Here is a 922,746-nt window from a genome sequence, read left to right on the forward strand (position 1 = left end):
TAGCGGTTATCCTGTTAGATCATTTTCTAGAATATAAAGCAAGTGAGCCTGTTTCTTATTCTCAGGCTGTCGAAACGGTCTTAACGTTTAACTATGAGGGAGAATCCGAGAAAGAAGCGAAGAGCACGAAAGAAAGCATGGCGTACGGAAACGTAACGGTTTATGTTGATGATCAAGATACTGACCTTTTCCCAGTAATGGAGGAAACACTTGATAAAGCGAAATCTTTAAACGAGCAACTATTAGGTGAAATAAAGGAAAGAAACGTCGATCTCCTCCTGTTTAGTGATCAAGAAGAATTTGAAAGAATGAGTGATCTAGAAAATGTGAGTGGCTACTATCAAAACTTTGGGATGCTCATAGGTGTACGAGTCGATGATAAACAGGGAATCTTAGAGCGGAACGAAGGGGCGGCTTATTTCTTTGAACAGGCAATTCTTCACGAATACACGCATTATGCATTTGATAGAAAAGTAGAAATGGCTGGACACGGGCTTCATTCTTATCCCTTATGGTTTCAAGAAGGGGTGGCAGATTACATAGCAAACGACGGGACAACAGTAGAACCATGGAACTTTGACCTCGTCCCGTTCGACCAACTCTGCACGCACGAACAGTGGCGGGATGCAAGGAAGCGAAAGATGACAGACGTATATAGGCAGAGCTACTTCGCCGTTACACATGTGATTGAAGAGAACGGTGAAGACGTGATTAAAGAGATTATTAAAGCGACGAGTGAGTCAGGTGATTTTGAAAGTAGTTTCATAGACGTAACAGGGTTAACGTATGAAGAGTTAGTTGAGGAGGTAGGGGAGCTTGAGAGGTGATTCTCAGCGAAACCCACTAAGTAAAGGAGCACTTACTAGTTGCTAGTAAGTGCTCCTTTTTTCGATATTAATTATACTGATGTTCTTTTCGATTGCTCTCCTCATGACGAATTGTAGCCTGTGCAGCTGCAAGTCTTGCGGAAGGAACGCGGAAAGGTGAGCAGCTTACATAATCGAGTCCGAGCTCGAAGCAGAAAGAAATCGATTCTTTCTCACCGCCATGCTCTCCACAAATGCCTGTTTTCAAGGTTGATTTCGTTTGTCTGCCGAGCTTCACGCCACTTTCGACTAGTTTACCAACACCATCTTGATCGAGTGAGACGAATGGATTTTTCGGTAGAACGTCGTTTTCCACATAATGTTGGAGAAACTTGCCTTCAGCGTCATCACGACTAAATCCATACGTTGTTTGAGTGAGATCGTTCGTTCCAAAAGAGAAGAAGTCTGCTTCTTCGGCAACCTGGTCAGCTGTTAGGGCAGCACGAGGCGTTTCGATCATCGTTCCGATCAGGTAGTCGAAATCTTGACCTGTTTCTTCTTGAAGTCTATTCCCTATGTTGAGCACAAGTTGACGCATTTCTTTTAGTTCGTTCACATGGCTGACGAGTGGAATCATGATTTCGGGTTTCACACTTATTCCTTTTTTCATTACGTTCGACATTGCATTAAAGATCGCTATCACTTGCATTTCATAGATTTCAGGGTGAATCATTCCTAAACGACAGCCGCGGTGTCCTAGCATCGGATTTGATTCTTCTAATACTTTTACTTTTCGTAGAAGATTTTGCTTCTCTTTTAGCTCGGCTGAGTCTGGATCTGTTAGTTGAAGCTTTGTCACCGCAACGAGAAGTTCATCTTTGTCTGGTAAAAACTCATGTAGAGGTGGGTCTAATAAACGTACCGTGATCGGATGACCCTGCATCGTTTCAAAGATTCCCTCGAAATCCTCTTGCTGCATAGGAAGGAGTTTATCAAGCGCAGCCTTCCGTTCTTCAGTCGTTTCAGAAAGAATCATATCGCGTACTGTAGGAATACGCGACGCATCCATAAACATGTGCTCTGTACGACAAAGGCCGATTCCTTTTGCGCCGAAATCGAGTGCTTTCTTTGCATCGACTGGGTTATCCGCATTGGCTCTTACGTGCATCGTTGCTTCTTCATCTGCCCAGCGAAGCAGCATGAGGAAGTCGTCGGATAGCTCAGGTTCGATCATCGGAATGTCACCGAGGAAGATGTGACCTGTTGAACCATCGATCGTAATCGTATCCCCTTCATGAACCGTCGTTGCTCCTACCATGAATTGTTTTGCCTCTAGGTTGATTTTCAATGAATCACATCCACAGATACACGCTTTACCCATCCCTCTCGCGACAACCGCCGCATGACTTGTCATGCCTCCGCGGCTCGTAACGGTCGCCTGGGATGCCACGATGCCATGAATATCATCAGGTGTTGTTTCAGGACGAACGAGGATAACTTTTTCTTTATTCTTTGCTCGTACCTCAGCTTCATCCGCATCAAAGACAACGGTACCTGTCGCTGCACCTGGGGAAGCTGGTAAGCCTGTCGTTAACACACTGCTCTTATGGTCAGGGTCGAGTCTGTGATGCAGAAGCTGACTGAGCTGATCAGGATCGACGCGTAGGAGGGCCGTTCGCTCATCCATAATCTTTTCTTTTACCATCTCAACCGCGATTCGAATCGCTGCCTGAGCCGTTCGTTTCCCTGTGCGTGTTTGGAGGATAAACAGTTTTCCGTTTTCCACCGTAAATTCGATGTCCTGCATATCTTTGTAATGGTTTTCTAATAGATTACAAGTCTCGACAAATTGTTGAAACACATCAGGCATTTCATTTTGTAGGGTGGAAATCGGTTGAGGCGTACGAATACCTGCAACGACGTCCTCGCCTTGCGCGTTGATTAAGTATTCTCCGTAAAGCTTCGACTCACCGGTAGATGGGTTGCGTGTGAACGCAACTCCTGTACCCGAATCTTCTCCCATATTTCCAAATACCATACTTTGAACATTAACAGCTGTCCCAAGATGACCTGGAATATCGTGAAGGCGACGATACAGAATGGCACGCTGATTGTTCCAAGAATCAAATACCGCATCAATTGTAAGGAAAAGCTGTTCCTTTGGATCTTGAGGGAAAGGCTGCTTCGCTTCTTTACGGATGATGGATTTATATTCTTCAATGATGACTTTCCAATCTTCGGCTGATAGTTCTGTATCAGATTCGTAGCCTTTACTTTCCCTGTAGTCTTCTAAATGGTGTTCAAAATGGTAGTGAGCGACATCGAGCACAACACTGCTGAACATTTGAATAAAGCGACGGTACGAATCATATGCGAAACGAGGGTTGTTCGTTAGTTCAGCCATACCTTTTACAGTATCATCGTTCATTCCAAGGTTAAGAACGGTGTCCATCATGCCTGGCATGGAATGAACGGCTCCTGAACGTACAGAGACAAGAAGCGGGTTGATCGGATTTCCAAATTGTTTGTCCGTTTTGTTTTCAAGTTTCGTAAGGGCTTCTAATACTTGAGCTTTGACTTCAGATGAGAGGGCCTTTCCTGCATCGTAATAGTCTTTACAAGCATCTGTCGTAATCGTAAAACCAAACGGAACGGGTAACCCGATGCGGGTCATTTCCGCTAAGTTTGCTCCTTTACCACCAAGAAGTTCCTTGCCGCCGTTTTTCGAATGATCAAATAGGAATACAAATTTGTTGTCCATTTATATCAAACTCTCCCTTTTTTGAATGATGGATAAGATAATATCAGCTGTCTCTTCAATCGCTTTATTCGAAACATCGATCACAGGACATCCGATTCGTTTCATAATGTTTTCAGCGCTGGTCATTTCATCAAAAATTCGTTCGAGTGATGCATAATTGGCTGAGTTCGTTAATCCGAGACTCTTCAATCGTTCTTTTCGAATTTCATATAGCTTCTCAGGTGAAATCATGAGTCCAATGCATTTTTTCCTCGGTACGTTAAAAAGTTCTTCTGGAGGTGGGACTTCTGGAATGAGCGGGATATTCGCTACTTTATATTGCTTGTTGGCTAAATACATCGAGAGAGGAGTCTTCGATGTTCGAGATACCCCAACGAGAACGATGTCTGCGTTCTTGAGTCCCCAGACTTCCTGCCCGTCATCGTATTTCACCGCAAACTCAATCGCTTCCACCCGTTTAAAATAGTTCTCATCTAGCTTTCGCATTTGACCTGGTTGACGTTGAGGCTGCATATTAAATTTCTGGGTGAATGCGTCCAAGAGTGGCTGCATTAAATCAACCGCAATCACGTCTTCCGCTTCGGCACTTTCGTCTAAATAGTGCTTTAAGTCTTCTAAAACGATGGTGTACGCAATGATCGAATGATTGTACTTCGCAACAGTAATGACATTGTTAATATCCTGTTTGTCTTCTACATAAGAAAAGTGCTTAATATAGACTTCCTGCCCGAAAAACTGTGTGGCCACAGCCTTTACTAGAATTTCAGCTGTTTCTCCGACTGAATCTGATACGACATATACGGTCTCTTTATTCGTCACGATCAAACTCCTTCTCTTTTAAAATTCAGCGCCTTGGGTGCTATGTAGCGACAAAATACGTTAAAATTCAACAATATAACACACTATTCGTTTTTGTTCGTTAAATGTGATGTACTAATTAATTTATAGTATAACATTATTGGTGGTTTTGTGTACCTAAAAAGTAGGGATGGATGATAAGGCTACCCTTTCTAGTCATGTTAAAGATGCTGTTTCAAACCATCCGATTGAGAGTGCATCAATTAGCTCTCTCAACGCTCACCACCAAATTCGAAAAATCTCTTGGATCGTCTGATGAACAAGGGAATTATGGGATTCAAGTCGAATCAGGTGAGAATAGGAATATTGTATTTTAATCAGTAAGAGTGGTTATATACCTGTTGAAAATCAAAGCATTACATTAGAAGTAATCGAAGAAAAATTCCTTGAAACAATTCTGCAGATTCCAAGTGAGTATAAAGGAAGAACGGGCGGGGTTATAAAAGGACATGTATATTATAAGGCATATAATGGAGGAATGATTCCTAGGGCTCTCATATAGTAAGAGAATTTTTCAATGCGAGGTCTGGAGAACCGCTATATGAAGCAGAAACCAGCCAAGCCGGTTATGCAAAGATAAAAGTGTACACGAAAAGTGGTTATAGAGAATTGAACAAGGTGCCATTAAACCGGTCAATACGATTGAATAGTTCAACACAATGAAAAAATCGATGGAAGGGAAAGGGATCTACCTTCCATTTTTTACTAAGAAGGGACTGGATTTAGTGTTTCTAAGAAAAGCGATTAAGATAGAGAAGAGTGCTTTTAGAAAAACAGTCCTACAAACAACAAATTTTACACTATGGATCTTCATTCTTTCCATCCTGTTTCTTCTTGGAAATCTTCTCTTGAAAGTAAGTACATACGGTATAGAGACGGGGATGAGAAGTACAGCTCTTACATTTGACATGTTATCAAAACCTCTCTTTTCACCATTGATATGGTCGTCTGAACCCAAGAGCAATGTCCTTCATTTTGTCGTGAACTTTAGTGTGTATTACTTCTTGTTCACTTTAGGATTTTGGATGAAACAGTATTTTAAAGTGGTTGGAACAGTTTTATTGTTGGTCTTTTTTATCGCTACGGGTATTTGGTATTATGTATATATTGTAAGCAACTCTGTGATTTGATTTTGTGATTAGTCATAGTTATTAAGATATTTTCATATTCGGTCAACAGCAAGCCCAACATAACAATAAAAAGAGCATCAAATAAAAATTTGATGCTCAATTATCTATGCATTCTCACTTTTTATGCTCTAAAACTGAACTACTTAGTTCGTTATCCTATCCTTTCTTCATCTTCCTTATCTGCCGCACAATCTCTTCGTAATCCTCATCGGTAAGCTCTGGGTACTCATCAATTTTGTTATGAACATAGGTGAGTTCCGGTGGGAGCACCTTCTTCCGTTTTGTAATCATCGAGGCAACAGTACCTGTCACGATACCGATCAATGATATCCCAACAAGCATATAGAAAATCGCGATGATTCTACCAATACCTGTGACAGGGTAGAGATCTCCGTAGCCAACAGTCGTAGTCGTCACGATGACCCACCAGAGTGCATCTCCATAGTGCTCGAATTCTGGTTCTAACCACACCATCGGCAAGGAGGCGATGAACATGGATGCGATGAGAAGGATGATGTATCTGTCTACGTTTAATCGGCTGAATACTTCATTCAAGGACGACTTCCGTTTCTTAATGATCGCAAGTAAGCGCAAAACACGAAAGAGCCGGATCAATCGTGCGGACTGAAAGATTTCGCCGAGTGGGATGATCGCAATTAATTCTAGTACATTGGTTTTGACGAATTCTACCTTATTATTACTCACCACAAAACGTGTAACATAATCGATCACTAAGATTCCCCAGATGAACCAGTCTAAGCTGTAGTTTGTATCGACGATGATGGAATAGACCACTAGGGAAGCAAGTGTGACTTCATAAATGATATGTAATCTTCCGGCGGTGTTTGAAGTGATGAATCGGTTGAAAAAATCTTTCAGAGAAATCACCCCACATGTCGTTATATTAGTTGATCGGGAACTTTTTTAGGTGAGGCATTCTTATTTGTAAGCTTAGACCGTGCTGGCTTAGCCACCGAAGAAAAAGTCCAAGATATTCCCGGCTTTTGATGCGTCTTTCGAATAAAATTCAGAGTACCCACAGTTTTTGCAGTAGACTACTTTGAACTTATTGTTCTGGACATCAAGGAATTTGGCTACTCCTGCACCGGTCATCGCCACTTCTTTTTGCCCAGCATCTGTGCTTCCGCATTTGAGACAGCCTTTTTGACTCATTGCTAACAGCTCCTCTTAAGTGAATATTCATTGTTAAGCAGCTTATCGTATGAATAACTGTACTTAACTTCTATATGTATTCTAACATGTAGAGATCATAATCTACTTGTCTACCCTTTTACTTTCTACATTGATTGGTTTATAATTGAAGTGTTGCAAAATGCATAAGGGTTAGAATCTACTTAGGATTTGAAGAATTGAACCGACTTATTTTGCAACATTTTTTTATAACACTATTGAAAACGGTTACAGATAGACGGTGAGTGTTTGTTTCATAAGCAGGAGAGGGGATGAACTGGTGTTAGAACATAAATATGAACATTTGAAAGCGATTTTACGTGACATGAAGAGTGTAGTCGTCGCGTTTTCTGGCGGCGTCGATAGTACGTTCCTATTAAAAGTAGCGATCGATGAACTCGGAAAAGAGAACGTTCTTGCGGTGACGGCCGATTCAGAGACGTATCCGAGCAGTGAGTTAGAAGAAGCGAAGGAGCTTGCGGTGCTGATCGGTGCTCATCATCAAGTAATCGAAACGTCTGAACTTGCGATTCCTGGGTATACCCAAAACGACGAAAATCGGTGCTATTTCTGTAAGAACGGCTTGTTTGAAGAAGTGATGCCGATTATGAAAGAAAAGGGATTCGAGAATGTTGTTTACGGGCTGATTGCTGATGATATGAGTGAATACCGTCCAGGAGCTCGTGCTGCGAAAGAGCATAGCGTTCGTGGTCCCCTTCAAGAAGCTGAATTTTATAAAGAAGATATTCGTACACTTTCCAAAGCATTGAATCTCCCGACGTGGGAGAAGCCATCGTTCGCGTGTCTATCTTCTCGAATCGCGTATGGTGAAGAGATTACGCAGGAGAAATTGACGAAGGTCGATAAGTCAGAAGCTTATGTGAAGAGTCTTGGTATTCGACAAGTTCGTGTTCGAACACATGGAGATATGGCGCGGATTGAAGTTGAGCCGAAGGATATGCAGATGGTAATGGATAATCACCGCAGCATCTCAAAGAAACTGCAGTCGTTCGGATATAAATATGTGACGATCGATCTTGATGGATACAAGAGTGGAAGCATGAACAAGGTTCTAGAAGTTGAACATTCTACAATTTGAAGAAGAGGTGGTTCACTATGAGAGAGAAGAACGTAGATGACGTTCTAAAGCGTGTGAAGGAAGGGAGTCTTGAGGTTGATGAAGCGAAGGACCTTCTTTCGAAGTTTGAAGATATCGGGTTTGCGAAGGTCGACCATCAGAGAGAAGAGCGAACAGGGTTTCCTGAAGTCGTGTATGGAGAGGGAAAGACTCCTGAACAGATGATTGACATCCTATCTTCACTTAAGCGACATACTAATCGCGTTCTAGCGACAAGGATTTCGCCTGAGAAGGCATTGCTTGTTATGAATGAAGTTGATGATCTTACATACAACGATGCTGCACGAACGCTGTACTGGAAGCATCCAGAGGAGCCTGAAGTTCTGTATGGTGGGTACATCGCTGTTGTTTGTGGAGGTACATCGGATCTGCCAGTTGCTGAAGAAGCAGCTGTGACTGTAGAAGCGTTCGGAGCATCGGTGAAACGAATTTATGATGTTGGTGTGGCAGGCATCCATCGCCTTTTTCATCACCTAGATGAGATCGAGAACGCAACTGTTGCGATTACGGTTGCTGGGATGGAAGGCGCACTTACGAGTGTGGTTGGAGGCTTGATAAGTAATCCGATCGTAGCTGTGCCGACAAGCATTGGATACGGTGCGAACTTCCAGGGGCTGTCTTCACTACTCTCCATGCTTAACGCTTGTTCACCTGGAATCAGCGTGATGAACATTGATAATGGCTTTGGAGCAGGGTACTATGCGACATTAATTCATAAAAATCATCGTGATACGATAATCGAATAGGTGGGGAAGAAGATGAAAACATTATACCTTGATTGCTTTTCTGGCATTAGCGGAGATATGACGATCGGAGCGCTTCTCGATCTAGGCGCAGATCTCTCCGTTCTTGAGCGTGACATTGCGAAGCTCGACATCGAGTCAGAATATAAATTAGAAACGTATAAAGTAGTTAAGCAGGGTGTTTCTGCGACGAAGTTTGATGTGTTGCTTACGCATGAGGAGGTTGATCACCACCATCACCATGGTCATGATCACCATCATCATCGCCATTACACAGACATCGTCGAGATGATTAAGAATGCTGAACTGAATGAGAACGTGACGACGATGGCGCTCTCGGTTTTTGAGAAGATTGGACGTGCTGAAGCGAAAATACATAACATGCCGTTTGAAAAGGTCCATTTCCATGAAGTAGGGGCTGTCGACTCGATCGTTGATATCGTTGGGGCGTGTATTCTGATCGATTCGTTAGATGTGACAACGATCGTCTCATCTCCTGTTCCAGTAGGAAACGGACGTATTCTCATCGCGCACGGTGTGTATCCAGTTCCTGCACCTGCAACGTTAGAGTTGTTAAAAGGTATGCCCATTGAAAAGACGGATATTAGAGGTGAACTCACAACGCCTACAGGTGGTGGACTCTTAGCAGCACTTGCGACGGGTTTTGGACCGATGCCTTCATTTGTTGTTGAGTCGGTTGGATACGGTGCGGGGACGAAAGATTTCCCCAATCATCCTAACGTCCTTCGAGCTGTATTAGGAAGATAGTGAAGAAAGGAGGTCGGTTTTAATGTCGCAGCACTTTTCGCATGCGGAAGAACATATCGATGGTGAAATGTTGAAAGTCGAAGTGAACCTTGATGACATGCCTGGTGAATGGCTTGGGTATGTGATGGAGAAATTGTTTGATTGCGGAGCGAACGATGTCTTTTATTCATCGATCTATATGAAGAAAAACCGTCCTGCTATATTGCTTCAGTTATTATGCGACAGCGAGAGGCTGGATGAGATCAAACGTGTGCTTTTCACCGAGACGACGACGTTTGGAATCCGCTACTATCCCATTTCTGTTCATCGCTTGGAGCGAACATTCCATCGTATAGATACGAAATGGGGGTCTGTTACGATCAAGCGCGGTGTTCATAGAGCAGAGGTCGTCGAAAATGCACCTGAATACGAGGATTGTAAAGAGATTGCGGAGAAGTTTGGGGTGCCGATCAAAGAGGTATATCGCGTCGTGTGGGAGAAACTCCGTGACAATGAATAGGAATTTAAACCAGAAGGTGAAACGATATGATTAAAGCATTAGTAATTGCCCCCTATGAGGGGCTAATCGAAATCATGCGGGAGATTGATGTAGACGTTGATGATTTCGAGATACATACCGAGCTCGGTAACTTGTATGAAGGTGTAGAGGTTGCAAAACAGTATGAGAAGCGTGGTTTCGACATGATCATTAGCCGTGGAGGAACTGCGTCTTTAGTTCAGGAAGTTGTGTCGATTCCTGTTATCGATATACAAGTTTCAGGGTATGACATTCTCAGGCTTTTGACCCTCGTGAAGGGCTTTTCTGGAAAAGCTGCCATCGTAGGTTTCCCGAATATCTCCCAAGGTGCATCGACCATTTGTAATTTACTAGATCTTGATATCAATACGCTTACGATCGAAAAAGACCATGAAGTTGAGGATCGGCTGAAGAGCTTAAAGGAAGAGGGCTATGAAGTCGTAATCGGTGACGTGGTAACGGTGGAAGCTGCGAAGCAGCTCGGCATGAACGGTGTTTTGATTACGTCGGGTAAAGAAGCCGTGATGGAGGCATTAGATGAAGCAAGACGAGTGTTTGGACTTTTTTCTAGACTGTATAAAGAGGTGTCGCTCTATCAGTCGATCATCGATTCTGATGAACGCTTGATCGGTGTGATGGATAAGGAAGGGAAACTTATCTGTTCGAATCATTGCTTCAAAAAGGAATTTTCTCAAGAGAAGGTCGAGAACTCATCTGATATCACGGATATCGTTAAGAAGACAACGTCTGAGGTAGAGCAAAATAAGATTGTGACGCTTAACAATCAGATCTGGCATCTGTCGACGAGCTATTCGGACGAGCGGGTGATTTTGTATGTGGAGAAAGCCTTTCCTAACCAAACGGATGAAGTCACTGACGAGCGAAAGCAGTATGCGATAGAAGTGGTGACCGCTGTGCCTCACCTTCTATTAACTGGTAAAAGCAATCAGATGCAGGACGTAATCAAACAGGTTGAGAAATATAGTCGAATGGACGAGCCGCTTTGGGTCATTGGTGAAACCGGTAATGGTAAAGATTCAGTCGCTCAGTCAATCTATTTAAAAAGTAAACGAAACAACGAACCTTTCATCACGGTCAATTGTGAATTGCTGAAGGAAGGTCAGCTCATAGAATTAATCGATGATCATTTCTTCACGAACCATGCAGAGGGAATCGTCTATCTGAAGCGAATCGATCGATTAGATCTTCAATCACAGAAAGAACTATACCACTATCTCAGAACGGAAACAGGTAAGATGCCAAGATTCGTCGTGTCTTCAAAAGAAGAGCTTAGAATCGATGAGCATGATGCGACAATCGATCATGATTTGTTCACGGTACTAGCACGATTGATCATCTATATTCCGCCTTTGAGAGAACGTGTACAGGACATCGAGAATTTGATACCCGTATTTATATCTGAATTTCATTCGAAATATGGAAAGCAAATCGTCGGAGTCAGACCAGATGCGATGAACGAACTAAAAGAATACGATTGGCCGCGTAACGTCGATCAGCTGAAGCAAGTAATCGAGCAACTAGTTCTTCATTCAAATTCGTATTATATTGAGAAAGAAGCGGTTCAGACCTTGATCGAGCTATTAAAACAGCGACCGAGAGTGGACGAAGGTGCGAGTAGTTCGATTGAAATCAATGGTTCCTTAAAAGATATCGAGAAGAAAATCATCCAAAAAGTTCTGGAGGAAGAGGACATGAATCAATCCAGGGCTGCGAAACGTCTTGGAATTAACCGATCGACGCTATGGCGCAAGCTTAAATAAAAGCTTGCGTCTATATTTTTGTAAAGAAAAAGTAAAACACAGTGAAAAATGCGGTAAGTGTTACAATTTGCAACATTTTATAGTTTGACAAACCCTTAAAGTGAAAATAATTCGCTTAATTTTGAAATTTATACGGAGAATGTATTGTTAAATGCAACGCTTTCATTTACTATAATAAATGTAAGCGTTTTAATATGTTTGAAAATAAAACACGTTCGGTTTTCGGCTATGTAGAAAAGTCTCTTCATACCGCTTTTCAAATGAGCCAATGAAATGAATTGCAACACTATAGTGGAAAGGGGGGAGAAGCGGGTTTGAAATTAGCAGTAATCGCAGATGATCTAACAGGCGCAAACGATACTGGCGTACAATTTGCGAAGCAGGGATTAGATACAACGGTATTGTTTCCAGATACGATGTTGCAGAAAGCGCACCTTGATGGCGATGTGATCGTATTGAATTCAAACAGCCGAGCATTACCTGCAAGTAACGCGCGAAAGATCGTTGCGGATTTATCAAAACAATTGCATGAGTTAGGCATTACTTCAGTATTGAAGAAAATTGATTCAACAATGAGAGGAAACATCGGTTCAGAAATAGATGCGGTGATGGACGTGTATGATTTTGCAACTGCATTCGTCGTTCCAGCTTTTCCGAAAAGTGGTCGCATGACACTTGAAGGGATTCACTATGTAGATGGTGTTCCGCTCGATGAGACGGAAACGGCGAATGACCCTACTTGTCCCGTGAAGAAAAGCTACTTGCCAGGACTATTGGAAGAGCAGAGTAAAAGAAAAGTAGAACTGATCTCAATTAGAGATGTTCGAGAAGGAAGCATCCATCTTGCCTCAAAAATGAAAGCGTTATCGAAACAGGGTTCTTCAACACTAGTCGTCGTAGATGCTGAAACGGATGATGAATTACATACAATCGTGGAAGCGGCAAAGCTACTTGAAGACGATGTTTTGTGGGTCGGATCTGCAGGAATTGCGTATCACCTTTGTAACTCGATTCAAGAACGAGCGAGAGCAGAAGAAGCGTATGAAACAACCCTTCCCATTTTGATGGTTGCAGGTAGTATCAGTGCCATCACTCATAAACAGGTGGAAGCACTGAAGAAGAAAACAACCATTCAAGAAATCATTATCTCACCCGATGAGTTTTTATGTGAAAACACACGAGAGAAAGAGATCGCTCGTGCTGTTGAACTTGGTAAGAGGTACTTGGATCAAGGAGATGTCATCGTTTCAACAAAACGAGATCTTGAAGCGATTAACAAGGTTAGAGAGATGCAGAAGTCGCTTGAGATCACGAACATCGATGTTGGGAACAGGATTGCGGATGCTCTTGGGGTGATCGCAGGTCGATTGATTGACAGTAAACGTATTCAGGGCGCTGTCTTAACCGGTGGCGATATCGCTGGTGCAACGTGCAAAGTACTGAATGGTAAAGGAATCCGTATTATTGGTGAAGTGGAAGATGGCCTCCCTTACGGAGAGTTGTTCGGTGGTCAGTATGATCGGTTGCCACTTGCGACGAAGGCAGGGTCTTTCGGTAGTGAGCAAGCGCTTGTGAAGGCGCTCGAAACGTTAAGAGCAGTGAATCAACGATCATTTGAAAAGGTTCAAAAATAAATTATATTGGGGGAAACAAGATGAAGAACGTAAAGAAAAAAGTATTTGGTGCTTTTGCTGCACTAAGTCTAGGTGCACTTGTTGCATGCGGTGGAGCGGATCAGGAAGCAAGTTCAAATGGTGAAGCAGCTTCAGGTGAAACAAAAACACTACAAGTCGGCATTACGCTAGCTGAGGATTCTCACTACTACAAAGGTCTTGAGCATTTCGGAGAACTAGTAGAGGAGAAGTCAGACGGTGAACTTGCAATTGAAATTTTCCCTAACGGCTCGTTAGGTGGCGAACGTGACATGGTTGAAAGTCTACAGGTTGGATCTCTTGATATGGTCTTATCTTCTACTGGACCACTAGGTGGATTCGCGCCAGAGATCAATGTAGTTGATCTTCCATTCCTATTTGAAAGTCGTGAACATGCTTATAAAGTACTTGATGGTGAAATTGGGCAAGAACTACTGACGAACTTAGAAGATCAAAGCCTAAAAGGTCTTGCTTGGTGGGAAAATGGATTCCGTCACGTGACGAACAGCGAGCGTGCGATCGAGAAGCCTGAAGACTTGAAAGGGTTGAAAATCCGTACGATGGAAAACAACGTGCACCAAGATTCCTTTAAAGCACTAGGTGCAGACCCAACTCCTATGTCATTTACTGAACTCTTTACTGCATTACAGCAAGGTGTTGTTGATGGACAAGAAAATCCTGTTCCAATCATCTCTACTTCTCGATTCTATGAAGTTCAAGATCATCTAACTCTAACAGGTCACTTCTATTCTCCGGCAGCTTTATTAGTAAGCTCTCAAGTGTTTGATGGTTTGACAGAAGATCAACAACAAGCACTTCAAGAAGCAGCGGTTGAAGGTGCGGAGTATGAGCGTGAACTTGTGGCTGAAATGGAAGAAGAAATGATTTCTGGATTAAAAGACGAAGGCATGAATGTTGTTGAAGAAGTGGACAAGAAGGCGTTCCAAAAAGCAACTGAATCTGTATACGACGAGTATGCTGATCAAGTTGGAGAAGATCTAATTAAAAAAATCCAGGATGCTGTAAACGAATAAGACGTATTAGACTTATGATGTGGGGATGACCTCCCCCCATCATATTGTTGTATGGGGGAGGTTTAAGGTACATATGAATTCCATCATTGAGACAATCGATCGATTTAATAAAGTACTAGGGGTAGTCCTTGCACTTCTCATCATGGTCATGTCCGCTGTTATTTTCTATCAAGTGTTTTCGAGATTCGTTCTAGAAGATTCGCTCAGGTGGTCAGAGGAGTTGGCAAGATACATCATGGTATGGAGCGTCTTCATAGGTTCAGCGCTTGCGATTAGAAAGCGTGATTTGATTTCGGTTGATGCGATTAAAGAACTGATGTCCGCCCGTGCTAGAAACATCTTGAATATCGCTGTCTATCTTGTGAGTATCGGTTTTCTAGCGATACTCGTAAACTATGGATTTGTATTAGTAGGAAATATAGCGGGTCAACTTTCTCCTGCTATGAATATCTCGATGGCATGGGCGTATTCTGCCATCCCAGTCGGCTCGGCCTTAATGATCATTAACTGCGTGGCCGTTATATTAGAAGTTATTCTGGACTTAAAGGGGGGCAACGAACAATGACAACCGTATTATTAACAACGATGTTAGTTCTGTTCCTCTTTACGGTTCCGATTGCTCTTGCGATCGGGTTAGCTTCTGCGATCGCGATCTGGTTGACGAGTGATCTTCCGATGCTCGTGATTGTACAGCGGATCTTCACCTCGCTCGATTCCTTTCCGTTAATGGCGATTCCGTTCTTTATCCTTGCAGGTGCTTTGATGGAGACTGGAGGAATCTCGAAGCGTCTCGTTCACTTCGCAAATACGCTCGCTGGTTCGATGACGGGTGGTTTAGCTGGCGTAACGGTCATAACTTCGATGTTTTTCGCTGCGATTTCTGGATCTAGTCCAGCGACGGTGGCAGCGATCGGTTCCATTATGATTCCGGCCATGGTAGCAAGGCACTATGATGTGAACTTCGCTTCGGCTGTACAAGCGGTATCGGGTGCGCTCGGCGTTATTATTCCACCGAGTATTCCGATGATCCTTTATGGCGTTGTCGTAGGTGTATCGATCGGAGACTTGTTTATCGCAGGGATCATTCCTGGTCTCTTGATAGGGTTTTCTCTGATCTTAACCGCGTTTGTTTTCTCGAAAAGACGAGGATATAAGGGAACAGACCATTTTACATGGCAAGAGCGTTTCACTGCTTTTAAGGATGCGATCTTCGCACTGTTGATGCCAACAATCATCCTTGGTGGTATTTACGGAGGAATCTTCACACCAACGGAAGCAGCAGTTGTTGCTGTAGCTTACGCATTGATCATCGGTGTATTTGTTTATAAGGAAATCAAACTGAAAGATCTGATCCCAGTGTTTGTGAAATCAGGGTTAACAACGTCGGTTATCATGTTGATCATCGGTACTGCAGGTCTTCTAGGATGGTTGTTGACGAAGGAACGGATTCCGCAAACGGTCGCTCAGTCCTTTATGAGCTTTTCGGATAACCCACTTGTGTTCTTGTTAATCGTTAACATTTTTCTATTGATCGTTGGGATGTTCTTTGAAACATCTGCATCGGTTATTATTCTGGCACCGATCCTCGCGCCGATTGCAATCCAGCTTGGCGTTGATCCGGTTCATTTCGGAATGATCATGGTCGTTAACCTTGCGATTGGAATGGTGACACCGCCACTTGGAGTCAACCTGTTCGTTGCGATGCAGATTTCAAAGATTCGATTAGAAACGTTATCAAAAGCGGTCCTACCGTTTTTATTCATCTTGATCGTTGATGTGTTACTCATCAGTTATATACCAGAGATCTCACTATTCCTAGTGGATCTGTTAGATAAGTAGTGAGAATAAGGGAGGACATTATCTATGGCTAAACCAATTATTGCGATTACGATGGGCGATCCCTCTGGCGTAGGACCTGAAATCATTGTAAAATCATTTCAGGACAAAGCGATTCACGAGAAATGTGACCTATTTGTAATCGGAGATGAAAAGATGCTAACGAGGGCAATCGACGTAACGGGTGTAGATCTTCATGTAAGAAGCATATCCTCTCCAGATGAAGCTTCATTCACTCATGGTACGATCGATGTGATCGATCTTGATCTTGTCGAAGAAGATTTACCCTGGGGAGAAGTCTCTTCAGAAGCTGGGAATGCAGCGTTTCGGTACTTAGAAAAAGCGATCTCGTATGCGAATGAGAAAAGCATTCAAGGAATCTGTACCGCGCCATTGAATAAAGAAGCGCTTCATAAGGCTGGCCACATTTATCCTGGTCATACCGAAATTCTAGCAGAACTCACGAATACGAAAGACTTTGCGATGATGCTTTCTGCACCAGGGTTACGCGTGATCCACGTAACGACACATATCGGTCTTATCGATGCAGTGAATAAGATCAACGTTGATCGCCAATATACGGTGATCAAACTTGCGCACGAAACGCTCCAAAAGGCAGGGATCGAGAACCCGAAGATTGCCGTTTGTGGCATTAATCCTCATGCAGGAGAAAACGGACTTTTCGGCAACGGAGAAGAAGAGGAAAAGATCATTCCTGCTGTTGAAAAAGCACGTGCTGAAGGGATCGATGTTGTCGGACCACTACCAGCAGACACGCTGTTCTTCAGAGCGAAGCGTGGTGACTTCGATATTGTCGTCGCACAGTACCATGATCAAGGGCATGGTCCGATCAAGGTGCTAGGTCTTGAGTCTGGCGTGAACATTACGGTTGGACTCCCAACAATTCGAACGAGCGTTGACCATGGAACAGCCTTCGATATCGCAGGAAAGAACATCGCCGACGAGAAGTCGTTGAAAGAAGCGATTCGTATGGCATATGAATTAGCACCGACGAAGGTAGTTAAATAAAGAACGCAACGATAGCAAGAGACACGTCTGTCTCTTGCTATGCTCGTTACAATAAGGAGTGGATTTAAAATGGCATTTCCAAAAGTTGCGAAGATCAGGCAAACGTTTGACGTTAAAAGCATTCCAGACGTTTCAAAAGTCATCGAGGATCAGTTTTCAACGATCGAAGCAAATCAGAAAATAAAGCCAGGAATGGAAATTGCGATTACCGTCGGAAGTCGTGGCATCGCCAACATAGCGACACTTGTAAAAGGAATTGCGGATGAAGTAAAGAAGCGAGGGGCGACACCTTTTATCATCCCAGCGATGGGAAGTCACGGCGGAGCTACAGCTGAAGGTCAGGTAGAAGTGTTAGACGGACTCGGGGTGACGGAGGCGTCGACAGGCTGTGAAATTCGGTCTTCGATGGACGTTGTTGAAATAGGAAAAACTTCTGTTGGGATTCCCGTCTATATCGATCAGCATGCCCATCAGGCGGATGGAATTATCGTCATGAACCGGGTGAAGCCTCATACCGATTTTAAGAAAGATATTGAAAGTGGCGTACTTAAGATGGCTTCGATTGGAATGGGGAAACACAAGCAGGCGCTCGCCCTACATACACACGGTATCAAAGGTATACGTGACATGATGCCTGAAGTAGGTCAAGTTGCAATTCAAAATTCGAATACACTTTATGGAGTAGCAATCGTTGAGAATGCTCATGAAGATACGGCGATCATAGAAGTCATGGAACCTGAGAATATTCTTGAAGAGGAAAGAAAGCTTCTGACAAGGGCGTTCGAGTTCATACCCAGCTTACCTGTAGATGACATCGACATCCTCGTCGTCGATGAAATCGGTAAAAACTATAGCGGGACGGGAATGGATACGAATATCATCGGTCGCATACGTGTGCTTGGTGTGGAAGAACCCGAACTTCCTCGTGTGAAATATTTGATCGCATCGAACTTAAGTGAAGCGAGCCACGGAAACGCGCTTGGAATCGGGCTTGCTGACTTAACGACGAAAAGGCTTTATGAGAAGATTGATATGAAAGCGATGAATGAGAACGTCATAACGAGTACGTTCCTTGATCGAGCAAAAATTCCGATAGTGCTTGAAAACGATCAAGAGGCATTAAAAGCTGCTCTTCGGGCGACGTGGGGAGTAGAAGATGAAGAAGCGAGAATCGTTCGAATTCCGAACACGCTCCATATTGGTGAGATGTTTGTATCAGAGGTGATCTACCACGAGTTGAAAGATCTTAATCATATTGAAGTTGTGGATGAACCACGTGAAATGGTGTTTGATGAAAACGGATATTTTGTATAGGATGTAAAGGAACAGTTGTAGGTAGAGTTGCCTGGTACAGGGCATCTACCTTTTTCTATTGAACTTGAAGAAAAGAGGGGACTTATGGTCAGTAGCTTAACTTCGGTATTATTAGTTGGACTTATCCTTGGTATTAAACATGCGATCGAACCGGACCATGTGATCGCGGTTTCGACCGTTGCTAGCAATACAAAAAAATGGTGGCGTTCTTCTTTTGCCGGTATCTTTTGGGGAATCGGTCATACGGCTACACTCTTTATCGTCGGTATAATGGTAATTGCTTTGAAAGGCACGATTCCTGAGGGCTGGTCACTTTGGATGGAGGTAATCGTCGGTGTGATGCTCGTTTACCTTGGGTTTAAGAGTATGATCGTCGCGAGAAAAGAGAAGGTAGGTCAAGTAAACGATAAACGATCTCCGTACTTGAAGTCTGTTGTGATCGGGAGTATCCATGGATTAGCGGGAAGCGGTGCGCTCGTTCTTCTTACGATTTCTTCCGTCGATCACATATGGGAAGGTGCTCTGTATATACTTGTATTCGGGCTCGGGACCGTGATCGGAATGCTCTTTTTCACGACGGTTCTTGCGATTCCATTTTTGTTAAGTAAATCGAAAAGCTTCCATTATAACCTGACGCGGTTCGCCGGTCTTGTGAGCGTCCTGTTTGGGGTTTATTACATGTATAGCGTGTGGTAGAGCTAGTACAAAAAAGCATCTGTTCGACAGGTGCTTTTTCTATGCGCGTACCATTGTTTAATCACGACTCTCTGGCATCCACAGCGCCATCTGAAGAGTCAGCGCAGCTCTAAATTCCCTGGGGTCGTAGCCAGTATCTTTCGTAATTTTATTCAATCGATACACGAGCGTATTACGATGGATGAACATAGCCTCAGATGTTTGTTGAATGTTAAGGTTGTTTTCAAAAAAGGTTGTTAACGTACTTGCATACTTTGCAACTGTGTTGGTGACGATTCTTTCTCGAAACCGAACGGCTTCTGCTGAATTTGTTTGATGAAGAAGCGCCTGGGGCTCGACATCTGCAAAGAAAATGAGTTGTTGATCGATGACAATTTCGAGTGCAAGCTTACAGTCCTGATAGGCTTGGCTAAAGTCATTAAACGTATTTATCACATTACTGACAGCAACACGGTATTGAAGAGAGAGGCGGTTCAGTTCTGAGGAGATATAGTTGAGAAGTTTTTTTGATCGATCTTCTCTGGTTCCACACAGGCCAATAAATAACGTGTTCACATTGATGAATCCAATAAGTGCATCGTTATGCGAGATGGACCGTTCTATTCTTTGAATCAGCTCATGGTTCGGGATAGAGCGATTGCTTATTTGAACGATTAGAATTGTGTAGGGAGAAGGTAGTTTCAGTTCTATTAATTCCATACCGCGCTCAATCTGCTCGTATGAAGGAACTGACCTCAAGAGTTCCTCGATAATCATCTCTTTTGTTCGCTGCTTCCACTCTAGTTGCCGCGCGATAAATTCTTGCTTGATCATAAGTTCCGTCGTCATTTTTACTAGACCACCAACATCGTTCATCTCATCAGGATTACCAGTTATACCGATGACACCAACAACTTGATTTTGAAATGAGATCGGGAGGTTGAGCCCGGGGTGGGTTCCACGCCATTTACCGTCATCGTTCTTGTAAACAGCTAAAGGCTCTTTTGTCTTCAGCACTTCGAGGGCACCTTCGTGGATCTGATCCATTCTTTCTGCATCTCCTGAACCGATAATGACGCCTTTTTCATTCATGATATTCACGTTACGGTTCAGGCGAAGCGAGGTCTCGGTGACAATCGTTTTCGCTATTTCTCTCGTTAACATGTGATGGTGGGCCCCCTTTTAGTTAATATTGACAAACTATTTAGATAAATCTGCATCTTTTTTATACATTATAGCCAACGCATTCATTCGTCAAGGAACGTATAATTGGTTGTAAGATGAAAGCGTTTTCTGGGAGGTGCAGGCATGAAAATTGTTATTGCTCCTGACTCCTTTAAAGGGAGTTTATCAGCCGTTGAATCGGCAGAAGCAATTGAGAGGGGAGTGAAAAAGGCACTTCCCGAAAGCGACACGACGTTGGTTCCGATTGCGGATGGCGGAGAAGGAACGTTAGAGACGTTGGTCGTTGCTACGGGCGGATTTACAAGAAGCGTTTCAGTGATGGGACCACTCGGTGATGAAGTTGAAGCTATGTACGGCATTCTTGGTGACGGTGAAACGTGTGTGATTGAGATGGCGAGTGCTTCAGGCATCGGACTCGTGCCGAAGGGGGATTTAAATCCTTTTCTTACGACGACGTACGGTACAGGAGAACTGATTGCTGAAGCACTAGATGAAGGGTATCGAAAATTCATTCTGGCGATTGGGGGCTCTGCGACGAACGATGGCGGAGCAGGAATGCTACAGGCTTTGGGGGTTCGTCTTTTAAACGAAAGTGGAGGACCAGTTGGTATGGGAGGCGGTAGTCTTACGAATATACGAAGTATCGATCTAACAGGATTCGATCAGAGGATTTCAAGCAGCACGTTTCTCATCGCTTCAGATGTTGAAAATCCACTGATCGGTCCGTCTGGCGCTTCATATGTATTCGGTCCTCAAAAAGGTGCGAGTCCTGAAGGTGTGAAGGTGTTAGATCGGCACTTGGAACACTGGGCTGATGTAGTAGAGCATACAACAGGCGTTTCCCTTCATGACAAGCGAGGGGCAGGTGCTGCTGGAGGGATCGGTGGTGCGTTTCAGGCGTTCTTTCCTTCAAAAATGGAACGAGGGATCGATGTAGTGATCAGATATACAAATTTAGAGGGAAAACTTGTCGGGGCTGATCTTGTCGTCACAGGTGAAGGACGAGTCGATTCACAAACCGCTTCTGGAAAAACACCGATGGGGGTCGCGCAAGCAGCCAATGACCTTGGAATTCCGACAGTTGTAATGGCGGGTTCTGTGGGAGACGGCATCAATGCTCTTTACCCTTATGGCGTAATAGGTGTACATAGTATGTTGAACCGGCCGATGACGTTAGAAGTAGCGATGAAGGAAGCGTCAGCGTTATTAGAAAGTAGTACAGAACAAGTCGTGCGATCTTTTTTCCATAGTCACGTTCATAACAAACAAGGAGGTCTTGTTTTATGAGAATTAAGCAGACGATTGAAAAAGTACCTGGTGGTTTGATGGTTGTCCCATTGATGTTTGGTGCCCTTATCAACACGATTGACCAGATGCATCTTCCTTTTATTATGAATGCATTAAAAGCGCTTGGCGTTTCCCCAACTGAGGAAGGATTCTACGAAATGCTTCGTATCGGTGGCTTCTCAGAAGCACTGTTTAAAAACGGTGCGCTTGTGTTGATCGCGTTATTCCTATTCTCGGCAGGTAGTCAGATGAATTTACGGATCGGTGGAGCAGCTCTGAAAAAAGGTGTGTTATTAACAACGACGAAATACTTAACAGGACTATCCGTTGGTTTATTATTCGGTTATTTCTTCGATCCGATGTCAGGGTTATTCGGGCTATCGACACTTGCGATTATTGCAGGGATGACGAACGGAAATGGTGGTATGTACGCAGCATTAACAAGTCAGTATGGTAACCGTTCTGATGTTGGTGCGGTCGCGATTCTTTCTTTGAATGATGGCCCTTTTCTAACGCTCCTCGCGCTAGGGTTATTAGGATCTAGTTTCCCGATCATCGCATTTATCGCAGTTCTGTTACCAATTGCGATCGGAATGCTTTTTGGAAACCTCGATAGTGAGATTAGAGAGTTCCTAAAGCCAGGTGAGATTCTACCCGTACCATTCTTTGCGTTCGCCCTAGGAGCAGGAATGAACCTTGCTAACTTCTTTAATCCAGAAGTCGTAGCTGCAGGTCTAACAATCGGTGTTCTTACGACTGTTCTAACAGGAGGAACAGGAATCCTAGTTTTCAAATTGTTTAAAGAAAAAAGCTACATCGCACCGATTTCTGAAGCTTCAACAGCTGGAAACGCAGCAGCTACACCAGCGGCTATTGCGGCAGCTGCATCAGTTTCAGCTGGATCAGGTATGATGTCAGCAGGAGAAGCGGCGTCATTTCAGAGCATCGCAGCTGTGGCTACAGCACAAATTTCCATCGCAACCCTTACGACAGCGATACTATGTCCAATCGCCGTGATTCTAGTGGACCGTTATCAACGTAATAAAGGAATCGATGGAACAGTTGAACAAACTGAACAGAGAAGAGCTAATGAAAGTAAAGCAGTAGAATCTGCTTAGTTCTCGCTGACTGAGATTTTCCTATTGAACAAAGGGTGAAAAACGAAACAATAGAGAATTGCACTTGAAAGAGAGGGATTCAACTTGGAAACAACATTACTGTATGGGAAAGAAAATCTGTCCATTCAATTACCAGAAGATGCATTCGTAGTCGAACCAAAAAACCTCCAGCAACTGAAGGATGAAAAGAATGGTATCAAAGAAGCACTCAACAATCCCATCGGCACACCTCCTCTCAAAGAGAAGGTAGATGAGTCCGATACAGTCGCGATTGTGATCAGCGATATTACGCGACCTACGCCGAATCACATTCTTGTACCGCTCTTGATTGAAGAGCTCAGTCACGTACCGCTCGAAAACTTCGTGATCATTAATGGGACTGGAACACACCGCGATCAGACTCGAGAAGAGTTCATCGGGATGCTAGGGGAGTGGGTCGTGGATAACATCCGGATCGTGAATAACCAGTGTCACGACAAAGAGACGCTTGTGAACCTTGGTGAAAGTAAGTTTGGGTGCGATGTTTATTTGAACAAAGAGTATGTGAACGCGGACTTTAAGATCGTGACAGGGTTCATCGAGCCTCACTTCTTTGCAGGGTTTTCAGGTGGGCCGAAGGGAATTATGCCTGGAATCGCTGGAATCGAAACGATCATGACGTTTCATAATGCGCGGATGATAGGTGATCCACTCGCGACATGGGGCAACATGACTAATAATCCCGTACAAGATATGACGAGAGAAATCAATGCCATGTGTAAGGCGGATTTCATGCTGAACGTGACGCTCAACAAAGAGAAAGAGATTACGGAAGTTTTCGCTGGTGAGCTGTACGAAGCACATGACCGGGGCTGTGCGTATGCGAAAGAGCATGCGATGGTGAAATGCGACGAGCGGTTTGATGTCGTGATCACGTCGAATTCTGGTTATCCACTCGATCAAAACTTGTATCAGGCGGTTAAAGGAATGAGTGCGGCGCACAAGATCGTGAAAAAGGGTGGCGCTATTCTCGTCGCTTCAGAATGTTCAGATGGACTTCCAGGTCACGGAAATTTCGCGAAAATTTTTGAGATGGCCAATAGTCCTGAGGAATTACTTGAGATGATCAACAATCCGGAATTCAAGATGTTCGATCAGTGGCAGGTACAGAAACAAGCAGTCATCCAGACGTGGGCGGACGTTCATGTGTATTCTCTGCTTAGTGATGAAGAAGTTACAGGCGCAATGTTGAAACCGATGGCAAGCATTGAAGGTACGATAGAGAAACTAAAAGAGGTAATGGGGGAAGATCTCACGGTTGCCGTACTGCCGTTAGGACCGTTAACGATCCCATATGTTGAAGAATGACTCCCTGTTGGGAGCATTCTTTTTTTATGTGTCTATTTGACCGTGTCATTTTATCTATTTGTACTTAAAAGTAATCCTTACGAACTACTTTTCTAAATAATCTAAATATTTTAACAAAAGGTGTTGTGATTGTTAGAATAGTGTGATTATAATACTTGTAGGACGACCGACGTAGGAGGTTGTTCCAATTTACAAAAAGTGGTGATTTTGATGAAATTGGCAACCAGATCGTTATATCTTCAGGCCAGAGACATGATTTTTGATTTAATCAATGACAATTTAGAACCGATGGACAAGATCCCTTCCGAGCAAAAGCTATCGAAAGAGTTGGGAGTTAGTCGAAATACAATTCGTGAAGCAATTCGAACATTAGAACAAGAAGGCTTCTTATTCAGTAGACAAGGTGTCGGAACGTTCGTGATCGGATCGAAAAACAGCTTGAAAACAAACATTTCAACGCTAGAGAGTTCGACGAACATCATCAAAGCACACGGCTACAACCCAGGAACGGTGAACGTTCATTCGTCCGTTCAATCCGTTTCACCTGAAATGAAGAAGACTCTCTCATTAAACGAAGATGAAGAAAAGATTTTCTACATCGAACGTGTACGTACGGCGAACAACGATCCTGTCGTCTATGTAGAAGATTATGTGCCATACCGATTAGGGATGGAAAATGAATACCAAGAGATTTATTACGAATCTCTCCTCGACTTCTTAGAGAATTTTGACCTCAACGTATCCTTCTCAGTTTGTTCCATCAAAGCAGTCATCAGTGACGACAAAATCGCATCCAAGCTTGAACTAAAAGAACAATGCGCACTTCTCCTTCTAAAGCAAACACACTATTCCAATACTGGACAACCTGTCTTATATTCCGACAGTTACTATTTAAGCGACAATTTCGAATTCAATGCCATTAGAAAAAGAGGATAAAGGGGGGTTACATAGTCCATCGATGTCTGTCAGGAAGGGTCATTTACTAAAAGGGAGGAAAATGAAATGAGTAAAGTAGTACAAGCTGTTTCAACTAGCCGAAAAATGAAAGGGCTTACAACGGTCGATATCGTGTTGATGGCAATCCTCGCCATCGTAAACGGAGTTGCCATGACGTACCTTGCCATGTTAAATCAGCTTCTTACTGCACTAGGTGGACCGGTTCTCACATCGATCACGTTAGGTCTTTATAGTATCTCTGGTGTTCTTGCAGCGTATATCATTCGAAAGCCTGGAGCAGCCTTCTTCACGCTAACACTCGCTGGAGTTGTTCAGATCATCTCAGGAAATCCGAACGGACTGATTTCCATGACGGCAGCGATGACGGACGGACTTGGTGTTGAGCTAGGGTTCATGATGTTTCGCTACAAGCGTTGGGACTGGATCAGTACTGGTGTTGCTGGACTTCTTGCTGTACCGCTTTGGTTCATCATCGCTGCTTTCTGGTTCGGTTATTACAAGTGGGGCATGACGATTCTACTCATCGCATTCGCCGTTCGTTGTCTAAGTGGCGTAATCCTCTCAGGCTGGTTGAGTAAAATGATCGGTGACTTGCTAGTTCGTACGGATATCTTGAAAGGGTTCAGTATTCATAAACAGCAGAAGAAGAAGGGAGTAGATGTGGATGAAACCCATCATTCAGCTTAAAGACGTAACTTACATTTATGAAGATGAGACTGAGCCAGTCTTAAAAGACTGCTCTCTTGAAATCAATGAAGGTGAGTTCGTCTTGATCGTAGGGCCGAGTGGTTGCGGTAAGAGTACACTCTGTCAGACGTTCAATGGGATTATTCCGAACGTAATGGAAGGGAGAATCGGTGGAGAGATCAACGTGGATCAGAAGAACGTACTCGAACTCGATTTGAAAGATTTATCTACGAGTATGGGACTTGTTTTCCAAGACCCTGACGCTCAGCTTTGTAACATCTATGTAGAAGATGAAGTTGCGTTTGCTCCCGAGAACTTGAAGGTCGATCCTGTTGAAATCCGGGGTCGAATCCAGGATTGCCTCGATAAAGTAGGGATGACCGGATTTGAAAATCGTAAAGTGTTCGAGCTATCTGGTGGGCAAAAGCAAAAAGTTGGTATCGCTTCGGTTCTCGCGATGGAGCCACAAATCTTAGTGCTCGATAATGCGACGGCAAACCTTGATCCGCAGGCGACAAAAGATATTTTCGATCTCCTTCAGGTGCTACATAAGGAGTTCGGTCATACGATCATCGTTGTCGAAAACAAGATCGATGACATCATGCATCTCGTCGATCGAGTCGTTGTGATGGAAGATGGGACGATCATTCAATCTGGTACGCCGCAGGAAGTGTTGGAATCGTCGATCGATCAACTAACCGACATGGGTGTATGGGTGCCAGAGATATCTGAACTCGCGATTCAACTGAAAGACAGAGGAATGACGTTCAATCGCTTCCCGATTTCTGTTGAGGATGCCGCTCAAGAGCTTGAAGGAAGATGGAGGTCTGAAGCCCCAATCCTCCCTTCAAACGATGTAACGCAATTGCAGCCCGAGGCTCTCAAGGTGAAGGACCTCGATTACTATTATCCTAACGGTACCCAAGCTTTGAAGGATGTAAACTTCTCAATCAAAAAAGGAGACTTTGTGACAATCCTCGGGACGAATGGCTCCGGTAAGACAACGCTCGTGAAGCATTTGATGGGCATCATCCGTCCGCCGAAAGGCAAGGTTTTCTTGAAAGGAAACGATACGTTCAAGCGTGATCTTCTCTCGATGACAGATGATATTGGATACGTGTTCCAGAATCCTGAACATCAATTCGTGGCGGACAATGTGTTTGAGGAAGCGATCTATAGCTTAAAGGTAAAACACGGCATCGAGAGCGATGATGAACTACCAGATGAGATTAAAGAGCAAGGTGTACGAGCGCTCATGGACGTGAATCTTCTCGACCAAAAAGACAAGCATCCATTCATGCTGAGTGGTGGTGAAAAGAGACGACTAAGTGTCATTGCGTCCCTTATTCTAGGTCAGGATATCGTCATCCTTGATGAGCCGACCACTGGTCAAGATTATGCAAGTGCGACGAAGCTATTAGAGCTTTGTAAAGATCTCCAAGCACAAGGCAAGACGGTGATCATGATCACGCACGACATTCGCCTCGTGTGTAAGTGGGCCGATTCAGCACTTGTCATGCACCAAGGTGAACTGATCTATGACGGCGATGTGAAACGACTGTTCATGAATGAGGATGTGTTGACGAAAGCGTCACTGATCGAACCACCGATCTCACTTCTCGCAAAGCGATTAGTTCCATCTTTAAGAGATGAAGCAGTGATCACGATTGAAGACTTTCTACAAACCGAAGAGAGGGTGAAACAAGTCCTATGAGCTTAGCATTCCAATTCTATGAGAAGAAGTCGTTCATGCACTCTCTTGATCCCGTGACGAAGCTCGTGTGGATGGTGTGTATCTCGATCCTCGTATTTATTTACGAGACGGCCATTCCTCAGCTTCTATTATTCGCAGCGATTCTCACGGTCGCGCTGATCTTTGCAAAATTAAGTCTTGGGTTCGTGTTTCGAGGAATTTGGATCATGCTGTTGTTCAGTATTGGCTTCTTCGTTTTACAGGTGATCCTTGTTCCGGGTGAAACACTGCTTTATAACCTGGGGCCCATCGCGATTTATGCCGAGTCGCTTGATTTCGCGCTAGCGATTACGATTCGCATTCTAACCATTTTCACAACATCACTCATCTTCGTTGCAACGAGTGATCCCCGGGATATCGTAATCTCTTTAACACAAAAGATGAAGGTTCCTTATCGCTATGCGTATTCGATCTTCGTTGCTTTACGCTTCGTACCGACGCTTGAACAAGAAGCGAAAGTCATCGAAGCGGCACAAACGATTCGAGGCGTAGGAAAGCAAAAAGGGTTGAAGAACAAAGCTGAGAACTTGAAGCGGTTTACGCTACCCCTTCTAATGGGAGCAATCCGAAGAGTTCGGACGACCGCGAACACGATGGAAGCGAAAGGATACGGAGCTTACCAGGACCGGACGTATATCCGGACGATCAACTACAACGTGAAAGGCATCACATTCGGCGTTGCCTGGTGCGCCCTCACGGTTACCTTACTATCCATGAAATTACTATGAAGGGGGAGATCTATGGATGGATGATAATGAGATGAAGTTTGAAGTCGCATACATGCCAAAAGAAGTGAAGGAAGATGTTCCTCAAGTATGTGTCCTCGTCGATGTGCTAAGAGCAACGACGGCGATGATAACCATGCTTGACCAGGGATGTTCAGAGATCATGTTAACAGATGATGAAAAACGAACAGTAAATGAAGTCGGAGTCGATCAGGACACGCTCATCTGTGCAGAAGATGTATACGGCAATGTGTCTGAGCATGCACAGTTCAGTCCGTCGCTGATCTCGATCAATTCGATGGATTTAAAGGATAAGCGGGTCATTCTAAAAACAACGAATGGCACGCTTGCCGGATTCACGCTTTGGAATTCTGGTAACCAGCATGTACTTGTCGGTTCACTCAGAAATGCAAAAGCGGTGATGGATAAGGCCGTTAAGATGGCGGACGAGCTTGGAGTAGGGGTCATCATCGTCTGTGCTGGTCGTGAGAACGGTCAGATCGCGGCACTTGATGATGCCTACACAGCAGGGATCTTACTAGAGTATGGAAAGCGAGCAGCGGAAACGTTGAACCGCGTCCCACTCGTGAAGGATTCTGGCAAAATCAGCAGTCATCTTTTAGAAAGGTATCCAGGCACTGTCGAAGCATTCGAGGATTCTGGTAGTGGTGAAACGATGAGACGAATCGGATGCAAAGAAGATATCAAACTATGTTCCGTAGAAAACTTATCAGACTTAGCCCCTGTTCTTGAGTTCACTGGAAACAGCTCTATTGTAGTTAAAAATTTAAAAGAGGTGGTTTACAAATGACAAATTGGAAATCAAACGCATCGAAACCGGTAATGGACGAAGGCCTACAATATCACATCCGTTGTAAAGAAGGCGACGTTGAGAAGTACGTGTTGCTACCAGGTGACCCTGATCGTGTCGATATGATCGGTGATGAATGGACCGAATCTCGTAAAATCGCAAACTATCGTGAGCACCGTACGTTCAGTGGAAAAGTTGGTGAAGTCGGGATAACAGCGTGTTCAACAGGAGCTGGTGGTGGATCGACGGCAAGTGCATTTGAAGAACTAGCCGCTTTAGGTGGCGATACGTTCTTACGAGTTGGTACAACTGCAGCGATTCAGGAACACATCGATCCAGGCGATATCATCATTTCTTCAGGTGCCGTTCGACACGATGGAACGAGCCAGTTCTACGTAGACGATCGCTACCCGGCAAGCGCACATTATGAAGCGACTTCAGCTCTCGTAGAAGCTGCAGAGCGACTCGGTTATACATACCACGTAGGTGTTTCGTGTTCAACGGCATCCTGGTATTGCGGACAAGGACGAACAGGGTTGAATGGTTATGAACAATCCTTCTTCAAAGATAAAGTAGCGGATCTAAACAAGGCTGGCGTCATGAACTTTGAAATGGAAGCAGCGACGATCTTCACGCTTGCTGGATTATACGGCTTACGAGCTGGATCTGTTTGTACGGTTGTTGCGAATCGAATTCGTGATGAATTCTCGTACGGTGGTGTTGAGAAGAGTATCCGTGTTGCGAATTTAGCTGTTCAAATTTTAGCTGAATGGGATCAACTGAAAAAGGAACGTAAGAAGGACTACTGGTTCCCGTCTATGACAGAAGGCACAACAGTAAAAGGTTAAGGAGGAATACGATTATGATCGAAGTCGATACAACCAAAGGGATGTTCATCAACGGTGAATGGGTGACATCAGAATCAAAGCTTGAAGTATTTAATCCTGCGACAAGAGAAAAGATTACTGAGATTCCTTCAGGCGGGTCGAAGGAAGCGAAGCTCGCGATCGCGTCCGCTGAAGAAGCGTTCGAACCATGGGCAGAGTTAACGGCAAGGGAACGATCGACTTACCTTTATAAAGCGTATCACCTTATGCTCGAGCGAAAGGAAAAGTTAGCACGACTCCTAACTGAAGAGCAGGGGAAGCCGCTTAAGGAAGCGCGCGGAGAAATTGAGTTTGCGGCAAGCTTCCTCCTCTGGTACGCAGAAGAAGCGAACCGTGTGTACGGTGAGATGATTCCATCTTCGAAGAAAAACAAACGTCTCTGGGTCGTACCAAAAGCGATCGGTGTGGTGGCAGCGATCACGCCGTGGAATTTCCCAGCTGGCATGATCACGAGAAAAGTCGGTCCAGCTCTTGCTGCTGGGTGTACGGTCGTGTTGAAACCAGCGGAACAAACGCCGCTTACAGCGATTGAAATCGTGAAGATCTTTGAAGAAGTTGGCTTGCCGAAGGGTGTATTAAACATCGTTGTTGGTGATGCAGCTGAGATTGGAAAAGAGATCATGGATAGTTCATCAGTAAGACTCGTCACGTTCACGGGATCGACTGAAGTTGGAAAGCTTTTGATGGAAAATAGTGCTCAGACGGTGAAAAAGCTTGCGCTTGAGCTCGGTGGTCATGCACCGCTCATCGTGTTTGAAGATGCAGATCTCGATCTCGCTGTCGATCAAGCGATCGCAAGTAAATATCGAAACTGCGGTCAGACGTGTATTTGTACGAACAGACTCTACGTGCATTCGAGCGTACGCGATGTGTTCGTCGAGAAGCTCGAAAAGAAAGTACGCGAACTACAGGTCGGAGATGGAAGCGATGAATCTGTTGATGTAGGACCACTCATCGATAACAGTGGCCTCGATAAAGTGAAATATCAAGTGGAAGACGCGTTATTGAAAGGTGCGATGCTTCTGACTGGCGGTAAGCAGTGGGAAGGTCCAGGCGGGTATTTCTTTGAACCTACCATTCTATCGAACGTAACGAACGACATGAAGATCATGTCAGAAGAAACGTTCGGACCAGTCGTTCCAATCCAGACGTTCGACCGCGATGAAGATGCAGTGGCAGCTGCGAATGATACCGACTATGGTCTCGCTTCATTCCTTTTCACAAACAGCTTGAACAGAGCGATCAAGGTGATGGAGAAGCTCGATTACGGCATCATCGGGATCAACGATGTGTTCCCTGGTACAGCAGAAGCGCCGTTCGGTGGAATTAAGGAATCCGGTCTAGGAAAAGAGGGTGGCCATGAAGGAATCAAAGAATATCTTGAGATGAAGTACGTGTCAGTCGCCCTTTCAGACAAGCTGTAAAAAGGAGAATGCATGATGAGATATCCACAGATGGTAAAAGTGAAACAGCGTTTTCCTTCAGAGAAAATCGAAAACATCGCGCAACATCTGACTGAGGAGCTTAAGAATAAGCTCCCAGCTGTTCAGAGCGGCGATAAGATCGCGATTACTGTAGGGAGTCGTGGGATCTCCAATCGCGTCAGCATTGTCAAAACGGTCGTCGATTATTTGAAAGGTCATGACGCAAAACCTTTTATCATCGGTGCGATGGGTAGTCATGGCGGTGGGACGCCTGAAGGGCAGATGGATGTGCTTGAAAGCCTCGGATTTACAGAGGAGGCGATTGGGTGTCCCGTCCGCACTTCTTCAACAGTTGTTGAGGTAGGAACAACAGAAAGTGGATTCACTCTTTATTGTGATGAGTCAGCATGGAAATCTGATGGCATCATCGTGCTGAATCGGGTGAAGTTACATACCGCATTCCGCGGTCCGAATGAGAGCGGGTTATTGAAGATGATCACGGTTGGTCTTGGAAAAGCAATGGGTGCGAATCAGCTGCACCGGCAGGGACCACCGAACATGTCGAAGACGGTTCAAGAAGTCGGAATCGGCATGATCGACACCGGAAAAATACTTGCTGGAATCGCGATCGTTGAGAACAGCTATGATGAAACCGCGCATCTCGAGGTGATTCGGTCAGAGTCGATTCTTGAACGAGAGCGGGAGCTCCTGCTTCGTTCGAGAGAGTACTTCCCTATGATCCCAGTCGATCACTTAGATGTGTTGGTTATAAAAAAGATGGGCAAGAATTTCAGCGGAACAGGAATGGATACGAACGTTCTCGGTAGGACCAAGATCTTTGGGGTGCCGGAGCCCGCGACGCCTTCGTTTAAACGGATCGGGGTTCTTGATCTCGATGATTCCTCACACGGAAACGCGACAGGAATTGGACTAGCAGATCTCACAACAGAGCGGTTGTTTCAAAAGGTCGATCGGCAGAAAACGTATTTGAACTGTTTGACGAGTACGTACGTTCAGCGAGCGATGATTCCGATGGTACTCGATACGGATCAAGAGCTTGTGAAGACGGCGATTGATAGTTTGGCAGTTGACGATCCATCATCGTTACGTGTTGCCATCATTGAAAACACGCTCGATCTTGAAACGCTGTACCTTTCACAGAATGTGATAGAGGAAGCAGGAGAGAAAATAGACATTGTATCAGACCCAGAACCGATCCCTTTTACAAAGGACGGAGAGCTTAACTATTTCAAAGAAAGCGCAGGTGGAGACAATTGACGAAGTCACAAACTTCTTACGGAGATGCTGGATTCAGTGAATTTATTCGAATGGCGTTCAGTCGTCATCTTGGCCATGACAAGGAAGATTATAACAAGCCGGTGATCGGGATTTGTAATACGTTCAGTGAGATCAACCGCTGTCATAGTCATGTGAAGCCGATGGTGGAAGCGATCAAACGTGGTGTCATCATGGAAGGTGGTACGCCGCTCGAGTTTCCGACGATCTCAGTCGGTGAGATGTTCACGAGTCCGACGACGATGCTGTACCGTAATCTCGTTGCGATGGATACAGAGGAGATGATCACAGCGCAACCGATCGACGGAACCGTTATGATCGGTGGTTGTGACAAGATGGCTCCAGCACAGCTCATGGGTGCTGCGAGTGCTGACAAACCTGCGCTTCTCTTTACAGGTGGACCGATGAACAACGGCCACTATAAAGGAAGAACATTAGGCGCATGCTCTGATTGCCGTTTCTTCTGGCAGGAATACAAAGCAGGCACTGTCGATGAAGAAGAAATCGGCGAGATCAATGAGCGTCTTGCACCAACGGCAGGTCACTGTATGGTGATGGGCTCTGCGAGTACGATCGCAGCGTGTGCGGAAGCGATGGGGATGATGCTTCCTGGAGGAGCTGCAACACCGGCAACTGAAAATGAGCGGATGCGTCTCGCCCAGGAAACAGGTCGTGCGATCGTTCGCCTAGTAAAAGCGGGGATCAAACCATCTGACATCATGACGAAGGAAGCGTTCCATAATGCGATCAAAACGCTGATGGCTGTTGGCGGATCGACGAACGCGGTGATCCACTTGATCGCGATCGCAAGACGACTAGGTATCGAAATTACGCTCGCTGACTTTGAAGCACATAGCAGAACGACACCGTTTCTTGCGAACATGAGACCAGCAGGGAAGTACCAGATGCAAGATCTGTACTATGCGGGCGGCATTCCTGCCGTGTTGAAAGAGCTCGCACCGATTCTTCATACAGACGAACTAACGGGTACTGGGAAAACGCTCGGTGAGAACTTAGCGAATGTTGAGATCGACGAGGTGTACCGTGACATTATCCGCCCGCTCGATGATCCACTACATAAAGAAGGTGGCATTGCGGTATTGAAGGGGAATCTAGCGCCAAACGGGGCGATCATCAAGCCGAAAGCTGCAACAGAGGAGCTTCTGAAGCATAAAGGAAAAGCGGTTGTCTTTACCTCGCTTGACGATATGGCTGAGCGCATAAATGACCCAGATCTTGATGTGACGCCTGAAAGTGTACTTGTGCTGCAAAACGCAGGACCTGTCGGAGCACCAGGAATGCCAGAAGCAGGCATGATTCCGATTCCGGACAAACTTCTAAAACAGGGTGTTCGAGATATGGTGCGCTTATCTGATTGTCGTATGAGTGGCACAGCGTTCGGAACCGTTCTCTTACACGTTGCGCCTGAAGCTGCTGTTGGAGGACCGATCGGTTTGATCGAAGACGGCGATTGGATCGAACTTGATGTTGATACTAGAAAGCTAGAGTTACTCGTTTCGGAAGAAGAGCTTGCGGAAAGAAAGAGTCGCTGGACGCCACCTGTGTTTGAAAATTACAACCGTGGCTATCCGCTTCTATACCGTCGTAGTGTGCTGCAAGCTGATGAAGGGTGCGATTTCGATTTCATGCTTCCGGTGCCAGACATTAAGAACCAAGAGGAGAAAAAGGAATCCGTGTCAGGAGCTAGCTCTAGATGAAGGAAATTCTACTAGCTCTTTTAGCCGGCGTGTTGATCGGTATCATCTTCAAAGTGATTCGCCTTCCGATCCCTGCCCCACCTGTTCTTGCAGGTGTGGTGGCGATCTTCGGGGTATGGCTTGGCGCTTATGGATTAACCTTTTTGATGGAGAAATTAACGAATTAAGGGGGAAGATCGAGTGAAAGTTGGATTAATCGGAGGAACAGGCTTTTATGACTTATTTGGGTCGCTTGAAGACATCGTGGTGGCAACACCTTATGGAGATGTGACGCTGTTCAAAGGCGAGCACGGGGATAAAGAAGTTTATTTTCTTCCAAGACATGGTACGACGCACGGCGTATTAGCACCTGACGTGAACTATCGAGCGAATATGATAGCATTGAAAATGGTAGGTGTCGAACGAGTTCTGGCTGTTTCAGCTGTGGGATCGGTCAACCCAGACATTCAGGTTGGAGCGGTTTCTCTGCTCGATCAATTCGTCGATATGACGAAAAGAAGGCAGCAAACGTACGGCGAATTTTCAGCCGATATGACGGAGCCATTCTGTAATGAGATGAAAGCTTCGATCCAGGGTGCTGCGAGAACGCTCGGGTTGTGTATGCATGAAGACGTTACGCTTGTCGGGGTAGACGGACCGATCTATGAAACGCGTCATGAACTGCAGCTTTTCCGTTCATGGGGCATGGATGTTGTCGGCATGACGAATACGACGGAAGCGGCGCTCGCACGGGAGCTCGGTCTTTGCTTTTCTGTTATCACACTTTCGACTGATATGGCGACTGGATTTGCCGAGAAGCCTCCGAATCTCGAAACGCACCGAAAAGTGGCAGAAGAAAACAAAGGGAAGATGAAGGATCTTGTGTTGCAAACACTGAGTGACCTTGAACGAAATCAGGATTGTGAGTGTACTGTGCCATATCAAAACGCGAGGTTGGCAATTAAATAAAAGGAGGTTCTTCATAAATGAAGATCGGAATCATAGGTGGAACTGGATTTTATAATCTACTCGATGGTATGCAAGAGAAAACGGTTAGTACAGAGTATGGAGATGTAACAGTTTTTCAATCGGTCTATGAAGGAAAAGAAGTGACGTTCCTCCCGAGGCATGGGAAGCATCATGATACGCTCGCGCCGTTCGTGAACTACCGTGCGAACATGCTGGCGTTAAAAGAGTTAGGAATCGAGCGCGTTCTCGCATTCTCAGCAGTAGGTGCGATCAATCCTGATATTGGCGTCGGAAGCTTATCGCTCCTCGATCAATTCGTTGATTTCACAACGCGTCCGAAAACGTACGGCAAGTTCTCCGTCGATATTACAGAGCCGTTTTGTCCAGAGCTACAGAGTGCGTACCGAAAATCGGCCGTTGCGATCGATGAGCCCCTTCGTGAAGACACAAAGCTCATCTGTGTCGATGGTCCGAGGTATGAGACGAAAGCAGAAATTCAGCTCTACGGGGCATGGGGGATGGATGTTGTTGGGATGACGAACGCGACAGAAGCATCGCTCGCACGAGAGCTTGGCATCTGCTATGCGGTCGTGACCCTCGCGACGAACATGGCACCAGGCGTCACCGAGACAAAACCATCGTTAAAAGCGCACAAAGCGGTTAGTGAAAGCAAGCGTGAGAAAGTGAAAGAATTGATGCTAGAAGCGATCAAAGCTGCAGGTGTAAGAGAAAGCTGTTCATGTCCTGAAGCGTACGAGCGTGCTACGGTCGCGAATTCGTAATCGATGCCTCATAAAACACTTATCAAACAGCCGTTCATCGTCTCGAATATTCTTTCGTTCGGAAACCAAAAAGGGTCCGTGTTCATCGAAGGAAATCGAATCACCCACATGATAAGAGAGCATGATACGTGTTTGCTAGAAGAGCTGAGTCACCTAGCTGATGACGTCATCGAAGCTGAGAACGACATCCTCATTCCAGGAATGGTAAATAGTCATTACCATTCCTATACGAATGTATTGAAAGGAACAGTGAACAAACTCCCACTTGAGCTCTGGACACTCTATACAGTAGCGTACGGACACGCGCTTGAAGAGGAAGATGTGTACCTTTCCGCATTAGTAGGGTGTATCGAAATGATGAAGGCTGGTGTCACGAGCTGTGTTGATCATTTTCCTCATATCGGGAAGTCGGAAGCGGCTCTCTCGGCATATGAAGAATCAGGTATGAGGGTTGCGTTTGCACCGATGATGCATGATGTCCCGGATGAGGAATTCTTTGAAGTGTATCTACCAGATTCGCTCAGGAGCAAGTCAAAAGGTGCATCACCAGCTGAGATGAAGCGCTTTTATCGATCACTTCTATCAACCTATCATAAACGAGATGGAAGAATGGAGATTCAACTCGGTCCAAATGCACCTCAACGGTGTTCACCTGAGATGCTCGATGTTTGTAGGGATTTAAGCGAAACGGAAGGACTTCGCGTTCATACGCATCTATTGGAAACAAAGGCGCAACGTTTACAGGGGGACCTTACATTTGAGGATGGCGTTATCGGCCACCTTGATCGAGCGGGTTTAATCAATGAGCAACTATCCGTCGCGCATGCGGTGTGGTTAACTCCTTCAGAAATCGAGCTTTTACAAGATAGTGGTGTCACGTCCGTTCATAATCCAGCTAGTAATCTCGTACTTGGAAGTGGTATCGCTCCGATTCATGCACTTAAAAAAGGTGAGGTGGCGCTTGGAACGGATGGTTCGAACTGCGGGACGAATCAGAATCTGTTCGAAGCGATGCGATTGACTGCATTGATCCATCGTGTGAATCAAGACTATAGCTTCTGGCTCGGTGCGGAAGATGTGTTCCGGATGGGGACGACGTCAGGTGCACGAGTGCTAGGTAAAGAAAATGAGCTTGGGAGAATCGTAGAAAACGATCTAGCGGATCTCGTGTTACTAAATGAAAAGACAAGCTTGTTGTCTCCACTTAACGATTCGATCTCACAGCTTGTTTATCAAGAGAATGGTTCATCCGTGAAATCGGTCATGGTCAATGGGCGATGGACGGTGAAAGAAGGGAAGCTCCTCACAATCGATGAAGAGAAGGTTCTTAGAAAAGTGAGCGAACGACGCGAGGCAATGATGAATCGGTGTCGGGAACCGTTAGTTCGCGCAAATCAATTGAGACCCTATTTCGAAGAGGTCATATCAAATTACAATTTCCAGTGAGAGGGGTTCACATATGAATGAGATGCTGATGAAGAAGGAACTCGCTTATATTTCTCATAAAGTCTATGGACGCGGATTAACGCAGGCAACAGGCGGAAATATCAGTGTACGCGTACCAGAGCGAGATGCGATTTTGATCAAGCGGTCTGGTGTGAGTCTTGAAGAAGTTACTGCTGAAGATGCGCTATTGATTTCGATGGATGGCGAGGTGATCGAAGGATTCGGCACGCCTTCGAAAGAGTTTCGGTTTCACCTTGGTATCTATCAAACACGCCCCGATGTAAATGCTGTCGTTCACTGCCATCCAAACTATTCGATTGGATACGCCTGCTTGGAGAGGGAGCTACCATTACCTACAGTAACGGCAAGGAAAATTCTCGAACATGTTCCTGTAGCGGGGACGGCCCCATCTGGCTCACTAGAGTTAGCTGAGAACGTGACGCGTGTATTCGAGACGTATCCCGCAATCAAAGCTTGTCTAATGGAAGAACACGGCATCTGTGCCGTTGGAGATTCACTTGAAAAAGCGTATAACATCGCGACGCTTGTAGAAGATACCGCAAAGCAATCGTTCATCTTCGAACAGTTGAAAGCGATGCGACCTGCAGCCGTTACAAATTTTTAAAAAAGGGTGAGCGATATGCAACGAATAGAAGAGTTAGTTCGATCGTTTCAAGAACAAGAGCTCCTTTTACCAGTCTGGTTCGAAAATGAAAAACTTCACTTCATCGATCAGAAGAAGCTTCCGTTCGAATCGGATGTGTCTTCCACCAAGGACGTGAACGAGCTCGCGTTAGCGGTCAAGAATATGACCATTCGTGGCTCTGGAGCGATCGGAACGTGCGGGGCGTGGGGAATCTATCTTGCGGCGCTACAATCGAATGGTGATCTCAAGACGATCTTGAATGCAGGAACGCTGTTGAAACAAACGCGTCCAACGGCTGTGAACTTGATGAAAACCGTTGATGAAATGCTTTCTGTCGCGAAGGAAGAGGGGGAAGATCTCATCGACCGGGTCGAGCAGAAAACCGTTGAGATTCTCGAAAGACAGTTAGCTTTTGAGCACGAGCTAGGGCGCAATGGTGCTGAGATGATCGAGGATGGCGACGCGATTCTGACGCACTGTCATTCAGGTGCACTTGCAGGTTCAGGCTATGGTGGGAGAGCATTGTCTGTCATTCGAAAAGCTCATGAACAAGGGAAGAGTATTCATGTGTATACATGCGAAACGCGCCCTTATTTACAGGGAGCGAGAATCACTGCATATGAACTGAAGAAATTCGGAATCCCTCATACGCTCATCACGGATAATATGTCTGGCTATTTGATGAGTCAAGGGAAAGTACAGAAGGTTGTGGTGGGATCTGATCGCGTTGCAGGGAACGGTGACTTAGCGAATAAAATCGGAACGTACATGCATGCACTAGCTGCAAAAGCAAACGGTGTTCCATTTTATACAGCGACTTCAAGCCATACGATCGATCATGATGTAGAAGCTGGTCGCGATATCGAAGTCGAGTTTCGCGACGCTTCAGAAGTCACTTCGTTCCAAAATCGACCGATTGCGCCAGAAGGCACACACGCACTATACCCATCTTTCGATATTACGCCGAACGACCTGATCGCAGGCATCATTACGGAAAAAGGCGTTATGGTCGCTCCTTATACATCCACGCTACAAAACCTGCGGGCAACTGCCGGATCTCGAGTCTAGTCACACGCCCAAACCCCCCACCATCCCAATACATAGACTATTGTGTAGGAATGACAGAGGGGGGCTTTTGTTGTATAACGCGTATGGAAGACCCGTGTATCATACTGGTCATAGCGGTTATTACCCTGGCGGTGTGTATCATCATGGTCACGGCACTTATGTACCTGGTTATGGTTATCACCATGGTCAAGGCACGTATGCACCGGGTTACGGCTACCATCATGGTCAAGGTGGGTATGCTCCTGGATACGGGTATCATCACGGGCACAGTGGCTACTATCCGGGATATGGTTATCATCATGGACATGGAACGGTGTATCGATAGGGAAGTAGGAATCATGGGGAGTGCTCATGGTTCTTTTTTGTTGTGGGTTAATGAAGGGGGAGGGGGAATTTTTCGGTTTCGCTGATATATTTTCGATATCGCTGATAAAATTGATTTTTCGCTGATAAACAGTGTGAAATCGCCGATATATCTCATTTTTCGCCGATATAATGAAAATATCGCTGATATCCGTTCCTAAGAGTCCTACGTCCCCCCTACTATATGGGTTTCACATGAAAAGGAACTCAACTGAAAAGGGGTCAAACGTCACAACCTTGTCAAACTTCTTTCCCGAGAGTCCTGCTATACTTAGGATAGAAGTCATGATTAGGAAAGAGGGAATGTTATGAGTACAGAAGCACAGTCCAAACTATTAGTTTCATTAAGTATTGTACAGGTGGTTCTCGCTACCTCCATTCTCTTCCTACCGGTGATGTACCTGATGTACCCTGAACAGGAGAGTCTGTTGCTTGGAAGCTTGATCATATTCGGCGCATTGAATATGCTAGCTGGCTTATCAAATAGAATTAAAGGAGAGAACCGCTCAGGTTTGTTCTTTTCGATCGCAGGCGTCGTAATTCTAGCAACAGGTGCAAGTCTATTACTCTTTTAAAAGATGCTCATATATGTGGAACTTCTTGATTTTACAAGAAGTTCCTTTTTTTATGATGGTAAACAAGATGAAAATGATATGATGGTTAGGTGAATGTCTGGCGACTATTTTATGAAGGAGTCTATTGGATGAAAGCTTTACAAATCATATCAAGTATCAGTTTCATACTGCTAACTCTACTGAAGTTTAATGTCTTTATGATTAATGTAGATAATAACATCGTCCATTATCTATTCAATGCTAGCGTAATGTTAATGATCTTTAGCGTTATTTTTCCACTTGTCTCTTATGCGAAGTTGAAGAATGCGAATGTTGAGGAAGAAAGGGTCCTGAATCAGATTCTTAAGAAAATCGACCCAACTAGCACGACGCGCATCTTTGTTTCAACGAAAACGTTAAAGAATAACGCCGCAGCACTTTATCGAAAGAACAACATGGTGATTGTGGTTGGAGAAAAGCTTTTACACACTTTAGACGAAAAGCAGCTGACATTTCTGATCGCGCATGAATACTTCCATATAAAAAAGAATCATCTTATGAAAAATGTGTTCTCGTTTATCTTCGTATTGTCAGGGGTTCCGATTGCTTTGTTGATCACAACGCCAATCATTGGCGCAGCAGTGCCAATTGTACCTCTACTAATTTTTGCAGTGGTTATCTATATCTCGTTTTTCATCCTGCATTTTGTCTTTTCAAGACGGCGAGAATTTCAGGCAGATCAGTTCGCACGATCGTTTGTTGAACCAACTGATGCGAGGGAAACGCTAACGAAATTAAAAGAAAATAAGCTGGTGGATGAGAAAAGTTTTAGTTTACTTGCTACACATCCTTCGATTGAAAAGAGAATAAGCAACGTGAATTAATTCGACAGGTACCAGGTACCTGTCGAATTTTTGTGTCAAAAGGTTTTGACACATCGTTGGGATTATATTACAGTAAGACTGTAAAGAGTATTTGACATATGTGTGGGGTGATGAATGTGGAAAACAATATTAAAGTGCTCCGCCAGAAACGGAAGCTATCACAGAAAGATCTCGCAACTGCTTGTGCTGTTTCACGTCAAACGATCAATGCGATTGAGAACAATAAGTATGATCCGACGCTACATCTTGCGTTTGAATTGGCTTCTGTTCTTGAAACCCCGTTAGAGGAGTTATTTAACTACAATAGGAGTGAATGAGATGCAGTTATTGGTTCAAGGAGTAGTGGTTGTTATCTGGATTTTCTTAGCAGGATTTCTAACTGGCAAACATGACTATCCATTCGGTAAAAATGATGATGAACGAAAGCGTGAAATCAAGAAGCGTTCGATCACACAGAGCTGGTTAACGGTTTTGCTGTTCTTGATGATTAACTTTCTTTATGGGTTCTTTAATCTACGTGAGGGAGTAGCGGAGTTAAGCAACACGAGCTTGGAGCTATTCTACATAGGGATCGCGATTTTATCGTACATAATGTTTTATGGGATTAATTCGAAGAAGATGAGTGCGTGGGTAGTGAGTAATAGAATAGGCATCTAAACTTAATGGACGGATGCAGCGAACAAGGTAGGTTACGTAAATGGAGTTTGCGAAGCTTAATTATGAGTATTTCGAGCGGAAGAGGAAGAAAAGAATGACAGCTATTTTGTTAATCATCTTTCTCCCATTTGTTGTTTCTATGTTTTTTTTGCATAATTTTTGGTGGTTCGTCGTGTTTATTGTAAGCATGCAGTTATTTTTTTTGTTTCTTGGTTTAGTTGCAATCTTTCTTAGAAGACAAAATCTATATACAAACGTATCTCCTTTAAAGCTTCTTTTCTCTCGGATCGTCTGTATCTGTATGGCAATCGGAGTGCTGTCTTTTGGAGGACCTTTGTCCATAAATCTCCTTAAGGATGCACCAATGCACTATCGTGGGAATTACCTACCGATTATCGGTAAAGCACGTCTCGAAACTAGGAATGTCCGCGGTGGAAAATCGCAAAGCCTTGAAATCAATGATACAAAATATATTAGTTTTTACATATTGGATGAAAAGTATAATGGTAGATTCATAGAAGTTCATTACTTGCCACATTCGAAATATGTGGTTGATATTTGGACCAGAAATTAGAGGCCATGCATGAATAAGTAATCCGTTGAAAGAGGCTTAACCTGATTAAGCTTCTTTTTATTTTGGAATGAATGTTTGCTGCTACTCCATCTCCTCTATTAAGTAGTGATTTGAAAGTTCCCGTCACACTACCAACAACCTTCTTGATCAGGTTGGATAAAAAAACAAATATTCCAAATAATTGAAACTATTTCATCCTAACATACGTAAATAAGATAAGAAGAAAAATACGAAGATGTGAAAGGGAGATACAAACATGGAGATCTACATTCTAGTATTATTTACAGGAGCTTTTCTTTATGTAGCTAAAAAAGTAGGAGAAAAGGACAACCAGCATATAGAACACTAAAAGTAGAATTGACCATGCTATTCAAACTTCATTAAGCTCTGGTCGTAGTTTATATAAAAAGGGCTTTATTCAACAATACCTTATCAATCAAAACGTATCCTACTTTCGGATCTATTCTCTTATACAGAAGACTAGCAGACCAAAGTAGGTATTAGGAGGATTAAGTTATGAAAAGGAAATGCCCAGAATGTGGTGGAGAAGAATTTGATAAAGGGACAGACCATATGCCTATAAGACCGATGAACAAAAAGTTTTCAATGAAAGCGTTACAAAAGGTTTATACTTTTTGTTTGGGGTGTGGTGAGATCGTTTCTACAAAAGTTGAGAAGCCCACTAAACTTAATAACTAAATTACTTTTATCCAATGAGGTTGAGATAGTAATAAGATTAAGAGCAGTGGGTTTAAAAGGGTCCTGAGGCATTAAAGAAAGGTTGTTGTACGTTTTGTCCATGTTCTATTCTTCACCAGTAACTGTAGTGTTAGCTATAGCGTATATCCTTATCTATGTATTGGATAAATTGCTTTTGAAAAACAAGCTTGCTGATATCGGGGTTGGCAAGAGTTTTGATCATATGACTAAGGGAGAATGGTATCGGCTTTTTACTGCTCCTTTTTTCCATATAAATCTCTTTCATTTGATGGGGAATGCTTTTGGCATTTATTTTGTAGGATTCGTGCTGGAACATAAAATTGGAAGTGGTTTGTTTTTACTTATATACATGGTTGGGAACCTATGCGTTTCGTTATTGTTTTCTAGCTATTCTTCATTTACTAGCGGAAAAGGTGCTTCACCAGGTATATTTGCGCTAATCGGTTGTTTTCTTTATCTATTTACACAAACACCTGATTTATTTAATTTCCAATTTGGAAATTGGACTACAAATTATATATTTTTCTATGCTGTTTTAGGGAATTTCATAGGTGTACAGGGGGCTATTTCTCATGTGCTAGGCTTTATATTTGGCATGGTTATGAGTTTTTTTCTATTATAAGGTGGTTTATACGGGGTTAGAAAAAGTATACTCTCTATATTGTTTAAGGCAGTTTTTTGAGAGACTTGAATACGAGATAACTTGGTAACAAAATACCCTTTGTGGTGATGTTCATCGTTTTCATTGGAGGTTAGTATTAGTGGTGAAGCAAGGTTTAGGAATATCTATGGTCATATTAGGGGCGATTGTCATGATTATAAACATATCTTTTCTTAAAACGAATGACTATTATGATATTATACGTGGACTATCCTTTATCATGTTTATGGTAGGAATATTTCTGATTCCTAGTTACTCAAAGTCAAAAAACAACATATGATTTAAGCTTTTGGGATAGTGAGTATCATTCTTTTTTGTTGGTTTAATAATCAATTTGGATAATAATTTATTTTGTGTAGCGTTTTTTAGTTCGTGTTCAAGAAGAGAAAAAGATTCCTTAATTTAAGTATAGACTCAACCTGAATTCAGGGCAAAATTCCCCAAAGCATTTTGTACTCAGTAATCATTTCTTATTATACTTTTTATTTAAGTAGAATACCTGCAAATAAGTCGACAAGGTAATAGCGATAAATAGTGGTACCTTGCTTGAAGGGCCGATGTCCAAGAATTGATCAAACAACATCATTATTAAGTAAACGACAATAGGCACGCCTATTATTTTTAAAACTGTGATTACAGTCATCGTATCACTCCTATATAGGGATCTGACCCTTAAGGTAAGAAACCCAAACTTGATGTGATTCCTAATTTGACCTCTTATTTACTTGCAAATCAAATGATCACGATTGCGAGTTTTTCTTATAAGGGAGCTTATCAACAGAATAAGCCTCCCTTTTTGATATGCAATTATTTCTTCATTTCATACTCTCTCCTAAGGCATGATAGCTAGATCGTTTCGAAACTCTCTTCTTCGTAAACAGCATAAGTAACGGCACAATGAGAATGAGCAAGCTCACGACGCCTCCCCAGCCGAAGTTATCCCAGAGAATCCCTACTCCTGAACTGCCAGCTGCTACGCCTGCATAATAACTAATGAGATAAAAACTTGAAGCACTGCTCTTATGGTGCTCTGCTGTGCTTGCAACAGACGCAGACGCCATGGAGTGAGCGATGAAAAAGCCTGCGCAAATCGCACTAAGCCCGATTAGGACGAATGTGAAAGTGTTAAATAGCGTGAGGGTAGTACCTCCTGCAAGAATAAATAAACCGGCAATCATCGTACGGCGAAGACCAATCCCGGAAGAAATTCTCCCTGCAATGGGAGGAGAGACAACACCCAGAATGTAAGCGAAATAAGTGAATGAAATCCATTTTAACGATAGAGAAAAGGGCTCTTGCTCTAAATAGAAGGGCAAGTATGTCCAAACCCCTGTGAAAATGACTTGAATGAGGAACCCGAGCGTAAATAGCGAAAGCAGTCTTGCGTCCGTCAAATGTAGAAGCATTCCTCTAATGTCTTTCACAATATTCCCATTTCCTGGCTTGAAGAAGCGAGAAGCGGGAAGGAGGCTGAAGAAAAGAATGACAGCTACGATTGCAAATGATGCTAGGACAAGGAAACTTACCTCCCAGCTGTACAAATCCGTCAGATACCCGGTAGCAACTCGTCCCCCAAGCCCTCCCATCGCGTTACTTGCAATGAAGATACTCGTGGCAACTCCAACACTTGAGGGATCCACTTCATCCGCAAGATATCCCATGGCCGCTGCTGGAATGCCCGCCAGAAAAAAGCCTTGGATGCAACGAATCACAATCAGTAATAGAAAAGACTCTGCAAACGGCATAACGAGCAAGGTCATGACGACCAATACTAATGAGATCTTCATGATAGCCGTTCTTCCATACCGATCTGAGATAAATCCTAGAACGAGAAGTCCTGGAATCATTGACATAACAGGCGTTGACATCAGTAAGCTAGACGTCGTCGCTGTGAGGTTGAATTCATTCGCAAAAACGGGAAGCAAAGGTTGAAACGCATATAGTGCTGAAAAAATAAGTAATGCCCCGAAGCCAAGACTAATAGCCGCTCGCCAAAAACCTGAATCTCTCACTATATATGGGGTGTTGGCAACTTGTTGTTTGTTCATCCTATCAGCACCTTTTTGCCTACTTTTAGATTTACTTTATTAATAAAATGGTAGCAACTGTCATTATAACGATTGAGGTTCTATTCAGCCAGGATTCTGATTTTTCTATTAACGATTGCGGGACGGCCGTTATTTTGAAATAATTGGTATCGTGGAGGGAGCGTTGTTGAGAAATGTAGTTCGCCAAGCAATCTACTTCGTAGTGACTCTCTTTATCTTTCTTTTTCTTTGGAGAGTCGTAGGTTGGTTATGGGAATTGTATGTACCATTTAACTATAAAACAGATTTTATTGGCTTACTCTTTGTCTTACCAGTGATGGTTGGGTGCTCTTTTTTGCTTGCGAGCCTTATGGTGAGGGTGTTCAGTGATAAAGGGTGACTTTTGCTACTTACTGTTTTCAAGAGTTCCAAACTAGTAGATTCTTAGAAGGGAAGAATGACTTTGGTAGAGACGATACGTGAAAGACTTAATGAGGTTTATCCTATTGAAGTAACCAATGTTGAAGCCGTCACAAATGAGATGTACCGGTGTAAGGCTGAAGAAGAAACGTATTATGCTAGAATTACGAACTACAAGACGTTAGATGAGCAGGCCGAAGAGGTTCGCTATACTGAATTTTTACGAAATGAAGGGCTCGGCACATCGCCAGCGATCGCTTCTTTGAACGGGAACGTTGTGGAAAAGATCTCGCTCCCGGAGAAGGACGTGCTAACCGTCCTCTATGAAGCAGCGCCTGGACGACACCTGCCTCGAAGTGAATGGAATGCAGATGTATTAAAAGAGGTAGGGCGGGAGATTGGTAAATTGCATCGCGCTTCTAAGAAGTTTGAAAAGACTCATCCTATTCAGCACATCAACGACTGGCATGAAAGCGGAGAGTATGACTTTCTCACATACATTCCTGAAGAGGAACAAGCGATTCGAGCGATTGCTGAGGAGGTTCATTCGACGATAAGGAACTTACCGAAAACGGATGGAAATTATGGGCTGCTTCACGGCGATCTCTGGTTAGAAAACATCCTTGTTGATGATGATCGGAGGATGACGATGATCGATTTCCAAGATTGTGAGAAACATTTTTATATTTTCGATTTAGCCGTTCCGATTTATAGTGCGATCGAGTATTCATTTCCAGGCGGTGGCAACATCGTGGACTATGGTCGTGAGGTTACTAAAGCAATTATCGAAGGGTACGAAGAGGAAAATGACCTATCAGCAGAAATGGTTGAGAAACTCCCGTTATTCATCAAGCTAAAAGAACTCTTTGAATACAGCTTAATGCACATGTACTGGGATAAAGAGAAGCTTACTGAAGAACAGATGAGAATTATGAATCATTTTAGAATGAGGATAGAACGAAATCATTCAATGATTGAGGAAAAATGGTTAACACGAACGTAAATGACACGGAAGATGCAACAAATACGTAATAGAAGAGAGAACCCGATTAAACGATAGGAAGGGAGTACCTAGATGAAATTGCGATCGAACCGATTAGGAAGTGTGTTAACGAAGTTTCTATGGGCTGATATCGTACTTACCTCAATTCTAATGATAAATGTTTTCATAGCGCAAGTGGTGGGTGTTGGTGACTCTTTCATCAATTATGATGCTGTTGTCGCACTTGTTTTAGGCGTGAATGTACTGATCTATACAATCATTTATCTCGTCTGGCTTCACAAAGTACATAATGATTTGCGAGAAATGGATTCCTCGTATCCGATAACACCAGGTGGTGCGCTCGCGCGAGTGATGGTCCCGTTTTACAATCTATATGGGCTTTGGAATGTGTATGCAACGATGGCAACTCATTTTAAGGAGAGCGCATCATCACATGAAGCAGGGAAAAAGCTCGCGATCTACACGCCGATCTATTATTTTCTTTATTTGATTACAGGATTCATGAACTCATACATAAGCTTTCAGTCAGACTATGATCCATTTAGTTTCATTTGGCTTCTTACTTATATAGGGGATGCTGCGCTAGTGATTTCTTATATCCTAATCATTAAAGTCGTGACTACTGGTTTGATGAATTTATCGGAACAGTATATGAAAAGTGACAATGAAGATCAAGCTAGTTCTTCATTTTGAACCAACGATACTCATTGAAGAATAATCAAATGACGTAGAAGAGCTTGAAGCGGCACAAATGCCCTGCAAGCTCTTTTTTTTATTTAAATCATCGCGGGTTATATGGGTTTATTTGTAATTATAAGTATTATACTAATCTAAATGACATATATATGTTGCAAAAAGACATTCTTATTATATAATGGAAAAAGAAGGTTATTCATTTACAAATTGTGGGGTGGAGAAATGAGTATCGAAATGAAGCGTCTTTCGAAATCGTTCAAGAAAGGCGAGCTTGCACTATCAAAGGTTGATTTTACGATGCAAAGAGGCGAGGTTGTTGGATTGGTTGGTCCGAACGGGGCGGGGAAGACGACGCTGATGAAAATACTGTCTGGGATTATTGTGAAGTACGACGGTGAGTTAAGTATGGGTGATCAAGCTAAGGTTGGGAGTTTAATAGAGAAACCGAAGTTCTTTCCGAATAGGAGTGGGTTGTACAACATCAACTACTTTAGCGCACTGTATGGAGCGAGTAACAAGCAGATGGATGACATCATCGAGTCGCTTGGAATGGCTTCTTATTTGAAAAAGAAGGTGAAGCATTATTCGCTTGGGATGAAGCAGCGGCTTGGTATTGCGCTTGCACTCATTTCGAACCCGGACTATCTTATTCTAGATGAACCGACGAACGGCATGGATCCTGATGGGATACGGAATATACTTCAGTATGTAAGGGAGCTTGTTAAGGAACGAAACATTGGCGTGCTGATTTCTAGTCACATTCTAGAAGATGTGGAGAACATTAGTGACCGCGTGTATGTGATCAAAGATGGGGCATTCGTGAATCAGTATAGTCGTGACCGTGAGCATGAACAGGTAATCAGCCTTGCTTTTTCAGAGGATGAGGTCCATAAAGCGTTCAGCATGCTTGGTAATGAAGAGAGCATCAAAAAACAGCAGAATGTGATTTCCTTCATCTACGATGGAGACATGAAGCCGATTTTGCAGCACTTAGGTCAAGAGGAGATCTACCCAACAGATGTGAAGTCAAAGAGAGCAACGTTAGAAGACTTTTACTTTGAACAGATGAGAGGAGAAGCGAAATGAATTTTGGCAAATATCTCACACTGGAGCTTAAACGAAACGTCCTAAGTCTACCTTTATTTCTAGCGATTGGTCTTTCGCTTATGTTAGGTGGCGGCATCGTCTATTCGATTTATCAGATGGATGGGCCCTTTCGTCCGGAAAATGTAACTGGGTTGTACTCCATGATCGCGACAGTTGCACTAGGGGTCTACTGTGCAAAGCTCGTTATCATAGACCTTCATTACGGAACAATCTACTTGCTGTTCACGTCAGCACGAGACAGACTAAAGTTCCTTGTATCAAGAGTAATCGTCACCTCGGCCGTATCGGTCATGTTTGGAATCGGTTGTGGTGCTCTTCTTTACGTAAATTATTTTCTTAACGACCAGGCGTTTTCATGGGGAGATGTTGGCTCAGCGGTTTTCCATTATGTACTGTTTGGGGTGTTCTTCACACTTTTCTTTCTCGTGATTTCGATGTTCTACCAGAAGACGATGAACCTTTTCGTTCTTTCGGTCGTGACGATTCTTGTGTTACCAGGCATCCTCGGGATTGTTTTACAGGTCGATGCAGTACCAGCATTCATAAAAGACTTCGTAACCTATCTTCCGTTATATAGCTTGCCGAACGATCTACCGTTTCTAGCTATGGAGAGTCTCGATATAGTTGTCGTCACACTCGTCAGCCTCGGCTTTTTCGCATTTGCGTATTATCGGTTACCAAAAACAGACTACTAACAGGAGGGAAAGTAATGAAACTTTTTTCAAAGCGAAAAGTGTTGGATGAGCGCATAGCTGGGCTTCAAAACGGCATTTTTCGAGAACTTTATTCAATCACCGTTGGGCTTTGTGGGCTGTCGATCTTTCATGAACAGTTCTTTGGGGATTCAAGTTTGGAGAATCTCTGGCTTGAGCTCTTGATCATCATTGGGGGAGGAGTTTATTATCTCGTACGCTCGTCGATGCTTGGGATTTTCACAGATGAGGTCGAGATGCATGATCGTTCGAGTAAGTGGAAGATGAGTACGAAGAATATTGTGATCAGCGTGCTCGTAGGACTGGGAGGTTCGTTATCGATTGCGACGATCAATTCGCTGCGATTCGGTGAAACGCGAGGAGAGACGATCGAGTTCTTCTTCATGATTTTCTTTACATGCATCATCTTTTATATTCCTTTCTTATTTGCAATTCTCGTCCTTCCTTACGCATTTGCGAAGTACCGAAGCGATAAGGTGAATAAGAACGAGTTGGGGGAGATGGACGATGATGATGAACAGGATGTGCGGTGATCGACGTTGAAGAATAAAAAACTAAAGATGGCGCGAGTAGAGCACGACCTATCGCAGCAGGAGCTTGCGAAAAAGGTTGGTGTGTCGAGGCAAACGATTGGCTTGATCGAACTCGGGAAATATAATCCAACACTTCAACTATGTTTAGCGATTTGTAAGGCTCTTGGAAAGACGCTCGATGAGTTGTTTTGGGAGGAGTAGTTTTGAGATGAGCATGGTGTTTGTAATGAACAATCTGGTTCGTACCAAGCAGAAAGACGCAGAGGCTTTAGGATCCTCTGCGTTTTTTTATTTATTGAACTGTTCTTCAACTAACGCCTCTACCTTTACATGTAGTTATATAAATCTTGTTAAATAATCGCCAAATATTTTGTTCATAACTTTTGGTGTGTTTTCTATATAAACATTCATTTGTTCAATGTTTGATTCGACCTTATCAGCGTTTCGTTCATCTGTTGGGAAATCAGATATTCCTTTAATGATAATACATTCAACATCATTCTTCTTACAGATATAAGCAATTGCACCTGCTTCAGTATCGGCGATTGTGATGTCGTTTTCTTTAAGTTCTAAATAGTCCTTCCACATAACGACTGCTTTATCAGCGGTACCAATTGTTCCAGTATAAAAATCATTTCCATATTTCGATAAATCAATATCGACTATGAAGGATTGTTTTATAAGAGGCTCGGTTTCTTTTACGGTGCAATCATATTGAACGGCTTTATCCGGTACAAAAATATCCAAATTACCGAAAGTATCATCTATCCCTGCACATGTTCCAGCAACGATTACTTTCGTTAAATGGAAGTTAGAAATCATATATTGATTACCACCGACACCATTTACTTTTCTTACACCTGTACTATAAAAAACTAACTCGGTTCCATTCATTGTTCTTATGAAATATTCCCCATAAGGATAACCGAAACGTTCATGATCTTTTATGTCGAAATATTCCAATGTCGCTTCAAATTCCCACTTCGTTGCTATACTTATTCCTATCATCGACTTATCCCCTAGAATTATGATTTGTCACGATTGATTGTCTATACATGGTCTACATTTATATTTTATCGTTATCAACATTTCGTCATTAATATGGAAATATCCTTTTTTACTAACCTGCCTCACTACGTCGGGAATCCTCGTTCTTTCTTGTTCTTAGCTTTCAAAAACGTTTCTACTATTAACCGATCAAAGATTTATAGTCAAGTAATATATATATAAAAGGTAAAATGGCGAACGGTGCCGAATTTATTAGGTAATAGATCACGATTTTTAGAAAAGGTAGGGAATTAAGGAAAGCATAACTCGTGCAGTGAAGGGGGAATGGAATGGATATGAACGGGCTTTCTCGTGCTATTCTAGATAAACTTTCATACGGTGTTTTAGCAATCGACAATGACTATCGAATCACGTTACTTAACAAAGCGGGAGCAGATTTACTCGAACTATCACCAGACGAAGTGTTGGGGGAAAACATGTATGAGGTTTTCGAAGGCGCTCCTGAGGAGGTTCGGCACGTAGAAAGGACTGTTAAGACGCATAAAGAATATTTCGTTGATGTGATGCCCTATCATTACGGAAAATACGAAAAGTACCTCTCCATTCAAACGAGACTTCTCCGAGAAAGTGATACAGTGGTTGGTGCGTTTGTTGAGTTCACGGACGTTAGTAATCTTTATAAGAAACAGCTGCAGCTCGTGAGTCGAGTCGAAAGCTTGTCAGTGAACGTTATTCCTCTCAGTGAAGGCGTTGCGGTGCTCCCCCTCCAATCCACGATGGACGAATTTGAATTTAATCACATCATTGATAAAGGTGTTGAAAGAGTTTCGGAGCTCAGGGTCAATGAGCTGATTATCGACCTTTCCGCCATCGGGAATATTGACCCAGTTCTGCTCGCAAATATTCAAAAGCTCGTGAACACCATCTCGATTATTGGAACGAACGTGATGATCACGGGTATTCGTCCTTCAGTAGCAATAGAATGGACAAAATCAAATGAAGGGAACATTCAAGCACGATTTTATTCGAACCTTGGAGTGGCACTAAAAGATGTGTTCTACACATAAAGAATTGGGTTACTGACTTTGATAGTAGTCAGGCTGATTACGAATGAACACGTAGGATTAACCTGCTGAAAGTGAGCTTATCATTAATTGGGGTAGGCTTTTTTATATGTCATACATACTTTGTTTAAAGGGATTAACGGAGGGTTACAAATGGATACGTTAAAGCGCGTTATCAATGCATTTAAGTTGGATGTGTTAGAAATAGAAAATGTTCCTGAGTCGTTTAGTTCCACTGTCTATAACGTGAAACTTCGCGATCACCGTCTTGTGTATATTAAGATTCCATATTCAAAAGTAAAACGAGATCGAGAATTACAAGTGCTCAAACGCTTAGACGGACATCTTCCTGTTCCGAAAGTGTTAGACTACTGGGAAGGTGATGAAGAAGTCACTGGTGCATTTCTGTTATCTGTGATAGATGGTGTTCCTATATCTGAAAAGGTAGATTCAGCTTTAGCGTTTGATATTGGCGTTCACCATGCCAAGCTACATAGCATCGTTCCTGAAGAATCTGATTATGGACGGGCTGTTTCGAATGAGTATGATCGTTGGACGGAGTTTATTAAACAGCAGTTCTACTCCTTTGCAGAAGATGTGAAGAAAGTGATCGAGAGAAATTTATTTGAACAGTCACTTACTCATTTCCATGATCTTCAACAGTTACTTCCACCTCCAGAGGGACCACGATTCATCCATATGGATTTTCGATCAGGCAATATTTTAGTGAATGACAATCGAGTAGCTGGTATTATCGATTTCGAAAGTGTTCGGATCGGTGCAACAGAGATCGACTTCACGAAAATTAACCGAGACATTTTCAGGAAATACCCTGGAACAATGGAAGCATTCGTAGAAGGTTACCGATCGATTCGGCCACTGATTGATCTCCAAAACGTGCTACCGTTTTATACCTTCATCGACGCCTTTAATTCGATTGGTTGGTGTAAAAGAAGAGGCATGATGGAAAAGAACCGTGCGTTTGTAGAGCAAAATTATAATGATTTAAAAAGAATACTTCGGTCTTAGTCAGGTATTCTTGTAAAAAGCTACACGTTAAGCCACCTCTTTGTTAGAGAAGGAGGTGGCTTTTTCTCATGGATTTCACTGTTAATAAGAGTCATTTCTTTCACTCTGTTTGTCCATTGAGTTAGTTTTTGTCGAGCGGTATTTTACGAAGTACGGCAGGGCAAGAAGCATCCCGATTGCATAAAGGATCGCCACGACGATCGTAGTTGAAGTAGAGAGTGTAGAGGTTGCAGTAACGAACATACCTAATAGACCGATCGGAACAACACTAAGGATCGCAACTAGAATTCTAGAACCGAACGTCACCTGATTTACTGTCCCACACTCTTCGCAAACAATCGGGCGATAAGCAAAAAACATAGCCTTTTGAACTGCTTCCCATGAGAATGTGTTGTGGCAAACATGGCATTGTGGAATGGTGTCTCACTCCTTTTATGTAGTATTTTTCCATCTTAACAAATGTTGCTTCGATTCACATTAGTTTCATATCTAGTTGTTTAATCTGTTAAACTGTGGATGGATAGCGTTTGTAGGGAATGGTATGAATACATAATAGATTTGCCGTAAAAGGAGTTTGGACTTTTGAGAAGATTGCACCCAGTTAATGTGGGTTTATTTAGTGTTTTTCTAATGAGTTTAGCGGTAATGATGCTAATCGTATACAACGATTACGACAGTTACTTCGCAATGGTTACTGTGATCAGTTGCTTGGTGTACTTTTTTCTATATGTAGGCTATGTCGCTATCCTTTCATTTTTTAAAGCGATTCGAATGGATAGAAAGGAAAAGAAGGCGAGAATACTTAGGTTCCTCGCTTGGTTTGTGGCCTTAAGTGCAATCAATATCGCCATGTCACTTGTTACTTCCGAAGACATCCGTCCACTTGATTTCTTCGTACCATTTGGAATGGCGACTGGCATTGCTTTCTTTGATGTGACGTTTTTCAAGAAGAGAAGGTATTCGTGAGTGACAAAAGAATTATTACAAGACGTAACTCCTAATCTCGGAGTGCGTTTTTTTTAGTACGTGCTTCTTAGAATGCAAACTAACAAAAGGAGAACATCTATGAAATTAAAAGGAATAATCTACGTCCTGTTAGGAGCTGGCAGCTTCGGGTTCACGCCAGTCTTTGTGAAGACGGGGTTTGGGTATGGGTATTCGTTAGGACAAATCAATATTGCTCAAATGGTGCTCGCCTTCATCTTGTTGGCTGGTCTTAGCTTGGTACTAGGTTTGAAGTTAAAAAACATATCGAAGCGTGACTACATCAAAATTATGATCACTGGTACCGCGATGGGGTTAACGAGTATCTTCTATTACGGCGCGATGCTGTATTTGAGCGCTTCGCTTGCGATCATCATGCTTTTTCAATTTGTGTGGATCGGGATGATCTATGAGTGGGTCTTCAGCAAGGTTAAACCAACTAAAGTAAACTTCCTCTCCCTCCTCGTGACGTTAACTGGGGTCATATTCGCATCGAACATCATCGCTGGGGATGCATCAGCATTGCATCCAATCGGATTACTTCTCGGATTTCTAGCTGGTGCTTCGTATGCAGGGTTTATCTTCTTTAGCGGACAAGTTGCGACGGACTCGAATCCAATCGTCCGCAGTATGCTGATGGTGGCAGGTTCAATGGTTCTCGTATTAATCGTGTTTGTTCAAGACATTCCTTCTGTTGGAATTACTGACGGTCGTTTGTGGTTGTTGGGTACGGGGCTTGCGCTTGTCGGAGGCGTGATACCGACGTTGTTCTTTGCGAAAGGTGCCCCGCTCATTACAGGAAGGCTCGCGAATGTGCTAAGTTCAATCGAGCTACCAGTCGCCATCATTTCTGCGATGATCGTGCTATCGGAATCCGTTTCGCTCCTCCAATGGATGGGAGTGCTGTTGATCGTTGTGGCGATTATGATTAATGAGCTTGGTGATGTGATGAGAGGGAAAGCAGATATCAATCGTGGATGAGGATGTAGCATGAACGTTTTGGCAGAGATGTTACTATCACTTGGACTCGTGCTCGCTCCAGTAGTGGGGTTTTTCTATCCTTATTGGGTAAGCAGGAAAGGTGAACTATTGAGCGAAAAGAGACTTTACGGGCGCGCTTGGAATCGGAATTTTATTATTAGTGTTCGTGTTTTAGCGAGATTGATGAGCTTAAAATAGATTTGGGGGAGAGTATGAAGAAGAAAATAGCTATAATGCTTGGGGCATTGGGTTTCATCACAGTATTTTCATTTTATATGGATGGTTCTGAAGCGTTATACGGAAATGACAAGAATTCAATCGTTCAGGTGATTCAGTCGGTCGAAGGCTATGAAGATAAGAACATTGAACTGCTTGGAGTAAAAGATTTTGATGATGTTAGGCTTGCAGGATTTCTATCGGATGAACGACCTTCTTATATCAAATTCCATAAAAATGAGCAGGGGAATTACGTATGGAATCATGTTGAACGTAGGGGAGAAGACTCCCTTAGTATGTTCTTACCTTTAGTAGGAAGCTCAAAAAAGATTATGTTTATCACAAATTCGAAAAATGACGTTGCTGGAATGACTGTAGACATAAACGGAAAAACAATTGAACAAGGATTTCCTTCTCATCAGCCTTCTGTTACCTGGGTCGATCTACCAATAACGAACAGTTATGTTTTTCAGAACTATACTTATTTTGATCAGGCGGGTAATGAGATAAAGCAAGTAAAGTAATTGCTAACATTTCAAAGGGGAGAGAGCCTGTTGATTAGAGAAATGACGACAGAAGATCTACCAGTATTGGTCGGTATTTATAAAGAAACATTTCTAGCGAGTCATAAGGGCTTTTTACCTCGTGCATTGCTAGAGACGGTGACAGATCAAACAGTCCTTGATCGATTCCATCGAATTTTCGGAAGTGAGGTTCGACGCCCTTTTTGCTTTGTGAAAGAGATTGATAACAGTGCTATTGGTTTTGTGCTTGGTACGTTTGCATTGAATCCTCCGAAAGGCTACAAGGGTGAAATCAAGATGTTGTATGTGTTACCGGAGTATCAACAGTCTGGAGTAGGAAAGCAGCTTCTACAAAAAGCTGTTCAGCATTTCATAAACCATAACGTAGAGACGATGTTTATCGGAACATTCAAGGATAATACAGTAGGTAGAGGGTTTTACGAACGGTTAGATGGAGAGGTCATTAGTGAGCAAACGGACGTCATCCATGGTCATCCACTCGTCACAGTAAACTATGGCTGGTCTTCCATTGGTACCATTTTTGATGAACCATTTTATGACAATTAACCTGTAGAGCACGTGATAATCTGTTAAACTATGGAAGAAGACGGAGGTGGTAGTGGTGAGTAAGCTAGAGGCAAGGTTACGAGAGTTAGATTGTGAGACGGAGCGAGTTGATCTGGACGTTCTTCTTCAGGAGATGTTAAGTCAAATTGGTTCGACGGACCCTGTGCTGCGGGATGAGCTGATTTACCAGACGTTTTGTAATTTGGTGTTGGAAGACCATCTTAGTGAAGAACAGTTGGTCAATACGTTAACAACATGTCTTGATGAGGACCATCTTTTCTTAAAGATTGGGCAGGAAAAAGGGGATGCGGTTTTCACTCGCTCATTTTCTGTTTTGATCGTTGCTTTAATTTTACATAAAGACCGTGAGTCATCACTTCTATCACGTGAACGGGTTGAGAATGCGACTGAAGCGATCCTCCGTTATTTGCAAGAAGAGAGTGATATTAGAGGTTTTGTGAAGGGGAAAGGCTGGGCGCATAGTATTGCACATGGTGCAGATGCGCTTGATGAAGCGATTCGTCATGAAGCATTTCCAGTAGAGCGGATTGATTCCTGTCTGAATACAATTGCAGGCTGTCTTTTCAAAAAAGGTCTATACGTTGATGATGAAGACGAGCGGTTGTTGATGGCGATCGAGGCACTTCTTTCACGAGGATTAAAAGACGATGTTCTCGCAACGTGGGTAGACCGACTAGAGGATGAGCTATCATCATCTTTCGATCAAGAGGGCTTTAGCGTTGCATTTCTACATACGAAAGGGAACGTGCTAGGGTTCTTGAAGAGCTGTTATTTCAGGCTGAAGTTCAATCATGATGCAGAGGAAACCATGGCTGCAATTGAGGACGTGCTAGAGAAATGGACGAAAAAGTTCTATAGCTGAAAGTGGTGAATGACTTGAAGAAGCGAAAAGAGAAAGGGTTCTTGAAAGACTTTGCAGAATATACGTTCTTTGAGGTCCTCGCAAATATCATCATGCTGATCCCGAGAATGATCATTCGCTTATTTAATACCGTGTAAAGGAGATCAGGATGATTACGTTTGTGAAGAGTGATGGACCATCGGACGTGGAGAAGGATATTTTCAATACGAACCCAGCTTATAATGTGATCGCATTTGATAAAGAGAAGCTAGACGAGTCAGATCTTATGCAGCAATACAGAGAAGTGGAAGCGTTTAATACTGAGCGTTACTTCATTAAAAAGAATGATAGCACGATCGGAATAATAGAGTATGGCATGGAAAGTCCTCGTTCTGGGAAACCGTGGCTGAGCTTACTGCTGATCGATGGAAGGGACCAGGGGCGTGGGTATGCTAAGAAAGTTTTCGCCATGTATGAAAACATGATGAAAGAAAAGAATGCAGACATCATTCAAATTGCCGTACATGCTGAAAATACTCACGGGCTACGGTTTTGGCGATCACTTGGATTTGAAATCTATGATGAGCGTGTGTACGAAGGAAAGCAGTATTATAGTTTGGATAAGAAGTTAGCGGGGTTGTAAGGATGCAGAGTGAGGCAGTTAGAAATGGGATGAATAAGTATCTATCTACCTTTTTGATTTGGTTTTCAGGACATTTTGTTGTAGATCTCTTTAATGGTAATCCCTTTACTTGGTGGGAGTATTTTTTTATAGCTTTATTAACAATGCTTTTCCACATGTTTTTTTCCTGGGCGTGGAAATCGAAGGAGTATAAGAAGAGAGAACAGTAAATTGTTTAGGGAGGGGGTCTGACCCCAATGCTTATTTATTTACTTGTCGTGATCCTCATCTACCTATTCATAAGTGAGATCTACATGAAACGAAAACTAGGTATTAAAAGTCAAAATAGATGGATCTTCCATGAAGAAAGATATAAAGTATCGATCGCAATCGATGTTTTACTTCTTATTATATTTATCTTTCTAACCTTTGAATTTTTGCTTGAGCGACCGCATTACTCAACGATTGTGAAATTAAGTCCATCGTTCATCATGATGTTTCTTACTTCCATTAATAGAGGAATCGAAGAATATCTTCAAGATCGTTCGAGTAAAACGTACTACCATGATTGGTTAGCTGCGTTTATGATGGTACTCACATTTGGAATTATGTATTTTGGGGAAGAAGGATACTTTTAGGCGGCTTATCCAGGTTTGGTAAGCTGTTTTTTACTAGATTAGGATCATGAAGGTAGAGGTGAAGATATGCCGTACAACATAAGAGAAATGACAATGTCAGATTGGGACGACGTGAAAGAAATCTATCGATTAGGAATCGAGACAGGAAATGCTACGTTTGAGTATAACGTACCTACATATGAAAGCTTCACCGCTAACGTGGTTCCACAATGTACGTTAGTAGCAACTGACGAAAGTGGCTTACAAGGCTTTTGCAAGCTAAACAAATCGTCAAACCGATACGTGTATCGAGGAGTTGGAGAAGTAAGCGTCTATGTCCACCCCCGTGAGAAAGGTAAGGGACTAGGGGATGAGCTACTAAAAACGCTTATCCAACGCTCAGAGAACGCTAGCTTTTGGACACTCACTGCTGGGATCTTTCATGAAAATAGTGCAAGCATCCATCTTCATAAAAAGCATGGGTTTAAGGAAGTAGGCGTGCGTGAAAAGGTCGGTCACATGCAAGATGGACGATGGAGAGATGTGATTCTGTTTGAAAGAAGAAGTGAAGTAGTCGGCGTTTAGGGTGGTGTATTATGAACGAAACAGCTTTCTTGAGAAACAACTATCGTTGAAGGAGATGAGGGAATGCTTAGGTTGCAAAAAGTGAAGGCCAGCGAAGAGAAACTATTACATAATGTCATGCAATATTATTTTTATGAGTTTAGTAAGTATATCCCTGAAATAAGGTTAGAACAGAATGGAGCATACAAGCCATTTGAATTAGAAAAGTATTGGAGTGACAGTAACTTTCATGCTTATTTTATTAAGGTAGAAGATGAATTGATTGGGTTCGCGCTTGTGGAAAGTGCACATGAATCAAGTCCTAATACGATTCAAGAATTCTTTATCATGGCTAAGCATAGTGGCAAGGGTTATGGAAAGCAAATTGCTACTAGACTATTCACAATGTTTCCAGGTGATTGGGAAATTACTCAAATAGAAAAAAACAAACCTGCTCAACTTTTTTGGCGAAGTTTGATTAACGAAATAACTAATGGTGAATTCACAGAGAGGGTTGAAGGGGGAAAATATCTTCAATTGTTTAATACTGAAGCATTTGATGAACAGTAAATAGAATAATCTTATTTGATGTAACGGACTTTCCACCTTAGTTTGTCATATCGGTGAGGAGGGGTAAATTGTTCTACTTGAAAATAGGGATAAATATACTTATTCCTTTCATTATTATCTTTTTAGTTTTTTCAACTTTTATGGGGTATATTGCTGAGTCTATTAGGGATTATTACAACTTCAAATGGTTGGCATTAATAGTGATGTTTGCAGGGTATATTCTTCAATTCTTTAAAAAGACAATTGGTTTGATTGTTGTCGGGTTCAGTATCTATTTATGGTTTTTGTTTTAGTTTGCAGTTGGAATTGAAATGCAAGAAGTGGGAGCTTTTCTATAATCAGATAAGCTTTCATTTCTATTAAGCAAAGGGTAATTAACGATGAAGACTAAAAGGAGGTTATTGATGGTAAAAACAAACCTTCGAAGAATCCTATTTCCTTTAGGTGTTTGGATAACTGCAATTGGAATTGCTTTCAATGAAAGCTTCATTAAAGAGATCCCAGATTATCTATCAGTTCTGTCCATACCTCTTTTGATTAGTGGATTAGTTTTGATTGTCGCTTCTAATTTCTTTAGAAAAAAACAGACATAGTCCCCAATCTCCTAATTCGGGAGCGTTTCTATTAAAGGCATAAAAAAACTATTTGTTAAATTAATAGGCAGATGGGCAGTTTCATTGAATGACTCTGTTTAAGATTTGAGGTGAAAGATGAACAATCACTGGAATGAATGGATCTATAAGTTATGGGCTCCTTTCTACGATAAGTTTTTTAACACTGGGAAATTCCTGAACGCACGGAAAGAGATTTTTAGTAAAACCCATTTTGTGAAAAACCAAAGGATACTAGTTGTGGGAGTAGGAACTGGGGCAGAACTAGAGCAGATCGATCACACAGAACTTAATATCACTGCGATCGATTATTCTGATGATATGCTAAAGAGAGCAAAAGCAAAATTTAATGGTTCATCGATACAATTCTTAAAGATGGATGCTCAGCAAATGAGTTTTCGAGATTGTGATTTTGATGTTGTGATAGGAAGTCTTGTGTTATCAGTTGTTCCAGATGCAGACACGTGTCTAAAAGAGATGGCGAGAGTCTTAAAACCAAATGGAGAATTGATCATTTTTGATAAGTTCAAACCAAAAGACAAAGGACTATCCCCGTTCAAAAAAGCTATTAGGCCGTTCATAAAACGACTAGGTACAGACATAGGAATTGACTTTGAGAAATTGCATGATAACCATAAAGAAACGTTATTCGTTAAAGAAGACAATCCCGCGATGTTAAATGGGATGTACAGAAAAATTATTCTTAACAAAGTGAGTAAGTATTAAGCGACTTTATAATGAATTCCAGTGTCAGTATAATCTAAAAATTGTTTAGGGTGATCAACGTGTCTATTAAAGGTTTGAATCATTTTTTGTTCTCAGTTTCTAACTTGGAACATTCGATTGAGTTTTATAAGAATGTATTTGATGCTGAATTGTTAGTAAAAGGTAGAACGACAGCATACTTCGACCTCAATGGAATGTGGCTTGCTCTCAATGAAGAGAAGGGCATTCCTCGTGAAGAAATAAAACAATCCTATACACATATTGCTTTTTCAATTGAGGAAGACGATTTTGAGAAAATGTACAAGAAACTAGTTGAGCTTGATGTAACGATCTTACCAGGTCGTCCAAGGGATAAGAAGGACAAGAAATCTATTTATTTTACTGACCCTGATGGTCATAAATTTGAATTCCACACTGGAACTTTACAGGACAGGTTAGATTACTATAAAAATGAAAAACCACACATGGAATTTTACGACTGAGGTACTCGCTGGATGTGAAGAAATAGGAAGGAAGAACGTGGTGAAAGAAATAGTCTTTGTTACTACTAATAAAGGTAAAATTGCTTCTGCCGAGAAGGATTTACATAATATAAGGATTCTACCTATTGAAGCAGACTTAATTGAACCAAGAAGTGACGATATAAAAGAGATTGCAAAACACAAGGTTTTACAAGCATATGAAATTGTACAACGTCCATGCATCGCACTAGACTCTGGTTTCTTCATATTTCAATTAAACGGATTTCCAAAAGCCTATGTTAATCACATGTTAGAGACAATTGGTATACAGGGTGTCATAAAATTGCTAAGCGGAGAGGAGAACCGAAAAAGTGAGTTTAGGTCTTGTTTAGCTTACTACGATGGAGAAGTTATGAAGTTCTTTGAAAGTAAAGCTCCAGGAGAGATTTCAACTGAAATAAAAGGCAAAGATAATGAAAGAAAATGGTCAGATCTATGGTACATATTTATACCGGAACATTTCGAGAAAACATTAGCTGAATTTAGTGAAGATGATTTCATGCAGTATCACACTATAAAAGAAGACTCTTGCATGAAAAAGTTTGGAGAATGGTATAACACATACAATTGATAAATTAACTTGAAGAGGAAAATAAAATGAGGATACTTATTTTAGGCGCAACAGGGTTTCTAGGTTCAACTGTCATACAATTGGCATCAGAGAACAAGAATATAAGTGTGTTTGGTACTTCCCGCTTCCCACATGAAAACTCTACTATTATTCAGGTGGATGTTACAACCAAAGAATCTATTAGGAAAGCAATTAAAGAAAGTAATCCAGAAGTTGTCGTCTGGTCGCTTATGAGTTTTGAAGAAGAAATCCACTTAATCAATGTAGGACTTAAGAATGTACTATCAGAATTAACGAACGATACAAAACTTATTTTTCTATCAACTGATGGCGTTTTTGTTGAGGGTAAGGGAGAGTATTCGGAAAATGATCCAATTGGTATGCTTCCTAATGAAGCCCCCTTAGCTGAGTATGTGAATGGTAAATCTATTGGAGAGAACTTAATCCGGCAAAATCACTCCAATCATATAATCCTTCGAACTGGTCCCTTATACGGGGGTAATCTGAATCAATCTATTGAAAAACGCACTTTAAACATGATTGAGAGAATCAAAGAAAATAAGCAGATCTATGCATGGGAAGATGTGTATAGAACGTTTGTTAATGTAACTGATTTATCGTGTTCGATTCTTGAGTTGCCTGAGATGAAGTATAATGGGACATTACATGTTGGTCCACAGGATAAAGTAAGCTACTATTCGTTTTTTAAAAATCGTTTAACGGAACTTGGATGGGATACTAGCCTTCTAAGTCCAAGTAAGGTATCAAAAGAAGAATTCCCTTATCTATCGATCGATACGTCGTTACATACGAATAAGGCTCGACAATTGCTAAGAACTAAGTTTCGATCAGTTTAAGGAAATGGCTTTATCACTCTTACTACATCAAGTGCTTAGTCCTATCGTTAATTTATTTGGCATACAACTATTTAAGAGAAGAGTAATTGTTTTGGGAGGTTATCCGTAATTAGGATAACCTCCTGTTTTTATGTAACAAGATTTATTTTTCTTTATTAAACATGTGGAATATTGTTTGAATTAATTTCATTGATACCCGATGAGGACATTTCACCTGTTTGTCCACACCTTTACGCACCTTAATCATAAAATAGTACAACCCTGATAGTTAGTATGGAGGTGTGAAAAAGTGAAATCTTGCTCAACGTTTTGCATTTGTAAAATCTTTAACAAATTACAAACAGGAGAGAATGTGAGTGTCCTTCCTAAGTATTCTGGTACAGCTGTTCCACTCACGTTTCTTTCTTATGATGAAACTACTGGCTGTGTAACGGTGAATGATCTAGAAGGTAGAACAATTAAATTTAGCTGCAGTGATGTGGCGGGTCTAATATCTGGTCATGTGCCTCCACCTGTAACGGCTAGATTCCTCTATGTAGCAAACTTTAGAGAGGACACGGTAGATATATACGATATTATAGATCCTACATCTCCAGCACACGTAGGAGAATTTAATGCTGGCAATTTGGATGGACCTACCGGATTGGCGATTACAGGAACCACTCTTTATGTGACAAATTATAATACTAGCACGATAGAAATTTACGATGTAACTAACCCTACATCTCCGGTGCATGTGGGACAGGTTACCGGAAATCTAGCTTCTCCTATTGCATTGGCTATAACAGGAACCATTCTTTATGTAGCAAACCAAAGTGATAACACCGTAGAAATTTATACTATTACTAATCCTACATCTCCGGTACATGTAGGTCAATTTAATGGTGGGAACTTAAGTGCTCCTACTGGATTGGTTATAACAGGAACCACTCTTTATGTATCGAATTTTAGTGATGACACGGTAGAAATTTATAATATCACTAATCCTAGCGCTCCTGTACATGCTGGACAATTTAATGCAGGGAATTTGAGAAATCCTGCAGGAATGGCTATAACAGGCGCCATTCTTTACGTATCAAATTTTGGTGACAACACGGTAGAAATTTATGATAGTACTAATGCTAGCGCTCCTGTCCACGTAGGACAATTTAATGGTGGGAACTTAGTAAACCCTGCACCATTGGCGATTACAGGAACTACACTTTACGTAGGAAATTTTAATGATGATAATGTAGAGATCTATGATATCACCAACCCTATAAATCCGGTACATGTAGGAGAGTTTAATGGCGTGAATTTAGGTGGGCCATTTGGGCTGGCGATAATTTCGGTGTTCGGTTAAAAGATGTGGTAGTAGAGAGGTAGAAAAATAGTGTGGCTACCTAAAGAATAACCAAAAAATTAGTAACTAGAATTGATTGACTAATCTTATAATATCATTCGGGAGCTTATCTTTAATTGTGATAAGCTCTCGTTTTCATGTAATAAAAATTTAGTCTTCTTTTTTTTAGCAAGTGAATCATCGTTTGTAATAATCTCCTTGGAACCTGTTGAGGTGAATTTCACCAGTTTGTCCACACCTTTCCACTTCCTAATCATAAACTAGTACAACCCTAATAGTTAGTATGGAGGTGTGAAAAAGTGAAATCTTGCTCAACGTATTGCATGTGTAAGGTTTTTAACAAATTACAAACAGGTGAGAATGTGAGTGTTCTTCCCAAGTATTCTGGTACAGCTGTTCCACTCACGTTTCGCTCTTACGATGAAACCACTGGCTGTGTAACGGTGAATGATCTTGAAGGTAGAACGATTAAATTTAGCTGCAGTGATGTGGCGGGTCTAATCTCTGGTCATGTGCCTCCGCCAGTAACGGCTAAATTCCTTTATGTATCAAATTTTAATGATAACACTGTAGATGTATTTGATATTATTAATTCTACTTCTCCGGTTCATGTAGGAGAATTTAATGGGGGTAATTTGAGTAATCCTACCGGAATGGCGATTACAGGGACTACTCTTTATGTAGCAAACTATAGTGATAGCACGATAGAAATTTACGATGTTACTAACCCTGCATCTCCTGTACGTGTGGGACAGTTTGATGGAAATCTAAGTTTTCCTATGGCAATGGCTCTAACAGGCACCACTTTATATGTATCAAATCTAGGCGATAACACGGTTGATATCTATAATACTACCAATCCTGCTGCTCCAGTACATGTAGGACAATTTAATGGTGGAAATATTAATTTCTCTTATGGATTGGCAGTATCAGGCAGCACTTTATATGTATCAAACTTAGGCGATAACACGGTAGAAATTTATAACATTATGAACCCTACAGCTCCGATACATGTAGGCCAGTTTGGTGCAGGGGATTTGAATGGTCCTGTCGGATTGGCAGTATCAGGCAGCACTCTTTATGTAGCAAATGCTTTCGACAATAGTATAGAAATCTATAATACTGATAATCCTGTTGCTCCTGTACACGTAGGACAATTCAATGGAGGAGATTTAGTCGTTCCAGTACCATTAGCAATTACAGATACTACACTTTACGTAGGAAATCTCGGTGATAACACGGTAGAGATTTATGATATTACCGATCCTGTATCTCCTGTACGTGTGGGAGAGTTTAATGGCGGAAATATAAACGGTTCTTTTGGATTGGCAATTTTTCCGTAGTTTGGTTATGAATATGTGTTGGTACCTGAAAGGGGAGCTTATCAATAAAGAGATAAGCTCCTTTTATAAATTCCGCAATTTTCCAAAAATAACTTTTGTATAAGAGAACAGCGTGTATAATTACTAGTAGAACAATAGATTAAGATTCTTATAAAGAACCAGGGAGGTTATACATATGAAAACGGTGTTGGTGTTTATTACTGATGGTTTTGCGGATTGGGAAGCGAGTTATGTGACTCCAGAATTAAACAAGGCAGGAACAGGGTATCATGTTAAGACAATTGCGATCGACAACGAGCCTAAACGATCCATGGGTGGGTTAACTGTTCTTCCTGATTATAGCTTACAAGAGTTTCCTTCTGCTTTGGATTTAGCAATGTTAATTATTCCAGGTGGAACTGGATGGCGAGAAGAAAAAAACCATCAGGCTAAGAAGGTTGTGGACTATTGCTTAGGTAAAAACATCCCAGTAGCAGCTATTTGCGATGCAACTACCTTCTTGGGAGAGAATGGATTTCTAGATGAACATAAACATACTGGAAATACATTGGCTTATTTACAAGAAGGAGCACCTCATTATCGAGGTGAGGAACATTACCTCAACGAACAATCTGTTAGTGATGGCTGCCTAATCACAGCTAATGGTAGTGCAACGCTAGAATTTTCGAGAGATATCTTACGTAAATTGAATGTCTTAGAAGGCAAAGAACTAAACGAATGGTATGACATATTTAAAAACGGTTATATTAAAAGTTAGTTTTTGGGATGAGAGGAGCTTATCTTATAGGTGATGAGCTTCTTTTCTAGGGAATTCCTTTTGAAAGAAGAAGTGAGGGGTTATGAATCTTCCATCTCATTATTGTAAATAACAGGAGTTTTACATTTCCAATCATTCCATAGTGAATCATTTGTCGCTAGTTCAGCCATGAAGTGACCTACATTAATTCTGCTAGTTTTACCAGCATTAAAGAGTGGGCTTCTAACCGGAGATTCACACAGGTCATATGCACTTTCTTTTTCCTCATTGATTAATGTATCTGGTCGAACTGCAACCCATTCGATCTGTTCGTCTTGACCAACCGTAAGCAAGTAGTTTGCAGCTTTGACATTATCGCGGTGTGGTGGAAGCAAAAGTTTCAGTGATGAAAGGATTATTTTTTCTCCTAGAGAATTTTTCTCTCTGTTAACAGAATTCGTATAACCTGTTGTACTCATAAGGATGAGCTTCACCTTTCTCGACTCATTCTCTTTAATCTTTTCACTGATTCTTTTTATCGCGTCATAGACTAAAAGATGCGGTTTCAGAAACATGCCTTTGAATGAAACATTGTGACCCAAACAGGAGATCACGACATGACAATCACGGACAAGATCACTTAACTCAGAATTCCCTAAATCGTTGATATTTCCCTTCACGATCTCAACTAGTGGGTTTTCTTGTAGATCGTTAGAAAGCACTGCGGTTTCTCTGATAAGGATACGCGTGCGTGTTTGTCTTTTGATTAATTGCCTGACAACATGTGCACCTGTAGCACCGCTTGCCCCAATAACTAACACCCTCATAAGCGATCACCAACCCTTATTCCATTCAAATTTGGCGTTGCCCATCATTATAGGTATTATGTTCGTCATTCTTTATTTATGAATTCCTTGAAAGATAGCAAAATCCTTTTTACATATACAGCTCTCTCTTTTTTCCGTTAGAATTGAAGGACGAAAGCAGAAATGTTTTTGTATTTGTAAAAGCTTTATAGTATCAGGGGTGTAGAGATGTTTAATCAGAAGAAGAGGAGAAAAGGTTTTTCGATCATCGTTAATTTCATTTGCGCCCTTTTGATTATTGGCGCTATCCAAATGACCTTTGACGAAAGCTATCAGAATAATCATTTGGGTGGAATTTTCATTTTAGGCGCATATGTTGTTCTTAGTCTAAAACATATGATGAAAGATCTATGGAATGGTAATAAGAAAAGTGCTGGTCTTAATATTCTATTTGGAATACTTGCATTAGGAATAATTGTATGGTGGGCATTTAAACATTTTCTTTCTATATAAAAGATAGGATCGGGAGACATAAATATGAGGAAGCTTTATTTTCCTCCACCAACGGCAGGATTGGAGTTTAACTGAGACAATCTTAATTAAGGAGGAATTTTATGCTTTGGCTTATGTTAATCATTATATTTTTGCCTTTTATAGCTAGGAGAATAGAAAGGCATTTTCAAAGAATAAAAAAGGAAAAAAAGGAAATGAAGGATATCTTCAGTGATTGAGAGGATATTGATACCTAAGTAATTCACTTCCTTTCGATAAAGAAGCACTTCAAAAATTGTATTAATTTGTAAAAGATAACGAAAAAGATCGGTGATGCGCGTGCATCATCGATCTTTTTTATTGTTTAGGTCTTAAGTCTCTAATCGACGTGTGTTTTTTCAACATCTATTGGCGAGTGGATTGCTTTGTTAATGAAGGTTTAGAGGGCTTTAATAGCTTTAAGAATTGTTAAAGTTGAGTGGAGTTTTCAGGCTAAGACTATTCGCTTATTTACCAAAAAACGCAATAAAAGTAATTTACAACACGTACTCTGTTTGCCTATACTTAATTTTGTAAATCGAAACGGTTTCGATTTGTAGGAAAACCAGAAAGAGGTGAACATGTTGAAAACAAAATATGAGTTACTTTGCTCGTTGAAGGTCATCGAGTTTGAAATTGCAGAACTTGCTCGTTATTCGAAAGAGTTTGATGGGTGCTATGAGCTGTTGCGTAAGAAGTTGGACGATCTATGCAGCTTCATAAAAAGTGAGGAAAACAGCTGGAAGTGGGATCAGTGGGGAGCACTTCAAGAAATTCAGGAGCTGTCAGAACGGTTACGGGAAACATCTGTTAGTGCTCTTTGCGATGTAGAGAAGTACCAATCTGTGAGGGCAGAACAATACGGGATTTCCTCTAGCCAATACATAACTTCCCTTGCAAGGTCAGTGAAAGAAGAATATCGCTACTTAGGCATACATAAAGCATCAACCGTACTGTTTATAGGCTCAGGAGCGTTTCCGACGACAGCTCTTACGATTGCGAAAGAAACTGGGGCACGAGTGATCTGCCTCGACATTGATCGTGAAGCAATCGATTTGTCGATACAGGTTGCGAGAGCATCTGGACTTGAGAAACAGCTGTCCTTTTTGCATGGTGAGATTCAGAATTACAAAGAATTTGAGAACATCACACATGTGCTGGTTGCATCACTTGTGAAAAACAAGCTCGAAGTCATCGATGCATTGCAGGACAAGGTGACAGAAGAAACAAAAGTTATCGTTCGGTTTGGGAACGGTTTGAAATCGATCTTCAACTATCCAATCGGTGAAACGATAACGGGTTGGGAGCAAACGTACATGGAACCTGGAAACAATGACACGATTTACGAAACGCTCGTTCTTGAAAAACAGAGCAAGGCGTTAGCGTAAAGGCGGTGAATCAATGAACAAAAAGCATACATTAATCGTTGGAGCAGGTCCTGCAGCGATTCAAACAGCAGTTGCTGTCGCGAATACCTGGAAGGGTGACGTATCGATTGCAAATCGTAATGGTTCCTATTCAGAAAAGGTACACCAGACGCTCGAGAGGAACGGAAATACCATAACTGCGCTTGCCAGGGAGTGGCCATCTCTATCTGGCACAGTGAACATCTCTCGCTTTTATCGAAGATTGGAATCTGTAGAAGATCGATTTGAAACGATCATTCTGTGTGTCCCGAACTACAGTTACGGTGAAGTAATCAAATCCTTGAACATAACTAATCTTAAACGAGTTAAAACGATACTTTTATTGTCAGCGGGGATAGGTTCCAATCAACTCGTATCAGAGTTAGTTAATCTTTCATCTCAGAGAATCGAAGTGATCTCTCTTTCCAATTACTTTGCAGCAACGAAATTTTCACAAGGAGAACTCTTTAGTGCCTACACAAAAGCAGTTAAGAAAAGGGTGTATCTTGCATCGAATATAAAAGGATCAGATATGACAGCTATCAGGCAGCTTTTAGAAGGTGCAGGTATTGATGCCGTTGTAAAAGAGAAACCGATCAATGCTGAGTGCCGGAACATCACGACGTATGTGCATCCACCGTTTTTCATAAATGACTTTTCACTGAATGAAATTCTCTCAGAGAAACGCTCGTTGAAATCGCTGTACAAGCTCTATCCTGAAGGACCAATCACACCGGAGAGCATCAGAACGATGGTTTGGCTCTGGAAGGAAATTTCCACACTCGTTGAGGAATTGGGTGGAGAGCCGATCAACTTACTTCAGTTTCTGAACGATGACAACTACCCGGTTCATGAGGAATCCATCTCTCGCTCAGATATTGATCACTTTCCGTATTTTGAACCAGCCGAACAGGAGTATCTCCTGTACATTCGCTATGCTTCAATCTTAATCGATCCATTTTCTATACCAGATGAGAACGGAAGCTATTTTGATTTTTCGAAAGTACCGTATCCGCAAATATCTGAACGTGAAAGCGGAGAGTGGGTACTACCGAGGATCCCATTTGAAGATTATCAGCACTTGAAAAGTATATCTCGACTTGGCATGGAAAAGGGAGTACATATGCCTCTGACAGTTGAGCTTATTCATCTGTTCGAGGAGAAAGTGTTGGAATGGCAGTTAGAAAAAGGCAGGGGAATAAAGGGGCTCGACTTAACCGAAACGGGTGAGAGGAAGGTAAATACATGAAGAATGGCGTCATACTTGCAATCCTATCTTCCTTGATCTTCAGTTTGATGAATGCGCTCGTAAAAGCGGTCGGGGATACGGTTCCATCATCAGAAATTGTGTTCTTTCGGAGTGTAATCGGGACGATATTAATCTACTACTTTATGAAACGGTACAGCGTCCCTTTTTCAAGAAAAGGAATACCGATGCTGATGCTTCGAGGGGTGTTCGGTGCATTGTACCTATTAGCGTATTTCTACACCATCTCGAAAATACCGCTTGCAGATGCGAGTATACTTGCGCATCTTTCTCCGTTCTTTGCGGTTTTCTTTTCGTTTTTGATATTGGGTGAACGAGTTTCGAAGCGAGTTCTCGTGGTCGTGCCACTCGTTGTGCTCGGAGTAATCCTTTTGGTGAAACCCGGTGCGTATGAGTCGTATTCTGTTTTCGCACTTGTCGGTGTAGTGAGTGCCATGTTTGCGGGGGCTGCTGCAACGAGTATTCGCTACTTAAGCAGGACACACCACTCATTTGAAATTGTGTTCTACTTTCTTGCAACAGGCACGCTAGTAGCGATTCCTCTGATGTGGAACGACTTTGTCATCCCAACGCTCGCTGATTTCGTTATTTTGGTAGCAATCGGCGTCGTGTCACTGCTCGGACAGGTCTTTCTTACAAGAGCGTTCACGCATGAAAGCGTGGTTGTCGTGGAGGTTGCGCGTTATATCGGCATCGTGTTTAACGCACTTTGGGGATTTCTTTTTTGGGCAGAAATACCGGATGTGTTCACCCTATCCGGCGGAGTTTTGATCATCACAGCGTGCATTTTACTTTCACGGAAAAAACATAAGTTGTCTAGCAGGAAACTAGTTGCGGTAGGAAAACAAAGTTAAAAGGAGAGAACGTTAAAAATGAAAAAAATAATGACTATGGGGCTTGTCCTCGGATTGTTCGTAAGTTTGATAACAGCTTGTTCATCCAGTGAAACATCGGGATCACCTTCGTCTTCTGAAAAAGACACCAAGGAGGTAACGTTTTTATCTAATTTTCCAAGTGAAACGCTCGATCCTCACTTAAATTACACCCCGGTTCGCGCTGGTGTAGCTGAGACGCTCGTTAAAATCAATGAAGATATGGAGCTTGAACCATGGCTTGCAGAAGAGTGGGGCAGTGAGGATGATGGGAAAACGTGGACGTTCACGATTCGCGATGATGTGACCTTTCACAATGGCAAACAGGTAGACGCAGCTATGGTGAAGCAATCGTTAGAGCGGAACATCGAAGTAAGTGAAGCGATGAAAGCTGCTTTGAAGGTAGAATCCATTGAAGCGGAGGGACAACGTCTTACGTTAATTCTAGAAGAAGCTTTGCCGGAGCTACCATCTGAACTTGTGCATCCAAATACAGCGATCGTTGATAGTGAAGAAGAGGCGATCGGACAGCAGCCTGTTGGCACTGGTCCATTTAAAGTTGTCTCATTTTCTCCTGGAAGTAAGGTTGAGTTAGAACGAAACGAAGACTACTGGGATGGGAAACCGAAGCTTGATCGTGCGACTTTCACTTTTAATGAAGACGCTAATGCACGTACGCTAGCACTTCAATCTGGCGATGCTGATATCGTTTATCGTCCTGCCATTGAGAGTGTACAGCAATTGAAAGAAGACGATACGCTTCGAACAGATGTGGTTCCCGGCGTTCGAACACAGATGCTTCTCTATAATTTCAACAGCGTTTTAGCAGATCAGGATATCAGAAAGGCGTTTGATCTATTGATGGATCGCAATGACGTAATCGACAGCACGCTAGCTGGTTATGCAACGGCTGCGGGTGGTCCGTTCTCAAACGAATACCCGTTTGCTTTGATCGAAGAGAAAGATGGTGGGCTCGATCAGGCGAAACAACATCTTCAGGCAGCTGGTGTAGAGATGAAGGATGGGAAGGCGCTGCTGGATGGCGAGGAGTTATCGCTTACTCTATTAACCTATTCGTATCGTCCAGAGCTCCCGTTGATGGCACAAATTCTTCAATCAAATGCAAAGAAGCTTGGCATTTCGATTGAGATTCAACAGGTGGAAAACATCGATGAAGAAATGGCGAAGAGTGAAGATTGGGATCTCGCAACGTACAGTCTATTAACAGCCCCAAGAGGCGATGCGAGCTATTTCTTAAATTCAGCCTACAAAAAGGGTGGTTCGTTACATAGCGCCGGACGAGTAAACGATGAGGAATTGACGAGAATAATAGAGAATTTGAACGCTACAGTTGAGAACGAGGAAAGACAAAAGTTAGCGATGGCAGCGAATGAGGTAATTAACGAAAAAGTTCTTCATTCCTTTATCGCACATCCAAGTAATGTCGTGGCTTATAAGGATTCTGTAAAAAACTGGGTCACAAGTAAAAGTGAATTCTATGTCTTAACGAAAGACCTCGATGTACAACTAAAATGAAGAATGTAGGGAGTCGGTTTCTGGAGTTTGTTTTATTCTTACTCGTTCTTTCTTTTATTAGTTTTGCTTTTATTAAACTAGCGCCTGGAGACCCGGTGATGGGGATGTTAAAGGCAGACGAAGTGGTTGTAACCGAAGAACAGGTCGATAAGCTTCGTGAAGAGCTCGGTTTCGATAAGCCAATCTATCTTCAATATATAAATTGGATGCTAGCATTTTTTCAATTTGATCTCGGTTATTCGTATATGACGAAACAACCGGTCATCGAGGAGCTTTTCTCGAGGTTGCCATCGACACTGACGTTAACGGCTACTTCTCTTGTCGTTATGATCGTGGTGGCATTTCCGCTCGGTAGTCTTGCAGCGATCTATCGGAATAGTTGGATCGATCATGTTAGTCGGCTGTTTGCACTGCTTGGGGCTTCGATCCCAAGCTTCTGGTTAGGGTTGCTACTGATTCACCTTGTTGCAGTTCAGTTAGATTTACTTCCCTCTATGGGAATGGGGACGTGGAAACACCTTCTCCTTCCATCCGTCACACTCGGACTTGCAATGGCAGCCGTGTATGTAAGAATCCTCCGCTCTAGTTTACTAGATAGCTTTGGACAAGATTTCATTCGTGCAGCGAAAGCAAGAGGACTATCACGAAAGAGGGTCTTTTTTCATCATGCATTTCGTCATAGCCTGCTCCCAGTCCTGACGATCTTTGGCGTTAGTCTCGGTAGTCTGCTAGGCGGGACGGTGATCATCGAAGTACTGTTTGCTTATCCTGGAATCGGAAAGCTTGTAGTCGATGCGATTTTGAAAAGAGATTATCCGATTATCCAGGGTTATATCTTCATTATGGGGATCCTGGTCACGGTAATTAATCTAGGTGTGGATGCTTCGTATCATCTCGTTCATCCAGAGCTTAAAAGGGGGAAGAGGAGATGAAGGGAATTGGAACGGGAAGGTTATTACTAGTCCTTACCGTCATTGTTTTGGTAGCTTTATTATTCCTTGCACCGTACATCACTCCGCACGACCCCCTTGAAGCGGATCCTGGAAATCGGTTGCAACCGATGAACGGTGAACATCTCCTTGGTACAGATCATCTCGGTCGTGATTTATTATCAAGAATACTAGAAGGCGCTCAGGCTACGGTTGGAATTAGTACTCTTATTATGTTGATCGTACTGGTGATTGGCATTCCAATCGGCATACTGTCCGGTCTTTTAGGAGGGATAATCGATCGGATTTTCATGCGGATAACGGACGCATTCATGGCGTTTCCAGATTTTATTGTCGCAATCGTGTTGAGCGGTCTTCTAGGCCCTGGGATGATGAATCTCATGATCGCCATTGCTACGGTAAAGTGGACAAGTTACGCAAGGCTCGTTCGAAGTACAGTCATTAGCGAAAAACAGAAGAACTATATACTCGTCGCAGAGCTGAACGGGGCGTCTACCCTTCGCGTTATGAGCAAACACATCTGGCCGCATATTATAGGACATGTGTTAGTCCTCTCTACGCTCGACATCGGAAAAGTCATCCTTATGATTGCTTCTCTTTCTTATATCGGGCTTGGAGCGCAACCACCTGCACCCGAATGGGGTGCCATGTTGAACGATGGGAGAGCTTACTTCCATCTTGCGCCTCATCTTATGGTTGTCCCTGGACTTGCGATCGTGTTCGTTGTCCTGGTATCAAATTTAGTAGGAGATCGAATGAGAGATTACTACGATGTAAGGTCGGGTGAATGATCATGTTGAAAATTAGTGAGTTAACGATTGCCACCACGAATGAAACCCTCGTAAAAGATGTCACGTTGTCCGTTGCTTCCGGAGAATGGGTAGCGCTTGTTGGAGAAAGTGGTAGCGGGAAGAGTCTTACTGCGTTAACGATCGGTGGCTTGTTATCGGGTCAAGTAAAGGTTGAAAGTGGGAGCATTACTTTCGGAGATCGCGATCTTATTTCAATGAAGAGAAAGGAGCTTTCCCGTTTACTGGGCAAAGAAATCTCGTACGTATTTCAAGACTACAACAGCGCTTTTACACCGTTTCTTTCAGTTGGAAAACAAATAGATGAGGTTCTTCGTACGCATACAAAATGGTCACGTCATGAAAGGCTGGGTATCGCGCTGAACGCGTTAAAAGATGTGAAGCTACAAGAGTCTGTTTATAGGAGCTACCCCTGTCAATTAAGCGGCGGACAACTGCAGCGAGTTGCAATCGCAACGTCGATGATGCTATCGCCTTCTCTATTAATTGCGGATGAACCGACGACGGCACTTGATTCCATAACTGCACATCACGTGCTCGAGCTTCTTTCAAAACTCGCGAATGAAGCGAATTGCGGGGTCCTATTCATTACGCATGACCTGCGACATGTCAAAAAATACGCTACACGAATCGCAGTTATGAAAGATGGACAGATCGTAGAAACCGGTACGAAGGAGAAAATTTTCACAAATCCACAGCACCCTTATACAAAAAGTCTTCTGAAAGCTATCCCGAAGCTTAACGATCATCGTACCCGTCTCATCGGGTTGGAAAAGGAGGTCTCATGGTGAGGAGGCAGGACGCCAATTTACTTACAGTGAAGCATGTAACGAAAACTTACCATTCTGATTTGCGGGCCCTCGAAGATATTTGCTTCTCCATAAAACTGGGCGAGTGTGTTGGCTTAATAGGAGAGAGCGGAAGTGGAAAGAGCACGCTCGTCCGGTGCTTATTACAGGTGGAACAGATCGATTGCGGAGAAGTGCTGTTTCAATCGCACTCCCTTCATAACTTAAAAGGGAAACGGTTGCGAACCGCCCGTCGGAACATGCAGGCTGTTTTTCAGCATCCAGACGCATCTTTGAATCCGAGGATGAAGGTCATCGATTCGCTCATGGAGCCATATGATATCGAGGAATCTATCACTTTTAGCCGCAGTGGGAAAATGAAGCGGAGAAAGCGGGCGATCGAATTACTAGAAATGGTCAACCTGCCGACAAAGGTGCTAGATTCCTATCCACATGAACTCAGTGGCGGGATGAAGCAACGCGTGAATATTGCCCGAGCGATCAGCACCAATCCAGCACTTCTTTTACTCGATGAACCGACGGCAAGTCTTGATGTTTCTGTGCAAGCATCGATTTTGAATCTATTAAAAGACCTTCAGGAGGAATGTGGCTTTTCGTATTTATTTATTTCTCATGACCTTTCAGCGGTGAACTTCATGAGCGATTCTGTGATGGTGATGAAGGAAGGAGAAATCGTGGACGCTTTTGAGGCCTCGAACCTTTTTGGCCCAGATAGAGACGCCTATACGAAAGAATTACTTGAGGTTTATGAAATGTAAGAAGGATTTAGAGGCCGCTGATGTATCCAACAGCAGCCTTTTTCCGAAATATATAACTCGATAATAGTATGGATTGTACAGTATTAATTTGGAATGAGCTTTAGTCGAATGTTTCAATCGTTATCCTTAACGATTTGAAGTTTTTGAGGGCTAGATTTCGTTACGCGTTCTATGATCCCTCTCGCTTCAAGATCGAGTTTGACACTTGTCACGTACCAACTTGGGGATCCATCTAGGGTTCCTTTTAATCGATGGGAACATTCTGTAGTTAGGTTTTTAAAGGTAATTACGTTGTTTTCACTAATGATATCCAGAATTGTTTTCTTTACCAGATTATACTTTTCTTTATTTATTGAAGGCATCTCCTTGGAATCTGGATGCAATAATTGTACCCGATCTTCCATTGAACATATCCCCCTTTACACGTAATAATGTTATCTACTCTTCATATTACTAAATCTAACCTTATTTTTCATCTGATACATTGTGTTTATTGTATCGATGGAGACTGCTCTCATGCTTTCACTCTTCCCTATAAACGAAAACCTAGAGGGTTATCTCTCCTGATTTTTCTTGTGTCGTATACGTTCATCCTAAACCGTTTCCACTGATTCCAGCACAAAGGGAGCTTACCTTAATGAGGTAAGCTCCCTTATGTGTATGGTTGAACCTTAAAGCAATGGAATAAAAATGAGAATAAGCAAGTCGAACAAAATGTGGGAGAGAAGCGGAACCCAGAAATTGTTTCTTTTCTCATAGATCCATCCCCACACGATTCCGCCGACAAGGGCGGCAACGATAAGAAGGGGGGCACCTGAATAGAGGTGTGCGACAGCATAGAGTAACGTCGCGAGGATGATTGTGTCCCCTTTTTTGTAATATTTGAACTGTTGCTGTACATAGCCTCTCCAGTAAATTTCCTCACCAGGGATCACGATGAGCACAAGACTGAGGAAGTGCCATGCTTTAACAGGTTGAACAATATCATAAAAGTCTTCCATATTAGCAAAAATGGATGGAGCCAGCCATTGGATGAGCTGAATCCCGACATAGCTTAATCCATAAAGAAGCAACGCACTAATAATGATATAGGCTGTATCTTTCATCGTAATTTTCTTAAACACGAGCGTACCCGTTGTGATGCTTATAAAGATTAGTATTGAAAGAGTAACGGTAAATACGGGCCAAAACATTATTGGAAAAAAGACGAAGCTTATAAAAAGAAGTGCATGAGCTAGAAAGAGCGAGCTATATAGTATCGTTTTTTGAATATGTCATCATCCTAACTGATTTGACCTCAACGTATGATTACCCAGATTGCGTTCGGACTATGTATGAAAGAGCACATCGCAGCACATTGAACTGTTTATGTGAAACGAAGTTGCATCTTATTCGTAAATACTAGTATAAGGGGGATGATTGTGTGAAGAGATATGGATTATTTATCGGAAGTTTTATCGTCGTTTATATTCTACTTCAGTGGGCCTCAGGATTCTTATTAACCGTGAGTTACACGCCAGATTTATCATCTGATGGGACTCCTTGGCTTCAAGAGGTGAGCTTTGGTCAAAACAGCCTTTCTTTTGTGGTGGTGCTAATAAGCGCTACGATTGCTTATATCTTATCAAGAACGTATCGATCCAGGCATAGAAGAACGTAATGGTTTAAGAAGACTTTGGGAATGATGAGCGTAACGAATGAAAGAGGTGCTCATCATGGAAGATGTTCTAAAGGATACCGTGAAGGTCATTTTTCGTATTGTAACGATTCTTCCTTTCATGCTTGCGATTGGAATTTATATGGGAAAGCGTTCGATTGGTGAGCTTCCGGTTTTTGATTTTCTTGTGGTACTCGTTTTCGGAGCGGTCGTAGGAGCGGATATCGCAGATCCAAAGATCGACCACATCCATACGGTTGTTGCGATGATTGTGATTGCACTTTTACAAAAACTGATTATCAAAATAAAGCTTAACAATCCAACGTTAGGGAAGCTCTTCACCTTCGAACCGACCGTTGTGATGTATCAAGGGAAGTTTCTTAAGAAGAACTTGAAGCAGATCCAATATTCGATCGATAACATTCTTCAGATGCTGAGGGAAAAAGGTGTGTTTCATACGCAGGATGTCGAGCTTGCGATTGTGGAGGCAAATGGAAGACTGAGTGTGAAGGTATACCCTGGGAAAGAGGGAATCCTTCGTGAAGACATGTCGATCTTCAAGTCAGGGAACGATTTCGAGATCCCTGTTATTCTTGACGGTAAAGTTCAGAATGACTTGCTGCAGCGCATGAATAAAACCGAATCCTGGCTGATGGATCAGCTCAACGGTGATCCCGTTAGTGAGCTTTTTTATGTTGGGTTGAATAGCAAGGGAGAACTAATCATTTCACCTAAGGATCAAACGACGAAAGGGGTCCCGCCGATTGAGCATTAAGGAATAAATTCAATTTCTCCTTCATTGGACATACCTTGTGGGCAAGTTCATACACTAAATGTGGTGCTATAGTTCTAAGTATCACGTAATAAAAGGATTTCCTCTAAGTCCTAGCGAATGAAAAGACGCAGGAATTTATTGAAAGAAACAAGGAGGAAAATCCATGATCGCAAAGCTCGGACAGGTAATGGTTTATGTGAAGGATCAAGATCAAGCAGTTACCTTTTGGACTGAGAAAATGGGGTTTGAAGTCATCGCTGAAGAAAATGCCGGAATGAGATGGATTGAGGTAGCACCGTCTATGTCAGCTGAAACAAGCATCGTCCTTCACAACAAGGACATCATCGCGAAGATGCAGCCAGACATGAATCTCGATACGCCTTCACTCATGTTCTTTACGAAAGAGCTAGATCATTTGCATGAGGATCTCTCTTTAAAAGGTGTGAAGGTGGGAAAGATTGTGCAGATGGGCACGAATAGGGTCTTCAACTTTGCGGATTTTGAAGAGAATTATTTTGCGGTGGGGGAGAGAATAGAATAGGTTTAGTATCATTTTGAGTTTGATTTCACTGTAAATCAGACTCGTTTTTTTTATTTTTTGCGTGAGAAAATAGCTTCTTCCTTTTTATACCTTTTTATGACAGACTAAGTATTAGTGATTCTAAATAAAGCAGTAACAATTCAAGTTACGGAATGAACAGAAATGTTTTACTGTTATTAGAAAGGTAGTATGTAATGTTTCGCAAAGTGTTTCAAGTATCTCAACTTGCTTTCTTACGCTTTTTGACAAGGCTAATGTTGAAGAAAAAGATTTATAAAGAACCTACAAACATCATGAAAAACTTCCAAATGCGCTTTGTTAATAAGGGGTACTTGAATGAGGACTTAACAAAAGGTGCAGAGTCTGCACCCTATTCGATCATTCAAGAATTGGTACATTCGTTTGTATCACTGCGTCAATTCAGGAATGAAGAGGACTTTTATATTCAAGTTGCAAAGAACTGGGTAAACGATTTATACAGCAGCAATCACAAGATCTCATTATTGTTTCTTATCTTGTATGTAGCACTGATCGGTACTGTTTTCTTAAATCAGTATGTTGAAGTAATATCGGGTGGATTATGGCTTATTGGGATATTCCTTTCACCTATAATTGGTTTTATTATTGCCTTGGGAGGAAAAGGGTGGAAAAGGTTGGGCCTTGTATTCACTCACTTATTCCTTTTAACGTATTCCATAATTGTTATTGTTTAGTTTGAAGAAGGTACCATCGAAGGGAGGGGCACTAAAAATAGTGATCTCTCTCTTTTTATTTGGGGATTGTCTGTTAGTTATATATAGTAGGGATTCTGAGACGTTATTTCATAGGGTAAATATATAAGGTTTGGACTTTTCTTCGCTTCATACGTATACAAAGTAATAAAAAATATTACTGCTGTTCTCCTTGTCAAAAGCATGTGAATCAGACCACCTTGTATTCGTATAAAGACGCGAAGAAGAGGGTTAAGCAACTCTTAGAAAATCAGCCTTACGGAAAAGCAGTTTCTGATACCATTCAAGCGCTACAGGTAGCGATCATCACGACCGTCATTGCGGCAATACTGCGACTACCACAACAACGTTTACGAGTAATTGATGAATTCTATGTTGGAAGTGGTTAGAGCCTTTCAACTAAGATAACGATTGTCTTTTACAAACGGATTTTGAAGAGAGCTTTTTTGCGGTAGGGGAGAGAATGGAATAGGTTCATATACTATGTAAAAGAAGCGAATTTAAACCTTCAAGTCAGTCATCAAATAGGGGACTGATCTTTTTTTATCTTCCTGATAACCCGAAAGTGTTTTTTAATAATCCTTCCATACATGAATAGTAACGTTAATTCACTCTTCCTTTCATACGAAGATTGACATCCAAAAGTTTCCATTATATAATTTGGTTGGTTGACCAAATAATTGAGGTGGAACGATGAGTAAGGAAGATAAAAGAGAACGACTAATTGATGCAGCCTACAAGGTATTTGCGAAGAAGGGATTTAACAACGCATCGATTAAAGATATTGCGCATGAAGCCGACATCACTTCTGGACTTGTCCATTACTATTTCAAAAATAAAGAAGACCTCCTGATTTCAGTTCAAGAAAAAGTTCAACAGCGTTACCATAAGAAGTACGGTGAAAAGGATGTGCAGAATCTCACGCCATCAGAGACATTACAAGAAATCAAATCACGTGCCAAAACCGATCCTGACTGGTATCGCTGGAGATATGAATTATACTCACTTGGACTTAAGAATGAGGTCATGGGGGAAAAAGTTGCTGAGATCCTCAAGAATGGAAGAGAGAGTTTGTCAGTTCCTATCAAGCAACTAACAAACGGATCTGGACATGAGGACCAGTTAGCAGCAATACTTCTGGCATGTTTCGATGGTTTAGCACTTCAAAAAATTGTTGATGAAAACTTTGATAGTGATGGGGCTTATGACCTTTTAATAAAACTAGTTGAAATCTATTTTGATAAATAGGTTTCTCTTTTTCTATAAAATTGGTCACTCAACCAATTATAAGGAGGAAAGAGATGAAAAGGTTAATGCTAGTTTCAGGTTCTATCATAGTCTTGCTCGCCATGTTGTTCATTCCCTATGTTACTCAGGCGCAACAAGACCAAAGTTATCAGCTCGAAACGTATATGGGAGATGCTTTGGAAACCTATAAGATCCCTGGTGCATCTTTAGGTGTCATACAAAATGGGGAAGTCGTATTTAAACAATCATTTGGTGAACAAAGTGATGGGTCTCCGGTTAAAGAAAATACGTTATTCTCTCTAGGTTCCTTGAGCAAGCCTTTAACAAGCCTAGGTATTCTTACACTCGTTGAAAAAGGAAAAATCGAGTTAGATGCTCCAATCGATACATATCTCTCGTTTGATTACGGTCAATCCAACAATGAGGATAGAATAACGATTAGACAGCTACTGTCACATACAAGCGGGATTAGTTCTTTTGCTGGGATGACAGTAGCTGATCAAAATCTAAGAGGAAGAAATGCAATATCTGAAGCTGTTGAAGAACTGGACCCAGTGACCCTTGAAGCTACACCTGGAGAGGTTCACCAATATAGTGCTGCAAATTACTTGTTACTTGGAAAAATAATTGAAGAAGTAACAAGTCTCTCATTTGCTGAATATATGCAAAGGGAAGTGTTTGCGAGTTTGGGAATGGATCATACGGTGGCTATGTACAAATCTGCTAAACAGTTAGAGTATCAACCTGGTTTTCAATCCTGGTTTGGGCAACCGGTCAGAAGTGATGTTTGGTTCGATGATAGTGGTGCACCCTATGGATATATGGCTTCTACCCTGGACGATATGATCGTGTTTTTGAAAGCGCTACAAAGTGGTGGTCTGCTTTTATCTGAACCCAATGCTAGCTTGTACCTAGCACCAGAAGTGCATCGGAAAGACGATTTATACTATGGTTTAGGGTGGAGGGTCAATGACAATGAAAGTGATCGATTCGTATTCCATGGCGGAGAAACACCTGATTCACGTGCAGAGTTGTTTTTCCATCAAACTGAAGATTATGCCTTCGTATTACTGACAAATAAGAATAACTTTTCAGAAGTCATGCACACAATTCATATCAAAGATGGTATTCGATCAATCATCGAAAACCAAGAAATGACGCCTTTACCAAAATCAAATTACCAAATGCAATGGCTTACGTTATTGGCGACAGTTGTGACTGGAATTCTAGTAATGTTGAATATGGCAAGGTTATATCGAAAAAATATCTTACGAAACAAGGTATGGTTTGTCGTATCTATTTTTTCAATTGTGCTCGCAGCTGTTCTGATTCCACTTTTCGTCAGTATATTCCAAGTGCCATGGCACTTTATCCAAGCTTATGCTCCTGAGACTGCTTTTCTTATAACACTATTAGTTGGAGTTATAGCGACAAACGGGATAGGAACGTTCGTGTTACTGAAGTGGAAAAAGAAAAGTAGTAGGTTAACGGAAGCAGTGGTTAATGAGGAAAGATATTCTGAATAATCACCCTATGAAAGATAAGTCATTATGTGAATTTTCTACACCTGTAATTGGCAAAAAGGGAATGTGAGTTCTTTTCTCACATTCCCTTTTTGATTAACTCTACTTTACCTGTTGAAATATTTTGATTATTATGTATAATTCGTTTCAATAGTTATTCTAGTGCATGGTGAATATAAGAAATTACAACTAAGATTAGAGCAGAAAATCATGTAGTAGCTTACTCATCATAAAGTCTTGTGACAAGGAAGTGTAGCCGATGAAAACCTTAGAAACAATCAGTAATTTAGCAGGAAAATATTTCGCGATCTGGGTGATTGGAGTAGCGATTATTGCTTACATCATGCCTGCGCCATTCTTAGGACTAGGAAGTTACATAACGATCCTGTTAGGCGTCGTCATGTTTGGCATGGGACTTACATTGAAGCCGGTTGACTTTAAATTGGTTCTCAGAAAACCAGTTCCAGTCATCATTGGGGTAGCCGCTCAGTTTATTATCATGCCTTTATTTGCACTGCTTCTTGCGATTGTGTTTCAGTTACCAGCTGAATTAGCTGCTGGTTTAGTCTTACTTGGCTCTGTTCCTGGTGGGACATCATCAAACGTAATGGTTTATTTAGCGAAAGGGAACCTTGCTCTTTCAGTTGCGATGACGTCATTGTCGACTATGCTAGCACCTATCGTAACACCTCTTATTTTATTAGCTTTAGCAGGGCAGTGGCTGCCAGTCGATCCATTGGCGATGTTCCTGTCGATTGTGCAAGTTATCATCGTACCGATCACGCTAGGTGTCCTTATTAGAAAAATCTTTCCGACTACTGTGGATAAAAGTGCTGCAGCTATCCCGCTCATTTCAGTACTTGCAATCATTGTTATCGTATCAGCAGTCGTTTCTCTGAATGTTGAAAGTATCACGACATCCGGTGTGCTGATCTTTTCAGCCGTTATGCTTCATAATCTTTTTGGATTAACGCTCGGGTATTTAACAGCATTCATGATGAGGTTAGATGAAAGTAAACGACGTGCGATTTCGATTGAAGTCGGGATGCAAAACTCCGGACTAGGTGTCGCATTAGCAACTGCTCACTTCGGCCCGTTAGCTGCATTACCTAATGTCATTGCAGCAGTTTGGCATAATATTTCAGGTCCGATTCTCGCAACGATCTGGTCTAAAAAACCAGTTGAAAAAGAAGAAAAGGATACGACCACTCCAGTGAAGACCAAACTCCAAAGAACCGGAAACTAATTTGATAGAGTTACCTTTTTATTATGCAATCTTAAGGGGGTCAGAATGTTAAAAAAGTGGATAAAGGTTATCCTACGAGCTGTTCCGTTAGGAATTGGTGTCGCTACGATCAGTATGGTTATTCGAGGGTCGATGGAAATGAGTAACCCAATTACATTTTTATCGATAGGAATGATCTGTTTAGCCGTTTTGCATTTTGACGAAAAGGAAACGTAATGGGGGCAGTGAAAAATGATAGGGTCTAAACCTTAAGTCTTAGCTTAGAGTAGTAGAAGCTATAATTGCTTGGAATGGCATTGCCGTTCCAAGCTTTTTTGGGGGATATTGCTCTTGGTAAACACTATTCTTCGTATCTATTCCTTTTAAACGAATCCTTTTGATATACTACCTATACTTAGGAATGACACGAAGTAGGTGAAATAGATGAATCGACGGCAGCAAAAATTGTTGCTTATTTTACTAGAAAGCAAAGGAACACAGCTTGTCAGCAAACTCGCTGATACCCTTTCTTGTTCAGAAAAAACGGTTAGAAACGATCTAGGAACAATCAAAGAGTATGTCGAAAGTGAAACGAACGGTAAACTTGTTAGGAAACCAGGACTAGGTGTGTATATTGAGGTTGAGGAGTATGAACGAACCCGACTTTATCAAACTTTCTCGTCCGTAGATACAAAGAAAGAAGAAGTAATCGAACGCGGGCGTAGAGTCGAAATTGCATATGAACTGCTGATGACAAAGAATCCGTTCTCCATTCAAAGCCTTTCTGAGAGGTATTATGTGAATCGTTCTGTGATACGAAAAGACCTTGAAGACATTCGACTTTGGCTTCTGGACTATGGATTGGATCTTCACTCAAAACAAAAAGTGGGTCTCCGTATTGAAGGGAATGAGATGGAAAGAAGGAAGGCACTCTCAAACCTAAGTGAGTTTGTGAGTGATGAGACACTCGTGCATTCATTTTTGAAAAAGCAATTTTCACCTTATGAAATTAGCCTCGTCGAGAATGAGTTAAGAACGCTACAAGATGAGCGTGTGATCTCTTACACAGATGAAGCGCATGAAAATCTTCTTCTGCACACCCTTTTTACAATCAAGCGAGTAAAGCAGAGACAGGGAATCACGCTTCAAGATAAGGACTTTGAGAGAGTGACATCAACGAATGAATATCAATGGGCGAAGGCGATGTTAAAAAAACTCGAGATTGTGTTTGTCGTGCATTTTCCTGAAGAGGAAATTGCGTATCTGGCGCTCCATTTTATTGGTGCGAAACGTCGTGATAGTAGAGAAACTGAGCTAGAAATCGATCAGTTCGCAAGAGAGCTTGTTGTAAGGATGTCAGAGCTGACCTCCCTTTCGTTTTACGATGATGAGGCTTTACTTGAAGGTCTCCGTGTTCATTTGTATGCTGCGCTAAATAGGATTACATATGGGCTCTCAGTCTCTAATCCTATGCTGCATGAAATTAAGCAGATGTACCCTTATCTTTTCGATCTACTTATCGGGCTCTCTTCAGAGTTTCATGAGAAACACGACATAAAGGTTCCAGAAGATGAGATAGCTTATTTAACCCTGCATTTCGAAGCCGCTGTCGAACGTCTTCATTCCAATCGAGGCAAACGAAAGAGAGCCGTCATCGTTTGTCATCTTGGAGTGGGCATGTCACAGCTACTTCGTACGAAGCTTGAGCGAAAGTTCGCATCGCTCACAATTCTTGATTGTATTTCTCGGGGAGACCTTTCTTCTTTCTTGAAGATGGAGGATGTAGACCTGGTGATCTCAACCGTGCCTCTTGAGGCTGAAGGAGTACCGACGATCGTCATCTCGCCGCTACTTAATATCGAGGAAGAAAGTAAGCTCGAAGCATTCATTACGAAGCTCGATCAGTCAGGTCGGAGTGATATTTTCACTTTGTATGTAAAACCAGACTTTGTTTCAATCTATAATGAACCTGTTCATCGGTTTAAGGTCATTGAAGAGCTGTCGAACGTGCTCTATCATAGTGACAAGGTGAAGAAGGAATATGCTGCACATGCGTTGGAACGAGAACGTGCATCTTCGACGAGCATCGGGTCAGGCATCGCGATACCTCATGGTGACCCAGCATTGATCAAAGAGTCTGCGATAGCCGTTGCGGTCATGAAAGAACCGATTGAATGGGAACGAGAAAACGTAAGTCTCGTCTTTTTGCTAGCGGTGAAAAATGATAAAAGTGAGGATACGAGAGCACTGTTTAAGGAAATTTCGTCACTCAGCGAAAACCCGCATTTATTGAGGGAGATCGTCAGTCAGAAGAGTCCTCAAGCTGTTACTGAAATACTCAAAGGAAAAGATACGCAATAAACGTTCAATTTTCCGGAGTCTCCGGTAAACATTCTTTCTTTTTCCCCTCTATCTGTAAGATAAGATATGTGTAAGCGATATCAAAAAAGAGGGGGAAAGCACATGAAGTTGTTAGCGATTACATCCTGTCCGAACGGAATTGCCCATACGTATATGGCAGCAGAGAACTTGCAAAAAGCTGCAGAAAAAATGGGTGTCGAGATGAAAGTGGAAACGCAAGGGTCGATTGGCGTGGAAAATGAATTCACAGAGAAAGACATTCAAGAAGCTGATGGAATTATCATTGCAGCTGATAAAACGGTTTTGAAAGATCGGTTCAACGGCAAAAAAGTTCTTAGTGTCGGTGTGCAGGAAGGGATTCGAAATCCTGAAGGCTTGATCAAAAAGCATCAGAATGGTGAAGTCAATGAGTACCGTAGTAGCGGCACTGAAGCGGCAAACAGCGATAAGAAAGAGAAAGAAAATCCGATCTACCGCCATCTCATGAACGGTGTTTCGTATATGATTCCGTTTATTGTTGTTGGGGGATTGCTGATCGCGATTGCTCTCACAATCGGTGGAGAGCCAACAGAGAATGGCCTCGTGATTCCTGAAGATTCCTTTTGGAAAACGATTGAACAGCTTGGCGGTGCGTCCTTTACGTTTATGATTCCTATTCTAGCTGGATTTATTGCTTACAGCATCGCAGATCGACCTGGTCTCGCTCCAGGTGTCATCGGTGGGTACATTGCGGCTAATGGTAGCTTCTATGGAAGTGAAGCAGGAGCTGGATTCATCGGCGGTATAATCGCTGGTTTCTTAGCAGGATACGTAGCGCTTGCGATTAAGAAGGTAAAGGTTCCAAAATCTGTGCAGCCGATTATGCCGATCATCATCATTCCGGTTATCGGATCACTTATTGTTGGATTAGCTTTCGTCTTTATTATCGGTGCTCCAGTAGCGCAGGTATTTGAAACATTAACAAACTGGCTTGCGGGCATGCAGGGAACAAGTTCCATTCTCCTTGCGGTTATCCTTGGCGCGATGATCTCATTCGATATGGGAGGCCCTGTAAATAAGGTCGCGTTCCTATTCGGAGCCGCGATGATCGGCGAAGGAAACTACGAAATCATGGGTCCGATTGCAGCAGCAATCTGTATCCCACCTATTGGGATGGGACTTGCAACATTCCTTAAGAAACGAAAATATCAGGAAGCTGAGATTGAAACGGGTAAAGCATCATTTACGATGGGATTATTCGGAATCACTGAAGGTGCGATTCCATTCGCTGCTCAAGATCCACTCCGCGTTATTCCAAGTATCATGGCAGGCTCGATCACTGGTTCTGTAATCGCTATGATAGGAAACGTTGGCGACAGAGTTGCTCATGGTGGGCCGATCGTAGCAGTACTAGGTGCGATCGATAACGTTCTCATGTTCTTTGTAGCTGTCATAGCGGGTGCACTTGTAACAGCGCTTCTCGTTAATACGTTGAAGAAAGACGTGGCTAAAATGGAGTTTGCAGGTACAGGTGTACAGGTAGAAGCTGCGTCAGCAGAAGAGGAAATATCAACAGAACAGGAAACCCCAATAGTTTCGAAAGTAACAGAGGTTACGAAACTGACAGATATTACGAACGAAAACTTGATTAAGATTGATTTGGACGGATCAAAGAGAGACGACGTAATCGATGAAATGATCGCTATGCTCGAAAAGGAAAACGTGCTCGAATCAAAAGAAAGCTTTAAGGACGCAATCATTGCGAGAGAAAATGAGAGCTCGACTGGAATCGGCATGAATATTGCGATTCCTCATGGGAAATCGACTGCTGTACGTGAACCTCGCGTCGTGATCGGCATCAAGCGCGATGGCATCGATTGGAACAGCCTCGATGGTACAGAAGCGAGACTAATCTTTATGATCGCCGTTCCGAGAGAGAGCGAAGGAGATGCTCACTTGAAGATTCTCCAGATGCTTTCAAGAAAGTTAATGGACGACAACTACAGAGAACAGTTGCTAGAAGTGAAGTCTAAAGAAGAAGCATATGAGCTCTTAAAGGAAATCCAATAATAAAAGGTGCAACTTAAATGAAGTGGAGTCATCATACAAATGATGGCTCCACTTTTTTGTTCTTCTTGATGCATTTAAATGAGTAGGGTCTTCCAGAAATTGGTTTTAAAGGAAAATAATAAAGAAACCGGTTTCTGTACTACGATAAAATTTTATGAAAAATTGCACATATTTCCTTGAAATCGGATACATTGTGTGGTTTAATCGTAACTAACAAGCCGTTGAGGTTCTTTTTTTTAGACCATTTACGAAACCGGTTTCGTAAAGTGTTTTTGTCTTATTGGGCAGAATAGGGTCAGATGGCTAACTTTTTTTTGGAGGGGATTATGTATGAGAGGCAGAAAAAATGTTATCGCTATGTTGCTGCTCAGCACAACATTGTTGCTTGCTGCATGTAGTGGGGGAGACGAAAGTTCATCTGAGGATGGAAAGGTAACCTTGAATTTTTGGACATTTGGTGCAACAAACTATAAATCTCTAGCAGAAGAATATGAAAAAGAAAATCCTAACGTTGAAATTAACGTAAAGACTTCTGAGCTAGGCGATCACCACAACAGTTTATTCACGTCGATTTCTGCAGGGACAGGTGCTCCTGATCTTGCGATGATCGAAGTAGATCAGCTAGATCGTTATCGTGAAGCGCAAGACCGCTTTGTTAACTTGTATGACCTTGGCGCAGAGGAAATCCAGGGTGACTACTTAGACTGGAAGTGGAACATGGCTGAGAATACAGACGGAGATTTCTTATTCGGTCTTCCAACAGATATCGGTCCTAAAGCAATGTATTACCACACTGGCGTTTTTGAAAATGCAAACTTACCAACAGACCCAGATAAAGTAAGTGAAATGATTTCATCACCAGAACAATTCGCTGATGCGGCTCAGCAAGTACTTGATGAAACAGGAAAGCCGATGGTCGATAGCATGGAAATGGCCTACCGAGCGAACATGGATGCTTTGGAGAAAAGTTATTTCAACCAAGATGGTGAATTGATCATCGACCAAGAAGGAAATGAAGTAAAAGATGCGTACGACTATGCAGTTTCTCTTTACGAACAAGATTATGTAGGAAGTTATGAAATGTGGACGCCTGAATGGGCAACTGCACTGAACAAAGGAGACTTCGCAGTAGAGATGGCTCCAGCATGGTTGAAGGGCTACATGACTGAAAACGCTCCTGAAGGAAAAGGTAACTGGAAAGTGACAACGCTACCAAGTGAGTTTGCTGGAAACTGGGGAGGATCTTATGTCGCGATCCCAGCAGAAACAGAGCATAGTGAAGAAGCATATAAGTTCTCGAAATGGCTCGTTTCTCCTGAAAATCAGTTGAAGTCATTTGAAGAAAGCGGTCTTTTCCCATCTGCTCCATCCGTCTATGAAATGGACGAATTCGTTAACAACACAGACGAATATTTCGGTGGTCAAAACACAGCAGCTTATTTCGCTGAAGCAGCAAAAGAAATCCCAGCTGTTTACAAAGGACCAAAATACGTAACGGTAAATAACGAAGTGCTGACGGCTCTACGAAACGTTCAAGAAGGTGCAGATCCTGAAAAAGAATGGAAAGAAGCTGTTAAGCGTATAGAAGGCTTAGTCAAACGATAAGTAGGTTGATAAAGAGCTGGCGGGGGAAAACTCTTCCGGCTCTTATCTTTTGGGGAGGTTAAAACGTTGGAGAATGTGTCGAAGCAATCAACGAAGGCATCGAAGTTGTCTGAAAAGAAAAAAGACATGATTTCAGGCTATCTCTATGTTGCGCCATTCTTTATAGTGTTTGGGATCATCGGTCTATATCCCGCAGTATTCAGTATTGTGCTTGCGTTTCAGGAATGGAATGGACTTGGACCAATGGAGTTTGTTGGACTTAGTAATTTTACAGTTGTTCTAGAAGACCCGTTATTTTGGAAGTCACTTTATAACACGATCATCATCGGTTTGATGGGGACGGCCCCACAGTTAATCGTAGGAATTATACTAGCTTATTTCCTTAATCTCGCTGTAATCCGTTTCACCAACTTCTTCCGAGTGACCATCTTCATGCCGTACATTACGTCGATGGTTGCCGTTGCGCTTGTGTTCGGAGTTTTCTTCAGTAGTAACGAAACGGCACTCGCAAACTACGTGATCGGCTTGTTCGGATTTGATCCGGTCAGCTGGAAGACATCTGAATGGGGAGCAAAGGTCGCGATTGCCCTCATGGTATTCTGGCGTTGGGTCGGATATAACACGATCATCTATCTTGCTGGTTTACAAAGTATTCCTAAGCACCTGTATGAAGCGGCAACCATCGATGGAGCGAACAAAGTGCAGCAGTTCTTGCACATCACGATTCCTCTATTGAAGCCATTCATTATTTTGACCGTGTTTATGTCTACGGTCGGAGCACTTCAATTGTTCGCAGAACCAACAGTATTCTTAGGTTCGTCTGCGTTTAGTCGTGATGAAGCGATGACAGTGGTGATGTACCTGTACCGTGATGCCTTTAACCTTGGCTCATTTGGAACAGCATCTGCTACAGCTGTCCTATTACTCATCATCATCATTGGGGCTGCAGCAATTAATACATGGTTAACGTCAGGTATTGGCAGTAAGAAGAAGAGAGGGGTGTAATGCATGAAACAGAAAAATAAATCTCAAACAAAAGCTGGAACGTTACCGATCTATCTAATATTAACGTTCACTTCCATCTTCTCTCTCTTCCCGTTTTACTGGATGTTTGTTATGGCGACGCAGCCGAGTGCTGCCTATAACTCGATACCACCTACACTCTTACCGGGTGGAAAGCTCGTTGAGAACTTTCAAAAAGTGCTCGATACGATACCATTCTTCCAGGCGATGTGGAACACGATTCTATTATGTACTGTCGTGACAATCGCCGTGTTGATGATCAGTTCTCTAGCTGGATTCGCGTTCGCAAAATTCCAGTTCCCAGGGAAGAACTTCTTATTTATTCTTATCCTATTAACAATGGTCATTCCACCTCAATTGGGTCTGATTCCACAGTATTACTTGGTTTCTCAGTTGGGCTGGCTTGATTCCTTATTAGGGGCTGGGGTTCTGTTCTTACTGAACCCGCTCGGTATTTTCCTAATGCGTCAATATATCAGTGAATCTGTTCCTGATGAATTGATGGAAGCAGCAAAGCTTGATGGCTGTTCGAACTTCAGAATTTATTGGAGTATTGTGCTTCCGATCATCAAGCCTGCATTTGCGACGCTAGGAATCATTGTGTTCACGCTCGTATGGGGAGAATTCCTATGGCAATTCACGGTTCTACGTGATCCATCATCTTACACGCTGCAGGTTGCACTTGCATCTTTAAACAATGCGTTCCGAGTTGACTTCGGAATGTTGCTTTCAGGCGTGTTCTGGGCTACGGTTCCGTTGATCATCATCTTCCTTATTTTCAACAAATGGTTTATTTCCAGTATTACTGAAGGATCGATCAAATAATCGACTGTCCCCCCACCTTGTTTTGATACAATGAGTGTAATAGGTAGCGGTTTTGCTTTAAGGAGATGAAATACATGAACTTAACGATTCGAGATATCGCTAAAATGGCTGGAGTATCTCCAGCGACTGTATCAAAGATCATGAACAATTACGGGGGGATCAGTGAAGCCACTCGTCAAAAAGTATATAAAATTATTGAAGATACGAAATACCAGCCTACATTTTCAGCTAAATCACTTGCAACGAAGAAATCGAACTTGATCGGATTGATTTACGCAGGGAAAATCAACGTCGATTTCAAACACCCTTTCTTCAATGAAGTGGTGAACGCATTTAAGAAATCAGTAGGAGCGCTCGGTTATGACCTCCTTCTGTTTTCGAACGAAAAGTTTTATCAAGGTGAAAGCAAATACCTTGAACGATGCAAGCATTTTCACGTGGACGGATGCTTGATCGTTGCTGGTGATGAGATCGAAGAGGCTGTACATGAGATTGCAGAAAGCAATATTCCATGTATCGGCATCGATTTGAAGTTAGAAGGACCACATTCAAGTTACATCATGACAGACAATGCCAAGATCGGCATGAAGGTCGTAGAGAATTTGTATTTAAATAAAGTAAAAAAGGTCGCATACATCGGTGGAAAGAAGAACTCGCTCATTTCTAGTATCCGAAACGAAGGGTTCATGGATGCGATGAAACAGTTCGGCCTTCCACTTAATGAGAAGTGGATTCACTACGGAGATTTCTTTGAAGAAAGCGGCTATGAAGCGATGAAAGCGATTCTTCAGGAAGACGAGTGGCCGGAAGCGGTGTTTGCAGCTTCTGATATGATGGCGCTCGGTGCTCTTAAGGCGATGAAGGAACGAGGCGTCAGTGTTCCAGAGGATATTCAGTTGATCGGTTGTGATGACATCGAATCCTGTCGCTATAGTGATCCACCTCTTACGACCGTGAAACAGGACAAACATAAGCTAGGAAAACTCGCAGCCTACATGCTTGATGATTTGATACAAGGAAACGATGACATTCATCCAGTGAAAGTGGATCCTGAACTCGTTATTCGTTCATCTAGTATCGAAAGGTAAACGTTTTCCTGGTATCGATTACAGGAGGGTACCAACATGACTACAACGATTCAATTTCCAGACACGCTCAAATGGGGAGCAGCAACAGCTTCTTACCAGATTGAAGGCGCTGCAAATGAAGATGGCAGATCCCCTTCCATTTGGGATACATTTTCCCATGCGCCAGGAAACGTAAAGAATGGCGATCACGGAGATGAAGCATGCAATAGCTATCATTTATATAAAGAAGACGTGCAGCACCTGAAGAAACTTGGAGTAAATGTGTATCGTTTCTCGATTGCTTGGCCTCGCGTCATGCCAGAGGGAAGAGGAGAGCTAAATAGGAAGGGCGTCGCGTATTACCATAATGTAATTGATGAACTGATCGAGAACGGAATTGAACCGATGATCACCCTTTACCACTGGGATCTTCCACAAGTGCTTCAAGATGAAGGTGGCTGGGAAAACCGTAAGACGATCGACGCATTCAACGAATACGCGGTTGCGATGTTCAATGAATTTGGTGGCAAGGTTAGTAAGTGGATCACGATTAATGAACCATGGTGTGCGTCGTTCCTATCAAATTACTTAGGCATTCACGCTCCAGGGAAAACAGACTTACAAGCTGGAATCGATGTTGCTCATCATCTTCTTCTCGCTCACGGGAAAGCCGTGCAATCGTTTCGCGAAATCGTACCGAACGGTGAAATCGGATATGCACCTAATTCAGGGTGGCTAGAGCCATTCAGTTCTGAAGAAGAAGATATCGAGGCGTGTCGCCGTGGCATGATGTGGCAAAAGGAATGGTTCATGGATCCTGTGTTCAAAGGGTCTTACCCTGAAGAAATGATCTCGCTTTTCGAGAAACATAACGCGTCTCTTAAACTAGAGGATGGCGATCTTGAGCTGATTTCACAGCCGATCGATTTCATGGGCATCAATTATTACACGGGAAGCCTAGGACGATACAAAGAAGGCGCTGGTCTTTTTGAATTAGAAGAGATTCCGTTAGATTATCGTAAGACAGATATTGGCTGGCCGATTTATGCAGACGGTTTTTATAACGTCCTTACAGATCTTCACAAAACGTATGGCGACGTTCCGATTTATATCACAGAGAACGGTGCTTGCTACAACCATGAAGTAGAGGATGGACGCGTCCGTGACCAGGAGCGAATCGATTACTTGAAGCAGCATCTGACAGCGTTGCATCGTGCGATGAAATCTGGCGTCCCAATCAAAGGGTATATCTTATGGTCTCTTTTAGATAACTTCGAATGGGCGGAAGGATACGAAAAGCGATTCGGTATCATTCATGTTAATTACCGCACGTTTGAGCGAACGCCTAAGGATAGCTACTATTGGTATCGACAAACGATCCAGAACAAATGGTTTGAAATTTAATACGTATGAAAAGCGTGTGATCCGATCACACGCTTTTTTCTATGATTTCTTCTGTTTTTTGGTGTGACGAAAGGAAAGAAGTATAATGAAGATGACTAATAGGTGTCGATCCTATAATGGACAAGGAGTGGTTGTCGTATGAAAAACGTTACGAAAATGAAGGTAGATCAATCAGCGAAAGACTTATTCGAAGCATTTGTTGATCCTACAAAAATCGGTCATTTCTGGTTTTCGTCTAGTTCAGAGCGGTGGGAAGATGGTAAGACGGTGACACTACGGTACGACGAGTATAATGCAGAGGTTGATATAAAGGTTAAAGAAATTGAGAACAACCAACGAATCGTCTACGAATGGGGCGGGCGAACGGTGACGATAACCTTCGAAGAAGCAGATCGCCTTAGTACGATCGTGGCAGTCGAAGAAGATGGATTTGATGAAGAGAGTGATAACCTCATCGCTGAACTGATCGATAACAAAGAAGGCTGGGTATATATGTTGAGCTGTTTAAAGGGATACATGGAGTATGGTGCTAATTTGAGAGCGGCATTGGTGAAGTAGACTGTCCTATAAAAAGAGAATAGAACAACAAAACCAAAAGCGCAATTCTAATAAATGATTTGCGCTTTTGGTCGCTCGTATAACTTCATATAAAATAGGAGAATCTATTGGTTGTCCATTTGCTCCGTTCCCCACTTGTGCATCTGTTCAAGGATCGGCATTACCGTTTTCCCTTTTTCCGTTATGGAGTATTCCACCTTTGGTGGGATCGTGTTGTACTGTTTACGATCGATGAATTCGTCATCCTCTAATTCTTTTAGTTGCTGACTCAATACTTTGTGGGTAATACCTGGTAATAATCTGCGTAACTCGTTGTATCGATGGTTGCCGTCCACTCCGAGATGCCAGAGGATGACTGTCTTCCATTTCCCGCCGATTTTCTTTAATGTGTATTCGATCGAACATTTCAGTTTTCCATCTTGATCAAGTGGTGTTTCCATATGTTATTCAGTCCTTTACTTACCTTAAGGTTAGTGACTCACAAAAAAGTGCGTTCTTCTCATGTATTAACACTCATTATATAATGTGTTCTGTAATCAAAACAATTACGATTTTAAGGAGGAATTACTATTATGGTAACATATCCAAGAAACTTTTCTCATATTGGACTCTCAGTCCCAAATCTTGATGAAGCTGTTAAATTTTATACAGAAGTCTTCGGTTGGTACGTGATGATGGAACCATCTGATGTTGAAAATGATGACACTCCTATCGGGCAAATGTGCCGCGACGTTTTCGGTAACGACTGGGAGAAATTCCGCATCGCTCACCTTTCAACTGGAGATAAAATTGGTATCGAGTTGTTTGAGTTCCCAGAAAATGAACAGCCAGAAAACAACTTTGAATACTGGAAAACGGGTATCTTCCACTTCTGTATCCAGGATCCTGACATTGAAGGAATGGTTGAAAAAATCAAGGAACATGGTGGAAAGCAGCGGATGCCGATCCGCGAATACTATCCTGGTGAGAAACCATTCAAGATGGTCTACGTAGAAGATCCATTTGGTAATATCTTTGAAATTTATACGCATAGCTATGAGCTAACGTATTCAGAAGGTGCTTACTAGGAAGTAACATTAAACTAAACAGCGTTAGAGGAGCTTACTTTTAAGTGAGCTCCTTTTTTATTTGGATAAAATGATCCCCCTAATAACCTCGTTTAATATGATAAGCTAGGGCAGGAGGTAAAAAAATGAAATCAAAACCAATTTATGTTGAGCTACCAGTTCAAGCAAATATGGATGAGCTTTGGGAAGCCACTCAGACTCCTGAACATCATGAGCAATGGGACCTGCGGTTTTCATCGATCTATTATCTGCCTAAGGAAGAGGACGAACCTCAACGCTTTACATACAGAACGAACATTGGATTCGGATATGGGATTGAAGGCTTTGGAGAAAGTATCGGCTCACATAACGGAAAAGACGGCTCAAAAACCTCATCTCTTCGCTTTGGAACAGACCAGAAAGCCTCATTGATTAAAGAGGGAAGAGGGTACTGGAAATATAACCCTCAGCACAACGATACCATAACATTTTTGACACAGTACGATTATCAGGTGAACTTCGGAGCAATCGGTTTGTTGATAGATAAACTCATCTTCCGTCCGATGATCGGGTGGGCGACTGCGTTAAGTTTCGATGTTTTAAAACGCTGGCTTGAAAAAGGCGAAAAACCTTCATCTCAATACATACGCTTTTTCACTTCGTGGATTATATCGATCTTATTCTTCATCGTCTGGTTTACACACGGACTGATTCCGAAAATAATCTATCAACACCCTGAAGAACTTGCGATGACAGAGAAACTCGTTGGAGCAGGATCGGTTGAAACGGTCGTTTTTGCGATAGGGATTGGTGAAATTCTATTTAGCTTTTTCTGGCTATTACCTATACAAAAGCGCTGGCTTTACCTGCTTCAGTTGTTTGCTTTTCCGGTATTAACTGTAGGGGCGATTGTAGCGGATCCAGCCGTACTCACGCATCCGTTCAGTCCGTTAACGTTCAACTTGTCCTTATTTGTATTATCTATCATTGGATTACTCGTCAGCCGAGATACACCAACAGCATCGTCATGCAAGCGAAAGCGATAAGGAGTTTATGCTAGTGATTTATGAAAATGTACTTGGAGAACAATTCAAAACACTTCATCCTGCCCTGCAAAAACGGTATTCCATCAAACCTGGACAATCGTTTCGAGCAAGTGGGGTCATGGATGAAATAAAAGGTGGGCCATTTTGGCTTTACCCGTTATTTTATTTTGGCGTATCTTTCAAACTCTTCTTCCCTGAACATGGAAAACAGGTTCCTTTTACAATACTGAACAAGGCTAAGACGGGGAGTAATGGCGAGATGCAGATTCACTGGGAGCGCGCATTTTATTTTCCGAAAAAAACGAGATACTTTAATGCACTTATGAGCGAGTCGAGCAGTCAAAACATCATTAAGGATTATCTAGGAGAGCCTTCCGTCTTTTACTCGGACCTTTCCTTTCAAATCGAGTCTTCGAACACCTTAACCATTACGTCTAAGAAACAACGGCTGCTGCTCGGAAAATTGGAAATCCCATTGCCTAGACTTTTTCAAGGTCTCGCAACAGTAAAAGAAACGTATCATGAAGACAGTGACTCCTTTACGATCTCTGTTTCAGTGAGAAACCCTTTGATCGGAACGGTATTTTCGTATAAGGGAGCGTTCAAGGAAGATGCTTAAGAAGGATACGATTCCAGTCAGTCATATTCGAGGCAATGTACGAGTTGGAGAAAACGCAGTTGAGGAAAAGCTCGATCGAACACGCAACGTGAGTGGGCTAGTGGATTCGATGGATCTCTACGAAACAGAGTTTCATAGAGAAAATATTGCATCAGGTATTCTCGATTTCTATGAAAACACGGACCGTTACAGACTATTTTCTCGAGTCAAGTGGTTATCATGGTTTCTCCCTTTTGCGGCTGTTTATAAATGCATCAGTCGAATCACTCGTCAAATCAATTTGCCGCTTAGAAAGAAAGAATACGAGATGACAGGAGAGGTCCTCCCGATTCAAGAGGAGGTAGACGGTCGTGCGTCACCACGTGCTTGGATTCGGAAAATAGGTAGTGAAACGGTTTTTGTTGCGCTTTATTCACATCACAATCATAACGGTAGGACCTACATGAATATCGCCTTACCTCTTCCATTTTCAGCAATGACAGGTATTCTTACCCTTAGCGAACAGAATAATAGGGGATTAAGGCTAACAAGCAAACGTGAAAAGGGAGAGAGGGACCATTCAGGTACATACCTTGCGATTAGAGATAAGCTGATCTCACTCCCACTTGAAGAGCAGTTTGATGTTCATGAAGAAGCTGACGGAACGTTATCTGCTACGCACCGGATGTGGATTTTCTCAATTCCGTTCTTAGTGATTGATTATCGAATTACAAAAAAGGAATAACCGAAAAAACACACCTGTTGAAGGTGTGTTTTTTTGAAGTGAGTCGACTGAACAATTACGATTCATTCAAGAGTTGGCTATAATCACTATCTGTAATAATTTCTGTTGTGTTTTTGTCAGACCAATTCTCCACTGATATGTCTGGTGTGTTCTCTATGTAACTTTTCATAATAGGATAGCCTAATTTGTATATGGACCATACTGGGATGTCCTTCGCTGGATTCCCATATAGAAATTCGGAGTACGTAGTTGCACTTGTCGAACTTGCATGTTGCTTGACTTCATCGATCACATTCTCTAGGGACCTTTCCGGTATAGGCTCATTCCAAGGAACTTCTTTGTCAGGGTAGAGCATTCTAGCAAAATAGTCAGCTTTGCCTTCGAACACAATTGAATCTAAAAGCGTATAGCTCGCATTCTGTTCTTTTTCCATGTGAATGGTGTGGTGATATTCATGTGCGATGGTATATTCTAACGCTTCTTCAATGAACGATGGGTCAAGTTGTACCAATATGGCATCCTCGCTAAGCGTAAATGCTGAAACGCCTTCCATCTTTCGAACAGGAAACGTGTTTTCGGGATTGAGTGGCATGACAAAAATGGTTTTGTTTCCGCCTGAGAGGTTGTTTGCAGCCTTTATCAATGCACCCTCGATCAATTCGTTTATTTTATCTTGATTGTTTACTAGTTCAACTGTGTTTTCTTCTAATTTCTCAACCTGTGAAGTTGGTTGGAAATATGGCGTGTATGTATGGGCAATGCTCACGTCGTGATTCGCAGCATAGCTCTGGAAAAGTTCTGTAACTTTGCTGAAGTATTCACTATTATTGTTTTGATCTGGATTGCCTTTGACTTTATTTGTGTAATCTAACACATATTCATGAAGAGGGACGATATGAAAGGTCTGGTCTTTGTGTTGAAATTCAGTAGATATCTCTGAGGTAGCTTTTTCATTTGAGCAGCTTATTAATAGTAAGAAAGCAGAAACAACAACTAGTAGTTTTATAGGTAGCTTTAGAGTTCTTTGCATGTGAATTCCTTTCCTTAGCTCAAAGTGGATTATATTGGAAAAATATCTTATGTTTGGATTTTATCACAGGTAGGGTCTTTAGAGAACTAAATATGTTACCAAACACGTATAAGATAAAGCTTTTTAATGGAATAAAGTATTGAGTTCAGAGTAAGGTTTTGAAATAATTGGTAAGAGATGGTGTCATTTGGGACAAGAAGAGAAAGAGATCATTTCGGTAATGCAAGCAATAACTTATGAGTCATGGTCCAAAAAGCTTACTGTTGAAAAGGGGAGGGTTCATTGACACAGCTAGAAAATAGAATGAACGAGCAAGGGTGGAAGCTACTAGATAAAAAGCAAATTCATGGAGCGCACGCTGGTAACCTGTATAGAGTTCATGTGGTGGATGATAAAGGTAGAAGAAGAGCCTTTGTATATAAGGAGTTCGAGGAAAACCGAAACAATGAGGTTCATCTCTATAAGGTGTTATCAAAGCCTATAGGTGAATTTAGTAAGGTCGTTAACGTTTGGGATTCAGTTCCACAGGCTCTTCTGATGCACGACCTCGGTAGCTCTCTCAAAGAATCGTTTCCCCTTTTAACAATGGAAGGGAAAAAGAAGATTATCGATGAGGTATTAGAAAGATTATCAGACTTACATACTTCGGAGCTAGAGGGCAAAAAGGACGAATTACCTCTTCACAAACTCACATTCGAATGGCGCGATTGGTGCATAGATGAATTAAGAAAGCTAAGTATGCATGTTCAATGGGCTGATGGTGGTTGGATTACTATAATTGAAAGAGCTTACGATCTACTAGAGGGATATCAGATAAAATGTCCGTTAGTCTTAACTCATGGCGATCCACACCTCGATAACATCTTTCACAAGGAAGATGAGATTTGGTTCATCGACTGGGAGTGGGCAGCTCTTGGATCCCCACTTAGAGATATCACGCTATTCATCCAGGACATGTATGATGTTGAATTGATTCAGAATGTCTATCATTCTTACCTGTCGATGTTAAAGGAAAAGGGACTTTCAATCGAAGCCGCAGATTACGAAGCAGACTTCAATCACCTTTATGCTGATCATCTGGTGATGATGATTGCATGGGAAATACATAAATATTTTGATGGTCATATAAGTGAAGAAGAGTTAAAAAGAATCCTATCGTTTAAATTTGGTGAACTAATTAAGATTATAGAAAAAGTAAATACATAAGGAGATTACGATGAAGCTAAAAATATCACTACTCATTTTAACAACGATATCCATCATTGCGATGGTTTGGGCTGGGTTTACTAGAAATGATGCGCTCTTACCACTACTTTTAAATACGACTGTAGCTCTTTCGATGGCACATCTTATGTTAGACGCAAAGAAGGGAAAAGTGAGGTCGGCCTATATGCTAGCGATGAGCCTAGCGATTTTCTCTATTGTTATTTATGGAGTTACGCTTTTCATTTAAGTTCGTGAAAACACCCTCAAGCTGAGGGTGTTGAATTCTATGCATTTATCGTAAATCCATCTATGCGATGACAATCGATAATAAATGGACTTACGCCTCCGCCGGCATCGAATGTGGCACAGCAGTCAGTAGGATCGAAGCTTTGTAAAACTAGTGATCCACTCGTCGGTACCCGGACTCCATAGACTCTTAGTGATACGGATGTTCCAGGTTGCAAATTCTTTAATCGTTTGCAAATGCTGCTGGTACATTTATTGTACTGACAGTGACCGCACTCGGGAGAATATTGTTTATCGAATAAGCTCATTTAATATTGTCCTTTCTTAGCTCGTTTTACTTATAGTAGATTCATGTTGGGGATTATTAGGAACGGCGAAACGACGGTTACGGCTAGACTTAAAAGGAGTGGGGCGAATGAAATTAACTTCTCCGATTGCTGAAGGAAATACTGCTAACATCTATCTCCGTGACAATCAGGTGATCAAGGTGTTTAAAGGCTATTTACCACACACAGAAGCAGTATACGAAGCAGAAAAACAAAAGCATGCTTATTCTAGAGGTCTACCAGTTCCAAAAGTAATAGACGTCACGAAGATCAATGGCCAACATGCAATCATCATGGAGTACATAAAAGGGAAGACGCTCGGTGAGCTTGTGCTTGAAAGTAGCGAGAAAATTGACGATTACATGAGATTGTCAGTTGATATTCAACTAAGCATCCACAGTAAAACGACGAATTCACTAGAACCTATGACCGAAAAGCTAAAGCGACAACTTGAAACAGCTCCTCTATTAGAGAAAAAGCATAAGCGTTCACTCGTTGATAAACTGGGTCGAATGGAAGTGGGCAATAGGCTTTGTCATGGAGATTACCATTTGTTTAATCTCATCAAGTCAGATGATGGCGTCATCATCCTCGATTGGGTTGATTCAAGTATTGGAAACCCTCGCGCTGATGTTTATCGCACGTACTTGTTGTATGCTGGGTATTCAAAAGAGTGGGCTGATAGGTATATGAAGCTCTATTGCGAGCGAAGTGGTTTTTCGATGGATGAAGTGTTTGAGTGGGCTCCTATTATTGCAGGTGCGAGATTGTCTGAGAATGTTTCGTCTGAGGATAATGAGCGATTGATGGAGATTGTGGACCGTTATTGTGTGAAATAACGGTAGCCAAATTAATGGAATACACAGGGAGGACAAGTAATGACAAAAACCCAGTTACTATTAATGACGATTATTTTTTCATTATCACTAACTGCGTGTTCAACTAACGAACTAGAAAATGTAGAAAGAGTGAAAGTAAGCTTTTGGAGCGGCGATGAAAAACAATCAGAAGAAGTAGCAATTGTAAATAAGGATGAGATAGAACCTTTCATTAGCGCTACAAATCACGCTAAAGAATTAGATGAACAAACGATTATTAAAACCCCACCAACATTGACCTACATTATTAACATGGAAGAAAACTCGAATAAATCCTATCACTTATGGATTATTGAAGATGGTGAAGGATACATACAAAGTCTTTTGCCAGAAGATCGTTTAACTTACAGATTAGATGAAGACTCGGTAAAAGAATTAACAACCATTTTGATTAAACAAGGAGATGCAACGCTTTTAAAGAATATAGAGTTTGAAAAATAAATATGTTTTGAGGAAATGGAATTATGAAAGTGTGGTCTTATGAAGAGATTAGCCATTATAACAGTAGGTAAAACCCATACTGGGAAAAGTACGTTTGCAAGAGCTTTAGAAAAAGAGCTACATAACTCTTTTGTTATGGACCAAGATAACCACGCTGAATTTATAAACACTTATTACAAAAAGCTACCTCCCAAAAATGGTCCTAACACACTAAAACACGCTCTCTCTAAGCTTATTGTCGATTATGCTAAAGAGAATACTGATTTTCATATAATAGCTAGTAATGCAAATCGAACTAGAACTGGGAGAACATATTTGCTAGAAGAAATATATCCTAAGGATATGTTTGTTCGTATTTTGGTTCATTTTGATATTCCAGATGACATTCTTCGAGATCGAGTAAAGGGAAGTCAACGAAACACGAATATATTCAGAGGTCCTTATTCTAATTTTGAAGATGTTCTCAATCGCCAACAAGAGGAGTCATCAAACGATGATGTAGTTGAACCAGAAGAAAGTGAAGCAGATCATCTATTTGTGATTAAACATAATGATGAGGTTGAATCAATAATTAACGAGATCGTTAGGATTTCAAAATAATCAAAAGGTAATGGGATTGATGATGAAGAAAATAGTCTTTACTAAACCCTTTTCTAATCATAAAGCAAGGAGATTTAACATGAAGCCATTCATCAATAATTATTCACACTGGATAATGCTAGTTATCGTCGGCTTTAGTTTATTTACGATGATACTTGATTTCGAAGCTTCAATGCTTGGGATAGCAGCTGTTGTTATGTGCGGAATCGGCTTTTTGTCACTGGGCTTTGTGACGATCATTGTTGAGAAAAATAAAAGAAAACAGAAGCATCACCAATAAGTTTGTGATAGTTGTTCATCAAACCTATGGGGGTGATCTTTTCTTATGTTCTATGCAGAATTAAGAAATCGTCTTTACGCTTTCTTTATCGATTACCTCATAATCGTTTTGTACGGGGTTTTTGTTGTAGGTACCGTTTCGATTGTCTTTCGACCATATGTTATGCCGTTATTTACAAGTACTCCAGAACTAGCTGAACTGACGGGATTTGTGATGATTACACTGCCTGTTTCACTCTATTTTATCGTAAGCGAATGTTCTAAGTGGCAAGGGACGCTTGGAAAAAGGAAAATGAGGCTCCGAGTTTGCGACAAGAGAGGGCATCGAATTGGAATCGGCCGTTCAGTAATTCGAACGGGGGTTAAGTTCCTTCCTTGGGAGGTCGCTCACTTTGCTATATGGCGAATTTTCCTTCCATCCAATGTTTCTGAAGATGTCATTTATCTACTATTGATTGCTGTCAATGTAACCATTTTATTCTATATACTCATTCCCCTTACAAATAAAAAGGGGGCGAATGTCTATGACTGGATTGCTGGTACGGAAGTAAAAAAAGCTTAAACGAAAAGTGTCTAGGTACGTTATTTTTATTTGATTTGTCGGTACTACTCTAGGAAGTGTAAGAGGTCAGACGTGAACGCCATGCGTCTGACCTTTCGTTTTTCTTAAAGAGATAACATGAAACAGATAAATTTAGAGGAACTCTTGAAAACATGTAATGTTCACAACTCGCCCCCTTGCACTTTTCATTAAATCATCTTAAAGTATATAATGGTTGAGATCTAACCGAAAATGGTTAAAATAAGAACATTCATTTATAAATTTGGGATTATGTGTCTCTTAAGGAAAGGGTTCAGATATATATGAAAGATAATTTTTGGCATGAGCTTCCGAAGCCATTCTTTGTACTGGCACCGATGGAAGCTGTCACAGATGTCGTTTTTCGTCATGTCGTGAGTGAAGCAGCAAGACCTGACGTTTTCTTTACAGAGTTTACGAATACAGAAAGCTTCTGCCATCCTAATGGAAAAGAAAGCGTAAGAGGACGTCTCACGTTCACAGAAGATGAACAGCCGATCGTCGCTCACATTTGGGGCGATAAGCCTGAATACTTCCGCGAAATGAGTATTGGTATGGCAGAAATGGGCTTTCGCGGAGTAGATATCAATATGGGATGTCCTGTGCATAACGTTGCAGCGAAAGGTAAAGGCTGTGGCTTGATTCGTCGTCCGGATGTTGCTGCAGAAATCATCCAGGCTGCGAAAGCAGGAGGACTTCCTGTCAGCGTTAAGACCCGTCTTGGCTATACAGAAGTTGAGGAGTGGCGCCACTGGTTGAAACATCTCTTGGAACAAGATATCGTCAACCTTTCGATCCACCTTCGTACGAAAAAGGAAATGAGTCAAGTTGATGCGCACTGGGAGCTCATCCCAGAGATTAAGAAACTTCGTGATGAAGTTGCGCCTCACACGCTTCTGACGATCAATGGTGATATTGAAGACCGTCAGATGGGGCTCGAACTCGTTGAGAAATACGGTGTAGACGGAGTGATGATCGGCCGTGGCATCTTCCATAATCCGTTTGCGTTCGAAAAAGAGAAGAAAGAGCATACGAGTGAAGAACTACTCGATCTCCTCAGACTTCAGCTAGATCTTCATGATAAGTATTCTGAAGAACTAGAGCCGCGCCTCTTCAAACCGCTTCGCCGCTTCTTTAAAATCTACATTCGCAATTTCCGCGGAGCGAGTGAGTTGAGACATCGTCTGATGAGCACAGAAACGACCGATGAAGTGCGTGCGATGCTTGATGAATTTATGGAAAACGAGAATAGCGAAGATTCTCGCGAGACTCAACTGGAAAATGTAGAGAGCTAAGTGATACCAGTTAGGCAACCTTTGCCTAGCTGGTTTTTTGTTTGTGCTTGTAGGTACTAGCTCGTTTTCAAATTCTAAAAAGGATTACAAAGCCTCTTTGTTTAATTAAATTAAGGGAAGGACCTTAGATTAATTGAAGAAATGAGGATATTTATGAACTTTACTATCAAAGAAATGGACTTAGATTCAGCTAGAAGCACATTAAGTTGGAGATATGAACCACCATATGATTTTTATAACAATGAAATGGATGAAGAAAGTATCAAAGAACGACTCGATGGTTCTTATCAGGCAATAACTTTAGATGATGAATTATTCGGTTACTTATGTATAGGTGAACAAGCTCAAATACCAATTGGACATAAGTATGGTGTTTATCATGAACGTTGTGTAGATATGGGGCTTGGTATGAACCCTGATTACGTGGGAAAAGGTTACGGGTATGGGTTTTGCGAGCGAATTATGAACCACATTAAGGAAAACAATCCCGGAGTTCCCATAAGGTTATCAGTCGCAACATTTAACAAAAAAGCGATTCATTTATACGAGAAGCTAGGGTTCGTCAAAAAGGATAAGTTCGATACTGGTCATGCAGAGTTTATAACTATGATTAAGCGTAATTAGTTAATTCAATTACATTAGGAAGCAAGCAGGTTCCAGCATCACTATTGTATTCGTCTTATGAAAGGAAGCTTCGCATGAACCGTAATCTAATTCTTTTTTTTATAGCAATCTTGTTTTTTACAGGTATCGTACTTTTTTCATATAAGCAGTTTGAGATAGGATTGCTAGCAGTGTTGGTCTTGGTCATCACCTACTTTTTAACAAAAACATACCGTACATCAGTTTCATTGTTTATCTTCTTCTTGTTAGGTCTTATGATGTTTCAAATTGGAAGTAACTATATCGATAGCTGGGATATATCAGTTAAGATGAAAACGCTAATTAACAGAAGCTTTCTCATATTTATAGTGCTAGGAACTGTGGTTTCACTCATTTTGTCAAAGCAGAAACTATCTGTCTTCGCTTTGTTTCCTGATTGGAGTAAGAGCATCAAATTGCCTTTCCATTCAATAAAACTACATTATTTCCTTCTCATTGGACTGCTGGGATCTAGTACAATCCTTATCCCGATAATCAGCTATCAAGAAATAAGCTATATACAAACCATGCTGATTTTTGGGATCGTATTTGCCATTATCAACGCTACTCTTGAAGAAGTGATTTGGAGAGGCTTTTTGTTATCAGGTTTAAGAAGAAATGTTTCAACTATTTACGCTGTGTTCATAACCAGTATAGGGTTCGGGCTGTTACATCTATCGATTGGTATCCCAATTATGCTAAGCTTGCTTTTCTCTTTCGGCGGACTGTTTTATGCACTCGTCGTACTAAAAACGAATAGTATCTACCCAGCCATCATGTTTCACGTCATTATCAATTTAGGTATGGTTTTCAATGGCTGGATTATATGAGGAAAACGCTATACATACACTAATGCGAAGGGAGTAGAACACATGTGGAATCATAGTCGATTACTAGAGTTACTGAAGATCGATCACCCGATCATACAAGCTGGAATGGCAGGAGGGGTTACGACTCCTGAACTTGTTGCTGCTGTTTCGAATGCTGGAGGACTTGGCACTTTGGGTGCTGGGTATATGACGCCTGGTGCGATGCGTGAAAGTATCCAAGAGATCAACAGCCTAACAAGAAATTCGTTTGGCGTGAACGTGTTCGTCCCTGAGTTTCCAAACGCGACAGAGGAAGAAATCAGTAGGGTAAACCAGGTACTCGATTCATTTCGTGATGAACTTGGAATAGAGGATGAAACGAAGCTCCAAGTTGACGAATCCCTTTTTGATAACCAAATAAAGGTGATTATCGAAGCTGGTGTTCCTGTATGTAGTTTTACGTTCGGGATACCAAATCAAGAAACCATTAAGAAACTTAAAGAGGAAGGGATCGTCCTAATCGGGACTGCCACATCAGTTGAAGAAGCGATTCTCAATGAGCAATATGGAATGGATGCCGTTGTAGCTCAAGGTAGTGAAGCAGGCGGTCATCGAGGAACTTTTCAAGGCTCTTACGAAGGTGTCGGTTCGATGTCTCTCATTCCTCAAATCGTTGACAACGTCAGTATTCCCGTGATTGCAGCAGGTGGGATTATGGACGGAAGAGGGGTTTGTGCGTCTATGGTTCTCGGAGCAGATGGCGCGCAGCTAGGAACAGCATTTGTGACTTGTAACGAAAGCGGAGCTAAGACGCAACATAAAGAAGCTATACTACATACGAAAGAAACAGAAACGGTAATGACATCATCCTTTAGCGGTAAGCAAGCTCGAGGAATTCGTAACGCGTTCATTGAAAAAATGGAAGGTCATGAACGATTAGAGTACCCATTGCAAAACTCCCTGACGAAAGGGATTCGAACAGAAGCAGCAAAACAGAACAAACCAGAATATATGTCCCTCTGGTCTGGACAAAGCCCGCGCTTAAGTCGAAGTGAATCTGCGGCTGAATTAATGCAATCGATTGTTTCTCAGGCTAAGAGGATCAATAGCTAAAATGCGAGGTGTAGTTGTACGATGTCTACGGCAAATAAAAGAGTGTGTGAGCAAGGACATACTTACTACAAAAGTAGCGCTTGTCCAACATGTCCGATCTGTGAAAATGAGCGGAAGCCTAATAGCGGCTTTCTTTCCGTCCTTTCAGCACCAGCAAGGAGGGCTTTGGAGAATAATGGTGTTACATCATTAGAGACACTATCGACATATAGTGAAAAAGAACTCCTGACATTCCATGGAATGGGGCCGTCTTCGATACCGAAATTGAAAAAAGCTTTGAACGAACGTGGTTTAACTTTTAAAACTTGAATTCAATATGTGGAAAAGGCAATGATCCAGAGATCATTGCCTTTTCATTATTTATGCGCGTTGAGTAGTAAGGAAGACGTTTTTTTGCTTGTTTCTAGGATTTGTAGCGCAGCAGATAAGATATTCCTAAAGTAATACATCAATTTGAAAATTGAGATTGTTCTTTTGTGTTAAATTTGAAATAATTGGTAGTAAGAGTGAATCGTAAAATATTGATGGAGGTTGATGGGATGAAAGAAAACTTAAAGCTTGCATGGATTGCCGCGTGGTTTGCATTGGTTGGACAACTTTTCTTTTTCATTGTCGTAGCGTCTATTACAGGCGAGTGGCGGTATGTGATGTGGAGTTTTCTCGTTAGCATGATGGCCGGGGTGCCGAGTATGATCTTCACATGGAGAGCGCAGAAAAAAGCAAACATGAAGAAAGCAGCACATTAATGGTGCGAGAGTCTTAGACTACGAAATGTGAGTGGTTAACACGAAGGGAAACAATCTGATGAACATTAAAAAGAGAATTGCTCTTGTAGCAGCATTCGTCTTTGCCTTCATTCCTGCTCCGGATCGCTCGGATGAATTCAATCGTTATTATGGCTTTCCGGCTGAAGTGTTTGGCTTTCATGAGAGCGGGCAGCTTAGTTTTCAGGTTTGGGGACTGCTATTTAATTTCTTTGTGTGCTATATGGTTCTTATTCTAGTGATGAAGCTTTCGAGATTGATTGCGAACAAAGCAGTAAAGTAAGTAGTAGATAGAGGGGGGTCATTTGGGTTTTTACATTGTGGCAATCGGACTAATAGTAGCTTGCTGGTATGGTTTCGCTAAACGTCTGATGAATCGTTATCTTCTTAGTTTCATAGCGATCTCTTCTGCTTTTCTGTACCATTTCGTCGGTTTGATGGTAGCAAGCGCCATGCATAGTCAAGGTGCTGCATTCGTTACCGCATATTGCTCGATTAGTATTCTAATAAATGGACTACTCATGTTCGTGGTTACGGTTATTATAAGTTTAGTAGGAATGAGAAAGAGTAAGGAGCTATCGAGATGAAACAAGTAATCATGCTGATTGGTGTACTGTTATTGCTAGCGGCGTGTACGAATGAGGTAAATAACGAAATGAATCCAAATGAGGAGGGGTCATCGAAAAGTGATTCCTCCCTGACAATCAAAGAAGCTAAACTAACTGAGCGTGAGCAAAGCATCGTAAATCAAGTAGGCATCGATTACAAAACGTTCTTTATGATTGATGGAGAATTAGCTGAAGACGAAACGTTGGTTAGTTCAATCATCGTTTATCAAGATGGAGACGGCGGGAAAGAGCAGCTCACTTCGTATGATGGCATGGGAGAGGAAGTATACGATAAAGCACTCCATTCTTTTCAACTTCACATGCAAGAGGATATTGCTTTTTTCACGATTGGATCACCGAGTGGATATAGTAAAGGTTCAACGGAAATGCCAAAGGATCTTCAAGGCTATATTTTTGATGGATTCGATGGAGAAGTCACGTTCAAAAAGGGCGAGACCGTTTATCTCAGTTATTTAAAAGGTTCGAGTGAGAACCAGATGTCTTCTGTAAATCTTGGTGATTATAAAACACTTCCAGATTCGGTGAAGGATGCAGAGTATGCCGTTGTTGCACAACTGTCAATTCAAGATGATATGAAAGACAAAGAGTAATCACAAGAGTGATGAAGGATACTGCCACGATTAGTCGAATGTACTAGTTGAACAGTACATATAAATCGAGCCACCTATGAATGTTCACACTAAAAAGTGAAATCAGGAGGTAGTTATGGGAAGAGTCATTCATTTCGAAGTACATGTTGATGACATGGAACGTGCGAAGAAGTTTTACGGAGAGGTATTTGGCTGGAAGTTTGAAGATTGGAGCGATTTCGCTGGTATGCCTTATTTCGGTGCAGTGACGGGTGATGCCGACGATATGGGAATTAACGGAGCGTTGATGCAACGGCAGAGCGCACCTCCAGAAGTGAACGCCGCAATAAATGGGTTTGCATGTACGATGGGTACTGAAGACCTGGATGCGACCGAATCACGTATTCTATCGAATGGTGGAAAGGTCGCGATGGAGAAATACGCACTTCCAGGAATGGCATGGCAGGCATATTATTTCGACACGGAAGGTAACATTTTTGGCCTTCATGAACCTGATGAGAACGCAAAATAGATGGCAGGTGAAAGAACCCTCTTCGAAGGGTTCTTTCATTGGTTTTATATAGTGGAAAGGGTGTAAGTTATATTCCAACATGTCAAAATTGCAGCCGTATATGGTCATGGAAGGAAACACTGAAAAGCCAACCGTTATTATTCGGTTCAGGATTAACGTGTCCTCATTGTGGCGAATCACAGTATTTAACAGAGAAAGGACAGATGCGCCAGGTACTGTTGAGTTTACTGATACTGTTCAGTATCATCGCGATCTATGAACAAAGTAGTGCGGGGCCTTTACTGAAGTTTTTATCATTTGTTGCCGGTGCGACTGCACTTGTCTTACTCACACCTTTTGTGATGGAAGTGTCTAATAAACGATCACAGCTTTAAAAGGGAAAGGAGGGTGTGTATGGATGTGAATATTGGAGATATTCTTTTTCAACTCTTTTCATTTATTATTTTGTTATCCATTCCAGCGCTTATTATTGTCCTGATCTTTGTGTTGAAGGGGAGGAAGTCGAGAATGGATCGTTTGGAAGAGAAAATAGATTTATTGATTTCTCAGAAGGAAGAAAAGTAAGTTTTATCTTATAAACTTCCATTCTACACTGTTGTATTTCTAACAAATACATATAAAATCAATGAAATTATTAAGTATAAGTAGTCACTATTCCTTCCTAAAAAGCAGATTACTTTCTTTCAGAGAATATATCTGTAATAATTAATATTGCATTAATGGAAGGAGAGAAATACATTGAATAAAACAACGAATTCTGCTTTATTTGAAACATTTACAAGTGAAAACATAAATCTTCAAAACCGAACGGTGATGGCACCGATGACACGCGGTTTTTCTCCTGGTAACGTGCCTTCAGAAGATGTAGCGGCGTATTATCGTAGACGTGCTGAAAATGGCGTAGGCCTAATCGTAACAGAAGGAACAGGAATCAATCATCCTGCTTCTGTTTCAGGTGCAAGTATCCCTGTTTTCCACGGCGAAGCTGCTTTGAGTGGCTGGGAGAACGTTGTGAAGGAAGTACACGAAGCAGGCGGGAAAATCGTACCGCAACTATGGCATGTGGGTATGACGCGTAAACAAGGAGATCTTCCGAATGAAGAAGCACGACCTGTTGGACCATCTGGCCTCGACCTTTCTGGTGAAAAGGTAAATGAACCACTCTCTGAGAAAGAAGTTGAAGAGTTGGTTGAAGCTTACGCACAAGCAGCTGCAGACGCAAAACGCTTAGGTTTCGACGGCATTGAGCTTCACGGTGCACACGGGTACCTCATCGACCAATTCTTCTGGGAAAGAACGAATAAGCGTACGGATCGCTACGGTGGTGATTTGGTAGGTAGAACAAGATTCGCAGTTGAAATCATCGAAGCATGTCGTCGCGAAGTTGGACCGGACTTCCCGATTATCTTCCGTTTCTCTCAGTGGAAAATGTTCAACTTTGATGCGAAGCTCGCAGCAACACCTGAAGAACTCGATGCTTTCTTAAAGCCACTTGTTGAAGCAGGCGTAGATATTTTCCACTGTTCAACACGTCGCTTCTGGGAACCTGAATTTGAAGGTTCTGACTTGAACTTAGCTGGTTGGACGAAGAAACTAACAGGTAAGCCTGTTATTTCAGTAGGTTCCGTAGGACTTGATGGAGAATTCACTAGCTTTGAAGGTGCAAACACAACAAGCCTTGATGGCTTGATTAAGAAGCTAGATGATGGTGAGTTCGACCTTGTCGCAATCGGCCGTTCTCTATTAATGGACCCTGAGTGGGTGAAGAAAGTACGCGATGGTAGAGCGGATGACCTTCTACCTTTCGATAAAGAAGCACTTAAGAAATTAACGTAATAGAGATAATGTAACGAACCGATCATGCTTTGCATGATCGGTTCTTTTGTATTGACTCTTTCTAAACAAGAAAGGAGTCTGCTTATTTTAGGTCCTGCGTTCCATATCCATCTACATCTACGTTGACGTTTACTGAAATCGGCACATCCTTAAATATGGAATTCCAGTTCTTTTTATGCTTTTCATAATAAGCTGGTTCCTTGATTCTAACCCATTTGGAGATGGTGAGGAAATCTAATTCATATTCTTCCTGAGCGAGACTTATAACTTTTTCAACAGAGCGTTTGATATGAGCTTCAGCATCTTTATTGATTTTTTTATTCCAACCTGGTTCGAAGACGTCTCTTTCAATATTCCAGTCTTCACCGAGCCTGATCGTCGTGTTGATGGTAACCTCAACCTTCAATTCACCTTTATCTAATGTAGGATCGATCTTCGTGTTTGCTTTAATGATTTCAAGGACCACATGATCTTTTGTATTGTTGTCCGATTCATCCGTCAGCGAAACTAATCCACTTTTTACTGTGTTGGTAATCCACTTTAATCCTTGTACTTCCTTTGAATTAAGCCACCCTACAAGCTTAAAATCCTTATTTGAAATGATGGCAGCGCCTGATAAGCGAATCCGGTCCTTGTTGATTTCGATTTCTGGAATGACGAAGCTCGCATCTTCTGAAATATACTTTGATATGTCGCTGAATTTAGTGTTTTCCAAAATTTCTAAGCTTTTATAATTATTTTGTGTGAGTTCTTTAATTTGAACCGCAGGAAAAATTTCTTTCGTTGGTTCAACTTCCATGATCGTAGCTACATTTTCTTTGGTTGTGAAAACAGCGACTGTTCTACGAAATTCATGATCTCTAAGAAAAAAGCTGATCAATTTTCGGACTGATTCCTTTTCGATTAGCTCATCAGAAACCACGAGGGACTTTAAATGTGTAAAGTTCGGTGGTCGATCCGTTTCAAGTGAGTTCTCTCGAATGATTTCAAAAAAGGATTCCCCTTCTAGCGTAAGATTCTGAAAGGGTTGTCCAGTTGAAAGTCCTCCTTGTATACCTTGTATGTTGTTTGGGACCACGTACTGATGAGTCATCGAAAATTCTTCATCTTTACCATAATCAAGGCCAACGCCAATGATTAATCCCACATCCTCAATCTCATTGCTGTCCCAGCATCCTGTCAGCATAAGTAGCAAACAAAGAATCGTGAACGTTCCTCTCTTCATCGGAGCGACCTCCTACTGACTGTGATAAGCAAGAGAATCAATGGAATCGCAATGAGAGATGCATAAGATAAGTAGTTGATGTATGTGCCATACGAAAATAGTTCAGTTATTCCATCTGGGTACATTGCAAAGAGAATAATGCTAATTCCGACCACGCCATTAAGATACCATTTTTTCTTACAGTTTAATGTCGTGCATAATCCAAGCAACGCTGCGTAGTAGTAGGCGACAACGGTTGTGAAAATGGTGATGATCCAACCGAACAAAAATAATAGCTCGAATCGCTCAAAGAAGAATCCCTGAAATTCGATTGATTTTGCCATCTCGATAGTCGGAAACGTAGTGACTTTGAGTTCTTCTACACTAAGAATGCCGATGTTCAGAATGAAAAACAGGACATAAATCGTGCATACTGCACCAAGGCTCAAAAGTAGAACAGTGGACATCGATTTCCAGTTTCGAATGGCCCCTTTCTTGGAAAGAACCATGATGAGTTCATAGCCAACGAATGAGAAGAACGTTATTTTGGCTCCTTTTAATAATGGTCCGATATCTTGAATGAAAATCGGACGCAAATTGGTAATGTCGATGTTACGTATACTTAATACCGTCAAGACAAAGAACATGAGGAGTATGAGTGGAAAATAGAGTTGTAAAAAAGCCATGATATTCTCTATTCCGGCTGAAACCAGGTAGAAACATGCGATGATCAGGACTGTGATAACGACTAACCTTGGAGTCAAATCAAGTAAATAATAATTGACGATTTCCGCCATGGTTCTCACGATATAAGCTGAAATGGCAATACAATAGACAACGAAAATGAGGTTGAAAACGCTCCCGATCCAACGGCCTGCTATTTTAGGAGCGATTTCATAAATTGTTTGTGATGGATAACGTTTGATCATGGCGAATATTAATAAGCCATTAAGAAAAGCGATACTTGCTCCAAGTATGAGGCTGATCCACATGTTCGGTTGATCGATGACATTTGCCGCTTCTCTTGGTAACGTAATGATACCAACCCCAATAATCGTAGAGATGATGAACACGATGATAGGGAAGTTGGACATTTTTTGATTATTCATGTGTCTTCCCAGCCTTTTTATCTTGTTTGAAAAACAAGCGAATAACAGAGTCTTTCAATTGATTTAAACGAAATGGTGCGAAAGGTTCCATGTACGGAACTTTGAAGCTTCTTAATGAGACTAGATGCGTGCTGATGATAAAAAGGGCGATCAACATTCCATAAATCCCTAATATTGCAGCAAAAAAAAGTAAGAAGAATCGGATCGACCTAAGTGCTAAGCTTAGTTGGTAATTTGGCACCGTGAATGAACAGATTGCTGTAAACGAGATGACCATTACCATCATCGGACTAACGATGCCTGCGCTCACTGCCGTTTCACCAATTACGATTGCACCCACGATACTAACCGTCGATCCGATCGGCTTCGGCAACCTTATCCCTGCTTCACGTAATATCTCGATCGTAAGTTCCATCAAGAACGCTTCGATCACAGAAGGAAAGGGCACACCTTCTCTCGTTTTCGATAGAGAGATAGCGAGGTCTGTTGGGATAAGACCATGGTGAAATGAGATGAGTGAAATGTAAATAGCAGGTAGTACGAACGAAATAATGGCAGCGAAATATGTTAGTATTCGAGTTAGTGAAGCTGGAATCCATTTGAAATAATAATCATCTGGCGTTTGTAGCAGCATGTTCAAGGTAGTCGGCGCAATGAGTGCCGTGGGCGACCCATCTGTCAAAATGGTGATTTTCCCTTCCATCAACGCATTGGTTACTTTCAGTGGGAACTGTGTATTCGTTAATTCAGGGAAAGTCGAGTACTTGTTCTTGCTAATCGTTTGTTCGAGTAACCCAGCGTCTCCTATGTATTCTGCTTCGATGGCGTCGATGCGTTCTCGTGCTTCATTCAATAGTTCCTCTCTTGCCTTACCTTTTAGATAAACCAACTCGATACACGTTTTGACTTCAGTTCCGACTGAGTATCGCTCGAAAACTAAATCGCTCGAATGCATATGCTTACGAATTAATGCTTTGTTATCTTCAATCGATTCAACGAAGCCATCTCGTGGGCCACTGATCGTCGGTTCGTTAACAGGTTCTTCTGTATTTCGTTTTACGAACTTAGACGTGTTGATAGCATATACGATCTCAGCCTTCCCACTTGCAATGATAATCGAGTAGCCATCCATTAAATATGTATTTACTTTTTCTCTATTATTAACGACATCAATTGCTTCCACAGGTAAAATACTAGGGATTGAAGAAGGATTAACAGGTTCGTCTTGATTCACTAAAGCGAGAAGTGGCGCTATAATCAAATCTTGTATGGTTTTTTTGTTGGTAATGTCGCATATAAAAACAAGGGTGATGTCGAGTGAAGGCAATGCTAGCGATTTGAATTGCACGTCACTACTATTATGGAAATCTTCGATGATTTGTTCTGTTACGGTCGTCTGTTTGTTTGATCGTTTTCTTATTTTCATGTCAGAATCACTCCGAACGTAAGCTATCTGTTAGTATTCACACGAAATAGCTTTCTATCCAAGAGCGTTTTATTAAAAGTGGTGATAAGGAGAGGACTTTCAATAAGATTGGAGAATAGAATGAGCTCGAAAGGAGGCGATAGTGAGTGCGGTTATTTCATGTTAGTGAAGAGAGTGATATAGACGTGTTTGAACCACGTGTTCCAACTCGAAAGGATCTTGATGAATCAACAGGCCTTGTGTGGGCGATCGAAGAGAGGTGCTTGCCGAACTTTTTAACACCTCGGGATTGTCCGCGAGTTTGCTACAACGTTGGTCGCGAGACGACTGATCTACATAAACAGACATATCTTTCATCGGAATTTCATTCACATGTCGTCGTTATCGAACAGATGTGGTTTGAGGTCATGAAGAACACAACATTATTCCTCTATGAATTTGATCCAGCTGCATTTCAACTTCAGGATGAGAATGCGGGTTACTATGTGAGTGAATCAACGCAAATTCCGATTGCAAAATGGGAGGTAAATGATTTGTTTCAAGCGCTGTTTTCCCGCGGTGTTGAAGTTCGGTTTGTAGATAATTTGTGGGAGATGTATGATGCGATCCAACAAACGACGTTTTGTTGGTCGATGTGTAAAATGGGGAATGCAAAGCCCAGGACAGATGAATAGTAGTAGGTCACCGCTGCAGTGGTTTCTTTTTTGCGTAAAAGGGGTAGTATTTATTAAAAAAGTGTGACGATCATCGCAAAATCCGACACCAAAAGCACATTTATCACGTGAACTTGTTTATTTCTTCACCCGTTTAAGGTTATACTTGTTCTTTAGAAGTCGGGATTTTGAGAGACAACATCCCTTTTTTATAGAGAGGATTTCACATCATGCTTGATTACAAATACTACAAATGCAATGACAATAATAATGAAACGATCGTTCTGTTACACGGCCTCGGTGGCAACTACGGAATTTTTAGTAAGCAGATCGCAACGTTCAAAAAACAGTTTCATGTGTTAGCGATCAATTTGCCCGGTCACGGAAAATCGCCAAGTACGTCTGATTACGATAAATCATTTGATAGTGATTTAGTTGTGGATGAACTTCTGCGAACTCTCGATAAGCTGAATATCGGTAAAGCACACGTAGTAGGCATTTCATTAGGATCCGTCGTAGCTCACCACATGCTACAGCGTGCGCCAGAGAAGGTGAAAAGCGCAGTACTTGGAGGAGCGATTACTCGTTTTACACCACTCGCAACCTTTCTGTTACTAGCAGGAACTGCCGTCAAACGCTTTGTGCCTTACATGTGGTTATACAAATTGTTTGCTTATATCATGATGCCAAAAGCAAATCATGCAACCGCAAGAGAAGTATTTATTAGAGAAGCTGTGAAGATGAAGCGCCACGACTTTTTAGCGTGGTATAAGTTAGCGTTTACAGTGAAAGACACGTATGCCGATGTTCAAGTAAAAGGCAAAAGCGTACCGAAGCTCTACATTTCAGGTGAAGAGGATCACCTCTTCGTAGAACCATTGTTAGAAGACACAAAGAGTGATAAACAAGCGCATCACCTCGTTCTAAAAGAATGTGGGCACGTATGTAACGTAGAAAAACCAAAAGAATTCAACGCTGCTTCATTAGAATTCTTTAATAAGCATCGAACGGAGCACGTGCCAATCTCGTCTGCGCTTTGATTAATTGAATAGTAGAAGAGGGACTCGTCGATGACGGGTCTTTTTTTGTTACTTTAAAAAGTCTATAGAAAGCTTTGGGATATGGTAAAATATAGAAGTGGCTTAGCCTAGTGAACTTGAATGTAGTAGTTGGGGTAATAGAAGAGCTAAAGTCAGAGCATTCTTCATTAGGATGATATAGGTGGTAATTGTATAGTTATTTAAAGGAGCACATGTCACGTATGAATGATTTGAAAAACACGATTAGTGAATATAGTTGGGTAGGAAGCGAAAAGAGTTTCGTGGATATTATAGATATTATGAATCTTAACCAGGTATCCATAGGGCGGTTCGGTGGAAATTCACATGCAGGGCAGTATAAAAATGAAGATGGTTGCCTGATCTGGGTAGATGATCACAGAGGTTGGGAGTTCGTAGTCATACTTGATGCACATCAGACTGCCGAAAGTGCTGAAATAGTCATAGCACAGTTCGCTCGCAGAAAAGCGGAAATACAAGCTCTATTATCCTTACCATATAAAGAAACGATCGATAGACTAGAAGAAACGATTGTAAACATGTTCCAAGAAGATAAATTCCTCTATGAGTGTCAACATGTGAAAGGTGAAACAGCTTGTTTAATACTCTTTAGAAAAGATAAGTATGTATGGTGGTTATCAATAGGGGACTGCATTTCTTACATATTTCACCCTGAACTTGCCAACCTAGGTCAGTATCAACTAAATCAGAGGCAGTTTTTTGAATGGATTGGACAGGTCAATACATTTGAGCAAGTGATTCCTTGCTATAGTAGTGGAGTTAGAGAACTTAGAAAAGGAACAAATCGCATGTTATTAACAACTGATGGGTTAGTTGAATGTCCGAATAAACCCTTTTCTAATCCAAAAGATATCTATGAGGTAATGAAACACCAACCTAATAACGAAGGTATAATGTCACTGCTTCAAACTATCCAAGAAAATAACGTAAGAGATAGTACAACAATTATTTCTTGGGATGTGAATATAACAGTAGATGTTTCTAACCCAAGTGATCAATAAACATTACTATCAAAATGAAAGAGTTGAGAAATAAGTGATGGTTGAAATAGTTCCTACGAAAGAACAGATAAAGTCCTGGATGAAAGAGTTTGTCCCCAAAAAGGATTTTTTCTTTGTAAAAGAAAAAGATTTGCCCACTTTTAATCACCATTTAAACGAGGTTCTACTTATTCCTAGTGACGAATTTTTTCGTCATCCATCATATAGACAAGTTGAGCTTTCTAATAGCTATACATATTGGAACATCTCGAAGGATGTTGACTATGTAATTGCGGCGCACAGTAGCTGGATTGAGAACCTTAACAAAGAGAAAAAGAGAGTGATCCTCAACAATCAAATCAAAGTAAACCGTGGGTTAATTATGCCTTTGTCATATTTCATCGATGAAACCCTAGTTCCAGAAGAATATATTTTTGAAGAAACAGAAGGAGAATTGGTTGTTATTCAACATGACATGTGGAATGCGCTCCCAGAAGGCATAAGAGAAAGTGCACTATTAGAGTATGCAAGACAATGGGAGGATTGGTCGTGTTACGAAACTCCAGATGCAACGGATAATCATATCAGCCGTTACGCTAACCATTTTTCAACTCTTTCAGGAAGTAATTGCTTGTCTACCACATTGTTTGCAGTAACCAAACAAGAATGGATCATTAAAGAATGGATGCATCCAGCAACATTTAGTAATGGTTTAAAAATAGCAAATTACACATTAACCTCTGGTAAGATCCAATGTGGGGACGTTATAACTTGGGTGAATGAAAATAACAGTATTCAGCACGCTGCTTATTATATTGGAAATGATCTTGTTTTTAATAAAAACGGTCAGACTTTCTTTAATCCATGGAAGATCGTACATATTGATCAGTTAAATGAGCAATGGAATCAGTATACTAAGAAGATATATCGTAAACATAAAAAAACCCCTTAAATACAAAGAAAAGTAGTATTATCATATAAAATCATATTAGCAAAGCGAGTATTTTCGTTCTTCAACAAATGGGTTGTTGGAGGGTCATGAGTGTTCAATCATATTCTAATTAAAGCACGCCCCCTAGACTAGGAGCGTGCTTTTATTATTTTCATCCTGCATTATTCTCTCGCTTGGAGCGTTTCTTTCATCTTTAAAGTGGAAATGATTCCGGAAATAAGAGGGAGGATCGCCACAATGCCGATGGCCCAATTGACATTGATGATGTCTGCGATAATCCCAGCCATTAATGCACCAAATGCGTATCCGCTGTCTCTCCAGAAACGGTAGACGCCCATGGACGTTGCGCGCCATTCAGGGTGTGCCACGTCACTTATTGAAGCAAGAATCGTTGGATAAACCATGGCCGTTCCTATTCCTAATAGTGCTGCACCAAGTAGCCAAAACGAAAAGGTGTTCACCATCAAGATAACCCACAACGAAATTGCTTGAACAAACATTCCGGTTACAATCAGCTGTTTGCGACCTATTTTATCGCTCCATATACCGGTAAATAACTGAAATAACCCCCACGCAGCCGGATATACCGCGACGACTGTGCCAATCTGTCCGACAGTTAACCCGCCGGTAGCAAGGAAAATCGGAAAGAGACCCCAAGCCATTCCGTCTTTTAAGTTTGTTGTTAGTCCAGCGAAGCTGTTACTTGCTAAGTTAGGGTTTTTCCATGATGTACGCTTGAAAACCTCCCATGTGGAAACAGGGTCTGACTCTACCTTGTGTTGTTCTGCCTGTGTTTTCACATGCTGGTCCGTATTTTTAACAATAAGTGATAATAGAAAACCAATGATGACGAGTGCGATTCCAATATAGAATGGTTCTGGACTTAACGAATAAGTAGAAGCGACATATCCAGATACAGCTGCCATGATCGCTACACCGATATAGCCAGCGAATTCGTTGAATCCGACTGCTAATCCTCTCTGTGTTGATTTAGCGAGGTCGACTTTCATGTTAACGGTCATCGACCATGTGAGTGCTTGGTTAATTCCTAAAAAAATGTTGGCGACGATTACGACCCACCAAGCATGAGCGAGTATGACCATGATCGGAACGAATAATCCGATCCCCCAACCTATGAGAAGCACACGCTTTCTTCCCATTCGATCTGCTAGATCACCAGCGAAGAAATTGACGATCGCTTTTGAAAAACCAAAGCTGACAATAAAGGAGAGTGCAGCACTCATCGAAGCTAATCCGAAACGTTCTTCTCCGATAATCGGTAGAATGGTTCTCTCTAAACCGACCATCGACCCGACAAATAAATTAATGATAACTAATAATACAAACTGAACAATATTTTCTCGTACACCTACTTGAACATTTCTCATATGTTATCCCTCCTTTCCAATAACATAATCCGCTCATCACGTTCTTTTCGTTAGTTATATTTGTTGGTTCTTCAATAAAAAATAAAGACCCACTGGGTCCATATCAAAATAGAACTGTGAAACTGGTGGGAAAGAACTATAGTATATATTTACTAAAAGCGATCTTTCTAAACTGTTCTTTCCATCCCTTTTCTCAGGTGGAACAGGTTGCGTTAGACAACAATCTTTTATTGTAAATGCTTAGGTGGTTCAATACTGTGGTTGTTAGTTTCTACTTCTTTAAAAATGTCTTGCTTTGGTGCTTGTTGAGTTTGAGCGTTCGGAACTAGAGTAGAATTCAATAGTTGTAGAATTTGCTGAACACTTTGTTGTAGTTGATCAATTTCTTTTTTTGTTGCTGGTTGTGATTCTGGTTTTAGTTCATAGCCTACTTGTCCATTCGGCTCTAATGTTGCCCATTTCACACTATCGATGGACGTTACATTTTGTTGTCGTAACTTCATTTCAAGTTGATCAACTGTGAATCGTAGCTTCTTTAGGTTTTTCTCATTTAAAGTCCCATTTTCAATCATTACTTTTGATTTACCAGTAATGAATTTTTCAATGCCATCAGACTTCACTTGTGCATATTCCATCACGATTAGCGTTATGACTAACATCGTTCCGACTGCAAGGGTGGTCCATATATTCTTACCTGCTAGAGGCTGTATTAATAATGACCCTATTCCAATCATGATAACGGTTTGAGCAAGCGTCATTTGAGAAATTGATTTTCTTCCAGCTATTCGTAACAGTAGTGTTCCACCAAGTACAATTAAGATCGACTTCCATATCCAGTCAAAATCCATCTGTATCATCCTTTCTATAGTAACTCGCGTTATCACGAAGCTAACGCTTTGCTATATGGATAAAAAGCTGAACGCTTGTGTACGTTCAGCTTTTTTTTGATTATTGGAGGGTCGCCTGATGAGGGACAGGTGTATAGCTCTGAAGCATGAGGTTCATATCCTGCTCCGATAATTGAGGAACTTGATAGTAACCATGTTTATTCTGATATAGGAAGATTTCATAACTTAACTCAATTAGATTCGGAACACTGTCACTGACAACTCGTCGTAATACCGGGTTTGTCATTTCAAGTGCTGTCATGGTAAATAAGGATGCTAAAGACTTTGTCTGCCCTAGCATATAAGCTGATAATCCTTGATCAGATAGATCTCTCACTGACTGATTAGGTTTTTTTGGTGGGCCTGGCTTGATACCATATACAACTTCGTTTGATTGTTGCATCGTATAGTTGCCAGTCGGGTTAATCGGATCTTGTCCGGTTTGAAAACTCTGGACGATCGAATTGTACATGGTGGTAATGAAGTTCCTTTGATGTTGTAAAATGCTTTTGAGTTCAGGATCTTGAATGTGTTGGTCGTACATCTGATACTGGTCGAGCATACTGATGATACTTGAAATGATCTCATGGGCGTCAAACAATTCGTGACCGCCGTGATTATGATTTTGAACGTTTACAGACGTGTTGGGTTGCGGCTGTTCAGCATTGGGCGTTGCTTGATTCATTTGATTTTGCTGTTCCATCTTCCTATCCCTCCATGACTAATGTTATGGGTCTGTTGTATTATCTCTAAAACACCTTTTCATATGTATCATCTCTGTCTTAAGGGTCGGAATACGATTTCCCAATATACTCCAATTTCGAGTTTTATTTCTGATATGTGTGGGAATTACCCTCTGAACAGTAAACACATTGATCAAAGGAGTTATAGAGATGCGATTTTTTGGAGTTTGGTTCGTCGTTTTAGCTGCGATGTTATGGGGAGTATCAGGTGGACTTGCAGGAATCCTTATGGAGAAAGATTGGGATCCTCTTGTCATTTCGTTTTATCGAGGTGCGGTTGGACTCGTTTGTCTTTCCATTTGGCTTATGTTTCAACCTAAACCTAAAGGGGAGGAGAACAAGAGGAAAACCATCCTTTGGTCAGTGCTTGCCGGAATCGGTGTAGCGGGGAATTTCAGCTTTTATTTTCTAAGTATTTCACAGTCTGGTGTCGCTGTCGCATCGACGTTAATGTATACAGCGCCACTGTTTGTTTTTATTATTTCGTTTTTCCTGCACCTAGAGCGTGCTACGACGTTCAAGGTGGTTTCAATCTTTGTCGTAATGATCGGGATTACGTTGTTAACAAACGTATTTGAAGTAGGACTAGGAAGTTTAAATCTAATCGGAATCATAAGTGGTTTATTATCTGGACTTTCCTATGCGCTTTTCATATTTGGTTTTAAATTCGCAACGGAACATGGCCATCCACCATTTGTATTAACAATTGCATTCGCTGCATTTACCGCATTGATGTTGACGATCATTGACCTTGATGAAATGGTATCCGTGCTCTATTCAGATGATCTTATATGGTTTATTACGCTAGGAATCATTGGAGCAGGTATCTCGTTCTTCGCTTATTTAGAAGGATTGAAGAAAACAAAGGCATCACTTGCAGCTGTCATCGCAATGGTGGAACCAGTTACAGCTTCTTTGTTCGGTTTGCTGATTTTAGGAGAAGTTCTAACTATCATCCAGGTTGTTGGGATTTTGATTATTTTAGTTACCATTACGTTGTTGAGTAGAAAGCAGAGTTAGTACTTTTAAGTAAAGGAAGAAGCAGTTCACTTATGGAATACACATTAGAAGTTGTGTCCTTAATTGAACTGTTTTTTTTATGGGGTTGTAGACTGATTTGCAAGATAACACTGACTACCTAAGCGCATAGAGTCTAAAAAGGGGATGGTCTATGATGAAAGTTTGGCTTTCTTTACTAGCTGGTTTGATATGCGGTATTACACTGTCCTATTTTCTTCTGGACTACAACAGTTGGGCTCTTCACCTAACTGGAGTGAACGGGGAGGTCATTAGAACGACCAATGAGTTAGATTTCAATTTTATAACGAACGTCTTTTTACTAGTGGCATCTGCTTCAATCTTAATCTATGGTGCGTGGACATTAATAGAAAAGAAAACAGAAGAACGGTAAACGTTTACTCATATAAAGGGAGAAGCACAATGAAAAGAGCCGCTATGGGTGCACTTACTATATTCATACTGATTATGGGACCAGTAATCTTGTTTTCCTTTTTTACACCTTCTGAAGAATGATATGGATTTCCTGTTCCGAAAGATGCTGTACTTGTTCAGGAAAGTGAAGATAGCAAGTTATGAGTGGTCAGTCAAAGGGTTCTGATGTAAAAGGCATTCCATTCGGTTATGAATGGGTCTTGAAAGCAAAAGGGTGGAAGAAGGGTGAAAGGGAAGGTGCTTCGGTAGTTTACCCTAAAAGAGGGAATGAGGTTATCTTGATTTCTACATCGAAGCATTTAGATGTGATAAGGAATGAATAACTAAGGGAGACGCGTTTGTTTGTAACGCGTCTTATTTCGTGGATTGTCTTCGAAATTAACAAAATAATATAATGTACTTAACTATTGACCGTGTGGTGTACCCCACAGTTTATGATATGGGTAGGAGTGAGAGGATGTATAAGATTAGTGATTTTTCTCTGATGACTGGACTTAGTAAAGAAACGTTACGCTACTATGCAGAAGTTAAGTTACTCGAACCAGCTTACATTGATCCAACGAATAATTATCGCTATTACGATGATGGAAGTTACTTCTTGGCAGTCCTCTTAGTGAAGTTAAGAAAGCTTGGTTTTACGATACAAGAAATGGTTGGAGTGATGGAGGACGAGTCGTTTGCTAATTTAGAAAAGTTATTGATCCAAAAAAGAAATAAGATCGTAATGCAGATAGAAGATCTTCATCTTCAGGTAGAAGAAATCGACGAATTTCTTGCATCAGGGAAGGAGGATATTGAGTGATTCAGTGGAAGGAAGAAATCATGATTGACGCTAACATTGAAAAAGTGTGGTCATTGTTTTCAGATGAAAACATTAAAAGAATTATGCCCAAAGTAGAGGAACATCACTTGATTGAAAAGAAAGAAGATGAGGTTGGCGCAAAGCATAAGCAAACCTATCGTGAAGGTAAGCGCTTGGAAACCTATATTGTCGAAACATTGGCTTATGAAGATCGCGCAGACAAAAAACAAAAGAAAATAAGCTTTGTTTTAGGAAAAGCCTTTGAAATCACACTTACTTTTACGTTGCTTAAAGAGGATGATACAAGGACGACATTTATTTATGAAGGGCAAAATAAGGGCGTTAATTTCGTAGGAAGAGCGATGTTGAAGCTCGGAAATGAGAAAAGTAATCATAAAGTGGTAAAAGAGTTTATGGACAGAGTGAATGATGAAGCGTTAGTGTAGCGAGGTTAGTATAATGTAACCTAGGAAAGTTGAAGACATAAAAAAATGCCACCCAAATCGTTAGCGATTAGGGTGGCATTTTTTTATTATTTTTTTAACAGGAACGTTAGTAATAAGCTGCTCAAGCTTCTCTATAACTGGACAGGATTTTCCCTAACGTTCGTTCCATCACGAGGATGCCATCCAAGCATTCACTTAGGGATGTCAATTCCTCAGGAGTATGGCTTTTGCCGTTCTTACTTGGAACGAAGATCATGCCGGTTGGGATTTTCTTACCGAGAAGCATCGCATCGTGTCCTGCACCGCTCGGCATTCTTCTATATGTGAAGTTCAGTTCATTCGTCGCTTCTTCAATCATGTTTGTCATATGGTCATTCATATGAACGGGCTCAACGCGGATGCTGTTAGAGTTCTCGAGAGTAAGTCCTCTAGTTTCAGCAATTTTGTTCGCATTAGACTTGATCGCGTCGATCAGTTTTTCTCTTGCATCACGATCGATGTCTCGAATATCAACTGTGACCGTTGTTTTTCCTGCAATCACGTTCGTTCCATTTGGAGAGTTTGTGATTTTCCCAACTGTTGCTACAGCGGTATCGCTGAATCTGGCAGGAAGCTGTTCGATCGTAGTGATGAGTTCACTGGCACCGATCAAGGCATCTTGTCTCATGGTCATCGGTGTGTTGCCGGCATGGTCAGCGCTTCCGATAAATGTGAACGTTTCTCTTGCTGGGCCTGCGATTCCTTCCACAACACCGATTTGCTGCTTGTTCGTTTCTAATACAAGTCCTTGTTCGATGTGGAGCTCGAGGTAGCCGATGATCTCGTTCATATCTCGTTCAGCGCTTTTTAATTCTTCAGGGTTTAAGCCATCTGCTTTCATCGCTTCTGCGATCGTCGTACCTTCATCGTCCTGATACGAGTGGAGCGCGTCTTCGTTGATTTCACCGATCATCGCTCGGCTTCCTAGTAATCCGTGGTTGAAGCGTGATCCTTCCTCATCAACAAACACGGCAACTTCGATCGACCACTTCGGCATGCCATTTTGATTGATGAATGACTCGACCGCTGTTAATGCGGAAAGGACGCCTAGTAGACCATCGAACATTCCGCCGTTTGGTACCGTATCGATATGAGAACCGAGGATAAGACTTTTGTGCGTATGAATACCTTTGATCTTACCGTATACGTTTCCAATCGCATCCTCATGGACGGACATTCCCATCGTTCTCATCCATTTCTTGATCCATTCGATTGCTTCTCGATATTCTGATGTATAAGGGAAGCGGCTGTTACCGCCAGCTTCTGTAGCGCCAATGCTGTTGATCTCATTGAAATAAGAGATGAAATGATGGATCGGTAAATGGGTGTGACGTGGAAGAGATTCATATTCCTCCTTCCATCGTTTTACGCGATTATCCATCTGCTACCTCCCCCTCATTGCTGAGTTGTATGACTTTGATGAACGTCTTACTTGCTTGTAGCATCGCTGATTCTTCGATATCAAAATGTGGATGGTGATGTGGATACGCTTCGCTGTGACCAGCCCCTGTAAAGAAGAACGCTCCTGGTTTATCCAGCAAATAGTAAGCGAAATCTTCCCCGCCCATCATCGGGTCCATCTCTTGTGAATGCTCGTGTCCAAACAATTCTTCTGCCGCACGCTGTACATGCGTTGTTTCTTTCTCATGGTTGTAAAGGGCAGGGTAGCCTTCTTCATAGTTTAACGTGCACCTTGCTCCGTATGTTTTTCCTGTATGTTCTACGATTTCAGCCATGCGCTTCTTCACGGTAACTTGAACGTCACGTGAAAAGGTCCTGGCAGTACCTAAAATTTGTGCGTTCGCAGGTATCACATTGAACGGACCACCTGACTCGAATGCGCCTAACGAAAGTACGGCAGATTGAAGGGGGTCAACATTTCGACTAACAACCTGCTGCAGATTTTGCACGATGGCTGATCCACATAGAATCGGATCGATCGTTTGATGGGGAAGCGCACCGTGACCACCTTTACCATCGATCGTAATGGAAAACCGATCAGACGCTGCCATTAATGGACCACTTTTTGTAAAGACTGATCCTACTGGAAACATGGACCAAAGGTGAGTGCCATACACTTCATCGACGCTTTCTAAGCATCCTGCTTCGATCATCGGTTTTGCGCCACCTGGCGTTTGTTCTTCAGCAAACTGATGGATTAGGACAATCGTTCCATGCAGGTGTTCGCGATTGTTGTAGAGTACTTTTGCTGTGTGAAGAAGTGTTGACGTATGTGCGTCATGTCCACATGCGTGGGAAACGCCTTCTACTTTTGATTTATAAGGCACGTCTTTTGCATCAGGGATCGGAAGCGCATCGAAATCTGCGCGCAGGGCAATCGTTTTTCCTGGAAGAGAGCCGTGGATCTTTGCAGTGATCCCGCGGCCGCCTACACCTTCTTTAATATCGTCTATGCCAAGATCTCTTAGAAAAGCTGCGATCTTCTTAGGTGTTTCTACCTCTTCGAAAGAAAGCTCTGGATTCTCATGGAAATGACGACGCCATTCGACCATGTGAGGATATTCTGTTTCTAGTTGTTCGATCATTTTTCCGTACATGAAATGCTTCCTTTCTTATTCAAATAGACTTGGAATCCATAGCGTTAAGCTTGGAATGTAAGCAATCAATAAGATTGCGATGATTCCTGTGATGAAGAATGGGAAAATATCTTTGATCGTGTTTTCGATCTTCACCCGAGCGATGTGGCACGAGATGAATAGAGTAGAACCAACCGGTGGTGTAAACAATCCTAATGCGAAAGAACAAAGCATCACGATAGAGAAGTGGGTAGGATCCATTCCAACACCAGTTGCGATCGGGAAGAAGACAGGGATGAAGATGAACAAGTTTGGAACGAGCTCCATCACCATTCCAGCTGCAAGCATAATCACGATCAATAACAAGATGACGAGTGCATCAGAAAGTCCAAGACCAAGAATCCAATTTGAGATCAAGTTTGGAATGCCTTCTGAAATAAGTGCGTATGTGAAAATCATCGACGTACAGATCATCAGCATAACAACTGTTGTACCGTAGACCGTTTCTTTCAACGATTCATATACGCCTTTAAATGAAAGTGACCTGTAAACGAATTTACCAACAAGAAACGCATAGATCGCAGCAAGAGCAGCGGCTTCAGTTACCGTTGCGATTCCGAATACAATGGCTCCAATTAAGAAGATAGGAAGGACAAGTGCCCAGAATGCTTTGAAAAGACTTGTGAAGAATTCCTTAAAAGAAGGCATCGATTCGCGCGGGTATCCACGTTTGATCGAAATGATAACGGTTGTGATAAGGTACGTTAAACCGATTAAGATCCCTGGGATCACACCTGCTAGAAACATTTGTGCGACAGATAGATTAGCTAACCAGGCGATGATGATCATCGTACTACTCGGTGGAATAATGATTCCGACAACTGAGCTAGATGCGTTGATCGCGGCAGCGAAGGAAGAGGAGTATCCTTTCTTTTTCATCGAAGGAATCAGAACACTTCCTGTTGACGCAGCATCTGCAACAGATGATCCAGATACACCTGCCATCCCCATACTTGTAATAACGGATACGCACCCAAGGCCGCCTGGTAGTTGGCGAACCATGGAGTCTGCTACTTTGATGATGCGCTGTGCGATGTTTCCGTGAATCATCAGATTTCCTGCGAAAATAAAGAACGGGATCGCTAGGAATGCGAAGGACTGCGTGTTTGAAAAGAATCGCTGTGCAGCGAGTTCCATCGGAATGCCTTCGACGATAAAGAAAAGAACCGCTGAAATCCCCATCGAGAACGCAATCGGAACTCCTAGTAAGAGCATTACGAAGAAGCTTATTATCATAACGGCGATCATTGGATTTCTCCTCCTTTCATCCACGTACTTTTGTTACGGATAAGTAAAGTGATTTGAAGAATAAGTAGGATTGCAACTAATGCGAACGATACGGTTACGGATACGTATAGCCACGACTTTGAAATTCTTAACATTGGAAGTGGCTGCATGCGAACAGCATCTGCTAGCAAATAGCTTGCATAAGCCATATAGACAGAGAACAATAGCATGATTACTTTTGCGAAGAGCTGCAGCATCCACTGAATGCCGCGACCGAATCGCTCTTGTAAAACGGTTATTTTCAAATGATCTTCGTTTTTCGTAACGGCGATCGTTCCGAGGAAGATCATCCAGGGGAAGAAGATTTGCGTCATCTCCGTTGAGGATGAAATAGGGTAGTCGAAGACATACCTTGATAATACTTCTGCGAACACGACGAGTGTAAGCAGGACCATAAGGATACTAGCAATGACTTCAGTAACCTTCACAAATCTCGATGTGATTTTCTCTAGCATTTCATTCACCAACTTTCTCCTATAATGAAAATTCAGCGAGCAGGAGACCTACTCGCTGAATGATTTGTGTTATTGTTCAGAGCGGTACTCTTCAAGGAACGTTTGAACTTCGTTAATAATTTCAGGTGACATTCTTTCTTCCATTTTGGTGTAAACAGGTTGTACTGCTTTTTGGAAAGGTTCAACATCAGGCTCTGTGATTTCAACGAAAGAACCTTCCATTTTGTCTAACATTTCTTTATCTTTGTTTGCTGTAAATTCGTACGATGCATCACGTGCTGCATTTGAAGCTTTTTGCACGATTTCTTGAAGCTCAGGCTCTAAACCATCGAACGTGCCCTGATTCATGATGAAGTAAGAATAGTAGTACGTGAAGTTCAGGATCGCAAGGTGATCTTGTACTTCATGGAACTTTGTTTCGTAAATCGCATCTAGCGGGTTGAACTGACCATCTACAACGCCTTGGGAAAGAGCAAGGTAAACTTCAGTAAACGGCATTGTTGAAACAGAGCTTCCTAATGTCTTGAATGTTTCGATCAATGTTACGTCGTTCGGAGAACGCATTTTCAAGCCTTCAAGATCTTCTGGTGTATTGATCGGGTGGTCGTTGTTCGTGATTTGAGCGAAACCAAGTTCAACATCAGATAGGACTTTTAATCCTTGCTCAGACCCAAGTTCTTTCAACTTGTCGCCTGTTTCACTTTCAAGTACAGCGTGAGCTTCGTCAAAGTTTTTGACTAAGAACGGAAGAGATAGCGTTGCGTATTCAGGAATCGTATTTGCCATCATGTTTGCGCCAGCAATCTGCATGTCTAGTGCGCCGACTTGTACAGATTCGATCATCTCTTGCGCACTACCTAATTCTTCGTTTGGATAAATTTCAACTGTAATCGCGCCATCTGTTTCTTCTTCGACTACTTCTTTAAATTTCTTAGCAGCGACGTCTCGAACAGATCCTTCTACTGTGTTAAAGCCAACTTTCCATGTTCTTTCTTTGAAGCTTCCATCTCCGGAATCAGATGCAGAATCACCATTTCCTCCACAAGCTCCTAGAAAGACAACTAATGTAAGCATTAGAACGAGTATTCGTTTCATCTCATGCACTCCTTGTTTTTTGTTGTTTTTTGAATATTTAAAACCATTGTACCGGAGATGTTCGCTGTTTTTATTGTGTGATTACACAAAGATTTACTAGTTTTACTGAATTTTAAACAAACAGTAGTTATGAGTGAAAAAGCCATTCTTCTTTTGTTCCTAATAAATTCATAATGTTCCAGGCCATTCGTAGATGGAAAATGACTTCTGCATCACGAATATCAGCTGACAAAATGTCGCCGAGGCGCTTTAACCGGTAGTTGAGCGTATTACTATGAAGATGGAGTTGCTCCGCGACTTCTTTTAAATGTTGATGATTGTATAAATAGTGCTCGAGTGTTTCGAGGAGCTCCCGTTTGTTTTGTTTTGAGTAGTCCATCAGTGGGTGTACCTGATCAACGACAAACTGATAAAGTTCTTCCTCTGAACTATTCATCATCATCTTCGCAACCCCGACCTCTCTGTACGTCATACGCTGTGCAGGGCGTTTGTGACGGTTGAAGATTTCGATACAGTACCAGACATCTTTATAGGAAGTTCTAATTTCTTCTATAGGTGTTAATCTTCCGACGGCATAGGAAAATGTTCGGTCACTGAAATGTTTTCTCACATACAAGTCCAACTGTTCAATAAAATGGTGCATCTGGTTTCGGACTGATTCCTCATTTGCTTCCGTTGGAAATCCAATGATGCCACGAAGGCCGTTGTTCCGTTTGAAAATAATATTGCTGTTATAGTAATGCCCGATAAATTTCTCGACAAGGTGGTGGAGGCTCTTCGTATCTTTCACACTCAATTCGTTATAGTGTGAAGCTTGATCGATATGTAGTCCGAAAAACAAGTAGTTCTCTCGATCACTGAGGCCGAGAAGTTTCGCTTGATCGATGAGGACAGAGATGTCTACTTTTCCTTGAATGTCTTCGAGAAACTCACCTTGGATTCGCTGCTTTGTCTCATAAACCGCTTCTTGCTTCAATACTTCGATAGAAATGATGTTTTGTGCTTCTTCAATCAGCATCTTTTCAAGGTGGTCGAGTGGCAAGGTTCTGTTAGATATCGCTAAAAAACCTCTAGGCTCCCTTCTCGTGATGATTGGGATGACCACGATGTCATAGTCTTCTAGTAAAACTGGGCGCATTAAGTCAGGCGTCAGAATATCGAGAAATGGTGGGATTGACGCATCGAAGGGGACGTCTTCTTTTTCAGAAGATGAAACAAGCTGTCTGAATTCATCGTACATAAAAAGAGATGTATTCAATTGATCGCTCAAAAAGGCAATGACCGGATCCATCCCCTGTTGTTCGATCGCGATCTTCATCAATTCATTATGATTATGCTGCGTTTGTTCAAGCGTTTGGTTTTTTAGCTGAATATCATGGTTCAGCTTCATCAGCTTATCTGCCTGATTTTCAAGTTCAGTAAAAAGGTACCCGCGGTGAACGGCAAAAGCAGCCTGGTTACAGATCGCTTTTAATAAATCGAGGTCTTCATCTGTGAAATGCCCCGTAAGGCGAAAAGAATTGATACTGACAACTCCGATACAGTCGTTTTGGATCATTAGAGGACAGCACATCGCACTTTGAGATTTCATTCGTTCGCCATCTTTGATTGGTGTGGATTCCTCAAAATGAGTCCAGTTCTCCTCGGACATGGATTTCATTCCTTTGTAAACCTCATCTGTGTGATGGAAGATTTGAGGGCGCTTCGATTGAAACGTGAATCCTGTTAACGATTCGCCTGGTTTGAAGCGGATATGCTGCAGGTGCTCCCATTTGAACCCCCGTGTCACACGCGGAATTAATGTGTCTTCTTTTGCATCATAAATATACAAACTGCATGAATCAGACAGGGGTAGAACTTCCATCGCCATGTCCATGATTCTTCTAAGAATCTCATCCAGTCGTTGATAGAGAGCTAGGGTGCGTGAGAGGTTCAGCAAAAGGTCTTTTCCTTTTTGGTCGATTCCCACCTTTGTTGCCATAAGCTGACTTTGTTTCTCGATGAATTCTGTGAGCGTTGGAGAAGATTTCTCAGCTTTTACCTCGATAATGAAACGATCATGATGGACAGTTGTCGTTTCTGTAACATCAGCTTCTTCATATACTTTATTAAATACGTTTGTTTGATTATAGAAAATGTTGATCTCACTTATTTGTAAAGCGATTGCTTTCGCGTATTGGATAATTGAGTCTGCGAGTAAAGGATATACCATTCTTCTCTGATTCCTCCGTTACTAGTTTTACCTTAATCTTATCATGTCGAAATTTCCCGAAGTTTAACAGAAATGAAATTTTTTCTAAGTCGTATTGAGCAAACCACTTCGTTTTGAAATAATTGGATATACGTACTGAGAGGAGTGTTCATGATCAAACGACTATTTATAGTTATTATCATAATTGTCTTAGCAGGGTGTTCGAACAAAGTAACGTTCGAAGCATTCTTTCAAGCTGAGATGGAAGAAAACAGATCACATTATAATGAAGATTACTCTTATTCTCTTGTCCATCAAGAACTAGACGTTGTTCATGAAAACGATGCGATCGCCATTTTTACAGAACATAACCTTCAAGGTGAACAAATCTTCATCGCTTATTTCGAGAAAGTAGAAAACAGGTGGCGGTGGAAGCAGACTAGAGGTGCCGAATGGAACGACCCGATCCAATGGTCGGCGATGACGAAAGCGCCATATATATATTCCGGAGCTACGACAGATGACTCGATTTCTAAGGTAACTGTTAACGAACATCCTGCTACGTTCATCGAAGTTGAAGATGACAAAAGATTCTGGTATGCGATTAGTAAGGTGGAAGATGCCGTTGTTGAAGTTGAGAGAGACGGAAAGGTAGAAGTGATGGAAGAATTAGATGAAGAGATACTAGAGGAATGGGGGACAAAAAAGGAGAATAAATAGGATAGAAAGGTAAATATGGAAATAATGAGGTGATGATGTGTTAGCCTGGCGTTTCGATAAGAAATACTATGTGTTGATGCTGCTGTTGTTTTTCGTGCTTAGTGCAAACTTTCTTGTCTACAGGTTACCGCTATCTCAGCCAGTGGTTACGAAAGAAGCACAGCTGCTCGTCATTGCGTCGATCGTTGACTTGGTTATCGTTGCACCTATTTTCATATTCGCGCTTGTGGGAGGATTTTCACTTAAGTGGCTGATTGTATTAACCATGGGTGGATTCCTTCTAGTTAGATGGTTTATTCCAGATTTATATTTAGAGTCATTGTTCACCATTTCGCACATCGATCTTGCGGTGGGAGCGGTCTTTTTTGCATTAGAAATCGGTGTGATCATCGCATTGATCCGCTATATCCCCTCCATCGTTCGAGGCGTTCGACAAAGTGAGGATTCATTCTTATTTTCTTTACCGACTAGCCTAGAAAAGAACGTTGGTACAAGCATCATCTATCGGGTTCTTGTTTCTGAACTGCTCAGGTTTTATTATGCTTTCTTTTCTTGGAAAAAGAATACGGGTGATTCGGGTTACTCCTTACATAAAAATTCAAGCCTTGTGATGATTCATATCATGACGATTCATGCGATCGCGATCGAAACGATCGGGCTACATTGGTGGTTACACGAGCAGTCCACCATTATTTCGATCATCTTACTTATCCTAAATGTCTACTCGATTACTTTCATTGTTGGTGAAATTCAGGCGATTCGATTGAATCCAGCGAAGATAACGGAGAATGACCTGTACTTATCTCTTGGATTAACGAAACGGATGATCATTCCTTTATATGAAATAGAGTCTATAACCGTTGACCGTGCGTCATTAGATAAACCGATCGATAAGAAAACAATGATTGCTTTTGTTGCGAAAGATTTTGAAGAGGTTAATCCTGACCTTATTTTAGAATTGAAAAAACCATGCAGAGTAGCTCACGCTTTTGGAATCGAAAAGGCGTACACGAGGGTCGCTTTACGTGTGGATCAGAATCATGAGTTTCTAGACGCGCTGAGGGAGCGGTTGTAGAATTTCTGGATTGTGAATACAAAAGAATGGAGGGGAGATCATGTCAAACCGCGCAGAAGAAGAGTATTTAGCAGGTGGGAACGTATCAAACGTGTATCGTTCTGGTGAAACGGTGAGACGAGACCTTAAGGAAGGTAGCGAGAGGGTTCATGCGCTACTCGATCACCTGGAGCGCAAGGGATATCTTCATTCCCCTAGGTTTCTATGTATCGATGAGAAAGGAAGAGAGGTCTTAACCTTTATTAAAGGGGAGGCAGGTAACTATCCTTTGAAGGAGTATATGCTTTCAGACGAATCGCTGTTTGAGATTGCGAGAATGCTGCGGTCCTATCATGATGCCGTGAGTGATTTTTCCTATGATGACTGGCCTCCATTAGACAATACACCGGCTAATCATGAGGTGATCTGTCACAATGATTTTGCCGTCTATAACATCATATATCATGACAAAGAACCCGTTGGGATTATTGATTTCGATGTGGCAGCACCTGGTCCAAGAATCTGGGATATCGCTTATACCCTTTATACGTGTGTACCGCTCAGTCGCCACACGTTTACTGAATCGGGAGTTAAGATTGAGTATGATCCAGAGAAAGATGCTTCTTCTATCAAGGAACGGGTCAAAATGTTCTTTGAAGCTTACGGGGAAAGGTTTGAAGAAGATTGGGTGCAGGTTGTGATGGACCGGCTTGAAGGAATCTGTCAAACGATCACGAGAAAAGCTGCGGAAGGAGACATGGCTTTTCAGAAAATGGTTGAAGAAGGACATGTTTCTCATTACAAGAAAGACATTGCCTTCGTTCGGAAGCATGGAGATGCGTGGAGGTAAAATATTTACAGTTCTTGCTAGGAATGTTAGAATTTTTTAAAACTTAATGATAAGCACGGTAATAAGCTGGGGGAGTACAGCATTATCTCGTCCCAAAGACCACGAGTCTTGGCTGGGGCGAGTTTTTTTGTTGAAAGAGAAAAGAAGGAGAGAGAGAACATGAAGCCATTGGATGCAGAACGAATTGTTTTAAGAACATTTAAGAAAGAAGATGCAGCACGTATTCAGGAATTAGCGAATAACAAAGAAGTGGCGAGCATTATCGGTTTGCCTCATCCCTATGAACTAGCACATGCCAAAGAGTGGATCGACATTCAGCCTGGGTTGATTCAGGAAGGTACCGAGTATCCACTCGCTGTTTATTCAAAGGATTACGAAGATATAATCGGCACGATTTGTATCCGAGTCGATAAGAAGAACAATCAAGGTGAACTTGGGTATTGGATGGGAAGGCCGTACTGGGGAAACGGCTTCGCTACTGAAGCTGTTAAGCGTATGATCGATTTTGGGTTTACTGATCTAGGACTAAATAAGGTTTGGGCGGCAGCGATTACTCGAAACGAAGGATCGATGAAGGTGCTTAAGAAGGTTGGAATGAAGCAAGAAGGGATTTTGAGAGAGAATCGATACGTGTCAGGAACATATGAAGATGCTGCCGTGTATGGCGTGCTGAAGAGAGAGTATCTTCCGGAGCGTAAGGAATAGCGTCGAGCATGTCGTTACAGAAGAAGCTACAGTATGTGCTGTTCGTCCTGCTCTACGTTGTGGTCGATGGGATTGTCGTCAATGCATTCAGTATCGATTCGACGCTTTATGTTTATCGTGAGTACATCTATATCGTCGAATTCTTAGGAATCGCTGTTCTATTACTCGTTCTCCCTGAAGTGAGAGCCCATCTATACAGCTTAGTAAAACCTACGATTCTAAAAGAAACCTCTACATACGTTTGGTTTCTCGTGTCTTTACTCTTCCTATTTATCTTCAGGGAGATCTTATTTTCTATAGAGTTTCTATATGATGCACAGTTTCTAGTAAACTATCAGCTCAGTAACAACACAGAGTCTTTCATTTATTTATTCGGTGCCATCTTACTCGTACCGATCTATGAAGAATTCATCTATCGAGGGTTGATTCAGCATTGGTTAACGAAGAAAATTGGCGTGATTGCCGGCATTGTCCTATCTTCGATTCTATTTGGATGGATTCACGGTGATTATCCACAGTTTGGATTTGTGATGGGACTATCGTTCGGACTCATCTATCATTACAAAAAATCGTTAGTTGCCGCGATCGGCTTACATATAGTATGGAATGTTATTGCTAGTTTGTAGGTTAAGGTAGAGTGATCGAATTGGAAGGAGTGCATCACGTGTGAAAAAAGACTATTTTATCGGCATCGTGCCACCAGAGGATTATTTAAGTAGGATTGAAGAATTTCAAAGTAAGTGGATTGAACGATCAGGCGTTGAGCCTCACGTAACCTTGAAGGCGCAAGGTGGCTTAAGCGCTAATCGTGAATGGATCGAGAAAGTGGAAGATGTGTGTGCAAACGTTAGACCTTTCCAAGTGACGCTGGATCATCCTGCTTATTTTGGTGAGAGCGTCTTATATCTACAGGTTCAATCAGAAGAATTGGTTGAGCTCCATCATAGGTTAGTTGAAGTGATTTCTCCTTCAAACGATTTGATCAAACAGTATTTTGAAGGTGAAGAGTTTATCCCTCATTTAACGTTAGGGAAAGAAGAATATGGTGGTGGCATCTCAAAGGGTGTTTCTAAGCAGGACCTTAAGGAGATGGAGCAGCAGGCTGAAGGGAACTTGACGCCTTATCCATCGTTTGAGGTGGATTTTATTCGTATCTACGAATTGAATGTAAGTGAACGGAAGTACGAGAAATTGCAAGATCTAGCATTGGGTAAGGATCGGAGTGTGAATGCATGAGTACATGTGTGAAATGTGAAACCACTATGGTAGAAGCGAAGCTGGATAGTTCTCCAATTCGAGTATACAGTGCAGCAGTGAAGCCGACGAAAGAAACGATGAGCACGATAGACCCTTGTTTTGTATGCCCAGAGTGCGGGTTTATCGAGTTATATGCTGCAACTCCTGGGAGGTTCGTCGAATGATTTATGTGATTCGGCACGGGCAAACCGATCATAACAAGGAAAGAAGAATGCAAGGTAGAAATGGCTTGCCGCTAAATGAGGTAGGAATCCAGCAGGCAGAGCAAGCAAAGCACAAGCTTCAGCATATTGAATTTGACCTCGTGTTTTCTTCACCACAGGAACGAGCTGTCCAAACAGCTGAAATCGCGACTGGAAAGAAAGCCGTTATCGATGATCGGTTAGATGTGTTTGACCTAGGTGAAGCAGATCGATACGTCTCAAACGAAGTGAAATTGGCGAATGGGATTCCTGATCCTACTATTTATAAGGGAGTAGAGGACCCTTATCACTACATAAAACGAGTGTTTGATTTTATGAGAGATCTTGAAGCTGAGTATGGGAATAAGAGGGTTCTCATTTCTGGACATCGATGTACGACTGGCGGAATCGGTGCGTATTTTGAAGGAATTCCTGAAGATGAGAACATTTTAAGATACTCTTCTGATAATGGGGATTATAAGGTTTATGAATTCTAAAACCAACGTACTGAATATTGTAGGAAGCATCATTTGCTTAGTACTGTTTGGTTTAAGCAGGGCATTCGTAAGCGATTTACCTATCCTAACTATTACGGGGATTTTAGGGTTAAGTGGTATTTAACTACTTTGTTTATCGCTTGGTTTCAATGCGGATGAGTGCTAACGACAAGTGACCAATAAGAGAGGTAACATAAACATATTTAGATAAACGAAAACCGCTATGACTCCTCATAGCGGTTTTCGTTTATTCATTCTTCTAGAGCATTATTCTCAATGATCGCGTCAGAGAGACGAAGTTGCTCTGCGGACTTTTCGATTAGCTTCTTACACTTATTATGCGAAATCTTTTTCTCTGACGACACAGAATAACACGTTCCTTCTCCAGAAGCCTCTGTTAAGTTTGCTTTGTAATACAAGTCTTTGTAACGGAACGAGCCATCACGGAAAACGGTCAGGTTTTCTTTATCGTCAAGTAACGAGTTCCCCAACATGAACGTGGGCTCGATTTCAAGCAGATCAAGAATCGTTGGAGCAATATCGATCTGCCCGCCGTTCCCTTCCATTACTTTTCCGCCATCAGAATTAGGTGTTTTGATAAACAGTGGAACTTGGCGGTCGAGTTCGAATACATCGACGGTCGTTTTCACATCTGCTTCTTCTGCCATCTCATCCCCGGGCTTTGTGAGCCCGCTGTCGTGATCACCGTAGAAGATCACGAGTGAATCGTTCCACATGTTTTTCTTCTTTAGTTCATCGATCATCACTCCGACTGCTTTATCGACGAAGTGAACCGTTTGGTAATACTTCTTCAATTGAACATCATCATATCCTTCAAGGTTTAAGTCTCGCTTGTCCTTCGGGATGTCATAAGGCGTATGACTTGAGAGTGCGACCATAAAGGCAAAGTATGGCTCTTTCAGTTCTTCCATCTTTTCAATTGAAGAGGTGAAGAAGCGCTGGTCGTTCAAAGCCATGCCTACCTTTTCTCCATCAGGATAATCGCTTTCGCTATAAAAATGATCGAAACCGACGTTGGCGTACACATCATCGCGATTCCAGAACCCTTCTTTAAAAGCATGCATCGCTGCTGTTTCATACCCATATTTTTTTAACAGGTCAGGTAGCGCTTTGTATTCGTTCGTAGGAAAGCGCGTATAGACAGAACCTGATTTCAACGGATAAAGCGATGTTGTCGTCGTGAATTCGGAATCTGATGTTCGTCCTTCATGGGTTTGGTGATAGAACGATGGAAAGTAGAGCGATTCTTTCTTTAACTCGTTAAGATTTGGCGTTAAGACCTGGTCGTTCACGATCTGATCGATCACAGAGTCTTGAAACGATTCGAGCTGCACGAGGATAATATTCGGCTTCTTTGTTACCGATTCCGGGTCTGTTTTTTTGTTCAATGATTTCTTGATCTGCGATTCAACCTCATTCGACACATTCGGTTTGTCGTCTACTTGTCGCTTTAGTTCAGTGACCACATCGAGCCCATGATATCCCCAGAAACCTAGCTGGTAATACTCGCGCATGTTTGAGATCGATTCATCCATAAGCCACTTTTCTTTATCAACGTAACTCGTAACGAGCGGTATGGCCATGATGATAATCGCTGTTGAATACGCGATTCCGGTGATCAGTCGCTTTCTCTTCTTCTCAAGTGTCTTCGTTCTATTTCGTAAAAAAAATAGAAGTAGGCCAAATAAGATCAGGTCACCGAAAATGAAAAAGTCTTTCACCATGATTAGCTCCATGAAGGCTCCGCCAACGTCACTCATTTGAAGCATCTGTGAAATCAGCGCAACGGATAAGAGATCATCGAAATACCGGTAGTACCATAGGTCGGATAGGATAAGCGTACTATGTAAAAAGAGAAGGATACCGAGGATCCAGCGTCTTTTCTTAGCTTTTAGTAATAGCGTCCATCCGGAGAGGATGACCATACCAGCGAGGTTCACGAGGACGAAGTCTACTTGAAACGCTGTGCTTGTATAGAGACTGAATAGAAATAATTTTAGAATGGATAGCAAGAGATAAAACCAGTAATCGAGCGTTTCCATACGTACACCTCCTGAACATTGGCTTCATATTAATAAGTTATTTCCTAAAATCCCTTTTTTAGTTAGTGGAGAAACATTTGGATGTGCCGAAGCTAATTTTTTCTAAGAATAGTGTTTTTATAGAAGGAGAAGATGAAGTGATGATTAATAGTACTAGTGAGACCGAAGAGATGACATGAGGAATATAAAAAAGAACGATGTGAATTGAAAATAAGAAGGGAGTGTTTGGAGTGACAACGAGTAAACGAAATCGTAAAGTCGATGGCTTCCTTAAAAAAACGAAGCGGTGGAAAAAGGAATTTGAGAAGTTAAGAGAAATCGTTCTGGACTGTGAACTGACTGAAGATATGAAATGGAAGCATCCGTGTTACATGTATAACGATAAAAATGTCGTGTTGATTCATGGCTTTAATGAGTATTGCGCGCTTCTTTTTCATAAGGGTGCGCTGATGAAGGATCCGAACGGAATCCTCGTTCAGCAAACGGAGAATGTACAAGCTGCCCGTCAGATTCGTTTTACGAATGCGCAGGAAATCGATGAAATGGAACCCATTTTGAAGGACTATATTCGTGAAGCGATCGAAGTTGAAAAAGCTGGTTTGGAAGTTGAAATGAAGAAGGATATTGAGATTCCTGAAGAACTTCAGGATAAATTCGATGAAGATCCAGCATTGAAAGCGGCCTTTGAACAACTGACTCCTGGACGAAAACGAGCGTATGGGCTTTATTTTTCTAAAGCGAAACAATCGAAAACACGCGTATCCAGAATTGAGAAATACGTGCCACACATAATGGACGGAAAGGGATTGAATGATTGACCCCTTTTCCTTTTTTCTGGGTAATTCGGTAAATCCTGAAACATTTCTTGTTCTCGTTCGTAGAAAAGGTAGAGCAATTACATAGATTGCAAACCAAGAAAGGATGATGAACGGGACATGATGGAATTTATCGGACTAATCATTGCAGCGATCATACTATTTTTCTTATTGATCGCTGGTGGAATTGGCTTTTTTATTTTCAAAAAGCGGTACAAGACGGCAAGCTCCAATCAAGCGCTAATTATCACGGGGCCGAAACTTGGGGATGCAGAGCAGGATAATCGAATATTTGTAGATGACAACGGTAGAAGTATGAAGATCGTTCGTGGTGGGGGTATTCGCCTTAAGATGTTCCAAACGAGTACGCCGATCGACCTTACTTCGTTCCAACTAGAGATTGCATCTCCAAAAGCTTACACATCTGAAGGTGTACCGATCAAAGCGACAAGTGTTGCGGAAATCAGTATCGGTAGTAAGCTCGAGATCGTTGCGAACTACGCGGAGAAATTTCTCGGTAAGGAACAGAAGGAGAAAGAGCGTGAGTTGAAGGAAGTCCTTGAAGGTCACCTTCGTGCGATTATTTCATCCCTTACAGTCGATGAAATCTACAAAGATTTCAATTCCGTGAACAAGAAAGTAAAAAACATTGCTGAAGAAGATCTGAAGAATCTAGGTTTTGAAATCACGTCGTTTGCACTAAAAGAACTAAAAGATGATGACGAAGAGAACGGTTATCTTGAGGCGCTTGGACGTCCAAGAATCGCTGAAGCTCGAAAAGATGCTGATATCGCTGAGGCGAATGCAAGACGTGAAACCCGTATGCACAAAGCGAAAACAGATCAGGAAGCAGAAGAAGACGAGATCAGACGCCAGATCGATATTTCGCAATCTCAGAAAGATAAAGATGTGAAAGAAGCGGAATACAAAGCGGAAGTTGAGCGTGGACGCGCGCGTTCTGAACAGTCTTACAACCTCGAACAAGCAACGCTAAATCAGAAGGTAAAAGAAGAAGAAATGCAGGTTCAATACATCGAACGTCAGCGTCAGGTTGAACTTGAGCTCGAAGAACAGAAACGTAGAAAAGCTCTTGCAGATGCGGACGCATACGACATCCGTTCTCGTGCTGAAGCGGAAGCAGAGAAAGATCGGATCGATGGTGAGACAAAAGCCGAAATCGAGAAGCAAAAAGGACTCGCGGAAGCGGAAGTTATTCGTGAACGTGGTAAAGCGGAAGCAGAAGCGAAAGAACTTATGGCACAGGCTATGGAGAAATATGGTGAAGCAGCTGTTATCGAAATGGTTGTGGACATGTTACCGAAGTATGCTCATGAAGTTTCTCAGCCACTATCCCAGATTTCAGACATGAAGGTAATCGATATGGGAGGCGGAAGCAGCAACGGCTCTGCCAAAATCACGGATAACGTGACGAAAACAATGACAGGGCTTCAAGCAAGCTTGAAAGAATCAACGGGTATGGACTTGAAAGCGATGCTTGAAAGCTTCGTATCGAGAGGGAACTATAACAATTTCTCTTCAGACGGTAAGAAAGCTGATGAAGAGGAGTCCGTAACGGATAAGGTTGAAGATACTGATGAGAAGGATCATTCAGAACAACATCAGTATGAGAGTGAAGTAGCTTCAGCTTATGAAGAAGAATTGGAGAAAGATCAGAAAGAATAGGATGACGTTTCTTTGGTAAGCGTCCATCGGATGAAACGTAGGGTGCGCCGGATTGAGAAGATTCGGCGCATTCCTTTTATTTGAAATGGGGGAGGGAAGATCATCAGGAAACACGTATGTGTTGGACTAGTGATGATAAGTGCGGTCATGATGAATCGATATGGAACGATGATAGACCTCTATCATGTTTTACTATCCTGTTCGATGCTTTTTTATATTTATCAAGAAGATGAAGCGATCGCTTCGTATGAAACTAGTAGCAATAGCAACCATATAAATAGATAAGAACCCGAATAGTAGGACGCTACTATTCGGGTTTTTGTATGTAAAGAGAGCCTACTTATGAAAACGTTCCTCTTCTCCACTACGAATCTTCCTCATCATCTTCACATAATAAACGAGTTTAAACACTACGACTGATGTAGCTAGAATGATTAATCCGATCGAAAGGGCATCTGAAGATCGATCGATTCTACTCATGACAAAGATATAGAGTAAGAGTGTACCAATTACATCTAGTGTTAACGTGGTAATTCTCGATTTAAACACGTGTTGTCCTCCTCACGTTTTCTATATTAGTAGGAATATACGGTTCATAATGATAAAGGTTTCGCTTCACCTCTCTACAAGTTTAGCTGTTTGTATTGCGGTCATTGGAATAGTTTGGAATAATTGAGGTGGAAGAAGTTCGAATGCTAGGAGTGACAACGATCGAAAAGACTACCGAGGAACAAATTTTAGAAGAATTGAAAAGCATCAATAGAAGGTTAAAAGCGATGGAAGATGAAAGTGATGACCGTCCATCTTCTGTTGTTTTTGGTATGGTAAAGTCATTTTTTACGGGGGTTTTTATTGTAGGAGTAATAGCGGTAGTATTCGGACTCCTTCAAGTATTGGGTAGCTGGATTCTTTAGCGCCTACTTATTCTTAAGGGGGATTATGAATGGGTTATGCATTTAACGTAATGACACAAGAGCAAGCTGAACATATCGCCCTCAGCTGGCATTATGATGGTGACTATTCTTTTTATGATATGGAAGCTGATGAAGAAGATCTTGAAGAGTTCCTAGATCCGAAAACGCGTGGTGAATCAACGTTTGCTGTGACGAACAACGATGAATTGATCGGATTCTTCAGTGCGAACGAGATTTCTCCTGACACGATCGATATCGGCTTAGGAATGAGGCCAGACCTTACTGGAAACGGCTATGGAAAAGAATTTGTTCAGGCTTGTATGGCACATGTCCGGGCCACCTATCGACCTGAAGAGATCACATTAGCTGTTGCAACCTTCAATCAGCGAGCGATCGCATTGTATCGTAAGGTTGGTTTTCAAGATGTTGAAACGTATATGCAGGACACGAATGGCAGTACGTTTGAGTTTTTGAAGATGCGTTATGAGTGTTGAGGCGGCAGAAGGGAAATGGATTGAGGTCAATGGAAGGTCATTGTATGTTTACATCATTGGAGAGGGTGACCCGATCATCTTTCTCCACGGCGGACCAGGCGGGTGTCATGAATACTTTTTGCCTAATATGACACCATTAGCCGATTATTATCAGCTAGTATTTTACGATCAAAGCGGATGTGGGAGCTCTCCAAGTAAAGGCATTGAGTCATATTCAATACAAGATGAAGTTCGGAATTTAGAAGGATTACGAAAAGCGTTAGGACTTGATAAAATTCATCTGTTTGGCGAGTCGTGGGGAAGTATCCTCGCTTTGTATTATAGTGCTTCCTATCCTTCCGCCATCAACAAGTTGATTCTCACGGCAGCGATCGGATTAACAGCCGAGGACTATAAGCGGTTCAAGGATACACTTTTAAAAAGGCTAGGAGTCTATAAAAAGATGACGCTCGGTTGGTATTCTCTCTTAGCAATGATAGGGAATGATACAACAAGGAAGGTAACAAACCTTCTCGATCCTTATTATGTTCACTCTGTACAATCATTGAGAAAGAAGAAAGAGTTTCAGTACAATAAGGTAGCGATGCAGCAAATCGGGTCTGAACTTGAACGAAGTTACGATTTATTTCCTTTGCTACATGCGATTGAAGACGTGCCGATGTTAATTGCGCAAGGATGTGCCGATGTATTGTCACCTGAATCGATTCGTACTCACATGATGCCCCATTTATGTAATGCTGTGCTTGTAGAAGTGAAGGAAAGTGGGCATTGGACAGTTTTGGAACAGCCTGAGAGGGTGATCGAACATACGATAGATTTTTTGGAGAATAAGAGATTCAAAGTAAATTAGTGAAACGGCTAGCTAAATGAATGGGGAGGATCAGATCGATGACGATAGGTAAGGATCGTAACTATACCATTTTCTTCTTAATGCTTGCCCCTGCATTCATTGCAGGAGGTATGGCGATGAATGAGTATGTTCCATATTCATCAGCGATCGGCTGGCTTTTAGCAGTTGTCTGTCAGATCATTGCGATCGTTTTTGTTGTAAGAAATAATCGAATGAAGCATATGGATTAGAGCTTACCCCATCACTTTGGGAAGCTCTTTTTTCATTTTGTTAAACTTCTTTCCATCATTCAGTCGTAAATGCAATGTCTATCCGCATAGGCTGATAATAATAGAGTTTCGATGAAGGGTGGGATAGGTTTGAAACGTGGACTACCTTTGTTAACATGCGGAATAACGTTCGCTCCTGATTTGCCTGACCAACATGATCGAAGTGAGCCACCTATCATCCTTGGAAAAGTTACGGTCGATACGAGATCGATTCAAGACCCATGTGTGCTGACGAAGTACTCAGAGTTCATTCAGTTACGTTGCTTGGATTAAATCCGAAACTTCGCATTTGTTATAGACTCGTTCGAACCGCTGATGATGCACAGATTTTACAAGAGTGGGAGTTCTTATATGATTCTACTGCGAGAGTCGGGTTTGGAGATTTGAATACGATTCAACCGACGGTTCTTAACGTGTGTGATTGCTTGAAGAAAGGGTTCAGAGGCAAGCTCACGTATGAACTTCAAATCGTTGAAATTGAAACGAATGGGGTTCAACAATTCGGTCTTCGGAATCAGGTGTTTACTGCTACTGCGATAACGGGAGAATCTGAGCACTAATAGGAGGGAAGACAATGGTGAACAAGCGTCCGTCACGCGTCAAAACATATAAACCTGTTCAAACGATCACATCGTCAGAAGGTAGCCCACACGTGGATCCTTTCTTGAAATGCGGTGCTGTGTTTAACCCGGTATTGCCTTTGAAACTGCGTCCTAAGGACCGACCCATTCCTTTAACGAGCGTAACAGTAAAAGTGAAAGGAACATTACCCACCAATGTCCTTATCAACTATTCTTGCTTTATCACATCGGTATTAAAAGAGGGAGGCTCATTCAACAACCTTGCTTTTCGGTTAGTGAGAGAGTGCTCATCGATGAAAGTAACGTTAAGGGAGTACCCTTTTCAAAGACAGCTACTATCTCCAACAACGACAAAAGAGCCGCTTGTTTATAACTTCTGTGATGAGAATCCACCACCAAGGCGAACATGCACATATACGCTTTTTCTTGTAAAAGTAAACGTATCAGATTCCTCTTCCTATGACATAACTCAAAAAAGTATGACGGCGCTCGTATTTCCTGCCCCGGTCAAAAGGGAGGATAGAAGGATATGAAAGGCTCTCCGTTTCCAACATTATCGTGCGGTGAGATCCTAAGGAGGAAGCTTCCTGATGAGTTATCGAGAAAGAATCCTCCGATAACACTTGGCAAAGTCTCGATTAATCCACGTACTGTTTTTTCTCCATGCGTTCTTTTCAACTATTCGTTGAACATCACGTTTGTGACAGAAAGCGTGGAACCTATCATAAGCCTTGTGTTTCAACTCGCCAAAACATCGAAAAGAACGAAGAAGACAGTCATTCTTGAAGAATGGAATTTCAAAGGCGCTGAAATTATTCCCACAGATGTCCAGAACATGAAAACGATTGAACCGATCGATTTTAACGTTTGCGACTGTGATGAATTCTCTGGTCCTGTGCTGTACCGAATGCAGCTTGCTGAAATCATCACGAACAATGCTAGTTTTTCGATCGACGACGAAGAAATTTCAGCGATTGTAGTGAGTGGGAAAGACCAGTGATTGGGGGTTAGGAGTGATTTCCGCGAAACCGATCTTCTCGCTAGGCTATGTAGATCCCTCTTCCTATAAGATAGGAGGCACCTTAAACGCTTAAGGTGCCTTGATTATATGGGTTTTACCATTTTACACATGAAACGCCAACGATGATCAACAGTACAAACAATACGACGATCAACGCGAAGTTGTTATTGTATCCAGACATACCTATCCCTCCTGGTATTCGATATGAGAGGATGTTGGATGACCTCTCTTACTAATAGATTATGTAGAAGTTTAAAAGATGTGAAGACAAGCATAAAACTAGTTCTATTAGTGGATGCACATAAATAAACCTCTCGGATGTTGGGATCCGGGAGGTGAGAGTACTCTATGAGTGTGAAGCCCTAAACTAGACTTACCAAAAAAATGGACCGTAGCTAAAAGCAGCGATCGATGCGAACGCTACTGCGATAAGCGCCGCACCAAAGAAAAAGTAGCTTCCGTATCCTGGGCCGCTTTGTCCGCCGTCCATTGGACGAAGATAGACGTGGTTGTTGTCGCAATGATCAACGTAGCCACGATGAACTTTTCCATCATGACAGCGTATCTCTACGCATCTTCCAACGTTATTACTGAATTGATCGTGATAAGACATGATTTCACCCCTTCTATGATTCATAGTGTTCGTACTAGCTTATGTATGAATTCGATGTTTCGCATGGACGAGTAGCCGATTTTCATTTATAAAAATAAAAATATTCCTCTGAGTGCGTAGTGCCCGAACAATCCCAACACCCATTTCATACGCTGTAAAGAAATGAAAAGGGGGGAACAAGTAGATGAGTGAAAATTGTGATGTTCAAGGAGCACGACACGGCGGTGGAAAAGGCTTTGCTTTAATCGTTGTGTTGTTTATCCTTCTAATCATCGTAGGTGCAGCAGCACTTGGCGGTGCATACGGAGGATGTAATAATGTAGCTCCTGCATATGGAAAAGGCTGCGGATATGGTGGCGGATACGGCTACTAATCAGTAAGTCTGATCAACTGGACCTTAGAAGGAAAAGAGGGTTCATACAGGAGGGGAGTGCTAATCAGCACTCTCTTTTTGTTATGTTCATAAACGATCTGGTTTCTGTTAAACCCGGTTTTTTTGAAATGAATGTTCTGAATTCAAGATTCTTTAGTTTGAGTTTTCCGAATTGGGGAATTTCCTAAGTATTAGGTACTTAGGAGGAGAATACAATGAGGACTGATCAAGATTTGATCGCTGGCATCATGAACAAAGAAAGGGACGCTTTAACGCTCCTCTATGATACCTATTGCACACACCTGTATAGAATCGGTATAAACAACGGTTTTGATGAGGTTATGATAGAAGCTACCATCACAGAGCTGTATCGTGCTGTTTGGAAATCGCCGCATATCCTCTTGAATAACAAGAACCTGTCTTACACCATGACGCATGTTTACATAGAAATCTGTAGAAAAAGAATAAATGAAAAGAAGAGAGGCGTTGTTACCGTCTAAGTTAGTACTTCCCCTATAACTTCAACCCGCTCCTACTTTTAAACCTTCTTAACAGGATGTGAGATTCTACTCTCGTAATTCCTTCTAGTGCGTATAATTCATTGTTAACGAAAGACTCTAGTTCAATAAAATCTTCGACGAGCACGTGCATGTGGAGTGTGCTCGGACCAGTCATCTGATAGCAGCTCGCGACATATGGGTTGTTTGCAAGGTTTTCAGCTACGTCCACAAGCGCCCTCGGTTCACAGTCTACTTCGAAAAAAGCAGAGACACCTTTCCCCATTTTTTCACTGTTCACGACACATGAAAATTTCTCGATCACGCCACATTCCATCAACTGGTTTACGCGTGACCGGACTGAGACGCGGGAGAGGTCTAATTCTTTTCCGATGTCAGCGTAAGACATTCGTCCATCTTTAACTAACAATTCAATGATTTGTTTATCGATGGTATCGACCTTGCACTTATAATCATCTTTCATCGTTCCACATCCTAACTAGTAGTGTTTTAAAGGAAATCTTTTCAATAAAAGGATTCAATTTTCAAAACATTTACTCTATAATCGTACATAACCGTTTGTTAATTAAAATAACATAATCGATTAACAAAAAGTATAGATTTATGAATGTACATAACAAAAGTTAAATGATTAAGAGAAGTGCGTACTGAAGACAAAAGGAGTTTATTTAAGATGACAACCGATTATCTCTATCATCCTTATCCGTCGAAGCGTATGACGACCGTTGCGAACAAAGGCATGGTCGCAACGTCACAACCACTTGCGGCGCAAGCTGGTCTTGATATTTTGAAAAGAGGAGGCAATGCGATCGATGCCGCGATCGCAACGGCTGCAACGCTCACCGTCGTTGAACCAACATCGAATGGGATTGGTGGTGACGCTTTTGCGCTCGTTTGGACGAAAGGGAAGCTGCATGGACTGAACGGGAGCGGACCATCCCCTGAATCTATTTCGATCGATTCAGTAAGGAACAGAGGCTATGATGAAATCCCGAAATTCGGATGGGTGCCTGTCACCGTCCCAGGAGCTCCCGGAACTTGGGCAGAATTATCACGTGAATTCGGAAAGCTTTCGCTTAAGGAGACGCTTGAACCTGCGGTGCACTATGCTGAAGAAGGCTTTCCATTGTCACCTGTATTAGCGAAGTTCTGGAAGCTAGCATTCGATCAGTTTCGTGAAGAGTTAACAGGCAAAGAGTTTGAACACTGGTTTGAAACGTTTGCCCCGGACGGTAGACCACCTGAAGTTGGAGAAGTATGGAGGTCGAAAGGTCACGCTGAGACGCTGCGAGAAATCGGTGAAACGAATGCGGCTTCTTTTTATAAAGGAGAACTAGCGGATAAAATCGCAGCCTTCTCAAATGATTATAACGGGTATCTCACTAAGGAAGATCTCGCTTCATATAAACCTGAATGGGTTGAGCCGATTTCTGTGAACTATAAAGGATACGATGTGTGGGAAATTCCTCCGAACGGCCAAGGGTTGATCGCACTATCTGCACTGAATGTGTTGAATGGATTCGAATTGGGTCACAAGGATTCAGTCGAGACGTACCACAAGCAGATTGAGGCGCTCAAGCTTGGGTTTGCGGATGGGCAGAAGTATATTACAGACCGAGATCACATGTCCGTATCTGTCGAATCGTTGTTGTCTAAGGAGTATGGTGATGAACGCCGAAAGCTTATTAAGGATGATGCAATAATGCCAGAACCGGGCGAGCCTCCAAAAGGAGGGACGGTTTACTTATCAACTGCCGATTCAGAAGGAAACATGGTTTCCTTTATTCAAAGTAACTATATGGGCTTCGGTTCAGGGCTAGTGGTACCAGGAACAGGGATAGCGCTCCAAAATCGAGGGCATAATTTCTCGATGGATAGAGAGCACGATAATGCGTTAAGCGGTAGAAAACGAACCTACCACACGATCATTCCAGGATTTCTAACGAAAGACGGAAACGCGGTAGGACCGTTTGGAGTGATGGGTGGTTTCATGCAACCGCAAGGGCATGTTCAGGTCGTTTCGAATTTGATTGATTTTCACTTGAACCCTCAAGCGGCACTCGATGCACCAAGGTGGCAGTGGGTAGAAGGGAAAAGGGTATGGGTCGAGTCCACGTTTCCGTCATACCTTGCAGAAGCACTTAGAAGAAAAGGCCATCAGGTTGACGTCCAGCTAGAAAACGGCGCGTTTGGAAGAGGTCAAATTATCTGGCGCGACCACCAATCTGGTACGTTATACGGAGGAACCGAATCGCGAACAGATGGGTCGATCGCCGCGTATTAAAGTGAGAAGCATTGGAAAGGTGGTACATCATGAAGCATTGGCATCTCTTCCTCGCCTTTTTTAGGGTGGGTATGCTTGGATATGGAGGAGGACCATCTTCCATCCCTCTCGTGCATAAGGAAGTGGTAGATAAATATAAATGGCTTAGCGATGATGAGTTTGCTGATATCCTCGCGCTCGGAAATTCGCTGCCAGGACCAATTGCGACAAAGATGGCTGGGTACATTGGGCACAGAGTCGCAGGAATCCTAGGAATGATGAATGCCGTTCTAGCAACAATCGTCCCGACGATAACGATCATGATCGTGCTCTTAACGTTTCTGTCTAGTTTCCGTGACGAAGCCTGGGTACAGGGGATGACGCAGGCGGTGGTGCCGGTTGTTGGTGTGATGCTTGCCGTATTAACGTACGATTTCTTTCGAAAAGCACAAGGAAAGTTAGGATGGACCGTTACGATCGTGATGACGATTGCGTCGTTTGTAGTGATTGAGATGGCTGGTGTTCATCCTGGAATCGTAATCGGTGCTTTACTGTTATTCGCTCTCTTAAAGCCTACACCGAAAAAGGGCGAGGGAGATGACGTAAGAGGGGGGCAATCATGATCTATTGGGATATTTTCGTCGCCTTTTTCATACCTGGAGTTCTTGGCTACGGCGGAGGACCAGCGTCAATTCCACTCGTTGAGAATGAAGTGGTTGGGCGGTTCGGCTGGATGAATGTGAACGAATTCAGTGAGATGCTTGCAATGGCGAATGCCTTACCAGGTCCGATCGCAACAAAGATGGCTGGTTATATCGGGTTCCAGCAAGGTGGCATCCTTGGGGCATTCATAGGCGTCTTTGCGACCGTAGCCCCGTCACTCATCTTAATGATCGTACTCTTGAGCATTCTGTATAAGTTCAAAGACTCACCGAAAGTAAAGCTGATGACAGCACTTATCAGGCCTACGATCGCCATCTTGCTAGGTGTGATGGCGTTTCAGTTCTTTGCAAGCTCATACGAAGGAGCGGGATGGCTGCAAACCATTTTCCTCATCGCAGTTAGCTTCGTATTGATGGAGCGAATGAACGTTCACCCTGCCTTTGTGATCGTAGGATCGCTTGTATATGGAGCAGTGTTTCTTGGGTGACAGGCACAGCAGGTGCCAGGCACCACCCGGTTTAGCTCGATTGGTGTCGAATAAAATACTTTTAACATGCCCAGTGAAATGACACAGGGCATGTTGTTGTTGTTATGAGAAGAACATTGAAAGACTACTAGAAAGATTGTTATTCGAATTTAGATATCTTCTCTTCACTCAATGTGATTTCTTATTGTGGTAAAATGTGTAAAGAATGCTTTTCTAAGAGGAGATAACCATGACGATTATTAATAAATCTAACGTAGGTGCCACACCATTTCAAAAACTGTTAGGTCATAACCCTGATGTAATGAAGGCTTGGTCATCATTAGGAGATGTAATAGAAGGTGATGGTCACCTAACTTCAACGTTAAAAGAGCAAGTAAGAAGAACGCTCGCTCAAGGTAATGGCTGCGAATATTGTAAAGCGAAGGGTAAACCTGACTCCTCGATATTTGATGAGAAAACATCCGTTGCTGCTGGGTTTGCAGAGGTGTTTGTAAAACAAAGAGGAGAAGTTGCCACCTCGATCATTGAAGTGTTAAAGCAATCGTTTACGGAAGAAGAGATTAGTGAGTTAGTTGCTTTTATTTGTTTTACTACGGCTCAACAGCATTTTGGAGCGATAATGAAACTAGAACCTGAATCTTAAGAAACCTAGAAAAATAGTTAACAGTTACTAGGAGAATAGCTAGAACTGGAGGTCCGTTATGAAGAAATATTACCTTGCCGTCACGTATGATGTTTGCGAACATAATGATTTATTCCAAGATATGAACGAGTATCCTATTCGTTCTTCAGTGGATATGGAAGCTGAAGTAAGAGAGTTTGCAAAACTAGATGTTGCTCCATTGGTGAGGGTGTATGTGTCAGATACGCATGACTTTAAGAACGTAACGTTACATAAGGATTTTACTTTTCATGAGTACGAGTGTGGTTGTGACTCTCGTTCAATCTAGCAATATAGGAAGAAATGTGAGGCGAATGATGAGTGAAGAAATGTTAACGAAAATAAGACGTGTTCTTCTATATATCGCTTTTCTAATAATTGCAACTTCAATAGCGTATGTCATCGCATACCCGCTCGGATATTCACCGCTCGGATATGACGTGATTGACACAAATGGTGATACGGTCGTTCTACAATCCTTTAATATCTTAGGGGTAGAGGATGAAAAGGTCACCTACCAGCCAGAAGAAGATGAGGAGTGGAGAGCAGGACTTCTAACAGATCTTGTTGGGTATCTACAACAAGAATACTTCTTCTTCTTTACTACCTTACTAGTAGGGATGTTCTGGGGAGTGCTCGATTTTATTAGAAAAAAATCATGGGTCAGAGTGGTACTTCAATTTGGCCTCCTTTTCATAGTCCCAGCAGTGTCATTGAATAAACATTTGAATGATATAAAAGAGATCCTGCAGAATTATTCTATTTAATAAGAAGTTAATATATGGGAGGTCTATATGACTGAGGAAACCAAAGCTAGGAAGTTTGAAGAGCTTTTTCGCTATTTAACGGAAGAAAAAATGTTCAATGGTAGTGTTGTCGTTTGTGAGAATGGAAGTCCGGTGTATATGAACCGTAATGGAATCGCTGCTTTAGAAAAGAGTGAGCCAATTACGAAACATTCGCGTTTTGATATCGCGTCTCTTTCAAAATCTTTTACAGCAATGGCGATTATGATATTGAAGGAGCAACAGAAATTAAGCTTTGATGATGCTCTATCGAAACATTTATCAGATCTACCTTATCAAGACATTACGATCAGGAATGTGTTGACGCATACTTCAGGGCTTCCGGATTACATAGAATGGTTTGAGGAAAATTGGGATCGAAGTAAGATCGCTTCAAATGAAGATGTTCTAGATTTATTCCTTAAGGAGCATAAGCCTTCCCTTCTTTTTGAACCTGGTGAGAAGTGGGAGTACAGCAATACGGGCTACATCTTGCTTGCTGAAGTAATAAAGAATGTGTCAGGAGTTACATACGATGAATTTCTAGAGAACAACATTTTTCGTCCGCTAGGAATGGAACATACAGCTCCTTTGTCTCGACGAATAATGAAGACCTCGGACAACCTCGCCATAGGATACATCTATGACCGAAAGAAAGATGAATATCAGATTCCAGATGGTATCGATGAACATAGCTATGTGTACTTTATAGATGGTGTTCGTGGGGATGGTGTGATCAACACGACCGCAGAAGACTTACATAAATGGGATCGAGCACTTTATTCGGAATTGTTAATAGAGGAAGAAACGAAAAATGAGGCGTTCAACCCTGCTGTTTTAAAAGACGGTTCAGAATATGGGTATGCCATTGGCTTACATCCTGACAACGAAGCGGGGTATGGATTCGGGTGGTCTGTAGAAAAAAGCGAGTATGGCAAAATAATTTCTCACGGGGGATATTGTGCCGGGTTTCATTCCTTCTTGATTCGATACGCTGAATCCGATCAATCGATCATCTACCTTAGCAATCGTGATCACGTTAATTTTGATGATAATAAAATCCATCATGATATTGTGTTACAGATGGAGAATATTCTTTTTGGAAAAGACGTTAGGTTACCAACTTTTCCTGTTGCAGAAGAGAGTTCTAATGAAATTAACACGGTTTGAGCTTCAATACACTGGAGTTGAAGACATCTGTCTTAATGCAGGGGGAAATGATGAAGCTAAGAATCAGAGTAACAGAAACCACCTGTTTAACGCATATGAGCTAGATCAGAAAAAGTAATCTAACTTTTCGTTACAACCTATACTAGTTTGAATGCCCTGTAAAAAATACAGGGCATTTTGTTTGTTTTTCATGGTAGAATATGGATTGGTGTTGGAATATAGGATACAGCTTGTTTTGAAAGATGGAAGCTTGCATTTGAAGCAGATGTTCACTCATCTTACATATAAAATAGTAGCTACGAAGAACAAATGGTAAAATTAACTTCTGATAATAGATTATGAGAAAAGAATTGGTCTCTCATAATGAAATAGAGTTTGATTTATATTTCAATAACGTGTAGTTCATATTAACGTGTATCTTAGGGGAGAGAATTTTATATGGGGGATCAGTTTGGACAGTATAATGTTTGGTTAGTGTCACTGTCTTTTGCAGTAGCAGTCTTGGCAGCATTCACTTCGTTACAGATTGCTAGCCGGCTACTTGGCTCTAAAGGAAAAGATCGAATGATATGGATCGCTATGGGGAGCCTTACTTTAGGGGCTGGCATTTGGTCTATGCATTTCGTTGCCATGCTCGCTTATGACACAAATATGCTCGTTACGTACGACCCGTTATTTATGTCTATTAGTATTCTTCTATCGATTACGTCTAGTGCCATTGCGTTTTATGTAATCAGTTTAGAAATTAATAAAACAAGTACTCATCTAGTCGTGTCTAGTCTGATTGGTATGGGCATCATTTCGATGCATTATATTGGAATGGCGGCTATGCAGATGCCCGCTACTATTTCATACGATGCTGGACTTGTATCGCTCTCCGTCTGCATTGCGTTTATCGCTTCTTTCACTGCGTTAAAGCTTTTCCTATCGTATGCTCAAACGGATAGCGGCAAATGGAGGGTATGGACAAGTTCGTTCATCATGGGTGTGGCTATATCTGGTATGCACTATACAGGTATGGCCGCAGCTTCCTTTCATGGAACGAGTGTAGCAAAGCCCCCTCAATTACAGACAAGTGTTGATCAATCAACCTTAGGGTATCTTGTTGTAGGTGGCGTTTTATTGATTATGGCCTTTTCCGTTATCATGATTAAATACCAATCGAGGATAGAAGATAGCAATCATCGCTTTCATATCATGGATCGGATGCATCGATCTATTATCGAATCAGCCAATGATGCCGTCATTACAGCTGACCACAAGGGGAAGATATTATCGTGGAACAAAGCTGCTGAAACAATCTTTGGTTATCGAGCGAAAGAAGTCATTGAGCAACCTCTCAAGACAATCATGCCATCTGGTTTTCGAGTGGCGCATCAAAATGGACTTGAGAGATATCAAAAAACACAAGAAAAAAGAGTGATTGGGCAAACTGTGGAACTTGAAGGATTACATAAATCGGGCCGCACTTTTCCGATCGAACTATCATTATCAACGATTAACGACGGGGAGCGTGCTTATTTTACTGGAATTATTCGAGATATCACAGAACGTATTGAAAGCCAAAAGCGAATTGAAGAACTGGTCTATCGCGACGACTTAACTCATTTGCCAAACAGAAGGATGCTTCATGATCACTTGTCTTCCTGTATTGAACAAGCCGTCAATCATCCACAAACCATAGCAGTCATGTTTCTAGACTTAGACCGATTTAAACAAATTAATGACGTATTTGGGCATCGTGTTGGAGATGAGTTATTGAAAGAGATCGCGAGGCGAACCCAGTCTTGTCTCGCGAAGAAAGATTTATTAGCAAGGCAAAGTGGGGATGAATTCGTGGTTGTGCTTCCTCATACGAGTGAATTTCAAGTTGGTAATGTCGCTAAGGAAATTATAAAAGTCATTTCTGAACCTTTCCTCTTCGAAAAGTTAGAACTCTATACCTCTACATCAATAGGGATTAGCCTATATCCTGGAGATGGTACAACTGCGGATACGTTATTAAAGCATGCAGATACGGCGATGTATGAAGCTAAGAAAGAAGGAGGAAGTCAGTACTCCTATTTTACTAACGAGATCAATAGTGTGATCTCAAGAAAAATGTTGCTTGAAACGGGTTTGCGTAAGGCGATCGAGAGAGAAGAGTTGCAAGTTTATTATCAACCGCAAGTCAATGTAACGACACAGAAGGTCATCGGATTTGAAGCCCTCGTCCGTTGGAATCATCCTACCCTTGGTCTTGTCTCACCCTATGAATTTATTCCTTTGGCAGAAGAGACTAACTTAATTATTCCTATGGGAGAGTGGATTTTAAGAACATCATGCGTCCAGTTTAAAAAATGGTTGGAAGAGGATGAGACCCTGAACCATATATCAGTAAATATATCCGCATTACAGTTCAGACAACCGAACTTCGCTGAGGTAGTTGAGACGATCTTAAGTGATACGAACTTGGATGCATCTTACTTAGAACTTGAATTAACAGAAAGTGTTGTTCAGGAACCTGAACGAGCGATTCCCATCATGCTTCGTTTGAAGAAGATGGGCGTGAAGCTATCTCTTGATGATTTTGGCACAGGGTATTCTTCGCTTAGTTACTTAAAAGACTTTCCGCTTGATACTTTGAAAATTGATAAGTCATTCACTCAAGCTATTCATGAGAGCTCGAAGGATAAAGCCGTTGTAGAAACCATTGTCCATATGGCGTTAAACCTTGGTTTAAATGTGATCGCAGAAGGAATCGAAACCACAGAACAATTGGATCATATCATTGAAAGCAAATGTCACGAGTACCAAGGATATTTGTGTAGTCCCCCTCTCCCACACAATCATATCGAAGAGCAGTTTATAAAAAGGGGAGTGAATTCTCTTAAGTGAAACCATTCATAGGTAAGCACTGGATATTAAAAAGTCCCTCCGTAAAGGGACTTTATCTTAGTATAGCTGCTGTTGATTTTGACATGGTGGAAATCCATTTATATCTTGAATCATATTGAAATCATATTGCTTCAAGGCGAATTGTGATTGATACAAGTATTCCATCACAAGAACCTTCCCTTGAGATGTACCACATAATACCCCTGACGTTCCCTGTCCGTTCGTTAATGAAATTCCAACAGGCTGACCGATTAAATATTGTATTTTTTGATGCCACGGCATAGTCAACACTCCTTCACACCCATCTTATTTGTGGAGAATAAATGGGTGCCTGTATAGATAAAAGAAGGAGTGACACACTTTCTATTGAATAAGAGGTAGTGAAAGGTGATTAACACCAAAATACATATTTAATAGGAGGAATTATGAACTTAGGAGCGTTCTCGATCAGTTTAAATGTGAAGGACCTTGAGAAATCGAAAGCCTTTTATGAAAAACTTGGATTTGATCCATTAGGTGGAGATATGTCACACAATTACCTCATCATGAAGAACGGTAACACCGTCATCGGTTTGTTTCAGGGAATGTTTGAGAAGAACATTCTAACGTTCAATCCTGGGTGGGACGAAAATGCTCAAAACCTGGATTCGTTCACAGACATTCGCGATCTTCAAAAACACCTGAAGGAAAACGGCATCGAACTGATGTCAGAAGCTGATGAATCAACTGAAGGTCCAGCGAGCATCACGCTCGAAGATCCTGATGGTAATCCAATCCTTCTTGACCAACATAGGTAATTCCACCTGTAAGCAGTTCAGTTTAGGAGTATCTTACACGATATCCTACCGGACTGCTTTTTTCATTTTGTTATTGAAGAGGATCTGTAAGGTATAATGGGGGAAGCGTTCAATTGAAGGCAGATTAGGCAGGAGGCTAGTAAGATGGGTTTAGTTTACATAGGTGTCTTTTTTGCGGGATTAGGAGTCTTTTTTGTTGGTATCGCTTCACTGTGGGGCGTCTCACTTTATGATAAGAAAAATCGGATGGTGAAGAAGAAAGATTAGAAGAATAGCTAACAAAAGCCACGTACAACAATACGTTGTACGTGGCTTTTGTAGTATTGAACAAAGACTAGTTCACATACTTATCCGTAAGGCTAATAAACTGTTCGATCGCTTCATTGATTGGTTTGATCGCCTTTTCCCAGAACTCTTTCTTTGAGAGATCCTGATTAAGGAACGTGGCACCTAGTTCTTCAATCGGCATTTTACCAGTATGGCGAAGAAGTTCTACGTATTGGTTATGAAAATCCTTATCGTCCTTCTTCGACTCCACGTAAATGCCGTTACTAAAGAGGTAGCCAATGCTGTACGAAAGGGTATAGAACGGTTTTTCTGGAGTGTAGAAATGACTGATCGTCATCCAGTTATAAGGGTTGTACTCTCGTAATGCGTTAGTCGTCCAGCGCTTTTCTGTTTCGACCATAAGATTCGAAATCTCATCCGCACTTACCTTTTCCTGTTTGCGTTTTTCATAGAACTGCTGTTCAAAATCGAATGTGTACGGTATGGATGAGATGTATTTATTTGCATTTGAGATCTTCATTTCGAGAAGAGACAGCTGATCTTCTTCTGTTGGAGCATGTTCAATCGCTGCGTCTAAAACAAGGTTTTCTACGAAAGTGGATGCAGTCTCTGCTAGAGCTGATCCCGTTTCTTGAGTGAAAGCTGCTTCACTTTGGAGAATCATATTGTGATAAGCATGCCCTATTTCGTGCGCTAGTGTAACGACATCTTGATAATTTCCTTCGAATGAAAGGAGGATGCGGCTTTGACCTTCTAAAGGCATCGCTGCACAAAAAGCACTGAAGTCTTTGTTCTTTCTAGGTTCAGCGTCAATCCACTGTTCTCGGAAGGCGCGCTCAGCGAATGCCCCCATCTCTTCACTAAAAGTTTGGAACTGTTTTGTCACGATTTCAGCAGCTTCTTCATAGTCGATACTAGATTTAGAAGAGAAGAATGGGAGATCGATGTCAAAGTAACTGAGTTGATCGAGTCCCATTAGCTCAGCTTTCCTTTTTAAGAACTTTTGGTGGTGCTCACGGTTCTCTCTGAGCACATCCATCATGCTTGAGACGGAACCTTCCTTAATTCGATTCTTTTCATAGAATTCAGCTTGCGTATGTTCGATTCCTTTTAGCTTATATGTATCGAGTCGAAACCCAGCAAAGTGATTGAAGATCGATGCAAAACTCTCTTTGTGTTGTATAAGGGTGGTCTGTATGGCTTTGTTTGCAACGATTCGTTTTTTGCGGTCTTGGTCGAAAAAGGCCTGGATGTAAGCGTCATATAAAGGGATATTCTTCGTCTCATCGCCATCTTGCATTTGTACTTCAAGACTATAGAAGAGCTGTTCGTAATGGTCTTCCCAACCTTTTATTCCATTGATCGAGAGGGTGTTTATGGCGTTTTCGATCTTCTGTGGTAGTTTATTGCTTTTTTGTTTCTCTTGAAGGTACGACCTGATTGATTGAAGAGCATCGCTGTCTAATAATTGGTTCCATTCTTCTTCACTTAAGGTAGCATAGAATCCATCTAGCTCTGCTTCTAACGTTTTCACCATAACTTGAAGTTGTTTACTTCTGTCCATTAGCTTCATGGCTTCTTGATCGTGAATATCTTCAGATGAGAGACAGATGCAATATTCGTCGATTTGGAAAGCGAGTAGAATGACGTTCTGAACTTTATCCAACAGCTGTACGATCTCTTTTGTAGGTAGAGGTGGTTGCAGTTGATCGATTAAAATAGGAATCTCACTTTCTAGCTGTGAGAACTGTTGTAATAGCTTTTCTGATTGTTTTCCCCCTGGATAGATCGTATCTAAATCCCATGTTTTCGTTAATGTGTGTTCCACTATTGTATCCCCCTTTAATAAACGCTATCTCTTACATTACTAGAAATAGGAAAAAATTTCATGTATTTGAAAGAAAATTACGATAGTTTTGTATATACCAGAGACATTGGATATACTCGTGATAACTTAGAAAGGGAGGGGAAGTTGTGAAAGAGTTTACACCGATACAAAGTTCGCGGTTGTTGCTAAGACCATTTAAAGAGTCTGACCTGGACGCGTTCGTCGCCTATCGTGCTGATCCTGAGGTCGCGCGGTACCAGTCGTGGGAATCGTATACAAGAGAAGAGGGAATCGCGTTCTTTGAAAGTATGGCAAAAGCTCGTTTTAATGCGCCTGGAGAGTATTTTCAGATTGCATTCGAGCGAAAGGATACGAATGAAATGATCGGGGATTGCGTTGTACACCCGTTAGCTGAAGATGCTCGACAGGTCGAAATCGGATTTACGTTAGCAAAGCGTTTTCAGGGGAAAGGTTATGCACACGAAGCATTGACGACGCTTTTGACCTATTTGTTCGATGAGCTCAAGAAACATCGCGCTTTTGCGGTTACGGATGTAAAAAATGAAGGATCGATCAAGCTGCTAGAAAACCTTGGAATGAGACGAGAAGGGCATTTCATTGAAAATATCTGGTTCAAAGGTGAATGGGGAAGTGAGTATTTGTATGCCATTTTAAATAAAGAATGGAAGAGATAGGGGGAACACAATGGACTATGTAAAAAACTTAAGAGAACTCGTCGGGCATAGGCCTCTGATTTTACCAGGTGCTGTCGTCATTATTATCAATGAAAACAATGAACTGCTCCTGCAGCATCGAAAGGACGGAGGCTGGGGATTACCGGGAGGACTCATGGAACTTGGTGAGAGCCTTGAAGAGACGGCTAGGAGAGAGATAAAAGAAGAAACCGGATTAGAAGTTGGTAGTCTTAAGCTTCTCGATGTCTTTTCTGGTGAGGATTACTACTTCAAAGTTTCGAACGGTGATGAGCTTTATTCGGTTACAGCGGTGTATGTCACAAAAGATGTTCAAGGTACACTGAAAGTGGATCGATCAGAGTCTTTGGAAATGGACTATTTTCAGTTTGATAATCTACCAGACGGTTTGACGAAAGAGTATCGAACGTACATAGAATCATATAGTAATAAGTAGAAGAGAGAGCGGTGATATTGGTGAAGATTGAAAGAGAGCGGAGCGGAACTCAACTATTCGCTCTCTTTAGTATCTCTACTATTCAACTTTTAAATAATGAATGCTGAACAATTGATCCTGATCGGTCCAGGTTTCTTCTGGTAAAAAACCTGAAGCTGTTGCAAGCTTCTGAAACTCATCGATACTATATTTATAGGAATTCTCTGTATGGATCGTTTCATGTTCCTTGAAGGGCACTGTGACATCACCGATCGTTACGTTTTGATTAGTGGTGCTGATGAGGTGCATTTCGATTCTCCCCATCGGCGCGTTGTAGTACGCGTAGTGCTGAAACTGATCAAGGTTAAAGTCAGCGCCGATTTCACGGTTTAAATGAGTCAGCATGTTGAGGTTGAATCGTGCTGTCACTCCTTTTTTGTCGTTGTATGCTTGATGGAGTACTGCAGGTGTTTTCTTCATATCGACACCAATCAATAGACCGTCTCCTGGTGAAAGGAGACTCGATACGTTTGAAAGAAATGCATGTGCTTCTTCTTTCTCAAAATTTCCGATTGTTGATCCAGGAAAGAAGACGGTTTTCTTTATAATCGGAAGATAGCTGATCTGATGATTCTTCCAAAAATGATTTTGCAATGTCGATCGGTACGTACTCAGAAATCATGCCAGTTTCAAGTAATAAACGAATCTTCCTGCTCGCACCGCTACCGAACTCGATAATCGTCGAGCCGTGACCAATGCAACGGATAATCTCATCGAGTGAACGTTCCATAATTGAAAGCTCGGTTCTAGTAGGATAATAGTCTTCTAGCTTGTGATTTCTTCAAATAGTTCTGATCCTTTTTGGTCATACAAGAACTTTGGTTGTAAGAATTTCTGTCGAGCTGTTAAGCCTTCAATCGCTTCTTCAAAACGGTCACTTTCTCTCGGTAGCTGGTCGATAATTCGTAGTTTCGATTTTGTATTGATCATCTCACGTCTCCTGCAAGACGTATTCCAGTAAATTGCCAGCGTTTTTCAGGCCCGAAGAAATTACGATATGTGGGTCGAATATGAGATTGAGACGTGACGCAAGATCCTCCCCGTAAAATCATTTGACTGCTCATAAATTTAGCGTTGTATTCTCCAAGTGCACCATCGAGCGGTTTGTTGCCTGGGTAAGCCATGTATGGACTTTTCGTCCACTCCCACACATCTCCGTACGCTTTCTTGATCAGCCCTTCATCTTTTTTAGTAGCTGCTACAGGGTGGTAAATCCCATCTTCCACAAAGTTACCTGATATGGGCTGGTCACGAACCGCAACTTCCCATTCAGCTTCAGTTGGAAGACGTTTTCCAGCCCAGCTTGCGTACGCTTCTGCTTCATAATAGCTGATATGTGTGACGGGTTCTTCGTTGTTAACGGGTACGAAGCCATGTAGCGTGAATGTGTACCACGCTCCATCTTTCTTCTCCCAATGCAGTGGAGCTTTCCAACCTTCATTTTTCACGGTTGTCCATCCATCGGAAAGCCAGAATTCCGCTCGTTCGTATCCGCCATCTTCCATAAATGCTAGGTATTCTTCGTTCGTTACGGTTTTAGTCGCAAGCTCATACGGCTCTAGCCACACTTTATGTACCGGGCGTTCGTTATCGAAAGAGAAATCATCCCCTTCATCGATTCCGATTTCGACAAGTCCACCATTAAAAGACGCCCATTCTAAAGGAGTGGCTTCGCTGTGAGTCTTAGCTTTTCGGTCACGATAGACAGGCTTCAAAGGATTGATCGAGAAGTTATATTTAATATCTGTCATAAGAAGTTCCTGATGCTGCTGTTCATGGTGTAAGCCAATCTCAATTAAGCCAGCAACTTCAGCTAGTTTTGTTTCATCTAAGCTCTGGATCAAAGTCTCTATTTCTTCGTCGATATCTTTTCGATACTGTTTTACTTTATTGATACTTGGACGACTTAATAGACCTCTCGCATGTCTCGGATAAAAGCTTCCAACGCTTTCGTAATAAGAGTTGAATAAATACTCGAATTCTTCGTGGAAGGATGAGTAGCTATCATTGTGTTTTTTTAATATAAAGGTTTCAAAGAACCATGTGGTGTGAGCCATGTGCCATTTTGGCGGGCTAACATCTGCATGAGATTGAATCGTATAATCTTCTGTTTCGAGTGGCTGGACGAGTGTAGTAGTCATTTCTCTGATCGTATGATAAGACGTTAGCAAAGCGTTGCGTAACTCAGTCGTTTCCATGGATTGTTGTACCATAAGTTCCTCCCCAAATCATTATCGTATTTGCCAAACATATTCTTGCATTCATAACTATTACACATTCACTCTCAAAATCCTGTTTTTCCAATGTGCGTGATAGGATATGTTACTGAACGTTTACATTTCTCACTTGTTCTAGATGGATCATTTTGGAATAATTAAGAGGGTAGTATCATTCACGTGGGAATAGGAGAAATGATGAGCAGCATCTATGATGAGCCTCTTTTCTCATTTTTAGGATTGGGTAATCGTAGAGCAAGATAGACGTTCGGTAGGGAGATGAAAAGGTGAGGTCAATCGTTGTAAACTGGGGCGAGTCACGGGTTTCGTTATCATGGCATGCGAGTAATACGCTTCCTCATAGGGAACTCATTACTAGCGTTCATGGGTTTTGTTTTAAAGATGGCAAGTTCCTGCTGGTCAAATTGAACGATCGAGGGTGGGACTTCCCAGGAGGTCATATTGAAGAGGGAGAAACGCCTGAAGAGTGCTTCCAGCGAGAGGCATTCGAGGAGGGGTATGTATCAGGTGCCTGTACGTTACTCGGCTCGATCGTTGTTGACCACAGGAACAATGATCAATGGGATGAATGGAGTCCTTATCCAAAGGTAGGGTACCAGGTCTTTTACAGCATGGCGATTACGGAGGTTCACCCTTTTGAAGGCAACTATGAATCAGGGGAAAGAATCTTTATCGATGCGAAAGACGTGAAGATGTATTATTCGAAATGGAACGATGTTTATCAAGACATATTAGATGGAATCTAAGCGTAGGCTGGCTGCTGAGGAAAGGCGGGCAGCTTTTTTGTGTTTTTTATGAAGGCAATTATTATACACTTGTTTTTACTAAAAGCAAGATGGGATTTATAGGGGTATTGATCTTTTTTCACCCGAAATAAAATAGGGAAATTCTACCTAAAAAACTATTCCTAAATTTCAGATAGTTCATTATAATCGAATTAGGGGGTGTGAAAATATAGCAGAAAAGAAAATGTTAAACAAAGGGAGTTGGGGATCCTCATGTTCACATGAGGGTTTTAAAGTGTGCGTAAGTGTAATAACTATAGGAAGAAAATGTTCCTTGCGCATGAATACATAAGAGCCCTCTGAATGCCAATCCTGGTAAGACAACATTCAGAGGGGTTCGAAGGTTTAAAAAACCAACTTCCTTAAGTATACCGCTTCTCACTCGTAAGGGGAACTGAAATGAACCGAAGGACGTGTGATTATGTTGGCGATATTAATAGTGAAGGGAATCAGAGAACAATGATCGTATGTGAGGAAATTGTATTAGAATATGAAATAAGTCGAACAACAGAAGCGCTTTTGCCTGCGAAAGAATTTTTACATGATACGAGAATATATGACCGCTCAGGTGTTTATTTATCAAAAAAATCGCAGATCGATTTGATTTGTGATGCTTGTCTTGAAGGTGGTTCGACCTATGATGGACGAAGAAAGGCGATGGTGTATCATCTGAAATATGAACACCAAACGCCGATCGTCATCTCCACGGCGAACGGCATTTGCGCATTTCCAACAGAGTCACCCGACAACCTTGATTGCTTTTGGATCTTCTATCATCACGTGAGAAATATGATGCCTCTTTCTAAACATAGCACGATCGTTCATTTCCATAGTGGTTTGAAATTAGAAGTACCTGTCTCATATGCAAGATTGCAAAAGCAGATGGAAAGGATGGGGCGCTGCATCAGTCACTATTCCAATAATCCGGTGTATTGTTAATCCACTTTGCTTACTATTAAAAAGTGGTACATTCCTCTTCTCCTGAATATATATTGTTTTAGGTATGATTATAATCAACTTTGTGAGACAGAGGGGGGAATGAAGATGAGCTGGTATTGTAAGGTGCTTAAGGAGTATGTGAACTTCAAAGGTAGAGCTCGTCGAAAAGAGTATTGGATGTTCTTTCTTGTTCACGTGATTATTTGTGCTCTTCTTTCGTGGATTCAAACCGCTGCTGATTTCGGTGTGGTACTGACTACTATTTATTCGCTAGCTGTTGTTTTACCAGCGTTAGCAGTTGCAGTAAGACGCTTACACGATACAGGGAAGAGTGGTTGGTGGGTGCTGATTTCATTCGTTCCAATCGTTGGTTCGATCATCTTGATCGTCTTCCTCGTGCTCGATAGTGTGGATGACAATAAGTATGGAGCAAATCCAAAGACTGCTCAAATATAACGACATCGTAAAGCTGTCAGTATCATGTACTGGCAGTTTTTTTTGTGTTTGAAAAGGATAATTTCTCTTGATTGTTGTGAGAATAGAAAGTGACAGAAAAAATAGAGGATGTTCTGAACATGGACAACTATTCGAACGATAATACGGCAAGGCGATACAGGGCCTTTGTAAGCATATGGGGCACAACACAATTGCATTTACGAAATCCATACGTAATTGCCTGGTGGTCAGTTGCGTTTCCCGGATTCGGTCATTTGCTGCTGTCAAAATATTTAAGGGGATTTGTATTGTTTGCATGGGAAGTTGTTGTAAATATGAATGCTCATGTTAACACGGCTATGATTTATTCGTTTCAAGGTGAAATTCAATTAGCAAAAGAAGCTCTAGATACACGTTGGCTTTTAATTTACATACCCGTCTATATTTTTGCGATATGGGATAGCTACCGGACTACAGTAGATTTGAATAAAGTATATTTGTTGGCCGATATGGAGGATCATCGCATGAACACGTTTAGTCTTGGGGCGTTTGAAATCAATTACTTAGATAAACGAAATCCAGTAATGGCAGCACTATGGTCCTTGTTGATGCCAGGTCTTGGACAAATGTATCTTCATCGGATCGTAACGGCCTTTTTTATCATTGTTTGGTGTGTGACATTTTTCTATTTCTCCCATGTGCTCGAGGCAATCTCTTTGCTCTTTCTCGGAGACATAAAAGAAGCAACAAATGTTCTTAAACCTGATTGGCTGTTAATGATTCCTTCTCTTTATGGATTTGCAATATATGATGCTTACGTTAATACAGTAGAAAACAATAAGCTCTATAAAAAAGTACAAAGGGGATATCTTATTCAAACATACCAATCTCAAGGATTTGTAGTTAAGAAAGGAAAGAAACTGATATGAGCGCCATGCAAATTTTCTCTACTTTTGAAAATCATGCTTATCTTGAAAATCGCAATCTCAAATCTTGAGAAACAAGGGATTCATCGAGAAAAAATTTATGCAGTACCGCTCGATAAACGAGCAGAAACAAGGAAAATATTCGATTCTCTTCATTACTCGGACGGTGTTTCCCTAATCGATATAGGGTTGCCACTTGCAACCGCATTTTCAGTCGTAACAGCAAGTGTGGGTTTTGAATTAGACTGGGGACCTATTTATTGGGGGCTTATTGGTGCAGTAACTGGTTTTCTTTTAGGTTTATTAATAAGATTAGTGATACTTTGGAAAACGGAAAAAAAAGAGACGCGATTAAAAGGAAAAAAGGCAGATGTTGTGTTGATTGTAGAATGTGAGAAATCGATGGGGGAAAAAGTGGAGAAAATACTGTGGGAGCATCTTGCCATGGGATTAGCGAAAGTGGAAAGTAATTGATGCTAGCTCAGAAGAATAAGAAGAAAGCTGTGAAGAGTTTCTCCACAGCCTGAAATTCCTAGTCTTCAGTTTCTTCGTTGCTTGACATCGCTTGAGCTAAGTTCGCTGAGATGTTCACATCTCCGAAATCGATACCAAGTTGGACGGCAGTTTGCGCAATTTCTGGGCGAATTCCAGATAGTGTCGTCGTCACGCCGATGAGCTTAAGCCCTGTGATCAACTGGAATATTTGCTGAGCGACCATCGTATCGACCATGAGAACACCAGAAAGGTCTAGGAATAAATGATCGACGCCTTTTTCAATACAGCCTGTTAAGGTGTTATCGATAATGGCAGTTGCTCGTTCATCATCGATGTCGCCAATAAGCGGTAGGAGCGCGCGGCCTTTTTGTAGCGAGATCAATGGAGAGCTTAAATCATTGATCGTCTTTTGTTGTTCTTCGATCTTCTTGTTGAGGTGTTCTGCTTTCCCTTCGAACACACGCATCATAACAATATCGAACGCATCAAAGATAACGGTTTTCCAGAGGTCCATCTTTTCCTGTGAAACAGGGTAGTCCTGTTCGTTGGCAAATTGCTGGATGTAGTTAATATACTGCTCACGAACTCGTAGAAACTCCCTCATAATCATGTGAGTGGGTGTCTTTATATGTTCTGGATCTGTTGCAATCTCCATGATCCATTCGTCAAATTCTTTGAAGAATTCTTCCTTTTCCATGACGAAAATTTTGCAAAGATGGTGATGGAAAGCCATGTTTTGAGCCTTTAGGTTCTCGATCACCCTTGGATCATTTGAAGAGTACACACCCTCGGGATCTGATTTATCAAGTGATTCATACCATTCTTCGGTAAGTTCTTCTGCTTTGTTTAGTAGAAATTCGTGGAGCTCCGTGTTTCGCTGCATATCATTTTCTCCTCTCGTACCTTCTCGATCTATTTGTTGTAACGGTCTTTTTCTTACTAGTTGTAAAATTACAGGGCGTTCGTTAGAAGACAAAATGATGTAGGATTACATATAAGTTCATATCATTCCTTCTCATGTTACTCAAGATAGAGCATTAGTGCAAACAAAAAAATAATAACAATAAGGGGTCAGGCACGTGCCTGACCCCCTATTATTTCTTCTATTTTCATTAAGTCTTCCGTTACCGATTCAGGAATCGTTGTTTGGAGTGTTGTGAGAGCGCTCTTCATCAAGTGATACCGCGGTTCATTAGACTGTGTGAATTCGTCTCGAATAAATTCAAGCAGCTCATAGTAATGAGAACAATCAGCTGATCCTTTTAATTTTTTCTTCATACAGAGTACGGCATAGTTAAGCTGTTCTTTTCGTGATTGATCTTTCAGTTCTGCATCTGGGAGCCAGTTTTTTAAATCATCTGGTTCGATCAGCTGTTCACCGCTATCTGTTACTTCTTTAACAATTTTCTCGATACGATTAACGGTATAGTTTACGACGAGTTGAATGTTCACAGTAGATCCATGCGTGCGCGCATAGTATTTTGTGTTTTGATGAAGGATGCCTAGAAACATGATGGCGCAATCCAAAAGGTATGGCTTCGAATCCACGCTGAATAGATCTTCAAAGCGATGGTAGACCCACTGAAGCATTCGCGCCTGACTTTCTTTAATGTATTCTTTTATATCTTCATCCGGTGAGAGAACAACTTCTTCAAATAAGGTAAGAAGACGATTCTTTCTGTTCGTATTCATCTGGGTTTCAATTTGCTTCTTGAAGACATCGATATTTGCGGCATCTTTTCCTGTCATCAAGCTATTTCGCTTCGTTTCCATCTCCTCGAGAAGTGATTTGAACAGCGCGATCAACAGCTCGTTTTTCGATGAAAAGTAGTTATAGAATGTTCCTTTTGAAATGTTTGTATAGTCGAGAATATCTTGGATCGAAGTTGCCTGAAAACCCCGATCAATAAATAGTTCATGAGCTTTTATAATAACCTGTTGCTTCCGATCGTTCATCTCATCATCACCCTGCGCTTGAATTTGGAGGTATACTACCTGTATAAAAATGATGATACATGATTTCTTTGTAAAGAACAAACGTGTATATACGTAGGGAGAGAAAGGTGTTGATTAAATTGAACCGATGGTATAAACTGTTCATAGTGAACTTGTGGTATAAAAATTGAACCAGAGGTATAGGAGAGGATCATATGAATGCAACGATGAATGAAACACCTCGTCCACAGTATGGGATTCTAGCAGTGCTCATCGTGGGAGCGTTCATTGCATTTTTGAACAATACATTATTAAATATAGCTCTGCCATCCATTATGGCAGATTTACAAGTCGGAACAGCGACAGTTCAGTGGTTAACGACAGGGTTTATGCTTGTGAATGGAATCATGATTCCTGCCACGGCTTTTTTAATTGAGAAATTTTCAGTACGGCGCTTGTTTCTTGCGGCGATGGGGCTGTTTGCGATCGGAACGATTGTTGCGGGGATGGCCGATGTCTTTCCTGTTTTATTAGGAGGGAGAATGCTTCAAGCATCAGGGTCAGCGATCATGATGCCGCTCTTAATGAACGTGATGCTCGTAAGTTTTCCGATTGAAAAACGAGGCGCAGCGATGGGTGTGTTCGGATTGATCCTGATGGCGGCACCGGCAATTGGGCCTACACTTTCAGGGTGGATCATTGAACATTACGATTGGAGAATGCTGTTTCACTTTGTCACTCCAATTGCGATTGGCGTCCTGTTGCTCGGCTTCTTTTTATTAAAGGATAAAAAAGATAAGGTCGTCTTAAAACTTGATATTCTTTCACTCGTTTTATCGAGTGCAGGTTTTGGTGGCATTCTTTACGGGTTCAGTTCAGCAGGAAGCAAAGGGTGGGATAGCCCGCATGTGACCGTCACGCTTGCAGTCGGTGTGATTTCACTAGTCACCTTTATCGTGAGACAGTCAAAACTAGAGCGACCGATGCTCAACTTCACGATTTTTAAATATCCGATGTTCGCGCTATCTTCTTCCATCACGATGGTCATCAACATGGCGCTGTTCTCAGGGATGTTACTTTTACCCATTTACGTACAGACAATCAGAGGCATATCGCCGTTTGACGCAGGAATTATGATGCTACCTGGGGCGCTTGTGATGGCCTTCATGTCACCGATAACAGGGCGGCTTTTCGATAAGTATGGTGGGCGTGTGCTTGCGATGACAGGTCTTACCATCACAGTTGTGACAACATACTTGTTCAGTACGCTTTCGTTAGAAACAACGTACACATACTTGATGGTTCTTCACGCGGTACGAATGTTTGGGATGTCTATGGTGATGATGCCGGTATCAACGAATGGCCTCAACCAGCTGCCAGCGAAATTCTATCCCCACGGTACAGCGATGAATAACACGCTGAACCAAGTTTCAGGAGCGATCGGAACGGCACTTCTCGTAACGGTCATGTCGACACAGACAGAATCGACTGCTTCAGAGCTATCTGTTACTGGTGCGGGTGAGCAGCAAATCATGATGAAGGCGATGCTTGAAGGCATTAATTTAGCATTCTTCGTAGCTACATTTATTGCGGGTGTGGCGCTCGTGCTGTCATTCTTCATTAGAAGACCAGGTAAAGTTGATAAGCCAGTAGTAGATGACAAAATTATGGTGAGGGGTCAGGCACGTGCCTGACCCCTCATTTATTTTCTCTTGCTGGTTTACACACATTACTGTATGATACATAGTATAGATAGTGTATGACATACAGTAATAGAAAGCAGTGATGGAATGACGTTGTTAAATTCCTTAGTAACCGAGCTCAGGAGAGGGACGCTGACGCTCGCCGTGCTCAGTCAGTTAAGGTCACCACAGTATGGGTATTCTCTCGTTCAGTCGCTTGAGAAGTCTGGAATTACTATCGAACAAAGCACCCTGTATCCACTTTTGCGAAGGTTAGAGAAACAGGAGCTTGTGACGAGTAGTTGGGATACATCCGAGAAGCGGCCGAGAAAGTATTACGTGTTGAGTGAATTTGGAACTGAAACCTACGAACAGTTAAAGGCTGAGTGGGAGAAGACGTCAGCGGAACTTCACTCCCTACTGAAAGGAGACGAATCAAGTGAGGTTGATTGAAGCGTATATTGGAGAAGTGACAAGAAGGTTACCTGAGAAAGAACGTGAAGATATTGCGCTAGAACTAAGGTCAACGATCTATGATACGCTGCCTGAGGATTACAGTGAGGAAGATGTGAAGGATACACTAAGTGAACTTGGAAGTCCCTTTATGCTAGCGAATGGGTATAAAAACTGGCCGATGCACCTCATTGGACCGAACTACTTCGAGTCGTACGTTTCATTGCTTAAACTCATTCTACCGATCGCGCTTCTCATTTCTTTTCTATCGCTTTTAACAGTAGATTTCATTGAACATTCTGGTGCACTTTCGTTAATGAGTATTTTCTGGATAACGCTTGGAAATGCGTTTGTTGTGTTCTTTGAAGTAACGTTACAAGTCCTGTTCTGGGTTACGCTTGGATTTGTAATCCTTGAGCGGACAGAACATAAGAAAGAAACGATCAAGAAATGGTCACCAGATGATTTAAAGAAATCACCGAGTTATTTAAGCGAGAACGCTGTTACAAAGAAAGAGGTGTTTTGGGACCTCTTTTGGACAGCTGCCATCACAGCTCTCTATTTTAATGCGTCAAACTTAATCGGCGTGATGAAAGATGGCGAGATGGTTGCACCGTTCTTTAACAATGATGTCTTGCTGTCGTATTGGCCGCTAGTTGTAGCTGCCGTTGTTGGTGAGGTGCTCCTCGCTGGATATAAACTATTTAGAGGAGTATGGACGAAGCCGATGGCGCTTCTTAATGCGCTACAGCTTGCTTTTTCGACGACAGTTTTTCTACTGATCGTTTTCAATAAAAACATCCTTCATTCGAAGATCATGTCGTACTTTCCATTACCAGAGCGTTATATTGAACGTTCCCTAACCATCACAGCGCTTATAGTTGTGGCGATTGTAATTATCGAAGCTTGGAAAGGGTTTAAGCGAGTGGGTCAGGCACGTGCCTGACCCCTACCAGACCCCTTATGTTAAACTAGCAAACGTAATCGAATTCAAACTGAGGTGTAACGATGAATACATTCCTACAATACAATCCAACAAAACTTTACTTTGGTAAAGGTCAGGTGGAACAGCTTTCATCTGAAATCAAAAAAGAATCGACTGTGCTTGTCGTCTATGGCGGCGGAAGCATTAAGAAAAACGGTGTTTATGATAACGTGATGGAGCAGCTTTATGCAGTCGGTGCAGACGTGCACGAGCTATCTGGTGTTGAACCAAACCCTAGATTAACGACAGTTCGTAAAGGTGTGGAAATCTGTAAGAGTGAAGGCATCGATTTTCTTTTAGCTGTAGGTGGCGGAAGCGTGATCGACTGTACGAAGGCAATCGCGATCGGCGCGAAGTACGACGGAGATGTTTGGGATCTTATCACACAGAAAGCTCCGATCGAAGACGCTCTACCAATCGGAACGGTGCTGACGTTAGCGGCTACAGGTTCTGAAATGAACTCTGTTTCAGTTATCACGAACTGGGAAACGAAAGATAAGCTAGGCTGGGGATCTGTCCACGTGTATCCGTCATTCTCGATTCTAGATCCACAGAATACGTTCTCTGTACCGGAAGATCAAACGGTATACGGTATTGTCGATAGCATGTCTCATGCACTTGAGCACTATTTCCATCGAACAGAAAATACGCCGATGATCGACGGATTCATCGAATCACTTCTTCGTACCGCGATTGAAACGGGGCCGAAGCTTGTAAGTGACCTACAATCTTACGAGCATAGAGAGACGATGATGTATATTAGTACGACTGCATTCAACGGTACGTTGATGAACGGTACAGACGGTGGCGACTGGGCAACGCATCGCATCGAGCATGCGATTTCTGCCGTGTATGATATTCCGCACGGTGGCGGACTTGCGATTCTCTTCCCAAACTGGCTTGAGCACGTTTTAGAAGAAGATCCTTCTCGTGTGAAGCAGCTTGCGGTGAACGTACTTGGCGTTGATCCTATAGGTAAGAGTGATAAAGAAGTAGCTTTAGAGGGTGCGCGTGCACTACGCGATTTCTGGAACTCAATCGGCGCGCCAAGCAAACTTGCTGATTACGACATCGACGACAGTGAGTTCGACTCGATTGTTGAGAAGACGTTTATCAAGCCTGGAGTGGGAACTTATAAAGAGCTTGATCGTGAAAGTGTTATGGATATTCTTGAGCGTTAGAAATAATTCATGGGGTGGTGTCTGTTCACAGGCACCACCCGTTTTTTGTCGATAGGAAAATGGGAATAGCATAGAGAAGGATAAATGGAATAGAGAAGGAGTGTGGAAGTATGATTCAATATCAGAAAGAAAATCTTACGGTGTTTCAAAGTTCACTCTATATGACGACTTCAGCGGTCATCGAGACCGATGATGCAATCGTGATGACGGATCCGAACTGGTTACCTGTAGAGGTAGAAGGTATTAAAAAATACATCGAAAGTAATCTCGGAAGTAAACAGCTGTACATCATCTACACTCATAATGACTATGATCACATTATCGGTGCCGGCGCGTTTTCTAATGCGATAGTGATCGCTTCAGAGGAATTTGCACAGTATCCTGATAAAGAAAAAGTCGTTCAACAAAATCGAGAATTTGATGAAGGCCATTATTTAGAGCGAACGTATGACCACATTTACCCTGACGTGGATGTTGTCGTAAAGCATGACGGCCAGCAGTTAAAAGCAGGCGACCTGACGTTAACCTTTTATAAATCTCCAGGTCACACGAATGATGGAATTTTCACCGTAGTTGAGCCATATGGAATCTTCTTATCTGGAGATTATTTATCGGATGTAGAATTTCCGTTCATTTCTGGAAGCTATCATGACTATGTTCGGACGATCGATACAGCAGAAACCATCTTTAATAAGTATGATATTAAGGTCCATGTCCCTGGTCATGGCAGGACGACTGAAGATAAGCGTGAGATGGATAGTCGCCTCGATTTCTCGATGTACTACCTTCAAGAGCTTCCAAAAGAAGATGAGGAATTAAAAGCGCACATGCAAGAGAAGTTCACTTTCTTCAACTTCATGAGCGGGGTGCACGATGATAATAAAAAGGTCGCTTTGCGAGAATTGGAAAAAGGCCGTTCGAACTGTTAAAGCAGGTTAGGGGAGATCTTCAACACGAAACGATTTCTTTTTGCTTAAGGTGTAACTAAGTACCAGATTGTGGTAATATCGGTGTTAAAAAGATAAAGAAGTCTACTTTTTCTATTAGAGGAAAAGCATCCTCAAAAGGGGGCGTACAATGGGATTCATCATAACACTTTTAACGATTCTATCATCTGCAGGTTTCCTTTATTACATGGGCAAGTCCGGCCAAACTTGGGATGTGGATAAGAATAAAGAACAGGAAGACTAATCTTGATCCAAATGAACAGGTCGATTTACGAGTGAAAATATGAATCGCTATGAAGGGCACATCAAAACGGATGTGCTTTTTTGGTGTACTGTAGCGCGCAATATGGGGTTCAAAGACGAAACTCAGATATTATGTTAACATGAAGATTGTGCGTTTTAGGGAATAAAAGGATGAGGAGGGATTAAATTGGATAAATGGATTAAGTTTCTTGAGATTAACGCATCGCGTATTTTCGATTTGACGATAGAACATGCGATTCTAGTTGGAGCGGCGATTCTTGTTGCGCTTTTGATCGGGGTGCCACTTGGCATTTATTTAACAACGAATGACTACCTGGCTGAGACGGTACTTCAAATCGCATCAGTCATGTTAACGATCCCGAGTATCGCTTTGTTCGGAGTTATGATTCCAGTCTTTTCGATCGTGAATCTTGGTATCGGCTTCGTACCCGCTTTTGTTGCGCTAGTGCTATATGCACAGCTCCCCATAATAAGGAATACATATACCGCGATTCGTAACGTGGACCCTGAGATGAGGGATGCAGCGATTGGTCTTGGGATGAAACCCATTCAGAGACTTTTTCGCGTCGAGATTCCGAATGCTTTTCCTGTCATTATGGCAGGTATTCGAACAGCCGTTGTGATCAATATCGGGATTGGCGTTATTGCAGCTTATATCGGTGCAGGTGGTCTTGGTGTTCTGATTACACAAGGAATTACGCGTGGAGATAACTACTTAATTATAACTGGATCTGTTGCCGTTGCGATTCTAGCAATGATTGCAGATGGATTCTTGATTTGGATTCAAAAAAGGTACACACCAAAAAGTATTGCTAATTAACGAGTGAGGTGTAGAAATGATTACGTTCGATCAAACAACGAAGACATACGAAGGCGGCGTCACGGCTGTTAAAGGCGTTGATTTTACAGTAGAAAAAGGAGAAATCGTCGTATTGCTCGGACCATCAGGCTGTGGGAAAACAACGTTACTTCGAATGGTGAACCGTCTTGAGACGATATCTGATGGGAAAATCATGATTGATGGTGAAGATTCAATGTCGTTGGATTCAATAGAGTTACGTAGAAAGATAGGTTACGTGATTCAAAGTAACGGCTTGTTTCCGAATATGACGATTGAAGAAAACGTTATGATTGTTCCTGATCTTCTCGGATGGAGTAAGAAAAAGAAGAAAGAACGATTTAAGAAACTGATGGACATGATCAGTATGAGTAGTGACGAGTTCGGGAAGCGCTATCCGCATGAACTTTCAGGTGGTCAGCAACAGCGTATCGGAGTGATTCGCGCGCTTGCTGCAGATCCTCCCGTTATGTTGATGGATGAACCGTTCGGTGCGCTTGATCCGATCATTCGTGAGAAGATCCAAGATGAGTTTCTACAGATCCAAAAAGAAGTGAATAAGACGATTCTGTTTGTCAGTCATGACATCGACGAAGCGATTAGAATGGCAGATAAAATCGTGCTGTTACGTGATGGGGAATTGATGCAATACGATACACCTTCCGAGATGCTCGTTCGTCCGAAGAGTGAATTCGTTCGAGAGTTTTTCGGAAAAGATCGTGCGATCAAGAGCTTGAGTCTGCACACGATTCGCGAGCTACAAGACATTATCGGCCTAGCCGAGTTTGATGAAGGGATTGAGGATACGATCACAATCAACGTGAACCATGATCTCCGAAATACGCTATCGATGCTGTTAAACCAGGAAGCAGATCAGGTGATCGTCATCGATGATGACGGGAACAAGCTTGGTGCGATCACGATTGATATTGTCCAAAAGTATCTTCATTTTGAAATTAAAGCTAAGCCGACCCTAGTACAGAAGGGATGATCATATGAATAAGAAGAAGGTCATTAGTCTTATTGTTCGCTATTCCGTTTATGGACTGGTCGCTTTGTTCTTTTTCTGGGCGATCAGCAACAATTATTTTGGATATATTTTCAGTGAATCCTCTACGTTTCTACTGCTAGTGAAGCAGCATATGCAGCTTGTGTTGGTCTCATCTGCACTAGCGTTGCTCGTTGCGATACCAGGTGGGATTCTCGTTACTCGTAAAAGTTTCAGACGAGCAGAATGGGTCGTCTCAAATACGGTGAACCTCGGTCAAACGATTCCAAGTCTAGCTGTTCTCGCATTGATGATCAGTATTCTAGGTATCGGATTTCAAACGGCTGTGTTCGCACTGTTCATTTATTCGCTTCTACCGATGTACCGAAATACAGTAGCTGGAATCGATTCTATAGATGAAAATTTAATCGATGCTGCGAGAGGGATGGGGATGAAGCCCGTTCAAATCCTGTTTAGAATCGAACTACCGAATGCAGCGTACTCGATTTTAGCTGGTGTACGAACGGCGATCGTATTGAACATCGGAACAGCAGCTCTCGCATATGTGGTCGGAGGCGGAGGTCTTGGTGTTTGGATCTTCACTGGGATTCAGTTATTCGATAACGGCTACTTAATCTCAGGTGCGATACCTGTTACGCTATTAGCCATCTTTGTTGACTATCTGCTACGACTGCTCGAGCGACGAATCGTACCAGAAGGATCGCGACCACCGCAAGAATTGTAACGTGACTGAGAGGAGGTATACTTATGAAAAGGAAACTATTGAGTGGAGTTATGATCATTACGATCCTATCTATGCTGACCTCGTGCTCTTCGTTAGGAATTGGAGGCAAGCAGATCTCTGTTGGGGGAAAGAACTATACAGAACAGTATATACTGTCTGAAATGACTTCTTTTCTTTTGAAGCAAGAGGGGTATGATGTAAAACAAATGAACAACTTGAGTAGTTCGGTTGTTCGAAAAGCACTTGAAAACGAACAGGTCGATGTGATGTGGGAATATACAGGGACAGCTCTCATTACATATATGGGTCAGGAAAGTATCGCTGATCCTGTCAAAGCTTTTGAGAAGGTGAAAGAGATCGATAAGAAGAATGGTATCGATTGGATGAATATGTCTAACGTGAACAATACGTATGCTCTTGCGATGAAGGAGGAACGTGCGAAAGAATTAGGCATTCAATCGATCAGTGATTTAGCTTCCTATATTAATGAGCATCCAGGTGAACTTACAATCGCCTCAGACGCAGAATTCGCAAAACGTCCAGACGGCATTCCAGGTGTAGAGAAAAAATACGGGTTTGAATTTCAATCTGGTCAAATTAAGCAGATGGATATCGGCTTAACTCAGAGGGCGTTAGATAAAGGACAAGTTGATATCTCAGTTGCTTTTGAAACGGACCCTACGATCGTAGAATATGACTTGGTCACGTTGGAAGATGATAAGAGTTTCTTCCCGCCATATCGAGCAGCGCTTACGATCAATGAAGAAGTGTACGAAAAGTACCCTGAAGTGAAGGAAATCACTGCACCACTAGCGGAAAAACTAAACAGCGACATCATGCGAGAGTTGAACTACAAGGTGGACATCGAAGGAAACCCTGTATCGATCGTGGCGCATGATTGGCTTGTGGAGAATGGGTTGTTGGAAGAGTAAGGGAGAGGTGCAAATAGAGGCATGAAAAACGACTCGTCAATTACTTGATGAGTCGTTTTTTATTATCCATTTACCTTGTGTGCAGTTAGGTTAAATGAACTTCCAATATCAGGGTCTTTTTCGATTTAATTGCTTATCTATGATACCATTGTACCGGTACGAAACGCATACAGACATCTGGGGGGAATTATTTTGAAAAGAGTTGTGAGTGTCTTACTCATTTTACTACTAGCATTTTCTGCTTTTTATTCAAATACAGAGAGCGTAAATGCAGCGAGCGGTTCTGAACGATTAAAGGGGAAAGACCGCTATGCTACAGCTATTGAAATAGCAAAAGAGGGTTGGCCGAACGGGCTAGATAGCAATGAAAAAGCGGTCGTATTAGCGAGAGCTGACGATCCAGCTGATGCACTAGCAGCTGCTAGTTTAGCAGGTGTGAAAGATGCGCCGATTCTGCTAACTAGTACAAGCCGTGTTCCAAGTTCAGTGATGCAGGAGATTGCTCGGTTAGGGACTGAGAAAGTCTACGCCCTTGGTGGGACGGCAGCGATCAGTAACAGCGTGGTATCTCAACTTTCAGGACAAGGCTATGAAGTTGAACGCGTTAGTGGAAAGAACAGATTTTCTACAGCTGCTGCAATCAATGAAGAAGCTGGAACGGCAAGTAACACGGAAGCCATCCTAGTAAACGGAATTACTGTAGCAGATGCGTTATCCGCTTCAAGCTATTCTGCAATCAACGAAGTTCCAATCTATTTATCTACTAAAACTAGAATTCCATCCGAGCTTCCTAACTCTGTTAAAGAAGTGAAAATCTTTGGTGGTAGTGCTGTTGTAGGTAGTGATCTTGAATCATCTTTAAAAAATAAGGGGATCGACGTAACCAGACTATCTGGTAAGGATCGATTCGGTACAAATATCAATGCAAACAAAGAACTAAAAGCTTCAAGTGAAGATTTTATATTAGTTCGCGGCTATTCCAGCAGCAAAACGAAAGAGGACTATCCTGATGCAGTTGCAGCTTCTGGGTTAGCGAACCGCATGGACATGAACATCGTGCTGACTCATCCAACAAAAGTTTTAAACGATGTGAAGCAGTTCGTATCTAATCAAAACGGTCAAGCATATGTCCTAGGCGGTAGTGGAGCTATTTCTCAACAAGTCGTGAACGGACTATTAGCTAAAGGATTATTCAAAGCTCATTTTATTTACGTTGACCAAGGTGGAAGCACACTGCTTCAAACACCGAATGGAAAGAATATCTTGATTGACGGAGGGCGCCGCGGTGCAGGAGAGAAAGTGCTTTGCTACCTTGAAGATCATGGAGTGGAGTAACTCGATCTTGTTGTTGCCACACACCCAGATGCCGATCACATCGGTGGTTTGATTGATGTCTTGAATGAAATGCCTGTTGGAAAAGTATTAGACAGCGGTAAATCTCATACGAGTCAGACATACACTGAATATCTATCGATAATTGAACAAAAAGGTATTCCATTTGAAGTTCCAGAAGAAGGATCAATGGTTAATATCGACCCATTAATTGATATTCAAATTCTGAATAACGGTGAAGGTGCTTCAGACAATAACAATGCGTCTGTTGCAATGAAAGTATCTTATGGTGAGATTGATTACTTGCTTACTGGAGATGCTGAAAGAGAAGCCGAAATGGATATGATGAATGAATTTGATCTTGAAGCTGAAATTTACAAAGTGGGTCATCACGGTTCAGATACGAGCTCAACACCTGCTTTTCTAAGTGAAGTATCACCAGTAGTTGCTGTTATTTCCGCTGGAATTGATAATCGTTATGGTCACCCAGATAGTGAAGTGATCGATAGACTTCAAAATGCTGGTGTCTCTTCTTCATTAATTTGGGAATTGAATGGTGAAGACTATGTTATCACTACAGGTGGGACAGGCTTTAGTGCTATGTCTTCAACATCCCATTGTGAAGTCCCAGGTGGAACAGATCCGGAACCAGAACCTAAACCTGATCCAACGCAAGAAACAGGGGATCTTGAAATAACGAACTTAAATCTTCAAGAAGAAAATGTGACGATCAAGAACATGGACTCCGAAGACATTTCCATGGATGGCTGGACGCTCGTTAGTGTCGACGGGAACCAAACGTACGAATTTCCAAGCGATTATGTGCTAAGAAAAGGTGAAAACGTGACGCTTACTTCTGGTAGAGGTGCTTATGAAGATCCACCAGGCGTGCTCGAGTGGTCGGGCGCATATCTCTGGGATAATAATGGCGATACAGCTAGATTATATGACCCACAGGGGGAATTGATCGATGAGGTTAAACGGTAAGTATACGTTAGACAGATTCGAAGGAAATTATGGTGTATTGCTATACCGACAAGATGAAACTCAAGTTGTAGATGTTGAAACATCACTATTGCCTTCTGAAACAAAAGAAGGGGACATTCTGCACATTGAATTCTCGGACAAAGGCGAAGTGGAACATGTCGATATACTAAAAGAAGAAACAAAAGAAGCGAGAAGAAAAGCAGAAGAAATGCTAAATAAGCTTCGTAAAAAATAAAGAATAAAATTCATGAAGAAGACGTCTGCCAGGTGGTAGGCGTTTTTTTCTTAACAAAAGTGCATTTCGACACCCTTCGACCTCAATCGGGTGGTGCCTGGCACTGTGAAGGATAGAGATAGAGACATCAGCGTCTGTCACCTTTTTTTGATATAGATGATAGCTGTTACGTGTGTATGTTTCTTGGAATAGTATAAAAAGACGAGGAGCGTGTGTGGAATGGAGGTGTATGGAGAACTATATGTCATTACTGGGGCTTGGCTGCAGACAATTGGAGCTAGTGTGACAGCGATTGGGAACACGATTGCAGCATCTGTGAACGATGACGAGGAAGATGAAAAAGTCAGTAGTGAACTCTATATTCTTGGAAACGCTGTTGAAGCGACCGGGAATTCGCTTCAAGCGATCGGTCAAACTAGAATCCAGAAGAGTGAAGATGAAACGATAGGAATCATAGGAGACTGGCTTCAAGCAGCAGGGAATATCGCGAACGTGGTCGGAGGCTCGACCGTGCTTAATGGTAACGTAGAGGAAGGGTTGAACGTTGATATAATAGGAGACGTAATCCAATCGATCGGGGCAGCGTTCGAAGCTCAGAGCTCGAGTCTTCGGGATTCTGACTATGCAGCACTCATTACATCTGGGCAGAGAATTCAATCCGTTTCAGTTGCGATCGAAGCGATTGGTCTTGTCTATGTAAAGAAAGGTAAAGACAAATTAGGAGAACAGTTAATTGCTGTTGGAAGCTACGGACAAACTGCTGGAGCAGCGCTATCTGCGATTGGTTTAACGAAAGAATACCATCAATCCCGGTCATTAGAGAGTTGGAATAATGGTTATTACTATTTATAGGAACGAGGAAGCTACTTTTTATGTAAAAAATGGAACTTCATCTTCGCTGATTCGTACATAGAGTGGAGCTGCTTACGGAGGTGGACGTTTGGAAATAGGACTATTCGTGATTGGGATTTGCATGTTACTCGTATCATACCTTGTGGCGATCAAGAAACAAACGTGGCTACTCTCTGGGTTTAATGAAAAAAACATCCGAAACAAATCGTTGTTAGGGACAGTGGTAGGAGTGGGGTTCTTTCTGCCTTTAGGTCTTATACTAATTCTTCATAGTTTTATAGAGTATGCTTATGAGAAAACGGTGTTAATTAGCGCGATGTTAGTGCTCTTAACAAGCGTGTATGTTTTTATTAATCGGAAGCTGCTGGATTAGTGAGAATAGGTGCAGAGTGCACCTTTTTATATTTGTAAACGATGGAGGTGTTTGCTTGATAGCAGAAATGTTTAAACGTAGAGAGAAAATGTCCTATGTGGGACTTGTGCTCTTGCTTTGTTTCACTGGCGTTTTCCTCGCATTCAATATGCCGAAGACGAACAGTGAGTGGGTAGAGGTTCTCGCTCTTTTGATTCCGGTTCTTTTCATGGGCTTTATCGCGTTGAATAGTCGGAAAAAGTATAAAGAAATGAAGGATATGGAGTTTCCCCAATCGGCATTTTCATTATTAGATTGTAATCACCTGATTCTAAAACAAGATGCTACGATGACACCGAGCCTCCTTTCCTTTGAGAAAGATGGGAGTTTCGTAGGGATGTATCAGTTAGTCGATATTAGATGGTGGCTATATCCGATCGTTTTGTTTCAATCATCATTACTGTCCTTCTTTCCGCATAAAGTCGCTTTTTTCTCGAATGAAGGAGAAAAGGTGTTTTCATTTCGACGAGAAGGCATAAAGAGAACGAAGGTTACGGTTTTTGATAGCGAAGACAACGTTATCGGTACATATGAACAAGAGGAGTTCAAAAGCCTCGTAAACTTGAAGGGGGAACTGAAGGACGAGAATGGGTCTCGTATTCTTCCCGTCAAAATTTCTGGTTTTTCAGGGGATTTTCATTTGAAAAATGAGGAAGGAAAACGCTGGGCTTATTTCTATAACGGTCGTTTTCCGCATGAGTATACAAAGATTTTTAAGGATATGGATAATGACATCGTTGAGGTATCGGATCAGTTATCAGAAAAGAACAAAATCCTGTTATTAAGCTTGATCGGCTTTGTCTTTATGGAACGAAGCCAAAAGGGCAACTAGTCATACATAAATAAAGGTGCGGGTGTTATGAAAAAAAGCTGGGTAGTTTCAACATGTATTACGATTGTTCTGATCACTACGTTCATGCTTTCTACATATAAATACATCGCAGATGAAGTAAGGCTTGGTCTTGATCTGCAGGGTGGTTTTGAAATTCTTTACGAAGTTGAGGATCCTTTTGAAGGAAGAAGTATTGAAGAAGAGAAACTAGTAAAACAAACGGCTTCTATCATTCGTGATCGGGTTAATTTATTAGGGATTAGTGAACCTGTGATTAAGATTGAAGATGAAGATCGTATTCGCGTTCAGCTCGCAGGGGTGGACGATCAGGAAGAAGCGCGTGATATCTTATCGATTGGAGGGAACATCACGTTCCGAGATACTGAGAACAACCTTGTTCTCTCGTCGAAAGATTTTTCTTCTGTGGAAGTTGAAGAAGTATCAGATGATTATCCCCCACAGGTTACGGTCGGGTTACGAGACAGTGTGGATATGAAGAGCATCACAGAAAAATATCAAGGTGAGATGCTTGTTCTTTGGCTCGACTATGTTAAAGGTGACTCGTACAGTGAATCACACTCTAACGTTATTTTCTCTGGGCATGTTGGCCAAACCTGGTCTTCTAAAGGAATAGCAATTTCTAGTGATTTTACTCAAGAAGAAGCAGATAAGCTTGCTAAGGTACTAAGTACGGGCGATCTTCCTGCCCCAATCGAAGAAGTTTATTCCCGTTCTGTTAGTGGTCAGCTCGGTGAGAAGGCTTTACATAATACGCTGATTTCTAGTGGGCTTGCGATCATGTTGATCTTTTTATTTATGATCTGGAAGTATCGTTATCTTGGGGCGATTTCGGTATTCTGTATGGTGTGCTACCTGTATCTGACGTTTGCGATATTTGTTTTCTTAGAGGGTGTACTCACGCTGACTGGGCTCGCTGCCTTTATTCTCGGACTCGGAATGGCTGTCGATGCATCGATCATAACTTTCGAGCGGTTGAAGGAAATTAAACGAAACGACGTTACGTTCGAACAGCTCGTTATGGAAGCGTCGAATCGTTCATTTATTACCATCAGCGATGCTCAATTAACGACGTTGATCGCAGCCGCGGGACTTTTTGTATTTGGCGTTGGTAGTGTAAAAGGGTTTGCTGTCATGCTGATCATCAGTATTATTGCTGGCTTTATAACTTGTTACGCTTTGTTGAGGTTATTATTGTATATGGTTGGCGAAACGAGAATCGTAGAATGGTATGAGAGAAAGGGTTGAATGGATGACTATGGAGACATTTGAAGACTATTTGAATAAGATCGAACACCCAGAGCATCGTGCACGCATGGAAGAAATTTTTGCATGGATAGAGGGAAAGTACCCGAACTTAAAGCAGAGGATCGCCTGGAATGAGCCTATGTATACCGATCATGGCACGTTTATTATCGCCTTTAGTAAAGCGAAAAAACACATGTCGGTGGCACCGGAACGCGTTGTGATCGATCAGTTTGCAGATGATATTGCTGAAGCTGGCTATGATACGACGAAAGAGCTCGTGAAGATTAAGTGGAATCAACCAGTGGATTACGGGTTACTCGGGAAGATGATCGAGTTTAATATCGCTGAAAAAGCTGAGTGTACGAGTTTTTGGAGAAAGTAAAGAGTGCGTTGAGCTATGAAGCGTGATGGAAGACGTCTGCTAGTCGGGGAGCAGACGTCTTTTTATAGTTATTATTTTTGTTCCACAGCCTTCGAGCTAATCGGGGTGGTCCCTGTCACTGAACGGTGGTCAAACACTCTTTTCGCTTTCCCTTCTGAGCGTGGTAGCGATGATGGCTCCTTTAAGAACACTTCCATCGATACGAGTGCTTCAGTCTTGACCATTAACGCGATGCGTGAGCACAACTCCTGTGCTGCAGGGTGACTGAACGTCTCGTCTTTAAGTGAAGTGAAGAATTCTTGTGATACTTCAACATGTAGTTCGACGTGGTCCATAGGTCCTTTTTTATGAAGGTGGATTTGGTAATGAGGGACAAGTTCATCCAAGTTGCATATAAATCGCTCTATTTCAGAAGGAAACACATTAACGCCCCGAATGATCAACATGTCATCGATTCTGCCTTTGACACGACTCATTCTCGTCGTCGTTCTCCCACACTCACAAGGCTCACGCGTAATAGATGCAATATCTCCTGTTCGGTAGCGAATGGTGGGTAATGCTTCTTTAGTGAGGCTCGTAAACACGAGCTCGCCGTCCTGCCCGTCTTCTACAGGCTCTAACGTATTAGGGTCGATTACCTCAACTAGAAAATGGTCATCAGCAATATGAAGACCATCCTGACAATCCACGCATTCCTGGGCAACGCCAGGTCCAATCACTTCACTTAGGCCGTAAATGTCGGTCGCTTTCAGGTCGAACATACTCTCGATTTGTTTTCTCATTCCTTCTGACCATGGTTCTGCGCCAAGAATCGCAATTTCTAACGATGTTGTGGCAGGGTCAATCCCTTGCTGAATCATTGCTTCACCGATACTTAAAAGATAAGATGGCGTGCAGCAAATAATTCTCGGCTTGAAATCTTGGATGAGAGAAATCTGTTTGACCGTGTTCCCTCCAGAGACTGGCACAGTTGCACAGCCGAGCTTTTCAGAGCCAACGTGAAGCCCAAGACCACCGGTGAATAGGCCATACCCATATGCATTATGAAGAATATCACCTTTACGTCCGCCAGCTAACGAAATCGCTCTTGCGACGATTTCGCCCCAGCTCTCGAGGTCGTTTTTCGTATATGCGACGACGGTTGGTTTTCCGCTCGTTCCAGATGACGCATGGATTCGGACGATGTCTTCCATAGGACTTGCTAGTAGATTGAAAGGGTAGTTTTCTCTAAGGTGATGTTTTTGAGTGAAAGGGAGTCTGCGGAGATCTTCTAGCGTTTGAATGTCTTCAGGAGTGATATGTGCTTCCATTAATGAATCGCGATAGAAAGGGACATTTTGAAAAGCACGCTGGGCGGTGTTCTGCAAACCTTTAAGCTGATGTTCTTTCATTTCGGTAGGATTCCAACCTTCACACTCCGAATAAGTAGCCATTTCACCATCTCCTTGTATGATAGTTTTATCACGGGATATGTATTGTGCGTTATATTTAAAGTAGTCCTTTATGGAAGCGCTGTCAATTTATTTCGAAAATTTAGACACCAATAAATTGGAAATAGTTCAAAAGTCGTTGTCTGTTGGGGTTCGACAAATTCCGGGCGGTACCAGGCACTTTTCCTTGTATAATTTTGTTGTGCTCATACGTTATATATACTGAAAACATCTTAAGGAGGATTCGATGGAACTTAATCAAAAAGAGAACGAGCTACTTTCTTTTTCGGAAAAGAATAGGGAGTTAAGAAAAGAGTTTGATGGATTGATAGAAGAACTTAAGCAAGATCTATGGAATTATTGTCGGTATATCACAGGGTCTCCGTGGGATGGAGAAGACCTCTTCCAAGAAACAATGGTGAAAGCGTTCGGCGGACTTTACCAGAGGTGGCATCCGACTAACCCCAAATCATACTTGTATCGTGTTGCCACGACGACATGGATTGATTACTGTCGTAAACAAAAACGAGTCGTCGGAACGCTAGAAGAAGGGGATATGCCGACGGAGGAGTTTATAGACCGGTTGGAAGTTGAAGAAGCGTTAACTCATTTAGCAGTACTTTTCACACCAAGGGAGTCTGCGGTTTTCCTACTTAAAGAAGTATTCTCATTCAGTGCAAAGGAAGTAGCTGGGATCGTGCATACAACGCCTGGAGCTGTTTATGCGAGCGTGAGACGAATGAAAGAAAAGCTCAAAGAAACTTCTATTAAAGAGGAGCGGAGTACTAATGTGAAAGCTTCTCCTCAAAACGATCATGTGATTAAGGCATATTTGAAAGCGTTAAGCGATGGAGATGTTGAGGCAGTACTGAGCCTGTTAAGTGACGATGCTCAAAATGACGTTGGTTTAGGATTTCAGGAATATTCAAAGAGCGAGATGCGCTCCGGTTCGATGCAGTTTGGACTTCCAGGCTTTCGTGCAGAACCGTTCTTTTTGTGGGAGAAACCTGTCATCGTGGTCTTTAATGACGATGAAGAAGGGGCAAAGATTCACGATATCCAGTATCAAGAAGTTGAAAATGATAAAATCGTCTACCATCGTAGTTTCTATTTCCGGAAAGAATTGATCGTTGCTGCCGCTCAAGAACTCGGTTTTCTACCACAGGTCAATAAGCCGGCTACAGATTGGTAAAGTGCATTACGGTGCCTGGTACTGCCCGCTTTTGCTCGATAAATGTCGAACGAGAGCGGGCAGGCTTTTTGTTGTTTTTGTTGAACCTGTTTAAATGAGGAAATGATTAACGAAGTAGGGGATGCGATATGAGTAGTAGCTGGGATGAGTGTTCACATGAAGTTAAAGATTTTGTAAGGAATGTAGTAGATGAAATAAAAGCCATCTTGAAGGATGGTTTTGTTGGCTTTTATGTACATGGGTCTCTCGCGATGGGTGGATTTAATCCGACGAGAAGTGATGTCGATGTTCTTGTCGTAACAAAAAGGGAGTTAACGATTGGGGAGAACGAGAAGCTAGCAACCGTCCTCCTTAATGTCTCAAACGATCCATACCCAGTCGAAATTAGTGTTCTCACTGAGGAGCATTTGCGAGATTGGAAGCATCCGTGCTTCTATGAGTTTCATTATAGTGAAGCCTGGCGTGAGCCTTATGAGCTTGCACTTTCAAATGAAGATGTCGAATATATTGCAGATCTGAAAGGAGAGGACCCCGATCTAGCAGCACACCTCACGATTTTGAACCAAAGAGGAATCTGTATTGAGGGACCTCCGATTAGAGCGCTATTTCCTTCTATACCCCGTTCAGACTATGTTGCTTCTATTTTATATGATTATGACGACTGTCTTAGGGACATAGAAGAAAATCCGGTGTACTGTGTGTTAAATATTGTGCGAGTCTATTGGTACTTACACGATGGAGAGATTTCATCAAAGCAAGAAGCAGGGAAGTGGGGCAGGAAGGGGTTCCCTCGAGAAATTAGTAGGACGATTGAAAAAGCGTATGAGAATTATTCAGGTTTGAAAGAGCACTCGTTTGAAGAAAGTGAACTTTTGGCAGTGAAAGAATATTTTCGACCGCGAGTAACTGATTTGATTAAACATAAGGAGGGGAAATGATGCTCGAGCGAATCGATACGTTTTGTCTTAAAGTCCGTGATGTTGAGCGAGCTAGTGAGTGGTATCAGGAGAAGCTTGGTTTGAAAGAGACGTTTCGCGATGATGGGTATCGTATATTAAGCGTTGGAGATAGTAGCGTTCCAATCACGATTGAGGAAGGTGAAACGAGTGAGTCTCATCACCAAAGCTATCCGATCTTTTTTACCTCTGCGATTGATGAGACTTACGAGACGTTAAAGAATCGTGGTGTTGAGGTAGGCGAGCTTCAGCGTGATGAGGTGAATAGGTTCTTTGACCTTTATGACCTAGACGAAAATCGATTACAGGTTTGTTTCTGGGAGTAAAAGGAGTGAGGAGAATTGAAGGTTAATCGGATTGTAGCTAATATTGAAGCGGAAGATTTGGAGAAAGCAAAGGCTTTTTACGGAGATCTACTTGGGCTTGAAGAACTGATGAATCATGGGTGGATCATAACGTATGGCTCAGAGGAGAAAATGTCGGTTCAGATCAATGTAGCTTCAGAGGGAGGATCAAATATGCCTACCCCTGACCTTTCTATTGAAGTGGATGATCTAGAGGAAGCCCTTTGGGTTATGAAAGAAGCAGGAGTTGCGATTGAGTATGGCCCAGTTGACGAACCATGGGGAGTCAGGCGTTTTTTCGTGAGAGATCCTTTTGGGAAGATGCTTAATATACTTAGTCATGCTAGTGAGTGATGGAGTCTAAATGAAGGAGGGGGATTTATGCGGTTTCGCTGATATATTTTGATATCGCTGATAAAATTGATTTTTCGCTGATATAAGTTATGAAATCGCCGATATATCTTGAATTTCGCCGATAAAATGAAAATATCGCTGATATCCGTCCCCATGCACATCGCCATAACGCACTAAAAAACCGATAGTCCCCTTTTGACTATCGGTTTACTTCGTAAGTGACTCTTTCAAGCAACTGCGGCAGTAGATTGTGCCTCTTTCTTGGAAGTATTTCTTAAGGTGGGTCATCCCAAGACCATCTTGTAAGTTACTTTGGAAAAAAGTAGTCTACTAAGTACTCAATCTTCTTTTTCATACGTCACAATAGATTTTTGCGGTGAACAGAACGATCCCACCAGGTGTTTTGAGTCTTGTGTCAGTTAAGTGGTAAGCTCCTTTTGTATTTGGTTGATGAATAGGGAGGCAAATTGATGAAAACAGAAAAACAAAAGATGCTAGACGGAGAACTGTATGATCCAGGTGACGAAGAACTGATTATTGATCGCCTTCGTGCTCGTCGATTGACGAGATTGTATAATCAAACGATTGAAGCAGATCGTAAAGAGCGCTCACGGTTAATTAAAGAACTATTTGGATCCACGAAGGAAAACGTGGGAGTCGAACCAACGTTTAAATGTGATTATGGGTACAATATTCATGTTGGAGAGAACTTCTTTATGAACTTCGACTGTGTAATTCTAGATATTTGTGAAGTTCGTTTTGGTGATAACTGTATGTTAGCACCTGGGGTTCATATTTATGGGGCGACTCATCCGCTTGACCCAACTGAACGGAATTCTGGAAAAGAGTTCGGGAAACCAGTCATTATAGGGGATAACGTATGGATTGGAGGAGGAGCAATCATTAATCCGGGAGTAACGATTGGAGATAATGTTGTGATCGCTTCAGGTGCAGTCGTAACAAAAGACATTCCAGATAATGAAGTAGTTGGAGGCAATCCAGCGAAGAAGATTAGAGAGGTACCTGTCACACCACGATAAACCTTCGACAAATAGCGGGGAGTGACAGGCACCGAGGAGGGAAAGCAATGCCAGATTTAGAGAATCAAATCATACTCATCACAGGAGCGAACCGTGGTCAAGGGCGTGCGATTGCTGAACATCTCGTAACGCTTGGAGCAACGGTTGTAGTTGCTGCAAGAAGCTATGAAAGTGCAAAGAAAGTATGCGATGAACTTGATGAAGAACGAGCATATCCAATTCAGCTTGATGTTACGAAAGAAGACCATTGGCAGGCTGCGATGGTTAAAGTAAAGGAGCAGTTTGGGAAGCTTGATGCTCTCGTAAATAACGCAGGCGTGTTAAAGCGCAAGTCGTTTCAAGAGATTACAGTCGAAGACTACCAGGAATTAATTAACGTAAACCAGCTCGGTGTATTTCTAGGTATGCAGGCAGTTCTGCCTTTGATGGAAAAGAGGCAAAAAGGTTCGATCATTAACAATGTATCAATTTCTGCATTTGCGCCGATTGGTCATTCATCTGCTTACGCTGCAACAAAAGCGGCGGTTGTAGCGATGTCAAAGGCGGCAGCAATCGAAATGGGACCAAAAGGAATACGTGTGAACATGATTCACCCTGGAGGTGTGGAGACCGAGATGGCTACTCAGGGGCAGGGTGTTCCTAAATTCTATGAGTCCATTCCACTCGGACGGATTGGGCAACCGATCGAGATCGCGCGTGCTGTTGCGTTTCTTGCTTCTGAAGAAAGTTCGTATTGTACCGGAACGGAAATTGTAGTAGATGGCGGAATGACGCTAGGCTCTGCTAGTGTGTGATTGAGAAGATGATGGGTAACAATTTATTTCACGAAATGAAAAAAGGTAGTGAAAAGCAGAGAAACGCATATCGAACAATTCGGGAACTAGGAATCTTGGAAGACTTGAAAGCTTATACCCCAACCCTATGCGGAACCTTTCCAATCGGCATTGATGTTAAAGGGTCTGATCTAGATATCATCATGGAAGTGCACAACGCAGAAGAGTTTGAAGAGCGAATCAAGACCTTATACAGCAAACAAGACCAATTCAAGGTAAAGAGAACGATCATTAGAGGAAATGAGGTTAGCAAAGCAAACTTTGTTTTCCAATCCTTCGAATTTGAGCTGTTCGGTCAAGCTCAGCCGGTACATAAGCAGCATGCATACCTTCACATGATCACCGAATACAAGGTGATGCAGAAACATCCAGCATGGAAGCAAAGGGTGATCGCGCTTAAGAAGCGTGGTTACAAAACAGAGCCCGCATTCTGTGAACTCCTTGGGATTTCTGGTGATCCTTATGAAGGACTTATTCGGTATGGGATAAAACAAGGGTATATATAAAGGTTGAGCCGAAAAAAATAATGCTTTTGTACTTGTATAAAGCTCGATTTAGAGATGTGTTTTACATAGAAAACTAAGCGTTTCGATTCATATAAGAATATCCTTGTAACCCTTGTGTAACTCGCTCCCCTTATCATGGCGGAGCAACCAACAATGGAAAGGGGATGTTTTTTGTTGCGAGTAAGAATGAGTTGGGTTTTCTGTATGATTCTTTTATTAGTATGCTCGTCAGTCATGATTCCTTCTTCAACGTCAGCCGCGGGTCAATTCACCTCTGGAACTTATGGAGGGAAAACGTATAAGCTGTATGTTCCGGATCACTATGATGGCAATCAGAATTATCCATTGTATGTCATGCTTCATGGTTGTACGCAAGATGCTACACAGTTCGCTACAGGTACACAAATGAATGCGCTCGCTGATGAAAAAGGATTTCTCGTTCTATATCCTGAGCAAAGCTCGAGTGCGAACTCAAATAAATGCTGGAACTGGTTTGAAACAAGTCACCAGTCACGTGGCAGTGGGGAACCGAGCGTGATTGCTGGAATGGTCCAAAAGATTCAATCGAATTATAGCATTCAACAGGAACAGGTTTATGTAGCCGGGCTATCAGCTGGTGCAGCGATGAGTGTGATCATGGGGGCTACATATCCAGATGTTTTCTCAGGAGTTGGGGTAGGTGCAGGCTTAGAATATAAGGCTGCGACAAATTCCTCTTCTGCCTTTAGTGCGATGTCTAGTGGGGGGCCTGATCCGACGTTACAAGGTCGAGCGGCTTACAATGCCATGGGAAGTCATGCAGATGTTTTACCTGTCATCGTCTTTCATGGGACGTCTGATTATACGGTTAAACCGATAAATGGCGATCAAGTTATTTCACAATGGGCAGTGACGAACGATTTATCTGCAACGGGTTCTGAAGATGGATGGATCGATAATGTAGCCGATAACACCGAAAGTCTTCAAGTACCCAGCGGAAGAAGTTACACCGTAAGTGATTATAATGGGCAAGATGGTAAGGTGTGGATGAAGAAAGTAATCGTCCAAAGCATGGGCCATGCGTGGTCTGGCGGAAGTTCACAGGGAAGCTATACAGACCCGCAAGGACCAAATGCGAGCAGGATGATGTGGGAGTTCTTTAACGGTAGTGAAACGACTGACCCGAACGCACCTGTCACCATAGCTACTCCTAGTGGAGGAACATACCAGGATTCAGTGAGCGTGGAACTTAGCGCAAGCGAACAAGCAACGACGTACTACACGACAGACGGAACAGTACCAACTGAGTCATCCCAAGCCTATAGCAGTCCGATTACAATCACAGAAGATACAACACTGAAATTCTTTAGTGTCGATTCGAACGGAAATGCAGAATCGGTAAAAACAGAAGACTATATCATTGAAACTGGTGTCCCCGCTGAAACAACAACCTTATCGTCAATTGGAAATGAGGATGGTTTTGTCGGGCAGTATACGGCCGATGGAAAAGGAACAGGTTCAGTTAAGGTTGGCGATAAAGGGATGTATAACAGTGATACGTATCGCGGGATTCTATCGTTTGATACCAGTGTGATAAAAGAATCGATTCAATCGGCAAAAATCCGCTTATACGTTAAGACAAAACAAGGAACAATTTCAAGTCTGCAGTTAGATATAAAGAAAGGGACGTTTGGTAGTAGTTCTTCTATCGAACAAGCCGATTACGCTAGCACACCTACTCAATACGCGATCACTAGTTTTGCACCTCCTACTGGTGAGTATGTGGATGTAGAACTTCCAGCTACCAGCTTGTCTACTATCAACTTGAGCGGATATACACAGTTTAGGTTAAAAGCTATCACAACAGCAGGGTTCGATCCTAACGTTATAGAGTTTTATGGAGGAGAAAGTGTTGGATTTGAACCAAAGTTGATCCTAAATGGGAACCAGTAATTTAATACCTCCTTTTAGATGAGGTCGCAATAAGAAAAGGTAGACTAGTCGTGCTAACACGAGCAGTCTACCTTTTGCAGTGTTATGTAATTTGGTCTAGCTTTTTAAAAGAAGAATGGCAATAAAAACGCAAAACCAGCACTAATCCAGCTAGCTTTTCCTAGAAAACGGTCTGGTAGTAATTTGGTTATTTCGAACATGACAGGATAGATGGTTGCAACTAAGAGAACGATGAAACTGAAATGAAAGAGCACAGGAAATAGAACGATGGTAACGATACTGGCAAGCACCATATACATTCCAAAGCCAATAAAGAACCTTCCTAATTCAAAGCGATTTGCTAGTTTATTAATGAGAAATGAAAATGGAAATGCAACAATTAAAAGGCCTGGGTAAATAAATGAATAACCTAGGAACAGTCCGGAGCCAAAGGTACTATAAGGTCCGTTACTAAAGGTGTCGGCTATTACTAATGATGAAACAAACCCACTTAAGATTACAGCTAGAAAATTTCTCAAGGTTTCACCTCTTTTCTTATCTGTTATTAATCTAGGTTGCCATTACGAGGGTATCACATCTAGCTTTTTATAAGTAATTATTTGAGCATTCTGATATCTGGTATGTCATTTTATGTTAATCTTAAAGGTGGAATCCATAACTTCGACATAATATGAGCGAATGCGGGTGGTGACAGGCACTGGAACAAAGAGCAGAACAAATAGACAGTGAATCAAATGAGATTCCTACTCTAAGAAAGAATTATCCCGTTTTTAGGTTTATGGGTGGGAATCTCATTTCATTTTTTGGAGACCAAATTTATCTCATTGCTATTCCCTTGATGGTACTAGCATTAACAGGTTCGCCCCTCAGCATGGGGATTGTGACAGCACTAGAGAGGTTACCTATCTTGCTTCAACCGTTAACTGGTATTCTAGCAGATCGGTTCAATCGAAAAGTGTTACTTCAAATCTGTGACCTTACTAGAAGCATCCTGATTGGCGCATTGGGATTGTTATTTATCTTTAATCATTTACATATGTGGCAGCTTTACTGTGGTGCGTTTGTTATTGGTATATTGAGCCAAATTTATAATACCTCACAGTTTGCGTCAGTTCCGGGATTGGTTCGAAAAGATGACTTGCAAGCCATTAATTCGCTTAATACTGGCATCTTTAATACGGCTGTTTTTGTTGCGCCGGGGCTAGGCGGATTGCTTATTTCACTCTACAATCCCGGTTATGCGTTACTGATTAATAGCTTCAGCTTTTTCATCGCGTTTCTAGCTGTAACGAGTATTGCGATGAAACCGTCCAACATCAATTCAAAGGGAAAGGGAAGCTTCATAGAGGATATTCGAGAAGGCTTTCAATTTGTTATCAAAACAAAGCCTATTTTATTTACAAATTTGGCAATGCTTGCGTCAATATTTGGTACAACGTTATTCCTTACAATGATGGTTTTCCATTTGAAAGATACGATTCAATTAAGTGCAAACGAAATTGGATGGTTGCTTTCAGCAGGTGGGGTTGGGGCAATCATCGGGGCTATTGCCACAAGCTGGTTAAGAAAGAGTCTTTCGTATCGTACGATTCTTTTTACAGCGTCTATCGTCGGAGGTCTATCGATCGTTTTGTTTGGACTTTCTGATTCCTATTTTGAACTGCTGGTATTAAACGGTGTTGGTACCTTTGCAGCATCGATGATGAGTCCATGTATCGTAACCCTTCGTCAAACGTTAACGCCTGATCGCTTATTAGGAAGAGTACAAGCGACTAGTCGGTTCATGACTTGGATTTTGATGCCTGTCGCAGCCTTCTTAGCTGGCGTGATGTCTAGTCAAATCGGTACAAATGACACAATTGTCATTGGTGGAGTGGTTTCGACGCTTGCTTCCTTCATTTATCTCCACTCTTCGTTAAAAAGTAATTAGAGTAATGACTAAATTTAAATGACTGGAAGTGATATTTTGAAAGATTTAATCCAGTGGAACAAATTAATATCTTGGGTAGATGAAATAAAAGATAAAAACCATAGCACGGCAGCTGCACTTCTCATCATGAAGGACAATGAAGTACTCTTAGAACATTACAGCGGAAAGCACTCAAATACAAAAGACGCGCGCCAAATCGATCATCAGTCTCGTTTCAACGTTGCATCCGCAAGGAAGAGCTACTTAGGGTTAGCGGTTGCTTTTGCGATCCATGAAGGGAAAATCAAAAGTTTAGATGATTATGCGGCAGACTACTTCGAAGACATGGATCCTGATTTGCTTGGTGAAACCACGATCAGGCATCTCGTCACACACTCACATGGTCTTGATGAATACATTAACGGCAATCTCATTAGAGAGTTTGAACCAGGTGAGAAGTGGGCGTATCGTGGTGTCAATATCGTCATGATGACAAAGCTCATACATCATGTATACGGTAAAAGTTTTCCCGAGCTTCTAAAGGAGAGAGTCTTCAAACCCCTTGGCTTTTCGAAGACATGGTGGGAGATTTCGGATTCGGAAGAACTCGTTAGCGTAATCGTTAATCCTGAGAACGAAGGAGAGCGAGCGCTAGGTACAAGTGAAGATGGGTTAGATAAAAACCTCTTTGTTAATACGCGTGAGTTTGCTGAGTGGGGCAATCTCTTTCTTAATAAGGGTAAAGTGTACGGACAACAATCTGTTCCAGAAGCAGTGATTGAAATGGCAACCACTATTCAGAATCCCTCTTATTCCGATAAAGAACTACCGCAGAACGGCTTCTTTTGGTTCGTTCAGGACGAGCCGCGTGAACGAAGTGAGATTGGGAGTCGCGTTCCTCGGGGCTCATATCAAATACTGGGTGTAACAGGACCTACGCTTCTCGTGATTCCAGAATACAACGTCGTTGTCGCGAAAATGTACAATAAGCGCTATAACTATGGTGGGGAACACTACTTATATTACCTTAAAGAGTTTAGTAATCTTGTTGCCGATTCTTTTGATAAGAACTAAACATACATAAAGACTAGGAGGGGACAAATCCATGCCGACAATTGGATTAGTAAGACACGGAGTAACAGAATGGAATTCACTAGGGAAAGCACAGGGACATTCGAATATCTCCTTAAATGATGAAGGGAAAGCTCAGGCAGCAAAGCTTGCCGAAAGATTAGCAAAAGAAGATCCCTGGGACGTAATCCTAACGAGTGATCTTACACGCGCAAAGGAAACGGCAGAAATCATCGCTTCAAAGCTACCAAACACGCCAGTTATCGAGCGAGAAGCTCTTCGTGAAATGCACGGCGGAGAAATCGAAGGAACAACAGAGGCTGAGAGAGTTGCGAAGTGGGGAGAAGATTGGCGCAATCAAGATCTCGGAATGGAAAAGCGGCAGGACGTTGCGCAAAGAGGCGGCGCGTTTTTAGAAGAATTAACGAGTGCTTACAAAGGAAAAAGGGTTCTCGTCGTTAGCCACGGCGCTTGGATTGGAATTACGCTTGAATATTTATTTCCAGAAGATTACTCCTATGCCCTTATCGACAATACATCTCTATCGATCATACGAAAAACAGACGAAGGATGGCATAACGTTCTTTTCAATTGTATCTCTCACTTGTAACCATGTTTGGGAACATTGCAGATTCAAGCGAATGAATCTAGGAGGGATAGATTGAAAAGAATACTTTCTAGCAAGTGGTTCGGTTATCCATTTATTCTCTTTTTGTTACTGAGAGATTACAGAAATCAATCACTTCTTTCAATCGTAGGACATGTAGGAACGGCAGTAGGGATTGGAATCATCGTTTCACTCATGGCTTACTCCATCCAAAATCAGTCCATTATAAAGCTTTTCATGAAAAACAAAAGTAGTGAACGAGAACACTAGGTAAAAGACAGAGGTGGCTAGTTTTGATTACAGTATTAAAAATTATTTTATCAGTCGTAACGGTTGGATTATCAGTCATCGCACTTGTAACCGATCGTATCGGACTCATGCCATATATGATGTTTTCTATGGGATCGCTCATGTTAGTTACAGGAGTCGCGGAATGGAAAGGTAATCGCAGAGGGTATGCTGTACTGTCGATGTTGACATCAGTTTTTGTGTTTACCGTCACTTTTTTATAAAGGTATGAGGCTATGAGACAGATCTTACAGAATAACCTACCATACTATTATTTTGAGGCAGCGAATGTACCTAGCTCTAAAACCATCTTCATCTATCATGGCTTTGGCAGCACTGCGGAAGGATCCTTTGACTTGGCGGAAACTCTCGCGAACAAGGGGTATTCGGTCGTGCTTCCTGAGCTCATTTTTCACGATTCAAGAAACCCTTTCACGAACCATTTTCAACCTGAAATCATGCAAACGTACTTTTGGAAAACCATCTTCCAAAGTATAGACGAATTTTCATCGCTCGTTGAATCTATTGGGTTGAAGAAAGAACAGGTCATTCTTGTTGGAAGCTCGATGGGTGGCTTTATTGCGAATGGCATCGCTAGAAAGGTAGCCGGTCTTGCAGGGCTAGTAAATGTGGGTGGTTCTGGTTCCTTCGTTCTTTCAGAGACCCTCTTTCGAGAAAGCGATGGTCGAAGTGATATACCGAGCGAACTGTTAACTAGCTTGAAACACTATGACCCAGTTGAGCGAAAGAGCGGGAATGTACCTACTCTTCTTCTTCATGGAGAATGCGATGACATTGTATCGATTCAAGGTCAGAAAGACTATTATCGCTTTTTGATAGAAGGTGAAGCACGGAGTAACGTTACATTTCGAAGTTATCCTAGTGTGGGTCACGAGTTTACTACTGACATGGTTAATGATGTGGTCGAATGGTTACATCATCGATAATAGGATTTCTCGGAACTTCTTTTAGAAGGAGTTCCTTTTTTTATGCCAACTTCGGAATCAAAAAAAGTTTTTTAAAACTTTTTCTCCATCGATTTCGTTTATTTGGGTGAGGTGAAAATATGTTGAGCGATCAAAAACTTGTGAAGGAGATCCAGTCTGGAAATCAATCTGCCATGGATGTATTAGTGAAGCGCCATTACAAGCTCGTCTATTCATTTGCGTATCGGAAAACGTCCGACAAAGAGGTGGCGTATGATTTAACGCAAGAAATCTTCATCAAGATGCTTAAGAAAATTGATTTGTACGCTGCAAAAGGTGAGTTCAGAAACTGGCTGCTTACGTTGACCGTAAACCACTGCCGAGATTACTATCGATCGAAGGCCTACAAACAAGCATCGAACAGTAACGAATATGAAGATAACCTGTATCGAGAGAAGGATGATGTTACCTATATTTTTGACAAAAATGAAACGAGAAAGGAAATAAAAGGTGCATTAAACACTTTGCCGACCATTCAAAAAGAAGCAATCATTCTAAAATATTTCCATGACATGAAAATATTTGAGATCGCTGAAATCACGAACACAAACGATTCCACAGTGAAATCGAGAATTAGGCAAGGGATGGAGAAGTTAAAAGTCTTATTGATAAGGAGTGACTCTCGTGAAAGAGGAAAGTGTTGAAGAAGAAATCGCAAATTATTTAGAACATTATACAGTTGAATATCCAGATGACGATGCGATCGACCAAACGATCGAAAGTCTTCGTGCTTATGTTCCGGAGCCTCAGTCAAATGGTGCTGCGATTCGTGAGAAGCTTCAGGGTCTGTTGAGACATTCGGCTAGGGAGATTTCGGTCATCGGATCGTTGTTCTGGGTTATGAACGTCATTTTCTTTATCTGTGGGTTTAGTTATGTATTATTCTTTGAAGGAGATCCCTATAGTACGATGTTTTTCCTCGCTCCTATTCCATTTTTAATAGGTCTCGGTGAAGTTTTCAAAGGAAGAGAAGCCGGTTTATATGAAATTGAACTAGCTTGTAAGTACTCGGCTCAACATATCATGATGTCTCGCTTGTTTGTAATTGGAACTTACAATTTCGTGATAAGTGCGGTATTAATTTGTGCGCTGTCGGTAACGATCGAAAATATCCTGTTACTAAAATTAGTCGGATACTGGATTTTACCAACAACGCTTGTATCATCGGTCGGTCTATTTTTGACCATTCGATTCAGAAGTTCCATTACTGTACCGGTCACTCTAGCGATTTGGTTTACAACTAGCATGATGATTTCCCAATCAGTCGACATGAAGAACTATCTCGAGTCGCTTTCGGCTGGCGTATATTCTATCGCGCTCATCGCGTCATTAGTGTTCCTGTTCCTACAAATTAATCGAATCAAGCGAGGTGTACGTATTGAAGCTAACGATTGAAAAAGTTACGAAGTCATACGGAGAGAAAGTAGCCGTGAACGATCTTTCCTTTGAATTAACTGAAGGTGTTTATGGATTTCTAGGTAGCAACGGATCTGGTAAAACCACGCTGATGAGAATTCTGGCTAGCGTCTCAAAACCTACATCGGGAAGGGTTTTGTTCGATGGTGAAGACATTCGTACGTTAGATGAAAAGTACCGAGACATGCTAGGATATTCTCCTCAACACATCGGCTACTACAAAAACTTCACTGTTCAGAAATTCATGTTGTACATCGCATCGTTAAAAGGCATCGAGAGGCAGCAAGCAAAACAAAAAGTGGATGAGCTATTGGAGCTTGTGAACCTAACTGAAAACAATAAAGTGAAGATGAGTAAGCTTTCTGGTGGGATGAAACAACGTGTTGGTATCGCGCAGGCACTACTCAATGATCCGCAAATCTTGATTGTCGATGAGCCTACAGCTGGCCTCGATCCTAAAGAGCGCGTTCGCTTCCGAAACTTGCTATCGAAGATCTCGGCAAATCGTATTGTCTTACTTTCAACTCATATCGTTTCAGATATTGAGTTTATCGCAAAAGAAGTGATGATTTTAAAAGAAGGAGTGCTGATTCAAAAGGAATCTCCTAAAAAGCTACTAGAAGGAATCAGAAATAAAGTGTGGACAGCGACAGTAAACGAAGAAGAGGTAGCCGATCTTCAGGCTCACTTTCGATGTGGGAATATCGCTCATAATGACGAAAGGTTCGACATTCGCCTTTTAAGTGAAACGAAACCCCATTCAAATGCGGTGCAAACAAAGCCTAACCTCGAAGATTTGTATTTGTATTACTTCGAGGAGGATGGTGTTGCATGAGGAGCTTATTAGGATTCGAACTGTATAAACTGTTCAAACAAAAAATGATCTATCTCACGTTTATTGGATTACTTATCATTACATCAAGCTACATGCTGAACTTTGAGCGCCCTTCAGACGCTGAGAAGGAGTTATATAGTAAATGGGAAGGAACATTGACACAAGAAAAAGTTGAACGATCTCAAGTTGAGAATGAAAAACTAAATGTGCTTATTGACAAACGCGTAGAGGAAATGGAAGAAAAAGGTGAGGTGGGTGCTGCTTTTTCGGAAGAGGAGGCAACTAAAGTAGGAATGTATGAGACCATTGCTTTCATCCAGGGTGCGGATGACCGTACAGCGCTCAGGTTGAGCGAACTAGAAGGTGAAGAGTCCCTTAGTACAGCTCTTGAAACTTCTATTCTAAAGGAAAACGACTTCTCCTATTTTGCTTATAACAAGGCACCTCGTGAAATCATTGATTACACAAGTACTTTTTCTCTAGTTGTAACTGGATTGATGCTCATGATCGGCCTATCTGGAATGTATTCGAGAGAATACAGTTCAGGCGTAGAAAACTACATGCTAAGTTCTAAGAGAGGCAGAAAAGATCTCGCCCGAGCAAAAATAATCGCAGCACTCATCTATACATTCATTATTGTTGTCATCGGAGAAGCTTGGAACATCATAAGTAAAATCTATCTGTTCGGAAACGAAGGCTGGTCGACTACGATTCAGTACATATTCAAGTATCACTTCTCTCCGTTCGGTTTCAGTATGATCGAATATCATCTTATCCAACTCGGTATTCACCTTTTAGCTGCTTTCAGTTTTGCCTTATTAATCCTTTTCATATCATCACTTTGCAGAAATGTACTTGTTTCCTTGATTGTTAGCGGAGCGATTTTTGGTGTGCCATATTTCATCGTGGAATTAGTGCAGATGCCGACGTGGTTACGTGAAGCATTGCAATTCTCTTATTTATATATCATGAAGGTGGATTTTTTATTTACTAACTTCAATGCTATCAACGTATTTGGACAGCCAATTCTCTATCCATTCGTTGCTATTTTGTGGATGCTCATCCTCTCTGTTTTGTTTGCTTACACAACTGTTAGGGTGATGCGTACAAAGCAAGTCGCATAAATGAATGAAACTCTTTAGAGAGGAAAAGCTAATCTGTCAAAGGATTAGCTCTTTTTTTGTCAAATTAGTAAACAGGGTGAAAATCTTTGTAGTAAGAAAGTAACGCTAAATTAGAGGGGTGATGGTTTGAAAAGTAAAATGAATCAGTTGTTCGAGGACAGAAGATGTGTTCATGTGCTTTATGCTTACAGTGGAAGATCGAATTATATTAAGCAAGTCGTTGGTTTTATCCAAGATGGCATTCATGCAGGTGATCACGTGATCCTGATTGAAAATGAACCTGTCTACCGGGTTATTCATGACGAACTTTCCAAGCTGCTAACAAAAAAAGAGATGTCCTACGTCCACCGAATCAACAACTTTGATTTTTACTTTTCTAGTGGAAGCTACCATCCTCCTGCGATTGTAGAACATTTCAATAAAGCGGTACAACCGTACGTAGAGAAAAATGTTAAATTCAGGTCTTGGGCGCACGTGGAATGGGCATCGATGGAAGAACCTCTCCATATAATAGAAGACTTTGAGAGGATTGTAGACAACGCTGTTAATGAGTATTCGTTCCCGTTGATTTGTGCGTATGATGGGGAACGAATGCCTGACTATCTTATTAAGATTCTAATGGAAACACATCCATATATTCTTATGGAAGAGGATTTTGTGATGTCGAAACAATATCAGGCTTAGTCAGCAATTGTAAAGAGGAGAGGCTACAATGATTACGTTACGTAAAATGACTTCTAGTGAGTTTACGTCTTTTCTTGATTCTGCCGTGGAGCGGTATGCAGACGAAAAGGTGAAGTCGAACAATTGGAATCAACGTGAGGCACGGTTGAAAGCAGAAGCGGAGTATCATTTGCTTTTGCCACTTCAAGAGAATACAGAAAATCATTATTTGTATACAGTAAGCGCTAATGATGAAGCCGTTATTGGTTCAGTATGGGTAGAACTGAAAGAGAACGATAAAGCATTTATTCGTGACTTTCACATTCATTCAGAACATCAAGGAAATGGCTTAGGCAAAGCCGCTATGAAGGAAATCGAACGTGTAGGGGAAGATCTAGGAGTTAAGAAAATCGGTCTTCATGTGTTTGGTCATAATACCATCGCGAGAGGATTGTATGAAACGTTAGGCTATGAGACCACAAACGTGATGATGATCAAATCACTATGATATAATCTCTGCACGATGTGGAATGCTAAGGAGAGCTGTGATAGGCTCTTTTTTTTGACCACATTTTAGCAAAGTGAGAGCTAGCGAATCACTTTACATACTCAACTCTAAGCGAAAGGTGATGAACGTATGAAAGCTGTTCAAGTAACAGGGTATGGAGATGTTAATAAGCTGCAGGTTGCTGAGGTTCCGATTCCTGAGCCTCGAGAAAACGAAGTTCTTGTAAAAGTAAAAGCATGTGCCATTAACAATACAGAGATCTGGATGAGAGAAGGCGCATATGGAAAGGGTTCGAAATCCGGTTGGCGACCTGAAGGCGTCCAGTTTCCTCGTACCCCTGGGTCAGATATAACGGGACAAGTTGTTAAAGTAGGGGCAGAGGTTGATGAGTCGATGAAAGGGAAGAATGTGGTTCTCTTTCCATTTACGTCGAGCGGGGAAGAAGGCTCAGAACATATTTCCGAAGACATGAGCTTTATCGGATCAGAATATGATGGTGGTTATGCAGAATACGTTGTCTGGCCTGCAGAGCTATGCTTTGATATGCCGCTATCTAACTATATCGAAAGTGCTGTGTTTTCGGTTAGCGGGATGACGGCTTGGCACATGGTGGAACAGATTCAGCCAAAACCAGGTGAAACGGTGATGGTGACTGGTGCGAATGGCGGCGTTGGGTCGTTAAATGTTCAGATTGCTTCAAAAGTGTTCGGTGCTAAGGTCGTTGCGATCGTCGGTGATCTCGCTCTTGAAGAAAGAATGAAGGAACTTGGAGCGACGCATGTTCTATCTTATAAGTCAGAAACCCTTGCACAAGATATACTCGATGCGAACGGCGGCCCGATCGACTCCGTACTAGACGTTGTTGGTGATGCTCTATTCGAAACATCACTTCATGTATTGAAAAAAGGTGGCAAGTTCTGTACGTCAGGTTCTGCTGGTGGACAAAAGACAGAGCTTGATTTCCGAACGCTGTATTTAAAACATATCACGCTATACGGCTCAGTTCTTGGGACGCGTTCCGAATTTGAGAAAATGTTAAACGCAATTGCAAATGGAAAAATTCAGCCAGTCATCGAGAGAACGTTTCCACTCGAAGCGGCGAGAGAAGCACAAACGTACTTCAAGAATGCTGGAAAGCTTGGAAAGATCGTTTTATTGCCAGAAGAATAACGCTTACGTTTGACCCGTCAATGGTGACGGGTTTTTTTTTAGGCTGATACCCAACTTTTTCATATACAAAAGCTACCCAATTGCTTTCATGAACATACACTGCTGTAGTACTTAGAAAAGGTGGGCGAGAGGATGGCAACGGAATTAACGGGACGAATCGTTTTACCTGGTGATCCAGCGTATGACAAAGCAAGAGAAAACCTTAATTTGTACCAACCAAAGTTTCCGGGGGCAATTGTGTTTTGTCAGGAGGAAAAGGATGTATTACATGCCTTAGCATTTGCTCGAGAAAAAGGTTTGCCTTTTCGAGTCAGAGGTGGAAGACATAGCTATCAAAATTTCTCGATCGTTGATAATGGATTAGTGATCGATTTAAGTGAGATGAACGATGTAACCGTTAATGTCCCAACAAAGACGGCGAAGGTCTCTGCGGGTGCAGATTTAGGCAAGGTGTACAATACGTTATGGAAATATGGTCTCGCCCTACCAGCTGGTACAGAATTTAGCGTTGGAGTTGCAGGGTTAACGCTAGGTGGCGGCATCGGGTATTTGTCGAGGCTCTTCGGATTAACATGCGATCATCTTCTCAAGGTGAAGATGGTTGTGCCTAAAGGTGAGAAGGGTGCAGACATTATAGAGGTGACGCGAGAGCAGCATAACGATGTATTCTGGGCATGCTGTGGTGGAGGTGGCGGGAATTTTGGGATCGTCACAGAGCTCACTTTTCGCACCCATCCGATCGACAACGTCTCGGTTTTTAAAATCGAGTGGGAGTTCGATCAACTCGAATCAGTTTATGAAACGTGGCAGGGGTGGGCTCCTTTTACCGATGATAAGCTAACGTCCACGCTCGAACTTCATGCAAAAAGTCAAAATGTGATCAGATCTCTAGGTCAGTTCGTAGGGTCGAAAAAACGATTGATCGAATTGATTAAACCGTTAATTCAGGAAAATAAACCGAAGAAGGTGCAACTCGCCTCTCTACCTTTTAATAAAGCATTTAACTATTTCAACGACCCAGCTGGGAATAAGCCATCATTCTTCAAACGATCTGGGTCATTTGGCTACAAGCCTATACCGAAGCGTGGGATCAAGATTATGAAACGGTTCTTAGAACATGCGCCAAATGACAGTGCTGCAATCTGGCAACAGTCATTAGGAGGGGCAGTTTCAGAAGTGGAGACTAAAGATACTGCTTTTTATCATCGAGAGGCTCTTATCGCTCAAGAGTACAATACATCTTGGACGAACGAAGAAGAAGCGAGGGAAAACATTCAATGGGTAGTGGCATTACGAAAACAAATGCGTCCTTATACAGATGGTGACTACGTCAACTGGCCGGATCTGTCCATCCGTGATTGGCCTAAGGCATACTATGGTGAAAACTTTCATCGATTAAGAGAAGTGAAAACAGCAGTAGACCCTTTGAACGTGTTTACATTTCAACAAAGCATTCCACCATTTCATGAATAGAATCAGATGCTCTCGGGTGAGGGCATTTTTTTGTGTATACGTTTTATTAGTCATTGAGTTAATCCCCTTGTTTTGAAATAATTGATTCAAGCAATATAGCAAAGGATTTGGTGAAAATGACAGTTGGGAAGAAAGTGAAGATTGATCGCACTGACCTCTATTATGAGATAGAAGACAATGACCACGAAGTTACCATCGTTTTCGAATCGGGTTATGGATGGTCTCTCGATAACTGGGATCCTGTCAGAAGAGAAGGTAGCGAGTTTGCTAATTTGTTTTTTTATGATCGAAATGGTGTAGGGGAGAGCGAGCGTTCTGACATTTCTAAAGATAGCTTACAGAGTGCTATAAACCTTAAAAAGCTATTATTAAAAGCTGAAGTCTATCCTCCCTTTCTGTTGATCGGACATTCATATGGCGGCGTCATCGTAAGGTTGTTCGCGAATTTGTATCCTGAACTAGTAAGTGGCGTTATTCTTTTAGACTCTGTTCACGAAGATCAAAATCATCAGATGGTTCCTTTGTTCGATCATGAAGTTCAACAAGAATATTTGGAACAATTCCATGTCGAGGCTACTCTTACTGAGTTTGAAGAAAGTCTTGAACAAGTTCGAGGGAGTGACCTTTCTTCAGTTCCACTAGTCGTGATGACAGGTGGGACGCAACCCCATCATACTAGTGCATCCATGCGGAAGTGGATGGATTTTCAGCGTAAACTCAAAGAACTTTCAACCGATAGTAAACATGTGTTTGTAGAAGAAGCAGGACATGCCATTCATCATGATGATCCTCAAGCTGTTCTGAAAGTGGTAAGAGACATGGTGGAAGGTATAAGTTGTGCTACTAAATGAGGGAGGGGATGACAGAAATTAATAGAGACTGGAAATTGGACAGAATTAATTCTGCTCATCGAGGAGAAAATCCTTATGTTATTGCACGAATGAAAAGTGGTTTTGCAGTTATTGGAGATACGCAGTTTCTACCTGGCTACTGTGTGCTGCTTCCATCGGCAAAGGTCGATACATTAAATGATCTCGATCATGAAGAACGAGCTCACTATTTACTAGATATGAGTTTACTAGGGGATGCGATTGAAAAAGTGTGTAAACCAAAACGTGTGAATTATTCGATCTATGGTAATACGGATACATATTTACATGCTCATATCTTTCCAAGATACAACTGGGAACCCGTTGAAAGACAAGTGAAGCCAGTGTGGTTATATCCTGAAGAAAAATGGACTGATAAAGAACATCAGTACAACGATAATGAACATCTACCTATGAAGGAACGACTAAGGGAAGAACTCCGAAAGCGAATGAGCGAAATTTACCCTTCAAAGGAGGAAAAGTAATGTCAGCTGGTCACCTCCATCACGTTGAATTATACGTGTCAGAGTTAAAGAGAACGATCGATTTCTGGGAATGGTTACTTGAAGAATTAGGTTATCATTCATTTCAGAAGTGGGAAGAAGGCCATAGCTTTAAGATTGGAGATACATACATCGTCTTTGTTCAAGTTGAAGAACGGTTTCAGGAACCTTCTTATCACAGGTGCCGCGTAGGGTTGAACCACCTTGCTTTCCATGCAGCATCGCGTGAGCATGTGGATGAGTTAACGAACAAGTTGCGAGCAAAAGGGGTGCCCATTCTCTATCAAGATCGTCATCCATATGCAGGAGGTGACGATTATTATGCCGTTTTCTTTGAAGATCCTGATCGGATAAAAGTAGAGATTGTCGCTCCATGAGAAATGCATCATATATTAATGGTTTTCGAATTGAAATGAAGGGTGGAGAAAGTCATAACGAACGAAGAGGAATTGCTTTTGATTGTAAAAGAAGATTCTAAGATGATGCAGGTGTTAACTATAGTAAAAACTCTTAATCTTCCTGACTGGTGGGTATGTGCAGGTTTTGTGCGTTCGAAAATTTGGGATCGTCAACATGGATATGATCGTGCATCACCGTTACCTGATGTGGATGTCATTTATTTTGATAGTGATCACATCAATGAGGATGAAGAAGTGAGGTTAGAGAATCAACTAAAGAATATCGATGGAAATTTCCCATGGTCAGTGAAGAATCAAGCAAGGATGCATGTTTTAAATGATTCATCACCGTATGAATCTTCCGTCGATGCCATCTCGAAATTTCCTGAAACGGCAACTTCACTTGGCTTGAAATTGGATGAAGATGATCACTTAATTCTCGTTGCGCCTCATGGGTTAGATGATGCATTTAAGATGAAACTAAGACCCACACCGCATTTCATGAATAATGAACGTAGTTGGATTTATGAAAAACGAATAGTAGAAAAAAACTGGAACTCAAAATGGCCAAATATAGAAATTACCTCTTAATTTGAAACGCTGTTTCAAATTTCCTGTTATGAAGGCTCCTTCTTGTGGTATATGGTAAAAGCGATTACTTTTACGTAGAGGAGTTAACATATGTGGATTAAACACGATTTTTTTAAATATATGACTGGTGCAATTCTTGTTCTTATCTTATTTTTCTTTCTTGCTAAATTAGATTTCGTCAAACCGGTCATAACGATTATTAGTACGCTTTTTTATCCAATATTGATCGCTGGGTTTTTGTATTACATCATTAAGCCCATCGTTCGTCTTGTGAGGAAAATCCTGTTCGTTCCCGATCTTGCAGCAATTCTTCTAGTTTTCGTCGGGATTGGTGGGCTTCTATATGGCGGGTTCAAGCTCTTTGCAAAAACGATTTCAGAACAGGCTACTAGTATTATGAAAGATCTGCCAAAAAAGCTCGAGAAGTCAGCTGGAGAAGCGCAAAAAGCGATTGAGAAAAACGACATGGGTATGGTTTCAGTAGGGAACCTGAGACATAAAGCAACGAGCTATCTTGGGGAAATTACACAAAATTTTGGAGATAATATTACTCAGGTTATTTCTGCTCTAACGGGAGCTACAACGGTTTTGATCGTTGTACCGTTCGTTCTTTTTTATTTCTTAAAGGATGACCATAAACTGATTCCTTACTTGTTGAAGTTCATTCCAGGAAATCATCAGGAGGAAGGTAAGAAGATTCTTAGCAATATCGATGATACCGTAGCTGCCTACATTAAGGGTCAAGTCATCGTAGCAGTTGTTGATGGTGTACTTATGTATATTGCTTATTTAATTCTCGGCCTTGATTATGCACTTATTCTTGGCATGTTCGTGACACTAACAGCGGTCGTTCCGTTCTTTGGTCCGATCATAGGTGTGATCCCAGCCCTTGTAATCGGTCTTACGCAAGGACCGACGATGGCACTTTCAGTACTAGTGGCGCTTGTTATCGTTCAACAGCTAGAGGGTAATCTCGTAGCGCCGATCGTGCTAGGTGGTAGATTGAACATTCATCCACTAACGATTATTTTATTGCTCATTGTTGCCGGAGCACTTTATGGATTTATCGGAATGCTGATCGCGATTCCGTTTTACTCGGTTATCAAGGTGATCATTAAGAACTTTTATCAATTTTATCGACTGAGGCAGATGCAACAAATTAGTGACTAAACAAAAAGACCGGTATGGCGTAATCGCCTTACCGGTTGTTTTTTTATTCGAAGGTAACGTCATGTTCTGAAGCTAATTTCTGAATGCCCGTGTTGTACGCTTCCATCAATTCCTTTGCTTCATCAAGCTTTGCGTTTGCTTCTTCAACTAGTGCGGCGTCTTCTTGTTCGAATGCTTCTACAAGCGTTAAGAACCCTGCGTGCTGAGTTTTAAGCGATGTGACATAAATTTCATGAACCTCTTGAAGTTCTGCTGTTTCAATCGTTACGGCCTCGACATCCTCAATGTAATCCGTATACTTTGGTATCACATCGTCGATGAGGGTGGCGTAAGTAGTGTGATCGTCCGTGCTATTTGCTCCTACGACGCTGTCATATGTGCCAATGATCAATTTCTCCTCTTGAAGTAATGGCGTCATCGAATCTTGCCAATAGCTAACCAAATCATCTTGCACCTCATCACTACAACCGACTAGCATCACGATGAGCAAAAACAAGCCGAACGCACTCAAAGCTTTTCTCATTTGAACACCCCCCTCTTAACGATATTGACAGAGGAGGAAGTCTATACCAAATGGACAAGACCCTGAAAAAAATATTGGCTAGTCCTATAGGGTACTAAAATTGTAGATAATCGTGTAACTGAATTTCAAAATCATAAATAGCACCACAAGGTAACTCAAGAACAGAGTGGGCGTCTTTGACAGGTAAGACAAAACGCCATGGTTTTAAATTTGGAATGAGCTTGATGACGTGGTTCTCTTTATTAAGAAACACCGCATCGATTGGGAAATGCATAAAGCACATGTGGATCGAGTTACACGGTGTGATCAAAAGAGCTTCCAGGTCGAGCGGACGTTTACGAAACATCAAGCCTCTAAGTCGTGTAGCGAACGTGTCAGCATGTTGAATCGTGTGTGGTATTGTTCGATATATCATACGTTCAGTGCGTTCGCTCATTTTGATCAATCCTTTCGTTTCTTCATTAAATTCACTATATACCAAGGGTTGATCTTTCTCAACAAGAAATTAGAGTGCATATAACATCACAAACATTTACAAATAAAATGTAAAAAAGATGTTTACAAATTCGTTATTGAGAACTACAATAAAAGTACAGAAGTTCTTTAAAAAGAACAAAAGAGCAGACTAGATCACTATAATGAACAATAGCGAACCAATGCTCCTGATGTTCACTATCCAAAGGGGGTTTGAAATGAGAATAGCGTAACTGCATAACCGTGCTATGTTATTACTTTCTTCAAGGTCTCTGGATCATACTTAACGCAATACTAAGGTACTAATGTCACTGTAGGTGTAGTAGACACAGGTTCTCTTATCTAACCAAAAATCACTTAGGGAGGAAACAAGATGATAAAGAAAATAAGAGCGTTCGTAAGAGAAGAAGAAGGTCAAGGAATGGCGGAGTATGGTTTGATTCTTGCTGGGGTAGCGGTTGTGGCCGTTGTAGCGTATAACGAACTCGGAGATAGAATTCTTGCTGTTGTAAGAAATGTTGTAGCATCATTGTAATCAGTTTTTCAATAAACCAAAGATCACTAGCCCCACTTTCACCGGTGGGGCTAAATTTAAAATATGAGGTACTAGTATGATCTACTGGATCCTTGCAAGCACATTACTTATCTCGTTATATACAGACATTCGTAATCGAAAGATACTTAACATCGTTACATTTCCAGCAATGCTGTTAGGGGTCGTTTACTATACGATCACACTTGGATTTGAAGGATTGCTCTTTAGTGTAGCAGGATTACTAGTTGGTTTTCTTCTGCTTATTATCCCTTACTTACTAGGAGGAATGGGTGCAGGCGATGTAAAATTACTCGCTTCAGTAGGCGCACTTACAGGTGTTACCTTTGTTCTTCATTCGTTTGTTTACACTGCATTAGCAGGAGGGGTCATTGCACTTATCTTACTTGTTAGAAGACTAGAATTTAAAAAGCTTTCTCCTCTATACTTACTCTCTTTCTTCTATTTATTAAAAAACATAACGTCTAGTAACGATGACAAACCACGGATCACCTTTCCATATGGAGTAGCGATCACAGTTGGGACGTTGTGTACGTTCTTCTTAGGAGGGATGATATGAAATCAGAAAAAGGGCAATCGATGGTTGAATTTGCGTTAGTTCTACCCGTGCTCGTAATGCTGTTATTTGGAATCGTAGATTTTGGGAGAATCTTTCACGCGTATTTAACGATCGATCATGCCAGTCGTGAAGCTGCTCGATCAGCGAGTGTTGGAGAAGATGATGCGACCATTCGAGCAGTTGCAGTAGATAACGGAACGAGTATTAGCCTTTCAGGTTCACAAGTTTCAATTTCTCCTGGTGGAAAGAAATCTTCAGGCAGTGAGGTAAGGATCACGATCAACCATCATATTAATTTCCTCACGCCAGTAATCGCATCATTAACAGGTCCAATCGATTTAACAAGTACAACGGCGATGAGGGTGGAGTGATGAAGAAACTTCTAATGATGGTATCAAACCAACGTGGAAGTACGATGGTGATGGTTGCAATCAGCATTACAGTTCTACTGGGTGCAGCGGCTATGGTTGTTGATGTAGGGCGGATGTATCATGAGAAGAGCACCCTACAGAACGCAGTCGATGCAGCGGCTCTAGCAGGGGCACAGGAATTAATTACAAGTAGGAATAAGGCGACGACTGTAGCAGGTACCTATGCGGAAGAAAACGGCTATCCCGTTTCTTACTGTGACATAAGGACTGGTGTCGACACGATTCAGGTTTCACAGGAAACAAAAGTCCCCATGACATTCGCGAAAGTCTTCGGGATGAAGAACGCGAAAGTAAGTGCCTCAGCGAAAGCGAAGATAGGTCCAGTTTGGCCAACAAAAGGGATCACGCCGCTTGCAATCGAGTACACTGCGGTCCCACATCAAACAGAGCTGAAGTGTAGTAACACGGGTGTTCTTAGCGGGAACTGCGGCTTTCTTGATATCGGAAGTAACGGTGCGAAAGGATTGGCAAACAATATCATCAACGGTGTAGAGATTCCTCAAGGAACAAAAACTGTACAAACCGAGCCTGGTCAGATGTGGGGACCTGTCAAAGGTGCATTCCAAACGCTGATCGATAATGATGCCGGAAAAGCGCATTGCCAAAGCGCGACTTCTGCAGACCAATCGTGCGATCGGATGATCATCCTTCCATTGATCAAGTCCTGGGATGGTGTAAATGGGAAATCCTCCGTTGAAATTGTAGGGTTCGCATCGTATTGGTTAGACCGAGTCGATGAGCCGAAGCGTATCGTAGGGAAGTTCAAAAAGATGATCACATCTGGTGAAATCGATGGATCGCAAACCGGAAACGTTTACGGAGTGAAACTAATCAAATAAATGACTGTCATGGGAAGGTAAGGAGGAGCATATGAAAACAAAGCGAATCTGGATGTGGTCACTCGTATTTGGGGTTATTGCAACAGGGATTGTCTATGTTGCCCTGTTTTCAAATATGGCGATTGTTACGTCTACGGGATCTGATTCAAATACCGAAGATGTTCCTGAGGTTGAAGAAGTGGTTGAAGCGGCACCTACAGTGATCGAGAGAGAAATGAGCAATGAGATGCTCGAAGTGAGTGAAGGAAAACGAGCCATTTCATTAAAAGTAACGCTTGAACAAGGGGTATCAGGATATGTTGTACCAGGATCTTTCGTAGATGTTGTTGCGTTTGAGACAACTGTAGACGAAGAAAAGAAGCAAGAGCTTAGAACAGCAAAGGTTGTTCTCCAAAATGTAAAGGTTCTCGGTTCCGGTAAAGCGTCTGACGCTGGGGAAGAGTCTCTTCTTTATGAAACTGTCACGCTTGAAGTTGATCCGAAACAAGGTGTTCAAATTAGTCTCGCTTCAACGGACGCCAACGGCTTTTACTTAATGTTGAGAAACGAAGAAGATAAGGCGATCGAAAAAGCTGAGCTGAAAGAATCAAGACAGGTTGTCGAAGGAGTTGTTTCGAAATGAGTGTAGAATGGTACTTTTATTGCGACTCAAACGGACGAGCTGAAAAGATTGAGACGTTTCTTTTAAAAAGAGGGCAGCACCTAACATGCTTTCAGACGCTCACTGATCTTCAGTCACGGTTGGAGGATACCTCGAACGCGACTCTCTTTCTTCAGCCAAATAACGTTTACAATGTATATGAACTAAGTGAAGAAATCTCTATCAAGCACCCTCACATCTATATCATTATTTTGTCTGAAGAATCCACTGAGAATACGAAGAAAGCCATGCATTCTGGAGCTTCGAATCTATTAACTCTCCCCATTCAAACAGAAGAACTCGTAGATGTTGTCACCCAGGCGCATCGCTACATGAATTATCGAGCAGAACAACAAGGTGTAAAAGAAAATCATGAGCTTAAAAACGATAGCCGCGTTATTTCCGTATGCAGCCCTCGTGGAGGGATCGGTCGTACGTTACTTACAACTAATCTAGCTTCTACCTTAGCACGTGAAGGAAAGATGGTCGCTGTACTAGATACGAACATTCAATTCGGAGATGTCACGATGTACTTTGACGTAAAGCCGAAAAACACCATTTATGAATGGGTGAAGGAAGGATATGACAAAGGGAGATTCTCCGTCACGCACTATTTAACGAAACATGACTCTGGTGTAGCGATCTTAGCGCCACCACCACGACCAGAGTTTTTTGAAATTATTACCGAACACCACATCGAAATGGCTATTACGGAACTAAGGAAAGATTATGATGTCATCATAGTCGATACTGCAGCAACAATTTCAGAAATCCACCTTAAAAGCCTCGTTCTATCGGATGATATCTTGTTGTTGATGACGAGTGACATTCCAACTGTCCGAAACACCAAACTTTACATGGAAACACTTGAGTCCTTGAAACTGATTGAGAAGATCGATCTTATTTTAAATAAAGATTCTAGAAAAACAGCGATTGACCAAAAACGTCTAGAAGAAATTCTTCAAAAACCGATCTTTTCCATGCTCCCAGATCAGCCTGGACCGGTAGCGGCTTCTATTAATGAAGGTTATCCGCTCGTATTAAAAGATGCGAAGAATGCTCTCTCAAAAGCCGTACTTTCGCTATCAACGAAATTGATGCCGGATGACCCAGAAGACATTCAGTCAGGTTTAAAGTCTATCAAATCGATGCGATGGCCTTTATTGAGTAGGTAGGAGGGGAATCGGATGTCTCTTTTTAAACGCTATGTTGATGTCCAGCCAGTTCAATCTGGAGAAGGAAATGTACAAGTTCCTGTGAAGACGAATGAGTATATTCAAATGGAAGCGAAGCTCCAAAACTATTTATTAGAAGAATTAAAGAAAAAGCAGTTTGATCGAGACGAAGAAACGAAGAAAATACGTGAATTAGGCAAAGCCTTCATCGACAAAGAAGGCGAGCGATTAACATTTGAAGAGAAGAAGAGCCTTCTAGGGACTGTCGAAGATGAACTGCTAGGGTACGGACCCATTACTCCTCTTCTTGAAGACGATTCGATCTCTGAGATTATGGTCAATGGACCATTCGATATCTATTATGAGCATCAAGGCAAGATCGTAAGGAGTGATTCATCGTTTCGAGATGATGCACATGTGGAACGTGTCATCGAACGAATCGTTTCCCCACTAGGACGTCGAATTGATGAAAGTTCGCCGATGGTTGATGCTCGTTTACCAGATGGATCACGTGTTAATGCGGTCATTCCTCCTTTATCATTGAAGGGGCCATCATTAACCATTCGTAAATTCTCTGCTACACCTTTTCAAATCTATGATCTAATCGATTACAACACCCTTAGTAATGAGATGGCAGAATTCCTAAGCATGTGCGTAAAATCGAGGCTCAATATCTTCATAAGTGGAGGTACAGGATCTGGGAAGACCTCTTCCTTGAACGTATTATCTTCGTTCATTCCGAATGACGAGCGAATTGTTACAATTGAAGATGCTGCGGAACTTCAACTCTCGCAAGATCACATCGTTGCTCTTGAAGCTCGACCTTCAAACATCGAAGGAAATGGAGCTATCACGATTCGTGACCTCGTTCGAAATGCTCTACGTATGCGTCCAGATCGAATCGTAGTTGGTGAGGTTCGTGGCGCTGAAGCACTCGATATGCTGCAGGCTATGAACACGGGTCATGATGGAAGCTTAAGTTCAGGGCACGCGAATTCACCTCGCGATATGCTTTCACGTTTGGAAACAATGGTTTTGATGGCCGGCTTTGACCTTCCACTACGTGCGATACGAGAGCAGATAGCAAATGCCCTCGACCTTATCGTGCACCAAGTTCGATTGAAGGATGGATCAAGAAAGATGGTGAAGGTTACTGAAGTCCTTGGAATGGAAGGAGATACGATCGTTCTTCAGGATCTATTTGTATTCAAAGAAGAGGGACGAAACAGTAAAGGTAAGATTGACGGTCGGTTCGTCACTACTGGGGTAAGACCTGGTTTTGCGGAAACGTTAGAGCAAAATGACTTTAAGCTGCCAGCTTCATGGTTCAAAGAGGAGTGGTGAAATGAATGAGATCATTCAATTAGGAGTATTATTCTTCATTTTCTCTATCACATTTTACTTCATAACCACCAAATGGAAGAAGAGGAAGAAAGCGAACACGAGAATCAATGATTTCGTGCCTGTAGGCTCAAAAGTAGTTGAGGAGAAGAGTGAAGAAAAGAAGCAAGTTTTGAAACCATTAATCATGAAACTATCACATTTGTTTAATGGAATAAAGTTCAGTAAAGAAACAGAGATAAAGCTTCAGCAGGCTGGAAGCACGTTAAAGGTCGAAGAGTTCTTCGTTGTAAGGCTCTTGCTCGCTACTGCTGCACCAATTCTTCTATTTATTCTTTCCTTTCCATGGTATCTCTGCCTTCTTTCCGTAATAATCGGATTTGTAGCACCTGAACGATACATGGTGAATAAAGCAAGAAAACGAAACAAACAGTTATCCTATCAGCTAGTCGAAGCGCTTGCTACAATGTCCAATTCGCTTCGAGCAGGATTTAGCTTTGTGCAAACGATGAAACTAATCGGAAAAGAAATGCCAGATCCAATCGGTCCTGAATTTGATCGATCTGTTCGAGAAATTGGGATGGGAATTCCCGTGGAAGAAGTGTTTCAGAACTTAATCACACGTCTTCCAAATAAGGAGCTTGAAGTGGTGATCCAGGCGATTCTGGCACAGCGAAAGAGCGGAGGGAACTTAGCGCAGCTCATGGATAATATGGAGGAAACCGTTAGAGGAAGAATACGAATTCTCGAAGAACTCAATACATTAACGGCTCAAGGAAAATTATCGTCGTGGGTCATTACTGCTCTCCCGATTGTTCTTACGTTGTATCTTTATTTTGTAAGTCCTGATTATTTTCAACCGATGATCGATTACCCATTAGGGTGGGTGTTACTTTCTGCAGGAACGGTTTCCCTACTACTAGGTTGGTTCATCATTCAAAAGATCGTACGAATTGAGGTGTAGCATATGATCAGCATGCTGTTTGCGATTTCTTCCGTAGTCTTCTTTATGCTTTTATTCACAGCAGTCTTTTCTACCATCTTCCAACGAGATATTGCGATTGAGTCACGCGCTGACGTCTACTTCGGGAAGTCTGAAGGAGTAGAAAAGAAAACAAAAAAACCTTCGAAAGGAATCACTCAAACGCTATTACGAAAGTTCTGGACGCTAAGTGTTGCGAGGCTTGGTAGAATGCTTGAGAAGAAGGATCATCGAAAGCTCGAGCTTATGATTCGAGAAAGTGGTTATGAAAAGTTATCACCGATTGAATTTCGTTTGATTCAAATTCTAGCAAGTATCACCGGTGGATTTCTTGCATTGCTGTTGATCGGACCTAACTCGGATGGCGGTTTTTCTGCTCTGATCTTGGCACTAGCAGTATCATTCCTGTTTTATCGCTATCCTATTTTTTACTTAGCTAAAAAGAAAGCGCAGCGTGTGAAGTTAATCAACAGGGAACTCTCTGACTTCTTTGATATGGTGAGCTTGCTACTTGAAGCTGGAGTTGGTCTTGAAGGAGCGATCACGGATGTGTGTGACCGAATGAAGGGCCCTTTATCCGCTGAGTTTAAGAAGACGTTAGATGAAATGAAGCGGGGAAAATCTAGACGTGAAGCATTTTACGATATGAAGAAACGTGTCCCATCTGATAGTTTTAGAAGTGTGATGACGTCGATTATTCAGGCTGATCATCTAGGTGTCGGGATGTCGAGAGTGATTATGAACTTAACAACGAGACTAAGGGAGCAAAGGCGTGAGATGGCACGAGAACAAGCGATGAAAGCTCCAGTCAAAATGTTGATCCCAATGATCTTATTCATTTTTCCACCAATCTTTATCGTTATTTTAGGTCCTATGGTGGTGAAGGTATTCATGGAAGGATTGGGATAAGAAAGATGGAGAGAGAACATACATAGAAAAAACCAGTATCTACACGACGGATACTGGTTTTTTCTATTGATTGAGTCTTCTGAGTCCATGGAGGTCTATGATGCCAAACCCTATTTTTGAGAATAGTGGCAGGATGATAAAGGAAAGAGCACTGACCATTTCCTGGGTTATATTCAGTCCAGTCGAACCAAGCAGCCAGGCAGTGGGATAGAGAACCCAGAATGACGTTAAGTATGCGGCAGTAAAGTTGTAATGACGTGATAAGCGTTTACCACCTGCTTTTGCCATTCTTCGAAGTGGCATCCAAAGAATGAACAAGACGATAATAAGTGCGATGATTCCAAAAGAATACCAAATATACTTCGTTCGTTCTGGTGAAAAGTCTGCGATCAGTCCAGTTAATATCATAAACACATCAGCAGAAACTAGTGCGATCAGTAGACCTTTGTTTTTCTTCTTCTCATAAAACATAGCTGTTAACGCGAGTGATAGCAGTAAAAGTGGTGTCGTTACTACCCAGTCAAGATAACGAGCGAAGTAAATCGTTCGATCCGCTCTTTCCACTACTCCTTGACCTAATGCGATCGATAGATACGCAGTCCCTGACCAAGCAGTGATGATCATGGCGATTACATATTCATAAAGTGGAACGTTCTTAGGTGATCGACTGAGGATGAAGAAGTAGATTGCGGCAGTGATCATCAATATAAAATAAATAATATGAAGCGTGACATCTAAATTAGACATAGTGTTTCTCCCCTATACATCGTCATAGTGATTCTTAGTATAGACAAGAAAGAGAAGGGCTAATCCGTATTCTAATAGATTATTGCGAGTTTCAAGATAGAAAGAAAGGATTATCCGCCTACTCTGAAGAACAGGTAGAAGTGTTTGGATTAAGCGTGTCAATGAAAGATTAGCGATTGATTGGGACTCAAAGCTCAATAAAAAAGAAGGAGTGTGTACCATGTATACTGGTATTCTCTTATATCACGGTTTCAGCGAGTATGAACTATCTGTACTTGTTTCAGTGCTAAAGCAGGGAAATAAGCCTGTTGTTTTTATCGGATTGGATCATGGACTTGTATCGGGAGAGGCAGGCATGCCTTGTTATCCGCAGTTTAGTATCAATCAAGTCGATCGGTTGCAGTTAGATAGTCTCGCCCTTCCTGGAGTAGATGATTTTGAACACCTTGTTGAGCATCATGATTTAAAGTATTTCTTGGAGAGTTTGAAGGGGAGAGAGTTATTGATCGGCGCAATTTCGAGTGCTCCCTATTTATTATCGATGAGCGGTTTGTTAGAAGGAAAGAAATATACAACGGGTCTGACGCGTGAGCAGCGTAAATTTCTAGCGACGTTCGATGAAGATTATTATTGTGATGCTCCCGTAATAAAGGATGAGCAGGTCATTACAGCGAGGGGTTCTTCTTATGTTGACTTTGCATTTCAGTTTGGTGAGTCACTTGGTCTCACGTTCGATCGGAGCTGGTATGGGAGATAGAGGAGAGCTCTAATTGTGTGGTACTATTAATACTGGGTAAAAATGACAGGTTAGCGTGGTGAAAGAATATGTTTAAGCTTTTTCTGATCGAAGATGATCAGTCGTTGTTTCAAGAAGTGAAAGATCGTTTAACACAGTGGTCGTACGACGTTTATGGAGTACGTGATTTTAGTGATGTGTTTAAAGAGTTTGTAGAGCTTAAGCCTGAATTAGTGATCATCGATATTCAATTGCCTAAATTTGATGGGTTTCACTGGTGTAGGTTAATTCGTGAACACTCGAATGTGCCGATCATCTTCTTATCGTCACGAGATCATCCTACCGACATGGTGATGTCGATGAACCTTGGGGCGGATGACTTCATACAAAAGCCGTTTCATTTTGATGTACTCGTTGCTAAGATAAAAGCGATTCTAAGGCGAGTGTATAATTACAACAATGACGACACCGATATGAAAACGTGGCTCGGAGCGACGGTAGATTATGGTCGCAATCAGTTATCGAGTGACAAAGGAATGGTCGAGTTAACGAAAAATGAAATCTACATTCTTAAAATTTTGATCGAACGAAAAAATAAGATTGTTAGTCGAGACGAATTGATTACGATGCTCTGGGAAGATGAAAGGTTTGTGAGTGACAATACGTTAACTGTTAATGTAAACAGGTTAAGAAAGAAGCTAGCTGAAATTGGTCTTGGTAATTCGATCCTGACCAAGGTCGGTCAAGGATACATGGCAGTGGAGCGGATCTCTTGATGGTAAAAGCATTTCTTATCGAGAGAAGTAGTTGGATCATGTTGTTCGTTTCTCTTCAACTATTGCTTCTATTAATCTCGTACCTTGATGCTTCGATTGCACTCACTTCGATGACTTACGTTGTTTTTCTCTCCACCCTCATCATGACGGTATTCTTCATCATTCGGTATCGGATTGAAACGGCATTTTACCGCAAGCTTAGGGACAGAGAGAACGACCTTGAATTATGGAGTCTTCCTGAGGCGAACAGTCCTTTTGAAAAGGTTGTGGAACAAACCATTGCACTGGAGATCGAAAAGCTTCAAGAAGCCATTTCGAAGAAGCAGATAGCGATCGAGCAAGAAAAGGATGACTTGCTATCGTGGATCCATGAAGTGAAGACACCACTGACAGTGATGTCTTTAATGATCGAACGACTCGAGGACAAGGAAGCAAAGGCAGAGCTTACGTACGAGTGGCTTCGCATTCACTTGTTATTAGATCAACAGCTTCATAGTAAACGAATTTCTTTCATTCAAAGTGATGTATACATAGAGCGAGTCGACCTCGAGAGCACGTTATTCGGGGAAATAAAAACATTACGTTCATGGTGTATACGTAAAGGGATCGGATTTGAAATCGATCTTGAAGTAGAGGAAGTGTTGAGCGATGCGAAATGGCTTGCTTTCATCATGAGGCAGCTCTTAACGAATGCCGTGAAATATAGTAACTCTTCAGATCTTTCTATCACGAGTAGTATTAGCGGAAACCAGACAGTCCTAAGAATTAGAGACTATGGCCAAGGAATCGATTCACAAGACTTACCACGCATTTTCGATAAAGGATTCACGTCCACAACAAGACACTCCGATCATGCTGCGACTGGTATGGGCTTATACTTAGCGAGAAAAGTAGCAGAAGCTTTACATATTACACTTGAGGTGCAGTCAGAGTCTGGGGTTGGAACAACAGTGACCGTCATTTTCCCGAGCGCTAACGAGTTTGAATCGACGAGGGGCGTGTGACAATAGTGTCACATGCTTCTCTGTTTTGTTAGGTGATTGAAAGGAAAAGCTTCCTCATCTCTATTAAACTGAAGTCATCGAATAAGAGGAGGTCGTGACATGATCGTGTTAGAAGCAACGAAACTACATAAGAGCTACGGCAATAAGTTCACGAAACATGAAGTGTTAAAAGGGATTGATTTACGTATTGAACAAGGTGAGTTCGTGAGCATTATGGGGGCATCTGGATCTGGGAAAACAACATTACTGAACGTGTTGTCATCAATCGATCGCATCAGCCAGGGATCGATCAAAGTCCAAGGTAGGGAAATATCGAAACTAAAAGAAAAGGAGCTAGCAAGCTATCGAAAGCATGAGCTAGGGTTCATCTTTCAGGAATACAACCTGTTAGATACGTTAACAGTGAAAGAGAACATCCTGTTACCACTCTCGATCAAAAAGGTATCGAAGAAGGAAGCGAATGAAAAGTTTCACGAAGTAGCGAGAGAGTTAGATATAGAGAGTATAAGTGAGAGTTATCCAAATGAAATCTCAGGAGGTCAAAAGCAGCGTACGTCTGCAGCTCGTGCATTCATCCATGATCCGAGCATCATTTTTGCCGATGAACCAACAGGTGCACTAGATTCTAAGTCTGCTTCTGATCTGTTAACGAAATTAAGCGATATGAACGAGAAGCGAAAAGCTACGATCATGATGGTCACTCATGATCCAGTGACGGCAAGCTTCAGTTCGCGTGTCATCTTTATTAAGGATGGAAGTATCTATACGCAGTTGAATAAAGGGGAGCAAACAAGACAGGCATTTCTTAAGGATATTATGAAAACGCAGGGAGTACTCGGTGGGGTGTCGTATGAGTACTAAACAGCTTATTCTTCGTAACTTACAGAAGAATGTAAAGAACTACTACCTTTACCTCTTTGCGCTTGTTTTTACAGTTGCCCTTTACTTTACGTTTGTTACATTACAATTTGCTCCGGCTATCAGCAGTAAAGAGTCGATTAATCTAGCTGCAATGATCCGAACAACGTCTATCTTTTTGATCGTTATTATCGGTGTCTTTCTCTTTTACGCGAACAACCTTTTCATTAAGCGTAGAAGTAAAGAAATCGGTCTGTTTCAACTTATCGGGATGACGAAGAGCCGAATCTTTTTCATCATCTCATTGGAGAATGCAATCGTGTTTCTCTTTTCGATTGTGATCGGTACATTCATAGGCTTTGCACTATCAAAATTCATACTGATGATTTTTTTCAAAGTGATTGGGATCGAGGAATCAGCAAGTTTATTCTTTTCCATGAATGCGTTTTGGTTAACGCTACTCGTATTCAGCGTCATCTTTCTACTTGTTATGGTGATGAACTATGTGTTTCTTAAAAGAAGAACCATTCTACATTTATTTAGCGTGACGACAACGACTGAAGAGCGTGTGAAAAAGATTTCGATTTGGGAGATCCTCATGGGGATCTTAGGAATTGTATTTATTCTTCTCGGATACTACGTATCTTCAAAGCTATTCGATGGGGATTTTAATGATTTTCAGCAGATGATGAATGCGATGGTTTCGATTCTTGGGTTAGTGATCGTTGGGACGTACTTGTTTTATAAAGGATCTGTTCGATTTATTACGAATCTGATCCGACGTCAGAAAAATGGTTATCTTGACGTCAATGAGGTTCTCTCACTTTCATCGATTATGTTTCGGATGAAATCGAACGCCTTTATGTTAACTGTGATCACAACTGTATCTGCCGTTGCGATAGGGTTGCTTTCATTAAGCTACATATCGTTCTATTCAGCTGAAAAAAATGCAGAGATCAGCATTCCCGATCACTTTGCGTTTACGGATGAGGGAGATGCGGAACGATTTGGGAAAACATTAAAGGAGAATTCGATTCCATTTGTAGAAAAAAGGGTTGAATATGTTCAGAAGGAGTTAGATATCTCGTCACTAATTGATACTGATTTGGAATTAACCCTTGATACATCGAACTCATTTATGACTCTTATTAGTGAGGATGCTGTATCAACTATGTCTCTTCGGGAAGACGAAGTGATGTTTACTGGATATAATCATATGGTCGAGGCAATCATGCCTCTTAAAAAGAAAGGAACTGTTTACGTAAGCAGTGAAGGGACCTCAATACCATTAACTTATATGGGTTTAGAAGATGAGTATATTTTGAATACACGTGTGTCTCCAGGAGGATTACCTACAGCTGTCGTAGACGAGAAGCTTTTTTCGAAGATTCGAGAGGGAGAATCATCAACTGATTCTTATGTTGGTATCAACGTAACGAAGAGTAGTACACGTGAAGAAGCCAACACATTGTTCCACGATCTTGGTCTTCACAAAACACACCAATCTCAGTTAGATCTTGCAACAACTCAAAAGCAAAACATGGGGTTAGTCATGTTCATCGTGGCTTACCTAGGGCTTACTTTCCTTATTACTTCAGGATGCATCCTGTATTTTAAACAGATGGATGAAAGTGAAGAGGAGAAGCCGAGCTATCGTATTCTTCGTAAACTTGGGTATTCAAAACGAGATTTACTTAGAGGAATCGCAGGCAAGCAGGTGTTCAATTTTGGTATACCACTGATTGTCGGTTTACTGCACAGCTATTTTGCAGTTCGATCCGGATGGTTTTTCTTTGGAACAACATTATGGACGCCGATGATTATCGTTATGGTGTTATATACAATTCTTTACTCCGTTTTTGGACTACTTTCTGTAAAGTATTTTAAAAAGGTAATCCGAGAAGTGTTGTAATGAAAGGGGAACGTGATGTTGGGTGAGTTGATTTTATCGGGTGGTGGGGATGCCATTCAAACACGAGAGATGAATCGTTATTATGTTCGTTCATTAGACGAAAAGAAATCGGTTCTATATATCCCGCTAGCTGGGGATGAAAACTATCGCTCTTATGACTCTTGTTATGAGTACACATGCAGTTTATTTCCTAATACTAAAGTAACGATGTGGACGGATTTGAGAGAGAAAACGTATGATGACATGAGGTCTTTTTCAGGTGTGTACATGAGTGGTGGATCTGTTAACAAACTCCTTGCAGAACTCGTTACAACGGGTTTTGATACTCTATTAAAAAAGTTCTTTGCCGACGGCGGCATCATTTATGGACAGAGTGCAGGGGCAATCGTGCTTGGTGAGAATATGAAGATCTATGAGGAATCTGAACCGAAACCAACTAGTTTGAAAGAATTAGAAAGTCTAAAGCTCGTTGGAGGTTATGTGATCTTCTGCCACTATATAAAAGAACATGAAGAAAAGGTGAAAGCATTTGTGAATGAGAATGGAGTTCCTATTCTAGCGATTCCAGATGGTACAGCTGTGGTAGCGAGTGAAACCAGCTTTCATACAATTGGAGAGAAGCCTGCCTACCTATATGATCGAGATGGTAACAAAGCAATTTTGTAGGTGAAAAAAAGCGGCACTCCAATCCCTATGGAGTGCCGTTCTATCTCCAACTATTGTCGTAAGGGGGGAACTCTCACGACGGATAGTAGAATTAATAGTTATGAAAGAATCGTGTCATCGCAACAGCGAATTCTCCGCGAGTTACGTGTTCAGTAGGAGCGAATGAAGCATGTATGGTTGGCTCTAAGTCATATGGTTCCTGTGTTGATGAGAACTGTGCATTTAGAATACCAAGGTCGAGAGCAAGCTGAACATAGCCTTTTAATTCAGCAGGAATATCACCACCATCAGAGATTGAAAGTCGTTCACCACTGTATGCAACGGTTACGTCGCCATCAAAATGTTGAGCTTGTTCCTGTAAGCCTAAGCTTTGAACAAGTGAGTAGGCGAGTTCAGCGCGAGAAACAGTTCCATTAGGATCAAATGTACCGTTCATCTTGGTTAGCATTACACCATTAAAGGTATGTGCCCCCTTTAGAGCGGCGCCTTTTGCAAGAACGGCTTCAATTGCTACGTTGTTTGTGGTTTGCTCAACTTGACGAATACCTGAACCCATCACAAGGTAGGAGGCGAGGTCAACGCGCTTTAGCTCATGATCTGGGAAGAACTTTCCGTCTGTCTTAGCATCGAACAGACGCTCTACAATGCCGAGCTTGATTGCAGATTCTGCAGGATGACCGCCAATATCAGATAAACCTGAGAGTGTACGTGATGTTTTTTGTGTTAGGGTGCCTACTACTTCTTCAGGAAGTGCTGCACCTGGATAAGCACTTACTTCTAGGTCCCATGTACCTGGAACAGGGTTATCAACTGTAATTGTATTTACAAGGTCGATACTGTAGGTAGGGTTGAATCCTGATTCGTACACTTCACCATTCGGGTCAGTGATGGTGAAGACGAGAGGATTTCCACCTTCTTCTGTGTAGAGATCGCCATCAGCATACATTTTTGCTACGAGCTGAGCTTGATTCTGTTGAACTGTAAACGTCGTCGTGTTTGTAGACGTGGGATTATAGTCAATCCTGTAATTTTCTCTAATGACTTCCATAGAGCTTGAAGCATTGAACGACTGGTCTTTGTTAACTGTGGAGCCATATGTTTTGTTCATGTCCATCGCAAGATCAACGGCGGCGTATGCATTCACGTAACCAGAACCAACTTCATATGCCTCACGTCCAGGCATGTTTGTTGCAGTTTTACTAATGATATCTTTTACTTCAGACGGCGATAAATTCGGATTTGCATCCAATAGTAACGCTGCTACACCTGCTACATGAGGCGTAGCCATTGATGTTCCTTGAAGTGTCGTGTAATAAGGAAGATAAGCTGTAGGAATCAAATTCGTATCTTTGCTAGCATTCAGTACACCAACTGGTGATAGCGTTCTTGCTGAAATGATCTCTACACCAGGAGCTGTAACGGTAGGCTCATCTTTCCACGTCCATGTTTCTCCATCGATTTCAAACGTTTCACCAACACCTCTTGTTCCACGAGAAGAGAAGCTTGCGAGCGTTCCGTCCTTTTTGCCTGCTGCTACAGAAATCACCCATGGTGCTTTTGCGTAAGGGTTATGCGTGTCTTCATCAGGCCCTGCATTACCGGCAGCGAACAAGACTGTGATGTCGTTGTCGTAACATAGCTTTGTCGCAACGTTTACTGGGTCGTCCACGAAGAAGTCATCGTTCGATCCCCATGAATTTGTAATGACCTTTATGTTGTAGCGATCTTGATGCTCAATTGCGTAATCAAATCCACCAATAAGGTCAAGAATTAGTACTCCGCCACCTGACCCATATCCAATCATATCTGCGCCAGGTGCAACTCCCTCATATAGCCCCGCTGAAGCTGCGCCAGTTCCGCCAACTGTTCCTGCTACGTGAGTACCGTGACCGGAGTTCGTATCCGTGTTCGCAACATCTTCAACGTAGACAACTGGTGCTAATCCTGTTGAACTTGGCATGTTCGTAGTACCCATTACGTTCTGAACGAGGTTTTTTCCAAGCTTCATATCTGGGTGAGTGCCATCAACACCACTGTCATTTACGACTACCCCAATGTCTTTTCCTGAGACAGGTAATCCACCGTTTGTTTTTCTCATAGCATCATCTGTACGAACTTTGTTGACCCCAGTGAGATCTGTTGAATCGCCATTATAAAATTCAACTTTTCGGTTGAGGTAAAGTGAGCGCACCTCATCATGCTTTGCTAGTTCTTCGATTTGTTTCGTCGTAGCTAATACACCAGCAATGGGTAGAGCGCGCATCGTTATGCCCGTATTTATACCAAGTGATTTAAGAAGGTCAACATTCTCTGTTGAAGGTGCATCTTGTCCATGGAATGTGACGATCACATTAATAAGACCGGTGTTATTTTTCATTTCTTCAACTAACTTTTCGTCCAATGTGGTTTGACTAGCTGGAGAATTCGCATTGGTGTTGTTAGCAGGTAGAAAGAGTCCTACTACTAAAACAACAGCCATACACAATGTTATTAAATAATGATTACGTTTCAAGTCATCCGCTCCTTTTATACAGAAATTTCAGAAATTAGTATACTTCAATTATTTCATTGTGCTATGAGTTTATCTATTAGCAGAAGGGTATATTTTAGAGAAGGAAAAGTAGTAGATGGAGTAGTTCTTAAGGTGTAGGAGGGGGCAACATAAGCTTTTGTATTTGTGTTTGTATAAGAAAATTAGCAAATACTGATCGGAAATAGAAGGGCTGGCTTACAGTTTTACAATAAAAAAACAGACCCTTGGGAGAGTCTGATTAATCATCATTCTTTATTAGTTGATACCCGATATAGTCTAGTGCTTGACTAAGGTTGGCGCTTACTTCAATATGTTCAAAGTCGCTATTGGATTGTACAGCTTTCATCGCAAGCTGAGGACGAATGCCAGTAATGATCATTTGAACACCTACGAGATCAAGTGATTTGCTAATCTTAAGGAGATTGTTCATATTGTTTTCATCGATGTCATGAAGTCCTGAGAGATCAAGCAAAATATATTCAAGGTTTTTCTTAACACTTTGTGATAAAGCGGTCTCGATTATTCTTTCTGTTCTCTCTTCATCCACATCACCGATAATCGGTAAAATCGCGACTTCACTTGAGATCGGGACGAGCGGTACAGAGAGTGTTTCGATGCTAGAATGTGCCTTTTCTAATTCAAGAACATTCCCTAATAAACTTGCCATCGACTTCATGAGTGCTATATGGTCATCCTCAAAATGATGTGGACGACTATCCATGGCACAAAGCGTGCCGAAATTTTCACCATTTCGAAAGTTGATTGGGACTCCGACTAATGAGCCTCCACCAAGACTTTTCGTAACATCCATATCTTTCGTAAAACTATTCGTAGTCAAATCATCAATGATGAGCGGTTCACGACCAGCTCGTACAATGAATTGTCAGTAAGAGTCACGGTATAAGGTTTGGTAACCTGATTCGAGAAGAATGTCTTCACGGTTGAAAGACTCGAGAATATCTACGTTTTGTTTATCGTTTTTTGCGACAAAAAACGTATTCACATCGATGAATTTACTGATGAGCTCAAGCACTTCTTTAGCTGCTTCATTTATATTGTTGTAGGCAGGAGTTTGTGTCGTCTCCATACGTCTCCCCCTTTCTTATTTCATTATGTATTCTGTACATATTTTCATGGTAACACACATTGAAGAAAAAGGTATTGTTAACACTGTATCGAAATACGGGAACGAATTGAAAGGAAGGTTTTATATGAGTATTGAGAAACGATTGGTAGATAATTTTGTATATAAAGTTTCATACTTTGCGAAGCGGATTGAAACCATGAGCGTTGCGGAAAGTGATTCCATAACGATCGTAGATGCTGGCTTGCCATCAGACACGTTCAACGTTATTGGAATACAAAATAAAGAAGCGTTATTTGCAGTTAGATTTCATGACGCACTAAGCTTGTTTAAGAGAAAAAAGTACCCTCTAAGCGTCTGGTATTGGAATACAGATGACTGGACGTTCGAGAGTGAACTACAAAAGCATGGCTTGGAAGAAGCAGAGACCAATATTGCCATGGTCAAAGAATTTGGAAATGAAGAACCTTCCCCAGTGTTACCTCGTGATTTTGAAATCAAAGTAGTCGAAACGTGTGAAGACGTATCTCGGTTTGGTGCCTTGATCGCTTCGTTTTTCGGAGAGTCACAAGAAGGGAGAGCAGTCAAAACTTATTATGAAAAGGTAGCTTCTTCAGTTGATATGAAGTCGTCAGACCTGAAGTTATACATCGGTATGGCAGAGGGAAAACCAGTTACAACAGGGTCGATCATTGTAGCGAAAGATAGCATCGGAATCTTTGACATGGGAACATCAGAAGTTGAACAAGGTAAAGGATATGGTTCAACGATGTTTCGTTATCTTCTACATGAAGCAGCTCAGTATAAGAAGAAGTGGTGTTTCCTTCAAGCGTCTCAAGAGGGAATCGGAATTTACAAAAAAGCTGGTTTCGAGTCGATTGGAGAAATGAAGGTTTATGGCGTGAATACCTTTAATTAAAATATATTGATTCGAGATAATCTCCATTTATAATGATAGTGAAGATAAAGGAGTGATAAGAATGCACTTATTAGGAGTACACCATGTTTCCATTTTAACTGGAAAAGCGGAAAGAAATTATGAGTTCTTCACAAAGATATTAGGTATGAGATTAGTTAAAAAAACCGTGAACCAAGACAATACAGAATCGTATCATCTCTTTTACGCGGATGGCGAAGGTACACCAGGTACAGATATCACATTTTTTGATATCCCTGGCTTGGGTAGAACATATAGAGGGACATCCGATATTTCATCTGTATCATTAAGAGTGAAAACGTCAGAATCCCTTCATTTCTGGAAGGAACGTTTTGAGTCGTTCGACATAAAGCATGAAACTATTAGAAAGAGAGCAGGCCGCAATTCTCTTAGCTTTGAGGACTTTGATGGAACAAGACTGATTCTTGTTGCTGATGATGGAGAAGAAGGCGTACGGTCCGGAACGCCATGGGAACGAGATGATATCCCGACTGAGCACAGTATCGTTGGCCTTGGTCCGGTCACGCTAACTGTTGAAGACCCTAAGCCAACGGTTCAAGTGTTAACAGAAGTGATGGGCTTTAGAGAAAATGGATCTTATCCTTCACCAGAGGAAAAAGGTGAAGACATTCTTGTTTATTCCACCGGAGAAGGTGGGAGCGGTGCAGAAGTGCATATCGAAGTACGCGAAGATCTTCCTAAAGCACGCCTTGGAAGGGGTGGGGTTCACCACGTTGCTTTCCGTGTACCGAATGAAGAAGAGTATAGCAAGTGGGCTGAACGATTGAATGACTACCGCTTACCAAACTCTGGTAAAGTTGAACGCTACTATTTCAAAGCTCTTTACTTCAGAGAACCGAACGGCATCTTATTTGAACTGTCCACGGATGGACCAGGGTTCGCAACGGATGAACCGTTAGAAACAATGGGTGAGGAATTAGCACTACCACCTTTCCTCGAACCAAAACGTGCTGATATCGAAAGAAAGCTTAGACCGTTGGAGTTTTAATATAAGAATGTGGGGTTTAAATTCCCATAACAGGCTATCTAGAATATTAGAAGCCTGTTTTTTTATCTTTTAATCGTTTAAAAAAATGGTATGGTGCTAAGTTATTCTTCAGTCACTCTGTGTTTTGAGCAACCTAAAAAAGAGACCTCCGAAAGGTCCCTTTTTATCATGCTTGCCTCTATTTAAATACACCGAACGGTTTTCCGACAGGAAGCGTCACCTTGCCAAAGTGAGTGTTTAATACGCTTGCCGCAGATCCGTAGAAGCTGAAGATCGCGATTAGAAGTTCTGAAACAGCTGCGAATAGGTGCATCGCTTCAGGGGCAACTCCTAGCGTTGATAACGCAAGTCCGATGAATAGACAGTCGATGAGGACGAAGATGATGAAGAGCACTTTATGTGTTTCCATTGCTCCGATCGTCATGAACAAGCTGAAGATCAAATACCCGATGTACGCGATGCCCAGCTGGTTTGGATCGACTGCACTTGCTGCTGCATCTCCAAATACCCCGTACTGGATCAACCAGGATGTACCGATTCCAAGCCAGAAAAGTCCGAACGCGCCAAACGCAGTTGTTCCAAACGTATTGTTGTGCTTTGCATCTAGCATACTAGCAAACAGTTGAGCGATTCCTCCTAGAAAAATAGCCCACGGTAATATGAATGAAACGCCGTCAGTCAAACCGAGCTTCGCTGAAGAAGCGACGAGTGTTACCATTGCTAAGCCGAATAGACCGATGGCTGAAGGGTCAGCTACTTTAATTTGAACGTGCTGTTGTGATTGATTCATGATGTAACCTCCTATAAAACATACTTGACCACTTTACACAATAAAAAGCGGGTATGCAATAGGAAATTATATGGAAGCGCATACTTTAATGAAATGAAGAGTGTAAGGATGCTTACTTCTTCTTTTGAAGTAGAACGTTATAGTTAAAGTGAAAACATCTTTATCAAAAAAGGAGGAGTACGATTATGAACAACAACAAAGTCGAATATGGATTATTAGTTGCGCGCGTTGTCCTCGGTGTGATTATGTTGGCCCACGGTATTCAGAAGTGGATGGGGATCGAGGGAGTCGTAGGGATGTTTAAAGACATGATGGGGCTTCCTGGATTTCTTGCTTATTTTACTGCAACGGTTGAAGTAGTGGCAGGTGCCGCCCTTATTCTTGGAATCTTTGTTAACATCAGTGCAATCTTAATTGGAATTATTATGGTAGGTGCAATTGTAACAGTGAAGATTCCGATGGTTGGATTCTTTGGAAACGGTCAAATGGCAGGATGGGAGTTTGATTTATCTCTTCTAGCATTAGCCGTACTATTAGCGTTAACGGGTAGCAACTTGTTTGCGCTAGGTGGAAAGAAAGATAGTAGAGATTCATAAAGAACAAAAGCCCTTGTGCTAAAGTTTTAGCACAGGGGCTTTTCCGTTAGTGGCTATCTTTGTATTCTTGTAACATATCAGTCTGTGATTCTAACTCGACAGCACTGATGGAACCTTTTTCTTCAGTCGAGATGAATGAAATCATATTTCCTCCAGTATGATAAACATGATAATACTCACCCCGTAATTCATTTAAAAACACTTCATCTGGATCGCCGAACTGGCAGGTTAGTTGCTCATATGGGATAGCTGGCCCTTCAGATAACGCGTTGTAACGCATGTTGAAGATCTTTTTATCAACCGTTAAGTATGCATACGTATTATTAAAGAAAGCAGGGATTCCTTCGAAAAACCAATCGTCATACTCGAGCGCAGGGTTAGATGCTTTTAACTCATCTTCTGTCATGCCGAGGAAGATTGAAGCATCTTTCAAATGTCCTTTCTCTGCAAAAGTGAGGAGATCTGAATGGAAAGGAGCAGATGAACAGCTGTTGTTTTCTCTTGTTGCAGTTGGTAGATTTGGAGGATCATCAGTCATCGTAAATTCACCAGAGAACTCAACAGCTGCACCGTGGTAATACAAACACGAATCTTCTTCAAAGGTAATGACATTATCTTTCATTGTGAACGTTCCTTTACACTCAGGTTGATCATTATCTTGAAAGATTGCTTCGTTCCCGTTCGCTTTTGCCTTTCCAGTAAGGTTCCCAACATGACCGCCGCTGCTCACATCAAAGGAAAACATGAACGAGTCGGGTGTGACGTTATAGATGCTTAAGTTCCCCTTATCGAAACGAGCATCGATGTAGAGCGCTTCTTTCCAATTTGAAATTGATTCATCCTCTGGTTCTTCTTTAGCTGATTCTGCATCAGCTTCGGAATCTGATTCTTCTTCTGTTGCAGATTCTTCTGTTGTAGATTCATCTGTTGATTCTGAGTCTGCGTGCGTTTCAGAACCGATCTGGATAAACGTATACGTACCATCGAACGAAACGTTTGCATCTGCAATGTTTTGACATTCTTCAGTAGCCTGTACAGAGATAGCTTCTTTTTCCTTCGTAAACGTAACAGTACATTCCTCGTTGTCTGGATGAGTAAAGACTGCTTCATCGTCCCCACTCGTGGTGCCTGCTAGTTCGCCAACATCTTGTCCATCATAGGCAAATAATGAAAATGCGAACGATGCGCCACTCGGATCACTGATGTCGAGAGTTCCCATGATGTTTCCATTCTCTTCCCATTTGTAGGTTCCTTCACTCCAAGTCGCTGTTGTTCCGGCTTCAACTGCTTCAGGTTCCTTTGAGGCTTCGCTTTCCTTCGCGGTATCCTTTCCAGGTAGCAAATTACAAGAGGTAGCTAGAATGAGAGATAGAAATAAAAACACTAGACGCAAAGGTCTCATATGGTGCCTCCCGATCTATGGTATTTGATGGAATTAATTATACATAAACTCTAGTAAAAGAAAGGGCTATCGGTGTCGAGAACAAAATTTTTTTACTGTCTATTTTAGAAGAAATTCATTGTCTGCTTTTAGGAGATTTCCGGGGAAATGATTGCAGGAAGTCGAATGACAATGTTCTAGTTGCAAAGATTCATCCACTATTAAGAATCGTGATATGCCTGGTTTGAAGCCGACAAAATTCTTCTCTTTCCTAATCATGTAAGAATTGATAGAAGGGATTTCACATGTGAAATGGAAGATAGTAGGGGATGAAGAGTGCGATGGGAGCGATACCGATGTAAGAATGAGTTATACAACGAGATTACAATAAATGAGAACTCAGGAGGGACCATCGGTATGAAAGAAATCGTAACGTTTAAAAGTGAAGAGTATTTCCGTGATCGAGCAGAAGAAGTTGTTCAAAAGCATGCTGAAATCATTACGCGCGCCATTCCTACTGCAGACGTCCATCACGTAGGGAGTACGGCCGTCAAAGGGTCGCTCACGAAAGGTGATGTTGATCTGCAGATTCGTGTGGATGAAGCTGCATTTGACTACGCAAGGTCATTTTTAGATCAAACGTATGCTCGAAATGAAGGAAGTAGTCAAACATCATTCTTTGGGGCGTATGAGAAAGAAGATGAGATCTTACCACTTGGGCTTCAATTGACGCTAAATCATTCTGTTGTCGACAACTTTTGGAAAGTGACGCGCTTTTTCAAGGAAAACCCAGACATAACGGAGAATTATAATAGATTGAAACTGGCGCATGATGGAAAGGATATGGACATTTATCGTGATGAAAAGGCGTTGTTCATGCGTAACCTTCTTGAGTCAGAGAGCTATCAGGAACTTTCTCGAAGATACGAGCTCTATGACAAAGTGAAAATCGTAAAGGGTGAGAAGTTTGTAACGTTTGAAGAGCTTCATCATTTAAGCGAGTTAGAGATCAAAGAGTTCGTTAGTGCTATTCTTAACGACCCTGAATTACTGGATACGTCTACACTTAATATTGTTATCAGTGGTCAAGAGGATGTATGCAACGATCTGATCGATGTTGGGTTTTCATTACACGATGAGACAGTGCAGGTGACACATGATCTAAAAACAGAAATTGAAAGAACGACTCTATACACCTTCGTATCGTTACATGAATTAACGAAAGATAAGTATAAGAAGATATGGGGTGAGGCGATGACCGATACGTTCAACGCATCTTCTAGTCTTTCGATCGATGATCAGTTAATAAGTGTTGAACGTGAGCTCGGTTCTGATTACAAAGATAGTTGTATGATCGTTTATGAAGGTAAGAAAGCAATCGGTGTTGTCATGCCCCATATCGAACCAGGTACAAAAGCTGAAGGAAGGTTGTTCTATTTTGGATTAGTTCCTTCTGAAAGAGGTAAAGGAAAAAGCAAAGAGATTCATAGGCAATGCTTGCGGCTACTTCGGGATGAATTTGGGGCAACGTCTTATATAGGAAGTACGAGCGTTCGCAATCTTCCGATGATGAAGACATTTTATGCGAACGGGTGTAAAGAAACTCAGAGGAATAGGGTCTATACGTTAAGAAGAATATGAACAGGTAGGTGATTGAAAGATGATAGCGTATTTGTTGAAGCATTGGGTACCGTTTGCGCTTGGGTGTATCGTAGCTATCACTTTAGTAGATCTACTGAAAGGCGAGCGCATTAGCTGGCCCTTCATCATGTTGTTTTGTCTCGGTAGTTTGATTATGTACATCATCCTCTGGCAATTTAAGAAAGGGGAAGAGGACAGTAAGTTTTCTGGGTGAATGATTGGATTATCGATATGATCCATTGATGTGGTATCCTTTTACTATCGTTAACAAAAGTGAAAGGTAGTTGTCTTTTATGGATTTTATTTCAGATAACATTATGGTGTTTGGGATTTTGTTTTTGATCATCGCCATTCTGCTCTCAAAGTTTACAAAGAAAAAGTAATGTGTGGGCTTGAGGATGAATTCCTCAAGTCTTTTGTATGTGAGGGAAGATGCTCACAGGTGATTTATGCAAAAAGTGCAGGTAGAACGAAGGTCATGATAGTATAAACCTAATATGCATGTAGAAAGAAGGGTTCGAATGACTGTTAAATTATATTACAAAGATCCATACATACGAACGTTTGAAACTACGGTTAAAAACGAACAGATCGATGAACAGGGTAGATACGTGGTGCTTCACGAAACAGCTTTTTATCCAACTGGAGGAGGACAGCCTCATGATGTTGGAACCATCAATGGTGTTAGAGTAAAGGACGCTCAGGAAGTGGATGGAGAGGTTCGTCATTATGTTGAGGAATCACTTCAAAGTCAAGAAAAGGTGACAGGTGAAGTCGATTGGGTTCGTCGCTTCGATCACATGCAGCAACACGCGGGACAGCATCTATTGTCTGCCTCGTTTGAGGATTTGTTTGGGTATAAAACCGTGAGTTTTCATCTCGGGCAAGAAACATGTACGATCGATCTCGATGTTCCTAAACTTACCGAAGAAGAAGCTAAACGAGCTGAGGAATCCGCGAATAAGATTGTTCTAAAGAATACCGAAATCATTTCAAAATGGGTTTCACCAGATGAAGCTCAGCAGTATCCACTTCGTAAGCAGCTTTCTGTTTCGGAAAACATCCGTCTCGTCATGATTCCAAAAGTGGATTATAGTGGCTGCGGCGGCACACATCCAGCTTTCACTGGAGAAGTCGGTGGCATCAGTATCTTAAAGTGGGAGAAGCAGAAAAAGCAAGTTAGGGTAACGTTCGTTTGTGGTCAGAGAATGATCGATGAACTTTATAAAAAGCAAAAAGTGATGGAGACACTTACAAAAACACTGAGTGTTCCAGAAGAAAATGTTGGGGAAGCTACTAAGCGCTTGCTGCAACAAACAAACGATCAGGAAAAAACGATCGATAACATGAAAGAAAAACTCTTAACATATGAAGCGGAAAAGCTCGTAGCGACACCACATACTGTAGGACACAATCAAGTTGTACAGCTCATTTCTTATGAGTATGGTATGAAGGAACTTCAAAAGCTAGCAAAGATCGTACTGAACGAAAACTCTTCTGTAATCGTCCTCCTCATTAGTGAAGTAGGAGGGAAAATACAGATCGTTTGCGGTAGAGGCTCAAATCTTACTCTTGATATGAATCTTGTACTTAAAGAAGTGCTACCTGTTATAAACGGTAAAGGTGGCGGTAAAAAGGACTTTGCGCAAGGCGGCGGAGAGGCGATTCGCTCTGCAGAAGATGTTATGAAAGAGTTACTAAATAGGTGTACTGTTAAGGTTTAATGAATGGGAAGCACATATGTGCTTCCTTTTTTATTGAGGCAATATGGCGATGATTTGATTAAGGTGGACTGAGACCATTTCATCGTAATGGCAAAGGACGATGAGGTTAGGTTGCACGTCGACTAGGATGCCTCGAAGTGTGTCTTTTTTTGTTTGTACGATCAGGTTCTTCCCTACACTAACGTGAAGGCGGTTCAAAAGAAATGGGTCAGCTACAGAAGCATATCTGCTCTTCGTTCGATTAGTCATGCTCAGTACTCCCTTATTCGCACTAGGATTCAACAGAACATGGTATGCTAGAAAATCGTTTTGGAAACTCGCAAAAAATAATACAGAATTATCAAAAAACAACTTTAATAAGAACGAACGTTCTGGTAAGATATAAAAGTACGATACATATTTTAGGAGGCGATCGAAATGGTGTTTGAAATGACGATTCAAGTACGAGTATCTGACATGACGGAAGGAATTTCGTGGTACAGTGGACTTTTTGCGAGGAAGCCAGATTTTGCACCACACAATGGAATTGTTGAGTGGGAGATCTTCCCGGGGAGCTGGCTACAGCTTGCAGAAGGAACGCCTGCTGTTGGAAGCGGTCCACTAAGATGGGGTGTTGAAGATATAGAAGCTGAGCGCGAGAGGGTAATGAAAAGATTAAATGTAAGTCACTTTGAAATCCATTCAAGAGAAGAAGTTCCAGTGAAATGGGGAACTTTCGAGGATCCATGGGGAAACCGTGTAGGATTCTATGAATACCTAAACAAAGAAGAGCAAGCACAGCGGATGGAAACGATTTTTGGGTAGGGTTAGGAGGATGTGGTATGGCTTCGTTAATTAAGCGAGTTGGTACAACCTATATCCCAGTCGCAAATCCCGCGAAAGCTTCAGAGTGGTATCAAGAAACCCTTGGCGCTGTAGAAACCTATCGAGATCAAGATAAAGCGATTCTAGATTTTGCAGATCAAAGCTTCTTTCTAGTAAAAGCAATGGAGGGGGCAAGAGTAGGGTTCACAGATTATAAAGGGAACGTGCTGTTTTGTTTGACTTTTGAAGTTGATGGCTTGGCCATGTTGCAAGATTTGCATGCATTACTTCTGGAACGTGACGTGGATGTAGGAGAGATAGAAGATCGTGGACATGTCGGCAATAACTTTGTGTTCAGCGACCCTGACGGAAATCTTTTTGATGTATGGAGTGAGCTAAGTCCTAAGTTTCAATAAAAAAGACTCGTCCGTGTGGACGAGTCTCTACATATTAACCGACTTTGAATGTTCGCTGTCTACTTCTTCTGTTGCTTCTTGCTCTGCCACCTCTTCTTCAGGACTGTTCTTTCTAATATAGAAAGAGAGCAATAGTCCGATGAACGTTAGCGCGACGATGACGATGAACGCGACTTTTACACCATATATATCTGGGTTCGCAATCGAAGGTTCTTGTTGTGCTGATTGAGCAGTTGTCGTCATGACTGTAACGAGTATAGCTGTTCCCACAGATGCTGTGATTTGGCGCATCGTATTATTCATCGCTGCACCATGAGGAATGAGTCGTTTTGGCATCTGATTCAATCCTGCTGTAGTGACTGGCATCATCACCATCGATAAGCCGAACATACGGATCGCATACATGACGGTTAGAAACGTAATCGTTGTCGTCGTATCGATGAATGCAAAACCAAAGGTTGACGCTGTAACAATTGTCAGTCCGATGATCGCGAGTAACCTTGCACCGAACTTATCGAAAATGCGACCGGTGATCGGAGACATAAAGGCCACGATGATTGCGCCAGGTAAAAGTACTAACCCTGATTCAAATGCAGTGAAATCTCTCATGTTCTGCATATAAAGAGGAATCAATGTTTCTGCACCGATTAAGCCTAGGAACATAATCATTCCTATTAGTGTTGTGATTGTAAATATCTTATCTTTAAACACTCGGAATTCAAGCATTGGATGAGACATTTTTAATTGTCTCACGATGAATATAGTGAGTGTAATTGTTCCAACTAACAGAACTACTAATGTCAGCGGGCTTCCCCAACCATAGTTTCCTGCGCTCGTAAATGCATAAAGCAAACCACCGAAACCGATCGATGATAGAATGATTGAAATCGGATCGACCTTTGGTCGTGTAAGCTCTGTCACATTCTTCATGATAAAGTATGCTATTACGATAATCATGATTGCGAGGGGCAAAATAGACCAGAACAGAAGACGCCAAGAGTAGTTTTGGGTCATCCAACCTGATAGGGCAGGTCCAATCGCCGGAGCGAATGAAATGACGAGCCCGATATATCCCATCGCAGCACCACGCTTGTTAACTGGGAAAATCATGAGAAAGACTGTTTGCATCAATGGAAGCATCACGCCGGCACCGGCGGACTGTATGACTCGACCCATTAACAATACGCCAAAGTTTGGAGCTAATCCACCCACTATCGTTCCGACGGAGAAGATTCCCATCGCTACAATAAATAATTGCCTAGTAGTAAATCGTTCGAGTAGAAAGGCGCTCACTGGAATCATGATTCCATTCACGAGCATGAAGACCGTCGTTAGCCATTGAGCGGTATTTGCTGTAATGTTCATCTCATCCATAATAGGCGGTATGGCTGTTATCATAAGAGTTTGATTTAATATCGTAATGAAAGATCCTGCAAGTAACAGTGCAGCAATCAGAATTTTATTATAAGGTTGAGTAGTCGTCACCTCGAAACCTCCTCTCAATTTGGTTTGTAACGTTTGTATCAAATGAATACTGTTTCACTAGTTTAGTAGGTTCTCTATAATCAATTATCAAATTATACTCCTTATTCTCTTGCGTGACAAACACCTTGATTGATAGAAATTTAGAAAAAATCCCACTAAAAAAAGAGCCGCCAGATTGGCAGCTCTATTGTTCATTATTTAGTATTGGTGGTTAACTCAACTTCCATATTGCCACGGGTTGCTCTTGAATAAGGACATGTCTCGTGAGCTGCTTTTACTAATTCTTCTGCAGATTCTTGATCAATATCCGGAATAGTTACAAATAATTTAGCGCTAAGTCCAAACGCGCCATCTTCTTCTTTACCAATTGAGACTTGAGCTTCAACAACCGTATCTTTTATTTTTATTCGCTTCATTCTAGCGACCATATTAAGCGCGCTATCGAAACATGCTGCATATCCAGCTGCAAATAGTTGTTCTGGATTAGTCGCTTCTCCTCCCTGTCCACCAAGCTCTTTAGGCATGCGCAAATCCATGTTGATCACACCATCTGTCGATTCTACTTTACCTTGACGTCCACCGTGCGCAAGTGCTGTTGCCGTGTATAATGAATTCATTTGCTATTCCTCCTGTTATTTAAGTTGTGCACAATTTAATTTTACAAAACTTAATATACGATACCTTTCTCACTTTGTCAACTAACTGAAGTTGACATGTTTAACGATTCAGGATAAATTGATTGTGCACAACTTAATTCGAAGAAGGTGTTCATAATCGAACGGAATGACCAATTAAAATTAGAAAATCAGCTTTGTTTTTCTGTCTATGCATGTTCAAGGGAAATTACTAAGATGTACCGTCCTTACTTAGATAAGCTTGGAATTACGTATCCTCAATATCTTGTATTGCTTGTTTTATGGGAGCAGGATGAAACAACAGTGAAGGCGCTTGGTGCTGAACTTTATTTAGATTCTGGGACACTTACACCATTACTTAAAAGAATGGAGGATTCAGGCCTTATTAAACGCGAGCGATCAAAAGAGGATGAGCGAAGAGTGATGGTACGATTAACGACCAAAGGAGAAGAGTTAAAGGAAGAAGCATCGATTATTCCTGACGCCATGGCAGCTAACAGCGGTTTGTCAAAAGAGGAATTTAAGAAAGCGTTAACTGGCTTCCAACAATTACTTGATCATATTCATACTGTAAATGATAAGAAGTGAAGAATGATTGATACATGATAGGAGCATTGGGGTATGCGGTACTTCTCCATCGTGCAGTGTTAATAGGCCTCGAACCAAGAAACGGAAACAAAGACCCGAATCAGCTGATTCGGGTCTTATTATATACGTAGCAATTCTATGTGTATAATCAATGAACAATCGTCTTTTGTTTATTATATAATTTAATTGATAATTGAATGGAACTTTATAGGAGGCTTGGTCGTAGTAGATGGTAAAAGGTATTAAGGAGGTTACCACAATGAAATTCAAACTAATATTGGTAGCGCTGCTTGTTTTTATAGTACCTGCTTGCATTCAGTGGGAGGAAGGCGGCCAAAATACGCCTGAAGAAGCTGTGGTTACATACGATCGAATAGAAGATGAAGAGTTTTATGAAACATATGAAGTGAATGATGAGCTTGCGTTAGTTTTCTTGAAGGGAACGAATATTGAAGAAGCTATATGGGCGGCAGAAGTTCATTTTGTTAAAGACAAGAATTTATGGAGCGTACGATCTATAACGAATATGCAGGAACCATCTGATGATTTTGGTACGTTTAAGCGGATGTCTCTTAGTAAAGATGAAGGGTATAGCGTTGGTTATGTGAAAGGTGAAATCGAAGAGAGCGTTAATAACGATCTTGAAACGTATCATGTCGTCAAAGAACTAGAAGAGTATAATGGATGGAAGATTTGGTTTAAAGAAACCTCTTAATGATGTAGTTTGAAACTTTCCTTAATGGAGGACGTGCGTATGCTGCCAATTTTGAAAACGGAACGACTCATTTTGCGCGAAAGGACCATGCGAGATTTAGAGTTTTGTATCGAAATGGACCGCGACAAAGAAGTTGTTCGTTACGTCGATGGACCTTGGGATGACGAAATCAATCACAGAGCGTTTGTTACGAAAAGGATTAAAAATGTGTACCCAAAAGGTATGGGGTATTGGATGATTGAAACGAAGGATCAAGAGATTATTGGCTGGATGTTGCTAATTCCAGTAGATGCGATAGGACCAGAAATCGAAATTGGCTGGCGTCTGAAACAAGAATACTGGGGGAGCGGTTATGCCACTGAAGCTGCAAAACCCTTAGTACAACATGCATTTGAAACCACCGGAATTGAAGAAATTGTTGCTGATATTCATCCGAGTAATAAGAGCTCGATTCATGTTGCTGAGAAAATCGGCCTCACATTTGAGCGGTTGCAGTATGAGGAAAGTGGCATTTTCCATAGGTATTCAATAAATCAAGAACAGCACAAAACAAAAGAAAAAAGCCACGCTTCCATTTAGAAGTGTGGCGTAAGCAAATCATATTTTAATAGACTTTGTCACCATTGAAAATTGAGTTCTTCACGACAACATAGTCGACATGGCGAAGGGCTTCAAGGTTATCTCCACCTGCATATGAAATTGCAGATTGTAGATCTTGTTCCATTTCCACAAGAGTGTCTTGAAGCGAGCCCTTATGTTCAACAAACATTTTCTTGCCTTCTACGTTCTTTTTCTCACCTTTTTGAAATTCGGAAGCTGATCCAAAGTATTCTTTCACGAGTTTCCCGTCACGTTCCGTAGTTTCTCCAGGAGATTCTTCGTGTCCTGCAAATAGTGATCCGATCATCACCATCGAGGCACCAAAACGAATGGATTTTGCGATGTCACCGTGAGTACGAATGCCTCCATCAGCGATGACTGGCTTACTTGCTGCTTTTGCACACCAGCGTAATGCAGCTAACTGCCATCCACCTGTTCCAAATCCTGTTTTAATTTTTGTGATACAAACTTTTCCTGGTCCGATGCCCACCTTTGTTGCATCTGCACCAGCATGCTCAAGCTCTCTAACTGCTTCTGGGGTACCCACGTTTCCAGCGATGAGGAAACTTTGTGGTACGTGCTTCTTGATATGTTTGATCATCTGGATGACTGCTTCAGAGTGACCGTGTGCAATATCGATCGTTATATAGTCTGGAATAAGGTTTTCGTCTGCTAATTGTTCAACGAAGCTGTATTCTTCTTCCTTCACTCCAATACTGATAGAGGAAATGAGGTCACGATCCTTCATTTCTTTAACGAAGGAAAGGCGTCGCTCTGGTTGAAAGCGGTGCATGATATAGAAATAGCCATTTTCAGCTAAAAACGTTGCGATCTTTTCATCTATAATCGTCTGCATGTTGGCAGGTACGACTGGAAGTTTGAATGTATGCTCACCAATTGTAATCTTTGTATCACATTCGGATCGACTGTTAACCACACATTTTGCAGGAATTAATTGAATATCTTCGTAATCAAACACATTTTCCATGAAACACACCCCTAAATACGAATAATTTATCATTTTCATTTATTAATGTTCGTTCAATACATAATGTACATGAGATCTGTTACCATGTCAAAACATAATTGAAAAAATTGGAGGGATTTTCTTGATTAGAAAAGCGATTGATTCTGATATCGAAGTCCTCGCCCATCTGATGGGTGAGCTTGGGTACCCAACGAGTACAGAAGAGATGGAAATACGGATGGGCGTTATTTTTGAGGAATCATCCAATCATACGTATGTATTTGTTAGAGACAATGGAGTAGTAGGTATGATTGGGTTTATGCACTGTTACCGATACGAGAACAGTGATTCTTATATTCGAATAAACGGATTTGTCGTTGACTCTGAATCTAGAGGAATAGGAATCGGTAAAGCACTTTTGCGATTTGCGGAAAGCTGGGCACGAGAAAGCGGTGCGACAATGGTTACGTTAAATAGTGGAAATCGGACTGAGCGAAAGGCTGCACATGCATTTTATGAGCGATGTGGGTTTGAAGGAAATGCTACTGGATTTTATAAGAAGCTCTAGTTTGTTTGAGCCGAGCGAGCACCTTCTATAAGTTCTTATTCTCGTCCTAAACGAATATAGTTTACTAGTATTCGCTACGAGTCCTGCTTGAAGGGAGAGGACGGTTATTCAACAAAAATCGAACTTAGTTGGTGATTATCCGGTAGTATTTGTGCCTGGATTATTTGGTTCAATGGGGGACGAAATCATCCCCGGAACGGGAGACTGGCATTTTGGACTTGCAGGTATCGTGTACAAACCATTCGTCAAGTTACTTGAATCAGAACTAGGGTTAAAAGAAGGAGAGAATTTCTTCGTTGCGTATTATGACTGGCGGAAACCGATCGAGCATTCTGCACGTCGTTACTTATATGATACGATTCAGCACGCAAAAAAAGTAACGGGAAAGAAAAAGGTCGCTGTCGTGAGTCACAGTATGGGTGGGTTAGTAAGTCGGTCATACATTGAAAGCAACTATTATAAGTTTGATGTGAGCCAGCTAATCATGATGTGTACCCCGAACGCTGGATCACCTCCTAATTTCAGCTACTGGACAGGTGGTAGCTTACCCGGTGAATCGGGGGAGAAGATCAATCTTGTTCGACTTTATATGGATGCTTACCTTTGGCTCCTACCGAGAGTTACAAACATGAGTGAAGTTAGTGCGATTCATGAGTATTTTAAAGGACTTAAGGATATTACGCCAGGGGCTGCTTACGGTAATTACCTTTTTATGAAAAATAGTGGTGGGGAGTTTGGGGTCGTTCCTTATCAGTCGATGGAAACAAAAAACAAGTTTCTCGATGTGTTAAATAAAAAGCGAGAGGTTGTGAAGAAGCGACATATCCCGATTACTCTCATTGGGGGCATTGGTGAAGAAACGATACGCTATTTAGAAATTGAGCCTTCTGACTCATCCGATATTTGGGTGGATGGAGAAGTAACGGGTTCATTGAAAACGGAGCTAGGAGATGGAAACGCGACGTTAAGCAGCGTATTCTCAATCGAAGGAGATAAACATATTTTAGAAGGAAGCCATAATGAAGTACTATACAAAAGCTTACCGCTCCTAGCGAACAAGCTCGGTCGATCATATGAAGAGAAAACCTTAGACTACCCTTCTTTCGATGAGTATTCCTTAATCATCCTAAAAGGAAGGGGTCATATCAAAGTAAAAGAGAAGGGGGAACATTATAGCCAGTTGGTGAGACCTGACACATCAACATCTATCGATCACCATTTGTCCGTCGTACGGATTAAACAGATGTCGTGTCTCGTAGTCTCTCAAGAGTTTCTTCGCTCTCACACGGTTCATTTTGTTCCTCACGAATTGAAAGATGTTGATTACATTCTCATTAAGAAGGGAAGCAGAACGGAAAATCATATTCACGTTAGTTCGAAAGATCCGCTACCGGTTAATGGGTTACTAACGCTGCATTAACGAGAAAACCACGGGCTAGCCCGTGGTTTTGTTCCGTTCGATTCCTATATAGCATGCGATCGCTTCTCGCATGTACGTAGCAAGGCCCGCTCCATACTTATCGATGTTCCGTTTGAATCGATCATTCTTCACATACAGATCTCCAAGCTTTTGAAACTCCTCAAGTGAGTACATTCCATTAAAATTGTCAGATAAGATATGATACCATTCGTCGATGATGCTTTGTGTTTCAATGGACTCAGGTGGTAAATCAGAAAGATGAACGAGTTTTTTGTAGATCATCTCAAGCGACGTTGTTAACTCTCTTTTTTCGGTTTTTGATAAATGGTTCAACCTCTGTTTCCTCATCTTCTGATTTCGTTCTTCATAGTGATGCAGGAAGAACGCAATCGCTTCAAACTTCCCTTTCTTAGGCATGATAACAACCTCCATTATAAAATAAGGAGTTTCGAAATATTATTTTAAAATATATTCTCCGGTTTTTGTAAGTATGCCTCTCTACTGACAACAGGAAGGATATTCGTAGAACGCTTATTAAATTTGTGGAAATTAACAGATTTCTACTTAAAAGTAATGTAATATTATTATTATAAACTACCCAATTGTATTTACTGATGTAAAGACATTATTTCCACTCTATAATAGAGGTTCGTAATTTGTAGAAGTGAGCAGAATTCAATATAGAATGGTGAGAAAAGCTTTCTATTCAAAAAAGGCGTTTACTTAGACGATGGATACACCTCTGGATAAGAGAGAAAGCGGATTTCTTCTATCCATTATTATTGTTATACTAGTAAGAAAGTTCTGTATAGTGTGCATTTTAAAATAAATTAAAAGAGGGATGAGGTTATGATTGCACAAAATCAATTAATAGACTACCTCGACCAAAATTTAGACGAATACCTTACTATTTGGAAGCAGCGGATCCGAATATCCGATGATGACATTTATAAGGATAAGGTAGTCGCAAATGGCAAATTAATGTATGAGCTTGTGAGAAGGAATATCGTGGAGCCAATCGGTGACGAAAAAATTGCTGAACTTGCAAAGAAAGTGGCGAAGCAGCGTGTTGAAGCAAATATCAATATTGGCGATTTTATATATAACGTTAATTTAGGGAGAAGTGTGTTGTTTAATCACATGACGAATTCTGACCTATCGTCAAACGATCTGCAGCCGATTCTCGAGTCGTTAAATGAGTTGTTCGATAAGTTCGCCTATCATGCCGTTACGGAATACACCAAAATCAAACATGATGAGTTACAGGAGAAAATCTCATACATAGACGAAACTCATCAAGAAAAGCTATCGATTTTAGGACAAATGTCATCGAGTTTTGTGCATGAATTTAGGAATCCATTAACAGCAATCATGGGGTTTGTAGCGATATTAAGGAAAGAAAATCCTGAAATGAAGTATCTTGATGTCATTGATCATGAATTAAAGCAGCTGAATTTTCGTATCTCTCAGTTTCTCCACGTATCAAAGAAAGAGATCGATGGTGTAGAAGAAGAAGAATTTGAACTGAGCGATGTATTCAATGATATGATTGATTTCATTTATCCGAGCGTTGTGGACGTTGATGTTCATATTTTGAATAATATTCCTAAGGGATTACGGATTTTTGGACAAAAAGATAAGATTCGTCAAGTTCTTTTGAATATTGTTATGAACTCGATCGATGCTTTAAAAGAAATTAAGAAAAATCGAACGATCGAGCTTATTGGGGAGAAGAAAAAGGGTGAGATGATGCTTCACATTACGAACAATGGACCAGTAATACCGGAGAAAAAGCTTGATACGATCTTTGAACCGTTTTACACGACGAAAGAGCTTGGTACAGGAATTGGTCTATATGTTTGTCAGAAGATCATCCAAAACCACAAAGGGCAGATTTCATGTAAGTCTTCAGAGAAGGAAACGACATTCACGATCACATTGCCAGCTGTTTAAACGGTATTTGTGTTAAGTCTGGTAAAGGTAAATTGGGTAAGCAGTGCAGGGGCCTATCCGTTAGGTGCTCCCGTTTGTATTTTGGAGTGGGAAGGGATTATACTTTCCTTATCATGTGGAGTGCAAACGGAGGGAAGAAACGTGATTACAAAGAACGGTGGTAAGCTAAGTAAATCTTATTTCGTATCGTATCTTAATCTAGTGATGAACGCTAGAGCTTGTTCGGTAGATGAAGCGCATGCGTTCGCATTTAAAGAACTCTTTCATAACGATCAAGAAACGTATGGTATGGCTACGTACAAGGAATTTAAAAAGGCGTACATTGAGCTAAAAGGTGCGGGGGAAGAGCAACTGAACGAAGACTGAAGACAAGAAAGGACAGGCGCGGTGCCTGTCCTTTTTGAATTAAAGCATTGTATATTCGTCGTGCTTTGCAACAACACGTTTTTCTTCATCTTCAGAGACTTCATGCCATTCGGCTACAATCGTGTTGTTTAAAATGCTTATAACTTTTGCTTTGCGATTATCAATTTCTACATCACTACCGATTTCTGGGAGTATAATATCGTTCTCTACCTCCACGTAAAATCCCTCTTTTCCATTTAGAGTAGATACTATAATAACATAAATTATTTCGCATTCCTAATCATCTGGAAGATTTTTATCGTAAAGGTTATTGTTTTTTAGATTGCGCTTTCATAAATTGGTGGAATACTCTAATCCCAATCGCCATATAGTGAAGAATAGCCTATTCTCTCCCCCCTCTTGAAGAGGGGCTTTTTCTTTATATAATGGAAAAGCTTCTGTACTTTTGTGTACAGAAGCTGTTTGTGACCTTAGTAATTTCTGTCACGTCTGTCTTGACGTCTTTGCTCGGATGGTTCTTCATCCAAATCTGGCTCTTCTTCATCCATGTTGTTTGGAGTGTCACGCTCGTTCGGTTGACGAATATCGCGTCTGTTCATATCCATATCGTTATCTCTGTTGTTATCATAACGAACTGGATCGTAGTTTACATCTTCTGGCTGCTGGTTCATATCGTCTTGATCTGTATTACAAGCAGCAAGTGAGCCAGTAGATAGAGCGGCTACCATTGTTAATACGATTGCTTTCTTTTTCATATTTCTTCCTCCTTTAATTTTTATGGAATCGATTCTTAATATCACCAAAGAACCAGATTTTACTCTTCAAAAAAGGAGGGTTTTTTTGTTAATTTCTATATCTTTAAAAATGATAAAGAAATGGTGAGGTTAGAATGAATTGAGATAGCGTCTCATATCATATAAAGCATCTGAAAAGAGGTGGATTGTGATATGGAAGAGGAGAACCTCCCATTTTGTGCGCAAACAAACGATGTTGCGCCATTATTTCGAGCTGAAGCCTACGAACCGAACGAAAAAGATATTGTGCAGATTAGTCTTGAAGATTATCGAGGTAGTTGGGTCATCCTGTTTTTCTATCCGAGCGACTTTACATTTGTTTGACCGACAGAATTAGCAGCGGTCGCTGCTATTTATCCTGAACTGAAGAGCCTTAATACGTATGTATTTGGAATTAGTACTGATAGTGTTTACTCTCATAAGGTCTTTACAGAAGTATCTCCTGCTGCTGCAAAAATTCAATATCCTCTAATTAGTGATCGCAATCATCAGATAAGTAAATCGTATCGCGTTCTAGAGGAACAGACAGGTACAGCTTTAAGAGGTACGATCATCATAGATGCACTTGGTATGATCAAGTCAAAAATGGTGTATCCATCACAAATTGGACGGAACTCATTTGAATTACTAAGACTGATTCAAGCTCTTCATTATCACAAGAAGACTGGAAAAGTGGTTCCAGCGAATTGGATGCCAGGACAAGAGGGTATTACGGTCACCATCGAGGATATTGGTCGACTTTGAAGGCAGCAGCTCTTTTTGCTGCTTTTTCGAGTTTAGACTGCAAAGACATGGGACTGTTTATGTCTAGATCAAACGGGGATAACTGAAGTAAGGGAAGTTTTTCCGTGAGACTATCTTCCTAATACAAGAATTTAGTCCTAAAAAAAGACAAATTCTTTCAAGAATATGATTTAATAGAAGTAGTAGATGGAATAAGGCTGGATAATCATTACTGAATATGGAATAAAACGATACACGAATCTTCGAACACATTTTCTTAGTTCAATTCACCACAGATTAACTGACATACTTCCTTACTACGGCTCGTTGAGAAACCATCACAACGTAAATTTGCAGAAAAATTTCACTTTTGTGTTAAAAGTATATTACTTTAATGTTACAATTGCATTACTATCACCAAATGAAAGTGTGGCTAAATTATGTGTGGTTTTGTTGGAGTTTTACGTACGGAACCAAAGAAATCGGGTTACAATTCACAATCAGATTTTGTGAAAATGAATCAGATCATTAATCATAGAGGACCTGATGATGAGGGGTATTATACTGATCATCACGTATCTCTTGGATTTAGAAGACTTAGCATCATCGATATCGAAAGCGGCCATCAGCCGTATCATTATGAAAATGAACGATATTGGATGGTTTTTAATGGAGAAATTTACAATTATATCGAGCTTCGCGAACAGTTAAAGAAACAAGGAAAAACGTTCGAAAATGAATCAGATACTGAAGTCGTCCTTGTATTATTCTCGGAAAAAGGTGTCGAATCGTTCGCTGAACTGCGCGGAATGTTCTCTATAGTAATATGGGACAAACAAGAGAAAACGATGTACGGAGCTAGAGATCACTTTGGTATTAAACCTCTTTATTATAAAGAGGGAGATCACGATATTATTTTTGCATCAGAAAAAAAGAGTATCACACTATTACAGAACTATGAACAAGTCGATGAAGTCTCCTTACAGCATTACTTAAGCTTTCAATATTCACCAGAGCCTATGACATTAACGGAAGGCATCAAAAAAGTTGAACCTGGTAACTATTTTGTGAAGAAATTAGATGGTCCACTTCAGTTTAAGCAATATTTCCATGCCACGTTCAATCCAGTTATGACTTCGAATGAGGATCAGTGGGTAAAGCGGATACAAGACGTATTACTCGATTCAGTTAATGTACATATGCGAAGTGATGTACCTGTTGGCTCATTTCTTTCTGGCGGTATCGATTCCTCGATCATTGTGTCCATGGCAAAGAGAATAAACCCAAATATTAAGACATTCTCAGTCGGTTTTGAGAGAGAAGGATATTCTGAAGTAGACGTTGCGAAGGAAACGGCTCAAAAGCTTGATGTAGACAATTATTCTTATATGATCTCTGCCAAAGAATACATCCAAAAGCTACCGAAGATCATGTTCCATATGGATGATCCTCTTGCAGATCCTGCTTGTGTGCCGCTTTATTTTGTTGCTAGAGAAGCTCGGAAACATGTTACAGTCGTTCTTTCAGGGGAAGGAGCAGATGAGCTATTCGGTGGGTACAATATTTACCGTGAGCCTGATGCGCTACGAATGTTCCAACCCGTTCCTAAAGGACTGAAACAGATGATTAACCGAGTAGCAACCGTTCTACCGGAAGGAATGAAGGGGAAAAGTTTTCTTGAGAGAGGCTCAACGGATCTTTCTAAGCGATATATAGGAAATGCTAAGATGTTTGAAGAAAAGGAGAAATCAAGGCTTCTGAGAACGTATCATCCAACCGAAACATACCAGAAGATTACAAAGCCTTTTTATCAGACTGTCGCTTCCGATCATCCCGTAAATCAAATGCAGTATATTGATATTCAAACGTGGCTTCGAGGAGATATCCTTCTTAAAGCAGATAAGATGACGATGGCAAACGCACTTGAATTACGCGTGCCTTTCTTAGATAAAGAAGTCTTTAACGTAGCAAGAGAAATACCTGTACATGAGAAGATTGCTGACGGAACGACGAAGTCTATTCTTAGAAAAGCAGCGCGTGGTATAGTACCTGACCATGTCCTCGATCGCAAAAAGCTAGGGTTTCCAGTGCCGATTAAACATTGGCTTCGACATGAGCTTTATGATTGGGCAAAACAACTCATCCATGTAAGTGAAACGGATTATCTCATTGATAAGAAGGTCGTATCAGAGCTGTTAGAAGCTCACGTTCAGAAGAAAGGTGACTACTCGAGAAAAATATGGACGGTGCTCGTCTTCATGCTCTGGCACCAAATCTTCGTAGAGCGAATTTATTCGTTTGAAGAGTTACAAATGGAAGATGAAATTGAAAGCAAGATCGCCGCTTTTGGATAAAAGAATAGATGGAGACATCTCCATGAGAAAAGACTGCTGTTCAAAAGACAGCAGTCTTTTTTATACTTGTGCTGAGATTTTAGTTTTCCATTTTATGACCTTCATCACCGCTCTGTCCAAAACGTTTCTCGATTTTATGAAACTCCTCTTCATGACCTGTGTAATAGGCGAGACTATATAGCTTTTCTAGTAAGTAGTCACGATCTAAATCATAAATGAGTTTCTCGTCGATATGGTCCATCGTATTCTTACCAAATTCCCATACTTCCTTTAATTTGTCTTTTGAGATCGATTGGGATACAAGACTTAAAGCTAAAATGATCTCAGAAATAATTAGATAGTTTTCACCAGCATAGTGTCGAATGTACCCGTAACCACGGTATAGGTAATAGCCAAAGTTCTCAGATTCCATGACCACCCTTACTTGACCTTCTTTATCAGCAAGGTATGGGGTGAATGTAATATCTTTTTCAACTTCTAATAGGAGGTCAGCCATTTGATGGATAATCGTAATCGCTGTCTTCGGGTCATTGTTTCCGAGTGATTTTACGCCAATCTCAGAAAGTTTTGTCATCCCCATCTTAATATCTTGAATCTCTGTTTCCTTATAACCGATCTCAAGTAGCTCATGATACTTATTAACATCAACATCTTTTGCTCCACTGCCCCAGAATGAAAAGAGTGAGGTGCCTCTCAAAACGTAATCTCCTACTTTTTTATGGTATTGAATCATGATATTATCTTTTTTCGCTTCTTTAATCATTTTCCTGAAGTCAATCAATTGAATATACCCAGATTCAAGGGCGAATGCTTCCGTTTCATTTTCCCTTTCATCCTTATCGTAATGAACAGGTTTTTCGCTTCTGAATTCTTCGAGCTCATCTGAAAGAGAGGTTCTCACGATCGAAATGGACTCATCCTTCATATTCGTAGCGATATTATGTACCTGCATCCAGCTTGTCGCATGGTTAATGAACAAAATAAATGTCATCACCGTTATAAATGCTAAGGCGAACGTGACGGCAGGAATGACGACGAAATTCTCTTGTGATTGACTTGTTAGTAATAGGAAAGTAACAAGAACATATACGAAGCTTCCGTGGAAAATCCCTACAAAATGTTGAGTGGTTCGGTCCGCGACGAAATTCAAAAGCATGCGTGGAGAGAACTGGCCGCTAAACGTTGTTAACACAACGAGTACGGAGTTTAATGTGAACGCACTGAGTGTTAAGATTCCACCGATCAAAGAGCTTACGAGTAATCTTGTTGGTTGAACACTCGCATGCATAAGTTCAGGCGTGAACCTAGATATGTCGACTGACAAATCTAGAAAGAGGGTGACCCCTGCGAATAGGATTGCACCAAGAATATAAATTGCTGGCATATACCAAAGAGTGGATTGGAGTTCATGCTTACGCACTCTCCTAGGCATATCAAAATATTTCCGCAGCTGCCAGGGTAGGAACTTTTTGAACATGGCTGTGACTCCCTTCAAACGATTTCTATAGCGTTTTTCCCCTGGTCTACCGTCATAAAACGCAAATTAAGGTTTTTGTTTATTTTGCTTGTTTGTGAAAATCCCATACTTGTGGAATTTATTTTCCCTTTTCATGTAAAAAGCGGATAAACGATTAACCATTCGGAAAAATTAATACGTGAATTACCATGAAACGTTCGAAGGTTGAGATAGTTGGGTAGGTGGAAATATGCCAGTTGAAAAAGCAATCCTTTATATCATGTTTGTAGGTGGAATTTTGTTCTTTTTCTATAGCTTACGTAAACCTCCTGTTAAGGATTGGCTATTGGCCTTTTTTATTACTGGTTATTTTGCCTTAATTCTCGGAGTCATCGTAGTGGAAAGTGGCATGCTATCTTATCCTGTGACGATTTTTCCTTATTTTGATAGTAGCCCGTTGTTTGAACTAGTGCTGTTTCCCGTTTTAAGCCTGCATTATTATCAAACAACCTATCATTTTTCTTTCAAAGGTTATTTATTAAAGGGGTTTATGTATACGACGATTATGACGGTGATTGAGTTTTTCCTAGAAAAGCACACAGATTTGGTCCACTACATAACCTGGAAATGGTATTACACATTTATCAGCGTTTATATTTTCTTTGTCTTGATTCGATGCTTATTGCAACTCATAAGTAAGCTACCGAACCATGAACAAAAAGAAACATCCTAGACCGCTCTAGAATGTTTGTTATGATCGTTCCTCTTGATTATTGAAGCGTGGGAATCATCTACCTTACTTACATGATATGTACCAGGTATGGAATTGGCATGGACGAGCAACCTGATGAAACTGTCACGAATGTATGATTGTGAGAAATAAATTAAATACTATCTTCATACCAAATCGAGTGGGGGGTCATACCATGATCAAAAAAATAAAAGGGTGTCTAAGTGTTTTGATGGTTCTAACACTTTTTGCGCAAGCACCTATTGCAAGCGCACAGCAACCATCCTATGCTGAATGGGGAAAGATAGCGATTCAGCAAACGAAAAAGCAGTACCCAGAACAGAACGTTACGGAATACACATATGAAGGAAAAGTGTTTATTTCGGATGAACGCCATCAATATAACTTTGACTTCACATTAGAATCCAATGGTGTAAGCAAGAACGTTCGCGTATATGTGCTAGTGAACGAAAAGAAAGATGAACTGATCGACGTTTACTTTGACGATATAGAAGAGTTTTAACAAAGGCAGCCGGAAATCACTCCGGCTGCTTTTTCAGTTGGGGAAGAAGGGATTTGAACGTATCAGGAGAATTATTATCTATTGCCAATAGAGATAAAGGAGAGAGACGAATGAATGTGGTTAAAAGCAAGAGGGAGATACGTGAGCTCTTATCAAATTTCAAGAGAATCGCTGATTATGATGCTACTGGTAAAAAATACTACATTGTTTTTGATGATTATGAGCGTGAAGGACAGTGGACTCTGATGAAATATGATGATGGCTCTTATACGATTCATGGAAAAGGGAACACCTATTGTGATAAGGAAGAAAAAGTTGTCTCGACTGAAGCGTTACAGAAGTTGCTATGGGAAAATAGGAAAGCAGTTAATAAGGTTATTAGAGAGGTCAATGAAAAAGCGTTGACGGTATAGATTAACGCTTTTTTAGATTGTTACTATGCTCAAAAATGAACAAGCAAGGTGCAGAGAATTCGTTCCGTTTTCTGTTATGATAAGTCTTTAGAGAAAATCAAACGTATAGATTTGAGGATTTGTCATGATTGGTGTATTCGTCGATATTATTGTACCTGTATTTATTTTGATTGGGATCGGTGTGCTCCTTCACCGTATTTTTCAGCTAGATCTTTATACGTTAGCGAAAGTGAATATTTATTTTATTGTTCCTGGCTTTATCTTTCTAAAGCTATATGAAACGACGTTCTCACTCACGTTGTTTCTTTCTGTTTTGTCGTTCTTTTCCTTCTTCGTAGTCATGTTGTACGTCATCTCACTTATCGTAAGTAAGGTGTTTCGGTATAGCAGAAGCGTGAAGGCTTCCTTCACAAATAGTATTCTCTTCTATAACTCTGGGAACTACGGGGTACCTGTAAATGACCTTGTATTTAAACATGATCCGTTCGCAATGTCGATCCAAGTGATCATTCTTACGTTTCAAAACATCTTAACATTTTCTTGGGGAATCTTTGCACTGAAAGCGGTCGATGGAAATAAGCTGAACGCAGTTCTTGGGTATTTCAAAATGCCTGTCCTTTATGCGATGGTGTTTGGAATAAGCCTTAATATGTTGAATGTTGATGTTCCTGAATTCGTATTGATTCCAGCTGATTACATTGCTGACTCAATGGTGGCGATCGCACTTGTGACGCTCGGGGCACAGGTGGCACAGCTTCGTTTTGCAAAGAATCTTTCTGTTGTGTACGTGAGCTTGTTCATTCGATTGCTGCTAGGCCCTGCTATTGCGATCGGTCTTATTTATACGCTTGGCATCGACGGTATTATCGCGCAGGCGCTCTTGATTTCTTCCGCTATGCCGACAGCAGTGAACAGTGCGATCATCGCTCAGGAATATCAGAATGAGCCAGAACTGTCTGCTCAAATCGTTCTTGCATCTACCGTCTTCAGTATGCTTACCGTCACGATGGTCATCTCTACTAGTAGACTGTTGTTTTAAGCGTTCAGAAAACATTTTTCTTGACGAATGATACGTCTTGATCTAAAGTTGTAAGTACAAATGAACGTTCGAAGGGGAGTAGCTTTTACGGTAAAGTCGTCATTACAGAGCATATCGCTCTCGGCTTTATTGGCAGCGTTAGCTGTTAGCAAGACCTTTACCGTCGCTTTGGTAAAGGGTTCCCACAAGGATAACCTTTGCCATAGTGGCGGAGGTTATTTTTGTTTTGCACATGCAGAAAAGGAGTGAACAATATGGCTGCAATGATGAAACGAGCGAGGTTGATCTTCAAAGTGAAGAAGTTCGTCCCATTTTTGTATGAGTATTTTACTTCACGGCAGGTCGGTAAGAAAAAATGGCTATCACTTGCAGTAATCATCGGTTATTTTGCGCTTCCGTTCGATTTAATCCCAGATTTTCTCAGTATCTTTGGGATACTAGATGATGTTATGATTCTGACATTCATCCTGCAACATGTTGTGAAACAAGCTCCACAAGAGCTCAAGGACAAATATGATTTAGACTATTGACACTATTCTATATATTCTATACTATTGAGATAACAATTTATCGTTTCTCCTAAAGGGGAGTAGCTTTTACAATAAAGTCGTCAAGACAGAGCGGATGCTCTCGGCTTTATTGGCAGCAAATTGCTGTTAGCAAGACCTTTACCAGACGGTGGAGGTCATTTTGTATGACCTTTACCATAGTGGTAGAGGTCATTTTTAATTGTACGGTAAGTTGTTGATAATCTATAAAAAACTAAGAACGAATTAAGGGAGATAAAAATGAAAAAAAACCTATTCTCAACTAATAAATCAATGTCATTTAAAGACCTTGTAAAGCAAAATAAAGAAGATCTTCTTCACGATAAGAAAGAAATGGATCGGATTGACCGTCAACTCGATGAAAAGTATGATCGTTTTCATCGAAAATCGGTCGTTAAAGGGGGGAAATAGAACGTGCTCCTTCGTAAATCAATGTGCTTGTTAGGAATTGGAGCAGCAAAGATCGATTTGATTCTTGAGAAGCTTACTTTCAAGCGCGGTGAACTTGTTGTAGGATCGTTCGAGATTATTGGAGGAACGATTGAGCAACGAATCAAGCGCGTAGAATGTGATCTCCTCTATATCGATCACGCGAAGAAAACTTCTCGCGTTGTTGATTCTGTGACCATCCTAACAGTGAAAGACATACGAAAAGAACAAAAAGTGACGATTCCGTTCTCATTTCGTATTCCTGAAACCATTCCAGAACCCCAAAAGCGTACCTCTTACAAATTTACGACTCGCTTAGTGTTCAGTGAAGGTGCGAAAAGCGTAGATCAGGATCAGATCGCCATTCAAATGTAAAAAGGAGGGGGCCACTATTGGCTCCCTCCCTTGAAACGGCGCTATGCAGATTGCCGTGAACGAAACAATTCCTCCACAAACGTGATTCACACGCCTTCCAATCAACTACCTCTACGTGTGAAACCTCATTGAAAGTTTCCCAAACCATAATTCCAATCAGAGTAAATGACTTTTTCTATATGGACACATACCTTTACGTAAAATACTCAAGTTTTGCATCAGGAAAGAATCGATCGATGTAGCCTCCAAGCGTTTCTTTCATGTCCTCTTGCTCGTCTTTCTTATACACGTATTTCCCTATCCCGTATTTGCCCCACTTCCACTGCCTTTTTTCTTCTTCCATCTCAAGCTTTGACATCGGATAGTTCTTTTCAATAACGCGCTTTGCTGGTTTCGTGAATCGGTGCTGGATGAGTTCGAACGTTAAGTCTTTTGTTGCGCTCTTTGGGAGTTTTGCTTCTAGTTGCTCAAACAATTCAAGATACCCCTGTTTCCAATCATCATATAAATAGATAGGCGCTATGATGAAACCAAGAGGATATCCTGCGTCGGCAACTTTTGCGGCCGCTTCAATACGCTCATCGAGCCTTGAAGTACCTGGCTCAAGAAATTTAATCACATAATCGGCGTTCATGCTGAATCGAAACCGAGTTTTTTTGTTGTGTTCTGCATCGAGAAGATGATCAACATGGGCAAATTTCGTCACAAAACGAAGCTTCCCATATTCTGATTTTCCGAAATACTCAATAGCGCTTTTCAGCGTGTGTGTTAGATGATCGATCCCGACGATGTCAGAGGTACAAGATGCTTCAAACCTCGTCTGTTCTGGTGCGCGTTCTTGCATATATTTCTCAGCAGCATCAAAGATTTCATCTGTATTCACATACGTCCTTATGTAGGGTTTACTTCCCATTGTCGTCTGCAAATAACAATAGTGGCAGTGTCCCATACAGCCTGTGGCAAAAGGGATGGCATATTCTGCTGAAGGTTTTGATGTATCAAATTTCAGCGTTTTCCTTACTCCTACAACAAGTGTGGATTTTGCGACACGATACTGCTGAAAATGGTTATCTCCCGGCAGGTTTCTTACCTGGTTGTGCGAGGTGGTTTCACGAATTTCGATTCCCATCTTTGTGAACTTTTCTTTTAACTGACGACCGAGAGGGTAATCAGTAGCACGCGGTTCCATATAGACGAGCTGTGGTACAAACGGTTTAACCAATCGAGTTCCTCCTTTCTTTACCCGAAATACGATTCGTAGGCTTGTTGAGCTTCTGTTTCTGATTGGTAGATCGCCATATCGGCATTCAATGGATAATACGTTTCATACAAAAAAAGTGCCAGTTGCCCTGGATGCTCAGGGTCGTTCACAACAGCTGCTTCTTGTATATTGGCCACGTTATACGTGTGTGGATTTCTGTACATGACATATACGATATCGCCTGCTTGATAGTGATTTGGTTCGTTTAGATCCATCTTATTCCCTCCTTTTATCCTATCTTCATTGTGCCTAGTAAGAGGAAATTGTTGCAGAAAAAAAGATGGTAAATCTTGTTAGGGTGGAGGTGTCGTACAGATTAAACGGTTATTACAGAAAGCCCTTTTTTAACATCTTTTTATTTCTCCTTACATATAGTGTTCTGTTGACTCAAAATGGAGGAGGTGCGTGAAGGCATGTTGAAAACCATCAAGAAATTGCTGCCTTCACTAAGCTTTTTTGACAAAAATTTATCCCGTTTCAAACTCTATCGAAAAATGCGAGGGGGCGAATGGTACAAAGTGTCCGATCGCGTTGTGCCAAAGCATAGCCTCTGGATGAGGAACGTAAACCCAGACCCAGATTCGTATTATGTATGGAAGAAAGAGACCTACTAAAAAAACGGGCATTTGAGCACATAGCTCAATGCCCTTTTTTTATGTGTCAACATATGATGTGAAAAAACGGGTGGTGACAGGCACGAAATGAACAAAGAAGAATTCACTAAACAAGAGGGTAGTGTCTTTCCTGGTAAAACGTATGTAGATGCATTATTGAAGCCCGTATTCTATGATCAGCGCGATTACTTATTTCAAGCGATGTTTCAAATTCATAGAGCTCATGTAATCATGTTATCTGAACAAACGATCATCAAGAAAGAGGATGCGAACATCATCCTCGAGTGCATCAACCGAATTGGAGACATGGACGTGAGTTCGCTAGACTACTCACCAGACTTTGAAGATTTGTTTTTCATGATGGAATCAAAAATAAGTAAAGATATTGGCCCTGATTTAGCATGTATGATACACATCGCTAGAAGCCGGAACGATATGGGCGAAGCGATGTATCGAATTGTTCTCAGAGAATGTGTTCTCTCACTATTAGAAGACATGATAGATGTCGAGGAAGCGTTGATTCAGCAAGCAAATGAACATCTAAACACAGTCATGACGGCTCACACTCATACACAACCAGCGCAACCGACGACGTTTGGGCATTATTTACTAGCGGTATTCGATGTGCTTGATCGGGACCTTAATCGATTTTGGAGTGCGTTTCATTGCATTAACCTTTCACCGATGGGTGCAGCGGCGATCACGACAACGGGTTTCAAGATTGATCGGGAGCGAGTTTGTGACCTGCTTGGATTTGATGGATTGATGGAGAATTCTTATGATGCGATTGGTGGAGTTGATTATCTCTTAGAACCTGCCACTTCAATTTTAGCTTCAATGACAAACACAGGGAGATGGATCAACGATTTTCTTCGTCTTGCAACCGTTGAAATTGGAATCGTGAAGGTGGCTGCTCCTTACGTGCAAATAAGCAGCATTATGCCACAAAAAAGGAATCCTGTGTCAGTTGAACATGCTCGTGCACTAGCGAGTAGTGCTGTCGGTGAAGCGTTAAGCGTGATTCAAATGATTCATAACACACCGTACGGAGATATCGTTGATACAGAAGATGATCTTCAACCACATCTCTATAGAGGGTTTGATAAAGCATCTCGTGTGTATCGCTTGATGAACGCAGTGGTTAGAACGATGGAAGTTGACAAAGATCGAGCAGAAAAGCAGGCATCAGAAAATTGTATCACCATCACAGAATGTGCTGACGTTCTAACGAGAGAAAAAGGCGTTTCTTATCGTGAGGCATATAAGGTTTCAAGTATCATCGCAACAACAAGCGTTCAAGATAACCGTGAACTTTCGGATTGGAATGTAGCTGATGTGAACGAACTATTGAAGAAGAATTTAAGTGAAAAAGTCGTGTTGACGAAAGAAGAGTGGGAAGGAATTGTTTCTCCCAAAGTGTTTGTTGAAAGACGAAGCGTTCGAGGTGGACCGAACCCTTCTGAAGTGAAAAGGATGATTGAGGATCGAAAAGGTAAGTGGAAGAATCATAAAGAGAAGTGCGAATCGTTAAGAGCTCACTTTATCCATAAGGAGAACGTTTTAAAGCATTTTAGACATTAAGTGACAACAATCGGGTGGTGACAGGCACCGCGCAACACGAAGGAGGTATGTGAAGTGGATGCTAAGGAAATCATCACATTCATAAAAGAATTAGAGCGGCTTAAGGATACGACGAGGTCTGCATATACGAAGAAGGGGAGAAGAGAAAGTGTTGCTGAACATTCTTGGAGACTTGCGATGTTCGCACTTGCCTTAAGTGATGAACTGAAAAGTCTCGATATGAATAAAGTCATCTCGATGTGCCTTGTTCATGATCTTGGAGAAGCATATGATGGAGATATTTCTGCGACAGTTAAAGTGAATCATGATAAGAAAGTCAAGAAGGAAGAAAAAGGTGTAGAGCGGTTAACGGACGCATTGCCTCCAGAGAACCAGGATGCTATCTTGGCCCTTTGTAAGGAGTACAACAAAGGTGAAACGGATGAAGCGAAGTTTGTTAAAGCGCTCGATAAGATGGAAACGATTATCCAGCACACGCAAGGAACAAATCCTCCAGGGTTTGATTACACGTTTAACCTTACTTATGGAAAAGAATATGAGCTCAATGATCCATTGATGAAGAAGATCAGAAAGCTTATCGATTTAGAAACCAAAAAGAAGATCGATGATAACACGCCCTAAGAACGAGTATCCGAGTGAATACTCGTTTTCTTATGCCTCGAAATAAAAGTGTTCGCGTCTCATTTTTCTGAAATGTATGGATATCTCTTTCGGGGTTGCGAATTTAAAAAATGCAGGTAAAATAGACGCGAGGTTTTTGAAGCAAATGTTTCACATCATACTTGGACTTGTGGAACATATCATTATAGTAACCTGACTTACTCCTCGTTTTGAGGAACAATACATGTCAGAAAGGGGAACAAAAAACAATGAATCGCACAGTGGTCTGTCCATGTGAAGGAATTGTCGAGAAAGTTTACGTGAACCATGCATCAAGGGTGTACGAGTGGGAGCCGATGTTTGTTATTCGCGATGGGCAGGGCAACGTTGAAGATGTCATACTTAACGTAAGTGGGCAAATCTCTGAACTACACGTACAAGAAAACGATCGAGTGACGTCTGGAGTCGTTCTTGCATCGATTAGGGAAGATGATTTTGTAACAGGGAGCGATTGATCTTACGTTTTAAAGCCGGCATAGCCGGCTTTTTGTGTAGAATGAACACTCTTAGTGTGGTATAAAGAAAACACAAGGAGGGGTGCATGTATGCTTCAGCCATTTCTGTACAATCACCATCTGAACGTCATACGTGAGCAGGTAGATGTCTTATTATACAATGTTAGTCACCTTGTTGATGCTGATGTGAAAGATGCGGTAAGACATAATGTCGCTGATAAATTACTCGGACTTTTTTCTTCACTTTCTGATGAACAAGCTTCGTTCATTAATGAGATTCGTTATTTAAATGAATCAGAAATCGGAGGTTTTCTTGAAAGAGTAGAGAATGCTGTTATTCCTTTTCCTGAGATAGCGAATCAACAAGTGGAGAAACTTTTTACAAGAAGTAAGAAAGTGACGTTACCTTTTAATCATTCGAGAACGTTAACGTATCTAGGTTGGAATGATATACGTTCTAAACGAAAGTATCTGATCTATCCAATCAATGGTGTACTCATAGGTATCGAAGGCACATATCGAATTCTCAACCAGAGGACAACCTGTTATTTGTGCGGCCGGTACGGGGAAGTGGCGCATGTTACCTCAGAAGTGTATGACAAGGGAGAGTATCACACGATTGGCCATTATATATGTGTGGATAGCAATGTATGTAATGAGCACATCAAAGAGACCGCCCCATTAGAAGCATTTTTTATGAAAGTTTATAATAAACAGTTGAATGCGTAGGCTAAAAAAGACTCGTCCCTATCTTTTCGATTAGAAAAAGGCGGCGAGTCTTTTTAGTATGCTAATTGGAAAAAAGTTTTATATCTTTTTAGGTTCAAAGGCTTGCTAGAAGTTAAATTATCTTGTAAAGTACTCCATAGATTACATCTGAGAAGGACAAATGTTTTTGTTTGGAGGACACTATGAAGAAGATTGGACTACTACCACGAATACTCATCGCTATTGCTCTTGGTGTGTTAATAGGAGCATTTCTACCAGAATGGACAGTACGTTTATTCGCTACATTCAACGGTATCTTCGGGAATTTCCTTGGGTTTGCTATTCCGTTGATCATCATTGGCTTTATCGCTCCCGGAATTGGAGAAATCGGGAAGGGCGCAGGAAAACTGATTGGGATCACGACGACAGTTGCTTACCTGTCTACTTTTCTAGCAGGCTTGCTCGCATTCTTTGCTGCACGTAATTTGTATCCGATTTTTCTTGAAACCGGTGGCGCAGCATCAGAGATGGAGAACCCTGAAGAATCTCTCCTAGAGCCATTCTTTCAGGTAGAGATTCAACCGATGATGGGTGTGATGACAGCACTAGTTCTAGCATTCACGCTCGGTTTAGGAATGGCTGCCATGAAGGAAAACAAGCTCAAAGGTGTCATGGTTGAATTTAGAACGATTATCGAGAAAGTGATCAGCTACGTTATCATCCCGTTATTGCCGCTTCATATCCTTGGTATTTTCGCGAATATGACGAGTGCAGGTCAGGTGCAAACGATTTTAAGCGTGTTTGCAAAAGTTTTTGTTATGATTATTCTTCTTCACCTGACAATGCTCATCATTCAATATAGCGTGACGGGTGCAGCGACTTCACGAAATCCATTCAAATTATTAAAAGGGATGGTACCAGCCTACTTCACAGCGCTCGGTACACAGTCTTCAGCATCGACGATTCCAGTAACGCTCAGACAAACGAAGAAAAATGGTGTGCGTGAAAAGGTAGCAGACTTCAGCATCCCGCTCCTTGCTACGATTCATCTTTCAGGAAGTACGATCACGATTGTTTCATGTGCGATGGCCGTCATGTTACTGAATGGACAAGATCCAACGTTCGCTTCGATCACGCCATTCATCTTGATGCTTGGAATCACGATGATCGCAGCTCCTGGTGTACCAGGTGGCGCGGTGATGGCAGCGATTGGCCTTCTAGAAAGCATGCTAGGCTTCGATGCGACGATGGTTTCTCTTATGATCGCACTTTACCTTGCACAAGATAGCTTTGGTACAGCAACGAACGTAACCGGGGATGGTGCATTAGCAGGGCTAGTCGATCGATTAACGTCGAAAAAGAAGAACGTTCAGCCTGTTGCAAAAGCGAATTAAGTGTTTTATGGAAAGCAAGCTCAACTCGAGCTTGCTTTTTTTATATCGATAGACTCATTTTTGTTCTAATTGCCATAAGTGAGATGGTTCTATACTCATTTTTTGTGAAGAATAAAAGGGTTTTTTAGCGAAAATAGTCCTTTAAAAAAATCCTCCTAGGTCCTTTGATCGTTCCATTCCTTTCCATCTGGGCCAAATGAATCGAATTTTATCATTTGACAGGAAGTGTAAATTCTTTAAGAGAAGAAGTCTCCTTGAGAAATTTATTCTAACTGGGGGACTTATGATGAACAAAAAGATGATTCCGATTGTAGTTTCAGGTATGTTAGTCGTTTCGGGAGGTTTGCTTGGTAATGGACAAAGTGTCGGGGCTGTAGGAAATGGTCCAGGGTATAACGGAAATGAAACGGTGAAGAACGAGCGATTACATAACTATGAGGAAATGGTCAAAGTACTCGAGAGAATTGACAAACAGTCTGAAGCACTTGAACTTGAAGTATATGGACAGTCTGTAAAGGACCGCGATCTTTACCTCGCAAAATTTGGAGAGAATGAAGAAAATCCGACGATTCTTTTTTTAACACAACAACATGGGAACGAAACGCTCACGACTGAAGGGGCGTTAAAAGTCATCAAGTACTTGAGCACGAACAGTAAGGAAGTGAGAGAACTTCTTCAACATGTTAACGTTCTCATCGCACCGAGATTAAACGTCGATGGTGCTGAAGGTGACGTGAATTTCTCTCTTGAAGATTATGCTGCAGGAACGCATACGCGCTATAATGCGAATGGGGTGGATCTGAACCGCGACCACGTGGATCGAAACCAGCCTGAAACAAAAGCACTGCATCAGAACGTCCTTCAGAAATATGAACCTGAGTATATGGTTGATCTTCACCATCAAGGAACAGAAACGACTCTAGGAGACACTGATGAACTGGTATCAGGTTCGATTCTCTACCCAACGAATCCAGACGTTGATGCTGATGTCAGAGAAAAGTCTAAAAGGCTCGGTGGCGTTATGTATAATGCGATCGAAGCAAAAGGGTACGCTACGTTATCAAAATATGTAGGGGGAACAGCTCCTACCATCAGTCGAAATGGTCTTGCGGTTGAGTATGGCATTTCAACGCTTCTATTTGAAATGAGAGGTATGGCTGACCATTATTACGAGCCATATATTCTAGGTCAAAAAAGTAACGGCTATCTCATCAACCAGGCCGTAACAGGGATGAAAGCTGTCATCAAATCGATTGCGGATGGCTCAATCGAAACGCAAGATACAACATTCTGGGATACACTCCCTGAGAGTGGCCATAAGGATAGCGAATAAATTACTGAACAAGGAAAAGCGAGGCCGAGATGGTCTCGTTTTTTTGTGTAGGAAAAGAAAGTGACTTTTTAGAAAATACTCTTTATTTCCAAAAACTAGTATGTCTATAATATAGCTATTATACGAAGATAGTGGAGGATAGAAAGATGAACCCAATATTAATGGATATCCGTACTGAACTAGAGACTGAGCGATTAACGTTACGAATACCGATGCCAGGTGATGGAAAAGAGATTAATGAAGCCATTTATTCTTCGATGGAAGAACTCTCGCCATGGGTAGGATTCGCTAGAGAAAATCCAACGGTCGAAGATACAGAAATCAATGTGCGTGAAGCACATATAAAGTTTTTGAAGCGTGAAGGCTTGAGGTTTCTTATTTTCGAGAAAGAAACAGGTAATTATGTCGGCACGACAGGTTTGCATAACCTTGATTGGGATGTCCCAAAGACTGAAATTGGCTACTGGATTAATACAAAATACAGTGGAAAAGGGTATATGACGGAAGCTGTTCGGAGGCTTTCCGCATTTGCGGAGAAAGAATTGAAGATGAAGCGCTTAGAGATTCAATGCGATATCGAAAATAAAAAGAGCCGCGCAGTACCTGAGCGACTCGATTTTACCCTTGAGGCGATATTAAAGAATGATGATGTTCGTTTAGATGAATCAGGATTAACCGATACGTGTATCTATGCGAAGGTGTTTTAGGAAACTCCGCTATTGACCTGCTGTTGCGATCGTTAGAGATTGATTTCCTTTCACTTCAGAGACTGCGAAGTTGGAAGATTGTGAGATTAGGTTTGAACGATAAATCATCTTATCCGTAATTCTAGCAGCGTTTTGTTTATCTGCTAGTGTGACAGTGCTGTCATGAATGACGGCAGGGATCAGCGTCACTTCATAGTTGTCCATCAACACATCGATCTTAGCGATCACTGTGTCAGCGCTGTCACCATCTACATAATCCGGGAATAAAAAGTTACCGAGTGAATACAGTATTGGTTTTCCGTTATAGTACTCCATCCCTTGAAGCACATGAGGATGTGACCCGATGATGATATCAGCACCAGCATCGATCATAGTATGAGCGAAGTTTCTCTGGCTAGCACTCGGCTGAATAGTGCGTTCGGTTCCCCAGTGGAGATACACGATCGTCGTATCGCAATTGGCCGCTGACTTTTTGATGTGTTCAATCACACGATCTTGCTGGTAACCGCTTGCAAGTCCGCCATCTTCATTTGCGTACCATGAGATTGCGGGTAATACTTGTGAAAAGCCAAGAATATCAATTTTATGATTATTGATTGTGTCGGAATAAGCACGGTACGCTTCGTTTTCGTTCTTACCCGCTCCGATATAGTTCAAGTCTGCTTGTTTCAGTAAATCGATCGTTTCGTATAAACCCTCTCTACCGAAATCCATCGCATGGTTATTCGCAAGGGACACGAGGTCAAAACCAGCGTCCTTCATCGCTTTTGCCGAGGCAGGCGGGGATTGGAACGTATAGAGCTTGTCCTGTTTATGTCCTGACGTACCGATTGCAGTTTCTAAATTTAATATGGACAGGTCAGAATCTTTTATTAGTGGTGATATATGTTGAAGTGGGTAGTTTGGTCCTTCTGTACTCATCGCTGTTTTGATTGACCAGTCGAACATGACGTCGCCGACAACGGTAATGTTATAGCTTGACGCTTTACTAGAAAGCTCTTTCGATAGCTCTCTCGTAATTTCTGTATGAGCCTGCGAGTTGACTGCTTCTGAACTTTTGGACGGGTTTACGACTACTAGACTTAACACACCAACGACGAGCAAAAGACTTACTAGAATAACCAATCGCTTCATATATTCACACCTCATAGTTTTGTGAAAATTCGTAGTTCAAGGTAAATTATAACATGGAAATAATAGTCTTAAGATCTATTTTTAGTAATTTATTGGAAAGTATAGCTATTCCAAAAAGAAGGTGATGAGATGAGAAACGCTTTTGTTTACGCAGCATTATTGCTACTACTTGCTGGTTGCAGCATGTCGGCTTCAGTCGATGATGAGCATCTGGCTTATATTTCACATGAACAAGAGGACGAGCACGAAAAGATGTATCGTGAGATGGGGATAGGGATTCTTTTAAACTATAATCTACGATTAACAAAAGCTGATGAGACTTGGGTGAACGTTTGGGTCGAAGGATTCGAAGATGGAAAGCCGATGTCGCCACTTCACATCGCTGAGCTATCCTATGGTTTCGCAATGGACGAGACACAAGAAGGAAATATGGGGTTCGGCATTATTCAACCTGCTGAAGGAGAAGAGCTTTTTTCTCTTTATGCACCGGGAACGACGAGTGCACCTAAGAAAGTTTCAAATAATCCGATTGATCCAGAAATGCCTTACGGATGGGGATACACGATGGACGAGGAAATCACGCTTGACTCGGGAGATACGAAAGTCATTGGTGTTTATTATCAAAGTGGTAAGAAAGGCGAGATCAGAAGCGTCGATGTTAAAAGCGAGGAAGGCATTGAGCGGATGATTACGGACGAAAATGTTGTGTTGCTTCTAAAGATAAAAGTAGAGCAAAAAGAACCGGAAAACTAAACTATGTTAGTATTTAGATAACTTGCTAAAAGTTGGGTGAACGATGCGTGAAAAATGAGCAGATATATAGAGTAGGAGGATGTAGATGTTAAGTAAACAAGGGTTTGATTTATGGGCGAATGAGTATGATCGCTCTGTACAGGTGAGTGAAGAAAGCAATGAATATCCATTCGCTGGTTATAAGGAAATCTTAAACGCGATTTATAACGAAGTCATGTCTTCAAATCAGGCGAACGTGCTTGATATTGGGTTTGGCACTGGTGTGTTGGCAAGCAGGTTATAAGAAGCGGGACATGACATTAACGGCATCGACTTCTCAAATGAAATGATTCGAATCGCACAGTTGAAAATGCCTTATGCTACGCTAATCGAATGGGATCTTACGAATGGGCTGCCTGAACATTTCAAGCAGAAAGAGTATGACTTTATTATTAGCACATATGCTCTTCACCATATTTCTGATGATGAGAAAGTAACGTTCATTAAAGAACTTCTTCCCAAGCTTTCTGAAGGTGGGAAGATGCTGATCGGCGATGTTGCATTTGAAAACAGAAAGCAACTAGAAGAATGCCGAATTGACAATCTACATCACTGGGACGAAGATGAATTTTACTTTGCTTTTGATGAGTTGAAGGCTGCTTTAGAGGGGTCTTGCAAGCTCGAATTTCACGGATTTTCACATTGTGGTGGGGTTATCCAAATTTCAAAATAATAATTAAGGATGGAAGCTGATGAATTCGGCTTCCGTTTTTTCGTTGGCAGGATATCCTAAGTTCTTATCGAATGAATACCTTTATCCTCTCGTGAGGTGATCCGTATAAGCCTAGCTCTTTCTGCATCTACTGTTATATCCCTAATAGAAAGTGAGCGTGCACTATGAAAACGTGGTTCTGCGCTTGTTTAGTACTTTTTCTTTTGACAGCTTGTTCGTTTGAAGTTAGTGATCCGAGCTCCACTGTATTGCCTGAAGATGAACGAGTGATCGAAGAAGGGGATCGGTATTTGGGTGAGATTATTTCGTTGAAAGGAAATTTCCTTGATATCCCTGACTCTATAGAAGAAGAAAGAGATGCTGTGGAAGTGCAAATCGTTTCGTATGATGTTGAGGCTGATGATCTGACTAGTCATACGATCATGACTGATGAAGAAGCCTATCTTTCTTTCGCCAAAGAAACTGATAAACATAGAGACTTATGGTATTTGTTTAGTGACTTGATTCCTTCTGAAAACCGTGAAATGGTCAAAGAGTTTTTGATTTTTACAGATGGGCGAGATGACGTTCTCGGCTATGTCGAGCCATTAGATAATTCAGATGAATGGGTGCTCGCAATTGATTATGAAGATACTGTGAATGAGAAAGACTTCTATTACACGCTGGTACATGAATACGGTCATCTCTTGACCTTAAAGGACGATCAAATCGATCAAGAGGATTTAGCAGATGAGGATGCCGTCGAGGAAGCATTCATGGCCTGTGACTACTATTTTGCCTTTAACGGATGCAGCAGGCAGAATTCGTATATGAATGCGTTCTTTGAGACGTTCTGGGCTGATTATTATGATGAGTGGCTCGATCAAGACGTGGAATGGGATGAAGAAGCGCAAGTGGCGTTTTTCGAGAAGTATCCTAATCATTTTTCTACAGACTACGCAGCAACACATCCAGAAGAAGACATTGCTGAAGCGTGGACACATTTCATCTTTTCGACGAAACCTACAGGGGAAACGACCGCTGATCAGAAGATTGCCTTTTTTTATCAGTTCTCTGAATTGGTCGAACTCAGGAAGAATATTTTATTAAAGTTGAGTGATTCTCTGAAGGAGCAATAAGCCTAGGACAAAAAGGTTCTCGGGTTGCTTTTTGCATGCTTTTATGAAATACGTGAAGAATTCGCCCATTAATGGTAAAATAAATGATTGTGTAAAGCTGTTTCTTATAAAAGAATGTGATGTGCCGAAATAATGAAGATTTTAGACACGAACAGTTTTGAAGATAACTATAATAAAAATAAAAGGTTCGAGCGATCAATTTGCAATCGAACATGTTCATAAGTGAGGTAAGTAATGGATAATCAACGTGTGTTTAACGACCTGAGAAATAGTTTGCCAACAGCAGATGTCAGATTGAATGAACCACTGAATGTGCATACGTACACACAGATGGGTGGAAAAGCAGATGTTTTTGTTTTTCCTAGTGGTGCGGAAGATGCTAGAGCAGTGGTGGAGTATGCGAACGAGCACGATCTACCGTTAACGATTCTCGGAAAAGGATCGAATGTCATCATTCAGGATGGCGGAATCCGAGGAATCGTGTTGAATATTTCAACACTTGATAAAATTGAACGAACTGGTGATACGGTTGTGGCTGAAGCGGGCGCTCGTATTATCGAAGTTTCCGAATACGCGCTGAAGCAACATCTATCAGGACTAGAATTCGCATGTGGAATTCCCGGGTCTGTAGGTGGTGCTGTGTACATGAACGCAGGAGCGTACGGTGGCGAAGTTGCAGACTGCCTCGAAAGTGTCCTTGGCGTCACGAAAGACGGTCAGCTCGTTCGTCGTAAAGCGGAAGAGCTCGATTTATCTTACCGCCACAGCAATGTTGATGAAACAGGCTTCCTTGTTCTTGAAGCAACGTTCCAATTGAAGCAAGGGAATTACGAAGAAATCAAAGCAATTATGGATGACCTTACGTTTAAGCGTGAAAGCAAACAGCCACTTGAATACCCATCTTGCGGTAGTGTGTTTAAGCGCCCACCAGGATTATTTGCAGGGAAACTTATTCAAGATTCTGGTTTGCAAGGAACACGAATCGGTGGAGCGGAAGTTTCTAAGAAGCACGCTGGGTTTATCGTCAACATCGACAACGCAACAGCGACCGACTATCTCGATGTGATCCATCACGTGCAAAACACTGTAAAAGAAAAGTTTTCGGTGGACTTAGAACGTGAAGTAAGAGTGATCGGTGAGCCTTTGAAGAAAAAAGATTCAGAGCAATAGAATAGCTTTGCAAAAAGGGATGATGGGCTTCATCCCTTTTTTTCTTATTAAAAACGTGGGGGAAAGAGTGTGAGAAGAAAAATAGCTTTACCCATCGGAATCCTCTGTCTTCTTGTTCTTACCTTTGGGTTGGTTACAAATAACCTAAGTATGCGATCAGCGATCGAAAGCTGCAAGCAAATGGAGAAGCGAAGGTAGACAAAGAGTGGTTCGGGATAAATTGGAACGTTTCGTGTGAGATCAAATAAATTTGTTGAAGGAGTAGGAGAATATGAAGATTAGAGAAATTCAAGTTGCAGATGCAGAAGCGTTCTCATCACTAAGAAATACAGTAGATGCAGAATCACAGTATATGCTTTTCGAAGCGGATGAGAGAAAATACGATGTTGAACAAGAAAAGAAGAAGCTTCAGTCAATGTTGAAAAGTGAAACCTCCACGATATATGTAGCACAACAGGACGATGAACTAGTAGGCTATCTAGTTGCTATTGGGTCTGATGCGAAAAAGAAACAACACGCAGTTTACCTCGTGATCGGTGTACTAGAAAAGTATCGAGGAACTGGAGTTGGAACAGCACTGTTTAGCACATTAGAAGAATGGGCAAATGAGAGAAGCATACATAGAATTGAGCTAACTGTCGCAACACCTAACGAAGGTGGCCTTGCCCTATACAAGAAATTCGGCTTTGAGGTTGAAGGATTAAAGCGGCATTCATTGCTTATTGATGGTGAGTATGTCGATGAATACTATATGTCGAAACTGCTGTAACTTGTGATGAGGGACTAAACTTGGTGTGACACACAACGTAACAGGGAGAGAAGTATATATTAATGAATTCGTCCGTTTATAGATAAAATTGAAATTATCTCACTCGCACAATTGCGAAGTATTCTATATAACTATTAAAGGTAAAATCGAAAAAGCTGTCGAGATTTTTCTCGACAGCTTGAGCAGAACTTCTATGATTAGAAGTTCTGCTTTTTTATACGATACTTCCAGTATCTCCACCTTAATAAGGATCTGAAGGGTGACTCTTATCTTCCGCTTCACATACAGCATCATCTAACACGGAACCAATAGACTCCTTCGCTTCTTTCAGTCCGTTCATCACTCGTTCACCGTACTCCTTATCACACTGAGTAAGGTGTTCGAGCATACAATCCTGAATCTCTTCTCTGCAGTCTAGTAGCGCAGCTACGAGGTTTGATATAAGCTCCTCTTGCTCGAATTCATTAAGTCTTCGATACGTTTCTCCTGCTTGACCATAGTTGTTTTCTCGAGGAATACTCTTCCTCGATAAGTTCCCTTCAACGTAAGGTTCATGTTCGACACCAGGATTCTTTGCTTCGTTCAACCCACCGATTAAGGAAGGCTCATAGTTGATATGAGGATTCTCATCTTTCCCATAATCCGTTCTGTAATCCATTTGTCCTGCGCTCTGGTTCGTTGCAACGTGCTTCGTAGGCTTGTTGATCGGGAGTTGCAAGTAGTTCGATCCTACACGGTAACGCTGTGTATCTGAGTAAGAATAGGTTCTACCTTGAAGAAGCTTATCATCAGAGAAGTCGAGTCCATCAACTAACACTCCTGTACCAAAAGCGGCTTGTTCAACTTCCGCAAAATAATTTTCCGGGTTTTTATTAAGCGTCATTTTGCCTACCTTATACCAAGGGAAGTCCTCTTTATACCAAAGCTTTGTTGGATCGAGTGGATCAAAATCAAGCTCAGGGTGTTCACCGTCTTCCATGATTTGAACATAGAGTTCCCATTCAGGATAGTCCCCGTCTTCTATCGCCTTATACAAGTCAGCTGTCGCATGATTAAAGTTCATCGACTGTATATGGTCGGCTTCATCTTGAGAGAGGTTTCGGATTCCTTGAACAGGCTCCCAGTGATATTTCACAAGAACAGCTTTTCCTTCTTTGTTCACCCATTTGTACGCATGAACCCCAGATCCTTGCATGTGACGGTAGCCCGCCGGAATGCCCCATGGAGAAAATAAGAATGTTACCATATGCATCGATTCTGGTGACTGACAAAGAAAATCGAACATTCTCTCCATATCTTGAATGTTTGTGACAGGATCTGGCTTGAAGGAATGCACCATATCTGGGAACTTTAGTGGATCCCGAATAAAGAATACTTTTAAGTTATTTCCAACGAGATCCCAGTTGCCGTCTTCTGTATAAAACTTTACAGCGAACCCTCTTGGATCACGTAACGTTTCTGGTGAATGTGTCCCGTGAACAACCGTTGAAAATCGAACAAATACTGGGGTTTTCTTACCCGTTTCCGTAAACACCTTAGCACGGGTATACGTAGAGATCGGTTCATCTCCCACCGTTCCGTACGATTCAAAGTATCCATGAGCTCCAGCACCGCGCGCATGGACGACACGTTCAGGTGTTCGTTCCCGATCGAAATGACTGATTTTCTCAAGAAAATCATAGTTCTCAAGAGTAGTAGGGCCACGATTTCCTACAGTACGAACATTCTGGTTGTTCGTTACAGGGTGCCCCTGCTGGTTTGTTAACGTATCATCCTGATTGCGCTCATTAGCATTTCTCTTCTTTTCGTCCATCGAATCCCTCCTTAACTACAGGATTCAGTTATCTCCAACTCCATCTTTCATATTCACCTTATAGTAGAATTTATTGGTTGTTTGGTGCCGCTATTTAATAATGTCAACAAGTCTCCTGACGAATTTGAATTTGGAAAAGATTGCGAACGCTTTCTTTCGGCTTTACTATTGGAATTAACAAAGAAAACATTTCCGACAGCAAGGTAGTGACCGAGTTAGCGACAGATTTTAATAAATGATGTCAACAAGTCACTCTCGATGCCTGCGGGAGAACAGGAGGAACGACACATGAGCGATCAAGAAAAATCCGGCTTCAAAGTGAAGGTTCAACGGTTTGGTAGCTATTTAAGTGGCATGATCATGCCGAATATCGGCGCATTTATTGCCTGGGGACTTATTACTGCACTATTTATACCAGATGGTTGGATTCCAAATGAACAGTTAGCTTCACTTGTGGGGCCAATGATCACTTACTTATTGCCACTCTTAATTGGTTACACTGGCGGTAAAATTGTCTATGGCGGACGAGGAGGAGTAGTCGGAGCAACGGCGACGATGGGTGTGATCGTCGGAGCGGATATTCCGATGTTCCTTGGTGCAATGGCAATGGGACCACTTGGTGGTTTTGCGATTAAGAAATTTGATGAAGCGATTAAAGGAAAAATTAAATCTGGTTTTGAAATGCTTGTTAACAACTTCTCGGCTGGTATTATTGGTGGTTTGTTGACGGTTATCGGTTCACTAGCGATTGGACCTGTCGTACTAGGCCTGAATAAGGCACTTGCAGCAGGTGTAGAAGTAATCGTAGCTGCTGGACTATTGCCACTTGCAAGTATTCTGATTGAACCTGCAAAAGTATTGTTCCTAAACAATGCGATCAACCACGGAATTTTAAGCCCGCTTGGGATTGAGCAGGCAGCAAACGCAGGGAAATCAATCCTGTTCTTACTAGAATCAAACCCTGGACCTGGTCTTGGAATTCTTCTAGCATTCTGGGTAGCAGGAAAAGGTTCAGCAAAGCAATCAGCACCAGGTGCTGCAATCATCCACTTCTTTGGTGGGATTCATGAAATTTACTTCCCTTACATCTTGATGAAGCCTGCACTACTAATCGCGGTTATCCTTGGTGGAATGAGTGGCGTATTCACATTCGGTATTCTAAATGCTGGGCTGATCGCACCGCCTTCACCTGGTAGTATCTTTGCACTTATGATTATGACACCTCGTGGAGGGTACCTTGGTGTGATTGCAGGTGTAGTTGTTGCCACACTCGTATCGTTCCTAGTCGCATCCTTTATCCTTAAGAGATCAAATGACTCTGGTGAAGAACTAGAAGAAGCTGCAGAGAAAATGGAAGCAATGAAAGGGAAGAAGAGTAGCGTTAGATCATCATTAGGCGCGAAAGAAGAAACGACTTCTGAAGCTACTGTTAACTACAAAGACATTAAGAAAGTTGTGTTTGCATGTGACGCAGGTATGGGTTCTAGTGCAATGGGTGCGTCCGTACTGAAGAATAAATTCAAAAAAGCAGGTCTCGAACATATCGAAGTCATCAATACGTCGATTAGCAATCTACCGAATGATGCAGACCTTGTTGTAACGCATAAAGATTTAACAGATCGTGCAAAAGCGAAGCTTCCAAACGCGCATCATATTTCAGTGACGAACTTCATGAACAGCCCGAAATACGATGAGCTTGTAAGTGATCTTGGCGATAAGCAGGAGGAAGCAGCTGATAGCACGAAGGACAGTGAAGAGTCGATTCAAAAGGACATTAAGAAAGTCGTGTTTGCATGTGATGCTGGAATGGGGTCAAGTGCGATGGGCGCATCTGTTCTTCGAAACAAGTTTAAGAAAGCAGGTCTTGAAGAGATCGATGTTTCAAATACTTCTATCAATAATCTTCCTCACGACGCTGATCTAATCGTAACGCACAAGGATTTAACTGATCGTGCGAAAGCGAAGCGTCCAGATGCTGAACACATTTCTGTTCAGAACTTCATGAACAGTCCGAAATACGACGAACTTGTTAGCACCTTACAGAATCGCTAATAGAAGGATAGAGGTGACATGGCATGTTTATCTCTGCAAGGGAAAGAAGCATTTTGCAACTATTGCTTGAAACGGACGATTTTTTCACAGTAAAAGAAATCGCACAGCGACTCGAGGTAAGTGAACGAACCGTACACAGAGATCTAGCAGGCCTTGAGGATGTTGTGAATGGCTACGATTTAAAGCTAATAAAAAAAGCGGGGGTGGGTGTCCAATTCGATGGACATCCATCGAAGCGTGATGAACTCAAGCGGTATTTGTACAACTTAGACATTACAGAATACACGCAAAATGAGCGTGAAACATTGATTCTATGTAAGTTGTTAGAATCACATGAGCCGATCAAACTCGTCGGGTTAGCGAATGACCTGAGGGTGACAGTAGCAACGATCAGCAACGATTTAAACAGGGTGGAAGAGTGGCTCGAGAGTATGCAGCTTTCATTAATCAGAAGGCGAGGCTACGGCGTACAGGTCGAAGGTGCAGAAGCCTTGAAGAGGCACGCGATTAGTTCCCTCCTTGCAACAGAGTACAATGATTCTGATTTCTTTACATTATTGAAGCAATCGATTCAAAAGAAGTCAAAAGGAGATGTGATGGAGTCTGCTTCAGATCAACTCCTTGGCCTCGTCGATCGTGAGAAGCTTCATCAGGTCGAAGCAATCGTTCAGGAAGTGAACAATAACCTTCCATACATGATGGCGGATAGTGCTTATATCGGACTTATCGTCCACTTAACACTCGCGGTCGAACGAATTGAACAAGGTGAGAAGATTCAAATGGAAGGTGCATATCTCACTTCTTTAAAAGAGACAAAAGAGTTTCATTCAGCCGAAGCGATCAGCAAGCGAATGGAAGACTATTTCTCTATCCCGATTCCAGAAGCTGAGGTTGGCTATATCACTATGCACTTACGAGGCGCAAAGCTTCGAAGCTCAAGTAGTTATTATCTTGAGGAATCGAATTACCCGATCACAGTGAAGGCGAGACAATTGATTAGAGAAGTTAGTGACAGGATTGATGTTAATCTCGAGTCGAACGATTCTTTGTTCCAAGGCCTCGTCACTCATTTAGGTCCAGCTACTCATCGTCTCAATCAGAAAATGAGCATTCACAATCCGCTGTTAACAAAGATAAAGGGAGATTATCCTGACCTTTTCAACATGATCTCTGAAGCAGTTGAAAAAGTCTTTACAGGTATAACGATTCCGGATGAAGAAGTTGGGTTTCTTGTTCTTCACTTCGGTTCAGCCCTGGAAAGTTCGAACAAAAAGAACGACCTACACATTCTTGCCGTTTGCTCAAGCGGAATTGGAACTTCTAAAATGCTCGCAACACGGCTGAAGCAAGAATTTCATGAGATCGATGATGTAAAGAGCGTGTCGCTGTTTGAGTTAGAAAGAGAAGATATTCATGCTTTCGATCTTATCGTGTCAACGATTCCGTTGCCTGACATCGACAAAAACTATATTGAAGTGAGCCCATTTCTATCTGAAAAAGAAGCAAAAGGTATTCGAGCAGCTCTTCAAAAATCAACCGTTACGCATAGGAGAATTGCGCTGAAAGAAAAGGAAAGCGGCTTTGAATCTGGACATCAGGCAGTAGACTGGTTTACTAGATCAGCAGCTTACAATGAAACAGCTTCATCGATAATGAAGCACTTCGCCCTAACAGAAGGGCAAGAAAAAGACATCGAAGAATTGTTAGAAAAAGAATGTATCCGCCTTGAACAGGGTACTAGCATGACACGTGCGAAAGCAGTCACAGAAGCACTTTTAAAGCGAGAGGAAGTAGGGGGCGTTGGAATTCCAGGATCGTCACTTGCGTTGTTTCATACACGTACGCATGACATTCATAAACCGACGTTTTCCATGATCCGATTGCAGAAACCTGTGAAGCGTAAAGCGATGGATGGGGAAGAAATCGATATAGATACGATTTTGCTTCAGCTCGCACCTGAAGATGCTACGACTGAACAAATTGAGATTATGAGTTTCATAAGCACTGTCATCATCGAGACAAATGAAACGATGACATTGTTTGAAGAAGAAAACGAAGAGAGAATCCTAGTTTTTTTAGCAGAAAAACTAAGAGGTTTCATTATTGAAAAACTAAGTATAAAGGGAGAGATATACTAATGGCTAACGACATTCTATCTAAAGAAAACATTGTATTAAACGAGAAAGCAGCAACAAAGGAAGATGCCATTCGTCTTGCAGGGGAGATCCTCGTAAACAAAGGGTACGTTGAAGAAAGCTACGTTGATCAAATGTTTGAACGTGAAAAAATCACAACGACGTACATGGGGAACTATGTAGCGATCCCTCACGGAACAGAGGATGCGAAGAAAGCAGTAAACCATTCGGGTCTATCAATCGTTCAACTCCGTGAAGGCGTTGACTTTGGCGATGGAAATATTGCGAAGCTCATCATCGGGATTGCTGGAAAAGATAACGAGCACCTTGAAATTCTATCTCAAATCGCAATCGTTTGCTCAGAAGAAGAGAACGTGGAGAAGCTCATTCAAGCAGAAGATAAAGAAACGTTTATCTCTATGTTTAATGAGGTGAATTAATTATGCTAGCTGTTCATTTTGGAGCTGGAAATATCGGAAGAGGTTTCATCGGTAAGCTATTATCACAATCCGGATATGATGTGTGTTTCGTAGATATCAATGAAACGGTAATCGATGCACTGAATCAACAAAAGCAGTACACCGTTGAAATTCTTGGACAAGAGCGCGAGGAAATCGTAGTAGATAAGGTTAGAGGAATCAACAGTAAAGCGAATCCACAGGGTGTAGTCGATGCGATTGCTGAAGCTGATCTTATCACAACAGCGGTAGGACCTACAGTTCTAAAGCTCATCTCAAGCAGCATTAAAGAGGGAATCGAGAAACGTATCGAGTCTGGAAATGCGCCCGTTAATATCATCGCATGTGAGAACATGATCGGTGGAAGTACGATGTTAAAGGAAGCGATCGAAGAGCAAATGGATGAAAGTCAGCGTCCTTCTCTTTCAGAATATGCTGGTTTTCCGGATGCAGCGGTCGACCGAATCGTGCCGAACCAAACTCATGAAGATCCGCTGACCGTTGCGGTTGAACCGTTTTATGAGTGGGCTGTCGACAAGACGATGATGGTAGGGGACGTACCCGAGATCAAAGGGATCACCTACGTTGAAGACCTCGCTCCTTATATTGAGCGAAAGCTATTTACGGTTAACACTGGTCATGCGATGACTGCATATCTTGGTTATCTTGCAGGTGCAGAAACGATTAAAGACGCACTTGAGAATGACAGCATCTACAAAGATGTTAAGAGTGCTTTAGAAGAAACGGGAGCATTGCTTCAGCATAAATATAGCTTTGATCCGGAAGTACATGGTACGTACATCGAGAAGATTCTTGCAAGATTTCTGAATCCTCACCTTGTAGACGAAGTCACACGAGTTGGGCGTGCTCCAATCCGTAAGGTCGGTCCAAAAGATCGTCTGACAGGACCTGCAAGTCAGTTGATGAAAGTAGAAAAAGAGCCAACGTTCCTAGCAAAAGGAATCGCAGCAGCACTTCGATTCGATCCAAAAGAAGACGAAGAAGCAGTCCAAATTCAAGAAGTCATCCAAAACGAAGGACTTTCTAAAGCAATCACAACCTTCACTGGTGTTGAAGAAGGCTCGCAACTTTTTGAGCTCATCAAAAAGAAGTATGATGAAGTGAAATAAACGTGTTAATAGAGCTGCCGAGATTTTTTCTCGGCAGTTTTTTATGGTGTCCTCACGGTTTCGCTGATAAAAACGAAGGATCGCTGATAAAACGGGCCTTTTCGCCGATATATAGTTTGATTTCGCTGATAAAATCAAACTATCGCTGATATATGCTGAATATCGCTGATAAACCCCACCAGGAAGCTCGTGCGGACGGAAATTACACCCACAATTCGCCCCTCATATCCCCCGCAAGGTTATCTTCCTGGATATTTCAATGGTTTTGAAACTATTGTGAAGGATTAACGTATTAGAAGTTGAAGACTATCATATCAATCAACAGGACAGCGTTTGGACGTGAAATTAAGAGGTGGGGGGATTTGTTAATGGAAGAAGTAATCAGGGTTCAGCATGTATCGAAATCATACGGAAACGTGCAGGCAGTGAAAGACATTTCCTTGTCGGTAAGAAAGGGAGAAGTCTTTGGCATCATCGGTCCTAACGGCGCAGGAAAAACCACTACGATCGAGATGCTTGAAGGGATTCGAAAGCCTGATAGCGGGGAGGTTTCTGTGCTTGGATTAACGCCACATAAACAACTACGTGAATTGAATAAGAGAATAGGTGTTCAGTTCCAAGCGACAGCAATTCAGAAGAAGATGAAGGTGAAAGAAGCAATCGATTTGTTTGCATCTTTTTACCCGACTACTCAGAAAGATCATCTCATTGAGCTTTTAGGACTTGAGGAAAAGATGAATGTGATGTTTGATGACTTGTCTGGTGGTTGGAAACAGCGTGTGACGCTCGCGCTCGCGACACTTCATAAGCCTGAAATTCTTTTCCTCGATGAACCAAGTATGGGACTTGATCCTCACGCTAGACGAGAACTTTGGGGATTGATCAGTACGTTGAAAGAACAAGGGTGTACGATCGTAGTGACCACACACTACATGGAAGAAGCCGAGAAGCTTTGTGACCGCGTTGCGATGATCTATAGCGGGCAGTTAAGAGCGTTAGATACAACACAAGAGCTTTTGAATCAAATTCCTGTGCATTACCTTGCATTCGATACCGACGAGCTTGAATATGATTTCCTCATCTCCCTGCCGAACGTTGTGAGCGTAGAAGTTGAAAACCAATCGTATAAAGTGCTGAGTGAAGACCAGCAGACGACTGCGTACTATATTTTTAAATATTGCTATGACAATAACATCTTAATTAAGAACTTTAGGTTTGAAAAGGGATCACTCGATGATTTATTTGTTCACTTTCTTGAAAAGGAGGAAACAGCATGACTGCGATGGTGAAGCTTGCAAGCTTAGAGACGAAAATGTTCTTTCGAGATCGACTCAGTGTGTTCTGGACATTTCTTTTTCCAATCATCATGATTTGGCTGTTCGGCTCCATGTTTGGAGATAGCAATGTGAGTGGTCTCTCTTTTGCAGAGATGTTTGTTCCTTCCTGGATCGGTGTAAACATCGTGACGATCTCGTTCTTTACACTTGGGACAGTCTTAACAGGATATCGTGAGACTGGTGTTCTAAGGAGATACCAATCCACGCCGATTCGCTCATGGATGATCTTAGCTGCACATACGTTCCAAGGGTCCGTTATCTTTGTCATTTCTGCTTTGCTGCTCATGGTGTTTGGTATGTTGATGTACGACCTGACTCTACCTGCTTATATTGGTAGCACATTGCTTGCATTGTTAGTCAGTATACTTGCTTTCTTTCCATTTGCTTTGTTCCTAACGTCACTAGCCAAAAATACACAGGCAGCTGCAGCGATAAGTTCTCTTTGCTTAAATCTTATGCTATTCCTATCTGGCGCTGCATTTCCCCTTGAATTCATGCCAACCATTCTACAAAATGTCGCAAAAGTACTACCGCTTTACTATGTGGTGGAATTGCTCCGAGGAACATGGAATATCGGACCGATCACGGACTATGGACTTGAAGTAGGTGTGCTGCTAGGTATTTCAGTGGTTTCTACTGCGCTTGCTTCACGATTTTTCCGGTGGAGTGGCAAGTGATTCGATTAATGTTAGGGCTTTTAGTACTTCTACTAATCATAACAGGGTGTGCAGATCCTTCACCTCTAAGGTCCAATATAGAAGTAGCGTATAACCAAATGTTCGGTACAGAATTCGGTGTGATGGATCAGGTAATCGTGAAACAAAAAGAAGAAACGCTTGCAGTATTAGGAGCGGAAGAGTTTTTGGAGCTTGTCCAAGAGGCTAAAGAGAGTAAGAGTAGGGCTGAAACGTTTGATTATACGATTACTCTCCAAACCTCTGAAGCTATGAAAGAATATAGTAAAGAGCAAACAAAAGAAGTTCTTACGTATGATAGTAAAACGAAAGTGCTGTGTAGCGTTAAGGTTTGTTACGACGTTCCATCAGCTTTTCATTCTGAGGTGATCCCTAATTGACGAAACTCTTTTTACACGTAGAAGGATTCGTAGTATTGATCCTGTCTATCTATTTTTATTCTGAAATGAATGTGAGCTGGTGGCTATTCCTGTTGTTACTATTCGCTCCTGATGTCGCGATGTTTGGATATATGTTCGGAACAAAAGTAGGTTCATATGCCTATAACGTTTTACACACATATAGTCTACCATTAACTATACTTCTATTTAGTTTAATAGGAGAACAAACTCTTTTAGTAGCTATAGGACTGATCTGGACCGCACATATTGGAATGGACAGAATGATTGGTTATGGATTGAAGTCTACAGAGGATTTTAAGGTTACGCATTTACAGAAGGTGTAGGTGTGTTGGGTATGGCTGTCGAGAATGGATCGGCAGTCTTTTTGCATTACTTGCTAAGCGTTATATCTCTTAAAATGATTATTTACGAGTTTTAATTAAATGCTGGTTACTTGAGGGTACAGAATCAACAAAACGAAGCGCTTACTGGCAAAAATGTAAGCGCTTTACTATTGTCTGGGCTCTTAGAACTAGTGCATAGTATGTAAATTAAAAATTTACAAAATATTTTCATTAAAAGTATATTAAAAATTCGTCGAAAATTGTAGGATAGTGTGGAAAGAGTTACATAAAGGACATCTCAGGGAGGAAAACACGATGAAGAAATTGGGAATGATCGTAGCGTCTATCAGTATGGTACTAACTGTTATTACCCCATCGATGACGCCAAATGAGGTTCATGCAGCAACGAATGGGGACGTTGTTGTCAATGAAGTAGCATGGATGGGCACGACAGTTGATTACAATGATGAGTGGATCGAGCTTTACAACAATACTGGTAGCGCTATCTCACTAGACGGTTGGACGCTAAACTCAACAGACGGCAGTCCTTCAATCAATTTGACTGGCAGTATTCCAGCGGATGGGTATTACATACTTGAACGAACAGATGATAATACGATTTCTGGCGTTACGGCTGATCATATTTACAGTGGAGCACTAAGCAACTCTGGCGAAAACATGGAACTTCGCGATGATAGCGGGGTCTTGATCGACAACGTTGACGCCTGGCACGCTGGTGACAACGATACGAAGGCGACGATGGAACGCCAAGATCCAGGAGTAGCTGGAACGGATGCTTCTAACTGGGTAACATCGACTGGTTCTTACAGTGAAGGAAAAGGAACACCATCTTCATCTAGCACAAGCGGATCCGGTAGTGGATCTGGCGGGGCTTGTACGGATACGACTGAGCACCTGAATCAAGTTTCTGAAGCACCTGACGCAATCAACGTTTATTTCAATAAATGTGCAATGGACCAATATGCTGATCCGGGTAACGAAGCAAACTACAATGTAAATCTCGAAGATCGTCTCCTGAAGCGTATTAACGCTGCGACAACAAGCATTGATTTTGCTACATATGAGATCAATCTACCAAAAGTCGTTGATGCTTTAATCCAAAAAGCTTCTGAAGGTGTTGACGTACGAGTGATCGCGGACTCTAAAGACGCAACGGACCCTCATTATGTAGACCGTTTTAAGACGATGAGACTCTATGTTGAGGAAATGGTTCGCGGAAAAGATATGGTAGTCGGAACGGCTGACGATATTCACGTATTCTCTGATTCTCCGATGCTAGCAGTTGAAGATACAGCGCTACGTGCAGATCATAACCTACCTTCTTCACCTGATGATTTCCCACAGCGCACGATCATGGTTGGGAACACTGAGATGACTGGCTATTTATTTGTAGAAGCAGAGCAACAAACAGATGGTACGTATTATTCTCCAGCCGATCAAATGCACAATAAATTTGCACTAGTCGATGACAAATGGGTATTTACTGGAAGCTGGAATTTCACAGTGACGGGTCTCTATGGCTCTGAAGAAAACATGGCGAACGGTGTACTTGATGGTAACCAGCAGCATGTTGTGGAAGTGAATTCTTCAGAATTGTCTTCAATCTACGAAACTGAATTTAACGAAATGTGGGGAACAAGCACACTTTCACCTAGCACTTCTGATTCAAACTTTGGCTCTCGTAAAACGGATAACACACCGCATCAAGTGACAATCGGCGGTAAAACGGTTGAAGTTTACTTCTCCGCTGGGGACGATGCGGTCGGTCGCATGGCTGAACTTGTGAAAACAGAAGCTGACCTAAACACATATTTCACAATCTTCGCATGGAGTGATCAAGCTCTTGTAGATGAGTTGAAGTATAAGTGGGAAGGTTCTTACCAGGACCAGCAGGGAACACTTACTGGCTTTGATGTGAAAGGCGTATTCTCAAGTGACTTCTGGAACCAGTGGTGGTCTGCAAGTATCGAAATGACAGGACGTACCGTAACTGGAAGTCAAAATAACCCGAACATCCGCTGGGCTAATGCAGCTCCTGTGTACAAGGATGCTGAAGCACGTAAGCTTCATAGTAAAACGATGCTTGTGGATGCTGAAACAAACAGTGATCCAACAGTCATTGTCGGTTCAACTAACTGGAGTACAAACGGTAACGACGTGAACGACGAAAACATGCTGATCATTCATGATGATGCGATTACGAATCAATTTGTACAAGAGTTCAACGCGCGTTATATTCAAGCAGGTGGAACGGTAAACTAATTACCAATATGATGAGAGCATGGAATTGAAATGATTCCGTGCTCTTTTTGTTTGGATTTGAAAAAGCAAAGTCCCGTTACGAATTGTCAGTCTGTTACAATAATGGATAGAATATGTGAAGGTACTGAGTTGGGGGAGAAGCACGTGAATCGTTATTGCATAAAGATAGGCGGCAAAGATGTTCGAGTTACGGAGTGGGGAGAGAGCGGTAACCCAGTCGTGTTTTGTTTACACGGACTTGGGAGCACGAGCTTAAGTTTTATCGAAATAGCAGAAGGATTAAAGAACGATTTCCACATATTCGCAGTGGATGCACCAGGTCACGGGCAAACTGATCCCTTCGATCGAGAAGAGGACTACGAGATGCCAGAAATGGTAGAGTGGTTAGATAAGGTGATTGATACTCTACACATCGAGAGATTTTATTTCCTATCCCATTCGTGGGGAAGTTTCGTTGCGCTTTTTTATGTGAAGAATTATAGGGAAAAGGTATTAGGTTCGATTTTGCTTGATGGCGGGTATCAAAGTAAGCGTGAGTCTAAGCAATCGATGGACGAAGAAGCCGCTTTTTATGAAGTGGATTTTGAAGACTACGTTGAGACGTGGGAAGAGTTTAAAGAGCAGGCTGTATACGGTTCCGTATCAAGAAGGTCTGCTGCTTTAGATCGCGCAGCGGAAGATTTAGTATTGAAGAAAGACGGCAGATTTTACTGGCATGCAAGGGGTTATACGGGAAGCAGTATCGTAAAAGCGATGCATAAACATGATATTGTTGATATCTATCATGAGCTACCTTCCGATATCCTATTATTAAGGGCTACTCTCCCTAGTAATAGGGAACAAGAAAGAAGAAGGATGGCTGGAATTTTTGAAGAAAAAACAATTGGGATCGTAAAAGATATTCCTGAAAGTACGCATATGCTTCATTGGGATCAACCCGATTACATACTTAGTATCATTGAGCAGAATTGGAACGTCATCAAGGAGGGGAACTAATTTGGAACGAACATGGTGGAAAGAAGCGGTCGTGTATCAGGTATACTGGCGCAGCTTCTATGATAGTAGTGGAGATGGAGTTGGCGATTTACGAGGAGTGATCGAGAAGCTAGATTATATAGAAAAACTTGGTGTGAACGTCGTTTGGCTCAATCCGTTTTATGAGTCCCCAGATCGCGATAACGGCTATGATATCTCTGATTATTACTCGGTCATGGAAAAGGCAGGCACGATGGAGGATTTCGAAGAACTGTTAGATGAAGCACATAAACGGGGACTAAAAGTCATATTGGACCTTGTGGTGAACCATACATCTGACCAACACGAGTGGTTTCTGGAGTCGAAATCATCGATTGATCATCCAAAGAGAGATTGGTACATATGGAGAGATCCGGTGAATGGAAGTGAACCAAACAATTGGCGTTCTTATTTCACCCCATCCACATGGGAGTACGACGTGGGAACTGGGCAGTATTACTTCCATTCCTTTGCAGTCGAGCAACCAGATCTGAACTGGGAGAACGAAGAAGTGCGTGAGGCGATTTATGAGATGATGCGCTTCTGGCTCGATAAGGGGATCGATGGGTTTCGAATGGACGTCATCAACTTACTAGCTAAGATCGATGGCTTTCCGAATGCGGAGAATCCGGAGTATACCGATTATCTAGCAAACAACCCTGGAATACATGAGTATCTGAAAGAAATGAACGAAAAGGTCCTTCGCCATTACGATATCTTAACCGTAGGCGAAATCCCATTTGTTACGCCTGAAGAAGGGTTGAAGTACGTAGCAGAAGATAGGAATGAGTTAAAAACGCTCTTTCATTTTGAAGTCGCAGATGATATGCCTTCGTGGGACATGGTGCGGTACAAAGAGATTCAGGAGAAGTGGCATAAAGCATTCTACGGAAAAGGATGGAATTCACAGTTTTTGAATAACCATGACCACACACGTCAGGTATCGAGATACGGAAATGACAACCGTTACCGAAAAGAATCGTCAAAGCTTCTTGCGACGATGATTCATACTCTTCCTGGTATTCCATACGTATTTCAAGGTGAAGAGATCGGGATGACCGGGGTTCGGTTCGATACGATCGAAGACTATAATGATATCGCCATGAAAAACAAGTATAGAGAAGAAGTGGAGAAAGGTCGCAATCCTGTACAAGTGTTCGAAAGTTTATTGCCTTTAAGTCGCGACAACTCTAGAACACCGGTTCAATGGGATGAAACCGAGCAGGCTGGTTTTACAGAAGGCGAACCATGGATCAATGTAAATCCGAACTATAAAATGATCAACGTAAAGCGTGAACTATCTGAAGAAGACTCAATTTTTAATTACTATAAGGACTTAATTGCACTCCGGAAAGAGCATCCCGTTATGATTTATGGTGATTATACAGATTTATCGAAGGGTCAAGAAAAGCTCTATGTGTATACGAGGCAGTTTGAAGGCACACGTTGGCTCATTATCTTAAACTGCAGTGACGATCATACGATCTTTGATATCGATGTATCCATCGATGAAAGTAACGAGCGTCTGCTCCTAGCGAATTACAATGACGTGTCGGGGAAAGACGTGTTGAAGAATACCTCTCTTAGACCTCATGAAGCCAGGATTTATGAAATTTGAGGTTGAGTTTTGAAGAAGGAGCGCCCGATGTAGGGCGCTTTTTAAATTAGAACGCTTTGCTCTGTGCTTTTCGTACTTCTTCACGATGATAAGGCGAGTCCTTCACCTCATTCACAACGCTAAACGGATTGCCATCTAAATCGAAGAAGTCAAACACCTTCATGCCACCGAACTCTTCGATTTCGGATGTGACGACACCACTCGCGTTTAATTTCTGATAAGCTTCTTCAATATCATCGACTAGGAAATTGAAATATCCGTTCTTCGAATTGGGACTAACCGTAAATTCAGAGGGCTGCGACTCATCCACTTGAATTAAGGCTAGCTGTGTATCGTCGTTTGGAAAATAGAATCCAACACCACCATCCCAGCTGTCAATCTTCGTCACACCGAGGTTATCCTCGTACCATTCGATCGATTTGTCCAAATCTGTTACAGGAATGAAAATACCGCCTACTCGAAACATCTTTGTCCTCCTTAGTGATGGAATTGGCTTATTTACGACTGACTCTAACAAAAAGTTTCGTGAAAATAAAAAAGAGCTTGAAGATTCAAGGTCAGTTCTAGATAGTCACATAAGGACCAATATATAGAATGTATGGAGGGAGTGGAGTTCTATTTCCTTGATAACCAGACGAGAACATCGATACAATAAGTGAGATTGGAGGAATGTAGAGTGGACGTATCGTTCGAAACACAAACTAACAATGTCATGTCTTTTGATGAGATGATCGAAGAGAAAAACACGACTATGGTCGTCTTCGTTCGTCACCTCGGTTGACCGGTCTGCCGAGAATATCTCACGCAGTTGCGTGAGCGAATTGATGAGTTTCATGATAAAGGCGTTACCGTGTATGCAATCGCACCGTCGAACGCAGCATTCATAAGCAAATTTATAGAAGCATTTGGACCGTTTCCATTCCCTATTTTAGGAGATCCCAATAAGGAAGCGTATTATGAGCTTGGACATAAAACATCACCGAAATGGAAGCTGTTATCACAAGCTGCAATCGGCTTCGTGATTGGAAAGGTGAAAAACTTTATCCCGAAGGATGAACGGCAGAAGAAGGTTGTTCTAACTTCGATGAAAAAAGCAGACGTGTATATCCAAGGTGGAACATACGTCTATTCCGAAAACGGCAAGCTGATCTATCACCATGTTGATTCGTCGCCTGAAGATCATGCGAAAATTGATACAGTTTTAATAGAGGTTTAGATAGTCTCTCAATTGCTACCCCTGGTACATATGCCAGGGGTTATTTTATGATTTATTCTCAAAGGTTTTGAAGTCCTTTTGCAAGTAGCTTTACTGGGTAGAGCGGATCAATCAACTTATCCATGGACCACGTCCACCAGATCCACCCTGTTACAAGTGACATCAATAGAAATTTGATTAGGTTAGCTCTGTCTTTCTTAACGATGAGGTAGATGACAGTGATGATAAGAAAGATAAGAAATGGTAGAAACGTGAACATATTCATAACTGAACACCTTTTCTTACGTACGACATAATGAGCAGTAGTAATGGCAATAGTATGCCAAGGATGACGGAATAGATCGGTACAAGTGTTTTAGCGTATTCAATGTTTTCCACGATGTTTGCGTGAGCTCCCATTGAAAAAGCAGTTGTCATAAAAAGAAGTACGAAAAGAATCGGAATTCTGTAAGGAAAACGGAATACGCATTTTATAAAGATAAAAGCTGCGTAAAGTAAGATCGAGACTTTGATGAGTACTGTCGTTATCAAGATAGACGATACAAACACATCAAGGTTTTCAATCGTTCGAAATAGACTAATTTCTTGTGCGGCTGCCATAGTGGGATACGTTAAGTTCGAAATGCGTGTATCCCCAATCGTTCCTAAGAGAAGGAAAACGACACCAACCGTTGATATCGTTGTAACGATACTTGCTAAATAAACGCTCTGTCTCGTTCTTTTGGCGTTTCTTGTGAGAGGAATCAGCAAAAGAATCGGAAGGAATTCAAGGTATGGAAAGCTAAAGAAAGCGATCGTCATACTTCCGATTGCCTGCATATCGAATGAGCCAGGTAAAGGTACGATTCGATCTGTGTCCCATTCTCCGATAATGAGCAAAAGCGATCCCCAGAAAGTGATGAAAATAAAAGGTGTTAAAATTTCCACGGACCGCCCTAATGTGCGTAATCCCTTTGACAATAAATAAATAGCGACTGTAATTGTAAGGAGATTAAACACCACAGTTGGTGTATAGTCCATAGCAACAGTTGTGATCACATCACCGACGTTTCTTGTAGCAAGAGAAGCAATCAAGATAAAGAAATAGATGAAGATCAGAGAGATAACAAATCCTAATTTTTGACCAAGAAGGCCAACCGTAATTTCTGCTAGGTCTTTGCCAGGATGTCGTTTTAGAAGGTGTAACCATAGCCAAAGGACTCCAAGGCTCATGATGAAAGCGAGAAGTGGCGGGACCCACGACCATTGTTTTGTTGCACTGATCAGTCCGTTCATTTGAACGAAATACGTAGGTCCAATCAAATAGTTCGTTGCGAGCAAGAAGAATTGCCACGTCGTTAAATGATTGTAGCTAGAATCCTTCATTCCTGTTCCTCCTCGTCGCTATATGAATCAATGATGTTCCCGACATCATTTACTGTGATCTTGACATCATAAGTAAGAGTAGCATTCTTAAAAGCTGAGCGTTTTTCCATTTTACTCATCGACGGGTACCTTGAAAATAGTCCTAATAGGTCTAGCTCTTCTTCTTGAAGCTTATCAGTCAATTCACTGAGCTTTGCCTCAAGGCTTTTGTTCGCTTCACTTTCCATCTCCTCGATCGCTTTTAACGTTAACGTATCAGTCACCTTACTGTTTAAGAAGTCCGCTTTACATGTAATCCTGAATCCAAACCGATACGGATTTTCTCCTATTGTTTTTTTCTTACTTTTACATCTGTTGATATCTAAAAAATGCGCTACTTCTTCATCTTTCGATACGGTCAAAGGTAACTGATTCAATTGATTCTTCAACAGGTTATACAGGGCCATTTCCTCCTCTGAAAGTAAGACAGGTTCGGCATTTTTTTGATAAGCGACCCCACCAACAAACTGTGCATGCCCGCTACTCGTGTCAACTTCATTTAAGAAATCAGTCGTTTGTGCGTTATCATCTAAGAAAACGACTGCAGGAAATAATAGATTACCGTCACGATAGTATTTTTCAACGTTATCTCTCACCCTATATTTCAAAACAGTGGCTGAGAAATGCCGCTTCGAGGCCTGTAGGTTCTCGAAAAGCCATTGCCCTGGAAGAATATTAATCTTTGTTAACCGAAACATTGTTTCTGAAAGAGGTTGAAGGGAGACCGCTGTTTGGATTGGTGCTCTCGTTTCACTATTACGGTCAAGAAAGTTAAAGATCTCTTCCATATCAGAAATTTCTAGGTCACTAGATAACAGGAGAAAGTTTGTTTTTGCAAAGAACAAGTGTCGTGGAACTTGAAGGCTTGCTTTGTCTACTGCAGCTTTCAATGATTTGTGTTTACTAACAAACGTATAGACGGGACTTGAATCGATCCTTTTTTCTTGAGTAGCAAAAGATGTAGGGTTTACAATCTGAAGGTAAATAACGAACTCATCTGTGTTTTTATCTTTCTCGATCCCTATCATGTCCACGATAACAAGTTCTGAGATATCACCCTGATCCCAGCATCCGGAAAGGAGGAGGATGAGAAAAAGAGGGAGAAGAGCACTAATTTTTCTCATGTTACTACTCCTTTCTTCCGATTCCTTTAGGGATTTGGTTTTTCACCCAGTTATCAGGTAGACGAACAAACGTGTCTCGTAAATCACGCAAATTTAGGGGTGCGAATGGAGTGAGATACGATACTCCGAAAGACTGAAGAGAGGCTGAATGAATCAGCACGACCAAAAACAAGAAAAACATGCCATAAAACCCTAGTGTTCCACCTGCTAAGAGAAAGCCGAATCGAAGGATTCTTCCGGTAACACCGAAATTGTAGGCAGGACTAACGAAGTTCGCAACGGCTGTTAGCGACACAACGATTACGACGGCTGCTGAAATCAAGCCAGCTTGAACCGCAGCCTGCCCGAGCACAAGTGCACCAACGATTGATATGGCAGAGCCGATCGCGACAGGCATTCGAACACCTGCTTCACGTAGAACTTCGAAAATAAACTCCATAATCAACACTTCAACGAGAGATGGATATGGAAGCCCCTCACGCTGAGCTGCAAAACTGTATAGCAGAAGGCTAGGGATCATTTCTTGGTGGTACGTTGTAAGTGCTACGAAAAGTCCTGGTACGAGCGTACCCCAGATGAACGTTGTAAACCGTAACAACCGAAGCAAAGATGCAATGTCCCATCGTTGATAATAATCTTCAGGAGCTTGAAAAAATTCAGTGAATAGGGCAGGAACTGTTAAAGCGAAGGGAGTGCCTTCTGTTAGAATTGCGACTCGCCCTTCAATCAGCCTAGAGGCTACTTTTGCAGGTAGCTCGGTATTTGAAATCGTAGGAAACAGAGACGCTTGTTTATCAACGATTGCTTCCTCAATCATTTGGGATTCAAGTATGATGTTGATATCAACTTGGTTGAGTCGCGTGAACACCTCATCTATGATTTCCTTAGGAGCAGTGCCCTCGATATAGCTCACAATGACTTTTGTTTTTGTCACGTTTCCTAATTGAAGGCTAACTAATCGAAGATTGGGATTTCTAATACGCATGCGAAGCAATCCAATGTTCTTATCGAGTCTTTCAGTAAATGCTTCATGAGGACCTCTGATGTTGATCTCCGTCTCAGATGGAACGATATCTCTTCCTTCCGTCGACGAAACATCACATATGACGTATGCATTCGAATTGCTCAGGATAATAACCGCCATTCCTTCTAAAAGGTCATTCAACAACTCATCGCTTGACTCTTTTAGCGAGGCGGGTGTGGTAACGATATTCATGTACTCATCAAGGAAATAGTCATCTTCAGAGGATGCTTGAATCTTCTTAACGACACCTCTTTTTAGTTCAACTTGTTCTACAAGACTTTTAAAATAGATGATGGCAAGAGAAACAGAACCTTTCTCAACGATATGAAAAATTAAATCTTCGGGTTGTCCGAAAGCCTGTTTAATGTGTTCAATCCGCTTATGAAAGGAACCCTTTTTTCTCATATTGAGCATTTGCATCACCTCGATCTTTTTACCTATATAGCATTACTGTGTGCAATCCTCACAGTAATATGCCAATCGATAAAAAAAGAAAGTAACTTAGATGAAATGAATATGAAAAAGGCCACTATGAGCTAAAGCGGCCTTTACGTTATTTATTCTTTTTTAAAGTTTTTTAAGTTATTCCTTCAAGTCTTTTTGACACAAATACCAGTCGATACATTCGAGATTTGGGTCCATCTTCCGATCGTTCATCTCTTTTACCGTTTTAGGTGGAGAAACGAGTGTCTTATCTCCAGGTTCCCAATTTGCTGGAGTAGGTACACCTTTGTCATCCGTAGTTTTCAATGCTTTAACAAGTCTTAAGATTTCCTGCATGTTTCTGCCTGTAGTTAATGGGTAATAGATGATCGAACGAACGACTTGCTTATCATCCACTACGAAAACAGCTCGACTAGTTTCAGTCTGACTTTCACCAGGCATAATCATTCCGTATTTAGTTGCAACTTCACGGTCGAGGTCTGCAATAACCGGGAACTCGATTTCTTTATTAAAGTTCTTCTCAATATTTCGAATCCAGGCAAGGTGAGAGGATACACTGTCAACACTTAGACCGATCAATTCAACACCAAGGTCCCGAAGCTCAGGGTAAATCTCCTGAAATGCAACGAATTCTGTCGTGCATACAGGCGTGAAATCTGCCGGGTGAGAGAATAGAATAAACCATTTACCTTTGTAGTCACCGAGAGAGATGTTCCCTTGGGTACTTGTAGCAGAAAAGTCTGGTGCGGGTGATCCGATTCTTGGTAATTGGTAGGTTGTTTCCGTTTCTGACATCATGCTATTCCTCCTCCTTAATACGTTCTATAGCCGATGTTCCACAAAGGATGAGAGTTAAACTGAGAAATCCGTTGTGAATTTTGAGTAAAACTTTACTACTATTTCTCTTTTTTTCCATTCGTAACTTCGATAGACTAAGTGAAAAGAGAGGAGTGGCGATGTGCAAATTGAATTTTTAGGAACTGGCGGGGCGATGGCTACACCTCGTCCACTATGTACTTGTGATGTATGTAAGGAAGCGAGAGAAAAAGGGGTTCCATACAGCAGATCTGGACCTAGTGTGTTTGTTCACGGGCCGAATGTCTTAATCGATACACCTGAAGATAGCTATATGCAGGTAAACCGTTCAACAGTGAAGAAAGTCGATGGCGTCTTGTACTCTCATTGGCACCCAGATCATGTGATGGGGAGAAGGGTTCTCGAAACGATGAATGCTGATTGGATCAACTACCCTCCGAAGGGGACAACCATGAATGTGTATTTACCCGAACAAGTGGGAATCGATTTTGAGAATCGGTTAGGATCTGGTGAACATCTTGCTTTTTTTGAAAGCCAGAATTTTATTGCGTTACATCATCTAAAGGATGGGGAATCGATTACGTTAAATGGTGTAACGGTTACACCATTTCGACTGGCAGAGGATTATGTTTATGCATTTTTGTTCGAAGACGGAAAGGAACGAATCTTAATCGCCCCTGATGAGTTATATGGGTGGAATCCACCAGAACTCGGTGAACTAGATCTTGCCGTTCTTCCAACCGGAGTATTTGAATTCAACCCATTTACTGGTGAAAGACAAATCTCAGAAATCCATCCTGTTTTAAGTGAAGAAGCGACATTTGAACAAACGCTTGAGATTATAGACAAGTTGAATGTGAAATCCGTTTATTTAACGCACGTAGAGGAGCCTGATCAATTAGGATACGATGAACTCCTGAAACTTGAAAAGCAATTAAAGGATAGCGGTAAACCAATTTCCTTTGCTTTTGACACATTGAAGGTTGAGATTTAGAGCAAAGTAAGGATATAAACCGTTTAATCGATTTTTCTTTGGGGTATCATTTTACCAACAGAGAGAGAAGTGAGGTGAGGACATGGAACTATCATTCGGCTTGATCATTAATATTATTATCGCTATTTATTTATATGTTGATGCGAAAAAACGAGACAAAAGTGCCTTTATCTGGGCAATTCTCGGTTTGATCATCGGCCCGCTAGTCCTTGGTATATACTTAATCCAAACTGGAAGAAAGCTAGCTGGTTGGATTATCGTAATCTTTGCGATCTTCTGGGTTATCCTTATCATTGTTTTAGGTGTATTAGGTGCAATAGCTGGATTACTATTCTAAGTCGGAGATCCGAAGCAAGAGCTTCGGATTTTCTACATAATGTACGGGAAAAGAATAAGGGAGCGGGGGAAGAAAGGTGAAGGATCAAAAGAGAATGTTGATGGACCTAATGGAATGGGGTAAAGCAGATGCTAATGTTCGAGCACTGTTGATGACGAGTTCACGCGCAAATCCTCATGCTTTTCGGGACGTATTTACGGATTATGATATCGAAGTATTTGCAGAAGATCTCGAGCGATTTCTGAAAGATGACACATGGTTGAAGCGCTTTGGGGACCGCATGACGACAGTTCCACTTATTCCGAGAAAGAATGAAGGGTGGATCACGAGACTCGTTATGTATATGGACGGCACTCGTGTCGATTTCCAAATTTCTACGACCGAATCACTGAAGGAAATTGCACAGCTTGAAGAATTGCCGCCACACTACGATTTGGGGTACAAGGTTCTTTTAGACAAAGATCAAATTGTAGAAGATATGGTAACGCCGAGTAACAAAGCGTTTTATGTGAAAAAACCAACGCAGGATGAATTTCAAGAGCTGGTTAATAGCTATTGGTGGGATACGACGTATGTTGCGAAAAGTCTGTGGCGTGATGAGCTATTCTTCGCAAAATATATGCTCGATAATGTTATGCGATTTCAATACTTACAAAAAATCCTTGAATGGTCATTAGGAGTTCGGTTTAACTGGGAAGTGAATCCGAACAAATGCGGTCGGTGGTTTAAGCGTTATCTCGATTCAGAAACGTGGCAGAAGCTTGAAGCAACCTATGCAGGAGCAGACATCGAGGACAATTGGAACGCACTGTTCAATATGAATAACTTCTTCATGGAGTTATGTAGAGATGTTGCAGGTGAGTTAGGATTTGAATGTCCCGAAGAAGTAGAGATGAATATTACTCATTATCTAACAAAAGTAAGGGAGTTAGATCCTGAGGCGGAAGAAATTGAAATCTAAAAAAGGTTTTAACCCACCTAGAATGTGGAAAAGCTCTCGTAAGAAGCTACATTTTAGGGGGAAGTTATGGATGAGAAAGAACTAGTAATGGACTGGATTACTTCTGAGTTAAATTGCGATTCATTACAAATCGGCGATTATCCGTTGTATAATTGTGGTAAGTATATGAAAGATCAGAGTGGAGATTATCTCATTGTCTATTTTCACCCAGAGCGTGAAGAAGTCGTTTATACATTTAAAGATAATGAAGATGTTTATTTCTCTGGAAATGCATATCAATGGGGTCAGGCACGTGCCTGACCCCATTTTCAGGAGGTTTACTAATGGGTAACAACGTAAGTGCGAATTACCATGAAATCGATGTGAATGGCTCTCATTTCGAATGGGATACAGAAAGAGGTGATCTTAAGTATGAAGGCGATGAAGCCTTGGTATTTTGGATCAATACAGCTTTTAAAGTCTTTCTCGACTCAATTGAAGAAATTGCAGGAAAAGATGAGACTGCGCTTGTATTAGAATCTGCTGGGTATCGGACGGGTGAGATCGTGAGTGAGTTCTATCATGAAACGATTGGGAAAGTCGAACATATCGTAAGTAGCTTACCAAATACGTACAAAACAGCAGGCTGGGGAATCACAACGATTATTGACGTAGACGAGGAAGAGAACACGGCAGTCGTAAAAATTCAGAACAGCTGGGAATACAAGATTAATAAGGAACAAAAGAAGCATAAGGAAGGTACGTTCATTCCTGGGCACTGGGCAGGCGTTTTTAGCGGCTTATTTAACGAAAAAGTATGGTACGAAGTGAGAAAGAGTCAAATAGAAGGTGATGAATATTCGGAGTACGTATTTTCTCCATCTAGCATTACACCAAAAGAAAATATACACGATATGATTCAAGAGAAAAAGCGCCGTGAACTCATTGATTTAGAGAAGAAAGTGTCGGAGCGGACAAAAGAACTTCAGCAAATGATCAAGGAAATATCGGCACCGATCATCCCAGTTCTCGATCATATACTTGTTATCCCTTTAATCGGAAGATACGATGAACACCGCTTGGACGAACTCATGACGAAAACGCTCCAAAAACTCCCTGATTATAAGGCAAATACGCTCATACTTGATTTAACAGGAATTTATGAAGTAGATGATTTTACGATCGATTTACTACACAGCATGGTAAAAGCATCGAGGATGTTGGGTGTTTCATGTCTGTTAGTAGGAATCTCACCTAAGCTTAGTATGCAAGTCGTTCAATCGAGCGCAGAACTTGAAGGACTCACGTGCTTTTCAACGTTAAAGCATGGGATTCACTATGCTTTAGCGAGAGAAGGATTAACGATCGAGAGTCAACGATAAAGGGTCAGGCACATGCCTGACCCCTTCGTTTATTAATTATTAATATAGCGCTCGTACACGTCACCAAAGTCTTTGATCGTATAGTGTTTCTTTGATTCTTCTAACCAATCGAATGCAATTTGATTAATTTGCTTAAATTCTTCATGAAGGCTTGTGTTACTATGGCGCATACTCGTTAACGTGGATGAAGCTAAGTCCAGACTCTTTCTAGAGTAATCGTAATAGATTTCGTTCTCGCGTGTCAGCTCAGCAATGCGGATGAGGGATTTATATAAATCTTTTAGTTCTTCGATGAACTTCTTATGTACATCGATTGAGAAGACTTCGTTCCCTAGCTGGAATTTGATTTCGACATCAAGGTCAACGGTTCCAGCTGTTTCTAGAGCTACGTTCGTGAATTTATTGTGGCTGTATTCATAACGTCTTAACGTGCGTTTGCTGCTAGATGCACTTTTGCCGTCAACATGAATGAGGGCAAGGTTCGTAAAACAATACTCATCAGCTTTGGATTTGATTAGGAAATAGATTTTTTCTCCATCTTCATGCAGAACGTAATCATCTGCATCTACTTTGTCATAATCGACAGGTTTGATGACACTTCCAACATCACTTAATCCTAATACATCTGATGCTACTTTTTTAAACATAAGGCTCATCCTTTCAGAATGTGAATTCCGTTGTCTGTTACTATACGAATGAGATGGTGGAAAGGTTTCACGTGTCTCACTCCTTGTTTCACCAATTTGCATAAAGGGAAAAGAATCATAGCTATCTACCTATCACTTTGTTAGAGAAATGGGGATGTTGTATGAAAAAAGCGATGTTGATCGTGAACCCTTCTTCTGGAAAAGAGAAGGCAATCGAATTTGAAGAAGACGTTGTAGCAATTTTGAAGGAAAATCATGATGAGGTGACGGTACGTTTCACTGAGAAAGCGGGCGACGCTGAACGATTTGCAACAGAAGCATGTGAAGGGACTTATGAAACACTCATATCCCTTGGAGGAGATGGCACGATCAATGAAAGTATCAATGGGCTTGCTGAACGAGAGGATCGCCCTGCCTTTGGATTTATTCCGCTAGGTACTGTTAATGATTTTGCTAGAGCACTTGGAATACCCATGCAGCCAGATAAAGCACTAGACGTATTAAGGGAACGCCATACGAAACCCGTTGATATTGGAAAGATCAACGATCAATACTTCATGAATGTGCTTGCTGTTGGTGCAATCGCAGAAGCCGTGTATGACGTAAGCCCTGAAGAGAAGTCACGTTTTGGCCCGCTCGCTTATTTCATTGAAGGTGGAAAGGCACTTAAAGATAAGACGCCTTTCGAACTAACCGTTACATACGATGAGAAAGAATGGAGCGGGGAGTGCTATTTGATGCTTGTGGCGCTAACCAACTCAGTGGGTGGAATTGAATCCTTTGCTTCACATGCGGAAGTAAACGATGGCTATTTCCATGTGTTTATCCTAAAGAAACTCTCGCTTCCACATGTGATTAAACTGATTCCGGACCTCTTTAATGGGAAGCTTCAAAGTAATGAACAGATCGAGTACTTCCCGGCATCGAAACTTAACGTAAAGTCCTCAAAAGATCTCGTGGTTAATATTGATGGTGATGAAGGATTCCCCCTTCCGTTCGAAGCGAAAACCTTGCACAACGAGCTTAATATTTTTGTGAAAGAGCAGTAAGTTACTGCTCTTTTTTTATTGTAAAACGTAGGTCTAGTCATCAGAATACCACGCCTCTGGCATGGAATACGTCTAGATCTTATCTTTTTTGAATAAATTCCCGTAAGGATAAATTTGAGTGAGGTGAGGGAGTGGGACAAAAGGTATTGTTCTTTGGGGATGTTGGAATCGACGACACGATTGCGCTTCTATATGCATACTTATCAGGCGAAATCGATGTGATTGGAATCGTTGCTTGCTACGGGAATGTTTCGAAAGAACAAACTGCAATAAACGTTCGTTATCTTCTAGAAGAAGTCGGACGTACGGACATTCCTGTGATGGGTGGTGCCGAAAAACCTATGACCGGTGAAGTTCCTGTCTTTTATCCGGACGTGCACGGTCCGGATGGACTCGGACCCATCACGCCTCCATCGAATCATTCCGCTCCACTGGAGAATTTCTTTGAGGTTATTCCTTTAATCGATAAGTATGATGACCTCGTCATTGTAAACGTAGGAAGGTTAACGTCGCTAGCGACCCTGTTTCTTCTTTACTCGGAGAAGATGGAGAGAATTAATACATTTTATGTGATGGGTGGCGCATTTAATGTACCAGGTAATGTGACGCCGAGTGCTGAGGCGAATTTTCACGCGGACCCAGTAGCGGCGAATATTGTGATGCGCTACGCAAAAAATGTAAAGTTATTTCCATTAAACGTGACGCAAAGCGCGATCGTCACCCCTGGGATGATTGATTATATTGATTCTAAAGGCAAGTCTAAACTCTTAAAACCACTGCTCGATTACTATTACTTTGAATTTTATAAAAAGAAGGTACCAGGGTTAGAAGGACCCCCCGTTCATGATGCGGTCACGATCATGGCGGTTATTCATCCTGAGATGTTTACTTTTTATAAGACGCCAGTTGCATTAGAGATCAGTGGTGAGGCTCGTGGACTTAGCATCGGTGACTTCCGGCAAAGTTTCGAACAAGATGAGTTCGATGGAAGGCCAATTCAAGATGTTGCGGTTAACCTGGACTATTTTAACTTTTATCGAAACTTTATGAGAGTGATGACAGGTGAACCATTTTAGTAGATCGTTATGAAACTTTTATCGTATAGAATTCGTAAGCAATTAGTGTGGTAGCTGTCGGATGAACCATTACCATAGAGGTAGTGGTTTTTCATATATAATAGAGATAACGGCAGAACCAAGAGAGGAAGAGACCCAATGATAACAGCAGTCGATCTCGTGAATGACATTCGTTTTGAAGGGGAATCCATTGTTACCTATCCAGACGAGCTTCATCCGATTGGGAAAGGAAGAAGCGCAGCGGTATTTAAACTCTCTATGGAAAATAAAGTATTAAAAGTTTTTTATCCTGAATTTCATCATCTAGCAGAACAAGAAGCAGCTATTTACCAAGAACTTGATAATGACGTCTATTATCCTAAGCTCTATGAGGCAGGGAAGGGCTATTTGATTCTTGAATATTTAGATGGGGTTACGTTCTATGATTGTTTGATCGAAGGGATTGAGATTACAAAAGAGATGGTTCAGAATGTAGAGGATGCACTTAACTATGCTAAAAGTAAAGGGCTAAACCCATCTGATACTCACTTACAAAACGTGATGTTATTAAAAACCGGAGAAGTGCGCGTAATCGATGTTGTTCGTTTTCGTCAAACGAAAGAATGCAGTCATTGGGAAGACTTGAAAACGGCTTATCAAACAATCTATTGCAACCCTTATTTTCCAAAAAAAATTCCGGCATGGGTAGTTGAAACAGTAATTCGATTATATCGAAAAGGCATCATCAAATTTAACAAAGAAAAGTGAGGGAGGCCCATGATTGAAAGGTCGCGTATGTTTCGGTTTCTTATATGGCTGTTATTGATTTTCACGGTCATCTGGGTCGGAAGCAAAATTGAATTCTTATTTCGACCACTCGTCATTCTAGTAACGACGCTTGCTTTTCCGATCATCGCAGCGGGCGTATTCTATTATTTATTGCGCCCGATTATCGTATTGCTTGAGAAAGCAAAGATACCGAGGTCGCTCGGAATTCTTATTGTTTATCTTGCTCTTGCAGGTGGGATAACCGGTCTTGTATTCAGCATCGGTCCTATACTGACCGAACAGTTTAATAGTTTAGCAAAAGGTGCTCCGGCGCTAGTAGAAGACCTTCAAGATGCACTTGTGCGGTGGGAGAGTAACCCATACATAGCAAACCTTTTACAAAGTGAAATGGTTTCGGTCGACGGAATGACTGAGCGCATATCTGGCTCGATCGGTGATATTAGCTCATCATTTGGAAACTACTTGTTATCCTTCTTGAACATCGTAACAGATGTTGTCATCGGAATCGTTCTTCTTCCTTTTATCCTTTATTACATGTTAAAGGATGGTAAAAAGCTGATGCCATCCATGTTACGATTCGTTCCGCGTGCACATCGTGAAGAAGGCGCTAAGATTCTAGAAGACATGGACGATGCATTGAGCGGATTTATACAAGGGCAGCTTATTGTGAGTCTTTTTATCGGAACGTTCGTGTATATCTGGTATGTCATCATTGGACTTGATTACGCCTTGATCCTGGCCTTTATCGCACTCTTCTTGAACGTGGTTCCTTTCATCGGACCGATTATCGGGACGGCACCAGGTGTACTTGTTGGCTTCATTCAATCTCCATTAACTGCACTTTATGTTGTTTTAGGAGTAATCGTAATCCAACAAATCGAAAGTAATTTGATATCTCCACAAGTGATGGGAAGAAGACTCGATATTCATCCTTTGACGATTATTCTTTTGCTACTCGTTGCAAGTAGTTTAGCAGGGTTCCTTGGGCTCATACTAGCCATTCCGACCTATGCGGTTTTGAAGGTAATCGCGACCCACACCTATCGACTCATTAAGCTCCAGCAGCGTGGTAAACATAGCGGTAACTAAACAAAAACTCTCCCATTGAGGAGAGTTTTTTTATCGAAATGAGCTTTTTTATTATGATTTCGTAAAAAAAAACAGTTCTTTGTTCTTAGACATAAACTTGTAAATTTCGATCAATAGACCCCTGAAATGACAGGTTTCTTTGTGCTAGATTAATAGATGTTCGATTCTAAATAAAAAAACTTGGGGGAAAATCAACATGAAACGTAAAGGGTTTGTCGCGTTATCGCTAGCATTAACGCTAGCGATCGCACCAGGGTTTTCAAGTAACCACACAGAAACAACAACTGTAGACGCTTCAGGAAATCAAGTAACGATCGAATCACTTCCAAAGGCAAAGAATAAAGGCAAAGAAGATTTCGACCAAGCTGCATTAGTAGAAAATGATTCAGTTGCTGAGATCGTTAACGAACAAGGCAAGAAAATCGGTGAAAAGAAGATAGAAAAGAACACTACAAAGAAACAATCGAAAGAAGATAAAAAAGCAATGAAGAACGAAGCGAAAGAAGAGAAGAAAGCAGAGAAGAACAAATCGAAAGAAGGAGAGCTTATCTGCTTGTTCTGTGGAGGATCTGGCGGTGGATCTGACGATGGTGGAGACAACGGATCAGGGGATGAAGCAACTCGTGTCGTAACTGTTATTGTTGCAGCTGACGAAGAATACCGTGCAGCACACAGTGACTGGCAAACACTCACTCAAAACATCATCGAAAACGCAGACAACGGCTTTACTCGTGACCACGATATCGATTTCCAGGTGAAGACGTTTGCTCAGTGGAGCTCACAAGGAAGAAATGCATCTGAGATTCTTCAAGACTTAGATCGAGATTGGAATGGAAACGGTGAAGATTTCTTAGTAGGTTTCACGCGTGATTCGAACTTCAACTCTGGCGGTATCGCTTATGTGTATTCAAACGATCCTTATCAGAGTGCCGTTTCAGTCAACCTTGACCAAGGTGCAGAAAACACTTGGCATGCAGCTCAGCATGAGTTCTCTCATAACTACGGCCTTGGACATGACCCTCAAGGGAGCGGCATCAAGTGCATCATGAACTATGATTATTCTTATAGCGTCGACTACTGGCACCAAGAACATGATGATCAAATTGAAGCTAACAAAGGTTGGTATGGTAAGTAAGTCGATAAACGATTAGCGAAAACGCCCGGTTAATTCCGGGCGTTTTTTTATATGTGATGGAAGAGGATATCGACGGGGATTATGTTAAACTTGGGTTATCAGAATTTTCCAAGTTTTGATTGGGTGATTCAGTGGTTGCTAAAGTAGAGAGGTGACAGAAATCACAAAGAATCGTTTTGATTATTATGTTGAAAGAGTAGGACAAGGAGAACCGATTATTTTTCTCCCTGCGGGCGGTTTTTCAGGCAATGAAGGTTTAAATATAGCAGAACATTTGAAAGAAGAGTATGAAACTCACTTAATCGATCTACCGGGTCTTGGGAAAAGCAGTGGTATTGAAGGTAAAGTAACATCATTGCAATTAGCAGACTGGATAAATCGGTATATGGAACAACAAAATATTGAAAAAGCGAACTTTATTGGACATTCATTAGGTGGAGCTGTCCTTTTATCCTTTGCAGTTCACTACCCTCATAAAGTAAATAAACTAATTTTGCTAGACCAAGGACACAAACCTTTCCCAAGAGTTCCTACATCAGAGTTTGGTCTATTTGCATATGCTTTCCCTTTATTGAATGTTGGGGTCAAGCTTTTTGGAGAATCATTCCTAAGTAAATTAGCACCACTTTTCACTCAAGAAAATGAACAAGAGGTCAATGAGATTCCCTTTGACGATAACGTGACGCGATTTTGTGAGCATGTACATATAAAAGAAAATCACTATGTACGTACTGCTCTGAAACATCAAAGTGATTTTTCGGTTCAAGGACTTAAACTAATGTTTGGATACTATGACCTTAATCTTCCTCGTTTATTAAAAAAGGTAGATGTACCAACTTACTTAGTCTATGGGACTTTTGAAAGTGTTAATGAAAAAGAGTATCGAAACACAAAACAGTACATACAAAAAATTAAGAAACATAATCTCCCGATAAAATATTACCCAGTCCAAGGTGGTCATTATGTACATTGGAGTGAAGATTTTTCTTTGAGTGAAGTGAAGGAATTTCTCACAGACGCTGATGGAACAAATAGAGTGCACTATGAAAAAAGTATATAGGTATTCATGTGGAACGTTTTAATAGAGAAAGGTATTGATATCATGTCTCTTTGGAAAGGGTATGCTCTTACGATGATAGAAATCATTGGCTTTTTAGTTGTTGGTTTTATACTCACCGAGTTTCCTCTCAGTAAGTTGTATGAGCGTGGAGGTATTTCCTTTGTTGGAAATGTGGGTTCAGTGTGGATCGGCTTCTCATTTATCCTTTTTTCTTTATACACGTTATTTAGAACGTATGTCCTCACCAATGAAAGTCCTTTGTTGAACGGTCGCATTACCTCTCTAACTTTTTGGTGCGTTTTTATCTGGTCAATCTACTCACTAACTTCTCCTTTTGTAAGAGGGAGTATATAATTGTCACGAGTGGGGGAGTGATAATGAATTTTTGTCCCAATTGTCATGCGAAAGTATCAAGGTGGGAGTTAGTTAAAAAAACACTCATTAAAAAGATATATCCTATTCGTTGTACTCAATGCTCTCAATCTCTCTATTTCACAGCAAAATCCTTAAGAATCACGTTTTCGCTTATCCCAATACTACCAATAGTGTTAATAATGTTGATAGTCTTTGATGTACCCGAGACAATTTCAGGACTAACTATTTTCGCGTTGCTTTTTATGCTTTTATCAACATACCCATTTCTTCTGGAACTTACGGATAAAGAGAAGAAGCTCTATTAATTACCCTTTGTTTTTAGCTCTAAATAAAAGCCGCACTACCTCTTCAACGTTGAGGTGGTACGGCTTGCTTTATCTATTATTTTATAACTTTCACTTTCACGTCTTTACGACCCCATGCCATCGCATCGTCTTGGTCTTCGATGAAAACATCGATTTTCTTGCCATTGATTGCTCCGCCTGTATCTGCAGCAATTGCACGGCCATAGCCTTCAACTTCAACGATTGAGCCCATAGGAATCACATCTGGATCCACTGCGATCACGTTCCCATCAGGGTATTTCTTCAAGTTTACGCCCATTCTCGTTACGCCTGAGCATCCATCGCAATGAGCCGTGTACGCTGTACTTTCAACTGTAAGCTCTTTTCCTGCAGCTGTTCCTTCAGAAGCAGCTTGATTCAGAGCTGATCGAGTGCTTGGACCAGCGATTCCGTCGACTTCTAGTCCTCTTGCTTCTTGGAAGCTTTTCACGGAAGCTTTCGTTCCGTCTCCATACACCCCGTCAAGACCTGAAGTGTGGTGACCTGTTTTTTCGAGTTGACTCTGAATATGTATGACTTGTTTCCCGATATCGCCATAACGAAGGACTTTAATCTTGCTATTTGTGTTAGGTCCAGCGATGCCATCTACTTTTAGATTTCGTTGCTCTTGAAATTCTTTTACGGCGTTTTTCGTGATATCACCATAGTAGCCTGTCGCTGTGTGATAAGGGAATACTCCTTTTGTAAGAAGATAGTTTTGAAGTTCTACAACATCAGAACCTCTATCTCCTTTGTTCAATGTTCTGTCGCCAAGCTCTGCTGAAGCAAGCGCGGGCAGTGCCATCATCACGAAAGCTGCAACGACGAACATACTGATCATTTTAGATTTACGAAACATATCGTTTCCTCACTTTCTGCAATTTGATTCACAGAAAGGTATTCGGCATCATTCATCAAGTAACGACAATGACGGAGGAAAACACTACATTTTAACCAGAGATCGTCCAGAATTTGGTTCTTACCTAAAAGATAGATTGACTGTTAACCATTAGAAAAGGAGAATAGTAGTAGTGCTAGCGAAAGGAGAATACCATTGAAGCCGCTTGAAAAGAAATGGATACATATTATTAATATCATACTCGGAATCATTATCGTGCCGTACTCGATCCTTGAACTGTTAGGGGTGTTACTCTTAAGGACAGATTATATATACGCATTAGTTCCAGTCGGTTTGCTTCTTATCTGGCTCGTTTTGTACATTGTTCAAGTGAAAAAGGAAAACACGCTGCTTGTGTTTGGAGCAGTTTTCTTGAATGTGTTCTATATGTTCTTTATCATTCCAAAGGTACTGTATTAGTTCTAGCCACTTCCGATGATTAAAATTATTTTCAGCGGGTAATATACAAAAGTGGCTGAAGCAGGCTAAGAAGATAAAGGAGAGGATTTCAATGAGTAAAAAAGTACTAATGGTCGTAACAAACCATACAGAAATCGATGCAGAAAATAAAACAGGCTTATGGCTTGAAGAGTTCGCAGTTCCTTACAATATCTTCAAGGAAAAAGGATATGAAATTAAGGTAACTTCAATAAAAGGCGGAAAAGTAGAGCTTGATCCAAACAGTATTCCTGAGGAATCTCATCCGGAATGGGAAGAAGCACAGCAGAAGCTAGAGATTACAACGCCTCTATCAAAAGAAGATGCGAATCAGTTTGACGCAGTCTTCCTTCCGGGTGGTCATGGTACGATGTTCGACTTCCCAGATAGCGAAACACTTCTTCACGTACTGCAAGAGCAAGCACAAAGTGACAAAGTGATCGGTGCTGTTTGCCACGGACCAGCTGGACTTGTGAACGTAACGTACAATGACGGTACGCCTATTGTACAAGGGAAGCAAGTAACAGGATTTACAGATTCTGAAGAAGAAGAAATGCAGCTAGTTGAGAAAATGCCATTCTTGCTTGAGTCAACGCTTCGTCTAAAAGGCGCAGATTTTACCTCGCAAGAAAATTGGGCAGACTTTGCTGTTCGTGACGGCAAGCTCGTTACTGGGCAAAACCCTCAATCAAGCGCTAGTGCAGCAAACAAAGTAGTTGAAGCACTAGAAGTATAAGAGTGACTGAGCGAATCCTTGTGATTCGCTCTTTTTTTTATGTTTTTGAGGTTGGATAACAGGGGAAAAGTAGAGATATCAGCGAAATGGGCGGTATATCGGCGAAGACACGCTCCGGGTACAAGAAAAGAAGGAGCTTAAGCACTCGTTGTAGAAGTGGATTTTTACTACGGGATTAAAACATGGTATAACAGGCATAGATTATAACTAGCGAAACCCTCTGAGTTTTCGTAAAGGAAGCAGTGAATATCATGACGTTTATTACCTCTCATCCGTTCATAGAAATGGTTCGCAAAATCGAACGGACAGGGCAGCACACGATTGAGGAAGAATATGAATTAGAGTTATATGAAGATAGCATTCGCTCGACATACCAGCATTATCGATTGAACGACGTGTTCGATGTGTCCTATCGATTTACGACTGGCAACTATGGGTTTCTTTATCTCCACACAAACAGAGGTGTGATTTCTTTTATGATAAAAGAAGATCCTCGCTCGTTTGTTGAAGAATATAAGAAGTTGATTTAAACATTCATAGGGGGAGGATGATGAGGGAATGGGAATAGATTCACGCGTAACGCTCTTAAACGGAGTAAAGATTCCTGAAGTTTGTGTTGGCGTATTTAAGCTACAGGGAGAGGAAGCGGTTAACGCCGTGAACGAAGCACTTAAAATCGGGTATAGGGGCATCGATACCGCATCCTATTATGGAAACGAAGAAGCGGTCGGTCGAGCGATCAAGGAATCAAACCTACCACGAGAAGAGCTGTTTGTTACTTCAAAAGTCTGGAACGATGAGCAAGGGTATAATGAGACGCTACAAGCATTCGAACGCTCGCTCGAACGACTCGGTACGGATTATCTTGATCTGTATCTTATTCATTGGCCCGTTCCTGAGTTGTATCAAGAGACGTGGCAGGCGTTAGAAAAGCTGTATCACGAGGGGAAAGTGTGCGCGATCGGAGTAAGTAACTTTGAAAGGCACCACCTTGAGGCCATTGCTAAGAGTTCGAGTGTAATGCCTGTACTCAATCAGATTGAATTCCACCCAGAACTAATACAAGAGGAACTCAGAGCCTATTGTCACGCGAAGAACATTCAAATCGCTGCGTGGTCTCCTCTAAAAAGAGGAAAGGTGTTAACCAATCCAACGATTGAAGCAATAAGCGAACGTGTTGGGAAATCTCCTGCCCAAGTCGTTCTTAAATGGTGTCTTCAACATGATGTGATCGTGAACGTGAAGTCTTCCCATCCTAAGCGGATAAAAGAAAACGCTGATCTATTCGATTTTGATTTGACTCCAGAACAGATGGAGGAAATCGATAAGTGCAATCAAGATAGCAGACTCGCACACCATCCAGATCATCAACCTTTTTATGATGAAACAGTGCCAGGAAGAAAGGGATAGACAAAGAAAAGACGCTCTCTAGGCGTCTTTTTTTTACGTCCCTCGATTCACATTCGACCAAACTTCAATCAGCGGTCCATCGCCACCAAAGATCGGATCTGTTTCAGGAAATGGGACACGTTGGATCGTTTCCAGCGCGTCTCGTTCATTTGGATCGCCCGTTTTCATGTCGTGATCTCGTCCATTTGGATAAGCGCCGACGACCTGAAAATCAGATGATGCGTTCTCTCGCTTGTGTCCAACACCGGCTGGTATGACAACCGCGTCGCCTTTCTTCACTGTTACCTTTTCTCCATCTTCACCACCAAACGTGATCGTTGCTTCTCCACTAACAACACCAAGGACTTCATGAGTGTTGCTGTGGTAATGATGGTAATCAAAAACCCCGTTCTTCCAACTGTTCGTCCAGTTATTCTTTTTGAACTGATCCGCGCAATTGTCTACGAGATCTACTAAACTTCCACGATAAAGGATAAGAGGAAGATCAGGGTTGTTTGGAATACTTCCATTATCCTTAAGGTATAGCGTTTCTACATCCACTTTATTCATCCTATATCCCTCCTTATGGTCTAGTACATATATTAAACGTTTTCACACAAGATAAAACATGTTTTGATTTGTTTATTTGCAAGGTAAAAGGGAAAAGGAGTATTGATTTCAATACTGATAGCCGCTTCCCCCTAAGAGCGCAAAACGTTCTAGTTGACTAACTTGTATATACAAGGTAAACTACGAATTGTAATTAACATGTATAGACAAGTTAAGACATAAATGAAAGCGGTTGAAAGGAGAATATATATTATGTTAAAGAAACTATTCGGTAAAAAAGAAACACCTACAGAGGAGAAGATCTTCGCTCCATTAAACGGGAAGGTTGTTGAGCTTGAAACGGTACCCGATCCAACGTTTTCTCAAAAAATGATGGGTGATGGCGTAGCGATCGAACCAACAGATGGTGAAGTTGTTTCACCAGTAAATGGAGAGATCATTCAATTCTTCCACACGAAGCATGCTGTAGGAATTAAATCTGAATCAGGACTTGAACTTCTAATTCATGTAGGACTAGAAACTGTTGGCATGGGTGGAGAAGGCTTCGAAGGACATGTGAAAGAAGGCGACAAAGTAAAAGTTGGCGATCCACTTATTTCCGTTGACCTTGATCTTGTAAAAGAAAAAGCTTCGAGCACAATCACACCTGTCATCATCACGAATCCTGATGTATTGGAAAACGTAGAGAAGAAATACACAGATGATGCATCTCGCGCTGAAGCTGAAATTATGTATACAAAAGTGAAGAAGTAATGAATCGATAACGAGCAGGTCGTTCGTAGGCGACCTGCTTCTTTTGAATAGGGGGAAGAAGCATGGCTATAGACAGGAAGTCTGTCGAGCAGATCGTGGAAGCGATTGGCGGTAAGGAAAACGTTTCAACCGCAACGCACTGTGTGACGCGACTACGACTCGTTTTACATGACGAAAGTAAAGTGGACCAAGAAGCGCTAGAACAAAATGATCTTGTTAAAGGTTCGTTCTCTGCGAATGGTCAGTTCCAAGTTGTTATCGGACAAGGTACAGTTGATAAAGTGTATAAAATCTTCGCTGAATTGACTGAAATTGAGAGCGCATCCAAACAGGATGTTAAGAACGCTGCCGCCGAGAAGCAAAACATGTTGCAGCGTGCAGTGAAGACGCTAGCTGATATTTTCATACCTATTTTACCTGCGATCGTAACAGCAGGTTTGTTGCTTGGTATCAATAACATTCTAACTGCTCCAGATATCTTCTTTAGTGACCCACTCGTAGAGGTTTATCCTCAGTGGGCAGATCTTGCGAGCATCATCAACTTAATCGCGAATACCGCCTTTGTCTTTTTACCTGGACTGATCGGTTGGTCAGCAGCGAAACAGTTTGGCGGAAGTCCGTTACTAGGTATTGTCCTCGGTCTTATCTTAGTCCATCCGGATCTTCTTAACGCATGGACATATGGTCAAGCAGATGAAATTCCAACATGGAACTTGTTTGGTCTTGAGATTGAAAAAATCGGATATCAAGGACAGGTCTTGCCAGTTCTTGTATCCGCGTATATATTAGCGAAAATCGAAACATTCTTAAATAAACGCGTGCATGATTCGATACAAATGCTTGTTGTTGCACCAGTGGCCCTACTTGTAACAGGCTTTTTAGCTTTCACATTCATCGGCCCCGTTACGTTTTGGATTGCAAACCTATTGACAGATGGATTTATTGGTTTGTTTGATGCAGTTCCAGCGATCGGTGGACTTGTATACGGCGCACTTTATGCGCCACTCGTTATTACGGGTATGCACCATACCTTCTTAGCAGTCGATCTTCAATTGATCGGAAGCACTGGAAGCACGTTCTTATGGCCGATGCTAGCCCTTTCAAATATCGCACAAGGTGCAGCAGCACTTGCGATGATGAAGGTGACGAAGCAAGAGAAAACGAAAGGTCTTGCAGGAACGTCAGCAGTATCTGCTTTCCTTGGTGTAACGGAGCCTGCATTGTTTGGTGTAAACCTTCGTTATCGTTTCCCATTCTTCGCTGCAATCATCGGTTCTGCGATCGCTGGCCTTGTCATCACCGTTCTCGGTGTTGAAGCACAATCGATCGGTGTTGGAGGCGTACCTGGATTCTTATCGATCTTCAAAGAATATTGGGGAGCTTTCTTCCTTGGAATGGCTATTGTTTTAGTAGTGCCTTTCCTTCTTACACTTGTGTACGGGAAGGTAAGAAAAGTAGAAAATTAATAGGAACGTACGATATCACCTGGAATGTCTACCGGTTCATCTGACAACTCCGGTGATATCGTTTTTTGCTATCAGTAGATTGAAAAAGAGTTAAGGAGTTGAATAGCGTGCAACCATGGTGGAAAAAATCAGTTGTGTATCAGATCTATCCAAAAAGTTTTAACGATACAACAGGAAATGGTACAGGCGATATTAACGGGATAATCGAGAAGTTGGACTACTTAAAGAAGCTTGGTATCGATGTGGTGTGGTTAACGCCGATTTACGATTCACCGCAAAATGATAATGGCTATGATATTAGTGATTATTTCAGCATTTATGAAGAGTATGGCACGATGGAGGATTTCGATCGTTTGCTTGAAGAAGCGCATGCTCGTGATATCAAGATCATTATGGATATCGTCGTTAACCACACCTCAACGGAGCATCAGTGGTTCATCGAATCACGAAAATCAAAAGATAATCCATACCGCGATTATTACATTTGGAAAGATCCAGTAGATGGTGCAGAACCAACAAACTGGCAGTCTAAGTTCGGTGGGTCCGCATGGCAGTTTGACCGTGAAACGGGTCAATACTACCTTCATTTATTCGACGTGACACAAGCTGATTTGAATTGGGAGAACGAGAAAGTACGCGATGATGTCTATGACATGATGACATTCTGGTTTGAAAAAGGTGTCGATGGATTCCGTCTCGATGTCATCAACCTCATCTCGAAAGATCAGAGCTTCCCGAACGACGATGGGTCGGTTGCGCCTGGAGATGGACGTAAGTTTTATACAGATGGACCTCGTGCTCATGAGTTCATGAACGAGATGAATCGTGAAGTGTTTATGAAGTATAATCCGATGACGGTAGGGGAGATGTCATCAACAACGATTGATGATTGCATTAAGTATTCAAATCCTGAGCGTAATGAGCTCAGCATGACGTTTAACTTTCACCACTTGAAAGTAGACTACCCGAACGGTGAAAAGTGGACGGTCGCTGATTTCGACTTTCTTAAGCTGAAAGACATCCTTTCAACATGGCAGAAGGAAATGCATGAAGGTGGAGGGTGGAACGCACTATTCTGGTGTAACCACGATCAACCTCGAATCGTATCTCGCTATGGGAACGATGGTGATTACAGAAGAGAGTCAGCGAAGATGTTAGCGACAACGATGCATATGATGCAGGGAACACCGTACATTTACCAAGGGGAAGAAATCGGGATGACGAATCCAAAGTTCGACGATATTTCTTCGTACCGTGATGTTGAGTCGCTAAATATCTATTCGATCTTAAAAGAAAAAGGGCATAGTGAAGAAGAGATTCTTGAAATCTTACGCCATAAATCGAGAGACAATTCCAGAACGCCTGTACAGTGGGATTCGGATGCAGAAGCTGGGTTCACAACGGGTGAACCATGGATTCCAGTAGCCAAGAACTACGAGGAGATCAATGTAGAAGATACGCTTCAAGAGAAGGATTCTGTGTTCGAACATTATCAAAAGCTCATCGATCTTAGGAAGAACCTTGATATCGTAACAGAAGGAAGCTATGAGCTCTTATTAGCTGAAGATCCTTCTATCTTTGCTTATGTACGAGAAGTTGAGGGAGAAAAGTTACTCGTGATCAACAACTTTTACGAACGTGAAACAGAATTTCGCCTTCCTTCACACGTCTCAATAGCTGGGTTCAGACAAGAACTACTTCTTTCTAATTACCCAGAGACTCCTCACAATGAAATCGATGGAATGAAGCTGAAGCCATTCGAATCTGTAGTCTATCATTTTAAGCAATCTTAATAAGGTGATGGTGACATGAGACAAACGAAATACGCACAGATTTACCAAGAGCTATCCGAAAAAATTCAAGACGGTACGTATAAACCAAACAGCAAACTACCATCTGAGAATGAACTCTCAGAAACGTATGGCACATCGCGCGAAACGATACGAAAGGCACTGAACCTTCTGTCTCAAAATGGGTTGATTCAAAAGATAAAAGCAAGAGGATCTGTTGTAATCGACGTGAACAGGTATGAGTTTCCCGTCTCAGGACTAGTGAGCTTCAAAGAAGTATCGCAGCAAATGAGCAAAACAGCTCGCACGATCGTTCACTATCTTGAGAAAGAAAAGCCTACTGATTGGGTACGAGAACAGCTTGGTCTTGGTGCAGATGATAAGGTTTGGCACGTTGTCAGAGCGAGAGAAATCGATGGAGAGCGGATTATTTTAGATCGTGACTATTTTCCTGTTCAATACGTGCCGGAGTTAACAAAAGAGACGTGTGAGAACTCGATTTACGATTATTTGGAGAATGATCTTGGACTCTCGATCAGCTATGCCAAAAAAGAAATCGTGGTCGAGGAGGCCCATGAAGATGACAGTCGTTTTCTGGATTTGAAGGATTATGACCACGTCGTCGTCGTGCGGAACTATGTCTACTTGAGTGATACATCACTTATTGAATATACGGAATCACGACATCGCTTAGATAAATTTCGATTCGTCGATTTTGCAAGAAGAGAGAAGTAATATTCTCTGCAGCATACTTATCGTATGCTGCTTTTTTTTATAGGAAAAAAGGTTTTTCCTTACGTGAAGTAGAAATTGTAGGGTGCGAAAGGAGAGGGAGAACATGACAAAGTCAACTACAGAACAAGTGAAGCTAGTCCGTACTCAAGGATTTCATCTTGAGGCGCTCAGAGGATTCACCCTTTCTGACACCCAATTGAAGTATACCTCTCTACCTATGCCAGCATTTGAGCTGTCCATGAAGGATCCAGAACGGCATCCGGTCGTTGTTTTATCAGAAGAGAAGGTTGTTGGTTTTTTCGTTTTACATAGCGGAAAGGGTGCGGAGGAGTACACATCAAACAAGAACGCTATGCTGTTAAGAGCGTTCAGTATCGATCAGAAAGAGCAAGGGAATGGATATGGCAAAGAAGCCATGTCACTTGTGAAAGAGTATGTGAAAACCAATTTTCCAGACATCGATGAAGTGGTTCTAGGCGTTAATGAAGAAAATGTTGCGGCGCGTAAGATCTACCTCGAACATGGTTATGTCGACCTTGATAAAAAGAAAGAAGGTAGATCTGGAACGATGTCTATTCTCCATTTATTTGTATAAAACAAACCCAACCATCTGGTTGGGTTTGTGCTTCTATGAGGACTTCTTTTGAGTTTGTTCCATTTCTGTTAAATAAGCTGCAAATTCTTCCTTCGTTGTGCCGGAATTCATTGCTTCCTGCACAAGAGGCATCCAGTCTTCTGGTAAGTTATGATCTTTCTTCACAAATCTAACCCCCTGTTTAGTAGATCTGTTCTCTTTATCGAATATAATCATAGTTTATCGATAGCTTGAACGTAAATCAATAAAAATTTAAGGAAAATGTAGAAAATTAGCACAAATTAATAGAAAGTGAGATGAGAATAGTGGACCTGTCAACTATTTTATCTAAGGTTCAAAAAGAGAAACGTATTGTAATTGGAATCGATGGATTGAGTCGGTCTGGAAAAACCACTCTTGTTAAAAAAATGCGTCAAGGGGCTCCTTGTAGTGACCGAGAGATCGTTGTCATTCATCTCGATGACTATATCGAAGTAAGAAAGGCTCGCTACAATACCGGGCATGAGGAATGGGTTGAGTACTATCGTTATCAGTGGGACGTTCCCTATTTACGAGATCAGCTGTTTAAAAAGGTGAAAGTCGCTTCCGAACTGAAACTTAAGCGATATGACGAACAAAGTGATTCTCATTTTCTAGAAGAATGTCCATTACCTGATGCTGCGATCATTTTAATAGAAGGTGTTTTCTTACAGCGGATTGAGTGGCGCGATTATTTCGATTATATGATCTATCTTGAATGCCCAAGAGGGACGAGGTTCTTAAGAGAAAGCGAGGAAACACAGAAGAAGCTTGCCAAGTTTAATGAGCGATACTGGAAAGCAGAAGACTATTACTTGGAGCAAGTAGCCCCTAAAGAGAATGCTGACCTCGTTCTAAACAGTCCATATAATGGAACAAGCCCCTCCTAAGTAGAGGGGCTCTTTCAAGGGACTTGCTTGTGGTACGGCCGGCCATCTGACAGCATCTTCATTGTAATGAAAGATAATGACCGACTGTATAAAAAAGTGTTGTCATAAATCAGGATTACAATACATAAAAAAAGCAAAATAATTTCTCTATTTTTCGTCTAACCAACTGGTGCCTATATTTCAATAATGTAAAAACATTGATGAAAATCAGTGTTTAAAACCACTTTCGATTCGATGTATGATAGAAGAGAGGGGAGAGATATGATGCAGCTCGCAACTATTTTAATCGTAATATTTATTGTACTTATTTTAATCGGTACCCTTATGGTAGCAGGAAAGAGTGATTCTGCTTATGACAAGAAAGCAAAAAATACGACGATAACGATTTCTTTAATTTACCTGGTTGTTAGTATTTTAGCTGTAGCGGGTATAGCGATATATGTTTACGTGACTTAGGGGCGGCAAAAGCTGCTCTCTTTATTTTGAAGCGACGAAGAGCATCTCAGCAGCTAAGTATCCGAAACGAAGTCCGAAGAAGAGCAATACGAGACTTGCTACAACGCTGATCCCTTTTAGCATTCTTGGTTTCATTAGCGTTTTGCCAAAGTGAACGGTCAACGACATATTCAAGTTCCAAAGCCCGATCCCAACAAACACGAGCGTAGACAATAAGAAGGCTTCCCATTTGTCAGGGCGCTGTAAGGACTGACTTAACACAGATCCATAAATACCGAGCCAAAACAAAAGGTTCATCGGGTTGAATGCTGCAATCATGAAGCCTGTTGCATAGGAATGAAAGAGTCCGGACTTATCTTTGTCATTCGCCTCGTCTATACTGACTGAGGAGAGGCACCCTTGAATACCTGACAAAGTGAGAATTACACATCCAAGAACTAATAAAGAAAGTTGTACATACGATATTTTCACGAAAGCAGCGATTCCGAAATACATGAGACACATTAAGATGAGGTCCGCACTCATCCCACCCCCACCAACGAGGAGGGAAGACCAGAACCCTTTATGAATTCCTTGTTTCATGATTTCGACATTGATAGGACCGACTGGTGCTGCAATCGATAAACCAAGAATGATATGACCTATCACAGTTTCTAGCATCAATAGCATTCTCCTTTTTTGCTTGTCTCTCTTTAAATACATGTCCGAACTTGCAAAAATAGAAGCAATGCACATAAAAAATATCGTTTGAAAGCGGTTATGATTTTGTGGACGGCCGAGATAATTGTATAATGAAGGGTACTACTACGATGAGAATTGAAGTGATAGCGAGATGAACCAAAACTCAATGTTTTCGAAGAGCGAAATAAAAGAACGGTTTCCAGTGAGTTTCTATCAGAGAGGGCTCACATATTACCAGGACGGACGCGTTCATGTTCTAAATTATAATTCTGAGAAAAAATCTTATACTGCACACGTACAAGGAACAAGTGATTATGAAGTCGTTATCGAACTATTGAGCGATAACTGGTTTGGATCTTGTGAGTGTGAAGCATTCGATACGTATGGAACATGTAAGCATATCGCGGCTGTTCTCATTGCGATCAGTGACTCTCAACCACACTACCAAGAGCCTAAGAAAGAAAAGAAGAGCACTGCTCCAGTTGCAACGAAGAGTTACGTCGAGACAGATCAGTTAATTCAAGCATTGAGCGATTATGATGTGGATTTATCTGATATACCTTCAGCAAAAAAAGATCGGTTACAGGTAGAGTTTACGATTAAAGCAACAGCTTACCCGTCGCTTAGAAGATCACAAGGGGACGCACCTTGGACGATCGAGATGAAGGTAGGCGTGGATCGTTTATACATTGTAAAAGATATTCGCACATTCCTAGATGCTGTTCAGTCTGAGGAATCGCTATATTTTACAAAGAAATTTAGCTATGAGCCTCATGAGCAAGAGTTTGATGAAGACGATCTACCATTACTGCAGTTACTGTTAGCTGTAAGGCGTAATGAGCTAGTTTATTTAAGTATCCCAGATAATTGGGGGAGGTTTACAGACAACAGAGAGTTGATCTTGCCGCCTTTAACCGCAAACGAGTTTCTCGAGGAATTGTATGCACAGAACCGCACAGTTCGGTTTGATTTTAATCGTTATCTTTACGAAAACATCCCGCTACAAAAAGATAAACACCCGTTCGAGTTTGAAGTTGATCAAGTGGACTCGGACTACGTACTTCATCTAAATGGCTTTGAAGAAGCGGCTTTCTTCAGCACGTACGGTTGGGTTTTTCACAATGAGACGTTATACAAAGTGACTAAGAAACAGCAGAAGTTGCTGAAAGAGCTAGCTCAGTTTCGAACTTCGGCACCAGGAAGCACCGTTTCCATCTCAGGTGACCAAATCGAACCGTTTCTTTCACAAGTTGTTCCAAGGTTGAAGAAACTCGGGGACATTACGATTTCAGAAGACATTACTGAGAAAATCGAAAACCCAGAACTTCGTGCGAAGGTTTACGTGAATGCAGAAGGAGAACGCCTGCTCGTTAACGTTACGTATAATTATGGTGACGATCAAATCGATCCGTTCGACAGCTCTTCTCGACTAGAAAATGAAGAAGGAGGCATCATCCTTCGTGATAGTGAGAAAGAGCAGCAAATCATGGGGCTTATTGAACAAGCGTCGCTTAAATATAACGGGCGCGAACTGTATGTTGATGATGAAGCATTGATCTTTGATTTTCTATATTGGACGCTCCCACGTCTTGATGAACTAGCAGAAGTATTTTTAACAGATTCAGCAAAGAGCTGGTTATTGGATGAAGGGTCCATGCCTGTCACATCAGTCGATGTAGATGGATCAGGAACTTGGCTCGATGTTAGTTTTGATATGAAGGGAATCGACGAAGGCGAGATTTCAAACGTACTGAAAGCGATGATCGAAAAGAGAAGGTATTATCGCCTTGAGAACGGCTCATTCGTTTCGATTGAAGATGAAGAGTTTCAACACGTTGGAAAGCTTTTGGATGAATTGAACATTAAAGAAAATGAGGTCGACCGTGGCGATATAAAGCTTCCACTTTACCGAGGCTTACAGATTGATGAAACGATGGGGACAGGGAAGCGTAGCTCGCGTTATGGGAAGGCATTTCGAGAACTTTTATCAAGACTTAAACATCCTGAAGATCTTCAGTTTGATTTACCTGAAGAGTTAGATGCAGAACTGCGTTCGTACCAATTGACCGGTTTTCAATGGTTAAAGGCACTCGGTTACTATCAACTCGGAGGTATTCTAGCTGACGATATGGGTTTAGGTAAGACGTTGCAAAGTATCGCTTACCTTCTGTCTGAAAAGAAAGAGAACCCAGATGCGACAGCACTCGTCGTTGCGCCTGCTTCGTTGATTTATAACTGGAAGAAAGAATTTGAGAAATTCGCACCTAGTATGAAAGTTGCAGTTAATGCAGGGGCGCCGCCTGAACGAAGAGAACTTTTGGCTCAGTCAGCACCTGACGTGTGGATTACTTCTTATCCAACATTGCGACAAGATATTTCTCATTATGAAGCGATGCAGTTTGATTCGGTCTTTCTAGATGAAGCGCAGGCAATCAAGAACCCAGCAACGAAGACGTCTCAAGCTGTGAGGCATCTACGTGCTAAAAAGCGATTTGCGCTCAGTGGGACACCGATTGAAAATTCTCTAGATGAGCTTTGGGCACTGTTTCATTCAATCATGCCAGGCTTCTTCCCAGATTTGGGTGCTTTTAAGAAGCTGCCTCATGAACAAGTATCAAGAATGGTGCGCCCATTTATCTTGAGACGTGTGAAGCAGGATGTGTTAAAAGAACTTCCTGATAAGATCGAAACGGTTCAAGTATCTGAGTTAACAAAACAACAAAAAGAACTCTACATCGGCTACCTCCATCGCATTCAGCAGGAAACGAAAGAGAGCATTGCGGGTGAAGGGTTCCAGCGTAATCGGATGAAAATACTCGCAGGACTGACACGGCTCAGACAGTTATGCTGTCATCCTTCTTTGTTCCTAGAAAACTACGATGGGTACTCTGGCAAGCTTGAGCAGTTGATGGACATTGTTGCGACTTCAATACAAAACAAGCAGCGAATTCTTATCTTCTCGCAGTTTGCGAGTATGCTTCGTATCATTCAGGATAATTTAAAGAGCGCAGGACACGATGTGTTTTATTTAGATGGTCAAACGCCTTCCAAAGATCGTGTCGAAATGACAGAGCGATTTAACGAAGGAGAAAAAGAAATCTTCCTTATTTCGTTAAAGGCTGGAGGTACTGGTTTGAATTTAACCGGCGCTGACACGGTTATCTTATATGACCTATGGTGGAATCCAGCGGTTGAAGAACAGGCTGCCGGTAGAGCTCACCGTATCGGGCAGAAAAAAGTTGTGCAAGTGTTAAGGTTGATTACTCAAGGAACGATCGAAGAGAAGATATATGAACTTCAGCAAAAGAAAAAAGAGCTGATCGAAAAAGTCATCCAACCGGGTGAAACGATGATCTCGAGCCTTTCTGAGGACGAAATCAAAGAGATATTAAGTATCTAATGCATAAGCCTTCCTGTATGATGGGGGGGCTTTTTCTCTTTTGTATGGTATACCTCTCATCAAAGAACAAATAATAGCAGTGAGTGTAAGGGGTGGTTTTAGGATGGAGTGCGAACTGTGCGGACGAAGTGGTGTAACATGTACGGTTCATCATTTAACACCTAAAGAAGAAGGAGGGACGTTTGAACCAACTGCTAACTTGTGTGTAGCATGCCATAAGCAAATTCATGCGTTATACAGTAATCAAGAGTTAGCGATAAGGCTAAATACAGTAAGAAAGTTAAAAGAAGACGAAAAAATACGAAGGTTTCTAAAGTGGATAAAAAAACAGCCACCAACAAAGAGAGTAAAAGTGTCGAAATCAAACGAAAAAAACAGAAAAAAATAGTCGCGCTATAACGCCCATTTTATTAGGGTTTTTAAGGAAGAGATGGAGTTTAGAATATTATTAACTTAAAATTCGGTGTTTCGACCTATTTTCTAGTGGTATAGATAGATAGAGGTAAAAACGTACTACATTCTGTCCTTTAACTCATCGTGATGTTAAAACAGAAAATTAAATGAAGTTGAGGTGACGACAGTGACAGGAAAAGTTTCATCAGTGTTTTGGAGCACAGTGGTTATCAGTTTAATCATGGTAGTATGGGGCTCGATTTCTCCTGACAGTCTTCAGTCCATATCAGCCACTGCCCAAACGTTTATCTCGAATAAGTTTGGTTGGTATTACCTTATTCTTGTAACGCTCCTTGTCCTATTTTGTGTATTTATTATCTTTACGCCTTACGGCAAAATTAAGCTGGGTAAACCGGATGAGAAACCAGAGTTTACAACGTTAAGCTGGTTTGCGATGTTGTTTAGTGCCGGTATGGGAATCGGTCTTGTATTCTGGGGAGCGGCAGAGCCGATTTATCATTATGCAGTGAATGCTCCTACAGCAGAAACGGGAACCCCAGCAGCAGTTAAGGAATCGATGCAGTATGTATATTTCCACTGGGGAGTACATGCATGGGCAATTTATGCAATAGTAGCTCTTGTGCTTGCTTACTTTAAATTTAGACATGATCGTCCTGGACTGATCAGTGCAACTCTTTACCCAATCTTTGGTGAACGAGTGAACGGTCTACTAGGTAAAGTAATCGATACTTTAGCAGTCTTTGCAACGATTGTTGGTGTAGCAACAACACTTGGTTTTGGCGCTGTCCAAATTAACGGCGGACTTTCATACTTAACAGGAATTCCTAACAATTTTACCTCTCAATTAATCATTATTGCCGTCGTAACAGTGCTATTTATGATTTCAGCATGGACAGGCATTAGTAAAGGGATCAAATACTTAAGTAATGCAAATATCGGTCTAGCAGGATTCTTGTTCCTGGCAATGTTTATTTTAGGACCGACGATTTATATTTTGAACATGTTTACAGATACGATTGGTTCTTACTTAACCAACTTACTAGCGATGAGTTTCCGAATCGCACCACTTAATCCAGAGAACCGTGAGTGGATCAATAACTGGACGATATTTTATTGGGCATGGTGGATTTCTTGGTCACCATTCGTAGGAATCTTTATCGCACGTGTTTCTCGCGGAAGATCGATTCGCGAATTTCTTGTTGGTGTTCTACTCGTACCTTCAATTGTCGGATTCTTATGGTTCTCAGCATTTGGTGTATCAGCGATCAATCTACAACAAAACGGTACAGCTGATATTGCTTCACTTGCAACTGAAGAAGCCTTATTTGGAACGTTGCAGAATTATCCATTAGGTATCGTTCTCTCGATCGTAGCGATTACATTGATCGGAACATTCTTCGTAACGTCAGCCGATTCAGCTACGTTCGTATTAGGAATGCAGACAACGTATGGGTCATTAAATCCAGGTACTAGCGTCAAGCTTACATGGGGAGTCACGCAGTCAGCCATGGCAGCAGTACTTCTTTATACTGGTGGACTTCAGGCGTTGCAAAACGTACTCATACTCGCTGCGTTGCCGTTCTCAATCATTATGATTCTGATGACAGTCTCATTCTATAAAGCGATAACGAAAGAGAAACATCTCGTTGCGAAAAATCCTAAACCAAAGAAGGATAAAAAGCGTGATGGTAAAGCTCCAGAAGAGCCATCTCCAGCAAAACCATAATTCATTCACTAAGCAATGAGGCGATATCCGCCTCATTGTTTTTGTGTATAAGGAATACGAATTGTTACATTGAAATGACAGAATATGAGGAAAAAGGTTTGAACTATCGCAAATATGTGAATGGTGTATTATTCGTACTTTCTAAGGCAGGTGAATAGAATGCTTGCAAAATGGTTTTATGAAGCGAAACATACCGTAGTGCTAACTGGAGCTGGAATGAGTACTGAAAGTGGTCTAGCAGATTTTAGGTCAGCATTAGATGGCATGTGGAATGAGTACGATCCTTTGTTATTTGCCAGTAGGGATGCAATGACATATGAACGGGACATGTTTGTCCGTTTTTATAAAAACCGCATTGAGAAATTACAAGAAGCAACACCACATGAAGGCTACTATTATTTATCAGAATGGGAGAAGAGTGGCCACATTAGCTGTGTGTTAACTCAAAACGTTGACGGATTGCATAAACGAGCGGGGAGTAAGAACGTCGCTGAAATGCATGGAACGCTAAGTGAAGTGTATTGTGATGATTGCGGAGAATCATCCGGAAACGACCATTTCATGAACGATGATGTGCTCTGTTCATGCGGCGGCTTCAAACGTCCTGGCGTCGTACTGTTTGGTGAACCGTTACCTATGAACGCGATTCATATGGCGAAGCAAGAGACGAAAAAAGCTGATCTTTTTATCGTGTTAGGTTCTTCCTTAAGCGTATCGCCAGCGAATCTCTTCCCTGTAGAAGCGAAACGCCACGGTGCAAAAGTGGTCATCATAAATGATGAAGAAACGAAATATGATTCGATCGCAGACCTTGTGATCAACCGTAGGATCGGTGACGTTTTAGAGGAACTAGCCCAGGAAAAAAACAGATAGATGGAAAATACCGATGAACGTTCATCGGTATTTTTTTGTGAGTATTTCCTCTATTTTTCCTTCATATTAAGTAGTAAGATGACGTTAGGAAGAATCTACCGAAAGGAGCGCTGTGTATGACGAATTTAAATCGAATCACTGTGTTTTGTGGCTCAAGTGAGAATGTCGACAGGCTCTATTTTGAGGCTGTTGAAAAGCTAGGAAAACAATTAGCACTTAAAGGGATAGAAGTTGTCTACGGCGGTGGAAACGTTGGACTCATGGGAGCATTAGCTCGAACAGTTTTAAAGCATGGGGGTAAGGTGACAGGAATCATCCCGAGAAAGATATACGATAATGTTGCTCATGTTGAACTATCAGAACTCATCATTGTTGAAACGATGCATGAGCGTAAAGCCAAAATGTACGACCATGGCGATGCCTTTCTAGCACTTCCTGGTGGAATCGGAACACTTGAAGAGCTAACAGAAATCTACACGTGGTATCAGCTTGAATACCACAACAAACCAATCGCGTTATTGAATACAAAGAATTATTATGCGCCATATCATAACATGCTTAATCACATGGTGAGTGAAGGTTTCCTCGCTCGTCAATATATGGAGCCACTCCTCTCTCATGAGGATCCTATACAGTTACTTGAGATGATCGAAAACCATCGCGTACCAAAGATGAATAAATGGAACCAAGATGACCTGACAGATCGAATCTAGGATAACGTTTGTACGTGACTTCTTGTTGTCAGACAATCTCAGGCTGGCTATAGAGAAACGATGATTTATTTACTTCTAGGAGTTTGTATTAAATCCATAAGAAACGTCTTGACCAATTCTTATGGACGTTACCTTCTTTAGAGACCATGTTTTTAGATGAGGTTAGAGTAGTGAAGAGTAAATCCACACAATGGCGTTGATTGGAGCGGAGGGAGGGTCGACTCCTGCGGGATGTGCGGGACAGGTGAGACCCCACAGGCGAAGCCGAGGAGGCTCAACGCCCGCCCCGCGGAAAGCGATCCTCCTGGAGCGGAAATCTCCACTTAACCCATGATTCATTCACTCTGAACTATTATTAATATTTGCGACTGCCTTTTATAGGCAGTCTTTTTATATAGACTTCCTGTATGCAATTAAATATATCGAAATATTCAGAAATAGAAAGGATTTTAGCTAAGAAGATGGAACTATACACATGGACACATACATACGAGACCAATCATCACTTATCGACACTATTCGAAAGAGGAGGATGTTCATGTACGTAACAATCGGCTCTCTATTCATGCAAACGGTGAGAAAGTTTGGTGCAAAAGAAGCTCTCGTGGATAAAACGAAGGGTATCAGGTGGACGTATGAGGAGTGGAACGTAGAAGTGAATCGCGTTTCAAACGCTCTTCTTGACGCTGGTGTGAAAAAAGGAGATCGCGTTTCAACGCTTTTGTTTAATAATGCGGAACTCGCATGTCTCTTTTTCGCGTGTGCAAAGATCGGAGCTGTTCTTAATCCGATCAACTTTAGGTTGAAACCAAATGAAGTCGCTTACATTTTGAAAGATGCGAAGCCTTCCATTGTGGTTTATGAAAAAATCCTCGAGCCTATTGTAGCTGCTGTGCAGCACGATTTCCCTGAGGTCTCTTTCTGGTTAACAGATGGCGAAGCACCTTCATTTGCGGAAAGCTTTGAGAAACAAGTACGCTTATCTTCTGTAGATGAACCAAAGAGTGACGTGGATGAAAATGATACGTATGCGATCATGTACACGAGTGGAACAACTGGTAGACCTAAGGGCGTGCTACATAAGCATAGAAGCATGGTTGAGCAAAGCTTGATCTGTGGCTCTAGTTTGCATTTGAAAGACCATGATATAGGTCTTGTTGCAGCACCGATGTTTCACTGTGCAGAACTTCATTGTAACTTCTTGCCACGTGTTCACTTTGGAGCAGTTAACATTATCCTGCATCACTTCGAACCTCAGAAAGTGTTAGAAGCGATACAGGAAGAAAAGGTAAGTATCGTTTTTGGAGCTCCAACAATGTGGAATATGATGCTTCAAGAAAACCTTGCTGCCTATGATATCAGCAGTCTTCGACTAGGATTGTACGGAGCAGCTCCTATGGCGCCTTCGCTAGTGAAGGCAATCAAGGAAAAGCTCGGTATCAATCTTATACAAGCATACGGAATGACAGAGATGGGACCTGCCGTGACATTTCTCGATCAACACGAACAGCTTACAAAGGTCGGTTCAGCAGGTCGTGCAGCGATCAACCATGAAGTAAGGGTCGTGCGACCATCTGAAGATGGACCATCAGATCCAGAAGCGATTCTTCCTCCAGGTGAAGTAGGGGAAATTATTGTAAAAGGGCCTTGTATGATGACAGGGTATTTTAACCGACCAGATGCGACCGAAAAAGCGTTATACAAAGGGTGGTATCACTCTGGTGACTTAGGCTTTATGGATGATGAAGGATATTTATTCGTATCAGATCGCGTCGATGATATGGTCATATCCGGAGGAGAAAATGTCTATCCACGAGAAATCGAAGATGTGTTACATGCCCATGAAGGGGTATTGGATGTTGCGGTCCTTGGTCAGCCTGATGAAAAATGGGGTGAAGTGGTTACAGCAATCATCGTGAAAAAAGATAGTGCTCTTACTGAGGAAAGTCTCGATCGCTACTGTAGAGATAGCCCGAGTTTAGCAACGTATAAGCGACCGAGAAAATATGTATTTGTTGATGAGCTGCCTAGAAACGCAAGTGGAAAAATCCAAAAGTTTATGTTGCGAGAACAGTTTCAGCCGAACACACCCTCCTAAACCCTAGTTGTGTGATTATGTGTAGAGATGTATAATTTGAAACGTTGTCTTATGAAGCGAGCGATCGAGCTCGCTTTTTTATTTTTAGCGATGTAATGATTTTACATGTGGGGCACATACTAACGTGGAATAGGAGGAGTGGGCGATGATTAAACTTTTTACAGACAGTGACCTTGATGGCTCGGCTTGTGCACTTATTGCAGAACTTGCTTTTGAGAAAAGCGCAGATATCACACATTGTACATATCGGAACTTAAATCAGCGTGTAGAATCTTTCTTGGAGAAAAATGACGATAGTCCACTTTTTATTACAGATCTATCGGTGAATGAAGAAGTTGAACACCTTCTTGAAAAGCGCCATATGGATGGTGGCCATGTACAAATGATCGACCATCATGCGAGTGCAATTCATTTTAACGACTATGAGTGGGGTTTTGTAGAGCCTGGTAGTGAGAAGAAAACATGTGCGGCGACATTGTTTTATGACTATTTAGTAGAAAGAGAAAAGATTGAGCGGAATGAAGGAATCGAACAATTCCTTGAACTTGTGCGGAAATATGATACGTGGGAATGGGAAGAAGACGACGACACAGATGCAAAACGGTTGAACGATCTGTTTTCGATACTAGGGAGAGAAACGTTTAAAGCAGAAATGCTGAGACGATTGACCCGAGATCCAGACTCCTTTTCGTTAAGTGAAACCGAGGAAATGATTCTTGACCTAGAGGAAAGAAAGATCAGTCGGTATATTCATAAGAAAAATTATCAGATCGTACAAACTTTTATCGATGAATACTGCGTAGGCATCATCCATGCAGAATCATATCATTCAGAATTAGGGAATGAACTGAACAAACGGCATCCTCATCTCGACTTGATTGCAATTATTAATATCGGGAACAAACGAGCTGGATTTCGAACGATACATGATGAGGTAGATGTATCAGAATTCGCAGGTAGATTTGGAGGAGGCGGCCACCCGAAAGCGTCAGGGTGCGAACTGACAGAGACGACGTACGAGCTCTTTGTAGCAGAGCCTTTTGCTATTAAACCCCTAAAGAGTGATGCAGATCGAAATAAACTGAACCGCCGAGATGGCGATCAAGGATCTTTTTATGAAAACCACGATGATGAGGTCATCTATATCCGACCAGTTGATAACACTTATGAAATAATGAAGCAGGGCGAAGTGGTTGACTGTACATTCCATACGTTCGACGATGCAGAACGTTACGTGAAACGTCAGCATCATGCTTGGCTAAGGTCAGATGAGCGTATTGTTGAAGATCTTACCCGAGTACTTCCACTTTCTAAAGACGAACTGTTCGAACGGTATGATGACTTGTTACACGTTATTTCTTATCAAAAAGAAGACTCTCTTAGCTGAGAGTCTTCTTTTTTTAATAGGACCCTATAGATTTTCCTCTCATACGATGAAGGAATGACAATGAAGGAGAGGATCCTTATGAAGAAGGTTGTTTGGATCGCTATAAGTGCAATGGTAGTAGGTTTCATTCGCAATATAACGAAGCATGAAAAAATACTACAAGCTGCAGAGTGTGAAAAATAAGGCTGATCGAGGAGGAAAAACTAAACAATTTTTTATAATTTATGGGAACCTTTCAAATTACTCTTTCGTATATACAGTTGAGTAAATAAGAAAGGTTGTGACGAGATGAACGAAAACTCAACAAATCCATCAATCCTGGGGATGATTTTTAGCCCGGGTGAACAATTTGAAAGGATTCGCACAAAACCAAAGGTGTGGCTACCACTACTAATCGTTTTAATAGCATCATTAGTAGCAGGATGGCTCATGGTAATGAGTCCTGACTTTGAAGCAACAATGAATGAAGGAATGAACGGTGCGGAAAATATGGGCGGCGCTCTCATCTTCATCAAAGTATTTACCGCGCTTTCAATCGGTATCTCTCCTATTTTCGGTGTTTTGATCGGAAGCTTTATCTACTGGTTAATTTCAAAAGCAACACCATCTGAAGTAACATTCAAACAATTGTTTTCTATGAACTTATTCATTACTTTTATTAGCGCAATCGGCCTAGTGTTAAACGGTCTTTTAATGGCATTACTAGGTGGCGAGCCCGGTACGATGTATACGAGTATCGGTAGTCTAATGAGTGCTGAGGGAGCTTCTGCTGGTGTTTGGAATAGTCTTGAAATCTTCAACATTTGGGCGACAATCTTAACTATTATTGGTCTTAGAATTACAGCTGGTTGGCCAAAAGCACTTGCTTGGATTATTCCTATCGTCTTCTTCTTAATCGGAATTGGCTTTGCTGCAATTGGCACAATGTTTAACAGCATGTCGGGAATGTAATCGAATGAAGAAAAAAGTATGGATCTCGATTGCTGTTGTAACTGTTTTAGTTGTAATAATAGGGTTTAATGTGTACAACACGTACGCTAGTAAATCAGCTGAGGTAGAAACAAAGACTTTGAAAAGTGAAAATATCAATACCACGGTCATGACTCCTGGTACGTTGACACTAGCAAATGAAAGTCTTTTGTTCGATGACCAGACAAAAGGTGAATTAACGACCGTCCATGTAGCTGAGGGCGATTCAGTAAGTAAGGGAGATAAAGTGCTGACGTACGAAAACCCTGATCTTAAGATGGAGAAAGAGCAGAACGACATTACTATTGAATCGCTCTACCTTCGTATTAACTCACTAGATAAACAGAAAACAAGATTACAAGAAAAAGAAGATGAACTTGCTGACGATGTCGGAAAAGAAGAAGCAGAAGAGACGATGGAAGCAGAGCTCGAACAAGTACAAATGGACATACGGATGGCGAACCTTGATCTTCGTCAAGCATTGCTTCAACGAGATCGTCTAAAGGAGCGTATGACTGAATTAACGGTAACGAGTGAGATCGATGGAATTGTAATCGAAGTGAATGAAAAAACATCTCCAACAACTCAAGGAGAAAAGCCACTTGTTCGATTAGGTAGCATGGATGACCTCGTTGTGAAAGGAAAGCTTTCAGAATACGACACATTAAGTGTAGAAGATGGGCAACGTGTAACGCTAACATCTGATGCAGTTCCAGATCAGGAGTGGACAGGGAAGGTTTCTGACGTAGGTTATTTACCAGAAGCATCAGCGGCTGAGAGTGGTTCCAATGCCGTTCAGTTTCCTGTAACGATCACGATTGATGAAGGTCAAAAGCTCAATCTAAAACCTGGTTTTCAGATGATCGTCGAAATCGAAACAGATTCCCATGATGCGATGACGCTTCCGTTTAGCGCGGTTCTACAGGACGGTGATGAGCAGTATGTTTACATAGTTGAAAAAGGTAAAGCTGTACGAAAAGACATCAAGACAGGTTCATCGACTGCGGAACGAATCGAAGTGTCAAGCGGCGTGAAGAAAGATGATCAAGTTGTTATCAACCCTCCTGATAAGCTGAAGGATGGGATGGAAGTGAAATTGAAATGATTGAATTAGAAAAAATTGTAAAAAGTTATACGCTAGGTAAAGAAACGGTCGAAGTGTTAAAAGGGATCACGACCACGATAGAAAAAGGTGAGTTCGTTGCAATCATGGGGCCCTCTGGCTCTGGGAAATCCACATTGATGAATATCATCGGTTGTTTGGATCGTCCAACATCAGGCACTTATTTTTTAGAGGGAGAGGATGTTTCGACTCATTCTGACCCAGAGCTCGCAAAAGTTAGGAATAAGTCGATCGGCTTCGTTTTTCAACAGTTTCAGCTCTTGCCGAGGTTAACGGCTTTAAAGAATGTTGAACTTCCTATGGTATACGCCGGCGCATCGAAAAAAGAGCGAGAGGAACGAGCGAGTGATTCGTTGACTCGAGTTGGACTTCGAGATCGGATGGGACATTTACCAAACGAATTATCAGGTGGTCAAAAGCAGCGAGTTGCAATCGCGAGAGCACTTGTTAACGATCCATCTCTCATTCTAGCGGATGAGCCAACTGGTGCCCTCGATACTGCTACGAGTGTTGCGATCATGGAACTTTTCGTTGAACTTAACAAAGAAGGAACAACGATTATCGTAGTCACTCACGAGCCTGAAGTAGCGGAATATGCAAATCGAGTGATTTACGTTCGAGATGGATTACTTGGTAAGCAGCCTATGAATGGAGGGTTTCCTTCATGAGTCTCTTTGAAAACATTAAGATGGCTCTCATGTCTGTTAAAGCACACAAGATGCGTTCTATCCTGACAATGCTTGGCATTATTATCGGCGTTGCGGCTGTAATCGTGGTCGTTGCGATCGGCCAAGGTGGAGAAGCCATGCTGAAATCTCAAATTGCTGGTGATGGAAATACGATCGAAGTATTTTACCAGCCATCAGAAGAAGAGATGCAGCAAGGTGACTGGGAACAAAACCCTTTCACTTCAGATGATATCCGTGAGCTTGAAAAGTTAGATAAGGTTACAAACGTTGTAGCATCTACTTCAGAATATTCAACAGTGCGACTTCGGGATGAGTCGACTGATACGTCGATCACTGGAATCAATCAAGCCTATATGGAAGTCAATAAGCTGGATATTGCAGAAGGACGTGGTTTTACATCTGCAGATTTCCTAGGCGGAAGAAGAGTGACGGTCGTTAGTGCAGCGATGCAGGAAGAGCTTTTCGAAGGGAAATCTCCAATAGGTGAAATCATTCGTGTCGGTGTTCAACCTGTCGAAATCATAGGTGTTCTTGAGAAGCCTACGGGATTGTTTGCGTTTGGCTCTGTTGATACGTATCTCCCATGGTCCGCTATGAGGAATATGTTTGGAACGAATAATTATAGCCAGGTAACATTGGAGGTAGGGGATACGGATGATCTGAAGCCGACTGGCGAACAGGCGACAGAGGTACTGAATCGTCTACATGATACGGAAGATTCCTATCAAGTGATGAACATGGAGGAAATCGCAGCAGGAATTGGCCAGGTGACAACGATTATGACGACGATTATCGGAAGTATTGCCGGTATCTCGCTTCTCGTTGGGGGAATTGGTGTAATGAACATCATGCTCGTTTCCGTCACCGAGCGAACAAGAGAAATCGGGATTCGGAAATCACTTGGAGCAACGAGACAACAAATCCTTTTTCAGTTCTTAGTCGAGTCGATCATCTTAACGTTGATTGGTGGAACGATCGGGATATTGCTAGGATCTGGAACAGCATATCTCGTTTCATTCTTCGCAGATTGGCCATCGCTCATCTCATGGCAAGTAGTAGTTGGAGCACTCGTATTCTCAATGTTGATCGGTATCGTCTTTGGGATCTTACCAGCCAACAAAGCATCTAGACTCGATCCAATCGACTCATTGCGTTATGAATAGGATATAAAAAGAGGAAGAGCGATAATGCTCTTCCTCTTTTCGTTAAGCTAGTTCCGAAATCCATCTTCTGAATGGGATACCACCCTTGATTGAGGTGGTGATTTCCGCTCCAGGAGGATCGCTTTCCGCGGGGCGGGCGGTGAGCCTTCTCAGCGCACAAAACCGTTGCGCCTCCGGGGTCTCACCTGTCCCGCACATCCCGCAGGAGTCGATCCTCCTTCCGCTCCAATCAACATTTGAATGAATGATTAGGAAACAAATGCAAAGCGAATAAAAAAAAGGTATACAACAAAAGAAAATGACTCTTTGATCATAATCAATCGGAAAGTTTGCTAGGTTAATTGCAACCCAGTAGGAGTGAATACCGCTTCGAGACTCGGAGTGGACGGGTTTTTGTCCGCTGTGAGGCTCGGGCGTTCGTCCACAGGAAAGCAAGCGGTATTCAAACTCCTACGGCATAGGGAACAACGAATCAAACTTTCCCAATAAACTTAGAGGAAGAGCGTGGAAGCTCTTCCTCTTTTATGTGGTTACTTTTCTCTTTTTCGTTAGAACAGCTTTAATTTGTGTATACGTAATCTCTTCAGGGAGCGCTTCCTTCAATGGTTTAAGTTTCTCGTCTCCGATTGAGGCTGCTTCCTGTAAAATGAGTTCTTCGTGTTCAGGAGCTACAATACGATCAATTTCTTTCAGTAAACCATCCTCGATTGCTTTTAAGAGATGACCTTCGACAGTTGATTCGCTTAGTCCCCTTGTCGCTGCAATCATAGGAATTTCTTTTCCGTCTTGAAACAGTTCGAATGATGCCAAGTGACTTGGCTTTTCACTCGATTGATTTCGTGTTGATAGGGATTCTAACAGATCAACAAATGCGCTGCCATACTTCTCGTATTTCATCTCTCCAACACCTTTGATTTTAAGCATCTCGTCACGTGACGTTGGCAGGACCTCACTCATCTCCCTTAGCGTACTATCAGCAAACACGACGTAAGGAGGGACCCCATCTCGATCTGCAAGTTGCTTTCGTAACATGCGAAGCTTTTCGAATAACTCATCATTTCCTTCGATCGCCTCAGGTTTTCTCGACACTTTCTTATGAATTGCTTCTTTTCCTTTAAGAACGGGTAACGTTTTTTCTTGAAGGATCAGTGTTGGATACTTACTATCCGTTAAAGTGATAAATTGCTCAGCGGTTAGGAAGTCAATTAGATCGATGATGTCTTGCTGAGTTCGTCGTGCTAGAAGTCCGAAAGTCGACACTTGATCAAGGTGAAGTTCTTTAATTCGTTTTGATCTAGAACCTTTTAATATCTGAGCAATGATCGTTTTACCAAAACGCTCATTCACCCTCTTAATCGTTGAGAAAATCATTTGTGCTTCTTTTGTAATCTCAACGACCTCACGTTCATCAACACAGTTGCTACATTTTCCACATCGATAATCCGGACGCTCATCGCCAAAGTAATGGAGAATCGCGCCTTGGAGACATTTTTCCGTGTGACAGTAGTCAACCATCGCTTTTAACTTTGAAAGCTCTGCAGACTTCCTTACCGGATCATGCTGGTTCTCTTGGATAAGAAACTTTTGAATATGGATATCACCTGGTGAAAAGAGGAGGAAACAATCACTTTCTTCGCCATCTCTCCCGGCACGTCCAGCTTCTTGATAATACGATTCCATGTTCTTTGGTAAATTGTGATGAATAACGAATCTGACGTTTGATTTGTCGATTCCCATCCCAAATGCATTTGTCGCTACCATGACCGCAAGATCATCGAACAAAAATGCTTCCTGTGCAGCTTTGCGCTCGTTTTCTGAGAGTCCAGCATGGTATTTGCCTACTTTGATGCCGAGCTTCTCGAGTGAAGAATAGAGCTGATCAGTTTCTTTTCTAGTCGCGGTGTAAATAATACCCGACTGCGTTGCATTTTTCTTCAAATATGAGGTGATAAAGTTCTTCTTCTTTTCTCCTTTAACAACTGAGAAATGAAGATTTTCGCGTTCAAACCCAGATATGTAGGTCTGTTCTTCTGTAATAGTAAGAATACGCTGAATATCACTTACGACCTCTGGGGTAGCAGTAGCTGTCAGTGCAATGATCGGCGGGCGGTTAGAAAATAAATTCATCATACTACTGATCTTCATATAACTTGGACGAAAGTCGTGCCCCCACTGTGAAATACAGTGTGCTTCATCTACTGCGATCAACGAAACAGAAGTTCGTTGCAACATCCGTTGGAAAGATGGTGCTTCCAATCGCTCAGGAGCGATGTAGAGTAGCTTGATTTCCCCGTATTCTGCTTCTTGCATAGTCGACCTTATTTCTGTTTCTGTTAATGAACTATTTATATAAGCAGCATCGATCCCATACCCAGATAGTGCATCTACCTGATCTTTCATCAGTGAAATCAAAGGAGATATGACGATTGTTAATCCATCGTTCATAAGTGCAGGTACTTGATAGCAGATCGATTTTCCACCGCCAGTTGGCATGATGCCTAGTGTATTCCGTTTTGTCAGGATGCTATCGATAATTTGCTTTTGACCGGATCGAAACTCATCGTAACCAAAATAATGTTTCAGCTGGTGTTTCGCTTGCTCGAGCATTGTATCTTCCTTTCTTCAGTTCAGAAGTTACCCATATTATCTTATCGTACAAGAGATTGGGTGTACAGAACACATAAATTTCAAACCTCTACGCAAACTAGTAGAAAATGTTAATTAGGGGTTTTAAGTTTAACAAAAGGGGAAAATAAGATGAGTGAATGGTTAGAAGTGATAGCAAGGTCATTATTAATGTTGATCGTTTTATTTCTGCTAACAAAGGTACTAGGTAAGAAACAGCTTTCAAAACTATCTTATTTCGAGTATATAGTTGGTATTATCATCGGTGATGTTGCAGGGACGTTAACGATGAGCACAGAAGCAAGTTTGTTTAATGGAATAACGAGTTTGGGCATTTGGGCTGGTGTTTCGGTAGTGATTAGCATGATCTCACTAAAAAGCAAAGCGTTTCGAGACGTCGTGGAAGGTAAGGCCCGTATTTTCATAAAGGACGGAAAAATCCTTGAAGAAAACTTAAAAAAAGAACGCATATCTGCAGATGAGCTTTTAGAGATGTTACGAAAGAAGGATGTTTTCTCAGCTAATGATGTTGAGTTTGCCCTCCTTGAAGCAGATGGTGAGTTAAGTGTGTTATTGAAACGCGATTACCGTGCTGTGCGACCATCAGAGTTGTGGCTTCACCTTCCAGAAGAAAAAGAACCAAAAGCGGTCATCATGGATGGTGTTGTAATGATAGACGTCCTCAATAGTATTGGAAGAACAAGAGAATGGTTACAAAGTAAACTTAGGGAAAAACAAGTCAACATCAATGAAATTTACTTAGGGCAGTTACACTCAGATGGGAGGCTAACGCTTGACTATTATGAGGATGCTGCTATCGATACAAAGCAGTTGGAGGAATGAACAAAGTGATTAAGCAAACGCGCTCGAAAGACGAGCTTATTACCCTTTTACTAGAAAAGGGAATTTATAAAGTAAAACAAAAGCAGCTATATGAATGTTCAACAACAGAATTATTTTATTATTACTTGTCCCTTACGAAAGATAAGCTACAGGTGTTAAATACCAAAATTAGTTCTTAACAGCTTCGTCAATAGAAGCTGTTTTTTATTTCAAAAATATGGTCGTAAATTGGAAAATCGTTCGAATGAATGTAAAGAGTCTCATAACAGCGAGAGTAAGAGGTTTTTGTCTAGTTTTGACGAAAGGGTTCACAAGTCATGTGAATATTTGGATAATAGAATTTGTACGAATTGAAGGAGGGACGAGCTTTGTTGTATGTTGACTTTGAAGCTAGGGAAGTGTTGCTTGATTGGATTAAACGAAAACAGGAGGAAATGATCGAGATTGGTGTTAGGAAAGGAATATCGCACGAGGAAACGTTGCAGTGTAGTCAAGAATTAGATAGTTTATTAACTTCATATCAACGTTTTCAGTTCCAACAAGACTAGGCGGTACATTGATGTTGGGCACCGTCTAACATTCTTCTGTGCAATGAGATGTTTATGAACAAGCGTTATCTCCTCATGAGCAACATCGTTCATCTCAACAACCTTCACGACATGTTTATATTATCACACAAACATTATATCGAATCTGGATTGTTTTCAAAAAAATTATTATTAACTTCTCCTAAATAATGCTTTTTGGTTCTTTTTGAACTAGTTATTTAGTGTTTTACATAGCAATTTAATAAAATTTATTGAAAATATGTGATTCAATGTTTGAACAAATTGCCCAAAGATTATATACTAGGAAGGACGGGTTTTGAACTCATCGTTTGATGAAGTCAAAACTGTTCTTAAGTTATACCATTCATTTAAATGTAAATGATGATTCAATCGATAAAGGAGGTCTACTAAAATGAAGCAAGGAATTCATCCTGATTACAAAAAAGTTGTTTTTCTAGATGTAAGTAGCGGATTTAAGTTTCTAACTGGTTCTACTCAAGGATCAAATGAAACAATCGAGTGGGAAGACGGTAACGAATATCCACTAATCAAAGTTGATATCAGTTCTGAGTCTCACCCGTTCTACACTGGTCAACAGCGCTTTAACGATGCTGGTGGTCGTGTTGAGAAGTTCAAAAAGAAATACAACCGCTAGTCATCACCACAAAACACCCCGTTTCTACGGGGTGTTTTTTTGTACAACTAGTTTCCTTAGCTTTGTTATTGCACTCTTACGCCACGACTTTACCGCCTCTACGGAAACGCCTTCTCTTGAAGCGATCTCTTTCAATGAGAGCTCCTCAACAATCGAAAGTTCTACCCACTTACGTTGATTTGCAGTCAACAAAGTAAGGTGATCGTGATTTAGATTATTTGGTTGGCTATTCACTGATGGTACCTGATCGATCTCATCAGCGTAAACATATTGATTTGCAAGTTTTACCTCCTTACGAAGTTCATCGATTAATTTTCCTCGTATCTTTACATATGCGAATGCAGAAAAACTCCCTTTTGATGAATCAAATTGTTTGGCACAGTCCCATAACGCAATTAATGCATGTTGTTCATAGTGATGATAGTTTCTTGTAAGGCGAAGTTTCTTTATCTGGCTTTTTATCAAGGGGATATATTGTGATGCTAGTACTTCAAATTGATGATCCTCCACAACGCGCTCTCCACAGCGGGTGCACCCATCTCAAATTCCGTCGGTAAGCAAATCTTATTCGAATTCTAATTAATTTTCATCGTAGGAAACAAAGAGTTTGAGGGGGGAAGGGAGCCTTGAACGAAGGAAATAGTCTTAGGTAATTAATGACTTTATATAGTGAAGTAAGAACCAAATTAGGTGTTTTGTGCTTTTTTAGCAAAAAAAAAAACGACCTTTTAGTAAGATCGCTCAGAGTGTCCTATGCTTTTCTATAACAAAGCTGTGCTTTTACACCTTTACCTTGAAGATCACGGACGATCCGGCGTAGTTCTTCTTTCGTTAGTAGTTTTTCTTTCAGCATGTGGCACCTCCGGGAGATTTTTATATACAGGGCTCGACTCTTCAGTAGATTACGTAACATCTGTTCAAAATACTGTTTCCCTTGGAATCCAATTCATAAACGTATCAATGTAAATGAACTCTCCCCAGTATACTATTCTCCTTTAATTGAGTAAATCCTTTAACGATGTTCGTCATTCAGTTTCCACATTTGTAAAAATGTTAACGTGTATAATTGAGCAAAACGGGGAATCAATGAATTAACAATAAATTCTTATTAATAGGGAGAAGAGATCATGAACAAAGTAGAGCAAAGATATGTCGATTTCTTCGAAGAACATTTGGAAGAAATAAGTGAAAAGTGGATCACTAGACTTCATAAGTTAGTTAATGAACATGAAGCAACAGATACAGCTGTGATCGATGATTCAAAGTTGAAAAAAGAAATAGAAGCTTTCTGTTCAGACTTTGTCCGTCAAATGATTTTTCTTGAGTCGAACCAAAGAGATGTGATGCAGTGGGCGAGTCGAATTGTTGAAATCTTTGAGCATCATACGTTTTCATTACAACAATCAGTCGCTAGTCTTACGTATTTGAGGCAAATTCTTTGGGATATTATGGTGGAATTTAGTAGGGAGAAGAGTGAAAACATAGATGCGGCTCAGCTTGCTGAATGGGGAAGCTATATGAACAAATCCTTTGATCTTCTTCTTCATAAAGTGACTGTCTATACAAATCAATTAAACGAAGAGAAGATGAAGGCGCAGGAAACGAGAATTTCTGAATTAAGCGTTCCAATCATTCCGTTATCCAAAAGTGTAGGTGTCCTGCCATTAATCGGAACAATCGATACGTATCGAGCGTCTCTTATCCAGCGTAGAGGGGTCGAAAAGAGTGCAGAGCTTAAGCTATCCCACCTAGTGGTGGATCTATCTGGAGTGCCGATCATGGACACGATGGTAGCGAACGAAATCTTCCAGTTAATGAAAATACTTGAGCTATCTGGCATCGAAACAATCGTTACGGGCATCCGGCCTGAGATTGCTCAAACAACAGTGAATTTAGGTATTGATTTCGACAAAGTAAAAACTTTCGCACATTTGCATCAAGCTATACACGAAATTTTATAACGAGAATGATAAATACTCACTTAAATGTTGGTAGTTACCATGCTTTAACAAGAAAATAGCTAGGATATATTTATGATACCGCTTCAAATTCGATTTACTAAATAAGTATTGTTTAACAAGCTCTCGATACGGAAGCTTGCGGGTTTGTAGAACCCGATTAGAAAGCGTCGGTAGTTCTATGAGTTTATATGCTACACCTTTGCACCAGTTTCGAACGGATGGTTCGATCGGTGAAAGAACACTAAGCTGGTGGAAAGAGATTCGGAATTGTTTCAACTGTTCCTGATAACGAATAATCTCGCCCCTAAATAAACGATCTTCCTTCATCATATTATCCATCCTTACTACGTCCTTAAATTCTTATGCTATGCGAAGATTATACGGCTAAGAGAAAAAAGAATCAATGGGTATAATATGGGAAGTTAGCTTGTCCTTATTAGGTCAAAAGTACCGTTCTTTTTGAAGAACCTATAACGCTTGAATTTAGCAATGAAAAGAAGAGGGAGAATGTCCCTCATCTCAGTCTGCAGAGAAACCTTAACCTGTGCTCCCGATGTCGTAGGAGTTTGAAAACAGCTTGCTTTCCTGCGGACGAACGCCCGAGCCTCCTCGCGAAAAAGCGTTCGCTGTGGGGTCTCGGTCGCTCGTTCTTCCGCTGGAGTCAAGCTGACTTCACTCCTACTAGATTGTGATGCACTCTAACAGAACCTCCCGTTCTATTGAATTCAACTAGATATGAAAATCTTTCTTTACCATTAAAGCTTCCTGATTTGATGAAAAATGATTTAAATCATTCTCACAATAACCGTTGATTGGAGCGGAAGGATGCTCGACTCCTGCAGGATGAGCGGGACAGGTTAGACGCCACAGGAGCGTTAGCGACGAGGAGGCTCACCGCCCGCCCTACGGAAAGCGAGTATCCTGGAGCGGAAATTCCTCCTTTTCATGGTAAAAGGTAAAATAGAAAAAGCTGCCGAGATTTTCTCGACAGCTTGAGAAGAGGGAGAATCTCCCTCCTCTTTCTGTAGATTAATAAACGAAAGCAGCACCTACAATGATAAGCAGAATGAAAAGAACTACGATAAGCGCGAATCCTTGGCCATAGCCGTAACCCATTCTAGTCACCTCCTTCACCTTGCTGTTGTTAATCTGTAATAGTATTGTATGTAAGAAGTTTTAAATGGTTTGGGCAATTGAGAATGAAAAAAAGCCTGAACCAATATAGTTCAGGCAATTCGTTATTTCCAGTTCTTTAGACCGGTTAAATCATGATAGATCGAGGATGGTTGTAAGTTGAGTTCCTCAACTGGCTGTTCTTTTCGGTTGATCCATGCTGTGTTAAATCCAAAGTTTGCAGCACCCGAAATGTCCCATCCGTTTGAAGACATGAAAAGAACATCTTGTCTTGTTATTTTAAGAGAATCGATGACGTGCGTGTAGGATGCAGGTGTCGGCTTATATTGTTTCACATCATCTGCACTAATAATATGGTCGATATAGTCAGATAGAGGTGACTGCGCTACTAGTGGATCTAACATATCATGTGACCCATTTGAAAAAATAGCGACCGTCACGTTTTGTTCTTTCAGTTCTTTTAGAACTTGAGGAACCTCTTCATACACTTCAAGCTCCTTGTAGGCACCCAAAAGCGCTTCTTCATCTTCAGCATTCAAGTCCTGGCCTGTTTCTGCAACTGCATAACGCAGTGCATCTCGGGTGACTTCTGAAAACGGTCGATATTTCCCCATCATCTGCCTTAAATAACTGTACTCTAGTTGTTTTTTACGCCACGATTGGCTTATTGCCTCTCCATTGTTTGGAAAAAGCTCTTCACATTTCTCCATTACCGAGAATACATCAAACAACGTCCCATATGCATCAAATACGAAAGCTTTAATGTTCATGAATACCCTCCTAGAAGTATGATAAGTTAAGTTCACCATAAAGTGGTAGAAATATGAAATCAAATGCTCAAAAATAGGCAGTTTGACGGTGGTGCATGCTAGCAATATATAGGAAAATCATGCTAGAATAAACTGGGAATCTCATAAGGTAATAGAGAAGAATTGGAAGCACTTAAGGAGGATGACATGGAAAAAGAGTCTCAAACCAAGTGGGTGAAAGAGTGGGCAAGTCCTCTAATCTTTGCAGTTGCTCTAGCCTTCGTATTAAAAATGTTTATCGTTGCACCTTATATCGTTGAGGGTGCGTCAATGGATCCAACCTTACATGACGGTGATCGTCTTTTAGTAAATAAATTTATCTCTTATGTGCAAGACGAGCCTGACAGAGGCGAGATCGTCATCATAAAAAATGCAGAAATGGATAAACACTATGTGAAGCGCGTAATCGGTTTACCTGGTGATACAGTAGAAATGAAGAATGACAGTCTCTTAGTGAATGGAAAGGAGCTCGATGAGCCTTATCTATCCACGAATCGAAATAAAGCTGAAACGATGGGGATGCAATTAACTGAGGATTTTGGACCGATTGAAATCCCTGATGGGGAATTATTCGTGATGGGTGACAACAGGCTTAGAAGTATGGACAGCCGAAACGGTCTAGGTAAAATCGCGACAAAAGATATTGTAGGTCGAGCTGAAATGGTTTGGTATCCATTCACAGACTTGCGTTCAACAAATTAGCATTGAAAGAGGGAGGCTGTTACAGCTCTCTCTTTTTTGTAATCGTTTAGCAATAGTTGAAAAGAACAGTTAATGAGTGGATTTCTCCTATAATATGGAACTATTTCCAGGCTGATCGCTAATCAACATAAGGGTTGGATGTGCCTTGGTCCCTTGCTAGGACAGCATTCAGCCCCTTTTTAGCAGATTAGGGTAGTTTGTAAGTGTGTACCAGTGATTTCCGGTGTAGGAATTTTTTACGGTCTTACAAGCTGCTTTTCATATGATACTTTCAATGTGCAAGACATTTTCACCAAAACAAGGAGGAATACCATTGAAGAAATCAGTTATTCTAAGTGTCACAGCGGCAGCAGCCCTGTTGGCAGCAAATCCAACAACAAGTTCAGCAAGTACAGGAGCTGAACAGAACTCCAATATTGACGTGAAGACTCAGTCTTATCAATTTTCTAATATGGAAGATTTTCAATCGTTCGTTAAGCAGATTGAAGATCAGTACAATATTTCTATTCAGGATTCAATTAACTTCTCAAATAAAAAAGTAGAGCAAGAGCCTGCTCCGAAGGAAAGTGCACCTGCACCAAGCAAAGCGCAGGCACCAAGCGAGTCACCTACAAATGAAGCAGCAGAGCCAGCTCAAAATAATGAAACAAAGCAAGAAAACGGACTGTCTCAATTTGAGCAAGAAGTTGTTAATCTTACAAATGCAGAAAGAGAGAAAGCTGGTTTGCCAGCACTAAAAGTAGACACAGAGCTTAGTAAAGTTGCCGAAGCTAAGTCGGAAGACATGAAAGCAAATAACTATTTCGCTCATAATAGCCCAACGTACGGTTCTCCTTTTGAAATGATGGATCAGTTTGGGGTTGAATACCGCACGGCTGGAGAGAACATTGCGAAAGGTCAACAAACTCCAGAAGCAGTAGTAAATGCATGGATGAACAGTGAAGGACACCGCAAGAACATTATGAATGAAAGCTTTACTCATATCGGTGTAGGACATGTTGAAGAAGGAAACATCTGGACACAACAATTCATCGGTAAATAATACGTGATCATTTGAAGCGAAACAAGCTGTCGAGACTAGTCTCGACAGCTTGTTTTTTGTAATCAATCTATGTATCTATTGTGATGATGAAGCAGTTTGTTTCTTCTTGATAACTTTAAGACCTTCGCGTTTACTTAACGGGGCTAGCTCGTGCTGATCGATAAATTGTTGAACAGCATCAGGGTTCGTCTTCGAATATTCTCGTAGTGCCCATCCGATGGCTTTTTGCAGGAAGAATTCGTTAGAGTCTGCGTGAAGTAAACAATAGCTTTTAAGCAATTCAAAGTCTGTTTTCTCTTTATACTTTAGTTGGAAAAGGATTGCTGTCCTGTTTAGCCACTTGTTATCATGGCGAATCCACTTTCCCGTCAGCTTATCGATTTGCTCTGGATGATGAATAAAGTAGGTTCCTGCTGTATTGGAGGCGAGTCCGTCCACTGTATCCCACCATGATTTTGTAGTGACAAGATACTCAATCAGTTCATAATCACATTCATCAAATTGCTTCTTTCGAGCAAGAAGCTCTTGGGCAACGTATTGATATTCTCTTTCTTCTGAATTCCAAAGTTCTTTCACAAGCGGGACGATGTCTTCATCACTAGGAGCGCCGTTTTCTTTTAAAATCGATCTGTAAGCTTGTTTTCTTTCTGGTGTTTTCACTCCTAGGAAAGGGAAGTGGTTACGCATGTACTTCTCCATTTTCTCAGCATTTTCACGATTCCTAAGCGGTTCAAATGTCGCATAAATGTGTTCACTCGTTATCATCTTTATCATCCTCCTTATTTCTATCATACATCAAAGGAGGTAGTGATGTGTTACTAGTACGAGACGGTGAGTGGTCGAAAAGAAAGGTAACAACTACTAGAGAAAAAAAGAATCATGCCAAACGAAAGAGGCGCGTCATGAGACGCGCCTCTTTCTGGCTTTAAGAATAAGGAGGTTTTTCCGGGGGGAAAGGGATACACTTACTTTCTCCTATTAACTCCAGTTCCTTTCCGGGTTGAGAGAAAGGTTAACTGGATTGATTACAGTATAGCAGGGAAGAGAGGTGGTAAAGGTCTTTATGAGTTATTTTTGATAACCATTACAAAATCGTCGCTAATGTTACAGAGCTGATGCTAAAAGGTCTCTTGCAGGTTTCAATCCGTACAAAAAGGTTGCCAGAAACTCTGGCAACCTGTGATGGCTTATTGTAGTACAAGATCAAATTTCTCAGCCATTGCTTTATATTTGCTTGAAATACTAGATGGTGACGTTTCGTATTTTTTCGCGAGTGCGCTTTGGCTTACAGAAACACCGAATTCTTTCGCAGCTAAATACTCAAGTGCTGCGGCAAAGATAGCGGGTTTTCGTATAGATGGAGCTTCTTCTTCACTGTATTTTCTCCAGAACGTCAACATGTCATTGCGTTGATCAGAATTGAGTTCATCACTAGCATGCTCCGTGAAGAGAGAACCAACTTTCTGATCTTCTTCTCTTGCCCATTGAAGTTCAGTTTTTTCTTCAGTGCTTCTATTGTCTTTAAGTTTTATAATTTCACTAAGTACTTCAGGGAACGACGTGTGCATAAGCGTACGAATCGATTTATCTTCTTGCTCAAGCTTCGTAATGATTGTCTTCATCGCGTCGTTTGAGATTTTGAGAAGTTCGATAAATGGCATCGCTCCGTCTTTCACTGGCAGCATGATACCTGCAATGATTTCGCCTTTTGAAAGGTCAGCTCCATCAGGTAACAAGATGCTGAATGGTTGTGGGTCACCATATTCTTTTACGATTGCTGTATTACTTGTGCTTTCTTCGACAAGGTAGACAGACATGTACGCATCGCGCCAGCCGTCGACAGTTGCTTTCACTTTCTCAGTTGAGAACGTGCTCGTGTAGCGCTGGATGTATTCTTTGACGATCGTTTTATTCCACTGGTTAACAGATTGATGGAAGATCGCCCATGGGAAAATGCCATGCATATACGTTTCTTCTAACTCTTTTGGTATGTTATGGCGGATGAATAGCTCGTTAGCTAGTGTCACCATCTTGTAATCGTGTTCGCTCATCGCGTATTCGACTAGCTGTGCTTGAATCGTGTAGAGTTCCTGTGTATAAAGCTGTTCTTCAATTTGATCCTGTGCTGTTTCTGACCCCATGCAGCATTTTTTATATTTTTTTCCGCTTCCACAAGGACACGGATCATTACGTTTAATTTTATCCAATGTTGCTTCCTCCTTCAGGTGAACCTTTTTCGAACATAAGAGACGAAAGATATTTTAGCATAGATTGGGAAGGAAGGACAAAAAAATTACAAGTATAACGACTATAATTGCCCAGTTCCTTCACCTTTTTGCTTGGGTAGAGGGAGCGAAACCGTTACTTTTGTACCGACACCTTCTTTGCTTTCAAAGTTAAGTGAACCCTCGTGATTCTCTATGATACGAAAGCTTGATAGAAGACCGAGTCCTGTTCCATCTTCTTTTGTGGTATAAAAAGGTTCACCGAGTGTTTTAATCTTATGAGCGGGGATACCAACCCCTTCATCTTCAATGGTAACTGTCACATGATCCCCATCGCGATACGTTTCGATTGTAACCGTACCACCTACTGGCATTGCTTCGATTGCGTTCTTGATCAAGTTAATGAATACTTGCTTTAGCTGATTTTCTTCTCCATAGATGCTTAACACTTCTTCTGTAAGCTCCATTATGAATGAAATATTGTAAAGAGAAGCTTGACTATTTAATAATTGAACGACATAAGAGAGTAGGTCGTTAACAAGTAATGTAGTAAACCGTTCAGCCTGAGGTTTTGCAAGAACTAAGAGATCTTTGATAATATCATCCATCCGATCCATCTCAGATAAAATAATGCTGAGGTAAGGGGCGTTTCTCGCAATTTCTTCATCTCTCTGTAAAAGCTGAATGAATCCTTTCACGGATGTAAGAGGGTTTCTTATCTCGTGAGCGACGCTTGCCGCAAGCTGTCCAACAGCAGATAGCTTCTCAGTTTTCATCAATGCTTCTTCCGTTTTCTTCGTATCCGTTACATCCATGAAAGCAGCCATGATCCCATTGATCTCACCCATTTCATCTTGAATAGGCGCAGTTGAGAGAACAGCGTAAACGTATGAGCCATCTTTCCTTTTTCGCTTTACTTCTTTATTAACGATATGACCATGCTTTACAATTTCAGCAATCGAAATATCTTTCTCTTCTTCTGGAACGATGGGTACTGGTTTACCAATAATTTCGTGACGGTTCCAGCCAAAGATCTTTTCAGCGGCAGGATTCCAAGAACGGACTGTTGAGTTTAAATCAAGAGTAACGATCGCAATCGGCGAAGCAGAAATGATGGCTTGTATCATTTGCTTAGCTTCCCAAAGTTCCTTAAGAGCCGTTTTCTGATCGGTTATATCTTTCGTCTGAATAATGATAGCGTTCTTATCTTTGAAGAAAATCGGAGTAAACGTTGATTCTACGTCAATTATGTTTCCTTCTTCATTAATTATTTGATATTCCTTTGTCTTCGCATCAACTTCGGGTTCATTTTGCAGTTGCTTAAGAATCGATCTGATATGTAAGGCGTCTGTTTGGTTTGCAACCGGCGAACGTGTTTGTTCATCTAAGGATTCCCTTGAACGAACCCCCATCATATCAAGTCCGGCTTGATTCGAGTAAACGATTTTTCCATCTTGATACAAAACGATGGAGTATGGAGAAGACTCTACAAGCCTTCTGTAGCGTTCTTCACTTTCATACAGCCGATCTTGCGTACTTTGGTTTAAAAAGAGAAGCCGTTTTAATAGAAAGTAAAGAAGCAGACAAGTAATCAAGACAAAGAACCAGCCTTTGTACAAGCCGATTTGTTTACTGATCATGAAATTATCTGTAATTTGATAAAGAATTGTATCGGAGAGTAATATCCAAAGGGAACCGAATAAAAAATAACACCCCGTAATGATCCATGGAACGTACTTGATCTTCATCTCCAATGCGTCTCGTCCTTTCTATGTAACCTCCTTTTGTATTCTACAGTTATACACCAAGAAATACAAAAAAGTCGTGGAGTAAGGCTTCGTAATCCCTACCGTCTTTTTTTGAATATGGTATTCGAATCATCTAATTGTTTCAAAAATGAGACTGTCTTGAAGGGGATTTTTGAACATGAACGAACGATATGAACGAAGACTGAAAAGAAGAAGAAAGAGAAGTTTAAAGAGAAGCGTATTAATCGTATTAACGTTCCTTGTAATAGGAGTCACGGGATACGGCGGGTACCTTTTTTATAAAGTTTCAGCTGCGTCGAATCAATCCATGATGGAGCCTGAACGAGGAACACAATCCGACTTACGAGAAGAAGGAGTGGACATCGGAAAAGACCATTTCTCTGTTTTGTTACTCGGAGTAGATGATCGTGAAGCGTCGTCAGAAGGAAGAAGTGATGCAATGATGGTCGCTACATTCAATCAGGATGATAAGTCGATGAAGTTATTGAGCATTCCAAGAGATTCTTATGTGGAAATACCTGGGCAAGGGATGGATAAAATCACACACGCACATGCCAAGGGTGGAATCGATTTAACAATCCAAACGGTAGAAGGGATGCTCGGCATTCCGATCGACGAAGTGGTTCGAGTCAATTTCGATGCGTTCAAAACGGTAATCGATGAAATTGGAGGAATCGATGTTTCAATTGAAAAACAAAGCGTTGTTGATCAATTATATAAAGAGTCAAAAGGTGATATTTCACTAAACGTAGGCGAAAATACACTGGATGGAGAAGAAGCCTTAGCATACGCGCGGACTCGAAAAGCAGATTCGGATATTATGCGAGGGCAGCGTCAAATGGACGTGATAACAGCTTCGATCGATAAATTAAGCTCGTTATCTTCTGTTCCAAAATACGGCGGAGTTCTTGAGCGAATCGGCGAAAACTTAACGATGAGTATGAGCTTCAAAGAGGCACTTAGCCTTTATCCGTTTGTCTCCAACCTGAAATCGATCGATAAAATCCAGCTGTCTGGTGAAAACTATCAACCAGGCTCAACTTATTATTTGAAATTGGACGAGAATACGCTCAGTAATGCCAAAATGGAATTAAAGAATCATTTGAATATAGAGGGTTCTAGCGAGAACTTAAATGCTTTCAGCAATGAGGAGAAAGCACAGTAAACACCTTTTACCTATTATAAGAGCAGGCGTAACAGCCTGCTCTCAGTTTGTGAGGGAGAACCTGATTAATTTGTTCCCTCCGCCGTAGGAGTTTGAATACCGCAAGACTCCTGTGGACGAAAGCCTGAGCCTCTTCGCGGACAAAGCCTTCCATCCGAGTCTCAGACGCCCATTTTCCACGGTAATCAAGCGGTATTCACTCCTACTAAATTGCAATCATTCATAGCAAACTTTCCGATCGAGATTATGATTAAGTAATAATCTGATAGATATCTTGCCGTTTTTGTATGTTTGCTTTTGTCGAACTTTCAAAACCACACAATACGTTGATTGGAGCGGAAGGATGCTCGACTCCTGCGGGATCTGCGGGACAGGTGAGACCCCACAGGCGAAGCCGAGGAGGCTCACCGCCCGCCCCGCGGAAAGCGAGCATCCTGGAGCGGAAATACCCCCACACCCTCGCCAGATGGACCTTAAGACTTCCCTGAGAGCAGGCGTAACAACCTGCTCTTTTTGTATTCAAAGGATTACTTACCCACTAATCAGGGAAAGCAATTTAAAGAATGATTAGAAAGGGGAAAAGCCATGATGTCTTTTATTAAAAAGCTAGGAAAAGAAATTGGGGAAGATCGTGTAACGAGTCTAGCTGCTGAGCTTGCTTATTACTTCATGCTTTCGATCTTTCCTCTGCTCATATTGGTTATCTCTATCCTCCCTTACTTATCAATCGATAAGCAGGAGGCAGTCACCTTCATTACGAAGTATGCTCCTGGTGAAATTGGCGGGATCCTGCAGGATAACGTCGTATCGATTATTAGTGAACCGCAGGGGGGACTATTAACGGTCGGAATCTTAGGTACACTTTGGTCAGCATCTAACGGTATCATGGCACTTATTCGTGCTCTGAACCAAGCGTACGATGTGGAAGAATCGAGATCATTTATAAAAGCACGTCTTCTTTCCATTCTTCTTACTGTAGGACTTATTATCGCTTTTGTTGTCACACTCGTTTTACCAGTCTTTGGCGATCTGATCATCGATAGGATGACGACATCGTTAAATTTACCAGAGTCAACGGAGATATTGTTTAGGGTGTTACGCTGGGTCATTGCAGTTGCGGTTATGGCACTCGTACTATCTGTATTGTACCGTTACGCTCCAAATAAACATTTCCCCTTTAAAGAAGTTCTGATCGGATCCGTAGTAGCAACGATTGGGTGGCAAGTTATTTCGCTCGCCTTCTCGTTCTATGTGAGTAACTTCGGGAACTATTCTGCAACGTATGGAAGCCTTGGCGGTGTGATCATTTTAATGCTATGGTTTTACCTAACAGGCTTAATTCTTCTTGTTGGCGGAGAGGTCAATGCGTTGATTCATAAGCGGAAAATTGGTGCAAGTGCTCCTAGTGATGGAAAGTCTTTAGATGTGTAGATGAGAAAGCGACTTCCATGTTCGGAAAAATGAATCATTTATTATGAAGAGTAGGCTGATGCCTGCTCTTTCTTTTTTTACTTTGTTTAGCAATAAAAAAAGCCTGCATGAATGCAGGCTCTATTGTGCAGGCTCGAAGCCGATCTCTTCAATTGTATTAATAATCACAGAGACGTCTATCGCGTTTTCGTCATATTCAATTGACACCATTTCTTCTTTTAGATCAGCGAGAGCTCTTTCTACTCCGTTTAGGGAAAGTAGGGCTTGTTCGATTTCTTGTATGCAGTCATCGCCTTTCATGCCGGCTACAGACACTTTCAATTCATTCATATCGTTTAAACTCCCTTCAAATTGTTTACTCTTTGCGTAGTTACCCGTAATGAGTGGAGTTTAATCTGTTTACATCATGTTAAGGCGTTTTTTTAGAATCCGTTTCGTTAGAAAGTTGCTCAAGAGACTTAATCTTTCCATGCGGATTCTGTGATTCTTTGCGTTTGCGAAATTGACGCTCGCGCTGTCCTTTCGATTGGCTCATTAATCATCACTCCTTTCGGTTGATGATAATTAACATAGCCAGTCTAACTTGCTTTTATTAACGTAAATTTTGGTTTTCGAGCTTAACGAAAGAAAATCCTTTTTCTTTTAGAAGAGGGACTGCTTCCATAACGCCTTTCGCGGTTCCGCTATTCGGTTGGTTCATATGAAGCAAGGCAATATCACCAGGAGAGGCGTCTAACAGTGCATTCTTTACTTGGTTACTGGAATAGGTTGCACCTGCATCTCCTAGAATCGTGAAGTTTACTACGCTTATTCCTAAATCACTAGCAACTTCAACTGCAACTTCATCATAGTAAGCAGTCCCAGAACGAAATAGTTCTGGAGATCGGCCCGTTAATTCAGTGATCTTTGTGTGATTCTCCATTATTTCTTCATACGCTTCTTCGACTGAGTCCGTACCTTGAATTCCCCAAGCTGTTTCACCCGATACTGACAGCGGTTTATGCTCTGTGCCATGATTTTCGATTTGAAAGAGAGGGTTTTCGGCTAACTCTAGAAACGCTTCCTTGTTTTCATCAATCCATCTGCTATTTACAAAAAGGGTCGCAGGAATAGCCTGGTCGTTCAAAAAAGAGATCAGTTGATGATCGATTTTACTTCCGTGTTGGCCCCCGCAAGCATCAAACGTAAGAGCTAATTCATGTTCTTCCGTATGAAATGCTGTTTTTACACCCGTAACGCTTTCTCCCCATTCTTTAGGATGCTGATCGGCAAAGGAAGATATGATGGTTTCTTTGTCATATGAATTCGAACGATGAAGAAGGTCTTTCTCAGAATGCTCGAACGTTTCTTTTTCTATTGTTGTGTGAACGGCGACTGGTTGTTGCTGACAGCCGACGAGTAGCGCACCTAACAATGCTATATAGAGTCTTTTCAATGTCATCACCTTTTACCAGAATATCACAGGTTTAATAGGAACGTTAGACAAAAAAATAACGCTCCCATATAGGGAGCGCTACTGTTAAATTCCGTGGAGGAAGAAGTTAAGGAAGAACAAGCTTGCGATTACGTACATTGGAACCGGAACCTCTTTCCCTTTACCAAGCGCTAGCTTTAGAAAAGGATAAGCGATGAAACCGAAAGCAATGCCGTCTACGATACTGTACGTGAGAGGAATCATCACGATGATCAAAAATGCTGGAAATCCTTCTGAGAAATCCTGAAGCGAAATGTTTTGGATTGATGTAATCATCAATCCACCAATGATGATGAGCACTGGTGCGATCGCTGAATCAGGAATCATCTTGAACACCGGAATGAAAAACAATGACGTTAAGAACAGAAGTCCTGTTGTAACAGAAGTCATTCCAGTTCGTCCGCCTGCCGCAATTCCAGAAGCACTTTCGACCGTGGATACAGTCGGGCTCGTTCCGAACAGTCCAGCTGTTATTGCTGAAATAGAGTTCGCTTTGTATGCTTTTTGGAATTTAGACTGATCAGGTAGTAGTCCATGAAGCAGACCCATATTCTCAAACACAAGAATCATCGCCATCGAGAACGTTGCGATCCAGAACGGTAGGACTAAGAAATCTTCGAAAGACATCGCTGCAAAGACTGATCCATACGAACTGAATGAAAAGCTTTGCTGCTGACCTGTTTCAATGAGTCCCATGCTCCAAGCAAGTGCAGTTCCGATCAACATACTGATCAAGAAGTGACCTTTAACGTTCCTAAGAAATAGAATCGCTGCAATTGCTAATGTCACAAGAGTTGCAATAACATGGCTCGATCCTATGTCACCAAGTGCTACGAAGGTCGAGTCACTAGAAACCACGATTCCACCTTTTTGAAGACCGATGAAGGTTAGGAAAAGTCCTATACCAACTGTAATGGCTTCTTTCAGTGAGCGTGGAATGGCTTTCGATAGTACACCTGCTAGAGGTGTGAATGCTGTGATGGCGAACAAAATTCCAGCAATAAATACTGAACCAAGTGCCACTTGCCAGCTCAAGCCCATAGACTCAACCATTGTAAACGTGAAGAATGCATTTACGCCCATTCCTGGTACGAGAATAATCGGTGCATTTGCATATAACCCTACGAGCAAACAACCAAAAACCGATGTGATAACCGTTGCGATCATTCCGGCTTCAAACGGTATGCCTGCATCGGCAAGGATCGAAGCGTTGACTGCTGCGATATAAACAATCGTAAAGAATGACGTTAAACCTGCGAGTATCTCCTTTTTCAGCGAAGTATCGTGAGCTTGAAAATCAAAATTAATTTTCGTTTTCACTATATTCCCTTCTTACTTTTTTTAGCCCTCTCCCACCCGTGACTTTGATATAGAAATCAAATCACCAAGAAAATAGTATAACAGAGGGTTCGTCTATTGCACAGTGGAAAAATTCGTAATGACCGCTAAAGGCGTGTTTGTTATGATGGAAAAGGAAGTTTGGAACGTATTTATGAAATGAGGCTTAATGGATATGAAGAACACATTATCTGCCCTTCAATGGGCTGTTTTTATGATTGCGGGCTCAATCGTAGCGCCAGTAGCGATCGCGAGTTTGTTCCATTTAGATCCTACGGCAGCTGCTGGGTTTGTACAAAGAACGATGTTTGTCCTTGGTGTCGCTGGAATTTTACAAGTGACACTTGGACACCGATTACCGATCAATGAGGGACCGGCAGGATTATGGTGGGGCGTTTTTGTCCTTTATGCAGGTTTAAGTGCAACGATCTTCGGTTCTGAGATTGAAACGTTACAAGCGCTAGAATTAGCAATGATCGCTAGCGGTATTCTGTTTATTATCTTGAGTGGACTAGGGTTGGTAGAAAAGATCTCAAAGCTTTTCACACCTGTTGTGACAGGCATCTATCTCCTTCTACTAGTCGCGCAACTTAGTGGTTCTTTTCTAAACGGTATGATGGGAGTAGGGTACCTAAAAGAAGGGTTAGATCTACGGATCGCGGCGCTATCACTTCTTCTAGTAATCTTATCGATCTGGTTCTCAAGAAGAATGCCTGCTGCCATTCAACAATACTCGATTCTTATCCTTATGGTAGTGGGATGGATACTGTTCGCTTTACTAGGGCTAGCAAAACCTGTCGTGCTTTCAGAAAAAGCATTGTTAAGGCTTCCTGAAGTTTTCGCATTCGGCTATCCAACATGGAATTCAGGTATGATCGTAACTGCTGCCCTCGTAACCCTCTTATTGCTTACGAACATGATCGCGAGCATTCGAGTAGTAGAAGAAGTGTTAAGTAACTTGAATAGCGAACGACCACAATCACGATACAAGCAGGCGGGTTTCATATCAGGTATTAACCAGCTCCTTGGAGGCGTTTTTTCAGCGGTAGGAAGCGTACCGATATCAGGCGCTGCTGGGTTTATTATGACGACAGGAATTAAAAAGCGCCTTCCGTTTATCCTCGGAAGTATTATTATTGTATTCATCAGTCTTTTCCCTGCTGTGATGGCTTTCTTCGCTGCGCTTCCTGAACCCGTAGGATATTCAGTTATCTTTCTTGTTTTTGTGAAAATGGTGGGAATTGCGTTCAATGAGTTTGAGAAGGATCCTTCAGAGGGAAAAGTATTTATAATAGGTATTTCCTTTATGGTTGGAATCGGAACAATGTTTATTCAGCCAGAAGCTTTTAAAGATACACCGCCTATCATGGCATCGATCTTAAACAATGGTTTGATCTTGGGATCGATTACGGCCATTCTCACTGAGCAGGTGCTTTACAGAAAGAAATCATAAAGGGTCGCCTATTGTGACGAAAATCACAGATTGCACACTTCAGTCTTGGTATCTTTTAAGTAGATCAGGAAAGGAGAATGACTCATGAAACAATATAATAGAGTCCTGGTTGCTTTCGACGGTTCTGAATTAAGTGTAAAGGCACTCGATGAGGCCATTAAGATGGCTGAGGAAAATCCTGACCTTCATCTCGACATCATCACAGCTCTTAATCCTACAGCTCAGATTAGTTCTGCCGTGATCTATGCGAGCGTTTTGAATGAGCTCAGAAGAGACGCAGTGAACATGTTGAATGAAGTAAGTGAGAAAGTAACAGAACGTATCCCAGATCATGTTACAAAGACGATGGTACTTGAAGGTAATCCGGGTGAAGAACTCGTTAATTATGCGGATGAAAATCATTGTGACTTAATCGTGATGGGGAGCCGCGGTCTAAGTGGAATTAAAGAAATCTTTCTCGGTAGTGTAAGTCATAACGTCTTACAGAGAGCAAATTGCCCAGTGCTCGTTATCAAATAATAGGAAATCCCGGCTTATGTAGCCGGGATAATTTTTATTCAATAATCGTAACACCGCCGTCTCGGCCGATATAGGCTTTCTCAGCAAGACCGATAAAGAGTCCATTCTCAACTACACCAGGGATCGCATTGAGCCATTCATGGAGCTTTGGAGGAGAAGGAATACTTTCGAATGAGCAATCAACGATGAGGTTTTGATTGTCTGTAATAAATGACTCATCACCGTTCATTCGTAATGTCGCCTTACATCCTAGTTTGGACAGAGCAGCCATCGTTGTTTGGTAGCCGAACGGAACAACTTCGACAGGGAGTGGAAAGGCTCCTAGTTGCCTTACAAGTTTATTGGAGTCAGCGACAACAACCATTTGCTTAGAGTGGTACGCGATCATTTTCTCGCGTAGGAGTGCTCCTCCTCCTCCTTTGATGAGAGTGAGCTGTCCATCTAGTTCATCAGCACCATCAATCGTAAGATCGATCGTTTTCTCCTCTCCTAATGAGGCGAGAGGGATGCCGTGCTCAAGGGCTAGAACTTCCGTTTGTTTTGAGGTTGGTATGCCCGTAATTGAAAGCCCCTCCTGTACCATTGAAGCTAGTTTTACGATTGTATAGTGAACGGTGCTCCCGGTTCCGAGGCCCACAACCATTCCATCTTGTACGAGTTCTGCAGCACGTTCACCAGCTAGTTTCTTTTCATTCACGCTGATTCACTCCTTTCTCATTACCTTCTTTTATTTTCCCATTTCTCTCAAAATTAGTCGCGATAGTTTATTACCTTTGCACGGAACGCATGAAAGACGTATAATGCATACTGTCAGGCTGTATGAGTAGCCTTTAGGCACGTGTACATACTATAAACATTCGTTTATGGTATACTTTTTAGTGCAGTCATCGAGTAGAGCAATACAGTATAAAGTTGGAGGGTAAAACATGTCTAAACAACAAATTGGTGTAATCGGTCTAGCCGTCATGGGAAAGAACCTTGCCATGAATATCGAAAGCCGCGGTTATTCTGTATCCGTTTATAATCGTTCAGAAGGTAAAACAAAAGAAATGATGAGTGAAGTTGAAGGTCGTAACTTTCAAGATACATACAGCATTGAAGAATTCGTTCAATCACTAGAAACACCAAGAAGAATTTTGCTAATGGTCAAAGCCGGTGGTCCAACAGATGCTACGATTGAGCAGCTACTTCCACATCTTGATAAGGACGATATCATTATCGATGGCGGAAATGCTTTCTTCAAAGATACACAAGCTCGTTCTGAGCAATTGAAAGAAAAAGGCATTCGTTTCATCGGAGCTGGCGTTTCAGGCGGGGAAGAGGGCGCACTTAACGGCCCATCGATCATGCCTGGTGGACAGCCTGACGCTTTCCGTGAGGTTGAAGATATCTTTACGGATATTGCAGCAAAAGTTGACGGAGAAGCTTGTACAACGTATATCGGTCCAGACGGCGCTGGTCACTATGTGAAAATGGTGCATAACGGTATCGAGTATGGCGACATGCAGCTGATCTGTGAAGCTTACTACATGATGAAGCACGTTCTTGGTCTCTCTACTGAAGAGCTTCACGAAGTGTTCAAAGAATGGAACGAAGGTGAACTTGATAGCTATCTGATCGAAATCACTGCAGATATCTTTACGAAGCAAGATCCTGAGACAGGTAAAGCACTTGTTGACGTGATCCTCGATACAGCCGGTCAAAAAGGTACTGGTAAATGGACGAGCCAGAGTGCACTAGACCTTGGCGTTCCACTATCCATCATTACAGAATCAGTATTCTCACGCTTCATTTCAGCAATGAAAGAAGAGCGCGTGAAAGCAAGTAAGATTCTTAATGGCCCTGATGTAAAACCATTTGATGGCGACAAGAAAGAGCTGATCGAGAAGATCCGTAAAGCATTATACCTAAGCAAGATTTGTTCGTATGCTCAAGGTTTCGCACAAATGCGCTCTGCTTCTGATGAGTACGATTGGAACCTTGACTACGGTAGCATCGCAATGATTTTCCGTGGCGGTTGTATCATCCGTGCAGGCTTCCTACAAAACATCAAAGAAGCTTACGATCGTGAAGCTGGACTTACGAACCTTCTTCTTGATCCTTACTTCAAGGAAATCGTTGAATCTTACCAAAGTGCTGCACGTGACGTAGTATCACTTGCTGTACAACGTGGAATTCCAGTTCCAGGTCTATCTAGTGCGCTAGCTTACTACGATAGCTACCGTAGCGAGACGCTACCTGCGAACTTACTTCAAGCACAACGCGACTACTTCGGAGCTCATACGTATCAGCGTATCGACAAAGAAGGCGTGTTCCACACAGAGTGGCTTGAAGATTAATCTGAAATAGTACTTGTACAAACAGGCTTGACCTCAAGAGGGTCAGGCCTGTTTTTTTATTTTCTGAAAATAAGTGTTGTAAAACGACACTGATGTCGATATAATGAAAATAACAAAAAAGACATTAGTGTCGTTTTAGGGGGTTGCTAAATTGAAGCAAACACTTTTACGAAACAGAGGGTACATCACGCTCATGATTGCACAGTTAATTTCGAGTATTGGCGATTGGCTAAGTATCGTTGCCATCATTACGATGGTCGGCCTGAAATGGAATGCTACACCGATTGAAGTCTCCCTCATCATCCTGTGTCTTGCGGTACCGATGGCGTTATTTGGACCATTCGCTGGAACGTTTGCCGATCGATTTAACCGTAAAACGCTTATGGTGGTTTCGGATCTCGTTAGGGCAGGTCTTGTCCTCATGCTGATCTTTGCTACGACGATCTGGATGGTTTACATTTGTTTATTTGGAATCGGCATGTTTGCAGCACTATTTATTCCAGCAAAGAACGGGAAGTTAAAAGAACTCGTACCAGATGATCAAATGAAGAGTGCGATGTCGATCACATCGATGATCGATTCTGGGACGAAAGTGCTTGGCCCGCTTCTAAGCGGTCTGCTCGTAACAGCATTTGGAGCTAATCCCGTGTTCTTAATCGATTCAGCAACATTTATTCTATCAGCAATCTTGCTGCTCACACTTCCTGCGAGCGTGTTTTCCAATGAAAGTACTGTAGAAACGAATGGGAAGGCAATCTCGTTCAAGGAAGACTTTCTTCAAGGGGTATCCTTTATGAAGGGAAACCGATTCTTGCTTGTTGGTCTCTCTATCCTTACAATAAGCCTTCTGATCCTTCAACTCTCAGATTCTCAAATCATCGTCTTAATCAGAGAGTTAACAAACGCTTCTCCAGACTTGTTTGGTATTCTTGTGACGGGTTCTGGTCTCGGAATGTTTTTCTCAGGATGGCTTCTAGCGAAGAAGACTGAATATAAACCGATCTTACTGATGCTTTTGGGCGTTTGTGGTATGGGAGTTAGCTTTGGTTTACTTGCTGTATTTACGGGGATGGACCTTTCATACTCGATTCTATGGGGACCTGGTCTTGGGCTAGTAGCGGGCTTTTCAGCGGGAATTGTTTTCATTCCGTTTCAAGCAGCAGTTCAAACAGATACTCCCGTGCACATAACGGGTAGAGTATTTGGTGTAATCAATAGCGCTACAACAACAGCTACGATTATTGGTCCGTTACTAGGTGGAATACTTGTAACGATCTTTGGTGTGATACCTATGTTTATCGCAACTGGCTCGTTACTTGTTATGATGTCATTAGTAGGATTACTGTTTCGATCAAAAATAGAACGGAGGGAGAATGATGTCTCCAAAGGTCAGCAAAGAACACAAGGAGCAGCGTCGAGCTGAGCTGTTAAACGCCGCTAAAACTGTTTTTATAGAACACGGCTATGAACGCGCAACGATGAAGCACATCATGGACGAAGCTAGCGTCAGTAGAGGAGGGCTGTATCAATACTTTTCTAGTAAAGAAGACGTATATGAAGCGCTTCTAGAAGAAGGATTAAACACTGCTATGGAAGACACGGAGGAAATCTTAAAGAACGAAGGAGTTTCTCACTGGGATCTCCTCATGAGAAGATTGTTTGGTGAAGATCACGACCCTGATAGGATGGATCCAATGGCACCTTCAAACCTTGAGTTTTTCATTACAGGTCGAAATGATCCAAGACGAAGAAAGTACGGAAAAGAGCGCTATTATTATGGACTGAAGATCTATAAGGAAGTCATTGAGAAAGGTCAAGCATGTGGAGAGTTCAGCAAGAAATACGATAGTGACCTTATAGCACGGTCGATGATTTCGTTTATCGATGGGTTAGCTTTAGATCACTCGATCCTTGATAGTGAGGACGTGAAATTGAAAGAGCAGTCGTTGTTATTCGTGGAATATTTAAAGATGGCGCTAGAGGTAGAATAAATAAAGCCGGGGAATGATCCCCGGCTTTTCGTTATGCTTCTTATGCTTCTTTTAGACCTTCAAACAAGAGTACGCGAGCAGGTGAAGCGTCAGTACCTTGAAGCTTCAGTGGTGCTGCGACCATGAAGTATTGACCAGCGTCCACATCTTTTAGACGAAGGCCTTCCATAATGATGACGTTTTTCTCAAATAGAGAGCGGTGTGTTGGGTGGTCAGGCTGGCTTCGTTCGATTCCTAATCCGTCAACACCGACACCACGGATACCGCACTCTGCGAGATGACGTGCTGCATCTTCGCCTACGAAAACAAATTCAAAGTTAAATGTTTCTTCAAAAGAGTTTTGAGACTTGAAAAGAACGAAGTCTCCTGATTGAATATCTTCTGATTCGATATCCGCTTTCGTTATTGCGCCCTTTACGTTTGTTACGTCGATGACTTTAACAGTACCTACAAGGTCCTCCTGGTCGATCGTTTCAAACGTTGCACCGTCATTCATCATGTGAAGAGGGGCGTCAACGTGCGTGCCTGTGTGAACATCTAGTGAGAGACGGGATTCCGTTACATGTCCATTTGTCTTTGTGTTGATTTCAGGCTGTTTTTCTTCCTTGTCCTTGTATACAGCCATTCCTTTAAAAATTGGTGCACTAACATCATACATTTTCATCGTTTTGCACTTCCTTTCATAATTAATGGATATTAGAAAGAAAAAGATACGCATCGCACGTATCTTTTTTCTTTACTTACTTGTTTTCTGGTAGAGGCCACCAGTGGAAACCATCTTTTTCAAGTAGGTTATCTGAAGCCTCTGGTCCCATCGATCCTGAAGCGTAGTTAGGGAAGGAAGGTTCCTTCTCATTTGCCCATGCGATAGAGATTGGGTCGATAAATTTCCAAGATAACGCTACTTCATCCCAGCGGGTGAAGTTCGTTGCGTCACCACGCATCACGTCGTTTAGGAGTCGTTCATACGCTTCTGGAGAATTAATGTAGTTCTCTTGTTTGTTGTTAAAGTTTAACTGAATAGGCGTCGTTTTACGCATGTCGCCTGTATCCTTCGCATTCAAATGAAGGGTCATGCCTTCTTCAGGTTGAATGTGGATAACGAGAAGGTTAGGTCCAAGCTTGCCGCTTTGCTCTTTGTAGAGGTTCATAGGCATATCCTTGAACTCGATAACGATCTTAGTCGATTTACTCTCCATGCGCTTACCTGTACGAATATAGAACGGTACACCAGCCCAGCGGAAGTTATCGATCATAAGCTTTGCGCCTACGAATGTTTCTGTATTTGATTCTTCGTCTACATTTTCTTCTTCACGGTAGCCCTGTTGACGTTCGCCATTCATTTCACCCGCATCGTATTGACCGCGTACAAAGTATTTGTTTACCTCTTCAGGAATGACAGCTCTTAGCCCACGAAGAACTTTTACTTTTTCACTTCGAATCTCTTCTGTTGATAGGCTAGCTGGCGGCTCCATAGCAAGCAAGGAAACCATCTGAAGCATATGGTTCTGTACCATATCTCGTAACGCTCCTGATTTCTCGTAATAGCCGCCTCTATTCTCAACTCCAACCGTTTCGCTCGAAGTGATCTGAATGTTTGATATGTAACGGTTATTCCATAGTGGTTCAAACAGAGCGTTCGCAAATCGAATCGCTTCAATGTTCTGCACCATTTCTTTTCCTAGATAGTGGTCGATTCGGTAGATCTCATCTTCTGAGAAGACTTGACGAATTTCATCGTTAAGCTTTTGTGCAGAAGCGAAATTATGTCCGAATGGTTTCTCAATCACAAGACGATTCCAGCCGTCACCTGCTATCAATCCTTCAGCATCGAGGTTAAGCGCAATCGTACCAAAGAATTCTGGCGCCATCGCCATGTAGAAGATTCGGTTTCCTGGAATGTTGAACTCCGTATCTAGAGATTCAGTCAATGCTTTTAGATCTTGATAAGATTCACTTTTCGTGACATCGAACGGTTGATAGAAAAAGTGATCGCTGAATTCTTTATGCTTATCATCTTTATCCATGCAAGCAGTATCAATTACTGCATCATGTACACGAGAACGAAATTCTTCATTTGAAAGCTTTCTGCGTGCTACTCCGACAACTGCAAAATCTTCCGCAAGTTCACCTTTGCAATATAAGTTATACAACGAAGGGAAAAGCTTGCGTTTTGCTAGATCTCCCGTAGCTCCAAATATGACAATAACAGAAGCCTTTTTTGATGGTTGATTCATCTTTCTGACCTCACTTTTCATTATTGCTGTTCCAGAGGGAACGGACTCATAATGGAACAGTAATATTCCTATTTTCGTATCGTTAAACCTGGAACAAACACTACAATTCTAATTATTAGTGCGACGATCCCATAACTATTGCGTTTTATGAGTTCCCAAGTAAAAATTTTATAGCTTTTTCCTACTAAAATCAAATTGTGAGATTTCATATCATTCTTATTGAGAGGCATCGAACCTATTATCATAGACATGTAAGCGATGACAGAACAATTTAATTTTATTTGAAAATTTCCGTGTTTTGGTCGATATGAATGATTGGAGCCTCGAACGGCGAATATAGTTAACAACAAGTATAGTATAAAAGGAGGAAGAAAGAATGTTCATGCGTAAAGGATTCTTCTTTTTATTCCTTGCTGGAATACTAGTCGCCTGTAATGCGAATCAGCCGCCGCCAACCGTTGAAGAAAAGCCTGTCGAAGCGAAGAAACCTCAAGAGACAAATGTGATGGAGCAATCCTATTATGCTCTCTCTGCAATTAAGAACGGTGATATGAATGAACTGGCAGCCGTCGTCCATCCAAATAAAGGAGTCTTGTTTTCTCCTTATATGACCGTAGATAAAAATAGAGCGCAAGTCTTTATGAAGGGTCAGCTTGAAATGATCTTAGATTCAGATAAACAGTACGAATGGGGAGTCAGTGCGGGGAAAGGGGATCCGATTCGGTTAACGCCTCGTGAGTATTTTGATCAATATGTGTACGATGTGGATTTTCTAGAAACGGATTTCGTCACATTGGACGCCATGTACAAACAGACGAATAGCGTTGAGAACATACAGCAAGCATTTCCAGAAAGTACGTACGTCGAATATTTTGTCCCAGGCTCTGAAGAATTTGATGGGTTAGATTGGAAAAGTTTAAAGCTCGTCTTCATGGATTATGAAGGGGAACCACATCTCGTGGGGATCATTCATGATCAATGGACACCGTAATGTGAACAAAACGTGAATAGAGAAGTAAATAGTTTCTTATAGTTGACTGCAAGTAGTTGCTCAATATCGTAAACTCTCTTATCCTTAATATGTAGAAAACAGTGATAAGGAGTAGAATCACAATGAATGAAGTAAAACAACGGAATTATACACCATGGATTGTAGGACTATCGATCGCAGTCAACGTGCTCGTTGTTATTCTGTTTTTATTACCAGAATACAATGGTGAAGTAGGCTTTGATATTACGATTCTTCCTTTATTAAATGCAATATTAAACAGCTTTACCTTTGTCTTTCTAGCTTGTGCTCTGATCTTTATCTTACAGAAAAACGTGAAAGTGCATCGACGCTTCATCTTTGCAGCATTCACCACGACGGCGCTATTCTTACTCTCGTACGTCACGTATCACGGCTTATCAGAATCCACTTCGTTCGGTGGAGAAGGAATTATTCGTCCGATCTATTTCTTCATCCTGATCACCCACATCATACTCGCAGCAGCAATCGTACCGCTCGCCCTCATAACAGTAGCGCGTGGGCTAAATATGCAAGTTGAAAAACACCGTAAGATCGCAAGGTGGACGATGCCGATCTGGCTCTATGTCAGCCTAACTGGAGTTATCGTTTACTTGATGATTTCACCATACTATTAAAAAGCGCTAATCGTAGCGCTTTTTTTGTTTGAGAGAGAGCTTTTCGCGGATATAAGTTGAGTTTCGCGGATAAATATAGGGAATTCGCGGATATATCAGAAATATCGCAGATAAAACGAGGGTTTCGCGGATATCCCGCTCGCTCTTGTCCCCATCACTGCGTAGCGCGACCATAAACTCTCCAGCACCAAACCATTTATTGTCCAAACTAGCTATTTATTAGCTAGTTTCCACATTTATTAGCCAAAATCTCATTTTATTGTCCAAATACCACTATTATTAGCCAAATCCGCAAAACCCCGTATACCTATCAGCAAAAAAAGGAAACTTAACAAAATAGCGATTCAGACTGGATTGTCTATGCATCTTATGCTACTTTTGATATTGAATGAAACTCAAGGAGGAAACACAATGAGCGTACATATTGGAGCGAAACAAGGCGATATTGCAGAAACGATTCTACTACCAGGCGATCCGCTACGAGCAAAGTTCATCGCTGAGACATTTCTCGAAGATGTGGTTTGTTTTAATGAAGTAAGAGGGATGCTTGGATATACAGGTACATATAAAGGCGAACGAGTTTCTGTGATGGGTACAGGCATGGGCGTACCATCGATCTCAATTTACGTAAACGAATTGATCCAGAGCTACGGTGTGAAGAACTTAATCCGCGTCGGTACTTGTGGAGCACTGAAAAAGGAAGTAAACGTAAGAGACGTAATTCTAGCGATGAGTGCTACGACTGACTCTGGCGTGAACCGCCTTCAGTTTGACGGGATGGACTTTGCGCCAACTGCAGATTTCAATTTACTTAAGAACGCGTACGATGCAGCATCAGAAAAAGAAATGAGCGTTCATGTTGGAAATGTATTCACTAGTGATTCATTCTACCGTGATAATCCAGAAATCTTCCAGAAGCTTTCTGATTATCAAGTGCTAGGGGTAGAGATGGAAACTTCAGCGCTCTACACGATTGCAGCGAAGTATGGTGTGAATGCTCTTACTGTACTCACAGTGAGCGATCATATCGTAACAGGAGAAGAAACAACTTCTGAAGAGCGCCAAACAACGTTCAAAGACATGATGATCATCGCGCTTGAAGCATCATTAAAAAAATAAATATCCTTGAAAAAAACTAGGCTGTCGACATGACAACCTAGTTTTTTTCTTTTCATTGGCCTCGTTCAGGTAACGCATATTCTAAACGTTTAGCGTCATGCTAAGAAAAGCGAACAGGTGGAGGATTCGATATGGTTAGGTGCAGATCGATTAAGCGGGATAAATAAAATAAGCACGTCAAAGGACGAAAACACGCCTTCTGACAAAAAATCTTCTTGAGCAAATCGACCAACACATTAAAGGGTGTGAAGATTTCTCAACGAGATTTTTTCCTTATTTACAATTACAGAGTATGTAGCGACTCTGTTTCAAGACAAGGTTTACTTAGTCGATCTTGACGGTCCTAAACACCTTCTGAGCTGTAATCAGTATGCGAGTCCAACTCGTTTTTGAAGATGTTCTCCTTTTAACAGTTCATGATAAACAAAGTGCGCAGTGTCCCCAACTGAAATTTTCTTCCCCTCTTCAGGTAGAACATTTTCCTCAATACGGTAATTCCCAATAGCTTCCCCATCAGGTAGGTATGTTGGACAAACTATGGTCCAATCAAGGTTACTAGTTAGAAAAGCTTCGTAAACACTTCGATGTTCCTCAGCAGCGCGAGTTGTCTTCCGTTTTGATTTTGGAGATTCGTAACGGAACAACTCTTTTGATGTTTTACTAGTTAAGATCCCCGCTGTACCAACGGTAACGATTCGCTTAATATTGTGCTTCTTCATCGTATCGATAATGAGCGGAGTGCTTTCTGATAGCGTTGTAGTCTTATCTGTACTGAGAGCACTTACGATCACATCAGCCTCTCTAGCGGCTTCATCTAGTTTGGATGCGTTGAGTACATCACCTTCAACAATGGTGATTCCTTCCTTTACTTCGAGTCTCTCTTTAGAACGGACAAGAACAGTTACATCATGTCCATCTTCAACTGCTAACTTCAGAACTTGACTTCCCACTCTTCCTGTACTTCCTAAAAGCAAAATGTGCATGGAATTACCTCCTTCTTCTCACTCACAATTCTAGAAAAGTTCTTCAATGATTGCAATTCAACAGTCTCCCCGTAAGAAATGATACCTTTCAAACGAATCATTGTGATTAAAAGTGAGAAAATTCTTAGTTTTACCTCTGAATTAATAGAATTAGCCTTTTTTTACCAGAATTATTTGTTAAACTACACATAAGTCTGATGAAAAGAACTAAAAACAATAAGAGAGGAGCTTCATAAATGAAGGAAACGCTACACAAAAGACTTGAAGAGCTCTATCCAGATATGGTGTCACTTAGAAGGGAACTTCACAAGCACCCCGAACTTTCATTTGAAGAAGTTCGGACTCCTGCTTTGATCGCTGCCTTTTATGAGGACCTCGGTATGGATGTTCGAACTGAAGTAGGCGGACGTGGAGTAGTAGCCACGTTAAACGGTCATCATCCTGGTAAAACCGTAGCACTTCGAGCAGATTTCGACGCTCTTCCTATCCATGACCAAAAGGATGTACCGTATAAATCAACGATCCCTGGTGTGATGCATGCATGTGGTCATGATGGCCATACCTCAACATTGCTTTATTTAGCTCAAGCACTATATGAGCAAAGAGACACCCTTGAAGGTACAGTTGTTTTTATTCATCAATTTGCTGAAGAGCTGGCACCTGGTGGAGCAAAACCGATGATCGAAGATGGGTGTCTAGACGGAGTGGACGTCTTGTTCGGCACACACTTGTGGTCTGGTTTTCCAACAGGTACCATCGCATATAAATCTGATGAGCTTATGGCGGCTGCGGATTCCTTTGAAATCGTCATAAAAGGAAAAGGCGGACACGGCGGGATTCCACATGAAGCGATCGATTCGATCGTCATTGCAAGTCAACTGGTGGGAAGTCTTCAACAAATCGTCAGCCGGGCGATCGATCCAGCAAAGACAGCAGTTCTTTCTGTAGGTTCCTTCCATGCCGGTGCAGCAAATAATGTTATCTCAGAAACAGCTACATTAACAGGTACTGTCCGAACGTTCGATATGGACGTGCGTGAAGATATCGTGAAGAGAATGGAACGAATGATCAAATCTGCTTGTGAAGCAGTAGGCGCGGAGTATTCCTTTACGTATAAACGTGGTTATCCTCCTGTTGTGAACCACGAGACAGAAACAAAGCTACTGGCGGACGCTGCAGAAAACGTTGAAGATGTGACAGAAGCTATTGAAACGGAAGCTTTGATGGTAGGAGAAGACGTTTCGTACTACTTGCAAGAAGTGCCAGGAACCTTTTTCTTAACAGGAGCAAGAAGTGAAGAAATCAATGCGGTGTACCCTCACCATCACCCAATGTTCGATATTGATGAAAGGGCGATGTTAATCGCAGCGAAAACACTTGGCGATGTGACGCTAAAGTATTTAGAAGTGTCTAAAGAGACAGTTATAGAGAGATAGTTTACATGGATGGGGAGTGGCACTTGTGGCGAAAGGATTACTATACAACGAAGCAGAACTAAGTAAACGTCAGCTTCACTTACTTATGGAGGTCTCCACCATCTTCAATTCGTCATTGGATTTTTACTCTGTGATCCAATCGGTGATCGAGGAAGCTGTTTCTGCGATCGATGCTGCTGAGGGTGGAATTTTGTTTCTACTAGATGAGAAGAAGGAAGGATTACGAGTTGCGGCTTCAACAGGGTTTCATAAAGAGAGCTTAAATGAAGTGATCCTAACTCCTGGAGAATCGATGACTGGGATGGCGTTCAAGAAAGAAGAAACGATGCATTTCCCTACAAGTGAAAAAGCAGCCCAAGCGATGAGCACGATGACTTCACTTAACAAAGAGTTATATCATAAGTCAGCGATCCGTTTACCGATGAGCACGGTTTGCGTGCCGATCAAAAAAGATGCAACTTGTACTGGCGTCATTGTATTGGATAGCTTTGATGAAATGAAGAGGTTTGAAGATGAAGATATTAAGCTTGTTGAGGCCATCTCTTCACAAGCCTCTATCGCTATTGAAAATGCAGGACTATATGAAAACAAAAAATCATCGATCGAGCGACTGAAGACCTTCAATCAATCGGTGCTCGAACAAAATGAGAACTTATCAAAATCGGTAGAAACCCATCAAGCACTTTCAGATTTTGGGATGGAAGAGAACTCTTTTCAAGATATCTGTACGTTTCTTTCAAATTCAATCGACAGGCCGGTCGTATTATTTAGTCCCTTCGGCGATATCCAAGCGAAGAGTATGGCGGAGATATCCGTATTAGACGAGTTAAGAAAGGCCATCCATCGTAATATACGTTCCACCGAGAAACGGTCAGGAAGAAACGTGATGAATGGGAAAGGGTTTATGCTTTTTGCGCTTGGACGGCTCACGTTTCCGACGGGCTACCTAGCGATTCTTTCAACGACAACTCAGCTGACAAGGTTTGAACATTCCGCAATCTGGCATTCTTGTACAGTTGCAGGATTACAGTTGATGAAAAAGGAAGGCGAAGAAAAGGAAAAGCAGCGCCTTACAAATGAGCTTTTGATCAATATGATGTCAGTGGACGGAGAGGATACTGATTTTGACTACCTTGCTTCGCGTCTACATACCTGTGAAAATGGTTCGTATGCGATCGCACTCATAGATTTACCAAAAGAAAATGGCGTTAAGGAAGAGTGGTCAAGACAATGCGTGCACTCAGCAATTCAGCATTCGATATCAGAATGTGTGGATAAGAACATTCATGTGACGGAGTGGGGAAGACAAATCGTGGTGCTTTTTCACTTCAAAGATACGGAAGCGGTATATGTGGTCGATCAAGTCAATTCCTTTATTCATAGTCTGAAGCAGCTTCTTAGTTGTGTAATTGATGACCACCATTATCGAATAGGAATTGGTAAACCTGTAAAAGGAGTTCACAACCTATACGTGACGTTCAAAGAAGCGAAAAAGACCATTACGTTTTTACGTAGATTCACTTTTGATGGGAGCGTATCTTGGTATGGTGAGATCGGCGCACTGCGTTTGTTGCTCAACAATGAAGAAAAGGAGCTTTCAGATTACGCACTAGATTATCTCTCACCACTTCTTTCCTATGAGAAGCGTAGAAAAGGAGATCTTTTTCACACGCTATTTATCTACCTATCGACTGGACAAGATTTAAGAAGAGCATCAGAATTGCTTCATGTTCACGTGAATACGATGAATTACCGAATGCAGAGAATTCAAGAGATACTGGTTGTTGACTTTGATTCTCCTAGTGACTTATTGAACATCCAGGTTGCGTGTAATATTTATAAATACTTATACGAAGAGAGTCAATCTTGATCCGGTTCTAGAAATGGTCTTAGTCTTCTAATGTATCTTCTAATATCGAATAATAGTTTTGTTTGTGTTTTCTTGTCGTTTGTAAATGATCGCACATGTGGAATGGACGGGAACGCCCCATGCTCATTGAAACGGACAGGTAATACAGCTTGCTTTAGCAAGTCTCCAGATTTTCGGTCGATCAGCTCTACCTCTACATTCGCTTCAAGGGTATCTGGGATATGGTAGTTTTCAAGTCGACTGACCTTTTGTACCTTAAATAACAATTGATCCATGTGAGATACCTCCTCACCAAGTTAGATACCCATCATTATAAAGGATTACTCAAGAAAATGTGCCGACTCAAGATTGTCCATGAGACAATCTTGTTCGGTCGCTAGTAAATATTTAATCCTTGAATGAGAAATTTAGGATATATTGATGAAATTTGGAAGGGTATTTCAATACAGTGTCAAATAGATTACATAGTATAACTTTTAAGACTGGATCATTACGCTAGTTAGTCATAAATTGGGCGGGGTATATAATGGGGAATTTCACTTATACATTTCACTTTTTTTTAGTTGCATTGTCGATTTTTATGGTAGTGAGCTACACGTATGCAGCATTTGATTTCCATGAACGAACGGTAGGTGTCTGCTCTAAGACTAAGAAACTATGGGCAGTTGGAAGTGCTGCAACTCTTGGATCAGGAATATGGATCCTTTATTATATAGGGTTGCATGGGTACTCAAGTAACGTAGCTATCCAGCAGTTCGATCAACCATGGTTTATCGTTCTATCGTTAACAATACCGATGATCGGAGCATTTGTGACATTCTTTTTTATTTCGAAAATGCACGGTCGTCTTTTACCAGTTATCTTGTCTAGCTTATCATTAACTGTGACGTTGTTAGCCCTTCAGCTAGTAAGCTCTGTATATGTGCTCGAGGTATCATATACTCTTACGAATGTTTGGCAATTAATCGTAACAGCATTTATTGCGATGTTCTCATCTTTTTGTAGTTTGTGGATCGTGTACCGGATGAGGAATGAAAAACGACAGTTTATTAATAATGTAATTGGAGCTCTTACTTTAGGGTTAGGAATTGCTTCCGTTCATTATTTCACCATCTCATATGCCTCTTCATCAACATCATTTAATATGGAGAAGTACAGCGAAGGGTCCATGATGCCATACGTGATTTTAACTGCTGTTTTCATCGTTACGGTTCTTCTTTTGATTAGTGTTGTTAGGGACCGAAAACTAGCATTAAAAACTGCGCAGCTTCAGGAGAGCGAACGCCGGTATAATTCACTCGTAGAAAACAACCCGGATGGTATTATGCTTGTTGATTTAGAAGGCACAATAATAAATTTCAACCCTGCACTAGAGAATATATCAGGGTATTCATTTCATGAAGCGAAACACATTAACTGTTACAGCATGCTTGCCTATGGAACAAAGAAAAGAAGCATGAAATGCTTTTTAGAAGTGAAGAAAGGTATTCCACAAAAATGCGAGTCAGCTATTCTACATAAGCTAGGACACGCGATCAAAGTGAAACTAATCATGATTCCTCATGTGATCGATGGAAGCATAAAAGGGGTAATCGTGATTGTTGAAGATATTACAGAGCTCAAGGAAACCGAAGAGCTGTTGAGGAAATCTGAGAAGTTAACAGCGGTTGGAGAACTAGCTGCTGGGGTCGGGCACGAAATTAGAAATCCTTTAACTTCATTGAAAGGATTTGCAAATATCCTTTATACCTCATCGGATGATGTGAAGTCTAAAGAGTTTCTACAAATCATGCTGTCTGAAATCGACCGAATCAATGTGATTGTAAGTGAATTTATGCTTCTAGCAAGACCACATGATAAAGAGTTCGCTCAGTGTGATCTGATATCACTTCTTAGGCATGTCGTCACATTACTAAAAACACAAGCGATTTTGAATGATGTGATGATTCGGACGCATTATGAGTTTGATCAGCTTCTCATAACATGTGAAGAAAATCAGATTAAACAAGTATTCGTTAATATTATCAAGAACGCAATCGAAGCGATGCCGAATGGTGGCATCATTACAGTGACGGTAAAACTAAATGAAGAGAAAGAAGCAACAGTAAAAATTCGAGACCAGGGTGTCGGGATTTCTGCTGAGCAGCTTCAGCACATCGGAGAACCTTTCTACACATTGAAAGAGAATGGAACAGGGCTAGGTATGATGGTTAGTTTCAATATTATTGAAAATCATGGGGGTACATTACACTTAACAAGTAGTGAGGGAGAGGGCACAACAGTAGAAGTTGCTTTGCCCTCTGCTGAGGAAAACTTAGTAAAAGTAAATTAAAGCGCTGGCTTCTGCCGGCGCTTTTTCATTATCTTTACCTTTTATTATTTGTCGATTCTTTATGATGGTGCTTTCCTGTGTGATCAAGCTCTAGGAATTCTGATGCTGGAATGTCTAGCGCGGTCGAAATCTTTAGTAACGTCTGCACATCAGGTACTAGTTTGTTTTCTTCGATAGCTTCCATTATGCCTCTTCCAATCCGGACTTTTACAGCAAGCTCGTCGATCGTCATTCCTTTCTCGAGACGGTGTTTACGAATTTTTTTAGATATGGTCATCGTCATCTCCCCCTATTTTATATTACTCCTCATACGTAAATTTAGTAGCAGTTTATAGTGCAATTGTATATCCTATTTGAAAATGAAGCTGTGACATTGATCACGCTTATGATTCTAAATGGCTAGAAAATGCATAAAATAGTGTTGACAAAGATGGCAGAACGCGATAGTTTTGTACTAAGGAAACATTTGTGTGTGAATGCATAGTGTGATAAAAATGAGTTGAGAATTTTCTTGGCTCGCTTTTTTTTAAGCAAAGTTTGCCCATGGTAAACAAATATAAACATGGCCAAGACTTCTTGGTGCAAATGCACCAAGCCAGCATTTTTTCCACTATGCACAAATTCACAATCGAAGAATACAATCTTAACTAATCGAAAGTGAGGAATTCATCATGAAAAAATTTCTAGCACTATTTTTAGGTGCCGCATTAGCGCTCGTTATTTCAGGGTGTGGTAACACGGATGCGGGGAGCGAGAACGAGAAGATCGTTGTTACAACGACCATCGGACAGATTGCCGACATAGTGAAAAATGTTGGTGGAGAGCATGTAGAAGTTGACGGACTAATGGGACCAGGTATCGATCCTCACTTATATCAAGCTTCTCAGGGGGATATTAACAAACTGTCTAAAGCAGATATTATTTTTTATAATGGCTTACACTTAGAAGGTAAGATGGGCGATATCTTTGCCAAGATGAAGAAAGATAAACCAACATATCCAATCGCGGAAGCTATTCCAGAAGATAAGCTTCTAATCGACCCGGCTGACAAATCAGCAATCGACCCACATGTATGGTTCAACATCGATCTTTGGAAATATGCAGTGGAAGAAGTTCGCGATGGTTTGATTGAGTACGACCCGGAAAATAAAGATGAATACATGAAGAATACAGAAGCTTACATTAAGGAATTAGAAGAAGTGCAGGCTGAGGCTCAACAGAAGATCAATGAAATTCCAGAAGAAAGTCGTGTACTTGTAACAGCACATGATGCGTTTCAGTACTTTGGTCAGGCTTACGGAATGGAAGTGAAGGGGCTACAGGGCTTGAGCACGGATTCAGAATATGGCTTGCGTGACGTTCAAGATCTAGTGAATGTACTCGTTGACAGAAATATTAAGGCCGTATTTATTGAGAGTAGTATTTCAGAACGATCCATTAATGCAGTCGTTGAAGGCGCGAAAGAAAAGGGTCACGATGTGAAAATTGGCGGTGAATTGTTCTCCGATGCAATGGGCGAGAAGGGAACTAAAGAAGGAACGTATACTGGCATGTACCGTCATAATATCGAAACGATAACAACTTCATTAAAATAATTGTTTTAGAAGACGAAAGGAGTTTCAGGAATGAATCCGGTAGATATTTCAAACGTAACAGTTGCATATGACCGTAAGCCGGTACTTCAAGAAGTAACATTTAGTGTACCTGAAGGAAAGCTTATAGGGATTGTTGGTCCAAACGGCGCAGGTAAATCAACTTTAATCAAGGCGATACTGGGTCTTGTTCCAACTGCATCTGGTACGATCAACATATATGGAAAATCTTATCGAGCGCAAAGAAAGCTCGTTGGATATGTTCCTCAACGTGGCTCCGTCGATTGGGATTTCCCAACCAACGCACTTGATGTCGTGCTTATGGGCCGCTATGGTCATATCGGTTGGTTTAAGAGACCAGGGAAGAAAGATACACAAATTGCCCTACAGGCTCTAGATAAAGTAGGTATGAAAGAATATGCAAATAGACAGATCAGTCAACTTTCAGGTGGACAGCAACAGCGTGTATTCCTAGCTAGAGCACTAGCTCAGGATGCGACGGTTTACTTTATGGATGAACCATTTGTTGGCGTTGACGCAGCAACAGAAAAAGCAATCATCGCACTATTGAACGAATTAAAAGCACAGGGTAAAACCGTTCTAGTCGTCCATCATGACCTTCAAACTGTTAAAGAATATTTTGATTGGACGTTCCTATTAAACAAACGACAAGTAGCACTTGGCCCAACTGAAGAAGTGTTTACGATCGATAATCTACAAAAAACTTACGGAGGTCGACTTGCGTTCCTTGATCAGCAAGTGAATCAGCCGTTTGTTCAACAGTAATAAGGAGGACCAGAAATGTGGAATGACTTAATCCTCACTTTACAGGATGCAAACACACAATGGGTCCTCTTTGGATCCATACTGCTTGGAATTGCGAGTGGCGTGCTCGGCAGTTTTGCCCTACTACGGAAACAGAGTCTAATCGGTGATGCGATGGCACACGCAGCACTTCCAGGTATTTGTATTGCTTTCCTTCTATACGGTACAAAGTCGATTGGCTGGTTTCTTGTTGGAGCGGCTATCTCTGGGCTAATCGCCACCTATTTCATTCAAACGATCATCACTCACTCAAGAATCAAAGAAGATACAGCAATCGGATTGGTTCTTTCAGTATTCTTTGGTTTTGGTATCGTGCTTTTAACAAAAATTGCACAATCGGAAAACGGGAACCAAAGTGGACTTGATGATTTTATATTCGGGCAAGCAGCATCGTTAGTTGGAACAGATGTAAAAGTTATCTCTGGAGTTGCTATCGCACTCTTGATCATTACGTTTTTATTGTTTAAAGAGCTTAAATTGTTTACGTTCGACCGTCAATTTGCTAAGGGAATCGGATTACCGACCGGTGTCCTTAACGCATTGTTGATGACATTGATCGTGAGTGCTGTCGTAATCGGGCTTCAGGCCGTAGGTGTTGTCTTGATGGCTGCAATGCTTATCACGCCAGCGATCTCTGCTCGTTATTGGACAGATCGTCTTGATCGTATGGTTATTATCGCTGGAGGAATCGGTGCACTTTCAGGAATGCTTGGAACGATTTTGAGTTCGTTGGCGAGCAGTCTTCCTACAGGACCAGTCATCGTGGTAGCAGCAACGTTGATCTTCATCTTCTCACTCGTATTCGCTCCACAACGTGGTTTAGTTTCAAAAGGTCTGAAGCTCTATAAATTACGTAAAGAAGTAGCTCGTGAAACGGTACTTCAGTCGATGTTTGATTTAACAGAAACAGCAGCAACGACTGGAGGAGAAATCGGATTTTCGAAAGACGACCTAGTAGAACGCAGGCCGATGAGTGACCGAAAGCTTCAAGCGAATCTTGCAATCCTTCAAAAAGAAGGGTTGATTACAAAGACTAGTGTTGATTTATGGAAACTAACATCTAAAGGCGCAATTGAGAGCTATGAAATTACGTTAAACAACAGATTGTTTGAAACGTATCTCATGTATGAGATGAAGTTTGCAAACCTTCAGCTTGTTGCAAACGATTCATGGAATTACAAGGAAATTCCTTCTAGGACGCTTAGTGAATTGAAGGAATATATGGAGATACACGATCGCACTCCGAAATTAGATCCCGAGTTATTTGCTGCAGGTGGTATTTATAGTGATCAATCAGACTATCAACGAAGGGAGGTTAACTGATCATGAGCTATGGTGCTTGGATTATTCTTACGGGTTCTCTAGTAGGTGTTTCATGTGGAATCGTAGGTTGTTTTCTTATTTTAAGGAAAATGGCGATGTTAGCTGATGCTATCAGTCACACCGTCTTACTTGGTATCGTGCTAGCGTACCTCGTAAGTCACTCCCTTGAAGGAATCTATATGCTTGTCGGAGCCGGAATCATCGGTCTCCTAACTGCATTTCTCGTGCAAGTGCTCGATACTTCAGGTGTTCAATCCGATGCTGCGATTGGTGTAGTCTTCACATCTCTGTTTGCTTTCGGAGTAATCTTATTATCAGCCTTCGCTGGTCAAGTCCATCTCGACGTTAACCATGCCCTAATGGGAGAAATTACGTTTATCCCATGGGATACGTTGACGATCAATGGAATAGAGCTTGGACCTTCAGCAGTTTGGATGCTTGGTATCGTACTGATTTTAAACCTTACGCTGATATTCCTATTCTATAAGGAGATCAAGATCAGCTCATTTGATCCTGCTATGGCAACTGCTATTGGAATTCCTGTAGTCTTCATACATTATTTATTAATGTCAATGGTATCGATCACGACAGTAGCGTCATTCGATAGTGTCGGCGCGATTCTAGTTGTTGCGATGTTGATTGTACCTGGTGCAACAGCATACTTGTTAACTGATCGCTTGCTCATTATGCTTCTGATCAGTGCGTTTATCGGTGTCGCTTCAGCTGTTGGTGGTTATTATGCAGCTCTTGCATGGAATGTCTCAATTGCTGGATCAATGGCATCGATCGCTGGCTTGATTTTCGGAGCGACGTTTATTTTATCTCCGAAACACGGCTTGATGGGTAAAGTACTTGCTAGAAGATCAATCTCTGCTCAACACTCATAAATCGTTTAACGCGATAAATTAGAGAAGAAATGATTCAAAACTATATGAAAATTTAGAGACTTATAGTATAGTAAAATCATATCGATAGTCTGTACCCACAGATCTATCTCCTCAATTGAAGGGCCATACTTACGAATGCTGGATTCGTAAGTATGGCTATTTCTTTTTTCATTTTTAGGTTGAAATTGATTTTGTTAGGGAATATACCTGAGAATCGAAATTGTTGGAAGGAGAAAGAGAGATGGATGTAAGTACTGAGTCAAAAGCAAAAGCACAGCGAGCCGCTAACGATGTAAAGCCCTGGATTAGAGGTTTTGCTAGGATGGGATATATCGCAAAAGGTGTTGTTTATTTAATAATCGGAATCTTAGCTTTTCAAGCTGCGGTAGGAAAAGGTGGGAAAACGACAGATTCTAAGGGTGCATTCGCATCGATTGCTTCAAAGCCTTTCGGTGAAGCCCTACTATGGATTTTAGCTGTTGGTCTACTTGGCTATGCCATGTGGAAGTGTATTCAAGGAATAAAGGACCCAGAGAAAAAAGGTAATGGAACGAAAGAAATCTTGTTACGAATTGGGTTTGTTGGAAGCGGGATCGTTCATGTGTTTCTTGCTTATAATGCCGTTCAAATCATATCGAGAGCAGGAAGCTCTTCTTCTGGTGGAAAACAAACATGGTCAGCTATGCTACTCAGTAAACCATTCGGTCAATGGATTATCGCACTAATCGGTGTTGGATTTATCGTCTTTGGTATGACTCAAATCGTTCGTGCGTATAAAAAGTCGTTTATGAAGCGTTTAAAGAATCATAACATGCACAACCAAGAGCAATGGTGGGGTAAACGTGTAGGTCAATTCGGGTTAAGTGCAAGAGGTGTCGTCTTTGGATTAATGGGAGTCTTTTTTATCCAAACGGCCATCACAGCTAACCCTGATAAGACGAGAGGACTTGACGGTGCTCTTTCAGAACTAGCTCAACAACCTTATGGGATGATTCTGTTAGGGGTCGTTGCGCTTGGATTTATTGCATATGGATTATTTATGTTCGTTAAAGCAAAGAATAGAAGAGTAACTGTTTCCTCATAGGTAGGTGAAAGTATGAAAGAAATCTCTTTGCAAGGTGCTTTATCCTCTATTCAAGATGAGAAATTATTCTTTTTATATCTATACGGAACAAACTGTTCCGTTTGTCATGCCCTCCTCCCACAAGTAGAGGAAGTACTAGAGGACTATCCAGAAATTCAGCGTGCGAAGTTAAATGTTCATGATGTACCTGAAGCAGCAGGAGAGTTTTCTGTTTTTACCATTCCTGTTCTACTGTTGTATGTAGAAGGAAAGGAAACGATTAGGGAAGCACGGTTTGTTAACATGGATTCATTTGCTGCAAGTATTGAAAGAATTACAACACTATTCAAGAACTGATGAGCCAGCATCCAATAGGATGCTGGTTTTTTTATGTGGATTAACAAAAAAGTACTACAATCCCCAGTTATATTTGGGTGTTTATAATAATTTATATTTTTCTGAAAAATAGGTTGAACCTTTTTCGTTTATTGTTATATAATACTAACATATTAAGTTAGTTGTACTATAACAGTTAGGAGGAAGATTAAATGAATTGTTATACCTGTTCTGGAAATGGTGAAATTTCTTGTCCTCATTGTCATGGTAAGGATCGTAAGGCTGAACAGTGCACACATTGTCGTGGTGAAAGCTGTGTCGGTTGTCACCGCTGTAACGGTAATGGACGATTGGATTGATGAGGAGGGGGCGTTAAATGGGAACGTTGGAACTGGAAACTGGACCAGCAAAGTCAGAAGCATTGTTCCTAAAAAGACTTCAACACAAATTTGAAGATGAGCAGCACAATCAGCAACTAGAGCATCTGACAACGTCACAACCTGACGTTCAAACGAAACATATTCGTGAGACCTGTTGGAACATCAAGCCAGTTCGAGCAGATTTGCAAGACCAACGAGTGTGTTTGACCCCAAGAAACCATTCGGACATAAAGCGGTATCTTGAAATAGAAACGAACGTTGTCTCGATTGACTTTTCTGATCACCTGACGACATCTGAAGTTCATTCTTCATTAGAAATTATCAATCATTTCATAAAAACAGCAGCATCACTTAATAAAAAAGTTCCGGCCATTATGATTCAAGTTGGCTCGATAAGTTCACAAACATTGATGGTCGTTGGAACATACTTGTTTAGAAACGCTAACTACCTTTTAAGCATGCGATCAGCACCCTACTTAATCCTAAAAGGTATCGATTCATATCGAACAGCGAGGGTGTGGAAGAATATGATTTCCTTTGCAGAAGGTGAGCTTTCGCTAGTAAATGGAACAGTGAAAGCGGCAGTCGTTATCGACGAATCGAATTGGACCGAGTGTGATGACATTTTATATGAATTAAGAAATCACAGTGCAGGACTTAGGATATCAACTGAAGATCATGACTACGCAAGCGAAATCGTACAGTCCGTGATTTCCGTTGGACATAGACGTGGTAGTCATGTTCTTTGTATAAGAAATGCTGAGAATATTAGCGAAGTTGACGTGCAACCTGAAGCAATCACAGGGTTCGACGGAATGAGTATTAGAGAAGTTTCAGCAATTGAGAAAGTTACTAGCGTCTGGAATCTTGTTATGCCTGAAAGTAATCAAATATGGAAAAAGCGTATAAATCGCCTTGGTTGATAATTAAAGGAGGAATTATAATGAGTGAAGAAAAAAAATTAATGGCTAGTTGGAATGAAGATCGTTTTAAGGGAGTAGAGAGACCTTATACGGCAGAAGAAGTACTTAAGTTACGAGGGTCGGTTCAAATTGAACATACGCTTGCTCGTCGGGGTGCAGAAAGATTATGGAAATCAATTCATGAAGAAGATTTTGTGAATGCACTTGGGGCTTTAACTGGTAATCAAGCTGTTCAACAAGTGAAAGCCGGCTTGCAGGCCATATACTTAAGCGGTTGGCAGGTTGCTGCTGACGCAAACGTTTCAGGACAGATGTACCCTGATCAAAGCTTATACCCTGTGAATAGCGTACCGCAGGTAGTAAAACGTATTAATCAAGCGCTTCAACGAGCTGATCAAATCGAACATTCAGAAGGCATGCATGATCGTGATTGGTTTGTTCCAATCGTTGCAGATGCAGAAGCTGGATTTGGTGGGGCCCTGAATGTGTTTGAACTGATGAAATCGATGATCGAAGCGGGTGCAGCAGGCGTGCATTTCGAAGATCAACTTTCTTCGGAGAAAAAGTGTGGTCACCTAGGTGGTAAGGTATTGCTACCCACTCAGCAAGCAGTACGAAACCTTGTCTCTGCTAGACTTGCAGCAGACGTAATGGGCGTTCCTACGATCATCATCGCGAGAACGGATGCGAATGCTGCAAATCTAATAACGAGTGATGTAGATAAATATGATCACGAGTTTATTACTGGCGAACGGACGCCAGAAGGGTTCTTCTATACGAAACCAGGACTCGATCAAGCGATTGCAAGAGGGCTTGCGTATGCTCCTTATGCAGACCTCATTTGGTGTGAAACATCTGAACCGAATTTAGAAGAAGCGAAGCGTTTTGCGGCTGCTATCCATGAAAGATTCCCTGGGAAACTCCTTGCATATAATTGTTCGCCTTCGTTTAACTGGAAGAAGAAACTTGATGACGAAACGATTGCGAAATTCCAAAGAGAGTTAGGTAAGATGGGCTATAAGTTCCAGTTCGTGACGTTAGCTGGATTCCATGCACTGAACCATAGCATGTTCGAGCTTGCAAGAGACTATAAGGATCATGGTATGGCAGCATACTCGAAGCTTCAGCAGGCAGAGTTTGCTAGTGAAGTTGATGGATATACAGCGACAAGGCACCAGAGAGAGGTAGGAACAGGGTATTTCGATGCTGTTTCTCAAGTAATTGCGGGTGGCACATCTTCGACTACAGCGCTTAAAGGCTCAACGGAAGAAGAGCAGTTTACAACTTCAAATTAATGATGAAAACCGGCTGAATGCAGCCGGTTTTTAAATTGTATTTGGTGGTGATTTCCGCTCCAATCAAAAAAATTCAACCTCAATCCTAAATAAAACTAACACCGCCAAACAAAACAGAAAACTATGTAATGATGATCGGTTGGATTGTTTGAAGTAATGGCAAACTAGTCATAGCTACCACAAGCTAAAAGGATCGGTATATACCTAATCAGTTTGTAGAGGAACTTTATGTTTCTTTTCAAGTAAAAAACCGGCTGACATACAGCCGGTTTTTCCGTTACTTAAACTTAATGTTTGATTCGACAATTGTTCCGCCTTCTGTTGCTTCTTTTAGACAATCAAGAGCTTTATGAATAACCTGTTGCTGTTGTTCTTTGTTGCCTGGTTGTCCTACAGCACTTCCAAACGGAAATCTGTTGTATAACGTGCGGGGAATCTTAACATAGTCTGCAATTTCTTTTGACATTGAAAGTGTTACTGTCGGAATCCCGTGTTCTTCCAAAATGCGCGCGACCAGACCGGCCGACTGTTGGCAAACTGGTCAGGAAGGGACCAACAATGCGAAATCTACGTTTTGTTGAAGTAGTTTTTGTGCTACTTCAGGTGCAGTCACCTGTTTTAATGGATGAGGAGTTGGGATGTACCCCATAAAACTGTAATGAGTATCTGCCAATTCTCCAATCCTGCCCTCAGCCACCAATTCGTTCATTCTTTCAAGTGGGAAGAGGACGTTAGGGTCCTGCCTCACGTTCGTTTGATCATAATGTTCGTGAGAAAATGATAGGTCTTTATTAGCTGCAGATACAGGTATTTCTCTGTAAGAGGGGTCACCTAGTCCGAAATGATCGGTAAAGGGCGTTTGTCCTTTTACATAAATACCGCCTGTAGAAACGATTGCGCCTTTTGCCTGGCTAAGGTCCTTTGTAAAAGGTGTGAAAGGCGTTGTTTCGTTCTTTTCATAACGAAACGATGGAACCCAGTTTTCTCTAACTGCTTGTTCAACTTTTTCTATCAATGTTTCTCCTCCTTTCCAATCATACTATCCCCATTCCGTTGTATCACTTATGCGAATAGATGAAAAGTTATATGCTCTAGTTAGCATAATTAGAAGGACAAGTTAATATGATGAATAATAAAACGCGAGGAGGGACAGGCGGAAATGAAAAAGACGGTTACTGCTGGAGTGACATGATCTTTCGTTTTTTCATTTTTCTCGTAGGCTTTGGTCTCTCTGTTGCGGGTGGGGTAACCTTAATTCTAGAACTTAACTTTATCATAATTGGACACACCGTTTTGGAGTATTTTCAATATATTTCGAGGCGACCTGAATTATTTTTATTCGCTTCAGGCATCGTCGTGATTTGGTTAAGTGTTTACTGGCCTAGGTTTTAATGTGTGAAATCCCATTTTCTCCGCTAATGTCCCTTTCAATATCGTGACCTTTCCATAACCTATACTGTAGGCATTCGAACGGTATATGGAAAGGGAGATGACATGTGAGATATATGGGACATCATCATATGAATTGTTATGATCCACATCTGCACAATAGATATAATCATCAAATGAGGCAATTTGGGCTCGGCTATCCTTTTCTCGGCGGCTTAGCGGGAGGACTTGCGGGCGGGTTTATTGGTAGTGCGATAGCACCAGGTTATGGCTATCCTAGACCAAGACCTCCGTACTACGGTGGTTATGGCTATCCGCCTGGCTATGGTTATCAGGGGTATCAAGGCCAGGGATATGGAGCAGGGTACCAGGGTCAAGGTGGTTATCAGGGCCAAGGAAGCTATCAAGGCGGAGGGTATCCTCAAGGTGGTCAAGGTTACAGCGGTTATGGAAGTCAATATGGCTCACCTTATTGGCAAGGTGCATATAGATAGAAGAAAGCAAAGACAATGTCTTTGCTTTTTTGGATTAAAAAGACTCCCATTTTACATTTTGAGCTGTTTCAAGTCTGTGTGTCACTTCGAGCCAGTTCACAACATTCCACCAGTTATCGATATAGTCCTTGCGCTTATTTTCGTATTGAAGGTAATACGCGTGCTCCCATACATCGAGTGCAAGAAGAGGAATAACATCCCACTGACTTAAATTTTGATGTTTCTCTGCTTGAAGAATCTCAAGCCGTCTTGAGACAGGTGACCACACGAGGATCGCCCAGCCTGAGCCTTCTACTTTATTAGCAGCATTCGTGAACTGTTCTTTGAACTTCTTAAAGCTACCGAAGCTTTTATTGATTTCATCTAGTAGAACTCCCGATGGTTTTCCTCCATGTGGGGTCATCGTTTTCCAGAATATCGTATGCAGATAATGTCCTGCGCCGTTAAAAGCTAACTCTCTTTCCCAATGTTTGATGAGATCGTAGTTTCCTTTCTTTCTAGCTTTCTCAAGTTCTTTTTCTGCCTTATTCAATCCATCTACATAGCTTTGATGATGTTTATCATGGTGAAGTTTCATGATGCGCTGAGAAATATATGGTTCTAAAGCATCGTAAGCGTAAGGGAGTGGTGGAAGCGTGTGACCACCGATCGGTACACTTTCTCGTCTGATCGATTTCCACTCATTGTAGAGGTCTGCCGCTCTCATGTATAAAGAACTGTTAGGTGAGGAGTCTTGAAGTTGAACATGATGTTCGAGATCTTTTAACCAGTTTTCTGTTAGCGGAAGGAGCTTGCTGTACTGGTCACTATCTCTAGATTGAGTGCTGATTTTTTCATAAAATGTTTTTCCCCAAACCAAAAGATCATTCGATGTGGAATTGTCCATGATCATCCTCCTTTGTATGCCGTTAATACTATATGACACAGAAATGAAAATCGTTTCATCAAAATTTAATGTTTTTAAAATCGACTGGTTGGGTATTCCCTCATATAGACTAAGACCTTTAAGGTGGGATTATTATGGGGAAACATAACGAAAAGGGGCAGAAACAGGTTAAAAAGCGCACTTTTTTACGATACACAGCACTTAGCATGGTATTTATCATGATTTTTGGTTTATCTTTTGGTGGCTATAATACGTATGCATATATAAATGACGCGCCTAAACTTAACGAAAAAGAGCTAAACCTTGCTCAATCGTCAACGATCTACGATCGAGAAGGGAATAAAATAAAAGATTTAATCGGTAAAGAGCATAGAAAAACCGTTGCTTTTGAAGATATACCAGATCATGTTGTAAACGCGTTTATCGCAGTTGAAGATGTGAGGTTCTGGGATCACAAAGGTGTTGATGTGAAACGAATCGGTGGTGCAATCTTAGCGAACATCAAGGAAGGATTTGGTGCTGAGGGCGCAAGTACGATCACACAGCAAGTTGTGAAGAACATGCTTCTAGAGCCTGAAAAAACGATGAAGCGTAAAGTTCAGGAAGCATACCTTGCAGTGGAATTAGAAGAAGCGTATTCAAAAGAAGAAATTTTCGAAATGTATGTTAATAAAATCTATTTTGGTAATGGAGCATATGGGGTTGCAACCGCAGCTGATACATACTTCAATAAAAGTTTAGATGAATTAACGACTAGTGAAGCTGCTCTTCTTGCTGGATTACCGCAGAGACCTTCTGGTTACGATCCATATAAACATGAAGATCTTGCAGAAGAGAGAAGAGGAACCGTACTTTACTTAATGAAAAAACACGGTTATATCAATGAAAAAGAAAGAAAAGAGGCTGAATCACAAAAGGTGTCTGATCTAATCGTCGAGAAAAAAACACCTACGACGACGAACGACGCTTTTATTGATCAGGTGATCGAAGACTTGAAGAAAGCGGGTATTCCTGAAACGGCACTGTTTACAGGGGGTCTGGAGATTTATACAACACTAGACCAAAATGCTCAAAAAGTAGTCGATGACGCTCTTACGACAGACCAAGCTGTGAATTATCCTGACGAGAAATTCAAAGCAGGAATTGCTTTGATCGATACGCAAACTGGAAAGATCAAAGCGATCGGGGGAAATCGTCAATCTGAAAAGAAAGACGTTCAAAAAGGATTCAACTACGCAACACAGCTTAAACGTCAGCCTGGTTCTACAATCAAGCCGATCCTTGATTATGGTCCTGGTATCGAGAACCACAAGTGGTCTACGAATAAGCAATTCGTCGATGAAAAACTTGAACTGAATGATAAAGAAATTAGCAATTGGAACGATGAATTTCAAGGCAGTGTCTCGATAAGAACTGCATTACAATGGTCATATAACATTCCGGCGATCAAAGCATTTATGGAAGTCGGAGGTGAAGAGGCTAAGGTGTTTGCAGAGAATCTTGGAATTCCAATCGATCATACGTATCCTTCGTATGCTATTGGAGGTTTCAAAAATGGAATTTCTCCACTGCAGCTTGCAGGTGCCTATGCTTCATTCGGCTCTGGTGGAGTTTATCATGAGCCTTATAGCGTTGAGAAAGTTGTTTATCCGAATGGTAAGGAACTTGATCTAGCACCAGAAGGAAAGCGTGCGATGAGTGAAGGAACAGCGTATATGATCACGGATATGCTCCGTACAGTAGTCAATGAGGGAACAGGAATGCAAGCAGCAATCCCAGGTCTTGATGTTGCAGGTAAAACAGGTACGACGAACTTACCAGAAAATATCAATGCAGAAGGAACGTCTGACTCGTGGTTCTCTGGATATACAACAAATTATACAGCTGCAGTTTGGACTGGTTATGACAAAACGACAGCTGATACGTTTATTCATAAGAAGGATGATGACATCGCGAAATTGTTGTTCAAGCATGTGATGACAACCGTTTCAAAAGATGTTGAAACAGCATCATTCAAGAAACCAGATTCAATAATGGAGCTAGAAATTGATAAGGAATCAGGTCTACGAGCAAATTCAAAAACTCCTTCATCCCAAATCATTAAGGAATTGTATTTTGTAGGTGAGGAGCCAGAAAAAGCAAAATTACCTAAACCAAAACCAGAAAAGAAAGACAACGATGAAGATAAAAAGAAAGATCAAGAAAAGGATGAGAAATCATCTAACGAGAACAAAGAAAATGAGCAAAGTAATGAAGGAAATAACGATTCAGAAGAACAGACCGATACAGAATCTCAAGAGCAGGATGAAACTTCAGAAGACAGTAATGAAGAAAACGCTGAAGAAGGTGCTGAAGGTTCTGGAGATGATGATACCGGAAGCGAAGAAGGCACTGGTGGCTCAGGCTCAGGCGATGACGGAAGCGGAGAAGGCACTGGTGGCTCAGGCTCAGGCGATGACGGAAGTGAAGAAGGCACCGGTGGCTCAGGCTCAGGTGACGACGGAAGTGAAGAAGGCACCGGTGGCTCAGGCTCAGGTGACGACGGAAGTGAAGAAGGCACCGGCGACTCAGGCTCAGGAGACAGCGGAAGCGAAGGAGGCACCGGCGGCTCAGGCTCAGGAGATAGCGGAAGCGAAGAAGGCACCGGTGGCTCAGGCTCAGGCGACGACGGAAGTGAAGAAGGGACTGGTGGCTCAGGCTCAGGAGATAGCGGAAGCGAAGAAGGGACTGGTGGCTCAGGCTCAGGAGATAGCGGAAGCGAAGAAGGCACCGGCGGTTCAGGTTCAGGTGAAAGCGGAAGCGAAGAAGGCACCAGCGGTTCAGGCTCAGGTGAAAGCGGAAGCGAAGAAGACACTGGAGCTTCAGGCTCAAGCAACAGCGGAAGCGAAGAGAGTACCGAAGCTGCTGAAGAATCTTCAAAAACGAATGAAGAGGGAGACGATGAAGCCTCAAGTGATGCTTCAAAGACCAGCTCTTCTAATGTGAATGATAAAGAACAATAAGATATAAAGAAAACCTCTATCTTGGCGAGCGCTAATCGTCTGATAGAGGTTTTTCTTTTTTTTAAGTACAAAAAAACCGCCTGAGAAAAAGGCGGAATTATGATGGAGGTGCTAACGGTACATAAGGACTAAATTCTGACTGTGATTCGAACTCCGGCGCTGGCTCTGTGTACGCTCCAGTATTATAAAGGTTAGAAAGTGGTTTGATGACCCCTGCACTGCCAATTTGAAGAACTGAAGAGTTTGAAATTCCTTCTACTCTAAGCTGATGAATGACGATGTTTTGATTTACAAAGAAATTCAAGGCTCTTCAGCTCCCTAGTTATTTGCAGTGATGTCTTGGTCAGCTAAGTCAGGATCGAAGGAATTCGTCATGCTGAAGCCGTTGTTTACAACATGGAAATCACCAGTATTAAAACCACCAGAACCTGCATATGTTTTTGAAGTCGATTTAGGTGTCGTATTAAAACTGTCTCCGAAGTTTACGACTCCCCCTGCGCTGTTAATCTTTACTGGACCTACAATAGAAGGCATGGATAAACATCCTTTGCAGTGATAGTTATACCGTATACTATGTCTAATCTGGGGATATGTTCGACTTATCCTCGTTAGGATCAGAGAAGAACTCTCGAATGTTTTTCACCCTAGATTCGAGTTGTATCCTTTGAGTAGACCCAACGTGGAGAACTGAAGATGCTGCAACACCGATGATGTCGATCCCGCCTACTTTTATGACGGGGTTTTCTTGTATGGTAATTTGTTCAACACATTCCGTAATGGGAGGAAGCGGTATTTCTTGAGAATAAATAGGAAATTCGGATAGATCCTTAGCTTCGTCCCCATTGAAGATCGGTAACTCTCTTTGTACAGCATATACCTGTGCTTCAGGTGTGATTTGATTACTGTCTCCAATTTGCACTGTTCCTGCAAGGTCGATCGATGCGACTCGAATCCAGTTAACGAGCGAAGCTCTAGATGGAATGATCATGTTGTGATCGGCACAAATGGTCTTGTGACGATTAGGGACTCAGGTGGTGTATCAAAAATTGAAGAACATGCAACTGTTTGAGTATCACCGATAAGAACAACGGATGAGCTTGCAACGGCCATGATTGAAAGTTGCCCAACTGAAAGACCTCTATTTATGACGGTGTATTTCACTGTGGTTCCATCCCCTTTGGCAAGTTTTTAATGAAAGCTTCCATCCCCTTTACGACGTCTCGCTTGATTTTCTCAACGATTTCTTCCGTTACTTCCTCATTGGATGCTGATGGTGAACGGGTACCATTTTCACTCAAGTAATGATTGATACGTTGATCGAGCTGTTTATGAATATCATTTAAAATAAACTGACGATACGGATCGTCGAGGGGATAGTTATATTGTTTTTCTAATTCCATAAGTTGTGGTAACGCATCTCTCTGCATATAAGATTGGACGTTTTGTTGAATCGCTTGAATCGATTCAGGAGAAGCAGCTGGTGAATTAGGAGATTGTGGCTGTCCGTTGACAGTAAAATCTTCTAACATCTCGCCACCTGCTCCTGGAGTGAGTCCAATATTCAATGTGCCATCCAATCGTTCGATTTTTAGCTGATCAAATTTATATTCAACTTTTTCAATGTTTGTTTTAGGTGTTTGCGATTGTTCTTGCATTTTTAATTCGAGCCGCTTTATCTTCTTTTCGAGCTTGGTTATTCGATTGTCCTGTTGAGCAATCGTTTCTTGCATCCGTTGCAATATCGCATATAAGTTGTCGTTTGGATACATAGACAATCCACTCCCGTGTCACAATCTTACATACAGTCTATGCTCAATTTAATAATAGGTGTTCGCCCGATTTTAGATATTTGCAACTACGTTTTGGTCAGCAACATCGGAATCATTTACAGATGTTACACTGTAGGAACTACTCACATTAAGTCCGTTTCCTGTATTAAATGAACCTGCACCAGCAAAGGTTTTCGCCGTGCTGATAGGAGATACAATAAACACGTCACCGACATGAAATACTCCGCTACTACCGATGCTGTTTACTTTGATTGCTCCAACTAATGCCGGCATGATTTCACATCCTTTTTCTAACGTCTCTTGTTACTGTATGCGATAAAAAGGGCTGATGTTCAGACAAGTGATTAAGGAAAGCGATCATTTCGTACTTATTCCTAACATAAGGGGTAGCCGCTGGTTAGTTTTTTTCTTTTGAATATTTCTCTTTATTCTGTTGAAAAATAGTCTCGTCAGATATTAGAAGAAAAGGATGTGACTGTATGAAAATTATCGCCTCATTGCTCCTGACCGCGCTAATGATCGTAGGAATAACCCCGATCACTCAAGCTGGCGAACAATCAAACGTAAGAGTTATTCATGCTTCTCCAGATGCACCAGCAGTAGATGTTTATGTCGATGGGAAGCCTGCTTTCGAAGGAGCTTCGTTCCAATCGGCAACGGATTATGTTTCTGTAGCGCCTGGAGATAGAAAGATTCAAGTGTTTCCTGCTTCCGCTGGAGGAAAAGGAGAACCAGTTTTAGAGAAGACGTTAACGATTGGTAGTGGAAAAGACTATTCCGTTGTTGCTTTAGGAAAGCTTTCTGATCTTTCTTTGCTTGTTCTAGAAGATGAAAAAGGGTCAACAGAAAAAGCAGGAATCCGTGCTGTGCACGCTTCACCTGACGCACCAGCAGTCGATATCGCTGTAAAAGGTGGAGATCCAATCATAAGTGATCTGTCGTTCGGTAACGCTTCAGATTACACGATGGTTGACTCAGGAACATATGACCTTGAGATCAGGCCAGCCGGAAGTAGTGAATCAGTTTTAGATATTCCGAATATTCCTGTCGAAAGTGGGCAGAACTATACTGCGATAGCTGTTGGTTTCCTAGAAGGTGACCCAGGGCTAAACGTTGTTCTTTTAAAAGATGGTAAGTAATAGTTGACCGCAGCGATAACCGCTGCGGTTCTTTCTATCCTGTAGGAGTGAGTCGAATGCATACAAAGCAAACCGTTCGCTATATTTGCGAACAGTACCAAAGTGGTAATCACTATTTTTATAAACAGGAGCTCATCACACACGATTCCTGGCAAAACCCTTCTTCAATCCAATGGTCAGCCAAACGCCCGATTACGAGGAGGACATTTCAAGCGAAACAAAAAGAAGGATACAAAACGATCATCATTAAGATAGAGAAGGCACCTGCAGAAGTCCTCTTATTCACTAAGCGGAAGCAAAGCGTTTAGAAAAGGGTGGGAAGTGGTATTTACTTTTAAAAAAGAAAATAGGAGGTTCTTTCATGAAGACGATCTATCACGTTCAAAGCCATAGTGATGAGAATTGGCAAGTGAAGCGAGAAGGAGCTGAGCAAGCTACCAAAACGTTCAGTACAAAAGAAGATGCCTATCAGTTTGGAAGAGAACTTTGTGATTCTAATAGACCTTCTGAGCTTATCGTGCATAGGCTAGACGGTGAAATCGAGGATAAAAGCCTCTATAATGACTAGTAAATTTGGTTCGGGCGTACATATTTTTCAGCTTTTGAATAAATATAGTAGTACTAACTACTACTTTTAGATGAAAGAAGGGAACTGTGATGGATTTTATTAGTCCCACAGCTGGAAGAGTGACGGTCGAACAAGTTACTGGGTTAATCGAGTCGTATACAAAGGAAGATCCAAAAGCGACGTATCGCATTGTGATCGGTACGGACTCTCAAACAACACGAAAAACAACACAATTTGTGACTGCATTAATCATTCATCGTGTAGGAAAAGGTGCGAGGATTTTTTATCGCAGAGAGAAGCATAAGCCAATTCACGAGTTGAGGCACCGCATTTATAAAGAAACCGAAATGAGCCTTGAGCTTATGGAATCGTTGAAAGATGAGGGAATCGCACAGCTTTTAAAGAAATGGCCGATTGAAATTCACCTTGATGTTGGAAAGCAAGGTGAAACGCGTAAAATCATTCAGGAAGTAGTTGGATGGGTGACGGCGGTAGGATACATCGCACGTATCAAACCATATTCTTATGGCGCGAGCAGCGTTGCAGATAAGTATACGAAGTCAATAAGTTAAACTGACCAGACGGGTCAGTTTTTTTCTTTGGACAACCTTAACCAAGAATTTTACGGTTAGTACTGGAAAAAAGTGCTCGTACCCTTTACCATTAGCCTAACTACTACTTTTCGAAAGGAGTGAGGTTAATGTCTGAAGAGTCAAGAGTCTATGATGTCTACCAACGTCCGTTACGAGACTTGCGAATTTCTGTAACGGACCGCTGCAATTTCCGATGCCGCTATTGTATGCCAGAAGAAACGTTTGGTCCGGATTATGAATTCCTTCCGAAAGCAAGTCTTCTAAGTTTTGAGGAGATCACAAGGCTTGCCAGGTTGTTTGTAGGATTGGGAGTGGAGAAAATAAGGCTTACAGGAGGAGAGCCCCTCTTAAGAAAAGATCTTGATGTGCTCGTACATATGCTTGCAACGATTGACGGCCTTAACGATATTGCCCTCACTACAAATGCTTCTCTTCTAAAAAAGCATGCTATGAAATTAAAAGAAGCTGGCTTAAATCGTGTCAATGTAAGTCTTGATGCGATCAACGATGAAACGTTCGGGAAAATGAATGGAAGAGGCACCAAAATTAAGCCTGTTCTCGATGGTATTCAAGCGGCTAAAGATGCTGGGTTACAGGTGAAAATAAATATGGTCGTTCAAAAAGGTGTGAACGATCATGAAATTATTCCGATGGCAGAGTACTTTCGACACACTGGCCATATTGTCAGATTTATTGAATATATGGACGTTGGAAACTCGAACGGATGGAAATTTGACCATGTTGTTAGTAAAAAAGAGATCGTGAATCAGCTATCAGAACGGTATCCACTAGAAGAGGTTGAACCTTTGTATTATGGCGAAGTTGCAAACCGTTTTTCATACAGCGATGGAGCAGGTGAAATCGGGGTCATTTCTTCTGTAAGTGATTCGTTCTGTTCAAACTGTACGCGTGCAAGATTGTCAGCAGACGGTACTTTGTATACGTGTTTATTCTCATCCAGGGGACGAAGCTTACGGAATCCACTTCGAAATGGTGCGTCAGATTATGAAATGAAGGACCTGCTCGAATCCATTTGGAATAAGCGTGATGATCGCTATTCTGATGAGAGAACGGAAGAAAAAGTAGCAAATCGAGAGAAGATCGAAATGTCCTTCATAGGTGGGTGACGTGATGAAGAGTAGTAATAGAAAAATCGTTAGCTATCATAAAGGAGCTTTTCGTGAGAAAGAAGATTGTATTGCTCTTGAAAAGCCTCTTACAATCAGAGTGAATGGAGTTGAATTCGCAACAGTTGTATGCACCCCACAAGATCTCGAGGAACTCGTGATTGGTTTTCTCGCTTCTGAAGGCGTCGTTCGCTCTCATAAAGCGGTTAATGAAATGATGTTCAATGAGGCGCATGGAATCGTCAACGTAATAGCGGAAACAAATGTTTCGCTCGAAACTGACATGTATACAAAGCGGAAAATCAGCTCATGTTGCGGAAAAAGTAGGCATTTTTATTTAGAAAGCGATTCTAGAACAGCTAGAACAATTATGAATGCGCCAACGCTCTCAGCAGAAGATTGTATACAGTATATGAGCACGCTTCAAGATGAATCGTTGACGTTTCGTTCGACAGGCGGTGTGCATAATGCGGCGCTTTTCAGTAATGGAGATATGATTGCGATCAGAACAGATATCGGGCGTCATAATGCGCTGGATAAATTGTACGGCTATCTTCTTCAGAATCACGTTTCACCATCAGAGGTAGCGGTTGCGTTCAGCGGCAGAATTTCTTCAGAAGTTGTGCTGAAATTATCTAAGATGGGTATCGGTGTCCTCTTATCGAAATCGGCACCGACTGACCTTGCATTAAGCCTTGCTGAAGACCTAGAAATTACAACGGTAGGGTTTATTCGGCGCGGTGGATTTAACATCTATACAAGAAGTGATCGAATACTATTGTGAAGTGACGCGAAGCTCAGAGATCTATTCTCTGGGCGTATTTTAATTCATAAATTGAACCGACTCGCATGAACTTTCGTTTATTCGCTCATACTACCTTACATACAGAGTAAGGAAAGGCGGGTTGGTGATGAGCTTTACGATTGCTATGCTACTTTTTGCATTTGGATTATTGGTTGTTGCAAGTCCAAGGATACTATTCCATAAGCTTGAAGTGAAAAAATCAGATACAGCCAATCATTCACGAGCTTCAAAGAACTCAGATCGTGGAGAGAGTATTCTTTTTTTTATTGAAACAAAAGCACTCGACTCCATCCCATGGTGGGTCGTGACACTTTTTTGTGTGTTAACAGGTTTATTTCTCATAGCACTTGGTGTAATTGCACTTGTTTTTTCTTACTGAAAACGAAACTTTATAGGATAATGATTCGTTTAAATAGTAAAGTAGAAACAAGGGTAGCCGTTTGGTCTCCCTCGATTAGTGGTATTAAGTACTAGATAGAACGACACAGGGAGACGTAAGGGGTTGGAGAAGATGGAAATGGGCAAGAAGAGCGATCAAGTCTGGCTATTTTATTTTGTGCTGGTAGCATTGCTATTTATAAAAACGTATTTAGTGTATCGATTTGAATTCTCACTAACGATAAGAGGTGTGGGAGAAGAGCTTTTGTTGTTTATCAATTCAATAGGGGCTATTAGTTTGCTGCTGGGGATAGGTCTATTCAAGAAATACTCAAAACCGGGCCTTATGCTAGCGGTTTATTTTTTGTTATCTGTCATTTTATATGCAAATGTACTTTACTACCGTTTTTACATAGATTTCATTACGGTGCCGGTTCTTTTTCAGTTCGGTAATGTTGGTGGATTAAGTCAAAGTACTGTTGAATTGATCAATTGGTATGATCCTCTTCTTGTATTAGACTCACTAGTAATCTTTTGGCTTATAAAAAGGTGGAGATTACGTTCAGTTTCATTATCAAGTAAGTTAAAGAAAAGAACAGCACTATTTGGAGCTGGAATGTTCATTGTTACAGCCGTGCTCGCACTTATCATCCATCCATTATTATTTGAGAAATCATATGATCGTGAGCTATTCGTTAAGTCACTAGGAGCTTATACTTATCATGTGTACGACGTAGCGTTCCAATCGATCACGTCATTAAACAGCGTGTTTGCAGATGATACGGATATATCAGAGATTCAGAAATTTGTTGAGAAGAACAGTGTCGATAGGTCGTCTTTCGCTGGTGTAGCTGAAGGTAAGAACTTAATACTCATTTCGCTTGAATCGACACAGGCATTCATGATGGACGAGAAAGTCGAAGGAAAAGAAGTGATGCCTTTCTTAAACAGTTTGAAAGATGAGAGCTTTTATTTTCCTAATTTCTATCACCAAACAGCACAAGGTAAAACATCTGACGCAGAATTCATGATCGATAATAGTTTATACCCACTTGCTGGAGGTTCAGTATTCGTTAGGAAGCCCGAGAATAATTTTCTCTCCCTTCCATTAGCATTAAAGGATGAAGGGTATACGACAACATCTTTTCACGGTAATGATCGTCAGTTTTGGAACCGTGAAGAAATGTATGAAACGCTTGGGTATGACCGTTATTTTTCCAAGAAAGATTTCGATGTAACGGATGAGAACTCAATTAATTACGGGTTGAAGGATATCCCGTTCTTTGAACAATCGATTCCTTATTTGAAAGAATTAGAAGAGCCTTATTCTGCAAAGTTCCTTACGCTCACAAACCACTTTCCTTATTTGCTAGAAGAGGAAGATACGCTCATCCCGTTACCTGATACGAGTAAGGATGTTGTGAACCGGTATTTCGCGACAGTACGTTACGAAGATGAATCCATTAAGAAATTCTTTAAAGACTTAAAAGCAGAAGGATTATATGAAGATTCGATCTTCGTCTTATATGGAGATCACTATGGTTTATCAGAAACGTATAATGATGCGATTGGAGAATACCTTGGCAAAGAGATCGGTCCAGTTGAACACGTTCAGCTGCAAAAAGTTCCACTGATCATCCATGTTCCTGGAGAAGAAGGGAAGGTGTTTAACACTGTTGGGGGTCAAATTGACTTAAAGCCGACCATTCTTGAACTTCTTGGTGTGAATGAACAAAAGAGCTTGAATTTTGGAAGAAGCTTGCTCGCCCCAGATCGAAAGAACTTGGTCATTTTGAGAGATGGAAGCTTCGTGACGGAAGAGTATGTATACACGAAGAACACGTGTTACAACAAAGAAACAACTGAGAAAACGAATCGAAACAAATGTGCACGCCACTTTGATCACGTTCAAGATGAACTGGACTTCTCAGATCGCGTGATCTACGGTGATCTCCTTCGATTTATGGAGTGAGATGATGTAAAAAGAGTCACAATCATGATACTCTTTAATAGGACTATGAATAAGGAGTTTGAGTGTATGGATATTCAACGTTTGCAAATATTGACTGAAGTTATCCGTGAATACAAAACAGCGATTCATATGGATGAGAGAAAAGATGAAATCGGTAGTGAAGTTCTTGAAATCATTATGAATTCACAAGACTTGGTGCTGTATGGTCATGTGAAAAGAGCGAAAGAAATCGATCGTTTTCCTGAGGAAGCGGTCAAACACTTGGATGAAGCAACCGCTTATCTTCACGAAAAGATCGATGAGCAATTGCCGAATCATTAAGTCTAGTACAACTTAAAAACAGCGTTTGAGCACTCCCGAGTTTTTTGGGAGTGCTCATTATTATTTTGCGAAGAATATGAATACTTGGTATATTGAAGAAAATAGCCCTATTTGTTGCATTTTGTCGTATAACAATGATATATTTTTAACTGTTTAGTACAGTAAAGGGGGATTATTACTATGTTTAAGTACATAAAACGATTTGCTCCTATGGTAATTGTAGGACTTCTCGTGTTAGCCATAAGCGCTTGTTCGAATGACGAACAAAAAGAAAGTGAAGAAACCACTTCAAAGTGGGATGAAATTAAAGAAGAAGGCAAGCTGGTCGTTGCAACTTCAGGCACGCTATACCCAACTTCATACTATAAAGAAGGATCAGATGAGATTACTGGGTATGAAGTAGAAGTAGTGAAAGAACTAGCAAAACGTCTTGATCTAGAGGTTGAATTCAAAGAAATGGGCTTTGATGGTATGCTGACAAGCCTTAAATCAGGTCAAGTAGATCTAGCTGCAAACGACATTACTGATACAGAAAAGCGTCAAGAGAAGTTCACTTTTTCTGAGCCTGTTAAATATTCTTATGGAACAGCGATCGTTCGTAAAGACGACCTTTCAGGTATCGAATCATTAGATGACCTTGAAGGAAAGATTGCTGCAGGAGCATCTACGACTGTTTATATGGAGGTTGCTCGAGAGAATGGTGCAGAAGAAAAGATCTATTCGAATGCAACCAACGAACAATATTTACGAGATGTGTCGACTGGACGTACGGATATCATTCTAAATGATTATTACCTTCAAACACTAGCTCTTGCTGCATTTCCTGAGTTGAATATCACGATTCACCCTGACATTAAGTATTTACCAAATAACCAAGCAATTGTAATGAATAATGGAAATGACGAGCTAGAGAAGAAAGTTAACGAGACAGTTAAGGAAATGAAGGAAGATGGCACACTTAAAGAAATTTCTGCAGAGTTCTTCAACGGTGCGGATGTATCAGTCGAGCCTGATATCGATTTTGATAAATAGAAGGGTGATGTAACAAATGGGTACCTTTCAACCTGAAAACCTATTTGATGCAGACCTTGCCTTAAGATCGTTTCCCTATGTCATTGAGGGACTAGGGTTAACGATGTTAATCGCTGTCGTCGGAATGCTAGTCGGTCTGTTTTTAGGGTTGTTTCTAGCACTCGGTCGAATGTCTAAAGTGAGGGCTTTACGTTGGCCGGCACGGTTGTACATTTCATTTATGAGAGGAACACCGATCCTAGTATTTCTTTACATCTTATACTTCGGTCTTCCTATGGCTGGAATCGAGTTTTCTGCTATTACAGCTGCGCTGATCGGATTTAGTTTGAACAGCTCCGCGTATATCGCAGAGATTCAGCGATCTGCGTTATCCTCAATCGAAAAGGGTCAATGGGAAGCTTCAACAGCTCTCGGTATGTCTTATTGGCAAACAATGAGAGAGGTCGTCTTGCCCCAAGCTACACGGATTGCAATTCCTCCTTTATCGAATGTAATGTTAGATTTAATCAAGGCATCTTCTCTAGCAGCAGTAATTACGGTGCCGGAACTCCTTCATCACGCCCAAATTGTTGGAGGGCGAGAATTTGATTTTATGACTCTCTATATATTAGTAGCCTTCATCTATTGGGGTGTATGTGTAGGCGTGTCGTTCTTACAAGAATTACTAGAGAAGCGTTACTATTATGTGAACTAATCCCTGTCTTGCAGGGATTTTTTTGTAAGTATCAAAAAATTACCATAATTACCTTATCTGTATCGTAAAAATGATAAGATTTGTGATACGATTTACTTATGAGCTAAATTTGAAGGGAGAACGTTCACACCATGAAGAAACAATTAAGTTTGCTAGTCCTGCTAGCAGTGCTGTTGCTGGCTGCTTGTTCGAACAATGAGGGAGAAGCCAATAAGGAAAAAGAGTCTACTGATGATACCGTTTCGATGGAGGATACGCAGAAAGAACTCGAGGCGATGAAAGTCGATGCGGATAGCGTTGTAGCGACTGTTAACGGAGAAGAAATCAGCGGGAAAGATTACAACTCCATGTTGATGCAAACACAGCTGCGTTACACGATGGAAGGGAAAGACCCTTCTAAGACTGAAACAGCTGAAACGATCAAAAAAGAAGTAATGGATAACTTGATCGGTCAGGAGCTTCTCTTACAAGAAGCTAAGGAACAAGGCTTTGAGGCATCGGATAAAGAAGTTGAAACCGAGCTTGATCAAGTGAAATCACAGTTCGAAAGTGAAGAACAGTTACAAGAAGCGTTGAAAGCGCAAGGAATTACCCTTGAGCAACTCGAACGGCAATATGCTAATATCGTGGTTGTTGATAAATACGTTGAAGAAAACGTTAAGACACCAGAAGTAACAGAAGAAGAAATGAAAGCATTTTACGATGAACAGTTCACAAAAGATGCGGAAAACCCCCCTTCTTATGATGAAATGAAAGATCGCATCAAAAGTTACCTTGAAGAAACAAAGCTGCAGAAAGAAGTTCAAGAACTTAGAAATAAGCTAAAAGAAAATGCAGAAATAGAAGAAATGGTCTAGGTCAGCATAAGCTGACCTTCAGATTGTCGAGAAAGTAGAAAGGTCCATTCGCCTCGGATATAGTAGTGATTTCCGCTACAGGATGCTCGCTTTCCGCGGGGCGGGCGGTGAGTCTCCTCGTCGCTTTCAAAACGCTCCTGTGGGGTCTCACCTGTCCCGCACGTCCCGCAGGAGTCGAGCTTCCGCTCCAATCAGCATTAATATGTGGTTTTGAAAACAAGAAAAGCCATAAAGTTACTTTTAGGAATATAAAACAGAGGACTACTTAATTATAATCAGTCGGAAAGTTTGCTTTCATTGACTGCTACCTAGTAGGAGTGAATACCACTTGACTCCCGTGGAAAACGGGCGTTCGAGACTCTGAGTGGACGGCTTTTTGTCCTCGATGAGGCTCGGGCGTTCGTCCACAGGAATCTTGTGGTATTCAAACTCCTACGGCATAGGGAACACATTAATCAGGTTTCTCTACAAACTGTAGGTCAGCATAAGCTGACCTTTTTTTGTGAAAGAATGAGGAGGCTATAACGTGGAGAATGTTATCCAAGAATTACGTAGGTACGTAGAGCAAAAGCTTGAAAATGAAGGGAGCGGACATGACTGGTCACATATTGATCGTGTAACAAGACTTGCAATAATCATTGCAGAAGCAGAACAGGCCAACTTATTTGTTTGTGAAGCTGCGGCGCTTGTTCATGATCTTGTCGATGATAAACTTACATGTCCTGAAGAAGGTTTCAAAGAAGTCGAAAAGCTCTTGAGGCACGTAGAAGAAAATGACAGAAATCATATTATCGAGATTATTTCGACCATTTCATTTAAAGGCGGAAAAATGCCTCCCGTCCGCTCACTCGAAGCAAAAGTCGTGCAGGATGCTGATCGATTAGATGCGATCGGAGCAATCGGTATTGCTCGTACATTTGTTTACGCAGGGTCAAAAGGTGACATGATGTATGACCCGAGCCTTACTCCTAGAGAAGAAATGTCTGCATCGAGCTATAGAGAAGGTCGCTCAACCGCGATTAATCATTTCTATGAAAAGCTATTAAAGCTGAAAGACTTGATGAACACAGAAAAAGGAAAAGAGCTTGCAGAAGAAAGGCATGCATGTATGGAGTCGTTTCTAGAACAGTTTCATTATGAATGGGAAGGTAAGAAAAAAGTGTGAATAAACTCCATTCACTAGTACAAACTGAAAACAAAAGACGAGAGGGTGTTTCTAGTGGATGCAATGAGAGCAAAACAAATTATCTCTTCAAAAGAAGACATTCAAGTCCATCATAATGGCGTTCCAGTTTGGTTAACGAGCGTTAATGAACAAAAGGAAACAGCAAGAATTCATGAAACCGATCGCCCCGATCATGAACATGATGTGTCGCTTTATCAGCTATTTGAGCAGTAATAAAAATAATGAATAGGAAGAGAGAATCAGCACTGCTGGTTCTCTTTTTGTATGGATAAGATGATGGTTAATTGGCGTACGGTAGTAGTAAAAACGATGTGTTTCCTGCTTCCTGTGAACTTCTTTTCTAGTAAATGCATTATTCTAAGCTTTACGGGGAATAAGACAAATAAGTAATGTAAATGACTTTCTTATAACAATTGTATTAAAGCAGTTGCGGCGAAGCTTGTCTAATGGAAGCAGCTTATGCAAAGTAATTAGAAGTTTAGTCGAATGCGTTTTGATTCCTCTTAGTATTGGGCATAATGGTTATGTGTTCGAGTGAGGAGGAATGCAGAATGTATGAGTTTGAGGCAATCATTGAAAAGAAACGAAAAGAAATGTTTGATATAGCAGGACGATATGGATTTGCTTCTGAGAAAACGATTCGCTGCAGCCAGGAATTAGACCGGTTGTTAAATGCACTCATGCAACGCCGGGCTACGTAACTAGCGGGTTAGAGAAATGAGAGATCAACTATTTTTCTTCCTGTGTGGGTTTAAATGAGGAGGAAATCGTCATGAAAATTGATCTTAAGGCAATTCTTAATAAGGAGTTGTTTGACTGGATACAGGATCACCCGAAACGCAACCAATTACTAGAATCAATTGAAGGAGATATCTTTCAAGCAATCGTTCAGTTTCGAGAATGCAATGATACTAATTATAATGGAAATGATGACTGGACGTTATTTGCTCTTCGAAATGAAGAGATGTGGAAAGATGAGGTTGATCCACTTCACCAGTGTAAAAGCCGTTAATAGAGGACGGCTTTTTTTGTTGGATTTTTTTACTAATTATATGCAGGATAAAAACCTGACCATGTAGAAAAGTTTATGATGATAACGATAACCATGCACTGGGGAGGGAACAATGGTCAAACAGTCAGAAAATATTCTCATAGAGAAACATCAGCTTCATGAGCTACATAGAGAATACGAAACATATCTGTCTCTCTTCACCCATTATCCTGGTATGATGTTTTCTCTTAATCTAAATGGATACATCACGAATATGAATGGGTATGGCGAACAGTTTGCACAGCAAAATGGAGAAAGTGTTTTAAATAAACATTACACGGAATTTATCATACATGCGGATCGGAAGAAAGTAGAAGAAGCATTTAGAAACACACTAGCAGGAAAGATTTCTAAGCTTCAAACAACACTAATACATGTAACTAGGAACAGAGTAGATGTTGAGATCATCACGATTCCTATTTACATTAATAATAAGGTCGATGGTGCTTTTAGCATTGTTAGAGATATTACGTTAGAAAGAAAAACCGCAGTAGCGTTAAAGGAAAGCCAGGAGAAGTACAGGCTTATCGCTGAGCATACTTCAGAATTAATAAGTCTTGTTAACGTTGAAAATGATACTGTTATTTACGCATCACCATCCCATGAAACGATTCTTGGATATTCTCCTCACTATTATTTAGGTCGATCGATCACACTGGATGTCTATCCCGGTGATAAGAGGAGCATAAGTAATTTATTGAAAAACGATCCTCAAGACCCATCTCCTGCTGTGGTTGAGTTTCGTAGAAAACATGCGAACGGTTCGTGGCTCTGTCTTGAAGATCGAGCGACGCTTATTCCTAGTGGCTTAGACAATGAGCGAACGCTCGTTGTTGTCACAAGAGATATCACTGAGAAAAAAGAAGCAGAGCGTGAATTGAAGCAAACACTCAAACAGCTCAAGGACATGAAGTATGCACTCGATGAAAGTGCGCTCGTGTCGATCGCAGACAAAAGAGGCAAGATCACGTCAGTCAATGACAAGTTCTGTGAGACATCTGGATACATGAAAAAGGAGTTGATTGGTGAAGAGCATATGATTCTAGATTCAGGCTATCACCCAGAATCTTTTTTCACTGAGATGAGAAGCAAAATAAGCAAAGGTGAAGTGTGGAAAGGTGAAATCAATAATAAAAAGAAGAACGGAGAGGTTTTCTGGGTAGATACTACGATCGTTCCTTTTCTTGATGATGAGGGAGAGCCTTATCAATATGTTTATATTAGGAAAGATATTACAAATCGAAAACAAACTGAAGAGTTTCTAAGAACGTCTGACAAACTATCCGTCATAGGAGAACTTGCTGCTGGAGTGGCTCATGAAATCAGGAACCCACTCACATCCTTGAAAGGGTTTACACAAATACTGAAATCTAGGCTATCGGATGAGAGTGATCAGGAGTTTATCAAGATCATGATGTCTGAACTAGACCGAATCAACATGATCGTAAACGAATTTATGGTCTTGGCGCGACCTCAAGCAGTTACCTATGAAAAGGCGAACATCCTCGACCTCATCGAGAATGTACTAACCCTAATTGAAACGCAGGCAATATTGAATAATGTGCAGATATTTACTCGGCTAATAAAGACAGTCCCTGCCATCACATGCAGTGAAAATCAAATCAAGCAAGTTTTGATCAACGTTCTAAAGAATGCAATCGAAGCGATGCCAGACGGAGGAGAAATTGTTGTATCCGTTTACGTTGATTCCACAGACATCATGATCGAAGTGAAAGATAATGGAACTGGTATACCAGATCACCAGCTATCACACCTCGGTGAGCCATTCTATACTACTAAGAAAAAAGGAAATGGTCTTGGATTGATGATTTGTAGAAGGATCATTCAAAATCATAAAGGTGAGATGACGTTTGCGAGTGAAGAAGGTTTAGGAACAACAGTGGCGATTAAGCTTCCATTAGATTTACAACAATAGCACCCAGTTGAGGGTGCCTTTCTTTTTTTTTAATGCCTTTACAAAGGGATAGTAAGCGCTTACAATATAAGAAAGATATTTTCAGAATAGTTAAATAAAAGGATGTGTTGAGGTTGAGAAGCGAGACGAAGTACCGACTGCTTGCCTTTGGAGAATTCAACGCTGAAACGAATTGGAACGAAAACAATCGCCTTTTTAATTATTCAATAGCCACAATTGGTGCACTTGTGTATGGATTATCACTGTTATTATGAGTACATAAAAAGGCACTTCCTTCAATAGAGGAAGTGCCTTTATACGTTTACGATGCCATTTTGTCTGAATTGCTATCAGATAATTTGTTCATCAATGTCGTACTTGCTTCATTTAAGCCAACAAACTTAACGGAAATACCGTTTTGAACAAATTTAGCATGAATCTTATCAATTGCACCTACTGCAGAATCATCCCAGAGATGAGCATCTGATAAGGAAATTTCAACGCGATCGATTTCTTCTTTATAATCGAAGGATTTGATTAAATCCGTTACAGACGCAAAGAATATTTGACCTGATACTTCATAAATTCTACGGTTGTTCGCGTCATCGAGTGTACTGTTCACATGAATCTTAGAGATTTTTGCTGCGAAGAAGATCGCACTCAATACGATACCAGCTAGTACACCATTTGCTAGGTTATGCGTGAATAATACGGTTAATACAGTAACGACCATAACCGCAGCATCCGTTTTCGGAAGACGGTGTAAGTTCGTAAGTGATGACCAATCGAATGTTCCTACGGATACCATGATCATAACCCCAACGAGTGCTGCAAGTGGTATTTGACTTACAATATCACCCATAACTAGAATCAAAAACATTAAGAATGAACCAGCAACTAGAGCTGAAAGACGTCCTTTACCACCTGATTTAACATTGATGACAGATTGTCCAATCATCGCACAACCAGCCATACCACCGAAGAAACCAGTCACGATGTTAGCAACACCTTGTCCTTTTGCCTCTCTGTTCTTGTTACTATCTGTATCCGTCATATCATCAACGATCGATGCTGTAAGGAACGACTCAAGAAGTCCAACGAGCGCGAGCGCTAATGAATATGGGAAAATAATCATTAGAGTGTCAAGGTTAAATGGAACGGATGGAATAAAGAATGCAGGGAGTGCTTGAGTAAGCTCACCCATATCGCCAACTGTTCGTACGCCACTTCCTGACATGATTGCAATCACTGTAATAACCACAATCGCAATAAGTGGGGAAGGAATAACTTTTGTAAATCTAGGTAGAAGATAGATGATCGCTAGTGCTCCAGCAACCATAAGATACATCGGCCAAGATTCTCCTACGAAGTGTGGTAGCTGTGAGCTAAAGATAAGGATTGCGAGGGCATTCACGAAACCTACCATAACCGAACGTGGAATAAATTTCATGAATTTGCCGACTTTCAATACTCCCATAGCAATTTGCAGAATACCAGTTAAGATCGTTGCAGCGAATAAATACTGCAGACCGTGATCAGCGACAAGAGTTACCATCAGTACAGCCATCGCACCTGTTGCTGCTGAAATCATCCCTGGTCTACCACCAGTAAATGAAATGACGACGGCAATTGAGAATGAGGCGTACAATCCTACCATTGGATCGACCCCTGCCATTATTGAGAAAGCAATGGCTTCAGGAATAAGCGCAAGCGCCACGACTAGTCCTGCCATAACGTCACCACGGACGTTTCCGAACCATTCACTTTTTACTTGTTGAATTGACAAATAATACACTTCCTTCTTTTATGCGTATTCCTTCCCTCCCCGGAAAGGTGGACCGGACAAAACAAAGTGAATTATACGCAGGAAAGAGGAATGTGACGAGCCTCCAATTGTGGCGTGAAAGCGAACTCATGGATTTCATGCTTTTATTTTCTTCTATTTACTCTATTTTTCATTAGATTTCAACTTTCTGGGGGTAAAATTCGAAATGATCGATGTTCTGTAGAAGTAGCGTGATAGGCAGCAGAGATTCCTTTTTGTGCGACTAAGTGTTTTGGTACGCGTTTCAATTGAACTGCGAAACGCTCTTCAGTTGAAATTAGAGGGTGAGATAACGAAATGGTACTTTCATCGATCCAATTCGCAACGATGCGCTCGTCTTTTGATAGGAAATAGAATGGTTGTGAGAAGCCCTCTTTAAACCATGACAATTCATCTGATTTGTGGACACCAGGATCTTGGAAACAAACATATAAAGAAAGGTCATCGAAAAACTGGAGAAGGTGATAGTGAAAAGTGAAGAGGTCTTCCTGAATGTTGAAATCTTGTAACAGTGCTTTCTGACGTTTGTTTTCATCATTGTAAAAGCTAACGCCTTTTGGTGAAGTAGCGTTTTTGAAGAAAGATTGGTAATGCTTGCTGCATAGGTATGCGGCATATGAGCTGTACTTATGAACCTCTTCAATTCCTTTTATGTAATAATCAAGCTTAACTGGAAGGGGATAATCCATGAAGGAAAATGGGATTTGGTTAGCATCGTTCCAAATTGGAACTTCATCAAGTGATTTCCATCCTCGATCGTGATGGTGAATCGCGTAGAGGACGTCATGTTGATAGGAAAGGTCTGGCCAGTAGTTTCGATCAAGCTTATTCGCGAGCTGACCTGATAGGAGAGCATGTTCATGCTGTCTGATCATAATGTAAGAATCATTTTGTTCATAGACAATCATCCAATCATCCTTTCGATAGGTATAAAAAGCTCCCAATCATTGTAGGGAGCTTTTCTTGATTTCCTGAAAGTTGATTCGAGCATTTGTGTGGTCGATCTTAGCGATTGTGAATGGCTTCGTAATCGCCTGTGTCACCATCTCATCCTTTTTAGGGTCGGTTGTATAGTACTTAACCAATAATTTGTTATCCTCTTTTGAAATGCTGTCAATCGTTATCGAGTAGCCTCCTGTAGGCATTTCACCTCTCGTTATAATGATATAGAGATGATCGCCTGATGGAACAGTGAATGTAGACTTTTCTAACCACTTTTGTTGTAAGGTTGTTTGTATATCTTGAGGTGCATTGTTCATTTGAACCGTTTCAAACTCAACTTCTTCAGACACCTTTTCACCCCCGTTAGTTTCTGGTTGTTCAGATGTATTCTCTTCATTCTGGCAGCCAGAGATAACTAAAGCGATCACAATAGTAAGTAAAAGTATAATGTGTCGCACTGATCTTTCTCCCTCCTTGCACATAAACATCGATCGCATGGAAATGATGTGCGTAGTAAGTTTAAGTTTAGCGAAAATTAGATAAAATGGAAAGGGTTTACCTTGTATGGGGTTACATTCGTAGATGTTAGGGTAATGAATCTATGGTGATAAAGATCATGATAAGGAAGGGGACTAGACATGCAAAACGAAATTCTTACGTTTCTAAAAAATGTTGAAGAACCAGTTTCTACACACGAAATCATGGAGTATTTATCAAGGAAGGGATATAGCCCTGATGAGGAAGAGCTTGTAAGGGTAATGAAAGAAATCCCATCATCGAAACTGCAAACTGAATATGACGCTTCGGTTGTGGATCCAGCACCATCAGTATTGTATAAGGCTGGTCCAGAAGCTTAAGTTATTTCTTGCGTCGAAATGTATCGACTAAATAAAGGCCGAAAAGCAGAAAGAAAAACAGTCCGATGGCAACAAATATGTCCATTATTGTAGATAACATCGATGACATCCTTTCAATACACTTTTTCTTTTCAGTGTAACAAACTGTTTAGAAAGTTTGTTGGATTACTCGTCCAACAAGAAGAAGAAAATGCTATACTAGTAGCATTGAGTTAAGGTATGGAAGGATGTCATCATGAAACGTATTAAGTTTAATGGTTCAAAATTTATTATTGTTTTCTTTATTGTATTCGTTATTGTCGGAGCAGCAAACGTCTTGATGAGTGACGGCAAAATGAACACGAGTGAGTACGTTCTAAGTGAGACTCAAAAAGATGTCGTCTCACGATCAGAAACACAACCAAAGATTCCTGTAGGTGGATTGCTAAATAGTAAGCTTACAGATGATAACCGCGTATCATTAACAGCAAAGCTTAGGTACAGCGGTGATGAAGAGAATTCAATCAAAGTTGTAGAAGATGGAATGTTGAACTATAAGATCACAAAACATGAGACCGATGAAGTAGTCATTCCCTTTACTACGAATGAACCCACTGTTGAAGAGAACGTATCACCAAAAGACATTTTGGAAGGGGAAGCTAAACTAACAGCGGAGCTTGAACCTGGCGTTTATCAAATCGAAGTCACAGTACCAATTGAATACGAGGGTGAAAAAGAGCGTTTTCTATTTCGCATCCCAGTTGAGGTTCAACCGTAAAACAGCAGACAATCTGCTGTTTTTTTATGGTAAACTATAGGAAAAAGTAACCTGGGGGGAAAGGATGAAGAGGTTAAATACATATAAAATTATCGGAATATTGGTTACATTAGGGTTGTTCTTTGTTGTTTTTAACTTTCTACAAAATAGAGAAGCTGATTTTGAAGTAGATGCAAATGTATTCAACGTGATGGAGTCATCAGCTGAACTAGATAACCAAATGAAGCAAATCATTCCACAAATGAAGCTAGCTGAACAGCTCGATGCAGTCAATACATATAATATGACCATCCCAATACTTGAGTTGGATCGCGAGCTTGAGATCCATGATGCGATGGTGCTTGCTTATGGAGGGATATATCTTTCTTATTCCTTCCCTCTAAAGAAAGATGATTTACCGCAAGACCTCCCATCGCTCACGGTAGGGAAGGTCAGCTATGATACTGAAGCCGAAGGTAGTCAATCTAAAGTCGTCAATCAGCAGGAGATGCAATATCGGAATTCAATGAAGCCTATGGTTATGGATCATCGCGTTTATAAAGCTGCGGTCTTAATTCCTGCAGACCTAGAAACGTTCCGTCCAGATGATGATATCCACCAGTTGAATTATAGTAAAGAAGTTACGCTCCAAAATTTAAAAGTCAACGAAAATGGAAAGAAAGTCTCTTTAGATGATGTGACTTTAGACCTCAGCAATGGGTACATGGGCAGTCCTTTTGCTGAAGCTGACTTGAATACAACAGTCCAAACGAAAGAAGGTTCCATCACGTTTTCGAAATTCACCGCAAACTTTCACGGGAATGAGATATTTTTTAATACAACCCTACCTGATCTATCTCACATTCTTATCACTCAACAGTTTGGAGAAGAATCCTATCAACATCGGTATAAGGTGAAGAAAGAAGGAGACGAATACTCCATACTACTTCAGCCGTTTTATGAATTTGAAGAAGAGTTGAACTATGAAGTTACCGGCATTTCAAAAGATCATAATGGATCCTTTTCTACGACGATCGATAAGGAAAAACTAACACAGATAAAAAGCGGTGAACTGCTAAAAGCAGGAAGCTATGGTGGGATTACCTATTCGATTGGTACAGAAGAGATAAGGGGATCCCATAAACTTTCTCTACTATTAGAGGGTGAAAGTCACGTTCATCATGAAGAGGTTCGAACATTTAATCTCATGAACGGAAATGAAAAGGATCAACATCCATATCGACAAGACTTTAGTTCTCTATCAGTTGAGGATCGTAACCGTGATGAAATCCTTATTTACGACATTGAAAAATCCGGTGATGGTTTTTTCGTTAATCTCGATATGGGGCATGTAACCTCCTTATCACCTGTTACTGTGAACCTGTCTGGCCTCCCTAATATCGTTCCTGTAAAAGGAAAAATCAGTGCACCTCTAACAAAAGTAAAAAAAAATAAATAAAATAATAAACTTTAGGTTTCGGAACTTGCAGACGGGGTATAGTTATTATCAAACCCCCTAAGTAATGAATTTTTTACATTGATTTTCCCCCTTTTTGCCGTACTCGATGAGTGCGGCAATTTTTTTGTTTTAAGTCACAACTCCCCTAGTGCCGGAGCGTTTCCAATACCGGGTATTCATGGTAATCTTTTAGGAGAGAGTAGAGATATGAGAAGTGAAAGGATGAGGTGAATGGCAAAGAAGGGTAATGTGACTGAGTTAACGGATGATCTTACAGCTTTTCTAGAAGGGGAAAAGCTCGTCATGCTTTCAACAATCGATCACGAAACTGGTATGCCTAATGTATCTGCAATTTCATGGGTGAAAGCGTTAAATACGAAGAACATTCGTTTTTCTGTTACGACTAATTCGAGGACGGTTGAAAATGTGAAGGAAAACCATGGCGTTGTTCTATCGATCATCGGGTTAGAAACCGTGTATTCTATACAAGGGAAAGCCTCTATTCTAGAAGAAGCCATGAGTGGTGTTTCTTTAAAACTAGCCAAGATTAACGTAGAAGTTGAACAAGTCTTAGAGTCCATGTTTTGGGGTGCAAAGATCACGGCTGAGCCACAGTATGAGAAAACCTATAATAAAGAAAAAGCGAAAGCATTAGATGAGGAAGTTTATCAAGCACTGATGAACTAACTTCCAACTTTCTATCAGACTTTATTTATGCTTTAATAAAGAGTAAGAAACGTAATCCGTGCTGTCACATAACATGACACTCGCATCATGAAACGAGGTTGATTCCCATATGGAGTGGGGAATGATAATTGATTCTCTAAATGAAGAGACGATAAAAGAATGGCTTAATCAATACGCAGCACTTGGTCCTTTACCTGGAATTCTGCTTCCGATGTTGGAAGCTGTCCTTCCAATATTGCCGTTATTTCTATTTGTAGCCGGCAATGCTGCGGCTTACGGATTCTGGTTCGGTTCGTTGCTATCGTGGTTAGGCGCATCTCTTGGTGCATTGCTTGTTTTTATTGTGGTAAGAAAATTTGCAAGGCAGCGCTTCATGGGATTGATTACAAAACATAAAAAGATCGATAAAACTCTGCGCTGGATAGAGAGACATGGATTTGGAATGGTATTTCTTTTGCTATGCTTCCCGTTCACGCCATCAGCTCTCATCAACGTTGTCGCAGGTTTGTCTAATATGAGTATTAGAAGTTTTGTGCTAGCTGTTCTTCTTGGAAAAATGGTCATGATCGCAATCGTATCGTTCATTGGTCACGATGTATTTTCACTGATTCACCAGCCACTTCAGCTCGTATTGATCGTAGTTGCCATCAGCTTGCTGTGGGGTGCAGGAAAAATCATCGAACTAAAATTGAACCAACGCCCAAGAAAAACAAGAATCGAAGATCAATCAAGATAAGCCATGCCGGTATGCGGCATGGCTTTTGTAGTACTCGGTTTGTGGGCGGGGTGGAGTGGTATGTTGGGGTTAGAATCATTTTAGTTAGACAATAAAAAATGATTTTGGCTAATAAAATGCTGATTTGGACAATAAAACCTTGATTTGGCTAATAAAGTAGGGATTTGGCTCATGACAGTTGTGCTCGGTGTGAGATATCGGCGAAAATTTGAGCGATATCAGCGATATTACCGATATATCAGCGAAAATGCGAATTATATCAGCGCTTTTTTCAATATATCAGCGAAAATGGGGGTTTTATCGGCGAAACGCTATTTTGAGAGGTTGGATGGCTCCGTTTCTAACCGCTCGTCTCCGCTTTTCGTGTCTAGCTGCGGTGGCCAGGCTCTCGAGACGCTTCACCTTTTCGATTGAACACAAAAAGCGTGTTCATTCGAAAAGCCTCCAGCGGTTGTCGAGCCTAAACGGGCCACCTCCGCTTTTCATGATGTCCAGCTCCGACTCGCAGAAACTGCGCTATTTCACTCTTTCAACTGAACACAAAGAACGTGTTCAATTTCAAGAGTTCCAATAGCTCCGTTTCTAACCGCTCGTCTCCGCTTTTCGTGATGTCCAGCTCCGACTCGCAGAAACGGAGCTATTTCACTCTTTCAACTGAACACAAAGAACGTGTTCAATTTCAAGAGTTCCAATAGCTCCGTTTCTAACCGCTCGTCTCCGCTTTTCAATCAATCAATAAAACTTCTTCTTATCCCTCTCTTCCTTCAAAATCTCCACTGCTTCTCTAAACCTCTGCGAGTGTACGATTTCTCGTTCTCTTAGGAAGGCGAGGGAGTCGTTTAGGTCTGGGTCGTCTGAGAGGTCGATGATCCATTGGTAGGTGGCTCTGGCTTTTTCTTCGGCGGCGATGTCTTCGTATAGGTCTGCGATTGGGTCGCCTTTTGCAGCGATGTAGCTTGCTGTCCATGGGACGCCTGCTGCGTTTTGGTAGAAGAGTGCTCTGTCGTGGTTTGCGTAGTGAGCTCCAAGTCCAGCTTCTTTCATTTGGTCTGAGGTTGCATCTTTCGTTAGTTTATAAATCATCGTTGCAATCATTTCGAGGTGGGCGAATTCTTCAGTACCGATATCAGTTAGTAACCCGACGACTTTATCAGGAATCGTGTACCGCTGGTTTAAGTATCGAAGGGCAGCTGCTAGCTCTCCATCTGCTCCTCCGTATTGCTCGATTAGAAATTTCGCAAGCATCGGGTTACATGTGCTTACTTTTACTGGATATTGAAGCTTTTTCTCATAAACCCACAAACGCACTCATCCTTTCATGATTAAACTTGCCACGGCCACGGTGCATCGTCCCAGTTCCATGGATAGCTGCTATAACTATTCCCGTACTGCAGGAGGGGGCCGTATTCTTTTTCGTACTTTTTCTTTAATTGCTTCCTCATTTTCGCAAATTCATTAAACTGTTTAATCGCATCGATGTCATTTGGGTGTGTATCGAGATACAATGTTAGTTCTAAAAGCACAAAATCAGTTGCCTGAAGCTCTTCGAGTAGTTCGTAATACTCCTTCGGTAGCTGTTTGTGTGACACGGTTATCCCTCCTTGTTCTTTTCGTAAGGGTCATAGAACACTTTCCAGAGCGTTCCCGATTTGAGTGCTTCTCTCGGGGAGAACTGTTCAAGACCCGGAGGTTGAAAACCTAAATAAAGATTTGGAGGTGTAGAATAGGACTTCATTCGTATAGGTTTACAAGGGTCAAAGGGGCTAATATAAGGTTCGTAATATTTCCTATTGGTGTACATTGTTCCCCTCCTCATTTTCGAATCCATACCTTTACTAGATGTATGTAATTTCCTTAAAAAAATGTTCAGGGCATCAAAAAAAGCACCCCCACTAGTTGGAGGTGCTTGGTGCTTTTACATTTTGTTAACAGTATTGTTCCATTTCGCTAGCGCATTTTTCAGTTCATGAAGATCTAATTCGAAAGGATAGTTACTGTGAACACTTGTCTTCTGTGAATCATCGAGCTTTTCATAGCTATGAACAAATTCAGTCATGTCTCTCGTGATTCGGTTTAGTTCCCATTTGAATGTATCCATTTCTTTGTTTTCCATGTCAAAAACTCCTTTTCAAAAGTTATGCTTAGTACACTATACCCTTACAGTGTTGCCTAAAACCTATTAGAGAACCACTCAACATTTGGAAGTGTTTGATGCGAACGTATCTTCTTATGATACCTATCAAATTGGTGAAAAACGTGAGATAATATGAAGAGATAGTTAGTACACGGGTACGGGAGGAGAAAGGCATGGGAGTTCAATTTGTAATTGGCAGATCGGGGAGCGGAAAAACCGATCGTTGCCTCACTGAAATTCAAAGTGAGTTAATCAAACGTCCTCTAGGCGAAACGATGATTTATTTAGTACCAGAACAAATGACGTTTCAATCGGAGTATGAGTTAGTACATAATCGCGGATTAAAAGGAATGATTCGCGCACAAGTGTTTAGCTTCACACGACTTGCATGGAAAGTCCTACAAGAAACAGGAGGGATGGCGAGACCACATTTAACGTCCGTCGGTACCAGCATGATGCTCCGCCACATTATCGAAGAAAACAAACAGAAACTTCGAATCTATCAACGCTCCTCTGACAAAACAGGTTACATTGATCAGCTCAATGATATGGTGACTGAATTTAAGCGTTACTGTTTGGAACCAGATCATATCAAGAGCTACGCAGATGACTTTTATACAACTGACGACAGAAGTTTGTTAAGAGACAAGCTATACGATCTTCATCTTGTATACGACGCGTTTCAACGAGCGATGATTGGCCATTATTTAGATTCGGAAGACTACTTACAGCTGTTAGCTGAGAAAATCTCTGAATCTAACTATTTAGAAAATGCAACGATCTGGGTCGATGGGTTTCATAGCTTTACTCCACAGGAGTTACTCGTTTTACAAGCATTGATGAAAAAGGGTGCCAATATCACCTTTACGATAACGATGGATACAGAGATGATTCCGTCTTCTGTGCATGAACTCGATCTTTTCCATGAGCCTGCTACAACGTATCAGACGTTACTTGAGATAGCGAATGAGGAAGGTATTGATGTTGACGTCCCTCAGGTTCTTAGTGAGCAAAAGAGATATCGAAACAACGAGCTCAGCCATCTAGAAGCAAACTATGGGGAACGTCCGCCTGTCTTGTATTCAGGTGAACTCGAAAACATACACGTCAATCATGCAGTGAATATACGTTCTGAAGTTGAAGCGGCAGCACGAGATACGCTGCGACTTGTTAGAGACGAGGGGTATCGCTATCGAGATATCTCTGTGATGGTTCGAGACATGTCGACTTACTATGAGCTTGTGGAGACGATTTTTACTGATCATGGTATTCCTATTTTCTCTGACCAGAAACGTACGATGCTTCATCACCCGCTGATCGAACTCATTCGATCGAGCCTAGATATTATTCAATATCACTGGCGTTATGAAGCTGTATTTCGCTGTGTCAAAACAGAATTGCTATTCCCAGATGAAGCGGAGGATAGCAAAGCTCAGATGAGAGATCGGATGGATGAGCTTGAGAACTACGTGATCGCGAAAGGAATCAAAGGTTACCGGTGGAGAACTGGAGACCGATGGAAAGCGAATATTTACCGTCAATTAGAAGACAAAGAAACAGTCTCATCAGAAGAAATTGAAAAGATGGAAGACCGTCTGAATCAAACGAAGGAATGGATTGCAGATCCTTTAGAGAAATTTGAGCGGAAAATGAAAAGTGCCAAGACGGTGCGAGAGAAGTGTGAAGTTCTCTATTATTTCCTTGAAAATTGTAACGCTGCTGAAAAGGTAGATCGATTAAAAGAGCAGGCTGAAGAGGCAGGTCAGCTAACGAAAGCGCGAGAACATGATCAGGTTTGGGATGCCGTGATCGCTCTTCTTGATGAAACTGTCGAGCTAATCGGAGACCAGGAGCTATCGGTCGATCAGTTTACGAAGCTTCTTGAAGCTGGTATCGAAAGCATGAAGTTTGCACTCGTTCCTGCGTCACTTGACCAAGTTGTGATCGGTAGTATCGATCGAACACGTTTTACGAACGTGAAGTGTGGTTTTTTACTTGGTGTGAACGATGGTGTGTTGCCTGCAAAAATTCAGGATGACGGATTGTTAAGTGAACAAGATCGAGAGAAGCTAGAAGAACAAGGAATTCAGCTGGCGCCAGGATTAAAGCGAAGGTTATTAGACGAAGAGTTTCTTATCTATCATGCGCTATCTACACCTTCAGATTATTTATGGATAAGCTGCCCACTCGCAGATGAGGAAGGAAAAGGACTACAGCCTTCAATCGTTATGAACCGTATTCAGGAAATGTTCCCTGACCTTACTATTGGACTGAAGTTTGCTGAACCAGGTGAAGAAGCAGTAGACGAATTGTCATTCATTACGAATCCATTGAAAACGATCGGAAGACTTACTGGTCAGCTTCGCCAGTGGCATAGAGGTTATCCGATCAATGGTATCTGGTGGGATGCATATAACTGGTTTGTCGATCACAAAGATCAAGAGAGCAGTAAGTTGAGGTTAATCGAAAGTCTGTTTTACCGCAATAAAGCTACGAATCTCTCAGTGGAAACGAGCCGTGAGCTATACGGATCGAATATCCAAGCGAGTGTCTCGAGGATGGAGCGGTATCAGTCTTGCGCCTTTTCTCAATTTGCCTCACATGGTCTAAGGTTGAAAGAACGTTCAACGTTCAAGCTAGAAGCCCCTGACATCGGTCAGCTTTTCCATGCATCGTTAAATATGCTTGCAGAAACAATCAAACAACGAGACTGGGATTGGAGTAAGCTTTCGACAAATCAATACTATGAACTTTCTGGTGAGATCGTTGAGCAGCTTGCACCAAGACTTCAAAATGAAATTCTACTAAGCTCAAACCGGTACCACTATATTATGAGGAAGTTAAAACAGGTCGTAGGACGTGCATCATCCGTACTCGGACAGCAGGCAAAACGAAGTGGGTTTCAGCCCGCTGGCCTAGAGCTAGCATTCGGTCCTGGACAAGAGCTGCCTCCGATTCAATTCAAATTGAGAAATGGTTGTACGCTTCAGTTGATCGGACGAATCGATCGAGTCGATCAGGCATTCAAAGAGGATGAGCTTCTTCTAAGGGTCATCGATTATAAATCGAGCGGAACGTCTCTCGATCTGTCTGAAGTATACTTTGGGCTTGCGCTACAGATGCTTACGTATTTAGATGTAGTGATCTCTTATTCACATCTATGGCTTGGAAGAGAAGCAGCTGCTGCAGGAATGCTCTATTTCCATGTTCATAACCCGATGCTCCAAACCTCATCACCAACACAATCGGCCATACAGAGGGAGCTTTTCAAGAAGTTTAAGATGAAAGGGCTCCTACTCGCTGATAAAGATGTGGTTCGGTTGATGGATGATACGATTGAGATGGACAAATCGGATATCGTACCCGCTGCGTTAAAGAAAGATGGGAACTTTACTAAGAACTCATCGGTGCTCTCTAGAGATGATTTCGATGCGCTCCGATCGTATACAAGAAAAACGATTCAGCAGATCGGTACAGATATTTCTGATGGGAAAATCGATATCGACCCGTACAAAATGAAAGATAAAATTCCTTGTACGTTTTGTTCTTATCGCTCATTTTGTCAATTTGATCAGGCGATGGAGGATAATTCATACAAAGTGATTCCTGTAAAAGATGATGAAACGATATTAAGGAGTATGAGAGAGAAAGGAGGAGACGATGATGACGGAATTCATTAAGAAGCCAGAAGGCTCTAACTGGACGGATGCACAATGGGAGGCGATTGCTGCACGAAATCAAGATGTTCTTGTGGCTGCTGCTGCCGGATCGGGGAAAACAGCTGTCCTCGTTGAACGCATCATTAGACGGCTAGCGGACGAGAAGGACCCAGCTGAGGTCGACCGCATTCTTGTTGTTACATTCACAAACGCAGCGGCTGCCGAAATGAGACACCGAATTGGAGAAGCGCTTGAAGCGAGGCTAAAAGAAGATCCTTCATCTCTCTATTTACGAAGACAGCTCTCGATGCTAAACAGAGCATCTATCTCGACTCTCCATTCCTTTTGTATGGAAGTCTTACGCCGCTATTACTATGAAATCGACCTTGATCCTGCCTTCAGAGTCGCAGATCAAACAGAAGCAGCTCTTCTTCGAGAAGAAGCGATGGAAGAGCTCTTTGAGGAACATTATAGTGATGAGAACAACGAGGCATTCTTTGAATTAGTTGACCGTTATAGTAGTGATCGAAGTGATATCGATCTTCAGCAGCTCGTCGAAAAACTGTATCACTTCTCATCGAGTCATCCGTGGCCAGATCAATGGTTATATGAAAGTGTCGTTCAGTACGAAAATGCAGGGAAACAAAAGTTCGATGAATTGATCTGGGTGAAGGAGCTTAAGAAAGATGTCATCTTGCAGCTTGAAGGGATGAAAGAACTTCAGGACAAATCGATCGACCTAGCATCCTCTGCTGAAGGTCCAGAACCTTATCTTGAAACTCTTCAGAAAGAGCGCACGATGGTCACAAATGCTCTCGAATCAGCACATGACTCATGGTCTTCTCTTAAAGAGAGCTTTGAAGCCTTTCATTTCGGTAGACTTAAACCATGTAAAGGTGATCAGTATGACCCTCTGAAAATCGATGCCGTAAAAGGTATGAGAGACAAAGTGAAAAAGACTGTTCAGAGCTTGCAGGAAGAATTATTCCAAAGAACGGCAGAGGAGTATGTGGAAGATCTAGAAAAGTTAGCACCTCATCTACGCACACTCTCACAGCTTGTGAAACAGTTCCGAGAACGTTACAAACTATTAAAAAAAGAGAAGGGACTTGTTGACTACAGTGATCTTGAGCATTACTGTCTCTCTGTTCTTCTCGATGAGGATTCCACGCCAGAATATCCTATCCCTTCTAGTGCTGCTAGAGAATATCAAACACAGTTTGCAGAAGTGTTGATCGATGAGTATCAGGATACGAATTCAGTTCAAGAAACAATCTTGAATGCAATCAGCCGTAGTGGTGATACAGCTGGGAATCGCTTTATGGTTGGTGACGTGAAGCAGAGCATCTATCGGTTCCGACTAGCAGAGCCAGGTCTCTTTCTTTCAAAATATAAAACATTCGGACGTTCATCTGACGAGCCCTCTAAGCGGATCGACCTTGCGCGAAACTTCAGAAGTCGTGAAGAAGTTCTTAATGGGACGAACTACATTTTCAAACAAATCATGGACGAACGCGTTGGAGAAATTCAGTATGATGAAGCAGCTGAACTGATACCTGGCGCAGATTACCCTTCATCTGAATCAGTCGTTCCTGAAGTTCACTTGATCGACCAAAGCAAAGAAGTGGAAGATAGCGAGGAGGACGTTGAGAAAGTTCAGCTAGAAGCACGTTTGATGGCATCGCGCATCAAGACGATGATGGGCAAAGGTGAACAGGAGCGTGCAAAAGTTTACGACCGAAAAGAAGACCGAATGAGACCTGTTGAATACAGGGATATGGTCGTACTACTCAGAGCAACCGCAAGCTCTGCGCCAGTCATCCTTGAAGAATTAAAGCAGGCAGGAATCCCCTCGTATTCAGATCTTGCTACAGGCTATTTTGAAGCGACAGAAGTAGCGATCATGATGAGTCTTCTCAACGTGATCGATAACCCGTATCAGGATATTCCGCTCGCCTCAGTGCTTCGCTCTCCTATCATTGGATTAACAGAGGAAGAACTAGCTAGAATACGAATCCATGAGAAGAGGTCGAACTATTTCGAAGCGGTACAAACGTATGTAGCGAATGAATCTGATGATCTTTCTAGCAAGCTTTCAGATTTTCTAGAAAACCTTAACCAGTGGCGTGACCAAGCTAGACAGTCTTCTCTTGGCGAGCTGATTTGGCAATTGTATCGAGAAACGAACTATTATGAGTTTGTAGGTGGAATGCCTGCAGGTTTGCAGCGTCAGGCAAATTTACGTGCATTATATGATCGTGCAAGACAGTATGAAGCAACATCATTTAGAGGTTTATTCCGTTTCCTACGCTTTATTGATCGAATGAAAGAGCAAGGTGGCGATCTTGGCACTGCACGAGCGCTCGGTGAGCAAGAAGACGTTGTCAGAGTCATGACGATTCACAAAAGTAAGGGGCTCGAGTTCCCAATCGTTTTTGTTGCAGGAATCGCAAAACAGTTCAACTTACGTGACATGGTGAATCCGATGCTCATGCATAAAGAGCTAGGAGTAGCTTCAAAGTTTATCGATCCGATCAATCGCGTGACGTATCCGACGCTCCCTTATTTTACACTTCAAAAAAGGATGCGACTTGAAATGCTCGCAGAGGAAATGCGGGTACTGTATGTTGCGTTAACGAGAGCGAAAGAGAAGCTGTATTTGATTGGTACCGTGAAAGAATGGGAGAAAGAGCTATTAACCTGGACAGGTGCTTCGACAGAAGAATGGCTGCTTTCAGATTTTGAACGATCAAAAGGAAAATCCTATTTAAGCTGGATCGGACCATCTCTACTAAGGCACCGTGATTTAGAGAAGATTATTGATGAAGTCGCCGATATTAAGAAGCCAGCTGCGGTGTACAACCACACATCTAGGTGGGACCTAACCATTCACTCAGCAGCTGACTTTGCTGAAGTAGAATCTGAAGATGTAGAAAGACAAGAGGAGTATGAACGGTTACTTCGTGAGAAAAACAAGATTCCTGAGAGCAGTCCAAATCAGGAAGAAGTCGTTAATCGATTGAGCTGGTCGTATCCTCATACTGCTGCTACAGAAACGAAGTCAAAGCAATCCGTAACAGAAGTAAAACGACAGCGTGAAGTTTTTGCGGACGAGCGCAGTGATTCTACGATCGTCAAAGGGTTTAAACAGTCCTTAAAAGAACGACCTCGGTTCTTGCAAAGTAAAAAGCTTACTCCTGCTGAAAGAGGTACGGCCATGCACGTGGTCATGCAACACCTTGACGTGCCCCGTGTCGCTGATGAGATGTCAATTAGAGAGTTAATCGCTCGTCTTGAACAAAAAGAACTGTTAACATCTGAACAGACGGAGGCGATTGATGAAGCACAAATCGTGCAGTTTATTGATTCTCCTCTTGGAGCAAAGATGAGGAATGCAAAAGCTATTCATAAGGAAGTTCCGTTCAGTCTTGGTGTAGATTCTAAGTGGATTTACTGTGAATTTGAAGGCGAACAAGAAACGGTCGTCCTGCAGGGTGTCATCGACCTTATTATCGAAGAGGAAGATGGATTAACGCTAGTCGATTACAAAACAGATGTTATCGAGAATCGGTTTACTTCTGAAGAACAGATTGAAACGACGATGACGAACCGCTACTCAACACAGTTACGATTATATGAAAAAGCAATCGATGAAATATGGAACATGCCATGTAAAGAAAAGGTGCTTTACTTTTTCGATGGTGGTAGATTGGTAACGATCGATTAACGTGCTGGCCGGGCTGATGTCCGGCTGGCTTATTTATTCAAAATACGTTCTACATACAAATTTTGTTTGCAAAGGAGTGAAGAAGATGAAGTTGCTTCATACAGCAGATTGGCATCTAGGAAAAACGCTTGAAGGAAGAAGTAGATTACCAGAGCAAAAAGAGTTCCTCGAAGAGCTCATCACCATCGCAGATGATGAAAATGTGGATGCCATCTTAATGGCAGGAGACGTTTTCGACACGGTAAATCCACCAGCGGCTGCCGAAACGCTATTTTACGATGCTGCAGTTAAGCTAACCCAAAACGGCGAACGACCGCTTATTATTATTTCTGGAAACCATGATAGTCCAGATCGCCTGGCAGCATCACGTCCCCTAGCGGATCGAAACGGGATTACGATCATCGGGTTTCCTACAGCAGAACGCCTTCAGCTGACAGTTCGTAATGGTCAGAAGCTTTCCATAGCAGCTCTTCCTTACCCATCAGAATCTCGTTTGAACGAATGTCTTACTGAAAGTCAGGAAGAAGGAGTGTTACAGCTCGCTTATGATGATCGTGTAGAGAAACTGTTTCACGATCTTTCCTCTGATGTACCGGATGACGCGGTGCATATTGCGATGAGTCATATTTATGTTGCTGGGAGTAGAGAGACTGATTCAGAGCGGCCGATTCAAGTCGGTGGTGCTTATACCGTTTCTGCTAACTCATTGCCTGAACAGGCTCAGTACGTCGCGCTTGGGCATCTTCATCGTCCACAAACGATCACAAGAGGTTCTGCTCTCGCACGATATTCTGGATCCCCTCTCGCGTACAGCTTTTCTGAGGCGAGTCATGCAAAATCAGTCACGCTCATTGATGTAGAACCAGGTGGTCTCGCACATATTGATGAAGTCCCTCTTCAGTCAGGAAAACCACTAGTGAGGTGGGTTGCGGATCAAGGAATCGAACAGGTATATACGTGGCTTGAAGAAGGAAAAGATCAGGATGCGTGGGTCGATCTTGAGGTGCATTTACGCGATACTCTCTCAATAGAGGAAATTCATAGATTACGAAGTAAACATGAAGGTTTTATCCATATAAGACCTGTTTTTAATAAAAGTGAAACAAAAAACACGACAGCTAATTCAAACCTTCCGATCGACGAACTTTTCAAACGTTTCTATGAACAGCAGACAGATGGAGGAGAACCTGACGAAGAGCTAGTTCGCTTGTTCTTAGAACTTTCTGAAGGTGAAGAAGATGAGTAGGAAGGGAGGAATGAAAGAGTGAAGCCACTACGATTATCTGTATCAGGTCTTCATAGTTTTCGAGAATCACAGGTTGTTGATTTCGAAGCGCTATGTCAGGGCGGCGTCTTCGGGATATTTGGCCCGACCGGAAGTGGTAAATCATCGTTGCTCGATGCGATGACACTTGCGCTATACGGGAAAGTCGAGCGTGCGACGAACAATACGCAGGGAATCATGAATCATGCGGAAGACACACTTTCTGTATCATTTACATTTGAACTTAGTGAAGGTGTTCAATATCGGGTCGAACGAAGTTATAAGCGGTCAGGTGATATTTCGGTCCGCTCAACAACATCTCGCCTTGTAGAGATTACGAGTGAAGAAAGCATTCTCGCTGATAAGGATCGCGATGTATCTCAACGAATTCAAGAAATTCTTGGACTGACGATCGATGATTTTACCCGAGCCGTCGTTTTGCCACAGGGTAAGTTTGCGGAATTTCTTTCTTTAAAAGGGACAGAACGGCGCCAAATGCTTCAAAGACTTTTCCAATTAGAGAAGTACGGTGATCAGTTCAATCGCAGATTAAAGGCAAGAGTGGATCAAGAGAAAAGCGTGTTGAATGAGCTGACGGCAGAACAAACCGGCCTCGGAGATGCTTCAAAGGAACATTTGAAAGAGGCGAAGGAAGCTCTGAAAAGCGCAGAAGATGCAGCAGAAAAGGCAACGAATGAGCTTAATGCTTCGAAAAAGAAGCGACAACATGCGGAGCGAATTTGGTCTCTTCAGCAAGAGCTTACTCAATTAACGAATAAAAAGACGAGCCTTCTTACAAAAAGTGACGAAGTTAACGAGCTTAAGACTAAGATTAAACATGCATTTGCAGCTTCTGAATTAAAACCATACCTCGATACGCTTGAATCTACCGAGAAAGAGGAAGAAGAAGCGCTTCGTCGTTTTGATCAAACGAAACAACAGCTAACAAAAGCGACAAAGCGTTATGAAGCTGCTAAGAAGAGCTATGACGATATACGAAAGAAACAGCAAACAGAAGAGCCGCAACTCATCAAGAAGCTAAATGACCTTGAACGAGGGATTAAGCTTGAGAATGATCTTACTAGCTTGAAAAAAATTCGTAATGCTAACCTAGAGAAATCAAATAAAATTGAAGAAGAATCAGCTGAAGCAAATAATGCCAAAGAACAGGCAGATTATGATTTAAAAGTAGCGAGGTCGCTGCAAGAAGATTTGAATCGTAAGCTTGAGAACTTGCAAATTCCGAATGAAGAAAGAAAACGACTGTCGACAGCTCAACAACTAAAGCAAGAATACGAAAGCGTATCAAAACAATTACAAGAAACAGAAGAGGAAGAAGAGAAGATTAAGAGCGAAAAATCCTCTCTTGAAGCGTCGCAGAACGACATGCATGACACGCTGAATAATACAAAAGAAAGCTATCGTTCGCTTTTCCGCAAGCTGCTAACCAGCTACGAAGGCGTATCTTCATGCAAAACAGCAATCGACAAACGTATTGCGAGATTTAGTCAAACGATTCATGAAGCCTACCAGAAGCTCGAAAATAGTAGAACGCATGCGATTGCAATTAAGCTTGCTTCAGAACTTCAAGAAGGAGAGGCTTGTCCAGTTTGTGGAGCGACCGAACATGTTGATCTTGCGAGAGGGGAAGATCAGACCCTTGAATGGCAGCACAAGATCGAGCAAACAGAGCAAAAGCGAGAAGCACTGAAGGATAGTCTCATGCAAGGAAAGCAGCTACAATATAAACTCGAACAGCTATCTGATACGATGATTGATCTTGATGAAGGCGTAAGAGAGATTAAAGCGGAACAAAAACCCGTTGATTTATCAGAAGATCTAGTTACAGAGTTGAAGTCTTTTGCTCAAGATGTAAGGGAGTTAGAAGAAGCGATCAGAAGTGTAGGAAAAGACCTGCAGGAGTATAGTTCCACTGTTTCAAAAAACAGTTATCGCCTTGATCAGGTTAACCGCAATCTCGCATCCCTCTTAGAGAAAAAGGCAGCATTCAGTGCGAGAGTAGATGAACTAAAGCGAAAGATAAAAGAAGACCTTTCTCTTGAAGTAGATGAGATTGAAGAAGAAGTAAGAAAGCTTGAAAAGATGGACGGTGATGCGGAAGTACTTCGAGAGCGTTTATCAAAAAGCATTCCTTATATCGAGGAAAAAGAAGAACGATCTACCTTTTTACAAGAAAAAGTGCAAACACTAACCGTTCAAAAAGCGGAGATTAAGAGCACCCTCCATCAGAATAATGAACAAGTCAATCGTGACGAACGGGAGCTAGTTGAACTAGTTGGCGAAGGTTCAGCACAAACCTTGTATCAAAACGTCGAAGAGCAACTGAATAATCTACGAGATTCTGAGAAAAAGGCTCGAGAAGAACTTACTAAGCTGGAACAAGATTATCAGAAAGCAGAGCGACAAGCAGCTGCTGATGAAAACTATGTAAAAGACGTTCGAGTGCGTTTAGAAAAAGCGAGCTCTTCCTATGAGAGAGAACAAAAGGAATCGATTTTCTCAAATCGAGAGAGTGTTAGGGCTCAAGAAGTGTCAAAACAGTCTCGTTCTGAGTGGGAAGAAGAAGTAGAAACGTATGATAAAGAATGGAATCGTGTTATTCACGGAATCGAAGAGCTAGAAACAAAACTAGCTGGCGAGAAGATTTCGGAAGATGAATGGAAAGAAGCAGAAGAGTCTGCAAGAGAAAAGCAAAAAGCAAGAGACGATGCACACTCTCAACTTGCGGCAAGCCGTCATCATGTAGAAGACGTCACGAAAAGGCATGAGCGCTTCATGGAATTAGAACGTGATCGAAAGAAAACAAGTGAAGAGCTCGAAAAGCTAGGGAAGCTTCAAGCAGTGTTCCGCGGAAATAGTTTCGTAGAGTTCATCGCTTCAGAACAGCTAGAGCAGGTTAGTCTCGATGCATCACAAAAGCTAGGGGATCTGACTGGTCAGCGCTATGCCCTCGAAGTTGATTCTTCTGGTGGTTTCCTTATTCGAGATGACGCAAATGGGGGAGTGAAGAGACCTGTTTCTACGCTATCAGGTGGCGAGACGTTCTTGACCTCTCTTTCGCTTGCTCTTGCACTATCAGGACAAATCCAGCTGAGAGGAGCGCATCCTCTTCAATTCTTCTTTTTGGATGAAGGATTTGGGACGCTCGATGAAACATTGCTCGATACGGTGATCACCTCACTTGAAAAGCTGCAAACCGAAAGTCTTTCAGTCGGCGTAATCAGCCACGTTCCTGAGTTGCGCGCAAGACTTCCACGAAAGCTTGTCGTAACACCTTCTGAGCCTTCAGGTAAAGGAAGTAGAATACAATTAGAGACGCTATAGTTCTACCCTAGGCTGCCGAGATGATTCTCGGCAGCTTGTTTTTTCTCACATCCATACAATAAATGTAAAGAATTGATGAAAGAGACTGTCAAAATAACGTATTTTATGTAAAAATATGATTAGTAGTTGAGGTAATTAACGTAGGAGGAACATGGATGTCGCACTCTATGAAATTAGGAAAAGGAATTGTGAAACCTTTTACTCATTTTCGAACGTTGCGTTCGGCTTATCGATTAAAAGGTTCATGGTGGCGTCTTATCTTGCTCAGCTTGCTAGCTTTCGTTGTAACCGCATCAACGTCTTTTTTGAACATCAAATACGCTGGTGAGTTACCTGAGTATGCAGGATTAGAGTCGAGCGAGAAGCTACTATTCGTATTAAGTGAAGTCATATCTGATGGTGTTTTAGGAATACTTGTCTTTTTCTTCATCATTCTTGTTGGAGCGCTATTATTTTGGCCATTCTTTCAGGATGTTGGATTTAAAAGACTCTCATTTATACATAGTTACGCTGTATTTATTTTATTGATCGGAATGATCGTGCAGCTGCCATTTATTATTTTTCTCCATGAACCTTCATATATTTCACCATTTAGCATCGGTGTCTATATCGACATCTTCGTGGATGATTCATTCTGGTTATTTTTTAGCTATAGTTTGTCGCTGTTTCTTGTATGGTCCATCATTGTCCAATATGCAGCGATCAAACAAGCAACTTCTCATAAAAGAAGTTTTGTCATTACCATAATCATCATTCTCGACATCACACTCGCTTTCGTGATGGCATATTTCCGAACGGCATTTTAAATGAGAGGTGGATTTCGAATTGAATCGTAAGTCGCTCTTGATCAGCATAAGTCTCGGTCTGCTTCTTGTAGCCTTCGTAACTGTAAACACACTCGTCATTCAACGAGTACTAGCAGGAGAGAAGGAGCTCGAAACGGTATCGGTGAAGAAAGAAACGTTTGAAGATGTAAATAGCTTCGATGGACTACTCGTTCCTCAAGATGAAGAAGTATACTATTATCAGCGAACTAGAGGCGAAATCTCAGAGTTTCTTGTCGGAGAAGGTGAAGAAGTTTCGATCGGAACTGCACTATTTGAATATGAATCCGATCAGGACATAGATGTTTCTGAATTAGAAGCAGAGCAAAACAAAGTGGAAACTGAGATCGATGTGTTGGACGACCAACTGAATGACCTCTCATCACAGGCTTCGACAATTCAACTGAATTCTGAGCTGAATGATGAAGAAAGAATTCAACTTCTACTCGGTATCGATGAACAAATACGAGAAACAGAGTATCAAAAGCGATTAGCTGAGCTAGACGCGAAAGAACTAGATCGCAAAATTCAGGCTGCTGATCAGGAAGAAGTTGAAAGAGAAATAGAATCATCATTAGAAGGAACGGTTACTCAGCTTAACCGAACGCCTGAAAATGGGGAAGCAGTTGCGAAAGTAGACTCAAATGAGTTAGCTGTTCAAGGGTCTGTCTCAGAACTTGACTATCCGCTACTCGCAGTTGATCAAGAAGTAACGATCAAAGCACCTGCATATCCAGGAAAGTCTGTAAGCGGTCGAATCACGATGGTGGAAAACCGTCCTTACTCGATTGAGGAAGAATCAAGCTATTTTCATTTTACCGTGTTGATGGACGAAACAGAGGACATGACAGCGGGTACGCATGTTGAGATCGAAGTTCCTCTTCATCAGAATGTTGATGCTCCGATCGTACCTCGGGAAAGCATCATCAACAAAGATGATGTCTCGTACGTCGTTGTAGTTGAGAAGAAAAAGCTTAAGCTACGAACGATCGAAACGGGCAGGGTGAAAGACAACGCTGTCGAAGTCCTAACTGGACTCAAGGTGAATGAGAAGGTATTGAAAAGACCAAGAGAAGAATTTACAGAGCTTCTAACGGAGAAGAAACAAAGCGATGAGGAAGCAAAAGAATAAGAAGACGGCCTGCACGTTACTGCAGGCCTTTTTTTACACATAAACGAAAGGAGATACAGTAATGAAGTACATTTCATTTCTTTACAAAGGACAAAACAGATTTGGTGTTTGGCTTGAAGAGGAGGAGGCGGTCCTTGACTGTTTCTCGTATTTTCAAGCAAAAGGTGAAAGCGTTTCAACATTATTAGATTTCATCTCAAAAGATCGGCACGATGAGATCGAAATCTTACTTCAAGAAAGCAAGAATTGGTATCACGTATCCATCGAAGACATCACGCTTACCGCTCCAATTCAGCGGCCGTTAAAGAATATCTTTTGTGTGGGCAAGAACTATAAAGACCATGCGATCGAGATGGGGAGTGAGAAGGATATCCCTACAAATCCAATGATTTTCACAAAAGCACCGACAAGCATCGCAAACCCGAATGAGCTGTTGTCGTTTTCTTCAGAGGTTTCCACTCAGCTTGATTATGAAGGTGAGCTTGCAATCGTCATTGGTAAAGACGGGAAAGGAATTTCTCGAGAGGATGCAATGGATCATGTCTTTGGGTATACGATTGTAAATGACATCACGGCTCGTGACCTTCAAAAGAAGCATGGGCAGTTTTTTATTGGTAAAAGCCTTGATCAATCATGTCCGATGGGCCCTGTTATTCTCCATCACTCTGCTTTGGAAGATCCTCATAAGCTCAATATCGTTACGACGATCAATGGTGAAGTAAGGCAAGACGGAAATACGGAAGATTTGATTTTTGATATACGTGAGCTTGTCTCAGTACTTTCAAAAGGGATGACGCTTGAAGCAGGTGACATTATCGCAACAGGGACGCCTTCTGGTGTCGGGAAAGGGTTTAAGCCGCCAAAATTTCTAAAGCATGGTGATAAGATTGCGATTTCAATTGAAGGAATTGGCTCTCTTCAGAATGAAGTTAATATAGGGTAAGTGTTTAATAGCTCCATAAAAAAGGAAACGTATAGGAGATTTTAGTTTATCAGGAGGGTTAGCAAATGGAGAAGTTTCATTATATTAATGGAGAATGGACAGGGCAGGATTTAGAAAAGATCGAAGTAAGAAATCCAGCAACAAATGAAGTCGTTGGATCTGTTCCACTCGGAGGTAAATCCGAAACGAAAAAAGCGATCGATGCTGCACATAACGCTTTTCCAGCATGGTCTAATCTAACTGCATATGAGCGTGCATCATACTTAAAAAAGCTTCATTCACTCATGATGGAACATGAAGATGAGTTAGCAGAATTGATGACGAAAGAAATGGGTAAGCCTCTCCATGAATCGAAAGGAGAAGTAGCGTATTCTGCTTCATTCGTCGAATGGTTTGCTGAAGAAGGAAAACGCGTATATGGACGTACGATTCCTCCGCACAAAGAAGGAAGAATGATGGAAGTTCGTAAGCAGCCTGTCGGCGTTGTTGGGGCGATCACCCCATGGAACTTCCCCGCTGCGATGATTGCTAGGAAGCTAGCACCAGCTCTTGCTGCTGGGTGTACGTTCGTGGTCAAGCCGCCTTCTGCAACGCCTTTAACTGCTGTTCGACTCGTCGAGCTTTGTGAAGAAGCCGGAATTCCAAAAGGAGTCGTGAACCTAGTATCAGGAAAGTCTTCTGAAGTTGCAGGTGAACTGATGAGTAATCCTCACGTGAGGAAAATCACGTTCACGGGATCTACAGAAGTTGGGAAGAAACTGATGGAACAAGCTTCAGAAACGGTTAAGAATATTTCTCTTGAGCTAGGAGGTCATGCGCCGATCATCGTTCTTGATGATGCTGATATTGAAAAAGCTGTTGATGGCGTCATTGCATCTAAATTTAGAAACGGTGGCCAAACATGTATCTGTGGGAACCGAGTGTATGTTCAAGAGAAGATTCACGATGAGTTCGTCGAACGGTTTGTTCAGAAAACAAAAGAACTTAACGTTGGTAATGGTCTTGAAAAAGGGACGGACATCGGTCCTATGATCGACAAAGATGGTTATGACAAAGTCGATAAGCACGTGAAGAATGCAACGAGTCAAGGAGCAACAGTTGCGCTAGGTGGAGAAGGATACGAAGAAAATGGGTGTTACTTCTATCGCCCAACGATCTTAAAAGATGTAACACCTGGCATGTTGATTATGAATGAAGAAACATTTGGACCGGTAGCACCGATTCAAAAGGTATCTACTGATGAAGAAGCGATCAAATATGCAAACCAAACGCCATTTGGACTTGCAGCATACGTATTCAGTGAAAGCGTACGAAGAGGGAATGCCGTTGTAAACGGTTTGGATTATGGGATTGTAGGTTGGAACGACGGAGTGCCATCTGCTGCACAAGCACCGTTCGGTGGTATGAAGCAAAGTGGTCTTGGACGTGAAGGTGGTCATGAGGGAATCGAAGCTTACCTTGAAACCAAATATGTTTCGATAGGATTATAAGGCATTAAGGAAGCCCCGCTGAAGATCAGATCAGCGGGGCTTTTAATTTATACTGAAAGTACATCTTTAATTTGATCGATCGCCCAGTTAAGGTCCTCTTCACTAATGATGAGTGGAGGCGCAAAACGGATGACTGTTTCGTGAGTTTCTTTACAGAGAAGACCTTTCTCTTTTAGTTTCTCACAATATGGGCGAGCTGCTTCATGAAGCTCGACTCCGATGAAAAGACCGCGTCCGCGAACTTCTTTAATCGCTGGGTTGTCGATTTCTTTTAACTTCTGTTGGAAGTGGTTACCTAGTTCGAGGGAACGGTCAGCTAGCTTCTCATTTTCAAGCACTTCGATCGATGCGATGGAAACTGCACAAGCGAGCGGATTTCCTCCAAACGTTGAACCGTGTGAGCCTGGAGTGAACACGCCAAGAACGTTATTGTTAGCCGCAACACACGAAATAGGAAATACGCCACCACCAAGTGCCTTGCCAAGAATGTACATATCAGGCTCTACGTCATCCCAATCACAAGCGAACTTTTTACCTGAGCGGCAAAGGCCAGCTTGAATTTCGTCAGCGACGAAGAGAACATCATTTTTCTTACAATACTCAAACGCTTCTTTTAAGTATCCTTCTGGTGGGATATTGATTCCTGCTTCACCTTGGATCGGTTCGAACAGGAAACCAGCTGTATTCGGTGTGATCGCTTTCTTAAGCGCTTCAATATCACCGTACGGGACGAGCTTGATACCAGGAAGCATTGGACCATAGCCACGCTGATACTCTTCTTCAGAAGATAGAGAAACAGCTGTCATCGTACGTCCGTGGAAGTTTCCTTCACATGCGATGATCTCAGCTTTGTCTTTTTCAACACCTTTTACTTCATAAGCCCAGCGGCGCATCGCTTTTACAGCTGTTTCAACAGCTTCAGCGCCCGTGTTCATCGGTAACACCATGTCTTTGTTAGTAAATTCGGAAATCTTACGATAAAACGGTCCGAGCTGGTCGTTGTGAAATGCTCTAGAAGTTAATGTGACGCGATCGGCTTGGTCTTTGAGAGCTTGAATAATCTTTGGGTGTCTATGACCTTGGTTCACTGCAGAATATGCGCTGAGCATGTCCATATAGCGGTTTCCTTCTGGGTCTTTTACCCATACACCTTCAGCTTCTGCGATGACGATCGGTAATGGATGATAGTTGTTAGCTCCGTATTGCTCTGTCATCTGAATAATATCTTGTGTTTGTACCATAATACTCCGTCACTCCCGTCTATTTATTCATGTCACACTCCCTCATTATAACAATGAATCTATCTCCTTCATATCATTTGAGTCAAAATAATCTGATAGTTTTCGAACGAATCCTACTTCATGATAAAATAGGTTTGTCGCAATTATTCTGAGGAGGAACAATACTATGCTTCATGCACATTACACTGCGTTTGTATTAACGCTTTTGACTTTTCTCATTAGCTATTTCCTTATGAGAAAAGGAAAAATGAAAGTCCAAAAGATCACCCATATGGTGCTTCGGACGTTATATGTATTAACAGTAATTTCAGGAGTTATTCTCGTTTCAGGATATAATTTCTGGGGCCCTTCAATCGTAAAAGCAGTTCTAGCAATCTGGTTGCTCTCATCGATGGAGATGATTCTAGTAAGGGGTAAGAAAGGTAAGTCGATATGGCCCTTCTGGCTACAGTTTATGTTTTCCTTCTTTCTTGTCTTCTTTTACGGGTATTCTGTACTACATCTATATCAATTATGAATGTCAAACCGCCATTGTTGTGGCGGTTTTTTCTATTAAACAAATGGATATTTCTACCGATATATAGAATAGGGTAATAGACTTGTTTTTGTTATAAAGGTATTCGTATTCCCTTCTTTTTGATATCATTGAACCATTAGAAGTCGTTGGTTTTACATAGAACACAAGATGAGAATTCAATCTTTACTATCATTCTACATGCAGGAGATGAACGAATTGGATGGAGGAACAAAGGCATTATCTCATTTGATAAAGGCATCAACAGAAGAGTTAGAGTCGCTCGCTGCTAGTTTGCAGCAGTCTGAGCAGCGATATAACTCCCTATTTGAACAAAATCCTAACCTCGTTTATTCTGTTGACGTTTTCGGTAAGATTACTAGCGTTAACCCTGCTCTTAAACCGTTGTTAGGGTATAGACCTGATGAAGTGATGGGTAACTATTCACTGAATTTTGTAGCTCAGCGAGATTTCTCAAAAACAAAAGAAAAATTTGAACTTGCTCTTAGAGGACAAGCGCAGTCTTATGATGTGCATTTAATCCATAAGTCAGGAGAAAGTGTTCTTTTTACAATTACGAATATCCCTATTATTGAGAATGGGGAAGTGGTTGGCGCTTATGGAATCGGAAAGAATATCATGAGGCAACTAAGGGCAGAAGAGAAGATCGCGCACCTTGCGTACTATGATGTTCTAACAGAACTACCAAACCGTCTTTTGTTTGAGAACTTACTAGAAGAATCGCTAAAAGCACGTGATGAAATGCTTGCTGTCATGTTTGTTGATTTAGATCGTTTCAAACTCATCAACGATAGTCTTGGTCATCAACGGGGTGATCATATTCTGAAACTCGTTACAGCAAAATTGAGAGATGCAGTAAAAGACGATGCTGTTCTTGCAAGGTTTGGTGGCGACGAGTTTACAATGATCCTTTCTGGTATGAATACCGAGAATGATGCGTTGTGTCTTGCAAAACGAATCATCGATGAGTTAAAAGAGCCGATTGTTTACAATGAAGTGGAATATTTCATGACAGTAGGAGTCGGAATCAGTATTTCCCCACATGATGGCGCAGATATGGATGAATTGATGAGAAACGCATATATCGCTTTAGACCGAGCGAAAAAGCAAGGCGCCAATCATATTGAATTTTATAGAGATGAGATGAATGATCAGGCATTCGAGAGGCTAGAGTTAGAAAGCTATCTACGTAGAGCGATTGAGAAGGAAGAACTAACGCTTTACTATCAGCCGCAGGTGAATCTTGATGAACAAAAGATCTATGCGTGTGAAGCTTTGATAAGGTGGAATCATCCTAAGTTAGGATTAGTGTCACCTGCCGAATTCATTCCACTTGCTGAAGATACGGGACTTATTGAAGAGATTGGGATATGGGTGTTAAACGAAGCGTGTACACAAACAAAGATGTGGCAGAACTTGGGCTACGAACATCTATCGATTAGCGTTAACGTTTCTGGACGTCAATTCCAGAGTGAACATTTCGTTGAATCGGTTCGAGATGCGTTAACGAAATCACAGCTATCCCCTCATTCTCTTCATCTAGAGGTAACGGAAAGTACTACACTGGTCAATACCGAATATAGTATTTCAATGTTAAGACAGCTAAGAAATATGGGAATCAAAGTTTCGATCGATGACTTCGGAACGGGCTACTCATCACTAAGTTATCTTAAGGATTTTCCACTGGATATCTTAAAGATCGACCAATCGTTTATTCGTAACCTAAAAGAAAACAGTGCGGATGCAGCGATCGTCAAAGCGGTTATCACGATGTGTGAAGGCTTGAATTTATCAATCGTCGCAGAGGGAATTGAAACAGAGGAGCAAGGCGAGATCGTCAAAAGGTTTGGATGTAATTTCGCGCAAGGGTTCTTTTATAGTAAACCACTAAATAAAGAACACTTTGAAAAACTTCTTACATCTCGTGAATTTCCGCTCGCCACTTAAGTGTGCTTACACCTATCAAATCCAGTTGATTTGATAGGTGTTTTTTTATTCATAATAAAATCATGCAGGAGGGATATGAGTGAACGATAAAAAGCCGAAGAAGAAGGTGGCTGCACCAGGAACGTTTATAGGTGTGGGAACTGCATTAGGTGTCGTGTATGGCGTCGTCTTTGATAATATTGGACTTGGAATTGCCCTTGGCGTTGCTATTGGAGCAGGCTTGGATAGTATCCTATTTACTAAAAAGAAATAACTGTTCATAGTTTAGTCCTTTGGGCTAAGCTTTTTTGTGTGTCGCATTAAATATTTGAGCTAGCACATCTCTCAAGGATCATTCTGTTTATCCAGTTGAGAAGAAGGGAAGAGAAGGGTAGTAACGAGGTGATAGAGATGCAGTACGATGTCTTAATAATCGGAGGGGGAATCGCAGGGCTCACCCTTGCAGTGAAACTAGGTCAGAGCAATGTGAAAACCCTAATCGTAGAAAAAGATAAGAAAAGCGGTTTGATATACAAAGGAGAACTTCTACAACCTAAGAGCCTCGATATACTAGATCGCATCGGTCTCCTAGAAACGGTGAAAGAGAACGGAGTCAGTCTTCCTTCCATTCAATTTCATGAATTCGAACGGATGGACAATGGCTCTCTTAAGAAATTAAGTGAAAATGAATTTCGATATGATCTTATTCAATCTCCTTACAATACGTCTTTAATGATTCCCCATGAGCGGTTGAAAAAACTATTGTTTGAAGAAGCATCGAAGTATGACTCGATCGATCACATACAACCAGCAAAGTTTACAGGGTTTACTGATGAAGAATCATCTAAGAAAAAAGCGGTGATCGAGACGAAAGAGGGACAACTTGAGATACAGGCGAATTTCTACGTCGGTGCTGAAGGTCGAGCGTCTCCAACACGAACGGCGATGGATGTAGAAATGAAGAAAACCTCATACAACCATCATTTCCTAACTGTCTCATTTCCTCGCCCTGATAGCCTTGATAAATCCACCATCATTACGACCCAGAATCGTTTTCTTGGACTATTTCCTCTTCCAAATAATGAAGTGAGAAGTGTACTGCTGATCAAGCCAGGAGAGTTTAAAGAAATGCGTAAAGAAGGACTCGATTCTTTCTATCGCGCATACTGCGAATTGATACCTGAGCTCGATGGGTATGTCCAACAGATCGATTCGTGGAAAAAGATCCAGCTCATGATTCCAGTTAGACACAATGTCTCCCAATATGTAAAAGATAACATTATCTTAACTGGTGACGCAGCGCACAGTGTGCACCCGATGGCGGGAGAGGGGATGAATCTAGCTATACAAGATTCGGATGTGCTTGGGGAGCTGCTATGTTGGATGTTTAAAACGAACCAAACAGAATGGAAGCACCTTAGATGGTATGAAAAGGTGAGGAAACCAAGAGCAGAGTTTGTTTCACGTCTCAGTCACCAGGCAGCACTGCTTTATTCATTCCCTTACCGTCCATGGCAACGATTAAGGATAAAAGGGGTACAGCAAACAGAGCATTCATCCGTTCTTCATTACAAGCAGATGCTCAATACCTCAGGGTTAGGGATTTGGAAATTTACGATCTTTGATCGCATGAAGCAAGCAGGTCTCCTTCCGGCAAGGAGAAATGATCATAAACTTTCTGGTATCGAACAAAAAGTGATTTTTGATAAAAACGAAGATTACCCGTGGAAGGGTAGTAAGGGGGAGATAGGATGAACGAGGTAAAAAAGATATGGCGTGCGAGGAAATGGATGAAGAGCAATGAGCCCTTTCTTTATGCGTGGCACGCCCATTTAGGTTACGAACATGATTTATTTGATGAATTTCATCATGGAGCTACTGTAACAGCAGTTGCGGATAAACGGGGGATGAACGAACTACTTTTAACTAGATGGTCTGAGGTGGGGGTTGCGATCGGCCATTTGAAGGAAGACAAGAAAGGCTTGATTCGATCCAAGAAAAGTATGGTTGAATCGATGTCGAAGAATAGCGACCAGAACGTAGGCGTATTGTTAAAAGAGATGATGGAATTACATATTCCGATTCTCCTTTCGTACTCAAAATTATTGAACGGTAAGGAGTATGCTTCATATAAGGACGAAGATTACGCAGGAACGGTAGCCGCCACTTCAAGTTTTATTGAACGTTTTGCATTTCCGAAAGTGTATCAATGGCTCCAAAAGGTGGATGCGAAATCAGTCGTGGACTTTGGAGCAGGGTATGCAGGCTACCTCTCTAGAATCGGAGCAAAAAAAGAAAACATGAGGCTCGTTGGGATCGAGAAAAGCAGGCAAGTTTGTCTTGATGCTGAATCACATATTCCTTACGAATTAAAATCATCAATCGATCTTTATCCGGAAGATATGATGAGCTGGAGCTGGGACGGTGATCGATTTGATGTAGCGATGATGAATAACTTACTATACTACTTTGCGCCAGATGAAAGGTACAGCCTTTTTCAAAAAGCAAGTGAAGTGACAAGTGATAATGGATCCTTGATCATCATCTCTCCTCTTCATGAATCAGAGCACGGCCACGCGTTCTCAGCTGCATTCAATAGCTTTATGAGCGCTCATAGTAACCTTCATCAGCTTCCAACAAGTACGGAAATGGTAGACATGGCGACAAAGGCAGGCTTTGAACTAAAACAGATGAAACCGATTGTTAAGGAAGGGGCATGGTACTGCTTAACCTTTCAAAAAGCTGTGTAGAGAAGCCCCATAGAGGGTTTCTTTTTTTTGTGGAGTTTCCTATCACAAAATTTGGGCTCCTGCATACGTTAAAGAGAGTATGGATTGGAGGGGAAAGCCTTTGTGTGGAATAACCGGGTGGGTAGATTGGAAACAGGACCTAACACAAAAGGAAAAAGTACTTCAACAGATGGCGGCGACCCTGTCTAAACGTGGACCAGATGATACGAATTGTTTTATGAACAAACACTGTGGTTTTGGACACACGCGACTCATTGTCGTTGACCCTTCCGGCGGAAATCAGCCGATGTCACGAGAGCATCTTAATCAGAAATATACGATTTGTTATAACGGTGAATTATATAACACTGAAGATTTACGGAGCGTGCTCCTCTCAAAAGGGTATACGTTTCGATCTCATTCTGATACCGAAGTGCTTCTAACTTCCTATATCGAATGGGGAGAAGACTGTGTCGATCACTTAAACGGGATCTTTGCATTTGCTATATGGGATGACCTTAGGAAACACCTGTTTCTAGCAAGAGATCGCCTTGGGGTGAAACCTCTGTTCTATCGTTCTAGTGGACCATCCCTGCAGTTTGGATCAGAGCTTAAAGCAATCCTTGCTCATCCTGATGTGAAGACAGAGATCGATCGAGAAGGGTTGCAAGAAATATTTGGGCTCGGACCTTCTCGTACGCCTGGTCACGGTGTGTTCCGAGGGATAAAAGAGGTTCGTCCTGGGTTTGCCATGGTCTTTAATCATAGTGGTTTAAAGACGTGGCGTTACTGGGATGTTAAGAGTAATGAACATACAGATAACCTTGAAACTACTGTAGGAAAGGTCGGGGATCTTCTAAAAGACTCGATCAAGCGCCAACTTGTGGCTGATGTGCCGGTATGTACATTTTTATCAGGTGGTGTTGATTCAAGTGCAATCACTTCCGTAGCTCAATCAGCGTTTCAGGATGAAGGTAGAGGTGTTCTTCGTTCTTTCTCTGTGGACTATGTAGACAATGATAAATACTTCGAGAGCAGTGAGTTTCAGCCGAATTCAGATGCTCCTTGGATAAAACGTGTTTCAACAGAGCTCAGTACAGACCATCGTAACTGTGTAATCGATACTGATCAGCTCGTGCATCATTTAAAAGAGGCAGTCATATGTCGTGATTTGCCAGGCATGGCTGATGTGGATTCATCGCTATTATGGTTTTCAAAACAAATCAAACAGCAAGCAACCGTCGCACTATCTGGCGAGTGTGCTGATGAAATATTTGGTGGATATCCATGGTTTCATAAACCAGAATTACTTGACCAAGAACAGTTTCCGTGGATGCGTTCGACTCTTGAACGTCAAGCGATGTTAAAAGAAGACATTAGAAACAAATTAAAGCTCGAAAGCTATGTAACAGAAAGGTATCGAGAAACGATCAAAGAAACACCGAAGCTTGATGGTGAAACTGAACTAGAAGCGAAAAGAAGGGCACTTTTCTACTTGAATTTAAATTGGTTTATGACGACGTTACTTGAACGCAAAGATAGAATGAGTATGGGCGCAAGTCTAGAGGTGCGAGTACCTTTTTCAGATCATCGAATCATCGAATATGTGTGGAATGTTCCCTGGGAAATGAAAATGCTCGATGGAAGAGAGAAAGGGCTGCTTCGAAAAGCTATGACTGGTGTATTGTCCCATGATGTTCTTTACCGAAAGAAAAGTCCTTATCCGAAAACGTATAACCCTGCTTACACGAAAGCTGTGAAAACGTGGCTAACAGAAACGCTCGCGAATAAGCAAGCACCGATTCTCGAACTGATCGATCGAAAAGTGGTGCAGGACATTCTGGATACAGATGGGAAAGCATTTAAAGTTCCATGGTTCGGTCAGCTTATGGCAGGACCTCAGCTCATCGCACATCTTGCACAGATTAACTTTTGGTTAGAGCACAATAAGATTAATCTTGTGGATTAAAGAAGGGTTATTGATCAAAAATAATGTGAAATAAAATAAGAGTAGAAATGTCCTGTGGATGGTTACAGGACATTTTTCATTGGTGTTGTTTTTATGGTAGTAAATTTACTTAAGGTGCGGTCAAGGGTATGTGGTAGAATATGGGTGGGGATGAGGAGGTAGATGACAAAGGTGAAGAAAACGCATTTTAAACGACTATCGATTATTTGCTTAATCGTTAGTTTGCTAGTTTGGCTTCCTAATATTATTTTTAATGTATCTAGTCAATTATGGGTTGTAACATTTATTATTGCTCCAGTTGGAATTGTTTTTGCAGCATTAATAAAGAAGAATTCACTCATAATCGCAAATACGTTCATGTTTTTTAGTTTTTTTATCTTTATGTTTTTTGGATATATCGTAAATTTTATTACAGATGGGAACCCTTGAGTCTAAAGTGTTAAGAATCTCCCTAGGAAAAATCTGAGCGAAAGTAATTTACAAAACTTTTTAATTATGGTAATATTTTTACAAATTTAAAGGCTTTGAAGAGAAGAGTAAATATCCTTACCATCTACAGAGAACTCCGGTTGCTGAAAAGGAGTATGGAACGGTTATTGAACCAAACCTCTGAGCTTTACATTGGATCCATTATTGGTGATGGTGTAACGGGAGCTCCCGTTATAGAGATAGGGTATACGCAAATGTAGTAAATTGCCGTACCTGATAAGGTTGATATGGCGACATATCGATAAACTGAGGTGGCACCGCGATTACGAATCTCGTCCTCAAGACTATTGTCTTGGGGGTGGGATTTTTTTATTGGTTCAATAAAATGTAATTGCGAGGTGTGTGATGAAAAAGGTAACGTCGAAAAAACATATTGTGCTTTTAACTAGTATAGGATTATCGAATGTAGGAGGGTGGATCTATCATATCGCGCTAAACTTGATCATCCTCGACATGACAAAATCAGTTCTTGCCGTGACAGCTCTTTATATTCTAAAGCCATTAGCAACGCTCCTTACAAATGGATGGTGCGGCAGTTGGATTGATCGAGTGAACAAACGAAGATTGATGATTGGTTTAGCGCTATTTCAATCACTAGTAACAGCGATTCTTCCATCACTTACTTCAATTGTGTTTATGTATTGTACTGTTCTCGTCATAAACATGTCGAGCTCTATCTATCATCCTACATCGATGGTGTACATTACGAAGTTGATTGTGCACGGGGAAAGGAAGAAGTTTAATTCTTTTAGAAGTCTCGTAGATTCTGGAGCTTTTATCATCGGACCTGCTATTGCTGGCTTTCTATTCATCATAGGTACACCAACCTATGCGATTTACATCAATTCTGTAGCCGTAGCTAGTTCTGCATTATTAATGATTATCATGCCTAATGTGGAAAAAAGTGACGGCATGCCTAAGGGTGAGTCTCTGAATGTATCAATTCAAGTCATGAAAGAGGATTGGAAAATCGTACTGAACTACGCTAGAAAAGCAGGGTATATCGTTAGTATTTACTTTTTGTACAGTGCGATCACTGTGATGACATGGGGAGTCGATTCGCTCGAAGCTGCTTTTTCGAAAGAGGTGCTGCATTTAACAAATAGTTCGTACGGTTATCTTGTCAGCATTTCGGGAGTAGGAATACTAGTCGGTGCGATCGTTAATACAGTCATGATAAGAAAACTAACAACATCATGGCTGCTAGGGGGAGGGGCGGTTGTTCTCTCTCTCGGATATATAGTATACGCCTTATCAGGTGGGTTTGAAATGGCGAGCTTTGGATTCTTTCTCCTTTCGTTCGCTCTTGCATTTGCGAACACTGGATTCGATACCTTCTATCAATCAAATGTTCCTGTCGAGATGATGGGGAGGATCGGTAGTTTGTTTGGATTCATCGAAGCTTTTATCGTTATCATCATCATGTTGCTATTTGGACTTCTTGCTGAAGTGATTTCGATTCAATTTGTTGTCGCTGGAGGGTCGTTTGTGATGCTGATCATTTCTCTTCCGCTATTCATCATGAGCGTTTCGCCATCGAAGGGTGAGTACTATTCGAATACGTAGTGGAATGTAAAAACCCGCTCAGAGCATACGCTTTGAGCGGGTTTCATTCGGAAATTATTGTGTTTGAGATTCCTTTACTTCTGGCGATTCTAACCGATTTAATCTGTCGACAAGGCCGTGGCCAAATCCAGCTCCTGTAGAAAGACTGTTGCTTGAGTTGATTGCTCCACGAACTTCATAAGCAGTTGAACCGTGTTCAGAAAAATCGAGTCCTTGGATTTCTTCTTCTCTTGAAACGCGAATTGACGAGAAGCGTGTGTAAACGAAGAGGAATAATCCTACAGTCGAGAATGTCCAAGCCATAACAGCAAGAATTCCAATTGCTTGAACACCAAGGAGGGCAGCGCCACCACCATAGAAGAGACCACCGTCTATTGCAAAGAGTCCAACAGCAAGCGTACCCCATACGCCACATACTCCGTGAACTGCAATCGCGCCAACTGGATCATCTAGCTTCACTCGACGGTCGATCAATTGAACTGCTTCGATGAGAATAATACCAGCGATAAGGCCGATCGCAATGGCACCGAGTGGAGAGACGCTTGCCGTTCCAGCAGTTATACCAACAAGTCCTGCAAGGGCTCCGTTTAGCGTAAGCGATGCATCGATCTGTTTGTATCTGATATAAGAATAAAGAGCGCTTGAGATTACGCCACCCGACGCAGCTAGAAGAGTTGTAGCGACGATCGTAGGAATAAGTGCGTCACTAGCAGATAATGTACTACCAGCGTTAAATCCAAACCAGCCAAACCATAGAATAAATACGCCTAGTGCGCCAAGAGGAATGTTGTGTCCTTGAATAACGTTCACTTTATCTTTTGAATATTTACCGATACGCCCTCCAAGGAATGTAACGGCTACGACAGCACCAAGTGCACCTGTAAGGTGGACGACTGTTGACCCAGCGAAATCAGTAAATCCTAACTCTGCTAACCAGCCGCCTCCCCAAATCCAGTGTCCTACTACTGGATATACAAATCCGACCATTGCGATTGTGATCGCGATATAGCTGATCAGTTTCATACGTTCAGCAACTGCTCCTGAAATAATTGTTGCACACGTAGCAGCAAAAACAGCCTGGAAGACAAAGAATCCAATTTGATCAGACTGTCCTGTGAGGAAAAACCCGCTACTACCGATGAATCCTGAAGCAGAGTCCCCGAACATGAAGGCAAATCCGATTACGAAGTACAAAACAGCTCCGATCGACATCGTTAACAAGTTTTTCATTAAAATATTAAGTGCGTTTTTTGAACGGGTGAACCCAGTTTCTACCATTGCGAATCCTGCATGCATGAAGAACACGAGGAATGTTGCGATCATGACCCAAACCGTGTCGATCGATTGACTTACTACTGTTATAGCTGATGCATCTGCCGCGGCATATGCCTTTCCACTCGATAATAGAATAATAGCTGCAAATAGAACTGATACTTTTTTCAACGTAACCATCCTTTACTTTTTTATTTAAAAGCAGTTAGACCGTGTTCACCTGAGCGAATCCGAATAACATCTTCTACTGGGTAGACGAAGATTTTTCCGTCGCCTACTTGCCCAGTTGAACAAACATCACGAATCGTTTTTACAACATGATCGAGAAGATAATCTTCAAAAATAAGTTCAACTTTTACTTTCGGTTGGAGATCCACTTCGAAATGACTTCCCCTAAAGAGCCCCGTTTGTTTCTTTTGTAAACCACACCCTGCAACTTCTGAAACTGTCATTCCTGTAATGCCTTCATCTCTTAATCGATCTCTTAAGTCCTGAAAAGATTCAGGACGAATAATCGCTTCGACTTTTTTCACTTTTCGCACCTCCATGTTAGTTAATCTCACAAACATTATTTTCTATATGCTTATATTATGCTGTATCGCGGTGAAGTTCAAGTTTATTTTTAGAATATTTAAAATAGTTTGTCACAAAATCTAACAAGTGCAAAAAAGGAAAATGCTAGGATTGCAGGTGGGGTCTAGGTGGTTGCGCTTTCAGAAATTGAGAGGGGAAAGACATGAAAAAAAGCTTCTGGAATGAATTCCAGAAGCTGTAAGCTTTAGATGAGTGAGATGATCTCATACCCATATGGTTTGAGGTGGACAGTCGCATCGTTAAATTCTTGATTGCTTACTAAGCTCTTTGCACGATGTTGAACGAAGTTTGCAATTGAAACGGAAGAAGAAGAGTCTGCATTGTTCAAAAGGAAGAGGAGGGTTTCCTTTTCAGTCCGTTTAATAAATTGCGTGATCGTTTCACTTGTCGTAAACAGTTCGTACGACCCAGCGGTACCGAATGCTTCGTGCGTCTTTCTTAATGAGATGAGCTGCTGTAGGAAATGGAATAACTCTTTATCCTGCTTTTCTTCATCCCAAATCATGCAATAGCGACAGCCTGGGTCTGCACCACCAGTCATTCCGATCTCATCTCCGTAGTAAATACATGGTGATCCGGGGAATGATAGCTGCATGATATACATTAACTTAACAAGATCTTTATTTTCATTCGCAAGCGTCAGCATTCTTGGGGTGTCATGACTCCCGAGAAGGTTAAAAGCAACATCGTTTACATTAGCAGGGTAGGAGTGGAGCAGAGATGTTAGCCTGTCTGCCATCGTATCCGCAGCAATTTTCTTATGTGCGAAGTGATCCAGAACAGCTGACGTGAACGGATAGTTCATAACGGCATCGAACTGATCACCTTGAAGCCATGGCATGGAATCATGCCAGATCTCTCCTAAGATATAGAGTTCTGGCTTCACTTTTTTTACTTCATTTCGAAAATCGCGCCAGAACGCATGGTCAACTTCATTTGCAACATCAAGTCGCCAACCATCGATATCGAATTCTTCTACCCAGTACCGTCCTACATTTAGAAGATATTCACGTACTTCTGGATTCTCGGTATTGAGTTTCGGCATCGTAGGCTGAAATGCAAACGTATCATATGAAGGTAATGGTTCTGTTTCAATCGGAAATGAACGAACATGGAACCAATCACGGTAGCGGGAATTTTCGCCATTCAGTAATACATCTTGAAACGGTTCAAAGTGGTAGCCGCTGTGGTTGAAGACGGCATCGAGCATGATCTTGATTCCGCGCTCATGACACGCATTCACAAGTTTTTTGAACGTTTCCTTATCTCCAAATTGAGGGTCGATCTCCATGTAATCAATCGTATCGTATTTGTGGTTGGAGTGAGCTTTGAAAAAAGGAGTGAAGTAGATTCCGTTTATACCAAGCTTTGATAAGTGGTTCAGATGATCCATCACTCCTTGAAAATCCCCACCAAAAAAGTTAGTTGGTGTAGGAGGGAATTCTCCCCAAGGTAAGCTTTCTTCTGGATCGATCGACGGGTCTCCATTCGCAAATCGTTCAGGAAAAATCTGATACCAGATTGTGTCTTTCACCCATTCAGGCGCCCTGAAGACGTCTTTTCCATTTAAGAAAGGAAAGCTGAAGTAATCATTGGTATCCTCTGGTTGCTCTGTGTAGAATCCTTTTTCAGTGTAAAAAAAAGCTTCTTGTTTATCTTCTAAGAGAAACCCATAACGAAGTCTTCGGTAGGGAGGGTTGATCGCAATATCCCAGTAGTCAAACAAAGAGTCAGAACCTGTAAGGGTCATAGGGTGTTTCATAGATTGCCATGCATGGTCTTCCCAATCATATGGATCACCATGAATGAGTGATACAGACGTTAAATCGCCTTTCTTTGCTTGCAGTTTGATATGTAACGTTTCGTTATTATAAGGATAGGCGAAGTTGTTTTTTGGTCGATGATAGATCGCTTCTTTTTGCAATTTGTCCCCTCCTAAATGCAATCGCTTGCATTAATTTGTACTATTCCAACACGATTTGGTCACAAGGCCTTTCATGCGTGCTCCCCTATTAATGTAGAAGATTCTTGACCTCTAGTCAAATCCCTTTAAGAATAGATCAAATCAAGTATAAAAAAATTTCAAAAAAGTTTTGTGCAAACGGTTGCTAAAAATTTCGCTACATGTATAATTAGGTATAGAAAGTTAGTGCAATCGTTTTCACGAAATCATGAAAATGCTTGTGTGACTATCGTAAATTATTGAGGGGGTTAAAGAAATGAAAAGGTTTTTTGCCTTATTTCTAACACTGGTTTTAGCAATCGGCGTACTAGCTGCTTGTGGTCCGCAAAACAATGAAAGCGCTTCTACAAATAATAGTAACGGTGGCGACGGAGACGCTGAAGCGAACAAACCTGAGAAACTAGTAGTCTGGGAAGATAAAGACAAAGCAGTAGCGCTTGAACCAGCAATTAAAAGTTTCGAAGAAGAACATGGTATTAAAGTTGAATTTAAAGAGCTTGGTATGGCTGACGAAATTAGAGAGCAGATCCGTCTAGACGGTCCAGCAGGTACTGGCCCTGACGTTCTAACTCTACCTCACGATCAGATCGGACAAGTTGCTGTAGAAGGGTTGATTTCTCCAATCGAAGTTGATCAAGAAGTAGTAGACCGTTATACAGAATCTTCTATTCAAGCACAAACTTACGATGGCAAGCTTTATGGACTTCCAAAAGCTACTGAAACGCCAGTATTTATCTATAACAAAGCATTGATGGATGAAGCTCCAGAATCAATGGAGGACGTATACACGTTTGCAAAAGATTTCACGAAGGACAAGCAATATGGTTTCCTTGCACTTTGGGATAACTTCTACTTTGCGAATGCAGTTCTTTCTGGATACGGTGGTTACGTATTCGATCGTTCTGATGAAGGTCTTAATCCTCAAGATCTTGGTTTAGCTAACGAAGGCGCGATCGAAGGTACAGAATACATCCAGAAGTGGTATGAAGAAGGTCTATTCCCTAAAGGACTTATCGGTGAAAACGGTGGATCTACAATGGATGGACTATTTAACGATGGCAAAGCAGCATCTGTAATGAACGGTCCATGGTCTTTCCAAGGATATAAAGATGCTGGAATTGAAATCGGTGTAGCACCGATGCCTAAGCTTCCAAACGGTGAGAACTTTAAGACGTTTATCGGTGTTAAAGGCTGGCATGTAAGTAACTTCTCTGAAAACAAAGAGTGGGCTACAAAGCTAGTTGAATGGGTAGCAAACGCAGAAAACGGTAAGATTCGTTTTAAAGAAACTGGTGAAATCCCTCCAGTTAAGTCTCTAATCGAAGATCCTGTTATTGCAGAAAATGAAGCAGCAAGCGCTGTTGCAATTCAGTCTCAATATGGTACGCCTATGCCTAACATTCCTGAAATGGCAGAAGTATGGGAGCCAGCAGCATCTGCACTTCAATTGGTAGCTACAGGTAAGCAAGATCCTAAGGCTGCACTTGAAGAAGCTACGAAAACAATCAAATCACAGATCGAACAAAATCATAGTAATTAAGTAATGAAAATCAAAAGCGGTACTCCATAAAGGGGTACTGCTTCTCACTTTAATGGATGTCAAAGTGAGGGGAAGAAAGGGGATTGCCATCACGATGGAGGCAACTGGACGTCAAACGAAGCATCGAAAAACAGCATTAGCATTGTCCCTCATTCCAGGGTTAGGTCAGTTCTATAATAAGCAGATTATGAAGGGATTCATGTTCTTTATCCTAACGATTTCATTTGCAGTTGCTTTTGCTGATCTAATTAACATCGGATTATGGGGAATCGTTACGCTAGGAGAACAACTACCACGAGATCACTCTATTTTCCTTTTAACACAAGGAATCATCGCAGTCCTAGTCATTGCGATAGGGTTGTTGATCTACTTCTTGAACCTGCGGGATGCCTATGTAAACGGAAAGAATCGTGACCTTGGCATTCCTCTTAATTCAGTAAGAGAGCAGTATCGAAATGTTTCAGAACAGGGCTTTCCTTATTTAATGCTAGCTCCTGGATTCTTTCTACTAATCTTTGTTGTTATCTTTCCTATCCTATTCGTCATACTTTTATCATTTACGAACTATGATCTTTATCACTCACCACCAGCGAACCTCGTTGACTGGATTGGGATTCAAAACTATATCGATATCTTCAGCATGGATATTTGGCGTAACACGTTCCTAGACGTATTTTCTTGGACAATCGTATGGACGTTCTTCGCAACGACTGGTCAGATCGCAATTGGTATTTTCCTTGCCGTACTGATGAACCAGAAAGACCTTAAATTTAAAGGCATTATAAGAACAATTTTTATCTTGCCATGGGCAGTACCGGCATTCGTTTCAATCCTAGTATTTGCAGGAATGTTTAACGAAACGTTCGGTGCCATCAACAATGACATCTTAGCTGCATTCGGTATAGACAGTATTCCATGGTTAACGGAACCGTTCTGGACCAAAGTAGCTTTAATACTCATACAATTTTGGCTTGGATTCCCGTTCATCTTCGCAATGGTAACAGGTGTACTCCAATCCATACCAAACGAATTATATGAAGCTGCGACCGTAGACGGTGCTTCGATCTGGCAAAAGTTCAGAGCGATTACGCTTCCAATGATTTTATTTGCAATCGCACCGATCCTTATCACACAGTATACGTTCAACTTTAATAACTTTAACGTAATCTACCTATTCAATGGTGGGGGACCTGCCGTTTCGGGTCAAACTGCTGGATCGACGGATATCTTGATCTCATGGATCTACAAACTAACGTTTACTTCAGCACAGTACGGTAAAGCGGCTGCAATTACAATGCTTCTATCCGTTATCGTAATCGCGGTAGCATTGTGGCAGTTTAGAAGAACGAAATCATTCCAAGAAGAGGATATGATGTAATATGAGTACGAAAATGCAGAACACCATCCGTTTAACACTGTCCTATATTGTCATTGCTATCGCTTGTATCATTATTCTATATCCAGTCGCATGGATCATCGGTTCGTCTTTCAATCCAGGTGACAGCTTATCAGGTTCATCGATTATTCCTGAAAATGCAACGCTACAGCACTACAAAGATCTTTTCAATACTGCAGAAAGTGACTACTTATTGTGGTACTGGAATACGTTGAAGATTTGTATCATCACGATGATCCTTGCAGTAGCAATGATTTCTTGTATGGCATATGCGTTCTCTCGCTATCGTTTCGTTGGTCGTAAGAATGGATTGATGACGTTCTTGATCCTACAAATGATTCCTAACTTTGCTGCATTGATCGCAATCTATGTCCTTGCATATATCACTGGTTTTCTTGATACACACTTTGCGTTGATCCTTGTTTATGCAGGTGGATTGTTACCGATGAACACATGGCTAGCGAAGGGGTACTTCGATACGATTCCAAAAGAGCTTGATGAGTCAGCTCGAATTGACGGTGCAGGTCACTTCCGTATCTTTTGGCAGATCATTTTGCCACTTGCAAAACCAATTCTTGCGGTTGTTGCACTATTTAGCTTCATCACACCGTTCACAGACTTTATTCTTGCTCAAATCATCTTAAGAAGTGAAGAGAAGTTTACACTTGCAGTAGGCTTGTATCGTATGATTTCAGATCAGTTTGGAAATGAGTTTACAACGTTTGCGGCAGGATCTGTCCTCATTGCGATTCCAATTTCAATTCTTTTCTTATCGCTTCAGCGTTACTTTATCTCTGGCCTAACAGCAGGAGGAACGAAAGGATAAGTAAAGTTAATAAGGAGGGGGGAGGATCTAGGTTGTCGACCATCTTCTTTCTCCTTTTTAAATGAGTTTGTACAATAGTTATGGAATCGTTTACAATAAGAAAGTATTAACAACGGCTTACTCGAAATCAGCAATCGTTACGGTTGCGTTAGCCTGTTGTTCAGGAGGGAAACCAGTGGCAGTAACGATAAAAGATGTAGCGAAGCTCGCGAATGTGGCCCCATCCACTGTTTCTCGTGTCATCGCAAATAATCCGAGAATCAGTGAAAAGACGAAGCGTCGCGTTCGTGAAGCAATGGAAGAACTCGGTTATCACGTGAATTATAATGCGCGTAGTCTAGCGAATAGAAGTACACAAACCCTAGGAATCGTGATGCCTAGTTCGGCAGATAAAGTATTTCAAAACCCTTTCTTCCCGGAAGTTCTTAGAGGAATCAGTACGAAAGCGCATGAGAATGAATTTACCCTATACATGTCGACTGGATCGAAGGAAGAAGAAATTCTAGATGCAGTAAAAGGAATGGTTCATGGGAGAAGAGTCGATGGCATTGTTCTTCTTTATTCTAGAATCGATGATTCGATTATGAAATTCTTAAAAGATGAAGAATTTCCTTTTACGGTGATTGGAAAGCCTTTTAAGTACCCAGATGAAGTGACGCATGTTGATAATGATAACTTCCGAGCGGCAAAGGATGTAACCGAGCATCTGATCAGTAGAGGACATGAACGAATTGCATTTGTTGGAGGAAAGCTCGACCTTGTTGTAACCGTCGATCGACTAAGTGGTTATGAAAAAGCGCTGCGCGAAGCGAACTTGAAATACAGGGATGATTATATTGTGCACGTTGAGTTTTTGAAAGAAGGTGGGCACGAAGCAGTGATGGAATTATGCTCGCTAGAAGAACCGCCAACGGCACTTGTCGTAGCAGATGATTTGATGGCGCTCGGAATTATGAGCAAGCTTGATGAAATCGAACTATCGGTTCCAGATGATATTTCGATTATCAGTTTCAACAATGTCATGCTTGCTGAATACGCAAGCCCACCGTTAACGTCTGTTGATATTAATATCTTTCAACTAGGCTATCAAGCTGTGAATTGCTTACTCGAAAAAATCGAAGATGCAGAAGCAAGCAACAAACGAGTTTGCGTTCCTCATAAGCTCGTTGAGCGCTGGTCTGTGAAAACATTGTAGAGCTACCGAAGACTGTTGAGATTTTCTCGACAGTCTTTTTTTGATTCAGCGCGCTCACGATGTTTCTTTCTGAAGCTTATCGATGACCGTTGGAAGGGATGGGTTCGTTTCATGAAAATATCTTTCGAAAGGACACCCTTCCTTTTCTATTCGCTCTCGTACAGATTTGATCGTAAAAGACGTTGGTGATAAGGAATCGTTAACTTCGCTCCAGTACAATGGTGCAGCCACTGTAGGTGATTGTTTCCCTCTAGTGGAATAAGGACAGATCATTGTCTTACCTTCAGCGTGTTGAAGAAAATCGACATACAGTCTACCTTTTCGATTTTTTTTCATTCTTTCGATGGTGAAAGAAGCTGGATGCTGCTCGACAAGGTAATTTGCAATAAACGAAGTGAAGATTCTGGTGTCATCGTACGTTAAATCTGAACCTTTTATCGGAATATGTATTTGGATCCCTTTGCTACCCGTTAGCTTAGGGAATCCAACGATCCCAAGTGAAGAGAAAATCTTGTTAATTTCGTTTGCAGCTAATATAACAAGATCGAATGATTTTTCGTCTGGTGGATCGAGATCGAACACGATCTCAACAGGCTTATTCGATTGAATGGTATGAAAAGGAATATGAAATTCGATTGAACCCTGGTTGCCGAGCCAGACTAGTGTGGAAAGGTGGTTGCAGATGATGTAATCAATACCTTCACTTCTATCTGTTTGAATAAAATTTGGTGCATAATCTGGGCAATTCTTTTGATAAAACGATTCATTGCCAACACCATTCGGATAACGGATAACAGTTAGGTGCTTGTCTTTTAGCATCGGTAAAAGAAGAGGGGAGACGTTTAGTAAGTATGAAATATATTCTTTCTTCGTCACATTTGGCCAGTATTTTTTTGAAGGATTCGTAAGTGAAATTTCTCTAGAAAAAGGTAAGTTGGTTAGGATAAGGTTCTCTTCTGTGCACTCTTGATAGTCAGTATCGAGTTGGAACGAAACAAAGGTAGGCGCTAAGATTTTGTTGTTCTTCATACCCTTAAAGGAAAGTTCAACACAGATCCCTGGAGCAATCCTAACGATGTTCTGATCGATATGGTCTTGATTTTCGACGATCGTTTTATGCAAGCTATTATATTCTTCACTAGAAAGTCCTTCAGAAAATGCCCCTATAATCGATTCATGACCGTCTCTCATTATTGAGATGACAAACTCCTCTTGATCTTCATGGTAACCGTAAATGATAAAATTCCCGCTGAAATTGTGATCTTCTTGCGTAAAAATTTCTTTCATGACCTGTTCCACAGAATTTCCTACCTTTCTATGTTTGTTGAAACGAGCAGGTTTTTGGATCACCATCAGTGATCGTTTGAACGACAGGCTGACGTAACCGTTGATCACTCGTCCACTCAAGATAGGTTACTTTTACAATGATTTCTGGAGAGAGCCATACAATGTCTTTGCGGTTAGGATCAAATTCTAAGAAGGGGGAGGTGGATTGTTTCACTAACGTTACCATTTCAGATAGACGAGAAATCTCATCATTTTTTAACTTTCCTGTACCAGCACTCCCGATGTAGCGTAGCTGATTGTTTGAGTCATACAAACCCAATAAAAACGTATTTATAATATTTCCTCGAAATGTTACTCCACATACAGTGGCAAAGATGTCCTGATAATTTTTAACCTTTTTCCAGCTGTCGCTTTTACCATTGATCACATAAGAGCTGTTAAGGTCTTTCCAAACGATGCCTTCCATACCTTTTTCTTTAATTACAGAAAAAAGCTGTTCTCCATTTTCGTGACTATGAACAATGCGAATCGATTTGTTCTGATTTAGTCCTTCTTCGAGTATTTCAAGTCGTTCGATCAATGGGCGATCGTTGACCCATTTACCATCCCATAAAATAACATCAAACACCATGTAGAATATCGGGTTCATTTCTACGCCTTTTGCGATTTGGTTAGCTTTCTTCAGTCGATCTCTGCGCATAACATCATGAAAAGAAGGCTCTCCTTTTTCATTAAGTGAAACGATTTCGCCATCTAAGATAAATGAAACACTTTGAGCAAGTGAAGGTAATTCTTGAAGCTCTGGGTAAGTAGCTGTCCGTTCATTGAGCGATCGATTAAAAAGCTTTAAATGCTGTTTGTCAAAGTAGGCTAATACACGAACACCATCCCATTTCACTTGTGAGATGCCATGTGGGGAGGAAGGGACCGTGGCCGATGTAACTGGCTCAAATGGTTTTATTGGCTTCATTCAAATCCCTCATTTCAGGAGAAATGGGCAGTTCTTATAACACGTTAGATGAAGGAGGCGAACAATCTAATTCGCCTCTTTTTCTTTCTTCTTTTTTACAGATACTTTCTTTTTCTTTTGTTCTTGCTTCTTTGGTTTGGAAGGCTCGGTTGTTCCGGTTGGCTCAAGACTCGCTTGCAGAGCATCCATTAAGTCGACAACGTTTTTCTTTGGTTTTTCCTTCACAACTTTAATGTCATCACCAGATATCTTACTTTGGATAAGTGCCATAATGGCTTCTCGTCTTTCATCTTGGTACTGAGAGGGGTCAAACTCTGTTGTGAGCTGTTCAATCAATTGTTGAGCCATTTTCAATTCTTTATCACTCAAATCCATTTCTTCAGGGAGGTCTGGCACATGATCTAATTCGCGAACTTCATCAGGAAAATACATCGTTTCCATCATTAAACCATTTTTGTACACTCGAACAGCAGCAAGGTGTTCTTTTGAACGTATAGTGATCTTCGCAATTCCAATCCTTCCGGAAGTTTCCATCGCTTTCTTTAGAAGCATGTATGGCTTACTACCGTTATCATTTGGTCCAATGAAGTAGGAGCGATTGAAAAAGACAGGATCAATGTCATCTAGTTCAACGAAATCCACAATTTCAACTGACTTGCTTTTTTCCTGAGCGAGTGCTTCGATTTCATCTCTTTCGATAATGACAAACTTACCGTCTTCGTATTCATAGCCGCGAACAATTTCATCAGATTCCAGAGCTTTTTCACAGTTGGGACACGTTTTCTCATATTTGATCGGCGTATGACACTTCTCGTGAAGGTAACGCATCTTAATATCTTTATTTTCAGTAGCTGAATATAGCTTGATTGGAATGTTCACCAATCCGAAACTAATCGAGCCTTTCCACATCGTATGCATGAGTCTCGTTCATCCTTTCAGGGTGTCTATACTGTTAGAATGTCACACGAACTGTAAAGCATGCAGGGTTATGTAGAAAAGGTGAGAGAGGTGTGTTTCGGATAAAAACTAGGTCTAACGAGGGGTTTAGTGATGGTTATTGTCCAAAAGGCAATTTTATTAGCCAAACTTTCTTTTTAATATCCAAAATCTCAATTTAATGTCCAAAATTCCTTTATATTAGCGAATTAGCACCATTCCAAACGCCTCCGCTATGCCAACAATAAAAAACCTCCCCATCAAAGGGAGGTTTCTCTTTAGTATTAAGACGACATGAATTGTCCGCCATTAATATGAATCGTTTGGCCAGTCATATATGAAGAATCGTCACTTCCAAGGAGTACATAAGCTGCTGCGAGTTCCTCAGGTTGACCAGGACGTCCCATCGGTGTGTTTGTTCCGAAGTCCTTTACTTTATCGCTTGAGAAAGTGGAAGGAATGAGGGGTGTCCAAATCGGGCCTGGAGCAACACTGTTCACGCGAATTCCTTTACCGACAAGGGATTTTGCCATACTTCTTGTGAATGCTGTGATTGCGCCTTTCGTAGTAGAATAGTCGATTAACTGCTCGTTTCCTTCGTAGCCTGTAATTGAAGACGTGTTGATGATGGTACTCCCTTTCTTCAAATGAGGGAGGGCTGCTTTTGTAAGATGGAACATCGAGAAGACGTTTGTACGGTACGTTTTCTCAAGTTGTTCAGCTGTAATATCTTCAATTCCTTTTTGGGGGTGCTGTTCTGCTGCATTGTTAATAAGAATATCGAGTCTGCCGTATACTTCGATCACTTGATCGATCACGCTCTTGCAGAAAGACTCATCGCCAATATCACCAGCTAGAAGGAGGCATTCCGATCCTTCGTTTTCGATGAGCTTCTTTGTGTTTTGTGCATCTTGTTCTTCATCTAGATAAACGATTGCAAGCTTCGCACCTTCTTTTGCATACGCAAGTGCGCAAGCTTCACCGATTCCGCTATCGCCACCCGTTATGAGTGCTACTTTATTCGTAAGTTTTCCTGATCCTTTGTACTCCCAGTCATCGATCAACGGTTTTGGATTCATTTCTTCTTGTGATCCTGGCTGATGGTTTTGGTGCTGAGCTGGTTGTCCATTCGTTTGTTTATTATCAGGGCGCATAATCAGATCATCCTTTCGATTAATATTTTCTCTATGGTAGTGATTACCATTCTCTCTCATTTTCAAACCTGTTTTCTACGATGTAGCAGATGGAGTTTCATGATAAACTAGAAAAAGCATAAGTAGTCAGTGAGGGAAACGCGATGGAAAATAATAAACAGTTTGAACAACAGCTAGCAGCGTTTTTAAAAGATAGCCAGCCTAACATTGTTCAAAAATGGCTGTCGATTGCGAAGCTTTCAAAAGAAGACCCATACTACGAAGAAATCATTCAGAATGGCAAACGTACGGTAGAATTGATATCACACTATATCTTGACTGAGGATGAAAGCTGGATTGTAACGTTGACGAAGAAGATTGCAACGGAACGAATTCAAGCAAATGTAAACATCGGGGAATTCGTTGCAAATATTAATTCGGGGCGATCAGTCGTCATTTCAGTTTTGAATGAATCAGATTTTAACAGAAACGATCTATCAAGAGCACTGCATATTATTAATAATTACTTTAACTCTTACCTTTATCACTCTGTAACTGAATATACAAAATTAAAGGATAGTATCATACAGGATAAAAATCTATTTATTAAAGAGATGCATAGCGACAGACTAACAATCCTAGGTCAATTAGGAGCAAGTTTTGCTCATGAATTTCGTAATCCACTTACATCGATCAAAGGTTTTCTCAAACTGTTAGAAGATCAGCCTAATGAAGAAGCGCTTAGAAAGCATTATTTTGAAATTATTAATGAAGAAATGAATAACCTTGAGGAGAAAGTTCGTCAGTTCTTATTTTTATCAAAGATGCGTGGAATCGATGACGCTCCAACAAAGTTAAACATGAGTGGTTTGCTAGAGTATTCCGTACAAATTTTGTATCCAAGGCTTCTTGAGTCAAACATCGAGGTATCGACCGATATTTCCTCCCATCTAACCGTCTGTGGAGTAGATGAACAGCTAAAACAAGTTATCCTTAATATTTTAATCAACTCAATAGAAGAGTTAAACGAAAAGAACCAAGAGCCAAGAACAATTAAAGTTAAAGGATTTGTTGATGACGATTCTGTTGTCACACACATTTCTAACAATGGGAAACCGATTCCTTCTCACCTAGTAGAAAGCATTTTTGAACCATTTATTAGTACAAAAGAGCTTGGAACGGGTCTTGGACTTTCAGTATGCAAACAAATTATTGAGAAGCATAATGGCACGATATCTGTGCGTTCAGATGAAGATGAAACGACTTTCGTCATTAAACTTCCACATTCTAGTTGACAGAATAGTAAATGAATAGTAGCTTTAAGATTATAATATGAAATGCTTATAGTCCACTAGGGGAGTCATGTAACCATGACTGAGACAGGAATACCTGGACCCTTTGAACCTGATCTGGTTAGCGCCAGCGTAGGAAAGTGGAGACGGATGCAAACGCAGCCGCTCCATTTTTGGAGCGGTTTTTAGTTTGCTTCAGAAATGTTGATGGTTGTGCATATCGGCTCCTTTCCTCTTCATCAGGCGGATGATAAGCGGGAAGGAGTTATTTATATGTTATTTACAGATCAAATGAGAAGAGAAGCAGAACCTATTTTTGAGGCGATTTACCAGCACCCTTTCGTTAGAGGGATCGCCACAGGTCATCTAAAAAAAGAACAGCTCATCCATTACGTGAAGCAAGATTTTGAGTATTTGAATACATTTGCACGAATTTATGGAATCGCCCTTTCCAAGTGTGAGGAAAGGGGAGCTATGGAGTTCTTCAATGAGCAAATTTCTTTCGTCTTAAATAGTGAAGTTCATCCTCATACTAATTTTTGTAGCGTTGCAGGCGTGACATACGAAGAGTTACAAGGCTTTCCGCTCGCTCCTACAGCACATCATTATACGAGACATATGCTCGATGCCGCTCATACTGGTTCACTAGGTGATATCGCGGCAGCATTACTTCCTTGCCCTTGGACGTATCAAGAAATCGGACAGCGGCTCATGGAAGACGTTGCCCCAAATACCGACCATCCATTTTATGATTGGATTACGTTTTATGGGGAAAAAGAAATGGCCTTCGTCACGGAAAAACTACGAGTGATCGTAGACGAGCGAGCAAAAACCGCAACAGAATCTGAACTTCAACGAATGAAAGATTTCTATATTCAAAGCTGCCAGCTTGAGTATGGTTTTTGGGAAATGGCTTATACGATCGAACAGTGGCCTGTTCCTATGATGGAGAGTGAACGGATATGAACCGATTAAAGCTTTCAGATATTCTTATTACGATTGTAATCGCCCTTGTTTTTGGGATTATTTATAAGTTGTGGGGGCCTGTTTACAACATCGTAAAACCTTTCGGACTTCATATTGGTGATGTTGTTTATGGTATGTGGTTTATTGCAGGAACGGTCGCGATGCTCATTCTCAGGAAGCCAGGTGTAGCAATACTAGCAGAAACTGCAGCAGCATCAGGTGAATTTCTTGTAGGGTCAGAGTACGGGCTTTCAGTATTGTTATACGGAATCGTACAAGGTCTTGGTACCGAATTAGTCTTTATGCTGTTTGGTTACAAACGTTATACCGCATTTGTAGCAGCAGTTAGTGGGGTTGCAGCAGCAGCTGGCTCATTGATTATGGATGTCGCCTATGGCTATATATTAGATCTCGCGCTATGGAACCTAATTTTACTGATTTCTGCAAGGGTACTAGGTGGGTTGCTCATTGCTGGAATCTTTGCTTATTTCCTTGTTGAAGCCCTTGAGAAAACAGGGGTAACGAGTCTTGTAAGACCAGCAAGTGACGAGGACTTCAAAGCACTGGATAAGTAAGGAGGAGTTTTATGAAAGTCGGAGTCACAAACTTAAGAGTGAAATATTCGGGTTCATCCGAGTTACTCTTCAATGACCTTTCTCTTCAGATCCAGAAGGGTGAAAAAGTGTTGTTACTAGGACCGAGCGGATGTGGTAAATCAACGCTTCTTCAAGTGTTATCGGGACTTATTCCAAGTGCGGTACCAGTACCAATGAAAGTGGAAGAAAACGTGATCGCTGAGTCGGCTGGATATGTATTTCAAGACCCTGATGCTCAGTTTTGTATGCCTTATGTTGATGAAGAAATGGCATTTGTTCTTGAGAACCGCGGCATTTCACGAGAAGACATGGACGGTTTAATCCAGATGTATCTTCATAAAGTGGGGTTGCACTTTGAAAACGCGCATGTAGAAATTTCGTCGCTCTCGCAAGGAATGAAGCAAAGACTTGCAATTGCTTCCGTTCTTTCTTTAGAGCCAGATGTGCTTTACCTTGATGAACCAACTGCGCTCCTTGACCCAGAGGGGACCACTGACGTTTGGGAAACAATCAAACGAATCGATGAAAACCAAACGATGGTCATCGTTGAGCACAAAGTTGATACTGTTATCGATTTTGTACACCGTGTAGTTCTTTTCGACGAGAATGGCAACATCATCGCAGATGCTGATCCTGAGACGATCCTTTCTTTTTACAAACATAAGATGAAGGAATATGGAATATGGTATCCAGGTGTGTGGGATGAACATAAAGAAGAACTCACCCTTAAGAGGAGTTCAAACCAATCTAACTCTGTCGTAACTGTAGAAGACCTAAAGGGATATAGAGGAAAGAACTGTATGATCACATTACCTGAATTAGAGATATGTGAAGGGGAGTGGATCGTCGTAACGGGAGAGAATGGAGCGGGAAAAAGCTCTTTGCTTCTTAGCATGATGAACGTGTTGAAAACGACAGGCCAAGTATGTGTGAATGGAAAAAAGCTTCGATCTATTGAAGAAGCAAGAGAAGAGCTCGCGTTTGTTTTTCAAAATCCGGAGTTTCAGTTTGTTACACATTCAGTGTACGATGAGTTAGCTTACTCCATAACAGATCATGTTCACGAAAAAGTAACGAACTGGCTTACAGAGTACGATTTATTACACCTGCAAGATCAGCATCCTTACCAACTTTCAACCGGTCAGAAACGAAAGCTTAGCGTCGGAACAGCGCTATTTGGTGATCAGAGAGTGTTGTTGTTAGATGAACCAACGTTTGGCCAGGATGCGAAGAACACATTTAAACTGTTGCAGTACTTTGAAGAATTAAGGTCAAAGGGCACGATCATTTTGATGGTCACTCATGATCCTAACATTGTCAAAACGTACGCGACGAGAGAGTGGGTTATTTCTAAAGGAGCGTTGATGTGTGATCGTAGACTAAACAGTCGAGAGGAGGAGATCGTTCATGCAGTGGACTCTTAATTATGAAGAAACTTGGTTGCATAGAATGAATCCTGCATTCAAGCTAGTCTTTTTCCTCGTTTTGTTTCTAGGACTGTTGTTTATTCATAATCCGAATGTAATCACATATGTTACGTTCATACCACTCGTCCTTGTTGCTTTTTATACAGGACATAAAAGAAAGCTATTACTCATCTTGATGATCCCGTTTCTTCTTTTGTTTTTTTCTAGCGCTTCAAGTATGATCTTCTTCGGACAAGGAACGACAACATGGTGGAAGTGGGGGCTTATTCATATAACGGAAGAGAGCTTTTATAGAGGACTCCACATCGGGTTTAGAGCATTGAACTTTGCATTACTCGGTTTGATATTCGCACTTACTACGAGGCCAGTCCTGCTGTTTTATTCTCTCACTCAGCAGCTTCACGTGCCTCCTCGGTTCGCATATAGCTTTATGGCAGCTGTTCGTATACTACCGATGATGGTCGAAGAGTTCCAACAGCTCAAAACGGCTCTCCTTGTTAGAGGTATAAAGAAGGAGAAAGGAATTAAAAGAGTAACCCAAACGATTAAATTGTACGCTGTACCTTTACTTTCTCAAAGTATCCGACGCGCACACAGAATAGCGGTAGCGATGGAATCGAAGCAGTTCCATAATGGGGAGCGAACGTATTATTACAATACGCGACTCTCAAAATTTGACCTGTTTTTTGTGATGTACGTTATTTTTGGAGTAGGTGTGACGATGTGGCTTGGCTTAGAGTTCCCAACCTATGCAATTACGGATGTTAGAAAGTAACTAATCTTGAACTGCCGAGAAGTCTGTCGGCAGTTCTATTTTATGTTTACAGCTAATTTACTGCAGTGGAAAAAGCTACCCAATAAATAAGAAGACTGGAAATCCAGCCTTCTCTATTTTATAGATGATCACTGCTTTTTGAGTATTGATGTTTCCCTTGTTCTCGGTTCTTTTCCTTTTGATCATTCTTAAGCATTCGCTTCGCGTTATGATCCACTGGCTTCTTATTATTGTCTTTTGTGTTAGACATAAAAGACCTCCCTGTACCCTTAGTTTAGTTCACTACTTTTAGGGTACACAGTTGTGGGAGATACTATGTAGCATACTATTTACTTATTTAGGAAAAATAATGCAAGTGTACCAGGACCGGAGTGAGAACCGATCGTAGCTCCAACTTCAGTGATGATGAAATCTTGGCCACCGTACTTTTCTTGAATGGCTTCTTTTAGCTTTTCTGCACTTTCAAGGTCATCACCATGGGAGATTCCGATTAGCTGTGACTGCAGGTTAACGCCGCGTTCTTCCATGATTTCAACCATACGCTTATACACTTTGTTTTTCCCGCGGACTTTTTCAATCGGTACAAGTTTTCCATCTTCAACATGGAGAATGGGTTTGATCTTAAGCATTCCTCCGAAGAATGCAGAAGCTTTACTGACTCTGCCACCTCGCTGTAGGAAATCGAGATCGTCAACTGTGAAGATGTGTTCCATATGTTCGATGTAAGAGTCCTTCAGGCTATCGAGTATCTCTTCAACGCTTTTCCCTTGTTCAGCAAGCTTTGAAGCGTGAATCGCCATTAACCCGTAGCCAAGTGATGCGCCTCTTGAATCAACGACTTCCATCTGTACGTCTGGAAATTCTTCTTGAACTTCATTCTTGATGACTGCAGCTGATTGGAATGTACCGGATATTTCAGATGAAAGACCAATGTAGATGAAAGGCTGTCCTTCTTTTGCGAACTTTGTAAACGTTTCTTTAATACGAGCAGGGGGGATTTGGGATGTTTTCGCTAATCTTCCTTCTCGTAACGCGGTGTATAACGCTTTGGACTGGATTTCTTCTCGGTCGTAATATTCTTTCTCTTCAAGAATGACGATAAGAGGCATGATCTCAAGATTATGTTTTTGCACTAATTCCTCTGGAAGATCAGAGGCGCTGTCGGTTATAATTTGTACATTCATGAACAACCGTCCTTTCTTCATTATAATGCTGGCTAGTTTCTTAAAGTTTATCCCTACAATAACTTAAAATCAATGATTATATCGTAAAGATGGGTCCGAGAGACCTTTTCTTTATAAGAATTTTTTTATAGGAACATTTGTGGTTGTCGAACCTTGCCGAAAGCCTTACAATAAAGGTCTTGCTAACTAATTTTATTACATCGTCCTTTTTATTAAGAAGAGGCTGTCAAAGAAAAGGGTGTTATTATGGAAATCATCAAAAAAATTATTATCATTTTGTTAGGAGCCATTTTAGGAGCGGTTTCTCTAAATTTATTTCTAATCCCAGCGAACGTATACGCTAGTGGTTTTACCGGTATGGCGCAGCTACTCTCTAGTGTACTAAATGATTATACGCCAATTCATGTATCAACTGGTATCTTGCTATTCTTATTAAATATTCCAGTTGGGATCTTAGGGTGGAAGAAGGTAGGGAAAGCCTTCACACTTTACAGTTTGATCAGTGTTGGTCTTACTACGTTCTTTCTTGAAGTTATTCCGGTTCAAGCTCTTTCAGAAGATATCCTTTTAAACGCTGTGTTCGGAGGGGCGCTTGCTGCGATTGGAATTGGATTCACGTTAAAGTGGGGGGCTTCAACTGGAGGTATGGATATCGTTGCAATGATCCTCTCTAGGATGAAGGACCGCCCGATCGGTACGTATTTTTTCAGTTTGAACGCATTGATTATCTTAACTGCTGGAATGCTCTATGGTTGGGAAAAAGCATTGTACACACTCGTGACGCTGTATGTTTCTTCTCGTGTTATCGATGTCATTCATACTCGTCATGAGAAGCTAACAGCGATGATCGTTACATCTAAAGGAGATGCTCTTCAAAAAGCGATTCATGACAGACTTGTTCGAGGAATGACAAAGTTACCTGCGAAAGGTGCTTACAGAGGAGAAGATAAAGAAATGCTTATGATGGTTGTGACGCGTTATGAGCTTTATGACCTTGAACATATCATCAATGAAATTGATCCACATGCCTTTACGAATATCGTAAATACTGCAGGTATCTTTGGCTTCTTTAGAAAAGATGACTAAATAAAATTCCCCGGGGATACCGGGGAATTTCTTTATGCGTTATTTGTGATGATTTCTTTAACTTCTGGGAGCAAGCTGTCCCATTCTGCTTCAGGCATCTTGTTAATCGTGATGAAATCCTGATAGCCAAATACGTTGTCGACACCTTCTAATTTCAGTAGTTCTGCTGCTACTGCATGGTCAGGGGTATCATTTTTTTTGAAAGAATGGCTGGATGAACCTTCGAAAAGATTCTTGTCAGCTGTAATCTTAATCGCATTTGGGTTAGGTGTGTGATCTACTCGTAGTTGCATATTGAAGCCTCCTTTCTTAACTCCTACTAGTGTACCAAAATTATCTCTTGGCATAAATCAATTATGATGAGAAAGTGAATCCGTAGCGCTTCGAAATAATATCGTGGAACCCAAGTGAATTATAAAGATGTTTCGTAACAGCATTATTTATTCCGGTTTCAAGTTCAATTCCCTTGATTCCTTCTCGCTCAGCCCAATAAATAACATGTAACAAAAGTCTTCTCCCAATCCCTTGATTTCTTGCTTCTGGGTCTACAAACAATTCGTTCAACCATATATAAGGGCCGCCATTCGCGACGCTAACTCCAATATTAAAGAACGCCACTCCAAGAATATCACCATCATCTTCAGCAACTACAATTCTTGAAGCGGTTTCTTCGCTGGTTGCAAGCTTTGCTCCTGAGATTAATTTCTCATAACTTCCTTCGTGATCAGAATGTGTGATCTGCTTCATAAGTAATTTTGCTACTTTATCGATCACATCATCCTCGACCTGACTAGACAACTGGTATACGTTCATTCCCGTTCCACCTCCGTGATAATTGTTTCGACTTTTTGCATATCGAACCCTTTTTAAATTAAATTAATATTATTACGAATAAATTCTAAATAATTGAAACATTATGGCATTCTCGTTCGTCTATATAGGAGAGAGGAGAATGAAATGATGAATCTTCTTTTTTCTTGGAGCTCCGGAAAGGATAGCGCTCTAGCTCTCCATGACTTACTTACAAACGATGAAGTCGACATCGCTGGACTTTGGACAACTGTCACAGTCCCTCACGATCGGATTTCATTTCATGGTGTAAGTGTAAGTTTGCTTAAGAAGCAAGCAGAAGCGTTACAAATTCCGCTAACGATAACAAATCTACCAGATAAATGCTCAAACAACCAGTATGAATTGGTGATGAGAGAGTCTTATCACCAATTTATTGAAAACGAAATTGAAGGTATTGCTTTTGCTGACTTATATGTAGAAGAGATCCGTGAGTATCGCGAACAGCATTTAAAGAAAAGCGGCCTAAAGGGTGTGTTCCCGTTGTGGCAAAATTCAACCATAGATACTGCAGAACGCTTTATCGATAGCGGATTTAAAGCAGTTATTACAACAGTTGATGAAACGGAGATCGATCCTTGTTGGCTAGGGAGACAGTATGATCGTCATTTTCTTAAAAGCCTTCGTGATGAAGTAGACCCTTGTGGCGAGAATGGAGAATTTCATACGTTTGTATATGATGGACCGATTTTTACATGTCCTGTGCAATTTACGATAGAAGGCACAGAAGAAAGGCATCCATACATAACTGCACTACTTCAAAAGAAAGTATAGTGTCGAAGTTCAGTATAGAAAGGGGCGATATCATTGCCAGTACTCGTCTGTTTTGGAGACTGCTTAACAGCAAAAGAAGTTGATGAGAAGGGGAATGAACGGTTAACTTCTCTTATTAGAAACCAACTCGAGGAGTGGATCGTCATAAATGCAGGGTCTTCGCCAACTACAAGAGAAGGTGTTTCACGATTTCAGACTGATGTTTTAAGCTATCAACCTGATTTTGTAACGATTCTCTTTGGAACTCAGGAAGCGTGCTTGAATCATGAAAACAATCTTTCGGAATTTGAGAAAAATATTGGTTACATGTTGAACAATTTACCACAAGAGCGGGTCATCTTGATTTCACCGTCTCCTATAAGAGATGAAGAAAATACGTCCTTCACAAACCATAAGATCGAAGGGTATGCTGATCGGGTTAAACACCTCTCAAAGAAGTTTGATACAAAGCACATCGATTTATGGTCGATCATCAAACATCACAAATCACAAGAGTCTCTTTATGAGAATGATGGTGTTCAGTTAAACAGGAAAGGGTACAAGCTCATCACGAAAGAACTCTTCAAAGCATTGGGTGTGAAATCTTCCTTTAGACGAGCATTGAAATTATTTTAACGTTGAAAACCCGGCCTGCGCCGGGTTTTTTGGATGGTATCCAATTTAAAAGGGTTTGTTGGAAGATTCTTGACTAAGGTCTTGAATGGTTTGTTGGTACGCAGTAAGCTGTTCTTTTTCTGCAGAATTGGATTGATGGAAGGCAGCTGATAAATTGTTCTTCGCTACTTCAATTTGTTGCTGGAGGCCTTGTTGACCGGTTGATGCCAGTTGTTCAGCATTTTCAACAGCCTCTCTTGCTAGCTGAAAGTATCGGTTACCCATTTACTCACCACCCGATAGACGTTCTTGTTCTACCTTTTTACGCTCTTGACTACTCATGCTCGTCAAATCACGTTGATCCATATTCGAGACAGCGCGATCTGCTCCTTCTCTTGCCATTCGCTGTTTTTGTTTACTGTTCTTACCCAAAAGAAATCCCTCCCTTTGATAGTAGGATGAGTCCCTTAGGTCGTTATTATTCAATGTAAAAATACTTAAATAAACGAAAAAAAGACAGCTTATGATAGCTGTCCTGTTCGTGGTAAAGATAAGTTAAGTCGTTCTTCAAGGTATACTGCAATTCCGTCCTCTTCATTTGTAAGAGTGATCTCATTTGCGATATTTTTTAATGGATCAATCGCATTCCCCATCGCAACTCCTGTACCAGCATATTCGATCATCTCAAGGTCGTTATCTTCATCACCGAAGGCAATGACGCGATCTTGAGGTACATTGAAGTGTTCAGCAAGACGACGGAGGCCAACGGCTTTATTTAATCCGATTTTCACTATCTCGATGACATTCCACGGAGCAGCCCAAACACGGTGCTCGATTGTTTCAGCATGGTGTTTGTGTAAGGTGTCTCTTAAGTCTGACAACTGCTCATCGTGCGGAAGTATCAATAGTGACGTTGGATCGTGATTTAAGTTCTTATGGATTTCTCCAGTTATGATGGATGATTCCTTCATAATCATACTTTGAAGGATCTGATCATCATGTTTGTGCAGATACACATCATCCATTACTTCAGCCATAATGTTCTTTACATTAATTTCGTTACAAGAATTAACGATCGAATGCGCTGTTTGCAAATCAAGCGGTGTGTGATAAGTACCGAATGATCGATCGAGTGGGTGATGCACAAATGCTCCATTAAAGTTAATCATAGGGCTATCAAGGGATAGCTCATCATAATAACGTGAGCTTGCTCGAAACGGTCTACCCGTTGCGATCGCAACGTGATGGCCCTGTTTACGGGCTTCGTCGATAGCCGCCTTAGAGCGTTCAGAAATATTTTTTTCTCCGTTTAACAACGTTCCATCAAGATCAATGGCGATAAGATGCGGTTTAGTTGTCATAGAAGCTCCTTTGAAAAGTGTCATTAGTTTAAGCCTTGGCTATACTGAACATTGTACAATGCTCGAAAACAAGTGTCTAACGATATTACATTATTTACAAAAAAGTTAAAAAGAAGGTTCTGTCCGTTTGAGAATAGAATAACTAGGGTAAACCATTATTAACATTCTATTGGAGGTGCAGTCGATTATGACGAAAAAACAAACGTTACTCATTTCAAGCATTGCAGCTGCTAGCACAATCGGCATTTCTTCTTATTTATTGAAAGATCCAGAGAAGAGAGAGAAGTTGAAAACGAAAGCGAACGACATTCGCCATCAAGTCTCAAAGAAATTTAGTGATGGCCTACCTCTAGAAAAGGCAGGAAATCCAACACCTCCTGATAAATCAGACGATAGTGGAGATAGCAAGATGGTTTACGAAGGATCTCAGTTCCCAACTCAGTACTATAACAAGCTAGAAAATATGAAATCGGTTGAAAAGAGCAACGAAACTCAAGTCAATAAGTAAGAATGAACATGCAGGCTTTAACTCGCCTGCATGTTTTTTAATAGTTTGAGGTGATCTAAATTTACTAATGCTTTCCTTGAATGGTACGATTAGAGTAGATGAATGTAAAAGGGGCTATGTACATGATCACGATTGAAAATGAGTTAATGGAAAATATTCCAGTTTTACATGTAGTCGAGGGGAACCTTGCTGAAGAGAAGTTACCGTTAGTTATGTTTCAGCATGGTTTTACTAGTGCAAAAGAGCATAATCTTCATATCGCGTACCTACTTGCTGAAGAAGGATTCCGTGTTGTATTACCGGATGCCGTCCATCATGGTGAGCGTGAGAAGAACCTTTCTGAGGAAAAGCGACAATATGTGTTTTGGGATATCGTTATTCAAAGCTTGAATGAACTTGATTATATAAGACAGCATCTAATCAGTCGTAATCTTGTACAAGAAGATCGAATCGGTATGTCTGGGACGTCGATGGGTGGAATTCTTACATTTGGATCCTTAACTCAATATCCTTGGATTAAAGCGGCTGTATCCTTAATGGGTTCACCATCCTACTTCAAGCTTGCTAATGCTCAAATTCATTACTTGAAAGAAGAAGGGTTCAGTCTTCCTATTTCAGAAGAAGAAATGAAAAGGCAAATAGAGGGGTTACAGGAATATGACCTATCACTAAAAGAAGAAGCGTTGAACGGCCGTCCACTACTGATGTGGCATAGTACAGTCGACAAAGTTGTTCCTTATACACTTACTTATGATTTCTACCATCAAATCAAATCCCACTATGAAGGGAACGAAGAGAACTTAAGGTTTGTGAAAGACGAGACGTCTGGTCACAAAGTTTCACGCGAAGCAGTACTTGAACTCGTGGAATGGTTTAAGACTCATTTGTAGGAATCAGTGCTTTTCGGTTTAAGTTAAAACTCAGTTTGTTATAATAGTAAGTGGAAGACGAATGAAAGGAGAAATAACATGGCTGCAGATCAAGCAACGAAAGATAAATTGATGGAAGCTCTTGAGAACGTAATCGATCCTGAGTTAGGTATCGATATTGTAAATTTAGGGCTTGTCTATGAAGTAGACCTAGATGAAACTGGTAAAGCGGAAGTTAAGATGACGCTAACTGCAATGGGATGCCCACTTGCAGGAACGATCGTTAATGATGTGAAGCGTTGTCTATCAGACGTTGAAGAAGTAAATGACGCTGAGGTTGATATCGTATGGAATCCACCTTGGACAAAAGACAAGATGTCTCGTTATGCAAAGATTGCACTAGGTATCTCATAATTACACCAAAAAAGGAAGAGGGCGAACCTCTTCCTTTTTTTACTCTGTTCTTTCAACAACAACCTCTTCAGAAACCATCTTCCACATCGCAGGGTCTTCCATACCAAGCCTCCATAGTGCGACACCCTGTATTCCGAGTTGATCCGCAAGGTTGATTTTTGCCCTTATGCTTTCTTCGTTTTCAAACCATACCTCGTGTTTGCTGCCTTCCTCGTCGGTATAAGCGAAGTAAGGTGTCTTTCGTTCCTCATCAAATTTAACTTCAGCTTTGTATTTCTTCTTTAATTTCATTGCCATATCGTATGTGACATACGTGCTTTTATCTTTATCTAAATTAAAGTCAAATCCAAAAACAGAAACGGCTGCGACGAGTTTCTCTTTAGGAATCCTCGTTTTGGCATATTTCATCACCTTATCCATCCATCCTGCAGTTACCGCTGGTCCAGCAGGACTTCCTGGCCAACCGAACTCGTTATAGAGCATAACGATGAATTGATCAACAGAGCTACCAATCGCAGCATAATCAAATGGATCAGAGAAAGGGTTAACTGGTTCATCAGATGCGCGTGAAGGAACACTTGCCGAGAAAAAGTAGCCCTTTTTACGCATTTCTTCACCGATCGTCTTATATAAAAGCGATAGTTTTTCTGAATCTTCTATATACACATCCTCAATATCGATATCGACACCATCAAAATTATACTTTTCGACGAGTTTTACAAGGTTTAAAGCAAAAGCTCTTCTGTTTTCTTCGCTTGATACAAGGGTTTGAACAACTTTCTTACTCGGTTCAGTATCTCCCTTTTTATATAAAAGGTTGTGCACAACAGGCATGATTTTGATGTTTTGCTCATGTGCGAGCTGGACGAGTTTCGCGATTTCTTTATCAGTAAATTTCCCAAACTTTTCGATCTTAGTTGGGTTGGCCTGGCTAATCCGAAATAAAAACAGCGCAAGTTGAGATAAAGAAGGGCGGTGTTGAACAAAAGATTGATAAGAAGAAGGAAGCTGTGGACCTTCTTCAAGCGTATAATACCCAATGATTCGAGATACAGGTTTCTCATCTCCATATACTTTAAATTCCACGATACTATCAGAAACCCAACCTTCAGTTCCATCATAAAGCTCTACTTTGTACCAGGTGTCACGTATGCCTTTGACTGCAAGTCTTGCACCGGCTCGCATCTGAGTAATGACGTTATACCCTTTCCCAGGTCCCGTTCTTATATTTGCACGATCGGTTCGCGTGACGACTTCCGTATAAGTGGGGATTTTTAGCTTCTGACCGATTGTTAATGAATCAGCTTCAAGTTCGTTAAGTGTGAGGAGGCTTTTTACCGTTGTGCCGTATTCGTTTGCTATTTGATAAAGACTATCGCCTGCTTTTACCGTATACTCTACACCATAAGAACGATTAGATCCATCGGGGATATTGAGCTGCTGACCAACATAAATAATATTCGTTCTCAGCTGATTTTCTTCTTTGATCTCATCAACGGGAATCTTAAATCTCTCAGCGATCGTTAAGAGCGTATCTCCTCTTTGCACGTGATAAGGTGTGGCGTCAGAGGGGATCCGAAGCATCTGTCCGACATAAATGATATTCGAAGGCAATGCATTATTTTCTTTGATGTCACTTACAGAACGATTGTAATAATCTGCAATTGATAACAACGTATCGCCGGGCTTAACCATATAGTGGTTCATAGGCATATTCATCACTCCTTTCCATTCACATATAAGTTGCATCACTAACAATCTATTCAGAGCAGTGAACAATCATTCGACGTTTATTCTCATGATGCAGTGAGTTCTTTGTTACAATGAAAACAGTTAAAGAAGAAGGGGTGGAGATGAGGATGGTTGAGAGAAGAAAACCACTACCGGTACAAGATGCAATAGACAAAGTAATGCAATTATCTTTCGAGAGTGAAACCGAAATAGTAACACTCAGAGAAAGCGACGGCAGATATCTTGGAGTCGATTTGAAGTCTGATCATGACGTTCCACCATTTGATCGCTCACCATACGATGGTTTCGCAATTCGGGCTGAAGACACAGGTGAAGCAAATCAAGAAAATCCAGTACGATTCAAAGTTATTGAAGAAATCGGTGCAGGAACTGTGGCAAAGAAAACCCTCCACCGTGGCGAGGCGATTCGAATCATGACAGGAGCTCCAATCCCGAATGGCGCAACGGCAGTCATTATGTTTGAACTTGTTCGTGAAGAAGTCAGCGATAACACATCTTATATTTACATAAAGCGCAAGGTTAAAGAGGGAGAAAATATCTCAAAGCAAGGTGAAGATGCTCCAAGAGGGAAGGTGCTCGTCGAGCGTGGCGCATTGGTAACACCAGGCGTAAAAGCCCTCTTAGCAACGTTTGGATATGGAGAGGTTCCAGTTGTTAAGAAACCTGAAGTGGGACTTTTTGCGACAGGTACTGAACTTCTAGACCCTAGTGACGATTTAGAACCAGGAAAGATTCGTAATAGTAACTCTCCAATGATCGAAGGACAAATCAAAGCTGCAGGAGCAAAGCCAAAGTATTATGGAGTTCTTGAAGATGATTTTGAGAAGTGTTTCTCATCAGTGAAACATGCGCTTGACCACGTTGACATCCTTATTACTACGGGGGGAGTGTCTGTTGGAGACTATGATTACATGCCTAGGATCTATGAAAAGTTAGGAGCAACTGTGTTATTTAACAAAGTAGGTATGAGGCCAGGTAGTGTGACGACCGTTGCTGAATGGAATGGGAAGATCTTATTCGGATTATCAGGAAATCCTTCTGCCTGTTTCGTTGGATTTGAGCTATTCGTAAGACCTATTCTAAAGCGCGCTCTTTATTCAAAAACACCTTATCGATTGAAAAGTAAAGCACTTCTTCAAAAAGACTTTCCAAAACCAAATCCTTATACAAGGTTTGTACGGAGTAAAACAGAAGAAGTTGAAGGCCGTATTCATGTAAGTCCCACAGGATTAGACAAATCGGGAAGCGTAACTTCGTTAGTTGAAGCGAATGCACTAACTGTTCTTCCAGGGGGAACGAGAGGTTTTAAAGCAGGAGACGTAGTGGATATCCTCCACTTAAGGGAAGAAGGATCGAGTCATCCATGATGCCAGCGATCTTACAAGTTATTGGTTACCAAAACAGCGGAAAGACCCTTTTCATCGAACGGTTGATTAGCCGTGCTTCTGAAGCTGGAGTCAAGGTAGGTGTGATTAAGCATCATGGCCATGGAAAACCAGATGTGTATGATGATGAGAAGGATACAGGAAGGCATCGTAAAGCAGGTGCAATCGTCACAGGTGTAAGTGGTGATGGCCTTCTTTCCATTCATGCTACGAGTGAACAAGATTGGGAGTTACCACAACTCATAAACCTATATTCCTCGTTTGATCTTGATGTCATTTTGATAGAGGGATTTAAGAATTATCATTATCCACGTGTCATCATGGTAAGAGATCATCAAGATGAAAAGCTTTTAGATAGTACGATGATCAAAGCCGTCATTACACAAGCATCAAACCTTCCAGACATTGAACAAAGTTATACCGAAGCAAACATCGATGACTGCATCGATCATTTATTGGAGGACCTTACAAATGGAGTACTATAAAATCACAACTGAAGAAATCGACGTAAATGAAGTAGTTTTGAGCGTCGTTCATCCTGAAGCTGGTGCGGTGAATACGTTTATTGGAACCGTTCGTGAATTTACAGGGCATAAACAGACGGTTTCTTTACAATATGAAGCATATCCATCAATGGCTGAAAAGCAGCTTCAGCGTATTGGTACTGAAATCAGTAAACGTTGGAATGGTGTAAAAACCTCTATCGTCCATCGAACAGGAAAGCTAGCGATAAGCGATATTGCTGTAGTCATCGCTGTCGCTTCACCACATAGGGCAGAGAGTTACGAAGCAAGTCGATACGCAATCGAACGTATTAAAGAAATCGTACCGATTTGGAAAAAGGAATACTGGGTGGATGGAGAAGAGTGGATTGGCGATCAGCTCGAACAAACATCCTATCCAACAGGTCGACCAAAGGAGGATTCATAATGGTGAAGATTTTATTTTTCGCTGATCAACGAGAGAAAGTTGGGAAAGATGAACTGGAGTTTGAAGGTGAAGGGATGACGGTTCAACATGTGAAAGAATATTTACTTAGGGAATATCCTTCTCTCAAGCTTCATCAAACGATGACTGCAATCAATGAGGAATATGAAGAGGAAGAGAACCGCACTGTAAAAGCAAATGACGTTATCGCTTTCATTCCACCAGTGAGTGGAGGATAAAGAAGAAACACCCAACGCGGGTGTTTTCAGTTTGTCGAGAAAGTCTTAAGGACCATCTGCACGGTTATAGAGGGGATTTCCGCTCCAGGATGCTCGCTTTCCGCGGGGCGGGCGGTGAGCCTTCTCAGCGCACAAGAACGTTGCGCCTCCGGGGTCTCACCTGTCCCGCACATCCCGCAGGAGTCGAGCATCCTTCCGCTCCAATCAATATGGATATGTGGTTTTGAAAACAAGAAAAAAGCAAATTAAATTCCTTCTAGAGAAGTAAAGTAAAGGACGAATTAATCATATTCAGTGGAAAAGTTTACTTTGATGGATAACCTAGTAAGAGGGTAGTGGTATTCAAACTCCTACGGCATAAGGAACACATTAATCAGTTTTCTCTACAAATTAAAAACACCCAACACGGGTGTTTTTTTAGCTATTTTAGAAAATAAGAACAAGTGCGCCTGCAATAAAGCAATAAATTGCAAAATAAATTAGGTTTCCTTTTGCCATGATATTCATGAACCACTTCAGTGAAAAGTAAGAAGCAATCAATGAAAGCAAGAACGCTACGATATAAGGAATAAGTAGATCATCTAAACGTAAGCGCTGATCGGCTAGAATGTCTCCGAACCCGAATACCATCGTACCGACACTTACGGGGATGAACAGTAAAAAGGAGAATCGAAGCGCAGTCTCTTGTTTCATTCCAACGCCCATAGCAGCGACGATCGTAGCTCCTGAGCGGCTAATTCCAGGAATCAATGCGATCGCTTGTGCAAAACCTACAATAAGTGCATCCTTTAAGTTAAGATCCTGGTCGCTTTTTCCTCCACGGAGATTACGAATTAACCACAGCGCAATTCCTGTGATAATCAGTGTAATCCCAACTGTCTTGTAGTGGCTAAGGTTTTCGCCGATTAAATCTCCGAATAAGATGCCAAGCACAGCTGCAGGGATGGTACCGATCACTAAGTATACGATGAACATGAAGTCATCTTTGGCACTTTTGTTCTTTGTCGTGATGTAACTTAGTCCATTCGTTGTTAAACGCAGTAAATCACGTCTGTAAATAATTAATACAGCGATAAGAGAAGCGAAGTTCATGAGAACTTCAAAGCTCAAACCCTTTGTTTCTAGGCTGAAATATTCTTTAGCAATAACTAAGTGACCGCTTGATGAAATAGGGATCGGTTCTGTAAACCCTTGAAGCAGTCCAAGTAATGCGTACTTAATAAGTACCCACAATTCCATGATTTCTTTCCTCCAATAAACGCTCACTATGTATTTGACACATGTATCCATTAAACACCAGGGTTTCCAGTTTTGTAAAGACCCTGTTTTCTACATAAAATACTATTCGGTGTTGAATGCTGTTAAAGGGGGCGTGTTCATAAGAGGAAGGAGGCTGTCAGATGGGCGGAGAAAATCGTCAATATACACCAGGGCAAAAAGCTCCGAACAATGGTATCTATATTGAAATTGGTGAGACCGGCACGATGGTGAAAAATCCTCAGCAGGTTGAGCTCAAAGCTGGTGAGGCTTTTCCTCAATGCTCCAATCAGAATCGAAAGTGGGCTCGGGAGCCAAAACCAAACCACTAAAAAAACAAGCGCCAGACAGGCGCTTGTTCCTATTGCTCGGCTGAATCCGTGATGACACCATCACCTAAGACGATTGCAGCTGCTGAGATGATAACCCCAAAAATAATTGCAGCCGGAAAATTGAAAGAGCCACCCTGCATGGATGCAAGTACATAGAAGATCATATTGCTAAGCAGGAATCCCCAGATAATTGCCCAAATATAACGCACAGTATTTCACCCCATTTGTAAACGTATTCTACCGAACATCATACCATAATCACGGGTTTTCGACACCTATCAATTTTAACGATTCATGACATAAATCACCCATGAAAGATACGTTGCAAAGCTAGTCCACAAGAAATAAGGAACGAGTAGCCAACCCGCAAGCTTCTTTTGAGCACCTGAGAGGAAAATGAGTGCGAACGTCGTGACCGCTAAGAGCAATGCGTCTAGAAAAGATGCAAACAATTGATGCTGTTGAAATTGAAAGAAGCTAAAAGCTTGATTCAACAAATAGTTTATCGATAAAAGGGAAAGGTATTCGCTGTTATGCCTTCCAAATCCATACGTTTGGTAAATTAGGGCAACTGAAAGAGAGATAAGTGCAAATAATATCGCCCAAACACCACCGATTACAGCACCAGCTGGAGTCCATTCAGGTTTCGACAGACTTGTGTACCAGTCAGGGTCATACGGAAAAAGAAAGCCGGATAGGCTAAACAATCCATATGTTACAAAAAATACTAGTACTGTTGATTTCTTCATAAGATCACCACCATTTTCCTGATACCCGTTTTGAATGAAAAATAAGCGATATCATGAATTGGATAGGGGTGGCATACGATGAGGTAAGGGGGCTACGTTTGAAAAATAATGATTCACTCCATATAAAAAGACTATAAAATAGGCACATCTCCCTTTCTTCTAAGCTTATCCTGCATAGTGTATACAGAAAGATGGAAAAAGGGCGAGGGGAGAGTATGTGTATTCGTAAACGAGTCTACCAATTAGACGGGGAGTGGACGATCGTTCTTGTCCCTGAAAAGCCTAACGGATTTGGCGTGTTCATTTTCGGAGACGTCTCACACTTTGTGGATTCCGAAACAAGCTTTTGGTTACAAAACCACACACGGGCGAGTGTTATTGGAGAACTCCTTCAAGCAGGTTATACCGTTTATACGAGTAACTTATATGGACGGCACTGGGGTTCTGAAGCGTCAATCAGATTAGCAGAGCGGATCTATAAACTTGTTCATAAACAGGAGATCCTAAATGATAAGATTCATATTCTAGCTGAAGGAATGGGGGTTCTCGCTGCAAATTCTTTTCAACATAATAAAAGCAGCCGAATTCGTTCAGCTGCTTACTTGAATCCTTGTATAAATGTGAAAGACCTGATTCTAAGAGAACAAAAGCATAAGCTCTTTTATAAGCGGTTGATTAAAGAAATCGCACTCGCTTATGGAATAGACCGTGAGAACGTATTAGAAACACTTGCATCGAAAGAAATAGAAATCGCGAGGTGTCCTGTTAAGGTGTGGCATCATTCGATAAACAGTCCGTATTCCCTTGAGAAGATCAGGGAATATGAACAGCTACAGGAAAAAGCAGGTTCACCGATAGAATTAACATTGTTAAGTGACAGTTATCAATCACTAGGCAAAAAGATCGTACGTTTCTTCAAATCTGAAGAAAGCAACCTTTAACGTTATCGTTTCAGTGATGTGATTGCCATCGCAGGGTGGTAGCCGTAAAGAATGAGATCCTTCAACATTTCAGCTGCTACCATATTATAGACAGTTCCATTGCCGCCATACCCTAGCAAGAAGTAGACTCCTTTGTATTTTGGGTGCTGACCGATGAAGGGTAACCCATCCTTACTCGAAGCAAAGACAGAGCTCCATTCATAAGCGGAAGATGTTTGGATAGAAGGAAACATAGAATGAAGCTTATCTAACAACTTATTACTATAAGATGGAAGTTCTTTAGATAAAGAAGTATCGAGGCCTCCGATCAGGATCCTTTGATCAGGTGTGGTTCTTAAATAGTAATATGGCCGATTCGTTTCCCATATTAAAGAACGATTGTGCCAACCATCGAAGTTTTCGACAGGTTCAGTCGCAATTGTATAAGTGCGCTCAAGTAGAGCGCCTTTTGTTTTTGCAAATTCTTGTGTCGCATATCCGGTTGCATAAATCACATGTTTTGCAGTGATCTCTCCATATTCTGTTTCGAAATGCAGCTCGTCATCTGTAAAGCTATGAGAGAGAACTTCCGTATGTTCATAGATATCAGTCCCAAGTTCATGTGAATCGATTGCAAGAGACTTCGCGAATTGATAAGGGTCTACCTGAGCTTCATTTTTCGTATAAATTCCACAAGGAGCACTGAAGGAATAAAGACTCTCGATCGCGCGTTGATCTAACCAATCAGCAGAAAAGCCGTATTTACGAAGCGCTTCATACTCATTCTTAAGTTTCTTCGCATGACGCTCAGAACTTGCATAATAAAAGCTATCCACTCGCTGAAAGTCAGCAGGTGTCCTTAAATAAGAGTGGTATTTATCTAGTTCGTCTAGAGCTTTTAAACAAAGTTTATAAAAGTATACAGCTTTCTCAGCACCGATCTTATCTATGAGGTCGATAAGCAATTCGTCGTTAGAAAATTGCAGTAGACCTGTATTAGCAGCAGTACTCCCGGAGCCAATCTCGTCTTTTTCAAGTAAGACCGTTTGTAGTTGATAGTCTGAAAGCATGCGAGCCATCATCGTACCCGCCAACCCACCACCAATGATTAACACATCACATGATATAGAGGTGGTGAGCTTCGAGAATTCTGTTCGATCGTTATGTAATGTTGGCCAGAATGGCTTGCCGTAATGGAGATCCATGTCTAATTTCCCTTCCGTAATATGGTTGTATTCTTAGCCTGCGCTCACATTCGGGTGATTATTCAAGTTTGAAGGAGGAGCAATATGAGGAAAGTCCTTGTAACAGGTGCACTTGGTTTCATAGGGTTTCAATTGAGTGAGTATCTTCTAGATGAAGGGATCGAAGTGGTTGCCTTAGATGGAAAAGTAGATGCTAGTCGGAAAGTTGAGTACGCTGAGAAGGAACTGTTTTTTGCTAGAAACGCAAACTATACGTATGTAGATAGGCTGCTCGGTGAAACTTCCATCGAATCGCTTGTGAGCGATTGCGATGCCGTTTTTCATTTGAGTGTACCTCCTCAAATCGATGGACAACGCTCAGCTCGGTTGGTTGAAGAAGGGACATTAATCACCAAAAAAATACTATCTGCTTGTTCAGGTAAACGACTAGTATACACCTCATCTTTTGAAATTTTCGGAAGACGATTTGGAAGAATAACGGAACGAACTCCGTTGAACCCCTCTACTCCCCTAGGTAAACTAAAAGCGGCTGAAGAGGTTGTACTTGATTGCAGTGACAGCAAAACAATCGTAAAGAAGGTTCGTTTGCCACTTGTATATGGACCATGGCAACGCGATAATCACGTTTTCCAACACGTATTGCAAACTGGAGATCTTTCGAAGGAATTTTTGTTAGAAGGAGAGAGGTTTCATTTTGATGCACTCTATGTGAAAGACGTATGTGAAGGATTAGTAAGAGTTGCGGAACGAAAGGAAAGCTCTGAAACCTTCAATCTCTCTAGCGGGAGAGAAGGAGAATGGCAAAAAGGAGTCGAATGGTTACTAGGAGATAAAGTAGAAATTCGTAAAGACTCAAGTATGAAGTGTACTGTATCGAATAAGAAATGTGTCAATAAGCTCTCGTTTACAAACCTTACTCCTATTGAAAAAGGTCTAGAAGAGCAGCGTAATCACTTGAAGAAACTAACACAACTTTATCCTGATTATTATCCAAAACAACTTGAATGAGTAGGAAGGGACGATCATTATGATGGAAAAGACGCTAGGAAATTACGATGTTCATGATTCTTCACACGGGATGAAGGCTCTAAAAGAAACAAGAGAAAAGCTACTTTACATGGTTAGCAAAATAGAAGATCAAGAGCTTCACTATCATTATTCCAAATTTCCAACTGTGGCTGGCTACTTACTTCATATCGCACAGATCGAACTATGGTGGGTAAAGAATGCGCTCATGGGAGAGCAAGTTAGTGAGGATGAGAAAAAGCGATTTTTCTTTAAAGAAGAGCAAGTGATCACGGCACCTGAAGAAAAAGACCTGTCCTGGTTCCTCGCTAGGCTCGCTGAAGTAAGAGAGATGTGCAGGAAGTTCTATAATAACCTTTCAGATGTGGATTATCGGAAGCCGGGTCCTCCAGTTGAGATTAACGGTGAGGTACATGCATACTCTCCTGAGTGGGTCATCAGTCATCTAATCGACCACGAAGCGTATCATAGAGGACAGGCAGCGATGGTACTTAAGATGGTTTCCGGTCAAAGAGAACAATGGGAGCATTTCAATACACCCTATTTGTCGTTATAATAGAAGCGAGCCTAAAGTGGCGAAAGAATAATAGGGGTGAATGTATTGGAACAAAATATGAGATTTATGCAAATTGCAATGAAGTATTTTCCAGAGGCGAAACAGTCTCTTAGCGAGCAGGATATCGAGTTAGACCTTGAGAACATGCAACCGCTACTCGAACTATTCTTAAAAGCGATGGAAGATGCTTATGAGCTTGGAAAGCAGGACGCCGAGGAATAAGGGAGAGAAAGCAATGACCAAGAAAGCATACTGGATCTGGTTTATCCCGTTATTCGGACTTTTAGTAGGAATTCTAATAGGAAGTTTTGGACTTATGGTCATTTCCGGTGTCCTATTATTAGTAACTGTGGGTAGCCTGTTGTTGTACTCTAAATAACGTGAAAAGACGTGAGGATTCACGTCTTTTCCATTATTTAATGAATAAATTCATTAGAGATCCCATTTGTTTTACCATCGGACTAACTTGTTTAAATGTATTCATCATCTGGTTAGCGGAATTGATCATCTTAGGCATATCATAATTTCCATTTGGCTTTTTATACTTATTCATAAATCCTCCTGGCCCTCCAGGATATCCCGGGTAAGGGTGCGCGCCCGGGAATCCCGGATGTCCAGGGTACCCAGGGTGTCCTTGATACCCAAATTGATTATGGTAACCAGGTTGACTGGGATAGGCAGAGCCTCCATGATACCCAGAATACTGTTGAGGGGCAGGAGGTTGCTGGGGATAGTGTGGTTGATATCCTGGTGCCATAGGCTGTTGGAATGACTGGTAGGGAGCTTGCTGTTGTGTATAGTATTGAGGGGGATACGGCTGTTGGTACGGATTATACATCCATAGACCTCCTTCACTCATTCGTTATGTTTATTTTATGTCATAACTCATGAATGGTGTTGAATACATCGAGCAGGAGTGTAGACAAATCATTGCGTTTCAATTAAAATTAGTACCAGCTACTAAAGATTGGTGGTAATCAAAGTTTAAAATTTCCTACAAAGGAGCAATTAATATGAATGCAGGTTTAATGGGTATTGGCCATTATGTTCCAGAACGTATTTTAACGAACCATGACTTAGAAAAAATGGTGGACACATCAGATGAATGGATTCGCACAAGAACAGGTATTGAAGAGCGAAGAATTGCTGATGATAATACGAATACATCGGACATGGCTTATGAAGCATCTATTAAAGCTCTAGAAGATGCAAATATAAAAGCAGAAGACTTAGATCTTATCTTAGTCGCTACTGTAACACCTGATTTTCCATTCCCATCCGTAGGCTGTTTACTGCAAGATAAGCTAGGAGCAACAAAGGCCGCTGCAATGGATGTGAGTGCTGCGTGTGCAGGGTTTATGTATGGTATGATTACTGCGTCGCAATTCATTAATAATGACACATATAAAAATATTTTGGTTGTAGGTGTTGAAAAGCTCTCGAAAATCACGAACTGGGATGACCGTAACACAGCTGTCCTATTCGGTGATGGAGCAGGAGCTGCCGTGATCGGACCTGTTACTGAAGGAAGAGGAATTCTATCCTTCGAACTTGGATCAGATGGATCAGGCTCAAAACATCTTTATCAAGAACCACAAGGGTTTATGGAAATGAACGGTAGAGAAGTGTTCAAGTTTGCTGTAAGACAAATGGGACAATCTGCTGTTAACGTAATTGACAAAGCAGGTCTTACAAAAGCCGACGTTGATTACCTTATTCCTCACCAAGCGAACATTAGAATTATGGAAGCTGCTCGTCAAAAGCTCGAATTACCAGAGGAAAACATGGCGACAACTGTTAAGAAATATGGAAACACATCATCTTCAACAATTCCGATTGCACTGTCAGAAGCGATTAGAGAAGGACGCGTGAAAGATGACGATGTTGTTGTACTTGTTGGTTTTGGTGGCGGATTGACTTGGGGTGCTGTAGCACTTAAATTAGGTAAATAAGTGAACTTGTAGTTTTCAATAAAGGAGAGTTGTTTGAAATGAATAAAAGAGTTGTAATTACTGGCTTAGGAACGATTTCACCTCTAGGAAACTCTGTTTCAGAAACATGGACGAACGTTTTGAACGGTGTATCTGGAGTAAACCCTCTACAACGTTTGGACGTTAATGAATTTCCTGCGAAAGTTTCAGCAGAGGCGCTTGAATTCGACCCTGAACAGTACATGGACAGAAAAGAAGCAAGAAAGATGGACCGTTTTACACAGTTTGCTGTTGCAGCTTCTCAAATGGCAGTAGAAGATGCTAATTTTAAAATTACAGATGAAAATGCTGAACGCGTCGGCGTTTGGATCGGCTCAGGAATCGGTGGAATGGAGACGTATGAGTCTCAATTCCGTACGTTCTTAGATAAAGGTGCTCGCCGCGTCAGCCCATTCTTCGTACCGATGATGATTCCTGATATGGCATCTGGACAAGTATCGATCATGCTTGGTGCGAAAGGCATCAACTCATGTACGGTTACAGCATGTGCATCAGGAACGAATTCGATCGGTGATGCATTCAAAGTGATCCAACGTGGTGATGCGGACGTTATGATCACGGGTGGTTCAGAAGCACCGATCACGAACATGAGTGTCGCAGGATTTAGCTCAATGAAAGCATTGTCTACGAATCCAGACCCAGCAAGTGCAAGTAGACCGTTCGATGCAGATCGTAATGGCTTCGTCATCGGTGAAGGTGCTGGTATTCTCGTTATTGAAAGCCTGGAATCTGCTGAAGCACGTGGTGCGAAAATCTACGGTGAAATCGTAGGCTATGGTTCAACAGGTGATGCTTACCACGTAACACAGCCAGCTCCAGAAGGTGAAGGCGGTGCGAGGTCAATGAAGCAAGCGATCGATGACGCAGGACTTGCTCCTGAAGACATCGATTATATCAACGCTCACGGAACTAGTACAGAATACAACGATAAGTATGAAACAGCTGCAATTAAATCAGTATTTGGCGACCATGCTTATAAGCTAGCAGTTAGCTCAACTAAGTCCATGACGGGGCACTTGTTAGGTGCTGCCGGTGCAGTAGAAAGTATTTTTTGTGCAAAAGCGATTGAAGAAGGAATCTTACCTCCTACAATCAACTATGAAACACCTGACCCTGACTGTGATCTTGATTATGTGCCAAACAAAGCTCGTAAATCAGATGTACAAGCCATCTTAAATAACTCACTAGGTTTCGGTGGACATAATGCTACACTGATCTTTAAGAAATTTGTAAAATAACCAAGATACCTCCGGGAAACCGGGGGTATTTCTTTGTCATAAAACTCTTTTCTGAAGAATATGCTGATCATGGAATATTTTTACTTGCTCCTGACTATACTGTTTTTACAAACAGTAGCGAAGTGAGGGGTAACCGAATGTTATATTTGCGAGATGTGTGGGTGAATTGGTTTGAAGGTGAAGAGAACGGATATAACGTTTGTGATTTTCACGAATGGAGAAAAGACGACTTTATTGAATTGTTAGATCAAGTCCCAGTCATAAAAGTAGAGTCACTTCTATATCACTACATCGAGAACGACCTAGCAGAGCTTCCTGAAAGTTTATTGAGCGACGTGTTTCAGAAGAGCTACATTCGTAAAAATAACGAGCGATCTCCATTAGAGTATTGTTTCCTTGCAACTGACGGCAGAGGCGTAATCATCATCGATACGCTTGGATATAAAATCCCAATTCGTAAGAGTAGAGTTATTCCTAGGCAGGAAAAAGCTGTTTATGAAATGGTGGCAGACGCAGAAGCAATGGTATATCCATTTACAGCAGAAACCCCTGTAAAAGAGCATCACATCCTTTCACCTGGTCCGGATGTGATGAGAGGCTTAACAAGGAAAGAGCGGCAGCTCAAGCAGCTATTATTCATGGCGCTCGACCAGCTATACTCAAGTGGTAATTCAGCGGAAATAAGATATTGGCTAACAGAATGTCAGCCTAAGAAATACATGACGATTCAAAACATGGAAATGGACGAGGCATGGGAAGGGCTCTACCGTGAAGTAAAAGCAGGCTGGTCACCAAAACACGAACAGATCTGCGAACGCATCATCAAGGGTCAACCATACTTTGAGAAGATATGGGAACTAGAAAAAGGAACACATGTGAATTAAGGTGATAGAAGAAGACCGCCTGAATGGCGGTCTTTTTTGGTGCTGGTTTTGGGTAGGAATTGCTAGTCTTTACACTTTGGCGATTACAATGAGTTCAAATAGACATTAAAACTGGATTTTGGATAATAAAGTAGTTGTTTTGGACAATAAATCTTGAATTTAGCTAATAAAAGTAGATTTTGGACAATAAAAGAGCCCTTCCCGAGATGTGGGAAGGGCTTTTGAGAGAGTGGGGATGGATATCCGCGAAAACCACAAAGTTATCCGCTAAAATCTAGATATATCCGCGATATTAGTTAACTTATCCGCGAAATTAGGATTATATCCGCGAAAAGCCTCAAGCGCTTGTCGGGCCTAACCGGCCACCTCCGCTTTTCGTGTCTAGCTGCGAATCGCAGAAACTACAATATTTCACTCTTTCAACAGAACACAAAAAGCGTGTTCTATTTCAAGAGTTCCAATATCGCCGTTTCTAGACGCTCACTTCCGCCTTTCAAGTCTAGCTCCAGTAGGCAGCCCCTCGAGTCGCTTCAGAAGTTTAGTTGAACACAAAGAACGTGTTCATCTAAACTTCTTCCAGCGCTTGTCGGGCCTAACCGCCTACTTCCGCTTTCTTTCCAGTCCCATCGCTCTTTCAGCTTTTGCAAGCATTTTATTCGCTTTTCGATTGGCTTTTTCAGCTCCGAGGTCTAGGATGTTATCTAGTTCTTCTGAGTTGATCAAGTCGTTGTAGCGTTCTTGGATTGGTCGTAGTGTTTCAGCGACGACTTCGCCAAGTTCTGCCTTGAAGTCTCCGTATCCTTTGCCTTCATACATGCCTTCGATTTCTTCGACTGATTTGCCAGAGCAAAGAGAGTAGATCGTAAGAAGGTTTGATATTGCCGGTTTGTTTTCTTTATCAAATCGGACAACACCATCAGAATCTGTTACAGCACGCTTGATTTTTTTAATAATCGTATTTGGCTCATCTAACATCGAGATATATGCGTTCTTGTTTTCATCAGATTTACTCATTTTTCTCGTTGGATCTTGAAGAGACATGATGCGCGCTCCAACTTTCGGAATGCGTGGCTCTGGCATTGCGAAGATATCGTTGAATTTACGGTTGAAACGCTCTGCAAGGTTTCTTGTAAGCTCAATATGCTGCTTTTGATCATCTCCCACCGGTACGATCTCCGTTCCATAAAGAAGGATATCTGCAGCCATTAGTGGAGGATACGTTAGTAGTCCAGCGCTAACAGCATCTTTACCAGACGATTTATCTTTAAATTGGGTCATTCTCTCAAGTTCTCCTATATAAGAGACACACTGTAACATCCAGCCTAGCTGTGCGTGTGCAGGTACTTCAGATTGAATGAATAGAGTAGACTTCTCTGGATCGATTCCAGATGCTAGATAGAGTGCTGCCAGGCTCTTCGTGTTTGTTTTTAATGCTTTCTTTTCCTGTGGAACTGTAATAGCATGCTGGTTTACAACGCAAAAGTAACACTCATTGTCCTCTTGTAACTCTGTAAAATGTTTCATTGCACCGAGGTAGTTCCCAATTGTTAATGTTCCGCTAGGCTGTATACCTGAAAAAATAACGCTCATTGTTTTCACCCTCCAAAAGTTCTTTATCAATAGAATACAAAAAAGTCCATTCATCCCGTATTGCTAGGGACGAATGGACCGTGGTGCCACCCTGCTTATCCATTAAATGGATCACTTATTGGTTTATCGAATAAACCTAGTGATAACGTGAATGCTCACGCCTTTACCTACTAATCTGTTCAGCAAAGGTGCTCGAAAGTCCATTCCAAACAGTGTGATACCTGTTTTCACCACCCACAGGCTCTCTAAAAAGCACAGCTGAATGTACTACTCTTTGTCATAGCGAATTTCCGTATCCTATTAGTACCGTAAGTATATCTTACGAATACCCTTTGATGCAACAAATCAACTGTTTGTAATCGCTACTGCGATGAGAATCGTAATGATCGTCCAAAATCCGCCAGCAATTAGGATAGGATACGTTACAGGATTATTGTATTCTAGCTTATAAGATAGCTCAGATTTATCTTCTTCGATCATTTGATGTTTTGTCGAAGACTTGATAAATCTCTTAAAAGAATAAACGATACCATCAAAGAATCCAGTTTGGACAACGTGAAGAGCTGCACCGATCAAGAGCATTGCAAGTGCAATCATGAATAAGATGTCAGAAGCACCTTGGAGTGAGTATCCCTTATCTGAAAGGATAGAGGTGATGATCGCAGCTACGAAAGAAAGAACGATTAGTACTCCGGAACGAATTAATAATGATTTCATGTGAACCCCCGTATTAGTTTGTCATTAATAAGTATAAAATTTGTAAAGGATAAGAACAATAACTTATGTTCATCTATACAAAAGTAATTATTTTGAAAATTATGTTAGATGCATATTCCATGCACTTTAAAGCACTACATACTTTTAGATACATAGGACTAGTTAGATTTTCATGCATATCGTTGCAAAAGTAAAAATATCTACCCAAAAACCCACATTACATACTAGGTCTTTTGAACTATCTTTTGTTATGCAAACGTAATGCTGACGCGGTTTTTGTAAATTCTCGTTAAAAATGCATATGCAAAATAGTTAGAAAACTTGTATAATACGAGTTGTGGGAAGGAACGAGTCAAATTTTTAGATAATTTGATGAATTTCGTTTCGCAGAATATGGCTTTTATAGCTACATAATTTAAGGGAGGTCACACAGCATGAAGAAATCAAGATGGACTCTTGTTCTATCTCTTGTGCTTGTACTGAGCATGTTCCTATCCGCTTGCGGCGGTGGCGGCTCAAATGGTGGTAATGGAAATAGTGGGGGAGACGATGGCGGTTCTGAATCAGCGAAACAAGAGCTGAACCTAACTGACAGTGCAGAGATTCCTTCAATGGACACTACACAAGCGACTGACACAACTTCATTCAAAGCAATGAACCAAGTTTTTGAAGGTCTTTATCGCCTTGACAAAAACAACGAACCAACTCTAGGTGTTGCGGCTGAAGAGCCACAAGTAGAAGAAAAAGACGGTGAAACTGTTTACACGTTTACTCTTCGCGAAGATGCTAAATGGTCTGACGGTTCTCAAGTAACTGCAGAAGACTTCATCTACGCTTGGCACAAAGCACTACACCCTGATACACTTTCTCCTTACGCTTCCATGTTTGGAACTGCAGGAATCAAGAACGGTAACGCAATCGTTACTGAAGGAGATCCTCTTTACGGTAAGGTTGAAGAACTAGGTGCAAAAGCAGTTGACGAAAAAACTCTAGAAATCACAATTGAAAAAGAGACTCCTTATTTCAAGTCCCTTTTAACTTTCGCAACGTTCTATCCACAACCAAAAGCATTTGCTGAAGAGCAAGCTGACAAGTACGCTCTTGAAGCAGACACTATGCTTTACAACGGACCATTCGTATTCTCTGAGTGGAACCACGGTGAAGGCTGGAACTACAAGAAAAACACTGAATATTGGGATGCTGATGTTGTAAGTCTTGAAAACATCTCAGTAAAAGTAGTACAAGACGTTGCTACTGCAGTAAACCTTTATGAAACTGGAAAGATCGACCGTGCTGGTCTTAGCTCAGACTTCGTTGACCAGTTCAAAGATAGAGAAGATTTCAATACAATCCTTGAGCCTACAATGTTCTTCCTTCGTATGAACCAGGAGAACGAAGCTCTTGCTAACAAAAACGTACGTAAAGCACTATTCCTTGCATATGACCGTGACGGACTTGTAAACGTTCTTCTAAACAACGGTTCTATCGCAGCGAAGTACTTTGTACCATCTGATTTCGTATCAGGTCCAAATGGTGATGACTTCCGTAAGTTCGCTCCAGAAGGCTTCCATGCTGACATGGGCGAAGAAGAAGCAAAAGAAGCTTGGAAAACAGGACTTGAAGAGATTGGTAAAGATTCTGTAGAACTTGAATTCCTAACAACTGACTCTGAACTTGCTTCTAAAATTGCAGAGTATGCAAAAGAACAGTACGAGTCTAAGCTAGACGGACTTACTCTAACAATCAACAAGCAGCCTTGGAAGCAGTTCCTTGAGCTTGAAGATAGCGGAGATTTTGATATCTCAACTGGTGGTTGGGGTCCTGACTACCCAGATCCAATGACATTCCTTTACATGTTTGAAACTGATGGTGCATACAACCGCATGGCTTACTCAAGCGAAAAGTATGACGAGCTAGTTTCAAATGCAAAGAATGAAACTGACCCTGCTAAGCGTTGGGAAATGATGCAAGAAGCTGAAAAAGTACTAATGGAAGAGGACATCGCGATTGTTCCTACTTACCAACGTGGTCTAGCGATCCTTCAAAAGGATTATGTTCAGAACTACTATGTACACCCATTCGGTGCTGATGCATCTTACAAGTGGATTAAGATCGAAGGTAAATAATTTAAGCTTTTCAGGAGAGTATATGTCATCCTGACATATACTCTCTTTTTACCTGTAAATGAAAAATATGTCGAAAAAAGGTTTAATTATCAGAAAAGATAAAAATAACTTCTGGTTATTCGTTGTTTTTCGACTTATACTTAAAGAGGCAGGTATTTCTCGAGGAGGTTGATTGTAGTGGGACGTTATATCGGTGGAAGGGTAGTATCAATGGTAATTACCTTCCTTATTATTGCTTCACTAACGTTTTTCCTAATGAAGCTTCTCCCTGGTACACCTTTTAATAACCAGGAAAAGCTAAGTGACGCACAAATTGTACAACTGAACGAAAAATATGGTCTTAATGATCCTGTTGCAGTTCAGTACTTTAATTACATGACAAACTTATTAACAGGAGATCTTGGTGTATCCTTCCAGCAGGATGGCCGTCAAGTATCTACTATTATCTCTGAACGTATTGGACCATCAGCGTACTTAGGGTTCCAGTCACTATTGGTAGGTACAATACTTGGACTGTTTTTAGGTATTATTGCAGCATTAAGACACAACTCATTTTGGGACTATGGAACAATGGTCATTGCAGTACTAGGTATTTCAATACCAAGTTTTGTTATCGCTGGCCTAATGCAGTATTGGCTAGGAGTTAAATGGCAGCTGCTTCCAGTAGCATACTGGGATGGATTCGCCTATACGATCATGCCAACAATTGCAATTGCTTCAATTGTTGTTGCGACGATCGCTCGTTTCATGAGAACAGAGATGTTAGAAGTTCTCGGACAAGATTATATCGTAACAGCAAAAGCAAAAGGCTTGAGCAGTACAGCGGTTGTTATTAGACATACAATCCGTAATGCTTCTATACCTATCATTACCATTATGGGACCACTGGTTGTAGGTCTAATGACAGGTACTCTAGTTATTGAGAGAATCTTCGTAATCCCTGGTCTTGGTGAAAAATTTGTTAATTCCATTTTGACAAACGATTTCCCGATCATTATGGGTACGACACTATTCTTTAGTTTCTTATTTATTCTAGTTATCTTATTGGTTGACATCTTATACGGAATTGTTGACCCTCGAATTCGTTTAGCGGGAGGGAAAGAGTAATGAGTATGAAACAAGAAAAACTACACGACCTTACAGATGATATGTTTCACCCCGCTAACATCGATGAGTCGGAAAGCGAAGTCATAGCCGGTGAAAGTACTGGTTTCTGGAAAGATGCTTGGAGACGATTAAAGAAAAATCCTGGTGCTATTATTGGACTAGTTATTATCTTCTTGGTAACCTTTTTAGCGATTTTTGGACCAATGATGAATGAGCACGATTATCGTACACAAGAACTAACAAGAGCAAAGCTACCAGCAAAGGTACCAGTTCTTGAAAACATTGGATTCTTAGGAGTTAACGGGGTAGATATTCGTGGCGTAGACCAGTATGAAGCGAAAGGCTACGAAAATGAATACTTCTGGTTCGGTACAGATGAGTTTGGCCGTGACCAGTGGACTCGTGTTTGGCAAGGTACTCGTATTTCATTATTTATTGCGGCCGCAGCAGCATTTATTGATTTTGTTATCGGTGTTGCATACGGTGGTATTTCAGCATACTACGGTGGACGAGTGGACAACGTACTTCAACGTATCATCGAGGTTCTTGTAGGTATTCCAAACTTAATCTTAATCATCCTTGCAATATTGATTTTCGAACCAGGGATATTCTCGATAATCGTGGCACTATCCTTAACTGGTTGGGTCGGAATGTCGCGTATTGTACGGGGACAAGTATTGAAGCTGAAAACACAAGAGTTCGTACTAGCTTCACGTACGCTAGGTGCAACAAGCGGACGAGTAATCGGAAAGCACTTGATTCCGAACGTACTTGGTCAAATTATCATTACAACGATGTTTACAATTCCAGGTGCGATTTTCTTCGAAGCATTCTTAAGCTTTATCGGTCTAGGAATTAGACCTCCAGAAGCTTCACTAGGTTCAATCATTAACAACGGCTTCTCAAGCCTACAGATCTATCCGCATCTTGTATTATGGCCATCGATCATTATTTCCTTGATCATGATTGCCTTCAACCTTGTTGGTGATGGGCTACGAGATGCATTTGATCCAAAGCTACGTAAATAGGGGGGATTATGATGGAAAGAATTTTAGACGTAAACGATCTGCATGTCTCCTTTGATACGTTTGCCGGAGAAGTCAAAGCAGTTCGCGGAGTAAACTTCCATTTGAATAAAGGTGAAACATTAGCAATAGTAGGAGAGTCAGGTTCTGGTAAGTCTGTAACATCAAAAGCAGTCATGCGTTTGATACCTGATCCTCCAGGCCGTATTAAGCAAGGTGAAATCAAATTTGGAGACCGTGATCTTTCTAAGCTTCCTGAGAAGGAAATGCAAAAGATTCGCGGATCTGAAATTTCGATGATCTTCCAAGATCCGATGACATCTCTCAACCCAACGATGACAGTAGGGAAACAGATCATGGAAGGGTTGATCAAACACCAAAACATGAACAAGGCAGAAGCAAAAGAACGTGCGATCGAACTTCTGAAACTAGTAGGAATTCCTGATGCTGAAGGTAGAGTAACGCAATACCCTCACCAATTCTCTGGTGGTATGCGTCAGCGTGTGGTAATCGCGATTGCACTTGCTTGTAATCCGAGAGTTCTTATTGCGGATGAGCCAACAACAGCGCTAGACGTTACGATCCAAGCACAGATTCTTGAGCTATTGAAAGACCTTCAAGAAAAGATGGGTACTTCAATTATCTTCATCACGCATGATCTGGGCGTTGTAGCAAATATCGCTGACCGCGTTGCAGTTATGTATGCAGGTAAAATCGTTGAGACAGGAACAGTAGATGAAATCTTCTACAACCCTCAACATCCATATACATGGGGTCTTCTAGGTTCAATGCCTAGTCTTGAAGCATCAGAAGAAGACTTGATTGCAATCCCTGGTTCACCTCCAGATTTATTGGATCCACCGAAGGGCGATGCATTCGCTCCACGTAATCCATATGCGATGAAGATCGATACTGAGATGGAGCCACCTCTATTCAAAGTTACCGAGACTCATTATGCTGCGACATGGTTGTTGCACGAAAAAGCACCGAAAGTAGAACCGCCAGAAGCTATTAAGAAACGCTTGCGCGGCATGGCTCCAGATGAGCCGATCATTGCCACGAAAGATGGTGAAAGAAATGTCTAAACAAGAGAAGCTACTCGAAATCAAGAACCTTAAACAGCATTTTAAAGTCGGTAAAGGTACCGTAAAAGCTGTTGATGGATTAACATTTGATATTTATCAAGGTGAAACATTTGGTCTTGTAGGAGAATCTGGCTGTGGTAAGTCAACCACAGGTCGTACGATCATTCGTTTATATGATGCTACAGATGGAGAAGTTGTTTTTAAGGGTGAAGACGTTCACGATAAGAAATCAGCAAAAGATTTGAAGAAATTCAATCGTAAAATGCAGATGATTTTCCAAGATCCGTATGCGTCACTAAACCCTAGAATGACTGTTGCAGATATCATCGCTGAAGGCATCGATATTCATGGTCTTGCAGATTCTAAGAAAGCTAGAATGGATAAAGTCCATGAGCTTTTAGAAACTGTTGGTCTTAACAAAGAGCACGCAAACCGTTATCCTCACGAATTTAGTGGTGGACAACGTCAGCGTATCGGAATTGCTCGTGCGCTTGCTGTAGACCCTGAATTCATCATTGCCGATGAGCCTATTTCAGCTCTTGACGTATCGATTCAAGCACAGGTAGTTAACCTAATGAAGAAACTTCAGCGTGAAAAAGGATTAACATATCTATTTATCGCGCATGATCTTTCTATGGTTAAATACATCAGTGATCGTATCGGTGTTATGTACCGCGGACAAATCGTAGAGCTTGCTGAGAGTGAAGAGCTTTATCGTAATCCTCTTCATTCGTATACGCAATCCTTGCTTTCAGCGATTCCTCTTCCGGATCCTGAGTATGAGCGTTCAAGAAAACGTATGGTCTATGACCCAGAGAAGCATAAGCCTGAGAATGGTGAAGAAAGAGTGCTTCGCGAGGTTTCAGAAGGCCATTGGGTAGCTTGTACGGAAGAAGAATACAACAAGCTTAAGAATAGCGTAACTGTATAAAAAGTATGAAAAGAGGCTGCATTTCAATTGAAATGCAGCCTCTTCTTTATTTTTCATTTTTTTCTTTGAACTTAAGAGCTATGTATACAAGATAGATCGCGATCGTTATGAAAAGGATAGCTTTAATAAAAAGGGATAAGTTCATAGAAGTAGAATAATCTAATAAAATCGTCGTTATTAAAAGTAGTGTAGAAACAAGTAATACTATTTTTACGATCATGGTTACAGACTCCTTATATATATAATAATTAAAAGGGGGAAGAGTATGATTTTTTATTCGTATAACCCTGAATTCGATAAGCAATCACTAGAAACGTTAAGAGATATGAATCCTAGTCTTAGTACAAGTGAACCGACAAAGGAATCGATTATTTATTTGCTAGAAACAAACGATACTACAATCGGCTACATCTGGATTGAAATGATGACCAATCATGCTGAATTGATTGAATTTTATTTTACAGGAGATGAAGCTAAGAAATGGGGGCTATATGATTTCGTTGTAAAAACGTCAAAAAAACAAGGGAAGACAAGTTTAATTATGAAGGTACCTAGTGGAGGAAAACAAGAAGAATTTATTGAAAAATGGGGAGGGGAGGTAAGGGAAAGGAGAGAAGAAGAGAGCATTGTGAAGATTCCTTTCCAACTCCATCGTTCGTGATGTTAGACGCTCTGCTGTAGATGGGATTTCGAGTGTTGTGTTTCGATCAGAGCATCTAATTCAGCAAGCATTTCTTCTGCTTCTGCTTCTGAAATGACTTTGTAATGATGATTACCGTTTGGTTCTTCATCGGCCTCATCAGCCATCGCCACAACTTCCTGTAGAGATGTTCTCTCTACTGTTCCCTGAAAATAGGAATCGGTATGAAATAGAATGGCAACTGCAATTTCTTTCGCAGCTTCAGGATTCTCTCCTAATCGGATGAGCATTTTGTGCGCTCGTTCAGCACCCTTGATCGCATGGATGTCATTTTGTTTATAAAGATCAAAATCCCATTCCCCATCCCTGTACCATGTATAATGGCCGATATCGTGAAGAAGAGCTGCTTTTGTAGCTAGGTCGGTATTGACTCCCTCCTGGCATGCAAGGTCGTATGCTTTTTGAGCAACTGTAACTGCATGAGCAAGTCCAGCTCTTTTCAAATACTTTCTAGCAAATGGTAATTGAAAGATATTTGTTAGTGAAACGTTTCTCATGGTTAACTGCCTCCTCGCTGTCCTAAATGTTTTTCTAGAAATCATACCATGTCCTCAAAATGAAATCAACTATGAACGTTCACTAAAAAGACATAAAAAGTCATGGTGAAATTTACTGGAAGTTCTTTCAAAGTGCTAATAAACGTCTTATAATAGAGTAGGCATATTAATAAAGGAGAGAGAAGCTGTGCGTATTTTCAAAGTTGGGTTGAGAAACCTGGTGGCAACTGTTTTGCTTTTTTCTGTAGTGGCGCAACCTGCTTTTGCAGAAGAATCATCACTAGAAGCTAAAGATCATGATGGAGTTAAAGTTGAAGGGAAAGAATTGAAGCTGCCTGATAAGCTTCCTCGATTTGTGTACGATTCTGGTTTAGATTTTGAATATCCTGACGCAGTACGAGGGATTTACCTTACAGGGCATTCAGCAGGTGGAGCAAAATTTGATAAGCTTATCGATTTTGTAAATTCTACTGAATTGAATTCAATGGTCATCGATATTAAAGATGATTTCGGTAATCTTACATATGAACCATCAGAAGATTCTTCACTAGCAGAATACGATATAGGTAAACCTTATATTAAAGAACCACGGAAGGTTTTAGAGGAGCTAGAGAAGAATGAAATTTATCCGATTGCTAGAGTAGTAGTTTTTAAGGATACTGTTTTAGCAGAAGCACGACCAGAGCTCTCTTATAAAGATGGTAACTCCATTTGGAAGAACGGAAGAGGAGAAGCCTTCGTAAATCCGTTCAGTAAAGAAGTTTGGGATTACAATGTCGAAATTGCAATTGAAGCAGCAAAGATGGGCTTTAAAGAAATTCAGTTTGATTATGTGCGATTCCCAGAAGGCTTTGAAAAACGAGATACGTCACTTACGTACACAATGGGAGACTACAAAGATCTTGAGATGGAAAATGTACAGAAACGAGTAGCTGCAGTAACAGATTTCGTAGCTTATGCGAACTCGAAACTAGAACCATACGGTGTGGATGTTTCTGTTGATATCTTTGGTTATTCTGCAACGATTCCAGAAGCTCCAGGAATCGGTCAGAACTTCTCAAAAATCTCTGAAAACGTTGACGTTATTTCATCTATGATCTATCCAAGTCATTGGGGACCATATTTCGGAATCTCAAAGCCAGACCTTGAGCCATATAAGATTATTGATGAATATGCTAAAGTTGAAAACAAGGTGCTTGCTGCGTTAGATACACCACCTACAAGCAGACCTTGGATCCAAGACTTCACTGCAAGCTATCTTGGTAGTGGGAATTACTTAAACTATGGCAAAGCTGAAGTAGAAGCGCAAATTAAGGCGCTTAAGAAGAATAACATCAATGAATATTTACTATGGAATGCAGGAAACAAGTATACGAACAATGTAGACTACACTCCATAAAAAGAAGACCGCCAGTCAATGGCGGTCTTTTCAGATTGTTAGGAGTATTAAGGCCCATCGTCACGGGTATGGTAATGATTTCCGCTCCAGGATGCTCGCTTTCCGCGGGGCGGGCGGTGAGTCTCCTCGTCGCTTCCAAAACGCTCCTGTGGGGTCTCACCTGTCCCGCACGTCCCGCAGGAGTCGAGCATCCTTCCGCTCCAATCAACATTTATATGTGGTGTTAAAACAAGAGCAAGACAAAAGTAAATAATTAGTTCTAGAGAAATAAAGCAGATGACTACTTAAAGTCGGAAAGTTTGCTTTGATTAATTGCAACCTAGTAGGAGTGAATACCACAGGAGTCTTGTGGTATTCAAACTCCTACGGCTTAGGGAGCACTTTAATTAAGTTTCTCTACAATCTGAAGACCGCTAGTCAACGACGGTCTTCTTTTTTAATGCTCACGTTTGATGCCTTTCCAGTTTTGCTTACTTTCAGTGAGGTGTTGTTTGAAAGACTTGCTTTGTTTCGAAAGGCTAGTTCCAAATCCATGCATGATCACTGCCATAAACGCTGTTAAACCAATAATGAATGAAGCGAAGAGCATAAACTCAAGTAAAAGGGGCATTCAAATACCTCCAGACATGGTTTTTACTTAGTTTAGCGAATGTTTAGTTTTTTGAAAAGAGGGAATATTATTGCTTGCAAGCCCTATCATGTATCTTATGTACTGTATAAATATGTTATACTAATAGTGATTAATTTACTAAAAGGAGTAGATCAATGAACTGGTATGAGAAATTGAAGCAATATTTTCCTATTGAAGAAATGAAATCAAAGGAACATATGGACTTGTTACTTGAGGAAAAGAGTGACATTTACATCAAGGATGAGGGGCCAAATCATGTATTAATGTATGCCAACCTGCCAGATTTCATCTTTGTGGATTATATCTTTGTTTCCGGAGATGCCAGAGGTCAGGGGCTTGGTAAAAAGCTGATCAATGGTCTAAAAGAAAAAAACAAACCGATTATCTTGGAAGTTGAACCTGTCGATTATGAAGATACAGACACAGAAAAAAGACAACGCTTTTATTTGAGAGAAGGCTTCAAGCACGCGAAGTCAATCGGTTACCGGAGACGCTCACTTGCAACGAACGAAATCAACGAAATGGAAATTTTGTACTGGTCACCTGAAGAAGCTGGTGAACAAGAAATTTTCGAAGCAATGAAGCATACGTATCAAGAAATCCATACTTATAAGGACAAGCAATTATACGGTGAATCGTACATGCCAGTTGATGAAGTATTAAGTCTTAAAGTCAACAAAGAACTTGTAGAGGAATAAGAAGACTGTTTTTCAATGAGGAGGATGCTTCTATGAAAAACCGGGATAAGAAGAAGAAAAAGAAACGTGAGATGCTGAAAGATATGTTGAAGAAACGTATAAAGAAATGGAATCCACGTCCTGCAAAGTCGCCTGCCTCAAATACAAAAACGTCTGCATAACAAAAGGAAAGCCAATTGGCTTTCCTTTTTTATTTATGCTTCTTCCACTTTCTCACGTTTCTTATCAAGACGTTTTTGCTTCCTCATATCGATTAGATAATAAACGACAGGGATAAAGATTAGCGTAATGAATGTTGCCACGGTCAATCCAAATACAATCACGATTGCCATCGGCTGCTGGATTTCGGTACCTTCACCAAATCCAAGAGAGAGTGGAACAAGGCCTAATATGGTTGTAAGAGCCGTCATCAGGATTGGTCGTAATCGTATCGGTCCTGCTTCTAAGATAGCAGAGCGTGTATCCATGCCTGTAGCACGAAGCTGGTTAATGTAATCGACGAGCACGATTGCGTTGTTAACAACGATCCCGGTCAATATGAGCATTCCTACAAGTGAACCTACTCCAAGTGGTTGGAACGTTACGAGTAACCCTACTATAATTCCGATAGCTGTTAACGGAACGGAGAACATGATGATAAATGGATATAGGAAGGATTCAAACTGACCTGCCATCACCATATATACGAGTAAGATTGCGAGCCCAAGTGCTCCAGAGAGCTTGAAGAACGCATCGTTCATCTGCTCGTCTTGTCCACCGAAGGTTATTTTATATGCATTACTTGGAAGTGGCACATCCTTAACGAGCTTTTCACGTATCTCTTCTGTTACTGTGCCAAGATCTCGATTCAATAAGCTTGCCGTAATTTCAACCTGACGTAATCGATCGGTTCGAGTAATTTCTGACGGTCCAAGTCCCCTCTTAATGTCAGCGACTGCAGAAAGAGGAATTTTTTGCCCAGTCTGTGTTTCAATTAATAAAGTCGATAAAGAGTCGAGAGAGTCTGTGTACTTCTCTTCCACAGTAAGTCTGATATCGAGCTGTTTTCCGTCCCTCGCAAGATTACTTGCGACAAGCCCGTTTGTGGCGTTCGAAATTGCAGTTGAAATCTGTGTACTTCCAACGCCATAGCTTGCTGCTTTTTCTCTGTCGATCCAAATCTGTACCTCGGGGTTATTCGATTCGATACTAGACGTAGGTTCTCTGACACCTTCAACTTCTGAAATACTCTCGAGGACATCATCTGATAGCTCTTTTAGAACATCGAGATCAGGTCCAATAATATTGAGGGCGATTGGATCTGCGTTGAAACCTGAATCACTTGCAGACACCATGATTTCGGCATTCGGGATGCCCTTAAGTTTTGTTCGAATATCTTCAGCTACTTCGAGGTCAGATTTACTTCGTTCATCGATTGGAACGAGTAATACACTATAGGTGGCGCGATTGGTTTGGCTACCTGCACCGACACTGAAATTATCCGTTCCTCCAGCAGTAAGGTACGATAGTTTAACTTCTGGAATGTCCTCTAATACTTGGTCGATTTCTTCTGTCACATCAGTCGTTGCATCTAGTGAACTTCCAGCTGGTAACTGAGCAGATATGTTCACGAAGCTTTGGTCCTGTGCAGGGAGGAATTCTGTGCCGATGAAAGGTGTTCCTGCAGCTGAAACGACCAATAAACCGATCGTAAGACCAAACGTTTTTTTAGGATGTCGAAGTGCTTTATCCAATAGACGCTTATACCAGCCGTTCAATCTCTCGAAACGTAATTGGAATGTGGATTTGGATGCATTCCGGTTCATTAATAGAGACGAAAGTAACGGTACGATTATTAATGCTGTAAATAAAGATGCAAGTAGAGAGAACGTAATTGCCAAGGCAAGTGGCTTAAATAACTGTGCTGCTAATCCAGTTACGAAGACGATCGGTAGGAACACAACAACAGTCGTCATAGTGGATGCGATGATTGCACTGCCTACCTCTTTTGTTCCTTCAACTGCAGCATCCTTCAGGGATTTTCCTTCTTGTCTTAAACGATAAATATTTTCGAGTATGACGATCGAGTTATCCACCATCATTCCAACCCCGAGGGCTAAACCACCAAGAGTGAGGAGGTTGATTGTTTGACCTGAGAAATACATCAAGATGAAGGCACCAACAATCGAGATCGGTATCGATAGGCCGATAATCAATGTACTTCTGATATTTCTTAAGAAGAGATAGAGAACAGCAGCTGCAAGAATACTACCGATGATAATATTCCAAACAACGGCGCGAATCGATTGGTTAATAAACTTTGCCTGGTCGAAGACAGTTTTGATCTCCATGTCTGAAGGAAGAGAAGGTTGTATTTCCTCCAACTTCTCATTGATTTGACTAACAACATTCACGGTGTTCGAACCAGACTGTTTTTGAATGGAGAAGCCGATTGCCGGTTCACCGTTCAAATAACTTTCTTGTGCAGATGGCTTCATCATTTCCTCAATTGTTACAAGTTGATCCAATTTTATTGGACCACTCTCTGTTGGAACCGAAAGATTTTTCAAATCATCAACAGACTCAAATTCTCCCGTGACGCGGAGGGGAAGATTCTTATTTTCTGTTTCGATTGAACCACTCGGGATATTAAGGTTTTCAGAACCGATAAGCTGTTGAAGATTTGTTAATGTTACCCCATATTGACTAAGTCGATCAGGATCTGCGGTTAATCGGATTTCTTTTTCAAGTTGACCCTCGATCGTCACAGCTGCAACGCCTGGAACAGAGTCGAGAGCGGGTTTGATCTGATCTTCAATGGTTTGCTTGATTTCCGTCAATTCTTCCTCAGAACCTGAAACGCCTAGCTGCATGATTGGAATGTCACTTGGGTTGAAACGTAACACTTTCGGCATCGGCACATCTGATGGGAGAGAATCTCTTACAGCATCAATTTGTTCCCTCATGTTGAGGGTGGCAAAGTCCATGTCTGTCCCCCATTCGAAGGAGATCAGTATCAAAGCTCCTCCATTCCGTGAGATGGAAGAGATACTTTCGACGTTAGGTAGCGTACCCATTACGTTTTCTAAAGGAGAAGCAAGTAAGTTTTCAACTTCTTCAGGACCTGCACCTTCATATGTAACCGTTACGGCAGCAACGGGAAATGTTAAATCAGGGAATAGGTCAACAGGCATATTTCGAAGTGAAACCGTCCCGATAATGAGAATGAAAACAATGACCATCCCCATTGCGATAGGGCGGAAAACAGAAAGTTTAGCAATATTCATGTGATTTCAACTCAATTCTGTACCTGTATTTCAGATGATTCAGATAGACGATCTTTACCATTCGTAATCACATCATCTTCGGTCGTTAAGCCATCTGTTATTTGGATCGTTTCATCGGATTCTGCTCCTACTTTTACTGGAACTTTTTTAACTTTCTTCCCTTGGGATACAAAGACATACGTTTCGTCATCCCCATATACAATCGCTTCTTTCGGTACGACGATTGCATCACTAATCACATCGGTTTTGATGTATGCAGTCGCTTTCATTCCACCCTTAATCTTATTATCCTTATTTTCGAGTTCGATATCGATGACAAATGAACCCGTTTGTTCATTTGCTGTTGGTGGAATTTCACTGAGTTCACCAGAGTAAGTTCCATCGATTCCATCGAATGAGATCGTTACTTTCTGTCCTTTTGAAAGTTTGCTGATTTGAAAGCTGTTTACTTGAAAAGATGCGACTACAGGATCCATATTTACGACAACTGCGATCGGAGAGTTAGGGACAGCTGTAGAATTTTCTTCTGCATTTACTTGAGAGATAACTCCGTTGATAGGTGCTTCAATCGTTGTTGCATTCAAAACATCTCTTGCTTGAGTCAAACTTGCTCTCGTTTCAGCTAACTGCGATTCAAGCTGTGTTACGTTTCCTTGAGACATAGATGGAAGAGAGGCTGCGGCCTGTGAAAGCTCAGCTTGTTTAATTGCTACTTCAAGACTTTCTTTCAGTACATCTGAAGCGGTTACTTCTTCTGTATCAATTTGCTCGAGAAGCGTTTGTGAACGTTGTAAAGATGAATTTAACTCCTCTTGCATTGCTTTTAATTCCTTGGCGTTTTTCTCAGCTTCACTGGACAGCTGTTTTGCCTGTGTGACGGCTTTCTCTAACTCATCGACTGCGTTCGATAAGTTCGCGACATTTCGCCTTGCAGCCGTATCGTCTAACGTTGCGATTAAATCTCCCTTTTCAACTGTACTTCCTACTTTTACATTCATTTCTACGATTTCAAGGGGTGAAGGAGCGATGAGCGGAATCATAGTACCAGGAATAGCTTGTCCTGTTAGTTCGAGCTCATCTGAGAGCTCGATTTTCTTTACATCGGCAACTTCTACAGGGATGGGTTGATCGCTTGTTTCATTACTTGTAATTTCTGGCGTGCTACAGGCTGTCGTCAAGACGAGCAAGCCTGCTAGATAAATCGCTTTCTTCATTAATGTTCACCTCAAAAGTAGTGTCTCTTTTACGAATACTATCATGTGGAATAGTTTACTGCTGAATTAAAATAAAACATTTTGAAACAATTTATGTTTAGAAAGGTCATAAGGGGGGAAGTAAAAGGTAGAGCAAGGAATCATTGTACAAGGATTGTATAAATTAATTATAACTTTTGTCATCACCCTAGTTATTTTATACGCACTGTAGTATAATATAAATTGTGAGAAGATAATGTTTCTAAATAAAGAATAATGTTTATTTATAGAAAGGAGCCAATCCTTATGGTAACACTCTATACATCTCCAAGCTGTACATCTTGTCGAAAAGCAAAAGCATGGCTACAGGAGCACGATATTCCATTTACGGAACGTAACATTTTTGCTGAACCACTCACTATTGAAGAGGTCAAAGAAATTCTTCGTATGACTGAGGACGGAACAGATGAAATTATATCAACTCGCTCAAAAACATTCCAGGAATTGGGCTTGAACTTAGATACTGTTTCTCTTCAAGAGTTATTCGAGTTAATTAGTGAATATCCTGGATTGCTTCGTCGTCCGATTATCATCGATGAGAAGCGCCTACAAGTTGGGTACAATGAAGATGAGATTCGTCGTTTCCTTCCACGAAAGGTTCGTACATTCCAGCTTCAGGAAGCAACTCAGCGTCTTGTAAATTAATAAAAACTTCTACAGGGTTACCACCCTGTAGAAGTTTTTTTATTTAGCACCATGTGTTTTGTGAGCTTTCCTTTTATAATACCAACCTCCGACAATAATTATTAGTAGGAAGAGCCAATGTGTTGGAAGCTCCAAGGAGGGATATGTGTAGTAAAACGTTTTAAGCTCAGGAGCGTTTGTAAGCATTTTTCCCGCTGTTAAGGCAAGAATTCCAGCACCTACATAAATAAGTATAGGGAATCGGTTTAACGCATGAAGGATCATTCTACTTCCCCAAACGATGATGGGGATAGAAATGAGTAATCCGAACACGACGAGATACAGTTTTCCGTTTGCAGCTCCAGCGATAGCGAGGACGTTATCAAGACCCATGATAAGGTCTGCAACTACGATCGTTCTAATTGCTCCCCAAAAGGAAAACTTAGAGTCGATCGTTTCAGGAGTATCTTCTTCCTTCACAAGTTTTAAGGAAATGAGTAGTAAAAATATGCTACCTATGATCAATAAATAAGGTAGTGTTAATAAATAGACGGCAACAACGGTTAGTGCTATCCTTAATCCTACAGCGAGTGCAGTACCGATTATGATCGCTTTACCTCGGTGGGATTCAGGTAAATTTCGACAAGCTAGTGCAATTACGACAGCATTATCACCTCCAAGTACAATATCGATTCCAATAATGAACAAAATCGATGTGATCATTTCCGTTTCTAACAAAGGCGCCAACTCCCGGATTTAGATAAATTTTACAATCATGACAGGAGCATACAGGGGCAAGCTATACACATAAATATTTATATCGTGTATATGCTTTAATATGAGTGAAAAACAAACGTTTTTTTATTTCCATTCTTAGATGTTTTATCATAGAATGGTATTACAAGAGAAAAGCGGTTTGGTTTAATCGCTTAAGGGAATGAGACAATAAGGAGTATCCCAGAGGGAATAGCCTTCCGGTTAAACAAACAGGAGGGAGAGAAAACGGATGGAAATAGAACGAGTCAACGCTAATACATTAAAATTCTTTATCACGTATAGGGACATTGAAAATAGAGGATTTGATCGAGAAGAGATTTGGTACGATCGAGAAAGAGGAGAAGAGTTGTTCTGGGAAATGATGGATGAAGCGCACCAGCGAGAACAATTTTCGCTGGAAGGTCCGCTCTGGATACAAGTACAGGCCCTTGAAAAAGGTCTGGAAATCATTGTTACTCGTGCGCAAATGTCCAATGACGGCTCCAAACTTGAATTACCAATTTCTGAAGATAAACAATTGGATCTTCCAATCGATGAGAATATTGATAAGATTCTTGATGACAAATTTACGATTCAGAATAGCCATGAGACAGAGGAAGCAGAGCAAATTGAAGAGGAAGAACTTACCTTTACTATTGGATTTAAAGATTTCGAGGACGTTATCTCTTTAGCTCACGGATTTGATGCAGATGGAGTTGAAAACGGTCTGTATAACTTTGAAGACAGATATTACCTTCACGTTGTTTTTGACGAAGCATTGAGCGAAGATGATCAAGATAACCGTTTGAGCCAGTTGTTAGAGTACGGTTATGAATCAGATCTTACGGTTCACAGAATGCAGGAATACGGTAAGGAGATTCTCTCTGAACAGGCTCTTGAGCAGCTCCGTGTACACTTCCCACTCTTATAAACCATTGCCGATTTCAATAGGAAATCGGCTTTTTTATTTGGTTTCGTTTAAAGGATAATGGTGCGACAGAGAAGAATATTTAGTTCATCTAAATGAAATTGAGGTGGTAAGATGCTGAAAGCTGTTTCAAGAAATGGAACTGTTTTTAATTTCGCTGATCATCTAGAGAATTTAGTAACACTTAAAAATCTCAGAAAATCTACAGACTTCTATTGTCCAAGCTGCAATAACTCAGTCGTTATGAAGCTTGGTCAGAAGAAAATATGGCACTTCGCTCATCATGCAAACACACCATGTGTTGACTCCTGGGAAACAGAATCGAGTGATCACCTCTCAGGAAAAGAACAGCTTTACCATTGGTTGAGAAAAGACCATCACGATGTTGAAGTCGAAACCTATTTACTAAAGCCAAGAAAGCGCCCAGACCTCTTTCTAAAAGCAAGAAACCTCGCGATTGAATATCAATGTTCCCCGATTGAAGAAAGCCTCTTACAACACCGTACAGACAGTTATTTCGAAAGTGGAATAGACGTATGGTGGATCCTTGGTAAAAGCCGTTTGAGAAGCAAATACCGTTTTATTCATTCGATCAGTTCAATGGAGTGGGCAGCGAGTAAAATCGTAAACCAAACCCCATTACTATTTTATTATTGCCCCCTTAAAAAACTCTTTTACCTCGTCATCCCTCAGTATAGTTTAACTCCTACTAAAATCATTTGTACGACCACCGTTATCTCTCCAGATAAAACTTCACTAGCCGCAATTTTTAAAACCCTTCCAATAGAGTTATCTTTTCCTCAACGCGATTCGATTTGGCTTAATCAAAAGAAAATATGGCGAACGAACCCCCATGGTGAAAAAAGCTATGCGTTTAATTATATGAGAAAGATTCTATATGATAAGGGCAAAGCAATCAGACTGTTTCCCTCTGAAGTTGGTATACCAACAACCTCAAATTACTGGATCGAGACCCCACCTTATTTATGGCAAGCTTGGATCGTATTAGTGTTTCTCCCTAAGCTTCAACCCCACATGACGTTTACGTTTCCTCAATTAACGACTTCTTTTTATGAACTTATCTCTCTAGGCATAATCAAAGTACGGATGAACACATACGAAAAGGGTGTTGCCCTCGCTCTCCAGGGTTATCTTGAGCAGCTCATACGATTACGCGTTATTAGAGACAGAGGAGACCGGTATGAAAAAGTTCATCAGCCAATCATGAATGCTCTTATGGAAACAGCATTAGAGAATGACAAAAAAATACTATTGCATCTGCGATAACATGCAAGTATTGTCGAGCGAAAATGTAAGAATAATAAGAGAGATATGATAGGATAAATAGTGTGATGTGAATTTTAGATGGAGGTGTCTGATAGATGGAAAATAAGACTAAGAACGCTTTACCGAAACGTGAAGATATTCCCGTTGAAGATACTTGGGATTTAGAGGCGATTTATGAAACTGATCAGAAATGGGAAGAAGAATTCAAAGAAATAAAAGCACTTATTCCTGAAATGGAGAAATTCAAAGGAAAACTAAGTGAATCTGCAGATACGCTGTATGCAGGCCTACAAAAGCAAGACGAGATTACTAAGAAACTCGGAAAACTCTTTACATATGCCCACATGCGCTACGATCAAGATACAACGAATTCAACCTATCAAGGTTTGAATGACCGTGCGTCTAATCTTGCAACACAAGTAAGCAGTGCGCTCGCATTCGTTGTGCCTGAAATCTTGAGCATTCCTGAGAAAGAAATCGAAGCTTATTTAAAAGAAAATAAGGATTTAGAGCTATACGCTCAAGCTCTAGATGAAATCAACCGTCAGCGTCCTCACGTACTTTCAAAAGAAGAAGAAGCGATCCTCGCTGGTATTAGCGATGTGACAAATAGTTCTAGCAACACGTTCGGAATGCTAAATAATGCTGACATGAAGTTCCCTACAATTCAGGATGAGAATGGGGAAGAGGTGGAAGTTACTCACGGCAGGTTAATTCGTTTTCTAGAAAGTAGCGATCGCCGAGTGAGGAAGGATGCATTTAAGGCAGTGTACGACACGTATGGTAAATTCAAAAATACGTTTGCGAGTACGTTGAGTGGAACAGTTAAACGTGATAACTACAACGCATCAGTCAGGAACTATGATTCTGCACGTCAAGCAGCACTCGATAACAACAATATTCCTGAAGAGGTTTATGATAATCTTGTTGAAACAGTCAACAGCCGTCTAGACTTACTTCATCGTTATGTTGATATTCGAAAGAAGGCGCTTGGGCTAGATGAACTTCATATGTATGATCTCTATACGCCACTTGTGCCAGATGTGAAAATGGAAGTGAAATACGATGAAGCGAAGGATTATATTTTAAAGGGCTTAACGCCATTAGGTGATGAATATGAAGAAATCCTAAAAGAAGGATTCGAAAATCGCTGGGTAGATGTTCAAGAAAACGTTGGCAAACGTAGTGGTGCTTACTCATCTGGTGCGTATGGCACTCGTCCATATATCTTGATGAACTGGCAAGATAATGTGAATAATCTATTCACACTCGCACATGAGTTTGGGCATTCTGTTCATTCCTATTACACAAGAAAGAACCAGCCTTACCCATATGCGAACTACTCGATTTTTGTAGCGGAAGTTGCTTCAACTACAAACGAGTCCCTTTTGAATGATTATTTACTTAAAAACACAAGCGACAAACAGGAGAAGCTTTACTTGTTGAATCATTATCTAGAAGGATTCAGAGGTACTGTTTTCCGTCAGACAATGTTTGCTGAATTCGAACATGCGATTCATAAGAAAGCCCAGGACGGAGAACCGTTGACTCCAGATTTGCTTTCGGACTTGTATTATGAATTAAACAAAAAGTATTTCGGAGACAACCTTGTGATCGATGAGGATATTGCACTTGAATGGGCAAGAATCCCTCACTTCTATTACAACTATTATGTTTTCCAATATGCTACAGGATTTAGTGCAGCGGCATCCTTATCCAAACAAATCCTCGATGAAGGAGAACCAGCCGTTTCACGCTATATCGAATTCTTAAAAGCTGGAAGCTCCGACTATCCGATCGAAGTCTTGAAGAAGGCTGGCGTAGACATGACGTCTTCGAAGCCGATCAGTGATGCATTGGATGTATTTGAATCCATTCTTGATGAGATGGAGAATCTGCTTTTCTCATAACATAACGAACCCGCCTTCTCCTATGAAGGCGGGTTTTATGATTTAAAATGAAATTTAATGAAGGTCTTCAATAGGAGTTGTGTCCTTGTATATCACTATATGATAGCGTTTACTCTCAAGTCTCAAGTACAATGATATTCGGTTGTTAAAACAGATATTGGTTTGATTAAGTGTAGTATAAACCAAAATATAGGGGATTGGAGCGGAAGGATGCTCGACTCCTGCGGGATGAGCGGGACAGGTGAGACCCCACAGGCGAAGCCGAGGAGGCTCACCGCCCGCCCCGCGGAAAGCGAGCATCCTGGAGCGGAAATCAGTCATGTGTGTGGGGCAACACTTCTAACGATCTTCTCCTAGAGCTAAACCCGCCTTCTCCCAAGAAGGCGGGTTTTTAATGAAATCCTCTAAACTGATTTCGTTTATTAAACATACTTACCGTAAAGAGTATTGAAAGGAACAACAGTAGGATGCCGACGATGGAAGGAATGAACTTCAATAGCCCCATAAGAAATACACCGAAGCTAAGCACTACTAGAATCAATCCGATTATTACTGAATAAGACATACTTACTCCTCCTCATTAAAATAACTATGAAACCTTTTCGTTTTTAGACCGTAAAAAAAGGAACGGGATCATTTTCCCCGTTCCTTATGAGTGAGAAGTCGCGCGCCAGAAGCATCCGTGTTTCACAGGTACTTGAGCGGCTTTTTGTTTAAGTGCTAGTTTCTTCATTTCAGCATCTGCTTCTTCTAAGCTCATGTCATAAACGACTGCTACTTCTTTTGTTGCAACGAACTGATATCGTTGTAAGAAGTGTTCGATGGAAGGAAGCGGCTCGGGTATCGGTTCTTTTTTCAGCATTTCATGTAGAATGCTAACGTAAACTTCATAATCGTAAAGACCCGTAATTTTCAATCCTTCTTCTTCGATGTTTTCATTAAAGAAAACAAGTGTCGGAAGCTCAGTTACTTCCATTTCAGCTGATATCTTTAAGTCACATTGAAAAGCTCTGATTGAAGCTTGAGACTGAAGATCCTTTTTGAATTCTTCCACATCGAGACCAGTATCTTTTGCAGCATTTACAAGGTTCTCTTGCTTTGTCATGTTCTGCTTTTCGATAAACAGGAGTTCTCTCATTTTTCTAAGAAAACGAAGGCCCTGTAACTTTCCTTGAAGCTCTGCAGCTTTGATCGCGATCGATGCGATATAGGGTGTGTCGATCGGGTCTTCAAACCAGAGATCACCATCGCATGACATTCCAGATCGAGTGGCAGTGCGTTCCCAGCGTTTTGCAACATCCGCGTGTGTTTTGATGCCTTCTGTTTTTCTCTTGAAAGAGTTAAATGTTTCTACATTTCCACCAACGAGGTGTCTTATTCTAAATGTGTGGCCATATTCTAATTGTAATTTCTTTATGACAGGTTCAAGCCCCCAGCAGTCAGGACATAACGGATCGATGAAAGAATAAATCTCAATCGGTTTGCTTTTCTGAGAGAGCGTTGAACAGGTTGTCTCGGTATCTCCGTTTGGATTGTAAGAATCGCAAAAGGAACCTGTTTCATTCGGTGTCAATTCGATTCTCCTTTCTCTTCCGGATTACCCGTGTTTACCATATGATGGGCAGTGAAGGTAAGTCTATTCAATAGATGTTCTTTTAGATGGATGTCCAACTCGACTTCGTCCATCGCTTCTTCCATACAAGAAAGCCATGCTGATGCACGCTCTGGAGTTATTTCAAATGGTAAATGTCTTGCTCTTAACATAGGATGTCCATGTTCCTCTGAATATAGAGGAGGACCTCCAAGAAATTGAGTTAGAAATTGTTTTTGTTTCCTAGCTGTTTCATCCAAATCAGCTGGAAAAATCGGTTTAAGTTTTGGGTGTTTAGAAACACGGCTATAAAATACATTCACGAGTTCGTCTAACTGTGAACGTCCAATTAATTCATACATGTTTTGTTTCATATTGCTCTTCCCCTTCGGAAATTAGAACCTCATTACATAGTTTATTTTAGCAACCTCTATATGTAACAGCAAATAATCTGGTTTGGTACCTTTCCCATAAAAAAACAGAAGCCCTAAATTTGCTTCTGTTTTGCTAAGAAAAATCGTTGTATTTTGTTCTTTGCTTTTCTAATCTCAATCCCATGTTCTTCTAGAAGCTGATGGAAAGCTCGCTCACCTTGTTCATAGTTGGTTACTTCAAATTCTAATTCATAGTCAACGCATCCTAGATACTCACTATGATCAAGTACGAGAAGACCAGTAGATAGCTCCACTTCTGCACGATGAGTCGTTAAAGAACCTAGGTGAAGAAGGTTATCGGTTAGACCTAGCTTAATGACTTGTTTTGAGACGTCGCCTTTTGGTAACTCTCCTGTTTCTTTAATGGACTGGAACGTTTCTTCAGAAATAACTTGATGTGTTTCTAATAACCCTTCTTCCGCTGGCTCTTTCAATGTTAGTACGAGATCATTTTTCTTTTGTCTAACTCGGAGGGCAGCCCCTTTATCACGCAATGTGAATTGTGCGGAATCAAAATAGTCATTTTTTTGTGTTTTGATATCGGTGGACGATAGCTGATAAGAAGTTAGTAGGGATATATACTCTTTGTCTGTGATCATATTTTTAAATTCAATTTCGATTTCTTGTGTCATTAGATGAACCTCCGTTAAGGAAAAGTCTTGATATAACGTGAATTATGTCATATGTATGTGTTTAGAACAACAGAAATGAAATCACCCCATCCATTGTGATAAACTATGTGGTGGTACATATAGCATTTAAGAGGAAAGGAGAGGTATTCGTGGCATTACAATACCCCGTAACAAAAGGAGAATTTAAAGAGGAGTTTACAATTTTCCATATCGATGAGAAAGCAGATTTACGAGCGTATACAGCAACAGGAAACATGCTTGTTGATTCGGACAACCTTTCATTCGTTTATTTATTAGATGGAGAAGAAGGATATACATATATTCGCTTTAACGAGGACATTTGGTCTTCTTTGAAAGAAATATTAAACAAAGATTTACCAGTTATGCTGGTTGATGAGACAGGTGAAAAGCTAGAGCTTGTCGAAATAAAAGAAGAGCTGGCTTATTTAGTTGAGAACATAAAGGGTAACTCGAATTATGGAAATGAAATGAATCAAGCTGTGGAAAGCGTATTTCTAACAGCAACTTCATAGATATCGTCGTTGGTGGTGGTAGGATGAATTGGGAAGAATTTTTGGCGCCATATAAGCAGGCTGTTAACGAGCTTAAGGTGAAGCTTAAAGGCATACGAGATCAGTTTGAAAAATCTGATGAGCATACGCCTGTAGAGTTTGTGACAGGAAGAGTAAAGCCTATTCCAAGTATACTCGATAAAGCAAAGCGAAAAGATATTCCTACTGATAAGCTTCGGGAGGAAATGCATGATATTGCAGGGTTACGTGTTATGTGTCAGTTTGTTGAAGACATTAATCGTGTGATTCAACATTTGCGCAATAGGCGGGACTTTGACATCGTGGAAGAGCGAGATTATGTTACAAACCAAAAAGAGAGCGGATACCGCTCTTATCACGTCGTTGTGCGGTATCCCGTCCAAACGATTAGTGGCGAACAAATGCTTCTCGTAGAGATACAGATTCGCACTCTCGCGATGAATTTTTGGGCAACGATCGAGCACTCTCTGAACTACAAATACAACAAGAAGATCCCAAACAACATTCAAAGACGACTACAGCGGGCAGCTGAAGCTGCATCGAGGCTGGATGATGAAATGTCTGAGATTAGGGTAGAAATAAAGGAAGCCCAAAAAGTGTTTATGCAGAAGAAGGAAAACGAAAAGAAAAACGCAGAAAATTAAAGTAGATGAGGTGCCAAAAGTGAAATTTGCTATTAAGTCGAAAGGGGATCAAACGTCAAACCAGCTTCAGCAACGTATTAAGAACTATCTGCGAGATTTTGATCTTGAGTACGATGAAGCAGAACCAGATATTGTTATCTCGGTTGGTGGTGATGGAACACTGCTTCATGCGTTTCACCATTATCAAGATCGGTTAGATGAAACGGCTTTTGTGGGCGTACATACTGGACACCTTGGGTTTTATGCAGATTGGGTGCCGGAGGAAGTGGAGAAGCTCGTCATTCACATTGCGAGAACGCCATTTCAAATTGTTGAATATCCTCTTCTTGAAGTGACTGTTCGCTATCTCGATAGCACGAAGGAAAACAGGTACCTGGCTTTAAACGAATGTACTGTCAAAAGTGTCGAAGGTTCTCTTGTGATGAATGTGGATATAAAAGGTGACCTTTTTGAAACCTTTAGAGGTGACGGGCTTTGTATTTCTACTCCTTCAGGGAGTACTGCCTATAACAAGGCGCTTGGTGGCGCTATTATCCATCCAGCACTACCATCGATTCAGCTGTCTGAGATGGCATCGATCAACAATCGCGTATTTCGAACGGTAGGTTCGCCTCTCGTGTTACCACAACATCATACATGTTTGTTAAGACCCGTTAATGATGTTGATTTTCAGATTACGATCGATCACCTTTTCTTACTTCAAAAAGACGTAAAATCCATTCAATATCGAGTGGCTGAAGAGAAGATCAGATTCGCTAGATTCAGGCCTTTTCCATTCTGGAAGCGAGTCAAGGAATCGTTCGTCGACGATGAGTAAGTATGGCAGTCCAGTTCATCATAAGAGCTGGGCTGTTTTTTTATCGAATGCTAGAAGTGGAGGTATAGAGGATGAGTTATGTAAGGTTTGACTGGGAGGTTGAAGACTCTCAAGATGGAATGCTGATGAAAGCATTTCTCATAGGGGAAAAGGCGTTATCTAGAAGCATGTTAACAGATATCAAATTCAAGGGCGGCGAAATTCGGGTGAATGGAGAGGTGAAGAATGTTCGGACGACGTTACGGACAGGTGACACCGTCGAAATCAAGTTTCCAGAAGAAGAGGTAAGTGAGAGTATGTTACCGATCGTGATGCCTCTTAGAATTGTATATGAAGATGAGCATTATTTGCTGATTAATAAACCTGCAAACTTGCCGACCATTCCTTCAAGACACTCAGCGAGTTCTCTTGCAGAAGGAGTTCTAGCTTACTATAAAGAAAACAAGCTCAACCGCACGATTCATGCGGTTAATCGTTTGGACCGTGATACTTCTGGTCTCGTCTTGTTTGCGAAACATCGTTATGCACACGACCTTCTTTCGAAGCAACAAAAAAATAAAACGATGAAACGTTCATACTTCGCTATTGTACACGGTATCCCAGACATTGAAGAAGGCGTCATCAATCGGCCTATCGGACGAAAAGAAGGAAGTATTATTGAGAGGACAGTGAGGGAAGACGGACAAAATGCCATAACACATTTTCGAACGATACAAACTTGTGCGGGTAACAGTCTCCTAGAAATTGAGCTATTAACGGGTAGGACTCATCAAATTCGTGTTCACATGTCTTCCATCGGCCATCCTCTACTTGGAGATGATCTTTATGGAGGGGGAAAGGAAGTGATAAACCGTCAGGCTCTTCATAGTAAAAGCCTACAATTCGATCACCCCTTTCTTGAAAGAACACTAAACTTCTCTGTTGAATTAGAACAAGATATGTTGGATATTATTCAAACGATTTGAATTTTTCTTCTACGAACGGAAGAGTGGAAGGAACAGAAACCGTGGTGAGTTCTGGGTACTGTACGCATGTCAATTTCCCTCCAAACACACAACCTGTATCGATATTAACGGTTTGGTTGATCCACCGAGGTTCGTGTACTGGGGTATGTCCATAGACAACGAGTGGAGGTGCTGTATAGGTAGCTGCCCAATCTCTTCTTACTGGCATCCCGTTTGGGTGCGTTTCACCTGTCACATCACCATATAGGACGAAGGTCTTCACTTTTTTCCCTGATTGTCCAATGTATTTTGCAGGTATTCCAGCGTGAGCGACGATTAACTTTCCGTTATCTAGCGTTAAATAAAGAGGTGATTGCTCATATAGGGTAGTGAACTTGTTCACGATCGCACTTCTTTTATCATCTGAAAGCTTCGAAAGTTCCTCTACAGTTGTTTCTAAGCCGTGCTTTTGCTGAACGTTTCTTCCAATCATATAGCGATAAAGTTTATTGCAATGATTTCCAGGGCAATAGTAGGCCAGGTTTTCATCTACAAGTTTTGTAACGACGTCGATCACCTTTAGTGAATCGGGACCTCTGTCGGTTAAATCTCCAAGAAAAACAAGCTTTCTTTTTTCTGGGTGGATAGGGATATCATTCACCCACTCATATCCTAGCTTTTTAGTAAGTTTCACGAATTCATCATAACAACCGTGTATATCTCCAATAATATCAAACAATGACCTTCCTCCTTTATGCGGTTATCCATTCCCTATTTTGACAAAGAGAATTCTTCTGTCTATGTAAAATAACCTGCCAAAGCGGCAGGTTATTCAAACATATATGTTTTTGTTCGAGATCGTACATTGAGGACTAATCCTACTGCGATCATATACGTCAGGAGCGCACTTCCTCCATAACTTACAAAGGGAAGGGGGATTCCTGTGATCGGTAGCAATCGAACCGTCATCCCTATATTTTGGAACACTTGGAACGTTAACATTCCGATGACACCTGCGCATAAGTAGCTTCCGAACGATTCATTACTCTCTAGTGCTGTATGAATCATCCGATAGATCAGCAAGAAGAAGATCGAAATTGTTATGCTTGCACCGATAAAGCCAAACTCTTCTCCTATCACTGCAAAGATGAAGTCGGTGTGAGCTTCTGGAAAATAGACGGTACCGTCAGAGTAGCCTTTTCCTTCAAGCTTACCTGAACCGATGGCAAGAATCGCCTTCGTTGCTTGATATCCTGCATCTGTGTACTCTTCAGGAGCTAGCCACCCATAAAAACGAGCTAGCTGGTATTCATCTAGAATATATTCCTTGAAGAAGGTAGGAAACTTAAAGAATGTAAACACAACTGCGGCAATGCCAGCAACACCGGTCAATGTAAGCAATGCTAGGAGACGCCAACGGACTCCGGAAACAAGAGTGATGCTTACAACGATCGCTGTAAAGACCATCGCTGTACCGAGGTCAGGCTGTTTCATAACGACAGCAAGCGGAATAGCTGATATGCCGAAGATTTTCCCTAACAATAGTAAATCAGTACGAATCGTTTTCTCCCCATGGATTTCATGGTGTTTCACTACGGTAGAACTGATTGTAATGATCAAGAAGATCTTCATGAATTCTGAAGGTTGCACACTTCCGAGCCCAGGTAATACAAACCAACTTTTCGCGCCATTTCGTATTGGAGCAATCTGATAGCTCCCTATGTACTCTGGCATGAATTGAAGCAATAGCAAAAGGAAAATACCGAATCCGAAAAGGTACCAAGATAGTTGCTTGAAGCGATCAAAATCGATTACCATCGTCAGTGATAATACGAATGCTCCGATGAAGTACCACGTCAGCTGCTTTCCAGCGAAGTTCACGTTTTTTAATTCTCCGGGAAGTGAAGCTTGAGCAGAATAGATTGCAACTGTACTCACACACATAAGAAGAAATATAAAGAACAGAAGCGTATAATCTATCTGCTGCCAAGGTGTTTGATTGTCATTGTTCATGATATAATCCTTTCTAAAGAAAAGCGTTGGAGACGTACTCTTGAGCACATCACCTATCTTATCTAAAAAAACCCTTTTTGCAAATCTGAAAACGGAATTTGTTTTGACAAAATAACTGCGTTCCGACTAAGATAGGAAGGTAATTTTACTTACTATAGTATAAATGAGATTGTACGCTACTTAAAGAATTAAACAAGACTTCATATGCAATTTATGTCCATTTTATTACGTTATCCTTCTCGACACATAGAAAATAGTAGTAAGGAGGGGTGCTTGGTGGCACAGTCAGAACAAGAAATCCAACTTATCTATGATGCACTTATCCAATACTTAGCTGAAGAAAAAATAGAGGCATTTCGTGACCTGTTTCTCGATATACATCCTTATGACCAGGCAAAATTCTTCCTTACAGTAGAAGAAGATGTTAGATTACTTGTTTACACGTATTTATCGCCGAAAGAAATGGCGGAAATATTCCAGAATTTCGAAATAGAAGAGCAAGAAGAATACATTTCTGAGATGGAGCCTCCGTATGCTGCTGAAATGCTTGCAGAAATGTACGCAGATGATGCCGTCGATGTCTTGAATGAGCTAAATCCTGAACAAATCGCGAGCTACCTTACAATTATGGATGACGATGCAGCTGACGAAATCAAAGAGCTGTTGCATTATGAAGAAAAAACGGCCGGAAGTATCATGACGACAGAATTCGTTGCGATACGGGCACATCAGACGGTGAAGCGTGCCATGCAAATTCTTAGGCGCGAAGCCCCTGAGGCAGAAACCATCTACTATGTATTCGTCGTTGATCAGCAAAAAAGGCTGGTAGGTGTCATATCTTTAAGAGATTTGATCATTGCAGAAGATGATACCTTAATTGAAGAGATCATGAATGAACGTGTCGTATCAATATCAGTGGGGGAGGATCAAGAGGAAGCAGCAAGGTTAATGCGAGATTATGACTTTCTAGCACTACCTGTTCTTGATTTTCAACAGCACTTACTCGGGATTATTACGCATGATGATATCGTTGACGTTATTGAAGAAGAAGCTTCAGAGGATTATTCAAAGCTTGCTGCAATTTCAGACGATGGAACACTTGACAAGAACCCATTTTCATCTGCGCGAAAACGGTTGCCCTGGTTAGTTATCCTTTTATTCCTTGGAATGATGACAGCTAGTTTGATTGGACAATTTGAAGAAACCCTCGACAAAGTGGCGTTACTTGCTGTATTTATACCATTGATTGCAGGGATGGCAGGGAATACAGGAACACAGGCCCTTGCGGTTGTCGTACGAGGGATTGCAACAGGAGATTTTGAAGAACATAGTAAATGGAACTTAATTTTACGAGAAGCAGGTACAGGGTTAATAACAGGATCAACATGCGGGATTCTTGTAACGATTATTATTTTTCTGTGGCAAGGAACCTTTTTTCTTGGAATTTTAGTTGGTTTTTCGCTATTATGTACTCTGATAGTCGCAACGCTTGCAGGTGCGCTTGTACCTTTACTTATGCATAAATTAAATATTGACCCTGCAGTGGCCTCTGGGCCGTTTATTACGACGATCAACGACATCATCAGTATTCTCATCTATTTTGGAATGGCTACAGCGTTTATGAGCTATTTGATATAATAGAATATTGTGGTCGTTTTGAAGGAGGAAGAACATGGAACATGGCGCATCAGTATCATCCTTAGTAATTGTAGTAGTTATCGCATTTCTAATTCCATTTATCCTACACCGCTTTAGATTGAACATTCTTCCTGTGGTAGTAGCTGAAATCATTGCCGGTATTATTATCGGACAGAGTGGCTTCAACTTAGTAGAAGCTGATACATGGCTAGATACACTTTCAACACTAGGATTTATATTCTTAATGTTTCTAAGTGGACTTGAGATTGATTTCTCTGTTTTTGCTAGTAAAAAGAAAAAAGTGAAACTTCCGAGCGGAAAAATAGAACCGAACCGTGTTCTTGTTTCATTTATCGTCTTTATTTTAATATTTATTGTGTCTTATGGATTATCGTTATTATTTGTTGTACTTGGTTACACAGATAATGCCTTTTTCATGACATTAATCATCTCGACGATCTCCCTAGGAGTTGTTGTGCCAACGTTGAAAGATGCAAATGTACTAAAAACGAGTATCGGGCAGACAATTCTACTGATTGCAGTTATCGCCGACCTTGCTACAATGATCTTACTAGCGATCTTCGTTTCGTTGAATTCTGGTGGAGAAGGAAACATGTGGCTCTTGTTACTACTGTTTGGAGCAGGAATTCTCCTTTACTTCATGGGAGCTTATTTCAGGCATCTTTCCTTCATTGAAACAATGTCAAAAGGTACGATTCAAATTGGCACAAGAGCGGTGTTCACGCTCATCATCGTACTAGTTGGTATTTCAGAAACAGTAGGAGCAGAAAATATTCTTGGAGCATTCTTAGCTGGTGCTCTTGTCTCGCTCCTCTCACCAAATACGGAACTTGTGCAGAAGCTCGATTCATTTGGTTATGGCTTCTTAATTCCAATCTTCTTTGTGATGGTAGGGGTAGAGCTAGATGTTTGGTCCCTCTTCCAGGATCCAAAAGTCCTTGTACTTATACCATTACTTGTAATCGCGTTATTTGTATCAAAACTGGTACCTGTTATCGTCTTAAAAAGATGGTATGACATCAAAACAGTTCTAGGTACAGGGATTCTCTTGACTTCGACGCTTTCTCTTGTGATTGCAGCAGCAGAAATCGGTGAGCGTATCGATATTATCGATGAACAACTGTCATCTGCTTTAATCCTTGTAGCAGTGATAAGCTGTATCGTCGCACCGATCGTGTTTAGAAAAGTCATGCCTAAGCCAGAAGAACGTTCGAATGCGAAGAAGCTCGCGATCATTGGTGCAAACCAAATTACACTACCGATTTCGCTCGAGCTTAATCCTGCTAACTACCAAACATCGATTTACCATACGAAACAAGAAAAAGTTGATTCAGATAAGCAGAGTAGTCACTTCAGCGTAACAGAGCTTAGTGATTATAGCATCGATACTCTTAGAAACAGTGAAGTGTTCAATGCGGATATCTTATTGATTTCTACTGGTGATGATGAAACGAACGCCGATATTGCTGTTTTCGCTAGAGAGTACGGAACAGAGCGAGTAATCGCAAGAATTGAACTCACAGAAGTTGCGGATCAATTACGCGATTTAAATATCGACGTTTTCTCAGTGTTCTTTTCAACTAAAGCCTTGCTCAAAGCGTTGATCGAATCACCAGGAGTCGTTAATATTTTCACGAGAGAAGAAAATGCTCTCTACCAAATCAATATGAACAATGTGGAATATAACGGCGTTCCTCTTCGGAATTTCCCTTATCTAGGTGATACGATCATCGTACGCATATTCCGTGGGAAAGACTCGATCGTTCCTCACGGTGACACGGAGCTTCGGATTGGCGATCGATTGATCGTTACAGGAAGTAGTGAGAGTGTAGAAGAAGTAAGAACGTTGTTAAGCTATTAGGAATAGGCTTCCGGCTAAGTGCCGGGAGCTTTTTTTTAGAATGAAAATGGTCTTCAAGGTGATACTACGAGCAGGAGGTCATGTGTATGAATCATTCTGAACCAGAAGTTGTATGTCCATCTTGTCAAAAGAGAAGCGAACTTCACAATACGATAACCGCTCAGTCTAATCAAAACATTATTTTTGCTTGCCCATATTGCGGATATGAGAAAAGAAATATTGAAACGAGCAAAGGCTAGTTAATTCGACATGGTACAGGTTCCGTAAAGCATGTTATAATTAGCACGTGGTGCTAATAACTAATATTAAAAACCGAGGAGGAGCATGGATATGAACCTGTCTCTTGAAAATCGTACATACGTTGTAATGGGTGTTGCGAATAAACGCAGCATCGCGTGGGGGATCGCCCAGGCACTAAGTAATGCAGGAGCAAGACTTGTATTTACATACGCGGGAGACCGTCTTGAGAAAAATGTACGCGATCTTGCAGCAACGCTTGATCGTGACGATTCTGTCATCTTACCTTGTGATATTACGGATGATCACGAAATCGAATCCACTTTTGCAAAGATTAAGGAAGAGGTCGGTGTTATTCACGGACTTGCTCACTGTATCGCATTTGCGAAAACGGACGAGCTCAAAGGAGAGTATCTTGAAACGACGAGAGAAGGATTTATGTTAGCACATAACATCAGTTCTTACTCACTTACAGCCGTTTCAAAGGCTGCTCGTCCATTGATGACTGAAGGTGGAAGTATTCTCACTATGACATACCTAGGTGGAGAGCGCGTTGTAAATAATTACAATGTGATGGGAGTTGCAAAAGCATCTCTTGACGCTAGCATGAAATATCTTGCGAACGATCTTGGTAAAGATGGTATTCGCGTGAATGCGATCTCTGCAGGACCAATTCGCACGCTTGCAGCAAAAGGCATCGGCGACTTTAACTCTGTTCTTAAAGAGATTGAAGAAAAATCGCCACTTCGTCGTACTGTAACGAAAGAAGATGTAGGAAATACTGCACTGTTCTTGATGAGTGATCTTTCTGGTGGAATAACTGGTGAGATGATTCACGTGGACAGCGGGTACAACATTATCGCAACATAAATGAAACGCCCCGGACTTCGTTCCGGGGCGTTTTTTTAGAGTAGCTGTGATAGCTGTTCGGTTTTACGTTTCTCATATTCAAATGCTGCCATCAGTTCTTCTGGCATAATGTCGTTCTTTCTTCCGAAACGCTCACTAACGGTTTCATAGAGCTCATAAGGGAAAAGCATATCGATATACATAACGTTCTTTTGTTCATCTGTTAGTGGTGCAACTTCTTCATAAGCTGATAACATCAGTTCAAACAGTTGATGATCCCATACACCTGTATCTCCCATCAACGGAATGATTACTTTACGTAAGTCTCGTATCGGCAAATCGAAGGTCGTTGTATCAAGGTCAATAATCCAGATCTGATCTTCAGATAGAAGCGTGTTTCCGGTCCCGTAGTCCTGGTGACAGAGATTTGGCTTTTTCTTACAAGCTGCTACCCATTCTGGGTAATGAGAAGCCCGAAGCTTTTCTAAAATTTCTCTTCCTTTTGCGATGAACGGATCAATTTCAGCTAAATACAACTGACAAAAAGGGTCATCTGGAAAACGCTTTGCAATCAGTTTCCATGTTTCCATCTGCTGACATCTCTTAATGTAGTGTTTCGGCCATTTACCTAGCTTTGAGAAGATCGGTGTCGCTGGAGGAGGAACGTATCCTACTGATTCAGTATGATAGTCCCCAAGACCTCTCATCATCCACTGCAAATCTTCAGGTACGGTTAAGTTAAACGGTCTTCCTTCAATCCATTCATACACAACAAACAAGAACGGTCCGTGCTTCGTATAAAGGCTGCCATCTTTATTCGGTATAATAGCTGGCACACGCATACCTTTTTTTGCTAAATAGTCCTGTGCATGGATCGAGAATAATGCTTTCTTTTCAGGACGGTGTATCCTTTTCAAACACTTCGGTCCCTGGTCTGTCATGAACTTCCAAACAAGAGCCATCTGACCGCCTTGTATCACTTCGACACTCTGTACATTGAATTCCCAATTCGGAAGTAGAAGTTCTGCAAGCTTTGTTAACTTTTCCTGCATTTCAGGTGTAAGCTCGGTACCTGCTTCCTCCTCTTCTTCATCCACAAGATTAGCTAATTCCATCCTTTGAAATAGATCGTGATCGTTTGAATCAACGCTGATATTCTGCTTTGCAACTTCAACTTCTTCGTCTTCTTCTGTTTCTTTCCCCGAACGAAACACGACCTGATTCGATCCTCTAAATTCTACTTCAGAGGACCCCACTTTATTGTGCCAAGTTTCCATAAGTTCACCTACCTATCATATCTGTTCCTAATACGGTATGGAGAAGAGGATGGTCATGTCACCAATTTCGACTATTCTGTCCGAAAAATAGGTGTATGAAACAGTTGGCAAAGCCCTTTTTATCTTTTACGTTTAGGATTTCGCACAACCTTTCTTTTCCTTCGTATCATGCTTATAAACAGTATTTTAAATCGTGTCTTTTTCTGCTTATCGTTCGACAGCTAAACGTCATAAGGCGTCCCGATACGGTAGTTTTTTAAAGATATAAAGGAGGGTGAATATGAAAATAGCCTTAGTCGCAACAGAAAAGTTGCCAGTCCCAGCTATTAGGGGTGGTGCGATCCAGATCTATTTAGAAGCCGTTTCAAAGCTTTTAGCAAACAATCATGATGTAACAGTGATTTCGATCGATGACGTTAATTTGGAATCTAGAGAAAGAAATAACGGTGTTGAGTACATCAGAATCAATCAGGAGGATTATTTAGAGGGGCTTATTCAAGAACTTAGTGAGCAAAAATTTGATGTGATCCATGTTTGTAATCGCCCCACATGGATCGAACGATTAAAGAAAGCTTCACCTACTAGTAAATTTATCCTAAGTGTTCACAATGAGATGTTTGCACAAGGGAAAATGGAAGACGAAGAAGGAGAAACGTGCATCTCGCTCGTTTCGAAAATCGTGACCGTAAGTGATTATATTGGGAAAACCATTACAGATCGCTTTCCTTCAGCACGTGGAAAAGTGCAGACGGTTTATTCAGGTGTGGACTTGAATGCCTATCACCCAAGATGGACCACGAAAGGTAGAGAACTTAGAAACTCCATCAAATCTCAGCTTAACATCCAAAACAAAAAAGTCATTCTCTTTGTAGGGAGATTAAGTAAAGTTAAAGGACCTCACATCTTACTTCATGCCTTACCAAAAATTATCGAGCAACATCCAGATGCTCACATGGTTTTTATTGGATCCAAGTGGTTCGGTGAAAACGATGTAAACAATTATGTGAAGCATCTCTATACACTTGGTGCAATGTATCCAGATAACATTACGTTCATTAAATTCGTAGAGCCAAAAGATATCCCTAAGCTCTATTCAATGGCGGATGTGTTTGTTTGTTGTTCTCAGTGGCAGGAGCCACTTGCAAGGGTTCACTATGAAGCCATGGCTGCAGGTTTACCATTATTAACGAGTGATCGTGGTGGTAACCCTGAGGTGATTGTTGAGGGGAAAAACGGAAAAGTTGTTCATCAGTTTGATGATCCTTCTGCATATGCAAACATGATTCATACGTTTCTCTCAAGTGAAGGAACCCGCGATCGTTTTGGCAAATTTGGTCGCAGTTATGTAGAAGAGAAGTTTGGTTGGAATCGAGTAGCATCTAACTTAAAGTCCGTTTATGAAAATGCGGCTAGACGGTAGAGGAAGAGAGGGAAAGAATTGTGGAAGAAGAATGGAATCTTGACCAAGAGTTAGAAGACTTGGAAGTTGATGAAGAAGCAGAAGACCTAAATGAAGACCACGATGATGCTGAGGAAATCGATGATTTAAGCGAAGATATGGAAGATTTGGCTGACGATGCAGATTTTTCACTTGTGCATGAAACGGCTAACTTAGAAGAACTAAACCAAATCCTTCGTTACTACCCAGTTGAACCAACTAGCGTTCATTTGATATTCAGTCGGCAAGGACGTACGAAATGGCGCGTGCACACGAAACAAGGGACGATGATGTTAAGGCAGGAGTTTATTCGACCTGAGCGGATGCTTTATATTGCTGGAGCTCATTGGCACCTTCAAGAAAAAGGGATGCCAATCGCGAAGTTGATCAGAACTCGGAATAATGGCCTAATCCTTGCGGGTGAAGACCACGCTTATGTGCTATATGAAGATGTAGAGGGCGAAACAATGCTCTACTATGACAAAGAGCAAACGAAGAAAACGATGGCTTTTATTGGGCAGTTCCACAATGCATCAAAGGGCTATATGCAGCCTGAAGGAAGTAAGAAGCGGAGCAGAATTGATAAATGGCATAAATTGTACAGGTGGAAGATTCAAGAATTAGAAGGATACAAAAAGCTTGCGCAAGACTATACGACAGATCAATTTTCGATTTTGTTTCTTCAACAGGTCGACCTCATGCTCGAGCGTGCAAAAGAAGCGTTAGCTGAGCTTGATAATCCTGAATTTACGAAATGGACGAACGAAGTGTTCGAATCGAAAATGTTCTGTCAGCAAGACTTCACAATGGCACGTTTGATTGAGAAGGACGGAGTAGCGTTTATGAGAGACCTTCACTCTGTTAATGCCGATCTGCCGTCTCGAGATATTCGCATATTGATGAATAAAGTCATGAAGAAGCTTGCGGTGTGGGATCATGAGCTCGGAGAAGAGATGCTCATTCATTATGATGCAGTACACCCGTTAACCGAGGGACAGTACCGAGTTCTCTGGACAGACTTAAAATTCCCCCATCTATTCTGTGCGATTGCTCATAAATATTATCTCAGCCAGAAGCGCTCATGGTCAGATGAAAAGTATTTGATGCATATTCGGAATATCATCGCTGTAGAAAATTCGAAAGAAGAATTTCTTATGAATTTTGATAGGATTTTCAAAGCGGTCAAAGGGGGTGTCATAAGCGATGGAACAAGTATCACAACAGAAAGCGATTCCTAAATTAGACCTCGAAGATTTTCGTTTTTCTCCTCCTGGTTCTATGGGGTGGAGTTATGCAGAGTATGAAAAAATCATCGATAGTGGGCAGGCTGAATTAGAAGTAGACACAACCTCTTCTCTAAAAACTCCACCTGTTCCAACTACCGATCTTAAAGAATTACCACCTGGGAATGGCACGATTATCGAAATTCCTAAGAGTTCTATTGGAAGCACTGAATCTCTTGGAGAAACTGAAGCTTCTGAAGTTGAAGGTAATCCGATTTCATTGCAAGAAGACCTAAGCGAGAGTGTGCAAGAACTCGTGTTAGATCAGGCTTCGATCGATGTTCCTTCATATGACGATCATGATGAGCACATCGAACAAGAGGAAAACGAATATTCCCTTCTTGTAAGAAAGGTAAGTCGTCCAAGAGCTCTAGGTAAAAGTAATTTCGGGTGTCCTGTGCTGAGTCCAAAAGAACTGTTTAAACAAAAATTTGAGTGCAACGAAACAGAACCAGTCCAACTAGAAGATGAGTCAGAAGAAGTTGAAGAAACAATTCAAGAGCCTATAGAAGAATGTATCCTTGAAGAAGCTCCAGGTGAGCTCGTTGAACAACCGGAAAATGAAGAAAGCAGTGAGGAAGACTGCGAGGAAGAAGAAGAGCTCGAATCATCTGAAGAGGAAGATCGTGCTGCAGAATACGACTGCGATGATGATGGATTGGTTCAAATTATCGACACGCCAAAAAAACGATCCTCAATCTGGTTACCAGCTGGAAACAAAAAAATAGGTTAAAATCTTTAGATACTATGCTTCATTTGCCCTATACAACATGAGCGTATTCTCATAATCTATAAAGAATTCTTTTTACGAGAATACCACTGATAAAAATAAAAGGAGAGTTACAATGGCGCATCACGATAAGCACGATGAAGTGTTAAAGAAGTTACAGGAAATGCTAGCGAGCGGTGAAGTAGATGAAGTTGAACTAACGTTTGAAATGGTGAATGGTGAAGAGCACACGTTCGAGTTCGATATGGATGAGGACGAGGATGAAGAAGGAGAAGAGGAAGAAGAGGAGGAAGAGGAGGAAGAAGAAGAAGTTGCTGCTGAACTACCTCTAGAAGAAGAGGAAGAAGAGGAAGAAGAGCTTGATGAAGACGATGAGGACGAAGACGAATAAAAGAGATAGAACCGATAGATCCGTCGGTTCTTTTTCTTTGGGAAATTTCCCTATAAACGATTACGCTCGTAAGCGTAAGTAAACGGTAAGAACAATAGGATATAAGATCAAAGAGATAGAGCCTTTGATAGGCTCTATCTCTTTTTATTTCTGTTACTTCTGTTAAAGATCCACGGCGGTTCTGGTTCTTGTTTTGGTTCAGTGTTTGTAGTTCCAGTATCTGGAGTTGGTACTGACTGTTTTTCTTCTTCCTCTACCTCTGTAGTTAGGACCTCAGCTTCAAGCGTGCGATGTTCAGGCTCTGAAGAAAGCTTTGGTATACCATCAAAAGCTTTGTTATACACACGCTCTAGCCGATCCGCTACATGACGAAAGGTATGGTTAGCTTCTACCACCTTACGACCGTTCAAGCTCATCTCAGAGGCTCTCTCAGGATGGTTTAATACGTCGCATATCGCTCTAGAGAAGGAAGAGGGTCGGCGATAAGCTCCAATTACAAGACCATTATGCATGTGCGTGACAACTTCAGCATTGCCGCCTCGCTTCGTTGTAATCAGCGGAACACCTGCAGCCATCGCTTCATAATGAACGCGCGCTAAAGGCTCCTGCCATTGTGAGCTACAGACAAAAACGTCGCCGAGTAAGAATGTATTTGGAATTTCCTCATGGGGGATGTACTTCGTGAAAAGAACGTGATCCCCAAGTGGCTTAGCTAACTTGTAAAGATACGATACGTATTCATTCATACGATTATCACTAAACCACTTGCCGCCGCAAATAACGAGCACAGCATCAGGGTGCTCTTCTAGAATAGATGGCATCGCTTTGATGAGGAGGTGTGGACCTTTTGTTTTACTGAGTCTGCCGATGAAAAGGATGACTTTACGATTCGAGAGGCTGTATTTTCGTCTTAAACGTTGTTTGATCTTTTTTCCTTCTTCCGTCCAAGAAGGATGGAACTGAGTAAGATCGACGCCGGAATAGACGACTTGGATTTTACGATCAGCTTCAGGAAACCGGTTCAAAATGGCTCCCTTTATATAGTTACTTACTGTCATGATCTCTGAAGCACATTCGATGGCTTTCAAGCCTTCTTCATCACTCAGCTTTCGCTCTGTAAACATGTCATTGTGAAGACTCAAAACGATTTCGCTTTCTGGCATGACGCTTTTGTATAGCGGAACAGCTTTTGGTCTGTTGAAAACATGTATGAGATCAAAGGGGTCCATGTCAGCTAATTCATCTGCAATGTTTTGGCTATAATTTTCACGAGGAACTCGAATATATGTGACGGATTCTACCTCTTCATAATCAGGAAGTTCTGGGTCCTGAACAGAGAAAACGGTCATTGAGTGGGTTTCTATCAAATAAGGGACGACTCCATCGATCATCATCTGTATCGCGCCACCTTTTACAGCGGGAGAAGGAAGTTTCTCTGTGCAAACATAGGCGATATTCAATTTTCTCATTCCTTTCTATCGTATAGCTCAGCTAAGTCTACGATTTCGTTCATCAAACCTTCCCTCAATCGAACGCTTGGCCGATAGTTTAAAAGTTTTTGAGCTTTCGAGATATCTGCCCAGGTGTGCATCGGTTCGCCTGTAGCTTTTGTAACAAAATCGATTTTGGCTTTCTGACCGAGTAACTCTTCAAGAGTAGAAATTACTTCTAGTACTGTGGCTCTCTCTTTACCACCTATGTTGATCGTTTCTCCTATTACGTAATCGGCATCTTTGACGGCTGCAGTGGCTTGCACACAGTCAGCAACATATGTGAAATCTCTCGATTGCAAACCGTCGCCATAGACCGTTATCGGTTTATTTTCTAGCATTTGTTTTATAAATCGATGAAACGCCATATCCGGTCGTTGACGCGGGCCGTACACGGTGAAGTATCGTAGAACGACAGTCGGTACTTTGAAGTAGAGATGATAGATGTGACAAAGTTGTTCGCTAGTAAGCTTCGTAACGCCGTATGGGGAAAGGGGGACGGTTGGAAGGTCTTCTGTAACCTTTCCATCTTTTTCACCATAAACGGAAGAGGTAGAGATATAGATGAATTTAGCAATGGTGTGATGACGACACGTTTCTAATAGTCGTTGGGTGACAAGTCCATTGTTAAGGATGTAAGATTCAAAGTCGTTACCAAAGCTCGACCTTACTCCAGGGATACCTGCAAGATGGTAGATAACGTCTACGTTCTTCATGAACGTTGAAAGGTCTTCTGTCAAAAGATCGATGTCATATAGCTTGAAATTTGGGTGTTTAAGGAGCGATTTCACGTTTCTCATTTTTAATTGATTACCTTCAATGTTAAGATCGATCCCAATTACGTTTGTTTCTGAGGTTTTCAATAGTTGTTCACACAAATGAGAACCGACAAATCCAGCAGCACCAGTAACGAGAATCGTCATGATCGCCCAACCCCAAGGTAGTGTAAGCCAGCATTCTTAACGTCTATAGGATTAAGAAAGTTTCGACCATCCAATACAATCCGTCCTTTCATTTCATTACGAACCCGCTCCCAATCAGGTGATTTGAACATTGCCCAGTCCGTTGCAACAATGAGTGCATCTGCACCTGATACCGCCTCATACATATTACTTGTTTCGTGTATGAAGAGGTTTTTAGCATGTGCCTGTGGGTCGAATGCGAATACAGAACACCCATGTTGAATCAATTTTTGACAAAGCTTTATTGAAGCAGAATCTCTTATATCATCTGTATTTGGTTTAAAAGATAGGCCCCATACAGAAATTCGTTTCCCTTGAAGGCCTCTAAGCTTCTTATCAAGTTTCTTGATGTAGTAATCGATCTGCTGGTTGTTCACTTGTTTTACAGCACTTAATAAATGAGTTGAAATTCTCTTCTTTCTGGCTGCGTGACTTAATGCATCGAGATCTTTTGGAAAGCACGACCCTCCATAACCGAGCCCCGATTGTAAGAAATGTGGACCGATCCTTGGGTCTACTCCTAGCGACGTTGCGACGTCAGTGACATCAACCTGGTAGTGATCACATACTCTTGCAAACTCATTAATAAATGAAATCTTGGTTGCGAGAAAAGCATTAGAAGCATACTTCATCAACTCAGCGCCTGTTAGCGTTGTTTCAATAACTGGAGCTGACAACTCGTTATACATTTCCTTCAACATACTTATCGCTTTAGAAGACTTTGCGCCGACTACGATCTTATCCGGATGAAAAGAATCGTGCACGGCAGAGCCCTCTCGTAAAAATTCAGGATTCGATACGATATCGAACAGTTTTTCATCGACTCCTTTCTCAATTAGAAAATGGTGTGCCCACTCATTTGTACCAGGAGGAACGGTGCTTTTTGTGATGATCGTTTTATGGGTCGTGATCTTTTGTGAAATATGCTGAAAGACTTTCTTATAAGCTGTTAGGTCTGTATCGCCGTTCGGTTTTGGTGGGGTTCCGACTGCAACTAGAATGATAGGAGAATGAAGCATACACGCTTCACGATCATCAGAGAAAATCAATCGTCCGTTTTGGTTATTCTTTTGTAACAATTCCTCGAGCCCAGGCTCATGTATGGGACAAATCCCTTGATTTAATTTCTCGATTTTATCTATATCTTTATCGATGCAGTGCACGTTATGTCCAAGATCAGCAAGCAATGCTGCTGTTGTTAGACCAACATACCCTGCACCAACGATACATATATCCATGCGAGTGTTCCCTCCAATAGCAATCACATTACTTTATATCGTATTAGGCTTGAAGGCGTTGGTGTGATGAAATTGAGTGAGTTGGTCATAAATAGGCATCCATCCTGTCTGCTCTTCGCCTGTTTTTCCGTAGACAAGTTACTGCGACTTTTATATTGAATAAGGTATTAAATAGATAATCAGGGGAAGGGGAGCACGTATGATAAAGAAAGCAGTGATTCCTGCAGCTGGGTATGGTACAAGGAGCCTACCCATCACAAAAGTGATACCAAAAGAGATGTTCCCGATCTGCGGCAAGCCAGCGATTCATTATGTTGTAGAAGAGGCTGTTGCTTCAGGTATAGAAGAGATTCTGATCGTCATCTCGCGAACGAAAAACCTCATTATGGATTACTTTGACCACTCTTTAGAACTTGAAGCATTTCTCGAACGAGTGAACAAAACCCATTTATTAAAGAAGACACAGGTTCCGAACGTCCATATCCAATACGTACGACAGTCTCATGCGAAGGGGCTAGGTGATGCCATCTCGCTTGCAAAGCCGTTTACAGGGGACGAACCGTTTGCAGTTCTGTTACCTGATGACATTTTCTTAGGGACACCAGCACTATCAGAATTGATCGAGGTGTATAAGAAAAACAAAGCAAATGTGATTGCAGTGAAAGAAGTGGCGGATGAGTATCTAAAGGATTACGGAGTCATAGAAGGAAAGCTAAAGTCAGACGGAGTGTATGATATTACGGATATTGTTGAAAAACCCACATCAAATCCGCCTTCAAACCTTGCCGTTACAGGACGTTATGTATTTACGAGCAGTATCTATCAAAAGTTAAATCAATTACATCCTGGTACAGGAGGAGAAATTCAATTAACAGATGCGATTCGTGACGTCTTGGGGAGCGAGAAGTGTCTTGCGAGAGTTTCATCTGGAAAGCGGTTTGATATTGGGAAAGAAGAAGAGTACATCAAGTTGATTCAGTCGATCCATCAACCGTAAGCAAAATGAAAAGCTTCTAACAGTTGGAGGCTTTTTTACTTATCTTCGCAAGAAAAAAGGCTGCTTTTCAGCAACCTTCATCGATGAAGAAAGATCTATTATTCTGACACGCGGGAAATACCAGCAAGCGTGCTACAGTCGATGATAGCTGTTCTAGGGTTTCCATTTACATCAGTATATCGGAACCTTGCACAACAGCTGTTCGATTCCATCCCCATAAAAGTAAATGGTGTTGGATCGTATTCACCACTCATATACATATACCCTGTTTGACCTTTGGGTAATAGGTAAACTACAGTCATATTATCTTCCCAAATATCGCAGTTGTTTCCGTTAGCCATGCGTTGCAATACATTACATACACAGCCTTTACAATTTGATGTTGGGCTCTTGCCACAACACGTATCGTCAAAAAGACTTCTCATATATTTTCCTCCTTCTCAAAAGATCAACCTGACTTTTTTTTCAGGCTTACCATAATGTATTAGAATCCGGTACAAAGTGTATGAGCAATACAACCATTTTTTTACAAAATAGTTATCTAACTTCTAAATTTGATAGATTATTTAAATTATTTTTAGAAAAAATGATATTTGTCCAAACAACCAATTTTTGGATACATATTTATATTAAAGTAGGTTGTAAAACCTAGAATTTATTTTGAGAGGGGTTATGGTATGCGCACATTGAATGCGAAATTATTCCAGCTAAAGAAAAGCAACACAGTGATTCAGATGGTTTATGTTGCAAATACTCAAGAGATTGATGGATCACCAGATCTAGCGGGTGTTACGATTAAAGAAATCGGTTCAAACTATGTCGTGTTTACACCAGCAGGAGCTTCAGGACAGGCTAATGAAATGCTTGTTTGTACTGATCAAATTCTATCGATCGAACTATAATTTCTTTTTTGTAAGGTTTCACATTTGTGAAACCTTTTTTATATTGTGCTCTTAAGGAAGGTGTGAATCATGCAGCAGAAGCGAACAATTTTATTTATAACGAAAGATCTATCAAAACATGTTGAGCGAAGCAGTTTTTATTTGATCAGAGAGCTACAAAAGCGATCGAACGTGATTCTCTGGCATGATCATGGTCTATTACCCGAAATTCTCATGAAACTACAAGTTAAGCCTGACTTTATTTTATTGAATGATTATCATCCTACTTATTGCCCGCATATCAGAGATCTAGATAAAACAAACATCCCAGTCGGCATCTTCATGCATGATCTCCATTACAAGAAAATGAGACGAAAACGGTTGATAGAAAAAAATCATGTTTCTGTGATATTTGCCCACTATCGAGATGCCTTCATAAAATGGTATCCAGAGTTTCAAGATCGTCTCGTATGGCTACCTCACCATGTTGAGACATCGATATTCAAGGATTATCAGTTAGAAAAGAGCATGGACTACTTGATGATGGGGGCGTTATTTTCTGACGTGTATCCATTTCGAACCTTTACTTATAACAAATTGAATTCATTAAGAAATTTTCACTATCATAAACACCCAGGATATAAGCAAATAGGAAGAGGGAGTATAACAGGGGATGCTTACGCGAAAGAATTGAATCGTACGAAAATGTTTTTTACATGTGATTCGATCTATCACTATCCTGTTTTAAAATATTTCGAAGCGCCAGCTTGTAACACACTACTATTAGCTTCTTCTTCTAAGGAATTGACGGACCTCGGGTTTGTGGACGGTGAAACCTTTGTCTCGATCGATGAACGAAACGTGATGCAAAAAGCAGCGTATTATCTAAAACATGAAGAAGAACGTCTTAGGATTGCTAGAGCGGGTTTTCAAATGGTCCACAAGAATCATTCAACCTCAAAAAGGGCAGATGAATTGTTACGACACATAGAAAAAGTTATAACAGATCAAGAAAAGACGCGAAGGTAGAATTTGCCTGGCGTCTTATTTATTTGATAGGGAACCGACAATCCAAAAAGTAAACGAGTGTGGGCTACATGAACAAGTCTGAAATTCACTTAAGGAATAATCAGGAATTATAATTCCGTTTTTTAACAAATATAGTGTGCTAACCATATCAAACTGTTAATTACTTACATAACCTATCAGTAAGCTGTCCTAGAAATGTAGCAGGAGGGGAACGAACGATGAAAATTATTACAGTTTTAGGTACTAGACCTGAAATTATACGGTTGAGTTTAATTATAAAGAAACTCGATCTTCTGGCAGATAAGCACGTACTTATCCATACAGGGCAAAATTTCACTAAAACCCTCAGCAGCATCTTTTTTAAGGAGCTCGGTATTAGAGATCCTGATTATATGTTATTCAATCAGCAACAATCGCTAGGAGAACAGCTCGCGACGATGTATCGAGAGCTTGAAATCATATTCAAAAAAGAAATGCCTGATAAAGTTTTGGTGTTAGGTGATACAAACAGTGCGTTAAGCGCCATTTTAGCAGAGCGAATGGGAATTCCGGTCGTGCATATGGAAGCCGGTAATCGCTGCTTTGATTGGTCTGTACCTGAAGAGAAAAACCGTCGAGTGATCGATGCGATCTCAACGTTTAATCTTCCTTACACGCCTCAGAGTAAAGAAAACCTTCTTCGGGAAGGCATAGCAACGAATCGGGTTTACGTCTCAGGTAATCCAATCAATGAGGTGTTGAGATACAATCGCGAAAAAATCACGGAAAGTATGATCCTGAAGGATCTTAAGTTGAAAGAACGGGATTATTTTCTCATAACGGCTCATCGAGCAGAAAACGTTGACAACGATGAAAATCTAAAAGAGATCTTACAAGGAATGAATCAAGTCGCAGAAACACATGGTAAACGAATGATCTGCAGTGTTCACCCGCGTACAAGGTCTCGTTTAGCACATTTGAAAGGAATCGAGTTACATCCTCTCATTGAATTTCATGAGCCGTTCGGATTCTTTGACTTCGTAAAGCTTGAACAAAACGCAAAATGTGTGTTGACAGATAGTGGTACGGTCCAAGAAGAGTGTTGTTTGTTTCATGTACCTACCGTTACGATTCGAAAAACGACAGAACGACCAGAAACCGTTGCGTGCGGAAGCAACATTGTTTCAGGCTTACATGCAACTAATATTCTGCGCGCGGTTAACGTGATGATCAGTCAACCTTCTGAATGGGATCTTCCTGAAGGATATGGAGACGTTGCAGTTTCAGATAAAGTGGTGAAATTTTTAATGGGAGGGCTACATGTTGTTCCACAATAAAACGATATTGGTAACTGGGGGAACTGGATCATGGGGAAATGAACTTGTTAAGCAACTGCTCGAAAAACAACCGAGTGAAATAAGGGTTTTCTCGAGAAATGAGTCCAGTCAAGTAGCGATGAAACGAGCGTTTCATCAAGAGCAAAAGTTGAAATTCATTATTGGAGATATTAAAGAAAAAGACGGGTTGATCGAAGCAACGAAGGGTGTAGACTTTGTTTTTCACCTTGCTGCACTTAAGCACGTTCCTGTCTGTGAAGATCAACCTTTAGAAGCGATGAAAACAAATGTCATCGGCACTCAAAATGTGATCGATGCAGCCATTCTAAATAATGTTGAGAAAGTGATTTATATTTCAACGGATAAAGCAGCAAACCCTTCGAATTTCTATGGATTTACGAAGGCGATGGGAGAAAGACTGATTATACATGCTAACGTACTTAAGTCCAATACAACGTTCGTATGTGTTCGCGGTGGGAACGTTCTAGGTACTAATGGGAGCGTTATTCATGTGTTTAAGAATCAGATTGAAGAGCGAGGAAAAATTGGAATTACTGATATGAGAATGACACGATTCTTCTTAACGCTAGAAGATGCTATCAAACTTCTCTTCAAAGCGACCTATGAAAGCAAGGGCGGAGAGATTTTCGTCATGAAGATGCCTACTTGTAAAATCGTAGATCTTGCCGACGTATTGATCGAAGCATCTGGTAAGCCTAACGTTGAGGTTGAAGTATTAGGGATACGACCAGGAGAAAAGTTGCACGAGCTCTTATTTTCAGAGTATGAAAGTCAAAGTACCGTTTACTATGACAAAGAGTATTTTGTTATTCTTCCATCCATAACGGTAGACGGGCTTCAGGAATATTACGCTACCTTCAAGCAAGTTGAATTAGAAAACTACAATTCTAGTGAAAACTTAATGTCGAAAGATGAATTGAAGAAGCTGCTTCAAAAAGGTGGATTCATTTCATGAAATTACTTGTCTTAGGTGGAAAAGGAATGGCCGGACATATGATCGTAGATTACTTCCGGCAAAAAGACGGATGGAATGTTTCCTATACTTGCCGAGACAAAGGTAGTCATGAAGGAATTTATTTAGATGTATTGATACCTAGTCAGGTGGAAGAGTTGATCGATTACCAAAAGCCAGACGTCGTCATCAATGCGATAGGCATGTTGAATCAACATGCTGAGTTAAACAAAACAGAAGCATTTCAAGTGAATAGTTTGCTACCTCATCAGCTTGCGAAGTTAACGAAGAGGTACGGAGGAAAGCTTGTTCACATAAGTACAGATTGTGTCTTTTCTGGAGAAAAAGGTGACTACACTGAGGCAGATTCGAAGGATGGAACGTCTGTGTACGCAAAGACGAAAGCGATGGGTGAGGTAGTTGATGACAGCGCCTTAACCATCCGCACTTCGATTGTAGGACCAGAACTCAAGGATGATGGAATCGGCCTATTGTTATGGTTTATGAAACAAAAAGGAGAAATAAAAGGCTTTAAGAACATGATGTGGAACGGCGTTACAACACTTGAACTTGCGAAAGCAATCGACCTTTTGCTTCAAAATAATGTAACTGGACTTTATCACCTTTGTGTTGATAAAAAGATATCGAAATATGAACTTCTTCACTTGTTTAAGAAAACGTTCCATAAGAAAGACGTTGACATCATTCCAGATGAAGCTGTTGTGTTAGATCGAACAATCGTGAATACAAGAAAGGACTTCATTTACTCGCCACCAAGTTATATGACGATGATAAAAGAACTTAAGGATTGGATGGAAAGATGAGTGATGAGGTTTCCATTCTTATTACTGGGGCTGCTGGTTTTACAGGACAAGAAGCATGTCGACATTTTCGAAAAAAGGGATGGAACGTTAAGGCCGTTGTTCGAGAAACAAGTTTTGTTTCTGAAGGCATTCATATTATTCAATGTGATCTAACGGATCGAAAAGCTGTCGAACGTTTGATGAAAATGGAGAAGCCGACCTTTCTTCTTCATCTTGCAGGAGTGAATTCTGTCCAATTGTCATGGAAAGATCCAGTGACAACGATGGAAGCGAATCTACTCTCGACGGTGTATCTATTAGATTCTGTCCGAACGTCTTCCCCTTCTACGAAAATAGTGTTGGTTGGCTCTGCCCTTCAATATGATCCGGAGCTTAAAGAAAAGCCTCACCATCCTTATGCGCTTAGTAAAACAATGCAAATACAGGTCGCTCGTCACTGGGCAGATCTATTCAACCTAGAAATAGTGCTTGCTAAACCAACAAATTTAATTGGACCAGGACCATCATCTGGGATATGTGCATTGCTCGCGAAACATGTTGTAGAGATGGAACGAAATAAGAAAACAGCTAAATTTACAATCACGAACTTCGCTCTGAAAAGGGACTTTCTTGATGTTCGAGATGCTGTAGGGGCATACGAGACACTATTCTTGTTTGGTGAAAGAAACCGAACATACGATATCGCTACAGGAAGACTTGTAACGATTCGAGCTATTGTTGATGAAATGCAGTCGTTAACGAGCGTAACAAATTTTGTGAATGACAAAAAGAGTGTAGGAATGGAGGTAATGAAACCTATCGATGTTTCTGAATTAAGAAAACTTGGTTGGTTACCGAATTACTCCCTTCATCAAAGTCTGAATGATACGCTAGAATACTATCGCTGCCAAAATCAATAACGTATCACTGAGTACTTTTGGTACTTTTAATACGAGAAAGAGAGGAACGGCTTTGTCAAAATCAAACGAATTACATCCCTTCATTATGATTTCAATTCCAAAGAGTGGTACACATTTATTAAAGCAAATTTTACTCGGAATACCCGGGATGAAACATCACCCAGATAAAGGGATGTTTGGTCCCTTTAGCAATCAACCAAAGCTTCAGCTTTCGAGAACAGAGAACCTCGAAAAGAATGAGTTTGTAAATGGACATTTGTTTTGTTCAGATGAATGGGACGCGTTTTTTTCTAAATTAAATATGAAAAAAATATTTGTGATGAGAGACCCACGTGACGTTGTTGTTTCTTACGCGTATTTTATTCCCACGTTACCAATCCATCCTCTTTATGAAACATTCACACAAGAAGGGTTTACACATCGAGATCGGATCAAGTTCTTGATAAAGGGTGGCGAGCCGATCACTCCTAATAAACCATATCAGCCGAATGTAGAAGATTGGTATACCAGTTTTTCGGAGTGGAAGAATCGTCCCAATGTATTTACGATTCGTTTTGAAGATTTAATTTCTTCAGAACGTAGCAGAATCATTGTTTTACATCAATTAGTTAAATTTCTTTGGGGAGAAAACCCCGTTCCAACATCTCGTTCTTGGATGGTCGGAAACATGATAAAAAACATTGACCCTGATACATCCCCTACGTTCAGAAAAGGTGCGATAGGTGGCTGGCAAGAAGAGTTTGATCTTGAACTAAAAGAGCTGTTCAAAAAAGAGAGTGGCAATCTATTACAATCACTTGGATATGAAAAAAATTCAAAATGGTAATCAGAAACGGCCCTTGTAGACAAGTGCCGTTTTTGCTTATTAAAGGAAAAATACAGGTGTTCACCTAGTCGGACAATCAATCGCATCATAGGATAGTAATAGTTAAGCTTGCTGCAATAATTTAACGTGAGAAGAGGCTTGAAGACATTGAACGATAGTCCAAAAGTAAGTATTATCATACCATTCTATAATTGTGCTTACGTTAATCAGGCTATTGAAAGTGCATTGAATCAGACATATAAAAACATAGAAACCATTGTTGTAGATGACGGATCTTCGATGCATAAGGAGCTCATCGCCCCATATTTCCCATTTATTAAGTATGTTTACAAGAATAACGGTGGAACCGCTACTGCACTTAACCGTGGTATCGGACTAGCGACTGGAGAGCTGATCGCATGGTTAAGTTCAGATGATCTTTTCTTCCCTGAAAAAATAGCTAAACAAGTCTCGTATATGAAGCGAACGAGTGCTGACCTCGTATATACGAACTATAGTTTAATCGATGGAAATAATGTGGTGTTCAGAGAGTCCGTCGGAACAAGGTTACGAACTCGATTGGCTTTCTTAAAACATATACAGAATAGCTGTCCCATTAATGGAAGTACTGTAATGGTGAAGAAAGAAATGTTCAGGAAATCAGGACCTTTTAATCCAAAGCTAAAATACACACAGGATTACGATATGTGGATTCGAATGGCAAGGCATGCCCGTATTAAGAGTATGGACGAAGCGCTCCTTTACTATCGAAAGCATGAGAAAATGGGATCAGCACTCTTTAGTGATGAACAACTGATTGAAATTGATGCTTTAAAAAAACGATATAAAAATGAGCTCGATAAACTGATTCTAAAAGAACAAAATAGAAGCATCATAGACCAATGATGCTGAAGTGGGAGGTGAAACTATGGTTGAAAATAGAAAGGGTAAGAAAGAATATGAGGTTAGCGTCATCATCCCAACTTATAATAAATTCCCTCAGAATTTATTTACTCTCATCTCTTTACAGAACCAAATCTTTGATTTGACAAAAGTAGAAGTGCTCTTGATCGATGATGGTTCAACTGATGAAACACGCCAAATTATAAACCATCATTCTTTTTCATTTGATCTTAAGTATATGGATTGTGGTCGGAATATTGGGAGAGCAGCTGCAAGAAATAAAGGGGTGATGGAAGCGAAAGGGAAGATTCTTATTTTTCTTGACGCAGAAATCATGGTTAAACCCAATTTCCTAAAGATTCATTACGACTATCATAAGCGCTATGAAAATGCAGTTGTAACTGGGATTCTTTTTATTAAACGACTTTACTCTGTATTATTTAAGGATTTTTCAGATCATCAGATTGAAGAGTGCTATGAACTATCAAAATCGAGTCCTAGTCTAAAGGAAAAGCTTCAGGACTTTCAACGATCTAAAGGTAGAAAAGCAATAATCAGTATAACTGATATCTACACACAATCCTACCAAACTCTGGCCTTACCAACTAAGTACGAAGCCCACTACCAAGGGATCATAATAGATAACTATGGCTATAAATTAACAAACTATCGGATTCCATGGCAGCTCTTCGGAACTGGACATGTCTCAGTATCAAAAGAGGCAATCGAGAGGGTTGGACTGTTCGCTGAGTATCCAGGATACGGATGGGACGATTGTGAAATGGGGTACCGCTTGTATAAGGATGGGGCACAATACCTTACTGATCCAAGGTTAATCAGCTATCACCAAGAACACCCCGTTTCTGCCCTTAATAAAGACGAATCGAAGAGCAATTATTACCGGTTTCAAGAAACGTACCGATCAGTGGACTGCATGATTATTAGCCTTACCTTCTTACCAGTCCCATTCAATCTACATGAAGTCAATCAAATATTGATCAATTATCATAAGCTATGTGAAGGGTATTCTAATGATTTCACAGTAACAAAAAGAGTATTCAGTGAAATGTTACGAGAGATCGGTAAGAAAGCCTCCAATAAAGAAGCTTTGAAAGATTTGATACCAAAAGATTTGAGTGAAGAACAAATTAATAAATTGCATAAAGAACTTGCATTAATCCGTGAGAAAAAAGAGTTTGCGTTGTTTCTAGAGTGTTTTGATCGATTGGAGAAGCTGTAAGAAAAATAAGATGAAAGGAACAATGCTATGAAAATCACGTTTGCTGCAATAACCCTCTGTAAGGGTGGAGCACAAAGGATGTTAGTTGAACTAGCGAATGGTTTAGCGAACAAAGGGCATCAGGTGACTTTCGTTATGCCTCCTGGCGGCGTAATTGAATACCCGAATAAAGTCCAGGTTATTCGAACTCCACAAGCTCAGATTAAAGCAGAAGACTTTCCAGTTAGTGATATCATCGTTTCAAACTTTTATACGTTAACAAATGTATGTCATCAGGCTAGTCTAGCGGGAAAAGGTGCCCATGTTCGAATAAGTCTATGCTATGAACCTGTTTTTCTAGATGATCATGAAGCGTCTTTTAAAAGCTATCACATTAGTAAGAACCTTATTGTACTCTCAAACTGGCAGAAACAACTTATCAAACTTAATCACGGGATTGAAGGGAATATTGTACCTGTTGGGGTCAGTGAGGTTTTCAAAAATATGAACATACGAAAGGATAATAAACAAGTAGAGGTGAGCTGTATGCTTCGAATACCAGAAGGGGGTTATTCTTGGCATAGAGAACAAGAATATCTTATCAGTGTACTCACAAAGTTGAAACAGACTTATCCTACTATAAACGTCAACTTGATTACACCACCTTCAGAACTTCGCTCATCAAAGTGGCTTAGGCAAGTACATGGGAATCCATTGTTTCAATCGTTAACGCCTCAAACAGACCAGCAGCTTAATTTATTTTTAAATCGGTCAGATATTTTCGTGAGCTCATCTACGTACGATACTGCTTCATTACCGGGTCTAGAAGCGATGAAGTGTGGTGCCGCTCTTGCAACAGTGTATTCTGGGGGGAATATGGACTATTGCCGTAGTGGGGAAAACTGTTTGCTTTCCTATCGCCATGAAAACAAACTTTATCAAGATGTTACGACTTTGATTCAGCAACCAAAATTTCGAAACAACCTCATGCTCCAAGGAGAAAAAGAAGCTGCGAAATGGACTTGGGCTCGTAGTGTAAATCATTTCGAAAAAGCACTCACTTCCTTTATAAAATAAATAAAAGGGGGACAGTTCCCCCATTCACTATTACCATTCATTATCTTTTTCGTAACCTAATTGAATTAACAGATCTCCTCCAACTGCCTTAAAAGCCTCTTTCACCTCTTTATCAAACTCCTGCTTCCAATTTCCTGCTTGCCCTTTTCTAAACGTAGCCGATTTTTTCGGATCTACATTTGCTTGCATTTGTTCTACACGAGTATTGATAAGGTTTGAATTCGATTCTAGCTGAAAGAAGTTCACGATCCTCTCTAGCTGCTGTTGCTGAGATTCAGGTGATTCAACTAAGGATTCGTATGAGACTGGAAGAACGTTCGGTTCATTTTTCCATCCAAGAAACTTGTTGTACCAAACTGCAATGTTTGGTCTTCTGACGGTTTCTGAATCGACGCCATTAATGAATAGTAAACATCTTTCTTTAATCGATAGGTTGTTTTCCAAGAAGAATCGACGGTATGGATGGTCGGGAAACCTCATGAAAAAGTAGCAGTACGAGACAATGATATCTCTTGGGTCTCTATATAAGAAAAGTTGTTTCAGTTGTAATTCGTTAAAAAGCGCTACGTACTCTTTGGAGTGGAAGATGTGCCCATTAGCAAACGAATTCTGTTGTAGTGAGGATAACGTCTTTTTATGATCCTGGAGCTGATCTAAGTGTCCTGGATAGATGAAAGCATGATGGGTAAGGGAAGGGTGCCCTTCTAATAGTTGTTTCATTAAGTGTGTTCCGCTTTTGGCAATTGAGTTTGCAAAAAAAGGCGTGATCATGTTGTTAGTCAACTTAATAGTCCTCTCTGCATGAAGTCTAAGAATCTCTTACCTTCATTTTATGCGTTAATTAAAATTTGTTCTCTAATGAAGGTGGTAACTTAGTGTTTTGCACAAATTCCTAATGATAGAGGAATGTCCAATACAAAATGTAAGTGGTTGCATATTTTAATATGAATAATAAAATCCGGGGGGGAGATCGGTGGAAAAGGTTTCAATCATCATTCCGTTTTACAACTGTGCATACGTTGGTGAGGCAATTCAAAGTGCCCTTAATCAAACCTATCCAAACATAGAAATCATTGTTGTGAATGACGGATCGATTAAACACAAAGAGAGAGTTACCCCATATTTACAATCGATCACATATATAGAAAAGCAAAATGGAGGAACGGCAAGCGCTTTGAACGCAGGAATCAGCAGAGCGACAGGAACCTATTTTTGTTGGCTAAGCTCAGATGATAGTTTTGAGCCGGATAAAGTAGAAAAACAAGTTGCGTTCATGAAAGAAACGGGTGCGTCTATAAGCTACTCATCTTATGTCCTCATGGATCATAAAAGTACTGTTATCACTGGTCCGCTCGGGGTTCACTTTCCAAATCGAGTATTGTTTTATAGGAAGATAAAAATGAACTGCCCCATTAACGGATGTACAGTCATGATCAAAATGTCCATATTTCGTAAAGTTGGACTTTTCGATGAAACGCTTCCCTTCACGCATGATTATGATTTGTGGTTAAGAATCGTGCAGCATTATGATTTCTATTTTCTAAATCAGCCACTCGTACGCTACCGTGTACACGATGAGATGGGAACAAAGAAAAATGCAACGGCAATAAGAAAAGAAATTCTAGATGTTCGAAGAAGACACATTCGTAATATTAATAGGAAAATTATTGAAGAGATAAAAGGAATACGACGGTAGAAGGTCCGTAGAAAAAGCTAGATTTGAACAGGAGAGTGTGGAAGTTGCGATCATGACCATGTATGGATTCATTACGGTTAGCATCATTATCATTATGTTTATCGTATTGATGCGCGAGTGGGTTAGAGCTCATGTAGCATTTATCTCAGCCGTCATCATACTTCTTCTGATTGGTGTAATTTCTCCTTTAGAAGCCTTATCCGGATTTTTGAATCAGAGCGTAATCACAGTTGGAGCATTATTCGTAATTATTTCGGCCATTCAGAAGACTAGCGTTATACCTTTTTTAACTAGTAAGTTTACGAAAACAACGAACAATGGATCAAGTAATAACCTGAAGCTTATGGCAATCGTATCAGGCATGTCTGGCTTCTTGAACAATATTCCACTAGTACTTTTATTCTCGCCAATAATAAGGAAGTGGGCAATTGCAAATAAGTTTCATCCCTCAAAATACTTGATCCCCGTTTCTTATGCTGCTATTTTGGGTGGAATGTGTACGCTTATTGGTACGTCAACAAACCTATTGGTTCATTCTATGCTCGTGCAAAATGGCTATGAAGGGTTTACAATGTTTGAACTTGCGCTTGTAGGTATTCCAAGCACTACTTTAGTCATTCTCTATATGAGCCTTTATGGATATAAGGTTTTGCCTGAAATTCCTTATGAAGAAATCGCTTACCCTCATAACCCTACAAAGAAATTAACGGTGTCGAAAAGAGAACTCATTATTTATTTTTCATTCTTTATCATGTTGCTATGTGTCAGTATGCAGTGGGTTTCAATGGCAAATGGAGCTCTTGTTACGTGCCTCGCCTTTCTTTTACTTAAAGTAGTCACGATAAAAGAAGCATTTAGGTCTATACCTTGGTCACTACTTGCCATCATCGGCTCTGCTCTAGGGATCGCTGTAGCACTTGAGAAATCAGGTGCAGCGCATGCAATTACAAACACATTTATTCTACCATTAAGTGCATTTGGTCCATTTCCGCTTTTAGTAGCAATATATATCGTTGCATCGGTCATTACCGAGGTGATCACAAACAACGCAGCAGCAGCTCTTGTGTTTCCTATTGCACTGTATACGACTGTACAACTAGGGTTCAATGTGGAACCTTACGCAGTTGCTATCGCGATTGCAGCATCTGCAAGCTTTTTGACTCCTTTTGGTTATCAGACGAATTTAATCGTCTACGAAGCAGGAAAGTATCGGTTTATCGATTTCGTGAGAGCAGGGTTACCAGTGAAGATCATCGTCATGTGTACGACGCTTTATTTGATCCCGATCTTTTGGCCACTCATGTAAAAGCCACCTCCAACATATTGGTAGGTGGCTTTTATACGTTATCTATTCGGTTTCCATGTCACTCTCCCACATGATTTACAGCCTGATTTCTTTGGTGCTGGTGGTTGAGACTTTCCACGAGGGCGGCGTTTTGCTTTATTAAATAAATCCTGTACATCTTTCTTTAACATGTATAAATCCTCCTATTGAAAATGCGATCGATGTTTTAGTCTAGTTTATTCAAATAGGAAGGACTGGGTATAGGCATTTACCGCTTTTTTTGAAACGGATTTATAATGGAGCGCCGATTTTCCCTGTTTTGAAATTTAAATGGATTAAATGTTTGGGTTTGTTGATTTGCCTTTGCGTTTTTGAAAGGCTCAATCTGATGATGTAAAACAGGCTCTTCTTGAATGAGGGGCTTCTTTTTATCCTCTTTATTCATTGTAGGTTTCGATGGGGTAGAGGTAGTTAGTTCCGGTGGCAAATCCGGCCAGTCTGTTTCAGATTCTTGTAATTGAAACTGTGCAAAATTCTTATTTAAAGGAAGGAGCACTTTTCTGACGATCGTTTGATAATCCCGAAAGCTTATATCAACGGGGCGAAATTCATCTCTATGAAACGATTGGATGATCGCATAGCTTAGCCATTCTGCAGCATGTTTTGGCACATATGGTTGAAATCGAAACGCGAGTGAAGAGCTAATCGTTGGAAGCCAGAAACGCTTGTGCAGTTGCTCTTGAACATTGGTCGTCATCATTTGGAGAGGCTTCAAATAGTAATTCATGTTATTGACTCTAAGTGCAATCGGATAAGAGCTACCGTTTCGCACTGAAACGGTTATGGTTAAGTCACACGTTTCATCTGTACGTTGCTTCAAGCGCACTCCAGTATGAGCTAGGCTTTTTGATAGTGTTTCAAATAAATCGTTCGAGCAGTGGACGTTGACTAGTTTATGTTCCAGAGCGCCTGTTATCACTTTTGTGTTTGGTTCGATCGAAAGGCCAAAGTATGGTAAAAGGATGCTGAGGTGTTTTCTTTCTTCATTAGTCAATGTCGCTATAGCTCTACTTTTCCAATAGAGTCGTTCCATAAACACACTCCTTCTACGGATTTGTATTCTAAGCTGTCGTTCATGATTGCGACTTAATAAAAAATTGGGCAGCCTTTACTGTTGCATTTCTCTCCTAATTCCATAATATGTAGTGAATCAACCTATAATGTGAAGAAAGGAATGAACTATATGGGTCACAAGCCTAATTCGAACCGATCCATTCCTACTGCAACAAACAGTTTGCAAGATGAATGTATCCGCGTTCAAAAAGTTTACGACTGGGTAACGGACCAACTGATGGTATCAAAGAATATTGAATTCTCTGATGATCAGTTAGAACAGATAGAGTCTGCAATGGAAGATCCTAGTCGACGTCCACTTAGGATCGTTGCACAAACGCCTGAGGCGCCACCATTATTCTCGCTATCAGATAGCGACCACTGTGAGGAGTTTCTTTGCGAACAGGTTGGAGAGAAACGAGATGTGAACGTCGTATTACCTGGTGGAGGTTATGCGGATGCACAACTCGTCGACTTACTCTTCACCACTGACGTTAAAGTAAAGGTAGTCGACCGTTTTGGTCAAACGGTTACTGAAGTGAGCTGTAACGCGTCGGTACTTGAATCTTTCGTTCTATGTTATCCGGACGGAACACACCTTTATTGCAACATTAGCAAAATCATAGCTCGCATTCCGTCTGGTACAGTGTTGCTAAATTGTCCTGTTCCACAATCATTTGATCTTGAAGTCATTTTCTGTGTGGATATTCAGGTAGAAGCAGATGTTATGCTAGAAGTTCTTGCTAAGTTCTGTTCACCACGCAATAATGACTTGTTAGCTCCTGAAGACGTTGACGAGTGGTGCCCACCGATTACGTTCCCAGAGCAATGTCCAGATATCTTCCCAAGACCAAGCTGCGACTGTACTGTAGCAGGTGAAGCTAGTGGATCAACAAGTAATCCGGATTATGAAGGAACCATGTCGATGAAGTTAAACATTTGCCCAGATTGTAGCATGACAGGAAGCCATATGTCTCTTACATTTAATGATGCCAACATGGAAGATGGCACGACGGACTTTTCTTTTACAGCAGAATCATTTGATCAAGATTCTCTAGTGTGCGTTCCATGTGGGGACGATGGTGTGAAGTTCATGATCAACGGTAGTGGAAGAATGAAGAACGGTATCAGATGTGAATTTAAGCTAGCTGTTGTCGATACGGACCAAGGAAACGAATTCGAAGTACACTTGTATGACCGTAGAGGAGAAACTGTATACAACTCGGGCGTTGTTGAAGCAGAAACTGGCGGCTTAACGATCGACAACTGTATTAATTTCGATGACATAAAGTACAAGAAGCATCACTAAGATAGAACGATGAGAAGGGTGAGAGAGATCTCGCCCTTTTTGTTATGAACAGGGGTCACAAGTTCATACATATAATAGTGAGGGGAGTGAGCTAAGTGAAACAGGATGAAAAGTTAAGCTACTCTAGACTAATTACTAGAACAAAATACTTTCAAGAAAAATCATTAGAACTTGAAAAAGAGCTGATATTTGTAAGAGATCATCTACAAATGGTCGAAACAAAAATGGAAGAATTACAATACGAAAATAATGCGAAAGGAAAGTCTATTGAAGCATCTCAAGTAAGGATGGAAGAATTAGAAAAAGAGTTAACTGAAGCTCAACAAAAAATCAAGACGTTAGATGATGAACGCAGCCGTCTAACGGTTGAACTTGAAAAGGCCAAAAAAGAGATCGAGATGAAACAGAAAACTTCAAACGATCTAAAGGTGAAGTTTGAAGCTCTCGAAAAAAGATACCAGGGTGCTGTTTCAGAAGGAAGAATCAAAAATTACGAACAGCTTCTCACAACGATGCAGAATGACATAAATGAAAAAGAACTTCAGATTCAGCTGTTTAAGGCGAAGGTAAAAGATTACGAAAAGCGAATGAAATATCGAAGTAAGAGCAATGAAGGTAGCGTTAGCCAACCGACTGAAAGTACGGAAAAGCTAAAGTCCTTAGCATATTTCAACTATTCTATAATCGTACAAGATAAGAAATCATTCATTATTCGTGGAGATCTTCAAATCACGAACAGTGGAAGTACAATGCTGAAAAACCCTGTTGTTTGTTTTCGTTTCCGTCCCGCTGAAACTGCAATCATCAAAGGCCAAATTTTAACCGTTGAGCAAGCGGAGACGAGAGGGGCAACGAGCGGAACACAATGGACGTTTATGGACAGTGACTGGATGTCAAAAGCAAGAGATCGAGGAGAAATATGGGTCTCACCACTTGGTGATGTATCCATTAAACCAGGGGATAATATGGGAATCGAGAACTTTCAAATTCCATTCAAATCAACTATACATGAGCCGTTTATTGTCGAAGGATTCGTGTATTTCTACGAACAAGATTATAAAATCAAAACGTCCAATCAAATTGCCATCAGTTATTAATGTGTGATTGTTTGTTAGCCCACTCTCAATATCTTGTAGTTGCATACGATAGCAGTGTATGGCGACAACGAGAGAAGAGGGGGGCAAGATATGTCTAAGAAGAAAAAAAGAAAGCCGCAAGTGATCCATGTCAAAAAAGTAATCATTAAAGCTGATGAGGTAATCATTGAAGATCATGGTAAGAAGCATAGAGATGAAGAACCTGAAAGAAGAGATCCATGGGGGTTCTTCGGCAGTAAATCTTCTGATGGGAATCCTGACGAAGTTGAAAGTGATGATAAGGAAAAGAAGGATGAAAACGAAGCTTCTGAAGAAGAGAATGATAGACCTGAAGGAGGCTTTTCATGGTTTTAAGAGCAGATCTTTATCTGCTCTTTTCTTATGTATTAGTGGTCCATAGGGTGTAGAAAAACTCCTTCATCTTGCTTCCACTCAAGGATGAGGACTTCTTCAGGATGATCGATACGATGCTCTTTAAGTACTTTATAGAGCCATTCATCGTTAAAGCCGGCTTCTTTTAAATTCCCCCAGTCCACTTTGCCATCAGAAATAAAGGTAATGGAAAGATGTTCCTTAAAGGGGCGAAGGTCAAAATCTTCCCTGTTCGGCTGTGAATATTCTGATTTTTGAAGAACGCTAATGCTTCCATTCGTTTCGAGGATAGCGAATTCTACCTCCCTTAATGAAAAGATCCCTTTTTGTCTAAGGAGGTTTTGAAGCTGATTAAGGTCTAATTTATTTTTCTTTAGGTTAGTACGATTAATTCTTCCATGATGGATAACGATGGATGGACTTCCTTCCAACAGCTTTCTAGTTCCTCTGAATTTCTGGGTGATCCATTCAATTACGTAAATAAGTGTTCCCCATAGGAAGACAGTGTATAGAATCGTGAAATAAGTAATGTCTTTATCATAAATAGCGTTTCCAACTAACTCACCAAGGACGAGGGAGGAAATAAAGTCAAATGGTGTGATCTGAGTAATTTGTGTCTTTCCAAGCATTTTTGTTAATACAAGAAGTGCAAGAAATCCAACGAATAGCTCAATGAAAATAGATCCATATTCCATTTCTTCCTTTCCCTTCGTTCATATGACATCTTTCTTATCATGTACGAATGGTTAGCAAATTACCCTTATTAACGGACCCAAACTATAAAAGACCACAAAAAAGACACTGGTCATGGACCAGTGTCATAGTTTCTTTATCATGGTTACGTGAGGGATTCCAGCATCCATAAATTCCGATGACGTAATTTCATATCCTAATGATTTATAAAAATCGATTGCAGACACCTGAGAGTTAAGCTTTAGTCCACTCACTCCTTTTTTGCCAGCCTGTTTTTCGATTTCATTCATTAGGAGTTTGCCGATCCCTGTTCCTCTGTAGTCTTTGAGCACGCATATGCGTTCTAACTTTGCAAAGCCGTCGACTATTCTGTAGCGACCTGCAGCGATAGGCTTTTGTTGATCATATGCTACAAAATGAGTCGCTTCGTCCTCATGTTGATCGATTTCGAGATCTTCAGGAACTTTTTGCTCGTGCACGAACACCCGATGTCTTACTTTGAATGCATCTTCTTGCTCGTTCTGTGTTTCAACTGCTTTGATCAGCATTAGCGAACTTTACCAAGGTGGAATGTTTCATAAACTGTCCACGAACCATTTTCTAACTGATAAAGAAGTTGAAAGCGGTCGATTTTTTCTTCCTCATCAACATCCATCATACGAAGGCTACCGTATACGTCTGAATGTTCATCGTCAGAAAGCTTTTGAGCGATAGTAATATGTGGAACGAACTTGTAATCGCGGTCACTTCTTACTTCCTCTGGGTTAAGCTGGCGATATAGATCATCTAGCACTTCATTTTCTTTCACCTTCATATAGATTACGTTATTTACCGGATGAAATGATCCGATTTTATAAACGTTCATCGTAAAAGGTTTTGATTCGTCAGAGATTCTGTGAAGCTCTGGTGTAATCTTGTCGATCTCTTCCTGAGTCGCTTCAAATGCCTCTCTGATCGTCAGATGTGGCGGGATAAGAGCGTAGTGTGGATCGTAACGTTTTCTGTAGGAGTTAGCGATATCTTGTAGTTTTTTTGACGGGAATATTGCAATGCCGTATTTCATGTTATAATCCCTCCCATAAAATTTGCTCTGGACGTGACTTATTCATTTCCACTGTTAATTATACCAAAAATTCAAAAATAAGAAATGGTAATATGCTTACAGCTTAAACATATGAAGGAGAGCTCTCTTCATATCTGGCTGCCAGTGTTTCCAAAGGTGTCCACCTTCGAATTCATCATAAAAATAATCGAAGTCTCTTTCTTTGATAACGTTGCTCAATTCTCTATTTGGATCAATAAAATTCTTTGTTTGTCCATCAGTTGTAGGCACTTCTGTTTCTTCGGTACCAATCACATGGTAGATCGAAAGGAGTTCAGGCTCTTTGCAGTTCTCTACTTTCTCTTTTAAGTCTTCATCAACGTATGGAGAGTGTAAAATAGCTTTACCAAATGTTCTCGGATATTCAAGACCTGCTCGAAGCGCAACAGTTGCAGCGAGTGAGTCCCCAATCAATGCACGACCGTATCCTAGATGGAACGTTGCATACTCTTCATCAAGAAACGGAACGAGTTCATTAACAAGGAAACGTAGGTAAGCTTCACTTTGCTCGCCCTCAGGGTGATATTTTCTTCTTCTGTCTTCAACACTTTTGTATGGTATACCTACGATGATCAACTCTTCGATTTCATCGTTTTCGATTAGCTCATCTGCTGTACGACCTAGTCGTCCTAGCTTAAAGTAATCGCTACCATCATTGGCGATTAAAAACGAATATTTATACAATGGAGAGTAATTGTAAGGTAAATAAATTTGAAGCTCAATTTCTTCTTGTAAGTGTTCGCTATATATGGATGTGTCCTGGTATGTGCCTCTATTCATTTCAAAGCCTCCTGTGTAGTTGTGAAAGTTTGTTTATTTGACATTCTAATTTTTCAAAGTGATATAATGATTCTAACATACTTACTTTTTGGGACATAGAGAGGAGAACTATCATGAAGAAAAGGATACATAGTCGAGAAGTTGAAGCAGCAACAAGAGCATTAATAAAGGAGCGCGGCGTGTCTATTCAAGATATTGCAGATATTGTTTTCAAAATGCAATCTCCTTATGTAGATGATCTATCGATGGATGACTGTATAGAAAGTGTAGAAGCAGTTCTTATGAAACGAGAAATTCAGCATGCTGTACTCGTTGGAATCGAGCTCGATAAGCTAGCTGAACAGGGGAAACTTTCAGAGCCACTTCAGTCAATCGTTGAAATGGATGAAGGGTTATTTGGAGTCGATGAAACGATTGCACTAGGAGCAGTGTTTGGCTACGGAAGCATAGCTGTTACAACGTATGGTCACCTCGATAAACAAAAGATTGGGATCATCGAGAAGCTCGATACGAAGTCTGGGAATGGTGTGCATACGTTCTTAGATGATCTTGTTGCTAGCATCGCATCGAATGCATCTAGTCGTTTGGCACATAGACTTCGCGACCGTGAAGAAGCGCTAGATGAAGAAGAGCGAGAAAAAAGAGATAAAGAAGAACGAATTGGTTAACTTAGGTAGGGGTCTTTTGATGAATGAGACCCCTAAAAAAAGATTCTGAGGAAAGTATTGACAGCTCCTTATGCGTTCATGTATATTATTAAATGTTCTAGCACAAACTGATCCGTTAGCTCAGCGGGAGAGCACTTGCTTGACAGGCAAGGGGTCACTGGTTCAAATCCAGTACGGATCACCATACATAAATGACCAAGCGCGACCCTCCATAGGTCGCGCTTTTTTGCTTCTTCTAAAATTCTGGCAGGTGATCAAGGTTATTCTCTTTAATTCCGTCGGGTTCACTTCTTATAATATCTCGCCCATATTTATGAAAGATGTCAATTCCACTGAGTTTACCGCTTTTTGCTGCTTCTAATGCTTGAATATAGTCGAGTTCTTCTCCGGTATTCGTCTTAAATGCAATAAGATCGCCATCATCACTTTTCCTCACTGCTGATACATACATATCACCGCGTTCATGTGGAGCAGGTGGATCATTCGCTTTTTGCTGCCGATATATCTCATATGCTTTTTCATATCGATCCATTTTTAATCAATTCTCCTTTCTAATCGATGATGTTGAGTAATGGTTTTGTATCGATCTTCCACTTACTAGTGAGTGGGTCTCTTTTCGCCTTTAGTGATAAAACGGTTGTAATCGTTCCAGCATCAGAGATATAGATCTCTACTTTCGTTTGGATATGACGAACAAACGGGTTTTTCTCATCTTTTTTTGAGGATTGTATTGTCCAATTTGTCATGTACATCTTCGAAAGTTTTTTCATGCTCTTTTGTGAGTCATTTATAACGACTTTCTCTAGTAGTGTTTTATCTGTATTATTGATCGCGATCATGACTACATCGAGGATTTCCTCAGGTGTTTTCTTTCCTAAATAATCATCTATTCTACCTGCAGCTTTCAATACCATCAAATGGTGCGCAGGATCAGGTTCTTTTGATCGGTGAGTTGAACTATTTAAGAAATGCAAACAAAAATGACCGTTGAATCCGTTTTGCAATGCCCCTGCGCCATGAGGCATTCCGTTCATCGAAGCAGCGATAAACTGTCCATCGATGGAAACGATTGCTGCACGACGTTTCCAGCTCCATTCTTTGTAAATCGACTTCATGATATTCGTATCTTTCTTTGTTAGTGGTTGTACATCAGCATGATCACTTCCGGCTCTTCGTTGAACGTTAAATGTCTTACCAGTCTCCACATCTTTAATCGAAAAGACTGCATCTCTAGGAATGATATTTTCTACTTCTTTCCAGGGGATGAGCTGTACCTTATGGTCGATGGGAGGAATTGCTTGTGTGTGTGCACGTGTCTCTATAGGAAAAAGACATAGAATAGTGATGATCGTAATAAGCAACTTCATCTTCATACCCCTTGTTTAACTGGAATCTTCATTATTTTGCACATTGATTTATGTAGTATTCCCATAAATATAGGAGTAGTACAATCAGCATGCTATAATTGTAGTAATGTTACTAAAAGGAGAACGCTTATGAACCGATTGGAAAATGATTTGTTATTTCTAAATACCGATGAAAACTCGATTCAAAACGAAAGCGATCTTCGTAAAGAGTTAGTGGAAAAAAGTAAAAAGCTCTCTCATATATTCAGCTCTTCAAAAGATGGTATCACGTTATTTAACCAAGAAAATGAATTGGTGGAAATCAATCAAGCTTGCTGTGACATTTTCGAAATAACACGTGAAGAAATTCTTCACATGAAAATCGGTCATCATGTCCAACCAAAAGGTAGAAAAGAGTTCGAAAAAATGATGAGGAGACTATCAGAAACAGGCTATGTTCGCGGACAGCTCCCAATACGATTAGCTAATGGAAAAGAAAAAGTGATCGAATTATCGATTACATCACATGCATACAAAGATTTAAATTTATCAATTATTAGGGACATCACATCTGAGCGTGCATTATTTGAAGAATTAATGGAAAACAAAGATAAATTCAATAGTATTTTTGAGCATGCTTTAGACGGCATTTTAATATGGAATAACGACCGGATGATCGTTGACGCAAATGCAGCCGCATGCAAGCTATTTAATTTAACAACAGAAGAGATAAGAAACTATAATTTATTCGACTTTCTAGAAGGGAACAGTGTGTCGAAAGGGAAAGTGTTTCAGCACCAGCTCGAGGAAAAGGGAGAAATTAGAGCGGATTTAGAGTTTACGATGGCAGGTGGAGAGAAGAAGTTCTTGGAGTTTACTTCTAAGAAGAGTATTCATGGTGGTCTCTACATGACTATTTATAGAGATATTACTGAAACAAAAGCGATGATTGCCGAAATAAAACAAAGCGAAGAACGCTTTCGAAGGCTCTTTGAAGGCGCATTAGATGGAATGGCAATCATACATGAAAACGGATTGATTAAAGATGTTAATCACGCGTTCGTTAACATGGTGAATCTCGATAAAGATTACTTGATCGACTGTCACTATAACGAAATTAAAGGTGATTGTGACATAATCTGGGATCTCCAATCACCAAATGGGAGAAATGGAGAAGGGAAACGGTGGGATCCTGAAACAGGAACCGCCCATACGTATAGTTTCACAGTGAGTTTTCAGATTTATCCGAATCATCACTTAGTCATCGTTCGCGATGTATCAAAAATCAAAGAAGCTGAAGAAATTGCCAAAAAGACAGAGACGAGTAATGTACTCTCAGAACTTGCCGCAGGTGTCGCACACGAGATTCGAAATCCACTTTCATCGATAAAGGCTTTTCTGCAACTACTAAAAGGGAATGATTCTGTGAATCAAGACCTTCTTAATGTTGTTGGAACTGAAATGAAAGAAGTTGAAGAATTCGTCAATGAGTTTCTTCTTCTCTCAAAGCGAGAGGTAGTATCGTATGATCAGGTGAATTTAACTGAACTACTTACTCAAATTAGTGAAAGTCTTTCCGAGAAAGCAGCAGAACATAACGTTGACATCATTATGAAAAGCGATCATGATATACACTGTTTATGTATCCGATCTCACATCAGACAAGCCTTATTTAACATCATAGAAAATGGAATCGAATCCATGCTTAGTGGAGGAACGTTGTCGCTCTCCATTACACTAAGTTCAAAAAGTATGATACTGATTGAGGTTACAGATGAAGGTGCAGGAATACCTCATCAAATCATCAACAAGTTAGGCGAGCCTTATTATCATACTTCTGATAAGGGCACTGGACTTGGTTTGATGGTCAGTTACAAGGTGATTGAAGAGCATGGCGGGTCGATTACGGTAACGAGTAAAGATAATGTTGGCACACGATTTGTGATCGGATTGCCGTTAGAATGCAAACGGAAAGAACAAGAAGGAAAGCGTAGAAGTAAGAGTGGGCATGAGAAGGAGAGGAAGCATGATTGAAGTAGCGAACATTCATCACGTAAGTTTGTCAGTGACAGATTTAGTTAAATCAAAAGAGTTCTATACGAACATCATCTGTCTTGAAGAAATTGAGCGTCCTAACTTTGGATTTAAGGGAGCTTGGTATCAAGTTGGCAATCAACAGCTTCATTTAATCGAGTATCCTTCATCAAGTTCAATTAGAGGTTCGAGCGATTTAGATTCAAAAGTAGGTCACTTTGCACTGCGTGTTAACGATTATGACGAATGTGTAAAGTGGTTAACGAATAAAGAGGTTGAATTTCATGAAAATCGAACGAGTAGAAGTGGGTTCGCACAGGTTTTTGTTGCTGATCCTGATGGAAACTTGATCGAATTAAATACGGAACAATAGAAAAGAGCCCTTCCTTAGGATGAAGCAGATATCTGCGTCCGTTCAAAGGAGGGCTCTTTTTTATTTTCTTACTTGTTTTGGAATTCATTATGCTCTCGCTGTGGATTAGCGGCTTTTTGAGCATCCTTCACAACTTTTTTTGCTTCTTCAGCACGGCGTTGTTCTTCTTTGGCTTTTTCTTCAATCTGTCTTATTTCTTCATTAGAACGATCCAAAATGGGATTCCTCCTCTAAAAATATCTTTACCGTACCTTACCTTAGATTTATCAAAGAATCAAGTAATTTACAGCCTTTTCTGACATTTTATCCAATGGACAAGCATAAATTGGTATCAGGAGAGGGGATGATAGGAAATGGTTGAAGTGCTGCTTGGATTAATCGCTATGTTTCTAGGATTAGGGTTATTTATGGTCGTTATTTGGAGAGGGATCAGAGTAGACTCCGCAAAACATGACCTAGAATTTCTGTGGGAGAACTATACAGAGGTTATTGAAAAAGAAAAAGCGCTATAACTCGACAACTTAAACCCGCATTGCGGGTTTTTATTATTGTAGCAACAAGCAAAAAGGGAGAAGCTGGTTTTTGATATTCTTGTTTTGGGTAATTTAGTATAGAAATGAGGTGAGTGCATTGGGACTGAGACGACGAATCAAAAGCCCCCGTAAAAGAAATAGAACACAAAAAAGAGGAATGCCGCCTGGCTCTCTCGTTTACGTAGGGGAAGAACACAAGGAAGAAGTGACGATCTCCAGCATCGAATTCAATGAACATGAAGTAAACGAAAAACAACATGCTTCATTGGACGATCTTAAACCCATGATCCATTCAGAGAAAATCACTTGGATTAATGTGAACGGTGTACATAATGTAGAGGTAGTTGATGCAATTAGTAAGATGGTGGGGCTTCATCCTTTAACAACAGAAGATATTTTAAATACGGAACATCGTCCAAAGATCGATTTCTTTGAAAATCACTTACTTGCTATTGTGAAGATGATCGACCTGGAACAGGATGAAAGTGAACTTGATATCGAACAAGTTAGCTTTATATTATTGGAAAATACTGTTGTTACGTTCCAGGAAAAGAAAGGCGACTTATTTGATCCAGTTAGACTCATGTTAAAAGAAAACAAAGGCAAAATAAGAAAATCGGGTGCTGATTTTCTATTTTATTCTCTGATGGATGTCATATTTGATCAATATCTAATCATTATGGATGAAATGGACGATCGAATCGCAACTTTAGAAGGAAATATAATGGAGGATCCAGATAATCATTCGTTACAAGATATTAATGAATATAAGAACACGATTCTGCAACTAAAGAAAACAGTGTGGCCTGTCCGAGAAGTTGTTAATAAACTCATTAACCGAAAAGTACCATATATCAGTGAATCGATTTCATTTTACCTGCAGGATATTCATGATCACATTGTCCAAGCGAACGATATGGTCGAAACGTCACGGGGTCAATTATATGGGTTGTTGGACGTGTATTATTCCACATTAAGTATGAAAATGAATGAAATAATGAAAGTACTCACGATTGTATCTACGATTTTTATCCCATTAACATTTATAGCTGGAATCTATGGGATGAACTTTGCACATATGCCAGAACTAAGTCTTTCATGGGGCTATCCAGCGGTTTGGATCGTCATGATTATTATCACAGGTATTATGGTGATGTACTTTAAAAAGAAAAACTGGTTTTAAGAGGTGAATCGGATGGAAGAAGTAGTTGTGGTAACAGGAGCAGGGCATGGAATCGGACGGGGAATTGCGGTCGAGTATGCTGAAAAGGGAAGTTATGTGATCTTAGCGGATAAAGATGTTGAAAACTGTGAACAGACGTTACGAATGATGAAGGGAAACAATGGTGAAATTATTAAAGCGGATGTAAGTGATCCTGAATCCATTCAAGCATTGATGAATACAATCGATCAAAATTTTGGAAAGTTAGATGTCTTAATAAATAATGCTGGTGTCACTGCTTTTACACCAATGGACGAGCTCAGCGTGAATGAATGGGATCATATCATAAATACGAATTTAAGAAGTGTTTTTCTTTGCTCTCAGGCAGCAGCGAAGATAATGAGGAAGAATGAAAGAGGCTCCATTATTAATATAGCGTCAACTAGAGCGTCTATGTCTGAACCAGGCAGTGAAGCATATGCTGCAAGTAAGGGAGGAATCGTTGCGCTTACGCATGCCCTTGCGATTTCTCTTGCAGAGGACCATATTACCGTAAATAGTATCAGCCCAGGCTGGATCGAAGTTTCAGATTATGAAGGGCTACGAAATAAAGATCATCTTCAGCATCCTTCTAAAAGAGTAGGTAAGCCATCAGATATTGCTAGAGCTTGCCTGTTCTTATCACACCGAGACAACGATTTCGTTACTGGCGAAAACCTTGTGATCGATGGTGGGATGACTCGTAAAATGATCTATGAACACTAAAGCGATTGCAGTTAACGGACAATCATGTTTCATGTTACTATTAATAAAGACCCTTCATTAGAAATTAGAAAAAAAGATTAACAGGGTGAATCATGCTTGAGGGGAAGTTGTAAATGGCTAAGCATATGGAATTGCCTAATTTGTACGAAACAGGAATACAAGATTTGATCATCTCAGCTGAAAAAGTGGCTCACGTCCAATTGTCTAACCCGCTGGAGCACGCCATGCTTATTCTTATTAAATCTGGATATTCTTCTATACCTGTTCTTGATACAAAGTTCAGGCTAAAAGGATTAATCAGTCAACCACTTATTTTGGATTCGATCCTTGGAATCGAGAGAATTGAGTTTGAGAAGTTAAGCGACTATGTTGTTGAAGATGTCATGAACACTGACATTCCATGCATTAATGAAAATGAAGGTTTTTTCAAAGGTCTAAAGCTATCGATCGATCATCCTTTTTTATGTGTAGTGGATGACGAGAACATTTTCAAAGGGATCTTAACACGAAGAGCACTCTTGAAATTTGTTAACAGGTATCTTCACGAATCCTCATTTAAACGATCATAATAAACTCAGGTGAGAAACCCGGTATGGAAATGCCGGGTTTTTCTGTATTCATCTGTTTAAAAAACTTATAAAGTATAGGTATAGAACTTTGATAATTGGAGTTGTGAGGATGAAGTATTTAGCAGAGAAGATTTCTATAAGTGTGAGAAATAAAGAAACAAACCGCCCACTCGTATTGACAGCCATTGTGATCGGTATGTTCATGGCAGCGATTGAGGGAACGATTGTTTCAACTGCTATGCCTGGTATCGTTTCAGACCTTGGTGGCTTCTCTAAATTCAGCTGGGTTTTTTCATCGTACTTGTTAATGTCAGCGATTACAGTACTACTGTTTGGGAAGCTATCAGACTTATTTGGTAGAAAGCCTATTTATACATTTGGAGTGGTAGTGTTTTTATTAGGCTCAGTGTTGTGCGGTTTTGCAGAGACGATGGAAGCACTTATTTTCTTTCGGTTGATACAAGGAATAGGGGCAGGAGCGGTCCAGCCGATCGCACTAACAATAGTAGGGGATCTTTACTCAATGGAAGAAAGGGCGAAAATACAGGGCTATTTAGCGAGTGTTTGGGGGATCTCGGCTATAACTGGTCCTGCACTCGGCGGTCTGTTCGTTACATATTTTGATTGGGCATGGGTATTTTGGATGAACGTACCGCTTGGCATTCTTTCTCTTATTGGAGTTCTTTTATTACTTCACGAGAAAATCGAAAAAAAGAAAAAGTCAGTTGATTACCCTGGAGCTATCATTCTATTACTCTCAGTTAGTGCACTAATGGTTATTCTCATTCAAGGAGGTACCTATTGGGCGTGGTCATCCGTAACAATTATCGCTCTTTCAGGATTTACAATACTAGGCATTTGCTCGTTTTTTCTCGTTGAAAAGCGAGCTAGGGAACCAATTATGCCCCTTGGAATATGGAGGGATCCTGTCATATCTTTATCAAACTCAGTTACGTTTACAACTGGAATTATTATAATTGGTGTTTCAAGTTTCTTACCAACTTTCGTTCAAGGTGTTATGGAAAAATCACCGATCGTAGCCGGATTTACTCTTACTACGATGTCGATAGGATGGCCGATTGCTTCTACAATTGCTGGAAAGCTCGTCATAAAAATAGGTTTTCGAATAACATCTGTGTTAGGCGGTCTTTCGCTTCTTTTGGGGTCTACGATCTATATGTTGATGACGCCAGAACTCGGACCACTTTTCGCAGGCACAGGATCATTCTTTATCGGTATTGGAATGGGTTTAACCTCTACTACATTTATTGTAGCGATACAAGGCGCAGTTCCTTGGGAGAAAAGAGGAATTGCAACAGCTTCTAATGTATTCATGAGAACCCTTGGGAGTGCAGTTGGTGCAGCTCTACTTGGAGGTATATTGAATAGTAGGTTAATGCGATATATCGAGCAACGTCAAACGAGTGAAAGTCTTGGAATTAATTCTGCAAACATGCTACTTGATGAAGAAAAACGTAACACCCTTGATTCCACAACGCTAGAAGTACTACAAAATGGATTAACCGTTTCACTCAAGTGGGTATATGGTGGAATCGGCATTTTAGCTCTTATCAGTTTTGTAGTAGTGCTATTCATGCCTAAAAGGTCAAAGAAAAAATCCGACTGAGTCATAAGTCGGATTTCGGTTGAATAAATTCAATTCTATTTCTGAATGGATCAAAGAATGTAAATCGTTCGAAGCCATCGATTGGCGTTTCTTCTTGGATGAACACATCATGCTTTTCCAATATGGACCGAGCTTCCGAAATATTTCCTACTTCAAAGGCTGGATGACGTTTACCGGGAGATATGTCGGGTTCAGTCCCAATGTGGACCTCAATTCCTGCACAAGTGAGCCAAAATCCTCCATTTTTCTTTAGTGCTTCAGGTTTTTCAATTTCAGTAAACCCAAGAATACCCTTATAGAACGTTCTTGCATGATCTTCCATTCCATGTGGAATACAGATCTGAATATGATGTAATCTACGATAATCGATCTTCATCTCGATACCTCCTTAAAAATGATTTGAGAAAATACTGTAGCAAACTTGGCAAATCAATAGGATCGTCATCGTTCGGAGCAGCCAATTCACTTGTGATAATGACAATTTGTCGGCAATCCTTACCGATATTTGAGCACCCGTGATTGACCCGATAGCAAGTGGTATGGCTATCGCCATATTCAGATGCCCACTCATGAAGTAGACGAGTACAGCACCAGTGCAGCTTAGAAACGTGTTGAAGCGGGTTAAACCGATCGAAAACAGATAAGATAGACCACTCTGTCTAAATAAATGCATTTGAAGTGTTGCTTGACCTGGGCCAAATGAGCCATCATACCAGCCGATTACGCCTAGGAAAGGAAGAGCTTTTGTAGGCACTTTCTTTAGAGTCGTGCTCGATTGCCTTTTTTTGAGAAACGATATCCCTAAAGCTGCGATTAGGAGCGAAGCAGCAAATAGTTGGAGAGCTTGTTCAGATAGTGATGAAGCGAATAATCCTCCACATACCCCACCTACTAAGGCGATTGGACCTGTCTTAAATGCTTCTTTCATCACGAGCTCTTTTCTTCGTAACAATACAAAAAAGCTTGAAAAAGAACTCAGCATGTTAGAGAATTTGTTAGCAGAAATAATTGAGTGGATCGGTAGTCCGAGTAAGATCATAGCAGGAACATTTATTAATCCCCCGCTACCTGATAATGTTCCTATAAAGGTAGCGATAAGTCCAATTCCAAAAAGCCACAGCCATTCCATTTGTATCACCCTTTAATTCATCGTTTGCTCTTTCCTGTAGGAGTCTCTTCCTTTAGTATAGTATCGAACAGGTGATAATGAAATTAGATAATAATGATTAAAAGACATAAGAAAAACTTATAGTATAGGTGTAATGATTACGAATAGATAGTTCGAATGATGGAGAGTGATGACATGAGTACTGAATATAAAGTGCTTTCGATTCTTGATGAAGAAAAAAACATGCGAAGAGCGGCAGAGCGGTTGTATGTGTCTCAACCCGCTTTAAGTCAGCGTCTGCAGTCCATTGAAAAAGCTTGGGGCGTTCCGATCTTCCTTAGGTCGCAAAAAGGATTAACGGTAACACCTGCAGGAGAGCGAATCATAGCTTTTGCAAACGATACGTTGAAGAGAGAAGAAAAGGTTTATGAAGCCTTAACATCGCTAAGTTCAGAAGTTCACGGAACGTTGAAGCTTGCAGTGGCATCCATAATAGGACAGTATTGGCTTCCTTCAATATTAAAAAGATTTGTGGAGAATTACCCTAGCGTGAAAATTTCTCTCGTAACAGGGTGGAGTAGTGAGATTCTGAAGTATTTATATGAAGATGATATTCACGTGGGTATTATAAGAGGGAAACCAGATTGGAGAGGGAGAAGCCATTACCTGTTATCAGATGAACTCTATTTAGTCGATACAACTATTCGTTCGATCGAAGAGCTTCAACAAACGGAGAAACCCTTCATCCAGTTCAAAAGTGATTCGACCTATTACCAGGAGATTCAAGAATGGTGGCAAACTCAATCATTTGCACCTCCAAAGAAAACGATTGTCGTCGATCAAATTGAGACGTGCAAACAGATGGCGCTTAACGGCATCGGGTATGCCATTCTTCCATCGATTAGTATCACAGAGGACGTGAACGAATACTATAGGATTCCTTTGTTAGACAAAGAAGGAAAGCCGCTGAAAAGAGATACATGGCTTTTAACAAATGATACAGCACTACAACTGAAACAGGTGGAGAAATTTCTTGAACTACTTGATACCTAGTAAATCATTAGACTTCACGAAAATTATCATGTACGATAAAATGAAAAGCATGCGGCAAAGCCGTGTAGCTATTTGGATGTAACTAAGGAGGAAGAATATTCATGAAACAGATGGATGCAAACGAAATTATTAGCTTTATTCAAAACAGCGAGAAATCAACTCCTGTTAAAGTACATATTAAAGGGAACCTAGACGGAATCGACTTCGGTAGTAACACGAAGACGTTTATTACCGGTGATACTGGTGTTCTTTTCGGTGAATGGAAAGAGATTAAGCACGTACTTGAAAATGAGGCTTCAAACATTGAAGATTACGTTGTAGAAAATGATCGTCGTAACTCTGCTATCCCGATGCTAGATCTTAAAGGTATTCAAGCTCGAATTGAGCCAGGAGCGGTTATTCGTGATCAGGTTGAGATCGGTAACAATGCTGTCATCATGATGGGTGCAATGATCAACATTGGCTCTGTAGTCGGCGAAGGTACGATGATCGACATGAACGTTGTTCTTGGTGGACGCGCTACTGTAGGTAAAAACTGTCACATCGGTGCAGGTGCTGTTCTAGCAGGTGTCATCGAGCCACCTTCTGCATCTCCGGTAATTATTGAAGATGACGTAGTAGTCGGTGCGAACGCTGTGGTTCTTGAAGGCGTAAAAGTTGGGAAAGGTGCAGTTATTGCGGCTGGATCGATCGTAACAGAAGATGTTCCTGAATTTACGCTAGTTGGAGGTACTCCTGCAAGAGTACTAAAAGAAATCGATGATCAAACTCGCTCTAAGACTGAAATCAAAAAAGAGCTTCGTCAGCTAAAAGCAGACTGATTTCAGAATGGACAATAGAGCAGTAAGAAGAGATCTGCACCGCATTCCAGAAGCAGGGTTTCAGGAATATAAAACACAACAATATTTACTTCAGTTTATCGAACAGCTTTCAGAAGAGCATCTTGAAGTGAAAACGTGGAAAACTGGAATTCTTGTACTTGTAAAAGGTAGCAACCCTTCAAAGACCGTTGGTTACCGCACGGATATAGATGGTCTTCCTATTAAAGAGGAAACAGATTATCTGTTTCAATCTGAACACGAGGGTTACATGCATGCGTGTGGACATGACTTCCATATGACGATTGCTTTATCGCTTCTTGAGCATTATTCTGGCAATCAGGTGAAAGACAATCTACTCTTTATTTTTCAACCGGCAGAAGAAGGCCCAGGTGGAGCTCTTCCGATGTTAGCATCAGAAGAATTTAACGCTTGGAAGCCTGATCAAATGGTTGCGCTCCATGTTGCACCTGAATACCCTGTTGGTACTGTCGCGACAAAACCCGGTTTGCTTTTTGCAAATACGTCAGAGCTTTTTATCGATTTAATAGGTAAAGGTGGTCATGCTGCTTACCCTCACCTTACAAAGGATATGGTGGTGGCTGGTAGCCATCTAGTGACGCAACTTCAGTCGATCGTTTCGCGAAATATCGATCCTCTTGATTCTGCTGTTGTAACGATAGGGAAAATAGAGGGTGGTACGAAGCAAAACATTATCGCTGAGACTTCTCGTTTAGAAGGCACGATCAGATCTCTTTCAGCAGAGTCCATGACTCTAGTGAAAGAACGAATCGAAGCGATCATTAAAGGAATTGAAGCTTCATTTGAATGTGAAGCAAGCATTGATTATGGTTCGAATTACTATCAAGTATTCAATGAAGCAACTTTAGTCGAAAGATTTATGGAAATCACTCGCAAGCTAAACGATATCTCCGTAATCGAGTGTCGTGAAGCGATGACTGGTGAAGACTTTGGGTATTTCTTACGTGACATACCTGGATTCATGTTTTGGCTAGGAGTAAACTCCGAATCTGGTCTCCATTCTTCTACATTAAAACCTGACGAAGCTGCAATCGACATTGCATACGATGTGCTCACAAACTACATCGATACCATTACAGAATAAGAAGACGCCCCGAGTGAATTACTCGGGGCGTTTCTGCTTTTGAAAAATATGAATTTGGTAATCCCATAGCTCACTTACTTCTCTAAGTTGTTCTATATATCATCTATTTCCTACATAACAAGGTTGATTGGAGCGGAAGGTGCTCGACTTCAGCGGGATGTGCGGGACAGGTGAGACCGCACAGGAGCGATTTTGGCGACGAGGAGGCTCACCGACCGACACGCGGAAAGCGAGCATCCTAGAGCGGAAATCAACTCCCACATGCATAGAAACAACACTCCAAAAAGCTTTAATGATATAACTCAAAAGTGTCTAGATGTTAGCAAAAGAAAATGCTCCTAAGTTCACAAAGGCTTCAAAGTTAAGCTGTAATTGTAATTCTCGAAGTCCTGTTTATATATTTCTCTAACCAAACCGATCGTTTCATCACTATAGAAGTTGTGATATGTCGGTAGGGAATCGTTTAGTGAAGAAGCTGTCATCTTGATATCAGCAAAGGATTCTTCACCGAATTCCGCCATTTTTTGAGCTACATGATGTGGAGACTTAACAATCTTCTCGATAGGAGAGGGGAGAAGGCTATATTGTTTTTCAATCTTCTTTAATTCATCACTGAATTGTTCAAGCCTAATATAGTTCTTTATTAATAATTCTTCCCCTTCAGTGTATTGCTGAGCAATATGAAGGTTGATCGTTCCCTTTTTAACCCCTCTTTTTCGAATTACATACAAAAATTGTTTAAACGACATACCATCTTTCAGATGTGGAGCTAAATTATTCATGATGCTCGGATTGATTAGAGTTGCGAAATAAGAACTCACTGCTCGTGTATATGGATCACGAACAAGCTTGTAAATGTCCTTTTCGTTAGTCATCAACGATTTCGTTATTTTGCTTTTATGATTTGGTTGTTTTTCAAATTCGTTCATTCTATATAGATGAATAGATTCGTAATTCGTTGCAGTTTGAAGTAATCCAATTTGGTAAAAGTACCATTTAACGAGTGATGTACAACCTGCTTTTGGACTCCAGAAAAGTAAAATAGGGAATGTAGGGTCGTATAAAGGAAGTGGTGGCGATACGAGTTTGTTAATGATGACTTCTCGTTCGAGGTTATCCATAGATGTTCGATCATCTCCTTTTAAAGCTAGTCCTATTTTTGAATATATTGATATAGTATGCAGCATAATGTACGAAAGTGAGCCCTAACGCTACTCTTATATATGTAAGTAAACCTATTGGCTTCTTAATGAATTCTTGAGTTTCTTATGATTAGCATGCATAATTTAACAAATATAGTTCATCCTAACTCTAGTACTCGTAACACATACATATAGGGGAAGGGAGTGAATAGCATGAATAGAATCGCTGTAGAAGATACGCTTTCTGACGTAGCACAAGCTCTTCAAGCAAAAGGATATGAAGTGGTGTCCCTTAAACAGGAAGCAGATGCCAACGGCTGTGATTGTTGTGTAATTTCAGGTCAGGATCAGAATGTCATGGGGATGCAAGACGCAACAACCCAGGGTAGTGTCATCAATGCAGATGGCATGACAGCTGATCAAGTTTGTCAGCAAGTAGATAGCAGATACCAGCAATAACATAAAAAAAGGGTGTCACCAAAAGTAGAATTTGGTGACACCCTCTTTTCATTTAATCGTCTTTTTTTACCCAGTTGCCATTATCATTCTTCTTATACTTTTCTTCCACTGCACTCCAAGCTACTTTAAAAGCTGTTTTCTCATTATCGTATTGCTCTGAAGCAGAGTTAAAAGCTTCTTTAAAAATATCTTGAGCGTGAGCGGGAAGATTATCTTTTACCTGATCTGGGAGATCACTTCTTGAATCGTAAGGCAATGACGTCACTCTCCTTAACGGTTTGTCATTACTTTACCCAGTGGTAATTTTGTTTAAACGATTACTGTTCTTTCTTTTCAACGTAAACCTGATGTGGAAACGGAATTTCGATACCATTCGCATCAAACGCTTCCTTAATTTCTTTACGCAGCTGACGTTCTACGCCCCATTGCTCCATATTCTTCGTTTGACAAAGAACGCGGATAACAACATCTGAATCGCCAAGGTTTTGTACACCAAGAACGTTTGGTCCGTCCACGATCGCATCGTTCGTTTCTGCAACTCTCTCACATACATCTTGAAGAACACGGATCGCTTCGTCTATATTATCGTCGTAAGAAATCCCGATATCTACGAGTGCACGCATATTACCCCTAGAATGATTGCTGAGGGAGCTGATCTCGCGGTTTGGCACATAATTAAGTGTGCCATCAAATGAACGGATATGTGTCGTACGTAGTCCAACTTCTTCAACGATTCCTCCGAATCCAGCGGCTGTGACATAGTCACCAACATCCATTTGTTTTTCAAGTAGGATGAAGAATCCAGTTACAACATCGCTCACAAGTCCTTGAGCACCAAAACCTACTGCAAGGCCAATGATACCCGCACCTGCGATCAATGCTTTAATATCAAAACCAAACGTATCAAACACAACAGCTACAACGATGAAGATCAACACATAAGCAAAAACGCTCATCGTTAAGTTCTTAAGCGTGTCTGCTCTGCTTTGGCTCATATTCTTTTTTGTACTTACTTCACTAAAAGACCTTTCAATAAATCGCGTACCTATTGATTTAACAATTGCGTAAACGATAAAGATTGCGATCAGTTGTAAAATTAGAAGTCCTGTATCAACGAGCAATCCTGCCCAGCTGATGTTTTCAATAAAATCCATTTTATTCCTCCTTAAACAGTGCAATATGTATCTTACTGACAAAGTATAGCGAAAAATGACACCTTGGTTCAAGCAATGTGTTATAGAAGACGTAAGAAATAGTTTTATGTATACTTATCATGTCATTGTTTAACGAATAGAATACACGGGCAATATAAGAAGGTACGTCATTTACCATTACATTAAATTCATTATTACTTAATATTGACTATTAAAAATGGTTGTACTATAATGACAAACGTGGGCGAAAGCCGCAGGATATTTTCTAGGAGGGATTTACACATGGCAGAACGCATGGTAGGTAAACAAGCACCTCGCTTCGAAATGGAAGCAGTTATGAACAACAAAGAATTCGGTAAAGTAAGTCTTGAAGAAAACATGAAGAACGACAAATGGACAGTGCTTTTCTTCTATCCAATGGACTTCACATTCGTGTGCCCAACTGAAATCACTGCACTAAGTGACCGTTACGAAGAGTTCGACGATCTAGATGCAGAAGTTATCGGAGTATCTACTGATACTATCCATACACACTTAGCATGGATCAACACTGACCGTAACGAAAATGGTCTTGGTGATCTTAACTATCCACTAGCTGCAGATACGAACCACAAAGTATCTAAAGAATATGGCGTATTTATTGAAGACGAAGGTGTAGCACTTCGTGGTCTATTCATCATCAGCCCTGAAGGTGAACTTCAGTATGCTGTTGTTAACCACAACAACATCGGCCGTGATGTTGATGAAACACTTCGCGTGCTTCAAGCACTTCAAACTGGTGGACTTTGCCCAGCAAACTGGAAGCCAGGCCAAGAAACACTAAACGTATAATAAAGCTTAATGCTTTTGATCAAAACCTCCAGGTTCGCACCTGGAGGTTTTTTAATGTTCAAAAAAACTTTGTAGTTTTAAGGAGACCAATCATATTTTATAGAAATGACGAGTAACAATAAAAATGTAGTGAAAAATTTAAGATGTATGTAACGATGAGAAATTTTCATTTTGTATGTTGTAGAAAGACATTTTGTTTGTTTCTAAAGACTAGTAGACTTCAAGAATTCATTCTTGGAGTTTTTTTTGTTAAATGGTTCTAATTGGTGGTTATTTATTTCGAAATCCGATATATTATGTATATTGTCACTAATTTTACAATTTATTTAAAGTCAAAGGTGGTGTCGCGTTGGATACGTTTAAGAGATTAAAAGAATTTTATTGGCCTTATAAGAAACTGTTCTTACTGTCCGTATTCTCGTTGTTTTTCGTAACTGGGATTACGGTGGTCTACCCCATGGTCCTGCAGTTTACGATTGATGATGTCATCCTCGATCAGCAGTACCAGTGGGTTCCTTATCTAGCGTTTGGATTTATCGCAATTATGGTATTTAAAGGGATTGCGACTTTCTTTCATCAGTACTTAGGAGATCTCTTTGGAGTAACAGCTGTTTATAGACTAAGGGAAGAGCTTTACAAAAAGCTTCAGTATTTACCTTTTAGATACTATGACAATGCGAAGACCGGAGATTTAATGTCACGCTTAACAGCGGATGTTGAGGGTTTTCGCTTTTTCCTTTCATTTGGATTTGCTCAAGTGATAAACTTTTTGCTTCTCATTACGTTCAGTTTAGCCGTTATGTTTAACTATTCCGTTCCACTAGCGTTAGTAACGCTTGGAATGCTTCCGTTTCTTAGTATTGCAGTCTATCGCTTTGATAAGAACGTCCACCCAGCATTCAGGGGTATTAGGAAATCAATGGCAAGATTGAATACGAAAGTACAGGAAAATATCAGTGGAATCAATACAGTTAAATCATTATCAAGAGAAGATTTCGAGATCGGTAAATTCGTAAACAGTAATACGGATTATCGCGATAATTATTTAACAACTTCGAATATTTGGGCGAAGTTCTTCCCGATGATGGAGTTTATTGGAAACCTATGTGTTGTGTTCCTTCTATCATATGGAGGATACCTCGTATTCCAAAACCAGCTTCAGCCAGGTGAACTCGTTGCCTTCTTCAGTCTTGTTTGGTATATTATTTGGCCAATCATGAACCTTGGATTCGTAATCAACACTTTTTCACAATCAAAAGCTTCTGGGGAACGGTTGCTTGAAATCCTTGATGAAAATGAAGATATTTATGATCGAGAAGGCGCGATCGAAGTGGACCGACTAGAAGGACACGTTCAGTTCAATCATGTTACACACAAATACGCGTCTGAAGATGATGAAGCCTTGAAAGATGTCACGTTTGATGCACCTAAAGGGACGACGATCGGTTTACTTGGTGCTACAGGCTCAGGTAAAACAACTGTTACTCAGCTTATTGCACGCTTTTATGAACCGAATAGTGGAGAAATTCTGATCGATGGAAAGAAGATCGACAACTATACCTTCAAGTCTCTAAGACGGAATATCGGAGTTGTTCTTCAGGAAACATTCCTATTTTCATCAACGATCAGAGATAACATCGCCTATGGAGATCCGGATGTATCTTTTGAAAAGATTGAAGATGCGGCGAAAAGGGCGCAGGCACATGACTTTATTATGGAGTTACCTGAAGGGTATGACACGATTCTAGGTGAGCGTGGGATGGGTCTTTCAGGAGGACAAAAGCAAAGGATTGCGATTGCAAGGGCTATCTTGACAGACCCTAGCATTTTAATCCTTGATGACGCAACAAGCGCTGTCGATATGCAAACGGAATTTAAGATACAACAAGCGTTTGAAGAAGTGATGAAAGGCAGAACAACGTTCATCATCGCTCATAGAATTTCTTCGCTGAAGCATGCCGATGAAATCCTCGTATTGAACAAAGGAGAAATTGTAGAGCGAGGCAACCATAACGAATTGGTTAAGAAGGAAGGCTATTATCGAGGAATCTATGACATTCAATATCAGGATCAGAAAGAAATAATGGAGAGACAGACCGTTTGAAAAGGGGGGAAGAATCGGAATGAAACAGAATCGTAGACAGAGATTTCACTATTCTCAGGATTCAGCTATTGAGAAGCAGTTTAATTGGAAGCAAATGTCGAGGCTCCTAGGATACATGGAACCATACAAGAAAAATCTACTGCCAAAAGCCATCATCACGATGCTGATCTCTACAGCGGTACGGTTGATTGTACCAATCTTTATTGGGGTGTTGCTCTTTGATCACGCGATAAAAAATAAAGATGAAACCTTATTGATCCAGCTTATTATTGGGATAGCAGTCCTCTACCTGATATCGTGGATATCAAATACGTATCGTATAAAATGGACGAATCAGCTAGGTCAGTACATCATCTATGACATAAGGCAGGGGCTTTTCAAACATATCCAAAAGCTCTCGCACGGCTTTTTTGATAAGCGGTCTGCTGGGTCAATACTAGTAAGGATCATTAATGACGTTAACTCCATGCAAGAGCTCTTCACGAACGGAGTTATCAACCTCTTGATGGATATCGTTCTATTACTTGGTATCCTCGTAATCATGTTTGTGCTAAGTCCAGAGCTAACGCTTGCAATCATGATTATTCTTCCGCTCATGTTCTTAATCTCAACTAGGTTAAGAAGGAGAATCAGAAGGTCATGGCAGCAGGTTAGAATTAAACAAGCGAAACTCAACTCTCACTTGAATGAAAATATTCAAGGAATAAGAGTGACACAATCATACACTCAGGAAAATGAGAACATGGAGTTCTTTGAAGGTGTAAACCATGAGACGTATGCGAGCTGGAAAGATGCAACTAAAAAAAGTGCGATGTTCAGACCGTTTGTGGAAATGTCGAATGCAATCGGTACTGCCATATTGATTTGGTTCGGGGTATATCTCATTCAAAATGGCATGGATTATGGTGTGTTCGTTACATTCGCATTTTATCTAGGAATGTTCTGGGAACCTATTTCGAGACTAGGGCAAGTTTATAATCAGCTTCTAGTAGCGATGGCATCATCTGAGCGTATCTTTGAATTTCTCGATGAAAAGCCAAACGTACCAGAGAAAAAGAATGCGATCGAATTCAAGGAAATTAAGGGCGAAATTACCTTTGAAGATGTTGAATTCTCTTATGATGAGAAGCGGAAAGCACTTCATCAAATGAGCTTAAAAATGAATGCAGGAGAAACAGTTGCACTTGTTGGCCATACCGGGTCAGGAAAGTCAACAATCGCAAACTTAATCAGTAGGTTTTACGATCCTACGCAAGGCTCGGTTAAAATCGATGGCGTCGATTTAAGAGATGTAAAGTTAGATAGTCTTCGTCAAAAAGTTAGTGTCGTATTGCAGGATACGTTTATTTTCTCAGGTACGATCATGGAAAACATTCGTTTTGGTAGACCGGATGCAACGGACGAAGAAGTGATCGAAGCGGCGCAAGCGGTGGGAGCTGATCAATTTATCAAACGGTTGAGTAACGGATATGAGACTGAGGTAGAAGAGAGAGGTAACGTTCTATCAGTAGGTGAACGTCAGCTATTATCTTTTGCCAGAGCTCTGTTAGCAGATCCGCGCATTCTAATTCTCGATGAGGCTACTGCTAGTATCGACACGGAAACAGAGTTAAAGATACAGAATGCTCTTAACGTCGTACTTGAAGGTCGAACAGCAATCATGATTGCTCACCGACTGTCAACGATCCGTAATGCAGATAATATAATCGTTTTAGATCATGGTGAAATTTTAGAACAAGGAAACCACAATGAACTGATGAATAAGGGAGGCACCTATTACGAATTAGTAAAGTCACAGTTCAATATGATGGATGCAGGATAAGAGGAAGGAGCCCATTTTGGGCTTCTTTTTTATGTCGATTAGGATGAGATGGTAGAAAAGTGGAAAGCTCATCAAAATACAAAAACTTGTTAATTCGATTTGACCTGCCAATAAACTTCTTTTATGTAGTTTGTGATACTTGTCACAAAGTCTTCGGTAAGTCATAATAGAGTAGTAGATTATTTCACAAGTTTGTTTGTTTTTGTTCAAGGTGATAAGGGAAGATGAGTTATATGATTTTGAGGAATAAAGGGGATGAAGATGGTGGAGATGGATTCAGCGATGCTCAGCAGGCTTTTAACAAGCCTTACACTAGGGTTTCATATCATATTTGCGACTCTTGGTGTTGGTGTGCCTTTGCTTATCAGTTTAGCAGAATGGATCGGAATTAAACGAAATGATCCTTACTACACGTTACTAGCAAGAAGGTGGTCAAGAGGCTTTGTCGTAACAGTTGCAGTAGGGGTTGTAACAGGTACGGCTATCGGTTTACAGCTTTCTCTGTTATGGCCGAATTTCATGCAGCTTGCAGGACAAGTGATCAGTTTACCACTATTTTTAGAGACGTTTGCTTTCTTCTTTGAAGCAATCTTTCTAGGTATCTATTTATATACATGGGATCGGTTTAAGAAGCCAATCTATCACTGGTTGATTTCAATTCCAGTTGTAATTGGTTCAACGATGTCAGCGGTCTTTATCTCAACAGTCAATGCGTTTATGAATGCTCCACAGGGCTTTACCATGGTTGATGGAATATTGACTGATATTGAGCCGCTTGCTGCGATGTTCAATCCTGCCACGCCAACAAAGGTAGGACATGTCGTGATGTCCTCATATCTGACATCGGCGATGGTACTAGCCGCGATCACAGCATTCATGATGCTTCGGGGCAAGAATGGTACGTATTACAAAAAAGCGTTGAAACTGACGATGACAGCTGGCTTTATTTTTGCAATTGGAACCGCGATGGTTGGAGATTTTGCAGGGAAGTTTCTTGCTGAATACCAACCTGAAAAACTAGCTGCTGCAGAATGGCATTTTGAAACGAAAGGGAATGCAGACTTAATTGTTGGCGGTATTTTAGATGAAGAGAATGAGGAAGTAAAATACGGTCTCGTGCTACCTAACTTCTTAAGTATCCTTGCTCACGGTAACCCTAGTGCGGAAGTGATGGGCTTGGATCAAGTGCCTGAAGATGAGATTCCGCCACTCTTTATCCACTACCTTTTTGATGGCATGGTAGGAATCGGAATGTACTTAGCAGCTATAACGTTCTTCTATATGCTCGCTCTAAGGTTAAAACGATTCAACCCAGGTAATCGATGGTTATTAAGACTTATCGTCCTTGCAGGGCCGTTATCGATGCTCGCCATCGAATTTGGATGGATCTTCTCAGAAGTGGGACGTCAGCCTTGGATCCTTTGGGACATCCTTCGAACAGGTCACGCTGCAACAACATCTGATCACGTAGGCTTGATGCTGATCTTGTTCCTATTGTTGTACATCGTCCTCGGGACGCTATGTGTCATCGTTCTTAGAAAGATGTTCCATTCAAATCCAGCAGAAAATGAACTAGAGGAAATCGCAAAAGCTAGATAGGGGGTGTCAAGTTGGATATTCAGGTTATTGGGATTACGGTGCTATGGGTATTTCTATATGGTTATCTCATCACTGCTTCAATCGATTTCGGTGCCGGTTTCTTTGCATACTACGGTGAGCTAACCGGCCGAGATCATATCATCAACCGTATTATCAGCCGGTATTTATCTCCAGTTTGGGAAGTAACGAACGTATTCTTCGTATTCTTCTTTGTAGGTCTGATCGGATTCTTTCCAGACACTGCTTATTATTTCGGAACGGCATTGCTTGTACCAGGAAGTATTGCGATCATTCTCATCGCCATCAGGGGATCGTTTTATGCGTTTGGGAACTACGGGGCTAAAAAGAGTAGAGTTTATACCTTCTTGTATGGAGTGACAGGGTTATTGATTCCTGCTTCGCTCTCAACAGCGCTCACTTTGTCTGAAGGTGGTTTCATAGAAGAAGTTGACGGCAATGTTACGTTTCTCGCTGGTGAACTGTTTACAAGCTTTTACTCATGGTCAGTCGTGATACTTGCGATTGTTTCTGTGTTGTTCATCAGTGCAGCATTTCTTACGTTCTATGCTAGCCGAGCGAATGATAAGCCTGCTCTAGAACTGCTAAGAAAATATGCTCTCTTTTGGAGTGCGCCAACCATCTTAGCTAGTATTCTGGTGTTCGTTGCGCTACAGCAACATAACCCTGAGCATTTTGCGAGCACGCTCGACTATGCATGGCTGTTTATTGCATCACTGTTTTGTTTCTTAGTTGCAACATACTTGATCTTTCATAAGAAACGCTATGGAACAGCGTTTATCTTTGTTATGCTGCAATTCTTTTTTGCCTTCTTTGGTTACGGGGTGTCACACCTTCCATGGATTTTATACGACTACGTTACGATTTATTCTGGCTACACGAATGAAACGATGGGGGTTTACCTTGTCATCGCCTTTGTAGCAGGTTTATGCTTACTCGTTCCTTCTCTTATCTTATTGATGAGACTATTCCTCTTTGATGCTGAGTATGTAAAAGGGAACAAGTCGTAAAGAGATTATATTGACACGGTGAGACAACGTGATAGGATAGAGTTAACAACGTGGCAGCGGATCGCTGTCACGTTTCTTTCCGAGATAAGTAGGAGGAGTGTACGGTGAAAAAACAATTTGCAGTTATAGGATTAGGCCGTTTTGGCGGTAGTATATGCAAATCATTGAGCCAACAGGGGATGGAAGTTCTAGCAATTGATATGGATGAAGACAAAGTAAATGAATTTTCCTCCGTGGCAACACACGCGGTTATTGCAGATTCAACGGATGAGAGTGTCCTAAAAAACTTAGGCATACGTAATTTCGATCATGTGATCGTTGCGATAGGAGATAATATTCAATCGAGTATCCTAACAACGTTGATCTTAAAAGAACTTGGAGTAAGCAATATTACTGTAAAAGCTCAAAATGATTACCATGAAAAGGTATTGAATAAAATAGGAGCAGATAAGATTGTTCACCCTGAACGAGATATGGGAATGAGAATTGCTCATAATATCATTTCAAATAGCGTACTTGATTATTTAGAGCTATCTGATGAGCATAGTATCGTCGAGCTTATTGCAAACTCAAGAATGGACAATAAAACAATTATTGAATTAGATATTCGTGCCAAATACGGTGCTAATATCGTCGCGATTAAGAATGGTGATGATATCATCGTTTCACCTCAAGCAGATCAAAAGATCTACAAAGGGGATATTTTGATCGTGATCGGTTCAGATCAAGATATCAACCGTTTAGAGCGTCAGTTACTTAATAGAGATTAGATCAGAAAGGCCCGCCTGTTAAGCTACAGGTGGGCCTTTATTTATACGAGAAGTGAAATAATAGTAGTCAACCTAATAGTACGGAAAGTTTAATTTCGTATTAAATGTTTTCCAGTAGGAGTGAACACCCCTTGACTCCCGTGGTCCAACGGGCGTTCGAGACTCGGAGCGGAATGGTGTTATCCGCTTTGAAGCTAGGGCGTTCGTCCACAGGAAAGCAAGGGGTGTTCAAGCTCCTACGGCACGGGAAGCACCATACATACTACATATCTAAAAACAAAAAAATGCCCACTTGTCAGATGACAGGTGGGCATTTTTGTTTATTAGATCTCCATGATGATCGGTAGGATCATTGGACGACGCTTTGTTTTCTCGTATAGGAACGGTGCAAGAGTATCTGTGATTTCGTTCTTGATCTCAGACCACTGACTTGTACGTTTTTCCATTACGCCATTTAGATGCTTCGTTAGAAGATCTTGAGCATCGTTGATTAGATCGCCTGATTCTCTCATGTATACGAAGCCACGAGAGATGATGTCAGGTCCTGAAAGAATTTTGAACTCTTTCATGTTGATGCTAACGACTACGATAACAAGGCCTTCTTCAGAAAGAATCTTTCGGTCACGTAGAACGATGTTACCGATGTCACCGATACCTTTTCCATCTACATAGACAGAACCAGAAGGAATCTTTCCACTGATAGAAGCTTCATTTTCGCTAAGAGCTAGAACTTCACCGTTATCCATAATGAAAGAGTGATCTTGTGGAATTCCACAGTCCTGAGCTAGCTTTGTATGCATTTTGAGCATTCTATATTCACCGTGGATAGGCATAAAGAATTTCGGCTTAATTAGACGCAGCATCAATTTCTGCTCATCTTGGCCACCGTGTCCAGAAGTGTGAATATCACTTAGTTTGTGATGAATCACGTCAGCTCCTGCACGGGAAAGTTGGTTAATGATTCTCGATACGCTCACCTGGTTACCAGGGATAGGCGAGGAAGAGAAAACAACAGTATCACCAGGGATGATTTGAATCTGACGGTGAGTACCGTTAGCGATTCTAGATAGTGCCGCCATTGGTTCACCTTGACTTCCTGTACAAAGGATAGTGACCTGGTTTTCTGGAAGTCTGTTGATCTGATGTGCGTCGATGAACGTGTCTTTAGGAGCGCGAATATATCCGAGTTCTTGTCCAATCGTGATATTTGCTTCCATGCTTCGTCCGAATACTGCAACCTTGCGTCCGTTTTCAACCGCTGCTTCAACAACCTGTTGAAGACGGTGGATGTTAGATGCAAATGTTGCGAATATAACGCGGCCATCTACTTTTCTAAAGATGTCTTGGATCGTTTCGCCGACACGACTCTCAGACATCGTAAAGCCAGGAACTTCACTGTTTGTGCTGTCAGAAAGAAGTGCTAGCACGCCTTCTTTACCGATTTCAGCCATTTTTGTTAAGTTAGCTGGTTCACCAACTGGTGTAAAGTCGAACTTGAAATCACCTGTGTGAACGATGTTACCAGGTGGTGTTTTTACAACAACTCCAAAGGAATCTGGAATACTATGAGTTGTTCTGAAGAACGCAACAGATGTTTTTCTGAATTTAATAATGTCGTCTTCAGTAATTTCGTTGAGGGATGCTCCTCTTAAAAGGCCGTGTTCTTCAAGTTTGTTACGAATAAATCCTAACGCAAGTTTACCGCCGAAAATCGGTACGTTGATCTCACGTAGTAAATATGGAATTCCACCAATATGGTCTTCGTGGCCATGAGTGATGAATAGTCCTTTGATCTTATCCTGATTTTTCACGAGATATGAGTAGTCAGGAATAACGTAGTCGATTCCTAGTAATTCTTCTTCAGGGAATTTCACCCCTGCATCGACCAGGATGATTTCATCCTGGAATTGAATACCGTACATGTTTTTGCCGATTTCTCCTAGTCCACCGAGTGCAAAAACGGCTGTTTGATGATTTTTAACAAATTTCATAGTTTATACATTCTCCAATTCAAAGTGCTCTGATTTTTGCTCGAATTCTAGAAATTCATCTTCTACTGTTTGAATGAATTCGATATTGTAGTTTCGTTCCTTTAATTTATAGCGAACTTCCCGTTCAGAATTAGCCTCAACGTACAGGCTCTTTGTTCGCTCTCTTACAGGAACCTCCTTTTTTGTTTCTTGATAGTAAACCTTATAGATCATTCTAAATCTCTCCTTAACCAAGACAATTTGTGTGCATCTCCGTTTATTATATAGGAAATTGGTTTCTTTTTCATGTTTCAAATAGATTTTCCATAATAAAAATTGAGATATACCGCGCCATGAAAGGAAAAATTCTTATTCTGATACGATTGGTGATTGAGGAAAAAAGATGTTTTTTAGGGATTTTTTAATTTTTCTCTTCATTTTTGAGTACATATTCGTCATTCCTTTCCAAATAATGTAGTGGTTTTATTATTCGTAGTGAACTAAAAAAATAGTTAGGAAACAGATGGAAATGAATGAAGAGACAAGAGTATCCTCTTCATGTAAGATAAAGTGGTACAAATCGATTGAGGAGGGGAATGAATGAGGCTGTTGCTCGCCCTGCTATCACTAAGTTTGATATGGGGAATGTCATTCATGTTTATCAAAATACTCGTGCCTGTTGTAGGACCCATGGGCGTAGTATTCTATCGTTGTTTATTTGGTGCAGTAGCAATACTGGGTTATCTCATTGTTAAAAGGCGAGTCAGCAACTTGTTTAATAAGCTCCCCTGGGGAAGCTTGATTCTAGTCGGAATGTTGAACGCACTTATACCATGGGGACTGATTGCGTTTAGCGAGGTGCGAATCTCAAGCAGTCTAGCTGCTGCATTAAATGCCACGACTCCTTTATTTACAGGAATTTTAGGGGCACTGTTCTTCTCAAGAGTTCTTAAGGCGAGGCAGTTGTCAGGAGTTATTATAGGCTTTATCGGCATTCTATTCCTTATAGAATTTGATATAAGCTCTTTCTTTCAAGAAGATTGGGTTGGAGTAGTACCCATGTTGATTGCCACTGCTTGCTATGGCTATGCTTCACAGTTTGCGAAGAAGAATCTTGCACACGTTCCCGTTGATATTATGGCAATCATGACACTAACGGTCGGCGCAGTTGGTGGTATGATCATAATGTTAATTACTGGAGATGCTCCTTCATTTACGCCGATCATGGAACGTGATATCCTAATATCGCTAATAGGACTCGGGGTGTTTGGTTCTGGCATAGCCTATCTTCTCTTCTTTTATATGATTCAAAAAGGAAGTGCTGAGTACGCTACGCTCGTAACATACCTTGTTCCTGTCACTGCATTGTTTTGGGGGAGCGCTTACCTTGGTGAAGCTGTGACACTCACAATGATTGTAGGGTTGTTATTTATTTTTACCGGTGTCTATTTATCGGGCCGGACGACAAAGACAGAACGTAATACTCTAAGAAAATCAGCATAAATAGAAAAGATAGGTGAGAGAAATGATGAATGATAAAATTGTTTTCTTCGATATAGATGGAACATTACTAGATCACGATAAACAAATTCCAACTTCAACAAGAGATGCACTTAAAGAGTTAACAAATAAGGGCGTCACTGTAGCAATCGCAACAGGGAGAGCGCCATTTATGTTCAGAGGCTTGAGAGAGGAGTTAGCGGTCGATTCTTTCATAAGCTTTAACGGACAGTATGTGAAGCATAAAGAAGACATCGTACAGACGAATCCTCTTAGCAGAGAAGAAATTATTTCTCTTGAAAAATCAGCTAAGGAAAACGGTCATCCTATGGTGTTTCTTGACCATGAGGCAATGATGAGTAATCACGATGAGCATCCTCACATCATGAAAAGCATGGATGATTTGAAGATGCACTATCCTGGCTATAATCCTACCTACTATCATGACCGTGAAATTTATCAGGCGTTATTGTTCTGTCAAAGTGAAGAAGAATCGAATTATCGAGATGCGTACGGTAATTTTGATTTTATTCGCTGGCATGATTTTTCAATGGACGTTATTCCTCCTGGAGGATCAAAGGCAAGAGGAATCGAAGCCATGATTTCTCACCTAGGCTTCAAACGTGAAAATACGTATGCATTCGGAGATGCTCTAAACGATATTGAAATGCTTAAATACGCAGGAACAGGTATCGCGATGGGGAACGCCTATCAAGAAGCAAAAGATGCAGCGGATTTTGTTACAGACCCTGTAGATGAAGATGGCATTCGAAATGGTTTGATAAAAGCAGGACTATTATAATAAAAAGGAATCGCGCTTTGCGCGATTCCTTTTTTCTATCTTTGAAGAGGTGAAATTTCTTTTGCCTCTTCTTCATCGATTCTGTCGTAAAACATAACACCATCTAAATGATCGATTTCGTGTTGAACGACGATAGATGGCAGTCCTTTTAGCCTTAACTTAAGTGGGTTTCCTTCTATATCTGTTCCTTTTACTGTAATTCTTGCATACCGAGGTACAGCTCCAGGCACTTCTCGATCCACTGACAAACAACCTTCGCCACCTTCTAAGTAGGTTTTTTCAACAGAATGGCTAATGATTTTAGGATTCATGATGCCATAGCTATAAAGGGTCCCTCTATGATCTGTCACATGAACGGCAAACATTCTTTTGCCTATTCCGATTTGTGGTGCAGCGATACCGATACCTGAACGTAATTCATACTCTATTGCTGTCTCAGGATCTTGGCTGTTAATTAGAAATTGAAGCATATCACGGAGAATCTTCTTTTCATCCTCTGAAGCAGGAAGTTCAATTTCTTTTGCAACTTGAGTGAGGATTGGATCTCCTTCTCTACGTATATCTTTCATTGTTAACATATTCATGTTCACTCCTATCATCACGGACTCTCACATTTCATTATACTGAATTACCTTAAATATGGGTACATCAACATCTACATAACAGTTTAGCATACGACTTATCATCATAACATATATCAGAAAATGAACAGTGTGCTGGTATTGGATAAGGAGAGCTTTATAGAAATAAATAGAAGGTTAAATTTGTGATAAAACGACTGTTCTATTGGATGATAGAATATGGTATAGTAATCAAAGATATGAAATCATTGGTATTAATTGGAGATGTGGGGGGACTATTGTTGTCACGAGTTAACCGAGTAGGAATCATTTCTCTTTTTTTCTGTTTTCTCATCCTGGTAGGTTGTCAGTTCGGTGAGAGTACAGAGGAAAAGATGTATAACCATTTAGAAGAAGCTGTAGCTCTGGAGGATCAATTTAGAGAACAGCAAGCACCACTCGCGAAAGCTGAAAAGAAAGAACAGGAACTTTACGATGAGATCGTTGCTTTAAGTATGGATGAGTTTGATAAGATCAAATCACTTTCAACTGAAGCTGAAGCACTCACTAAGAAGAGACTGGAATACTTGAACAACGAGAAAGAAAGTATCGACAAGGCATACGAAGAGTTTGAAAATACGAAAGACTTACGTGGAGACCTTGAAGATGAGAACGTTCAAGAAAGTGCTGAAGCACTTATCGATAAGATGGATAAGCGCTACGATGCATACCAAAGCCTTTATAAAGAATACAAAGCAGCGATCGAGCTAGATAAGAAGCTCTACACGATGCTGCAAGATAAAGAGCTTACGCTTGAGCAGCTGCAAGAGCAAATCAAGAAAGTGAACGAACAATATACAAAAGTCTCAAAGCAAAAAGAAGAGTTCAATAAGTATACAACTGAATTCAACGAAGCCAAAAAAGCTTTTTATAAAGCCGCAGACTTAAATGTTAATTATGGTGAATAACACAAAACCGCTCTATTTTAAAGGGCGGTTTTTTTAATTGCATCGTTATAAAACACAACTCGTTGTATTGATACAGTTCTATATTCGCGGTTATAACAGTTTTGTGTGTTTCCTAAAAGTTTATTTTTCAAACCTAATAATTGACTATATAGATACTGTATTGTAAACTAAAAAACGAACTTACTCATGAAGAGAAGCACTCCCTTATATTTACTGATACAGCTTTAAAAACGTAGTAGTACATAGTACTAGGGATTAATTCTTTAGAAATAAGGGTATGAAATTGAGTGTTGTCTTTGGTGGCACAAATTAATCAAGACAAACTGTCATTTAATAAAGGTTAAATGGACATGCTAGATATGTCTGAAAACTGAACGACCCACTCATAATTGCTACAAGCAATTTAATAATTTATCTCTTTATGAATGAAAGGATGAGGTGAAAGGTATGGGGACAAAAACCCTCGAAAACATTGAAGGCCAATTCGAAATGTTCCAAATTCTAAATGAAAACGGCGAGATTATTAATGAAGAGGCTATGCCAGAACTAACTGATGAGCAACTTCAAGAACTTATGCGCCGCATGGTTTATACTCGTATTCTTGATCAGCGTTCAATCTCTTTGAACCGTCAAGGACGTCTAGGATTCTATGCTCCAACAGCAGGTCAAGAAGCTTCTCAATTAGGAAGTCAGTTTGCACTTGATAAAGAGGACTGGATTCTTCCAGGTTACCGTGATGTACCACAGCTAATTTGGCACGGACTTCCTCTATATAAAGCGTTCTTATTCTCTCGTGGACACTTTGTAGGAAACCAAGCAGACGGACTTAACATGTTGAGCCCACAAATCATCATTGGAGCTCAAATTACTCAGACTGCTGGTGTTGCACTAGGACTTAAGAAAAAAGGCAAGAAAAACGTTGCGATCACTTACACTGGTGATGGCGGTGCGTCACAAGGTGATTTCTACGAAGGAATGAACTTTGCTGGTGCTTATGCTGCTCCTGCAATCTTTGTTGTTCAAAACAACCGCTTTGCGATTTCAGTACCTGTTGAAAAGCAATCTGCTGCTAAGACGATTGCTCAAAAAGCAGTGGGTGTTGGAATTCATGGCGTTCAGGTAGATGGAATGGACGTATTAGCTGTTTATAAAGCAGTTACTGATGCTCGTGAGCGCGCAATCAACGGTGAAGGTCCAACTCTTATCGAGACGATGACTTACCGTTATGGTCCACATACAATGGCTGGTGATGATCCAACTCGTTACCGTTCAGAAGACTTGGACAGCGAATGGGAGAAAAAAGACCCGATCGTGCGTTTCCGTAAATATCTTGAAAGCAAAGACCTTTGGTCCGAAGATAAAGAAAATGAAGTAGTTGAAAAGGCGAAGGAAGAAATCAAAGCTGCCATTAAAGAAGCAGACAAAACTCCGAAGCAAAAAGTAACAGATCTAATGAGTATTATGTACGAAGAGCTTCCTCAGAACCTTCGCGAGCAATACGAAGAATATAGTGCAAAGGAGTCGAAGTAAGCTATGGCGCAAATGACAATGATTCAAGCAATCACTGATGCAATGCGTATCGAGTTAAAGAATGACGAGAACGTACTTGTATTTGGTGAAGATGTAGGTCAAAACGGCGGCGTATTCCGTGCGACAGAAGGACTTCAAAAAGAATTTGGTGAGGATCGTGTATTCGATACTCCACTAGCAGAATCAGGAATTGGCGGTATGTCAATCGGGCTTGCACTTACTGGCTTCAGACCAGTTCCAGAAATCCAGTTCTTCGGTTTCGTTTACGAAGTTATGGATGCAATTTCTGGTCAAATGGCGCGTCTACGCTACCGTTCTGGTGGTTCTTTCAACGCTCCGATCACTGTACGTTCTCCATTTGGTGGAGGAGTTAAAACACCTGAACTTCACGCAGATAGCCTTGAAGGGCTTATGGCTCAACAGCCTGGTCTTAAAGTAGTTATCCCATCAAATCCTTATGATGCAAAAGGACTTCTTATTTCTGCGATTCGTGATAACGACCCAGTTATTTTCCTTGAGCATATGAAATTATACCGTTCTTTCCGTCAAGAAGTACCAGAGGAAGAATATACAATTGAAATTGGTAAAGCTGATGTGAAGCGTGAAGGATCAGACGTAACGATCGTAACGTACGGTGCGATGGTTCAAGCATCTCTTAAAGCTGCTGAAGAGCTTGAAAAAGAGGGAATTAATGCTGAAGTTATCGATCTACGTACTGTTAGCCCACTAGACATCGATACGATCATCGCTTCTGTTGAGAAAACAAACCGTGCGATCGTTGTACAAGAAGCACAAAAACAAGCTGGAATTGCTGCAAGTGTCGTTGCTGAAATCAATGACCGTGCGATTCTTAGCCTAGAAGCTCCTGTACTACGTGTTACGGCACCTGATACAGTGTTTGCTTTCTCTGCTGCAGAAGATGTTTGGCTTCCAGATCATACTGATATTATCGAAAAAGCAAAAACAGTCGTTAACTTTTAATTAGAGTTAACTTGGATAAAAAATAATGAAGTGAAGTGCATTTGCACTTCGCTTTAGACCTTATATAAGCTAATTTTTTTACAAATAGGAGGCGAAGTCCTGTGGCATATGAATTCAAAATGCCGGATATCGGTGAAGGTATCCATGAAGGTGAAATCGTAAAGTGGTTCGTTAAAAAGGGTGACGAAGTTAAAGAAGATGACATCCTTGCTGAAGTTCAAAACGACAAGGCTGTTGTAGAAATCCCTTCTCCCGTAGACGGTACAGTTAAAGACGTTCACGCTGAAGAAGGAGCTACAGTCGTAGTTGGAGATGTAGTCATCACATTCGACGCTGAGGGTTACGATGATGGTTCTGAAGAAGAATCTCCAGAAGAGCCTAAAGCTGAAGAAGAACCGAAAGAGGAGCCAAAAGAAACTCCTAAGAGTGAAAGTGCTGAACAAACGCCTGCAGAGGATGAAGAAGAAGACGCTGATCCTACAAAACGCGTTATCGCAATGCCTGCAGTACGTAAATATGCACGCGAAAACGGTGTGAAGATTTCTAAAGTATCTGGATCTGGTAAGAACGGTCGCGTACTTAAAGAAGATGTCGATAATCACCTCAGTGGTGGTGGCCAAGAAGCAGCTGCTCCATCTGAAGCGACAGAAGAAACAACTGAAGCGAAAGGACAAGAGCAAGAAGCAGCATCAACATCAGCAACTTCAGCTCCTGCTGCATCAGCACAGCCTGAAACTCGTGAGAAAATGAAAGGTATGCGTAAAGCGATCGCAAAAGCTATGGTTAACTCCAAGCATACTGCTCCTCACGTTACACACATGGACGAAGTTGTTGTAACAGATCTCGTTGCTCACCGTAAGAAATTCAAGCAGTACGCTGCTGACAAAGATGTTAAGCTAACGTATCTTCCATACGTAGTTAAAGCACTTGTATCTGCTTTACGTGAATTCCCTATGCTTAATGCTTCAATTGACGATTCAACTGACGAAATCGTACACAAGCATTATTACAATATTGGTATTGCCGCTAATACTGACGCTGGATTAGTTGTTCCTGTTGTTAAGGATGCTGATCGTAAGCCACTTCTTAATGTTTCAGCAGAAATTAATGAGTTGGCTAAAAAAGCTCGTGATGGTAAACTATCAGGGGACGATATGAAAGGCAGCACGTGCACAATTTCTAACTTGGGTTCTGCAGGCGGACAATGGTTCACGCCGATCATCAACAACCCTGACGCTGCTATTCTTGGTATCGGTCGTATTGAAGAGAAGCCAGTTGTTATCGATGGTGAAATCGTTGCAGCACCAGTACTTGCTCTTTCAATCAGCTACGACCACAGACTAATTGATGGTGTAACTGCTCAATTAGCACTAAATCACATCAAGCGTCTGTTGAACGATCCACAACTCTTAATGATGGAGGCGTAAAATTATGGTAGTAGGAGATTTTCCAATCGAACTAGACACACTTGTAGTAGGAGCTGGACCTGGTGGGTATGTAGCAGCAATTCGTGCTGCACAGCTGGGTCAAAAAGTAGCAATTGCTGATAAAGGAACTCTCGGTGGAGTTTGCCTTAACGTTGGGTGTATCCCTTCAAAAGCACTTATCAATGCTTCACACAAATACGAAGACGCTAAGCATTCTGATGATATCGGAATCACAGCTGAAAACGTATCTGTAGACATGAAGAAAGTACAGGAGTGGAAAACTTCTGTTGTAAACAAGCTTACTGGTGGCGTTGAAGGCTTGATGAAAGCTAACAAGGTAGACGTAATCAGTGGTGAAGTATACTTTGTAGATAAGAACACTGTTCGTATTATGGATGATAAGAACTCTCAAACATACACGTTCAACCACTGTATCATTGCTACAGGTTCTCGTCCGATCGAACTTCCAAGCTTCAAATGGAGCAAGCGCGTAATTTCTTCTACTGGGGCTCTTGCACTTGATGAAGTACCTAAGAAAATGGTAGTGATCGGTGGAGGTTATATCGGAATCGAACTTGGTTCTGTATATGCTAACTTCGGTACAGAAGTAACGATCCTTGAAGGTTCTAAGCAAATCCTGCCTACTTTCGAAAAGCAAATGAGCACGCTTGTTTCTCGTCGTCTTAAGAAGAAAGGTAATGTCGAAATCATTACTGAAGCAATGGCTCAAGGCGTTGAAGAAACTGATGAAGGTGTTACTGTTACAGCTGAAATTAAAGGTGAATCGAAGACGTTCGACGCTGACTATGTTCTTGTAACAGTTGGGCGTAAGCCTAACACTGAAGAAATTGGTCTTGAAGAACTTGGCATTGAAATGACTGATAAAGGTCTTGTTAAGATCGACAAGCAGTGCCGCACAAACTTTGACAACATCTATGCAATTGGAGATATCGTTGAAGGTCCTGCATTAGCACACAAAGCTTCTTACGAAGGTAAAGTTGCTGCTGAAGCAATTAGTGGCGAAGCTGCTGAAATCGATTATCTTGCAATTCCTGAAGTTGTATTCTGTGAACCAGAACTAGCTTCAGTTGGTTATAAAGAGCAAGAAGCAAAAGATGAAGGATTCGAAGTAAAAGCATCTAAATTCCCGTTCGGTGCTAACGGACGTGCGCTTTCTCTTAACGACAGTGAAGGCTTCATGAAGCTTATCACTCGTAAAGAAGATGGTCTTGTAATCGGTGCTCAAATTGCTGGTCCTAATGCTTCTGACATGATTGCAGAACTAGGTCTTGCAATTGAAGCTGGTATGACAGCTGAAGATATCGCACTTACAATCCATGCTCACCCAACTCTTGGTGAGATCACGATGGAAGCTGCTGAAGTAGCAATTGGAACACCAATCCACATTGCATAAATAATTAAAGGGAAGCCCTGGTCATCGAACCAGGGCTTTTTTGTATGCTAGAAAAGCATACGGATAGGAATTAGAGCATATAGGTTAAATGGGGGTGAGAGGGCTTGGCTAGAATGGGAATCGTTCTATTGTTTCACATAGCTGCATGGAGCGCTTTAGTCGTCGTCTTACACCTTTCTTCTCATGATCGACCTTTCTTTAAAGGCATTATGATCCTCATGTTTTTATATGTGATTGTAACGTCGACAGTGAGGCTCATTCCTGAATTTAAGACTGTCCTCCTTGTTACAGGAGCTTCGACGTTAGCATTTATCCTTATCGAAACGTTCTACCATATATAAAAAAAATCCCCCACCTTGGGGATTTCCACATTGTCGAGAAAGTCCTAAGGACCATCTGCACGGGTATGGTGGTGATTGGCGCTACAGGATCCTCGTTTCCGCGGGGCGGGCGGTGAGCCTCCTGGTCTTGAAAAACGCTCCTGTGGGCTCACCTGTCCCTCGCATCCCGCAGGATTGGAGCATCCTTCTGCTCCAATCAACATAAATATGTGTAATATGAAAACAAGGCAAAAGGTATTGAAACTCCTACGGTATACGGAACACTAATCAGGGTTTATAGATAAACTAAAAATCCCCCACCTGCAAAGGTAGGGGGATTTCATTTTGTTATTCATCTTTTTTAGGTGGGCGAGAAGGGAGCTTTTCTTCCTTGAATGCTTTCAGTAATGAGATGATCATACCGATTATGATAATTGCAAACGGAAAGGCAGCGATAATGGATGCCGTTTGAAGGGCTCCTAGTCCACCTGACCATAGCAATACTGCAGCAGCAGAAGACTGAATGACGCCCCATGTAAGCTTAACGCCTGTTGATGGGTTCAAGCTTCCATTAGTTGTTTGCATACCAAGAACGAACGTAGCAGAGTCTGCAGATGTAATGAAGAACGTACTGATAAGCAAAATAGCGAGAACAGACATAAATGTACCAAGTGGGAATTGCTCAAGAACCGCGAATAATGCGACTTCCATCCCTTGGTCACTAATAATATCGTAAACTCCAGTGCCTGCCATATCGAGTGAAATTGCAGAACCACCGAATACAGAGAACCAAAGGCCACCGAAGATTGTTGGTACAAGTAGTACGCCTAGAACGAATTCACGTATCGTTCTACCTTTTGAAACACGGGCGATAAAGGTACCAACGAATGGTGCCCATGCAATCCACCAAGCCCAATAGAAGATTGTCCAGCTTTGAATCCAAGATGAACCTTCGAATGGACGCATACGTAAGCTCATGCTAGGTAAGTTTTGAATATAAGAACCTAGCGTTGAAGTGAAGAGATCCATAATAAAGTTTGTAGGTCCTGCAAATAGCAAGAAGAACATTAGTAAAATGGCAAGGACAATGTTTGTATTACTCAAATATTTAATACCTCGAGAAATACCAGTTGTTGCAGAAATCATATAAAGAACTGTTACAACTAGAATGATGACTAGTTGTGTCGTAAATGAGTTCTCAACATCTGTTAAATATGAAATTCCTCCACCAATTTGAGATGCCCCGAAACCTAATGACGTAGCTACACCAAATACTGTAGCAAATACCGCGATAACATCGATTAGCTTTCCAAGCGGTCCATATACTCGGTCACCAAGTAATGGGTGGAACACAGCGCTCACAACGCCTGGTGCGCCTCTTCTGAACTTAAAGTAGGCAAGAGCAAGTGCTACTACTGTGTAAATGCCCCATGGGTGTAAGCCCCAGTGGAAGAAGCTATATCGGAATGCAAGCCTTGCTGCTTGATCAGATTCCGGTGAAGCTCCTGCTGGTGGTGTATAGTAGTGAAACATTGGTTCAGCTACACCCCAGAAAACTAGACCGATACCCATTCCTGCTGAGAACAACATGGCGAACCAGGTAATCGTGCTGTACTCTGGACGATCTGAATCTTTACCTAAACGAATTCTACCGAATTTAGAAAAGATGAGGTAGATCGCAAAAATAAGAAATGCTGAAGCTGCTAATAAATAGAACCATCCAAACTTCACTTGTAAAAACGTCTGAACGGTTGATGTAGAAGTATTTAGAGACTCTGGAGCGATTGTACCCCAAATGATGAAGATGAGGGTCAATGCAGCAGAGATCATAAATACTCTCGTAAGCTTATTCATTGTAAATCACACCTTTCGATCAATACTTTTTAGTTGTTATTCAAACATCGTGAATCTTCCGGGTAATGTAAGAGATAAATAAATACTATGTGTACTAAATGTTGCCCCCGGGTTCAGAAAAATATGCGAACGTTTAACACGACCCCTGATTTTACTTAGCCAAATATTCGGTCCAGAAAAAGGCACGTTGTCTAGTATATGGGTTGAAATTTAGCTTGTAAAGTATTTTAGCATGTCAGAAGATAAGTCAGAATAATGTCGAAATTTGAAAAATATGATTGGTTAAATGTGACATTCTTCTCTTTCTACTTTCAATACATTCGTTTATGATTAGAAAAGACTAGATGTAGGGGAGAGGGAGAGAATGAAGAAAGTAATTCAATTATTATCGGTGCTTGTATTAATTCTGCTTGCTGCATGTTCAACCGATGCAAACTCAAATGCTGAAGAAAGCGCAAGCGAAAAAGACAAAGAAGTTGCAACTAACGAAGAAAGTCAGAATTCAGAAGGAAACAACAAAGAAGATAATAAGGAAGAAGATAATAAAAAAGAAGAAAACAAGGAAGAAACGAAAGAGGAAGAAACAAAACCTGAGGAAGAAGTAGAAAAGAAGTATGCGTTGAATCCGGCTTTCTGGGGGTTAGAACCAATTGGCGATGCTGAGTCTGAGGCTGTTCTTCTTACCATTGATGATGCTCCAGATAAGCATGCGGTCGAAATGGCGAAAACGCTAAAAGAAATTGATGCACCAGCTATCTTCTTTGTTAATGGTCATTTTATGGATACAGAAGAAGAAAAAGCGAATGTAAAAGAAATTCATGATATGGGATTTGAGATTGGAAATCACACGATGAGCCACTCGGACTTAAAATCTCTATCTGAAGAAAAACAGCGTGAGGAAATCGTAAAGTTAAATGATATGATTGAAGAAGTTATCGGCGAGCGTCCGAAATTCTTCAGAGCTCCTTTCGGATCTAATACTGACTTTTCAAAAGCATTAGTAAAAGAGGAAGGCATGCTGTTGATGAACTGGACTTACGGGTATGATTGGAATAAAGAATACCAAAACAAGGCAGCGATTACGGATATCATGGTGAATTCACCGCTTCTACAAGATGGTGCAAACTTATTGATGCATGATAGAGATTGGACTGCTGCAGGTCTAGCGGATATTGTGAAAGGTTTAAGAGACAAAGGATATAGCATGATCGATCCAGAAACGATTGATACTGAATTAGAATAACGCGTTTAGATAAAAGACTGTCGAGAAATCCTGTGGCAGTCTTTTTTCAATTCCAATTAAATAACCAGCCACATGGCTGGTTATTTCTTCGAGTGATACATCGTTCTTCCATTAAATAATGTTAAGTTTCCGTTGATTTTTTTCGCTAGGAATTTACAGATTTCATTAGCCTTCGATTTGTCTCCATGTGTTGCATAATCCGGTAAGACGACTTGAATGCCGTCTTTCGTTAGTCCAATAACCATTCCGCGATATTCCTCTGTTGTTCCTTTTAAGTAGAACCAGTTATCCGATTCATCCGTTGATTGGTCCATTATGTTATACGGAAATGCAGAAGCCCCATAATTCCAAGAAAGCTGTTCTCCTGTTTTGTTTGTTATTTCTTTATAATAGGTGAGAAACGATTTGACTGAATTTAAATCCAATTGATCGTGAGAATTAGGAACAATATAGGCACTCTGTGGCAAGCTTGATTCCTCCTCTCCTATAGGTATAGTTTACCTGTGGTTTCGTATTCTGACAATTAGTTTTGACGGGATTTTTATAAAGAGTATAACCTATTGCATTCGTCCGCCTAATATCACTAAAAATTGGAACAAACCTTATCAATGTGATATACAATATAGTATTGACAAATTAATTGTGACACACTATTATGGAGATAAGCAAAACGGAAGCGTTTTCAAAACTTACTTTGAGGGGTGTTAGATATGGGAATTATCATATGCCAAACGTGTGAAAAAACGATTGATCATGTACTTGAAGATAAAGTGAGTACATTGTATAGCAGATGTCCAGAATGCAACAAGAAGGATCGAAAATAATTATATAATAAGGAAGAGGTGGCTAAGCAGCCACCTCTTCCTTATTTAATTGCTTTATATTCTTTAATGACTCGTAACGTTTTCAATTCATCGTCTTCAGGACCTTGAACAGGCAATCCAGCTTCGATGTTCTCTTCGATATACTGAAGGTTTTCTTCTGTTATGATCTCACCAGGGATATAGATTGGAATACCCGGAGGATATACCATGATAAATTCAGCGATAACTCTACCAGCTGATTCCTCGATAGGGACGATCTCTGTATCAGAATAGAATGCATCTCTTGGAGAAACGGCTAGGACTGGAATATCCGGTACATGAACAGCGAATAGTTTTGGATTCGACCCCACTGCCTCTCTGAAAGCTTCAACCATATCTTTCAAAGCGTAAACAAGTGCTGAAGTTGTTTCTTCGTTGTCCCCAGGCGTGACAATACATAGGATGTTGTATAAGTCAGAAAGCTCAACTTCAAGGTTCGCTTCTTTCCGCAACCAGATCTCTGCTTCATATCCAGTAATTCCGAGGTCATGAACTGAAACGATCAACTTAGTAGGATCATAATCATATGTTGCATTTGTGCCGATTATTTCATCTCCTACACAGTAGAGAGGTGAAATATTATTGATTTGATTCCGCGTTTTTTCAGCGAGACGTACGGCTTGTTCCACGAGTTCATACCCTTCAGTAGCTAACCGCTTACGGGCTACATCAAGTGATGCAAGTAATAAGTATGAAGTGGAGGTGGTCGTTAGCATACTGATGATCGTTTGCACGCGTTTTGCAGATACAAGACCTTCTTTTACATTCAGTACAGAACTTTGGGTCATCGAACCACCTAGCTTATGCACGCTTGTTGCTGCCATATCAGCGCCAGCTTGCATTGCAGAAAGAGGGAGGCGATCATGGAAGTGAATGTGAACACCATGTGCTTCATCGACAAGTACCGGTACTTCATAGTTATGTGCGATGGACACGATCTCTTCGAGGTTTGCAGAAATTCCAAAGTACGTTGGGTTAATAACAAGTACGCCTTTAGCATCTGGGTGCTGTGCTAACGCTTTGCTAACAGCTTCAGGTGTGATGCCGTGTGAGATCCCTAGCTTAGGGTCGATTTCCGGATGGATAAAAACAGGAGTAGCACCTGAAAAAATAATAGCGGACATCACAGATTTATGAACGTTCCGTGGTACGATGATTTTATCACCAGGTGAACAAACCGCCATGACCATCGTCATGATCGCGCCACTTGTTCCTTGTACGGAAAAGAATGTAGCATCAGCACCAAATGCTTCAGCTGCAAGATCTTGAGCTTCTTTAATCATCCCGTGTGGATGATGGAGGTCATCTAATGGACCAATATTGATCAAGTCGATCGAAAGGGCATTATCACCAATAAAAGCTCGGAATTCAGGGTCCATTCCTGTTCCTTTTTTATGTCCAGGTATATGAAATTGAATTGGGTTTTTGTTAGCATGTTCTAATAATCCTGTGAATAACGGTGTTTCGTTTTGTTGCAAATCAAGCACCTCTTTATCTATACTCTGTAACGAAGAATTCCTTGTCGAATGACAATAGGAAGGAATTTTTACGAAAAAACAATAAATGCCATAAACAAACTGAGTATAATCACATAATTCATTATTTGCAAGTTTTATTTTGAGTACCCAACTGCCATCCTTTCGAGAGAGGGTTTTTTAACTAAATTCTAGAACATTGTAAGAAAAGGAGGAGATGGCTAGTGAATTGGAATACTCGTTTAACAACACTACTTGGTATCGAAAGACCGATCGTTCAAGGTGGTCTCGCATATTTAGCTTATCATGAACTTGCTTCTGCAGTAAGCAACGCGGGTGGTCTTGGACAACTGACGGCGATGTCTATGAACTCACCTGAGCTGCTAAAGGAAGAAATCAGACTAACAAAAAGCAAGACCTTAAATCCGTTTGGGGTAAACTTTGCGATTGGACAGCACGGAAGACCGTTTGAAGAGATGGTTGAGGCTGCACTTGAAGAAGGGATCGACATCATCTCAGTAACTGGCGGGAATCCTAAGCCAGTCTTCGACATGGTGAGGGGTACGAATACGAAGGTGCTCGTCTTGACTGCCGGTAAAAGACAAGCCGTCAAAGCAGAAGAACTTGGTGCTGATGCCGTAATGGTCGTTGGACAAGAAGGTGGAGGGCACCTTGGTAAAGATGACACGAGTACGATGGTCCTTGTACCCCAAGTTGTGAGCGCGGTAAGTATTCCTGTTATTGCTTCAGGTGGTATTGGAGATGGCAGAGGACTGATGGCTGCGCTAGCTCTAGGTGCAGAAGGAGTCGAGATGGGAACTAGATTTATTGCAACAAAAGAATGTACTCACGCCCATGAGTCTTATAAGAATCGAATTATTACTAGTAAAGAAACAGATACTGTTATTATAAAAAGAAGCCTCGGTGCCCCGGCAAGAGTAATACGCAATCAATTCGCTGAACGTATACAAGAAATAGAGTCGAGAGATGAGGGGTATGAGAGTCTTAAAGAATACATAAGCGGTGAAGCCAACAAGCGTTTTATTTATGATGGGAAAGACGAAGATGGTTTTGCTTGGGCAGGTCAAGTAATCGGGTCGATTCATGATGTTCCAACAGTGAAGGAGCTATTTGATCGGTTTGATGATGACGCAAGTAAAGTAATTGAAAAATGGAGTGAGCAGAAAGGGGTAAGATCATGAACGTGCAATATCCAATATCGATCGATTGGAGCAAAGAGGAAGTGATCAAGGTTGTTCAATTTTTTCAAACGGTAGAGAAAGCATATGATAATGGAGTAAGTAAAGGAGAGGTGCTCAGCACTTATTCAGATTTCAAACAAGTTGTACCTTCTAAATCAGAAGAGAAGCAAATGTTTAAGCAGTTTGATAAGGACACTGGCTTTTCAACCTATCATACGGTTAAGGAAGCGAAAGAAACAGAGCGGGAAAAGGTTATGATGAATAAGTAAAGGAGGGGTGTTTACCCCTCCTTTGTTATTTCCTCTTTCATCGACATGTGGTAGATCGGTACAAGTGTTTCAAATGTGTTTTTGACCTCTTGAATGAAGGCTTCTCCATCTGCTAATAACGGGTCATCACTTTTGAAGTGTCTGCCTATTAGAAACTCGCCTTTTTTCACGTCTCTGAAACGAGTTAATGCATCTTCAAGATTCACGTCGTGGATAGATTTGCTTGCAGATTTTTTTGTGTGATCAGTTGAGACCATATAAGAAGCAGGAATGGTTTCTTTTAATTGACCAATATTCGATAGCATCATAGATGCCATGTCTTTTTTGCCAGGAAGTTCATAAATATAAGCTAACCAAACAAATACATGATCATCGAAAAGTCCAATTTGAAAATGGGGATGTTTTTTGTACCCACGGTTGTTGTGTGAGAAGGCCATCCATGTATCAGCTGGTGGATTTTTCGTTCTCCTCAAATGTCTCGCGATATGAAGATACATCTCATTACCTACAAGAACTTCAAGGTCACTCTTTATTTCATTGCTTATTTCTTCGAACTTAGGCTGGATGCGTGTTTGAATTGCTTCCATCCGTGGTTCGAGACCGTCGATATCAAACGTCTCAAAATCCTTTGTTGAAAACCCTTTGAATGACATAATTTCCTCCAATTAGCCAAGATTTTATGAAAATAGTGTACCATAAAACGACAAAATGTATGAAAGATGACGAACTATGCGCACTTAAATGTTTGAAAGTTAGGTGAAAGAGGAAAAATACTACTAAATAAAGAGGTTGCATACTTCGCCTTCGAGGCATAAGATAAAGTAAGCAAAAGCAGAAAAGTCAGAATATTCAGTCTTGTACCTTGACAGTCACAGGCTACTGCTTTGACGAAAACTTTGAGAGGGGTGTAGGTTACCATGAAACAGGTGATTCAATCTTTGCAGAGAAATGAAGCAGAGAAGCGTATTCCGGTTTTGAAGATGGAAATTGATTATGAGTTGGCAACACTACACGATGCGATGATTGCAAGCGACAAGGATGGAATGGTTAAGTGCAAAGATAAGCTAGAAAAACTAAGACAGGAAATGATTCGTCTCGAAGCTTGAATGTGCGAACCTTGCAAAAAGGTTCGTTTTTTCTTTTTTTCCTGTCATAATAAGAGGATAGACAAAGCTAAAAGGAGTTCGAATCATGACAAAGCAAACGAATATGGAAAACATTTATCAAGATGCAAAGCGATGGATTCGTGAGGCTGGTCAAGACATTATTGCCTCGTTCAAAACTTCCTTCAGCATCCATACGAAAAGCAATCCAAACGATCTTGTGACGGATATTGATAAACAAACTGAGCAATTTTTTATAGAAAAAATTAATACCCATTATCCAGACCATCGAATCATGGGGGAAGAAGGTTTTGGTGATCAAGTCGAAGATACTAAGGGAATTATATGGTTCCTAGATCCGATCGACGGTACAATGAATTTTGTTCACCAGCAAACAAACTTTGCCATCTCGATCGGAATATACGAGGAAGGGATCGGTAAAGTAGCTCTTATATATGATGTTACGAAGGACGAGCTCTATCACTGTAAGAAAGGTGAAGGCCTGTTCATTAATGAAGAGAAGCAAGAAGCTTTACAGCCAGTAGAACTATCCGAGACGTTACTTGCGATAAATGCAACGTGGGTGACAGAGAATCATCGCATCGATCCACGAACATTTTCACCGCTCTTAAAGAAAATCAGAGGGACAAGGTCTTATGGTAGTGCGGCGATCGAAATGGCATATGTAGCAGCAGGAAGGTTAGATGGTTATGTATCATTAAGGCTCGCTCCTTGGGACTTTGCAGCAGGCAAAATTCTGATCGAGGAAGTTGGCGGTGTTTGCACAACTGTTGATAATAAACCGATCGATATTCTTAAAAAGAATACAATTTTCGTCGGAAACGAATCTTTTCACAACCATGTCCAACATCATTATATACAGCCTGCGATCGACCAAAATTTCTATCTTAAGAAGCCATCTTCGTAATGGTAGTAGATGAACCATTTGGACATGAACAAGTTGAGTTGCTGTTTCAATGGACGAGAAGTGATGAAACATGGTACTTAAACGAGTTAGGCAGGCAACCGACAAAATCTGAATTGATTTCTTATATTCAAACGTATAATGGTTTCGGATGTAAGTGGACGAAATGGATGCAAGAGGGTGAACCAGTTGCGGTGAGCTGTGTACATCCACATGCTCCATCTAATAAGAAACCATGGATCGGTACGATTGTGGTTAACCCGAAAATGAGAAGAGAAGGAATCGGAAAGGCAGTTATCGCTAAACACAGACAAGTGATGAATAACGTAGTCTTTGCTGGTCTTCCATATGAATGCATCGCTTGGAGTATCTTTCTAGGAAAGTGCGGGTTTGAACAATACGGAATAGAAGAAGATGAAGGAAAAGAATATTTGATCATGGTATGTCCTGAGTAACTATCGAAAGAAGTAACATTAAAGAAGTCTCTGTCCATTGACATTTAATATACTAGAGTATCAGTTGTATTTGATTTTCTTTTTATGAATTTATGTATAGATTTTTCACCTAACATCATAGATTGGAGCGAAAGGATGCTCTACTCCTACTGGACGTTCGGGACAGGTGAAATCCCACAGAAGCGTTTTTCAGCGACGAGAAGGCTCACAGCCCACAGAAAGCGAGCATCCTGGAGTGGAAATCAACACCACATCTAGAAATGGAGACTCTCTCAACAATCTAAAAAAGAGTTGTCCCAAAGACAACTCTTTTTACTACTGCTCTGCTTTTCGTTTGATTCGAAAGCCCATACCCATGAAGAATCCCACACTAACAAAAGAAAGCAATGTACCGATCCAGCTTTGTTCAGCTATCGAAACGCCAATTGCGCACATGCTAGTGACTGCCAATATGGCCATTAAAAGTAAAAGGAAATTATGCTTATTCATTCGAAAGCCCCCTTAATACCTATAGTGTACATTAAAGAATCCAATCCTGAAAGGATATAAATTTCTCCTATTGCGATAACTGTGTTATAATGGACTAGTTATTGAGATTATCGTCTTGGATAGGACGAGAATACGAGGAGAGAGTTTAATGCAAATTAGAGAAGATATTCGTAACATAGCGATTATCGCTCACGTTGACCACGGTAAAACGACACTAGTTGATCAGATGTTACACCAATCAGGTACATTCCGTGACAACGAGCAAGTTAATGAGCGTGCGATGGACTCGAATGACCTTGAAAGAGAACGCGGGATTACAATCCTTGCTAAAAATACTGCAATTAATTATGAAGACAAGCGAATCAACATTATGGATACTCCTGGACACGCAGACTTCGGTGGTGAAGTAGAACGTATCATGAAGATGGTAGACGGTGTTCTACTTGTTGTAGATGCGTATGAAGGTTGTATGCCTCAAACACGCTTTGTTCTTAAAAAAGCGCTAGAGCAGAAGCTTACACCAATCGTAGTATTGAACAAAATTGACCGCCCTGCTGCAAGACCAGCAGAAGTAGTTGACGAAGTTATCGATTTATTTATCGATCTAGGCGCTGATGAAGATCAGTTGGACTTCCCAGTTGTTTATGCTTCAGCAATCAACGGTACAGCAAGCGCTGACCCTGAGAAGCAAGACGACAACATGAAGGTATTGATGGATACAATCATCGATAATATCCCAGCACCGATCGACAATAGTGATGAGCCACTTCAATTTCAGATCACACTTCTTGATTACAACGACTACCTAGGCCGTATTGGTATCGGTCGTATCTTCAGAGGAACGATGAAGGTTGGACAGCAGGTAGCTCTTATGAAGGTCGATGGATCTGTGAAGCAATTTAGAGTAACCAAACTCTTCGGCTTTATTGGGTTGAAACGTGTTGAAATTCAAGAAGCAAAAGCGGGAGATCTTGTAGCGGTATCAGGTATGGAAGAGATCAACGTAGGTGAAACAGTTTGTCCTTACGATCACCAAGATCAGCTTCCAATCCTCCGTATCGATGAGCCTACACTTCAAATGACTTTCCTTGTGAACAACAGTCCATTTGCAGGTAAAGAAGGTAAATATATTACAAGCCGTAAGATCGAAGAACGTCTAAGAGCTCAGCTTGAAACAGACGTAAGTCTTCGCGTTGAAAACACAAATTCTCCAGACGAATGGATCGTTTCAGGACGTGGTGAACTTCACCTATCAATCCTAATCGAGAACATGCGTCGTGAAGGATTCGAGCTTCAGGTATCTAAGCCAGAAGTTATCGTACGTGAAGTAGATGGCGTTGCAAGCGAGCCAGTTGAACGTGTTCAAATCGACGTTCCTGATGACTACACTGGTTCTGTAATGGAATCACTTGGTGAGCGTAAAGGTGAAATGGTTAACATGGTTAACAACGGTTCGGGCCAAGTTCGTCTAGAGTTCATGGTACCTGCACGTGGTTTGATCGGTTATACGACAGAATTCCTTACGCAAACTCGCGGTTACGGAATCTTAAACCATACGTTCGAAACGTATATGCCATTGATCAGCGGTCGCGTTGGCGGACGTCGTCAAGGTGTACTTGTATCGATGGAAAAAGGAAAAGCTTCTGAATACGGAATCATGGGTGTAGAAGATCGTGGTACGATTTTCGTTGAACCTGGTACTGAAGTTTATGAAGGTATGATTGTTGGTGAACACACTCGCGAAAATGACATCACAGTTAACATCGTAAAAGTGAAACAGATGACTAACATGCGTTCAGCAAACAAAGACCAAACAGTTTCTATGAAGAAACCACGCGTTCTTACTCTTGAAGAAGCTCTTGAGTACTTGAATGATGATGAGTATTGCGAAATCACACCAGATTCTATCCGTCTTCGTAAGAAGATCCTTGATAAGAACGAACGTGAAAAGCAAGCGAAAAAGAACAAGCTAGCCCAGTAAGGGTGTCTATGGCGATTCAAAAGGGGCATCCTTTTGAATCGCTTTTTTATGTAGATTTTGTGGAGGTGTCAATGTGAACAATGAAGTCGTTCCATCAGGTGATTTATCATTTTTTGCAAGGCTAGTTGGAATTGAAGAGAATACAACACTAGGCTTTTACTTACTCTATGCCATAATTGTGATTTTATCGATCGTCGTTTATAGACTAGGGTTTGCAAAAAAGTTACCGATCCTTAAAAATGCTGTGATTTACATAATGTTGATCATCGGCTGTTTTCCTCTTACCTTTTTCGGAATTGGGCTACCTGTAGCGGAAGGATTAGTAGCTGCTGCTGTCGTATTAATTATATATAAGGTTCGCCTGAAGCAATCTAAGAAGAATGAGAACGAGGCGGGCTAACGTCAAAACACGCGGGGGGAAGCAGTGAACCTTCAGGATGCGATGTATAATTGGCTAAGCATAAAAAAAGTTGCAGACGAGAGAGAGAGCGACGATGCTGCCCAGGATACGAGAGCTTTTTTTGAGGAAATTTTAATCGAAGATCATGGGATATCTAACATGGATATTGAGGTGAAAGATCCTTATTATATCGTTCATTATGTGAAGAATAATGATCCGAGTAATATGAAGTTCCCGATCGAACTGATCGATGCGCTGTTAACATCCATTCAAAATGAACCGAAATACAATCAATAACATAACAAAAGACGTGCTCTTAGCACGTCTTTCTTAAAAATTACTTTTCATTATACGTATAAACAGCGAATAACACAGCAGCATAGACGGCATGTCCAAGCGTCCAATAGCCTATAGCCACGATATCTGTCAAAGGTGGAGTAGGTTTCTCTGCTAAATATGTCAGAGGAAAGTATAGGAAAACGGTAGGGAGCGTTAGTAGATAAGAGAAGACTACTTGAGCTACCTTTCGTTTATGAAAGTACCTATAACTCCCGATGCTGTACACGACTCCAATGGCTAGTGAGATGATAAGATGAAAGATAAATTCAATCGTTTCAGGCCATTCAATGTTCCCGATAATAGGGATGAAATCAATATTTAGTAACAATGTGTATACGAGGATACCGGTAGAAGCTTCGATTCCTTTTAAAAGAAATCCAAGGATGATGCCGGAAATCGTTCCAGCAATTAGGCCTTCTTTAATTTTACCACTCATCATCGGTCTCTTCTTGATGATAGAGCTTGAAATCGCCGCTTTCTTTTCTCTCGTTTGTGCGAGCTTCAATCCGTTCATGACACGGGTCGCACATATACGTGTGAATTGGTCTGTTGCGAAGTTTCTTAGCAAGTGGGCTACCACTATCAATATTTTCGATTTTGTCACATAAAACACATTTTACACGCACGTTAAACACCTCTCATTTCATGTAGCTAGTATAGCATGAATGAGGCTAGGTTTTGCAGTCCATTGCCTATAGAACTTTTTTAATAACTGGAGGGATAAGGATGCCAAACAAGGTAGAGAATACCCTTTCGAATGAACTACTCTCGATTTTGAAAAAGGAGCAGTATGTTCTTCTTTCGACGATTGATCATGAGACAAAAGGACCAAACGTAAGTGCAATATCTTGGCTTTATGCGGTTGATAATCGCACGATCGTCTTTGCGGTAGATCTTAAATCAAGAATCGTAAAGAATATTCAAGATAATAATCAGGTTTCTATCACTTTGATAGGAAATGAAAGTACGTATTCAATCTCAGGAGCTACAGTGATCGATCAAGAATCGATGAAATCAGTACCTCTAAAACTTGCGAAAGTGACATTGGCGATTAAAGAAGTACGAGACGTCATGTTCTATGGTGCAAAGGTGTCTGTAGAACCTGCATATGAGAAAACATATGATCCAGAAGCAGCTGCGAAGTTAGATCGCTCTGTTATGGCTGAATTAAAGAAAACAGGAGTAACAAGATAAAACCGGCATGAGCCGGTTTTACTTGTCTAAATCCTGTTTTTCTTGTTGTTCTTTCAGTTGTTGTTTCTCATTAGAAGGAAGCTGTTTGTCATTTGTCCTTGTCGGTTCTCGTTCAGATTTATTGATATCACCTGGGACCTCAGGCACGAGTCGACCAACGATGTCAGCCAGTTCTTCCATAATTCCACCTACAGGATGACCTCTTTTAATTTCTGTCGCCATTCGTTTCAAGCGATAAGTCGTATCTGCATCAGCTGTAACAAGTGCATTCGCACCATATGGATCCTTTTGAAGGGCTTCAGCTACTGTGTACTTGATCGAGCTAACCCGTGATCGATCTAGCTTTTCATTTACATCGATGCCAATGACTGCGTACTTCCCAGTAACAACTGCGGTGGCATCATCCACATCTGGCACTTGCTTCGCCACTGTCACAAGGTGTTTGGCGATTTCAGAAGCAGAACGTTCCTCGTTTTCAGGTGTTCTAACGGACTGTTTCACATATTCAACTTTTTCCTGCTTTTCAGCAACTGGCTCATCATTTGTCTGACAAGCTGCTAGCAGGACGAACCCTATCAACAACCATTTACTTCTTCTCATATCAATTCCTCCGAGGTATGTGATCGATTCTTTCATTCACTTCTTTTGTTATTTATTTTCTGAATAACCGTCTAACTTTATACAAAAGTTCATAGATTATACAAACGTAGATAGTCCCAACTGTCATTTGCTACCAGTCACACCAACTATAATCACTCGGGAGGCGAAACGTTGGATAAGGTTTACGTCCTGGATACAAACGTCTTATTACAGGATCCAAATGCCATCTATTCGTTTGATACGAATGAAATCGTTATTCCTGCTGTTGTATTAGAAGAGGTTGATTCAAAGAAGCGATATATGGACGAAATTGGAAGGAACGCAAGACACATCTCACGAATGATCGATGGATTCAGAGAGCGAGGTAAACTTCATTCTTCGATTCCTTTAGAGAATGGCGGGACGCTAAGGATTGAGCTCAATCATCGATCGTTTCAATATTTTCAAGATAAGTTTGTTGAGAAAACAAATGATAATCGTATATTGGCGGTAGCATTAAATTTGTTTTTAGAAGAAGGAAAACAGAAATCTGGTCGAACTGTTATTCTTGTTAGCAAAGATGCGCTTGTGAGAGTAAAAGCAGATGCTCTCGGCATTCAAGCGGAAGACTTCTTAAGTGATCGGGTAGTCGAATTCAATCAGATCTATACGGGTTATGAGGAACGTTATGTCGAGAGTGACCTATTAAACAGCTTCTTTGAACATCACTATATCGATCAAAAGGCATTGAAAGGTAAGCAGCTTTATCCGAACCAATATGTCATCTTGAAAGATCCAGCACATCCTTCTTCATCAGGAATCGGTAAGGTTGATAAGAAGGGTAAGCGGATCGAAAAGACAGCGATGGAAACGGAATACATGTGGGGAATTGGTCCGAGGAATGTCCAGCAACGAATGGCGCTTGATTTACTCGTTAGAAAAGATATCCCGCTCGTTACGTTAGTTGGAAAAGCAGGGACTGGGAAAACACTTCTTACGATAGCTGCTGGGCTCATGCAAACAGAGGATTTGAATCAATATAAAAAGCTCTTCATCGCAAGACCTATCGTACCTGTTGGGAAGGATATTGGATATTTACCTGGTGAGAAAGATGAAAAGTTAAAACCGTGGATGCAGCCGATCTATGATAACCTTGAATACTTATTTAATGTGAAGAAAACAGGGGAATTAGAAAAGATCCTAGCAGGTATAGGATCGATACAAGTAGAGGCGCTTACGTATATTCGTGGGCGAAGCCTCCCAGATCAATACATTATTATCGACGAAGCGCAAAACCTTACGAAGCATGAAGTCAAAACGATCCTTACCAGGGTGGGTGAGGGTAGTAAAATCGTTCTTCTTGGAGATCCACAACAAATTGATCACCCCTATTTAGATGAATATACCAATGGGCTCACATATGTTGTAGAAAAATTTAAAGACCAACCGCTAAGTGGACATGTGAAACTTGAGAAAGGTGAACGATCTCAACTTGCCCGACTTGCGGCTGACCTTCTTTAAATGATGGTAATTCCTGAAATGTTTTTATATGGTGATGAAGCATTTGAACCATCGCCATAATAAAAATGTACTGGTCCATCATCCTTGAGCGGCTTTCCGTTTAGGGCGAAACCTAGAAAGCCGTTCAAAGCTTCTTCAATGGAAAGAATGACGTGTTCGCCGTTATTTGTCTCTAACTGGACTTGATTGCCTTCCACCAAGGGTTCAGCATTCGAAATAAACGGTTCTAGAGGTATCACGTAGCTACCTTTTAAAATTTTTTCTTTTTCAAAGCGCTTTATACTTTGGTTAATAGGTGGTTTAATACCTGTACGTGCTTGTTCGAAGCGTTCTGACTGAGCCTTGATGTAATCGTTCTCATTTTCTTCAGAAGTACGATTGAACTTTAGAAATTCATCAAGCTCAATTTTTCTGTCATCGAATATCCAAACGCTCGCGTCTAGCGTAATCGGATAAGTGACCTTCCCTTTGATTGGAATAATCGTTTCCATATGATGCACCCCGCAATCTAAATCTTTTGCAAAACAAGTATACCGGTTATGCTTGCTTTTGTCACATTTGGGGAATAGTATGGTGACATAATTTATTCTTCAGAGGTGGGTGACGGAAACATGAAATGTACCACAGAACAGGAACTAGTCAAACTCGTTAAGCGCAGCAAGCCATTTACTAAGGATGGGAAAGTAGCTGATTACATCCCTGCCCTTGAAAAAGCAGACCCTGATAAACTGGCAATCGCCGTCTATTCAAAAGAAGATGGGTGTTTATCTGCTGGAGACGTTGGAGAAACCTTCACGCTACAGAGTATTTCAAAGATACTTACGCTCGCATTAGCAATTATGGATGCGGGAGAGGATCATGTTTTTTCAAGAGTTGGGAAGGAGCCAACAGGCGATCCTTTTAATTCGATCGCGAAGCTTGAGTCACAAGTTCCTTCAAAGCCGTTAAATCCAATGATCAATGCTGGTGCTTTAGTCGTTACAGATTTGATCCACGGTGAAACCTCAGATGAGAAAGTTGGCCGTATTTTACAGCTGATTCATGATATGACGAACAATTCTAGCATAGGGATCAATTACGAAGTAGCTGACTCGGAGTTTGAATCAGCTCATTTAAACCGTGCCTTATGTTATTTTATGAAGCAACATGGTTTGATCGATAATGATGTTGAAATGCTTCTCGAAGCTTACACGAAACAATGTTCGGTAGAAGTAAACTGTAAGGACCTTGCGAGAATAGGAATGGTGCTTGCGAATGAAGGCCGTGATCCTGAAACAGAACGAAAGATTATTCCGAGGTATATCGCTCGTATCGTCAAAACGTTCATGGTAACGTGTGGTATGTATAATGCATCAGGAGAATTTGCGATTAATGTGGCAATTCCAGCGAAAAGTGGTGTCTCTGGTGGAATTTTAAGTCTTGTACCTAATCAGATGGGAATAGGAGTATACAGCCCGCCCCTGGATCCTAAAGGGAATAGCATTGCTGGAATCAAGCTACTTGAAAACTTTTCTTCACAATACGAATTAAGCATATTCTAGTATGAAAAATACTGGTTTTTCTTGCAATTTATCGGGTTAGCTTTTATGATTATAAGAGGAATGGGAAAGGGAACGGAGGGATCAGTTTTGTCAACTGGGATGGCAACAGGACATCGTGAAAAAGCATACGAGCTGTTGAAGGCCGATGCGCACAAGATCCTAAAACTCATTGAAGTTCAAATGGAGAATTTAACAATGCCTCAATGTCCTCTTTATGAAGAGGTTCTTGATACTCAAATGTTTGGTTTATCACGTGAAATAGACTTCGCTGTTCGATTAGGACTAGTGAACGAAGACGATGGAAAAGAATTGCTCGAGTCTCTCGAACGTCAGCTCTCAGCTCTTCATGAAGCTAGCATTAAGAAATAATAACAAGCTCAAACTATTACTAGATAGTTTGAGCTTTTTGTTTGGCTTAACGAACGGAGGAAGAAAATATGATAGAATACGAGTGTAAGGCTAGTTTAGATAGTAGGAGTAGATAAGAATGTATGATTTGCTCATGGTGATTCTTGTTATTTCCCCTCTCAGTTTACTATTACATGAAGCAGGTCATACCCTTGCAGCAAACGTATTAACGTCCTCAAGTGTAAAGCTTCACCTTGGCGTAGGACCGAGATTATTTACCTGGAAACATGCAAGAGGAGAAATCGCGATTAACGCCTTCTATTTTGCGGGCGGAATGACGATTAGTAGCCAGCCTGACCATGCATTCGGAAAAGTGATCATAGCCTTGAGTGGCCCGCTCTTTAATTTGAGTGCAGCACTTCTCACACTGGCCCTTCCGTTGCCCCTTCATATCGTAGCCTGGACACTATTTTTTAATCTCTGGCTTTGTATTACGAACTTGATTCCTTTTAAAGTGATGGGAAAAGAGTCTGACGGCTGGACGATTTTAAAAGTAATTCGTGAAAAGTCTTAATTTATCTAGGACAGGCAGGTTTCGATGAAAACTCATCGAATGCTATACATACTTCAAACGCATTGCAGTCATCGGTATAGACCTTATCGATCAGTACTGTTCGTAAATCCAGAGTAAATAAATAGGTAGGATGACGTCTATGATAAAAAAATTATTTAAGAATTACGATTATTCACTCATCATAAGCGTGTTACTTTTGTGCGTATTTGGCCTCGTGATGGTCTATAGCGCAAGCATGGTATGGGCTGTGATGAGGCATGAGACCAATAGCGCTTATTTCTTTAATAGGCAGATCATGTGGTTAGCGGTATCGTTAGTTGTCTTGTTAGGAACGATGTTGTTTCCTTACAAAGCGTATCGAAAATTCATTATACCGATACTGGGAGGATCGGTTCTTGGATTGCTACTCGTAAAAATAATTGGATCAACAACTAACAATGCACAGAGTTGGATTTATATCGGTCCAATCGGTTTCCAACCTTCTGAATTTGTTAAGTTAGGTTTGATTATTTATCTTGCTGCTATTTACTCTAAAAAACAAGCCTATATTTCTAACTTTCTAAGAGGGGCTTTACCTCCTATCATGGTAATTGGAGTAATCTTCGCTCTAGTAGCGTCTCAGCCAGATCTTGGGACGGCAATGATCATTGCGTTAACTTCAGGAATCGTAATCGTATGCTCCGGAATGAGATGGCAGCATCTATTAAGTTTGATAGCTGTCGGGATACTCCTATTTGCTGGTGCATGGTTAACGCTATCAGCAGAGCAATTATCCCGATTTACGGGCGCCTATAATCCATTTTCAGATCCAACTGATAGCGGATTCCACTTAATTAATTCGTATATCGCAATTGCTTCAGGAGGCATCACGGGTCAGGGATTCGGCCAAAGCATTCAAAAGTATGGCTTCTTACCTGAACCACACACTGATTTTATTATGGCGATCGTAGCAGAAGAATTAGGTCTATTTGGTGTCGTGTTTGTAGTCGGTCTGCTTGGTTACATTGTGTTCAAAGGTTTCGTCATTGGCATTCGATGTAAGGATACGTTTGGCAGTCTTCTAGCAATAGGGATTGCAGGTATGATCGGTGTGCAAACTGTCGTAAACCTTGGAGCAATCACAGGGTGGTTACCAGTAACAGGAGTTCCACTACCTTTTATTAGTTATGGTGGCTCTTCATTAGTTCTACTAATGATGTCTGTTGGGATCTTAATCAATGTCTCTGCATTCGTAAACATTCGAAAAGCAAAGAAAACAGATCATTTCCAAAGTGAAAATACCGTTTCAATGTAATTCTGACTTAGCAAGAGGAGGAACTAATTTGAAAGAAATTAAGAAAATACTTGTAGCAAACAGAGGCGAAATTGCAATTCGTATCTTTCGTGCATGTACTGAACTTGATATTCGTACGGTTGCGATCTATTCAAAAGAAGACAGTGGTGCTTACCATAGATACAAAGCTGATGAAGCGTATCTAGTAGGCGAGGATAAAAAACCGATCGATGCTTATCTAGACATTGAAGGAATCATTGAAATAGCTAAAACCAATAACATAGATGCGATCCATCCAGGTTATGGTTTTCTTTCTGAGAATACTCACTTTGCGAAACGCTGTCAGGAAGAAGACATCATCTTTATTGGACCTGACCTAGAACATCTGGGCATGTTTGGAGATAAAGTGGAGGCTAGAAAACAAGCAGTGTTAGCTGACCTTCCCGTCATCCCTGGATCCGACGGTCCTGTTGAAGGATTGAATGAAGTCAAACAATTCGCTGAAGAACATGGCTATCCATTGATGATCAAAGCTGCATTAGGTGGCGGAGGTCGAGGGATGAGAATTGTTAGAAGTGAACAAGCCCTTGCTGATTCATATGAAAGAGCGAAGTCTGAGGCGAAGGCTGCATTTGGTCGTGATGAAATATACGTAGAGAAATTTGTAGAAAATCCAAAACATATTGAAGTTCAGATATTAAGTGATAAACACGGAAATACGATTCACCTTTATGAACGTGACTGCTCTGTTCAAAGACGTCATCAAAAAGTAGTCGAAGTTGCACCTAGCGTGTCACTTGATGAGAAAACAAGAGCGGACATCTGTGATGCAGCTGTTAGATTGATGAAGAATGTAGAGTATGTTAACGCTGGTACAGTAGAGTTTCTCGTCGATCAACAAGGACAGTTCTTCTTTATCGAAGTAAATCCTCGCGTACAGGTTGAGCACACGATTACCGAAATGATCACCGGGATCGACATCGTGCAATCTCAGATCATGATCGCACAAGGTGAAGAACTTCATGGTAGTCGTCTAGGTATTCCGGTTCAAGGGAAAATCGATTGTCACGGTGTTGCAATTCAGTGTCGAGTAACGACAGAAGACCCTGAAAACAACTTTATGCCAGACACAGGAAAGTTAATGGCATATCGAACAGGTGGCGGATTTGGCGTTCGTCTAGATGCTGGTAACGGCTATCAAGGTGCGGTTATCACACCTTACTATGATTCGCTACTCGTTAAGCTTTCTACTTGGGCATTAAGCTTTGAACAAGCAGCTTCAAAGATGGTACGTAACCTAAAAGAATTTCGGATCAGAGGCATTAAAACAAATATTGCGTTCTTAGAAAATGTAATCAAGCATGAAAATTTCAAAAATGGTGTTTATGACACATCCTTTATCGATTCGACTCCAGAACTTTTTGTTTTCCCTAAACGAAAAGACAGAGGTACGAAGATGCTTTCTTATATTGGGACCATTACCGTCAACGGATTTCCGGGTCTCGATAAAAAGAAGAAGCCAGCTTTTCCAAAAAGGAGAATCCCTCACTTAACGTATAGTGAAGAAATTCCTAAAGGAACGAAGCAAATTCTTGATGAAGAGGGGCCTGAAGGACTTGTGAACTGGGTGAAGGACCAAAACAAAACGTTGCTCACAGATACAACATTCCGAGATGGGCATCAATCTCTACTAGCAACTCGCGTACGTACAACCGATCTGTTGCACATCGCTGAACCTACTTCTAGAATGTTACCGGAATTGTTCTCGATGGAGATGTGGGGCGGAGCGACGTTTGATGTTTCACTTCGATTCCTAAAAGAAGATCCGTGGGATCGACTTATCAAACTCAGAGAGAAAGTTCCGAACGTAATGTTCCAGATGCTCCTACGTGCTTCGAATGCTGTAGGTTACAAAAACTATCCAGATAACTTGATCAACGAGTTTGTAGAAAAATCAGCAGATGCAGGAATCGATGTGTTTCGAATCTTCGACAGCTTGAACTGGGTAGAAGGCATGACAAAAGCGATCGAAGCGGTGCGTAGAACAAACAAGATTGCTGAAGCGTCAATCTGTTATACAGGAGATATTCTAGATCCTTCGAAAACGAAATACGACTTAGCCTATTATCAAAGGTTAGCAAAAGAGCTAGAAGATGCTGGTGCGCATATTCTTGGAATCAAAGATATGGCGGGACTATTAAAGCCTCAAGCAGCCTATGATCTCATTTCTACTTTAAAAGAAACCGTTTCTATCCCAATCCACCTCCATACTCATGATACGAGTGGAAACGGCGTATATACATACGCTAAAGCGATTGAAGCAGGTGTGGATATCGTGGACGTTGCCGTTAGTTCAATGGCTGGTCTTACCTCACAACCTAGTGCGAATTCTCTCTACTATGCGATGGAAGGGTCCGAACGACAGCCTAATATCGATATTAAAGCGCTAGAAGAGCTATCGCACTATTGGGAAGATACTAGAAAGTATTATAGCGGTTTTGAAAGCGGCATGTCGGCTCCACATACAGAAGTGTATCAGCATGAAATGCCTGGTGGTCAGTATAGTAATCTCCAGCAACAGGCAAAGGGAGTAGGCCTTGGAGAACGGTGGGACGAAGTAAAACAAATGTATAGCAGGGTCAATGAATTATTTGGTGATCTAGTAAAAGTAACACCTTCGTCGAAAGTGGTAGGCGACATGGCTCTTTATATGGTACAGAATGATTTGAATGAAGATGATATTTATGAACGAGGAGAGTCACTTGATTTTCCAGATTCAGTAGTGGAATTATTCCAGGGATACCTCGGACAACCGTATCAAGGATTCCCGAAAGAGCTTCAGCAAATCATCCTTAAGGGAAGAGAGCCTGTTACGACACGCCCAGGTGAACTACTAGAACCCGTTAATTTCACTGATCTAAAAGATACGCTCTATCATAAATTAAATAGACAAGTAACAAGCCATGACTTAATTTCTTACGCTCTGTATCCTAAAGTATTCCTCGAATATGAAGATGTTAAGGATATGTTCGGAGATGTATCAGTACTAGACACACCAACTTTCCTTTACGGTATGAGACTAGGGGAAGAGGTGGAAGTTGAAATCGAACAAGGAAAGACTCTTATCGTTAAACTTGTATCGATCGGAGAACCAAATATCGAAGGAAAGAGAACCATTTACTTCGAATTGAATGGTCAACCTCGTGAAGTAGTTATTAAGGATGAGAATGTTAAAACATCTGTAGCTGCTAAACCGAAAACAGATAAAAATAATCCGGACTATATAGGTGCGACGATGCCGGGAACTGTCATCAAAGTTCTTGTAGAAAACGGTGAGAAAGTAAACAAAGGTGACCATCTGATGATTACTGAAGCGATGAAGATGGAAACAACTGTGCAAGCACCAAGAAGTGGTGTGGTCAAACACATACATGTTTCGAATGGAGAAGGAATTGAGCCAGGAGATTTACTGATTGAATTACAGGAATAAAGAAAAGAAGCTGCGCGAATTCGCGCAGCTTCTTTTTACTGTCGTGCTCCTCGGAGAGAAAGCATGACGAGGTAGAGAAGGACGGTAAATAATCCTGAGATGAATAGTCCGTGAAATAATGCAAGAAATAGATTTAGTTTTGTTACGACGACGAGGATACCGCTTAATGCTTGCAAAGATACGAAAACGAATGCAAGGATAAGGCCTCTTCGCATCGTCCTTTCGTTCTTCATTTCTCTAAGTCCTTTTATCATGATGTAGAGAATCCACACGAAAATCAACATGGCGGCTGTTCGGTGCAGCATCTGGATACCTGGTTGTCCTGAAAACGCGAGAAGTTGTCCATCATTACAGAAAGGCACATTACCGCAAGCCATACTTGAACCTGTGTGCCTTACAAGAGCACCGGTGTAAACAACGATGTAAGAATAGATCGTAACAGCATAGAGATGAATTCTGATCCTCTTTGGAACGATTGGTTTTCGTACCGTCTGAGAGGCTTCAAATACAAGAATGGTTAGAAGTACCACACTCGCAAAGCTTGCTAGTGAAAATCCAAAGTGAGAGGCGAGTACAATATCAGATTGTCCCCATACAACAGCTGCTGCTCCAAGAAGACCTTGAAAAACAATCAAGAAAACGGAAGCGATAGCTAGAATTTTTGTTTCTCTCATATGTCCGATCTTACGCCAACACCATATTGCCAATATAATAACGAGCAGCCCAAGGATAGCTGAGACGAATCTATGACTCAATTCTATAATCGTTTCAAGTTCTGGAGCTTCAGGCAATACTTTTCCGTAGCATAACGGCCATGAATTTCCGCATCCGTCACCTGAACCTGTTTTGGTTACAACTGCACCCATCAAAAGTACAAGAAGCATTCCAAGTGACGTTATGATTCCGAATAATTTCAACAATTTATTCACAAATACCACCTTCTTATCAAATTGGCTCTAAAACGTAGTACAATAAGTGTGAGAAGAGCAGATTGCACCTATCTTTCTACAAAATAAAGCATATTTAGCTAATTTTAAACAACGTATACAAAACTAGTAGATTCGTTTATAATGGATAAGGATTGCGGATACTGCTTCCTCTCAAAACCAACATTATCTTACCATAGCTGTGACCGTGTTATCATGATAACTTGTGAAAATTGCATAACACTTTTCAGATGAAGGTAAGAATCCTGGGGGAGTATACGTGATGATTGCTTACACAAAGAGATTATACAATCTCAAATCGAGGTTGTTTAACATGAATGATGCACTGGCTATTCAAATAGCCGAACGAAAAGGAGGTGTATCGTATGAGTAAGACTAGAACTGTTTACGAGGCATCAAGCCGAGTGATGGAGCCAGGTCCTCTTTCAGAAGCAAATCCTTCTGGAACATGGAAAGACTTTTTAACGCTCACAAAGCTTGGAATTGTTTTTGATAACTTAATCACAGCATTTACTGGGTTGTGGGTTGCTTCTGTTGCTTCAGGTTTTGATCTGTTCGCGAACCCATTAGTATTGATTTTAACGATGTTAGGCACCGCGTTTGTGGTTGCAGGGGGTACATCTTTAAATAATTATATTGACCGCGATATCGACCAGGTAATGGCTCGAACAAATACTCGTCCTTCTGTAACAGGGAAAATACCTGCTAATCAGGTTTTATTCGTTGGACTTGGATTATCTATATCAGGTTCGATCATGCTTCTCATCGTTGAACCGATGGCAGCTTTACTCGGACTACTCGGGCTCGTTATTTACGTAGTGCTTTATACTATGTGGACGAAAAGGACAACCTCATTAAATACGGTCGTTGGATCGTTTTCTGGTGCTTTACCACCACTTATCGGTTGGGCAGCAATCGATCCAAACTTAAGCCCGGTAGCATGGGGAATGTTCCTTATCATGTTCATTTGGCAACCGCCTCACTTCTTGGCGCTAGCTATGAAGCGGGTTGATGATTATCGTGACGCTGGAATTCCAATGCTTCCTGTAGTTGCAGGATTTCAAATGACTAAGCGTCAAATCGTATTGTACACTGCTGCGCTTGTACCGGTATCGCTATTACTATATAGCTTCGGTCCAGTTTATATCACAGTAGCATCGATCCTTGGTTTTGGATGGTTTGCTATTGGAGTAGCAGGTTTCTTTATGAAAGATGATATTAAGTGGGCGCGAATTATGTTCGTTTACTCACTAAATTATATTACGATTCTGTTTATCGTAATGATTGCAGTGAATATTAACCGATAAAGGTTATAAAAAGTATGGTCAGACAAAGCGGGAAGTTTTTATCCCGCCTTGTCTTCCTATAATTCAATTTGAGCAAAAGCTATTAAGAAAGTGAGGTTTAAGGTGCAAATGAAACGTTGGAAAAATGTTTGGCGTTTTTTACCACTGTTATCGGTAATTGCGTTAACGCTTACGGGCTGCGGTAATGAGCAGTTAACCACTTTGCTCCCTAAAGGGGAAGGGGCGGAAATGCAATTTAATCTCATGATGTTGAGTCTTTACGTCATGATTGGTGTTTTCGTTGTAGTAGCACTTATTTATACGATTGTGCTCGTTCGCTTCAGAAGACGTGGTGAAGACGACAATGAGATTCCAGAGCAAACAGAAGGTAACGTCGTTCTTGAGATTTTATGGACAACTGTCCCAATTATTTTACTTTTGATCCTAGCTGTTCCAACAGTAATGGCTACGTTTGCATTGGATGAAGGAACGGATAGCCCTCCAGAAGATGCACTTGTGATCAAAGTTACAGCACACCAATATTGGTGGGAGTTTGAATATCCAGATCTTGAAATTAAGACTTCTCAGGATTTGTATATGCCTACCGGGGAAAGAGTTTATTTTGAACTCGCTTCCAAAGACGTGCTCCATTCATTCTGGGTACCTACTCTCGGAGGTAAAATGGATACCAACACAGGTACTGTTAACAAGATGTGGCTAAATGCTAATGAACCTGGTACATATTTTGGTAAGTGTGCTGAGCTGTGTGGACCATCCCACGCATTGATGGACTTTAAAGTTATCGCTCAAGAAAGAGATGATTTCGATGCATGGGCAGAGAAGATGCAAAATGCTTCGTCTCAAGCAGCTACTGATCAGGCTCAACAAGGTGAAGAACTCTTCGCGAAAAGCTGTATCGGCTGTCACGCAGTCGGCGGTGAAGGCGGCAATACTGGTCCAAACTTAACAAACTTTGGCGACCGTGAAATGGTTGCGGGTATTCTTGAACATACAGATGAGAACATCAAAGGCTGGATTGCTAATCCCGGTGAATACAAGCCTGGTAACAACATGCCAGCATTTGGCGATCAGCTAAATGACGAAGAGCTTGACGCTCTTGTTGAATATCTCAATGGGTTAAAGGTTGAAGAATAGTCAACGGAAATAAGGAGGTTTAATTCGTGTCAGATTATAAAAAGAAAAATCCTGTCTGGGATTGGCTAACTACCGTTGACCACAAAAAAATCGGGATTCTCTATCTCGTTTCCGGGGCATTCTTCTTTCTCCTCGGTGGTCTAGAAGCAATCCTACTACGGGTGCAGTTGCTTTATCCTGAATTTGACTTCGTAGGCGCTGCCACATTTAATCAGTTGCTTACGATGCACGGTACAACAATGATATTCTTAGCGGCGATGCCGCTGATCTTTGGGTTTATGAATGCGATTATTCCACTCCAAATAGGAGCACGGGATGTTGCCTTTCCATTTATAAACTCACTTGGCTTCTGGCTGTTCTCTGCCGGAGGAATTCTACTTAACCTTGGTTGGTTTATGGGTGGAGCTCCTGACGCGGGTTGGACAGGATATGCACCATTATCAACCACAAGTCCTGGTAACGGAGTAGACTTTTATGTATTAGGACTACAGATTTCTGGTATCGGTACGTTGATTGGTGGTATTAACTTCCTAGTAACCATCATCAACATGCGCGCTCCGGGAATGACATTTATGCGTATGCCGTTATTTACATGGTCAAGCTTTATTACATCAGGTCTTATTCTATTCGCTTTCCCTGCACTTACAATCGGTCTTGCACTACTTATGTTCGATCGCTTGTTCGGTACTCAGTTCTTCGCAGCTGAAGCAGGGGGTAACCCGATTATTTATGAACATCTTTTCTGGATTTTCGGGCACCCAGAAGTTTATATTCTAGTACTACCGGCATTCGGTATGTTCTCTGAAATTATTGCAACATTTTCTCGTAAGCGCCTTTTCGGTTATTCCGCGATGGTATTTGCGACAGCACTAATCGGATTTTTAGGATTCATGGTTTGGGTTCACCACATGTTCACTGTTGGACTTGGACCGATTGCAAACTCAATTTTCGCCGTTGCAACGATGCTAATCGCCGTTCCAACTGGTGTTAAGATCTTTAACTGGTTATTCACAATGTGGGGAGGAAAAGTAAGCTTCCCAACAGCAAACCTTTTTGCAGTTGGCTTTATTCCTTCTTTCGTACTTGGTGGTATGACTGGGGTAATGCTAAGTGTTCCACCGGCTGACTACCAGTACCATGACAGCTACTTCGTAGTCGCTCACTTCCACTACGTTATCGTAGGGGGCGTAGTCTTTGGTCTTTTCGCAGGATTCTACTACTGGTGGCCGAAGATTTTCGGTACAGTTTTAAATGAATTCCTAGGAAAACTTCATTTCTGGTTATTCTTTATTGGATTCCATTTAACATTCTTCCCAATGCACTTCTTGGGTCTTATGGGAATGCCACGTCGAGTTTACACATATCTATCAGGACAAAGTCTTGATGAAGCGAACTTTGCGGCAACCATAGGGGCATTCCTGATGGGAATCGCAACGATCGTAATGGTTTGGAACATTATCCAAACTGCTGTAAAAGGGAAAAAAGCAGGAAACGATCCATGGGATGGAAGAACGCTCGAATGGGCTATCTCTTCACCGGCTCCTGAATACAACTTTGCTCAAACGCCACTTATACGAGGCCTTGATGCTTGGTGGTTAGAGAAACGTGCTGGTAATAAAGTGATGGTCCCTGCAGAACCATTGGATGATATCCATATGCCTGATGCGTCCATACTTCCATTTGTGATGTCACTAGGACTATTCATCGCTGGTTTAGCTGCAATCTATTCAATGTGGATAATTGCAATCGGTGGACTTGTACTTACTGTAGTAGGTATGGTTCTAAGATCAGTTATCGACTACCATGGTTATCACATACACAAAGAAGATCTGCCTGCTGAAGGGGGGAAAGGCAAATGAGTGCTAAAGAAACAATGAGCAAATTGCCTGCCAATCCAGAACGGGCGACACTTGATGGTAAAAATAAATTTCTTGGCTTCTGGTTTTTCCTTGGAGGCGAAACAGTGCTTTTCGCCTCGCTTTTTGGGGTATACTTAGGACTAAGGAACTCAACGAACGGTGGAGTGACATCAAACGAATTATTTGAGCTTCCACTCGTATTTATTGCCACAATGATTCTACTTACAAGTAGTTTAACGTCCGTATTCGCAACGATGGCGCTAAAGACAAATCATTTTAAGCGAATGATTGGTTGGTTTGTCGTAACAGCTATTCTTGGTTTAGGATTCCTTGGATTAGAGATTTATGAATTTAACCACTATGTACACGAATATGGGCATACTATGCAAAGTAGTGCTTGGGGCTCAGCGTTCTATACGCTAGTTGGAACACACGGTGCCCACGTAACTGCTGGTATCGTTTGGATAGCTCTATTGATCTTCCGTAACATGCGTCGTGGAATGGACCTTTACACTGCACCTAAGTTTTATCTATTTGCATTGTATTGGCACTTTATCGACGTTGTGTGGATCTTTATCTTCACAGTCGTTTACTTAATGGGAAAGGTGGGTTAAGTCAATGAGTACTCATGAAAGCACTGAACACGTTTCAGAACACGATCAGAGTCACCTTGATATTCACCATAAGATTGCTCATGAAAAGGAATTTAAACAGCAAATCGTATCGTTCGTCATGATGATTTTCATCACCATGCTTGCGTTCGTTGCTGTTGCGAGTGACGCGATTTCAGATGGATTTACAGTAATTTTCATTATGATTCTCGCTGGGATCCAATTAGTATTCCAACTTTATATGTTCATGCACTTAAGCCACAAAGGGCATCAGTACCCAGCATGGGGAATGTTCTTCGGAATATTCGTCGCAGGTACAGCAATTGTAGCGCTTATGGGAATGATCTGGTAAACAAAGAAAAGAAGTTGCTCTTCATGAGCAGCTTCTTTTTTTGCATAATAAAAAAACGCGGGAGCACCCCGCGTTTTTATAATTTGAAATTGATTTTGATGAGACCAGCTTCTCTAGCAGAGTTAAATGCGATGAGAATGATTGGTCCAATAATAAAGCCCATGATGCCAAGAAGCTTAAGACCTATATACATCGATATTAGAGTAGATAAGGGGGATAGACCAATATGTTGTCCCATGACCTTAGGTTCGACTGTACGACGTATAACAAGGAGAACGACGGCAAGGATCGCTAATTGACTGCCCATCGAAATATCACCTGAAATAAGGTAGTACAACGCCCATGGACCTAAGATTACAATCGATCCAATAATAGGGATAAAGTCGATTAGCCAGATGATGAATGCCATCAGAAGAGCAACCTTTGGTGCAATCATTAAAAGTCCGATTAAACTTACTACGAAAATAATAATACTCACTAAAAATTGAGCTTTAAAAAAGCCAAAAATCACATAAGACAAACGGCCTGTCATAAATTGAACTTTTTCTGCAGTTTGCTCAGAGAGGTATGAATATGCTTGTCTTTTTAGTCTTGGTAGTTCCATTAAAAATAAAAACAAAGCAATGAGATAGACAAGGATACTTACGAGATAGTTAGGTATTTCAGTTACGAAGATCGTAATGATTTTAAGATAATCGATACTGCTGATTTTTACTTTTAAGTTTTCGAGAAATTGTTCAATTTGATAAGTGAATTCTTGAACAAACTCGGGTGGAAAACTTTTTGATACGCTATACATGTTTGCTTCGATGCTCTCCCACATGTGAGTGATATTTTGTATGTACATAGGGGAGTTTTCAACGATCTCAATACCTTCTGTCACGACTTTTGTGATCAGGAAGTAACTCATAAGCGATATCAAAATCACGAACAGAGTAAAAACAATCGTAACTGGGAGATACCTCTTTAGTTTTGTTCGTTGCTTAATTAAGCGAACGGCTGGATCTAAAGCAAGTGCTGTAAAGAATGCTAGTAGTAAAGGAATCGATACAGGCAAGATCCAGAACGTAAATAAAGCAGCGATTGCAATAAATAATAAAATGAATAAGAAGCGTTTTGAGAGGAACTTTGGCAATCTTGTTCTCCTTTCTAGACCTACCATCTTACTTTATTATAGTATGTAAGGGTTCCTTTTACCAGTAAGAGGTATGAATTTTCATAGAGCATATTTTGATTTGTAGTCCTCATATAAATAGATAAGAGAAGAATACAAAGGGGGAAGTTTTCAACATGAAGAAACCCAGTTTGTACGGAACCCTCTCTATTTCCGAAACAGTCTTCGATTTCATCCTTGATGTAGTGGTATCTGAAATGGAAGGGATTGAACAAATTCAATCAAATGTAAAGCGTACGTTGAAACGTATTGTTGGTAAACGAAAATCGATGTATTCTGATGAAACGTTTGATGAGAATGAAGGGTTGACTCTCGGTGTTGAGATAGGAATCAAGTATGGGGAGTGTATTCCGCTAGTTTGTTATACTCTTCAAGAAAAAATTAAGCAAGAAGTCGAAATGATGACTGGCTTCCAAGTGAATGAAATTAATATTGTTGTGTCGACTCTCATTATGGAAGAAGAACAAGAAAGTATATAAAAAACCCCCCTTTCAAATACTGAGCTCTTGGAGCTAGTATATGATGAGGGGGGTGCTTTTTTATTTTGAGATAAACATCTGTGTCCAATAGTGCCCGTAAGAGCCGCCTGAAACATAACCTACACCGATGTGGGTGTATCCTTTATTTAAGATGTTTTTGCGGTGGCCTTCACTGTTCATCCACGCATTAACGACTTCTTGTGGAGTCGATTGTCCAGCAGCAATATTTTCACCTGCACTTCGATAAGAGACACCGAAGTTCTTTAACATTTGAAATGGTGAACCATATGTTGGTGACGTATGGGAGAAGTAATTTTTATCTCTCATATCTGCTGATTTATATCTAGCTACTCGTGCAACTTCCCAGTCCCATTTTAAAGGTGCTAAGCCATACTTAGAACGCTCCTGATTTGTTAAGTCCATCACTTGTTGCCCAACATCTTTCGATTCGTTGATCGATGGATTTCCAGTTGGAATATTTACTCTGTCACCTGGGTAAATAAGATCAGGGTTTTCAAAGTGTGGGTTAGCATTAATAATTTCACTCAAACCAATTTTGTAGCGAACTGAGATCTTCCAAAGTGTATCACCAGATTTAACCGTGTATGTAGTTTGACCAAAGGCCGTATCTGGTGTGAAAATCCCAGCAGCTAGGAAGAGTACGAGAAACACAGCTACTGATACATATCGTTTCATAATGTCATCTCCTTTCAATAGGTAGTGTGACCAGAATTAGGATAAATACCACAGATTATCACTAACTTTTTGAAAAAAATATTAAATGTACAAATACTATGGAGAGACTAATAAAGAATCTGGTATAATGCTTAGAGCTAGTAAACGTTGCACCAACACAGTCCGTTATACTATTATTAGAGTGTGGAAGGGTTGCGAACTATTAAAGGAGGCAAATATATAATGAAATTCGATAACACAGGACTTGAGTCCACTATCGTTCAGTTTTCCATTTTAGACCACATCATGCATGAAAACGGTTTAGTTCTTGCAGGACAGTGGGATTATGAACGAGTTACATACGATTATAAATTCGAAGATATGACAAACGGAGACGTTTATTATCTTAGAGTACCTGGAGTAGCTGTTGAGGGCGAAGTAGAGTCTGCTCATGCGATTATTAAGCTTGGGAAGCCTTACCTAGGAAAGCACTACTATCCTCATGGTGTAGAGTATGATGAAGAATTCCCCAAAAACATTTTGAACACATGCTACAAGAAACTCGATATGGTTCGTGATGAGCTAGGTTCTGCTCTTCAGAAAAGCATGGTATCCGTAGCGGAGGTTGCAAAGCATGTTACAGCATGTAAGCGTGAAGATAGCATGAATGAAGCAGCGTCTATCATGAAGAATGAACACGTTACGATCGTTCCAGTGTTAGACGATAGTGATCGCTTAATTGGAATTGTGACAGACCGTGCAATTGCAGTGAGTGGCATTGCGGATAAAGAGGGAAGCTCATCTAAGATTGAAGATGTAATGGAAAACCCTCCTATGACGCTTACACCAGAAATGAAGCCTGAGGAAGCTGCGAAAATCATGAATGATCATCGTCTAACTGAACTACCAGTTGTTGAAGATGAGAAATTTATTGGAATCGTATCGTACTTTAATCTTAAAGAATACATTAACTCATAAGCAGTTAGGAAGAGCCAGAGATGGCTCTTCTTTTTCGTTTAAGGGAAGCGACGGAATGCATTAACATTGCGAAACAGACGCCATTTGATGCATAATGATTACAATATATTGGAGGCGGTACGATGATTAAAAATGGTATTCGCATCGTATTATTGATCGTTATAGTCGTGGTCACGGTCGATGCTTATAACAAGATAGATTGGGATCGTGTTCTACCGAAAGTTGATCGGTTCATTACGGAAGAAAAGTTTGTTCTCGAAGAAACTGTTCCTGAGACTGGCGCAGAGAAGGACGTTAATGAGGAACCTATCGAACTTACTGGGGTAGAAACATGGATGGGAGAGAACGCATCTTCTCTTTCAGACGAGTTAGGAGAACCAGACCGAGTCGATCCTAGTGCCTATGGGTATGATTGGTGGATTTATGAACAGTCGAGTTCAGCATACCTTCAAGTAGGTGTGCAAGACGAGAAGGTTGTCACTGTGTTCTTTATGGGGGATATCAAAGCTTCAGGACACTATCCGATCGGTGAACAAGAAGAAACGGTATTTCAAGATCGTTCACCTACAGATGAAGTTTCTTTAAATGCAGCGGGTAGTGTGTATCGATTTCAATTAACGGAAGAAGAGAAATCGTTGAAGCCGCTTGTTAAAATTAGTGATGATCTCTATGCTCAATACTATTTTGATAAATTCAACGGCAAACTCGCAGCAGTTAGACTAGCGAATCCAGAAGTGCTTGCTACACAGCGACCATATGCCGTTTCTTATCGAGGTGAGTTACTCGAAACAGAAAGTTTATCAGATGAACAGTGGGAAGATGTCCAGCTCGCTAGAGAAAAACAGGTTTTTGCGATGACGAATGTCATTCGAAATCAGTTTGAAAAAGAGCCTCTCGGATACAATGATGCTGTTTCTGAAGTCGCCGTAAGACACAGTAAGGATATGCATGACAATGAGTATTTTTCACATACATCACCAACGAAAGGTGAATTATCAGACCGACTGAAAGAGGGAGATGTTCTCTATAGTTATGCTGGCGAAAATATCGCAGCAAGATATCCTGATGCAGGCGCTGCCATGATCGGTTGGTTAAATAGTAAAGGACACCGAGAAGCCCTGTTAAACAAAGATTTTACAGAGATCGGTGTCGGAGTGTTCCGAGAATACTATACGCAAAACTTTATCAAGCCTTTTTAGTAATGATCATGAACGTTCCAGTTGCTGTGGCAACTAGTTTTTGGTCGTCTCTATATACATTAGCCTCCACTACCCATCTTGTATCACTTTTTAATATGGCGGTTGAGAGGCACCTAAGTTCACTTCCTGTCCCGCTAGATAGGAAGTGAATTTTCATTTCGGACGTGACAGCAGCCTGTTGTTTGGGGAGGAACTGATGGACTAAAGAGCCCATAGCGATATCCATTAATGAAGCAGTGATACCGCCATGCGTGATGCCAAGAGGGTTGTGTACGAGCACTCGATTCGGAATGATGCTTTCATATGTATTTTCATTCATCAATCTACTACTAATTCCCATTAAAGCAGCTAGATAAGTTTTGTAATTGCCATTATGCTTCTCTTCAACACCCTCTAATAGAGAAAGCAATGCCTGTTTTGATTCATCGCTAGATTCTAAAAGCGTGGTAAGTTTCGATCGGAGTTGTTCATTCAATTTGTCCATCTGACATCCCTTTCTTTCCTGTTCTCATGTACTTACTCATCTTATCAATAATAATATATTACACCAATAAAATAGGCGCACATTTATGAAAAGTCTAATTATGATGTAGTAAGGCCGTGTAAGAAAGGGAGGGGACGAATATGCCTGAAGCAAAGAAAATGCCAAACCAAAAGGTTCAGGAATTCAAAACATTCGTCAAAGCGCATCCTCACGTATTAAAGAAGGTTAAAAGTGGTGATAAAACATTACAGGATCTTTTTGAGGAATGGGCATTGTTCGGTGAAGACGACGACATGTGGTTGGATTCTGATAGTGATGAAAAGACGGGATCTGAAGAAAAAACGACTGCAAAATCTGAGGGTACGATCGGTAATGTACTAAATATGATCAAAGGATTAAAATTTGATGAAGTTCAAAGAAACATCGAGCAATTTAGCGGTGCTGTCTATTCCATACAAGAAGTCCTTTCACAGTTTCAGTCGAAACCGAAGCAACCACCGTACATCCATCACCAATCTCCGTTTCCATTCAGACATGATTAGGAGGAACGTAAATGCGTGAAGAAGTGCAAGCATATCTTTCAACAAGACAGGATCTACTCTTTTTTATTCGAAATCAACCGGTTTGGTATAGAAGGTTAAGCAGAGAGCCCTATGCATTGAAAGAATGTGAACTCGCCTCAAAACAATTCTTTGGGCAAACTTTTCCGCAGAAGGTTGATCGGTTTCAAAATCAGTTAAATATGGTTAACACAATGTTAGCTTTAATGACCCAGCAAAATCAGTAGGGTCTTTTTTTTGTCATGAATTCACTTAAGTTGGGCACACTCTAAACAAAGGAGTGTGTTTCGATTGAAGTTTGTAATTCACTATGGAAGACATGCACTTTTCATATTGTTTATGATTCTTTGCTGTATACCAGTCGTCGGATTTGGTCAGTCGTATCAAGAACCCTCACAAAGTCATAAAGACTCAGAAACGGTTGTTGTTCATCATAAGGTGAAAGGTTCGAGTGTTTTTGTTGAATGCTTAATTCCAAACTTTACATTTGATGATCGGAAAGAGACTAGCGAGCATAAAGGCTATATCGATGTTTATGTAGACGGAAAGAAGCATCAAACCGAGCATAAGGCAGCTTTTATTCTACAAGATTTATCTGAAGGGAAGCATGTAATAAGATTGGATATAATGCGACCAGACGGAGGGCGTTACTTATCCTTAAAGGAGATGAGGGTAGAAATCAAATAAGCCTCACGTTAGAGGCTTATCGGTTGTTGAGAAAGATTGATTTTTATGAAATTTGTTTGAATGGGTTTGTAGGCGGAACTACAGGTGTAAATTGACTCTTCACATAATCATAGATGATGTTTTCTACACGGATTCCCTGCTGATTTAGAGCCTGGTTTCCAAATAAACAGTTAAATTCCAAGAAGTAAAACTTTCCGTTCGCCTCAACTAAATCAAATCCGGCATGATTGATACCGAGCGCTCTAGCTGTTTTTTCAACAAGTTGAAGTGCTTCAAGTGGAATGCTGTGGAATGCGAGTTTTCCACCTTGAGCAACGTTGTTGTGAAATGAATTTTCTCCAATGCGCCAATAGGCTGATACAACGGAATCACCTACAAAAACGACGCGGAGATCCTTTTCGATCGGCAAGTATTCTTGTACATACAATACTTCATTCTTTTCACAATACGAGAGAAAGTCATTTTTATTTTGTATTAAAAACACACCTTTCCCCATCGAATTCCGAGCTTCCTTTGCAACGAATGGGAACGGAAACGTGTCTAAAATTATTTCGATTGATTCATTTGATCGCCCTCTGATTTCTGTATATGGAGTGAGGTCAGGTGCGAGTGACCAGAATGCTCTCGTCATTTCGATTTTATCGAAGCCTAGTTGGATGGATTGGATGGAAGGGAAAATCTTTTTTTGCAATCCATAGACGAGGGAATTCACTTGCCAGTTTTCTGGGAATAACAAGACATCAGCAGCTCGAATGTCATCGATCTTTTTAAACATATGATCTGGCTTAACATAAGATATCCCTGGCATACCGAGCGTTCGAAAAGGATTAAATGTAAGAAGTTTCACTTGTTTTTTTTCTTCCTTTCTAAGATGAAAAAACATAAATCTAGAAGATTATAGAGTTTAATCCATTTTTAGTCAATAGCTAATAAAAGGAAACTTAGAAGGTATTTGTAATAGAGCACTGGTCATGCCCTTCCTATAGGTGGTAGAATGAAAGCGGAGGTGTAACGATGATTGCTACTCTTGATAGTGTAATGATTTTAGACCAGGCAGAAGACCTTGGTTTATCGATAAAAGATTCAGAAGTTGCCCACGAGTATAATGAAGCACGAAAAGCGCTTCAAAAAGATAAAGAGGCTCAGCGGTTGATCAAGCATTTTTCTGAGATGAAGGACCTTTACGATGAAGTTCAGCGTTTTGGAAGGTATCATCCAGATTATATGACGATTACAGTGAAGGTTAGAGAAGCGAAGCGCGATATGGACCTTCATGATAAGGTTGCTGAGTTTAAGAAAGCAGAAACAAACCTTGAGAACTTACTCGTTGAAGTGTGTACGCTTCTAGCTGGTGAAGTTTCTCCTTCCATAAAAGTCCCTTCAGGTAATCCGTTCTTCGACAATCAATCTTGTGGCGGCGGCTGCGGTTCAGGCGGCAGCTGCGGATGTGGCTAACCAGAGCATTTGCTCTGGTTTTTCAATTTCGAAAACGAATGCAGTCAGGACATAGGTTCCCGCAACAAAACATTTTTTCTTGAGGAACGAGAAAGCGAACGCGGTATACAAGCAAATTTCCGTCATTGCGAACAAATGAGTATTCCATCTGCAGACGCTTTCCACGCATCACTTTAGCTGCTAATAATTTGATTGAGTCTTCTATTGTTCCTTTGCTCACAGATGGGTTTGTTGTAATATATAGAAAAGGAATGCCTGTGATTGACTGCTTATATACAAATTGTATCGCTTCTTCGTTTGATAATAAGTCTAAAAATGATTCCCATGTTTCAGTAAGGTTCACACTATCGCATCCTTTCATATCCTTAGAATATCTAAATGAGCTTCATAATGTCCAATCTTGCGGATGTTCGTTATCCGTGCTAGATTTGAAACAAGAATTTAAAAGCAAAGGGGAAGCACGTTATGTTTGTAGAACGAGTTGGCTTAGCTGTTTATATTCAATCGCTAAAGCATGCGAAGCAATTAAGAAGGTTTGGGAATGTTCACTATGTTTCCTCAAAACAAAAATATGTCGTGCTCTACATAAACTACGATCAGCTAGAAAGCACGAAAGAACGTTTGCAGTCACTTCATTTCGTGAAGCGTGTAGAACCCTCAAAGCGACCTGAAGTACGTACTGAATATCAAAATGCAAAGCCAGATAAAGCAAAACAATATGATTATAAAATGGGTTTATAAAGAGTCATCCTATCCAGGATGGCTTTTTGTATGTGAATAAGAGCGTAAGTGTTGATTGTTTCGGATACCGAAGTTTATAATGGTCAAGTCAAAGGATGTGTATGCATGAATAATTGGAAACGCAACGTTTGGATTTTGTTCATTTGTCAATTCCTAGTCCTTGGCGCTATGACCATGATCATGCCCTTCCTGCCCCTTTACCTTCAGGAGCTCGGTGTGGAAGGTGAAAAGCAAATTAGTATATGGTCCGGCGTCATATTTGGTGCTAACTTTTTAACAGCTTTCTTATTTTCTCCTTTCTGGGGACGTGTGGCAGATCGACATGGACGTAAGCTAATGGTTTTACGTTCAGGATTCGGTATGGCAGTCGTCATTATTTTGACCGGATTTGCCACAGGTCCCCTTGAACTTCTTGGACTCAGACTATTGAATGGTGTGGTGTCAGGGTTTATCCCTGCGTCCATTGCACTCGTTGCTACGAATACCCCAAAACAACATGTTGGCTATGCACTTGGTACCCTTAACTCAGGGGCTGTAGCAGGTGCTATATGCGGGCCTCTCTTTGGAGGGCTTATGGCAGAAGCATTTGGTTTTCGGATGATTTTCAACGTAACTGGACTTTGTATCTTGTTAGCGGCTTTAGTTGTATTGTTCCTTGTAAAAGAAGAGACCAAACCAAATCCAAAAGCAAAAGTGGAAAGAAGTAACGCTATTAAAGATTTTAAACGAGTTACGGTTCATTCCCCGATGATGTCGTTATTCATCGTAGGCTTTCTCGTGCAATTTGCCCTCCTAGGTATGAATCCGCTAATTCCTTTATTCGTACAAAAGCTTGCGTCAGGTGAAAACGTTGCATTATTCGCAGGAATCGCCACATCTGTAATGGGAATTGCAAACATGGTTGCATCACCGAAGCTTGGAAAGATGGGAGATGTAAAGGGATCTCAACATGTGTTGTATTATTCCCTAATCGGAGCGGCAGTCTTCTCGATTCCACAAGCGTTCGTCCAAGAGTTATGGCAATTGATCGCCTTAAGGTTCCTGTTAGGTCTTTGTATAGGAGGCTTATTGCCTTCAGTCAATTCTCTCGTTAAACGCTTATCACCAGTAGGGATGGAGAGTCGAACATATAGCTTTTCGAATAGTGCTATTTATCTTGGAAACCTTCTAGGTCCCATTACAGGCGGTTGGATTGTCGCAGGATTTGGAACGAGAGGACTCTTCTTATTTGCTGGATTCATTTTATTAGTTAGCGTGGTCTACGTGAAACAAAAAGTGCTACCTATCTTAAATCGAAAACAACACGTCTATCAAACGAAGGAAATACCATCATAAAAAAGCAGAAACCTCTTCAGGTTTCTGCTCCAGGCTGTTGAGAAGGTCTAAGGAATCCGCCAACAAAAATAGTGGTGATTTACGCTCCAGGATGCTCGCTTTCCGCGGGGCGGGCGGTGAGCTTCCTCGTCGCACGCTCCTGCGGGATCTCACCTGTCCCGCATGTCCCGCAGGAGTCGAGCATCCTTCCGCTTCAATCTGCATTAATATGAGCCAAGAATAAACCACCTCAAAATGACGCGCTGAAAAGTTTGTTAGCGTAATAGGTCGGAAAGTTTAAATTTGATTGAATGTACTCTAGTAGGAGTGAATACCTCTTTACTCCCGTGGTCCAACGGGCGTTCAAGACTCAGAGTGGACGGTCTTTGTTCGCTTTGAGGCTTGGACGTTCGTCCACAGGAAAGCAAGAGGTATTTAAGCTCCTACGGCATTGGGAGCGTATCATCTAGATTACAACAAACTTACACAAAAAAAAGCACCCGCTAACGGGTGCTCAGCCTGTAGAGGAACTCCATGTTCCTCTACAGGCTTAAGCAGAAACCTCTTCAGGTTTCTGCTTTTTTATCATTGCATTGGTGGAATAAGATGATTTAGACGTAAGATGCCAATGATGTGGTTATAGTAAAGCTCAACTTCGTTAAAGTCACTTGATGGCTTTACTTCAAGAGGGATGATTGGAAGAGATAGTTCCTCACTAACTTCTTCAAACAACTGAAGTCGTTTTACTGAGGGCTCTTTATCAGGAATCCCTTCTCTACATACATAAAGTGGCTGAAGGTTTCCTTCGCCAGCAGTCTTTAATACGACGACGGGTGAGACAACAGGGAGCTCATTTTTCGTTGTATGTAATAACAAAAGACGGTGAACTCGATGTGAATTTGTTCTTGCAAGTTCGACTAGCTCATAAATATCAGAATAGCCTTCTCCAAGTTCTATGAAGCGTTGGATCATGTTTGTTGCTCCTTTCCTTGTCTTAGAAATCCTCTCATAATGTAGCACGAAATTTAAATGATGGAAAGGATGAAGCGTTTCCATTAAAATGAGAAGAAAGGAGGTTTTTCCATGGGATCGATTCTGCTCTTTGCGATCGTAATAGGGGGCATGCTCTATTTGTACTGGAAAGGTAGAAACTCTGAAGAGGAAACCATCGATAAAAACCTCATCCAAGGAATTATCATTGCTGATATTCTTGCAGCACTGGTCATTCATGGAGTGATAACAAGTGCAGAAGCAAATTTATTATCTAGTTCCTCTTTGTCGGAAGTAGAGGATTATGTGCTCACGAACTCAACGTTAACAAAAGAAGAATTTGGTGAGTGGATCCATCATGATTGGGATGGCATTCAGGCGATCGATATGCCGCTTGATTTAGACCCAGGTTGATGCCATAAAAATACCCGCAGGAAGATACTTCCTGCGGGTGCCTTAAACCTAATGGTTAAGGCAAATGGGAGAGGAGAAACCGGAGGAAGAACTTATGGGGAAACGTAAGTCTTCTCCGCGGTTGACAGCATCATTAACCTGGTAAGATGCTGCTATAGTTAGTATCGCCATCCACTATTCGTTTATACATTAATTTTAGCTTTCACTTTTTTTATGGTAGGATAGTTAGGAATATGGAAAGGATAAGGTTGTGAACGAGATGAGAATTATAGCAGGAACGTGTAAAGGTAGGCATATAAAGCCTGTTCCAGGCATGTCTACTAGACCAACAACAGATAAAGTTCGAGAAGCCATCTATAATATGGTGGGTCCTTTTTTTAAAGGTGGACGTGCGCTAGATTTATATGGTGGTAGTGGTGCTCTAGGTATTGAAGCGTTAAGCCGAGGAGTAGACTCGTGTATTTTTGTTGATCGTGATAGTAAAGCAATTGAAACCATCAAGTGGAATCTTGAACAAACAGGGTTCCAAGACTCAAGCGAAGTGTTTCGCAACGATTCGAAACGAGCTCTAAAAGCTCTGCTCAAGAGAGAGTTAACGTTCTCCCTCGTATTGCTCGATCCCCCTTATCATAAGGAGAAGATCGTTGAAGATCTTGAAAAGTTATCATCCTATGGGTTGCTTACTGAGGATGCGACAATCGTCGTCGAGCATCTTAAAGAAGTAGACTTGCCTGATGAACTAGCGAATTTAACATGTACTAGAAGAGAAACATACAGCGGAAAAACAACCATTTCAATATATACATATACACAGTCGGATGTTGAGAGGGAGGAATAGTCATGGGAAAGATTGCGGTATGTCCAGGTAGCTTTGATCCTGTAACGTTTGGACACCTTGATATTATTAAGAGAGGTGCCAGAGTATTCGATAATATTAAAGTCGTCGTTCTGAATAATCAGAGTAAATCAACATTATTTTCTGTAGAAGAGCGTGTTGAATTAATTAAAGAAGCTACGAAAGATATGGAGAACGTTACCGTTGATTCGTATCAAGGATTATTGATCGATTATGCAAAGCAAGTCGGAGCGTCTACTATTCTTCGTGGTCTCCGGGCAGTATCCGATTTTGAATATGAGATGAAGATTGCTTCGATCAATCGAAAACTTGAAGATGAAATCGAAACGTTCTTTATGATGACTAACAATCAATATTCATTCTTAAGCTCGAGCATCGTGAAGGAGATTGCAAAATACCATGCACCTGTTTCTGATCTTGTTCCTGAAATCGTGCAAGACGCGTTAAGAGAAAAGTATGCAGGATCCCCGTTAGAGTAACGGGGCTTTTTTCTACTGAAGTTGAATGCTCATCCTGCGTATTGAGAGAATGACGAACACGATAAGAGCAATTAATGTAAGCCATGGTCCAGTTTGTTCAAAAAATCCATATAGCTGGTCGATGATCGAAGTGGAGTTTTCTCTGTGGAAGACCGGTAATGTCTTTGTGCCTGAGGATAACCACTCTACGTATATTGGTTTCCAAAGCACGAGGGTTAAGACCATTGCGAATACCCCGTGCAATACCCGTGCAAAGAAAAAAGGTTTAAAACGAATATCCGTGTCCGCAAGAATACTAGCGACCTGTGCTTGAACCGAAAAGCCATTGAAGGCAAGGATGAAGCTTGCAATCATCGTTTGTTGTAATAAAAGTGCGCTGCTTTCACTGATCAGCCGACTCCCGAGTGTAATTTCAAACAACCCTGACAAAAGGGGAGTGGAGAGCGCTGGAGAAATGTGAAGGGCTATCAATATGACATTAACGATGCTTGCTACCATTCCTGTAAAACCAATTACACCTAAAAGTTCGTTAAGAACAGAAAACAATATGATAAATCCTCCGACCATTAATAACGTTTTGATTGATGAATGGACTGCGTCCCCCATCATTTTCCCAAAAGGGCGATCGTCGTATAAGCGGGTTTCATGCAAGGCTTTAAACGCTCTTGGTAATCTTCCGAGAGGCGAACGCTCATAGCTCTTTGTGAAGCGATCTTCAGAACGATGAAATCGCATAACCAAGCCAACAAGAATATTACCGATATAATGAGCTGCTGCAAGAATGATTCCTAGTGATGGATTGTGGAAAAACCCAACAGCTACTGCAGCAAAAATAAACAGAGGATTGGAACAGTTAGTAAAAGAAACGAGTCGTTCTCCCTCGATTGCAGTAATGTCATTGTTCTGTCTGAGGTGGGCTGTGTATTTTGCGCCTGCTGGGAAGCCTGAAGCGATGCCCATTGCCCAAACGAAAGCACCAGAACCTGGTACGCGAAAGAGAGGGCGCATAAACGGTTCGAGAAGTACACCGATAAAGCGAACAACGCCAATTCCAATCAACAGTTCAGAGATAATAAAAAAGGGTAATAATGAAGGAAAGACAATGTTCCACCACATGGAAAGACCACTTTTAGAAGCGTCTAGCGTATGTTCTGGTAACAAAATGATCGAGAATGCGATGATGGTCATTGAAGAAGCTAGAAATATTGTTTTAAGTACTTGTACGTTCACAGAAGCATTCCCCCCAAAGTAATGGCCATCATGACGAGTCGCATATGTATAAACGAGAAATAAAACCTGTCCGCTAGTTAAAATATACGTATTTGTGGAACAATTAGACCATATGATTAAGCAGGTATAGACGGGAGGATCTCAGGATGAACCGTCCAAAAGTTGGATTGGCTCTTGGTTCAGGGGGAGCAAGAGGTTTTGCACATCTTGGCGTAATCAAAGTACTTGTAGAACATGACGTTCCAATCGATTATATAGCAGGGAGTAGTATGGGGTCACTCGTAGGTGCTATTTATGGTTCGGGACATAAAGTAGAGACGATGGAGAAGATGGCTTCCCTTTTTAAAAGGAAGTACTACCTCGATTTTACTGTACCAAAAATGGGTTTTATAACTGGAAATAAAGTGAAGAATCTCATAAGAACGTTAACGCACGGAAAACAGCTTGAAGACTTGCAGCCACCACTCGCGGTGGTAACGACCGATTTGATTAAAGGGGAAAAAGTCGTGTATCGGACTGGTTCGATTGCTGAAGCTGTTCGAGCGAGTATTGCAATTCCTGGAATTTTCACACCAGAGAAAATCGGAGATCGATTGCTTGTCGATGGAGGGGTGATCGACAGAGTTCCTGTTTCTGTCGCAAGAGAGATGGGGGCAGATCTTGTAATTGCTGTTGATGTTTCTGATGTGAAGAAGGAATCCGACGTAACGTCAATCTTTGATGTGATCATGCAGAGCATCGATATCATGCAAAACGAGATGGTTCGACTTCATGAAATCAATGCTGATGTGATGATCAAACCTCGTCTTGAATCGTTTCATTCGCGTTCGTTCACAAACATACAGGACATTATCAAAACTGGAGAGGAAGAAGCTTTTCGCCACCTCGATGAGATTCATGCAGCGGTGAAAGAGTGGAAGGAGAAAAATAAATGAACCGGACTACCAAGAGATTTACAATTGTTTGGGCTGTGATCATTACATTAGTTGCAGCATTTACGTTTATCGATTTGCCGTACTATGTAACGACGCCAGGGGAAGCTAGAGAGCTTGATGATGTCATCAAGGTTGATGGAGGCTCTCCTGACGAAGGAGAATTTATGCTCACTACTGTAAGAGTCGGAGAAGCAAATATCATACAGTATGTATGGGCAAAGTTTAATCAATATCATGAACTGATATCTGAAGACATGATCAAACGAGAAGGAGAGTCTGATGAGGAATACCATGAACGTCAACTCGAAGTAATGGCGGGCTCACAGACGGATGCAACGATCGTCGCTTATCAGGCAGCAGATAAGTCGATTACGATCGATCATAAGGGAGTACTCGTTACAGGAGTCGTAGAAGGTATGCCTGCAGAAGGGAAACTGAAGCCAGGCGACTTGATTACGGGGGTAGATGGGAATAATATTGAAAAGACACAACAGTTGTTAGACCTCCTTGGTGAATACACCGAATCAGATAAAGTGGTCATTACGTTTAAACGGGGTGACGAACAACAAGAAATCGAACTAGGATTCTCAGAATTTCCTGAGCGCTTTAATACAGAAGACGGAAAAGTAGGTATTGGGATCACAGGCCCGGTAACAGCGAAAACGATCAAAACCGAGCCATCGGTCGATATTAACACTGATCAAATCGGTGGTCCTTCAGCGGGACTGATGTTCTCTCTTGAAATATACAATCAACTTACAGAAGAAGATTGGACAAAAGGTTACAAAATCGCTGGGACAGGGACGATCACAGAAGAAGGTGAAGTAGGGCCGATTGGCGGAATTCAACAGAAAGTTGTTGCAGCAGATGGCTCTGGTGCCGACATATTCTTCGCCCCTGTAGCTCATTCGAATTATGAAGATGCCCTTGAAGCAGCTGAAGACATCAAGACTAAGATGAAAGTCGTACCGGTAGAAACCTTTAAGGACGCATCTGACTATTTAAAACAGTTAGAAGAAAAGTAGTGAATAAAGCCTGTTGATGGTAACTTTCATTGCAAGAGTGAATTATCATGAATAGAAAAACCTGTCGAGACGTCTCGACAGGTTTTCTTATCTCTTACACGGCAGGCATTATAAAATAATCGGAGATGTTTGATATTCCTTTTTGAGGAACTCCTCTTTTGCTTCTCCTTCAAAGCCTAACGCGTATACTTCGCTGACCCTTTTTTCAATTGAGAGGAAGGGGTGATCAAACTGGTTTACGTTTGCAACAAGTGGAACTGTAAGTGAGGATTTTATTTTATTCAAATATTTTCTCCCTCCACTAGACATCCCAAGTAGTCTAAGGTATGGCGCTTCAGACCCTTCTAAAGCTGGTCTCATTTCGTCTTTTCGTGTATTTGTTAAGATATGTAGTGCAAATCGTTGTAACCTTGTCCATGTGTATCGTTTCGTTTTGATCGCTTCCATAAAGGTTAGGAAATCATTGGAATGCTTCGCTGCTGAAACAAGACGGTTTTCAAGCCCTTCCTCTGCTTCGTAGATCGCTTTTAATTCACTCTGTGAACTCGTTACGAGTTTGTATTGTAAGAGCGGGTATAATCTGTGCCACCCATGGAATGTCGAATGCGATTGATAGAAGTGTTTTAGCTCATTGAACGTAGGATCAGGGACATAGGATTTTACGCTTTTAGGCTCATCATTCACAAGCTTTTTTCGTATAGCTGTAGCGCTCGCGATTTTTTTGTCTTGAAAGTCTTCATCATGGTATCCAGCTTTTGTACGTAAGATGGTTTGGGCTTCCATAGGTGAGCGCAGTTCATCGATTGCTTTCACATATTGGTAGCCAAGGATATTATTTGGGAGCGATAAATCGAGAACGTCTTCATGGTCTTGTAGTGACTGAAAGGCGAGCGAAGCAGATTTTGGATAGCTATTTCCTTCGTTCATGTAGAGTTGAATCTGGTCATTATACCGTTTTTCGTTTTCTTTGATGAAAGCCATCGTTTTTCTGAAATCTTCGATACGTCCGGCTTCACTTCCGAAGCAAAGTTCATCCACTCCCATTTCACTTAACAAGGATACAGCACCTTTGGCAAAAATTTCAGCTTTTTGGGTAGAGTATACGTATGGAAGTTCTATAACGATATCGACCCCATTTTGAAGTGCCATCGAAGTTCTACTCCACTTATCGACTAGAGCAGGTTCCCCTCTCTGTAGAAAGGATCCGCTCATAACCGCAACAACAATATCTGCCCCCGTTGCTTTCTTCGTTTCTTCTAAATGGTACAGATGCCCGTTATGAAAGGGGTTGTATTCGACAACTACACCCGCTGTTTTCATAATAAAGCTCCTTTCATCAGTAATAGAAAAGGATCATAGTTGTATGAGTTGAATTCCAGCTTTTTTCTCTGGTATGATTAACATTATACCATGATTGGGTTTCACACAAAGTGGTGTAAAGAAAAAATATTGACATTTACGTATTTTGTAGCTATAATACTTTTGTTGCCTTGAGGTGATAGACAGATGAAATGGTCAGTAGATCAGTTGAAGTCCTTCAAACAGAAGGGGCTTACAATTGACGAGTTAGTTAATGTAGAGGAACTAAAGAATGAAGAAACACAGATTCGAGAAATTACGCCCGTACACGTTACCGGTGAAACATCTTTTCATGGTAATAAGGTTACCTTTCATCTTACCCTAAAAGGCAAGATGGTCCTTCCGTGTGCGAATACGCTCGAAGATGTTGATTTCCCTTTCGTACTTCATCCATTGGAAACTTTTGTGCTCGAACCGAACACATCTGGAGTCGATTTTGAAGAAGAAGATGAAGAAATTCATCAAGTTTCGGGAAATACGGTTGACTTAGTTCCGTATATTAAGGAAAATATACTTTTGGAGATTCCTATCCGTGTTGTTAAACACAGTTCGGAATCTGATGAAATGCAAAACAAATCCGGCAAAGGATGGGAAGTTGTCACGCACGAGGAAACGGAAGAAAAGATTGATCCTCGTCTGGCCGGTTTAGCTGATCTCTTTAATGAAAAGAACGATAAATAGACCGGACAACTTTCAACGCACGATTTAACTTTTTAAGGAGGTGGAAACGATGGCAGTACCAGCTAGAAGAACTTCTAAAACACGTAAAAACAAGCGTCGTACTCATTATAAACTTGAAGTACCAGGAATGGTGAAATGCCCTAACTGTGGCGAATTCAAACTTTCTCACCGTGTATGTAAAGAGTGTGGGAATTATAAAGGTGAAAACGTTGTAAGCAAGTAAGCTTTCAACACGCTTGGAACAGAGAGAGTAATCTCTCTGTTTTTTTTATACCTTATTTCAGGAGTGAGGAGAGAAATGACGAGTCTTCTTTATGAAAAGAAAAACCGTGCTGCTATGTTAACAATTAATCGTCCTAATCAAAGGAATGCGATTAATTATGATGTTATGGATGAATTCAGACATGCGATTAAGACTGCTGAGGAGGATCCATCAGTCTCTTATATCGTCATAACAGGAAGTGGAGACCGTGCATTTTGTGGTGGAGGCGACCTAGCTTCTTTTCACCATCTTCGTACGAAAGAAGAAGCGTATCCGATGCTAAGGAAAATGGGAAGCGTTCTTGAACAGGTGTTTTTCTGTAAGAAGCCCACTGTAGCGTTGTTGAACGGACATGCAGTCGGTGGAGGATGTGAATTATCTGTCGCTTGTGACTATCGAATCGCACGAAGAGGAATTAAAATGGGCTTTATCCAAGGGTCGATCGGAATTACCACTGGTTGGGGTGGAACGGTTTACGCCATGGAAAGAATGGGTTCAACGAAAGCGATGGAGATGCTCATGAGTGGCAAGCGATACACTCCAGAGGAAGCGTACCCGCTTGGATTCCTAACATACATATTACAAGAAGATCAGTGGGAAGAAGAAGCTGAGAGAGTCATTCGAACGCTTCTACCACATTCCTCCACCATCTTACAGACATATAAGAAACATTGGTTAGATTCGCTAGATCAATCGATGATTTCAGAACGGATTGAGAGAGAAATTCTTTCATGTTCTGAACTCTGGGAGTCTGAGGAACATCATAAAGCAGTAGAAAAATTCCTAAACAAACGATAGCCCCCGACTAATAAATTAGAAAAATTATAGATTCTAAAATTCTACTATATCTATCAGACGCATAAGATGACTGTAAAAAGTTTATTTTAGGGGGGATTGCGTTTGGTACCCATTCGTCAAGATGCATGGTCAAAGGATGAAGATGTATTACTAGCTGAGGTTGTTTTACGACATATTCGTGAAGCAAGTACACAGCTGGCTGCGTTTGAGGAGGTAGGTAAGAAATTATCTAGAACTCCCGCGGCATGTGGATTCAGGTGGAACTCACTAATTCGTAAGCAATATGAGTCTGCGATCGTTCTTGCAAAAAAGCAGCGTAAAGAACAAAAGAGATCGGGATTTTATAACGAAAAAGTAAGAGAGAGCCACGAGGTGGAAGACCAAGACAACATTGCAATGATCGATGAAGCGATACAAATTCTTGTCCAAGCAAAGTCTTGCATTTCGAATGTGAGTGAATTAGAAGAATCGTATAAAGAGATTCTTTTGGAAAACGAACAGTTAAAGCAGCAGCTTTTGCAGATTGAAAAAGAGTACGTCATGGTTCAAGAGGATTATCAGTCTCTTCTCGAAATCATGGAACGAGCAAGAAAGATGGTTGTGTTCAAAGATGAAGACCAGGGCAACATCCGTTTTCAAATGGATTCAAATGGAAACCTCGAGAAAGTAAAAAAATAGGAACAGCCAACTAGGGCTGTTCCTATTTTTTATACATCCTGTTCAGAAACTCCTTCTGGATACCAAACATAAGGATTTTCTCCGCGATCACGTTCTGGGTTGTATGTGACAGCCTCGAAGCCCATCTTCTCCCAAAATTGACTTGAACCCTGTCTTGCATTTGTTTTCACAGGAAGATTAAATGTTTTCGCGAAGTTCACAAGCGTTGAACCATAATCGCGATCATGATACTGAGGTAAGACTTCTAGTTTCCAAAGCTCCAAGTAATCCTGGGGTGGATCAAAATATCTGTCATATTTCTCATCGATCCGATACAAACTCATTCTAGCAACGAGCTTGTCACCAAAATAAATCCCGTAGAATGGTGATTCACTATCATTCTCAATAATGTTATCCTGCAAGTCTTCCATCATAGAAAGCTCTTGAATGCCATACTCTTTAAACTTCTTAAACTCTTCTAGAGTTTTGTAATTGATTACAAGTGGTCGTACTGTCAAATCTACCATCGTTGGCCCCCTCCGTCATAGTTACAAATTCCTCTCTTTTTCTAAAAGAAAAGGTTCCTTTCCTAATTATAACCGAAAACACAAAACTTTTCTTCATTTCAAAAAACAAAATATAAAAGGAATTATTTGAATATTTGTTGAAACGTGACGGTCAATTAATGATATGATTAATGTAAGGGTTTTCAACCTGTATTTTGTGCTCTGAAAGGAGAGGTATTGTTGAAGAAAGTATTGATAGCGAACCGCGGCGAAATTGCGGAACGAATTATTCGAACATGCAGCAGACTTGGAATTGAAACGGTCGCTGTGTACTCCAGTGCTGATAAAGATATGCCGTATGTAAGGTTAGCGACACATGCGCATGGAATAGGAGATCCTCCTGCAGCAAAATCATATTTGAATCAAGATGAAATTATACGAGTTGCATTAGAAGAGAAGGTAGATGCGATTCATCCAGGATATGGCTTCTTATCCGAAAATGCATCATTTGCGAGGAAAATAGCAGAAAAGGGTTTAACGTTTATTGGTCCTTCTGCAGATGTTGTAGAAGCGATGGGAGATAAAATCACTGCAAGGAAAACGATGATAGAAGCAGATGTGCCTGTAGTACCGGGCAGCACTGAGATCGAAGATGTAGAAAAGGCGATCGCCTATGCGAATGAAGTGGGTTACCCTGTTATGCTAAAAGCTGCCGCAGGCGGTGGTGGGATTGGGATGCAACGGTGTGAGAATGATCATGATTTAGAAAAAGCATTCTCTTCAAGTCAAAACCGCGCGAAGGCTTACTTCGGAAACGGTGCGATGTTCGTAGAGAAGTTTATTGATAACGCTCGTCACATCGAAGTACAAATCATCGGAGATCATCACGGCAATATCGTTCATCTCTATGAAAGAGATTGCTCAATTCAGCGTAGAAACCAGAAAGTCGTCGAAGAAACACCGTCCCCGTTCATCTCTGCAAATACGCGTAACTTGATTGGTGAAGCAGCGACAAAAGCTGCTAAACATGTCAATTACACGAATGCAGGTACAGTTGAGTTCGTTATGGACGAAGACGAGAATTTTTATTTTCTTGAAATGAACACAAGACTACAGGTTGAACATCCCATTACAGAAGAGACAAACGGTGTAGATCTTGTTGAATGGCAATTGTTGATTGCCGATGGCAGAGCGCTCCCGCTTACACAAGAGGAAATTTCTCCAGAGGGACATAGTATTGAGTTCCGTTTATACGCTGAAGACCCAAATACATTCATGCCTTCGCCAGGAAAGATAGAGTCGCTTGTATTTCCAGATGTAAAAGGAATTAGGATTGACGGTGGCTATGAGAGTGGTTCAGCGGTTTCTCCATTCTACGATCCTATGATTGCGAAAATCATTGCCACAGGTTCAACTCGAAAGGAATCATTAGAGATCGCAAGAACGTTCTTTAGTAAATTTCAATTAACAGGTATTAAACATAACGGACCTTTGTTCGAAGATCTGTTACAAGAATCTGACTTTCAGAATGGTCAGTATACGACAGCTTACTTATCGAAGAAACTTGCTCACAAAAAATAACTTACAAAAGGGGTATGACAACAATGAATGAAATCAAATCATCTATGGCAGGAACAGTATTGAACGTAATGGTATCAGAAGGAGACTCTGTTACATCTGGACAAGAGCTTGTGATGCTTGAATCGATGAAAATGGAAATACCTGTAGAGGGCACTGAAGAAGGAACAGTAGCAGAAGTGAAAGTAACGATTGGTGATTTCGTTAATGAAGGCGATGTCCTCGTAACGATCAAGTAAGTTTATTCGCTGAACGAGCGCTCAATCTAAAGAACTAAAGGAGGTTCCTAATGAATCATCTTGAAGAAGTACTAGAAAATAAATCTAAAGAAATTGAATCTGGTGGTGCAGAAAAATATCATCAGAAACTGAAAGAAACAAACAAAATGTTTGTACGCGATCGTTTGAACCTATTATTTGATAACGGTCAATATACGGAAGACGGCAAATTTGCAAACAACCTTGCGAACGACTTGCCTGCTGACGGTGTCGTTACTGCAATAGGTAAGGTGAACGGTGAAAAGGTATGTGTGATGGCTAATGATTCTACTGTTAAGGCAGGTTCGTGGGGAGCAAGAACGGTTGAGAAGATCATTCGCATTCAAGAAACTGCGATGAATCTTAAAGTGCCGATCTTGTATCTCGTTGACTCGGCTGGTGCAAGAATCACTGACCAACTAGAAATGTTCCCAAATCGTAGAGGAGCAGGTAAAATCTTTCACAATCAGGTGAAGATGTCTGGTATGGTCCCACAAGTTTGTTTATTGTTTGGTCCATCTGCTGCAGGTGGTGCGTACATACCAGCATTCTGCGATATCGTTGTAATGGTAGATAAGAATGCCTCTATGTACCTTGGCTCGCCGCGTATGGCTGAGAAGGTTATTGGGGAAAAGGTATCGCTTGAGGAAATGGGCGGTGCTAAGATGCATTGTAGTACGAGTGGTTGCGGCGATGTGCTCGCTGAAAATGAAGAGCACGCGATCCAACTAGGGCGTCAATACTTAAGCTATTTTCCAGGTAACTTTCACAAAAGAACACCTGAATTAGAAGGGAAACTTCCTTCATTAGAAAAATCGATTACTGATATCGTTCCTGAGAATCAGAATGCACCATTCAACATGTATGATTTGATCGATGCGTTAGTAGACGGCGAGAGCTTCTTTGAAATGAAGAAACTTTTCGCACCTGAGTTAATCACGGGATTTGCACGAATCGACGGTAAGGTTGTTGGTTTGATCGCTAATCAGCCGAAGGTAAAAGGCGGCGTCCTGTTTGTTGATTCAGCTGATAAAGGTGCTAAATTCATACAGCTTTGTGATGCTTATCATATACCACTCGTATTCCTTGCCGACGTTCCTGGATTCATGATCGGGACAAAAGTTGAAAGTGCAGGTATCATAAGACACGGTGCAAAGCTGATCGCAGCAATGAGCTCAGCAACGGTACCAAAAATATCTGTAGTTGTTCGAAAGGCTTATGGAGCTGGCCTATATGCTATGGCAGGACCTGCGTTTGAGCCAGACTGCTGTATCGCGTTACCGACAGCACAAATCGCAGTAATGGGACCTGAAGCAGCCGTCAATGCTGTTTATGCGAACAAAATTAATGCAATTGAAGATCCGAAAGAACGAATTGAATATGTTAAAGAAAAGCATAAAGAATACAAAGAACATATCGATATTTACAAACTCGCATCCGAGTTAATCGTCGATGATATCGTTCCTGGTAGTGAACTAAGAGAAGTTCTTGTTGATCGACTTTCTTATTATGAGTCGAAAGAAATGAGTGCACCGGATAAGAAACATCCTGTTTATCCAGTTTAATAGCACCGAAAAATCCCTTAACATAACAGTTAAGGGATTTTTTTGATCAACTAAATGAAAAATTGTGCTAAACTAGCATTATTATTAGTGCTTTTGACCTGTTAGAGAGGTGTATTGCGTTGAATATTACGATTATTGGAGCGGGTGCGATCGGTCTTCTCTTGGGTGCTAAATTATCTTCATCAGGTCATACGATCACGATGGTCACCCGTCGAGAAGACCAAGCGAAAAACCTCCAACAAAAAGGCATTCGGTATAAAAATGGAGACTTAGAAAAGACGTACGAGGTACACGCATCTACATCCTTATCGGCTGATCCTGATATCGTTATCGTTGCAGTGAAATCTTACAATGTTAAAGATGTGATCTCATCCATTACGCATACATATGGAACGAGAAAGTCGCCTGAACTGTTATTCATTCCAAATGGAATGGAGCATGTTCGCTACCTTGACTCATTGGTTCAACCTGTTTCTGTTGGAACTGTCAAGCATGGCGCAAAAAAGTGTGATGATATTACTGTCATTCATACAGGAGAAGGAAGCTTGAACGTTAGCAGTTACTCTGGGCTATGTACTGCTATAGGTGAACTTAACAATAGTTTGTCGATCGAATATAAGGACAACTGGTACAAGTTATTGGCGGAGAAACTGATCATAAACTGCGGAATCAATCCTTTAACAGCCCTTTTCCAAATTTCAAATGGTGAATTGCTAACAAACCCGAGGTTTTTTGGACTTTTGAGAGAATTAATAAAAGAGTCCAGTAACGTGCTGGATCTTGAATTCGAAGAGTCCTGGAACAGAGTTCAGCATGTATGTAAACTTACAGCCATGAATACTTCCTCGATGTTGGCAGATGTCCGTGCAGCCCGGAGAACCGAGATCGATGCAATCTCAGGATTCGTATTGAAAGAAGCTTCTTTAAAAGGAATGGATGTACCATTCACTCGGTTTGTGTTCGATGCGATTAAAGGTTTGGAATTAAAGATGGAGGAGAGGCTGTAATGGGAGATGTCTTGATTGGCATTGTTGCGACAGCTGTAACAGCACCGCTTCTTGCTTGGTACATCGTCTATATTATTACTGTGAAAGTTACGAAGAAAAAGAAGTATTCAATCAGGCTTGCCACTGATTTATCAACCTTGTTTTTTATACTGAGCGTCCATTTTATTTGCGTTGAATTATTTCAACGTTCCTATCTATGGATCATCTTCATTCTTATGCTGATTATTGCAGTTGCCTTCACAGTTCTACATTGGAAGACAAAAGAAGATATCAGTATTAGAAAAGTGATGAAAGGTGCCTGGCGTTTTAATTTTCTCGTCTTTTCAACAGGATATGTTTTATTATTGCTTATTGGGTTAGCGCACCGAATTGCTACGGTGTAACTCATAAGCTTTTTTTTTGGTAGCAGTGGGAACAGTTTGATATACTAACTAAGGATTATGATGGCGGAATATCGTATTTGTGTCGAGAAAGGAAGAAATAGTAATGAAACTCACCGAAACTTTCCTTCCGGGAACAAATGTAATTGCTACAGATTACATCGAGAGGAAAAAAAGCATCTCAGCTTTTTTTGACTATACATATCAAAAAATAGAGTCTTACGAAGAGCGCTACCAGGAATTGATGGGGCGTGATTTTGAACGTGCGAAAGTAGCAGATCATCTTGATGCGTTCAATCGCGTTTATAATCCTGATGAGAAGACGTTGAAGAATATTGAAAGATTAAAAAGAGAGGACGCTGTAACCGTTGTTGGTGGCCAACAAGCTGGTGTAATGACAGGACCACTATACACGATCTATAAAGCTATATCTGTTATTAAACTTGCTGAAGAAAAAGAAAAAGAACTAGGCGTTCCAGTTATCCCGGTATTTTGGATTGCAGGTGAGGATCATGATTTTCATGAGATTAACCATGTGTATACGTTCAGCGAAAAAGAAAACAAAGTAGCAGTACCTCAAAAGCAATACCGAAAACAGGCGCTATCGGATATAGAGCTTGATCAGACAAAAATGAAAGAATGGACAGATGAGATTCTTCACGAATTTGGTGAGACCTCATATACAAGTGACATTCGAGAGTGGCTTGAAAGCATTTCAGACCACTCAGTAACGTTTGTCGACCACTTTTGTCATATTGTAACGAAACTGTTTTCGAAGTACGGTCTCGTTCTTGTTGATTCAGGGAACGAAGCTTTTCGAGCTCAGCAAACCAAGATGTTTAAGAATATCATAAATGACAATGAAGCACTTAACCAGCGGGTTCTCGAGCAAGCTGCTTCGCTCCATGAGCTTGAGTATCCTGTAGAGGTTGACCTAGAAGAGAATCAGGCTAATTTATTTGTGAAAGTAAAAGGGGAGAGAGTTCTATTAGAGCGTAATGGTACTATGTTCAAGGGAAAAGCGGGAGAAGTCGAGTACTCAAAAGAGGAATTGCTTCAAATAGCTGAAGAAGAACCTGGGAAGTTGAGTAATAATGTCGTCACGAGACCTATTATGCAGGACGCGATGTTTCCTGTGCTAGCTTTTGTCGGTGGACCTGGTGAACTTTCTTATTGGGCATTGTTGAAACCAGCTTTTCGAACCTTTGACTTTAAATTGCCTGTCATCGTTCCTCGAATGACTTTCACGTTTGTGGAACGTCATATTCAAAAGGATGCTTCTGAGCTATCGTTGAATATAGAGGATGTTGTCAAACAAGGTGTTTCCGAAGATCGAAAGCGGTATGTTCAAAATCTTGATCACTACGGCCTAGAAGAAGCTTTCTCTAGTGCTTCTGAAAAGATCGAAAGCATACATGAAGATTTAAGGGAGTTAACTAGCAAGATCGACAAGGGACTTGAGAGTTATTCAAACAAAAATGGAGAGTTTATCCAAAGGCAGCTTGAATTACTTCAGAAAAGATTGCAAAACACGATAATAGAGCGACATGAACATACACTTCGTAAGTTCAGTGAGATCGGACTTGCGTTAAAACCAAATGGAGCTCCACAGGAAAGAAAATGGAACATTGTGTATTACTTGAACTGGCACGGTCCTGACTTCATCGATCGTATAATGAAGTTAGACTTATCCATTAATGAAAATCACAAAGTTGTTTATTTGTAAAAAAATAATAAAATTTTCTCAAAAAATCCTGCTGATCACAGCAGGATTTTTATTTTGGTGCACGAATACATTTTCTAGTGGTGAAAAGTGGGGAGTTGTGGTAACTTAAAGGTAGAAAGTGGGGAAGGTGGGGAAAGCCAATGTTCATGGGGGAATATCAGCATACTGTTGATGAAAAAGGTAGAATGATTATTCCCGCAAAGTTTCGTGATGAACTTGGTGACACATTTGTCCTTACTCGTGGGCTTGATAAATGTATTTTTGGTTATCCTATGAAAGAATGGGAAGCCCTTGAAGAGAAAATGAAAACACTCCCTTTTACAAAGAAAGATGCACGTGCTTTTACCAGATTCTTTTTCTCAGGTGCTACAGAATGTCAGTTGGACAAGCAAGGCAGGGTAAATATTGCTGGTACTCTTAGACAATATGCTGAGCTCGAGAAGGAATGCGTTGTCATTGGTGTTTCAAACAGGTTAGAGATTTGGAGTAAGCCGGTTTGGGAAGACTACTTCAATGCCTCAGAAGAATCATTCTCTGAGATTGCAGAAAGCATGATGGATTTTGACTTGTAGAAGGTTAATATGCAGTGAAGGTTAAGGTGTAAACATGTTTGAACATATTACAGTTTTAAAAGAAGAAGCGGTCGACGCACTAAACATTAAAGAAGATGGCATTTACGTAGACTGTACACTCGGTGGGGGAGGTCATTCTAAAGCAATACTCGACCGATTGAGTACAGGGCATCTTTATGCATTTGACCAAGATCAGTGGGCGATTGATAATGCGAAAACGGTATTAGCGGGTTATGAAGACAAGCTTACTGTCGTAGAACGTAATTTTAGCTATATTAAAGAAGCCCTTTCAGATCTTGGAGTAGAAAAAGTAGACGGCATTCTTTTCGATCTTGGTGTCTCATCCCCTCAGCTTGATAAAGGAGAGCGCGGATTTAGTTATCAGTTTGATGCAAAGCTCGATATGCGAATGGATCAAACATCTGATTTGACCGCATACGAGGTAGTGAACGAGTGGGAATATGAACGGCTCGTATCCATCTTCTTCAAATTTGGCGAAGAGAAATTCTCAAAGCAAATCGCGCGAAAAATTGAAAAAGCAAGAGAACAACAGCCGATCGAAACAACTTTCGAACTCGTGGAAATCATTAAGGATGCCATTCCTGCTCCAGCGAGAAGGAAAGGTGGACACCCTGCTAAGCGCATTTTCCAGGCGATTAGAATTGCGGTGAATGATGAGCTTAAGGTATTTGAGCAAGCTTTAATCGATGGGATGTCGATTCTAAACCCAGGTGGACGAATCAGCGTAATCACATTCCACTCTCTTGAAGACAGAATTTGCAAGACAACGATGAAAGAAGCAGCCTCTGGACCAGAATTACCGCCAGGCATGCCAATCATACCGGATGAGTATCAACCGGAGATGAAATTGGTTACAAGAAAACCGATTCTACCTTCTGAAGAAGAACAAGAAGGCAATCGTCGGGCACGATCAGCAAAGCTTCGCATTGCAGAAAAGATATAAAAGAAAAATATAAAAAGATAAATAAAAACTTTAAGAAAGTGTTAGGGGGAAAAGAATGAGTAACCTGGCGTATAAGTATCAACAGCAGCATTCAGAGAAGCAACAAGTTGAAGTACAGAAAAAAGCAGTTTATGTTCAACGTGGAAAAATCACGAAAGGGGAAAAGCTGCTTTGGATGACGCTTTGTATTGCAGTTGTAGCAGCTTCGATCGTCATGATTTCTAATTATGCATCGATCTATAACATCAATACGAGTATCCAACAGGTTGAATCAAAGCAGCAGGCTCAAATGAAACAAAACGAAGAGCTTCAGGTGAAAGTGACAGAATTAAGTGCACCAGATCGAATTATTGATATTGCTGAAGAGAAACTTGGCATGCAGCTGAATGATCAAAACGTAGAAGTGATCAACAGAGGATCATAAATTCGGAGGTTTGCACTGAAATGAAGGAAACAAATAAGAACCCACATATTAATCGAGGAGCAGGGATAATGATGGCACTTTTCGTCCTGCTCTTTTTTGCTTTTATTGGACGTTTTTTCTATATCGAATGGACACAAACTGTTTCAGGAGAAGATGGAGAAAAAGTAGACTTAACGGAACTAGGTAAAGAAAAGTGGACCAAAAGTAGAATTCTTCATGCAGATCGAGGGACGATCTACGATCGAACTGGGGAAAAAGCTCTCGCAATGGATATTCCTTCATTTACGCTTAGAGCGATTCTGAGCGATGGATATGAGGAGCATGTGGAGGATATAGATAAGACCGCAAGTGAACTTGCGACTATCTTAGATATGAGTGAGAAAGAAATTAAAGAACGCCTCTCGAGAGAAGGCCTCTTCCAGGTAGAATTTGGTTCTGAGGGGAAAGACTTAAGCTTAACTGAGAAAGAGCAGATCGAAAAGCTCGATCTTCCTGGGATAGGATTCATTCCATCGAAAACGAGGTTGTACCCGAATGATGAGTTTGCCTCTCACGTTTTAGGTTTTACAAATGAAAACGACGATGGTGTTCAAGAAGGTTTGCTAGGACTAGAAAAACGATTGAACAAGTACCTTCTTCCTCAAGAAGGGAAAGAAACATACCAGACGGATCGAAAGGGCTATAAGCTCCCGTATGGTAATGACAACATTGCACCTTCCAAAAGAGGGAATGATGTGTACTTAACGATCGACGAAAAGATACAGTTGTTTGTAGAGAGGGCGATGGATAAGGTTCAGGAGGAATATAACCCAGTACGAATGACTGCGATCGTAGCAGATCCTGACACGGGTAAAATCCTTGCGCTAGGTACCAGACCTACGTTTAATCCAAACAAGAAGAACATTGAAGATTACACGAACATGGCGATTTCACCTTACGAACCCGGCTCTACAATGAAGGTGTTCACACTCGCGTCAGCGATTGAAGAAGGTGTTTATAACGGAGATGAACTCTATCAATCTGGTAGATATGCCGTTCCAGGAGGTACTGTTCCCGACCATAACTATGGTAAAGGGTGGGGTATGATTAGTTTTGATGAAGGTGTTCAAAAATCCTCGAACGTGGCGATGTCCATTCTAGTAAAAGAAAAACTAGGTTATGATACGTATCGAGATTATCTTTCTAAATTTAGATTTGATAAGAAAACCGGGATTGATCTTCCTGGGGAAGGTTCTTCAAGAATTATTTACGGTGGAGATCTTGAACGAATATCCACAGGTTTTGGTCAAGGCTCTACCATAACACCGATTCAACAGATTCAAGCTGCGACCGCGGTTGCAAACGGTGGAAAAATGATGAAGCCTTATGTGATCGAAAAAATCGTTGACCCTGATTCAAAGGACGTTAAGTTAAATCATGAACCTGAAGTAGCTGGCGAACCAATTTCAAGTGAAACTGCTAAGAAAACTAGAGACATTTTACGTACTGTTGTAACCGAGGGTACCGGTACCCCTTACGATATCGAAGGATACTCCATTGCCGGTAAAACAGGGACGGCTCAAATATCTGAAGGAGCAAAAGGATATATGAGTGGATACGGTAACAACATATTTTCTTTCCTTGGAATGGCTCCAGCTGAAGACCCTGAATTACTAGTTTACGTGGCTGTCGATCGACCGGACCTCGAATACCCTGAATTAGGGAGCGATCCTGTTGCAACAATTTTCAACACAGTAATGAAAAATAGTTTGCAGTATTTAAACATCGATCCATTACAAGAAAATACTAAAGAGAAGTCTGAAGCTACAAACGACAATGTTAAAAAGATTGAAGACTTCACGGGACAAGATATCAATAAAGTAGAGAAAGAGCTGAAAGAAGATGGCTTTAACGTTACGGTATTAGGAGGTTCAGGAGAAGTAGTAAAACAATCGCCTCATCCAGAATCTGAAGTCCTCGAAGGAGAACGAATTCTTTTACGAACAAAAGGTGACGTATCGATGCCTGATATTACAGGCTGGTCTTTAACAGACGTAATGAAACTTGTTGAGTTAATGGAACTGAAACCTAACATTATGGGTGCAGGCTATGTAGCGAAGCAAGGTATCGCCAAAGGTGCCGTTGTCAAAGAAGGAGATTATCTCGTAGCAGAGCTAAAGAAACCTTCTCCTGAACCTACTGATGAAGACAAAGAAGATGAAGAAACAACAGAAGAACCGATCACGGACTAGCAGGTCTAATAGATAGGAAAATGACATATAGTGAAACGAGCATAATCAGAGAGGATGAGCTTATGCGCGTTTCCAATGTCACTGTCAGGAGAAGACTTGTTGTAGCACTACTTGTAGGCTTGTTTATATTCGCAGTGATCGTAACACGACTTGGTTACGTTCAACTTGTTATGGGTAACTGGCTCAGTGAAAAAGCGAAAGATTCGTGGAGCAGAAATATTCCATTCGAACCGAATAGAGGAGAGATCCTTGATCGTAATGGCGTTCCATTGGCTACGAATATCAGTGCTCCATCCGTTTTGATCGTGCCAAGACAGGTACAGAACCCTGCTTCAACAGCGGAAGCTATTGCAGCATCACTGAATACGAGTAAAGAGAAAGTCTACGAAACGATAACCCAGAAGCAGTCGATGGTTTGGATACGCCCTGAAGGTAAGAAAATGACGAACGAGAAAGCGAATGAAATACGAAAGATGAACCTTCCTGGTGTCTATATTGCAGAAGACAACAAAAGACATTATCCGAATGGGTCTTTCCTCTCGCACGTTCTTGGATTTAGCGGCATCGATAATCAAGGTTTAACGGGGATCGAGTTGTATTATGATGAAGAATTAAGTGGTGAACAAGGTCAGGTAGAATATTATGCAGATGCTAAAGGGAAGAGGATGCCTTCTCTTGCTGACGATTATACTAAACCCATCGATGGCTTGGATCTACGCTTGACGATTGATTCGAAGGTTCAAACGATTATAGAACGTGAACTCGATATCGCAGAAGCCACCTATAATCCTGATGGTGCTGTAGCAATCGCAATGAACCCAAATACGGGAGAAATCCTCGGTATGGCATCTCGCCCTGATTTCAACCCAGAACATTTTCAAGATTTCTCACCAGATATCTGGAATCAAAATAAACCGGTCTGGAGCACGTATGAGCCAGGGTCAACATTCAAGATCATCACGCTTGCAGCTGCAATTGAAGAAGGCAAGGTTGACCTTGAAAATGACCACTTTCACGATCCAGGTAGCATCGAAGTAGCAGGACGTAAGCTGAAATGTTGGAAGAGTGGAGGACATGGGAGCCAAACATTCTTAGAAGGTGTCCAAAATTCATGTAACCCAGGGTTCGTTATGCTCGGTGAAAGACTAGGGAAAGAAAAACTATTTTCATATATTCACAAATTTGGATTTGGTGAGAAGACAGGAATCGATTTACAAGGTGAAGCAAGTGGTATTCTATTCGATGTGAAAAACGTTGGTCCATTAGAACTTGCTACTACTGCATTTGGTCAAGGTGTATCTGTCACTCCGATCCAGCAAGTAACTGCCGTCTCAGCTGCAGTTAACGGTGGGACGTTATACGAACCCTATATTGCAAAAGAATGGATCGATCCTGATACTGGTGCTGTAATTAGTAAAAACACACCACAAGTGAAGCGACAGGTCATCAGAGAAGAAACTTCAAAAGAAGTACGACATGCGCTAGAAACAGTGGTAGCACTCGGAACTGGAAAAAATGCGTTCGTAGAAGGATACAGGGTCGGTGGGAAAACAGGTACAGCTCAAAAAGCAAAAGATGGTGCTTATCTAAAGAACAACCATATCGTTTCTTTTATAGGAATTGCCCCTGCGGATGATCCGCAAATTGTGGTGTATACAGCGATAGATAATCCGAAAGATACACTGCAATTTGGTGGCGTTGTCGCCGCTCCAATTGTTGGAAATATAATTAATGATAGTTTGACGGTTATGGATGTCCCAAAGAGGGAAGATCAAATTGAGAAAGAAAAAACATGGTTAGATGAAGAGACGATTGAAATGCCAAACCTTGTGGGAATGAGCTCCAAAGAAATAAGGCAGGCCATGTACAATTTGAAAATTGAAGCGAGTGGTGATGGAGATACAGTTGTTGCACAAGCACCAGATCCGGGTGTAAAATTACCTGCAGGCTCTGAAATCAGACTTTATATGGGTGACAAATAGTCACTCTGTGAGTACAATAAGTATGAAACAAGCCAAGGCATATGCTCTTGGCTTGTTTTCTGAAAAAGTCAGCAAACTAGAAAGGTGATCAAAGATGAGACTAGATGATCTACTTCATGCATTATTTACATATAAAAAGCTTGGACGTGGAAATCCAGAAATTGCGTCAGTTGAAAGCGATAATCGCAATGTAACCAAAGGCAGCTTGTTTGTTTGCATTCCTGGTTACACGGTTGATGGTCATGATTTTGCGGAGGATGCAGTTCGTAAAGGAGCGGTTGCCGTTGTCGCTCAAAAAGAACTAGATCTTGATGTTCCTGTTATCCTCGTTAAAGATACGCATCGATCGTTAGCGGAGATCGCGAATCACTTCTATCAGAATCCGACTGGAGCATTTAACTTGATCGGAGTAACGGGCACGAATGGAAAAACGACTGTTTCCCATTTGATCGAGAAAGTGCACCGTGATCAGAATCAAAAAACAGGATTGATAGGAACGATCAATATAAAAATCGGAGAAGAAGAGTTTGAAACCAAAAACACGACTCCAGAACCACTTCTTTTACAGAAGCGATTTGCAAACATGAGAGATCATGGCGTAGATACTGCTGTAATGGAAGTGTCTTCACATGCCTTAACGCTTGGGAGAGTCCGTGGTTGTGATTATGATATCGCAGTATTCACGAACTTAACGCAGGATCATTTAGATTATCATGGCACGATGGAAGAGTATCGTCAGGCGAAAGGTCTTTTATTCTCTCAATTAGGCAATACATATGATACAGGCCGTAAGAAGGTCGCTGTATTAAATGCGGATGACCCTGTTAGTTCTGATTACGAGAAGATGACTTCTGCACATATCTTCACATACGGAATTGATAAAGAAGCAGATGTTAAAGCAGAAGATATCTCATTCTCAGCGAATGGGACAAGATTTAGACTGCTTACGCCTGAAGGGGAAGAAGACGTTAAGATCAAGCTTACAGGCAAGTTTAGTGTATACAATGCTCTTGCTGCAATCTCTGCTTGTAGGGCTGCAGACATCCCATTACATGCAATCCTGAAAAGCCTAGAAGGAATTCAGGGCGTTCCAGGACGTTTTGAATTGGTCGATGAGGGGCAGAACTTCCCTGTTATCGTAGATTATGCACACACGCCTGACAGTCTCGAGAATGTTCTTTCTACCGTAAAAGAAATGGCGCAAGGGAATGTATTTGCAGTGGTTGGTTGTGGAGGAGATCGTGATCGTACAAAGCGACCACTTATGGCAAAGATTGCTACAAAGATAGCAGATACAACCGTTCTTACTTCTGATAACCCTAGAAGTGAAGATCCAGAAAGAATTTTAGACGATATGGTTGAGGGTGCAGATGGACATTTTGTTCGAATAACTGATCGTGCACAAGCGATCGCTCATGCAATTAATGAAGCAACGGAAGGTGATGTTGTATTGATTGCTGGGAAGGGTCATGAAACGTACCAGATTATCGGTGAGAAGGTTCATGATTTCGATGACCGTCATGTGGCACGTCAGGCAATAAAGGGGAAGAAAGCATGAAGTTTCAATCAAATTTACTAGACAACTTTTCGAATGCTTCAGCAAAAACGGATATCAACTTTGAGGGCATTGCAACAGATACGCGTAAAGATTGCACAAATAAACTGTTTGTACCAATCGTTGGCGAAGTGTATGACGGCCATCGCTTTATTGATAAAGCGATAGAAAATGGGGCGACTGGGACGCTTTGGGATGAATCGAAGTCGTTTCCTAAGGACCTTGAAGGCAAAATTGCAGTTTATTATGTGAAAGACACAACAGAAGGGTTGCAAAACCTTGCGAAAGCCGTGCTCAATACACATAAGCCTTACGTGGTTGGCGTTACAGGTAGTAATGGTAAAACAACTGTAAAAGATATGTTAGAAGCGGTTCTTAGTACGAAATATAAAACATATAAAACTCAAGGGAATTTAAATAATCACTGGGGTCTACCGATGACAATCCTTGAGATGCCAGAAGATACGGATTTGCTAATTTTAGAAATGGGTATGAGCTCGCAAGGGGAAATTTCACTACTATCATCGATCGCTCGTCCTGATGTGGCAGTCATCACGAATATTGGTGAGTCACATCTTCTTCAGCTTGGCAGTAAAGAAAATATTGCAAAAGCAAAGATGGAGATTATAGATGGGCTAAAAGAAAATGGGTCATTGATTATCGACGGAGATGAACCATTATTATCACCGGTCAAGAGCCGCGCTATTTCGTGTGGATATGAAGATCAAAACAATCTTCAAATCAGCCATGTTTCTCAACTAGAGAAAGGTTTTAGTTTTACTCTTGTAAACGAAGAAAAGCCGTTCGAAATCCACTTATTAGGGAAGCATAATGTTAAGAATGCGCTCTTTAGTATTGTCGCTGGTAGAAAGCTTGGAATTGAGGAAGATGCTATCAGGTCCTCGCTTTCTTCATTGAAATTAACTGGAATGAGACTTGAACAGTATACGAGTAGTAATGGGGCATTGATCATCAATGATGCATATAACGCAAGCCCAACATCTATGAGAGCAGCAATTGAAACGCTTAGTGAACTTGAAGGTTACAAGAAGAAGATTGCAGTATTAGGTGACATGTATGAGCTTGGTGATAAAGAAGAAGAGCTGCATCGAGACATCGCTAACTCAGTCAGCAATGAGTTAACTGAAGTTGTTACTGTTGGTGAAAAAGGTAAATGGATCTACGAAGAGATGAAAACGAATGAAGCAGTAAGTGTTCCTGCTGTTTCCTTTGCCACGAAAGAAGAGGCTTCATCATATTTAATGGACCGCCTTGATAAAGAGACAGCAGTTCTATTAAAAGCTTCGAGAGGCCTCGGGCTTGAAACGATCATTAAGGCAATAGGGAATTAATTTTTGAGGAGGCAGGACATTGATTGAACGTTTATTAATTTTTAGTTTACTAGCATCATTTATTATCGCAGTACTGGTTTCGCCAGTCTTTATTCCTTTCTTAAGGAGATTGAAATTCGGTCAAAGTATACGAGATGAAGGACCTAAGTCGCACCAGAAAAAATCAGGTACCCCGACGATGGGCGGACTTATTATCATACTTGCTATTATTATTGGTACGGTAGCAATCGCTTTGAAATACGATGAGATATCTATAGAAATCTGGCTCTTGCTCTTTGTAACGATTGGGTACGGCTTAATTGGTTTCCTTGATGATTTCATTAAGGTAGTAAAAAAACGTAACCTTGGGTTAACGTCTAAACAAAAGCTACTCGGTCAGGTGTTTATCGCAATTCTCGTTTATTTCGGACTACGGACGATTGGCTTCGATACTGCTATTCACGTTCCTGGTACAGATTTTAGTTTCGATCTTGGAATTGGCTACGTTGTTTTGCTGTTCATCATGCTTGTTGGTGCTTCTAACGCAGTCAACTTAACAGACGGTCTCGATGGACTCGTGGCAGGAACAGCAGCGATTGCATTTGGAGCATTTGCAATCCTAGCAGCGGCTACATACATGTACGATGTAGCAATATTTTCTGTCAGTGTTGTAGGAGCAGTTCTTGGTTTTCTCGTATTTAATGCGCATCCAGCAAAAGTATTTATGGGTGACACAGGCTCCCTTGCTTTAGGTGGAGCTTTAGCGGCAGTGGCGATTATGACCAAGCTCGAATTATTGTTAGTCGTGATTGGTGGCGTATTTGTAATTGAAACGTTATCTGTCATCATTCAGGTCGCTTCATTTAAAACAACGGGTAACCGCGTCTTCAAAATGAGCCCACTCCATCACCACTATGAATTATCTGGCTGGACAGAATGGCGTGTTGTTGCGACATTTTGGACTGTTGGCTTGATTTGTGCAGCATTAGGAATCTATCTTGAGGTGTGGTTGTAATGAAAAATCAAGAAGTTTACAAACAACGTTCTGTATTAGTGATGGGCATCGCTAAGAGTGGATATGCAGCAGCAAAGCTGCTCCGCTCTCTTGGTGCTAACGTCATCGTAAATGATCGAGAAGAGGTTGCAAACAACCCGAAAGCAATGGAGCTACTTGAAGATGGCTTTACTGTTGTTGGAGGTGGTCACCCTCTTTCATTACTAGAAGGAATCGATCTTATTGTAAAAAACCCAGGCATTCCTTACCACAACCCACTTTTAAAAGAAGCTGAAGCAAAAGAAATTCCCATTATTACAGAAGTAGAGGTTGCTGGAAAAATTTCTGAAGCTCCGTTCATCGCGATTACAGGTTCAAACGGGAAGACGACGACTACCACTCTAATAGGAGAGCTCTTAAGTGGGACGAGTTCGAACCCTGTCGTAGCTGGTAACATTGGTACGGTTGTATGTGAAGTTGCTGCTAAAGCAACGCGGGACCAAACGCTTGTCACAGAGCTTTCTAGTTTTCAACTTCAAGGCACAGAGGAATTTCACCCTCACATATCTGTTCTACTTAACATTTATGAAGCACACCTTGATTACCACGGTTCAAAAGAAGCTTATGCACATGCAAAAGCTCAGATATTTGCAAATCAAACATCTGAAGACTATGCCGTTTATAATGCAGATGACCCGCTTGTTTCGGAGTTTGCCGAAGCATCAGATGCGACCCTCGTACCTTTTTCTGCAACGAGTCAGATAAAATCTGGGGTTTGCATCCTTGATGGTGTAATCACATACAAAGGTGAAAGAGTGATTGAAATCGCTGACCTCTCAATGAAGCAGAACGTAGAGAATACGCTTGCTGCTATTGCGGTTGCGAAACTATCTGGTGTTACGAATGAAAAGATTTATGAGGAGCTCACAAATTTTCATGGAGTAAAGCATCGACTGCAATTCGTTGGAGAAGCGAAGGGCAGGAAGTTTTTCAACGATTCAAAAGCAACGAACTCGATTGCAACGAAGAAGGCTCTTGACTCGTTTGATCATCCCGTTGTCCTATTGGCAGGAGGGTTGGATAGAGGAAATGATTTTGATGACCTCATTCCATATTTTCAAGAGAAAGTGAAACACTTGATAACATTTGGTGAAACAGCACCGAAACTTCAGGAAACTGCAAATAATGCAGGATTGAAGAACGTTACAATTGTCGATAATGTAGAAAAAGCTGTTCCGACAGCTTTCAATCTTTCAAATGAGGGTGATGTAATCCTATTATCACCTGCATGTGCAAGTTGGGATCAATATAAAACGTTTGAAGAGCGCGGTGACATTTTTATTGAAGCAATGCATAAACTCTAATGAAAGGTTGTCATGCTTATCCTAGTTAGGGGGTAAGTAAATCGACGATAACGGGGTGTGGATTCATTGCCGAAAACAAAATCAACGCCGGACTTAGTCTTTTTAACTGTGACACTTGCTCTACTAGCGATCGGATTAGTGATGGTCTATAGTGCTAGTGCGGTATGGGCTTCTTATAAATTCGATGACGCCTTCTTTTTCGCGAAAAGACAGCTTTTATTTGCGGGAGTAGGAGTCGTTGCAATGTTCTTCGTGATGAATGTGGAATACTGGACATGGAGAACTTGGTCTAAGTTAGGGATTCTTATTTGCTTTCTCCTATTAATACTAGTCTTGATCCCAGGGGTAGGATTAGTAAGAGGGGGAGCGAGAAGCTGGTTAGGTGTTGGTGCGTTTTCAATCCAACCTTCTGAATTTACAAAGCTAGCGATGATTGCGTTTTTGGCAAAATACTTATCAGAAAACCAAAAGCGCATTACATCATTTAAAAAGGGACTTGTTCCTTCACTTGGTCTCGTAATGGTGGCATTTGCGATGATTATGCTCCAGCCTGACCTTGGTACAGGTGCGGTAATGGTTGGCACATGTGTTGTGATGATTTTCATTTCTGGTGCAAAGATTTCACATTTTGCATGGTTAGGTTTACTAGGGATAGCAGGGTTTGTAGGTTTAATCATATCCGCACCTTACCGAGTAGCAAGGATTACATCGTACCTCGACCCTTGGAGTGATCCACTTGGCAGTGGCTTCCAAATCATACAATCACTGTATGCGATTGGTCCAGGAGGATTGATGGGGCTCGGTCTAGGACAAAGCAGGCAAAAGTTCTATTACTTACCTGAACCCCAAACAGATTTTATTTTTGCTATTTTATCTGAGGAGCTAGGGTTTATAGGCGGAAGTTTCGTAATTCTGTTGTTTGCACTCCTCCTTTGGAGAGGAATCAGAATCGCATTACGTGCCCCCGATTTATTTGGCAGCTTGCTCGCAGTTGGCATTATCGGGATGGTCGCGATTCAAGTCATGATCAACATCGGGGTAGTTACTGGATTGATGCCTGTAACAGGTATCACCCTTCCCTTCTTAAGCTACGGAGGTTCCTCGTTAACGCTCATGCTCGTAGCGATGGGTGTCTTGCTTAATATCAGTCGATATGCAAAGTTTTAGCTAACTCTTCGTTGTAATTGCTGGTAAATCTACAGAGGATATTTCAAAGCACTAATCGCCGTGAAGCACACTGTGAAACATAATCAGAGAAGTCACCTCCAAACAGAATTTGAAATCGATGATGGATAAAAGCGCTCCGATTAATGGAGCGTTTTTTATATTGATATTCTTTTATTTAAGAAAGAGGCTAACTTAGTCGATATTTGACTTAGAAAACATTTTCTTCGTCTGGATAAAAAGCCCTAAAAATATGCTATAATGGTGAAAATAAGCAGCATTTCTTTATCATGCCGTGCGGTTGCCATGATATGAAATAGAACACTTTGAAGAATTATTTTTCAAGACGGGGGCAAAAGGATGGAAGATCGCAAAGTAGTAACGATAGAAGATCGGATTCCGACATTAAAAGCGCAGCGCAAACAGCGCGCAAATAGAAGACTGATCGTCTATTTATCAATCTTCTTCTTTTTAATTTTGTTGATTATTTACTTCCAATCTTCTTTAAGCCACATTCGGACGATCAGTATTTCAGGCAATAATTATATTGCTACAGATGAAATCGAGAAGATGAGTGGTCTTGATCAAAGTGTAAGCTTTTGGAACATTAATAAAAAAGAAGTAGTATCTCAAATTGAAAGTTCGAAAGAAATATCTAGTGCAATCGTTACTCGACAGTTTCCTGCAACGGTGAAAATAGAAGTAACTGAAAACGAGCGAGTTGCGTATCTGAAGAAGGGAAGCAAATTCTTCCCAATCCTCCAAACAGGAACAATACTAGATGCCTTAAAAAAAGGCGAAACCCCAGTTAACGCACCGATTCTTCTCCAATGGGATGAGAGCACAGAACTCCAAGAGATGGCAGGGGAGTTAAGGAAAGTTAAGATGAGTGTGATCAATCGAATTTCTGAAATTCACTATGAACCAAAAGGTGATAATGCCTTTAATCTTACGTTATTTATGAGTGATGGTTATGAAGTTCGGACAAGCATCAGTAGTTTTGCAGAAAGAATAAATGCCTATCCGTTAATTGTGAAAGAACTTCAGGATAAGCCAAAAGGTATTCTATATTTGAATGAAGGTAGCTGGCTCGAGCCATATGAAAAGGTAACAGAAGAGAAAAAAGAATCATGAGCGAGAAATTAACTATGAGTATCCTCCTAATGGACAAGTATGAGTGATTCAATACGAACCTTTATGGTTCAAGGAGTATGACTCTTTTCATTCCTATAATGGAACGATTATAAGCTTTTTTCGTATGAATTAATCATTATCTTTTCTCCATGTTCTTCATGGTGTAGACTTATACGTATGCTCTTTCTCTATTGTTACGAAAGACTTATAATCTACTGAATCAATTTTATGAGTCAAACTACTAAAAAAACTTATAAAATATTGGTCAAAAGAAGGGAAATTAACGGATTTGTGGAATAGTGTCCTTATATCGCATTCTTATAGCGATCAGTACCTTTCTGTTAAAAAGATGTTTACTAACAGAAAATGTTGTGAATATAAAGGTGTTGGAGGTTTATTCGACCCTATTATAGAGAATTTACAAATACCTGAAATGGGTAGCAATTTGAAGGAGGTGCCAGGAGAATGAACAGCAACGAAGTTTATGTGAGTCTAGACATCGGTACATCCAATGTGAAAGTGATCATTGGCCAGATGACAAACGATTCATTGAATATCCTAGGGGTAGGCAGTGCGCCGTCCGATGGAATTCGTAAAGGATCGATTGTGGATATAGATGAAACTGTTCGTTCAATTAAACAGGCAGTAGAAAATGCAGAAAGAATGGTAGGTTTATCGATTCGCTCCGTCATTGTTGGAATTAACGGAAACCATGTTCAGCTTCAGCCTTGTCATGGTGTTGTGGCTGTTTCTAGTGAAGACCGTGAAATTCATGATGAAGACGTTGCGAGAGTAATTGATGCAGCACAGGTTGTTTCTATCCCTCCTGAGCGTGAAATTATTGATGTAATCCCAGGTCAATTCGTAGTGGATGGATTAGATGGCATTACAGACCCAAGGGGCATGATCGGTGTACGTCTTGAAATGGAAGGCACGATCATTACAGGTTCAAAAACCGTATTACATAATCTATTGAGATGTGTTGAAAAAGCAGGCCTTGAAATTGCAGATATTTGTCTTCAGCCGCTAGCATGTGGCGCAATGGCTCTTTCTAAGGATGAGAAAAACCTAGGAGTTGCTCTTGTGAACATGGGAGCAGGTTCAACGACAATTTCTATATTCGAAGAAGGTTCTCTTAAAGCGACTTCAGTTCTTCCTATCGGGGGAGATAACGTCACGAAGGATATTTCTATTGGTTTAAGAACAACTACAGAAGAAGCTGAACGTATTAAGGTTAAGCACGGTAATGCATTTGTCGATCTTGCATCTGAAGAAGAAGCATTTACTGTCTCTACAATAGGTAGTTCAGCTGAACAAGAATTTAATCAGTTCGAATTGGCGCATATTATAGAACCTCGTATCGAAGAGATGTTAGAATTGATAGAAGACGAGATTAGGCGTTTGGGTATACGCGAATTGCCAGGTGGATTTGTACTTACCGGAGGAATGGTAGGTATGGATGGTATACTCGAGCTTGCAAGAGACGTACTTCAACATAATGTGCGCGTTGCAGTTCCTGATTATATTGGAGTTCGCGAACCCCAATATACTACAGGCATTGGTCTAATCCAATTTACGTACAAGAACGTAAAGATTCAGGGGAAAGAAGTGGCTGCTTCCTTAAACCCTGAGGATGAAGTGAAGCCCAAGCGTAAAAGCAAACCTGAGCCTCAGTCGGGAGAGAAGTCTTCTCCAGGAATGAAAGAAAAAGTTAAGAATTTCTTTAATTTATTTGTAGAATAAAGGGCATTACAAGATTAGGAGGACCTGAGATGTTAGAGTTTGATATGAATATGGAACAATTAGCACAAATAAAAGTAATCGGTGTCGGCGGTGGCGGAAGCAATGCTGTTAACCGAATGATTGAAAACGGAGTACAAGGTGTAGAATTCATTGCTGTCAATACAGATGCGCAAGCCTTGAACCTTGCGAAAGCGGAAGTTAAGATGCAGATTGGTGGCAAGTTGACAAGAGGTCTTGGTGCAGGCGCAAATCCGGAAATCGGAAAGAAAGCTGCTGAAGAGAGCAAAGAACAGATTGAAGAAGCACTTCGCGGCGCTGACATGGTCTTTGTAACAGCAGGTATGGGAGGCGGAACTGGTACTGGTGCGGCTCCTGTTATTGCTGAGATCGCGAAAGAACTAGGCGCTCTTACAGTGGGCGTTGTTACTCGTCCATTTACATTTGAAGGGCGAAAGCGTTCGACTCAAGCTGTATCTGGTATCGCGATGTTAAAAGAAAAAGTTGATACGTTGATCGTTATTCCTAACGACCGTCTCCTTGAAATCGTTGACAAGAATACACCGATGCTAGAAGCATTCCGTGAAGCAGATAACGTACTTCGTCAAGGTGTACAAGGTATTTCAGACCTGATCGCTGTACCTGGACTTATTAACCTTGACTTTGCCGACGTTAAAACCATCATGACCGAAAGAGGATCTGCATTGATGGGTATCGGAATTGCAACAGGTGAGAATCGTGCTTCAGAAGCAGCTAAAAAGGCTATTTCCAGCCCATTGCTTGAAACGTCAATCGACGGAGCAAAAGGTGTTCTTATGAACATTACTGGCGGATCAAACCTAAGCCTATATGAAGTAAATGAAGCAGCGGATATCGTGTCTTCAGCTTCAGATGAAAATGTAAACATGATCTTCGGTTCTGTTATCAACGAAGAACTAAAAGATGAAATTCTTGTAACAGTAATTGCAACTGGATTTGACGAGAATGAAAACAAGAAAAAATCCGTTCCTCGTCCATCTTCTCAATCTAAACAGGGTGCTCCAATTCAGCAGCCGAAACAAGAAGAGGAAGAAGTACAACAGCCAGAACCTTCTAAGTTTGGTTCTCGCGTTGAGGAATCCAATGAAACACTCGATATTCCTACGTTCCTTCGTAATCGTAAGCGTAGAAGATAATACTTTAAAACCAGCTCATTGAAGAGCTGGTTTTTTTATTGTATTTGAAAGCGTTTTAAGGGGGGGGGAGAGGCTGGATGCCCACTTCCGCCTTTCTTGATCTAGCTGCGACTCGCAGAAACTCCGAAATTTCACTCTTTTAAATGAACACAAAAAGCGTGTTCACTTTCAAGAGTTCCAATTTCTCCGTTTCTAACCGCTCGTCTTTGCTTTTCTTGATCTAGCTGCGACTCGCAGAAACTCCGAAATTTCACTCTTTCAAATGAACACAAAAAGCGTGTTCACTTTCAAGAGTTCCAATTTCTCCGTTTCTAACCGCTCGTCTCCGCCTTTCTTTATATCTAGCTTCAGTGGCTACGCCCTCGAGACGCTTCACCTCTCAAGCAGAACACAAAGAGCGTGTTCCACTTGAGAGGTTCCAGCGCTTGTCGGGCGTGACCAGCCACTTCTGCTTTTAACAATATCTAGCTCCAGTGGGCAGGCTCTTGATCGCTTCACCTTTTCGACAGAACACAAAGAACGTGTTCAATCGAAAAGGCTCCAGCGCTTGTCGAGCCTAAACGCCCACTTCCGCCTTTATGATTGTCTAGCTGCGACTCGCAGAAACTCCAAGATTTCGCTCTTTCAATTGAACACAAAGAGCATGTTCTATTGAAAGCGCTCCAATCTTTCCGTTTCTAACCGCTCGTCTTTGCTTTTCTTGATCTAGCTGCGACTCGCAGAAACTCCGATATTTTCACTCTTTCAAATGAACACAAAAAGCGTGTTCACTTTCAAGAGTTCCAATCTTTCCGTTTCTAACCGCTCGTCTCCGCCTTTCTTTATATCTAGCTCCAGTGGGCAGGCTCTTGATCGCTTCACCTTTTCGACAGAACACAAAGAACGTGTTCAATCGAAAAGGCTCCAGCGCTTGTCGAGCCTAAACGCCCACTTCCCCCTTTAACGATATCTAGCTTCAGTGGCTACGCCCTCGAGACGCTTCACCTCTCATGTAGAACACAAAGAGCGTGTTCCACTTGAGAGGTTCCAGCGCTTGTCGGGCGTGACCAGCCACTTCCGCCTTTAACAATATCTAGCTCCAGTGGGCAGGCTCTCGATCGCTTCACCTTTTCGACAGAACACAAAGAACGTGTTCAATCGAAAAGGCTCCAGCGCTTGTCGAGCCTAAACGCCCACTTCCGCCTTTATTTATGTCTAGCTGCGTTTCGCAGAAACTACGTCATTTCGCTCTTACAAATGAACACAAAAAGCGTGTTCAATTGAAAGCGCTCCAATGACTCCGTTTCTAAACGCGAAACTCCGCCTTTCTTTCAAATTATTCAAATTTTTCTCTAAACACTGTTGTGTTTGTGAAGGATGGCACGTATAATGTCCATTATATAAAAACAAAAGTCCTCGTTAGAAGGACATAAGGGAGTGGAGAATATGAAGGATAGCGTATCGATCGGACTGTTGGGACTTGGGACTGTTGGTAGTGGTGTGGTACATATGATTGAGTCTCATCAGGAGGAGCTTCAACAACGTGTTGGCTGTGTAGTAAAGGTAGGAAAGGTACTTGTAAGAGATATCGAAAAGCATCGAGGTGTTGCTGTTAATGAAGATCTGTTAACTCAGAATCCTGAAGATGTTATTAATAATCCAGATGTTGATGTCGTTATTGAAGTGATGGGTGGAATCGACCAAGCGAAAGAGTATATTCTTGCTTCGTTAAAAAATAAAAAACATGTTGTAACTGCTAACAAGGATTTGATGGCTTTGCATGGAAGAGAGTTGTTAACGGCTGCGGTGGACAATGAATGTGATCTCTTTTATGAAGCTAGTGTGGCTGGTGGTATTCCAATCCTTCGTAGTTTAGTAGAAGGTCTATCATCTGATAGAATCACGAAATTGATGGGAATCGTTAACGGTACGACTAACTATATTCTTACTAAGATGACAAAGAATAACGTGCCATACGAGAGCGTATTGAAAGAAGCGCAAGAACTTGGTTTTGCTGAAGCTGATCCAACTGCTGATGTGGAAGGTCTTGATGCAGCTCGTAAAGTCGTTATTCTTGGAACATTAGGTTTTTCCATGAAGGTTGGCTTAGATGATGTCAAGATAAAGGGAATCACTCAGGTTGATGCAGAGGACATCTCTTACAGTAAGAAGCTAGGATATACAATTAAACTACTATCGATCGCGAGTTCAGATAATGGTTCGATCGAACTGTCTGTCCAGCCAACCCTTTTGCCATCACGTCATCCACTTGCGGCAGTAAATGATGAGTACAACGCTGTTTATGTATACGGAGAAGCTGTTGGAGAGACAATGTTCTACGGTCCAGGTGCAGGACAACTTCCTACAGCTACTGCAGTTGTCTCTGACCTTGTTGCTGTTATCAAAAACATGCGTTTAGGAGTAAATGGTAAGAGTGTCATTCTTCCTCAACATGAACGTAAACTGAAGAAAGATGAGGAAATTAAGAGTAAGTACTTCATCAGACTGTTTGTGAAAGATGAAGCTGGTGCCTTTTCAAAGATTTCTCACTTATTTAAGGATCACGGAATCAGCCTTGAGAAGTTAATCCAAGAACCAGTCATTAATAATGGAACTGCTGAGCTTGTCATCATCACCCACGAAACGAACCAACAAGCATTTGATGATATGCATAGCCAATTAACTGATTTGGATGTAGTAGTAGATGTGAAAAGCAGGTATCGAGTGGAGGGAATGTAATGTCTGTCTGGAATGGGTTATTAGAGCATTATACTGATTATTTACCGATTACTGAAGAAACTCCCTCACTTAGTTTAAATGAGGGAAATACACCTTTATTAAAGTTAAATACGCTTTCTGAGGAGCTCGGAGTGTCACTACATGTGAAAATTGAGGGAGCGAACCCTACAGGTTCCTTTAAAGATAGAGGCATGGTGATGGCAGTCGCGAAAGCGAAGGAAGAAGGCAGTAACGCCATCATTTGTGCTTCGACTGGAAATACAGCAGCAGCAGCTGCCGCGTATGGTGCGAGGGCTGGCTTACGTTGTATCATCGTTATTCCAAAAGGCAAGGTCGCACTCGGTAAACTTGCACAAGCCATGATCTATGGTGCAGAAATCTTTGAGATTGATGGAAACTTTGATGAAGCGCTCCGTATGGTGAGATCGATCGCTGAAACTGAGCCTATTACTCTCGTGAATTCTGTTAACCCATATCGTTTGGAAGGTCAGAAGACCGCTGCTTTTGAAGTGTGTGATCAGCTTGGTAAAGCACCGGATGTGCTTGCAATACCGGTTGGAAATGCAGGGAATATTTCAGCTTATTGGAAAGGATTTAAGGAATATCTTTCTCATGAACGGAAACCTGAGATGAGAGGGTTTGAAGCAGAAGGATCAGCAGCGATTGTAAAGAAAAAGATCATTCAAAATCCAGAAACGATCGCTACTGCAATCAGAATTGGAAATCCAGCCAGCTGGCAACTCGCCGAAGAAGCGGTAGTCGAATCAGATGGGAAGATTGATAGTGTAACAGATGAAGAAATTTTGAATGCCTATCAGCTACTCGCAAAAAAAGAAGGAGTATTTGCTGAACCTGCTTCGTGTGCTTCGATAGCTGGCGTGTTAAAACAAGTTGCTTCTAAAGAAATTCAGCAAGGTAGCACGATTGTCGCCGTATTGACTGGAAATGGCTTAAAAGACCCTTCTACGGCAATGGAAACTGTTCTTGTTAAACCGCGTGTTGTAGCTGCTGATAAAGGGAAGTTTTTAGAAGAGCTTAAGGGATGTGTTAGTCATTGAAACAGCATGTCTCATTAAGCATACCAGGAAGTACTTCAAATCTTGGGCCGGGGTTCGATTCGATTGGGTTAGCGATCAATCGTTATCTCCATGTTAAGGTTGAACCTTCAACGGAATGGAACTTTCACTATATCGATTTTCAAGAGAAGTTCCCATCAGGTAAAGATAATCTCATCTATAAAGTAATCGAGTCGATTGCTAATGAGAATATGCAAACGCCAAAGCCACAGACTGTTACGATGTCAAGCGAACTACCTCTGGAACGGGGACTTGGTAGCAGTGCAGCAGCAATTGTAGCTGGAGTAGAAATCGCGGATCGTATTATGGACCTTGAACTGACTTCAAAGCAAAAAGTAATGTACGCTTCTAAATTTGAAGGTCATGCAGATAACGTAGCAGCTTCGATTTATGGAGGACTTGTCATCGCATCAGGATTAGGGGAAATCGACACGATCGTTCATGAAGTCGAAAATCTTGAGATGCTTGCATTAGTTCCAGGGACGAAATTGAAAACAACTGATTCACGTTCTGTTCTCCCAGAAAACCTTTCTTATCAAGATGCCGTGAAGGCGAGTAGTATCGCAAATGTTTTCACTGCAGCTGCTGTTAAAAACAATTGGGCGCTTGCAGGGGAGTTAATGAAGAAAGATTTATTCCATCAGCCTTATCGAAAGCATTTTGTACCAGATCTTGAACGCGTACAAGATCTTGCGGTTGATTGGGGGGCATATGGCGCTGCTCTTAGTGGAGCAGGTCCAACTTTACTTTTGTTTACGCCTCAAGGTGCATCTAAGAAATTAAAAACAATAATGGAAACAAACTTCCCAGGGTATGAGTGTATCGAACTTCTTCCAACGAATACGGGAGTCGAACAAGTGATGAACGATGTAGTACAGAGGTAAGCCGTCCGATTATGGGCGGCTATTTTTTTTGCTTTAAAACTCAGTGACAAAAATAGTGGTAATTATGCAAAATAACCTTGGTATTAACGGCACGATTTGACAGCCTTTCAATTCAAACTAGTCTATACTAAAAGTCAAATTCATTAGGGAGGAGCCAGCAGGTGGCTGTATATCTGGATGTAATATGGCTGTTGAACGTATGTTTTGACTACATGCTATTGATGCTTACCAGTTTGCTGCTAAAGCGTCATGTACGTAAAAGACGACTTGCTGCTGGCGCACTTTTCGCTTCACTCTATGTCATATTTTTATTTGTACCTGGATTGGAATTCATGGTTCATCCTCTCGTGAAATTATTTTATTCTTTTATCATCGTGAGCATTACGTTTGGGTTTACCAGGTTCAGAAGTTTCGTGCAGAGTTGGTTGTTGTTCTATTTCGTTACGTTCATGATCGGCGGAGGAATGTTAGGGGCGCATTATTTCTTTAAACAGGAAGTTGGCGTTTATAACGGTGCAGTCGCAACACAAAGCACTGGATTTGGAGATCCAGTCAGCTGGGGATTTGTACTCGTCGGTTTTCCTGTCATTTGGATGTTCTCTAAGAAAAGGTTAGGTGAAATCGAGGCAAAGAAAATTCATTATGATCAAATTGCAACCGTGAAGATTACGATCGATGATGTTATTGTCACCGCTTCTGCTTTGATCGACAGTGGAAACCAGCTCCGTGACCCTTTGTCAGGCGCACCTGTCATGATCCTTGATATGACAGTTCATTCAGGACATTTTTCAGATCAATTTCTAGAAAAAGCAAAAAATGTAACGGATTTTCAGAGTGAGGGAGAGGTGGACAGGTGGGAACATAGGCTTAGAATCGTTCCGTTTCGAGCCGTCGGACAAGATCATCAATTTTTGTGTGCGCTGAAGCCTGATGTAGTAGAAATAACAACGAATGAAGAAACGCTTGTTGTGAAGAAAGTACTTGTTGGCCTTAGTTTCCAATCATTATCTGGCGAGAAAGAGTACAGTTGCATCCTTCATCCAAAAATGCTGGCTGAAAAGGCGAACGCTTCTTAAAAATAGAAGAAATGAACAGATTGGGGAGGTAAAATGCATGGGGAAATTAAAGATAAAAGTTGTACTCTGGTGGCAGCGTATCCTAATGAAACTCGGCATAAAGCCTGACGAGATCTATTACATAGGAGGAAGCGAAGCCCTTCCACCTCCTTTAACAAAAGAAGAAGAAGCTCATCTCTTGATCAAATTGCCTGGTGGTGACAAGGCTGCCCGCTCTATTCTAATCGAAAGAAATTTGCGTCTTGTTGTCTACATTGCTAGAAAGTTTGAAAACACAGGAATCAATATTGAAGATTTAATTAGTATAGGTACGATTGGTTTGATAAAGGCTGTAAATACATTCAATCCAGAAAAGAAAATAAAGCTAGCTACTTATGCTTCAAGATGTATTGAGAATGAAATTCTCATGTTTCTCCGTCGAAATAACAAAATCCGATCCGAAGTTTCCTTCGATGAGCCTCTTAATGTGGATTGGGATGGGAATGAGTTACTCTTATCTGATGTATTAGGTACTGATGAAGATATAATCACAAAGGGGATCGACGCTCGCGTAGATCGGAAATTGCTTGTAAAAGCTCTTGAAACACTGAATCCAAGAGAAAAGCAAATTATGGAATTACGGTTCGGTCTTGCTGGTGATGAAGAAAAAACCCAAAAGGATGTTGCTGATCTTCTCGGAATTTCTCAGTCTTATATTTCTAGACTAGAAAAGCGCATTATCAAAAGGCTCCGAAAAGAATTCAATAAGATGGTCTAACTTTCTTAAAATGATAAATGCATAATTTTCCCACTCTCGGAGATACTTTACTTTGACAGCATCTCCGATGAGGAGGGAAAGAGTTGACACGAAACAAAGTCGAGATTTGTGGAGTAGATACCTCCAAACTTCCGGTTCTGAAGAATGAGAAAATGAGAGTGCTCTTCAAACAGATGCAGGAAGGTGATATTTCTGCTAGGGAAGAGCTAGTGAATGGAAATTTACGACTCGTTTTAAGCGTTATTCAGCGATTTAATAATCGTGGTGAATACGTTGATGATCTCTTTCAGGTCGGATGTATTGGGTTAATGAAATCCATTGATAACTTCGATTTATCGCAAAACGTGAAATTCTCAACTTATGCAGTGCCGATGATTATCGGTGAAATTAGACGGTATCTTAGGGACAATAATCCGATACGGGTTTCTAGATCGCTTCGAGATATTGCCTATAAATCCCTCCAGATCAGGGACAAATTGATGACGAAAAACTCCAAGGAGCCGAATCCAACAGAAATCGCTAAGGAACTAGGTGTAACGAAAGAAGAAGTTGTATTCGCTCTTGACGCCATCCAGGACCCTGTTTCATTGTTTGAACCAATATACAATGATGGTGGAGATCCGATCTTCGTAATGGATCAAATTAGTGATGATAAGCAAAAGGATTTTCATTGGCTTGAGGACATCGCATTAAAAGAAGCGATGACAAGGCTTAATCAAAGGGAAAATATGATTCTTCAAATGCGTTTCTTTCAAGGAAAGACCCAGATGGAAGTAGCTGATGAAATAGGTATTTCTCAAGCGCAAGTATCACGTCTTGAAAAAGCAGCAATCCAGCAAATGAATAAAAATATACAAAGTTAGAACAAGACCTGTTTAACAGGTCTTTTCTATTGCCCACTTTTCATATAATAAGATGGAAAGGTGGGGGTGTGATGATAAAAATCTCTGAATTTCAAGTTAAAGATGTTGTAAATGTATCTAACGGAAAAAAACTTGGACATATAGCAGACCTCGAAATAAACTTAACAACTGGAAAAATTGAAGCGATCGTCATCCCAGGACAAGGAAAGATGATGGGATTTTTTGCTCGTGAGAGTGATCTTGTGATTCCATGGCGAAACATAGTAAAAATAGGTTCAGATGTGATTTTAGTGAAATATTATGATTCATCAGATTCAGAATCTTTCCAAAAAGAGTCATGAGTAGCCAATATCTCACAATCTATATCCCTTCTTCTCAACATAATATGATAAAATAGAGTGTAAACTTGAATAGAAATGAAGGGATATAGCTGTGAGAAAAGAACTGTTTCAAGATACGGATGACCATACTTCACTAGCACTTCATTTCGGTGATGATGGTAGTTCTAAAAGTAAACTAAAAGCCGGTTTTTCAACTAGACATAACGGTGTAAGCAAGGAACCTTTTGCAAGTCTAAATCTCGGATTCCATGTGCCAGACCACTCACTCGATGTTCTGACAAATCGAAAGATACTTAGTAACAAGCTAGACACACCGCTAGAGCATTGGGTAGTTGCAGAGCAAATTCATGGGAATGAAATCGCACATATCCGTTCAGCTGATAAGGGACGTGGTGCGACTGAACATGATTCTGCTATACCAAGTAAAGACGGTTTGTATACGGATGAAAAGGGAATCATGTTAGGTGCACTCTATGCAGACTGTGTTCCGCTCTTTTTTTACTCACCATCTGCGGAAAGGGTTGGAATTGCCCACGCAGGTTGGAAAGGAACAACGAAGGATATTGCTGGAGAGATGATTCAGAGGTGGCAAGAGGATGGTATCGACCCTAAGGACATTTTGACTGCAATAGGACCTTCGATTGGCAGTTGCTGTTATGAAGTTGACGACAGGGTAATAGAGAGTGTCATTCAAGTTGCGTTTGACTCTGAACAATTCTTTACACGAAATGAAAATGACACTTATCAGCTCGATTTAAAAGCTGTGAATAAACACTTGTTTCTTAAAGCAGGCGTGCCAGAGAACAATATTTTTGTTAGCGACTATTGTACAAGCTGCAGTAACCTGTTTTTCTCTCACCGAAGCGAAAATGGTAAGACTGGAAGAATGATGGGTTACATTGGACTTGAGGAGGGTTAACAGGGAAGTGGAAGTAAGAACAAATTTAGATCAAATCGTTTCGAAGATTAAAACAGCTGCACATCGATCTAACCGAAATCCAGAAGATGTGAACATTATCGCGGTAACGAAATACGTTAGTGTCGATCGTGCCAAAGAAGCTGTTGATGCAGGTTTATCCCACCTTGGAGAAAATCGTCAAGAAGGCTTGATCGAAAAAGTTGAAGCTTTTGAAGAACAGCCAGTGTGGCATTTCATAGGAACATTGCAATCTCGTAAGGTGAAGGAAATCATAGATCACGTGGATTATATTCACTCATTGGACCGTCGCTCTCTCGCGAAAGAGATCAACAAGAGAGCGTCTAGAAAGATGAAATGTTTTGTTCAAGTCAATGTTTCGGGAGAAGAATCCAAACATGGTTTAACACCTGAACATGTAATGCCTTTCGTTGAATCCCTAGAAAACTACCCAAATATTGAAGTCGTTGGTTTGATGACGATGGCTCCACATATAAAAGATGCCGAAGAGATCAGAACTGTCTTTCAACGTTTGAAAGAACTTCAAATACTTATTCAAAAGTGTTCATTTAGCCACGCTCCTTGTAAAGAACTTTCTATGGGGATGTCTAATGATTACGAGATTGCAGTTGAAGAAGGTGCTACGTTTGTTCGTATCGGATCGTCTCTTGTTGGTTAAGAAAATAACAACTCCCGGAGGTGCAGGGAATGGGAATTAAAACAAAGTTTAAGCAGTTCTTTGAGCTCGATGATGAACCAATAGAGTTCGAGGATGATGGTCAAACAACGTATGCTGATGACGATGAGTTAGAGAATTCAAGGGTTAGTCGTAACCAGAATAAGCAAAAGCAACAATCAAATCAAAATGTGGTCAGTTTGCAAAGTATCCACAAAAACTCTAGAGTTGTGCTTGTTGAACCTAGAGTGTATGCTGAAGCTCAGGATATCGCAGATCATATAAAAAACCGTAAGTCTGTTGTGATGAACTTGCAGCAAATCCCACATGATCAGGCAAAGAGGATTGTTGATTTCTTAAGTGGAACGGTTTACGCTCTTGGCGGAGATATTCAGAAACTTGGTCCTGACACGTTCATGTGTACCCCGGATAATGTTGAAATCTCCGGTAACATTACCGATGAAATATTTGAAGATTAGTTCTAAGGAAGGTGAAGAATTTGCAAATTGGTTATTTATTAGCACAAGTTTTACAGATTTATTCATGGATATTAATCATTTATATCTTTATGTCCTGGATTCCGAATGCTAGAGAGTCCTCCATTGGACAAATGATTGCAAGAGTTGCTGAACCATACCTTGCTCCGTTCCGCAAAATAATACCGCCGATCGGTGGAATGCTAGATATTTCCCCTATTGTTGCCATTTTTGCACTACAGTTCGCGCAATATGGAGTCATTGCTCTCTTTGGAATGATTTAGTAAGACTATGTCAATATACGAACACTATCGAGCTGAAGAACGAAATTTTGTTGATCGAGTGTTAGAATGGCAAGGAGAAGTAGAAGAAAGATATTCTCCAAAGCTGACGGATTTCCTAGATCCACGAGAGCAGGATATCGTAACCCAAATAATTGGAAATCATCCAGAAGTGAGCGTGTCCTTTTCAGGCGCAGTGGACGGAGCAGAACGACAGCGTGCACTGCTTCTTCCCCCTTATCTAACAGCAACAACAGAAGATTATGCAGTAGTTGCATTAGAAATTACATATCCGTCTAAATTCGTTTCGTTATCACACCCAGATCTTTTAGGTGCTTTAATGGGACTAGGATTAAAACGGGAAAAATTCGGTGATATTTACGTGATGGATGGTCACGCACAGTTAATCGTGGCGGAAGAAGTAGCGGAGTATATTAAAATAAACTTAAACCAGGCTGGAAAAGCGTCGATATCACCAGAAGTGATTCCGATTACAAAGGTTAATGTTCCACCTACTAGGTGGGAAGAGCAAACTGGTACTGTGAGTAGCCTTCGGCTAGATGCAGTTTTAGCAGAAGTATACAACTTATCTCGTTCTAAAGTATCTCCAATGATCGAGCATGAACGTGCAAAATTAAATTGGAAGGTCGTTGATCAACCTTCAACCGAAATAAAAGCGGGTGATTATCTTTCCCTTCGAGGTTCAGGTAGAAGCAAAATCAACACGATCGATGGTAAGACAAAGAAGGGTAAATGGCGAATCACGTATAGTATAAGAAAATAATTTGTCATATTTAGAAGGATTGTCCAAAAGGATTGTCGAATTACGAGTTGGGACATAAAAGAGAGCAAACCGGAGGTGGCTGAATTGCCTTTAACACCATTAGACATTCATAACAAAGAGTTTACTCGCGGATTCCGCGGTTATGATGAAGACGAGGTAAATGAATTTCTAGATCAAGTCATTAAAGATTATGAAACTGTTATCAGAGAAAAGAAAGAGCTTAACGAGAGAGTTAAGATTCTTGAAGAAAGACTAGGACACTTCTCAAACCTTGAGGAAACACTGAACAAATCGATTCTTGTCGCGCAAGAAACTGCAGAAGAAGTCAAGCAGAGTGCAACGAAAGAATCTCGTTTGATCCTTAAGGAAGCAGAGAAGAACGCAGATCGCATCATTAATGATTCTCTAGCAAAAGCAAGAAAGATATCAATGGAAAATGAAGAGTTGAAAAAACAAGCTTCCGTATACCGTACACGTTTCCGCATGCTTGTTGAAGCTCAACTTGAAATGCTTACAAACGAAGATTGGGACGGGCTAGCTGCACGTTTTGATGAAGAAGAAGAGCAGATTCAAGAGAACGCATAAATCTTTCAACATTTATACCGCATTTTCTTGACTTATTAAAATTAAATACACTATACTTTTGATATACTTACGAATGTTACTCCTATAAATAGGGTTAACTACGCATTTCAAAAGCATAAATGATTAAGAAATGGACGATACTGTTTCTTACAAATAAGTGATAAAGAACGACTGCGATGGGAAGAGTAACTGATTTACCTTAACAAAGCGAGCTGGGGTTGGTGTGAGCCCGGTGTTAAGCATTCAGTGAAAATCATCCCTGAGTCCCGAGCTGAACAATAAGTAAGCCCCGGCGTATCATTCACGTTACGAATGCAAAGTGAGCACAGGTCTGTGCTTAAGTTGGGTGGTACCACGGGAAAACCTTCTCGTCCCTATTTAGGGATGAGGAGGTTTTTTATGTTTACGGAGACAGAATGCGGCGTTTTGATTTTGAAGGAGGAAAGGACATGAGCTTTAAAGAAACACTGTTAATGCCAAAAACAAAGTTCCCAATGCGTGGAAATTTGCCAAACAAAGAGCCTGATATGCAAAAAGAATGGGAAGAAAATAATCTTTATGAGAAGGTACAGGAAAGAACGAAAGATCGTCCTCTTTTCGTATTGCACGATGGCCCTCCGTACGCGAATGGAGATATCCACATCGGGCACGCTGAAAACAAAGTGTTGAAGGACATGATCGTGCGTTACAAATCTATGAATGGATTTAATGCTCCATATGTTCCAGGTTGGGATACACACGGTCTACCGATCGAGCAGGCACTAACGAAAAAAGGTGTTGATCGTAAGAAGTTAACGGTAGCTGAATTCCGTAAGAAGTGTGAAGAGTATGCCCTTAAACAAGTTGACCGCCAGCGTGAGCAGTTCAAACGTCTTGGTGTACGAGGAGACTGGGATAACCCATATATCACACTCAACAAAGGCTATGAAGCTCAACAAATCAAAGTATTTGGAGAAATGGCGAAGCGTGGCTATATTTACAAAGATAAGAAAACCGTTTATTGGTCTCCAACTTCTGAATCGGCTCTAGCCGAAGCTGAAATCGAATATCAAGACAAACGATCTCCTTCAATTTATGTAGGGTTCCAAGTAAAGGATGGAAAAGGTGTATTGGATGGAGATGAGAAGTTCATCATCTGGACAACTACTCCTTGGACGATTCCTTCTAACCTTGCGATCGCCTTGAATGCATCATTTGAATATAGCGTAGTGGAAGCAGATGGAAACAAGTTTATCGTCGCTTCTGAACTACTGGATCAACTAAAAGAAGAATTTGAATGGAATAGCGTCAAAGAACTTAAGCGTGTAAAAGGTAGCGAACTTGAGTATGTAACGGCTCAACACCCTCTTTACGATCGTGAGTCCCTCGTGATTCTAGGAGATCACGTAACGCTAGATGCTGGTACTGGTTGCGTTCATACAGCTCCTGGTCATGGTGAAGACGACTATGCGATCGGAAGAAAGTATAACCTTGAAATCCTTTGCCCAGTAGATGAAAAAGGTGTCTTCACAAACGAAGCACCTGGATTTGAAGGGTTGTTCTATGATAAAGCAAACAAGCCGATCACCGAAAAGCTTGAAGAAGCTGGAGCACTTGTTAAGCTTTCGTTCTTTACGCACTCTTATCCGCATGACTGGCGTACAAAGAAGCCGATCATCTTCCGTGCTACTGAACAGTGGTTTGCTTCGATCAAGCAATTTAGACCTGAACTATTACAAGCCGTAGCCGACGTAGAATGGTTCCCTTCTTGGGGAGAAATTCGTCTACACAACATGGTAAAAGACAGAGAAGATTGGTGTATTTCCCGTCAGCGTGCATGGGGCGTTCCAATTCCGGTCTTCTACGGTGAGAACGATGAGCCAATTCTAACGGATGAAACCATTGACCATGTGTCAGAGTTATTCAGACAGCACGGTTCAAACATCTGGTTTGAATGGGATGCAAAAGAACTCTTACCAGAAGGATTCACGTCAGAACATAGTCCAAACGGTACGTTCCGTAAAGAAATGGATATCATGGATGTTTGGTTCGACTCTGGTTCTTCTCATCAAGCAGTACTTGAAGAGCGCAATGATCTTGCTCGTCCTGCAGACTTGTATCTTGAAGGCTCCGACCAATACCGTGGTTGGTTTAACTCCTCCCTATCAACTTCTGTAGCAGTTACAGGAAAAGCACCATATAAGGCAGTACTGAGTCATGGATTTGTTCTTGATGGTGAAGGTAAGAAGATGAGTAAGTCATTAGGTAACGTTATGGTACCAAACGATGTGATGAAGCAGCTCGGAGCTGACATCCTGAGGTTGTGGGTTTCTTCTGCTGACTACCAGGCTGATGTTAGAGTTTCGAACGAGATCCTCAAACAAGTAGCGGAAGTGTACAGAAAGATTCGTAATACGTTCCGATTCATGCTAGGAAACTTAGAAGGCTTCGATCCGGAAGTGAATAGCGTTTCATATGAAAATCTTAGCGAGCTCGATCAATACATGCTTGTGAAGTTAAATAACGTGGTGACGAAAGTGAAGAAAGCTTATGATGAGTATCAGTTCTTAACTGTTTACAATACGATCCATAACTTCTTTACAACAGAGATGAGCTCATTCTATCTCGATATCGCAAAAGATACGCTTTACATCGAGCATGAAGATCATCCTAAGCGCCGAGCGATTCAAACAGTTCTCTATCAAACAGCTGTAGCATTAACGAAGCTTCTTTCACCAATCATTCCACATACTGCTGAAGAAGTATGGCAGTTTGTCCCTGGTGAAAAAGAAGAATATGTTCAGCTTTCTGATATGCCTGAAGGGAAGAACTTTGAAGGAACTGCTGATCTAGAAAGCAAATGGGATCAAGTCATGGACCTTCGTGATGAAGTTCTTAAAGCTCTTGAAGAAGCTCGAAATGAAAAGAAAATTGGTAAGTCACTAACAGCGGAGCTTCATATCTATGCAGATGGTGAAGCGAAACAGCTTCTAGAAAGCATCACTAACCTTGATAAGCTTCTAATCGTTTCTGCTGCATCAGTTGCGGGTAGCAAATCTGAAGCACCATCAGAAGCGAAAGATTATGAAGAGCTTTCGATCGTGGTCTCACCAGCAGAAGGCGAAACATGTGAACGTTGCTGGAGAGTAACGAAGACAGTTGGTCAAGACGAAACATATCCAACCCTTTGCGTGGATTGTGCTGAAACTGTGAAAAACCATTATTAAGATAAAAGGCGCTTTGCAAAATGCAAAGCGCTTTTTATACGGTTGACGTTCACATTGTACAGGAGTGAATCCTGTGCTAAACTTTCATAGGAAGTATCATTTGATCGGGGGAGCGCATGTGTGGAAATATTTAATAGCCATTGGCATCATACTATTTGATCAGTGGACCAAATGGCTTGTTGTTAAAAACATGGAATATGGGGAGACAATTAAGCTGATCAACGACTTTCTTTATCTGACTTCACATCGAAACCGAGGAGCTGCATTTGGTATTCTTCAAGGTCAGATGATTTTCTTTTATATTATAACGGTTATCGTGATTGCCGCTGTTTTATATTATATGAAGCAATATAAACATAGCCGTTTCGTCAGTGTTACTCTCGCCTTGATTTTAGGCGGTGCAGTTGGGAATTTCATTGACCGTATTTTTAGAGGAGAAGTCGTCGATTTTGTTGACACATATATCTTCTCGTATGATTTTCCGATTTTCAATGTGGCAGATGCTTCGCTCGTTATAGGAGTGATCCTCATTTTTATCGGAACTATATTTGAAGGCAAGCAAGCTGAAGGGGATAAGTAATGGAAAAGTATACATTTACAGTAACACAAGAAAATAAAGGTCAACGAATCGATAAGTTGATCCCATCATTTGATCAAGAATGGACCCGTAGCCAGATTCAAACCTGGATCAAAGAAGAGAACATTCAAGTTAACGGTGAATCCGTAAAAGGAAATTACAAAGTTTCTGAAGACGACGAAATCGTCGTGATGGTGCCGGAACCAGAAACACTTGAAGTTGTTCCTGAAGATCTTAATCTAGATATCGTTTATGAAGATCAAGATGTTCTTGTGGTTAATAAACCGAGAGGCATGGTTGTACACCCAGCACCAGGTCATCCAAACGGAACGCTTGTGAACGGGTTGATGCATCAGGTTAAGGATCTTAGCGGGATTAATGGCGTCATTCGCCCAGGTATCGTTCATCGAATCGATAAAGATACGTCTGGTCTATTGATGGTTGCTAAAAATGACAACGCTCATGAATCACTTGTGAAACAACTTCAAGCGAAAACGGTAAATCGTCGTTACAAGGCGATCGTACATGGTAACATCCAGCATGATGTCGGCACGATCGATGCGCCGATTGGTCGTGATAAACAAGAAAGACAGAGAATGACCGTTACGGATGAGCAAAGTCGTGATGCAGTTACGCACTTTAAAGTGTTAGAACGTTACGACCACTACACATATGTAGAGTGTCAGCTAGAAACAGGACGAACGCACCAAATTCGCGTTCATATGAAATACATCGATCACCCTGTTGCAGGGGATCCAAAGTATGGTCCAAGAAAGAAATCGTTACCGATCGATGGGCAAGCATTACATGCTGGCGTATTGGGCTTTGAACATCCAGTGTCTGGGGAATGGCTTGAATTTTCACGTGAAGTACCTGAAGACATGGAACAGCTTTTAAAGCGATTAAGAAGATAAAGAGGTGTTGACAGGGTTTCATCACTCTGCCATACTACATGTAGACAATATAGCAATCCTTTAAAGATGGTCCCGTGAGGCTGCAAAGGAACAAAGGCTATGTACTGAACGTACATTTTGTATGCCCAAAACCCTTTTGCTCTCATGGCAAGAGGGTTTTTTATGACTTAGGACCACAGTAGCCGTCAAGTTGAAAGGAAGAGAAATATGGAAGATAAGAGAGTATTACTTGATGATCAAGCGATTCGCCGAGCACTAACGAGAATCGCACATGAAATTTTAGAGCGAAATAAAGGAATCGAACATGCGATGCTAGTAGGTATTAAAACAAGAGGGATCTACCTCGCAGAACGACTCGCAGAACGGATCGAACAAATCGAAGGCTCAACGATTCCTGTCGGAGAGGTCGATATCACGATGTATCGCGATGATTTATCTCTAAAGCATGAAAATCAGGATCCGAAAATAAAAGGAACGAGCATCGATAAAGACGTAACAGATCAAAAAGTCATTCTAGTAGATGATGTATTGTTCACTGGACGCACCGTTCGAGCGGCGATGGATGCTTTGATAGATCTTGGTAGACCTTCACAGATTCAGCTTGCGGTACTCGTCGACAGAGGGCATAGAGAGCTTCCGATTCGCCCAGATTATGTTGGGAAAAATGTTCCGACTTCAAAAGAAGAAATTATAGAAGTTGCTTTAACAGAAGTTGATGAATTCGATCAAGTTAGCATTAAACATTCATAAAAAAACACAATACGTGCTCCCTTTAAGGTAGTCCAGAGAGACAGCCAAGGGAGGAGACGCTGTTCATTTAGGACACGCGTGTACCTCCTTGCGGCTAAGCGAGGAGTTTTTTTATACCTTCTTAGCCGGGACGCACATTCAAGGAGGAAAAAAAACGATGAAACAAGAATTAGGAATCCGTGAAGTACCAAAGGCAACAACCTGGGTTACATTGAGTCTCCAGCATCTTTTCGCAATGTTCGGAGCTACCATCCTCGTACCATTCTTAGTTGGTCTTGATCCAGCAGTCGCACTTGCTTCAAGTGGACTTGGTACACTTGCATACTTACTGATTACAAGAGGGAAAATTCCAGCATATCTAGGGTCATCATTTGCTTTTATCGCTCCGATCATTTCAGCAGTATCACTTGGTGGGCCTGAAGGAGCAATGATTGGGACGTTCTTCGCTGGAATCGTCTACGGCGTTGTTGCCATTACGATACGGGCAGCAGGCTTGAATTGGCTACTTAGGCTCTTACCACCGATTGTCGTAGGCCCTGTTATCATGGTGATCGGTCTTGGGCTTGCGGGTACTGCAATCAGTATGGCTATGAACAACCCTGTAACGGAAGCTTATAGTGGCATACATTTTACAGTAGCGCTCGTGACGTTAGGCGTTACAATTGCAGCTTCCATCTTCTTAAGAGGTTTTCTAAGCCTTCTTCCAATCTTAATCGGAATCGTTTCTGGCTATTCGTTCGCTTATTTTATGGGACTCGTAGACTTTTCGCCTGTTCGTGAAGCGTCACTGTTCCAAGTGCCTGACTTCATCATCCCATTTGCGGATTACAACCCGGTACAAGTGTTTTCATGGGAAATCCTGTTCGTGATGGTTCCGATCGCACTAGTGACAATCGCTGAACATATCGGTGACCAGATGGTGCTGAGTAAAGTAGCTGGTCGCAACTTCTTGAAAACACCTGGGCTGCACAGGTCGATCCTAGGGGACGGTGTTGCAACGATGATCGCATCGTTTCTAGGTGGACCACCGAATACAACTTACGGGGAAAACATTGGTGTACTTGCAATCACTAGAGTGTTCAGTGTGTTTGTTATCGGAGGTGCAGCATTACTAGCACTTATCTTTGGATTTATCGGTAAGGTATCAGCCCTCATTTCTACTATTCCAACAGCGGTAATGGGCGGGGTATCCATCCTTCTTTTCGGAATTATCGCTTCATCTGGACTACGCATGCTTATCGATAACAAAATCGACTTAGGTGAGAAAAGAAACTTAATCATTTCATCCGTAATTTTAGTACTAGGTGTAGGTGGTGCCTTCATTCAGGTAACTGAGCAGCTTCAAATCGCTGGAATGGCGCTTGCTACGATCATTGGAATCTTCTTGAACCTCGTCCTTCCTGGGGGAGGCACGCAGGAATCGATTGAAAGTATGTTTGAAGAGAATGAAGAAGATCATACAGCTGCATAGTAACATCCTTTAAAAAGGTACAGAGAGACCTAAAAGGGTGAGGAATAGGCGCGAGAACCATCGCGTCCACTTTTCTACACCCTGAGACTGCTCAGGGTGTTTTTTTATGCCAGGATCGATGAAGAAAATTGAAGGAGTGGTGAGATGAAGCATTTACTCGATATGTTGACGATGGAGCAAGAAGAGATTGAATCGATTCTTCAACAAGCTGAACACTTCCGATTAGGAAATGAAAAGGTAGGATTTCCTTCAGCAGTTGTAGCAAATTTATTTTTCGAACCTTCGACGAGAACAAGATTCAGTTTTGAAGTAGCGGAAAAACGGTTAGGATGCCATACATTAAATTTTGAAGTAGCAGGATCAAGTGTTCAAAAAGGGGAGAGCCTCTATGACACGATAAGAACGTTAGAAGCGATCGGTGCAGAAGTAGCGGTCATCCGTCATCCAGAAGAAAAGTACTACGCATCTCTAATAGAAAACACGTCATTATCGATTATTAATGCGGGGGATGGATGTGGGCACCACCCTACACAGTCACTTTTAGATTTACTAACGATCAAACAGGAGTTTCATACGTTCAGAGGATTAAGAATCGTCATCGCAGGTGACATCAAACACAGTCGAGTTGCAAGGTCAAATGCGGTTATTCTTTCAAAACTTGGTGCAGACGTTTCCTTCTCAGGTCCAGAAGCCTTTCGAGAAGATTCGATCGGAGCATTTCCATACATCACGATGGATGAAGCAGTAGAACATGCAGACGTATTGATGTTACTCCGAATTCAGAATGAACGACACGATAAGCGTGTTGAGCAAAAATCATATCTCAAGGCACATGGTCTTACGGTAGAACGAGAGAGACGTATGAATGCAGGGAGCATCATCATGCACCCTGCTCCTGTAAACAGAGGGGTAGAAATCGATGCTTCATTGGTAGAATGTGAACGCTCACGAATATTTAAGCAGATGGAAAATGGCGTTTACGTTCGCATGGCTGTCTTAAACCATATCCTTCAATCCAAAGAGAAAGGAATGTATGTGTGATGATCATCAAAAATGCACTGCTATTAAATGAAACTGGTAATCTAGAAAAACGTGATGTTCTTATTTCAAGAGATGGAAAGGTTGAAAGAATTTCATCGTCGATCGAGTCTGATCACGAAGACACGTTCGATGCGGAAAAGATGCTCCTTATTCCAGGCCTTGTCGATCTACATGTTCATCTAAGAGAGCCAGGAGGCGAACATAAAGAGACGATTGAAACGGGAACGAAAGCAGCGGCAAAAGGAGGGTTTACGACGATTGCTGCGATGCCTAACACGAGGCCGGTACCAGATCAAAGTACGACTATGTCTGAGTTAATGGAAAGAATAGAAAAGACAGCAAACGTCCGTGTCCTTCCATATGGCTCGATTACCATTAGGCAGCTTGGCGATGAATTAACAAACTTTGAAGGTCTTCGTTCATCTGGAGCGTTTGCTCTTACCGACGACGGAGTAGGAGTTCAACATGCAGGCATGATGTTAGAAGCTATGAAACGTGCGGCATCTCTAGGTCTCTCAATCGTTGCACACTGTGAAGAAAATACGCTAATAAATAGAGGATGCGTTCATGAGGGGCACTTTTCAAAAGAACATGATTTGAATGGAATCCCCTCCGTTTGTGAATCTGTACATATAGCACGCGATGTTCTACTTGCTGAAGCAGCAGGCGCGCATTATCACGTATGCCATATAAGCACGAGAGAATCAGTACGAACTGTCAGGGATGCGAAGCGAGCAGGAATCAATGTTACTGCAGAAGTGACCCCACATCACCTGCTTCTTTCTGAAGAAGATATCCCCGGTCTTGACACGAATTTCAAAATGAATCCTCCACTACGCTCGAAGGAGGACCAGAAAGCATTAATCGAAGGGCTGCTAGACGGTACGATCGATTTCATAGCAACAGATCACGCCCCGCATTCACAAGAAGAAAAGGCAACATCAATGGAAAAAGCGCCATTTGGAATCGTAGGACTTGAAACAGCATTCCCGCTTCTTTACTCAAACTTTGTTGAGAAAGGAACGTTCACACTGAAACAGCTAGTTGACTGGCTAACAGTAAAGCCAGCAGAAGCATTTGGATTATCTTACGGAACACTAGAAGAAGGTGTGGAAGCAGATTTAACGCTAATAGATTTAGATAGTGAAGAACGAATCGACCCAGAGACGTTCGTATCGAAAGGGAAGAACACTCCTTTTAAAGGATGGAACTGCAAGGGGTGGCCAGCGGTCACGTATGTGAACGGAAAAAAGGTTTTTGAGAAAGGGAGCGATCACGAATGAAAAGACAGCTGATACTTGAAGACGGTTCAATTTTTGTTGGAAAAGCGTTTGGAAGTGAAATTGAGAAAAGCGGCGAAGTTGTTTTTAACACAGGGATGACAGGTTACCAGGAAATTTTGTCAGACCCATCTTACTGTGCGCAGATTGTGACTTTTACCTACCCTCTTATCGGAAACTACGGAATCAATCGAGATGATTTTGAATCGATAAATCCATCTGTACATGGCTTAATTGTTAAGGAAGCCACAAAAGCTCCAAGCTATTGGAGAAACGAAATGACGATCGATGAGTTGTTAAGAATCAAAGGAATTCCAGGTCTCGAAGGCATCGATACAAGGAAATTAACGAAACTCATTCGTGCGAACGGTACGCTCAAAGGAAAGCTTTGTAATATGGAAGTTGATACGAAGAAAGTGATAGAAGATCTAAGAGATATTCCGCTTAAACGGAATCAAGTTGAAGAAGTTTCCATAAAAGCACCTTATGCGAGTCCGGGTAGAGGGTATCGAGTAGTTCTAGTCGATTTTGGCATGAAGCACGGTATCCTTCGTGAACTTACAAAACGGAAATGTGATGTAGTCGTAGTGCCTTACCACACGTCCGCCGAGGAAATAGTAAGACTGAACCCAGACGGAATCATGTTGAGTAACGGACCTGGAGATCCAAAAGATGTTCCTGAAGCGATCGACATGATTCAAGGAGTACTCGGTAAAATTCCGTTGTTTGGAATCTGTCTTGGCCATCAGCTTTTTGCTCTCGCTTGTGGGGCTAATACAGAGAAAATGAAATTTGGACACAGAGGTTCAAATCATCCTGTTATGGAGAGCAGTACAGGGAAAGTGGCGATCACGTCTCAAAATCATGGGTATACGGTTTCACCTGCAACATTAGAAAATACAGAGCTAGTCATTACGCACACAGCGATCAATGATGACACGATTGAAGGTGTAAGGCACAAGCAGCATGCTGCATTCAGCGTCCAATATCACCCGGAAGCTTCACCTGGACCTGAAGATTCAAATGAGTTATTCGATGAGTTCATTGCGATGATCACTGCAACTAAGGGGGAGAAAACATATGCCTAAACGTACAGATATTCAAAAGATTCTTGTGATTGGTTCAGGTCCTATCGTAATAGGTCAGGCAGCTGAATTTGACTACGCAGGTACACAGGCTTGCCAGGCGCTAAAAGAAGAAGGCTATGAAGTCATTCTAGTAAACTCTAATCCTGCAACGATCATGACTGACGCTACGATCGCAGACGAAGTTTACATTGAACCTCTGACGCTAGACTTCGTTAGTAAAATCATTAGAAAAGAGCGTCCAGATGCCCTTCTTGCAACGCTTGGCGGACAAACTGGTTTGAATCTTGCGATGGAATTATCGGAAGCGGGAGTCTTGAACGAATACAATGTAGAGCTATTAGGAACGAGTCTTGATGCAATTCAACAGGCTGAAGATCGCGACCTTTTTAGAGAGTTAATGAGAAAGCTTAGCGAACCTGTTCCGGAAAGTGACATTGTCCGCAATTTAGATGAGGCATACTCGTTCGTTAATCGGATTGGCTATCCTGTCATCGTTCGCCCTGCTTATACACTTGGTGGAACTGGGGGCGGCATTGTTCATAACGATGAAGAACTAGAAGAAATCGTATCGAGTGGTTTGAAGTATAGCCCTGTCACACAGTGCTTGTTAGAAAAAAGTATCGCTGGTTTTAAAGAAATCGAATATGAAGTGATGAGAGACGGTCAGGATAAGGCGATCGTCGTATGTAATATGGAGAACATTGATCCTGTTGGCATTCATACAGGGGATTCAATTGTGGTTGCTCCGAGTCAAACGCTATCTGATCGAGACTATCAGATGCTTAGAAACGTAGCGCTGAAGGTGATTCGAGCTTTGCAGATCGAAGGTGGATGTAATATTCAGCTCGCTCTTGACCCTTACAGCTTCCAGTATTACATCATCGAGGTGAACCCGCGCGTCAGTCGTTCGTCAGCTCTAGCATCAAAAGCGACTGGATATCCGATAGCAAAGCTAGCAGCAAAAATTGCTGTCGGCTTATCACTCTCAGAAATGGAGAATCCAGTTACAGGGAAAACATATTCAAGTTTCGAACCGGCCCTTGATTATGTTGTATCAAAAATTCCAAGGTGGCCGTTCGATAAGTTTGAAAGTGCAAATCGTCGCCTCGGAACTCAGATGAAAGCGACTGGAGAAGTAATGGCGATCGGTCGAACGATTGAAGAATCACTATTGAAAGCTGTCCGCTCACTAGAGTCAAATGTTGATCACCTTTTAATCCCTTATATGAGTGAGTTGAGTGAGAGTGAACTAGAAGAACGTATTAAATATGCAGATGATGAACGGATCTTCGTAATCGCAGAGGCCTTTCGAAGAGGGAGGACCATTCAGGATATTCACGAGTGGAGTGCGATCGACTACTATTTTCTCGTTAAGTTAGAAGGAATCATTCAACTTGAGGAAGTCTTAAGATCGAACAAAGGTGATCTTGAACGATTAAGAGAAGCGAAGGAAAAAGGATTTACAGATAAGTTCATCGCAGAATTATGGGGTGAGGAAGAGAGGAACATCTACACCCTACGGATGGAAGAAGGAATCGTTCCAGTTTATAAAATGGTAGACACTTGTGCAGGCGAGTTTGAATCAGAAACGCCTTACTACTATTCTACCTATGAAGAAGAAAATGAGTCTGCTAGGTCTTCGAAGGAAAGTGTATTAGTCCTTGGTTCTGGGCCGATTCGTATCGGTCAAGGAATCGAATTTGATTATGCGACCGTTCATAGTGTATGGGCAATTCGTGAAGCAGGATACGAAGCAATCATCATCAACAACAACCCTGAAACAGTGTCTACTGACTTTAGTATTTCAGACAAACTTTACTTCGAACCATTAACAGCCGAAGACGTTATGCACGTGATTGAACTTGAAAAGCCGACTGGCGTTATCGTTCAGTTTGGAGGGCAAACAGCTATCAATCTTGCAGATGAACTTGCATCGAGAGGTGTGAGAATACTAGGGACAAAGCTTTCGGATATGGATAAGGCAGAAGATCGCGATAAATTTGAACTCACGATGAAAGCTCTAGATATTCCTCAGCCTGATGGAAAAACAGCAACTTCTGTAGAAGAAGCCATATCAGTAGCTACTAGAATAGGCTATCCAGTATTAGTTCGTCCCTCTTATGTACTCGGTGGAAGAGCGATGGAGATCGTTTATAAAGAAAGCGAACTTTTACACTATATGAAAAACGCAGTGAAGGTGAATCCACAGCATCCCGTGCTGATCGATCGCTACTTAATGGGGAAAGAAATCGAAGTTGATGCAATATCTGACGGTGAAACGGTCTATATTCCGGGTATCATGGAACACATCGAACGAGCGGGTATTCACTCAGGAGATTCGATCGCCGTGTATCCTCCTCAAAGTCTCACAGATGATGTGAAGGAAACGCTTATCAATCAAACGATTAAGCTTGCAAGAGGACTAAACATCGTTGGACTGCTGAACATCCAGTTCGTTATTCAGCAGAAAAACGTTTACGTCCTAGAAGTGAACCCAAGGTCAAGTAGGACTGTGCCGTTTTTAAGTAAGATAACGGGAGTTCCGATGGCGAACTTTGCAACGAAGGTTATACTTGGTCAAAAACTAATGGAACTTGGTTACGAAACAGGGTACGCAGAAGAAAGAGAAGAAGTATTTGTGAAAGTTCCGGTATTCTCTTTTGCGAAGTTAAGAAGAGTAGATATTACACTTGGTCCGGAAATGAAGTCAACTGGTGAAGTAATGGGAAGAGATTGCACACTTGAAAAAGCTCTTTATAAAGGGTTAGTCGCTTCAGGGATGAACATTCCAACCCATGGCTCTGTGCTCTTTACGATCGCCGATAAAGACAAAGAAGAAGGAGTTGAGCTTGTTAAGCGATTCCACTCGATTGGCTATCACATCCTCGCTACTGAAGGTACGGCAGAGGTCATACGAGAAATAGGAATACCTGTAACGACTGTAAACAAGATCGGTGCTGAAAAACCAAATCTGTTGCACGTGATTCGTGAAGGTCAAGCGCAGTTTGTCATCAACACGCTAACGCGCGGCAAGCAGCCTGCAAGAGACGGTTTCCGAATTCGACGCGAATCCGTTGAGAATGGGGTCGTATGTTTCACGTCGTTGGATACTGCGAAAGCGCTGCTTCGAGTTCTAGAAACGATGACGTTTTCAAGTAAGAGCATGCCGAAATTTCACCAAAAAGAAGTGATTCATTCATGAACCAGTTAAAGACTGAACTTGTGTCGCAAAGACAGATTGCCGAGTCAATCTATGAAGCGATCGTTTACAATGAGTCGATCGACGAATCGTTTAAACCTGGTCAATTCGTTCACGTGAAAGCTGGGGGAGGATCTGATCCATTGTTACGAAGACCGATCAGCATTTGTCACGTTGAACCAAAAAAGCATCTCCTCACAATGATTTATCGTGCGGAAGGAAAAGGAACAAACTTGTTAAAAAGTGAAGTGCCAGGAGCAGTGATTGACATACTAGGACCGCTTGGAAACGGGTTTCCAGTTGATGAACTACGTGAGGGACAAACAGCAGTGCTCGTTGGGGGAGGGATCGGCGTTCCCCCACTGTACTACTTGTCAGAGAGTTTACAAGAAAGAGGCGTTCACGTTCATCATGTGAATGGTTTTCAATCTAAAGAGAGTGTTTTTTATGAAGAAGAGTTCAAAGAGTTTGGTCCCGTCACGATCACCACGGTAGATGGAAGTTACGGAGAAAGTGGGTTCGTAACGAATCAGCTCGATTTCTCTTTTGATTATCTCTTTGCATGTGGGCCATCCCCAATGCTTCGGGCTCTAGAATCTTATCGCTCGAAGGGCAAGGTATATTTATCTCTTGAACAACGAATGGGATGTGGAATTGGCGCGTGCCTTGCATGTGTATGTCATGTTCAAGGAGATACAACTGCACTCAAATATCGAAAGGTTTGTAGCGATGGACCAGTATTTGAAGCAGGGGAGGTCGTATTATGAGTCGTTTGCAAATCGAGTTACCCGGTTTATCTTTAAAAAACCCAATCATGCCTGCATCTGGTTGCTTTGGGTTTGGTCGTGAATACAGCAAGTTCTATGACCTTGAGAAACTAGGCGCGATCATGGTGAAAGCAACAACAGCTGAACCTAGGTTTGGAAATCCCACGCCTCGTGTTGCTGAAACGTCTTCAGGGATGCTGAATGCGATCGGATTGCAAAACCCTGGGCTAGACGAAGTACTTCATTCGGAGCTACCTTGGCTTTCTGAGTTTGATGTCCCTATAATCGCAAATGTCGCTGGTTCAACGATAGAGGATTATGTAGCCGTGTCGAAGGAAATTTCTAAAGCTCCAAACGTCCATGCGCTCGAACTGAATATTTCGTGCCCAAATGTAAAAGAAGGCGGCTTAGCATTCGGTACAGTCCCTGAAACTGCGTATGAAGTGACAAAAGCAGTTAAAGCCGTATCAAGTGTACCTGTGTATGTCAAGCTTTCTCCAAACGTCACTGATATTGTTGAGATAGCAAAATCGGTTGAAAAAGCGGGAGCTGACGGGCTTACGATGATCAATACGCTTCTAGGAATGAGAATAGACTTGAAAACAAGTAAACCTATTCTTGCAAATGGAGCTGGTGGGTTATCTGGGCCAGCGATCAAACCTGTAGCGATTCGAATGATTCATCAGGTCAGTCAACAAGTTTCCATTCCAATCATCGGCATGGGTGGCGTTCAGACTGCTGAGGATGTAGTGGAGTATTTCTTAGCTGGTGCAAGCGCTGTAGCGGTGGGTACCGCTAATTTCGTAGATCCATATTGTTGTCCGACTATCATTGAAAATCTCCCTTTATTATTAGATGATCTAGGCCTCTATCATATCGATGAATTAATAGGAAGGAGCTGGAAAACAGAGTGGACACTTCAATCATCCTCGCGCTAGACTACTCGAATAAAGAAGAATTAGATCGCTTACTAGATCAGTTAAAGGAAGAGAGTCTTTTTGTGAAAATAGGAATGGAAGCTTACTTCCAGTATGGTCCAGGACTTGTCGAACGACTCAAAGAACAAGGTCACCGCGTTTTTCTAGATCTAAAATTACACGATATCCCGAACACAGTCGGTAAAGCGATGAAAGGACTTGCTTCGCTTGAAGTAGACCTCATCAACGTACATGCAAGTGGTGGTAGACGAATGATGAATGCGGCTATTGAAGGGTTAGAGGCAGGAACTGCTCCAGGGAAAAAGCGTCCATTATGTATAGGAGTGACACAATTAACAAGCTCATCAGAACAAATGATCAAGAAAGAACTGAACTGTGCACTTAACATGAAAGAAAGTGTCGTGTCTCTAGCAAGACTTTCGAAAGATAGTGGACTAAACGGCGTAGTAAGCTCAGCCCTTGAAGTACCTGGTATTAAAGAAGCTTGTGGGCTGGATTTCTTAACTGTAACCCCTGGCATTCGACTAGAAGGTGATCTTGCTGGAGACCAAAATCGTGTGTGCACACCTGCAAAAGCTAGAGTGTTAGGTAGTGACTACATTGTGGTTGGTCGTAGTATAACAGCTTCGAGGAGCCCTCTTGTAGCGTATGAAAAATTGAAATCGGAATGGGGGACATTACATGAAATCAATCGCTAAAGCACTGCTCGACATTCAAGCAGTCACATTAAGACCAAATGATCCGTTTACGTGGTCATCAGGTTTACTATCTCCTATTTATTGCGATAACAGGCTAACTCTTTCTTATCCTTCCGTTCGAAGGGAAATCGCAAAAGGTCTTTCTAGTTTGATTCTTTCTCAATATCCAAAAGCAGACGTGGTTGCTGGCACCGCAACTGCTGGTATTCCTCATGCTGCCTGGGTGAGCGATAAGCTTGATCTTCCCATGGTTTACGTAAGAAGCAGTGCCAAAGGACATGGAAAAGGTAACGTGATTGAAGGAAAAATAATCAAGGGTCAAAAAGTTGTTGTGATTGAGGATCTCATATCGACTGGTGGTAGTGCGATCGATGCTGCTCTTCAACTAAGAAAAGCAGGTGCTGAAGTGTTAGGTGTTATAGCAATATTCACATATGGAATGGAAAAAGGCTCAGAGAATTTTCATGAACACAATATCGAATGGCATACGTTAACGAATTTTGATGAATTGTTAACAAGTGCAACAGAAACAGGTATGATTAAGGAAAGAGAGGTTCAATCACTGCTGAACTGGCGAGCCGACCCCTCTTCAGAAGAGTGGGTTAAGCAGTTAAACAATCTCTCCGTTTAAACGATGGAGGGTTCTTATGAGAAAAATGCAAGGCGAAGAATTTGATTCACTCGTATCATTCTTTGATGATATGGCACGAACAAAATGGCTTGGCGAAATACATGATGAATTGAAACATGCCTCAGGGTCGTGGGAAAATAAATCTGTACTCGACGTTGGATGTGGTACAGGGAGATTATTGTTAAGAGGTGTTGAAGAGGCATCTTTGCTTACGGGAGTCGATTTGTCCACTGAAATGCTGAAAGCAAGCAAACAAAACTTTTTCTTTCGAAATCGAGTGGAGAAAACACACTTTTCAGTAGAAGATGCTTGTGATTTATCTTTCGAAAATAATGTTTTCGATCTATCGTTATCCACCTGTGTGATGTTCTTATTACCAGAGCCTGAAGAAGGTATGAAAGAAATGATTCGTGTTACAAAAACAGCAGGAAAAGTAGTGATGCTGAATCCTTCTCTCCGTATGGATCAGTCTGCTGCTTTTTCCTATGCAAAAAAACACGGGATGAGCGGGTTTGAACAAACCTCACTTCTAAGATGGTCGAATGTATCTACAAAGAGACATCGGTATACATCAGAGGAATTAAGTGAAAAGCTAAAGACGCTCGGCGCGAAGGAAGTAAACCATATTGAAGTATTAGAGGGACTCGCAATTATTACCGTTGCACAATTATAAAATGAAGGTAAAAGCAGCTAGCTAAGCTGCTCAGATTGTTGAGAAAGTCTTAAAGACCATCTGCAAGGATAGTGAGGCGATTTCCGCTTCAGGATGCTCGCTTTCCGCGGGGCGGGCGGTGAGTCTCCTCGTCGCTTTCAAAACGCTCCTGTGGGGTCTCACCTGTCCCGCACGTCCCGCAGGAGTCGAGCATCCTTCCGCTCCAATCAACATTGATATGTGGTTTCGAAAATAAGAAAAGCCATTAAATTACTTTTAGGGTATAAAACAGAGGACTACTTAATCATAATCAGTCGGAAAGTTTGCTTTGATTGATTGCTACCTAATAGGAGTGAATACCACTTGACTCCCGTGGAAAACGGGCGTTTGAGACTCGGAGTGGACGGCTTTTGTCCGCGAGGAGGCTCAGGCGTTCGTCCACAGGAATCTTGTGGTATTCAAACTCCTACGGCATAGGGAACACATTAATCAAGTTTCTCTACAAGCTAGCAGCTAGCTAAGCTGCTTTTTTTTCTTTGGGTGACTTAAAGGTTAACTGGCATGGTTAGAGAAGATTACTAGTGATGGATCATGCTCCATCTTCGTAAATTTTTCAGCCTTGATACTGTAATTATTCCAAGGGAGGTAGAGAAGCATGGCGACTTTCCAAAAGATTATTCCTAATCTATGGTTCGATCACGAAGCAGAAGAAGCGGTAACCTTTTATACGACGATATTCAAACATTCTGAGGTCACTAAAGTCACTCATTATAGGAAAGCCGGGCAAGAAATTCATGGTAAAGAGAAAGGAAGTGTGATGACAGTCGAGTTTTCTTTAGAAGGGCAGAAATTTGTAGCGTTAAATGGCGGCCCTCACTTTACATTCAATGAAGCTGTTTCGTTTATCGTCTCATGCGCATCACAGGAAGAAGTGGATTATTATTGGGATAAGCTCTCTGAAGGAGGAGAAGAATCGGCTCAGCAATGCGGATGGCTAAAGGACAAGTTCGGTGTGTCATGGCAAATCGTTCCTGATCAGCTTCAAGACCTACTACAATCAGATCCATCCGTAGCGGATAAGATAATGAAAGAACTGTTGAAAATGAAGAAAATTGATATTCGCATTTTGAATGAGGTGAAAGAACAAATTACGTATGAAGGATGATTCTAATATAGGCACGTTTACGTAATTAATAACAAAGCGTCACGCCAAATTGGCGTGACGCTTTGTTATTATTTCTTCATCTTATAAACAAGATCTTCATCTGGTGTAACAAATAGCGTATTCTGATGGTCATACGTCACGAAACCAGGTTTTGCACCATTCGGCTTCTTCACGTTACGTACCTCAGTATAATCAACTGGAACAGACCCAGATTCTCTTGCTTTACTAAAGTAAGCTGCGAGGTTGGCTGCTTCTAATAGCGTTTGCTCAGAATAATCTCTGTCTCGAATCACGACATGTGACCCTGGTATATCTTTCGTGTGCAGCCACGTTTCACTTCTTGCTGCTAATTTGTTCGTTAAATACTCATTTTGTTTGTTGTTTTTCCCTACGAGTATCTCTGTACCATCAGTTGATTCATACGTGTCTAACTGAGGTTTTGAATTCTTCTTTTTCTTTTGCTTTCTTGATCGTTTCTTTATATATCCTTCTTCCTCAAGCTCTTCACGAATTTCTTCAATATCTCGTGGAGAAGCAGATGACAATTGTTGTAGCAGCTGTTCGAGGTATGCTATTTCTTCATGGGCATTCTCGATTTGCTCTTCTAGAACGTTGATCGAGTTCTTTGCTTTATTGTATTTCTTAAAATATTGCTGAGCGTTATCAGAAGGTGACTTTAGAGGGTTTAGCTCGATCGTTACCGTTCCGCCTTCCTCGTCGTAGTAATTTTGTACTTCGACTTCAGCGTCACCGCGCTTAACCATATGCATATTAGCTGTTAAGAGCTCGCCAAGTAACTGGTACTTGTCAGCTGATTTTGCTTCTTGAATGGTTTTTGTTAGCTTCTTTATTTTCTTTTCATTTTTCTTTCGTTCATTTGAAAGGAAACGTTCAAGATCATTCGTTTGCTGTTTGACACGATCGCGATCGGCTTTACCGTAATAGAAACGGTCAAGAAGCTCACTAACTGTATCGAACGACTTGCTTTCGCCCTTTATGTGAGTCAGTGAAACGACAGAGAAATTCTCTTTTGAAGACAAAACCATCTGTGGCGTGTAGTGATGGTTGTAGAGGTCTTCAAAAATAGAACGGAATGCTTCCGGTAGGGTAGATCTCGTTGCAAGTCCAGATCTATGAATGACTTCGTTTGCGATTAATGGAGAGACGCCTCCGAATGCTTGTACAAGCTGATTTCCTAGTTTTCCTGCATTAAAGTCAATCTGTCTTAGAAAATATTCCTCTGATAAATTAAATGGTGACACTTTATTTTGTTCTGGCGGTGCAACATAATCCTGCCCTGGCATGACAGTTCTATGTCTGTTTACCGAAGGAGAAAGATGCTTGATACTATCAAGGATCATAGAATTCTCGTTCAAAAGCATCACATTACTATGACGCCCCATAATTTCTGCTACGAGTGTTCTTGTCGTCATATCCCCCAAATCGTTTCGGGCTCTGAACGTAATATGAATGATTCGCTCGTTTTCAACTTGATTGATTTCTTCGATAATACTACCTTCCAAATGTTTTCTTAATAACATACAAAACATCGGTGGCTCTTTTGGATTCGCATACGATTCTTCCGTAATGTGAATTCTTGCATACGAAGGGTTAGCAGATACTAATAGCTGATGATTCTTACCTCCTGAACGAATGACGAGGAGTAAATCTGTTGCATAAGGCTGATAGATTTTCGTTACTCTACCACCTTTTAATACTTCATTTGTCTCATGCGCTACGGCTCTTGTGACCATACCGTCGAATGACATACTGTTCACCTACATTTCTATCAATAGACATCTTGTACAGTATAGCATTTTTTGTGGCTTGTCTGAATATAGATGGACTATTAGAGTGACATTGTGCAGGATCGGAGTGTTGAACATGAGTTGGTATAATATGACAGAACCAGAGGTGGCAGAAGAATTAGAAACGAATGTTGAAACTGGTATCAGCACGGAAGATGCGACAGAGAGACGAAAGGTCTTTGGTCCAAATGAGCTTGAGGAAGCAGAGCGGCCATCGTTATTCCTCATGTTTTTATCGCAGTTCAAAGATTTTATGGTCGTCGTCTTACTTGCAGCGACCCTAATATCGGGTCTTCTTGGTGAGTACCTTGATGCAATCGCGATCATCCTCATCATATTGGTCAATGGGATACTCGGGTTTGTCCAGGAGCGGAAAGCAGAAAAGTCGTTACAAGCATTAAAGCAACTATCATCTCCACATATGAAAGTGTTGCGTGATTCCGCGTGGCTTTCAATACCTGCAAGAGAAGCTGTCGTTGGGGATATTGTTCGAATTGAAAGTGGAGACCGTATCGGAGCAGATCTCAGAATCATCCATTGTCAGGAGCTGCAAATCGAAGAATCAGCACTAACTGGTGAATCGGTGCCTTCAAACAAACATCCAGAGCCGATACGAGAAGAAGGAGCAGGTCCTGGTGATCAACTTAATATGGGATTTATGGGGACCCTTGTAACGAAGGGGAAAGGAATTGGAATCGTTACCGCTACAGGCATGAATACAGAGATGGGCAAAATCGCCCACTTGATTCAAAATGCTGATACACTTGAAACGCCATTGCAGCATCGCTTGGAGCAATTAGGAAAGATCCTAATAGCAGGAGCACTATTCTTAACAGCAATCGTTGTGTTACTGGGGATTTTTCAAGGACGAGATGTTTATGACATGTTCTTAGCAGGTGTATCGCTAGCCGTTGCAGCAATTCCAGAAGGACTTCCTGCCATCGTAACGATCGCCTTAGCGATAGGTATGCAAAAGATGATCAAACGAAGAGCGATCGTAAGAAAGCTGCCATCAGTAGAAACGTTAGGATGCGCAACAGTCATCTGTTCAGATAAGACAGGCACGCTGACTCAAAACAAAATGATGGTTACTAAGCTCTGGGCTGGTGGCCAAACGTGGAATGTGACGGGATCTGGATATTCTCCGTATGGAGACTTTTTCAAAGGAGATACGAGAGTATATTCTGATGATGAAAAGTCGTTAAAACAGCTTTTAACATTTGGGCTGATTTGTAGCAATGCTAGAGTTCTTGAACAAGATGGAGACTACTATCTTGATGGAGACCCTACCGAAGGGGCGTTAGTAGCTGCTGCGATGAAAGCTGGCTTAACAGAAGAAGTTCGTGAAGAGGAATTTACGATTATTCAGGAGTTCCCGTTCGATTCCAACCGTAAGATGATGAGTGTAATCGTAGAAGATCGATCAGGGAAACGATACGTCATTGCAAAAGGTGCACCTGATATCGTCTTAAAGCAATGTGGTTCTGTTCTTTGGAATGAAAGACAAGCGCCACTTCGTAAAAGCTATGAAAAACAAATACAAGATGAACTTACGTCTTTTGGTAACAATGCGCTTCGTACGATCGCCGTCGCTTTTAAGCCGATCCAAAATGAAGAGAGGCTTTTACATAGCGTACAGGCAGAATCAAGACTTACGTTTGTTGGCTTACAAGGGATGATCGATCCTCCTAGAGAAGAAGTGAAGCAAGCAGTAGAAGAGTGTAAAATCGCTGGAATTAAGACGATAATGATTACAGGTGACCATGTTACAACGGCAACAGCAATCGCTCGCAACCTCGGTATCTTGCCTGAAGATGGAAAGGTGATGGAGGGTAGTAAGCTATCTACTTATACTGTTGAAGAATTAGAAGATAACGTTGAAGATATATACGTATTTGCTCGTGTATCCCCTGAACATAAATTGAAAATCGTGAAAGCTCTTCAGAAAAAAGGGCATATCGTCGCTATGACTGGAGATGGGGTCAATGATGCGCCGGCCATAAAAGCCTCGAATATCGGCATATCGATGGGGCTAACCGGTACAGATGTAGCAAAAGAAGCATCCTCACTCATCTTGAGTGACGATAATTTTGCAACGATTCGAGCAGCTGTTGAAGAAGGTAGAAATATATACGAGAACATTCGTAAATTTATTCGATACCTTCTTGCTTCAAATGTTGGCGAAATCTTAGTGATGTTATTTGCCATCCTTCTTGCGCTTCCGCTGCCACTAGTGCCAATTCAAATTCTATGGGTGAATTTAGTTACAGATGGCCTACCTGCAATGGCTCTAGGCCTTGACCCAGCAGAAGGGAATGTGATGAAAAGAAATCCACGTCACCCGAAAGAAGGGGTGTTTGCTAGAGGGCTAGGTTGGAAGATTATTTCACGGGGAATTATGATCGGGATCTGTACTCTTGCAGCGTTCATGATCTGCTACGGTGAAAATCCTGATGAGCTTGTGAAAGCTCAAACGGTAGCATTCTCTACTCTTGTTCTTGCGCAGCTTATTCATGTGTTCGATTGTAGAAGTGAACGGTCCATTTTTCACAGAAATCCTTTTGAAAACAAAGCACTCGTCTTAGCAGTGCTATCATCGGTCGGTCTGCTTCTTGCAGTTATTTACTATGAACCACTCCAACCGATCTTTCATACAACATACCTCTCAATGAGAGAGTGGATGCTCATTCTTGTCTTCTCATGTATCCCAACCTTTCTTCTTGCAGGTTCAGTCTTCTTCAAAAGAAACATCCGTTTGAACAGAGGGTGATGTATCCCTCTGTTTTTTTATTGAATTTACAGTTTATTTCATAAAAAGGGAGAATCCTAAATCGAGACGAAGTTATGACTTTGTTTCAGCTTTATGAAGTGGTACAATTGGATAGAATAGCTAATGGAAGTGATAGTATGGTTAAGAGTATGACAGGGTATGGAAGAGCATCTACAGAATATAACGGTGTTCAAATAACTGTGGAAATAAAATCAGTTAATCATCGCTACTTCGATGTATCCTTTAGAATGCCAAAATCTCTACTAGAGATGGAAACGAAATTCAAAAAGATCGTGCAGCAAAACGTTCATCGCGGTAAAGTAGATGTGTACATCCAGCTAGAAGGCTCAGCTATGGATTCAAATGAGTTACGAACTGATTGGAAGTTGCTCGATCAATACATAACGTTGTTAAAACAAGCCGGTGAACGGTACGAGTTAAAAGACGACCTTTCGATTTCTCAGTTAGTGAATCTCGAAGATGTTTTTCATGTGCAGCAAGGGGAAACATCCTTAGATAAAGTAGAAACTGGTATAGTTGATGCTCTTGAAGAGGCTGTAAATTCGTTGCTTTTGATGAGAAGTTCTGAAGGGATCTCCTTGAATGATGATATCCATTCAAAGCTAATCGAGATGGAAAAGAAAATAGAGCTTATCTCAGGAATGACTAGCGATGTTACAAAAGCTTTCGAAACGCGGATTCGGCATAAATTAGCTGAGTTTAAAGAACTAGAGGATGTTGATGAAGGACGAGTCTTAACAGAAGTTGCCCTTCTTGCCGATAAGGCAAGTATCGATGAAGAAATTACAAGACTTCGTAGTCATCTCATTCAGTTCCATGATATTCTTACTACAGAAGGTGCAATCGGACGAAAGCTTGACTTCTTAGTGCAGGAGATAAATAGAGAGCTTAATACGATCGGTTCCAAATCTACTCATCACATGATCAGCCAGTACGTGGTCGACCTGAAGAGTGAAGTTGAAAAGGTTCGTGAACAAGTTCAAAATATCGAATAGTCTGCACGATATTCATCGTTTAAATTCACACAAACTGTGTAAAAATAGAATCGTGATTCCCGGGAGGAAAGACAATGAGTATTAAATTGATTAACATTGGCTTTGGCAATATCGTCAACGCCAACCGAATTGTATCGATCGTTAGTCCAGAATCAGCACCTATTAAGCGAATTATTACGGTAGCTAGAGATCGTAATATGTTGGTTGATGCTACATACGGGCGAAGAACTCGTGCCGTTATTATCTCTGATAGTGATCATGTTATTTTATCAGCGGTTCAGCCAGAAACTGTAGCGCAGCGACTGATCAACAAAGACGAACTATCAGATGAGTAGGATTTAGAAAGTGGAGGTTAGTATGAATAAAGATCGCGGATTACTAATTGTCCTTTCTGGCCCATCAGGAGTTGGAAAAGGAACAGTGAGAAAAGCGTTCATGCAGGATGCAGAGGAAGTGCAGTATTCAATTTCTGTTACCACTCGTAAACCGCGTGAAGGCGAAGTAAATGGAGTGGACTATTTCTTTAAATCACACTCTGAGTTTGAAGAAATGATTGAAAACAATAAACTACTTGAATACGCTCAATTCGTAGACAATTACTACGGAACACCTGTTGATTACGTAGAAGAAACGCTTGATTCAGGTAAAGATGTATTATTGGAAATCGAAGTTCAAGGAGCCAAACAGGTAAGAAAGCATTTCCCTGAAGGTGCCTTTATCTTCTTAATGCCACCGAGCCTTACTGAACTCAGAAGTCGAATTGTCAATCGTGGAACTGAAACAGACGATGTGATTGACAATCGGATGGGTGTTGCGAAAGAAGAGATTGAACTGATCGATCAGTACGATTATATCGTTGAAAACGATCAGGTTGAGCTTGCATGCGAAAGAATGAGAGCAATCATTACCGCAGAGCATTTAAGACGTGATCGTATTGCACATAATTATAAAAACGTAACGGAGGTATAAACTATGATCTTATATCCATCAATCGACTCATTAATGGACAGAATTGACTCCAAATACACGCTCGTAACCCTTTCGGCAAAGCGAGCTCGTATCATTCAGCAAACTGAGAATGTTTATGTTGACCACCCTAAGTCCGAAAAGCCAGTAGGTAAAGCGCTAGAAGAAGTAATGGACGGCAAATTGTTAGCAGATGGAATGATACACGACTAGTAGAAGTAACAACCTATGAGAATAGGTTGTTATTTTTTTCATAAAAGAAAACAGCTATCTTGAGTAAACCGTAACATTATTATGTTAACTAGTATGATGGAAGGTGAAATAAAATGAGTCTGAAAGGAAAAAGAATAATGCTATGTGTAAGTGGTGGTATTGCGGTTTTCAAAGCAGCTGCACTTACAAGCAAGCTATACCAGGAAGGTGCAGAGGTTAAGGTTTTGATGACAGATTCAGCATCTCAATTTGTAACACCTCTCACATTTCAAACCCTCTCTAGAAATGATGTTTATACTGACACGTTTGAAGAAAAAGATCCATCCTCTGTTGCTCATATCGACCTTGCGGATTGGGCAGATCTCGTTCTCATAGCACCTGCTACAGCAAACATGATCGGAAAGTTATCGAATGGAATTGCAGACGATATGATGTCTACTACCCTATTAGCTACACAGGCTCCAATCTTTGTAGCACCAGCAATGAATGTACATATGTATGAGCACCCCGCTGTCTTACGAAATATGGCAGTGTTAAAAGAATTTGGCTGTCATTTTCTTGAGCCTGGAGAAGGATTATTAGCGTGTGGCTATGTAGGCAAGGGCCGTATGGCTGAGCCAGAGGATATTTTATCAACATTGCAAACGTATTTTAATGAAGATACAAGAGACCTCAAAGGTAAGCACGTTATGATTACTGCAGGACCTACCCGTGAACCTGTTGACCCAGTTAGGTATTTCACGAATTATTCTTCTGGGAAAATGGGATTTGCATTAGCGGAACAAGCATCATTAAGAGGAGCGGAAGTCACATTGATTGCAGGGCCCGTTCAACTTACAACGCCAGCAGGTGTAAACCGAATCGATGTCTTAACTGCTGATGAGATGTACCACGCTGCAATGGAAGTATCAGTGCAAGCAGATATCATTATTAAAGCAGCAGCCGTTGCTGATTATCGCCCAATTACGGTATCAAAAGAGAAAGTTAAGAAATCAGATGATTCGATTGCGATCGAGATGGAACGTACAAAGGATATCTTATCTTCATTAGGAGAGAAGAAAGACAATCAAGTGCTTATTGGGTTTGCTGCAGAATCAGAAAAAGTCGAAGAATACGCTTGGAAGAAGCTTCAGAAGAAAAATCTCGACCTTGTTTGTGCAAACAACATCACGAGTGAAGGTGCGGGGTTCGATAAGGATACAAACATCATGACGTTGATTAGAAAAGACGGAGAACAGATCCACCTTCCGCTTCAATCGAAGCATGATGTAGCAAACAAAATCCTCGATGAAGCGATCCGACTGGACGGCGATTTTCGATGATTGCACGGGTAATCGTCGATGTTCCTGCAAATCAAACAGATCGCTTGTTTGATTATGCGATTCCAGAAGCCTTAGAAGACCTTATTGAACCGGGAATGAGGGTGGTCGTGCCATTCGGGCCACGAAAAATTCAAGGCTTTGTCATTAGTGTCGAACAGGAATCGGAACTGGACAAACTAAAAGAATTAGAAGAAATAAAGGACGTTACACCTGTATTAACACCAGAACTGTTAGATTTAGGTTTCTGGTTAACAGAAAAGACGCTTTGCTATGCTGTGTCTGCATTTCAGGCAATGTTGCCAGCAGCGATGAAAGCAAACGTAACGAAAACGGTTATACCAGGTCAAAACTTTGATGAAGAGGCTGCTTGGGGCAGGATGCTCTCCTCTAACGGAATCAAATGGGATGAATTCTTATCCCACTTTACCCATAAAGACTTAAATCGAGCGATCAAGAACGATGAACTAGAAGTAAGGTACGACGTAAAAGAAAAAACAGCCCCCAAAACTCAATTAGCCATTTCCACTCAATTAAATGGGGAAGAGCTTTCAATTGAAAAAGAAAAGATGGGAAAACGTGCTTTAAAGCAACAGGAAATCATTCAATATTTTATTGATCATAAAGGAGCCGTTTCTTACAAAGAGCTTATGGGGACGTTAGATACCACTCGATCAACGATCAAAGCACTTGTATCTAAATCTATCTTGAAAGAAGAAGAAGTCGAGCTATATCGAGATCCATATGAAGGAAGAAGTTTTGCTCCTTCTGAACCGCTAGAGTTAACCGACCTCCAGCAGGAAGCGATCACACCGATCTTAAGTAGCATAGAAAACAATCAGCATCGCACATTCTTAATTCATGGCGTTACAGGTAGTGGGAAAACTGAAATCTACCTTCAATCGATCCACAAAGTTTTAAATGATGGTAAAGAAGCGATTGTTCTTGTACCCGAAATCTCACTTACCCCTCAGATGGTAAACCGTTTTAAAAGTCGGTTCGGATCGAATGTTGCTGTGTTGCACAGTGGGCTGTCTCGAGGCGAAAAGTACGACGAGTGGAGAAAGATTCACCGTGGTGAAGTAAAGGTAGTCGTAGGTGCAAGGTCAGCCGTATTCGCGCCGTTCAAAAATCTCGGTATCATCATTATTGATGAAGAGCATGAAGGAAGCTATAAGCAAGAAGAAAACCCTCGCTATCATGCGAGAGATGTTGCGATTAAGCGTGGGGAAAATCACAAATGTCCAATCGTATTAGGAAGTGCAACACCTTCACTCGAATCCTATGCACGAGCGACGAAGGGCGTATACTCTTTACTGGAGCTACTTCATCGCGTCAATAATCAACAAATGCCTGAAGTGTCGATCGTCGATATGAGAGAAGAGCTAAGATCAGGTAATCGTTCCATGTTTTCGAATGAGCTCTACGACAAACTGCAGGACCGATTGATGAAAAAAGAGCAAAGTGTTCTGTTTCTAAATAGAAGAGGATATTCAACATTCGTCATGTGTCGAGATTGTGGGTTTGTTGTAGAGTGTCCTCATTGTGATATCAGTTTAACTTACCATAAGATTAACGGGACGATGCGTTGTCATTATTGTGGATTTGAAGAACCACTTCCATCATCATGTCCTGAGTGTGAAAGCGAACATATTCGTTTCTTTGGTACGGGTACACAGCGAGTTGAAGAAGAATTAACGAAAATCCTACCAGAAGCACGTGTAGTTAGGATGGATGTTGATACAACGAGGCGTAAAGGCTCTCACGAGAAGCTTCTTACACAATTTGGTGAAGGAAAAGCTGATATATTACTAGGAACGCAGATGATTGCGAAAGGACTCGATTTTCCTAACGTGACCCTCGTAGGGGTACTAGCAGGAGATGCTATGCTTCACATCCCTGATTTTCGTGCATCTGAAAAGACCTTTCAACTCCTTACTCAAGTAAGTGGTCGCGCTGGTCGTCATATCTTACCAGGTGAAGTCGTTGTACAATCCTATACTCCTGAACATTATAGTATCGAACTAGCGTCGAAGCATGATTACAATTCTTTTTATCAGCGTGAAATGGTGATGAGAAAGCAATATGGGTATCCACCTTTCTATTTTCTTGCCATGGTGAACATTTCACATGAAGAATTAACAAAAACAGTCGATGTGACAGAAAAGATATCGGACTTTCTTAAATCGAACCTGTCTCCGGAATGTGTTGTCCTAGGCCCCGTAGCATCAGCAATCCCAAGGATTAAAGATAGATATCGCTATCAATGCATGATAAAATACAAAACTGAACCAAAATTGCATCATTCTCTAAAAGAAATTCAAAAACATTACGCGAAAGAAATGACGCGAGGGCAACTTCAGATTACGATAGATACGCAGCCCTACATGATGATGTAGACTTGTTCGAAAGGAAGAAATAATTTGGCTATAAGAAAAATTGTGTTACACCCAGATGAAGTTCTAGAAAAAGAATGTGAGACTGTCAAAACGTTTGATGACAATCTCCATCACCTATTAGATGATATGTTTGAAACAATGTACGATGCAGAAGGTGTCGGTCTTGCTGCTCCACAAATCGGAATCGAGAAGCAAGTTGCAGTGATCGATACTCGTGAAGAAGAGCCGCTTGAAATCATAAACCCTGTGATTCAAAAAGCAACTGGAGGCGAGGTGGATCTCGAAGGGTGTTTAAGCTTCCCAGGCTTGTTCGGTGAAGTTGAACGTCCCTATCGCATCGTTCTAACTGCACAAGATCGAAACGGAAAAGAATTCAAATTAAAAGCAGAAGGGTTCTTTGCAAGAGCCATACAGCATGAGATCGACCATCTTCACGGCGTTCTATTTACTGAAAAAGTGATAAGATACGTGGATTTAGAGGCGGAAGGAAGTGAGCGATAATATGAATATTGTTTTTATGGGAACGCCAGATTTTTCAGTCCCTGTTTTAGATATGTTGGTTGAGGAAGGGTATACCATTTCAGGTGTAGTTACACAACCTGATCGACCGAAAGGAAGGAAGCGAACGCTAACTCCACCACCTGTTAAAGTAGCTGCAGAAAAGCATGGGTTACCAGTTTTACAGCCTGAGAAAGTGAAAGAACCAGATCAACTCAAGGAAATTCTTGACCTTAAGCCTGATTTGATTGTAACGGCTGCATTCGGACAGATTCTACCGAAAGAGTTGCTTGATGCACCAGAGCACGGATGCATTAATGTGCATGCTTCCTTATTACCTGCGCTTCGAGGCGGTGCGCCTATCCATTATTCGATTCTTCAAGGTAAGAAAGAGACAGGCATCACCATCATGTATATGGTAGAGAAATTAGATGCAGGTGACATCCTAACTCAATCTGTTGTACCGATTGATGAGCGTGATCACACTGGTATCCTTCATGACAAGCTTAGCGTGTCAGGCGCACAGCTCTTGAAAGAAACGATACCTGAGTTATTAAAAGGCAACATCACTCCAGTGAAGCAAAAGGATGAAGAAGCAACGTTCGCACCAAATATCAAGCGGAACCTTGAAAGAATTGACTGGAGCAAAACGGGTGAAGAAATTTATAACCAGATCCGTGGTCTCCATCCTTGGCCGGTGGCATTTACACACTATGAAGGCAATGTAATGAAGGTCTGGTGGGGTGAAAAAGTGGAAAATGAAGAACAAACTACCCCAGGCACTGTTCTCTATACGGAAGCTGACGGTCCTGTAGTAGCTACTGGGAATACGACAGCGATTAAACTCACTGAAATACAGCCAGCTGGCAAAAAGCGAATGAGCGCTTCACAATATTTACAGGGCCGTACGTTTGAAAAAGGGTCTCTATTTGGTGAGCAACATGACTAATGTGAGAGAAGCGGCATTAGACGTAATCGAAAAGATCAACAAAAACCAGGCATACAGTAACTTGTTGTTGAATGAAACGATTAACAAGCATAAATTGAATCGAAAAGATATCGGTCTCTTAACTGAAATCGTTTATGGTACGATTCAGCGCCAGAAGACGCTCGACTTTTATCTCGATGACTTTTTAACAAACCGTAAGAAGATACAGCCTTGGGTGATCTCTCTTTTACATCTATCACTTTATCAAATGACATACCTCGATCGCGTTCCTGATCGAGCGGTTATCCATGAAGCGGTAGAAATTGCGAAGAAACGTGGACATAAGGGAATCAGCGGCATGGTGAACGGAGTCCTACGTAATGTGCAACGAAAGGGTCTTAAAGATTTCAGCTCCATTTCAGATGATGCTGAAAGAATTTCAATAGAGAAAAGTCATCCGCTATGGCTCGTGCAGCGCTGGATTGAGCAATTTGGAATAGCTGAGACAGAAGCGATGTGTGATGAGAACCTTCAAGCACCTTATGTGACAGCAAGGGTGAACACGATGAAGACAACAGTCGATAACGTGTTGAACGATTTATCTGAAGCTGGTTTAGATGTTATAAAAGGTGAGCTTTCAGAAGACGCCATTAAAGTCGTTCAAGGTCACTTAATCGAAACAGATGTTTACAAAAGAGGAGAAGTCACCATACAAGATGAAAGCTCGATGCTTGTAGCACGAGCACTCGATATTGAATCTGGTCAAGCGGTTCTTGATGCTTGTGCAGCTCCAGGAGGAAAGACTACCCATATCGCTGAACGCTTACAAGGACAAGGGTACGTTCAATCTCTTGATCTTCATGACCATAAAATTAAGCTTATAAAGAAACAAGCAGAACGTCTAGGACTTACGAATGTGGAAGCGAAAGCACTAGACAGTCGTCTTGTAACTGATGAATTCGAAGGAAATTCGTTTGATCGCATTCTTGTTGATGCACCATGTACAGGGTTTGGTGTGCTGAGAAGAAAGCCAGACATCAAATGGTCAAAAAAACCTGAGGACGTCGAAAGGATTACGTCTGTTCAAAGGGGAATTTTGGATTCACAGGCTTCTCTTGTAAAACCTGGTGGAAAATTGGTTTATAGTACGTGTACAATAGAAGAAGCTGAAAATCAGGAAATCGTAGCATCATTTCTTAAAGAGCATCCTGAGTTTTCATTTGATACAACAATGAAAGAACGACTTCCAAAGAAGGTAGAGGCTTATGTTGATGGAGGGGAGCTCCAACTGTTACCTCACTACTTTGGAACAGATGGTTTCTATATTGCAACGTTGACCAAAGATAGCTAAACAGGCTTTGCTTAAAGAACCTATATAGTGGATAAAAGAGACGGGGTGACCACATGCAAGCTGTAACATTGACAGACCGCGGACAGGTCAGGGCTTACAATGAAGACAGTACCAATGCTATTCAAAATAATCTTGGTGAGTACCTTGTGATTGTGGCAGATGGAATGGGCGGCCATCGTGCAGGGGATATAGCAAGCTCCATGGCAGTAGAATGCCTTCAAACTAATTGGCAAAAAGAGAAAGCTGGCTTTCGCCCGGGAAGAGCGGAAGCTTGGCTTTTACATAACATTAAAGAGGCGAATGAAACGATATTATCTTATTCGAATGACAACAAAGAATACGCAGGGATGGGAACAACGTTAGTCGCTGCTGTATGTACAGAAGATTTTATTACGATTGGCCATGTCGGTGACAGTAGGGCTTACTTGATACAAGATGGACAGGTGCATCAGAAAACAAGCGACCATTCCCTAGTGAATGAGCTTGTGAAAAATGGTCAATTATCAGAAGAAGAGGCTCTGGACCATCCTAGAAAGCACGTTTTATTACGTGCATTAGGTACTGATGACAAGGTGAAAGTCGATATTCATACCTTCGAATGGAGTAAGGATGAAGCTGCATTATTTTGTACAGACGGGTTAACGAATAAGCTATCAGACGAAACGCTTAACGAGGTTATGTATTCTGGTATTTCACTGCAGGAGAAAGCGACAAAACTCATCACGCTTGCTAATGAAGCAGGTGGAGAAGATAACATTACTGTTGCAGTCATAGAGAACTCTATGTCTTCAGGAAGTGAAAGCTAATGCTAGGAAAACATATTAACGGCCGGTACAAATTGTTAGAAATCATCGGTGATGGTGGTATGGCAATCGTGTACAAGGCTAGTGATTTAATTCTAGATCGGATTGTAGCTGTTAAATTGCTGAGACCTGAATTCTCGAAAGACGATGAATTTATCAAGCGGTTTAGAAGAGAAGCAGAATCCGCAACAAGCCTTGATCATCCAAATATTGTTTCGATTTATGACGTAGGTGAGGATGAAGATTATCATTACATCGTAATGGAATATGTGGAAGGGAAAACGTTAAAGCAGAGTATTCGTGACAGAGGTGCCCTTCCGATCGTAGAAGCGATCGATATTGTTAAACAAATTGCGTCAGCGATTGAACATGCACACGAAAATCAAATCATTCATCGCGACATTAAACCTCATAATATTTTGATCGATGAATACGGAGAAGCGAAAGTCACTGATTTTGGTATAGCGATGGCTATGACATCAGCTACGATTACCCATACAAATTCTGTACTAGGGTCTGTACACTATTTTTCCCCTGAACAAGCGCGAGGCGGGGCTGCTACAGAACGGTCAGATATATACTCTCTAGGGGTCGTACTGTATGAAGTGGTGACAGGCGTTTTACCGTTTTCAGGTGACTCTCCTGTTTCTGTTGCTTTAAAACATCTACAGGATCGCTTTCCAAAACCAAGTTTGATCAATACATCTTTACCTAAAAATGTTGAACAAATCATATTAAAAGCGATGGCAAAAGAACCCCATCAGCGCTATGAAAACGCACAAGAGTTCTATGATGCGTTAGACAACGCACTCGATCCAACAAAAGTGTATGATGCCCCGCTGTCTTCTCGTGACGATGATGAAGAAGCAACAAAGGTTTTAGCGCCTGTTGTTCCAAATGAACCTACTCAAAGTAAGAGTGAGAAATCGGAACCAAAAGTCAAAAGTGAAGAAAAAGGCGAAGATCCTGAGCCGAAAAAGAAAAAGAAGAAGAAAGCTGGAAAAGTTGTAACGATTATTTTCTTGATCTTACTTCTTCTTGGTGGGGCAGGGGCACTCGCGTTTATTTTTATGCCAGATCTTTTTTACGTGCCAGATGTTGAAGTACCCGATGTTTCTGGAATGACGTACGATGATGCTAGGACAGCTTTAATCGAAAACAACCTCACTGCTGTGAAAGAAGAACAGTTTAATGAAAATGTGGATGAGGATGACGTGATCAGTCAAAATCCAGGGGCAGGTTCAATGGTGAAAGAAAATAGTAAGGTGACTTTGTATGTAAGTAAAGGTGCAGAAAAAACTGAGCTTGGCAATTATATTGGCAAGTCGAAGGACGAAGTGGAAGCTGAATTAGAAAGTCTTGGTTTCGAAAATGTTAAGTTCGAAGACGAGTATCGTGATGAACCTGAGGGGGAAATCTATGACCAGAGTCCGGAAGCGGGTAAGATGGTGCTCCCAACAGAAGATCGTATCGTCATTTGGTATAGCCTGGGACCTGAACCATTTGCGTTGCAAGAACTAACGAACAAAACGAAGCAAGAGGTTGAAGCCTACGCTGCAGAAAGAAAAATTAAGATTGCCTATGATGAAGCTCAGTTTAGTGATTCGGTCAAGGAAGGCCTTGTTATGGCTCAATCACCAAGTACTGCCACAAGCATAAAAGAAGGTGAAACTGTTACGGTTACACTTTCCAAAGGCCCAGAGCCAGAACCAGAGCCAGAGCCAGAGCCTGAAGAAGAGCAGGTTGTTTTCACTGAAGAAGTGAAAGTAAAAGTGAAAGACAAAGAAAAACATCAAATCGAAATTATTTATCGAGACTCTAAAACAGAGAATGCAGAAATTGTTGAAGAAGTTGAAAAGGATAGTAAGTTTGAATTTGAATTGACGATCAACCCTGGAGATTACGCTTCATACAAAGTCTTTGATAATGGAGAAGAAGTCCAGTCAAAGAATATTACGTATGATGAAGCAAAACAAAAATACGCAAAAAATGAGTAAGGAGTCCTACATGGCAGATGGAAGAATTATTAAAGCGTTAAGTGGCTTTTATTACGTGCAGGATGAAGTGAACAAAGAGATCTATCAGTGCAGAGGTAGAGGGAATTTCCGAAAACGCAAAATCACACCCTTAGTTGGTGATGATGTTGTATACGAAGCGGAGAACAAAACAGATGGCTATATTCTTGAAGTAAAGAAAAGAGAGAATGAACTAGTGCGACCACCAATCGCGAATATCGATCAGGCTTTTCTCGTTTTTTCAGCTACGCAGCCTACATTTAATACGCAGCTACTTGATAAGTTTCTTGTTCACATCGAAGCGAGTGATATAAAGCCAGTCATCTGCATAACAAAAATGGACCTTGTTTCAGAATCCGAGGAAGAAATCATACAGAATTACAGCAAGGACTATTGTGAAATCGGTTATGATGTATTGATGAACTCAGCACAAAGTTTGTCAGGTATTTCAGAAATCGAACAACACTTTTTTGATAAAGTCACTGTGTTTGCGGGACAGTCTGGTGTCGGTAAATCTTCGCTTCTTAATGCGATTAATCCTGACTTGGATTTAGATACAAGTGATATATCGACTCATCTCGGGCGTGGAAAGCATACGACTAGGCATGTTGAGCTAATTCCGTTTGGCTCTGGATTAGTCGCTGACACACCAGGCTTTAGTTCTCTAGATTTCAGAGGAATCGAGGCAGATGATTTATGGCTCTACTTCCCTGAGATTAGAGAAAAAACTAACGAATGTAAGTTTAGAGCCTGCACTCATATGAAAGAACCAGGATGTGCGGTAAAAGCGGCAGTAGAGGAAGGAGAAATAAAGGCGTATCGTTACGACCATTATTCCTCATTCTTCACTGAGATTAAGGATCAAAAACGGAGGTATTAATATGATAAAAATTGCACCATCAATCCTCTCTGCAGATTTTGCAAAACTTGGAGAAGAAGTGAAGGATGTTGAAGCAGGTGGAGCAGATTACATCCATGTAGATGTTATGGACGGCCACTTCGTTCCAAACATTACGATAGGAGCACCGATCGTTCGAGCGCTTCGCCCTGTAACGAATCTGCCACTCGACGTTCATCTTATGATTGAAAACCCTGATAACTATATTGAAGAGTTTGCAGATGCAGGAGCAGACATTCTTACTGTCCATGCTGAAGCGTGCCCTCATCTTCACAGGACGATCCAGTTAATAAAGAGTAAAGGTGTAAAAGCGGGAGTTGTCATTAACCCTGCAACACCTGTTGATGCGATCAAACATGTGATCGAAGACGTAGACCTCGTTCTCTTGATGACAGTCAATCCTGGCTTTGGTGGACAGGCTTTCATTGAAAGAGTGGTTGGAAAAATTGCTGAAACGGCAAAGCTTGCGAACGAATTAGGGGTTTCTCCCGAAATTGAAGTCGACGGAGGTGTGAACGCCGAGACAGCAAGGAAATGTATCGAAGCTGGTGCGACTGTTCTTGTTGCAGGATCAGCCGTTTATAACCAAGAAGATCGTAAAGCAGCGATTGAAAGCCTTCGTCAATCATAAAGCAGTCGGGCAACATGCCCGCTGTTTTTTTGTAAAGGTAAATATACGAATTATTTAGTAGGAGTAGATGTTCATGAATCATAATCGACTTGTTTTACTTCTCGAGATTGCCCTGATGGCAGGAATAGGGGTAATCCTTGATTTGTTTTCTATTCGCTTATGGCCAAACGGTGGTTCAGTTTCTCTAGCGATGGTACCCATCTTTTTGATCGCATTTAGAAGAGGTGTAGGAGCAGGTGTTGTTACAGGATTACTCGTAGGGTTGTTGCAGCCCTTACTCGTTGCGCCTTTCTACGTACATCCCATTCAATTTCTATTAGATTACCCTATTGCTTTCATGGTTGTTGGTTTAGCTGGACTATTTAGTGTATCAGCAGATAAAACAAAGAAAAAACGAATCACAAAGATTGCGATAGGCTGTTTTGTCGGATCACTATTTAGGTTGGTAACCCATTTTTTATCAGGTGTCATCTGGTTTGGGGATATGGCGCCAGAAGGAACGCCCGTTGCACTGTACTCATTTCTTTATAATGCTTCTTACTTGTTTCCAGCAGCAGCCGTATCGATCGTTGTGTTAGCACTACTTTCATCAACGTCACCAAAGATGGTTCATCATCAATGAAGAACGAAGTTATCTATCTAGTAGCAGGTGGACCACTATCGGACTTACCTCAAAACTTGCTTAAATCTACACCAGATGTTAGGTGGGTCGGTGTTGATCGAGGAGTGTACACGCTCTTAAAGAACGGGATTACTCCAGAACAAGGATTTGGCGATTTTGATTCTGTTAGTCCTAGCGAAAGAGAGTGGATGGAAACTCATAACCTCTCATTTAACGTATATCCTTCTGAGAAGGATCATACTGACCTTGAACTTGCGCTCGATTGGGCGATCGATCAACAGCCGAAAGAAATCATTCTCTTCGGTGTTACGGGCGGAAGGCTAGATCATAGTTGGATGAATGTACAGATGTTGATTAAAGGGTTAAAAGCTGGTGTAAGCGTGAAGCTTGAAGATCGCCAGAACAGGCTTCAACTTAAATCGCCAGGGCACTATTCAATAAAAAAAGAAGCGCGTTATCCCTATGCTTCATTTTTATCGTTCACTCCTGAAGTGCAAGGTTTAACGCTTGAAGGATTTAAGTTTCCGCTTACTGATAAAGTGTTAGAGTGGGGTTCAAGTTTATGTATCAGCAATGAATTGGTCGAGGAAAATGGGTCTTATTCATTTACTGAAGGCATACTTATGGTGGTAAGAAGTTCGGACGCCGAACAGCAGGAATAGGGTATATTTTCTTTTCGGCGAATATAATAGTAAAGAATATTATAATCTCATATTGTTTTATCCTGGGCTCCATTTTTGACTTTTGAGGAGGGGGAAGTATGAAGTTCTATACGATTAAACTACCTAAGTTTCTTGGTGGGTTTGTAAGGGCGATTCTTGGATCTCTTCGTAAGAATGAATAACATACAAAAAAAGCACCCGTTAGCGGGTGCTTTTTTTGTGTCAGGCTGTTGAGAAAGTCTAAGGAATCGGCCAACAAAATAGTGGTGATTTACGCTCCAGGATGCTCGCTTTCCGCGGGGAGGGCGGTGAGCTTCCTCGTCGCACGCTCCTGCGGGATCTCACCTGTCCCGTATGTCCCGCAGGAGTCGAGCATCCTTCCGCTTCAATCTGCTTTAATATGAAGGAATAAGCCAAGAATAAACCACCTCAAAATGACGCGCTGAAAAGTTTGTTAGCGTAATAGGTCGGAAAGTTTAACTTTGATTGAATGTACTCTAGTAGGAGTGAATACCTCTTGACTCCCGTGGTCCAACGGGCGTTCAAGTCTCAGAGTGGACGGTCTTTGTTCGCTTTGAGGCTTGGACGTTCGTCCACAGGAAAGCAAGAGGTGTTTCCAACGGCATTGGGAGCGTATCATCTAGATTACAACAAGCTTACACAAAAAAAAGCACCCGCTAATGGGTGCTTTTTTGTTTCAATTATACGCGTTCTACTTTACCTGATTTAAGGGCACGAGCAGAAACATATACTTTTTTCGGTTTACCATCAACCATGATACGTACCTTTTGAAGGTTAGCACCAAATTTACGTTTTGTTGTATTCAACGCGTGAGAACGCTTGTTACCAAACGCAGTCTTTTTGCCAGTGATTGCACATTTAGCCATTATTTCAACCTCCTTACTGTCCTACATTGCACAAGAAGTGCAGGATAAATCCTCCACTATAGTATCACGTAGGTGTAGTGAATGCAAGACAAAGAACAAGGGTTATCAAGAAAAAAACTTAACACCTAAAAGTGATGATACTAGTGTTTTACAAGGATGAACTTTTAAAATAAGTAATATTGTAGTAAAATAACATTAGCTCTGTACAGGATGTATTCTTAATTCATTTAGCATCAAGAGTTAGTAGTTAAGATAGAATGGAACATTGGTCAGCACCCAAATCGCTAAGGGAGGAACAAATATGTCAATCGAAATGAAAACCCAATATGGACAAATTGATATTTCTACTGAGGTCGTCGCTGCAATTGCAGGTGGCGCAGCAATAGATTGTTATGGTATCGTGGGTATGGCTTCTCAGAAGCAATTAAAAGACGGTATTACAGAATTGTTGGGAAAAGATAACTTTAGCAGAGGGATAGTAGTTCGCAGAGAAGAAGAGGAACTAAATATCGATATGTATATTATCGTGAGCTATGGTACAAAAATTTCAGAAGTTGCTCATAACGTTCAAACAAAAGTAAAGTACCAGCTTGACCAAATGCTCGGACTATCTGTAGATTCTGTAAACATCTACGTACAAGGGGTCAGAGTTACGAACCCTTAAGTGGAGTTAGGAGGAACAGTCTGTGACAATTAAGAGGATTGACGGTAAGCGGTTTGCGCATATGGTTGTTGAAGGTGCAAACAACCTATCTAAGAATGCAAAAATGGTTGACGCCCTAAACGTATTCCCTGTGCCTGATGGTGATACGGGAACAAATATGAACCTAACTATTACGTCTGGTGCTAACGAGGTAAAGAAAAGCAGCTCCGAAAAAGTTGGAGATGTCGCATCTTTATTTGCACGAGGTTTGTTGATGGGTGCTCGCGGAAACTCAGGAGTAATTCTTTCGCAATTATTCAGAGGGTTTTCAAAAGCGATCGAAAACAAAAGTGAAGTTGGACCAGTTGAATTTGCGGCTGCCCTAGACAACGGTGTGGAGTCGGCTTATAAGGCCGTAATGAAGCCTGTTGAAGGAACGATTTTAACTGTAGCGAAAGATGCTGCAAAAAAAGCAGTGAAATCCGCTAAGCAAACAGAAGATATGATCGAGCTTATGCAAGTTGTCGTAAAGGAAGCAAAAGCTTCTCTTCAACGTACGCCTGACTTGCTTCCTGTTCTAAAAGAAGTTGGAGTAGTTGACTCTGGTGGTCAAGGTCTACTTGTTATTTATGAAGGGTTCCTTGCTGTTCTTGAAGGAAAAGAAGCTCCTGACGTTTCCCTTGAAGAAGAAAAGATGGAAGAGCTCGTTCGTGCTGAGCACCACAAAGGCGCGCAAAGTCACATGAAGACAGAAGATATTGAATTCGGATATTGTACTGAATTTATGGTTCATCTAGAAGATTCCAAACTGAAACAATCTCCTTTCGATGAAGAATCGTTTCGAAATGAATTAGACAAGCATGGTGATTCTCTACTTGTCATTTCAGATGACGATCTTGTCAAAGTACATATGCATACGGAATACCCTGGTAACATCATGACATATGCACAGAACTTCGGGAGCTTGATCAAGATTAAGATAGAGAATATGCGTGAGCAACATTCGGCTATTCTTAACGAAGAGAAATCTTCACCTGAACCAGTTTCTGCTGAGCGAAAGAAATATGGCATCATCACGGTATCGATGGGTGATGGCATTGCAGAATTGTTTAAAAGTCTAGGTGCAAGTTACGTAATCTCTGGTGGTCAAACAATGAATCCTAGTACAGAAGATATCGTAAAGGCGATCGAGGAAGTAAACGCTGATAATATCATCATTCTTCCGAACAATAGCAATATTGTAATGACAGCAGAGCAAGCTGCTTCTGTGGTTGAAGAGAATGTCGTAGTCATTCCTTCAAAGACGGTTCCTCAAGGAATAGCAAGCTTACTTGGATTCAATCCATCTGCTGACATTGAAGAAAATGGTACAGCTATGAAAGACAGCATGTCTGAAGTGAAATCAGGTCAAGTCACGTTTGCGGTTAGAGACACTCAAATCGATGGTGTTTCAATATCGAAAGATGACTTTATGGGCATTTCTGATGGAAAGATCGTTGTTTCTGAATCAGATCGATTTGAAGTTGCAAAAGAACTCCTTCAATCAATGGTCGGTGAAGATGATGAGATCATTACGATCATCTACGGAGAAGATACCGATAAGGAAGAAGCTGAACGTCTTGTTTCTTTCATTGAAGAGAACTTTGAAGAAGTTGAAGTTGAGCTTCACGAAGGCAAGCAGCCAATCTATCCTTACATTGTTTCTGTAGAATAAAGCTAATAGGTATTAAGCAGAAAAAGAAACGTGGCACATGCCAGGTTTTCTTTTTCTGTAATCTATGAACCACGTGTTCACACCGTGTACATAATGAAAGGTGGAGTCGATGTGAAGTTTCGCAGCGTCTTTGATATTATTGGTCCTGTCATGATCGGGCCTTCAAGTTCTCATACTGCAGGTGCAGCAAGAATCGGACGAGTTGCAAGACACCTATTTGGTCGAGAACCAGAAAGTATAACGATTTCTTTATATGGTTCATTCGCAAAAACATACAAAGGTCACGGTACAGATGTGGCGTTAGTAGGTGGCGTCCTTGATTTTGATACGTTCGATGAACGAATTGTGAATGCGCTTACAATAGCGAAAGAGAAAAAGATTAAAGTGCGCTTCATAGAGGAGGATGCGGTCACAGATCATCCGAACACTGCAAGAGTTCATCTGAAAGATGACAAAGGTGAGCTCGAACTAGTAGGGATCTCAATCGGCGGTGGAAAGATGGAAGTGATCGAACTAAATGGATTTGCGCTTGGCTTATCTGGTAACAGTCCTGCGATACTCGTCGTTCACAATGATCGGTTCGGTGCAATTGCTGGCGTGTCTAACTTACTAGCGAAGCACGAAATCAATATCGGTCATATGAATGTTTCAAGGAAAGAGAAGGGGAAAGAAGCTCTCATGACGATCGAAGTTGATCAGAACATTCCACAAGTTGTTCTTGATGAAGTCGAATCGCTTCCGAATATTCTCCAAGTAGCAAAAATAAGTGAGTAACGTAAATAGGAGGTATAGCTATGTTTCGTAATGTAGCAGAATTAGTTGAGCTTGCCCAATCTAGAAATGTACCAGTTTCAGAAATTATGATTGAACAAGAAATGGACGTAAGAAGTTCAACGCGTGAACAAGTCGTTGGTCAGATGGAAAGAAATCTTGAGGTTATGGAACAAGCGGTTGAGCGAGGCATTACTGAAGACGTTCGCTCTCATTCTGGCTTAACAGGTGGAGACGCTGTTCTTCTTCAAAATTACTTGAAGTCAGGGAAGTCACTTTCAGGGGAAACGATGTTAGACGCAGTAAGTAAGGCGATGGCAACGAATGAAGTAAACGCCGCGATGGGAACAATTTGCGCAACACCTACGGCAGGATCAGCGGGAGTTGTACCAGGAACATTATTTGCGATTAGAGAAAAAATCAACCCAACGAAAGAGCAAATGGTTCGCTATCTCTTTACATCAGGAGCTTTTGGGTTTGTTGTTGCTAACAATGCTTCCATTTCAGGAGCAGCTGGAGGATGTCAGGCTGAAGTAGGTTCAGCAACAGGGATGGCCGCTGCTGCTATCGTAGAGCTAATGGGAGGGACACCTGAGCAGTCTTCACATGCTTTTGCGATCGCGCTTAAAAATATGCTTGGTTTAGTTTGTGACCCTGTAGCAGGGCTCGTAGAAGTACCGTGCGTTAAACGAAATGCGATGGGAGCTTCGAACGCTCTTGTAGCTGCGGATATGTCACTCGCTGGAATAACGAGCCGCATACCTTGTGATGAAGTAATCGACGCAATGTATAAGATTGGACAAACGATGCCATCTGCACTGCGTGAAACTGCGCAAGGAGGCTTAGCAGCTACCCCGACAGGGCGAGAATTAGAAGCCAGAATTTTTGGAGTATCTCTAGATAAGAAATGAGTGAATGATGTTGAGCGAAGTCACGAAAATAAAAGGTATAGGTGATGAGAAAGCTGCTTCTCTATCATCGATCGGGATCAATAGCGTCTCCGATCTACTAGAGTATTTCCCTTTTCGATATGAAGACTATGAACTGAAAGATCTAGCTGACGTAAAGCATGAAGAACGTGCTACGCTCGAAGGGAAAGTTCATAGTGAACCTGTCGTTCGATACTACGGAAAGAAGAAATCTAGACTGTCTGTAAGGCTGTTAGTGGGAAGGTTCCTCATTACAGCCGTTTTTTTTAATCGCGCTTTTCTAAAAAAACAATTCACGCTCGGTCAGACAGTTACCGTCACAGGAAAGTGGGACCAGCATAAGATGACCCTTTCCGCTTCTGAGATTACGTTTTCTAGTCATGACCCAGATGGTACGATCGAGCCTGTTTATCCTGTTGGTGGAGATATTACGGTAAAAGCGATAAAACGGTATATCCAACTCGCCCTTAAACAATTTTCACATGAAATTGAAGAATCTTTACCTCCTCAAATGCTTGAACGATACAAGTTGATGGATAAAAGAGAAGCTGTTGAAACCATGCATGCTCCACAATCTCATGACCACTTGAAACAGGCGAGAAGAAGGTTTGTTTACGAAGAGTTACTTCAATTTCAGTTGAAGATGCAGTTGTTTCGAAAGAGAGAGAGGGAAAATACGAAGGGCTCCTCTCATGTGTATAAAAAAAGTGATTTAGAAGCGTTTATTAGTAGTCTACCCTTCCCACTAACTGGTGCACAGAATCGAGTCGTCGAAGAAATTTTAAAAGATATGCAAAGTCCATACAGAATGAATCGCTTGCTTCAGGGTGATGTTGGCTCCGGTAAAACTGTAGTCGCTGCGATCGGGCTGTATGCTACGTACCTTTCTGGAAATCAAGGAGCTCTTATGGTACCAACTGAGATCCTTGCTGAACAGCACTTTGAGTCATTTGAAGATCTTCTAGGAGATCGACTGAACGTAGAGTTACTGACAGGATCTGTAAAAGGGAAGAAGCGAAGAGAGCTGCTTGAGCGGTTAGCAGCTGGGGAGATCGATCTATTGATCGGTACGCACGCACTCATACAAGACGAAGTCGTGTTTAAGCATCTCGGTTTAGTCATTACTGATGAGCAGCATCGTTTTGGTGTTATGCAGAGAAGGGTGCTAAAAGAAAAAGGATTGACTCCTGATGTTCTGTATATGACGGCGACACCGATACCTAGAACACTCGCCATCTCTGTGTTTGGAGATATGGATGTTTCGACGATCGATGAAATGCCTGCCGGAAGAAAACCAATCGAGACATATTGGGCGAAACCAGATATGCTTTCCCGCGTGCTCGATTTTGTGACGAAAGAACTCGATCAAGGTCGTCAGGGTTATGTAATCTGTCCTCTGATCGAGGAATCAGAGAAGCTCGATGTGCAAAATGCAATCGATGTTCACGCACAAATGCAAACGGCGCTTCCACATTACAAGGTAGGATTAATGCATGGAAGATTAACTTCTGATGAAAAGGAAGCTGTAATGGAAGCCTACAGTGAAAATGATGTTCAGCTTCTAGTATCAACGACGGTCGTGGAGGTTGGGGTAAACGTACCAAATGCGACGATTATGGTTATTTATGATGCTGAACGTTTCGGTTTGGCGCAGCTTCATCAGCTCCGAGGCCGAGTAGGTCGAGGGAAGGATCAGTCATATTGTATTTTACTTGCTGATCCAAAATCCGAAGTAGGGAAAGAGCGGATGCAGATCATGACTGAATCGAACGATGGTTTTGTTTTGTCTCAGCGCGACTTAGAACTTCGAGGACCAGGTGACTTTTTTGGTAGGAAACAAAGTGGTTTACCAGAATTCAAAGTAGCAGATCTCGTTCATGATTACCGTGTACTTGAAGTTGCTCGTAATGATGCGAGTGCACTAGTTGAATCTACTGCTTTCTGGGAGGACGATGCTTATCGACCTCTTAGAACCTACTTAACTAACGAGGGCGTTTTAAGCGGGGAAAAGCTTGATTAGCTTGCAAAATCACGCCTGCCATTATATACTACGTTTTAGGACCTAGTCATAAGACTGAGATAAAGAGGATCATTCGATCCTCTTTATCCGTTTATTAATGCTAGATAGGCGGCGGTAGAAAATGAAAAGGAGCAAGAAAGAGCGTCAACGGTTATTAAAAGAAACCATTGATAACACACCTTTTATTACTGATGAAGATCTTGCTGATAAATTTAGTGTGAGCATTCAAACGATAAGGTTGGACAGACTCGAGCTTTCGATTCCTGAATTACGAGAACGAATCAAATATGTTGCACAGCAGCAGTTTGATGAGGTTAAAGCTCTCCCGATGGAAGAAGTAATCGGTCAGGTGATTGATTTACAGCTTGATGAAAGTGCCATTTCAATTCTAGATATCAGACCAGAGCATGTTTTTTCTAGAAACAAGATTGCTAGGGGTCATCATCTGTTTGCGCAGGCGAACTCACTAGCAGTGGCGATTATCAACGACGAGCTCGCTTTAACTGCGAAAGCTAACATTCGTTTTTCAAGACAGGTGAACGAAGGAGAGCGAGTTATAGCAAAAGCAAACGTAACAGACAATAGTAAAGGAAGAACGACAGTAGAAGTTAATAGCTTCGTTCAAAACGAAACCGTATTTTCCGGTGAGTTTGTCATGTATCGCTCTACCAAACCCTGAAAGGATGCTGAACTAACATGAGACTTGCAATAGATGCGATGGGTGGAGACAACGCCCCGCAAGCAATCATAGATGGTGTTCATGAAGCACTCGAAGCCTATAAAGATCTGTCTGTAACCATCGTTGGAGATGAAAACCAAATCAACCCCTTACTAACAGACAGTAAAGAGCGAATAACAGTATTACATACAGATGAATACATAACGTCAGAAGATCAACCAGTACGTGCAGCTAGGAGAAAGAAGAAAGCATCGATGGTATTAGCAGTGAACGAAGTGAAAGAAGGAAGAGCAGATGCCTGTATTTCTGCTGGAAATACAGGTGCCCTAATGGCAGCTGGCCTATTGTATGTTGGTCGCATCGAAGGTATCGAAAGACCAGGTCTGGCCCCTACACTTCCAACCATCGATGAAAAAGGGTTTCTACTACTCGATGTAGGTGCAAATATGGATTCAAAGCCAGAGCACTTGCTTCAATATGCACACATGGGCTCCGTATATGCTGAGAAAGTCCGAGGGATTGAATCTCCTAGGATCGGCTTACTGAACATCGGTACAGAAGAAGGAAAAGGGAACGAACTCAGTAAACAAGCTTTCACGTTACTACAAGAAAGCGGATTAAACTTTGTTGGGAACGTTGAATCTAGAGATATTCTAAGTAATGCAGCAGATGTTGTTGTATGCGATGGTTTCTCAGGAAATCTAGTACTAAAAACAATCGAAGGAACAGCACTAACGATGTTCACAATGCTGAAGGAAGAGCTTACAAGCTCATTCACAAGTAAAATGGCAGCAGGAGTGCTGAAGCCGAAATTGAAAAACCTCAAAAACAAACTAGACTATTCCGAGTATGGCGGAGCTGGATTATTTGGCCTGCGCGCTCCAGTGATTAAAGCGCACGGCTCATCGAATGGACGAGCAGTTTTCAGTGCAATTAAACAGGCTAGAATGATGGTAACAGGAAACGTCGTAACTGAAATCAAATCTTCTCTTGAAGAGAAGCAGGAAGGAGATCAGTAATGGGAAAAACAGCATTTTTATTTCCAGGACAAGGAGCACAAGCGGTAGGAATGGGGAATGACTTTCGTGAAGTGTATTCCGCTTCAGAAAACATTTTCAAAGAAGCAGATAACCGCCTTGATTATGATCTAACTAAGCTAATCATGAATGGCCCGATGGAAACTTTAACGAAAACAGAAAACACACAGCCAGCGATTGTAACAGCGAGCGTAGCGGTTTTGGAAGCTTTACGAGAGAAAGGGATTACTGCAGATTACACTGCTGGGCATAGCCTTGGAGAGTATTCCGCTCTAGTCGCTTCTGGGTCTCTATCGTTCTCTGATGCTGTCTATGCAGTTAGAAACAGAGGTCTTTACATGGAGGAAGCTGTTCCTGCAGGTGAAGGTGCTATGGCAGCGATTATGGGAATGGATCGTGAAGAGCTGCAGGCGATTGTAGAAGACGTATCAGAAACAACTGACACAGTTCAGCTAGCAAACTTGAATAGCCCTGGACAAATTGTCATTTCTGGTGCGAAAGCTGGTGTGGAGAAAGCTTCAGAAGTAGCGAAAGAAAAAGGAGCTAGAAGGGTCATTCCTCTTCAGGTTAGTGGACCGTTTCATTCAATCTTGATGAAACCTGCTGCAGATAAAATGTCTGCGATTTTAGATTCGATTACGATCTCAGATGCTACTGTACCGGTAATTGCAAACGTTTCTGCAGAACCTAGTACATCAGCAGAAGAAATCAAAAACAACTTATTGCAGCAGATTTATTCACCAGTACTTTTTGAAGACACAATTCGAAAATTGATGGAACTAGGTGTAGACCGATTTATTGAAGTTGGTCCAGGGAACGTATTGTCAGGTCTTGTGAAGAAAGTAAATCGTCGCGCTTTTGTTCATGCTGTGAGTACACCAGAGCAGCTTGATCAATTAGTAGAAAAGCTAGGGGAGGAATAAACATGGCAGAGAAAAAATCGGCACTCGTAACAGGTGGATCTCGCGGAATCGGACGTGCGATTGCACTCGAACTTGCATCGGAAGGGATGAATGTAGCTGTTAACTATGCTGGAAGTGAAGCGAAAGCAAACGCAGTTGTAGACGAAATTAAAGCAGCTGGAGGCCATGCCATTGCAATCCAAGCAAACGTTGGGAACATGGATGAAGTCCAAGGAATGATGAAGGAAGTTATTGCTGAATTCGGAAGCCTAGAAGTATTGGTTAACAACGCAGGTATAACAAGAGATAACTTATTGATGCGTATGAAGGAACAAGAGTGGGATGACGTAATCAATACAAATCTAAAAGGTGTCTTTAACTGTACGAAATCCGTTACTCGCCAAATGATGAAACAGCGATACGGTCGCATCATTAATGTGGCTTCTGTTGTTGGTGTTGCAGGAAATGCGGGGCAGGCTAACTATGTAGCTGCAAAAGCTGGTGTAATCGGATTAACGAAAACAACAGCAAAAGAACTTGCGAGTCGTAATATTACAGTTAATGCTCTTGCGCCTGGGTTCATCGAAACGGATATGACAGACGAATTATCAGATGAAGTGAAGAGTGGAATGAAGGGGCAGATTCCTCTTGGTAGACTTGGCGCTGCAGAGGATATTGCAAAAGCAGTTAAGTTTCTGTCATCTGATGATGCGAATTATATCACCGGCCAGACGCTTCATATTGACGGTGGAATGGTAATGTAACAGAAGAGAAAAATTGTACATCTAGTTTTTTTACTTTATATATCCTATAATAGCTTGAGGGGAGGTGAGTTATAATGGCAGATACACTAGAGCGTGTAACAAAAATCATCGTAGATCGTCTTGGAGTTGAAGCAGCTGAAGTTAAACCTGAAGCTTCTTTTAAAGATGACCTTGGTGCCGATTCCCTTGATGTAGTGGAATTAGTTATGGAGCTTGAAGATGAGTTTGACATGGAAATCTCAGACGAGGACGCTGAGAAGATCGTAACAGTTGGCGATGTAATTGATTACATAAATAGCCAAAATTAATGTTCAGGATGTTCCTGGATTTGTGGATTAAGGCCCCGTAAACGCGGGGCTTTATTCCCTTTGTATGTAGAAGATATTGATTAGTCGTGGAGGTATCTATGTCCAAATCACACAAACACTCACATAAAACAAAAAGACGTTTTAAGCCTAAGCATTCACGACAACTCGTGGTTGGGGACACTGAGAAAGAAAAGTTCGCTTTGTTTCTTAAGGAAATCAATGTTTCCTTTAATAATGAACAACTTCTCTACCAGGCATTTACTCATTCATCGTATGTGAATGAGCATCGACTGCATCCGCAGATGGATAATGAACGTCTAGAATTTCTAGGTGATGCTGTACTTGAACTTACAATATCACGGTACCTGTTTGAAAAATATCCGAATATGAGTGAGGGAGAATTAACGAAGCTAAGGGCTGCCATCGTGTGTGAGCCATCGCTTGTCCAATTCGCTAACGATCTCAATTTCGGACACCTTGTGCTTCTAGGTAAGGGCGAGGAAATGACGGGTGGCAGAGCAAGACCAGCGCTTCTTGCCGATGTGTTCGAATCATTTGTATGTGCATTGTATCTTGATCAAGGCATAGAAGTCGTCTTTGACTTTCTAGAGAAATTCGTCTATCCAAAAATTAACGCCGGTGCTTTTTCTCATGTGATGGATTACAAAAGCCAGCTACAAGAAGTCATTCAACGTGAAAGCCTTGGGGTCATAGACTATGTCATTACAGATGAAAAAGGGCCAGCGCATAATCGTGAATTTGCGTCCAAAGTAACACTTAACGGAGCTGACCTGGGACTTGGAGTAGGTCGATCGAAAAAAGAAGCTGAACAAAAAGCTGCCGAACAAGCGCTTCTTAACTTAAAAGAACGTAATGAAAAAGAATCCTGATGTACAGGATTCTTTTTACTTATGTGCTGTTTTCAATTTAAGCAGTACGTAGTTTACCTAGTTCTGCTAGTAACGCCTGCATTTCACCTGGTGTTAGCGAATCTTTTTTATTGACCATCGTATAGATTTCGTGAATGTCTTCATAAGTAGAGAGGTCAAAAGATTCTGGTTTGATCATGGAAGAGTTAATGACTTGAAGCTTTTCTTTAATGCCTTCAACCATAAACGTAAGGTTTTCTTCTGTCTTGTTAGATAGATCCATTCGTACCACCTGCCTTTTTGCACAATCTGTCTGCTCTGACCCAATATTTTAGTGAAAGGTCATTTTGAGCTTTTATTATTGTAACATGGATAACGCCTTGTATCGTAGGCTATAGGAATTTATGATAAAATAAGGCAGTTAGTGCTAGCATTGCATAACTTTTTACTTACATAGATATGAAACAGATGAGGGGGAAAAATTGATGTTCCTCAAACGATTAGATGTAGTCGGCTTTAAATCATTTGCCGATCGAATTTCAGTTGAGTTTGTTCCAGGAGTTACATCAGTTGTCGGTCCTAACGGGAGCGGCAAAAGTAATATAAATGATGCCATTCGATGGGTGCTAGGTGAGCAATCTGCCAGGTCACTCAGAGGATCGAAGATGGAAGATATCATCTTCTCAGGAAGTGAATCTCGTAAGGCGGTGAACCTTGCGGAAGTAACGTTAACATTAGATAATCATAATCAATACCTTCCTATAGAATATAACGAAGTAAGCGTAACTAGGAGAGTGTACCGCTCTGGTGATAGTGAATATCTGTTGAATAACCAGACGTGCAGGCTTAAAGATATCATAGAGTTATTTATGGACTCAGGGCTTGGGAAAGAATCGTTTTCCATTATTGGACAGGGAAGGATCGAAGAGATCCTGAGCAGCAAGTCTGAAGAGCGCAGGAAAATATTCGAAGAGGCAGCAGGAGTTTTGAAATACAAGACTCGAAAACATAAAGCGGAAGCTAGATTAAAAGAAACGGCCGATAACCTTTATCGTGTGGAAGATATCCTTTATGAACTAGAAGATCAGGTGGAGCCTCTAAGAATCCAAGCGTCCATTGCAAAAGACTACCTTGAGAAAAGGGAAGAGCTAGAGAAGATCGAAACCGCTCTTACCGTTCACGAAATTGAGGAGTTTCATGCCGCATGGAAGAAAAAATCTGCTGAATTAGACGATTTGAAACAGAAAGAGCATGAAGTCTCAGAAGCCGTTCAAGTAAAGAAGCAGGAGCTCGAGGAGGCGAAACAAGAACTCCTCTCTGCAGAAACTAATATCGAACGTTTTCAACAAACCCTTTTAGATACGAGTGAAGAGCTTGAAAAGCTAGAAGGTAAAAGGGAAGTCCTGAAAGAACGAAAGAAGAATGCTCATCAAAACAGAGAGAACCTAAAAGAACGAATTAGCTTTCTGCAAGAAAAGAAAAGCTATTATGAAAAAGAGATCGCTCATCATCGTAGTCGTTTTGAACGCCAGAAGAGTGAGTTAGCCGAGTTGAAAAACCAGCTGAAGAAAGAAACTGAGCTTCTTGCAGATGTTGAGCAGGACATCGAACAAGAACTAGATCGCATGAAATCAGATTACTTCGAGCTGTTGAACGAGCAAGCATCGATTCGAAACGAAAATCGCTATCTTCAAGATCAGCTGACTGTTCTCTCGCAGCGTAAGAAACGATTAGATGATGACAACCACAAGTTCATTCAGCAACGAACGGTTGTTGATGAGAAAAAGAATGAAATCTCGAATCAACTTAAGGATTCGAAGAAGAAGCTTGAAGCTCATGTTTCAGCATTTTATAAAAGCAAGCATGATGTTGAAGAAAAGAAAAAAGCTCTCGGTGAAAAAGAATCGAAGCTCTATCAAGCGTATCAATATATTCAGCAGCACCGCTCGAAGAAACAGATGCTTGAAGAAATGCAGGAAGATTATGCTGGGTTCTACCAAGGGGTAAAAGAAGTACTGAAGGCAAGAAATGACCTTGAAGGAATAGAAGGTGCTGTCGCTGAACTAATCACGGTACCGAAACAAGTAGAAACCGCGATTGAAACAGCTCTTGGTGGAGCTATGCAAAGTGTAGTTGTCTCCGATGAACGAGCTGGTCGAGGAGCGATCGCGTTCTTAAAGAAAAACCGATCTGGCCGAGCGACTTTCCTTCCATTAACGGTCATTAAGTCTAGAAAGATCTCTGGTTATGATTTAGAACGTGTAAAAAAACACGAAGCCTTTGTCGGTGTAGCTTCGGATTTAATTCAATTTGAACAAAAGTATTCTAACGTCTTAGAGAACCTGTTAGGATCTGTCCTCGTTGCGAATGACTTGAAAGGTGCGAACGAGCTAGCAAAAATCGTTCAGTACAAAAACCGTATCGTTACGCTTGAAGGCGATGTGGTGAACCCAGGTGGTTCGATGAGTGGAGGAAGTGTGAAGCAAAAGTCTACTTCCCTATTAAGCAGGCAGCGTGAACTTGATCTGTTAGAAAGTAAACTAGCTGATATGGAAAAGAAAACGCTAGGCGTTGAAAAAGAGATCCAACATGACAAAGCTGAACTAGAGAAACTTGAAACTGAGCTTGAAACGATGAGAGAACATGGGGAGAATCTTCGACTAGAAGAGCAGTCTCTTCTTGGCGACTACAGAGGAATCGAAGGGGAAGAGCGCAACACGAACGAACGTCTTCAACTGTATGACCGTGAGAAAAGTGCGATTGAGGAAGAAAAAGAAACCCATGAGAAGCGTAGTACTTTCTTATCAGAACGTCTCGAAGCAATTACAGAGCAAGCAGAAGTGTTAGAGAAGAAAATCGAAGCTTTAACACTTAAGAAGCAATCCCAGCAAACGTCCAAAGAAACGATACAATCGGAAATCACAGAATTGAAAGTGAAGGTGGCTGAACATCAGCAGTCGTTCCAAAACCAGAAAGAAACACTCGAGAGACTATCTTCAGAACAGCAGGATACCAAGACTCAGTTGAATGAAACGACGGAAGAGCACGAGCTTCTCAATGAGGCGATGTCTTCTAATTCAACTGGGGAAGAGAAACTAGATGAGAATATACAGAAGCTTCGTGATGAAAAGGACAACCTGTTGGTGTCTCTTCAAGACGAGAGGGAAGTGAAAACATCTCGTCAACTGACCATCGAGAAGATCAGCACAGCACATGAATCGTTGATCGCAGAAGAAAAACAGTTATCTGGCCTTTTGCAGGCTGCAGAAGTACAGGTGAACCGTCTTGATGTAGAACTCGAAAACCGCCTGACGATGCTAAGTGAAGAGTATGAGTTAACGTACGAAGCCGCGAAAGAAAAGCACGTACTTACCATGGACGCGAGTGAAGCGAAGAAGAAGCTGAAGTTAATCAAGCTTGAGATCGATGAACTTGGTACGGTTAATATAGGTGCGATCGATGAGTTTGAGCGCGTGAATGAGCGTTATACATTCTTAACCGAACAGCAGAAGGATTTGTTGCAGGCGAAAGACACACTATATACTGTAATAGATGAAATGGATCAGGAAATGAAGAAACGGTTCGAAGAGACATTCACGAAGATTCGAACGCAATTCCAACAAGTGTTCAAAGAATTATTTGGAGGCGGGAAGGCGGATCTTGTATTAACCGACCCGGAAAACCTTTTATCGACTGGAGTCGATATCCTTGCCCAACCACCAGGTAAGAAGCTTCAACATCTTGCGCTCCTTTCTGGCGGTGAACGAGCATTCACAGCGATCGCTCTACTCTTTGCCATTTTGAAAGTACGCCCTGTTCCATTCTGTGTGCTAGATGAAGTAGAAGCTGCACTCGACGATGCAAATGTGAACAGGTTCGCAAGGTATTTAAAACAATTCAGTGAGAAGACGCAGTTTATCGTGATCACACACCGTAAGGGTACGATGGAAGAGTCTGACGTCCTTTATGGTGTCACCATGCAAGAGTCGGGAGTTTCAAGGCTCGTATCTGTTAGGCTTGAAGAATCAAAACAATTAATTTCGCAATAAGACAGTGGGGGTAGTTCAATGAGCTTTTTCAAAAAGTTAAAAGACAAGTTTTCGACGCAATCGGATAATGTAACAGAGAAATTTAGAGATGGACTCGAGAAAACGAGAACATCGTTTTCTACAAAAATGAATGACCTTGTGAAAAATTATCGGAAAGTCGATGAAGAATTCTTCGAAGAACTAGAAGAACTATTAATCAGTGCTGACGTTGGTGTCGCCACTGTGATGGATCTGATCGATGTTTTGAAGGATGAAGCAAGAACAAGAAACATTAAAGACACAGAAGCGCTTCAGAGTGTTATTTCTGAAAAGCTTGCTGAGCTTCTTCATAAAGATGAAGACAATTCGTTAAATGTTCAAGAAGATGAATTAACGGTCTTCTTGTTCGTTGGCGTTAACGGTGTAGGTAAAACAACGACGATCGGAAAACTTGCCCATAAATTCAAGCAAGAAAACAAGAAGGTTCTCTTAGCTGCTGGAGATACGTTTAGAGCGGGTGCGATCGAACAGCTTGACGTATGGGGCGAACGCGTAGGTGTGGATGTGGTGAAGCATCAGGCTGGTTCAGACCCAGCTGCGGTTGTGTTTGACGCCGTGAAATCTGCGAAGTCACGTAAAGCTGACATCTTACTATGTGATACGGCTGGACGCCTGCAGAACAAAGTGAACCTCATGAATGAACTTGAAAAGGTGAAGCGCGTCATCCAGAAAGAGATCCCGAATGCACCACATGAAGTCATTCTAGTGCTAGATGCAACAACTGGTCAGAATGCGATGAGTCAGGCGAAACAGTTTAGTCAATCGACTGATGTATCCGGTATTGCGCTTACGAAGCTTGACGGAACGGCGAAAGGTGGAATCGTATTAGCTATTCGACATGAGCTGGACATCCCTGTTAAGCTTGTTGGGCTTGGTGAGCAAATGGATGATTTACAGGAGTTTGACGCTGATACATTCGTCTATGGACTCTTCTCCTCGATCATCGAAGAAGATGGTGAAAATGAAGAGTAAAATCACTAAAACATTGTGTTAAGAAAAAATCTTGACAAATGATTTTACGCATAGTAGTATATTTAACGTAAAGGTGATTGCCTTAACACGAGGGGGTGCTACCAATGCTCGAAAAAACAATGCGAATGAATTCGTTATTTGACTTTTATCAGTCGCTTTTAACTCCGAAACAGCGGAATTACATGGCATTGTATTATTTGGATGATTACTCCCTTGGTGAGATCGCAGAAGAATTTCAAGTTAGCCGGCAGGCTGTCTATGATAACATTAAGCGAACGGAACAAATGATAGAAGAATATGAAGCAAAACTATTGCTATTCGAGAGGTACAACAAACGTCAAGAGCTCCTTGAGCAACTTACAAAAGTAATCAAGGAAGGAGATTCAACCTCGAACGCTCTAACATTGATACAATCTCTCGAAAAACTGGATTAGGAGGCGGCAAACATGGCATTTGAAGGTTTAGCCGACCGACTGCAAGGTACCCTGCAGAAAATTCGCGGCAAAGGGAAAGTTACTGAAGCTGACGTTAAAGAAATGATGCGTGAAGTAAGGTTAGCTTTACTTGAGGCGGATGTAAACTTTAAAGTCGTGAAGCAGTTCATTAATAAAGTGAAAGAGCGGGCTGTAGGGCAGGAAGTAATGAAAAGCCTGACGCCAGGTCAGCAGGTCATTAAGGTTGTTAATGAAGAGCTGACTGCACTTATGGGCGGAGAGCAAAGTAAGATCGCAGTATCAAACCGTCCGCCAACTGTTATTATGATGGCTGGTCTACAGGGTGCGGGTAAAACGACGACCGTCGGGAAGCTTGCAAACCACTTACGAAAGAAGCACAATCGCAAACCTTTACTCGTTGCGGCCGATATTTATCGTCCCGCTGCGATCGATCAGCTAGAAACGATCGGAAAACAGCTAAGTATGCCCGTGTTTTCAATGGGCGACCAAGTTAGTCCGGTTGAAATAGCTAGCAAAGCGATCGAAAAAGCGAAGGAAGAACATTTGGATTATGTACTGATCGATACGGCCGGTCGCCTGCATATTGATGAAAATCTTATGCAAGAGCTTAAGGACGTAAAAGAAGCAGTAACACCTGATGAAATCTTCCTAGTAGTAGACTCGATGACTGGTCAAGACGCGGTAAATGTTGCCGAAAACTTTAACGACGCACTAGATATTACTGGTGTTGTTCTTACAAAGCTTGATGGCGATACGCGTGGGGGTGCTGCACTTTCAATTAAGTCAGTTACCGACAAACCGATCAAGTTTGCTGGTATGGGTGAAAAGCTTGATGCACTCGAACCATTCCATCCTGAACGGATGGCATCCCGAATCTTAGGGATGGGAGATGTGCTGTCTCTTATCGAAAAAGCACAAACTTCAGTGGACGAAGACAAAGCAAAAGAGCTCGAGAAGAAAATGAGAACGATGAGCTTTACGTTCGATGACTTTCTCGACCAACTTGGACAGGTTCGTAGTATGGGCCCACTTGATGAATTGATGGATATGATTCCTGGGATGAACAAGAAGGCGATGAAAAACGTCAGCGTTGATGAAAAACAAATCGGTCGGGTTGAAGCAATCATTCAATCGATGACTGCTCTTGAAAAAGAACAGCCTGATGTGATCAATGCGAGCCGCAAGAAAAGAATTGCTACCGGTAGTGGCACATCTGTACAAGACGTCAACCGTCTCTTGAAGCAATTTGAAGAGATGAAGAAAATGATGAAGCAGATGACTAACATGTCCAAAGGTGGTAAGAAAAAAGGCAAGGGCATGAATTTCCCATTCATGCAATAAAAACGAAATAAATTTCCTCTGTACAAGAGTGATAATTTATGATATTATATTTATTTATGTGAGTATTTTTTGGAGGTGAAACACATGGCAGTTAAAATTCGTTTAAAGCGTATGGGTGCAAAAAGAAACCCTTATTACCGCGTAGTTGTTGCAGATTCTCGTGCTCCTCGTGACGGACGTTTCATCGAGGAAATCGGAACTTATAATCCGGTTGCTAATCCTGTTGACGTTAAACTTAACGAGGAAAAAGCTCTTGATTGGATGCTAAAAGGCGCTAAGCCTTCCGATACAGTACGTAACCTTTTCTCTAAAGAAGGTCTTATGGAAAAGCTACACAACGCAAAAAACCAAAAGTAATTTGACACCGTGGGGGAGGCTTTATAGTAAAGCCTCCTTTGGTGTATCATTTTCCATCATCTTAAAAAAGGTGGGGTTGTATGAAGGATCTAGTTGAAACGATTGTTAAAGCTCTTGTCGATCATCCTGACGAGGTTGTTGTTGAGGAACTACGTGGAGAAAAAGAGGTCACTTATAAGCTCCATGTTCATACGAATGACACTGGTAAAGTGATTGGTAAGAACGGAAAAGTAGCAAAATCCATTCGAACAGTAATGAATGCAGCTGCAGTGCAATCAAGCACGCGTGTACAGCTTGAAATCGTATAAGGGGAGGCGTACTCCTCTTTTTTGTTGTTTCATGGTGAAGTGAGGCACCGTGTTCTACATAGTTAACTTTTTTAAAAATCCCTCTATACTATGGAGGTCAATTGAAATGAACATCATAAAAAAATTCGAAGTGAAGCAGCTGTTGACGGAATCGAGTCGAGCTCTTTATATAGATAAGTGGGAAGAGGAAGTTGCTTTACTTGCTCAAGAATGTGAACAACTTCAATTTGAGAAGAAGCGATTACAGAAGAAACGGCCGTCTGATAAAGAATGGATCGCTGAGCAATTCGATAAAGAAGTTCATACAAGGAATGAGAAGATCTCACTCCTTGAATATAAAGTAGAACAAATCGAGCAGCTACCTCCTGAAAGTGAACTTCACGAAGGTGAAGTCGATGCGATTCAGAGTATCGAAGTAGGGGATGAGTGGAAAGCTGCTGAGCAAAAAGGTAAAATTATTATAAAAGATGGGATTGTAGAGAGCATAACCCCATAGTTTACATGAAAGGACATACATCATGACACAATGGTTGAATGTTGGAAAGATCGTAAATACACATGGTGTTCGAGGCGAGGTACGCGTCATTTCTAGGACGGACTTTCCGGAAGAGCGCTATGCAGAAGGAAATACGCTTTACCTATTTAAGGAAAGCGAGGAGCCGATTCAATTAGTCGTTCGCTCACACCGTAAGCACAAGCAGTTTAATCTGCTAACATTTGAAGGGTTAAACTCATTGAATGAGGTGGAGCACTTGAAAGAGGGAATCCTAAAGATTAAGGAAGAGCAGCTTGGTACGTTAGAAGACGATGAATTTTATTATCGAGATATCATTGGACTAGAAGTTCACTCAGACGAAGGGGAGTATCTAGGAAAGATTAAAGAAATTCTATCGCCTGGAGCAAACGACGTATGGGTCGTACAACAATCGAATGGTGGGAAAGATTTACTTCTTCCGTATATTTCTCAAGTGGTTAAACGCGTCGATCTCACAAAAGGTGAAGTGATTGTACATCTCATGGAAGGGCTCCGTGATTAAGATGAAGATCGATGTACTATCATTGTTTCCTGAGATGTTTACGGGAGTATTCAATCACTCTATCTTGAAGCGTGCGCAGGATAGTGGCGCTGTTTCTTACAGAGTAACGAACTTCAGAGAGTATAGTACGAATAAGCATAAGAACGTAGATGATTATCCATATGGGGGTGGAGCTGGTATGGTCCTGACTCCACAGCCTGTATTCGATGCGGTGTCATCCTTATCACAAACATCAGAAAGGCCTCCTCGCGTCGTCCTAATGTGTCCTCAAGGAGAAAGGTTCACTCAGGCTAAAGCAGAAGAGCTTGCTAGTGAAGAACACCTTATATTCGTATGTGGACACTATGAGGGGTACGATGAGAGAATTCGAGAGCACCTGATCACAGATGAAATCTCAATTGGTGACTTCGTATTGACCGGAGGCGAGCTTGCTAGCATGGTCATAATCGACAGTGTCACTAGACTGCTTCCGGGTGTCTTAGGCAATAAAAGCTCAGCACCCATGGATTCGTTCAGCAGTGGATTGCTCGAGCACCCACATTATACGCGCCCTTCATCATACGAAGGTCATGATGTTCCGGAGGTTCTCCTATCTGGAAACCATGCGGCTATCGAGAAATGGCGTTTGAAGGAATCCCTAAGACGAACGTGGACAAGGCGACCAGATTTACTTGAATCTAAAGAGCTTTCAAAAGAAGAGCAGAAACTTCTTAACGAAATTAAAGAAGAATCTAATTGATTCTCCCTTGTAATCTAAAACCTGCTATGCTATGATATTTTTTGTGGCATTAGTCATGAATTACGATGTTCCGCTGTAATGCACCATTATTTATAAGAGCATCTGTGTGGAAGGAGGGTTACTTGATGCACAAGTTAATCCAGGAAATCACAAAAGAACAGCTTAAGTCGGATCTTCCGAATTTCCGACCAGGGGATACTGTTAAAGTTCACGTTAAAGTTGTCGAAGGCACTCGTGAGCGTATTCAGGTATTCGAAGGTGTTGTGATTAAACGACGTGGTGGCGGAATTAGCGAAACATTCACAGTACGTAAGATTTCTTACGGAACTGGAGTTGAGCGTACATTCCCTGTACATTCACCAAAAGTTGCTAAGCTTGAGGTAGTTCGTCGCGGTAAAGTTCGCCGTGCTAAGCTATACTACTTGCGTGCACTTCGTGGTAAAGCCGCTCGTATTAAAGAAATTCGATAATAATGTTATCTATGAAAAAGGAGCTTGCGTTGTCAGGCTCCTTTTTTCTATTCTATTGGATGTCCACACACATATTGCTGTGGTAAAATATACGGTACATATAGGTAAGTTTGTGAGCGGTTATTAAGGGGAATTATTGATTCCGGAAATATCCATCATAGGAGGAGAACGAACATGGGCAGTCAGAAAACAGGGGAGAAAAAAGATTCTTGGGATTGGATAAAGGCGCTCGTTATCGCTTTTATTCTCGCTGGAGCTGTTCGTTATTTTATATTCGCTCCCATCGTTGTAGACGGGGAGAGCATGATGCCAACATTACATGATCGTGATCGAATGATTGTTAACAAGATAAGTTATAATATTGGTGAACCTGAACGCTTTGATATCATAGTCTTTGAAGCTTTAGAAGGAAGAGATTATATTAAGCGGGTTATTGGTTTACCTGGAGATGAAATCGAGTATAAAGACGACAATCTCTATGTGAACGGTGAGCTTATAAAGGAACCATACCTTGATACAGCAAAGAATGATTTACTTTCAGGTAATTTAACGTATGACTTTGATCTGAACGGCTTAACGGGTAAGACGACTGTTCCAGAAGGTCACTTATTCGTTATGGGAGATAACCGTCAACATAGTAAGGACAGCCGCTCGATCGGTTTTGTGTCTAAAGATAAAGTTATTGGTGAGGCTAACATCGTATTCTGGCCTCTTACAGATATTCAAGTAATGGAATAGGTGGAGATTGCATGACGATTCAATGGTTTCCCGGTCATATGGCCAAAGCACGTAGGGAGATAACCGAAAAGCTTAAAATGATTGATGTAGTAATTGAACTTGTGGATGCCAGAATTCCACTATCTTCTCGTAACCCAATGATCGACGAGATCGTTTCTTCTAAACCGAGGCTTATCCTCTTAAATAAAGCTGATATGGCGGATGATCAGAAAACAGCGGAATGGAAAGAGTATTTCCACGAGCAAGGTCATAAAGCGCTTCCGATAGACTCTCAGACAGGTAAAGGTGTAAAATCGATTCCTGCTGCAGCGAGAGAACTCGTTAGTGATAAGCTCGAACGTATGGTAGAAAAGGGAATGAAGCCGCGCGCAGTGCGTGCGTTGATTCTTGGTATCCCGAACGTTGGAAAGTCTACATTGATCAATAGGCTTGCGGGGAAGAAAATCGCCAAAACAGGTGATCGACCAGGTATAACGAAGAAACAACAGTGGATAAAAGTAGGAAAAGAGATGGACCTACTCGATACACCAGGTATCCTCTGGCCAAAGTTTGAAGATCAGAAAACAGGTTATAAGCTTGCTGCAACCGGTGCGATTAAAGATGAAATATTAGACTTTCAAGATGTTGCCGTATTTACTCTTAATTTTCTCAGTGAGCACTATCCAAACAGACTAATGGAACGTTATAAGTTAGATCATATCCCAGAAGATATCGTAGAATTATTTGACGAGATTGGTAAAAAGCGAGGCTTTTTATTAGGCGGTGGCTGGATCGATTATGACAAGACTGCTGAAACAGTTCTAAGGGAACTGCGAAGCGGAAAACTTGGCGATCTTACTCTCGAGACACCTACTGAGGAAAGGTAAGGCGAAGCCTTGCCTTTTTATTATTTTTAAGTAAAGAAAGAGGGAACGTTGTGAGCGGAAATCCGAAGAAAACGATTAGTGAAATTAAGGAGATCCTCTTAGAGGGGCGGTATTCAGAAGAAGATTGGATTGCGTTTCAGCGTGATGAGCGAAAAGGTGTGAAAGATCTTATAGCAAAAGAGCTCAGAAAGAAAGCGCAATTCGAAAAAGTCATTCAGTTACATAATGATATGAGCGTCTTTGAAAAGCGGTACAACGATTCTGGCTTCAAAGCAATAGCAGGAGTCGATGAAGTGGGAAGAGGGCCGTTAGCAGGGCCTGTAGTGGCTTCTGCGGTGATATTAGATGTGAAGAAACCGATTTATGGTCTTCAAGACTCCAAAAAGCTGTCAACACCAAAGCTGAATGAATTATATGATGCCATTCTTGAAAAGGCTATTTCAGTTGGAGTAGGCGTTATGAGTGCTGAAGAAATCGATGAGTTCAATATCTATCAGGCATCAAAAAAGGCTATGCAAAAAGCGGTTGCCGCTCTTTCTCACTCACCTGACTTTTTACTTGTGGACGCTATGGAGCTCCCACTTCCGGTAGAGCAAGAGTCTCTAATAAAAGGGGACGCAAGGAGTATTAGCATCGCAGCTGCATCGATCGTAGCGAAGGTTACGCGTGACCGTATGATGGAAAAGCTCGGAGGCAAATATCCCGAGTATGGATTTGAAAGACATGTAGGGTATGGTACGAAAGAACATTTATCCGCTCTTGATCAGCATGGTGTGACCGACGTGCATCGGAAAACGTTTGCGCCAGTAAGAGAACGATTGGGCATGTTTTGATGAATGAATACCATTAGATTGTTGATACTATGATTATTCTACTGAGAAGGAGAAGAGCCAAGTGAATGATCGATTACACCCCGAGAAAAGTGACTCGTATTATGAAGAAGCTGGTGAGGAGTTCGGCGTCTACACGCCTGCTGCAGCAAGAGAGTTAACTGTGACTGATCACCAGAAGCGTGAGCAGGAAAAGAAATCGCCTGGTGAAAAAGAGCAGGAAGACCGCAAATAATACGCAGGGCAGACTGTCGAGAGAACCTCGGCAGTTTTTTATGATTGAGATAAAACGTAAAAAAGAAGCAAACATTCGTTATATTCCTTTATTAATTTACTGTAAAGAATAGGTACTTTGTGCAAAGGGGTAGACAAGCGGTGGGAATTTTCTATACAATGAAAACGTCGTCAATGACTTGATTGAGTAGGATAGGAGGACAAGAGAATGAATATCCATGAGTATCAGGGAAAAGAAGTCCTAAGAAATTATGGGGTCTCAGTCCCAAATGGACAAGTTGCTTATTCCGCTAAAGAAGCGGTAGATGTTGCTAAACAATTAGAAAGCAGCGTTTATGTAGTGAAAGCTCAAATCCATGCTGGTGGTCGAGGCAAAGCCGGTGGGGTAAAGATTGCAAAGAACCTCGACGAAGTTCGTACATATGCTGAGGAAATCCTCGGTAAAACACTCGTTACTCATCAAACGGGTCCTGAAGGTAAGGAAGTAAAGCGCTTACTTATCGAAGAAGGTTGCGATATTAAGAATGAATATTATGTTGGATTAGTTGTCGATCGTGCGACTTCTCGCGTAGTTATGATGGCCTCTGAAGAAGGCGGAACTGAAATTGAAGAAGTAGCAGAAAAGACACCAGAGAAAATCTTCAAAGAAGTGATCGATCCTGCTGTAGGTCTTCAAGGCTACCAAGCTAGAAGACTAGCATTCAACATCAACATTCCAAAAGAAATGTTGAATAAGACAGTGAAGTTCATGCTTGGTCTTTACAAAGCCTTCATTGAAAAAGACGCTTCTATTGCTGAAATCAACCCGCTAGTTACTACGGGTGATGGCAATGTAATGGCGCTCGATGCAAAGCTTAACTTTGATCCAAATGCGCTTTATCGCCATAAGGATATCCTTGAGCTGCGTGACCTTGATGAAGAGGATGCGAAGGAAATTGAAGCTTCAAAATACGAGCTCAGCTATATTGCTCTAGAAGGTAATATCGGTTGTATGGTAAATGGCGCAGGTCTTGCTATGTCTACAATGGATATTATTAAACATTATGGCGGCGATCCCGCTAACTTTCTTGACGTTGGGGGCGGCGCAACTGCTGAGAAAGTTACAGAAGCATTCAAGATCATCCTTTCTGATCAGAATGTTAAAGGTATCTACGTAAACATCTTCGGTGGAATCATGAAGTGTGATGTTATTGCTGAAGGTGTAGTCGAAGCGACGAAGCAAGTTGGGCTTGAAATTCCGCTTGTCGTTCGACTAGAAGGTACAAACGTTGATCTAGGGAAACAAATCCTTAAAGATTCAGGTTTAAATATAACTGCAGCTGAATCAATGGCAGACGGCGCAGAAAAAATTGTTTCATTAGTTAAGTAGAAAGGCGGGACTAGGAATGAGCGTTTACATTAATAAAGATACAAAAGTTATCGTTCAAGGTATTACCGGTTCAGTTGGTTTATTTCATACTCAACAGATGCTAGAGTATGGTACTAAAATCGTAGGTGGGGTAACACCAGGAAAAGGCGGAACAGAAATCGAAGGCGTTCCGGTTTTCAATACGGTTGAACAAGCTGTTAATCAAACAGGCGCTACAGCGTCAGTAATCTATGTGCCACCTGCATTTGCTGCAGATGCAATCATGGAAGCTGTTGATGCTGAAATGGATATCGCGATCTGTATTACAGAGGGTATTCCTGTAATCGATATGGTGAAGGTAACTCGTTATATGGAAGGGAAGAAAACCCGTCTTGTTGGACCGAACTGTCCTGGTGTTATTACGCCGGATGAGTGTAAGATTGGGATCATGCCTGGATATATCCATAAGAAAGGCCATGTAGGAGTTGTCTCCCGTTCTGGTACGTTGACGTACGAAGCTGTGCATCAGCTATCTGAAGCAGGAATTGGACAATCTACTGCAGTAGGTATCGGAGGCGACCCAGTTAACGGTACGAACTTTATCGATGTATTGAAAGCATTTAATGAAGATGAAGATACGTATGCAGTTATCATGATCGGTGAGATCGGTGGTACGGCTGAAGAAGAAGCAGCAGAGTGGGTTAAAGCAAACATGACGAAGCCTGTTGTTGGCTTTATCGGCGGTCAAACAGCACCTCCAGGAAAACGTATGGGCCATGCTGGTGCCATTATCTCTGGTGGTAAAGGTACTGCTGACGAGAAGATCAAAACGATGGAATCAGCAGGCATCAAAGTTGCTCCTACTCCTGCAGTAATGGGTGATACACTGATTTCAGTTTTAGAAACAAAAGGCTTGCTAGAGAAATGTACAACACATAAGGCGTAAAGGTAATAGCTCCCGGTCGGGAGCTATTTCTCTTATACATAAAAAATAGCATAAATTTTTTGATTGGAGAGAAGTGTAGTGAGGACGTTCAGAAGCAGGCTGATCCAACTACATCATTGTGAAGGCGCAAACTGGAAAGTGATCCGATCTTTTTTAACATTTGACCCCACGCTTCAAAGCATATATGATATGTCTGCTGTTACGTTAACGAATTTTGGGCTTGATTTTCGAAGTGCATCTCGCTTTTATCGTGATTTGCATGTGACGAAACCATGGAAGATAAATGGATTCGGTGAAATGAAAGTCATCACACGTTTTGATGAAGAATACCCAAAAAGTTTGACGCATATTTATGATGCACCGTGGGTCATCTACTGTATTGGAAACATTCGTTTACTCAACACACCAAGTTTGAGTGTCGTAGGGACTCGTTATCCGTCCTCACATGCAGAGGCTTGTATGGGCGTTGTACTGACTCCAGTTGTACAACAGAACATTACAGTAGTCAGTGGTCTAGCACGTGGTGTGGATACACTGGCTCATCGTCTAGCACTTCGTCACCGATCAGGAACAGTTGCTGTACTAGGTTCTGGGTTCAAACATATTTATCCTAGAGAAAACATAGAGCTTGCAACCGATATCGCGAAGGATGGATTGCTCTTAACTGAGTATCCGCCTCACCGTAAGGCGGAACGAATTCAGTTTCCAGAGCGAAATCGCATTATAAGCGGATTATCAAAAGGTACATTTATTGTGGAAGCGAAAAAGAAAAGTGGTTCTCTCATAACAGCAGATCAAGCAATTGAACAAGGTCGGGATGTCTATTGTCTCCCTGGAAGGTTGACAGACATGAATTCAGTGGGGACGAACCGATTGATTCAACAAGGTGCAAAACTCATATTAAATAGCGAAGATATCCTTTCTGAGTACGATGAATTTCAAGAAAAAGTAGTTAGCACTATTTGACAAAAGAGTTTTGAATATTTAATAATGGTGAAGATTTTAAAATTACCTCAAATGGGGGGAGGAAACTTACTGTGGCAGATTATCTAGTTATTGTTGAATCTCCCGCTAAAGCAAAAACAATTGAAAAATATTTAGGGAAAAAATACAAAGTGAAAGCATCGATGGGTCATGTGATCGACTTACCCAGAAGTCAGATGGGCGTTGATGTTGAAAACAACTATGCTCCTAAATATATTACAATACGCGGGAAAGGGCCTGTGCTGAAAGAAATCAAAGATGCTGCAAAAAAGGCGAAGAAAGTTTATCTTGCGGCCGACCCCGATCGCGAAGGGGAAGCGATTGCATGGCATTTAGCACACAGCTTAAAAATTCATGAAGATAAAGAATGCAGAGTAGTATTTAATGAAATTACAAAAGATGCGGTAAAGGATGCATTTAAACGACCGCGAGCGATCAACATGGATCTTGTGGATGCACAACAGGCACGCAGAGTTCTAGATCGACTTGTAGGTTACAACATCAGTCCTTTACTTTGGAAGAAAGTAAAAAAAGGACTAAGCGCAGGAAGAGTTCAAACTGTAGCGGTTCGTTTGATTGTTGAACGAGAAAAAGAAATCCAAAACTTTCAGGCAGAAGAATATTGGAAGATCAAAGCCTCATTTGAAAAAGATGGCGAAAACTTTGAAGCAGGTTTCTATGGAATCGAAGGGAAGAAGACGGACCTTTCATCGCGTGAAGAAGTTGATAACGTGCTGAATCGAATGGAAGGGGATCAGTTCCGTATCCAATCTGTTCAAAAAAAGGAACGCAAGCGAAATCCAGCTCAACCGTTTACAACATCATCCCTTCAACAAGAAGCTGCACGAAAGCTTAACTTTAGAGCTAAGAAAACGATGATGCTCGCACAGCAGTTATATGAAGGTATCGAACTAGGGAAACAGGGAACTGTTGGTCTGATCACGTATATGAGAACAGACTCAACGAGAATCTCAGATACAGCTAAGGGCGAAGCAAGTGAATACATCGAAGGAAAATACGGTAAAGAGTTCTTGTCGGGTAAAAAACCTGCAAAGAAACAATCAGGAAAATCCCAGGATGCTCACGAAGCTGTCAGACCTACATCCGTCATGAGAAACCCAACCGAAATGAAGGCGTACTTAAAACGTGATCAGCTTCGGTTGTATCGATTGATTTGGGAGCGATTCGTTGCAAGTCAAATGGCTCCTGCTATCATGGACACGATGAGCGTCGATCTTGATAATAACGGTGCAACGTTCCGAGCAACAGGTTCAAAAGTAAAGTTCAAAGGTTTCATGAAGGTATATGTGGAAGGAAACGATGATAACAAAAAAGAAGATGATAAGATGCTTCCTGATCTAGAAGAAGGAATGGATGTATCATCGACGGACATCGATCCAACCCAACACTTTACACAACCACCACCGCGTTATTCTGAAGCACGTCTCGTTAAGACGATGGAAGAGCTTGGAATAGGAAGACCTTCTACGTATGCTCCGACACTTGATACGATTCAGCGAAGAGGGTATGTAGCGCTTGAGGATCGTAAATTCGTTCCTACAGAGCTTGGTGAAATTGTTCTTGAGCTCATCCTCGAGTTCTTTGAAGATATTATCAACATTGAATTTACTGCAGGCCTTGAAAATGACCTTGACAAAGTCGAGGATGGAGAGGCAGAATGGATTTCTGTAATAGACGAATTTTATCAGAACTTTGGTAAGCGTCTAAAGGTAGCAGAAGAAGAAATGCAGGAAGTTGAGATCAAAGACGAGCCGGCAGGCGAAGATTGTGAGAAATGTGGCTCGCCGATGGTCATCAAGATGGGACGCTACGGGAAATTCATGGCGTGCTCTAATTTCCCTGATTGTCGTAACACCAAGCCGATCTTAAAAGAAATCGGTGTGGATTGTCCGAAATGTAAAGAAGGTAACATTGTGGAACGAAAAAGTAAAAAGAATCGCTTGTTCTACGGGTGTGACCGTTTTCCAGAATGCGATTTCTTGTCATGGGATAAACCGATCAAGCGACCGTGTCCAAAATGTGGAGACATGCTTGTTGAAAAGAAAACGAAGAAAAAGAAAGAAATCAAGTGCGTAAACTGTGATTTCGTTGAAGAAGAAAACTAGTAAGGGGTTTTTGGAATGAGTAATCACGTGACGGTAATAGGTGCTGGGCTTGCGGGAAGTGAAGCAGCCTGGCAGCTAGCCAAGCGAGGTATAAATGTACATTTGTATGAAATGCGACCAAAGAAACAAACGCCGGCGCATCACACTGACAAATTTGCAGAACTTGTTTGTAGTAACTCTCTTCGAGCGAATACACTAACAAATGCTGTGGGTGTGTTAAAAGAAGAGATGCGTGAAATGGATTCTGTCATCATTAAGGCTGCTGATGAATGTGCTGTACCAGCAGGTGGTGCATTAGCGGTCGATCGACATGAATTTGCTGCTAAAGTAACGGAGTATGTTAAGGGTCACCCGAATGTAACCGTGTTTTCAGATGAATTCACAACAATTCCCGAGGGACCTGCAATTATCGCGACTGGCCCACTAACGTCAAAAGATCTATCAGATCAGCTTAAAGCATTAACAGGCGAAGAGTATCTATATTTTTACGATGCTGCAGCTCCTATTATCGAAACTGAAAGTATCGATATGGACAAAGTCTATAAAAAGTCTCGATATGACAAAGGTGAAGCTGCTTACTTGAACTGTCCGATGACAGAGGAAGAGTTCAATCGTTTCTATGAAGCTCTTATATCTGCAGAAACTGTGCCGTTGAAGGAATTTGAAAAAGAAATCTTCTTTGAAGGGTGCATGCCGATTGAAGTAATGGCGCAACGAGGACAGAAAACGATGACGTTTGGTCCACTAAAGCCAGTAGGGCTTGAGGATCCAAAGACAGGTAAGCGACCGTATGCAGTTGTCCAACTTCGTCAAGACAACTCGTCAGGTACGTTGTACAACATCGTTGGTTTCCAAACACATCTCAAATGGGGACCTCAAAAAGAAGTGATCCGTATGATTCCTGGACTTGAGAATGCTGATATTGTGCGCTATGGTGTGATGCATCGTAATACGTTTATCAACTCACCGAATCTATTAAAACCAACTTATCAGTATCGAGATCGTGACGACCTATTCTTCGCTGGTCAAATGACAGGTGTAGAAGGGTATGTTGAGTCGGCAGCAGCTGGACTCATCTCAGGCTTTAACGCTGCGAGATTGATGAGTGGCGAAGAAACGGTTGTATTCCCAGAAGAAACAGCTCTCGGAAGTTTAGCGAACTACATCACAACTGCTAACCCAGACAATTTCCAGCCGATGAACGCTAACTTCGGACTTTTTCCACCGCTTGAGAAGCGTATTAAGAACAAAAAAGAACGAAATGAAACGATTGCCAATCGTGCGTTGGAAACAATTCAGAATTTTAAAAAAACATTGTAAATTTCTATTGCTTAGGCTTCTAAATTGTGATACGATTTAGAAGCCTTTTGAGGTGATAAAGGATGGATAATAATCAAAAGAGGTATGTGCAGTCTTTCTCGGAGTATCTTCAGATTGAAAAGAATTGTTCGCCTCATACGATTTCTAGTTATTTGCAGGATATAGAACATTTTCAGAACTTCATGAAGCAGCAGACTATCGATGTCTTTGCTGCTGTTTCTTATGCAGATGTTAGGATCTATCTAACTCAGTTGCATGAACAAGGCTTTGCAAGAAAAACCGCAGCTAGGAAAATTTCAACATTACGCAGCCTTTATCGTTTTCTTTTGAGAGAGGAGATTGTAGAAGTAAATCCTTTTACGATGAGTTCACTTCCGAAGCAAGAGAAACGACTTCCGCAGTTTTTATACACACAGGAGCTTGATCAACTTTTTGATGCTCCAGATTCCACTACGGCGTTAGGTCAACGAGACAGAGCGTTACTTGAAGTCCTTTACGGATGTGGGATTCGGGTGAGTGAATGTGTAGCGCTTGATATAGAAGATATCGACTTTTCCATTGGCACCATATTTGTCATCGGAAAAGGTCGTAAAGAAAGATATGTTCCGATTGGAAGTTTTGCGATCGATGCAATTAACCATTACATGAACGATGGCCGTAATAAACTTCTATCAAAGGAGAAAGACTCTACCAGAGCTCTATTCTTGAATTTTAGAGGGGCGCGTTTAACGGCGCGCGGCGTCAGAACAATCTTGAATCGTATTGTTGAAGAAGCTTCGATGCATGTACATATTAGTCCACACGTCATGAGGCATACCTTCGCAACTCACCTGCTTAATGAGGGAGCTGATCTAAGGTCAGTTCAAGAGCTGTTAGGGCATGCGAACCTTTCGACTACGCAAATATACACCCATGTGACGGGCGATCGTTTGCGAAATATATATATGAACCATCACCCAAGAGCTTAACTGCTCGGGAGGAGGAACTTATGGGAGACTTTCACGCAACCACGATATTTGCTATTCAACATAATGGAGGATGTGCGATGGCTGGAGACGGCCAGGTAACGTTTGGAAATGCAGTTGTCATGAAGCATACTGCTAAGAAGGTAAGACGACTTTTTCATGGTAAGGTAGTTGCCGGTTTTGCTGGATCAGTAGCCGATGCGTTTACCCTTTTTGAGAAGTTTGAAGGTAAGCTCGAAGAATTCGGTGGTAATCTTCAACGTGCGGCAGTTGAACTTGCAAAAGAATGGAGAAGTGACAGGGTATTAAGAAAACTTGAAGCGATGCTCATCGTTATGAATGAAGAGCAGCTATTGCTCATTTCAGGAACTGGTGAAGTGATCGAGCCTGACGATGGTATTCTCTCCATTGGCTCTGGATCAAATTATGCACTTTCAGCAGGAAGAGCATTGAAGCGTTATAGTGAAGGCAAGAGTGCTGAAGAAATCGCGAAGGCTTCGATGCAAATCGCTGCAGAAATTTGTGTCTATACTAATGATCAGATTGTCGTTGAATCCTTGTAGTTATAAATTAGTATCATTGGAGGCGATCATATGTCTAATCCATTAACACCTCGTCAGATTGTCGAGAAGCTAGATCAATATATTGTAGGGCAGAATGATGCGAAGAAGGCAGTCGCTGTTGCATTAAGAAATCGATACCGTAGAGGTCTTTTGAGCGATAAGTTACGAGATGAAGTGAATCCAAAAAACATCTTGATGATTGGGCCGACAGGTGTTGGTAAAACCGAGATCGCTAGACGCCTCGCGAAACTTGTGAATGCTCCTTTCATTAAAGTAGAAGCGACAAAGTTCACCGAAGTAGGTTACGTTGGTCGCGACGTTGAATCGATGGTAAGAGATCTAGTCGAGACATCGATCCGAATTGTGAAGGAAGATCGGATGGAGCAAGTAAAAGATAAGGCAGAGGAAAATGCGAACAAACGCATCGTAGAATTACTCGTACCTTCTGCTAAGAAACAATCACAGTACAAAAACCCACTCGAAATGTTTTTTGGTAATCAAGGCCAAGATGATAGCAGTGAACAGCAGTCATCTGAAGACCAAAATATCGCGACAAAGAGAAGGCAAATCGCTCATCAGTTAGCTCTAGGTGAATTAGAAGATAGAATGATTACTGTTGAAGTGGAAGAGCAGAATCAATCGATGATGGATATGTTCCAAGGTTCAGGTATGGAGCAAATGGGCATGAATATGCAGGATATGCTAGGTAACATCATGCCTAAGAAGAAAAAGAAACGAAAGCTTACTGTAGCTGAAGCCAGAAAGGTTTTGACACAGGATGAAGCGGCTAAGTTGATCGATATGGATGAAGTATCACAGGATGCTGTTTCGAAGACGGAACAAACGGGTATCATTTTTATTGACGAAATTGATAAGGTTGCAGGAAAGAGTCAGCAATCTGCTGATGTTTCTCGAGAAGGAGTACAGCGCGACATCCTTCCGATCGTAGAAGGGTCAACTGTAACAACCAAATATGGACCAGTAAAAACAGACCATATTCTATTCGTCGCTGCCGGTGCGTTTCACATGACTAAGCCATCAGATCTTATACCGGAGCTACAGGGTAGATTTCCGATTCGCGTAGAGTTATCAAGCTTGAATGTTGATGACTTCAAGCGAATATTAACAGAACCTGATAATGCACTTGTGAAGCAATACACAGCATTATTAGAAACTGAAGGTATTAAAGTTGAATTTTCTGACGATGCTATTTATAAAATTGCAACAATTGCAGCCGACGTAAATCAAGACACAGATAATATTGGAGCGAGAAGACTTCATACGATTCTTGAAAAGCTTCTTGAAGATCTTTCCTTTGAAGCTCCTGATATTAATTTAGAAAGCATTACAATTACACCAGAATACGTTGAAGAAAAATTAGCGACTATAGCTAAAAACCGTGACCTAAGTCAATATATCTTATAACACACGCAGGAGGACAAAAAAGATGAACTTACTTGAGAAAACAAGAAAAATTAACGGAATGCTACAAAAATCAGAAGGACCCGTGAACTTTACAGACATGGCAGAAACGCTTCGTGACGTAATTCTTGCGAACGTTTATGTTGTTAGTCGTAGAGGGAAGCTTCTTGGTATCGCAATCAACCAAGAGATCGAAAATGAGCGTATGAAGAAAATGTTCTCAGAAAGACAGTTTCCTGAAGAATACACTCAGAATCTATTTAATATTAACGAAACGTCTTCAAACTTGGATATCACAAGTGAATATACTGCATTTCCAGTAGAAAACCGTGACCTTTTTGAAAAAGGCTTAACGACAATCGTGCCGATCGTTGGTGGAGGAGAGCGTCTTGGTACGCTGATTCTTTCTCGCCTTAGTGATTCGTTCTCGAATGACGATCTACTTCTAGCAGAATATGGAGCTACTGTAGTAGGTATGGAGATTCTTCATGAGAAAGCAGAAGAAATCGAAGAAGAAGCAAGAAACAAAGCGGTTGTTCAAATGGCGATCTCATCTCTATCTTATAGTGAACTTGAAGCGATCGAGCATATCTTTGAAGAGCTTGAGGGTAACGAAGGTTTACTAGTTGCTAGTAAAATTGCTGACAGAGTAGGTATTACTCGTTCTGTTATCGTTAACGCGCTAAGAAAGCTTGAGAGTGCGGGTGTTATCGAATCTCGTTCACTGGGTATGAAGGGTACGTACATCAAAGTTCTTAACGATAAGTTTTTGGTGGAGCTATCAAAACTTAAGACTCAATAATGATATGACTCCGGCACTGCCGGAGTTTTTTATTGGAGTAAGCTAAAATGCAAGAACAAGGCAAATGCGGAAATTTTGATTTCTCGCTTGCGGCAATGAAAACAATATGGTATATTAATCAACGGTGTTAAACACACACGCTTGTTGATTTGGGAAACGGTGCTGCATTTGCAGTTTTTCTCGAAAGCGATGCAAGCGGAGGCTAAAAAACCATTAGGAGGATTTATCATGGCAGTTATCTCTATGAAACAGCTTCTAGAAGCTGGGGTACACTTCGGACACCAAACTCGTCGTTGGAACCCAAAAATGAAACCTTATATCTTCACTGAAAGAAACGGTATCTACATTATCGACCTTCAAAAAACAGTGAAGAAAGTTGAAGAAGCATTCAACTTTGTACGCGAAATCGCTCAAGACGGCGGTAAAGTTCTATTCGTAGGAACGAAAAAGCAGGCGCAAGAATCTGTTAAAGATGAAGCGATCCGTGCTGGTCAATACTACATCAACCAACGTTGGTTGGGTGGTACGCTTACGAACTTTGAAACAATTCAAAAGCGTATCAACCGTCTGAAGAGTCTTGAAAAAATGCAAGAAGATGGCACATTCGATGTACTTCCTAAGAAAGAAGTTATTCTTCTTAAGAAGGAAATGGACCGTCTAGAAAGATTCCTTGGTGGTATCAAGGACATGAACGGTATCCCGGACGCATTGTTTGTTATCGATCCTCGTAAAGAGCGTATTGCAATTGCGGAAGCACGTAAGCTTAACATCCCAATCGTTGCAATCGTAGATACAAACTGTGATCCTGATGAAGTAGATTATGTGATCCCTGGTAACGACGACGCGATCCGCGCTGTTAAACTTCTTACTGCTAAAATGGCTGACGCTGTTATCGAAGTTAGCAAAGTAGAAGAAGAAGAGGCAGAAGCAGAAGCAGTTGAAACTGAAGAAACATCTGTATAAGAACACAAAGGGGTGATAAAGGGGAACTCTACCCCTTTATCACCTTTTTTTAACCAACAGTGTATGTTTACATATCATAAACCAAGGAGGAATTACTAATGGCAGTAACAGCAAAAATGGTAAAAGAATTGCGCGACCAAACAGGCGCAGGTATGATGGATTGCAAAAAGGCACTAACTGAAAACGACGGTGACATGGACAAGGCAATCGACTGGCTTCGTGAGAAAGGTATCTCTAAAGCAGCTAAGAAAGCTGATCGCGTAGCAGCAGAAGGTCTTGCAGCTATCGTAGTTGAAGGTAACAAAGCTGTAATCGCTGAAATCAACTCTGAAACTGACTTCGTTGCGAAAAACGATAACTTCAAAGTGCTTATCAACGACATTGCTTCTCACATCCTTAAGTCTAACCCAGAGTCTGTTGAAGCAGCTCTTGAAAGCAAAATGGAAAATGGACAAACTGTTACAGAATTCTTAAATAACGCAATCGCTAAGATTGGTGAAAAGATTTCACTTCGTCGTTTCCAAATCGTTGAGAAAACTGATGCTGATGCATTCGGTTCTTACCTTCACATGGGCGGCCGTATCGGCGTATTGACTCTTCTTGAAGGTACAACTGACGAAGAAGCAGCAAAAGACGTTGCAATGCACGCTGCAGCAGTAAACCCTCGTTTCGTTTCTCGCGATGAAATCCCTGCTGAAGAGATTGAACGTGAGCGTGAAGTACTTAAGCAACAAGCGCTTAACGAAGGAAAGCCAGAAAACATTGTTGAAAAGATGGTAGAAGGCCGTCTAAACAAATTCTTCGAAGAGATCTCTCTAGTAGATCAGGCTTTCGTTAAAGATACTGACCAAAAAGTTGGGAAGTATGTTCAATCTAAAGGTGGTTCTGTAAAAGGATTCATCCGTTACGAAGTTGGAGAAGGCATGGAAAAACGCGAAGATAACTTCGCTGAAGAAGTTATGTCTCAAGTGAAGAAGTAATACCGATAGGGAACACGATGTGTTCCCTATTTTTCAAGAGCAAGGATAGAATAAACATGCTGGAGGGTTAATATGAGCGGAGCCAAGTATGAACGCGTTGTGTTAAAATTAAGCGGTGAAGCATTATCAGGTGGAGAAGGACTTGGTATTTCACCTTCCATCGTTCAGTCGATTGCTAGCCAGATTAAAGAGATCCACGAAATGGGTGTTGAAGTTGCGGTCGTAGTTGGCGGTGGCAATATCTGGCGTGGTAAAGTAGGCAGTGAGATGGGTATGGACCGTGCTACTGCAGATTATATGGGTATGCTAGCAACAGTAATGAATTCTCTAGCGATGCAAGATAGTCTAGAAACAATTGGCGTTGAAACGAGAGTTCAAACGTCGATCGAAATGAAAGAGGTAGCAGAACCTTATATTCGAAGAAAAGCAATTCGCCATCTTGAGAAAAAACGTGTTGTTATTTTCGCAGCAGGTACAGGTAATCCTTACTTCTCTACAGATACAACTGCAGCGTTGCGTGCAGCTGAAATCGAAGCTGATGTAATCCTAATGGCGAAAAACAACGTAGATGGTGTTTACTCAGCAGACCCTACCGTTGATGCAACAGCGAAGAAATATGAAACTCTATCATATCTCGATGTACTTAAAGAAGGTCTAGCGGTAATGGATTCTACAGCTTCTTCACTATGTATGGATAATGATATTCCACTTGTGGTCTTCTCGATTATGGAAGAAGGCAACATTAAACGTGCCGTTTGTGGCGAAGAAATTGGAACAGTAGTAAAGGGGAGAAATTAAGATGCCAGAAGAAATTTTGAAAAATGCTGAAGAACGTATGAAGAACGGAATCTCTAGTTTAAGAAAAGAGCTAGCAACACTAAGAGCTGGAAGAGCCAATGCTTCTTTACTAGATAAGATTCAAGTTGACTACTATGGCGCTCCTACTCCAGTAAACCAACTTGCTGGAATTTCAATTCCTGAAGCTCGTATGCTTCTTATTCAGCCTTATGATAAGTCAGCAATCGGAGATATCGAAAAAGCTATCCTAAAATCAGATCTTGGTTTAACTCCTTCAAATGATGGTAACGTCATTCGTATTACGATTCCAGCTCTTACTGAAGAACGTCGTAAAGAGCTTGTGAAGTTAGTTAAGAAGTATGCTGAAGATGGTAAGGTTGTTATCCGCAACATCCGTCGTGATACTAACGATGAGCTGAAGAAGAAAGAAAAAGCAGGCGACATTACTGAAGATGAGCTACGTCGTAACACTGACGAAGTGCAAAAGCTTACAGATAAATATGTTGGTGAAGCTGAGAGCATTGCATCAGACAAAGAAAAAGAAATCATGGAAGTCTAATTCAATAACATGTAAAATAAGATAATAAAAGGACCCTCTTTTCCCACAGGGGGTTTTTTTGTTAAGTAAGTGACACAATGGAGGATTTGCAATGCTTGGGAAGTTCTCAAACTGGATGAGAAAGAATGAAGATGAAGAACATTTGGACATTAACACATCTGCTAATATTCCAAGGCATATTGCGATCATAATGGATGGCAATGGACGCTGGGCGAAGAAGCGCGGTTTACCACGAGTGGCTGGACACCGCGAAGGAGTTAAAGTAGTTAAGAAAATCGTCAGGAAAGCAAATGACATTGGTGTTAACTATTTAACGCTATACGCCTTCTCAACCGAGAATTGGAAGCGGCCAAAAGAAGAGGTAGACTTCTTAATGAAGCTCCCTGAACAATTCTTGCTTAGTCATCTGCCAGAACTAATCGAGCAGAACGTGCAAGTAAGAATCATGGGAGAACGAGAGCAACTGCCCTCTCATACCTTTAAAGCTATTTCAAAGGCGGTTGAAGACACGAAAGACAATACCGGACTTATTCTGAATTTCGCATTGAATTATGGTAGCCGGCATGAAATGAAGACCGCGATGCAGCGGTTATTAAGCGACGTACAAAAGGGGATACTGTCAGAAGATGAGATATCCGAGGAAAAGATTTCTTCTTATCTTCTAAGTAGCCAATACCCAGATCCTGACCTTTTGATTAGGACAAGCGGGGAAATTCGTCTGAGCAATTTTATGCTATGGCAACTCGCTTATACCGAACTTTGGTTTACAGAGGTACTATGGCCTGATTTTACAGAACATCATTTTGTTGAGGCTGTACAAGAGTATCAGCGACGTGGTCGCCGCTATGGCGGGGTTTAATTGTAGGAGGACATTAGCGTTATGAAGCAACGTATTATTACAGGTGTGATTTTCGGCGTATTATTATTAGGTATGATTATTGTAGGAGACTGGCCTTTTATTATCCTTATGACGTTAGTAGCCACAGTTGGTATGGTCGAGCTGTTGTTGATGAAAAAGATTTCGCTCGTTTCATTACCAGGATTACTGGCCCTAATAGGGACCTGGATTCTAGTCATGCCTGAAGATTGGATCGCTGCGCTCACATCCTCTGTTTTTTCCAAAATTGATTTATTATTCTTTGGATTGCTCATTCTGTTAGCAATGACTGTGCTAACAAAGAATAAATATAGTTTTGATGAGAGTTCTTTCATCCTGATGGCATCGTTGTATGTCGGATTGGGTTTTTATTATTTTACAGCAACACGTTATTTAGCAGACACAAGCTTAGAAGGCATGGTTCAGCTATTCTTTATCATCTTTTTGATATGGGCATCAGACTCTGGAGCGTACTTTGTTGGTCGAGCAATAGGAAAGAAAAAGCTTTGGCCGCATATATCTCCTAATAAAACAGTAGAAGGTGCGCTTGGTGGAGTAGGCATGGCCCTAATTGTAGGAATTGTTTTTCAACTGATCTATCCGGTCTATGAATCAATTTCTTTAGTCATTATCGTCTCAGTACTAACCTCTGTTTTTGGACAGATTGGAGATCTGGTAGAGTCAGCGTTTAAGCGTCATTATGGCGTGAAGGACTCAGGTAGTATTTTGCCAGGACATGGAGGGATACTGGACCGGTTCGATAGCCTGATCTTCGTACTCCCTATTCTACATTTGCTTCACCTGGTATAAATGCCTGCAACTGGATCTACAGAATGGATTGGAGGAACAGGTCGTTTGAAAAAAATCAGCTTACTGGGAGCTTCTGGGTCAATTGGAACCCAGACTCTTGATATAATAAGAATGCACCCTGAGTTGTTTTCCCTCGTTGCCGTTTCTGTTGGTAGAAACATTCAAAAAGCAGCGGAGATCGTTGAAGAATTCCAACCTAAATTGCTTTCGGTTCAGTTGAGGGAAGACGCAGAAAGCTTGAGAAGAAATGTTTCGAGAGGAACAAAGATTGTATATGGAGATGAAGGGTTGCTAGAAGTAGCCTGTCATCCTGAATCAACAGTCCTCGTCAACGCGATTCTTGGTAGTATCGGACTTTCTCCAACGATGTCTGCGATCGAACAAGGGAAGACGATTGCCATTGCGAACAAAGAAACCCTTGTTACGGCAGGACATCTTGTGACGGAAGCTGCCAGAAAACACGGCTCAGCTCTACTACCTGTAGACAGCGAACATTCGGCGTTATTTCAATGCTTAAACGGTGAAAAAATCGAACACATGGATCGCCTGATCTTGACTGCTTCTGGTGGGAGTTTTCGAGATAAGACGAGAGAAGAGTTACAAGGGGTAAGCGTTGCGGATGCGCTTAATCATCCAAACTGGTCGATGGGAGCAAAGATTACGATCGATTCTGCTACTATGATGAATAAAGGGTTAGAAGTAATCGAAGCACATTGGTTATTTGGTACCCCATATGATCAAATCGATGTTCTGCTACATAAAGAGAGCATCATCCACTCGATGGTCGAGTACATAGACGGTAGCGTAATGGCCCATCTAGGTACTCCGGATATGAGAATTCCGATTCAATATGCACTTAGCTATCCTGATCGGCTTGAAATTAGAAATGCAAAACGGTTAAACTTATGGGAAGTCGGTAAGCTTCACTTTGAAAAGGTGAATTTTGAACGTTTCCGTAGTTTAAAACTCGCTTACGATGCTGGTCGTACAGGCGGCTCGATGCCAGCAGTATTAAATGCTGCGAATGAAACGGCTGTTGCTGCATTTCTAGAGGGCAAAATCGATTTCTTAACGATTGAGGAGCTCGTTGAACAAGCGCTCGAACAACACGACTCTATTCAGAATGCATCATTAGATGAAATTCTACAGATCGATTCTGAAACAAGGTCGAGAGTTCAGTCATTAATTAAATAAAGGTGGTTAAGTGGATATGAATACTGTGATTTCGATCATTATCATATTCGGAGCACTAGTCTTTTTCCATGAACTGGGACATTTGCTCCTTGCAAAACGTGCAGGAATATTATGCCGTGAATTCGCGATCGGATTTGGCCCTAAGCTTTTTACGATTAAAAAAGGCGAAACGGTATATACCATAAGGCTATTGCCTCTTGGCGGGTTTGTTCGGATGGCCGGAGAAGACCCGGAAATGATCGAATTAAAACCTGGACAACGGGTTGGTCTGTTATTCAATAACAACAACAAAATAGAGAAAATCGTCATTAACCAAAAATCTGCTTACACAAATCTTAAAGAAATCACAGTTGAAGAAGCTGATTTAGAGCACAAGCTTTTCATTAAAGGTTATGAAGAGGAAGATGCACCTGCGGTTGTTTATCATTTGGATGAACAGTCACACTATGTGATGGATGGTTCTGAATTTCAGATTGCACCATACGATCGCCAATTCGGCTCAAAGTCACTCTGGGATCGCTTCCTTGCAATTTTTGCAGGACCCGTCATGAACTTCTTGCTTGCAATCGTGATCTTTTTCCTTCTTGGTTTACTACAAGGAACACCGACAAATCAAGTAAGTGAAGTAGTAGAAGGAAGTCCTGCTGAACAAGCTGGAATGATGAATGGTGATGTGATAACAGAGATCAATGGTACAGAGATTACTAGTTGGGGTAAAATGACCTCAATCATTCAGGATAATGCAGAAAACCAACTCAGCTTCAAGGTGGACCGTGAAGGAGAAGCAGTTTCACTAGCGATCACTCCTGAAAAGCAAGAATTGACTGAAAACCAGTCAGTTGGACGAATTGGAGTTGCGCCTGCCTACCAAGTGAATTTCCTAGATTCAGTTGCATTTGGATTCACATCAACGTATGAATTCTCTAAAGCAATCTTTGTTGGGCTTGGTCAACTAGTAACGGGTCAGCTTTCGATCGATGCTTTTTCAGGACCTGTAGGCATATACAGTTATACTGAAGAAGCGGCATCAAAGGGCGTTTATGTCTTGATGAGATGGGCTGCTTTTCTAAGCATTAACCTTGGAATATTCAACCTTCTTCCTTTACCTGCTCTCGATGGAGGTAGGCTATTGTTTATTGGGGTTGAAGCGTTAAGAGGGAAACCAATCGATCCACAAAAAGAAAGCCTTGTCCATTTTATTGGATTCTCCTTCCTCATGTTACTCATGCTCGTTGTAACCTGGAATGATATTCAACGTTTCTTTTTGTAAGAAAGTAAGGGCATTTGCCTTTTTGAAGAATGAAATGAGGTGCAGGTCATGAAACAATCAAACTATTTTAATCCGACCCTCAGGGACAATCCAGCTGATGCAGAAATTAAAAGTCATCAGCTGCTTGTTCGAGCGGGTTTTATAAGACAAAACGCAGCTGGTATATATTCTTACCTACCCCTAGGTAAGAAAGTGTTGATGAAAATCGAAAGTGTTGTTCGAGAAGAATTGAACGATGCTGGTGCACAAGAGCTTCTTATGCCGGCAATTCAGCCAGCTGAACTATGGCAAGAGACAGGTCGTTGGGACGTATATGGTCCTGAGCTAATGAGGCTAAAAGATCGTCATGATCGCCCGTTTGCACTTGGTGCCACACACGAAGAACTTATTACAAGTCTTGTGAGGGATGAACTAAGTTCGTACAAACAAATGCCTGTTATTCTTTATCAAGTGCAGACAAAATATCGTGATGAGCGACGTCCTCGCTTTGGCTTACTTCGAGGAAGAGAGTTCATCATGAAAGATGCTTATTCCTTCCACTCTTCAGAAGAGCAGCTTGATGATGCATATGACCTCATGCACGAAACGTACAGCAAAATTTTCACAAAGCTCGGACTGAATTTCCGACCAGTCGTTGCTGATTCTGGTGCAATGGGCGGTAAAGATACGGAAGAGTTCATGGCACTCTCAAGTGTTGGTGAAGATACGATCGCGTATAGTGATGAGTCCGATTATGCAGCGAACACCGAGATGGCTGAAGTTACAGTAGAGTACTCTAAACCTGATGAGTCAGAAGAAGCGCTAGCAAAAGGCGAGGCTGAAACATCTCCTGACCGTGAAATTCATACTTCTCTATTAAAAGTGAACGATGAGTTAGTACTTGTTCTCGTTAGAGGAGATCATGAATTAAACGAAATTAAAGTGAAGAACTTATACGGAACAGACCTTGTCGAAAACGTGAAACAAGAAATCGATGTGAAAGAATTCGACGGCACGATCATTGCAGACAATGCCATCAAGTCGATCGTGAATGGCAGTATCAAAGGTGCTACTGCATACCACAATGTGAATCCAGAGCGTGACCTTTCCATCGAACGTTTTGAAGATCTAAGGTTCATACAAGAAGGTGATCCATCACCAGACGGAAAAGGTAAGATTGTTTTCGCTGAAGGTATTGAAATTGGACAAGTATTTAAACTAGGAACGAAGTATAGTGAAGCGATGGGAGCAACCTACCTTAACGAAGGTGGTAAAGCTGAGCCGATCATTATGGGCTGTTACGGTATCGGAATCTCTAGAACATTAGCTGCAATTGCTGAGCAAAATGCAGACGAAAATGGACTGAATTGGCCAATGTCTGTCACACCGTTCCACGTTCATCTCATTGCGATTAATGTGAAGAATGAAGATCAAAAAACGCTATCAGATCGTCTTTATGACACGATTCGTAAGGAACGCTATGATGTCCTTTACGATGACCGTAAAGAACGTGCTGGGGTTAAGTTCAAAGATGCAGATTTAATCGGAGTTCCAATTCGTGTAGTTGTCGGTAAAAAGGCAGCAGAAGGCATCGTTGAAGTGAAACGTAGAGATACAGGTGAATCTTTCGAAGTGTCTGTGGATGAATTAAATTCCAAATTACAGAAGCTCTTTGAACAATTGGGTTAAATTGTGGATAGGTACCCTTGAGGGGGTCCTTCCACCTTTTTTTCGTTTTACCCAACGAATGTCAAAAAAGGGGGTCATGACATGGATCAGGAGTTAACGCTCAGAAAAGAAAGACTTCAGCTGCTCCTTCAACAAATATCGTTTCCAGATAAGTTTGATGAATACTTTAAAGAAGGCTATATATCCAAACTTACTGTATACAAGGAAACGCGAAAATGGCATTTCCATTTTCATCTACCTGCAATCTTACCATTTCATATTTATGAATTATTCAGAAGTAGATTGATTGAAGGACTTAAACATATTGCTGAAGTAAACTTTTCGATTACAACTGATGGTGAAGCAACAGAAGAGCTTGCAGCTAGTTACTGGGAGAGTGTAGTGGAACTGATGCAAGATCACTCTGCTTCATTAACAGCACTGCTGAAAAATCAAACACCAAAAATCAATGGAAATAAGCTAATCGTTCATGTTCGTAATGAAACGGAAGCAACCATTGCAAGGAAAAAGCTAACGGGTCCGTTAGCTGAATGTTATGAGAACGCTGGATTTCCTAAATACATGCTTGAGATCGAAGTGAAGGAATCAAAGCAAGATTATCAGAAGTTCGTAGAGCAAAAACAACAGGAAGACCAATCCAAGATGATGGAAGCGTTGATTGAAAAGCAAAAAGCGGATACAGCTCAAAGCAAAGGTCAAACACCAGATACACTTGTGATCGGTTATAAGATCAAGGAAGACCCAGTTCCGATCGAAACAATTCAGGACGAAGAAAGACGTATCGCTGTTCAAGGGTATGTTTTCCACGCTGAGACGAAGGAACTACGAAGCGGTCGAACCTTATTAACTTTTAAAATAACGGATTACACCGATTCGATCTTAGTGAAGATGTTTTCACGTGATAAAGAAGATGTGCCGATTCTTGAGGCAGTTAGAAAAGGAATTTGGGTGAAAGTAAGAGGCGGTATTCAGAACGATACTTTCGTTCGTGATCTTGTGATGATTGGTAACGACCTTACTCAAATTACGCCAGAGCTACGTAAAGATGAAGCGCCTGAAGATGAAAAACGTGTAGAATTGCATGCTCATACACAAATGAGCCAGATGGACGCAGTTAGTTCCGTAAACGGTTTGATTAGTCAAGCTGCTGACTGGGGACACCCTGCCATCGCAATCACAGATCACAATGTCGTCCAATCCTTCCCTGACGCTTATGCTGCGGGTCAAAAAAATAATATCAAGGTTATTTATGGGCTTGAGGCTGATCTTGTTGATGATGGCGTACCAATTGCTTATAACGAAGCTAATCGTGATCTTGAAACAAGTACGTACATCGTATTTGACGTTGAGACGACAGGTCTATCAGCTGTTTATAATAAAATTATTGAGCTTGCTGCTGTAAAAGTGAAAGATGGAGAAATCGTTGATAAATTTGAGCGGTTCGCCAATCCTCATCATCCACTATCTTCAACGACGATTGAATTAACAGGCATTACAGATGATATGGTCGAAAATGCCCCAGAAATAGAAGACGTTCTGAAGGATTTTTATGAGTTTATAGGTGACGATATTTTAGTCGCTCACAACGCAAGCTTCGATATGGGCTTTTTGAACGTTGGCTTTCGAAACATCGACTTAGGAGAAGCGAAAAACCCAGTGATTGATACACTAGAGCTAGCGCGTTTCCTATTTCCTGAAATGAGAAACCATCGTCTTAATACGCTTTGTAAGAAGTTCGATATTAACCTGACACAGCACCATAGAGCCATTTATGATGCAGAAGCGACAGGTTATCTCATGTGGAAGCTCGTTAAAGATGCGCTCGAAAGAGAAATTACAAATCATAACCAGCTCAATGAAAACATGGGACAAACAGGGTTTCAAAGGACGAGACCATCCCATACGATTATTCTTGCTAAAAACGATGTAGGACTGAAAAATCTCTTCAAACTCGTTTCTCTTTCTCACCTTGATTACTTCTATCGTACTGCAAGAATACCTCGATCAAAGCTTGAAAAATATAGAGAAGGCTTGTTGATCGGTTCAGGCTGCGACAAGGGTGAAGTATTCGAAGGCATGATGCAGAAATCTCCAGAAGAAGTTGAGGAGATCGCGAAGTTTTATGATTACCTTGAAGTGCAACCACCTCAGAATTACATGCATCTGATAGAGAAAGAGCTAGTTCAAGATGAGATGGCCCTTAGAGATATTATCGGAAACATTGTAAAGCTCGGCGAGAAACTAGATAAACCCGTCGTTGCGACAGGAAACGTTCATTATCTAGATCCTCAAGATCACATTTATCGTAAAGTGTTGATCAAAGCTCAGGCGGGTAATCCATTGAATCGACAAACGCTTCCTCAGGTGCACTTTCGAACGACGAACGAAATGCTCGATTGCTTCCATTTCCTTGGATCAGAGAAAGCGAAAGAAATAGTAGTTCAAAAACCTCAGCATGTAGCAGATCTTATCGATGATATTAAACCGATCAAAGATGATCTCTTCACACCAAAAATCGAAGGTGCAGATGAAGAGATGAGGCAAATGAGCTATGACCGTGCCAGGAGCATTTATGGAGATGAACTACCAACGATTGTTGAGGAAAGGCTAGAGAAAGAGCTAAAGAGTATTATCGGGCATGGGTTTGCCGTTATCTACCTCATCTCTCAAAAGCTTGTTAAGAAATCCCTCAACGATGGCTACCTAGTAGGTTCCAGAGGGTCAGTAGGGTCATCATTCGTAGCTACGATGACGGAAATCACGGAAGTAAACCCATTGCCGCCTCATTACGTTTGTCCATCTTGTAAAGAATCCAAATTCTTTGATGATGGTTCTGTAGGATCAGGCTTTGACCTTCCGGATAAAGAGTGTGAAACATGCCATGTTCCACTTATTAAAGACGGACATGATATACCGTTTGAAACGTTCCTCGGTTTTAAGGGTGATAAAGTACCCGATATCGATTTGAACTTCTCGGGCGAATATCAGCCTAGAGCGCATAACTATACGAAAGAACTTTTCGGTGAAGATAACGTATTCCGAGCAGGAACGATCGGTACCGTTGCAGAAAAGACAGCCTACGGTTATGTAAAAGGCTATATGGGTGATAACGACCTTCATTTCAGAGGCGCTGAAATCGATCGACTCGTATCTGGTTGTACGGGTGTGAAACGTACTTCCGGTCAGCACCCAGGTGGTATTATCGTAGTTCCTGATTACATGGATATCTATGATTTTTCACCAATTCAGTTTCCAGCTGATGATAAAACATCAGCATGGAAAACAACACACTTTGATTTCCATTCCATACACGATAATCTTTTGAAGCTTGATATACTAGGACACGATGATCCAACAGTAATCAGAATGCTTCAAGATTTAAGTGGAATCGATCCGAAAACGATCCCGACTGATGATGCTGAGGTAATGAAGCTTTTCAGTGGAACAGAGTCACTTGGTGTGACGCAAGATCAGATCATGTGTAAAACAGGAACATATGGAATCCCTGAGTTCGGTACGCGTTTTGTTCGTCAGATGCTTGAAGATACAAAACCTAGTACGTTTTCGGAGTTAGTTCAGATTTCTGGATTGTCCCATGGTACTGACGTTTGGCTTGGAAATGCACAGGAGCTTATTCAGGCTGGGACATGTTCACTTAGTGAAGTGATCGGGTGTCGTGATGATATTATGGTGTACTTGATCTATAAAGGACTAGAACCTTCTCTTGCCTTTAAAATCATGGAGTTCGTTCGTAAGGGGAGAGGACTTCAAGAAGAGTGGGTCGATGCGATGAAGAAGAATGATGTACCAGATTGGTATATCGATTCTTGCTTGAAAATCAAGTATATGTTCCCGAAGGCCCATGCCGCAGCTTACGTGCTGATGGCTGTGAGAATTGCGTATTTCAAAGTTCATCATCCGATCTTGTTCTACGCAGCTTACTTTACTGTAAGAGCAGACGACTTTGATATCGATACGATGGTAAAAGGTTCAAACGCGATTCGATCAAGGATTGAAGAAATCAATGAAAAGGGTCTGGATGCATCACCGAAAGAAAAGAACTTACTTACAGTTCTTGAGATTTCGCTTGAAATGTCAGAAAGAGGTCTTCGTATGCAAAAAGTCGATCTCTATCGATCAAAAGCAACAGAGTTCATCGTCGATGGAGATTCACTCATCCCTCCATTCAACTCTCTACCGGGAGTTGGAACGAACGCTGCTATCAATATAGAAGCCGCTAAAGATGGAGGAGAGTTCCTTTCTAAGGAAGATCTTCAGCAGCGAAGCAAAATTTCGAAGACTGTCCTAGAATATCTAGATGAGCATGGATGTCTAGAGGGTCTACCGGATGCTAATCAACTCAGCCTTTTCTAAAGGGAGGCTCGTTCTCTTCTTTGTTGAATTGGATAAATGAGTATGGTATAGTAATTGTGGAAATACTAGTGAATACACACGCAGCGAAAGAGTGGGGCTAACCCACTCTTTCGTTTTCGATTGGGACCCTGCTTGACAGGATCAGAAAGGAGGACAACCAATGACTGAACATGTGATCACGGTTACAGAAGAACTAGTAAAACCAATAGCAGATGAAATGAACCTGGAACTTGTAGATGTAGAATTCACACAGGAGGGCAACAACTTTTTCCTGCGTGTCTATATCGATTCACCGCGGGGAGTTGATATCGAGGAATGCGGTGTTGTGAGCGAGAAATTAAGCGAGCAACTGGACAAGCAAGATCCGATCGAACAACCTTACTTTCTGGAAGTATCCTCGCCAGGTGCTGAGCGTCCACTAAAGAAACCGTCTGATTTCGAGAAAGTGGTAGGTAAGCAAATTTACATGACAACCTATGAAAAGATCGACGGTGAGAAGAGCTTTGAAGGAAAGCTTGTAAACTTCGATGGTGAGACGGTTGTCGTCGAGCAGAAGGTTAAAACGAGAACAATAACGGTAGAAGTACCTTATGACAAAGTGGCAAGCGCAAGGCTTGCAGTTGTTTTTTAGTTAAAGGGGAGAATGAAGATGAAAAGTAGTGATCTATTGGATGCACTGACCGTTCTCGAGAAGGAGAAGGGCATCAGCAAGGATATTATCGTGGAGGCAATCGAAGCAGCTTTGATCTCCGCTTATAAGCGTAATTTCCACCAGGCGCAAAACGTAAGAGTAGATTTCAACCAGGATACAGGGTCTATTCGTGTGTTTGCACGTAAAGATGTTGTTGAAGAAGTAGAAGATTCTCGCCTAGAAATCTCTCTTGCAGATGCGAAGGATATGGATCCACAATATGAAGTAGAGGACGTTGTGGAAATTGAAGTAACTCCTCGTAACTTCGGTAGAATTGCCGCACAGACAGCGAAACAGGTTGTCACTCAGCGTGTACGTGAAGCTGAACGCGGCATTATTTTTAGTGAGTTTATTGAACGTGAAGACGATATTATGACTGGTATCGTACAGCGTCAAGATCACCGCTTTATTTACGTTGACCTTGGCAGGATCGAAGCACTACTTCCTACAGGTGAGCAAATGCCAAACGAAACATATAAGTCGCATGATAGAATTAAAGTGTACGTTACAAAAGTTGAAAAGACGACAAAAGGACCTCAAGTAATGGTATCGCGTACACATCCAGGGCTTTTGAAGCGTCTCTTTGAACTCGAAGTTCCAGAAATCTATGATGGAACGGTAGAAGTGAAGTCGATTTCCCGCGAAGCAGGCGATCGTTCAAAGATCTCTGTTCATGCTGAAGACCCTGAAATCGATCCTGTTGGTTCTTGTGTCGGTCAACGTGGACAACGTGTACAGGCAATTGTTAATGAACTAAAAGGCGAGAAGATCGATATCGTTCGCTGGTCAGAAGATATCGTTGAATATGTAGCGAACGCTCTAAGTCCTTCAAAAGTACTTAAAGTAAACGTTGACGAAGAGAATAAGATGACTCAGGTTATCGTGCCTGATTATCAACTTTCTCTAGCAATTGGTAAACGCGGTCAGAACGCACGTCTTGCTGCGAAACTAACAGGCTGGAAAATCGACATTAAGAGTCAGTCAGATGCGGAAGAAGAAGGTCTTTATACTGAAGATGACACTCCGCTCTTCGAACAAGAAGATACTGACTACGACAACGAATAGTTTTAAGGATCAGGAGAGGTGTCCATCGTGAGAAACCGTAAGATTCCGATGCGAAAATGTGTAGCCTGTCAAGAAATGAAGCCAAAGAAAGAATTAGTACGTGTTGTCAGGTCTAAAGAAGGGGAAATAGCTATTGATCCAACCGGAAAAATGAACGGTCGTGGGGCATACCTCTGCAATAGTGAAGCGTGTTTTAAACTCGCTAGAAAGAGAAACTCTCTTTCTACTCATCTTAAAGCAGAAGTAACAGATGACGTTTATCTCCATCTTGAAGAGTTACGTTCATAATGAGAAGGAACTTCGAATCACTTCTGGGACTTGCTCAACGTGCAGGCAAACTCGTATCGGGGGAAGAATTAGTAGTTAAGGAAATCCGACGAAAACATGCGAGGCTCGTACTGTTAGCGGATGACGCATCCGACAATACAAAGAAAAAAATCACAGATAAAGCAACTACTTATGGAATCCCAGTATGTATTGTAGCAGGACGCTATGAACTCGGGCATGCGATCGGTAAAGCACAGCGAGTGACGATAGCCGTCACTGATGAAGGATTTGCAAAGAAACTTTTTGCTATTCTTGATCAATAACTCGGGGGTGAACGTATGAGTAAGATGCGAATTTATGAATATGCAAAAGAACACAATACAACTAGTAAGGATGTTATCGAAAAGTTAAAAAGCATGGATATAAAAGTCTCTAATCACATGTCTGTGATTGATGACTCAACAGTGGAAAAGCTTAAAAGCAATTCGAAACAATCCAAAAAGGGAAGCGACAAAAACAGTATGGAAAATAAAAACAACAGAACTAACCCAAAAGCAAACTCAAACCAAAAGAGCAACACAAATAAACCAAACAATGCACGTCGTGGTGGCAGACGCCCAAATCGTCGTGGCAAAGGACAACCACCTAAGAACACTGCAGCTCCAAGAAGATTGCCTGAGAAGGTAACATTCATTGGATCATTGACAGTTGGACAGCTTGCAGAGAAGCTTGGTAAAGATGCATCGGAGCTTATCAAGAAGCTAATGGGTCTTGGTGTAATGGCAACGATCAACCAAGAGCTCGATAAAGATACAATGGAACTTATTTGTGACGATTACGGCGTAAAAGTAGAAGAAGAAGAAATCTTTGAAATTACAGACCTTGATAACTATACAAAAGAAGATGATAGCGAGAAGCTTGTAGAGCGTCCTGCTGTTGTAACAATCATGGGTCACGTTGACCATGGTAAAACAACTCTTCTTGATAGCATCCGTAATACGAAGGTAACGCAAGGTGAAGCTGGTGGAATCACGCAGCACATCGGAGCATACCAAATCGAAAACAAAAACAAGAAAATCACGTTCCTTGATACACCAGGGCACGCAGCATTTACAACGATGCGAGCACGTGGTGCGAAGGTAACAGATATCGCGATTATCGTAGTGGCAGCTGACGACGGTATTATGCCACAAACTGTAGAAGCGATTAACCATGCGAAAGCTGCAGAAGTGCCAATTATCGTTGCCGTTAATAAGATGGATAAAGAGGGTGCAAACCCTGACCGTGTCCTTCAAGAGCTTACTGAGTATGAACTAGTACCAGAAGCATGGGGTGGAGACACGATCACGGTTAACCTTTCTGCAATTAAAGGTGAAGGAATCGAGGACCTTCTTGAGATGATCGTTCTTGTTTCTGAAGTAGAAGAATTCAAAGCGAACCCTGATAAGCTTGCTTCAGGTTCTGTTATCGAAGCTGAGCTAGACAAAGGTCGCGGTGCAGTTGCAACACTACTCGTCCAAGAAGGAACATTAAAAGTCGGAGACCCTGTCGTAGTAGGTAATACGTTCGGACGTGTTCGTGCGATGGTCAACGACCTAGGTAAACGTGTGAAGACAGCTGAACCATCTACTCCTGTAGAAGTAACAGGATTAAGTGATGTCCCTCATGCAGGCGACCGTTTCGTTGCATTTGAAGATGAGAAACAAGCTCGTCAAGTCGGCGAAGCAAGAGCTCAGCAACATATCGAAGCGCAGCGTAAAGAATCTTCTAAGATGAATCTCGATGATCTATTTGAGAAAATTCAGCAAGGTGATGTGAAAGACATCAACATCATTATCAAAGCTGATGTTCAAGGTTCTGTAGAGGCACTTGCAGGCTCCCTTAAGAAGATCGAAGTTGAAGGCGTGAAGATCAACATTATTCATACTGGTGTAGGTGCGATCACAGAATCAGATATCATCCTTGCATCCGCTTCTAACGCAATCATCATCGGATTTAGCGTTCGTCCTGATAACAATGCGAAGAAAGTCGCAGATGCTGAACAAGTTGATATTCGTCTTCACCGCGTTATTTATACAGCGATTGAAGAAATCGAATCAGCTATGAAGGGTATGCTTGATCCTGTATACGAAGAAAAAGTAATCGGTCAAGCTGAAGTACGTGAAACCTTCAAAGTTTCTAAAGTCGGTACGATTGCTGGTTCTTACGTAATCGAAGGTAAAATCACTAGAAACTCTGGCGTACGAGTAATCCGTGACGGCATCGTCGTTTTCGAAGGTGAAGTTGATACGTTAAAACGTTTCAAAGACGATGCAAAAGAAGTTGCGAAAGGTTATGAGTGTGGTATTACGCTTGCGAAGTTCAACGATGTTAAAGAAGGCGACATCATTGAAGCATACGTAATGGAGGAAGTAAAACCTAAGTGATCGGCTACATTGAGTGCGAATGCATAATATATGATGCGCAGTCACTTAAAGAAAAAAGATCAGTGCTCCAGTCGGTGATAAGCCGGCTGAAGCACTATAATTTAGCAGTTTCTGAGCTTGATAATCAGGATTTGTGGCAACGGACTGTAATAGGGATTGTAACGACAGCTTCTAGCAAAACAGCTTGTGAGCGCGAGTTACAACGAGCTATTGCATTAATCGATTCAAATCCTGACATTGAGCTTACCCGGACAACTTACGAATGGCTTTAGGAAGAAATGAGGTGTAACGATGAGCAATGTTCGCGCAAATCGCGTTGGAGAACAGATGAAAAAAGAACTAGGGGATATTATCAGCAGAAAGATTAAAGATCCTCGTGTAGGTTTCGTTACAGTAACAGCGGTTGAGGTGACAAACGATCTTCAACAAGCAACGGTGTTCATTACAGTACTAGGTGATGACGAGAAGAAGGATGCTACTCTTAATGGTCTTGCTAAAGCGACAGGATTTATTCGCTCTGAGATTGGAAAGAGAATTCGTCTTCGTAAAACACCTGAGATTTATTTCGAATTTGATGAATCAATCGATTACGGAAACAAAATAGAGAGACTTCTTGCAGATTTAAATCAATCAGATGAGTAGAGAACGTTAGGATAGGCAGGAATGTCTATCCTTTCTCTATGTTTAGAAAGGAGGAAGAGTGATGGAAGGAATATTACCATTAAAGAAACCTGCTGGGATGACGTCACATGACTGCGTTGCCAAAGTTCGCAAAATCCTTATGACCAAAAAGGTAGGGCATACAGGAACGCTCGATCCTGCAGTTACGGGTGTGCTGCCCCTCTGCATTGGAAGAGCAACAAAGGTTGCACAGTATATGACCGATTTCTCTAAAACATATGAAGCTGTCATTACTCTTGGCTATTCGACTTCTACTGAAGATGCAACTGGGGAGAAGATTGAAGAAAAAAGTGTAACGAATACATTCGAACCCGATGAAATCTCGTCTGCTCTAGAAGCCTTCACAGGTGAAATCGAACAAGTGCCTCCTATGTATTCAGCCGTTAAAGTGAATGGAAAGCGCCTTTACGAATATGCTTTTGAAGGAAAAGTCGTCGAACGTCCTTCACGTATCGTGACGATCCATGAACTAGAACAAACGGGAGATATACTTTATAAACATGACACAGTTGATATCCCAGTACGCGTTACCTGCAGCAAAGGAACTTATATAAGAACGCTTGCTGTCGATATCGGTGCTTCTCTTGGATATCCCGCCCATATGTCATCCTTAATCAGGACTGCTTCTGGCCCATTTAAGCTCGAAGAATGTTTGACATTTGATGAGATTACACAGATGATAGAGGAAGAAACGTTAAGACTTTTTCCCCTGGAATATGCCCTCTCATCGATCCCTTCCCTTACAGTAGATGAAGAGCTTCAAGCAAAGCTTCAAAACGGTGCTGTGCTGCCAGAAGTAGAAGAGATGATAGAGGATCGGCTTGTTATGTATAGTTTAGATGGTAGAGCGATTGCTATTTATCAAAAACATCCAGAAAAGCCAGGGCTGATGAAACCTGAAAAAGTGTTCACGAGATGAAGTTAGAAGGTGAAAGCTATGAAAACAATTTATTTGTCTCATCCACATTTTATTGAAGGAAGTAAACCATCCGTCATGGCGCTCGGGTATTTTGATGGGATTCACCGAGGTCATCAAAAGGTTATATCAACCGCAAAAAAAATCGCAGATGAAAAAGGTGTCGCTTCATCTGTCATGACGTTCTATCCACATCCTTCTGTTGTGCTTGGAAAGTCATCACCACAAGTAGAAGCGATTACGCCATTAGATGAGAAGATCAATCTTATCGACGAGATGGGAATCGACGTTCTATATATTGTGAAGTTTGATACAACGATCGCAGGGTTAACGCCGCAACAATTTGTTGATGACTATATTATTAACCTATCAGTGGTTCATGTCGTAGCTGGGTTCGATTTTACATATGGAAGCAAAGGTAGGGGAACGATGGATTCGATGCCTTTCCATGCGCGCGATAAATTTGACCAGACTGTCGTTGAAAAAGTTTCAAAGGATGATGAAAAAGTGAGCTCAACTCTTATTCGTTCTTATATACGAGAAGGAGCTGTAGAAAACGTCGAAGAAATTCTAGGGCGTAGGTATGTTGTAACGGGCACGGTCATAAAAGGCGACCAGCGAGGAAGAACGATCGGATTCCCTACAGCGAACATCGAGATGGACAAAGAATACCTCGTACCTGCTACAGGGGTTTATGCCGTAAGACTTAAGACGGGTGGCGAATGGAGAAACGGTGTTTGTAACATAGGCTACAAACCTACTTTTTACGATGAAGCACCTGACAAACCGTCTCTTGAAGTCCACGTTTTTGACTTTGAAGAAAACGTGTACGGAAAAGAAGTAGAGGTTGAATTCCATAAAAAGATCCGCGGAGAAGTGAAATTCTCATCAGTCGATGACTTGATCGAGCAGATCGGCAAAGATGCGGATGAAGCAAGAAGAATCCTAGAATAGTTTCCTCTTGCAATTTACTCTGAAAACCTGTAGTCTAATATCTGTACGGTAAGTACACAACCTTTACTGGGCAATCGACTCTCCGACGTTTGCGCGGTAACAGGGGATTAAGAATTGAAGGAGGTGAAAAGGATGGCAATCACACAAGAGCGTAAGCAAGAGCTTATCACTAAGTTCAAAACTCACGAGAATGATACTGGTTCTCCAGAAGTTCAAATCGCTGTCCTAACTGAGGAAATTAACAATTTGAACGATCATCTTCGTTTCCACAAGAAAGACCACCACTCTCGTCGCGGTCTTCTAAAGATGGTTGGTAAACGTCGTAACCTTTTAACGTATCTTCGTAACAAAGACGTTACTCGTTACCGTGAACTAATCAAAGAACTTGGTCTACGTAGATAATGATTTAAGAAGCGGGATTTTTTCCCGCTTTTTTATTAGGTTAAAAATACATAGATTTTCGTCCTTTCTTTTTAGAAGTAAAAAGGTTAGGGTATAATGTATACTAAAAGAAAATGATTTTATAGGATGAGAGGAGTTCTCACAGTAATGGCACAAGATAAGCAAGTGTTTTCGATTGATTGGGCTGGCCGTCAGCTGACTGTAGAAATCGGTCAATTGGCTAAACAGGCGAGCGGGGCAGCAATGATTCGTTATGGCGATACAGCTGTACTATCAACAGTAACAGGTTCTAAGGAACCGAAGGACCTTCCATTCTTCCCACTTACAGTAAACTATGAAGAAAGACTATATGCAGTTGGTAAGATTCCAGGAGGATTCATTAAACGTGAAGGCCGTCCTAGTGAGAAAGCGATCTTGGCAAGTAGACTAATCGACCGACCGATTCGACCATTGTTCCCTGATGGCTTCCGTAATGAGGTTCAGGTTGTAAGTACTGTAATGAGTGTCGATCAAGATTGTTCTTCTGAAATGGCTGCTATGTTCGGCTCATCTCTATCTTTAGGTATCAGTGATCTACCATTCGATGGCCCGATCGCTGGTGTCGTGATCGGACGCATCAACGGGGAATTCGTAGTGAACCCTGGTGTCGATCAGCTTGAAGAAAGTGATATTAACTTAACAGTTGCTGGTACAAAAGAAGCAATCAATATGGTTGAAGCGGGTGCTGACGAAGTACCAGAAGAGACGATGCTTGAAGCAATTCTATTTGGACATCAGGAAATTAAACGCCTGATCACGTTCCAAGAAGAAATCATTGAAGCGACAGGGAAAGAAAAGCGTGAAGTTGTACTAAAGAAAGCTGATGAAACGCTTGAAGCTGAACTTAGTGAAAAGTTCCTAGCTGATGTTAAAGAAGCTGTAAAAGTAGTAGAAAAGCACGCACGTCAAGAAGCGATCGATGATGTTATGAACCGTGCAGTAGAATCGTACGAAGATAACGAAGACGTTCCTGCAGGTGAAGTGAGTTCAATCATGAACAGCTTCGTAAAACAGGAAGTTCGTCGCTTGATCCTTAAGGACAAAGTTAGACCAGATGGACGTGGAGTAGATGAAATTCGCCCACTAAACTCAGAAGTTGGTATTCTTCCAAGAACGCACGGCTCTGGATTGTTCACACGTGGCCAAACACAGGCGCTAAGCATCTGTACACTTGGAGCACTTGGTGATGTTCAGATTCTAGATGGTCTTGGAACAGAAGAATCTAAGCGATTCATGCATCATTACAACTTCCCTAAGTTTAGTGTTGGGGAAACAGGACCAATGAGAGGGCCTGGCCGTCGTGAAATTGGACATGGTGCCCTAGGTGAACGAGCACTTGAGCCTGCTATTCCTACAGAAAAAGATTTCCCTTATACAATTCGTCTTGTTTCAGAAGTACTTGAATCAAACGGATCAACATCTCAAGCGAGTATTTGCGCAAGCACGCTTGCAATGATGGATGCTGGTGTTCCATTGAAAGCACCTGTAGCTGGTATTGCAATGGGTCTTGTAAGTGACGGAGAAGACGTAACCGTTCTAACTGATATTCAGGGAATGGAAGATGCTCTAGGAGATATGGACTTCAAAGTTGCTGGTACGAAGCAAGGTGTTACAGCGCTACAGATGGATATCAAGATTTCAGGAATCAATGAAGCGATCCTTCGTGAAGCTTTAGAGCAAGCGAGAAAAGGACGTTTGGATATCCTTGAGAACATGATGAGTGCGATCAGCGAGCCACGTACAGAGCTTTCTGCGTATGCTCCTAAGATCTTAACCATGGCTATCAAACCAGATAAGATCCGTGACGTGATTGGACCAAGCGGGAAAATCATCAACAAGATTATCGAAGAGACTAACGTTAAGATTGATATCGAACAAGATGGATCGATCTTCATCTCCTCTACTGATCAGGAAATGAACGCAAAAGCGAAGAAAATCATTGAAGATCTTGTAAGAGAAGTTGAAGTAGGTGCAACATATCTCGGTAAAGTTAAGCGTGTTGAGAAGTTCGGCGCGTTTGTAGAACTATTCCAAGGAAAAGAAGGTCTCGTACACATTTCAGAACTAGCTGAAGAGCGTACGAACAAAGTTGAAGATGTCGTTTCAATTGGCGATGAAGTAATGGTCAAAGTTAAAGAAATCGACAAACAAGGCCGCGTTAACCTTTCTCGTAAAGCACTATTGAAAGAAGAGCGTGAGCGCGAAGAACAAAGTCAACAAAGCTAAGGATTCGGCTAAGCCGAATTCTTTTTTTATTCCTTCCAGTTACCCGCACTAGTTCTAGGGCTTGCCTTTTTTACATAACCTTTGTACAAAAGGGGGTCCATCTGATGAAGAAAACCTGGATACACTTATTTGTATTTGTGATCATATTGGCCATGACAGCAGAAACTATACAAAACCCCTATACTTCGATGTACTTAAGTTCCTTAAAAGAAGAAGCGATGATGGTTAGTGGTGATTCGTCACTACATAATGAAATAGTAGACGCTAAGGCAAAATTTGATATAAAGCCTGTAAATGCAGTTGTTGATAAGGTTTGGAAAGGTATTCCTGGTTATAATGGTGTAGAGGTGGAAGTAAAAGCATCACTTGAAAGGATGGAAGGGAAGAAGTTTGACGAAGAAATGCTCGTAAAGAAAGAAATTGAACCTGACATTCAGCTCGACGACCTTAAACCCGCGCCAGTATATAAAGGCAACCCGAATAAACCGATGGTTGGTTTGATGATTAACGTTGCATGGGGAGAAGAGTACTTACCTGATATGTTGAAGCATTTAAAGAAATATAATGTTCATGCTACCTTTTTTCTAGATGGGTCGTGGGCAAAGAAAAACCCAGACCTTGTTCGGATGATTAATGAAGAAGGTCACGAAATCGGGAACCATGCTTACTCACATCCTGACTTAAAACAAATGAATGATGCTGCCATTCGTAAAGAGCTCGAAGACACGAACAAAGTAATCGAAGCTGCGATCGATAAAAAACCAACTGTGTTTGCGCCCCCTAGTGGAAGTTATGCCTACAATAGTGTCGAGATCGCACATCGTCTTGGAATGAAAACTGTTCTATGGAGTGTTGACACCGTTGATTGGAAAAAACCATCGCCTCATGTCATCACTACCAGAGTGCTACAGAAAGTTCATGCTGGGGCTCTTGTGTTGATGCACCCGACTGAACCAACAGAGAAAAGCTTAGAAGCCATGATCAGAGGGATAAAAGAACGAGGATATCATTTAGGAACAGTATCTCAGGTTTTAGATTCGAAACGGATTTCTAAAATCCCATAAAATTGTTTCCAATCTATTTTAATGATATAGTGTTTTTGGAACAGTATGACAAGGTTACAATACAGGAGGAACAAGCTTGATTAACAAAGTAACTTGTAAAAATGGAGTAAGAGTAGTATTAGAAAATATTCCGACCGTACGTTCAGTAGCTATTGGGATCTGGATTGGTACTGGATCGCGTTTTGAGCCAAAAGAATTAAACGGAGTATCTCACTTTCTTGAACATATGTTCTTTAAAGGAACAGATAAGCGAAATGCAAAAGAAATTGCCGAATCTTTCGATAGTATCGGCGGACAGGTGAATGCGTTCACATCAAAAGAATACACGTGCTATTATGCGAAGGTCCTTGATGATCATGCAGATTACGCACTAGATGTTCTAAGTGATATGTTTTTCAATTCTCAGTTCGATGCATTAGAACTTGCTAAAGAGAAGAATGTTGTTCACGAAGAAATCAAGATGTATGAAGATACTCCTGACGACATCGTGCATGACATCCTTAGTCAAGCGAGCTACGGAGATCATGAACTGGCGATGCCGATTCTTGGAACAGAAGAAACGTTAAAAGGGTTCTCTGGTGACACACTTCGTGAATACATGCAAACTCACTATACACCAGATAATATCGTTATCTCGATCGCTGGTAATGTAGATGCATCATTCATGGACAAAGTAGAAAGAGCATTCGAACATTGGGAAACACCATCAGATAAGCCGAAAGTTGATGCACCAACTTTTCATCCGGGACATATCGCACGAAAGAAAGAGACAGAACAAGCCCATCTTTGTCTCGGTTACGCAGGTCTTCCATTTGGAACGGATGACATTTATAGCTTAATCGTCATGAACAATGTGCTAGGTGGAAGCATGAGTAGTCGTCTTTTTCAAGAAGTTCGAGAAGAGCAAGGACTCGCTTATTCAGTATTTTCCTATCACTCAGCTTATCAGGACAGCGGGTTATTAACGATTTATGCAGGAACAGCCCAGAATCAGCTCGATCGTCTATATGACACGATTCAAAACACGCTTAATGAGTTCAAACGTGAAGGTATCACGACCAAAGAACTTCAGAACTGTAAAGAACAGCTGAAAGGGAATTTAATGCTAAGTCTTGAAAGCACGAATAGTAGAATGAGCCGTAATGGGAAAAATGAATTATTGCTTAATCAACATCGTACACTTGACGATATTATCAAAAATATCGAAAACGTTGACCATGACAAAGTTAACAACATGGTTCAGTCTATGTTCACTGATGACTTCTCAAGCTCATTGATCAGTCCGAACGGAACATTTCCAGTAGGCATGAAAAAGTAATACGAAGCCGTCGAGTAAATCTCGGCGGCTTTTTTTATTGCACTATACACTTCTCAATGACGACTTTCTTACTTGTATAAAACGTCTTCTACCTCCTTTTCATTCATAGACTAGTGTATATGAATTGCTGAGGGAGGGCTTTTAATGAGATTGAGTCAGTTGAGTGGTAAAGAGCTTGTTGATGTAGAAAAAGGGAAGAGACTCGGAGTACTCGGCCAAACGGATTTACTATTCGATGAAACGAATGGGGCGCTGAAGGCTCTGATCATACCGAAGACCTCATGGGGAGGGCTTAAAAGGACTGAAAACGCCATTTCGATACCGTGGGATAATATTCAAACAATAGGTCGAGATATGATTATTGTGCAAAATCAAAAAGAGGGCAAAATTGAGCAAGAATGATAATTCACCAAGCGGGCATCAACCACATAGAATGTTGAGAAATTACAATAATCCCCGTAGGTAGACGTGGAAAAAGAAAGGGGAGGAACGATGCTAACGAATCAACATATCGCAGTAATCGGCGGTGATGCCCGCCAGCTTGAAATCATTCGAAAGTTAACAGAGATGAATGCTGATTTATCTTTAATCGGCTTTGATCAGCTTGATCATGGTTTTACAGGAGCAACAAAATGCTCGGTTAATGAAGTAGACCTTACGAAGCTTGATGCCATTGTCCTTCCAGTAGCTGGAACAAATATGGAAGGTGAAGTAGATAGTATTTTTTCTAATGAGAAAGTGATACTGACTGCCGAGCACCTAAGTAAAACCCCTTCGCATTGCACTGTTTATAGCGGAATCAGTAATAGCCACCTTCAAGAAATGGCTAAGAAAGCGTCAAGAAAACTCGTTAAATTATTTGAAAGAGATGATATTGCAATATACAATTCCATTCCTACTGTAGAAGGCACGATCATGATGGTCATTCAACATACTGATATCACCATCCATCAATCGAATATCGCTGTACTAGGACTCGGTCGGGTTGGGATGTCAGTTGCACGATCATTTGATGCCCTTGGTGCAAACGTAAGTGTTGGAGCGAGAAAACCCGAGCATATTGCAAGGATAACCGAAATGGGATTAAAGCCATTTCATTTATCATCACTTGCTACTGAAGTTGCGAATTTGGATGTTTGTATCAATACCGTACCTGCGCAAATCGTAACGTCAGAAGTCATCTCGAAAATGCCGTCTCATACCCTGATTATTGATCTTGCATCAAAACCAGGAGGCACGGATTTTCGATTTGCAGAGAAAAGGGGAATTAAAGCGCTTCTAGCACCTGGATTACCAGGGATCGTCGCTCCAAAAACAGCTGGGAAAATCATCGCAGGGGTTTTGACGCAACTGCTTATTGAACAGCTTAAAGAAGGGGAGGAAAAGAATCCATGAGTTTGAAAGGGAAACACATTGGATTTGGTTTAACAGGCTCTCATTGTACGTATGACGCGGTAGTCCCGCAGATTGAAGAGCTAGTTCAGTTAGGTGCAAAAGTCACACCATTTGTATCTCACACCGTTACGTCAACAAATACTCGTTTTGGTGAAGGTGAAGATTGGGTTGCTAAGATTGTAGAAATCACTGGGAACGAAGCGGTTGATTCGATTGTGAAAGCTGAGCCGTTTGGTCCGAGAACTCCGCTTGATTGCATGGTTATTGCGCCGATTACGGGCAACTCTATCAGTAAATTTGCGAATGCTATGACAGATTCTCCTGTGTTGATGGGAGCAAAAGCTACATTACGAAATGAAATGCCTGTTGTCCTTGGTATTTCTACGAATGATGGGCTCGGTTTGAATGGAACAAATATTTTGAGGTTGATGTCGACAAAGAATATTTATTTCATTCCGTTTGGTCAGGATGATCCTGTGAAGAAACCAAACTCCCTTGTCGCTAGAATGACGTCACTAACCGAAACAATAGAAGATGCGATGAATGGTAAACAACATCAACCTGTTTTAGTAGAACGATATTTAGATTAAGAAAGGGTTTTTCTTTCTTTAAAACAGGTTTATGATAAAATAGAGAATAAAATCACCAGATGTGGGGAGAAACGTAGGTTTCTCCTTCTGTTGTGCTGGGTAATGTATGAATGGAATATGGAAGGAGAATTATTAAAATGAGCGTTAAACAATTTCACGTAGCAGTAGTTGGAGCAACAGGTGCAGTCGGACAACAAATGATCAAAACACTAGAAGAACGAGATTTTCCGATCTCGACCTTAACGCTCCTTTCATCATCACGTTCAGCAGGAACAAAAGTGTCCTTCAAAGGCGAGGAAGTTACTGTTCTAGAAGCAAAGCCTGAATCATTCATTGGCGTCGATTTGGCTTTGTTTAGTGCTGGTGGAAGTATTTCAAAGCAATTAGCTCCAGCAGCAGTTAGACACGGTGCGATCGTTGTAGATAATACGAGCGCATTCAGAATGAACGAAGATGTGCCTCTTGTTGTACCGGAAGTAAACGAGAGAGACTTAAGTGATCATAAAGGAATTATCGCAAATCCTAACTGTTCCACGATACAAATGGTTGCTGCACTAGAACCATTAAAGCAAGCTTATGGACTTAATAAAATCATCGTTTCTACGTACCAAGCTGTCAGTGGTGCAGGAGCGGGTGCCGTAACGGAGATGAAAGAACAGTCCAAAGCAATGCTAGAAGGACAATCTCATACACCTGAGTATTTGCCAGTCAAAGGTGATAAGAAACACTATCCGATCGCATTCAATGCAATTCCTCAAATAGATGTTTTTGAAGAAAACGGATTTACCTACGAAGAAATGAAGATGATAAATGAAACGAAGAAAATTATGCATGATGCTGAACTTGAAGTAGCAGCAACATGTGTACGTCTTCCAATCGAAACCGGTCATGCTGAATCAGTATATATTGAAGTTGGCAATGATGATGTTTCTGTAGAACAGATCAGAGAATTATTACGTAACGCTCCTGGTGTAACGCTACAAGACGATCCAACGAATCAGGTATATCCAATGCCTCTCGATGCTGTTGGGAAGCCTGATGTTTTCGTAGGACGTATCAGAAAAGATCTCGATCGAAAAAATGGCTTTCATATGTGGATTGTCTCTGATAATCTACTGAAGGGGGCAGCGTGGAACTCTGTTCAAATCGCGGAAAGTCTTGCGGCCCTAAATATATTGAAATAGACTGAAGAAGGTGTGCGAAAATGAAAGTCATCGTCCAGAAGTTTGGTGGCACTTCATTAAAAAGTGAAGACGGAAGAAATCGAGCAGTTAATCATATAAAAGATGCAGTAAAAGATGGCTACAAAGTCGTTGTAGTAGTATCAGCTATGGGTCGTTTTGGCGATCCTTATGCAACAGACACGTTGCTCGGATTAATAGGTGATCGTAAACGAAAAGTGACTTCAAGAGAATATGATTTACTCGTGTCTTGTGGCGAGAGTATTTCATCGGTTGTATTTTCCAACATGCTTCTTGAAGAAAATTTGAAAGCAACGGCCTATACTGGTGGTCAGGCTGGATTCATTACAACTGGTGAACACAGTAAAGCACGTATTCTTGAAATGAGGACAGAGCGTTTATCCGAGGAACTAAAGGCTATGGATGTCGTTGTTGTCACTGGCTTTCAAGGGATAACTGAAAAAGGAGACGTCACAACGCTTGGAAGAGGTGGCAGCGATACTTCTGCTGCAGCTCTCGGAGCAGCACTCTCTGCTGAGTGGGTAGACATCTTTACAGACGTGGAAGGAATTATGACGGCTGACCCTCGACTAGTGGAAAAAGCACGTCCTCTTTCAATCGTCACCTACAATGAAGTGTGCAACATGGCGTATCAAGGGGCAAAAGTCATTCACCCAAGAGCGGTAGAAATAGCGATGCAGTCAAAGGTTCCGCTTAGAATCCGTTCAACGTATTCTTCTTCGACTGGAACGCTTGTTACCTCGATGAAAGGTAATCCTGCTGGTGAACAGGTGGTAGACAGACTGATTACTGGAATTGCACACGTAAACGGTGTTTCACAGATAAAAGTTTTTGCCAAAGAAGGGCAATACGACTTACAGTCAAAAGTGTTTAAAGCGATGGCACTCGAAGGCATCAGCGTGGACTTCATCAACATTAGTCCAACAGGTGTCGTGTACACTGTCATGGAAGAAATGACAGAAAAAGCAGTAGAAACGTTAAATGAAATGGGTTATGATCCTGTTATCATCAAAAACTGCGCGAAGGTTTCTGCTGTAGGAGCTGGAATGAGCGGAGTACCTGGTGTAACGTCGAAAATAGTTGAGGCGTTAGCTGGGCAAAACATCGATATTCTTCAATCAGCAGACTCTCATACAACGATCTGGGTACTTGTAAAACAGAGCGATCTTTCTGCGGCCGTAAATGCACTGCATGAAACGTTCTATTTACACCTAGAACCGGGTACTGAAGAAGTAGAACCTATAATGGATCAGCGATAACCCAAAAGCAAGGAGTGGTAGTAGTGAATTTTGGAAAAGTACTTACAGCAATGGTGACACCTTTCGATCGAAAAGGTTATGTCGATTTCACCAAAACAGAGCAACTAATCAATTACCTTATTAACAACGGCTCAGACGGTCTAGTAGTCGCAGGTACAACTGGTGAATCACCAACACTAACTTCAGAAGAAAAAATTGCGTTATTCAAGCAATCAGTGAAATGTGCAAACGGACGAATTCCGATCATCGCAGGAACAGGTAGTAATAATACTCATGCAACGATCGAGCTTACAAAGAAGGCTGAAGCGACTGGTGTCGATGCTGTAATGATCGTATCTCCATATTACAGTAAGCCAGGTCAACGAGGTCTTTATGAGCATTTCAAAGCTGTTGCTGAGGCAACAAAGCTACCAGTAATGATCTATAACATCCCAGGAAGATCAGTAGTGAATATGACTGCTGATACGATCGTAGAACTTTCTAAGATCGAAAACATCGTTTCTGTTAAAGAAGCTAGCGGTGATCTTGATCAAATTACTGAAATTATAAGCCGCACTGACGATTCGTTCACCGTATACAGTGGGGACGATGGGCTTACGTTGCCAATCGTTTCGATTGGAGGAGATGGCGTCATTTCAGTCGCTTCTCACGTACTAGGGAACGAAATGCAAGAAATGCTCAATGCATATCATGCAGGAGACGTAAAAGAAGCTTCAGCTATTCATAGGAAAATTCTTCCTATCATGAATGAGCTCTTTAAAGCTCCTAGTCCTTCCCCTGTGAAAACAGCACTTCAACTAAGTGGCATCGATGTTGGTAGCGTTCGTCTACCTATGCTACCGCTAACAGCTGAGGAACGTTCTTCCCTTGCTGCTGTGTTAAATAAATAAAAGTCTATTAGTAGGCGCGTGTTGCGTCTGCTTTTTTCTTTTTCTTAGCTTTGAATTGAAAAACACGTCATCGTTCATACTACTATTACCAGAGTGAGGAAGGAGAACTCAGTATGAACAACGAACAGAACGATCAGAATGAAACACCGAATCCAGCAGGGCAACCTGAACCAAAAAAAGATGATCAGTCGAAATCAACGCTTGTAGATAAAATTCAACAGTTAGGCCAAACAAATGTCCCGAGTATGGAACATTCTAACATTCATTGTTTGACGATTGTTGGCCAAATAGAGGGGCACGTACAATTACCTCCCCAAAACAAAACAACAAAATACGAGCACCTTATTCCCCAGATCGTAGCCATTGAGCAAAATCCAAAAATCGAAGGTGTATTGATCTTGTTGAATACAGTTGGTGGAGATGTTGAAGCGGGATTAGCGATATCAGAGATGATTGCATCGCTATCAAAACCTTGCGTATCAATCGTGTTAGGAGGAGGACACTCAATCGGAGTGCCGATCGCTGTTGCAGCTAACTATTCGTTTATTGCAGAAACAGCTACAATGACGATTCACCCAGTACGGTTAACAGGCCTAGTTATCGGTGTACCTCAAACGTTTGAGTATTTGGACAAGATGCAAGAACGCGTCGTAAGTTTTGTTACGCGACATTCCAATATTACAGAAGATAAGTTTAAAGAGCTTATGTTTTCAAGGGGTAATTTAACAAGAGATATTGGGACAAATGTAGTTGGTCAAGATGCGGTGAGTTACGGTTTAATCGACGAGGTAGGAGCAGTTGGGCAAGCGATGAAGAAGCTAAATCAGTACATTGAAGAATATAAGGGAACACAGGAAGGAGAAGTTGTGCAGTGATTTTATACACAATTCTTCCTCATGAAGCCGTGTTCCCAACTGAACAAAGTGCTTATGACCAGCAACAGGTAATCGACTGGAACGGTGTTCAGCTTGTTGTGGAACGCACCGCACATAGTGAATGCAGAGTTGTACAAATTCTCAGTACTGACCCACAAGATTTTTTAAATGAATCCACTCAACCAGGACAAATGTTAACTCTGACTCCGCCTCAAAAATAGAGCCTATAGCACCACGGTAACATGTGGTATACTAGGAATAGATTGGTGATAGAGAAGCAGCCGGAGACGGCTGCTTTTTCGCACCAGCTACGGCTTGTAACGAGGTGAGAATATGGCAAAAAGAAAAAAAAGAAAGAAGTCGACTACTAAGAAAAAGCAGGCCTGGCAATCACAAGTCAAAATGGAGTTTATCGGTCTGACTATTCTTGCATTTACGATTCTAGGTGTTTTGAAGATGGGAATCGTTGGTCGAGCGTTCTATCATATGTTCCGATTTTTTGCAGGGGAATGGTATGGGTTAATCGTAGCTGGATTAGTTCTCTTCGCTTGTTATTTAATCGTCAAACGAAAACTACCCCTCTTTTGGACAAGAAGACTTTCGGGGTTTTATTTATTGAGCGTTTCATTACTATTGTTAAGTCATGTTGGGTTATTCGAAACGTTATCGCGTAATGGAGAGTGGGAAAATGCATCTGTGATTCTCAATACATACGAACTCTTCCAGATGGGCGTAACAGACCCAGCGAATCCCGGTCCACTAGGTGGTGGGATGATCGGCGCGCTTTTATTTGCGTTCTGCTATCGACTTTTCGATGCGGCAGGAACACAGGTGATTTCCTTTTTATTAATTCTTCTTTCCTTCGTATTAATTACGGGTAAATCCTTCAGCGATGTTTTTGGAAAAGGGATCGAATGGGTCAAAGCCTTCGTCCTAAATACGTATGACGAAGCAAAGACACTAATGGCTGATAGTAAGAAATCCAGAAAAGATAAGAAAGAACGTCAGGAAGCACTTAAGAAAGAGAAAGAAGCGACAGAAGAAGAGAAAACGTACGACCTGTCATCTGAGGAAGAAGGAGATGATGGGGAATTTGAACCTGAAATTCGAACATTCACTGAGAGTGCATACGCAAATCAAGAGCCTCCGAGCGCAAGTAACGAAGTAGCGTCTGAACCTAAAGTGGATGCAAATGAACCAAAAGAAGATAAGCCTCTTCAAACACTCACTGTGGGTGAACTTGAAAACAAGGACTATAAATTACCTTCATTGTCACTTCTTCAGCCACCCAAAAAAATAACGCAAGAAAATGAACGTCAGCAAATTTCAGCGAACGCAAGAAAGCTTGAAAAAACGTTTGAAAGTTTTGGTGTGAAAGCTAAAGTGATGAAGGTCCATCTTGGACCAGCAGTAACGAAATATGAAGTGTATCCAGATACTGGAGTGAAAGTTAGTAAAATCGTAAACCTAACTGATGACCTGGCACTTGCTCTTGCTGCAAGAGACTTACGAATCGAAGCACCTATACCAGGAAAGTCTGCGATTGGAATCGAAGTGCCGAATTCAGAGGTTGCGATGGTGACGCTTAGAGAAGTGTTAGAATCAAAAGAATACCAATCCCACGATTCAAAAGTTGCGATTGGATTTGGAAGAGATATTTCAGGTGAAGCTGTCATTTCTGACCTTTCACGAATGCCTCACCTTCTTGTAGCTGGTGCTACAGGAAGTGGTAAGAGTGTGTGTATCAATGGCATCATTGCGAGCATCATGTTGAAGGCGAAGCCTCATGAAGTAAAAATGATGATGATTGATCCTAAGATGGTAGAATTAAATGTGTATAATGGAATTCCTCACCTTTTAGCACCAGTCGTGACGGATCCTAAGAAAGCTTCACAAGCACTAAAAAAAGTAGTGAGTGAAATGGAGCGCCGCTATGAGCTTTTCTCTCACAGCGGTACGAGGAATATAGAAGGTTACAATAACTATATTAAGCGCCATAACGAAGGATCTGAGTCGAAGCAACCTACGCTCCCTTATATCGTTGTAATTGTCGATGAGCTTGCTGACTTGATGATGGTTGCATCGAGCGATGTTGAGGATGCCATTACAAGACTTGCTCAAATGGCACGTGCTGCAGGAATTCATTTGATCATCGCTACTCAAAGACCTTCTGTAGATGTCATTACAGGTGTCATCAAAGCAAACATCCCATCTCGTATTGCATTCAGCGTATCTTCTCAAACAGATTCGAGAACGATTCTTGATATGGGAGGGGCTGAAAAGCTACTAGGAAAAGGTGATATGCTTTTCCTACCTGTTGGAGCGAACAAACCGAAGCGTGTTCAAGGGGCATTCCTATCAGATGAAGAAGTGGAAGAGCTTGTCGATTTTGTAATTGCTCAACAAAAAGCTCAGTACCAAGAAGAGATGATTCCGAGCGATAAGCCAGAACAAGAGCAACCGGAAGTGGATGATGATCTGTTTGAAGATGCTGTTCAGCTTATCTCTGAGATGCAAACCGCATCAGTATCGATGCTACAACGTCGTTTCAGAATTGGGTATACGAGAGCTGCGAGGCTGATCGATGCAATGGAAGCACGAGGGATCGTTGGTCCGTATGAAGGAAGCAAGCCTAGAGAAGTTCTAATAAGTAAAGAAGAAGAAGCACAGTCAAGTTAATGACTGTGCTTTTTTTGATGCAATTTAATAATTTATGGAAATTAATTTACCTTCGATTTAAAATATTGGTAATCGAGCTTTTTTTCAAAAAACTATTTATTTCTCTCCTTAATAATGGTATAGTTATGTCGAAAAATGACTTATTTTTCAAATCGTTTTCATACTAGGATAATATATCCAAAAATATTTTATGCTCTATGAAAACGCATTCAAATTTAAGTGTTCTAGTTTACTAGAAGCTGCTTAAGTTTAACTAACATTAGGGGGATTAAAGAGATGAAAAAGAAGTACGGTTTTATGATGTCAGCTGTTCTAGCTGCAGGAACGCTTTTGTCAGCTTGTGGTACTAATGATGAGAGTTCCGGTGGCGGTAGTGGTAGCGAAGAAGGAGATAAAAATAACTTCAAAGTTGCTATGGTAACAGATACTGGCGGTGTTGATGATAAGTCCTTTAACCAATCTGCTTGGGAAGGTCTTCAAATGTTTGGTGAAGAAAATGGCCTAGAAGAAGATAAAGGCTTTAAATATGTACAGTCTACAGCAGCAAGTGATTATCAACCAAACCTTTCAGGTCTAGTTCGTGATAATTACGATCTTATCTTTGGTATTGGTTTTCTAATGCAGCAAGATATTCAAGCGATTGCACAGCAAAAGCCTGAAGCACAGCTTGCGTTAGTCGATAGTGTAGCAGTTAACGAGAGTGGAGAGCCACTTGAAAACGTAGCAAGTATCACATTCAAAGAGCACCAAGGGTCATTCCTTGTTGGTGTAATCGCTGGAATGCAAACAAAATCGAACAAGGTTGGCTTTATCGGTGGAGTTGATTCCGAGCTGATCAAGAAATTTGAGAGCGGCTTTAAAGCGGGTGTTAAATCTGTAAACCCTGATGCTGAGATCTTCGAACAGTATGCTGGTGATTTCAACGCTGCTGAAAAAGGACAAGCTATTGCTGGAACACTTTATGACAAAGGTGCAGACATCATTTATCATGCTGCAGGTGGAACAGGAAATGGCGTGTTCACTGAAGCGAAAAACCGTGCGAAGAACGGTGAAGAAGTTTGGGTTATCGGTGTAGACCGTGACCAGCACGAAGAAGGGATGCCTGAGAACGTAACTCTTACTTCTATGGTTAAACGAGTTGATACAGCAGTAATCGAAGTATCTAAACAAACGATGGAAGATAGTTTCCCAGGAGGAAAAGTTACAGAGTTTGGTCTTGAAGAAGACGGTGTTGGAATTGCTGAAACACAAGAAAACGTTTCTGAAGATGCATTGAAGAAAGTAGAAGAGTATAAAGAGAAGATCCAGAATGGCGATCTAGAAGTTCCTAAGACTGACGAAGAATACGAAGCGTTCGTAAGCTCTCTATAAGTTCGTCGAACCCGTCGTTCACTATTGAAACAACGGTTCTGGAGTCAATCTCATCTGGAAAATAGCATGTCAAAGGCTAGTACTTTCATAGGCTAGCCTTTGTTTTATGTTAGCGCATAAGGGAGTGAAATCAGTATGGAGTATGTCATTGAAATGAAGAACATTCGTAAGGAATTTCCTGGTATCGTTGCGAATGATAATATAACGCTTCAGCTACAAAAAGGTGAAATTCACGCTTTATTAGGTGAAAACGGTGCTGGAAAATCTACTTTGATGAATGTTCTATTTGGTCTTTATCAACCTGAAAAAGGTGAAATTTATGTTCGAGGAAACAAGGTTAACATCACTGACCCAAATATCGCGAATGAACTAGGAATCGGAATGGTTCACCAGCATTTTATGCTGGTAGAAAAGTTCTCGGTTACGGAAAATATCATTCTAGGAAACGAACCAACAAAAAAAGGTCAAGTCAACCTGAAAGAAGCCGAAAAAGAAGTGGAAGCGATCTCAAAGCAATATGGTCTCGCAGTAGACCCTACTGCAAAGATAGAGGATATTTCAGTAGGAATGCAGCAGCGAGTAGAGATCTTAAAAACACTTTATCGAGGTGCGGATATCTTAATCTTTGATGAGCCAACTGCTGTCCTAACACCACAAGAAATAAAAGAACTAATCGTTATTATGAAAAAGCTGATCTCTGAAGGAAAATCAATTATTTTGATCACTCACAAGTTAAAAGAAATTATGGAAGTGTGTGATCGATGTACAGTTATTCGTCGAGGTGTTGGAATTGGAACGGTCGATGTTTCTGAAACAAACCCAGATGATTTGGCTTCGATGATGGTAGGAAGAGAAGTCAACTTTTCAGTTGAGAAACAGCCTTCAGATCCAAAAGGAAATATTCTCGAGGTTCAAAGTTTAGTAGTAGAAGATTCAAGGCACGTTCCAGCAGTTAATGGCCTCAACATTTCTGTGAAATCTGGAGAAATTGTTGGAATCGCTGGAGTAGATGGAAATGGACAATCTGAATTGATCGAGGCGATTACAGGCCTCAGAAAAACAAAATCCGGCAACGTTATGCTAAAGGGAAAAGACATCACGAATTGGAAACCACGACGTGTAACTGAAAGCGGTCTTGGTCACATCCCTCAAGATAGACATAAGCATGGCCTTGTATTGGATTTTTCAATTGGCGAAAACATGGTTCTTCAGACCTACTATAAAAGACCTTTTTCTCGAAACGGGATTCTCAACTTTACTACCATTGTAAATAAAGCGAAGTCGCTAATAAAAGAGTTTGACGTACGCACACCTAGTGAATCAACACCTGCGAGAGCCTTATCAGGTGGTAATCAGCAAAAAGCGATTATCGCAAGAGAAATCGATCGTAGTCCAAATCTCCTAATTGCTGCTCAGCCTACACGTGGGCTAGATGTAGGGGCGATCGAATTTATCCACTCTAAGTTAATTGAAGAAAGAGACAAAGGGAAAGCAGTTCTTCTGATCTCATTTGAGTTGGATGAAATTATGAACGTTAGTGATCGTATCGCAGTGATTTATGAAGGAAAGATCGTAGCTGTCGTGAAACCTGAAGAGACGACCGAACAAGAATTAGGGTTACTTATGGCAGGCGGAAAGCGAAAAAAGGCTGGTGAGACATCTTGAGTATTCTTAGAGGAAAATGGTCAGCAATTTCAGTACCGCTTCTATCAGTAGCGCTTGGTTTATTTGTTGGCGGAATTATTATGCTCGTGAGTGGATATAATCCGTTCGTAGCGTATGCAGCACTTTTTAATGGTATTTTTTCTAATACTTATGTCTTAGGTGAAACGATTCGTCAAATGACCCCGCTTATTCTTTCAGGTCTTGCGGTAGCGTTTGCTTTCCGTACGGGTCTATTCAACATAGGGGTTGAAGGGCAGCTATTAGTAGGCTGGTTAGCTTCTGTATATGTTGGACTACAGTTTGAGGGATTAAGTCCATTTGTTCATATCCCGCTCGCTATTTTGGCTGCAGGTGTAGCTGGAGCGATCTGGGCATTTGTACCTGGATTATTAAAAGCAAAATATCATGTGCATGAAGTTATCACGACGATCATGATGAACTATGTTGCTCTCCACGTTGTTAACGCGATAATTCGAACGTATTTACTAGCTCCTGGAGAGAGAACAGAAGAAATTCATCAGTCTGCATCTCTTCAATCGGCATTTCTTGAAAGTATCACAGATTTCTCTCGTCTTCATTATGGAATTGTTTTTGCGATTATAGGCGCAATCATCATGTGGTTCCTCCTATGGAAAACCTCAACAGGGTATGAGCTACGAGCAGTTGGTTTCAATAAGTATGCTTCAGAATATGCAGGAATCAACGTACGTCGTAACATTATTCTTTCAATGGTCGTCTCAGGAGCTTTTGCTGGGGCAGCTGGTGCGATGGAAGGTTTAGGCACATATGGCTATATGACAGTTATGCCTGACTTTACCGGCGTAGGATTTGATGGAATCGCAGTGTCGCTACTTGGTGCGAATAGCGCATTAGGTGTTGTACTAGCTGCTGCTTTATTCGGTGGACTGAAAATTGGTGCATTGAACATGCAGTCAGTTGCTCAGGTTCCGACTCAGCTAGTTGAAATTGTCATCGCCATGATTATCTTCTTTGTTGCATCAAGTTATCTCATTCACTGGATCAGCAACAGGGTGAACAAAAGGGGGAAAATTTAATGGATGTCATGCAGATTCTACAAATCGTTATTCCTGCTGCTATCTTTTCAGCCGCTCCCCTAATATTTACTGCACTCGGTGGTGTCTTCAGTGAAAGATCTGGTGTCGTTAACATCGGCTTAGAAGGTTTAATGCTTATGGGAGCCTTTACAGGCGCGTTATTTACGTATCTTGGTGAGCAGTGGGGCATGGGAGCAGCTTCACCGTGGTTCTCATTGATTGTAGCTATTATCATCGGTGCATTATTTTCACTGATACATGCAGTTGCAAGTATTTCTTTACGAGCGGATCAAGTTGTAAGTGGTGTTGCTCTTAACTTCCTAGCAGCAGGCCTTGCGATCTTCTTAGTAAAGAAGATCTTTGATGCTGGTCAAACACCAATTATTCAAGAGCGTATCTATAAAACGAATGTTCCATTTTTAAGTGATATTCCTTTTATTGGGCCTCTTTTCTTCTCAAATGCGTATTACACATCTTATATTGCAATAGCACTTGCGGTTTTAGTTTGGTGGGTTATCTACAAAACACCGTTTGGTCTGCGTCTTCGCTCTGTTGGGGAGCACCCAATGGCAGCTGATACAATGGGGATCAACGTAACAAAAATGCGTTATGTTGCTGTTATGCTTAGCGGTGGTTTCGCTGGGTTAGGTGGAGCTGTTTATGCTACTTCAATCGCAGGAAACTTCAGCCATGCAACCATCTCAGGTCAGGGTTTTATGGCGCTTGCAGCTATGATTTTCGGTAAATGGCATCCTCTAGGTGCCATGGGAGCAGCATTGTTCTTTGGCCTTGCGCAATCATTAAGTATTACAGGCCAACAGATTCCTGGTCTAAAAGAAATTCCAGAAGTTTATCTTCTTATCTCCCCATACGTTCTAACGATCCTAGCACTAGCTGGACTTGTTGGACGAGCGGATGCACCGAAAGCAATCGGTCAACCGTATGAAAAAGGGAAGCGATAATATTCATAAACCCTCCACGATTGTGGAGGGTTTTTTTGTGTGTGGAGTTGATTAGAATAAGGATAGTTAGACAATAAAAAGTGATTTTGGCTAATAAAATCACCTTTTGGACAATAAAAATGAATTTTAACTAATAAAAATTGGATATGGCAAATAAAATGGAGTTTGGAGAGTTAGTGAGTTCCAATATCTACGTTGCTAAACGCTCGTCTTCGCTTTTTGTATGTCTAGCTGCAGTGACCAGGTCCTCGGTCGCTTCCGCTTTTTTTGTATGTCCAGCTACGACTCGCAGAAACTGCGATATTTCACTCTTTCAACAGAACACAAAAAGCGTGTTCTATTTCAAGAGTTCCAATATCTACGTTTCTAAACGCTCGTCTTTGCTTTTCGTATGTCCAGCTGCAGTGACCAGGTCCTCGGTCGCTTCACCTTTTCGCTTGAACACAAAGGGCGTGTTCATTCGAAAAGGTTCCAGCGCCTTTCGGACCTAAACGGTCGCTTCTGCTTTTCGATGTCCAGCTACGACTCGCAGAAACTGCGATATTTCACTCTTGAAACAGAACACAAAAAGCGTGTTCTATTTCAAGAGTTCCAATATCTACGTTTCTAAACGCTCGTCTTCGCTTTTCGTATGTCCAGCTGCGGTGGGCTAAATCCTCCGGCTGTTTCGCCCCTTCGGTTGAGACACAAAACGCCTCAGCCTCACGTGCTCCAACATCCTACGGATTTAAAACATGCCCACCTTCGCTTTTCAAGTGTTAATTACTTACACATTGACACATACTATGGTATAAAGGGAATAAGAATTGGTTTCCTGTGTTGGAAAACGATGGAGAGATGAAAAGGAGTGAGTTGTATGGCAATTATCCCTCATGAGAAGAGCTCATGCGGCGGTTTAACGCTACATAAAATTCAGACCGAGAAGTATAAAACGACGACGGTGGTCATGCAGTTTAAGTCTCGTCTTAGCGAGGAGACGGTGACGAAACGAGCGCTTTTGCCTTATGTGCTTCAGAGTGGAACGGAGAATTATCCATCCTCTAAAGCTCTTCGCACTGAACTTGAAAAGCTTTATGGTGCAACGCTAGGTGTAGATTTAGCGAAGAAAGGTGACTTTCATATCATGACCTTTAGAATGGATTTTGCTAATGAGAAATTCCTTTCTGAAGATAAGCCACTTTTAAAGAAAGCATTAGGTTTGTTTGCGGATGTTGTGATGAATCCTAAGAAAGTAGACGGTGCATTTGATTCTTCGATCGTTGATAAAGAAAAGCGCACGTTAAAACAACGCATTCAATCGATTTATGATGATAAAATGAGATATTCGAATATGAGGCTGACTCAGGAAATGTTTCCTAATGAGCCATTTGGCCTACATGTATATGGAATTAAAGAACAGATCGATCAAATCGACGCGAACAACTTATATGAGTACTACGAAAAAGTATGTAATGAAGATGAAATTGATCTTTATTTCGTGGGAGATCTTGATGAGATTTCAATCAAAGACTTAGTAACTGATCTCTTCCCATTAAAAGAAAGAACGGAAGCTTCATCAGCGATTACAGAGAAAGCGCCATTAGAAGTGAAAGAAAGAGAAGTACAGGAAGAGCAAGAGATCAAACAAGGTAAGCTGCACATGGGCTTCCGCTCAGGTGTTAGTTACGCTGATGATGATTATTATGCTCTACAGGTTTTCAACGGAATGTTTGGTGGATTTTCTCATTCTAAGCTGTTTAGAAATGTTCGCGAAAAAGAAAGTCTTGCGTACTACGCAGCGTCAAGATATGAAAGCCACAAAGGCTTAATCATCGTGATGTCAGGAATTGAATTTAAAAATTACAATAAAACAGTAGATATCATTAAAGAACAGTTAACTGCAATGCAGAACGGTGATTTTAATGATGAAGAGATGAATCAGACAAAAACGATGATTCGAAATCAGCTACTTGAGACAGTTGACGATGCAAAAGGCATGGTAGAACTGCTTTATCATGGTGTTGTTTCACAAAAGCTACGTTCTTTAGAAGAATGGTTGGACGGAATCGACGCCGTTACGACAGAGGATGTCAAAAGGGTAGCTGATCAGGTGAAGCTAGACACGGTATACTTCTTAAAAGGGGAGGGAGCTGAATGATGAGAACAATCCCGTTTAATCAGCTGCAAGAAACACTTTATCATCAGACGATGGACAATGGTCTTGACGTATACGTGCTCCCGAAAAAAGGCTTCAACAAAACGTATGCGACGTTTACGACAAAATATGGTTCTGTCGATAACCATTTCGTACCGTTAAATGGATCAGAAGATGTAAAGGTTCCTGATGGAATCGCGCATTTTCTTGAGCATAAATTATTTGAAAAAGAAGACCGTGACGTGTTCCAAGATTTCAGTAAGCAAGGTGCGTCATCAAACGCCTTTACGTCGTTTACGAGAACTGCTTATCTGTTTTCTACTACACAAAATGTCATGCAAAACCTTGAGACGCTTGTTGATTTCGTTCAGGCGCCATATTTTAGTGACGAGAGTGTAGAAAAAGAGAAAGGCATCATCGGTCAAGAAATTGAAATGTACAATGATAACTCTGACTGGCGCGCGTATTTCGGCGTAATTGAAAATATGTTCCATAAACATCCAGTGAAAATCGATATTGCTGGAACGGTAGAGTCGATTGCTAAGATTACAAAAGAATCTCTCTACACATGTTATGAGACGTTCTACCACCCTTCGAACATGGTTCTTTTCGTTGTTGGTAATGTAAATCCAGAAGAAATCATGTCGTTTGTAGAAAGTAATCAGGCTGCCAAATCATACAAAGATCAGCCGCCTATCGAACGATTTTTCGATAAAGAGTCACAACGTGTTGCAGAGAAAAAGAAAGTACTGCCAATGTCCGTTCAAGTTGCCAAATGTCTTGTTGGTTTTAAAGAACCTAACCCAGGACGCCAAGGCAGAGATTTACTTAAGCATGAACTTTCCATCAATCTTGCTCTTGATCTCATGTTCGGTCAGAGCTCAGAGAATTATGAAACATTATACAACGAAGGCCTTATCGATCAGAGCTTTTCTTATGACTTTACAGAGGAAGAAAACTTTGGCTTTTCAGTAGTAGGAAGTAACACAAGTTCCCCTGATGAGCTAGCTGAACGGTTGTATTCGATGGTAGAAGAGTTCTCGAAAAATCCAATCGATGAAGATCAGCTTGAGCGTATTAGGAAAAAGAAAATCGGTAGCTTCCTAAGAGCGTTAAATTCACCTGAATTTATAGCAAATCAGTTCACACGCTATCGCTTCAATGATATGGATTTGTTTGAAGTCGTTCCGGTTTTAGAAGAACTTACCGCAAAAGACGTTGAAAGTGCCGTGAAAGGTCACTTTAAAGAAGAATCATTTACGGTTTGCCAGGTTGTTCCTAAGTAATAAAAGCACCCGTGGGGTGCTTTTTTCCTTGTGATTAAAGATGGGAGGGTGAAAATGAAGAATGTCTTGATTACGGGTGCGAGTGGTGGAATAGGACAAGCGATCATGAGAGAGTATATACAAAATGGTGATCGAGTCTATGCTCATTACCGTTCGAACGAACAGAGCATCAAGGGACTAGCAGCTGAGTTCCCTTCTGCTGAAATCATCCCTGTGCAAGCTGATCTATCAAACAAAGACGAATTGCAGAGTGTATATCGATTCGCACAAAAAGTCGATACCTTGATTTTGAATGCAGGATCAAGCTTTATTGGTCTTCTAACTGATATGGATGATGAGCACATTGATAAGATGATCAATCTACATTTGTCTTCTTCAGTGAAACTTGCCAGGCATTATTCAAAGAGCATGGTGCAGCAAAAACAGGGGAGCATCATCGTGGTTTCCTCTGTGTGGGGGAACTCCGGAGCATCGTGTGAAGTCGTTTATTCAACAGTTAAGGGCGGTCTAAATGCATTTGTTAAAAGCTTTGCAAAAGAGCTTGGTCCGAGTGGTATCCGCGTAAATGCCGTCGCGCCTGGGTATATCGCGACAAATATGAATGCGGCGTTATCTGATGAAGAGGAGCAAGGATTAATCGAAGAGATTCCTCTTGGTCGCTCTGGTAATCCGGAAGAAGTAGCAGACGTTATTTCTTTCCTCGATTCAGAGAAGTCTTCTTACATAAGTGGACAGATTATTTCTGTAGACGGTGCGTGGATTTAACGATATGGTGCATAATTGGAATCCCTTCTAGACAACATATAGGTGATGACCTAATAAAGGAGGGACAAAAGATGTCTGTACTTGATAACTTTGATAGCTGGAAAGGCTTTCTGCATGATCGTTTATCTCAAGGCGAACAGCAGGGGCTTTCTCAAGAAGTAATCTCTGATGTTGCTTATCAAATCGGCGGTTATTTAGCTGATGGCGTAAAAGCAAAGAACGAAGAAGAACAGTTACTAGCTGATCTATGGCATGTTGCTGATGAAGAAGAACAGCATGCGATTGCTAACATGATGGTGAAGCTTGTTCAAGGTCAAAATAAATAATACTGTGCGAGAGGGGTGCTGACACCCTTCTTTTTTTTATTTATTTACCAGTACAGACAAGAAAAGTAAGCTAAATCGTTAATCATCTCTTTTAACCTTCACAAAAATCATTTATGATTAAATAAACATGGGTAAATTGTGAAGTGTTAGGAGTTGCTATATGGAGAAAAAGGAATGGTACCTAGAATACGAAATACACAAGAATAGACCCGGTCTTCTCGGTGACATCGCGTCACTGTTAGGTATGCTCGGAATTAACATCATCACGATCAATGGTGTTGATGATCAGCGTAGAGGTATGCTATTGCTCGTAGAACAAATTGAGCAAATCGAGCGGCTAGAATCAATTTTGAATACGATGGACAATATTACAGTAACCAAGCTTCGTGAGCCAAAACTTCGTGATCGTCTTGCAGTCAGACATGGAAGGTACATACAGCGAGATGCAGATGATAAGAAGACGTTTCGGTTTATTCGTGACGAGCTTGGGTTACTTGTTGATTTTCTTGCAGAAATCTTTAAGCAAGATGGGCATAAGCTTGTTGGGATTAGAGGCATGCCCCGAGTTGGAAAGACAGAATCAATCGTAGCTTCGAGTGTTTGTGCGAATAGAAGGTGGGTATTTCTATCTTCAACAATGTTAAAGCAAACGGTTCGCCAACAAATCGCTGATGATGAAATGAACAGTGATCACATTTTTATTATCGACGGAATTGTTTCTGCGAAAAGATCTTCTGAGAAGCATTGGCAATTGCTACGTGATATGATGAGGTTACCTGCAACAAAAGTTGTAGAGCATCCAGATATTTTTGTTAGAGAAACAGAGTATACGATGAATGATTTTGATTATATAATTGAATTGCGTGATGATCCGGAGCAAGAGATTACATATCAAGTTATCGAAAATCAAGCTTCAGGATTTTCAGGTGGTTTTGACTTTAATTAATTGGTAGGTGTTTTCCATTGACAGAGCTAGGTCAACGATTGAAGAGTGCTCGAAACGATAAAGATTTATCACTCGATGAAATTCAATCCATAACAAAAATTCAAAAACGTTATCTTCTTGCGATAGAAGAAGGGAACTACGAACTGCTTCCAGGTAATTTTTATACGCGTGCTTTCATTAAAAACTATGCGGAAGCAGTTGGCCTTCACGGTGAAGAACTGCTGGAGGAGTATGCCTCTGAAATACCAAAGACAAATTCAGATGTACCAGAAAACCTGCCCCCTAGGCGTACGAGACCAACTCTTACAAGTAAACCGAATAGATGGTCATCCGTATTTCCTTCCGTTCTTGTCATCTTATTGATCATAGGTGTGGCGTGTATTATCTGGTTCGTTGTCCAAGGTAATGATGCGACAACAAGTAAAGATGGTGCATCGAACCAGACAGAAGAACAAGTGTCGAGCGACGAAAATAGCGGGAACGCTCCTGCTTCAGATGAAGTGTCTGACGAGCCTAAAGATGATTCTTCGAAAGAAGAAAACAAAGAGGAGCCAGCTCCTGCTGATACTGAAGAAGAAGAGCCAGAAGAAACAAAAGAGCCAGAAGAGGAAACAGCTCCTAAAATGGAACTCAAAAAAACAGAAGGCAATGCATCAAAATCCACATATGAAATTACAAATGCCGAGAAGTTTGAGATTACTGTAGAAGCGAAAGGAAGCAGCTGGGTTGCGTTAACTGGCAAAAGTAATAAGAAGTATATCTATGAAAGCCTGACGAAAGGCAAAAAAGTAACACATGACTTGACGAAGGAAGCCTCTGCTTCTATACGAATTGGCAGTTCGCCTAACATTACAGTCCTTGTAAATGGTGAGAAGATTGATATCCCAAATGAACCAGTAGTCCAGAATGTTACCTTTAATTATAAAAAAGCAGAGTAGCAGCTTGGGGGGTCATCTTAGTTGAGATGGCCCCTGCTTCTATTCACAATATCCTGGATATGTTTTCCTTTGTGGTAAAAGGGAACAATGATAAAATAGAAAACGATTTTGCTAAATGAACTCTAGGAGGAACATAAGTGAACTTGCCTAACAAAATTACAGTCTCACGAATATTTTTAATCCCTGTTTTTCTTCTTTTTTTACTAGCGCCACTTCCGCTTGGTGAAACAGAAATTGCAGGTGCAACCATTTTAAATGCGCAGTTAATTGCTGCTCTTATTTTTATTGTAGCTTCCGTAACAGATTGGATCGATGGGTATATTGCGAGGAAGTATAACCTTGTAACGAATCTTGGGAAGTTTCTTGACCCCCTTGCTGATAAGCTGCTTGTTACATCCGCTTTCGTATCACTTGTTGAGCTTGGATCAGCACCAGCTTGGGTCGTTGTTTTTATCTTAAGTCGTGAGTTCGCAGTGACAGGATTAAGACTCGTAGCAGCATCTGAAGGAGAAGTACTAGCAGCGAGCAACCTCGGAAAGCTCAAAACGTGGATTCAAATCGTAGCTATCTCTGCACTACTTCTCAATAATATTCCATTCGAAGCGATCGGCCTTCCTTTCGCTACGATCTCCCTATGGGCTGCGTTAATCATCACAGTTTACTCCGGTTGGGATTATTTTAATAAGAACAAAGAGATTCTCCTCAAGTCTCGTTGATTAAAAAGGGAACAGACTATTCTGTTCCTTTTTATCTCTAAAAACATATAAAAGATATATGCAAAACTTTGTGAAGGAGCGTGAGCTAATGAATGCTGAAATAATTGCAATCGGTTCAGAACTATTACTAGGACAAATCGCTAATACGAATGCTCAATTTATATCGAAACGTCTTGCAAATCTTGGTATTAATGTTTTTTATCATACGACTGTTGGCGATAACGGTAATCGTCTCAAACAAGCGATCGAAGTGGCCGAAAGTCGCTCTGATTTACTGATATTCACAGGAGGATTAGGCCCTACTAAAGACGATCTTACGAAAGAAACGATTGCAACTGCGCTTTCCAGGCAACTTGTCTATGATCAGGAAGCAATGGATGATATTGAAGCATACTATAAGAAAACTGGTGGCACGATGTCAGAGAATAATCGAAAGCAGGCTCTTGTCATAGAAGGATCAACCGTCCTTCCGAACGACAATGGGATGGCTCCTGGAATGGCATTCACGAACGATGAGTGTACATACATGCTGTTCCCAGGTCCACCGAAGGAGCTTTATCCAATGTTTACGACGTATGCTGAACCATTTTTGTTAAACGAAATGAAGGATGAGGAGCGAATTATTTCTCGTGAGCTTCGGTTTTTTGGGATCGGGGAATCGAGCCTTGAGACAGAACTTGAAGATTTGATTGATCAACAAACCAATCCAACAATTGCACCGCTAGCAGGTGATTTGGAAGTGACATTAAGACTTACTGCAAGAGCAGCTTCAGAAGAAGCTGCGAGTAAGCTAATCGATACAACAGAGCAAGATATACAAAAGCGGGTAGGAAAATATTTTTACGGCTACGATCAAACCTCCCTCTCTGGTGAAGCGTTTTCGCTTCTTGAAAAGGAAAACTGGACGATTTCAGTCGCAGAAAGCCTTACAGGCGGTATGTTCAGTCAAGAGTTTACAAACATCCCCGGAGCTTCATCGCTTTTTTATGGGGGGATTGTGTGTTACTCTAACGAAGTAAAACAGAAGGTTGGCGTGTCATCTGAAACGCTATCTTCTAACGGCGCTGTTAGTGAAGAATGTGCGATAGAACTTGCAAGAGGTATTAAGAAAATGTATAACACCGATATCGGCATTAGTTTCACCGGCGTGGCTGGACCGGATTCGATCGAAGGAAAGGAAGCCGGCACTGTTTTTATTGGAATGGTATCTCCTCGAGGAGAGGAAGTCATTTGTCTAAAGCTTGCTGGAAATCGAGATGCCATCCGAAAACGAACAGTAAAGTATGGATTTAATACATTATTGAAGTTAGAAAGGTGAATTACGGACGTATGAAGAATTTTGAAGACTTTGATTTATCACCAGAAGTACGAAAAGCGGTTCTAGAAATGGGTTTCAAGGAGGCTACTCCTATTCAGGAAAAGGCTCTTGAACCTATTTTAGAAGGTAGAGATATGATTGGCCAGGCTCAGACAGGAACTGGTAAAACCGCTGCTTTCGGTATCCCACTCATTGAGAAAGTGTCAAAAAGAGGCGGACCAGAAGCAATCATCCTCACACCTACGAGAGAGCTTGCTATGCAAGTTGCTATCGAGCTTCAGAAAATCTCTCGTCACAAAGGGTTGAATGTCCTTGCTGTTTACGGCGGGGAACCGATTTATCATCAGATTCGTGCCCTTAAGAAAGGCGTTAACATTGTGGTTGGTACGCCAGGGCGTATGCTCGATCACTTGAAGCGGAAAACACTTAGAACTGATCACGTTCATACAGCTATCCTCGATGAAGCTGATGAAATGTTGGATATGGGGTTCATCGACGATATTGAGCTAATACTTAAGCAATTACCTGAAAATCGTCAGTCATTATTGTTTTCTGCTACGATTCCAGCACCGATTCGTAAGCTTTCTGGAAAGTACTTGAAAGACCCATTGACAATCTCTGTGTCAAAAGGAGATGTAACGGCGGATACGGTCGAGCAAGTGTACTACAGAACATTTGATAGTGAGAAGTTTGATACCCTTTGTCGTGTTATTGAAAGCGAGCAAGTGCGCCTTGGAATCATTTTCACTAAAACAAAAAAAGGTGCTTCTCAGTTAACTGAATCTCTTAAAAAGCGTGGGTACCGAGCAGAAGAGCTGCATGGTGATCTTACACAGCAGCAGCGTACACGTGTCATGAAGCAGTTCAGACGCTCACAGCTTAATTTCCTAGTCGCTACTGATATTGCAGCTCGAGGAATCGATGTTGCACATGTTACCCATGTCATCAACTACGATATCCCAGAAGATCCAGAGCGCTACGTGCACCGGATCGGACGTACTGGTCGCGCTGGGAACAAAGGTGTTGCGCTAACGTTAGTTACACCGAAAGATATGCGTTTCCTACAGTCGATCGAGTCGAAAATTAAGTTGAACCTTTCCGCTGAGCCGCTTCAGGATGAGTCAGTTGACCTCGAAAAAATTGTGAAATCTGTTGAAAAACAAATGAAAACGCAAAAGCAAGAGTCTACAGCTAGTGAAATAGCAGATTTGCTTCTTTCTAAGTATGATGCACACAGCGTTGTTCAGTCACTTCTTGAGAACGCAATCGAAGAAAAACAAAACACTACTCCTTCTGAATATAATTTCGGTGAAACGGGTGGACAGAACGGTATGGTTCGCTTCTTCTTGAACGTTGGCCGGAACATTGATCTGCATCCGAAAAAGCTACTTGAAGAACTTTCAAGTCTTGCAGGAATCGATTCAGCATCTGTTGGTCGCATCGATATCTTTGAGAAGTTCTCCTTCTTTGAAGTACCAGAAGACGTAGCACCGTTCGTATATGAAGCATTGCGTGCGGGTGGGGTCAGTGGTAAATCGATCCATCTCGAACCTGCTAAACCTCAAAAAAGCAGAGTATAAACATCACACGATCAGCTCGATAGTAGATAGAGCTGATCGTTCTTTATTAGTAATGACCTATGATAAGATGTGTTTGCCCGTTTCTTTACTTGAATGTGCGTGAAATAAAAAAAGACGAATAAATGTTCGGTTTTCTATTGGCAAATCGTCCAAAAAGAGATATGATAGTGATAGTTTAATAACGAGGAGGAATTTTTCGTGAGTGATCGCAAAGCTGCCTTAGATATGGCATTGAGACAAATAGAAAAACAATTCGGTAAAGGTTCCATTATGAAGCTTGGCGAACAGGCGGAGCAGCGTGTTTCTACTGTATCCAGTGGATCGCTTGCTCTTGATATTGCTCTTGGAGTGGGCGGATATCCAAGAGGTCGTATTATCGAAGTTTATGGTCCTGAATCTTCAGGTAAAACAACGGTTGCACTTCATGCGATCGCAGAAGTACAACGTGGTGGCGGACAGGCTGCATTTATTGATGCTGAGCACGCGCTTGACCCGGTATATGCAGAAAAACTAGGTGTTAATATAGATGAACTATTGCTTTCTCAGCCTGACACAGGTGAACAAGCACTTGAAATCGCTGAGGCACTTGTACGAAGTGGAGCAGTAGATATGGTTGTTGTTGACTCTGTAGCAGCTCTTGTTCCTAAAGCAGAGATCGAAGGCGAAATGGGTGACGCTCACGTTGGTCTTCAAGCGCGTTTGATGTCTCAAGCGCTTCGTAAGCTTTCAGGTGCAATCAGCAAGTCTAAGACAACGGCGATCTTTATCAACCAGATTCGTGAAAAAGTAGGCGTTATGTTCGGTAACCCTGAAACGACTCCTGGCGGAAGAGCGCTTAAGTTCTATTCTTCAGTGCGCCTTGAAGTTCGTCGTGCAGAAACACTTAAGCAAGGAAATGACATGGTCGGTAACAAGACGCGTATCAAAGTTGTAAAAAACAAAGTAGCTCCACCATTTAAACAAGCAGAAGTGGATATCATGTATGGTGAAGGTATTTCTATGCAAGGTGAAATTCTCGATATAGGATCTAATCTTGAAATCGTTCAGAAGAGCGGAGCATGGTTCTCGTTTGAAGGCGAACGCCTTGGTCAGGGACGAGAGAATGCAAAACAATTCTTGAAAGAAAATCCTGCCATTCAGGATGAAATTAATTCTCGTGTACGTGCACATCATAACTTAGATGCTGATAAGCAGGTAGACGAAACAGCTGCAGGAAAAGATTCTCTGCTTGAAGAGGATAAATAGAAAGCTTGAGCCGATCGTATTCGATCGGCTCTTTATTGTGATAAACTTATTAGAATCCTCTCTCCACCTTTATGCTTATTAAAACTAGTAATCGATGTCTAGTAAATGGGGATTTTGTCAATACTAGGAATCACCTTATCTTTCTAAACAGCAGGAAAAGATAACGAAAAATTGAGGAACAAAGAGGGATTTGAAGCAATAGTGCCTTCTTTCACTCTCTTGACAACCTCAATGGTGAAAGCTACAATATTAAGTGTATAATTATAATTTTCTAGCAAAATTATAACTTTACTTTTAACAGATGAAATGTGCTGGATTGAAATCTTGCAAGTGGTACAAAGAACTAACATGACAGCAAACCAACAAGTTAATAGCAGGAGGAGGTGAGTTCGATGGATATAACAATCATCATCTCCACTGTGCTTGTCTCTGTAATCGTCGGAGCAGTTGTTGGATTTCTTGTTCGCAAAACGATTGCTGAAGCGAAGATCTCCAGTGCAGAATTAGAAGCGCAACGGATTATCAGAGAAGGTAAAAACGATGCGGAAGCTATGAAGAAGGAAGCTTTGCTTGAAGCGAAGGACGAGAATCATAATCTTCGTGTAGAAGCTGAGCGTGAAATTCGTGAACGCAGAAATGAGTTACAAAAACAAGAGAATCGTTTGGTACAAAAAGAAGAGGTCCTTGATCGAAAAAGTGAGACTCTAGACAAAAAAGAGGATTCCCTCGAAAGAAGAGAGGACGCTCTCGCCAAAAAACAACGACATATTGAAGAGATGGAAAGCAAAGTGGAGGAGATGCTTCAAGAGCAGCAGCGTGAACTGCAGCGAATTTCCGGTTTAACAAGGGAAGAAGCGAAGCAGATCATTATGCGTGAAAGTGAGCAGGAGCTTGAGCATGAACTTGCGCAGATGGTGAAAGAACGTGAGTATAATGCGAAAGAAGAAGCTGATAAGAAAGCAAGAGAAGTTCTATCCCTTGCGATTCAGCGCTGTGCAGCTGACCACGTAGCAGAAACAACGGTATCCGTTGTAAACCTGCCAAATGATGAGATGAAGGGTCGAATCATTGGTCGTGAAGGCCGAAATATTCGAACTCTTGAAACGCTGACAGGGATCGATCTTATTATCGATGATACTCCGGAAGCAGTTATCCTTTCCGGTTTTGATCCGATTCGAAGAGAAATCGCAAGAAATGCTCTGGACAAACTCGTACAGGATGGTAGAATCCACCCAGCGCGGATTGAAGAAATGGTCGAGAAATCTCGCAGGGAAGTGGATGAATACATTCGAGAAGTCGGAGAGCAGTCCACGTTTGAAATTGGCGTACACGGGCTACACCCGGACCTTATTAAAATTCTGGGTCGCTTGAAATTCCGTACAAGTTATGGACAGAACGTATTGAAGCATTCTATGGAAGTTGCATATTTAACTGGACTGATGGCAGCTGAACTAGGAGAAGACGTACAGCTCGCTAGACGTGCAGGTCTCCTACATGATTTAGGGAAAGCAATCGATCATGAAGTAGAAGGAAGTCACGTTGAAATTGGCGTTGAGCTTGCAACGAAGTACAAAGAGCATCCGGTCGTAATCAATGCGATCGCTTCACACCACGGTGATACAGAAGCAACTTCGGTTATCTCTACACTCGTGGCAGCAGCAGATGCACTTTCAGCAGCTCGTCCAGGTGCACGTCGTGAGACACTTGAGACGTACATCAGACGCCTTGAAAAGCTTGAAGAAATTTCTGAGTCATTCGATGGTGTTGAGAAATCATTTGCTATTCAGGCTGGTCGTGAGATTCGAATCATGGTTAAGCCGGACATCGTAGATGACGTAACATCCTACCGACTCGCAAGAGAAATTACCAAAAAAATCGAAAATGAACTCGACTACCCAGGACACATTAAAGTCACGGTCATTCGTGAAACTAGGGCAGTAGAGTATGCGAAATAATAAAGCGATGCCTCGTGCATCGCTTTATTTATTTCTATAAAGCTTAAAAAGCGACCAAGCATTTGATAAACTAAGTAAGAATAGACAGATTGGAGTTGTATTATGAAAATATTATTTGTTGGAGATGTTGTAGGTTCGCCGGGGCGAGATATGGTGTCTCATTATTTACCTCGTCTAAAAAGGAAGTATAAACCAACGTTTACAATCGTAAACGGAGAGAACGCTGCAGGAGGTCGAGGCATTACTGAGAAGATCTATCGTAATTTCTTAGAGTCAGGTGCGCAAGTGATCACCATGGGTAACCATACTTGGGATAATCGTGAGATCTTTGAATTCATCAATCGTGCACCAAAACTTGTGAGACCAGCAAACTTCCCTGAAGGTACACCGGGAAATGGGTCTACAATCGTGAATATAAATGGAACAGAAGTAGGAGTTATTAATTTACAGGGCAGAACATTCCTTCCTGCGATCGATGATCCTTTCAAAAAAGCAGATGAGCTTGTAGATGAAATGAGAAAGCGTACACCTGTCATCTTTGTAGATTTCCATGCTGAAACAACGAGTGAGAAACAAGCGATGGGTTGGTACCTCGATGGTAGAGTCTCAGCCGTCGTCGGAACGCACACACACGTTCAAACAGCTGACGAACGTATTTTACCTCAAGGTACAGCCTACTTAACTGATGCTGGCATGACTGGACCATATGATGGCATTCTTGGTATGGAAAGAGAAGCTGTTATCAAAAAATTTCTGACAACGATGCCTGTTAGGTTTGAAGTCACGAAAGGTCGGGAACAACTTAGTGGGGTCTTTTTAACAGTTGACCCAAAAACTGGAACAGCTAAACACATCGAACGCATCGCAATCAATGAGGATCATCCATTCTACGAATAGGTTTGATGGCCTGAGAAATTAACGGAATCAGCAGGAATACAAGCTTATGGCAAGGAATATAGTCTAGAGTGGCAATGGATGCTCAAATTAAGGAGGGGCTTTCAAAATGGAAATCTTAAAAGTTTCAGCAAAATCCAATCCAAATTCTGTAGCTGGTGCACTCGCTGGCGTCCTGCGAGAGAGAGGTAACGCTGAAATTCAAGCAATTGGAGCAGGAGCGCTTAACCAAGCAGTGAAAGCTGTAGCAATTGCAAGAGGATTCGTAGCACCGAGCGGAGTTGATCTCATTTGTATCCCTGCTTTTACCGACATTCAAATTGATGGCGAAGAACGTACGGCTATCAAGTTAATTGTTGAACCTCGATAAGTGATTCCGTTAAGTTAACCTGTTTGTTTTTACAAACAGGTTTTTTTATACGTTTTGAGAAATACATATAGCAATTGGAGGCTAACTATGAAAATATATGATGCACATTGTGACGTACTAAGTAAGATGTGGAACGATCCTTCTTTGTCATTTCTAGATGGAGAAGATTTGCATACGAACTTAAAAAAAATGAGAAGTGCTGGAGCAAGCTTGCAGATGTTTGCGGTCTATATTCCTGAACGAGTTCCAGATTCTGCGAAATTTGATTGTGCTCTAGAAATGGTGGATATTTTTTATGATCGAGTTGTAAAACCATATGACGATGTTGTAGCGGTATATTCAAAAGAAGAAGCGGTCCGGTTACCTGCGGGCAAAATTGGAGCGATGCTTACCCTAGAAGGCTGCGATGCGATAGGTAGAGAGATTACAAGGTTGAAGACGCTCATCAGGCTAGGTGTCCGTTCTGTAGGACTTACTTGGAATTATGGTAATGCTGCATGTGATGGAATACTTGAGTCAAGAGGGGGAGGGCTTTCTGACTTTGGAAAAGAGATTGTGCAAGTACATAATGAGAACGACGTGTGGACAGATGTATCACATTTGTCTGTCAAAGCATTCTGGGACGTAATCGAGCATGCTGATCATGTGATCGCCACACATTCCAATGTGAAGAAAATCTGTACGCATCCAAGAAACCTTGATGACGATCAGTTAAAAGCACTCATCAAAAAAGATGCTGCCATTGGCGTAACATTTGTACCTAAGTTTCTTAGAAATGATCGAAAAGCAAGCATTTCAGATATTCTAGAACATATTGATTACATTGCTTCCCTTGGTGGAATTTCTAATATCGTCCTTGGCTCTGACTTCGACGGCATCGATCAGGTGCCTTCTGATTTAAGAAGTTATGAAGATTACCCAAAGTTGATAGAGGAATTAGAGCGTCGTTATTCGAATAAGGAAGTGGAAGGCTTTTTATGGAGGAACTTGCTAGAACGAATCCCTTCTTGAGGAATAATTTAGCAATTCGAGCACTAGGGAGCAGGGAATTACATTCCTATTTCGAACTAGTAATGTATGCAAGTGTTTCTCTCACTAGACTAGAAAGGGTGGGGCTTTATGATCGAACAACTTTCATGGAAAGTTGGCGGACAGCAGGGGGAAGGAATAGACAGCACAGGAGAAATTTTTGCCATAGCACTTAATCGTATGGGGTATTATTTGTACGGGTATCGTCACTTTTCTTCCCGTATCAAAGGTGGACATACGAATAATAAGATACGTGTTAGTACAAAAGAGGTGCGCGCTGTTTCAGATGACCTGGACATGCTCATTGCGTTTGATCAAGAGACGATTGACGTAAATGGTCACGAACTGCACAGTGACGGGATTATTATTGCCGACGCAAAGTTTAAACCTGTAAAGCCAGAAGACTGCAAAGCAACTTTAGTCGCCGTTCCTTTTACTGAAATTGCAACAGAGCTCGGTACGTCGTTAATGAAGAATATGGTAGCGATTGGAGCTACGAGTGCAGCCCTTGGTATCGATACTGAAACATATAAAGCCGTTGTTGATGAGATTTTTGGGCGAAAAGGCGAAAAAGTCGTTAATAGTAACATGGAAGCGATACAGCGTGGGGCTGATGCGTTCTTGGAAACAGCAGGCGGGAATCTTAAGGCACTTTCCTTGAAAAAAGCTGATGGGAAGAACCGTATGTTCATGATAGGAAACGACGCGATCGCACTTGGAGCAATTGCTGGTGGAGCAAGGTTGATGGCTGCATATCCAATCACACCTGCTTCTGAAATTATGGAATATTTGATTAAGAAATTGCCTGATTTCGGTGGGACAGTTATTCAAACTGAAGACGAAATTGCAGCAGCCACGATGGCGATTGGCTCTAACTATGCCGGTGTGCGTACCCTTACTGCATCTGCTGGACCTGGACTCTCTTTAATGATGGAATCCATCGGACTATCAGGAATCACTGAAACGCCACTCGTCATTATCGATACGCAGCGTGGTGGTCCAAGTACAGGGCTTCCTACGAAGCAAGAACAATCTGACCTCCTAGCGATGATCTATGGAACACATGGTGAAATACCAAAGATCGTCATAGCGCCGAGTACTGTAGAAGAAGCATTCTATGACTCAATCGAAGCGTTCAATCTCGCGGAAGAATACCAATGTCCGGTCATTTTACTTTCGGACCTTCAATTATCACTTGGAAAACAAACGGTAGAACCTCTTGATTATGAGAAAATCCAGATTCGGAGAGGGAAGTTATCCGATCAAGATATTGAAAAAAGAGAAGATAAGTCTTATTTTAAGCGATTTGAAGTGACAGAAGATGGAGTCTCAACTCGCGTGATCCCAGGCACGAAAAATGGCATCTTTCATGTGACGGGTGTTGAGCATGATGAGACGGGTAAACCATCAGAAGTACCCCAAAACAGGAAAGATCAGATGGAGAAACGTCTGAGGAAGGTGAGCGGGCTATCGTTTGATACTCCTGTCTATAAAAATGATAAACATAATGAACCTGATGTCCTACTGGTTGGTTTCAACTCAACTAGAGGGTCCATCGAAGAGGTGATCCCTCGCTTAGAAGCGGATGGATACAAAGTGAATCACGCTCAGATCCGACTTGTGCATCCATTTCCAACCGATGAGCTTAAACCGATGCTAGATGCTGCCAAGAAGGTTGTGATCGTCGAACACAATGCAACAGGACAGCTTGCTAGTTTAGTGAAAATGAATGCAGGATATGCTGAAAAGATTGAAAGTCTCCTAAAATATGATGGCAATCCGTTCTTACCAGGTGATATTCATCAACAATGCAAGGAGCTGTTAACCCATGGCAACGTTTAAAGATTTCAGAAATCAGGTTAAGCCAAACTGGTGTCCAGGATGTGGAGACTTCTCCGTGCAGGCTGCTATACAACGTGCAGCTGCTAACGTCGGATTAGAACCAGATGATTTAGCTGTTGTTTCTGGTATAGGTTGTTCAGGTAGAATCAGTGGATACATTAACGCATATGGATTTCATGGAATTCATGGGCGTTCCCTTCCGATCGCGCAAGGTGTTAAGATGGCAAACAGAGACCTTACGGTTATTGCATCAGGAGGAGATGGTGACGGGTTTGCAATCGGGATGGGTCATACCATTCATGCCATGCGTCGAAATATCGATATCACGTATATCGTTATGGATAACCAGATCTATGGACTGACAAAAGGGCAGACGTCTCCGACTAGTGCTGAAGGGTTTAAAACGAAAAGTACTCCTTCTGGTTCCATCGAATCGTCACTATCGATCATGGAACTGGCGCTCTCTAGTGGTTGTGGATTTGTAGCACAAAGTTTTTCTACAGATTTAAAAGATCTGGTTGCTCTTATTGAACAAGGGATCGAGCATAAAGGTTTCTCCTTGATCAATGTGTTTAGCCCGTGCGTGACTTTTAACAAAATCAACACGTATGATTGGTTTAAAGAAAACTTGATCAGCCTAAAGGATATCGAAAACTATGATCCTACGAATCGAATGGTCGCTATGCAAACACTTATGGAGCATAATGGACTCGTAAAAGGCTTAATCTATCACAATCCAAATAAGCCGTCTTATCAAGAGTCTGTGACTGGTTATAGTGAATCTCCTCTATCAAAGCAAAACCTCACGATATCAGAGGAGAAGTTTACGGAAATGATGTCAGAATTTATGTAGCAATTTCTGTCCCTCGTTATTCTATGAACGGGGGATTTTATCGTTTGAAAATGGGGCATGATATAGTCCAGAAATAAAACTATGGATGTCCGCGTATAGTGGACATTTTTTCTTTACGATAATTCTTAAAAGTGGTACTATGATTGTGGTAATAGTGTTCAGAGAAGGCTTCAAAAAAGAGAGGTGTTTGTCGTGGAAGGAAAGATGAAAGCGATTGTAAAGCATGAGCGCGGAAAAGGAGCTCAGCTGCAAACAGTCGATATTCCACAAATTGATGAAAATGAAGTTCTAATACAGGTAAAAGCTACTTCTATTTGTGGAACGGATGTACATATTTACGCTTGGGATGAGTGGTCTCAAAGTCGAGTGAATCCTCCATATGTATTTGGTCATGAGTTCGCAGGTGTCGTTGTTGAAAAAGGCGAACGAGTTACGAATGTAGAAGTAGGAGATCACGTTTCTGCGGAAACACACATCGTATGTAATCAATGCCCACAGTGCTTAACGGGACAGTTCCATATTTGTGAAAATACTAAGATTATTGGTGTCGACACAAACGGTTGTTTTGCTGAGTATGTTGCGCTGCCATCTCAAAACATTTGGAAGAACCCTGAGTCTCTTTCATTTGATGTTGCTTCGGTACAAGAACCGATGGGAAACGCAGTTCATACCGTGCTCGCGGGTGATGTTGCAGGTAAAACAGTTGCAATCATCGGTTGTGGCCCGATCGGAATCATGGCGGTAGGAGTAGCGAAGGCAGCGGGTGCTTCACAAGTTATTGCATTCGACTTGAATAACTACAGACTCGATCTAGCAGAAAAGATGGGTGCAACGAGCATTGTTAACTCACGTCATGAAAACCCACTCGATAAAGTGAAGGAATTGACGAATGGTCACGGAGTAGACATTGTCTGTGAAATGTCAGGTCACCCAATCGCAATGAATCAAGGCTTCAAAATGGTGACGAACGGTGGACGCGTTTCAATTTTAAGCTTACCAGTACGCCCGGTTGAAATCGATGTAACGAACGACATCGTGTTCAAAGGAATCACTGTTCAAGGCATAACTGGAAGAAAGATGTTTGAAACGTGGCGTCAGGTTAGTGGCTTATTGCAGTCAGGACAAGTCGATGTTGAACCGATGATCACGCACCACTTCCCGTTAGAAGAGTTTGAAAAAGGCTTTGAATTAATGCTCGAAGGGAAATGTGGTAAGGTAGTATTACATCCATAAAGCTCATATGAGCTTTTTACATAATTAGAAGGAGGCAGGTCATATGAAAGGTTTTGAATATCTCCAAGAAGAACTTGATCAAATGCAAGAGGAGGGTGTATTCCGCAATCTGATCCCTCTTGAATCCGCTCAAGGATCTCGTGTTGAAATCAAGGGAAAAGAAGTTATCCAGCTTTCATCAAATAACTACCTTGGATTGACAGACCATCCAAAAATGAAGCAAGCGGCAATCGATGCAGTTGAGAAGTACGGTGCAGGGACAGGTTCTGTTCGTACAATCGCAGGGACGCTTTCCATGCATGAAGAATTCGAGCGAAAGCTTGCTGAATTTAAACATACGGAAGCTGCCCTAGTATTGCAATCTGGTTTTGCGACAAACCAGGCTGTGCTTTCAGCTATCCTAACAAAAGAAGACGTCGTGATTTCTGATGAGCTCAATCACGCTTCTATCATCGATGGCATCCGCTTAACAAAAGCTGGCCGCCGCATCTACAAGCATACAGATATGGAAGATCTTGAGAAAGCATTGAAAGAAACGCAAGAATACCGCACACGTCTCGTTGTTACTGATGGTGTATTCTCTATGGATGGTAACATTGCTCCTCTTCCTGAAATCGTAGAGCTTTGTGAGAAATATGATGCGCTCGTTATGGTAGACGACGCTCATGCAAGTGGTGTACTTGGTCGCAACGGTCGTGGAACTGTTGATCACTTTGATTTGAACGGTCGAGTTCATATTCAGGTCGGTACATTGAGTAAAGCGATCGGAGTGTTAGGTGGATATGTCGCGAGTACGAAAACGCTTCGTGATTACCTTATCCACAAGGGTCGCCCGTTCTTATTCAGCACTTCTCATCCACCAGCCGTTACAGCTGCATGCTCAGCAGCTATCGATGTTCTAGTTGAAGAGCCAGAGCTTATTGAGAAGCTTTGGGACAATACGAAATTCTTCAAAGAAGGACTTGAGAAGCTAGGATTCGATACTGGCATTAGTGAAACACCTGTAACACCTGTCATTATTGGAGACGAAGCTACGACGCACAAATTCTCTGATCAGCTGTTCGAAAATGGCGTTTTCGCTCAAGGCATCGCATTCCCAACAGTTCAAAAAGGAAAAGCGCGAGTAAGAACGATCGTAACTGCTCAGCATTCAAAAGAGGAGCTTCAGCAAGCTCTTGATGCTTTTGAAAAATCAGCGAAAGAAGTAGGCATTCTTTAAGTAGACTCAGACTGTCGAGATCGGCAGTCTGTTTTTTTCTGTGTACTTCCATAATTAGAAAGCTATCTTAAACATGTTATAGGAGAAAGTTACTGCAAATCAGTTTGTGAGATAAGAGACACGCAATCTTCGCTCCTTTTCATTACAGTCATATTGCTTAAATACGTACAACCCCTTATAATTAGGTAATGTCCACCGTTACAGTGAAATAATAGTAAACTCTAAAGGATCAAACATAAAGAACAAAGGCTATCACGATTAAGTGCAGGAGCCGGTTTTTTTCTAAGTTTAGGAGCATTATGCTTCTTTTCATAGCAGAGTTATCCTTTGACTGGAAAGGAGACGTCATATTTGAACGAAGAACAGCGGCTTCAATCGTCGCAAATTCAATCGCCAAAGAAAACGGAGAAAACCACTGAGGATTTTGCGAAGTACTTTCAAACCACCTATCAGCCACCTTCTTTGAAGGATGCTAAAAAACGTGGAAAAGAAAACGTTAACGTACATTACGATTTCGAAATTCCTGAGAATATAAAGAACCTCGGACAAGATAAAAAGTATCTTATTCGTACATATGGCTGCCAGATGAATGAGCATGATACTGAAATCATGGCAGGTATCTATGAAGGGATGGGCTTTGAAGCAACTACTGTTGTCGAGGAAGCTGACGTGATATTGCTGAACACGTGTGCGATTCGAGAGAATGCAGAAAACAAAGTGTTTGGAGAACTCGGTCACCTGAAGCCACTGAAGATGGAAAACCCGAACTTGATCATCGGAGTTTGTGGATGTATGTCTCAAGAAGAGTCCGTTGTGAATCGAATCATGCAGAAGCATCAGTTTGTTGATTTGATTTTCGGAACTCATAACATTCACCGCTTACCTCAGCTAATGGAGCAAGCTGTATTTGGTAAAGAGATGGTTATGGAAGTGTGGTCCAAAGAAGGTGATATCATTGAGAACTTGCCAAGAACACGTAAAGGCGAGATCAAAGCATGGGTCAACATCATGTATGGCTGTGATAAATTCTGTACATATTGCATCGTACCTTATACGCGAGGCAAGGAGCGAAGCCGTCTACCTGAAGATATTATTCAGGAAGTGAGGCATCTCGCAGCAAAAGGGTATAAAGAAGTTACCCTTTTAGGGCAGAATGTCAACGCATACGGAAAAGACCTTGAAGGTATCGAATATGGTCTTGGTGACTTAATGAATGAGATTCATAAGATCGACATCCCAAGAGTTCGTTTTACAACGAGCCATCCGAGAGATTTTGATGATCGCTTAATTGAAGTTCTCGGGCAAGGCGGCAATCTTCTTGATCACATCCATCTTCCTGTTCAAAGTGGTAGTAATGATGTGCTTAAGCTGATGAACCGTCGTTATACAAGAGAAACGTACCTAGAATTAGTGAAGAAGATCAAGACTGCAATGCCTGACGCTACCTTCACAACCGATATTATTGTCGGATTTCCAAATGAAACTGACGAGCAATTTGAAGAAACAATGTCACTCGTTAGAGAAGTAGAGTTCGATAGCGCTTATACGTTCATCTATTCTCAACGTGATGGTACACCAGCGGCTAAGATGAAAGATAATGTGCCGATGGAAGTTAAGAAGGAGCGATTGCAGCGTTTGAATGCACTTGTGAACGACACGGCAGCAAAGAAAAATGCTGCGTACGAAGGTGAAATCGTTGAAGTGCTTGTTGAAGGTGAAAGTAAAAAGAATCCTGATGTTTTATCGGGTTATACAAGTAGAAATAAAGTCGTAAACTTCAGAGCACCGAAGTCTCTTATTGGTGAACTCGTGCAAGTGAAAGTTACGAAAGCAAAAACATGGTCGCTAGACGGTGAATATATCGAAAATACTGCTGAGGTGAATGCATAATGATTACAAGACAAGAAGTTATCGGAAAAGCAAAAGAGCTTGCTAAGCTCGTTTCAGAAACAGAAGAAGTTGATTTCTTCAAACGTGCAGAAGAAAAAATCAATGAGAACAAAAAGGTTCAAAGTTTAATCGCACGCGTTAAGCTTGAACAAAAAGAAGCGGTTAACCTTCAACATTATGGTAAGCATGAAGCGTTAAAAGAGAAAGACGAGCGCATCGATAAACTAATGGAACAGCTTGATGAAATTCCAGTTGTTCAAGAGTTCAAACGTTCTCAGTCAGATGTGAACGATCTTCTTCAGCTTATTGCAAATACCATTTCAAACACGGTAACAGATGAGATCATCGAATCCACAGGCGGAAACGTTCTAGACGGAACGACTGGATCTTCTCAATCTGGACCAGGGTGTAAGTAAAGAGGTAAAGTCGGGATTTCTTCCCGGCTTTTTTTTTTGTGTTTTTCTTACTAAAAGCACCTTTCATACATCTCCTATCAAGCTTTCACACGCTTTTTTCATGCTTTCATCTTTTAAAATTAATTTCATTCACCGTATTTTTTTTAGAAATTTTACAAAAGGTTGTAAAGCATTGTACATAAGGGTCATAGACTGATAGTGGAACAGCCTTAATAAAAAAAAGGCACACTAGTCATTTGTCATGCATAGGATGAGAATGAAGATTGGAAGAGGAGGTATGATCGATGTCAGAGGATTATAATTACAGAGAGATATTCGCCAAAGCTGTTTGCGGAAAAGGGCGTAAATTTACTCAGGATACAAACACAGTTACACCAGAGCACAAACCTTCAAGTATTCTTGGTTGCTGGATCATTAACAACAAATTCAAGGCAAAAAAGCACCATGATTGCGTCATTGTTGAAGGCTCTTATGACATTAATATCTGGTACTCATACAGTCATAACACAAAAACAGAAGTCGTAACAGAAAACGTTAAATATCGTGAAGAAATCCCTCTTCGCTACAAGGATAAAGATTGCAAAACTGATGAAGTGGTTGCAAAAGCGATTCAAGAGCCTAATTGTCTTGAAGCTACCATTGCACCGAACGGCAACAAAATTATCGTTCAAGTCGAAAGGGAGTTTCTCGTAGAAGTAATTGGAGAAACGAAAATTTGCGTTTACGTAAATCCTGATGGCTGTGAAGACGATGATGACGATTGGGAATATGAAGTTGAAGATGAAGAGTTTGAAGATTTAGATCCGAACTTTTTAATTGGTGATCTTGAAGAATAGTAGTACCAGGGAGAAGGTGTTCTTCTTCCTGGTTTTATTTTTTTTGATTGAAACGCTCCCTTCTTTATCATAGAAGCTATGAAGAGTGATGTGATATACTGTTAGCTGAATAGAAATGTAGATTGGTGGAGAAGAAGTATGGCTCGATATACCCCTATGATCGAACAATATTTACGGATTAAGGCAGAGTATCAAGATGCCTTTTTGTTTTTTAGATTAGGAGATTTTTACGAAATGTTCTTTGAAGATGCGATGCGTGCGTCTAAAGAACTTGAAATAACATTAACGAGCAGAGATGGAGGCGGCGAGGGCCGCATCCCGATGTGCGGTGTACCGTATCACTCTGCAGAAAACTATATTTCACAGTTAGTAGAAAAAGGCTTTAAAATCGCAATATGTGAACAGACGGAAAATCCAAAACATGCTAAGGGTGTTGTTAAAAGAGAAGTCGTACAGCTCATCACACCAGGAACGGTTATGTCTGATCGCCTGATTAAAGAAAAAGAAAACAACTACATAGTAGCGATTTCAGAGTTTGAAGATCAAACCTATGCGCTTGCAGCGAACGATTTAACAACGGGTGAAAACATGGCCACGATCTTGACAGGTGACCATCACGAGGTGCTTGGAGAGCTTTCGAACCTGTCACCAAAAGAGGTTATTCTCGGAAGTGATGATGATCAGTTGGCAACAGCCATTCATGATAGGATGTCTCTCACAGTCTCGATAGAGGACGATGTTTCCATTCCTGAACAGTTTCACGAGCTATCTGATCATATTGATCAAAGTAAACTTCTGAGCGCCTTTGGACGCCTATTACATTATTTGCTCCGAACACAAAAAAGATCGATGGATCATCTTCAACCGCTTCGTCATTATCACGTTTCACAGTATATGAAGCTCGATGTGAATTCAAAACGAAATCTTGAGCTAGTTGAAACGATCAGGGATAAGAAAAGGACAGGCTCTCTCGTATGGTTCTTAGATAGTACCGTCACTGCGATGGGTGGCCGTCTTTTAAAACAATGGGTAGAACGTCCATTGTTGAACCGCCGGGAGATCGTTAAGCGTCAAGAGCTTGTAGAAACAATGATGAAGCAATTTTTTGAGCGTGAGACGATTCGTGAACAATTACAAGGCGTTTACGACTTAGAGCGCCTAGCTGGTAAGGTTGCTTTTGGCAACCTGAATGCAAGAGACCTTGTACAGCTTCGTAAATCATTAGAAAAAATCCCTGGCATCAAACAAGCTGTCACTGAACTCGATAATGCGTATGCAAATGAGCTTGGAGATGAAATTTTAACGTGTGACGATCTTACAGAGCTGTTGAATGAAGCGATTGAAGAGAACCCACCTCTTTCAGTGAAAGAAGGGCAAATGATTCGGGATGGGTACAATAGCGACCTCGATCGTTACCGTGATGCGAGCAGGAATGGGAAGGACTGGATTGCTTCCCTACAAATGCAAGAGCGAGAGCGGACAGGCATCAGATCACTCAAAATAGGATACAACAAAGTCTTTGGCTACTATATTGAAGTAACGAGGTCGAACCTTCAGCATCTTCCTGATGGACGATACGAGCGGAAACAGACGCTATCGAACGCAGAGCGTTTTATTACCCCAGAATTGAAGGAAAAGGAATCTCTTATCCTTGAAGCGGAAGAGAAGATCGTTGATCTCGAGTATGACTTGTTCACGAACCTTAGAGAGCAAGTGAAGCAGTATATTCCAGAGCTTCAAAAGCTCGCAAAGAAAATCAGTGAGCTTGATGTATTACAAGCTTTTGCAGTGGTAAGTGAAGAAAACCGGTTCTCAAAACCATCCTTCTCAGAAGCGCGTGAAGTTTCAATCGAAGGTGGTCGTCACCCGGTTGTAGAGAAGATGCTAAAAGGACGAGAGTATGTTGCGAACGATGTGATGATGAATGAGGATCGAGAAGTTCTTTTGATCACAGGACCTAACATGAGCGGTAAGAGTACGTACATGAGACAACTTGCGCTCATTTCGCTCCTTGGTCAAATCGGATGTTTTGTTCCTGCTGATTCTGCAGTTCTGCCGATCTTCGACCAGATATTCACGCGAATCGGTGCCGCGGATGATCTTGCAGCGGGTCAAAGTACGTTCATGGTTGAGATGCTCGAAGCAAACTACGCGATTACAAAAGCAACAGAAGATAGCCTGATTTTGTTAGATGAAATTGGCCGTGGTACGTCGACATATGACGGGATGGCACTTGCTCAATCAATCATCGAATATCTTCATGATCATGTACGTGCGAAAACACTCTTTTCAACACATTATCATGAACTTACAACACTCGAAGGCGGGCTAGAACGTGTGAAGAATGTCCACGTAAAGGCAGTTGAAAAGGAAGGGCGCGTCGTTTTCTTGCACCGCGTACACGATGGATCGGCTGATAAAAGTTATGGAATTCACGTCGCGCAACTTGCTAATCTACCAGACCAACTGATTAAGCGGGCACAAACGATTTTGTCTGAGTTCGAATCGAGCACAGATACGAATGAAACCAATGAAACGAATGAAGCAAGTGCGAAGCCAAAACAAGAGTCCGAAATAAAAGTGGATGAAGACGCACAGCTAGCTTTCTTTGATGAATCAGATGTAAAGAAGGGGCGTTCTAAGTCATCTGGTGAGGAAGCGATTCTAAGGAAGTTGAAATCAGTTGATATTATGGAAATGACACCGATGGATGCGATCAATACATTGTATGAATTGAAAAAGCAGTTAAAGTAGTAGAGAAAGAAAGGTGAGGAATATGGGAAAGATCGTTCAACTTGATGATCAGCTTTCAAACAAAATAGCCGCGGGTGAAGTCGTTGAAAGACCAGCCTCCGTCGTAAAAGAGCTTGTTGAGAACGCGATTGATGCAGAGAGCAGTGAAATCAGGGTGGAAATAGAAGAGGGCGGTCTTTCCAAGATCCGAATCGTAGATAACGGAACGGGTATGGACGAAGAGGATTGTAAGCTCGCTTTCTTCAGGCATGCCACGAGCAAAATTAGAAATGAACGAGATCTATTTCATATCGAGACGTTAGGTTTTAGGGGAGAAGCTCTTCCAAGTATTGCAGCTGTTTCTCATCTTGAATTAAAAACATCGACTGGAGAAAGTGCAGGAACGTATGTGAAGATCGAAGCGGGAGAAGTTGCTCAGTTTACTGCGACTGACAGTCGAAAAGGAACTGAATTAACGATTTCAGGCCTTTTCTATAATACGCCAGCTCGGTTGAAGCATATGAAGACTGTGCATACAGAGCTTGCGAATGTTGCAGATGTTGTGAACAGACAGGCGATGGCTCACCCAGAAATAGCCTTTAGGTTCTTCCATAATGGTAAGAAACTACTGTCGACGAACGGAAGTGGCGATCTCTTACAAGTAATCGCAGCGATCTACGGTTACAACACTGCTAGGAAAATGCTTCCTCTACGAACGGAAACAATTGATTTTAATGTAACGGGTTATGTTGCTAAGCCTGAGCTAACGCGCGCGTCTCGCCAATATATCTCGCTAGTGATAAACGGCCGGTATATTAAGAACTACCCGATTTCAAAGGGGATTCAGCAAGGGTATCACACGCTTCTTCCAATCGGCAGGTATCCAATCGTTGTGCTTCATATCAAAATGAACCCTACCTTAATCGATGTGAACGTGCATCCTTCTAAGTTAGAAGCACGGATCAGTAAAGAGCAAGAGCTTGCTAAAGCGATTGAAGATGCGATCACTGGGATTTTTAAGAAGACGGAGCTTATTCCAGAGCAACCAACCTTCAGACAGAAAGAAAAAGAAAGCGAACAACCGTCATTTTCTTTTCAGCACGCTAAGAGGCAGGAGGTTTCTGAAACAGATCCGAAAGAAGACCCCACTCAAAACGAAGAAACCCCTGCTCAACATCAGCAAGTGTCGAGAGAAGAACCGAAACGGTTTCATGAGCCTACCTTTGAACCGTTCAGCGTAAAAGAAGAGTTGACGGGATCTACCTATCCGTCACCGGGTAGTACTATAGCAGCAAAAGAAACAGATGAATTAGAGCTTGCCATCGACTTTGTGAAAGAAAAAAACTTGGAGGATTCTCGGATTCCGCCTCTTTATCCGATCGGACAAATGCATGGAACGTATATCCTAGCGCAAAATGAAAACGGACTTTATATTATTGACCAACACGCTGCCCAAGAGCGGATCAAATATGAATTTTTCCGTGAAAAAGTCGGGGAGATCGACCCTGAAGTTCAAGAACTTCTTGTACCGATCACGCTTGAATATACGTCATCAGAAGCAGCAATACTAGACGATCGAATCGAAGATCTTGCGACTGTAGGGGTGTTCTTAGAATCCTTTGGTCGAAACAGTTACCTCGTAAGCTCTCACCCAGTATGGTTCCCAAACGGAGCTGAGCAAGAGACGATCGAGGAACTCGTTCAGGAAGTTATCGATAATCGGTCGATCGACGTAAAAAAACTCCGGGAAGAAGCTGCGATTATGATGTCATGTAAGAAATCGATCAAAGCGAATCGACATTTACGAGATGATGAAGTGTTTACACTTCTTGAAACGCTTCGAAAGGCGATTGACCCGTATACATGTCCTCACGGTAGACCAATCATCATACATTATTCCACTTATGAGATGGAAAAGATGTTTAAGAGGGTCATGTAAGGTCCAAAATGAGAACAAACTCTGGGGAAAGAACGTGAATAGAACATGGCAAAACAAAAACTAGTGACCGTATTAGGCCCAACAGCGGTTGGAAAAACAAAAACGAGCATCGAGTTGGCCAAAGCATTGAACGGTGAAGTGATCAGTGGCGACTCGATGCAAATATATAGAGGAATGGACATCGGAACAGCAAAAGTAACGGAATCTGAAATGGAAGGGATCCCACATCACTTAATTGATATAAAGGATCCAACGGAAAGCTTCTCAGCTGCAGAATTCCAAACGCTTGCTACGAACCTAGTTCAAGATATCAATGAAAGAGGCAAAGTGCCCATCATAGCGGGTGGGACAGGTCTCTATGTAAAATCTGTTACGCATCAATACTCGTTTTCTGAAGTGAAAGAAGATGAAGCGTATCGAAGAAAACTTGAGAAAATAGCAGAAGAAGAAGGTCCAGTCGGTTTTCATGAGAGATTAAAAGAGGTTGATCCAGTCAGCTATGAATCGATTCACCCGAACAATATTCGTCGAGTAATACGTGCGCTAGAAGTCTATCATGTCACAGGAGAACCCGTTTCAGCATCGAGAGATACTCAGCCTTCAGAATCTCCTTATCATCTCGTAAATGTCGGGTTAACGATGGACAGAGAAACGCTTTATGAAAGAATTAATAGAAGAGTAGACCTCATGATGGAAGAAGGATTATTAGCTGAAGCGCGGTCACTTTATGAACAAGGTGTAAAAGATTGTCAGTCGATTCAAGCAATCGGATATAAGGAAATCTATCGGTTTATCGAAGGAAAGGTAACCTACGAAGATGCCATAGAGGAACTGAAACAGAACTCAAGACGGTATGCGAAGCGCCAACTAACGTGGTTTCGACACCAGATGGACATCGATTGGTTTGATATGACGGAGAATAGGGAAGAAAAAATACGAAAAATATTGCACTCTGTTGCAGGAAAGTTAGCAGATAACTAGAAATGTACATATTGAATGCCTTTAGAGAAAAAGAGGAGGACTGAACATGAAGCAACAGATTAACATCCAGGATCAATTTCTAAACCAGCTGCGTAAAGATAATGTGTTTGTAACGGTGTACCTATTGAACGGATTTCAGCTAAAGGGGACGATCAAAGGATTTGATAACTTTACGATCATTCTTGAGTCCGATGGCAAGCAGCAGTTGATTTATAAACACGCCATTTCTACTTTCGCTCCTCAGCGTACAGTTGAAATAAATTTTGATTCTGAAAAGTAATACCGGTCCCTCGTTCTGGATATGCAGGATGAGGGACTTTTTTAATGATTAGGATGATTCCTTTGCTTCAAGATAATCAAAATAACGCTTGAGCGTTAATTCTGACTTCAAACCGAACGTGCTCCGAAGATGTTCAACAGAAGCATCTCGTTCGATCGCTTTAATGACGCAAGTCCTACGCATGTGCTGAGCTGATACACCTTTTCTGATACCTGCTCGCTGAATTTCTAAGCGTATCATCTTTTGAACGGCGATTTCAGTCAATCGCTTTGGACGATCTACTTCATAACTCCATCGATACGTTTGACGTTGGAAATCAAATGCGACAAAAAGCGGATCATCACTCTTAAGTCTAGGACGAACAGGTGCAGGTATGATGAGATAGTAATCGAATAATATTTTCTTATGTTCTGGCTGAAGCTTAACGGTTCTTTTGCCTGATGCGGAATTAACTTCTAATTCATTTTGCTCAAAAGATACATCCCTCATAGATAACCCGCAAACCTCTTGCAAGCTCAGACCGTAGTTAAGGAATAGCCTTGCAATGATCAGGTTTCGATCGATCAGGAACTCGCGAGATTTCAGCTGATTCTCGGTGAGATCTGTTAGTGAAACGATTGTTTCTAGCAGCCGTTCACTTTCACTTTCCCTCATAAAGTCTTCCTCTTTAAAGCCACTTTCTTCATTAGTGGGGAGGACAACTTCTTTCATAGGATTGTTCTTTGTCCGATTTAATGACATATAATAACGGTATACTTGATTTAATACTGTCATGATTCTTTTTAGTGTGCGTTCAGAGTAGTGACGCTCTAAGTGTAAGTAACGAATGTATGATTGTAACTGTTCTGTCGTTAGCTCATTAAAGTTTTGAAAATCAACTTTTCGATGAAATGTTTTGAGCCATGTTGTAAAGTCGACAAGATCATACCGATAACGCCGGATGGTTGACGCCCGGCGTCCCTTTCTTTCAAGGGAAGTCAAGTACTCCTCTAGAAAATCAGGTAGCGGTTGCTCAAATAGTTCCATTGCGTTACCCCTTTCTTTTTTTCATTATAACAAACAACGTGAATTGAATTACATGATTTTGGTTTTTTTGGGAATGCTAACAATACTAAACAATAAAGGAGCGGTTGCAATGGCCTTCTTTTCAAAACAGCAGCAAGAACCAATTCCTGAAGTCGACACAGATGTGTGGTCGTGTTCGAGTGGAGACTGTACTGGTTGGATGAGAGCAGATTATTCTTTCTCTGACACACCATCCTGTCCACTATGTGGCGGTGAAATGGCTAGTGAAGTACGTAACCTCCCTGAAATCAAGTAAACGGAGGCAATGAGATGAACAAATTGATCGAAAAGCTAGTTGATAAAGCGCTCAGTATTACAAAAGCAGAGGGGAAAGGGAAGCACGTGATTCCTCAAGAGCGATTTTGCACGGTATTCAAAGACCTTTCAGGTGTGAGGGCGGAAGAATTTTCATATCTTGGTATTGGCTTTAGAAGATACACATACAGAGATGATGACGTGTTCGTCAATCAGCTTGAACATTACGATGGAGATGTTTTGGAGTTAGATATCACGGAAGATGATCGCTATCTTCATCACTATCGTTCTTATGAGAAGAACTCAGCTGATGAGAAAGTAACGATACCTGAAAAGTTTGTAGATACGTTGATCCAAGGAAAAACACTCGAATAGGAGTGTTTTTCTTTTGGGCATTTGTCACGCTTTTTGGGCGGGTGCGTATACTATCGTGTCAGAATAAAACGAGGTGAGCATCTTGCAGCATTCCGTAACTCAGCGAAAAAGTCAGATTAATATTGTGTTGAATCATGCTGAAGAGAAATTGGAAGCAGCTGACTCTGCGCTTGCTGAAGCAGTGAGAAAGCATATTCCTCTTGAACGGATTCAGAAAGAAATGGAACAGCTTATCGGCTTACAAGAAGTAAAGCATCTGTTGAAAGAAGTATATGCTTGGCTATTCGTCAATCAGTGTAGACAGGAGAATGGCTTGAGACAAAATTCCCAAGCACTCCATATGATGTTCAAGGGGAACCCAGGAACAGGGAAAACGACGGTTGCCAGGCTGCTCGGAACGCTTTTCTTAGAAATGAACGTCTTATCGAAGGGACATTTGATCGAAGTGGAAAGAGCGGATCTTGTTGGTGAATATATCGGTCACACAGCGCAGAAGACAAGAGAGCTCGTTAAGAAAGCAAAAGGGGGCATTCTTTTTATTGATGAAGCGTATTCTCTTGCACGAGGGGGAGAAAAGGATTTTGGGAAAGAAGCAATCGATACGTTAGTGAAAGCAATGGAGGATTACCATGAGGACTTCATATTAATTCTTGCTGGCTATTCAGAAGAAATGGATAACTTCCTTTCATTGAACCCAGGACTCCCATCGCGGTTTCCTCTCATGATCGATTTCCCTGATTACTCGAATGATGAATTGTTAGAGATCGCGAGAAAAATGATATCAGAGCGACAGTATCGCTTTTCTAGGGAAGCGGAATGGAAATTAAAGAAATCCTTCATCATGAAGAGAATCGATGAAACTGGCTCGTTCAGTAATGGGAGATTCGTACGGAATATTATTGAAAAAGCAATCAGAAAGCAAGCTGTCCGGCTACTTGGTGCAGATGTGATCGACAGAACGTCACTCGAGTTGATCTTACCAGAAGACATCCCTATAGAAGATTAAATAAGCATCTGGTATGATGAGAGCAGACTGAATAGTAAAGGCAGGGAACGTACTGTTGAAAAAAGACCGAATTGAAGTAGCTGAACCAGCAATCTTAATAGGCTGTCAGCTTTCAGATCAAACCGATGAGCAGTTTGCATATTCATTAGATGAACTTGCTGCATTAACTGAAACAGCTGGTGGGGTAGTGGTGGAAACCCTCTCACAAAAAAGAGAACGCATCCACCCTGCCACGTATATTGGTAAAGGAAAAGTAGAAGAACTCTCTCTGATGATAGAAGAACACGAAGCTGGCGTGATTATTTTCAATAGCGAACTATCACCAAGTCAGCTTCGTAACCTATCAGAACAGCTTGAGGCTAAGGTCATCGATCGCACTCAGCTTATTCTCGATATCTTTGCTCAGAGAGCCAAATCGAGAGAAGGTATGCTGCAAGTTGAGCTTGCGCAGATGCAATATATGCTGCCTCGTCTCGCTGGTCAGGGTACATCTCTATCTAGACTTGGGGGAGGAATTGGGACAAGAGGTCCCGGTGAAACGAAGCTAGAAACCGATCGTCGTTATATCAGAAATCGCATTACAGACCTAAAGAAGCAACTCGACCATACCGTGAAGCATCGTGAACAGTATAGACTTAGAAGAAAGCGGAATGAAACGCTTCAAGTTGCACTCGTCGGATACACGAACGCTGGGAAGTCGACGATCTTTAACGGACTAACACAAGCTGATTCATATGAAGAAGACAAGCTTTTCGCGACACTAGATCCAATGACAAGGCAGCTAAAGCTACCGAATGGCTACAATGTTCTTCTTACGGACACAGTAGGATTTATTCAAGATCTTCCTACCACTCTTGTAGCTTCATTTAAATCGACACTTGAAGAAGCAAAAGAGGCAGACCTAATCCTACATGTTATCGACGCATCTCATCCAGATCGTGAACGGCATGAAGAAATCGTACTGGATCTATTGAAAGAGCTCAATGCTTCACACATCCCGGTTCTCACTGTTTTTAATAAGATGGACCAAGCGGAACCTGGCGTAAGAAGCAGCTTAAACGAGCAAGTGAACATATCGGCTCGCAATAAAGAAGACTTATCTAAACTGAACGAAACGCTTCAGAGTCAAGTCTTAAAACAAATGGAATATTATTCAATCTCGATACAAGCGGATCAGGGCGACAAACTCGCTTACCTGCAGAGAAATACGATTCTCATCGAACGTAAATGGGACGAAGATTACAAACATTACCGTTGCAAAGGCTATGCACCAACACATCTCTTTAAGCGGGTCGCGACAGAATGGAACAACGATTAGGAGAAGAAACTATGTTTAATCACTTTACACATCAAGAGCAATTAAAGCAGTTATCAAACGAAGCGGAAGATCGAATTCAACCGATGATAAAAGAAATAGATCAACGAGTTGAAAGTAATCAATACCGCGTACTAGAAGCATTTCATAACAATAAAATTAGTGACTATCATTTTACACCTTCCACTGGCTATGGGTATGACGACGATGGAAGAGATACGCTCGAGAAACTATATGGCGACGTGTTCGGAGGAGAAGCTGGTCTTGTTAGACCGCAAATCGTCTCTGGTACACATGCAATTTCAACAGCCTTATTCGGAGTCTTACGCCCACAAGATGAACTTCTCTATATAACGGGAGCGCCTTATGACACGCTCGAAGAAATCGTTGGTACACGTGGGGAAGGCAACGGATCATTGAAAGACTTCCATATTGGTTACAAGGCTATACCGTTGTCTGGTGATCAAGTTGACTATGAAGCTGTAAAAGAAGCGATAACAGATAAAACAAAGATGATCGGCATTCAGCGATCAAAAGGGTATGCGAACCGTCCTTCATTTACGATCGATGAAATCAGAGAGATGATTTCGTTTGTTAAATCGATTAAAGAAGATGTTATCGTATTCGTGGATAATTGTTACGGAGAATTCGTTGAAGAACGTGAGCCATGTCACGTTGGAGCTGACCTGATTGCAGGTTCACTTATAAAAAATCCAGGTGCAGGTATCGTAAAAACAGGAGGGTATCTCGTTGGAAGAGAAGACCTGATCGAACTTTGCGGATATCGCCTCACGTCTCCTGGTATCGGAAGAGAAGTCGGAGCGTCATTATATTCACTCCAAGAAATGTATCAAGGACTTTTTCTTGCGCCACATACAGTTGGACAAGCGGTAAAAGGAGCTGTTTATAGTTCGGCTTTATTAGAATCAGCTGGTTTCAATACGACACCAAGCTGGAACAGTAAACGAACCGATTTAATTCAATCTGTACAATTTAACGATCGAGAACGGATGGTATCATTTTGCCAGGCCATTCAAGCGGCTTCACCTGTAAATGCGCACGTTCGTCCTGAACCGGCATATATGCCAGGCTACGAAGACGATGTGATTATGGCAGCGGGTACATTCATTCAAGGTGCAAGTCTTGAGCTTTCAGCAGACGGCCCACTAAGGCCGCCTTATGTAGCATACGTTCAAGGTGGCCTCACATATGAACACGTGAAGATCAGTGTGCTTAGAGCAGTTGACGATCTTTTAACCAAAGGGTTAGTTTCAAATAGTTAGGTGAAAGCAGGGAGAAATCCCTGCTTTTTTGCTTCTCTAAAAGTACGTTAGATTATCTAACATACTATGTCACGACGACAAACATCCTAGTGTATAGTATAGTATAAGTGAAGAAGGGATCGGCAATTGGGAATGTTCTATTTATTCAGAATGTATTGTTCTCGTTGTCACAAGAAACGCTGTTCAGTTCATCCCGATTCTAAATTTTTCATTTCTAAGGAGGATTTATTTTACATGGCTAGTTACACAGCAGATGATATTAAACGCTTGGCGAATGAGGAAAATGTTAAATTTATACGATTGCAATTTACGGATTTACTAGGAATAATCAAGAACGTTGAAATCCCGGTTGATCAGCTTGAAAAAGCTCTTGATAATAAAATGATGTTCGATGGTTCTTCAATCGAAGGCTTCGTTCGTATCGAAGAATCAGACATGTACTTATACCCTGATTTAGATACATGGGTTGTATTCCCATGGTCTTCAGAAAAAGGCAGAGTTGCTCGTTTGATCTGTGATATCTACAGCCCAGATGGAACTCCGTTCGACGGCGATCCGCGTTCTGTACTCAAACGTGTACTTAAAGAAATGGAGGAGCTTGGATTCTCTGATTTCAATATCGGACCTGAACCTGAATTCTTCCTTTTCAAGATGGATGCGAACGGTGAACCAACGCTTGAGCTTAACGATAAAGGTGGTTATTTCGACCTTGCACCAACAGACCTTGGAGAGAACTGTCGTCGTGATATCGTTCTTGAGCTTGAAGACATGGGCTTCGAAATCGAGGCGTCTCACCACGAAGTTGCGCCAGGTCAGCATGAAATTGATTTCAAATACGCTGATGCGATCACAACTTGTGATAACATCCAAACCTTTAAATTGGCAGTAAAAACGATTGCTCGTCAACATGGACTACATGCGACGTTCATGCCTAAGCCATTATTCGGTGTGAACGGTTCTGGAATGCATGCGAACATGTCGCTGTTTAAAGACGGTAAGAACGCGTTCTACGATCCAAACGACGAAATCGGACTTAGTGAAACAGCACGTCAATTCATCGCAGGTACAATGAAGCATGCTGAAGCGTTCACAGCAATCACGAACCCAACAGTAAACTCTTACAAGCGTCTTGTACCAGGATACGAAGCACCTTGTTACGTAGCGTGGTCTCTTCGTAACCGTAGCCCGCTTATCCGTGTTCCAGCATCTCGCGGAATCAGCACACGTATCGAAGTGCGTAGCGTAGATCCATCTGCGAACCCATACTTAGCGATGGCAGCTCTTCTTGCAGCTGGTCTTGACGGCATCAAGAACAAGATGACGCCTCCAGCTCCAACAGAGCGTAATATCTACGTGATGGACAAAGACGAGCGTGTAGCAGAAGGCATCACTGACCTTCCTGCAACACTACATGATGCGCTTGAATTGCTTAAGAAAGATGAAGTCATGATGAACGCTCTAGGTGAGCACGCATCAGAGCACTTCATTGAAGCGAAAGAAATCGAATGGGATATGTTCCGTACGCAAGTACACCCTTGGGAACGCGAACAGTATATGACGACTTACTAAGATTTAGTCAAAAGCCCCTAACACCATTGGTGTTTAGGGGCTTTTTTGAACAAAATTTTAGTAATTTAGCTAGTTTCGACTAGCAAGATTGTTTAAACTAGAATAAGGACAAGATTTTATAAGGAGGTTTACATGACGAACAAGAGAAAAGTTAGCGTGTACATAGCAACGAGTGTTGATGGTTATATCGCGACCACTGACGATTCGTTAGACTGGTTGTTTCGAGGAGAAATTGAGGGGGATGCTGGGTATTCAGAGTTCTACGAAGGTATAGACACGGTTCTCATCGGTCGACGAACATACGATTGGTTTATGGAGCAGGAAAAAGGTAATTATCCGTACAAGGGAATCGAAAGTTACGTATTTACAAAGACACCAGTAGAAAATACCGATTACGTGACGTTCATTAACGAAGACATAGCAACATTCACTCGTGAACTGAAACAACAAGAAGGCAAGACGATCTGGCTTGTTGGAGGTAGTGAAATCGTCTATACGCTAATGCGTGAAAAACTAGTTGATGAGTTTATTATCTCAGTCGCGCCTTCTTTATTAGGGAAAGGAATTCCTTTATTTAAAGAATCAGAAATAGAAGCGGATCTCGTCCTGAAAGACGTTAAACAATTTGGGCAATTCGCTCAGCTACATTATGAAATGAAGTAAATATAACCACAGGGCTCAGCGTCCTGTGGCTTTCTTATTACTAACATTTAATGGAACAAATAAAGGGGATGAGGTAAACTTAAGATATCAGAAAATTTAAATAAAAACGTGTGAGGAGAATATCTGAGATGAATTTTTATCATGAGGATCCAAACCTACCATTTTTATTGAAGCGGTATCTAGATGAGGATTTTTATAAGTGGGCAGAAAAAGAGCTCGCAGATTTCGGTGAACGATGTGGGACAGTAATTGATGAAAGAGCTGTCCATACAGACCGTGAAGGGCAGCCGAAACTCATTAAATACGATAAGATGGGTAACGATATATCTGAAGTTTGGGTGAATGAAGGTTACAAAAAAACGGTGGAAGAGACTTATAACCGTGGAATCGTAGCGTATGTACATAAAGAAATTCCCGACCTAGGACAAAAAGGAAACTATCTGTATTCATATGCCCAAGGCTATTTATTATCGCAAGCTGAACCAGGGTTTTATTGTCCTGTCACGTTAACGATGGCTACGGCTTATCTTCTTGATCACTACGGTGATGAAGAGTTAAAGAAGAAGTATCTGCCTCACGTTCTTTCGACTGGAGAAACCGAGCTTTATGAAGGTGCTACGTTTTTAACGGAACGACAGGGTGGATCGGATGTTGGAGCGAATGAAACGAAAGCAATCAAAGAAGGAGATCACTACAGGCTCTACGGAGAGAAGTATTTTGCTAGTAATGCCGGTACTTGTGGAGTTGCGATGGTACTTGCAAGATGTGAAGGTGCACCAGCAGGAACAAAGGGGTTAAGTCTATTTCTAGTGCCTTGGAGGAAAGACGACGGAAAGGTAAATGATTTATGCATAAGAAGGCTAAAAGATAAGCTTGGCGTGAGAGCTGTTCCTTCAGCGGAAGTTGTGTTTGATGGATCGATTGCGTATCTAGTAGGTGATCCAAACAGAGGATTTTACTACATGATTGAAGCGTTAAATCTGTCTCGCTTATGCAATGCCATTGCTTCAGTAGGTATAATGCAGCGCGCGTTTCTTGAAGCGAAACAGTATGCGTATAAAAGAGAAGCTTTCAGAAGGCAGCTAAAAGATTTTCCGATGATAAAAGAGAGTTTAGTAAACTTAAAAGTGAAACAAGAGGTTGAACTCAGCAGTGTCTTTTCTGCTATTTCACTATTTGATCGCGTTATGAACAAAAGCGAACATGTGACAAAAGAAGCTGAAGCCTTAAATCGATTGCTCATTGCACTTGTAAAAAAAGAATCTGCGGAACAAGCGGTTCGGTTTGCGCATGAAGCGATTGAGATGCACGGTGGTAACGGCTATATCGAAGACTTTGTCACACCGAGGTTATTAAGAGACGCGCAAGTGTTAACAGTATGGGAAGGGACCGCGAATATCCTTGGTCTAGAAGTATTAAGGCTGATCTCAAAGTACAACGTCCACAAATTATTTATTGATAAGATAACGCATGATTTAGAACAGATTGCTGATGATGTAGGCGACAAAGATCGTGTCTATGAAGGCATGGAACAACTTAAGAACAAAATTGCGCAGTTAATGAAAATGGATGAAGCGCGTCAAACGCTACACTGTAAGCGAATCGCCGTACTTATGACGGCTATATATGAGAGTATGATTGCGTTACAGGACGCATCGGTAGGAGGAGCAAGGAAAAGAGCGGTTGCAAAAATTTTTCTAAAGGAAACGTGGGAGACGGATAAATGTGAGCTTTCTGACCTAACGTTAAGATATTTTGATGTGATTATCGAACATAAAGAGAGTGTGAAAGCTTAGTGATTGTTATTTGGGTATAAAAGAGGCTTCAATAAACGATGTGGTAGTTACGATGAATCTTAATAAAAGTATATAAAAATGCCTAGGATAAAAACCTAAGCATTTTTATTGTTTCTATTTTTTGTATTGATCAATCTTTTGCTGTAACTTTTGAGCAATAACCTCTAATGGGCCGTTCAAATCGTCGTTCGATAGTCGAACACTTGCAACGCTTTCGTCCATTTCTAACGCTTCAGCAAATAATCCACCGAGGCCACGCGCACGGCGATCAACTTCTAGTAAGACATCTAAGTAGGTATCGTGTAAAAAGAAAATCGCTTCAAGTTCATCTAAATAAGCACGATATTCACCGCTAGGCGTAAATTCAAATTCTTGAACATAACCATAGCGTTTTGATTGTTCCATCTCAACTTTTTTAACATGAAAGCCGAGGTAACTTTCCAATGCTTCAATCACTTTTTTGATAGATGGATGTGGAGACACTTTAATGAGATCTCGGTCTTTTGGATCGAGCGCCATCGGGATATCTAGCCCAGTTTCAAACCATACTGGAAGTCTTCCAAATGATGCAGGTGTATGATATGGAAGCTGTATGGAGAAAGGAATTTCTTTTATTTCTCTTTCCTTAATCGTTTCTTGATTAGCAACTTGAAATTTCTCTAAAGCGACTTTTTCTCTTATCTTCTTATCATCTACTTCTCGGATCGCTTCAGTCATAAGAAAAATATGAATGGAATCAATCGACTGTTCAACATCTCCGCCTTTTATCACTACTTTTCCATGAACATGTTCTCCAGGTACAAAGTAGTCTTTTTCAAGCTGCGTATCAACCTTTGCAGCACCTACGCCAACACTAGCAAGAAGTTTCTTAAACATGTTTCTCCACCCTTTCTTGTTAACCTATTTCCTGATTATACGTAAAGAAACTAAGAAAAGATTCAAGTTTTTTAGAGAAAATGACGTTTTCTATACAAAAAAAAGAAGCGCAAACTTCTGCGCTTCTAGTGAATCGAACGGAACACTCCGACAACTTTTCCTAAGATGGATACTGAATCAAGTATGATTGGGTCCATCGATGAATTTTCTGGTTGGAGACGGAAGTAGTTGCTTTCTTTGAAGAAGCGCTTGACTGTCGCTTCGCCATCGTCTGTCATTGCAACGACGATATCTCCGTTGTTCGCGGTAGGCTGCTGTTTGACGATGACCATGTCTCCATTATAAATGCCAGCTTCGATCATACTGTCACCTTCGATGATCAGCATGAACGTGTGCTCATCATCTTGCACGAAATGTTCTGGTAAAGGAAAGTACTCTTCAACATTTTCGATCGCCGTAATCGGTTGACCGGCGGTTACTTTACCGATGACCGGAATGTTCACCGTTTCTGGACGAGGAATATCGATCGTTTCATCTAGTCCGAGCACTTCGATTGCTCGTGGTTTCGTTGGGTCTCTTCGAATGTAACCTTTTTTCTCAAGTCTTGCCAGGTGTCCATGGACAGTGGAGCTTGAAGCTAGTCCAACGGCTTCACCGATTTCTCTAACGGAGGGTGGATAACCCTTTTGTTTCACTTCGACTTTAATAAAGTCCAGAATGTCCTGCTGACGGTTTGATAGTTTCATATATCTGGCACCTCGTTCCAATCTATCTATTTGTTAGTAGTATACCAGAATTTTTGTTCGCATACAAACATAAGTTCGAAAATTCAGTTGACACGAACAGGGGTTCTGTTTATACTAAAACCAGAACAAATATTCGTATTCGGGGTGATTGAGATGAGAAAACAAGCTAGAGGCTTGTCTGGAGTTGATTTTCTTGTCATTATATCTTTTGTGGCCGTATTAATAATCGTGTTTGTATCGTTGAGAGCAGCAGCTGCAGAAGGGTATGATCGGTATACTAAGATTGAGTTAGAGCATGGTGATACTGTTCTTGAAATCGCAGAAGAATATCGTGAAGGGCATGAGATGTCAGATCGCAAATTTGTCAGCTGGGTAGAAGAGGCGAACAATATTGATGCAAACTGGATTACAGCAGGGGATACACTTATCATTCCTGTTGAGGCAAATGCAACAGCGTTGGGGGTAAAGGACAAAGAATGAATGCTATCATTTATTGTCGGGTGAGTACTAAGAAAGAAACACAGGAGTCATCACTTGCCAGGCAAAAAGAAGAGCTGCAGAAGTTTGCAGCTCAATCAGGTTTCTCGATTTACAAAATGATCGAAGAAAAACATAGTGGATATGATATTGATCGAGATGGAATTCTCGAAGTGATGGATTTGTTAAAAGAAGGCGCTGCAGAAGTGCTTCTTATCCAAGATGAAACAAGACTAGGGCGTGGAAATGCAAAAATAGCTCTTCTTCATGCGATTCAGAAGTATGGGGGAACAATTTATACAGTTAACCAGAACGGTGAATTACAGCTTTCTGAGGCCGATTCGATGGTGCTTGAAATTGTTAGTATTGTAGAGGAATTCCAGAGAAAGCTACATAACCTCAAAATAAAACGAGGGATGGAGAAAGCAGTAAGAGAGGGATTTAAGCCGGAACGAAACTTGAGGGACCAACATTACGGTGGAAGAGAGCGTAAAAGTGTTCCCATTGAAGAAATCGTGAATCTCAGGAATAGAGGCTTAACTTTCCATGAAATCGCTGCGACGCTTAAAGGGTTCGGCTATGAAGCTTCTAAAGCTACTGTGCATAGGCGCTATAAGGAGCACGTTGACGAACAGCAACAAAAGCTATAAACTTGCCTGTGGTAACGACTTGCGTTACGATTAAGATAATTAGATGTTTAAAGGAGTTATTTCTGTATGTTATCACAGGATAAAATAAAACGAATTAACGAGTTATCTAGAAAATCAAAAGAGTCAAGGCTCACAGACGAAGAGAAAAAAGAACAACAGAATCTTCGTCAGGAATATTTACAAAGCCTGCGATCGTCTTTCGAAAATCAATTGCATTCCATCAAAGTAGTTGATGAAACAGGCGAAGATGTTACACCTGATAAACTAAAAGAGAGCAAGAAAAATAAAGGACCGATTCAGTAAAAATAGCCTAATTTTGCAAATTGCAAAATTAGGCTATTTTTATGGTTGCAATTTTTAGAAAATTAGTTATACTGTACTATAACAAGGTGTTATAATACAAAGAGAGAGGACGGATAGGATGTTTGTAGTTACAGATTCAGCGGCGGAATTTTATAAGAGTGAGATGGAGCTTAATCAAGGTGATTGTTTGAGACTGTTCGTACGATACGCTGGGAGTGGGGATAGCGGCGGATTTTCGCTAGGTGTTATGTCTGATAAACCATCGACAGAGGATTTCACGAAAGAAGTGGGAGGCATCACCTATTTCGTAAAGCCTGGTGATCAATGGTTTGTTGATCGAATGAAATTAGATTATGACGCGAAATGCGGTGGCGTCCTTTGCGATCTGCCGAGCATGGCATAAAGTAAACCTGTACTATAACATATATGTTATAGTACAGGTTTTTTGGTTTCGACAAAACTAGTGAAACCTGTATTACAGGTATAGACAATCATCTTAATGAACTTACTGTATACTGTTGGTTAAAACACAAGGTAGACAGGAGGAATTGGTATGAGGCACTATGAAATGCACTTGATCAAACAAGAAGTTGCTGTTCAATATGGTGGCAAAGAACTCCTGTTATATCAATTATTCAATGAGAGAAAGATCTCTATACAAAAGGAAGAGCAAGAATTGCTAGATAAACAAATTGATTTTATTACAGAGTCCATACCGGTGATCGATGTTAATAGATACCTTGTGACAGAGCTTGGTGGCTTTCGTCATTATGAATATCGAAATGGCGGTCACTGCCTAACGGTATTGCAATCAAAAAGTGATGGCTCGCTATTTGTAAATCAAGCGAAAATCAACATCTACTCAAATGGTACATATGAAGCAGAAACAATCTTTTTTGAGGTGCTTAGAAAACTTACTCCTACATTCTTCGCCATTGATTATCAATCGAATCGATTTGGATGGCTCAGTCCACTTAAAAAACAGAAGCTAGTTTAAACAACCCCTACTATTTTAATAGACATTATTGTATAATCAGGAAGGGTTGTAGTACACTATTGGAAGAGAAAGAATAAGGAGGAAATACAGCATGTGGTGGATGTATACGCTTGTGGGCGTTCTAGCATTAATTGCTGGGGCTGCGCTTGGCTTTTTTATTGCCCGCAAATATATGATGGATTATCTTAAGAAAAATCCCCCTATTAATGAAAATATGCTTCGTGTAATGATGATGCAGATGGGGCAAAAACCTTCTCAGAAGAAGATTAATCAGATGATGAAGGCTATGAATAGTCAGATGGATAACAACAAATAATGTACTGGCACTCTGGAAGCAGAGTGCTTTTTATATGGAGTTATTTTGGTTGACGACGTTAAACCTAATGATGATATGATAAGTTAGACTATATTTATATATTGGGAAGTGTTGAGATGACGGCAAGAAATCTATTTATAGTAACTGGGCTATCGCTAGCTCTTGTAGCTGGTTGTTCGTCAGACGAACAGAGCGCAAAAAATCAAAACCAGGCTGAAGATAAAACCGAACAGCCGGATGAGAGCAAGGAAGAAAACAACGCTACTTACGAAAACGAATCAGCTACCGAATCAGATCAACCTAATGAGGACGAAAGCTCTACAAGTGAATATAAAAATGAGAATGGACAATCAGAAAATCAAAACGCATACCCTGCAATGGGGGAGACAGTGGCCGAAGAGAATGGAAAAAAAATTGTTACAAACCCAGATAGTATCTACGTAGTTGCAAATAAGGAGCGGAATTTGCCTGCTGATTTCGTGCCTGAAAATCTTGTAGAACCAGATGTTCCCTTCTATGCGAACGAAGGGGATCCAAAAAGATTGATGGTAGAAGAAGCTGCGAAAGCTCTTGAAGAGATGTTCGATGCTGCAAACAAAGATGGCATGCAGCTTAAAGCTGTATCTGGATATCGCTCATACGAAAGACAAGAAGCGATTTTTGCTTATAATGCAGATAGATATGGTGCAGAGAAAGCGAACCGTGTCAGTGCGCACGCAGGACAAAGTGAGCACCAGACTGGTCTTACAATGGATATAAGCGCCCCATCTCTAGGTGGGTCGTTGAGTGAGAAGTTCGGAAGTACGCCAGAAGGTGAATGGGTTGCTGAAAACGCGTATATGTATGGATTTGTAGTGAGATACCTGAAAGGAAAAGAAGAGATCACAGGTTATCAATACGAACCTTGGCATGTTCGCTACGTTGGCAAAGAGGCTGCAAAAGAAATCCATGAAGCGGGTATAACTCTTGAAGAATTCTTCGCAAAGTAAATCGTTATGTAATGTTCACACAATTAAGTTTGAAAACCGGTACAATGAGGTTGAAACGATTACAGAATGCGCATGCTATGTGCGTGTATAGAACGGGGAGTTAGTTTATGGCTGATTTGAATATATTCTTAGCTTTTGGAGCCGGTTTTCTTTCTTTCATTTCTCCTTGTGTATTGCCGCTTTATCCGGCGTTTATTTCTTACATTACAGGGGTATCAGTAGATGATCTAAAAGAAGAGCGAGGAATGATGCAGCGAAGAGCCATCCTACATACAGTATTCTTCTTATTAGGCTTTTCGATTATTTTCCTCGTACTCGGTATGTCTGCATCACTAATTGGGAACCTTTTTATTCAATATAAAGACTTACTACGACAAGTGGGTGCAATACTAATCGTAGTATTTGGACTTGTGGTCGTAGGGTTTTGGAAACCTTCGTTTTTGCTGAAAGATCGAAGGTTAACCATTCGAAACCGTCCATCTGGATTTCTCGGGTCGGTGTTGATCGGAATGGGGTTTGCGGCCGGATGGACACCTTGTACAGGTCCGATTCTAGCTGCGGTTATCGCTTTAGGAGTATCTAATCCTGGAGCTGGTTTATTCTATATGGTCGCATATACATTAGGCTTTTCAATTCCATTCTTCTTGCTATCTTTCTTTATTGGAAAATTACAGTGGATCAAGAGAAATAGCCGATTGATTATGAAGGCTGGCGGGTATTTAATGATTGTAATGGGAGTTTTGTTATACTTTAACTTCATGACGATGTTTACTTCATTCCTTGTGAACAATCTTTTCAATGGATTCCAAGGATTCTAACAAGAAAGAAAGGGTGCGAATACATGCAACGTAGTAACGATCTTATTTTAAAAACAACAACGACAATCATTGTATTTATCATAATGGGATTCTCCATTTACTTATTTTTCGCTGGTCATAATGCGCCAGGTGGTGGATTTATTGGTGGATTAATGACATCAGGAGCACTTGTACTGCTATATGTATCATATGGGTTTAAAACGATGGAGCGAGTCATACGGTTTGACTTTAAGAATTTTATTCCAATCGGCTTGTTAATTGCTGTATTGACTGGCGTTGGGTCATTTTTCTTTGGTCAGCCATTTTTAAGCCATACTGATGCTTATTTTGAGCTTCCTATTCTAGGACACACTCACCTTGCTACAGCGATTCTGTTCGATTTAGGCGTATATTTCACAGTAGTTGGCGTCACGATGACGATCATCTTAAATATCGCTGCAGATGAAGGGGAAGAAGAACTTTCCAAACAAAATATGTAACTAAAAAGAGCAGGGTGCATGCCCTGTTCTTTTATGTGCGCTTGTTTTTTTTAGGTCTTGCACATACAATGGAAATGATAAGCAGTAACCTGATAGGTGAGGGATGACAATATGCTGATTTTCAGTACGATAGTAGGAGCATTGATGGCTCTTGGTGTAATTATGATCAGGTTAAGGGCTTCAAAAAAACCTGCAACAATCAGAAAAATTATCCTACCGCCTTTTTTTATGGCGACAGGCTTTTTTATGTTTGTTCTTCCGGAAGCGAGGGTGCCGCTTTATGAAGCGATCGAAGCATTACTCGTGGGCGCGGCTTTCTCATTATTATTAATACGCACATCAAAATTTGAAATTAAAAACAATGAAATTTACTTAACACGATCGAAAGCATTCGTATTTATTTTGCTTGGTTTATTAGTAGTAAGAATTGTTTTTAAAACGATAATCGGACAATCGATACCTGTTCTTCAAACGAGTTCGTTATTTTTTGTGCTCGCGTTCGGTATGATCGTACCTTGGCGAGTTGCGATGTACTATCAATTTAGAAAAACAGAACGAAGCCATAATACAAAATTACATCAGAGCACATTATAAAAAACTCGTTTAGCATGATGCTAAACGAGTTTTTTAATGAAACAAATGCTGATAAGGGGTTACATCGATTCGCTTATCGTGTAATTTCTTGATCAGCCATTTATGATCTCTCTTAGGAGTTGCGATAATGTATCCTCTAATAATAAGGTCTTGTGTCATTTCCTTGCTATTCTCTTTCATCGCGAGTTCGCCGATTTTCCCAGCAATCTTATTCCTAGCAATATCTCGAAATAGTTCAGGAACTGGAGAGACCAATTCTTCTAGTAATTTTTTTTGATTTTCATTCCACAAATGCTTTGTCTGCTCGATATAGTAATCTTCCCAATCCAAAATGGATTTGCCATCTTCTTTTGGAAGACGCTTTAAGAATTTTCGGAACATGAAGAAACCACCGATTGCCATAAGTGAGATCAACACGACTGTCCAACCGACGATAAAATACTGAAACCAACCTGCCATCGCATTCACCTCTTGCGTAATAATTAACCACAATCCAACTCGGTCATATTATACGCTCAAAACGACCATAAATCAAGGTAGCTAGGCTTAATCACGTCTCTGTCGTGGAGTTAGCCGAGGGTGTAAAATTCACCACTTCCAAAACAATTGGTGTGTTTGCCATGATGCTATCTCCGTCAGGAACAGTGAGGTCGAGCTTACCTGTAGGGGATGTACCAGCTGTATAGGCGGAAAGATCTTGCATCTGAAGCACGCCGTTAACATATACGTTAAAGTAGCTATTGTTATTACCGAGAGCTGGAAGTTCAGTGGCTGCAGCTCCTGTGTCTGTTTCAAAATCACCAACAGCAATAGTATAGGTGGTAGGCCCAGATATCAAAGAAGCTGTAGTATGGAAAAACTTCTGATCGTTAGGCTGGGTTTGTACAGTTGTGGTAACGTCTACAGCTATTTTCATTATTTTTAAAGGCATTATGAAACCCTCCAATATGTCATATAACCAATATATGTCTGAGTGTGATATTTTGTTTAAGTGCATTTGCCTATTTGTGAGGATTGCCGAGAGGGGAGAGGTGGATAAGATGGCTTTCAAAGACGAAAGAGCAAAGCGAAGTAGTCCCGCACCGCCAAGGATTACACTTCCTATAGTGCCTTCAAAGCCTTGGAGAGAGAGGTTGCCAGCTTTTGTTAAAATCTATGAATTTTATACGATATCAGATGGAACGAAAAAAACCTTTACAGACCGTGATGCTGTAAAGGATTTGAACAAACAAAGAATATTGTCACCTGACGAGGTTTCATTTATGAATTTATTTATTAATGGAGTTCTTCAACCGGACTTAAACTATCATGTGGAAAAAGGATTCCTCATTCTTAATACCGATGATGCGCCGATTGCTGGTGCTCCAATCATCCTGCAGATGATCAAAGTGTAATGGCGGGACCGTCTGGGAATCGAACCCAGCTGACCTGGCACGCAGGTCACAAGCGGTTTTGAAGACCGTGGCACTCACCAGACGTACAACCAGCCCCGTAATGTATTATGCTCTTAGAATAATAAAGCATCACTTTCAACTATTCAAGAGATAAGGTCAATTTACCCTAGGAGATCCAAAAGAAAATGTCGATGAAGATAGAAAAAAGACGAACAATTAGTAAGTCAGCTCGATATTCAGAAAATACGACAAAACTCGATGACAATCCCGCTATGACAATATTCGACAATAGGGCGGGGTGATACAGTTCTCGATTAAGAACTATAACAGTTTAGAAACTAGTACAGGCGTCTGTACGGGGTGTAACAGGCTGGAGTGTGGACAATTGTGAATAACTTTTTATTTATACACTGTTGAATAAAAATACAACGATGTATGTTCCATGAAGGTTTTGAAGGCCTTACAGTTGCGTAAGGAACATTATTTCATTAATGTAAATAAGGGATATGACTTAACAATGGCAGGTGAAAAAATGAAGTATTACACGATTGGTCTCGCAGGACATATCGATCATGGGAAAACCACATTGACAGGAGCGCTAACTGGAGTGGACACTGACCGACTGAAGGAAGAGAAGGAGCGGAATGTTTCGATCGAGCCGGGTTTTGCTCCCTTTGAACTATCAGGGGATATGAATGTGTCGATTATCGATGTTCCAGGCCATGAACGGTTTGTGAGGCAAATGATTGCAGGTGTTGCAGGGATAGATCTCGTTATTCCAGTTGTTGCAGCCGATGAAGGGGTAATGCCTCAGACAAGGGAACACCTTGAGATACTATCTCTTCTTGGTATTGAACGGTCGATTATCGTCATTACAAAGGCTGATGCAGTGGATGAAGAAATGATCGAACTAGTTAAGGATGATATTAGAGAGTACATAACTGGAACAGGATTTGAAGGAGCAACTCTACACGTTGTTGATAGTAAGTCAGGAAGAGGAATCGAGAAGTTAAAAGAAAGTATAAAAACCTATCTTTTAGATGTCCCGCCTCGGAATAAAGTTGGACCGTTTCGCTTACCCGTAGATCAAGTGTTTACGTTACAGGGGCACGGAACGATTGTAAGAGGAACGATTTTTGATGGAGAGTTACAAGAAGGGGAAAAAGTGACGATTGTTCCGAAGGGAATCGAAGCCAGAGTGAGACAGGTACAGTCACATAATGAGAGAGTGAATAAGGCTTTTGCAGGACAGAGGGTTGCTGTGAACCTTGCAGGCTTGGACCGGGAAGATATTGAAAGGGGACAGGTAGTTGTAACAAGTGATTTTTACAAGCCTACATCAACAGTTGATCTCAACGTGACGGTAGCGAAGACGATGTCTCATGATTTAAAGCAACGGTCACCAGTTACAGCTCATATTGGAACAGCAGAAGTTAGAGGAACGATTGTGTTTTTTGACCGGAATGTACTAGAGGTCGATGTCGATGAAGCCCTCTTCTGTCAGCTGAGGTTAGAGCAACCTATCCTAGCTAAGAAAGGTGATCGTATCATCATCAGACGCCCTTCCCCAGTAGAAACGATTGCCGGAGGATCGATCGTCAATGTGATGGGCAAGAAGTACAAATTTGGAGTCGAGACAGTTGAGATGTTGAAGAGGATGAGTGTTGGTACACCATACGAGCAGCTACAGCAGTTGTTAGAAAAAGAACTAATACTATCAGAAGAAGAAATCAAGCAAACGCTTGGTATAAAGGATGAAATCTTAGTAGAACTTTCCACCAATCCGAGTGTTGTAAGAGAAGGTAGTTTTGTTACAACAGAAGCTATTCGAAATCAAGTTCGTTCTGATATAAAAAGACAGTTGCGTAATTATCATGAAGTCTATCCATTGAGAACGGGCTTACCAAAAGCAGAGCTGATTCAAGAACTGAAGAAAAAGTATCCTGATAAACTAATTGAACTCGCGCTTGGTGAACAAGAGAATGTGAAACAAAAAGGGCCGTATCTTTTTGAAGAATACTTCTCACCGTATTTTCCTAAAGCATGGAAAACGAGAATGGAAAACGTTGTGAGCGTTCTCGAAGATTCTGGCATGAAAGTTCCACCGATTGATAGTTTGATCGATAATGAAGGCATTCCTTCCGAACTAAAAGGTGAATTGAAGCAGTTTCTAATAGAGGAAGGGAAAGCTATTGAACTTACAAAAGAGTTAATGATTCACCGTTCAGCGTGGGAGGATTCACGTGAGCTGTTAAGAAATAACACGTCTAACACCTTTTCATTACAATCTGCAAAAGAAGTGCTAGGTGTAAGCAGGAAGTTTCTTGTTCCTTTTCTAGAAAGTCTGGATGAAAAAGGCTTTACCATAAGAGATGGACAAGAAAGAAGGTGGCGCGATAATTAAAATTCGGAGTGATGCTAGAATGAAACGATTAATGTTGGCACTATTTCTGGTTGGGGTTCTTGTAGGCTGTTCTTCTACGAACGGTGAACAAGAAAGCGCCCAAAACAGCGATTCAGAAGCATTTACAATTGGTGTGATACCGGCTCAAACTGAAGGTGAAATCGATCAAGCCATGGAAAATCTACAAGGCGTGCTTTCTGATGAGCTAGATCAAAAAGTCGAGATCACCACATTTCCAGACTATAACGGTGTGGTAGAAGCGATGAATTACGAACAAATCGATATGGCGTTTTTCGGTCCGCTTACATATGTAATTGCACATGAGAAAAGCGGTGCAGAAGCGATTGTGACTCAGCTGATCGATGGTGAACCTTTCTACCATTCTTACATTATTACAAGCAGTGAGAATGGTTGGGAGTCACTAGAATCATTTTTAGAGAAAAGTAATGAGCAAAGTTTTGCTTTCGGAGATCCTAACTCGACGTCAGGCTCGTTAATTCCGTCGATTGAGCTACAAGACAGAGAGGTGTTTGAAGATCAGGATAATCATTCCTTTCAATCCATCACGTACACTGGCTCGCACGATGCCACGGCACTAGCAGTTCAGAATAACCAGGTGGATGCAGGAGCAATCGATAGTGCGATATATAACCAACTGTTAGAATCAGGTAAAATTAATGAAGATCAACTAAAGGTTATTTGGAAATCAGACAAGTTATTTCAGTACCCATGGGCTGTAGCGAAGGGGACCGACAAAGAAACGAAGAAACGATTGCAAGAGGTCTTCTTATCGATTGAAGATGAGACGATCTTGAATGCGTTCGGAGCTTCTGGATTTACTGAAGCAAGTAATGAAAACTACAAAAGTATTAAAGATGCCGCTGTAAAACAGGGCTTGATCACAGAATAATCATGGCATGGGTGAATTGGAAGCATTTATTTTACGGATTACTGGTTATCGTAGGGTTCGTCTGGAGTATTCACATTACAGGTTTTGATCTAACCAAACTGAAGGCTTTAGCGAACATGGTCGATTTTCTTTCTAATTGGTTCCCTCTCCAATTAGAAGTTGTGCCACGGATGTTAGAAGCGAGTTTAGTAACGCTTGGAATGGCATTTCTAGGTAGTATTCTCGGGCTGATCTTTGCACTTCCGCTAAGTCTACTTGCTGCAAAGAACACTGCAGGTAGATTCTACAGAGGAAGTCGGATTTTCTTGAGCTTTTTTCGTTCGATTCCAGAAATCGTATTAGGATTAATGTTTCTAACCGTTGTAGGACCTGGTCCATTTGCTGCTACGCTCGCTATCATCGTCCATAACTCAAGCGTATTAGGTAAACTAATCGGTGAATTGATCGAAGCTGCTGATAAAGGACCTCAAGAAGCGATGAAGGCGGTTGGTGCTCCATCCATTACAAGAGCATTATTTGGGATTTTTCCTCAAATATGGCCAAATGTACTTTCGCATTACTTTTATCGGTTTGAAGTTGCAGTCCGAACGTCATTAATCCTTGGTCTTGTAGGGGGAGGGGGCATAGGTCAACAGTTATTTATTCATTTTAAAACGTTTCAATACTCAACAGTAGCTGTTGATGTACTCCTCATCATGTTGATCGTGATCGCTGTTGACTTTTTAGGAAGCCGGGTGAGACAAGATGTTATGTAATGATGAGCTTCTAAAGATTACGAATGGAAAAGTCACGTATGGTCGATCAGATACACCCGCTATTCACGATGTAAACCTAACGTTCACAAGAGGAGAATTCGTTTGTGTATTAGGAAAAACCGGTGCCGGAAAGTCTACACTGATTCGAACATTGAATGGATTGCAACCACTCTCAGAAGGTACTGTGTCTTATCAGAACCAAACATACAGTCTCAAGGAAGCGGAAGCATTGAGAAAGATTAGAAGAAATATGGGGATGATTTTCCAACAGCATCAGTTGATTCCGCGTTTATCTGTTCTACAAAATGTTTATACAGGTCTTTTTGGTTTTCACTCTACTTTTCAAAATGTACTAGGGTTATTTACTGATGTTGAGAAATCTAAAGCTAGGCAAATATTAGAACAAGTTGAACTGCTGCCGTTGCAACATCAGCGTGTAGATAGTTTGAGCGGAGGACAAAAACAAAGGGTGGGCATTGCGAGGGCATTGATCCAGTCACCAGAAGTTTTTTTAGGTGATGAACCCGTGGCAAGTTTGGATCCAGGAACTGCTGATCGTATATTTCAATTAATCAAGAAGGCGCATGAAGAACAAGGACTGCTAACGATTATTAATGTTCATAGCGTAAAGCTTGCATTACATTATGCTACAAGGATTATTGCTCTTAAAGAAGGAAGGGTAGTTTTCGATGATGTTCCTGAAAACTTAACTGAGGAGCTTCAAGACTCTCTCTATGAACGATAAGTTTTAGAAGAAGGTATGTCGAAGAAATCCCAATGGAAGGTAATTTAATCGAATAAATCGATCGTAAAAAACCGTAGGGACCTCTCCCTACGGTTTTTGTGTGCTTGATGCAATAATTGATGATGATTGTTTCTCTGTGACAGATCCTATTACTGTCGCTGTTTTACCCATTTCCTTCATACGTTCTACGTAAGCGACAGCTTCTTCTTCAGGTAGACTAATCAGTAGGCCACCTGAAGTAACTGCGTCACACAAGATGAGCTGCTGAAGTTCATTTAGGTTTTGATACTGAACTGAATCAGAAATCCAGCGATGATTCGCTTTTGATCCTCCAGGAACGAACCCTTGTTCTGCTAACTCATACGTACCTTCAAGAACGGGGACCTTGTTAAAGTCAATATGAAGACTAACATCGCTTCCAGTCGCCATTTCATAACAGTGTCCAAGTAAGCCGAATCCTGTGACATCAGTAACGGCATTCGGTGCAAAGCGGGTAAGCTCTTCAGCAGCAACTTTATTAAGCTCTGCCATTGTTTCGGAAACAATGCGAAGCCTTTCGCTCGAAAGCTTCTCGGGTTTGATGGCAGTTGTGTGAATCCCCACTCCGATTGGTTTTGTTAATACGACTGCGTCTCCGGGCTTAGCTCCAACATTTGTATAGTAACGATCAGGGTGGACGAGTCCTGTAACAGATAGACCAAATTTAGGTTCTTGGTCATCAATCGAATGGCCTCCCGCAATAACAGCACCTGCTTCTTCGACTTTATCTGAAGCTCCTTTGAGGATAGAAGATAGAATTTCTGGAGGTAGCTTCTTTATTGGAAAACCTACGATGTTCAGAACTGTTTTTGGTACACCACCCATCGCATACACGTCACTTAATGAGTTGGCAGCTGCGATCTGACCAAACATATAAGGATCATCCACGATTGGTGTAAAGAAGTCGACCGTTTGAATCATGGCGATATCATCAGCCAATCGATACACACCAGCATCATCGGAGGTTTCTACTCCAACTAGTAAGTTTGGATCTTTGTTTTTTTTAGGTAGGTGACGCAAAACTTGCGCCAGGTCCTCTGGACCGAGTTTGCATCCTCAACCACCTTTTGTTGAGAGAGACGTTAGACGTATTTTCTCTTGACTCGACATAGTACCACCTCCTTATATGAGTATAATTCTTTTGTTTCGATTTTTGAAATGATATAGTATGGACAAGATAAAATTAAAGGGAGGAATTCATATGAGCTATACTGTTTCCATCGAATTCTGCATGCAGTGAAACTACGCACCAAAAGCCGCGAGTTTCGCGGAAGCGCTTTTTAATCATTTTCGCCATGACATTACAAACCTTGAGCTTATTCCAGGATCTAAAGGAGCATTCGAAGTAACGGTAAATGGTAGTAAGCTTCATTCAAAGCACGAAACAGGAGAGTATCCTGAACCGGAAACCTTTATTAAAGAAATGGAACAGATGTAGGAAGAAGTAGACACCTCTTTAAGGGTGTCTTTCCTTTCGTCTTTAGGAGTTGAATACGTTGAAATCACTAGTTAGAGAACTTCCTCCAATACATGAACTACAGCATGACTTTATACATAACGACCACGCTTCAGCTTTTTCAAAAGAAAGGTTAACACAAGTTATCCAACAAGAAGTTGATGACCTTCGGAACAAATTACTCACCGAAACATATGCAGGTAAATCAAGAACAAGAGAAGAATTCCGCCGTGACATTTTAAAAAGGTTGGAAGAGAAAGCATTAACTATGCTCACACCAAACCTTCGTCCTGTAATCAATGCTACAGGGGTTGTGTTACATACAAATCTTGGCCGTGCTCGGTTGAGTGAACAAGCGATAGAGGGATTAACGACAGTTGCCCGTAGCTATAATACCTTAGAGTATGATCTTTCTTCAGGAAAGCGAGGATCTAGACATGATATAGCTGAAACGTTGATTTGTGAGGCTACTGGTGCAGAAGCTGCTATGGTAGTGAATAACAATGCTGCAGCGGTATATTTAGTATTACGTGCTCTTGCAAATGACCGTGAAGTGATCGTCTCTAGAGGAGAACTCGTTGAAATTGGTGGGTCGTTTCGAGTTTCTTCAATCATGTCAGAAAGTGGTGCACAACTCAGAGAAGTAGGAACAACGAATAAAACACACCTATATGATTATGAAGATGCAGTAACGGAAGATACGTCCATGATTATGAAAGTTCATCGTAGTAATTTCTCTATCGTAGGTTTTACCTCAGAAGTTGACAGGAAAGACTTATCACGTTTTGCTAGTGATCAGGCTGTCATTTATTATGAAGATTTAGGTAGTGGCGCACTATTTGATTACCGTAAGCAAGGTATCGGTTCCGAGCCTACAGTGCAATCTGTATTGATGGACGGAGCTGACATCGTTTCATTCAGTGGAGATAAGCTATTAGGGGGACCACAGGCTGGCATTATAGCGGGAAAGAAATCATTGATCGATAAACTTAAGAAAAATCAATTGGCTCGTGTGTTACGCGTCGATAAATTAACACTTTCTGCATTAGAAGCAACCCTTCAACAGCATGTGGTGGGTGAAGAAAACACCATCCCTGCTGTGCGAGATATTCTCCTGACAAAAGAAGAAGTGTTTGAGAGAGCTACGACATTTTGTAGACATCTTTTAAATGAGACTTCGTTCTACGATACGGAAATTGTGGAAGACGTTTCTCAAGTTGGTGGTGGGACGATGCCAGAAGTCGAGTTAGATACTTATGTAGTTATGTTGTCCTCAAGCGTGTACTCATGTAATGAGTTAGAAACGAAACTAAGACAAGCTCCACTCCCAGTCATTACAAGAATAAAGGAAGATCGTATAATCCTTGACCTAAGAACTGTTTCAACAGAAGAAGAGGGCAGCATCATACAGGCATTAAACGCTATCTCACAATAAAAAGGCGACTTAACGGTCGCCTTTTTTATTAAGGAAAGAATTAAAAACCTTCACCATTCTTTTGTCTTGTCTGATTACGTTTCTTTACTTTGTGTGAGCCTTTCATTGGCTCTTGTTGGCCGGTTTGGCCTTTGGGGGCATTTTTCCGCATGTCTTTAAAAGTATTGCTTTCTGTCATGGTCAATCCCTCCTTTAGTTATAGTATCTGCATGACATTTCATCTTATACAACCCGAATAGCAAGCCTTATTATGGATAAACTATGGTGAAACCATTTGATAAGGAGGGCGCAAGATGCCATATAATAAAGACAAACAGCAGGCATTCCAAGCTGCTCAGCAAGGATATGATCAGGCGATCGACGCTAGCAATGAAATCGTTGTCAACTCTAGTGAATATGGAAAAGAACTTCACCATTTACAACAAGAAGTAGGAGAGGCGATGTCTCAAATAGAGAGCGCTCTTGTAAATGCATCTGAACATCAACGTCAACAGCTTCTTAAATTCCAAGACGACCTCCAATCGATCCAAGCAGAAATGAACAAAGACGTGTAAATGAGTAAAACCCGTCATTTCTTGATGACGGGTTTTACTCTTCATCTATTGACGTTTCTTCGTCTTTTTATTAAACGCACGTTGTTCTGCAGAAAGATGCTCGTGAGCATATTCGTTATCAGATCCAGCTCCGTTTCCTTGTGCATCTGCATCATTCATTCCTGGGCGCACACCATTCGCTTTACGCTTTCCCATCAGCTATCACCTCCACACAGGTTACTTTGTCCTTGTGGCATCAAAATATGTGGTCATAAGGTAATCTTATGAAGTATAATAACAATCTTGTTATTTACTTATGTTTGAAAATTTACTAATATGGATAAAGGGAAGTTGAAAGCGTTTTTGCAACTACCGCTTTGTTATGCAATTTGAAGGAGGGAACTACATATGGCAAAACATGAACTCTATAATTCAAAGTCAACGTTCGATGCTAATGGTAAATCATATTCGTTCTACCGCATAAACGCGCTAGAAGAAGCAGGCATCGCAAAAGTAAGCAAGCTCCCTTACACGATTAAGATCTTGCTCGAATCTATCCTTCGTCAGTACGACGGTAAGGTTATTAAAGAAGAGCATATTGAGAACCTCGCTAAATGGGGAACTAGCGAGCAAAAGAATGATATCGACGTACCATTTAAACCATCTCGTGTAATCCTGCAGGATTTCACTGGAGTACCAGCAGTAGTTGATCTTGCATCACTACGTAAGGCAATGGCTGATATGGGCGGAGATCCTGACAAAATCAATCCTGAAATTCCGGTTGATCTTGTAATTGACCATTCGGTTCAAGTTGATAAATATGCTTCTGATGACGCACTAGAATTTAACATGAACAAAGAATTTGAACGTAACCTTGAGCGTTATAAGTTTCTAAAATGGGCTCAAGATTCCTTCGATAACTATCGAGCTGTACCACCAGCAACAGGAATCGTTCACCAAGTTAACCTTGAGTACATTGCAAACGTTGTTCAAGAAAATAACTTTGACGGTGAAAATGTAGCTTACCCAGATACACTTTTTGGAACTGATTCACATACAACTATGATCAACGGTCTAGGCGTTCTTGGTTGGGGCGTAGGTGGAATTGAAGCTGAAGCAGGAATGCTTGGGCAGCCTTCTTATTTCCCTGTTCCAGAAGTAATCGGTGTCAAGCTAACAGGTGAACTTGCAAGTGGAACAACTGCAACGGACCTTGCACTTAAAGTAACTCAACTTCTTCGTGAGAAGAAAGTTGTTGGAAAGTTTGTTGAATTCTTTGGACCTGGTCTATCTAGCATGCCGCTTGCTGACCGTGCGACAATTTCGAACATGGCTCCTGAGCAAGGATCAACTTGTAGCTTCTTCCCTGTAGATGAAGAAGCGCTTGAATATATGCGCTTAACTGGACGTTCAGAAGAGCACATTAATCTGGTTCGTGAATATTGCCAAGCGAATGGCTTGTACTACACGCCAGAATCCGAAGACCCTGAGTACTCAAGTGTTGTAGAGCTTGATCTCTCTACAGTTGAACCAAGTTTAGCTGGACCTAAGCGTCCTCAAGACTTGATTCCTCTTTCTAGCATGAAAGAAGAATTCAACAAAGCGCTTGTTTCTCCTCAAGGAAACCAGGGACTAGGAATGGATAAGAACGAAATCAACAAAGAAACAACTGTTAAATTCAACGATGGTAAAGAAGTGAAGATGAAAACAGGTGCAGTTGCGATCGCTGCGATTACAAGCTGTACAAACACGTCGAATCCATCCGTTATGCTTGGCGCAGCACTTCTTGCGAAGAAAGCTGTTGAAAAAGGTCTAGAAGTTCCTGAATACGTAAAAACAAGTCTTGCTCCAGGGTCAAAAGTTGTTACTGACTATCTTGAGAAATCAGGGCTCATGCCTTACCTTAAGGACCTAGGATTCCACCTTGTAGGTTATGGCTGTACAACATGTATCGGTAACTCTGGTCCGCTAAAAGAAGAAATCGAAGATGCGATTGCGAAGAGTGATCTGACTGTAACGTCAGTACTTTCTGGTAACCGTAACTTTGAAGGACGTATTCACCCTCTAGTGAAAGCAAACTATCTAGCATCACCACCGCTTGTTGTTGCTTATGCACTTGCAGGAAGCGTGAATTTTGATCTTCATTCAGAATCATTTGGTAAAGACAAAGACGGAAATGACGTTTACTTGAAAGATCTCTGGCCAACGCCTGAGGAAGTAAAAGAAGCAGTAGCTGAAACAGTTACTCCTGAAATGTTTAAGCGTCAGTACAAAACTGTCTTTGAAGAAAACGAGCGTTGGAATCAGTTGAGTACAAGTGAAGGCGACTTGTATAACTGGGATGAAGAATCAACTTACATCCAAAACCCTCCATTCTTCGAAAACCTTTCTAAAGAGCCTGAAGCAATTCACGAGCTTAAGGACATGAGAGCGATCGCGAAGTTTGGTGATTCTGTAACGACTGACCACATTTCACCAGCAGGAGCAATTGCAAAAGAAATGCCGGCAGGACAATATTTACAGGACAAAGGCGTTCGTCCGATCGACTTTAACTCATATGGTTCACGTCGTGGTAACCACGAAGTAATGATGCGAGGAACATTCGGAAACATTCGTATCCGTAACGAAATTGCACCAGATACTGAAGGTGGTTGGACTACGTATTGGAAAACAGACGATGTTATGCCAATTTATGATGCTGCAATGAAGTACAAAGAAGATGGAACAGACCTTGTTGTACTTGCTGGTAAAGATTACGGTATGGGAAGCTCTCGTGATTGGGCAGCAAAAGGAACGAACCTTCTTGGAATTAAAACAGTTATCGCTGAGAGCTATGAAAGAATTCACAGAAGTAACCTTGTATTGATGGGTGTATTACCACTTCAATTCAAAGAAGGCGATTCTGCTGATTCTCTAGGTCTTACTGGTAAAGAAACATTTGCAGTAGAAATTACTGAAAATGTTAAGCCTCGTGAAGAAATTAAAGTAACGGCTATTTCTCCAGAAGGCGATGAGAAGACATTTGACGTATTAGCCCGTTTCGATAGTGAAGTTGAAATTGACTACTATCGTCACGGAGGAATCCTTCAAATGGTTCTACGCGACAAACTAGAAACAAAATAAGATTATTAATTAGGCTGCCGAGTACATCTCGGCAGCCTTTTTTTATTGCAGTAATTTACAAAAGACGATTAATTTACATACAAATCGATTTTATGTATTAAATATTCTGAATTCGGGAATACTTGCAATAAAGTGAATCGTTACGAAAGGAGAACATTATGAGAAAATCTCAAAAAATTACCTTTAAAGAATTAGTTTCACAGTATAAACAAGAATTAATGAATGACAAAGAAGCGATTGAGCGCATTGAAGATAAGTTTGAAAAAAAACACGCCAAAAATTAATACTTAACATGATAATTATCCTCCTATTGCACAGCCTATAAGGTAAAGGAGGAGATCTCTATGAGTAACCCAAAACGATTTCCGAAATCTTTTGCGCCAAATCACACAGCTTCCCTTCACCCAGAAGCGGAAGGAAACAAAGGAAAACAGATGCAAACAAAAGGAAATCCAAAGCCTGACTATGCTCCCCCAAAAGGGAAATAATGCAGATGAAACCAGAAGGAGCAATCTTTCTGGTTTATTTCATTTATAACAATTTTTTTCAAAGTTTGTAAAAACGTCTTAAAGGTAATAAGAAAAGCGAATAGTACCAATAGATATGTTTTTTTCGGGGGGATCTTTATGACAATTACAGCTAGAATTGAACCAATTTCAAGTTTAAATTCAGAAGAAGCACCAGAAACTGGACTCTTAATAAAAGAGTTAGAAATAAAGATGCAGCAGATGGGGTATCTAGTTCCTTATCGTGAAGAGTTAAACTGGGAGAAAGCGATCGCTAGCCTTGAACTCGGTGAAAGTAAAACGTTGCATCATTTAAAAAAAGCAGCAGCAAAGAACGATCGTGTCTTACTAACATATGCTAAGCTTTTTAAGGGAACGATTTTTCAAAACCTTATTCTTCACCCTAACCATACTGGAATATATCTTCCTTTTCGATTTGAAGAACCGTTCACGTTACAAATTGAAGGACAGAAGATTTGGGTAGGTTCTTCCATCAGACTTCTCGAAGAACTGTCTTGGTTACAAATCAGTTTTGATCAAGGGAAGTATGATGAGAACGTGAAAGAATATTGGCGAAACTTCATTGACATTACTCAAAAAAGCATCGATTTCATGAGTCCTATTATTTTTGAAGAAGCCGTTTAGACGATTTCTTGCAATAGAAAAAGGGTAAAGGTTCCATAAGGTGGGTGATGATCATGGATAGAAAAGATTTTTTAGGCAGTGAAATTTACAAAATGTTTGATGCTTCAGGACCTCCATATGGTTGTGGTACAGCTGCATTGATTGGTGGTTTTGCATCAAGATTAGCAATCATGACGTTAACGATTTCAGACATCGATCATGAATTAGGAGATGTACCAAGAACATACTTCTTATTATGTGATGAAGATGATGTGCAATTTGAAGAGTTTCTTGAAAATGGAAGTGCTCGTACGTTGAATGATGTTCCTATGAGGCTTCTTGAATGTACGTACCATTTAATGCTGGAGCTTTCACAGCACGAGAAGAATATCAAACAAAATGTAGTGGTCGATTACAGAATGGCGATGCGAATGCTTAGGCAAGTATTCGAAGCAGCAGAAAATATTTTGCTATCTAACGGATGTAGTGCTGAAATGCGTAAAGAAATGCTTTCATACGAAAACTCACTTTATGGAACCCTTCCAAAAAGCTTGCAAAACTAACGATTATAAGGATATAACCGCCTTCCCTCACACATACTAATAGTGCAACTCCGAGTTGCAGGAATGAATAGGGAGGGCTTCTCATGAGAGCAAAACCGGATGATCGTAAGGATAACGCTGAAAAGTTACAAAAGATGGTTCAAGATACGATTGAAAACATGCACGCTGCAGAAGCTTCGATCGAGCTAACAGATAGTGATCAGCAAAAACAGCAGATACAGGCGAAAAACGAGCGACGTGCTGAGAGCATCGATGCGATGCGAGATGAAATTAAGGACGAAGCACATAAGTAACACATATAAACACTAAGCTGAGTGGGAAATTCCCATTCGGCTTTTTCATTAATAGGGATTCACCAATCAATTATGATAAACTAGATATGGTTAGCAAGAAGTAAGAGGAGGATATTCAGTGTTTATTTCAACTACCCCAATCACTGTACGATATGCTGAAACTGACCAGATGGGTGTTGTTTATCATGCCAACTATCTAATCTGGTTTGAGCTAGGAAGAACGACCTTAATAAATGACCTTGGATTTAAATACGCAGATATGGAGAAAGAAGGTATATTATCTCCAGTAGTCGATATTGAGGCAAGCTACAAACGCCCTGTTCGTTACGGCGACGACGTAAAAGTGAATACTTGGGTGGAACATTACGATGGCCTCCGGGTCGTCTATGGATATGAGGTAATAAAAGAAGATGAAACCGTCTGTGTAACTGGTAAGTCAGTACATACATGTGTGAAGAAGGAATCGTTTAGACCTGTATCGATTAGAAAGAGGTTTCCTGACTGGCATAAAGAGTATGAGAAGGTGAAAAAACCTAGCAAAGGATTGTAACCGAATGGCATTTGGATTAACAAAGCAAGAACTACAAGAATGGAAACGAACGGTAGCAAGTGGAAAAGTTGCTTTTCTTACTCACTATTGGTATGACCCAAGATTCCCACAATACAAAACCGTAACAAAAGCGGGGTGCAGGGATGTAGCGAAGTTAATAGAGTGGGGTGAGAAATACAATTTTAAGGGAGAATGGATTCACGACCGAGAAGGGTTTCCGCACTTTGATCTACTCGGAAATGAGCAGGTGAGAGTTCTCAGGAGCGAGGGACTGATTAGTCATATCGAGAGATTTGGTTTAACTGAAAGTTGATAAAGAAACGCGAAAGCAACGAAGCTTTCGCGTTTTCTTATCACTATTCTCCATGTTGAAATACAATTTCGTCTTTTTTCCTGCTGTACTTTACAGTGAAATCGAGTTCTTCAAAAAACCAAATGTCTTTTTCTTCAACATAAAATGTGATTCCTTCTTCTTCTGTGGAAAGAGCTGGTTCTGTTGGGGTTTCAACAGTCATGCCTAGTGAGAAGCCATCCTGAACGGTACTGCATCCTCCAACTCGAACAAAGAAGCGAAGCGAATCTCCTTTTTCTAATGCCATTTCACGTTTGAACCAGTTTAATGCTGGTTGAGTAATTGATATAATCATTAAATATACCTCCTGACACTACGCGACGTTACATATCTATTATAAAGGTGTACAAGTATCATGCAAAACAATACGACTACATCTGTTAGAATTTGTAGTTACAAGAGGATATAATAAGGGTATAAAGGGTATTGAATTGAGGAGGGCTTTAACTTGAGTAAGAAAAATATATGGCTGATTGTTTTCCTCACCTTTGCTGGCGTTATCCTACTCAGCATCAAGCCGATCATGGATCATAGGAGCCAGCGTCTGAATGAACTAAAACAAGCAGCATCGATGATGGTTGTGAACGAAGTACCAAACGAAACCGTCATTTCTTCTATTGCTGAAAAAAACGATATACAAGAAGAACGTAGTGAGGAAGCTGAAGAAGAAGTAGAACAAGTCTCTAAGAATGACGATACGTTGTCTGAGGAAGCTGAAGAAGCAGACATCAAGATGATTGGACTTGGAGACTCTCTTACTAAAGGTAGCGGTGATTCGACCGGAAAAGGCTATATCGGACGTCTTTCAACTAATATTGAACAAGATACAGGTGCAAGTGTTTCCGTTGAAAATTATGCAGTTCATGGTAGAAGAACGCCTAAATTATACAAAATACTCTTTGAAGAAGAAGTAGGAGAATCATTAAGTGAAGCTGATGTGATTTTAATGAGTATTGGTGGAAATGATTTAATGAAAGTGGTTAAGGAACATTTCTTAGATTTACAGATGGCTGATTTTCAAAGAGAGCAGTCAAATTATGTTGACCGCCTTGATAAAATCATGAAAAGAATCCGTTCCGTAAACAGCGACGCACCAATTATTTTTATCGGTCTTTATAATCCTTTATTAGAAAGTTTTCAATCGATAACAGAAATTGACCAAATTGTTCAGCGATGGAATGGGATAACCCAATCTACTGTAGAAAAAGATGAAAACACAACATTTGTTCCAGTTTACGAACTTTTCAATTCAGTAGATGAAAATCTATTCTTTGAGGATCAATTCCATCCGAATGACGATGGATATGAATTGATGGCACGTCAGATTCAATATCATCTAAATCAAGGTAATATCATCGATGACATTCCAGTTGAATAGCTAAATGATAGAGAAAAAAAGTAATCTATACAACAAAGGCAGTGGTACGTATGGAAAATCGTTATGAAGAAGAATACAATCGATTAGCCGAACGCTATCGTGTCGAAACGTACATCAAGCCCAGTTCAAGATTGATCTTCATTTTGGAATCACCACATATTGCTGAGGTGAAGTACGGAGTTCCTGTGGCTGGAGCTTCAGGGGCAACGATGGCTAAAAAGCTTTTCGGACAAGAGTATAACAAACCTCTTGGGTTGTTATTAAAGAAACATGATGAAGACGAAACGGATCGCCCATCCTTAGATGCAATAGGATTATTAAACGTTTGTAACATCCCGATGCAGAAACGTCCATACGATCAGAAAGATATTGAAAGCGCAAAGGCATTATTAGAACGGTTTGAAGTAATTCGTAAATACAATCATAAAGATGCGTTTAAAGATGAAGAGTTGAATAAGGTCCAATCTTTCATCTTAAGCAAGTTTAGAGAAAGACTAAATAAATTAACAGACGTAGAAGTGACGTTTGTCCCATGCGGAAGATTTGCACAGAAATTCTTTAGACTTGCAGATGTCACGAGCGAGAAATGGACAATCATTGAAGGTGTACCACATCCATCTTACAACTCTTGGAGTAGAGAGCGGTATGAAGAACCTGTTTCAAATGTGATTGAAGCTTTAAATCGTCATAAAGTATAAGTCAGTTTATTAAAACGAGCCAAAAAGCCTTATCCGAATAGGATAAGGCTTTTTCTATGTGTTAGAGCATAGAATAGGACGAACGCATAATTTTTCCCAGAGTTGTAATATAAGTGTAACAAAGGGGGTGAAGTGATGAAGAAATGGTCTCTCATGTTCCTCGTTTCGATCGTCTTATTCGGTGGCTATGCCATGGCCCCAGTAGAATCACATGAAATGGTTCAAGGCACTCAGGTACACCTTGATGAAGACGATCTTCCATATTGCCACTAATTTAGGAAAAGGGGTCTTTCGCGTGTTTGTAAAAATGAAATATGATCAGAGAAATATGAATAGTCCATAGCCACATATGAAGGGAGGACTCGAAATGGAAGAACTCATGTTGTTTATAACAGCAGGCTTGTTCTTTGTTTCACTGTTTAACTTCATCGTCATCTTAATCGAAAAAACAAAGCATAAATAATATTAGCTTTCTACTTTCTTAGCGAACGTATCAACATGGTTTTTGTACGGAATGTTATCATCCAATTGAAAGATAGTGGAAGCGGTTTTTAAGTAAGTTTTTGCGAGATCTTGATTTCCAAGTAAGTGATTTAGCTTTCCACATTGAAAGGTTAACTCACCAAATAAGTAGAACCTTTGTTTTTCTCTACAAATTTGAACGCCTTCCTTTGCAATCGATAACGCTTTATCATAATCTCCGCTTGATGATAAAGCTCTAGAATAATTATAGTATAGTCTGATTTCGATCGTTTCATCGTTGATAATCGGGTAAAAGCGTACATGGTAAAAAGCCTTTTTAAATAAAGGTAGGGCGTTATACCAGTTATTTTCTTCACTATAAAGAATTGCTGTGCTGATTAAAATCTCTATCTCTCGTTCGGAATAATTTTTTGAGGTGGTTGCAGTTAATAATAACGCATCGTTAAGTAGTTGGAATGAACTGTGGGCATCATGCTCGATGTAATAGTGGCAAATCGCTTTATGCCACAAAACGAACTGACGATTCTTAATTGTAGAGAAGAGAGGGTTATCCTCTTCATCTGCAAGGATTTCAGCGACAGTGTGGTACTCACGGTTCTTAATATGTCTCCTTATCTGACGGCAAACTTCCTTCACATAATCGAGGCGAGGGGTTTCGATCATGTGGAAAAAATAATTGATATCTACGCCAAGTCTCGATGCTAGATGATAGAGAAGTTCAGCAGAGGGTGATACATCATTATTTTCGATTTGACTGATTAACGCTTGTGTACAAATCCCATTAGAGAGGTCTGACTGCGAGAGCCCAAGGTACATTCGAAGTTCACGTAGGGAAGTTCCGAGTGTATCCTGACGCATCTGCTATCCCCCTTTTAGAAAGATTATACCATATGGAAACTTTATCCATGAAATATTTTCTAATATAATATACCATAAAAACATTATGTAAACTTATACAATAAAAAAGGAAGTCCACCTATTTTATAGAAGAAATTACTGTAACACATTTTAAAGGAGTGGACTTTAGTGAATTATTTACCTTCATTTCAATTAACAGATCAAGTGGTTGTCGTAACAGGAGGAGGAAAAGGGATTGGGAGAGCGATTGCAATTGGAGCTGCGGAAGCTGGGGCAGACGTTGCGATTCTAGCAAGAACATCCTCTGATATTATGGAAACGGCAGGATTAATAAGGGATAAAGGCAGAAAGGCTTATCCGATTCAGACCGATATTACGAGTAAGCAAGAAATTGAGGAAGCCGTTTCAGAAGTATACAAAGAAGCTGGAAAGATTAATATCTTGATTAATAACGCAGGAATGAATATTCGTTCAAAAGCATCTGATGTGACTGAGAATGAGTGGAATAAGATTTTTCAAACGAACCTGCAAGGTGCATTCTTTATGTCGCAAGCGTGTGCTGCAATCATGAAAGAAAATGGTGGTGGAAAGATAATTAACGTTTCTTCCGTTGCAGGTCACGTGGCTCTTAGAACTGGAGTCGTTTATGCTGCTACAAAAGCAGGCATGATACAGATGACGAAGAATCTAGCTTTGGAATGGGCTGAAGATGGTATTTCTGTAAATGCAATCGGACCATGGTATTTCAGAACACCATTAACGGATCAGTTGTTAGAGAACAAAGAATATCTAGAGGATATCCTTTCAAGAACGCCAATGAATCGAGTAGGGGAGTTGAAAGACCTCGTTGGAGCTGCAGTGTTTCTTTCTTCAGAAGCTTCCGATTACATGACAGGTCAAACGTTATTCGTTGATGGAGGAATGACGATTTACGGATTTTAATCATTACGAAAAAACCGTACATAAAAGGCTGTCGAACCATTTCGACAGCCTTTGAACCGTTACATTGTAACGGTTTTTCTTTATTCTGCTACTTCTGTTGAAATACTAGGAGCTGTTAGACCAGCATCTTCATATACAGATGCTAACTTTTCTTCAGCTGATGTGAACATGCTATCTGATTCTTCATAAACAAATCCAGCTTCGTCTGAAAGGTTTGCCGCTCTTGTTTCATAAGACTTCGCAAGATCTTCTAGAGCTGCTTCAAGGTCACTCTTATGAGCTTCAAGTTCAGCTGGAATTTCCATTCCACGAATATCTTCGGCAATTGTGTTAGCAGCTGTTTTTGCTTCTTCTTTCATAGTTGCAAGCTCTTCATCAGATGGCTTTTCTTCTTCTTTTGCTTTAGCAGCTTCGAATGCATAAATCGGTCCATCTTTCTCATTGATCATACTAGTAAGGTTCATTTGGAAATCAAGCAAAGCTCCTTTTACGTCTGCTTCTTGGTCACCATTTTCTTCTGAGCTAGCTTGTTCGTTGTTCTGGCTGTTATTTTCAGCTGCATTCTCATTAGCACTGTTACCATTGCTACAAGCTGCTGCAAAAACAAGGACCAGAAGCATAGTTAATGATAAAACCTTTTTCATACCGTGTAACCTCCCAAAATATTAGAATCTCTACAAATACAAATACTAGTCTAATAGGCACAAATTGTAAATAGATAAATTGTATTAAAATTAAAAAATTTCGTTGCTACTTTCAATAAAAAGAATATGTTAAGGTGAATAGGTATACAAGATAGACGGGAGTGTATGAACGTGATTCTATTAAATGACGAAATAATATCTAAAGAAAACGCTTCTATTAATATAGAAGATAGAGGGTATCAATTTGGAGATGGTGTGTATGAGGTCATACGAATCTATAATGGAAACTTCTTTGAGCTAGAAGGTCATTACGACCGCTTGAAAAGAAGTGCTAGTGAAATCCATATTGACTTACCATTTGATCGAGCTACATTTCAAACAAAAGTTAACGAGCTTCGTTCAACTAATAACGTAGAGAATGGTCATTTATATATGCAGGTCTCTCGAGGAATCGCACCAAGAAACCATCCATTCCCGGCAAAGTCTGAACCGGTGCTCGTTGCATATACGACTGAATACGCAACTAACGATACACCCCCACCAGGTAGGGCGATGTTTACTGAGGATATAAGGTGGCTACGCTGTGATATTAAGAGTCTAAATCTACTCGGAAATGTTCTTGCAAAGGAAGAATCAAAAAAACAAGGATATGATGAAGCTATTTTCCATAGAGGCGAAACCGTGACCGAGGGAAGTTCTACAAATGTATTCATGGTGAAGGACCAAACCCTCTATACGCATCCAGCAAACAATTACATCCTTGATGGAATTACAAGAAGAACAATATTAGATGCTGCCAAGGGTGCAGGGATTACAATAGTAGAAGAACCATTTACTAAAACGCAATTACTAGAGAGCGATGAAGTTTTTATTTCCAGTACAACTCAGGAAGTTAGACCTATAATCGAAGTAAGTGGCAATACCATCGGTACAGGTAGAATGGGGGATGTAACCGCTATCCTTCAAAAGGAATTCAAAAAGCGTCTTCCTAATAACAAGTAACCAAAGTAAAAATATTTTTTCTCGCAGTTGAATTTTTGATGCGATAGTGGTACTGTTAATTAGCGCTATATGTGAATGAAGAATTGCTTGTTTCGAGCATTTTCCATCATAAGGAAAATGCTCTTTTTAAAAATGATGTGGAGAGCATTCTCCATTTTATAGCATTTAAATGTAAAAAGGAGTTTTTATACGTTGAAAAAATTTCAAGACCTTGGATTAAGTAACACAATACTCGAAGCCGTTAACCAGATGGGCTTTGAAGAAACAACACCAATTCAAGCTGGTACGATCCCACTAGCTCTACAAAATAAGGATGTAATCGGACAGGCACAAACAGGTACAGGTAAAACTGCAGCGTTTGGTATCCCGATGATTGAAAAGATCGATACATCACTTACCCATGTACAGGGAATTGTACTTGCACCGACTCGTGAACTTGCTGTACAGGTTGCAGAAGAACTGAACCGTATTGGTCAAGCAAAGGGTGTACGCGCTCTTCCTATCTATGGTGGACAAAGTATCGGACATCAGATCAAAGCACTTAAGAAGCGCCCTCAGCTAGTTGTAGCTACGCCTGGACGTCTAATTGACCACATGGAACGTAAGACGATTCGTCTACAAGAAGTTTCATTCGTTGTCCTAGACGAAGCAGACGAAATGCTCAACATGGGCTTCATTGAAGATATCGAAAAAATTCTAAAAGGTGTTCCTGATCAGCGTCAAACACTTCTATTCTCAGCAACGATGCCTAAGCGTATCGCTATTCTTGCAGAGAAGTTCATGACAAATCCTGAAACGGTAAGAACGAAATCAAAAGAAATGACTGTTCCTCAAATCGATCAGCATTACTACGATGTTCGCGAACCGAAGAAGTTCGATCTACTTTGCCGTCTACTTGATATTCAAGCTCCTGAACTTGCGATTGTTTTCGGTAGAACGAAAAAACGCGTAGATGAAGTTGCAGAAGGACTTAAGAAACGTGGATATATGGCTGAAGGAATCCATGGTGACCTTCCTCAAGGCAAGCGTGACCAGGTAATCAAACAGTTTAAAGACGGTACGATCGATATCATGGTAGCAACTGACGTAGCTGCACGTGGTCTTGATATCAGTGGCGTTACTCACGTTTATAACTTTGATATTCCTCAGGATCCAGAGAGCTATGTTCACCGTATCGGACGTACTGGACGTGCTGGTAAATCAGGTTTAGCTTCAACATTTATCACTCATCGTGAGTATGACCACCTGAAAACGATCGAGAAAATCACGAAGCGTTCTATGCAAAAGCGTACGATTCCAAGTTTTGCTGAAGCAATGGAAGGACAACAACAGTCTACGATCCAACAGCTTCAAAGCACAATCGAAGAACAGGATCACAGTGGCTACCGTTCATCAGCTGAACAGCTTCTAGATGATCATGACCCAGTAACGCTTGTATCTGCAGCTCTTAAGCTTCTTACAAGAGAACCAGATACAACTCCTGTCAAAATCACTGACATCGCACCACTTCGTGCGAAAAAAGGTCCTAACCGTGGAGGCGGTGGCGGTGGACGCGATCGTCGTAACCGCACAAACGACCGCGGTGGACGCAAAGGTAACTACCGTCAAGACCGTAGTTCTGGAGCGAAGCGCCGTAAGTTTAACGACAAAAACAAAAATTCATAAATAAGAAAGCCGGGGCCTCTCCCGGCTTTTTTTCATATATAAATACTGGGAAAAAGAGTTTGAAAACGTTATCCTTATAGAGACACTACTTTGAAAGGCAGCGGAGCGATATGAAGAATAGTCAGCAGACACTAAACTTACAAAATACTGAATTATTAATAAAGCGTTTAGCTCTTATCGAGAAGGAATTAGGTTCAAAAGAAGCATCAAAAATGAAGCAGCTAATGTTGAAGCTTAAAAGTGGAGAGCAGCATTTTTTATTTTCTGGTCATTTTTCTGCTGGGAAGTCCACGTTGATCAACGCATTATTTGATACGGACCTTTTACCTTCTAGCCCAATACCTGCTAGTGCAAACACAGTACGGGTAAGAAGCGGGGATCCAGGCGCAGAGGTCGAATTTTTCAACGGAAAAAGAATGGTGTTTAAGGCACCATATAACATTGAAACGGTAAAAGACTATTGTTTGAATGGAGATGAAGTTGCAGAAGTCGAATTAAGTGCTCCTTCTCCGTTTCTAGATAAAGATGTTGTCTTGATCGATACGCCAGGCATCGACTCAACTGATGAAGCACACCGCTTAGCTACTGAGAATTCAATGTATGTAGCTGATGTTGTTTTCTATGTGATGGATTACAATCATGTTCAGTCAGAAGTGAATTATCAATTTATTCGGGAGCTCCATCGTCAGAATAAGAAGATTATCTTAATCGTAAATCAAATTGACAAGCACAAGGAATCCGAACTATCCTTCACTTCATTTAAACAGTCCGTTGCATCCTCGTTTCATGCGTGGGGAATGTCGCTAGAATCGTTCTTTTTCATATCGTTACGAGATCGCTCGCATCCTAATAACCAGTTTGAGCAGTTGAAGGTATACATTGAGGGTCTTGCAAAGAAAACAGAGGAAGATAAGGTGAAGAGTGTTTATGATTCTGCTCAATCGTTGGTTCAAGATGTAACAGACGTTTTGCCTGAAGATGAGGAAGTGAATCATGCTCATTTGAAGATGCAAAAGACCCTAGCATCATATCAAGAAAAGATCGATCAGATTGAACAAGAATTTCAGGTAGAAGCATCAAAGATTACGAAAGGTGCTATGCTTATGCCCTATGAAGTAAGAGAGGCTGGAAGAGCTTACCTTGAATCTCTTCAACCAGGCTTCAAAGTAGGGTTGATCTTTCGTGATAAAAAAACCGAACAGGAACGTGAGCATCGCTACGAGACATTTGTAGAAAAATTACAATCTCAAGTGAAAACGCAATTAGAATGGCATTTTCAACAATTGTTGTTAAACCTAGAAGAAGAAGCAGGAATAAACAAGTCTGATGATCTTAAAGACTATGCCATTTCAATAGACTTTTCATTTTTGAAGCACGAAGCAGAAAAGGGAACTGGAGCAACAGGTGAAGCTGTGCTGCACTATACCGAAACGATCGCAAGCCGATTGAAATCACAAGTTAAAGTTCAGTCAGAACAAAAGAAGAACGAGCTTATATTACAACTAGAAGAAGAGTTGGTCACTTTAGAAAACGAAGAAAAGAAGAAGTTTGAGAACGCCATCGGAGAAGAAAGAGCACGAGAATACTTTGAGTTAGTGGAAGAAGCAACAGAAGTAAAAGACCGTCTTGATGAAATCTTGAATGGTGCCTATGATTCAGATGCAAGAAAGATCCAGGACTTATTTGAGCAACCTGAAAAAGAAGTTGTAGTTATTGAGCCTGAAGATACACCTGTTACAAAAAGCATCCAGAAAAGTGAAAAAAGAAAAGCGGTTGAAGACCTACCTGAAGAACCAGACAGCCTTCCTTCTCGAGAGCTAACAATACACGCACTGCACAAAGGTGCAGATACGATCGAAGATTTGCCTGGTCTAGGTCAAACCCGTGATTCATTTCGTTCGAGAGCAGATAAACTAGCGTATCAATCATATACTGTGGCTCTATTTGGTGCATTTAGCGCAGGTAAATCTTCTTTTGCGAACGCTCTCATAGGGAAAGCGGTTCTTCCTTCTTCTCCTAATCCTACAACGGCTACATTAAACAGAATTTGTCCTGTTCAAAGTGATCGCTCTCATGAAACCGCAGATATTTTCTATAAAACCGAGGATGAACTTCTTAAAGACATACAGCATTCACTATCTTTCTTTGGTGAAAAAGCATTTTCTATTGAAGATAGTCTTGGAATTATTGAAAAAGGGAAGATTTTTGCGAAAGAATCTTCGGATACGAAGCCACACGCTTTGTTCTTGAAAGCAGTGTTAGATGGGAAAGCGCAGCTGGACCTTTTAGGTAAAGTTCGGAACGTATCGATGGATGACTACAAGGATCTAGTTGTCAATGAATCAAAAGCTTGTTTCATCGCTTCGATTTCCTTATATCACGATAACCCGCTTACAAAGGAAGGCATCACGCTAGTCGATACGCCTGGAGCTGATTCAATTAATGCGAGGCATACAGGAGTTGCGTTTCAATATATAAAAGAAGCAGATGCGATCCTTTACGTAACGTATTATAATCACGCGTTTTCAAAGGCTGACAGGGAATTCTTGATTCAGCTTGGTAGAGTAAAAGATGTATTTGAGATGGATAAAATGTTCTTCCTGTTAAATGCAGCTGATCTTGCAAAAGATGAAGAAGAGCTAGAGATTGTAGAAGAACATGTTGAAAGTCAGCTTGGCCAATATGGAATAAGAAAACCTACACTATTTCCAGTGTCTAGTTTAGCTGCAATGACCTCGATTAATGGGACGAAAGAAGAAAAGGATATATTACGTCTACCAGCACGTCTTAGAGAAAAGGGTGGCGTCAACCGTTTTGAAGATCGCTTCTACACCTTCATACAGTCTGATCTTTCGAAGATGGCGATTCAATCGAATTGGAATGAGCTTAAGAGAGTAACCACGATGTTACAAGACTGGTTGAATAACTTTGATCGTGATAGTGATGAAAAAGAAGCGGATATCGAGAGGCTACACACAGCGAAAGAGAATGCGATCCAACTGGTGAGCGATTATTCAGTAAATTCAACGGTAAGTAAAATCAAACAGGAAATAGAAGAACTCGTACATTATATCCCTCAACGCCTTTTTTACCGATTTGGTGATTTTTATAAAGAGGCGTTCAATCCGACTACTCTCAACCGAAAAGCAGGGTTAGCTACGGCAGCATCTAATCTTTTAGGTGATCTCGAGAATGACTTGATGCAAGAGATGAGAGCGACATCTTTAAGGATGGATTATTATATTCAAGGTGCATTGAAGACAAATTACAGAGAATTTCATCTCAAAATCAATAAGGAAATCCCTGATTTCCAAAGTGAGATTGAGAATCTGCATGATATGGAAACACCTCAATTCGAAGCGTCATTATCAGAACTAGTTTCTACAGAGCAAATCGATAAAACGGCAAGTTCAGAATATCGAAATTCAAAACAATTCTTTGAACAAAATGGTAGTGCAAAACTCCAGGATAAGCTTTCTTCTCTTCTTCAAGAACCTGTGCAACAGTACGTTGATAAAATCAAAGGAAGTTTAAGAGAAAGATCAAAGCAGTTCTATGAAGACCAGCTTAGTCATTTAAAGACAGATATTGTGAATGATATTGAGCGGTTTGTTAGTGCTCAAATCGAAATGAAGACAAGTTCTATTACGAAAGAGGACCTTTCATACAAAGTAGAGGAGCTACAAGTCCTATTGAATCAAGCAGGGGAGGGGAGCGAATGAACAATATCGTTTCAGTGGAATGGTTAAGAAAACATATTCAAGACAAGGATATCGTAGTGGTGGATTGTCAATTTGATTTATCTGATAAAGAAAGTGGATATGTGTCGTATTTACAAGGACACATTCCACGTGCTCGTTATGCTGATCTTGAAAAAGATTTGTCAGGTCCGGTAAAGGATCATGGAGGAAGACACCCGCTTCCGAGTAAGGACCAGATTCAGACTGTATTTGAGAAACTTGGGATTGACGAACATTCTAAAGTAGTCGCGTATGACAGACAGATGGGTGCGATGGCATCGAGATTATGGTGGCTGCTTGGATATGCCGGGCACAAGGAGAGGGCTGTTCTAGATGGTGGGATAAAAGCTTGGGAAGATGCAGGGCTTCCCCTCGAACAAAATGAAACTGAAGTAGAACGATCGCATTATCCGATCTCACTAGATGATTCTATGATCGTTTCTATGGAAGAAGTAAAGGAAGCTATTTCTAAGGGTACTACAATTATTGATTCCAGAGCGAAAGATAGGTACTTAGGACAGAACGAACCTATTGATGCGAAAGCTGGCCATATTCCATCAGCTACGAACCTTTTCTGGAAAGATCATGTGAACAATGACCATACCTGGAAGGATAAAGAGAGTAGGGGAGGGGTAACAAACAGAGGAGATTCTCCGATTATCTACTGTGGCTCAGGTGTGACAGCATGCGTAAACGTACTTGCATTTCATGATGCTGGAATCAATGCAAAGCTTTATCCAGGAAGCTTCAGTGACTGGATTAGTTATGAAGACAACCCAATTAAGCCATAAGAAAAACCAGTTCTGATACTTTTATCAGGACTGGTTTTTTAGTGCATAAATTTAAAGAGAGGAGAGGAAGGACTCGAGACGATCCATACCTTCTTTTAATATATCCATGTTATAAGCGAACGAAATTCTTACATATCCTTCACCGTACGTTGAAAATGCGCTTCCTGGTACGACAGCTAAATTCCCTTCTTTTGCAAGCTTCATAGCGAAATCGAAAGAGGACAATCCAAATTTCTCGATCGACGGAAGAATATAAAATGCTCCGTCAGGCTTAACAGGTGAGAGTCCCATCTCGACTAGTCTGTTATAAACAAAGTTCATTCTTTCTTCGTATTGAGTTCTCATAGGTACTGCATCAGTTAACCCGTTTTGGAGCGCCTCTAATGCCGCATGTTGTGAAATTGAAGAAGCGCATGACACATTATACTGATGGACTTTTAATAGATGTTTTGCAATGGACTCAGGAGCAAAAAGAAATCCGATTCGCCATCCTGTCATCGAATGGGATTTAGACAATCCGTTGATGACGATGGTTTTTTCTCGCATCCCATCGAATTGAGCGATCGATGTGTGTGTACCAGAAAATGCAAGTTCAGAATATATCTCATCTGACAAAACAAAAATCTCTTTGTCCTTAAGAAAATCTGAAATATCAGCGAGTTCTTGTTCAGAAAGCGCAACACCCGTCGGATTAGACGGTGACGGAAGGATGATACATTTCGTTCGTTCCGTAACAGCTTTTTCGATTAAATCACGTGTTAGTTTAAAAGCGTTATTACTCGTATCAACATGAACTGGTGTTGCTCCACAAAGTGTAATGATAGGTTCATAACCTGGGTAGACTGGACCAGGTAAAATCACTTCTGATCCCTCTGTTAAGAGTGTACGTAACGTAATATCGATCGCCTGACTTGCTCCTGAAGTCGTAATGATTTCATTTTGTGGATTATATGTCAGCCCATATCGTGATTGGACAAAGTGTCCAGCCGCTTTACGTAACTCGATCATTCCAGCGTTATGTGTATACGTTGTTTGGTTTTGATCAATTGCGTCTTTCGCAGCTTCTTTGATGTGATCTGGAGTATGAAAATCTGGCTGGCCGATTGTGAGTGAGATCATGTTCTCATAATCTGCAACCATATTAAAGAATTGTCTAATACCTGAAATTTCAATTGATTTTACTCTCGGGTTTAGAAGGTGTTCCATAGTCAAGACTTCCTTTCAGAGAACAATATAAACATCATTGTAGCATAATTTTAACGTTATCGTCGAAATGAAGGTAAAGGCAGTTATTTTTCCACAATCGTCATTTATGTCATTTGTTGATAACTTCTGTAGATACTGATAGTATAGGCTTTTCGAGACTTATCAACAGGTAAAACCCTATACCCTATGCCGGTATTTTTTATTTGTAAGGGGGTATGGTTGGCGGTGATTATTTACCCACAGAATTCTGTGGATAACCAATTTTCTGACGATTTTGTTATAGAAGAATGATAATGACACAAAAAAAGTCCTCACAAAGCGTGAGGACATCTTTAATGAGAAAACCATGTTTTTTGTACTCTGTAGTACAACCTGGTGCGGAAATCACCAGCATAATGATTATCAAAAGTTGTTGATTAAAGCTCAATTTGATAGAACTTGATCCGTTACATAAGCAAGAAGAGCTAATTGAATGTGGGTGCGCAGTTCATATGAGTAGATATCGATCCCTGTTAAATTCTCTAGCTGCTTGACTCGGTAGTTTAATGTGTGACGATGGATATAAAGTTTCTCAGCGGTTCGGTTGATGACTAAATTATTTTCAAGAAATGTTTCGAGTGTTTTGAGAAGTTGAGCGTGATGCTTTTCGTCATATTGAATGATGGGGAGGAGTAAAGGTTCATAATATGTTTTCAGATCCACTCCATTCTCTTTAAGTTGGATAAACATCTTATAAACCCCAAGCTCATCATACTCAACCAGTGGTTTTTCTTTATATCTGGCAAATAAGTGGGAAGTATAGGCTTCTTTTAGCGCTTGATCTAGGTCTCTAATGCCTGTGACGGTAGAACTTACGCCGATGTAGAAGTTTTTACAATGTGTTTCATCAATTTCTAGCGTGTCACCAGTCAGCAAAAGGATGAGGTGGTCGATCTTTCTTTTTCCAATCCCTTTTGTTTTGTGTGATAGAATTCGTTCTTGTACATAATTGTCTAGACATTTGTCGTTCTCAGATGTAACGATTAGGACTCGATTCTTGCCAGAAAAGTCAAAGCCTAAATCACTACTTTTCTTTAATATTGCTTTCTCACTTTCATAGTTTTTAGATAAGAGTGTATCCAAAAAATCAGCGTGAATGTGTATCCTCGTTTCTTCAATGATTTGTAGCTTTAGGAATTCGATCGCAAATATAGTGGATGCCTGCTCTAATGCAAGCATATCTAATGAAGTTAGTTCCAGCTCCTTTTGAACCACCATTCTTCCAATCGTACGATCGTGTCCTATGATCGGCATGATTTCTTCAATCGTTGTTCTTCTATGAACGAGTGTTGAACTAGCAAGAAGATTGTTATTCTCATCGTACAACACTACATTTCCGTTGATTAACTTCGATAATGCTTCAGTTATCACAGACAGACCTACATTTTTAAGAACAAGCGATGTAAGGTCTTTTTGTATGCGCTGCGTATAAGCAAGCAAGGATAGCTGCTTATTGACAAGCTGTTCAAGTATGCTTCTCGTAACGGTAGAGAAGTTCATGGTTCTAGGAATTTCGAGAAGGGGTAATCCGGTACGATTGGCAGCTTCTATAATTCCAATCGGAATAACATCGAGATAGAACCCTGTATGAATCGCAAGTGCAGAAAGTTTTCTGCTTGCTAGCGTGTCGATTAATTTTGTATAGAACTCTGATTTCTCATTCCAACCATATGCTGTCGTGATTAAGAAATCACCCTCGTGTAATCGTGATACATCTTCCATTACTTCTACGATTGTAATCCATTTGATCTCTTGATGAAGTCCTTGTTTCCCTGCGATTAATTTAATTTCTTTCATCTCATTTAATTGAAGAGCTTCATTTACTGTGATCCCCATAGGTGTCCCCCCGTTCTCTTATCCAAATCGTACAATAAAGTCAGAATTTTTTGTATAAAAAGTAGATAGAAATTTCTTGCTTCACGTCATAGGCTAATAGTAAATAGAAAAAGCGGGGGGAAGGGTTTCTATGAATAAGACTCATTTAATCAAACCACTTCTCGGTATGGATTATGCTGTCATCTCTCATGGGAAAGGGATTTACCTTTTCGATGAAGATGGAAACACGTTTATAGATGGGTCTTCAGGTGCGATCACTGCAAATTTAGGTCATGGTATGAAAGAAATTTCTGAAGCTATGATGAAGCAAGCTTCGCAAGTATCATTTGTCTATCGCTCTCAGTTTACGAGTAGACCTGCGGAAGAATTAGCAGAACGGCTTTGTCTTTCTGCACCAGGAGATCTTAACTGGGTGTTTTTTGTGAATAGCGGTTCTGAAGCAATGGAGACTGCGCTGAAAATTGCCGTTCAATATTGGCAGGAGCAAGGGAGACCTACGAAGAACAGGGTAATATCAAGGTGGATGAGTTATCACGGTATTACGATGGGGGCATTATCGATGTCGGGTCATGTTATTCGTAGAAGTCGCTTTGCCTCTATGCTGGAGCATTACCCTACACTTTCTCCACCTTATTGTTATCGTTGTGCGTTTGAAGGAAAATGCCCAAATTGCTCAGAATTATATGCACTTGAATTTGAACAAGTGATTCAGAGACTTGGAGCGGATTCAATCGCTGCGTTTGTATGTGAGCCTGTAATCGGTGCTGCTGGAGGTGCTGTCGTTCCCCCTGATCATTATTTTCAAGCGATGAAAAAAGTGTGTGATCGTTATGAAATCTTGTTTATTGCGGATGAGGTCATGACTGGCCTCGGACGAACAGGGAAAATGTATGCGATGGAACATTGGGGCGTACAACCTGACATCATAGCACTAGGAAAAGGGATGAGCGCTGGATTTACCCCGATGGCTGGTACGATTGTATCTGATCGAATTATCGAAACGATCAATAATGGATCAAAAATTGTATTGAGCGGCCATACGTTTAGTGCCAACCCCCTATCTGCAGCGGTATGTCTCGCTGTCTTCGACTATTTAGAGAATCACGATGTCACTACGAACGTAGATAAACAAGGAAAGCTGCTCATGAACGGACTCACAAAGCTTAAATCGCTCTTTCCAATCATCGGTGATGTTAGAGGAAAGGGCCTTCTAACAGGTATCGAACTTGTAAAGGATACGATCACAAAAGAGCCGTTCCCCCTTGAACATCAAGTTACGAATAGGTTAATCCGTCATTGTTATGAAGCTGGATTACTCGTCTATACTGCCGCTGGAGGTCTGAATGGTACAGCTGGTGACGCTATACTAGTTGCTCCACCTCTCATTATTAACGAAGTAGAAGTTGAGCTTTTACTTGATAAACTCCATAAAGGATTAACAAGTTTGATGACAGAATTAATGGAGCAGGGATTATTTGAAGCGAAATCGATCAGTTAAGGGGGAGGGTGGAAATGAGAACGAGTAAACACTGCAAATTACCAGACCTTGGCATACTTAAAGATAATATGACGATTATGTGTGGTGGGTTTGGTGGAGTCGGATCACCGCCAACTCTGATCGAGTGGATACTAGAGTCTGGAATTAAAGACATTACGTTGATTTGCAATGATGCAGGCTTTCCGTGGATCGGACCTGGAAAGCTCGTTACAGAGAAGCGCGTGAAACGGTTGATTGCATCACATATCGGGTCGAATCCAGAAGCAGGCAAGCAAATGCACAGTGGAGATTTAGAAGTTACATTCTATCCACAAGGAACGCTCGCAGAGAAAATTCGGGCTGGTGGAATGGGGTTAGGAGGAATATTAGTCGATGTCGGCCTCGGGACTTCGATTGAAGAAGGTAAAGAAAAGGCGATCGTGAATGGGAAAGAATACATGATCGAACCAGCTCTTCAGGCAGATTTAGCAATCGTCTCATGTAAAAAAGCAGATGGTTATGGGAATCTCATCTATGACCAAAGTGCTAGAAATACGAATCCTTTAGTAGCCTCAGCTGGGAACATTACGGTAGCTGAAGCGGAAGAAATCGTAGATATTGGGGAATTAAACCCTGAAGAAATCATTACTCAAGGTGTTTTTATCGACTATGTCGTTCAAAGTAAGGGGGTCGATTGGAAATGGGTATGGGAGCTGAAACGAGAAAGTTGATCGCGAAGCGCGCTTCAGAAGAAATTGGTCCTCTTATGATGGTAAACCTCGGAATCGGTATCCCCACTTTAGTAGCAGATTATCTTCCTCGTTCACTCGGCGTCATGCTGCATACTGAAAACGGCATATTAGGTATGGGGGGAAGCCCTGAAGTTGGTGAGGAAGATGGAAACCTATCAAACGCAGGGGGATACCCAGTTTCCATTATCCCTGGCGCATCATTTTTTGATAGTGCAGAAGCATTTGGAATGGTTCGAAGAGGTTACCTCGATATTACGATACTAGGAGCGTTAGAAGTTAGCGGGAGAGGTGATATTGCAAACTGGATCGTACCAGGAAAGCGAGTACCAGGTATGGGAGGCGCGATCGATCTTGCGCAAAAAGCGAAAAAGGTAATCGTGTTGATGAGTCATACAACAAAAGATGGAAAACCCAAAATACTTAAGGAATGTTCCCTGCCTCTTACAGTGAAGGAAGGGGCGAATATGATTATTACTGAACGAGCAGTAATGAAAATAGAGAACGGCTGCCTAAAGCTAATCGAAATAATGCCAGGCTATACGGTAGAAGAAGTGATTGATTCAACTGAAGCCGAGTTAGAAATCGAGCTAGTTAGGAGGCATTGATGATGCAAGAGATGGTAAAGAAATGGATGGAGAACAACAAAGAATATGGGACGGAATTGTTACAAAGACTCGTCAGGTGCGACAGCGTGCAAGGGAATGAAGCACGCGTGCAAGAAATAGTTGAAGCCGAACTACAGCGTCTAGAACTCGATGTGGATCGCTTCGTACCTGGGGAAGAAACTACTTCGCATCCTTCATTTTGCGCGAACCGTACTGATTTTTCTAACAGTCCGAACGTAGTAGGCGTTAGGAAAGGGAGTGGTGGTGGAAGATCGTTAATCCTCAATGGCCATGTGGATGTTGTGCCTCCTGGGAATAGAGAGGATTGGCGCGCAGATCCTTACAGTGGTGAAGTCATAGACGGAAAGCTTTATGGGAGAGGTTCTACAGACATGAAGGGCGGGAACACTGCGATGCTTCTTGCCCTTAAATGTATGAAAGAGCTAGGTATCTCATTAAAAGGAGATGTCATATACGAGAGCGTTGTAGAAGAAGAAAGTGGTGGGACAGGAACGCTCGCAACGATTCAAAAAGGGTACAAAGCTGATGCAGCACTTATTCCTGAACCGACAAATATGAAAGTCTTTCCGAAACAGCAAGGGTCAATGTGGTTTCGATTGAAAATAAATGGGCAATCAGCACATGGCGGGACAAGGTATGAAGGCGTGTCTGCACTTGAGAAGAGTTTGCGTGTTATCGAAGCAATACAAACGTTAGAGAGAAAACGAAATGAAACGATTACAGATCCACTCTATAAGCATATCCCGATACCAGTTCCGATCAACCTTGGCACGATTAAAGGTGGAGACTGGCCATCTTCAGTTCCGGACCAAGTTATCATAGAAGGTAGAATGGGCGTTATCCCAGGTGAAGCGCTTACGGATGCTCAAAAAGCAATGGCGAATGCACTATCTTCTATTGAAGACGAATGGATAAAGCAACACCCTGTAGATCTCGAATGGTTTGGAGCTAGATGGCTACCTGGCGAAGTAAGTGTGGAGCACCCATTACTTTCCATTCTGAAACATAATTATGAGGAAAGCTCAGGACAAGAGTTGAAAATAGAAGCATCCCCATGGGGTACGGATGGAGGTCTTCTTACTCAGCTAGCTGAAACACCTGCACTCGTCTTCGGTCCTGGGGAAACGGCGCTTGCTCACTTTTCAAATGAATATATCGACATCGATCAGATGATGCTTGCAGCGGAAGTCTATGTGCATACGATCGTCGAGTGGTGTGGGAAGGAATAAGGACGGGAAACCGTTCTTATTCTTTTTATATAGAGGATTTTGAGCAGAAGGAGCGAAGAAAATCAAAAAGATAGTAAAAGGTGGGGAAGGTATGACAGATGAGAGAGAGATCGCAATTGATCGAAACTACAAAGGAAGTGACTATTCGTTCGACTGTAATCATGACCCTTTTAATGAAAGAATTCGAATCGAGCATTACTCAGGTAATTCGAGGCATGTCATCACTCATGTGCTTCGCTTGTTTACGACTGGCTATTCAAAATGCATCGTAAAAGTGAAAGATACGGATCTTTCTATATTTAGGAGCTTAGGTTTCTCGTATGAAGGAACGATAAGAAATTATTTCTCTGGTGTTGATATGCATGTCATGACAAAATTCAAAGAAAATTGGCGCAGGAACGCTCACCGCTGGATGGAGGAAGAACAAATACTTGATGGCGTTCTATCAAAGGTTGCTTCACCTCTTTCTGAAAAACCAGTGATGAGAAGAGCCACTGAGCAAGATGCAGAGAAACTTTCGGTATTGTATAAGAGCGTTTTCGAAGTTTATCCAACTCCGATGGATCAACCGGAATATATCCGTAAAGTAATGAAAGAAGGGACTATTTTTTATTTAGTTGAGGAAGGTAACAAGATAACGAGCGCAGCTTCAGCCGAGGTTAACCGCACGTTCCAAAATGCTGAGATAACCGATTGTGCTACATTACCTGAGTTTAGAAAGAGCGGTGCAATGAGACATCTGATCCTAGCTCTAGAATCGAAGTTGTTAGATGAAGGGATTTATTATGCTTACTCCATTGCAAGAAGCTTGTCCTTTGGGATGAATGCAGTCTTCTTTCAGCTTGGATATGAATATGGAGGACGTCTGATCAATAATGTTAAGATCTATGATGATTGGGAGAATATGAATTTATGGAGCAAAGCACTTGTGACGAGTGCCGACTAATCGGCATACGTAGATGGATTTTGGGCGAAGGGGGAGCTTATGTTCAAACAAAACATTTCCATCACCAACGGAATGTTTCGCGCGATCTTAGAAAGCATCGATGAAGGAATACATGCCGTTGATCATAAAGGGATAACGATTTATTACAATGAAATAGCTGCAAAGCACGATGGGTTAAATGTAGAAGATGTTCTTGGAAAGCACTACCTTGAGGCTTTTCCATCGCTTTCAAAGGAAACAAGCACCTTATCTTATGTACTTTCAACAAAGAGACCGATCTATAACAAAGATCAAACATATCGAAATATGAAAGGGAGCTTTGTTTCTACCATTAATACGACACTACCTATTATTGTTGATGACACCCTGGTAGGAGCTGTAGAAATTGCTCGTGATATCAGTAGGATTAAGAAGCTATCAGATAAAGTTATGGAACTCCAAGCGAAATTAACGACGAATACAGCGAAGGATTTTGATAATGGAACCTCTTATACGTTTAGAGATATCATCACTTCAGATGAAACCTTCTTAAAAGTAAAAAAATGGGCACGGAAAGCAGCACAACATTTTTCCCCTGTCCTTGTGTATGGAGAAACTGGGACTGGGAAAGAACTCCTTATCCAAGCAATTCATAATGCTTCAGGTAGAAAAGGTGCGTTTATTGCTCAAAACTGTGCTGCGCTACCATCTAGCATTCTCGAATCGATTTTATTTGGTACTTCGAAAGGATCGTTCACAGGTGCTGAAGAACGGCCTGGGCTTTTTGAACTAGCAGACAACGGATCATTGTTTCTTGATGAAATCAATTCGATGCCAACTGAAATTCAAGCAAAATTACTTCGTGTATTAGAAGATGGTGTTATCCGAAGAGTAGGTGCAGTGAAAACACGTCGAGTAGATGTGAGGATCATTGCAGCGATTAATGAAGAACCAGAAATGGCACTTAAAGAAAAAAGGATTAGGGAGGATTTATTTTACAGATTGAACGTTGTTTACTTACGAATACCGCCACTTCGAGAGAGACGAGGAGATATACCTGCCCTCATCGATCATTTTATTGAGAAATACAACAAGAAATTTAATAAGAACATCACTAGTATCGAAAAGGAAGCATTAGAGATTCTTTGTGATCGTAGGTGGCAAGGGAATGTAAGAGAACTAGAGCATGTGATTCAATCAGCAATGAATTTCGCTGAGAATGAGCACCTTTCAGCAGAGGATTTTCCTTATATTAAGCCACGCTTCACAGCTTCTTCTTCAGAGTCACTTCGAGATGTGCTTCAACATACAGAATGGAGATTAATTGAGAAGGCGATGGAAAGTGCGGGAGGTAACGTTCAGAAAGCAGCGAAGCAACTTCAAATCCCAAGGCAAACATTACAGTATAAGCTTTCAAAATACGTAAGTGCCCAAAAATGAGCACGTGAGCTAATCGTCATCACTTAAATAACGACTAAACGGTAAGTTATAAGACTTTAAAAGAAATAATGGAGCTGGCATCAATCTTGCATAGTATAACAGTAGATTCCAAGAAGGGGGAATGTATGATGCTTATGCAACTTTATAAGCCAGCACGTCATTGGAAGGATATCGAACTTTGGAAGAATGTTACTGAGGACCAATGGAACGATTGGATTTGGCAGCTTACGAATACCATTCGAACTCTTGACGACCTTCGTAAAGTAGTTAACCTCACACCTGATGAAGAGGAAGGGGTAAGGATCGCAACGAAAACGATTCCATTAAATATAACGCCCTACTACGCATCTCTGATGAATCCAGATGACCCCAGGTGCCCAGTACGGATGCAGTCGATCCCGATCTCAAAAGAAATGCATAAAACAAAGTATGATTTAGAAGACCCACTTCATGAAGACGAAGATTCCCCTGTACCTGGTTTAACACATCGCTATCCTGATCGGGTTTTGTTTCTTGTTACGAACCAATGCTCGATGTACTGTAGGTATTGCACTAGAAGACGATTTTCCGGACAAATCGGAATGGGAGTGCCAAAGAAACAGTTGGATGCAGCAATCAATTATATCTCACAAACACCAGAAGTAAGGGATGTTCTTATTTCTGGAGGAGATGGCTTATTGATCAACGATAAAATTCTTGAGTATATCCTAAAAAACCTACGTGCGATTCCACACGTTGAGATCATTCGAATCGGTACAAGAGCACCGGTTGTTTTTCCTCAAAGAATTACCGAAGATCTTTGTAACATTTTAAAAAAATACCATCCTGTCTGGTTAAATACTCACTTTAATACAAGCATTGAAATAACGGAAGAATCTAAGAAGGCATGTGAAATGCTTGTAAATGCAGGTGTGCCAGTTGGAAACCAAGCCGTCATTCTTGCTGGAATTAATGATAGCGTAACAATAATGAAGAAGTTGATGCATGACCTTGTAAAAATACGAGTACGACCATACTATATTTATCAATGTGATCTGTCAGAAGGAATTGGTCATTTTCGAGCCCCTGTTGCAAAAGGGCTTGAGATTATGGAAGGCTTACGAGGTCACACATCTGGATATGCTGTACCAACATTCGTTGTAGATGCACCTGGTGGAGGAGGGAAAATTGCTCTCCAACCGAACTACATGATTTCTCAAAGCGCAGATAAAGTCATTTTGAGAAATTTTGAGGGTGTAATTACTTCGTATCCAGAGCCTGAGAATTACACTCCTGGTACAGCCGATACGTACTTCAACAGCATCTACCAGCTTGAGAAGAAACCTGCAATCGGAATAAGCTCACTCATGACTGATGAGCGGTTTAACCTTGTACCTGAGAACCTTCAGAGACTGAACCGTAGAAGTAAATACGGGGATGACCCTAGCCATTCTTCACTTAAAGACCAAAGAGAAAAACGGGATATTATGAAAGAGAAGAAGTACAATGCAGAACAAGCGAAACACAACAAGAAAAACGATGTTGAGGAGGGGAGTTCATGAATTGTAAGTGGTGTGATAAGGAAGGCGCCTTTGAAACCCTCGATACTGGATATTGGGAACTTCCTGATGGATCAAGGGCGGTCGAAATTAATGAATTACCTTCTATCCAGTGCATTGATTGCGGCATGTGTTATCAAACAGATGAACTAGTTGGAGATGTTGAAGAACAGCTGATGTTGATCGATACATCCAAACTGTCTTCTTCCTTTACATTTAAAGAATTGATGGATCAACCTAGACTTTTAAAAAAGAATTATTTTGACATCGATCGTTATCCGCTTAAATAGGTAAACTTGATGGTTTCGCGCTCCCTGTCCAATTGAGGAAAGGTTACCCAAAAATTATATCGGAATATTCTGAAAAATATTGATATTTTGACGATTCCCTCGTATAATAATAAAAAGAGCTTCTAAGGGGGGAGAGCAACATGAACAACCATCATAAATCGTATAGAGACAACATGAAAGATAAAGCGATGAAAAAGAAGAAAGATCAAGAAACATTCGAGTTGGAATTGTACGCCCAATTAATCCTTGATGAAGCCGTCTTTACCTTCCAGAAAAACCGTTACCAGGACACAATCAATTTAGCACTTGATCGTCGAGACGAAAAAGCATTTCAGGAAGCATCAGAACAATATGTCACGTTTCTTCGTTCCTACAAGCAGGCGCTTCATTAATTCTTGAATAGAACAGGGCGACGATGACGCAAACTAATCGTAACCAATCGATAAGGGAGTGTCAGTATGGGTCGTTAGAAGAAAGGCAATGCGAATGCTGAGAGAAATAATAACGCGAAGCAAAAGCAAGATAAACAAATTCCGTCATATGCAGAAATAGAAGCTCAAAAACTAAAAAACCCGCAAGAATAAGGAAACACATGCAGGGCTGTCGAGAACTTTGGCAGTCCTGTTTTATTTGTATGCATGATTCTATTTTCGTTTATTCAACCGTGTCAACAGTCGGTTTATGTTACCATTATAGAAGGTATTTAAGGAAAGGATGACCACAATCATGAACCGACTCATATTAATAGATGGCTTTAATTTACTAAGTAGAGGGTATTTTGCAACTGCTTATGGAAAATCAGAGGAGCAACTTACTAAAACACCAGAAGGTTTATATACAAATGCGCTAAGAGTGAAGATGCAGAAAATCATATCATTGATCAATGATTATAACCCGACTCATTTTGCTGTAACGTGGGATGTGAAGAGAGATGAATCGAAACGAAGAGAGCTGTTTAAGGAATATAAAGGGACGCGAGGAGAGCTTCCTCAACCATTGATTCAGCAATACGAAACAGCAGTAAAGTTGTTCGAAGCGACAGGAATTCCGCAATTAACTGTAGAAGGATTTGAAGCAGACGATGTGATGGGTACTCTTTCACACCGCTGGACGAATGACCAAATGGGTGACTGCTTTATTTACAGTAACGATCGCGACCTTTTGCAGCTATTGAATGAAAAAGTGTCTCAAATCATAGCAATTCGTAAAGAAGGAGACAAAGTCTATACCGAAGAGCATTTCAAAACGGAATATGGCATTACACCGGATCAGTGGATTGATGTGAAGGCATTGCTTGGAGATAAAAGTGATAATATACCGGGAGTAGCTGGTGTAGGGGATAAAGCTGCGTTACCTCTAGTTCAGCAATATGGTTCTGTAGATGGTGTGTATACAAGTATAGAGACTTTAGATACGAAGTATAACAGGTATAGGAAAAAGCTAATAGATGGAGAAGAATCAGCTAAATTAAGTCTTCAGCTCGTGACGATTGAGAAGCAAATTCCTGAACTTGCTGACCATTCATTTGATGATCTTAAGCTATCACTAGATTATGATACATTACAATCAGCGTTTAATGACTTAGGGTTGCGAATAAGACTATAGTGACTATCCAGCTGTATTTAGCTGGATAGCTTTTCTAGCAAGCTCATCTGCCACTTTGTTCTTTGAGCTTGGGATCCATTTTATGAAAAAAAGATCAAATTCATCTACTAAAGCAAGTGCATTGGAGAGGTAAGATTCATACGTTCGTTTTTTTGTATGTCTTCGATCGATCGCATCACTCACGAGTTGAGAGTCTGTTCGCAACGAGATAATGCGGTGCTTTTTATCGATGCAAATGCGAAGAGCTTCGATCAATGCCTGGAACTCTGCTTCATGATTTGAGAGCGTTCCGAGTGGAATGGAAGAACGAATGACTTCTCCGTCTCCTTTAATAAAAATCCCTGCACCAGATGGGCCGGGATTGCCTGCGCTTGCTCCGTCTATATACACTTCAATCACTTGTGTTTCCTCCCTGAGCTAGTCTTGTTGTATTCTATCATATACATGAACACTACCGGAAGACATACATTTAAGGTAAATGGAGAAACTTGAATAGAAGGGGACGAGTGTAGGAGTGAAAGAAATGAAGAAAAAAGAGGTTATGATGGAAGTAGGATTCATTCTAGATACATATTGCGATGGGTGTTTGTTAAAACGTGTGAATCAACATGATTACGGCAAATGCCATGCACAGCGCTTTTGTATCACAGAATGTACAGTTGGAGACGAATTGAGACAACTTGGAAAACACCTTACGTAATTAAGGGGTATGATATATGAATGTAATTCTTAAATGGAAATATAAAACGCCTCGGGGTATACAGGCCTGGATGACATCAGATGAACTACCAACACACCAGGCGATGCTGATGGCAAAAGATATCGAAAAGACTGGACGTGCACTAGATCTTTATTTCCTTGATGATCGTGGTATGAAATGGTCGTTTAAAGAGTTCGAAAAGTTCACCGCAAAAAAGGAAGAAAGTCCTTCATCCTTTGAAATTATTTTTGATGGAAGTTTTGATAAAGAAACGAAAGAAGCTGGATGCGGAGCCGTTATTTATTTTTCTGAAGGTAGAAAAAAGAAAAGGATCCGTGTCAACAAAGCTCTTAGTTATCTTGAAAATAATAATGAAGCAGAATATGCTGCACTCTGGACTGGTCTTCAGGAATTAAAAGAAATCAAGATAGACGATACAGATATTGTGATCAAAGGGGATTCTAAAGTCGTAATCAGTCAGCTTTCAGGAGAATGGGCAGTGTATGAACCTTTACTAACGAGGTGGATGGACAGAATTGAAGATACATTGAAAGAATTAAGGTTGCAGCCGATCTACGAACTCATCTCGAGAAATGACAACAAAGAAGCTCACAGACTTGCCGTTCAAGCTCTAAGAGGAACAGAAATCGATAGTGTGATTGAGCTCGATGAATAAAACGCAACACAAAAAGCAGCCGGAATCGGCTGCTTTTATTCTTGTGCTTCTCTTAATTGAGTATCGCATTTTTCGATGAGTTCACTTGAGAACTCGAAGAAATTCTCATTTACGCCAGTTTTATGAGCTACTGCCTGTTGGAATTGTTGTTTTGCTTGATCTAAAGCATCTTGAGCAGCTTTTAGCTGATTTCCATTCATGCTTTTGGTAGCTTGCCCGACAAGGTGCTGAGCTGATTTGATCGACATTTCAATCTGTTGAAGATCAGAGTACGGTTCTGACATACTATCCCACCTTTACGATTTGTTCAGGAATAGTATGACCCAAAGAGATTACCGTTAATCACTGCAACATAAAAAGGGACTGATGATTATCATCAGTCCCTTCCAAACGTATATAAATTAAAGCTTGTTTACGTTAGCAGCTTGAGGTCCGCGGTTTCCTTCAACAATTTCAAAAGAAACTTCTTGACCTTCTTCTAGAGTTTTGAAGCCTTCGCCTTCGATAGCGGAGAAGTGTACGAATACATCGTCAGCACCTTCAACTTCGATAAATCCAAAACCTTTTTCAGCGTTAAACCATTTTACTTTTCCGTTTTGCATGTTTGTTCCTCCTAAAAACTTAGCACGTTCTTCGTGCAACTTAATTTTCCCCATTTACATTGTATTGAATCAAGCAACAATCTTTATGTACGTAAAGCACATTCGAGAAGGTCTGACTAAAATTCATTTAAATAATCAGCAATATAAACGGTTAATTTAAATATACTGTATTTTAAAAGAAGTGTCAAGCTTTCAAAGACTTCAGTTGATTATTCTAACTGTAATTAATAAACTTAGTTAAGATATACATGGAAACAGAAAAGGGTATGGAGGGGTTTGATGAAGTCAGAGCTTAAAGTAAAAAGTGATATTGAAATTGCACAAGAAGCAAAAATGAAGCGAATTAACGAAATAGCAAATGAATTAGGGTTAACAGAAGATGAGTGGGAACCTTACGGACACTATAAAGCGAAAATCTCGCTTACAAGTATGAAAAGACTCAACAAAAAGCCGTCTGGGAAAGTGATTTTAGTTACTGCGATCAATCCCACTCCAGCTGGCGAGGGGAAAAGCACGGTTACAGTAGGACTCGGTCAAGCCTTAAACCGTATTGGTGAAAAAGCTATTGTTGCAATGAGAGAACCTTCCTTAGGTCCAAGTATGGGAATTAAAGGAGGAGCAGCAGGTGGAGGATATTCTCAAGTAATGCCGATGGAAGATATCAACCTTCACTTTACTGGAGATCTTCATGCGATTACATCCGCTCACAATGCATTGTCAGCTTTAATCGATAATCATATCCATCAAGGAAACGAACTTGACATCGACACGAGACGGATTACGTGGAAAAGAGTGCTTGACCTGAATGATCGAGCATTAAGACAGGTTACCGTTGGACTTGGTGGGCCAACACAAGGTGTCCCAAGAGAAGATGGTTTTGACATAACAGTTGCTTCTGAACTGATGGCGATCCTTTGCTTAGCATCAGACTTAACTGATTTAAAGCTAAGGATCGGAAGAATCGTAATAGGATACAATCGTGCGAAGGAACCTATTACAGTAGCTGACCTCGGTGTACAAGGAGCACTTACGTTATTATTAAAGAACGCAATGAACCCTAATCTCGTGCAGACATTAGAAAATACTCCCGCACTCATTCATGGTGGCCCATTTGCGAATATCGCACATGGATGTAACAGTGTTGCCGCAACGAAAATGGCTCAAAAGCTTTCTGACTATGTTGTGACTGAAGCAGGTTTTGGTGCGGATTTAGGTGCTGAGAAGTTTTTTGATATCAAATCGAGAGCAGGTGAAATCGATCCTGCAGCAACGGTCATCGTTGCTACGATTAGAGCTCTAAAAATGCATGGTGGCGTAGCGAAAGATCAGCTTCAAAAAGAAAACGTAGCAGCATTACAAGAAGGACTAGCAAATCTTGAGCAGCACATTTCTTCCATAAAAAAATTCGGCGTCCCATTTGTAGTTGCGATTAACCGTTTTGTTACTGATACGGATTTAGAAGTGAACACTTTGCTCGATTGGTGTAATGAAAATGACGTTCCAGTCGCACTAACGGATGTATGGGCGCGAGGTGGAAAAGGCGGTGAAGAACTCGCGAAAGCAGTGCTTCATCAAATTGAACAAACCGAAAATAACTTTGCACCAATATACAATTTAGATGCACCAATAGAAGAAAAAGTCACTACCATCGCTAGAGAAATTTATGGAGCAGATAGCGTTCAATTCGGTGCAAAAGCTTTAAAGCAACTTAAAGAATTTGAGGCTAATGGTTGGTCTCATTTCCCGGTTTGTATGGCGAAGACACAATACTCACTTTCTGATAACGCAGCATTGCTCGGTCGTCCGGTAGGATTTTCTATTACTGTGAGAGAATTTAGGCCATCGATTGGGGCTGGTTTCATCGTCGCGTTAACGGGAAATGTAATGACCATGCCAGGGCTTCCAAAAAAGCCAGCGGCATTAAATATGGATGTAACAGAAGACGGTCAAGCGGTCGGTCTGTTTTAGAAAAAGGTGAATGTTGTCATGTCAGATACACAATTAACAAAAAAACTAATACGCGTTTCAAGAACGACAAAGTCAAGCTTCGTCCTACCGTCAGACACCAATACTCACGGTACTCTTTTTGGAGGAAGGTTGATGTCTTATATCGATGATATCGCAGCGATTTCTGCGTCAAAACACGCGCGGTCAGCAGTTGTTACAGCTTCTGCTGATTCGATTGATTTTCTAGAGCCTATTCGAGAAGGAGAAGTGGTGAGTCTTGAATCGTATGTGAGCTGGACTCACAACACCTCGATGGAAGTGTTAGTGAAAATCTTTGCTGAGAATGTCATTACTGGTGTAAAAAAAGTTTGTGCGACATCGTTTCTAACATTCGTAGCATTAAACGAAGAGGGTAAACCAACGAAGGTGCCTGAAGCTTTGCCAGAAACGAAAGAAGAGAAATTCGTTTATGATGGTGGAGAAGAGAGGATGAAAGCAAGGAAAGCAAGACGAAAACACTCTGAGAAATTAGCAAGCGAGTTTGGGTCTTTCGGATAATAAGGTAAATAAAAAGGTCTGCAGAAATGCAGACCTTTACGTATCGAATCCTAATATGAAGTCATTTTGACGATCTTGGACTTGCTGTCTCGCTCTAGTAAGAGCGTCACGTTGTTCAGGTGTAGCACTTTGAATCATTTTATCAATATTCAGTGCCATCTGTTCAAGTAGTAGTTGGGTTTCTGTGTATTCTTTATCTGTGATTCCTGGTGCTACTTGAGTGGCTTTTTGTAGTTGCTCACCTGCATATTCAACAAGCTCGTCAGCATTCTTCAGGGTTTCTTCAAGTTTGCGGTAAGTTGACATAGTACACCTCTCCTTCAGAGTGAAGTCTATGTTAGTATTTACAGGATGAAAAGTTTTATGATAAATAGAGAATACATATTGGTGTAGTGATATACTAAGTAAAGGATTATGAAAGGCTGTGAAAAGAGTTGGCAACACAATTATATGCTGGAGAAATTACAACATTAAAAGTAGCACGTAAACAAGATTACGGTTACTTCTTAACAAATGGAGACGAAGATGTTCTGCTTCACAAAAATGAAGCGTTACAAGAGCATGGTGAGGAAGAAGAGGTGGAAGTGTTTCTTTATCATGATCATGAAGGCAGACTTTCTGCAACTGAAACGATGCCTGTCGTAACACTTGATTCGTTTTCAATTCTAAAAGTAGTAGGCGTTCAACCTCGACTAGGTGTTTTTGTTGACATAGGAATCCAAAAAGATATGCTTCTTTCTAAAGATGACTTGCCTGAAGACCGCACGAGATGGCCGGAAAACGGTGATGAGCTTTACTGCGGATTAAAGCTTGATAAGAAAAATAGGCTTTTTGCAGATCTTAGCAATTTTGAAGAAATTAAAGAACTTTCCACAGAAGCGAGCGGAGATCTTAAGAACCATGAAACAGAAGGTGTTATTTATCGTTTCGGAGAGGAAGGCGCTTCGATCTTAACAGAAGAAGGATACCTTGCGTTTCTTCATAATGATGAAATGAAACAAAGTGTACGACTTGGCGAGAGAGTAAAAGTGAGGGTCACATTTGTAAGAGAAGATGGAAGGATTAATGTATCCACACGTCCTTTAGTAAAAGAAGCAAGGCTTGAAGATGCCGATGAACTTCTGAAATATATGGATGAGCGCGGTGGAAAGATGCCGTTCACAGATAAAAGTGACCCTGATGCGATAAAGAATGAATTTAATATTAGCAAGGCTGCTTTTAAACGCGCGATGGGTAAGCTCCTAAAAGAAAAGAAAGTAGAACAAAAAGACGGTTATACCTTTATTATTTCTTAAATCACTGTTATCTTTTTCTTCGTGTAAGCGGAGTGCGCCTGCAGATACTATAGGTAAGCTCCTAGAAAGGGGGCAAGTCATTGGATATTACCGACTATGACAAAGCTCTTTATTACACACACCACTGCGCTTGTATCGATTTAAGTGTGTTGATGATGAAAACAGATGACGATATACTTGCGAAACGAATTGAGAAATTCGTTCAAGCATTCATACGTGAAACAGAATTTGTAAAAGTAAAAGAAGCACGTGATCACCTGCTCACATACATCGATTATGTATATCAGATGGAGCCAGTTGAGGACGAGACTGCAGCGATATCTAGTACATTAGACTGACCTAATTCATTAGGTCGGTTTTTTTGTGATTAAAAAAATGTCGAATAGGGTAACAATTATAGTAAAAATTAAGGAGCAGGTGAATGGAATGAATCAATATAAATTGCATGATGTACTCGAAAGTATGAGGTTACCAAATGGAGCATACGTAGCGAGTACATCAGATGATTATAATTATGTATGGATCAGAGACGTTTGTTATACAGTGATGCCTTATCTAACTTCGAAATGTTCCAGGTACGAAAAGGCGTATCATTCATTGCTCACTTTATTAAGAAAATATGAGTGGAAACTTGATATTCACACAAAGCAAAAGCCTGTTTACCTTCATGAGTACATTCATTCTAGATATTCAAAAGACCTTGAAGAAATCCCTGTCGAATGGGGACATGCTCAAAATGACGCGATCGGTATCTTGCTTTTTGGTATAGGACAAGGAATTCAAGTAGGGAAACCAATCTTACGTGATAAAGTTGATTACCGTATCGTCCAAAAACTTGTTGATTATTTAGAGTGTCTAGAGTACTGGAAGAATCCTGATAACGGAATGTGGGAAGAGAATGTAGAAATACATGCTTCTAGCGTAGGAGCGTGTGTAGCGGGACTGAAAGCCGTCAAAACGCTTGTTGATGTACCTCAGCAGTTAATTCACAAGGGAGAGCGTACGTTAGACCGTTTGCTACCGGCTGAAAGTGCTACAAAAGAGGTGGACCTATCCCTTCTATCCTTGATTTATCCTCTTCGAGTTGTATCACGATCCACGGCGATCAAAATTTTGGATCGTGTCACTGAGCGACTTGAAAGAGAGCGTGGAATTCTGAGGTATGAAGGTGATCAGTACTATAACGATGGCAGTGAAGCAGAGTGGTGCTTTGGATTTCCGTGGTTAGGTTTGTGTTATGGTCAAATTGGTCAAGTAGATAAGATGAATGAGTATTGGGAGAAAACAATGAGCATCACCCCAGAGAACGGTAAAATACCAGAGCTCTTTATTGGTGGTACGGACATACCAAACAAAAACACGCCTCTTGCGTGGTCAGTTTCCATGACATATCAACTTTTAGAACGAATGGCTCAATCAGAAGAAAATGTATCTTAATCGTAAAAAAGCTGTGGGTGAAACCACAGCTTTTTTGCTTTTTTTAATGCTTTCAAGGGTAAAGTTGATTAGCTCATTAGCATATTTTACATTCATTCTTTACATTGAAATAACATTTCGACGATTCAATCGAAAATTCAACTTTTTTTTCACGAAATTACACTTATGGAAAAGGAGTTGGAAATTCGCTGTCGAATGATAAAACAGTAGCGGATTAATTTAGTAAATCCCTACAATTAGCATGGAAGAGAGGTGTCGCAATGACAGTTTCGATGCCGACAGATTACGATCGGTATTTATTTCATCAAGGAAACTTATTTCAAGCTTACCGATCGATGGGAGCTCATTTAGCAGAAGAAGAAGGCACAAGCGGAGTACGGTTTACCGTCTGGGCTCCCCACGCAAAAGCAGTCGCTGTTGCAGGGAATTTTAACGAGTGGGATGCCACAAGGAATCACATGCACAAGATTGAGGAATCAGGTCTTTGGTCGTTGTACGTAGAAGGTCTAGGTGAGGATGAACTATACAAGTACGCCGTTACTTCGCAAGACGGGTCGGTGTTATTGAAGTCTGATCCGTATGCATTTTATTCAGAACTAAAGCCGAAAACTGCATCGATTGTAAAAAAAGTAGACGAATTCGATTGGCAAGACAGTAAGTGGATGAATAAAAGAAAGAAAGCGGAACCATATGAAAATCCAATTTCGATTTATGAGGTTCATCCAGGTTCCTGGCGCAGGAAACAAGACGGTTCGTATTACTCGTACGAAGATTTAACGAATGAACTGATTCCATACGTAAAAGAGCATGGATATACGCATATTGAACTCATGCCGGTAATGGAGCACCCATTCGATCGGTCATGGGGATACCAGATCACTGGCTATTTTTCTGTAACGAGCCGTTTTGGTGAACCGAATGACCTGAAAAAGTTTATCGATCGCTGTCACCAGGAAGATATCGGAGTGATACTTGACTGGGTTCCAGCTCACTTTTGTAAAGATGCTCACGGTTTAGGTCAATTTGACGGTGGTCCAGTTTTCGAGCCATCAGATCCAGAGCTTGCTGAGAGAAGAAATTGGGGAACGTACAATTTTGATTATAGTAAACCGGAAATCGTAAGCTTCTTAATATCAAATGCCTTCTTCTGGTTTGATTTATACCATATAGACGGTTTAAGGATAGATGCTGTTTCTCAGATGATTCTTTATCATCATGAAGGATCTGGAGGAGAAGGAGAAAACCTTGCAGCAAAAGAATTTCTCCAAAAATTAAACAAAACAATATTTGAACACTTTCCAAATGCATTGATGATGGCCGAGGAATCAACAGATTATCCTTTAGTTAGTGCTCCTGTTCATGAAGGCGGATTAGGGTTTAATTACAAATGGAATATGGGCTGGATGAACGATACATTGAAGTACATGGAACTTCACATGGACGATCGAAAGCACCACCATAACCTGTTAACTTTTTCATTTTTCTATGCTTTTTCTGAAAACTACCTACTACCGCTTTCCCATGATGAAGTCGTTCATGGAAAGAAGTCACTCTTAAACAAAATGCCAGGGGACTATTGGCAGAAGTTTGCTAATCTTCGCACTCTTTATGGATTTATGATGACTCACCCAGGAAAAAAGCTATTGTTTATGGGAGGAGAATTCGGTCAGTTTGATGAATGGAAAGATTTAAGCGAACTTGATTGGATGTTGTTCGATTATGATCTTCACAAGAAGACAAATGATTATGTGAAAGACTTAAACAAGTTCTACCTAGATTCGAGAGCACTCTGGCGAATTGATCATGCTCCAGAAGGTTTTGAATGGATCGATGCGAACGACCAATCGCAGTCTGTTCTTTCTTTCATGAGAAAAGGAAAAGCAAAAGGCGATTGTGATATCGTCATCTGCAATTTCTCAGCAAATGTGTACTATGATTACAGAATTGGAGTACATTCATCAGGACAATACGTAGAAATGTTTAATAGTGATCAGAAAAAATACGGAGGATCTGGGCAGGTAAATGCAGACAAGTTGCTTAGTGAAAAACAACCTTATCACAATCAGCCATGTAGTCTTCAGCTCAAAATCCCTCCATTAGGTATCGTGGTTCTCGGCAAAAAAAATAAAAGCAACCTTGAAAGGAGAAATCGATATGTCTAAGAAACGTTGTGTCGCAATGCTATTAGCTGGAGGGCAGGGGACAAGACTTGGCAAGCTAACGACTCGTCTTGCAAAACCAGCAGTACCTTTTGGTGGGAAATACCGGATCATTGATTTCACGTTAAGTAATTGCAGTAATTCAAATATTGATACTGTTGGGGTTTTGACGCAGTATCAGCCCTACATACTCAATTCTTATATTGGTATCGGCAGTGCATGGGATCTTGATAGAAAGAACGGTGGCGTATCAGTACTTCCGCCTTTCTTAGGCCAAAAAGGCGGAGAATGGTACAAAGGTACAGCGAATGCCATCTATCAAAACATGTATTACCTTCGTCAATACGACCCAGAATATGTACTCGTGATATCAGGGGACCACATTTATCGTATGGATTATTCAGAGATGCTCGATTACCATGAAGAGCAAGGTGCAGATGCGACGATCGCTGTTCTTGAAGTTCCATGGAATGAAGCGAATCGCTTTGGAATCATGAATACGGATGAGGAGAACCGAATCGTTGAATTTCAAGAGAAACCTGAAGAACCTAAAACGAACCTCGCTTCTATGGGCGTATACATCTTTAGTTGGAAAGCTCTTGAGAAGTACTTAACGGAAGACGAAGCTAATCCTGATTCCTCAAACGACTTCGGGAAAGATATCATTCCAGCGATGATCGAAGACCAGAAGAAACTCTATGCGTATTCGTTCAGTGGGTACTGGAAAGATGTTGGAACACTTCAAAGCCTATGGGAAGCAAACATGGATTTGTTGGATGACGATCCAGATTTAATTCTTAATGATCCTTCATGGAGAATCTATTCGGTTAATCCGAACCAACCGCCTCAATACATTGCACCACAAGCCAATGTGAGCCGTTCACTCGTTAATGAGGGCTGTGTTGTTTATGGAGAAGTGTATCGTTCAGTATTGTTTTACGGCGTGCATGTAGGACTAGGAACGACAATAAAGAATTCGATCATCATGCCTGATGTGAAAATTGGAGCAAACGTCAAGATAGAAAATGCAATTATTGAGAGTGGAACTGTGATTGAAGATGGTATGGAGCTTGGAAATAAAGACGGATCTATTTCCTTGATTGCTGATGGCGAAATTGTTTCAGTACCTAAATAGAACAGGAGGATGAATCGATGAAAAAAGTAGTAGGTGTCATTAATTTAGTAGATGAAAATAACGACCTTAGTGAGTTGACAAGGCATCGGAGCTTCGCTTCTGTTCCGTTTGCGGGACGCTATCGATTGATTGATTTCTCATTATCTAGCATGACAAATGCAGGAATTAATACGGTTGCTGTATTTACAAGAGAAAAATATCGCTCATTGTTAGACCATTTAGGTTCAGGAAAAGAGTGGGATCTTGATCGCCACCAAGGTGGATTGTTTTTCCAGCCCCCTGCAAGTGATGAAAGAGTAACGAATGGTGATATTCGTTCTTTTCACGAGAATATTTCCTTCTTTAAGCGTAGCCTTTCACACTATGTGGTTGTTACGAACGGGAAGTTAGTATGGAACGTTGACTTTCATAACGTGATCGATGAACATGAAGAAACAGGAGCAGACATTACACTAGTCTATAAACCATGTGATGATCCTTATGTGAGCGGCAACACGTATAACGTACTACACACGAATGAGGAGGACCGTGTTGAGAGATTGAACCTCGATGTAGAGCCACTCCCTGGTGACGATGTTTATCTAAATACATTCGTAATGAAATCTTCTTTGCTCATTTCGATCGTTGAAGAAGCCGTTGAGACCGGAAAGTATAAATCGATCAATGAAGCTATTGCAGCGAGTCTAAGCAGGTATCATGTGCACGGGTGTCACTTTGGAGGGTATGTATCCTTCATCGATAACGTACAGAGTTACTACAGATACAGCATGGAATTACTTGATCCAAATGTTACTCAGGAACTTTTCTATAATAAAGGTCCAATCTATACAAAAGTTAAGCACGAAGCGCCTGCAAAATACGATGAGTCCTCAACCGTCGTTAATTCCCTCATTGCAAATGGATGCACAGTATCTGGAACTGTGGAGAACAGTATCCTATTCAGAGGCGTAAAAGTCGGTAAAGGGGCAGTTATTCGGAACAGTATCATCATGCAAAAGTGTGAGATTAGTGAAGGTGCTATTGTAGAGAACGTCATTCTGGATAAGGATGTTTCCGTTTCACCTCATGAAAAAGTAACGTCTGAAGATGAACCAAGAGTCATTGCAAAATCAACAGTCTTATAGCAGGGGGAACGAATCATGAATGTATTGTTTGCGGCATCAGAAGGTCATCCGTTTATTAAAACGGGCGGCCTCGGGGATGTTATAGGCGCATTGCCAAAGGAGTTACAAAAGCAAGGAATCAATGTATCGGTCATCCTTCCAAAGTATGAAGATATGAACGAAACGTTCAAAGAGCAGCTCGAGCTCAAAGAAGCCATCACAGTACCTGTTGGTTGGAGACATCAATACTGTGGAATTGAAACGTTAAGATATAATGATATTACGTATTACTTTATTGACAATGAGTATTATTTTAAGAGAAGTGGAAGCTATGGATACTTTGATGATGGAGAAAGGTTTTCTTTCTTCTGCAGAGCTGTATTAGAAGCGATTCCTTACTTGGATGAGCAGCCAGACATCCTTCATTGTCACGATTGGCAAACAGGTATGATCCCGGTATTAAAGAAAGCACATTACCGAAATAATCCTTACTACGATGGTATGAAAGTTGTGTACACGATCCATAATCTTCGTTATCAAGGGATCTTCCCTAAGGGGATTCTTCATGACCTTTTAGATTTAAGCGAGCTTCACTTTACTAATGAAGGTGTCGAATTTCATGGCAACGTAAGCTTTATGAAAGGTGGGCTTCTTTATTCGGATTATATTACGACAGTAAGCCCGTCTTATGCTGATGAAATCAAGCAACCTTATTTTGGTGAATACCTGGATGGGATTTTAAGAAAGCGAGAAGATGATTTCACCGGAATAATTAACGGAATTGATAGTGAGCTTTATGATCCAGCAGCAGATTCCGCACTGAAATATACGTATCATTCATCATTCCTTTTGAAAGAGAAAAACAAGATCGAGCTTCAAGAAAAGCTTGGTCTACAAAAGGGTGAAGGCATTCCTGTATTATGTATGATTACTAGACTCGTTGAGCAAAAAGGCATGGATTTGTTCTTCAGAGTACTTCCTGAAATCATGGAAGAAAATGTACAAGTCGTCGTGCTCGGAACAGGTGATGAGCATTACGAACATATGCTGAGGGAAGCCGAAAACCGATATCCAGGTAGGTTTTCAGCCAATATTTACTTTGACGAAGCATTTGCTCGTAAGCTGTACGCATCATCTGATCTTTTCCTCATGCCTTCGCAGTTCGAACCGTGTGGAATCAGTCAGCTTATAGCGCTACGCTACGGAAGTCTTCCAATCGTCCGTGAAACCGGAGGGCTCAAAGATACGGTCATCCCTTATAACAAGTATACTGGGGAGGGGCATGGATTTAGCTTTGCTGATTACAACGCACACGACATGCTAAATGCCATTCGCCTCGCACTCCATTACTATCATCATGAGAGTCTTACGTGGAGAAAGCTTGTTGAGCGAGGGATGCGTCTGAACTATTCGTGGGAAAAGTCAGCGGAAAAGTATTCGAGTCTTTACGAATCGCTAGTAAAGTAAATCGATAGTAAGAACTGACAGGGGGGTATCCCCCTGTTTTTTCATTGAAAAGGAGTAGATGAGTTGTTTTGCAATAAATGCCAACTGATTCCCAGTATTTTATCAAATGGAATACTTGAAATAACGACACCTTCACCAATATTATTGGACAGTCTTAACGCTTTATTTAACAGATCAGGAGACACTTTTACCATTTCATATAGTAATTTTCCGGAGCTATTAACGATTTGCAATGACATCGAGAAAGAATTTAGCCGAAATGCAACGATTACATTTAGCTGCACAACGTTATCTTCAATACATGAAAAAAAGACAGTTGTTTCGTTTCCACATTTTTATATAAGGTTGCAGAATTTGAAGTATGTAACAATCATGCAAGAAGGTATGTTTACAGCCCATATGCAGCCGATCTTGTCACTAGAGAAGGGTGAGATTGAAGCGTATGAGTTCCTCCTAAGGCCAACTAATCAACACTATTCGTTTAAACCATATGACCTTTTTGAAGTTGCAAGAAACTCTGGATTACAATCTTTCCTCGATAGTGAAGCACGTAAAAAAGCAATCGAGATTAGCTCAAATCTTATCCCTAGGGGAATTAAACGATTCATTAATTTTCTGCCATCTTCTATATATGACCCTGCTCATTGTTTAAGAACAACATTCCAAGCAGTTGAAGAACATAGTGTTGACCCAGGAGACCTTGTATTTGAAGTAGTAGAAACGGAAAAGATTCATAGAATCGATCACCTAAAAAATATTTTCAAAACCTATCAAGACGAAGGAATGAAAGTTGCCCTTGATGACTTAGGGACAGGGTATGCAACAAAGGAACTACTCCTAGCACTAAAACCAGATTATGCAAAGATCGATAGACGTTATATTGATCAGTGTCATAACGATCTAGAAAAACAGAAAGCATTGATCGATTTAGGGAAACTAGCGAATGAAGAAGGAATTCTGTTATTAGCAGAAGGTATTGAACAAAAAGAAGAAGCTGATTTTTGTGCAGAGATCGGCATCGCTTTTGGTCAAGGTTATTATTATGGTAAGCCTTCAGACAAGCCCATCACTTCCATTCATACATAAAGTTACGTGTTAAAGCGTTTTTCCTATGGAAAAAGAAGCATAAAAAAGATATGCTTACGTCATAAGAGTGACAAGAGGTGAAGACATGTTAACGTTTTATAAGCGATATGCTAGAACTGCTTTTGATATCGGCTTAATCGTTTTAACCGTATTTTTAATCATGTTTGTATTTAGTTTTTTGTTTGAGATCGCAGCACCCATCTTTGTTGGATATGTTATCTTCTTGATAATAGAACCTTTTGCGCGTTTCTTAAATAATAAGGGGTTAGGAAAAACAGTCGCCACTACCATATCGACACTTCTTTTTGTGTTGATCGTATTAAGTGTCGTTTTTCTCGCAGGAGCCATTTTTGTGTTGCAGCTTCAGAATCTTATCTCATTGATACCACGGTACGTAGATATTTTCCAAGAGCAATTGTTGAACTATGTGGAGTGGGCGCAACTTCAGATGAATGCACTGCCACCAGATATTTTACATAAAGCTCAAGAGTATTCCGTTACTGTTGTCGAAAAGGCTTCCTTTGTATTAACTGGATTTCTTAACGGGATTTTCGCCTTCGTTACCTCAATTCCAACTCTTATTATTAATTTCGTAGTTGGAATCGTTCTTGCATACTTTTTGAGTGTCGAGATTGAAATGTGGAAACGAATCGCACACAAAAGAACTCCTAACACCTTCAAGAAAGCTTACTATTTTTTAAAAGAAAATGTGCTTAGCGGGATCGGTTCATATGTAAAAGCACAGCTCAAATTAATTACGATCACGTTTGTTCTTGTACTTTGTGGGTTATGGATTTTGCGAGTAGATAATGCTTTTACAATCGCATTACTATCTGCCTTTTTTGATGTTCTTCCATTGTTAGGGGTATCTGCTATTTTCTTACCTTGGGCTATTTATTTGTTCATTATCGGCCAATCGACCTTAGCTTTCTGGCTAATCGGGTTATTAGGCGTCGTGATGTTAGTTAGGCAAATCATGGAACCGAAAATCACTGGAGATTCATTAGGCGTTTCTGCATTTACAATCTTGTCATTTATGATTATTTCACTTTCTTTGTTTGGAATCGCGGGTGTTATCCTATCACCAATTCTATTAATTCTCATTAAGGCATTGTTTGATCATGGATATCTTGGTAAATGGATTCATCTTCCAAGTGAAGAGTTTATCGACAATAACGAGCGTAAATAGGAAGGAAGACTAACAACATTGAGAAGACCTGCATTATTAATACTAGGCACTGTTATTGGTAGTGTCATAATCGCGCTTCTTCTACAAGAAGATAAGGTAGGGTTAAGACCTCCAATTAAAAAATCACAAGTACCAAAGGAATATATCGGTACGTATCAAGACGCAGCAAATCAATATGACGTTCAGTGGGAATTACTCGCTGCTGTACACCGTGTTGAAACAAAATTCTCAACAATGTCTTCTCTCGAAAGTCCAAAAGGTGCGATTGGTCATTACCAATTTATGCCATTAACCTGGCTAGGTTGGCAATATGAAGGTAGTGAATTAGGAAAGTTGAACGATGGAGATGAAATCGATATAACAGATCCTGATTTGATTGAGAAATACGGTGGTTATGGGAAAGATGGGAACGGAGATGGAAAGGCAGATCCATATAACATGACTGACGCAGCCTATACAGCAGCTAGCTATCTATCAGCTAACGGTGCTAGTGAAGGGAAATTACAGCAAGCATTATTCGCATATAACCGAAGCGATGAATATGTAGATGAAGTGTTATCTTATTATAACGAATATAAAAAGAACGCTACTGTTGTAAAAATCAACAAGTAATAGCTCTTAATGGTACAGCTATTACACATATGATAAAATCACTTGAAGAAGGGGGAGGTTCCATGAAGATCGTATCAATCGAACCAACACCGAGTCCGAATTCGATGAAAATTAACTTGAGTGAAGAATTAGCTGCAGGTGATACCCGTCAATACAAGCAAGGCAGCGACCTTGCTGATGCGCCTATATATATCCAAAAGTTAATGGCGGTACCTGGGGTGAAAGAAATTTATCATGTAATGGATTTCATTGCATTAGAACGAAATGCTAGATATGCTTGGGAAGATATATTACCAGGAGCAAGAGAAGCTTTTGGTCAAGAAAGTGACGACGATCATGCGTCTTCTTCAGCTGTTGAAGAAGATTTTGGAGAAGTTAAAGTGTTCATCCAAATGTTTAGGGGAATTCCTATGCAGGTCAAGTTAGTAGATGGAGAGGATGAACATCGCTTCGGTCTTCCTGATCGGTTCATGGAAGCAGCGATGAAAGCTTCGTCAGCTTCTGACAATATGGTGATGGAAAGAGAATGGAAAGAGCAAAATCCTCGTTATGGTTCTCCGGAAGAAGTGGGAGTGGAGGTTACTGAAGAAATAGCTGCCACCTATGACGAGAAAAGGCTCGAATCTCTTGTGAAAGAAGCGTTTGACCCAAATCGAGAGCGAACTTCAGAGAAACAAGAAAAGAAGCATGTAACGCTTGAGATGCTTGACCACCCAGAGTGGAAAGAAAGATATGCGGCTCTAGATCGCTTGGATCCAGAAATCACCGATTTGCCTTTATTAGAGAAAGCACTAGAAGATGAGAAAGCTTCCATTCGTAGGTTAGCTGCAGTTTATCTTGGTATGATTGAATCAAAAGAAGTTCTGCCATTACTTTATAAAGCGTTAAAAGACAAGTCAGTAACGGTTCGCAGAACTGCTGGAGATTGCATGTCAGACCTTGGATACGTTGAAGCTATTCCTGAAATGGTGGAAGCACTTTCAGATAAGAACAAACTTGTTCGTTGGAGAGCAGCGATGTTTCTTTATGAAGTTGGCGATGAATCTGCAGTCGGAGCATTAGAAAAATCAATAGATGATCCGGAGTTCGAAGTGAAGATGCAAGCAAGAATGGCACTTGAGCGCATAAAAGGCGGAGAAGAAGCAAAAGGATCAGTATGGCATCAAATGACGCAAGCACGTAAATCAAAATAAAGGGAGGTTCATTTAATGAATCCATATGAAGAATACATGAAACAAATGGCTCAGCCGATGCGTGATGAATTAACTTCAGCAGGCTTTGAAGAACTTACAACAGCTGATGAGGTAGCTGAGTTTGTAACTGGTACAAAGGGGACAACACTTGTCGTAATCAATTCAGTATGTGGGTGCGCAGCAGGTTTAGCACGACCAGCAGCGCGTGAAGCAATCGAAAGTGAAAAGAAACCGGACCACTTTATTACGGTTTTCGCAGGTCAAGACCGTGAAGCAACGTCAAAAATGAGAGAGTATTTAGAAGGGTACGAGCCTTCTTCACCATCTATGGTGTTAATGAAAGATGGTCAGGTTCTGCATTTCATTCCTCGTGAGGAAATTGAAGATCATGAAGTGGAAGAAATAGTGGAAAACCTTACAGGTGCATTTGAGCAATATTGCTAATAGCTAATACTCCACTCTATCTATAGAGTGGGGTTTTCTTATAGAAAATCGTTTGGAGGTATTTGTGATGGAACATGTATTTGAGTTAAAAGGAAGCTACAAAGGCGGAAGGAAAGGAAAAGGTGAGGTCCATTCTGAGAATTTTTCAGCAGATGTAACGATTCCAACCTCAATGGGAGGATTAGATGAAGGTACGAATCCTGACGAACTGTTACTAAGTTCTTCTGCTGCTTGTTATTTTATGACGCTTGGACTTTATCTTGAAGCGAAGAATATTTCTTTCGAGGATATTAAGATATCTTCTAAGTTAATTGTAAGTGAAGAGGGAAGAGTCCATGTCGAGTCCATCCATCATTATCCAGTCGTTTATTTAAATGAAACACCAGATGAATCGCTTAGAAAAAGGATCTTAGACATAGCAGATCGAGCAGAAGATGGTTGTATGATCACTCGAGCGATCAAAGGAAACGTAAACGTATTTGTAGAACCATCGATCGAAATCGTCTAACATCCTAATTGTCATTCCTCCAATTGGACATTAATAAATGTAAAACCTGCTATTTGCATTCTAGCGAGAATTTATTATAATAATATTTTGGAGCGGGTGAACGATTCTGTTATAGAAACAGTGGAATAAAGGAGATACGATTATGAGCAATAAAGACTACCGCGTATTATTGTATTATAAATATGTACAAATTGATAACCCAGGTGATTTTGTAGAGAAGCACCAAGAATTTTGTATTGAACATGATTTAAAGGGTAGGATTTTGGTGGCTGAAGAAGGGATCAACGGTACGGTTTCAGGAACAGTAGAACAAACACAAGCATACATGGACATGATGCACGCTGACGAACGATTTAGTGACCTTTTCTTCAAAATTGATGAGGCTGAAGAACATGCATTTAAAAAAATGCACGTCCGTGAACGTCCTGAATTAGTAACACTTCGTTTAGAAGATAACCACAATCCAACACAAGTTGGTGGGAAGCATCTAAAACCAAAAGAATGGCGCGAAGCGATGCAAGACGAAGACGTTATTATCCTTGATACTCGTAACGACTATGAGTACGAGCTAGGGCATTTCAAAGGTGCCATCAACCCTGATATTAAGAACTTCCGTGATTTACCAGAATGGGTACAGGAAAACCTAGCTGACAAAAAAGACAAAAAGATACTGACTTACTGCACGGGTGGTATTCGATGTGAGAAATTTACTGGTTGGATGATCAACCAAGGATTTCAGGATGTGAACCAGCTTGATGGTGGAATCGTCACATATGGTAAAGACGAAGAAACAAAAGGTGAATTCTGGGACGGTAAATGTTATGTATTTGATGAGAGAATCTCTGTTCCTATCAACCAAAAAGATCATGTGGTGGTAGGTAAAGATTACTTTACTGGTGAGCCATGCGAACGATATGTAAACTGTGCAGATCCAGACTGTAATAAACAAATTATTACTTCTGAAGAAAATGAGCATAAATACTTGCGTGGCTGTTCTCATGAATGCCGCGTATCCGAACGAAATCGTTATGTAGAAGAGCATGGATTATCTGAAGAAGAAGTGAATGAGCGTATTCAAGCGATCATGAAAGAAAATATTCAACAAGAAGTATAATAAAAGCTAGCTGTCCACTTTGACAGCTAGCTTTTATTTTTTGTCATATCTCATCTTATTCACTTTTAGTAAGTGATCCACTTTAGATAGTCTTAAGTCTTCAAGTTTTTCTAACAGCTGATGCAACGTGAGTTCCATCTTACATAGTGCCTGGAACAAATCACCATGTCTTCGTTCTTTATTGCTATCAGAAAGACTGATATAGCCTTCTAATAGACCGGGGAGTTCAGTCGACAACATTCGCTTTACTGTGTGGCGCTCTTCTATATCGAGAAGATCTAGTTCTGGTAACATCGTATTGAGGAGATTAACAAGCCGATTCGATCTAGATTCAATGACCCCTTTAATAGCTGGGTTTGTTATAAGGTGCTCGATTACCTGGATATGTTCTTTTAATGTAGCGTCAACTTTTGATTCGACCACAACGTGCTCTGGACCGATCAAAGCCTGATCTAATTGTTTCATTCGATTAAATATCCCAGAAAAATAAGGAGAGCGTTTGACGCTTCTCTTGATAATTCGTCCGCGATCGTTAATTAAAATCAATCCCTGCTTGCATTTGCCATGTTCTCTCGTAGACTTCATTTGTCGTTCCCATTGAATATAAAACTTCTTAGGGGTAGAAGAGCGGCTTTTTTGACTGTCATACCCAGAGAAAAGAATGATGTTTCTTTTGATTTTCAAGAAAATCGTAAAACCTTTTTCAGTGCGTTTCCATTTCGCTTGTTTATCAGCTCCTGAAGATATTCGGTGAATGAACTCATCTAAAAGCTGCTCAGCAAAGGTAAGAAATTCATTCGAACCAACGTCTTGCAATAACGTTGATTCAACTGTTTTAAATCTGGGAGGCAAAAATTTCTCCACCCATTGATATTCAGGAGAATCGAGTAGCCTCACATTAATTCCCTCCAGTCTTATAGACGGTCAGCAGCTTCAGAAAGCTCCTTTTGCTTTACTGTCGAGCCGTCGAGCTTAAGCTTCATTTCATTGTTTAACTCTTCCATCTCTGTAATGAACAATTTCCCACTATCGATGATGCGAGCATTTGATTTTTCAGTAATATCGATCGCTTCAAATACATCATTGTACGCCTTTCTGAACGATTCGATTGCAATCGCAGGTTTTTCAAGAGTTTTTATCGTTTCTTCTGTGTTTTGTTTAAGCATTTCTGCATTTCGAAGGAGCATCGATTCAGTTGCCTCATTTACATTTTGAACCGCTGAAATAACCTTCTGCTGATTTCCTAGAGCTAGCTGAATGGAAGCAGTAACGGTGATTATATTTTTGGTCATTGTGACTGCATTGAAAATCGCTTCCTCAAGTTTCTCATTATTTTCTATAATCAGATCAACAGAAGCCATCGATTGTCTTAACACCATAACGGCTTGAGACATATTCTTCACACGGCTTACCACTTTTTGCTGGGCTTTTTGTATGGGTAATGGATTTTCTTTCCATTGGTTTTTTGCAGCTTCTTCGTCAAGCATGGTCATTAGCGTCTGGCCAAGCTCCATTTGATCTTCAAGTCCGACAATTCTTTCTTTAGCAACGTCCTTAAGTTCTCTTAACATCAAGTTATCTTCTTGTAGCTTATCTCTACCTGTTAGAAGTGATTCAACGATTACTTCTACTTGTGATTCGACCGTTTTATACTTTTTTGCATATTGTTCAATTTCATTTCTACCAAGTACTTTGTTTAAAAGTTTGTTTATCTTCTTTTTCTTTAAGTAGGTTGGCTCAAGCTCTGAGACGTGTTCTCTTAATTTATGAAGGTTCTCAGGAAGATCATTATCAGGTTGATCAATCATTCCTTTAACAGGGCGCTTAAGTGCTTCTAACGATTGCCCTGCGTTTCTCTGAGCGTCTTCGCCTAGTCCTGACAAAGATTGCAAGATTTTATCAGAGTCATCTTCATGATAAAAGCTTTGAATGATTTCTTCTGCTTTCTCACGCTGTTTATCGTTTTGTTCTGATAGATTGTTCATGTATGTCACTCCTTCAAAAGAATGAATGGTAATTGCTTCGTGTACTATCTTATACGATGAATAGAACAAAAAGTTTCAAGAACCTGTCAGCAATCTTAATTCCCAACATCAATTAGAAACAAACTTTTTAAAGAACAGATGTGTTGCAAGTAAGAAACGCTGGTGATATGTTTTAAACGGTAAGAATTCTTGATGGGGAAGTGAAGTCAAATGAAGAACGTGAAAGTATATACTCAGCCAGCTTGTCCGCCTTGTGAGTTTGTAAAAAACTATTTCGATATGCATGGCATAAATTATGAGCTTTTAAATATTAAAGAAGATCAGGCCGCGCGAAACGAACTCATCCATACTCATGATGCATTGTCTACTCCAACGATCGTGATCGATGGAGAAGTAATCATTGGTTTCGATCAAGGACGTATCGATGAATTGTTAGATATAACATCATAATTTGTATTAATCGTAATTGAACCATGATAAGTAGTCAACTGAAGGAAGGTGCCTTTTTTGATAGAAAAGTTCATTCGTAACAAACGTGAAGAAGAGTTATATAATTTAGCACATGCAATCAGTGCTGAATTACGTGAATATGCGAACATAATCGATGAGAATGCAACGATTCCAAAGTCAGTGGTTGATCGTTTCAGAACATCGGGTTACTCAGCATTACCCGTTCCTACTCAATATGGCGGGGGTGACCTTTCTTTATATGAATTGGTTTTGATTCAAGAGGAGCTCGGTAAAGGAGAAGGGGCGACAGCTCTTTCGATTGGTTGGCATCTAGGAATATTGAAAGATTTAAATGACCGTAGGCCTTGGAACGAGGTTACGTTCGGCAGGCTATCGAGAGATGTAGTCGAAGGGGCAATCATTAATCGCGCGCAAACAGAAGAAGAAACCGGAGATCCGACAAGAGGAGGCCTCCCTGTAACGATGGCAGAAAAAGAAGCATCAGGTTATCGAATTACGGGGAGAAAGACATTTACTACTCTAAGTCCCCACCTTGATCAAGTTATTGTTAAGGCCACGGTAAAAGATACTGACGAAGCAGCAGATTTTCTCGTGTCAATGGGCGATGAAGGCGTATCAATTGATGAAACATGGGATGTTCTTGGGATGCGAGGAACGAGAAGTGATGACCTTGTTTTACAAGACGTGTTTGTGCCTTCAGAGAGGCTACTAGAAGTTTATGATAAAGAACGCAAAACAAAATCTTTACCTCCTGGCTGGTTGTTACATATACCTGCCGTTTACCTTGGTATTGCTGAAGCAGCCAAGCAAGAGGCGATAGAATTTGTAAATTCGTACCAACCGAATAGTTTGGATACGTCTTTGAAAGAAGTTCCGCACATTCAAGATAAATTCGGTCAAATCTCGTTGAAACTATTAAGTGCACGACATTTCCTATATTCGGTTGCAGATCAATGGGATAAGTATCCTCGGCAACGAATGACGATGCAATCTCAGTTATTCGCTGCGAAACACCAAGCTGTTAATGCGGCATTAGACGTTGTTGATCTCTCCATGCGGATTATTGGGGGACGAAGTCTAATGAAGAAAAACAAGATTGAACGTTTATATAGAGATGTTAGAGCGGGACTTCATAATCCACCAGGAGATGAATTAACTCTTCAAGTTTTAGCTAAGAGTGAATTGAATTAGAGGGGGTTATGGTGGAATAAGTTTCATATGGTTCGGTTTTTTGGAAATAAGACCTTCGATTTCCTATTGAAAGGAGATTGAAAATGCTCTAACCTTTCTAACTGTGACGTTGAAGCTATTTAGAAGGGGTGGGGCTAAGTGAGAAAACAACTATCATTATTGATGATCATGAGTCTTTTCTTGAATTTATTATCCTACCAAACTCATCAAGTAGAGGCGGTTACGTTAGTTAAGGCGGAATCTGAACTTCCAACTAGGAATGAGGAAACACCTTCTTCACAATCAAAACCAGACCCAAACACGAAACATGAGGTTGCATTACGAATGAACCTACCTATATACAATATGGAAGACGTGAAAGAAGTAAAAGGCGAGCAACTAGCAGTAAAGAAATATTCCGTAGAGGAAGTTGAAATGCTAGCGCGTTTAATAAATGGTGAAGCAAGAGGGGAATCCTTCGAAGGAAAAGTAGCAGTAGCAGCCGTTACGTTAAACAGAGTTCGCTCTTCTAAATTTCCTAATTCCATAAAAGAAGTGATTTTCCAGAGTGGAGCATACACTGCTGTTTCTGATGGCCAGTATAGTAAAAAGCCTGGGAAGAAAGCATATCACGCAGCATATGAAGCATTGCTAGGAGAAGATCCAAGCTCTGGGGCATTGTTTTATTATAATCCAAAAACAGCAACAGACAATTGGATTCGAAGCAGGCATATTATCAAGACAATCGGAAAACATGCATTCACAAGATGAAATCCTCCAGACTCTGGAGGATTTTGTGATATCATCAGGTTGTGAAAGCATTAGTTTTGGTGAAGGAGTGAAGGAATCATGTCAGATGGAAAGTCTTTTGCACAAGGAGACCTCGTTACGGCGGGTTACAAAACAGGTAGATATATAGGTGAAATCGTTGATGTTAAAACCCCTAAGGCAGTTGTGAAAATACTCGCTGTCATCAAACACCCAACTCAAGGAGATCTGCATAATCCTAAGCAGCTTGATGTACCGTTGTTTCATCAGCGTAAAGCACTTTCACAGTATGAAAAAGCGCTTGTTCCAGTATCAGCGATCAACCATTATGATGAAGAAGTTCCAGACTACCATGAATCATTAAGAGAAGCGGTTGAAACGCAAGCGAATGAGTTGAAGCATGAAGGTGGGCGTTGGGCTGAAGCATCATTGATCGAACTTGAAAAGCTTAAAGACGACTATTTCACATCTTAATCCTCACCTTTACATTACATCAGAAATCAGGTAAGATTTATTACTGATTTTAGAACTCGCAGAAGGTGGTTTTTGACTTGCAATCAGAAGCTTCAGCATATCAAGTGCTGTTATTTTATAAGTACGTAGAAATTGAAGACCCTGAATACTTCGCTCGGAAACATCTCAAATTTTGTAAATCCTTAGATTTAAAAGGAAGAGTGCTTGTAGGAAAAGAAGGCATAAATGGTACGGTTTCTGGTCCAAAAGAATGTACACAACAATACATGCATGAGTTAATGAGTGATCCACGATTTGCAGATATTGAATTTAAAATCGATGAAGCAGATTCGCACACATTTAAAAAAATGCACGTGCGTGCACGAAACGAGATCGTATCACTTCGTCTAGATGAGGATATCGACCCAAACGAAGTAACAGGAAATTATTTAGAACCGAAAGAGTTTATGAATGCTCTTGAAAGTGATGATGTGATCGTAATCGACGCGCGAAATGATTATGAATACGATATCGGTCACTTTAGAAATGCGATTCGACCTAATATAAAAGCTTTTCGCGAACTACCTGAATGGATTGAAGAGAATCTCTCAGATCAAAAGGATAAGAAAGTTCTTACCTATTGTACAGGAGGAATTCGTTGCGAGAAGTTTTCAGGCTATTTGAAGAAAAAAGGGTTCAACGACGTATCGCAGCTTCATGGTGGTATCGTGACATATGGCAAAGACCCTGAAGTACAAGGGAAATATTTTGATGGGAAGTGCTTTGTATTTGATGACCGCCTGGCTGTTGATGTAAATCAAACGGATGATGCTAAGGTTGTTGGAACATGCTATCACTGTGGTACTGAGGCTGAGACGTATATTAATTGTGCGAACGTTCAGTGTGATAAACTTCACATCGTTTGTGATAAATGTCTAGAGTCTCATCAGCGTTATTGCTCAACCGATTGTAAAGAGGTTGCATTGTCACATCAATAAGGTCTAGAAGCACAGTGTCCGGCACTGTGCTTCTTTACATACTAGAGGAAGGCGGCGTGGGATGTATGTGTTTAATAGCTGTTGCCATTGAACAAAACCCGAAATACCCATTTATTCTGATTGCAAATCGAGATGAATTTTACGAGCGACCGACTGAAACAGCGCATTTTTGGAATGATCATCCAAACCTTCTTGCGGGTAGAGATCTAAAAGCTTATGGAACATGGCTAGGTGTAACAGTAGAAGGAAAGATTGCTGCCTTAACAAATTTTCGAGAGCCTACAGAAACACATAAGGAAAAGTCGAGAGGTGAACTTCCTGTTAATTTTCTTACTAGAAACGTGCATGCTTACGACTATATGATCAGTCTGCAAAGTGTGAAAGATAGCTATAATGGGTTTAATCTATTTGCAGGTCACTTCAATGAGTTATATTATTATTCAAATCGTGAAAATGAAGTCAGAAAAGTACCAGAAGGCATTCACGCAGTAAGTAATCATCTATTGAATACGAGCTGGCCAAAAGTAGATCTTCTAAAAGAGTATTTTTCTAATTATCTTTGTGAAAATGTTGAACCTGATCCAGAGAAACTATTAACATTACTAGATCATGCCGAACCAGCACTCGATCGAGATCTCCCCGATACAGGGATTCCATTAGAATGGGAGAGGATGTTGTCGTCTATTTATATTAATTCAGATACTTATGGAACGCGTGCCCAGACCGTCGTTATAGTATCGAATGATGGTGAGGTAACGTTTATGGAAAAAGCTAATGAAAAAATAAACAAGTTTCAATTTTTCATCGATCCTTCATAATACGTGCTTTGCCGGAATACATTATATCTTACCTTAACAATTACCAATCAATTATGGTAATAAAGACCTGGTTTGAAAAAGGTCTATCATGGGTAATTAAGAGTTACTAAGTATGAGGAGGGGTTTTATTGAAACGAAAGCGTCACTATGTTGAAGAACAGCTATTAAGGGAAGCCTCAAATATTCGTGAGTATCGAAAGTTGGATGTAGAAGTGATACCGAAGAAATACCCTGAACGCAGTGCGCCTACAAAGAAAAATAAAACTCTCGTCAAAACGCCAGTATAAGCAGGGGAAACACTCCTGCTTTTTTTATTTCAAAAAACTATTGCAATACATAAGATTAATTGATATTATAAATCTTGTCCTCATAAGACAACTTCTTTCGACAAACAATTAATGAAATTAACTGTTGACGAAGGTAGACAAGTAGTTATATAATGTAGAGGTCGCTGTTTATTTGGAGGATTAGCTCAGCTGGGAGAGCATCTGCCTTACAAGCAGAGGGTCGGCGGTTCGAGCCCGTCATCCTCCACCATTCTTTTTGACTTATTCAGGAAAATACTTCGCCGGTCTAGCTCAATTGGTAGAGCAAGGAGCATAACTTCTTCGAATCGGCATCGACTTGTCTTGACGCAGCTAGCTTCAGAGCGACACTAGTAGAGGAAGAGACAACGGCTGAATAAGCTTCAAAATACTTCGCCGGTCTAGCTCAATTGGTAGAGCAACTGACTTGTAATCAGTAGGTTGGGGGTTCAAGTCCTCTGGCCGGCACCACACGCGGGTGTGGCGGAATTGGCAGACGCGCTAGACTTAGGATCTAGTGTCTTACGACGTGGGGGTTCGAGTCCCTTCACCCGCACCATTTTAATGATAAAGTATTATTTATGCGCCCGTAGCTCAATTGGATAGAGCGTCTGACTACGGATCAGAAGGTTAGGGGTTCGACTCCTCTCGGGCGCGCCATACATATTTGGGGCCTTAGCTCAGCTGGGAGAGCGCCTGCCTTGCACGCAGGAGGTCAGCGGTTCGATCCCGCTAGGCTCCACCATAATGGAGGAATACCCAAGTCTGGCTGAAGGGATCGGTCTTGAAAACCGACAGGGGCTTAACGGCCCGCGGGGGTTCGAATCCCTCTTCCTCCGCCATTTGCGGGTGTAGTTTAGTGGTAAAACCTCAGCCTTCCAAGCTGATGTCGTGGGTTCGATTCCCATCACCCGCTCCATTATAGTGGCCCGTTGGTCAAGCGGTTAAGACACCGCCCTTTCACGGCGGTAACACGGGTTCGAATCCCGTACGGGTCACCATTTTTATAAGAAGCTTACGAGCTTCTCACCCAAGGGTTCTCCTGCAGATGTCTTTTCATCGATGATTATTCAGCAGGACTAGCTAACGCGTCGGAATCCCGTACGGGTCACCATCTACTTAAAAACTTCATCTATGAAGTAAACGGCAGCACACTCAATGAGGTGCTTTTTTTGTTGTTCAAAAAGAACCTCTCACGTGGAATGGGCATACAGTGTCTATATCAAGTGAGAAGGGATGGAACATATGTATAGTGAAGAACATGAACACATTGAATACCACATTCATACCTATAATACCCCTAGGCAGCAACAGCAGGTGATGCAACCACCTTCAAGTCCGCCATCGACTGCGCCACAAATGCCACAGTCTCAACAGGCTGGAACTCAAGCTGTCGATCCATTTGCGATCAGAGGATGTTTATACCGCTACACCTATATTTGGATGAAAGGTGGAAATAGGTTCTGGTTTTGGCCTGTATATGTTGGACGCAGGTCCGTTTCAGGTTTCAGATGGACGGGGCGAAGATGGGTGTATACAGGAATTGATCTAAACAGAATCGAAATGTTTACTTGTTAGAACATCGAGCGCTTTTTAATTAAAGCGCTCAAATTATGTCACAGAATATTCGAAAAACATCTGGCATTTTATTCATCTTCATGGGACAATATAAGAAATCTTTTCATGAGAAAGTCAGGTGTAGACGTTGAGTTTTCCATTATGGACAAGAAAGCTATTTGTAGCATTCGTAGCTGTAATCACACTAGGAACAGTCATACCAACTGAATATTTACAGGATGTAAAACCTGAACGGACTCAAGAAGCAAGTTACGAGAAAGACATTTCGTCGCACGTTGTTGAAGCGAAGCCTTCTGATCTATATGACGACATAGAGTCTAGTCCATTAGATTGGCCAGACATCGCTGCGTTTTCACCATCTTCTGAAGTAGTAAAAGGATTCGTCACTTACGCATCCCAACGAACAGAAGAGTTAGGAATGCAAAAGTTCGGTGATTCAATCGCTAATCGTGTAGGCTCTGAATACATAAATTTAATCGTTCCTAAAGTGAATGAGGTCATTACATCTAAAGTTGAAGAGTTGGATGTTGATGCCGTTCGTTCGCTTCGCTTGACGGATAATCCTGCTGGCGGTTACGGTGAACGTATTGTACATGTTTACAACGAACAAACTGGTGATGACTTGATGAGGTTTCATGTTCGACGTGACCATCCACCTCAAGAGGGGTACTGGTTCAACTTCCATTATCATGACGCTAACGATAATTTTAGTGAGCATCATGAAGTGGGTAAAATTTATTGGGATAAAAACACTCCGCCAAAATGGCTCTCATAGAGAGGCATGCGGGGTGTTTCTGTTTGAATGGAAGGAGAGTGGGCAAGTTGGAACTCTTTCAATGTATAAGAGATGTTTTTGAGGAAGACCCTTTAACTGGTTCTGAAAGTGGACGAAAACTTTTCAAAAAAGGAAACTTTTACCCAGCTTATCAAGACGATCATGATAATTGGGTAACTGTTGATGATGAAGGTGAGCAACACATTATTGCAAGTGGTGAGACACCAATAGAGGATTTTTGGTTTTTATATCGATTTCGAATCGCATAAGAAAACGCTGCTCATATGAGCAGCGTCACTTACTTCTTTTTAGGGCGCGCATTTTGCGGGCCTCTCTTTTTATTCATTTGAAGAGCATCTTCACCGTTTTTAACGCCCTGTTCACCTGTTTTCGGGTCATAGCCATTGCGATTTTTCATTGAGTAATCCTCCTTTTAAGAGTGTCACTCAATACTATGCCCTGATCAATCTTAAATTAAAACATTGGGTTTTCTTCTATAAATTGATAGACATTACGAACAAGCTCATCTGAAGAAGTAGCCGTTACTCGCTCGCCATTAACGAGACAATACATTTCCTGACTACATAATGTGCAGTGTCCTAAACAAGAATATTCTAATACGTCTAAATCGTGATCTTTTTCGAGGATTTCCATTGCTTTATGTGAACCACTCGATAGATTGCTCATGCAAAATTCAACGATTGGATTCATAATATTATCACCTCAATACAAATTGCAATATTTACACTTCATCCATTTTATCAATAAGGAATGGAAAAGAACAACCATTTGCATATGAGCATAATAATAATCAATATTCAGTAAATAAGATATACTAGTTTGTAGAGAATTTGGTTTATTTTTCGAAATAAAGGAAAAATAACATAATGAAGTTTTAAGAGGAGGGTCATTATGTACAAAGCAGTTATCGTAGGAACAGGACCAGCAGGATTAACAGCTGCGATTTATCTAGCAAGAGCGAATATGGAACCACTCGTAATAGAGGGACCAGAACCAGGTGGCCAGTTAACATTAACAACGGATGTTGAGAATTTTCCTGGGTTTGCTGATGGAATACTAGGCCCGGAGTTAATGGAAAATATGAAGAAGCAGGCTTTACGGTTTGGAGCGAGGATTGAAAGAGGTTGGGTTAAGGACATTGATTTTTCGAAAAAACCGTATACATTAAAGACGGATACGCTTGGTGATGTGGAAGCAGAATCGGTGTTGATTTCGACTGGTGCTTCTGCAAAGCTTCTAGGTATTCCAGGAGAATCAGAGAACATGGGCAGAGGTGTAAGTACGTGCGCCACATGTGATGGCTTCTTCTTTAGAAATAAGAAGATTGTAGTTATAGGTGGAGGCGACTCTGCTATGGAGGAAGCTACTTTCCTTACTAAATTTGCTTCTGAAGTTACTATTCTTCATAGAAGAAACGAACTTAGGGCTTCAAAAATTATGCAAGAGAGAGCAAGAAACAATGAGAAAATCACCTGGAAACTAAATTCCTCACCGGTTGAAGTTGTCTCTGATGGAACTAAAGTAAAAGGCATCAAAGTAAAAGACAGTGACTCTGGAAACGAAGAAACCATTGAAACAGATGGTATTTTTGTAGCGATCGGTCATAAACCGAATACGGATTTCTTAAAAGGTAAGATCGATATGGATGATAAAGGATATATCAACGTAGAACCAGGAACAACTCGTACGAATCTCCCAGGAGTTTTCGCATGTGGAGATGTGCAGGACTTTACTTACAGGCAGGCGATTACAGCAGCAGGCACGGGGTGTATGGCTGCTATGGACTGCGAAAGATTTCTTGAAGGAAATGCATTTATTGATTGGAGCATGTAAGGAAGAAACGGAGGGAGAGAACCCTCCGTTTTTTTATTCGATGTCTAAATAATTTATGCTATCTTTGATTCGGTCTTTCTTAGGTATCTTTATTTCGAGGATACCATTTTCATATTTTCCTTTCATATTCTCCATTGAAAAGGCATATGGCAGCTTAATAATCCTGCTCGTACTCGAATATGCTCTTTCCTGTTTGTAGTACTTTTGCTTATCATTTCGTTCTTCTTGAAAACTGTCTGATTCAATGGAAATACGGATTCCATCGCCTAAGGGCTCTACTTTTATTTGTTCTTTTGCGATGCCAGGAAGTTCAGCTTCAACGATAAAAGCCGTATTCGTCTCATACAGATCAACTCGAAACGCTTGCTGTGGAAGAAGGTTAGAAAACGGATCTTTAAAGAAATCATCAAATGTACTCAGCCAATTTTGAAGGTTTGGATCTTGAAGGTTCTTCGGAAGTTTGTCTCCTTTTCCCATTTCACAATCATCCTTTCCTTAATTTCTCATATAACATATGATGTGTGAATGAGAACGTTCCAGTGGTACAATAATTTATAGCGCATGTATAGGAGGGAAAGCATGAAAACATATTTACAGCTTTGCGAAGAAATATTACATAACGGAACTAAAAAGTCCGACCGAACAGGGACAGGAACAATCAGTGTATTCGGACACCAAATGAGGTTTGATCTGCAAGAAGGTTTTCCTGCTTTGACTACGAAAAAACTCCACTTACGTTCGATCATCCATGAGCTTCTATGGTTTATTAAAGGAGATACAAACGTTAAGTATTTACAGGAAAACGGAGTACGGATTTGGAATGAATGGGCTGATGAAAACGGAGAGTTAGGACCTGTTTATGGTCATCAATGGCGTTCATGGACTGGTGGCGACGGTGAAACCGTAGACCAAATCCAAAAAGTTATCGAGCAAATAAAAACAAATCCAAATTCTAGAAGAATGATTGTAACCGCATGGAATCCATCTCAAGTAGATGATATGGCGCTTCCTCCATGTCACTGTTTGTTCCAATTCTATGTCGCAGATGGGAAACTTTCATGCCAACTGTATCAGCGTTCAGCTGACGTTTTCCTAGGCGTGCCATTTAATATCGCTTCTTACGCGTTACTTACCATGATGATGGCTCAAGTTTGTGATTTAGAGCCTGGAGAATTTATTCATACACTAGGGGACGCTCACATTTATAACAATCACTTGGAACAGGTTGAGTTACAGTTAAAACGAGAGCCAAGGAAATTACCAAAGATGAACATTAACCCTGAAGTGAAATCATTATTCGACTTTACTTTTGATGATTTTGAGCTAACCGAATATGATCCGCACCCTCACATAAAAGGAGAGGTATCTGTATGATTTCCTTTCTTCTTGCGATGGATGAAAACAGATTGATCGGTAAAGATAACGACTTGCCTTGGCATTTACCTGCAGATCTCAAATACTTTAAGAAAATGACGATGAATAAATCGATTGTGATGGGTAGAAAGACGTTTGAATCGATCGGTAAGCCTCTACCTGGAAGAGAGAGCTACGTCATTACTCGACGTGATTTAACGATCGATAACGTCACGATTCTGCATTCGATTGACCAATTTTTAGAAATGGTAGAAGAAGATAATGAAAAAGAATGGTTCGTTATTGGAGGAGCAGAGATTTATCGGCAGCTCCTACCATACGCAGACCGTCTATATATTACTGAAATACATGAGGAATTTCAGGGCGATGCTTACTTTGCTGAACTTAAGGAGGAAGACTGGGTAGAAAAGTCTAGAGACCAACATACGAAAGACGATAAGAACTCTTACGATTATGATTTTGTCGTTTATGAAAGAGTATAAAAAGAACTCCGGCATGTGGATGATCCATGTGGCCGGAGTCTTTTTTTACACTTATTTTTCTGGTCTAGGACCTGCATCATCAAGCCCAGAACTTTCTAACGTCATTGCGGGCTTTACCTCACAGTCACCATTAACTCGAACTTGACAAGATAAGCGCAGGTTTTCTTCAACGCCTTTCCGTTTAAAGGCTTCTTTTTCAATTTCAGTTAGTTCTCCGAACTCTCCATCAAGAACTTCTACACGGCATGTCGTACATTTTGCTTTTCCACCACAGCGATGAAGAATATGAACATCATTATCCTCAAGTGCTAGTGTAAGTTTTGTTCCATCTGCTACTTCGAACGTTCCATAATCTGGTACTGTTACTTTTGCCAAAAGAAATTCCTCCTTTAATAAAATAATGTTCCCCACACCTTTCTATCATAGCCGAAATGAGCGTGTAATTATAGGGTTTACTACCAAATGCAAAAATACGTCGAAAAATGCTTAAAGTTGTCAGGTTGGGGTAAAGAAGTACTATTGAATGATCGGATGGAGGAGAATTCAAATGGATAAAAGATATTTCACAGTGCAAGAAGCAAATGAATTAATTCCAAAATTAAAACGTGAATTATCAAGCTTGAAAAGAGTTACACAAGCTTTCAGTGAACATTATGAACAATTAGAACAGCATAAAAAGACATTGCTTTTTCGAAAGAAAACAAAAGTAGATGATGATATATTGTTTAAGAAAGAGGCTAGGATGGAATTCATGGAATTTGAAGCTCAGACGTTTATCCGAAATATATTGACCATGGGTGTAAAGATAGTCGACATCGAAAGTGGTATTGTTTCATTTCCATCTATTAAAAATGAGGAAGAGGTTGAGTTATTCTGGCATGAATCAGAAGAAGCTGTGTCCCTTTCACGAGACCACCTGCATGCCCCTGAACTAACAAAAGAAGATGATTAATTCGATCACAAAACCAAAATTTCACATACCGTATTGAGAATAGAAATTTAAATTCTGAACACCTTATCATTAGTGGAGGTGAAGATAAATGAAAAATCCTAAGCAAGCACACAAACATGAAACTGAATTTGCAAGTGAACTATCTGCAGACCAAAACAACAACAAAAAACATAAGAAGAATAAGAAACAAAAAAAGAACGCTTAGTGAACACTAATCAAAGATAAAGGCTGTCGAGGAGTACTTGACAGCCTTTTTGTATTTAATCTACATAAACGATAGCATCGGTATTGCAAATTGACTTCGCATTGTTATCTCAAAATCGAACGAGGTAACAAGAAGCATAAATAACGAATTAGTTTCCTTATAAACACAAAAAGGGTAAAATAGAAAACAGACTAAAGAGAGAAAAGGATGAGTGTCATGAGCTTGCTTCAAGCTGAGAATATTACCAAATCTTATGGAGATAAAACTCTTTTCGATGGGATAACTTTTTCATTGGAAGAACGACAAAGAATTGGTTTAATTGGCGTAAATGGGACGGGGAAATCATCGCTACTTAAAATCTTAGCTGGGCTTGAGTCAGCAGACAGAGGAGAACTTTTTCACGCTAACTCATTTCAAGTTGAATACCTTCCTCAAGATCCAACGTTTAATGAGGAGAAAACGATTCTCGAAACGGTGTTTGATAGTGATGTACCATTATTCAATGCAGTAAGGAATTATGAAGAAGTGCTTCAAAAAGTAACGGTAGACCCTGAAAATACTGATTTCCAGGATCGTCTTCTCGCTGTGCAAGAAGAAATGGACCGTCTAGATGCATGGGATTTTAATACAAAAGCGAAATCCATTCTAACGAAGCTTGGATTAACGAAATTTGACTCTATGGTTCATACGCTATCTGGAGGTCAGCAAAAACGGGTTGCATTGGCAAAAGCGTTTATACAGCCTGCAGATCTTCTAATTTTAGATGAACCTACCAACCACATCGATCACGATACAGTTGAGTGGTTGGAACAGTATCTTAGTACATACTCAGGTACACTTTTACTTGTAACGCACGATCGTTATTTTCTGAACCGTGTGACAAACCGTATTTTTGAATTAGACAAAGGTCGTTTGTTTGAATATGGCGGGAATTATGAAACGTTCCTCGAACAAAAAGCACTACGTGAAAGTAGGGAACAAAAAGAGGCGCATAAACAAAGCAAGTTATTACAAAGTGAACTAGAATGGCTGAAGCGTGGAGCAAAAGCAAGAACAACAAAACAAAAAGCTAGGAAGCAGCGAATTGAGACGATGAAGGATGAGCCTGAGTATAAGACAGAGGGAAATGTTGAAATGGCGATTGGTTCTAGTCGACTCGGAAAGAAGGTCATCGAGGCAGAGGATATTACGAAAGCGATAAATGGACAGCCTATTACAGACCATTTTAGCTACCTCGTTCTACCACAAGATCGGATTGGAATAATAGGTGCGAACGGTTCAGGTAAAACAACGCTTTTAAAAATGCTTGCTGGCAGGATACAACCGGATAGCGGTACTGTAGAAATTGGCACGACTGTGAAAATTGGGTTCTATACCCAGCAAAACGAAGGGCTCGATGAATCGCTTAGGGTGATTGAATATATCCGAGAAGGCGGAGAACAAGTACGCTTACAAAAAGGTGGAAGCATCACAGCCTCACAAATGTTGGAACGCTTTCTCTTCTCTAAAGAATTGCAATGGACGTATGTTTCTAGATTGTCTGGAGGAGAGAAAAGACGACTTTATTTACTCCGTATACTGATGGAGGAGCCTAATGTTCTTTTCTTAGATGAACCTACAAATGACCTTGATGTTCAAACTCTGTCGGTATTAGAAGATTATTTGGCCGAATTTCCAGGGGCGGTCATTACAGTTTCACACGATCGATACTTTCTAGACAAAATTGCTGAACAGCTTTTTGTATTTGAAGGAAATGGTGAAATTGACCATTATTATGGTTCCTACACCGATTATCTAGACGTAAAAAAACGCGAGAAAGAACTTGAGGCTGAAGAAAAGAAAATTTCCTTACCACAAGAAGAAGCAAGGAAAGAGAAACCTAGGAAAAACAAGCTGTCATATAATGAAAAGAAAGAATGGGAAACGATTCAACAGACGATTGAAGACATCGAACTGAAAATAGAAAACGTGAAAGATGAAATCACTAAATGTGGAAGTGATTTTGAGAAAGTAGATAAGCTCTATAAAGAAGAGCAGGCATTAACGATGGAACTAGAGGAAAAGATCGAGCGCTGGTCAGAGCTGTCTGAGAAAATAGATTAAAAATGTAACCACCTGTAAATTAGGTGGTTTTTTTCATGTTTAGAAAATATTGAGAATTCATGATATAATTATTCGGAAAGTTAAGAATTAAATGAAAGGAGAGAAAGTTTGAGACTTTACTTATCAGTAGACATGGAAGGAATTTCTGGCATTGTAGATGATACGTTTGTCGATTCGTCGAAACGAAACTATCATCGTGGCCAAGAGCTTATGACTCAAGAAACAAACTATGTGATCGAGTCTGCTCTAAGCAGCAGGGTTGAAGAAGTTACCGTCAATGACAGTCACTCTAAGATGAACAATCTGCTTGTGGAGAAGTTACACGAGGAAGCAAAGCTTATTTCCGGAGATGTAAAACCGTTTTCGATGATGGAAGGATTGGACCATACATATGACGGGGCAGGATTCATAGGCTACCACGCGCGCGCATCTTTAAAAGGAATCATGTCTCATTCAATGATTCATGCAGTTAAGAACTTTTATGTTGATGACAAAGTCGTTGGTGAATTAGGTATGAATGCTTTTGTTGCTGGATATTACGGAGTCCCGGTGCTATTTGTAGCTGGAGATGACAGAGCGACAGCAGAGGCAGAAGCACTTATTCCGAATATCACGACGGTAACCGTTAAGGAAACGATTTCTCGTTCGTCGGGACTCGTGCCATCGCCACACAAAACTGGGCAGCTTTTAAAAGAGCAAACTACTTTTGCGATTGAAAATCGACGCCGCGTCGATCCGTTAGTTCCTCCAGAGAAGCCTGTTTTACGAATTGAATTCACGAATTATGGGCAAGCAGAATGGGCAAGTATCATGCCTGGAGCAGAAATTGAAAATGATACGGTCGTGAAGTTTCAAGCAAAAGATATGCTAGAAGCCTATCAAGCTATGCTTGTTATGACAGAATTAGCATCAAGGACGACATTTGGTTAGAAAGTAGGGGTTATTATTGGCGAAGTACGTTGCTAATCGATTGTTCGCCATGCTCATTACGCTTTGGATAATAGTGACGATCACATTTTTCTTAATGCATGCCATTCCTGGCTCACCATTTAACCAGGAGCGGAATACAAGCGAAGCTGTTCAACAAAATCTTGAGGCACACTATCATTTGAATGAACCTGTCTTCGTGCAATATTTTATTTATTTAAAATCTCTTGCAACGCTAGATTTTGGTCCCTCTATTAAACAATCATCAACATCTGTTAATGAAATGATTGGAAGAGGTTTCCCTGTTTCAGCGGAGTTAGGTATGTTGTCATTAGCAATTGCGGTTATTTCTGGGGTTATTCTTGGAATTTTCGCTGCTCTTAAACATAATGGCACCATCGATTACATAGCAATGACGTTTGCTGTGATAGGGATTTCAGTTCCAAACTTTATTATGGCTACATTGCTTATTCAACAGCTTGCTGTTACTTGGGAGATATTCCCTGTCGCGACGTGGTCCTCACCAATGCACATGGTTCTGCCTGCAGTTGCCCTCGCTACTGGGCCAATGGCGATCATCGCGAGGTTGACTCGCTCAAGTATGATAGAGGTTTTGAATCAAGATTATATCCTAACAGCAAAAGCAAAAGGAATGTCTACTTACCAGATAGTAATGAAGCATGCGATGAGAAATGCACTTCTACCTGTCATTACGATCCTTGGAACCCTCGTTGCAGGAGTATTGACCGGAAGTTTTGTTATCGAGAAAATCTTTGCAATTCCTGGAATGGGAAAATACTTTATTAATGGAATAAACGATCGAGATTATCCAGTCATAATGGGGACAACCGTTTTTTATAGTGCATTCTTAATCATGATGCTATTTATTGTAGACATCGCATACGGCATTCTCGATCCTAGAATTAAGCTTCACAAGAGGGGGAATTAGTCGTGTCGTTACCAGAGAAATCAAATCAAAAAACACCTTATACACCTGACGACTTGTTTGTCCCTCTTGAGACATCATCATATGACGCAGATCGTATCGCAAAACCTTCGATTTCCTATTGGAAAGATGCTTGGATGCGCTTAGCTCAGAATAAGCTCTCGATGGCAGGTTTAATTGTATTGATCTTACTAGTATTAATGGCCATTTTTGGTCCGATGATGTCACCATATTCTTATAGTCATCAAGTATTAACAAACGGCAACCAAGCTCCATCAGGCGAGCATTGGTTTGGTACTGACAACCTCGGAAGAGACATGTTCACAAGAACATGGAATGGCGCACGTATTTCACTCTTTGTAGGCTTTATGGCAGCCATCATCGACTTTATTATCGGGGTAGCGTATGGAGGTTTTTCAGGCTATAAAGGTGGACGAGTTGATAATTTCATGATGAGAATTATCGAAATCCTTTACGGTCTTCCATATCTATTAATGGTCATTCTTTTGATGGTCGTTATGGGACCTGGACTATTCACGATCATCGTAGCCTTAACCGTTACAGGGTGGGTTGGAATGGCAAGGATTGTTCGGGGACAAGTTTTGCAATTGAAAAACTCAGAGCATGTTCTTGCTTCTAGAACGTTCGGTGCTAGTGCTGGTCGAGTTATTCGTAAGAACCTGCTTCCGAACACCATGGGACCAATCATTGTTCAAATGACGTTAACAGTTCCTACAGCTATATTTGCGGAAGCATTCCTAAGCTTCCTTGGACTTGGGGTTCAAGCTCCTATCGCAAGTTGGGGTGTTATGGCGAACGATGGGTTGTCTGTTATTTTATCCGGTCACTGGTGGAGGTTATTTTTTCCAGCATTCTTTATTTCATTAACAATGTTTGCTTTTAACGTGCTTGGAGATGGATTACAGGATGCTTTAGATCCGAAGTTACGAAGATAAGAGGATAGTAGAGCTCTCTTTTTGAGACACTTCTCTATAATACATTTTAGGGGGAATAGATGTGAAGAAAATCGTTACGATGTTACTTTCGCTTCTACTGCTAATCGGAATCGTTGGCTGTACAACTACTGAAAACAGTTCATCTAATTCAAATAGTGGTAGTGATGGCGATAGTCAACAACAAGGGACAAAAGTACTTAAGCTTAACAATGGGAGCGAGCCAACATCATTTGATCCACCGATCGGGTTTGATAGCGTATCTTGGAATGCGCTGAATAACTTGATGGAAGGTATGACGAGACTTGATGAAAATGATGAACCACAACCCGCTACGGCGAAGGAATGGGACGTATCAGAAGATGGTAAAACATATACCTTTCATATTAGAGAAGATGCTAATTGGTCTAACGGTGAACCTGTAACAGCGGAAGATTTCGAATTTGCTTGGAAGCGTCTTGCTAACCCAGATACTGCATCACCTGCAGCTTTTCTAGCGTACTTTATCGAAGGCGCAGAAGCGTATAACACAGGGGAAGGTACGGCTGAAGATATGATGGTCAAAGCTGTAGACGAAAAGACATTCGAAGTAAACCTTAGTAGTCCTGTAGGTTTCTTCCCTACACTAATTTCTAATCCAGCATTCTTCCCTGTGCATAAAGAAACAGTTGAGCAAAATCCAGAATGGCACACAGAAGCAGATAGCTATGTAAGTAATGGTCCGTTTAAGTTATCAAAATGGGCTCATGACACAGAATTTGTTTTTGAGAAAAACGAAGAATATTGGGACGCAAAAAGCGTAAACCTTGATGAAGTTCATTGGGCGATGGTCGATGATACGAACACAGAATATCAAATGTTCAAAACAGGAGATCTCCATACTTCTGACGTACCATCTGACTTGAGTGAGCAATTATTCGATGAAGGAAAAGCGCAAGTAGAAGATCAATCTGGAACGTATTTCTATCGCTTTAATACAGAAATGGAACCATTCCAGAATGAAAATATTCGTAAAGCATTTGCGATGGCTGTAGATCAACAGCAAATTGTAGAGTTTGTTACGAAAGGGAAAGAGAAGCCAGCGAAAGGTTTTGTTGCTTATGGCTTTGAAGATCCAGCAGGTGAAGACTTCAGAGATGTTGGTGGAGACCTAGTAACAACAGATGCATCAAAAGCAAAAGAGCTATTAGAAAAAGGAATGGAAGAAGAAGGGTATGACACGCTACCTGCAGTAACACTAACGTATAATACGAGTGATTCCCATAAGAAGATCGCTGAAGCACTTCAACAAATGTACAAAGAGTCACTTGGAGTAGATGTAGAACTTGCAAACCAAGAATGGAACGTATTCTCAACTGAGCAGAAAGCATTAAAGCTACAGTTTTCTCGTAGTTCATTCCTTGCAGACTATGCTGATCCAATTAACTTCCTAGAAAGCTTCCAGACTGGACATTCGATGAATAGAACAGGCTGGAGCAATGAGAAGTTTGATAGCTTGATTGAACAAGCAAAGAATGAAACAGATGAAGAGAAGCGATTCGAATTGATGCACGAAGCAGAATCTATTCTATTTGAAGAAATGCCAATTTTCCCAATTCATTACTATAACCATGTTTACTTACAGAGTGATGATGTAACAGGAATCGTTAGACACCCTGTAGGATACATGGAGCTTAAAACAGCTGATATTAAATAGTGAATAGAGCCGGGTGCCCTTGCGCCCAGGCTCTTTCTTGTAATGGAAGGTCAAACTTATAACGTATTGGAGAGTTTATCAATGAAAATCAATGATATTGAAACATTTATAGTTAATGCTCCATTAAAAAAGCCATTCAAAACTGCACTTCGTACTGTTACGAATGCCGAATCTGTTATTGTAAATATTACTGCAGGAGATCAAATCGGATGGGGGGAGGCACCTCCGACACTCGCAATCACAGGAGAAAGTATTGAAAGTGTAAAGGCAGCAATAACAAATGCCATCGCTCCTAAGTTAATCGGATTAGATTTATCATCTTCGGGTTATATCTTTGATGTTCTTCATACCTCGTTAGTAGGGAATACAAGCGCAAAAGCTGCAGTGGATATGGCTATTTATGACCTTCTTGCAAAGAAGTCTGACATGCCATTATATCAATTCCTTGGAGGCTATCGTGATCAACTCGAAACAGATTATACAGTTAGCGTCAACTCCCCAGAAGAAATGGGTGATGACGCTGTTCAATACATAGATGAAGGTTTCTCAATATTAAAAGTAAAAGTTGGAAAAGATACGATTCATCGAGATATCGAAAGAATAATAACTGTACAAAATCGGACGAATAACAAAGCTATTATAAGACTGGATGCTAATCAGGGTTGGACGGCCAAAGAAGCGATTTATGCAATTAGAAAAATGGAAGAGGAAGGGCTTCAACTTGACCTCGTTGAACAACCTGTTCATGCAAGTGATATAGAGGGACTTAAAAGGGTTACGGATTCAGTAAGTACACCTATAATGGCAGACGAAAGCGTATTTTCACCTCATGATGCGTTGAAAGTGATTATGTCGAGAGCAGCGGATTTAATAAATATCAAACTTATGAAAGCAGGAGGGATTCATCAAGCGTTAAAAATAAACGCAATTGCAGAGAGTGCAGGTATTGAATGTATGGTCGGAAGCATGATCGAATCTAAAGTGGGAATAACCGCTGCGGCGCATTTTGCAGCAAGTCAAAGAAATATTACGCGATACGACTTTGATGCCCCTCTGATGTTTAAAGAAGAGAATGTTGAAGGTGGCGTCACATACAACAAAAGTATGATAACATTTAACTCACAGAGAGGACTCGGTATACATTCTGTCAAACAAGGGGGATTGGAAATTGGAATTAACTAAAAAAACAATTTCTGTTACAGTAGCAACTTTGTGGTCTACTCCAGATAGCGCTCGTCCAATGGACGATAAAGCATTACATAATCCTGTAGACCTAGAGGGTTGGTTAGATGAGCTTCCATATTCACCAAGACTAGAACTTTGTGACAATAACCTCGTTCAATCGCAGGTGTTATATGGTGAAGAAGTATTAATAGTAGAAGAAAAAGATAATTGGTCACATGTTATCGTTCCATCTCAGCCTTCTTCAAAGGATAGCAGAGGATATCCAGGATGGATTCCAACAAATCAATTATCCAATGAAGTTTATGGAGACAAAAACGCCACTGTAATTGTCAATAAACACGGGGCGGTTTTAACTTCACCTAATATGAAAACCACACATCACCTTAGTTATCAAACACGCCTTCCACTTCTAGAAGAAACGGGGGACGATTTTCTTGTCTGGTCTCCTCATGGGGATAAAAAACTTAAAAAGAGAGATGGAGTAATCACTCCGAACGATGTTATCACTGGTAGTGGCGAAGACATTGTGAAAAACGCTGAACAATTCATTGGTCTTCTTTATTTATGGGGAGGGATGTCATCTTACGGATATGATTGTTCTGGATTCAGCTATAATATGGCGCGTACGATCGGTTGTACCATTCCAAGGGATGCATCCGACCAGATGAAGTCAGGAAAGGTTATACAAAACAATGAATGGGAAAAAGGGGATTTATTATTCTTTGCCTATGAACAAGGTAAAGGAAGCGTACATCACGTTGGCATCTATTATGGCGATGGAAAGATGATTCATTCTCCGAGTACTGGACGCTTTATTGAAGTCACTCCTCTTAAAGGAACATTGTATGAAGAGGAGCTCTGTGGTATCCGCAGATACTGGGAAAATTGATGTTGGATTTCAGTATGATCTCAAACAAAGTAAAAGACTGTTTTATTGGTCTTGATGGGAATCATTCAATATTTGTTACCACACCTGACGGAGAAATAACATTACTATCAGATCAACCAGTTTCTTCAGCAAGTATCATCAAAATTCCAATTATGATTGAAGTATTAAAACAAATAGATTCAGGAACGATTCATTTGGACGACAAGATAACGATTGAACCTCATAATATTGTCGATGGAGCAGGAGTCCTATCACATCTTTCAGATCAACATACTTGGACCGTTTCAGAATTAATCACATTGATGATTATAAGTTCTGACAATAGCGCAACGAACCAGCTGATCGATTTAGTAGGTATCTCATCTGTTAATTTCACGATGAGGAGCTTAGGGTGTTTTCATTCAACGTTGATGAGAAAAATGATGGATCATGATTCTGTTAAATTAGGACGAGACAACTTGATGAGTGCATGCGATACAGTCACATTATTGAAAGAACTTTATAATGGCAATACCTTATCCATGCAATCTAAAGAATGGGCAAGATCAGTGTTGTCCAATCAACAATTCCAAGATAAATTCCCATCAAAAATCAATCGTAAAGCAATCGGTCAGCTAGCTCATAAAACAGGCGAACTAGATGGGATTGAACATGACGTTGGAATATTGGACACGCCACATGGACCAGTCCTATACGCTTTTCTTACTGCAGGATTAATTGAAAATCGATATGGAAGAGAAGCGATCGCTAACGCAGGCAGATTACTATACGATTACTTTAACGAAAAAGTATAATAAACTAAACGATAAACACCGTCGGTTTGGTCTTACCCCTGTCAAGTAGACAGTATAAAAAAACTACGCTGCCAACGCGTGTCGATATTCAATCGGCGCGCGTTGTTTTAATTTCTTTTGAAACCGTCTGTAGTTATAGTGGTAGATGTAATCTTCGATTGCTTGTCTGATCTCGTTTTCTGTTTTACACTGATTGATATACAATTTCTCTGTTTTGAGATGCGAAAAGAAGGACTCTATGCAGGCGTTATCCAGGCAGTTTCCTTTGCGAGAGTGGCTGCCCTTAACGCCATATTCTTCTATTCGTGTGTTGTATGCCCTAGACGTATACTGAAAGCCTTGATCCGAATGGAGAACGGCTTCAGTTACGTCTTTTTTCTTTGTCCATTGGGAAACAGTATCTATTACAAGCTCCAAACCGTTGCGTTTAGAAAGCTGCCAGCTTACGATCTCATTGTTGAATAAATCCTGAATCACGGATAAGTAATAGAATCGTTTACCATCTGATACATAAGTAATGTCCGTCACCATTTTCTGATTCGTTCCCTTGGCTTTAAAGTTACGTTTTAGCCTATTCGGATAGACCACAGATGGCGTATATCCATGTCTTTTTCTCTTTTTACGAATCACCGATTGAATGCCCATCTCGCTCATCAATCGATACACTTTTTTGTGATTGATGTGGTAACCACTTTCTTTCAATAAACGTGTCATAGTAGGATAACCTGTTTCAGGATGAAGAAAATGAATCCCCATCATATGCATTTGGATGTCATGATCTTGATTGGCCCTTTCTTCACGCCTTACTTTACTGGATCTCCATTTGTATAGCTTGATGGTTGTAGAGAAGCAATCTCTAACAACCAAGAGACAGGCGCTTTCTTCCTTAAGTCTTCCACGGTTTCATACTTTATTTTTTGCGTGATTTTCCCTCCTTTTCGAGATTTTGATACTGCTTTTTTAAGTAATCCACCTGCGCTTTCAGGTAATCTCTTTCCTCTTCAATTGTTTTAAATTTTGTGCGTGGCCTACCTTGAATAGGGCTTTCCCCATTGCGACCTCGGGTATCAAACGGCTCACCGTTCTTCCACTTCCTCACCCATACTTTAAGTTGTGTATTATTCTTTATTCCCAATTCTTCCGATAGTGCTTTGTAACTTTTAGAACCGTTAATGTACTTCATCACGGCATTATGTTTAAACTCGTCTGTATACTGCTGAAACATTTGTCCTTTTTTAGCCATAGAAAAATCCCCTCTAAGTATCATTCTTTCCTCCACCATACCATGAAGGTTTTTTTGAATGTCTACTTAAAGGGGATAATATCAGTTTGACGGTGTTTTTTTTTATGAGCCAATTTGAACCCTTGTACCGATAGGAATTGTGCGAGAAAGTTCTTCAACATCACGATTTTGCATTCGAATACATCCTCTCGATACATATTTCCCAATCGAAGAAGGAGCATTCGTCCCATGTATACCATAATGTTTCTTAGATATACTCATCCACATTGTTCCAAACGGTCCGCCAGGATCTGGCGCTTTATTGATGATGATAAAAGATCCAGAAGGTGTTTCGTGAAGCATACGTCCTACACCAACAGGGTATACCTTAACGAGAGACCCATTTTTATAAAGTGACAACGTTCGGTTTGTTAATGATACATAAATGGAAAAAGGAAACGTAGCAGGATCGGGAAACCCAGGTATAACAATAACTTGATCAGGGTAGATCAGATTCGGATCTGGCAGCGAATTGCTTTGTAGAATTTCCCATAATTGTACACGATAATCCTCTGATATAGATGAAAGTGTCTCACCAGGACGAACGATATGCTCCAAGATATCAAACCTCCAGTAGGAATAGTAAGGAAAGGGGCGAATTCAATGAATATCATTATTATTTCTGATACGCACATGCCTAGGAAAGGAAAGAGTCTACCTCTTTCACTCGTGAAAGAACTCGAGCAATCAGATCTAATCATTCATGCAGGTGATTGGCAGACGCTTGATGTCTATGAAGAATTAAAACAGTATGCTCCCATATCAGGCGTATATGGAAATGTTGATGATAACGACATAAGAGAGCGATTTGAATTTAAGGAGATCATAGAATGCAGCTCCTTGAAGATTGGAATTACTCACGGTCATGGGAGAAACAAAACAACCGAAAAACGCGCCGTCGATTTGTTTGAAGATGATGATGTTGATGTTATCATCTTCGGTCATTCTCATATACCTGTTCATAAAGAGTATGATGGAAGAATAATTTTTAACCCTGGATCTCCAACAGATAAGCGGCGACAGCCGATGTTTTCTTTCGGAAAACTGACCTTTACGGAGGGGAAACCTTTTAAGTTAGAACATGTTTATTTTGACGATCGTAAGGATCAAGAAACATAATAATTGAACAAATTGAACAACGACTGTATAATGTTTGTATAACATATGTGCGAGAAGGGTTATCCGGAAGGGGAATTCAAAAATGAGTAAAGGTAAGAACGTAATTGTAATAGGAGCTGGTCCGGGCGGATTAACTGCAGCCATGCTGCTAGCTAGTAAAGGGTATGCAGTATCCGTTTATGAAAAACAACCATTTATAGGTGGCCGAACATCCTCCTTTGAACGGAATGGTTACACATTCGATCGTGGTCCTACCTTCCTAAATATGCCCCATATATTAGAAGAAGTGTTTGAACAGTCTGGTAGAAATGTTCATGATTACCTGGATCTAGTCGAAGTCGATCCGATGTATGAATTAAAGTTCGGTGACCTTTCATTTTTCCCGACTAGAAAGAGAGAGGAAATGGTTGAACAAATTGAAACTTTGTTCCCTGGAAATGGAGAAGGGTATAGAAGGTTCATGGAGCAAGAAAAGGAAAAGTTCCAAGCTCTTATGCCTATATTGCAAAATAAGCATGATTCTTTAGTAGATTATGGAAGATGGCGCTTTCTTAAAGCGTTACCGAAATTAACAGTAACGGAAAGTGTATATGAACGACTTGCAACTTATTTTGATGATGAGCGCCTTCGTTTATCTTTCACGTTTCAAGCTAAATACCTAGGTATGTCTCCATGGGAATGTCCAGGTGCGTTTACGATCTTATCTTATATGGAACATGAATATGGTATCTTTCATCCGATCGGAGGAGTGAACCAAATTTGTGAGTCCATGGCAAGAGTTATTAAAGAAGAAGGTGGCATTATTCACACTGGAACACCTGTCAAAAGAGTTCTGCTAGATGGAAAAACGGTACAAGGTGTAGAATTAGAGGATGGAAATGTTGAGTATGCAGACGAGGTTATCATTAATGCAGACTTTGCACATGCAGTGAATCATCTATTTCCAGCTGGTAAAGCAAAACGATACTCTCCAGAAAAAATGGAAAAGAAGAAATATTCTTGCTCTGCGTTTATGCTCTATCTCGGTGTTAACAAATCTTATGATTTATCGCACCATACTGTCGTTTTTTCTTCTGACTACAAGAGAAATGTCGAGGAGATCACAAAACAAAAGGTCCTATCAGAAGATCCATCGATCTATATCCAGAATGCTAGCGTTACTGATAAAACGTTAGCCCCTGAAGGGAAATCGTCCATTTATATACTAGCACCAGTCCCCAATAACTTTAGTTTAATTGATTGGGAAAAGCATAAACATGAGTTTAGAAGACTCGTATTAGACCAAATCAGAAATAAAACTGGTTTCAAAGATTTAGAAGATCATATTGAAGTAGAAGAGATGTATACCCCGACCGATTGGGAAATCGATATGAACGTGTACAAGGGAGCTACATTCAACCTTGCTCATAACCTGCCTCAAATGATGTTTTTCAGACCACCTAATCAATTCAAAGAATTCGATCACTGTTGGCTAGTTGGTGGAGGGACACATCCAGGAAGTGGGCTCCCTACAATTATGGAGTCTGCAAGAATTACGACAAACCTCCTTCATCAAGAGAATAGAGACCTAGAAAGGAGCAGCTCATGAACATAGGTATTGTTGGCGGTGGTATAGGTGGCATGATGTCTGCTCTTATGCTTGCTAGAAAAGGTCATGAAGTAACCATACATGAGAAAGAGAAGACACTAGGAGGAAGACTTGCCTTCGTGGAAAGAGATGGTTACAAGGTTGATAAAGGGCCGACAATCGTCTTACTTCCTGAGATGATTTATGAATTTCTTGAAAAAGCTGGCATTGGTAAAGAGGAAGTCGAAATGATCCGCTGTGACCCTCTCTACCGAATGATCTACCCTGATGGTTCAACTTTTACCAAAACAAGTGATATTTCTAAACAAATAGATGAGATAAAAGCAATGTTTCCTGGGGAAGAAGAGGGGTTCATAAATTACTTATCTGATATGAGAACCAGGTTTGCAAAAGGAAAGAAAGCTTTTCTGGAAAAGTCATTTATCAACAAAAAAGACTTCTTTACTTTTGAGAACATAAAGCTTCTATTAGAATTGAAAGCACACCAAACGGTCCGCTCACAAGCATCACAATATTTTAAAGATAAGAGGTTACAGGATGCCTTTTCTCTCCAAACCCTATACATAGGGGGAAATCCTTCTGGCTCTCCAGCTCTTTATTCTTTAGTACCGTTCAGTGAGTATGAACATGGCATCTGGTACATCAAAGGTGGTTATGCAAGTCTAATTCCACTTTTGGAGAAGCATTTACGAAAAGAAGGAATTGAAGTTAAGTATGAATCTTCAGTAGAGGAATTAATGTTAAATCAAAAAGATTGTAAAGGAATTCGCTCCTCAGATGGTGAATTTTATTATGATAAGGTAATCTTTAATGGTGATTTTCCTATGATTCACAATTTGATCAATACAAAAAAAACGCCTAAGTATAAACCTTCATCTGGTTGCTTACTTCTCTATTTTGGCCTCGATCGTATCTACAACGAAGTCGATATTCACCAATTCTTCATGTCTGATAATTTTAGGATTCATATGAATGATGTATTCAAACATGGTTCAGTTTCAAAAGAACCAGCCATCTACACATTCCATCCTTCAAAAATCGATGACACTTTAGCTCCCGAGGGAAAAAGTGTTTTATATGCACTTGTACCAGTCCCATCTGGAAAGGATTTGAATTGGAAGGATAAAGAGAAGTTGGCCGAAGGTATCATCCAAGTATTAGAAGACCGAGGTTTCCCTGATTTGAAAGAAGCAATACAGTGGATGGAAATTAGAACGCCGGTGGATGCTGAAGTGGACGGTTTATTTGAAGGAGGAAGTTTTGGGATCGCACCAACATTAACTCAGTCAGGCGCATTCCGTCCTCAGGTCAAGCCTCTTGAGTATAATAACCTTTATGCAGTTGGAGCCTCTGTTCACCCAGGTGGAGGGATCCCAATCGTGATGCAGGGAGCAGATTTGTTAGTACAAGAAATAGAAAGGGTGTGAGTGAGAATGCTGAACGAAGCGTATAAACATTGTGAATCTACTATAAAACATCATTCTAAGACATTCTACAAAGCTTTTTCCTTACTACCTTCAAACAAGAAGAAAGCAGTGTGGGCTGTGTATAGCTTTTGTAGGAGAGTTGACGATATCGTAGATGAGGGGACAGATCCGGAAACTGAGCTTTCTCTATTTCGGTCTCAATTTTCACGTTTTCTGAATGGTGAAAAGCTAGATAAGGACCCTATGTGGATTGCTCTTCATGATGTGTTTCAGCGGTTCTCGATGGATCCTCAACCTTTTCATGAAATGATTCTTGGCCAGGAAATGGATCTGTACAAGTCTCGATACAAAACGTTGAATGAACTTGAACATTATTCTTATCACGTCGCGAGTACGGTGGGTTTGATGCTTTTGCCTATACTAGCACCTAAGAGGGTAGATGTGCTAAGAGATAGCGCGGTTTCTTTAGGTATCGGTATGCAAATCACGAATATCTTAAGAGATATTTCTGAAGATCTTGACCGAGACCGAATTTATTTGCCCTACGATGAAATGAAAGATAGTGGTCTTAGTATCGATGCCCTCTATAGCCGCACAGTAACACCTGAATTTATAAAACTATGGGAAACGCTAGCTACTCACGCCGATTATCATTATGAAAAAGCGTTTTCTACCATCGATCAGTACCCACTCGATGCTAGATTACCAGTTAAAAGTTCTGCTATTTTTTACCGTGCGATTCTTCAGTCAATTCGTAAAAAAGGCTACAATATCTTTGACCAACGAGCATATGTGACGGATGATGAAAAAGAGCAATTATTATCTGCAATAGGTGGAAATTGATAGATCTACTACACCCCCTCTATTTTCGAATCGAGGGGGTGTAGTAGTATCTAAATGATATGCAAGTATCGTTTTCTAATTATTCGGAATATGGTAGACTTAATTTCATCTATGTAGTGCGTTTCCATAGAAAGAAGGGGGATTGAAATGAGTACTATTTATAATACGCTAGATACACTTTATAGCGAAATGGTGGAATTAAGAAGGTACTTTCATCAGTATCCTGAGCTATCCTTTAAAGAAGTACATACGCCAAAATATATTGCTGATTATCATCGTAAATTAGGTCATGACGTCCGTGAACACGTTGGGGGTAGAGGAGTTGTAGCAACTCTAAAAGGAGGAAAGCCAGGAAAAACAGTAGCATTACGAGCAGATTTTGATGCGCTCCCGATTCAAGAAGAAAATGACGTTCCTTACAAATCGAAAGTCGATGGCGTTATGCATGCCTGCGGTCATGACGGACATACGGCGACCTTACTATGCCTAGCAAAAGCATTCAATTCGATTGGTACCCAACTAGAAGGGACAATCGTCTTTATCCACCAACATGCTGAGGAATACCAACCAGGTGGGGCGATTGCTATGATTGAGGATGGTTGTTTACAAGGTGTGGATGTGATATTCGGTACACATCTATGGGCAACTGAAGAAACTGGAAAGATCATGTATAAAGAAGGCCCATTTATGGCGGCAGCAGATCGTTTTGAATTAGAAATTATAGGACAGGGTGGGCACGGTGCGCAGCCACACTTAACAAAGGATAGCATCGTAGTTGCTTCTCAACTAGTTACGAATCTACAGCAGTTAGTATCAAGAAGAGTAAATCCTTTGGACTCAGCCGTTTTATCCGTTGGATCATTTGATGCAAGAAATGCATTCAATGTAATTGCAAATAAAGTTCGTTTAGTAGGGACTGTGCGTACTTTCAAAGAAGATGTGCGAGAGTTAATGGAAAAGGAACTTGAGCGTGTAGTGAGAGGGACCTGTTTGACTGCAGATGTAGATTACGATCTTAAGTACATTCACGGTTATCCAGCAGTAATAAATCATAAAGTAGAAACAGAATTAATAAGAGACATTGCTAGTAAAGTACCAGATGTTAAAGAAGTGAGCGAGCATGAAGCACAGATGGGTGGAGAAGACTTTTCGTATTACTTGCAGCACGTACCAGGCACTTTTTTCTTCACTGGCGCACGAAATCAAGGTGCTGACCGAGTTTACCCACATCATCATCCCAGGTTTAGCATAGATGAAAAAGCTATGCTGATTGCGGCAAAAGTTATGGCAACAGCAGTTTTATCATATACAGAATCTAAAGAGAAAGAAGTATCGCATGATTAGAGAGTAAACGAACAAAAACGCGCTTATAACAAGTGCGTTTGAGGAGGGAATCTAATGAGAGAACCTACCAGAATGACATGCTCCAAGTGTAGCGGGTCTGAACTAGGAAAGGGGAAACATTCAGGTTATGCAGTAATGTCTCCGATGAAAAAGACACTAAGCTTTGGGTCAGAAATTGAATACATTCTATGTACTGATTGTGGCTTTATAATTGAAAGCTACGTGAAAAATCCAGAGAAGTTCAAAAATACACGATAAAACGTTAGAGGTGAAAAAGAAGAGCTAGGAGGTGGATGACACCATTCCAAGCTCTTTTCTCCGTATAAGGATAAGCAAAAGCACACGCAGTAGAAATGCTACGACAAGGTTTGTGAAATAATGTGCTTTGCAACATTACTTCCGCTTATCACTACCATAGGAGAACCGCCACCAGGGTGAGTACTGCCTCCAGCAAAATAGATGTTCTTGATATCTTTAGATTGATTAGAAGGACGTAAAAAACTATTTCTAAGAGAATTAGAAGAAATACCATACAACGCGCCTCGGTAGGCATGAAAACGATTCTTGATTTCATTTGGACCGATTATTTTCTCTACAACCTTATGTTTCCTGATAGGCAGGCCATACCTCTCAAGTTTGTTATAAATTCTTTCTTTATAGTCTTCGATCGAAACCTCACTTTGCTTACCAGTAGGAGGTGCATTTACAAGAATAAAAAGATTATCACCATCAGGAGAGACTGCAGAATCTGTATAAGAAGAGTTCGATATGTAGATCGTCGGATCCTCAGGCCAAATCCCATCGAATAACTCTTTGAATTCCTTTCGATAGTCTTTGGAGAAATAAACCTGATGATGAATGAAGTCTAGCTTCTTTGACAGCCCCACCATAATTACGAATGCAGATATAGAAGGTGATAATGTCGTAACATCGGCGTCTCTGAAAGAAGGTCTATGCTCTTCAGCCACAAGGGAAGGATAAACTTCTAACAAATCTCCGTTGACGATGACCTCGTCAACATCATGGACCACTCCATCCTCTATTTCGACCTTTTCAGCTCGATTACTTCTCATATGGATTTTCGTAACGGGTGTTTCAAAATGAAAGGTAACACCAAGTTCGATTGCTAGTTTTTCCATCGCCCGTGCAAGAGTTGTGTTGCCACCCTTTATGTAATAAACTCCTTGGACCATCTCAAGATAGCCGATCATCGCAAAAGTAGCGGGTGATAAGTAAGGTGATGAACCGATATAAGTCGAATAGCGATTAAATGCTTTCAGCACGAGAGGGTTCTTAAAGAAACGCTCATGAAAATGGTTCATCTTTTCTAACGGCCTTACTTTAAGCACCGCTTGAAAAAGGGATGGAGATAAATAATCTTGCCACGATGTAAACATCCGTGGGAAAAACGATGTCTTCGATAATCGGTACAATCGATCGACTTCACTTAGATACTGATCGTAGTGCTTTGCAGCATAAGGATCTAGCTTCTCGAACTGCTTGATCATAACGTTAGCATCTGTGCTCATCAAAAAGGAACTACCATCGTGATCAATATTTCTTGTATGGTGATCAAGTTTAATCCATTCGAAATAATCACGAGGATTAACTCCCGCTTCTGTGAAGACAGTATCAAATACCTCTGGCATCGTCATCGTGTTTGGACCGAAATCGAAGTTGTAGGTGCCCATCGTGAGTGGCATCATCTTTCCGCCTGGGTACGAGTTTTTCTCATAAACATCTACTTTGAATCCTTGGCTTGCTAGCTTAATAGATGCAGCAAGCCCTCCGAGTCCTGCACCAATAATCGCAACTTGTTTCATGAATAAGTTCTTCCTTTCCAGACATAACCTTTTTGTTTTAATCCTCTCATCGTCGAGTTGATCAATAGAAGCATAAAAGCAAGAGCACTTAGTGGCATGAATAGAGATAGTCTTATTGATTGATTTGTTATCCAATCAACCCAAGCTTTTTGAAGTGTAATGAGTAAGTAAGGGAAGAAGAGAGTAAACATTGGCATACCTTGTATATAACTCATGAGTCCTAAAAGTAATAAAATGAATGGAAGAACGTAAAACACTCCATAAAAGAGAAATAGAAAGATTACCAATAGCAGCGATCGTCCAAGGCCTGGGAAGAGGTTCTTCGTAAATCCTTCCCAAACATCTTTGTTTGAACGGTACATGTAGCATGTTGTATACGTCGTCACATTAGCTAGAAGAGAGCGGTATCCATGTGCTTTAAAGGCTCTGGAGAGGTCTACATCATCAACTAGACTATTATGGATCGCTTTATGCCCGTCAATCATTTTATATTCCCTATGTTTAACAAGTATGAATGCACCATGAGCAGCAGTGAAAGCAGGTCGTGTAGTCCAATTTGCCGGCAATAAGGGTAAATGGAAGTGCACGACAAAATGTTGCAAGGGTACTAGAAGTTTCTCAAGCCATAACGATACAGGAAAAGCCGGGAATCCAGACAGCATCGATGCCTTCATCTTTTTTATCAAAGTTAATGTAGATTGAATGGTATCTCGGTGTAATCGAATGTCTGCGTCGATAAACAATAGGTAGTCTCCCTTTGCCCGTTCACTCAGCTGATGACAAGCATACACTTTACCATTCCAAGTAGGAGGTAAATCGTTCCCTTCTAAAATAGAGAAACGCTCATCCCCTTTTGTAAGTTCAGTTAATAGCGTTAACGTTCTATCTGAAGAGTCATCGTCAAGCAGAATAAACTCGACATTTGGGTAAGTGAGTTTTCTTAAGTTGGTGATTAAATCAGGAACGTTATCTTCTTCATTACGAAGAGGGATAAGAATGGAGACGAGCTCATCCTTATCCCTGTAGGATTTCCCTTTAGGTAATGCCGGCATAAAGTAGGAATTAATCATTGTCCATCCGAGGAAGGCTGCTAGAATAATAATATACATCAGTAACATTAGACGATCACCTTTTCTTCCGAAGACAATTCGAACGTTTTTACGCTTTTTCGGTATGCGTAAAGTAATAAGTAGGTTGGGAGCCCGGTAATTGTCACTGCGAGCCACAATTGATCAAGAAGCCCGAGGAAAATAAACATCCCCATCACCATCCCGAATAAGGCGGCCATTCTATGTTTCCAGAAAATAAACGCTTCTCGTGAAGCGATTTTATTCCTAACGAATACTGGATATAAGAGAAGGTGGAATAATAAAGAAACGAAAAACCAGCCTGTAAAGTTTTGCATAGGTACTTCGTAATAAAAACTAGTCCCTTCCCATCCCCAGTACCCTTTAACAAGGTAAGCAACTGGATCAATGATTAAGTCGATAAGAACAGCGATGAGTGCACCTACGATCGAATATGTCATCCACTTTAGTAGAGAATGGTTCATCTTCTTTAATAATTCAATAGAAAGAACATGAGTAACAGCAACTACCATCACCCATGCGAAACCGATCCCGATTGGAACATCAACAACCTTAAAACCAAAGTCTCCTGAATAATTGTATTGACCAAATATCCAACCGTAATGTACACCTAGTGATTCAGCTGCCATACTCAAAGTAAAAATGAGTATGGATATGGAATACCCGATGGGCTTTCCGAACGTTCGAATGAAATAGAAACCCGCTAACACTCCACAAAGAATAAGAAAGAAAGCATTAGCCCATTCGAGAAAAGGGGGGAGGAGGTCGAAACCAACCAATACAACCCCACACCCATACCAGAAAATAAATAGTTTAAAAACGAGCTTATCTAGTTCGTACATGAATGAAGATCCTTTCTTAGCCAGTTTGTTCTTCAGATAGTTTAAGATCTTCAGCTATTAAATCAGCAGTTAGCTGACCTGATAAAGTTACCATCGGTACGCCGCCTCCAGGGTGTGTAGACCCACCAACGAAATAAAGATTCTGTAATAGAGAGCTTCTTGAAGGGATCTTGAAGCCTCCATTTACTTTACGATCAGTTGCAACACCATAGATTGACCCGCCATTTGAACCATATAGATCTTTGATGTCGTCTGGAATAAACTGATATTCAAATTCGATCGACTCTCTAAGACCATGCATTCCCATTCGTTCTAATTTGTCGAGAACGATTTCTCTGTATCTACCACGGTATTTTTCAAAACTCTCACCATCTTGAAGAGGAGGGACGTGAGTTAATACAAAGAGATTTTCTTTTCCTTCAGGTGCCTGACTAGGATCCGATTTAGAAGAAATGCCAATGTATACAGTTGGATCATCAGCCGGAACCCCTTCATCAAATATTTGCTGAAACTCACGTTTCGGATCTTCAGAGAAAAAGAAGTTATGGTGCTGTAGATTATCAAACGTTTTATTAACCCCAAGAAGTAGAACGAGGCCAGATACAGTAGGCGTATATTTCTTAAGTTCTTTTTTCACTTTATCCGCGCCAGGCTCTTTGTTCAGTATCGTTTCATGAGCTGGGATCCCTTCAAGGTTACTCACGATCAGGTCAGCTTCCATCACATGACCACTAGATAACTGGACTCCAGTTGCTTTCTTATCTTTCGTGATGATCTGAGTAACTTCCGTATTCACTTGTACATCAACATCTAGCTCATCTAGGAGTTTGAGCATTCCTTTTGCAATATTATACATACCGCCTTCTACATAGTAGATACCGAGCCCGAGTTGAACATAAACGAGCTGAGAAAGGATAGCTGGAGAGTGATAAGGAGAAGAACCAATATACATAACAAAAAAGTTGAACAACTGACGAAGGTGCTTGTCCTTTAAGTATTTTTCGGTTGCCTGGTTCATCGACTTCATAGGGTCCATCGATAACAGATCCTTAAAGCTATGGAGCTTTTGCATATCTTGAATCCCAGAAAGACTTTTACTATAAAAGCTCTTTAAGCTGAGATCAAACATCGATTTACAATAATCCAAATAAGCGAGGAAGTTCGAGTAATCTTTTTCAGATTGTTTATGTACCTGTGATAGCATGACAGCTAAATCACTTGTAACATCGATTTCTTCACCGTCTTCGAAAAACGTGCGCCATTGGGGTTCGATTCGAGTAATGTTCATATAATCACTTAAGTTACGATCAGCGCTTTTGAAAAGCTTTTCAAGAACCCATGGCATCGTTAGAATTGAAGGACCTGTATCAAAGTTAAACCCTTGCCCAGATCTTTTGTTCAATTTACCGCCAGGACGTTCATTTTTCTCTAGAACCGTTACATTGTGTCCATCAGCTGCTAGACGAATCGCTGCAGATAATCCACCTAGACCAGCGCCAATTACAATTGCATTTTTTCTCATTTCTAATCTCCTCCTCATTGTAAAAAAGCTCTTTGCATCGACTTTTTTTACTTGCGACTGTATAGTGTAAGTATAACCTTTGTGAAAGTAAGATGACAGTCATGGTGTGTTTTGTACAAGATCCTCAAACTTATGACTGAACTATTACCTTAAATGTAAGACTGTAAACAAATAATGAAAGTTGGGGAGTCCATGCAAGTATTTTACCTTTCAATAAGTGGATTGATTGCAGCGAATGTAATTGCCTGGTTAACTATACATGTTTGTCTCTCTTATTTCTGTTTGAAGGTCCCAGATTCCTTCTATGAGTCGAGGAACCTTGATCATCGCATGAAGAAAAGGGAAGCTAGTCTATACGATAAAATGAAAATTAGGTCATGGAAAACGGTTCTTCCGGATGGTGGAGGTGTTTTCAAAGGAGGATTTCGCAAAAAAGAGCTCAACACTCTAACTGTAACGTATGTCTCGAAATTCATCATCGAAACGAGAAGAGCGGAATTCAATCACTGGATCTTAATACCACCATCTCTTTTGTTTTTTCTCTGGAATCCCCCATTAGTAGGCTGGATAATGGTTGCCTATTCCTTAGTTGTAAATATACCTTTTATCATGATTCAACGATACAATCGATTCAGATTAGAACTAATATTACCTAAACTAAAGAAAAAAGAGCAGCGTAGGAGGTCATCAGTTGAAACATATGGAACATGATCAAACAGAAAGAAGAAAGAATGAACATATCGACATTTGTCTTACCGAGGAAGTTGAAGGACAAGGAATCAGCACTGGATTAGAGAAGTTTAGATTTAAACATCGAGCATTACCTGAAATTGACTTTGCTGAAATCGATCTCTCAACAGAATTCCTCGGCAAAAAAGTTTCCTCACCTTTTTTAATCAGTTCGATGACTGGAGGAACCAAACGTGCATGGGAGATTAACCAGCGTCTAGCAAAATCTGCTGAAGCAGAGGGGTGGGCACTTGGTGTAGGCTCTATGCGTGCAGCGATACAGGAAGCGCGATCCGTTTATTCATTCGAAGTAAGAAAGCTTGCTCCCTCGATCCCGATTTTTGCAAATATAGGAGCAGTTCAGCTAAATTACGGATTTACGATAGAAGAATGTAAAAAGGCGATCGATCTTATTGAAGCCGACGGGCTCATCCTCCATGTTAATTCTCTTCAAGAAGTGTTCCAACCGGAAGGTGACACAAACTTCAAAAACTTACTTCCCAAGATTGAAGAAGTAGCAAAAGCACTTGAAGTACCAATCGGGGTAAAAGAAGTAGGTATGGGGATCGACAGTGAAACAGCCACAAGACTAATGGAAGTTGGTGTAGACTTCATCGATGTAGCCGGAGCAGGAGGAACGTCATGGATCAAGGTTGAGAGCTACCGTTCTCACCAGACATTAAGAGAACAAGCAGCGGAAGCTTTTAAAGGATGGGGCAATGCGACGGCGGAATGTTTGATCGAAATTCGAAAAGACCTGCCTAATATGCCGTTGATCGCAAGTGGCGGGTTAAAGAATGGTGTCGATGCGGCGAAGAGTATTGCTCTCGGAGCTGATCTCGCAGGCTATGGTCGTGCTCTTCTTCATAACGCAGTAGATGATAGTGAACAGGCTCTATCTGATCAGCTTAAGAGGATACGGTTTGAGCTGCAAACTGCGATGTTTGGTATTGGTGCTTCATCCATTGCAGAATTAAAACAAACTCAATCATTGCGTCAATCCTAGCCGGGGAATTTCTCCGGCTTTTTGTATAGGTCCCTTTTCCATGCACAAACTAATCCGTAAAAGGGGGGAGAAAATGGATTGGCTTTCGATACTACCATTTGTAGTGGTAATCCTGGTCGCGATTAAAACAAAGCTCGTTATACCTGGATTAACAGCAGGATTATTAACAGCATCTTTCATACATAAACCAAGTCTTATTGGAGGATTAGAGCAGTTTTATCAGTTTATTATGAGTGGTCTAAAAGATGAAAGCAATATCAAAATCATCATCTTTTTATACATGTTTACAGGTCTTATCGGTATGATGAAATATACAGGTGGAATTAAAGGATTTGTTCAAACAGCATCAAGTAAAATTAACTCGAAAAGAGGAGCGTTGTTTTTAACTTGGCTTTCGACGCTAGGAACGTTCAGCGCACCAAGCTTCCGTATCGTCACGGTTGCTCCTATTATGAAGGCACTATTAAAGAAAGTGAAGATGACGCCACAGGAACTCGGGTTTGTAATTGAAACAACGGCAACACCTGTCATTGTGCTTATTCCAATCGCCACTGCTTTTGTAGGCTACATGTCGTCCGTCGTAGACCTTTCATTAAAAGGACAAGGTCTTGAAGGAGACGGGTACCGATTATTTATAGAAAGCATCCCCTTTAATTTCTTCTCAATAGCGATTATAATAATTGGTTTTTATTTAAGTTTTTTTCACCACAATAAAAAGCCAGCTACTGATGCGGGGAATCTTGAAAAAGAAATAGATGATAAGTGGGAAGATTGTCACCCTGTCGTATCAAGAGACCTCCCAGCTAAAACGATAAACCTACTGGTTCCTCTAAGTGGGGTTATTCTTCTAACGCTTTTACTTACGTATTGGAGTGGATATGAAAAAGGGTTTACAGGGCTCATTGAAGCGTTTATCGAAGCTGATGTGCTAGATGCCATGGTGTTTGCGCTCCTTACAACTGTATTATTGACGTTTGTTTTTTATTTGTTTCAAAAGTTCTCTCTGAAGAATCTCGTTACATTCTTTATTGAAGGTGGAAACGATATGATGGCTGTGATCGTGTTACTCACAGTGGTATGGGGACTTGCTTCTTCAGCAGAAGCATTAGGATTCTCATCCTTTGTTACTACGAATTTAAACTGGATACCTGCTTTATTCGTGCCACCTGTCTTGTTTCTTGTCGGGTCATTTATTTCTTACTTTATCGGTTCCTCATGGGGAACATGGGGGATTCTCATGCCACTTGGTATATCGCTAGGTGCAACAACGGGCACTCCATTACCTCTTGTTATTGGAGCGGTTTTTGCAAGTGGGACATTTGGCGCATTTTCTTCACCACTTAGTGATAACACGAATACAATAGCTAAAATTCTCAAACTAAATACGATGGCTTATGCAACATTCAAGCTCAAGCCAGCGTTAATAGGTGCTGCAGTGTCAGCAATCGGTTATTTTGTCGTTTCTTTTATTATTTAGCACACTAATGTAAGCTTTTCTATTGACACCTAGCAGTACAACCTTTAATATTGTCATTAACTTAATAATCCTTTTTAAAGGATCTTCTTATTCAGAGAGGTGGAGGGACTGGCCCTTAGATACCTCGGCAACGGATTCCTATAGATTTTATACGGGAGCACCGTGCCAATTCCTGCGGCGAAAGTCGGAAAATAAGAAGAGGCGATCGGTATAACCAACCCTCTTCTGTTCGGGCAGATGAGGGTTTTTTTATATGCACTCCTCATCAAACGTTTTTATTAATAAAGGAGTGAATGAACGTGAAATTAGTTTCTAAAGACGAAGAGAAAAAACAAATGATGATTAAAAGTCTTTTAGGACAAGGAATTTATAAGAAAAATAATAAACAGCTCTATATGTTATCTCTGAGTGAACTCGAAGACATATATACAGAACAAGCTGGCCAAAATAAAAACGACACTTGGAGAAATGGAGTGGAAACAATGGAACGAGCAGTATTCGCAGCAGGATGTTTTTGGGGAGTAGAAGCACTATTTCAGCAGTTAAATGGGGTTACGTCCACTTCAGTTGGATTTACAGGCGGAAAGACAATTGACCCTTCTTATGAAGAAGTTTATAAAGAGTTAACGGGGCATGCAGAAGCTGTTCTCGTAGAATATAATCCAGCAATCATTTCATATGATGAATTGCTTCAAGTCTTTTTTGAAAACCATAACCCAACTTCATTAAACCGTCAGGGGGAAGATGTAGGCACTAGATATCGCTCAGCTATTTTTTATAGTTCTGAAGAGCAAAGAACATTAGCAGAAAAAGCGAAAATCGACCTTACCACCTCAGGAAAGTTCAAAAAACCGATTGTAACTCAAATTGTACCTGCTACAAATTTCTATAGAGCAGAAGAGTATCATCAAAGCTACCTTGCAAAGCGTGGCCAATCTTCTTGCAAGATTTCATAAAGAAGGCATTTCCTCAATCGAGGAAATGCCTTTTTTCTTACTTTATTCTTGATTAACACCGATGTGATCTAAGAATAGTTTACCGTTTTTCGATTCATCGAACATGAAGGTAATGGAGGTGAGTTCCTCCGGTTGAAAAGCGCTGTTTTCATTAATAAACGTCGTCATCGGTATATTAAAGGTTTGTAAAACAGGTTCCGTAGGATCACCAAAACGTGCTTCTTCATAATATGTTGTTTTCGTATGCTGGATTGGAAGGACAGGGTGCATTCTCATAACATCACTTAAAAGGACACTAGCTGATTCCCCATTTTCAGAAGTAGCCACAATCCGAAAATCTACTTCAACTTCTTCTTCAGAAACATTTGCTGCTGTGAAGGTTAAGGCACTATTATTTTTGAATGAATACGGGTTTTCTAATTCCTTTTTAAACGAAAGCGAAAAAGAACCATTCTTAGAATAATTATGATTCCACTTTAGATAAACACCATGATTATCTCTAACTTTACTTCTTCTATATTCCAATTCACCTTCATACCATTGCAATAAACCATCTCCGGAAAGCTCGATATAAGGAGAGGAGGCCGTAGTTACATCAACATCCTCTTCAAAGTTACTAAAGATATGATACGATGGATCTTCATATTTACTAATATAGGTCGTTTGCGGTAACCATTCTAATGCATACCGATAGTCTTCAAACATTGGCACAAAAGATGAATCATCATGAAGGGTAGCTTCTAAAAAACCTGAAACATACGTCTTCGCTATTTGTCTCTGTTCTGCTCCTTCTAGCAGCGGCTTTTTATTTAATAAAAGTGTGAAAGGAAAATATGTGTCATTGTCCCCCCAAGTAGTATTAAACTGACCATGGTTTGCACGATCCACATAAAGGGCAGCTTTCATGATATCTTTGCTTCCGGTTATAGAGATACCGTTGAATTGCCGATCTCCTTCAAATTCAGAAAGATCACTATCGTATGACCCATGTAGGATTAAGTAGTTCATATCATCCAATTCAATTTTCCGATCTGCTATCGTATGATAATCCGTCGGTGCGATTGCAATGACGCTTTTGATATCGTAATCAAAGTCAAACCGTTTATATGCGTTGTTTGGATAACGGTCTAACTTATTGAATTTTGCAGCGAGAATAGCTGCTTGTCCGCCTCGTGAATGGCCAGTGAGTGCAATGTTCTCGAAATCAACTTTCTTATAGAACGGCGTCTGTTCGTCTTTAGATAATTTTTCAATTTCTTTTAGATGACTTAGCAGCATCCACGCTCTTCCGTTAATATCTCCGCCTAAGCCACCAGACCATGATGAGTTTAGGAAGTTCTCATCCACTGAAACAGTAATAAATCCTCTACTCGCAAGTAATTCGCCAAGATAACCATACCCTTCATCTGAAAAGTCTTCCATCTTATGATTACCGTGAACGATCAATACTAAAGGAAATTTGCCGTCACCATCAGGCATCCAAACCCTACCATTGATAGGAAGGTTTGTATCAGTAAAACCCCAAAACCATTCACGATGTTTCGACCATTCACCAATAAGGGCTGATCCGTTTACAGATGAAGTTTGAACGTCTACGTTTTCAGAAAAAACGTCCCTATGTTTGTCTGTCCCACTTCCGTAAGTAAACGTATTTACTTGATAGTCACCTTGCAAAGAAGGGTTTTCACTTACTGGAGAGAGTTTCTGCTGCTGAACATTTAATCGTTCATCAGTGATTCCAGGTATGAAGAGCCAATAAAAAAAGATTCCAGTTATTAGCGTTCCAATCGTTAGCATAAAAATAGAAGAAGGTTTCTTCATTCCATGAACAATCGGGTATCCAAAGAATCCTCCGATGACTACGCCAGTACCTGCAATTAAATAGGCAAGAGGTAAAATATTTTCAAGAACTTTAAACTGATCCAATGTATAAATAATTAGTCCGATCGACACGATTAGCGACGTTATTAAAAACACCGGAAGCTTCATGAATATGCGAACTAAGAGATTAACGATGTAAAAGATCACAAACGTACCAACTACACTGAGGAGTGAGAATATGAGAACATCGATTCCTTTGCCAAGCCCGGTATGGAAATCGAAACCTATCAAGAAAATAAGAAACATCGTCATGAACAATGCTCCATAGGAAGCACCTTTCCACATTCGATGGAAAACAGTTCTAATGTGATTCGACAAGGTTAAATAACTCTTTTGGAGAGCGTTTTTCTTACTATGTACAGTGCTGCGTCGTTCATAATCATGCTGTTGTTCCAAAGATACCCTCCCTTTCTTTTTCTCATTCCTTCATTATATCAAAGACATGTTTCGCTTTGAGAGTTAATTTTATTTAGAAAAGAGGGATTCTTGATGAAGAAAACAGATATAACGAGCATTGTGATCGGAAAGTTAAACAAAGGCACGATCGATCTTTATAGAAACAAGGTGAAGATTGGAGAGTTGAATTTAAAGACATCCGTTTATCAGGTAGAATCATCTTATGTTGTAGAAAACCATCGAATATACGTTCTAGAAAATGAACCAGAGAATATCAAACAATTCGTGTTTGATTGTGATTTAGGTTGGTGTTAATGTAAGGTGACTGCTGGCTAATCAGCAGTTTTTTTATGTCCACAACCTATTCAGAGTGAGCTATACTGTACTAAAGAGAATGACAATCTCAACATGACATAGAAGGGATGTTTTGAGTGGAAGCAGTTTGCATTATAGCGGAAAAGCCTGACCAGGGCTCAAGGTTAGCCGCTCCTTATCCTTCAGAGAAAAAGCAGGGATACATATATATAAAACCCACAACAGATTTTCCAGGTGGCGCTTACGTAACGTGGGCTGTGGGGCACCTTTGTGAATTAGTTCCTCCAGAAACGTACAAGACAGAATGGAAGAAATGGACGTTACAAACGTTACCGATGATTCCAGAGCAATTTCAATACCAAGTTTCTAAAAGTAAATGGAAGCAATTTAAGATAATAAAAGAGATTCTTCAAAAGAAGGATGTTGCATCCATTATCCATGCCGGTGATGCTGGTCGTGAAGGGGAACTTATCGTTAGGACGATCATCAACCAAACTGGCTGTAAAAAACCTATGCAGCGCTTATGGATTTCCTCATTAACCGAAAAGGCTGTAAAAGAAGGATTCAAATCCCTTAAGAGTGAAAGGGACACGAGGGACTTATACTACGAAGCTTATGCTCGTTCTTGTGCCGATTGGGTGGTAGGAATCAATGCATCAAGAGCATATACGCTTTTATTTAAGCAAAAAGGAATCCAGGATGTTTTTTCTGCCGGAAGAGTACAAACGCCAACGCTTGCTCTCGTTGTAAAGCGAGAAAAGGAAATTTCTAATTTTAAATCTGAGCCGTTTTGGGAAGTGAAAGGAACATTTGATTATAATGGTCAGAAGGTAATCGGGAAATGGATCAAAGACGATCAAACAAGAATTGATAATCCTGAGATGGCTCATGCAATCGCTACATTTTGCAAAGATAAAACGTGTCAAGCAAGTGAAGTGAACAAAGAGCGAAAGCAGTATAAACCGCCATACCTTTACCAGCTTTCATCACTTCAATCTGCAGCGAACAAAAAATATAAGTACTCACCTAAAAAGACGTTAGATATTGCACAGAAGCTGTATACAAAAGGAATGATTTCGTATCCGCGAAGTGATTCCAGCTTTGTGACATCAGAAGAAGCAGCGGAGTTTCCATCAATACTCTCAAAACTTCAAAAGCAAGATGCGTATAAGGACTTTTTTCCTTTGAAAAAACAATCGATCATGAATGATAAACGCTACGTGAATGCATCAAAAGTAAGTGATCACTATGCCATCATTCCAACGGAACAGGTTCCTAAGATAGACAAACTATCAGGAGAAGAATCAAAAATCTATGACCTCATCGCCAGAAGCTTGCTCGCTGCTCACGAAGACGTTGCGATCGTAGACTATACAACTCTAATGACGCTTGTAGATAATCGAGCAGCGTTTATATCAAAAGGGCAAGTGAAAGTCCAAGAAGGTTGGCATAGAGTCATCTCATCATCACAAAAGGACGAAGAACTGCCTCCAATCGAAAAAGGACAAGCAGGAACCGTCTTGTCAGCAGGTGTTATCGAAGGGAAAACGCAGCCTCCGAAACGATTTACTGAAGGGCAGCTTATTACGATGATGAAAACAGCTGGAAAACACCTTGAGGATGAATCTCTAGAGAAAGTCTTAAAAGATACGGAAGGACTCGGAACTGAAGCAACGCGTGCAGGAATCATTACGATGCTTAAGGACCGAAAATATATCGAAGTTGTGAAGAATCAGGTATCAGCGACTGACAAAGGAATCTTACTTATCGACTCGATAGGTGAAGCCGTCCTTGCAAGCCCGGAAATGACTGCGAAATGGGAGCAGAGGTTAAAAGAGATTGGTAGTGGCAGCGCTTCTCCTCAAGTATTTATGGAATCGGTAAAGAAACTTGCAGCCAAGTTAACGGAAGATGCTATCCGCTCATCAGACTCATGGGATATAAAAGGAATAACGATCGAGCCCTCTACGACTTCAAAGAAAGCTCTCGGAAAAAAAGTTGGAACGTGCCCTTTGTGTGGCTCTGACGTGATTGATAAAGGTAAGTTGTATGGCTGCAGCGGATATGCAAAGAACAAATGCCCTTTCACCATTTCAAAACGAATCCTTGGAAAACCTGTTTCACAGACAAACGCGAAAAAGATTTTAAAAGATGGGAAATCAGCTACGATCAAAGGATTGAAAGGAAAGAAAGGTCCCTTTGATGCTGCTTTAGTATGGAACGCTTCTGAAAAGAAACTAACGTTTGAATTTGATAAAAAATAACCTCTCTACATGCATGCTCCGAGATCTGGAGCATGCTTTTTTTAATGCATTTCACAAACTTAAAAAAAATCACAAAAAAGTATTGTATATATATTCTATTCTATGTATAATCATTCAATAACAAAGGAAAGAGGGAGTGGAAGTAGTGAAAGCAGGAATTGTAGGAGCGAGCGGATATAGCGGGCTAGAACTGATTCGCATTTTGCTCAACCATCCAAACATAACGATCGATACGATCGTATCTCCATCGAATGCAGAAGTAAAAGTTGAAGAGATATTTCCACACCTTACAGATATCGTCACTATTCAATTCGATTCACTTGACTGTCAAATGCTTGCTAATAGAGTAGATGTTGTTTTTTTTGCTACTCCTGCTGGTGTTAGTTCAGAATCGATTCCCACTTTAATCGATCTAGGTGTATTATGCATCGATTTGTCCGGAGACTTCAGGCTAAAAGGAGAAGGTTTATACGAAGAATGGTATAAACATGCATCACCACCAATGAAAACATTAGAAAAAGCCGTTTACGGTTTACCAGAATTCTATCGTGAGGAAATTTCTACAGCAACGTTAATTGCGAACCCCGGTTGTTATCCAACCGCAACCTTACTTGGCATCTTACCAATTATCAAGCAGAAGTGGGCAGACCCAACAACATTAATAGTTGATGGTAAGTCCGGTTTGTCAGGTGCTGGACGTAAGATGAGTCAAGTAACTCACTATACAGAAGCAAACGAGAACATGTCAGCTTATAAGCTAGGAAAACACCAACACATACCTGAGATTGAAGAAGTGCTCAGAGATCAAATAGATAAGGACGTACAGGTATCTTTCTCAACCCACCTTATTCCTCTCACAAGAGGAATGATGTGCACTATGGTTATTGATTTGACAGAAGACAAAACAAGTTTTGAGATCATCGACTACTATCGTTCGTTTTACAAAGATCATCCGTTCATAAGAATTATGCCTGAAGGAAAGTGGCCAAATACAAAAGGAGTTTCAGGTTCCAATTATTGCGACATTGGAATTTCTGTTGATTCAAGAACGACTCGATTAACTGTCATCTCGGTAATCGATAACTTGATGAAAGGTGCGGCTGGGCAAGCGGTGCAAAATATGAATCTACGATTTGGTCTTCAAGAACGTACAGGGTTAGAATTGTCACCTATTTTTCCATAATTCAAAATTGAAAGGATTGAATCGATTGACCACAGCAGTGAAAGAGGAAGAACTGTTTACAATAGTAGATCATGGGACCGTTACCTCACCAGAAGGGTTTGAAGCAGGCGGGTTTCATGCTGGATTGAAGCGAAAACGAAAAGATTTAGGTTGGATTTTATCCGAAGTCCCAGCGGTTTCTGCAGGTGTATTTACTACGAATACATTTCAAGCTCCACCTTTAAAAGTGACACAAGACAGTTTAGTAGGAGGCACTTTACAAGGAGTCGTTGTAAATTCGGGAAACGCAAATGCCTTTACTGGCAAGAAAGGGCTCGAAGACGCATACGAAATGAGAAGACAGTTTGCGAAAGTAATGAATTTAAAACAATCTGAAACAGCAGTCACTTCAACGGGAGTTATAGGAGAATATCTTCCTATGGAAGCAATCACAAAAGGAATCGCTGAAATTCCTACCTACCAGGGGACAACGAGCGGCAAGGAATTTGCTGAAGCAATCGTAACGACGGATAAAGTTACAAAAGAGTTAGCTGTCACATGTAAAATCGATGGAAAGGAAGTAACGATCGGTGGCGCGGCAAAAGGTTCTGGAATGATTAAACCAAATATGGCAACGATGCTCTCATTTATTACAACTGATGCAGCAGTCGAAAAAACAGCTTTGCAGACTGCTCTCAATGATATTACAAATCGAACGTATAACATGATTACTGTAGATGGTGAAACAAGTACGAATGACATGGTTCTCTTGATGGCAAACGGGAAAGCTGAGAACTTGCCGTTATATGAAAAACATCCTGATTGGTCGACATTTATTGCTGCCCTCGACTATGTAAGCGAGGAACTAGCCAAAATGATTGCAAAAGATGGAGAGGGAGCTACCAAACTAGTTGAAGTTCATGTAGATGGGGCAGAGTCAAAAGAAGGGGCTAGTGCAATCGCAAAGTCTGTAGTAGGGTCTAACCTTGTTAAAACGGCGATACACGGTTCTGATGCAAACTGGGGCAGGATAGTGTGCGCAATCGGCTATAGCGGAGAAAAAGTCGATGAAGAATCGCTCTCCATTTCGATAGGACCTATCAAAGTTGTTGATAAAGGTGTGACAACAGCTTTCTCTGAAGAAGATGCACAGCAATATCTAAAGAGCGATACGATTCATATTTATGTAGATCTAAATAAAGGTAAAGAGAAAGCGGTAGCGTGGGGGTGTGATCTTTCTTATGACTACGTCAGGATCAATGCATCATACCGCACGTGAAGGTAATACAAGGTACTTTGTCATTAAATGCGGTGGAAGCGTCCTGAAACAACTTCCTGAAGAATTCTACCATGATATCGTCAACTTGAAGAAAAATCACAATATCCATCCAGTTATTGTTCATGGAGGGGGTCCTGAAATTTCAGAAATGCTCGAAATGGCTTCCATCGAAACGAAGTTTACGGATGGTTTGAGAGTAACTACTGATGAAATGGTCGACATTGTTGAGATGGTTCTTAGCGGTAAGATTAACAAGCTCCTTGTTAAGAAGATCTATCAAGCTGGTGGAAGGGCAGTTGGAGTAAGTGGTGTTGATGGTGCCATGTTCACGTGTGAGGTTCCTGACCGAGCACTCGGTCGGGTAGGGAACGTGACAAGTGTAGATAGGTCCTTAATCACAGAGCTTTCAGAAAGTGGTTATATTCCTATCGTGTCTCCGATCAGCATGGACAAATACGGAGAAACCCTCAACATCAATGGCGATGAAGCCGCTTCTGCTGTCGCAAAAGCATTAGAAGCAGAAATTTGTCTTGTAAGTGACATACCAGGGATTTATGAGTTAATTGATGGCAAGCAAATTGTCTATCCACTTCTCGACGAGGAAAAGATTACAAGATTAATAGATGAAGGCATTATATTCGGTGGAATGATTCCCAAAGTAAAAGGTGCATTAGCGGCACTTTCTGAACAGGTACGTTCAGTAATCATCGTTGATGGAAGAGAAAAACAAGCTCTCCGAAAAGCCGTAGAACATGGACCGATAGGCACACGAATCATTCGAAAGGAGCTCTTGGATGTCACAGCAAACTAAAGCGTCTGAAAGCCTAATGAAGACCTATAACAGACTCCCTCTTACAGTTGAAAAAGGAATGGGGAGTTATTTATTCGATACAGATGGAAAACCTTACCTTGATTTCACTTCAGGAATTGCAACTTGTAACCTTGGGCACCAGCCACAAGCGGTTAAACAAGCAGTAACAGAGCAGCTAGACTCTTTGTGGCACTGTTCCAACTTGTTCAACATTCCTAAGCAAGAGGAGCTAGCTAATCTTCTTACTAAAAATAGCTGCTTTGACGAGGCATTTTTCTGTAACAGTGGGACAGAGGCTAATGAAGCAGCTATCAAGCTTGTTAGGAAATGGAGCGGAAAAGAGTCGATCGTAACCTTCACAAATTCGTTTCATGGTCGGACTCTAGGATCACTATCAGCTACCGCTCAAACCAAACTTCATGAAGGATTTGGATCAATGATTTCAGGGTTTCACTTTCTAGCTTTTAATGACTTCGAGAGCATCGCAAAGATCGAAGAGTTAATGCCAGCTGCCGTGATGTTTGAGCTCGTCCAAGGTGAAGGAGGCGTCAGGCCTGCAGATAAGGAATGGATCAATGAGCTTATCAAAGTATGTAAAAGAAACGGCATATTAGTGATCGTAGATGAAGTGCAAACTGGTATCGGTAGGAGCGGGACACTGTTTGCTTATGAACAATATGGATTTGAACCAGATGTGATGACACTTGCAAAAGGACTTGGTTCTGGCTTCCCAATAGGCGCAATGCTTGCCAAATCAACGGTCGCTTCGACATTCGGTCCTGGCACACATGGCAGTACATTTGGTGGAAACCCGCTAGCAAGCGCTGCTGGTGTGGAAACAATTCAACAAGTTATTGATTTACTGCCGAAAGTTCAGGAAATTGCAGCCTATCTTGACCGAGAACTACGAGGAATAGCGATATCGAAACCTTCTATCGTTGAAGTCAGAGGACTAG

990 protein-coding genes, 10 tRNA genes, 10 pseudogenes, 2 riboswitches and 3 other annotated features (2 of these 1015 only partly in view) are annotated in these 922,746 nt (G+C 41.2%); of the genes and pseudogenes, 794 read left to right on the plus strand and 216 right to left on the minus strand.

Features of this window, described 5'->3' with window-relative positions; all coding sequences use genetic code 11:
- Positions 1-827: the 3' portion of a collagenase gene (locus tag LCM09_RS08270; protein ID WP_224880529.1), read on the plus strand. Its footprint begins 73 nt before the window's first position; only the last 827 of its 900 coding nucleotides appear in the window; its start codon lies off the left edge, out of view; it ends in the stop codon at positions 825-827.
- A gap of 67 nt (positions 828-894) precedes the next feature.
- Here the strand turns inward: LCM09_RS08270 and ppdK are convergent, their stop codons facing one another.
- Together ppdK and LCM09_RS08280 are read right to left on the minus strand one after the other, a co-directional pair.
- Positions 895-3,567 (minus strand): pyruvate, phosphate dikinase, encoded by a 2,673-nt coding sequence (gene ppdK / locus LCM09_RS08275; protein WP_224880531.1) that lies wholly within the window; start codon positions 3,565-3,567, stop codon positions 895-897.
- Positions 3,568-4,386 carry a pyruvate, water dikinase regulatory protein gene (locus LCM09_RS08280; protein WP_224880533.1) on the minus strand — a complete coding sequence of 273 codons (819 nt, stop codon included), beginning with the start codon at positions 4,384-4,386 and terminating at the stop codon, positions 3,568-3,570.
- Between the two features lie 197 nt (positions 4,387-4,583).
- On the opposite strand from LCM09_RS08280, the gene LCM09_RS08285 reads away from it, so the two are divergent.
- Both LCM09_RS08285 and LCM09_RS08290 read left to right on the plus strand, forming a co-directional pair.
- A complete protein-coding gene (locus LCM09_RS08285) occupies positions 4,584-4,742 on the plus strand; it encodes a hypothetical protein (RefSeq protein WP_224880535.1) in 159 nt (52 codons plus the stop codon).
- Positions 4,743-5,084: 342 nt separating this feature from the next.
- The gene (locus LCM09_RS08290; protein WP_224880537.1) at positions 5,085-5,555 is read left to right on the plus strand and encodes a hypothetical protein; all 471 of its coding nucleotides are present in this window, start codon (positions 5,085-5,087) and stop codon (positions 5,553-5,555) included.
- Positions 5,556-5,711: 156 nt separating this feature from the next.
- Here LCM09_RS08290 and LCM09_RS08295 read toward each other — a convergent pair whose 3' ends face one another.
- On the minus strand, positions 5,712-6,443 hold the full coding sequence (locus LCM09_RS08295) for a potassium channel family protein (RefSeq protein ID WP_224880539.1): 732 nt from the start codon (positions 6,441-6,443) through the stop codon (positions 5,712-5,714).
- A gap of 78 nt (positions 6,444-6,521) precedes the next feature.
- On the minus strand, positions 6,522-6,728 hold the full coding sequence (locus tag LCM09_RS08300) for a zinc ribbon domain-containing protein (RefSeq protein WP_224880541.1): 207 nt from the start codon (positions 6,726-6,728) through the stop codon (positions 6,522-6,524).
- A gap of 298 nt (positions 6,729-7,026) precedes the next feature.
- Here LCM09_RS08300 and larE point away from each other — a divergent pair, with 298 nt between their 5' ends.
- The 12 genes from larE (at position 7,027) to LCM09_RS08355 (ending at position 19,254) form a co-directional block, all read left to right on the plus strand.
- Entirely contained in the window at positions 7,027-7,845 is an 819-nt protein-coding gene (gene larE, locus LCM09_RS08305; RefSeq protein ID WP_224880543.1) for an ATP-dependent sacrificial sulfur transferase LarE, read from the plus strand.
- 17 nt (positions 7,846-7,862) lie between these two features.
- Positions 7,863-8,630, plus strand: a complete 768-nt coding sequence (larB, locus tag LCM09_RS08310) for a nickel pincer cofactor biosynthesis protein LarB (RefSeq protein ID WP_224880545.1) — start codon at positions 7,863-7,865, stop codon at positions 8,628-8,630.
- Between the two features lie 12 nt (positions 8,631-8,642).
- The gene (gene larC / locus LCM09_RS20735; protein WP_263622899.1) at positions 8,643-9,395 is read left to right on the plus strand and encodes a nickel pincer cofactor biosynthesis protein LarC; all 753 of its coding nucleotides are present in this window, start codon (positions 8,643-8,645) and stop codon (positions 9,393-9,395) included.
- Between the two features lie 22 nt (positions 9,396-9,417).
- A complete protein-coding gene (larC2, locus tag LCM09_RS20740; RefSeq protein WP_263622900.1) occupies positions 9,418-9,894 on the plus strand; it encodes a nickel pincer cofactor biosynthesis protein LarC2 in 477 nt (158 codons plus the stop codon).
- A 26-nt stretch (positions 9,895-9,920) separates the two neighbouring features.
- On the plus strand, positions 9,921-11,693 hold the full coding sequence (locus LCM09_RS08320; protein ID WP_224880547.1) for a sigma-54-dependent Fis family transcriptional regulator: 1,773 nt from the start codon (positions 9,921-9,923) through the stop codon (positions 11,691-11,693).
- A gap of 314 nt (positions 11,694-12,007) precedes the next feature.
- A complete protein-coding gene (locus tag LCM09_RS08325) occupies positions 12,008-13,327 on the plus strand; it encodes a four-carbon acid sugar kinase family protein (protein WP_224880549.1) in 1,320 nt (439 codons plus the stop codon).
- 20 nt (positions 13,328-13,347) lie between these two features.
- Positions 13,348-14,379, plus strand: coding sequence for a TRAP transporter substrate-binding protein (locus LCM09_RS08330; protein WP_224880551.1), 1,032 nt, complete (start codon positions 13,348-13,350; stop codon positions 14,377-14,379).
- Between the two features lie 73 nt (positions 14,380-14,452).
- Positions 14,453-14,944 carry a TRAP transporter small permease gene (locus tag LCM09_RS08335; RefSeq protein ID WP_224880553.1) on the plus strand — a complete coding sequence of 164 codons (492 nt, stop codon included), beginning with the start codon at positions 14,453-14,455 and terminating at the stop codon, positions 14,942-14,944.
- Positions 14,941-16,218, plus strand: coding sequence for a TRAP transporter large permease (locus LCM09_RS08340; RefSeq protein WP_224880556.1), 1,278 nt, complete (start codon positions 14,941-14,943; stop codon positions 16,216-16,218). Before LCM09_RS08335 ends, LCM09_RS08340 begins: the two co-directional genes overlap by 4 nt.
- 24 nt (positions 16,219-16,242) lie before the next feature.
- Entirely contained in the window at positions 16,243-17,244 is a 1,002-nt protein-coding gene (gene pdxA, locus LCM09_RS08345) for a 4-hydroxythreonine-4-phosphate dehydrogenase PdxA (RefSeq protein ID WP_224880558.1), read from the plus strand.
- A gap of 69 nt (positions 17,245-17,313) precedes the next feature.
- Positions 17,314-18,558: a nickel pincer cofactor-dependent isomerase, group 22 gene (locus LCM09_RS08350; protein WP_224880560.1), complete on the plus strand. Its 1,245-nt coding sequence runs from the start codon at positions 17,314-17,316 to the stop codon at positions 18,556-18,558.
- Between the two features lie 84 nt (positions 18,559-18,642).
- Complete coding sequence (locus tag LCM09_RS08355) at positions 18,643-19,254, plus strand: urease accessory protein UreH domain-containing protein (protein WP_224882878.1); 612 nt, start codon at positions 18,643-18,645, stop codon at positions 19,252-19,254.
- A gap of 57 nt (positions 19,255-19,311) precedes the next feature.
- Here the strand turns inward: LCM09_RS08355 and LCM09_RS08360 are convergent, their stop codons facing one another.
- On the minus strand, positions 19,312-20,397 hold the full coding sequence (locus tag LCM09_RS08360) for a CdaR family transcriptional regulator (RefSeq protein WP_224880562.1): 1,086 nt from the start codon (positions 20,395-20,397) through the stop codon (positions 19,312-19,314).
- Positions 20,398-20,541: 144 nt separating this feature from the next.
- Here LCM09_RS08360 and LCM09_RS08365 point away from each other — a divergent pair, with 144 nt between their 5' ends.
- The 26 genes from LCM09_RS08365 (at position 20,542) to LCM09_RS08490 (ending at position 43,692) form a co-directional block, all read left to right on the plus strand.
- On the plus strand, positions 20,542-21,705 hold the full coding sequence (locus LCM09_RS08365) for a glycerate kinase (protein WP_224880564.1): 1,164 nt from the start codon (positions 20,542-20,544) through the stop codon (positions 21,703-21,705).
- The gene (locus LCM09_RS08370) at positions 21,702-22,823 is read left to right on the plus strand and encodes a 2-keto-3-deoxygluconate permease (RefSeq protein ID WP_224880566.1); all 1,122 of its coding nucleotides are present in this window, start codon (positions 21,702-21,704) and stop codon (positions 22,821-22,823) included. Before LCM09_RS08365 ends, LCM09_RS08370 begins: the two co-directional genes overlap by 4 nt.
- Positions 22,824-22,907: 84 nt before the next feature.
- A complete protein-coding gene (gene larA / locus LCM09_RS08375; RefSeq protein WP_224880568.1) occupies positions 22,908-24,170 on the plus strand; it encodes a nickel-dependent lactate racemase in 1,263 nt (420 codons plus the stop codon).
- Positions 24,171-24,380: 210 nt separating this feature from the next.
- Positions 24,381-25,106 (plus strand): GntR family transcriptional regulator, encoded by a 726-nt coding sequence (locus tag LCM09_RS08380; RefSeq protein ID WP_224882879.1) that lies wholly within the window; start codon positions 24,381-24,383, stop codon positions 25,104-25,106.
- A gap of 66 nt (positions 25,107-25,172) precedes the next feature.
- The gene (locus tag LCM09_RS08385; RefSeq protein WP_224880570.1) at positions 25,173-25,814 is read left to right on the plus strand and encodes an ECF transporter S component; all 642 of its coding nucleotides are present in this window, start codon (positions 25,173-25,175) and stop codon (positions 25,812-25,814) included.
- Positions 25,792-27,528 (plus strand): ABC transporter ATP-binding protein, encoded by a 1,737-nt coding sequence (locus LCM09_RS08390; RefSeq protein ID WP_224880572.1) that lies wholly within the window; start codon positions 25,792-25,794, stop codon positions 27,526-27,528. Before LCM09_RS08385 ends, LCM09_RS08390 begins: the two co-directional genes overlap by 23 nt.
- Positions 27,525-28,295, plus strand: coding sequence for an energy-coupling factor transporter transmembrane component T family protein (locus LCM09_RS08395; RefSeq protein WP_224880575.1), 771 nt, complete (start codon positions 27,525-27,527; stop codon positions 28,293-28,295). The genes LCM09_RS08390 and LCM09_RS08395 overlap by 4 nt, the downstream gene beginning before the upstream one ends.
- A 16-nt stretch (positions 28,296-28,311) precedes the next feature.
- Positions 28,312-29,103, plus strand: coding sequence for a 2-phosphosulfolactate phosphatase (locus LCM09_RS08400; protein ID WP_224880576.1), 792 nt, complete (start codon positions 28,312-28,314; stop codon positions 29,101-29,103).
- Positions 29,100-29,951: a nucleoside phosphorylase gene (locus LCM09_RS08405; RefSeq protein ID WP_224880577.1), complete on the plus strand. Its 852-nt coding sequence runs from the start codon at positions 29,100-29,102 to the stop codon at positions 29,949-29,951. Before LCM09_RS08400 ends, LCM09_RS08405 begins: the two co-directional genes overlap by 4 nt.
- A 14-nt stretch (positions 29,952-29,965) precedes the next feature.
- Entirely contained in the window at positions 29,966-31,414 is a 1,449-nt protein-coding gene (locus tag LCM09_RS08410; protein WP_318246501.1) for an NAD-dependent succinate-semialdehyde dehydrogenase, read from the plus strand.
- Between the two features lie 12 nt (positions 31,415-31,426).
- Positions 31,427-32,692 carry a nickel pincer cofactor-dependent isomerase, group 22 gene (locus tag LCM09_RS08415; RefSeq protein ID WP_224880579.1) on the plus strand — a complete coding sequence of 422 codons (1,266 nt, stop codon included), beginning with the start codon at positions 31,427-31,429 and terminating at the stop codon, positions 32,690-32,692.
- Positions 32,689-34,428, plus strand: a complete 1,740-nt coding sequence (locus LCM09_RS08420) for a dihydroxy-acid dehydratase (RefSeq protein ID WP_224880581.1) — start codon at positions 32,689-32,691, stop codon at positions 34,426-34,428. The genes LCM09_RS08415 and LCM09_RS08420 overlap by 4 nt, the downstream gene beginning before the upstream one ends.
- The gene (locus LCM09_RS08425; protein WP_224880583.1) at positions 34,425-34,595 is read left to right on the plus strand and encodes a XapX domain-containing protein; all 171 of its coding nucleotides are present in this window, start codon (positions 34,425-34,427) and stop codon (positions 34,593-34,595) included. Before LCM09_RS08420 ends, LCM09_RS08425 begins: the two co-directional genes overlap by 4 nt.
- A gap of 13 nt (positions 34,596-34,608) precedes the next feature.
- A complete protein-coding gene (locus tag LCM09_RS08430; RefSeq protein WP_224880585.1) occupies positions 34,609-35,376 on the plus strand; it encodes an MTAP family purine nucleoside phosphorylase in 768 nt (255 codons plus the stop codon).
- A gap of 17 nt (positions 35,377-35,393) precedes the next feature.
- Positions 35,394-36,158, plus strand: a complete 765-nt coding sequence (locus tag LCM09_RS08435) for an MTAP family purine nucleoside phosphorylase (protein WP_224880587.1) — start codon at positions 35,394-35,396, stop codon at positions 36,156-36,158.
- Between the two features lie 3 nt (positions 36,159-36,161).
- The gene (locus LCM09_RS08440) at positions 36,162-37,604 is read left to right on the plus strand and encodes an amidohydrolase family protein (RefSeq protein WP_224880588.1); all 1,443 of its coding nucleotides are present in this window, start codon (positions 36,162-36,164) and stop codon (positions 37,602-37,604) included.
- A gap of 13 nt (positions 37,605-37,617) precedes the next feature.
- Positions 37,618-38,229 (plus strand): class II aldolase/adducin family protein, encoded by a 612-nt coding sequence (locus tag LCM09_RS08445; RefSeq protein ID WP_224880590.1) that lies wholly within the window; start codon positions 37,618-37,620, stop codon positions 38,227-38,229.
- A gap of 15 nt (positions 38,230-38,244) precedes the next feature.
- Positions 38,245-39,318 carry an S-methyl-5-thioribose-1-phosphate isomerase gene (gene mtnA, locus LCM09_RS08450; protein WP_224882883.1) on the plus strand — a complete coding sequence of 358 codons (1,074 nt, stop codon included), beginning with the start codon at positions 38,245-38,247 and terminating at the stop codon, positions 39,316-39,318.
- A gap of 70 nt (positions 39,319-39,388) precedes the next feature.
- The gene (locus LCM09_RS08455; RefSeq protein WP_224880592.1) at positions 39,389-39,643 is read left to right on the plus strand and encodes a hypothetical protein; all 255 of its coding nucleotides are present in this window, start codon (positions 39,389-39,391) and stop codon (positions 39,641-39,643) included.
- 346 nt (positions 39,644-39,989) lie between these two features.
- Positions 39,990-40,256, plus strand: a complete 267-nt coding sequence (locus tag LCM09_RS08460; protein WP_224880594.1) for a hypothetical protein — start codon at positions 39,990-39,992, stop codon at positions 40,254-40,256.
- Positions 40,257-40,384: 128 nt separating this feature from the next.
- On the plus strand, positions 40,385-41,119 hold the full coding sequence (locus LCM09_RS08465) for a M48 family metalloprotease (protein ID WP_224880596.1): 735 nt from the start codon (positions 40,385-40,387) through the stop codon (positions 41,117-41,119).
- A 116-nt stretch (positions 41,120-41,235) separates the two neighbouring features.
- The gene (locus LCM09_RS08470) at positions 41,236-41,436 is read left to right on the plus strand and encodes a helix-turn-helix transcriptional regulator (protein ID WP_318246502.1); all 201 of its coding nucleotides are present in this window, start codon (positions 41,236-41,238) and stop codon (positions 41,434-41,436) included.
- A gap of 1 nt (position 41,437) precedes the next feature.
- On the plus strand, positions 41,438-41,776 hold the full coding sequence (locus LCM09_RS08475; protein ID WP_224880600.1) for a hypothetical protein: 339 nt from the start codon (positions 41,438-41,440) through the stop codon (positions 41,774-41,776).
- A gap of 94 nt (positions 41,777-41,870) precedes the next feature.
- Positions 41,871-42,350 carry a hypothetical protein gene (locus LCM09_RS08480; protein WP_224880601.1) on the plus strand — a complete coding sequence of 160 codons (480 nt, stop codon included), beginning with the start codon at positions 41,871-41,873 and terminating at the stop codon, positions 42,348-42,350.
- A 516-nt stretch (positions 42,351-42,866) separates the two neighbouring features.
- Positions 42,867-43,049, plus strand: coding sequence for a type II toxin-antitoxin system MqsA family antitoxin (locus tag LCM09_RS08485; protein ID WP_224880603.1), 183 nt, complete (start codon positions 42,867-42,869; stop codon positions 43,047-43,049).
- Positions 43,050-43,209: 160 nt separating this feature from the next.
- Entirely contained in the window at positions 43,210-43,692 is a 483-nt protein-coding gene (locus LCM09_RS08490) for a rhomboid family intramembrane serine protease (protein ID WP_224880604.1), read from the plus strand.
- Between the two features lie 854 nt (positions 43,693-44,546).
- Here the strand turns inward: LCM09_RS08490 and LCM09_RS08495 are convergent.
- The gene (locus LCM09_RS08495; RefSeq protein WP_224880606.1) at positions 44,547-45,779 is read right to left on the minus strand and encodes an MFS transporter; all 1,233 of its coding nucleotides are present in this window, start codon (positions 45,777-45,779) and stop codon (positions 44,547-44,549) included.
- A 166-nt stretch (positions 45,780-45,945) separates the two neighbouring features.
- Here LCM09_RS08495 and LCM09_RS08500 point away from each other — a divergent pair, with 166 nt between their 5' ends.
- The 7 genes from LCM09_RS08500 to LCM09_RS08530 all read left to right on the plus strand — a co-directional run bounded on the left by LCM09_RS08500 (position 45,946) and on the right by LCM09_RS08530 (position 50,431).
- On the plus strand, positions 45,946-46,158 hold the full coding sequence (locus tag LCM09_RS08500; RefSeq protein WP_224880608.1) for a hypothetical protein: 213 nt from the start codon (positions 45,946-45,948) through the stop codon (positions 46,156-46,158).
- A 57-nt stretch (positions 46,159-46,215) separates the two neighbouring features.
- Positions 46,216-47,181 (plus strand): phosphotransferase enzyme family protein, encoded by a 966-nt coding sequence (locus tag LCM09_RS08505; RefSeq protein ID WP_224880610.1) that lies wholly within the window; start codon positions 46,216-46,218, stop codon positions 47,179-47,181.
- Between the two features lie 72 nt (positions 47,182-47,253).
- Entirely contained in the window at positions 47,254-47,874 is a 621-nt protein-coding gene (locus LCM09_RS08510; protein ID WP_224880611.1) for a hypothetical protein, read from the plus strand.
- Positions 47,875-48,099: 225 nt separating this feature from the next.
- A complete protein-coding gene (locus LCM09_RS08515) occupies positions 48,100-48,963 on the plus strand; it encodes an ABC transporter ATP-binding protein (RefSeq protein ID WP_224880613.1) in 864 nt (287 codons plus the stop codon).
- The gene (locus tag LCM09_RS08520; protein ID WP_224880616.1) at positions 48,960-49,679 is read left to right on the plus strand and encodes a hypothetical protein; all 720 of its coding nucleotides are present in this window, start codon (positions 48,960-48,962) and stop codon (positions 49,677-49,679) included. The genes LCM09_RS08515 and LCM09_RS08520 overlap by 4 nt, the downstream gene beginning before the upstream one ends.
- 14 nt (positions 49,680-49,693) lie before the next feature.
- Entirely contained in the window at positions 49,694-50,230 is a 537-nt protein-coding gene (locus tag LCM09_RS08525; RefSeq protein ID WP_224880618.1) for a DUF6773 family protein, read from the plus strand.
- 6 nt (positions 50,231-50,236) lie between these two features.
- On the plus strand, positions 50,237-50,431 hold the full coding sequence (locus LCM09_RS08530) for a helix-turn-helix transcriptional regulator (RefSeq protein WP_224880620.1): 195 nt from the start codon (positions 50,237-50,239) through the stop codon (positions 50,429-50,431).
- 135 nt (positions 50,432-50,566) lie between these two features.
- On the opposite strand, the gene LCM09_RS08535 is transcribed toward LCM09_RS08530, so the two are convergent.
- Complete coding sequence (locus LCM09_RS08535; RefSeq protein ID WP_224880622.1) at positions 50,567-51,238, minus strand: 5'-methylthioadenosine/S-adenosylhomocysteine nucleosidase family protein; 672 nt, start codon at positions 51,236-51,238, stop codon at positions 50,567-50,569.
- Positions 51,239-51,567: 329 nt separating this feature from the next.
- Here LCM09_RS08535 and LCM09_RS08540 point away from each other — a divergent pair, with 329 nt between their 5' ends.
- Both LCM09_RS08540 and LCM09_RS08545 read left to right on the plus strand, forming a co-directional pair.
- The gene (locus LCM09_RS08540) at positions 51,568-52,305 is read left to right on the plus strand and encodes a PAS domain-containing protein (protein ID WP_224880624.1); all 738 of its coding nucleotides are present in this window, start codon (positions 51,568-51,570) and stop codon (positions 52,303-52,305) included.
- Positions 52,306-52,455: 150 nt separating this feature from the next.
- On the plus strand, positions 52,456-53,331 hold the full coding sequence (locus tag LCM09_RS08545; RefSeq protein WP_224880626.1) for a phosphotransferase family protein: 876 nt from the start codon (positions 52,456-52,458) through the stop codon (positions 53,329-53,331).
- Between the two features lie 81 nt (positions 53,332-53,412).
- Here LCM09_RS08545 and LCM09_RS08550 read toward each other — a convergent pair whose 3' ends face one another.
- On the minus strand, positions 53,413-53,748 hold the full coding sequence (locus LCM09_RS08550) for a TIGR04104 family putative zinc finger protein (RefSeq protein WP_224882885.1): 336 nt from the start codon (positions 53,746-53,748) through the stop codon (positions 53,413-53,415).
- 165 nt (positions 53,749-53,913) lie between these two features.
- Between LCM09_RS08550 and LCM09_RS08555 the strand changes: the two genes are divergently transcribed.
- The 19 genes from LCM09_RS08555 to LCM09_RS08640 all read left to right on the plus strand — a co-directional run bounded on the left by LCM09_RS08555 (position 53,914) and on the right by LCM09_RS08640 (position 66,566).
- Entirely contained in the window at positions 53,914-54,297 is a 384-nt protein-coding gene (locus LCM09_RS08555; protein WP_224880628.1) for a hypothetical protein, read from the plus strand.
- Positions 54,298-54,396: 99 nt separating this feature from the next.
- The gene (locus LCM09_RS08560; protein WP_224880630.1) at positions 54,397-55,296 is read left to right on the plus strand and encodes an EamA family transporter; all 900 of its coding nucleotides are present in this window, start codon (positions 54,397-54,399) and stop codon (positions 55,294-55,296) included.
- Between the two features lie 9 nt (positions 55,297-55,305).
- Entirely contained in the window at positions 55,306-55,494 is a 189-nt protein-coding gene (locus tag LCM09_RS08565) for a hypothetical protein (RefSeq protein WP_224880632.1), read from the plus strand.
- Positions 55,495-55,508: 14 nt separating this feature from the next.
- Positions 55,509-56,036 (plus strand): hypothetical protein, encoded by a 528-nt coding sequence (locus tag LCM09_RS08570; protein WP_224880634.1) that lies wholly within the window; start codon positions 55,509-55,511, stop codon positions 56,034-56,036.
- Between the two features lie 30 nt (positions 56,037-56,066).
- Complete coding sequence (locus LCM09_RS08575; RefSeq protein WP_224880636.1) at positions 56,067-56,603, plus strand: GNAT family N-acetyltransferase; 537 nt, start codon at positions 56,067-56,069, stop codon at positions 56,601-56,603.
- Positions 56,604-56,658: 55 nt separating this feature from the next.
- Positions 56,659-57,486 carry a DUF2785 domain-containing protein gene (locus LCM09_RS08580; RefSeq protein ID WP_224880637.1) on the plus strand — a complete coding sequence of 276 codons (828 nt, stop codon included), beginning with the start codon at positions 56,659-56,661 and terminating at the stop codon, positions 57,484-57,486.
- Positions 57,487-57,500: 14 nt separating this feature from the next.
- The gene (locus tag LCM09_RS20745) at positions 57,501-57,623 is read left to right on the plus strand and encodes a hypothetical protein (protein ID WP_263622901.1); all 123 of its coding nucleotides are present in this window, start codon (positions 57,501-57,503) and stop codon (positions 57,621-57,623) included.
- A gap of 11 nt (positions 57,624-57,634) precedes the next feature.
- Positions 57,635-58,108, plus strand: a complete 474-nt coding sequence (locus LCM09_RS08585) for a GNAT family N-acetyltransferase (RefSeq protein ID WP_224880639.1) — start codon at positions 57,635-57,637, stop codon at positions 58,106-58,108.
- A 236-nt stretch (positions 58,109-58,344) separates the two neighbouring features.
- A complete protein-coding gene (locus tag LCM09_RS08590; RefSeq protein ID WP_224880642.1) occupies positions 58,345-58,725 on the plus strand; it encodes a DUF4181 domain-containing protein in 381 nt (126 codons plus the stop codon).
- Positions 58,726-58,818: 93 nt separating this feature from the next.
- Positions 58,819-59,289 carry a GNAT family N-acetyltransferase gene (locus tag LCM09_RS08595; protein ID WP_404800802.1) on the plus strand — a complete coding sequence of 157 codons (471 nt, stop codon included), beginning with the start codon at positions 58,819-58,821 and terminating at the stop codon, positions 59,287-59,289.
- A gap of 63 nt (positions 59,290-59,352) precedes the next feature.
- Entirely contained in the window at positions 59,353-59,838 is a 486-nt protein-coding gene (locus LCM09_RS08600) for a GNAT family N-acetyltransferase (RefSeq protein ID WP_224880646.1), read from the plus strand.
- Between the two features lie 404 nt (positions 59,839-60,242).
- Entirely contained in the window at positions 60,243-60,431 is a 189-nt protein-coding gene (locus tag LCM09_RS08605; RefSeq protein WP_224880648.1) for a hypothetical protein, read from the plus strand.
- 117 nt (positions 60,432-60,548) lie between these two features.
- A complete protein-coding gene (locus LCM09_RS08610; RefSeq protein WP_224880650.1) occupies positions 60,549-61,175 on the plus strand; it encodes a class I SAM-dependent methyltransferase in 627 nt (208 codons plus the stop codon).
- Positions 61,176-61,234: 59 nt separating this feature from the next.
- The gene (fosM, locus tag LCM09_RS08615) at positions 61,235-61,657 is read left to right on the plus strand and encodes a FosM family fosfomycin resistance protein (RefSeq protein WP_224880652.1); all 423 of its coding nucleotides are present in this window, start codon (positions 61,235-61,237) and stop codon (positions 61,655-61,657) included.
- Entirely contained in the window at positions 61,626-62,267 is a 642-nt protein-coding gene (locus tag LCM09_RS08620) for a non-canonical purine NTP pyrophosphatase (protein ID WP_224880654.1), read from the plus strand. The genes fosM and LCM09_RS08620 overlap by 32 nt, the downstream gene beginning before the upstream one ends.
- Positions 62,268-62,293: 26 nt before the next feature.
- Positions 62,294-63,124, plus strand: a complete 831-nt coding sequence (locus LCM09_RS08625) for a sugar nucleotide-binding protein (protein ID WP_224880656.1) — start codon at positions 62,294-62,296, stop codon at positions 63,122-63,124.
- Positions 63,125-63,413: 289 nt separating this feature from the next.
- Positions 63,414-64,466: an LVIVD repeat-containing protein gene (locus LCM09_RS08630; protein WP_224880658.1), complete on the plus strand. Its 1,053-nt coding sequence runs from the start codon at positions 63,414-63,416 to the stop codon at positions 64,464-64,466.
- Between the two features lie 323 nt (positions 64,467-64,789).
- The gene (locus LCM09_RS08635; protein WP_224880660.1) at positions 64,790-65,809 is read left to right on the plus strand and encodes an LVIVD repeat-containing protein; all 1,020 of its coding nucleotides are present in this window, start codon (positions 64,790-64,792) and stop codon (positions 65,807-65,809) included.
- A 175-nt stretch (positions 65,810-65,984) separates the two neighbouring features.
- Positions 65,985-66,566, plus strand: coding sequence for a type 1 glutamine amidotransferase family protein (locus LCM09_RS08640; protein WP_224880662.1), 582 nt, complete (start codon positions 65,985-65,987; stop codon positions 66,564-66,566).
- Positions 66,567-66,646: 80 nt separating this feature from the next.
- On the opposite strand, the gene LCM09_RS08645 is transcribed toward LCM09_RS08640, so the two are convergent.
- Positions 66,647-67,372, minus strand: a complete 726-nt coding sequence (locus tag LCM09_RS08645; protein ID WP_224880664.1) for an SDR family oxidoreductase — start codon at positions 67,370-67,372, stop codon at positions 66,647-66,649.
- Between the two features lie 207 nt (positions 67,373-67,579).
- Here LCM09_RS08645 and LCM09_RS08650 point away from each other — a divergent pair, with 207 nt between their 5' ends.
- The 9 genes from LCM09_RS08650 (at position 67,580) to LCM09_RS08690 (ending at position 76,289) form a co-directional block, all read left to right on the plus strand.
- Positions 67,580-67,864 (plus strand): hypothetical protein, encoded by a 285-nt coding sequence (locus LCM09_RS08650; RefSeq protein WP_224880666.1) that lies wholly within the window; start codon positions 67,580-67,582, stop codon positions 67,862-67,864.
- Positions 67,865-68,463: 599 nt separating this feature from the next.
- Positions 68,464-69,270, plus strand: coding sequence for a nicotianamine synthase family protein (locus LCM09_RS08655; protein WP_224880668.1), 807 nt, complete (start codon positions 68,464-68,466; stop codon positions 69,268-69,270).
- A 13-nt stretch (positions 69,271-69,283) separates the two neighbouring features.
- On the plus strand, positions 69,284-70,537 hold the full coding sequence (locus LCM09_RS08660) for an opine metallophore biosynthesis dehydrogenase (RefSeq protein ID WP_224880670.1): 1,254 nt from the start codon (positions 69,284-69,286) through the stop codon (positions 70,535-70,537).
- On the plus strand, positions 70,534-71,409 hold the full coding sequence (locus LCM09_RS08665; RefSeq protein ID WP_224880672.1) for a DMT family transporter: 876 nt from the start codon (positions 70,534-70,536) through the stop codon (positions 71,407-71,409). The genes LCM09_RS08660 and LCM09_RS08665 overlap by 4 nt, the downstream gene beginning before the upstream one ends.
- Before the next feature lie 18 nt (positions 71,410-71,427).
- The gene (gene nikA / locus LCM09_RS08670; protein ID WP_224880674.1) at positions 71,428-72,963 is read left to right on the plus strand and encodes a nickel ABC transporter substrate-binding protein; all 1,536 of its coding nucleotides are present in this window, start codon (positions 71,428-71,430) and stop codon (positions 72,961-72,963) included.
- Positions 72,960-73,895 carry a nickel ABC transporter permease gene (gene nikB / locus LCM09_RS08675; protein ID WP_224880676.1) on the plus strand — a complete coding sequence of 312 codons (936 nt, stop codon included), beginning with the start codon at positions 72,960-72,962 and terminating at the stop codon, positions 73,893-73,895. Before nikA ends, nikB begins: the two co-directional genes overlap by 4 nt.
- Positions 73,892-74,704 (plus strand): nickel transporter permease, encoded by an 813-nt coding sequence (gene nikC, locus LCM09_RS08680; RefSeq protein ID WP_224880678.1) that lies wholly within the window; start codon positions 73,892-73,894, stop codon positions 74,702-74,704. The genes nikB and nikC overlap by 4 nt, the downstream gene beginning before the upstream one ends.
- Positions 74,705-74,706: 2 nt before the next feature.
- Positions 74,707-75,513: an ABC transporter ATP-binding protein gene (locus tag LCM09_RS08685; protein ID WP_224880680.1), complete on the plus strand. Its 807-nt coding sequence runs from the start codon at positions 74,707-74,709 to the stop codon at positions 75,511-75,513.
- A complete protein-coding gene (locus LCM09_RS08690; protein ID WP_224880682.1) occupies positions 75,507-76,289 on the plus strand; it encodes an ABC transporter ATP-binding protein in 783 nt (260 codons plus the stop codon). The genes LCM09_RS08685 and LCM09_RS08690 overlap by 7 nt, the downstream gene beginning before the upstream one ends.
- A gap of 113 nt (positions 76,290-76,402) precedes the next feature.
- Here the strand turns inward: LCM09_RS08690 and LCM09_RS08695 are convergent, their stop codons facing one another.
- Positions 76,403-76,693 (minus strand): DUF6958 family protein, encoded by a 291-nt coding sequence (locus tag LCM09_RS08695; RefSeq protein WP_224880683.1) that lies wholly within the window; start codon positions 76,691-76,693, stop codon positions 76,403-76,405.
- Positions 76,694-76,960: 267 nt separating this feature from the next.
- Complete coding sequence (locus LCM09_RS08700; protein ID WP_224880685.1) at positions 76,961-77,482, minus strand: CPBP family intramembrane glutamic endopeptidase; 522 nt, start codon at positions 77,480-77,482, stop codon at positions 76,961-76,963.
- Between the two features lie 230 nt (positions 77,483-77,712).
- On the opposite strand from LCM09_RS08700, the gene LCM09_RS08705 reads away from it, so the two are divergent.
- The 18 genes and pseudogenes from LCM09_RS08705 to LCM09_RS08785 all read left to right on the plus strand — a co-directional run bounded on the left by LCM09_RS08705 (position 77,713) and on the right by LCM09_RS08785 (position 94,881).
- On the plus strand, positions 77,713-77,949 hold the full coding sequence (locus LCM09_RS08705) for a hypothetical protein (RefSeq protein ID WP_224880686.1): 237 nt from the start codon (positions 77,713-77,715) through the stop codon (positions 77,947-77,949).
- 55 nt (positions 77,950-78,004) lie between these two features.
- Positions 78,005-78,721, plus strand: coding sequence for a DUF421 domain-containing protein (locus tag LCM09_RS08710; RefSeq protein ID WP_224880688.1), 717 nt, complete (start codon positions 78,005-78,007; stop codon positions 78,719-78,721).
- Between the two features lie 163 nt (positions 78,722-78,884).
- Positions 78,885-79,262, plus strand: coding sequence for a VOC family protein (locus LCM09_RS08715; protein ID WP_224880690.1), 378 nt, complete (start codon positions 78,885-78,887; stop codon positions 79,260-79,262).
- Between the two features lie 194 nt (positions 79,263-79,456).
- Complete coding sequence (locus tag LCM09_RS08720; RefSeq protein WP_224880692.1) at positions 79,457-79,975, plus strand: hypothetical protein; 519 nt, start codon at positions 79,457-79,459, stop codon at positions 79,973-79,975.
- A gap of 203 nt (positions 79,976-80,178) precedes the next feature.
- A complete protein-coding gene (locus LCM09_RS08725) occupies positions 80,179-80,382 on the plus strand; it encodes a hypothetical protein (RefSeq protein WP_224880694.1) in 204 nt (67 codons plus the stop codon).
- A 304-nt stretch (positions 80,383-80,686) separates the two neighbouring features.
- Entirely contained in the window at positions 80,687-81,241 is a 555-nt protein-coding gene (locus tag LCM09_RS08730) for a TetR/AcrR family transcriptional regulator (RefSeq protein ID WP_224880696.1), read from the plus strand.
- Between the two features lie 53 nt (positions 81,242-81,294).
- Positions 81,295-82,767: a serine hydrolase domain-containing protein gene (locus LCM09_RS08735; RefSeq protein ID WP_224880698.1), complete on the plus strand. Its 1,473-nt coding sequence runs from the start codon at positions 81,295-81,297 to the stop codon at positions 82,765-82,767.
- A gap of 256 nt (positions 82,768-83,023) precedes the next feature.
- The gene (locus tag LCM09_RS08740; RefSeq protein WP_224880700.1) at positions 83,024-84,010 is read left to right on the plus strand and encodes a bile acid:sodium symporter family protein; all 987 of its coding nucleotides are present in this window, start codon (positions 83,024-83,026) and stop codon (positions 84,008-84,010) included.
- A gap of 45 nt (positions 84,011-84,055) precedes the next feature.
- Complete coding sequence (locus tag LCM09_RS08745) at positions 84,056-84,226, plus strand: hypothetical protein (protein WP_224880701.1); 171 nt, start codon at positions 84,056-84,058, stop codon at positions 84,224-84,226.
- A gap of 207 nt (positions 84,227-84,433) precedes the next feature.
- Positions 84,434-86,350, plus strand: coding sequence for a BglG family transcription antiterminator (locus LCM09_RS08750; RefSeq protein ID WP_224880703.1), 1,917 nt, complete (start codon positions 84,434-84,436; stop codon positions 86,348-86,350).
- 102 nt (positions 86,351-86,452) lie between these two features.
- Positions 86,453-87,842 (plus strand): annotated as a pseudogene (locus LCM09_RS08755) (PTS fructose transporter subunit IIC); the annotation flags it as partial.
- Between the two features lie 95 nt (positions 87,843-87,937).
- A pseudogene (locus tag LCM09_RS20970) lies at positions 87,938-88,399 on the plus strand (PTS sugar transporter subunit IIA); the annotation flags it as partial.
- Positions 88,400-88,729: 330 nt separating this feature from the next.
- Positions 88,730-90,004 (plus strand): ABC transporter substrate-binding protein, encoded by a 1,275-nt coding sequence (locus LCM09_RS08760; RefSeq protein WP_224880707.1) that lies wholly within the window; start codon positions 88,730-88,732, stop codon positions 90,002-90,004.
- Between the two features lie 126 nt (positions 90,005-90,130).
- Positions 90,131-91,009 carry a carbohydrate ABC transporter permease gene (locus LCM09_RS08765; RefSeq protein WP_224882887.1) on the plus strand — a complete coding sequence of 293 codons (879 nt, stop codon included), beginning with the start codon at positions 90,131-90,133 and terminating at the stop codon, positions 91,007-91,009.
- Between the two features lie 3 nt (positions 91,010-91,012).
- Positions 91,013-91,852 (plus strand): carbohydrate ABC transporter permease, encoded by an 840-nt coding sequence (locus LCM09_RS08770; protein WP_224880709.1) that lies wholly within the window; start codon positions 91,013-91,015, stop codon positions 91,850-91,852.
- 74 nt (positions 91,853-91,926) lie between these two features.
- A complete protein-coding gene (locus LCM09_RS08775) occupies positions 91,927-92,940 on the plus strand; it encodes a LacI family DNA-binding transcriptional regulator (protein ID WP_224880712.1) in 1,014 nt (337 codons plus the stop codon).
- A gap of 36 nt (positions 92,941-92,976) precedes the next feature.
- Entirely contained in the window at positions 92,977-94,323 is a 1,347-nt protein-coding gene (locus tag LCM09_RS08780; protein WP_224880714.1) for a GH1 family beta-glucosidase, read from the plus strand.
- A 138-nt stretch (positions 94,324-94,461) separates the two neighbouring features.
- A complete protein-coding gene (locus LCM09_RS08785; RefSeq protein WP_224880715.1) occupies positions 94,462-94,881 on the plus strand; it encodes an SRPBCC family protein in 420 nt (139 codons plus the stop codon).
- A gap of 104 nt (positions 94,882-94,985) precedes the next feature.
- Here the strand turns inward: LCM09_RS08785 and LCM09_RS08790 are convergent, their stop codons facing one another.
- Positions 94,986-95,321, minus strand: coding sequence for a winged helix-turn-helix transcriptional regulator (locus tag LCM09_RS08790; RefSeq protein ID WP_224880717.1), 336 nt, complete (start codon positions 95,319-95,321; stop codon positions 94,986-94,988).
- Positions 95,322-95,453: 132 nt separating this feature from the next.
- Here LCM09_RS08790 and LCM09_RS08795 point away from each other — a divergent pair, with 132 nt between their 5' ends.
- The 4 genes from LCM09_RS08795 to LCM09_RS08810 all read left to right on the plus strand — a co-directional run bounded on the left by LCM09_RS08795 (position 95,454) and on the right by LCM09_RS08810 (position 98,316).
- Entirely contained in the window at positions 95,454-95,948 is a 495-nt protein-coding gene (locus tag LCM09_RS08795; protein ID WP_224880719.1) for a lactoylglutathione lyase family protein, read from the plus strand.
- A 125-nt stretch (positions 95,949-96,073) separates the two neighbouring features.
- Positions 96,074-96,973, plus strand: coding sequence for a DoxX-like family protein (locus tag LCM09_RS08800; RefSeq protein WP_224880721.1), 900 nt, complete (start codon positions 96,074-96,076; stop codon positions 96,971-96,973).
- 7 nt (positions 96,974-96,980) lie between these two features.
- A complete protein-coding gene (locus tag LCM09_RS08805) occupies positions 96,981-97,592 on the plus strand; it encodes a DUF4166 domain-containing protein (protein ID WP_224880723.1) in 612 nt (203 codons plus the stop codon).
- Positions 97,585-98,316 carry a hypothetical protein gene (locus tag LCM09_RS08810; RefSeq protein WP_224880725.1) on the plus strand — a complete coding sequence of 244 codons (732 nt, stop codon included), beginning with the start codon at positions 97,585-97,587 and terminating at the stop codon, positions 98,314-98,316. The genes LCM09_RS08805 and LCM09_RS08810 overlap by 8 nt, the downstream gene beginning before the upstream one ends.
- Before the next feature lie 55 nt (positions 98,317-98,371).
- Here LCM09_RS08810 and LCM09_RS08815 read toward each other — a convergent pair whose 3' ends face one another.
- Positions 98,372-99,346 (minus strand): DUF2268 domain-containing putative Zn-dependent protease, encoded by a 975-nt coding sequence (locus tag LCM09_RS08815; protein ID WP_224880726.1) that lies wholly within the window; start codon positions 99,344-99,346, stop codon positions 98,372-98,374.
- 303 nt (positions 99,347-99,649) lie between these two features.
- On the opposite strand from LCM09_RS08815, the gene LCM09_RS08820 reads away from it, so the two are divergent.
- Complete coding sequence (locus tag LCM09_RS08820; protein WP_224880728.1) at positions 99,650-100,552, plus strand: phosphotransferase; 903 nt, start codon at positions 99,650-99,652, stop codon at positions 100,550-100,552.
- Positions 100,553-100,562: 10 nt separating this feature from the next.
- Positions 100,563-100,799, plus strand: coding sequence for a hypothetical protein (locus LCM09_RS08825; RefSeq protein ID WP_224880730.1), 237 nt, complete (start codon positions 100,563-100,565; stop codon positions 100,797-100,799).
- 37 nt (positions 100,800-100,836) lie between these two features.
- Here LCM09_RS08825 and LCM09_RS08830 read toward each other — a convergent pair whose 3' ends face one another.
- Positions 100,837-101,106, minus strand: coding sequence for a hypothetical protein (locus LCM09_RS08830; protein WP_224880732.1), 270 nt, complete (start codon positions 101,104-101,106; stop codon positions 100,837-100,839).
- 107 nt (positions 101,107-101,213) lie between these two features.
- Between LCM09_RS08830 and LCM09_RS08835 the strand changes: the two genes are divergently transcribed.
- The 18 genes from LCM09_RS08835 to LCM09_RS08920 all read left to right on the plus strand — a co-directional run bounded on the left by LCM09_RS08835 (position 101,214) and on the right by LCM09_RS08920 (position 112,091).
- A complete protein-coding gene (locus tag LCM09_RS08835; protein WP_224880734.1) occupies positions 101,214-101,963 on the plus strand; it encodes an aminoglycoside phosphotransferase family protein in 750 nt (249 codons plus the stop codon).
- 39 nt (positions 101,964-102,002) lie between these two features.
- Complete coding sequence (locus tag LCM09_RS08840; protein WP_224880736.1) at positions 102,003-102,443, plus strand: YhfM domain-containing protein; 441 nt, start codon at positions 102,003-102,005, stop codon at positions 102,441-102,443.
- 39 nt (positions 102,444-102,482) lie between these two features.
- Positions 102,483-103,043 carry an AAA family ATPase gene (locus LCM09_RS08845; RefSeq protein WP_224880738.1) on the plus strand — a complete coding sequence of 187 codons (561 nt, stop codon included), beginning with the start codon at positions 102,483-102,485 and terminating at the stop codon, positions 103,041-103,043.
- Between the two features lie 79 nt (positions 103,044-103,122).
- Positions 103,123-103,323, plus strand: coding sequence for an MgtC/SapB family protein (locus LCM09_RS08850; protein ID WP_224880739.1), 201 nt, complete (start codon positions 103,123-103,125; stop codon positions 103,321-103,323).
- Between the two features lie 45 nt (positions 103,324-103,368).
- On the plus strand, positions 103,369-103,884 hold the full coding sequence (locus LCM09_RS08855; protein ID WP_224880741.1) for an RDD family protein: 516 nt from the start codon (positions 103,369-103,371) through the stop codon (positions 103,882-103,884).
- 302 nt (positions 103,885-104,186) lie between these two features.
- Complete coding sequence (locus tag LCM09_RS08860; RefSeq protein WP_224880742.1) at positions 104,187-105,197, plus strand: tRNA dihydrouridine synthase; 1,011 nt, start codon at positions 104,187-104,189, stop codon at positions 105,195-105,197.
- A 153-nt stretch (positions 105,198-105,350) separates the two neighbouring features.
- Positions 105,351-105,821 carry a GNAT family N-acetyltransferase gene (locus LCM09_RS08865; protein ID WP_224880744.1) on the plus strand — a complete coding sequence of 157 codons (471 nt, stop codon included), beginning with the start codon at positions 105,351-105,353 and terminating at the stop codon, positions 105,819-105,821.
- A gap of 74 nt (positions 105,822-105,895) precedes the next feature.
- Positions 105,896-106,669 (plus strand): CPBP family intramembrane glutamic endopeptidase, encoded by a 774-nt coding sequence (locus LCM09_RS08870; protein WP_224880746.1) that lies wholly within the window; start codon positions 105,896-105,898, stop codon positions 106,667-106,669.
- 42 nt (positions 106,670-106,711) lie between these two features.
- Positions 106,712-107,761, plus strand: a complete 1,050-nt coding sequence (locus tag LCM09_RS08875; RefSeq protein ID WP_224880748.1) for an NAD(P)H-dependent flavin oxidoreductase — start codon at positions 106,712-106,714, stop codon at positions 107,759-107,761.
- A gap of 21 nt (positions 107,762-107,782) precedes the next feature.
- Positions 107,783-108,070, plus strand: a complete 288-nt coding sequence (locus LCM09_RS08880; RefSeq protein WP_224880750.1) for an RNA polymerase alpha subunit C-terminal domain-containing protein — start codon at positions 107,783-107,785, stop codon at positions 108,068-108,070.
- A 230-nt stretch (positions 108,071-108,300) separates the two neighbouring features.
- Positions 108,301-108,507, plus strand: coding sequence for a hypothetical protein (locus LCM09_RS08885; protein WP_224880752.1), 207 nt, complete (start codon positions 108,301-108,303; stop codon positions 108,505-108,507).
- A gap of 58 nt (positions 108,508-108,565) precedes the next feature.
- Entirely contained in the window at positions 108,566-108,808 is a 243-nt protein-coding gene (locus tag LCM09_RS08890; RefSeq protein WP_224880753.1) for a hypothetical protein, read from the plus strand.
- 22 nt (positions 108,809-108,830) lie between these two features.
- Positions 108,831-109,112 (plus strand): hypothetical protein, encoded by a 282-nt coding sequence (locus LCM09_RS08895; protein WP_224880756.1) that lies wholly within the window; start codon positions 108,831-108,833, stop codon positions 109,110-109,112.
- On the plus strand, positions 109,109-109,744 hold the full coding sequence (locus tag LCM09_RS08900; protein ID WP_224880758.1) for a hypothetical protein: 636 nt from the start codon (positions 109,109-109,111) through the stop codon (positions 109,742-109,744). The genes LCM09_RS08895 and LCM09_RS08900 overlap by 4 nt, the downstream gene beginning before the upstream one ends.
- Before the next feature lie 115 nt (positions 109,745-109,859).
- Positions 109,860-110,255 (plus strand): VOC family protein, encoded by a 396-nt coding sequence (locus tag LCM09_RS08905; protein WP_224880760.1) that lies wholly within the window; start codon positions 109,860-109,862, stop codon positions 110,253-110,255.
- Between the two features lie 38 nt (positions 110,256-110,293).
- Complete coding sequence (locus tag LCM09_RS08910; protein ID WP_224880762.1) at positions 110,294-110,629, plus strand: TIGR04104 family putative zinc finger protein; 336 nt, start codon at positions 110,294-110,296, stop codon at positions 110,627-110,629.
- Between the two features lie 19 nt (positions 110,630-110,648).
- Positions 110,649-110,819, plus strand: coding sequence for a hypothetical protein (locus LCM09_RS08915; protein ID WP_224880764.1), 171 nt, complete (start codon positions 110,649-110,651; stop codon positions 110,817-110,819).
- Between the two features lie 174 nt (positions 110,820-110,993).
- A complete protein-coding gene (locus LCM09_RS08920) occupies positions 110,994-112,091 on the plus strand; it encodes an NADH:flavin oxidoreductase (RefSeq protein WP_224880766.1) in 1,098 nt (365 codons plus the stop codon).
- 82 nt (positions 112,092-112,173) lie between these two features.
- Here LCM09_RS08920 and LCM09_RS08925 read toward each other — a convergent pair whose 3' ends face one another.
- Genes LCM09_RS08925 through LCM09_RS08935 form a run of 3 tightly spaced genes read right to left on the minus strand, consistent with a single transcriptional unit; the run spans position 112,174 to position 115,830 of the window.
- The gene (locus LCM09_RS08925; protein WP_224880768.1) at positions 112,174-113,316 is read right to left on the minus strand and encodes a Ger(x)C family spore germination protein; all 1,143 of its coding nucleotides are present in this window, start codon (positions 113,314-113,316) and stop codon (positions 112,174-112,176) included.
- Complete coding sequence (locus tag LCM09_RS08930; RefSeq protein ID WP_224880770.1) at positions 113,313-114,404, minus strand: GerAB/ArcD/ProY family transporter; 1,092 nt, start codon at positions 114,402-114,404, stop codon at positions 113,313-113,315. Before LCM09_RS08930 ends, LCM09_RS08925 begins: the two co-directional genes overlap by 4 nt.
- Entirely contained in the window at positions 114,397-115,830 is a 1,434-nt protein-coding gene (locus LCM09_RS08935) for a spore germination protein (protein ID WP_224880772.1), read from the minus strand. The genes LCM09_RS08930 and LCM09_RS08935 overlap by 8 nt, the downstream gene beginning before the upstream one ends.
- Positions 115,831-115,976: 146 nt before the next feature.
- Here LCM09_RS08935 and LCM09_RS08940 point away from each other — a divergent pair, with 146 nt between their 5' ends.
- The 4 genes from LCM09_RS08940 to LCM09_RS08955 all read left to right on the plus strand — a co-directional run bounded on the left by LCM09_RS08940 (position 115,977) and on the right by LCM09_RS08955 (position 119,494).
- Positions 115,977-116,504 (plus strand): DUF6886 family protein, encoded by a 528-nt coding sequence (locus LCM09_RS08940; RefSeq protein WP_224880774.1) that lies wholly within the window; start codon positions 115,977-115,979, stop codon positions 116,502-116,504.
- Positions 116,505-116,713: 209 nt separating this feature from the next.
- Positions 116,714-117,523 carry an alpha/beta fold hydrolase gene (locus LCM09_RS08945; protein ID WP_224880776.1) on the plus strand — a complete coding sequence of 270 codons (810 nt, stop codon included), beginning with the start codon at positions 116,714-116,716 and terminating at the stop codon, positions 117,521-117,523.
- Between the two features lie 221 nt (positions 117,524-117,744).
- Positions 117,745-118,563 (plus strand): PP2C family serine/threonine-protein phosphatase, encoded by an 819-nt coding sequence (locus tag LCM09_RS08950; protein ID WP_224880778.1) that lies wholly within the window; start codon positions 117,745-117,747, stop codon positions 118,561-118,563.
- 34 nt (positions 118,564-118,597) lie between these two features.
- Positions 118,598-119,494: a hypothetical protein gene (locus LCM09_RS08955; RefSeq protein WP_224880780.1), complete on the plus strand. Its 897-nt coding sequence runs from the start codon at positions 118,598-118,600 to the stop codon at positions 119,492-119,494.
- Between the two features lie 161 nt (positions 119,495-119,655).
- Here LCM09_RS08955 and LCM09_RS08960 read toward each other — a convergent pair whose 3' ends face one another.
- The 3 genes from LCM09_RS08960 to LCM09_RS08970 all read right to left on the minus strand — a co-directional run bounded on the left by LCM09_RS08960 (position 119,656) and on the right by LCM09_RS08970 (position 122,454).
- A complete protein-coding gene (locus tag LCM09_RS08960) occupies positions 119,656-120,882 on the minus strand; it encodes an MFS transporter (RefSeq protein ID WP_224880782.1) in 1,227 nt (408 codons plus the stop codon).
- Positions 120,883-121,109: 227 nt separating this feature from the next.
- The gene (locus tag LCM09_RS08965) at positions 121,110-121,730 is read right to left on the minus strand and encodes a DUF421 domain-containing protein (RefSeq protein WP_224880783.1); all 621 of its coding nucleotides are present in this window, start codon (positions 121,728-121,730) and stop codon (positions 121,110-121,112) included.
- Between the two features lie 100 nt (positions 121,731-121,830).
- Positions 121,831-122,454, minus strand: coding sequence for a spore coat protein (locus tag LCM09_RS08970; protein ID WP_224880785.1), 624 nt, complete (start codon positions 122,452-122,454; stop codon positions 121,831-121,833).
- A 208-nt stretch (positions 122,455-122,662) separates the two neighbouring features.
- Between LCM09_RS08970 and LCM09_RS08975 the strand changes: the two genes are divergently transcribed.
- The 5 genes from LCM09_RS08975 (at position 122,663) to LCM09_RS08995 (ending at position 125,212) form a co-directional block, all read left to right on the plus strand.
- On the plus strand, positions 122,663-123,532 hold the full coding sequence (locus LCM09_RS08975; protein WP_224880786.1) for a DMT family transporter: 870 nt from the start codon (positions 122,663-122,665) through the stop codon (positions 123,530-123,532).
- A 151-nt stretch (positions 123,533-123,683) separates the two neighbouring features.
- On the plus strand, positions 123,684-123,923 hold the full coding sequence (locus LCM09_RS08980) for a hypothetical protein (RefSeq protein ID WP_224880787.1): 240 nt from the start codon (positions 123,684-123,686) through the stop codon (positions 123,921-123,923).
- Positions 123,924-124,104: 181 nt separating this feature from the next.
- Complete coding sequence (locus LCM09_RS08985; RefSeq protein ID WP_224880788.1) at positions 124,105-124,287, plus strand: hypothetical protein; 183 nt, start codon at positions 124,105-124,107, stop codon at positions 124,285-124,287.
- Positions 124,288-124,421: 134 nt separating this feature from the next.
- Complete coding sequence (locus tag LCM09_RS08990; protein ID WP_224880789.1) at positions 124,422-124,766, plus strand: MerR family transcriptional regulator; 345 nt, start codon at positions 124,422-124,424, stop codon at positions 124,764-124,766.
- Positions 124,763-125,212: an SRPBCC family protein gene (locus LCM09_RS08995; RefSeq protein ID WP_224880790.1), complete on the plus strand. Its 450-nt coding sequence runs from the start codon at positions 124,763-124,765 to the stop codon at positions 125,210-125,212. The genes LCM09_RS08990 and LCM09_RS08995 overlap by 4 nt, the downstream gene beginning before the upstream one ends.
- Before the next feature lie 121 nt (positions 125,213-125,333).
- On the opposite strand, the gene LCM09_RS09000 is transcribed toward LCM09_RS08995, so the two are convergent.
- From LCM09_RS09000 to LCM09_RS09025, 6 genes are all read right to left on the minus strand, one after another.
- The gene (locus LCM09_RS09000) at positions 125,334-126,632 is read right to left on the minus strand and encodes a Zn-dependent hydrolase (protein ID WP_224880791.1); all 1,299 of its coding nucleotides are present in this window, start codon (positions 126,630-126,632) and stop codon (positions 125,334-125,336) included.
- Positions 126,625-127,797 carry an amidohydrolase gene (locus LCM09_RS09005; RefSeq protein WP_318246503.1) on the minus strand — a complete coding sequence of 391 codons (1,173 nt, stop codon included), beginning with the start codon at positions 127,795-127,797 and terminating at the stop codon, positions 126,625-126,627. The genes LCM09_RS09000 and LCM09_RS09005 overlap by 8 nt, the downstream gene beginning before the upstream one ends.
- A gap of 27 nt (positions 127,798-127,824) precedes the next feature.
- A complete protein-coding gene (locus LCM09_RS09010; protein ID WP_224880793.1) occupies positions 127,825-129,096 on the minus strand; it encodes a TRAP transporter large permease in 1,272 nt (423 codons plus the stop codon).
- Positions 129,093-129,590, minus strand: coding sequence for a TRAP transporter small permease (locus LCM09_RS09015; RefSeq protein WP_224882889.1), 498 nt, complete (start codon positions 129,588-129,590; stop codon positions 129,093-129,095). The genes LCM09_RS09010 and LCM09_RS09015 overlap by 4 nt, the downstream gene beginning before the upstream one ends.
- A 69-nt stretch (positions 129,591-129,659) precedes the next feature.
- A complete protein-coding gene (locus LCM09_RS09020; RefSeq protein ID WP_224880794.1) occupies positions 129,660-130,685 on the minus strand; it encodes a TRAP transporter substrate-binding protein in 1,026 nt (341 codons plus the stop codon).
- Positions 130,686-130,812: 127 nt separating this feature from the next.
- Positions 130,813-132,897 carry a helix-turn-helix domain-containing protein gene (locus tag LCM09_RS09025; RefSeq protein WP_224880795.1) on the minus strand — a complete coding sequence of 695 codons (2,085 nt, stop codon included), beginning with the start codon at positions 132,895-132,897 and terminating at the stop codon, positions 130,813-130,815.
- Between the two features lie 150 nt (positions 132,898-133,047).
- Between LCM09_RS09025 and LCM09_RS09030 the strand changes: the two genes are divergently transcribed.
- The 8 genes from LCM09_RS09030 (at position 133,048) to LCM09_RS09065 (ending at position 138,141) form a co-directional block, all read left to right on the plus strand.
- Positions 133,048-133,596: a hypothetical protein gene (locus tag LCM09_RS09030; RefSeq protein ID WP_224880797.1), complete on the plus strand. Its 549-nt coding sequence runs from the start codon at positions 133,048-133,050 to the stop codon at positions 133,594-133,596.
- A gap of 37 nt (positions 133,597-133,633) precedes the next feature.
- Entirely contained in the window at positions 133,634-134,671 is a 1,038-nt protein-coding gene (locus LCM09_RS09035; RefSeq protein ID WP_224880798.1) for a beta-carotene 15,15'-monooxygenase, read from the plus strand.
- A gap of 40 nt (positions 134,672-134,711) precedes the next feature.
- Entirely contained in the window at positions 134,712-135,500 is a 789-nt protein-coding gene (locus LCM09_RS09040; protein WP_224880800.1) for a phosphotransferase, read from the plus strand.
- Positions 135,501-135,659: 159 nt separating this feature from the next.
- Positions 135,660-136,205: a GNAT family N-acetyltransferase gene (locus tag LCM09_RS09045; RefSeq protein ID WP_224880802.1), complete on the plus strand. Its 546-nt coding sequence runs from the start codon at positions 135,660-135,662 to the stop codon at positions 136,203-136,205.
- Positions 136,206-136,213: 8 nt separating this feature from the next.
- Positions 136,214-136,831 (plus strand): CPBP family intramembrane glutamic endopeptidase, encoded by a 618-nt coding sequence (locus LCM09_RS09050; protein ID WP_224880804.1) that lies wholly within the window; start codon positions 136,214-136,216, stop codon positions 136,829-136,831.
- A 40-nt stretch (positions 136,832-136,871) separates the two neighbouring features.
- Positions 136,872-137,441 (plus strand): 2'-5' RNA ligase family protein, encoded by a 570-nt coding sequence (locus LCM09_RS09055; protein WP_224880805.1) that lies wholly within the window; start codon positions 136,872-136,874, stop codon positions 137,439-137,441.
- Entirely contained in the window at positions 137,438-137,626 is a 189-nt protein-coding gene (locus LCM09_RS09060) for a hypothetical protein (protein WP_224880807.1), read from the plus strand. The genes LCM09_RS09055 and LCM09_RS09060 overlap by 4 nt, the downstream gene beginning before the upstream one ends.
- Positions 137,623-138,141, plus strand: a complete 519-nt coding sequence (locus LCM09_RS09065) for a histidine phosphatase family protein (RefSeq protein WP_224880808.1) — start codon at positions 137,623-137,625, stop codon at positions 138,139-138,141. The genes LCM09_RS09060 and LCM09_RS09065 overlap by 4 nt, the downstream gene beginning before the upstream one ends.
- A gap of 251 nt (positions 138,142-138,392) precedes the next feature.
- On the opposite strand, the gene LCM09_RS09070 is transcribed toward LCM09_RS09065, so the two are convergent.
- Positions 138,393-140,204 (minus strand): LTA synthase family protein, encoded by a 1,812-nt coding sequence (locus LCM09_RS09070; RefSeq protein ID WP_224880810.1) that lies wholly within the window; start codon positions 140,202-140,204, stop codon positions 138,393-138,395.
- Positions 140,205-140,434: 230 nt separating this feature from the next.
- Between LCM09_RS09070 and LCM09_RS09075 the strand changes: the two genes are divergently transcribed.
- The 3 genes from LCM09_RS09075 (at position 140,435) to LCM09_RS09085 (ending at position 142,987) form a co-directional block, all read left to right on the plus strand.
- Complete coding sequence (locus LCM09_RS09075; RefSeq protein WP_224880812.1) at positions 140,435-141,022, plus strand: YdeI/OmpD-associated family protein; 588 nt, start codon at positions 140,435-140,437, stop codon at positions 141,020-141,022.
- 117 nt (positions 141,023-141,139) lie between these two features.
- Positions 141,140-142,702 carry a flotillin family protein gene (locus LCM09_RS09080; protein ID WP_224880814.1) on the plus strand — a complete coding sequence of 521 codons (1,563 nt, stop codon included), beginning with the start codon at positions 141,140-141,142 and terminating at the stop codon, positions 142,700-142,702.
- Positions 142,703-142,834: 132 nt separating this feature from the next.
- Positions 142,835-142,987 (plus strand): hypothetical protein, encoded by a 153-nt coding sequence (locus tag LCM09_RS09085; protein WP_224880815.1) that lies wholly within the window; start codon positions 142,835-142,837, stop codon positions 142,985-142,987.
- A gap of 51 nt (positions 142,988-143,038) precedes the next feature.
- Here the strand turns inward: LCM09_RS09085 and LCM09_RS09090 are convergent, their stop codons facing one another.
- Positions 143,039-143,251 carry a hypothetical protein gene (locus LCM09_RS09090; RefSeq protein WP_224880817.1) on the minus strand — a complete coding sequence of 71 codons (213 nt, stop codon included), beginning with the start codon at positions 143,249-143,251 and terminating at the stop codon, positions 143,039-143,041.
- A gap of 143 nt (positions 143,252-143,394) precedes the next feature.
- Between LCM09_RS09090 and LCM09_RS09095 the strand changes: the two genes are divergently transcribed.
- The 8 genes from LCM09_RS09095 to LCM09_RS09130 all read left to right on the plus strand — a co-directional run bounded on the left by LCM09_RS09095 (position 143,395) and on the right by LCM09_RS09130 (position 146,810).
- Positions 143,395-143,616, plus strand: a complete 222-nt coding sequence (locus LCM09_RS09095) for a hypothetical protein (protein ID WP_224880819.1) — start codon at positions 143,395-143,397, stop codon at positions 143,614-143,616.
- A gap of 29 nt (positions 143,617-143,645) precedes the next feature.
- Positions 143,646-144,110 carry a GNAT family N-acetyltransferase gene (locus LCM09_RS09100; RefSeq protein WP_224880820.1) on the plus strand — a complete coding sequence of 155 codons (465 nt, stop codon included), beginning with the start codon at positions 143,646-143,648 and terminating at the stop codon, positions 144,108-144,110.
- The gene (locus LCM09_RS09105; protein ID WP_224880822.1) at positions 144,100-144,960 is read left to right on the plus strand and encodes an alpha/beta fold hydrolase; all 861 of its coding nucleotides are present in this window, start codon (positions 144,100-144,102) and stop codon (positions 144,958-144,960) included. Before LCM09_RS09100 ends, LCM09_RS09105 begins: the two co-directional genes overlap by 11 nt.
- Before the next feature lie 38 nt (positions 144,961-144,998).
- Positions 144,999-145,190: a hypothetical protein gene (locus LCM09_RS09110; RefSeq protein ID WP_224880824.1), complete on the plus strand. Its 192-nt coding sequence runs from the start codon at positions 144,999-145,001 to the stop codon at positions 145,188-145,190.
- Between the two features lie 129 nt (positions 145,191-145,319).
- Positions 145,320-145,502 (plus strand): hypothetical protein, encoded by a 183-nt coding sequence (locus LCM09_RS09115; RefSeq protein WP_224880826.1) that lies wholly within the window; start codon positions 145,320-145,322, stop codon positions 145,500-145,502.
- Positions 145,490-145,789 carry a hypothetical protein gene (locus LCM09_RS09120; RefSeq protein ID WP_224880828.1) on the plus strand — a complete coding sequence of 100 codons (300 nt, stop codon included), beginning with the start codon at positions 145,490-145,492 and terminating at the stop codon, positions 145,787-145,789. Before LCM09_RS09115 ends, LCM09_RS09120 begins: the two co-directional genes overlap by 13 nt.
- A 14-nt stretch (positions 145,790-145,803) precedes the next feature.
- Positions 145,804-146,343, plus strand: a complete 540-nt coding sequence (locus LCM09_RS09125; protein ID WP_224880830.1) for a DUF4489 domain-containing protein — start codon at positions 145,804-145,806, stop codon at positions 146,341-146,343.
- Positions 146,340-146,810: a DUF4489 domain-containing protein gene (locus tag LCM09_RS09130; protein ID WP_224880832.1), complete on the plus strand. Its 471-nt coding sequence runs from the start codon at positions 146,340-146,342 to the stop codon at positions 146,808-146,810. Before LCM09_RS09125 ends, LCM09_RS09130 begins: the two co-directional genes overlap by 4 nt.
- A 115-nt stretch (positions 146,811-146,925) precedes the next feature.
- Here LCM09_RS09130 and yjcZ read toward each other — a convergent pair whose 3' ends face one another.
- Both yjcZ and LCM09_RS09140 read right to left on the minus strand, forming a co-directional pair.
- Entirely contained in the window at positions 146,926-146,982 is a 57-nt protein-coding gene (gene yjcZ / locus LCM09_RS09135) for a sporulation protein YjcZ (protein ID WP_318246520.1), read from the minus strand.
- Between the two features lie 222 nt (positions 146,983-147,204).
- On the minus strand, positions 147,205-147,468 hold the full coding sequence (locus tag LCM09_RS09140) for a hypothetical protein (protein ID WP_224880833.1): 264 nt from the start codon (positions 147,466-147,468) through the stop codon (positions 147,205-147,207).
- A 160-nt stretch (positions 147,469-147,628) separates the two neighbouring features.
- On the opposite strand from LCM09_RS09140, the gene LCM09_RS20905 reads away from it, so the two are divergent.
- Both LCM09_RS20905 and LCM09_RS09150 read left to right on the plus strand, forming a co-directional pair.
- On the plus strand, positions 147,629-147,817 hold the full coding sequence (locus LCM09_RS20905) for a YjcZ family sporulation protein (protein WP_318246504.1): 189 nt from the start codon (positions 147,629-147,631) through the stop codon (positions 147,815-147,817).
- A gap of 215 nt (positions 147,818-148,032) precedes the next feature.
- The gene (locus tag LCM09_RS09150) at positions 148,033-148,317 is read left to right on the plus strand and encodes an RNA polymerase sigma factor (RefSeq protein WP_224880835.1); all 285 of its coding nucleotides are present in this window, start codon (positions 148,033-148,035) and stop codon (positions 148,315-148,317) included.
- A gap of 13 nt (positions 148,318-148,330) precedes the next feature.
- Here LCM09_RS09150 and LCM09_RS09155 read toward each other — a convergent pair whose 3' ends face one another.
- Positions 148,331-148,798, minus strand: a complete 468-nt coding sequence (locus LCM09_RS09155; protein ID WP_224880837.1) for an Lrp/AsnC family transcriptional regulator — start codon at positions 148,796-148,798, stop codon at positions 148,331-148,333.
- Positions 148,799-149,008: 210 nt separating this feature from the next.
- Here LCM09_RS09155 and LCM09_RS09160 point away from each other — a divergent pair, with 210 nt between their 5' ends.
- The 9 genes from LCM09_RS09160 to LCM09_RS09200 all read left to right on the plus strand — a co-directional run bounded on the left by LCM09_RS09160 (position 149,009) and on the right by LCM09_RS09200 (position 157,241).
- A complete protein-coding gene (locus LCM09_RS09160; RefSeq protein WP_224880839.1) occupies positions 149,009-150,619 on the plus strand; it encodes a gamma-glutamyltransferase family protein in 1,611 nt (536 codons plus the stop codon).
- Between the two features lie 29 nt (positions 150,620-150,648).
- Positions 150,649-151,221, plus strand: a complete 573-nt coding sequence (locus LCM09_RS09165; RefSeq protein WP_224880841.1) for a chromate transporter — start codon at positions 150,649-150,651, stop codon at positions 151,219-151,221.
- On the plus strand, positions 151,218-151,748 hold the full coding sequence (locus tag LCM09_RS09170; protein WP_224880843.1) for a chromate transporter: 531 nt from the start codon (positions 151,218-151,220) through the stop codon (positions 151,746-151,748). The genes LCM09_RS09165 and LCM09_RS09170 overlap by 4 nt, the downstream gene beginning before the upstream one ends.
- Positions 151,749-151,977: 229 nt before the next feature.
- On the plus strand, positions 151,978-152,391 hold the full coding sequence (locus tag LCM09_RS09175) for a carboxymuconolactone decarboxylase family protein (protein WP_224880845.1): 414 nt from the start codon (positions 151,978-151,980) through the stop codon (positions 152,389-152,391).
- A gap of 58 nt (positions 152,392-152,449) precedes the next feature.
- Complete coding sequence (locus LCM09_RS09180; protein WP_224880847.1) at positions 152,450-152,698, plus strand: hypothetical protein; 249 nt, start codon at positions 152,450-152,452, stop codon at positions 152,696-152,698.
- Positions 152,661-153,176 carry a hypothetical protein gene (locus LCM09_RS09185; RefSeq protein ID WP_224880849.1) on the plus strand — a complete coding sequence of 172 codons (516 nt, stop codon included), beginning with the start codon at positions 152,661-152,663 and terminating at the stop codon, positions 153,174-153,176. Before LCM09_RS09180 ends, LCM09_RS09185 begins: the two co-directional genes overlap by 38 nt.
- 27 nt (positions 153,177-153,203) lie before the next feature.
- Positions 153,204-154,364, plus strand: coding sequence for a serine hydrolase domain-containing protein (locus LCM09_RS09190; protein WP_224880851.1), 1,161 nt, complete (start codon positions 153,204-153,206; stop codon positions 154,362-154,364).
- Positions 154,345-154,482: a hypothetical protein gene (locus tag LCM09_RS09195; RefSeq protein WP_224880852.1), complete on the plus strand. Its 138-nt coding sequence runs from the start codon at positions 154,345-154,347 to the stop codon at positions 154,480-154,482. Before LCM09_RS09190 ends, LCM09_RS09195 begins: the two co-directional genes overlap by 20 nt.
- Positions 154,483-154,802: 320 nt before the next feature.
- A complete protein-coding gene (locus LCM09_RS09200) occupies positions 154,803-157,241 on the plus strand; it encodes a bifunctional diguanylate cyclase/phosphodiesterase (protein ID WP_224880854.1) in 2,439 nt (812 codons plus the stop codon).
- A gap of 57 nt (positions 157,242-157,298) precedes the next feature.
- Here the strand turns inward: LCM09_RS09200 and LCM09_RS09205 are convergent, their stop codons facing one another.
- Positions 157,299-157,523, minus strand: a complete 225-nt coding sequence (locus LCM09_RS09205; RefSeq protein WP_224880856.1) for a hypothetical protein — start codon at positions 157,521-157,523, stop codon at positions 157,299-157,301.
- Between the two features lie 143 nt (positions 157,524-157,666).
- Between LCM09_RS09205 and LCM09_RS09210 the strand changes: the two genes are divergently transcribed.
- Positions 157,667-158,038: a VOC family protein gene (locus LCM09_RS09210; protein WP_224880858.1), complete on the plus strand. Its 372-nt coding sequence runs from the start codon at positions 157,667-157,669 to the stop codon at positions 158,036-158,038.
- A gap of 144 nt (positions 158,039-158,182) precedes the next feature.
- A complete protein-coding gene (locus LCM09_RS20750) occupies positions 158,183-158,305 on the plus strand; it encodes a hypothetical protein (protein WP_263622903.1) in 123 nt (40 codons plus the stop codon).
- A 67-nt stretch (positions 158,306-158,372) separates the two neighbouring features.
- Here the strand turns inward: LCM09_RS20750 and LCM09_RS20910 are convergent, their stop codons facing one another.
- The gene (locus LCM09_RS20910; RefSeq protein WP_224880860.1) at positions 158,373-160,154 is read right to left on the minus strand and encodes a M3 family oligoendopeptidase; all 1,782 of its coding nucleotides are present in this window, start codon (positions 160,152-160,154) and stop codon (positions 158,373-158,375) included.
- 146 nt (positions 160,155-160,300) lie between these two features.
- Between LCM09_RS20910 and LCM09_RS09220 the strand changes: the two genes are divergently transcribed.
- Together LCM09_RS09220 and LCM09_RS09225 are read left to right on the plus strand one after the other, a co-directional pair.
- Entirely contained in the window at positions 160,301-160,849 is a 549-nt protein-coding gene (locus tag LCM09_RS09220) for a GNAT family N-acetyltransferase (RefSeq protein WP_224880862.1), read from the plus strand.
- A 10-nt stretch (positions 160,850-160,859) separates the two neighbouring features.
- Entirely contained in the window at positions 160,860-161,303 is a 444-nt protein-coding gene (locus tag LCM09_RS09225) for an NUDIX hydrolase (RefSeq protein ID WP_224880864.1), read from the plus strand.
- A gap of 78 nt (positions 161,304-161,381) precedes the next feature.
- On the opposite strand, the pseudogene LCM09_RS20760 reads toward LCM09_RS09225, so the two are convergent.
- A pseudogene (locus tag LCM09_RS20760) lies at positions 161,382-162,272 on the minus strand (L-histidine N(alpha)-methyltransferase).
- Positions 162,269-163,555, minus strand: a complete 1,287-nt coding sequence (gene egtB, locus LCM09_RS09240) for an ergothioneine biosynthesis protein EgtB (RefSeq protein WP_224880868.1) — start codon at positions 163,553-163,555, stop codon at positions 162,269-162,271. The pseudogene LCM09_RS20760 and the gene egtB overlap by 4 nt, the downstream one beginning before the upstream one ends.
- Before the next feature lie 290 nt (positions 163,556-163,845).
- On the opposite strand from egtB, the gene LCM09_RS09245 reads away from it, so the two are divergent.
- The 5 genes from LCM09_RS09245 to LCM09_RS09265 all read left to right on the plus strand — a co-directional run bounded on the left by LCM09_RS09245 (position 163,846) and on the right by LCM09_RS09265 (position 167,138).
- The gene (locus LCM09_RS09245; protein WP_224880870.1) at positions 163,846-164,325 is read left to right on the plus strand and encodes an NUDIX hydrolase; all 480 of its coding nucleotides are present in this window, start codon (positions 163,846-163,848) and stop codon (positions 164,323-164,325) included.
- Between the two features lie 438 nt (positions 164,326-164,763).
- Positions 164,764-165,303 carry a competence protein ComK gene (locus LCM09_RS09250; protein WP_224880872.1) on the plus strand — a complete coding sequence of 180 codons (540 nt, stop codon included), beginning with the start codon at positions 164,764-164,766 and terminating at the stop codon, positions 165,301-165,303.
- Positions 165,304-165,408: 105 nt separating this feature from the next.
- Entirely contained in the window at positions 165,409-165,759 is a 351-nt protein-coding gene (locus tag LCM09_RS09255; RefSeq protein ID WP_224880874.1) for a DUF805 domain-containing protein, read from the plus strand.
- Between the two features lie 119 nt (positions 165,760-165,878).
- Positions 165,879-166,667, plus strand: a complete 789-nt coding sequence (locus LCM09_RS09260; RefSeq protein WP_224880876.1) for a hypothetical protein — start codon at positions 165,879-165,881, stop codon at positions 166,665-166,667.
- Positions 166,668-166,700: 33 nt separating this feature from the next.
- Positions 166,701-167,138 carry a hypothetical protein gene (locus LCM09_RS09265; RefSeq protein ID WP_318246505.1) on the plus strand — a complete coding sequence of 146 codons (438 nt, stop codon included), beginning with the start codon at positions 166,701-166,703 and terminating at the stop codon, positions 167,136-167,138.
- Positions 167,139-167,196: 58 nt separating this feature from the next.
- Here the strand turns inward: LCM09_RS09265 and LCM09_RS09270 are convergent, their stop codons facing one another.
- Together LCM09_RS09270 and LCM09_RS09275 are read right to left on the minus strand one after the other, a co-directional pair.
- Positions 167,197-168,042: an STAS domain-containing protein gene (locus LCM09_RS09270; RefSeq protein WP_224880878.1), complete on the minus strand. Its 846-nt coding sequence runs from the start codon at positions 168,040-168,042 to the stop codon at positions 167,197-167,199.
- Positions 168,043-168,230: 188 nt separating this feature from the next.
- On the minus strand, positions 168,231-169,115 hold the full coding sequence (locus LCM09_RS09275; RefSeq protein WP_224880880.1) for a TetR/AcrR family transcriptional regulator: 885 nt from the start codon (positions 169,113-169,115) through the stop codon (positions 168,231-168,233).
- 194 nt (positions 169,116-169,309) lie between these two features.
- Here LCM09_RS09275 and LCM09_RS09280 point away from each other — a divergent pair, with 194 nt between their 5' ends.
- From LCM09_RS09280 to LCM09_RS09360, 18 genes and pseudogenes are all read left to right on the plus strand, one after another.
- The gene (locus LCM09_RS09280; RefSeq protein WP_224880882.1) at positions 169,310-170,788 is read left to right on the plus strand and encodes an MDR family MFS transporter; all 1,479 of its coding nucleotides are present in this window, start codon (positions 169,310-169,312) and stop codon (positions 170,786-170,788) included.
- Positions 170,789-170,884: 96 nt separating this feature from the next.
- On the plus strand, positions 170,885-171,229 hold the full coding sequence (locus tag LCM09_RS09285) for a PadR family transcriptional regulator (RefSeq protein ID WP_224880884.1): 345 nt from the start codon (positions 170,885-170,887) through the stop codon (positions 171,227-171,229).
- The gene (locus tag LCM09_RS09290; RefSeq protein WP_224880887.1) at positions 171,216-172,175 is read left to right on the plus strand and encodes an HAAS signaling domain-containing protein; all 960 of its coding nucleotides are present in this window, start codon (positions 171,216-171,218) and stop codon (positions 172,173-172,175) included. Before LCM09_RS09285 ends, LCM09_RS09290 begins: the two co-directional genes overlap by 14 nt.
- A 62-nt stretch (positions 172,176-172,237) precedes the next feature.
- Positions 172,238-173,395 carry an iron-containing alcohol dehydrogenase gene (locus LCM09_RS09295; protein WP_224880889.1) on the plus strand — a complete coding sequence of 386 codons (1,158 nt, stop codon included), beginning with the start codon at positions 172,238-172,240 and terminating at the stop codon, positions 173,393-173,395.
- 110 nt (positions 173,396-173,505) lie between these two features.
- On the plus strand, positions 173,506-174,324 hold the full coding sequence (locus tag LCM09_RS09300) for an MBL fold metallo-hydrolase (protein ID WP_224880891.1): 819 nt from the start codon (positions 173,506-173,508) through the stop codon (positions 174,322-174,324).
- A gap of 448 nt (positions 174,325-174,772) precedes the next feature.
- Positions 174,773-175,426, plus strand: a complete 654-nt coding sequence (locus tag LCM09_RS09305; RefSeq protein ID WP_224880893.1) for an ABC transporter permease — start codon at positions 174,773-174,775, stop codon at positions 175,424-175,426.
- Positions 175,427-175,442: 16 nt separating this feature from the next.
- Complete coding sequence (locus tag LCM09_RS09310; RefSeq protein ID WP_224880895.1) at positions 175,443-176,435, plus strand: ABC transporter ATP-binding protein; 993 nt, start codon at positions 175,443-175,445, stop codon at positions 176,433-176,435.
- A gap of 4 nt (positions 176,436-176,439) precedes the next feature.
- Complete coding sequence (locus LCM09_RS09315) at positions 176,440-177,177, plus strand: ABC transporter permease (RefSeq protein ID WP_224880897.1); 738 nt, start codon at positions 176,440-176,442, stop codon at positions 177,175-177,177.
- Between the two features lie 23 nt (positions 177,178-177,200).
- Positions 177,201-178,109 (plus strand): glycine betaine ABC transporter substrate-binding protein, encoded by a 909-nt coding sequence (locus tag LCM09_RS09320; RefSeq protein WP_224880899.1) that lies wholly within the window; start codon positions 177,201-177,203, stop codon positions 178,107-178,109.
- 192 nt (positions 178,110-178,301) lie between these two features.
- Positions 178,302-179,444 (plus strand): cell wall-binding repeat-containing protein, encoded by a 1,143-nt coding sequence (locus tag LCM09_RS09325; protein ID WP_224880900.1) that lies wholly within the window; start codon positions 178,302-178,304, stop codon positions 179,442-179,444.
- A 15-nt stretch (positions 179,445-179,459) separates the two neighbouring features.
- Positions 179,460-179,894 (plus strand): annotated as a pseudogene (locus LCM09_RS20765) (ComEC/Rec2 family competence protein); the annotation flags it as partial.
- A gap of 147 nt (positions 179,895-180,041) precedes the next feature.
- A complete protein-coding gene (locus LCM09_RS20770; RefSeq protein WP_263622975.1) occupies positions 180,042-180,428 on the plus strand; it encodes a lamin tail domain-containing protein in 387 nt (128 codons plus the stop codon).
- Positions 180,412-180,663, plus strand: coding sequence for a DUF3006 domain-containing protein (locus LCM09_RS09335; protein ID WP_224880902.1), 252 nt, complete (start codon positions 180,412-180,414; stop codon positions 180,661-180,663). Before LCM09_RS20770 ends, LCM09_RS09335 begins: the two co-directional genes overlap by 17 nt.
- 219 nt (positions 180,664-180,882) lie before the next feature.
- Positions 180,883-181,515 (plus strand): DUF6944 family repetitive protein, encoded by a 633-nt coding sequence (locus LCM09_RS09340; RefSeq protein ID WP_224880905.1) that lies wholly within the window; start codon positions 180,883-180,885, stop codon positions 181,513-181,515.
- Between the two features lie 88 nt (positions 181,516-181,603).
- Complete coding sequence (locus LCM09_RS09345; RefSeq protein ID WP_224880907.1) at positions 181,604-181,888, plus strand: DUF3784 domain-containing protein; 285 nt, start codon at positions 181,604-181,606, stop codon at positions 181,886-181,888.
- 55 nt (positions 181,889-181,943) lie between these two features.
- Positions 181,944-182,759, plus strand: a complete 816-nt coding sequence (locus LCM09_RS09350) for a hypothetical protein (protein WP_224880909.1) — start codon at positions 181,944-181,946, stop codon at positions 182,757-182,759.
- 27 nt (positions 182,760-182,786) lie between these two features.
- The gene (locus LCM09_RS09355) at positions 182,787-184,025 is read left to right on the plus strand and encodes a SecD/SecF family protein translocase subunit (RefSeq protein ID WP_224880910.1); all 1,239 of its coding nucleotides are present in this window, start codon (positions 182,787-182,789) and stop codon (positions 184,023-184,025) included.
- Positions 184,026-184,035: 10 nt separating this feature from the next.
- The gene (locus LCM09_RS09360) at positions 184,036-184,407 is read left to right on the plus strand and encodes an iron chaperone (RefSeq protein WP_224882900.1); all 372 of its coding nucleotides are present in this window, start codon (positions 184,036-184,038) and stop codon (positions 184,405-184,407) included.
- Positions 184,408-184,478: 71 nt separating this feature from the next.
- On the opposite strand, the gene LCM09_RS09365 is transcribed toward LCM09_RS09360, so the two are convergent.
- The gene (locus tag LCM09_RS09365) at positions 184,479-185,840 is read right to left on the minus strand and encodes a LuxE/PaaK family acyltransferase (RefSeq protein WP_224880912.1); all 1,362 of its coding nucleotides are present in this window, start codon (positions 185,838-185,840) and stop codon (positions 184,479-184,481) included.
- Between the two features lie 244 nt (positions 185,841-186,084).
- Here LCM09_RS09365 and LCM09_RS09370 point away from each other — a divergent pair, with 244 nt between their 5' ends.
- From LCM09_RS09370 to LCM09_RS09405, 8 genes are all read left to right on the plus strand, one after another.
- Positions 186,085-187,029: an RNA polymerase sigma factor gene (locus LCM09_RS09370; RefSeq protein ID WP_224880914.1), complete on the plus strand. Its 945-nt coding sequence runs from the start codon at positions 186,085-186,087 to the stop codon at positions 187,027-187,029.
- 128 nt (positions 187,030-187,157) lie between these two features.
- Complete coding sequence (locus LCM09_RS09375; protein ID WP_224880916.1) at positions 187,158-187,967, plus strand: aminoglycoside adenylyltransferase domain-containing protein; 810 nt, start codon at positions 187,158-187,160, stop codon at positions 187,965-187,967.
- Entirely contained in the window at positions 187,964-188,311 is a 348-nt protein-coding gene (locus LCM09_RS09380) for a VOC family protein (protein ID WP_224880918.1), read from the plus strand. The genes LCM09_RS09375 and LCM09_RS09380 overlap by 4 nt, the downstream gene beginning before the upstream one ends.
- 15 nt (positions 188,312-188,326) lie before the next feature.
- A complete protein-coding gene (locus LCM09_RS09385) occupies positions 188,327-188,683 on the plus strand; it encodes a VOC family protein (protein WP_224880920.1) in 357 nt (118 codons plus the stop codon).
- A gap of 470 nt (positions 188,684-189,153) precedes the next feature.
- Positions 189,154-189,723 carry a maltose acetyltransferase domain-containing protein gene (locus tag LCM09_RS09390; protein ID WP_224880922.1) on the plus strand — a complete coding sequence of 190 codons (570 nt, stop codon included), beginning with the start codon at positions 189,154-189,156 and terminating at the stop codon, positions 189,721-189,723.
- 47 nt (positions 189,724-189,770) lie between these two features.
- Positions 189,771-190,517, plus strand: coding sequence for an SDR family NAD(P)-dependent oxidoreductase (locus LCM09_RS09395; RefSeq protein ID WP_224880924.1), 747 nt, complete (start codon positions 189,771-189,773; stop codon positions 190,515-190,517).
- Positions 190,514-191,062, plus strand: a complete 549-nt coding sequence (locus tag LCM09_RS09400) for a DUF4269 domain-containing protein (RefSeq protein WP_224880926.1) — start codon at positions 190,514-190,516, stop codon at positions 191,060-191,062. The genes LCM09_RS09395 and LCM09_RS09400 overlap by 4 nt, the downstream gene beginning before the upstream one ends.
- 186 nt (positions 191,063-191,248) lie before the next feature.
- Positions 191,249-192,994, plus strand: coding sequence for an extracellular catalytic domain type 1 short-chain-length polyhydroxyalkanoate depolymerase (locus LCM09_RS09405; protein ID WP_224880928.1), 1,746 nt, complete (start codon positions 191,249-191,251; stop codon positions 192,992-192,994).
- Between the two features lie 104 nt (positions 192,995-193,098).
- Here LCM09_RS09405 and LCM09_RS09410 read toward each other — a convergent pair whose 3' ends face one another.
- Complete coding sequence (locus LCM09_RS09410) at positions 193,099-193,512, minus strand: hypothetical protein (RefSeq protein ID WP_224880930.1); 414 nt, start codon at positions 193,510-193,512, stop codon at positions 193,099-193,101.
- A gap of 260 nt (positions 193,513-193,772) precedes the next feature.
- Here LCM09_RS09410 and LCM09_RS09415 point away from each other — a divergent pair, with 260 nt between their 5' ends.
- The 19 genes from LCM09_RS09415 (at position 193,773) to LCM09_RS09505 (ending at position 208,575) form a co-directional block, all read left to right on the plus strand.
- Positions 193,773-194,924: an MFS transporter gene (locus LCM09_RS09415; protein ID WP_224880932.1), complete on the plus strand. Its 1,152-nt coding sequence runs from the start codon at positions 193,773-193,775 to the stop codon at positions 194,922-194,924.
- 18 nt (positions 194,925-194,942) lie between these two features.
- Positions 194,943-195,977, plus strand: coding sequence for a serine hydrolase domain-containing protein (locus LCM09_RS09420; protein WP_404800804.1), 1,035 nt, complete (start codon positions 194,943-194,945; stop codon positions 195,975-195,977).
- 31 nt (positions 195,978-196,008) lie between these two features.
- Positions 196,009-196,584, plus strand: coding sequence for a histidine phosphatase family protein (locus tag LCM09_RS09425; protein WP_224880937.1), 576 nt, complete (start codon positions 196,009-196,011; stop codon positions 196,582-196,584).
- Positions 196,585-196,635: 51 nt separating this feature from the next.
- A complete protein-coding gene (locus LCM09_RS09430) occupies positions 196,636-196,851 on the plus strand; it encodes a hypothetical protein (protein ID WP_224880938.1) in 216 nt (71 codons plus the stop codon).
- Positions 196,852-196,874: 23 nt separating this feature from the next.
- Positions 196,875-197,093 carry a DUF3953 domain-containing protein gene (locus tag LCM09_RS09435; protein WP_224880940.1) on the plus strand — a complete coding sequence of 73 codons (219 nt, stop codon included), beginning with the start codon at positions 196,875-196,877 and terminating at the stop codon, positions 197,091-197,093.
- A 12-nt stretch (positions 197,094-197,105) separates the two neighbouring features.
- Positions 197,106-197,816 carry an alpha/beta hydrolase gene (locus LCM09_RS09440; RefSeq protein WP_224880941.1) on the plus strand — a complete coding sequence of 237 codons (711 nt, stop codon included), beginning with the start codon at positions 197,106-197,108 and terminating at the stop codon, positions 197,814-197,816.
- Between the two features lie 119 nt (positions 197,817-197,935).
- Complete coding sequence (locus tag LCM09_RS09445) at positions 197,936-198,499, plus strand: RNA polymerase sigma factor (protein ID WP_224880943.1); 564 nt, start codon at positions 197,936-197,938, stop codon at positions 198,497-198,499.
- Positions 198,480-199,250, plus strand: coding sequence for a hypothetical protein (locus tag LCM09_RS09450; protein ID WP_224880944.1), 771 nt, complete (start codon positions 198,480-198,482; stop codon positions 199,248-199,250). The genes LCM09_RS09445 and LCM09_RS09450 overlap by 20 nt, the downstream gene beginning before the upstream one ends.
- Complete coding sequence (locus LCM09_RS09455; RefSeq protein WP_224880947.1) at positions 199,234-200,106, plus strand: ABC transporter ATP-binding protein; 873 nt, start codon at positions 199,234-199,236, stop codon at positions 200,104-200,106. Before LCM09_RS09450 ends, LCM09_RS09455 begins: the two co-directional genes overlap by 17 nt.
- Entirely contained in the window at positions 200,103-201,230 is a 1,128-nt protein-coding gene (locus LCM09_RS09460) for a hypothetical protein (RefSeq protein WP_224880949.1), read from the plus strand. Before LCM09_RS09455 ends, LCM09_RS09460 begins: the two co-directional genes overlap by 4 nt.
- 126 nt (positions 201,231-201,356) lie before the next feature.
- A complete protein-coding gene (locus LCM09_RS09465) occupies positions 201,357-201,914 on the plus strand; it encodes an MEDS domain-containing protein (protein ID WP_224880951.1) in 558 nt (185 codons plus the stop codon).
- A gap of 28 nt (positions 201,915-201,942) precedes the next feature.
- The gene (locus LCM09_RS09470) at positions 201,943-202,401 is read left to right on the plus strand and encodes a GNAT family N-acetyltransferase (protein WP_224880952.1); all 459 of its coding nucleotides are present in this window, start codon (positions 201,943-201,945) and stop codon (positions 202,399-202,401) included.
- Positions 202,402-202,530: 129 nt separating this feature from the next.
- Positions 202,531-203,571, plus strand: coding sequence for a zinc-binding dehydrogenase (locus tag LCM09_RS09475; RefSeq protein ID WP_224880954.1), 1,041 nt, complete (start codon positions 202,531-202,533; stop codon positions 203,569-203,571).
- 132 nt (positions 203,572-203,703) lie between these two features.
- A complete protein-coding gene (locus tag LCM09_RS09480) occupies positions 203,704-205,044 on the plus strand; it encodes an FAD-binding oxidoreductase (RefSeq protein WP_224880956.1) in 1,341 nt (446 codons plus the stop codon).
- 116 nt (positions 205,045-205,160) lie between these two features.
- Positions 205,161-205,895, plus strand: coding sequence for an alpha/beta fold hydrolase (locus LCM09_RS09485; RefSeq protein ID WP_224880957.1), 735 nt, complete (start codon positions 205,161-205,163; stop codon positions 205,893-205,895).
- A gap of 8 nt (positions 205,896-205,903) precedes the next feature.
- Entirely contained in the window at positions 205,904-206,398 is a 495-nt protein-coding gene (locus tag LCM09_RS09490) for an HIT family protein (protein ID WP_224880959.1), read from the plus strand.
- Entirely contained in the window at positions 206,398-206,793 is a 396-nt protein-coding gene (locus LCM09_RS09495) for a VOC family protein (protein WP_224880961.1), read from the plus strand. The genes LCM09_RS09490 and LCM09_RS09495 overlap by 1 nt, the downstream gene beginning before the upstream one ends.
- 102 nt (positions 206,794-206,895) lie before the next feature.
- Positions 206,896-207,405, plus strand: a complete 510-nt coding sequence (locus tag LCM09_RS09500; protein WP_224882902.1) for a nucleotidyltransferase family protein — start codon at positions 206,896-206,898, stop codon at positions 207,403-207,405.
- 90 nt (positions 207,406-207,495) lie between these two features.
- Positions 207,496-208,575: an AI-2E family transporter gene (locus tag LCM09_RS09505; protein ID WP_224880962.1), complete on the plus strand. Its 1,080-nt coding sequence runs from the start codon at positions 207,496-207,498 to the stop codon at positions 208,573-208,575.
- A 43-nt stretch (positions 208,576-208,618) separates the two neighbouring features.
- On the opposite strand, the gene LCM09_RS09510 is transcribed toward LCM09_RS09505, so the two are convergent.
- Positions 208,619-209,098: a hypothetical protein gene (locus LCM09_RS09510; protein ID WP_224880964.1), complete on the minus strand. Its 480-nt coding sequence runs from the start codon at positions 209,096-209,098 to the stop codon at positions 208,619-208,621.
- A gap of 94 nt (positions 209,099-209,192) precedes the next feature.
- The gene (locus LCM09_RS09515) at positions 209,193-209,534 is read right to left on the minus strand and encodes a DUF192 domain-containing protein (protein ID WP_224880966.1); all 342 of its coding nucleotides are present in this window, start codon (positions 209,532-209,534) and stop codon (positions 209,193-209,195) included.
- A 411-nt stretch (positions 209,535-209,945) separates the two neighbouring features.
- Here LCM09_RS09515 and LCM09_RS09520 point away from each other — a divergent pair, with 411 nt between their 5' ends.
- The 9 genes from LCM09_RS09520 (at position 209,946) to LCM09_RS09560 (ending at position 217,001) form a co-directional block, all read left to right on the plus strand.
- Entirely contained in the window at positions 209,946-210,107 is a 162-nt protein-coding gene (locus LCM09_RS09520) for a Flp family type IVb pilin (RefSeq protein WP_224880968.1), read from the plus strand.
- 76 nt (positions 210,108-210,183) lie between these two features.
- The gene (locus LCM09_RS09525; RefSeq protein WP_224880970.1) at positions 210,184-210,684 is read left to right on the plus strand and encodes an A24 family peptidase; all 501 of its coding nucleotides are present in this window, start codon (positions 210,184-210,186) and stop codon (positions 210,682-210,684) included.
- Positions 210,681-211,055, plus strand: a complete 375-nt coding sequence (locus LCM09_RS09530; RefSeq protein WP_224880972.1) for a TadE family protein — start codon at positions 210,681-210,683, stop codon at positions 211,053-211,055. The genes LCM09_RS09525 and LCM09_RS09530 overlap by 4 nt, the downstream gene beginning before the upstream one ends.
- Positions 211,055-211,954: a pilus assembly protein TadG-related protein gene (locus tag LCM09_RS09535; protein ID WP_224880974.1), complete on the plus strand. Its 900-nt coding sequence runs from the start codon at positions 211,055-211,057 to the stop codon at positions 211,952-211,954. The genes LCM09_RS09530 and LCM09_RS09535 overlap by 1 nt, the downstream gene beginning before the upstream one ends.
- Before the next feature lie 31 nt (positions 211,955-211,985).
- The gene (gene cpaB / locus LCM09_RS09540; RefSeq protein ID WP_224880976.1) at positions 211,986-212,576 is read left to right on the plus strand and encodes a Flp pilus assembly protein CpaB; all 591 of its coding nucleotides are present in this window, start codon (positions 211,986-211,988) and stop codon (positions 212,574-212,576) included.
- On the plus strand, positions 212,573-213,769 hold the full coding sequence (locus LCM09_RS09545; protein WP_224880978.1) for an AAA family ATPase: 1,197 nt from the start codon (positions 212,573-212,575) through the stop codon (positions 213,767-213,769). Before cpaB ends, LCM09_RS09545 begins: the two co-directional genes overlap by 4 nt.
- A gap of 12 nt (positions 213,770-213,781) precedes the next feature.
- Positions 213,782-215,113: a TadA family conjugal transfer-associated ATPase gene (locus tag LCM09_RS09550; protein ID WP_224880980.1), complete on the plus strand. Its 1,332-nt coding sequence runs from the start codon at positions 213,782-213,784 to the stop codon at positions 215,111-215,113.
- A gap of 1 nt (position 215,114) precedes the next feature.
- The gene (locus tag LCM09_RS09555) at positions 215,115-216,074 is read left to right on the plus strand and encodes a type II secretion system F family protein (RefSeq protein ID WP_224880981.1); all 960 of its coding nucleotides are present in this window, start codon (positions 215,115-215,117) and stop codon (positions 216,072-216,074) included.
- Between the two features lie 3 nt (positions 216,075-216,077).
- Positions 216,078-217,001 carry a type II secretion system F family protein gene (locus tag LCM09_RS09560; protein WP_224880983.1) on the plus strand — a complete coding sequence of 308 codons (924 nt, stop codon included), beginning with the start codon at positions 216,078-216,080 and terminating at the stop codon, positions 216,999-217,001.
- Between the two features lie 63 nt (positions 217,002-217,064).
- Here LCM09_RS09560 and LCM09_RS09565 read toward each other — a convergent pair whose 3' ends face one another.
- Positions 217,065-217,748, minus strand: coding sequence for a bacteriorhodopsin (locus tag LCM09_RS09565; RefSeq protein WP_224880984.1), 684 nt, complete (start codon positions 217,746-217,748; stop codon positions 217,065-217,067).
- Between the two features lie 220 nt (positions 217,749-217,968).
- Here LCM09_RS09565 and LCM09_RS09570 point away from each other — a divergent pair, with 220 nt between their 5' ends.
- The 6 genes from LCM09_RS09570 (at position 217,969) to LCM09_RS09595 (ending at position 223,700) form a co-directional block, all read left to right on the plus strand.
- Positions 217,969-218,505 carry a DJ-1/PfpI family protein gene (locus LCM09_RS09570; protein WP_224880985.1) on the plus strand — a complete coding sequence of 179 codons (537 nt, stop codon included), beginning with the start codon at positions 217,969-217,971 and terminating at the stop codon, positions 218,503-218,505.
- A gap of 68 nt (positions 218,506-218,573) precedes the next feature.
- Positions 218,574-219,260 (plus strand): response regulator transcription factor, encoded by a 687-nt coding sequence (locus LCM09_RS09575; RefSeq protein ID WP_224880987.1) that lies wholly within the window; start codon positions 218,574-218,576, stop codon positions 219,258-219,260.
- Positions 219,260-220,264, plus strand: a complete 1,005-nt coding sequence (locus LCM09_RS09580) for a sensor histidine kinase (protein ID WP_224882903.1) — start codon at positions 219,260-219,262, stop codon at positions 220,262-220,264. Before LCM09_RS09575 ends, LCM09_RS09580 begins: the two co-directional genes overlap by 1 nt.
- 99 nt (positions 220,265-220,363) lie before the next feature.
- Positions 220,364-221,125 (plus strand): ABC transporter ATP-binding protein, encoded by a 762-nt coding sequence (locus LCM09_RS09585; protein ID WP_224880989.1) that lies wholly within the window; start codon positions 220,364-220,366, stop codon positions 221,123-221,125.
- Positions 221,115-223,034 (plus strand): FtsX-like permease family protein, encoded by a 1,920-nt coding sequence (locus tag LCM09_RS09590; protein WP_224880991.1) that lies wholly within the window; start codon positions 221,115-221,117, stop codon positions 223,032-223,034. The genes LCM09_RS09585 and LCM09_RS09590 overlap by 11 nt, the downstream gene beginning before the upstream one ends.
- 15 nt (positions 223,035-223,049) lie before the next feature.
- Positions 223,050-223,700, plus strand: a complete 651-nt coding sequence (locus LCM09_RS09595; RefSeq protein WP_224880993.1) for a Type 1 glutamine amidotransferase-like domain-containing protein — start codon at positions 223,050-223,052, stop codon at positions 223,698-223,700.
- 91 nt (positions 223,701-223,791) lie between these two features.
- On the opposite strand, the gene LCM09_RS09600 is transcribed toward LCM09_RS09595, so the two are convergent.
- The 3 genes from LCM09_RS09600 to LCM09_RS09610 all read right to left on the minus strand — a co-directional run bounded on the left by LCM09_RS09600 (position 223,792) and on the right by LCM09_RS09610 (position 227,320).
- Positions 223,792-226,212 (minus strand): S8 family serine peptidase, encoded by a 2,421-nt coding sequence (locus LCM09_RS09600; RefSeq protein WP_224880995.1) that lies wholly within the window; start codon positions 226,210-226,212, stop codon positions 223,792-223,794.
- 259 nt (positions 226,213-226,471) lie between these two features.
- Entirely contained in the window at positions 226,472-227,110 is a 639-nt protein-coding gene (locus tag LCM09_RS09605; protein ID WP_224882905.1) for an STAS domain-containing protein, read from the minus strand.
- A gap of 6 nt (positions 227,111-227,116) precedes the next feature.
- On the minus strand, positions 227,117-227,320 hold the full coding sequence (locus LCM09_RS09610) for a hypothetical protein (protein WP_224880997.1): 204 nt from the start codon (positions 227,318-227,320) through the stop codon (positions 227,117-227,119).
- 124 nt (positions 227,321-227,444) lie between these two features.
- On the opposite strand from LCM09_RS09610, the gene LCM09_RS09615 reads away from it, so the two are divergent.
- Positions 227,445-228,236 (plus strand): GNAT family N-acetyltransferase, encoded by a 792-nt coding sequence (locus LCM09_RS09615; RefSeq protein WP_224880998.1) that lies wholly within the window; start codon positions 227,445-227,447, stop codon positions 228,234-228,236.
- 61 nt (positions 228,237-228,297) lie between these two features.
- A complete protein-coding gene (locus LCM09_RS09620; protein ID WP_224881000.1) occupies positions 228,298-229,263 on the plus strand; it encodes a ring-cleaving dioxygenase in 966 nt (321 codons plus the stop codon).
- Between the two features lie 178 nt (positions 229,264-229,441).
- On the opposite strand, the gene LCM09_RS09625 is transcribed toward LCM09_RS09620, so the two are convergent.
- Entirely contained in the window at positions 229,442-230,053 is a 612-nt protein-coding gene (locus LCM09_RS09625) for an acetate uptake transporter (RefSeq protein WP_263622904.1), read from the minus strand.
- A gap of 185 nt (positions 230,054-230,238) precedes the next feature.
- On the opposite strand from LCM09_RS09625, the gene LCM09_RS09630 reads away from it, so the two are divergent.
- A complete protein-coding gene (locus tag LCM09_RS09630; RefSeq protein WP_224881002.1) occupies positions 230,239-230,649 on the plus strand; it encodes a DoxX family protein in 411 nt (136 codons plus the stop codon).
- 46 nt (positions 230,650-230,695) lie between these two features.
- Here the strand turns inward: LCM09_RS09630 and LCM09_RS09635 are convergent, their stop codons facing one another.
- Positions 230,696-232,051 carry a hypothetical protein gene (locus LCM09_RS09635; protein WP_224881004.1) on the minus strand — a complete coding sequence of 452 codons (1,356 nt, stop codon included), beginning with the start codon at positions 232,049-232,051 and terminating at the stop codon, positions 230,696-230,698.
- A gap of 396 nt (positions 232,052-232,447) precedes the next feature.
- On the opposite strand from LCM09_RS09635, the gene LCM09_RS09640 reads away from it, so the two are divergent.
- From LCM09_RS09640 to LCM09_RS09650, 3 genes are all read left to right on the plus strand, one after another.
- Positions 232,448-233,671: a GrpB family protein gene (locus LCM09_RS09640; RefSeq protein ID WP_224881005.1), complete on the plus strand. Its 1,224-nt coding sequence runs from the start codon at positions 232,448-232,450 to the stop codon at positions 233,669-233,671.
- A 19-nt stretch (positions 233,672-233,690) separates the two neighbouring features.
- Complete coding sequence (locus LCM09_RS09645) at positions 233,691-233,885, plus strand: hypothetical protein (protein ID WP_224881007.1); 195 nt, start codon at positions 233,691-233,693, stop codon at positions 233,883-233,885.
- Positions 233,886-234,192: 307 nt separating this feature from the next.
- Positions 234,193-235,395 (plus strand): alanyl-tRNA editing protein, encoded by a 1,203-nt coding sequence (locus tag LCM09_RS09650; RefSeq protein WP_224881009.1) that lies wholly within the window; start codon positions 234,193-234,195, stop codon positions 235,393-235,395.
- A gap of 30 nt (positions 235,396-235,425) precedes the next feature.
- Here LCM09_RS09650 and LCM09_RS09655 read toward each other — a convergent pair whose 3' ends face one another.
- A complete protein-coding gene (locus LCM09_RS09655) occupies positions 235,426-235,644 on the minus strand; it encodes a DUF2642 domain-containing protein (protein WP_224881011.1) in 219 nt (72 codons plus the stop codon).
- Between the two features lie 168 nt (positions 235,645-235,812).
- Between LCM09_RS09655 and LCM09_RS09660 the strand changes: the two genes are divergently transcribed.
- Positions 235,813-236,199 (plus strand): VOC family protein, encoded by a 387-nt coding sequence (locus LCM09_RS09660; protein WP_224881013.1) that lies wholly within the window; start codon positions 235,813-235,815, stop codon positions 236,197-236,199.
- A gap of 17 nt (positions 236,200-236,216) precedes the next feature.
- Positions 236,217-236,615, plus strand: a complete 399-nt coding sequence (locus tag LCM09_RS09665; RefSeq protein WP_224881014.1) for a VOC family protein — start codon at positions 236,217-236,219, stop codon at positions 236,613-236,615.
- A gap of 27 nt (positions 236,616-236,642) precedes the next feature.
- Here LCM09_RS09665 and LCM09_RS09670 read toward each other — a convergent pair whose 3' ends face one another.
- Together LCM09_RS09670 and LCM09_RS09675 are read right to left on the minus strand one after the other, a co-directional pair.
- On the minus strand, positions 236,643-238,100 hold the full coding sequence (locus LCM09_RS09670; RefSeq protein ID WP_224881016.1) for an MDR family MFS transporter: 1,458 nt from the start codon (positions 238,098-238,100) through the stop codon (positions 236,643-236,645).
- A gap of 194 nt (positions 238,101-238,294) precedes the next feature.
- The gene (locus tag LCM09_RS09675; RefSeq protein ID WP_224881019.1) at positions 238,295-238,717 is read right to left on the minus strand and encodes an organic hydroperoxide resistance protein; all 423 of its coding nucleotides are present in this window, start codon (positions 238,715-238,717) and stop codon (positions 238,295-238,297) included.
- Positions 238,718-238,870: 153 nt separating this feature from the next.
- Between LCM09_RS09675 and LCM09_RS09680 the strand changes: the two genes are divergently transcribed.
- The 3 genes from LCM09_RS09680 to LCM09_RS09690 all read left to right on the plus strand — a co-directional run bounded on the left by LCM09_RS09680 (position 238,871) and on the right by LCM09_RS09690 (position 240,617).
- Positions 238,871-239,323 (plus strand): MarR family winged helix-turn-helix transcriptional regulator, encoded by a 453-nt coding sequence (locus tag LCM09_RS09680; RefSeq protein WP_224882908.1) that lies wholly within the window; start codon positions 238,871-238,873, stop codon positions 239,321-239,323.
- Between the two features lie 259 nt (positions 239,324-239,582).
- A complete protein-coding gene (locus LCM09_RS09685; RefSeq protein ID WP_224881020.1) occupies positions 239,583-240,038 on the plus strand; it encodes a hypothetical protein in 456 nt (151 codons plus the stop codon).
- A 39-nt stretch (positions 240,039-240,077) separates the two neighbouring features.
- Positions 240,078-240,617 carry a GNAT family N-acetyltransferase gene (locus tag LCM09_RS09690; RefSeq protein ID WP_224881022.1) on the plus strand — a complete coding sequence of 180 codons (540 nt, stop codon included), beginning with the start codon at positions 240,078-240,080 and terminating at the stop codon, positions 240,615-240,617.
- 25 nt (positions 240,618-240,642) lie between these two features.
- On the opposite strand, the gene guaC is transcribed toward LCM09_RS09690, so the two are convergent.
- The gene (gene guaC / locus LCM09_RS09695) at positions 240,643-241,626 is read right to left on the minus strand and encodes a GMP reductase (RefSeq protein WP_224881024.1); all 984 of its coding nucleotides are present in this window, start codon (positions 241,624-241,626) and stop codon (positions 240,643-240,645) included.
- A gap of 121 nt (positions 241,627-241,747) precedes the next feature.
- Here guaC and LCM09_RS09700 point away from each other — a divergent pair, with 121 nt between their 5' ends.
- Positions 241,748-242,173, plus strand: coding sequence for a GNAT family N-acetyltransferase (locus tag LCM09_RS09700; RefSeq protein ID WP_224881026.1), 426 nt, complete (start codon positions 241,748-241,750; stop codon positions 242,171-242,173).
- 172 nt (positions 242,174-242,345) lie between these two features.
- Positions 242,346-243,224: pseudogene (locus tag LCM09_RS09705) on the plus strand (lipase family alpha/beta hydrolase); the annotation flags it as partial.
- A gap of 384 nt (positions 243,225-243,608) precedes the next feature.
- Here the strand turns inward: LCM09_RS09705 and LCM09_RS09710 are convergent.
- The gene (locus LCM09_RS09710) at positions 243,609-244,010 is read right to left on the minus strand and encodes a TipAS antibiotic-recognition domain-containing protein (protein ID WP_224881027.1); all 402 of its coding nucleotides are present in this window, start codon (positions 244,008-244,010) and stop codon (positions 243,609-243,611) included.
- A gap of 432 nt (positions 244,011-244,442) precedes the next feature.
- On the opposite strand from LCM09_RS09710, the gene LCM09_RS09715 reads away from it, so the two are divergent.
- Positions 244,443-245,546: a histidine kinase N-terminal domain-containing protein gene (locus LCM09_RS09715; protein WP_224881029.1), complete on the plus strand. Its 1,104-nt coding sequence runs from the start codon at positions 244,443-244,445 to the stop codon at positions 245,544-245,546.
- 141 nt (positions 245,547-245,687) lie between these two features.
- Positions 245,688-245,912 (plus strand): hypothetical protein, encoded by a 225-nt coding sequence (locus LCM09_RS09720; protein ID WP_224881031.1) that lies wholly within the window; start codon positions 245,688-245,690, stop codon positions 245,910-245,912.
- 39 nt (positions 245,913-245,951) lie between these two features.
- On the opposite strand, the gene LCM09_RS09725 is transcribed toward LCM09_RS09720, so the two are convergent.
- Positions 245,952-246,128, minus strand: a complete 177-nt coding sequence (locus LCM09_RS09725; RefSeq protein ID WP_224881033.1) for a hypothetical protein — start codon at positions 246,126-246,128, stop codon at positions 245,952-245,954.
- A gap of 254 nt (positions 246,129-246,382) precedes the next feature.
- Positions 246,383-246,667, minus strand: coding sequence for a hypothetical protein (locus LCM09_RS09730; RefSeq protein ID WP_224881035.1), 285 nt, complete (start codon positions 246,665-246,667; stop codon positions 246,383-246,385).
- A 192-nt stretch (positions 246,668-246,859) separates the two neighbouring features.
- Between LCM09_RS09730 and LCM09_RS09735 the strand changes: the two genes are divergently transcribed.
- Both LCM09_RS09735 and asnB (LCM09_RS09740) read left to right on the plus strand, forming a co-directional pair.
- Complete coding sequence (locus tag LCM09_RS09735; protein WP_224882910.1) at positions 246,860-247,450, plus strand: peroxiredoxin; 591 nt, start codon at positions 246,860-246,862, stop codon at positions 247,448-247,450.
- A gap of 419 nt (positions 247,451-247,869) precedes the next feature.
- The gene (gene asnB / locus LCM09_RS09740; RefSeq protein ID WP_224881037.1) at positions 247,870-249,783 is read left to right on the plus strand and encodes an asparagine synthase (glutamine-hydrolyzing); all 1,914 of its coding nucleotides are present in this window, start codon (positions 247,870-247,872) and stop codon (positions 249,781-249,783) included.
- 79 nt (positions 249,784-249,862) lie between these two features.
- On the opposite strand, the gene LCM09_RS09745 is transcribed toward asnB (LCM09_RS09740), so the two are convergent.
- Positions 249,863-251,260 carry a DUF2254 domain-containing protein gene (locus LCM09_RS09745; RefSeq protein WP_224881039.1) on the minus strand — a complete coding sequence of 466 codons (1,398 nt, stop codon included), beginning with the start codon at positions 251,258-251,260 and terminating at the stop codon, positions 249,863-249,865.
- A gap of 229 nt (positions 251,261-251,489) precedes the next feature.
- On the opposite strand from LCM09_RS09745, the gene LCM09_RS09750 reads away from it, so the two are divergent.
- The 7 genes from LCM09_RS09750 to LCM09_RS09780 all read left to right on the plus strand — a co-directional run bounded on the left by LCM09_RS09750 (position 251,490) and on the right by LCM09_RS09780 (position 255,296).
- On the plus strand, positions 251,490-251,972 hold the full coding sequence (locus tag LCM09_RS09750; RefSeq protein WP_224881041.1) for a CBO0543 family protein: 483 nt from the start codon (positions 251,490-251,492) through the stop codon (positions 251,970-251,972).
- 193 nt (positions 251,973-252,165) lie between these two features.
- On the plus strand, positions 252,166-252,492 hold the full coding sequence (locus LCM09_RS09755; protein WP_224881043.1) for a DUF3889 domain-containing protein: 327 nt from the start codon (positions 252,166-252,168) through the stop codon (positions 252,490-252,492).
- A gap of 110 nt (positions 252,493-252,602) precedes the next feature.
- Entirely contained in the window at positions 252,603-252,905 is a 303-nt protein-coding gene (locus LCM09_RS09760; protein ID WP_224881046.1) for a hypothetical protein, read from the plus strand.
- A 124-nt stretch (positions 252,906-253,029) separates the two neighbouring features.
- Positions 253,030-253,944 (plus strand): AEC family transporter, encoded by a 915-nt coding sequence (locus tag LCM09_RS09765; protein WP_224881048.1) that lies wholly within the window; start codon positions 253,030-253,032, stop codon positions 253,942-253,944.
- 254 nt (positions 253,945-254,198) lie between these two features.
- Positions 254,199-254,474, plus strand: coding sequence for a YkvA family protein (locus LCM09_RS09770; protein ID WP_224881050.1), 276 nt, complete (start codon positions 254,199-254,201; stop codon positions 254,472-254,474).
- 258 nt (positions 254,475-254,732) lie between these two features.
- Positions 254,733-254,903: an FbpB family small basic protein gene (locus LCM09_RS09775; RefSeq protein ID WP_224881052.1), complete on the plus strand. Its 171-nt coding sequence runs from the start codon at positions 254,733-254,735 to the stop codon at positions 254,901-254,903.
- 21 nt (positions 254,904-254,924) lie between these two features.
- Positions 254,925-255,296, plus strand: coding sequence for a sporulation protein (locus tag LCM09_RS09780; protein WP_224881054.1), 372 nt, complete (start codon positions 254,925-254,927; stop codon positions 255,294-255,296).
- A gap of 193 nt (positions 255,297-255,489) precedes the next feature.
- Here the strand turns inward: LCM09_RS09780 and splB are convergent, their stop codons facing one another.
- Entirely contained in the window at positions 255,490-256,518 is a 1,029-nt protein-coding gene (gene splB / locus LCM09_RS09785) for a spore photoproduct lyase (protein ID WP_224881056.1), read from the minus strand.
- Between the two features lie 17 nt (positions 256,519-256,535).
- On the minus strand, positions 256,536-256,772 hold the full coding sequence (locus LCM09_RS09790; protein WP_224881058.1) for a transcriptional regulator SplA domain-containing protein: 237 nt from the start codon (positions 256,770-256,772) through the stop codon (positions 256,536-256,538).
- Positions 256,773-257,258: 486 nt separating this feature from the next.
- Between LCM09_RS09790 and argH the strand changes: the two genes are divergently transcribed.
- The 7 genes from argH (at position 257,259) to LCM09_RS09825 (ending at position 264,009) form a co-directional block, all read left to right on the plus strand.
- Entirely contained in the window at positions 257,259-258,752 is a 1,494-nt protein-coding gene (gene argH / locus LCM09_RS09795) for an argininosuccinate lyase (RefSeq protein ID WP_224881059.1), read from the plus strand.
- Between the two features lie 54 nt (positions 258,753-258,806).
- Positions 258,807-259,373, plus strand: a complete 567-nt coding sequence (locus LCM09_RS09800; RefSeq protein WP_224881061.1) for an HD domain-containing protein — start codon at positions 258,807-258,809, stop codon at positions 259,371-259,373.
- Positions 259,374-259,621: 248 nt separating this feature from the next.
- Positions 259,622-259,867, plus strand: coding sequence for a biotin/lipoyl attachment domain-containing protein (locus LCM09_RS09805; RefSeq protein ID WP_224881063.1), 246 nt, complete (start codon positions 259,622-259,624; stop codon positions 259,865-259,867).
- A gap of 90 nt (positions 259,868-259,957) precedes the next feature.
- Positions 259,958-260,596 (plus strand): FusB/FusC family EF-G-binding protein, encoded by a 639-nt coding sequence (locus tag LCM09_RS09810; protein ID WP_224881065.1) that lies wholly within the window; start codon positions 259,958-259,960, stop codon positions 260,594-260,596.
- Between the two features lie 182 nt (positions 260,597-260,778).
- Positions 260,779-261,969, plus strand: coding sequence for a dicarboxylate/amino acid:cation symporter (locus tag LCM09_RS09815; protein WP_224881067.1), 1,191 nt, complete (start codon positions 260,779-260,781; stop codon positions 261,967-261,969).
- A gap of 286 nt (positions 261,970-262,255) precedes the next feature.
- A complete protein-coding gene (locus LCM09_RS09820; protein WP_224882912.1) occupies positions 262,256-263,302 on the plus strand; it encodes a M14 family metallopeptidase in 1,047 nt (348 codons plus the stop codon).
- 146 nt (positions 263,303-263,448) lie between these two features.
- Entirely contained in the window at positions 263,449-264,009 is a 561-nt protein-coding gene (locus tag LCM09_RS09825; RefSeq protein WP_224881069.1) for a GNAT family N-acetyltransferase, read from the plus strand.
- A 9-nt stretch (positions 264,010-264,018) separates the two neighbouring features.
- Here the strand turns inward: LCM09_RS09825 and LCM09_RS09830 are convergent, their stop codons facing one another.
- Positions 264,019-265,143: a CapA family protein gene (locus tag LCM09_RS09830; RefSeq protein WP_224881071.1), complete on the minus strand. Its 1,125-nt coding sequence runs from the start codon at positions 265,141-265,143 to the stop codon at positions 264,019-264,021.
- 129 nt (positions 265,144-265,272) lie between these two features.
- Between LCM09_RS09830 and LCM09_RS09835 the strand changes: the two genes are divergently transcribed.
- The 6 genes from LCM09_RS09835 (at position 265,273) to LCM09_RS09860 (ending at position 269,665) form a co-directional block, all read left to right on the plus strand.
- Positions 265,273-265,896 (plus strand): hypothetical protein, encoded by a 624-nt coding sequence (locus tag LCM09_RS09835; RefSeq protein ID WP_224881073.1) that lies wholly within the window; start codon positions 265,273-265,275, stop codon positions 265,894-265,896.
- Between the two features lie 85 nt (positions 265,897-265,981).
- Complete coding sequence (locus tag LCM09_RS09840) at positions 265,982-266,179, plus strand: class I SAM-dependent methyltransferase (protein WP_224881075.1); 198 nt, start codon at positions 265,982-265,984, stop codon at positions 266,177-266,179.
- A gap of 42 nt (positions 266,180-266,221) precedes the next feature.
- A complete protein-coding gene (locus LCM09_RS09845; protein WP_404800805.1) occupies positions 266,222-266,608 on the plus strand; it encodes a class I SAM-dependent methyltransferase in 387 nt (128 codons plus the stop codon).
- A gap of 203 nt (positions 266,609-266,811) precedes the next feature.
- A complete protein-coding gene (locus LCM09_RS09850) occupies positions 266,812-267,726 on the plus strand; it encodes a hypothetical protein (RefSeq protein WP_224881077.1) in 915 nt (304 codons plus the stop codon).
- 234 nt (positions 267,727-267,960) lie between these two features.
- Positions 267,961-268,896 (plus strand): UDP-N-acetylmuramate dehydrogenase, encoded by a 936-nt coding sequence (murB, locus tag LCM09_RS09855; RefSeq protein ID WP_224881079.1) that lies wholly within the window; start codon positions 267,961-267,963, stop codon positions 268,894-268,896.
- A 271-nt stretch (positions 268,897-269,167) separates the two neighbouring features.
- A complete protein-coding gene (locus LCM09_RS09860; protein WP_224881081.1) occupies positions 269,168-269,665 on the plus strand; it encodes a GNAT family N-acetyltransferase in 498 nt (165 codons plus the stop codon).
- A 241-nt stretch (positions 269,666-269,906) separates the two neighbouring features.
- On the opposite strand, the gene LCM09_RS09865 is transcribed toward LCM09_RS09860, so the two are convergent.
- Positions 269,907-271,478 (minus strand): catalase, encoded by a 1,572-nt coding sequence (locus LCM09_RS09865; protein ID WP_224881083.1) that lies wholly within the window; start codon positions 271,476-271,478, stop codon positions 269,907-269,909.
- 288 nt (positions 271,479-271,766) lie between these two features.
- Between LCM09_RS09865 and LCM09_RS09870 the strand changes: the two genes are divergently transcribed.
- From LCM09_RS09870 to LCM09_RS09920, 11 genes are all read left to right on the plus strand, one after another.
- Positions 271,767-273,530, plus strand: coding sequence for a PTS mannitol transporter subunit IIBC (locus tag LCM09_RS09870; RefSeq protein WP_224881085.1), 1,764 nt, complete (start codon positions 271,767-271,769; stop codon positions 273,528-273,530).
- A gap of 23 nt (positions 273,531-273,553) precedes the next feature.
- On the plus strand, positions 273,554-275,668 hold the full coding sequence (locus LCM09_RS09875; RefSeq protein WP_224881086.1) for a BglG family transcription antiterminator: 2,115 nt from the start codon (positions 273,554-273,556) through the stop codon (positions 275,666-275,668).
- Positions 275,668-276,105: a PTS mannitol transporter subunit IIA gene (locus LCM09_RS09880; RefSeq protein ID WP_224881087.1), complete on the plus strand. Its 438-nt coding sequence runs from the start codon at positions 275,668-275,670 to the stop codon at positions 276,103-276,105. The genes LCM09_RS09875 and LCM09_RS09880 overlap by 1 nt, the downstream gene beginning before the upstream one ends.
- A 2-nt stretch (positions 276,106-276,107) precedes the next feature.
- Positions 276,108-277,253, plus strand: a complete 1,146-nt coding sequence (locus LCM09_RS09885) for a mannitol-1-phosphate 5-dehydrogenase (protein ID WP_224881089.1) — start codon at positions 276,108-276,110, stop codon at positions 277,251-277,253.
- A gap of 368 nt (positions 277,254-277,621) precedes the next feature.
- Positions 277,622-278,530: an ABC transporter ATP-binding protein gene (locus tag LCM09_RS09890; protein ID WP_224881090.1), complete on the plus strand. Its 909-nt coding sequence runs from the start codon at positions 277,622-277,624 to the stop codon at positions 278,528-278,530.
- Positions 278,527-279,267 (plus strand): ABC transporter permease, encoded by a 741-nt coding sequence (locus tag LCM09_RS09895; protein ID WP_224881092.1) that lies wholly within the window; start codon positions 278,527-278,529, stop codon positions 279,265-279,267. Before LCM09_RS09890 ends, LCM09_RS09895 begins: the two co-directional genes overlap by 4 nt.
- On the plus strand, positions 279,264-279,665 hold the full coding sequence (locus LCM09_RS09900) for a hypothetical protein (protein ID WP_224881094.1): 402 nt from the start codon (positions 279,264-279,266) through the stop codon (positions 279,663-279,665). Before LCM09_RS09895 ends, LCM09_RS09900 begins: the two co-directional genes overlap by 4 nt.
- Entirely contained in the window at positions 279,662-280,009 is a 348-nt protein-coding gene (locus LCM09_RS09905) for a DUF4260 domain-containing protein (RefSeq protein ID WP_224881096.1), read from the plus strand. The genes LCM09_RS09900 and LCM09_RS09905 overlap by 4 nt, the downstream gene beginning before the upstream one ends.
- Before the next feature lie 315 nt (positions 280,010-280,324).
- Positions 280,325-282,292 (plus strand): phospholipase D-like domain-containing protein, encoded by a 1,968-nt coding sequence (locus LCM09_RS09910; RefSeq protein ID WP_224881098.1) that lies wholly within the window; start codon positions 280,325-280,327, stop codon positions 282,290-282,292.
- A gap of 144 nt (positions 282,293-282,436) precedes the next feature.
- On the plus strand, positions 282,437-283,288 hold the full coding sequence (locus LCM09_RS09915) for an alpha/beta fold hydrolase (RefSeq protein ID WP_224881099.1): 852 nt from the start codon (positions 282,437-282,439) through the stop codon (positions 283,286-283,288).
- A 1-nt stretch (position 283,289) separates the two neighbouring features.
- Positions 283,290-284,924 carry an alpha-glucosidase gene (locus LCM09_RS09920; protein WP_224881101.1) on the plus strand — a complete coding sequence of 545 codons (1,635 nt, stop codon included), beginning with the start codon at positions 283,290-283,292 and terminating at the stop codon, positions 284,922-284,924.
- 46 nt (positions 284,925-284,970) lie between these two features.
- Here LCM09_RS09920 and LCM09_RS09925 read toward each other — a convergent pair whose 3' ends face one another.
- A complete protein-coding gene (locus tag LCM09_RS09925; protein ID WP_224881103.1) occupies positions 284,971-285,390 on the minus strand; it encodes a VOC family protein in 420 nt (139 codons plus the stop codon).
- A gap of 327 nt (positions 285,391-285,717) precedes the next feature.
- Here LCM09_RS09925 and LCM09_RS09930 point away from each other — a divergent pair.
- Positions 285,718-286,140, plus strand: a pseudogene (locus LCM09_RS09930) (peroxiredoxin-like family protein); the annotation flags it as partial.
- A 58-nt stretch (positions 286,141-286,198) separates the two neighbouring features.
- Here LCM09_RS09930 and LCM09_RS09935 read toward each other — a convergent pair.
- The 5 genes from LCM09_RS09935 to LCM09_RS09955 form a co-directional block, all read right to left on the minus strand.
- Positions 286,199-286,405: a hypothetical protein gene (locus tag LCM09_RS09935; protein ID WP_224881107.1), complete on the minus strand. Its 207-nt coding sequence runs from the start codon at positions 286,403-286,405 to the stop codon at positions 286,199-286,201.
- The gene (locus LCM09_RS09940; RefSeq protein WP_224881108.1) at positions 286,402-287,505 is read right to left on the minus strand and encodes a GerAB/ArcD/ProY family transporter; all 1,104 of its coding nucleotides are present in this window, start codon (positions 287,503-287,505) and stop codon (positions 286,402-286,404) included. The genes LCM09_RS09935 and LCM09_RS09940 overlap by 4 nt, the downstream gene beginning before the upstream one ends.
- On the minus strand, positions 287,502-288,668 hold the full coding sequence (locus LCM09_RS09945) for a Ger(x)C family spore germination protein (protein ID WP_224881110.1): 1,167 nt from the start codon (positions 288,666-288,668) through the stop codon (positions 287,502-287,504). Before LCM09_RS09945 ends, LCM09_RS09940 begins: the two co-directional genes overlap by 4 nt.
- A gap of 4 nt (positions 288,669-288,672) precedes the next feature.
- Positions 288,673-290,097 carry a spore germination protein gene (locus tag LCM09_RS09950; protein WP_224881112.1) on the minus strand — a complete coding sequence of 475 codons (1,425 nt, stop codon included), beginning with the start codon at positions 290,095-290,097 and terminating at the stop codon, positions 288,673-288,675.
- 177 nt (positions 290,098-290,274) lie between these two features.
- Positions 290,275-290,934: a peroxiredoxin gene (locus LCM09_RS09955; protein WP_404800806.1), complete on the minus strand. Its 660-nt coding sequence runs from the start codon at positions 290,932-290,934 to the stop codon at positions 290,275-290,277.
- A 160-nt stretch (positions 290,935-291,094) separates the two neighbouring features.
- Between LCM09_RS09955 and LCM09_RS09960 the strand changes: the two genes are divergently transcribed.
- From LCM09_RS09960 to LCM09_RS09980, 5 genes are all read left to right on the plus strand, one after another.
- A complete protein-coding gene (locus LCM09_RS09960) occupies positions 291,095-291,946 on the plus strand; it encodes an MBL fold metallo-hydrolase (protein ID WP_224881114.1) in 852 nt (283 codons plus the stop codon).
- 82 nt (positions 291,947-292,028) lie between these two features.
- Entirely contained in the window at positions 292,029-292,283 is a 255-nt protein-coding gene (locus tag LCM09_RS09965) for a hypothetical protein (protein WP_224881116.1), read from the plus strand.
- 76 nt (positions 292,284-292,359) lie between these two features.
- Positions 292,360-293,244, plus strand: a complete 885-nt coding sequence (locus LCM09_RS09970) for an aminoglycoside 6-adenylyltransferase (RefSeq protein ID WP_224881118.1) — start codon at positions 292,360-292,362, stop codon at positions 293,242-293,244.
- A 66-nt stretch (positions 293,245-293,310) separates the two neighbouring features.
- A complete protein-coding gene (locus LCM09_RS09975) occupies positions 293,311-293,544 on the plus strand; it encodes a hypothetical protein (protein WP_224881120.1) in 234 nt (77 codons plus the stop codon).
- 23 nt (positions 293,545-293,567) lie between these two features.
- Entirely contained in the window at positions 293,568-294,605 is a 1,038-nt protein-coding gene (locus LCM09_RS09980; RefSeq protein ID WP_224881122.1) for an STAS domain-containing protein, read from the plus strand.
- A gap of 32 nt (positions 294,606-294,637) precedes the next feature.
- On the opposite strand, the gene LCM09_RS09985 is transcribed toward LCM09_RS09980, so the two are convergent.
- A complete protein-coding gene (locus LCM09_RS09985) occupies positions 294,638-295,252 on the minus strand; it encodes a PH domain-containing protein (RefSeq protein WP_224881124.1) in 615 nt (204 codons plus the stop codon).
- A 161-nt stretch (positions 295,253-295,413) separates the two neighbouring features.
- On the opposite strand from LCM09_RS09985, the gene LCM09_RS09990 reads away from it, so the two are divergent.
- The 7 genes from LCM09_RS09990 to LCM09_RS20975 all read left to right on the plus strand — a co-directional run bounded on the left by LCM09_RS09990 (position 295,414) and on the right by LCM09_RS20975 (position 302,109).
- Positions 295,414-296,301, plus strand: a complete 888-nt coding sequence (locus LCM09_RS09990; RefSeq protein WP_224881126.1) for a diacylglycerol/lipid kinase family protein — start codon at positions 295,414-295,416, stop codon at positions 296,299-296,301.
- Between the two features lie 131 nt (positions 296,302-296,432).
- Positions 296,433-297,377, plus strand: coding sequence for a nucleoside hydrolase (locus LCM09_RS09995; protein WP_224881128.1), 945 nt, complete (start codon positions 296,433-296,435; stop codon positions 297,375-297,377).
- Positions 297,378-297,515: 138 nt separating this feature from the next.
- Positions 297,516-298,124, plus strand: a complete 609-nt coding sequence (locus LCM09_RS10000) for a serine/threonine protein kinase (protein ID WP_224881130.1) — start codon at positions 297,516-297,518, stop codon at positions 298,122-298,124.
- A gap of 9 nt (positions 298,125-298,133) precedes the next feature.
- A complete protein-coding gene (locus LCM09_RS10005; RefSeq protein ID WP_224881132.1) occupies positions 298,134-299,234 on the plus strand; it encodes an AI-2E family transporter in 1,101 nt (366 codons plus the stop codon).
- Between the two features lie 196 nt (positions 299,235-299,430).
- Complete coding sequence (locus LCM09_RS10010) at positions 299,431-300,369, plus strand: zinc-dependent metalloprotease (RefSeq protein ID WP_224881133.1); 939 nt, start codon at positions 299,431-299,433, stop codon at positions 300,367-300,369.
- A gap of 151 nt (positions 300,370-300,520) precedes the next feature.
- Positions 300,521-301,429, plus strand: coding sequence for an alpha/beta hydrolase (locus LCM09_RS10015; protein ID WP_224881135.1), 909 nt, complete (start codon positions 300,521-300,523; stop codon positions 301,427-301,429).
- Positions 301,430-301,806: 377 nt separating this feature from the next.
- A complete protein-coding gene (locus LCM09_RS20975; protein WP_224881136.1) occupies positions 301,807-302,109 on the plus strand; it encodes a TIGR04104 family putative zinc finger protein in 303 nt (100 codons plus the stop codon).
- 76 nt (positions 302,110-302,185) lie between these two features.
- On the opposite strand, the gene LCM09_RS10025 is transcribed toward LCM09_RS20975, so the two are convergent.
- A complete protein-coding gene (locus LCM09_RS10025; protein WP_224881138.1) occupies positions 302,186-302,986 on the minus strand; it encodes a peptidoglycan-binding protein in 801 nt (266 codons plus the stop codon).
- A 195-nt stretch (positions 302,987-303,181) separates the two neighbouring features.
- Between LCM09_RS10025 and LCM09_RS10030 the strand changes: the two genes are divergently transcribed.
- The 4 genes from LCM09_RS10030 (at position 303,182) to LCM09_RS10045 (ending at position 305,609) form a co-directional block, all read left to right on the plus strand.
- Complete coding sequence (locus LCM09_RS10030) at positions 303,182-303,445, plus strand: hypothetical protein (protein ID WP_224881140.1); 264 nt, start codon at positions 303,182-303,184, stop codon at positions 303,443-303,445.
- A 91-nt stretch (positions 303,446-303,536) separates the two neighbouring features.
- Positions 303,537-304,199, plus strand: a complete 663-nt coding sequence (locus LCM09_RS10035; RefSeq protein WP_224881142.1) for a type 1 glutamine amidotransferase domain-containing protein — start codon at positions 303,537-303,539, stop codon at positions 304,197-304,199.
- Between the two features lie 251 nt (positions 304,200-304,450).
- Complete coding sequence (locus LCM09_RS10040; protein WP_224881144.1) at positions 304,451-304,729, plus strand: hypothetical protein; 279 nt, start codon at positions 304,451-304,453, stop codon at positions 304,727-304,729.
- Positions 304,730-304,757: 28 nt separating this feature from the next.
- Complete coding sequence (locus tag LCM09_RS10045) at positions 304,758-305,609, plus strand: aldo/keto reductase (protein WP_224881146.1); 852 nt, start codon at positions 304,758-304,760, stop codon at positions 305,607-305,609.
- Between the two features lie 33 nt (positions 305,610-305,642).
- Here LCM09_RS10045 and LCM09_RS10050 read toward each other — a convergent pair whose 3' ends face one another.
- Positions 305,643-306,158, minus strand: coding sequence for a cupin domain-containing protein (locus tag LCM09_RS10050; RefSeq protein ID WP_224881148.1), 516 nt, complete (start codon positions 306,156-306,158; stop codon positions 305,643-305,645).
- A gap of 252 nt (positions 306,159-306,410) precedes the next feature.
- Between LCM09_RS10050 and LCM09_RS10055 the strand changes: the two genes are divergently transcribed.
- The 5 genes from LCM09_RS10055 (at position 306,411) to LCM09_RS10075 (ending at position 311,497) form a co-directional block, all read left to right on the plus strand.
- Positions 306,411-306,911 (plus strand): PTS sugar transporter subunit IIA, encoded by a 501-nt coding sequence (locus LCM09_RS10055; protein ID WP_224881150.1) that lies wholly within the window; start codon positions 306,411-306,413, stop codon positions 306,909-306,911.
- A 62-nt stretch (positions 306,912-306,973) separates the two neighbouring features.
- Positions 306,974-308,377: a PTS system trehalose-specific EIIBC component gene (gene treP, locus LCM09_RS10060; RefSeq protein WP_224881152.1), complete on the plus strand. Its 1,404-nt coding sequence runs from the start codon at positions 306,974-306,976 to the stop codon at positions 308,375-308,377.
- A gap of 98 nt (positions 308,378-308,475) precedes the next feature.
- Entirely contained in the window at positions 308,476-310,170 is a 1,695-nt protein-coding gene (gene treC, locus LCM09_RS10065) for an alpha,alpha-phosphotrehalase (protein WP_263622905.1), read from the plus strand.
- Positions 310,171-310,185: 15 nt separating this feature from the next.
- Entirely contained in the window at positions 310,186-310,902 is a 717-nt protein-coding gene (gene treR / locus LCM09_RS10070) for a trehalose operon repressor (RefSeq protein WP_224881156.1), read from the plus strand.
- Between the two features lie 103 nt (positions 310,903-311,005).
- On the plus strand, positions 311,006-311,497 hold the full coding sequence (locus tag LCM09_RS10075) for a GNAT family N-acetyltransferase (RefSeq protein WP_224881158.1): 492 nt from the start codon (positions 311,006-311,008) through the stop codon (positions 311,495-311,497).
- A gap of 33 nt (positions 311,498-311,530) precedes the next feature.
- Here the strand turns inward: LCM09_RS10075 and LCM09_RS10080 are convergent, their stop codons facing one another.
- Positions 311,531-311,662 (minus strand): anti-repressor SinI family protein, encoded by a 132-nt coding sequence (locus LCM09_RS10080; RefSeq protein ID WP_224881160.1) that lies wholly within the window; start codon positions 311,660-311,662, stop codon positions 311,531-311,533.
- Positions 311,663-311,802: 140 nt separating this feature from the next.
- Between LCM09_RS10080 and LCM09_RS10085 the strand changes: the two genes are divergently transcribed.
- Positions 311,803-312,405 carry a kinase gene (locus LCM09_RS10085; RefSeq protein WP_404800808.1) on the plus strand — a complete coding sequence of 201 codons (603 nt, stop codon included), beginning with the start codon at positions 311,803-311,805 and terminating at the stop codon, positions 312,403-312,405.
- Between the two features lie 210 nt (positions 312,406-312,615).
- Entirely contained in the window at positions 312,616-312,861 is a 246-nt protein-coding gene (locus tag LCM09_RS10090) for a hypothetical protein (protein ID WP_224881164.1), read from the plus strand.
- Positions 312,862-312,882: 21 nt separating this feature from the next.
- On the opposite strand, the gene LCM09_RS10095 is transcribed toward LCM09_RS10090, so the two are convergent.
- Positions 312,883-313,521, minus strand: coding sequence for a LysE family translocator (locus LCM09_RS10095; protein WP_224881183.1), 639 nt, complete (start codon positions 313,519-313,521; stop codon positions 312,883-312,885).
- Positions 313,522-313,693: 172 nt separating this feature from the next.
- Between LCM09_RS10095 and LCM09_RS10100 the strand changes: the two genes are divergently transcribed.
- The 11 genes from LCM09_RS10100 to LCM09_RS10150 all read left to right on the plus strand — a co-directional run bounded on the left by LCM09_RS10100 (position 313,694) and on the right by LCM09_RS10150 (position 328,097).
- Positions 313,694-316,942, plus strand: a complete 3,249-nt coding sequence (locus tag LCM09_RS10100) for a DEAD/DEAH box helicase (RefSeq protein ID WP_224881185.1) — start codon at positions 313,694-313,696, stop codon at positions 316,940-316,942.
- Positions 316,943-317,045: 103 nt separating this feature from the next.
- The gene (hlpB, locus tag LCM09_RS10105) at positions 317,046-317,330 is read left to right on the plus strand and encodes an HNH nuclease-like protein HlpB (protein WP_224881187.1); all 285 of its coding nucleotides are present in this window, start codon (positions 317,046-317,048) and stop codon (positions 317,328-317,330) included.
- Between the two features lie 192 nt (positions 317,331-317,522).
- The gene (locus LCM09_RS10110) at positions 317,523-319,082 is read left to right on the plus strand and encodes a glycine betaine uptake BCCT transporter (RefSeq protein WP_224881189.1); all 1,560 of its coding nucleotides are present in this window, start codon (positions 317,523-317,525) and stop codon (positions 319,080-319,082) included.
- A gap of 159 nt (positions 319,083-319,241) precedes the next feature.
- On the plus strand, positions 319,242-319,955 hold the full coding sequence (locus LCM09_RS10115) for an NAD-dependent deacylase (RefSeq protein ID WP_224881191.1): 714 nt from the start codon (positions 319,242-319,244) through the stop codon (positions 319,953-319,955).
- A 116-nt stretch (positions 319,956-320,071) separates the two neighbouring features.
- A complete protein-coding gene (locus LCM09_RS10120; protein ID WP_224881193.1) occupies positions 320,072-320,668 on the plus strand; it encodes an LOG family protein in 597 nt (198 codons plus the stop codon).
- 538 nt (positions 320,669-321,206) lie between these two features.
- Positions 321,207-322,766, plus strand: a complete 1,560-nt coding sequence (locus LCM09_RS10125; protein WP_224881195.1) for a fatty acid--CoA ligase — start codon at positions 321,207-321,209, stop codon at positions 322,764-322,766.
- Positions 322,767-322,911: 145 nt separating this feature from the next.
- Positions 322,912-324,153, plus strand: a complete 1,242-nt coding sequence (locus LCM09_RS10130) for a DHH family phosphoesterase (protein WP_224881197.1) — start codon at positions 322,912-322,914, stop codon at positions 324,151-324,153.
- Between the two features lie 288 nt (positions 324,154-324,441).
- Positions 324,442-325,104, plus strand: coding sequence for a YknW family membrane protein (gene yknW, locus LCM09_RS10135; protein ID WP_224881199.1), 663 nt, complete (start codon positions 324,442-324,444; stop codon positions 325,102-325,104).
- Positions 325,105-325,108: 4 nt separating this feature from the next.
- Positions 325,109-326,227: an efflux RND transporter periplasmic adaptor subunit gene (locus LCM09_RS10140; RefSeq protein WP_224881201.1), complete on the plus strand. Its 1,119-nt coding sequence runs from the start codon at positions 325,109-325,111 to the stop codon at positions 326,225-326,227.
- Positions 326,224-326,913, plus strand: a complete 690-nt coding sequence (locus LCM09_RS10145) for an ABC transporter ATP-binding protein (RefSeq protein WP_224881203.1) — start codon at positions 326,224-326,226, stop codon at positions 326,911-326,913. Before LCM09_RS10140 ends, LCM09_RS10145 begins: the two co-directional genes overlap by 4 nt.
- Complete coding sequence (locus tag LCM09_RS10150; protein ID WP_224881205.1) at positions 326,910-328,097, plus strand: ABC transporter permease; 1,188 nt, start codon at positions 326,910-326,912, stop codon at positions 328,095-328,097. Before LCM09_RS10145 ends, LCM09_RS10150 begins: the two co-directional genes overlap by 4 nt.
- Positions 328,098-328,619: 522 nt before the next feature.
- Here LCM09_RS10150 and recQ read toward each other — a convergent pair.
- Complete coding sequence (gene recQ, locus LCM09_RS10155; RefSeq protein ID WP_224881206.1) at positions 328,620-330,704, minus strand: DNA helicase RecQ; 2,085 nt, start codon at positions 330,702-330,704, stop codon at positions 328,620-328,622.
- 150 nt (positions 330,705-330,854) lie between these two features.
- Between recQ and LCM09_RS10160 the strand changes: the two genes are divergently transcribed.
- The 4 genes from LCM09_RS10160 to LCM09_RS10175 all read left to right on the plus strand — a co-directional run bounded on the left by LCM09_RS10160 (position 330,855) and on the right by LCM09_RS10175 (position 332,768).
- Positions 330,855-331,565 carry a DUF421 domain-containing protein gene (locus LCM09_RS10160; RefSeq protein ID WP_224881209.1) on the plus strand — a complete coding sequence of 237 codons (711 nt, stop codon included), beginning with the start codon at positions 330,855-330,857 and terminating at the stop codon, positions 331,563-331,565.
- 5 nt (positions 331,566-331,570) lie between these two features.
- Positions 331,571-331,744: a Fur-regulated basic protein FbpA gene (fbpA, locus tag LCM09_RS10165; RefSeq protein ID WP_224881211.1), complete on the plus strand. Its 174-nt coding sequence runs from the start codon at positions 331,571-331,573 to the stop codon at positions 331,742-331,744.
- A 189-nt stretch (positions 331,745-331,933) separates the two neighbouring features.
- Positions 331,934-332,113 (plus strand): aspartyl-phosphate phosphatase Spo0E family protein, encoded by a 180-nt coding sequence (locus tag LCM09_RS10170; protein ID WP_224881213.1) that lies wholly within the window; start codon positions 331,934-331,936, stop codon positions 332,111-332,113.
- A gap of 412 nt (positions 332,114-332,525) precedes the next feature.
- On the plus strand, positions 332,526-332,768 hold the full coding sequence (locus tag LCM09_RS10175) for a type B 50S ribosomal protein L31 (protein WP_224881223.1): 243 nt from the start codon (positions 332,526-332,528) through the stop codon (positions 332,766-332,768).
- A 24-nt stretch (positions 332,769-332,792) separates the two neighbouring features.
- Here the strand turns inward: LCM09_RS10175 and LCM09_RS10180 are convergent, their stop codons facing one another.
- Positions 332,793-333,278, minus strand: a complete 486-nt coding sequence (locus tag LCM09_RS10180; protein WP_224881225.1) for a sigma-70 family RNA polymerase sigma factor — start codon at positions 333,276-333,278, stop codon at positions 332,793-332,795.
- Between the two features lie 617 nt (positions 333,279-333,895).
- Between LCM09_RS10180 and LCM09_RS10185 the strand changes: the two genes are divergently transcribed.
- Positions 333,896-334,729, plus strand: a complete 834-nt coding sequence (locus LCM09_RS10185) for an STAS domain-containing protein (RefSeq protein ID WP_224881227.1) — start codon at positions 333,896-333,898, stop codon at positions 334,727-334,729.
- Here the strand turns inward: LCM09_RS10185 and LCM09_RS10190 are convergent.
- The 3 genes from LCM09_RS10190 to LCM09_RS10200 form a co-directional block, all read right to left on the minus strand.
- Positions 334,724-335,068 (minus strand): hypothetical protein, encoded by a 345-nt coding sequence (locus LCM09_RS10190; protein ID WP_224881229.1) that lies wholly within the window; start codon positions 335,066-335,068, stop codon positions 334,724-334,726. The two genes, LCM09_RS10185 and LCM09_RS10190, sit on opposite strands and share 6 nt — an antisense overlap.
- Positions 335,069-335,758: 690 nt before the next feature.
- Positions 335,759-335,845 carry a YjcZ family sporulation protein gene (locus tag LCM09_RS10195; protein WP_224882924.1) on the minus strand — a complete coding sequence of 29 codons (87 nt, stop codon included), beginning with the start codon at positions 335,843-335,845 and terminating at the stop codon, positions 335,759-335,761.
- A gap of 122 nt (positions 335,846-335,967) precedes the next feature.
- Positions 335,968-336,633, minus strand: coding sequence for a haloacid dehalogenase type II (locus tag LCM09_RS10200; RefSeq protein WP_224881231.1), 666 nt, complete (start codon positions 336,631-336,633; stop codon positions 335,968-335,970).
- A 186-nt stretch (positions 336,634-336,819) separates the two neighbouring features.
- Between LCM09_RS10200 and lepB (LCM09_RS10205) the strand changes: the two genes are divergently transcribed.
- Positions 336,820-337,374 carry a signal peptidase I gene (lepB, locus tag LCM09_RS10205; protein WP_224881234.1) on the plus strand — a complete coding sequence of 185 codons (555 nt, stop codon included), beginning with the start codon at positions 336,820-336,822 and terminating at the stop codon, positions 337,372-337,374.
- Positions 337,375-337,687: 313 nt separating this feature from the next.
- Positions 337,688-338,416: a CAP domain-containing protein gene (locus tag LCM09_RS10210; protein WP_224881236.1), complete on the plus strand. Its 729-nt coding sequence runs from the start codon at positions 337,688-337,690 to the stop codon at positions 338,414-338,416.
- Positions 338,417-338,491: 75 nt separating this feature from the next.
- On the opposite strand, the gene LCM09_RS10215 is transcribed toward LCM09_RS10210, so the two are convergent.
- From LCM09_RS10215 to LCM09_RS10225, 3 genes are all read right to left on the minus strand, one after another.
- Positions 338,492-339,181: a DNA alkylation repair protein gene (locus LCM09_RS10215; protein WP_224881238.1), complete on the minus strand. Its 690-nt coding sequence runs from the start codon at positions 339,179-339,181 to the stop codon at positions 338,492-338,494.
- A gap of 422 nt (positions 339,182-339,603) precedes the next feature.
- On the minus strand, positions 339,604-340,623 hold the full coding sequence (locus LCM09_RS10220) for an SEC-C domain-containing protein (RefSeq protein WP_224881240.1): 1,020 nt from the start codon (positions 340,621-340,623) through the stop codon (positions 339,604-339,606).
- Between the two features lie 101 nt (positions 340,624-340,724).
- The gene (locus tag LCM09_RS10225) at positions 340,725-342,389 is read right to left on the minus strand and encodes a PAS domain-containing sensor histidine kinase (protein ID WP_224881242.1); all 1,665 of its coding nucleotides are present in this window, start codon (positions 342,387-342,389) and stop codon (positions 340,725-340,727) included.
- 178 nt (positions 342,390-342,567) lie between these two features.
- Here LCM09_RS10225 and LCM09_RS10230 point away from each other — a divergent pair, with 178 nt between their 5' ends.
- Both LCM09_RS10230 and LCM09_RS10235 read left to right on the plus strand, forming a co-directional pair.
- Complete coding sequence (locus LCM09_RS10230) at positions 342,568-343,575, plus strand: LCP family protein (protein ID WP_224881244.1); 1,008 nt, start codon at positions 342,568-342,570, stop codon at positions 343,573-343,575.
- 585 nt (positions 343,576-344,160) lie between these two features.
- The gene (locus LCM09_RS10235; protein WP_224881246.1) at positions 344,161-345,006 is read left to right on the plus strand and encodes a YihY/virulence factor BrkB family protein; all 846 of its coding nucleotides are present in this window, start codon (positions 344,161-344,163) and stop codon (positions 345,004-345,006) included.
- Between the two features lie 120 nt (positions 345,007-345,126).
- On the opposite strand, the gene LCM09_RS10240 is transcribed toward LCM09_RS10235, so the two are convergent.
- From LCM09_RS10240 to LCM09_RS10255, 4 genes are all read right to left on the minus strand, one after another.
- Complete coding sequence (locus tag LCM09_RS10240) at positions 345,127-345,336, minus strand: heavy-metal-associated domain-containing protein (protein ID WP_224881248.1); 210 nt, start codon at positions 345,334-345,336, stop codon at positions 345,127-345,129.
- A 79-nt stretch (positions 345,337-345,415) separates the two neighbouring features.
- Positions 345,416-345,541: a DUF6254 family protein gene (locus LCM09_RS10245; protein WP_224881250.1), complete on the minus strand. Its 126-nt coding sequence runs from the start codon at positions 345,539-345,541 to the stop codon at positions 345,416-345,418.
- A 57-nt stretch (positions 345,542-345,598) separates the two neighbouring features.
- Positions 345,599-346,447, minus strand: a complete 849-nt coding sequence (locus tag LCM09_RS10250; protein WP_404800829.1) for a polysaccharide deacetylase family protein — start codon at positions 346,445-346,447, stop codon at positions 345,599-345,601.
- A gap of 78 nt (positions 346,448-346,525) precedes the next feature.
- A complete protein-coding gene (locus tag LCM09_RS10255) occupies positions 346,526-347,800 on the minus strand; it encodes an NCS2 family permease (RefSeq protein WP_224881255.1) in 1,275 nt (424 codons plus the stop codon).
- 193 nt (positions 347,801-347,993) lie between these two features.
- Here LCM09_RS10255 and LCM09_RS10260 point away from each other — a divergent pair, with 193 nt between their 5' ends.
- Positions 347,994-349,271 (plus strand): purine/pyrimidine permease, encoded by a 1,278-nt coding sequence (locus LCM09_RS10260; protein WP_224881258.1) that lies wholly within the window; start codon positions 347,994-347,996, stop codon positions 349,269-349,271.
- A gap of 84 nt (positions 349,272-349,355) precedes the next feature.
- Positions 349,356-349,790 carry a universal stress protein gene (locus LCM09_RS10265; protein WP_224881260.1) on the plus strand — a complete coding sequence of 145 codons (435 nt, stop codon included), beginning with the start codon at positions 349,356-349,358 and terminating at the stop codon, positions 349,788-349,790.
- Between the two features lie 34 nt (positions 349,791-349,824).
- Here the strand turns inward: LCM09_RS10265 and rpiA are convergent, their stop codons facing one another.
- A complete protein-coding gene (gene rpiA, locus LCM09_RS10270) occupies positions 349,825-350,487 on the minus strand; it encodes a ribose-5-phosphate isomerase RpiA (protein WP_224881262.1) in 663 nt (220 codons plus the stop codon).
- 229 nt (positions 350,488-350,716) lie between these two features.
- Here rpiA and gndA point away from each other — a divergent pair, with 229 nt between their 5' ends.
- The 3 genes from gndA to LCM09_RS10285 all read left to right on the plus strand — a co-directional run bounded on the left by gndA (position 350,717) and on the right by LCM09_RS10285 (position 354,120).
- Positions 350,717-352,129, plus strand: coding sequence for an NADP-dependent phosphogluconate dehydrogenase (gndA, locus tag LCM09_RS10275; RefSeq protein WP_224881264.1), 1,413 nt, complete (start codon positions 350,717-350,719; stop codon positions 352,127-352,129).
- 151 nt (positions 352,130-352,280) lie between these two features.
- Positions 352,281-353,552: an MFS transporter gene (locus LCM09_RS10280; protein WP_224881266.1), complete on the plus strand. Its 1,272-nt coding sequence runs from the start codon at positions 352,281-352,283 to the stop codon at positions 353,550-353,552.
- A complete protein-coding gene (locus LCM09_RS10285; RefSeq protein ID WP_224881268.1) occupies positions 353,503-354,120 on the plus strand; it encodes a TetR/AcrR family transcriptional regulator in 618 nt (205 codons plus the stop codon). The genes LCM09_RS10280 and LCM09_RS10285 overlap by 50 nt, the downstream gene beginning before the upstream one ends.
- Positions 354,121-354,160: 40 nt before the next feature.
- Here the strand turns inward: LCM09_RS10285 and LCM09_RS10290 are convergent, their stop codons facing one another.
- Together LCM09_RS10290 and zwf are read right to left on the minus strand one after the other, a co-directional pair.
- A complete protein-coding gene (locus tag LCM09_RS10290; RefSeq protein WP_224881270.1) occupies positions 354,161-354,784 on the minus strand; it encodes a cyclase family protein in 624 nt (207 codons plus the stop codon).
- Positions 354,785-354,860: 76 nt separating this feature from the next.
- Complete coding sequence (zwf, locus tag LCM09_RS10295) at positions 354,861-356,357, minus strand: glucose-6-phosphate dehydrogenase (RefSeq protein WP_224881272.1); 1,497 nt, start codon at positions 356,355-356,357, stop codon at positions 354,861-354,863.
- Between the two features lie 376 nt (positions 356,358-356,733).
- On the opposite strand from zwf, the gene LCM09_RS10300 reads away from it, so the two are divergent.
- The 3 genes from LCM09_RS10300 (at position 356,734) to deoD (ending at position 359,120) form a co-directional block, all read left to right on the plus strand.
- Positions 356,734-357,348: a hypothetical protein gene (locus tag LCM09_RS10300; RefSeq protein WP_224881274.1), complete on the plus strand. Its 615-nt coding sequence runs from the start codon at positions 356,734-356,736 to the stop codon at positions 357,346-357,348.
- A 122-nt stretch (positions 357,349-357,470) separates the two neighbouring features.
- Positions 357,471-358,001, plus strand: a complete 531-nt coding sequence (locus tag LCM09_RS10305; RefSeq protein ID WP_224881276.1) for a DUF420 domain-containing protein — start codon at positions 357,471-357,473, stop codon at positions 357,999-358,001.
- A gap of 411 nt (positions 358,002-358,412) precedes the next feature.
- Positions 358,413-359,120 (plus strand): purine-nucleoside phosphorylase, encoded by a 708-nt coding sequence (gene deoD / locus LCM09_RS10310; RefSeq protein ID WP_224881277.1) that lies wholly within the window; start codon positions 358,413-358,415, stop codon positions 359,118-359,120.
- A gap of 365 nt (positions 359,121-359,485) precedes the next feature.
- Here the strand turns inward: deoD and LCM09_RS10315 are convergent, their stop codons facing one another.
- Positions 359,486-360,103 (minus strand): NAD(P)-dependent oxidoreductase, encoded by a 618-nt coding sequence (locus tag LCM09_RS10315; RefSeq protein WP_224881279.1) that lies wholly within the window; start codon positions 360,101-360,103, stop codon positions 359,486-359,488.
- A gap of 236 nt (positions 360,104-360,339) precedes the next feature.
- Here LCM09_RS10315 and LCM09_RS10320 point away from each other — a divergent pair, with 236 nt between their 5' ends.
- Entirely contained in the window at positions 360,340-361,539 is a 1,200-nt protein-coding gene (locus LCM09_RS10320) for an amidohydrolase (RefSeq protein ID WP_224881281.1), read from the plus strand.
- A 25-nt stretch (positions 361,540-361,564) separates the two neighbouring features.
- The gene (locus LCM09_RS10325; RefSeq protein ID WP_224881283.1) at positions 361,565-363,409 is read left to right on the plus strand and encodes a helix-turn-helix domain-containing protein; all 1,845 of its coding nucleotides are present in this window, start codon (positions 361,565-361,567) and stop codon (positions 363,407-363,409) included.
- On the opposite strand, the gene LCM09_RS10330 is transcribed toward LCM09_RS10325, so the two are convergent.
- On the minus strand, positions 363,400-363,684 hold the full coding sequence (locus LCM09_RS10330) for a hypothetical protein (RefSeq protein WP_224881285.1): 285 nt from the start codon (positions 363,682-363,684) through the stop codon (positions 363,400-363,402). The genes LCM09_RS10325 and LCM09_RS10330 overlap by 10 nt on opposite strands.
- A 251-nt stretch (positions 363,685-363,935) precedes the next feature.
- On the opposite strand from LCM09_RS10330, the gene LCM09_RS10335 reads away from it, so the two are divergent.
- The gene (locus tag LCM09_RS10335; protein ID WP_224881287.1) at positions 363,936-365,741 is read left to right on the plus strand and encodes an ATP-binding protein; all 1,806 of its coding nucleotides are present in this window, start codon (positions 363,936-363,938) and stop codon (positions 365,739-365,741) included.
- A 34-nt stretch (positions 365,742-365,775) separates the two neighbouring features.
- On the opposite strand, the gene LCM09_RS10340 is transcribed toward LCM09_RS10335, so the two are convergent.
- Entirely contained in the window at positions 365,776-366,018 is a 243-nt protein-coding gene (locus tag LCM09_RS10340) for a helix-turn-helix domain-containing protein (protein WP_224881289.1), read from the minus strand.
- Between the two features lie 394 nt (positions 366,019-366,412).
- Between LCM09_RS10340 and LCM09_RS10345 the strand changes: the two genes are divergently transcribed.
- The 8 genes from LCM09_RS10345 to aceA all read left to right on the plus strand — a co-directional run bounded on the left by LCM09_RS10345 (position 366,413) and on the right by aceA (position 374,365).
- Positions 366,413-367,336, plus strand: coding sequence for a metal ABC transporter solute-binding protein, Zn/Mn family (locus LCM09_RS10345; protein WP_224881297.1), 924 nt, complete (start codon positions 366,413-366,415; stop codon positions 367,334-367,336).
- A gap of 30 nt (positions 367,337-367,366) precedes the next feature.
- Complete coding sequence (locus LCM09_RS10350; RefSeq protein WP_224881299.1) at positions 367,367-368,119, plus strand: metal ABC transporter ATP-binding protein; 753 nt, start codon at positions 367,367-367,369, stop codon at positions 368,117-368,119.
- Between the two features lie 15 nt (positions 368,120-368,134).
- Positions 368,135-369,481 carry a metal ABC transporter permease gene (locus tag LCM09_RS10355; protein ID WP_224881301.1) on the plus strand — a complete coding sequence of 449 codons (1,347 nt, stop codon included), beginning with the start codon at positions 368,135-368,137 and terminating at the stop codon, positions 369,479-369,481.
- Between the two features lie 2 nt (positions 369,482-369,483).
- Complete coding sequence (locus LCM09_RS10360) at positions 369,484-370,368, plus strand: metal ABC transporter permease (protein ID WP_224881302.1); 885 nt, start codon at positions 369,484-369,486, stop codon at positions 370,366-370,368.
- A 241-nt stretch (positions 370,369-370,609) separates the two neighbouring features.
- On the plus strand, positions 370,610-371,452 hold the full coding sequence (locus LCM09_RS10365; RefSeq protein ID WP_224881304.1) for a DUF1206 domain-containing protein: 843 nt from the start codon (positions 370,610-370,612) through the stop codon (positions 371,450-371,452).
- 12 nt (positions 371,453-371,464) lie between these two features.
- The gene (locus LCM09_RS10370) at positions 371,465-371,788 is read left to right on the plus strand and encodes a thioredoxin family protein (protein WP_224881306.1); all 324 of its coding nucleotides are present in this window, start codon (positions 371,465-371,467) and stop codon (positions 371,786-371,788) included.
- Between the two features lie 355 nt (positions 371,789-372,143).
- A complete protein-coding gene (locus LCM09_RS10375) occupies positions 372,144-373,070 on the plus strand; it encodes an aldolase/citrate lyase/malate synthase family protein (RefSeq protein ID WP_224881308.1) in 927 nt (308 codons plus the stop codon).
- Positions 373,071-373,090: 20 nt separating this feature from the next.
- Positions 373,091-374,365, plus strand: coding sequence for an isocitrate lyase (gene aceA / locus LCM09_RS10380; RefSeq protein ID WP_224881309.1), 1,275 nt, complete (start codon positions 373,091-373,093; stop codon positions 374,363-374,365).
- A gap of 277 nt (positions 374,366-374,642) precedes the next feature.
- Here aceA and LCM09_RS10385 read toward each other — a convergent pair whose 3' ends face one another.
- Together LCM09_RS10385 and LCM09_RS10390 are read right to left on the minus strand one after the other, a co-directional pair.
- The gene (locus LCM09_RS10385) at positions 374,643-374,831 is read right to left on the minus strand and encodes a hypothetical protein (protein ID WP_224881311.1); all 189 of its coding nucleotides are present in this window, start codon (positions 374,829-374,831) and stop codon (positions 374,643-374,645) included.
- A gap of 75 nt (positions 374,832-374,906) precedes the next feature.
- Positions 374,907-375,380, minus strand: a complete 474-nt coding sequence (locus tag LCM09_RS10390; protein WP_224881313.1) for a glycine/sarcosine/betaine reductase selenoprotein B family protein — start codon at positions 375,378-375,380, stop codon at positions 374,907-374,909.
- Positions 375,381-375,487: 107 nt separating this feature from the next.
- Between LCM09_RS10390 and LCM09_RS10395 the strand changes: the two genes are divergently transcribed.
- Together LCM09_RS10395 and LCM09_RS10400 are read left to right on the plus strand one after the other, a co-directional pair.
- On the plus strand, positions 375,488-375,757 hold the full coding sequence (locus LCM09_RS10395) for a YuzI family membrane protein (RefSeq protein WP_224881315.1): 270 nt from the start codon (positions 375,488-375,490) through the stop codon (positions 375,755-375,757).
- A gap of 104 nt (positions 375,758-375,861) precedes the next feature.
- The gene (locus LCM09_RS10400; RefSeq protein ID WP_404800809.1) at positions 375,862-376,248 is read left to right on the plus strand and encodes a hypothetical protein; all 387 of its coding nucleotides are present in this window, start codon (positions 375,862-375,864) and stop codon (positions 376,246-376,248) included.
- A gap of 34 nt (positions 376,249-376,282) precedes the next feature.
- Here LCM09_RS10400 and LCM09_RS10405 read toward each other — a convergent pair whose 3' ends face one another.
- A complete protein-coding gene (locus tag LCM09_RS10405) occupies positions 376,283-377,134 on the minus strand; it encodes a superoxide dismutase (RefSeq protein ID WP_404800810.1) in 852 nt (283 codons plus the stop codon).
- A gap of 134 nt (positions 377,135-377,268) precedes the next feature.
- Here LCM09_RS10405 and LCM09_RS10410 point away from each other — a divergent pair, with 134 nt between their 5' ends.
- Positions 377,269-380,136 carry a transglycosylase domain-containing protein gene (locus LCM09_RS10410; RefSeq protein ID WP_224881317.1) on the plus strand — a complete coding sequence of 956 codons (2,868 nt, stop codon included), beginning with the start codon at positions 377,269-377,271 and terminating at the stop codon, positions 380,134-380,136.
- Positions 380,137-380,233: 97 nt separating this feature from the next.
- Here the strand turns inward: LCM09_RS10410 and LCM09_RS10415 are convergent, their stop codons facing one another.
- The 6 genes from LCM09_RS10415 to LCM09_RS10440 form a co-directional block, all read right to left on the minus strand.
- Entirely contained in the window at positions 380,234-380,440 is a 207-nt protein-coding gene (locus LCM09_RS10415) for a spore germination protein GerPB (protein WP_318246507.1), read from the minus strand.
- 14 nt (positions 380,441-380,454) lie between these two features.
- Positions 380,455-380,670 (minus strand): spore germination protein, encoded by a 216-nt coding sequence (locus tag LCM09_RS10420; protein ID WP_224881319.1) that lies wholly within the window; start codon positions 380,668-380,670, stop codon positions 380,455-380,457.
- A gap of 43 nt (positions 380,671-380,713) precedes the next feature.
- On the minus strand, positions 380,714-381,124 hold the full coding sequence (locus LCM09_RS10425; protein WP_224881321.1) for a spore germination protein GerPE: 411 nt from the start codon (positions 381,122-381,124) through the stop codon (positions 380,714-380,716).
- Positions 381,121-381,297 (minus strand): spore gernimation protein GerPD, encoded by a 177-nt coding sequence (locus tag LCM09_RS10430; protein WP_224881323.1) that lies wholly within the window; start codon positions 381,295-381,297, stop codon positions 381,121-381,123. Before LCM09_RS10430 ends, LCM09_RS10425 begins: the two co-directional genes overlap by 4 nt.
- Positions 381,294-381,905 carry a spore germination protein GerPC gene (gene gerPC, locus LCM09_RS10435; protein ID WP_224881325.1) on the minus strand — a complete coding sequence of 204 codons (612 nt, stop codon included), beginning with the start codon at positions 381,903-381,905 and terminating at the stop codon, positions 381,294-381,296. The genes LCM09_RS10430 and gerPC overlap by 4 nt, the downstream gene beginning before the upstream one ends.
- A 72-nt stretch (positions 381,906-381,977) precedes the next feature.
- Complete coding sequence (locus LCM09_RS10440) at positions 381,978-382,199, minus strand: spore germination protein (RefSeq protein WP_224881327.1); 222 nt, start codon at positions 382,197-382,199, stop codon at positions 381,978-381,980.
- 206 nt (positions 382,200-382,405) lie between these two features.
- Here LCM09_RS10440 and LCM09_RS10445 point away from each other — a divergent pair, with 206 nt between their 5' ends.
- From LCM09_RS10445 to LCM09_RS10530, 18 genes are all read left to right on the plus strand, one after another.
- Complete coding sequence (locus tag LCM09_RS10445) at positions 382,406-383,065, plus strand: DUF4397 domain-containing protein (RefSeq protein ID WP_224881329.1); 660 nt, start codon at positions 382,406-382,408, stop codon at positions 383,063-383,065.
- Between the two features lie 56 nt (positions 383,066-383,121).
- Complete coding sequence (locus LCM09_RS10450) at positions 383,122-383,373, plus strand: hypothetical protein (protein ID WP_224881331.1); 252 nt, start codon at positions 383,122-383,124, stop codon at positions 383,371-383,373.
- 53 nt (positions 383,374-383,426) lie between these two features.
- Positions 383,427-383,633: a DUF2188 domain-containing protein gene (locus tag LCM09_RS10455; protein ID WP_224881333.1), complete on the plus strand. Its 207-nt coding sequence runs from the start codon at positions 383,427-383,429 to the stop codon at positions 383,631-383,633.
- A gap of 89 nt (positions 383,634-383,722) precedes the next feature.
- Positions 383,723-384,205 carry a ribonuclease H-like YkuK family protein gene (locus LCM09_RS10460; protein ID WP_224881335.1) on the plus strand — a complete coding sequence of 161 codons (483 nt, stop codon included), beginning with the start codon at positions 383,723-383,725 and terminating at the stop codon, positions 384,203-384,205.
- A gap of 128 nt (positions 384,206-384,333) precedes the next feature.
- Positions 384,334-385,353: a GTP 3',8-cyclase MoaA gene (gene moaA / locus LCM09_RS10465; RefSeq protein WP_224881337.1), complete on the plus strand. Its 1,020-nt coding sequence runs from the start codon at positions 384,334-384,336 to the stop codon at positions 385,351-385,353.
- Positions 385,354-385,357: 4 nt separating this feature from the next.
- Positions 385,358-386,137: a formate dehydrogenase accessory sulfurtransferase FdhD gene (fdhD, locus tag LCM09_RS10470; RefSeq protein ID WP_224881339.1), complete on the plus strand. Its 780-nt coding sequence runs from the start codon at positions 385,358-385,360 to the stop codon at positions 386,135-386,137.
- A 127-nt stretch (positions 386,138-386,264) separates the two neighbouring features.
- Complete coding sequence (locus tag LCM09_RS10475) at positions 386,265-386,537, plus strand: hypothetical protein (RefSeq protein ID WP_224881341.1); 273 nt, start codon at positions 386,265-386,267, stop codon at positions 386,535-386,537.
- Between the two features lie 132 nt (positions 386,538-386,669).
- Complete coding sequence (locus LCM09_RS10480) at positions 386,670-388,508, plus strand: LTA synthase family protein (RefSeq protein ID WP_224882928.1); 1,839 nt, start codon at positions 386,670-386,672, stop codon at positions 388,506-388,508.
- 66 nt (positions 388,509-388,574) lie between these two features.
- A complete protein-coding gene (locus LCM09_RS10485; protein ID WP_224881343.1) occupies positions 388,575-388,829 on the plus strand; it encodes a hypothetical protein in 255 nt (84 codons plus the stop codon).
- Positions 388,830-389,009: 180 nt separating this feature from the next.
- On the plus strand, positions 389,010-389,861 hold the full coding sequence (locus LCM09_RS10490) for a transporter substrate-binding domain-containing protein (RefSeq protein WP_224881345.1): 852 nt from the start codon (positions 389,010-389,012) through the stop codon (positions 389,859-389,861).
- 16 nt (positions 389,862-389,877) lie between these two features.
- A complete protein-coding gene (locus tag LCM09_RS10495) occupies positions 389,878-390,555 on the plus strand; it encodes an amino acid ABC transporter permease (RefSeq protein WP_224881346.1) in 678 nt (225 codons plus the stop codon).
- Positions 390,556-390,686: 131 nt separating this feature from the next.
- Positions 390,687-391,412: a SurA N-terminal domain-containing protein gene (locus LCM09_RS10500; protein WP_224881348.1), complete on the plus strand. Its 726-nt coding sequence runs from the start codon at positions 390,687-390,689 to the stop codon at positions 391,410-391,412.
- A 526-nt stretch (positions 391,413-391,938) separates the two neighbouring features.
- Entirely contained in the window at positions 391,939-392,577 is a 639-nt protein-coding gene (locus LCM09_RS10505) for an HD domain-containing protein (protein ID WP_224881350.1), read from the plus strand.
- Between the two features lie 63 nt (positions 392,578-392,640).
- Entirely contained in the window at positions 392,641-392,811 is a 171-nt protein-coding gene (locus LCM09_RS10510; protein ID WP_224881352.1) for an H-type small acid-soluble spore protein, read from the plus strand.
- 338 nt (positions 392,812-393,149) lie between these two features.
- Positions 393,150-393,299, plus strand: a complete 150-nt coding sequence (locus LCM09_RS10515; protein WP_224881354.1) for an aspartyl-phosphate phosphatase Spo0E family protein — start codon at positions 393,150-393,152, stop codon at positions 393,297-393,299.
- Between the two features lie 71 nt (positions 393,300-393,370).
- A complete protein-coding gene (locus LCM09_RS10520; RefSeq protein WP_224881355.1) occupies positions 393,371-393,610 on the plus strand; it encodes a hypothetical protein in 240 nt (79 codons plus the stop codon).
- Positions 393,611-393,722: 112 nt separating this feature from the next.
- A complete protein-coding gene (locus LCM09_RS10525; protein ID WP_224881357.1) occupies positions 393,723-395,585 on the plus strand; it encodes a PAS domain S-box protein in 1,863 nt (620 codons plus the stop codon).
- Positions 395,586-395,698: 113 nt separating this feature from the next.
- On the plus strand, positions 395,699-395,839 hold the full coding sequence (locus LCM09_RS10530) for a hypothetical protein (protein ID WP_224881358.1): 141 nt from the start codon (positions 395,699-395,701) through the stop codon (positions 395,837-395,839).
- Positions 395,840-395,886: 47 nt separating this feature from the next.
- Here LCM09_RS10530 and LCM09_RS10535 read toward each other — a convergent pair whose 3' ends face one another.
- From LCM09_RS10535 to LCM09_RS10545, 3 genes are all read right to left on the minus strand, one after another.
- Positions 395,887-397,350, minus strand: coding sequence for a SulP family inorganic anion transporter (locus tag LCM09_RS10535; RefSeq protein ID WP_404800811.1), 1,464 nt, complete (start codon positions 397,348-397,350; stop codon positions 395,887-395,889).
- Positions 397,351-397,529: 179 nt separating this feature from the next.
- Positions 397,530-398,333, minus strand: coding sequence for a DUF3891 family protein (locus LCM09_RS10540; protein ID WP_224881360.1), 804 nt, complete (start codon positions 398,331-398,333; stop codon positions 397,530-397,532).
- Positions 398,334-398,789, minus strand: coding sequence for a protease complex subunit PrcB family protein (locus LCM09_RS10545; RefSeq protein WP_224881362.1), 456 nt, complete (start codon positions 398,787-398,789; stop codon positions 398,334-398,336). It lies immediately after the preceding gene.
- A 180-nt stretch (positions 398,790-398,969) separates the two neighbouring features.
- Here LCM09_RS10545 and LCM09_RS10550 point away from each other — a divergent pair, with 180 nt between their 5' ends.
- The 5 genes from LCM09_RS10550 (at position 398,970) to LCM09_RS10570 (ending at position 402,806) form a co-directional block, all read left to right on the plus strand.
- Positions 398,970-399,188 (plus strand): hypothetical protein, encoded by a 219-nt coding sequence (locus tag LCM09_RS10550; protein WP_224881364.1) that lies wholly within the window; start codon positions 398,970-398,972, stop codon positions 399,186-399,188.
- A gap of 235 nt (positions 399,189-399,423) precedes the next feature.
- Positions 399,424-399,945, plus strand: a complete 522-nt coding sequence (locus LCM09_RS10555) for a hypothetical protein (protein ID WP_224881366.1) — start codon at positions 399,424-399,426, stop codon at positions 399,943-399,945.
- A gap of 64 nt (positions 399,946-400,009) precedes the next feature.
- Positions 400,010-401,383: a hypothetical protein gene (locus tag LCM09_RS10560; protein WP_224881368.1), complete on the plus strand. Its 1,374-nt coding sequence runs from the start codon at positions 400,010-400,012 to the stop codon at positions 401,381-401,383.
- Positions 401,384-401,614: 231 nt separating this feature from the next.
- Positions 401,615-402,070, plus strand: a complete 456-nt coding sequence (locus LCM09_RS10565) for a pyridoxamine 5'-phosphate oxidase family protein (protein ID WP_224881370.1) — start codon at positions 401,615-401,617, stop codon at positions 402,068-402,070.
- Positions 402,071-402,191: 121 nt separating this feature from the next.
- The gene (locus LCM09_RS10570; RefSeq protein WP_224881372.1) at positions 402,192-402,806 is read left to right on the plus strand and encodes a TVP38/TMEM64 family protein; all 615 of its coding nucleotides are present in this window, start codon (positions 402,192-402,194) and stop codon (positions 402,804-402,806) included.
- 732 nt (positions 402,807-403,538) lie between these two features.
- On the opposite strand, the gene LCM09_RS10575 is transcribed toward LCM09_RS10570, so the two are convergent.
- The 4 genes from LCM09_RS10575 to LCM09_RS10590 form a co-directional block, all read right to left on the minus strand.
- On the minus strand, positions 403,539-404,108 hold the full coding sequence (locus LCM09_RS10575; protein ID WP_224881374.1) for a manganese catalase family protein: 570 nt from the start codon (positions 404,106-404,108) through the stop codon (positions 403,539-403,541).
- Positions 404,109-404,128: 20 nt separating this feature from the next.
- On the minus strand, positions 404,129-404,395 hold the full coding sequence (locus tag LCM09_RS10580) for a spore coat protein CotJB (RefSeq protein WP_224881376.1): 267 nt from the start codon (positions 404,393-404,395) through the stop codon (positions 404,129-404,131).
- A gap of 2 nt (positions 404,396-404,397) precedes the next feature.
- Positions 404,398-404,607 (minus strand): spore coat associated protein CotJA, encoded by a 210-nt coding sequence (locus LCM09_RS10585; protein ID WP_318246522.1) that lies wholly within the window; start codon positions 404,605-404,607, stop codon positions 404,398-404,400.
- A 114-nt stretch (positions 404,608-404,721) separates the two neighbouring features.
- Positions 404,722-404,919 carry a hypothetical protein gene (locus tag LCM09_RS10590; RefSeq protein ID WP_224881378.1) on the minus strand — a complete coding sequence of 66 codons (198 nt, stop codon included), beginning with the start codon at positions 404,917-404,919 and terminating at the stop codon, positions 404,722-404,724.
- A 194-nt stretch (positions 404,920-405,113) separates the two neighbouring features.
- On the opposite strand from LCM09_RS10590, the gene addB reads away from it, so the two are divergent.
- The 8 genes from addB to LCM09_RS10630 all read left to right on the plus strand — a co-directional run bounded on the left by addB (position 405,114) and on the right by LCM09_RS10630 (position 421,324).
- Positions 405,114-408,620, plus strand: a complete 3,507-nt coding sequence (addB, locus tag LCM09_RS10595) for a helicase-exonuclease AddAB subunit AddB (protein ID WP_224881379.1) — start codon at positions 405,114-405,116, stop codon at positions 408,618-408,620.
- Complete coding sequence (addA, locus tag LCM09_RS10600) at positions 408,601-412,326, plus strand: helicase-exonuclease AddAB subunit AddA (protein ID WP_224881388.1); 3,726 nt, start codon at positions 408,601-408,603, stop codon at positions 412,324-412,326. The genes addB and addA overlap by 20 nt, the downstream gene beginning before the upstream one ends.
- A gap of 85 nt (positions 412,327-412,411) precedes the next feature.
- A complete protein-coding gene (locus LCM09_RS10605) occupies positions 412,412-413,572 on the plus strand; it encodes an exonuclease SbcCD subunit D (RefSeq protein WP_224881390.1) in 1,161 nt (386 codons plus the stop codon).
- An 18-nt stretch (positions 413,573-413,590) separates the two neighbouring features.
- Positions 413,591-416,935, plus strand: coding sequence for an AAA family ATPase (locus LCM09_RS20915; protein WP_224881392.1), 3,345 nt, complete (start codon positions 413,591-413,593; stop codon positions 416,933-416,935).
- 155 nt (positions 416,936-417,090) lie between these two features.
- Positions 417,091-417,741 (plus strand): hypothetical protein, encoded by a 651-nt coding sequence (locus LCM09_RS10615; RefSeq protein ID WP_224881394.1) that lies wholly within the window; start codon positions 417,091-417,093, stop codon positions 417,739-417,741.
- A 19-nt stretch (positions 417,742-417,760) separates the two neighbouring features.
- On the plus strand, positions 417,761-418,891 hold the full coding sequence (locus LCM09_RS10620) for an efflux RND transporter periplasmic adaptor subunit (protein WP_224881396.1): 1,131 nt from the start codon (positions 417,761-417,763) through the stop codon (positions 418,889-418,891).
- Positions 418,892-418,952: 61 nt separating this feature from the next.
- Positions 418,953-419,834, plus strand: a complete 882-nt coding sequence (locus LCM09_RS10625) for a fumarylacetoacetate hydrolase family protein (protein WP_224881398.1) — start codon at positions 418,953-418,955, stop codon at positions 419,832-419,834.
- Positions 419,835-419,899: 65 nt separating this feature from the next.
- On the plus strand, positions 419,900-421,324 hold the full coding sequence (locus LCM09_RS10630; protein ID WP_224881400.1) for an NAD-dependent succinate-semialdehyde dehydrogenase: 1,425 nt from the start codon (positions 419,900-419,902) through the stop codon (positions 421,322-421,324).
- 47 nt (positions 421,325-421,371) lie between these two features.
- On the opposite strand, the gene LCM09_RS10635 is transcribed toward LCM09_RS10630, so the two are convergent.
- Complete coding sequence (locus LCM09_RS10635; protein ID WP_224881402.1) at positions 421,372-422,565, minus strand: ornithine--oxo-acid transaminase; 1,194 nt, start codon at positions 422,563-422,565, stop codon at positions 421,372-421,374.
- Between the two features lie 166 nt (positions 422,566-422,731).
- On the opposite strand from LCM09_RS10635, the gene LCM09_RS10640 reads away from it, so the two are divergent.
- From LCM09_RS10640 to LCM09_RS10675, 8 genes are all read left to right on the plus strand, one after another.
- Positions 422,732-423,082: a DUF1516 family protein gene (locus LCM09_RS10640; RefSeq protein ID WP_224881404.1), complete on the plus strand. Its 351-nt coding sequence runs from the start codon at positions 422,732-422,734 to the stop codon at positions 423,080-423,082.
- A gap of 216 nt (positions 423,083-423,298) precedes the next feature.
- A complete protein-coding gene (locus LCM09_RS10645) occupies positions 423,299-425,047 on the plus strand; it encodes an EAL domain-containing protein (protein ID WP_224881406.1) in 1,749 nt (582 codons plus the stop codon).
- Positions 425,048-425,126: 79 nt separating this feature from the next.
- Complete coding sequence (locus LCM09_RS10650; RefSeq protein WP_224881407.1) at positions 425,127-425,300, plus strand: glycine zipper domain-containing protein; 174 nt, start codon at positions 425,127-425,129, stop codon at positions 425,298-425,300.
- Positions 425,301-425,395: 95 nt separating this feature from the next.
- Positions 425,396-426,781, plus strand: a complete 1,386-nt coding sequence (locus LCM09_RS10655) for an FAD-dependent oxidoreductase (RefSeq protein ID WP_224881409.1) — start codon at positions 425,396-425,398, stop codon at positions 426,779-426,781.
- Positions 426,778-427,776 (plus strand): class I SAM-dependent methyltransferase, encoded by a 999-nt coding sequence (locus LCM09_RS10660; protein WP_224881411.1) that lies wholly within the window; start codon positions 426,778-426,780, stop codon positions 427,774-427,776. Before LCM09_RS10655 ends, LCM09_RS10660 begins: the two co-directional genes overlap by 4 nt.
- 100 nt (positions 427,777-427,876) lie before the next feature.
- A complete protein-coding gene (gene asnB / locus LCM09_RS10665; protein WP_224881413.1) occupies positions 427,877-429,724 on the plus strand; it encodes an asparagine synthase (glutamine-hydrolyzing) in 1,848 nt (615 codons plus the stop codon).
- A gap of 171 nt (positions 429,725-429,895) precedes the next feature.
- Entirely contained in the window at positions 429,896-430,153 is a 258-nt protein-coding gene (locus tag LCM09_RS10670; RefSeq protein ID WP_224881415.1) for a hypothetical protein, read from the plus strand.
- An 86-nt stretch (positions 430,154-430,239) separates the two neighbouring features.
- Positions 430,240-430,496: a binding site (T-box leader), on the plus strand.
- A 62-nt stretch (positions 430,497-430,558) separates the two neighbouring features.
- Positions 430,559-431,779 carry an MFS transporter gene (locus LCM09_RS10675; RefSeq protein ID WP_224881416.1) on the plus strand — a complete coding sequence of 407 codons (1,221 nt, stop codon included), beginning with the start codon at positions 430,559-430,561 and terminating at the stop codon, positions 431,777-431,779.
- A gap of 54 nt (positions 431,780-431,833) precedes the next feature.
- Here the strand turns inward: LCM09_RS10675 and LCM09_RS10680 are convergent, their stop codons facing one another.
- The 3 genes from LCM09_RS10680 to LCM09_RS10690 all read right to left on the minus strand — a co-directional run bounded on the left by LCM09_RS10680 (position 431,834) and on the right by LCM09_RS10690 (position 435,569).
- A complete protein-coding gene (locus LCM09_RS10680) occupies positions 431,834-433,222 on the minus strand; it encodes an ammonium transporter (RefSeq protein ID WP_263622907.1) in 1,389 nt (462 codons plus the stop codon).
- A 20-nt stretch (positions 433,223-433,242) separates the two neighbouring features.
- Positions 433,243-433,584, minus strand: a complete 342-nt coding sequence (locus tag LCM09_RS10685; RefSeq protein ID WP_224881418.1) for a P-II family nitrogen regulator — start codon at positions 433,582-433,584, stop codon at positions 433,243-433,245.
- A gap of 245 nt (positions 433,585-433,829) precedes the next feature.
- Positions 433,830-435,569 carry a glycoside hydrolase family 13 protein gene (locus LCM09_RS10690; RefSeq protein WP_224881420.1) on the minus strand — a complete coding sequence of 580 codons (1,740 nt, stop codon included), beginning with the start codon at positions 435,567-435,569 and terminating at the stop codon, positions 433,830-433,832.
- Positions 435,570-435,864: 295 nt separating this feature from the next.
- Here LCM09_RS10690 and LCM09_RS10695 point away from each other — a divergent pair, with 295 nt between their 5' ends.
- The 4 genes from LCM09_RS10695 to LCM09_RS10710 all read left to right on the plus strand — a co-directional run bounded on the left by LCM09_RS10695 (position 435,865) and on the right by LCM09_RS10710 (position 440,565).
- Positions 435,865-437,148 (plus strand): extracellular solute-binding protein, encoded by a 1,284-nt coding sequence (locus LCM09_RS10695; protein WP_224881422.1) that lies wholly within the window; start codon positions 435,865-435,867, stop codon positions 437,146-437,148.
- Positions 437,149-437,242: 94 nt separating this feature from the next.
- Complete coding sequence (locus tag LCM09_RS10700) at positions 437,243-438,526, plus strand: carbohydrate ABC transporter permease (RefSeq protein WP_224882934.1); 1,284 nt, start codon at positions 437,243-437,245, stop codon at positions 438,524-438,526.
- 1 nt (position 438,527) lies between these two features.
- Complete coding sequence (locus LCM09_RS10705) at positions 438,528-439,370, plus strand: sugar ABC transporter permease (protein WP_224881423.1); 843 nt, start codon at positions 438,528-438,530, stop codon at positions 439,368-439,370.
- Between the two features lie 175 nt (positions 439,371-439,545).
- Positions 439,546-440,565: a LacI family DNA-binding transcriptional regulator gene (locus LCM09_RS10710; protein WP_224882936.1), complete on the plus strand. Its 1,020-nt coding sequence runs from the start codon at positions 439,546-439,548 to the stop codon at positions 440,563-440,565.
- Positions 440,566-440,619: 54 nt separating this feature from the next.
- Here the strand turns inward: LCM09_RS10710 and ligD are convergent, their stop codons facing one another.
- From ligD to LCM09_RS10730, 4 genes are all read right to left on the minus strand, one after another.
- Entirely contained in the window at positions 440,620-441,852 is a 1,233-nt protein-coding gene (gene ligD, locus LCM09_RS10715) for a DNA ligase D (protein WP_224881425.1), read from the minus strand.
- 28 nt (positions 441,853-441,880) lie between these two features.
- The gene (locus tag LCM09_RS10720; RefSeq protein WP_224881426.1) at positions 441,881-442,822 is read right to left on the minus strand and encodes an ATP-dependent DNA ligase; all 942 of its coding nucleotides are present in this window, start codon (positions 442,820-442,822) and stop codon (positions 441,881-441,883) included.
- 66 nt (positions 442,823-442,888) lie between these two features.
- Positions 442,889-443,740 carry a non-homologous end joining protein Ku gene (ku, locus tag LCM09_RS10725; RefSeq protein WP_224881437.1) on the minus strand — a complete coding sequence of 284 codons (852 nt, stop codon included), beginning with the start codon at positions 443,738-443,740 and terminating at the stop codon, positions 442,889-442,891.
- 302 nt (positions 443,741-444,042) lie between these two features.
- Complete coding sequence (locus LCM09_RS10730) at positions 444,043-444,912, minus strand: SDR family oxidoreductase (protein WP_224882938.1); 870 nt, start codon at positions 444,910-444,912, stop codon at positions 444,043-444,045.
- Between the two features lie 143 nt (positions 444,913-445,055).
- Here LCM09_RS10730 and LCM09_RS10735 point away from each other — a divergent pair, with 143 nt between their 5' ends.
- From LCM09_RS10735 to LCM09_RS10755, 5 genes are all read left to right on the plus strand, one after another.
- Positions 445,056-446,186: a histidine kinase N-terminal domain-containing protein gene (locus LCM09_RS10735; RefSeq protein WP_224881439.1), complete on the plus strand. Its 1,131-nt coding sequence runs from the start codon at positions 445,056-445,058 to the stop codon at positions 446,184-446,186.
- A gap of 48 nt (positions 446,187-446,234) precedes the next feature.
- Positions 446,235-446,339: riboswitch (TPP riboswitch) on the plus strand.
- Positions 446,340-446,456: 117 nt separating this feature from the next.
- The gene (gene tenA / locus LCM09_RS10740; RefSeq protein ID WP_224881450.1) at positions 446,457-447,149 is read left to right on the plus strand and encodes a thiaminase II; all 693 of its coding nucleotides are present in this window, start codon (positions 446,457-446,459) and stop codon (positions 447,147-447,149) included.
- Positions 447,146-447,724: an ECF transporter S component gene (locus tag LCM09_RS10745; protein ID WP_224881452.1), complete on the plus strand. Its 579-nt coding sequence runs from the start codon at positions 447,146-447,148 to the stop codon at positions 447,722-447,724. The genes tenA and LCM09_RS10745 overlap by 4 nt, the downstream gene beginning before the upstream one ends.
- Before the next feature lie 11 nt (positions 447,725-447,735).
- On the plus strand, positions 447,736-449,169 hold the full coding sequence (locus tag LCM09_RS10750; RefSeq protein WP_224881454.1) for an ABC transporter ATP-binding protein: 1,434 nt from the start codon (positions 447,736-447,738) through the stop codon (positions 449,167-449,169).
- On the plus strand, positions 449,153-449,947 hold the full coding sequence (locus tag LCM09_RS10755) for an energy-coupling factor transporter transmembrane component T family protein (RefSeq protein ID WP_224881455.1): 795 nt from the start codon (positions 449,153-449,155) through the stop codon (positions 449,945-449,947). Before LCM09_RS10750 ends, LCM09_RS10755 begins: the two co-directional genes overlap by 17 nt.
- A gap of 118 nt (positions 449,948-450,065) precedes the next feature.
- Here the strand turns inward: LCM09_RS10755 and LCM09_RS10760 are convergent, their stop codons facing one another.
- Together LCM09_RS10760 and LCM09_RS10765 are read right to left on the minus strand one after the other, a co-directional pair.
- On the minus strand, positions 450,066-450,197 hold the full coding sequence (locus LCM09_RS10760; RefSeq protein ID WP_224881457.1) for a DUF3941 domain-containing protein: 132 nt from the start codon (positions 450,195-450,197) through the stop codon (positions 450,066-450,068).
- A 79-nt stretch (positions 450,198-450,276) separates the two neighbouring features.
- The gene (locus LCM09_RS10765) at positions 450,277-451,131 is read right to left on the minus strand and encodes a DegV family protein (protein WP_224882940.1); all 855 of its coding nucleotides are present in this window, start codon (positions 451,129-451,131) and stop codon (positions 450,277-450,279) included.
- A 246-nt stretch (positions 451,132-451,377) separates the two neighbouring features.
- On the opposite strand from LCM09_RS10765, the gene LCM09_RS10770 reads away from it, so the two are divergent.
- A complete protein-coding gene (locus tag LCM09_RS10770) occupies positions 451,378-452,217 on the plus strand; it encodes a YitT family protein (RefSeq protein ID WP_224881459.1) in 840 nt (279 codons plus the stop codon).
- A gap of 32 nt (positions 452,218-452,249) precedes the next feature.
- Here LCM09_RS10770 and LCM09_RS10775 read toward each other — a convergent pair whose 3' ends face one another.
- Both LCM09_RS10775 and LCM09_RS10780 read right to left on the minus strand, forming a co-directional pair.
- Positions 452,250-452,510 (minus strand): NifU N-terminal domain-containing protein, encoded by a 261-nt coding sequence (locus LCM09_RS10775; RefSeq protein ID WP_224881461.1) that lies wholly within the window; start codon positions 452,508-452,510, stop codon positions 452,250-452,252.
- Positions 452,511-452,571: 61 nt separating this feature from the next.
- Complete coding sequence (locus tag LCM09_RS10780) at positions 452,572-453,030, minus strand: GNAT family N-acetyltransferase (protein ID WP_224881463.1); 459 nt, start codon at positions 453,028-453,030, stop codon at positions 452,572-452,574.
- A 144-nt stretch (positions 453,031-453,174) separates the two neighbouring features.
- Between LCM09_RS10780 and LCM09_RS10785 the strand changes: the two genes are divergently transcribed.
- Together LCM09_RS10785 and LCM09_RS10790 are read left to right on the plus strand one after the other, a co-directional pair.
- On the plus strand, positions 453,175-453,840 hold the full coding sequence (locus LCM09_RS10785) for a Dph6-related ATP pyrophosphatase (protein ID WP_224881465.1): 666 nt from the start codon (positions 453,175-453,177) through the stop codon (positions 453,838-453,840).
- 33 nt (positions 453,841-453,873) lie between these two features.
- Positions 453,874-454,455 carry a GDSL-type esterase/lipase family protein gene (locus tag LCM09_RS10790; RefSeq protein WP_224881467.1) on the plus strand — a complete coding sequence of 194 codons (582 nt, stop codon included), beginning with the start codon at positions 453,874-453,876 and terminating at the stop codon, positions 454,453-454,455.
- A 45-nt stretch (positions 454,456-454,500) separates the two neighbouring features.
- On the opposite strand, the gene LCM09_RS10795 is transcribed toward LCM09_RS10790, so the two are convergent.
- The 3 genes from LCM09_RS10795 to LCM09_RS10805 all read right to left on the minus strand — a co-directional run bounded on the left by LCM09_RS10795 (position 454,501) and on the right by LCM09_RS10805 (position 455,795).
- Positions 454,501-454,719, minus strand: coding sequence for a DUF3813 domain-containing protein (locus LCM09_RS10795; RefSeq protein ID WP_224881469.1), 219 nt, complete (start codon positions 454,717-454,719; stop codon positions 454,501-454,503).
- The gene (locus LCM09_RS10800) at positions 454,720-454,866 is read right to left on the minus strand and encodes a hypothetical protein (protein WP_224881471.1); all 147 of its coding nucleotides are present in this window, start codon (positions 454,864-454,866) and stop codon (positions 454,720-454,722) included.
- A gap of 89 nt (positions 454,867-454,955) precedes the next feature.
- Entirely contained in the window at positions 454,956-455,795 is an 840-nt protein-coding gene (locus LCM09_RS10805) for a Cof-type HAD-IIB family hydrolase (protein ID WP_224881473.1), read from the minus strand.
- Positions 455,796-455,982: 187 nt separating this feature from the next.
- On the opposite strand from LCM09_RS10805, the gene LCM09_RS10810 reads away from it, so the two are divergent.
- The 3 genes from LCM09_RS10810 (at position 455,983) to LCM09_RS10820 (ending at position 457,586) form a co-directional block, all read left to right on the plus strand.
- Positions 455,983-456,303, plus strand: a complete 321-nt coding sequence (locus LCM09_RS10810) for a hypothetical protein (protein WP_224881475.1) — start codon at positions 455,983-455,985, stop codon at positions 456,301-456,303.
- A 122-nt stretch (positions 456,304-456,425) separates the two neighbouring features.
- The gene (locus LCM09_RS10815) at positions 456,426-457,193 is read left to right on the plus strand and encodes an alpha/beta fold hydrolase (protein WP_224881477.1); all 768 of its coding nucleotides are present in this window, start codon (positions 456,426-456,428) and stop codon (positions 457,191-457,193) included.
- A gap of 78 nt (positions 457,194-457,271) precedes the next feature.
- Positions 457,272-457,586 carry a metal-sulfur cluster assembly factor gene (locus LCM09_RS10820; protein ID WP_224881479.1) on the plus strand — a complete coding sequence of 105 codons (315 nt, stop codon included), beginning with the start codon at positions 457,272-457,274 and terminating at the stop codon, positions 457,584-457,586.
- Between the two features lie 39 nt (positions 457,587-457,625).
- On the opposite strand, the gene LCM09_RS10825 is transcribed toward LCM09_RS10820, so the two are convergent.
- Entirely contained in the window at positions 457,626-459,299 is a 1,674-nt protein-coding gene (locus tag LCM09_RS10825; RefSeq protein ID WP_224881480.1) for a LysM peptidoglycan-binding domain-containing protein, read from the minus strand.
- A 146-nt stretch (positions 459,300-459,445) separates the two neighbouring features.
- Between LCM09_RS10825 and LCM09_RS10830 the strand changes: the two genes are divergently transcribed.
- Genes LCM09_RS10830 through moaD form a run of 4 tightly spaced genes read left to right on the plus strand, consistent with a single transcriptional unit; the run spans position 459,446 to position 461,889 of the window.
- Positions 459,446-460,705 (plus strand): molybdopterin molybdotransferase MoeA, encoded by a 1,260-nt coding sequence (locus LCM09_RS10830; RefSeq protein ID WP_224882942.1) that lies wholly within the window; start codon positions 459,446-459,448, stop codon positions 460,703-460,705.
- The gene (gene mobB, locus LCM09_RS10835; protein WP_224881482.1) at positions 460,702-461,208 is read left to right on the plus strand and encodes a molybdopterin-guanine dinucleotide biosynthesis protein B; all 507 of its coding nucleotides are present in this window, start codon (positions 460,702-460,704) and stop codon (positions 461,206-461,208) included. Before LCM09_RS10830 ends, mobB begins: the two co-directional genes overlap by 4 nt.
- Positions 461,195-461,653: a molybdenum cofactor biosynthesis protein MoaE gene (locus tag LCM09_RS10840; protein ID WP_224881484.1), complete on the plus strand. Its 459-nt coding sequence runs from the start codon at positions 461,195-461,197 to the stop codon at positions 461,651-461,653. The genes mobB and LCM09_RS10840 overlap by 14 nt, the downstream gene beginning before the upstream one ends.
- On the plus strand, positions 461,653-461,889 hold the full coding sequence (gene moaD / locus LCM09_RS10845) for a molybdopterin converting factor subunit 1 (protein ID WP_224881486.1): 237 nt from the start codon (positions 461,653-461,655) through the stop codon (positions 461,887-461,889). The genes LCM09_RS10840 and moaD overlap by 1 nt, the downstream gene beginning before the upstream one ends.
- Before the next feature lie 426 nt (positions 461,890-462,315).
- Here the strand turns inward: moaD and LCM09_RS10850 are convergent, their stop codons facing one another.
- Entirely contained in the window at positions 462,316-463,128 is an 813-nt protein-coding gene (locus LCM09_RS10850; protein ID WP_224881488.1) for an undecaprenyl-diphosphate phosphatase, read from the minus strand.
- Positions 463,129-463,289: 161 nt separating this feature from the next.
- Between LCM09_RS10850 and LCM09_RS10855 the strand changes: the two genes are divergently transcribed.
- Positions 463,290-463,478 carry a YjzC family protein gene (locus LCM09_RS10855; protein ID WP_224881490.1) on the plus strand — a complete coding sequence of 63 codons (189 nt, stop codon included), beginning with the start codon at positions 463,290-463,292 and terminating at the stop codon, positions 463,476-463,478.
- Between the two features lie 29 nt (positions 463,479-463,507).
- Here LCM09_RS10855 and LCM09_RS10860 read toward each other — a convergent pair whose 3' ends face one another.
- Together LCM09_RS10860 and LCM09_RS10865 are read right to left on the minus strand one after the other, a co-directional pair.
- Positions 463,508-463,687, minus strand: a complete 180-nt coding sequence (locus LCM09_RS10860) for a YjzD family protein (protein WP_224881492.1) — start codon at positions 463,685-463,687, stop codon at positions 463,508-463,510.
- Positions 463,688-463,762: 75 nt separating this feature from the next.
- On the minus strand, positions 463,763-464,227 hold the full coding sequence (locus tag LCM09_RS10865) for a TspO/MBR family protein (RefSeq protein WP_224881493.1): 465 nt from the start codon (positions 464,225-464,227) through the stop codon (positions 463,763-463,765).
- Positions 464,228-464,418: 191 nt separating this feature from the next.
- On the opposite strand from LCM09_RS10865, the gene LCM09_RS10870 reads away from it, so the two are divergent.
- Positions 464,419-465,168: a hypothetical protein gene (locus LCM09_RS10870; RefSeq protein ID WP_224881495.1), complete on the plus strand. Its 750-nt coding sequence runs from the start codon at positions 464,419-464,421 to the stop codon at positions 465,166-465,168.
- Between the two features lie 2 nt (positions 465,169-465,170).
- On the opposite strand, the gene LCM09_RS10875 is transcribed toward LCM09_RS10870, so the two are convergent.
- A complete protein-coding gene (locus tag LCM09_RS10875) occupies positions 465,171-466,352 on the minus strand; it encodes an NAD(P)/FAD-dependent oxidoreductase (protein ID WP_224881497.1) in 1,182 nt (393 codons plus the stop codon).
- An 84-nt stretch (positions 466,353-466,436) separates the two neighbouring features.
- Between LCM09_RS10875 and LCM09_RS10880 the strand changes: the two genes are divergently transcribed.
- Genes LCM09_RS10880 through LCM09_RS10895 form a run of 4 tightly spaced genes read left to right on the plus strand, consistent with a single transcriptional unit; the run spans position 466,437 to position 468,313 of the window.
- A complete protein-coding gene (locus tag LCM09_RS10880; RefSeq protein ID WP_224881499.1) occupies positions 466,437-467,360 on the plus strand; it encodes an NAD-dependent epimerase/dehydratase family protein in 924 nt (307 codons plus the stop codon).
- 19 nt (positions 467,361-467,379) lie between these two features.
- Positions 467,380-467,934 (plus strand): DinB family protein, encoded by a 555-nt coding sequence (locus LCM09_RS10885; protein WP_224881501.1) that lies wholly within the window; start codon positions 467,380-467,382, stop codon positions 467,932-467,934.
- A 57-nt stretch (positions 467,935-467,991) separates the two neighbouring features.
- Complete coding sequence (locus tag LCM09_RS10890; RefSeq protein ID WP_224881503.1) at positions 467,992-468,156, plus strand: ComZ family protein; 165 nt, start codon at positions 467,992-467,994, stop codon at positions 468,154-468,156.
- Positions 468,157-468,169: 13 nt separating this feature from the next.
- Positions 468,170-468,313, plus strand: a complete 144-nt coding sequence (locus LCM09_RS10895) for a hypothetical protein (RefSeq protein WP_224881505.1) — start codon at positions 468,170-468,172, stop codon at positions 468,311-468,313.
- Positions 468,314-468,346: 33 nt separating this feature from the next.
- Here LCM09_RS10895 and LCM09_RS10900 read toward each other — a convergent pair whose 3' ends face one another.
- Positions 468,347-468,772 carry a YppG family protein gene (locus tag LCM09_RS10900; RefSeq protein WP_224881507.1) on the minus strand — a complete coding sequence of 142 codons (426 nt, stop codon included), beginning with the start codon at positions 468,770-468,772 and terminating at the stop codon, positions 468,347-468,349.
- Positions 468,773-468,947: 175 nt separating this feature from the next.
- Between LCM09_RS10900 and LCM09_RS10905 the strand changes: the two genes are divergently transcribed.
- The 3 genes from LCM09_RS10905 (at position 468,948) to LCM09_RS10915 (ending at position 472,047) form a co-directional block, all read left to right on the plus strand.
- Complete coding sequence (locus tag LCM09_RS10905) at positions 468,948-469,886, plus strand: beta-ketoacyl-ACP synthase III (protein WP_224881509.1); 939 nt, start codon at positions 468,948-468,950, stop codon at positions 469,884-469,886.
- A 38-nt stretch (positions 469,887-469,924) separates the two neighbouring features.
- Positions 469,925-471,163, plus strand: coding sequence for a beta-ketoacyl-ACP synthase II (gene fabF / locus LCM09_RS10910; protein WP_224881511.1), 1,239 nt, complete (start codon positions 469,925-469,927; stop codon positions 471,161-471,163).
- A gap of 137 nt (positions 471,164-471,300) precedes the next feature.
- On the plus strand, positions 471,301-472,047 hold the full coding sequence (locus tag LCM09_RS10915) for a YjbA family protein (RefSeq protein WP_224881513.1): 747 nt from the start codon (positions 471,301-471,303) through the stop codon (positions 472,045-472,047).
- Positions 472,048-472,647: 600 nt separating this feature from the next.
- On the opposite strand, the gene trpS is transcribed toward LCM09_RS10915, so the two are convergent.
- Both trpS and LCM09_RS10925 read right to left on the minus strand, forming a co-directional pair.
- Complete coding sequence (trpS, locus tag LCM09_RS10920) at positions 472,648-473,637, minus strand: tryptophan--tRNA ligase (protein ID WP_224881515.1); 990 nt, start codon at positions 473,635-473,637, stop codon at positions 472,648-472,650.
- Between the two features lie 62 nt (positions 473,638-473,699).
- Positions 473,700-473,927 (minus strand) — a binding site (T-box leader).
- A 55-nt stretch (positions 473,928-473,982) separates the two neighbouring features.
- Positions 473,983-474,354: a DUF3899 domain-containing protein gene (locus tag LCM09_RS10925; protein WP_224881517.1), complete on the minus strand. Its 372-nt coding sequence runs from the start codon at positions 474,352-474,354 to the stop codon at positions 473,983-473,985.
- A 434-nt stretch (positions 474,355-474,788) separates the two neighbouring features.
- Between LCM09_RS10925 and LCM09_RS10930 the strand changes: the two genes are divergently transcribed.
- From LCM09_RS10930 to LCM09_RS10950, 5 genes are all read left to right on the plus strand, one after another.
- Positions 474,789-476,480, plus strand: coding sequence for a peptide ABC transporter substrate-binding protein (locus tag LCM09_RS10930; protein WP_224881520.1), 1,692 nt, complete (start codon positions 474,789-474,791; stop codon positions 476,478-476,480).
- A 177-nt stretch (positions 476,481-476,657) separates the two neighbouring features.
- On the plus strand, positions 476,658-477,587 hold the full coding sequence (gene opp3b / locus LCM09_RS10935) for an oligopeptide ABC transporter permease (RefSeq protein WP_318246508.1): 930 nt from the start codon (positions 476,658-476,660) through the stop codon (positions 477,585-477,587).
- Positions 477,588-477,592: 5 nt separating this feature from the next.
- Entirely contained in the window at positions 477,593-478,615 is a 1,023-nt protein-coding gene (gene opp3C, locus LCM09_RS10940; protein ID WP_224882943.1) for an oligopeptide ABC transporter permease, read from the plus strand.
- An 11-nt stretch (positions 478,616-478,626) separates the two neighbouring features.
- Positions 478,627-479,697 carry an ABC transporter ATP-binding protein gene (locus LCM09_RS10945; RefSeq protein ID WP_224882945.1) on the plus strand — a complete coding sequence of 357 codons (1,071 nt, stop codon included), beginning with the start codon at positions 478,627-478,629 and terminating at the stop codon, positions 479,695-479,697.
- Positions 479,690-480,628 carry an ABC transporter ATP-binding protein gene (locus LCM09_RS10950; RefSeq protein WP_224882952.1) on the plus strand — a complete coding sequence of 313 codons (939 nt, stop codon included), beginning with the start codon at positions 479,690-479,692 and terminating at the stop codon, positions 480,626-480,628. The genes LCM09_RS10945 and LCM09_RS10950 overlap by 8 nt, the downstream gene beginning before the upstream one ends.
- A 46-nt stretch (positions 480,629-480,674) precedes the next feature.
- Here the strand turns inward: LCM09_RS10950 and LCM09_RS10955 are convergent, their stop codons facing one another.
- Positions 480,675-480,848, minus strand: a complete 174-nt coding sequence (locus LCM09_RS10955; RefSeq protein WP_224881524.1) for a hypothetical protein — start codon at positions 480,846-480,848, stop codon at positions 480,675-480,677.
- A gap of 45 nt (positions 480,849-480,893) precedes the next feature.
- Here LCM09_RS10955 and LCM09_RS10960 point away from each other — a divergent pair, with 45 nt between their 5' ends.
- Positions 480,894-481,289 (plus strand): hypothetical protein, encoded by a 396-nt coding sequence (locus tag LCM09_RS10960; RefSeq protein ID WP_224881525.1) that lies wholly within the window; start codon positions 480,894-480,896, stop codon positions 481,287-481,289.
- 2 nt (positions 481,290-481,291) lie between these two features.
- On the opposite strand, the gene LCM09_RS10965 is transcribed toward LCM09_RS10960, so the two are convergent.
- Positions 481,292-481,825, minus strand: a complete 534-nt coding sequence (locus LCM09_RS10965) for an HD domain-containing protein (RefSeq protein ID WP_224881527.1) — start codon at positions 481,823-481,825, stop codon at positions 481,292-481,294.
- Between the two features lie 193 nt (positions 481,826-482,018).
- On the opposite strand from LCM09_RS10965, the gene LCM09_RS10970 reads away from it, so the two are divergent.
- Positions 482,019-483,224, plus strand: a complete 1,206-nt coding sequence (locus tag LCM09_RS10970) for a putative glycoside hydrolase (protein ID WP_224882954.1) — start codon at positions 482,019-482,021, stop codon at positions 483,222-483,224.
- Between the two features lie 436 nt (positions 483,225-483,660).
- On the opposite strand, the gene LCM09_RS10975 is transcribed toward LCM09_RS10970, so the two are convergent.
- Positions 483,661-483,834, minus strand: coding sequence for a hypothetical protein (locus LCM09_RS10975; protein WP_224881529.1), 174 nt, complete (start codon positions 483,832-483,834; stop codon positions 483,661-483,663).
- A 155-nt stretch (positions 483,835-483,989) separates the two neighbouring features.
- On the opposite strand from LCM09_RS10975, the gene LCM09_RS10980 reads away from it, so the two are divergent.
- Both LCM09_RS10980 and LCM09_RS20790 read left to right on the plus strand, forming a co-directional pair.
- Positions 483,990-484,553 (plus strand): GNAT family N-acetyltransferase, encoded by a 564-nt coding sequence (locus LCM09_RS10980; protein ID WP_224881530.1) that lies wholly within the window; start codon positions 483,990-483,992, stop codon positions 484,551-484,553.
- 32 nt (positions 484,554-484,585) lie between these two features.
- Positions 484,586-484,714, plus strand: a complete 129-nt coding sequence (locus LCM09_RS20790) for a hypothetical protein (protein WP_263622911.1) — start codon at positions 484,586-484,588, stop codon at positions 484,712-484,714.
- Positions 484,715-484,747: 33 nt separating this feature from the next.
- Here LCM09_RS20790 and LCM09_RS10985 read toward each other — a convergent pair whose 3' ends face one another.
- Entirely contained in the window at positions 484,748-487,819 is a 3,072-nt protein-coding gene (locus LCM09_RS10985) for an efflux RND transporter permease subunit (RefSeq protein WP_224881532.1), read from the minus strand.
- An 11-nt stretch (positions 487,820-487,830) separates the two neighbouring features.
- Complete coding sequence (locus LCM09_RS10990; protein WP_224881534.1) at positions 487,831-489,033, minus strand: efflux RND transporter periplasmic adaptor subunit; 1,203 nt, start codon at positions 489,031-489,033, stop codon at positions 487,831-487,833.
- 285 nt (positions 489,034-489,318) lie between these two features.
- Here LCM09_RS10990 and spxA point away from each other — a divergent pair, with 285 nt between their 5' ends.
- On the plus strand, positions 489,319-489,717 hold the full coding sequence (spxA, locus tag LCM09_RS10995) for a transcriptional regulator SpxA (protein WP_224881537.1): 399 nt from the start codon (positions 489,319-489,321) through the stop codon (positions 489,715-489,717).
- 39 nt (positions 489,718-489,756) lie between these two features.
- Here spxA and LCM09_RS11000 read toward each other — a convergent pair whose 3' ends face one another.
- Positions 489,757-490,419: a TerC family protein gene (locus LCM09_RS11000; RefSeq protein WP_224882955.1), complete on the minus strand. Its 663-nt coding sequence runs from the start codon at positions 490,417-490,419 to the stop codon at positions 489,757-489,759.
- Positions 490,420-490,702: 283 nt separating this feature from the next.
- On the opposite strand from LCM09_RS11000, the gene mecA reads away from it, so the two are divergent.
- The 3 genes from mecA to pepF all read left to right on the plus strand — a co-directional run bounded on the left by mecA (position 490,703) and on the right by pepF (position 494,577).
- Entirely contained in the window at positions 490,703-491,383 is a 681-nt protein-coding gene (gene mecA, locus LCM09_RS11005; RefSeq protein ID WP_224881538.1) for an adaptor protein MecA, read from the plus strand.
- 111 nt (positions 491,384-491,494) lie between these two features.
- The gene (locus tag LCM09_RS11010) at positions 491,495-492,667 is read left to right on the plus strand and encodes a competence protein CoiA (RefSeq protein ID WP_224881540.1); all 1,173 of its coding nucleotides are present in this window, start codon (positions 491,495-491,497) and stop codon (positions 492,665-492,667) included.
- Positions 492,668-492,762: 95 nt separating this feature from the next.
- Positions 492,763-494,577 carry an oligoendopeptidase F gene (gene pepF / locus LCM09_RS11015; protein ID WP_224881541.1) on the plus strand — a complete coding sequence of 605 codons (1,815 nt, stop codon included), beginning with the start codon at positions 492,763-492,765 and terminating at the stop codon, positions 494,575-494,577.
- A gap of 391 nt (positions 494,578-494,968) precedes the next feature.
- Here the strand turns inward: pepF and LCM09_RS11020 are convergent, their stop codons facing one another.
- From LCM09_RS11020 to LCM09_RS11035, 4 genes are all read right to left on the minus strand, one after another.
- On the minus strand, positions 494,969-495,142 hold the full coding sequence (locus tag LCM09_RS11020) for a hypothetical protein (RefSeq protein WP_224881543.1): 174 nt from the start codon (positions 495,140-495,142) through the stop codon (positions 494,969-494,971).
- An 84-nt stretch (positions 495,143-495,226) separates the two neighbouring features.
- The gene (locus LCM09_RS11025; RefSeq protein WP_224882957.1) at positions 495,227-496,054 is read right to left on the minus strand and encodes a ClpXP adapter SpxH family protein; all 828 of its coding nucleotides are present in this window, start codon (positions 496,052-496,054) and stop codon (positions 495,227-495,229) included.
- Positions 496,055-496,146: 92 nt separating this feature from the next.
- The gene (locus LCM09_RS11030) at positions 496,147-496,542 is read right to left on the minus strand and encodes a globin domain-containing protein (RefSeq protein ID WP_224881545.1); all 396 of its coding nucleotides are present in this window, start codon (positions 496,540-496,542) and stop codon (positions 496,147-496,149) included.
- Positions 496,543-496,655: 113 nt separating this feature from the next.
- Positions 496,656-497,234 (minus strand): CYTH domain-containing protein, encoded by a 579-nt coding sequence (locus tag LCM09_RS11035; RefSeq protein ID WP_224881547.1) that lies wholly within the window; start codon positions 497,232-497,234, stop codon positions 496,656-496,658.
- 149 nt (positions 497,235-497,383) lie between these two features.
- Here LCM09_RS11035 and LCM09_RS11040 point away from each other — a divergent pair, with 149 nt between their 5' ends.
- From LCM09_RS11040 to LCM09_RS11055, 4 genes are all read left to right on the plus strand, one after another.
- Positions 497,384-497,767, plus strand: coding sequence for a UPF0738 family protein (locus tag LCM09_RS11040; protein WP_224881549.1), 384 nt, complete (start codon positions 497,384-497,386; stop codon positions 497,765-497,767).
- Between the two features lie 23 nt (positions 497,768-497,790).
- Positions 497,791-498,429, plus strand: a complete 639-nt coding sequence (yjbM, locus tag LCM09_RS11045; RefSeq protein WP_224881551.1) for a GTP diphosphokinase — start codon at positions 497,791-497,793, stop codon at positions 498,427-498,429.
- A 19-nt stretch (positions 498,430-498,448) separates the two neighbouring features.
- Positions 498,449-499,246, plus strand: coding sequence for an NAD kinase (locus LCM09_RS11050; protein ID WP_224881553.1), 798 nt, complete (start codon positions 498,449-498,451; stop codon positions 499,244-499,246).
- A gap of 71 nt (positions 499,247-499,317) precedes the next feature.
- Complete coding sequence (locus LCM09_RS11055; RefSeq protein WP_224881555.1) at positions 499,318-500,211, plus strand: RluA family pseudouridine synthase; 894 nt, start codon at positions 499,318-499,320, stop codon at positions 500,209-500,211.
- Here LCM09_RS11055 and prpE read toward each other — a convergent pair.
- Complete coding sequence (prpE, locus tag LCM09_RS11060; RefSeq protein WP_224881557.1) at positions 500,195-500,929, minus strand: bis(5'-nucleosyl)-tetraphosphatase PrpE; 735 nt, start codon at positions 500,927-500,929, stop codon at positions 500,195-500,197. The genes LCM09_RS11055 and prpE overlap by 17 nt on opposite strands.
- Positions 500,930-501,018: 89 nt before the next feature.
- On the minus strand, positions 501,019-502,203 hold the full coding sequence (locus LCM09_RS11065; RefSeq protein ID WP_224881559.1) for an FtsW/RodA/SpoVE family cell cycle protein: 1,185 nt from the start codon (positions 502,201-502,203) through the stop codon (positions 501,019-501,021).
- A 276-nt stretch (positions 502,204-502,479) separates the two neighbouring features.
- Here LCM09_RS11065 and mgtE point away from each other — a divergent pair, with 276 nt between their 5' ends.
- The 4 genes from mgtE (at position 502,480) to fabI (ending at position 506,830) form a co-directional block, all read left to right on the plus strand.
- Positions 502,480-503,841: a magnesium transporter gene (gene mgtE, locus LCM09_RS11070; protein ID WP_224881561.1), complete on the plus strand. Its 1,362-nt coding sequence runs from the start codon at positions 502,480-502,482 to the stop codon at positions 503,839-503,841.
- 34 nt (positions 503,842-503,875) lie between these two features.
- A complete protein-coding gene (locus tag LCM09_RS11075) occupies positions 503,876-505,723 on the plus strand; it encodes a monovalent cation:proton antiporter family protein (protein WP_224881563.1) in 1,848 nt (615 codons plus the stop codon).
- Between the two features lie 86 nt (positions 505,724-505,809).
- Positions 505,810-505,962 (plus strand): hypothetical protein, encoded by a 153-nt coding sequence (locus LCM09_RS11080; RefSeq protein WP_224881564.1) that lies wholly within the window; start codon positions 505,810-505,812, stop codon positions 505,960-505,962.
- 91 nt (positions 505,963-506,053) lie between these two features.
- Positions 506,054-506,830, plus strand: coding sequence for an enoyl-ACP reductase FabI (fabI, locus tag LCM09_RS11085; protein ID WP_224881566.1), 777 nt, complete (start codon positions 506,054-506,056; stop codon positions 506,828-506,830).
- A gap of 35 nt (positions 506,831-506,865) precedes the next feature.
- On the opposite strand, the gene cotI is transcribed toward fabI, so the two are convergent.
- A complete protein-coding gene (gene cotI, locus LCM09_RS11090; RefSeq protein ID WP_224882959.1) occupies positions 506,866-507,924 on the minus strand; it encodes a spore coat kinase CotI in 1,059 nt (352 codons plus the stop codon).
- 442 nt (positions 507,925-508,366) lie between these two features.
- Here cotI and LCM09_RS11095 point away from each other — a divergent pair, with 442 nt between their 5' ends.
- From LCM09_RS11095 to LCM09_RS11110, 4 genes are all read left to right on the plus strand, one after another.
- The gene (locus LCM09_RS11095; protein ID WP_224881568.1) at positions 508,367-509,506 is read left to right on the plus strand and encodes a glycosyltransferase family 4 protein; all 1,140 of its coding nucleotides are present in this window, start codon (positions 508,367-508,369) and stop codon (positions 509,504-509,506) included.
- Between the two features lie 173 nt (positions 509,507-509,679).
- Positions 509,680-510,762: a CotS family spore coat protein gene (locus LCM09_RS11100; protein WP_224882961.1), complete on the plus strand. Its 1,083-nt coding sequence runs from the start codon at positions 509,680-509,682 to the stop codon at positions 510,760-510,762.
- Entirely contained in the window at positions 510,728-511,540 is an 813-nt protein-coding gene (locus LCM09_RS11105; protein ID WP_224881570.1) for a hypothetical protein, read from the plus strand. The genes LCM09_RS11100 and LCM09_RS11105 overlap by 35 nt, the downstream gene beginning before the upstream one ends.
- Before the next feature lie 112 nt (positions 511,541-511,652).
- On the plus strand, positions 511,653-511,928 hold the full coding sequence (locus LCM09_RS11110) for a hypothetical protein (RefSeq protein WP_224881571.1): 276 nt from the start codon (positions 511,653-511,655) through the stop codon (positions 511,926-511,928).
- A gap of 134 nt (positions 511,929-512,062) precedes the next feature.
- Here LCM09_RS11110 and LCM09_RS11115 read toward each other — a convergent pair whose 3' ends face one another.
- The 3 genes from LCM09_RS11115 to LCM09_RS11125 are packed head-to-tail and all read right to left on the minus strand — an operon-like array spanning position 512,063 to position 515,618.
- Complete coding sequence (locus LCM09_RS11115; RefSeq protein ID WP_224881573.1) at positions 512,063-513,397, minus strand: glycosyltransferase family 4 protein; 1,335 nt, start codon at positions 513,395-513,397, stop codon at positions 512,063-512,065.
- The gene (locus LCM09_RS11120) at positions 513,394-514,341 is read right to left on the minus strand and encodes an NAD-dependent epimerase/dehydratase family protein (RefSeq protein ID WP_224881575.1); all 948 of its coding nucleotides are present in this window, start codon (positions 514,339-514,341) and stop codon (positions 513,394-513,396) included. The genes LCM09_RS11115 and LCM09_RS11120 overlap by 4 nt, the downstream gene beginning before the upstream one ends.
- Positions 514,338-515,618 carry a UDP-glucose dehydrogenase family protein gene (locus LCM09_RS11125; RefSeq protein WP_224881577.1) on the minus strand — a complete coding sequence of 427 codons (1,281 nt, stop codon included), beginning with the start codon at positions 515,616-515,618 and terminating at the stop codon, positions 514,338-514,340. The genes LCM09_RS11120 and LCM09_RS11125 overlap by 4 nt, the downstream gene beginning before the upstream one ends.
- Before the next feature lie 199 nt (positions 515,619-515,817).
- On the opposite strand from LCM09_RS11125, the gene LCM09_RS11130 reads away from it, so the two are divergent.
- The gene (locus tag LCM09_RS11130) at positions 515,818-516,615 is read left to right on the plus strand and encodes a UTP--glucose-1-phosphate uridylyltransferase (RefSeq protein ID WP_224881579.1); all 798 of its coding nucleotides are present in this window, start codon (positions 515,818-515,820) and stop codon (positions 516,613-516,615) included.
- 98 nt (positions 516,616-516,713) lie between these two features.
- On the opposite strand, the gene LCM09_RS11135 is transcribed toward LCM09_RS11130, so the two are convergent.
- Positions 516,714-517,040: a hypothetical protein gene (locus LCM09_RS11135; protein ID WP_224881580.1), complete on the minus strand. Its 327-nt coding sequence runs from the start codon at positions 517,038-517,040 to the stop codon at positions 516,714-516,716.
- Between the two features lie 252 nt (positions 517,041-517,292).
- On the opposite strand from LCM09_RS11135, the gene LCM09_RS11140 reads away from it, so the two are divergent.
- The 10 genes from LCM09_RS11140 to LCM09_RS11185 all read left to right on the plus strand — a co-directional run bounded on the left by LCM09_RS11140 (position 517,293) and on the right by LCM09_RS11185 (position 526,541).
- Positions 517,293-517,517, plus strand: coding sequence for a hypothetical protein (locus LCM09_RS11140; RefSeq protein WP_224881582.1), 225 nt, complete (start codon positions 517,293-517,295; stop codon positions 517,515-517,517).
- 69 nt (positions 517,518-517,586) lie between these two features.
- Positions 517,587-518,525 (plus strand): glycosyltransferase family protein, encoded by a 939-nt coding sequence (locus LCM09_RS11145; protein ID WP_224881583.1) that lies wholly within the window; start codon positions 517,587-517,589, stop codon positions 518,523-518,525.
- Positions 518,526-518,743: 218 nt separating this feature from the next.
- Positions 518,744-519,841: a non-hydrolyzing UDP-N-acetylglucosamine 2-epimerase gene (gene wecB / locus LCM09_RS11150; protein ID WP_224881585.1), complete on the plus strand. Its 1,098-nt coding sequence runs from the start codon at positions 518,744-518,746 to the stop codon at positions 519,839-519,841.
- Positions 519,828-520,817 carry a polysaccharide biosynthesis protein gene (locus tag LCM09_RS11155; RefSeq protein ID WP_224882963.1) on the plus strand — a complete coding sequence of 330 codons (990 nt, stop codon included), beginning with the start codon at positions 519,828-519,830 and terminating at the stop codon, positions 520,815-520,817. The genes wecB and LCM09_RS11155 overlap by 14 nt, the downstream gene beginning before the upstream one ends.
- Complete coding sequence (locus tag LCM09_RS11160) at positions 520,814-521,638, plus strand: dTDP-4-dehydrorhamnose reductase family protein (RefSeq protein ID WP_224881587.1); 825 nt, start codon at positions 520,814-520,816, stop codon at positions 521,636-521,638. The genes LCM09_RS11155 and LCM09_RS11160 overlap by 4 nt, the downstream gene beginning before the upstream one ends.
- The gene (locus tag LCM09_RS11165; protein WP_224881589.1) at positions 521,635-522,537 is read left to right on the plus strand and encodes an NAD-dependent epimerase/dehydratase family protein; all 903 of its coding nucleotides are present in this window, start codon (positions 521,635-521,637) and stop codon (positions 522,535-522,537) included. Before LCM09_RS11160 ends, LCM09_RS11165 begins: the two co-directional genes overlap by 4 nt.
- A gap of 52 nt (positions 522,538-522,589) precedes the next feature.
- Positions 522,590-523,363 (plus strand): sulfotransferase domain-containing protein, encoded by a 774-nt coding sequence (locus LCM09_RS11170; RefSeq protein ID WP_224881591.1) that lies wholly within the window; start codon positions 522,590-522,592, stop codon positions 523,361-523,363.
- 126 nt (positions 523,364-523,489) lie between these two features.
- Positions 523,490-524,248: a glycosyltransferase gene (locus LCM09_RS11175; RefSeq protein WP_224881593.1), complete on the plus strand. Its 759-nt coding sequence runs from the start codon at positions 523,490-523,492 to the stop codon at positions 524,246-524,248.
- A 22-nt stretch (positions 524,249-524,270) separates the two neighbouring features.
- Positions 524,271-525,485, plus strand: a complete 1,215-nt coding sequence (locus LCM09_RS11180; RefSeq protein WP_224881595.1) for a glycosyltransferase family 2 protein — start codon at positions 524,271-524,273, stop codon at positions 525,483-525,485.
- A 78-nt stretch (positions 525,486-525,563) separates the two neighbouring features.
- The gene (locus tag LCM09_RS11185) at positions 525,564-526,541 is read left to right on the plus strand and encodes a glycosyltransferase (protein ID WP_224881597.1); all 978 of its coding nucleotides are present in this window, start codon (positions 525,564-525,566) and stop codon (positions 526,539-526,541) included.
- A 30-nt stretch (positions 526,542-526,571) separates the two neighbouring features.
- On the opposite strand, the gene LCM09_RS11190 is transcribed toward LCM09_RS11185, so the two are convergent.
- Positions 526,572-527,312, minus strand: a complete 741-nt coding sequence (locus LCM09_RS11190; RefSeq protein WP_224882964.1) for a sulfotransferase domain-containing protein — start codon at positions 527,310-527,312, stop codon at positions 526,572-526,574.
- Positions 527,313-527,514: 202 nt separating this feature from the next.
- Here LCM09_RS11190 and LCM09_RS11195 point away from each other — a divergent pair, with 202 nt between their 5' ends.
- Together LCM09_RS11195 and LCM09_RS11200 are read left to right on the plus strand one after the other, a co-directional pair.
- Complete coding sequence (locus tag LCM09_RS11195) at positions 527,515-528,237, plus strand: glycosyltransferase (protein ID WP_224881599.1); 723 nt, start codon at positions 527,515-527,517, stop codon at positions 528,235-528,237.
- Between the two features lie 58 nt (positions 528,238-528,295).
- A complete protein-coding gene (locus tag LCM09_RS11200; RefSeq protein WP_224881600.1) occupies positions 528,296-529,543 on the plus strand; it encodes an SLC13 family permease in 1,248 nt (415 codons plus the stop codon).
- Positions 529,544-529,581: 38 nt separating this feature from the next.
- Here the strand turns inward: LCM09_RS11200 and LCM09_RS20795 are convergent, their stop codons facing one another.
- Both LCM09_RS20795 and LCM09_RS11205 read right to left on the minus strand, forming a co-directional pair.
- Positions 529,582-529,713 (minus strand): hypothetical protein, encoded by a 132-nt coding sequence (locus LCM09_RS20795; protein WP_263622914.1) that lies wholly within the window; start codon positions 529,711-529,713, stop codon positions 529,582-529,584.
- Positions 529,714-529,790: 77 nt separating this feature from the next.
- A complete protein-coding gene (locus LCM09_RS11205; protein WP_224881602.1) occupies positions 529,791-530,615 on the minus strand; it encodes a hypothetical protein in 825 nt (274 codons plus the stop codon).
- A 129-nt stretch (positions 530,616-530,744) separates the two neighbouring features.
- On the opposite strand from LCM09_RS11205, the gene LCM09_RS11210 reads away from it, so the two are divergent.
- The 3 genes from LCM09_RS11210 to LCM09_RS11220 all read left to right on the plus strand — a co-directional run bounded on the left by LCM09_RS11210 (position 530,745) and on the right by LCM09_RS11220 (position 533,395).
- Positions 530,745-531,944: a BMQ_0737 family morphogenetic spore coat protein gene (locus LCM09_RS11210; protein WP_224881604.1), complete on the plus strand. Its 1,200-nt coding sequence runs from the start codon at positions 530,745-530,747 to the stop codon at positions 531,942-531,944.
- A 95-nt stretch (positions 531,945-532,039) separates the two neighbouring features.
- On the plus strand, positions 532,040-533,041 hold the full coding sequence (locus LCM09_RS11215; RefSeq protein WP_224881606.1) for a hypothetical protein: 1,002 nt from the start codon (positions 532,040-532,042) through the stop codon (positions 533,039-533,041).
- 90 nt (positions 533,042-533,131) lie between these two features.
- Entirely contained in the window at positions 533,132-533,395 is a 264-nt protein-coding gene (locus LCM09_RS11220; RefSeq protein ID WP_224881608.1) for a hypothetical protein, read from the plus strand.
- 32 nt (positions 533,396-533,427) lie between these two features.
- Here LCM09_RS11220 and LCM09_RS11225 read toward each other — a convergent pair whose 3' ends face one another.
- From LCM09_RS11225 to LCM09_RS11240, 4 genes are all read right to left on the minus strand, one after another.
- Positions 533,428-534,108 (minus strand): DUF421 domain-containing protein, encoded by a 681-nt coding sequence (locus LCM09_RS11225; protein ID WP_224881610.1) that lies wholly within the window; start codon positions 534,106-534,108, stop codon positions 533,428-533,430.
- Between the two features lie 123 nt (positions 534,109-534,231).
- A complete protein-coding gene (locus tag LCM09_RS11230; protein WP_224881611.1) occupies positions 534,232-534,654 on the minus strand; it encodes a GNAT family N-acetyltransferase in 423 nt (140 codons plus the stop codon).
- Positions 534,654-535,169 carry a YjcG family protein gene (locus LCM09_RS11235; RefSeq protein WP_224881613.1) on the minus strand — a complete coding sequence of 172 codons (516 nt, stop codon included), beginning with the start codon at positions 535,167-535,169 and terminating at the stop codon, positions 534,654-534,656. The genes LCM09_RS11230 and LCM09_RS11235 overlap by 1 nt, the downstream gene beginning before the upstream one ends.
- Before the next feature lie 96 nt (positions 535,170-535,265).
- Positions 535,266-535,988 carry an alpha/beta hydrolase gene (locus LCM09_RS11240; protein WP_224881615.1) on the minus strand — a complete coding sequence of 241 codons (723 nt, stop codon included), beginning with the start codon at positions 535,986-535,988 and terminating at the stop codon, positions 535,266-535,268.
- Between the two features lie 113 nt (positions 535,989-536,101).
- Between LCM09_RS11240 and LCM09_RS11245 the strand changes: the two genes are divergently transcribed.
- Both LCM09_RS11245 and LCM09_RS11250 read left to right on the plus strand, forming a co-directional pair.
- Positions 536,102-536,656: a phosphatidylglycerophosphatase A family protein gene (locus LCM09_RS11245; RefSeq protein WP_224881617.1), complete on the plus strand. Its 555-nt coding sequence runs from the start codon at positions 536,102-536,104 to the stop codon at positions 536,654-536,656.
- A 109-nt stretch (positions 536,657-536,765) separates the two neighbouring features.
- Positions 536,766-536,840: transfer RNA gene (locus tag LCM09_RS11250), tRNA-Val, on the plus strand.
- Positions 536,841-536,891: 51 nt separating this feature from the next.
- Here LCM09_RS11250 and LCM09_RS11255 read toward each other — a convergent pair.
- Positions 536,892-537,188, minus strand: a complete 297-nt coding sequence (locus LCM09_RS11255) for a DUF3892 domain-containing protein (RefSeq protein WP_224881619.1) — start codon at positions 537,186-537,188, stop codon at positions 536,892-536,894.
- 19 nt (positions 537,189-537,207) lie between these two features.
- Complete coding sequence (locus tag LCM09_RS11260) at positions 537,208-538,023, minus strand: hypothetical protein (protein WP_224881621.1); 816 nt, start codon at positions 538,021-538,023, stop codon at positions 537,208-537,210.
- Positions 538,024-538,152: 129 nt separating this feature from the next.
- On the opposite strand from LCM09_RS11260, the gene LCM09_RS11265 reads away from it, so the two are divergent.
- Positions 538,153-540,036: a PAS domain-containing sensor histidine kinase gene (locus tag LCM09_RS11265; RefSeq protein ID WP_224881623.1), complete on the plus strand. Its 1,884-nt coding sequence runs from the start codon at positions 538,153-538,155 to the stop codon at positions 540,034-540,036.
- Entirely contained in the window at positions 540,029-540,409 is a 381-nt protein-coding gene (locus LCM09_RS11270) for a VOC family protein (RefSeq protein ID WP_224881625.1), read from the plus strand. The genes LCM09_RS11265 and LCM09_RS11270 overlap by 8 nt, the downstream gene beginning before the upstream one ends.
- Before the next feature lie 68 nt (positions 540,410-540,477).
- On the opposite strand, the gene LCM09_RS11275 is transcribed toward LCM09_RS11270, so the two are convergent.
- Positions 540,478-540,624, minus strand: a complete 147-nt coding sequence (locus tag LCM09_RS11275; RefSeq protein ID WP_224881627.1) for a hypothetical protein — start codon at positions 540,622-540,624, stop codon at positions 540,478-540,480.
- Positions 540,625-540,762: 138 nt separating this feature from the next.
- Here LCM09_RS11275 and LCM09_RS11280 point away from each other — a divergent pair, with 138 nt between their 5' ends.
- From LCM09_RS11280 to LCM09_RS11300, 5 genes are all read left to right on the plus strand, one after another.
- Positions 540,763-540,921 carry a hypothetical protein gene (locus LCM09_RS11280; protein WP_224881629.1) on the plus strand — a complete coding sequence of 53 codons (159 nt, stop codon included), beginning with the start codon at positions 540,763-540,765 and terminating at the stop codon, positions 540,919-540,921.
- 178 nt (positions 540,922-541,099) lie between these two features.
- Positions 541,100-542,125: a magnesium/cobalt transporter CorA gene (gene corA / locus LCM09_RS11285; RefSeq protein ID WP_224881631.1), complete on the plus strand. Its 1,026-nt coding sequence runs from the start codon at positions 541,100-541,102 to the stop codon at positions 542,123-542,125.
- Between the two features lie 12 nt (positions 542,126-542,137).
- Positions 542,138-542,869: an SDR family NAD(P)-dependent oxidoreductase gene (locus LCM09_RS11290; RefSeq protein ID WP_263622915.1), complete on the plus strand. Its 732-nt coding sequence runs from the start codon at positions 542,138-542,140 to the stop codon at positions 542,867-542,869.
- 113 nt (positions 542,870-542,982) lie between these two features.
- Positions 542,983-543,438 carry a cyclic-di-AMP-binding protein CbpB gene (gene cbpB, locus LCM09_RS11295; protein WP_224881634.1) on the plus strand — a complete coding sequence of 152 codons (456 nt, stop codon included), beginning with the start codon at positions 542,983-542,985 and terminating at the stop codon, positions 543,436-543,438.
- Positions 543,439-543,547: 109 nt separating this feature from the next.
- Entirely contained in the window at positions 543,548-545,065 is a 1,518-nt protein-coding gene (locus tag LCM09_RS11300; protein WP_224881636.1) for an MDR family MFS transporter, read from the plus strand.
- Between the two features lies 1 nt (position 545,066).
- On the opposite strand, the gene LCM09_RS11305 is transcribed toward LCM09_RS11300, so the two are convergent.
- Together LCM09_RS11305 and LCM09_RS11310 are read right to left on the minus strand one after the other, a co-directional pair.
- A complete protein-coding gene (locus LCM09_RS11305; RefSeq protein ID WP_224881638.1) occupies positions 545,067-545,441 on the minus strand; it encodes a VOC family protein in 375 nt (124 codons plus the stop codon).
- A gap of 12 nt (positions 545,442-545,453) precedes the next feature.
- Positions 545,454-546,194 carry a sulfite exporter TauE/SafE family protein gene (locus LCM09_RS11310; protein ID WP_224881640.1) on the minus strand — a complete coding sequence of 247 codons (741 nt, stop codon included), beginning with the start codon at positions 546,192-546,194 and terminating at the stop codon, positions 545,454-545,456.
- Between the two features lie 174 nt (positions 546,195-546,368).
- Here LCM09_RS11310 and ccpC point away from each other — a divergent pair, with 174 nt between their 5' ends.
- The 3 genes from ccpC to LCM09_RS11325 all read left to right on the plus strand — a co-directional run bounded on the left by ccpC (position 546,369) and on the right by LCM09_RS11325 (position 549,170).
- Entirely contained in the window at positions 546,369-547,226 is an 858-nt protein-coding gene (gene ccpC / locus LCM09_RS11315) for a transcriptional regulator CcpC (protein WP_224881641.1), read from the plus strand.
- 101 nt (positions 547,227-547,327) lie between these two features.
- On the plus strand, positions 547,328-548,047 hold the full coding sequence (gene dapD, locus LCM09_RS11320; protein ID WP_224881644.1) for a 2,3,4,5-tetrahydropyridine-2,6-dicarboxylate N-acetyltransferase: 720 nt from the start codon (positions 547,328-547,330) through the stop codon (positions 548,045-548,047).
- A gap of 7 nt (positions 548,048-548,054) precedes the next feature.
- Positions 548,055-549,170, plus strand: coding sequence for an N-acetyldiaminopimelate deacetylase (locus LCM09_RS11325; RefSeq protein WP_224881646.1), 1,116 nt, complete (start codon positions 548,055-548,057; stop codon positions 549,168-549,170).
- Positions 549,171-549,514: 344 nt separating this feature from the next.
- On the opposite strand, the gene LCM09_RS11330 is transcribed toward LCM09_RS11325, so the two are convergent.
- Positions 549,515-550,291: a sulfotransferase family 2 domain-containing protein gene (locus tag LCM09_RS11330; protein WP_224881648.1), complete on the minus strand. Its 777-nt coding sequence runs from the start codon at positions 550,289-550,291 to the stop codon at positions 549,515-549,517.
- 234 nt (positions 550,292-550,525) lie between these two features.
- On the opposite strand from LCM09_RS11330, the gene LCM09_RS11335 reads away from it, so the two are divergent.
- Complete coding sequence (locus LCM09_RS11335) at positions 550,526-550,771, plus strand: YkuS family protein (RefSeq protein ID WP_224881650.1); 246 nt, start codon at positions 550,526-550,528, stop codon at positions 550,769-550,771.
- Between the two features lie 52 nt (positions 550,772-550,823).
- On the opposite strand, the gene LCM09_RS11340 is transcribed toward LCM09_RS11335, so the two are convergent.
- A complete protein-coding gene (locus tag LCM09_RS11340; RefSeq protein ID WP_224881652.1) occupies positions 550,824-551,027 on the minus strand; it encodes a ChaB family protein in 204 nt (67 codons plus the stop codon).
- 61 nt (positions 551,028-551,088) lie between these two features.
- Positions 551,089-551,925, minus strand: a complete 837-nt coding sequence (locus LCM09_RS11345) for a mechanosensitive ion channel family protein (RefSeq protein ID WP_224881654.1) — start codon at positions 551,923-551,925, stop codon at positions 551,089-551,091.
- A 282-nt stretch (positions 551,926-552,207) separates the two neighbouring features.
- On the opposite strand from LCM09_RS11345, the gene LCM09_RS11350 reads away from it, so the two are divergent.
- The 6 genes from LCM09_RS11350 to LCM09_RS11375 all read left to right on the plus strand — a co-directional run bounded on the left by LCM09_RS11350 (position 552,208) and on the right by LCM09_RS11375 (position 560,079).
- Complete coding sequence (locus tag LCM09_RS11350) at positions 552,208-552,756, plus strand: peroxiredoxin (RefSeq protein WP_224881655.1); 549 nt, start codon at positions 552,208-552,210, stop codon at positions 552,754-552,756.
- 349 nt (positions 552,757-553,105) lie between these two features.
- Positions 553,106-554,860 (plus strand): ABC transporter ATP-binding protein, encoded by a 1,755-nt coding sequence (locus LCM09_RS11355; protein ID WP_224881657.1) that lies wholly within the window; start codon positions 553,106-553,108, stop codon positions 554,858-554,860.
- Positions 554,861-554,879: 19 nt separating this feature from the next.
- The gene (locus tag LCM09_RS11360; protein ID WP_224881659.1) at positions 554,880-556,682 is read left to right on the plus strand and encodes an ABC transporter ATP-binding protein; all 1,803 of its coding nucleotides are present in this window, start codon (positions 554,880-554,882) and stop codon (positions 556,680-556,682) included.
- A 261-nt stretch (positions 556,683-556,943) separates the two neighbouring features.
- Positions 556,944-558,281 (plus strand): cytochrome ubiquinol oxidase subunit I, encoded by a 1,338-nt coding sequence (locus tag LCM09_RS11365; protein ID WP_404800830.1) that lies wholly within the window; start codon positions 556,944-556,946, stop codon positions 558,279-558,281.
- A gap of 11 nt (positions 558,282-558,292) precedes the next feature.
- Positions 558,293-559,309, plus strand: a complete 1,017-nt coding sequence (locus LCM09_RS11370) for a cytochrome d ubiquinol oxidase subunit II (RefSeq protein ID WP_224881663.1) — start codon at positions 558,293-558,295, stop codon at positions 559,307-559,309.
- A 104-nt stretch (positions 559,310-559,413) separates the two neighbouring features.
- A complete protein-coding gene (locus LCM09_RS11375) occupies positions 559,414-560,079 on the plus strand; it encodes a potassium channel family protein (RefSeq protein ID WP_224881665.1) in 666 nt (221 codons plus the stop codon).
- Positions 560,080-560,402: 323 nt separating this feature from the next.
- Here the strand turns inward: LCM09_RS11375 and rnjA are convergent, their stop codons facing one another.
- Complete coding sequence (gene rnjA, locus LCM09_RS11380; protein ID WP_224881674.1) at positions 560,403-562,070, minus strand: ribonuclease J1; 1,668 nt, start codon at positions 562,068-562,070, stop codon at positions 560,403-560,405.
- Between the two features lie 3 nt (positions 562,071-562,073).
- Positions 562,074-562,283 (minus strand): DNA-dependent RNA polymerase subunit epsilon, encoded by a 210-nt coding sequence (locus tag LCM09_RS11385; protein ID WP_224881676.1) that lies wholly within the window; start codon positions 562,281-562,283, stop codon positions 562,074-562,076.
- A gap of 366 nt (positions 562,284-562,649) precedes the next feature.
- Between LCM09_RS11385 and LCM09_RS11390 the strand changes: the two genes are divergently transcribed.
- On the plus strand, positions 562,650-563,552 hold the full coding sequence (locus LCM09_RS11390; protein ID WP_224881683.1) for a DMT family transporter: 903 nt from the start codon (positions 562,650-562,652) through the stop codon (positions 563,550-563,552).
- Positions 563,553-563,577: 25 nt separating this feature from the next.
- A complete protein-coding gene (locus LCM09_RS11395; protein ID WP_224882973.1) occupies positions 563,578-564,351 on the plus strand; it encodes a Cof-type HAD-IIB family hydrolase in 774 nt (257 codons plus the stop codon).
- Positions 564,352-564,386: 35 nt separating this feature from the next.
- On the opposite strand, the gene def (LCM09_RS11400) is transcribed toward LCM09_RS11395, so the two are convergent.
- Entirely contained in the window at positions 564,387-564,929 is a 543-nt protein-coding gene (def, locus tag LCM09_RS11400; RefSeq protein ID WP_224882975.1) for a peptide deformylase, read from the minus strand.
- Between the two features lie 284 nt (positions 564,930-565,213).
- On the opposite strand from def (LCM09_RS11400), the gene LCM09_RS11405 reads away from it, so the two are divergent.
- From LCM09_RS11405 to LCM09_RS11430, 6 genes are all read left to right on the plus strand, one after another.
- Positions 565,214-565,879, plus strand: a complete 666-nt coding sequence (locus tag LCM09_RS11405; RefSeq protein WP_224881685.1) for a YkyA family protein — start codon at positions 565,214-565,216, stop codon at positions 565,877-565,879.
- A gap of 447 nt (positions 565,880-566,326) precedes the next feature.
- Entirely contained in the window at positions 566,327-567,409 is a 1,083-nt protein-coding gene (gene pdhA, locus LCM09_RS11410) for a pyruvate dehydrogenase (acetyl-transferring) E1 component subunit alpha (protein WP_224881687.1), read from the plus strand.
- A gap of 3 nt (positions 567,410-567,412) precedes the next feature.
- Positions 567,413-568,390 (plus strand): alpha-ketoacid dehydrogenase subunit beta, encoded by a 978-nt coding sequence (locus tag LCM09_RS11415; RefSeq protein ID WP_224881688.1) that lies wholly within the window; start codon positions 567,413-567,415, stop codon positions 568,388-568,390.
- Positions 568,391-568,491: 101 nt separating this feature from the next.
- Entirely contained in the window at positions 568,492-569,817 is a 1,326-nt protein-coding gene (locus LCM09_RS11420; RefSeq protein WP_224881690.1) for a dihydrolipoamide acetyltransferase family protein, read from the plus strand.
- Positions 569,818-569,821: 4 nt separating this feature from the next.
- Positions 569,822-571,231 (plus strand): dihydrolipoyl dehydrogenase, encoded by a 1,410-nt coding sequence (lpdA, locus tag LCM09_RS11425; protein ID WP_224881692.1) that lies wholly within the window; start codon positions 569,822-569,824, stop codon positions 571,229-571,231.
- Positions 571,232-571,335: 104 nt separating this feature from the next.
- Positions 571,336-571,572 (plus strand): hypothetical protein, encoded by a 237-nt coding sequence (locus tag LCM09_RS11430; protein WP_224881694.1) that lies wholly within the window; start codon positions 571,336-571,338, stop codon positions 571,570-571,572.
- Between the two features lie 327 nt (positions 571,573-571,899).
- Here the strand turns inward: LCM09_RS11430 and LCM09_RS11435 are convergent, their stop codons facing one another.
- Complete coding sequence (locus LCM09_RS11435; RefSeq protein ID WP_224881696.1) at positions 571,900-573,405, minus strand: glycine betaine uptake BCCT transporter; 1,506 nt, start codon at positions 573,403-573,405, stop codon at positions 571,900-571,902.
- Positions 573,406-573,769: 364 nt separating this feature from the next.
- Between LCM09_RS11435 and LCM09_RS11440 the strand changes: the two genes are divergently transcribed.
- Entirely contained in the window at positions 573,770-574,648 is an 879-nt protein-coding gene (locus tag LCM09_RS11440; protein WP_224881698.1) for a polysaccharide deacetylase family protein, read from the plus strand.
- Positions 574,649-574,728: 80 nt separating this feature from the next.
- Here LCM09_RS11440 and LCM09_RS11445 read toward each other — a convergent pair whose 3' ends face one another.
- Entirely contained in the window at positions 574,729-575,115 is a 387-nt protein-coding gene (locus LCM09_RS11445) for a DUF1885 family protein (protein ID WP_224881699.1), read from the minus strand.
- A gap of 243 nt (positions 575,116-575,358) precedes the next feature.
- Between LCM09_RS11445 and LCM09_RS11450 the strand changes: the two genes are divergently transcribed.
- Complete coding sequence (locus LCM09_RS11450; protein ID WP_224881701.1) at positions 575,359-575,472, plus strand: GapA-binding peptide SR1P; 114 nt, start codon at positions 575,359-575,361, stop codon at positions 575,470-575,472.
- Positions 575,473-575,513: 41 nt separating this feature from the next.
- Here the strand turns inward: LCM09_RS11450 and LCM09_RS11455 are convergent, their stop codons facing one another.
- Positions 575,514-576,989, minus strand: coding sequence for an aminotransferase class I/II-fold pyridoxal phosphate-dependent enzyme (locus LCM09_RS11455; RefSeq protein ID WP_224882976.1), 1,476 nt, complete (start codon positions 576,987-576,989; stop codon positions 575,514-575,516).
- A 221-nt stretch (positions 576,990-577,210) separates the two neighbouring features.
- On the opposite strand from LCM09_RS11455, the gene LCM09_RS11460 reads away from it, so the two are divergent.
- Positions 577,211-578,188: an NAD(P)H-dependent flavin oxidoreductase gene (locus LCM09_RS11460; RefSeq protein ID WP_224881703.1), complete on the plus strand. Its 978-nt coding sequence runs from the start codon at positions 577,211-577,213 to the stop codon at positions 578,186-578,188.
- Complete coding sequence (locus LCM09_RS11465) at positions 578,185-578,457, plus strand: UPF0223 family protein (protein ID WP_224881705.1); 273 nt, start codon at positions 578,185-578,187, stop codon at positions 578,455-578,457. Before LCM09_RS11460 ends, LCM09_RS11465 begins: the two co-directional genes overlap by 4 nt.
- Positions 578,458-578,468: 11 nt before the next feature.
- On the opposite strand, the gene LCM09_RS11470 is transcribed toward LCM09_RS11465, so the two are convergent.
- Positions 578,469-579,110 (minus strand): DUF1054 domain-containing protein, encoded by a 642-nt coding sequence (locus tag LCM09_RS11470; protein WP_224881707.1) that lies wholly within the window; start codon positions 579,108-579,110, stop codon positions 578,469-578,471.
- 264 nt (positions 579,111-579,374) lie between these two features.
- Between LCM09_RS11470 and LCM09_RS11475 the strand changes: the two genes are divergently transcribed.
- From LCM09_RS11475 to LCM09_RS11485, 3 genes are all read left to right on the plus strand, one after another.
- A complete protein-coding gene (locus LCM09_RS11475; RefSeq protein WP_224881709.1) occupies positions 579,375-579,563 on the plus strand; it encodes a hypothetical protein in 189 nt (62 codons plus the stop codon).
- Between the two features lie 85 nt (positions 579,564-579,648).
- Positions 579,649-580,488, plus strand: coding sequence for an inositol monophosphatase family protein (locus tag LCM09_RS11480; protein ID WP_224881711.1), 840 nt, complete (start codon positions 579,649-579,651; stop codon positions 580,486-580,488).
- A complete protein-coding gene (locus LCM09_RS11485; protein ID WP_224881713.1) occupies positions 580,488-580,940 on the plus strand; it encodes a GNAT family N-acetyltransferase in 453 nt (150 codons plus the stop codon). The genes LCM09_RS11480 and LCM09_RS11485 overlap by 1 nt, the downstream gene beginning before the upstream one ends.
- 315 nt (positions 580,941-581,255) lie before the next feature.
- Here LCM09_RS11485 and LCM09_RS11490 read toward each other — a convergent pair whose 3' ends face one another.
- Complete coding sequence (locus tag LCM09_RS11490; protein WP_224881715.1) at positions 581,256-581,429, minus strand: DUF5325 family protein; 174 nt, start codon at positions 581,427-581,429, stop codon at positions 581,256-581,258.
- Positions 581,430-581,577: 148 nt separating this feature from the next.
- Here LCM09_RS11490 and typA point away from each other — a divergent pair, with 148 nt between their 5' ends.
- The 3 genes from typA to LCM09_RS11505 all read left to right on the plus strand — a co-directional run bounded on the left by typA (position 581,578) and on the right by LCM09_RS11505 (position 584,107).
- On the plus strand, positions 581,578-583,410 hold the full coding sequence (typA, locus tag LCM09_RS11495) for a translational GTPase TypA (RefSeq protein ID WP_224881724.1): 1,833 nt from the start codon (positions 581,578-581,580) through the stop codon (positions 583,408-583,410).
- A gap of 73 nt (positions 583,411-583,483) precedes the next feature.
- Positions 583,484-583,810, plus strand: a complete 327-nt coding sequence (locus LCM09_RS11500) for a YlaH-like family protein (RefSeq protein ID WP_224881725.1) — start codon at positions 583,484-583,486, stop codon at positions 583,808-583,810.
- Positions 583,811-583,834: 24 nt separating this feature from the next.
- The gene (locus tag LCM09_RS11505; RefSeq protein WP_224881727.1) at positions 583,835-584,107 is read left to right on the plus strand and encodes a hypothetical protein; all 273 of its coding nucleotides are present in this window, start codon (positions 583,835-583,837) and stop codon (positions 584,105-584,107) included.
- Positions 584,108-584,147: 40 nt separating this feature from the next.
- Here the strand turns inward: LCM09_RS11505 and LCM09_RS11510 are convergent, their stop codons facing one another.
- Positions 584,148-584,663: a hypothetical protein gene (locus tag LCM09_RS11510; protein WP_224881728.1), complete on the minus strand. Its 516-nt coding sequence runs from the start codon at positions 584,661-584,663 to the stop codon at positions 584,148-584,150.
- Complete coding sequence (locus LCM09_RS11515; RefSeq protein ID WP_224881730.1) at positions 584,575-584,775, minus strand: YlaI family protein; 201 nt, start codon at positions 584,773-584,775, stop codon at positions 584,575-584,577. Before LCM09_RS11515 ends, LCM09_RS11510 begins: the two co-directional genes overlap by 89 nt.
- 100 nt (positions 584,776-584,875) lie before the next feature.
- On the opposite strand from LCM09_RS11515, the gene LCM09_RS11520 reads away from it, so the two are divergent.
- Positions 584,876-585,343 carry a pyridoxamine 5'-phosphate oxidase family protein gene (locus tag LCM09_RS11520; protein WP_224881731.1) on the plus strand — a complete coding sequence of 156 codons (468 nt, stop codon included), beginning with the start codon at positions 584,876-584,878 and terminating at the stop codon, positions 585,341-585,343.
- Between the two features lie 18 nt (positions 585,344-585,361).
- On the opposite strand, the gene LCM09_RS11525 is transcribed toward LCM09_RS11520, so the two are convergent.
- Positions 585,362-585,943, minus strand: a complete 582-nt coding sequence (locus LCM09_RS11525; protein ID WP_224881733.1) for a YhcN/YlaJ family sporulation lipoprotein — start codon at positions 585,941-585,943, stop codon at positions 585,362-585,364.
- A 171-nt stretch (positions 585,944-586,114) separates the two neighbouring features.
- Here LCM09_RS11525 and LCM09_RS11530 point away from each other — a divergent pair, with 171 nt between their 5' ends.
- Positions 586,115-587,443, plus strand: coding sequence for a PhoH family protein (locus tag LCM09_RS11530; protein WP_224881735.1), 1,329 nt, complete (start codon positions 586,115-586,117; stop codon positions 587,441-587,443).
- On the opposite strand, the gene LCM09_RS11535 is transcribed toward LCM09_RS11530, so the two are convergent.
- Positions 587,440-587,934: a peptidyl-prolyl cis-trans isomerase gene (locus tag LCM09_RS11535; protein WP_224881737.1), complete on the minus strand. Its 495-nt coding sequence runs from the start codon at positions 587,932-587,934 to the stop codon at positions 587,440-587,442. The genes LCM09_RS11530 and LCM09_RS11535 overlap by 4 nt on opposite strands.
- Positions 587,935-588,054: 120 nt before the next feature.
- Here LCM09_RS11535 and glsA point away from each other — a divergent pair, with 120 nt between their 5' ends.
- The 5 genes from glsA (at position 588,055) to pyc (ending at position 594,669) form a co-directional block, all read left to right on the plus strand.
- Positions 588,055-588,984, plus strand: a complete 930-nt coding sequence (glsA, locus tag LCM09_RS11540) for a glutaminase A (RefSeq protein WP_224881744.1) — start codon at positions 588,055-588,057, stop codon at positions 588,982-588,984.
- Positions 588,985-589,083: 99 nt separating this feature from the next.
- Positions 589,084-589,353 carry an Fpa/YlaN family protein gene (locus tag LCM09_RS11545; protein ID WP_404800831.1) on the plus strand — a complete coding sequence of 90 codons (270 nt, stop codon included), beginning with the start codon at positions 589,084-589,086 and terminating at the stop codon, positions 589,351-589,353.
- Between the two features lie 118 nt (positions 589,354-589,471).
- Positions 589,472-589,906, plus strand: a complete 435-nt coding sequence (locus LCM09_RS11550) for a site-2 protease family protein (RefSeq protein WP_224881748.1) — start codon at positions 589,472-589,474, stop codon at positions 589,904-589,906.
- Between the two features lie 139 nt (positions 589,907-590,045).
- A complete protein-coding gene (gene ftsW, locus LCM09_RS11555) occupies positions 590,046-591,200 on the plus strand; it encodes a putative lipid II flippase FtsW (RefSeq protein WP_224881753.1) in 1,155 nt (384 codons plus the stop codon).
- A 28-nt stretch (positions 591,201-591,228) separates the two neighbouring features.
- On the plus strand, positions 591,229-594,669 hold the full coding sequence (gene pyc / locus LCM09_RS11560) for a pyruvate carboxylase (protein ID WP_224881762.1): 3,441 nt from the start codon (positions 591,229-591,231) through the stop codon (positions 594,667-594,669).
- A 35-nt stretch (positions 594,670-594,704) separates the two neighbouring features.
- Here the strand turns inward: pyc and LCM09_RS11565 are convergent, their stop codons facing one another.
- On the minus strand, positions 594,705-595,598 hold the full coding sequence (locus LCM09_RS11565) for a COX15/CtaA family protein (protein ID WP_318246509.1): 894 nt from the start codon (positions 595,596-595,598) through the stop codon (positions 594,705-594,707).
- Positions 595,599-595,981: 383 nt separating this feature from the next.
- Between LCM09_RS11565 and cyoE the strand changes: the two genes are divergently transcribed.
- The 5 genes from cyoE (at position 595,982) to LCM09_RS11590 (ending at position 600,879) form a co-directional block, all read left to right on the plus strand.
- Positions 595,982-596,923, plus strand: coding sequence for a heme o synthase (gene cyoE, locus LCM09_RS11570; RefSeq protein ID WP_224881772.1), 942 nt, complete (start codon positions 595,982-595,984; stop codon positions 596,921-596,923).
- A 108-nt stretch (positions 596,924-597,031) separates the two neighbouring features.
- Positions 597,032-598,057 (plus strand): cytochrome c oxidase subunit II, encoded by a 1,026-nt coding sequence (gene coxB, locus LCM09_RS11575; protein ID WP_224881774.1) that lies wholly within the window; start codon positions 597,032-597,034, stop codon positions 598,055-598,057.
- 26 nt (positions 598,058-598,083) lie between these two features.
- Positions 598,084-599,916, plus strand: a complete 1,833-nt coding sequence (gene ctaD, locus LCM09_RS11580) for a cytochrome c oxidase subunit I (protein ID WP_224881776.1) — start codon at positions 598,084-598,086, stop codon at positions 599,914-599,916.
- A complete protein-coding gene (locus LCM09_RS11585) occupies positions 599,913-600,530 on the plus strand; it encodes a cytochrome (ubi)quinol oxidase subunit III (protein WP_224881777.1) in 618 nt (205 codons plus the stop codon). Before ctaD ends, LCM09_RS11585 begins: the two co-directional genes overlap by 4 nt.
- Positions 600,531-600,534: 4 nt before the next feature.
- Positions 600,535-600,879 carry a cytochrome C oxidase subunit IV family protein gene (locus LCM09_RS11590; RefSeq protein WP_224881779.1) on the plus strand — a complete coding sequence of 115 codons (345 nt, stop codon included), beginning with the start codon at positions 600,535-600,537 and terminating at the stop codon, positions 600,877-600,879.
- Between the two features lie 76 nt (positions 600,880-600,955).
- Here the strand turns inward: LCM09_RS11590 and ytvI (LCM09_RS11595) are convergent, their stop codons facing one another.
- On the minus strand, positions 600,956-602,014 hold the full coding sequence (gene ytvI, locus LCM09_RS11595; RefSeq protein WP_224881781.1) for a sporulation integral membrane protein YtvI: 1,059 nt from the start codon (positions 602,012-602,014) through the stop codon (positions 600,956-600,958).
- Between the two features lie 155 nt (positions 602,015-602,169).
- Here ytvI (LCM09_RS11595) and LCM09_RS11600 point away from each other — a divergent pair, with 155 nt between their 5' ends.
- Complete coding sequence (locus LCM09_RS11600) at positions 602,170-602,532, plus strand: Asp23/Gls24 family envelope stress response protein (protein WP_224881792.1); 363 nt, start codon at positions 602,170-602,172, stop codon at positions 602,530-602,532.
- Between the two features lie 60 nt (positions 602,533-602,592).
- On the opposite strand, the gene safA is transcribed toward LCM09_RS11600, so the two are convergent.
- Positions 602,593-603,228, minus strand: a complete 636-nt coding sequence (safA, locus tag LCM09_RS11605; protein WP_224881802.1) for a SafA/ExsA family spore coat assembly protein — start codon at positions 603,226-603,228, stop codon at positions 602,593-602,595.
- Between the two features lie 222 nt (positions 603,229-603,450).
- Between safA and LCM09_RS11610 the strand changes: the two are divergent.
- The 3 genes and pseudogenes from LCM09_RS11610 to LCM09_RS11620 all read left to right on the plus strand — a co-directional run.
- Positions 603,451-603,792: pseudogene (locus LCM09_RS11610) on the plus strand (YugN family protein); the annotation flags it as partial.
- Positions 603,793-603,813: 21 nt separating this feature from the next.
- The gene (locus LCM09_RS11615) at positions 603,814-604,185 is read left to right on the plus strand and encodes a CBS domain-containing protein (protein WP_224882987.1); all 372 of its coding nucleotides are present in this window, start codon (positions 603,814-603,816) and stop codon (positions 604,183-604,185) included.
- Positions 604,186-604,307: 122 nt separating this feature from the next.
- The gene (locus tag LCM09_RS11620; RefSeq protein ID WP_224881804.1) at positions 604,308-605,384 is read left to right on the plus strand and encodes a CAP domain-containing protein; all 1,077 of its coding nucleotides are present in this window, start codon (positions 604,308-604,310) and stop codon (positions 605,382-605,384) included.
- Here the strand turns inward: LCM09_RS11620 and LCM09_RS11625 are convergent.
- Positions 605,371-605,859 (minus strand): PaaI family thioesterase, encoded by a 489-nt coding sequence (locus LCM09_RS11625; RefSeq protein WP_224881806.1) that lies wholly within the window; start codon positions 605,857-605,859, stop codon positions 605,371-605,373. The genes LCM09_RS11620 and LCM09_RS11625 overlap by 14 nt on opposite strands.
- A gap of 149 nt (positions 605,860-606,008) precedes the next feature.
- On the opposite strand from LCM09_RS11625, the gene ylbD reads away from it, so the two are divergent.
- From ylbD to LCM09_RS11640, 3 genes are all read left to right on the plus strand, one after another.
- Entirely contained in the window at positions 606,009-606,410 is a 402-nt protein-coding gene (gene ylbD, locus LCM09_RS11630; protein WP_224881808.1) for a YlbD family protein, read from the plus strand.
- A gap of 11 nt (positions 606,411-606,421) precedes the next feature.
- Entirely contained in the window at positions 606,422-606,655 is a 234-nt protein-coding gene (locus tag LCM09_RS11635; RefSeq protein ID WP_224881810.1) for a YlbE-like family protein, read from the plus strand.
- 64 nt (positions 606,656-606,719) lie between these two features.
- Complete coding sequence (locus LCM09_RS11640) at positions 606,720-607,115, plus strand: hypothetical protein (RefSeq protein WP_224881811.1); 396 nt, start codon at positions 606,720-606,722, stop codon at positions 607,113-607,115.
- 43 nt (positions 607,116-607,158) lie between these two features.
- On the opposite strand, the gene LCM09_RS11645 is transcribed toward LCM09_RS11640, so the two are convergent.
- On the minus strand, positions 607,159-607,998 hold the full coding sequence (locus LCM09_RS11645) for an ATP-grasp domain-containing protein (RefSeq protein WP_263622916.1): 840 nt from the start codon (positions 607,996-607,998) through the stop codon (positions 607,159-607,161).
- A 131-nt stretch (positions 607,999-608,129) separates the two neighbouring features.
- Between LCM09_RS11645 and LCM09_RS11650 the strand changes: the two genes are divergently transcribed.
- On the plus strand, positions 608,130-608,570 hold the full coding sequence (locus tag LCM09_RS11650) for a YlbF/YmcA family competence regulator (protein ID WP_224881813.1): 441 nt from the start codon (positions 608,130-608,132) through the stop codon (positions 608,568-608,570).
- Positions 608,571-608,592: 22 nt separating this feature from the next.
- Here the strand turns inward: LCM09_RS11650 and LCM09_RS11655 are convergent, their stop codons facing one another.
- Complete coding sequence (locus LCM09_RS11655) at positions 608,593-608,913, minus strand: hypothetical protein (RefSeq protein WP_224881814.1); 321 nt, start codon at positions 608,911-608,913, stop codon at positions 608,593-608,595.
- Between the two features lie 122 nt (positions 608,914-609,035).
- On the opposite strand from LCM09_RS11655, the gene LCM09_RS11660 reads away from it, so the two are divergent.
- Both LCM09_RS11660 and LCM09_RS11665 read left to right on the plus strand, forming a co-directional pair.
- Positions 609,036-609,311 (plus strand): YlbG family protein, encoded by a 276-nt coding sequence (locus tag LCM09_RS11660; protein ID WP_224881816.1) that lies wholly within the window; start codon positions 609,036-609,038, stop codon positions 609,309-609,311.
- A 105-nt stretch (positions 609,312-609,416) separates the two neighbouring features.
- Positions 609,417-610,646, plus strand: coding sequence for an MFS transporter (locus tag LCM09_RS11665; protein ID WP_224881818.1), 1,230 nt, complete (start codon positions 609,417-609,419; stop codon positions 610,644-610,646).
- 564 nt (positions 610,647-611,210) lie between these two features.
- On the opposite strand, the gene LCM09_RS11670 is transcribed toward LCM09_RS11665, so the two are convergent.
- A complete protein-coding gene (locus tag LCM09_RS11670; protein ID WP_224881820.1) occupies positions 611,211-611,597 on the minus strand; it encodes a DUF7147 family protein in 387 nt (128 codons plus the stop codon).
- Positions 611,598-611,708: 111 nt separating this feature from the next.
- On the opposite strand from LCM09_RS11670, the gene LCM09_RS11675 reads away from it, so the two are divergent.
- The 3 genes from LCM09_RS11675 to coaD all read left to right on the plus strand — a co-directional run bounded on the left by LCM09_RS11675 (position 611,709) and on the right by coaD (position 613,364).
- Positions 611,709-612,029, plus strand: a complete 321-nt coding sequence (locus LCM09_RS11675; protein WP_224881822.1) for a hypothetical protein — start codon at positions 611,709-611,711, stop codon at positions 612,027-612,029.
- A gap of 259 nt (positions 612,030-612,288) precedes the next feature.
- Positions 612,289-612,867, plus strand: coding sequence for a 16S rRNA (guanine(966)-N(2))-methyltransferase RsmD (gene rsmD, locus LCM09_RS11680; RefSeq protein ID WP_224881830.1), 579 nt, complete (start codon positions 612,289-612,291; stop codon positions 612,865-612,867).
- A gap of 2 nt (positions 612,868-612,869) precedes the next feature.
- Positions 612,870-613,364 (plus strand): pantetheine-phosphate adenylyltransferase, encoded by a 495-nt coding sequence (gene coaD / locus LCM09_RS11685; protein WP_224881834.1) that lies wholly within the window; start codon positions 612,870-612,872, stop codon positions 613,362-613,364.
- A 12-nt stretch (positions 613,365-613,376) separates the two neighbouring features.
- On the opposite strand, the gene ylbJ is transcribed toward coaD, so the two are convergent.
- Positions 613,377-614,594, minus strand: coding sequence for a sporulation integral membrane protein YlbJ (ylbJ, locus tag LCM09_RS11690; protein WP_224881838.1), 1,218 nt, complete (start codon positions 614,592-614,594; stop codon positions 613,377-613,379).
- 146 nt (positions 614,595-614,740) lie between these two features.
- On the opposite strand from ylbJ, the gene LCM09_RS11695 reads away from it, so the two are divergent.
- Together LCM09_RS11695 and LCM09_RS11700 are read left to right on the plus strand one after the other, a co-directional pair.
- Positions 614,741-615,529, plus strand: a complete 789-nt coding sequence (locus tag LCM09_RS11695; protein WP_224881842.1) for a patatin-like phospholipase family protein — start codon at positions 614,741-614,743, stop codon at positions 615,527-615,529.
- The gene (locus LCM09_RS11700; protein WP_224881843.1) at positions 615,526-616,554 is read left to right on the plus strand and encodes a SepM family pheromone-processing serine protease; all 1,029 of its coding nucleotides are present in this window, start codon (positions 615,526-615,528) and stop codon (positions 616,552-616,554) included. Before LCM09_RS11695 ends, LCM09_RS11700 begins: the two co-directional genes overlap by 4 nt.
- Positions 616,555-616,662: 108 nt before the next feature.
- Here the strand turns inward: LCM09_RS11700 and LCM09_RS11705 are convergent, their stop codons facing one another.
- Complete coding sequence (locus LCM09_RS11705) at positions 616,663-617,874, minus strand: nucleotidyltransferase (protein WP_224881845.1); 1,212 nt, start codon at positions 617,872-617,874, stop codon at positions 616,663-616,665.
- 186 nt (positions 617,875-618,060) lie between these two features.
- Between LCM09_RS11705 and LCM09_RS11710 the strand changes: the two genes are divergently transcribed.
- The 4 genes from LCM09_RS11710 (at position 618,061) to LCM09_RS11725 (ending at position 620,332) form a co-directional block, all read left to right on the plus strand.
- Positions 618,061-618,594, plus strand: coding sequence for a YceD family protein (locus LCM09_RS11710; RefSeq protein ID WP_224881846.1), 534 nt, complete (start codon positions 618,061-618,063; stop codon positions 618,592-618,594).
- A gap of 49 nt (positions 618,595-618,643) precedes the next feature.
- Positions 618,644-618,817 carry a 50S ribosomal protein L32 gene (rpmF, locus tag LCM09_RS11715; protein ID WP_048309912.1) on the plus strand — a complete coding sequence of 58 codons (174 nt, stop codon included), beginning with the start codon at positions 618,644-618,646 and terminating at the stop codon, positions 618,815-618,817.
- 75 nt (positions 618,818-618,892) lie between these two features.
- On the plus strand, positions 618,893-619,654 hold the full coding sequence (locus LCM09_RS11720; protein WP_224881847.1) for an enoyl-CoA hydratase/isomerase family protein: 762 nt from the start codon (positions 618,893-618,895) through the stop codon (positions 619,652-619,654).
- A gap of 102 nt (positions 619,655-619,756) precedes the next feature.
- On the plus strand, positions 619,757-620,332 hold the full coding sequence (locus tag LCM09_RS11725) for an RsfA family transcriptional regulator (RefSeq protein ID WP_224881848.1): 576 nt from the start codon (positions 619,757-619,759) through the stop codon (positions 620,330-620,332).
- Positions 620,333-620,361: 29 nt separating this feature from the next.
- Here the strand turns inward: LCM09_RS11725 and LCM09_RS11730 are convergent, their stop codons facing one another.
- Positions 620,362-620,838 carry an N-acetyltransferase gene (locus LCM09_RS11730; protein WP_224881850.1) on the minus strand — a complete coding sequence of 159 codons (477 nt, stop codon included), beginning with the start codon at positions 620,836-620,838 and terminating at the stop codon, positions 620,362-620,364.
- Positions 620,839-621,057: 219 nt separating this feature from the next.
- On the opposite strand from LCM09_RS11730, the gene LCM09_RS11735 reads away from it, so the two are divergent.
- From LCM09_RS11735 to LCM09_RS11965, 47 genes are all read left to right on the plus strand, one after another.
- On the plus strand, positions 621,058-622,398 hold the full coding sequence (locus LCM09_RS11735; RefSeq protein WP_224881851.1) for an acetyl-CoA carboxylase biotin carboxylase subunit: 1,341 nt from the start codon (positions 621,058-621,060) through the stop codon (positions 622,396-622,398).
- Positions 622,399-622,421: 23 nt separating this feature from the next.
- Positions 622,422-622,634: a biotin/lipoyl-binding carrier protein gene (locus LCM09_RS11740; RefSeq protein ID WP_224881852.1), complete on the plus strand. Its 213-nt coding sequence runs from the start codon at positions 622,422-622,424 to the stop codon at positions 622,632-622,634.
- A 50-nt stretch (positions 622,635-622,684) separates the two neighbouring features.
- On the plus strand, positions 622,685-624,217 hold the full coding sequence (locus LCM09_RS11745; RefSeq protein WP_224881854.1) for an acyl-CoA carboxylase subunit beta: 1,533 nt from the start codon (positions 622,685-622,687) through the stop codon (positions 624,215-624,217).
- A 119-nt stretch (positions 624,218-624,336) separates the two neighbouring features.
- Positions 624,337-625,224: a 2-dehydropantoate 2-reductase gene (locus tag LCM09_RS11750; protein WP_224881855.1), complete on the plus strand. Its 888-nt coding sequence runs from the start codon at positions 624,337-624,339 to the stop codon at positions 625,222-625,224.
- Positions 625,224-625,607, plus strand: a complete 384-nt coding sequence (locus LCM09_RS11755; RefSeq protein ID WP_224881857.1) for a DUF3397 domain-containing protein — start codon at positions 625,224-625,226, stop codon at positions 625,605-625,607. Before LCM09_RS11750 ends, LCM09_RS11755 begins: the two co-directional genes overlap by 1 nt.
- A 103-nt stretch (positions 625,608-625,710) precedes the next feature.
- Positions 625,711-627,330, plus strand: a complete 1,620-nt coding sequence (gene bshC / locus LCM09_RS11760; RefSeq protein ID WP_224881858.1) for a bacillithiol biosynthesis cysteine-adding enzyme BshC — start codon at positions 625,711-625,713, stop codon at positions 627,328-627,330.
- A 140-nt stretch (positions 627,331-627,470) separates the two neighbouring features.
- On the plus strand, positions 627,471-627,902 hold the full coding sequence (gene mraZ / locus LCM09_RS11765; RefSeq protein ID WP_224881863.1) for a division/cell wall cluster transcriptional repressor MraZ: 432 nt from the start codon (positions 627,471-627,473) through the stop codon (positions 627,900-627,902).
- Between the two features lie 34 nt (positions 627,903-627,936).
- A complete protein-coding gene (rsmH, locus tag LCM09_RS11770; protein WP_224881871.1) occupies positions 627,937-628,866 on the plus strand; it encodes a 16S rRNA (cytosine(1402)-N(4))-methyltransferase RsmH in 930 nt (309 codons plus the stop codon).
- A gap of 55 nt (positions 628,867-628,921) precedes the next feature.
- Entirely contained in the window at positions 628,922-629,290 is a 369-nt protein-coding gene (gene ftsL / locus LCM09_RS11775; protein ID WP_224881880.1) for a cell division protein FtsL, read from the plus strand.
- Between the two features lie 20 nt (positions 629,291-629,310).
- Positions 629,311-631,521 (plus strand): penicillin-binding protein, encoded by a 2,211-nt coding sequence (locus LCM09_RS11780; protein ID WP_224881882.1) that lies wholly within the window; start codon positions 629,311-629,313, stop codon positions 631,519-631,521.
- A 62-nt stretch (positions 631,522-631,583) separates the two neighbouring features.
- Entirely contained in the window at positions 631,584-633,503 is a 1,920-nt protein-coding gene (locus LCM09_RS11785) for a stage V sporulation protein D (protein ID WP_224881884.1), read from the plus strand.
- 94 nt (positions 633,504-633,597) lie between these two features.
- Positions 633,598-635,061 (plus strand): UDP-N-acetylmuramoyl-L-alanyl-D-glutamate--2,6-diaminopimelate ligase, encoded by a 1,464-nt coding sequence (locus tag LCM09_RS11790; RefSeq protein WP_224881886.1) that lies wholly within the window; start codon positions 633,598-633,600, stop codon positions 635,059-635,061.
- Positions 635,058-636,410 (plus strand): UDP-N-acetylmuramoyl-tripeptide--D-alanyl-D-alanine ligase, encoded by a 1,353-nt coding sequence (locus tag LCM09_RS11795; RefSeq protein WP_224881887.1) that lies wholly within the window; start codon positions 635,058-635,060, stop codon positions 636,408-636,410. The genes LCM09_RS11790 and LCM09_RS11795 overlap by 4 nt, the downstream gene beginning before the upstream one ends.
- 19 nt (positions 636,411-636,429) lie before the next feature.
- A complete protein-coding gene (gene mraY, locus LCM09_RS11800) occupies positions 636,430-637,404 on the plus strand; it encodes a phospho-N-acetylmuramoyl-pentapeptide-transferase (protein WP_224881889.1) in 975 nt (324 codons plus the stop codon).
- A complete protein-coding gene (gene murD, locus LCM09_RS11805) occupies positions 637,404-638,747 on the plus strand; it encodes a UDP-N-acetylmuramoyl-L-alanine--D-glutamate ligase (RefSeq protein WP_224881903.1) in 1,344 nt (447 codons plus the stop codon). Before mraY ends, murD begins: the two co-directional genes overlap by 1 nt.
- 66 nt (positions 638,748-638,813) lie before the next feature.
- On the plus strand, positions 638,814-639,914 hold the full coding sequence (gene spoVE / locus LCM09_RS11810) for a stage V sporulation protein E (RefSeq protein WP_224881904.1): 1,101 nt from the start codon (positions 638,814-638,816) through the stop codon (positions 639,912-639,914).
- Between the two features lie 357 nt (positions 639,915-640,271).
- Positions 640,272-641,045 carry a cell division protein FtsQ/DivIB gene (locus tag LCM09_RS11815; protein WP_224881905.1) on the plus strand — a complete coding sequence of 258 codons (774 nt, stop codon included), beginning with the start codon at positions 640,272-640,274 and terminating at the stop codon, positions 641,043-641,045.
- A 465-nt stretch (positions 641,046-641,510) separates the two neighbouring features.
- On the plus strand, positions 641,511-642,788 hold the full coding sequence (ftsA, locus tag LCM09_RS11820) for a cell division protein FtsA (protein WP_224881907.1): 1,278 nt from the start codon (positions 641,511-641,513) through the stop codon (positions 642,786-642,788).
- A gap of 29 nt (positions 642,789-642,817) precedes the next feature.
- Positions 642,818-643,960 carry a cell division protein FtsZ gene (gene ftsZ / locus LCM09_RS11825; protein WP_224881909.1) on the plus strand — a complete coding sequence of 381 codons (1,143 nt, stop codon included), beginning with the start codon at positions 642,818-642,820 and terminating at the stop codon, positions 643,958-643,960.
- Positions 643,961-645,385: 1,425 nt separating this feature from the next.
- Positions 645,386-646,678, plus strand: coding sequence for a homoserine dehydrogenase (locus LCM09_RS11830; RefSeq protein WP_224881911.1), 1,293 nt, complete (start codon positions 645,386-645,388; stop codon positions 646,676-646,678).
- The gene (gene thrC / locus LCM09_RS11835) at positions 646,678-647,736 is read left to right on the plus strand and encodes a threonine synthase (protein WP_224881912.1); all 1,059 of its coding nucleotides are present in this window, start codon (positions 646,678-646,680) and stop codon (positions 647,734-647,736) included. Before LCM09_RS11830 ends, thrC begins: the two co-directional genes overlap by 1 nt.
- Positions 647,733-648,638: a homoserine kinase gene (thrB, locus tag LCM09_RS11840; protein ID WP_224881914.1), complete on the plus strand. Its 906-nt coding sequence runs from the start codon at positions 647,733-647,735 to the stop codon at positions 648,636-648,638. The genes thrC and thrB overlap by 4 nt, the downstream gene beginning before the upstream one ends.
- A gap of 161 nt (positions 648,639-648,799) precedes the next feature.
- On the plus strand, positions 648,800-649,714 hold the full coding sequence (gene spoIIGA / locus LCM09_RS11845) for a sigma-E processing peptidase SpoIIGA (protein WP_224881916.1): 915 nt from the start codon (positions 648,800-648,802) through the stop codon (positions 649,712-649,714).
- Between the two features lie 37 nt (positions 649,715-649,751).
- Positions 649,752-650,471: an RNA polymerase sporulation sigma factor SigE gene (gene sigE, locus LCM09_RS11850; protein ID WP_224881924.1), complete on the plus strand. Its 720-nt coding sequence runs from the start codon at positions 649,752-649,754 to the stop codon at positions 650,469-650,471.
- 83 nt (positions 650,472-650,554) lie between these two features.
- On the plus strand, positions 650,555-651,334 hold the full coding sequence (gene sigG / locus LCM09_RS11855) for an RNA polymerase sporulation sigma factor SigG (protein ID WP_224881926.1): 780 nt from the start codon (positions 650,555-650,557) through the stop codon (positions 651,332-651,334).
- Between the two features lie 71 nt (positions 651,335-651,405).
- The gene (locus LCM09_RS11860; protein WP_224881928.1) at positions 651,406-651,675 is read left to right on the plus strand and encodes a YlmC/YmxH family sporulation protein; all 270 of its coding nucleotides are present in this window, start codon (positions 651,406-651,408) and stop codon (positions 651,673-651,675) included.
- Positions 651,676-651,766: 91 nt separating this feature from the next.
- Positions 651,767-652,594 carry a peptidoglycan editing factor PgeF gene (pgeF, locus tag LCM09_RS11865; protein ID WP_224881935.1) on the plus strand — a complete coding sequence of 276 codons (828 nt, stop codon included), beginning with the start codon at positions 651,767-651,769 and terminating at the stop codon, positions 652,592-652,594.
- A gap of 7 nt (positions 652,595-652,601) precedes the next feature.
- A complete protein-coding gene (locus LCM09_RS11870; protein WP_224881942.1) occupies positions 652,602-653,270 on the plus strand; it encodes a YggS family pyridoxal phosphate-dependent enzyme in 669 nt (222 codons plus the stop codon).
- 29 nt (positions 653,271-653,299) lie between these two features.
- Positions 653,300-653,746, plus strand: a complete 447-nt coding sequence (locus LCM09_RS11875; RefSeq protein WP_224881944.1) for a cell division protein SepF — start codon at positions 653,300-653,302, stop codon at positions 653,744-653,746.
- A gap of 11 nt (positions 653,747-653,757) precedes the next feature.
- A complete protein-coding gene (locus LCM09_RS11880; protein ID WP_404800814.1) occupies positions 653,758-654,027 on the plus strand; it encodes a YggT family protein in 270 nt (89 codons plus the stop codon).
- Positions 654,028-654,034: 7 nt separating this feature from the next.
- Positions 654,035-654,808: a YlmH family RNA-binding protein gene (locus tag LCM09_RS11885; protein WP_224881945.1), complete on the plus strand. Its 774-nt coding sequence runs from the start codon at positions 654,035-654,037 to the stop codon at positions 654,806-654,808.
- Between the two features lie 84 nt (positions 654,809-654,892).
- Positions 654,893-655,393 (plus strand): DivIVA domain-containing protein, encoded by a 501-nt coding sequence (locus LCM09_RS11890; protein ID WP_224881946.1) that lies wholly within the window; start codon positions 654,893-654,895, stop codon positions 655,391-655,393.
- A 164-nt stretch (positions 655,394-655,557) separates the two neighbouring features.
- Positions 655,558-655,772 (plus strand) — a binding site (T-box leader).
- A 70-nt stretch (positions 655,773-655,842) separates the two neighbouring features.
- Entirely contained in the window at positions 655,843-658,599 is a 2,757-nt protein-coding gene (gene ileS / locus LCM09_RS11895; protein ID WP_224881951.1) for an isoleucine--tRNA ligase, read from the plus strand.
- Positions 658,600-658,717: 118 nt separating this feature from the next.
- On the plus strand, positions 658,718-659,179 hold the full coding sequence (lspA, locus tag LCM09_RS11900) for a signal peptidase II (protein ID WP_224882993.1): 462 nt from the start codon (positions 658,718-658,720) through the stop codon (positions 659,177-659,179).
- Positions 659,179-660,090 carry an RluA family pseudouridine synthase gene (locus LCM09_RS11905; RefSeq protein ID WP_224881953.1) on the plus strand — a complete coding sequence of 304 codons (912 nt, stop codon included), beginning with the start codon at positions 659,179-659,181 and terminating at the stop codon, positions 660,088-660,090. The genes lspA and LCM09_RS11905 overlap by 1 nt, the downstream gene beginning before the upstream one ends.
- A 207-nt stretch (positions 660,091-660,297) precedes the next feature.
- On the plus strand, positions 660,298-660,840 hold the full coding sequence (gene pyrR / locus LCM09_RS11910) for a bifunctional pyr operon transcriptional regulator/uracil phosphoribosyltransferase PyrR (RefSeq protein WP_224881954.1): 543 nt from the start codon (positions 660,298-660,300) through the stop codon (positions 660,838-660,840).
- Between the two features lie 157 nt (positions 660,841-660,997).
- Entirely contained in the window at positions 660,998-662,311 is a 1,314-nt protein-coding gene (locus tag LCM09_RS11915) for a solute carrier family 23 protein (RefSeq protein ID WP_224881956.1), read from the plus strand.
- A gap of 144 nt (positions 662,312-662,455) precedes the next feature.
- Positions 662,456-663,352, plus strand: a complete 897-nt coding sequence (locus LCM09_RS11920) for an aspartate carbamoyltransferase catalytic subunit (RefSeq protein WP_224881957.1) — start codon at positions 662,456-662,458, stop codon at positions 663,350-663,352.
- The gene (gene pyrC, locus LCM09_RS11925; protein WP_224881959.1) at positions 663,352-664,635 is read left to right on the plus strand and encodes a dihydroorotase; all 1,284 of its coding nucleotides are present in this window, start codon (positions 663,352-663,354) and stop codon (positions 664,633-664,635) included. Before LCM09_RS11920 ends, pyrC begins: the two co-directional genes overlap by 1 nt.
- Complete coding sequence (locus LCM09_RS11930; protein WP_224881961.1) at positions 664,632-665,720, plus strand: carbamoyl phosphate synthase small subunit; 1,089 nt, start codon at positions 664,632-664,634, stop codon at positions 665,718-665,720. Before pyrC ends, LCM09_RS11930 begins: the two co-directional genes overlap by 4 nt.
- Positions 665,713-668,922 carry a carbamoyl-phosphate synthase large subunit gene (gene carB / locus LCM09_RS11935; RefSeq protein ID WP_224881966.1) on the plus strand — a complete coding sequence of 1,070 codons (3,210 nt, stop codon included), beginning with the start codon at positions 665,713-665,715 and terminating at the stop codon, positions 668,920-668,922. The genes LCM09_RS11930 and carB overlap by 8 nt, the downstream gene beginning before the upstream one ends.
- Entirely contained in the window at positions 668,919-669,686 is a 768-nt protein-coding gene (locus LCM09_RS11940) for a dihydroorotate dehydrogenase electron transfer subunit (RefSeq protein WP_224881967.1), read from the plus strand. The genes carB and LCM09_RS11940 overlap by 4 nt, the downstream gene beginning before the upstream one ends.
- Positions 669,683-670,624 carry a dihydroorotate dehydrogenase gene (locus tag LCM09_RS11945; RefSeq protein ID WP_224881973.1) on the plus strand — a complete coding sequence of 314 codons (942 nt, stop codon included), beginning with the start codon at positions 669,683-669,685 and terminating at the stop codon, positions 670,622-670,624. The genes LCM09_RS11940 and LCM09_RS11945 overlap by 4 nt, the downstream gene beginning before the upstream one ends.
- Positions 670,597-671,322, plus strand: coding sequence for an orotidine-5'-phosphate decarboxylase (pyrF, locus tag LCM09_RS11950; RefSeq protein WP_224881975.1), 726 nt, complete (start codon positions 670,597-670,599; stop codon positions 671,320-671,322). Before LCM09_RS11945 ends, pyrF begins: the two co-directional genes overlap by 28 nt.
- On the plus strand, positions 671,306-671,953 hold the full coding sequence (gene pyrE, locus LCM09_RS11955; RefSeq protein ID WP_224881977.1) for an orotate phosphoribosyltransferase: 648 nt from the start codon (positions 671,306-671,308) through the stop codon (positions 671,951-671,953). The genes pyrF and pyrE overlap by 17 nt, the downstream gene beginning before the upstream one ends.
- A 16-nt stretch (positions 671,954-671,969) precedes the next feature.
- Positions 671,970-672,626: a class I SAM-dependent methyltransferase gene (locus LCM09_RS11960; protein WP_224881984.1), complete on the plus strand. Its 657-nt coding sequence runs from the start codon at positions 671,970-671,972 to the stop codon at positions 672,624-672,626.
- A 634-nt stretch (positions 672,627-673,260) separates the two neighbouring features.
- A complete protein-coding gene (locus tag LCM09_RS11965; protein ID WP_224881985.1) occupies positions 673,261-673,770 on the plus strand; it encodes a VOC family protein in 510 nt (169 codons plus the stop codon).
- Positions 673,771-673,838: 68 nt separating this feature from the next.
- Here LCM09_RS11965 and LCM09_RS11970 read toward each other — a convergent pair whose 3' ends face one another.
- Positions 673,839-675,539: an Rqc2 family fibronectin-binding protein gene (locus LCM09_RS11970; protein WP_224881987.1), complete on the minus strand. Its 1,701-nt coding sequence runs from the start codon at positions 675,537-675,539 to the stop codon at positions 673,839-673,841.
- Positions 675,540-675,654: 115 nt separating this feature from the next.
- Between LCM09_RS11970 and LCM09_RS11975 the strand changes: the two genes are divergently transcribed.
- The 17 genes from LCM09_RS11975 to spoVM all read left to right on the plus strand — a co-directional run bounded on the left by LCM09_RS11975 (position 675,655) and on the right by spoVM (position 692,851).
- The gene (locus LCM09_RS11975; RefSeq protein WP_224881989.1) at positions 675,655-678,348 is read left to right on the plus strand and encodes a calcium-translocating P-type ATPase, SERCA-type; all 2,694 of its coding nucleotides are present in this window, start codon (positions 675,655-675,657) and stop codon (positions 678,346-678,348) included.
- A gap of 74 nt (positions 678,349-678,422) precedes the next feature.
- Positions 678,423-679,364 carry a YicC/YloC family endoribonuclease gene (locus tag LCM09_RS11980; protein ID WP_224881990.1) on the plus strand — a complete coding sequence of 314 codons (942 nt, stop codon included), beginning with the start codon at positions 678,423-678,425 and terminating at the stop codon, positions 679,362-679,364.
- Between the two features lie 74 nt (positions 679,365-679,438).
- Positions 679,439-679,699, plus strand: coding sequence for an extracellular matrix/biofilm regulator RemA (remA, locus tag LCM09_RS11985; RefSeq protein WP_224881992.1), 261 nt, complete (start codon positions 679,439-679,441; stop codon positions 679,697-679,699).
- A 22-nt stretch (positions 679,700-679,721) separates the two neighbouring features.
- Complete coding sequence (gene gmk, locus LCM09_RS11990; RefSeq protein WP_224881994.1) at positions 679,722-680,333, plus strand: guanylate kinase; 612 nt, start codon at positions 679,722-679,724, stop codon at positions 680,331-680,333.
- A 6-nt stretch (positions 680,334-680,339) separates the two neighbouring features.
- Complete coding sequence (gene rpoZ / locus LCM09_RS11995) at positions 680,340-680,543, plus strand: DNA-directed RNA polymerase subunit omega (protein WP_224882995.1); 204 nt, start codon at positions 680,340-680,342, stop codon at positions 680,541-680,543.
- A 113-nt stretch (positions 680,544-680,656) separates the two neighbouring features.
- Positions 680,657-681,865, plus strand: a complete 1,209-nt coding sequence (gene coaBC / locus LCM09_RS12000) for a bifunctional phosphopantothenoylcysteine decarboxylase/phosphopantothenate--cysteine ligase CoaBC (RefSeq protein WP_224882000.1) — start codon at positions 680,657-680,659, stop codon at positions 681,863-681,865.
- Positions 681,862-684,261 carry a primosomal protein N' gene (gene priA, locus LCM09_RS12005; protein ID WP_224882001.1) on the plus strand — a complete coding sequence of 800 codons (2,400 nt, stop codon included), beginning with the start codon at positions 681,862-681,864 and terminating at the stop codon, positions 684,259-684,261. Before coaBC ends, priA begins: the two co-directional genes overlap by 4 nt.
- A 24-nt stretch (positions 684,262-684,285) precedes the next feature.
- Positions 684,286-684,762 carry a peptide deformylase gene (gene def, locus LCM09_RS12010; protein WP_224882003.1) on the plus strand — a complete coding sequence of 159 codons (477 nt, stop codon included), beginning with the start codon at positions 684,286-684,288 and terminating at the stop codon, positions 684,760-684,762.
- Between the two features lies 1 nt (position 684,763).
- A complete protein-coding gene (gene fmt / locus LCM09_RS12015; protein WP_224882997.1) occupies positions 684,764-685,708 on the plus strand; it encodes a methionyl-tRNA formyltransferase in 945 nt (314 codons plus the stop codon).
- Positions 685,701-687,038, plus strand: a complete 1,338-nt coding sequence (rsmB, locus tag LCM09_RS12020) for a 16S rRNA (cytosine(967)-C(5))-methyltransferase RsmB (protein WP_224882005.1) — start codon at positions 685,701-685,703, stop codon at positions 687,036-687,038. Before fmt ends, rsmB begins: the two co-directional genes overlap by 8 nt.
- A 53-nt stretch (positions 687,039-687,091) precedes the next feature.
- Entirely contained in the window at positions 687,092-687,844 is a 753-nt protein-coding gene (locus LCM09_RS12025) for a Stp1/IreP family PP2C-type Ser/Thr phosphatase (RefSeq protein WP_224882006.1), read from the plus strand.
- Positions 687,844-689,838 (plus strand): Stk1 family PASTA domain-containing Ser/Thr kinase, encoded by a 1,995-nt coding sequence (gene pknB, locus LCM09_RS12030; protein WP_224882008.1) that lies wholly within the window; start codon positions 687,844-687,846, stop codon positions 689,836-689,838. The genes LCM09_RS12025 and pknB overlap by 1 nt, the downstream gene beginning before the upstream one ends.
- 10 nt (positions 689,839-689,848) lie before the next feature.
- Positions 689,849-690,736: a ribosome small subunit-dependent GTPase A gene (gene rsgA / locus LCM09_RS12035; RefSeq protein ID WP_224882016.1), complete on the plus strand. Its 888-nt coding sequence runs from the start codon at positions 689,849-689,851 to the stop codon at positions 690,734-690,736.
- A 1-nt stretch (position 690,737) separates the two neighbouring features.
- A complete protein-coding gene (rpe, locus tag LCM09_RS12040) occupies positions 690,738-691,385 on the plus strand; it encodes a ribulose-phosphate 3-epimerase (protein ID WP_224882025.1) in 648 nt (215 codons plus the stop codon).
- 73 nt (positions 691,386-691,458) lie between these two features.
- The gene (gene thiT / locus LCM09_RS12045; protein ID WP_224882031.1) at positions 691,459-692,007 is read left to right on the plus strand and encodes an energy-coupled thiamine transporter ThiT; all 549 of its coding nucleotides are present in this window, start codon (positions 691,459-691,461) and stop codon (positions 692,005-692,007) included.
- Entirely contained in the window at positions 692,004-692,669 is a 666-nt protein-coding gene (locus LCM09_RS12050) for a thiamine diphosphokinase (protein WP_224882041.1), read from the plus strand. The genes thiT and LCM09_RS12050 overlap by 4 nt, the downstream gene beginning before the upstream one ends.
- A gap of 98 nt (positions 692,670-692,767) precedes the next feature.
- A complete protein-coding gene (gene spoVM / locus LCM09_RS12055) occupies positions 692,768-692,851 on the plus strand; it encodes a stage V sporulation protein SpoVM (RefSeq protein ID WP_224882999.1) in 84 nt (27 codons plus the stop codon).
- A gap of 519 nt (positions 692,852-693,370) precedes the next feature.
- On the opposite strand, the gene rpmB is transcribed toward spoVM, so the two are convergent.
- Positions 693,371-693,559 (minus strand): 50S ribosomal protein L28, encoded by a 189-nt coding sequence (gene rpmB / locus LCM09_RS12060; RefSeq protein WP_224883001.1) that lies wholly within the window; start codon positions 693,557-693,559, stop codon positions 693,371-693,373.
- Between the two features lie 298 nt (positions 693,560-693,857).
- On the opposite strand from rpmB, the gene LCM09_RS12065 reads away from it, so the two are divergent.
- The 11 genes from LCM09_RS12065 to rnc all read left to right on the plus strand — a co-directional run bounded on the left by LCM09_RS12065 (position 693,858) and on the right by rnc (position 704,213).
- A complete protein-coding gene (locus LCM09_RS12065) occupies positions 693,858-694,220 on the plus strand; it encodes an Asp23/Gls24 family envelope stress response protein (RefSeq protein WP_224882043.1) in 363 nt (120 codons plus the stop codon).
- 22 nt (positions 694,221-694,242) lie between these two features.
- Positions 694,243-695,913, plus strand: a complete 1,671-nt coding sequence (locus LCM09_RS12070; RefSeq protein ID WP_224882044.1) for a DAK2 domain-containing protein — start codon at positions 694,243-694,245, stop codon at positions 695,911-695,913.
- Positions 695,914-696,024: 111 nt separating this feature from the next.
- Positions 696,025-696,687 (plus strand): L-serine ammonia-lyase, iron-sulfur-dependent subunit beta, encoded by a 663-nt coding sequence (gene sdaAB, locus LCM09_RS12075; protein ID WP_224882045.1) that lies wholly within the window; start codon positions 696,025-696,027, stop codon positions 696,685-696,687.
- Between the two features lie 20 nt (positions 696,688-696,707).
- A complete protein-coding gene (gene sdaAA / locus LCM09_RS12080) occupies positions 696,708-697,595 on the plus strand; it encodes an L-serine ammonia-lyase, iron-sulfur-dependent, subunit alpha (protein ID WP_224882047.1) in 888 nt (295 codons plus the stop codon).
- A gap of 7 nt (positions 697,596-697,602) precedes the next feature.
- On the plus strand, positions 697,603-699,633 hold the full coding sequence (gene recG, locus LCM09_RS12085; RefSeq protein ID WP_404800832.1) for an ATP-dependent DNA helicase RecG: 2,031 nt from the start codon (positions 697,603-697,605) through the stop codon (positions 699,631-699,633).
- A 121-nt stretch (positions 699,634-699,754) separates the two neighbouring features.
- A complete protein-coding gene (gene fapR, locus LCM09_RS12090) occupies positions 699,755-700,312 on the plus strand; it encodes a transcription factor FapR (RefSeq protein ID WP_224882050.1) in 558 nt (185 codons plus the stop codon).
- 17 nt (positions 700,313-700,329) lie between these two features.
- Positions 700,330-701,331: a phosphate acyltransferase PlsX gene (plsX, locus tag LCM09_RS12095; RefSeq protein WP_224882054.1), complete on the plus strand. Its 1,002-nt coding sequence runs from the start codon at positions 700,330-700,332 to the stop codon at positions 701,329-701,331.
- Positions 701,331-702,272 carry an ACP S-malonyltransferase gene (gene fabD, locus LCM09_RS12100; protein ID WP_224882056.1) on the plus strand — a complete coding sequence of 314 codons (942 nt, stop codon included), beginning with the start codon at positions 701,331-701,333 and terminating at the stop codon, positions 702,270-702,272. Before plsX ends, fabD begins: the two co-directional genes overlap by 1 nt.
- A gap of 2 nt (positions 702,273-702,274) precedes the next feature.
- Positions 702,275-703,015 carry a 3-oxoacyl-[acyl-carrier-protein] reductase gene (gene fabG, locus LCM09_RS12105; RefSeq protein WP_224882058.1) on the plus strand — a complete coding sequence of 247 codons (741 nt, stop codon included), beginning with the start codon at positions 702,275-702,277 and terminating at the stop codon, positions 703,013-703,015.
- A gap of 74 nt (positions 703,016-703,089) precedes the next feature.
- Positions 703,090-703,323, plus strand: coding sequence for an acyl carrier protein (gene acpP, locus LCM09_RS12110; RefSeq protein ID WP_224882060.1), 234 nt, complete (start codon positions 703,090-703,092; stop codon positions 703,321-703,323).
- Positions 703,324-703,421: 98 nt separating this feature from the next.
- Positions 703,422-704,213: a ribonuclease III gene (gene rnc, locus LCM09_RS12115; RefSeq protein WP_318246511.1), complete on the plus strand. Its 792-nt coding sequence runs from the start codon at positions 703,422-703,424 to the stop codon at positions 704,211-704,213.
- Between the two features lie 37 nt (positions 704,214-704,250).
- Here rnc and LCM09_RS12120 read toward each other — a convergent pair whose 3' ends face one another.
- Positions 704,251-704,475: a DUF1128 domain-containing protein gene (locus LCM09_RS12120; RefSeq protein ID WP_224882062.1), complete on the minus strand. Its 225-nt coding sequence runs from the start codon at positions 704,473-704,475 to the stop codon at positions 704,251-704,253.
- 202 nt (positions 704,476-704,677) lie between these two features.
- On the opposite strand from LCM09_RS12120, the gene smc reads away from it, so the two are divergent.
- The 84 genes from smc to hfq all read left to right on the plus strand — a co-directional run bounded on the left by smc (position 704,678) and on the right by hfq (position 796,312).
- Positions 704,678-708,241 (plus strand): chromosome segregation protein SMC, encoded by a 3,564-nt coding sequence (gene smc, locus LCM09_RS12125; protein ID WP_224882068.1) that lies wholly within the window; start codon positions 704,678-704,680, stop codon positions 708,239-708,241.
- A gap of 18 nt (positions 708,242-708,259) precedes the next feature.
- On the plus strand, positions 708,260-709,252 hold the full coding sequence (gene ftsY, locus LCM09_RS12130; RefSeq protein ID WP_224882072.1) for a signal recognition particle-docking protein FtsY: 993 nt from the start codon (positions 708,260-708,262) through the stop codon (positions 709,250-709,252).
- A gap of 104 nt (positions 709,253-709,356) precedes the next feature.
- A complete protein-coding gene (locus LCM09_RS12135; protein WP_224882073.1) occupies positions 709,357-709,686 on the plus strand; it encodes a putative DNA-binding protein in 330 nt (109 codons plus the stop codon).
- 12 nt (positions 709,687-709,698) lie between these two features.
- Positions 709,699-711,048 carry a signal recognition particle protein gene (ffh, locus tag LCM09_RS12140; protein ID WP_224882074.1) on the plus strand — a complete coding sequence of 450 codons (1,350 nt, stop codon included), beginning with the start codon at positions 709,699-709,701 and terminating at the stop codon, positions 711,046-711,048.
- A gap of 84 nt (positions 711,049-711,132) precedes the next feature.
- On the plus strand, positions 711,133-711,405 hold the full coding sequence (gene rpsP / locus LCM09_RS12145; protein WP_224882076.1) for a 30S ribosomal protein S16: 273 nt from the start codon (positions 711,133-711,135) through the stop codon (positions 711,403-711,405).
- A gap of 80 nt (positions 711,406-711,485) precedes the next feature.
- Complete coding sequence (locus LCM09_RS12150) at positions 711,486-711,713, plus strand: KH domain-containing protein (RefSeq protein WP_224882078.1); 228 nt, start codon at positions 711,486-711,488, stop codon at positions 711,711-711,713.
- 106 nt (positions 711,714-711,819) lie between these two features.
- Positions 711,820-712,209 (plus strand): YlqD family protein, encoded by a 390-nt coding sequence (locus tag LCM09_RS12155; RefSeq protein ID WP_224882080.1) that lies wholly within the window; start codon positions 711,820-711,822, stop codon positions 712,207-712,209.
- A 22-nt stretch (positions 712,210-712,231) separates the two neighbouring features.
- Positions 712,232-712,750, plus strand: a complete 519-nt coding sequence (gene rimM / locus LCM09_RS12160; RefSeq protein ID WP_224882089.1) for a ribosome maturation factor RimM — start codon at positions 712,232-712,234, stop codon at positions 712,748-712,750.
- 1 nt (position 712,751) lies between these two features.
- Positions 712,752-713,489 (plus strand): tRNA (guanosine(37)-N1)-methyltransferase TrmD, encoded by a 738-nt coding sequence (gene trmD / locus LCM09_RS12165; RefSeq protein ID WP_224883004.1) that lies wholly within the window; start codon positions 712,752-712,754, stop codon positions 713,487-713,489.
- Between the two features lie 125 nt (positions 713,490-713,614).
- On the plus strand, positions 713,615-713,959 hold the full coding sequence (rplS, locus tag LCM09_RS12170; RefSeq protein WP_224882090.1) for a 50S ribosomal protein L19: 345 nt from the start codon (positions 713,615-713,617) through the stop codon (positions 713,957-713,959).
- A gap of 174 nt (positions 713,960-714,133) precedes the next feature.
- The gene (lepB, locus tag LCM09_RS12175; RefSeq protein WP_224882092.1) at positions 714,134-714,697 is read left to right on the plus strand and encodes a signal peptidase I; all 564 of its coding nucleotides are present in this window, start codon (positions 714,134-714,136) and stop codon (positions 714,695-714,697) included.
- An 11-nt stretch (positions 714,698-714,708) separates the two neighbouring features.
- The gene (gene ylqF / locus LCM09_RS12180) at positions 714,709-715,563 is read left to right on the plus strand and encodes a ribosome biogenesis GTPase YlqF (protein WP_224882094.1); all 855 of its coding nucleotides are present in this window, start codon (positions 714,709-714,711) and stop codon (positions 715,561-715,563) included.
- A gap of 50 nt (positions 715,564-715,613) precedes the next feature.
- Positions 715,614-716,396, plus strand: a complete 783-nt coding sequence (gene rnhB, locus LCM09_RS12185; protein WP_224882096.1) for a ribonuclease HII — start codon at positions 715,614-715,616, stop codon at positions 716,394-716,396.
- 61 nt (positions 716,397-716,457) lie between these two features.
- Positions 716,458-716,628: a hypothetical protein gene (locus tag LCM09_RS12190; protein WP_224882098.1), complete on the plus strand. Its 171-nt coding sequence runs from the start codon at positions 716,458-716,460 to the stop codon at positions 716,626-716,628.
- Between the two features lie 207 nt (positions 716,629-716,835).
- The gene (sucC, locus tag LCM09_RS12195; RefSeq protein WP_224882100.1) at positions 716,836-717,996 is read left to right on the plus strand and encodes an ADP-forming succinate--CoA ligase subunit beta; all 1,161 of its coding nucleotides are present in this window, start codon (positions 716,836-716,838) and stop codon (positions 717,994-717,996) included.
- 16 nt (positions 717,997-718,012) lie between these two features.
- On the plus strand, positions 718,013-718,921 hold the full coding sequence (gene sucD, locus LCM09_RS12200) for a succinate--CoA ligase subunit alpha (RefSeq protein WP_224882102.1): 909 nt from the start codon (positions 718,013-718,015) through the stop codon (positions 718,919-718,921).
- Between the two features lie 189 nt (positions 718,922-719,110).
- The gene (gene dprA / locus LCM09_RS12205; protein WP_224882110.1) at positions 719,111-719,887 is read left to right on the plus strand and encodes a DNA-processing protein DprA; all 777 of its coding nucleotides are present in this window, start codon (positions 719,111-719,113) and stop codon (positions 719,885-719,887) included.
- Between the two features lie 71 nt (positions 719,888-719,958).
- Positions 719,959-722,031, plus strand: coding sequence for a type I DNA topoisomerase (gene topA, locus LCM09_RS12210; protein ID WP_224882112.1), 2,073 nt, complete (start codon positions 719,959-719,961; stop codon positions 722,029-722,031).
- 15 nt (positions 722,032-722,046) lie between these two features.
- Positions 722,047-723,351, plus strand: a complete 1,305-nt coding sequence (trmFO, locus tag LCM09_RS12215) for an FADH(2)-oxidizing methylenetetrahydrofolate--tRNA-(uracil(54)-C(5))-methyltransferase TrmFO (protein WP_224882114.1) — start codon at positions 722,047-722,049, stop codon at positions 723,349-723,351.
- A 62-nt stretch (positions 723,352-723,413) separates the two neighbouring features.
- Positions 723,414-724,319: a tyrosine recombinase XerC gene (gene xerC / locus LCM09_RS12220; protein ID WP_224882116.1), complete on the plus strand. Its 906-nt coding sequence runs from the start codon at positions 723,414-723,416 to the stop codon at positions 724,317-724,319.
- Positions 724,320-724,339: 20 nt separating this feature from the next.
- Positions 724,340-724,879 carry an ATP-dependent protease subunit HslV gene (hslV, locus tag LCM09_RS12225; RefSeq protein ID WP_224882118.1) on the plus strand — a complete coding sequence of 180 codons (540 nt, stop codon included), beginning with the start codon at positions 724,340-724,342 and terminating at the stop codon, positions 724,877-724,879.
- A 30-nt stretch (positions 724,880-724,909) separates the two neighbouring features.
- Positions 724,910-726,304 carry an ATP-dependent protease ATPase subunit HslU gene (hslU, locus tag LCM09_RS12230; RefSeq protein ID WP_224882120.1) on the plus strand — a complete coding sequence of 465 codons (1,395 nt, stop codon included), beginning with the start codon at positions 724,910-724,912 and terminating at the stop codon, positions 726,302-726,304.
- Positions 726,305-726,326: 22 nt separating this feature from the next.
- The gene (codY, locus tag LCM09_RS12235) at positions 726,327-727,103 is read left to right on the plus strand and encodes a GTP-sensing pleiotropic transcriptional regulator CodY (protein ID WP_224882127.1); all 777 of its coding nucleotides are present in this window, start codon (positions 726,327-726,329) and stop codon (positions 727,101-727,103) included.
- A gap of 228 nt (positions 727,104-727,331) precedes the next feature.
- Positions 727,332-728,066 (plus strand): 30S ribosomal protein S2, encoded by a 735-nt coding sequence (rpsB, locus tag LCM09_RS12240; RefSeq protein WP_224882129.1) that lies wholly within the window; start codon positions 727,332-727,334, stop codon positions 728,064-728,066.
- A 98-nt stretch (positions 728,067-728,164) separates the two neighbouring features.
- Positions 728,165-729,046, plus strand: a complete 882-nt coding sequence (gene tsf, locus LCM09_RS12245; RefSeq protein ID WP_224882130.1) for a translation elongation factor Ts — start codon at positions 728,165-728,167, stop codon at positions 729,044-729,046.
- A 72-nt stretch (positions 729,047-729,118) separates the two neighbouring features.
- The gene (gene pyrH, locus LCM09_RS12250) at positions 729,119-729,844 is read left to right on the plus strand and encodes a UMP kinase (RefSeq protein ID WP_224882135.1); all 726 of its coding nucleotides are present in this window, start codon (positions 729,119-729,121) and stop codon (positions 729,842-729,844) included.
- Between the two features lie 37 nt (positions 729,845-729,881).
- Entirely contained in the window at positions 729,882-730,403 is a 522-nt protein-coding gene (gene frr, locus LCM09_RS12255; protein ID WP_404800833.1) for a ribosome recycling factor, read from the plus strand.
- Positions 730,404-730,494: 91 nt separating this feature from the next.
- Complete coding sequence (gene uppS, locus LCM09_RS12260; RefSeq protein ID WP_404800816.1) at positions 730,495-731,262, plus strand: undecaprenyl pyrophosphate synthase; 768 nt, start codon at positions 730,495-730,497, stop codon at positions 731,260-731,262.
- A gap of 21 nt (positions 731,263-731,283) precedes the next feature.
- Positions 731,284-732,090, plus strand: coding sequence for a phosphatidate cytidylyltransferase (locus LCM09_RS12265; RefSeq protein ID WP_224882139.1), 807 nt, complete (start codon positions 731,284-731,286; stop codon positions 732,088-732,090).
- Positions 732,091-732,135: 45 nt separating this feature from the next.
- Complete coding sequence (locus LCM09_RS12270) at positions 732,136-733,284, plus strand: 1-deoxy-D-xylulose-5-phosphate reductoisomerase (protein ID WP_224883008.1); 1,149 nt, start codon at positions 732,136-732,138, stop codon at positions 733,282-733,284.
- A gap of 16 nt (positions 733,285-733,300) precedes the next feature.
- Positions 733,301-734,554 (plus strand): RIP metalloprotease RseP, encoded by a 1,254-nt coding sequence (gene rseP, locus LCM09_RS12275; RefSeq protein WP_224882145.1) that lies wholly within the window; start codon positions 733,301-733,303, stop codon positions 734,552-734,554.
- Between the two features lie 48 nt (positions 734,555-734,602).
- On the plus strand, positions 734,603-736,222 hold the full coding sequence (locus LCM09_RS12280) for a proline--tRNA ligase (protein WP_224882147.1): 1,620 nt from the start codon (positions 734,603-734,605) through the stop codon (positions 736,220-736,222).
- A gap of 81 nt (positions 736,223-736,303) precedes the next feature.
- Complete coding sequence (locus tag LCM09_RS12285) at positions 736,304-740,596, plus strand: PolC-type DNA polymerase III (protein ID WP_224882148.1); 4,293 nt, start codon at positions 736,304-736,306, stop codon at positions 740,594-740,596.
- Between the two features lie 160 nt (positions 740,597-740,756).
- Entirely contained in the window at positions 740,757-741,227 is a 471-nt protein-coding gene (gene rimP, locus LCM09_RS12290) for a ribosome maturation factor RimP (protein WP_224882149.1), read from the plus strand.
- 18 nt (positions 741,228-741,245) lie between these two features.
- Positions 741,246-742,352, plus strand: a complete 1,107-nt coding sequence (gene nusA, locus LCM09_RS12295) for a transcription termination factor NusA (RefSeq protein ID WP_224882151.1) — start codon at positions 741,246-741,248, stop codon at positions 742,350-742,352.
- Between the two features lie 27 nt (positions 742,353-742,379).
- Complete coding sequence (gene rnpM / locus LCM09_RS12300) at positions 742,380-742,640, plus strand: RNase P modulator RnpM (protein ID WP_318246512.1); 261 nt, start codon at positions 742,380-742,382, stop codon at positions 742,638-742,640.
- Positions 742,640-742,942 carry a YlxQ family RNA-binding protein gene (locus LCM09_RS12305; RefSeq protein WP_224882153.1) on the plus strand — a complete coding sequence of 101 codons (303 nt, stop codon included), beginning with the start codon at positions 742,640-742,642 and terminating at the stop codon, positions 742,940-742,942. The genes rnpM and LCM09_RS12305 overlap by 1 nt, the downstream gene beginning before the upstream one ends.
- A 15-nt stretch (positions 742,943-742,957) precedes the next feature.
- A complete protein-coding gene (gene infB / locus LCM09_RS12310; protein WP_224882154.1) occupies positions 742,958-745,045 on the plus strand; it encodes a translation initiation factor IF-2 in 2,088 nt (695 codons plus the stop codon).
- Positions 745,042-745,317, plus strand: a complete 276-nt coding sequence (locus tag LCM09_RS12315; protein WP_224882155.1) for a DUF503 domain-containing protein — start codon at positions 745,042-745,044, stop codon at positions 745,315-745,317. Before infB ends, LCM09_RS12315 begins: the two co-directional genes overlap by 4 nt.
- A gap of 19 nt (positions 745,318-745,336) precedes the next feature.
- Positions 745,337-745,687, plus strand: a complete 351-nt coding sequence (gene rbfA, locus LCM09_RS12320; RefSeq protein ID WP_224882157.1) for a 30S ribosome-binding factor RbfA — start codon at positions 745,337-745,339, stop codon at positions 745,685-745,687.
- 61 nt (positions 745,688-745,748) lie between these two features.
- Entirely contained in the window at positions 745,749-746,645 is an 897-nt protein-coding gene (truB, locus tag LCM09_RS12325; RefSeq protein WP_224882159.1) for a tRNA pseudouridine(55) synthase TruB, read from the plus strand.
- Positions 746,646-746,663: 18 nt separating this feature from the next.
- Complete coding sequence (gene ribF, locus LCM09_RS12330) at positions 746,664-747,596, plus strand: bifunctional riboflavin kinase/FAD synthetase (protein ID WP_224882161.1); 933 nt, start codon at positions 746,664-746,666, stop codon at positions 747,594-747,596.
- Positions 747,597-747,728: 132 nt separating this feature from the next.
- A complete protein-coding gene (rpsO, locus tag LCM09_RS12335; protein ID WP_048309782.1) occupies positions 747,729-747,998 on the plus strand; it encodes a 30S ribosomal protein S15 in 270 nt (89 codons plus the stop codon).
- 147 nt (positions 747,999-748,145) lie between these two features.
- Entirely contained in the window at positions 748,146-750,263 is a 2,118-nt protein-coding gene (locus LCM09_RS12340) for a polyribonucleotide nucleotidyltransferase (RefSeq protein ID WP_224882163.1), read from the plus strand.
- A 104-nt stretch (positions 750,264-750,367) separates the two neighbouring features.
- Positions 750,368-751,327 (plus strand): polysaccharide deacetylase family protein, encoded by a 960-nt coding sequence (locus tag LCM09_RS12345; protein WP_224882173.1) that lies wholly within the window; start codon positions 750,368-750,370, stop codon positions 751,325-751,327.
- Positions 751,328-751,403: 76 nt separating this feature from the next.
- The gene (locus tag LCM09_RS12350; protein WP_224882175.1) at positions 751,404-752,645 is read left to right on the plus strand and encodes a M16 family metallopeptidase; all 1,242 of its coding nucleotides are present in this window, start codon (positions 751,404-751,406) and stop codon (positions 752,643-752,645) included.
- A gap of 144 nt (positions 752,646-752,789) precedes the next feature.
- Positions 752,790-753,047 carry a YlmC/YmxH family sporulation protein gene (locus tag LCM09_RS12355; RefSeq protein WP_224882177.1) on the plus strand — a complete coding sequence of 86 codons (258 nt, stop codon included), beginning with the start codon at positions 752,790-752,792 and terminating at the stop codon, positions 753,045-753,047.
- 90 nt (positions 753,048-753,137) lie between these two features.
- Positions 753,138-754,040: a dipicolinic acid synthetase subunit A gene (gene dpaA / locus LCM09_RS12360; protein WP_224882179.1), complete on the plus strand. Its 903-nt coding sequence runs from the start codon at positions 753,138-753,140 to the stop codon at positions 754,038-754,040.
- Positions 754,037-754,630, plus strand: coding sequence for a dipicolinate synthase subunit B (locus LCM09_RS12365; protein WP_224882184.1), 594 nt, complete (start codon positions 754,037-754,039; stop codon positions 754,628-754,630). The genes dpaA and LCM09_RS12365 overlap by 4 nt, the downstream gene beginning before the upstream one ends.
- Before the next feature lie 137 nt (positions 754,631-754,767).
- Positions 754,768-755,814 (plus strand): aspartate-semialdehyde dehydrogenase, encoded by a 1,047-nt coding sequence (gene asd / locus LCM09_RS12370; protein WP_224882186.1) that lies wholly within the window; start codon positions 754,768-754,770, stop codon positions 755,812-755,814.
- A 20-nt stretch (positions 755,815-755,834) separates the two neighbouring features.
- Complete coding sequence (dapG, locus tag LCM09_RS12375) at positions 755,835-757,091, plus strand: aspartate kinase (protein WP_224882188.1); 1,257 nt, start codon at positions 755,835-755,837, stop codon at positions 757,089-757,091.
- A 14-nt stretch (positions 757,092-757,105) separates the two neighbouring features.
- Positions 757,106-757,981 carry a 4-hydroxy-tetrahydrodipicolinate synthase gene (dapA, locus tag LCM09_RS12380; protein ID WP_318246513.1) on the plus strand — a complete coding sequence of 292 codons (876 nt, stop codon included), beginning with the start codon at positions 757,106-757,108 and terminating at the stop codon, positions 757,979-757,981.
- 113 nt (positions 757,982-758,094) lie between these two features.
- The gene (locus tag LCM09_RS12385; RefSeq protein WP_224882190.1) at positions 758,095-758,856 is read left to right on the plus strand and encodes a ClpP family protease; all 762 of its coding nucleotides are present in this window, start codon (positions 758,095-758,097) and stop codon (positions 758,854-758,856) included.
- Positions 758,853-759,077, plus strand: coding sequence for a YlzJ-like family protein (locus LCM09_RS12390; RefSeq protein ID WP_224882192.1), 225 nt, complete (start codon positions 758,853-758,855; stop codon positions 759,075-759,077). The genes LCM09_RS12385 and LCM09_RS12390 overlap by 4 nt, the downstream gene beginning before the upstream one ends.
- 112 nt (positions 759,078-759,189) lie before the next feature.
- Entirely contained in the window at positions 759,190-761,535 is a 2,346-nt protein-coding gene (locus LCM09_RS12395) for a DNA translocase FtsK (RefSeq protein ID WP_224882193.1), read from the plus strand.
- 276 nt (positions 761,536-761,811) lie between these two features.
- A complete protein-coding gene (locus LCM09_RS12400) occupies positions 761,812-762,906 on the plus strand; it encodes a BMP family lipoprotein (protein ID WP_224882195.1) in 1,095 nt (364 codons plus the stop codon).
- A gap of 135 nt (positions 762,907-763,041) precedes the next feature.
- The gene (locus LCM09_RS12405; RefSeq protein ID WP_224882196.1) at positions 763,042-764,571 is read left to right on the plus strand and encodes an ABC transporter ATP-binding protein; all 1,530 of its coding nucleotides are present in this window, start codon (positions 763,042-763,044) and stop codon (positions 764,569-764,571) included.
- 2 nt (positions 764,572-764,573) lie between these two features.
- Positions 764,574-765,626, plus strand: a complete 1,053-nt coding sequence (locus tag LCM09_RS12410; RefSeq protein ID WP_224883012.1) for an ABC transporter permease — start codon at positions 764,574-764,576, stop codon at positions 765,624-765,626.
- A complete protein-coding gene (locus LCM09_RS12415; protein ID WP_224882198.1) occupies positions 765,626-766,588 on the plus strand; it encodes an ABC transporter permease in 963 nt (320 codons plus the stop codon). Before LCM09_RS12410 ends, LCM09_RS12415 begins: the two co-directional genes overlap by 1 nt.
- Before the next feature lie 862 nt (positions 766,589-767,450).
- Positions 767,451-768,725: an EF-P 5-aminopentanol modification-associated protein YfmF gene (gene yfmF / locus LCM09_RS12420; RefSeq protein ID WP_224883013.1), complete on the plus strand. Its 1,275-nt coding sequence runs from the start codon at positions 767,451-767,453 to the stop codon at positions 768,723-768,725.
- Positions 768,725-770,008 (plus strand): EF-P 5-aminopentanol modification-associated protein YfmH, encoded by a 1,284-nt coding sequence (gene yfmH, locus LCM09_RS12425; RefSeq protein WP_224883015.1) that lies wholly within the window; start codon positions 768,725-768,727, stop codon positions 770,006-770,008. The genes yfmF and yfmH overlap by 1 nt, the downstream gene beginning before the upstream one ends.
- 54 nt (positions 770,009-770,062) lie before the next feature.
- A complete protein-coding gene (gene ymfI / locus LCM09_RS12430; RefSeq protein WP_224882200.1) occupies positions 770,063-770,773 on the plus strand; it encodes an elongation factor P 5-aminopentanone reductase in 711 nt (236 codons plus the stop codon).
- Between the two features lie 71 nt (positions 770,774-770,844).
- On the plus strand, positions 770,845-771,099 hold the full coding sequence (locus LCM09_RS12435; RefSeq protein WP_224882202.1) for a DUF3243 domain-containing protein: 255 nt from the start codon (positions 770,845-770,847) through the stop codon (positions 771,097-771,099).
- Between the two features lie 160 nt (positions 771,100-771,259).
- Positions 771,260-772,045 (plus strand): DUF3388 domain-containing protein, encoded by a 786-nt coding sequence (locus tag LCM09_RS12440; protein ID WP_224882204.1) that lies wholly within the window; start codon positions 771,260-771,262, stop codon positions 772,043-772,045.
- 17 nt (positions 772,046-772,062) lie between these two features.
- On the plus strand, positions 772,063-772,983 hold the full coding sequence (locus tag LCM09_RS12445) for a helix-turn-helix domain-containing protein (protein ID WP_224882206.1): 921 nt from the start codon (positions 772,063-772,065) through the stop codon (positions 772,981-772,983).
- Positions 772,984-773,120: 137 nt separating this feature from the next.
- A complete protein-coding gene (gene pgsA, locus LCM09_RS12450; RefSeq protein WP_224882208.1) occupies positions 773,121-773,699 on the plus strand; it encodes a CDP-diacylglycerol--glycerol-3-phosphate 3-phosphatidyltransferase in 579 nt (192 codons plus the stop codon).
- Between the two features lie 88 nt (positions 773,700-773,787).
- Complete coding sequence (locus tag LCM09_RS12455) at positions 773,788-775,017, plus strand: competence/damage-inducible protein A (RefSeq protein ID WP_224882209.1); 1,230 nt, start codon at positions 773,788-773,790, stop codon at positions 775,015-775,017.
- An 11-nt stretch (positions 775,018-775,028) separates the two neighbouring features.
- Positions 775,029-776,597 (plus strand): DEAD/DEAH box helicase, encoded by a 1,569-nt coding sequence (locus LCM09_RS12460; RefSeq protein ID WP_224882211.1) that lies wholly within the window; start codon positions 775,029-775,031, stop codon positions 776,595-776,597.
- A gap of 198 nt (positions 776,598-776,795) precedes the next feature.
- On the plus strand, positions 776,796-777,842 hold the full coding sequence (gene recA / locus LCM09_RS12465; protein ID WP_224882212.1) for a recombinase RecA: 1,047 nt from the start codon (positions 776,796-776,798) through the stop codon (positions 777,840-777,842).
- A gap of 392 nt (positions 777,843-778,234) precedes the next feature.
- Positions 778,235-779,797, plus strand: coding sequence for a ribonuclease Y (gene rny, locus LCM09_RS12470; RefSeq protein ID WP_224882220.1), 1,563 nt, complete (start codon positions 778,235-778,237; stop codon positions 779,795-779,797).
- A 102-nt stretch (positions 779,798-779,899) separates the two neighbouring features.
- Complete coding sequence (locus LCM09_RS12475; protein WP_224882222.1) at positions 779,900-780,694, plus strand: TIGR00282 family metallophosphoesterase; 795 nt, start codon at positions 779,900-779,902, stop codon at positions 780,692-780,694.
- Positions 780,695-780,800: 106 nt separating this feature from the next.
- Positions 780,801-781,061: a stage V sporulation protein SpoVS gene (gene spoVS / locus LCM09_RS12480; RefSeq protein ID WP_066231967.1), complete on the plus strand. Its 261-nt coding sequence runs from the start codon at positions 780,801-780,803 to the stop codon at positions 781,059-781,061.
- Between the two features lie 87 nt (positions 781,062-781,148).
- A complete protein-coding gene (locus LCM09_RS12485) occupies positions 781,149-782,072 on the plus strand; it encodes a dipeptidase (RefSeq protein WP_224882224.1) in 924 nt (307 codons plus the stop codon).
- Positions 782,073-782,180: 108 nt separating this feature from the next.
- A complete protein-coding gene (locus LCM09_RS12490; protein ID WP_224882226.1) occupies positions 782,181-783,932 on the plus strand; it encodes a 2-oxoacid:acceptor oxidoreductase subunit alpha in 1,752 nt (583 codons plus the stop codon).
- A complete protein-coding gene (locus LCM09_RS12495) occupies positions 783,919-784,785 on the plus strand; it encodes a 2-oxoacid:ferredoxin oxidoreductase subunit beta (RefSeq protein ID WP_224882229.1) in 867 nt (288 codons plus the stop codon). The genes LCM09_RS12490 and LCM09_RS12495 overlap by 14 nt, the downstream gene beginning before the upstream one ends.
- Positions 784,786-784,977: 192 nt before the next feature.
- Positions 784,978-786,018: an L-threonine 3-dehydrogenase gene (gene tdh, locus LCM09_RS12500; protein WP_224882231.1), complete on the plus strand. Its 1,041-nt coding sequence runs from the start codon at positions 784,978-784,980 to the stop codon at positions 786,016-786,018.
- 43 nt (positions 786,019-786,061) lie between these two features.
- The gene (locus LCM09_RS12505) at positions 786,062-787,237 is read left to right on the plus strand and encodes a glycine C-acetyltransferase (RefSeq protein WP_224882233.1); all 1,176 of its coding nucleotides are present in this window, start codon (positions 786,062-786,064) and stop codon (positions 787,235-787,237) included.
- Between the two features lie 351 nt (positions 787,238-787,588).
- Positions 787,589-789,127 (plus strand): tRNA (N6-isopentenyl adenosine(37)-C2)-methylthiotransferase MiaB, encoded by a 1,539-nt coding sequence (gene miaB, locus LCM09_RS12510; protein ID WP_224882241.1) that lies wholly within the window; start codon positions 787,589-787,591, stop codon positions 789,125-789,127.
- On the plus strand, positions 789,127-789,543 hold the full coding sequence (locus LCM09_RS12515; RefSeq protein WP_224882243.1) for a YlbF/YmcA family competence regulator: 417 nt from the start codon (positions 789,127-789,129) through the stop codon (positions 789,541-789,543). The genes miaB and LCM09_RS12515 overlap by 1 nt, the downstream gene beginning before the upstream one ends.
- Positions 789,544-789,827: 284 nt before the next feature.
- Complete coding sequence (gene cotE, locus LCM09_RS12520) at positions 789,828-790,379, plus strand: outer spore coat protein CotE (RefSeq protein ID WP_224882245.1); 552 nt, start codon at positions 789,828-789,830, stop codon at positions 790,377-790,379.
- A gap of 138 nt (positions 790,380-790,517) precedes the next feature.
- Complete coding sequence (gene mutS, locus LCM09_RS12525) at positions 790,518-793,133, plus strand: DNA mismatch repair protein MutS (RefSeq protein ID WP_224882257.1); 2,616 nt, start codon at positions 790,518-790,520, stop codon at positions 793,131-793,133.
- A gap of 22 nt (positions 793,134-793,155) precedes the next feature.
- On the plus strand, positions 793,156-795,051 hold the full coding sequence (mutL, locus tag LCM09_RS12530; RefSeq protein WP_224882259.1) for a DNA mismatch repair endonuclease MutL: 1,896 nt from the start codon (positions 793,156-793,158) through the stop codon (positions 795,049-795,051).
- A 45-nt stretch (positions 795,052-795,096) separates the two neighbouring features.
- A complete protein-coding gene (gene miaA / locus LCM09_RS12535) occupies positions 795,097-796,032 on the plus strand; it encodes a tRNA (adenosine(37)-N6)-dimethylallyltransferase MiaA (RefSeq protein WP_224882261.1) in 936 nt (311 codons plus the stop codon).
- Between the two features lie 46 nt (positions 796,033-796,078).
- Positions 796,079-796,312, plus strand: a complete 234-nt coding sequence (gene hfq / locus LCM09_RS12540; RefSeq protein WP_224882269.1) for an RNA chaperone Hfq — start codon at positions 796,079-796,081, stop codon at positions 796,310-796,312.
- Between the two features lie 48 nt (positions 796,313-796,360).
- Here the strand turns inward: hfq and LCM09_RS12545 are convergent, their stop codons facing one another.
- A complete protein-coding gene (locus LCM09_RS12545) occupies positions 796,361-797,338 on the minus strand; it encodes a tyrosine-type recombinase/integrase (protein ID WP_224882271.1) in 978 nt (325 codons plus the stop codon).
- Between the two features lie 73 nt (positions 797,339-797,411).
- On the opposite strand from LCM09_RS12545, the gene LCM09_RS12550 reads away from it, so the two are divergent.
- The 8 genes from LCM09_RS12550 to LCM09_RS12585 all read left to right on the plus strand — a co-directional run bounded on the left by LCM09_RS12550 (position 797,412) and on the right by LCM09_RS12585 (position 805,639).
- Positions 797,412-797,633 carry a cold-shock protein gene (locus tag LCM09_RS12550; RefSeq protein WP_224882273.1) on the plus strand — a complete coding sequence of 74 codons (222 nt, stop codon included), beginning with the start codon at positions 797,412-797,414 and terminating at the stop codon, positions 797,631-797,633.
- Positions 797,634-797,647: 14 nt separating this feature from the next.
- Positions 797,648-798,007: a hypothetical protein gene (locus tag LCM09_RS12555; RefSeq protein WP_224882274.1), complete on the plus strand. Its 360-nt coding sequence runs from the start codon at positions 797,648-797,650 to the stop codon at positions 798,005-798,007.
- Positions 798,008-798,086: 79 nt separating this feature from the next.
- Positions 798,087-799,013: a stage V sporulation protein K gene (gene spoVK, locus LCM09_RS12560; protein ID WP_224883017.1), complete on the plus strand. Its 927-nt coding sequence runs from the start codon at positions 798,087-798,089 to the stop codon at positions 799,011-799,013.
- Positions 799,014-799,068: 55 nt separating this feature from the next.
- Positions 799,069-800,331 (plus strand): GTPase HflX, encoded by a 1,263-nt coding sequence (gene hflX / locus LCM09_RS12565; RefSeq protein ID WP_224882280.1) that lies wholly within the window; start codon positions 799,069-799,071, stop codon positions 800,329-800,331.
- An 11-nt stretch (positions 800,332-800,342) separates the two neighbouring features.
- The gene (locus LCM09_RS12570; protein ID WP_224883019.1) at positions 800,343-801,611 is read left to right on the plus strand and encodes a methionine gamma-lyase family protein; all 1,269 of its coding nucleotides are present in this window, start codon (positions 800,343-800,345) and stop codon (positions 801,609-801,611) included.
- Positions 801,612-801,845: 234 nt separating this feature from the next.
- Positions 801,846-803,180 carry a type I glutamate--ammonia ligase gene (gene glnA, locus LCM09_RS12575; protein WP_224882282.1) on the plus strand — a complete coding sequence of 445 codons (1,335 nt, stop codon included), beginning with the start codon at positions 801,846-801,848 and terminating at the stop codon, positions 803,178-803,180.
- Between the two features lie 132 nt (positions 803,181-803,312).
- On the plus strand, positions 803,313-803,843 hold the full coding sequence (locus LCM09_RS12580; RefSeq protein WP_224882284.1) for a dihydrofolate reductase family protein: 531 nt from the start codon (positions 803,313-803,315) through the stop codon (positions 803,841-803,843).
- A 110-nt stretch (positions 803,844-803,953) separates the two neighbouring features.
- Complete coding sequence (locus LCM09_RS12585; RefSeq protein WP_404800818.1) at positions 803,954-805,639, plus strand: acyl-CoA dehydrogenase family protein; 1,686 nt, start codon at positions 803,954-803,956, stop codon at positions 805,637-805,639.
- Positions 805,640-805,753: 114 nt separating this feature from the next.
- Here LCM09_RS12585 and LCM09_RS12590 read toward each other — a convergent pair whose 3' ends face one another.
- Together LCM09_RS12590 and lexA are read right to left on the minus strand one after the other, a co-directional pair.
- Positions 805,754-806,515, minus strand: coding sequence for a sporulation protein (locus tag LCM09_RS12590; protein ID WP_224882287.1), 762 nt, complete (start codon positions 806,513-806,515; stop codon positions 805,754-805,756).
- A gap of 125 nt (positions 806,516-806,640) precedes the next feature.
- The gene (lexA, locus tag LCM09_RS12595) at positions 806,641-807,261 is read right to left on the minus strand and encodes a transcriptional repressor LexA (RefSeq protein WP_224882295.1); all 621 of its coding nucleotides are present in this window, start codon (positions 807,259-807,261) and stop codon (positions 806,641-806,643) included.
- A gap of 153 nt (positions 807,262-807,414) precedes the next feature.
- On the opposite strand from lexA, the gene yneA reads away from it, so the two are divergent.
- The 10 genes from yneA (at position 807,415) to LCM09_RS12645 (ending at position 812,884) form a co-directional block, all read left to right on the plus strand.
- Positions 807,415-807,741 (plus strand): cell division suppressor protein YneA, encoded by a 327-nt coding sequence (gene yneA / locus LCM09_RS12600; RefSeq protein WP_224882297.1) that lies wholly within the window; start codon positions 807,415-807,417, stop codon positions 807,739-807,741.
- Entirely contained in the window at positions 807,738-808,388 is a 651-nt protein-coding gene (locus tag LCM09_RS12605) for a YneB family resolvase-like protein (protein ID WP_224882299.1), read from the plus strand. Before yneA ends, LCM09_RS12605 begins: the two co-directional genes overlap by 4 nt.
- A 66-nt stretch (positions 808,389-808,454) precedes the next feature.
- The gene (locus LCM09_RS12610; protein WP_224882300.1) at positions 808,455-808,691 is read left to right on the plus strand and encodes a DUF896 domain-containing protein; all 237 of its coding nucleotides are present in this window, start codon (positions 808,455-808,457) and stop codon (positions 808,689-808,691) included.
- Between the two features lie 118 nt (positions 808,692-808,809).
- Positions 808,810-809,094 (plus strand): HesB/YadR/YfhF family protein, encoded by a 285-nt coding sequence (locus LCM09_RS12615; protein WP_224882307.1) that lies wholly within the window; start codon positions 808,810-808,812, stop codon positions 809,092-809,094.
- Positions 809,095-809,244: 150 nt separating this feature from the next.
- On the plus strand, positions 809,245-809,688 hold the full coding sequence (gene sirA, locus LCM09_RS12620; protein ID WP_224882309.1) for a sporulation inhibitor of replication protein SirA: 444 nt from the start codon (positions 809,245-809,247) through the stop codon (positions 809,686-809,688).
- Between the two features lie 91 nt (positions 809,689-809,779).
- Positions 809,780-810,004, plus strand: coding sequence for a YneF family protein (locus LCM09_RS12625; RefSeq protein WP_224882311.1), 225 nt, complete (start codon positions 809,780-809,782; stop codon positions 810,002-810,004).
- 116 nt (positions 810,005-810,120) lie between these two features.
- Positions 810,121-810,993, plus strand: coding sequence for a M15 family metallopeptidase (locus tag LCM09_RS12630; protein ID WP_224882313.1), 873 nt, complete (start codon positions 810,121-810,123; stop codon positions 810,991-810,993).
- Between the two features lie 107 nt (positions 810,994-811,100).
- The gene (locus LCM09_RS12635) at positions 811,101-811,811 is read left to right on the plus strand and encodes a cytochrome c biogenesis protein CcdA (RefSeq protein ID WP_224882315.1); all 711 of its coding nucleotides are present in this window, start codon (positions 811,101-811,103) and stop codon (positions 811,809-811,811) included.
- 23 nt (positions 811,812-811,834) lie between these two features.
- Positions 811,835-812,290 (plus strand): Na(+)/H(+) antiporter subunit B, encoded by a 456-nt coding sequence (locus tag LCM09_RS12640; RefSeq protein ID WP_224882316.1) that lies wholly within the window; start codon positions 811,835-811,837, stop codon positions 812,288-812,290.
- A gap of 111 nt (positions 812,291-812,401) precedes the next feature.
- Positions 812,402-812,884 carry a CcdC family protein gene (locus LCM09_RS12645; RefSeq protein ID WP_224882318.1) on the plus strand — a complete coding sequence of 161 codons (483 nt, stop codon included), beginning with the start codon at positions 812,402-812,404 and terminating at the stop codon, positions 812,882-812,884.
- A gap of 33 nt (positions 812,885-812,917) precedes the next feature.
- Here LCM09_RS12645 and LCM09_RS12650 read toward each other — a convergent pair whose 3' ends face one another.
- Positions 812,918-813,343, minus strand: a complete 426-nt coding sequence (locus LCM09_RS12650; protein WP_224883021.1) for a DUF2621 domain-containing protein — start codon at positions 813,341-813,343, stop codon at positions 812,918-812,920.
- Between the two features lie 91 nt (positions 813,344-813,434).
- Positions 813,435-813,815 carry a DUF4183 domain-containing protein gene (locus tag LCM09_RS12655; RefSeq protein WP_224882320.1) on the minus strand — a complete coding sequence of 127 codons (381 nt, stop codon included), beginning with the start codon at positions 813,813-813,815 and terminating at the stop codon, positions 813,435-813,437.
- Between the two features lie 109 nt (positions 813,816-813,924).
- Here LCM09_RS12655 and LCM09_RS12660 point away from each other — a divergent pair, with 109 nt between their 5' ends.
- Positions 813,925-814,278, plus strand: a complete 354-nt coding sequence (locus LCM09_RS12660; protein ID WP_224882322.1) for a DUF4183 domain-containing protein — start codon at positions 813,925-813,927, stop codon at positions 814,276-814,278.
- On the opposite strand, the gene LCM09_RS12665 is transcribed toward LCM09_RS12660, so the two are convergent.
- A tRNA-Sec gene (locus LCM09_RS12665) sits at positions 814,279-814,375 on the minus strand. It abuts the gene before it with no gap.
- A gap of 345 nt (positions 814,376-814,720) precedes the next feature.
- Between LCM09_RS12665 and selB the strand changes: the two genes are divergently transcribed.
- From selB to phnC, 4 genes are read left to right on the plus strand one after another with little or no spacing between them, the layout of a single operon-like run.
- Entirely contained in the window at positions 814,721-816,682 is a 1,962-nt protein-coding gene (gene selB, locus LCM09_RS12670; RefSeq protein ID WP_224882324.1) for a selenocysteine-specific translation elongation factor, read from the plus strand.
- A gap of 19 nt (positions 816,683-816,701) precedes the next feature.
- A complete protein-coding gene (phnD, locus tag LCM09_RS12675) occupies positions 816,702-817,592 on the plus strand; it encodes a phosphate/phosphite/phosphonate ABC transporter substrate-binding protein (protein ID WP_224883032.1) in 891 nt (296 codons plus the stop codon).
- A 2-nt stretch (positions 817,593-817,594) separates the two neighbouring features.
- Entirely contained in the window at positions 817,595-818,347 is a 753-nt protein-coding gene (gene phnE, locus LCM09_RS12680) for a phosphonate ABC transporter, permease protein PhnE (protein ID WP_224882326.1), read from the plus strand.
- On the plus strand, positions 818,337-819,092 hold the full coding sequence (gene phnC, locus LCM09_RS12685; protein WP_224882328.1) for a phosphonate ABC transporter ATP-binding protein: 756 nt from the start codon (positions 818,337-818,339) through the stop codon (positions 819,090-819,092). Before phnE ends, phnC begins: the two co-directional genes overlap by 11 nt.
- 87 nt (positions 819,093-819,179) lie before the next feature.
- Here the strand turns inward: phnC and selD are convergent, their stop codons facing one another.
- Complete coding sequence (gene selD, locus LCM09_RS12690) at positions 819,180-820,241, minus strand: selenide, water dikinase SelD (RefSeq protein ID WP_224882330.1); 1,062 nt, start codon at positions 820,239-820,241, stop codon at positions 819,180-819,182.
- 142 nt (positions 820,242-820,383) lie between these two features.
- Here selD and LCM09_RS20980 point away from each other — a divergent pair.
- Positions 820,384-820,569, plus strand: a pseudogene (locus tag LCM09_RS20980) (Rdx family protein); the annotation flags it as partial.
- A 58-nt stretch (positions 820,570-820,627) separates the two neighbouring features.
- Entirely contained in the window at positions 820,628-822,022 is a 1,395-nt protein-coding gene (gene selA, locus LCM09_RS12700) for an L-seryl-tRNA(Sec) selenium transferase (protein ID WP_224882332.1), read from the plus strand.
- Positions 822,023-822,062: 40 nt separating this feature from the next.
- Here the strand turns inward: selA and LCM09_RS12705 are convergent, their stop codons facing one another.
- Entirely contained in the window at positions 822,063-822,200 is a 138-nt protein-coding gene (locus LCM09_RS12705; protein ID WP_224882334.1) for a small acid-soluble spore protein P, read from the minus strand.
- 115 nt (positions 822,201-822,315) lie between these two features.
- On the opposite strand from LCM09_RS12705, the gene LCM09_RS12710 reads away from it, so the two are divergent.
- Positions 822,316-822,576 carry a hypothetical protein gene (locus LCM09_RS12710; protein ID WP_224882335.1) on the plus strand — a complete coding sequence of 87 codons (261 nt, stop codon included), beginning with the start codon at positions 822,316-822,318 and terminating at the stop codon, positions 822,574-822,576.
- 45 nt (positions 822,577-822,621) lie between these two features.
- Here LCM09_RS12710 and sspO read toward each other — a convergent pair whose 3' ends face one another.
- Positions 822,622-822,771, minus strand: coding sequence for a small acid-soluble spore protein SspO (sspO, locus tag LCM09_RS12715; RefSeq protein WP_224882338.1), 150 nt, complete (start codon positions 822,769-822,771; stop codon positions 822,622-822,624).
- A gap of 192 nt (positions 822,772-822,963) precedes the next feature.
- On the opposite strand from sspO, the gene acnA reads away from it, so the two are divergent.
- The 8 genes from acnA (at position 822,964) to LCM09_RS12755 (ending at position 828,527) form a co-directional block, all read left to right on the plus strand.
- Entirely contained in the window at positions 822,964-825,678 is a 2,715-nt protein-coding gene (acnA, locus tag LCM09_RS12720; RefSeq protein WP_224882348.1) for an aconitate hydratase AcnA, read from the plus strand.
- A gap of 158 nt (positions 825,679-825,836) precedes the next feature.
- Positions 825,837-825,962, plus strand: coding sequence for an FbpB family small basic protein (locus LCM09_RS12725; RefSeq protein ID WP_224882350.1), 126 nt, complete (start codon positions 825,837-825,839; stop codon positions 825,960-825,962).
- A gap of 60 nt (positions 825,963-826,022) precedes the next feature.
- The gene (gene sspN, locus LCM09_RS12730; RefSeq protein ID WP_224882352.1) at positions 826,023-826,166 is read left to right on the plus strand and encodes a small acid-soluble spore protein N; all 144 of its coding nucleotides are present in this window, start codon (positions 826,023-826,025) and stop codon (positions 826,164-826,166) included.
- Between the two features lie 138 nt (positions 826,167-826,304).
- On the plus strand, positions 826,305-826,829 hold the full coding sequence (locus tag LCM09_RS12735; protein ID WP_224882354.1) for a hypothetical protein: 525 nt from the start codon (positions 826,305-826,307) through the stop codon (positions 826,827-826,829).
- 53 nt (positions 826,830-826,882) lie between these two features.
- Entirely contained in the window at positions 826,883-827,371 is a 489-nt protein-coding gene (locus LCM09_RS12740; RefSeq protein WP_224882355.1) for a hypothetical protein, read from the plus strand.
- An 83-nt stretch (positions 827,372-827,454) separates the two neighbouring features.
- Positions 827,455-827,664, plus strand: coding sequence for a small acid-soluble spore protein Tlp (gene tlp / locus LCM09_RS12745; RefSeq protein WP_224882357.1), 210 nt, complete (start codon positions 827,455-827,457; stop codon positions 827,662-827,664).
- Between the two features lie 118 nt (positions 827,665-827,782).
- On the plus strand, positions 827,783-828,214 hold the full coding sequence (locus LCM09_RS12750; protein ID WP_224882358.1) for an acyl-CoA thioesterase: 432 nt from the start codon (positions 827,783-827,785) through the stop codon (positions 828,212-828,214).
- Between the two features lie 4 nt (positions 828,215-828,218).
- Entirely contained in the window at positions 828,219-828,527 is a 309-nt protein-coding gene (locus LCM09_RS12755; protein ID WP_224882360.1) for a hypothetical protein, read from the plus strand.
- Positions 828,528-828,570: 43 nt separating this feature from the next.
- Here the strand turns inward: LCM09_RS12755 and LCM09_RS12760 are convergent, their stop codons facing one another.
- A complete protein-coding gene (locus LCM09_RS12760; protein WP_224882361.1) occupies positions 828,571-828,861 on the minus strand; it encodes a HesB/YadR/YfhF family protein in 291 nt (96 codons plus the stop codon).
- A 153-nt stretch (positions 828,862-829,014) separates the two neighbouring features.
- Between LCM09_RS12760 and LCM09_RS12765 the strand changes: the two genes are divergently transcribed.
- From LCM09_RS12765 to LCM09_RS21015, 4 genes are all read left to right on the plus strand, one after another.
- Positions 829,015-829,944 (plus strand): SGNH/GDSL hydrolase family protein, encoded by a 930-nt coding sequence (locus tag LCM09_RS12765; RefSeq protein ID WP_224882363.1) that lies wholly within the window; start codon positions 829,015-829,017, stop codon positions 829,942-829,944.
- A 50-nt stretch (positions 829,945-829,994) separates the two neighbouring features.
- Positions 829,995-830,642, plus strand: coding sequence for a uracil-DNA glycosylase family protein (locus LCM09_RS12770; RefSeq protein WP_224882364.1), 648 nt, complete (start codon positions 829,995-829,997; stop codon positions 830,640-830,642).
- Between the two features lie 135 nt (positions 830,643-830,777).
- Positions 830,778-830,915, plus strand: a complete 138-nt coding sequence (locus LCM09_RS12775; RefSeq protein ID WP_224882365.1) for a hypothetical protein — start codon at positions 830,778-830,780, stop codon at positions 830,913-830,915.
- Between the two features lie 94 nt (positions 830,916-831,009).
- Complete coding sequence (locus LCM09_RS21015; RefSeq protein ID WP_425545208.1) at positions 831,010-831,105, plus strand: putative holin-like toxin; 96 nt, start codon at positions 831,010-831,012, stop codon at positions 831,103-831,105.
- A gap of 2 nt (positions 831,106-831,107) precedes the next feature.
- Here LCM09_RS21015 and LCM09_RS12780 read toward each other — a convergent pair whose 3' ends face one another.
- Positions 831,108-831,983: a helix-turn-helix domain-containing protein gene (locus LCM09_RS12780; RefSeq protein WP_224882366.1), complete on the minus strand. Its 876-nt coding sequence runs from the start codon at positions 831,981-831,983 to the stop codon at positions 831,108-831,110.
- Between the two features lie 168 nt (positions 831,984-832,151).
- On the opposite strand from LCM09_RS12780, the gene LCM09_RS12785 reads away from it, so the two are divergent.
- Positions 832,152-832,925, plus strand: a complete 774-nt coding sequence (locus LCM09_RS12785) for a glucose 1-dehydrogenase (RefSeq protein WP_224882367.1) — start codon at positions 832,152-832,154, stop codon at positions 832,923-832,925.
- A gap of 80 nt (positions 832,926-833,005) precedes the next feature.
- On the opposite strand, the gene LCM09_RS12790 is transcribed toward LCM09_RS12785, so the two are convergent.
- Positions 833,006-833,569 (minus strand): hypothetical protein, encoded by a 564-nt coding sequence (locus LCM09_RS12790; RefSeq protein WP_224882368.1) that lies wholly within the window; start codon positions 833,567-833,569, stop codon positions 833,006-833,008.
- Positions 833,570-833,734: 165 nt separating this feature from the next.
- On the opposite strand from LCM09_RS12790, the gene dat reads away from it, so the two are divergent.
- The 4 genes from dat to LCM09_RS12810 all read left to right on the plus strand — a co-directional run bounded on the left by dat (position 833,735) and on the right by LCM09_RS12810 (position 840,767).
- Positions 833,735-834,571: a D-amino-acid transaminase gene (gene dat / locus LCM09_RS12795; protein WP_224882370.1), complete on the plus strand. Its 837-nt coding sequence runs from the start codon at positions 833,735-833,737 to the stop codon at positions 834,569-834,571.
- Positions 834,572-834,763: 192 nt separating this feature from the next.
- On the plus strand, positions 834,764-836,236 hold the full coding sequence (gene cshA / locus LCM09_RS12800; RefSeq protein WP_318246515.1) for a degradosome RNA helicase CshA: 1,473 nt from the start codon (positions 834,764-834,766) through the stop codon (positions 836,234-836,236).
- 110 nt (positions 836,237-836,346) lie between these two features.
- Positions 836,347-839,958, plus strand: a complete 3,612-nt coding sequence (locus tag LCM09_RS12805) for a dynamin family protein (protein ID WP_224882374.1) — start codon at positions 836,347-836,349, stop codon at positions 839,956-839,958.
- The gene (locus LCM09_RS12810; protein WP_224882376.1) at positions 839,955-840,767 is read left to right on the plus strand and encodes a sulfurtransferase; all 813 of its coding nucleotides are present in this window, start codon (positions 839,955-839,957) and stop codon (positions 840,765-840,767) included. The genes LCM09_RS12805 and LCM09_RS12810 overlap by 4 nt, the downstream gene beginning before the upstream one ends.
- Positions 840,768-840,818: 51 nt before the next feature.
- On the opposite strand, the gene LCM09_RS12815 is transcribed toward LCM09_RS12810, so the two are convergent.
- Both LCM09_RS12815 and LCM09_RS12820 read right to left on the minus strand, forming a co-directional pair.
- On the minus strand, positions 840,819-841,973 hold the full coding sequence (locus tag LCM09_RS12815) for an aminotransferase A (protein ID WP_224882377.1): 1,155 nt from the start codon (positions 841,971-841,973) through the stop codon (positions 840,819-840,821).
- Positions 841,974-842,396: 423 nt separating this feature from the next.
- Positions 842,397-843,848 carry a PucR family transcriptional regulator gene (locus tag LCM09_RS12820; RefSeq protein WP_224882378.1) on the minus strand — a complete coding sequence of 484 codons (1,452 nt, stop codon included), beginning with the start codon at positions 843,846-843,848 and terminating at the stop codon, positions 842,397-842,399.
- Between the two features lie 130 nt (positions 843,849-843,978).
- On the opposite strand from LCM09_RS12820, the gene LCM09_RS12825 reads away from it, so the two are divergent.
- From LCM09_RS12825 to LCM09_RS12870, 11 genes and pseudogenes are all read left to right on the plus strand, one after another.
- Positions 843,979-845,346: an aspartate aminotransferase family protein gene (locus tag LCM09_RS12825; RefSeq protein WP_224882380.1), complete on the plus strand. Its 1,368-nt coding sequence runs from the start codon at positions 843,979-843,981 to the stop codon at positions 845,344-845,346.
- 14 nt (positions 845,347-845,360) lie between these two features.
- Entirely contained in the window at positions 845,361-846,056 is a 696-nt protein-coding gene (locus LCM09_RS12830) for a CoA transferase subunit A (protein WP_224882381.1), read from the plus strand.
- Complete coding sequence (locus LCM09_RS12835; protein WP_224883039.1) at positions 846,026-846,682, plus strand: 3-oxoacid CoA-transferase subunit B; 657 nt, start codon at positions 846,026-846,028, stop codon at positions 846,680-846,682. The genes LCM09_RS12830 and LCM09_RS12835 overlap by 31 nt, the downstream gene beginning before the upstream one ends.
- 2 nt (positions 846,683-846,684) lie before the next feature.
- Complete coding sequence (locus LCM09_RS12840; protein ID WP_224883040.1) at positions 846,685-847,932, plus strand: peptidase; 1,248 nt, start codon at positions 846,685-846,687, stop codon at positions 847,930-847,932.
- 91 nt (positions 847,933-848,023) lie between these two features.
- On the plus strand, positions 848,024-848,878 hold the full coding sequence (gene ablB / locus LCM09_RS12845) for a putative beta-lysine N-acetyltransferase (RefSeq protein ID WP_224882382.1): 855 nt from the start codon (positions 848,024-848,026) through the stop codon (positions 848,876-848,878).
- Positions 848,879-848,917: 39 nt separating this feature from the next.
- The gene (locus tag LCM09_RS12850; RefSeq protein ID WP_224882386.1) at positions 848,918-850,297 is read left to right on the plus strand and encodes a sigma-54 interaction domain-containing protein; all 1,380 of its coding nucleotides are present in this window, start codon (positions 848,918-848,920) and stop codon (positions 850,295-850,297) included.
- Positions 850,298-850,425: 128 nt separating this feature from the next.
- Positions 850,426-851,838, plus strand: coding sequence for a lysine 2,3-aminomutase (gene kamA, locus LCM09_RS12855; protein WP_224883042.1), 1,413 nt, complete (start codon positions 850,426-850,428; stop codon positions 851,836-851,838).
- On the plus strand, positions 851,835-852,125 hold the full coding sequence (locus LCM09_RS12860; RefSeq protein WP_224882388.1) for a YokU family protein: 291 nt from the start codon (positions 851,835-851,837) through the stop codon (positions 852,123-852,125). The genes kamA and LCM09_RS12860 overlap by 4 nt, the downstream gene beginning before the upstream one ends.
- 140 nt (positions 852,126-852,265) lie before the next feature.
- A complete protein-coding gene (locus LCM09_RS12865) occupies positions 852,266-852,517 on the plus strand; it encodes an IDEAL domain-containing protein (RefSeq protein WP_224882389.1) in 252 nt (83 codons plus the stop codon).
- Between the two features lie 78 nt (positions 852,518-852,595).
- Positions 852,596-852,709, plus strand: a pseudogene (locus LCM09_RS21020) (hypothetical protein); the annotation flags it as partial.
- A gap of 142 nt (positions 852,710-852,851) precedes the next feature.
- Positions 852,852-853,730, plus strand: a complete 879-nt coding sequence (locus LCM09_RS12870) for a 5'-3' exonuclease (RefSeq protein WP_224882391.1) — start codon at positions 852,852-852,854, stop codon at positions 853,728-853,730.
- 3 nt (positions 853,731-853,733) lie between these two features.
- On the opposite strand, the gene LCM09_RS12875 is transcribed toward LCM09_RS12870, so the two are convergent.
- Entirely contained in the window at positions 853,734-854,129 is a 396-nt protein-coding gene (locus tag LCM09_RS12875; RefSeq protein WP_224882393.1) for a reverse transcriptase-like protein, read from the minus strand.
- 124 nt (positions 854,130-854,253) lie between these two features.
- Here LCM09_RS12875 and LCM09_RS12880 point away from each other — a divergent pair, with 124 nt between their 5' ends.
- Together LCM09_RS12880 and LCM09_RS12885 are read left to right on the plus strand one after the other, a co-directional pair.
- A complete protein-coding gene (locus LCM09_RS12880) occupies positions 854,254-854,430 on the plus strand; it encodes a zinc-finger domain-containing protein (RefSeq protein ID WP_224882395.1) in 177 nt (58 codons plus the stop codon).
- A 16-nt stretch (positions 854,431-854,446) separates the two neighbouring features.
- Positions 854,447-855,106 carry a reverse transcriptase-like protein gene (locus LCM09_RS12885; protein ID WP_224882397.1) on the plus strand — a complete coding sequence of 220 codons (660 nt, stop codon included), beginning with the start codon at positions 854,447-854,449 and terminating at the stop codon, positions 855,104-855,106.
- 35 nt (positions 855,107-855,141) lie between these two features.
- Here the strand turns inward: LCM09_RS12885 and LCM09_RS12890 are convergent, their stop codons facing one another.
- Together LCM09_RS12890 and cspD are read right to left on the minus strand one after the other, a co-directional pair.
- Complete coding sequence (locus LCM09_RS12890) at positions 855,142-855,390, minus strand: DUF2564 family protein (protein WP_224882398.1); 249 nt, start codon at positions 855,388-855,390, stop codon at positions 855,142-855,144.
- Between the two features lie 117 nt (positions 855,391-855,507).
- Entirely contained in the window at positions 855,508-855,708 is a 201-nt protein-coding gene (gene cspD, locus LCM09_RS12895) for a cold-shock protein CspD (RefSeq protein WP_224882404.1), read from the minus strand.
- 279 nt (positions 855,709-855,987) lie between these two features.
- On the opposite strand from cspD, the gene LCM09_RS12900 reads away from it, so the two are divergent.
- Both LCM09_RS12900 and LCM09_RS12905 read left to right on the plus strand, forming a co-directional pair.
- The gene (locus LCM09_RS12900; RefSeq protein WP_224882406.1) at positions 855,988-857,676 is read left to right on the plus strand and encodes a formate--tetrahydrofolate ligase; all 1,689 of its coding nucleotides are present in this window, start codon (positions 855,988-855,990) and stop codon (positions 857,674-857,676) included.
- Positions 857,677-857,694: 18 nt separating this feature from the next.
- A complete protein-coding gene (locus tag LCM09_RS12905) occupies positions 857,695-858,213 on the plus strand; it encodes an acyl-CoA thioesterase (protein WP_224882408.1) in 519 nt (172 codons plus the stop codon).
- Positions 858,214-858,249: 36 nt separating this feature from the next.
- Here LCM09_RS12905 and LCM09_RS12910 read toward each other — a convergent pair whose 3' ends face one another.
- The gene (locus LCM09_RS12910; RefSeq protein WP_224882410.1) at positions 858,250-858,519 is read right to left on the minus strand and encodes a DUF2524 family protein; all 270 of its coding nucleotides are present in this window, start codon (positions 858,517-858,519) and stop codon (positions 858,250-858,252) included.
- Positions 858,520-858,647: 128 nt separating this feature from the next.
- On the opposite strand from LCM09_RS12910, the gene LCM09_RS12915 reads away from it, so the two are divergent.
- From LCM09_RS12915 to glgA, 7 genes are all read left to right on the plus strand, one after another.
- On the plus strand, positions 858,648-859,508 hold the full coding sequence (locus tag LCM09_RS12915; protein ID WP_224882411.1) for a CvfB family protein: 861 nt from the start codon (positions 858,648-858,650) through the stop codon (positions 859,506-859,508).
- 80 nt (positions 859,509-859,588) lie between these two features.
- A complete protein-coding gene (locus LCM09_RS12920) occupies positions 859,589-859,846 on the plus strand; it encodes a YhdB family protein (RefSeq protein WP_224882413.1) in 258 nt (85 codons plus the stop codon).
- Positions 859,847-859,934: 88 nt separating this feature from the next.
- Positions 859,935-860,945, plus strand: a complete 1,011-nt coding sequence (locus LCM09_RS12925) for a glycoside hydrolase family 15 protein (RefSeq protein WP_224882421.1) — start codon at positions 859,935-859,937, stop codon at positions 860,943-860,945.
- A 260-nt stretch (positions 860,946-861,205) separates the two neighbouring features.
- A complete protein-coding gene (glgB, locus tag LCM09_RS12930; protein WP_224882422.1) occupies positions 861,206-863,107 on the plus strand; it encodes a 1,4-alpha-glucan branching protein GlgB in 1,902 nt (633 codons plus the stop codon).
- A complete protein-coding gene (locus LCM09_RS12935; protein WP_224882430.1) occupies positions 863,100-864,239 on the plus strand; it encodes a glucose-1-phosphate adenylyltransferase in 1,140 nt (379 codons plus the stop codon). The genes glgB and LCM09_RS12935 overlap by 8 nt, the downstream gene beginning before the upstream one ends.
- Positions 864,240-864,256: 17 nt before the next feature.
- Positions 864,257-865,363, plus strand: a complete 1,107-nt coding sequence (gene glgD, locus LCM09_RS12940) for a glucose-1-phosphate adenylyltransferase subunit GlgD (protein ID WP_224882432.1) — start codon at positions 864,257-864,259, stop codon at positions 865,361-865,363.
- Positions 865,364-865,378: 15 nt separating this feature from the next.
- Positions 865,379-866,809, plus strand: a complete 1,431-nt coding sequence (gene glgA / locus LCM09_RS12945; RefSeq protein WP_224882434.1) for a glycogen synthase GlgA — start codon at positions 865,379-865,381, stop codon at positions 866,807-866,809.
- Between the two features lie 41 nt (positions 866,810-866,850).
- Here glgA and LCM09_RS12950 read toward each other — a convergent pair whose 3' ends face one another.
- The gene (locus tag LCM09_RS12950; protein WP_224882436.1) at positions 866,851-867,048 is read right to left on the minus strand and encodes a hypothetical protein; all 198 of its coding nucleotides are present in this window, start codon (positions 867,046-867,048) and stop codon (positions 866,851-866,853) included.
- Positions 867,049-867,163: 115 nt separating this feature from the next.
- Between LCM09_RS12950 and LCM09_RS12955 the strand changes: the two genes are divergently transcribed.
- From LCM09_RS12955 to trhO (LCM09_RS12985), 7 genes are all read left to right on the plus strand, one after another.
- The gene (locus LCM09_RS12955) at positions 867,164-867,895 is read left to right on the plus strand and encodes an EAL domain-containing protein (protein ID WP_224882438.1); all 732 of its coding nucleotides are present in this window, start codon (positions 867,164-867,166) and stop codon (positions 867,893-867,895) included.
- An 85-nt stretch (positions 867,896-867,980) separates the two neighbouring features.
- Complete coding sequence (gene ytvI / locus LCM09_RS12960) at positions 867,981-869,084, plus strand: sporulation integral membrane protein YtvI (protein ID WP_224882445.1); 1,104 nt, start codon at positions 867,981-867,983, stop codon at positions 869,082-869,084.
- An 18-nt stretch (positions 869,085-869,102) separates the two neighbouring features.
- Complete coding sequence (locus LCM09_RS12965; RefSeq protein WP_224882447.1) at positions 869,103-869,696, plus strand: lytic transglycosylase domain-containing protein; 594 nt, start codon at positions 869,103-869,105, stop codon at positions 869,694-869,696.
- 62 nt (positions 869,697-869,758) lie between these two features.
- Positions 869,759-870,889 carry a conserved virulence factor C family protein gene (locus LCM09_RS12970; protein ID WP_224882449.1) on the plus strand — a complete coding sequence of 377 codons (1,131 nt, stop codon included), beginning with the start codon at positions 869,759-869,761 and terminating at the stop codon, positions 870,887-870,889.
- A gap of 15 nt (positions 870,890-870,904) precedes the next feature.
- Positions 870,905-871,333: a BrxA/BrxB family bacilliredoxin gene (locus tag LCM09_RS12975; protein WP_224882451.1), complete on the plus strand. Its 429-nt coding sequence runs from the start codon at positions 870,905-870,907 to the stop codon at positions 871,331-871,333.
- Positions 871,334-871,400: 67 nt separating this feature from the next.
- Complete coding sequence (locus LCM09_RS12980) at positions 871,401-871,841, plus strand: OsmC family protein (protein ID WP_224882453.1); 441 nt, start codon at positions 871,401-871,403, stop codon at positions 871,839-871,841.
- A gap of 142 nt (positions 871,842-871,983) precedes the next feature.
- A complete protein-coding gene (gene trhO, locus LCM09_RS12985; protein WP_224882454.1) occupies positions 871,984-872,955 on the plus strand; it encodes an oxygen-dependent tRNA uridine(34) hydroxylase TrhO in 972 nt (323 codons plus the stop codon).
- 33 nt (positions 872,956-872,988) lie between these two features.
- Here trhO (LCM09_RS12985) and LCM09_RS12990 read toward each other — a convergent pair whose 3' ends face one another.
- Both LCM09_RS12990 and LCM09_RS12995 read right to left on the minus strand, forming a co-directional pair.
- Positions 872,989-873,807, minus strand: coding sequence for a hypothetical protein (locus LCM09_RS12990; protein WP_224882456.1), 819 nt, complete (start codon positions 873,805-873,807; stop codon positions 872,989-872,991).
- Positions 873,808-873,869: 62 nt separating this feature from the next.
- Positions 873,870-874,940 (minus strand): toxic anion resistance protein, encoded by a 1,071-nt coding sequence (locus LCM09_RS12995; protein WP_224882458.1) that lies wholly within the window; start codon positions 874,938-874,940, stop codon positions 873,870-873,872.
- Positions 874,941-875,150: 210 nt separating this feature from the next.
- On the opposite strand from LCM09_RS12995, the gene LCM09_RS13000 reads away from it, so the two are divergent.
- The 18 genes from LCM09_RS13000 (at position 875,151) to LCM09_RS13085 (ending at position 882,545) form a co-directional block, all read left to right on the plus strand.
- Positions 875,151-875,390, plus strand: a complete 240-nt coding sequence (locus LCM09_RS13000; RefSeq protein WP_224882459.1) for a glutaredoxin domain-containing protein — start codon at positions 875,151-875,153, stop codon at positions 875,388-875,390.
- Positions 875,391-875,447: 57 nt separating this feature from the next.
- Positions 875,448-876,602 (plus strand): acyl-CoA dehydrogenase family protein, encoded by a 1,155-nt coding sequence (locus LCM09_RS13005; RefSeq protein ID WP_224882461.1) that lies wholly within the window; start codon positions 875,448-875,450, stop codon positions 876,600-876,602.
- A gap of 138 nt (positions 876,603-876,740) precedes the next feature.
- On the plus strand, positions 876,741-877,352 hold the full coding sequence (locus LCM09_RS13010) for a cell wall hydrolase (RefSeq protein WP_224882463.1): 612 nt from the start codon (positions 876,741-876,743) through the stop codon (positions 877,350-877,352).
- A gap of 78 nt (positions 877,353-877,430) precedes the next feature.
- On the plus strand, positions 877,431-877,823 hold the full coding sequence (gene kapB / locus LCM09_RS13015) for a kinase-associated lipoprotein KapB (protein WP_224882465.1): 393 nt from the start codon (positions 877,431-877,433) through the stop codon (positions 877,821-877,823).
- Between the two features lie 77 nt (positions 877,824-877,900).
- Positions 877,901-878,800 carry an oxygen-dependent tRNA uridine(34) hydroxylase TrhO gene (trhO, locus tag LCM09_RS13020; RefSeq protein WP_224882467.1) on the plus strand — a complete coding sequence of 300 codons (900 nt, stop codon included), beginning with the start codon at positions 877,901-877,903 and terminating at the stop codon, positions 878,798-878,800.
- 65 nt (positions 878,801-878,865) lie between these two features.
- The gene (locus tag LCM09_RS13025; RefSeq protein WP_224882469.1) at positions 878,866-879,618 is read left to right on the plus strand and encodes an NRDE family protein; all 753 of its coding nucleotides are present in this window, start codon (positions 878,866-878,868) and stop codon (positions 879,616-879,618) included.
- 128 nt (positions 879,619-879,746) lie between these two features.
- Positions 879,747-879,905: a hypothetical protein gene (locus LCM09_RS13030; protein ID WP_224882471.1), complete on the plus strand. Its 159-nt coding sequence runs from the start codon at positions 879,747-879,749 to the stop codon at positions 879,903-879,905.
- 174 nt (positions 879,906-880,079) lie between these two features.
- Positions 880,080-880,155 (plus strand) — tRNA-Val (locus tag LCM09_RS13035).
- A 163-nt stretch (positions 880,156-880,318) separates the two neighbouring features.
- Positions 880,319-880,394 (plus strand) — tRNA-Thr (locus LCM09_RS13040).
- Between the two features lie 3 nt (positions 880,395-880,397).
- Positions 880,398-880,482, plus strand: a tRNA-Leu gene (locus LCM09_RS13045).
- A 24-nt stretch (positions 880,483-880,506) separates the two neighbouring features.
- Positions 880,507-880,583, plus strand: a tRNA-Arg gene (locus LCM09_RS13050).
- Positions 880,584-880,592: 9 nt separating this feature from the next.
- Positions 880,593-880,668 (plus strand) — tRNA-Ala (locus LCM09_RS13055).
- A 4-nt stretch (positions 880,669-880,672) separates the two neighbouring features.
- A tRNA-Ser gene (locus LCM09_RS13060) sits at positions 880,673-880,765 on the plus strand.
- Between the two features lie 3 nt (positions 880,766-880,768).
- Positions 880,769-880,842 (plus strand) — tRNA-Gly (locus LCM09_RS13065).
- A 7-nt stretch (positions 880,843-880,849) separates the two neighbouring features.
- Positions 880,850-880,924 (plus strand) — tRNA-Glu (locus LCM09_RS13070).
- A gap of 244 nt (positions 880,925-881,168) precedes the next feature.
- Positions 881,169-881,501: a transporter gene (locus LCM09_RS13075; RefSeq protein WP_224882472.1), complete on the plus strand. Its 333-nt coding sequence runs from the start codon at positions 881,169-881,171 to the stop codon at positions 881,499-881,501.
- 127 nt (positions 881,502-881,628) lie between these two features.
- A complete protein-coding gene (locus LCM09_RS13080; protein ID WP_224882474.1) occupies positions 881,629-882,276 on the plus strand; it encodes a YpjP family protein in 648 nt (215 codons plus the stop codon).
- Between the two features lie 38 nt (positions 882,277-882,314).
- Positions 882,315-882,545: a hypothetical protein gene (locus LCM09_RS13085; RefSeq protein WP_224882475.1), complete on the plus strand. Its 231-nt coding sequence runs from the start codon at positions 882,315-882,317 to the stop codon at positions 882,543-882,545.
- Between the two features lie 205 nt (positions 882,546-882,750).
- Here the strand turns inward: LCM09_RS13085 and LCM09_RS13090 are convergent, their stop codons facing one another.
- Positions 882,751-882,990 (minus strand): YuzB family protein, encoded by a 240-nt coding sequence (locus LCM09_RS13090; RefSeq protein ID WP_224883044.1) that lies wholly within the window; start codon positions 882,988-882,990, stop codon positions 882,751-882,753.
- A 198-nt stretch (positions 882,991-883,188) separates the two neighbouring features.
- On the opposite strand from LCM09_RS13090, the gene trxB reads away from it, so the two are divergent.
- Complete coding sequence (gene trxB / locus LCM09_RS13095) at positions 883,189-884,130, plus strand: thioredoxin-disulfide reductase (protein ID WP_224882477.1); 942 nt, start codon at positions 883,189-883,191, stop codon at positions 884,128-884,130.
- Positions 884,131-884,163: 33 nt separating this feature from the next.
- On the opposite strand, the gene LCM09_RS13100 is transcribed toward trxB, so the two are convergent.
- Complete coding sequence (locus tag LCM09_RS13100) at positions 884,164-884,607, minus strand: Hsp20/alpha crystallin family protein (protein WP_224882479.1); 444 nt, start codon at positions 884,605-884,607, stop codon at positions 884,164-884,166.
- 102 nt (positions 884,608-884,709) lie between these two features.
- On the opposite strand from LCM09_RS13100, the gene LCM09_RS13105 reads away from it, so the two are divergent.
- Positions 884,710-885,504, plus strand: coding sequence for a thymidylate synthase (locus tag LCM09_RS13105; protein ID WP_224882481.1), 795 nt, complete (start codon positions 884,710-884,712; stop codon positions 885,502-885,504).
- Positions 885,498-885,986, plus strand: a pseudogene (locus LCM09_RS13110) (dihydrofolate reductase); the annotation flags it as partial. The gene LCM09_RS13105 and the pseudogene LCM09_RS13110, both read left to right, overlap by 7 nt.
- A 51-nt stretch (positions 885,987-886,037) precedes the next feature.
- Here LCM09_RS13110 and LCM09_RS13115 read toward each other — a convergent pair.
- Entirely contained in the window at positions 886,038-886,361 is a 324-nt protein-coding gene (locus tag LCM09_RS13115) for a 2Fe-2S iron-sulfur cluster-binding protein (RefSeq protein WP_224882484.1), read from the minus strand.
- A gap of 172 nt (positions 886,362-886,533) precedes the next feature.
- Between LCM09_RS13115 and LCM09_RS13120 the strand changes: the two genes are divergently transcribed.
- From LCM09_RS13120 to LCM09_RS13160, 9 genes are all read left to right on the plus strand, one after another.
- Positions 886,534-886,938, plus strand: coding sequence for a DUF2203 domain-containing protein (locus LCM09_RS13120; protein ID WP_224882485.1), 405 nt, complete (start codon positions 886,534-886,536; stop codon positions 886,936-886,938).
- 421 nt (positions 886,939-887,359) lie between these two features.
- Positions 887,360-889,246, plus strand: a complete 1,887-nt coding sequence (locus LCM09_RS13125; protein ID WP_224882487.1) for an ABC-F family ATP-binding cassette domain-containing protein — start codon at positions 887,360-887,362, stop codon at positions 889,244-889,246.
- Between the two features lie 108 nt (positions 889,247-889,354).
- Positions 889,355-890,176, plus strand: a complete 822-nt coding sequence (locus LCM09_RS13130; RefSeq protein ID WP_224882488.1) for a M55 family metallopeptidase — start codon at positions 889,355-889,357, stop codon at positions 890,174-890,176.
- A gap of 16 nt (positions 890,177-890,192) precedes the next feature.
- Entirely contained in the window at positions 890,193-891,122 is a 930-nt protein-coding gene (locus LCM09_RS13135; RefSeq protein WP_224882490.1) for an ABC transporter permease, read from the plus strand.
- A gap of 2 nt (positions 891,123-891,124) precedes the next feature.
- Positions 891,125-892,075 carry an ABC transporter permease gene (locus LCM09_RS13140; RefSeq protein ID WP_224882491.1) on the plus strand — a complete coding sequence of 317 codons (951 nt, stop codon included), beginning with the start codon at positions 891,125-891,127 and terminating at the stop codon, positions 892,073-892,075.
- Between the two features lie 61 nt (positions 892,076-892,136).
- Positions 892,137-893,768, plus strand: a complete 1,632-nt coding sequence (locus LCM09_RS13145; RefSeq protein WP_318246516.1) for a peptide ABC transporter substrate-binding protein — start codon at positions 892,137-892,139, stop codon at positions 893,766-893,768.
- An 81-nt stretch (positions 893,769-893,849) separates the two neighbouring features.
- The gene (locus LCM09_RS13150) at positions 893,850-894,950 is read left to right on the plus strand and encodes a dipeptide epimerase (protein WP_224882493.1); all 1,101 of its coding nucleotides are present in this window, start codon (positions 893,850-893,852) and stop codon (positions 894,948-894,950) included.
- On the plus strand, positions 894,937-895,842 hold the full coding sequence (locus tag LCM09_RS13155; RefSeq protein WP_224882494.1) for a C40 family peptidase: 906 nt from the start codon (positions 894,937-894,939) through the stop codon (positions 895,840-895,842). Before LCM09_RS13150 ends, LCM09_RS13155 begins: the two co-directional genes overlap by 14 nt.
- Complete coding sequence (locus LCM09_RS13160; protein WP_224882496.1) at positions 895,842-896,636, plus strand: serine hydrolase; 795 nt, start codon at positions 895,842-895,844, stop codon at positions 896,634-896,636. The genes LCM09_RS13155 and LCM09_RS13160 overlap by 1 nt, the downstream gene beginning before the upstream one ends.
- Before the next feature lie 63 nt (positions 896,637-896,699).
- Here the strand turns inward: LCM09_RS13160 and LCM09_RS13165 are convergent, their stop codons facing one another.
- From LCM09_RS13165 to LCM09_RS13170, 3 genes are all read right to left on the minus strand, one after another.
- On the minus strand, positions 896,700-897,503 hold the full coding sequence (locus LCM09_RS13165) for an IS3 family transposase (protein ID WP_404800822.1): 804 nt from the start codon (positions 897,501-897,503) through the stop codon (positions 896,700-896,702).
- 43 nt (positions 897,504-897,546) lie between these two features.
- The gene (locus tag LCM09_RS20985; RefSeq protein ID WP_404800823.1) at positions 897,547-897,879 is read right to left on the minus strand and encodes a transposase; all 333 of its coding nucleotides are present in this window, start codon (positions 897,877-897,879) and stop codon (positions 897,547-897,549) included.
- 102 nt (positions 897,880-897,981) lie between these two features.
- On the minus strand, positions 897,982-898,479 hold the full coding sequence (locus LCM09_RS13170; protein WP_404800834.1) for a L,D-transpeptidase family protein: 498 nt from the start codon (positions 898,477-898,479) through the stop codon (positions 897,982-897,984).
- A 42-nt stretch (positions 898,480-898,521) separates the two neighbouring features.
- Between LCM09_RS13170 and LCM09_RS13175 the strand changes: the two genes are divergently transcribed.
- The 5 genes from LCM09_RS13175 to LCM09_RS13195 all read left to right on the plus strand — a co-directional run bounded on the left by LCM09_RS13175 (position 898,522) and on the right by LCM09_RS13195 (position 904,239).
- The gene (locus LCM09_RS13175; RefSeq protein WP_224882499.1) at positions 898,522-899,037 is read left to right on the plus strand and encodes a metallophosphoesterase family protein; all 516 of its coding nucleotides are present in this window, start codon (positions 898,522-898,524) and stop codon (positions 899,035-899,037) included.
- A gap of 82 nt (positions 899,038-899,119) precedes the next feature.
- Positions 899,120-900,625 (plus strand): phytoene desaturase family protein, encoded by a 1,506-nt coding sequence (locus tag LCM09_RS13180; protein ID WP_224882501.1) that lies wholly within the window; start codon positions 899,120-899,122, stop codon positions 900,623-900,625.
- A complete protein-coding gene (locus LCM09_RS13185; protein WP_224882502.1) occupies positions 900,622-902,052 on the plus strand; it encodes a phytoene desaturase family protein in 1,431 nt (476 codons plus the stop codon). Before LCM09_RS13180 ends, LCM09_RS13185 begins: the two co-directional genes overlap by 4 nt.
- A gap of 6 nt (positions 902,053-902,058) precedes the next feature.
- The gene (locus LCM09_RS13190; protein WP_224882504.1) at positions 902,059-902,895 is read left to right on the plus strand and encodes a phytoene/squalene synthase family protein; all 837 of its coding nucleotides are present in this window, start codon (positions 902,059-902,061) and stop codon (positions 902,893-902,895) included.
- Between the two features lie 147 nt (positions 902,896-903,042).
- The gene (locus LCM09_RS13195) at positions 903,043-904,239 is read left to right on the plus strand and encodes a M20 family metallopeptidase (RefSeq protein ID WP_224882506.1); all 1,197 of its coding nucleotides are present in this window, start codon (positions 903,043-903,045) and stop codon (positions 904,237-904,239) included.
- A gap of 356 nt (positions 904,240-904,595) precedes the next feature.
- Here the strand turns inward: LCM09_RS13195 and LCM09_RS13205 are convergent, their stop codons facing one another.
- From LCM09_RS13205 to LCM09_RS13220, 4 genes are read right to left on the minus strand one after another with little or no spacing between them, the layout of a single operon-like run.
- Positions 904,596-906,062: a phytoene desaturase family protein gene (locus LCM09_RS13205; RefSeq protein WP_224882507.1), complete on the minus strand. Its 1,467-nt coding sequence runs from the start codon at positions 906,060-906,062 to the stop codon at positions 904,596-904,598.
- Positions 906,059-907,180 (minus strand): glycosyltransferase family 2 protein, encoded by a 1,122-nt coding sequence (locus LCM09_RS13210; RefSeq protein ID WP_224882509.1) that lies wholly within the window; start codon positions 907,178-907,180, stop codon positions 906,059-906,061. The genes LCM09_RS13205 and LCM09_RS13210 overlap by 4 nt, the downstream gene beginning before the upstream one ends.
- Entirely contained in the window at positions 907,180-907,992 is an 813-nt protein-coding gene (locus LCM09_RS13215; protein WP_224882510.1) for a carotenoid biosynthesis protein, read from the minus strand. The genes LCM09_RS13210 and LCM09_RS13215 overlap by 1 nt, the downstream gene beginning before the upstream one ends.
- A gap of 16 nt (positions 907,993-908,008) precedes the next feature.
- A complete protein-coding gene (locus tag LCM09_RS13220) occupies positions 908,009-909,514 on the minus strand; it encodes a phytoene desaturase family protein (RefSeq protein WP_224882512.1) in 1,506 nt (501 codons plus the stop codon).
- 192 nt (positions 909,515-909,706) lie between these two features.
- On the opposite strand from LCM09_RS13220, the gene LCM09_RS13225 reads away from it, so the two are divergent.
- The 4 genes from LCM09_RS13225 to msrA all read left to right on the plus strand — a co-directional run bounded on the left by LCM09_RS13225 (position 909,707) and on the right by msrA (position 913,682).
- Positions 909,707-910,225 carry a glycosyl-4,4'-diaponeurosporenoate acyltransferase CrtO family protein gene (locus LCM09_RS13225; protein WP_224882513.1) on the plus strand — a complete coding sequence of 173 codons (519 nt, stop codon included), beginning with the start codon at positions 909,707-909,709 and terminating at the stop codon, positions 910,223-910,225.
- Positions 910,215-911,249, plus strand: coding sequence for a type 2 isopentenyl-diphosphate Delta-isomerase (gene fni / locus LCM09_RS13230; RefSeq protein ID WP_224883061.1), 1,035 nt, complete (start codon positions 910,215-910,217; stop codon positions 911,247-911,249). The genes LCM09_RS13225 and fni overlap by 11 nt, the downstream gene beginning before the upstream one ends.
- Before the next feature lie 73 nt (positions 911,250-911,322).
- A complete protein-coding gene (locus LCM09_RS13235) occupies positions 911,323-912,726 on the plus strand; it encodes a Na+/H+ antiporter NhaC family protein (protein ID WP_224882514.1) in 1,404 nt (467 codons plus the stop codon).
- An 84-nt stretch (positions 912,727-912,810) separates the two neighbouring features.
- Positions 912,811-912,924, plus strand: a riboswitch (SAM riboswitch).
- Positions 912,925-913,025: 101 nt separating this feature from the next.
- Positions 913,026-913,682 (plus strand): peptide-methionine (S)-S-oxide reductase MsrA, encoded by a 657-nt coding sequence (gene msrA, locus LCM09_RS13240; protein WP_224882516.1) that lies wholly within the window; start codon positions 913,026-913,028, stop codon positions 913,680-913,682.
- Positions 913,683-913,724: 42 nt separating this feature from the next.
- Here the strand turns inward: msrA and LCM09_RS13245 are convergent, their stop codons facing one another.
- Positions 913,725-915,959, minus strand: a complete 2,235-nt coding sequence (locus tag LCM09_RS13245) for a hypothetical protein (protein WP_224882518.1) — start codon at positions 915,957-915,959, stop codon at positions 913,725-913,727.
- A 93-nt stretch (positions 915,960-916,052) separates the two neighbouring features.
- On the opposite strand from LCM09_RS13245, the gene LCM09_RS13250 reads away from it, so the two are divergent.
- From LCM09_RS13250 to argD, 6 genes are all read left to right on the plus strand, one after another.
- Positions 916,053-916,274, plus strand: a complete 222-nt coding sequence (locus LCM09_RS13250; RefSeq protein WP_224882520.1) for a DUF2553 family protein — start codon at positions 916,053-916,055, stop codon at positions 916,272-916,274.
- 116 nt (positions 916,275-916,390) lie between these two features.
- Positions 916,391-918,538 carry a DNA topoisomerase III gene (locus LCM09_RS13255; RefSeq protein ID WP_224882522.1) on the plus strand — a complete coding sequence of 716 codons (2,148 nt, stop codon included), beginning with the start codon at positions 916,391-916,393 and terminating at the stop codon, positions 918,536-918,538.
- 145 nt (positions 918,539-918,683) lie between these two features.
- Complete coding sequence (gene argC, locus LCM09_RS13260) at positions 918,684-919,721, plus strand: N-acetyl-gamma-glutamyl-phosphate reductase (protein WP_224882524.1); 1,038 nt, start codon at positions 918,684-918,686, stop codon at positions 919,719-919,721.
- 7 nt (positions 919,722-919,728) lie between these two features.
- A complete protein-coding gene (argJ, locus tag LCM09_RS13265; RefSeq protein ID WP_404800824.1) occupies positions 919,729-920,979 on the plus strand; it encodes a bifunctional glutamate N-acetyltransferase/amino-acid acetyltransferase ArgJ in 1,251 nt (416 codons plus the stop codon).
- Complete coding sequence (argB, locus tag LCM09_RS13270) at positions 920,942-921,790, plus strand: acetylglutamate kinase (RefSeq protein WP_224882526.1); 849 nt, start codon at positions 920,942-920,944, stop codon at positions 921,788-921,790. Before argJ ends, argB begins: the two co-directional genes overlap by 38 nt.
- Positions 921,774-922,746: the 5' portion of an acetylornithine transaminase gene (gene argD, locus LCM09_RS13275; RefSeq protein ID WP_224882534.1), read on the plus strand. Its footprint extends 176 nt past the window's final position; 973 of the gene's 1,149 nt are visible here — the first part of the coding sequence; its start codon is at positions 921,774-921,776; its stop codon lies off the right edge, out of view. The genes argB and argD overlap by 17 nt, the downstream gene beginning before the upstream one ends.

Source organism: Guptibacillus algicola (genome assembly GCF_020171805.1).
GTDB classification, from domain to species: domain Bacteria; phylum Bacillota; class Bacilli; order Bacillales; family Guptibacillaceae; genus Guptibacillus; species Guptibacillus algicola.

What these genes read in the sequence shown, in the direction of transcription:
- LCM09_RS20750 (WP_263622903.1), top strand. Translation starts at nt 158,183, where the DNA reads ATGGGTTTAGTTTACATAGGTGTCTTTTTTGCGGGATTAGGAGTCTTT.
- LCM09_RS08730 (WP_224880696.1), top strand. Translation starts at nt 80,687, where the DNA reads ATGAGTAAGGAAGATAAAAGAGAACGACTAATTGATGCAGCCTACAAG.
- corA (WP_224881631.1), top strand. Translation starts at nt 541,100, where the DNA reads ATGCCGCCTGGCTCTCTCGTTTACGTAGGGGAAGAACACAAGGAAGAA.
- LCM09_RS12610 (WP_224882300.1), top strand. Translation starts at nt 808,455, where the DNA reads ATGTTATCACAGGATAAAATAAAACGAATTAACGAGTTATCTAGAAAA.
- thrC (WP_224881912.1), top strand. Translation starts at nt 646,678, where the DNA reads ATGTCTGTCTGGAATGGGTTATTAGAGCATTATACTGATTATTTACCG.
- LCM09_RS08480 (WP_224880601.1), top strand. Translation starts at nt 41,871, where the DNA reads ATGACAGCTATTTTGTTAATCATCTTTCTCCCATTTGTTGTTTCTATG.
- LCM09_RS12635 (WP_224882315.1), top strand. Translation starts at nt 811,101, where the DNA reads ATGGCTGATTTGAATATATTCTTAGCTTTTGGAGCCGGTTTTCTTTCT.
- LCM09_RS09200 (WP_224880854.1), top strand. Translation starts at nt 154,803, where the DNA reads ATGGGGGATCAGTTTGGACAGTATAATGTTTGGTTAGTGTCACTGTCT.
- LCM09_RS13160 (WP_224882496.1), top strand. Translation starts at nt 895,842, where the DNA reads ATGTTGGATTTCAGTATGATCTCAAACAAAGTAAAAGACTGTTTTATT.
- LCM09_RS10915 (WP_224881513.1), top strand. Translation starts at nt 471,301, where the DNA reads ATGTTATATTTGCGAGATGTGTGGGTGAATTGGTTTGAAGGTGAAGAG.
- LCM09_RS10250 (WP_404800829.1), bottom strand. Translation starts at nt 346,447, where the DNA reads ATGACATTGAAAAGACTCTATATAGCATTGTTAGGTGCGCTACTCGTC.
- LCM09_RS09935 (WP_224881107.1), bottom strand. Translation starts at nt 286,405, where the DNA reads ATGAATATGTTCACGTTTCTACCATTTCTTATCTTTCTTATCATCACT.
- LCM09_RS08540 (WP_224880624.1), top strand. Translation starts at nt 51,568, where the DNA reads ATGGATATGAACGGGCTTTCTCGTGCTATTCTAGATAAACTTTCATAC.
- sigE (WP_224881924.1), top strand. Translation starts at nt 649,752, where the DNA reads ATGGGGAAATTAAAGATAAAAGTTGTACTCTGGTGGCAGCGTATCCTA.
- LCM09_RS08965 (WP_224880783.1), bottom strand. Translation starts at nt 121,730, where the DNA reads ATGGATTTTGACTGGATATGGAAGTCGATCTTAATTGTACTTGGTGGA.
- rseP (WP_224882145.1), top strand. Translation starts at nt 733,301, where the DNA reads ATGAATACTGTGATTTCGATCATTATCATATTCGGAGCACTAGTCTTT.
- LCM09_RS09420 (WP_404800804.1), top strand. Translation starts at nt 194,943, where the DNA reads ATGACTGGAAGTGATATTTTGAAAGATTTAATCCAGTGGAACAAATTA.
- LCM09_RS12725 (WP_224882350.1), top strand. Translation starts at nt 825,837, where the DNA reads ATGAGAAAATCTCAAAAAATTACCTTTAAAGAATTAGTTTCACAGTAT.
- LCM09_RS10195 (WP_224882924.1), bottom strand. Translation starts at nt 335,845, where the DNA reads ATGGGTTACGGCTATGGCCAAGGATTCGCGCTTATCGTAGTTCTTTTC.
- LCM09_RS09060 (WP_224880807.1), top strand. Translation starts at nt 137,438, where the DNA reads ATGAGTACATGTGTGAAATGTGAAACCACTATGGTAGAAGCGAAGCTG.
- LCM09_RS12645 (WP_224882318.1), top strand. Translation starts at nt 812,402, where the DNA reads ATGCTGATTTTCAGTACGATAGTAGGAGCATTGATGGCTCTTGGTGTA.
- LCM09_RS12910 (WP_224882410.1), bottom strand. Translation starts at nt 858,519, where the DNA reads ATGTCAACTTACCGCAAACTTGAAGAAACCCTGAAGAATGCTGACGAG.
- LCM09_RS08985 (WP_224880788.1), top strand. Translation starts at nt 124,105, where the DNA reads ATGAGTGGTCAGTCAAAGGGTTCTGATGTAAAAGGCATTCCATTCGGT.
- LCM09_RS12970 (WP_224882449.1), top strand. Translation starts at nt 869,759, where the DNA reads ATGAAGATCGTATCAATCGAACCAACACCGAGTCCGAATTCGATGAAA.
- LCM09_RS11330 (WP_224881648.1), bottom strand. Translation starts at nt 550,291, where the DNA reads ATGGATAACCTCGAACGAGAAGTCATCATTAACAAACTCGTATCGCCA.
- LCM09_RS08435 (WP_224880587.1), top strand. Translation starts at nt 35,394, where the DNA reads ATGAAGATCGGAATCATAGGTGGAACTGGATTTTATAATCTACTCGAT.
- LCM09_RS09335 (WP_224880902.1), top strand. Translation starts at nt 180,412, where the DNA reads ATGAGGTTAAACGGTAAGTATACGTTAGACAGATTCGAAGGAAATTAT.
- LCM09_RS08335 (WP_224880553.1), top strand. Translation starts at nt 14,453, where the DNA reads ATGAATTCCATCATTGAGACAATCGATCGATTTAATAAAGTACTAGGG.
- LCM09_RS10795 (WP_224881469.1), bottom strand. Translation starts at nt 454,719, where the DNA reads ATGGGTAACCGATACTTTCAGCTAGCAAGAGAGGCTGTTGAAAATGCT.
- LCM09_RS10760 (WP_224881457.1), bottom strand. Translation starts at nt 450,197, where the DNA reads ATGTCTAACACAAAAGACAATAATAAGAAGCCAGTGGATCATAACGCG.
- LCM09_RS09615 (WP_224880998.1), top strand. Translation starts at nt 227,445, where the DNA reads ATGAGTATTGAGAAACGATTGGTAGATAATTTTGTATATAAAGTTTCA.
- LCM09_RS11265 (WP_224881623.1), top strand. Translation starts at nt 538,153, where the DNA reads ATGAACCGATTGGAAAATGATTTGTTATTTCTAAATACCGATGAAAAC.
- LCM09_RS10855 (WP_224881490.1), top strand. Translation starts at nt 463,290, where the DNA reads ATGGGCGGAGAAAATCGTCAATATACACCAGGGCAAAAAGCTCCGAAC.
- LCM09_RS08410 (WP_318246501.1), top strand. Translation starts at nt 29,966, where the DNA reads ATGATCGAAGTCGATACAACCAAAGGGATGTTCATCAACGGTGAATGG.
- LCM09_RS09580 (WP_224882903.1), top strand. Translation starts at nt 219,260, where the DNA reads ATGGTAAAAGCATTTCTTATCGAGAGAAGTAGTTGGATCATGTTGTTC.
- LCM09_RS11415 (WP_224881688.1), top strand. Translation starts at nt 567,413, where the DNA reads ATGGCGCAAATGACAATGATTCAAGCAATCACTGATGCAATGCGTATC.
- LCM09_RS10025 (WP_224881138.1), bottom strand. Translation starts at nt 302,986, where the DNA reads ATGTTTCGTAAATCTAAAATGATCAGTATGTTCGTCGTTGCAGCTTTC.
- cbpB (WP_224881634.1), top strand. Translation starts at nt 542,983, where the DNA reads ATGGCTAAGCATATGGAATTGCCTAATTTGTACGAAACAGGAATACAA.
- LCM09_RS13100 (WP_224882479.1), bottom strand. Translation starts at nt 884,607, where the DNA reads ATGGGAAAAGGAGACAAACTTCCGAAGAACCTTCAAGATCCAAACCTT.
- LCM09_RS13190 (WP_224882504.1), top strand. Translation starts at nt 902,059, where the DNA reads ATGCTGAACGAAGCGTATAAACATTGTGAATCTACTATAAAACATCAT.
- LCM09_RS09860 (WP_224881081.1), top strand. Translation starts at nt 269,168, where the DNA reads ATGAAGATTAGAGAAATTCAAGTTGCAGATGCAGAAGCGTTCTCATCA.
- LCM09_RS08625 (WP_224880656.1), top strand. Translation starts at nt 62,294, where the DNA reads ATGAGGATACTTATTTTAGGCGCAACAGGGTTTCTAGGTTCAACTGTC.
- LCM09_RS10365 (WP_224881304.1), top strand. Translation starts at nt 370,610, where the DNA reads ATGGATGTAAGTACTGAGTCAAAAGCAAAAGCACAGCGAGCCGCTAAC.
- LCM09_RS08800 (WP_224880721.1), top strand. Translation starts at nt 96,074, where the DNA reads ATGAAATCAAAACCAATTTATGTTGAGCTACCAGTTCAAGCAAATATG.
- LCM09_RS10830 (WP_224882942.1), top strand. Translation starts at nt 459,446, where the DNA reads ATGGTTGAGAGAAGAAAACCACTACCGGTACAAGATGCAATAGACAAA.
- LCM09_RS12345 (WP_224882173.1), top strand. Translation starts at nt 750,368, where the DNA reads ATGAAGAAAACCTGGATACACTTATTTGTATTTGTGATCATATTGGCC.
- ribF (WP_224882161.1), top strand. Translation starts at nt 746,664, where the DNA reads ATGAAAACAATTTATTTGTCTCATCCACATTTTATTGAAGGAAGTAAA.
- LCM09_RS12405 (WP_224882196.1), top strand. Translation starts at nt 763,042, where the DNA reads ATGGAGTATGTCATTGAAATGAAGAACATTCGTAAGGAATTTCCTGGT.
- LCM09_RS10870 (WP_224881495.1), top strand. Translation starts at nt 464,419, where the DNA reads ATGGAAAAAGGGCGAGGGGAGAGTATGTGTATTCGTAAACGAGTCTAC.
- LCM09_RS11700 (WP_224881843.1), top strand. Translation starts at nt 615,526, where the DNA reads ATGAACCGGACTACCAAGAGATTTACAATTGTTTGGGCTGTGATCATT.
- LCM09_RS13220 (WP_224882512.1), bottom strand. Translation starts at nt 909,514, where the DNA reads ATGAGAAAAAATGCAATTGTAATTGGCGCTGGTCTAGGTGGATTATCT.
- LCM09_RS10515 (WP_224881354.1), top strand. Translation starts at nt 393,150, where the DNA reads ATGTATGAGTTTGAGGCAATCATTGAAAAGAAACGAAAAGAAATGTTT.
- LCM09_RS10375 (WP_224881308.1), top strand. Translation starts at nt 372,144, where the DNA reads ATGGGAACGTTGGAACTGGAAACTGGACCAGCAAAGTCAGAAGCATTG.
- LCM09_RS08660 (WP_224880670.1), top strand. Translation starts at nt 69,284, where the DNA reads ATGAACAAAAAGCATACATTAATCGTTGGAGCAGGTCCTGCAGCGATT.
- LCM09_RS10625 (WP_224881398.1), top strand. Translation starts at nt 418,953, where the DNA reads ATGAAGTACATTTCATTTCTTTACAAAGGACAAAACAGATTTGGTGTT.
- LCM09_RS12265 (WP_224882139.1), top strand. Translation starts at nt 731,284, where the DNA reads ATGAAGCAACGTATTATTACAGGTGTGATTTTCGGCGTATTATTATTA.
- LCM09_RS10000 (WP_224881130.1), top strand. Translation starts at nt 297,516, where the DNA reads ATGATAACAGCAGTCGATCTCGTGAATGACATTCGTTTTGAAGGGGAA.
- LCM09_RS09790 (WP_224881058.1), bottom strand. Translation starts at nt 256,772, where the DNA reads ATGGATCTAAACGAACCAAATCACTATCAAGCAGGCGATATCGTATAT.
- LCM09_RS08930 (WP_224880770.1), bottom strand. Translation starts at nt 114,404, where the DNA reads ATGAATAATCAAAAAATGTCCAACTTCCCTATCATCGTGTTCATCATC.
- LCM09_RS08620 (WP_224880654.1), top strand. Translation starts at nt 61,626, where the DNA reads ATGAAAAACCACACATGGAATTTTACGACTGAGGTACTCGCTGGATGT.
- LCM09_RS09990 (WP_224881126.1), top strand. Translation starts at nt 295,414, where the DNA reads ATGAAAAAAGCGATGTTGATCGTGAACCCTTCTTCTGGAAAAGAGAAG.
- LCM09_RS09015 (WP_224882889.1), bottom strand. Translation starts at nt 129,590, where the DNA reads ATGCTAGAGAAAATCACATCGAGATTTGTGAAGGTTACTGAAGTCATT.
- LCM09_RS10770 (WP_224881459.1), top strand. Translation starts at nt 451,378, where the DNA reads ATGGAAATCATCAAAAAAATTATTATCATTTTGTTAGGAGCCATTTTA.
- LCM09_RS09100 (WP_224880820.1), top strand. Translation starts at nt 143,646, where the DNA reads ATGGGTTATGCATTTAACGTAATGACACAAGAGCAAGCTGAACATATC.
- LCM09_RS11710 (WP_224881846.1), top strand. Translation starts at nt 618,061, where the DNA reads ATGAAATGGTCAGTAGATCAGTTGAAGTCCTTCAAACAGAAGGGGCTT.
- LCM09_RS09500 (WP_224882902.1), top strand. Translation starts at nt 206,896, where the DNA reads ATGATGCAGGTGTTAACTATAGTAAAAACTCTTAATCTTCCTGACTGG.
- LCM09_RS09820 (WP_224882912.1), top strand. Translation starts at nt 262,256, where the DNA reads ATGAACAAAAAGATGATTCCGATTGTAGTTTCAGGTATGTTAGTCGTT.
- zwf (WP_224881272.1), bottom strand. Translation starts at nt 356,357, where the DNA reads ATGAATCAACCATCAAAAAAGGCTTCTGTTATTGTCATATTTGGAGCT.
- LCM09_RS11165 (WP_224881589.1), top strand. Translation starts at nt 521,635, where the DNA reads ATGAGTGATGAGGTTTCCATTCTTATTACTGGGGCTGCTGGTTTTACA.
- LCM09_RS08465 (WP_224880596.1), top strand. Translation starts at nt 40,385, where the DNA reads ATGAAAGCTTTACAAATCATATCAAGTATCAGTTTCATACTGCTAACT.
- LCM09_RS09570 (WP_224880985.1), top strand. Translation starts at nt 217,969, where the DNA reads ATGTATACTGGTATTCTCTTATATCACGGTTTCAGCGAGTATGAACTA.
- LCM09_RS09470 (WP_224880952.1), top strand. Translation starts at nt 201,943, where the DNA reads ATGATTACGTTACGTAAAATGACTTCTAGTGAGTTTACGTCTTTTCTT.
- LCM09_RS09625 (WP_263622904.1), bottom strand. Translation starts at nt 230,053, where the DNA reads ATGAATCAATCACAACAGCACGTTCAAATTAAAGTAGCTGACCCTTCA.
- LCM09_RS08740 (WP_224880700.1), top strand. Translation starts at nt 83,024, where the DNA reads ATGAAAACCTTAGAAACAATCAGTAATTTAGCAGGAAAATATTTCGCG.
- LCM09_RS10945 (WP_224882945.1), top strand. Translation starts at nt 478,627, where the DNA reads ATGGAAAGAATTTTAGACGTAAACGATCTGCATGTCTCCTTTGATACG.
- LCM09_RS10260 (WP_224881258.1), top strand. Translation starts at nt 347,994, where the DNA reads ATGAAGAACACATTATCTGCCCTTCAATGGGCTGTTTTTATGATTGCG.
- LCM09_RS09395 (WP_224880924.1), top strand. Translation starts at nt 189,771, where the DNA reads ATGCCAGATTTAGAGAATCAAATCATACTCATCACAGGAGCGAACCGT.
- LCM09_RS11135 (WP_224881580.1), bottom strand. Translation starts at nt 517,040, where the DNA reads ATGAGAAGTCTTTTTGACGATACGTGTTGTGGCAAGAGCCCAACATCA.
- LCM09_RS12340 (WP_224882163.1), top strand. Translation starts at nt 748,146, where the DNA reads ATGGCACAAGATAAGCAAGTGTTTTCGATTGATTGGGCTGGCCGTCAG.
- rbfA (WP_224882157.1), top strand. Translation starts at nt 745,337, where the DNA reads ATGAGCAATGTTCGCGCAAATCGCGTTGGAGAACAGATGAAAAAAGAA.
- LCM09_RS08855 (WP_224880741.1), top strand. Translation starts at nt 103,369, where the DNA reads ATGTTCTATGCAGAATTAAGAAATCGTCTTTACGCTTTCTTTATCGAT.
- LCM09_RS08425 (WP_224880583.1), top strand. Translation starts at nt 34,425, where the DNA reads ATGAAGGAAATTCTACTAGCTCTTTTAGCCGGCGTGTTGATCGGTATC.
- ccpC (WP_224881641.1), top strand. Translation starts at nt 546,369, where the DNA reads ATGAGTACTGAATATAAAGTGCTTTCGATTCTTGATGAAGAAAAAAAC.
- LCM09_RS09270 (WP_224880878.1), bottom strand. Translation starts at nt 168,042, where the DNA reads ATGCAGCGAAACACGGAGCTCCACGAATTTCTACTAAACAAAGCAGAA.
- coaD (WP_224881834.1), top strand. Translation starts at nt 612,870, where the DNA reads ATGGGAAAGATTGCGGTATGTCCAGGTAGCTTTGATCCTGTAACGTTT.
- LCM09_RS10115 (WP_224881191.1), top strand. Translation starts at nt 319,242, where the DNA reads ATGCTTGCAAAATGGTTTTATGAAGCGAAACATACCGTAGTGCTAACT.
- LCM09_RS10510 (WP_224881352.1), top strand. Translation starts at nt 392,641, where the DNA reads ATGAGAGCAAAACAAATTATCTCTTCAAAAGAAGACATTCAAGTCCAT.
- LCM09_RS11730 (WP_224881850.1), bottom strand. Translation starts at nt 620,838, where the DNA reads ATGGTAGATTTGACAGTACGACCACTTGTAATCAATTACAAAACTCTA.
- LCM09_RS11185 (WP_224881597.1), top strand. Translation starts at nt 525,564, where the DNA reads ATGTTAGTTGAACTAGCGAATGGTTTAGCGAACAAAGGGCATCAGGTG.
- LCM09_RS13205 (WP_224882507.1), bottom strand. Translation starts at nt 906,062, where the DNA reads ATGAAACAAGTTGCGATTATTGGTGCAGGACTCGGAGGGCTTGCTGCA.
- LCM09_RS11300 (WP_224881636.1), top strand. Translation starts at nt 543,548, where the DNA reads ATGAAGTATTTAGCAGAGAAGATTTCTATAAGTGTGAGAAATAAAGAA.
- LCM09_RS12870 (WP_224882391.1), top strand. Translation starts at nt 852,852, where the DNA reads ATGAACCGACTCATATTAATAGATGGCTTTAATTTACTAAGTAGAGGG.
- LCM09_RS09080 (WP_224880814.1), top strand. Translation starts at nt 141,140, where the DNA reads ATGATGGAATTTATCGGACTAATCATTGCAGCGATCATACTATTTTTC.
- LCM09_RS10440 (WP_224881327.1), bottom strand. Translation starts at nt 382,199, where the DNA reads ATGCCGGCATTAGTTGGAGCAATCAAAGTAAACAGCATCGGTAGTAGC.
- LCM09_RS10570 (WP_224881372.1), top strand. Translation starts at nt 402,192, where the DNA reads ATGATAATTGATTCTCTAAATGAAGAGACGATAAAAGAATGGCTTAAT.
- LCM09_RS09730 (WP_224881035.1), bottom strand. Translation starts at nt 246,667, where the DNA reads ATGAAAAAGAAAGCAATCGTATTAACAATGGTAGCCGCTCTATCTACT.
- nusA (WP_224882151.1), top strand. Translation starts at nt 741,246, where the DNA reads ATGAAAAGTAGTGATCTATTGGATGCACTGACCGTTCTCGAGAAGGAG.
- LCM09_RS10485 (WP_224881343.1), top strand. Translation starts at nt 388,575, where the DNA reads ATGGATATTCAACGTTTGCAAATATTGACTGAAGTTATCCGTGAATAC.
- LCM09_RS13235 (WP_224882514.1), top strand. Translation starts at nt 911,323, where the DNA reads ATGGATTGGCTTTCGATACTACCATTTGTAGTGGTAATCCTGGTCGCG.
- LCM09_RS09655 (WP_224881011.1), bottom strand. Translation starts at nt 235,644, where the DNA reads ATGACTAATCGAACGAAGAGCAGATATGCTTCTGTAGCTGACCCATTT.
- LCM09_RS09185 (WP_224880849.1), top strand. Translation starts at nt 152,661, where the DNA reads ATGAGTACGAGTGTGGTTGTGACTCTCGTTCAATCTAGCAATATAGGA.
- LCM09_RS12280 (WP_224882147.1), top strand. Translation starts at nt 734,603, where the DNA reads ATGAAACAATCAAACTATTTTAATCCGACCCTCAGGGACAATCCAGCT.
- LCM09_RS09755 (WP_224881043.1), top strand. Translation starts at nt 252,166, where the DNA reads ATGATCAAAAAAATAAAAGGGTGTCTAAGTGTTTTGATGGTTCTAACA.
- LCM09_RS20770 (WP_263622975.1), top strand. Translation starts at nt 180,042, where the DNA reads ATGTCTTCAACATCCCATTGTGAAGTCCCAGGTGGAACAGATCCGGAA.
- murD (WP_224881903.1), top strand. Translation starts at nt 637,404, where the DNA reads ATGAAAAATCAAGAAGTTTACAAACAACGTTCTGTATTAGTGATGGGC.
- spoVS (WP_066231967.1), top strand. Translation starts at nt 780,801, where the DNA reads ATGGAAATCTTAAAAGTTTCAGCAAAATCCAATCCAAATTCTGTAGCT.
- LCM09_RS09690 (WP_224881022.1), top strand. Translation starts at nt 240,078, where the DNA reads ATGCTGCCAATTTTGAAAACGGAACGACTCATTTTGCGCGAAAGGACC.
- dprA (WP_224882110.1), top strand. Translation starts at nt 719,111, where the DNA reads ATGTCTGCTGTTACGTTAACGAATTTTGGGCTTGATTTTCGAAGTGCA.
- LCM09_RS10880 (WP_224881499.1), top strand. Translation starts at nt 466,437, where the DNA reads ATGAGGAAAGTCCTTGTAACAGGTGCACTTGGTTTCATAGGGTTTCAA.
- LCM09_RS09560 (WP_224880983.1), top strand. Translation starts at nt 216,078, where the DNA reads ATGATCAGCATGCTGTTTGCGATTTCTTCCGTAGTCTTCTTTATGCTT.
- LCM09_RS10320 (WP_224881281.1), top strand. Translation starts at nt 360,340, where the DNA reads ATGAAGGAAACGCTACACAAAAGACTTGAAGAGCTCTATCCAGATATG.
- LCM09_RS11470 (WP_224881707.1), bottom strand. Translation starts at nt 579,110, where the DNA reads ATGTCATTCAAAGGGTTTTCAACAAAGGATTTTGAGACGTTTGATATC.
- LCM09_RS10630 (WP_224881400.1), top strand. Translation starts at nt 419,900, where the DNA reads ATGGAGAAGTTTCATTATATTAATGGAGAATGGACAGGGCAGGATTTA.
- LCM09_RS09010 (WP_224880793.1), bottom strand. Translation starts at nt 129,096, where the DNA reads ATGATCGCCGTTATGATAATAAGCTTCTTCGTAATGCTCTTACTAGGA.
- LCM09_RS09530 (WP_224880972.1), top strand. Translation starts at nt 210,681, where the DNA reads ATGAAATCAGAAAAAGGGCAATCGATGGTTGAATTTGCGTTAGTTCTA.
- LCM09_RS13185 (WP_224882502.1), top strand. Translation starts at nt 900,622, where the DNA reads ATGAACATAGGTATTGTTGGCGGTGGTATAGGTGGCATGATGTCTGCT.
- spoVM (WP_224882999.1), top strand. Translation starts at nt 692,768, where the DNA reads ATGAAGTTCTATACGATTAAACTACCTAAGTTTCTTGGTGGGTTTGTA.
- pyrH (WP_224882135.1), top strand. Translation starts at nt 729,119, where the DNA reads ATGAGCGGAGCCAAGTATGAACGCGTTGTGTTAAAATTAAGCGGTGAA.
- LCM09_RS08760 (WP_224880707.1), top strand. Translation starts at nt 88,730, where the DNA reads ATGAGAGGCAGAAAAAATGTTATCGCTATGTTGCTGCTCAGCACAACA.
- glnA (WP_224882282.1), top strand. Translation starts at nt 801,846, where the DNA reads ATGGCTAGTTACACAGCAGATGATATTAAACGCTTGGCGAATGAGGAA.
- LCM09_RS09610 (WP_224880997.1), bottom strand. Translation starts at nt 227,320, where the DNA reads ATGGAGACGACACAAACTCCTGCCTACAACAATATAAATGAAGCAGCT.
- LCM09_RS11590 (WP_224881779.1), top strand. Translation starts at nt 600,535, where the DNA reads ATGAGTACTCATGAAAGCACTGAACACGTTTCAGAACACGATCAGAGT.
- LCM09_RS11255 (WP_224881619.1), bottom strand. Translation starts at nt 537,188, where the DNA reads ATGGATCGATATGAAAAAGCATATGAGATATATCGGCAGCAAAAAGCG.
- LCM09_RS11525 (WP_224881733.1), bottom strand. Translation starts at nt 585,943, where the DNA reads ATGAGAAGAAGTAAATGGTTGTTGATAGGGTTCGTCCTGCTAGCAGCT.
- LCM09_RS11705 (WP_224881845.1), bottom strand. Translation starts at nt 617,874, where the DNA reads ATGAAAACAGCGGGTGTAGTTGTCGAATACAACCCCTTTCATAACGGG.
- LCM09_RS12710 (WP_224882335.1), top strand. Translation starts at nt 822,316, where the DNA reads ATGCCATATAATAAAGACAAACAGCAGGCATTCCAAGCTGCTCAGCAA.
- LCM09_RS10565 (WP_224881370.1), top strand. Translation starts at nt 401,615, where the DNA reads ATGGCAAAGAAGGGTAATGTGACTGAGTTAACGGATGATCTTACAGCT.
- LCM09_RS09320 (WP_224880899.1), top strand. Translation starts at nt 177,201, where the DNA reads ATGAAAAGGAAACTATTGAGTGGAGTTATGATCATTACGATCCTATCT.
- LCM09_RS08750 (WP_224880703.1), top strand. Translation starts at nt 84,434, where the DNA reads ATGAATCGACGGCAGCAAAAATTGTTGCTTATTTTACTAGAAAGCAAA.
- LCM09_RS10660 (WP_224881411.1), top strand. Translation starts at nt 426,778, where the DNA reads ATGAACGAGGTAAAAAAGATATGGCGTGCGAGGAAATGGATGAAGAGC.
- coaBC (WP_224882000.1), top strand. Translation starts at nt 680,657, where the DNA reads ATGAGTCTGAAAGGAAAAAGAATAATGCTATGTGTAAGTGGTGGTATT.
- ftsA (WP_224881907.1), top strand. Translation starts at nt 641,511, where the DNA reads ATGAACAGCAACGAAGTTTATGTGAGTCTAGACATCGGTACATCCAAT.
- yneA (WP_224882297.1), top strand. Translation starts at nt 807,415, where the DNA reads ATGAGAAAACAAGCTAGAGGCTTGTCTGGAGTTGATTTTCTTGTCATT.
- LCM09_RS11485 (WP_224881713.1), top strand. Translation starts at nt 580,488, where the DNA reads ATGGTAGTAGATGAACCATTTGGACATGAACAAGTTGAGTTGCTGTTT.
- LCM09_RS12305 (WP_224882153.1), top strand. Translation starts at nt 742,640, where the DNA reads ATGAGAAGGAACTTCGAATCACTTCTGGGACTTGCTCAACGTGCAGGC.
- LCM09_RS09565 (WP_224880984.1), bottom strand. Translation starts at nt 217,748, where the DNA reads ATGTCTAATTTAGATGTCACGCTTCATATTATTTATTTTATATTGATG.
- LCM09_RS12365 (WP_224882184.1), top strand. Translation starts at nt 754,037, where the DNA reads ATGAGTTTGAAAGGGAAACACATTGGATTTGGTTTAACAGGCTCTCAT.
- LCM09_RS10815 (WP_224881477.1), top strand. Translation starts at nt 456,426, where the DNA reads ATGATCACGATTGAAAATGAGTTAATGGAAAATATTCCAGTTTTACAT.
- pepF (WP_224881541.1), top strand. Translation starts at nt 492,763, where the DNA reads ATGGAAAATAAGACTAAGAACGCTTTACCGAAACGTGAAGATATTCCC.
- trhO (WP_224882454.1), top strand. Translation starts at nt 871,984, where the DNA reads ATGAGCAATAAAGACTACCGCGTATTATTGTATTATAAATATGTACAA.
- LCM09_RS08495 (WP_224880606.1), bottom strand. Translation starts at nt 45,779, where the DNA reads ATGAACAAACAACAAGTTGCCAACACCCCATATATAGTGAGAGATTCA.
- LCM09_RS08860 (WP_224880742.1), top strand. Translation starts at nt 104,187, where the DNA reads ATGAAAGATAATTTTTGGCATGAGCTTCCGAAGCCATTCTTTGTACTG.
- LCM09_RS11030 (WP_224881545.1), bottom strand. Translation starts at nt 496,542, where the DNA reads ATGAAACAAAACATGTATGAATTAATTGGACGTTCACAGTTAGACGAA.
- LCM09_RS09520 (WP_224880968.1), top strand. Translation starts at nt 209,946, where the DNA reads ATGATAAAGAAAATAAGAGCGTTCGTAAGAGAAGAAGAAGGTCAAGGA.
- LCM09_RS12740 (WP_224882355.1), top strand. Translation starts at nt 826,883, where the DNA reads ATGGATAGAAAAGATTTTTTAGGCAGTGAAATTTACAAAATGTTTGAT.
- carB (WP_224881966.1), top strand. Translation starts at nt 665,713, where the DNA reads ATGCCTAAACGTACAGATATTCAAAAGATTCTTGTGATTGGTTCAGGT.
- LCM09_RS12885 (WP_224882397.1), top strand. Translation starts at nt 854,447, where the DNA reads ATGAATGTAATTCTTAAATGGAAATATAAAACGCCTCGGGGTATACAG.
- LCM09_RS08935 (WP_224880772.1), bottom strand. Translation starts at nt 115,830, where the DNA reads ATGAAAATAAGAAAACGATCAAACAAACAGACGACCGTAACAGAACAA.
- LCM09_RS10340 (WP_224881289.1), bottom strand. Translation starts at nt 366,018, where the DNA reads ATGACCATATCTAAAAAAATTCGTAAACACCGTCTCGAGAAAGGAATG.
- LCM09_RS10425 (WP_224881321.1), bottom strand. Translation starts at nt 381,124, where the DNA reads ATGATCATTCCATCTAGAGCTTCGCTCGTTAACTGGATTCGAGTCGCA.
- LCM09_RS09475 (WP_224880954.1), top strand. Translation starts at nt 202,531, where the DNA reads ATGAAAGCTGTTCAAGTAACAGGGTATGGAGATGTTAATAAGCTGCAG.
- LCM09_RS10130 (WP_224881197.1), top strand. Translation starts at nt 322,912, where the DNA reads ATGATTAAACTTTTTACAGACAGTGACCTTGATGGCTCGGCTTGTGCA.
- LCM09_RS13175 (WP_224882499.1), top strand. Translation starts at nt 898,522, where the DNA reads ATGAATATCATTATTATTTCTGATACGCACATGCCTAGGAAAGGAAAG.
- LCM09_RS11190 (WP_224882964.1), bottom strand. Translation starts at nt 527,312, where the DNA reads ATGATCACGCCTTTTTTTGCAAACTCAATTGCCAAAAGCGGAACACAC.
- ileS (WP_224881951.1), top strand. Translation starts at nt 655,843, where the DNA reads ATGAGCTTTAAAGAAACACTGTTAATGCCAAAAACAAAGTTCCCAATG.
- LCM09_RS11980 (WP_224881990.1), top strand. Translation starts at nt 678,423, where the DNA reads ATGACTTTGTTTCAGCTTTATGAAGTGGTACAATTGGATAGAATAGCT.
- LCM09_RS11270 (WP_224881625.1), top strand. Translation starts at nt 540,029, where the DNA reads ATGATTGAAGTAGCGAACATTCATCACGTAAGTTTGTCAGTGACAGAT.
- LCM09_RS09870 (WP_224881085.1), top strand. Translation starts at nt 271,767, where the DNA reads ATGAGCGATCAAGAAAAATCCGGCTTCAAAGTGAAGGTTCAACGGTTT.
- LCM09_RS11860 (WP_224881928.1), top strand. Translation starts at nt 651,406, where the DNA reads ATGATAAAAATCTCTGAATTTCAAGTTAAAGATGTTGTAAATGTATCT.
- LCM09_RS11305 (WP_224881638.1), bottom strand. Translation starts at nt 545,441, where the DNA reads ATGAAGATCGATTATCGTAGATTACATCATATTCAGATCTGTATTCCA.
- phnE (WP_224882326.1), top strand. Translation starts at nt 817,595, where the DNA reads ATGGCATGGGTGAATTGGAAGCATTTATTTTACGGATTACTGGTTATC.
- LCM09_RS10140 (WP_224881201.1), top strand. Translation starts at nt 325,109, where the DNA reads ATGAAGAAAAAAGTATGGATCTCGATTGCTGTTGTAACTGTTTTAGTT.
- LCM09_RS13120 (WP_224882485.1), top strand. Translation starts at nt 886,534, where the DNA reads ATGGATAAAAGATATTTCACAGTGCAAGAAGCAAATGAATTAATTCCA.
- LCM09_RS09955 (WP_404800806.1), bottom strand. Translation starts at nt 290,934, where the DNA reads ATGATGTCAGAAACGGAAACAACCTACCAATTACCAAGAATCGGATCA.
- LCM09_RS13125 (WP_224882487.1), top strand. Translation starts at nt 887,360, where the DNA reads ATGAGCTTGCTTCAAGCTGAGAATATTACCAAATCTTATGGAGATAAA.
- cspD (WP_224882404.1), bottom strand. Translation starts at nt 855,708, where the DNA reads ATGCAAAACGGAAAAGTAAAATGGTTTAACGCTGAAAAAGGTTTTGGA.
- LCM09_RS12065 (WP_224882043.1), top strand. Translation starts at nt 693,858, where the DNA reads ATGTCAATCGAAATGAAAACCCAATATGGACAAATTGATATTTCTACT.
- LCM09_RS11440 (WP_224881698.1), top strand. Translation starts at nt 573,770, where the DNA reads ATGAAGAAAGTAATTCAATTATTATCGGTGCTTGTATTAATTCTGCTT.
- ablB (WP_224882382.1), top strand. Translation starts at nt 848,024, where the DNA reads ATGACAGATGAGAGAGAGATCGCAATTGATCGAAACTACAAAGGAAGT.
- LCM09_RS20975 (WP_224881136.1), top strand. Translation starts at nt 301,807, where the DNA reads ATGAATTTTTGTCCCAATTGTCATGCGAAAGTATCAAGGTGGGAGTTA.
- LCM09_RS08515 (WP_224880613.1), top strand. Translation starts at nt 48,100, where the DNA reads ATGAGTATCGAAATGAAGCGTCTTTCGAAATCGTTCAAGAAAGGCGAG.
- rsmB (WP_224882005.1), top strand. Translation starts at nt 685,701, where the DNA reads ATGACTAATGTGAGAGAAGCGGCATTAGACGTAATCGAAAAGATCAAC.
- nikB (WP_224880676.1), top strand. Translation starts at nt 72,960, where the DNA reads ATGAAGAATGTAGGGAGTCGGTTTCTGGAGTTTGTTTTATTCTTACTC.
- LCM09_RS08915 (WP_224880764.1), top strand. Translation starts at nt 110,649, where the DNA reads ATGGATGTGAATATTGGAGATATTCTTTTTCAACTCTTTTCATTTATT.
- LCM09_RS08525 (WP_224880618.1), top strand. Translation starts at nt 49,694, where the DNA reads ATGAAACTTTTTTCAAAGCGAAAAGTGTTGGATGAGCGCATAGCTGGG.
- LCM09_RS11145 (WP_224881583.1), top strand. Translation starts at nt 517,587, where the DNA reads ATGCAGCAGAAGCGAACAATTTTATTTATAACGAAAGATCTATCAAAA.
- LCM09_RS10950 (WP_224882952.1), top strand. Translation starts at nt 479,690, where the DNA reads ATGTCTAAACAAGAGAAGCTACTCGAAATCAAGAACCTTAAACAGCAT.
- LCM09_RS08520 (WP_224880616.1), top strand. Translation starts at nt 48,960, where the DNA reads ATGAATTTTGGCAAATATCTCACACTGGAGCTTAAACGAAACGTCCTA.
- LCM09_RS09950 (WP_224881112.1), bottom strand. Translation starts at nt 290,097, where the DNA reads ATGAGAAAAAAGGGTTCCTTTCATAAGCGGATTGAACACATTAAACAG.
- LCM09_RS13225 (WP_224882513.1), top strand. Translation starts at nt 909,707, where the DNA reads ATGCAAGTATTTTACCTTTCAATAAGTGGATTGATTGCAGCGAATGTA.
- spxA (WP_224881537.1), top strand. Translation starts at nt 489,319, where the DNA reads ATGGTAACACTCTATACATCTCCAAGCTGTACATCTTGTCGAAAAGCA.
- LCM09_RS11225 (WP_224881610.1), bottom strand. Translation starts at nt 534,108, where the DNA reads ATGGAATATGGATCTATTTTCATTGAGCTATTCGTTGGATTTCTTGCA.
- LCM09_RS10590 (WP_224881378.1), bottom strand. Translation starts at nt 404,919, where the DNA reads ATGGAAAACAAAGAAATGGATACATTCAAATGGGAACTAAACCGAATC.
- ftsZ (WP_224881909.1), top strand. Translation starts at nt 642,818, where the DNA reads ATGTTAGAGTTTGATATGAATATGGAACAATTAGCACAAATAAAAGTA.
- LCM09_RS08825 (WP_224880730.1), top strand. Translation starts at nt 100,563, where the DNA reads ATGAAGCTAAAAATATCACTACTCATTTTAACAACGATATCCATCATT.
- coxB (WP_224881774.1), top strand. Translation starts at nt 597,032, where the DNA reads ATGAAACGTTGGAAAAATGTTTGGCGTTTTTTACCACTGTTATCGGTA.
- pyrE (WP_224881977.1), top strand. Translation starts at nt 671,306, where the DNA reads ATGAAATCAATCGCTAAAGCACTGCTCGACATTCAAGCAGTCACATTA.
- LCM09_RS12835 (WP_224883039.1), top strand. Translation starts at nt 846,026, where the DNA reads ATGGGTATGGGAGCTGAAACGAGAAAGTTGATCGCGAAGCGCGCTTCA.
- LCM09_RS11055 (WP_224881555.1), top strand. Translation starts at nt 499,318, where the DNA reads ATGAGTTATGTAAGGTTTGACTGGGAGGTTGAAGACTCTCAAGATGGA.
- LCM09_RS11945 (WP_224881973.1), top strand. Translation starts at nt 669,683, where the DNA reads ATGAGTCGTTTGCAAATCGAGTTACCCGGTTTATCTTTAAAAAACCCA.
- LCM09_RS09895 (WP_224881092.1), top strand. Translation starts at nt 278,527, where the DNA reads ATGACTGCGATGGTGAAGCTTGCAAGCTTAGAGACGAAAATGTTCTTT.
- LCM09_RS10190 (WP_224881229.1), bottom strand. Translation starts at nt 335,068, where the DNA reads ATGGATAATATGATGAAGGAAGATCGTTTATTTAGGGGCGAGATTATT.
- LCM09_RS09875 (WP_224881086.1), top strand. Translation starts at nt 273,554, where the DNA reads ATGTTTATCTCTGCAAGGGAAAGAAGCATTTTGCAACTATTGCTTGAA.
- argH (WP_224881059.1), top strand. Translation starts at nt 257,259, where the DNA reads ATGAACAAAGAAGAATTCACTAAACAAGAGGGTAGTGTCTTTCCTGGT.
- LCM09_RS12905 (WP_224882408.1), top strand. Translation starts at nt 857,695, where the DNA reads ATGTCAGATACACAATTAACAAAAAAACTAATACGCGTTTCAAGAACG.
- LCM09_RS11970 (WP_224881987.1), bottom strand. Translation starts at nt 675,539, where the DNA reads ATGTCATTCGACGGTATGGTCACAAGAGCCGTAGCGCATGAGACAAAT.
- LCM09_RS08960 (WP_224880782.1), bottom strand. Translation starts at nt 120,882, where the DNA reads ATGAGAAATGTTCAAGTAGGTGTACGAGAAAATATTGTTCAGTTTGTA.
- LCM09_RS10750 (WP_224881454.1), top strand. Translation starts at nt 447,736, where the DNA reads ATGAAAGTCGGAGTCACAAACTTAAGAGTGAAATATTCGGGTTCATCC.
- LCM09_RS09640 (WP_224881005.1), top strand. Translation starts at nt 232,448, where the DNA reads ATGAAAGAAATCGTAACGTTTAAAAGTGAAGAGTATTTCCGTGATCGA.
- LCM09_RS11360 (WP_224881659.1), top strand. Translation starts at nt 554,880, where the DNA reads ATGAAACAGAATCGTAGACAGAGATTTCACTATTCTCAGGATTCAGCT.
- LCM09_RS11140 (WP_224881582.1), top strand. Translation starts at nt 517,293, where the DNA reads ATGCGCACATTGAATGCGAAATTATTCCAGCTAAAGAAAAGCAACACA.
- LCM09_RS10700 (WP_224882934.1), top strand. Translation starts at nt 437,243, where the DNA reads ATGGAGGCAACTGGACGTCAAACGAAGCATCGAAAAACAGCATTAGCA.
- LCM09_RS08485 (WP_224880603.1), top strand. Translation starts at nt 42,867, where the DNA reads ATGAAAAGGAAATGCCCAGAATGTGGTGGAGAAGAATTTGATAAAGGG.
- LCM09_RS12980 (WP_224882453.1), top strand. Translation starts at nt 871,401, where the DNA reads ATGGAACATGTATTTGAGTTAAAAGGAAGCTACAAAGGCGGAAGGAAA.
- LCM09_RS10675 (WP_224881416.1), top strand. Translation starts at nt 430,559, where the DNA reads ATGAAAAAGGTAACGTCGAAAAAACATATTGTGCTTTTAACTAGTATA.
- LCM09_RS11960 (WP_224881984.1), top strand. Translation starts at nt 671,970, where the DNA reads ATGAGAAAAATGCAAGGCGAAGAATTTGATTCACTCGTATCATTCTTT.
- LCM09_RS13105 (WP_224882481.1), top strand. Translation starts at nt 884,710, where the DNA reads ATGAAAACATATTTACAGCTTTGCGAAGAAATATTACATAACGGAACT.
- LCM09_RS08815 (WP_224880726.1), bottom strand. Translation starts at nt 99,346, where the DNA reads ATGCAAAGAACTCTAAAGCTACCTATAAAACTACTAGTTGTTGTTTCT.
- LCM09_RS10145 (WP_224881203.1), top strand. Translation starts at nt 326,224, where the DNA reads ATGATTGAATTAGAAAAAATTGTAAAAAGTTATACGCTAGGTAAAGAA.
- LCM09_RS09440 (WP_224880941.1), top strand. Translation starts at nt 197,106, where the DNA reads ATGAGACAGATCTTACAGAATAACCTACCATACTATTATTTTGAGGCA.
- rsmH (WP_224881871.1), top strand. Translation starts at nt 627,937, where the DNA reads ATGTTTGAACATATTACAGTTTTAAAAGAAGAAGCGGTCGACGCACTA.
- LCM09_RS09070 (WP_224880810.1), bottom strand. Translation starts at nt 140,204, where the DNA reads ATGGAAACGCTCGATTACTGGTTTTATCTCTTGCTATCCATTCTAAAA.
- LCM09_RS12805 (WP_224882374.1), top strand. Translation starts at nt 836,347, where the DNA reads ATGAAGAATAGTCAGCAGACACTAAACTTACAAAATACTGAATTATTA.
- LCM09_RS11975 (WP_224881989.1), top strand. Translation starts at nt 675,655, where the DNA reads ATGAGTTGGTATAATATGACAGAACCAGAGGTGGCAGAAGAATTAGAA.
- LCM09_RS10455 (WP_224881333.1), top strand. Translation starts at nt 383,427, where the DNA reads ATGAAGACGATCTATCACGTTCAAAGCCATAGTGATGAGAATTGGCAA.
- miaA (WP_224882261.1), top strand. Translation starts at nt 795,097, where the DNA reads ATGGCAAAACAAAAACTAGTGACCGTATTAGGCCCAACAGCGGTTGGA.
- LCM09_RS10890 (WP_224881503.1), top strand. Translation starts at nt 467,992, where the DNA reads ATGAGATTTATGCAAATTGCAATGAAGTATTTTCCAGAGGCGAAACAG.
- LCM09_RS09025 (WP_224880795.1), bottom strand. Translation starts at nt 132,897, where the DNA reads ATGGTATATCCTTTACTCGCAGACTCAATTATCCAATACGCGAAAGCA.
- LCM09_RS08840 (WP_224880736.1), top strand. Translation starts at nt 102,003, where the DNA reads ATGACAAAAACCCAGTTACTATTAATGACGATTATTTTTTCATTATCA.
- LCM09_RS10410 (WP_224881317.1), top strand. Translation starts at nt 377,269, where the DNA reads ATGGGGAAACATAACGAAAAGGGGCAGAAACAGGTTAAAAAGCGCACT.
- LCM09_RS10560 (WP_224881368.1), top strand. Translation starts at nt 400,010, where the DNA reads ATGAAGAGGTTAAATACATATAAAATTATCGGAATATTGGTTACATTA.
- LCM09_RS11815 (WP_224881905.1), top strand. Translation starts at nt 640,272, where the DNA reads ATGGAAGATCGCAAAGTAGTAACGATAGAAGATCGGATTCCGACATTA.
- LCM09_RS11130 (WP_224881579.1), top strand. Translation starts at nt 515,818, where the DNA reads ATGATAAAGAAAGCAGTGATTCCTGCAGCTGGGTATGGTACAAGGAGC.
- LCM09_RS10445 (WP_224881329.1), top strand. Translation starts at nt 382,406, where the DNA reads ATGAAAATTATCGCCTCATTGCTCCTGACCGCGCTAATGATCGTAGGA.
- remA (WP_224881992.1), top strand. Translation starts at nt 679,439, where the DNA reads ATGAGTATTAAATTGATTAACATTGGCTTTGGCAATATCGTCAACGCC.
- moaD (WP_224881486.1), top strand. Translation starts at nt 461,653, where the DNA reads ATGGTGAAGATTTTATTTTTCGCTGATCAACGAGAGAAAGTTGGGAAA.
- LCM09_RS09315 (WP_224880897.1), top strand. Translation starts at nt 176,440, where the DNA reads ATGAATAAGAAGAAGGTCATTAGTCTTATTGTTCGCTATTCCGTTTAT.
- LCM09_RS09150 (WP_224880835.1), top strand. Translation starts at nt 148,033, where the DNA reads ATGAGGACTGATCAAGATTTGATCGCTGGCATCATGAACAAAGAAAGG.
- LCM09_RS11620 (WP_224881804.1), top strand. Translation starts at nt 604,308, where the DNA reads ATGATTAAAAATGGTATTCGCATCGTATTATTGATCGTTATAGTCGTG.
- LCM09_RS08795 (WP_224880719.1), top strand. Translation starts at nt 95,454, where the DNA reads ATGGTAACATATCCAAGAAACTTTTCTCATATTGGACTCTCAGTCCCA.
- LCM09_RS10780 (WP_224881463.1), bottom strand. Translation starts at nt 453,030, where the DNA reads ATGAACGTATACCAGTTGTCTAGTCAGGTCGAGGATGATGTGATCGAT.
- rpsP (WP_224882076.1), top strand. Translation starts at nt 711,133, where the DNA reads ATGGCAGTTAAAATTCGTTTAAAGCGTATGGGTGCAAAAAGAAACCCT.
- LCM09_RS08650 (WP_224880666.1), top strand. Translation starts at nt 67,580, where the DNA reads ATGTTTAATCAGAAGAAGAGGAGAAAAGGTTTTTCGATCATCGTTAAT.
- aceA (WP_224881309.1), top strand. Translation starts at nt 373,091, where the DNA reads ATGAGTGAAGAAAAAAAATTAATGGCTAGTTGGAATGAAGATCGTTTT.
- LCM09_RS08715 (WP_224880690.1), top strand. Translation starts at nt 78,885, where the DNA reads ATGATCGCAAAGCTCGGACAGGTAATGGTTTATGTGAAGGATCAAGAT.
- nikC (WP_224880678.1), top strand. Translation starts at nt 73,892, where the DNA reads ATGAAGGGAATTGGAACGGGAAGGTTATTACTAGTCCTTACCGTCATT.
- LCM09_RS10585 (WP_318246522.1), bottom strand. Translation starts at nt 404,607, where the DNA reads ATGTACACCAATAGGAAATATTACGAACCTTATATTAGCCCCTTTGAC.
- LCM09_RS09645 (WP_224881007.1), top strand. Translation starts at nt 233,691, where the DNA reads ATGATAGCGTATTTGTTGAAGCATTGGGTACCGTTTGCGCTTGGGTGT.
- LCM09_RS09835 (WP_224881073.1), top strand. Translation starts at nt 265,273, where the DNA reads ATGAGAAACGCTTTTGTTTACGCAGCATTATTGCTACTACTTGCTGGT.
- ftsW (WP_224881753.1), top strand. Translation starts at nt 590,046, where the DNA reads ATGATAAAAAAATTATTTAAGAATTACGATTATTCACTCATCATAAGC.
- fdhD (WP_224881339.1), top strand. Translation starts at nt 385,358, where the DNA reads ATGAAGAGTAGTAATAGAAAAATCGTTAGCTATCATAAAGGAGCTTTT.
- guaC (WP_224881024.1), bottom strand. Translation starts at nt 241,626, where the DNA reads ATGGAAAATGTGTTTGATTACGAAGATATTCAATTAATTCCTGCAAAA.
- LCM09_RS11200 (WP_224881600.1), top strand. Translation starts at nt 528,296, where the DNA reads ATGTATGGATTCATTACGGTTAGCATCATTATCATTATGTTTATCGTA.
- LCM09_RS10100 (WP_224881185.1), top strand. Translation starts at nt 313,694, where the DNA reads ATGAACCAAAACTCAATGTTTTCGAAGAGCGAAATAAAAGAACGGTTT.
- LCM09_RS10450 (WP_224881331.1), top strand. Translation starts at nt 383,122, where the DNA reads ATGCATACAAAGCAAACCGTTCGCTATATTTGCGAACAGTACCAAAGT.
- LCM09_RS20905 (WP_318246504.1), top strand. Translation starts at nt 147,629, where the DNA reads ATGAGTGAAAATTGTGATGTTCAAGGAGCACGACACGGCGGTGGAAAA.
- LCM09_RS08700 (WP_224880685.1), bottom strand. Translation starts at nt 77,482, where the DNA reads ATGTTTTGGCCCGTATTTACCGTTACTCTTTCAATACTAATCTTTATA.
- fabF (WP_224881511.1), top strand. Translation starts at nt 469,925, where the DNA reads ATGAATAAAAGAGTTGTAATTACTGGCTTAGGAACGATTTCACCTCTA.
- LCM09_RS08385 (WP_224880570.1), top strand. Translation starts at nt 25,173, where the DNA reads ATGAGTAAAGTAGTACAAGCTGTTTCAACTAGCCGAAAAATGAAAGGG.
- LCM09_RS08990 (WP_224880789.1), top strand. Translation starts at nt 124,422, where the DNA reads ATGTATAAGATTAGTGATTTTTCTCTGATGACTGGACTTAGTAAAGAA.
- LCM09_RS08785 (WP_224880715.1), top strand. Translation starts at nt 94,462, where the DNA reads ATGAAAAACGTTACGAAAATGAAGGTAGATCAATCAGCGAAAGACTTA.
- LCM09_RS08790 (WP_224880717.1), bottom strand. Translation starts at nt 95,321, where the DNA reads ATGGAAACACCACTTGATCAAGATGGAAAACTGAAATGTTCGATCGAA.
- LCM09_RS10035 (WP_224881142.1), top strand. Translation starts at nt 303,537, where the DNA reads ATGAGTAAAAAAGTACTAATGGTCGTAACAAACCATACAGAAATCGAT.
- LCM09_RS12660 (WP_224882322.1), top strand. Translation starts at nt 813,925, where the DNA reads ATGGCTTTCAAAGACGAAAGAGCAAAGCGAAGTAGTCCCGCACCGCCA.
- LCM09_RS10820 (WP_224881479.1), top strand. Translation starts at nt 457,272, where the DNA reads ATGGCTGCAGATCAAGCAACGAAAGATAAATTGATGGAAGCTCTTGAG.
- cpaB (WP_224880976.1), top strand. Translation starts at nt 211,986, where the DNA reads ATGAAAACAAAGCGAATCTGGATGTGGTCACTCGTATTTGGGGTTATT.
- LCM09_RS10215 (WP_224881238.1), bottom strand. Translation starts at nt 339,181, where the DNA reads ATGATAACGAGTGAACACATTTATGCGACATTTGAACCGCTTAGGAAT.
- xerC (WP_224882116.1), top strand. Translation starts at nt 723,414, where the DNA reads ATGGATAATAATCAAAAGAGGTATGTGCAGTCTTTCTCGGAGTATCTT.
- LCM09_RS12580 (WP_224882284.1), top strand. Translation starts at nt 803,313, where the DNA reads ATGACGAACAAGAGAAAAGTTAGCGTGTACATAGCAACGAGTGTTGAT.
- rnc (WP_318246511.1), top strand. Translation starts at nt 703,422, where the DNA reads ATGTCCAAATCACACAAACACTCACATAAAACAAAAAGACGTTTTAAG.
- LCM09_RS08535 (WP_224880622.1), bottom strand. Translation starts at nt 51,238, where the DNA reads ATGATAGGAATAAGTATAGCAACGAAGTGGGAATTTGAAGCGACATTG.
- rimP (WP_224882149.1), top strand. Translation starts at nt 740,757, where the DNA reads ATGACTGAACATGTGATCACGGTTACAGAAGAACTAGTAAAACCAATA.
- opp3C (WP_224882943.1), top strand. Translation starts at nt 477,593, where the DNA reads ATGAAACAAGAAAAACTACACGACCTTACAGATGATATGTTTCACCCC.
- LCM09_RS11520 (WP_224881731.1), top strand. Translation starts at nt 584,876, where the DNA reads ATGCCAAACAAGGTAGAGAATACCCTTTCGAATGAACTACTCTCGATT.
- LCM09_RS12900 (WP_224882406.1), top strand. Translation starts at nt 855,988, where the DNA reads ATGAAGTCAGAGCTTAAAGTAAAAAGTGATATTGAAATTGCACAAGAA.
- LCM09_RS12590 (WP_224882287.1), bottom strand. Translation starts at nt 806,515, where the DNA reads ATGTTTAAGAAACTTCTTGCTAGTGTTGGCGTAGGTGCTGCAAAGGTT.
- ligD (WP_224881425.1), bottom strand. Translation starts at nt 441,852, where the DNA reads ATGAAAGAAATTTTTACGCAAGAAGATCACAATTTCAGCGGGAATTTT.
- LCM09_RS08360 (WP_224880562.1), bottom strand. Translation starts at nt 20,397, where the DNA reads ATGTTAACGAGAGAAATAGCGAAAACGATTGTCACCGAGACCTCGCTT.
- LCM09_RS12790 (WP_224882368.1), bottom strand. Translation starts at nt 833,569, where the DNA reads ATGAAAAAGGTTTTATCATTAACTATGCTTCTGGTCCTTGTTTTTGCA.
- LCM09_RS09880 (WP_224881087.1), top strand. Translation starts at nt 275,668, where the DNA reads ATGGCTAACGACATTCTATCTAAAGAAAACATTGTATTAAACGAGAAA.
- LCM09_RS11240 (WP_224881615.1), bottom strand. Translation starts at nt 535,988, where the DNA reads ATGAATAGAGGCACATACCAGGACACATCCATATATAGCGAACACTTA.
- LCM09_RS08640 (WP_224880662.1), top strand. Translation starts at nt 65,985, where the DNA reads ATGAAAACGGTGTTGGTGTTTATTACTGATGGTTTTGCGGATTGGGAA.
- LCM09_RS09020 (WP_224880794.1), bottom strand. Translation starts at nt 130,685, where the DNA reads ATGAAACGAATACTCGTTCTAATGCTTACATTAGTTGTCTTTCTAGGA.
- LCM09_RS11875 (WP_224881944.1), top strand. Translation starts at nt 653,300, where the DNA reads ATGGGAATTAAAACAAAGTTTAAGCAGTTCTTTGAGCTCGATGATGAA.
- LCM09_RS10775 (WP_224881461.1), bottom strand. Translation starts at nt 452,510, where the DNA reads ATGCAACTACGAGTAGATCACACACCTAACCCAAATGCGATTAAGATT.
- LCM09_RS11545 (WP_404800831.1), top strand. Translation starts at nt 589,084, where the DNA reads ATGGCAACAGGACATCGTGAAAAAGCATACGAGCTGTTGAAGGCCGAT.
- LCM09_RS12545 (WP_224882271.1), bottom strand. Translation starts at nt 797,338, where the DNA reads ATGGAACTATTTGAGCAACCGCTACCTGATTTTCTAGAGGAGTACTTG.
- LCM09_RS11795 (WP_224881887.1), top strand. Translation starts at nt 635,058, where the DNA reads ATGAAGTTTCAATCAAATTTACTAGACAACTTTTCGAATGCTTCAGCA.
- LCM09_RS10850 (WP_224881488.1), bottom strand. Translation starts at nt 463,128, where the DNA reads ATGGAATTGTGGGTACTTATTAAGTACGCATTACTTGGACTGCTTCAA.
- LCM09_RS10385 (WP_224881311.1), bottom strand. Translation starts at nt 374,831, where the DNA reads ATGTCAAAAGAAATTGCAGACTATGTTAAGATTCCCCGCACGTTATAC.
- LCM09_RS11490 (WP_224881715.1), bottom strand. Translation starts at nt 581,429, where the DNA reads ATGAATAAGCATAATTTCCTTTTACTTTTAATGGCCATATTGGCAGTC.
- LCM09_RS11940 (WP_224881967.1), top strand. Translation starts at nt 668,919, where the DNA reads ATGAACCAGTTAAAGACTGAACTTGTGTCGCAAAGACAGATTGCCGAG.
- LCM09_RS11885 (WP_224881945.1), top strand. Translation starts at nt 654,035, where the DNA reads ATGTCAATATACGAACACTATCGAGCTGAAGAACGAAATTTTGTTGAT.
- LCM09_RS08365 (WP_224880564.1), top strand. Translation starts at nt 20,542, where the DNA reads ATGAAAATTGTTATTGCTCCTGACTCCTTTAAAGGGAGTTTATCAGCC.
- LCM09_RS12050 (WP_224882041.1), top strand. Translation starts at nt 692,004, where the DNA reads ATGAAGAACGAAGTTATCTATCTAGTAGCAGGTGGACCACTATCGGAC.
- LCM09_RS09635 (WP_224881004.1), bottom strand. Translation starts at nt 232,051, where the DNA reads ATGAGACCTTTGCGTCTAGTGTTTTTATTTCTATCTCTCATTCTAGCT.
- LCM09_RS08835 (WP_224880734.1), top strand. Translation starts at nt 101,214, where the DNA reads ATGAAATTAACTTCTCCGATTGCTGAAGGAAATACTGCTAACATCTAT.
- LCM09_RS09830 (WP_224881071.1), bottom strand. Translation starts at nt 265,143, where the DNA reads ATGAAGCGATTGGTTATTCTAGTAAGTCTTTTGCTCGTCGTTGGTGTG.
- LCM09_RS12630 (WP_224882313.1), top strand. Translation starts at nt 810,121, where the DNA reads ATGACGGCAAGAAATCTATTTATAGTAACTGGGCTATCGCTAGCTCTT.
- LCM09_RS12135 (WP_224882073.1), top strand. Translation starts at nt 709,357, where the DNA reads ATGCTCGAAAAAACAATGCGAATGAATTCGTTATTTGACTTTTATCAG.
- hslV (WP_224882118.1), top strand. Translation starts at nt 724,340, where the DNA reads ATGGGAGACTTTCACGCAACCACGATATTTGCTATTCAACATAATGGA.
- LCM09_RS08720 (WP_224880692.1), top strand. Translation starts at nt 79,457, where the DNA reads ATGTTTCGCAAAGTGTTTCAAGTATCTCAACTTGCTTTCTTACGCTTT.
- LCM09_RS09510 (WP_224880964.1), bottom strand. Translation starts at nt 209,098, where the DNA reads ATGAGAAAAGCTTTGAGTGCGTTCGGCTTGTTTTTGCTCATCGTGATG.
- mobB (WP_224881482.1), top strand. Translation starts at nt 460,702, where the DNA reads ATGATGCCAGCGATCTTACAAGTTATTGGTTACCAAAACAGCGGAAAG.
- LCM09_RS10305 (WP_224881276.1), top strand. Translation starts at nt 357,471, where the DNA reads ATGAATGAAGTAAAACAACGGAATTATACACCATGGATTGTAGGACTA.
- LCM09_RS12505 (WP_224882233.1), top strand. Translation starts at nt 786,062, where the DNA reads ATGAAAGGTTTTGAATATCTCCAAGAAGAACTTGATCAAATGCAAGAG.
- LCM09_RS08400 (WP_224880576.1), top strand. Translation starts at nt 28,312, where the DNA reads ATGGATGATAATGAGATGAAGTTTGAAGTCGCATACATGCCAAAAGAA.
- LCM09_RS12285 (WP_224882148.1), top strand. Translation starts at nt 736,304, where the DNA reads ATGGATCAGGAGTTAACGCTCAGAAAAGAAAGACTTCAGCTGCTCCTT.
- LCM09_RS08330 (WP_224880551.1), top strand. Translation starts at nt 13,348, where the DNA reads ATGAAGAACGTAAAGAAAAAAGTATTTGGTGCTTTTGCTGCACTAAGT.
- LCM09_RS09280 (WP_224880882.1), top strand. Translation starts at nt 169,310, where the DNA reads ATGAATGCAACGATGAATGAAACACCTCGTCCACAGTATGGGATTCTA.
- fabG (WP_224882058.1), top strand. Translation starts at nt 702,275, where the DNA reads ATGGCAGAGAAAAAATCGGCACTCGTAACAGGTGGATCTCGCGGAATC.
- LCM09_RS08390 (WP_224880572.1), top strand. Translation starts at nt 25,792, where the DNA reads ATGAAACCCATCATTCAGCTTAAAGACGTAACTTACATTTATGAAGAT.
- nikA (WP_224880674.1), top strand. Translation starts at nt 71,428, where the DNA reads ATGAAAAAAATAATGACTATGGGGCTTGTCCTCGGATTGTTCGTAAGT.
- LCM09_RS10730 (WP_224882938.1), bottom strand. Translation starts at nt 444,912, where the DNA reads ATGCGCCCTGATAATAAACAAACGAATGGACAACCAGCTCAGCACCAA.
- LCM09_RS08655 (WP_224880668.1), top strand. Translation starts at nt 68,464, where the DNA reads ATGTTGAAAACAAAATATGAGTTACTTTGCTCGTTGAAGGTCATCGAG.
- LCM09_RS10550 (WP_224881364.1), top strand. Translation starts at nt 398,970, where the DNA reads ATGCAAAACGAAATTCTTACGTTTCTAAAAAATGTTGAAGAACCAGTT.
- LCM09_RS11080 (WP_224881564.1), top strand. Translation starts at nt 505,810, where the DNA reads ATGAATCATTCTGAACCAGAAGTTGTATGTCCATCTTGTCAAAAGAGA.
- rpsO (WP_048309782.1), top strand. Translation starts at nt 747,729, where the DNA reads ATGGCAATCACACAAGAGCGTAAGCAAGAGCTTATCACTAAGTTCAAA.
- LCM09_RS11010 (WP_224881540.1), top strand. Translation starts at nt 491,495, where the DNA reads ATGCTGAAAGCTGTTTCAAGAAATGGAACTGTTTTTAATTTCGCTGAT.
- LCM09_RS12460 (WP_224882211.1), top strand. Translation starts at nt 775,029, where the DNA reads ATGAAGAATTTTGAAGACTTTGATTTATCACCAGAAGTACGAAAAGCG.
- LCM09_RS08865 (WP_224880744.1), top strand. Translation starts at nt 105,351, where the DNA reads ATGAACTTTACTATCAAAGAAATGGACTTAGATTCAGCTAGAAGCACA.
- LCM09_RS09685 (WP_224881020.1), top strand. Translation starts at nt 239,583, where the DNA reads ATGAAATTCAAACTAATATTGGTAGCGCTGCTTGTTTTTATAGTACCT.
- LCM09_RS09110 (WP_224880824.1), top strand. Translation starts at nt 144,999, where the DNA reads ATGACGATAGGTAAGGATCGTAACTATACCATTTTCTTCTTAATGCTT.
- LCM09_RS11395 (WP_224882973.1), top strand. Translation starts at nt 563,578, where the DNA reads ATGAATGATAAAATTGTTTTCTTCGATATAGATGGAACATTACTAGAT.
- LCM09_RS10865 (WP_224881493.1), bottom strand. Translation starts at nt 464,227, where the DNA reads ATGAAGAAATCAACAGTACTAGTATTTTTTGTAACATATGGATTGTTT.
- LCM09_RS11115 (WP_224881573.1), bottom strand. Translation starts at nt 513,397, where the DNA reads ATGAGAAAATTGAATATCGCCTATGTTTGCACAGAGAAACTTCCTTCT.
- typA (WP_224881724.1), top strand. Translation starts at nt 581,578, where the DNA reads ATGCAAATTAGAGAAGATATTCGTAACATAGCGATTATCGCTCACGTT.
- LCM09_RS11220 (WP_224881608.1), top strand. Translation starts at nt 533,132, where the DNA reads ATGTCTAAGAAGAAAAAAAGAAAGCCGCAAGTGATCCATGTCAAAAAA.
- LCM09_RS10975 (WP_224881529.1), bottom strand. Translation starts at nt 483,834, where the DNA reads ATGCCCCTTTTACTTGAGTTTATGCTCTTCGCTTCATTCATTATTGGT.
- LCM09_RS10150 (WP_224881205.1), top strand. Translation starts at nt 326,910, where the DNA reads ATGAGTCTCTTTGAAAACATTAAGATGGCTCTCATGTCTGTTAAAGCA.
- LCM09_RS09165 (WP_224880841.1), top strand. Translation starts at nt 150,649, where the DNA reads ATGAAGCATTGGCATCTCTTCCTCGCCTTTTTTAGGGTGGGTATGCTT.
- infB (WP_224882154.1), top strand. Translation starts at nt 742,958, where the DNA reads ATGAGTAAGATGCGAATTTATGAATATGCAAAAGAACACAATACAACT.
- egtB (WP_224880868.1), bottom strand. Translation starts at nt 163,555, where the DNA reads ATGGTACAACAATCCATGGAAACGACTGAGTTACGCAACGCTTTGCTA.
- LCM09_RS09925 (WP_224881103.1), bottom strand. Translation starts at nt 285,390, where the DNA reads ATGTTTCGAGTAGGCGGTATTTTCATTCCTGTAACAGATTTGGACAAA.
- LCM09_RS11465 (WP_224881705.1), top strand. Translation starts at nt 578,185, where the DNA reads ATGAACGTGCAATATCCAATATCGATCGATTGGAGCAAAGAGGAAGTG.
- LCM09_RS08320 (WP_224880547.1), top strand. Translation starts at nt 9,921, where the DNA reads ATGATTAAAGCATTAGTAATTGCCCCCTATGAGGGGCTAATCGAAATC.
- pyrC (WP_224881959.1), top strand. Translation starts at nt 663,352, where the DNA reads ATGATCATCAAAAATGCACTGCTATTAAATGAAACTGGTAATCTAGAA.
- LCM09_RS09195 (WP_224880852.1), top strand. Translation starts at nt 154,345, where the DNA reads ATGAAATTAACACGGTTTGAGCTTCAATACACTGGAGTTGAAGACATC.
- LCM09_RS09715 (WP_224881029.1), top strand. Translation starts at nt 244,443, where the DNA reads ATGATTGCACAAAATCAATTAATAGACTACCTCGACCAAAATTTAGAC.
- LCM09_RS08440 (WP_224880588.1), top strand. Translation starts at nt 36,162, where the DNA reads ATGCCTCATAAAACACTTATCAAACAGCCGTTCATCGTCTCGAATATT.
- LCM09_RS10810 (WP_224881475.1), top strand. Translation starts at nt 455,983, where the DNA reads ATGACGAAAAAACAAACGTTACTCATTTCAAGCATTGCAGCTGCTAGC.
- LCM09_RS20985 (WP_404800823.1), bottom strand. Translation starts at nt 897,879, where the DNA reads ATGGCTAAAAAAGGACAAATGTTTCAGCAGTATACAGACGAGTTTAAA.
- LCM09_RS20790 (WP_263622911.1), top strand. Translation starts at nt 484,586, where the DNA reads ATGAAAAACCGGGATAAGAAGAAGAAAAAGAAACGTGAGATGCTGAAA.
- LCM09_RS09485 (WP_224880957.1), top strand. Translation starts at nt 205,161, where the DNA reads ATGACAGTTGGGAAGAAAGTGAAGATTGATCGCACTGACCTCTATTAT.
- tsf (WP_224882130.1), top strand. Translation starts at nt 728,165, where the DNA reads ATGGCAGTAACAGCAAAAATGGTAAAAGAATTGCGCGACCAAACAGGC.
- LCM09_RS09845 (WP_404800805.1), top strand. Translation starts at nt 266,222, where the DNA reads ATGATTCGAATCGCACAGTTGAAAATGCCTTATGCTACGCTAATCGAA.
- rsmD (WP_224881830.1), top strand. Translation starts at nt 612,289, where the DNA reads ATGAGAATTATAGCAGGAACGTGTAAAGGTAGGCATATAAAGCCTGTT.
- LCM09_RS09095 (WP_224880819.1), top strand. Translation starts at nt 143,395, where the DNA reads ATGCTAGGAGTGACAACGATCGAAAAGACTACCGAGGAACAAATTTTA.
- LCM09_RS09125 (WP_224880830.1), top strand. Translation starts at nt 145,804, where the DNA reads ATGGTGAACAAGCGTCCGTCACGCGTCAAAACATATAAACCTGTTCAA.
- LCM09_RS12435 (WP_224882202.1), top strand. Translation starts at nt 770,845, where the DNA reads ATGTCTGTACTTGATAACTTTGATAGCTGGAAAGGCTTTCTGCATGAT.
- LCM09_RS11095 (WP_224881568.1), top strand. Translation starts at nt 508,367, where the DNA reads ATGAAAATAGCCTTAGTCGCAACAGAAAAGTTGCCAGTCCCAGCTATT.
- LCM09_RS08290 (WP_224880537.1), top strand. Translation starts at nt 5,085, where the DNA reads ATGAAAAAATCGATGGAAGGGAAAGGGATCTACCTTCCATTTTTTACT.
- LCM09_RS09190 (WP_224880851.1), top strand. Translation starts at nt 153,204, where the DNA reads ATGACTGAGGAAACCAAAGCTAGGAAGTTTGAAGAGCTTTTTCGCTAT.
- LCM09_RS11065 (WP_224881559.1), bottom strand. Translation starts at nt 502,203, where the DNA reads ATGAACAATGACAATCAAACACCTTGGCAGCAGATAGATTATACGCTT.
- LCM09_RS11260 (WP_224881621.1), bottom strand. Translation starts at nt 538,023, where the DNA reads ATGAAGTTGCTTATTACGATCATCACTATTCTATGTCTTTTTCCTATA.
- recG (WP_404800832.1), top strand. Translation starts at nt 697,603, where the DNA reads ATGTTGAGCGAAGTCACGAAAATAAAAGGTATAGGTGATGAGAAAGCT.
- LCM09_RS08970 (WP_224880785.1), bottom strand. Translation starts at nt 122,454, where the DNA reads ATGAATCAAGCAACGCCCAATGCTGAACAGCCGCAACCCAACACGTCT.
- LCM09_RS11075 (WP_224881563.1), top strand. Translation starts at nt 503,876, where the DNA reads ATGGAACATGGCGCATCAGTATCATCCTTAGTAATTGTAGTAGTTATC.
- LCM09_RS12735 (WP_224882354.1), top strand. Translation starts at nt 826,305, where the DNA reads ATGACAATTACAGCTAGAATTGAACCAATTTCAAGTTTAAATTCAGAA.
- LCM09_RS10985 (WP_224881532.1), bottom strand. Translation starts at nt 487,819, where the DNA reads ATGAATATTGCTAAACTTTCTGTTTTCCGCCCTATCGCAATGGGGATG.
- LCM09_RS12025 (WP_224882006.1), top strand. Translation starts at nt 687,092, where the DNA reads ATGCAAGCTGTAACATTGACAGACCGCGGACAGGTCAGGGCTTACAAT.
- gndA (WP_224881264.1), top strand. Translation starts at nt 350,717, where the DNA reads ATGTCTAAACAACAAATTGGTGTAATCGGTCTAGCCGTCATGGGAAAG.
- larB (WP_224880545.1), top strand. Translation starts at nt 7,863, where the DNA reads ATGAGAGAGAAGAACGTAGATGACGTTCTAAAGCGTGTGAAGGAAGGG.
- LCM09_RS10965 (WP_224881527.1), bottom strand. Translation starts at nt 481,825, where the DNA reads ATGAGAAACGTTTCACTAACAAATATCTTTCAATTACCATTTGCTAGA.
- selB (WP_224882324.1), top strand. Translation starts at nt 814,721, where the DNA reads ATGAAGGTTTTGAAGGCCTTACAGTTGCGTAAGGAACATTATTTCATT.
- LCM09_RS11105 (WP_224881570.1), top strand. Translation starts at nt 510,728, where the DNA reads ATGGAACAAGTATCACAACAGAAAGCGATTCCTAAATTAGACCTCGAA.
- LCM09_RS11550 (WP_224881748.1), top strand. Translation starts at nt 589,472, where the DNA reads ATGTATGATTTGCTCATGGTGATTCTTGTTATTTCCCCTCTCAGTTTA.
- LCM09_RS09255 (WP_224880874.1), top strand. Translation starts at nt 165,409, where the DNA reads ATGAGCTGGTATTGTAAGGTGCTTAAGGAGTATGTGAACTTCAAAGGT.
- LCM09_RS12625 (WP_224882311.1), top strand. Translation starts at nt 809,780, where the DNA reads ATGTGGTGGATGTATACGCTTGTGGGCGTTCTAGCATTAATTGCTGGG.
- LCM09_RS09375 (WP_224880916.1), top strand. Translation starts at nt 187,158, where the DNA reads ATGAGTAGTAGCTGGGATGAGTGTTCACATGAAGTTAAAGATTTTGTA.
- LCM09_RS09000 (WP_224880791.1), bottom strand. Translation starts at nt 126,632, where the DNA reads ATGGATAATCGCGTAAAACGATGGAAGGAGGAATATGAATCTCTTCCA.
- lepB (WP_224882092.1), top strand. Translation starts at nt 714,134, where the DNA reads ATGGGCAGTCAGAAAACAGGGGAGAAAAAAGATTCTTGGGATTGGATA.
- sspO (WP_224882338.1), bottom strand. Translation starts at nt 822,771, where the DNA reads ATGGGAAAGCGTAAAGCGAATGGTGTGCGCCCAGGAATGAATGATGCA.
- LCM09_RS09065 (WP_224880808.1), top strand. Translation starts at nt 137,623, where the DNA reads ATGATTTATGTGATTCGGCACGGGCAAACCGATCATAACAAGGAAAGA.
- LCM09_RS09825 (WP_224881069.1), top strand. Translation starts at nt 263,449, where the DNA reads ATGAACCCAATATTAATGGATATCCGTACTGAACTAGAGACTGAGCGA.
- LCM09_RS09595 (WP_224880993.1), top strand. Translation starts at nt 223,050, where the DNA reads ATGTTGGGTGAGTTGATTTTATCGGGTGGTGGGGATGCCATTCAAACA.
- LCM09_RS11930 (WP_224881961.1), top strand. Translation starts at nt 664,632, where the DNA reads ATGAAAAGACAGCTGATACTTGAAGACGGTTCAATTTTTGTTGGAAAA.
- LCM09_RS08560 (WP_224880630.1), top strand. Translation starts at nt 54,397, where the DNA reads ATGAAATTAAAAGGAATAATCTACGTCCTGTTAGGAGCTGGCAGCTTC.
- LCM09_RS12880 (WP_224882395.1), top strand. Translation starts at nt 854,254, where the DNA reads ATGAAGAAAAAAGAGGTTATGATGGAAGTAGGATTCATTCTAGATACA.
- LCM09_RS09210 (WP_224880858.1), top strand. Translation starts at nt 157,667, where the DNA reads ATGAACTTAGGAGCGTTCTCGATCAGTTTAAATGTGAAGGACCTTGAG.
- LCM09_RS10495 (WP_224881346.1), top strand. Translation starts at nt 389,878, where the DNA reads ATGGGTACCTTTCAACCTGAAAACCTATTTGATGCAGACCTTGCCTTA.
- LCM09_RS08380 (WP_224882879.1), top strand. Translation starts at nt 24,381, where the DNA reads ATGAAATTGGCAACCAGATCGTTATATCTTCAGGCCAGAGACATGATT.
- LCM09_RS12615 (WP_224882307.1), top strand. Translation starts at nt 808,810, where the DNA reads ATGTTTGTAGTTACAGATTCAGCGGCGGAATTTTATAAGAGTGAGATG.
- LCM09_RS09985 (WP_224881124.1), bottom strand. Translation starts at nt 295,252, where the DNA reads ATGTTTAAAAAAGTAGCATCAGATGTATTAGGATTAAGTGATGTTGGA.
- LCM09_RS13075 (WP_224882472.1), top strand. Translation starts at nt 881,169, where the DNA reads ATGTATAGTGAAGAACATGAACACATTGAATACCACATTCATACCTAT.
- yfmH (WP_224883015.1), top strand. Translation starts at nt 768,725, where the DNA reads ATGAGAACAATCCCGTTTAATCAGCTGCAAGAAACACTTTATCATCAG.
- LCM09_RS09490 (WP_224880959.1), top strand. Translation starts at nt 205,904, where the DNA reads ATGACAGAAATTAATAGAGACTGGAAATTGGACAGAATTAATTCTGCT.
- LCM09_RS09575 (WP_224880987.1), top strand. Translation starts at nt 218,574, where the DNA reads ATGTTTAAGCTTTTTCTGATCGAAGATGATCAGTCGTTGTTTCAAGAA.
- mutS (WP_224882257.1), top strand. Translation starts at nt 790,518, where the DNA reads ATGGCTCGATATACCCCTATGATCGAACAATATTTACGGATTAAGGCA.
- LCM09_RS11535 (WP_224881737.1), bottom strand. Translation starts at nt 587,934, where the DNA reads ATGGAAACGATTATTCCAATCAAAGGGAAGGTCACTTATCCGATTACG.
- recQ (WP_224881206.1), bottom strand. Translation starts at nt 330,704, where the DNA reads ATGCTCGAGCAAGCGAAACACCAGCTGAAACATTATTTTGGTTACGAT.
- LCM09_RS10705 (WP_224881423.1), top strand. Translation starts at nt 438,528, where the DNA reads ATGAGTACGAAAATGCAGAACACCATCCGTTTAACACTGTCCTATATT.
- LCM09_RS09940 (WP_224881108.1), bottom strand. Translation starts at nt 287,505, where the DNA reads ATGAAGGATTCTAGCTACAATCATTTAACGACGTGGCAATTCTTCTTG.
- LCM09_RS12605 (WP_224882299.1), top strand. Translation starts at nt 807,738, where the DNA reads ATGAATGCTATCATTTATTGTCGGGTGAGTACTAAGAAAGAAACACAG.
- rpmF (WP_048309912.1), top strand. Translation starts at nt 618,644, where the DNA reads ATGGCAGTACCAGCTAGAAGAACTTCTAAAACACGTAAAAACAAGCGT.
- LCM09_RS08810 (WP_224880725.1), top strand. Translation starts at nt 97,585, where the DNA reads ATGCTTAAGAAGGATACGATTCCAGTCAGTCATATTCGAGGCAATGTA.
- LCM09_RS09250 (WP_224880872.1), top strand. Translation starts at nt 164,764, where the DNA reads ATGAACCGAAGGACGTGTGATTATGTTGGCGATATTAATAGTGAAGGG.
- LCM09_RS09770 (WP_224881050.1), top strand. Translation starts at nt 254,199, where the DNA reads ATGGCTGCAATGATGAAACGAGCGAGGTTGATCTTCAAAGTGAAGAAG.
- LCM09_RS08600 (WP_224880646.1), top strand. Translation starts at nt 59,353, where the DNA reads ATGCTTAGGTTGCAAAAAGTGAAGGCCAGCGAAGAGAAACTATTACAT.
- LCM09_RS12485 (WP_224882224.1), top strand. Translation starts at nt 781,149, where the DNA reads ATGAAAATATATGATGCACATTGTGACGTACTAAGTAAGATGTGGAAC.
- LCM09_RS08475 (WP_224880600.1), top strand. Translation starts at nt 41,438, where the DNA reads ATGCAGTTATTGGTTCAAGGAGTAGTGGTTGTTATCTGGATTTTCTTA.
- LCM09_RS09765 (WP_224881048.1), top strand. Translation starts at nt 253,030, where the DNA reads ATGATTGGTGTATTCGTCGATATTATTGTACCTGTATTTATTTTGATT.
- LCM09_RS09525 (WP_224880970.1), top strand. Translation starts at nt 210,184, where the DNA reads ATGATCTACTGGATCCTTGCAAGCACATTACTTATCTCGTTATATACA.
- LCM09_RS09710 (WP_224881027.1), bottom strand. Translation starts at nt 244,010, where the DNA reads ATGCCTAAGAAAGGGAAGTTTGAAGCGATTGCGTTCTTCCTGCATCAC.
- LCM09_RS10640 (WP_224881404.1), top strand. Translation starts at nt 422,732, where the DNA reads ATGCTTCATGCACATTACACTGCGTTTGTATTAACGCTTTTGACTTTT.
- LCM09_RS11290 (WP_263622915.1), top strand. Translation starts at nt 542,138, where the DNA reads ATGGAAGAAGTAGTTGTGGTAACAGGAGCAGGGCATGGAATCGGACGG.
- LCM09_RS12555 (WP_224882274.1), top strand. Translation starts at nt 797,648, where the DNA reads ATGAACAAATTGATCGAAAAGCTAGTTGATAAAGCGCTCAGTATTACA.
- lexA (WP_224882295.1), bottom strand. Translation starts at nt 807,261, where the DNA reads ATGAAACTATCAAACCGTCAGCAGGACATTCTGGACTTTATTAAAGTC.
- LCM09_RS08710 (WP_224880688.1), top strand. Translation starts at nt 78,005, where the DNA reads ATGGAAGATGTTCTAAAGGATACCGTGAAGGTCATTTTTCGTATTGTA.
- LCM09_RS10480 (WP_224882928.1), top strand. Translation starts at nt 386,670, where the DNA reads ATGGAAATGGGCAAGAAGAGCGATCAAGTCTGGCTATTTTATTTTGTG.
- LCM09_RS08645 (WP_224880664.1), bottom strand. Translation starts at nt 67,372, where the DNA reads ATGAGGGTGTTAGTTATTGGGGCAAGCGGTGCTACAGGTGCACATGTT.
- LCM09_RS09260 (WP_224880876.1), top strand. Translation starts at nt 165,879, where the DNA reads ATGGACAACTATTCGAACGATAATACGGCAAGGCGATACAGGGCCTTT.
- LCM09_RS10265 (WP_224881260.1), top strand. Translation starts at nt 349,356, where the DNA reads ATGAAACAATATAATAGAGTCCTGGTTGCTTTCGACGGTTCTGAATTA.
- LCM09_RS09965 (WP_224881116.1), top strand. Translation starts at nt 292,029, where the DNA reads ATGGAACTATCATTCGGCTTGATCATTAATATTATTATCGCTATTTAT.
- LCM09_RS08415 (WP_224880579.1), top strand. Translation starts at nt 31,427, where the DNA reads ATGATGAGATATCCACAGATGGTAAAAGTGAAACAGCGTTTTCCTTCA.
- LCM09_RS09040 (WP_224880800.1), top strand. Translation starts at nt 134,712, where the DNA reads ATGTCAAACCGCGCAGAAGAAGAGTATTTAGCAGGTGGGAACGTATCA.
- LCM09_RS11585 (WP_224881777.1), top strand. Translation starts at nt 599,913, where the DNA reads ATGAGTGCTAAAGAAACAATGAGCAAATTGCCTGCCAATCCAGAACGG.
- LCM09_RS08945 (WP_224880776.1), top strand. Translation starts at nt 116,714, where the DNA reads ATGCTTGATTACAAATACTACAAATGCAATGACAATAATAATGAAACG.
- LCM09_RS08735 (WP_224880698.1), top strand. Translation starts at nt 81,295, where the DNA reads ATGAAAAGGTTAATGCTAGTTTCAGGTTCTATCATAGTCTTGCTCGCC.
- LCM09_RS10990 (WP_224881534.1), bottom strand. Translation starts at nt 489,033, where the DNA reads ATGAAGAAAGCGATTTATCTAGCAGGCTTGCTCGTCTTGACGACAGCC.
- LCM09_RS12155 (WP_224882080.1), top strand. Translation starts at nt 711,820, where the DNA reads ATGAACATCATAAAAAAATTCGAAGTGAAGCAGCTGTTGACGGAATCG.
- LCM09_RS12395 (WP_224882193.1), top strand. Translation starts at nt 759,190, where the DNA reads ATGGCAAAAAGAAAAAAAAGAAAGAAGTCGACTACTAAGAAAAAGCAG.
- LCM09_RS09780 (WP_224881054.1), top strand. Translation starts at nt 254,925, where the DNA reads ATGTGCTTGTTAGGAATTGGAGCAGCAAAGATCGATTTGATTCTTGAG.
- cotE (WP_224882245.1), top strand. Translation starts at nt 789,828, where the DNA reads ATGTCAGAGGATTATAATTACAGAGAGATATTCGCCAAAGCTGTTTGC.
- LCM09_RS10420 (WP_224881319.1), bottom strand. Translation starts at nt 380,670, where the DNA reads ATGCCTTCTATTGTAGGTCCAGTAAAGATTAACAGCGCAGGGGGAGTC.
- LCM09_RS11205 (WP_224881602.1), bottom strand. Translation starts at nt 530,615, where the DNA reads ATGGAACGACTCTATTGGAAAAGTAGAGCTATAGCGACATTGACTAAT.
- asd (WP_224882186.1), top strand. Translation starts at nt 754,768, where the DNA reads ATGAGCGTTAAACAATTTCACGTAGCAGTAGTTGGAGCAACAGGTGCA.
- fabD (WP_224882056.1), top strand. Translation starts at nt 701,331, where the DNA reads ATGGGAAAAACAGCATTTTTATTTCCAGGACAAGGAGCACAAGCGGTA.
- LCM09_RS09085 (WP_224880815.1), top strand. Translation starts at nt 142,835, where the DNA reads ATGATAAGTGCGGTCATGATGAATCGATATGGAACGATGATAGACCTC.
- LCM09_RS08775 (WP_224880712.1), top strand. Translation starts at nt 91,927, where the DNA reads ATGAACTTAACGATTCGAGATATCGCTAAAATGGCTGGAGTATCTCCA.
- gerPC (WP_224881325.1), bottom strand. Translation starts at nt 381,905, where the DNA reads ATGTATCCAAACGACAACTTATATGCGATATTGCAACGGATGCAAGAA.
- LCM09_RS09515 (WP_224880966.1), bottom strand. Translation starts at nt 209,534, where the DNA reads ATGAGCGAACGCACTGAACGTATGATATATCGAACAATACCACACACG.
- LCM09_RS12640 (WP_224882316.1), top strand. Translation starts at nt 811,835, where the DNA reads ATGCAACGTAGTAACGATCTTATTTTAAAAACAACAACGACAATCATT.
- kamA (WP_224883042.1), top strand. Translation starts at nt 850,426, where the DNA reads ATGCTTATGCAACTTTATAAGCCAGCACGTCATTGGAAGGATATCGAA.
- pdhA (WP_224881687.1), top strand. Translation starts at nt 566,327, where the DNA reads ATGGGGACAAAAACCCTCGAAAACATTGAAGGCCAATTCGAAATGTTC.
- rpsB (WP_224882129.1), top strand. Translation starts at nt 727,332, where the DNA reads ATGGCAGTTATCTCTATGAAACAGCTTCTAGAAGCTGGGGTACACTTC.
- LCM09_RS09550 (WP_224880980.1), top strand. Translation starts at nt 213,782, where the DNA reads ATGTCTCTTTTTAAACGCTATGTTGATGTCCAGCCAGTTCAATCTGGA.
- LCM09_RS09545 (WP_224880978.1), top strand. Translation starts at nt 212,573, where the DNA reads ATGAGTGTAGAATGGTACTTTTATTGCGACTCAAACGGACGAGCTGAA.
- LCM09_RS10720 (WP_224881426.1), bottom strand. Translation starts at nt 442,822, where the DNA reads ATGAAGCCAATAAAACCATTTGAGCCAGTTACATCGGCCACGGTCCCT.
- LCM09_RS12490 (WP_224882226.1), top strand. Translation starts at nt 782,181, where the DNA reads ATGATCGAACAACTTTCATGGAAAGTTGGCGGACAGCAGGGGGAAGGA.
- LCM09_RS10160 (WP_224881209.1), top strand. Translation starts at nt 330,855, where the DNA reads ATGAGTGAATGGTTAGAAGTGATAGCAAGGTCATTATTAATGTTGATC.
- LCM09_RS09650 (WP_224881009.1), top strand. Translation starts at nt 234,193, where the DNA reads ATGACTGTTAAATTATATTACAAAGATCCATACATACGAACGTTTGAA.
- LCM09_RS10355 (WP_224881301.1), top strand. Translation starts at nt 368,135, where the DNA reads ATGTGGAATGACTTAATCCTCACTTTACAGGATGCAAACACACAATGG.
- glgA (WP_224882434.1), top strand. Translation starts at nt 865,379, where the DNA reads ATGAATGTATTGTTTGCGGCATCAGAAGGTCATCCGTTTATTAAAACG.
- LCM09_RS11650 (WP_224881813.1), top strand. Translation starts at nt 608,130, where the DNA reads ATGATTGCTACTCTTGATAGTGTAATGATTTTAGACCAGGCAGAAGAC.
- LCM09_RS13195 (WP_224882506.1), top strand. Translation starts at nt 903,043, where the DNA reads ATGAGTACTATTTATAATACGCTAGATACACTTTATAGCGAAATGGTG.
- LCM09_RS09675 (WP_224881019.1), bottom strand. Translation starts at nt 238,717, where the DNA reads ATGAATTCATTATACACGGCAACAGCACTTGCGCACGGTGGACGTCAA.
- LCM09_RS10745 (WP_224881452.1), top strand. Translation starts at nt 447,146, where the DNA reads ATGAACCGATTAAAGCTTTCAGATATTCTTATTACGATTGTAATCGCC.
- LCM09_RS11665 (WP_224881818.1), top strand. Translation starts at nt 609,417, where the DNA reads ATGAATAATTGGAAACGCAACGTTTGGATTTTGTTCATTTGTCAATTC.
- addB (WP_224881379.1), top strand. Translation starts at nt 405,114, where the DNA reads ATGGGAGTTCAATTTGTAATTGGCAGATCGGGGAGCGGAAAAACCGAT.
- LCM09_RS09405 (WP_224880928.1), top strand. Translation starts at nt 191,249, where the DNA reads ATGAGTTGGGTTTTCTGTATGATTCTTTTATTAGTATGCTCGTCAGTC.
- LCM09_RS10235 (WP_224881246.1), top strand. Translation starts at nt 344,161, where the DNA reads ATGATGTCTTTTATTAAAAAGCTAGGAAAAGAAATTGGGGAAGATCGT.
- LCM09_RS09310 (WP_224880895.1), top strand. Translation starts at nt 175,443, where the DNA reads ATGATTACGTTCGATCAAACAACGAAGACATACGAAGGCGGCGTCACG.
- LCM09_RS10900 (WP_224881507.1), bottom strand. Translation starts at nt 468,772, where the DNA reads ATGTATAATCCGTACCAACAGCCGTATCCCCCTCAATACTATACACAA.
- LCM09_RS12655 (WP_224882320.1), bottom strand. Translation starts at nt 813,815, where the DNA reads ATGCCTTTAAAAATAATGAAAATAGCTGTAGACGTTACCACAACTGTA.
- LCM09_RS12550 (WP_224882273.1), top strand. Translation starts at nt 797,412, where the DNA reads ATGCTAACAATACTAAACAATAAAGGAGCGGTTGCAATGGCCTTCTTT.
- ftsL (WP_224881880.1), top strand. Translation starts at nt 628,922, where the DNA reads ATGAGTAACCTGGCGTATAAGTATCAACAGCAGCATTCAGAGAAGCAA.
- mecA (WP_224881538.1), top strand. Translation starts at nt 490,703, where the DNA reads ATGGAAATAGAACGAGTCAACGCTAATACATTAAAATTCTTTATCACG.
- LCM09_RS09415 (WP_224880932.1), top strand. Translation starts at nt 193,773, where the DNA reads ATGGGTGGGAATCTCATTTCATTTTTTGGAGACCAAATTTATCTCATT.
- LCM09_RS09910 (WP_224881098.1), top strand. Translation starts at nt 280,325, where the DNA reads ATGAAGAAATTGGGAATGATCGTAGCGTCTATCAGTATGGTACTAACT.
- LCM09_RS08925 (WP_224880768.1), bottom strand. Translation starts at nt 113,316, where the DNA reads ATGAAGAGAGGAACGTTCACGATTCTTTGTTTGCTACTTATGCTGACA.
- LCM09_RS12440 (WP_224882204.1), top strand. Translation starts at nt 771,260, where the DNA reads ATGGAGAAAAAGGAATGGTACCTAGAATACGAAATACACAAGAATAGA.
- LCM09_RS12865 (WP_224882389.1), top strand. Translation starts at nt 852,266, where the DNA reads ATGAACAACCATCATAAATCGTATAGAGACAACATGAAAGATAAAGCG.
- safA (WP_224881802.1), bottom strand. Translation starts at nt 603,228, where the DNA reads ATGAAACGATATGTATCAGTAGCTGTGTTTCTCGTACTCTTCCTAGCT.
- frr (WP_404800833.1), top strand. Translation starts at nt 729,882, where the DNA reads ATGAAGAACGGAATCTCTAGTTTAAGAAAAGAGCTAGCAACACTAAGA.
- LCM09_RS10785 (WP_224881465.1), top strand. Translation starts at nt 453,175, where the DNA reads ATGATGAATCTTCTTTTTTCTTGGAGCTCCGGAAAGGATAGCGCTCTA.
- LCM09_RS09585 (WP_224880989.1), top strand. Translation starts at nt 220,364, where the DNA reads ATGATCGTGTTAGAAGCAACGAAACTACATAAGAGCTACGGCAATAAG.
- cyoE (WP_224881772.1), top strand. Translation starts at nt 595,982, where the DNA reads ATGAGTAAGACTAGAACTGTTTACGAGGCATCAAGCCGAGTGATGGAG.
- LCM09_RS09205 (WP_224880856.1), bottom strand. Translation starts at nt 157,523, where the DNA reads ATGCCGTGGCATCAAAAAATACAATATTTAATCGGTCAGCCTGTTGGA.
- LCM09_RS10055 (WP_224881150.1), top strand. Translation starts at nt 306,411, where the DNA reads ATGTTAAAGAAACTATTCGGTAAAAAAGAAACACCTACAGAGGAGAAG.
- LCM09_RS11670 (WP_224881820.1), bottom strand. Translation starts at nt 611,597, where the DNA reads ATGATCCAACGCTTCATAGAACTTGGAGAAGGCTATTCTGATATTTAT.
- hslU (WP_224882120.1), top strand. Translation starts at nt 724,910, where the DNA reads ATGTCTAATCCATTAACACCTCGTCAGATTGTCGAGAAGCTAGATCAA.
- LCM09_RS11435 (WP_224881696.1), bottom strand. Translation starts at nt 573,405, where the DNA reads ATGAATAAGCTTACGAGAGTATTTATGATCTCTGCTGCATTGACCCTC.
- LCM09_RS10955 (WP_224881524.1), bottom strand. Translation starts at nt 480,848, where the DNA reads ATGATCGTAAAAATAGTATTACTTGTTTCTACACTACTTTTAATAACG.
- LCM09_RS11635 (WP_224881810.1), top strand. Translation starts at nt 606,422, where the DNA reads ATGCGTGAAGAAGTGCAAGCATATCTTTCAACAAGACAGGATCTACTC.
- phnD (WP_224883032.1), top strand. Translation starts at nt 816,702, where the DNA reads ATGAAACGATTAATGTTGGCACTATTTCTGGTTGGGGTTCTTGTAGGC.
- LCM09_RS08890 (WP_224880753.1), top strand. Translation starts at nt 108,566, where the DNA reads ATGAACATTAAAAAGAGAATTGCTCTTGTAGCAGCATTCGTCTTTGCC.
- LCM09_RS10040 (WP_224881144.1), top strand. Translation starts at nt 304,451, where the DNA reads ATGACGTTTATTACCTCTCATCCGTTCATAGAAATGGTTCGCAAAATC.
- rsgA (WP_224882016.1), top strand. Translation starts at nt 689,849, where the DNA reads ATGGCAGATGGAAGAATTATTAAAGCGTTAAGTGGCTTTTATTACGTG.
- LCM09_RS08950 (WP_224880778.1), top strand. Translation starts at nt 117,745, where the DNA reads ATGAATGATTTGAAAAACACGATTAGTGAATATAGTTGGGTAGGAAGC.
- LCM09_RS11125 (WP_224881577.1), bottom strand. Translation starts at nt 515,618, where the DNA reads ATGGATATATGTATCGTTGGTGCAGGGTATGTTGGTCTAACAACAGCA.
- LCM09_RS11345 (WP_224881654.1), bottom strand. Translation starts at nt 551,925, where the DNA reads ATGGATTTTATTGAAAACATCAGCTGGGCAGGATTGCTCGTTGATACA.
- LCM09_RS08850 (WP_224880739.1), top strand. Translation starts at nt 103,123, where the DNA reads ATGAAGCCATTCATCAATAATTATTCACACTGGATAATGCTAGTTATC.
- LCM09_RS09160 (WP_224880839.1), top strand. Translation starts at nt 149,009, where the DNA reads ATGACAACCGATTATCTCTATCATCCTTATCCGTCGAAGCGTATGACG.
- LCM09_RS09425 (WP_224880937.1), top strand. Translation starts at nt 196,009, where the DNA reads ATGCCGACAATTGGATTAGTAAGACACGGAGTAACAGAATGGAATTCA.
- LCM09_RS11230 (WP_224881611.1), bottom strand. Translation starts at nt 534,654, where the DNA reads ATGCTGATCAAAGCAGTTGAAACACAGAACGAGCAAGAAGATGCATTC.
- LCM09_RS08605 (WP_224880648.1), top strand. Translation starts at nt 60,243, where the DNA reads ATGGTAAAAACAAACCTTCGAAGAATCCTATTTCCTTTAGGTGTTTGG.
- LCM09_RS08340 (WP_224880556.1), top strand. Translation starts at nt 14,941, where the DNA reads ATGACAACCGTATTATTAACAACGATGTTAGTTCTGTTCCTCTTTACG.
- LCM09_RS12475 (WP_224882222.1), top strand. Translation starts at nt 779,900, where the DNA reads ATGAAAATATTATTTGTTGGAGATGTTGTAGGTTCGCCGGGGCGAGAT.
- LCM09_RS10500 (WP_224881348.1), top strand. Translation starts at nt 390,687, where the DNA reads ATGAAGAAACAATTAAGTTTGCTAGTCCTGCTAGCAGTGCTGTTGCTG.
- LCM09_RS10345 (WP_224881297.1), top strand. Translation starts at nt 366,413, where the DNA reads ATGAAAAAATTTCTAGCACTATTTTTAGGTGCCGCATTAGCGCTCGTT.
- LCM09_RS09815 (WP_224881067.1), top strand. Translation starts at nt 260,779, where the DNA reads ATGAAGAAGATTGGACTACTACCACGAATACTCATCGCTATTGCTCTT.
- LCM09_RS11180 (WP_224881595.1), top strand. Translation starts at nt 524,271, where the DNA reads ATGGTTGAAAATAGAAAGGGTAAGAAAGAATATGAGGTTAGCGTCATC.
- LCM09_RS10370 (WP_224881306.1), top strand. Translation starts at nt 371,465, where the DNA reads ATGAAAGAAATCTCTTTGCAAGGTGCTTTATCCTCTATTCAAGATGAG.
- addA (WP_224881388.1), top strand. Translation starts at nt 408,601, where the DNA reads ATGATGACGGAATTCATTAAGAAGCCAGAAGGCTCTAACTGGACGGAT.
- LCM09_RS10125 (WP_224881195.1), top strand. Translation starts at nt 321,207, where the DNA reads ATGTACGTAACAATCGGCTCTCTATTCATGCAAACGGTGAGAAAGTTT.
- LCM09_RS10520 (WP_224881355.1), top strand. Translation starts at nt 393,371, where the DNA reads ATGAAAATTGATCTTAAGGCAATTCTTAATAAGGAGTTGTTTGACTGG.
- LCM09_RS08975 (WP_224880786.1), top strand. Translation starts at nt 122,663, where the DNA reads ATGCGATTTTTTGGAGTTTGGTTCGTCGTTTTAGCTGCGATGTTATGG.
- LCM09_RS09105 (WP_224880822.1), top strand. Translation starts at nt 144,100, where the DNA reads ATGAGTGTTGAGGCGGCAGAAGGGAAATGGATTGAGGTCAATGGAAGG.
- LCM09_RS10525 (WP_224881357.1), top strand. Translation starts at nt 393,723, where the DNA reads ATGGTCAAACAGTCAGAAAATATTCTCATAGAGAAACATCAGCTTCAT.
- LCM09_RS11450 (WP_224881701.1), top strand. Translation starts at nt 575,359, where the DNA reads ATGGGAATTATCATATGCCAAACGTGTGAAAAAACGATTGATCATGTA.
- mraZ (WP_224881863.1), top strand. Translation starts at nt 627,471, where the DNA reads ATGTTCATGGGGGAATATCAGCATACTGTTGATGAAAAAGGTAGAATG.
- LCM09_RS10875 (WP_224881497.1), bottom strand. Translation starts at nt 466,352, where the DNA reads ATGGATCTCCATTACGGCAAGCCATTCTGGCCAACATTACATAACGAT.
- ylqF (WP_224882094.1), top strand. Translation starts at nt 714,709, where the DNA reads ATGACGATTCAATGGTTTCCCGGTCATATGGCCAAAGCACGTAGGGAG.
- LCM09_RS12705 (WP_224882334.1), bottom strand. Translation starts at nt 822,200, where the DNA reads ATGACAGAAAGCAATACTTTTAAAGACATGCGGAAAAATGCCCCCAAA.
- LCM09_RS09980 (WP_224881122.1), top strand. Translation starts at nt 293,568, where the DNA reads ATGGGTAACAACGTAAGTGCGAATTACCATGAAATCGATGTGAATGGC.
- LCM09_RS11480 (WP_224881711.1), top strand. Translation starts at nt 579,649, where the DNA reads ATGACAAAGCAAACGAATATGGAAAACATTTATCAAGATGCAAAGCGA.
- uppS (WP_404800816.1), top strand. Translation starts at nt 730,495, where the DNA reads ATGCTTGGGAAGTTCTCAAACTGGATGAGAAAGAATGAAGATGAAGAA.
- LCM09_RS09460 (WP_224880949.1), top strand. Translation starts at nt 200,103, where the DNA reads ATGAGGAGCTTATTAGGATTCGAACTGTATAAACTGTTCAAACAAAAA.
- acpP (WP_224882060.1), top strand. Translation starts at nt 703,090, where the DNA reads ATGGCAGATACACTAGAGCGTGTAACAAAAATCATCGTAGATCGTCTT.
- LCM09_RS11160 (WP_224881587.1), top strand. Translation starts at nt 520,814, where the DNA reads ATGAAATTACTTGTCTTAGGTGGAAAAGGAATGGCCGGACATATGATC.
- LCM09_RS12890 (WP_224882398.1), bottom strand. Translation starts at nt 855,390, where the DNA reads ATGTCAGAACCGTACTCTGATCTTCAACAGATTGAAATGTCGATCAAA.
- fabI (WP_224881566.1), top strand. Translation starts at nt 506,054, where the DNA reads ATGAACCTGTCTCTTGAAAATCGTACATACGTTGTAATGGGTGTTGCG.
- LCM09_RS09140 (WP_224880833.1), bottom strand. Translation starts at nt 147,468, where the DNA reads ATGAATCATAGAAGGGGTGAAATCATGTCTTATCACGATCAATTCAGT.
- LCM09_RS09265 (WP_318246505.1), top strand. Translation starts at nt 166,701, where the DNA reads ATGCTTATCTTGAAAATCGCAATCTCAAATCTTGAGAAACAAGGGATT.
- LCM09_RS11830 (WP_224881911.1), top strand. Translation starts at nt 645,386, where the DNA reads ATGAAGGATAGCGTATCGATCGGACTGTTGGGACTTGGGACTGTTGGT.
- dapD (WP_224881644.1), top strand. Translation starts at nt 547,328, where the DNA reads ATGAAACAGATGGATGCAAACGAAATTATTAGCTTTATTCAAAACAGC.
- pyrR (WP_224881954.1), top strand. Translation starts at nt 660,298, where the DNA reads ATGGAAGATAAGAGAGTATTACTTGATGATCAAGCGATTCGCCGAGCA.
- LCM09_RS08570 (WP_224880634.1), top strand. Translation starts at nt 55,509, where the DNA reads ATGAAGAAGAAAATAGCTATAATGCTTGGGGCATTGGGTTTCATCACA.
- LCM09_RS09380 (WP_224880918.1), top strand. Translation starts at nt 187,964, where the DNA reads ATGATGCTCGAGCGAATCGATACGTTTTGTCTTAAAGTCCGTGATGTT.
- wecB (WP_224881585.1), top strand. Translation starts at nt 518,744, where the DNA reads ATGAAAATTATTACAGTTTTAGGTACTAGACCTGAAATTATACGGTTG.
- LCM09_RS11740 (WP_224881852.1), top strand. Translation starts at nt 622,422, where the DNA reads ATGAATGAAATCAAATCATCTATGGCAGGAACAGTATTGAACGTAATG.
- LCM09_RS11385 (WP_224881676.1), bottom strand. Translation starts at nt 562,283, where the DNA reads ATGATCTATAAGGTTTACTATCAAGAAACAAAAAAGGAGGTTCCTGTA.
- pdxA (WP_224880558.1), top strand. Translation starts at nt 16,243, where the DNA reads ATGGCTAAACCAATTATTGCGATTACGATGGGCGATCCCTCTGGCGTA.
- LCM09_RS09155 (WP_224880837.1), bottom strand. Translation starts at nt 148,798, where the DNA reads ATGAAAGATGATTATAAGTGCAAGGTCGATACCATCGATAAACAAATC.
- LCM09_RS08505 (WP_224880610.1), top strand. Translation starts at nt 46,216, where the DNA reads ATGACTTTGGTAGAGACGATACGTGAAAGACTTAATGAGGTTTATCCT.
- LCM09_RS12355 (WP_224882177.1), top strand. Translation starts at nt 752,790, where the DNA reads ATGAGATTGAGTCAGTTGAGTGGTAAAGAGCTTGTTGATGTAGAAAAA.
- LCM09_RS10335 (WP_224881287.1), top strand. Translation starts at nt 363,936, where the DNA reads ATGGGGAATTTCACTTATACATTTCACTTTTTTTTAGTTGCATTGTCG.
- LCM09_RS10360 (WP_224881302.1), top strand. Translation starts at nt 369,484, where the DNA reads ATGAGCTATGGTGCTTGGATTATTCTTACGGGTTCTCTAGTAGGTGTT.
- LCM09_RS11280 (WP_224881629.1), top strand. Translation starts at nt 540,763, where the DNA reads ATGGTTGAAGTGCTGCTTGGATTAATCGCTATGTTTCTAGGATTAGGG.
- LCM09_RS08635 (WP_224880660.1), top strand. Translation starts at nt 64,790, where the DNA reads ATGTGTAAGGTTTTTAACAAATTACAAACAGGTGAGAATGTGAGTGTT.
- LCM09_RS08300 (WP_224880541.1), bottom strand. Translation starts at nt 6,728, where the DNA reads ATGAGTCAAAAAGGCTGTCTCAAATGCGGAAGCACAGATGCTGGGCAA.
- kapB (WP_224882465.1), top strand. Translation starts at nt 877,431, where the DNA reads ATGTCAGATGGAAAGTCTTTTGCACAAGGAGACCTCGTTACGGCGGGT.
- LCM09_RS12840 (WP_224883040.1), top strand. Translation starts at nt 846,685, where the DNA reads ATGCAAGAGATGGTAAAGAAATGGATGGAGAACAACAAAGAATATGGG.
- LCM09_RS11235 (WP_224881613.1), bottom strand. Translation starts at nt 535,169, where the DNA reads ATGAAATACGGCATTGCAATATTCCCGTCAAAAAAACTACAAGATATC.
- LCM09_RS12830 (WP_224882381.1), top strand. Translation starts at nt 845,361, where the DNA reads ATGAGAACGAGTAAACACTGCAAATTACCAGACCTTGGCATACTTAAA.
- LCM09_RS09170 (WP_224880843.1), top strand. Translation starts at nt 151,218, where the DNA reads ATGATCTATTGGGATATTTTCGTCGCCTTTTTCATACCTGGAGTTCTT.
- LCM09_RS09590 (WP_224880991.1), top strand. Translation starts at nt 221,115, where the DNA reads ATGAGTACTAAACAGCTTATTCTTCGTAACTTACAGAAGAATGTAAAG.
- LCM09_RS08875 (WP_224880748.1), top strand. Translation starts at nt 106,712, where the DNA reads ATGTGGAATCATAGTCGATTACTAGAGTTACTGAAGATCGATCACCCG.
- LCM09_RS09175 (WP_224880845.1), top strand. Translation starts at nt 151,978, where the DNA reads ATGACGATTATTAATAAATCTAACGTAGGTGCCACACCATTTCAAAAA.
- treR (WP_224881156.1), top strand. Translation starts at nt 310,186, where the DNA reads ATGAGACAAACGAAATACGCACAGATTTACCAAGAGCTATCCGAAAAA.
- LCM09_RS10460 (WP_224881335.1), top strand. Translation starts at nt 383,723, where the DNA reads ATGGATTTTATTAGTCCCACAGCTGGAAGAGTGACGGTCGAACAAGTT.
- LCM09_RS08745 (WP_224880701.1), top strand. Translation starts at nt 84,056, where the DNA reads ATGTTAAAAAAGTGGATAAAGGTTATCCTACGAGCTGTTCCGTTAGGA.
- hlpB (WP_224881187.1), top strand. Translation starts at nt 317,046, where the DNA reads ATGGAGTGCGAACTGTGCGGACGAAGTGGTGTAACATGTACGGTTCAT.
- LCM09_RS13210 (WP_224882509.1), bottom strand. Translation starts at nt 907,180, where the DNA reads ATGTTACTGATGTATATTATTATTCTAGCAGCCTTCCTCGGATGGACA.
- LCM09_RS09535 (WP_224880974.1), top strand. Translation starts at nt 211,055, where the DNA reads ATGAAGAAACTTCTAATGATGGTATCAAACCAACGTGGAAGTACGATG.
- ku (WP_224881437.1), bottom strand. Translation starts at nt 443,740, where the DNA reads ATGCATACGATGTGGAAAGGCTCGATTAGTTTCGGATTGGTGAACATT.
- LCM09_RS11350 (WP_224881655.1), top strand. Translation starts at nt 552,208, where the DNA reads ATGGCAGAACGCATGGTAGGTAAACAAGCACCTCGCTTCGAAATGGAA.
- LCM09_RS09975 (WP_224881120.1), top strand. Translation starts at nt 293,311, where the DNA reads ATGGATGAGAAAGAACTAGTAATGGACTGGATTACTTCTGAGTTAAAT.
- LCM09_RS08565 (WP_224880632.1), top strand. Translation starts at nt 55,306, where the DNA reads ATGAACGTTTTGGCAGAGATGTTACTATCACTTGGACTCGTGCTCGCT.
- smc (WP_224882068.1), top strand. Translation starts at nt 704,678, where the DNA reads ATGTTCCTCAAACGATTAGATGTAGTCGGCTTTAAATCATTTGCCGAT.
- sirA (WP_224882309.1), top strand. Translation starts at nt 809,245, where the DNA reads ATGAGGCACTATGAAATGCACTTGATCAAACAAGAAGTTGCTGTTCAA.
- acnA (WP_224882348.1), top strand. Translation starts at nt 822,964, where the DNA reads ATGGCAAAACATGAACTCTATAATTCAAAGTCAACGTTCGATGCTAAT.
- LCM09_RS12150 (WP_224882078.1), top strand. Translation starts at nt 711,486, where the DNA reads ATGAAGGATCTAGTTGAAACGATTGTTAAAGCTCTTGTCGATCATCCT.
- ftsY (WP_224882072.1), top strand. Translation starts at nt 708,260, where the DNA reads ATGAGCTTTTTCAAAAAGTTAAAAGACAAGTTTTCGACGCAATCGGAT.
- LCM09_RS09805 (WP_224881063.1), top strand. Translation starts at nt 259,622, where the DNA reads ATGAATCGCACAGTGGTCTGTCCATGTGAAGGAATTGTCGAGAAAGTT.
- LCM09_RS09005 (WP_318246503.1), bottom strand. Translation starts at nt 127,797, where the DNA reads ATGATCGAACAACTAGAAACAGAATATCCTCACATGGTCGAATGGCGT.
- gmk (WP_224881994.1), top strand. Translation starts at nt 679,722, where the DNA reads ATGAATAAAGATCGCGGATTACTAATTGTCCTTTCTGGCCCATCAGGA.
- LCM09_RS08445 (WP_224880590.1), top strand. Translation starts at nt 37,618, where the DNA reads ATGAATGAGATGCTGATGAAGAAGGAACTCGCTTATATTTCTCATAAA.
- deoD (WP_224881277.1), top strand. Translation starts at nt 358,413, where the DNA reads ATGAGCGTACATATTGGAGCGAAACAAGGCGATATTGCAGAAACGATT.
- LCM09_RS10315 (WP_224881279.1), bottom strand. Translation starts at nt 360,103, where the DNA reads ATGCACATTTTGCTTTTAGGAAGTACAGGAAGAGTGGGAAGTCAAGTT.
- LCM09_RS20795 (WP_263622914.1), bottom strand. Translation starts at nt 529,713, where the DNA reads ATGTTAAAGAAAGATGTACAGGATTTATTTAATAAAGCAAAACGCCGC.
- LCM09_RS10045 (WP_224881146.1), top strand. Translation starts at nt 304,758, where the DNA reads ATGGGAATAGATTCACGCGTAACGCTCTTAAACGGAGTAAAGATTCCT.
- moaA (WP_224881337.1), top strand. Translation starts at nt 384,334, where the DNA reads ATGTCTGAAGAGTCAAGAGTCTATGATGTCTACCAACGTCCGTTACGA.
- LCM09_RS09300 (WP_224880891.1), top strand. Translation starts at nt 173,506, where the DNA reads ATGATTCAATATCAGAAAGAAAATCTTACGGTGTTTCAAAGTTCACTC.
- mutL (WP_224882259.1), top strand. Translation starts at nt 793,156, where the DNA reads ATGGGAAAGATCGTTCAACTTGATGATCAGCTTTCAAACAAAATAGCC.
- truB (WP_224882159.1), top strand. Translation starts at nt 745,749, where the DNA reads ATGGAAGGAATATTACCATTAAAGAAACCTGCTGGGATGACGTCACAT.
- LCM09_RS12755 (WP_224882360.1), top strand. Translation starts at nt 828,219, where the DNA reads ATGGCATTTGGATTAACAAAGCAAGAACTACAAGAATGGAAACGAACG.
- LCM09_RS11510 (WP_224881728.1), bottom strand. Translation starts at nt 584,663, where the DNA reads ATGAACGGATTGAAGCTCGCACAAACGAGAGAAAAGAAAGCGGCGATT.
- LCM09_RS10200 (WP_224881231.1), bottom strand. Translation starts at nt 336,633, where the DNA reads ATGAACATTAAAGCTTTCGTATTTGATGCATATGGGACGTTGTTTGAT.
- fapR (WP_224882050.1), top strand. Translation starts at nt 699,755, where the DNA reads ATGAAAAGGAGCAAGAAAGAGCGTCAACGGTTATTAAAAGAAACCATT.
- LCM09_RS08350 (WP_224880560.1), top strand. Translation starts at nt 17,314, where the DNA reads ATGGCATTTCCAAAAGTTGCGAAGATCAGGCAAACGTTTGACGTTAAA.
- murB (WP_224881079.1), top strand. Translation starts at nt 267,961, where the DNA reads ATGGATAATCAACGTGTGTTTAACGACCTGAGAAATAGTTTGCCAACA.
- hfq (WP_224882269.1), top strand. Translation starts at nt 796,079, where the DNA reads ATGAAGCAACAGATTAACATCCAGGATCAATTTCTAAACCAGCTGCGT.
- LCM09_RS10395 (WP_224881315.1), top strand. Translation starts at nt 375,488, where the DNA reads ATGATGAATAATAAAACGCGAGGAGGGACAGGCGGAAATGAAAAAGAC.
- LCM09_RS09630 (WP_224881002.1), top strand. Translation starts at nt 230,239, where the DNA reads ATGAACAACAACAAAGTCGAATATGGATTATTAGTTGCGCGCGTTGTC.
- LCM09_RS11745 (WP_224881854.1), top strand. Translation starts at nt 622,685, where the DNA reads ATGAATCATCTTGAAGAAGTACTAGAAAATAAATCTAAAGAAATTGAA.
- LCM09_RS11325 (WP_224881646.1), top strand. Translation starts at nt 548,055, where the DNA reads ATGGACAATAGAGCAGTAAGAAGAGATCTGCACCGCATTCCAGAAGCA.
- LCM09_RS09285 (WP_224880884.1), top strand. Translation starts at nt 170,885, where the DNA reads ATGACGTTGTTAAATTCCTTAGTAACCGAGCTCAGGAGAGGGACGCTG.
- thiT (WP_224882031.1), top strand. Translation starts at nt 691,459, where the DNA reads ATGAATCATAATCGACTTGTTTTACTTCTCGAGATTGCCCTGATGGCA.
- LCM09_RS12650 (WP_224883021.1), bottom strand. Translation starts at nt 813,343, where the DNA reads ATGGCAGGTTGGTTTCAGTATTTTATCGTCGGTTGGACAGTCGTGTTG.
- LCM09_RS08370 (WP_224880566.1), top strand. Translation starts at nt 21,702, where the DNA reads ATGAGAATTAAGCAGACGATTGAAAAAGTACCTGGTGGTTTGATGGTT.
- tlp (WP_224882357.1), top strand. Translation starts at nt 827,455, where the DNA reads ATGAGAGCAAAACCGGATGATCGTAAGGATAACGCTGAAAAGTTACAA.
- LCM09_RS08770 (WP_224880709.1), top strand. Translation starts at nt 91,013, where the DNA reads ATGAAACAGAAAAATAAATCTCAAACAAAAGCTGGAACGTTACCGATC.
- LCM09_RS12810 (WP_224882376.1), top strand. Translation starts at nt 839,955, where the DNA reads ATGAACAATATCGTTTCAGTGGAATGGTTAAGAAAACATATTCAAGAC.
- LCM09_RS09295 (WP_224880889.1), top strand. Translation starts at nt 172,238, where the DNA reads ATGAATACATTCCTACAATACAATCCAACAAAACTTTACTTTGGTAAA.
- LCM09_RS11790 (WP_224881886.1), top strand. Translation starts at nt 633,598, where the DNA reads ATGAGACTAGATGATCTACTTCATGCATTATTTACATATAAAAAGCTT.
- LCM09_RS09370 (WP_224880914.1), top strand. Translation starts at nt 186,085, where the DNA reads ATGGAACTTAATCAAAAAGAGAACGAGCTACTTTCTTTTTCGGAAAAG.
- LCM09_RS09505 (WP_224880962.1), top strand. Translation starts at nt 207,496, where the DNA reads ATGTGGATTAAACACGATTTTTTTAAATATATGACTGGTGCAATTCTT.
- LCM09_RS10290 (WP_224881270.1), bottom strand. Translation starts at nt 354,784, where the DNA reads ATGAAAATGTATGATGTTAGTGCACCAATTTTTAAAGGAATGGCTGTA.
- LCM09_RS11120 (WP_224881575.1), bottom strand. Translation starts at nt 514,341, where the DNA reads ATGACGATTCTCGTTACTGGTGCTGCTGGATTTGTCGGTTCTCATTTG.
- yjbM (WP_224881551.1), top strand. Translation starts at nt 497,791, where the DNA reads ATGAATTGGGAAGAATTTTTGGCGCCATATAAGCAGGCTGTTAACGAG.
- LCM09_RS08880 (WP_224880750.1), top strand. Translation starts at nt 107,783, where the DNA reads ATGTCTACGGCAAATAAAAGAGTGTGTGAGCAAGGACATACTTACTAC.
- tenA (WP_224881450.1), top strand. Translation starts at nt 446,457, where the DNA reads ATGTTATTTACAGATCAAATGAGAAGAGAAGCAGAACCTATTTTTGAG.
- LCM09_RS08820 (WP_224880728.1), top strand. Translation starts at nt 99,650, where the DNA reads ATGAACGAGCAAGGGTGGAAGCTACTAGATAAAAAGCAAATTCATGGA.
- LCM09_RS13250 (WP_224882520.1), top strand. Translation starts at nt 916,053, where the DNA reads ATGAAGAAAACAGATATAACGAGCATTGTGATCGGAAAGTTAAACAAA.
- LCM09_RS10905 (WP_224881509.1), top strand. Translation starts at nt 468,948, where the DNA reads ATGAATGCAGGTTTAATGGGTATTGGCCATTATGTTCCAGAACGTATT.
- LCM09_RS08690 (WP_224880682.1), top strand. Translation starts at nt 75,507, where the DNA reads ATGGTGAGGAGGCAGGACGCCAATTTACTTACAGTGAAGCATGTAACG.
- bshC (WP_224881858.1), top strand. Translation starts at nt 625,711, where the DNA reads ATGAAACTCACCGAAACTTTCCTTCCGGGAACAAATGTAATTGCTACA.
- ylbD (WP_224881808.1), top strand. Translation starts at nt 606,009, where the DNA reads ATGCCTGAAGCAAAGAAAATGCCAAACCAAAAGGTTCAGGAATTCAAA.
- phnC (WP_224882328.1), top strand. Translation starts at nt 818,337, where the DNA reads ATGTTATGTAATGATGAGCTTCTAAAGATTACGAATGGAAAAGTCACG.
- ppdK (WP_224880531.1), bottom strand. Translation starts at nt 3,567, where the DNA reads ATGGACAACAAATTTGTATTCCTATTTGATCATTCGAAAAACGGCGGC.
- LCM09_RS10185 (WP_224881227.1), top strand. Translation starts at nt 333,896, where the DNA reads ATGAACAAAGTAGAGCAAAGATATGTCGATTTCTTCGAAGAACATTTG.
- LCM09_RS08610 (WP_224880650.1), top strand. Translation starts at nt 60,549, where the DNA reads ATGAACAATCACTGGAATGAATGGATCTATAAGTTATGGGCTCCTTTC.
- LCM09_RS11965 (WP_224881985.1), top strand. Translation starts at nt 673,261, where the DNA reads ATGGCGACTTTCCAAAAGATTATTCCTAATCTATGGTTCGATCACGAA.
- LCM09_RS10050 (WP_224881148.1), bottom strand. Translation starts at nt 306,158, where the DNA reads ATGAATAAAGTGGATGTAGAAACGCTATACCTTAAGGATAATGGAAGT.
- def (WP_224882975.1), bottom strand. Translation starts at nt 564,929, where the DNA reads ATGTTAACAATGAAAGATATACGTAGAGAAGGAGATCCAATCCTCACT.
- LCM09_RS12935 (WP_224882430.1), top strand. Translation starts at nt 863,100, where the DNA reads ATGTCTAAGAAACGTTGTGTCGCAATGCTATTAGCTGGAGGGCAGGGG.
- LCM09_RS09665 (WP_224881014.1), top strand. Translation starts at nt 236,217, where the DNA reads ATGGCTTCGTTAATTAAGCGAGTTGGTACAACCTATATCCCAGTCGCA.
- ffh (WP_224882074.1), top strand. Translation starts at nt 709,699, where the DNA reads ATGGCATTTGAAGGTTTAGCCGACCGACTGCAAGGTACCCTGCAGAAA.
- LCM09_RS10245 (WP_224881250.1), bottom strand. Translation starts at nt 345,541, where the DNA reads ATGAGCCAATCGAAAGGACAGCGCGAGCGTCAATTTCGCAAACGCAAA.
- LCM09_RS12975 (WP_224882451.1), top strand. Translation starts at nt 870,905, where the DNA reads ATGAATCCATATGAAGAATACATGAAACAAATGGCTCAGCCGATGCGT.
- LCM09_RS08905 (WP_224880760.1), top strand. Translation starts at nt 109,860, where the DNA reads ATGGGAAGAGTCATTCATTTCGAAGTACATGTTGATGACATGGAACGT.
- LCM09_RS09480 (WP_224880956.1), top strand. Translation starts at nt 203,704, where the DNA reads ATGGCAACGGAATTAACGGGACGAATCGTTTTACCTGGTGATCCAGCG.
- LCM09_RS10240 (WP_224881248.1), bottom strand. Translation starts at nt 345,336, where the DNA reads ATGAATGAATTGAAAGTGTCTGTAGCCGGCATGAAAGGCGATGACTGC.
- LCM09_RS10605 (WP_224881390.1), top strand. Translation starts at nt 412,412, where the DNA reads ATGAAGTTGCTTCATACAGCAGATTGGCATCTAGGAAAAACGCTTGAA.
- LCM09_RS10005 (WP_224881132.1), top strand. Translation starts at nt 298,134, where the DNA reads ATGATTGAAAGGTCGCGTATGTTTCGGTTTCTTATATGGCTGTTATTG.
- LCM09_RS09045 (WP_224880802.1), top strand. Translation starts at nt 135,660, where the DNA reads ATGAAGCCATTGGATGCAGAACGAATTGTTTTAAGAACATTTAAGAAA.
- LCM09_RS09365 (WP_224880912.1), bottom strand. Translation starts at nt 185,840, where the DNA reads ATGGCTACTTATTCGGAGTGTGAAGGTTGGAATCCTACCGAAATGAAA.
- sucC (WP_224882100.1), top strand. Translation starts at nt 716,836, where the DNA reads ATGAATATCCATGAGTATCAGGGAAAAGAAGTCCTAAGAAATTATGGG.
- LCM09_RS10960 (WP_224881525.1), top strand. Translation starts at nt 480,894, where the DNA reads ATGATTTTTTATTCGTATAACCCTGAATTCGATAAGCAATCACTAGAA.
- LCM09_RS12120 (WP_224882062.1), bottom strand. Translation starts at nt 704,475, where the DNA reads ATGGATCTATCTAACAAGACAGAAGAAAACCTTACGTTTATGGTTGAA.
- LCM09_RS11110 (WP_224881571.1), top strand. Translation starts at nt 511,653, where the DNA reads ATGGCGCATCACGATAAGCACGATGAAGTGTTAAAGAAGTTACAGGAA.
- rimM (WP_224882089.1), top strand. Translation starts at nt 712,232, where the DNA reads ATGACACAATGGTTGAATGTTGGAAAGATCGTAAATACACATGGTGTT.
- LCM09_RS11785 (WP_224881884.1), top strand. Translation starts at nt 631,584, where the DNA reads ATGCGCGTTTCCAATGTCACTGTCAGGAGAAGACTTGTTGTAGCACTA.
- LCM09_RS10615 (WP_224881394.1), top strand. Translation starts at nt 417,091, where the DNA reads ATGTCGCACTCTATGAAATTAGGAAAAGGAATTGTGAAACCTTTTACT.
- LCM09_RS13000 (WP_224882459.1), top strand. Translation starts at nt 875,151, where the DNA reads ATGAAGAACGTGAAAGTATATACTCAGCCAGCTTGTCCGCCTTGTGAG.
- LCM09_RS10635 (WP_224881402.1), bottom strand. Translation starts at nt 422,565, where the DNA reads ATGGTACAAACACAAGATATTATTCAGATGACAGAGCAATACGGAGCT.
- LCM09_RS08285 (WP_224880535.1), top strand. Translation starts at nt 4,584, where the DNA reads ATGTTAAAGATGCTGTTTCAAACCATCCGATTGAGAGTGCATCAATTA.
- LCM09_RS09840 (WP_224881075.1), top strand. Translation starts at nt 265,982, where the DNA reads ATGTTAAGTAAACAAGGGTTTGATTTATGGGCGAATGAGTATGATCGC.
- LCM09_RS12455 (WP_224882209.1), top strand. Translation starts at nt 773,788, where the DNA reads ATGAATGCTGAAATAATTGCAATCGGTTCAGAACTATTACTAGGACAA.
- LCM09_RS09890 (WP_224881090.1), top strand. Translation starts at nt 277,622, where the DNA reads ATGGAAGAAGTAATCAGGGTTCAGCATGTATCGAAATCATACGGAAAC.
- LCM09_RS10805 (WP_224881473.1), bottom strand. Translation starts at nt 455,795, where the DNA reads ATGACAACTAAACCGCATCTTATCGCCATTGATCTTGATGGAACGTTG.
- LCM09_RS11335 (WP_224881650.1), top strand. Translation starts at nt 550,526, where the DNA reads ATGAATAGAATCGCTGTAGAAGATACGCTTTCTGACGTAGCACAAGCT.
- LCM09_RS09390 (WP_224880922.1), top strand. Translation starts at nt 189,154, where the DNA reads ATGAAAACAGAAAAACAAAAGATGCTAGACGGAGAACTGTATGATCCA.
- LCM09_RS13215 (WP_224882510.1), bottom strand. Translation starts at nt 907,992, where the DNA reads ATGTACGAACTAGATAAGCTCGTTTTTAAACTATTTATTTTCTGGTAT.
- yknW (WP_224881199.1), top strand. Translation starts at nt 324,442, where the DNA reads ATGAACGAAAACTCAACAAATCCATCAATCCTGGGGATGATTTTTAGC.
- LCM09_RS09275 (WP_224880880.1), bottom strand. Translation starts at nt 169,115, where the DNA reads ATGAACGATCGGAAGCAACAGGTTATTATAAAAGCTCATGAACTATTT.
- LCM09_RS09745 (WP_224881039.1), bottom strand. Translation starts at nt 251,260, where the DNA reads ATGTTCAAAAAGTTCCTACCCTGGCAGCTGCGGAAATATTTTGATATG.
- LCM09_RS09130 (WP_224880832.1), top strand. Translation starts at nt 146,340, where the DNA reads ATGAAAGGCTCTCCGTTTCCAACATTATCGTGCGGTGAGATCCTAAGG.
- LCM09_RS08460 (WP_224880594.1), top strand. Translation starts at nt 39,990, where the DNA reads ATGAGTACAGAAGCACAGTCCAAACTATTAGTTTCATTAAGTATTGTA.
- LCM09_RS11000 (WP_224882955.1), bottom strand. Translation starts at nt 490,419, where the DNA reads ATGATCACATCGATTTTGTTCATTATTGGAATCGATATTGTACTTGGA.
- cotI (WP_224882959.1), bottom strand. Translation starts at nt 507,924, where the DNA reads ATGGAATTAGCTAATCTTGTGGATGAAGAAGAGGAGGAAGCAGGTACC.
- LCM09_RS09180 (WP_224880847.1), top strand. Translation starts at nt 152,450, where the DNA reads ATGAAGAAATATTACCTTGCCGTCACGTATGATGTTTGCGAACATAAT.
- trxB (WP_224882477.1), top strand. Translation starts at nt 883,189, where the DNA reads ATGTACAAAGCAGTTATCGTAGGAACAGGACCAGCAGGATTAACAGCT.
- larC2 (WP_263622900.1), top strand. Translation starts at nt 9,418, where the DNA reads ATGTCGCAGCACTTTTCGCATGCGGAAGAACATATCGATGGTGAAATG.
- LCM09_RS10490 (WP_224881345.1), top strand. Translation starts at nt 389,010, where the DNA reads ATGTTTAAGTACATAAAACGATTTGCTCCTATGGTAATTGTAGGACTT.
- LCM09_RS11915 (WP_224881956.1), top strand. Translation starts at nt 660,998, where the DNA reads ATGAAACAAGAATTAGGAATCCGTGAAGTACCAAAGGCAACAACCTGG.
- sdaAA (WP_224882047.1), top strand. Translation starts at nt 696,708, where the DNA reads ATGTTTCGTAATGTAGCAGAATTAGTTGAGCTTGCCCAATCTAGAAAT.
- LCM09_RS12385 (WP_224882190.1), top strand. Translation starts at nt 758,095, where the DNA reads ATGAACAACGAACAGAACGATCAGAATGAAACACCGAATCCAGCAGGG.
- LCM09_RS13180 (WP_224882501.1), top strand. Translation starts at nt 899,120, where the DNA reads ATGAGTAAAGGTAAGAACGTAATTGTAATAGGAGCTGGTCCGGGCGGA.
- asnB (WP_224881037.1), top strand. Translation starts at nt 247,870, where the DNA reads ATGTGTGGTTTTGTTGGAGTTTTACGTACGGAACCAAAGAAATCGGGT.
- LCM09_RS10930 (WP_224881520.1), top strand. Translation starts at nt 474,789, where the DNA reads ATGAAGAAATCAAGATGGACTCTTGTTCTATCTCTTGTGCTTGTACTG.
- LCM09_RS09555 (WP_224880981.1), top strand. Translation starts at nt 215,115, where the DNA reads ATGAATGAGATCATTCAATTAGGAGTATTATTCTTCATTTTCTCTATC.
- lepB (WP_224881234.1), top strand. Translation starts at nt 336,820, where the DNA reads ATGGAAAAAGAGTCTCAAACCAAGTGGGTGAAAGAGTGGGCAAGTCCT.
- LCM09_RS08405 (WP_224880577.1), top strand. Translation starts at nt 29,100, where the DNA reads ATGACAAATTGGAAATCAAACGCATCGAAACCGGTAATGGACGAAGGC.
- LCM09_RS12760 (WP_224882361.1), bottom strand. Translation starts at nt 828,861, where the DNA reads ATGATTATATCAATTACTCAACCAGCATTAAACTGGTTCAAACGTGAA.
- LCM09_RS08900 (WP_224880758.1), top strand. Translation starts at nt 109,109, where the DNA reads ATGAAACAAGTAATCATGCTGATTGGTGTACTGTTATTGCTAGCGGCG.
- LCM09_RS11920 (WP_224881957.1), top strand. Translation starts at nt 662,456, where the DNA reads ATGAAGCATTTACTCGATATGTTGACGATGGAGCAAGAAGAGATTGAA.
- priA (WP_224882001.1), top strand. Translation starts at nt 681,862, where the DNA reads ATGATTGCACGGGTAATCGTCGATGTTCCTGCAAATCAAACAGATCGC.
- LCM09_RS11475 (WP_224881709.1), top strand. Translation starts at nt 579,375, where the DNA reads ATGAAACAGGTGATTCAATCTTTGCAGAGAAATGAAGCAGAGAAGCGT.
- sspN (WP_224882352.1), top strand. Translation starts at nt 826,023, where the DNA reads ATGAGTAACCCAAAACGATTTCCGAAATCTTTTGCGCCAAATCACACA.
- LCM09_RS09445 (WP_224880943.1), top strand. Translation starts at nt 197,936, where the DNA reads ATGTTGAGCGATCAAAAACTTGTGAAGGAGATCCAGTCTGGAAATCAA.
- LCM09_RS08685 (WP_224880680.1), top strand. Translation starts at nt 74,707, where the DNA reads ATGTTGAAAATTAGTGAGTTAACGATTGCCACCACGAATGAAACCCTC.
- LCM09_RS11695 (WP_224881842.1), top strand. Translation starts at nt 614,741, where the DNA reads ATGAACCGTCCAAAAGTTGGATTGGCTCTTGGTTCAGGGGGAGCAAGA.
- LCM09_RS12850 (WP_224882386.1), top strand. Translation starts at nt 848,918, where the DNA reads ATGTTCAAACAAAACATTTCCATCACCAACGGAATGTTTCGCGCGATC.
- trpS (WP_224881515.1), bottom strand. Translation starts at nt 473,637, where the DNA reads ATGAGCGTTATTTTTTCAGGTATACAGCCTAGCGGAACATTAACAATT.
- LCM09_RS08590 (WP_224880642.1), top strand. Translation starts at nt 58,345, where the DNA reads ATGCTTATTTATTTACTTGTCGTGATCCTCATCTACCTATTCATAAGT.
- LCM09_RS11660 (WP_224881816.1), top strand. Translation starts at nt 609,036, where the DNA reads ATGTTTGTAGAACGAGTTGGCTTAGCTGTTTATATTCAATCGCTAAAG.
- codY (WP_224882127.1), top strand. Translation starts at nt 726,327, where the DNA reads ATGAACTTACTTGAGAAAACAAGAAAAATTAACGGAATGCTACAAAAA.
- LCM09_RS10925 (WP_224881517.1), bottom strand. Translation starts at nt 474,354, where the DNA reads ATGAAATCATTATTAATTCGTTCCGGAGTACTAATCGTTCTTTCTTTC.
- LCM09_RS10075 (WP_224881158.1), top strand. Translation starts at nt 311,006, where the DNA reads ATGACAAAGTCAACTACAGAACAAGTGAAGCTAGTCCGTACTCAAGGA.
- LCM09_RS08665 (WP_224880672.1), top strand. Translation starts at nt 70,534, where the DNA reads ATGAAGAATGGCGTCATACTTGCAATCCTATCTTCCTTGATCTTCAGT.
- LCM09_RS12925 (WP_224882421.1), top strand. Translation starts at nt 859,935, where the DNA reads ATGAATCAATATAAATTGCATGATGTACTCGAAAGTATGAGGTTACCA.
- LCM09_RS21015 (WP_425545208.1), top strand. Translation starts at nt 831,010, where the DNA reads ATGGAAGAACTCATGTTGTTTATAACAGCAGGCTTGTTCTTTGTTTCA.
- LCM09_RS10230 (WP_224881244.1), top strand. Translation starts at nt 342,568, where the DNA reads ATGAACGAACGATATGAACGAAGACTGAAAAGAAGAAGAAAGAGAAGT.
- LCM09_RS10840 (WP_224881484.1), top strand. Translation starts at nt 461,195, where the DNA reads ATGGAGTACTATAAAATCACAACTGAAGAAATCGACGTAAATGAAGTA.
- LCM09_RS12415 (WP_224882198.1), top strand. Translation starts at nt 765,626, where the DNA reads ATGGATGTCATGCAGATTCTACAAATCGTTATTCCTGCTGCTATCTTT.
- LCM09_RS10555 (WP_224881366.1), top strand. Translation starts at nt 399,424, where the DNA reads ATGAAACGTATTAAGTTTAATGGTTCAAAATTTATTATTGTTTTCTTT.
- LCM09_RS11780 (WP_224881882.1), top strand. Translation starts at nt 629,311, where the DNA reads ATGAAGGAAACAAATAAGAACCCACATATTAATCGAGGAGCAGGGATA.
- LCM09_RS11755 (WP_224881857.1), top strand. Translation starts at nt 625,224, where the DNA reads ATGGGAGATGTCTTGATTGGCATTGTTGCGACAGCTGTAACAGCACCG.
- LCM09_RS09760 (WP_224881046.1), top strand. Translation starts at nt 252,603, where the DNA reads ATGAATGTGGTTAAAAGCAAGAGGGAGATACGTGAGCTCTTATCAAAT.
- LCM09_RS12950 (WP_224882436.1), bottom strand. Translation starts at nt 867,048, where the DNA reads ATGTCATTGCAAATCGTTAATAGCTCCGGAAAATTACTATATGAAATG.
- LCM09_RS10095 (WP_224881183.1), bottom strand. Translation starts at nt 313,521, where the DNA reads ATGCTAGAAACTGTGATAGGTCATATCATTCTTGGTTTATCGATTGCA.
- LCM09_RS10755 (WP_224881455.1), top strand. Translation starts at nt 449,153, where the DNA reads ATGCAGTGGACTCTTAATTATGAAGAAACTTGGTTGCATAGAATGAAT.
- argB (WP_224882526.1), top strand. Translation starts at nt 920,942, where the DNA reads ATGACTACGTCAGGATCAATGCATCATACCGCACGTGAAGGTAATACA.
- LCM09_RS10885 (WP_224881501.1), top strand. Translation starts at nt 467,380, where the DNA reads ATGATGGAAAAGACGCTAGGAAATTACGATGTTCATGATTCTTCACAC.
- LCM09_RS12770 (WP_224882364.1), top strand. Translation starts at nt 829,995, where the DNA reads ATGGAAAATCGTTATGAAGAAGAATACAATCGATTAGCCGAACGCTAT.
- plsX (WP_224882054.1), top strand. Translation starts at nt 700,330, where the DNA reads ATGAGACTTGCAATAGATGCGATGGGTGGAGACAACGCCCCGCAAGCA.
- LCM09_RS11390 (WP_224881683.1), top strand. Translation starts at nt 562,650, where the DNA reads ATGAGGCTGTTGCTCGCCCTGCTATCACTAAGTTTGATATGGGGAATG.
- LCM09_RS08595 (WP_404800802.1), top strand. Translation starts at nt 58,819, where the DNA reads ATGTCAGATTGGGACGACGTGAAAGAAATCTATCGATTAGGAATCGAG.
- LCM09_RS12775 (WP_224882365.1), top strand. Translation starts at nt 830,778, where the DNA reads ATGAAGAAATGGTCTCTCATGTTCCTCGTTTCGATCGTCTTATTCGGT.
- LCM09_RS10285 (WP_224881268.1), top strand. Translation starts at nt 353,503, where the DNA reads ATGATGTCTCCAAAGGTCAGCAAAGAACACAAGGAGCAGCGTCGAGCT.
- LCM09_RS08510 (WP_224880611.1), top strand. Translation starts at nt 47,254, where the DNA reads ATGAAATTGCGATCGAACCGATTAGGAAGTGTGTTAACGAAGTTTCTA.
- LCM09_RS08585 (WP_224880639.1), top strand. Translation starts at nt 57,635, where the DNA reads ATGATTACGTTTGTGAAGAGTGATGGACCATCGGACGTGGAGAAGGAT.
- LCM09_RS09360 (WP_224882900.1), top strand. Translation starts at nt 184,036, where the DNA reads ATGGAGACATTTGAAGACTATTTGAATAAGATCGAACACCCAGAGCAT.
- rny (WP_224882220.1), top strand. Translation starts at nt 778,235, where the DNA reads ATGGATATAACAATCATCATCTCCACTGTGCTTGTCTCTGTAATCGTC.
- LCM09_RS10175 (WP_224881223.1), top strand. Translation starts at nt 332,526, where the DNA reads ATGAAGCAAGGAATTCATCCTGATTACAAAAAAGTTGTTTTTCTAGAT.
- LCM09_RS12815 (WP_224882377.1), bottom strand. Translation starts at nt 841,973, where the DNA reads ATGGAACACCTTCTAAACCCGAGAGTAAAATCAATTGAAATTTCAGGT.
- ymfI (WP_224882200.1), top strand. Translation starts at nt 770,063, where the DNA reads ATGAAGAATGTCTTGATTACGGGTGCGAGTGGTGGAATAGGACAAGCG.
- lpdA (WP_224881692.1), top strand. Translation starts at nt 569,822, where the DNA reads ATGGTAGTAGGAGATTTTCCAATCGAACTAGACACACTTGTAGTAGGA.
- rpe (WP_224882025.1), top strand. Translation starts at nt 690,738, where the DNA reads ATGATAAAAATTGCACCATCAATCCTCTCTGCAGATTTTGCAAAACTT.
- LCM09_RS08695 (WP_224880683.1), bottom strand. Translation starts at nt 76,693, where the DNA reads ATGGAAGATCGGGTACAATTATTGCATCCAGATTCCAAGGAGATGCCT.
- ytvI (WP_224882445.1), top strand. Translation starts at nt 867,981, where the DNA reads ATGTTAACGTTTTATAAGCGATATGCTAGAACTGCTTTTGATATCGGC.
- trmD (WP_224883004.1), top strand. Translation starts at nt 712,752, where the DNA reads ATGAAGATCGATGTACTATCATTGTTTCCTGAGATGTTTACGGGAGTA.
- LCM09_RS09775 (WP_224881052.1), top strand. Translation starts at nt 254,733, where the DNA reads ATGAAAAAAAACCTATTCTCAACTAATAAATCAATGTCATTTAAAGAC.
- LCM09_RS10350 (WP_224881299.1), top strand. Translation starts at nt 367,367, where the DNA reads ATGAATCCGGTAGATATTTCAAACGTAACAGTTGCATATGACCGTAAG.
- LCM09_RS08830 (WP_224880732.1), bottom strand. Translation starts at nt 101,106, where the DNA reads ATGAGCTTATTCGATAAACAATATTCTCCCGAGTGCGGTCACTGTCAG.
- LCM09_RS08765 (WP_224882887.1), top strand. Translation starts at nt 90,131, where the DNA reads ATGATTTCAGGCTATCTCTATGTTGCGCCATTCTTTATAGTGTTTGGG.
- fmt (WP_224882997.1), top strand. Translation starts at nt 684,764, where the DNA reads ATGAATATTGTTTTTATGGGAACGCCAGATTTTTCAGTCCCTGTTTTA.
- LCM09_RS10330 (WP_224881285.1), bottom strand. Translation starts at nt 363,684, where the DNA reads ATGGATCAATTGTTATTTAAGGTACAAAAGGTCAGTCGACTTGAAAAC.
- LCM09_RS11365 (WP_404800830.1), top strand. Translation starts at nt 556,944, where the DNA reads ATGGTGGAGATGGATTCAGCGATGCTCAGCAGGCTTTTAACAAGCCTT.
- LCM09_RS10225 (WP_224881242.1), bottom strand. Translation starts at nt 342,389, where the DNA reads ATGAAGATCAAGTACGTTCCATGGATCATTACGGGGTGTTATTTTTTA.
- LCM09_RS09660 (WP_224881013.1), top strand. Translation starts at nt 235,813, where the DNA reads ATGGTGTTTGAAATGACGATTCAAGTACGAGTATCTGACATGACGGAA.
- LCM09_RS13025 (WP_224882469.1), top strand. Translation starts at nt 878,866, where the DNA reads ATGTGTTTAATAGCTGTTGCCATTGAACAAAACCCGAAATACCCATTT.
- LCM09_RS10475 (WP_224881341.1), top strand. Translation starts at nt 386,265, where the DNA reads ATGAGCTTTACGATTGCTATGCTACTTTTTGCATTTGGATTATTGGTT.
- LCM09_RS08845 (WP_224880738.1), top strand. Translation starts at nt 102,483, where the DNA reads ATGAAGAGATTAGCCATTATAACAGTAGGTAAAACCCATACTGGGAAA.
- pknB (WP_224882008.1), top strand. Translation starts at nt 687,844, where the DNA reads ATGCTAGGAAAACATATTAACGGCCGGTACAAATTGTTAGAAATCATC.
- LCM09_RS12400 (WP_224882195.1), top strand. Translation starts at nt 761,812, where the DNA reads ATGAAAAAGAAGTACGGTTTTATGATGTCAGCTGTTCTAGCTGCAGGA.
- LCM09_RS12495 (WP_224882229.1), top strand. Translation starts at nt 783,919, where the DNA reads ATGGCAACGTTTAAAGATTTCAGAAATCAGGTTAAGCCAAACTGGTGT.
- LCM09_RS09810 (WP_224881065.1), top strand. Translation starts at nt 259,958, where the DNA reads ATGCTTCAGCCATTTCTGTACAATCACCATCTGAACGTCATACGTGAG.
- LCM09_RS12515 (WP_224882243.1), top strand. Translation starts at nt 789,127, where the DNA reads ATGATTACAAGACAAGAAGTTATCGGAAAAGCAAAAGAGCTTGCTAAG.
- fni (WP_224883061.1), top strand. Translation starts at nt 910,215, where the DNA reads ATGGAACATGATCAAACAGAAAGAAGAAAGAATGAACATATCGACATT.
- LCM09_RS13150 (WP_224882493.1), top strand. Translation starts at nt 893,850, where the DNA reads ATGAAAATCAATGATATTGAAACATTTATAGTTAATGCTCCATTAAAA.
- LCM09_RS11020 (WP_224881543.1), bottom strand. Translation starts at nt 495,142, where the DNA reads ATGTCTTATTCAGTAATAATCGGATTGATTCTAGTAGTGCTTAGCTTC.
- LCM09_RS12825 (WP_224882380.1), top strand. Translation starts at nt 843,979, where the DNA reads ATGAATAAGACTCATTTAATCAAACCACTTCTCGGTATGGATTATGCT.
- rnjA (WP_224881674.1), bottom strand. Translation starts at nt 562,070, where the DNA reads ATGAAATTTGTTAAAAATCATCAAACAGCCGTTTTTGCACTCGGTGGA.
- LCM09_RS08545 (WP_224880626.1), top strand. Translation starts at nt 52,456, where the DNA reads ATGGATACGTTAAAGCGCGTTATCAATGCATTTAAGTTGGATGTGTTA.
- LCM09_RS09945 (WP_224881110.1), bottom strand. Translation starts at nt 288,668, where the DNA reads ATGAGAAAAATTAGTGCTCTTCTCCCTCTTTTTCTCATCCTCCTCCTT.
- LCM09_RS09495 (WP_224880961.1), top strand. Translation starts at nt 206,398, where the DNA reads ATGTCAGCTGGTCACCTCCATCACGTTGAATTATACGTGTCAGAGTTA.
- LCM09_RS09340 (WP_224880905.1), top strand. Translation starts at nt 180,883, where the DNA reads ATGGAGGTGTATGGAGAACTATATGTCATTACTGGGGCTTGGCTGCAG.
- larC (WP_263622899.1), top strand. Translation starts at nt 8,643, where the DNA reads ATGAAAACATTATACCTTGATTGCTTTTCTGGCATTAGCGGAGATATG.
- LCM09_RS08805 (WP_224880723.1), top strand. Translation starts at nt 96,981, where the DNA reads ATGCTAGTGATTTATGAAAATGTACTTGGAGAACAATTCAAAACACTT.
- LCM09_RS11245 (WP_224881617.1), top strand. Translation starts at nt 536,102, where the DNA reads ATGAAGAAAAGGATACATAGTCGAGAAGTTGAAGCAGCAACAAGAGCA.
- trmFO (WP_224882114.1), top strand. Translation starts at nt 722,047, where the DNA reads ATGAGTAATCACGTGACGGTAATAGGTGCTGGGCTTGCGGGAAGTGAA.
- LCM09_RS09355 (WP_224880910.1), top strand. Translation starts at nt 182,787, where the DNA reads ATGAAAAAAAGCTGGGTAGTTTCAACATGTATTACGATTGTTCTGATC.
- LCM09_RS08980 (WP_224880787.1), top strand. Translation starts at nt 123,684, where the DNA reads ATGATGAAAGTTTGGCTTTCTTTACTAGCTGGTTTGATATGCGGTATT.
- LCM09_RS10735 (WP_224881439.1), top strand. Translation starts at nt 445,056, where the DNA reads ATGGAAAATAATAAACAGTTTGAACAACAGCTAGCAGCGTTTTTAAAA.
- rplS (WP_224882090.1), top strand. Translation starts at nt 713,615, where the DNA reads ATGCACAAGTTAATCCAGGAAATCACAAAAGAACAGCTTAAGTCGGAT.
- LCM09_RS10405 (WP_404800810.1), bottom strand. Translation starts at nt 377,134, where the DNA reads ATGGACAATTCCACATCGAATGATCTTTTGGTTTGGGGAAAAACATTT.
- LCM09_RS09750 (WP_224881041.1), top strand. Translation starts at nt 251,490, where the DNA reads ATGCCAGTTGAAAAAGCAATCCTTTATATCATGTTTGTAGGTGGAATT.
- LCM09_RS08355 (WP_224882878.1), top strand. Translation starts at nt 18,643, where the DNA reads ATGGTCAGTAGCTTAACTTCGGTATTATTAGTTGGACTTATCCTTGGT.
- LCM09_RS12820 (WP_224882378.1), bottom strand. Translation starts at nt 843,848, where the DNA reads ATGGGGATCACAGTAAATGAAGCTCTTCAATTAAATGAGATGAAAGAA.
- glgB (WP_224882422.1), top strand. Translation starts at nt 861,206, where the DNA reads ATGACAGTTTCGATGCCGACAGATTACGATCGGTATTTATTTCATCAA.
- LCM09_RS10980 (WP_224881530.1), top strand. Translation starts at nt 483,990, where the DNA reads ATGAACTGGTATGAGAAATTGAAGCAATATTTTCCTATTGAAGAAATG.
- LCM09_RS11615 (WP_224882987.1), top strand. Translation starts at nt 603,814, where the DNA reads ATGGTATCCGTAGCGGAGGTTGCAAAGCATGTTACAGCATGTAAGCGT.
- LCM09_RS10300 (WP_224881274.1), top strand. Translation starts at nt 356,734, where the DNA reads ATGTTCATGCGTAAAGGATTCTTCTTTTTATTCCTTGCTGGAATACTA.
- LCM09_RS08870 (WP_224880746.1), top strand. Translation starts at nt 105,896, where the DNA reads ATGAACCGTAATCTAATTCTTTTTTTTATAGCAATCTTGTTTTTTACA.
- LCM09_RS09885 (WP_224881089.1), top strand. Translation starts at nt 276,108, where the DNA reads ATGCTAGCTGTTCATTTTGGAGCTGGAAATATCGGAAGAGGTTTCATC.
- LCM09_RS11035 (WP_224881547.1), bottom strand. Translation starts at nt 497,234, where the DNA reads ATGACACAAGAAATCGAAATTGAATTTAAAAATATGATCACAGACAAA.
- glsA (WP_224881744.1), top strand. Translation starts at nt 588,055, where the DNA reads ATGAAATGTACCACAGAACAGGAACTAGTCAAACTCGTTAAGCGCAGC.
- LCM09_RS08780 (WP_224880714.1), top strand. Translation starts at nt 92,977, where the DNA reads ATGACTACAACGATTCAATTTCCAGACACGCTCAAATGGGGAGCAGCA.
- LCM09_RS12570 (WP_224883019.1), top strand. Translation starts at nt 800,343, where the DNA reads ATGTTTAATCACTTTACACATCAAGAGCAATTAAAGCAGTTATCAAAC.
- LCM09_RS09030 (WP_224880797.1), top strand. Translation starts at nt 133,048, where the DNA reads ATGATCAAACGACTATTTATAGTTATTATCATAATTGTCTTAGCAGGG.
- LCM09_RS08395 (WP_224880575.1), top strand. Translation starts at nt 27,525, where the DNA reads ATGAGCTTAGCATTCCAATTCTATGAGAAGAAGTCGTTCATGCACTCT.
- treP (WP_224881152.1), top strand. Translation starts at nt 306,974, where the DNA reads ATGGCTATAGACAGGAAGTCTGTCGAGCAGATCGTGGAAGCGATTGGC.
- LCM09_RS09225 (WP_224880864.1), top strand. Translation starts at nt 160,860, where the DNA reads ATGGACTATGTAAAAAACTTAAGAGAACTCGTCGGGCATAGGCCTCTG.
- LCM09_RS12780 (WP_224882366.1), bottom strand. Translation starts at nt 831,983, where the DNA reads ATGCGTCAGGATACACTCGGAACTTCCCTACGTGAACTTCGAATGTAC.
- LCM09_RS09050 (WP_224880804.1), top strand. Translation starts at nt 136,214, where the DNA reads ATGTCGTTACAGAAGAAGCTACAGTATGTGCTGTTCGTCCTGCTCTAC.
- LCM09_RS08885 (WP_224880752.1), top strand. Translation starts at nt 108,301, where the DNA reads ATGAAAGAAAACTTAAAGCTTGCATGGATTGCCGCGTGGTTTGCATTG.
- sucD (WP_224882102.1), top strand. Translation starts at nt 718,013, where the DNA reads ATGAGCGTTTACATTAATAAAGATACAAAAGTTATCGTTCAAGGTATT.
- dpaA (WP_224882179.1), top strand. Translation starts at nt 753,138, where the DNA reads ATGCTAACGAATCAACATATCGCAGTAATCGGCGGTGATGCCCGCCAG.
- LCM09_RS10825 (WP_224881480.1), bottom strand. Translation starts at nt 459,299, where the DNA reads ATGCCTATGAACCACTATATGGTTAAGCCCGGCGATACGTTGTTATCA.
- LCM09_RS10895 (WP_224881505.1), top strand. Translation starts at nt 468,170, where the DNA reads ATGACCAAGAAAGCATACTGGATCTGGTTTATCCCGTTATTCGGACTT.
- LCM09_RS12860 (WP_224882388.1), top strand. Translation starts at nt 851,835, where the DNA reads ATGAATTGTAAGTGGTGTGATAAGGAAGGCGCCTTTGAAACCCTCGAT.
- dapG (WP_224882188.1), top strand. Translation starts at nt 755,835, where the DNA reads ATGAAAGTCATCGTCCAGAAGTTTGGTGGCACTTCATTAAAAAGTGAA.
- dat (WP_224882370.1), top strand. Translation starts at nt 833,735, where the DNA reads ATGAACGTGATTCTATTAAATGACGAAATAATATCTAAAGAAAACGCT.
- glgD (WP_224882432.1), top strand. Translation starts at nt 864,257, where the DNA reads ATGAAAAAAGTAGTAGGTGTCATTAATTTAGTAGATGAAAATAACGAC.
- LCM09_RS09620 (WP_224881000.1), top strand. Translation starts at nt 228,298, where the DNA reads ATGCACTTATTAGGAGTACACCATGTTTCCATTTTAACTGGAAAAGCG.
- LCM09_RS10765 (WP_224882940.1), bottom strand. Translation starts at nt 451,131, where the DNA reads ATGAATGTACAAATTATAACCGACAGCGCCTCTGATCTTCCAGAGGAA.
- LCM09_RS11310 (WP_224881640.1), bottom strand. Translation starts at nt 546,194, where the DNA reads ATGGAATGGCTGTGGCTTTTTGGAATTGGACTTATCGCTACCTTTATA.
- LCM09_RS10120 (WP_224881193.1), top strand. Translation starts at nt 320,072, where the DNA reads ATGACGAATTTAAATCGAATCACTGTGTTTTGTGGCTCAAGTGAGAAT.
- LCM09_RS10695 (WP_224881422.1), top strand. Translation starts at nt 435,865, where the DNA reads ATGAAAAGGTTTTTTGCCTTATTTCTAACACTGGTTTTAGCAATCGGC.
- LCM09_RS10010 (WP_224881133.1), top strand. Translation starts at nt 299,431, where the DNA reads ATGAAACGTAAAGGGTTTGTCGCGTTATCGCTAGCATTAACGCTAGCG.
- mtnA (WP_224882883.1), top strand. Translation starts at nt 38,245, where the DNA reads ATGCAACGAATAGAAGAGTTAGTTCGATCGTTTCAAGAACAAGAGCTC.
- LCM09_RS11720 (WP_224881847.1), top strand. Translation starts at nt 618,893, where the DNA reads ATGACGAGTCTTCTTTATGAAAAGAAAAACCGTGCTGCTATGTTAACA.
- LCM09_RS11905 (WP_224881953.1), top strand. Translation starts at nt 659,179, where the DNA reads ATGGAAAAGTATACATTTACAGTAACACAAGAAAATAAAGGTCAACGA.
- LCM09_RS11675 (WP_224881822.1), top strand. Translation starts at nt 611,709, where the DNA reads ATGGGATCGATTCTGCTCTTTGCGATCGTAATAGGGGGCATGCTCTAT.
- LCM09_RS12995 (WP_224882458.1), bottom strand. Translation starts at nt 874,940, where the DNA reads ATGAACAATCTATCAGAACAAAACGATAAACAGCGTGAGAAAGCAGAA.
- LCM09_RS11645 (WP_263622916.1), bottom strand. Translation starts at nt 607,998, where the DNA reads ATGTTTTTTCATCTTAGAAAGGAAGAAAAAAAACAAGTGAAACTTCTT.
- LCM09_RS11600 (WP_224881792.1), top strand. Translation starts at nt 602,170, where the DNA reads ATGAAGAAACCCAGTTTGTACGGAACCCTCTCTATTTCCGAAACAGTC.
- LCM09_RS09865 (WP_224881083.1), bottom strand. Translation starts at nt 271,478, where the DNA reads ATGGACGAAAAGAAGAGAAATGCTAATGAGCGCAATCAGGATGATACG.